Origin of the sequence: Amycolatopsis sp. EV170708-02-1 (genome assembly GCF_022479115.1) — a bacterium.
Lineage (GTDB): Bacteria > Actinomycetota > Actinomycetes > Mycobacteriales > Pseudonocardiaceae > Amycolatopsis.
On the sequence record NZ_CP092497.1, the window covers coordinates 7,640,628 to 8,550,285 of the forward strand.

The following is a 909,658-nucleotide window of genomic DNA, read 5'->3' on the forward strand; positions in this document are numbered from 1 at the left end:
GGTCGTCGTGGTACTGCCAGGCGTTGAACCGGATCTGCCGGATCTCACCGGCGAACACGCTGTTGGCGGCGTCGCCGCGGGACCGGTGGGCCAGTTCGGCCACCCGGTCCGTCACCTGCCGGACGAAGCTCGACTTGCCGGAACCCCAGGGCCCCAGCAGTGCGACGCACAGGGGCGGGCTGGTCTCGCGGTCGGCGATGACCGCGGCGAGGGTGCGCACGTCGTCGTGGAAGCCGATCAGGTCGACCGGGCTTTCGACGTCGGGCGTGATCCGCGGCCGCGCCCTGCCCGGTTTGGGCTCGACGAAACCGGTGCCGTCGATCTGGTTGCCGAAGCGGTCCCACACCCGGATCGTGCGGTCGTCCCCGACCGTGACGATCTTCTCGTTGCCCGCGGTGCAGGCGATCGCCCAGACGTTCCCTTGATGTCCCTCGAGGAGCGTGTACTCCCGCGGATCGTCGATCTCACGGACGCGGACCTCGCCGTCGGAACCACCCGAGAGCACCAGTTTGCCGTCCGCGCCGAAGGCCAGCGCCCGCACCACCCCGGCGTGCGCGGGGAAGACGAGGGCGGGTTCGCCGTTGCGTCCCCACAACCGGACCGTCTCGCCGTCGGCGGACAGCACCCGCTCGCCGTCGGGCGAGATCGCGATCACGTGGATCGCGCTCACCCCACCGAACCGGTAGTGGGAAACGACTTCCCTGTTCCACACCCGCACGCCGCCGGCGTCGTCCCCGGCGACGACGAACCCGCCGTCCGGGGTCATCGCGACCGATTCGACCTCCGTGCCGCCGGTGCGCAGACCGCGCACCGTCCCGCCGTCCAGCCGCCGAACCTCGATGGCGCTCCCCGCGCCCGACACGACGACATCCTTCGCCACCGCGACCGCCACGGCCCGCTTCGTGGTCTGGACCTCCGGGGGATGCGCCTCGGCGCCGGTGATGCGCCAGCGCCGCACCGTCGCCCCATCGCAACCGACCACGTACTGACCCGAGATACCCACCGCCAGCACCGGCCGTTCATGGCCGCTCAGCGTGAATCGCTGCTTCCCCGTCTCCAGGTCCCAGACGCGGACCGTCCGGTCCGCACCCCGGTGACCAGCAGGTTCCCCTTCACCGCGACCGCGAGGATCGGTTCTTCGTGTCCGGTGAAACGTGCCGTCGTCATAACGGCACAGTCTTCCGGTCGCGTCAAGATCATGGTTAACGACAGACGACTATCGGCGGGTACCCCGGGCCCCGCGAAGGGTTCAGTGTCGAAACCGCTCCGAAATTCCAGCACGCCTTAACGCGAGGAGTTCAACGTGCTTCGACGTACCTTCGCCGCGGTGCTCACCGGCGCCGCGCTCTCCGTCTCGGTGCTCTCGGCACCCTCCGCCGGCGCCGCCGAGATCATGGCGACCACCCTGACCTACGACGACAGCCAGGCCGCGGAGTTCAAGGACGCGGTGGCCGCCGGCGTCAACGTCTGGAACACCAACGTCACCAACGTCCGCATCGTGAAGGCGACGCCGGGCCAGCGGGTCAACATCCGGGTCATCGCCGACAACGGCTGGCCGCGCGCCACGCTCGGGCCGGTCCGTCCCGGCGGCACGGTCACCGTGTGGATGGGCAGGCAGGCCGTCCAGCAGGGCTATCACACGCCCCGGATCGCTTCCCACGAACTCGGGCACAGCCTCGGCCTGCCCGACGTGAAGCCCGGCCCGTGCTCGTCGCTGATGTCCGGCTCGACCGGCGGGGTCAGCTGCACCAACGTGAACCCCAACGCCCAGGAAAAGGCCAGGGTCCAGCAGCTCTACGCCGGCACCGCCGTGCAGAGCGCCGACGCGGGCAAGGTCCTCGCGGAAATCGGCTGATCCCCGCGCCAGGGGGTGCCCGCCCGGCACCCCCTGGCCCGGTCCCCCTACGCGTTCGCCGTGATCGCCGCCGCCGGGCACAACTGCACGGCGTCGCCGATCTCGGCCGGTTCCGGATCCAGCAACCGGACCCGGCCGTCCTCCTCGTCCTGTTCGAACACCTCGGGCGCGGTCAGTACGCACATTCCGGCGCCCACACAGCGTTCCCGGTCCACTTCGAGCCTCATCGCGATCAGCCCCAGGCCACCGGGAGCGCGTACACCCCGTAGATGTCGGAGTCCGTCCGCATCGGGATGTCGTCGGCCGGAACGGCCAGGCGCAGCTTCGGGAACCTGGCGAGCAGCCCGGTGAAGGCGACCTTCATCTGCACGCGCGCGAGCTGCTGGCCGAGACACTGGTGCACGCCGTGCCCGAAGGAGCCGTGCCCGGCGGTGTTCCGGCGGACGTCGAGCCGGTCCGGCTCCGGGAACTTCAGCGGATCACGGTTGGCGGCCTGGGCCGACAGCGCGACCGCTTCCCCGGCCTTGACGAGCTGCCCGCCGATCTCGACGTCTTCCAGCGCAGTGCGCGCACCGGTGTGCGTGATGGTCAGATAGCGCAACAGCTCCTCGATCGCGCCTTCGATGAGTTCCGGATCCTCGCGCACGGCCGCGAGCTGGTCCGGGTTCTGCAACAGGGCGAAAGTACCCAGCGCGAGCATGTTGGCCGTGGTGTCCAGCCCCGCGCCCAGCAGGAGGAACGCGATGCTGGTCAGTTCCTCGTCGGTGAGTTCGGTGGTCGTCAGTTCGCCGAGGATGTCGTCGGTCGGCTCGGCCCGTTTCGCCAGGATCAGTTTGTAGAGGTACTCCCCCAGCGTGTTGATGGCGGCTCCCTGCTCCTCCGCCGAGGCGTCCGGCCGGTTCAGCGGCATGACGTTGCGGCGGAAGAACTCGTGATCTTCGTAGGGGACGCCGAGCAGCTCGCAGATCATCAGCGCCGGAATGGGCTGCGCGAAGGCCGTCACCAGATCGGCCGTCGTCCCCTGCCGTTCCATCGCGTCGAGGTGCTCGGTGGTCACCTGCTCGACCCGCTCGGAGAGCAGCCGCATCCGGCGGACGGTGAACTTGCCGGTGAGCAGCTTGCGGTAACGGCCGTGCTCGGGGTCGTCCATCTTGATGAACATGCCCGGTGCCGCGGGCGGCATCTCCATCATCGCGGCCGCGCCCGGCAGCGGTGAGTGCATCAGCTCCTGCCGGGCGCTGAATCGCGGATCCGCGAGCACGGCCCGGACGATCGCGTGCCCCGTCGCGAGCCAGCCTTCATGCCCATTGGGAAATGTCAGGCGGACGAGCGGATGCTCGTCGCGCAGCGTGCCGAGCTCGGCGGGCGGGTCGAACGGGCACCCCTTCGGCCGGTCGAGGGGCAGCTCCGTGAGATGTGGGACCGAGGTGGTCATTTCTGTTCCTCCCAGTTTTCAGCGATACCCGAAGGCTACGTTGCATTTACATTTCCCTCAAAGCTAAGGACTGGCCTTTCAGTCGTTCTTGCTGGTAGATTTCCGGAAATCGTTGCAACGATCTTGCCGGTGAATGCAACGACTTGTTGCAATGATCTGCGCGTGAACGCACAGGAGGTGCCCATGCCGGGCGGCAGGCTGACCCACGAGGACCGTCGGCTGATCGCGACCTGGCTCAAGGACGGCCTCGGTTACGCCGAGATCGCGCGGCGGCTCGGGCGGCCGACGTCGACGATCAGCCGCGAGGTGGCGCGCAACAGCGGCCAGTCCGGCTACCGCGCCGAAGAAGCCAACCGCGTGACCGGAGAACGCGCCCGACGCCGCAAACACCGGCCGCGCGCCGTCCCCGTCGTCGAAAACGGCTACGGCCGCGACCCCGAAGCCGTACGCGCCTTCGAAACCGAGTTCGCCGAAATGATCGTCGCGACCGGTCTGCCCCGGATGACGGCCCGGCTGCTCGCTTGTTTGTCGGTCAGCGACGACGGGGTGCTCAGCGCCGCCGACCTCGCCCAGCGGCTCCAGGTCAGCCCCGCCTCGATCTCGAACGCCGTCGCCTACCTGGAAGCACAGGCGATGCTCAGGCGGGAACGGGACGGGCGGCGGGAGCGCTACGTCATCGACGAGGAGATGCCGCAACGGGTATGGGCCGAAAGCGTGCGGTCGAACCAGGAATGGGTCCGGATCTCGCGCCGTGGCGCCGAAGTCCTCGGCACCTCGACACCCGCGGGTGCCCGCATGGACGACCTCTCGAGGTTTCACGCGCGTATCAACGAGATCATGCTCGACGACCGGGTCGCGGTGTTCGCCGGCGACGCCTTGACCGCCCTCACCGCGCTCCTGCATTCCGGGCGCGCGCTGTCCGTTCCGGCTCTCGCGGCCGCGCTGGAATGGCCCGCCGACCGGGTCGCGACCGCTTTACGGGTGGCGGAGGAGCATCCGCATATCGCGGGGCCGGTGCGGGTGGTTTGTTGCGCTGGGGAGTATCGGGCGGTTCCTTTGGTGGAACGGCTTACGGCTGGGCAGTTGGCGGCTTTGGGGTCTTGAGCTGGGTCGGATGGTCGCGGCCTGTCGCCGTTTTCCGGCAACGGTGCTCAGAACGGTGGCGGTTCGTCGGCGAGCGCGGTCCTCTGGCGGGGCACGTGAAGTGGCGGAGGTGAGCTGTCGCAGCTCTGCCCGGTCGGGGTGGTGATGGTGAGGGTGCCGTCGGTGGCGAGACGGTAGGTCCAGCCGGGTTCGTCTTTGAGGCGGTGGTCTCGACGGCAGAGGTCGACGAGTTCGTCGGCGTTGGTGTGTCCGCCGTGTTGCCAGGGCACCGAATGATCGATATCGCAGGCTTGCGCGGGACGGTGGCAGCCGGGTCTTCGGCATTCGCGGTCCCGGACGCGGACGAACTCGTCCACTCCGGCGGTGGGCCGGTATCGATCCCGCCCGAGGTCGAGGACCTGGCCGGAGAGCGAGTCGGTGATGATGCGGCGCAGCACGGTGTTCGGACCGGAGGCGATGTGCCGGGCCAGCGCCGCCGGAATGGTGCCGTGTCCGGCCAGTTCGGCGGGGTCGTCGTTGAGACCCAGGTACGTGAACAGATCCATGTACAGGAACACTTCGGTGCGTTCACCGGTGCCGCCTTGGCCCCGAGCAGGAGGTCGAGCGCGACGTCGGCGCGCAGCTGCTCCAGCGTGCGGGTCTCCTCGCCGGTCTTGAGCGCCCGTGCTTCCCGGTCGATGCGCCGGTACGCGGCGGTGACTTTCTCGACCGGCCCGTCTTCGACCTCGATCGACGCCACTCCCGGTTCGCCTTGCCGCAGGGTCAAGCGACGGCCTTCGCGATGCTGTTCCGCCCGCGCTTCGGCGCCCTCGCGGTCGACGGTGGTCGCCGCTTTCCGGATCTGATCAGGGTTCTTGCCCGCTAGCCGCTCCTCCAAGAGCGCATCGACGGTACGAGCGTCCTCGTCCGACAGCCACGCGGTGGCCGCGGCGACCTTCATCGCGCCGAAACCGCTCACTTCTCCTTGGTCCATCAGGGACAGGGTGCGGGGCAGGCGGGTGGTCAACGCGTCGGCCGCGGCGACCATCGCACCGGCATGATTGTCCACAAGGGACAGAGCGATGGCGACTTCCTGCGTGACGCTCCGCGCCCCGTCGCGATGCCGGTTCAGCTGCGCCAGCGCCCGGAAGCGGACCGCTTCCAGCCGCGCGATCCCCGCCGTCGCAGCTTGCGCGACAGCGACGGAATCCTTGTCGTCCAACGAAGATACCGAAGCGTTCACCACTTCCAGCATCTCGGGATCGGTGAGTGTTTCCAGTAGCGCCACAGGCGCGGAATGTGTGTCCACCCCACGACCATACGACCGGCCACCGACAGTTTCGGGCCTCACGGCCGGGGGAGGAGTTGCCGATTTTCGGCAATGGTGAATCGTCAATGAGAGGGCAGCATCGTCGACTTCCGGCGACGAGGACTGCGTGCCGCAGTGTGGTGTGGCGTCGCCGAATTCCGGCAACAAAGCCAGGCCACCGACCAAACCTCGTCACCCAAACAGCCACCAGGCCCCGCCGAAAGGCTTTCCCGGCAGACGAACCCGCCCACCGGGAAAGCCCTACATCACGTCCCGCACGACCATCCGTTCCGAAGCCCGCTCGATAGCGGCCTCCACCGCACCCACCCGGTCCGCCAGCAAGCCCACGGCGCCGACAGCTCGGCTCATCGGGTCCTCATCGTCGCCGCCCAGTGCTTGCGCCCGCAGGTACGCCGCCTTCACGTCCGCCCACCGTTGCGCCTCCGAGGCGCTCAGCCGTCCGCGTAGTTCGGCCAGTTTGAGCAGGTTGGCTTCGGCGCCTGAGGTCAGGGTCTGCGCTTCGCCGGCGTAGTGGTCGTCGATCAGCGCTTCCAGCTCGGCGTCGTTCATCGCGGGTACGATCCGGCCGGCGAGCTTGTTCATGTTGCGGTACGAGCCTTGCAGCTGGAACGGCGGCTCGACCCGGGAAGCGTCCGCCTGCGCCGCGGAAGCGATGTACGCCTGGTTGTTCGTCAGGACGATCCGCTGCACCTTGATCAGTTTCCGCAGCACGGCGAGGATCTGCTCCAGTTCGGTCGCCGAGTACGCGTGTTTCAGCTGATCCGCCCGCGCCGAACCGTCGCCGCGGGCCAGCCGCACCAGAACGTCCACATCGGACCGTTCCCGGGAAACCAGCGGAGCGAGCACGGTGTTGGCGGTGAGCGAGTTTTCGATGTAGCTCAGCGCGAACAGCTCTTCCTTGCCCGACAGCACATCGCCGAGGTTCCACACATCCGCGCGGTTGGCGAGCATGTCCGGGATCCGGAACCGCTTGCCCTGCTCGGTGTACGGGTTTCCGGCCATGCAGACGGCGAACCGCTTGCCCCGCAGGTCATACGTCCGCGTCCGGCCTTCCCACACGCCTTCCATCCGCCGCTGCGCGTCGCACAGCGAGATGAACTTCTGCAGCAATTCCGGTGAGGTGTGCTGGATGTCGTCCAGGTACAACAGCACGTTGTTGCCCTGCTCCAGCGCGAACGAGATCTTCTCGACCTCTTGCCGCGCCGTCGCGTTGGGCGCGTCCGCCGGATCAACCGACGTGACCTCGTGCCCGAGCGCCGGCCCGTTCACCTTCACGAACACCAGCCCGAGACGGCTCGCGACGTACTCCATGAGCGTCGTCTTGCCGTAGCCGGGCGGCGAGATGAGCAGCAGCAGCCCGGATTGGTCGGTGCGCCGCGCGTCGCCCGTCGCGCCGAGCTGTTTCGCGAGGTTGTCGCCGATCAGCGGCAGATAGACCTCGTCGAGCAGCCTGTTGCGCACGAAGGCGCTCATCACCTTCGGCTTGTACTCGGCCAGCCGCAGCCGGTCCCGTTCGGCCGCCACCAGGTCGTTGCGCAACCGTTGGTACGCCCGGAAACCGGGGACGCGGTCGCGCCGGAACCGCCCTGTTCTGGCGATCGTCTCGTCGAGCCGCAGGGTCAGCGACCGGTTGACGATCCGAGGATGCGAGCCGAGCAGACCGTCCACAGTGGCCGAAAGCTCCGCCGAGGAGTCGTATCGGGGCAGGTCGGCCAGTTCGATCGCGACGGCCTCCGCCAGCTCGTCGTCCGGCAGCCCAGCGGAGTCCACAAAGGACCGAAGCCAGGCTTCCGCGAGCTGGTGACGATCCGCGAGGTCTTCGAGCGCGCGCAGATCATCGGCGAAGCTCCGGCGGTCCAGCCGGAACTTGTCGAGCAGCGACCGCGCGCCACCGCTGGTGACGAACCCAGGCGACGCGTCGGCCAGCTCCTCGAACAGATACTTGCCGGCGAGTTCGAGATCCAGCGTCAGCCCGGACGACGTCGCGAAGGCGGCCATCGCCTCGGTGAGTTCCCGCGCCAGCGCGTCGATCGCCGTCGTGTGCCCGAACGCCTCCCGCACCCGCGCGAGCGACGTGGCACGCGTGGTCCAGGCGGACTTCGCCGTTTCTTCGGCACCGAATGCCCAGAACAGCTGGGCGGCAGCCCTAGAGGAGGGCGGATACCGCAGCAGCCCGGCGGCGGAACGCAAGCGCAGCAACGCCGACAGGATCGCGGCGGCGTCGTGGTCGTGCACGCCGCGCGCGTAGCCCTCGTCGTAACGCTCCCCCGCGACGCGACGGACGACCTCGAGCAGCTCGCCGTCCGGCAGATCCGGCTGTTCGGCCAGGATCGACGTCGCCAGATACTCGGCGCGGTAGACCTCGGCCGACTCCGAGACCAGTAGCTGGTCCCAATACGGCCGCGTCTCCTCGAACGCGGGATCCCGCACCGGCGAGCGATAGTCGGTGCCGGTGATGGCGAACTTCATCCCGCCTTCGTGCGGCACCAGCGTGAGGTCGATGTCCTGCGTGTTGACCGCGAAGGTGTTGCGGCCCAGGCGGATCGTCTCGCCGCCCTCGCCGTAGAGGTCCAGTCTGTCGCGCAGGGCGCGCCCGGCTTCCTGGCGCGCGGCCTTGACCCTGCCTTCCAGTTCTTCGGCGCGCACCTGGTCGCCGAGTTCGCGCAGTTCCGCGACGACGCTGCGCAGCTTCGCGACCATCGGGTCGGAGGCGAAGTAGGTGTTGATCTCGTCGACCGAGCCGAGCGTGCCGACCCGCCTGGTCACGCTCGTGAGGATCCGCTCGGCCGAATCGACCAGCCGATCCGCGCGCCGCGCCCGTTCGTCGAGCAGCGCCTGCTTGCGCGAGGAGAACGCTTCGTAGACATCGGTGCGCTTCTCGCCGAGCGACGCCAGGAAGTCGTCGAACTCCCCGAACCGCGATTCGAGGTTTTCCAGCTGCAGCAGCAATCTGCCGAGCTGTTCGTCGCAGCGGTCCGGCGTGTCCGCGACCGCGAGCCCGCCGGTGATCGCCTGCGCGAGCAGCGCGAACTCGGCGGCGAACTCGGCCCGGCCCTCGGTCTCCAGCAGCTCCTTGCGCCGGGCTTCGAGGGTGGCCCGAGCCCGGTTGACCGCGCCGATGACCTCGCCGACACGTTCGAGGATCTTCGTCCGCACCACGGCGTCCGCGATCTCCAGCCCGCCGACGACGTCGGTGAGGACTTCGAGCCCGCCGGACTGCTCGTCCAGCTGTTCGGCGACCGGGACCGCTTCCGCGACGGTGGAGATCGTGCCCGCGGCTTCGATGAGGCCGTCGACCTCGGCGTGATAGCTCGTGAACGCGTCTTCGCCCTGCAGGAACCGGACGGCGCGCTGCGCGGCCTCGCCGAATTCCGTGTCGAGATCGGCGATCAGCTGGTCGACCCGGCCGGTGTCGACATACCGCAGCTCCCGCACGGTGACGAGATGTCCGCGTGCGCGGTGCATATCGGCGAGCCGGCGCACCCACGCGTCGGCCGCGTTCAGCGCCTCGCCACGCACCCTGCGCACGAGCGACGCGGTCTCGGCGGCCGCCTCTTCGACGGCTTCGGCCGCCTGCGCGGTGAGCGACGTGACCGTCTCGAATTCGTCGAGCACCTGCTCCGCGGTCACCCGGACGTCCGACAGCGGCGACCGAAGATCGCCGAGTTCCGCCTCGCCGAGCCAGTGGTAGTGGTCGAACACCCGCGCGCACGCGGCGATCAGGGCCTCGAACACCGCCGCCGACGGCGCCATCTCCTCGACCATCCGGCCGATCGAGAGGCAGTCGGAGATCCCGCGGACCAGATCGGCGTTGCCGACCCGCTCCAGTGGACCCGTCCCGGCCGGCTGCGACGCGGCGTACGTATCCGATTGGAACGGCGTCCGCCACACCTGCATCGGGTGCACGCGGCTCGGCTCGTCGGACAACGCGCGGAACAGCACCATCGTGCCGTCGTCGAACAGCGAGTACCCGTGGCACGGGATCGGGTTCGAGACCTCTTTGCGGATCACGTTGTACGGCAGGAGCAGCGAGCGTCCGTCGGCCCGCGCGTGGAAGACGTAGAGCACGTCCTCCCCGTTGGGCGAGCGGATCACGCGCTCGAATTCGAGACCGTCCACAGTGGTGTCGAACGTCTTGCTGACACCCGTGTCGAGGTAGTAGCCGCCGGGGAAGATGATCCCGTGGTCTTCGGGCAGCCGCTGGCACGCCTGCCCGATCCCGTCGAGGCGCACCACGTTCCGGGTGCGGGTGTTGAACACGAGGTACCGGTACTCGGTCTCCTTGTACGGCAGGATCCGCAGCAGGATCAGCGGGCCGATCCTGGCATAGGAGACCTCGGCGTCGGCGAGGCTCTGCAAGGGCTCGTCGACCGGTTCGGCGTAGACGCCTTCCCCGGTCTCGGTGTTGTTCTCGACCTTGATCGTCAGGTTGCCCCCGACGGTCTCGACGAACACCTCGTCCTCGATCGAGATATGCGGATGCCGCCCGAGTACGTGCTGCTCGCGGCCGGTCTCGATCCACTCGAAGTCGTGCGACGGCGGGAAGACGTGGTCGCGTTCGCCCCGGCTGTCCACATAGGACACCTTGCCGTCGGCGGCGATACCCCAGCGCAGCACGCGGATGTCCTCGGTCCGCGGGCCGATCTGGAACACCGCGAGCAGTTTGCCCTCGACCCGCCGCAGCTGCAGCAGCTTCGCCTGCCGGTAGTACCGGTACAGCTCGGCGAAATCGCGGACGAACTGCTCGTCTCGCAGCAGCTCCGGCAGCTCCTCCGCGGGAACGTCGTCGAACCGGAAGGCTTCTTCGTCATGGCTGAAGCCGTGCAGGGAGAAGACGTCGTCGACCGTCGTCTCCGGCTTGAGGCCGATGAAGACGTTGTAGCCGAACAACATCCGCCCGCCGACGGACACGACGTCCCGCGGCACGCAGTTGTTCGCGGTGCGGATCCGCTCCGTGCCGATCAGCGCGAGCTGCGCGCTGCCGAAGACCCCCAGCCGCGCGGTGTTGAGCTCGTCCGCGCGTTTCGCCAGTTCGGCGGCCTGCGCGGCGAGCCGGGCGCGGAGCACCTCGTAGGTGCCCGCGTCCAGCTGCTCCGTTCCCGCCGCCGGTTCCGTCGTCGTCACTGCTTCGCGGGGGCGAGGGCGGCGACGGACTTGTCAGCGAGGCCGAGCCGCTGCGCCATGGCCAGCAGCTCCTGCACCTTGCCGCTGTCCGGGCCGCCCGCCTGCAGCTGCTTGGCCAGGAAGGCCGACAGCGTCAGGTTCTTCACGTCCTCCGTGCTCACGGAACCGACCAGTTTCGTCAGGTCGTCGGTGAAACTGCCCGAACCGTCGAGCCACGACTTCCCGAGGGTCTGGACGACGTCCGAGTGCTCGACGAAGCCGTCCACGCTCTTGCCGAGGCCGATCGAGCCGATGACCTTCTCGAAGAACATCGTCTCGCCGCCGACGATGTCGATGTCGGCCTTCTCCAGCCCGATGCCCAGCACCGTGGCCTGCGCCTCGGCGACCTCGCGCTGCACGTTGAGCGCGGCGAGCCGGATCTCCTTCTCGGCCTCCAGGCGCAGGCGGTACTCCTCGTGCTGGCGGCTGGCGCTGTCGAGCGCGGCCATCGCGGCGGCCTTCTCGGTGAGACCTTCGGCCTCGCCCTTGAGCTTGTCGCGCATCGCGTCGGCGAGGACGATCGCCTTCTCGCGTTCGACGATGGCCTCGGCGCGGCCGACCTTCTCCAGCGCGTCGGCGTCGCGTTCCTTGACCTGCGCCGCGGCCAGCCCGGCGGCGGCCTCCTCGGCCTGGATACCTTCGGCCAGGCGGATCTTCGCCCTGGTCTCCAGCTCGGCGGCCTGCTGACGCGCCTCGGCCAGCGTCAGCTCCTCGCGGGCCTTGTGCTTGGCGGCCGCCTCGGCGGCTTCCGCGGCCTTGATGTCCTTGACGAGGTTCTCCTGCGCCTCGCCCTCGGCCCGGATGATGGTGGCCTCGCGCTGGCGCTGCGCCTCTTCGACGACGCGGAGCTTCTTGATGTTCTCTTCCTGCTCCGCCACGGTCTTCTCGACCGCGATCCGCTCGCGGATGACCTCGGCGATCGACCGCTTCTCGGTCTCGACCTCCTTGTCCTTGGCGATGCGGGACAGCTCGGTCTCGCGTTCGCGGCCGATGACCTCGAGCAGCCGGTCCTTCTCGATGCGCTCGGTCTCGATGGCGATCACGCGTTCGCGGTTCTTGCCCGCGACCTCGATCTCACGCTGCTGGTTCTGGTGCTGGATGCCCAGCTGCTCGTCCGTGCGCAGTCCGGCGGCCTGCGACTTGAGCCGCTCCTCCGCCTGCACCTTGGCGATCTCGGCCTCTTCGCGCGCCCGCATGGTCTCGACCTCGCGGCGCTGCTTGATCTCGGCGTCGGCCTGCCGCCGCTCCAGTTCGAGGATCGCCTCCTTGGCGTCCACGTTCTGGCGGGTGATCTCTTTTTCCTCACTGCGGCGGAACTCGTTGGTGCGCACGTGCTCGATCGCGGTCAGCTCGGTGATCTTGCGGATACCCTGCGCGTCGAGGATGTTCGCGGAGTCGAGCTGCGCCATCGGCGTCTGCTCGAGGTAGTCGATGGCCGCGTCCTCCAGGCTGTACCCGTTGAGGTCGGTGCCGATGACGCGGATGATCTGATCGCGGAATTCGTGGCGTTTGGTGTAGAGATCCACGAAGTCCAGCTGCTTGCCGACGGTTTTCAACGCCTCGGAGAACTTGGCGTTGAACAGCTCCTGCAGGGTCGCCTCGTCGCTGGCGCGTTCGGTGCCGATGGCCTGCGCGACCTTGATCACGTCCTCGACGGTCTTGTTGACCCGCACGAAGAACGAGATCCGGATGTCGGCGCGGATGTTGTCCCGGCAGATCAGGCCCTCGCGGCCGGTCCGGGTGATCTCCATGGCCTTGACCGAGGTGTCCATGATCTCGGCCTTGTGCAGCACGGGCAGGACGATCGCGCCGGTGAACGTCACGTCGACGCGGCGGACCTTCGAGATGATCAGTGCCTTACCCTGCGGCACCTTCTTGAACAACCTGGTGATCGTGAAGAGCAAGACCAGGAGGATGACAACTATCACGGCGATCAGAACGCCGGCCCCCACGCTGATGGCACCCATAGTGTTCCTTTTCTGCTTCAGATGTCCAAAGACTCGACCCAGAAGAACTCGCGTTCGGAGTCGTAGTCATAGAGAACTACGCGGCTGCCCGCCGTCAGGTTGCCTTGACCCGCCTGCCGAACGTCCACAATGGCCGTCGACCCGTCGGCGGCGGCGACTTCGGCCTGTCCGAAGTCGTGCGTGACCGACGAGGTGCGGATGACCGCTGCCCTTCCGACGAAATCCTTCCGGCTCGGTTCCCTCGCGGGACCGAACACCCGGCGTAGTGGCACCACGATCACCCTCGTCCCGAGTGTGCCGAGGACGAGCGCGACGGCGAGCACGCCGACCCCGAACCCGATCCTCGATGGTGTCGAAAGCTCAAGGTCATCGAGTAGAACCGTCCCTGCCAGGCTGGCGAACCAGGTGAATGCGATCAGCAAAGAGAGCGAAATGGACAGTGGGACGCCGCCGAACCCCGCGAGGAGCCCGTCGCCGCCGTCGAAGTCGTCGACCTCGACGGCACCGAGCAATGCCAGCAGCCAGTAGCCGATCACCACGATCAGCAGGAAGCTGAAGAGCACGGCCGGAAACCCCAGAGCCGCGGTGACGAACCCGCCCATCGCCGTCGTTCCCTCCCCATTACCCCGGGTCAGGACTATAACCAGCGCGTGAGGGCCGGCGGGCCGTTTTCGGCTACGACTGGGTCACGGTGTGCGGAAGCGTGCGGGGTCACCCGCCGCATTCACCCCTCTGAATGCGGCGTGGCCGGGACCCGAAGGCGGAACTCGCGTGATCGAAGGCGTAACTCGGTATGCGGCCTCCGATCACGCGAGTTACGGCTCCGATCACGCGAGTTACGCCTCCAAGCACGCGAGTTCGCCCGAACCGCCCGCCGATTCGTCCTCTGGGCGCGAGGCGGAGACGGAACAGAGGCGGCCGGGTGCGGAGCGTTACGCCGACCGGCCGCCCGGAAGCCATCCGGTTGGCCCTGTCGCGCCCTCGGAGCGAGCCCTACTCTCCAGTATTGAGAGTGACACAGGACACACCACGGTCTTGGGAGGCTCCATGGGGTGGCACGTTCGCGAAACGATCGACGAGGATCGGCGCGAACGGCGGATCCGCCATGTCACCCGATGTCTGAGCTGCACGCTCACCTGCGTCCATTGTGGACTTCCCGCGAGATTCTCCGTGCCCGCCGGGCATCCCGGCCTCGGCGTCGTCGAACACCTCCCCGGCGTGACCTCTCCCGGTCTCCCCGATCTCGCGCTGCTGCACCGATTCTGCCGCGACAATCTCGCCGCGGAGCCGGGGATCGCGCTCAGGCGCGCCTATCTCGGCCTGGCGACCGAACTCTTCGAAACGGGACGGCGGATCCGCCGCCACCGCAGGCTCGGCGTGCATCCGCCACGGCCGGGACATCTCGAGGCCTACCGAAAACGGTGGCGAGTGGCCAAAATGCGGTACGCCTGCAAGGCGTGCCGGTACTACACCGGCTCTCACTGAGCCGATTCTCCCCGGAGGACTCGTGCTCGTTCGTCTCATCCTCGGTCTGCTCATCACCGTCGCCGGCCTCGCCTTCGCCGCCCGCCGCGCCGCCTGGCTCTACAGACTGATCCGCTCCGGCCAGCCGGACGAGAAACGCTCCGACGTCATGGCCGTCCGCGCGAAAACGCATCTGGCCGAGGTCTTCGGGCAGCGCAAACTGCTCAAATGGTCCGTCCCCGGGCTCGCGCATCTGTTCACGTTCTGGGGTTTCGTGATCCTCGGCTCGGTCTACGTCGAGGCGTACGGCGCCCTCTTCGACCACGACTTCCACATCCCGCTCATCGGGCACTGGGCGGTACTGGGGTTCCTGCAGGACTTCATCGCGGTCGCGGTGCTCGTCTCGCTCGCGGTCTTCGCGGTCATCCGGATCCGCCAGGCACCCGAACGGAAAGAGCGCGCGTCGCGGTTCTTCGGGTCGCACACCGGCGGCGCCTGGCTGATCCTTTTCATGATCTTCAACGTGATCTGGACGATGTTCCTCTTCCGCGGCGCGTCGGCGGCGGTCGGCGTCTTCCCGTACGAGTCGGGCGCGTGGGTGTCCCTCGGCGTGGGCGAACTCCTGGAGCCGCTGGGCGCGTCAGTCACCGAGCCGCTGGAGACCGTCGGGCTGCTGCTGCACATCGGCGTGATGCTGGCGTTCCTGTCGATCGTGCTCTACTCCAAGCACCTGCACATCTTCCTGGCGCCGGTCAACGTCACCGCGAAACGGCTCCCGGACGCGCTCGGCCCGCTGCTGCCGATGGAATCCGGCGGCAAGCCGATCGACTTCGAGGATCCGGGCGAGGACGACACGTTCGGCCGCGGCAAGATCGAGGACTTCACGTGGAAGGGCATGCTCGACTTCGCCACCTGCACCGAATGCGGGCGCTGCCAGTCGCAGTGCCCGGCGTGGAACACCGGGAAACCGTTGTCCCCCAAGCTGTTGATCATGGATCTGCGCGACCATCTCTTCGAGAAGGCGCCGTACATCCTGGACGGCAAGGAGGCGCCCGAAGAGCGTCCGCTCGTCGGCACCAAGGAGGACTTCGGCGTCATCGACCCGGACGTCCTCTGGTCTTGCACCACCTGCGGCGCGTGCGTCGAACAGTGCCCGGTCGACATCGAGCACGTGGACCACGTCGTGGACATGCGCCGCTACCAGGTGATGATCGAGTCGGCGTTCCCGAGCGAGCTCGGGGTGCTGTTCAAGAACCTCGAAACCAAGGGGAATCCTTGGGGCCAGAACAACTCCGACCGCCTCGCCTGGACGAAGGACCTCGGCTTCGAGGTGCCGGTCTTCGACGGTGAACTCGCCGACGACGTCGAGTACGTCTACTGGGTCGGGTGCGCGGGCGCGTTCGACGACAACGCCCGCAAGACCGTCCGCGCCACGGCGGAGCTCCTGCATCTCGCCGGCGTGAAGTACACGATCCTCGGCACCGACGAGTCGTGCACCGGCGACCCGGCGCGCCGCTCCGGCAACGAGTTCCTCTTCCAGATGCTCGCGCAGCAGACCGTCGAGACGCTGAACGCGGTGTTCGAGGGCCGTGAACCGGGGACGCGCAAGATCGTCACCACCTGCCCGCACTGCCTGAACACCCTCGGCCGCGAGTACCCGCAACTGGACGGGAACTACGAGGTCCTGCACCACACGCAACTGCTGAACCGGCTCGTCCGCGCGGGCAAGCTGACGCCGGTCAAACCGGTCGACGCCGGCCCGGTGACCTACCACGACCCGTGTTACCTCGGCCGCCACAACAAGGTCTACGAGCCGCCGCGCGAACTCGTCGGCGCGACCGGCGCGACGCTCAGCGAGATGCCGCGGCACGCGGACCGTTCACTGTGCTGCGGCGCCGGCGGAGCGCGGATGTGGATGGAGGAGCAGATCGGCAAGCGCATCAACCTCGAACGCGTCGACGAAGCGCTCGGCACGGACGCCGAAACCATCGTCACCGGCTGCCCGTTCTGCCGCGTGATGCTGAACGACGGTCTCGTTCAGCGGCAGAGCGAACAGCGTGGCGAGAACGTCACCGTGCGCGACGTCTCCCAGCTCCTGCTGGAAACAGTGAAGGAGCGCGACCGGACCGCGACGGAGATTTAAGGCACACGAGAGTTGGAAGTTCGGCACACCGAACTCTAGACTCAGGGGATGGCGAATCTGCGCAAGACCGTGTGTGCGCTGGCGGCGTCCGCACTCGTCCTTTCCGCGTGCGGCGGGCCCGCCGGCGGCACGGACGACAAGCGGCCCGTGGTCCTGACGACGTTCACGGTCCTGGCGGACATCGCCTCGAACGTCGCGGGCGACAAGCTGAAGGTCGAGTCGATCACCAAGCCCGGCGCGGAGATCCACGGCTACGAGCCCACGCCGGACGACATCAAGAAGGCCGCGAAGGCGGACTTGATCCTCGACAACGGGCTGAACCTGGAGGCGTGGTTCGCCCGGTTCGTCAAGGAAAGCGACGCGCCGCACAAGGTGGTCAGCGAAGGCGTCCAGCCCATCGCCATCGGTGAAGACGCCTATCAGGGCAAGCCGAACCCGCACGCGTGGATGTCCCCGAAGAATGTGGGGATCTACGTGGACAACATGGTGAAGGCGTTCAGCGAGCTCTCCTCCGGCGACGCCGCCGTGTTCAAGGCCAACGGCGACGCGTACAAGGCGAAGCTGCAGCAGGTGCAGGACGAGATGACGAACGCGCTGAGCACCCTGCCGAAGAACGAGCGTGCCTTGGTCACCTGCGAAGGCGCCTTCTCCTACCTCGCGCGCGACACCGGCCTCACCGAGCGGTACATCTGGGCGGTCAACGCCGAACAGCAGGCGACCCCGCAGCAGATCACCCGCGCCATCGGATTCGTCAAGGAGAACAAGGTCCCCGCGGTGTTCTGCGAGTCGACCGTCTCCGACGCCCCGATGCAGCAGGTCGTCTCGGCGACCGGGGCCGCGTTCGGCGGCGTGCTCTTCGTCGATTCCCTGTCCGGGCCCGAAGGTCCGGTGCCGACGTACCTCGACCTCATCCGCCACGACTCGAAGACGATCGTCGCCGCGCTCACCGGGGCGAAGCCGTGACGGCGGCGATCCGCGTCGAAGGCGTCACCGTCCACTACGGCGACGTCCTCGCGCTCGACGGTGTCGACGTCACGCTCGCGCACGGTCACGTCTGTGGACTGGTCGGGATGAACGGCTCCGGCAAGTCGACGCTGTTCAAGACGATCATGGGCATGGTCCGGCCGGACACCGGCACGGTGTCGATCGACGGCGGCTCCCCCGCCCGCGCCCGCAAGACCGGCGTGATCGGTTATGTGCCGCAGAGCGAGGACGTCGACTGGTCGTTCCCGCTGTCCGTGCGGGACGTCGTGATGACCGGCCGCTACGGGCGGCTCGGCTTCACCCGCCGCCCGCGCCGCGCCGACCACGAAGCCGTCGACCACGCGCTGGAGCGGGTCGAGCTGACCGAACTCGCCGGACGGCAGATCGGCCAGCTGTCCGGCGGGCAGCGCAAACGCGCGTTCGTCGCGCGCGGGATCGCCCAGGGCGCCCGTGTGCTGCTGCTGGACGAGCCGTTCGCCGGAGTGGACAAGCGCTCCGAGGCCACGATCACCCGGCTGCTCAAGGAACTCGCGGCCGACGGCGCCGCGGTGCTGATCTCCACACACGACCTGCACGCGCTGCCCGGCCTGGCCGACGAGGCGATCCTGCTGATGCGCAAGGTGCTCGCGCACGGCTCCCCCGGCGAGGTGCTCCGGCCCGAGAATCTCGCGCTGGCCTTCGGACTCGACGTCCTGCAACGGGAAGAAGAACCCGCGTGAGCCTCTACGACCTGTTCCTGGAACCGCTGAGCTACGACTTCATGGTGCGGGCGCTGGCGTCCACGGTCGTCGCTTCCGCGGTCTGCGCGGTGCTCTCCTGCTGGCTGGTGCTGATCGGCTGGTCGCTGATGGGCGACGCGGTCTCGCACGCCGTGCTGCCCGGTGTCGTGCTCGCGTACGTCCTCGGCGCGCCCTTCGCGCTGGGCGCCGTGGTCTTCGGCTTCCTCGCCGTGGCGCTGATCGGCGTCGTCCGGGACACCAGCCGGGTCAAGGAGGACGCCGCGATCGGCATCGTGTTCACCACGTTGTTCGCGCTCGGGCTGGTGCTGATCTCGGTGACACCGAGCCAGACCGACCTGAACCACATCATCTTCGGCAACCTCCTCGGCGTCGACACCTCGGATCTGATCCAGATCGGCGTCCTCGGCGCGATCACGCTCACCGTGCTGGTGCTCAAACGCCGCGATTTCACCTTGTACGCCTTCGATCCCACGCACGCGCACGCGATCGGGCTCAACCCGCGGGTGCTCGGCGCCGCGCTGCTCGGCCTGCTCGCGCTGACCGCGGTGGTGGCGCTGCAGGTGGTCGGCGTGATCCTGGTGGTGGCGATGCTGATCATCCCCGGCGCGACGGCGTACCTGCTGACCGACCGGTTCGGCCGCATGCTGGTGATCGCGCCGTCGTTCTCGGTGCTCGCGGCGGTGGCCGGGCTGTACCTGAGCTACCACCTCGACACCGCGTCCGGCGGGATGATCGTGCTGGTGCAGGGCGCCGGGTTCACCCTGGTGTACCTGTTCGGGCCGCGCCACGGGATCGTCGGGAAGCGCCTGGCCAAGCGGCGGCGAGAGCTCGCGAGGGGCTGAAGGACGCTTTCCCCGCATGCGATGCGACGAAAGCGTCCTTCACCGCGTGAGACGCGGTGAAAGCGTCCTTCAGCTCCCGTAACCGGACAATCACCCCGCGCTCTGTGTCTCTCGTGACATGGGTCTGAGCCGCACCTTAGGTTAGGCTCCCCTCATGTCTACGGAAGACGCGCTGCTCACCGGCCATGACCTGGTGCTCGCGCACCAAGAGCGGGCCGTGGTGGACGGGGTGTCCCTGTCCTTGCGCGCCGGAACGGTGACCGCGCTGGTCGGGCCGAACGGTTCCGGCAAGTCGACGCTCCTGCGTTCGCTGGCGCGGCTCCACAAGCCCCGGGAGGGCGGCGTCCGGCTCGGTGAACGCCCCGTCTGGGGCGGCAACGCGTTGTCCGGCAAGGAATTCGCCCGCCAGGTCACGCTGCTGACCCAGCACCGGCCCACACCGAGCGGGGTCTCCGTGCGCGACGTCGTCTCCTACGGCCGGTATCCGTACCGCTCCGGCTGGCGCGGGGTCGACATCGACGGCGCCGCCGCGATCCGCCGCGCGATGGAGCTCACCGGCGTGACGGCGATGGCCGAACGCGGTGTCGACGAGCTCTCCGGCGGCGAGCTCCAGCGTGTCTGGCTCGCTTCGTGTCTCGCGCAGCAGACCTCGGTGCTGCTGCTCGACGAGCCCACCAACCATCTCGACCTGCGCTACCAGGTCGAGATCCTCGACGTCGTCCGCGATCTGGCCAACGAAGGCGTCGCGGTCGGCGTGGTGCTGCACGACCTCGACCACGCGGCGATCATCGCCGACGAGGTCGTGCTGCTGAGCGAGGGAACCATCGTGGCCACGGGTGACATCGGGCAGGTGCTCACCTCCGAACACCTTTCCCAGGCCTACGGCGTCACCGTCCACGTCGCGAACGACCCGGTGACGGGCGCGATCCACTGCAGGCCACTCGGGCGTCATTCGCCCAGGCCCGCCTGAGAAATCCAGGAAGAACCATGCGTTTGCTGACCCCTGCCGCCCTCGTCGCGGCGACGGCCCTGCTGTTGTCCGCCTGCGGTACCACGGAGAACACCGCGGCCGCGCCGAGCGAATCCGCCGCCGCGAGCGGGCCGGTCACGGTGACCGACGCGCGCGGCAAGGCCGTCACCCTCAAAGCCCCGGCGAAGCGTGTCGTCGCGCTGGAGTGGGGCGAGGCCGAGATGGTCGCTTCGCTCGGCGTCATGCCGGTCGGCGCCGCGGACGTCGCGGGCTACAACGTCTGGGACAAGGCGGCCCCGCTGACCGCCGAGGTCAAGGACGTCGGCAAGCGCAACGAGCCCAGCGTCGACGCGATCGTCGGGCTGAACCCCGACGTCGTCATCATCGCCGACGAGCGCGACTCGACCCTGGTCCCGCAGATCGAGAAGTACGTGCCGGTCGTGGTGACCAAGTCCAGCGACGCGAGCCGGAACTTCGACCGCCTGCGCGAAGACTTCAAGCTGGTCGCCAAAACCGTCGGCAAGGAGTCCGAAGCGGACAAGGTACTGTCCGAAATGGACGCCAAACTCGCCGAGGGCAAGAAGGCCGTCGAGGCCAAGGGCGCCGCGGGCACCCCGTTCCTGATGGCCGACGGCTACCTCGAAGGCAGCACCGTCAGTATCCGGCCGTTCGGCAAGGGTTCGCTGGTCTCCGACACCGCCGAGGCCGTCGGCCTGAAGAACGCCTGGACCGGCAAGGTCGACCCGCAGTGGGGTCTCGGCCAGACCGACGTCGAGGGCCTGACCGCGATCACCGACCCGAAGACCGTGCTGTTCTACAGCGCGTCCGAGGAGGACGTCTTCACCACCGGGCTCGCGCAGAACGCCGTCTACCAGCGGCTGCCGTTCGTGGTGTCGAAGAAGATCCACAAGCTCGACGCGGGCACGTGGACCTTCGGCGGACCGAAGTCGATCATCATGACCGCCGACCAGATCGTGAAGGCCGTCACCGCCTGATGACGACGAAGGTCCGAGGTACTTCTCCCCGCCGAGGACTCGTCGAAACGGTCCGGTCGCCGCAGACGATCCGCACCGCGGTGGTGTCGGCGGGACTGGTGGTGCTCATCGCCGTCCTCGCCGGCATCCACCTGACGCAGGGCACTTCGACGTCCGGCCCGCTGGACGTGGTGAAGGCGCTCTTCGGCCAGGGCGACGCGCAAACCCTCGCGGTGCTGGAGGGTGCGCGCGTCCCCCGGCTGCTCGCCGCGTTGCTGCTCGGGGTCGCGCTCGGCGTCGCGGGCGCGGGAATGCAGTCCGTGGCACGGAATCCGCTCGCCTCACCCGACACCCTCGCGGTCAACGCGGGCGCGCATTTCGCCGTGGTCGCCATCTCCGCGTTCGGTCTCTCGCTCCCGCTCGTGCCGGTGGGCGGGGCGGCGTTCGCGGGCGGGCTCGCCGCGGCCGTCGTCGTGCTCGGTCTCGCGGGCGGAGGCGCCGCGAGCCCGCGGCTGGTGCTCGTCGGCTCGGCGATGCTGCTGGCGCTGCAGTCGGTGACCGTCCTGCTGTTGCTCCTTTTCGAGGAGGAGACGTCCGGGCTGTTCGCCTGGGGCAGCGGTTCGCTGACGGTGGCCGACCTGCGCGCGACCGGCCAGATGACGCCGATCGTGGTGCTCGCCGTGGTGGCGCTCATCGCGATGGGCGGCAAACTCGACATCCTCGCCCTCGGCGACGACAACGCGACCGTGCTCGGCCTGCGCGTCCGCCGGACACGGGTCACCGCGATCGTGCTGACCGTCGCGCTGACCGCGGCGGCGGTGACCGTCGCCGGACCGGTCGGGTTCGTCGGGCTGAGCGCCCCGGTGATCACACGCCTGCTGCTGCCGATCGCCAAACATCGCGCCCTGCTGCCGGTTTCCGGGCTGATCGGTGTCGTCACGGTACTCGGCGCCGACGTCGTCCTGCGGGCGATCATGGGTTCGGCCGACGCCGTGCGGGTGCCGACCGGTGTGGTGACCACGATCGTCGGCGCCGTCGTGATGGTGTGGCTGGCACGGCGCGGCAGGGGAAGCGGCTCGCGTCGTCCCGCTCCCGCCGGGCGGGTCGGGGTCGCCGGATCGACCCGGCGGCTCGTGGTCATTTCCGTCGTACTGGTGGCGCTGCTCGCCGTCGTCCCGGTGGTGGGCCTGATGCTGGGCGACCGCATGGTGCTGCTCGGCGACCTCGCGAACTGGGTCACCGGCGATACCGGGACCGCGCTCACCTTCGTGCTGGACCAACGGCTTCCGCGGGTGCTGGCCGCAGTGCTCGCCGGTGCCGCGCTGGCCGTGTCCGGCTGCGGGATCCAGTCGGTCAGCCGCAACCCGCTCGCCGAACCCGGGCTGCTCGGCATCACCGCGGGCGCCGGGCTCGGCGCGATCACGCTGATCACCATCGTCCCCGCGGTCGGCGCCTGGTCGATCGCCGGTGCCGCCGGTGCCGGTGCGACCGTGGTGTTCCTGCTGGTCTACGGGCTGGCGTGGCGGTCGGGGCTGGATTCGGACCGGCTGGTGATCATCGGTATCGCGGTCTGGTCGGCCGGGATGGCGCTGATCACGCTGCTGATCGTGGTCTCCGACCCGTGGAACTCGGCCAAGGCGCTGACCTGGCTTTCCGGGTCGACCTACGGCCGCACGCTGGAACAGGTCGTGCCGGTGGCGCTCGCGCTCCTCGCGCTGACGCCGTTGCTGTGGTTCAAACACCGCGAACTCGACCTGCACGCCCTCGACGAGGACACCCCGCGCGTGCTCGGGATGCGCATCGAACGGTCGCGGCTGGTGGTGCTGGCGGCATCCGGGATCCTGGCGGCCACCGCGGTGTCCGCCATCGGCGTGGTCGTCTTCGTCGGTCTGGTCGCTCCGCATCTGGCTCGTTCGCTGGTCGGTGGACGGCACGGCCGGGTCGTCCCGGTGGCCGCGGCGCTCGGTGCGCTGCTGGTGAGCGTCGCGGACACCCTGGGGCGGACGGTCATCGCGCCCGCCCAGATCCCGGCGGGTCTGGTCATCGCGATGGTCGGGACGCCGTACTTCGTGCTGGTGCTCTGGAAGACCCGGCCGTAGCGAGCCGTCAGGATGCCGGGCCCACCTCCCACTCCGGGTGGCCCGGCATCCGCGGCAGGGTTCCGGAGGCGTACAGCCAGCTCCGCAGGAACGGGCCGAGGTCCTGGCCCGCCACCCTGGACGCGGTCGCGATGAACTGCCCGGTACCGGCGACCTTGTCGTGGTTCTCGGCGACCCAGGCCCGCTCGATCCGCTGGAAGGTCTCGGGGCCCACCTGTTGCCGCAGCGCGTACAGCGTCAGTGCTCCGCCTTGATAGGCCCCGGATGCGAACGGCCGGTTGTCGTCGAACCCGAAACTCGCCGGATCCGGAGCGGCGATCGGACCGTTCTCGGTGAGCCAGGAACGATGGGAGCGATACGAGCTCCGCGCCGAGGCGTCCAGCGCGTTCCCATGATGCGCTTCGCCCCACAGCCATTCGTAGAAGACCGCGTGCCCCTCGCTCAACCACAGATCGCCCCACCGCGCCGGGGACACGGAATTCCCGAACCATTCGTGGGCGAGTTCGTGCGCGATGACGGCGTCCGCGCCGCTCTGGTCGAAGTTCTCGGGCGTGAGCTGATCCGAGTTCAGCCAGGTGAGCCCTTGAGTCTCCGTGGCCCCGCCGGTCGGGGTCGCGTAGGCACCCGCGACCCGGCCCGGGAACGGGCCGAGCCGCTGCCCGAGGAACTCGATGGCCGTCCGATACGTCTCGTCGAGCCGGGGCAGGATCGCCGCGGACTTGTCCGTGGGCAGCGCGTACCGCAGGTCGATTCCGCCCGGCCCCCGCCGATGGGTGACGGTGAGCGGGCCGACGCCGACCTGAAGCAGCTGGGTGGAGATCGGCCGCGGTTCGTCGAAGACGCGGGTGGTGCGGCCGCCGGCCGTGGTGGTGGCGGCCAAGCGTCCATTCGCGACGGACATCGCCGCGCCGGACGTGGTGACCTCGGTGGTGGTGGGCGCCTTCGCCGACGGATGATCGCTCACCGCCAGCACGCGCCGCGCGCCGGTGGGCTGGGTGTGGAGCTGGACGTAGTCACCGGCCCGCCACAGACCGTTGACGAGGTCCTCGGGTTTTTCGGGTGGGTTCGCCAAAAGGTCGGGGCGGTGTTGAACACCGTGACGGCGACGGTGAACCGCGTTCCGTCCCGCACCGGCCGGGCCGGGGTGATGACCAGCTCCCCGTCCGGAGTGGTCCGCCAGGCCGCCGGTTTCCCTTCCACCGCGACGGAACGGACCTGAGGGCCGAGCAGGTCCAGGTCGAAGCGCGACAACGACTGCGTGGCGCGCAGGCTGAGCCGCGACGTCGCCGTGTACGACGAGAGGTCCGGCGCGAAGTCGAAGGACAGCCGCTGCCGCTCGACCCGATAGCCGCCGTTGCCCGCGGTCGGCCAGAACGGATCGCCGATACCCGGCGCCCCTGGGGACGGCGCGGGTGCGGCGACGGCCGGTGGCCCGGCGAGCAGCAGCGTCACCGCGAGGCCGGCGACGGCGTAGGTCCGTGCTTTGTGGTGCATACCGCCAGCCTGGCCCGATCCGCGCCGAAATGGATCAACCGTTCGGCCGATACGGGGTCAACCGCATGGCCCGAGAAGTCCCTCAAGGAGGCCTTCACGGACAGGCGACGATCTCAACTCCTTTCGCGATGAGATGGGATGGCGTGGTTCCGGACTGGCTGGCAGTCCAACCATCTACAAAGGACGCTTCACGACGAGTGAACGCCCGTTCATGTCCCCAAAGAGGATTAGAACGATCATTCCGGGCATCGAGCCGGTATTGGTGTCCCTTGTGGACGCTTCAGGGTCATGATCAGCCCCACGGCTCGCATCACGACACGTTTGCCTCACCGCTCGTGTCCAAGTACATGAAGGGGCCCTTCACCGCATGCGATGCGGTGAAGGGCCCCTTCGCGGCGTCTGATGCAGGGAAAGTCCCCTTCAGCCCACGGAGCTAGAGGGCCTTCTGGAGGTGCGTCGCCAGCAGCTTGGTGAAGCGCGCGGGGTCGGCCAGTTCGCCGCCTTCGGCGAGCAAAGCCATGCCGTACAACAGTTCCGCGGTCTCCGCGAGCCCGTCGTTCTCCCCCTTCGAGGCGAAGGCGTCCCGCAGCCCGGACACCAGCGGGTGCCCCGGGTTCAGCTCCAGGATCCGCTTGATCTGCGGCAGTTCCTGGCCCATCGCGCGGTACATCTTCTCCAGCGTCGGGGTGACGTCGTTCGTGTCGCCGACGATGCAGGCGGGCGACGTCGTCAGCCGCGACGAAAGCCGGACCTCCTTGACCTGCTCCCCGAGCGTCGTCGTCAGCCAGGTCAGCAGCCCGGAGAACTCTTCCTTCTGCTCGTCGGTGGTGTCGGAGTCGAGTTCGACCTCGCCCTTCGCGACCGACTGGAACTGCTTCTCCTCGTAGCCGGCGACGGCGTCGACCCACATCTCGTCGATCGGGTCGGTGAGCACGAGCACCTCGTACCCCTTGGCCTGGAAGGCTTCCAGATGCGGGGAGTTCTCGATGCTCTGCCGCGATTCACCGGTCAGGTAGTAGATGTGCTCCTGGCCGTCCTTCATCCGCTCGATGTACTCACGCAGCGACGTGAGCTTCTCCGGGTCGTTCGTCGAGGCGAATGAGCAGATGTCGAGGATCGCGGTGCGGTTCTCGTGGTCGTCCAGCAGGCCTTCCTTGACGGCGCGGCCGAACTCCTTCCAGAACGTGTCGTACTTGTAGCGGTTCTCGTCGGCCATCAGGGTCTTGACCGTCGACAGCACCTTCTTGACCAGCCGGCGGCGGATCAGCTGGATCTGCCGGTCCTGCTGCAGGATCTCGCGCGAGACGTTGAGCGAGAGGTCCTGCGCGTCGACGACGCCCTTCACGAAGCGCAGGTACTCCGGCATCAGCGCTTCGCAGTCGTCCATGATGAAGACGCGCTTCACGTACAGCTGGACACCGCGTTTGCGCTCCCGCATGAACAGGTCGAGCGGCGCGTGCCCCGGCAGGAACAGCAGCGCCTGGTACTCGAAGGTGCCCTCGGCCTGGAGCCGGATCGTCTCCAGCGGGTCGTTCCAGTCGTGCGCGACGTGCTTGTAGAACTCGTTGTACTCGTCTTCGGTGACGTCGGACGACGGGCGGGCCCACAGCGCCTTCATCGAGTTGACCGTGACGACCTCTTCGCCTTCGGTCATCCGGATGGGCCAGGTGATGAAGTCCGAGTACTTCTTGACGATCTGCTTGATCTTCGTGGCCGAGGTGTAGTCGAAGAGCTGGTCTTCGGCGTCCTCGGGCTTGAGGTGCAGGACGACCGACGTGCCCTGCGGCAGGTCCGGGACCGTCTCGATGGTGTACGTGCCTTCGCCCTCGGACTCCCAGCGGACGCCCTCGTCCGATCCGGCGCGGCGGGTCAGCAGCGTGACCTTGTCGGCCACCATGAAGCTGGCGTAGAAGCCGATGCCGAATTGGCCGATCAGATCCTGCGAAGCCGCGGAATCCTTGGTCTCCTTCAGTTTCTTCAGGAATTCGGCGGTGCCGGATTTCGCGATCGTGCCGATCAGCGCCACGACGTCGTCCCGGCTCATCCCGATTCCGTTGTCCCGCACGGTGAGGGTGCGGTTTTCGGGGTCGGTCGCGATCTCGATGTGGAGATCGTCGGTGTCCGCCTGGAGTTCCTTGTCACGGAAGGCCTCAAGGCGGAGTTTGTCCAGTGCGTCGGAGGCGTTGGACACCAGTTCCCGCAGGAAGGTGTCCTTGTTCGAGTAGATCGAGTGGATCATCAGCTGAAGCAGCTGACGTGCCTCCGACTGGAACTCGAGTGTTTCGGCAGAGGTTGTCACGGGCCGATATTACCCAGCGCGCGACAGGCTCAGGCCAGCCTCCGCCTGGCCACTTCGACCAGCCCGTCCCCGGTGGCCTGTTCGATCGTGGTGACGCAGGCCCGGCCCTCGGTCTCGACCGTGGCGATGACGTTGCCGAAATGCGGACCGGACACCTTGGACCAGGTCAGCGGGTCGGGTGCGACACCGCCCCGGCGCGCCCAGCGGCGCGCGATCGACGCCACCGGGGACGACCAGGTGGCGGCGAAGGCCAGCCGGAGCGAGCGCGGCATGGCGTTGTGGACCGGGGAACAGGTGAGCTGGAAGACGGTCGAGATCACCGGCTCGGGATAGCGCGCCTCGGCGATGTAGGCGTGGTGGACGTCGCCCGAGAGCACCGCGATGGTGGCGGGCGGATCGTCCCGGCGTCCTTCACGCGCGATCATCGCCGCGAGCCGGTCGAACGACGCGCGGAAGGACGCCCAGTGTTCGAGGTCCGCGGCCTGGCGGATCTTCTCCGCGAGCCGTCCGCGCCACCCGGGACGGTCGCAGGCACGCTCGTTCAGCGACTGCAGGTGGGAGACGACCGGAGGCAGCAGCCACGGGAGCGACGAGCCGATCAGCAGGTGGTCACAGGGCGACGCGGCGTTGTTTTCGATCCAGTCGAATTCGTCGTCGTCGACCATGGCCCTGGCGCCTCCCGCCAGGATCCGGCCTGCCCGGCTGTCGATGACCAGCAGCCGCACTCCGCCGAAGTCGCGGCGATAACTCCAACGCGCGCCTTTGGTGCCGTCGCGTTCACTGTCGGCTTCGTCGGCGAACGCGACGAGCGAGCCTGCGTTGTCCTCGCCGGAGACGATGGCCCGCTGGAAGGCCGGGTCCTCGGCGAGTTCGGCCGGGCCGAGGTTCCCGAGATGCTGGTAGACCCAGTACGACATGATCGCCCCGCGCAGCCGCTCCTTCCACCACGGCCGCGCGCGCATCCGCTCTCGCCACGAGTGGGAGGTGTTCCAGTCGTCACGGACGTCGTGGTCGTCGAAGATCATCGACGTCGGCACGGTGGACAGCAGCCACCGGATCGAAGGCTCACCCCAGGCTTCGAGGTAGAGGTGGGTGTACTCCTCGAAATCCTTCACCTCCGTTCCCGGCGGCTCGGAGATGTCGCGGCGCTGTTTCAGCCATTCCTGCGTCTCTTCGGTGGTCTCGTCCGCGTAGACCTGGTCGCCCAGCATCAGCAGCCCCTGCGGCCACTCGGTTTCGTCGCCCGCCGCCATCCGGCGGGCGTAGGCGACCAGGGCGTCCGGGCCGAGGGAGGCGGCGTCGTGCGGTTTGCGGCACGAGCCGAACACGAGCCGGACCCGTGACTCGTTCCCGGGCAGGGTCCGGATCCGGCTCGGCGGGAACCCGGAATCGGCGAGAGGCCACACCTTCTCGCCGTCCACGCGCACTTCGTATTCGACACACGAGCCGGGTTCGAGACCGGTCAGCACGAGCAGGGCGTAGTGGTGGCCCTTGATCTCGAACGTCCTCGCGGTCGTGCCGAGGACTTCGACCTCACTCGCGGCGGTGGTCTCGACCCACACCGTCGCCGACGTCTCGTCGACATGCCGCAGCAGCGGCCCCAGGCGCAGACTCATGCCCGGAACGGTGCCACAGGGAAGCCAAGATCGTGCGCTGAGCGGACCCCCTCAGCCGAGCCGCGAGAAGATCTCGCGGATCTCGGCCAGGGACTTCTCCCGTTCGGCGTCGTCCTCGTACCAGCCTTCGGCGGCCCTGTCCTCGACGATCAGCTCGGGGGTGAACTCCTCACCGAACCGGTAGTCGCCGAGGCAGTAGGTGAAACCCGACTCGCTCAGCGGGTCCAGGCCCTCCCGGTGGCAGTGGTCGAGGAAGCCTTCGGCCTGCGCCCACTTCGTGCCGTCGAACCAGAACACGCCGCCGGCGTAGAGGATCGTCGCCCCTGTCTCCCCATCGACGATGTTCAGGGATTCGTAGTTCTCCGGCCGGTTCCGCACCAGCGCGACGAGATCTTCGGGGACACCGCCGTAGAGCGACTCCTGCACCGCGTAGGTGCCTTCGGCGTACAGGTTCAGCGCCGATTCGTGGTCGAAGGTCAGCAGCAGCGCGTGTCCGCCCGGGGTGAAGTACCAGACGGCCGACTGGCCGCCACCGTCGTTCCAGGCGTAGCGCACCGCGCCGTCGACCGCGATCGGCTCGATCTCGGTGACCGCGTCGATCACCGCGGCACGCCGCCGCACCTCGTCGAGGGATGTCGCACCGAGGGCCGCCCAGATCTCTTCGCTCACCCGCGCAGACTACCGGTGCGCACGTGGCCGATCCGGATCCGCTGCGGGTGGTCGCCGACCGGGACGGACTTCACCTTCGCGCCGGTCGCGAAGTCGATCGCGGTCACCTGGTCCGATCCGCTTTCCGAGATGACGCAGTGCTTTCCGTCGCCGCTCACGGTCGCCCAGTACGGCTTCGCGGCGGTCACGAGCTGCCCTTCCCGCAGGCTCGCGCGGTCCACGATGGTCGCGTAGTCGTCCATCGTCCCGGCGACGCAGAGCTTGTCACCCGCGGGGCTCATCGAAAGCCCGTGGTGGCGCGAGTCGTTGACCCAGGTCGTGCGGTCTTCGCTGGTGTTCGGGTTCTTCGGCAGCGTCTTCGACCGCGTGATCCGGTCGGTGGCGACGTCGTATTCGAGGAGACCGTTGAAGAAGGACACCTGGAAGTACAGCTTCGACTCGTCCGGGGTGAAGGCCACCGGCCGGACGGCGTCGGAGAGGTCCTTGCGCCCGAAAGCGTCCAAGCGCTCACGCATGTCGATCACCTTGACCTGCTGGAAGGTCTTCGCGTCGACCACGGTGAGTTTCCGGTCGCCCTTGGTGAAGTCCTGCCACGGCGCGTCGAGCGCGGTGTTCACTTCGCCGATCGAGCTGTTCCAGAGGTACCGGCCGCCGTCGGTGTAGGTGTTCTCGTGCGGTTTGTCGCCGGTCTTGAACGAGCCGAGCTGCCGTCCGGTCTCGATGTCGAGCACGTGGACGGTGTTCGACGTCGAGGCCGACACCGCGATGCTGCGTCCGTCCGGCGACACCGCCATGTGGTCGGAGCGGAAACCCGACACCGGGAACCGCCAGTTGACGCCGCCGGTGGCGAGGTCGATCGACACGACGTCGGCGAAACTCGGGCGGGACGCGACCACCGCGCGGCCGTCCGGGGTGGTGTAGAGGTCGTCGACGAGCTGGTCGTGTCCCTCGCCGACGCCGTTGCGGATGCCGAGGAAGAACGCGAGCTTGATCGGGTTCAGGTAGATCTCGGTGAGCCGCTCGTCCTTGTCCGGCACCATGTTCACGCGCGCGATCTTGGCGTAGTCGCCGGAGGGCGCGATGACGTCCGCGGTCCCTTCCCAGTTGTTGCCCACGAACAGCACCTGCCGCAGGCCGTCTTGCGCCGCGGCGGCGGGCGCCGAGCCCAGTGCCGCGGCGACGCAGGTCACGAGGACGGTGTTCAGCAGCCGGCGTTTCCGCATCACGCGCACCTTTCGGCGAGGGCCTGTTACCTTTCGGTAGCTCACAGGAAACCAACCGGCCGGACACCCTCGGTAGGGGACGGTCGCCAAGGACCGCCGGTTTCGTTGTGCACCGGGCACAATCCGCGCGGGAAGGCGGTGGCGATGGCGCACCGGTCGCTCCACGACGTGCTGGCCGCGATGGCCGCCGACGCCGACGTCGTCGACGAAGTGGTCCGGGCCGCCCGCACGGAGTCACCGGAGGTGGCGACCCTGCCGGTAAGCGAGAACCGGCGGCACGTCGCGATCGTGCTCGCCGCCGGGCTCGCCTCCTTCGACCGGCCAGGTGGGGCCGGGGAGCAGGACTACGCCGCGGCCGCCGTGCTCGGCGCGGACAGGGCCGCGCAGGGTGTCCCGCTCGCCGCGCTGCTGCGCGGGGTGCAGGCGGGCCGCAGCCGCGCGGTGGAGATCGCCGTCGAACGCGGCAAGGCGGCCGGGGTGTCGGACGACGTCATGCTGGCGGCGCTGGTCGACTTCGACCGGAACACGCGCGCGCTCGAACGGCAGGTCATCGCCGGCTATCACGAGGCCGAACTCGAACTCACCCGGACGGTGCACGACAGCCGCGCCCGGGTGCTGCGGCGGCTGCTGGGCGGCGACACGGCGGCGCCCTCGGCCGAGGAGGTCGCGAACGCCGGGCTGAACCCGGGCGGGCGTTACCACTGCCTGCTTTCCGACGTCGGCGATCCGTACCAGGCGCGCGTCGTCGAGCGGCGGCTCGGCGCGACGGGCGGCGTCTTCGGTCTGGTCGACGGGCGGCTGACCGGGCTGGCGCCCCGGCTTCCCGCCCCGTCGGCGCTCGGGGACGACGTCCTCATGGTGGTCTCCCCCGCCGTCCCGCTCGCGGAGGTCCGCGGGATGCACGCGCTGTGCGTGATGGCGCTGCCGACGGCCGCGCGGTCCCGCGGTCTGCACGCGGTGGCCGATCTGGCCGTCGAGACCGCGCTCGCCGCCCAGCCGGGGCTCGCCGCGCTGCTCGGTGACACCCTGCTGAGCGCGCTGACACCGGGCGACGACTTCCACGAGCAACTCGTCTCGACGGCGCTGGCCTACCTCGATCACGGGCGGCGGCTCGACCAGACGGCCGCGGCGCTGCACGTCCACGCGAACACCGTGCGGTACCGGCTCGCCCGGCTCGGCGAGATCACCGGGGCGTCGCTCGACCCGCCGGAAGACGACGGCGGCACGCATGTGCGGCACACCGTCGGCTGGTGGTGGGCGCTGCGCACCTGGCGATCGGGCTGAACCTCCGGGCCCCGCCGTCCGTGTAACCCGGTGAAGGCTGTCCACCCGGAAGGAACCCGCCTTGTCGGTTTTCACGCGCCCCGCCCTCGTGGGCCTGCCCGGCGACCGGACGGCCGCCCGCGACATCGCGTCCAGCGCGGTGACCACCCTGTCCGCCGTTCTCGTGCTGTTCGCGCTGCTCGCGCCGAACGACCTCGACGCGCTGACCCCCGCGGCGTTCGTGCGCTTGCCGGTGGAGGCGCTGCTCGGAGTGGCGGTGGTGCTCATGCTGCGCGACGGCGCCCGGCGGATCGTCGCGGTGTCGGCCGGCGCGCTCCTCGGGCTGCTGACCGTGTTCAAGGCCATCGACATCGGATTCGGGCTCGCGCTCGACCGGCGGTTCAACCCGGTTTTCGACTGGGGCGTGCTCGGCAACGGCGTCGACCTGCTCGGCACGTCGATCGGCCGGGCGGGCGCGATCGCGTCGTTCGCCGGGCTGACGCTGCTCGCGGTGGTGGTGATCGTGCTGATGGCGCTGGCCGTGCAGCGGTTGAGCCGGGTCGTGGCCGGGCGGCGCACGGCGTCGACCAGGGTGACGGCCGTGCTCAGCGTGGTCTGGATGGTGTGCGCGGTCTCCGGCGCGCAGCTCGCTCCGGGACAGCCCCTCGCTTCGCGCAGCGCGGTGGCCTTCGCCTACGACGACCTCCGCCAGGTTCGGGCCGGTATCCGGGACAGGCAGGCCTTCGCCGAGGAAGTCGCCGTCGACGCCTTCCGTGACACGCCGTCTTCCGGACTGCTGAACGCGTTGCGCGGCAAGGACGTGCTGTTCACCTTCATCGAGAGCTACGGCCGGGTGGCCGTCCAGGACTCGGACATCGCGCCCAAGGTCGACGCGGTCCTCGACGCCGGGACCGCGCGGCTGAAGAACTCCGGATACGGCTCGCGCAGCGCGTTCCTGACGTCGCCGACGACGAGCGCGGGCAGCTGGCTGGCGCATTCCACGTTCCAATCCGGGGTGTGGGTCGACAGCCAGCACCGCTACGACGACTTCGTGAAGACCGACCGATTCACCCTCGGCGGCGCGTTCAAACGCGCGGGCTGGCAGACCGTCGGTGTCGTCCCGGCGCACACCGAGGACTGGCCGGAGGGCAAGGTCTACGGCTACGACCGCTACTACGACTCTCGAAACATCGGGTACCGCGGCCCGCCGTTCTCCTACGCCACGATGCCGGACCAGTTCACGCTTTCGGCTTTCCAGCGCGCCGAACGCGATCGGAACCGCCCGCCGCTCATGGCGGAGATCGACCTCGTCACCAGTCACTGGCCGTGGACACCGCTCCCCCGCACGGTCGACTGGGCCGCCGTCGGCGACGGATCCATCTACAACCCCATGCCCTCGCAAGGGAAAACGCCCGAAGAGGTCTTCACCGACCCCGCCAAGGTGCGCGGCGCGTACGGCGACTCGATCGCGTATTCGCTGAACTCGCTCGTCTCGTACGTGGAGACGTACGGCGACGACGACCTCGTCCTCGTGTTCCTGGGCGACCACCAGCCGAACCCGATCGTCGCCGGCGCGGGCGCGGATCACGACGTCCCGATCACCGTGGTCACGCGGGACAAGGCGGTGCTCGACAAGGTCGCGGCCTGGAACTGGCAGGACGGCCTGAACCCGGACCGGAACGCGCCGGTATGGCGAATGGACACGTTCCGGGACCGGTTCCTGACCGCCTTCGCCCGCTAGCCGGTCGCGTCGCGATATCGATCGGCCAGCTCGCGCAAGTAGTCGACCAATTGCGGGGGTTCGGTCACCCGGAAGGGGAGATTGAGCAGTCCCAAGTGGACGGCCATCGTCTCGATGCTGTCCGCGCCGGTGTGCAGCACGCAGGTGTTCGCGTCGACGGCCTCCACCGTCCCGACGGCGGGGTTGATCCGCGCGGTCACCTCTTCGGCGGACGCGTGCACGGTGACGTCGGCCCGGTATCGCCACGCGGCGGACGACACCCCGCGCCGCACGCGGTCCGTGACGTCTTCGGGCAGCTCGCGCGCGGTGAACCGCGGACCGGTCGGGATCCGCGGGGTCAGCCTGTCGACCCGGAAGGTGCGCCAGTCGCCGCGGTCGAGGTCCCAGGCGACCAGATACCAGCGGCGTCCCCAGTTCACCAGGCGATAAGGCTCCGTCTTGCGGACGGTTTCCGAACCGTCGTGGGCCCGGTAGCCGAAGCGCAGCACCTCGCGATCCCGGCAGCAGGCCGTCAGCACGGTGAGCGTCTCGGCGGCGACGCGCGGGCCGGGCTCGTCCCTCGGCACCGGGATCGTGTACGCCTGCAAGGCGTTCACGCGGCGGCGCAACCGGGATGGCAGCACCTGCTCCAGTTTGGCGAGCGCGCGCAAGGACGTCTCCTCGACGCCCGCGATGGTGCCGCCCGCCGCGGTGCGGAGGCCGATCGCGACCGCGACGGCCTCCTCGTCGTCCAGCAGCAGCGGCGGCAGGTCGGCGCCCGCGCCGAGCCGGTAGCCGCCGACGGAACCGCGGGTCGCGTTCACCGGGTACCCGAGCGCGCGGAGGCGCTCGACGTCGTTGCGGATCGTGCGGGCGCTGACCTCCAGGCGTTCCGCCAGTTCGGTGCCGGTCCAGTCGCGGGGCGTCTGCAGCAGGGAGAGCAGACGGAGCAGTCTTGCCGAGGTTTCCAACATTTCTTTAGGCTGCTCCTCCATTAGGAACGGGATGTTCCTAATGGCACTCTACCTTGGTCTTATGAACGCAAACACCGAGATCAAGCCCTTCCGCGTCGAGGTCCCGCAGGCCGAGCTGGACGACCTCGCCGACCGCCTGGCCCGCGTCCGCTGGGCGAACGAACTTCCCGCCGACCAGGTGACCGACGGGGTGCAGCGCGGACCGGTCACGCCGGGCTGGGAGTACGGCGTGCCGCTGGAGTACGTGCGACGGCTGGTCTCGTACTGGCGCGAGGGCTACGACTGGCGCAAGTGGGAGGCGAAGCTCAACGAGTACCCGCAGTTCACCACGGAGATCGACGGGCAGAACATCCACTTCCTGCACGTTCGCTCGCCTGAGCCGGACGCGAAACCGCTGATCCTCACCCACGGCTGGCCGAACTCGGTCTTCGAATACCTCGACCTGATCGACCAGCTGACCGACCCGGTTGCTCACGGGGGCGAGGCGGCGGACGCGTTCCACGTGGTCATCCCGTCGCTGCCCGGGTTCGGCTTCTCCGGCCCGACGCGGGAGAAGGGCTGGAACCGGTACCGCACGGCCCGGGCTTGGGCCGAGCTGATGCGCCGCCTCGGCTACGAGCGCTACGGCACGCACGGGAACGACGCCGGCTCGTTCGTCGCCCCCGAGGTCGGCCGCGTCGACGCCGACCACGTGCTCGGCGTGCACGTCACGCAGCTGTTCTCGTTCCCCAGCGGCGACCCGGCGGAGTTCGAGGGCATGACCGAGAAGGAACTGGAGTACCTGCAGTTCCTCCAGGCCTTCAACGACGACATGTCCGGCTACGCGAAGCTCCAGGAGAGCGCGCCGCAGAACCTCGCGCACGCGCTGGCCGACTCGCCGACCGGGCAACTGGCGTGGAGCGCCCAGCTGCTGTCGGCGACGAGCGACGACCACGTGCTCACCAACGCCACGCTGTACTGGCTGACCAACACCGCGGCTTCGGCGGCGCGGTTCTACTACGAGGACAAGCACACGGAGCACCCCGCCGAGCCGACGACCGCGCCGACCGGGCTGGCGAGTTTCGCCTACGACTTCCGGCCGCTGCGGCGCTTCGCCGAGCGGGACCACGCGAACATCGTTTCGTGGCAGGAATTCGACCGCGGCAGCCACTGGGCGACGCAGGACGCCCCGGACCTGCTCGTCGGCGACATCCGCACCTTCTTCCGCAAGCTTTCCTGAACGCTGCGGCGGGGTGCTGGGGCGCGTCTCGTGAGTGGCAAGGACGGTTAGAACCGTCCTTGCCACTCACGAGGCCCCAGCGCCGTCCAGCACTGCCATGGCCTCCGCGCCCAGCTCCAGCGTGAAGGCCGGCCGGATCGCCTCGTAGTGTTCCCAGGTCCGCGGCCCGATCAGCGGCAGCACGCGCGGCGACGTCTGGCGCAGCAGCCACGCGAGGGCGACCTGGTTCCCGGTCGCCCCCACCTCCCGCGCCACGGCCTCGACGGCGGCCATCCGCGCCTCACCGTCCGCACCGGCGTAGGTCTGCCAGACGGGATGCGCCAGCCGTCGCGCGGAGTCGTCGTAGATCCCGCGCAGGAGCGACGAGTACGCGGCGAGCGCGATGTCTTCGTTGTCCCGCAAGAAGTCGAGCATGTCCCCGGTGGCCAGCGACGCCGAATCGGCCACCGGCCGCAGGTACGAGTGCTGCACCTGGACGGCCACCGGCGCAGCCCAGCCGTGCCGCTCCGCGAGCGCGCGGATCCGTTCCAGACGCCAGGCGCGGACATTGCTCCAGCCGCTCTGCCGCACCTTCCCCGCGCGGACGATCTCGTCGAGCGCGGCGAGCGTCTCCTCCAGCGGGGTCGCCCGGTCGTCGACGTGGATGTAGTACAGATCGATGTGGTCGGTGCCGAGCCGCCGCAGGCTTTCGTCGACACCGCGCCGGATCACGTCACCGCCCGCGCCCTCGAAATGCCGTCCGATGTAGTCCCAGTCCGCGGTGCCGTCGTCGTGGTACCCCTTGCGCGCGCTGTCGGCGTCGGCGACCGCGGCCGACCCCTTCGTCGCGAGGAAGACCTTGTCCCGCCTGCCTTTCAGCAGTTTCCCGAGCAGTTCCTCGCTCTCCCCGCCCGCCGCGCCGGGCACCCACCACGAGTAGCAGTTCGCGGTGTCGAGGAAGTCGCCGCCGTCGTCGAGGTACGCGTCCAGGATCCGCGCCGAGGTCCGCTCGTCGGTGGCGGTGCCCATCGTCATGCACCCGAGCGAGACCTGGCTGACCTTCCGGCCGGTCCGGCCGAGTTCCACCTTTTCCATGGTCTGGACCTTATGCGTGGATCGGTCCGGTACTACAGTCCGCTCACATGACTGAATCCCAGACCAATCTGGCTTGGGACGTGCTTCTCGACCTCTCCGGGCCGGGCCCCAGGCACGAGCGGCTCGCCAGGGCGCTGCGCACCGTGATCCGCGAAGGCACGCTCGGCTCCGGCGCCGCGCTGCCGCCCAGCCGCACCCTCGCCGCGGATCTGGGTTGCTCCCGCTGGGTGATCACGCAGGCGTACGAGCAACTGATCGCGGAGGGCTACCTCGCCGCGCGCACCGGATCGGGCACCGTCGTGCGCTGGTCGGCGTCGGGCGCCGAACCCGCGAAACCCGCCGCGCGCAAGGTGTCGCCGCCCGAGATCGACCTCGCGCCGGGTCTGCCCGATCTGCGGCACTTCCCTCGGACGCGCTGGGCGGAAGCGCTCCGCGAAGTACTCGTGAACGCGCCCCACGGCGAGTTCGGCTACCCCGTCCCGGGCGGGCATCCGCGTCTCCGCGCCGTGCTCGCCGACCACCTCCGCCGCTGCCGGGGTGCGGTCGTCGACGACGTGCGGATCGCGTCCGGCGTCACCGACGCGTTCGGCCGCCTGTGCCGGGCGATGCTCGCGGCCGGGATCACCCGCGTCGCGGCCGAAGACCCCGGCTGGCACATCCTGCGCCGCGTCGCGACACGCGCCGGACTCGACGTCGTCAGCGTCCCGGTCGACGAAGACGGGCTCCGCGTCGAAGAGATCCCTCCCGGCGTCCGCGCCGTCCTCGTCACCCCGGCGCACCAGTTCCCCACCGGCACCGTCCTCTCCCCCGCCCGCCGCGCCGGTCTGCTGGCCTGGGCACGCGAGGCCGACGGCCTGATCATCGAGGACGATTACGACGCCGAGTTCCGCTACGACCGGCGTCCGGTCGGGACGGTGCAGGGGATGGATCCGGCGAGGGTCGCACTGCTCGGGTCGGTCAGCAAGACGCTCAGTCCCGCGCTCGGCCTCGGCTGGTACGCCGTCCCTCCACAGTGGACAGACAGGGTCGAGTCCTCGCCCACTCCGCCGGCGCTGGACCAGTTGGCGTTCGCGGCCTTCCTCGAACGCGGCTCGTACGACCGGCATCTGCGCGCGGCCCGGCGCCGCTACCGCGCCAGGCGCGACGCCCTGGTCGCCGCGCTCGGCCCGCTGCCCCTGTCCGGCGTCGCCGCCGGTCTGCACCTCGTGCTGGGGCTGCCCGGCGGATCCGCCGCCGCGGTAGTGGAACGGGCGGCGGCCAAGGGACTGCGCGTGGCCGACCTCGACGACTACCGCGTGACACCCGGCGAACCCGGGCTGGTCCTCGGCTACGGCAACCTCGCGGACGGTTCCGTCGGCACCGCCGCCCGCCTGCTGCGGGAGGCCATCGCGCGGTGAGGGCTCACTCGGCCATGCGGTGCAGCAGGAAGATCCCGTTCAGCAGCGGCCGGTCGAGCCGCTGCGCGTCGGTCGCCACGTACTCGTCGAGGATGTCGAGGATGCGGTTGTCGAGTTCGGTGGCCTCTTCCGGCGAGAGGTGCAGCGCGAATCGCTCGACCACCCGCACCGAAGCGGGCCCGGCCTCGCGGAGTTCGTCCTGGAAGGCTTCGATCGGCCCGAACCGGGTGTCTTCGTCCTCGCCGTTCAACGGCCCGTCCAGCCACCAGGTCTTGCCGGAACTGCGATAGGGCTTTTCGAGCGCGCCGCTCGTCCCGGTGCGCACCGGGGCCTGCTCCAGCAGACCGGCCTCGACGAGCTGCCGCACGTGATAGAGCACCGTGCCGGGGTCCTTGCCGAGCCGGTCGGCGAGCTCCTTGTTGGTCAGCTCCCGCTCGCCGCAGAGCCGGAGGACGCGCAGCCGCAAGGGATGTCCGAGCGCCTTGGCCTCACGCGCGGTCGCTTCGCGCCGCCTGTCCGCGACCCTCGCGGCGACCTGATCGTCCATGACCGCAGCGTAGCCGACCGATGGAGAAGAGAGACATCGATGGAGTTTTCTCAATCGATGTGCGATCCTCGATCGGTGACCTCGCTGGGGACCGCCTACCGGCGGCTGTGGAGTTCGTCGGCGCTGTCGAATCTGGCCGACGGGATCGTCAAGGTCGCGCTCGGGCTGGTGGCCGTCCAGTTCACCCGGTCGCCGTCGCTCGTCGCGGGCCTGGCGGCCGTGTCGTCCTTGCCGTGGCTGGTGTTCGCCCTGCACGCCGGGGTGCTCGCCGACCGTGTCGACCGCCGCCGCACGATGCTCGCCGCCAATCTGGTCCGCGCCACCCTCCTCGCCGCGCTCGCGGCGGCGATCGCGCTGGGGCTCGGGTCGATCTGGCTGCTCTACGTCGTCGCGCTGGGGCTCGGCGTCGCCGAAACGGTCCACGACACGGCCGCGCAGGCGATCCTCCCGCAGATCGTCGGCCGCGACCGGCTGACGAGGGCCAACAGCCGTCTCTACGCCGCCGAACTCACCGCCAACGAATTCGCCGGCCCGCCGCTGGGCGGTTTCCTCGTCGCGGCGGGCGCTTCCGTCGCGTTCGTGGCACCTTCGGCGCTCTGGCTCGTCGCGCTCGTCGCGCTCTTCTTCGTCCCCGGTTCGTTCCGCGCCGAGCGGCCGCGGGACACGAGCGTGCGCGAAGATCTGGTCGAAGGCCTGCGTTTCCTTTGGGAGAACCGGCTTCTCCGGATCCTGGCGATCATGGTCGGCGGGTTCAACCTCGCCACGAGCGCCGTGATCACGCTTTTCGTGCTGTACGCGGTGGGCCCGTCGTCGGCGATGGGCCTGTCCGAGCAGGCCTACGGATTCCTGCTCGCCGTCATCGCCCTCGGCAGTCTCGCGGGATCGTTCGCGGCCGAGCGGATCGAACTCGCGCTCGGCCGCTCCCGCGCGTTGGCGCTCAGCCTGCTCACCGGCGCCGCGCTCGCCGGAATCCCCGCGGTGACCGCGAATCCGTACGTGATCGGCGCGGTGTTCTTCCTCGGCGGCGCCGGGGTCGTGGTGTGGAACGTGATCGTCGTTTCGCTGCGGCAGCGGATCATCCCGGACCACCTGCTGGGGCGGGCCACCAGCGGCCACCGGCTCGTCGCATGGGGCACGAAACCGCTGGGCGCCGCGGCGGCCGGGCTGCTCGCGGAGGTCTTCGGGCTGCGGCCGGTGTTCGCGGGCGCGGCGGTGGTGATCCTGGCGCTGGTGCTGCTCACTCCTCGTGAGTGGCAAGAACGGTTCTAACCGTCCTTGCCACTCACGAGGCGGTCAGCCGGGAAGTACCGACCGAACGGCCTCCGGGGTCCGCCCCACCACGGTCGTGCCGTCGTCGGCGGTGATGATCGGCCGCTGGATCAGCTTCGGATGCGTGGCCAGCGCCTCGATCCACCGGTCGCGGTCGGCGGGGGTGCGCCCCCATGTCTTGAGTTCGAGTTCCTTCGCGATCGGCTCGGCGGTGCGGGTGATGTCCCACGGCTCGAGCCCAAGCCGCTTCAGGACGGCCTTCAGTTCCTTCGCCGTCGGCGGCTCTTCGAGGTATTTCCGCACGGTGTACTCGGCCCCCGCCTCGTCCAGCATCGACACCGCGGACCGGCATTTGGCACACGCCGGGTTCACCCAGATCTCCATCCGGGGCCACTCCCTTCGAAAAGTGCTCACTCGATGAGCACTTTGCTTCCGATGATGGTCACAGACTCCTACGACGAAAGGAACCCTGCCATGGACGAGCCCACCGTCAGCGCCGCGTCCCCCGCCGAGTGGCGGGCCTGGCTCGCCGAGCACGCCGCGACCGAGCAGGAGGTCTGGCTCGTCATCCGGCACAAGGACAGCGGCGTCCCCAGCGTCCGGATCGAAGAGGCGATGGAGCAGGCCCTGTGCTTCGGCTGGATCGATGGGCTGCACCGGAAGAACGACGCCACCAGTTCGCGGTTGCGGTTCACCCCGCGCAACCCCCGGAGCACGTGGAGCCGGGTCAACCGCGAGCGGGCCGCCCGCCTCGTCGCCGAAGGACAGATGACCGGACGCGGTCAGGCGATGATCGACCTTGCCAAGGAAAAGGGCCGCTGGCAGGTCGTGCCGGACGGCGACGGCGTCCCGGAAGACCTGCGTGCCCGGCTCGACGCCGACGAGGCCGCCCGCACCCATTTCGAGAAGTTCCCGCCGTCGTCGAAGCGGCTGATCCTGGAATGGATCCTGACGGCGAAGAAGCCGGAAACCCGGGAACGGCGGATCGCCAGGACCGTCGAGCTCGCGGCCGTGAACGTCCGCGCGAATCACCCGGTCCGGTGACTCAGTTCGGTTCACACCGGGCCACGAGGAGCGCGATGTCGTCCTGCGCCGGCGTGTTGCCGACGAGCGCGGCCATCACCCGCGCGCACACCGCTCCCGGCTGGCCCGCGAAGACCACGTCGGCGAGCCGCTGCAGGCCGACGTCGATCAGCTGATCCCGGCGCTCGACGAGACCGTCGGTGTAGAAGGCGAGCACGGCGCCGGGCGGCAACTCGACGGTGGTTCTTCGGCGCCCCGGCCCGGTGACCCCGATGGGCGGATCGACCGGCGCGTCGACGAACACCGACGGGCCGCCGGGCGGCGCGAGCACCGGCGGCAGATGCCCGGCCAGCGAGATCGCCATGCTGTCGCGCGAAGCCGTCACCAGCCCGTACACGACGGTCGCCAGCGAACCCGGCTCGAAATGCTGCACCTTCCGGTCCAGTTTGGACAGTACTTCCGCCGGGTCGTCCGATTCGAGCGCGTAGGCGCGAAGCGCGCTGCGCAGTCGCCCCATGATCACGGCGGCGTTGAGGCCGTGGCCGGCGACGTCTCCCATCACGATGCCGAGCCGGTCGCCCGGCAGCGAGAACAGGTCGTACCAGTCGCCGCCGACCCCGGGTTCGGTACCCGGGACGTACCGCGCGGAGAACTGGATTCCCGGCACGGCGGGCAACCGCGCGGGCACCAGGCTCCGTTGCAGCGCGGCCGCCGCCGCGCGATCGGTCGACGAGAGTTCGATCTGCACCGCCAGCGCTATGCGCGCGGCGACGAGCCGCAGCAACTCGATGTCGGTCTCGGAGAACTCCCTCGGCGTCAGCGACCCGACGTGCAGGACGCCGATCAGTTCGTCACCCGCGAGCATCGGCACACCGAGCAGCGTGCGCAGCCCCCGTTCCCACAGGAGCGCGTTCACCACCGTGGTCTCGTCGACGTGGTCGATGATCACCGGACGGCGCTGCGCGGCCACCCGGCCCGCGAAGCCGGCGCCGACGGGCACCCGGACGTCCTGGTAGACCTCTTCCTCGATCCCGGAAGCGGCGATCGCCTGCAGGTGCTGCGCCGACGGGTCGTACCGCAGCACCGTGGCGGTGTCGACGCCGAGAACCTCGCGCACACGCGCCAGGATCGTCGTCATCACCTTGTCCTGGCCGAGGTGACCCAGCGCCGTGTCTGTGATGGCTTCGAGCACCTGGAGCCGCTCGTCGGCTGTCGGGGTCTCGGGCATTCGCAGAGCCTAGCCAGTCCGGCCGGCGGTCACCGCCCAGCCCGCCGCGAGTCCGTCGAGGTCGTCCGCCAGTACGGCACTCGGCGGAATGGCGTCCCGCGGCACGCGGCAGGCGAGCGCCGTACCGAGCCCGGCCATCCGGATGACAGTGTCGATCAGCGCCTCCGGCTCCTCCGGCCAGTCGAACCCGGGCTGGGCGATCAGCAGGCTCACGCAGCCGTGCATCGCCGACCAGAGACCCATCGCGAGGACCTCCGGTTCGCCGCGCAGGATCCCGGCCCGCACGCAGGCGGCGGTCGCGTCGGCGAGATACCGGAAACAGGCGACCGCGCCGGGCGACGAACCGCCGGAGGGACGCATCAGCAGTACCCGGTATTGCACCGGATGGTCGAGGGCGAACCGGGCGTACACCCGCGCGCAGCGGCTGAGGGCGCGCATCGGATCGGCGACCTCGACGGCGTGCTCGCGCATCCGGCGCGCGAGTTCGTCCCACACCCGCAGGCATACCGCCTCCAGCAAGGCGTCCCGGCTGGGGAAGTGCGCATAGACCGACGGCGTGGAGACACCGGTGCGCCGCGCGACGGCCCGCAGCGTCAGCGCCTCGTCGCTTCCCGCCTCGCCGAGCAGGGCGTCGGCGGCCGACAAGATCTCGCCGCGCAGCTTGTCCCCTTCGCCCGGCCGCGCCTTCGTCCGCTTCGCGCCCATGCCGTGATGCTGCCAGCATTGACTTGACACCGTCAACTTGACGGTGTCAGCTTGAGGCATGGCGCATTTCCGGACCGCGACCGCCCTCCGCCGCCGAGGCGGCGACCCGGTCTTCGACACCGAACTCGATCCACAGTGGACGATCGGGACGAAGCTACACGGCGGCTATCTCCTCGCCGTGCTCGCCAAAGCGGCCGCCGAGGTCTCCTCGCATCCGCATCTGACCGCGATCAGCGGCTCGTTCTCGGTGGCCCCCGAGCCCGGCCCCGCCGTCGTGGAGGTCGAGGTGCTGCGCGAGGGCCGCGGCCTCACCCAGCTGCGCGCCCGGCTGAGCCAGCAGGGCGCGCCCTGCACCGAAGCGCTGATCACCCAAGGCGTCCTGACCGAGGGCGACGCGTGGTGGTCCGGAGTGGATCCGGTGGAGATCCCGCCGGAGCAGGACTGCCTGCCCGTGCCCGCCGACGGCGGTGGCGGATTCCGCATCGGACTGATGGACGTCGTCGAGCAGCGGCTCGACCCGGCCGCGGCGGGTTTCGCGGTGGGACAGCCGTCCCGGAAGGGCGTGATCTCGTCCTGGCTGCGGCTCGCCGACGGCAGTGACTGGGACCCGGTGAGCCTGCTCGTCGCGCTCGACCCGGTACCGCCGATCTCCTACGACCTCGGCATCGCGGGCTGGGCGCCGACCGTCCAGTTCACCGCGTACCTGCGCGGGCTCCCGGCGCCGGGTCCGGTGCGGGTGCGGATGCGCGCGGGCGAGCTCGGCGGCGACCGGATGGACGAGGTCGCGGAGCTTTGGGACGAAAAGAACCGGTTGATCGGGCAAGCGACCCAGATCGCCGCCGTCCGGCTCCCCTGAACCACCCGAAAGCGGGTTCATGACGCGGCGCCGGGAGCTAAGATCCGGCTTCGACGTCATTGTTCTGGGGGCAGGACCATGGAAGTGGAACCACGTCGCGCGGGCGAGAACGACTCCGATCCCGGCGGAGCCGAGATCACCCGGCTGTGCCGGACCTTGGTGCCGTTGGCCGCCGCCGGCAAGTACGCCGAGGCCGCGTCGACCTATCGCTGGGTGACCAGGGCCTCGTCCGGCGATCCGCTCCGGTACGGCGATCACGCGTTGCGGCTGGAATTCTGCGCCCTCACCGGCAACGAGCACACCGGTCTCGATCTTCTGTCGCTTTTGGACGGTGTCGGCGACCATTCGGACGCCGTCGGCAGGCTCGAGTTCTTCGCCTCGGCGGCGCTGCTCACCCGCCGGTTGACGGAAACCGGATACGGCGACATCCCGTTCGTCCTCAACGGCCCGTACGACGGCGTTCCCCTGAGCAGGCTGCACGAGCGGATGCGGGCGGCGGCGTTCGTCGAAGCCGAGGAACTCGACGGACGCGAGCACACCGGCTACTTCACCGGCTACGCCGAACGGAAGATGGCCGCGAAACCGGTCGCGGAATTCGTCCCGCTCCTGCCGTCGGCGCTCCCCCGGGTCCCGATCCTGCCGCCGCCGGGACTGTCCGCCGAGGAGCTCGTCATCCGGGCGGAGATCCACAATCACCGGTGCGAACCGGAGGAGGCGCGAGCCTGTCTCGACGCGATCGAAAGCGTCCCGGACGAAATCGGGCCGCGGCTGAGCGAATTGCGCGCGATCTTCTTCCAGGGCGAGGACACCGAGGAGCGGCTGCGCCACGCGGCCGCCGGATTCCGGCGCCAGGGCGACGAAATCCGCTTTCTGCTCAACCAGTGCTGGCTCGGCCTGTGGCTCGTCTTCGACGATCAGGCCGAGACCGGGGTCGCGCTGACGACGGTGGCCGCGGCCCGCTTGCGCGCCGGGACGGACGAACGCGCCGCCTGCTGGGGCGAATACTGGCTGGCGCACGTGCTTTCCGGGCAGGGCCGCACTTCCGAGGCGTACGAGGCCTTGCGACGGGGCGCCGAGCGGGCTCGCGCGGCGGGGGATCCTTTGCTCCACGGGACTCTGCTGTGTCTCGAAGCGTCGTTGCGGAACGGCGACGGAGAGGATCCCGCGACCACACTGGAGCTCGCGCGGGCGGCGACGGACGCCTTCATCGTCGGCAACGTCGGCGAAAAGGCGGTCGAGGCCGTCGAACAGGTCCGGATCGCTTACGAACGAACGGGATCGCTCGACGAACTGGACGTCTTCGTGGAACACCTGCTGGCGACGCTGCCCGTCGGCGGTCCGGAACGGTTGCGCGGACATCTCCGCCACCTCCGGGCGCTGTCGCTGATCGGCACCGGCAGGTTCGCCGAAGCCGTCGACGACGCCTACGCGTCTCTCGGTGTCTCCGCGTCGAAAGGCAAGGACACCGCGGAACATTGGTACGTCCTCGTCACCGCGCTGCACGGCGCCGGCCGCTACGACGAAGTGCTCGACGTCGCACCCCGCGCCATCTCCCTGCTCGCCGCTTCACCGGACTGGGGCCACCGCTGCCGGTGGATGTACGCCGACAGCTACCGCGCGCTCGGCGAATCTTCGCGCGCCTTCAACGAATACGCCGTCCTCGCCGAAATCCTCCAGGATTCGGGCGACACCGGGCACTCCTACATCTCGGTGAGCATGGCCGCCGCCGAACAGCTCGATCTGCTCGGCTACGGCGCGAACGCCGCCGACTTCTACGCGCGGGCCGCCGACGCGGCCTCGGCGATCGGCGGCGGGTACGTGGCCGCCACTTGCCGTAACGCCGCGACACTTTCCCGGCTGCGGTCCGGCGACCTCGACGCGGCACTGAGCGCGCTCGACGCCGCGGAAACCGCTGTGCACGCCGTGGAAACCGAAACCGCGCCCGCCAGGGAACATCTCATCGCGCAGCTCGACCACGTCGCCGCCCACGTGCTCAGCGCCGCCGGCCGCGTCCGCGAGGCCGCCCGCCGCGCGCTCAGCGCCGCCGAAACATTCCACCGGATAGGCGAAGCCGAGTCCGCCCGTGACGTCGACCTGTTGCTCGAACAGATACTCCTGGGTGAACAGACGTGACGTGTGTCCTGTTCTGTCAGTGACATGCCCACCTTCCGGTGCTTATGATTCCTGGCGGTCTAGACCTCTTGACGCATCCGGATGCCTCATCCCTGCGAGGTAAAGGCGGTTCGGCATGACCGGAAGAATCTTCAGACTCGTGGCCGGCGCGGTGCTGGCGCTCGGCGTCCTGTCCCTGCCCGCTCCCGTGGCGGCCGCGGCCGAAGCCTCGGTGGTCTGCGACGGTGACGGCGTCAGCGGAAAACGCGTTCAAGCGCTTTATGTCCGCGGGAACACGCAAGCGGACCGGTACGGGCAATTCGTCGGCCAGTTCCAGACCTTCGCGAGCCAGATCGACGACCTCTTCGTCGAAGCCGCGGTCCGGCTCGGCGGCGGTGTCCGGCACGTCAGGTACGTGCACGACGCGAGCTGCCGGGCGGCGGTCGCGAACGTCGTCATCGCCCAGTCCGCGATGGCCAACGTGGACACGATCACCAACGCCATCAAGGCACAGGGCCACAATCGCGCCGACCGCAAGTACATCGTCTGGTACGACGCGGGCGGCTGCGGGCTCGCGTTCGGCAACGGCGGCAACGACAGCCCCGGCGCGAGCAACCCGTACAACGGCGGCCCGCACTACGCCACGGTCGGCACGGGATGCTGGAGCTGGCAGGCCACCGGGCACGAACTGCTGCACAATCTCGGCGCCGTCCAGGGCAGCGCGCCGAACGCGACACCGTACGGCCATTGCTGGGACGACGAAGACATCATGTGCTACGACGATGGCGGTCTCCCGCCGGGCGGCCTGAAGAAGGTGTGCCCCGGCGCGCCGGAGAACCAGATCGACTGCCTCGGCGACGACTACTTCCACACCAATCCCGCGCCCGGGAGCTATCTCGCCACCCACTGGAACGTCGCGAACAGCGAGTACCTGATCCGGAGCGGCACCCCGTATCCCGCCGGGCGGATCACCGGCGTGACCGGGAAATGCGTCGACGTGGACCACTCGCAGATCACGAACGGCACGGCGGTGCGGCTGTGGAACTGCAACGGCACCCCCGCGCAGACGTGGGCCGTGCAGAACGGGACGCTGCGCGCGCTCGGGAAATGCCTGGACGTCGCCAACAGCGGCACGGCCGACGGGACGCGGGTGCAGCTGTGGGACTGCAACGCGACCGGCGCGCAGACCTGGCGGCGGCAGGGCACGACACTGGTCAACCCGCAGTCCGGCAAATGCCTCGACGTCGAGGCAGGCGCCACCGGCGAGGGCACCCGGCTGGTGATCCGGACCTGCGACGGGGCGGCCGGCCAGTCCTGGCAGATCCCCGCTTGAGCCGCGTTTAGTCCTCTGAACGCGGTTCGCGATGCCGGCGGGCGTGTCGCGAAAGCCACTTTCGGGACGTCAGACGTCTCGAAAGTGGCTTTCGCGACATGGGCCGGGCTCCCCGCCGTCGTCTTGCCAGCACCGCTCACCAGGAGAAAGATCCCCGGCATGTCCGGAGGAGCCAGCGGTACCCGAAGCCTGCCCATCGGCTCGATCGCGCTGTGGATCGTGCGCGTCGCGCTCGCCGCCGAGTTCCTCTACAGCGGCTACCTGCTGTTCTCGGGTGGCCACACCGAACAGGTCTTCGCCGAGATCGGGCTCGGGCAGTGGCTCCGGTACGTCACCGGCGTCCTCGAGGTCGCCGGCGCGATCGGCCTGCTGATCCCCCGCTTCGGCGGGCCGTCGGCGCTGCTGCTGGCGGGCGTCATGGTGGGCGCGAGCGTCACGGAGCTGTTCATCCTCGCGGACGGCGGCCCGGTCCTCCCGCTGATCCTGCTGATCGTCTGCGCGACGCTGGCCTGGTTCCTCCAGGATCAGACGCGCGCGCTGCTCGGGATCAAAGCTCCCAGAGACGACGAGGACGACCGCTAGGCGAACGCGCGCCACCCTTACACCGAACGGCGCAAACCTCGCCCGCCGAATGCACCGTTCATCGGGACGGACAAAGAAAAACCGCATGTCAGCCTGCCTCGCGAGGCCTTGACGAGCACGCCGAAATTCGATCATCAGCGTGATCGATCGCTCACTCAAGGTGAAAGATTGCGGCTCGTTTACAACGAACCGGCCACCCGCTTGACAGTCGGAGTGGTACGTACCACTCTGCCCACATTGGTCTACACCATTTTGTGGGAGCTCGGCATGGTGGCCGGGCATCGAAAGGACGGCACGAGTGAAGCGCTGGCTCAAGATGGCTGCGGGCGCCGCCGCCATCACCCTCGCGACGGCGGGCTGCGCCGGTTCCGGCAGTGGCGACAGCACGAATTCGAGCGCTGCGGCCTCGAACGGCTCGCTCACGGTCTGGCTCATGACGGGCACCGCCCCGGAAGCACTGACGAACTCGCTCCACAAGGAATTCGAAGACGCGCACCCCGGCGTCAAGGTCAAGTACGAGATCCAGCAGTGGAACGGCATCCAGCAGAAGCTGACCACCGCGCTGGCCAGTGACAACCCGCCGGACGTGATCGAGCTGGGCAACACCCAGACCCCCGCGTTCGCGAACCAGGGCGTGCTCGCCGACCTCACCTCCAGCGTGAACGACTTCAACGGCGCGCAGTGGCTGCAGGGCCTCAAGGCTTCGGGCGAGTTCGACGGCAAGACCTACGGCGTCCCGTTCTACGCGGCCAACCGTGAGGTCATCTACCGCAAGGACATGTTCGAGCAGGCGGGCATCACCGCGACGCCGAAGACGCGCGCGGAGTGGCTCGACGCGATCACCAAGCTCAAGGCCAAGTTCGGCAGCGACCCCGAGTTCCAGGCCCTCTACCACCCCGGCCAGAACTGGTACGAGCTGCTGTCCTACATCTGGGACGAGGGCGGCGACATCGCGCAGGCCAACGGGAAGTCCTTCAAGTCGACCCTGGACTCCCCGCAGGCCAAGGCCGGGCTCGACTTCTACAAGCAGCTCACCGAGGCTTCGGGCACCAAGGCCCCGAAGGACGCCGACGAGGCCACCCCGCAGCAGGCCGGTATCTACGGCGCGGGCAAGGTCGCGATGATGATCGGTGTCCCGGGCGAGGTGGACACCGCGGCGAAGACCGACCCGAAGATCAAGGAGAAGTCGGGCGCCTTCCCGATCCCCGGCAAGACCGCCGACAAGTCGGCCCCGGTCTTCCTGGGCGGCTCGAACCTGGTCATCCCGGCCAACAGCAAGAACGCGGCCGCGGCCAAGGACTACGTCAAGCTGTTCTCCACCCCGAAGTACCAGACCGAGCTGGCCAAGGCCGGTTACGTCCCCGGTACCTCGACCGACGTGTCCGCGCTCGACGCGAACCCGCTCACCAAGGTCATGGCCGAGGCTTCCAAGAACGGCCGTGCCGTGCCGACCAGCCCCAAGTGGGGTGACGTCGAGTCCGGTCAGAACCCGATCAAGGACATGCTGACCGCCTACCTGACCGGAACGAAGACGCTCGACCAGGCGACCGCCGACGCCAACGCAGCGCTCGACAAGCTCATCGGCGGATGACCACGACGAAAGATGTGACGATGCCGGCGGGGGCCACCCCGCCGGCATCGCCGCGCAGCAAACCGCCGAAATCCAACCGGCGCCTCCGCCTCGGCGAGCGGACCGCGCCGTACCTGCTGATCCTTCCCGCGCTGGTCGCGATCCTGGTCCTGCTGGGCTGGCCGACGCTGCAGCTGATCGGGATCAGTCTCCGCAAACTCGACCTCCGTGAGCTGGTCTCCGGGGAGATGGTCTGGGTAGGACTCGAGAACTTCTCCGAGATCCTGTCCGACTCGGAATTCTGGGAGATCACCGTCCGCACGCTGGTGTTCACCGCGTCGGTCGTGCTCCTCACCCTGCTGCTCGCGCTGCTCATGGCGGTGCTGATGCGGCATCTCAACCCGGTGGTCCGGGTGATCGTGCAGGTCGCGCTGATCCTCGCGTGGGCGACGCCGGTGGTCGCGACGACCACGGTGTTCCAGTGGATCTTCGACCAGCAGTACGGCATCTTGAACAAGACGCTCGCGAAACTCGGTTTCGAGAGTTTCATCGGGCATTCGTGGTTCTCCACCGGCCCGAGCACGCTGACGGTCATCGGGATCCTGGTCGTCTGGCAGGCGGTGCCGTTCGTGGCGTTCACGCTCTACGCCGGGCTTCTCGGTGTCCCGAAGGAGCAATACGAGGCCGCGGGCATCGACGGCGCGAACGCCTGGCAGGCGTTCTGGGCGGTCAGCTGGCCGGCGATCCGGCCGATCCTGACCATGGTCACGTTCCTGTCGGTGCTGTGGGACTTCAAGCTGTTCGCCCAGGTGTGGGCGATCCGTCAAGGCGGACCGGACGGCGCCAGCACGACGCTGCCGGTCTACATGTACCTCAAGGGCCTCGCGGGCAACCACTTCGGCCTGGCGGCCACCGCCGCCCTGCTGATGATGCTCGTGCTGATCCTGCTCACCGCCCGGTACGTCCATCTGCTGGTGCGCACGAAGGAGGCCGACCTGTCATGAGGAAGTCCCTGTCCCAGCGGATCGGCCTCGGCACGCTCGGCGTGGTGGTGGCGCTGCTGTTCGTCTTCCCGACGTACTGGATGTTCACCTCTTCGCTGAAGACACCGGGCCAGGTCCTGTCCCCGGACTACGACCTCGTCCCGCTGTCGGTGACGTTCGAAAACTTCGTCTCGGCGCTGACGAAACCCGGCTTCACCACGTACCTCGCCAACAGCCTGATCGTCACGCTCGGCGCGGTGCTGTGCTCGCTCGTCGCGGGTGTGCTGGCCGCGGTTCCCTTGTCCCGCATGCGTTTCCGCGGGCGCAAGGGGTTCCTGCTGCTGGTGCTCGTCGCCCAGCTGGCGCCGTTCGAAGCGCTGCTGATCCCGATGTACCTGCTGATGCGCGACGCCGGGCTGCTCAACCAGCTGCCTTCGCTGCTGCTGGTGTACTTCGCGGCGACGCTGCCCTTCACGTGCTGGATGCTTTACGGCTTCGTCAACGGCATCCCGTACGACCTCGAAGAGGCCGCGATGATCGACGGCTGCAGCCGGGCGGGCGCCTTCCGCCGGGTGACGCTGCCGCTGCTCGCGCCCGGGCTGGTGACCACCTCGGTGTTCAGCTTCATCACCGCGTGGAACGAGTTCCTGTTCGCGTTCGTGTTCATGCGCGACCAGAACAAGCAGACGCTGCCGGTGTGGCTGTCGTCGTTCCGGACGGCGTTCTCCGTGGACTGGGGCGGCATCATGGCGGCGTCGGTCATCTACGCCGTGCCCGCGCTGGTGTTCTTCATCATCGTCCAGCGCAAGCTCGTGTCCAACCTGACCGCAGGCGCAGTGAAGGGATAATCGTTGTCTTCACCGGAAAAGCTCGCCGCATCCGTGCTCGTATCGGGCTTCGACGGCACCACCGCGCCGGAGTGGCTGCGCCGCAAGGTGGCGGACGGTCTCGGCGGCGCGATCCTGTTCGGCCGCAACGTGGTCGACGACGAGCAGGTGGCCGCGCTGAGCGCGCAGCTACGGGCGGAACGGCCCGACGTGCTCGTCGGCATCGACGAGGAGGGCGGTGACGTCACCCGGCTCGACGTCGCCACCGGCTCGTTCGTGCCGGGGCCGCTCGCACTCGGCGCCGCGGACGACGTCGAGCTGACGGCCTCGGTCGCGGCGGCGCTCGGCGAACGGCTGGCCGCGTGCGGGGTGACGATCAACTTCGCCCCGTGCGCGGATCTCACGCTGGCGGCCGAGGATCCCTCGATCGGGGTCCGGGCGTTCGGTTCGGATCCGGAAAAGGCGTCGCCGCATGTCGCGGCGTACATCACCGGCCTGCAGAAGTACGGCGTGGCCGCGTCCGCCAAGCATTTCCCCGGGCACGGGGCGGCGACCGACGATTCGCACCACGCGCTGCCGGTGCTGCCCAGGACCGAGGCGGAATTGCGCGAGCTCGAACTCGTGCCGTTCAAGGCGGCCATCGCGGCCGGGGTGCGCGCGGTGATGACCGGGCACCTCGTCGTCCCCGCGTGGGGTGAGCTGCCCGCGACGCTGAACCCGAAGGCGCTCACCGACGTCCTGCGCGGCGAGCTCGGCTTCACCGGCGCGGTCGTCACCGACGCGCTGGACATGGGCGCCGTCGCCGGAGAGCTCGGCAAGACCGAGGGCGTCGGACGGGCGTCGGTGCGGGCGCTGATCGCCGGCGCCGACGCGCTGTGCCTCGGCGGAGTGTCGTTCGAAGAGGACGAGCTGAACCGGATCGCGGCGGTCATCGCGGCCGCGGTCGAATCCGGTGAGCTGCCGCTGGAACGGCTGGCAGAGGCGTCGGAACGGGTCGCCGCGCTCGGCACTCCCCCGGTTTCGACGCCGATCTCCCGGGTGGATCACCGGCTCGGCCTGGAGGCGGCACGCAAGGCGTTGCGGATCCAGGGTTCGCCGAAGCTGGACGGCCCGCCGCTGGTGATCGACATCGAGACCGAGCCGATCATCGCGGCCGGACCGATGCCGTGGGGGCTCGGCTCGCATCTGACCGAGCTCGTGCCCGGCACCCGGGCGCTCAAGGTCGGCGCGGACGAGATCGCGACCGCGATCGAGGCCGTCCACGGTGCCCGTGACCTCGTGGTGGTGACGCGCGAGGCACACCGGCACCCGGAGGTCCGCGAGTTCCTCAGCTGGCTGCGAGAGTCCTCTGTGGACTACATCCGGGTCGAAACCGGTGTTCCCGGCCCGGAGACCGACGGGCCGCGGATCGACACGTTCAGCGGGTCCTACGTCAGCCTCCGCGCCGCCGCGGAGTACCTGGCCTGACCCCTTTCGCGTTTCGTCCTCTGAATGCGGTACTTGCGTATGCATGGACCGCGTTCAGAGGACGAATCGCGTTATTCGGTTGCGGCGCCGGAGCGGGGGTGCTGTAGTCGGGAAGATCGGTTCCCGGCCTAGGAGATGATCGTCTTGCGAGTGACCACGTCCTTCCCTCAGGTACTTTCCGCCTACCTCAAGGACGAGACCACTCGTGAAAACCCTCAATCTGGGGATTCTGGCGCATGTTGACGCCGGGAAGACGAGCCTGACCGAGCGTCTGTTGCACACCGCCGGGATCATCGGCGAACTGGGCAGCGTCGACGACGGCAGCACGCAGACCGACACCCTGGCGCTCGAACGCGCCCGCGGCATCACCATCAAGGCGGCCGTGGTGTCGTTCGCCCTCGGCGACGTCACCGTCAACCTGATCGACACCCCCGGCCACCCCGACTTCATCGCCGAGGTCGAACGCGCGCTCGGCGTGCTCGACGGCGCCGTCCTGGTGCTGTCCGCAGTCGAAGGCGTCCAAGCCCAGACCCGGGTCCTGATGCGGACCTTGCGGCGGCTGGGCGTCCCGGTGCTGCTGTTCGTGAACAAACTGGACCGCCGAGGCGCCGACCCGGAGCGCGTTTTCCGGGAGATCGCCGAGAAACTCACGCCGACGGCCGTCACGATGGACCCCGATCGGGTGATCGATCTGCTGGCGACACTCGACGAGGACTTCCTGACCGAGTACCTCACCGCCCCGGACACGTTCACGCCGTCACGGCTCCGCGCCGAACTCTCCGCGAAAGTCGCCGAAGGTCGCGCTCATCCGGTCTATTTCGGATCCGCGATCACCGGCGCCGGGATCGACGCGCTCCGCGACGGCATCGAGAACCTGTTGCCCGCCAAGGAAGCCGACGTCCACGCGCCGCTGTCCGGCACGGTGTTCAAGGTCGAGCGCGCGCCGGGCGGCGAGAAGATCGCCTACGTGCGGCTGTTCACCGGCAGCGTCGCCGTGCGCGACAAGGTCCCGCTCGGCGACGGCGAAGGCAAGGTCACCGCGATCAGCGTTTTCGACCACGGCTCGGCCGTGCCGTCGGGATCGGCCGAGGCCGGGCGGATCGCGAAACTTTCGGGGCTCGACGTCCGGATCGGGGACGTGCTCGGGGCCCGGACGCGAGCGCGGGAGGCCCTGTTCTCGCCGCCGACGCTGGAAACCGTCGTCTCGCCGGTGCGCCCCACCGATCGCGGTGCGCTGCACCAGGCGCTCACCCGGTTGACCGAACAGGATCCGCTGATCGGCCTGCGGCACGACGAGGTCCGCCAGGAGACTTCCGTTTCGCTGTACGGAGAAGTGCAGAAGGAGGTCGTACAGGCGACGCTCGCGGACGAATACGGCATCGACGTCACCTTCAGCGAGACGACCACGATCTGCGTCGAGCGCGTCTCCGGCACCGGGTCGGCCGTCGAGCTCATCGGCACGGCGTCGAATCCCTTTCTGGCCACGGTCGGGCTACGTGTCGAGCCCGGAAGCGGGATCTCGTTCCGCTTGGAGGTCGAACTCGGCTCGATGCCGTATTCCTTCGTCAAAGCCGTGGAGGACACGGTGAAGGAGACGCTGCGCGAAGGCATCCACGGCTGGGAGGTGGGCGACTGCGCGGTGACGATGACGCATTCCGGCTACTACGCCAGGCAAAGCCACGCCCACGGCACGTTCGACAAAAGCATGTCCAGCACCGCGGGCGATTTCCGTGATCTGACGCCGTTGGTACTGATGGCGGCGCTGCGCGAGGCCGGGACGACCGTCCACGAACCGCTGCACCGGTTCACCCTCCAAACCCCGGCCGACACGCTCGGCGCGGTGACCGCGCTGCTGGCGCGGGCTCGCGCCGTCCCGCGGACGACCATCACGAAGGGCGGCACGGCCGAACTCGAAGGCGAGATCCCGGCGGCGGAAACCCATACGGTGCACCAGCTCCTGCCCTCGGCGACTCGAGGGGAAGGCGCGATGGAGACGGCGTTCCACGGCTACCGGCCCGTCCGGGGAGCGGCGCCGTCGCGAGCGAGGACCGATCACAACCCGTTGGAACGCAAGGAATATCTGTTACGCGTGCTGCGGCGCGTCTGAAGAACGGAGAACGTCATGGTTTCACGGCTCGGGGTCAGGATCCCGCGCGAGCTGCCCGCCGCCCGCCTGACCGGCCTCGCCCGGCGCGCGGAACAGGAGGGCCTGGACGAGGTCTGGATCGTCGAGGACTGCTTCTACGCGGGCGGGATCGCGACGGCGTCGGCGGTGCTGGCGGCGACCGAGAAGATCACCCTCGGCATCGGCATCATGCCCGCCGTGGCGAGGAACCCGGCCATCGCCGCGATGGAGATCGCGGCGCTGGCGGAGCTGTACCCCGGACGGCTGATCGCCGGATTCGGGCACGGGGTGCCGAGCTGGATGCGGCAGATCGACGCGTGGCCGAAGTCGGCGCTCGCCGCGTTCGAAGAGACGCTGACGGTCATCCGCCGTCTCCTGGCGGGTGAACGCGTTTCGTTCGAGGGCAAGCACGTGCGGCTCGACGAGGTCGAGCTGGAGTTCCCGCCCGCGCTGCCGCCGAAGCTCGTCGCCGGTGTCCGCGGCCCGAAATCGCTCGCGGCGGCGGGCCGGGTCGCCGACGGGACGCTCCTGGCCGAACCGGCGACCCCGGAGTACGTCCGCGCGACACGGGACCTCATCGGCGTCGAAGACCATTCGATCGCCACCTACAACTGGCTGGCCCTCGACGCCGATCCCGAGCGGGCCCGCGAGCGCGCCCGGTCCGACGTCGCGTCCGCGATCGGGCCGAACTCCGGTCCGGCGCTGGAGCCGCTGGACTTCGGCGCGGAACTGCTGGCCGAGGTCGAGGCCGCGACCGACCGCGAAGACCTGGCCCGGCGGTTGCGGCCCGAGTGGATCGACAGGCTGAGCGTCAGCGGCCCGCTCGACCGGTGCGTCGAGCAGATCCGCGCCCTGTACGCGGCCGGGACCGAGTCGGTCATCCTGCTCCCCCTGCTCGGCGAGCCGGAGGAGGAGTCCTTCGCCGCGGCGGGCCGGATCGCCGCGGCCCTGCGCGGCTGACCCTCCTCCGCATTTCGTCCTCTGAATGCGGTCAAGGGGCGGCGGCGCCTGGGGCGAAGGGGACTTTCCGCACATCTGATGCGGCGAAAGTCCCCTTCACAACACCCAAGCGACCGTGGGCCTCGTCGTGAAGGCCGCCTTTGGGACGTTAGATGTCTCAAGGGTGGCCTTCAGGACATCGCTGGTCCCTGCCCCAAGCACCGCATTTAGAGGACTGAACGCGGTCCTTGCACACGCAACGACCGCGTTTAGTCCTCTGAATGCGGCGGGGTGTCGAGCGCCCTGATCACGGCGACCATGTCCTCCTCGCCGAGACCGAGCCGCGCGGTCTCGGCGTAGAGGGCGCGGGACGCCGAGATCAGCGGCAGCTCCAGGCCCGCCTCCCCGGCCGCCGCCGCGATCAGCTCGACATTGGCCAGCACGTTCGCGATCGAGGCCTGCGGCGCGAAATCCTCTTCGACCAGCTTGGGCGCCTTGACCCGCAGGATCGGGCTGGCGAGCTGTCCGGCGCCGAGGACGTCGGCGAGCAGGCCGAGATCCAGCCCGTGCGCCCGGGCGAAGTGCACCGTCTCGGCAAGGGAAGTCACGACCGCGGTCAGGTGCACGTTGACCGCCAGCTTCATCAGGAGCCCGTTCGGGACCGGCCCGCAGTACACCGTTTCCCGGCACATCGGCCCGAACAGCTCCCGGACCTCCTCGACCACGCCGGGGTCGCCCGCGAGCATCGCGACCAGCTCCCCCGCCTCCGCCGGGACGCGCGAACCCGAAACCGGGGCCTCCACGTACTTCGCCCCGGCCGCGAGGAGTTCTGCCTCGAGTTCGCGGGAATGGCCCGGCGCGGTCGTTCCCATGTGGACGATCGTGCGGCCCGCCACCCGGGCGGCGAATTCGGGCCCGCCGCGGCCGAGCACGGCGTCGACCGCGGCCGCGTCCTTGAGCATCAGGATCACGACATCGCACCGCGCGAAAAAGTCGGCGACATCGGTCACCCGGTCGCCCTTGCCCGGAGTGCGGTTCCACCGGAGCACCGGGATCCCGGCCCGCACCAGGTTCCGTGCCATCGGCTCGCCCATGCTGCCCAGCCCGGCGAAACCGACTCGTTCGAGGTCCATGGGCTTCACTCTGCGGCACCGGCGGGCGGCGCCGGGCCCGGTGCGACGATTGCGGCGGAAATCGCGAGGAATGCCCCGCCATCCGAGGAGTGATCACCATGGCCTGGCCGGAGAAGGACACCCGTCGAGTCTCGCTGCGCAACGGCCAGTCGTTCCTCTGGCACCTCGACGCCGACTGGGAACGGACGACGCGCGCGATCCGCGTCAAGGAAGACGGCACCGACGGGCAGATCCTCGTCCTCGACCCGTACCACCACGCCTTCCTGCCGACACAGACGCAGGTCCGCCGCGCCATCCACGACGCCTTCCGCGCCGGCTGGCGGCCGGACACGCGACTCCCGCCGCTCGAGATGGTCTTCGACGGCGAACGCTTCGTTCCCGGGGCACGATCGTGAAGGACCGGACGTTCCGCATCGTGACCGGCGAACCGCCAGTCGGCGGCGTGTCGCGAAAGCCACTTTCGGGACATCACACGTCGCGAAAGTGGCTTTCGCGACACACCACCTTTGCCGCACCCCTCAATAACCCGAAACGCCACTCCCGATCGCGCGGACTGAGCCCACGAGCCGATCAGAACGGGTGCTCCATCCACACGTTCGCCTCCACGTACACCCCGCAGTCCCGCTCGACGTTCGCGTGCACCGGCGCGATCCCGCCGGGGATCACGTTGTCGCCGTCGACGAGGTCGACGCCGCTCCATTCCTTCCAGTCCGCGATCGAGCCCGAAATGGTCACCGCGAACGGGCACACCTTGATCATCCGCGCGCCGAGCCGTTCGTGGGTGCGCAGCCAGCGGTCGGCGAGCAGCCCGTCCTCGCGCCGCCGGACGGCGTAGTCCTCCATGAGGACGCCGGGTTCGTCCTCCTTGCCGATCGGGCGCACGGAGACGATCAGCCGCTTCAGCCCCGTCTCGGCGGCGCGCGCCTTCAGCGCCTTGAGCATCGGCGTGGACAGGCCGGTTCCGCGCATTCGCGGCGCCACGACGACTTCGAGGGCGCAGAGGGTGTCGGGCGCGCGGCCGTCCATGAGGTCTTGCGCGGCCCACTGGATCGCCTCGTCCCACCCGTGCGACGGCAGCTCGTGGCGGTCTTCGGCCGGATAGGTCAGCGGGACCGACAGGGCCCGCGCGATCGGCGCGCCGTCGTCGTCCAGCGCGATCAGGAAATACCGCGACCAGTGCCGCAGGAACCGGTCCGGGGTGATCATCTTGCCGCTGGCCCCGGCGTAGATGAATTCACCGCCGACGTCACCGAGATTCAGCGCGGCATCGAGGAGATCGGGGCGGGACGCAAGATCGACGATTCGCATGCCGCCCAGTCAATCGAGGCGGCGGTCTCCCCGATAGCTGCTTCCGGGCGATGATCACGCGGGCTGCCGAGGCGCGGCCTGCAACCGGGAAAGGACATCGGTGAGCCTGCCCGCGGCGACGTCCCATTCCTCCAGGACGCTGCTCCGCGCGAGCGCCGACGTCCGCAGGGAATGGCGGAGTTCGGCGTCGAGCGACCAGCGCAGCAACGCCGCCGCGAGCGCCGAAGGGTTGTTCGGCGGCACCAGCATGCCGGGGACTCCGCCACCGGGAGCGGTGCCGAGCGCGTCGTGCGCGCCGGCGGTTTCGGTGGCCACCACGGGGATCCCGCGCGCCAGCGCCTCGGCGACGACCAGTCCGGAGGTGCCGCCGCGGGCGGGCAGGACGAGCAGATCCGCGCCGTCGTAGACCAGGTCGAGGTCTTCCGGCGGCTGGATGAGGCTGATCCGGGAGCCGAGCCCGAGCCGCTCGACCGTCCAGCGCAGTTCGTCGACGTACGCGGGATCGTGGTGTGTCGCACCGGCGAACACGCATTTGAACGCCAGCTCGTCGACCAGGGAGAGCGCCCGGATCAGCACGTCCTGGCCGTGGCGCGCGGTCATCGGCGCCAGACACAGCAGCCGCGAGACGCCGTCGGCCCCGGCGGCGAGCGGCGCCGCGTCCGTACCGGGTGTCGCGACGTAGACGCGGGTCGGGTCGAGATCGTGCCGGTCGATCAGCTGCCGCGCGAGCCACGGCCCGGTGGCGACGATCATCCCGGTCAGCCGCAGGGTCTCCCGTTCGCAGGCGTCGAGTTCGGCGGCCTGCGCCGGATCGAGCGCGGGATCGTCGGCGAGCGGCCGGTGGACCAGGACCGCCAGCCGGAGCCGCCGCGCGTGCGGGACGACGATCTCCGGGACCCCGCAGGCGACCGTGCCGTCGATCAGGACGACGGTGTCGTCGGGCAACGCGGCGAGCGAACGGGCGAGTCTCGACCGCGACAGCGGCCCCGGCATCGGCCATTCCCCGGCGATCGGCAGTTCCAGCAAGGGCAGACCGGTGGCCGGGAGGTTCTGGCACATCCGGCGGTCGTATTCACCGCTGACGTCCTCGGTTTCGCCCGGCAGGACGAAGACGACCGGTTCGGTCACGCGGACATTCGAGGTGAACACGGTTACCTCCAGATGCGGGCGCCTTATCAGGAGACACGGATGCGGCGCCCGTCCGGTTCATTTCCCGGGCGACAAAGTTCAGTCCGCCACCCGCGCGACCGCCGCGACGAGCTCGTCACGCAGTCCGGCCCCGACCGCGATGGTGGCCGCCGAACGCACCGTGTGGTCGCCGCCGTCGGTGTCGACCACCACTCCCCCGGCCTCGCGCACCAGCAGGACACCCGCCATCGTGTCCCACGGTTTGTTGGCGAGGATGACGCTCGCGTCGAGTTTGCCGTCCGCGACCCACGCCAGGTCGATCGCCGCGGAGCCGAGGAAGCGGACCCGCTGCACACGGCCGCCGAGTTCGGCCAGCAACGCCATCCGGACGCGGTTCTTGACCTCCGCGCCCTCGCCGACCGCGAAGTCGCCGATACTCACGATCGCGTCGGACAGCTCCGTCGCTTTCGATGCCGCGAGACGCTCTTCGCCCGCGTACGCGCCCTGACCCTCCACAGCGGTGTAGGTGACGTCGAGGAACGGCAGGGAGATCGCCGCGACCGTGCTCTTCAGACCGTCGACGAGCCCGAGCGAAACACCGCACAGCGGAATCCCACGCGCGAAGTTCGCCGTGCCGTCGACGGGGTCGAGCGCCCACCACAGGTTCTCGTTCCCCTCGTGCCCGCGCTCCTCGCCGAGGATGCCGATCTCCGGCGTCTCGCGCGCCAGGAACTCGCGGACGGCGTCCTCGACGGCGAGGTCGACGTCGGTCACCATATCGCGATCACCTTTGGCGGCAACGGAAAACGACGTCATCGAGCGGATGATCCCGGTGGCCTTGGCGACGGCCTCGCGGGCCACGGACAACAATGCGGCGTGGTCGGTCATATGGGTACCGTAGCCCGGGTGAACCTGTTCCCGACGGCCACGACGGCCGACGAAAGCGCCCGCGGCGCCGAGGTCGCGGTGCTGCCCGTCGGCAGTTTCGAACAGCACGGCGCGCATCTCCCGCTCGCCACCGACGCGGTGATCGCGACGACGATCGCCGACGCCCTCGCCGCGGCGTATCCGGTGCTGCGGCTCCCGCCGATCACGATCGGCTGTTCCCACGAGCACGCGGATTGGGCGGGCACGGTCAGCATCTCCGCCGCGACGCTGTACGCCGTGGTGAACGACGTCGCCGCCTCGCTGCGCCGGTCCGGTGTCCCGAAACTGGTGCTGGTGAACGCGCACGGCGGCAACTACGTCCTGGCCAACGTGGTCCAGGAGTCGACGTCGCCGATGGCGCTCTTCCCCGGCGTCGAAGGCTGGCAGGCGGCGCACGACGCGGCCGGGCTGGAGACGTCGCTGGACAGCGACATGCACGCCGGCGAGCTGGAGACCTCCCTCTTGCTGCACGCGCATCCTTCGCTGGTCCGGCCCGGTTTCACCGAGGCGGACCACCTCGCCGACGACAGGCGGCATCTGCTGACGGTGGGCCTGCGCCCGTATTCGGAATCCGGTGTGGTCGGGCGGCCTTCGCTGGCGACGGCGGAGAAGGGACGGCTGGTGCTGGAGTCACTGGTGGAGAGCTTCGGGGACACCCTGGCCGCGCTGGGCTGAAGGGGACTTTCCCCGCATGCCATGCGACGAAAGCGCCCTTCACCGCGTGAGACGCGGGGAAAGTCCCCTTCAGCTCCCCGCCGCGCCCACCGACTCGATCGCGTCCAGATGCGGCAGGAAGTGGTGCATCCGCTCCTGTTTGGTCCGCAGGTACCGCAGGTTCTCGTCGTTCGGCGTGACCAGCAGCGGCACCCGCTCGCTGATCCGCACCCCGTGCCGTTCCAGCTGGTCGACCTTCGCCGGGTTGTTGGACAGCAGCCGCACCGACCGCACGCCGAGATCGTTCAGGATCTCCGCCGCGGCGCGGTAGTCGCGGGCGTCCACCGGCAGCCCGAGCGCGATGTTCGCCTCGACGGTGTCGAGCCCTTCGTCCTGCAGCCGCATCGCTTTCAGCTTCGCGAGCAGGCCGATTCCGCGCCCTTCGTGCCCCTGGGCGTAGACGAGGACTCCGGCGCCCTCGTCGACGATCGCCCGCAGCGCGGCGGCCAGCTGGTCGCCGCACTCGCAGTGCATCGAGCTGAACACGTCGCCGGTGAGACATTCCGAATGGACCCGCGCCAGCGTGCCGGAGGTCGCGACGTCGCCGTGCACCAGCGCCATCTGTTCGGTGCCGTCGGCGTCCAGGTACCCATACGCGCGGAAAACGCCGTACCGGGTGGGCAGTCTGGTCTCCACGACCCTCTCGACGGTCATCGGGCTTCTCCTGTCTGTTCGGTGACTCTGGACAGAACGCGCGAGCAGGATGCCCGCGCCGGGAAGGCTGGAGACGAGCGCGAGCACGCCGTAGACGACGGCCACGGTGACCCCCTGCGCCGAACCGAGGCCCGCGGCGCCGAAGAGGAGCGCGCAGACGCCTTCGCGCGGGCCCCATCCGCCGATGTTCAGCGGCAGCCCCATCGCGAGTAGGGCGAGGATCATCAGCGGCAGCAGCTCGCCGACCGGCGCGGTGACTCCCGCCGCGCGCGCGGCGACGACGAACAGGGCGAGATGCCCGGCCAGGGTGGCGACCGAAAGCAGGCCGACCCCGGGCCAGGTCTCCTTGGTCAGCAGCCCGAGCCGGACGTCGGCGAGGGATACGGCGAACCCGCGGCGCCATTTCGATCCACTGTGGATCCACCGTTTCCCGGCCGTCATCCCGGTGACGACGGCCGCGAACGCGAGTACGACCACGGCGATCCCGGCGGCCGTCACCACGCGATCGATCGGCGGCGGCACCACGGAAGGCACGGTGAGCACGACGACGACCGAAGCGCCGATCACCACGATCTGCCCGGCCGTGCGCTCCAGCACCACCGCGCGGACGCCGCGCGGGACGTCACCGGCTTCGCGCCCGTGCTGCACGGCGCGGTTGACGTCGCCCAGGACGCCCGCAGGCAGGACACCGTTGAGGAACAACGCGCGGTAGTACTCGCCGACGGCGCTCGGCAGCGACAACCGAAGGCTGAGCCGCCGCGCGACCAGACGCCAGCGCCAGGCGCTGAAAACCGTGGTGGCGAAACCGATCCCGAGCGCGGCGGCGATCCCGCCCGCGTCGACCTCGCGCACTCCGTCGAGGAACGCGCCGGTGCCCAGCTGCCAGACGAGCGCGCCGAGGATGGCGAGCGCGCCGAGGGTCCGAAGCCAGGGCCAGAGCCGTTTCACGCGGGCACCACCAGGAGATCTTCGTGCTGGATCACCGCGTTCAGCTCGCCGGCCGCGCACTGCGCGAGCCGCCACCGCAGATAGGCGTCCCCGTCCGCCGCGAGTTCCGGCCGCTGTTCGCAGGCGGCGCCGACCCAGCCGGTGAGCCATTCCGCGGTCAGCGCGACCTGATCCGCCCCGAGCCGCCACGGGCTCGGCGCGCGCCGCACGGTGGCGCCGAGGCGTTCGAAGACCCCGAAGGCGACGTCCACCGCGTCCGGTCCGAGCAGCCACCGGCCGTCGGTCACCCGGCGCTGGTGCGCGTTGAAGGCGTCGGAGATCTCGATGTCGAACTTGTCCTTGGGCGAAAGCACCACCCGGCCCGAAACGCTGAGAGTGAACAGGACCGCGCAGCGCGCCTCGGCGCACGCCTCCGCCAGCCGGGACATCTCCTCGGCGGTGAGCAGGTCGAGCAGCGCCGACGCCGCCACGAGCGAAGTCCCGGCGAGGTCCTCCGCGCGTAATTCGGTGATGTCACGCTGCTCGGTGACGACGGTGACCTCGCTTCCGTCCAAAGCGTGATCCGGGCGGCTGGTGCGCGCCAGGGCGTGGGTGAGCAGGTCCGGGTCGCGGTCGTGCAGGATCCAGTGCTGGCGTCCGGGCAGCCGCCTGGCCAGCCAGCGGCCGAGCGAACCGGTGCCGCAGCCGAGATCCCGGACGACTATCTCCTCCCGTCCGCGCAGGAACGCACGCACCGGCTCGATCAGCTCGGTCGCGCGAGCGGCGGCGTCGGCGTCTTCACGCAGCTGAAGCCAGCTGGGGGCGTACTTGGTCATGCCGCCGTCCGTTCACTCAGCAGTACCGCGGCGACACCGCGGGCCGTCTCGTCCCAGCCGGTCAGTGTCTCTCGGCGAAGGCGCGCTGAGGCGCGAAGGCGATCACGCAGGTCAGGTTCGGTCAGCCAGCGGCGGAGGGCCGCGGCCAGCGCGTTGACGTCCTCACCGGGGACGAGCATCCCGGGCACACTGCCGTCGGGCGCCAGGCCGAGCGTGTCCGGCAGGGCGTCGACGGCGGTCGTGAGCACGGGGATGCCGTGTGCGAGCGCCTCGGTGACGACCATGCCGTAGGTCTCCGCGCGCGAAGGCAGCACGAGAAGGTCTGCCGCCGCGTACGTAGCTTCGAGCGCTTCGCCGGACCGGGGCCGGCCAGGCTGAACCGGTCGCCGAGGGTGTGTCGCCGCAGGCGTTCGACGTAGCGGGTCTCGCGGCGTATGGCGCCAACGCACTCACAGGTCCACGGAAGGTCCTTCAGCGACTTCAACGCGTCCGCGAGCAGGCCCTGTCCCTTGCGCGGCGTCACGTTGGCGACGCAGACCAGCTGCGTCCCGCCCAGGCTCCCGGAAGCGACTTCGGCCTTGTCGACCCCGGGCGGCACCACGTGCACGCGGTGTGGCGCGAGGTCGTGGTGCTCGATGAGCCGTCGCGCCGCCCAGTCGCTGGTCGCGACCACGGCGTCGACCGCGCCGAGCGTCTCCCGCTCCAGCCGGTCCAGTTCGGCGGCCAGCGAGGGCGAAAGCCCGGTTTCGTCGGCCAGCGGCAGATGCACCAGCACCGCGACCGACAGCCTCCGCGCGGCGGGCGCGATCACCTCGGGCACCCCGCAGGCGACCAGCCCGTCGAGCAGGACCGCCGCGCCGTCGGGCAGCTCGGCCAGCTTGCGTGCCAGCACCTTGCGCGCTTCGGTGTCGGGCCGCGGCCAGTTCCCGCGCACGGGGATCTCGTGGACCTCCACCGACTCGCCCGCGAGGCCGTCGCACAAGCGCCGGTCGTAGACGTTGCCGCCGCTGGGCGCGCTCACGTCGTCGATGTCGTTCGGCAGGACGACGTGAAGGCGGCTCACAGCGCACGCTCGTAACTCGCCCAGGCGACGTGGGATTCGTGCAGCGAGACGGTGAGCCCTTCGAGGCCGCGCGCGCCCTCACCGAGCGCTCCCGAGTGGACGCGGTCGGCGAGCCGGTCCGCGACGACCTTCGCGAGGAACTCGGTCGAGGTGTTGACCCCGGCGAACTCGGGCACGTCGTCGAGGTTGCGGTAGTTCAGGTCGGCGAGCACCGCTTTGAGCTCTTCGGTCGCCTTGCCGATGTCGACGACGATGTTGTCGGCGTCCAGTTCGGACCGGCGGAACGTCGCGTCCACCAGGAAGGTCGCGCCATGCAGCCGCTGTGCGGGGCCGAAGACCTCGCCGCGGAAGCTGTGGGCCACCATGACGTGGTCGCGGACGGTGATACTGAACAACGGACCTCCCGGATCGAGCCCTAACGCGGTTCCTCCATCTGATAGGTCACACGGAGGCAGAGCGTTCCTGGTTCATTCGCGGCCAGACGCGGCAGGACGTCCGGTAGTTCACGGAACTGACATTCCCCGCTGACCAGCACTTCGAACCCCGGATCGGCGAGGAGACGCAAAGCGAGCGCCAAGCGGTCGGCGTAGGACCGGTTCAGCCGGCGGGACGGCGAGACCATGCCGACCTGGCTGCTGCGGATCGCCAGCCGTCGCGAGTGGAAGTTCTCGCCGAGCGGAACGCCGACCCTCCGGTCGCCGTACCAGCTCAGCTCGATGACCTCGCCTTCCGGCGCGAGCAGCTCCAGCGACCGGGCGAGCCCCGCTTCGCTCGCGCTGGCGTGCACGACGAGGTCGCAGTCGCCCAGCGCATCCTCCGGTGTCGAGAAGTCGACACCGAGCGCTTCGGCGATCTTCGCGCGCTCCGGGTCGACGTCGATCAGCTGCACCCTGGCACCCGGGAAGCCGGCCAGCAGTTTCGCGACGCTGCTTCCGACCATCCCGGCGCCGACCACGGCGATCCGGTCGCCGAGTTTCGGCGACGCGTCCCAGACGGCGTTGACCGCGGTCTCGATCGTCCCCGCGAGGATCGCGCGCTCCGGCGGGACCTCGCTCGGTACCGGCGTGACGGCGGACGCCGGGACGACATAGCGCGTCTGATGTGGATAGAGGCAGAAGACGACCTGCCCGGCGAGGTCCGCCGGACCGCGTTCGACCACGCCGACATTGAGGTACCCGTACTTCACGGGACCGGGGAAGTCGCCTTCCTGGAACGGCGCGCGCATGGCCGCACGTTGACTCGACGGGACCTCGCCGCGGAAGACGAGCGTCTCGGTGCCGCGGCTCACGCCCGTGTACAGGGTGCGGACCAGCACTTCGTCGTCGCCGACCGGAGGGAGCGTGACCGGCCTGAGCTCACCGTCGCCGGAACCACTGAACCAGAAGGCGCGTTCCATCGTGTCCTCTCATGTCGGACCCTGGAAGCGGGGTCACCGCCACCATAACGAGGAGGCCTCGTGATCAACCCCGGAGTTTTCCTGGGGGTCCTCGTCCAGCTGGCGCTGCTGGGGACGCTGGACGCCGTCACCGGACTGGGCCCGCTGGGCTGGCTCGCCGGAGCGGCCTACGGCCTCGCCGTGGGCGGATTCCTGACCTACGGGCTGAACCGGAGCACCGCGCGCTCCCTCGGCCCCGCCGACGCCGTGACGCTCGCCCGCTCCGGGCTGGTCGGCTGCGTGACCGCGCTCGTCGTCGACACGGCGGGCCGGGAGATCGTCGCGATGGTCGTCCTCGCGTCGGTCGCGCTCGTCCTGGACGCCGTCGACGGCCAGGTCGCCCGCCGCACCGGGACGGCGTCGCCGCTCGGCGCGCGGTTCGACATGGAGGTCGACGCGTATCTGATCCTGATCCTGAGTGTGGTCGTCGCGCAGTCGCTGGGCCCGTGGGTGCTCACGATCGGCGCGATGCGCTACGTCTTCGTCGCCGCGAGCAGGCTCTGGCCGTGGCTGAACACGCCGCTTCCGCCGAGCCTGGCGCGCAAGACGGTCGCGGCGATCCAGGGGATCGTGCTGGTCGTGGTGGCCTCGACGGTCTTGCCGCTCTGGGCCGGGTTCGTGCTCACGCTGGGCGCGCTGGCGCTGCTGACCTGGTCGTTCGGGCGCGACACGTGGTGGCTGCTGGAGCAGCACGCCTTCACCGCCGCTCCCGCCTGATCACGCGTACTGCGCTTCGCCGTTCCCGATCGACCAGTCGACCGGATTGTTCTCGGTGATCGTGACGAGCACGTTCCGCGGCTCGGTGCCCGCGTACTCCTCGGCGAGCTCCGCGATCCGCCGGTACAGGGCCTTCTTCTGCTCGTCGGTACGCCCCTGCCGCATGGTGATCGCGACGTACACGACCCCTTCGTCGCGGTGGATCCCCAGGTAGTCGTCGTATTTCAGGGTGCTCCGGCCGTTGAGGACCTGGAAGCGGTCGTCGGCCGGGATGCCGAGCGTCTCGACCATCGCGTCGTGGACGGCGTTGCCGAGGGCTTCGAGCTTGTCGGTTCCGATGGCGTCGATACGGACGAAGGGCATGTCAGGTCTCCTTGGTGGCGAGCAGGCCGAGAGCGCCGTCGACGGCTTTCGCGAACACGTCCGGCGAGTCCGCGGCGCGAGCGAGGATGTAGCCGCCCTGCAACACCGCGACCAGCGCGGTCGCCGTGGCGAGCGGGTCGAGCGACTGGTCGAATTCGCCGGCCGCGCGACCCTCGTCGAGCAGCTCGGCGAGACGGCCGGTGAGCCAGCCGAAGAATTCCTCGACCGGCTTTCGCAGCTCCGCGTCGGCCATCACGTCGGGATCCTGGGCGAGCCTGCCGACCGGGCACCCCTTGAGCACGGCGCGTTCGCGGCGCAGGTAGACCGTGACGCGCTCGACGACCGAGCCGGGACCGGAGAACTCGGCCTCCGCCCTGGCGCGCAGATCGTCGGCGCTGCGGGCGATCGCGGCGAGCGCGAGTTCGGACTTGCCCTGGAAGTGGTGGTACATGCTGCCCTGCCCGGCGCCGGAGCGCTCCTGGATCGCCTTCGGGCTGGTGCCGACGTAACCGCGCTCCCACAGGAGCTCGCGGGTGCTCTCGATGAGCCTTTCCCTCTTGTCCACGTCCCGACCGTACATACTAGTAGGTACAGTGACAACCCAGCGGACCGGGGAGCAAGGGACCTTTGCTACCACTTTCGCGCTCCCCCGCAGGTCAGCGCCCACATTTCCGCACTTGGCCGACTAACCGCGCCCCATGATCGGCCGTCGGTCCGTGAGGGACTCCTTCCCTACCCTCAAAGTAGGGAAGGAGTCCCTCACGGACCGCCAGATCGCCACACGCGCCCCAGTGACCTCACGCGTCACAGCCAGCGCGAGTGAAGGCCCCTTCACGCCTGCCCAAGTACGTGAAGCCCCAAAGCCTCACTCAAGAACGCGAGTCCTGCCCGAACCGCGCCCACTCCCGGTCCCAAGCCGCCCACCGCGCCCGGTTCAGCAGGTGCCGGGCGAGCAGATACCCCGCCGCCAGCAGCGTCACCGCGCTCAGCCACACGCCGACGCCGACACCGATCCCTGCACTGGCCGCGTCCAGCGGCGTCACCGGCGGCTCGACGACGGCACCGGACTCGTCGAGCCACACGGTCACCGCGTCCCCCGCCGAAGCGCCGAGGTCCGAAGCGACAGCCGCCTCCTGAAACCGACCGTCCGGCAACGCCCACCGCGCGGCCACCGAAGCCGTCTCCAGGGAAGGCGTCCCATCCACGCCGATACGAGCCGGCGGAGCGTCTTCGAGCAGGAACGCGGTCGTCGAGTGACGCGAAGCCGCCTCAAGTGCCGAGCGCTCCATCATGGACGCGTAGGTCTCCGAGCCTGCCGCCGCGGCCAGCGGCACACCGAGCAGCGCGATCAGGACACCCAGGACGAGGATCGCCGCCTCGACCCGGTCCGAGCCGCGAGCGAGCGGATTCCGGCCGAGGCGCCACAAGTACACAAGCGACACGACGGACCTCCTTCACCGCTAAGCGTGCGCCGGGAAGAGCCGTCGCGACAGGAGGCTTTGGTCCCGCATCCAGGACCACGTGCGCGGCGGGCATCCGGTTCACCGCACAACGTGTTCGTACGCGGACTTGAGGTCTTCGACCCGGCCCGGCGGAGCCACCAGCGGCCCCTTCGCCCAATCGCAGCCGAGTTCGTGCAGCACTTCCAGCTGCCGCGCGGTCTCGACCCCTTCCGCGACGACCATCAGGTCGACGGCGTGCGCCATCGCCATGATCCCGGCGACGATCGGTTCGGCGTCGCTCGATCGCCCGAGATCGGCCACGAACGACCGGTCGATCTCGATCACGCTCAAGTCGAGCCTGCACAGCTGCGCGAGCGAGGAGTACCCGGCGCCGAACCGTTCCGCGGTCACGCGCACCCCGGTCTTCCGCAGCGCGTCGACGGCGTCGGCCGCGTCCTTCAGCGCCGTCTCGTCGACGTCGAGGCTCAGATCCTGCGGCAGGAGGCCCGCGCCCTCCAACGTTGTCTGAACCACTTGCAGCAACGTGGGATCGCCCAGTTGGCGGACCGAAAGGCTCACATTCACATTACAGTGCACACCATGATCGGCACGCCATCGAGAGATCTCGCAGGCGGCCTTGGCGAGCACCTCCGCCCCGATGACCGTCAAAAGATCGCCGTCGTCGGCGAGTTCGGCCAATTCCGCCGGATCGATCGGCCCGCGGACGGGATGGTCCCAACAGGACTTCGCCTTCACCGCGACCATGTCACCGGTCCGCAAATCGACGACGGGCTGATAAACGGTCTCCACCAGCCCTTGCGCGACGGCGTTCCGCAGATCCTGTTCGAGCGCGAAACGGTCCCGCACTCGTTTCCGCATGATCGGCGCATAGAACGCATAACGGCCGGGGCCGAACGTTTTCGCCTGATACATCGCCAAATCGGCGTCTTCCAGCAATTCGTCGGCGGTGCGCGTATCGCCCGGTTCGGCGATCACTATTCCAATGCTCGTATTGATATGCAGTTCTCGGCCGTGCACGGTGAGCGATTCGGCGAGCCGCCGCTGGAGATGGTCGGCCAGCGCCCGCACCTCGGCGGCTTCGGTATAACCGGTGGTGATGACCAGGAACTCGTCCCCGCCGAGCCGTCCGACCAGGTCCGAAGGCCCGGCGGCGGCCCGCAGCCGATCGCCGATGATGCGCAGCACCTGGTCGCCGACGGTATGGCCGAGCGAATCGTTGATGATCTTGAACTTGTCGAGGTCGATGAACATCACGGTCGTCGTCCGCGCCGGATCGGCGATCGTCCGGCGCAGGTGGTTCAGCGCGAGCGTGCGGTTCGCGAGCCTGGTCAGCGGGTCGTGCGTGGCCTCGTAGGCCAGCCGCTCGCTGATCGCCCGCCGTTCGGTGATGTCGGCGAAGGACGTCAGCACCGAGGGCACGCTCTGGCCGGGCGCCATCAGCGGACCGGAGGTCAGCGAAAGCCACCGGTGCGCGCCGTCGCGCCGCCGCACCTGCACCACCCGCCCGGTCTCGACCTTCCCGGACCGCCGCACCCGCGCGGACGGCAGATCGTCGACCGGCACCGGAGCGCCGTGCTCGTCGTGCAGCCGCAGTGTCCGGCTCTCCAGGCCGACCAGGGATCCCGGCGGCACCCCGGCGATCCGGTGCGCCGCGGAGTTCGCCAGCTCGATCCGTCCGCCGGGGCCCACCAGCAGCACTCCTTCGTCGAGCGTCTCGACGACGGTGGCGAATTCGGCCTCCGCCCGGCGCTGCGCGGTCTCGTCGGCGCACAGCAGCACGTAACCGTCGAACATCTCGGCCGCGGAGACCCGCACCGCCAGCGCCGTGCCGTCGGCGCTGTAATGCGTCGCCTGCACGACACCGCCGGCGGCGACGACCTGCCGCGGGCTCATCGGCGCGCCGACGACCTCGGCCACCGGGACCCCGATGACCTGGTCGAGGTCGTGCCCGTAGACGGCCTCGGCCGCCGGGTTCCAGCTCGTCACCAGCCCGTCGGGCGAGGTCGCGATGATCGCGTCGCTCGCGTGGCCGACCAGCGCCGCCTGGAACCGCAGGCCGGCCTCGGCCGCCTTCTGCGTGGTCAGGTCGCGCATGATCACCTGGTACGCGGGTTTGCCCTCCCAGGTGGTGAGCACGGCCTGGGATTCGACGGCGACCCTGCGGCCCTGGAGGGTCCGCAGGGTCATCTCGGTCGGTTCGCTGAACGAGCCGGGCGAGGCCAGCGAGCCGATCCGCGCCAGCAGCGCGTCCTGCGAGCCCTCGTCGACCAGATCCGTGATGTGCATCCCGATGATCTCGGTCGACACCTTCGCCCCGACGAACCGCATGGTGGCCGAGTTCACGAACACGACTTTGCCCCGCTGATGGACACAGATCCCGTAAGGGCTCGCCTCCACCATCGTGAGATATTGCGTTCCCAATGTGCCGCTGTCGGAATTTTGCTCCAAAAGGCGGTACCCCTGGCCGAGAAAGGCGAGCGCGGGTTCGCCGCGCCGATCCCTCTCGGTGGACAACTCGGTCAGCAGACGGACGAGCGACGCGTGCCGGTCGGTTTTTCCCACCGTGCGGGTCGCGGTGCCGTTCGCTGGCGAGGAATCCTGATCCGAGGGCCGGTGGGTGTCGGGAGTCCCACCGTCGAGATCGTCAGGATCCATCTGATCCAAACCCCCTACTCGACTGATGTAGCTTCCGATTAGATCACTAAATCGACGTAGCCGTCCTCCCCGGACAGCTGATCGGTGCGGCTATTCCACCCCAGCGTTGACTGAATGTAGTTGAAGGGAAACACGTGCGGAGCAAAACAGACATCTGCGGCATCGGCGCCGTAACCGCCTACGGCTGGGGGCGCGAAGCATTGTGGGAGGGCCTGGCGAGCGGCGTCCCCTGCGCCCAGTTCACCGATGGCTTCGGGGAGACCCCGGATCTGCCCGGCTGGGTCGCGCATGTCCCCGAGGGCGGCAAGGCGAGGGACGGCAGCCTGCACGCCCGCGCCCTGCTGGCCGCGGCCAGGGAGGCGATCGAGGACGCCGGCTCGCGAGGCTGGACACCGGGACGCCGGGTCGGGGTCATCTCCGGCGGGGTCCGCGAGGATCTGCGCACCTGGGACCGGCTCACCGAACTCGGCGAACAGCTCATGTACCGGCGCGAGTTCATCGGCATGATGCCCTCGACCCCGATCGCCACGCTGATGTCGGAGTTCGGCTTCCACGGCCCCTCGATGGCCACGTCCGCCATGTGCGCGACCGGCAGCGCCGCCGTGCTCACCGCGAAGATGTGGCTGGACGCGGACATGGCCGACGACGTCGTCGTGGTCACCACCGATCTGTCCGCGACCAGGCCGATGGTGCGCAACTTCGTGCACTGCGGGGTGGCGATCACCGACGTGCCCCCGCTCGAAGCCTGCCGTCCTTTCCAAGAGGGCACAAAGGGTTTCACCTTCTCCGAGGCCGCGGTCGCGGTGGTGCTGACCCAGCGGAAGACCGACTCGTACGCGACGCTGCGAGGCGGCGCGATGACCCATGAAGCGCACAACGCGATGGCGCTCGACCCCGATTCGACGAACGCGATCGAGGCGGTGACCAGCGCGTTGGACAACGCGTCCGCCGCACCGTCGGACGTCCACTACCTGAACGCGCACGGCACGGGCACGAAACTCTGCCACCGCACGGAATCCCAGATCCTCGAAGCGGTCTTCCCGCGCGAGACCGAGATCTACTCGATCAAACCGCTGACCGGGCACAGCCAGTCGGGCAGCGCGCTGACCGAGATCGCGGCGATCTGCCTCGCGGCCGAGCGGGATCTGGTGCCGGCGCCGAAACCGGTGGCGGACGGGCATCCGCAGCTGATGGACGGACCCTCCCGGCCGGAAGGCGGGCTCACCGTCAAGACGTCGATCGGGATGGGCGGTTACGTCGCGGCTGTCGTACTGGAAACCGTCTAGCGACCATTTCGATAACACACGGTCCCACCGTCGTCACGAACTGTCATTATCTAGCGACAAGCACTGCGCACGGAGGCGACCATGAGCCCGCGAACGGCATCCGACAACCTCGTCCACAACTACCTGTTCTTGCGGCGCGCCATAGGTTTCCTCGGGATCGGGCTGCCCTTCGTGCTGGTCTTCGGGAAGATGGTCGTCGACGGCGGTGGCCTGCTCAATTCGATCAGCGGCTACTACTACTCGGGAATGCGTGACGTCTGGGTCGGCGTCATGTGCGCCATCGGCGTCTTCCTGTTGTCCTATCGGGGTTACGGCCGGGTCGACGACATCGCCGGGAACATCGCGGCGGTGGCCGCCGTCGGGGTGGCGCTCTTCCCCACGACACCGGCGAACGGCGACCGCACGGACGAGATCGTCGGCCTGCTGCACCTCGGTTTCGCCGCGGTCTTCTTCCTCACCTTGGCGTTCTTCTGCATCGTGCTGTTCACCAAGTCGGACAAGGAGATCCCCGGCGCCCGCAAACCCGAACGGAACCGGCTGTACGTCGCGTCGGGTGTGATCATGCTGGTGTGCCTGGCGCTGATCGTGCTGTGCGGGCTGGTGTTCGACGACCTGACGAAGGACCTCTACCCGGCGCTGTGGCTGGAGTCGGTGGCGATCCTGGCGTTCGGTGTCGCGTGGCTCACCAAGGGCGGGACGCTCCTTCCGGACAAGACCGCGCTGCCGGGGACGCGGGTGACGGCCTGACCTGTGCCGATCAAGGTAAAGGAACCTTTGTCCTCGGCCGGGTCGTTGAGGCCTTATGACCGATCGCATCGCACTCCGGCTCGGCCGTCGCGACCTGCTGGTGGTGGCGGGGATTCCCGGGGCGGGCAAGACCACCCTCCTGTCCCGGGCGGCGACCGGCGCGCTACCGGTGCTCGATTCCGACCAGGTCCGCGCGCGGCTGCGCGAACGGCTGCCGCCCGCGCTGCCGTACCGGATCTACCGGCCGCTGGTCCACCTGTGGCATCGCGCGCGGGTCGTCCGCTCCGCGCTGGCGGACGGCGGCCCGCTCGTCGTGCACGAACCGTCGACCAGGGCCACCACCCGCGGTCTGCTGGCCCTGCTCGGCCTGCTGAGCCGCCGCCCGGTGCGGTTGCTGTGGCTCGACGTGGCGCCGGAGGACGCCCGCGCGGGCCAAGTCGCGCGCGGGCGGGTCATCCGGCGGCACTCGTTCGCCCGCCATGTCAAAAGGGCCGAGAAGGTCCGCCGCGCCCTGCGCGAAGGCTGGGTCCCGGCGGGCTGGCACAGCGCGCGGATGGTGACCCGCGAGGTCACCGGGGCGCTGCGCTTCGTCACCGAGGAGGAGCCGGGAAGACACCGCTCAGGCGACGTCCGGCTCCTCCGCGTCGAGCGGCCCGCGGCACACACGGTCCGCGCGGGCTAGCGGTTCCGGCTCGGGTTCATCGGCGGGCGCGGGACGGTTCGGGTGCGGGTTCAACGGCGTCCAGCGAATACGTACCGGCATCGTCGTTCGTCCTTTCCCTCTTCACCGGAATACGGACGCGACGAGCGTCCGGTTCAGATGCCGACGTAGTTTTCGGCGAAGAAGTCTTGATGCGCGCGGGAAACCCGCAGGCTCTCCAGCCGTGCGTCCCGCAGCGCCCGCTGGAAGACGGCCTCGTCGCCGTATCCGGCGGGGCCGTGCAGGAGATTGATCATCCAGAGCGAGAACTCCTGCGCACGCCAGATCCGCGGCAGGCAGTCGGCGGAGTAGCGATCGAGCGCCGTCGTATCGCTCTCGGTGTGGGCTTTGATCAACGCGTGCGCGAGGATCTCGGCCTCCATCAGCGCGAGATTCGCGCCCTTCGCGGCGGCGGGGCTGATGAGGCTCGCCGCGTCGCCCGCGAGGAACAGGTTGCCCCGCTGGATCGTGTCCATCACGCGCGAGGCCATGTCCACGATCCGGCGCTCGATGATGGCGCCGCGTTTGAGCTCGCCATAGCGGTCCGAGCGCATCCGCACGTGCAGCTCGTCCCAGATCCGGTCGTCTCCCCAGTCCTCCGGATCCTCGCCGCGCGGGACTTCGAGGTAATAGCGCGTCACCGTCGGCGTCCTCGCCATATGCCCGGCGAAGCCCCGTTCGTGGATCGCGTAGCCGATCGCGGACATGCTCGGCGGCGCCTCGGCGAGGATCGCGAGCCACGAGATGTCGTGGTCCCGGCGGAAGACGCGCGCGGGGACGGATCTCAGCGATACCCCGCGCCTGCCGTCGCAGCCGGCGATGTACTTGGCACGCAACAGAAGATCATCGGCGATGACCGTCGCGTCCATCCCCGACACCGACGACACCTCGGTGCCGAACCTGATCTCGCCGCCGCGGGCGAGGAATTCCGCGATCAGGTCGGTGACCAGGAACTGTTGCGGGTAAACGGTGTGCACCTCGCCGTTCCCGAGTTCGCTGTACTTGAGCTCGAATTCGGCTTGATCATTGCGAAAGGCGCAAGTGTCGTGCCTCGCGCCCTTCTCGATCAGCCCGGCGGCGAGCCCGTTCTCGGTGAGCACACGGACACTGTTCGCGGCGAGAAAACCCGCCCGCGCCCGGTTTTCGACATGCGCACGGCTTTGCCGTTCGAGGATCAGGCAGTCGATTCCGGCGGCCCGCAACAGGTTCCCCAGCACGAGCCCGGCCGGACCGGCCCCCACGATCAGCACGTCGGCATCGATCTTTCCCACGAAAGCCCCCAGTACCTTCGCCCGCCCCCAGGCGGTCCAAGGTACACAAAAAGCCGTGACGCCGTGGGTGTTCAGTCCTTCTTGTCGCGGGCCCTCGCCCGGCGCTTCCCTTCGTGCATCGCCACGACCCGCGCGATCGGGATCGTGTGGCCCTGTTCGACGAGGTCGGCGGGCAGCGTCTGCGGCTGGGGCATCGACTCGGCCCACGGATCCTTGCCGCCCAGGAGGCCGGGCGCCGTGTGCACGGTGAAATCGGCGGGAACCACGTTTTCGAGCTCGTCCCAGGACACCGGGAACGACACCGTCAGCCCCGGCCGCAGCCGTGGGCTGTACGCCGCCGCGACCGTGTTCCCGCCCGCCCGCGTCGGATCGAGGTACACCTTGCCCTCGCGGTCTTCCACGATGTACGCGGTCGTCGCGATCGACGGATCGAGCCGCTCGGCGCGGGCGGCGAGCGCGCGGGTCGCGGCCGCGACGTCTTCGAAGCCTTGCCCGGGTACCAGCGGGACGAAGATGTGCACTCCCTTGGAACCGCTGGTCTTCACGGTTCCGACGAGACCGGACTCGGCCAGCGCCTGGCGCACCAGCACCGCGGCCTTCACGACATGTGCGAAATCGTCGCCGGCGGGCGGATCCAGATCCAGCACGAGATGGGTCGGCCCCGCGTCGGCGTCCGCGGTCATCAGCGTCGGGTGGTATTCGACGGCGCGCTGGTTCGCGAACCACAGCAGCGTGCGGCGGTCGTCGCAGAGCGCGTACGACACTTGCCGCTTCGACGTCTCCGCCCATATCCCGTACCGCTTCACCCAGTCGGGCGTGTACTTGGGCAGGTTCTTCTGCATGAACGGGTCCTGGCCGCGCAGGATGCGGATCACCGAAAGCGGCCTGTTCGCCAGCGCCGGGACGAGGCGGTCCGCGACGGCGTCCAGATAATCCACGAGGTCGCGTTTCGTCGCGCCCTCGAACAAGGGCTGGTCGAGATTGGTCAGCTTGACGCCGTCCCGTTCGCACATGGGACGAGCCTGACACAAAAGCCTCGTGAGTGGTAATGACGGTTAGAACCGTCATTACCACTCACGAGCCCCACTCCTAGCTGATGTTGGCGTCGATGCAGGCGTAGAACGCGTTCGCCGTGTCGTACACGTTCCAGCGGGCGAGGATCTTGTGCCGTCCGCTCTGCTGCAGGTTCACGCTGTGGGTGACCGTGGCGCCCGGCTGCGCGCCGCCGTCGTTGAAGCTGGCGACCTTGGCACCGTCGACGAAGTACTCCCAAGTGCTGGTGCGGTGGCGAGCCGTCAGCGTCCACCGGAACGTGGTGGTACGGCCGAGGGAATGCACCTTCCAGCCCTTGCTGTCGTCGTTGAGGTCCGCGAAACGGCCGACGCCGCCGTTGCAGCTCATGAGACCCTTGGGGCCCTCGACACTTTGCGGCTCCCATTTGATGGAGCCACAGGAAACGGTGTTCTGTGCGCATTGCGCCTGCCTGCTCGCAGGCGAGGAAACGTAGCCGTGCGCGCTGGCGGTGCCCGCCGGGATCGCGACCAGGGCCGCCGGCACCATCGCCGCACCGGCCGCCAGGGTCAGAAGCCGTCGTTTGAAGCTCATGCCTTCCCCTTTCCCATCTCTACACCCACCGCGGACTCGAGATTGCTGGGTCACAGCGAGCGAAATACCAATGAAGGTCGGGACACATCCGCCGAAGCGCCGAGCAGGCGAATGTGGTCTAGACCATAATTGGTTCAGACGACTCGGTCAAGAGTAACCAACCGGGCACTTGGAGTCGTGAAGATCGAACAGGGGTTGTCAAGCCGGACGATCAGCCCGCACCCAAACAGACGAACGGTCGCCGGAACGGATCAACGGCGATGGTGTCCGCCAAGGCGGTGGCCGGTCCGGCCCCTCCCGCGAGACCGCGGTGGTAATCGTCCATCGCGGCCGCCGCGGCCTCGTCACCGACTCGGCTCAACGGCGCGATCACCGTCCGCGAACCGCTCGCGAGCAACGCGCTGGCGAAACCGAGGACCTCGTCGCCGGGCCGGATCCGGTTCAGCGCCAGTTCGCACGCCGCGAAGACGACCTGCGACGGCGGCTGCGCCAGCCCGGCCATCTCGTGGGCGAAGAGCGCGCCGTCGGCCAATTCCAGCCGGGAGAACAAGGCGTTCTCGGGCTCGTGCGCGCCGTGCGCGGCGATATGCGCGAGCTTCGCCCCGTCCAGCGCGCGCAGAACGGAGGACACGGTCGCGTCGGCACCGGCCAGCGTCCGCGCGGTCCGGTAATGCATCGCGAGCTTGTCCAGCTCACCTCGCGTCCCGACGAGGCCGGGGCCGCGGACGAGAACGACCTTCCGCGCGCGTGACACGGCCGACCGCGCCGCCCCCAGCCATGCCGTCGCCGACGGGGCGACGACGATCGGCCGCGACCGCAGGGCGGGCAGCACTCCCCACGGGACGGCGAACAACGGGCCGGTCGGCACGACGATCAGGCCGCGCTCCCCGAGCAGTGCTTCGAGCGGCCGGATCAGCTGGGTGTCCAGCCGTTCGGCCTGTTTCCGCGCCGAACCGAGCACCGACTGGACCAGGGGCGCCGGCAGCCGATCCGGTGCGAGGGCGTCGAGATCGATGTTCAGCATCCGCGCGGACTCCGCCGCCCGCTCGGCCGAACCGAGCCGCACCAGCTCGCACCGCCCGTCGACGACGACCATCGCCACCAGGTCGTCCCCCGACGACGCGAAACTCACCAGCGCGCGCTCGCCCAGCTCCTCCGCGACCTCCGCGAGCCGCGCGACCGGCCGGGGCCTGCCCCAGCGACCCGTGTGCCAGCCGAGCCGATGCGCCTCACGCAACCGCTCGGCGTGCTTCGTCCGCAAGGCCGCCGTCGGATGCCCCTCGTGCTGCGCCTGGTGGATCGCCTGATCGAGCCCCCGGACCTCGCCGACCCGCTCGGCGAGGTCCGGATCGGACGCGACAACTGGTTCGTACCGGTAACTTTGCGCCCGGGTCCGCTCCGTCCAGCCGAACAGCCGGGCCGCGTCGGCGCGTTCCAGCACGATCTTGACGGCCAGATCCGCCAGCTCCCGGCCGTGCAGCGCCGTACCGGACACCAGCTCGATGCCGCCCATCCGGTCGCGGACGCGGTCGAGTTCGGTGAGCCCGGCCCGGATCTCCGCCAGCGCCTTGGTCTTGTCCCCCTCGGCCACCGCGAGTTCCGCGCGGCAAAGCCTGCGCAGCATCCGGTAATCGACGGAAGTCAACCGCCCCGGCTGCGGAATCCGCGCGAGCAGCTCGGCGGCGCGTTTACGCTTTCCCTTTCGCAGCTCGACCCGGACGGCCAGCATCCGCGCCAGCGCGGCCTGGTCGGCGAGCCTCGGCATCGGCATCCCGTTCGCCGCACGCAGCGCGCGCGACGTCAGGGTGGGCGGGATTTCGTTGGTGCGCAAGGCTTCCTGCACGTCGGCGCGGAGGCCGACGATGGTCGCGTTGGCGACGCAGGTCTGGCAGCCCCAGCGGAGCGTGCGGCGCCGGGCCGAAGCGGCGTAGGTCCGCGCGAGTTCCAGATCATCGGTCATCAGCGCCGCGGACGCGCGGAACAACTCCACCCCGCCCAGGTCCCTGGTGATACTCCGCTGTTCCAGCATCACCGGCAGGATCTCGTCGAGATGAGCTCCCGCCTCTTCGGCGAGGCCGGCGGTCAACAGCGCTTCGGCCCGCTCCCACCTCAGCAGCGGCGGGATGTCCAGATCGAGCGAGCGATAGATCCGCTCGCTCTCCTCGTAGAGCCGCAGCGCGGCGGGCACGTTCCCGACGCGGAGTTCGAGCGTGCCCAGTGGGCGGCGGACGTCCGCGGCCTGTGCCCGCAGGCCGTTTCGTTCCGCGAGTTCCACGGCGCTGACGAGGTCTCGCCTCGCCCGCCGTACGTCGCCGAGCCTGGTGTACGCGAGCCCTCGGGTGGTCAGCGTGCCCAAATAAGGGTCGAGCGACGTCGAGGGATCCTTCTCCATGCCGAGCGCGGCCTCTTTGTGCTCCAGGGACGAGTCGAAATACGCCGTGCTTTCCTCGTTCCGGCCCACCGCCATGAGCAGGAGTCCGTAATTGTGGTCGAGCTGCCCGCGTAATTCCGCGTAGAGACGGGGGTCGTCCACCGCTTTCAGCAACAGTCGCACGTCGTCCAGACCGGCGAGACCGGATGCGACGCCACCGCTGGTCTCCGACCCTACGGTCGCGATACTGGAAGCCAGCCGGATCCGGGCGGCGAGCCAGTCGTGCCTCATCTGTTCGGCGACCGGATGGATGGAATCGAGCAACGCCATGCCCCGGCGAAGCAGAAGGATTCCTTCGCGTTGACGGGCCGAACACGCGGCATCGATACCGGCGCGCTGGAGTTCGCGCGCCTTGCGAATGACCTCGATTTGATCGAGCAGTGTTACCGCCACTGATCTATGACAGCACACTCCGTAGCCGAGAGTCGCCCGCCACCGGTTCAAAACCGGGTGACGGGCGCACATCTTCAGCCAGGAGCATTGCTCAAGGAGTCGGCGGCGGCGTCTGAGCGCATCCGCCCGGGCAATCGCGGACCCGTTCGTTCTGGTGCTCACAATCGGGGCCGTGCTGGTGTTCTCCCTGGTCGGGCTTGGGCTGAGCCGGGTCGACCGGCTCCTCCTCGCCGATGGGGTCCTTGACATCCGTAGGCGTCGACATTTGACGATCTCCTCCCCTGATGATCTTTTTTGTCTTACCAGGCAGCCCCATTACGGCGGCCCCCCTCTGTTCGCAGGCCCTCTTCCTGCGAACGGGGCAATAGTGCCACAACGGAGCAATGATCGGGAGCTTTTACCTACACTGAGTCATCGGCGGCACCCATAAGAGGGACTCCTGGTTAGCGAGCCTCACGATCTCGGCCCAATGGGCTCCGCGGCGCCCACGAAGCGACCCGGGAAAGATCATTTCACTGCGCCATCCGGCCTAAGATCCAAAACTTCTTGCGACACAAGGGTTTCCGGCCCGGAAAGCGGGGAACTCACCGCCTGTCGGGGGATGACCGGCGAATATCCGGAGGAGATAACGATGCCAACGTGGTTGGTCATCATCATCGTCATCGCCGCGATCCTGGTGGCGGGAGCGGCCGTTTGGTTCGTCATCGAAGGACGGCGCAGGCGGCGATTGCGGGAGACGTTCGGACCCGAATACGACCGGGCCGTCAAGGAACACGAAAGCCCGCGGGAAGCCGAACGTGAGCTTTCGTCGCGAGTGAAACGGCATTCGGATCTCGACATCCGGCCGTTGCCGGCGACCACAAAGGACCGGTACGCGCAGGAATGGGCGCTGATCCAGGAACAGTTCGTCGACCGGCCGTCCGGCGCCGTCGTCGAGGCGGACCGGGTGCTGGTCTCACTGATGGCCGAGCGCGGCTACCCGACCGAGGGGTACGACCAGCAGCTCGCGGATCTGTCCGTCCGGCACGCGAACGCGTTGCGGCATTACCGCGCCGGACATGACACCTTGGTGCGTCACCAGGAATCCGAAATGTCCACAGAGGACATGCGAGAAGCGATGAAGCACTACCGCGAAGTGTTCGAAGATCTGTTGACCGACGCCGGCGAAGGAGCGGAGAGCCATGGAAAGCAGGCCACTGGAGACCGAGGGAACGGAACGGCTCGACGAGGATCGGACCACTGACGCCTTGGGTACCGAGGACCTGGTGGCCACCGATTCCCAGCACGCCGGCGAAGACGACGCGCAGACGTTGTTCGAGAACGTCGACGTCGAGCGGTTCCGCGAGAGCTGGCAAGGCATCCAGACGGCCTTTGTGGACGATCCGCGGCGAGCGGTCAAGGAGGCCGACGAACTCGTCGCGATGGTGATCCAGAACCTGGCCACGACCTTCGCGGACCACAAGAAGGAACTGGAATCCGCGTGGAGCCAGGGCGAACCGGCGACCGAAGACCTCCGGATCGCGCTTCGCCGCTACCGGTCGTTCTTCAACCAACTGCTGAGCGCCTGACCAAAAGCCTCGTGAGTGGCGAGGACGGTTAGAACCGTCCTCGCCACTCACGAGGCTTTCAGGCACCGGTGGTCGAGCCGGGCCGCACGATCATCAGCACCGTCACCACGGCCCACAGCAGATTGAACATCCCGGTGTACATCGCCACCCGGCCCGCCGTGACCGGCGCCGACGGCGGCTCCGCGTCCAGCGCGGCGAGGATCGCGTTCTGCCCGGGCAGCACCAGCAACGCCAGCACACCGGCGGCGGCCGCGGTGAGCACGATCGACACGATCACCCACGCGTCGCCGAAGACCCGCATGCTGCCCGCCGTCGCCAGCCCGAAGAACGGCACCGCGATACCGAAGATCGCGTAGACACGGCAGATCCGGTTGAGCGCGCGCAGGACGGACAACCCGGAACCCGGTTCGGCGAAGGCCTTTCGCGCCGCCGCGGGGAACATGCTCGCCGCGACGGTGACCGGGCCGACCGCGATGACGGCGGCGAGCACGTGGAGGATCAAGAGGATTTTCGACACGCCGCCGAGCCTATGATCGTCACCTCGGTGTCCGGTACCGGTGTTTTCGACAGATGTCGCAGGATTCCGGCCATCCGGCTACGTCCGGCGACGTACGCGGAGTGCCGCCCGTGAACGGATGTGGCGAAGGCCTCCCCCGCGACACCATTCGTCACCATGAACCTTCCCGTGGACACAGACGAACTCACGAAACGGTACGGCGAGCAACTCGCCGTCGACCGGATGAAACTGACCGTGCTGCCCGGCGAGATCTACGGTTTCCTCGGCCCGAACGGCGCGGGCAAGACGACGACGTTGCGAATGCTGCTGGGCCTCGTCCGGCCGACTTCCGGCAGCGTCCGGCTGTTCGGCAGGCCGCCCGGCGACCGCGGTGACCTCGATGGGGTCGGCGCCCTGATCGAATCGCCGGGGTTCTACCCGTACCTGTCCGGTGCGGACAACCTCAAGGTGCTGGCCCGCTACAGCGGAACGGATCCGCTCCGCGTCGGCGAGGTGCTCGCGATGGTCGACCTCGCCGATCGCGGCAAGGACCGGTACTCCACCTACTCCCTCGGCATGAAGCAGCGGCTCGGTGTCGCGGCGGCATTGCTGAAGGACCCGCGGCTGCTGATCCTCGACGAGCCCACCAACGGGCTCGACCCGGCAGGCATGGCCGACATGCGGGTGCTGATCCGGCGGCTCGGCGCGGAGGGCTGCACCGTGCTGCTGTCGAGCCATCTGCTCGGCGAGGTCCAGCAGGTCTGCGACCGCGTCGGCGTCGTCTCACGCGGGCGGCTGGTCGCGGAGAACACGGTGGCCGAACTCCGCGGCGGCACGGTGCTGCACATCGAGTCCGACGAGATCGTGCGCACCGCCGGCCTGGTGCGGCGCTGGATCGGCGCGGAGAACGTGCGCGAGAGCGGGACCGGTCTCGATCTGACCGTCGACCCGGAACGCGCGGCGTGGCTGAACCGCGAACTCGTCACGGAAGGGATCGCGGTGCGTGAACTGCACGTCCGCGAACGGGATCTGGAACAGGTCTTCTTCGAGCTCACCGGAGAGGTGGCAGGTCATGTGGGGTAGCTGCACCGCCGAGCTGGCGAAACTCGTCCGGCGTCCGGCGAACTGGTTCATGCTGGGGATCGCCGTCGCGCTCGGCCTGACCTTCACCTATCTGCTGCCGCTCGCGGGCGCGGCGGGCTCGTCGAGCGGAGCTCCCGGTACGGATCGCGGACTGGCCTCGACCCTGCCGTCCAACCTGGTCGGCAACGCGATCGGCGGGCTGCCGGTGTTCCTCGGGGCCATCCTGCTCGTGCTCGGGGTACTGGCCGTCGGCACCGAATACGGCTGGAGCACGTGGAAGACCGTGCTGACGCAAGGACCTTCACGGCTGACCGTCTACAGTGGAAAGTTGTTCGCGCTGGCCGTCGCGTCGCTGACCGTCGTGCTGACGAGTTTCGCGACCGGCGCGATCACGAGCGCGCTCATCGCCTCTTCGGAAGGCGAGCCGATGAACTGGCCGTCGTTCGGCTCACTGCTGACCGGGGTCGGCGCGGGCTGGCTGATCGCGATGACGTGGGCGGCACTCGGCGCGGCGCTCGCCATCGCGATGCGCGGGGTGGCGCTGCCGATCGGGCTCGGCCTGGTGTGGCTGCTGGTGGTGCAGAACCTGCTGTTCGGGGTCGCGGCCCCGCTGGTGGACTGGGTCGGCACGCTCCAGCTGGCGCTGCCGGGAGCCAACGCCGGTTCATTGGCGGCGTCGCTCGGCGCTTCGGGCGCGACGCCGGGTGTCGGGGAACTCGTGAGTGCCTCGCAGGCGACGCTGGTGGTGGCGGGCTACCTGGTGGTCTTCGCCGGTCTCGGCGGCTGGCTGCTGCGGCGCCGGGATGTCCTCTGAAAGTCCGTGAGGGCCTCCTTCCCTACCCTGAAGGTAGTGAAGGAGGCCCTCACGGACGGCTAGGCGAGGGCGTCCAGGTCAGCCAGCACGTCCGCGGGCAGTTCGAGGTCCGCGGCGGCGACGTTCTCACGCAGGTGCGCCGGCGAGGACGTGCCCGGGATCAGCAGGATGTTCGGCGACCGCTGGAGCAGCCACGCGAGCGCGACCTGCATCGGCGTCGCGCCGACCCGACGGGCGCAGTCGTCGAGCACGCCGGATTGCAGCGGCGTGAACCCGCCGAGCGGGAAGTACGGCACGAACGGGATGTTGATGGCCGCGAGGGCGTCGAGGAGCCCGTCGTTGGCGCGGTTCGCGACGTTGTACTCGTTCTGCACGCAGACGACCGGCGCGATGGCGCGCGCTTCCTTGACCTGCTCCGCCGACACGTGGCTCAGGCCGAGGTGCCGGATCAGGCCCTGCTGCTGAAGCTCGGCGAGCACCTCGAACGGCTCCGTGATCGAGACCGGGATCGGGAAGACGCCGTGCTCCCCCGCGAGCCGCAGGTTGACCACGTCGAGGACGTCGAGGCCGAGGTTGCGCAGGTTGTCGTGGACCGCGGAGGTCAGCTCCTCCTTCGAGAGCGCCGACGGCCAGCCCTTGTCCGCGGACCGCTTCGCGCCGACCTTCGTGACGATGTGCAGCTCGTCCGGGTACGGATGCAGGGCCTCGCGGATCAGCTCGTTGGTCGTGTGCGGGCCGTAGAAGTCGCTCGTGTCGATGTGGGTGACGCCGAGCTCGACCGCCTCGCGGAGGACGGCGATCGCGGCGTCGCGGTCGCCCGGCGGCCCCCAGATGCCGGGGCCGGACAGCCGCATGGCGCCGTAGCCCATCCGGCTCACGGTGAGGTCGCCGAGGGAGAGGGTGCCGCCTGGGCTCATGGTCGCTCCTTGTGCAAGTGGGTTCCGCTCACCTTATGCAGGGTCGGCCGCCCCGGCGCGTGCGGGAAGGGAGCAAGGGACCTTTGCTACCACTCGGGGCGCTGACCTGCACGAACAGCCAGGCCGACCAGCTGGTTCGCCAGCCCTTCGGTCAGCCCGTCGACGAACATCGCGGGGCCGGAGGGCGCCCCGCGTTCGGCCAGGACCGTCGCCACGGCCTCGCCTGGATTCGCGTACGGCCACAGCCCCGCGACGAGGATGAAGACGGCCTTCGCGAAGTACACGGCCGCTTCGGCGTCCAGCGGGACCTGGGTCCGGACGACCTCGGCGAGCCGTTCGGTCCGTTCGCCGGCCCGCGTCTTGAACGTCCGGGCGGTCTCCACGGAGATGTTGCGTTCCAGTACCGCGGCCATCGTGCTGATCAGCTCGCACAGCAGGCGCTGCCGCGAGAGCGACGTCGCGATGACGGTCGCGACTCGCTCGTAGCCGGGGCCGTCGAGGGCGCTCAGCTCGCCTTCGAGTTCGTCGAGCCACGAGACCCAGACCGAGTCCAGGACCTCCAGGAAGATCGCCTCCCGGCTGTCGAAATACCGCAGCACGTTCGACTTCGCCAGGCCCACCCGATCGCTCAGTTCACGCAGGCTGATCCGGGAGACGGGCCGCTCGGCCAGGAGTTCGCGCGCCACGCCGAGGATCGCCGCGCGCCGGGCCTCGACCTGTTCCGGCCGCCGTGCGCGCTGGAAGTCGAGGACCACGCGGCGCACGGTACCAGACCACCCGGCTGTTATTCGGCCTTCGCGGCCCTCCGCGCCTGAACCCGTTTGTAGCTCCAGATCAGCAACGCGAACAGGATGAGGCCGGAAAGGATCAGGCTCGACCCGGTGCTCCAGCCGCCGAGCGGCAGGCCGGGCACGACTCCCCACACGACCCCCGCGGCCAGCAACCCGAGCCCCGCCAGCACCGAACCCGCGATCCGCAACGGAGACGAAACGCTGTCCTCGGCCGCCTTCATCGCCCTGTCGCGGATCGGATCGACGTACTTCTCCACGGCGGGGAACTCCGAGGCCAGCACGAGCAGGCCCGCGAGCACCAGCAGCAACCCGGGCCCCGGCAGCACGAGCAGCGCGATACCGACCGCCAGCAGGATGATGCCCGCGATCAGGATCAGGGCCTGTTTCACGGGTTTTCCGATGCCCACCGTCGTCTCCTCGCCGTCGCCGCTTTCCGTCGATTGTGCCGGGCGAGACGGAAAAGCGCTGGTCCTGGCATGGTCTGTTTCGGACGAGACCGTTCGTCGGGGTGATGAACAGTCCAGCCCAAGGAGGATTTGATGCGCTACATGTTGCTGATCTGCGGGACACCGTTCCCCGGTGCGGACGACTGCGAAGACCCGCTGGACGAGCGGACACAGGAATGGGTCGACGAGATGACCGCTCGCGGAGTGCGGTTGTCCGGCAGCAGGCTCCGGTCGGCGGCCACCGCGACCACCGTGCGCCACCGCGACGGCGAACTGCTCGTCTCGGACGGGCCGTTCGCGGAGACGAAGGAACAGATCCTCGGCTACGACCTGATCGAGTGCGCCGATCTCGACGAGGCGATCGAGGTCGTGTCGAAGCATCCGGTCGCGAAGTTCGCGACCATCGAGATCCGACCGATCTGGCCGACCCCCTGAACGCGCCTCGTGAGTGGCGAGGACGGTTCTAACCATCCTCGCCACTCACGAGATCACCCACCGGCCAGCAGCTGCTCGAACGGCACGAACCCGCTCTCCGGAGCCGCCTCGGCACCCTCCGCCGACAGCCGGGATGCGAGCTCTCGCCCGGCCCGCGACGCCCGCTTGTCGAGATCACCCGGAGACGCCCAGTCCGACGAAGCCGCGTACACCGCCGTCGAGACAGGCTCGGCGCGAAGGTAGGCGAAGAGCGGACGCAGCGCGAAGTCGAGCACCAGCGAATGCCGTTCGGTCCCGCCGGTGGCGCCGATCAGCACCGGCTTCCCGTCGAGCGCCTTCTGGTCCAGCACGTCGAAGAACGACTTGAACAGTCCGCTGTACGACGCGGTGAACACCGGCGTCACGGCGATCAGGCCGTCCGCGGCGGTCACCGTGTCGATGGCCGCGCGCAGGGCCGGGGACGGAAACCCGGTCAGCATGTTCTTCGTGACATCGACGGCCAGATCGCGGAGTTCGATCACCTCGATCTTCACGTCCGGCAGCGCGACGGAAACCGCCGCGGCCAGTTTGTCGGCGAGCAGCCGCGTCGAGGACGGCCGGCTCAGCCCCGCGGTCACCACTGCGATCGTCGTCATGCCAAGACCTCCAACCGAGAAGCGTGAGTGGGCGCCTCGGGCACATGCGCCGGGCGAAGCGAGTCGAGTTCCTTGCGCAGCACCGGGATCACGTGCTCGCCCAGCAGGTCGAGCTGTTCCAGCACGGTCTTCAGCGGCAGTCCGGCGTGGTCCATCAGGAACAGCTGGCGCTGGTAGTCGCCGAAGTGCTCACGGAAGGTCAGCGTCTTGTCGATCACCTCTTGCGGGCTGCCGACGGTCAGCGGCGTCTGCTCGGTGAACTCCTCCAGCGACGGCCCGTGCCCGTACACCGGCGCGTTGTCGAAGTACGGCCGGAACTCCCGCACCGCGTCCTGCGACTTGGGCCGCAGGAACACCTGACCGCCCAGTCCGACGATGGCCTGGTCCGCCTTGCCGTGCCCGTAGTGCTCGTACCGCTCGCGATACAGGTTGATCAGCGCCTGGAAATGCTCCTTCGGCCAGAAGATGTGGTTCGCGAAGAACCCGTCGCCGTAGTAGGCGGCCTGTTCCGCGATCTCCGGGCTGCGGATCGAACCGTGCCACACGAACGGCGGGACACCGTCGAGCGGCCGCGGCGTCGAGGTGAACTCCTGCAGCGGCGTCCGGAACTTGCCGGACCAGCTGACCACGTCCTCGCGCCACAACCGGTGCAGCAGGTGGTAGTTCTCGATGGCCAGCGGAATGCCCTGGCGGATGTCCTGCCCGAACCACGGGTACACCGGACCGGTGTTGCCGCGCCCCATCATCAGGTCGACGCGGCCGTCGGCGAGATGCTGCAGCATCGCGAAGTCCTCGGCGATCTTCACCGGGTCGTTCGTGGTGATCAGCGTGGTCGAGGTGGAAAGAATGATCTTCGACGTCTGCGCGGCGACGTAGCCGAGCATCGTCGTCGGCGAAGACGGCACGAAGGGCGGGTTGTGGTGCTCGCCGGTCGCGAAGACGTCGAGGCCGACTTCTTCGGCCTTGAGCGCGATGCGCACCATCGCCTTGATCCGCTCGTACTCGCTGGGCGCCTCCCCGGTGGTCGGGTCGGTCGTCACATCGCCCACCGTGAAGATTCCGAACTGCATGACCTGCTCCCTGGGCCGGGGTTACGTTGCTTGAGCGTTCAACCTCACGCGCGCAAGAAGTATTCCAGACCATCGGCGCGAGCTGAAAGGGTGACTTGATCGGCCCCGGAAGTGACCGCACCCACACTCGAATCCATGTGGCTCACCTCCCTGCTTGTGACAACGTTGACATTCACCCTCACGCCGGCCACCACCACTCCCGAACCCGCTGTCGCGGCGACGATCTGCGCCAAATACTGCGACAGCCGCGACCCCGCACTGGCCGTCGGAGAAAGAAGACCCGGCACCGCGTCCGTCTGGGGCCGCGCCATCACGCTGCATCTCAGCGACGGCGACAACATGGGCTGGGGCAGCATCGGCAACGGCGACCCCGGCGACGAGGTCTGGCTCGACCGCTCCTTCGACGGCGGCCGCACGTGGGCGGGCGACAGCCGGATCGGCGACACGAAGATCCCGTCCGGTCACCGCGGCTGGCGCACGCTGATGTTCAACGTCGACGACCCCGCCACCCACCGTTTCGGCGCCCTGCGCGCCTGCGGAAAGGCGGGCAACCGGCCGGAAATCGCCTGTACGCCGTGGTTCCGCACCACGGTCGCCGCCAACTCCCGCGCCGAGGCCGCGGCCACCGCGCTGATGCAGTTCTACGACAACGGCACCGGACTCTGGCAGACCACGGGCTGGTGGAACTCCGCGAACGCGCTGACCGCGATCCTCGACTACAGCACGCGAACCGGTTCGCAGAACTACCGCTACGCCATCGGCAACACCTTCGACCGCAACCGCGGGAACAACTTCACCAACGAATACATCGACGACACCGGCTGGTGGGCGCTCGCCTGGATCCGCGCCTACGACTTGACCAAGGACCGCCGCTACCTCGACACCGCCGTCATCGCGGCGGACTACATGTACTCCTACCGCGACGGGACCTGCGGCGGCGGGCTCTGGTGGTCGACGGCGAAGACGTACAAGAACGCCGTCACCAACGAGCTGTACGTCAAGGTGGCCGCGTCACTGCACAACCGCCTTCCCGGCGACACACGCCAGCTCGCGCGGGCACGCGAGGTCTGGGACTGGTTCCGCGCGAGCGGCATGATCAACGGCAGCGCCCTGGTCAACGACGGCCTGAACGCCTCCTGCGCCAACAACGGCCAGCCCGTCTGGAGTTACAACCAGGGAATCGTCCTCGGCGCACTGGTCGAACTGCATCGCGCGACCGGTGACGCCGCCCTGCTCACCACGGCCAGGCGGCTCGCGGACGCCTCCACCACGACGTCGCTCCTGCACTCGAACGGGATCCTGCGCGACCCCTGCGAGTCCGGCGACTGCGGCGCCGACGGACCGTCGTTCAAGGGCGCGTACGCGAGAGGTCTCGGCGAGCTGGACCGGGCGCTGGCGGGCAGGCCGTACCGCGCTTACCTGACGCGCCAAGCGAACTCGACGATCGCGGCCAACCGCACGTCGCTCGACCAGCACGGCCTGCGCTGGGCGGGGTCGGTCGACAAGATCGACGCCGCCCGTCAGCACAGCGCGCTGGAGGTCCTCACGGCAGCCCTCTGATCCGCCTGTCGGCGAACCCGCGACCGCGATCGACGTCGGCAGGGCGGGTTCGCGTTCGGTCGATTCCGAGATCCATCTTCAGCTCCGCCAACCGGCCCCGTCCACCGGATCCGGGACGTGCAGCCAGGCGCGGACCTCGGTCTCCTTCTCGTGCACGAGCACCTGCCGGTAGCTCATCGTGTCGAGACCGGGGCCGCCCTGGTCCTGGACGTCCTCGTGGAACCGGTCCGACACGAGCACCACCACGGGCGACTCGTCCGGCGCTTCGGCGAGCGCGTCCCGCAGCACCCGCGAGTCCAGCAGCCGGGCGAGCAGCACCTTCGGCCGCCCCGTCACGCCGTACTCGTCGAGCGCGATCTCGCCGGCGTGGATCGCCACGCGCACCCGGATCCGCAGGCCGGTCTCGGTGACGACGTTGTACCTGGCCAGTTCCGCGGTCAGCCGGGAGAGCAGCGGGTACACCAGGCGGAACTTCGGGAAATGCGGCGGGACCACGACGATCATGCCGTCGCCGGTGTCCCGCTTCAGGCAGGCGTCCCAGGCGATCCCGCTGGTCTCGAAGGCTTCGGCGAGCAGGCCGAAGAGCATCCGCCGGACCTGCACGAAGATCTCGCTGCTGCGTCCGACCTGGCCGAAACCGGCGATGTCGATCGAGAACAGCCCGCAGTGCATGCCGGACTCGACCCACGCCACCGGCGGCGGATAGAGGATCTTCTTCCGCAACAGCGCGAGGTGGACACAGGACACGGTGATCAACAGGATCGTGCCGAAGAACCACGAGAGGGCCAAGCCCGTCCCGACCGAACCGTCCGTTTCCTCGAGGGAGAGCAGGTAGAGCAGCCCATAGGAGACCGCACCGTAGAGGAAGACGTACAGCACCACGAACGTGCGGCGCAGCCGGATCGCCGCGTGCACGAACGGTAGCGGCGCGAGCAGTCCGAGCGACCCGACGACCACCACGAAATACCAGAGACTCACGACGCGCCGCGCGGTCGAGACACGTGTGGGACCGGTTCCGACGGCCACCTTGTTCCCCCCGTCACCCTGTGACACCGGAAACGATAACGCCTCATCCGAGCACTGAGGAAGCCGCTTTCCCCAGCCGTGACCCGGCCATCGGGACGGCGTGATGCGCCACACCGGGGGCTCGGGAGGCCGAAGCTGTCGTAGGGGGCGGATATCCTCCAGTACGGTGTCGCGTTGAACACCACCTCCACGAGCTAGTTCGCGAGCCACGACTCCAGGAGAAGTACCCAGTGACTGCTGAGACCCTGTACGGGGCCGACGACCTGACGCATCTCGAGGGTCTGGAAGCGGTCCGCAAGCGCCCCGGTATGTACATCGGCTCCACCGACAGCCGCGGTATCAACCACCTGTTCTCCGAGGTCGTGGACAACTCGACCGACGAGGGTGTGGCGGGTCACGCCACGAAGATCGTGGTCACCCTGCACGCCGACGGCAGCGTCCAGGTCGACGACGACGGCCGCGGCATCCCCACCGGTACGCACGCCAAATCCGGTTTGTCCGGTGTCGAGCTCGTGCTGACCAGGCTGCACGCGGGCGGCAAGTTCGGCGGCTCGGGCTACAAGACCTCCGGTGGCCTGCACGGTGTGGGCGCCTCGGCGGTGAACGCGCTGTCGCACCGCTTCGACGTCACGGTGAAGCAGAGCGGCAAGGTCCACCAGATGTCGTTCGCGCACGGCGTCCCCGGCGTGTTCGACGGGCCCGGCCCGAAGGCCAAGTTCACCCGCAAGTCCGGGCTGAACATCACCGGCAAGATGAAGCGCGGCGAGCGCTCCGGCACGTCGATCCGGTACTGGTACGACGCGCGCTACTTCGAAAGCGGCGCCGCGCTCGACGTCGAAGGTGTCCGCGCGAAGATGCGCAACACCGCGTTCCTGGTCCCCGGCGTCACGTACGTCCTGCGCACCGCGGTCGACGACTCGATCAGCGAAGAGACCTTCCACTTCCCCAACGGCCTCGCCGACATGGTCGACTTCCTCGCCCCGGACAGCGAAAAACCCGTCTGCGGCACGCTGATCATCAACGGCGAGGGCACGTACAAGGAGAACGCGGCCGACGCCAGCGGTGTCATGCAGTCCAATGTGGTGCGTCACGCGGAGGTCGAGGTCGCGCTGCGCTGGGGCACCGGCTACGAGCGCACGGTGGAGTGCTTCACCAACACCATCCGCAACGTGCACGGCGGCACGCATCGCCGCGGTTTCGACCGCGCGGTGCTGAAAGCCTTGCAGGACGCCATTTCCAAGACCCGTGGGCTGCTCAAGCCCAAGGAGGACATGCCGACCGTCGAGGACGTGCTCGAAGGGATGACGGCGGTCGTCCACGTCCGGCTGCCGGAGCCCCAGTTCACCTCGCAGACCAAGGACGAGCTGTCCACCGCGGGCATCACCCGCGTCATCCAGGGCGTCGTGGACAAGCACATCCGCGCCTGGACCGAAGAGCGCAAGACCAAGTCCGAGGCGAAGATCGTGCTGCAGAAGGTGGTCGACGCGGCACGCGTCCGGCTCACCCAGAAGCAGCAGAAGGACGCGGCCCGGCGCAAGACCGCGCTCGAAGGCGCGGCCATGCCGCCGAAGCTGGTCGATTGCCGCACCACCGGCGTCTCCCGCAGCGAGCTGTTCCTCGTCGAGGGTGACAGCGCGCTCGGTTCGGCGCGGATGGCGCGCGTCTCGGAGTACCAGGCGCTGCTTCCCTTGCGCGGCAAGATCCTCAACGTCCAGAAGGCGTCGCTCGGCGACACCTTGAAGAACGCCGAGATCGCCTCCATCGTGCAGGTGCTCGGCGCGGGCAGCGGGCGCACGTTCGACCTGTCGACCATGCGCTACGGCCGGGTGATCCTGATGGCCGACGCGGATGTCGACGGTTCGCATATCCGCACGCTGCTGATCACCCTGTTCGCCAAGTACATGCGGCCGGTCATCGAGGACGGCAGGCTCTACGCCGCGATGCCGCCGCTGCACAAACTGGTCACCAAGGGCCGCAACCCGGAGTCCCACTTCACCTTCACCCAGAAGGAGATGGAGACCAAGTTCGCGGAGCTGGAGCGGGCGGGCAAGCAGATCGTCACCCCGGTTCAGCGGTTCAAGGGTCTCGGCGAGATGGACGCCGAGGAACTCTGGGACACCACGATGAACCCGGCCACCCGCGCGGTCCGCCGGATCACCATCGACGACGCCGAAGCCGCGGAGAACGCGCTCGAACTGTTGATGGGCGAGAAGGTCGAACCGCGCCGCAACTGGCTGGTCGCCTCCTCCGACCGGGTCGACCGCGAAGCCATCGACGCCTGATTTCGTTGCTATTCAAGGAGCTTTGAGCAATGGCACGCCGCAAGGGCACCACCACCAAGGTCGACCCGTCAGCGTTCGACCGCCCCGGCGCGAACGTCTTCGACAACTCGCTGAAGACGGAGATCGAGGATTCGTACCTGGAGTACGCGTACTCGGTCATCCACTCGCGGGCGCTCCCGGACGCGCGGGACGGGCTGAAGCCGGTGCACCGCCGGATCATGTACTCGATGAACGAGAACGGTTACCGGCCGACACACGCGTACGTGAAGTCGGCCCGCGTGATCGGCGACGTGATGGGCCGGTACCACCCGCACGGCGACACCGCGATCTACGACGCCATGGTCCGGCTCGCACAGGACTTCTCGCTCAACGTGCCGCTGGTCGACGGGCACGGCAACTTCGGCTCCCCCGACGACGGCCCCGCCGCCTCGCGGTACACCGAGGCGCGGCTCTCCCCGGAAGCGATGCTGCTGGTCGGTGAGCTCGGCGAGGACACCGTCGACTTCCGGCCGAACTACGACGGTTCGCTCGAAGAGCCGTCCGTGCTGCCCGCGGCCTTCCCGAACCTGCTGGTCAACGGCACCTCCGGGATCGCGGTCGGGATGGCGACCAACATGATCCCGCACAACCTGTCCGAGATCATCGGCGCGGCGCGGTGGCTGATCAACCACCCGAACGCCACCCTCGACAAGCTGATGGAGTACGTCCCGGGCCCCGACCTGCCGACCGGTGGTTCGCTGCTGGGGCTGGACGAGGTCCGCCGCGCGTACGAGACCGGCCGCGGTGTGGTGCGGATGCGCGCCAGCGCCGAGACCGGTCCGCTGGAGGGCAGCCGCGGCCGTCAGGCCATCACCATCACCGAGCTGCCGTACGGCGTCGGCCCGGAGAAGGTGATCGAGAAGATCACCGACGAGGTCAACAAGTCCAAGCGGCTCACCGGCATCGCCGACGTCAAGGACCTCACCGACCGCGAGAACGGCACGCGGCTGGTCATCGAATGCAAGGTCGGCGTGAACCCGCAGGCGCTGCTGGCGGATCTGTACCGGCTCACGCCGCTGGAGCAGTCGTTCGGCATCAACAACCTGGTGCTCGTGGACGGGCAGCCGCAGACGCTGGGGCTCAAGGCGCTGCTGGAGGTCTTCCTCAGCCACCGCTACGAGGTCGTCACCCGCCGCACGCGCTACCGGCGCCGCAAACGCGAAGAGCGTCTGCACCTGGTCGACGGTCTGCTGATCGCCCTGCTCAACATCGACAAGGTGATCAAGGTGATCCGCGAGAGCGACAACGCCGCGGCCGCGAAGGACGGCCTGATGAAGCGGTTCAAGCTCTCGGAGATCCAGGCGACCTACATCCTGGACACGCCGCTGCGTCGGCTCACGAAGTACGACCGCATCGAACTCGAAGCCGAGCAGGACAAGCTGCGCGAGGAGATCGCCGAGCTGTCGAAGATCCTCGACGACGAGTCGGTGCTGAAGAAGGTCGTCTCGGCCGAGCTGGCCAAGGTCGCCAAGGACCACCCGACCGAGCGGCGCACCGCGCTGATCGACGGTGACCTCAAGGAGGTCCTCGCCGCGTCGAAGCCGTCGGGTCCGCTGGAGGTCGCCGACGATCCGTGCCAGGTGATCCTGTCGGCCACCGGCCTGGTCGCGCGGACGGCGGCGGAATCGGAGGAGGCGTCGGAGGTGCGGCGCCGCAACGGCCGTGTCAAACACGACTCGGTGGCCGCGGTGGTCCATTCGACCGCGCGCGGTCAGGTGCTGCTGGTGACCAACCGCGGCCGCGCGTTCAAGACCGACGTGCTGCCGCTGCCGGTGCTGCCCGAGCAGGCCGGCACGGTGTCGCTGCGCGGCGGGATGGCCGCGAAGGAACTGGTGCCGCTGGAGAAGGGCGAGCGCGTCATCGGCCTGGCCCCGCTCGGCGAACAGGCCGCCGGCTCGCCTGGTCTCGCGCTCGGCACGAAACACGGCGTGGTGAAGGTGTGCGCGCCGGAGTGGCCGGTCCGCTCCGACGAGTTCGACGTGATCAGCCTGAAGGACGGCGATGAGGTCGTCGGCGCCACCTGGCTCACCGACGGCAACGAGACTCTGGCGTTCCTGTCGTCCGAAGCGTCACTGCTGCGCTACGCCGCTTCGCTGGTGCGGCCGCAAGGACTCAAGGGCGGCGGCATGGCCGGGATCGTCGTGCGCGGCGACGCGGAAGTGGTCTTCTTCGGCGCGATCCGCACCGACGACGCCGAACACGGCGAGCCGATGGTCGTCACCGCGACCGGCGCGAGCGTGAAGGTGACCCCGTTCAGCGAGTACCCGGCCAAGGGCCGCGCGACCGGTGGCGTCCGGGCGCAGCGATTCCTCAAGGGCGAAACGAGGCTGATCGTCGGCTGGATCGGCCCGCGCCCGGCCGGTGCCGCCCGCAACGGCGACCCGGTGGAGCTCCCCGAAGTCGACATCCGCCGCGACGGCTCCGGCCACGCCCACCCCGGCCCGGAGGTCGTCGGTCACCTGATCGAACGGGACTAACCCCCGCACACGCGTACCCGAAGCCGTAACTCGCGTGCTTGAGCACGAAACTCGCGTGCTTCGGGCCGTAACTCACCTGCGGCCAACCCCGCCGCGAGTTACGGCCCCAAGCACGCGTGTTACGCCTTCCAGCACGCGAGTTCCGCCCCCGAGCACGCGAGTTACGCCCTCCGTCACTCGTGATCGCCCTCCGATCACGCGTGTCGTCCGTTCGATCACGCGTGTCGTCCATCTGGTCACGTGTGCCGTCCGGCGATCGGCCACCCCACGCGTGGTAGCAAAGGTCCCTTGCTCCCCCGGCCACCGCGTTCAGAGGACTAATCGCGAGGGCCCAGGAGACCCTTCGCGATGTGCGTCACCTGGATCTCGTTGCTTCCCGCGTAGATCATCAGCGACTTCGCGTCCCGCGCCAGCTGCTCCACCCGGTACTCCGCCATGTACCCGTTCCCGCCGAACAGCTGCACGGCCTCCATCGCGACCTCGGTGGCCGCCTCCGACGAGTACAGCTTCATCGCCGAAGCCTCGGCCAATGTCGGCATCTTGCCCGCGCGCAGGGTCTCGATCAGCTGGAAGACCATGTTCCGCACGTTGATCCGCGCGATCTCCATCTTCGCCAGCTTGAGCTGGATCAGCTGGAACCGCCCGATCTCCTGGCCCCACAGCTTCCGGTTCTTCGCGTAGTCCACGCAAAGCCGATGACACTCGTTGATGATCCCGAGCGCCAGCGCCGCGACGCCGATCCGCTCGACGGCGAACCCGGACTTCACCTCGGCCTTGCTGTCACCGTCGCGGCCGGTCTCGGATTCGCCGAGCAGCCTGTCCCGCCCGAGCCGGACGTCGCTGAAGAACAGCTCGCCGGTCGGCGACGACATCATGCCCATCTTCTTGAACGGCTTGCCCTGCGTGAGCCCGGGCATGCCCTTGTCCAGCACGAACGTCAGCACCTTGCGGTCCCGCACTTCCGAGCCGTCGTCGAGCTTCGCGTACACGATGATCGTGTCGGCATAAGGCCCGTTGGTGATGAACGTCTTCTGTCCATTGAGGACGTACTCGTCACCCTCGCGCCGCACCGACGTCTTCATCCCGCCGAAAGCGTCCGAGCCGGAATCGGGTTCGGTGATCGCCCACGCCCCGACCTTCTCGAACGTCGCCAGCCCTGGCAGCCAACGCTCCTTCTGCGCTTGCGTGCCCTTGGTCAGGATCGTCTGCGCGGTCAGCCCGATACTCACGCCGAGCGACGCGACGATGCCGAGGCTGACCCCGGCCAGTTCGCTCACCGCGATGAGCGCCATCGCCTCCTGCCCGCCGAACGCCAAGCCACCGCCACCGGACCCGCGCTCGCCGGACAGCAGTTTCGACACCGATTCCCGCGCGAGCGCGTCGATGCCGAAGGACGCGAACATCTTCCGGATGATGTCGTACGGCGGCAGCGTCCCGCTTTCCAGCGCGTCGAGATGCGGCCGGATCTCCTTGTCGATGAAGTCCCGGATCGCGTCCCTGATCAGCAGTTCGGTCTCGGACCACTCGATCACGGGAGCCTCGCGGCGATGTCGTCGATCTCCCAGGCGGCCTCGGTTTCGATCACCTTGACGTCGTGCCAGCCCGCGAGTTCGGAGATCGCGCCGCCCTGCACCGCGAACACCTTGCCGGTGAGCGGGCATTTCTCGGTCGCGAGGTAGGCGACCAGCGGCGAGATGTTCGCCGGGGAGAACGCGTCGAACTCCCCTTCTTCGACCTCCTGCGCGAAGATCGCGCCCATGCCCGGCGTCGCCAGGGTGAGCCGCGTGCGCGCGATCGGCGCGATCGCGTTGACCCGCACGCCGTAGCGCTCCAGTTCCTCGGCAGCGACCAGTGTCAGCGCGGCGATGCCGGCTTTCGCCGCGCCGTAGTTCGCCTGTCCCGCGTTCGGCAACGTGGTCCCGGACGCCGAGGCGGTGTTGATCACCGAACCCGCCACCGGCTCCCCGGCCTTGCTCGCGCTCTTCCAGTACGCGGCCGCGTGCCGCAGCACCGCCGCGTGCCCCTTCAGATGCACTGCGATCACGGAATCCCATTGGGACTCTTCCAGTCCCGCGATGAACGCGTCGCGCAGAATGCCCGCGTTGTTCACGACGACGTCGAGCCTGCCGAATTCACCCACCGCCTGCGCGATCAGGTCCTCCGCGCCCGCCCAGTCGGCGACATTGGCCGTGTTCGCCACGGCCTTCCCGCCCGCCGCGCGGATCTCGTCGACGACCTCCTGCGCGGGCCCGGCGTCGCTGCCGCTGCCGTCGTTCGACCCGCCGAGGTCGTTGACCACGACGCTCGCGCCCTCCCGCGCGAACAGCAGCGCGTGCTCGCGGCCGATCCCGCGTCCGGCCCCGGTGATGACGGCGACCCGCCCGTCGAGTGCTCCCATGGCTTTGCTCCTACTCCGCGAATTCCGCGAGACCGTCTTTGATCACGACGGTTTCGCCGACGGTGGTTTCGAACGCGTAGCTCCCGGCACCCGCGCTCCAGATGGACGTCGTCAGGTCCTGGCCGGGCAGCACTGGTTTGGCGAACCGGACGGCGAACCGTTTCAGTCTGTCCACATCGGACCCGGCGACCTCGGTCAGCAGCGCCCACGAGGTGAACGCCATGGTGCACAGGCCATGCGCGATAATCCCCGGCAGTCCCGATTCCTTCGCGACCTCTTCGTCGAGATGGATCGGCATGGGGTCGCCGGCGGCGGGCGCGTACCGATACGTCTGGTCGTCGTCGACGTGCTGGTTCACCTTCGCCACCGGCGCCCGCGAACGGAGGTCTTCGTCGAACTTGTGCTCCGGCCCGAGTTCGCCGCGTGTCTCCCCGGTGTCGAACCCGCGCACGAACAGCGTCACGTACTGCTCGTTGACCAGATCGCCGTCGTCGGTCCGGCATTCGAGGTGGATGGTGCCGCGGGTGCCGTTCGGCAAGCCCTCGTAGCCGGTCATCCGCGCTCGTGACACGAGCTTGTCGCCGGGACGGATCGGCCGGTGGAACCGGAATTCCTGCTCCCCGTGCACGATCCGGCCGAACAAGCCGACCGGGACGACCTCGAGCGCGGGTTCCATCAGCGACTCGAACACCGGCACGATCGCGAACACGGGGCTCGCGACGTCACCGGCGAGATGCGCCGGGATCGGGTCGTTGGTGGCCTTCGCGTACTCGATCAGCCGCTCGCGCGTGACCTCGAACCGCGACTCGCCGGTCCACTTGCCGAGCCCGCCGGGGTCGAATCGCTCGGTCACGAGACCAGCGCCTTGAAGTTCTCGAGGGAGGCGTCGAGGTTCTTCTTGCCGTCCTTCTCGACGGCCTTGCCGAGCGCACCGACGATCATCTGGCCGGCGAACTCCGCGTCGATGCTGGCGAGCGAACCGTCTCCGGACGCCTCCACGGACAACTCGAACTTGACCTTCACCCCGGCCATCCCGGTGCCGGAGATCGCCAGCTTCGACGGCGCCTCGAACTCGTCGACGGTCCAGGTGATCGTGTTCGGCATCCCGAGCATCGTGACGACCTCCGAAGCCTGTGCGCCTTTGGAGAATTCGGCCGGGACGTCGCCCTTCCACTTGGTGTGGATTGTCAGCCACTTCTCGAAGTTGTTGGGGTTGGAGAACTCCGCCCACACCTTGTCGGGGGCCGCGGGGAGTTCGACGGAGGCACTGATCTTGCCCATGGTTCTTCCTTTCGGGATCAGCGCTCGGCGCGCTGGTAGGCGGTGACGACGGCGGCGCCGCCGAGTCCGATGTTGTGCTGCAGCGCGGCCTGGAGGCCGTCGACCTGGCGTTTGTCCGCGGTCCCGCGCAGTTGCCAGGTGAGTTCGGCGCATTGCGCGAGGCCGGTGGCGCCGAGCGGGTGTCCCTTGGAGATCAGCCCGCCGGACGGGTTGACGACCCACTTCCCGCCGTAGGTGGTGTCACCGGAGTCGACGAGCTTCCCGGCCTCCCCTTCGGCGCAGAGCCCGAGCGCTTCGTAGAGCAGGAGTTCGTTGGCGGAGAAGCAATCGTGCAGCTCGATGACCTGGAAGTCCTCCGCACCGAGCCCGGCCTGGTCGTACACCTGGCGCGCGGCCTGGACGTTCATGTCGTAGCCGATGATGTTCTTCGCGGTGCCGTCGAAGGTGCTGGCGAAGTCGGTGGTCATCGCCTGCCCGACGATCTCCACGGCCTGCCCGGCCAGCCCATGCGAGTCCACAAAGGACTCACTGGCGAGGATCGCCGCGCCGGAACCGTCCGAGGTCGGCGAGCACTGGAGCTTCGTGAGCGGGTCGTAGATCATCCGCGAGTCCAGGATGTCCTGCAGTGAATAGCTTTCCTGGAACTGCGCGTACGGATTGTTCACCGAATGCCGGTGGTTCTTCTCGCCGATCTTGGCGAAGTGCTCGGCGGTGGTGCCGTAGGTCTTCATGTGTTCGCGGCCCGCCGCGCCGAACATCCACGGCGCGGGCGGGAAGAGCACCTCGGAGATCTCCGCGAGCGCCTGGATGTGCCTGCCCATCGGCTGCTCGCGGTCGTCGTAGGTCGAGCCGAGCGATCCGGGCTGCATCTTCTCGAAGCCGAGCGCGAGCGCGCAGTCCGCGCGGCCGCCCCGGATCGCCTCCGCGGCCAGGTACAGCGCGGTCGACCCGGTCGAGCAGTTGTTGTTGACGTTGACGACCGGGATCCCGGTCATGCCGAGTTCGTAGACCGCGCGCTGCCCCGAGGTCGACTCGCCGTAGACGTAGCCGACGTAGGCCTGCCGCACCTCGTCGAAGGAGATCCCGGCGTCTTCGAGCGCCTTGGTCCCGGATTCCTTCGCCATCTGCGGGTAGTCCCAGCCCTCGCGGCGTCCGGGTTTCTCGAACTTCGTCATGCCCACGCCGACGACGTACACCTTGTTGGCCACCACGACGCTCCTTGTCGTTGCTGTTGGAACTGAAGATACAGACAGGTCTGTATTTATCAACCCTTACATACAGGTCTGAACGGATGTTACTTACGGCACGGTGCGTGTCAGGTGACGCAGACGGGAGGGCCGCACCCCCGTTAAACAGGGAGAACACGACTCACAGGGGGTAACGATGAAACGGACGAGCATGGTCCTGGCGGCCACCGTCGCCGCCGGGCTGCTGTCGACGGGCACCGCCTCGGCAGCCGGTTGGACGATGAGCTACCTACGGCCGCCGGGCGGCGACGCCATCCGGGTGGTGGCCACCGACGGGGCCGGAAGCTACGCGGGGCACTCCGACCGGGGGCTGCTCACCTGGTCGGGCTGGATGGTGCGGAACCACGGCTTCCCGGCGGGCCACGACACGGTCGAAGCCGTGGACGAGAACACCTCGAAGGCGATTCTCACGAACGGGTACGCGATCTCGACGAGGACCAAAAGCTCGTTCGTCTTCCAGAACGGCGGATTCCAGCTGCTGGAGAAGGTCCCGGGGTACGCCCAGACGGTCGTCACGGGGATGAACAACCGCGGCGACATCGTCGGCCACGTGTTCAACGATCCGCGCTATGGCTCGTGGGCGGCGTTCTGGCCGGCCGGCGACCGCGCGCACCCGGTGTTGCTGGACACCCCGCCGTTGCTCAGCCCGGTGGACATCGACCACGACGGCACGATCCTGATGCAGGAGCAGGGCGGCGGTGCCTGGCTCTGGAAGGACGGCACGACACGGCAACTCGTCCCTCCCGAGGGCGTCCGCGAAGCACGCGCCATCGCGATCCGGGACGGCAAGGTGCTGGCGGACACCCAAGGCGGCCAACGGCTTTGGACGGCCTACGACACTTCCATCCCGGTGCCGGAATCCATGACGGTGACCGCGCTCAACGGGTCAGGACTCCTCACGGGCTGCCTGCGGACCATGGGTACCGCCACGATTCCCGCGGCGTGGTCGCCGGGAGGTCCGGTGGAGACGCTTCCCGCGCCGTCCAGCGGTTGCGGCGCGATCGTGAGCGACAACGGGGAAATCATGGGGACCCTGCAGGACGACGACTACTTCGACAAGCTCGTGGTGTGGCGCCGTGGCTAAAGTCGGGGCATGGATCCCGAAGAGCTTCGGCAGCGGTTCTCTCTGCTGACCACCGCACATCTGACCGACGGTTGTGTGCGCGCCGGCGTTCAGGTCCGGTGCGCGCCCACCGGCACGCACTCGGTCGTGCCCGGCGGCCGCGTGGCCGGGCGGGTCACCCCCGCCCGGCACGTCGGCAGTGTCGACGTCTTCCTGGAGGCGTACGAAATCGCGAACCCCGGCGACGTCCTCGTCGTCGACAACGGCGGCAGGCTCGACGAGAGCTGCGTCGGGGACCTCGCGGTCCTCGAAGCGCAGGCGGCCGGGCTGAGCGGCGTGGTCATCTGGGGGCTGCATCGCGACACCGCCGACATCAGGAAGATCGGGCTGCCGGTGTTCAGCCTCGGCTCGATCCCGACCGGCCCGCTCTCGGTCTCCGCCCGCCCGGACGGCGCGCTCGAATCGGCCGTCGTCGGCGAGTGGACGGTGACCCGGGAGGACCTCGTGTTCGGTGACGACGACGGCGTCCTGTTCGTCCCGGCCGGCCGGGCGGACGAGGTCCTGGACCGCGCCGAAGGCATCCGCGACACCGAGCGACGGCAAGCCGACCGGATCCGCGCCGGAGAGTCCCTTCGCGAGCAAGTGCGCTTCGCCGACTTCCTCGCGGAGCGGGCGAAGTCGCCTTCGCTGACGTTTCGGCAGCACCTGCGGGCGGTCGGGGGCGCCATCGAGGAGTAGCAAGGGACCTTTGCTACCACCGGAGGGCCTGACCAGGGAAAACAGGCCTCGGTCAGGCCTCCGGGACCCCCGGCTACGAGGTCTTCGAGCCGCCGAGCCACAGCAGACCGTCGATGACGAAGCGGTTCTGCACCTCACTGGCGAAGGTCGACGAAAGCGGCTGGTTCGTCTCGTAGTTCATCTTGTTGTGGCCGAAGTTGGCGTAGAGCATCTTGTACTTGGCGTTGGTCCAGAGGATCGGGTAGTACCCGCTGTACCAGGACTGGTTCGGGTCGGTCCCGAGTGGGAAGCTCACCGGGTCCACCGACGCGAGGATCCGGATGTCCGGGTTCTTGCGCAGGTCGCTGTTCCAGGCGTACCACTCGCTCACCGACGAGGTGAACGTCGCGGGCAGCCGCGTGGTCGAGGGATGCGGCCGGTTCTCCACCTTCAGCGTCGCCGTCGTCGGGCCCCAGGTGTTGGACTTGAACGCACCCGTGCCGAGGAACCTGTTGTGGTACCAGTCCCAACTGGACGGATTGGTATTGAAGGCGGCCACGTGGAAGCCGAAGAACGCGCCGCCGGCGTTCATGTAGCGCTCGAAGCCCGAACGCTGTGCCGAGGTCTGCGGCAGGTCGTCCAGGAACAGCACGACCTGGTACTGCGAGGGCTGCAGCGAGGTCAGCCGGTTCCAGTCGTTGGTAGCGGTGTAGCCGAAGTTGTTCTGTGAAGCGGTTTTCGGGAACCACTGGTTGGCTTCCTTGACGAAGCTGATGTGCGCCGGGTCGTAGGTGCCGTTGTAGAACGCGAGCACCTTGAACGCGGGCGCCGCCTGTGCCGTCACCGGCGCCAACGCCAGTGCGAGACACGAAACGAACAGCAGAGCGAGCCGGACCGCGAATTTCCTCATACCTCACCACCCATGCCGAGAGTGCGTAAGTTCATAGCTTGAATTAACACATGACGCAGCATCGGTGGTCTAGACCTGCGAGAAATCCGGTTCCCGGTGACCGGAATCGGCCCGGATCGATAACCTGGAGATTATGGAACTGCGGGATATCGAGATCTTCCTGGCGCTGGCCGACGAACTGCATTTCGGCCGCACCGCGGACCGCCTGCACGTCTCGCAGGCGAGGGTGAGCCAGACGATCAAGCAGGTGGAGCGCCGGATCGGCGTCCCACTGTTCGCCCGCACCAGCCGCCGGGTCCGGCTCACGCCGATCGGCGAGCGGCTGCGGGACGACCTCGGCCCCGCCTACCGCGCGCTGCACGAAGGCATCGACCGCGCGATCGCGGCCGGCCGCGGGATCGGCGGCGTGCTGCGGCTGGGCTTCGAAGCGCCCGGCGTCGCCGACCTGACCGAAGACCTGCTGGACCGTTTCCGGCAGCGCTACCCGGACACCGAACTGCTCATCCGCGAGGCCGAATTCGCCGACCCGTTCGCGATGCTGCGATCGGGTGAGATCGACGTCCTGGTGACGCTCCTTCCGGCCGACGAACCCGATCTCACGACCGGACCGGTCGTGTACACCGAACCGATGGTGCTCGCGGTGTCGTCGAAACACCCTTTCGCGCGAAGGAAGTCAGTCACCCTCGACGACCTCGCCCGCGACACCGTCCTTCGCGCGGCGCATCCGCCGGAGCCGTACTGGATCGAAGAACCGCGGCAGTGGCTGACGCCGGCCGGGCATCCCGTGAGCCGGGGCACCCCTTTCGCGACCTTTCAGGAGCTGCTCGCCGCGATCGCCACCGGCGCCGGCATCTGCCCGCTCGCCGCGCACGCGCGGGAGTACTTCAGCCACCCGCGAATCCGCTTCGTGCCCTTCGCCGGCTCACCCGACGTCGAGTGGGGCCTCGTCTGGCCGCACTCCGCCGAGACAGCCCGCGTACAGGCCTTCGCCGCCGTCGCCTCCGCTTCGCGCCCCTGACCTGCGGAAAGAGAGCAAGGGACCTTTGCTACCACGTCCCCGGCGAACAGGGGCGTAGTGGTGCTGACTGACTGTGTGGATTTTGGTGCGTTGGATGACCAGAAATCCACACGGTCACCACGGCGCGGAGAGCAAGGGACCTTTGCTACCACCCGGCGCCCGAACCGACCCCGAACAGCATGAAGGCCCCTTCCCTCGACTGAGCCGAGGGAAGGGGGCCTTCACGGGAAAACTAGCTGACGACCTTCTGCACCCAGTCCTGCTCCAGCTTCACGACCTGCCCGTTCGAGGTGACGGTCGGCGTGCCGAAACCGGGGCCGTTGCCGAAGTCCTGCTGCAGCGACGGGTCCGTCGAGATCTTCTTGTACGCGTCCTGGATCTCCTGCTCGTACGCGCCGCTGTTGACCTTGAGCGCGAAGGCCGGGTCGGTGATGCCGACGTCCTGGCCGAGCTTGATCAGCTGCGCCTTGTCGAACCCGCGCCCGCCTTCCTCCGGCTGGTCCTTGAACAGCGCGTCGTGGAAGGCGAGGAACTTGCCCGCGTCGGCCGCGGCGAGGGAGGCGTTCGCGGAGTCCAGCGAGTAGCCCGGCGGGTCGGAGCGCTGGTTGAGCATCGGCAGCATGTGGTACCGGACCTGCAGGGTCCCGTTGTTCACCTGCTCCTCGATCTGGCCCTTGAACGACTCTTCGAACTGCTTGCAGACCGGGCAGAGGAAGTCGGCGTAGATGTCGATGGTCTTCTTCGCCTCGGGCTTGCCGACGACCACGGCGGCCCCTTCGCGCTTCTCGACGACACCGGGCGCCGAAGCGGTCTGCTGCGCCCCGATCACCTTGCCCTCGGTGCTGTCCTTGCTGGACGTCGTCCAGACGACACCACCGATCACCAGCGCGGCGAGGACGACCACCGCGACGGTGATCGCGACGACCTTCTTCTTGTCGCCGCCGGCGACGCCCCTGGCCTGTGCCACCGAACGCGCCGCCGTCTGCTGCTGCTTGCGTTTCCGAGCGTTGCGCTCAGCTCCACCCACGATTATTCGTTCCCTTCAGCGATACCCACATAGTCGTCGTCGGCGGGGGCCCCGGAGTTCCCGAGCCAGCCGTCCACCGACAGCCAGGTCCGCGGCCGCACGATCAGCCACACACCCAAGAGCGCGAATCCGAGATCCCTGGCGATCTCCTGCGGATACTGCGTCTGATCCGCGGCGATCTGACCGCCACCGCCGAAGCAGCCGCAGTCGATGCTCAGCCCGCGCGCCCAGGATTGGGCGATGGCGGCGATGAGCACCGCGAGCAGCAGCACCGACAGCACCGACACCCACCGGGTGACGAACCCGGCGAGCAGGAACAGGCCGAGCGCCAGTTCGACGAGCGGCATCCCGATCGCGACCGGGCGGACGAGCCCGTCCGGCAGGACATCGAAGGCCTGGACCGCGATGTAGGTCTGCCCCGGATCGCTGATCTTCAGCGCTCCGGAAATCAACCAGACGGCGGCCAGTCCGAGCCGGGCGAGTGTGCCCACGGCGTCGAGTACGACTTGGGGCGGTCTACGCACGGGCCTAGGCTAACCGCCGACCCTGAGAACAACGTGAGGCGGCGGACGGAGGCACCCGATGAGGGGACGCGCCCTGCTGGTGGCCTGCTTGATGCTGGTCACAGCGGCGGCCTGCGGCGAAGACGCCGGTCCGTCGGATTCCGTCGTCGCGCGCGCCGTCGCGTCCAACAAGCTCACCATCGGCATCCGCTTCGACCAGCCGGGACTTTCCCGGAGGACGATGGACGGCCGGTACGTCGGCTTCGACGTCGACGTGGCGAAGTACGTCGCGAGCGAACTGGGGGTCGACGAGGATCACATCACCTGGCACGACAGCAGGCCGTCGTCCCGCGAGACGGACATCACCTCGGGCATCACGGATCTGATGGTGGCGACCTACTCCATCACCGAAAAGCGCAAACAGGTCGTCGGCTTCGCCGGGCCGTACTTCGACACCGGCCAGGATCTCCTCGTCCGGCTCCGGTCGACCGACATCACCGGTCCCGAGAACCTCAACGGCCGCAAGCTGTGCGCCGTGGGCGGCACCACCTCCGCCGAGCAGGTGCGCGACAAGTTCGCCCAGGCCGTGCAGCTCGTCGAGTACCCGCGCTATCAGGACTGCGTCACCGCCCTGCTCGCCGGGCAGGTGGACGCGGTGACCACCGACGACGTCATCCTCGCCGGATACGTGGCGCAGAACCCGGAGCTGCTGAGGGTCGTCGGCAAACCGTTCTCGAAGGAGAAGTACGGCATCGGCCTGCGCAAGGAAGACACCGAGGGCCGGGCGGCGGTGGCCAAGGCGATCCAGAAGATGATCTCGTCCGGGGAGTGGCTCGAATCGCTGAACCGCAACATCGGCCCGTCCGGCTACCGGATCCCGCCTCCTCCTCAGGTCACCGAGAAGTGACCCTTCCCGATCTGCCGGTTCGCGCCGTCCTGCCCGAACTCGAAGCCGCGCTGGACGCCCATGGCACCGCGGTCCTCGTCGCGCCCCCGGGAACCGGCAAGACCACCCTGGTGCCGCTCGCGCTGGACAACGGCGAAGGCCGGGTGATCGTCGCCGAACCGAGGCGGCTCGCCGCCCGGGCCGCGGCGGCGAGGATGGCCTCCCTGCTCGGCGAACGGGTCGGCGAGACGGTCGGCTATTCGGTCCGCGGAGATCGGAAGGTGTCCTCTTCGACGCGGATCGAAGTGGTCACGTCGGGTTTGCTGGTCCGGCGGGTGCAGGCCGATCCCGAACTCGCCGGGGTGTCGACCGTCCTGCTCGACGAATGCCACGAACGCCATCTCGACGCGGATCTCTTGCTCGCGCTCCTGCTGGACGTACGCGGCGGCCTGCGGGAAGACCTGCGCCTGCTCGCGACGTCCGCCACGGTGGCTTCCGGACGGCTGGCGGCCCTGCTCGGCGACGCGCCGGTGATCACCGCGCACGCGAGGACCTATCCGGTCGACGTCTCGTACTCCCCGCCCGCGCGCGGCGAACGGACAGAGGCGACCGTCGCCAGGGTGATCCGCAAAGCACTGTCCGAAGGGGACGGTGATGTGCTCGCCTTCCTGCCCGGCGCCGGTGAGATCGCCAGGGTGAGCGGGCTTCTCAACGGCCTCGACGCCGACGTGCTGCCCTTGCACGGACGGCTTTCGGCGGCGAGCCAGGACGACGCGCTGCGCCCGCGCGACCGTCGCAGGGTGGTGCTCTCGACCTCGGTGGCCGAGTCGAGCCTGACCGTGCCGGGCGTGCGCGCGGTGGTGGACTGCGGGCTTTCGCGTGTTCCCCGCGTCGATCACCGGCGCGGCCTCCCCGGGCTGGCGACAGTCCGCGTTTCGGCCGCGGTCGCCGAACAGCGCGCCGGCCGCGCCGGACGTGAGGCGCCGGGGCGCGCGTACCGGTGCTGGGCCGCGCACGAGCAGGGGTCGCTGCCCGCCTATCCCGAACCCGAGATCCGGACGGCGGAACTGGCGCGGTTCGCCCTCGAACTCGCCTGCTGGTCCACTCCGGACGGTTCCGGCCTCGCCTGGTGGGACCCGCCCGGCGAAGGCGCGCTGGCCGCCGGACGCGCGTTGCTGACCACACTCGGAGCGACCGATGAGGACGGCACGGTCACCGAACGCGGGCGGAAGATGGCCACGCTGGGTCTGCATCCGCGGCTGGCGAGGGCGTTGCTGGACGGCGCGGCGCGGACCAACGCGCGTTCGGCCGCCGAAGTCGTCGCGCTGCTGGACAGCGGCGGCACGCTGACCGACCTCGAAGCCGAGCTGCGCCGAGTACGCGGTGACGAGCGCTGGAAGCGCGACGTTCGGCGGCTTTCCCAGCTCGTGCCTGACGGCGGCAACGCGTCCGATCCTGCGTTGGTGGTGGCACTCGCGCATCCCGAGCGGCTCGCGCGGCGGCGTGCCACGGGGACGCCGGTGTATCTGATGGCCGGCGGCACGGCGGCCGAACTCCCGCGAGGCAGCGGGCTGGCCGACGTCGAATGGCTGGCCGTGGCCGAAGCCACCCGCGATCCCGGCCGCGCACAGGGCATCATCCGGCTGGCGGCGCCCGCCGACGAGGAACTCGCCGTGCGCGCGGCCCCGAATCTGATGTCCTCAGTGGACGAAGTGCATTGGTCTTCGGGCGACGTCGTCGCGCGATCGGTGCGGCGGCTCGGGGCGATCGTGCTTTCGGAGAAGCCGTTGCGTTCGCCCGCGCCGGACGCGATCCGCGCCGCGCTGCTGGACGGTTTGCGCTCCGAAGGGCTCAGCCTGCTGCGCTGGCCGGAGGAGGGAAAGCGACTGCGCGAACGACTGTCCTTCCTGCACCGGGTGCTGGGCCCACCTTGGCCCGCGGTCTCCGACCCGGAACTCCTGTCCACTTTGGACAGCTGGCTCGATCTCGGCTCGGCACGCCGCCGATCGGATCTGGCATCGCTGGACGCAGGCGCCGCGCTGCGCGGATTGCTGCCCTGGCCCGAAGCGTCCCGTTTGGACGAGCTGGCGCCGGATCGGCTGGAGGTGCCGTCGGGCTCCCGGATCCGGGTCGACTATTCGGGCGAACAGCCGGTGCTGGCCGTGAAACTGCAGGAGACCTTCGGCTGGCTCGCGACGCCGGAGCTGGCGGGCATCCCCGTGGTGCTGCACCTGCTCTCCCCCGCCGGACGGCCCGCCGCCGTCACCGCCGACCTGGAATCGTTCTGGCGCAACGGTTACGCCGCCGTACGCGCCGACCTTCGCGGACGCTACCCGAAACACCCGTGGCCGGAGGACCCACTGACCGCCGCGCCCACCCGGCGCACTTCACGGCGCGCGTCCTCGTGAGTGGCAAGGACGGTTAGAACCGTCCTTGCCACTCACGAGGTCAGTCCATCAGCTGATGCTGGGGCCGGGTCGGCAGCTGTGCCGCCAGTTCCTCGTCGTCCTCGCGCTCGTTCAGCCCCAGCTGCACGGCGCTGCGGATCTGCTCGCGGTTCTCCCGCACCACATGCGCGAAGAATTCGTCGATCCGCGGATCGGTCAGCACTTCGAGGATCACGCGCATCGCGGTGTCGATCACCGAACGCACCACTTCGTCGTGGAACGGCAGCTTCGAAAGCCGTCCGGCCTGCGGATCGTTCTTGAGTTTCTCGGCGATGATCCCCCGCAGCAGCGTCTGGTTCTCGCCGAGTGAGCGCGCGAGGTTCTGCGGATAGTTCCCGGTTTCCAGCACCTTCACGACCTCGTCGAGCACCGCGATCGTGATCGGCTTCTTGATCGCGAGCACGATCGGCCGCGAAAGGCGTTCGACCAGCCGCTGAGTGAACCGCTCCCCGAACGCGCGGTCCGCCGTACGCGCAAGCCGGACCAGGACCACGATGATCCGCAACAGCCGGAAGCCGCGCAGTGCCGGATGCGCGATGGGGATCATGCCGAGGATTTCGTACCAGTTGCGCAACGGGAATCGCTTCTCCCAGCCGTTGCGCCGCCACCGCCAGAGGAATTCCAGCGCGAAGATCCCGCACACCGTCGTGTCGATGACGAAGACGCGGTGCGCCGTCTCCTCCGAATGCGGGAAGAACGTCACGTAGGCGAGCAGCCCGACGGAGAACACGGCGAGGACGAGCATCACCAGGTCGAGCGGATTCACGCGCCGTTGTTCGCGGGTGGTCATGGCGCCGATTGTGCCTTTCCGCGGCGACTCGTGCCGAGCGGCACCTGCCGAAAGTAAGGGGTGGCCGATGACTTCGGGGCAATGTCCGCGGGTGTCCCCGCATCGGAGGATTCAGGGACACGAAGGAGGACGCGGATGATCACGCTTCGAGGACTCACGAAGCGCTATGGCGAGAAGACGGTGGTCGACGGGCTGACCTTCGCCGTCGAGCCGGGCAAGGTGACCGGCTTCCTCGGTCCCAACGGCGCGGGCAAGTCGACGACCATGCGGATGACGCTCGGCCTCGACGCGCCGAGCACCGGCGAGGTCCGCATCGACGGCAAGCGGTACGAGGACCTGCGATTCCCGCTGCGCGAAGTCGGCGCGCTGCTGGAAGCCAAAGCGCTGCATCCCGGGCGGAGCGCGGGCAAGCACCTGCTGGCGATGGCGCGCAGCAACGGGATCCCGGCGAGCCGGGTGGACGAGGTGCTCGCGACGGTGGGCCTCACCGACGTCGCGGGCAAACGCGCCGGGACGTTCTCCCTCGGCATGGGGCAGCGGCTCGGCATCGCCGGCGCCCTGCTGGGCGACCCGGGGGTGCTGATGTTCGACGAGCCGGTGAACGGCCTCGACCCCGACGGCGTCCGCTGGGTGCGGCACCTGATGCGTTCGCTCGCGGAGGAGGGCCGCACGGTGTTCGTGTCCAGCCACCTGATGAGCGAGATGCAGCTGACCGCGGACCGGCTGGTCGTCATCGGCAAGGGAAAGCTCCTCGCCGACGCGCCGGTCGACGAGTTCATCGCGGGCAACTCGCGGACGTCGGTCGTGGTGCGGGTGCCCGCTCCCGCCGATCTGAGTGTCCTCGACCAGCGCCTTCGCGCACTCGGCGCGGCCACGGAAACCGATCAGGGCGAACTGCTCGTGCACGACCTGCCCATTCATCTCGTCGGCGACGCGGTGCACGAACTGGGAATTCGCGTGCACGGGCTGACCGAGCGGACCGCCTCGCTCGAACAGGCGTACATGGAACTGACCGCGTCGTCGGTCGAATACGGAACGGGAGTCGCGGCATGAAGTCACTCATGGTCCTGGTGGCGGTGATCGCCGGCCTGCTGGGGGTGCCGGCGGCCGCGTCGGCGGCACCGGCACCGGCACCGGCGCTGTCGCTGCCCGCGCCGGAGGGCCCGTTCCCGATCGGGCTGCGCACGCTGCATCTCACCGATCAGCGGAGAGCCGATCCTTGGGTGCCCGAAAAGCGCCGCGAGCTGATGGTCAACGTCTGGTACCCGGCCGTGCCGATCGGGCGCGCGCCGCGGTACATGACCGAGGCCGAGTCGGCGGCCGCGGTCGCCGGGCGGAAGCTCGACCTGCCGCCGGACGCCCTGAGCAAGGTGCGGGTCCACTCGCGGGAGAACGCGCCTTCCCTGCCGGGGCGGCGTCCGCTGGTGGTGCTTTCGCCGGGCGCGGGCAACAACCGCGTCACGCTGACCTCGGTGGCCGAACACCTTGCCGCACAAGGCTTCGTGGTCGCCGGAGTGGACCACGCCTACGAAGCCTGGGCGACGGAGTTCCCCGACGGGCTGCGCCAGTGTGTCGCTTGTGGACTTCCTGGCGAGCCGTGGCCCGCCGCGATCGCGAACCGCGCCGTGGACACGACTTTCGTCGTCGACATGCTGCTGAAGGACCGGCGCTGGTCGATCGACGCGACGAAGATCGGGATGGCCGGGCACTCCGCCGGAGGTTCGGCGACCGCCGCCGCGATGGTCGCCGACCGGCGGATCAAGGCGGGCGTGAACGTCGACGGGCCGTTCTTCGGCAGCGTCTCGCTCGACCGGCCGTTCCTGCTGCTGACCAGCCCGACCGGCGAGAAGTACTACCGGACCTCCTGGGACGAGACCTGGCCGCGGCTCACCGGACCGAAAAAGCAGGACCTGGTCGAGAACAGCGGCCATTCGTCGGTGACCGACGCGGCGATCCTGATCGACCAGCTGGGGCTGCGGCCGCAGCTCCCGCCGGCCGAGGTCGAGAACCAGTACGGGTCGATCGACTCGCGGAAGGCGCTGAAGTTCTTCCGGGACGAGCTGACCGGTTTCTTCAAGCAGTGGAGCACGCGATGAACACGATCTCTTCGGAATGGACCAAGTTCTGGTCGGTCCGGTCGACCTGGTGGTGCCTGATCGGCGGCGTCTTCCTGATGCTCACCTACTCGGCGGCTCTCGGTTTCGCGCTGCAGGACGGCAGCGAGCGCCCGATGGCGCCGCACTCCGTGGTGACCGGGGCGGCGTTCTATCTCACGCAGTTCGCCGTGGTCGCGCTGGCGACACTGTTCATCACGAGCGAATACGCCAGCGGCAGCATCCGCTCGACCCTGCAGTGGGTCCCGGTGCGGAACCGGGGCCTCGCGGCGAAGTCGGCCGTCCTGCTGCCGGTGCTGTTCGGCTACGGCGTGCTGAACACGCTCGCCGGTGTGGCGGTCTCGGCGCCGCTGATCCCCGCGCCCGGCTCCTCGGTGGGCGAGGTCCTCGCGACCGCGGCGGGGATGGGCGGCTACTTCGCGCTGCTGGGCCTGCTCTGCCTCGGGCTGGGGACGGCGCTGCGCTCGACGGCGGGGACGATCGTGACGGTGTTCGTGTTGCTGGTGATGATCCCGATGTTCGCCGGTTCACTCGGCTGGGAAGACCTCGTGAACTACTTCCCCGGCTTCGCGGGCGTCAACGCGATGGTCGCTCCTGGGCAGCCGAACCCGATCTTCGGCGGCGTCGCGCCCTACGCGCCTTGGGTCGGCGTCGCGCTCTGCGCGGCTTGGGCGGCGGCTGGGCTGGCCACCGGTTCCACGGTTCTGCGGCGGCGGGACGCCTGACGGGGAGCAAGGGACCTTTTCTACCACCCGGGCGCCCGCGCATGTCGCGAAAGCCACTTTCAGGACATCTGATGTCCCGAAAGTGGCTTTCGCGACATCTTCCGTTCCAGACCGACGAGCCGATGTCTCAAGGTCGCCGCAGCCCTCCCGGCCAAGTGGTAGCAAAGGTCCCTTGCTCTCTTTCCGCAGGTGACCGTGTGGTTTTCGGGTCACCCAACGCACCAAGATCCACACGGTCACCACGCGGGGTAGGGGGTGTGTGGATATAGGGACACTCAACGTCCCTATATCCACACACCCCCGGCAGCGGAACGTGGCAGCAAAGGTCCCTTGCTACCCCGCCACCCCGAGCCCCGCCAACACCTCCCGCGCCCCCCGCGTCAGCTCCTCCAGCCCAGGCGGCCGCAGCGAACCGGTCCCGGCGAGCGCGTCGAAGACCGTCCCCTCCAGCCACGCGACGAGCACCCGCGCGTGCCGCTCCGGCTCCGCCGAGCCGCACGCCGTGAGCACCTCCGCGCACCGCCGCCGGATCACCAGCCCGCCCCGGTCGTAGGCCTCCCGCAGCTCCGGCCGCCGCGTCGCCTCCAGCGCGAACTCGTACCGCGCGAGCATCCGCGTCCGCCCGTTCGTGATCGCCGCGTGAGCAAACCCCGCGACGTACTCGGCCAGCCGCCCTGGCGGCGGGTCGAGGGTGACGTCGTCGAGCTCGACCATCCGCGAGATCGCCAGTTCCAGCAGCGCCGCCCGCGTCCGCGCGTAATACGAGGTCGAACCCGCTGGCAGCCCGGCGAACCGGTCGACCGCGCGATGCGTCAGCCCCCGCATCCCTTCGGCCGCGATCACCTCGATGGCCGCGTCCCCGATCGTCGCCTTTCGCACTCTACAAGTGTAGTAGTACTCTACAGATGTAGAGGAGGTCGACATGCGCGAAGCGATCGTGATCGGCGGGGGAATCGGCGGACTGAGCGCCGCCATCGGGCTGCACGGCATCGGCTGGGAGGTCACCGTCCTCGAACAGGCGCCGGAGCTCACCGCCGTCGGCGCGGGCATCTCCCTGTGGCCGAACGCCCTGCGCTCACTCGAGGCGCTGGGCGTCCACCCCGAAACCCTCAGGGAGCAATCCTCCGGCGGTCTCCACGACCGCCACGGCCGCCGCATCACCCGATGGGATGCCGAGGCGTTCCGCCGTCATCACGGCCGCCCGCTCGCCGCCATCCACCGCGCGGATCTCATCGGCGCGCTCCGCGACGCTCTTCCCGAGGGTTGCGTCCGCACCGGCGTCGAGGTCACCTGCCTCGAAGACCTCGACGCCGACGTCATCGTCGCCGCGGACGGAATCCACAGCATGGCCCGCAAGCAGCTGTGGCCGCGACACCCCGAACCGGTCTACAGCGGCAGCACGGCCTTCCGCGCGGTGACTACCCTCCCGCACCCGACGGAGCTCAGCACCAGCTGGGACGACGGCGCCGAGATCGGCGTCATCCCGTTGCACGACGACAGCGTCTACTGGTGGGCGAGCTACGTCGCCGAAGCGGGCATCCGTCACGAAGACCCGAAGTCGTATCTGCGAGACCGTTTCGGCGGCTGGCACGACCCCATTCCCGAACTCATCGAAGCGACCGCGCCCGAGACCCTGCTCCACCACGATCTCCACCTGCTCGGCACGCCTCTGCCCTCATACGTGAAGGGCCGCGTCGCGCTGCTCGGCGACGCGGCCCACGCGATGCCGCCGTTCCTCGGCCAGGGCGGCTGCCAAGCGATCGAAGACGCGGTCGTCCTCGCCGCCGCGCTCAGCACCATCGAAGACGTCGACGCGGCACTGAAGAGTTACGACGAGCAGCGCCGTTCGCGCAGCCAGGGCGTCGTGAAAGCCTCGGTCCAGGCGGGAAAAGCCGGGCCGCAGCTGCGCAATCCGCTCGCCGTGGCCATGCGCAACGGCGTGTTCCGGCTGCTCCCCGGCGCGCTCACCGCCCGCATCGGCGCCGGCGTCAGCGGCTGGACTCCTCCCGTCCCCCGCCGACCAGCCCCGCCTCGTACGCGGTGATCGCGGCCTGCACCCGGTTCCGCGCGCCGAGCCGGTTGAGGATGGTGCTCACGTAGGCCTTCACCGTGCCCTCGACGACGAACAGTTTCGCGGCGATGTCCGCATTGGACAGTCCGGAACCCAGCAGTGCCAGCACTTCCTGCTCACGCGGGGTCAGTTTCCCGATCAGCGCCTTCGCCTCTTCGGCGCGGGACACCTGGTTTCCGGAGAAGCGGGCGATGACCCGCTGCGCGACCTTCGGCGAAAGGAAAGCCGCCCCGCCCGCGACCGCGTGGATGCCGCCGAGCAGTTCGCGGGGATCGCCGGATTTCAGCAGGAAACCGCTCGCGCCCAGGCCGAGCGCGCGTTCGATGTAGGCGTCCTCGCCGAACGTCGTCAGCATGATCACGCCGACGTCGGGCAGCAGCCGCCGGATCTCCTCGGCCGCCTTGAGCCCGTCCATGACCGGCATCCGGATGTCGAGGAGCACGACGTCCGGCCTGGTCGCGCGGGTCTGCTCGACGGCGGCGCGCCCGTCCTCGGCCTCCGCGACCACCTCGATCCCGGCGTCCGCGGCCAGGATCGCCGACACGCCGGCGCGGATCATCGCCTCGTCATCGGCCAGCACCACCCGGATCATCCGGGTCCCCCCTTTGCTCGTCTTCACTGATCACGTCCTTCGCCACGAGTCTCCCCTCGGCGAAGCACAGCCTGTAGGCCTCGTAGTTCAAGTTGAACACGCTGCGCTCGGTGCCGTAGTACTCGCAGGTCGCCCCCGCGGGCACCGGCGGCTCCACCGCACGCGGCCGGGCGACCCGCTGAGCGCCGGGCAGGAGCGAAGCGATCTCCGCGCGGGTCTGGCCGACCTGGATGCGGTCGTAGTCCCCACCGGGGAGTTCGGAGCCGTACCACTTGACGAGGAACACGGCCCCGCTGATCCCGACCACCACGCCGAACAGCCCGATCGGCACGACGATCGCCTGGATCAGGCTGCGCCGGACGTCCCGGCGGGCCCGTTCCAGTTCCCTGGCCGACGTCGACTGCCCGACTTCGGCGTCCATCGCCGCCTGGCTCTCGGGCGATTCCTCCGACGGCGCCGCGTCGTGCGGCAAGGCCGCGCTGACCTCGAAACCGCCGTCACGGGGGCCCGCCCGCAGAGTCCCGCCGACCAGCCGGACCCGTTCGCGCAGGCCGATCAGCCCGCGTTTGCCCGACGTCCTGCCCGGGAGCGGCCCCGCGGGCGGCGCGGCGTTGGTGACCACGACGTCCGTCCGCCCTTCGGACCGCACGACCCGGACCGTGACCGCGGCACCCGGCGCGTGTTTCACCACGTTCGTGACCGATTCCTGGACCACGCGGTACGCGGCGCGGTCGACCATCGGCGGTTCACCGTCGACCGGTTCGTCCACAGAGGACTCGATCAGCACGCCCGAAGCCCTGGTCCGGTCGAGCAGTTCGTCGATGCTCTCGTGCACCGGCTCGGTCGGCGCGTCGTCCTCGCGCAGGACGCCGATGATCTCGCGCAGCCGTTCGGTCGCCGTCGCGGCGCTCTGCCGCAGCTCGCCCGCGGCCTGCCGCTGCGGTTCGTCGAGTCCGCCGGCGACCTCCAGCGCCGCGGCGCGCACCGCGATCAGGCTCAGCTCGTGGCCCAGCGAATCGTGCATGTCGCTGGCGATCCGGGTGCGCTCGCGCAGCCGCGCGCGGTCGGCGACGAGCCGCTGACGGCTCTCCATCTCCTCGGCGCGCCGCCAGCCGTCGCGCGCCATGTCCTCGCGCTGCCGGACGTACCTGCCCAGCAGCCAGGGCGTCACCCCAGCGAAGACGAGGACGCCGAGCAACGCACCCCAGGACGCGAAGCCGTCCTTGCTCCACAGCAGCGCGACGGGGACCGCCAGCACCGAAACGACGGCGAAAAGGCGCAGCATCGGTTTCGCGACCGGCTGCCGGTAGCCGGCGAGGTAGCCCACCGCGACGAGGACGAAGCCCTCCCAAATCGGCACCCGGCCGCCGAAGCTGCCCATCACGACGAACGCGGCGACCATCGCGATGGCGAGCGAGACCAGCGGATACCGGCGCGACACCGCGATCGCGGCCGTGGTCGTGGTGAGCCCGAAGAGCAGTTCCCAGTGCCTCGTGCTGGATCCGGCGTCGATGACCACCCAGCCGCAGAGCCCGAGCCACAGCGCGACGTCCATCCACAGCCGCCGCCCGCGCCGCACGGGCTCCTCTCCGTCCATCACAGACCTGGACGCTACAAGCCGTGACGAGCGGTCCGCCATGGACGAAAGTAAAGGTCCCCTGCTTCCCCGGCGCGATGAGGCATGATGATCGACCATGGCCGAGCGCACACTCACCGGTCAGCTAGGCGGTCCTGTCCCGGCAGGCATCGAAGCGCTGGCCGACCACGAGAAACAGGACCTTTCCAACGCGCTTCGCGACGCGCGCCACCGCCAGGCCAAGGCGCTGGCCGAAGCGGGCGAAGAGGGCCTGAAGTACGTGCCCGCGCTGCTGCGCGGCGCCGTTCGCAAGGTGGTGGGCCTGTGACCACCGAGAACTTCGCGGCGCAGGCGGAGATCCTCAAACTCGCCCGCGTCCTCGGCACCACCCCGGAGCGGCTCTCGTACCTGGAGAGCGTGGACGCGGCCGAGCTCCAGGCGTTCCGCGAGCAGGTCACGGACACCCTGTTCGACGCCAACCTCGCCGCCCTGGAGCGGATGGCGATGGCGAGCAAGCTCGTCCCGAGCCCGATCCTCGCGAAGATCGCCGAGAAGGTCTTCGGCCCGCTCTTGTGCGCGCGGATCGCCGGGCTGGTGGACGTCTCCCGGGGCGTCGACGTCGCGAAGCGGCTGAAGCCGCCGTTCCTGGCCGACGTCGCGGCCGAACTGGACCCGCGCCGGGCGAGCGCGATCATCGCGCGGATCCCGCTCGAAACCGTCGTCGAGGTGGCGCGCGAGCTGGTGCGCCGAGAGGACTGGATCACCGTCGGCCGGTTCGTCGGTCACCTGCCCGATCCGACGGTGCGCCGGGCGCTGGCCGTCATCGGCGACGAGGCTCTGATCCGGATCGCGTTCGTCCTCGACGACAAGAGCCGGATCGATCACGTCCTCGGGCTGCTCTCCGAGACCCGGTTCCGCGGCCTCCTGGGGGTCGCGGCGGCCGACGAGGAGCTGTGGGCGCCGGTGCTCGATCTGCTCACCCACCTGAGCGAGAAACGGGTCGAGCAGTGGTCTCATCTGCTCGGCGAACTCCCACCCGCCCTGCGGATCCGGGTCGAAGACACCCTCCGCTAGCGCACCTGTCAGTACGCTCCACGCCGGGGTGATGCGACGTGAACAACGTTTCGGTGATCTCCGCGGTGGTCTCGGTGACCGGCGCGGTGCTGACGGCGGTGCTCGGCGGGGTGTTCGAGGCACGCAGGCGGCGGACCGACCGCGAGCAGCTCCGCCGGGACCTGGTCAGCCGGTACCGGGATCCGCTGCTGCAGTCGGCGGCGTCGCTGGCCGCGCGGCTGCGGAACGCGATTCGCCTGCTGTCCGGCGAAGAGGTCCATCAGGCGGCGCCGGGTACCGAGCGGCAAGACGAATACAACCGCTACGACAGCCTTTACCGGCTTTCCGCCTACCTCGGCTGGGTACAGATCCTCCAGCAGGAGGCCCACTTCCTGGACATGGGCAGCCGCGGCCGGAACCGGCGGCTGATGCGCCGTCTCGGCGAAGTCAAAGGGGCGCTGTCCGGGCACGACGAGCCGAGTGACGCCCGCGTGTTCCTGCTCCTCGGCGGCGAACAACAGGCCATCGGCGAATTGATGATCGATCCGGACAGCCCGGATCGTCCCCGGTGCCTCGGCTATGTCCAGTTCCGGCGCAAATACCGGGACGACGCCGAATTCGCCGAATGGTTCGCCCCGTTGCTCGAAGAGACCGCCAAGATCCTGAAGTCACCCGAGGAAGGCGCCGCGCGGCTCACCACCGTCTACAACGCCCTGATCGATCTGATCACCTACCTCGATCCCAAGAAGGTCTGGATCCTCGGGCCGAACCGCAAGTTCGAACACGCGCTCACAACCGGTTCCCCCGGCGCCACACCGACGAAGTGAGCGGCACCCCCGGCCGATACGCGAGGTGCGTCGTCGAAGGCGCTTCCAGCACGTGAAGATCGGCGCGTGCCCCCGGCCGCACGAAGCCCACGTCGTCACGCCGCAGAGCGCGCGCACCACCCGCCGTCGCCGCCCACACCGCCTCGTCGATCGTCATCCGCATCTGCAGCACCGCGGTCGTCACGCAGAACGCCATCGACGTCGTGTACGAGCTGCCCGGGTTCGCGTTGCTGGCCAGCGCGACGGTCGCCCCCGCGTCGAGAAGCCGCCGCGCCGGCGCCAACGGCTGCCGTGTCGACAGATCGCACGCCGGAAGTAGGGTCGCGACAGTGTCCGAAGCGGCGAGAGCCTCGACATCCGCATCGCTCAGGTACGTGCAGTGGTCGACGCTCGCCGCCCCCAGCTCGACGGCGAGCCGCACGCCCGGCCCCTCCCCAGTTGATTCCCGTGCACCCGCAGCCCGAGCCCGCGCTCCCGCGCCGCCTTCAGCACCCGCCCGGACTGCGCCTCGTCGAACGCGCCGGTCTCGCAGAACACGTCGGCCCACCGCACGAGCGGCGCCACGGCGTCGAGCATGTCGCCGCACACAAGGTCCACATAGGACTCCGCGTCCGCGCCCGGCGGCACCAGATGCGCGCCGAGGAACGTGACCTCGTCGGCCACCTCGGCGGCGATTCGCGCCGAACGTGCCTCGTCTTCGACGTTGAGCCCGTACCCGGTCTTCGTCTCCAGGCAGGTCGTGCCCTGCCTCGCCGCTTCGTCGACGTGACGCCGCAGGTTCGCCGCCAGCTGCTCGTCGGAAGCCGACCGAGTCGCGTCGACGGTGACTGCGATCCCTCCGGCGCTGTACGCCTTCCCGGCCATCCGCGCCTCGAACTCGGCGGTCCGGTCCCCGGCGAACACGAGGTGCGTGTGGCTGTCCACCCAGCCGGGCAGCACCGCACGCCCCTCGACGTCGACCCGCTCGTCCGCGTCGGGCGCGTCCGCGGCTGCGCCGACCCAGGCGATCGTCTCGCCATCGACGACGACGGCCGCGTCGCGGAGCTTGCCCAGTTCGGCGTCGTTCGTGGTGAGCTCGCCGATTCCCGTGATCAGGACTGCCACAATGCCTCGATCTCCTTGGCCAGGACCGTTTCCGGCCGGTCGATCAGCTGATGCACGCCGTCGCGGACGATCTCACGCCCGGCGACGACGACGTCCCGGACGTCCGCACCGGACGCGGCGAAGACCACCCCGGACGGTTCGATCCCCGCGGTCCGCACCGAACCGAGGCCGACCGTGACCAGGTCCGCGCCCGCGCCCGGGGCCAGCCGTCCAACCTCGTCCCAGCCGACCGCGCCGTGATCCGTCGCCGCGGCGAGGAGTTCCTCCGCGGTGAACCTGCCGCGCTTCTCACTGGCGAGCCGCTCGTTCAGTTCCAGCGCCCTGGTCTCCTCGAACGCGTCGACGACCGCGTTGCTGTCGCTGCCGAGCGACAGCCGCACCCCCTCGTCCAGCAGCGTCCGCGCGGGGCCGATGCCGTCGCCGAGATCGCGTTCGGTCGTCGGGCAGAAGCAGGCGCGGCTCCGCGCCGCACCCAGCCGCTGAATGTCCTCTGCGGTCAGATGCGTCGCATGCACCGCGGTGAGCCGTTCGCCGAGCACGCCGTGGTCGTGGAGCAACCCCGTCGGGGTCCGGCCATAAGCCGCCAGGCATTGCTCGTTCTCGGCCCGTTGCTCCGAAAGGTGGATGTGCAGCGGCCCGGACCCACCGGCCACTTCGGACAGTTGGTCTTCGGGAACTGCGCGCACCGAATGGATCGCCCCGCCCACCCGGAACGTCTCGTCCTCTCGCAATTCGCCGACTCGTCGCGCCCACTTCGTGGCCGACCCATCGGAGAACCGCCGCTGTACCTCGTCAGGCTCCACCCCGATCCCGCCCGCGAGATAGCACGTGTCGAGCAAGGTCAGCCGGATCCCGGCGTCCCTGGCCGCTTGCCGCAGCGCCTCGCCCATCGCGTTCGGCTCGGCGTAAGGCTTTCCGCCCGGGGCGTGGTGCAGGTAGTGGAACTCGCCGACACTCGTGTACCCGGCCAGCACCATCTCGGCGTAGACCCCGCGTGCCAGGCGGTAGTACGAATCCGGATCGAGCCGTGACGCGAGCGAGTACATCCGCTCGCGCCACGTCCAGAAGGTCCCGCGATCGTGGTGCGTCCGGCCGCGCAGCGCACGATGGAACGCGTGCGAGTGCCCGTTCGCGAAGCCCGGCAAGGTCAGTCCACTCAGGACAGTTCCTTCGCGAGGCGCGTTCGCCGTCACGGAAGCGATCTCGCCGCCGTCGACCTCGATCCGGACGGCATCGGCGATCCCGTCCGGCAGCCAGGCACGTTCACACCAATATGTCGTCATGTCGACAGTTTCTCCAGGACGTCCGCGAGCGCGCGCGCACCGTGGTCGACGTCCTCCGCTTCGGAGAACTCCTCCGGGGAATGACTGATCCCGGTGGGATTGCGCACGTAGAGCATGCCGGACGGGACGAACCCGGCGAGGATCGCCGCGTCGTGCCCGGCGCCGGTCGGCAGTTCCGGCGGCCCGCCCAGCCAGGTGCCCAGGTCGCGGCGCAGCGCGTCGTCGAAGACCACGTCGTCGGAGTACGACTCCCTGGTGACCTCGACGCGGCACCCTTCCTGTCCGGCCGCCTCTTCGGCCAGTTTCGCGATCTCCGCGACCAGTTCGGGCGTGTCCGTACCCGGCACCCGAGCGTCCAGCCAAAGGTCCACAGTGGACGCGATGACGTTCGTCCCGCCCGGTGTCGGCACGAGCCTGCCGACAGTGGCCCTCGCGTCGCTGGTCGCCTTCGCCAGTTTCCGCACGGCGAGAACGGTCTCCGCCGCCGGGATCATCGGGTCACGACGATCTCCGATCAGCGTCGCACCCGCGTGATTTCCCTGGCCCTGGAAGGAGAAACGCCACCGGCCGTGCGCGATCACCGTATTGCCGACGGCGACCGGCGAGCCGAGGTCGATCAGCCCGCGCCCCTGCTCGACGTGCAGCTCCAGGAACCGCCCGATCAGCCCCAGCCGCTCGGAATCGCGGCCGACCTGATCGGGATCGAGGCCGGATTTCGCCGCCGCTTCGGCGAACGTGACGCCGTCCGGGTCACGCAGGCCGCGTGCCTTGTCCGCGTCGATGGTCCCGGTCAGCAGCCGCGAGCCGAGGCACGGTACGCCGAACCGGCCGCCTTCCTCTTCCGCGAAGACCACGACGGCGAACGGCTTGGCCGGACGGAATCCCTTGGCCTGCAAGATCTCCACCGCGTCGAGCGCGCTGGCGACCCCCAGCGGGCCGTCGAACGCGCCACCGCCGGGCACCGAGTCGAGGTGGCTCCCGGTGACGACCGCGTCCGGGCCGGGTGTACCCCACCAGGCCCAGATGTTGCCGTTGCGGTCGGTCTCGACGCCCAGTCCCAGCCGTCCGGCGCGCTCGACGAACCACGCGCGGAGTTCGGTTTCGGCCGCGTCGAAGGCGTGGCGGGAGTAGCCGCCGCGCTTCGGGTCACGGCCGACGTCCGAGATCTCCGCCAGCAGCGAGGACGCGGTCACTCGGCGTCCCGCATCGGCACGCGCACGCCGCGCTCGTCGGCGACTTCGGCGGCGCGGTCGTAGCCCGCGTCGACATGCCGGATGACACCCATGCCCGGGTCGTTGGTGAGCACACGCTCGAGTTTCTGCGCCGCCAGCAGGGTTCCGTCGGCCACGCTGACCTGGCCCGCGTGGATGGAGCGGCCCATGCCGACGCCGCCGCCGTGGTGGATCGACACCCAGCTGGCGCCCGACGAGGTGTTGACCAGCGCGTTCAGCAGCGGCCAGTCGGCGATCGCGTCGGAGCCGTCGGCCATGCCCTCGGTCTCGCGGTACGGCGAGGCGACGCTGCCCGAGTCGAGGTGGTCGCGGCCGATGACGACCGGCGCCTTCAGCTCACCGCTGGCGACCATCTCGTTGAACCGCAGGCCCGCGAGATGACGCTCGCCGTAGCCGAGCCAGCAGATCCGCGAAGGAAGCCCCTGGAAGGCGACGCGTTCCCCGGCGAGCCGGATCCAGCGCGCGAGGGATTCGTTCTCCGGGAACAGTTCCAGCATCGCGCGGTCGGTCGCCGCGATGTCCTCGGGGTCGCCGGACAGCGCCGCCCAGCGGAACGGGCCGTTGCCCTCGCAGAACAGCGGGCGGATGTAGGCGGGCACGAATCCCGGGAAGTCGAACGCGCGCTCGCAGCCGCCGAGTTTCGCCTCGCCGCGCAGGGAGTTGCCGTAGTCGAAGACCTCGGCGCCCTTGTCGAGGAAGCCGAGCATCGCCTCGACGTGCTCCGCCATCGACTCGCGGGCGCGTTCGGTGAACTCGTCGGGCTTCTTGTCCGCGTAGTCCTGCCACTCGTCGACGCCGATTCCCTTGGGCAGGTAGGAAAGCGGGTCGTGCGCGGAGGTCTGGTCGGTGACGATGTCGACCTCGACACCGCGGCGCAGCAGTTCGGGCAGCACCTCGGCGGCGTTGCCGACCACCCCGACGGACAGCGCGCGCTTCTCCTTCTTCGCGGCCTCCACCCGGCGGATCGCGTCGTCGAGGTCGTCGGCGACCTCGTCGAGGTAGCGCGTCTCGACGCGGCGGTGGGCGCGCTGCGGGTCGCATTCGATGACGAGCGCGACACCGTCGTTCATCGTGACCGCGAGCGGCTGCGCGCCGCCCATGCCGCCGAGGCCGGCGGTGACGGTGAGCGTGCCCTTGAGGCTGCCGCCGAACCGCTTCTTCGCGACGGCGGCGAAGGTCTCGTACGTGCCCTGCAGGATCCCCTGCGTGCCGATGTAGATCCAGGACCCTGCGGTCATCTGGCCGTACATGGTCAGGCCCTGCGCCTCCAGGCGGCGGAATTCGGGCCACGTCGCCCAGTCGCCGACGAGGTTGGAGTTCGCGATGAGCACACGCGGCGCCCATTCGTGCGTGCGGAACACGCCGACCGGCTTGCCGGACTGGACGAGCAGCGTCTCGTCGGCGTCCAATGTGGTCAGTTCGCGGGTGATCGCGTCGAAGCTGGCCCAGTTGCGGGCGGCCTTGCCGGTTCCGCCGTAGACGACCAGGTCTTCGGGGCGCTCGGCGACCTCGGGGTCGAGGTTGTTGTGGAACATCCGCAGCGCGGCTTCGGTCTGCCAGTTCTTCGCGGTGAGCGTGGTGCCTCGGGCGGCACGGACCGTGCGGGTCATGGGCTCAGACCTCCAGTTGGGCCGCGGCGAGGACGGCACCCGACGCGACGAGTTCTTCGGCGGCGGCGATCTCCGGCGCCAGATGACGGTCGGGGCCGGGGCCCTCGACCTTGGTGCGGACGAGATCCCGGACCCGGCCGGTGACCGGCGACGGGACCAGGGGCGCGCGCATGTCGAGGGCACGCGCGGCGGTGAGCAGTTCGATGGCGAGGACGGTGTTGAGGCCCTCGACGGCCTTGCGCAGCTTGCGCGCTGCGGACCAGCCCATGGAGACGTGGTCCTCCTGCATGGCGCTGCTCGGGATCGAGTCGACCGACGCCGGCACCGCGAGGCGCTTGAGCTCGCTGACCACGGCCGCCTGCGTGTACTGGGCGATCATGTGGCCGGAATCGACGCCGGGGTCGAAAGCGAGGAACGGCGGGAGGCCGTGCGAACGAGCCTTGTCGAGCATGCGGTCCGTGCGGCGCTCGGCGATGCTCGCGACGTCGGCGAGCGGGATGGCGAGGAAGTCGAGCACGTACGCGACCGGGGCACCGTGGAAGTTGCCGTTGGACTCGACGCGGCCGTCGGACAACACGACCGGGTTGTCGACCGCGGACTGGAGCTCACGCCCGGCGACGAGTTCGGCGTGCGTGAGGCTGTCCCGGGCGCCGCCGTGCACCTGGGGCGCGCAGCGGAGGGAGTACGCGTCCTGGACGCGGTTGCAGTCGGGGCCGCGGTGGCTCTCGACGATCTTCGAGTCCTGGAGCGCCGTCCACATGCGGAGCGCACTCGTCGCTTGCCCGGGGTGCGGACGCAGCGCCTGAAGATCGGCGGCGAAGGCGCGATCGGTGCCGAGGAGCGCTTCGACGCTCATCGCCGCGGTGATGTCGGCGGTGTCGAGCAGCTTGCGCAGGTCGGCGGCGGCCAGCAGGAGCATGCCGAGCATGCCGTCGGTCCCGTTCGTGAGGGCGAGGCCCTCCTTCTCCGCGAGAACGACCGGCTCGATCCCCGCGTGCTTCAGCGCTACGCCCGCCTGGACGACTTCGCCGTTGTACTCGACTTCGCCCTCTCCCATCAGCGCGAGCGCGACAGCGGCGAGGGGCGCGAGGTCACCGGAGCAGCCGAGGGAGCCGTACTCGTGGACGAGCGGCGTGATCCCGGCGTTGAGCAGGGCCGCAAGCGCTTGCGCGGTCTGCGGCCGGATGCCGGTGTACCCGCTGGCGAGGGTGCGGAGGCGCAGCAGCATCAGCGCGCGGACGACCTCGGTCTCCACGACCGGGCCCGCGCCGGCCGCGTGCGACCGGATGAGCGACCGCTGGAGCGCGGTGCGGCTTTCGAGCGGGATATGCCTGGTGGCGAGCGCCCCGAAGCCCGTCGAAACGCCGTACGTCGGCGTCTCGGCGTGCGCGAGGTCGTCGATGTGCTGACGCGTCGCGGCGAGGTTCTTCTCGGCCGCTTCGCTGACCGCGACGGGCGAGTGGTCACGGGCGACCGCGACGACCTGTTCGGGCCGAAGCGGTTCGGACCCCAGAAGTACGGTTTCCGGCATAGCCCCATTGGACAACGCCATGCCCGCTGGTGGGCGGCGCCAACCGGTGGTTGTGTCTGGTATCCAAGACATGCCCGGGTGGGAGCAAGGGACCTTTGCTACCACGTGGGGTGTGTGGATATAGGGACGTTGAGTGTCCCTATATCCACACACCCCTTACCCCGCGTAGCGACCGTGTGGATTTTGGTGCGTTGAGTGACCCGAAATCCACACAGTCACCGCTCCCACCTGCGAAAAGAGAGCAAGGGACCTTTGCTACCACTCTCTTGATGTCGAGAGAAGTGGTAGCAAAGGTCCCTTGCTCCCCCGCCGAGCCAAACAGGAGACCGCACATGGGCGAGAGCAGCGAAGTCCCGGCTCTGCGACGCGGCCTCGGCATCCTCCGCGCCCTCGCCGCGAGGCCCGGCCCGGTGTCCGCGGCCGCGATCGCGCGCGAACTCGGCCTCCCGCGTTCGACGACGTATCACCTGCTCGCCGAGCTGGAGGCCGCCGGTTTCGTGACACACCTACCGGCCGAGCGCCGCTACGGCCTCGGCATCGCCGCGTTCGAGCTCGGCTCGGCCTACCTGCGGCACGACCCGCTGGAACGCCTCGCGCTCCCGCTGCTGCGCAAACTCGCCGACCGCGTCGGCCACACCGCGCATCTGGGCGTACTGCACGGCAACGAGTCGCTCTACCTGGTCAAAGAGCGCCCCACGCGCCCGGAGACCCTGGTGACCGAGGTCGGCGTCCGGCTACCGGGCCAGCTCACGGCATCGGGCAGGGCGATCCTGCGGCATCTGCCCTCGCCACACGTGCGCGCGCTCTTCCCGGCTGCCTCGGCGTTCGTCCTGCGCACCGGTCGCGGCCCGCGCACCCTCGCCGAACTCCGCCGCACGCTGAACGCGGAGGGCAGGCTCGGCTGGGCGGTCGAAGACGGTCACGTCACCGAAGGATTCGCCTCGGTGGCCTGCCCGGTCTTCGACCACGGCGGCCGTCCGATGGCCGCGATCAGCGTGACTCTCCGCCACCTCTGCCCGGGGCGGAAGGGTGCGAGGAAACGTGGCCCGATCTCGCCGAGGAGGTCCGTCTGACCGCGGCCGAATTGACCACCCGGATCGGGGGTCAGGTGCGCTGAGCGTGCTTCTTCTGGACTCCCTCGAGTCCGAGCATGGCCAGTAGTTCCGCACAGTCGAGGGCGTCCGAAGCGTGCCCGGCGACGGTTCGTGCTGCTCTGCCGTTCTGCAGGGTGAGGCGGACTTCTTCCTCCGCTCGCACACCGGCCATCCGGCTCTGGTCTTCAGCGGGGTCGGGACGACTGGAATGCCTGGCCCAGGTCATCTGCCACCTTCTTCCGGCCCTCCGGCGACACGGGGTCGTTTCGAAAGAGGGCCATGGTCGGACACACAGCATGACACTTCACCGGAACAAGATCGCCATTGCGGGTGAATCGAGATGAAATCGACCCTGCCGCAGCTACTCTCCGTGCTTCAGAAATCCTTCCAAAAGCTCGTTGAACGCCGCCCCGGTATCCGGCACCAAATGCCCCATCCCCCGCACGATTTCGCGGCGCGCACCGGTCCCGTCCGCGATCGCGTCGGCGATGATCTCGTACTCCGGCCGATGACCGCCGGTGACGACGAGCATCGGGAAGCCCGCTCCGGCCAGCGCGTCGAGCGGTAGGTCCGCGTCACCCGGCGGCCGCATCCCGACGAGCGCGCGAGCCCCGCGCCGCAGCGTCTCCGGCACCGGATCCGGGATGGGCAGCGGCACACCCGCGAGCGGGAAGAACACCTTGAACACCTCGCGAGGATCTTCGAGCGGCCCGTCGAGGAATCGCCGCAGCTCGGCGTCCCACGCGTCGACGACCTCGTCGCCGCGGACGATCCCGGCCGCGGGCGGTTCGACCACGGTGAGCGTCCGGACCATCTCCGGCCGCCGCACGGCGGCCAGCATCGCGACGATCGCACCGTAGGACAGCCCGACCAGATGCGCGGGCTCGTCGAGCAGCTGCTCCGCGATCAATCCGGCGTCGGCCTCGAAATCCTGCACGCCGTCCGGCGACTTCCCGTGCCCGGGACGATCCGGCGCGAGCAACGTCCACCGCTCGGTCAACGGGCGCTGGGCCCGCCACGCCTCGCGGCCGCCGAGCAGCACGCCGTGCACGAGAACGACCCGCGGTCCGGAACCCCACTGATGCACATGAAGGCGCATGGCTTCGAGGCTACGAGATTCTCACGAATCGTGCCTGCCCGATCGGGCGCAAACCCGCAAAGGCTCACACAGCAAGGATCGCGCGCATCACTTCGCCCGGTCGTTCGATCAGGGGGATGTGCCACCCACCTGATCGATCGTCCATCTTGACTCGAATCAGTGCGGGAAATGCCCTATTCCACTCTGCTATCGACTCTTCGACTCGAACCAGCGGATCTTCCTCCGGGTTGTTGGAGTGGATGTAGGTCATCCGGTCCACAACTCCAACAAGCTCCAGTGGACGCAGAGCGGGAAACGAGTCTATGAAGTTCGCCTGGGTTGCCAAAGCCGGAATTCCCGCCCATGCAGAACGGCGTCGACCTTCTTCGATGAGACTCTTATCAGCATCAGGTTCAGCGACGACACCGAGGTCGTTGAAGCGGCTCAGAAATGCCCAAATCGCCCCCGATATCGGCCCACCTCGATACCAGGAGGCGAACCAAAAAAGAACGGGCGACCTTTTGATGTTGCGAACATTACCTGGTGCAGTATCGAGAATCAGGGAGACTTTTCCAAAGCGCATACCTGATTGCTCGTATCGTTTAAGGAACTCCCTGGCACACATTCCCCCCAGGGACGCACCGTACAGCCGGATTCTTTCAGGCTTGAGTTTTTCCAGTTCGACCATAATCTGCGCATAGAAGTCATCCATGTCCAATCCGCGATCCGCGTATTGGGCCACCAGCATCGTGGTATCCAGACCAAGGTGGCGAGAAAACGCCGCAGAAAGAACATCGCCCGGCATAATGTAGCCCGGGAACACCACAAGCGCTTGCCTTGCAGGCCGCACAGCAGCTTGCGTAGTGCTTATTTTCTGCTTATTTCCCACATCCACCAGCGTACCAGCCAGTGAATCCAAGCCACTGACCATCAGTAAGCACACTAAGACTACGGCAATCACCTTGACGACGCGCCTGATCACCCGCCCGATAGAGCGCCATGCCCTTACTCTCAACGGAGCCTCGGACACAGTTCATCCCTGACATCCTGCGCATCCCTTAGTTTCCACAGCCCAACAATCCATGAGGCCGCTGCGACGGCAAAAGACAAAGAGTAGAGCGACAAGACCACAATACGCCAGCCATTGCCACCGTGCGGCCACCACCTGACGACATCATACGCCGTATAACCAACGACCAGGAAGCCGACTCCGGCGTAGCAAAATACCGTCGCCGCCTTATGCGCCCAGTGCGACTTCATGATATCCATCACTTGATCGCCGGCTTCGGATCCGATTCTCCGTCGTACCGCCCCCGACGAGGAAGTCGAGCTCTTCGAAAGAGCCTGTCTTCCAGGATAAGAACAGAGAGACCATGATTCATAGCATTTAGCGTAATCAGGGAATGAAATACCACGATGACCCATAGTGGCGCTGGTAACAGGACGACCACAGGCCACGGAATCGAATCCGACCCATACTTCTCAGCCAGCGATATCGCTCCGACAACATAGGCCGCGGCAATACCCATCATCGCCATGGAAACATTAAATATAGCGGATGCGTCCGCCTTTTCACTCTGATAGAGAGCATTCAGGGCACCCGGCGCGTCGTCGCTATCTTTGTTCTCCAAAGCCAGCGAATAAGACTGTCGCGGACTTCGCGTAGCGGCATAAGTAACGAGCATCGCCCCAATTCCAGCAGCGGCCCACCACGCAGCGGAACGTCTTGCGAATCCACCTCGAAACAAGGTTGGTCCGTCCATGCCATTCCCCTCCGTCGCAGTCGACAAGCCCATTTCCAATGCGCACTCACTGGTCGCGACAAGAACCTCGACTGTTACACGACACAGCCGCCGGAATTTTGATCACTCAAGGGCTCTCGACATGGCCATCGTTTCACGAGCTACCTCCGCGATCACGAAGAAAGTCCAGGCTCGATGCTGCGGGAACGATCCTGGCCTATTGGCCTTGCTAAGCCCTACAGCAGCGACCTATGCCAAAGACGCCTCCCTGATGCCCTCGGCGAGCGCACCGACGAGGACCGGCCCACGCGTGAGGCGAAGGTCGCTGCCCAACCGGCCCAGCACGTCGTCGTCGCCGACGATGCCGAGCAGTACCGCGACACCGTCGGAATCCAACAGTTCCGGCATGTGTGATCCCAGCAGCCAGGCCCCGCGAGCGCAGGGTCGAAGCCGTGCCGTTCGAGCACCTCGAGTTCCTTGTCGTAGAGCCGATCCCAATAGGGTCCCGATGAGTACCAGCCGATCATCGTCCCGGGGTCGATGGCGTCGTGCGTGGTCGTGGCGCGCCGATCCCACCAGGTCAAGAGCTTGAGCAGAGCCAACGCCGGTACTGCGGGAACCTTGATGACGAGCCCGCCGGGCAGGATCACCGACTGGTCCGGTCGTCATCCTCGATACCGCCGTAAGCAGCACGTCGACCTCGATGCCCTCCACGAGAAACGAGTACGCGCTCCGGCCATGTCTTTCCAGCCGGCTCACGAATTCTTCGAAATCGTCCGGCCGCCGACCAACCCGATCGACAATCGTGCGCGCGGTCGCCCCGACCACGAGGTACTCGACTCCCACGGCACTGGCGACGGCATCGACCCGGGTCAGCACTCTCGCGGCGAGCCGGAGATCAGGTTCGGTCGATGCGCTTAAGTCGATCATCGTCGCTCCGGATCCGGTCGCCGTGCTCACGCTGGCGCGGATCGCCCGAGGCCAGCAGGTCAGCGTAGATCAGCGGCGAAGGCACGATCCACGACTCCGGTCCGGGCGCCTGCCAGAACCGGTTCCGGATGTGCACGTTGCCGCCGTTTTCCGCTCGTGCCAACCGATACCGGCCGATCAGCCGCACCGGCAGCCCGGTGGCATAGAGGGTGAGCGAGGCCGGCCGGAGATGCGGATCGATGAGGCTTGCGCCCGCTTCCCCGCCCACCTGGACCCCCGAGGAAAGCAGGTCGGTCTCCGCGTCACGCCACCACGAAAGATCGGCCGCCGCGAACTCGCCGAGAGCCAACGAGGTGTCGAGGGTGATCGAGTAGGCCTCCGACCACCGGTCGAGCAACTCGGCTCCGCGGGCCAGCCGTCGCTCGCTCCCTCGGTCGTACAGATAGCCGGCACGGGTGAGCTCGTCGATGACCGTCTTGACCGTCCCGAGCGACACACCGCTCATCTCGGCCAGCCGACGGTACGGGAAGGCGGCCGCCTCCGGCCAGCTGAGCAGGACGAACAGGACCTGGAGGCCTGCGCGGCCGAAAGCTCCCGCACCTCGCGACGAGGCTCGGCCAGCCGGAACGGTGGGCTTGCGACGGCCGCGGACGTCGATCAAGACGTCGTCCCACGCGAGGTGGACGTTGCCCGCGGCGTCCACGTAGTCGATGCCCCGGGCGCGGAGCCGCTCGGCGACCGGTTCGCTGAGGTACGTGGTGAACAGCAGCGATGGAGGGGACGGCGGGAAATGGATCGCCGTGGCCAGTTCCGCGGTGATCCGCCGCCTGACCTCGACACCGTATGTCCGGGCGGCGCCGGATCGCGTTGTGAGCTTCACCAGTGCGTCGGCGAGCACTTCGACACGGAGGCCCAGCTCCTGGAGCCGGGAGCGCGCCTCGGCCGACCACTCCGCGTTCAGCGAGCCATCATGTTCATTCAAATTGAACATACGCATATTCTGAACACGCCCAGGGCTTCGGCGCAACCCGCACCGCCGCCGGAAACGACGAATGGCGAGCGCTCGTCATGAGCACTCGCCATTCGGGCGGTGGAGGTGCCGGGAATTGAACCCGGGTCCTCTGGCGCATCATCAGGGCTTCTCCGTGCGCAGTCCGCTATGTCTCTACTTGGCCCCTTCAGTCACGCGAACAAGCTGAAGTGACGAGCCCAGCCACTGTTTGTTTCCCAATCACACCCCGTAGCCGAGTGTGACGGTAAGCCTCCTAGCTGATGCCGGTGACCGGGTCGGAGGCGACCCCGGACCGACAGAGTTGCTCTACTGCTTAGGCAGCAAGAGCGAACTCGCGCTGGCTCTTAGGCTCGGCGCTTATTGGTTTGCGATGACGCTTACGGTGGTCTCTCGCCTGCACCGGCACGCTTCTCCTGATTCAACGACCAAAGTCGAAACCGTTCACCCCCTTGGTGGGACACAACCTGTACATCATAACGCGGTCGGCAACCGGGTTAATCCCGCAGGTGGGGCTAGCCCTACCTGGGAGATGCCCGCGAGCACCATGTCAGCGGACGCCCCCGGACGCGATGCTTGACTCCTCGAACAGGAGAGGAGCACGACCATGAGTTCGCTGGCGGCCGAGCGGGAGCTGAGCAGGTCCGATCCGTCGTTCGGCGGCTCGCTCGTCTACCTGCTGATGAACCTGCCGATGGGTGTCCTGGCGTTCGCGCTTCTGGTGTCCTTCATCTCGGCGGGCATGGGCACGGCGGTCGTCTGGATCGGGTTGCCGCTCCTCGCGCTGGTGATCCTGACGGTCCGCGGCGCGGCCCGGATGGAACGCGCCAGGGTGTACGCGCTGCTCGATCGCTACATCGACCTGCCGTATCTCCCGCTTCCCGTCGCCGGCCAGTCCGTGCGCTGGAAGGCGCGCCTGAAGGACGGCTCGACCTGGCGCGACCTCGGCTACTTCTTCCTGCTCTTCCCGCTCGGGATCATCGAGTTCGTCCTGGTCACGGCCTTCTGGTCGACCAGCCTCGGTCTCGCGGGCCTGCCGATCTACTACCGCTTCCTGCCCGGCGGCGAGTACCGCTTCCCGACCTGGGAGCACGCGTGGTTCACCGTCGATTCGACGGTCTCGGCGCTGCCTTGGGCGGCGCTCGGGGTGCTCTGCATCGCTCTCTCGGTAGCGTTGACGAAGGCGCTGGCCGGGATGCATGCCCGGCTGGCGGCGGCGTTGCTCGGGCCGACTCACGCCCAGCGCCGCCGTCTGGAAAATTCTTGGGGCGAGGTTCACGGATGACGATCGACCAGCAGGTACAGCAGGTGGGGATCCCGCGGCCTCGGCCGATGCGGTCGATCGCCTACATGTTCGTCAGCTTCTTCTTCCGGCTGCTCCAGTTCATCCTCATCGTCGTCGGGCTGGCGGTCGGCATCGCGACCGCGGTGGTGTGGATCGGCTTCCCGATCCTGATGGCCACGACCAGCTTCATCCGCTGGTCCGCCGACCGGGAGCGGGGCTGGGCGCGGACGATGCTCGAAACCCCGCTGGAGCCGGTCGAGCGCCTTCCCCTCGAAGGGCTTTCGCTGGTCAAGCGCTGGCTGACCCGCCTGACCGACGCGACGACGTGGCGTGACCTCGCCTACCTGATGGCAGCGTTCCCGCTGGCCTGCCTGGAGCTGCCGATCGCGATCGCGTCGGTCGTGTTGCTGCCGATGGCGATCTGGGTGACCCCGTGGGTCGGGTGGCTGCACGGCAACCTGGCGTACTCGCTGCTCGGCCCGAACCGCGCCGCGAAGCTGGAGCAGAAGGCCGAGCGCCTGCAGGCGTCGCGGGCTCGCGGTGTCGACGCCGCCGAGGCCGAACGCCGCCGCATCGAGCGCGACCTGCACGACGGCGCCCAGCAGCGGCTGGTCGCCGTCGCGATGAGCCTCGGCCGCGCGAAGTCGAAGTTCGACCAGGATCCGAACGCCGTGCGCGAACTGATCGACGAAGCACACCTCGACGCCAAGCTCGCGGTGTCGGAGCTGCGCGATCTCGCCCGCGGGATCTATCCGGCCGTGCTCGGCGACCGCGGTCTCGACGCGGCCTTGTCCGCGCAGGCCGCGAAATCGCCGATCCACGTCGACGTCGAGGTGGACGTCGAGCCGCGGCCGCCCGCCGCGGTCGAGACGACGGCGTACTTCATCGTCGGCGAGACGCTGACGAACATCGCGAAGCACTCGGGCGCGACCGAAGCGGGCGTGAAGGTGTGGCGCACCGAGTCGATGGTCATCGTCGAGATCACCGACAACGGGCACGGTGGCGCCGAAGTCCGGCCAGGTGGCGGCCTCGCCGGGCTCGCCGACCGCGCGGCCACGATCGACGGCGTGATCACCGTCGTCAGCCCGCCCGGCGGCCCGACGGTGATTCGCGCGGACCTGCCGTGCCAATGGTGACCCGCTCGTGAGTGAATAGGCTCTGCCATTCACTCACGACGCTGGGGGCAGCATGCGGGTTGTCATCGCCGAAGACGCGGTTCTGTTGCGCGCGGGGGTGATCCGACTGCTCGCCGACGAGAACATCGAGACGGTCGCCGCCGTGGACAACGGCGACGACCTGCTGGGCGCGGTCAAGGAGCACCGGCCGGACCTCGCGATCGTCGACGTGCGCATGCCGCCCACCTTCACCGACGAGGGCCTGCGCGCGGCGCTGGGCGCCCGTGAGGCCGTCCCGGGCCTCCCGGTTCTCGTGCTTTCCCAGTACGTCGAAGAGAGCTACGCCGTCGAGCTGCTGTCCGGCGGCGCGGGCGGAGTCGGTTACCTGCTCAAGGAACGCGTCGCCGACGTCGGGGATTTCCTCGACGCGGTCAAGCGGGTCGCCGGCGGCGGCACGGCCATCGATCCGGACGTCATCGCACAGCTGATGGCCCGCGGCCGCAAGAACCCGCTCGACGCGCTCACCGCCCGCGAGTCCGAGGTGCTGGGCCTGATGGCGCAGGGCCTGTCGAACACCGCGATCGCGAACTCGCTCGTCGTCTCGCACGGCGCGGTCGAGAAGCACATCGGCAACATCTTCGCGAAGCTCGGCCTCGAAGCCAGTTCGGTGGAACACCGCCGGGTCCGCGCGGTCCTCACTTACTTAGGACGCTGAAGTAGCTCTTGGTGGCGAAGCCGTCACTCACCTAACATGGGCAGACTGTTGGTGGGGAACGAGCCGAGCCGAGGAGGACCCATGACCGACCGGACCTCCCGCAGCGTCCGCTTCTTCGGCGGGCCCCTCGACGGCCGCGTCCAGGACCTCGGTGACACGGAGCCGATCGTCGGCACCGTCCTCAAACACGTCCATCTGCACGACGGCCCCAAGATCGAAACCCGGTACGAGCTCGGCCGCGCCGAGGACGACCGCTGGGAATTCCGGCTGTGCCCCGCCCCGCTCCCGGAACCCGAGACCGACGGCGTGGGGTAGGGAAAACTCCACCTTCGGAGGGCGAAAACAGGAAGATCGATACGGCGGCCCGCACCGCTGTTTTCGCGGCCCCGAAGCACCAGGCTCTTTTCCATGCACACAAGCGGGAAACAGGGCCGGGACAGGTTCCTGGACATCGTCCGAGCGGTCGCGATCCTCGCGGTCGTCGTCCAGCACTGGGGAATGCCGGTGCTCTCGTACGCCGACGGCCATCTCTCGACCGGGAACGCCCTCGCGACGCCCGGCTGGTGGGTCATCACCTGGCTCAGCCAGGTCATGCCTCTCGTCTTCTTCGCGGGCGGCGCGGCGAACCTGATTTCGCTGAGCCGCGCGGAAAGCTCACGTTCCTGGCTCGCGGCCCGCCTCAAGCGGCTGATGATCCCGGTGCTGCCGCTGGTGGCCGTGTGGCTGTTCGTCCCGGACATCCTGCGCGGGATGGGCATTCCGGAGCAGCCGCTGCAGGTCGGTGGCGCGATCGCCGCCCAGTTGCTGTGGTTCCTGGCCGTGTACGTGCTCACCGTGCTGCTCACCCCGATGCTGGCCGCGGCACACCGCCGCTGGGGCCTGAAGGTCCCGCTCGTGATGCTCGCCGCCGCCGTGCTCGTCGACGTCGCCCGCTTCAACGACCTCGGCCTGATCGGTTTCGCGAACGCCGTCTTCGTCTGGATGGCCGTGCACCAGCTCGGTTTCCACTACGCACAAGGACGTCTCGGTTCGCTGAGCCGCAACGCCGCGCTGGGCATGGCGGGCGCCGGTTTCGGCATCACCGCGCTGATGGTCGCCTTCGGCCCGTACCCGGCCAGCATGATCGGCATGCCGGGCGCCCCGGTGTCGAACATGAGCCCGCCGACCGTGCTGCTGGCCTTCCTCGCGATCGGCCAGATCGGCCTCCTGCTGGCCTTCAAACCGCAACTGAACGCCTTGGCCACACGCCCGAGCTTCGACGCCGCCCTGAAGTGGATCGGCCCGCGGTTCATGAGCGTCTACCTGTGGCACATGCCGGCGCTGATCGTCGTCTCCGGTGTCGCCGTCTACGGCCTCGGTTACGAAACCCCCGAGCCGGGTTCCGTGCTGTGGCTGACGATGCTCCCCGCGTGGCTCGGCGCCTGCGGGCTCGTGCTCCTCGGTCTGCTGCGGATGTTCGCCCGCTTCGAAGCGCAGGGTTCCGGCCCCGCGTCGACCGCCCACACGCCTCAGCTCGTGGTGGCCGGGCTGGCGATCGCGGGCGGCTTGCTCGGCCTCGCCGCGCATGGTTTCGCCCCGCTGAGCGACGGTCTCGCGCAGGGCCCGGCGCCGTGGGTGGCACTGGCGACGGGCGGTTTCCTGCTGGCGGGCAAGCAGATCCAGGTCTCGGAGCTGGGGACGCGGCTGCTCGGCCGCGCCGTCTCGGTCACCGAGGTGGCACAGCTCAAACGCTGAGCAGTTTCGCGGGGGTGTCGTGCAGCACCGCCCGCAGGAACGGCTCACCCAGGCGATCGTCGGCTGCCCAGCCGGCGATCGCCTGCAGCTGTGTGGCGTACGAGTACGGGATGTTGGGGAAGTCGGTGCCGAGCACGACGCGGTCGGGGAACTCGGCGAGCAGGTCCTGCCAGTCCGGCGGGAGCGGGTTGCCGTGCGAGGTGAACTCCACCCCGACCATCGTGGTGTCGAGGTACACGCGCGGATACTTCCCGGCCAGCTCGAAGGCGAAGTCGATCTCCGGCATCCCGGCGTGCGCGAGCACCAGCGTCAGACGCGGATGGCGCACCAGGATCTCTTCGAACAGCCGTAGCCCGGTGTAGGCACCCTTCAACGGTCCGTGTCCACAGTGGACGACCACCGGGACACCCGCGTCCGCCAGCGCACCCCAGACGCCGTCGAGCAGCTCGTCACGCGGGTCGTAGGCGCCGACCTGGACGTGCGCCTTGAAACAGCGGGCGCCCGCACGCAGCGCACCGTCCACAACGGACAGCGCGCCGGGCTCCGGGTAGAAGGTGCCGGTCGGCACCGCCTCCGGGACACGCTCCGCGAACTCCAGCGCCCACGAGGTCAGCCATTCGGCCATGCCCGGCTTGTGCGGATAGACCAGCGGCGCGAACCTGCGCACGCCGAGCGAGCGCAGGGTTTCGACGCGCTCTTCTTCCGGCGTGCGGTAATGCACCGGCCAGGCCATGCCGTAGTGCTCCTCGGCCTGGTCGAAATAGGCCCACACCTTGTCCATGACCCGCTTCGGCAGGAAGTGCAGGTGAAGGTCCACGAGCCCGTCGATGCCGAGCGCCGAGATCCAGCCGGGGATGTCGGCGTCCGAAGCCGGTCCGTGGATCAATCGTTGTACCGGCCCTTGAGCGCCCGGCCCATGGCCCGGCTGATGGTGCGCTGCGCGTCCCGCTTGGCGATGTCCTGCCGCTTGTCGTAGGACTTCTTGCCCTTCGCCAGCGCGATCTCGACCTTGACCTTGCCGTCCTTGAAGTACATCGACAGCGGGACCAGCGAAAGACCGCTCTCCTTGGTCTTGCCGATGAGCTTCTCGATCTCCTGGCGGTGCAGCAGCAGCTTCCGGGTGCGCCGCGGCGTGTGGTTCGTCCAGGTGCCCTGCACGTACTCCGGGATGTGCACGTTGCGGAGCCAGACCTCGCCGTCGTCCACCGTGGCGAACGCGTCGGCCAGCGATGCCCGTCCTTCACGCAGGCTCTTCACCTCGGTACCGACGAGCACCAGACCGGCTTCGTAGGTATCGAGGATGGAGTAATCGTGGCGAGCCTTGCGGTTCGACACGATCACCTTTTGTCCACGTTCCTTGGGCATGACGCGACTCTACGTGAGTTTCCGTGTTCGGGCAGGTGGTTATCGGGGCGGCTAGTGGCGCACGTACAGACGCAGCGTCACGTAGCCGGTGATCGCCGAAATGACGATCGAAACGGCGAGCAGGATCGGCGCCACCGGGAACAGCAATTCGAGCATGCCGACCGCGGGGAACACGTCACCCGTGAGCACCAAGTCGAGCAACAACACCTTGGTGAGGATGAGGAAGACGATCCCGATGATCGCACCGACCAGGCCGGCGACCACCGCCTCCAGGAGGAACGGCAGCTGCGTGTACCACCGCGTCGCGCCGACCAGCCGCATGATGCCGACCTCGGTGCGCCGGGTGAACGCCGACACCTGGATCGTGTTGGCGATCAGCAGCAGCGCGGCGATGGCCATGATCAGCGCGGCCCCGAAGGCCAGGTTCCGCACACCGTTGAGCGCGTTGAACACGCGGTCCAGCGCCTTCTGCTGGTCGTCGACCTTGGAGACGCCGGGCTTGCCGGTGTACTCCTGGATGATCGCCTGGCTGCGCTCGGGGTTCTTCAGCTTGACGTGCAGCGACGCGGGCAGCGCCTCCGGCCCGGTCAGCGCGAGCAGCTCCGGCTGGCTCTCGAACATCTTCTTGAACCGCTCGTAGGACTGCTCACGGTTCTCGAAGACGACCGACTCGACACCCTCGTTGCCCTGCAGCTGCTGGCGCAGCGTCTGGCAGGCGGACTGCGAGCAGTTCGGGTCACCCGCGCTGATGTCGTTGACCAGATAGACCGAAACCTCGACGTCGGCGAGGAAGTTGGCCTTCATCTTGTCGATCGTGCCGACGGCCAGCAGGCCGAAGCCGAGCATGGCGAGGGAGACCGCGGTGGTGAGGATCATCGCGATGGTCATCGTGACGTTCCGGCGCAAGCCGGTGACTACCTCGCTGAAGACGAAACTGGCGCGCATCGGGGTTGATGTCCCTTGGAAGTCGTGGGTTACGGAGGAGGGCGGGGCCGGTCAGCGGCCGATGCCGTAGACGCCTCGGGCGTCGTCACGGATGACCTTGCCGAGCTGGAGCTCGACGACCCTTCGCCGCATCGAGTCCACGATCGAATGGTCGTGGGTGGCCATCAGCACCGTCGTGCCGGTGCGGTTGATCCGCTCCAGCAGCAACATGATGTCCTGGCTGGTGTCGGGGTCCAGGTTCCCGGTCGGCTCGTCGGCGAGCAGCACGAGCGGGCGGTTCACGAACGCGCGGGCGATGGCGACGCGCTGCTGCTCACCACCGGAGAGTTCGTTGGGGAGACGGTCGGCCTTGCCGTCGAGGCCCACGAGTTCGAGCACCTCGGGCACGACCTTGCGGATCGTGGGGCGCGGCTTGCCGATGACTTCGAGCGCGAAGGCGACGTTCTCGGCGACGGTCTTGTTCGACAGCAGACGGAAGTCCTGGAACACGCAGCCGATGGTCTGCCGCAGCCGCGGCACCCGGCGACGGGCGAGCTTGGCGACGTCGAAGTTGGAGACCATGACGCGACCCTTGCTCGGCACCTCTTCGCGCAGCAGGAGACGCAGGAAGGTCGACTTCCCGGATCCCGAGGGACCGATCAGGAAGACGAACTCGCCTTTGTCGATCTCGACCGACACCCGCTCAAGCGCGGGACGGGTCGAGGTCTTGTAGACCTTGGAAACCTCTTCGAGCCGGATCACGGTTCGGCATACTACCCATGCCCGTCGTTAAGCCCGGGTAGCCCGGTACCGGCGGCCAAGCGAGCAAGGGACCTTTGCTGTCACTCTCTTTCGGAAAGTGGTAGCAAAGGTCCCTTGCTCTCTCACGCAGGGTTGTTACGCGGCTCCGGACTGCTTGCGCCAGCGGATGCCGGCCTCCAGGAAGCCGTCGATCTCACCGTCGAGCACGGACGACGGGTTGCCGACCTCGAACTCGGTCCGCAGGTCCTTGACCATCTGGTACGGGTGCAGCACGTAGGAGCGCATCTGGTTGCCCCAGCTGGAGCCGCCGTCCTTGAGCGCGTCCATCTCGGCGCGCTCCTCCTCCTTCTTCCGCTGCAGCAGCCGCGCCTGGAGGACCTTCATCGCGGCCGCCTTGTTCTGCAGCTGCGACTTCTCGTTCTGGCACGACACGACCACGCCGGTCGGGATATGCGTGATCCGCACCGCCGAGTCCGTCGTGTTCACGCTCTGCCCACCGGGCCCGGACGAGCGGTACACGTCGACGCGGATGTCCTTCTCGGGGATGTCGACGTGGTCGACCTCCTCGACCTCGGGCATCACCTCGACGTGCGCGAAGGAGGTCTGGCGACGGCTCTGGTTGTCGAACGGCGAGATGCGCACCAGCCGGTGCGTGCCCTGCTCGACCGAGAGCGTGCCGTAGACGTACGGGGCGCTCACCTTGAAGGTGGCGGACTTGATGCCCGCTTCTTCGGCGTAGGAGATGTCGTAGACGTCCGTCGGGTAGTTGTGGCGCTCCGCCCACCGCAGGTACATCCGGAGCAGCATCTCGGCCCAGTCGGCGGCGTCCACGCCGCCCGCTTCGGACCGGATGGTGACCACGGCGTTCCGCGGGTCGTATTCACCCGACAGCAGGGTGCGGACCTCGAGCCCGTCGATGTCCTTGGTGAGCGCCGTGAGCTCGGACTCGGACTCGGCCACGCTGGCGGAGTCGCCCTCGGCCTCGGCCAGTTCATAGAGGACGCCCAGGTCGTCGAGCCGCTGCCGCAGCTCGGAAATGCGTCGCAGCTCACTCTGCCGGTGGGACAACTGGCTGGTGACCTTCTGCGCCGCTTCGGGGTCGTCCCAGAGGTTCGGGCTGGATGCCTGTTCCTCCAGCTCGGCCACCTGGGCACGCAGCGCATCCAGGTCCATCACCGACTCGATCTGCGTCAGCTTGCCGGCCAGGTCCTTCAGTGCCGCATCGAACTCATCACTCACGTCGGCCAAGGTTACGGCAAAACCCACGACCGGTTGCGGGGAACCGGTCGTGGGCACCTGTCCGGGTCAGGACTGAGGGATGGAATCCAGCAGTTTCAGTGCGGCTTTGGCCTGCGCCTGAGCGAACTCGGCGACCGCCTTGGCGTACGGGCCGTCGGCGGCCTTGGTGGCGGCCTTGGCCTCGTCGAGCTGCTGCGTGTAGCTCGCGCGGGCCGATTCGAGCAGGGTCGAGCGCTGCTTCACCGTCAACGAACCGGCGTGCACGAGACGGAGGATCAGCGGGCTGCGGAGGTGGTCAGGACCGGCTTCGGAGGACAGCCACGTCTTGAACGCCTTCTTGCCCGCCGCGGTGATGAGGTACTGCTGGCTCGACCGCGGCCCCTGCTTGCCGAGGCGGACGAGGCCCTCCTTCGACAAGGCGGGGAGCTCCCGGTACACCTGGCTGCGAGTCACGCTGAAGAAGGCGCCGAAACGCTCACCCGCCCCCGCGACCAGTTGTCCGCCCGTGGCGGGACCGTCGTGGAGAAGACCGAGCAGTGCGGCGGCTGTTGCATTCAATTCGGACACGTCCTCTACGGTCCCACTTTTCGGAACCTGTGTCCACTGTGGTCAACACATCTGTCCATTGTGGCTAGTGATATGCGCTCATTCGGCCCAACGCACTACGCCTGTCCACAATGGACCGAGCACGCTACGCAACCGGCCTTCGCCACGGACAGCGGTACGCGTCCCCCGCCCCGACCAACAACAGGGAGTGATCGCCCCGGAGGGCGCACGGGCCACGAAACCGGAAAACGAAGAAGCGCGGATCTGCGATTTCCGCAGATCCGCGCTTCGTTTTCACAGTAGCGGGGACAGGATTTGAACCTGCGACCTCTGGGTTATGAGCCCAGCGAGCTACCGAGCTGCTCCACCCCGCGTCGTTGTGTTAATAGATTACACGGGGCCCAGACCGGGTTTCACGGGGGTGCCCTTAACTTCACAAAGGGCCTTTGACCTGCCTTTATGGCGCGACTTTGTCATCCAGCCAAGCGAAGACGCCGTTGAGCACCATGGTCAGCCCGTCGCCGAACCTGCCTTCGACGTCCTCGTCGAAGACCCACGGCGAGGGCGTCGCGTCGTAACGCGGATCCCGTTCGCCCGGAACCGGATAAACGGCCTGCTCTTCGATGGTGAAACCGATGACGAAGCTGTAGACGGTGAACAACGCCCGTCCGGCCAGGTGCGGTTCGAGCCCCGCGTCGACCCTGGCCTGCAGCGGATTGTCACCGAGCAGGCTGTCGTCGGTCAGGAAAGTCCCCGCGAAGACCTTCGCCCCGTCACGGTAAGCGAGCATCATCCGGCGCAAACTCCGCGCCGCCACCTCGAAGGACTCCCGTTCCCCCATACCTTCCGGCACCCGGCCCGGCATCGCGTCCGCGTACATCCGCGTCGCCATCTCGTCGAGCAGCTCCTGCTTGTTCTTCACATGCCAGTACAGCGCGGGCGCCTTGACGTCGAGTTCCTGGGCGATCAGGCGGAGCGTCAGCCCGTTGAGCCCGACGTCGTTGAGCAGCCGAAGCCCGGCGCGGACGATGTCCTGCCTGGTCAGACCCACTTTCATCCCTCTTTCCCGCAGAAGCGCCTTGACAATTTAACAATGTTAAGGGCACTCTGGGCGGCGGTCAATTTAACGTTGTTAAGGAGTGGTATGAACAACCTGGGGACGGATGTGGTCGTGGCGGGCGCGGGGCCGACGGGGCTGATGCTGGCCCACGAACTCGCGCTCGCCGGTGTCGATGTCGTGGTCCTGGAACGGCTTCACGAGCGCACAGGGCTGTCGAAGGCGCTGAACCTGCAGCCACGCACGGCGGAAGTCCTGGAGCTGCGCGGACTTCTGGGCGGAACCGCGGAACGTTCGTTCGCGACGGTGCGCGACGGACACTTCGCGATGATCCCGGTCAGCTACGACGGCTGGGACACTCGTTTCCCTTTCCAGCTGGGGATTCCGCAGGCACAGGTGGAGGAGTACCTGGAAGAACGGCTTGCCACACAGGGAACAAAGGTCATCCGGGGCGCCGAAGTAATCGATTTCGTACAGGACAAGGACTCCGTCTCTGTCCGGTACCGAACAGATGTTGGCGAGAACCGGCTGCGCGCGAAGTTCCTCGTCGGCTGCGACGGCTCTCGAAGTGTTGTTCGCAAAGGACTCGGCGTGGACTTTCCCGGAGTGGACGGTGAGGGTTTCGGCATGGTCGCGGACGTCCTGTTCGACAAAATCCCTGACGGCGCGCAAAAACAGTGGCGAACGATGCGGAACACCGGTGAGCCGGCCGGTGCGACCACGTTCAAGGGTTTGATTCCGTTGGGAGAACCGGGCCTCTACCGCTTCGTTTACGGCGACAGGGCCTCGCGGCCTGCGGACCTCCGGGCCGCCGTCTCCCACGACGAAGTCCGGCGGGCACTGCTGGACTCGTACGGCGCGACGGCGACGGAAATCCGGTGGGCGTCACAGTTCTCCGATGCGGCGCGGCAGGCGGAGCGCTATCGCGCCGGGCGGGTGCTGCTGGCGGGCGATGCCGCGCACATCCATTTCCCGGCAGGCGGCCAGGGGCTGAACCTGGGCGTGCAGGACGCGATGAATCTGGGCTGGAAGCTCGCCGCGACAGTGCGCGGCTGGGCGGGTGACGACCTGCTCGACACCTACGAGGCCGAGCGGCACCCCGTCGGCGCTCAAGTGCTGCACAACGTCGCCGCTCAGCTGGGGCTGACCCCGCGGTCCCACCAGTCTCGCGCGCTTCGCGCCGTTTTCGCCGATCTGGCCGAGCTGCCCGAGGTGAACAAGCACCTATAGGGCATGGTCTCCGGGCTCGGGATCCGCTACCCGACCTACGGGACTTCGCATCCCGCGCTCGGCTCGCGGCTGACCGACGAGGACGTCGCGACCGAAGACGGCCCGCTGCGCCCCAGCACGCTCTTCCGCGACGGGGGCTTCGTGCTCCTGACGACCACTCCGGCCCACGTCGAGGCCGCCCGGGCCCACGCCCGCTCGCCACGCCTGACCACCCAGCTGGTCACGTCCCTGCCGTGGCCCGCCACCGAAGCCGTCCTGTACCGGCCCGACGGCTATGCCTGCTGGACCGCCCCCACGTGGTAGCAAAGGTCCCCCGCTCCCCCGGCACCCAGGGCACCTAAGCGACCGACTCACCTCGGGGGTCCAGGGGGCGGAGCCCCTCCTGGCGGGGGTCCGGGGTTTGACCCCCGGAACAAATGCGAAGGAGGCCCGTGTCTGCGCTTTCCGCAGACACGGGCCTCCAACCTCTGTAGCGGGGACAGGATTTGAACCTGCGACCTCTGGGTTATGAGCCCAGCGAGCTACCGAGCTGCTCCACCCCGCGTCGTGACACCTACCTTACGCCTGCGTTTCGAGCAGGCGCAAAGCAGGTGCCCTTTAGGTAAGCGACGTCACCCTCCAGGCTGGCCGGAGGCCGGCGGCGCACCGGACGCCGGCGGGTTCGCTGGTGGGTTGGCCGGCGGGTTGGCCTTCGCCGCCTCGTAGGCCTTCGAAGCGGCTTCGAGGCGGCCAGGGCGGCACCCTGGTCGGCGTAGTTGCCGGACTGCTGGGCGGCGCGGAACTTGACCCAGGCGTCGTGCATGTCGCCTGCGGCCTTGTCGAGCGCCGGGTTACCGCTGGCAGGCGGCTGCGGCGTCGTGGTGCCCGGGGCGGCGGGGTCGTCCCCGGCGTGCCGCCGGTCTGCGGCGGGGTGACCCCGGAACCCGTGCCGGGTCCGAAGACCTGATCCAGGGCCTCGTTGAGCGTCGGCGCGAAACCGATCTTGGTGCCGTAAGAGACCAGGACCCGGGCCAGCTGCGGATAGCTCAGCTGGTTCCGCTGCCGGATGTAGACCGGTTCCACGTAGAGGAAGCCGTTGGCGACCGGCAGGGTGATCAGGTTTCCGTACGTGACCGTGACGTTCGGGTTGTTGAACAGGGTCCGGTCCTGCGCGACCCGTGGGTCACTTTGGAATCTGTTCTGGACCTGGACGGGACCGTCCACCTGGGTGGAGCCGCTGGCGCCTGTCGGCAGTCTCAGGACACGCATCTTCCCGTAGTCCTCGGGATCCGAGGACACCGACATCCAGGCCGCCAGGTATTGCCGTTGGAGACCGGTCAGTGAACTGGTGAGCTGGAACCGCGACTTGGTGTCTCCCGGCGCGGTGGCCAGGACGTAGTAGCCGGGCTGGTTCGCGACACCGGAGGCGGACGCGTTCACGCCGCCTTCCTGCGTCGGGTCCTGCGGAACGCTCCAGAAGGCCTGCTGCGCGTAGAACTCCGCCGGGTTGTTCACGTGGTACTTCGACAGGAGTTCCCGCTGCACCTTGAAGAGATCTTCGGGGTAGCGGAAGTGCGACCGCAGGTCCGGCGAGATCTCACTGCTCGGCTTGACCAGTCCCGGGAAGACGTTCTTCCAGGCATTGAGCACCGGCTCGTTGTCCTCGACCCCGTACAGGGTCACGGTGCCGTCGAACGCGTCGACGGTGGCCTTGACCGAGTTGCGGATGTAGTTGAGCGAGGAGTTCGCCTGGCGGGTGGTGCCGCTGAGCGAGTCGTTGGTCGCCTGGCCGAGCTGGGTCTGCTGGGCGTACGGGAAGTTGTTCATCGTGGTGTAGCCGTCGACGATCCAGATGATCTTGCCGTTGACGACCGCCGGATACGGGTCACCGTCGAGGGTCAGCCACGGGGCGACCTTGGCGACGCGATCCCGCGGTTCGCGGTTGAACATGATCTTGGATCCGTCGCCGATGGCGTCGGAGAAGAGGATGTTCCGCTCGCCGTACTCGGCGGCGAAGACGAGCCGGTTGAACCAGTTGTCGATCGGCACGCCGCCGGAGCCCTTGTAGATGTAGCCGCGGTCGACGGCGGTGTCGTACTCGCCGGGCGCCTGCCCGGCCTTGCCGCCGACGATCGCGTACGCGGCGTCGGTCGCCAGCTCGCCGTAGTAGATGCGGGGTTCGTCCACCTTGATACCCGGCTTGCTCGGGTCGGTCGAGCCGGCGCCGGCCGGGTTCTGGGTGTCGCTGGTGGTGGCGATCGGGTAACCGCCGTCGGAGTTGGCGTCCTTCAGAGCACGGTCGATCGTGTTGGCCGGAGCGGCGACGAAGCCGTTTCCGTGCGTGTACACGAGGTGCTTGTTGATCCAGTTCGTCTGGTTGCCGGTGAGACCTTCGGTCTTGATCTCCTTGGCCGCGACGATGTAGTCCTGCGTGACCCCGTTCAGGGTGTAGCGGTCGATGTCCAGCTTCGACGGGAAGCCGTAGAAGTTCTCACGGCCGACGCGCTGGGTGAAGGTGTCGCTGAGGATGTTCGGGTCGAGGAGCCGGATGTTCGGGACCGTCCCCTTGTCCGCCTTGATCTCCGCGGAGGTCGCCTCGGACTTCCCGGTGTAGTCCTTGTACTCGACGTTGGTCAGGCCGAACGCCTGACGGGTCGCGTCCATGTTGCGCTGGATGGACGCGGATTCCTTCTCGTTCGCGTTGGGACGCACCGAGAACTGGTCGAGCACGGCGGGCCACGCGACGCCGACGAGCACGTTCGACAGGATCAGCAGCACCAGCGCGATCGCGGGCAGCTGCAGGTTGCGCAGGAACGCGCCGGCGAAGAACGCGACGGCACAGATCACCGAGATGCACAGAAGGATCAGCTTCGCGGGCAGGACCGCGTTCAGGTCGGTGTAGGTCGCACCGATGAAGAGCGGCGCCCCCTGTCGGAGAGCAGCAGGTTGTAGCGATCGAAGAAGTACTCGACCGCCTTCAGCAGCACGAAGATGCCGATGGTGATGGCGAGCTGGGCACGGGTCGGGCCGGCGAGCTGGCCGCCCTTACCCGCGAGCCGGATGCCGCCGAAGATGTAGTGCGCGATCAGCGCGCCGAAGAACGCGATGACGACGGAGATGAACAGCCAGCCCAGGAGCCAGTTGTAGAACGGCAGGTCGAAGGCGTAGAAGCCGACGTCGTTGCCGAACTCGGGATCGGTCTGCCCGAATCGCGTGCCGTTCAGGAACAGCTGCACGACCTGCCAGTCGCTCTGCGCGGACGCGCCGGCGATGAGCCCGGTGAGCACCGGGATGCCGATGCCGAAAAGGCGGATCCGGCCGACGATCGCCGACCGATAGCGCGCGAGCGGATCGTCGTTGCCGGAGATCGGCACGAAGACGGGCCTCGACCGGTACGCGATCATCAAACTGATCGCGAGCGATCCACCCACCAGGAGCCCGACGGCGAAGAACAAGACGACACGGGTGATCAACACCGTGCTGAAGACCGTCCGGGCGCCGACCTCGCCGAACCACAACCAGTCGACATAGGTGTCCAGCAGTCTCGCGCCCAGCAGCAGGGCCAGGATGACTACGGCGGCGATGATGAGCAGGATCCGGCTGCGCCGGGACAGCTTCGGCAGGCTCACGGGGGGCCGAGTGGCCACTGCACACGCTCCTGGTTTGGTGAACTTTTCGCAGGGGCGCGCGTACCGCGTGCGGCCCCTGATGCTCTAACTCTACGGATGCCGTCGGAAGTTCCCGGAACCCGCCCAAACCGGACTCGGGACGCCGCTCTCCCGGCCGCCTGGAACGATGTGCCAATGGCACCGAGTGAGCAGCAGGGCGTGGCCGGCCTGGCCCGCGAAGTCGAGGAGTTCGTCGCCTCCGGAGGATGGGACCAGCCGCCGCAGCTGTTCGCGCTGGTCCCGACCGCAGCGCTGCTGGACGAGCAGCCCGAACTGGCCGGACAGCTCGATCCGTCGGCCCCGCTGACGCCGGTCGCGCAGGAGTCGCTGCCGGAGGGTGACCTGGGAGAAGCGCTGGCGCAGATCGCCTGGCCCGATCTGGTCCTGGGCTGCGCGCTCGCGCAGGAGATCATCGTGCTGCCGCCGGACGCCGAAGCCGAGCTTCCCGTCGTGCCCGAGACCGATGCCGAACGCCTGCGCCAAGCGGCGGCCGACCACCCGCGCCGGACCGAAGCCCGGCTCGTCGCGGCCGTCCTGCGGGATGGCGCCGGAGCATGCGTCATGCGGCTTCGCGGCGCCGGGAAGGCTGAAGAACCCGGCGACGTCCCTGTCGACGAGATCATCGAGAACCCGGAGCTGGCCCCCAACCTGCTGGAAGCCCTGAAGGCGACCCTGCTCCCCTGACCAGCGAAAAGAGAGCAAGGGACCTTTGCTACTACCCGGCCCAAGACGCACCGCCGGGCGATAGCAAAGGTCCCTTGCTCTCGTCAGTCAGATCCGCGGGGTGGTAGCAAAGGTCCCTTGCTCCCCCGGCGGTCAGCAGGAGGCGGTGGGCCGTCCCGCCTTGAGGTTCTCGAGCTGCGCGATCGCCTCGTCCAGCGTGGAAACCTTGATCAGGTTCAGGCCTTCGGGCGCGGCGGTCTTCGCCTCGGCGCAGTTGTGCGCGGGCACCAGGAAGTCGGTGGCGCCTGCCTCGCGGGCGCCGACCACCTTGAACGAGATGCCGCCGATCGCTCCGACGACGCCCTTCTCCGAGATCTCGCCCGTTCCGGCGATGTGCCTGCCACCGGCGAGGTCGCCGGGCTCCATCTTGTCGACGATCGCGAGCGCGAACATCAGTCCCGCCGACGGACCGCCGACGTCCTGCAGCGAGATCTTCACGTCGAAGGGAACGTCGGCGCGGTCCACCGCGGTCAGGCCCATGAAGCCTTCCGGCCCGTCGGGCCGCTGCGCGAGCGTGAGCGGCACGGTGCGTTCGGCCTGCCCGTCGGACTTGAAGGTGATCTGGACGGTCTGCCCGGGCTTCGTCCCGTTCAGGGCGGCCCGCACGTCGGTCGCTTCCTTGACCGTCGACCCGTTGACCACCAGAAGCCGGTCCCCCGGGGCGAGCACCTTGTCCGCGGGGCTGCCGGAGACGATCGTTTTCGCGAGCACCTTCACCGGGAACTTGCGGCGCAGCGCGGCGACCTGAGCTGCGGTCTGCGAGTCCTGCAGCTGCTGGATGTTCTCCTGGCGGACCTGCTCGTTGGTCTCACCCGGCTTGAAATACTCCTCGCGCGGCGCCAGGGCGTACCGGCCGCTCGCCCAGAGTCCGAGCGCGTTGAACAGTGTGATGCCGCCATCGCGCAGGGAGACCGTCGTCATCCGCAGCTCGCCGGAGGTCTGGAAGATCTCGTGCCCGTTGACCTGGATCACGGACTGCCCGGCGGCGTCCTTGCCGAGGGTGTCGTAGGTCGGGCCGGGGCTGATCGCCACATACGGCACCGGGATGAAGAACCCGACCAGGGCGAAGACGACGAACAACCCGCCGCTGACCAGCAGCGTCCAGCCGCGCCGGGTCAGCCGCCGTTCGGAGCGGTCCTGGTCACCCGCCGAACCCGAACGGCTCCGCGCTCCTGTGGTCTCCTCCGAGGGCTCTGTCACGCGTGACAGCGTACGGTGACTGTGTTCGCTTCTCGGTGAAGGCCACGCTCATCACTCCACTTGACGAGCTGTGAATCCCGGGACCCGCGTACGGTGGTGCCATGAGCAAACCCCCGTTCGGCTTCGGACCGCCCGATCCCGACAAACGAGGCGAGAACGAGCCGTCGGACTCCGGCGGCCAGCCCTCCGGCGCCGAGGCCTTCAATCAGCTCGGTCAGATGCTCAGCCAGCTGGGCCAGATGCTCAGCCAGGCCGGCAGCTCGACCGGGCCGGTCAACTACGACCTGGCGAAACAGATCGCGTTGCAGAATCTCAGCGGCAGCGAGAGCGGAGACGTCAAGCTCGGCTTTTCGTCATCCAGCGGCGGCGACTCGAGCACGGCCGTCCGTGACGCCGCCCACCTGGCCGAGCTGTGGCTCGACGCCGCGACGATCCTGCCCGCCGGAGCCACCTCGACCGTCGCATGGTCCGCGCGCACCTGGGTCGAGAAGACCCTGCCGACCTGGCAGCGCCTCTGCGACCCCGTCGCCCAGCAGGTTTCGGGCGCGTGGGTCCAGGCCCTGCCCGAGGAGGCCAAGCAGGCCGCCGGTCCACTGCTCTCGATGATGGGGCAGATGGGCGGGATGGCCTTCGGCTCCCAGCTCGGCAACGCCTTGGCTCAGTTGGCTTCCGAAGTGCTCACCTCCACCGAGGTCGGCCTTCCGCTGGGCCCCGCGGCCACCTCCGCGCTGCTGCCGGCGAACATCGAGAAGTTCACCGAGGGCCTGGAGCTGCCGACCAGCGAGGTGCTGGTCTTCATCGCCGCACGAGAGGCCGCCCACCAGCGGCTGTTCGCCCACGTGCCTTGGCTGCGGCAGCGACTGCTGGCCACGGTCGAGGAGTTCGCGAACGGCATCTCCGTCGACACTTCGGCGCTGGAACAGCTCGCGGGCCGGATCGACCCGTCGAACCCGGCCAGCATCGAAGAGGCCATGTCCTCCGGCCTGCTCGAACCGCAGACCTCGCCCGAGCAGAAGGCGGCGCTGAACCGTCTGGAGACCCTGCTCGCGCTGGTCGAAGGCTGGGTCGACGTCGTGGTCGCCGAGGCCATCGGCGACCGGCTTCCGGGCGCGGACGCGCTCCGGGAGACGCTGCGCCGCCGCCGGGCCACCGGTGGCCCGGCCGAGCAGACCTTCGCCACCCTGGTCGGGCTTGAGCTCCGGCCGAGGCGGATGCGGGCGGCCTCCTCGTTGTGGAAGCTCGTCGGCGACCAGCACGGCATCGAGAAGCGGGACGGCCTCTGGTCCCACCCCGACCTGATGCCGACCGCCGAGGACCTCGACGAACCGCTCGACTTCTCCGAGCGCCTCGGCGATGGCGAGTCGACGCTCGAAGGCATCGACCCGATCGCCGAGATCGAACGCACCGAGCGCGAGAAGAACAAGCCCAAGGGCGACGAAGACGAGAGCTGAGGCACGTCAGTCCTCCGCCGCGATGCCCCAACCGGCGGCGGAGGACAAACCCTCCAGGTAGCCGATGGCGCGCTCGGTCTTGGGATAACGGCGAACGAGCTCCCAGAACGCCGCGTTGTGCCCTGGTTCCTTCAAATGCGCGAGTTCGTGCACGAGGACGTAGTCCAGCACCCATCCCGGCACCCGGCGCAGACGATCACTGACCCTGATCGTCGCGTCGACCGGCGTGCAGGACGCCCACCTCGTCCTCATCGGCGGTACCCAGCGAACGCTCGCGGGTATCGCCTTTCCGTCCAGATACTTCGCCGAGAGCACGGCGCAGCGCGCCAGCAGCGCCTCGTCGGAGGCCTTCGGCGGCGCGGCCTGCCGCGGGCCCTTGCGCAGCAGCTTGCGCTGCATCTCGGCAACCCAGTGCTTCTCCTCGGCCCGGGTCATCCGGGCAGGGATCAGCACGACGAGGGTGTCCTCGTCCCAGTACGCGGTGACGGTCCGGTGACGGCGTTGGCTACGCCGTACCTCGACCTTGTGTTCGGGAGTGTCCGACGGATTCGTCGTGTCCCGACCCCTCAATGAGGGCGTCCGTGCTTCGACCACTCGACCACGGTAAGGCCAGTCACCGACAACTCCGAGCGCCGAAAGGTCACAGCCTCCAGTTGTCCACAACGCGGCCAACCTGTGGATAACTCGCGTTCTTTCGGCCGATGGGGCGGTGGATGAGTGCGATCCTGCGATCATGAACCTGCGCGAACCGGATCTGCGATCGATCATCCTGCCCGCCTTCCCGGCCCTGCTTCCCGGCCTGGCCGTGCTGGAACGGGGAAACGGTGAGATCCAGATCGGCCTCGATCCCGCCCACGCCGTGGTCGTCACCGGAGTCGCCACCGAGGTGGCCACGGCACTCCGCGAACTGGACGGAAACCGGGCCGCGGACGACATCGTGCTCGCGCAGAGCGAACACGACGAACAGCTGCGGGACCTGATGACGGACCTGACGGCCAGAGGGCTCGTGACCGACGCGGGGCAATCCGACGGGCATCCGAGACCGAGAGCGGAAACAGGGCTCTGGTCGCTTCGCGCCCGCCACCATCAGGCCGCCATGACGGCGCGCCGCAAGCGCACCGCGGTGGCGATCCACGGCGACGGCAGGCTGGCCGCGGCCATCGCCGTCCTGCTCGCCAAAGGCGGCGTCGGTCATATCGACGTCCGGGCATCGGGCCTGGTCGGCGAAGGCGACCTGGGCTCGGGCTACACCGAAGCCGAAATCGGCATGCCACGCCGCGACGCGCTGGCCCAGGTGGTGCGCCGCGCCGCGGCGGACATCGCGACCACCAGGCTCTACTCGGACCGGCGCCCGGAACTCGTCCTGCTCACCGACGCCGTCGTACCGGCTCCCGAAGTGGTCGAGGAGCTCGTCCGTGACGGCGTCAACCACCTGCCGGTACGCGTCCGGGACGGGGTCGGCATCGTCGGGCCGCTGGTGGTGCCCGGCCGGAGCAGTTGCCTGCGCTGCGCCGACCTGCACCGGGCAGGCCGGGACGACTCCTGGCCGAGGGTGGCGAGCCAGCTCGCGGGACACGTGCAACAGCCGGACCTCGGCGCCGTCCAGGCGTGCGCCGCATTGGCCACCGCACAGGCGCTCCGGCTTCTCTCCCCAGGCGACCAGGCTCCGCCCGCCTGGAACGCAACGCTGGAGATCGACTTCTTCGACGGCACGATCCGGCACCGCGACTGGCCGCCGCACACCGGATGCGGATGCGGCGCCCGGTGATACGGCGAGCGACGTAGCCCACACACACTCCCTCAACAGGCTGCGCGGGCGGAGTGAATCAAGGCAGAATCGCGAAGGTGACCGACTCCCGCAACGCCGAGGACCGTGACGCCGCCATCCCCCGCAACGGGGCCGCGCGAACGGCGAAGCTGGCCAGCATCCCCCTCGGCATAGCGGGACGGGCGGTCGGCGGCTGGGGCAGGCGGCTGACCGGGCAAAGCGCCGAAGAGGTCAACGCGACACTGTCCGCGAAGGCGGCGGAGCAGCTTTTCGAGGTCCTCGGCACGCTCAAGGGCGGCGCCATGAAGTTCGGCCAGGCGCTGAGCGTCTTCGAGGCCGCGGTGCCGGACGAGATGGCGAAGCCCTATCGCGAGGCCCTGACGAAGCTTCAGGCGGCCGCGCCACCCATGCCCACCCGGCAGACCCATCGGGTCCTCGCCGAGCAGCTGGGGCGCACCTGGCAGCAGCGGTTCGCGGCCTTCGACGACGAGCCCGCCGCGTCCGCGAGCATCGGCCAGGTCCACCGCGCGACCTGGCACGACGGGCGCGAGGTCGCCGTCAAGGTCCAATACCCCGGAGCCGACGACGCCTTGCGGAGCGACCTCCGGCAGCTCCAGCGTTTCAGCAGGTTGTTCCAGGCTTTCGTGCCGGGAACCGAGGTGAAGCCGCTCCTGGCGGAACTCGCCGAGCGGATGAACGAAGAGCTCGATTACCAGGCAGAAGCCCAGAACCAGCGTGATTTCGTGAAGGCGTTCGAAGGCGTCCCCGGGTTCCTGATCCCCCGCGTGGTCGCCAGCGCGCCGAAGGTCGTCGTCACGGAGTGGGCCACCGGCACCCCGCTCTCGAAGATCATCGCCGGCGGTGACAAGGAGACACGGGACCGCGCCGGCCGTCTGCTCACCGAGTTCCATTACTCGTCGCCGGAACGCGCCCGGCTCCTGCATTCGGATCCGCATCCCGGCAACTTCATGCTGACCGCCGACGGCAGGCTGTGCGTCATCGACTTCGGCGGGGTGTCCCGGCTGCCCGAGGGGATCCCGCAGCACCTCGGTGAAATGACCAGGCTGGCGCTCGACGGCGAGTCCGCGAAGCTCATGCGGCTGCTTCGTGAGTCCGGTTTCATCCGGGCCGACGCGGATCTGCGGGCCGACGACGTACTCGCGTACCTGGCACCGTTCACCGAGCCGCTGGCGGGCGACACGTTCCATTTCACCCGCCGCTGGATGCAACGACAGGCGGGCCGGGTCGGCGATACCCGCGGCCGGGACTTCCGGATCGGCCGTTCCCTCAACCTGCCGCCCGAGTACCTCATGATCCACCGGGTGACCGCCGGATCCACCGGCATCCTCTGCCAGCTGGACGCGGAGATCCCCGCCCGCGCGATCGTCGAACGGTGGCAGCCGGGCTTCGCGGCCTGAGAAGTTATCCACAGGGAACGGTGCGACTGAGCCAAAAACGGGGTCGAGCGGGCAAGTTGTCCACATGTTCGCGGAAGCGGTTCCACCCGGTCGGCCCAGCGGTCATCCTCGATTCATGACCACTACACGAAGCGCCCGACTCATGGCGCTCAGTAACACCAGCGAATCCGGGATCATCACCAGCCGCGAGCTGCGGAAGGCGGGCGTCACCGCGCGCTACGCCGCGAAGCTCTGTGGTCCGGGCGGTCCCTGGCGAAGGCTGATGCCGGGCGTGATCCTGTTGCGCGACACCGCGCCCACCCGGCTTCAGCTGTTGCAGGCCGCTGTCGCACGGTTCGGGCCGGACGTGGTGGTGACGGGTGCCGACGCGCTACGCGCCCGAGGCGTCGACTGTTCGGTGACGCGGGAGGTCCATCTCCTCGTCCCCGATTACCGGCGCGTTCCGGCGGAGCCCGGCATGCTGCCGCGAAGAACCACACGGATGCCGCCGCCGACCGTGATCGACGGTGTTCCGTTCGCCCCACCGGCCAGGGCCGCGCTCGATCTGGCCCGGCTGGAGCTCGACCCTTCGCGAATAGACGCGCTGATCGCGCTACCGCTGTATTGGGGTCTGTGCACACTCGAGGAGCTGAGCGTGGAGCTCGATTCCGGCAACCGCCGGGGCTCAGCAGCGGTCCGAGCGGCCTTGCGGCGCGTCGATCCCGAGGAGACATACGCGCATGGGCTGGCGAAGAAGGTCCTCGATGGCTGTCCGCTGCCCTCACCGTCGTGGAACACGACGCTCTGTGACCGACGAGGGCGGCCCATCGGCACCGCCGATGCCTGGTGGGACGACATCGGCATGGCATGGCAGTTCCGTGCCCCGAAGCAGGGCGCCGCGAATTTCCATCCGCTGGCGTTGACCGCGACCGGGACCGTGCTGGTGCGCTGCACCATCGACCAGATGCGGAAGGTTCCGATGGAAGTCGCTGCAGAGCTGGTCAGGGCGTTCGCCGAAGCGGCGCGGACACCGCGGCCGAAGGTCCGCACGATCGGGCGGATCGATGCCGCCTGAGCGGTTCACCAGTACTCGTCCGGCAGCTTTCCCTCGATGTCGCGGGTATGGCGCCGAGCGCAGGCGGGGCACATCCAGCGCACGACGTTCTTCTCACGGGTGGAAACCCAGGCGAGCGTCTGCGCCGGCTCCTCGTCGACGCCACGGATCCGGCCGCACAGCGAGCAACCGACCGGGTCGGTCATGGCCGGCGTCCGCAATGAATCGTCTTCGCTCCTTGCAGGAACAGGTCCTGGCGCGCGCCGAGGAAAGCAGGGTTCGCCGGATCCACCAGCGCGGCCACAGTCTCGTGGTCCTCATCGGTGAGGCGGTCGCCTGCCACTTCGTTCAACCAGGTCACCCGCTCGACGATGAACTCCTGCAGCAGTTCGGGCCCGGGCGCCGGATGGTGGATGAGCACGCCGAAGGAATCGACGTCGGCGAGGCCGGCTCGCCGCAACGCGATATTCCAGCCGTAGGGCATGGAAACGGAGCCGGGGATTCCTGCCCGCATCTCGGCGAACCACTCGCCGCGCGCGGCGAGCAGCCTCGCCTCGAGCCCGGGCCTGCCGATGCCGAGATCCCAAGGAAGACAGGTGAAGTCCAGACCGCCCTCGGAGATGGCGACCAGCCCTCCGGGGCGGGCGAACCGGGCGAGAGTGTCGATGGCCGCCTGCTGATCAGGCAGGTGATGAACCACGCGGGAAGCCCAGACCAGATCGGCGGGCGGAAGCTTGGCGGCCAACCCGTCATCGGCCACGTCCGCGTGGATCGTCTCGACGGTGGCCCTGTCATCCGCGGCCGCCCGGACGACGCGGTGCGCCTCGGCAAGCAGCTGCTCCGTCGCGTCGACCAGCACGACCTTGGCTCCGGCGGAAGCGAGCTCCTCGGCGAAGAGCACGCTCATCCCACCGGCGCCGCAGCCGACGTCGAGGATGGTCGGGCCATCCGGCATACCCTTCAGCAGCCGTCGAGCCGCCTCGCGCATCGGCTCGGCGTCGAGTGCCTCAGCCATGCGAAGCGACCGAAGCCGATCAGCCCAGTCGATGTCGTCGTGCGTGTGTACGGCCATTCCCCCAGTGAACACCAAGCCGAGCCGCGCCACGCCCCAAAAGGGAGCGGGGGACCTTTGCTACCACCATGCGGTAGCAAAGGTCCCCCGCTCCCCCGAGTGGTCAAGCCTGATGGCGCTCGGCTCGCCGGGCCGCCCAGCGGGCGACCTTGGTCCACCTGCGTGCGGCGCGTGGGCCGCTTCGAGCCCGCTGCGCGCGGACTCCCTCCTCGAGGTCTCGTATTCGGGCCCTGGACAGTTCTTCATAAAGCAACATTTCGCTGGTCTCCTCGACCTTGATCTCGTTCAATTCGGTCGGCGCGTGAGTTCCCGTCAGCGCCTCGTAATCCCTGGTGGTGATGAGTTCGACGGTCATGCCGCTGCGCTCCGCTCGACCTTGCGCGCAACGGGGCGAGCCTCGGCGGCGGGCTCGACGACCGGGTTCTTCCGGGGACGGCCACGGGGCCGCTTCCGCGCGACGACAACGCCACGCTCGAAGATTTCGCCACCCCAGACACCCCACGGCTCACGCCGCGAAAGGGCGCCCGCGAGGCAAGCGGAACGGACCGGGCAGTCCGCGCAGAAGGCCTTCGCCCGCTCGAGCTCTGCCGGCGACTCGGCGAACCAGAGGTCCGCGTCGCCCGAACGGCAGGGAAGCATCGACTCAGGCGAGTCGATGGCGTCGAGCAGGTCGACGACTCCGGCGTCGGCGAAAGGCAGAGCCTCCCCCGGCGCGAAAGCTATGGCCGATGACATAAGTGCACTCCTCTGTCCCGTAACGGATTTCGTACTCACGGTGGAACTGGACAACGCTGAACCCCAATTAGGTTGTGCAGCCAACTTGTTTGTGCAGCAAAAACACGAAGGCCGCGGATCCGGTAACCCGGTTCCGCGGCCTTCGTGAGCCTCTGGTCCTGACTAGGTCAGGAACTTCGCTCCCGTATGGACAACGGAACACGGAACTGCTTGATGACCGGCAGATCGACGCCACCGTTCTCGTACGCTCCACCGAAGGCGGCAGCGTGCGAGAAGGTTTCGTCAGCGGCGATCCGGCCAAGGTCGAAACGCTGGGTGCCGCGGGCGGCGAGGATGCTCACGGGCACAAAGGTGCCCTGGCGCTGAGCCTGCGGGACTTCCGCGACGCAGGACAGACGGGTGCCAGGGTTCGTGAGCATCATGTTGATCGTCATTTCACCGGCACCACCTTTCTCTGTCGCGCGCGAGCCGCCCTGCGGTCTACGCTGTGTTGTAGATGTTCTTCCCCAGTCCGGGCTCTTCCCGCCCGGTACCTGCAGGTTATTGCCCCCGGCCGCACCGGGGCAACTTATTTTCCAGAAAATCCGTCGAAGTTGCGAAGATCGGCTCTGAGCAGCGGGTTCGCCGCGTGGATCATGCCTGGAACGCGGTCAAGACTCCACCGAGGCTCGAACGACGTCGAGAACCTCCGCTCCGAAGCGTTCGAGCTTCGTCGCGCCGATCCCGGAGATGGCGCACAACGCCGTGTCGTCGGTCGGCCGCTGCTCGGCGATGGCGACCAGCGTCGCGTCCGTGAAAACGACGAACGCCGGCACCTTGAGCTCGCGCGAGCGTTCCCCACGCCAGGACTTCAGCTTCTCGAGCAGCTGCTCATCCACGTTGGACGGGCAACGGGAGCAGCGGCCCAGCTTGATGTCGAGCGTCTCCGGCAACGGCCCGCCGCACACCCGGCACCGGGCCTTGTTGCCGGACTGCTTCGGCTGCTGAGAGCGGGCGACCCTCGCCGCAGGATGGTCTTCGGGGATGAGGCCGTAGAGGAAGCGGCTGCGGCGTCGATTGCGACGGTTTCCCGACGTCCTGGCCAAGGCCCACGAGAGCGAGAGGTGCTCTCGCGCCCGAGTGACGCCGACGTAGAAGAGACGGCGCTCTTCTTCGATGGCCGCGTCATCGCCGTCGGCATGGAGGATCGGCATGGTCCCCTCGGCGAGCCCCACGAGGAACACAGCGTCCCATTCGAGCCCCTTCGCCGCGTGAAGCGAGGCCAGGGTGATGCCCTCCACCGTCGGCGGGTGCTGCGCAGTCGCCCGCTGCTCGAGCTCCGCAACGAAACGCGGCAGATCCGCGTCGTCGACGGTGGAAGCCAGCTCCTCCGCCAACTCGACGATCGAGAGAAGCGCATCCCAACGCTCTTTCGCCGCGCCGCCGGCGGGCGGCTGGTCTGTGAGCCCTACCTTCGCGAGTACGGAGCGGACCCTGGTCACCAGCTCGCCGGTGTCTGCGTCGGTCGACGCCATCCGCAACGCGGACATGGCCTGCCGGACCTCCGCCCTGGCGAAGAACCGCTCACCGCCGCGGACCAGGTACGGGATGCCCAACTCGGCCAGAGCCTGCTCGTACGCCTCCGACTGGGCGTTGACGCGGTAGAGCACCGCGATCTCGCTGGCCGCCACTCCACCGTCGAGCAGGTCGCGGATCCTGCGGGCGACGGCCGCGGCCTCGGCGGTCTCGTCGTCGTATTCGGCGAACCGCGGGCTCGGCCCGGAAGGACGTTGGCCGATCAGTTTCAACCTCGAGCCCGCAGGACGGCCGCGCGCGGCGCCGATCACTTGGTTGGCGAGGGCCACGACCTCTGGAGTCGACCGGTAGTCCCGCTCGAGCCTCACGACCGTCGCCTCGGGAAACCTCCGTGTGAACTCCAGCAGCGGCCGGGGAGAAGCACCACCGAACGAATAGATGGTCTGGTTGGCGTCGCCGACGACGGTCAGGTCGTCGCGTCCGCCGAGCCAGGCGTCGAGCAACCGCTGCTGCAGCGGGGTGACGTCCTGATACTCGTCGACGACGAAGCAGCGGTAGCGCTCGCGGAACTCCTGGGCCACCACCGTGTGCTCTTCGAGGACCGCCGTGGTGTGCAGGAGCAGGTCGTCGAAGTCGAGCACCTGCGCGGCGTTCTTGACCTTCTCGTAGTTGCGGTAGACCTCCGCGACCTGCGACGCGGGAGCCGGTGTGTCCCGCTGCATACGCGCGGCGACCGCCGGATAGTCGTCCGGTGACACCAAAGAGGCCTTGCTCCACTCGATCTCGCTGGCGAGGTCGCGCAAGAGCTCCGTCTCGGTGCCGAGGCCGGCCTTGTTGGCGGCTTGGCTGATGTAGCGGAACTTGTTTTCGAGGAGCTCCCACGGCCGGTCCCCGACCACCTGTGGCCAGAAGTAGCGAAGCTGGCGGCGGGCGGCGGCGTGGAAGGTGAGCGCCTGGGCGGCGTCGACACCCAGCCCCCGGAGACGCGTGCGCATCTCCCCCGCGGCGCGAGTCGTGAAAGTGACCGCGAGAACCTGACCAGCGGCGACGTGCCCGGAACGGACCAGGTGGGCGATGCGGTGGGTGATCGTCCGCGTCTTGCCGGTCCCCGCGCCCGCGAGGACGCAGACCGGCCCCCTCGGCGCACAGGCGGCGGCGCGCTGCTCGGGATCGAGCCCATCGAGCAGGCCTGGACGACTCTTCGGGGACGATGCGCTAACCACGCCCCGATCCTCGCAGAGGGCCCGACGGGATCGGCGCAGGGCACGCGGCCGTATCCTGGTCACATGGCGGGAAAGCAGGACAAGGAAGCAGCGAAGCTGGCCAAGAAGGAGAAGCGCGCCGCGAGCAAGGCTCGCCGCGGGCAGATCTTCGAGGCCTTCAAGATGCAGCGCAAGGAAGACAAGGCGCTCATCCCGTGGATGGTCGGATCGCTCCTGGTCATCACCGGTGTCGTGTTCGGCATCGGGTTCATCTTCGACGTCCACTGGGTCGTGCTGCCGCTGGGCATTCTGCTCGGCGCGCTCGCCGCTGTGATCATCTTCGGCAGGCGGGTACAGAAGACCGTGTACTCGAAGGCCGACGGGCAGCCTGGCGCCGCGGCCTGGGCACTCGAGAACATGCGAGGCCGCTGGAAGGTGACGCCGACCGTGGCGGCCACGACCCAGCTCGACGCCGTGCACCGGGTGCTCGGCGGCCCGGGTGTCGTGCTCGTCGCCGAAGGGGCGCCGCACCGCGTGAAGTCCCTGCTCGCGCAGGAGAAGAAGCGTGTGTCCCGCTTGATCGGTGAAACTCCGATCTACAACGTCATCATCGGAAACGAAGAGCAGCAGGTGCCGCTGAAGAAGCTTCAGGGCTACCTGATGAAGCTTCCCCGCAACCTCAAGCCTGCCCAGGTCGACGCGCTGGAAGCGAAGCTGGCCGCCCTCGGCAGCCGCGGTGCCGCCATGCCCAAGGGGCCGATGCCCGCCGGCGCGAAGATGCGCAACGTCCAGCGCACCATCCGCCGACGCTGACCAAACGAGAATCAGGGGTCCTTTGCTACCGCTAGGTGGTAGCAAAGGACCCTTAATTCATCTTCGGGCGAAAAACTGTCGGTGGGTGGTCGCATGATCACTGTGTGGACAGAACTTCGAGCGCCAGGCAGAAGGTGCTGGCAGCGATGTTCCCGGACGGCGTGGCCGCCCGGGCGAAACTTGTCGCCCTGGGGTACTCACACTCCTCGATCTCTCGGTATTGCCGAGAAGGCGGGCCGTGGAGACGTCCTATACCCGGCGTGATCCTCCTGACCAACACCACACCGACCAAGCGTCAGCTCTTGAAGGTCGCACTGACTCACGCGGGCCCCGAGGCGATGCTCACCGGCGTACAGGCCGCCAGGTTGTACGGAGTGCGAAGACTCCCGCCGGAAAGACGCGCGCACACCTTGATTCCCCACCGGAGCAAAGTGGCCACCTGGGGATTCGCCGTCGTAGAACGAACGATCCATCTACCGGAACCAGTGGAAATCGACGGGCTACCCGTCGCACCACTCGCCCGGGCCCTGATCGACGCGGCGCGACGTATGGACGAACTCAAGTCGGTGCGGGCGATGATCCACGACGCGGTCCATCGCGGGCTTTGCACGCCGGAGGAACTTCGAGTCGAGCTTGCCCAGGCCAGCACGATCGGCTCGGCACTCCCTCGAATCGTCGTCAACGCCCTCCAAGACGGGGTCGACTCCGCCGTCGAGCAGTGGCTGGAGTCCGTACTCGAGCGCAGCGGCTTGCCCAGGCCCACGCGGAGGGTAGAGCTGCGGACTTCGGATGGAGCGGTGGTCGGCGTCGCCGACGCCTGGTGGTCGCAGGTCGGCGTCGCATTGCAGGTCCGCTACGACCAGGTCGCTCTCGAACCGGACAGGTCGCCCAAGGTGACGGCGCTGGTCGCACCAGGCCTCATCGTCGTCCAGGTAGGCCCGGCACAGCTGCGTGACGAACCACTGGTGGTGATCCAGGATCTGCGAGCGGCGCACCGCCGCGCTCGGCAACGCCCGCCTCCGGACATCGGGAGCGTTCCTGCAACACCGGCTGCCTGACCACGCCCGGTCCGGCAGCGACATCTCCGGCGAGAGCAAAGGTCCCTTGCTCCCCACCAAGGTCATCGCATGCGGATCACGACGGTCCCGGTCAGCCGGTCGAGCCAGCTTCGGCCATCGATGTTGCGGATCGCGGCCGGAATGATCACGAAGGTCAGCGCCGTCCGCACGACCGCACGCCACACCCCGACCATTTGCGCGCCGTCAAGCCTGGCGACGCGGATTCCGACCACTGCCATACCGGGTGTGAAGCCGAAGAAGGCGGCGGGAATGACCGTGATCGCCGCCCAGACGCCGACCGACCAGAGGTTGAAGGTCTGCATGACAGCCGGGTCCTGAAGGCTGGGTGTCACGAAGAGGGTCGTGACCAGCGAGGCGAGAACCAAATCGATGATCAGCCCGAGGAGGCGCGCGCCGCCGCCCGCTACCGAGCCGACACCCGATTGGGGCAAGCCGAGTCGCTCGCCACGCCACCGCTGCGTACCCTCGCCACCGGCAGTCGTCTCGTCACCGGCTCCGGGCAGCCATTCTCCGGTCCATCTCGCCACCCATCCAGGGTATGCCGGTGGCGCGGGCCACATTCGCCCTGGTCGACTACCCGATATCGCCGCCCCGTTAACACCGGCGAAACATACGGGTGACGGTCGGGCAACACCGCGCTCTTAGCGTGAGCCGAAGAGAGTACTGCCGCCGGCAACGAACGAGAAGGAGTCACCGAGGGTGCCCACTACTCCAGACGACATTCAGCGCCTTATCGCCGACGAGAACGTAGAGGTCGTCGACGTCAGGTTCTGCGACCTGCCCGGCGTTATGCAGCACTTCACCGTTCCGGCGAAGGCGTTCAACGAAGAAGCCTACGAAGAAGGCCTGGCCTTCGACGGCTCCTCGGTGCGTGGTTTCCAGTCGATCCACGAATCCGACATGCTGCTCCTCCCGGACCCCGAAACTGCGCGTATCGACCCGTTCCGCAAGGCGAAGACGCTCTCGCTGAACTTCTTCGTGCACGACCCGTTCACCCGTGAGGCGTACAGCCGCGACCCGCGCAACATCGCGCGTAAGGCTGAGCAGTACATCTCCGAGTACGGCGTCGCCGACAACGTGTTCTTCGGCCCGGAGGCCGAGTTCTACATCTTCGACTCGATCCGGTTCGACTCGGCCGAGCACGCCTCGTTCCACGAGATCGACTCCGTCGAGGGTTGGTGGAACACCGGTGCCGACGTGCCCGGCGGCAACCAGGGTTACAAGACGAAATTCAAGGGCGGCTACTTCCCGGTCCCGCCGGTCGACCACTTCGCCGACCTGCGCGACGAGATCGTCCGCAACCTGCAGGGCTCCGGCTTTGAGATCGAGCGCGCGCACCACGAGGTGGGCACCGCCGGCCAGACCGAGATCAACTACAAGTTCAACACGCTGCTGCACGCTGCGGATGACCTGCAGCTGTTCAAGTACATCGTGAAGAACACCGTGTTCGCCGCCGGCAAGACCGCGACCTTCATGCCGAAGCCGCTCGCCGGCGACAACGGCTCGGGCATGCACTGCCACCAGTCGCTGTGGAAGGACGGCACGCCGCTGTTCCACGACGAGTCGGGATACGCGGGTCTGTCCGACACCGCCCGCCACTACATCGGCGGCCTGCTCAAGCACGCGCCGAGCCTGCTGGCCTTCACCAACCCGACCGTCAACTCGTACCACCGGCTCGTGCCGGGCTTCGAGGCCCCGGTCAGCCTGGTGTACTCGCAGCGGAACCGGTCGGCTTGTGTCCGTATCCCGATCACGGGCAACAACCCGAAGGCCAAGCGCGCCGAGTTCCGGTGCCCGGACTCGTCCGGTAACCCGTACCTCGCGTTCTCGGCGATGATGATGGCCGGTCTCGACGGCATCAAGAACAAGATCGAGCCGCCGGAGCCCATCGACAAGGACCTCTACGAGCTTCCGCCCGAGGAGGCCCAGAACGTCAAGCTCGTTCCTGGCGACCTCGGCGCGGTCCTCGACACGCTGGAAGCGGACCACGACTACCTGCTCGAGGGTGGCGTGTTCACTCCCGACGTGATCGACACGTGGATCTCCTACAAGCGTGAGAACGAGATCGACCCGCTGCGGCTGCGCCCGCACCCGTACGAGTTCTCGCTGTACTACGACGTGTGATCGTGCGGTAAGCAACACCAAGAGCACGCCGGTGGTGAGGTGCGGAAGCGCCCTCACCACCGGCGTTTCTTATTGGGTCGTTCGAGGTACGGGCTACTCCGAAGTGGAAAGAACCTTCAGATCGACGCCTGCTCGCTCGATGCGGCCACGCGGGTCGTCCACCAGTTTTCGGCGCTCGAGATCCATCAGCCCCAGCGTGCACGTGATCTCCGCGGAGAGCGTGCCGTCGACCTTGTAGATGTTCGAGTCCATGTGGAAGGTCTTGCCGGTGCCGAACTTGGCGTCGCAGGTCACGTCGACGACATCGCCTGCACGAAGCTCGCGCCGGAACACGATATGGGACTCGAGCAGCACGAACGCAAGGTTCGCGTCGCGCATGCCGGAGTTGAGGCCGCCGGCGAGCTCCATCAGCTCAAGTCTGGAGACCTCGCCGTATGAGTGGTAGACGGCGTGGTTGAGATGGCCAAGGGTGTCCAGCTCGTAATGACGCACCTTGATCCGGGTGCGAAATGGCTCGCGCACAGTCACCGGTCCACTGTAAGCGCCACTCACCCTCCGCGACGCCGAGTGTGAGCAAGGGACCTTTGCTACCACGTCTGCTGTTCCAGGCGGGCGGCAGCAAAGGTCCCTTGCTCACTTACCGCAGGTCAGAGCGGTCAGCCCTGGTAAAAGAGGGTCTCCACAACCGCGTGAGCACGTCTCGTCGTCCGCCGGTAGGCGTCGAGGAACTCGCCTGGGTCGTCATCGGCGGAGTATCCGAGTACTCGCGCGACCGCGGCCAGATCTCGACCAGAGCTGGGGATCTCGTCGACGGCCTTACCTCGGACCAGCATTCCGGCATTGCGAACGCGCGTCGCCAGCAGCCAGGCCTCGGTCAGGGATTCGATCTCTGCGGGCTCGGCCAGCCCCGCCTCTGCCGCGGCTTTCAACGCGTCGATCGTCGAGGTGGTCCGAAGCCCCTCGACTTCATGTCCGTGGCGCAGCTGCATGAGCTGCACAGTCCATTCCACATCGGCGAGCCCTCCACGACCGAGTTTCGTGTGCCGTGTCGGGTCGGCGCCCTTGGGCATCCGCTCCGTCTCCACGCGGGCCTTGATCCGCCTGATCTCCCGCACCCGAACCGCGTCGAGACCGGCTTGCGGGTATCGAATGGGGTCGATCATCTCGATGAACCGAGCGCCAAGGTCCTCATCGCCGGCGATGAACCGGGCCCGGAGCAGCGCTTGCGATTCCCAGACCTCCGCCCAACGACCGTAGTAGCTGCGGTAGGACTCGAGGGTTCGCACCAACGGGCCGCTCCGCCCCTCCGGGCGGAGATCGGCGTCGACGACCAGCGCAGGGTCTGGGCTGGGGGCCCCGAGGATCTTGCGCACCGTCTCGGCGACCGAGGAAGCGAACTTCGCGGCCTCGGAGTCCGACACACCTTCTGCTGGCTCGCACACGAAAAGGACGTCCGCGTCGGATCCGTAGCCGAGTTCGGCCCCGCCCAGGCGTCCCATTCCGATGACAGCGATCTTCGCGGGAGTCTCGCCGAGCTCAGCCTGACGCTGGCGGAACGCGGCGGCCAAGGCACCCTGGAGCACGGCGACCCACACACTCGACAACGCCGCGCAGATAGCTGGAACGTCCAGCAACCCCAGCAGATCCGCCGACGCGATCCGCAGCATCTCGTGACGGCGGAGTGATCTCGCGGCCGCGACCGCGGCGTTCAGACCCGGCTGCCTCCGCACTGCGGCTCGCAGCGAGGTGGCCACCTCCGCCGGAGTGCGACCGGCCAGTCGCGCCGGATCACCGAGCAGCTGCAGGACTTCGGGCGCTCTCGCCAGCAGGTCGGGCACCAGTCGCGAGGTGCCCAGCAGAAATGCGAGCCGCTCGACGACCGCGCCCTCGTCCCGAAGCACCCTGAGGTACCAAGGCGTTTCCTCAAGCGCTTCGGAGACCTTCCGATAAGACAGCAGCCCGCGGTCAGGGTCCGGCGTGTCGGCGAGAAGGTCCAGCAAGACCGGTAGCAGAGCCTGCTGGATGGCCGCCCGACGCGACATTCCCGCGGTCAAAGCCTTGATGTGCTGCAAAGCACCGTCCGGAGCGGCATAGCCGAGCGCGGCGAGACGACTCTCTGCCTGTTTCGTGGTCAGCCGGAGCGCTTCGGTCGGCACGTTCGCGACAGACTGCAGCAGAGGCCGGTAGAAGAGCTTTTCGTGAAGCCGTCGGATGCTTTGCAGGTGGCGGCGGAACTCCGCCAGCAAGACGTCCCCTTCACTTTTGCCCCGAGCCGGCCGCACCCCGCTCGCTCTCGCGATCGTTCGCAGCTCGCTGACGTCCGAGGCAGCGGGAAACAGATGTGTACGCCGGAGCCTGCGAAGTTGAAGCCGGTGCTCGATGGTCCGGAGAAATTCGTATGACGATGCGAGTTCCGCGGCGTCTTTCCGGCCGACGTAGCCGCCGTCACCCAGGGCGGCGAGTGCGTCCATCGTGGAGGGAGAACGCAGCTCCGTGTCGATCCGGCCGTGGACCAATTGCAGCAACTGCACCGCGAACTCGACATCGCGGAGGCCTCCGCGCCCCAGCTTCAGCTCCCGTTCGGCGTGCGCGGAAGGCACATGACCTTCGACGCGGCGCCGCATCTTCTGGACCTCGGGAACGAAATTCTCCCGATCGGCCGCTGCCCACACCTTCGGTGCGACCATCTCCGCGTACTGACGCCCGAGCTCGGCGTCGCCTGCCACCGGCCGTGCTTTGAGCAAGGCCTGGAACTCCCAGGTCTTGGCCCACTTTTGGTAGTAGGCGGCATGCCCATCGAGGGTCCGGACCAGGGCACCCGCCTTCCCCTCCGGACGCAACGCCGCATCGACTTCGAAACAGGCCTTGCCGACAACACGCATCATCGTGCTGGCCAGCCGCGTGGAGATGGACAGATCTCCGTCGCCGACGAAGATGACGTCCACGTCGCTCACATAGTTCAGCTCTCGACCACCGCATTTGCCCATCGCGATCACGGCCAGCCGGCCTTCGACACCGGCACCCACCTCAGCCTCCGCGACCAGCAGCCCCACTGTCAGTGCGGCCTCGGCCAGCGTGGTGAGCTGGGCTCCGATCTCGGCATAGGGGGGCTGGCGAAGGCCAGGTTCGACAAGATGCCCGAGGTCAGCCGCGGCGATGCCGAGGAGCAGCTCGCGGTAGCCGACGCGAAGAGCCTGCTCAGACTCAAGCCCAGTGAGCACTTCTCCTTCCGGCCGCAAGTGGTCGAGGAGACTGCCCACGTATTGATCCGGCGCGGTGCTCTTCTGTCCTTCGAGGGTCTTCCAGCAGCCGGTGTTCGAGGCCAAGAAGTCCGCGAGCGCGCTCGAGGTGCCCAAGACACCGAGCATCCGGCCGCGGAAGGTGCGATTGGTACGGAGCGCCTGGTCGAGTCCGATCCAGGCTGCCGGATCGGCTTCCCTGATCCGGTCCAGGCCGCTCAAGGCGAGATCAGGATCCGCCGCCCGGGAAAGTGCGGACAACACGTCGGCGGCGGAGGCGTCCGGGCCGGATTCGGTCCACCAACCGGCAGCACGCAGCTGCCCGTCGGCACGGGGATCGGTGAAGCCGTATCTCGCCACGGAAGCGGTCGGCCTGGCGCGCTCAACCATCGGCTTCCACCGTAGTCGTCCTCCCGCCCGTGGCCAGGTGGACGCGCAAGGGAGCAAGGGACCTTTGCTACCACCTCGGCTCGGGCGGTAGCAAAGGTCCCTTGCTCCCGCTAGGCGGCGATCCTGCCGACTTCCTGTTCTGGAACGGGCGGGGCGGGGCTGGTGAAGCTGCCGGCGTTGACGGGGCTCCGTCGGGACAGGAGGTAGATCCCGATGCCGATCGCGAGGCCCGCGACGCCAACAGCGATCGTCCCCACTGTGCCGGTCGAGGTCACGAGACCGGCACCGGCACCGACGATGGCGGCTGCCGGAAGTGTGAACAGCCAGGCGATCACCATGCGGCCGGCCGTACGCCAGCGAACCGGTGACTCATTCCTGCCCACGCCGGAGCCGACGATGCCTCCGGAACAGACATGGGTCGTCGAAAGCGGGAAGCCGAAGTTCGTCGAGGCGAGGATGACGGCCGCCGAACTGGTCTGCGCGGCGAAGCCCTGTGGGCCATCGATATCGGTCAGGCCTTTACCCAGCGTGTAGGTGATCCGCCAGCCACCCAGGTACGTCCCGAGTGCCAGCGCCAGCGCCGCGCTGACGATCACCCAGAGCGGCGGCCCGGCCCCGGCAGGGAGGGCTCCAGCGGTGATCATCGTCAGTGTGATGACGCCCATGGTCTTCTGCGCGTCGTTCGTGCCATGGGCGAGCGAGACCAGCGAAGCCGAGATGATCTGGCCGACTCTGAAGCCCGCGGTGCGACCGCGGCGGACGAAGATGCGGTAGACGAAGTACGTCACGGCCATCGCGACGAGACCGGCCAAGACCGGCGACAGCGCCGCGGGAACCAGCACCTTCTCGACGATCTTTCCGAAATGGACGGAGTCCGTCCCGGCAGACACCCAGGTGGCACCGATCAGCCCTCCGAACAGCGCATGAGACGAGCTGGACGGCAGGCCGATGAACCAGGTGATCAGGTTCCACACGATCGCCCCGACCAAGCCCCCGAAGACGATCGCCGGTCCGATCTTGGTGTCGTCGACCAGTCCATTCGAGATGGTCTTGGCCACCTCGACCGACAGGAACGCTCCGACGAGGTTCAGGACCGCGGAGATCGTCACGGCGACCTTGGGACGCAACGCCCCCGTGGCGATCGACGTCGCCATCGAGTTGGCCGTGTCATGGAACCCGTTTGTGAAATCGAAAATTAGGGCCGTGACGACGACAAGCACGACCAACAGTGAGGGCTCCACCCCGACCTCCGAACCCTTCGAAACTCCCCTCGCAAGGTACCTGACGCAAAGACCCGAGTGTTAACAACCCATACGGATTTGAGACATAAGTCGTTAAGCCATCGGCAATGTACGTTGACGGTCCGCAGCCGGGGCGAGGTCACCGGACACCAGTCGGACGAAGCGATGGGCGAACGGACGCCAGGTTTCGGTGATATCGGCATGCACCTTGGCGAGGTTTTCCGGGGTAAGTACGTCCGGCCGGGTGAGTTCCGCCATTTCCGGCGCCTGCCGAGCCCAATCGAGGACCACATCCGGCGTCGTCTCGATATGGAACTGGACACCGTAGGCACAACGGTCGAATCGGAAGGCCTGGTAGGCATACCGCGGGGAGGAGGCGAGAAGCTCCGCGCCTGCTGGCAGCCGGGTGATCGCGTCGTTGTGGAACTGCAGGACGTCCTGCATGAGCGGCAGGTCCGCGAACAGCGGATCGGTCCACGCAGCGTCCTTCTTGGACACAAGCCCCGGGCCGACCTCGGGCCCTTGATCGCCGGTGCTGACGCTTCCGCCCAGCGCCACCGCCAGCAGCTGACTGCCGAGACAGATCGCAAGGGTCGGGATCCGCGCGCCTACGGCCTTCGACAGAAGCTTCCGCACGTCCGCGAGCCACGGATGAGCCTCGTCGTCGTTGGCGCCCATCCCGCCGCCAAGGCATACGACGCCGGCGTATCCGCCTAGATCGGCGGGGAGATCCTGTTCGGGCAGCAACCGGATGTCGAGCTCGGCGCCTGCCTCGGTGAGCCAGTCGCCGAGAGGGCCGATCGGGTCTGATTCATCTGGCTGGATGACGAGCAACTTGGGAGCGGTCACGTCCCCAGCCTACGACCGCACCGAGAGCAAGGGACCTTTGCTACCGCCCCCGTGGTAGCAAAGGTCCCTTGCTCCTCAAGCGTCAGCAGGCACAGCGCGGGGTGGATGCGGAAGTGCGCGCGGGCACCAGCGCGTCTCGCTCAACGGGATAGCCGGCCGCTTGCCAGGCCGCGATGCCACCGGACAAGCGTTTGACCTTGAAGCCGAGCTCCGCGAGTTTCAAAGCGCCCTTGGTCGCGGCGTTGCAGTGGATGCTCTCGCAGTAGCAGATGTAAACGAGTTCACGGTCCAGCCCACTGACCGACTCTGCTGTCAGCTCCCGGTAGGGGAGATTGATCGCGCCGGGGATGCGGGCGGAGGCGAAGGCCTCGGGAGCTCTGGTCTCGACGACCACGTACCCCTGCTGGAAGTCAGCGGCGAGATCTCGGACCAGGTCGTCCGGGTCGACCTCGAGGGCGAGTTCGGCACGCAGGTGCGCGGCCGCGGTCGCGCTGTCCAGAGCCGGGAAAGTCAGTACGCGGGGTTCGGTCGTCATGACTCAATCCTCGTGGCCAGTGATCATCCGCAACATCGGAGAATCCAGGTCTTGGCGCCGGCTAGCCTGGAGATTCCTGGCGGGCATGACGATCGACCTGGAGTTCTGTGAACCTCGATGATCTTGACTGGCAGCTACTCGAGCTGCTCCAGTCCGACGGCCGGTTGACCTACTCGGAGCTCGGCCGGCGGGTGTCGCTGTCCGCGCCCGCGGTAACCGAGCGGGTTCGCCGGCTCGAGGAGAAAGGGATCATCACCGGGTACTCGGCAAGTGTCGATCTGACGAAGCTCGGGCTTCCGATAGAAGCGATTGTCCGGGCGAAGGTGCGCAGCCTGGACACGACGCGCTTCCGCGAAACCATCCTCGCGCTCCCCCAGGTGCTCGACGCTGACCACGTCACGGGCGACGAGTGCTGGTTGGTGCGAGTTGCCTGCCGGAACACTGCGGAACTGGAGGAACTCGTAGAGCGGATGCAGCGCTACGGCGAGACGACCACTTCGCTGGTCTTCTCGTCACCTGTCCGCCGGCGCTCGATCGGCCGAGAAAGCTGCTGAACGACCCCGCGGGGAGCAAGGGACCTTTGCTACCACTCGACGAAGGACGGGTATGAAAAAAGGTCTGGGACCTGGGAGAACTCTCGGTTCTCGACCAGGTCCCAGACCTTCTTTTCAATGTTAGTCCGGCGGTGTCCTACTCTCCCACAACCCTTCGGTTGCAGTACCATCGGCGCTGTCAGGCTTAGCTTCCGGGTTCGGAATGGGACCGGGCGTTTCCCTGACGCTATAACCACCGAAACACTATGAAACAACACTCCCACCGATCTTGCTGGTGGTTGTGTGGTGTTTCAGAGCTGTAGAGTGGATGCGTAACATCTTTGTGGGCAAGTCCTCGGCCTATTAGTACCAGTCAACTCGACAACACATTACTGTGCTTCCATTTCTGGCCTATCAACCCAATGGTCTGTTGGGGGCCTTAACCCACATGGGGTGGGATACCTCATCTTGGAACAGGCTTCCCGCTTAGATGCCTTCAGCGGTTATCCCTTCCGAACGTGGCCAACCAGCCATGCCACTGGCGTGACAACTGGCATACCAGAGGTTCGTCCGTCCCGGTCCTCTCGTACTAGGGACAGCCTTCCTCAAGTATCCTACGCGCGCGGCGGATAGGGACCGAACTGTCTCACGACGTTCTAAACCCAGCTCGCGTGCCGCTTTAATGGGCGAACAGCCCAACCCTTGGGACCTACTCCGGCCCCAGGATGCGACGAGCCGACATCGAGGTGCCAAACCATGCCGTCGATATGGACTCTTGGGCAAGATCAGCCTGTTATCCCCGGGGTACCTTTTATCCGTTGAGCGACACCCCTTCCACCAGGTGGTGCCGGATCACTAGTCCCGACTTTCGTCCCTGCTCGACATGTCTGTCTCACAGTCAAGCTCCCTTGTGCACTTGCACTCAACACCTGATTGCCAACCAGGCTGAGGGAACCTTTGGGCGCCTCCGTTACTCTTTAGGAGGCAACCGCCCCAGTTAAACTACCCATCAGGCACTGTCCCTGAACCAGATCATGGTCCGAGGTTCAGATTCCCAATCCGACCAGAGTGGTATTTCAACAACGACTCCACCAACACTAGCGTGCCAGCTTCACAGTCTCCCACCTATCCTACACAAGCCGAACCGAAAACCAATACCAAACTATAGTAAAGGTCCCGGGGTCTTTCCGTCCTGCCGCGCGTAACGAGCATCTTTACTCGTAGTGCAATTTCGCCGGGCCTGTGGTTGAGACAGCCGGAAAGTCGTTACGCCATTCGTGCAGGTCGGAACTTACCCGACAAGGAATTTCGCTACCTTAGGATGGTTATAGTTACCACCGCCGTTTACTGGCGCTTAAATTCTCAGCTTCACCCCGAAGGGTTAACCGGTCCTCTTAACGTTCCAGCACCGGGCAGGCGTCAGTCCATATACATCGTCTTGCGACTTCGCATGGACCTGTGTTTTTAGTAAACAGTCGCTTTCCGCTGGTCTCTGCGGCCACCCACCCCTAGTCCGCAAGGGACTTCAGAGTGTTTGGCCCCCCTTCTCCCGAAGTTACGGGGGCATTTTGCCGAGTTCCTTAACCACAGTTCACCCGATCGCCTTAGTATTCTCTACCTGACCACCTGTGTTGGTTTGGGGTACGGGCCGTGCACGCACTCGCTAGAGGCTTTTCTCGGCAGCATAGGATCACTCTACTTCACCTCAATCGGCTACGCATCACGTCTCAACCTATATGAATGGCGGATTTGCCTACCATTCGGTCTACACGCTTACACCAGTACTACCACTCACTGGCGGAGCTACCTTCCTGCGTCACCCCATCACTCGACTACTACGGAATCAGATCCCACGCTCCACACAGAAACCTCCATCCGAAGACTTCGGTAACTGGCTTTGGGTGGTTAGTATCAACCGCCTCATCCTGGGCGCACGTGCTCGGGTACGGGAATATCAACCCGTTATCCATCGACTACGCCTGTCGGCCTCGCCTTAGGTCCCGACTTACCCTGGGCGGATTAGCCTGGCCCAGGAACCCTTGGTCATCCGGCGGCAGAGTTTCTCACTCTGCATTCGCTACTCATGCCTGCATTCTCACTCCCACACCCTCCACGACTGGCTTCCGCCGCCGCTTCCCTGGATGCAGGACGCTCCCCTACCCATCAACACGACTAGACGTCCCCTCAAGGAGAACGCCGATCTATATGTGTCAATGACACAGCTTCGGCGGTGTGCTTAAGCCCCGCTACATTGTCGGCGCAGGACCACTTGACCAGTGAGCTATTACGCACTCTTTCAAGGGTGGCTGCTTCTAAGCCAACCTCCTGGTTGTCTGGGCAATCCCACATCCTTTCCCACTGAGCACACACTTAGGGGCCTTAGCTGGTGTTCTGGGCTGTTTCCCTCTCGACGACGAAGCTTATCCCCCGCCGTCTCACTGCCACACTCTCACACCACGGTATTCGGAGTTTGGTTGATTTCGGTAACCCGGTAAGGCCCCTAGACCATCCAGTAGCTCTACCCCCGTGGAGAAACATGTGACGCTGCACCTAAATGCATTTCGGGGAGAACCAGCTATCACGGAGTTTGATTGGCCTTTCACCCCTACCCACAGCTCATCCCCTCAGTTTTCAACCTAAGTGGGTTCGGCCCTCCACGTCGTCTTACCGACGCTTCAGCCTGGCCATGGGTAGATCACTCCGCTTCGGGTCTAGACCACGCGACTCAATCGCCCTATTCAGACTCGCTTTCGCTACGGCTACCCCACACGGGTTAACCTCGCCACGCAGCACTAACTCGCAGGCTCATTCTTCAAAAGGCACGCCATCACCTCAACATCACAAGGATGTGCTCGGGCTCTGACGGCTTGTAGGCACACGGTTTCAGGTACTCTTTCACTCCCCTCCCGGGGTACTTTTCATCTTTCCCTCACGGTACTAGTCCGCTATCGGTCTTCAGGAAGTATTTAGGCTTACCGGGTGGTCCCGGCAGATTCACAGCAAATTCCACGAGCTCGCTGCTACTCGGGAACACCACCAAGGTCTCAGAAACTGGTTTTCGCGTACGGGACTCTCACCCACTCCGGTCGCCCATCCCAAGGCGTTCCACTAACCAGCACATCAACCCGAAGAAATGTCAGTCTCTTCAAGGCGGGTCCCACAACACCACACACACAACGCCTGACAGCTTGACATGTGCATGGTTTAGCCTCTTCCGCTTTCGCTCGCCACTACTCACGGAATCACGGTTGTTTTCTCTTCCTACGGGTACTGAGATGTTTCACTTCCCCGCGTTCCCTCCACACACCCTATATATTCAGATGCGGGTAACACCACATAACTGGTGCTGGGTTTCCCCATTCGGAAATCCTCGGATCACAGCTCGGTTGACAGCTCCCCGAGGCATATCGCAGCCTCCCACGTCCTTCATCGGCTCCTGAAGCCAAGACATCCACCATGTGCCCTTAACAACTTGACCACAAAGATGCTCGCATCCACTCTACAGTTCTCAAACACCACACCAGAAACAAACAACCTGGAGCTCGTGTAAGCCCCTTGGCGTGTTGCCTCAGGACCCAACAGCATGCCAGCGAACAATCCCTCCGACTTCCCAGGAGCACCCGTTCCACGCTTCCCGAAGGAAGCAGTACTAGAGCGTCCCGGCAAAAACCGGCGACACCATAACCAGTAGTTCCACAATTCCTTGAGCAAGCCCGGCAACACCACATTCGGATGTTGAGCCGTGCCCACTCCACCAACCGTTGGTCCGGGTATCCCGGCGGGGTGGATGTGTTGCTCCTTAGAAAGGAGGTGATCCAGCCGCACCTTCCGGTACGGCTACCTTGTTACGACTTCGTCCCAATCGCCAGTCCCACCTTCGACCACTCCCCCCCTTACGGGTTGGGCCATGGGCTTCGGGTGTTACCGACTTTCATGACGTGACGGGCGGTGTGTACAAGGCCCGGGAACGTATTCACCGCAGCGTTGCTGATCTGCGATTACTAGCGACTCCGACTTCACGCAGTCGAGTTGCAGACTGCGATCCGAACTGAGACCGGCTTTAAGGGATTCGCTCCACCTCGCGGTATCGCAGCCCTCTGTACCAGCCATTGTAGCATGTGTGAAGCCCTGGACATAAGGGGCATGATGACTTGACGTCATCCCCACCTTCCTCCGAGTTGACCCCGGCAGTCTCCCACGAGTCCCCGCCATAACGCGCTGGCAACGTAGGATAAGGGTTGCGCTCGTTGCGGGACTTAACCCAACATCTCACGACACGAGCTGACGACAGCCATGCACCACCTGTACACCAACCACAAGGGAAGCCCTATCTCTAGGGATGTCTGGCGCATGTCAAGCCCAGGTAAGGTTCTTCGCGTTGCATCGAATTAATCCACATGCTCCGCCGCTTGTGCGGGCCCCCGTCAATTCCTTTGAGTTTTAGCCTTGCGGCCGTACTCCCCAGGCGGGGCGCTTAATGCGTTAGCTACGGCACGGACAACGTGGATGTCGCCCACACCTAGCGCCCAACGTTTACAGCGTGGACTACCAGGGTATCTAATCCTGTTCGCTCCCCACGCTTTCGCTCCTCAGCGTCAGTATCGGCCCAGAGACCCGCCTTCGCCACCGGTGTTCCTCCTGATATCTGCGCATTTCACCGCTACACCAGGAATTCCAGTCTCCCCTACCGAACTCAAGTCTGCCCGTATCGCCCGCACGCTCCACGTTAAGCGTGGAGTTTTCACGAACGACGCGACAAACCGCCTACGAGCTCTTTACGCCCAATAATTCCGGACAACGCTCGCACCCTACGTATTACCGCGGCTGCTGGCACGTAGTTAGCCGGTGCTTCTTATCCAGGTACCGTCACTTGCGCTTCGTCCCTGGCGAAAGAGGTTTACAACCCGAAGGCCGTCATCCCTCACGCGGCGTCGCTGCATCAGGCTTGCGCCCATTGTGCAATATTCCCCACTGCTGCCTCCCGTAGGAGTCTGGGCCGTGTCTCAGTCCCAGTGTGGCCGGTCACCCTCTCAGGCCGGCTACCCGTCGTCGCCTTGGTAGGCCATTACCCCACCAACAAGCTGATAGGCCGCGGGCTCATCCCGTACCGCCGGAGCTTTCCACTTCCACGGATGCCCGCAGAAGTCATATCCGGTATTAGACCCAGTTTCCCAGGCTTATCCCAAAGTACAGGGCAGATTGCCCACGTGTTACTCACCCGTTCGCCACTAATCCACCCCGAAAGGCTTCATCGTTCGACTTGCATGTGTTAAGCACGCCGCCAGCGTTCGTCCTGAGCCAGGATCAAACTCTCCAACAATGTCAAATTTGATCGAGGCAAAATACTTGCTCTCAAAGGAACCTCAAACGAGGTTCAAATACATAAGCTCTACTGGCTTAGTTCACTAGCACACTGTTGAGTTCTCAAGCAACACGCTTTGTTTCAAAGCGATATTCACAAGCTTTTTGGTCGAGCATGCCGAATCCTACGTTGTTAGTCGTAGGGGGTCGGCGGCCGCTCGTGGGCCGACGCTGAACGTTACCTGGTCCGGTTCGCGGTGTCAACCCGCTCGGCCCTGGCGCCTGGCCTCGGGGCTTTCGGCCCCGGTGGCCCGGTGTTCCTGGCGACGAAGAGAAGATTACATGCCCCGGAACCCCCCCGAAAACAGGGGGGTCACTTAACGACATCGCCGCAGGTCAGCCGGTACAAACCCCCGTCATCCGACGGTCTTCAGGTAGCGAGGCGGTTCGCGGGCGGGGACGACGCGTTCGAAGTCGGCCGCGTAGGCCAGCACTCGGGCGTCCGTCCACTGCCCCGCCATGAACGAAACCCCGACCGGGAGCTCGCCGACGAAACCGGCGGGCACGGTCACCGCGGGATAGCCCGAGACCGCGGCCGGCGTCGACGACGGGATCACGTCGTTGTCACCGGTCTTGCAGTCGGTCTTCCAGGCGGGCGGGTTCGTCGGCGCGGCGATGGCGTCGAGGCGGTGCTTCGCGAGGGTCTCGTCGATCGAGCGTTTCGCCAGGTCGGTGAGTTCGCGGCGGTTGGCCTGGTAGGTGGGGTCGGACGGGCTGGGCGCGACGAGCGCCTGTTCGAAGAGTTCCTGTCCGGCGAAACAGGTCTGCTCCAGCGGGTCGGACCGGTTGTAGGCGATCAACGCGGCAAGGTCGCGCGGGCCTTCGGGGCGCGTGGCGAGGTAGCGATCGATGTCGCGGTGGAACTCGGTGAGCAGGGCAGGGAACTCCAGCTCGCCGAGCCTCGCCTGGTACGGCGGAGTCACCTCGACGACCTCGGCTCCTGCCTTGACCAGCGAGTTCTTGGTCTTCGTCAGCACGGCGTCGACGTCCGGGCCGAGGACCGGCAGGCGCCAGAGCCCGATCCGGGCACCCTTCAGAACGCCGGGCCGGAGGTGCGCGGCGTAGTCGGTCGGCTGATTCGGCGGGTACGTGCCGGTGGCGGGGTCGCTCGGATCCCGGCCTTGGAGCGCCGACAGGGTCAGCGCGACGTCGACGACGTGCCTGGCCATCGGGCCGGCGGTGTCCTGTTCGGCCGAGATCGGCACCACGCCGGTGCGGCTGACCAGGCCGAGGCTCGGTTTGTGACCCACCGTCGCGGTCATCCCCGCCGGGCAGACGATCGAGCCGTCGGTCTCACTGCCGATCGCCACCTGGGCGAGTGACGCGGCGACCCCCGCGGCGGATCCGGCGGACGACCCGCACGGGTTGCGATCGAGCACGTACGGGTTGTTCGTCTGCCCACCGACACCGGACCACCCGGAAGTGGGTTTGGCGGCGCGGAAGTTCGCCCATTCGGACAGGTTCGCCTTGCCGAGGACGACCGCGCCCGCGTCGCGCAGGCGGCGGATCAGAGTCGCGTCCTTGGCGGGCTTGCTACGCAGTGCGCGCGACCCCGCCGTCGTCTGCTGGGAGCGGGTGTCGACGTTGTCCTTCACCAGGATCGGGATGCCGTCCAGCGGTCCGCGCGTCTTGCCGGCACGGCGCCGGACGTCGCTCTCCGCGGCTTGCGCGAGCGCGGCCGGGTTGACCGCGATGACCGCGTTCACCTTCCGGTCGACCTTGTGGATGCGGTCGAGATAAGCCGAGGTCAGGCCGACCGCGGTCAGCCGTCCGGAGGACATCCGGGCCTGGAGCGCGGGGATGTCGGCGGCGTCGAGATCGAGTGGCTTTCCCGCGGCGGAGGCCGCTGGTGCGGCACTCGCCGCGATGGTCGCGGCGACCAGCGCCGTCAGAACTCCGAACACCGGCCGCCGCACCATCAGGTCTCCTTCGTCTAGAGAACCGGAAGCAGGGTCCGCAGCTCGTACGGGGTCACCGCGCTGCGGTAGTTATCCCATTCAACACGTTTGTTGCGAAGGAAGAAGTCGTAAACGTGCTCTCCGAGCGCTTCAGGCAGAAGTTCCGATTTTTCCATCTCCGCCAGCGCCTCCCCGAGGTTCTGCGGGAGCTGGGCGTACCCGGCCGCGCGGCGCTCGGCGTCCGAGAGCTGCCAGATGTTGTCCTCGGCGGGGGCGGGAGCTCGTAGCCCTTCTCGATGCCCTTGAGCCCGGCGGCCAGGATGACCGAGTACGCCAGATAGGGGTTGCACGCGGAGTCGAGCGTGCGGATCTCCACACGGCGTGACGACGCCTTGCCCGGCGAGTACATCGGCACCCGGACCAAGGCGGAGCGGTTGGCGCGACCCCACGAAACGGTCGTCGGGGCCTCGCTGCCACTGATCAGCCGCTTGTAGGAGTTCACCCACTGGTTGGTGACGGCCGAGATCTCCTTCGCGTGGTGCAGCAGGCCGGCCACGAAGGCCTTGCCCGTCGCGGACAACTCGTACGGGTCTTCCGCGTCGTAGAAGGCGTTGCGATCGCCCTCGAACAGGCTCACGTGGGTGTGCATGCCGGAACCCGGCTGATCGGTGAACGGTTTCGGCATGAAGGTCGCGCGGACGCCCTGGGTGAGCGCGACCTCCTTGACCACGTAACGGAAGGTCATCACGTTGTCGGCCATGGTCAGCGCGTCGGCGTACCGGAGATCGATCTCCTGCTGACCGGGCGCGCCCTCGTGGTGGCTGAACTCGACCGAGATCCCCATCGCCTCGAGCGTCTCGATGGCGTGGCGGCGGAAGTGCGTCGCGGTCGCGTGGCTGGCCTGGTCGAAGTAGCCACCGTTGTCCGCGGGCTCGGGCTCACTGCCGTCGTCCGGCAGGTTGGAGAGCAGGAAGAACTCGATTTCGGGGTGGACGTAGCAGGTGAAACCCGCTTCGCCCGCCTTCGAGAGCTGCCTGCGCAGGACGTGCCGGGGGTCCGCCCAGGACGGGGAACCGTCCGGCATCGCGATGTCGCAGAACATGCGCGCCGAGTACGGGCCGCCGTCCGGGGTCTCCCAGGGGAGGACCTGGAACGTGGCCGGGTCGGGCTTCGCGACCATGTCCGACTCGTAGACGCGCGCGAATCCTTCGATGGCCGATCCGTCGAAGCCGATCCCCTCGCTGAAGGCGCCCTCGAGCTCGGCGGGCGCCACCGCGACGGACTTGAGAAACCCCAGCACATCCGTGAACCAGAGCCTGACGAAACGGATGTCGCGCTCTTCCAAGGTACGGAGCACGAACTCCTGCTGGCGATCCATGGCCGCACCCTAACGAGAACGTGTTAACGACATGTTTCGCGACGCGCCGATCGACCGGAAGTGGTGGATCACCCCACGAGGACCGGTTCGGGTTTGGCCGCCTTGGTGATCGACAGCGAAGCGACCGAAGCGAGCACGGCGAGGCTCGCGGCGATGTACCAAGCGAGCGCGTAACTGCCCGCCGCGTCGCGGATCGCGCCCGCGCCGAAGGCCGCGAGACCGGCTCCGAGCTGGTGGCTGGCGAAGACCCAGCCGAAGACGATCGGCCCGGCGGCGCCGTATTGCCGGACACAGAGCGCGACCGTAGGCGGGACCGTCGCCACCCAATCGAGGCCGTAGAAGACGATGAACGCCCACATGCTCGGTTCCACCGTTCCGCTCAACAGTTGCGGGAGCAGAGCGAGCGAAACGCCACGAAGGGCGTAGTAGACGCCGAGCAGGATTCGCGGATCGACGCGGTCGGTGAGCCAGCCCGAGGCGATCGTGCCGGCGACGTCGAAGATTCCGACGAGGGCGAGCAGGCCGGCGGCGGTCGTCTGTGGCATGCCGTGGTCGTGCGCCGCGGGCACGAAGTGAGTGCTGACCAGGCCGTTCGTCGTGGCGCCGCAGATCGCGAAGCCGACCGCAAGCAGCCAGAACGTCCTCGTGCGTGCTGCCGAACCGAGGACCGACAGCGCGCGGCGGGCGGAACCACCCGTGCGGGCGACGGGAGCGACTTCGGCCGGCTCCGCGCCGTACGCGGTCGTTCCGACGTCGGACGGGTGATCGCGGACCACCAGGAGAACGACGGGGACGACGGCCAGCGCGGCGATGGCGATGACGAGCGACGCCGTCCGCCAGCCCTCGTCGACGGCGAGGTTCGCCACGATCGGCAGGAAGATCAGCTGGCCGGTGGCGCCCGCCGCGGTGAGGACGCCGGTGACGACGCCGCGGCTGCGGACGAACCAGCGGGCGGCGACCGTGGCGGCGAAACTCATCGCCATCGAGCCGGTGCCGACGCCGACCAGCACGCCCCAGCAGAGGATGAGCTGCCAGCTCGCGTTCATGAAGACCGTGCCGCCCGCGCCGATCGCGACGACGAACAACGCGGTCGAGGCGACGCGTCGCATGCCGAAGCGCTCCATGAGCGCTGCCGCGAAGGGCGAGAAGAGTCCGTAGAGGACGAGGTTCACGGAGACGGCCGACGCGATCGTCGCGCGCGACCAGCCGAACTCGTTGTGAAGCGGGTCGATGAGGACGCCGGGGGCCGCGCGGAAGCCGGCGGCGGCGAGCAGGGCGATGAACGCGGCGGCGGCGACGAACCACGCGCGGTGGAGACGGGTCTCGGTTTGCACGGATACAGCGTCGTGGGCGGCGGCGCCAGGCGAAAGCGGCCGGAAGGACACTGTGCGCAAGATTCGGGCCATGGCCATAGGCTCTGACCATGCGCTGCCGTCACCTCGTGCCGGCGCTGCTGCTCACGCTCGGGCTCATCGGCGGCTGCGCGGGGTCTTCCCCGCTGCCGCCTGCCCAGGACTACGTGAGCGCGGCGGCCGACTCCCTCGTCTCGTTGCGCAGCGTGCGGTTCACGCTCGGGGTGAACGGTGTCGTCACCGGGTTGCCGGTGCGCGGGCTCGACGGCGAAGTCAGCCTCGACGGTGGCGCGGTCGGTAAGGCCGACCTGCAGGACGACGCCGGACGGAGGAAGGTCGAGTACCGGCTGTCGGGCTCGGAGGTCACGCTCAGTGGGCCTGCTGGGGAGCAGGTGCTGCCGGCTTCGGCGCCGTACACGCCCGAAGCGATGCTCGGGCCCGACGGTGGGCTTCGGCGGCTGCTGACCGGGGCGACCGATTTGCGGGGCGAGCGGTGGGAGCGGGTGCAGGACACCGAGTCGTTCCGGATCGCCGCGAAGGTGCCGGCCGCGGTGATCGGCGGGATCGTGCCGGAGATCAAGTCGGACGTGTTCGTGAAGCTGTGGATTTCGCGGGACGAGCCGCGGCGGCTGGTGCGGGTGTGGCTGCAGGTGCCGCCGACGAGGCCGGAGGAGTTCGCGGTGATGCTGGAGCTGGCGTTGACCAGGCATAACGCGGTGGTCGTCGGGGCCGGGCGGTAGCAAAGGTCCCCCGCTCCCTTTTGGACGGGAAAATGCCTGGTCAGCGGGCTGGTGGTAGCAAAGGTCCCTTGCTCCCCCGCTAGGTGCAGCGGGTGTCGGGGGCGGGCAGTTCGCCATCGATCAGGTAGGCGAGGCCTGCGCTGTCGACGCACTCGTTGCCGTCGAGGAAGACGGTGTGCTGCGCGCCCTCGAACGTGAGCAAAGCTCCCTTGAGATCCCGCGCCAGGTTCACGCCGGACGCGTACGGGGTCGCCGGGTCGTCGGTGGTCGAGATGATCAACGGCTGCGGCAGGCCGTCGACGTCCGGCTTGTGGACCTCCGACGTGGCGGGCACCGGCCACACCGAGCAGATGTCCAGCTCGCTCATGTCCGGGGTGCCGCCGGTCAGGAACGGCGCGCCCTGGAGCATCCGCCGGTGAGCGTCGTCGATGACACCCCTGTCGGCGATCCGCGTGCTGTCGACGCACCGGACGGCGAAGTACACGTCGAGGATGCCGGTATACCGGCCGTCCGACTCGCGGCCGTAGTAGTTGTCGGCGAGCGCGACCAGGGTCTTGCCGCTCCCCCGCTTGAGCTCGGCGAACCCGTCGTTGAGGAATTTCCACGCGTCCTGTGAGTACAGCGCGGCGCTGGTCCCGGTGATGGCGTCCTCGAACGAGAGCCGGCGGTTCCCTGCGGGCACCGGGGCGGTGATCAGCGGCTGGACCAGGTCCTGGAACGCCTTCGTCACCGCGCGCGCGTCCCGTCCGAGCGCGCAGTCCGCGCGCGCCGCGCACCACTTGCCGAATTTGGCGAACGTGTTCTGGAAGCCCGCCATCTGCGTGACCAGCGATTCGGCGGTGTCGAGTTCGGGGTCGACCGCGCCGTCGAGAAGCAGCGCCCGCACCTTGTCCGGGTAGGCCTCGGCATAGGCGGTCCCGATCTGCGTCCCGTACGAAAAGCCCAGGTAGGTGAGCTTCTCGTCGCCGAGGGCTGAGCGCAAGACGTCGAGATCGCGGACGACGTCCCTGGTCCCGATGTTGGCGAGCAGCTCTGTGCCGTGCTTCGTGCGCTCGGCGCACTTCGCGGCGTACGCCTTGGCGTCGGCGAGCTGCTTCGCGATCCCGGCGGGCGTCGAGTCGCTTTCCGAATCTTCCGCGCGGTCGGCGTCGCGTTCGGCATCGGTGAGGCAGACGAGCTTCGGCTCGCTGGTCCCGACCCCACGCGGATCGAATCCGACGATGTCGAAGCGCTCGGCCAGCGCCGCCGCGGGCCGGGACTTCGCGATCCGCGCGGCGGCCGAGACACCCGAGCCACCGGGGCCACCCGGGTTGAGCACGAGGGAGCCGATCCGCCTGCCGGTGTTCTTCGCCTTGTGCCGGAGGACGCCGATCGAGATCGTCTCGCCGTCCGGCTTCAGGTAATCGAGCGGCACGGTGAGCTTCGCGCACTCGAACGCCTTGTCCTTGAAGGACGGGCACGCGTCCCACGCCAGCTTCTGCTCAGTGAACTTCTCGAGCGCCTTCGGGTCCGGGGTAGGTGATGCCGTGGTGGTCGGCGACGCCAGCGGCGCGGGCTGTGGCTGCTGCGTCGTGCAGGAGGCGACCAGCACGGCGACAACGAGCACGGCCGGGACACGGCAAAGCCTCATCTCGCGATCTTCGCAGCGTCCCGGCCGCTCGTGGCCCTTCGCGCCGAACTCGTTACTTGGCGGCGCAGCGCGTCCCCTCGTCCGGCAGGGCGCCGTTCACCAGGTAGTCGATGCCGATCTGGTCGACGCACGACACGCCCTGGAGGAAGACCGTGTGCTGGTTGCCCTCGAACGTGAGCAAAGCTCCCTTGATCGCTTTCGCGAGGTTGACGCCCGCCTGATACGGGGTCGCCGGGTCGTTCGTCGTCGAAATGACCAGCGTCTTCGGCAGGCCCTCGACGTTCGGCAGGTGCGGTTCCGAGGTGTTCGGCACCGGCCAGAACGCGCAGGAATCGCGCGCGGCTCCGTCCGGCTTGCCGTCGTCGAGGAACGGCGCCGCCTGCGCGTACCGCTTCTGCGCGTCGAGGATCTTCGCCGGATCGGTGACCCGAGGATCGTCGACGCAGCGGATCGCGACGAAGGCGTCCTGCGTCGTCCCGTAGCGGCCGTCGGCGCCGCGCTCGTTGTAGAGGTCGGCCAGTTTTTCCAGGCCGTCGCCGCGCTGGCGTTTCAGGTCGTTGAGCGCGGTGTTCAGCGGTTCCCAGAGATCTTCCTGGTAGAGGGCCTGTATCACGCCGGTCGTCGCGTCCTCGTACGACAATTTCCGGCCGTCGCCGACCGGCACCGGGAAGTCGATCAGGGGCCGCACCAGATCTTGGAACGCCTTCGTCACTCCGGCGGCGTCTCGCCCCAGGGCGCAATCCTCGCGCGCGGCGCACCAGTTCGAGAACTCGCCGAACGCCTTACCGAAGCCCTGCCCCTGCGCGACCAGCGACTCCACCGCGTCCTGCTCCGGGTCGACGGCCCCGTCGAGCACCAGCGCGCGGACGTTCGTCGGGAAGGCCTCGGCGTAGGCGGACCCGATCCGCGTCCCGTAGGAGTAGCCGAGGTAGTTCAGCTTCGGCTCGCCGAGGACCGAACGCAGGATGTCCATGTCCTTGACGACGTCACGCGTGCCCAGGTTCGCGAGCATCGCGGCGCCGTGTTCGGTCCGCTCGGCACATTTCGCCGCGAAGTCCCGGGACTCGGCCTCCTGCTTTTTCACTCCCTCGGGTGAGCCGTCGGTCTCGCCGTCGTCCGCGCGGTCCGCGTCGCGTTCGGCATCGGTCAGGCAACGGACCTGCGGCTGGCTCGCGCCGATGCCGCGCGGGTCGAAACCGACCATGTCGAAGCGTTTGCCCAGCTCGTTCGTCGCCGTCCGGGAGGCGAGACCGGCCGCGGCCTGCATCCCGGAGGCGCCGGGCCCGCCGGGGTTGACCACGAGCGCCCCAATCCTTTCGTCGGTATCCAGCGCCTTCCGGCGCAGCAGGCCGAGCGTGATCGAGTCGCCTTCGGGCTTCGCGTAGTCGAGCGGGACGGTGAGCCGGGCGCACTGTGCGTCCTTCACTCGAAACGCCGCTTTCGCGTCATCGGATGTCGCGTAGGGTGCACAGTCGGCCCAGGTCAGGCTCTGTCCGTAGAACTTCTCGAGTCCGGCGGGCACCGGTCCGGTCGGAGCGTGCGACTCGGTGGCCGGAGGCGGCGGCTGGGTTCTACCCTCTCCCGACGAGCACGCGGCGACGGTGACGGCGAGCAGGCCGGACAGCGTGATCGCGGCGAATCGACGGGCACGGGACCTGGCGCTGACATGAGTGGACACGGTTGGATCGTGCCATCGGCCGTGGAACTCGGCCGCACCACCACTGCGTTGGGCATACGGGTGCGGACGGCAGAAGAACAGACGGGAGCACAGGGGTGGCAGCACTGATCAGCCGGGTGAGCAAGAAGCTGCGCCGGATCATCCAGCGGCCGGGCAGCGTCGAGCTGACCCGCTACGAAGCGCTGCTGCCGGCCATCGAGAAGCTCGAGCCCGAGTTGGAGAAGCTCTCCGACGAGGAGCTGACAGAGCGGGCCGGCAAGCTTCGGGACGCCGCTTCCTTCGGCAACGACCAGCTGATCGAGGTCTGCGCGCTCGGTCGCGAGGCCGCGCGGCGGGCCCTCGGCGAGCGCGCCTTCGATGTCCAGCTGCTGGGCACGATGGGCCTGCTCAGCGGGCATATCGTGCAGATGGAGACCGGTGAGGGCAAGACGCTGGCGGGTGCGCTGGCCGGCGCCGGGTACGCCCTGCGCGGGAAGCACGTCCACGTCGTCACGGTGAACGACTACCTCGCCCGTCGTGACGCGGAGTGGATGGGCCCGATCTACGACCTGCTCGGCGTCTCCGTCGGCTGGGTCGAGCCCGCGCACTCCCGCGACGAGCGCCGCGAGGCGTACGCGAAGGAGGTCACGTACGGCGCCGTCAGCGAAATCGGCTTCGACGTGCTCCGCGACCGCCTGGTGACCCGCGAAGGGGACCTCGTCCAGCGCGAGCCCGAGGTGGCGATCGTCGACGAGGCGGACTCCGTGCTGGTCGACGAGGCCCGCGTACCGCTGGTGATGGCCGGATCGATCGACCACACCGACGCCGACGAAGAGGTCGCGAACATCGTCCGGCGGCTGCGGCTCGGGCTGCACTACGAGACCGACGCCGACGGCCGCAACGCCTGGCTCACCAAGGCCGGCGCTTCGGTGGTCGAGAAGGCCCTCGGCGACGACATCAACCTCTACGACGAGACGGGCTCGGACAGGCTGCCCGCGGTGAACGTGGCGCTGCACGCGCACGCGCTGCTCACCCGCGACGTCGACTACCTCGTGCGCGACGGCAAGGTGCAGCTGATCAACGCCGCGCGCGGCCGCGTCGCCGAGCTTCAGCGCTGGCCGGACGGCCTCCAAGCCGCGGTCGAAGCGAAGGAGCAGGTCAAGGCGACCGACCGGGGCGAGATCCTCGACTCGATCACCGTGCAGGCGCTGCTCGCGCGCTACCCCGAGGTCGCGGGCATGACCGGTACCGCGGTCGCGGTCGCCGAGCAGCTGCGCGAGTTCTACAAGCTCGAGGTCGCGGTCATCCCGCCGAACACGCCGAACATCCGTGAAGACCAGGAGGACCGGATCTTCGGATCGCCGTCGCAGAAGCTGCGCGCGATCGAGGAGGAGATCCGGCGGGTGCACGAGACCGGGCGGCCGATCCTCGTCGGCACCCAGGACGTCGCCGAGTCCGAAGAGCTGGCCGAGAAGCTGGCGAAGGTCGACCTCGAATGCGTCGTGCTCAACGCGCGCAACGACGCCGAGGAAGCCGCGATCATCGCCGACGCCGGCAAGAAGGGCGCGGTCACCGTCTCGACCCAGATGGCGGGCCGAGGCACCGACATCAGGCTGGGCGGCAAGGACGGCGACGGCCGCGACGAGGTCGTCGAGCTGGGCGGCCTGCACGTGATCGGCACCGCCCGGTACCCGTCGAGCAGGCTGGACGGCCAGCTGCGCGGCCGGTCCGGGCGGCAGGGGGACCCGGGCAGCGCGGTGTTCTTCGCCAGCCTGAACGACGAACTCGTGCTGTCGAACGCGCCGGACATCCCCGAGGGCATCAGCTCGGACGTGGGCAGCGGCGAGATCGTCGACCCGGCGGCGCTGCGGCAGATCAACCACGCGCAGCGTGTCGCCGAAGGTGTCGACCTGGAGATCCACCGGAACACCTGGCGCTACACGCGGCTGATCGAGCGGCAGCGCGGCGAGCTGCTCGAACACCGGGACAAGGTGCTGCGGACCGCGCACGCGGCGGAGGTGCTGGAGAAGGCGCATCCGGAGAAGTTCAAGGAGCTTTCGGAGGCTGTCGACGACGAGGCCCGGGTCGAACAGCTGAGCCGTGAGGTGCTGCTGTTCCACATCGACCAGCTGTGGTCGGACCACCTGGCGTTCCTGACCGACGTGCGGGAGAGCATCCACCTGCGGGCGCTGGCGCGGGAGACGCCGATCGACGAGTTCCACCGCGCGGCGATCCCCGAGTTCCACAAGATCATCCCGGAGGCGGCCGAGCGGGCGGCGAAGACGCTCGAGGAGGCCGAGATCACCGAGAACGGGATCGACCTCGGTGACGCGGGTGTGCGGCGGGCGAACACGACGTGGACGTACCTGGTGCACGACAACCCGTTCGACTCCGACTTCGAGCAGACCATCAAAAAGGTGCGGAGCATGATCAAGCGCAAGTAGCGCGCGGGGAGCGGGGGACCTTTGCTACCACTCTCTTTCGGAGAGCGATAGCAAAGGTCCCCCGCTCTCTTTTCGCGGCGGCCGGACCCGGGTGGGCGATTCGGCACATCCGGTCGTCCCCGCGGACGCCGGTGGGTGAGAATGTCGGCATGCCGCAACTGCGCATCGCACTGGCCCAGGTCAACACCACCGTCGGGGATCTCGAAGGCAACGCCGAGCTCACCGTCGAGTGGACTCGCAAGGCCGCCGAAGCAGGCGCCCACATCGTCGTCTTCCCGGAGATGTCCCTCACCGGTTACCCCGTCGAGGACCTCTCCCTCCGCCCGACCTTCGCCTCCGCCTCGAAGCAGATGGTCGAAGCGCTCGCCCGGCGGCTCGACGAAGCCGGCTGTGGCGAGGTGCTCACCTACATCGGGTACCTCGACCTGGACGAGACCGGCCCGCGCGACGCGGCGGCCGCGCTGTACCGCGGTGAAGTGGTCGCCCGCCAGTTCAAGCACCACCTGCCCAACTACGGCGTCTTCGACGAGCACCGCTGGTTCAAGCCGGGCCACGACCTCGAAGTCGTCCGTTTCCACGGCGTCGACGTCGGCATGGTGATCTGCGAGGACGTCTGGCAGGACGGCGGCCCGATCTCCGCGCTGGGCAAGGCCGGGGTGGACCTCGTGGTCGCGCCCAACGCTTCGCCCTACGAGCGCGCGAAGGACGACATCCGCCTGCCGCTGATCGCCCGCCGCGCGGCCGAGGCCGGGGCGCCGCTGGTGTACACGAACCAGATCGGCGGTCAGGACGACCTCGTCTTCGACGGCGACTCGATCGTGGTCGGCGCGGACGGCCGGTTGCTGGCGCGCGCGCCGCAGTTCGTCGAGCACCTGCTCGTCGTCGACACGGACCTCGTGGCCGGCGGGCACACCGCCGAAGGCGAGTTCGAAGGGCTGCGGGTCAAGCGCCGTGTACTCAGCGAGGAGCCGGTCCCGGCGTACACCCCGCGCACCGAGTCCGCGATCAGCGAGCCGTTGTCGGACGAAGCCGAGGTGTGGCACGCGCTCGTCGTCGGCCTGCGCGACTACGTGCACAAGAACGGCTTCTCGTCGGTGACGTTCGGGTTCTCGGGCGGCATCGACTCGGCGGTCGTGGCGGCGCTGGCCGCCGACGCGCTGGGCGGCGACAACGTCTACGGCGTTTCGATGCCTTCGGAGTACTCCTCGGAGCACTCGAAGGGCGACGCCGAAGACCTCGCCCGCCGGATCGGCGCGCACTATCGCGTCGAACCGATCGCGGACATGGTCAAGGTCTACGTCGAGCAGCTTCAGCTGACCGGGCTCGCCGAGGAGAACATCCAGGCTCGTGTCCGCGGCATGCTGCTGATGGCGCTGTCCAACCAGGAAGGTCACCTGGTGCTCGCCACCGGCAACAAGACCGAACTCGCCGTCGGGTATTCGACGATCTACGGCGACGCCGTCGGGGCCTTCGCGCCGATCAAGGACCTGTTCAAGACCCACGTCTGGCATCTGGCCAAGTGGCGCAACGCCGAAGCCGAGAAGAACGGCGAAACCCCGCCGATCCCGGAGAACTCGATCACCAAGCCGCCGTCGGCGGAGTTGCGGCCGGGTCAGCTGGACAGCGACTCGCTGCCCGACTACCTGATGCTCGACGACATCCTCGACGACTACATCGAGGGCGACCGCGGCTACGTCGACCTGGTCGACGCGGGCTTCGAGCCGGAAACCATCGACCGTGTGGTGCGGATGGTCGACAAGGCCGAGTACAAGCGCCGCCAGTATCCGCCGGGCACCAAGATCACGTTCAAGGCGTTCGGGCGGGACCGGCGGCTGCCGATGACCAACGGCTGGCGGGAGGGCACCGTCGTCGCCCGCTCAGCTCAGCGCGACCTGCTTCCCGGCTGAGTTCGTCAGCACGGCCACCAGGCCCGGTTTCGCGTCGCGCCGGACGAGCATGTCCATCCCGAGCGCACGGACCGCGGCTTCGACCGCGGCCGGCTCGGGGTGGACACCGGTGACCATGAGCAGCGGGATCGACGGAAGCCCCCGTGTCGTCGGATGCGGGGTGCTCCCCCAGTCGATGAGGAACGGCGCGAGCCCGTCGAGGCCGCCCGCGGCGGTGAGGCGCCAGGTCAGCAGTTCGCCGTCGTCGGTGGTCCGTGACATCTCGGACGCCTCGCCCGGGTCGTAACCACGTTCACGTGCTTCGGCGATCGCTTCGTCGATGCCGTCCACGCGGGCGGCCCAGGTGATCAGGGCGGGAGCGGTCAGCTCGTCGACACCGAACGGACGCGGCCCGATGTGCTCGGGCTGATCCGGGTCGGGGCCGACCACCTCCAGGTAGGCACCGGCGCCCAGATCGGCCAGGTAGTTGGCCGTACCGAAACCGACATGCCTTCCGCCGCGTACCGGTGTGACACCGGTCAGCTCGGCGACGCGCGCGACGGCCTCTTCGAGGTCCGGCCCGGCGTAGACGAGGTGATCAAGCACGAGGTCGCTCATGTCCATACTCCTACCGCAGTGACGGCTCCGGCGGCACCGCGGCCCGGCGACGAATCCGAAACTGTCGGACCGCTCTCGTACCCTGGGTACATGACGGCACCGGGCTATTCCGTGTTCGGCACCGCGATCGGCGACTGCGGCATCGCGTGGAGCGAACGCGGGGTCGTCGCGGTCCAGCTCCCCGAGGGCAGTGAAGAGAAGACGAGGGCGCGACTGACCGCGCGCCTTCCCCAAGCGACCGAATCCACCCCGCCGGAGGAGATCCAGCGCGCGATCGACGGGATCGTCTCGTTGATGGACGGCAAGCGCACGGACCTCACCGGCGTCGAGCTCGACTACGAAGGAGTACCGGACTTCCACCACCGCGTATACGAATTCATCCGCACGATCCCCGCGGGCAAGACGCTGACCTACGGCGACATCGCGAACATCCTTGGCATGCCCGGCGGCGCACAGGCCGTGGGGCAGGCGATGGGCCGGAATCCGATCCCGATCATCGTGCCGTGCCATCGAGTCCTCGCCGCGGGCGGCAAGGACGGCGGCTTCTCCGCGCGCGGAGGGGTCGCCACCAAGCGCCGGATGCTGGTCATCGAAGGCGCTTTGGCGGACGAACCGACCTTGTTCTAGTCACTGCGGGGTTCTAGTCGCTCTGACCCGGCGACCAGGGCTTGAGCCATGGCGTCTCCGGCCAGCCTTCCGCGGCAGCCATCAACGGGATCGCCGTCGCGCCGTCGATGTGCTCGCGGATGATGTCGGCGTGCCCGGCGTGCCGCGCGGTCTCCTCGATGAGGTGGAGAAGCACCCAACGGACCGACCACGCGTCGACGTCCTTCGGGTACCAGGGCACGCCTTTCGGCACCGGGACCGGCTGGCCGAGGTCGGCGATGCCCGCGATGACGTCCGAGGTGCGCCGGGCGACCTCGTCGTAACGCGCGAAGACGTCGTCGAGCGTCTCGCCGTCAGCCATCACGTAGCCGGCTTCGTACTCCTTCATCGCTTCGTCCATCGGCTTCGAGGGCTTCTGGAGAAGGATGTCGATCCAGCCATCTTCCGTGAGCGCGGTGTGTTTGATCAGGCCGCCGACGCTCAGGGAGCTTCTGGTCGGGACGGCTCTGGCCTGTTCTTCGGTGAGGCCGTGCGCGGCGATGCGCAGGACCTGGCGCTGCTGCTCGAGGTAGGCGAGGAGTCCTTCGCGCTCGTCGGCGACCGGGGGAACGTTTCCAGCCATGGTGGCTCCTTCCATCGGGAAGGGGATCATGGCATCCGGCACCGGCTTCCTGGGGCGATTCGGCCCGGAAGGGAGCAAGGGACCTTTGCTACCACCTACCCCTGCGGGCGCACGAACGGGAACAGCACCGTCTGCCGGATCGACGCCCCGGTCAGCATCATCAGCAGCCGGTCGACGCCGATGCCGAGCCCGCCGGTCGGCGGCATGCCGTGTTCGAGCGCGAGCAGGAAGTCCTCGTCCAGCTCCATCGCCTCGACGTCCCCGCTCGCCGCGCGCAGCGACTGGGCCTCCAGCCGCCGCCGCTGTTCGAGCGGGTCGGTCAGCTCCGTGTAGGCCGTGCCGACCTCGGAACCGAACGCGATCAGATCCCAGCGCTCCGCCAGCCGAGGGTCGACGCGATGTTGCCGGGTCAGCGGCGAGACGTCGGTCGGGTAGTCGGTGTAGAAGGTCGGCAGCACGGTCGCGCCTTCGACCAGGTGCTCGTGCGCCTTCAGCACGAGATCGCCGTGCCCGGCCTCCTCGTTCACCGGCACCCCGGCCGCCCGGCACAGCCGCTGGAGTTCGGCGACGGAGGTGCTCGCGTCGATCTTCTCCCCAAGCGCCGCCGAGACGGCTTCGTGGACCGGGATCACCGGCCAGTCACCGGAGATGTCGTACTCGACGACCTTCCCGTCCGGCCCCGGACGGCGAACCACCTGCGCGCCGTACGCGGCCTCCGCGGCGCACTGCACCAATTCGCGCGTCAAGGTCCGCATGGTGTTGTAGTCGGCATACGCCTGGTACGCCTCCAGCATGGTGAATTCGGGATTGTGCGTCGCGTCGACGCCTTCGTTGCGGAAGTTCCGGTTCAGCTCGAAAACGCGCTCGACTCCCGCCACACAAAGCCGCTTCAGGTAGAGCTCGGGCGCGATCCGCAGATACATCCGCATGTCGTAGGCGTTGATGTGCGTGATGAATGGCCGCGCGTTGGCGCCGCCGTGCACAGTCTGCAGCATCGGCGTCTCGACCTCGAGGTAGTCGCCCTGGTGCAGCCGCTCCCGCACCGCGCGCACGACGGTCGAGCGCATCCGCAGCATCGCCGTCGAATCCGGGTTCACCGCGAGGTCCAGGTACCGCTGCCGCACCCGCGTCTCCGGATCCGTGAGGCCCTTTCGCTTGTCCGGCAACGGATGCAGGCTCTTCGCCGTCACAGTCCATTCGTCGACGAGCACGGAAAGCTCACCTCGCCGCGACGTCACGACCTGCCCGCTCACGCCGACGTGGTCACCGAGGTCGATGCCGCGGCGCCAGCCGCCGAGGTCGAGCACGGAGGCGTCGAGCATCAGCTGGATCTCGCCGCTGAAATCCTTGACGCGCGCGAAACAGAGCCCGCCGAGGTTGCGCATCGCGAGCACCCGGCCCGCGACCCGGACCCGATGATCGGTGTGGGTGTCCGGGCCCAGGTCGCCGAACTTCGAGACGACGTCGCCGAGCAGATCTTCCCGGGCGAAGCCGACCGGATAAGGGTCGATCCCGGCTTCCCGCAACCGATCCAGCTTCGCCATCCGTACCCGGACCTGGTCGGGGCGCCGTACCTGCTTCGGCGCGGGCGTGGCCGCGTTCGCTTCGATGCGGTGGACCTCGGCGACGAACTCGTCGGTGACCGTCTCCAGTTTCAGCGCCCGGCCCGACCGTCCTGTCGGGACGAATCCTTCGAGCGCGCCGGCGACGATGCCGACCCGTGGCAGCCGCCGAGCCGAGGAATAGCACAGGAAACGGGGTTCCCAGTCGGGCCCGTACTTGGCGTTGGACCGGTAGAGCGATTCGAGCTGGAAGAACCGCGACGCCATGCTGAGCACGCCGCGCCAGGCGCGCAGCACCGGGCCCGCGCCGATCCGCTCCCCCTCGGAGAAGACCGCGCGGAACATCGCGAAGTTCAGCGAGATCCGTTGTGCGCCAAGGTGTGAACTCGCAGCCACGACCTCGGCGACCATGTACTCGTTGAGCCCGTTCTCGGCGTCGCGGTCGCGCCGCATCAGGTCGAGCGACAGGCCACGACGCCCCCACGGCACGAACGACAGCATGCCGCGCAGCTCGCCCTTGGCGTCGTACGCCTCCACCATGACGCTGCGGCCGTCGCTCGGGTCCCCGAGCCTGCCGAGCGCCATCGAGAACCCGCGCTCGGTCTCCGCGCCGCGCCATTGCTGTGCGTGCAGCAACAGCCTGGCCATCTCTTCGGCCGGGATTTCGCTGTGCCGACGGACTTTCGTGGTGTATCCGGCCCGTTCGATCCGTTTGACCGCTTGCCGGACCGAGCGGCGTTCCGGCCCGGCGAGGCTGAAGTCGCGGACGTCGAGGACGGCTTCGTCACCGATTTCCAGCGCACGCAGACCCGCGTCGGCGTAGACCTTCGCGCCGCGTTCGCTCGCGCCGAGCACGCCGGGCGTCCAGCCGTAGGTGCGTGCCTCGTTCAGCCAGGCGCGGACCGCGTCGGGCCAGGCGTCGGGATCGCCGATGGGATCCGCGCTCGCGACGCTGGTGCCCGCGAGCACGCGGTAGGCCACGGCGGCGCGGCCGTTCGGCGAGAAGGCGACGCTCTTCTCGCGCCTGGTGGCGAAATAGCCGAGAGAGTCGTCTTCGCCGTGTTCGGCAAGAAGGCGGCGTACGCGCAGTTCTTCCTCGTCTGTCCTCAAGCGACGGCTGCGCACGCCGCGGAAGAGCGTGTACAACGCCGCAGTCGCGACGGCCGTCGCGCTGAGGTCGAGCACTAGGTCGAGCCAGGCGGGTCCTTCGCCGATACCGACCCGGCGCAGCTGGATGTTCTCCCCGGTCGTGTGGTTGACGACCCAGGCGAACCGCGCCCAGGTGTCGGCAAGACGGCCGGGGAAGGCTTCGCTCAAGCCCCAGCCGACCAGAATGACCGCGGCGAGACCGCCGAACAGCACCGTGAAGCCATCACGCCAGGCGCCGGGCGCGAGCCGGGCGGGGAACGCGGGACGCAGGATCCAGAGGAACGCGATCATCCCGATCGAGATCAGGTCGGCGATGGCCAGCACCCACACCTGGTGCGGAATGTGCCGGACCTGCCACGGACCCAGTTTCAGCAGTTCGGGTGACCACAGCAGGGCGGCCTGGAAGGCCAGTGTCACCGCCAGGCCGCCGACCTGGAACAGCAGAAGCGTGTAGAGGGCCGCGCGTTTGCGGCGGCGGAGCGCGGCGCCGAGAACGACGAGCAGCAGGACGATCACGAGGCTCGCGTTCGTCGGGATGCTCAAGGCCGAGAAGGCGATGTCACCCGTCCTGAGCACCGGCCCCTTCACGCCGCCGGCGAGCAGGAGGATCACCGAGAACACGGCCGCGAGCTGCACGAGGGTGGCGACGATTCCGCCCGCCCTCGCCTTCCACGGCGCGACTCGGCTCACTGGGTTTGCCATTCTGGTCCTTCGCGGTGCACACAGGAGATCGACAGCTGTACTTACTTGACGTCACACAACCCTGTGTGGTTGTCAACGATCATCATCCTCTGGTCTGAATTTCCTCATCCGCGGGCGTGACGCCGCGGTGTGAAGCTGGTCGCAGGGTCTTGGGAGCGGTATCCGGGCATGTCACGCTTTGTCCTGTTCAGCTCCACGACCCGGGGACCTCTTCGAGGCCTCGAGGGAAGGACGGTCGACAAGGATGTCTGCCACCGAAAAGGATTCCGGCGAGCTCACCGCTCCGTACGGGACCGGCGCGGCGCCCCAGGCCACATCTGGGAAGAAGGTCCGCGTACATCACCTTCGCGACATGAAAGAGCGCGGCGAAGCCTGGCCGATGCTCACCGCCTACGACATGTACACGGCCGCGTTGTTCGACGAAGTAGGCATTCCCGTGCTGCTCGTCGGGGATTCCGCGGCGAACAACGTCTTCGGCTACGACACTTCACTTCCGGTGACCGTGGACGAGCTGCTTCCGTTGGTCCGCGCGGTCACCCGATCGGTGAAGCGGGCGCTGGTCGTGGCCGATCTGCCGTTCGGTTCGTATCAGCTTTCGCCGCAGCAGGCGCTGGAGACCTCGGTGCGGTTCATGAAGGAAGGCCGCGCGCACGCGGTGAAACTCGAAGGCGGACGGAAATTCGCTCCGCACGTCGAGGCGCTGACGTCGGCCGGTGTCCCCGTGATGGGACATATCGGATTCACGCCGCAGAGTGAACACAATCTGGGCGGCTACCGCGTCCAGGGGCGCGGCGAAGCGGCCGAAGCGCTGCTCGCCGACGCGCTCGCCCTGGAGGAGGCCGGCGCCTTCGCGGTCGTCATGGAGATGGTGCCCGCCGAAGCGGCGAAGCGGATCACGCACGAACTGAAGATCCCGACCGTCGGCATCGGCGCCGGGCCGGACTGCGACGCGCAGGTGCTCGTCTGGCAGGACATGGCCGGGCTTCGGCGCGGCAGGACCCCTCGCTTCGTGAAGAAGTACGCCGACCTCGCGGGCGTGCTGGCCGGGGCCGCGACCGCGTTCGCGGAGGACGTCCGGCGAGGCGAATTCCCGGCTCCGGAGCACTCCTTCCACGACTGACACACCCCTGACCTGCTAAAAGAGAGCAAGGGACCTTTGCTACCACTCCCGCCGAGGAGCCTGGTAGCAAAGGTCCCTTGCTCCCTCGCGCTGTGGCGACCGTGTGGGTTTCGAGTCAACCAACGCACCGAAATCCACACGGTCGGCACGCGGGTCAACGCCTCTCTTCCCCTCCCGCCGCCTGTGGTAGCAAAGGTCCCTTGCTCTCCTTTCAGGCGGTCCTTGCGGGGCGACCCTCCTTTAGTTGTTCACGTATATGAACTTCAATCATGTCCTTGACTCTCATTCGTAAAGAGGCTTAACGTCTAGCCCGTCGCCGCCACGACCAGTTTCGATCCCTCGACGAGGAGGACCACGGATGCGTGTTCGTGAGCGGGTTCTGGCCGTTGCGGCCGGTGCGGCCCTGCTGTCGACGCTGGCGGCGTACCCGGCGCAGGCCGCGACTGTCCGCGTAGGGACTTCGGAGCAGCTCACGGCGGCGCTCGCTTCGGTCACGCCGGGCACCGTCATCGAACTCGCGGCCGACACGACTTTCACGGGCAACTTCAAGGCGGCGAAGAGCGGTACGTCCAGCGGCCGCATCACGCTGAAGGGGCCGCGAAGCGCGGTCATCAAAGCCTCGGCCGGGCGCACGCTCGAACTGACCGGCAGCTACTGGAACCTGACCGGCTTCACCCTCACCGGTGGCCAGAAGGGCCTGATGGCGACCGGCGTCAAGAACACCGTCGTCGACGGCATCAAGGTCGCCGGTGTCGGCCACGAAGGCATCCATTTCCAGTACACGAGCACCGACAACGTCGTGAAGAACTCCGAGGTGACCGACACAGGCCGCGAGTACGCGGGCTACGGCGAAGGCATCTACTTCGGGTCCGCGAAGGGCAACTGGCCCGGCGGCACCCCTGACCGCAGCGACCGCAACAAGGCGCTGAACAACAAGATCGGCCCGAACGTGCGAGCCGAGTCGATCGACATCAAGGAAGGCACCACCGGCGGCGAACTGCGCGGCAACGTCTTCGACGGGACCGGGCAGAGCGGCGAGCACTTCGCCGACAGCTGGGTGGACATGAAGGGCAACAACTACGTGGTCGCGGACAACCGGGGCAGCAAGGTCTTCGTGCACGACGCGACCTACGGCGGCTTCGAGGTCCATGTCCAGCTCGACGGCTGGGGCCGCGGCAACACCTTCTCCGGCAACACCGCGGACGTGCAGTCCAGCTACGCGTACGGCTTCTATCTCGTGAAGGCCGCGACGGGCAACAAGGTCTGCGCAAGTAACAAGGTGACCGGTGCCGGGAAGGGATTCGCGAACGTGGCCGCCGCGGCGGGCTGCTGACGCGACCGAAGACCGGGGGCCCGCTCAGCCCGGCGGCGGGGGCGGGCCCCCACCCTTCGGACACTCGCCGATTCGGGCAGAGTGTTCTTATGGATGACCTGTACCCGCCGATCCACGTGCGCGCCGAGGGCATGCTCGACGTCGGCGACGGGCACCGGATCTACTGCCAGGAAGCCGGGAACCCGGACGGCAAACCCGTGGTCGTGCTGCACGGAGGCCCTGGTAGCGGCATCTCCTCCATGGCCCGGCGGCACTTCGACCCCGAGGCCTACCGGATCATCCTGTTCGACCAGCGGGGCGCCGGCCGCAGCACACCGCATATCGGCACGCCGGACGTCGACCTGTCGGCCAACACCCTCTGGCACCTCGTCGCGGACATGGAAAAGCTGCGCGAACGGCTGAATCTCGACCAGTGGCAACTCTTCGGCGGCTCGTGGGGCGCGACCCTCGCCCTGGCCTACGCCGAAACCCACCCGAGCCGCGTCAGCGAGATCATCCTGCGCGGCGTCTTCACCGTCCGGCGCGGCGAACTCGACTGGATCTACAACGGCGGCGCCGCGAACCTCTTCCCCCGAGAGTGGGAAGACTTCCTCGCGCCGATACCGGAAGACCGCCGCGACGACCCGCTGTCGGCCTACCGTGAGCTCGTCTATCACCCCGATCGAGCGATCCGGGAACGTGCGGCCATCGCCTGGAGCACATGGGAAGGCGCGATCGTCTGCCTGCGCCCGGACCCGGCCTTCCACAACCAGTACGCGTCACCGGATTTCGCGGTCACCTTCGCACGGCTGGCGCTGCACTACTTTTGCCATGGAGCGTGGCTTGAGGAAGGGCAGTTGATCCGGGAAGCCGGGAAGCTGTCGGGGATTCCCGGTGTGATCGTGCAGGGGCGGTACGACGCGGTGTGCCCGCCGACGACGGCCTACGAGCTGCACCGAGCTTGGCCGGACTCGAAGCTGGAACTCGTCGAAGCGGCCGGACACGCGGTGACGGATCCGGGGATGCTGGCGGCGCTGCGGGAGGCTACGGATTCTTTCCGCATGTCTTAAGACGGCTCCTTTTCACCTCACGCCATCGCGGCGCAATGCAGCGAGCGCCAAGGCAGAGCGACACGCGCCGAGCCGCAATCGACCGGCCGAAGACATACGACCAGCAGGAACAGCCGTCAGCTTTGACCAGACCTGAGGCAGCCGGCCACTTCGACCGGTCGACCACTGAACTTGACTCGATTGATGACACCGCGGAAGCCAGTCTAATTCAGCACTTCATCAAGTTCAGAGCAATCTAGATCATTTGCACCAGCTACACGCGCGGGATCATGAGTACGTTCCGATGAGTTGCACCAGAAAGCCACTCTGCTGATTCATGAAACTCAATCAGCTGACGAAACCTGCGACGGATACCCGGATCGGCGACTCCAAGCACTTCGCTGAAGCTGTTCAGCGCCACGACACCGGCGTGCACCAAAATCAGCAGAATATTGCCGCTGTTATCTTTCGGGATAACAAGCAGGTCCGATACCGCTTGCACCACCCCGGCCCCTATATCCTCACCAGGAAAACGCAGCAGAGCCGCATGCGCCGATTGATAGGCGCCATAGTCTCCCTTGGCCTTCAGGGAAGGAACAATCGCCGCAACACCAGCTGATCCCTCATCGCCGGTAACCGAATCGGCCAGCTCGACGTACCGATTCCAACGGCACTCGGCCTCACTCTGGAAGGTAACCCCGTCATCGTCTTGAACGAGGTCACCACACTCTATAATCTCAAATTTCCAGTCCGGCGACATCTGGCCATGACCCCCTCAAGGACGAAGACTCCACCACTTCGCCACAAACGCTCCGCAAACACTATCCGGGCAATCATCTCGGTAGGATGCAAGGATGAACCAGAACTTTGCCGTAATCTTACATGGCCTGATGGACGCCCGTGAAATGTCGCCCCGAGCCATGAGCCGAGCATCAGCTCGTGCCGAATCGACCATTCTACAGCTGCTAAGTGGACACATTTCACCGTCAACTGAAATATTGAGAGACATCGCTCCAGTATTGCAAATTCCCGAAGCAGATTTGCTCATAATTGCAGGCCTCACGGCAAGGAGGCCAGCAAGTCACGCCAAGCCCTATAGAAATTCAGCTCAAATCGGAGAGCTGGTTTCGATCGCAAGCTCGCTTGCAGATGAACAAGTCCGACGACTTCTTGACTTCGCCCGAAACCTGGAAGCGGAGGCCTGAAGTAAGTGACTCGCACGTCCATTAATGTTCATAGCGCCTCGCGTGACAGCATTCGTTCGATAAGTCAAATACCCGTACCCGGACACCTCCCGACGTACATCGGAGTATTCACGCCACTCGGGCCGCCAGTTGTGCGTAAGCACCCTTTAGTCTCCCTGCGGAACCCTTCATCACGCTGAGCCAACCGAAACCATCGAGATCGAGATGGGTCAGCGGCGAGCCAAACGAAGTCGAAGCCGGAGCTGGTGCAGGCACCTAAGCACGCAGTGACAGGGCCCGGCGTGCTGCCGGTGCTTCGGACCGCGACCGGCTCCCTCCCATGGCCCTGACGTTGGCATGCGAATGGCCGATGACAAGCCGGGTTCAGACCAATAGCGTTCCCCTTGATCATCGTCCTTGGGGGGATCCGGGTGTCTTGATCGTCGCGTAGCACAACGTCGTGGCCGCGACGTACCTTCGCTTCGGCCTGCGCGCGATCTGACGCCGACGGGAGCCCTCTTCGTCCGAAGAAGGCAGGTCCTATGCGTAATCGAAGATCCATCGCCGCCGCGGCGGCCGTCTTGACCGCTCTCGGCGTCACGGTCGTCATGGCGCCGGTCGCCTCAGCGGCACCAGCATTACCGGACGGGTTCGTGGTGATCGACCTGCCGTCCGGGCAGCAACCGGGTGACCTCAACGACGCGGCCTACCTCCCCGACGGCAGCGTAGTGACCACTGGCAAGAGCGGCTCCGTACGTTGGACATCAGCTGGCGGGCAGTCGAACGAAGTCGCTTCGATTCCCGTCTACACCGGGGGTTCACTCGGACTGACGAGCATCGCGGTAGCCCCGGACTACGCCACGAGCCGGACGCTCTACACCGCACGAGCAGTGACCATCGGCACCGGTGACCGCGTACTTCGTGTCAGTAAATGGCACGCACAAGGGACCGATTCACCCACCGCACTCATCGACGAGTCTGTGGTCCTCGAGTTCCCAGCGAACTCCGACAACAGGGGAATCCAAGACCTCGCGGTGGACCCGACGGGCAAGGCCATCTGGATCGCGGTCGGCGACAACGCCACCGACGACACCGTCGACACGTTCGCTTTGCGTGCGCTGGATCCGAATCAGCCGACCGGGAAGATCCTGCGCGTGGACCCGAGTGGATTCGGCGTCGCGGACAATCCCTTCTACGACCCCACGGAGCGCGCCTCCTGGCGAAGCCGAAATTACCTCAGCGGCCTGCGGGATCCCCGGGTCGCGCTCGACCCGCGTGGCGGTGTGCTGGTCACGGACACCGGCCGGACCGCGCCTCACGAGGTGAACATCGCGTTCCCCGGGCAGAGCGCGAAATGGCCCTGCTGGGAAGGGAACTCCAGAACACTTGGCTATCAGGACCTTCCCGAGTGCGCCCGCGTGACGAACACCGCGCCGACGTTCGAGATCGGGCCGAGCGCCGGCGGCACGGTCAGTGGCGCCATTCGCTACAGCGGGGAGTCGTACCCTGAGGCGTACCGCGAAAGCCACTTCGTGGCCGACAAAGGCGCGGGAACCCTGTCGACACTCAGGTTCAACAGTTCGGCGCAGACCGTGAACCCGCCCGCCGTCTTCGCCTCCGCGCTCGGGAGTCCCGTCTCGATCACGACGGCTCCCAACGGGGACATCGTGGTGGCCGACGCGGGAAGCTCGGCACTGCGGCGGCTGAGTTACCGTCCAGGCAACAAGGCCCCGGTGGCGGATTTCACCGCCACTATCGATCCCGCCACGCGCACGGTTTCGTTCGACGCGAGTCTCTCCACGGATCCGGACTTCGACCATCTCACCTATCAGTGGGACTTCGGTGACGGCGGAACCGGCGAAGGGCGCACCGCGCAGCACGTCTACGACTCCGAGGAGGTGAAGACCGCCACCCTGAGAGTGAAGGACATTCACGGCGTCGTGGCCACTTCGACCCAGACGATCACCCCTGGTATGGCCGGTCCGACGGTCACTCTGCTCCCGCCGATCCAGGGCACGGTGTACTCGTCGAGGGACACGGTCACGATCTCAGCGGAATCGGACGACCCCATCGACGGTCCGATCACCGTCAGTTGGAAGGCGGAGCAACGACGTTGCCCCGCGGACAGCAGTTGCACCATCACTTTGGTCCGTACCGGCACCGGATCGCCGTTCAAGGTCGACTTCCCGGAGGAGACCGACAGCAGCCTCGTGCTCACCGGGACCGTGACGAACGGCCGAAACGTCGTGGCCAAGGCAAGCTATGTGGCCCAGCCGCGCCTCGCCCGGCTCACGGTCGTCGGCTCACATCCGGCACAGCTCACCGTCGAACCGGGCCGCAGCGCCAACCGCATGGTGACGGCCGGCTCCCCGCTGCGGATTTCGGCACCCCACACCGCACTCGACGGGGCGGGATTCCGTCGGTGGGCGGACAGCTTCAGCACCAATACCCATAGAGAGATCCGGATGCCCGCCGGGGACCTCACCCTCCGCGCGGACTACCTGTCTCCCATCGAAAAGCGCTATTCGGAGGAATCCGCCCTGCGCACGACGCTGGGCGCCCCCGTAGGACACGAGGTCATCGAGAGTCCCGGACGCTGGCAGGCCTACGCCAACGGTCGGGTCTACTGGACCTGGCAAACCGGGGCGAAAGCCGTCTACGGCCGGATCCACGACAAGTACATCGCCTTGGGCGCGCATGTCTTTCTCGGCGCTCCGAGCGTGGACGAGTTCCCGGGCAAAGCAGGGAACGGACGCTTCAGCCACTTCACAGGCGGGCCGACGACCGGTGAGGGGACGATCTACTGGACACCCGATTCCGGCGCGGCCGTGATCTACGGCCCGGTCCGCGACAAGTGGATCGAGACCGGATCGGAAGCCGGCATTCTCGGCCACCCGACCACCGACCAGGCGACGACCCCGGACGGTGTCGGCCGCTACAGCCACTTCGTCAATTCGTCGATCTACTGGACGGCGGAGACCGGGGCGCACTTCGTGATGGGCGCGATCCGGGAGAAGTGGAAGGCCCTCGGATGGGAAAGGTACTTCGGCTACCCGACCACCGACGAGACCGGAACCCCGGACGGTGTGGGCAGGTACAACCACTTCAGCCAGGTCGGGTCGATCTATTGGACGCCGTCCACAGGCGCTTATGAGGTCCATGGCTGGATCCGTGAACGCTGGGCAGCCGTCGGCTGGGAAAACGGGCTCGGCTACCCGACCACCGACGAGACCTGGACGCCGAACGGCACTGGTAAGTACAACCACTTCCGCAAGGGGAACGAGGAACACTCGATCTACTGGCGATTCGGCACCAACAGCGCATTCGACGTCCGAGGCGCGATTCGCAACCGCTGGCGGCAGCTTGGCTGGGAGACCTCGTATCTCGGTTTCCCGACCAGTGGTGAGTATGACATTCCCGGTGGCAAGCGCAGTGACTTCCAGAACGGCTACATCGTCTTCACGGCCGCGACCGGCGCGGTGCTGGACCGTCGTTACTGAGTGAGAACGCCGGTGCGGCCCCGCGAGGAGTCGCACCGGCGTTGCCCTACAGCCGTCCGCCCGACGTCGTGTCGCCGGAAAGGCGTTGCGCCAGATAGACCGGCACCGTCGAGGCCAGGATCAGCACCGCGGCCACGACGTTGACGATCGGGGCCTGGTTCGGCCGGAACAGGTTGTTCAGGATCCAGATCGGCAGGGTCTCCAGGCCGGTCCCGAGGGTGAACGTCGTGACGATGATTTCGTCGAACGACAGCGCGAAGGCGAGCAGGCCGCCGGCCAGCAGGGCCGAACGCAGCATCGGGAAGGTCACCAGCCGGAACGTCGTGAGCCCGTCGGCGCCGAGGTCCATCGACGCCTCTTCGAGGTTGCCGCCCATGCGCCGCAGGCGGGCGACGACGTTGTTGAACACCACCACGATGCAGAACGTCGCGTGCGCGACGATCGCGGTGAACAGGCCGAGATCGATGCCGAGGATCGTGCGGAAGGCGTTGTTCAGCGCGATACCGGTGACGATACCGGGCAGCGCGATCGGCAGGATGATCAGCAGCGACACCTGGTTGCGGCCGAAGAAACGGTACTTCTGGAGTGCGAACGCCGCCATCGTGCCGAGCACCAAGGCGATCGCGGTGGCCGCGAGTCCTGCTTGGACACTCGTCCACAGCGCGTTCAACGCGCCTTCGTTCTCCGCGGCCCGGCCCCACCATTCGAGGGTGAAGCTCGACGGCGGCCAGCCGAAGGTGGTGTCCGCGTTGAAGGAATTGAGCAGGACCACCAGCAGCGGGAAGTAGATGACGCCGAGGCCGAGCACGAGCGCCGCGAGCAAAAGGTATTTGGTCGTCCGGGAAAGCCGCATCGCGCGCTCCTACAGGTTGTCCAGCGCGCCCGTGCGGCGCACGGCGGCGAGGTAGGCGAGCATGATCACCACGGGCACGGTCGCGACGGTCGCCGCGAACGGGAGGTTGTTGGCCGCGCCGATGTTGTCGTAGACGACGTTGCCGAGCATCTGCGACGTGCCGCCGACGATCTTCACCGCGATGTAGTCGCCCAGCGACAACGAGAACGTGAAGATCGAGCCGGCGACGACGGCCGGGAAGGTCACCGGCAGCACCACCGAGCGGAACGTCCGGAACGGCCGGGCGCCGAGGTCGCCCGAGGCGTCCACCAGGGAGTTCGGCAACCGTTCCAGGCCCGCGTAGATCGGCAGGATCATGTACGGCAGCCACAGGTACGACAACGTGATCACGGTCGCGAGCACGCCGTAGCCGGGAGTATCCAGGCCGAACGGGTTCAGCAGCCAGTGCAGGACTCCGTTGCCGGACAACATGGTCCGCCACGCGTAGGCCTTCACCAGGTAGCTCGCCCACAGCGGCGTCATGACGGCGATGACCAGGAGGCGCCGCGCCCTCGGTGAGGCGAATTTGGCCATGTAGAACGCCATCGGGAAGGCGATGATCGCGGTGACCACCGTGACCAGCGCGGCGATCCCGACCGTCCGGAAGGTGATCGTGCGGTACACCGCATCGCTGAAGAGGGTGACGAAGTTATTCAGCGACCACTCGGTCACGACCTGGCCGGTGAAGACGTCGGTGCTCCAGAACGCGGTCACGAACAGCGCGGCCAGCGCGCCGAGGTAGGCGAGGCCGAGCCACAGCATCGGTGCGGAGAGCAGGAGTCCCAGTCGCAGCCTGGGTTTGCGGTACAGGAAGGCGGAGGTTTTCCGCCTCGGCGAATCGAGGGTGGTCGTCATCGTCTCCACCAGGTGAGGGATGGGACCGGGAGCGGCCGGAGTGGGGGCCCACCGGCCGCTCCCGGAGTCGGGAGGTCAGCCCTTGATCTCGGTCCAGGCGCGGGTCCACTCGCCGTAGTCCTTGCACTTGACGTCGGTGCGGCCGTCGAGACACTGCGCGATCGGCGTCGTCCAGTACTGGATCTTCGAGGCGTACGCGGCGTCACCGGCGTGGAAGGTCTCGCAGTGCGCCTTGTTCTTGGTTTCGGCGCACGCCTTGGGGTTCGAGGGCGATTCACCGAAGTACTCGGCCACCTGCGCGTTGGCCTTCGGGCTGACGATGTGGTTCAGCCACTTGTAGGAGCACGTCTTGTGCGGGGACTTCGCGCCCACCATCCAGGTGTCCGACCAGCCGGTCGCGCCTTCGGACGGCAGCACGGATTCGACCGGCGCGCCCTCGCTCTTGGTCAGGTTCACCGTCACCTGCCATGCGGTGCCGACGACGGCGTCGCCGCTCTTGAGCGCCTGGCTCTCCTTCAGGTAGTCCGACCAGTACTCCGCCACCATCGGCCGCTGCTGCTTGAGCAGATCGACCGCGGCCTGGAACTGCTTGTCGTCCAAGGCGTACGGGTTCTTGATGCCGAGTTCGGGTTTGTGCGTCTGCAGGTACAGCGCGGCGTCGGCGATGTAGATCGGCGAGTCGTAGGCGGTGATCTTGCCCTTGTACGGGCTGTTCGCGTCGAACATGACCGACCACGACGTCGGCGCCGGGTTCACCTTGTCGGTGCGCCAGGTGAGGAGGTTCGCGCCCCAGCCGTGCGGCACGCCGTAAGAGACGTTGTTGACGCTGTTCCACGGGCGGTTCTTGAGGAAGTCGAAGACGTCGGCGTAGTTCGGGACGAGCGCCGTGTTCACCGGTTCGACGTCGCCGGACGCGATGAGCCGCAGCGATGCGTCACCGGAGGCGGAGATGACGTCGTACTGTCCGGTCTTCATCAGGCTCACGGCCTCGTCGGAGGTGCCGAACGCCTTGACGTTGACCTTGCAGCCGGTCTCCTTCTCGAACCCGGTGACCCAGTCGACGGCCGGGTCGTTGGAGCCGTTCTCCGCATAACCGGGCCAGGCCAGCACGTTGACCTGGCCTTCCGGCTGGCCGAGCTGCGCGAGAGCGTCGAGCTTCGGCGGGGTGAAGCCCTGTCCGCCGGGCGCGGCGGCCGTCGAACTGGATCCGGACGTTCCGCAGGCGGCCACGAGCAGGCCGGCGCCGAGCAGGCCGGCGAGCGCGAGTTTCCTGTTCTTCATTGAACAACCTTTCGGTACAGGGGGAGAACTAACCGGCTTCGGGGACGCGGAAGCTGTGTTCGTGCCGCCAGCTCAGGCGGACACGGCCGCCTTCGAAGTCCGCGGGTTCGGCGGTGTTCTGCCGGACCACGGAGAGCTGGCCACCGGCGTCGAGGGTGACCTCGTAGCGCACGGTCGCGCCGGCGTAGACGGTTTCGGTGACGGTGCCGGTGGCGCTGGTCTCGCCGACCTCGGCGGATTTCGAGAGATCGGCGTCGATGCGGATCTTCTCGGGGCGGATGCTGAACACGCCGGGTTTGCCGATGATGTTCTCGGCGCCGCCGCCGCTGAGCAGGTTCGAGGTGCCGACGAAGCCGGCGACGAACGCCGACGCCGGCCGCTCGTAGACCTCGACGGGTGAGCCGACCTGTTCGATGCGGCCGGCGTTGAACACCGCGATGCGGTCGCTCATCGTCAACGCCTCGTCCTGGTCGTGGGTGACGAAGATGAAGGTGATGCCGACCTCGCGCTGGATCTGCTTCAGCTCGCTCTGCATGGTGTGGCGCAGTTTCAGGTCGAGCGCGCCGAGCGGTTCGTCGAGCAGGAGCACCTTGGGCCGGTTGACCAGTGCCCTGGCGAGGGCGACCCGCTGCCGCTGGCCGCCGGAGAGCTGGTCGGGTTTGCGCTCGCCGAACTCGCCGAGCCGGACGGTGTCGAGGGCTTCCTTCGCGCGTTGACGGCGCTCCGCGCGAGGGACGCGTTTCACCCGGAGGCCGTACTCGACGTTCTGCTGCACGGTCATGTGCGGGAAGAGCGCGTAGTCCTGGAAGACGGTGTTGACGTCGCGGTCGAAGGGGGCGAGGCGGCTGACGTCGCGGCCGTGCAGTTCGATCGTGCCCGCCGTCGGGAGTTCGAAGCCGGCGATCATGCGGAGCACGGTCGTCTTGCCGGAGCCGGACGGGCCGAGCATCGAGAAGAACTCGCCGGGCGGAATGTCGAGGTCGACGCCGTCGACCGCGTGCACCTGGCCGAACTCCTTGCGCAGCCCGCGCAGCCGGATGGCCGGAATCCCGCCTCCACCTGCGGAAGTGGTAGCAAAGGTCCCTTGCTCCCCCGCGGCGGCGGTGGGTGCTTGATGAGGCATGGCGTGCCTTTCGGTGGTCGTCACAGCGCGCTCATCACGTGCTTGACGCGGGTGTAGTCCTCGAGGCCGTACAGCGAGAGGTCCTTGCCGTAGCCGGACTTCTTGAAGCCGCCGTGCGGCATCTCGGCGACCAGCGGGATATGCGTGTTGATCCACACGCAGCCGAAGTCGAGCTTCCCCGCCAGCCGCATCGCCCGCTGGTGGTCCGTGGTCCACACCGACGACGCGAGCGCGTACTCGACGCCGTTGGCCGCGGCGAGCGCTTCGGCTTCGGTCTCGAAGCGCTGCACGGTGATGACCGGGCCGAAGACCTCCGTCTGGCTGATCTCGTCGTCTTGCCGGACGCCGGAGATCACCGTCGGTTCGTAGAAGTAGCCCTCGTCCCCCTGCCGCTTACCTCCACAGTGGACTGTCGCGTGCGCGGGCAGGCGGTCGACGAAACCGGCGACCCGGTCGAGCTGGGCGGCGTTGTTGAGGGGGCCGTAGGTGACCGACGTGTCGTCGGGCTTGCCGGTGATGGTCGCCCGCGCCTGCCGGGTGAGAGCGGCGACGAAGGTGTCGTGGACCTCGTCGGCGACCAGGACCCGCGTCGCCGCCGTACAGTCCTGGCCCGCGTTGAAGTACCCGGCGGCCGCGATACCTTCAGCGGCCGCTTCGATGTCCGTGTCGGCGAAGACGAGTACGGGCGCTTTACCGCCGAGCTCCAGGTGTACGCGCTTCACGTCCTTCGCGGCCGAAGCGGCGACTTCGATCCCGGCCCGCACGGAGCCGGTGATGGACACCATCGCCGGGATCTCGTGCTCGACGAGCGCCCGCCCGGTGTCGCGGTCGCCGCAGATCACGTTGAGCACGCCGGGTGGCAGGAATCCGGCGCAGATCTCGGCGAGGAGCAGGGTGGACGCGGGCGTCGTGTCGGCCGGTTTGAGCACCACGGTATTCCCCGCGGCGAGCGCGGGCGCGATCTTCCAGACCGCCATGAGGAGCGGATAGTTCCACGGCGTAACCTGCGCGCACACGCCGATCGGTTCTCGGCGGACGAAAGAGGTATGTCCTTCCATGTACTCGCCCGCCGACCGTCCTTCGAGGACACGCGCGGCCCCCGCGAAGAACCGCAACTGGTCGACGATCATCGGCAGTTCTTCGGCCGCGGTGAGCGCGACCGGCTTGCCGGTGTTCGCCGATTCGGCGAGCACGAGTTCGTCCGCGCGCGCTTCGACGGCGTCCGCGATCTTGAGCAGCGCGAGCTGGCGCTGCGCGGGCGTGGTCTCGCGCCAGGTTTCGAAGGCGGCGGCAGCGACCTTGAGCGCGCGATCGACGTCTTCGGGGCCGGCGACGGCGGCGGTGCGATACGGGCGGCCGGTGACGGGATCGACGATGTCGGCGACCTTGCCCGACGCGGATCCGGTGTACTCACCGCCGATGAAGTGCTTCAACTGCTGCACGAGACCTCCAGGGGCCTGGTGGCGTGAGGTGGTAGCAAAGGTCCCTTGCTCCCTTGTGGGGCGGCGAGGTCGCTAAAACATATAAGTCCAGATGTTAAATGACAAGACGATGGGGCAAGATTGCTTCCATCGGGTAGCGGTACGGGTGAAGGGCCACCATGCGTAAGGGGATGTCGCACAGCGCGCGGTCAGCGATGTTCGCTCCGCTCGACCAGATCGGCCGGGCGGAAGCGGTCACGTCGCGGCTGGTCGACGCCATCACGCTCGGACTGCTGGCCGATTCGGAACAGCTGCCGAGCGAAGCCGAGCTGGCCGCCCAGTTCGGCGTCTCCACCGTGACGGTCCGCGAAGCGCTCGTGGCCTTGCGACAGCAGGGCCTTGTCGAGACGCGACGCGGCCGAGGCGGCGGAAGCTTCGTGAAGACGCCTGCCAACCCTTCGGCCGCTTCGTGGCGAGAGCGCCTTCGCACGGTCTCGCTGTCCGAGCTCCGCGACGTCGGCGATCACTACCTCGCCATCGCGGGCGCCGCGGCCAAACTCGCCGCCGAGCGGAGTTCACCCGAGGACATCGAGCGGCTCGAACTGGCGACCGAGGACATCCGCACCGCCACCGGCGCGGAAGCGTCGCGCGCCGAACGCCAGTTCCATCTCGAAGTCGCCGCGGCCGCTCAATCGCCGCGGCTGACCAGAGAAGAAGTGCAGCTGCAGAGCGAACGCGGGGGATTGCTGTGGCTGCCGCTCGAGCCACACGGCACCCGCGAGAACGCCTACGCCGAACACCGCGCGATCGCCGCCGCCATCGCGCAGGGAGACGGCGAGCTGGCCAGAAAGCTCACCGAGGAGCACATCCTCGAAGCGATAGACCGGCTGGCGGACGTGCATTTAGACCTTCTGGCCCCTTAAGCTGCGACATCCGCGCATCCGAGGTGAGCATCGTGAACGACACACCGTCCGCCGGTTCCGAGGTCGTCGAACAGGTATCCACCCTGGTCGAGGACGTCTTCGGCCGGCTGAAGCCGCTGCTGGCCGGCGCCGAGGGGCTCCTGGCCGCCTCCACCGATGCCACCGCCGACGACCTGCCCCGCCTCCGGCCGCAGGTCTTCGAGGTCCTCGGCGGCCTGGTCGTCGGCGCCGGGTTCATCAGCGCGCCGAACGCGCTGGCCGATCAGGAATTCGGCTTCGAATGGTGGACCGAGACCGGGGACGCCGAGCCGGTGCAGCTGGTCATCAGCCTCGATCCGGACAGCGAGAACTTCCTGGACTACACCCGGCAATCGTGGTTCACCGTCCCGCGTGACACGGGCCGCCGCCATATCAACGGCCCGTACGTCGACTACCTCTGCACCGACGAATACACGCTGACCTTCACCGTGCCCGTCCAGCGCGAAGGCGCTTTCGCGGGAGTCGTCGGCGCGGACATCTACGTGCGCGAGGTCGAGCGCCTGCTGGCACCGAAACTGCGCGCCCTCGGCGGCCGCGCGGCGCTGGTCAACGCCCAGGGCCGGGTGATCGTGTCGAACAACGCACGGCAGGCGACGGGCTCGCTCGTCCGCGAGGTCGACGTCCCGGCGTGGTGGTCCGCCGGTGCGGAGCCGGTCACGACGGAGGCCGGCACTCAGTTGCGGCGCTGCGGGGACTCGCCGATCGCGTTGGTCAGGTCCGAGCGCTGAAGGACGCCATACCCGCGTCAGATGCGGGGAAAGCGCCCTTCACCGCGTCGTACGCGGGGAAAGCGTCCTTCAGCCCCCGCTGACCTGCAGCGCCAGCCAGAATTCGGCGCGCACGCCAGGGGAATCGAGATCACGGCCGGTCAGTTCGGCGACCTTGCGCATGCGGTTGCGCAGGGTGTGGCGGTGGACGCCGAGCCGCGCGGACGCCAGATCCCAATGACCGTGATGTTCGAGCCAGCAGGTCAGCGAGGCGACCAGTTCACCTCTGCCGGTTTCGTCGTGGTGCCGCAATGGTGCCAGCAGATTGTCCGCGAACGCTTGCGCCGCTTGGGAATCGACCATTTCCAGGAAGCCGCGCCCGGCGTGTTCGGCGAACCGGACCAATGGGGAACGCTCGGCCTTCGCCGCTTCCGCCGCCTGCCGCGCCTGCCGCAGCCCCACCGGGAAGTCGACAGTGGACACTGGTTCGGACAGCCCGGCGTGCAAGCCGCCGATCCGGGACGCGTGGCGGGCGACCGTCTCCACATCGCCGAAAGCGAGCACGAACGCCCCGGACTCGCCGAAGAACGCCTTCTCCCCCGGCACTTCGGCGTCGAGCGCGTCGGCGAGCGACCGGCGCGCGCTCGCCGGACCGGCGACGGCCAGCACGGACCACGGCGCCTCCGGGACACCGCCCCAGAGCGACTTCATCGTCCGCGTGGCGAGCTCGGCGTGACCGGCGGCGAGCAGGTCGCACAGCCCCGACCTCAGCCGCCGCAGGGCGCCGCTGTGTTCACGGTTCTGTTCCAGGGCAAGGGAAAGCAAGGACACCGCGGTATTGACGATATGCTGCCCTGCCGCGTCGAGCGGCTCACGCGTGCCGACGGCGAGCACACCCCGGGCACGCGTGTCGAGCGTCTGCAGGACGACCTCGTACTCCCCCGCCACCGTCACCAGCGTGCCCGCGCGCAGCCGCGCGAAATCGTCCCGGAGCTCGTCGGCGAAGGGTCTCGCCGAGGGCGAAGCCTCAGCGACCGCACCGGACGAGTCGAGCAGAAGCACCCAGCCGTCGACCAGCTTCGCCAGTTTCCGCACCACCCCACCGGGGCCACCTTTGCCGACCGCGGTCCTGGTCAGCTCCTGCTGCCCCTTGCCGGTGCGTACGAGCGAGGCGTACTCGTCGGCCGCGACCGCACGGGAGACCGCGCGGGTGATCGCGATGAACGGCGTCTTCCTCGGCACTTCCAGCACCGGGAGGCCGACCTCTTCGGCGGTGTCCACAAGCGACTGAGGAATGCTCTCGTGGCTGAGGCCGACTCCGAAACCGAGCCCCGCCACGCCCGCGTCGACCAGCCGCCGGATGTACCCGGGTGACGTGGTCTCATCGAGCGCGAGGCCGGTGGTCAGCAGCAGTTCGCCCCCTTCGAGGAAGGCCTGCGGATCGGTCAGTTCGGTGGGATGGACCCAGCCGATCGCGCGGTCGAGCGCCGCCTCGGCCGCGCGCACCCGCAGGCCGAGCGGGTGTTCCGCCGCGAGGGCGGCCAGCGTCAGTGCCATGTTGTCCAACTCTACGCCTCGATATCGACAAGATGTCGAGCTGACGCCGCCCGGTGCGGCTCCCATCCTGGAGGGCGACCACCGTCCCTCGCGTCCGCAGGAGTCTGGCCGTGACCGCCACCACCGAAACGCAGCGCAGGCTGCGCACCGAGATCCCCGGCCCCGCCTCGCGCGCCCTGCAGCAACGGCGCGCGGCCGTCGTCGCCGCCGGCGTGAGCTCGGTGCTGCCCGTCTACGTCACCTCGGCCGAAGGCGGCCTGCTCACCGACGCCGACGGCAACGTCCTGATCGACTTCGGCTCCGGCATCGCGGTGACCAACGTCGGCCATACCGCCCCCGCGGTGGTGGAGCGGGTCCGCGAGCAGGCCGGCCGGTTCACGCACACGTGTTTCATGGTCACGCCGTACGAGGGCTACGTCGAGGTGTGCGAAGCACTCGACAAGCTGACGCCGGGCACGCACGAGAAGCGTTCGGTGCTGTTCAACTCCGGCGCCGAAGCCGTCGAGAACGCGGTGAAGATCGCCCGCGCCGCGACCGGACGCCAGGCCGTCGTCGTGTTCGACCACGCCTACCACGGCCGCACCAACCTGACGATGGCGCTGACCGCGAAATCCATCCCCTACAAGCACGGTTTCGGCCCGTTCGCGCCCGAGGTCTACCGGGTGCCGGGGTCGTACCCGTACCGCGACGGCCTGTCCGGCCCCGAAGCCGCCCGGATCGCCATCGACCGGATCGAGAAGCAGATCGGCGGCGACCAGGTCGCGGCCGTCGTCCTGGAGCCGGTGCAGGGTGAAGGCGGCTTCATCGAGCCCGCCCCCGGTTTCCTGTCCGCGCTTTCGAAGTGGTGCACCGAGAACGGCGTCGTCTTCGTCGCCGACGAGGTGCAGACCGGTTTCTGCCGCACCGGGGAGTGGTTCGCGTCCACGCACGAAGACGTCGTGCCCGATCTGATCGCCACCGCGAAGGGCATCGCGGGCGGGCTGCCGCTCGCCGCCGTCACCGGCCGCGCGGAGCTGCTCGACGCCGTCCCGCCGGGCGGTCTCGGCGGCACCTACGGCGGTAACCCGATCGCGTGCGCCGCGGCGCTCGGCTCGATCGAGATCATGCGTCAGGAGAACCTCGCGGCGTCGGCGAAGCGCATCGAAAACACGGTCCTGCCGCGGCTGCGCGCACTGGCCGAGGAGACCGGCGTGATCGGTGACGTCCGCGGCCGCGGCGCGATGCTGGCCGCCGAATTCGTGAAGCCGGGCACCACCGAACCCGACGCCGACCTGACCAAGCGGGTCGCGCAGGCCTGCCACCAGGCGGGCGTCGTCGTCCTCACCTGCGGCACCTACGGCAACGTCGTCCGTCTGCTGCCGCCGCTGTCCCTGTCCGCCGAACTGCTCGAAGAGGGCCTGTCGGTCCTGGAGCACGCTGTCCGCACGGAGGCTTCCAAGTGACCACATTCCCTTACTGGGTGGCCGGAAAGCCGGTCACCAGCGACGAGACCGTCGTCGTCCGCCACTCCTTCGACGGAAGCGAGGCCGGCTCGCACCACGTTCCGTCCACTTCGGACATCGAAGCCGCGGTCCAAGCCGCGCACGACGTCCAGGACGAATTCGCGACGCTGCCCGCACACGTCCGGGCGGGCGCGTTGGACCACGTGTCCCGAGTTTTGGGTGAGCGGTCCGAAGAGCTGGCGCAGCTGATCACCGCGGAGTCCGGCAAGCCGCTGAAGTGGGCGCGCGGCGAGGTCGGGCGCGCGGCGTCGACGTTCCGCTGGGCCGCCGAGGAGGCCCGCCGGTTCTCCGGTGACCTGCAGCGCCTCGACACCGACCCGGGCGGCACCGGACGGCTCGCGCTCGTGCGCCGTGTGCCGAAGGGCCCCGTGCTCGGCATCACGCCGTTCAACTTCCCGCTGAACCTGGTGGCGCACAAGGTCGCGCCGGCGATCGCGGTCGGCGCGCCGATCGTGCTCAAGCCCGCGCCCGCGACACCGCTGACCGCGCTGCTGCTCGGCGAAATCCTCGCCGAGACCCAGCTTCCCGCCGGCAGCTGGTCGATCCTCCCGGTGAGCAACGAGGAGTCGGCGAAGCTGGTGGCCGACCCGCGGCTGCCGGTCGTGTCGTTCACCGGCTCCGTGCCGGTGGGCTGGGGAATCCGGGACAGCGTGCCGCGCAAGCATGTCGCGCTGGAACTCGGCGGCAACGCGGCGGTGCTCGTCTGTCCTGATTGGACGGATCTGGACTTCGCGGCGCAGCGGATCGCGACGTTCGCGATGTACCAGGCCGGGCAGTCGTGCATCTCGGTGCAGCGGGTGTACGCGCACGCCGACGTCTACGACGAGCTTCAGGCGAAGGTGCTGGAGCAGGTGCGCGCGCTCGGGACCGGCAACCCGCGCACGGACGGCGTGGACGTCGGGCCGCTGATCAACACCGACGCCGCTTCCCGGGTGGAATCGTGGATCACGGCGGCGGTCGACGCCGGCGGCGAACTGCTGACCGGCGGAAAGCGTGACGGCGCCACCGTCGAGCCGACCGTGCTCGCGAACGTGCCGGAGGACGCGTCGGTGATGGCCGACGAGGTCTTCGGGCCGGTGGTGTCGATCACCCGGGTGGACTCGGTGGAAGACGGCGTGCGCCGGATCAACGACTCGCGCTTCGGCCTGCAGGCGGGCGTGTTCACGCGCGACCTGCCGACGGCGTTCGACGTGTCCGCGAAGCTTCGTGTCGGCGGGGTGCTCGTCGGCGACGTGCCGAGCTTCCGGGCCGACCAGATGCCCTACGGCGGCGTGAAGGACTCCGGCGTCGGCCGCGAAGGCCCGGCTTCGGCGATGGCCGACTTCACCGAAGAGCGCGTCACCGTCCTGACCGGCCTGACCCTCTGACCAGCCCGCGTTTAGTCCTCTGGATGCGCTGGTTCGCGACGCGAACTACCGCATTCAGAGGACTAAACGCGTGAGGTGGGCGTGCGCTTCGACGAGCGAAGGGCCGTACCAGGTCAGATAGCGCCCGGAGACCAGGACGTGCTTCGCGCCGGGGAACGCTTCGGGGCCGTCATCCGCTGTGAACTCGTACGGCTCGTCGGGCAACACGAGCAGGTTCGCGTCTCCGGCGGCGAAGCGCGCTTGGAGCTCGTCGAGCTTCGGGCGCGGGTAACGCTCTTCGTCGTCCGCGTAGACGTTGCCGATCCCGACGCGATGCAGGACGTCGCCGCCGAAGGTGTCCCGGCCGAGCACGATCCACGGCTTCCGCCAGACCGGCACGACCGCGCGGAAGCGCTCCGGCAGCGTCTCCCGCCAGATCTCCTCCGCCTCGACCAGCCACTCCGGCTCGGCGAGATCGTAGGCCTGCGTCAGGATCCGCCGGATCGAGGCGAGCGCGCTGGGCACGGTCGCCGACGCCTCCATCACCCAGACCGGGATCCCGTTGGCGCGTAAGCGTTCCACGTCCTCCGGCCGGTTCTCCTCGGAGTTGGCCAGCACCAGGTCCGGTTCGAGTTCGAGCACCTTGTCCACGTTCGGGTACTTCGAGCCGCCCACCCTCGGGACGTCCAGCTCCACCGGATGGGTGCAGTAGTCCGTGGCGCCCGCGAGCCGTCCCGGCGCGCTCACCTCGACGGCCTCGGTCAGCGACGGCACGAGCGACACCACCCGCGACGCCGGTTCGCGCAGCGGGACCACTTCGCCGAGGTCGTCGATCATGCCCGCTCGAACGACAGTTTCCGCTTGTCGACGTCCACCGCGGTGAGCCGGACGCGGATCCGCTCGCCTTCCGGCGGCTTCTCGCCCGCGCATTTGCCCATCACCGGCGGATTCTCGATCAGGATCTCCGATTTGGCGTCGTCGGCCCGCAGCACGATCGCGTCGAACTCCTCGCCGATGTGCTCGGCCATGACCCAGGCCTCGACCTGGTCGATGCAGGCGCGTTCGACCTTCGCGGCCAGCGTGTCGGACGCGGTCATCTGCTCCGGCACCTCCGCGAGCGCCGCGCGGACCCACTCGGGCACTTCGCGGCCCGCGCTCACGGCGAGACAGATCTCGGTGGCGAACCGGTCGACCAGCCGCCGGATCGGCGCGGTGACGTGGGCATACGCGCCGCCGATCCCGGCGTGCGTGGTCAACGCGGGCAGTTCGCCGTCGAACGCGGTGTACCCGGCGCCGCGCAAGAGCCTGGTGGTGTCGGCGAAAAGCGCCATGGACGCGGGCTGGCCGGGGTCGAGCGCGGCCAGGAACTCCGACACGCTCTTGCCCTCGGGCCAGTCGATGTTCAGCGCCTGCGCGGACCGGCGCAGCCATTCGACCGCTTCGGCGTCGGGCTGGGGCAGCGTGCGCAGAACCCCGATCCCCGCACCGATCATGATCTTGGCCGCGGCCATGCCGGTGAGCAGCGAGATCTCGGCGTTCCAGGCGTCGACGTCGTTGCGCGGCCGCTGGATCAGCGCCCAGCCGCCGTCGGGGTCGCCGCTGATCTCCTGCTCTGGCAGCTGCAGTTCGACCGCGCCGCGCCGGATCGCGAGTTCGCGGCGTAGACGGCCCAGCTCCGGCAGCGCGGCGACCGAGGGATGCGGATCGCCCGCGTCGATCGAGGCCTGGACGGTCTCGTAGTCGAACTGTTCGGTGGACCGGACCAGTGCCCGGCGGACCTTGGTCGCCGTCGGCTCGCCGTTCGCGTCGACGTCGATGGTCCACAGCACGGCGGGCCGGGTCTCCCCCGGCAGCAGACTCGCCGCGCCCTCGGACAGCACCGGCGGGTGCAGCGGGACGTTCCCGTCGGGCAGGTAGAGCGTCTGCCCGCGGCGGCGTGCCTCCTTGTCGAGCGCGCCACCCGGCGGGATGAACGCGGCCAGATCGGCGATCGCGTAGTGGACCCGGAAGCCGCCGCCGTCGACGCGTTCGATCAGCACCGCCTGGTCGAGGTCCTTGGCGCCGGGCGGATCGATGGTGACGAAGGGCAGACCGGTGGCGTCCTCGCGTTCCCCTGCCGACTCGAGCGGGTCGACGACCGCCGCCTCCGCCTCGGCGAGCACGTCGGGCCCGAACGACTCCGGCAGCGCGAACTCGGCGCGCAGGTGACCGAAGTCCCCTCCGGCCGCGTGTGTCCTGATCACGAGTGGAGGCACCACCCAACCCTATCCCGATCCGGCGCCGTTGATCGCCCGTTCGGGTGCGGGCCGGTCGGGTGTACGTTACGGATCGAAATGAAAACCGATACCCTTTTCAAAACGACAGGAAGGGCCGTGGCGTGAAGATCGCGTTCGTCGGGAAGGGCGGCAGCGGCAAGACCACGCTGGCGTCGCTGTTCACCGCGTACCTGGCAGGCGACGGGAAACCGGTGCTGGCGATCGACGCGGACATCAACCAGCATCTCGCCGTCGCGCTCGGCGCGAGCGAGGAAGAGGCCATCGCGTGGCCGACGCTGGGCGACAACATGGGCCTGATCAAGGAGTACCTGCGCGGCGACAACCCGCGGATCGCCGACGCGGCCTCGATGATCAAGACGACGCCGCCGGGGCGCGGGTCACGGCTGGTCCGGCCGTTCGAGGACAACCCGATCTTCGAGGCGTGCTTCCGCGAGTTCGGCGGCGTCCGGCTCGGCGTCACCGGGCAGTTCGACGAGGACGACCTCGGCGTCGCGTGCTACCACTCGAAGGTCGGCGCGGCGGAACTGCTGCTGAACCACATGATCGACGACGCGGGTGAATACGTGGTCATGGACATGACCGCGGGCGCCGACGCGTTCGCGTCCGGCCTGTTCACGCGGTTCGACGTGACGTTCCTGGTGTGCGAGCCGACGGTGCGCAGCGTCGGCGTGTACCGGCAGTACGCCGACTACGCGCGGGACTTCGGGGTGCGGCTGGTCGTCGTGGGCAACAAGGTGACCGAGGACGAGGACATCGAGTTCCTGCGCGAAGAGGTCGGCGACGCCCTGCTGGGCTGGATGGAGAACTCGCGGCACGTCCGCGCCGCCGAACGCGGCCGCGCGCGCCCGATCGGCGAACTCGAGGCGCACAACCTCGCGACGCTGGGCTCGATGCTCGCGACCGTCGACGGCGAGCGACGCGACTGGGCGCGTTACCAGCGGCAGGGCGTCGAGTTCCACCTTCGCAACGCGCGGGCTTGGGGCAGCGGGCGGGCAGGCGAGGACCTCACCGCGCAGGTGGACCCGGAGTTCGTGCTGGGGCCGGCGCTGGCTGGACAGGACGCCTGATCTCCTCGTGAGTGGTGAGGACGGTTCTAACCGTCCTCACCACTCACGAGACGCGCCCCACCACGCCGCCGCCGGCGGGTCAGTCGCCGTTCCACTTGGCGTCTTCGGCGTCGGCCTGCCTCGTGCGTTCCTTGGCGATTTCCAGGGCGCGCCTGGCCGTCGCCTCGTCCGGGTACGGGCCGAGGAGATCGATGCTCCGGCCTCGTTCCAGATGCTCGACCTGGTTCGTCTTGGTGTTGAAGTACCAGCCCTGATCCGGGTTCGGGTCGCTCGACATACGTCAAGCCTGACATCACCGGGACGTCCTGTCATCACTTGCGATAGCGGTAGGGGATCTCCGTGGGATCACCGGTCGGGCCGAACTCGCCGCCCTCTGGCTGGTCCACCTTCGAGCTTTCGGGCACGTTCTCGGCGAGCTCGTCGAACCAGCCCCGGTGCATCGGAACACCACGCGGCGGGGTCGCCGGTTCCGGCGCGACGGGGACCCCCTGCGGAGGCGACACCGGCTGCGGCACGGGCGGCATCGCGGCCGACGGCGGAGCCGTGACAGGCGGCTCCGGCTCGGCCTGGCTCGCCGCGGCGGGCTGCACCTCTGGAGTGGCCGGAGGGGCGCTGACCGGCGGCGGCTGCATCCGGGAGGGCTGGGGCAGCGGAGGCGGTGCCTGGGACAGCGGCGGCTGGGCCGCAGGCGCCTGGGGCGCCTGTTGAGAAGCAGGCGTAGGAGTCAGAGGCGCGGCAGCCTGCGGGGCAGGCGCCTGAGGCCCAGGAGTCTGAGAAGCGGGCGCCTGAGGTGCGGGCGCCTGCGGAGCCCCGTGATTGCCCGGCAACGGCGGAGCGGGCGGCCCGGAAGGCGGCGTGACCGTCCGCCACACCGGCGCGGGTCCGATGTTCATCGGCGCCGGAGCACGCGGCGGCTGCCCGGTCGCGGGCGGCGCGGCCTGCGAAGGCGGGGGAGGCGCCTGACGCTGCGAAGGCTTCGGGATCGGGTCCAGGCATGAGACGAGCACGGTGGTGTTCGCCGGGTCCTCGACCTTCCGCCCGCTTCGCTCGCGGTAGATCATCTCGCCTTCGGTGTCCATCTCGACCAGGTAGCCGGCCTCGGCCAGCTGCTCTTCGTCGAGATCGACGAGTTTTTCGTAGCGCGACGGGACGACCCGGTAGATCGGCCAGGCGAGCCGGCCGTTCTCCTGGTGGAACTGGGCCAGCAGGGCGGCCATCTGCTGCTGCCAGGGCAGCGACATCCCCTCGGCCAGCGAACGCGGCAGCACGACGTAGCCCGGGTCGACGCCCGGCCAGCCCTGGTTCAGCTGGTCGGCCAGCGGCGTGCTCGACGCCGGCCGCGCCGCCTGCCGTGCGGGCTGGGCGGTGCCGAAGAGATCGCGGGGATCGACCTCCGGGCCGCCTCCCGCCGCGGGCTTGCCTCGCCTTCCGAATTTCCGTGCCACGTTCTTCATCCTCTGCCAGTGTGCGGCCGCTCGCCGGTGGACAGGCCGCCACTTCGGGTGAATCCGATGGTCCCGCGATCGCGATACCACGCTTTCACCATGCTAAACGCCAGGACGGACCGCCTGCGCCACCACTTCGGCCTCGTCGAAGGAGAAGTCGCGGATGTGCACCGGCACCCCGGTCTGCTGCGCTTCGACGATCTTGCCGTCACCCAGGTACATCATCACGTGGTGGATGGTCGCCGGATTCGACGGCACGGTGGCGAGGAACAGCAGGTCACCCGGCTGCGCCTGCCGGACCGGCAGCATCGCGCCCGCCTTGTACTGGTCGCGGGAGACCCGCGGCAGGATGATCCCGGCCGACTCGTAGGCCCGCAGCATCAGCCCGGAACAGTCGTAGCTGTTCGGTCCGGTCGCGCCCCAGATGTACGGCTTGCCCTGCTCGGCGAGGGCGAACTTGATGGCCTGCGCGGCCGCCTGGCTCGGCGGCACGACACTGCCGACGCTCGTACCGCAGCCGACGACGTCGACGATCTGGCCCTCGTTCTGCACGAGGAGCGCCGCCATCGGCTCCCAGTTGTGGTACCGGTCGGGGAAGCCGGACCGCTCGACGCGCTGGGCGGCGTCGCCGGGCCGCATGTTCTCCCAGTCCGGCACCGCGAGCAGCACGTCGAAGAACTTGTTGACCTGGTACGGCGGGTCGGTGACCTGCGCGACGGTGCCCCAGCCCATCGACGGGCGCATCTGGAAGATGCCGAGCGAGTCGCGGTCGCCGTAGGTCAGGTTCCGCAGTTTGGACTCGGTCATCCCGGCCTGGATCGCCACCTGCCACGCGCGCGGGGACAGCGTGCGCTGCTTGCCGATCGAGATGATCAGCGCGACGATCCCCTTCTGTTCCTCGTCCAGCTTGTTGATGTCCGAAGAACCGCGATCGGTCTGCCCCGGCAGGGTCGGCCCGATCGACGCGTCGCAGGAGGTCTTGACGACCCCGCCCGACTGCGCCTCCACATGATCGGTCACCACCTTGGTGACCGTGCTCGTGGTGACCACCGCGGCGAAGACCGCGGCGATCAGCACGCCGACGATGATCCCGATCTTCATCGGGTCAGCCCGCTTGCGTGTACTTGGTGACCCGCCATCCCGGGTTCGTCTTGACGACGGTGACCCGGACCTTGGGCCCGTCCGTCGGGACGTCGACCTCCATCGACCCGGCCAGCGAGGACGCGACCTGCGGTTCCCCGGTCACCCTGGTCGCGGTGATGTTCGCCGGATCCACCGACGTCATTTCCCCGGCCAGGTACTCCTCGGTGGTGTACGGCTTCAAGCCGTTCAGCCACTGCTCGGTCGTCGTGCCGTCGGGATGATTCGCCCATGCCGTCACCCACTCCTTGGCGACCCGGACCCCGTCCTGGTCGGGTGGCGCGGAAGACGGCGGCGGCTGGGTGGTGAGCCTCGGTGGCAAGGTCGACGTCACGGTCACCGGCGCCGCGACGCCGGTTCGCGAGGTGGACGTCGCCGAGGCACCCGGGCCGTTGGCCGTCTGTCCCGGTTTTCCGATGGCCTTGGGCAGCAGGATGCCCAAGGCGGTGAGCACGACCGCGAGGATCACCAGCGTGCCGACGAGGTGGCGGGGCGAGCGAAGCGGCCAGCCCCACAGTCTGCGGTAGACCGCGGTACGCCCGCGGTTGGTCCGGATCGGCATGGGTCACCGGCCCACTGCGTGGTCTGTGTCCCGGACTTCCTCACGGACCTCCAGCCCGCGCGACGGCCGGTACAGCACGAAGACCGGCTTGCCCGCGACGACTTCGGGGTCGACCCGGCGCGGGCGCGGGGTCGACGGCCCCGCCTGCGCCGGCACGGCACCCGAATAGTCCGGCGTGGTGTAACCGCCCCCCGCGGAGTTCATCCGCGACGGCACCACGACGGGCTCCGGTTCGTCGCTCCAACGGCGGTCGGCGACCGGCGAGGTGTCGACCCGGCGGCTCGGGACCTGGATCGGGCTCCGCCCGCCCGAGGTGAACATCGAGTCGCCGGGGTTGCCCGCGGACGGGTTGTACTGGCCGAACACGGGAACACCTCCACCGCCACCGGCGGGCAGCGCGGGCAGCCCGCCACCACCGCCGACGGCGCCCGGCCACGGCGCTCCCGACCACGCCGCCGCGGGGCGGATGGCGCCGGAGCTGTTGTCGAGCCGCTGCGAGCTGGCGAAGATCGTCGCCTCGGGCCGGAACCGCCCGCCGCCGACCGTCGCGCCCACGGGACCGCGAAGGTCCCCGTCGACGACGTCGTCGGTGTCGCGGACGTTCTGCCAGAAGGCGTCCTGCGGGGTCTGTTCGTTGTTCTTCTTGCGGAAGCGGGAGAAAAGCCCGCCGCGCGGCGAGGGCATCGCGCCGCCGACCATGCCGACGGACATCTCGACCATCTGCCACAACCGGCGTACGGGACGGCCGACCATGAACAGAAGCACGGTGATGATCGCGGCCAGCACCATCTTCGTCAGCAGGGACAACGAGTTCCCGGCGGTGAAGATCGCTTCCAGGAGCAGCGTGTGCACGCCTGCCAGCACCGAGAGCACCATCAGGTTGAAGGCGACCGCGCCGACCACCTTGAGGATGCGCTGCATGATCTGCGGCTGCAGCAGCGCGATCAGGCCGATCAGCGGGGCCGTCAGGACGAAGATCCTGATCAGCACCTGCGCGAGCAGCACCGTCGCCTTGGCCAGCAGCTGGAACAGCGAATAGAAGATCCCCTGGCCCAGTGAGAGGAACCCGGCGCCGACGCGGCTGCCGTCCTCACCGGTGAAATACCCGGTCGCGGGGCCGAGTTTGGTGGAGATGTCCTTGAACGCCGCCTTCTTGGAGTCCACCAACGCGGCATCGGCGTCCCCGCCCTGCTGGATCTGAATCCTGGTGAAGGCCCGCGCGTCAAGGAGGGCGGGACCGTACTGGATCGCCTGCGGTGCGTCCGGGCTGCCGAACTCCCCGCGAAGCCAGTTGTCGTAGACGACCCGGCAATGCAGTTCGGTCGGGACCCGGTCCCACGGCTGGCGCGCCGCGACGGCCTCCGGAGTCGCCTGGCACGGCTGCGCGGCGGGTGGCAGTGGCTCGGATGACGGTGGGGTCTTGGGCTCGTCGATGAACCCGGCCTGGATGTTGGTCGTGGTCTGCACGATCGCGTTGTCGATCGGATCGAGGAACCGCAGCAGCGCCAACGACGACGCGGCCAGCCAGACCGCGGCCAGCCCGAGCAGCGCCCGTTTGCTGACCGCCGCGAGATCGCCGCGCCAGATGTTGCGGAACAACATGATCGACATGATCAGCGCGGCCAGGCCGAACAACTGCGCGTAGATGTTGTTGTAGACCTTCTCGGCCCCGGCCTTGACGGCGTTGTACAGCGGGCTGAGCAGGCTGCCCTGCATCACCGAATAGTGCAGCGAGTTCGTGGCACCGACGATGTTCTTGCCGATGTTGAACAGCTGGTTGCCCGCCCAGGTGTCGATCGTCGAGTTGGGCGAGGTGATCCCGGCGAGCGGGCCGCAATCGGTTTCGAAGGTGTCCCAGACGTGTCCGGCGTACCCGTAGACGTTGTACGGGCTGCCGCCTTCGCCTCGGGCGATCGTGGGCGGGTCGAGCGCGCCGACCATACCCGCGCCGGGCCGTTCCGGGTTCGGCGCCTCACCACAGGCCGCGGCCGACGCCGCCGGGGCGGTCGCCACGGCCTGCAGGCCCAGGATCAGCACGACGACGAACATCGTCGCCCGGCGGCTCGGTCTGGTCTTGCCGGGCCGCGGCCCCTCTTTCAGACGGCGGCGCAGCGCGTGCCAGCCGGCGGCGAACGCGAGCACGGACGCCAGTGTCAGCACCGTGTTCATGCGGCATCCCTGCCGGTGCCACCCTTGCCGGCGCGCGCGTGCTCGCCTTGACCCCCGTTACCGTTATGTCCATTTTGGACGGCGCCCTGGACTTCGCCGGTCTCCGCGGCGAGCGGATCCGGCGCGCCCAGCATCTGCTCGTCGGTGAGGCCGACTTCGAGTTCGGCCGCGAGCTCGAGGTCCTCTTCGAGTTCGAAGTCGTCCTCGGGCGGTGTCGGAACGTACTGCTTCTCCTCCGGGACCGCGATCTCGTTGCCCGGCTTCGACGGTTTGGCGTCGGCAGAACCCGGCGTGGTGTCCATGACCCGGCGCAGATGGTCCAGGTGCGGGCCGGAGAAGTCGACGCGGATCCGCTCCACCCCGCCGGCGCCGTCACCGAAGATGAACTGCCGCGGCTCGACGTCGCGCTGGATGTCGCGCTGCGAACCGGGACGACGGCCCAGCGCCGCGACGACCTGTTCGTAGCCGACGCCGACCGGGACCTTCAGCAGGCGCAGCGCGTCGGCCTGGGCGTCGTCGTCGTCGAGACGGCCGACGAACACCGAGTCCAGCAGCGCCACGAAACCCTGGATCTTCAGGAAGTCCGCCGGGATCTGCGAGGACAGCAGCACCCGGACGTTCCACTTCCGCGAGTCACGGGCGAAGCGGTTCATCAGCACGCGACCGGTCGGGACCTCGGAGAGGAAGAACGCCTCGTCGATCCAGACGCCCTTGCGCAGTTCCTTCGGCTTCTCGTACACCGACCGCTGCGTCAGCCAGGCGGCGAGGTTCAGCATCTCGACGCCGAGCGATTCCGCGTCCGTCCAGTACTCGCGCGGGACGCCGTCCTTGGGCAGCGTCAGCCCCGCCATGGTCAGCACGGTCATCCGGTCGTCGCGAGTCTCGGAATACGGGTCCGCGTCGGTTTCCGGGATGAGCAGCGCCATCCGCTCGCGCATCTCGTCGAGGAAGTCCGCGACGACGACGGCGTGCTCGTGGTGCTCGCTGGAGTCCCGGCGCAACGCGTCGATGACCTGGCCCGGGTCCGCGTCGAACCGGCCGCCGACCGCGCGGACGGCGCGCAGCAGCACGATCCGGGTCTGCGCCATCCGCGAGACCTCGTATGGCAGGACACCGGTGAGGACGTCGAGCACGAGACGGCGCCGGGTCGCGCCCGCGAGGGCCTTCTCCCGCCGCCACGACCGCTCGGGATCGTCCTCGTCCATGAAATGCTCGATCTGCGGCTCGGCGACCACCCGGTACGGGTTGAGGATGCCGGGCTGGGCGTTGAGCAGGTTGATCGGCCGCGCGTACGGGCGCAGCTCGGGCAGGTCGCACAGCCGCGACAGCGGGCCCGAGGGGTCGAGGATCGTCCAGTGCGCGCCCGCGCGGAGCGTCTTGTAGACGATGCCGCCGCCGAGGAACGACTTGCCGCCACCGAGGCCGGCGACCATCGCCGTCAGGCCGGAACCGTCGCGGATCTCCTGCGCCATCCACGGATCCCACGCCACCGGGCGCCGGGTCGCGGTCACCGTCTCGCCGAGCAGGATGCCGCGGCGGTCGCCCACCTCGGCCGTCGCCGTCGGCACCGCCGAGGACGCCCACACGACCGAGCCGCGGCGCATGTACGCCGCCGAGGCCAGTGGCTCACCGGGGATGAACTCCCTGGCCAGCGCGTACTGGGCCTCGGGATGTTCGACGGCGATCTTCGGCTTGTAGAGGTCGAGAAGCTGCTGGGCCAGCCGCAGCGCGTCGCGCTCCGTCGGCCCGGACACCGCCAGCCGCCACCACGAACGCACACGGGTGGCCAGCGCGGTGAAGCCCGACGTCATCTCGTCGTCGATCTCCAGCACCCGGCCCGCCTGGCGCGCCAGCGACTGCGGCGGCTCCAGTTCGTGCTCGTCGGTGTAGTGCTTGACCTGCGAACGCACCTTGTTCATCTGGCGCTGCAGCTCACCGGCGACCTCTTCGGGGCGCCGGACGTAGATCCGCGCGGACACCTCGACCGCGGCGGGCAGCCGGTCCGCGTGCTGGATCCACGGGTCGTCGACCTCGGGGATCTGCAGGCCGTGCATCTGGCCGACGGTGAGGACCGCGAGATGCCGCGAGACCCCGGCGTTCGACCCGGTGCGGCCGCGGACGGTGACCGTCGGCGCGTACGGCTCGGCGTGGAAATCCGCCGCGTCGGTGAAGCTGGCGAGATCCTCGGGCTCCCAGGCGGCGCCCGGGACCGCGGGCATGTTGCGCGGCGCGGGCAGGCCCAGCGAGCACGAGCGGTGCATCAGCCAGGACATCTCCTCGGCGTGCACCGGACGGCCTTCGAGCCCGGCGGAGCCGATCACCTGGTCGAGGTGTTCGACCTCGGAGTCGAGCGCGGCCAGCTCGGCGTCGACGGCCTCCGGGAAAACCTTGCGCAATACCGGGGCGGCGCTCTCGACCGCGCGGTCGATCATCCGCCTGGTCTGCACCTGGACGCCGAGATAGACCTCTTTTTCGGCCATCGAGCGGCCCATCAGCTGCTGCTGCTCGCCGATGAGGTAGTCGTCGAAGGACAGCGCGCCCTGGACGTCCTGGGGCCGGCCGACGGCGTTGTGCACGTGGGCCTCGGCCCACATGCGGATCGGGTACGGCCGGTTGGTCACGCGCAGGTGCAGCCAGCGGCCCTGGAGCTCCGCGTACTGCCCGGCGATGGCCGCGATCAGGTCGCGGCGCTGCGAGTCCGACCGGAACGACCAGCGCTGCGGCGCGAGCCGGTACCAGGCGTACACCTCATAACCGGTGCGTAACAGGTGCCCGTCGATGCTTCGCGCCGCTATCGACGGGGTATACGAGGGTATGGCCGCCTCGCCGGGCAACCGCCTCCCCTTGCCGGCCTTCTTGGGCTGCGCGGAGCGGACCTGCTGGGGCGGGTTCCAGGCCCCTTGCTGCAGGTCTCGATCACGTTTTCCTCGGCTTCCGCCGCGACCGAACAACGACTACCTCCCGGCCCGAGCCGCGGGGCGGCTCCGACGCGCTCGTGGTGTTCCCTGAGCTCCGGCGCCGCCGCCGTAGCCGTGGTGCTGGTACTGCCGTCTCCTGCGGTGCTTCGGTAGCGGGCGGTTCGCCCGTACCCGGACGCGGGATGCGCTGGCGGCGCCACCCGTGCCCGTGGTCCGTTCTCTTGGTGTGTTGAGCTCTTTCGCCGCCATCGCGGCCACGGCGCCCAGCGGGCGCTCGTGGCTGATCTTGGCCGTGATCAATCTGGTGATCACAATTGTGGCGACGAAGGCCCAGGCGGTCGAGAAGAACCCGAAGCTCCAGCCCGCCCACCGTTCGACGGTGAGCACGAGCAGGAAGACCGGGATACCGACGAGCCACGCGACGTAGCGGGCTCTCCAGGGAAAAGTCGCTTTCGGCGGGCCGAGCCATACGGCATCGACCCGGTAAACCTCGTCATCGGTGCGGATACGCAACGCGAGCCCTCAGCCTGTGAAGAGGCCGGCGATCCACTGGCCCACGTTGACTCCGGCGCCGCTCACCGCGAGGCCGATGATCGCCAGCGCGATCACGACACCGGCGAGTCGGCGCATGACACCCGCGTTGTCCCCTTTGCCACCGCCCAGCCACAACAGGAGGAGCGCGACGGCCAGCAGCACCAGGGGGATGATGTTGTCGATCAGCCAGGTACGGACGTTGCCGGTGCCGAGCTCGCCGGCGGCCAGCGTGTCGAGGGTGGTCAAGGTCATCATCGCATTACTCCCGGTGCGCGGAGAGGGGGTTCGCGCGGTTCTGGCTCGGTGGTGCTTCGAACATCATGGCGTCACGAGGCGTAGTGGTCAAAGCGCGCTCTGTAGATATCGTTTTGTCTACTGATCACAGAGCGAGGCACAGCACCACGACCATCCTCGGTCTCCATCATCGTTGCAAGGGTCGTCAGGATTAACCCCGGCCACCCGTATTTCGCAGTGTGCGAACGGCCTCACTCGCTTGCGAGGCATCTTGCTCACTGTGAGTACGGGTCGGCCGAGGAGAATCCGGCCTCGACCAGTGTGACATGACTCGTTCGGTGGCTTCTCGCGAGTCCGCTGGGTGAGCACGCATTCGACAAAAAACGTGAACGCCGATCAAGCGAAAGTCACGCTTCCGTTACCCAAAGCGAAATCGGGGGCGGCATTTTCACTACATAGCGTGATTATCGGCCCGTCGAGAACACATTCGCGGGAAAAGCGCCCGCTTCGACGGCCTGGCGGCTCAACGGCCCGCACAGCTCGTGAAGCCGCTTGGTCTTCTCCTCGCCGAGATGCTCCCAAGGTCCCGCCGACGCCGCGTTCGTGGCGACTTCGAGCCGCTCGCGAAGATCGTTCCCCGCTTCGGTCAGGCCGCCCTGGTCGTCGAGGATGCCCTGCTCGCGCAGCTTGGCGGCCGCGCCGTCCCACTCCTCGTCGCTCCAGCCGCGGGAGGCCTTGGCCGCTTCGGGCAGGAAACCCTTGCCGGTGGCGGTGTGGGTGACCAGGGCGGCGAGCCCGTCGACACCGTTGGCGACCAGCGCGGCGATGTGGCCGTCTCCGCGGTGCTCGCGCAACAGGGTGATGGCGTGCCAGAGGACGAGGTGCGGCTCGTTCGGCCAGTCGAGGCCGGCGTGCCCGGCGTAGAGGGGGCGGCCATCCACCTGGCACCCGCCGGTCGCCTCGCGGGCGAGTTCGGCCGCCTCGGCGACCTGCTCGGAGCCGAGGGTCTCCTTGCCGAGCAGCCGGGTCAGCGCCGCGTCGACGGCTTCGAACCGGGCGTCGATGATCTTTTCGGGCGTGGCCAGCGTCCACGCGCGCGGGATGTGGCGGGCGACCAGCTCGGGATTGAAGTTGTAGAACGTCGCCGCGACCACGCCGGGACCGACCGCGCCCATCGGCGCCGCGCGGCCCGCGAAGTAGGTCATGCGCCCCGGGCGGAGACCCACGCCGGTGAGCGCGGCTTCCGTCTCGGGGGCGAAGTAGGTAAGGGAATGCAGTACATCGAACGTTCCGCGGAAACGTCCCGTGACCCGACTCGCTTCACCCATGGGGCACCCTACCGGCAGGTAGGTATCGGGCGCAGGTTTCGGCGCCGGATGGAGCAAGGGACCTTTGCTACCACTTCGGGGAGGGTGCGTGGAGATAGGGACGTTGAGTGTCCCTATCTCCACACACCCCCTACCCGCGTGGCGACCGTGTGGATTCTGTTGCGTTGGGTGACCCGAAATCCACACAGTCGCCGAGTAAGGGAGCAAGGGACCTTTGCTACCACCGGGGCCGCTGACCTGCGGAAAGAGAGCAGGGGACCTTTGCTACCACCCGGGCTGAGGTGTGTGGAAATAGAGACGTTGAGTGTCCCTATCTCCACACACCCCCTACCCGCGTGGCGACCGTGTGGATTCTGTTGCGTTGGGTGACCCGAAAACCACACAGTCACGACCCAAGGGGAGCAAGGGACCTTTGCTACCACCCCGGGAGACGACACGGGAACCGAACCAGCTCGGCTACGTCATACTCCTGACGACGGATCACCACTGCGCACGGGAGCGACGATGTCCGCCCAGATGGAACAACTGATCGCCCAATTCGAGAATTTCCAGGCCAAGGTGCGCCAGGCCGAGGCTCGGTTCGCCGAGGTCGGCGACATGCAGGAGCGGATCGCGCAGGTCGAGAACTCCGTGACCTCCCCCTCCGGAGAGGTCACGGTGGTCGCCGGGGCGGGCGGAACCGTCACCGACCTCCGGCTCAGCGCGGGCGCCATGCGCCTCGAAGCGGGTCACCTGTCCTCGATCATCATGAGCACCCTGCGCAAGGCCGTCGCCGGCGCAGCCCAGCAGCAGGCCGGGATCGTGGACGACACGTTCGGTGAGGCGTTCGGCGTCAACACGTCGGAACAGGTGCGCGAAGCACAGGCCGAGGCGTTCGGAACCGTCGAGGAAGAACCCGCGTCTCAGCAGCAGCAACCGCAGCAGCCATCCCGCCCGGCGCGCCGCCCCGCCCCGCGGGACGACGACGACTACTTCGACGACGGCTCCTTCCTGCGCCGCAGCTGACCGAACCGACCGAGGGACTCCCACGATGTCAAAGGGAATCGAGACGAATATCGCGGCGATCGCCGCGTACGCCCAGCAGCTCCCCTATTACGAGCAGGAAGCGGAGAAGTTCGGCGCCAAGATCGACGCCGCCGACGTGACCGACGAGGCGTGGGGCATCGTCGGGATCTGGGCCAAACAGGGCTACACCGATCGCCTCGGCGAACTCCGTTCGCTGATGAACGACATGAAGGACGGCGTGGACGGGTTCATCTCCAAGCTGAACAAGGCCTCCGAGATGTACCGGGGCATCGAGGAAGCCGGAAAGGTCGAGTTCGGCAAGCACGCGGCGACCATCGACGAAACGCTCGGAAAGTAGGGGTCATGACCGAGGAGAAGTCGAGCATCGCCGACGGCCTCAACGTCCAGGCGTACGACGAGAGCATGAGCGCGAATCTCGATCGCGCGATGGGGCACGTGCCGGTGGCCGGCACGATCTACAAGTCGGGCAAGTCGATCGCCTCGCACGCCCAGCAGGCCGCCGAGGCGGACAACCCGGCCGAGCTGGCGTCCGCGGGTGCCGCGCTGGTCGGCGACGGGGCCGCGTTCGTCGGCGCCGCCGCGGCCGACATGGTCACCTTCGCCATGGACCCGATCGGCTGGCTGGTCAGCCACGGGCTGAACATGCTGCTGGAGCTGGTCCAGCCACTGCAGGACGCGTTGCACCAGGTCACCGGCGACGGCCCGGCCATCGGGCACGCGTCGGAGAACTTCGTGACCCTCGCGAACGGCTTCGTCGCCCTCGCCGACGACTTCGAGAAGACCGGCGACGCGGCGCTCGCCGAGTGGGTGGACGACGCCGGCAAGGCGGCGAAGGAAGCGCTGGGCGACTTCTCCGCGGGGATCCGCGGCGTCGGCTCGGCCGCCGGATCGGTGGCCGAAGTGCTGCAGATGTGGTCGATGGTCATGGTGGTCATCGAAGAGCTGATCAAGGGGATCATCACCGAGCTGATCTCCTGGCTGATCACCATCTGGCTGCCCGCGCTGGCGGCTTCGGTGATCAGCTTCGGCAGTTCGGTCGCCGCCGCGATGACCGCGTCCATCGCCAAGGCCGCCAGCGTGCTGCAGAAGGTGACCAAGTATCTCGGCAAGTTCGGCAAGCTGCTCGACACCTTCATCGAGTACCTCGCGAAGTACGCGACCAAGGTCGTGGACATGACGAGGAAGTTCCGGATCGGCACCTACGCCGGTGAGTCGAAGTTCTCGCTGAACGTCCTGGAGAACACCGCCGGGGTCGCGCTCACGCCAAGCAACCGGGTGCTCACCACGATGTTCGGCACCTCGGTCGGCGCGCGTCCGCTGGTCTCCGGCGCGGCCGTCAAGGGCGGCATCGGAGCCGGGAAGGGCGCGTACACCGAGGGCAAGGAAGCCGTGACGCCGGAGGGGGAGAACGAGCCGTGGTTCAACAAGAGCGAGATCGGCGGGGACAAGAGTCCGGAGGAGACGCGGGGGAACCTCGACATCTGAGCGACTCCCGGCAGCGGGCCGCGGACAAGATCTTCGCGCACCAGGAGCGCATGGAGGACAAGGCGGAGAAGGCCCTGGTCCGTCCTGGCTTCCGTGAACGGGTCGAGGAACTGATGGCGAGCCAGTGGCGCGAGCCGGTCCTCGTGCTGCGGCTGGGTGACACCGACCTGGGTTTCGACGTGCCCGGCAGGCGCCTGGACGGCACGGTCAAGGGGAAACGGCTCGTCCGCCGGTTCTTCTGGAACGTCTTCCGCGGTATCGGCGGCGCGTTCGTCTACGTCTTCGCGCTGCTGAACGGGGCGGGCAGCGGCGGCGGCAAGGGCGGTCACCCGTTCCAGCGGGAGATCCGCGTGAAGGGCCCGGCGAACGCGATGGTGCTGGAGCCGGTCGACCGGCTGCGCAAGGCGAGCGGGCCGTGGCTGGTGTGCTCGCCGTCCGCGATCGCGCTGGTCGACACCGGTTCGACCTACCGGGACCTTGCCGACGCACCGCCGCCGGAGATCCTCTGGCAGGCCAGGAAGCCGCAAGCGCCCGCGATCGACTTCCGCAAACGGGTCATCACCTGGCCGGACGGTTCGAGTTTCGCGTTCACCCTGCACGGCCGCACCGAAGAGCGGCATCTGCGGGAGCGTTTCGAGTTCCCGGACACCATCCACTGGACCGGACGGCCTGACGCGTCGAAGTAGCCCGCTCGGTGGTCCAGGGCTGAAGGACGCTTTCCCCGCATGCGATGCGGGGAAAGCGTCCTTCGCCGGTTTTGCCGAGTGACCCATCCGGGCTCCGAGGCAACAGCGACCCGCCGAAGTAGCTCGCTCAGTCTCCCCAATGCGACATTGGGGACCCCCGCAACCAGCGCCCTCAAGAAGTAGTACGGACGAGCCGGCGTGTAAGCCGGATCCTGTCCTCGCCCCGCCTTGCGGCTGGGCGAGTGGCGGCCATCCATCTAGGCCCGCCGTCGCCGGCGGGCTCGAGCGGCCTACCCGCAGGCTCGGGCGGGCAGCCCTCGATCGCCTGCGCAGGAGCCTCGCGGCTCCCTCTTGGCCTTGCTCCGGGTGGGGTTTACCTAGCCGTCCTGGTCACCCAGGACGCTGGTGGTCTCTTACACCACCGTTTCACCCTTACCTCCGCCCGCGAAGCGAGCGAAGGCGGTCTGTTTTCTGTGGCACTGTCCCGCGGGTCGCCCCGGGTTGCCGTTAACAACCACCCTGCCCTGTGGAGTCCGGACTTTCCTCGAACCGGTCTCCCGGCTCGCGGCCGCCCCGCCGACTCGTCCGTTGGCGAATCCTACTGCACGGGTGCGGGCAGGCAGTTCAGGTTGCGCCGCCCGTCGGGTTGGACCACGAACCACACGTGGTCGGTGCCCTGTCCGGTCCATTCGCCGGGCCGCGAGTTGGCGAACTTGTAGAGCGGCCAGCCCGCCAGAGTCACCTGCTTGGCGCCTTCCGGACGTTTGATGGTGTCGACCAACGCGGGATCGATGCCGGTCACCGACGGCGTGCCGGTGGTCGTGACCGGAGTCCACACCGCGGCGCAGTCGCCGAGGCATGCCGAACGGGCCTTGTGCGGGTTGTCGCGTTCGTAGCGGAAGAGCACGGCGCCGGTCTCGTCGAGGACGGCTTGCCCCATCCGGGTCATGTAGACGGCGGTGAGCCGCGTGCCGGGCGGAGCGTCCGCCGGGGCAGTGGCACGCGAAGTGACGGGTTGCGACACCCGCGGGCTGGGGAGCGATTCCGTCACCGGTGCCTGAGCCGTCAGCGAAACGGGGTCAGCCGCCTGCCACCACATCGCGGCGCCCACGACGAGCGCCGCGATGACGGCGAGCATGGTCAATCGCGATCGGCGCATCGGGCGTCTCCGTTTCTCCCGGGTGGCTGACGGGGTTCTGTTCCGCGATCTCGTTGGTCCAGTGGAGGACGGCGGACGGGCTGTCGAGGCCGACGACACCGACGAGCCGTCCCTTGCGGACGAAGCCGGTGACGGGCCGTTCACCACCGACGGGTGAGGCGAGCGCGACGGTGTCGGTGCCGAGCTTCGGGATGCCGCCCGCCTGGATGCGCATGCCGTGCTGTTCGGACCAGAACCGCGGCACCGGCGCGAAGGGCCGCGCGGCCTGCGGGCCGGCGAGGAGGCTCTCCGCGGCCGCCCGGCCCATCTCGACGGCGTTGAGCCAGTGCTCGACCCGCCGCGGCGTCTCGTCGAAACGCAGGTTCGGCCACTGCGCGACGTCCCCGGCCGCGACGATGTTGGCCATCCCGAGCACGTGACAGGTCGGCGAGCAGACGACGCCGTCGTCGAGCGGCAGTTTCGCGCCGCGCAGCCACGAGATCGACGGCACCGTGCCGACGGCCACCACGACGCACGAGACGTCCAGGATCCAGCCGTCGGAGGACCGCAGCCGCAACCCGTTCGGCGTGGTCTGCCAGCTGTCGATGGACGCGCCCAGCGCCAGCCGCACCCCGCGCGAGCGGTGCAGCGCCGAGAGCTTCTGCCCGATGTGCTTGCCGACGACCTCGCCGAGCAGATTCGCCGACCGGCCGATGATGGTGACCTCCCGGCCGATCTCGCGCAGGCTGGCGGCGACCTCGCAGCCGATGAACCCGCTGCCCAGCACCGCGACCGGGCCGTGGTCGGCGGCCAGGTTGTCGCGCAGTTCCGCGGCGTCGGCCAGGGTCCGGACGACGACCACCCGCGGATGTCCGTGCGGCACACCGGAAAGCCTCCGGGGCTCGACGCCGCTGGCGATGACGAGCCCGTCGTAGGGCAGCTCTTCCGCCCCGGGCAGGTGGACGACCTGGCGGCCCGGCTGCAGATGGGTGGCCGGGGTGTTGAAGCGCCATTCGGCGTCGATCTCGTCGGGCCGGGCGAGCATCATCTCGGCCGGGCCGGTGGCACCGGTCAGCAGCTGCTTGGACAACGCCGGCCGGTGATACGGCAGCTCCGGCTCGTTGCCGACGATCACCAGTTCGCCGTCGAACCGCAGTTCCCGCAACCGTTCCGCGCAGCGCAGCCCGGCCAGCCCGCCGCCGACCACGACGATCCGTTCGCTCATCGTCCCGCCCCTGTAACCGGATCGCCCGCATCGGGCAGGCTCTGGCCGCGGCCTGGACGAGCGGCACCTGTTTGGCGCCGGGTTTCCGGAGGTAGCGCAGCTGGCCGTCGCCCTGCAATTGGAAGACCTGCGGCGCTTCGGCCTGGCAGATGGCGTAGCGGTGGCACTTCTTGTCGTCGACGGAGATCCGGACCGGTTCGGCCCGGCCGGTGTCCCCTTCGAGCAGCCCCAGCCGGACCAGCGCCCGCGGCGGGAGCACCCGCAGCACGGTGAGCACGGCCGCGGGGGTGAGCACGGTGATCCCGCCGAGCCAGACCGTCGCGAGATTCCCGTTCGCGGACGCGCCCAGCCAGGAGTGGATCGCCAGCAGGCCGACCGCGAAGTAGCCGGCTTGATGGAACCGCTGCCCGCGGAGATCGGCCGCGCCCCGGCGCACCGCCGCGGTGACCGAGAGGGCGATGAACAGTTCCAGCCCGACGACGCCCGCGGCGTGCCGGGCGAACCCGCCGCCGGCGAACGGGATCAGCAGCGCGAGGACACCGAACGAGTCGTCATCGAGGAAAAGGTAGGACAGGCCGTGGACGACGCCGGTGGCGAGACTGAACACCGCGAGCACGACGTGACCCCCGCGTAACGCGTCGTGACCGGTGACGCGCCTGATCCAGCCGGTGGCGCTCAGCACGCCCCACACCAGCGTCAGGCACATGGTCACGTAGGCGAACCGGCCCGAGAGGGCGGCGATGTCCCGCACCCCGCTGTCGTGCGGCGACGGGGCCGGGATGACCGCCAGCAGCGTGGCGTTCATCCGCGCCTACCCGATGCCCCGAGTACCCGGACGAGACCGAACGTCGCGCCCCCGGCGATCCCCGCCATGAGCACGCCGAGCGCGACGTCGCCGCCGTCGAGTTCGTCACCGCCGCCGGGAGCGACCATCAGCGAGGTGGTCTCGGCGATGCCGGTGCTTTCGAGCAGGGTCATATGCCGCATGACGGTGTCGACGGCGGTTTGGGCGAACGACCGCATCGCGTCGTCTCGGGTGGCGGCCCGGACGTGGGAGGCGAGACCGAAGACGCTCCCGTGCACGGCGCGGGCGCGATTGACGTAGAGACGGTCGAAGTCGGCACCGGCGGCACCGGCGATCTCGTCGCTCCAGGAACGCTGTTCCACGGTGGGCTCGCCGGGGAGTTCGACGCGGACCTTCGACGCGAGCGCGCGGACCTGGGCGTCGAGCCGGTCGTGGTCGTCGGCGAGTTTCCGGCCGACCTCCCGTACCCGCTGCCCGCTCCCGCGCTGTTCGGCCTGACGACTGATCGGCCCTTCCCACAAACTCACTTGGCGCATCCGGACGAGCAGCTCCCGATCATGGGAGTCGATTTCCGCGAAGGCATGGGCGGGCGTTCCCACCCATATCACCAAGCAGGCGATCACCAGTCCGAACAGTCGATAGATCATTTCACCCGTCCCCGTTCTCAAAGTGCCTCACTGGGAGTACGGCGAACCGGAGCGGCCGGTTCGATCTAGCCAGACCAAGCCAGTGTGATGTGCATCACACGACATATTTAGAACCGTTTATCGCTGCCATACGTACCGGACGACTAAATGTAAACGGACCACTACTGCACATGGCCCACGGCGATAGTCTGCGCTACGGTGTACGAACCCGTGAAATCCTCCACCGCCGGGGAGGTGTCGAAATTTATGGAAGCAGTGGGCAGAGGATGCCGGTTCGATGGCGACCATCCGCAGAGCCAGGTTTCCGACGAGCTTGTTTCGGTGCTGTACAAGGATTTCCGGGACACCCTGTTCGGGCAGGTGATGTACCTGACGGGCCATGATCAACAATGGACGGAGGATGTCGTCCAGGAAACACTGATCCGCGCCTGGCAGCATTCGGACACGTTGAACCGCGAGCCGGGAATGTTGCGCGGCTGGCTGCTCACGGTCGCCAAGCGGATCGTGATCGACGGCTGGCGAAACCGGCGCGCCCGCCCGCAGGAGGTCGAGCTGGACAGTTCCGAAAACGCCGAAATAGCGGACCAGACCGAACAGTCACTGTCCGCACTCGTCATTTCCGAAGCGCTGCGTTATCTGGACAGCAAATATCAGGCTGTCATCTACGAGACGTATCTGACCGGGCATACGGTCCGGGAGGCGGCGGTGATATTGGGGATCCCGGAGGGAACGGTCAAATCACGGCTGTACGCGGCTATGAAGACATTGCGACGGTCGTTAGGAGAGCTGGGTTCGCGATGAGGAAGCGAAAGGTGAAACACACCGATGTGGCGGCGTACGTACTCGGTGTGCTGGACCGGGCAGAGGCGCACGCCTTCGAGAAGCATCTGAAGGGCTGCGCGCGGTGCGGACGGCAGGTCGCGGAATTCGCGTCGGTGGAGGACGCGCTGGCGAGGGCCGATCTGCGCTACCTGTCCCCCGTCGCCACGCGATGTCGTGGCCGGCTGTCGCTGATCACGGCCAACCTCGTCGTGGTCTTCCTGGCGTGTGTCGTCGCGGCCCTGATGTCGTCGCAACGTTCGTCCCGGCGGATCTCGTCGGATGCGGACATCTCGGCTCCTGCTCCCCTCGACGACCAGCGATCACTCCCGTTACCGCTTACGTTCGAGTAGTCTGCCGCAAGCCGACACGAAGGTCTCTACGGTGCATACCGAAGTAAATCCCGAGAGTCCCTTCGGCGGGCCTTCGGTACCGAAGCGTCGCGCCGCCGGGTTACTGGGCCGAGACAGCGAACTCGACACGATCACCGGCCTGTTCCGCGCCGCCCTGCACGGCCGCGCCGTCAGCGCGGTGGTGGTCGGCGAGTTCGGCATGGGCAAATCGGCGGTGCTCACCGCGGCGGGCGAGCTCGCCGGAGCGACCGGGTTCACCGTCGCGATCGCCACCGCGTCCCGGCTGGAAACGCATCTGAGCGGCGGTGTCGGCCGTCAGCTGATCGAGGGGCTGACCCACGCGGCCGCCGACCCCGGATCGCCGCGGCCGCGCACCCCGCACGCGGCCGAGATCCTGCCGGACCACCGTCCCCGGACCGAACAGGAACAGACGGAGGCGCTCGACGCTTTCTGTCACGCGGTCCGCCAAGCCGCCGAACAGGGGCCGGTCTTCCTCGGCATCGACAACATCCATCTCGCCGACCCGTGGTCCATGCGCTGTCTCGCCTACATCCGGCATCGGGTCGAGCAGTTGCCGGTGGTGGTCGTGCTGACGTCGCTGATCGGGCATCTGCAGACCGGCGAGGTCGCCCTGCTGGAGATGTCCGGCTGCACCCCGGCGACGATCCGGCTGCGCGGGCTCGGCACGCGGCACGTCGCCGAGTTCCTCCGCATCTCCCCCGGACGGTTCGCCGAAGAATGCCGCGAGGTCACCGGCGGCAACCCGTTCCTGCTCGGCGCGCTGCGCCGCCGCCTGGTCCCGGGGATGGATCCGGACACCGCGGGGTCGGCGATGATCGGCGAGGTGCTGCGGGTCCGCATGCACGAGTACACCGCCGCGCCGAAGATGCTCGAAGCGGTCGCGATCCTCGGCGAGGACGCGAGTTTCGACCTGCTGGCACAGCTCGCCGGGGTCGACGAGGGCACCGCGATGGAGGCCATCGACACGATGGTGCGCGTGCACCTGCTGTCCAACAGCCACCGGCCGTCGCTGACGTACCGGTTCGTCCGCAACTCGGTGCTCGCCGACATGCCGCTCACCACCAGAGCGGTCACCCAGTCGCGGGCGGCTCGGCTCCTGCACGACGCGGGTGCGGCGCCGGAGCGGGTCGGCGTTCATCTCCTGGAGGCGACCGCGATCAGGATTCCGTGGGCGGTCGACGTCCTGCGGCTGGCCGCGCGGCATTCGGTGGTCGAGGGCGACCCGGAGCTGTCCGTCCAGTTCCTTTCGCGCGCGCTCGAAGAACGGCTCAGCGAACGCAAGCGGATGGCGATCCTGCTCCAGCTCGCGCACGCGGAATTCCACTGCGACCCGGATTCGGCGCCGGCCAGGGTGCGCGAGGCCGTCGACCACATCGACGACCGGGAAACCGCGGCCTTCGTCGCGACGGCCATGATCCTTTCGCTGTGCTGCGGCCCGGACGCGCGGCTGGCGATCAACTCCGCCGGCCAGTTCGCCGCACGGCTCGACGCGGGCGGGCCCGACGCCGTCTGGCCGCTGCTGTGCATGACCTATCTCGCCGAGGCGGGCAGCAGACTCGGGCCACCGCCGGACTTCCGCGACTTCGAACGGCAATGGGCGCCGCTGAACGATCCTGCCGCGCAGCAGAGCCGATCGGGTCTGCTCGCGCTCGACACGGTGCGCGGCGGGACGTCTTCGGCGAACGCCGTCCGCCATTTCGGGGAGGCGTTGTCCGGCGAGCAACCCGAACTGTTCGAGCAGCCGTACTTCTTCACGCTCGCGACGGCCGCGCTCGCCGACGAACCCGCGCTCACGGACAAGCTCTGCCAAGTGCTCGACACCAAACGCCTGCCGTGGGACTTCCACGTGCCGAAAGGCGCGCTGGCCACCCTCGCCCGCGGGATCGCCCTGCAGGCCGGCGGAGACCTGGTGCGCGCGAGTGTCCACTTCGAATCGCTGGTGCGGCAATTCGACGAACGCGGCGTCACGAGCCGTTGCCCGATAGCGGTGCTGTGCGCGGCGAGACTTGTCGAAGTCTCGGTCGACCTCGGCCGCCACGACGTCGCGAAGGCTCTGCTGGAGCGCATCGATTTCGGTGCCACACAAGCACTTTTCACGCACAACTATCTGCTCTACGCCCGCGGCAGGCTTCGTGCGGCCACCGGCGAACCGGAACTCGGGTACGAAGACCTGCGCGGCTGCGGCCGCCGTCTCGAACACCACGGCATGCGCTTCCCCGGCTTCGCCCCTTGGCGGGCGCACGCCGCCCGCACCGCGCTGGCGCTCGGCCGCACCGACGCGGCGGCCAGGCTCGCCGAGGAGGACCTGGAGGCGGCGGAACGCTGGGGAGCGCCGAGGATCCTCGGCGGCGCGCTGACCACGGCCGGCCTCGTCCGCGAAGACGACGAGGGCGAACGCCTGCTCGCCAAGGCCGTCGACGTCCTTGGCGGGTCGACCGCGAAACTCGCGCTGGCCGAAGCGCTGACCGAGCTCGGCGTGCTGCAGGCCCGGCACGGGCAAGCCGAGAAGGCGGTCGGAACGCTGCGAACGGCCGTGCAGTCGAGCAAGCACTGCGGGGCGCGGCCGCTGGAGAGGCGGGCCGCGGAGGCGCTGCGAGACGCGCGGACGAGTCTCACGACGGCGAAGGACAACGAACACGGCCTCACCAAACAGGAATACCGCGTCGCGCTGATGGCGTCGCAGGGTCTCACCAACCGGGAGATCGCCGAAGCACTGCACCTGACCCGCCGCACCGTCGAACTGCATTTGTCCGGGGCCTACCGCAAACTCGGCATCACCGGGCGCACCGAATTGAGTTCCGCGCTCGGACGGTCTCAGCGCGTGGACGCCGATTGACGGTTTCCGGGAGTGGCGGGTTCACTCCGCGGCATGCCGGGAATCGCATCCGAACCACTCAAATTCGCCTATTGGGTCCCCAATGTGAGCGGCGGCCTGGTCACCAGTGACATCGAGCAGCGCACCGACTGGGGATACGAGTACAACCGGGATCTCGCCGTCCTCGCGGAGAACAGCGGGTTCGAATACGCGCTGAGCCAGGTCCGCTACACGGCCAGCTACGGTGCCGCCTACCAGCACGAATCGACCGGATTCAGCCTCGCGCTGCTGCTCGCGACGCAGCGGCTGAAGGTGATCGCGGCCGTCCACCCCGGACTGTGGCATCCCGGGGTGCTCGCGAAGTTCATCGCGAGCGCGGACGTGATCTCCGGCGGGCGCGCGGCGGTCAACGTGGTCAGCGGCTGGTTCAAGGACGAATTCACCGGCCTCGGTGAACCATGGCTGGAACACGACGAACGGTATCGTCGTTCGGAAGAATTCATTCGCGTGCTGAAGGAACTCTGGACGAACGACCACGCCGAATTCACCGGTGATTTCTATCGGATCCACGATTTCGACATCGAACCCAAACCGGTCGGGCGGCCGCATCCGGAGATCTTCCAGGGCGGCAACTCCACCGCCGCGAGGAAGCTCGCGGGCCGGGTCTCCGACTGGTACTTCAGCAACGGCAAGGACTTCGACGGGTTCAGCGAGCAGGTCGAGGATGTCCGCGGCTACGCGGCCGCGAACGACCACACCGTCCGATTCGGGCTCAACGGTTTCGTGATCGCACGGGAGACCGAGAGCGAGGCGAAGGCCGTGCTGCGCGAGATCGTCGAGAAGGCGGACACCGAGGCCGTCGAGGGCTTCCGGAGCGCCGTCAAGCAGGCGGGAAGCTCCACATCGGACAAGAAGGGGATGTGGGCCGACTCGGAGTTCCAGGATCTGGTGCAGTACAACGACGGCTTTCGCACCGGGCTCATCGGCACGCCGGAGCAGATCGCCGACCGCGCCATCGAGTACAAGAAGCGCGGCGCGAACCTGCTGCTGCTCGGTTTCCTGCACTACCTGGAAGACGTCGAGTACTTCGGGAAGCACGTGCTGCCCGTCATCCGGGAGAAGGAGGCGGCGCTGCTACGAGCCTCGTGAGTGGCAAGGACGGTTAGAACCGTCCTTGCCACTCACGAGGCCTACTGAGGCAGGTAGACGGTCTGGCCCGGGTGCATGGTCGGGCCGCAGTCCTTGAGCGGACCGCCGAAGCGCGCCTTCTCGACGTCCGGCATGGTCTTCGCGGCGTAGTCCCGGACGGCCTTCAGCTTCTCCGGGCTGGAGACGGCGTCCTTGCGCACGAAGTCCCCGTTGCGTGGCCCGCTGCCCGGGTACACGAAGATCGGCTCGTAGTCGCGGTCGATCCGCGGGTCGACGGTGATGCCGTTGCCCGCGGCCCACGGGCCCCACGAGTGGATGAAGGTCGGCTTGACCTTCTCGAACACGTAGTCGCGCAGCCCCGGCAGGTCGCCCTTCTTGAGGAAGTCCGCGACGTCCGCCTCGACCAGCCCGGCCATGTCGACCAGGTGCAGGCGGCTGGTCATCGACGAGCCGCCGAGGTCCGGCAGCAGCAGCGACGCCTGCTGGAGGCCGAGGATGTCGGCCATGGTGTTGAAGCCGCGGCCGAAGCGGTCGGCGATGAGGCAGGCGGGCACCGTCGGGACCTCTTGGAACTTCTTCGACGCCGACGCGAACCCCATCCCGGACGGGATCGCGGCCGCGACCAGCACGAGCACCACGACGGTCCGCAGCACCGCACGGGAACGGCGCATCAGTTCGCCGGCGGCCAGCGTTCCCGCCAGCACCGAGAGGATCCAGATCGGGGTCGCGAAGCGGTGCTGGCCCATCCAGTCCGGGACCATCACGCCGTAGGCGACGATGCCCAGCGCCAGCGGCACCAGCAGCGCGATCAGCGCGCGCCGCCATTCCGCCCGGACCAGCGCGTACCCGATGGTCAGCGCCAGCAGGATCGTCCCGGCGACACCGGCGTAGCCGACCAGCTCGAAGGGCTGCTTCAGCGCCGAGAGACCGGGCAGGCCCTGTCCCTTCGCGATGGACGGGTTCGCCAGCAGCCTGCCGAACTCCGCGATCCGCCAGGCGAGATACGCCCCGAACGGGATCGCGAACGCGACCATGGACACCACGACGAGTTTGACGCTCTGCCCCAGCAGCGGCTTCCGCAGCTGGAACAGGACGACGAGCGGGTACGCGCCGCCGTAGATCAGGCCTTCGGGGCGGGTCAGCGCGGCGAACGCGACCAGGATCCCGGACCAGACGGCGACCTTCGCGGTGAGCACGGTGTCCTTGCGGACCGCCACGAACAGCAGCACGGCCAGCCACGCGACGGCCATCCCGAACAGCGAGTTCTCCAGACCGGAGATCGTCCAGATGACGAACGACGGGATCGCGGCCAGCGTCAGCCCGACGACCAGCGTCGCCAGCCAGGCGAAGCGCGCGAAGATCTGCCTCGCCGCGATGTGGCAGGCGGCCAGCGTCCCGGCGGTGAACAGGAGGCCCAGCAGCTTGGGGAACAGCACGTAGTCGGGAAGGCCGAACAGCATGCCGCTGTCGAAGATGCCGACGAGCTTGCCGAGCGCCAGCACCACCAGCCACGTCGAGTTCGACCAGCCCTCGACCGACGGCTGGCCCGGCTGCAGCACCGGGCCGATCCCGTCGGCGAAGCTGCGCGCGTAGGAGAAGGTGATGGCCGCGTCGTCGACGATCCAATGGCCATAGAGGGTGGCGTGCCAGGCCAGCGCCGCCACCCCGGCGAGCACCGCCAGGTACGGCGCGACACGGGCGGCCAGGCCACGACGGGCCGGCGTCTCCGCCGGGTCGGGCACGTCTTGTTCGGAAGCTTCGCTGAGTGCGCTCGCCGTCATGTCCCCGTCTTTGCCTTTTCGCTCACGTGCCGTCGCCGAAACTGTAGCCAATACCCCATCGGCCGCCTGCGACACGTCATATCCAGGCGTGATCCGCGCCACATCTCCCTGACCAGGAGGGCGTCGCTCGAGCTGAGGCCGGTTGGTCGAGTGCCTGGCGGGTGCCGCGGCCCGGCTACGAAGCTCCGAAAGCGCGCTTCAAGAGACATTGATCAGGAGAGATGCGAGATGTCGTTCACCAACCGGACCGAGGCGTTGCCGTCCGGGTAGAACTCGACGATCGACAGCGAGGCCAGATCCAGATGCAGGCGGAACAGCAGTGACGGCCCGGCGTCCAGGCCCATCCGCAGCAGCGCCTTGATCGGCGTGACATGGCTGACCAGCACCAGCGTCCGGCCGCCGTACTTCGCGATCAGCTCGTCGCGGGCCTTGCGGACCCGCCGGTGGACGCCGTCGAAGCTCTCCCCGCCCGGCGCCGCGATCGAGGTGTCGGAAAGCCAGCTGGTCTGGAATTCGGGGTCGCGGTCCATGGCCTCTTTGAAGGTGAGGCCCTCCCAGTCGCCGAAATCGGTCTCGATCAGCCCGGGATGGGTCTCGACCCGGCCGCCGAGCGCGTCCGCGATCGCCTGCGCGGTCTGCTGGGTGCGGATCAGCGGCGAGGCGATGATCGGCGCCACCTCGCCGTCGACGACCAGGCCCTCCATCGCGCCGAGGCGTTTCGCGGCGGCGGCCGCCTGCTGCTTGCCGTGCTCGGTGAGGGGCACGTCGCCGCGGCCGGAATACCGCTTCTCGACCGACATCGCCGTCTGGCCGTGCCGCACGAGGAGCAGTTTGGTCGGTGTCCCGGTCGCGCCGGTCCAGCCGACGGGGCTGACCCTGTCCTGCTTCACGGTCTTCTTCGGCGCTTCCGCCTGCTTCCCGGCGTCCATCGCCTCGTTCGCGAGCCCGTCGGCGTGGGAGTTCTCCGCGCGCGGGATCCACTCGTAGCGCACGCGCGAGAACCGCGCCGCCAGCTCCTTGGCCTCGGCGTTCAGCGGCTGCATCGACGGGTGCTTGACCTTCCAGCGCCCGGACATCTGCTCCACCACGAGCTTCGAGTCCATCCGGACGTCCACTGTGGACGCTCCGAGCTCGGCGGCCGCGGCGAGCCCGGCGATCAGGCCGCCGTATTCGGCGACGTTGTTGGTCGCGATGCCGACGTAGGCCTTGCGCTCGGCGAGCACCTCACCGGTGGCCGCGTCCTTGACGACCGCGCCGTATCCGGCGGGCCCCGGGTTGCCCCGCGAACCGCCGTCGGCCTCGACGAGCACGTGGTCGGTCACAGGCCGGACTCCAGCGTGCGCACCAGGATGGCGCCGCAGTTCTCGCACTGGATGACGTTGTCCTCCGGGGCCGCCTTGATCTCGGCGATCTCGCGGCGGTCGATGTCCAGCTGGCAGGCGCCGCAGCGGCGGGCCCGCAGCAACGCCGCGCCGATGCCCTTGTGGGCCCGGACCCGCTCGTAGAGCTTCAGCAGGTCTTCCGGGAAACGCGGCAGGAGCTTGGCGCGGTCTTCGTCACGGCGTGCCTTCGTGGTGTCGAGATCGGTGAAGTGCTCGTCGCGGCGGCCGATGGCTTCGGCGACCTCGGCCTCGGCCTTCGCGACCTCGGCGCTGGTGCGCTGGGCGTCGAGTTCGAGCGCCTCGCGGCGTTCCATCAGTTCGAGCAGGTCGTCCTCCAGCGCGGACTGACGCCGGCTGAGGCTGTTCAGCTCGTGCTCGATGTCGGTCATCTGCTTCGCCGCGACGGAACCCGATTCGAGGAGCTTGCGGTCGCGGTCTCCGCGAGCGCGCACCGACTCGATCTCCTTCTCCTGGCGGGCGATCTCGCGGTCGAGGTCGGACGCCGCCGTCTGGACCGAGACCAGCGCGTCACGTCGTTCGCGCACCGTCTTCTCGCCCGCGTCGATCTCGGCGATCTCCGGCAGGGTTCGGCGACGGTGGGCGGTACGCGAGAGTTCCGCGTCCACCTTCGCGAGTTCGAGCAGCTGGCGCTGGACGGCGGGGTCGGCCTTCACGGTGCTCCTTGGAGTTCTTAGTGCTCGGTTCGGGTGGCCCGTAGCGTCCACGGGTCGGTGCACCTCGTGGAGACGTGAACGTCGACGTTACCCGCAAACGCGGCACGGACGACGCCCGAGGCTTGCTCGCACCACGGCCACTCGCTCGCCCAGTGCGTGACGCCGACCAGGGCGGGGACTTGGGCGATGTCGGCGAGGTGCTCGCCGGCGGGATGATGCCGGAGATCGGCGGTGACGTACGCGTCGACCCCGGCGGCTGTGGCCCGCTTGAGATAGCTGTCGCCGGAGCCGCCGGAGACGGCGACGCGGCGGATCGGGCGGGCCGGATCGCCCGCGCCGTAGACGCCGGGTTCCGTACGGGGCAGGGCGTTCGCGACGCGTTCGACGAAGGCGGAGAACGGTTCGGGCGCGGGCAGTTCGCCGATGCGGCCGATGCCGGTGACGCCGTCTTCGCGGGGTCGAGCGGGCCGAGAACGGTCAGGCCGATGGCGTCGGCGAGCGCGTCGGAGACACCGGGCGAGGCGGAATCGGCGTTGGTGTGCGCGCAGTAGAGGGCGACGCCGGCGCGGATCAGGCGGTGCACGAGGCGCCCCTTCGTGCTGTCCGCCGGCACGCCGTGGACGCCGCGCAGCAGCAGCGGATGGTGCGCGACGATCAGCTGGGCGCCCCCGGCGATCGCCTCGTCGACGGTCTCGTCGACCGGGTCGACGCAGAACAGGACCTTGTCCACGTGCTCGGCCGGGTCGCCGCAGACGAGTCCGACGGCGTCCCACGATTCGGCGAGCTCGGGCGGATACGCCTGCTCCAGGGCGGCGATGACTTCGGCTAGCGCGGGCACCCGGGGATTTTCGCATGTAGCGTTTCCGGGCATGCGACTTCGGGTGCTCTGTGCCGCTTCGCTCCTTCTCCTGGTGTTACCCGCGCCGGCTTCGGCGTCTCCGGGGCTCTGGGAACTGACCGATCTGGCCGCTCAGCGCGTGCAGATCGCCGACAAGGTCGCGGCCGCGAAGTTCGGCACGCCGTCGCCGATCGACGATCCGGTGCGCGAACAGCAGATCCTCGATTCGGTGGCCGCGAAGGCGCCCGGCCTCGGTCTCGACCCGTCCGCTGTGGTGCGGTTCTTCCGCGACCAGATCGAGGCGAACAAGGTCGTGCAGCGCGGGCTGTACGCGCGGTGGACCGAGCACCCGGGCACGCGGCCGCCCGAACGACCCGATCTGGGGACCGAGGTGCGGCCGGTGATCGACCGGCTCAACACGGGTCTGCTCACCGAACTCGCGGAGACACGGGACGCGCGGGCACGGCGGTCGTGCGATGCGCGGCTCGCGGTCACGGTGCGGCTGGTCGACGCGCGGCGCGGGCTGGACCGGTTGCACTCGGGGGCGCTTTCGGAGGCTGTCGGGTCGGCCTGTTCCCGCTCCTGACCTGCGGAAAGGGAGCAGGGGACCTTTGCTACCACGGGCGCTCGGGGGGTGTGTGGAAATAGGGACGTTGAGTGTCCCTATTTCCACACACCCCCTACCGCGAGTAAGTGACTGTGTGGATTTCGGCGCGTTGGGTGACCTGAAGTCCATCCAGTGCCCGCGGCGGGAGAGCGAGGGACCTTTGCTACCACTTGGGCCGCGGCCTGTGTCGCGAAAGCCACTTTCAGGACATCTGACGTCCCGAAAGTGGCTTTCGCGACATCTCGGCCTAACCTTCCCCGAGCCGCCGACCTGCAAAAAGAGAGCAAGGGACCTTTGCTACCACCCCGGCTCAGTCCAGAGCCTTCGCGTCCTTGCTGATCGCCCACCGGCCGGCCGCGCGCATCACGCGCCCCGTCCACAGCACCGCGCGATAGGCCTTCGTCGCCTGATCGGGGACGTCGGGCCGCACGACCTCGTACGGCGCGACGGACGCGCTCGACCGAAGGTGCAACGGCATCCTGGTCATCGCCTCTTTCGGCGATCTCGCCTGGACGAAGTGATGCTCCGACAGGATCCGCCCGACCTCGTAGGGGTGCGGAAGCTTGACGGTGATGCGGTACCAGCGGAGCCCGGTTGCCGGCGACTCGACGCTGGGTGTTGGTGCGCTCATACGCGACCTTCCTGCGTGTTTCTCTCCAGGAGGTCTACTCCCGCTTCGTCCCGGCTTTCCAGCTTCGCGCGCCCGGTAGCCGTTCGGAGCCGGTGAGCGGTCGATCTCAGGCGGCCTTCACACTGATCAGGTGCTGCACATCGTCTTCGTCTGTTCCGGCAACATCTGCCGCTCCCCCATGGCCGAGCTCGTCTTCCGCGCGAAGGCCGAGGAGGCGGGTCTCGATCATCTCGTGCAGGTGTCCAGCGCGGGCACCGGCGGCTGGCACGTGGGCGAGGCCGCGGACAAGCGGGCCCGCGCGAAGCTGGCCGAACACGGTTACCCGACCGGCCACGTCGCGGCCGAGGTCGATCGCGGACATCTGGCCGCCGATCTGCTGCTCGCGGCGGACGAGGGGCACCTGTCGTTTCTCCGGCGCAAGGTGGCGGATCCGGCGAAGGTCCGCTTGCTGCGCGAATTCGATCCGGCCGCGCCCGAGGGCGCCGAGGTCCCGGACCCGTACTACGGCGAGGACGACGGTTTCGAGGACGTCCTCGGCATGATCGAGCGGGCCGTTCCGGGCCTGCTCGACTGGGTGCGCGCACACGCCTGAGGCCGACCGCTTACCGTGGTGGGGTGCGGTTGAAGTTCCTGCTGAAGCCCGGGTGGCTGGCGTTGACGTTGGTGGTGTTCACCTTCGCCGTCACTTGCTTCACCCTGCTGGCGCCGTGGCAGTTCTCCCGCAACACCGAACGCGAGCACCAGAACGCGGCGCTGCGGGAGTCGTTCTCCGGGCAGCCGCGCTCGCTGGAGGAGCTGCTCCCCAACGGAGCCGTGCCTGATCAGCGCACCGAATGGCACCTGGTCGCGATGAAGGGCACGTACCTGCCCGAGGGTGAGGTCGTGGCCCGGCTGCGCTCCGTACAGGGCGAAGCGGCCTACGAGGTCCTCACGCCGTTCCGGACCGTCGAGGGCACGGTCGTGCTGGTGGACCGCGGGTACGTCCGGCTCGACGACAAATCGCGCGCGCTCCCCTTCGCCCCGCCTCCCGCCGGAACGGTCGACATCGTCACGCGCGCCCGCCACGACGAGAAAGACGGGAAGAACCGCGACGCCTTCGCCGACGAGTCGACCGGCGGGAAACTGCAGAGCTACGTCGTCGATTCCCAGGTCGTCGCGCGGGCCGCGAAGCTGGACATCCGTCCGGGTTACTTCCAGCTCGATGTGAACCAGCCCGGCGTGTTGGGCGCGCTGCCGCTGCCGCAGACCGACGCCGGACCGTTCTTCTCCTACGCCCTGCAGTGGATCGCGTTCGGCGCGATGGCGCTGATGGGGTGGCTGTACTTCACCGTCCGCGAGCTGAAGCCGGGCGGCGCGCTGGCCACGGAACGGCCGCAGCGGCGCAAGAGCGTCGCGCAGATGCTGGCCGAGGACGAACACTCCGAAGTGGCCACCTGATCTGACCCGAAAATGGACCTTTCGCAGGTCCATTCGGCATGATGCCCTTCGACCATGCTGATTCACCCGTGGGACGCCGCCCACGACGACGCCGAATGGCGGGCCTGGCTCTCGACGCACGACTTCGGCCAGCTGATCGCCGGCGGCGTGGGCCGTGACCTGCCGATCGTCAACCCGGTGCACTTCGTCTACGACGGCGACCGGACGCTTCTGCTGCACCTCGCGCGCCCCAACCCCGTCTGGCCGCTGCTGGAGGAGCACCCGCGCGCGCTGCTCGCGGTGATCGACGAGCACACCTACATCCGCTCCGACTGGAACACCCCGGCCGACCCGCCGCACGGCGTGCCCACGTCGTACTACTCGTCCGTCCAACTCGAATGCGACGTCCGGCTGATCGACGACGCCGCGGAGAAGGCCGCGCTCCTGGACCGGCAGCTCGCGCATTTCGAGCCCGGTTCGGGCAGGTCGGGGGTGAGCGCGACCGAGGCGCCGGACAAGCGGCTGCTCCCCGGCATCCGCGGGGTCGAACTGACCGTGACCGGGGTGCGGGCGAAGTTCAAGTTCGGCGGGAACAAGCAGCCGGGCGACCGGTCGCGGATCGCCGCGGAGCTCGCGCGGCGTGACGGGCCGATGGACGCACGGGCGCGGGCCCGGCTGGCGCAGCGGGAGCGGTAGCAAAGGTCCCTTGCTCTCCCGCCGTGGGCACTGTGTGGATTTCGGGTCACCCAACGCACCAAAATCCACACAGTCACCACGCGCAGTAGGGGGTGTGTGGATATAGGGACACTCAACGTCCCTATATCCACACACCCCCGCCCCAAGTGGTAGCAAAGGTCCCTTGCTCCCCCAGAGCCGGGAAACCGCAGGTCAGCGCCGTCGCCGCAGCCCGACGAGAGCCGCCAGCACCACCGAGCTGATCGCGCCCAGCCACCCGACCACCCGCGAGAGCTCCACGGCCCGCGTCACGTGCCCGGCGTCCGGGTTGCGGCCGATGCCGAGCACCGGCAGTTCCTCGACCCCGTGCGGATACACCGTCCGCCCGCCGACGCGGATCTCCAGCGCACCGGCGAAAGCGGCCTCGACGCGGCCGGCGTTCGGGCTCGGATGCGCGGCGGTGTCCCGCCGCCACGCCCGCCACGCGCCGCCCGCCGAGCCGCCGACGACCGGGGCCGCGAGCACGGTCAGCCCGGCCGCGACCCGGGTGGGCACCAGGTGGACGATTTCATCCAGCCGGGCGACGAGCCACCGGTACCGCTCGGGGCGGCCGCGGCCGATGCCGCGCAGCAGGCTGATCGCGCGCGAGCCGAGCAGCCCGGGTACACCGGCCAGCGCCCCCCACACCAGCGGCGCGATGACGACGTCCGCGGTGTTCTCGGCGAGGGTTTCCACCGAAGCGCGCGAGAGGCCGATGACGCCGAGGTCGTCGGCGACCCGGGGGTCCAGCGTGGACAGTGTGCCGCGCGCGGTCTCGAGTTCGCCCTCTTCCAGGTCCCTGGCCAGCGAGGTGCCGTGCGCGGCCAGGCCGGCGGCGCCGAGGACGGCCCAGGTGGTCACCGCGGTCGTGGCCGCCTGCACGACGGGGCTGCGCCGTCCCGCCCGCTCGGCGAGCACCCCCGCCAGCACGGCGGAGCCCGCGAGGCCGCCGGTCCACAGGACACCGGCCACCGGATGTTTCGACCGGACCTTCGCGTCCACCGCCGAAGCCGCCCTGGCGAACGCCGTCACCGGACGCCGCGACCGAGGGTCCCCGATCGCCCCGTCCGCGGCCACCCCCAACACCAAGCCGATCGCGCGCGCCGCGCTCACCGTCGCCCCCTGCATGCAGTATCCCTCGAAGACCTGCAGAGATTACTCGAAGATCATCCGTCCAGAAGGACGGCCATCTCGTCACGCGCCTGGATGACGATGTCCCGCATCGCGCGTTCGGCCCGGTCAGGGTCACCGGCGTCGACGGCCGCCGCGACCTCGACGTGCAGGGCGACGGCCTCGGGCTGCGGCTCCTCCGGCATCAGCCCGTGCCCGGTGCGCCCGGCGAGCACCTCGGCGACGACCGCCGAAAGCTGCGCGAACATCGGATTCCGCGACGAGGACAGCAGCAGGTCGTGGAAGGCGACGTCGTGCCCGAGGAAGGTGGTGAGGTCCCGCCGGTGCGCCGTCTCCTCCAGCCGCTTCGCCAGGGCCCGGAGGCGACCACCCTCTTCCGGCGTCGCCCGCAGCGCGGCGTACCGGGCGGCGCACGGTTCCACGCCGGAACGCAGTTCGGTCAGGGTGCGCAGCGCGGTCTTCCGCTCGGAGCCGTCGAGCTGCCAGCGGAGCAGTCTCGGGTCGTAGTGGTTCCACTCTCTCGGCTCGCGGACGATCACCCCGACCCGGCGTTTGCTGCTGGTCAGGCACATCGTTTCGAGGACTCGCACCACCTCGCGCGCCACCGTGCGGGACGCGCCGAACCGCTCTTGGAGCTCCTCCGAGCGCAGCACGGAGCCCGGCGGGAGCTCCCCGTTCGCGATCGCGGAGCCGAGCGCGTCGAGCACTTCGGCATGCCTGTCGTTGCCCACCAGGCGACTCTAACGTTCTGACTCGATTAAGTAGTACTTGATGTTGCTTAAGTAGTACTTTTGAGCTGTACTCGTCCCGGCTACAACGACGTGGGAGGTACGGATGACCGTCATCGTGGTGATGGGCGTTTCCGGCTCGGGCAAGACGACCGTGGGAACGGCACTCGCCGAACGCCTCGGCATCGACTACGCCGAAGCGGACACGTTCCATCCGAAGGCGAACATCGACAAGATGAGCTCCGGCCACCCGCTGAACGACGAAGACCGGCAACCCTGGCTCGAAGCCATCGCCACCTGGATCTCCGACCATCAGTGCTCCGGCGGCGTCGTGACGTCTTCCGCGCTCAAGTATCGCTACCGCGACATCCTGCGTGGCGGCGGGAAAGTCTGGTTCCTGCACCTCCACGGCGACCGCGACCTGCTCGCCGATCGGATGAAGACCCGCTCCGGCCACTTCATGCCGGTGTCCCTTTTGGACTCCCAGCTCGCCGACCTCGAGCCGCTGCGGCCGGACGAGCACGGCCTCGTCGCCGACATCGCGAAGAAGCCGGAAGAGATCGTCGAAACCGCCCTTTCCGTTTTCAAGGACCGCTGATGACCACCACCCTCGCCGCCGCCTGGACCGGACACGACACCCGCCTCATCGGCGCGACGGTGCTCGCCATCGCCGTGATCGTCGTCCTGATCACCAAGGCGAAGCAGCATCCGTTCCTGGCCCTCATCCTCGGCTCCGGCGTGCTCGGGCTCGTCGGCGGCATGCCCGTGGACAAGCTGATCAAGAGCTTCAGTTCCGGCGTCGGCTCCACCGTCGCCTCGGTCGGCGTGCTGATCGCGCTCGGCGCGATGCTCGGCAAGCTGCTCGCCGACTCCGGCGGCGCGGACCAGATCGTCGACACCATCCTGCGCCGCGCGGGCGACCGCGCCCTGCCGTGGGCGATGGCGCTGGTCGCCGCGCTGATCGGGCTGCCGATGTTCTTCGAAATCGGCCTGGTCATGCTGATCCCGGTGATCCTGCTGGTCGCCAAGCGCACCGGGAAACCGTTGCTGATGCTGGGAATCCCCGCGCTCGCCGGGCTTTCGGCGCTGCACGGCCTCGTCCCGCCGCATCCCGGCCCGCTCGCCGCCGCCGGCGCGCTGAACGCGAACGTCGGCCTCACCCTGGCCTTCGGCCTGCTCGTCGCGATCCCGACGGTGATCATCGCCGGACCGCTGTTCGGCAGGCTGGCCGCGAAGATGGTCCCGGACGCCGTCGCGCCGGAGCGGCTCATCCCGGAATCGTCCTCTTCGGACGGACGGCGGCCGGGCTTCCTCGCGACCCTGTCGACGGTGTTGCTCCCGGTCGTGCTGATGATGGGCAAGGCGCTCGCGGACATCCTGCTGACCAAGGAGAACCACCTCCGCCGCGTACTCGACTTCATCGGCGACCCGCTGGTCGCGCTCCTCGCCGCGGTGCTGCTCGGCATGCTCACCCTGGGCAGGTCCGCGGGTTTCACGCGGGACAAGCTGTCGTCCACGGTGGCCGATTCGCTGCCGCCGATCGCCGGCATCCTGCTCATCGTCGGCGCGGGCGGCGGGTTCAAGCAGACCCTCGTCGACGCCGGGGTCGGCAACGTCATCACCAGCCTGGCCACCGGCGCGAACCTGTCGCCGCTGCTGCTCGGCTGGCTGGTCGCGGTCGCGATCCGGCTCGCCACCGGCTCCGCGACGGTCGCCACCGTGTCCGCCGCGGGCATCGTGGCCCCGCTCGCGGCGACCATGGACCCGTCGCACAGCGCGCTGCTGGTGCTGGCGATCGGCGCCGGCTCGCTGTTCTTCTCCCACGTCAACGACGCCGGGTTCTGGCTGGTCAAGGAGTACTTCGGGCTTTCGGTCGGGCAGACCTTGAAGAGCTGGTCGATCATGGAGACGGTGATCTCGGTGGTCGCGATCGCGCTGATCCTGCCGCTGGGTGCCTTGTTGTAGCTCCGGCTTGACACGTGACCTTTTGGTCACCTATTCTTCTGACGTGCCCGACGACGACCTGGTATTCAAGGCCCTGGCGGATCCGACCCGCCGGTTCCTGCTCGACCAGCTGTTCGCGCGTGACGGCCGCACGCTGACGGAGCTCGAATCCGAAGTGGACATGAGCCGGTTCGGCGTGATGAAGCATTTGAAACTGCTCGAAGAAGCCGGACTTGTCGTCACGCGCAAGGAGGGCCGGGAGAAGAAGCATTTCCTCAACCCGGTACCGATCCGGCAGATCCACGACAGGTGGATCGACAAGTTCACCGAGCGCAACGTGACCGCGTTGCTCGACCTCAAAGCCGAACTCGAAAACGAGGAGCCCTCATGACCGACACCCAGGTCTACCGCGTCTACATCAAGGCCACCCCGGAGAAGATCTGGGACGCGATCACGAAGCCCGAATGGTCGCGGAAGTACGGCTACACCGGCCTGGTCGACTTCGACCTGCGGCCGGGCGGCAAGCACGCCACCCACCCGACACCCGAGTACGTCGAAGCGGGCTTCACCAACGACTTGGTCGACGGCGAGGTCCTGGAGGTGGATCCGCCACGCAAGCTGGTCATCACCTGGAAACTGCGGATGGACCCGGCCTTCGACAAGGAGCCGTACACCAAGCTCACCTACGAGATCGAAGAGACGAAGACCGCGGGCACCCGGCTGACCGTCACCCACGACGTCACCGACGCGCCGACGACGGCCGCCCTGGTCAACGGCTCGCAGGAGGACGTCAACGCCGGGCCGGGCGAGAACGCCGGTGGCGGCTGGGCGTGGATCCTGTCGGACCTCAAGACGCTGCTGGAGACGGACGAGCCGCTCGTCCCCGCCGCTTCCTGAGCCGATGGTCCGTGAAGGCCTCCTTGCGGGACTCTGGGTCCCTCAAGGAGGCCTTCACGGACATTCAGACCCGTTTGGTCGTGGCCTTGAGAGAGGCCTTCGCGGCCGCGGAAGCGCCGATGGTGTCCAGCGCGAACAGCGCCGCACCGACCACGGGCGCCACGTCGACCACCTGGACCGAAGCCTGCGGCGCCACCTTCAGGCACCGCCGTTCGATCTCCGCGATCACCTGCGCGCCGACCCCGGTCAGCACTCCCCCGCCGAGGATGACTTCGGGCGCCTCCTCGGTGAGTTCGAGCCGCCGCAGGATGACCGAGACCAGCAGGGCGACCTCTTCGACGAACCGGTCGACCACGTCCTGCGCCACCTCGTCGCCGTCCGCCGCGACGGCGAACAGCAGCGGGCACAGGCCATGGATCGAATCGGAGTGCAGATCCTGGAAGTGCAGGCGCTGCACCACGTCCAGCACCGAGGACGCCTTGAAGTGCGCGGTGACCGCGGCCTGCAGAGCCGTGCCCGGACCGCGGCCGTCCTCGGCGCGGACGGCCCACCACAGTGCCTCTTCGCCGAGCCGGTAGCCGCCGCCCCAGTCGCCGGAGATCTTGCCCAGCGCGGGAAACCGGTGTTCACGGCCGTCGGCGCTGACGCCGGCGCCGTTGATCCCGGCGCCGCACACCACCGCGACGCCCGTCCCGTCGGAGCTGCCCGCACGCAGCAGCGCGAGCGTGTCGTTGCCGACGATCAGCGTGTCGCTCCAGCCGCGTGCCGCCAGCGCGGCGTGCAGGATCGCTTCCTCCCGCGGGAAATCCAGCCCCGCGAGATAAGCCGACGTATGTGTCGCGAAAGGACGTCCGTCGGGAAGCCCTGCCCCGCGAAGGGCTTCCAGCACCAGCTTTTCCAACGCTTGGACGCTGCCGTCGACCCCGATGTTCTGCGGGGACGCGCCGGGTCCCCGCGACTGCCCGAGCACCCGCCCGTCCCGCGAGACGATCAGGACGTCGGTCTTGCTGTTGCCGCCGTCGATCGCGACGACGACGTCCTGTGAGCCGGCCGTCATGCCCCCGCCCACGGCAGGAACTCACGGTTGATCTTCACCAGCGAGTCGGCGAGCTGATCGGCCTTGGTGTACTGCCCGATCAGCGGATGCGCGAGCAGCGCGTCGGCCACCCGGTCCCGGCCGCCCTTGATCGCCGCCTCCAGCGCGAGATGCTCGTAGGCGGTCACCCCGGCGATGAGCCCGGCGAACCGCTGCTCCACCGGTGGCTGCGGGATCGGACGCGGCCCCTGACCGTCCACAAGGGACGGCACCTCGATGACGGCGTCGTCCGGCAGGAAGTCGAAAGTGCCTTCGTTGCGGACGTTGACGACGTGCTCTTCGGCGGGCCCGCCCGAGGTGAGCGCGTGCACGAGCTGCACCGCGGCCTCGGAATAGTAGGCGCCGCCCCGCTTTTCCAGCTGCTCCGGTTTGGTCACCACCTCCGGGTCGAGGTAGACCTTCAGCAGTTCCTCCTCCACGTCGCTCACGACGTCCGCGCGGGGCCGCTCGGTGCGTTGCTTCGCGACCTGCTCGTCGTGCCCGTAGTAGTACTTCAGGTAGTACGACGGCACGACGTTCATCCGCCGCATCCATTCGACCGGCGCGGTGACGTGCTCGCCGAGGAATTCCGCGTGCTCCGCCAGGAGTTCCGGCAACCGATCCTCGCCGTTGACGAGCACTTTCCGTTCCCAGCTCAGGTGGTTCAGTCCGGTGTGGACGAGTTTGACGTCGTCGATCCCGGCGCCGAGCAGATGCGCGAATGTGCGCTGGAGGTGGATCGCGACGTTGCAGAGGCCGACGGCGCGGTGGCCCTCGTTCAGCAGCGCACGCGTGACGATGCCGACGGGGTTGGTGAAGTTGACGATCCACGTGTCGTCCCCGGCGATCTTGCGGACCCGGTCGGCGATGTCGAGCACCACCGGCACGGTGCGCAGCGCCTTCGCGAGGCCGCCCGCGCCCGTGGTCTCCTGGCCGACACAACCGCAGGCGTGCGGGAACGTCTCGTCCCCCCGGCGCGCGCGCTGCCCGCCGACCCGCAGCTGGATCAGCACCGCCGACGCGCCGTCGACGCCCTCTTCGAGGCTCGACGTGGTGCGGACCCGCGCCGGATGCCCGGCGTGGCTCAGCAAGCGGTTGCTGAAGTCCCCGACCGCCTCCACCCGGTACGCGTCCGGATCGATCAGCACGATCTCGTCGACGTCCAAAGTGGACCGCCGCCCGGCGATCCCGTCGATCAGCTCGGGAGTGTAAGTGGACCCACCACCGACGACTGCCAGTTTCATCCCTTGACCCCTGTGAATGTGATGCCCTTGACGAAGGACTTCTGCGCGAACACGAACAGCACGATCACCGGCAGCATGATCAGCGCGGTGGCCGCCATGGTGAGATTCCATTCCACGTGGTGCATACCGCGGAACGACGCGATCGCCAGCGAAAGCGGCCAGTTGTCGCGGGTCTCACCGGTGTAGAGCAGCGGACCGAAATAGTCGTTCCAGGTGAACAGGAAGCAGAACATCGCGGTGGCCGCGATCCCCGGCTTCGCCATCGGGATCAGCACCTTGACCATCGCCTGGAACTCGTTGCAGCCGTCGATCTTCGCGGCTTCGAGGTAGTCCTTCGGAATGGTGAGGAAGAACTGCCGCAGCAGGAAGATCGAGAACGCGTCGAAGAAGAAGTACGGCACGATCAGCGGAACCAGGGTCCCGGTGAACCCGAGCCGCACCCACAGGTCGTACAACGGCACGACGGTGACCTGCGGGGGCAGCATCATCGCGGCCATGGTGAGCATGAAGAACAAGTTCTGCCCGCGGAACTTCAGCTTCGAAAGCGCGTACGCCGCCGGGATCGCCGAGACGAGCGCCCCGACGGTGGCCAGCGTCGAATAGAGGATGCTGTTGCCGAAATACTGCAACAGCGGCGCCTTTTCGAACACCTCGATGAAGTTCTCGAAGTGCCATTCCTTCGGCCAGAAGTTCGACGAGAGCGCCTGATCGCTGGACATCACCGCGGTGAGGAACACGAACAGGATGGGCAGCATGAAGATCACGCCCATCGCGATGCCCACGCTGTGCGTTGCGATCCAGTACAGCTTCTTGTCCCATTGGCGCCGCACCCGCACCTTCGGCGGTTCGGACGCCGGGGCGGTGTGCCTGGGCTCGGCCAAGGTGGTCATCCGCCCTCCTCCTGATGCTGGGTCTTGCGCAGCTGCCGAACCAGAATCCAGGTGAACCCGGCCGAGACGATGAACAGCAGCACCGCCATCGCCGCCGCGTAACCCATGTTGAAGTACCGGAAACCCTGGACGTACAGCCAAACCGGATAGGTCAGCGTCGAATTCTGTGGTGCGCCGATGAATCTCGTGTTGCCCGCGACGTCCGCCGCGCCCGCGGCCGCCGATCCCGCGACGATCGCCTGCGTGAAGAACTGCAACGCGAAGATCATCGAGTTCACGATGCCGAACAGCAGCACCGGCGAGATCGACGGGAGCGTGACGTGCCAGAACCGGCGGACCGGGCCCGCGCCGTCGAGCTCGGCGGCCTCGTACTGTTCCTGCGGCACGTCGAGCAGCGCCGCCAGGATGATGATCATCAGCTCGCCCGAACCCCACATCACCAGCAGGGTCAGCGCGGGCTTCGACATCGCCGGATCGTTGAACCACAGACCGCCGTCGATGCCGACCATCCGCAGGAACGCGTTGACCGGGCCGTATTCCGGGTTGAACAGGAACACGAACGCCAGGGTCGCCGCGGCGGGCGGGGCCAGCGAGGGCAGGTAGCAGAGCGTCCGCACCAGGCCGACGCCCGACTTCAGCCGTGAGATGATCGACGCCACCCGAGCGAGAACACGACGCGGCAGAACGTCAGCACGATCACCAGCCACAACGTGTTGTACGCGGCGGTGCCGACCAGCTGTTCGCTGGTGAACATGCGGATGTAGTTGTCGAAGCCGATGAACTCGGGCGCGTTGATCAGGTCGTAGCGCGTGAACGAGTAGTACACCGTGGCGATCAGCGGGTACCCGAAGAAGATCAGGAAACCGAGCGTCGCCGGGGCGATGAAGTAGAAGACGGTGCGACGGCGGCGCGCTGCGTTCCCCTTCCGCGTCCGAGTGGACGCGGAAGGGGACGCGACCGCCCTGGAATCCAGGGTCGAAGTCATGCGATCAGCCGCCGGCGCGTTTCTGGGCCAGCTCGTCGTTGATCTGAGCGTCGACCTGCTTGAGCCCCGCGATCATGTCGGGGACGTTGCCCGCCTGCCACTTCTCCGCGAAGTCGTTGACGGCCTTCAGGTGCGCGTCACCGATCGGGGTCGACGGGTTCGGCATCAGCTTCCCGCCGTTGTACAGGTCGAGGAAGGTCTTGAACTCCGGTGTGACCTCGAGCTTCGGGTCGGTCAGCGCGGCCTTGGTGCTCGGCACGTTCTTCAGGCCGTTCGACAGCTCGACCAGCGTCGAGGTGTCGAGGGTGACCTGCTTGATCAGCTCCCAAGCCGCGCCGGGGTTCTTGGCGCCCTTGGGGATCGCGATGATCGTGCCCGTGGTGAACGCGCCGCCGTAGCGGTCCGGCTTGCTGTCCAGCACCGGCGGGGCCGCGGTGCCGAACTTGAGCTCCGGCGCCTGGTCCTTGATGAACGCGGTGCGGTACTCGCCGTCGATCATCATCGCGAGCTTGCCGCGCTGGAAACCGTGGTCCGCCGAGTACTCCTCGCCGAGACCGGCCTTGAACTGCTCGACCTTGGCATGGCCGCCGTAGAAGTCCACGAGCTGCTTCTGGAAGTCGAACATCGCCTTCCACTCGGGGCTGTCGGCGAGGTGCGACTGGCCGTCGGCGCCGAGATAGGTGGCGCCGAAGTTCGGGGCCCAGTACTGCGCCATGTTGGCGTAGAACGGCATCGACGGCAGGAAACCGGCGACCTTGATGGAGCCGTCCGCGTTGAATTCGGTCAGCTTCTTGGTGGCCTCGAACAGTTCCGAGGTGGTCTTCGGCGGCGACGTGATGCCCTTCGCCGCGAACATGTCCTTGTTGTAGTAGAAGCCGTAGACGTCGGCGAGCAGCGGCATGGCACAGCGTTTGCCCTGGTATTCGGTGTAGCTGCGGACGGCGTCCGGGATCTGGTTCAGGTCGATCTTGTCGCGGTCGATGTAGGGCTTGAGGTCCTGGAAGCTGCCCGTCGAGCACCACGCGCCGAGGTTGTCGGTGAAGAACGAGATCGCCACGTCCGGCGGGTTGCCACCGCGGATGGATTGGGTGATCTTGTCGTCGTCCTGCTGGCCTTCGTGCTTGATCTCGATGTTCGGGAACTTCGCCTTGAGCTTGTTGAGCCCGGCGGTGACCACGTTGTACTCACGGTCGGTGAACTTGCTGTAGACGGTCAGCGTGAGCTTCGCGTCCGCGGCGGGGGCGGCCGCCGCGTCGCCCGCCCCACCGTTCGGGCCGCTTGCGGCACCCGAACAGGCGGACACCAACGCGGCGACGGTGACCGCGCCGAGCACTATCGAGCCGCGCCAACGGCGGCCGCTTCTCCGAACCTGGGTCGTGGAACTCATGACCCTCCTCCTAGTTGGTTGGGGCGGGAGACGGTGGTTCTGTTCGTGATTCCGGGACAGCCACGATCGGGTTCGGCTCTCCCGCCCCGGACCGTCTCGGCCCGAGGAGCGAAGGGGTGTTGACGCCGAAGACGTCCCTGCGGACGGTGGCGAGCGCCGATTGGAGCGCGCCCGCGCGGACCGCGTTGCCCTGCACCGAAGCGACCCCGACGGGGGTGCGGGGCAGGACCAGTTCGTGCAGCCTTTTCGCGACCAGCGCGGCGAATTCGTCGCCACCGGCCCGGCTGGTGTCACCGGAAAGAAGCACGAGTTCGGGGTCGACGACCGCGATCAGGCTGGCCGCTCCGCCCGCGACACGGCGGGCGAGGTCGTCGAGATACGCTTCGTTCCCGCTTTCGCGGGCCTTGGCGACCGCGTCCGCGCCGGTCCCGGCCTCGATGCCGTGCGCGGCGGCCAGTTCGACGACCGCAGGCGACGCGACGAGGTCGCCGAAACGATCTCCCCCGCGCGTCGTTTCCTTCCGCGTGGCAACGGAAACCGGATCGGGAACACGCATCCAGTCGATCTCGCCGCCACCGCCGGTCGCGCCGCGCAACAGCCTGCGGCCGACGACCACCGCGCCGCCGACGCCGTCGCTGAGCCAGATCATCACGAAGTCGTCGAGCCCGACGGCCTGGCCGACCGTCATCTCCACGATCGCGACGAGGTTGACGTCGTTCTCGATGGTGACCTCGACGCCGAGCTCCACGCTGAGCCTGCGCGGCACGTCGAAACCGAGCCAGCCGGGGATGTGCGGCGCCGAGGAGAGGAGACCGGTGCGGGGGTCGAACGCGCCCTGCGCACCGATGACGACGTGACGGAGATCGGTGGCGGCGAGCCCGGCGCTGTTCGCGACGTGGGTGAGCGCCGCGCCGAACGTGCCGACGACGTCCGCGCCCTCGTGGACCGGCAGCGGGACCTGGTACTCGGCGAGCACCGCGCCCGTGACGTCGGAAACGACGAAATCGGCTACTTGCGGGGTCAGATCCACGGCCGCGACGTAGGCGACACCGCCGTTGACCTGCCAGAGCTGCGCCCTCGGCCCGCGCCCGCCGCCGCGCACGCCCGCCTTGGTGACGATGTCGTCCTGTTCGAGGCGGGTGAGCAGCTGCGCCGTCGCGGGCTTCGACAGGCCGATCGCGACCTCGAGCTCGGAGCGCGTCAGCGGGCCGTCCCTGAGGAGGACCTCGATGGCCGCGCGATCGTTGATCTCGCGCAGCATTCGCGGACTGCCGGCTCGCACTGGGGCTCACTCCCGACTTCGTTAGGAAACTTTACAGACGGTTTCCGGGGACTGTAGTGAGCCGAGCCACAGTCGTCAACGGGGCCGGGAAACGGGGAGGTAACGCTTGACGTGTTCCGCACAGTGGGTATGCACACCGGCGCGGAGGGTGGCCACAGCGTGACCCGATGGACGACGCGCGTGATCCGACGGACGTCACGTGTGATCCGACGGACGACACGCGTGACTGGCGGGACGGCTCGAACGTCAACCGCGTGTCGTCCGCCCAAGCACGCGTGTCGTCCGCCTAATCACACGTGCCGTCCGTCCAAGCACGCGAAACCGCCATCGGAGTTCTTGACTGGTCATTCTTGAATGACTATTCTCAAACTCATGGCCCGACCACGGCAGTTCGACGAGACGACAGCGATCGAGGCCGCGGCGGCGGTCTTCCGGCAGCGGGGGTACAACGCGACCTCGATCGATCACCTCGTCGAGGCGACGGGTGTCCACCGGGGAAGCCTGTACGGCGCCTTCGGCAGCAAGCACGGCTTGTTCGCCCGGGTGCTGGACCACGTCGCCGACGACCGGGACGACGCCGGGCGGCTCGACATCCTGCTGATCGCCCTGCTCGAACTCGCGCCCGAGGACGAGCGGGTGCGCGCCCGGGCCCGGGCCGTCATGCAGGACCTCGGGACCACCCCGGACCAGCTGGGACGCCGGTTGCTGGCCCGCGCCGGATTGCCGGACATCGACAACGGAGGAACGACATGAGCAACAACCGCGTCACCATCACCGGAGACCGCCTGGTGGTCGAACCGGTGGGGATCGACAAGGTCTGGTCCTTCACCCGGCGGCTCGAAATCCCGCTCGCCCACGTACGCGGCGCGACGCACGATCCGGGAATGCGCGACGAGCCGAAGGGGTGGCGCGGGCCGGGTCTGCGGATCCCCGGGAAACTCAGCGGCACCTTTCACGCCGACGGCGACCGGCAGTTCTGGAACGTCTCCGGGTTCGACCGCACGGTCGTCATCACCCTCGACGAGGCCGAGGACTTCAACCGGCTCGTGCTCACGGTCGACGATCCCGCCGCGACCGTCACCGCCGTCAACAACGCGATCGGCTGACGACCCGCTCGAACGGCCCTTCGGCGACGCGATGGTGGATCAGAAGTTGGGCTGCACGTACAGGTCGTACACCCAAGGGAGCGTGGGCGAGGGACGGCCACCCGTCCGATGATCTTGAAACCGGACGGCAGAAGATTGGCGGCCACTGGGCTCACCGCGTGATCGAACGCCGAACTCGCGTGATCAAAGGCGTAACTCGCGTGCTTGGAGACGGAACTCGCGTGCCTGGAAGGCGAACACCGAGATCGCCCTTCAAGCACGCGAGTTACGCCGCCGCTGCCCCGCCGAGGGCTAGACGCCGGCCCAGGCCGCCAGCATCACGCGCGCGATCGACGAGTTCCCCGGCAGCACCAGCTGCCGCGTCCCGCCGGCGATCGGGGTCGGCACGGCGCCCGCGTTCCGCAGCTGACTGTTCGCGAAGGCGGCCCGCACCTCCTCGCGCGAAACCCAGTACGCCTCTTCGATCTCGCCTTCCGCGGGCACCAGCGGAGCGGAGATGTCGGCCCGCGCGGTGAAGCCGAGCATGATCGACCGCGGGAACGGCCACGGCTGACTGCCGAGATAACGCACGTCGCGCACCTCGACACCGACCTCTTCGCGGATCTCGCGCTCGACACAGCCTTCGAGCGACTCCCCCGCCTCGACGAAACCGGCGAGGATCGAGTACCGGTCCGGCGGCCAGATCGGTTGCCGGGCCAGCAGGACGTGCTCGCCGTTGACGCCGGCGTCGTCGTGCACGAGGCAGATCACGGCCGGGTCGGTGCGCGGGTACTCCTCCCGGCCGCAGCCGGTGCACTTGCTCGCCCAGCCCAGCTGGATCAGTTCGGTCGGGCTGCCGCAGCGCGTGCAGAACTTCGCCTGCCGCCGCCAGGCCTGCAGCGCCTGCGCGGTGGTGAACAGCCCGGCCGACGTGTCGTCGAGCAGGTCGCCGTAGCCGCGCAGGTCGACCCAGATCTCGCCTTCGTGGCGGGCGACCTGTTCGATGACGCCCCAGCTGCCCGCCATTTCGACGGTCTCGGTCTCGCCTGCGGGGCGGCCGGGCAGCGACCAGTAGTCGGTGCCCTGCCACTCCCCCAGGAAGACCGCCTCGACTGGCGGCTCGGTGCCGAAATCCTGCGACTTGCGGGTCGCGAGCGTGCCGGAACCCTCCACCACCGGGGTGCGCGCTTGCTCGTCGAGCAGCACGACGCGCGCGTTCGGCCAGCGCTCGGCCAACCTGTCCGGGTTGGTACGCAAGGATTCCTGACGGTCCGCGGTGGAGCGCGAAAGCGTCGGGAGCGCCCCCAACCCGAACGGTGTCTCCATCAGGAGGGCTCCCCGACGGTCACGTCGCCCAGCGCCGTCAGCTTCGGCGCGAGGACATCGGCGTCGCCGACGACGACCCCGGTGAACCGCTTGGGCGCGAAGAACTCCAGCGCCGCGTTCGCCACGTCTTCGGCGGTGACCGCGGCGAGACGCTCCGGATGCCCGGCCAGCCATTCGACGCCCAGCCCCGTCGCGGCGAGCGCGGACAGCTGCGCGGCCAGGCCGCCTTGCGACGACGCAGCCGTGACCAGCGAACCGATCGCGTACTGGCGCACCGACTCGACCTCTTCGGTGGTCGGCGGCACGAGACCGAGCCTGGCCAGCTCGTACCGCGTCTCCATCAGCGCGGCGGCGGTCGCGTCGGTCGCGGTGTCCGCGTCGACGTTCACCACGGCGGTCTGGTCGGTGAACTCGAATCCGGAGTGCGCGCTGTAGGTGTAACCCTTGTCCTCACGGATGTTCTCGACCAGCCGCGACGAGAAGTACCCGCCGTAGACCAGGTTCGCCAGCTGCAGCGCCGGGTACCGCGGGTCCGTGCGCGACACGGTCTGCGCGGACAGCCGGATCTGCGACTGCACGGCACCGGCCCGCGGCACCAGCAGGACGTTGCCGCCGGCGAGCTCGGGCAGCGCGGGCAGGCGGACGGCGGAGCGGTCCGAAGCCCAGCCGCCGAACGCCTTCTCCAGGTCGCCGATGACGGTCTCGGGGTCGATGTCGCCGACGATCACCAGCACGGATCCCCGCGGCAGCACCGAAGCCCGGTGCAGCGCGCGGACCTGGTCCGGCGTCACGACGGCCACGTCTTCGGCCTGCGGAACCTCGCGCACCGCGGGGTGGTCGCCGTAGCGGTGCTTCTGCAGCGCCTCACGGGCGATCGTCCTCGGCTGCGTGCGGGACACGGCGATCCGCTCGATGAGCCGCTCGCGTTCCCGCTCGACCTCGGCGTCCGCGTACGACGCGCCGGTGAGCGCGTCGGCGAGGACGTCGAGCATCGTCGGCAGGCCGTCGGCCAGCGAGGTGCCGGTGATGACCAGGCGCTCCGGGTCGACGCCGGACGCGAGGTCACCGCCGATCAGGGCCAGATCCGCGTCGATCTCGATGCGGTCGCGGCGGGCGGTGCCGGTCAGCAGGGTCTCGGCCAGCACTTCGGCGGTGGCCGGGTGCAGCTTGTCCTCACCGGAGAACGGGATCCAGACGCGCAGCTCGACCAGCGGCACGGTGGCCTTGCGGACGGCGAGCACGCGCAGCCCATTGCTCAGCGTGGTGTCCACATGGGACAGATCCGCGGCGGCGCGCTGCGTCCCCAGCGACGGGACCGGACGCGGCCCGGCGGCCGTGCGGCCGATCTCCTCGGCGGTGCGGTGCGGTGCGCTCACTGCTCGGAACCTTCCTGATCGGAATCAGCACTACCCGGGCGGATGACGAGGACGGCGCGCGAATCCGGCCGCAGCGCCTTCGCCGCCGCCGAAACGGCTTCCGCGGTGACCGCCGACATCTTCTCGGCGAGCCGGTACACCAGCGACGCGTCGCCGTAGAGCAGCTCGAACGAGCCGAGGGCCAGCGTGCGGGACACCAGCTTGTCGTGCTCGGAGTGCAGGCTCGCGGCCCAGCGCGCGGTGACCTTCTTCAGTTCCTGGTCCTCCGGCGGCGTGGCCGCCAGCTTCTCCAGCTCCTCGTCCAGCGCGGCGAGGACCTGGTCGGTGCTCACCTCGTGCGGGTGGATCGCGGTGATGGTGAACGTGTCCGGGTCACGCGCCTCGAACGGGCCGAACAGCCCGGCGCCCGCGCCGATGTCGACGACCAGCGGCTCGCGGTGCACCAGCCGCTGCTGCAGCCGGGAGCCGTCGCCGTCGGTCAGCACACCGGCGAGTACGAGGTTCGCCAGGTAGCCGTCGAGGTCGTTGATCGGGTCCGGCATGCGGTAGCCGACGCCGACCGCGGGCAGCGGGGCGTGCGGGTCGACATGCTCGCCGCGCAGTTCGCCGTCGGGGCGGGCTCGGCGAACGACGGGCGCTGCGGCGCGGGCCGGTGCGGCACGTCGCCGAAGTGCTTCTCGATCAGCTCGCGGGCCTCCTCGACGGTGAAGTCACCGGCGACGGTCAGCACCGCGTTCGCGGGCGAGTAGTAGGTGTCGAAGAAGGCCGCGCAGTCGTCCAAGGTGGCCTGTTCGAGATCCTCGAAACCGCCGTAACCGTTGTGCGCGTTGGGGAAGGTGGAGTACAGCACCGGCGGGAGCAGGATCCACGGGAACCCGCCGTACGGCCGGTTCAGCACGTTGAGGCGGATCTCCTCCTTGACCACGTCGATCTGGTTGGCCAGGTTCTCCTGCGTCAGCTTCGGCGCCCGCATCCTGTCCGCTTCGAGGAACAGGGCACGCTCGAGAGCCGCGGCGGGGAGGACCTCGAAGTAGTCCGTGTAGTCCGGATGGGTGGAGCCGTTGAAGCTGCCACCACTCGACTGGACGTACCGGAAATGCGCGAGCTTCTCCAGGCTCTCGCTCCCCTGGAACATCAAATGCTCGAAGAGGTGCGCGAAACCGGTGCGCCCTTCGGGCTCGGAACGGAAGCCCACGTCGTAGTGGACGCTGACACCCACCACCGGAGCGGTCGCGTCGGGCGCGAGCACCACGCGCAGACCGTTGTCGAGGGTGAATCGGACAAGCTCGGGATCGGCCATGCGCACCACCCTACGGGCTACTCAGGCCTCCAGGCGACGGCCCTGGCGGGTCGCGGCGAAGGTTCCCACGAGCGCGGCGGTGAAGTCGCTCACCCGCGCGATCGGGACTTCGCCGTCCTCTTCCTTGCCGTACCAGTAGATCTTGGGCGGCCCCTTCAACTCGGCGAATCCGGCGACCCACCGTTCTTGTTCGCCGAGAGCGAGCGCGTACGGCAGCGCCCGGGAAAGGAGCACCTCGCGTTCGAGCTTCGGGACGGCCGTCGCCTTGGTCGCCAGCAGCGCGTCGCGGACGCCGAGCAGCCGCCGGTGCAGCGCGACGCCGGCGCCCGTGCGCACCGGCAGCCACCGGGCGGCGACGGCGAGTACCGCGCCCGCGGCGATGACGATCAGCCCGAGCTGGGCGTAGCCGACGGTCAGGGCCAGCAGGACGGTGAGGAACAGGCCGTAGAGGCAGATCCGCAGGCCGGCACGGGTCAGCCTGCCCGGCAGCCGCGAGTACCAGCGGCGCTCGACGACGCTGTCGTCCAGCGCGTCCCGCACCGAGTCGACGCCGATCCGCGCCGCCTGGATCTCCGACAGGAGCACCGACTCGCTTTCGCCGGGCAGGAGGAGGTCGAACACGGCGCGTTCGTAAGCGGTCAGCTGTTCGTCCGTCGGATTGCGGCGGACGAGCCGCCAGGTGGTCAGCTCGCCGGGCTCCTCGCTCACCCAGAGGTAGTTCCGGACGGCGAGGTCGACGACCGTCGCGGCCAGGTCGACGGCGTCGGCGCGGCCCGAGAGGACGGTCCCGACCTGTCCGGGAAGCACACCGTCGGGTGACGAGAACGCTTTCCCGGTGAGCAGCCGGACCGGAAGCGCCTCGCCAGGGTGCCTGTCCCGCCTTCGCAGCAGGGCCAGCCCGACGGCCGCCGCGACCAGCGCGAGAGCGAAGCCGCCCCACGCCCAGCCGACCGGGGCGGTGAGCACGAACGCCCCCGCGAAGGTCTTCGACGGCTCCAGGCGCGCGTTCGCCGGGACGGTGCCGCCGGGCAGTTCGACCGAGATCTCCATGCGCTGCCCCGGCGCGAGGTTCTGCTGGCTGAACCGGGTCAGCCCGGAATGCGCGATCTGGGCGGTCGCGCAGTGCGCGCGCGAACCCTCGGGCCCGGCGTAACAGGTGACCGCGTTCGGGATGGCCGGTGCGGCGAAGCTCGCGCGCACGAGTTCGAGCCGGGCATCCCAGCCGCCCGCGAGCTGCCAGCTCACCCGCGTCAGGCCGTCGGCCTCGGCGACCGCACCGTCCACTGTGTACCGGACGATCGACGTGCCGCCCTTGAGCTTGACGGTGAGCTCTTCGCCGGTCAGTTCGGCGTTGCCCGCCCCCTCGATGACGACGTCGCGGATGCCGATGATCCGGTCGCGGTCGCGTGGGGCGGCCGTGCGGAGCGGGATCCGGCGGGTCATCGTCGCCTCGCTCGGCACGGACACCGCCTCGACGACCGTGAGCGCGCCGTCGCGTTCCACCTTGAGCGAGATCTCCGCGCTGTTCGGCAATGCGGGCAGCTGCGGTTCGCTCTGCGCTCCCGCCGGTGCCGCGCCCAGCACCAGCAGGAGAAGCACCGGCAACAGCACGCGTTTAGTCCTCTGAATGCGGTACTTGCGTGTGCAACTACCGCATTCAGAGGACGAATCGCGAGTGTTCACGTCAGGCGGGGACCGGTTCCGGGCGGAGTGAGCGCAGATGCCCGGATTCGGCGAGCAGACCGTCCAAAGCGGACAGGAACGACGGCAGATGCGCGGCGAACCGGCGCAGATCCCGGTCGCCCTCGAGCCCGCCGAACCAGTACAGCCCGGCCGAACCGTCCGCCGACGGGTCGAGCCCTTCGAACGTCCTGAGCCAGTGCTCGGTGTCGCCGAGCACGATGGCGTACGGCAGCGACCGGGAGAACACCATTTCGCGGTCCCCCGCCGGGATATCGGCGACCTTGACGGTGTGCAGGTATTCGAGCAGCCCGCGGACCTGGCCGACCAGGCGCCTGCCGCGCGAAGTCCTCGGCGGCACCCACGAGGCGCCCAGCAGTGTCGCGATCCCGGCGAGCGCGACCGCGACGCCGAGCAGCGCATGGCCTGCCGTGAAGGTCAGGGCGACCGTCGCCACGAGTCCGAGCGCGATCAGGCCGACACCCGCCCACGTCAGCTTGTTCTTGCCCTTGTCCGGGCGCCGCGAGAACCAGCCCTTGCGCACGACGTCGGCGTACATCGCCTCGCCCGCGACACGGAGATCGACGGTGCCGCGGCCGCGGAGTTCCGACAGCAGCACGGAATCAGTGCCCTCGGGAAGGAGCGCGGTGTAGATCTCGCGCTCGAAGGCCGCGAGGTGCTGGTCCGGCGCGTTGCGGCGCGCGATCTGCCAGTCGACCGTTCCGGCGCCGCGGACTTCGGCGATCCACAGGTAGTTGCGGACCGCGAGGTCGACCACCGTTCCGCTGACGTCCACGACGTCGACCGTCTCGTCGACGACCGTCCCGACCTGTCCGGGCAGGACACCGTCGGGCGAGGCGAAGGAGACCCTGTCGCCTTCCCGCATGAGGACTTCGACCGGGCCGGCGCCCGCGGTGAGCGCGCCCCGGTCTCGGCGGCGCAGCAGCCAGACGGCGAGCGCGCCGAGCACGAGGAACAGGGCCAGCGCCCCGAATCCGAGGCCGGCGAGGGTGGTGAGGGCGAAGGCGCCGCCGACCGAGGCGATCTGCTCGAACCGCGCGTTCGCGGGCACCGTGCCCGCCGGGAGCTGGACGGCGAGGTCGACCCGTTCGCCCGCCGCGAGTTTGTCCTGCTCGATGCGGACGACGCCGCTGTGATCGGTCTCCGCGAGCGAACACTGCCGGTCCGAACCGAGCGGCCCGGCGAAACAGTCCACTGTGGGCATTTCGCGCGTCGGCGCGCTGAACGAAGCGGACACCCGGGACAGCTCGCCGTCCCAGCCGCTCGCGATCTGCCAGCGCACCTGCTGCGCGCCGTTGACGTCCGCGACCGCACCGTCCACTTTGTACTTGAGGGTGGCCGTGCCGCCGTCGAAGGTGGCGACCAGCTGTTCGCCGTTCGGCTCCGCCTTGCCCGCGCCCTCGACCGAAACGTCACGGATCCCGTAGACACGGTCCTGCTCTTCACCCGCGGGAACCTTGAAGGGGATCCGGCGCACCAGGTGCTGTCCACCCGGGACGGTCACCTGCTCGGTGATCGACACCGAACCGTCGCGTTCCACCTTCACCGCGACGTTCGCGGACGCTCCGCTCGGCGGCTGGAGCAACCCGAGCTGACCGCGCGCGCCGAGCGGCGGCGGCTTCGGCAGCTGTGGCGCGTTGCTCAGCGAAGGGCCCGCTCCGGGCGCCTCCGGAACGTTCGTATCCGACGGCGGGACCATCAAGGCCGAGCTCGCCGCGACGGCCACGACCGCCGTCCCCCATTTCGTCAACACAGCCACACACTCTAGGGCAGCCGATCTATGCTGACCGCCGAAACGCCGAATCCGCCACCTGGGCGAACGGCGTTGCCGAACCGCATGGGGGATCCACTCGATGAACCAGCAGCCGCCCGGCCCGCCTGATCCGCGGCGCCGGCCGACTCCGCCACCGCCGCGGCAGCCACCCCGGCCACCGCAGGGCGGCCGGCCGCTCCCGCCACAGGGCGGGCGTCCGCTCCCGCCTCCGGGAGCGCGTCCGCTTCCGCCGCGCGGGGGGCCGCCGATGCCGCCGCCGAACCGGCCGGGTCCCGTCCCGCCCGGTCGTCCGCCGATTTCCCGGCCGACGCCGGTTCCGCCGCCGTTCCGGCCGGGGCCGCCGAGCGGTGGCATGCCGCTGCCCCCGCCGGGCGCGGCGCCGCTGCCCCCGCCTCAGGTCGGCGCGCCGGTCCCGTTCCGGCCCGGTGCCGTCGGCCCACCGCAGCTTCCGTACGGCCCGCGTTTCGCGCAGCCCGCTTTCGCGCCCTACGGGGGATATCAGGCCAAGAAGTCGAACGGCGGGGTGATCGCGGCGGTCGCGATCGTCGCCGTGATGGCGGTCATGGGCGGGCTGCTCATGGTGATCACCATCGCGAACGGCAAGTCGAAACACGTCGCGGACGTCGGCTACTCCAGCTATTCGGAAACGTCCTCTTCGGACTACACGACGACAAGCGACACAGCGTCGTCGACGACGACGGCCACCAGTTCGCGTGATTCGACCGGCACGCGCGAGACGTCGGCCGGCTCGACCCGGGCGACATCCGCCAGCCGTGCCCCGTCCGGCCCGCAACCGCATCACAAGCTGGCGGACAACCCGCTGTGGCTCGATTCCCAGGTCGGCCTGCCGAACCAGCCGTGCAACCTCTCGCGCTGGGCGAACAACCCGGACGCGGCGGCGGCCTTCTTCGAAAGCGCGCGGCCGTGCCTGGACAGCGTTTGGCAGCAGGTCATGAACTACACGAAGCTGCCGTTCCGGGTCCCGACCGTGAAGTACCCGTCCGGCAAGAACTGGTCGAGCCCGTGCGGTGACGCCAGCGGCGGCTCGGTGGCGGCGTTCTACTGCTCGCAGAACGAGACGCTGTACATGCCGTACGAAGGCCTTCAGGTGCCTCAGTACGGCAATAGGCCCGGGGTCTACCTGGCGGTCTTCGCCCACGAGTACGCGCATCACATCCAGGCGCTTTCGGGGATCTCCGAGGCCTATTGGGACGCGAGGTACGAAGCGGGCACCGACTCGGCGGCGGGCCTGGAGATGTCGCGGCGCAACGAGCTTTCGGCGCAGTGTCTGTCCGGGACGTTCCTGGGTTCGACGGTGGGGCGCGGCGGCTCGGTCGATCAGGCGATGTACCGCGACGCCTGGCAGACGCAGGACCGCGGCGACCACAACGGCGGCCCGCGCGACCACGGCTCCGACGCGCACTCGTCCTCGTGGTGGCAGCACGGCGCGCAGAAGAACCGGATGTTCCAGTGCAACACGTGGGCGGCGAAGTCGGCCGACGTTTCCTGACCGCGCGTGAAGGGGTCAGCCTGGCGGGGCGAAGGGGTTCTCCGGGGCCGGTTCCGAGGGCGGCTGTGGTGAGGCGACCGGCGCGGGGGCGGCCGGTTGCGGATAGGACTGCGGATAGGACTGCATGACCGGCGTCCCGTACTGGACCGCGGGCTGCAGTTTCGCCTGATCCCGCCGCCGCCGCTCGGCCAGCACCGCCGACAGGTACGCCCAGGACGGCACTCCTGGCGGCACCGGCGTCCCGATCGCCGCCGCGACCTGCTGTGCGAGCCCGTACCCGAGCGCTTCCGCCGCTTCGGGCCGAAGCTCGCTCGTGCGGCCCAGGTACTGGCGGACGGCCAGCGCGAGATCGTTCGGCAGCCGGGTCAGGTCCAGCTGCGAAGCCCAGTACGCCAGCTGCGGCGGCATCCCGACATACGGCGTCCGCGCCGCGGGCATGCGTTCTCGGATCACCAGCGTGCCTGCCAGGTAGTCGCCGACGCGGCGGCCGTTGGGCGACAGCAGCGACGTGACCACCGCCACGACGCCGAGCATGCCCAGCCCCCAGAAGTCGATGAAGAATCCGGCGAGCCCGCGGACCAGTGCGTGCCGGAATCGGACCGGGCCGCCGTCGGTGCGGACCACCCGCAGGCCGAGCGCCATCTTCCCGAGCGTGCGGCCGCGGCTCAGTGTCTCGAAGATCACCGGGTAGCCGACCATGATCAGCACGACGGTCACCAGGAACAGGGTCAGCGCCAGCGCCTCGTCGCCGAACACGGCGACCTGGCTCAAGACCAGCATCGCGATGAACAGGACGATCAGCTGGAGGGCGACGTCGACCATCATGGCGAGCCCGCGGCTGGCCAGTTTCGCCGCGCGCACGTCCAGGACGACGGCCTCGCCGGTGACGAGTTCGGACTCTTGTTCCACCTGGCAAGCGTAGTGACGAATAGGCTGGGCGACCAAGGACGATCGCCGGGAGGGCTCCGAGTTGGACGTGGACGTGTTCGTCGCCGCGCACCAGGCCGAATGGAACCGGCTGCGTGACCTCGTCGGCCGCGCCGGGAAACTCAGCGGCCCGGACGCCGACGAGCTGGTGACGTTGTACCAGCGCGTCGCGACGCATCTTTCGATCATCCGCTCCGTCGCGCCCGACCCGGTGCTCGTCGCGCAGCTGTCCGGTCTGGTCGCGAAGGCGCGCTCGGCCGTCACCGGTTCGCACAGCCCCGCCTGGCGCGAGGTCGGCCTCTTCTTCACCCACCGGTTCCCGGCGGCGCTGTACCTGAGCCGTCGCTGGTGGCTGGCGTCGGCGGCGGCGTCGATCGCGGTGATGGCGATCGCGGCGGTGTGGATCGCCGGAGACCCGCAAGTGCTCGCGTCGCTGGCCTCGCCCGAGGAGTTCAAGGAGCTGACCGCGCCGGGCGGGAAATACGAGACGTACTACTCGTCCGACCCCGCGGGTTCCTTCGCCGCGCGCGTCTGGACCAACAACGCGTGGGTGGCCGCGACCTGCCTGTTCCTCGGCGTGGTGCTGGGCGTCCCGGTGATCTACGCGCTCTGGGCGAACTCCCTGAACCTCGCGATCGGCGCGGCGCTGATGTCGTCGGCCGGGCGGCTCGACGTGTTCTTCGGCCTGATCCTGCCCCACGGCCTGCTGGAGCTGACCGCGGTGTTCGTCGCGGCCGGGACCGGGCTGAAGCTCGGCTGGACGGTCATCGACCCGGGACGCCGTTCCCGGACGGCGGCGCTCGGCGAACAAGGGCGCTCGGTCGTGGTGATGGCGCTCGGGCTGACCGTCGTCCTGCTGATCTCGGGCGTGATCGAGGGTTTCGTGACCCCGTCGGGCCTGCCGACCTGGGCGAGGATAGGAATCGGAGTAGTCGCCGAGGTCGCGTTCTTACTCTACGTGTTCGTCGTCGGGCGTCGCGCCGCGAAAGCGGGCGAAGTGGGTGATGTCGACTGGCGATACGCTGGAGATTCTCGACCGGAAGCGGGCTGAGCTGGTTAGCTCCTTTCATGGGGAGAAAACGGTTACGCGTCTTCGCGATCGTCGTCTTGTCCGTGCTCGCCTCGACGCTCCTCGTCGGCGCGTCCCAGGCCCGGACCGTGTCCGCACCGTCGGGCAAGCAGAACTGGGTGGTGAGCGTCGGCGGATTCCGGACCGACGCCGACCGCAACTACGTCCGCCTCGGCTATCTCGTGTTCAACCCGGCCGACAACACCGTCGCGCACAACTTCTGGACCTGGAGCCAGGCGGGCTTCCCCGCGCCGGTCGACAGCGGCGACGTCTACTACTGCGGAGACTGGGCGCCGGGTACCAATCCCCGCAACAACTGCCCGATCAAGACCGCGCCCGGCTTCACCGGCGCTCCGAACGGCCACTTCACCGGCACCTACGCCGAGAATTCCGGGCAGGTGGCGATCAACTGGACCAGCAGCACCGTCGACGGCACCACCACCGCCGTGAACCTCACGGAGACGTGGGCCGTCTCGGAAACGAGGCCCGGTCTCGGGCGCCTTCAGCTGGTGAGCGACAACTACTCGATCACCAGCGGCATCGCCTACGGCAGCAACGCCTCCCTCGCGCAGACCAGCAAGGCCCCGATGAGCTCGGTCCGCGCGACCCAGCGGTCGTACCTGCTCGAAGGGCAGGGCGTGAATCGCCGCGCGATCACGAACTGGACCCGGGGCAGCAGCGGCGCCTTGGGCGTCGGCCCAGGGTGGAACAACTGCGATGACGGCTCCTGTCTCGGATTCGTGCAGTACGACTCCGGATGCGCCCCGACCTCCTGCTGCCCGCCCGGTGAGGGCTACGAGGCCTGCGCGAAGAAGATCATCGACACCGGCGACCGGCGGTTCTACTACCTGAGCGACGCTTTCGGCGGACGGCGCAACAGCTACGAGTTCTGGTGCGAATGCCTGTCCTACAACGGTTGCTACCTCGGCAACAGTCACGTCCGCCCGCTGCTGCAGGTGATCGACGACGCGGGCGCGTTCCAAGGCTGGGTCGGCGCCGAGGTCAGCCCGGACCGGACCGGTACACGGGAGCCTTCGGGCGAGTACTACTCGAGTTTCGCGCTGGTGGCGTAGTTCCGCGTGGGCCGGGTTGGTCGTGAGTGTTGTGGGTCGTCAGAGCCAAGGGTGTTTTTGAGTACCTACGCGGAGCGCGGCTGCGGCTGATCCGACCTGCGTCAGTGGGCTCTAGCGGAGTGGCGTGGGCTGAAGGCTCCCTTCACCGAGTCTGTTGCGACGAAAGGAGCCTTCGCCCCCCGGCCGGCCACGGGGAGCGGCGGTTCGGTCAGCAGGTGCAGCTGCCCTCGAAGGTGATGCTGTTCCCGTCCTCCAGGCTCGCGCTGCCGGTGAACCGGATCTCGAACTCGCCCGGTTCGGTCAGGACGATCTTCGGGCTCGTCGCCGAACCGTCGGCGCCGGTCTTGGCCGTCGCCGTCTCGGCGCCGCCTTCGAAGACCAGCACGTTCTTCGGCCGTGCCGCGCGGACGAAGAAGTTCACCGGCACGTCCGCGGCGGGCTGGCCGTTCTCCCCGATCACGCGTACCACGAGCGGCTGACCGGGCGTCTTCGTGGACAGCCGCTGCCCGTTCCCCGACAGGATCGCGAGCGTCCGCACCCCGGCCGCCCAGGTGTTGGCCAGTCCCGGCAGGGAACAGACCTCCTGGTACAGCCGCGATCCGACGGCCGGCGCCTCCGCGGTCAGGCACCGCGCGGTCGCCACGTTCGCCAACAGCACCAGCCCGGGCAGCCCGGCGTTGCGGCGCCACTGCTGGTGGCGGTCCTTGCCGTCGCACGCCACGAGTTTGACACCGACCCCGTCGACGGGGCTGATCGCCGCCAGGCACTGTCCACTCGCGACATGCTTGTAGGACAGCGCCGCCTTGTCGTACACCCATTGCGCGTTGGCGTCCTTCGCGTCGGCGAGGGCGAGCTTGCCGTCGGCCGCGGCCAGGGAGACCGTCCCGCCCCCGTCGGCGAGGTAGACGGGTGTCCCGGCGGGCTGCGCGGAAGCGGGTGACACGAGCAGCACCGCCGGAAGCACCGCGAAGAACAGCACGAGCTTGCGCAAACCTGGCCCCAATCGTGTCGGTCCGGATCTCCTCCGAGCTAACCGCCCGCGCCCCCGGCCGCCAACCGGCACCACTCCATCGGGTTCAGCCAGGCCGCGACCTACCCCCGGCCGGCACCAGGCCGACGCGATCAAAGCCGTCCGGCCGCCTTCAGCGCGAGATACCGGTCCGCCAGCCGCGGCGGCAGATCCTCGGGCACCGCGTCGACGACCTCGACCCCGTGCCGCGCCAGCCGCGCGGTGACCTGGCGCCGTTCGGCCAGCACCCGCTCGGCCGCCGCCGCGTCGTAGACGGCTTCCGCGTCGCCGCGGCCCGCGGCCATCTCGGCGACCCGGGGGTCGGCCACCGAAGCGATCATCAGCTGGTGCCGCGAGGTCAGCTTCGACAGCACCGGGAACAGGCCTTCTTCCAGCGGTGCCGCGTCCAGCCCGGTCAGCAGGACGACCAGCGCGCGCCGCCGGGTCCGCCGCAGCACCTCCGCGACCATTCCCCGCGCGTCGGTCTCGACCAGCGACGGTTCGAGCGGCGCCATCGCGTTCACCAAGGCGGGCAACAGATCCGTCGAGCCCTGGACCGCCGCGTGGACCTGCCGGTCATAGGCGAGCAGGTCGACGCGGTCGCCCGCCCGCGCGGCGAGCACGGCCAGCAGCAGTGCCGCGTCCATCGCCGCGTCGAGCCGCGGCGCGTCCCCGACGCGGCCCGCCGAAACGCGGCCGGTGTCGAGCACCAGCACCACGTGCCGGTCGCGTTCGGGACGCCAGGTCCGCACCATGACGTCGGACGCGCGCGCCGAAGCCCGCCAGTCGATCGACCGGACGTCGTCGCCGATCACGTACTCGCGCAGCGAGTCGAATTCCGTGCCCTGGCCCCGGATCAGCACCGCGTTGCGGCCGTCGAGCTGCTGCAGCCGCGCCAGCCGCGACGGCAGATGCTTGCGGCTGTGGAACGGCGGCAGCACCCGCACGGTCCACGGCACGTCGTGCGAACCCTGCCGGGCGGCCAGCCCCAGCGGTCCGGTCGACCGGACGGTGACCCGCACCGCCGTCCGGTCGCCGCGACGGGTCGGCAGGAGCCTCGTGGTCACGGCACGGCGTTCACCCGCGGGCAACGTCAGCCGGTGCCGGTCGTCCGCGCCGGCGCTGGGCGGCCAAGCGTCGCGAAGCCACGCGCGCACCGGGCGGCCGCCGGGATTGGCCACGGTCAGCGTGACCTCGCACTCCTCCCCCAGCCGCACGGACGTCGCGCCCGCCCGCGCGAACTGGAGCCGTCGCACACTCCCGGCCAGCAGGAGATCCAGCACCACCAGCACGAGCAGCACCGCCGCGGCCAGCCCGATCCCGGCCCACGAGGGCAGCAGGAAACCGACCACCGGCGCAGCGAGGAGCGCCAGCAGCCCGAGCCGCCCGGTGACGGCCATCAGCGCGGAACGGGCACGGACGCGAGGACGCGGTCCAGCACGCCGTCGGCGGTCGCGCCTTCGAGTTCGGCCTCGGGCCGCAGGTCGAGGCGGTGCCGCAAAGACGGCCGCGCCAAGGCTTTGACGTCGTCCGGGGTGGCATAGTCCCGGCCCGCGAGCCATGCCCACGCCCGGGTCGCCGCGAGCAGCGCCGTCGCGCCACGCGGGGAGACACCGAGCCGCACGGACGGCATCGACCGGGTCGCCCGGCAGACGTCGACGATGTAGGCGAGCACCTCGGGCCGCACGGTGACCCCGGCGACGGCGCGCCGCGCGGCGTCGAGCTGGGCGGCCCCGGCGACCGGCGTGACCCCGGCCGCGCCGAGGTCACGCGGGTCGAAACCCTGCGCGTGCCGGGAAAGGATGCCGAACTCGTCCTCGCGGGACGGCATCGGCATGGTCAGCTTCAGCAGGAAGCGGTCCAGCTGGGCTTCGGGCAGTGGGTACGTGCCTTCGTACTCGACCGGGTTCTGCGTCGCGATGACGATGAACGGGTCGGGCAGCGGCCGCGTCTTGCCGTCACTGGAGACCTGACGCTCTTCCATCGCCTCCAGCAGCGAAGACTGCGTTTTCGGCGGCGTGCGGTTGATCTCGTCGGCCAGCAACAGGTTCGTGAACACCGGGCCCTCGCGGAAGGAGAACTCGCCGCTGTGCGCGTCGTAGACGATCGAACCGGTGATGTCGCCCGGCATGAGGTCCGGGGTGAACTGCACCCGGGTCGTCTCCAGGTCCAACGCGGCCGCCAACGCCCGCACCAGCAGCGTCTTCGCCACCCCGGGAACGCCTTCGAGCAGCACGTGTCCCCGGCACAGCAACGCGATGATGAGCCCGGTGACGGCCGCGTCGTTGCCGACTACCGCCTTCCCGACCTCGGCGCGCAGGGCGATCAGCGCCGCCCGGGCTTCGGCCGCACCGTCCAAATCGGACTGCTCGCTACTCAAGACCGCTCCACCTCTCGTTCCACGACATCGAGCCCGTCCGCGAGCCGCACCAGCGCGGCGTCATCCGCGGGCGGGTCCCCGTACAACAGCGCGCCGACTTCGGCGGGCGCCCGGCCGGTCCGCGCGGCGACAGACTCCACCAATGCGGCCGGTTCGGCGTCGCGGGTGAGCCCCAGCAACGGCCGGAGCCGCGCGCGGGCCGCCTCACGCAAGGTCTCCCCGGCGTGCGCGGCGGCCTTCGCCTTGCGATACAACCGAGCCCGTCCCTCGGTGGCCTCGGCCGCGCGGACCACGACCGGGATCGGCTCGGTCACCACCGGGCCCAATCGCCGCGAACGCCACAGCGCCAGCAGTACCACCGCGACCCCGGCCTGCAACGCCGCGTACGACCAGCCCGCCGGGATCAGTTCGGACAGCGGCTTCTTCTCGGTCTCCAGCGACGGGTCGGCGGGTGTCGGCAGGTACCAGACCAGCCGCTCGTGCTTCCCGAGCATCCGCATCGCCAGCGCCGCGTTGCCCTCGTCGGCCAGCCAGTCGTTGGCCAGCGGCGTGGGGGTACCGAGGACGGTCACCGTCCCTTGTGGACTCGGGACTTCGAGATACGAGCCGCCGTAGCATTCCTGCGCCCTCGGCTGCGTGGCCGAGTACTTCAGGCCGCCCATCGTCGCACTCCCCGCCGCGACGGGATCCGCGGCCTCGCACTCGGGCGCGCGAGGCTCGGTCTCGGCCTGGCCGCTCACCCGCACCCCGGGAAGGACTTCCTCGACCGTGCCGGCACTCGGCTGCACCAGCACGATGTGCTCGGCGCTCTGCCGGATCTCCGTGAAGGCGCTCTTGGGCACGTACTCGGGTTTGGTGATCAAGACCGTCGCGCCCCTCGCGACACCCTTGGCTTCGGCGGCGGTGCGCACGACCGGGATCTTGACGCCTTCCCGTTCCAGCAAGGTCGCCAGCGCGCGGCCGCCCCGGGGCTCGTAGGAACCCGGTTCGAGCTCGCCGGTGGTCCGCTCGCCCTGGAAGAGCACGAGCAGCGTGCCGGTCAGCACGATCAGGAGGACGACCGCGAGCGGAAGCCGCACCCCGCGCCAGATCCGGCGGGCGTCGGGCGAAACCGAGGTCATCCGGCCGCCAAGGCGACGGGCCTGGCACGACGGCAGCGTTCATCCAAATCGGACAGTGAGCGATAGCCGTCCGCCGTGGCGGGGAGACCGCCGTAGTGGACGTCGTCGAACAACCGGGCGCCGGCGCGCAGCGGCACGGCGACGTCGGGCAGCAGCCGCCCGGCTTCGATGGCGGCCTCGTCGGCGGTCCGCCCGGACTTCTCGTCGAGCAGCGCCCGCTCCTCCAAGGACCGCACCACGGCACGGAACCGCTCACGGACGGCGTCGTCGAAGTCACCCCGCGCCGCGGCTTCCTCGGCCGCCTGGCGATGTTCGCCGGAGGCCTTGCGCTGCCCGGCGAACACGGCTCGACCGCTCTTCGCCGCCGTCGCCAAAGGCCCGGACTTCAGCCGGATCACCACGACCAGCACGATCAGCACGACGATCAGCAGCACCACGGCGAAGATCCCCCGGGTACGACGCCGTTGACCGTTTCGAGGAAGCGCAGCAGTTTCTCGACCACCCACTCGAAGGCCTCGGACAGCCAGCTCGGTCTCGCGGCCTGGTAGGCCTGCCCCGAGAGCTCCTCGGCGGCGCGCAGCCGGGCGGTGTCCCGATCGATGTCGACCGGGACCTCGGTGAGGAAGCGCGTCACCATGCCTGCGGCGGGGGCGGCGTCTGGATCCCGGCCGCGCGGGCCAGCTCGATGTCCATCCCCTCGCGGCGCATCCGCTGGTCGATGTAGAGGATCACGGTGACCAGCGCGCTGAACGGGCCGACGATCGTCTGCGCGATCACCGTGCCCACCGACTGCAGGATCAGGTCGCCGGTCGACGGGACGTAGATCTGGTTCAGATCACCGAAAATGGACAGGAAGGCGCTGAAGCTGAACGGGATCGTGATGATCGACGCCAGGAACGACGAGATCACGTACGCCAGCAGCAGGATCCCGAAGACCCGCCAGAACATGCCCGAGACCAGCTTCACCGAGCGGCGGAACGCCTCGAACACGGTGCCGCGTTCGAGGATGAACGCCGGGCTGGCCAGCGCCCAGAACGTGTAGGGGATGATCGCGGGCAGCAGGCAGAAGACCGCCCCGACCAGGATCGCCAGCGTGTAGAGCACGGTCAGCCCGAGCAGCGGCAGCAGCCGGGGCGCCGCCTCCTTCGCGGCCTCTTTGAACGTGACCGGTTTGCCGAGGACGGCCTTGCCCATCAGGACGGTCAGGAATCCGGTCAGGACGGTCGTCCCGAGCAGGGTGGCGACGAGGGTGATGAACGACGTCGCCAGCGTCCCGCCGAGGATGCCGAGCATCTGGTTCATCAGTTCCTGATCGGTGGCCGCCGGGCCGAGATCGCGGATCTGCTCCAGGTCGGCGGTGGTGTCGACCAGCAGCAGCCCGACCAGGTTGATGGCCGCGGTGAGCACGGCGGTGACCGCGGCCGCGCCGAAGACCATCCGCCAGTACTTGCGCATGGCCGTGACCGCGCCGTCGAGGATGTCGGTCAGGTTCAGCGGGCGCAGCGGGATGACGCCGGGCCTGCCGAGGCCGACCTTCCAGTTCGGGTACTGCTGCTGCGGCGGGGGCTGGTACGACGGCAGCGGAGGCGGCGGCGTCGCCCCGGAGGGTGACTGCCACTGCTGCTCCGGCGCCGGCGACGGCGGCACTTCGCCCCGCGGCGGCGTCGGTGTGTCCGCCTGCGACTGTGCCGGTTCCCCCGCCTGCGGCTTCGGCGTCTCGGTGCCTTCCGGCCCGGACGGTCCGCCGGTCTCCGTCATGCGACAGCCCCTTACCCGTTCACGTTGCTTACGAACACTCTTCCAGAGGGTCCGACACCCAGCCAGAGCTGGGGGGACGACACTGATGGGTGACCGCTCGCCTCACGCTCGATACCCTCTGCAGCCGAGCTGTGGGTAGGGACGCCGTTAGCTCGTTATGCTGAACATCGGACCGGGTGCCCCCGGTTCGCCCCTAGAACCACCGGGACCGACTTGATGACGCAACCGCCCCACGGCCAGTGGCCGCCACGCGGCGCCGTCCAGCCACCGCCGGTGCACGGCCAGCCTCCCGCGCAGTGGCACGGCGCGCCGCACCACTTCCCGCCTCCGCCGCCACGCCGGTCCGTGGGCGCGATCATCGGTATCTGCCTCGGCGCGGTCGCCGTCCTGGTCCTCGGCCTGGTCGCGATCGTTTCACTCAATCGTGACGACTCCGATCACGTAGCGAACGCGGGCTACAGCACCCTCCCGAACACGCCTTCGCAGGCGGGACTGCCGCCGAGCGGCTCTTCGTCGCCCTCTTCGTCGACGAACCCGTTCCCGTCGTCACCGACCAAGGCGCCGTCCTCGTCGAGCGGGCCGCAGAAGATCCTCAAGCTCGGTGACCACCCGATCCTCCAGGACCCGAACGCCGGCCTGCGGAACCGGGTCTGCACGCTGCCGCAATGGCAGAGCAGCCAGCAGGCCGCCGAGGCGTTCTTCACCGCGGCGGGCAAATGCCTCGACAACGCTTGGGGCCCGTTCCTCGACGCCTACGACCTGCCGTTCACCCCGCCCGCCCTGCACTTCCCGACCGGGGCCAGCTTCGAAACCGAATGCGGCACCATCCAGGTGGGCATCGCGACGGCGGCGTACTACTGCGAGAACAACCTCTACGTGCCGTTCCGCGGTCTGCAGACCGACCAGTACGGCAACAACCCCGGCGTCTACCTGGCCCTTTTCGCGCACGAGTACGGACACCACGTGCAGGAGGTCGCGGGGCTGATGGACGCGGCCTGGCAGAAGATCTACGACGCGGGACAGAACAGCCCGGCCGGGCTGGAGATGTCGCGGCGCAAGGAACTGCAGGCGCAGTGCTTCTCCGGGATGTTCCTCGGCGCGCACGTGGACCAGGGCGGCACGGTCAGCCGGGACATGTACAACAAGGCCTGGAACGACCAGGAGACCCGCGGCGACAACACCTCGCGCAGCCAGGACCACGGGACGAACGCGCACTACGCGTCGTGGTGGCGGGCGGGTGCGAGCAACAACCGGATCGCCGACTGCAACACCTTCTCGGCTCCTTCGAGCGCCGTTTCCTGACTCTTCGCATGTGAAGGCCCCCTTCCCCTCGGCTGAGCCACGGGGAAGGGGGCCTTCACACGTTTCGGGTGGCGGGTCGCCGCTCGCCGACGGATGCGGTGCCGTCGGCGATTCCGGCTTGCCCTCGATGCGGCTGGTCGTCGGCCTCGTGAGTGGCAAGGACGGTTCTAACCGTCTTTGCCACTCACGAGGGGACCCGTACGTCCCGCGTGACCGGTCCGCTCACGACAGGGTGTGTGGGAATAGAGACGTTGAACGTCCCGATTTCCACACACCCGTGGTAATGCCGGCCACGTCGAGTAGCCAACCGTCAAGAGGGATCAGGCGGTCACCGGCACACGCGGCCCGCGCAACACCAAAAAGACGTACATCCCGCCCGCGAAGCAGCTGAACACCAGCAGCGCCAGCCCGAGCGGCCGCCGCGCGTCGCTCGCTCCGGCCGTCGCGTCGGCCGCGTGCACCGCGATGGCGTCCCCCGAAGCCCCGTCCGGGACGACGACCTCGAGGCGCTCGCCCTTGCCGTGTCCGCAGCCGTTGAGCGAGCCCTCCGTCGGCTTGCCGCCGAATTCGAACTTGACCGTCTCGGTGGCCCGCCGCCCGTACAAGGCGCGGGCCGGACGACCTCGGCCTGCACGGTCGTCCCCTTGGTCTCGTTCGAGATGGCGAACAGCCCTGGCCCGGCGAACCACGCCAGGAAGATCACCAGCAGGCCGACCCCGGCCGCCACGGCCAGGGAGTTCCACCCCGGGGTGAGCCCTCTGGCGGGGTCCGATCGCTTGCGCACGAACGCCATGCTCCCAGAACCTCGCGGCAAAGCACAGGAGCCCGGCGAGGTGGTAGCAAAGGTCCCCCGCTACCGCTCGATGGTCTCCGCGGAGGTCACCTTCCGGATGTACAGCAGCTTGTCCCCCGGCTCGATCGCGTCCGCCTGCGGGGCGTCCACCCGGTACAGCACGCCGTCGCGGACGACGCCCAGCACGATATCCGGCAGATGCCGCGGCGACCCGCCCTCTTCGGACGGTTCCACCGGGCGTTCGGCGATCGCGAGACCGGACTCGGGGTGAGCAGGTCCTCGACCATGTCGACCACCAGCGGCGTCGACGTCGCCATCCCGAGCAGGCGCCCGGCGGTCTCGCTCGACACCACGACCTGGTTCGCGCCCGACTGTTTGAGCAGGTGGACGTTCTCCGCCTCCCGCACCGACGCCACGATATGCGACTTCGGCGCCAGCTCACGGGCGGTCAGGGTGACCAGCACGGCGGTGTCGTCCCGGTTCGGGGCGACGACGACGGCGCGCGCCCGCTGGACTCCGGCGACGCGCAGCACGTCGGCGCGGGTGGCCGAACCGTGCACGGTCACCAGGCCGAGTGACGTGGCCGCTTCGAGGGCCTGCTGGTCGGTGTCGACGACGACGATGTGGTCGGGTTCGACGTTCTCGTCCCCGAGCAGCGCGTTGACCGCCGACCGGCCCTTCGTGCCGAATCCGACGACGACCGTGTGGTCACGCACCTTCGTCCTCCACTTTTGGATCTTGAATGCCTGGCGGGAGCGCTCGGTGAGCACTTCGAGTGTGGTACCGACCAGGACGATGAGGAAGAGCACCCGCAGCGGGGTGATCACCAGGACGTTCACCAGCCGCGCGGACGGCGTCGCGGGCGCGATGTCACCGTAACCCGTGGTCGACAGCGACACCGTCGCGTAATAGAGGCTGTCGAGGAAGGTGAGCCCGTCGCCGTTGGCGTCGCGGTAGCCGTCCCGGTCGAGGTAGACGATCAGCACGGTCGCGAGCAGGGCGAGCACCGCGCCGATGATCCGTTTGAGGATCGACCGCAGCGGGCTGACGGTCAGTTCCGGCATCCGGATCACACCGACGAGCTCGTGGTCCGGGCGGTCGCTCAGCCTGACCGGGAAACGCTTGAGAACCCTCATGCACAGGCTCCGGCCTGGTCCGCGTCACTCACGGTCGGGAGGATAGCCGAAGATCCTTCCGTTCAGCTCGGTATGCGAAGCTCAGGGCATGTCTCCGGATCCCGAACCGTCCCAGCGGCCCGCCTACTTGCTCGCCGGCCTGCTCGGTGCGGCCGGTGTCCTGCACTTCGTCCAGCCGAAACCCTTCGACGCCATCATCCCGAAGCAGCTTCCCGGTTCCCCTCGGGCCTGGACCTACGGCTCCGGGGTGGCCGAGCTGGGTGTCGCCGCCGCGGTCGCGAATCCGAAGACCCGGCGGCTCGGCGGGCTCGCGGCCGCGCTGCTGTTCGTCGCGGTGCTGCCGGGGAACGTGAAGATGGCCGTCGACGCCGACCGCCGGAAGGCCCCGAAGCACTGGCGAGCGGCTTTCTGGGCCCGCGTCCCGCTGCAGATCCCGCTGGTGACCTGGGCCCTGAAGGTCCGCGACCGGGCCTAGTCCCCCCTCGCGTTTCGTCCTCTGGATGCGGTAGTTGCACGCGCAAGGACCGCATTCAGAGGACGAAACGCTAGATCGTCGGGACGCTCCTCAGCAGCTGTCGCAGTCCTTCGGCGTCCAGCAGATCCGCCGGGCGGACGGTCTTGTCGTGTTTCACGTAGTGGAACGCCGCCCGCACCTTTTCCACGGGGATGTTCTTCAAGGCCGCCCACGCCAGCCGGTACGCCGCCAGCTGCACGGCCAGCGACTCGAGCCGGTCGGCCTCCGGGACGGCGCCGGTCTTCCAGTCGACGACGGTCCAGCCGCCGTCCGCGTCGGCGAACACGGCGTCCATGCGCCCGCGCACCGTCACGCCCACGACGTCCGCCGAGAACGGCACCTCGACCGCGTGCGGCACCCGGTGTGCCCACTCGCTCTTCTCGAACGCGGTCTGCAACGCCTCCAGCTCGGTATCGGGCGCCTCGTCGACGTCCGCCGCCCCCGGCAGGTCGTGGATCTCCAGCAGCTGCTCGCCGCCGAACCGCTGCTCCAGCCAGCCGTGGAACGCCGTCCCCCGGCGCGCGTAGGTGTTGGGGCGCACGGGAAGCGGCCGCCGCAGCCGTTTGGCCAGCGCGGCGGGATCGGCCGACAGCTCGACGAGCTGGCTCACCGAGAGATGTGGCGGCAGGACCACCTGCTGCACTCGGTCCCGCGCCCGCGCCCGTTCCTCCAGCAGCACCTTGGTATCGGAGATCCAGCCGTCCGGATCGTCCTCTTCCTCCTGCTCGGCGTGTTCGGCCTCCTCCATCGCCCCGAGCACCAGGTCGACACCGTTCGTGACGCCCTCGCGCCGCGGCCACAGCGGGTCGACCGGCCACCGCGACCGGCGGGAGTCGGCGACGAGCGGGTTCTCGCCGTCGGTTTCCGGCTCGTCGGCCCAGTGCTCGATCCGGCCGACCGAGTTCCCCCGCATCACCTCGCCGATCTCCAGCAAGAACTCCGACGGTCCCTTCGGCCGCGCGCTGCTCTCGTTCCACCAATGGCCGGAGATCAGCATGGTGTGCTCGGAGCGAGTCAGTGCGACATAGCAAAGCCGCCGCTCCTCGTCCGCTTCACGCGCGACGAAGCCTTCTTCGTGCAGTTCCAGCGCTTCCTGGACTTCCTTGCGGTCCGCGCCTTCGGGGATCCGCAGCTCCGGCAGGTCCTCCGAGTCCCCGCGCAGCGCGGCGGGCAGCGAAGTCGACGTCCGCAGCCACGACGACGAGCGCCGCCGCCCGGGGAAGACCTCCTTGACCAGATGCGGAATCGCGACGATGCGCCATTCCAGCCCCTTGGCCGAATGCACGGTCAGCACCTGGACCCGATCCGGGACCACCTCCACCTCGCCGGGGGTAAGCCCGTCTTCCGCGTGCGCGGCCGTGTTCAGATAGTCCACAAAGGACAAAAGGGTGGCCGTCGGCGACGTTTCGGCGAAATCCGTGACGACGTCGGCGAAAGCGTCCAGATGCGCGCGTCCGGCAGGCCCTGGGCGGGCCAGCGACTCGACGTCGAGCAGCATGGTGCGCTCCACGTCGGCGACCAGCTCGGGCAGCGACTGGTCCAGCCGTCGCCGCAAGGCCGAAAGCTCGGCGCCGATCTTCCGGATCCGCCGGTAGCCCTCGGGTGAATACCGTTCCGGTGTGCCGGGATCGTCGATGGCGTCGGCGAGCCCGGCCTGCTCGACCCGCTCGGTCACCAGCACCGGTTCGTCCACATCGGACTTCCCCGACGGCGGCACCGGCGACGAAAGTTCGCCTGCCCGGCGCCACAACGCCGCGAGGTCGGCCGCCGCGATCCGCCAGCGCGCCCCGGTCAGCAAGCGGGCGGCCGCGCTGCCCGCGAGCGGGTCGGCGAGCACCCGCAACGTGCTCACCAGATCCGCGACCTCGGGCTCGTCGAGAAGGCCGCCGAGACCGACCACCTCCACCGGAAGCCCGCGCGCCCGCAGCTCCGCCGCGATCGGGGCCATGTCGGCACGACGGCGCACCAGCACCGCCGCGGTCGGCGGTTTTCCGGTCTCCTCCACGGTTTCGAACCAGCGTTTCGCCAGCGCGTCGGCCACCCACTCGCGTTCGGCGCGGATGTCCGGCAGGAGCGCGGCGGCGATGTCGGCGGCCCCCGCGCCTTCCAGCGCACGCAGCCGCGCGACCCCGAGTCCGCGTTCCCGCAACGGTTCCGAGATCGCGTTCGCGAGTTCGAGCACCTCGGGCGGATTGCGGAAGCTGGTCAGCAGCCCGAAATCCAGCGCCGGGACGAGCCGTTCGCCGTTGTCACGCGGGAAGTCCGTGGTGAACCGGGGCAGGTTCGCCGCGCTCGCGCCGCGCCAGCCGTAGATGGCCTGCGCCGGGTCGCCCACCGCCGTCACCGGCATCGGCGGATGTTCGACACCGCCGAACAGCGACCGCAGCAGGATCCGCTGGGCGTGGCCGGTGTCCTGGTATTCGTCGAGCAGGACGGCGCCGTAGCGCTCGCGTTCCCCCGCGACCACCGCCGGATAGCTGCTGGCGAGCTGCGCGGCGAGCGACATCTGGTCGGCGAAGTCGAGCGCGCCTTCCGCTCGTTTCCGCGTGTGATACGCCTCGACCAGTGGCAGGAGAGCGAGCCGGAACCGTTGCGCCGTCATGACTTCGGCCAGTTTCTGCGGCAACGACGCGCGCTGACCCTTCGCCCGCGGCGCGTTCTCGATGACCTCGCACAGCCAGGACGTGTACTGGGCCAGCCGTTCGGTCTCGACCAGATGCTCGCCGAGCTCCCCGGCCAGCGCGAGCAACTGCGCCGTCACCGTGGAGGGCACCCGATCGGTGTCGAGGTCGCTGTCCCAAGTGGACACGACGCGATGCGAAAACTGCCAGGAGGACGTCTCCGAAAGCAGCCGGACGCCGGGCTGGACGGGAAGCCGCAGGCCGTGTTCGGACAGCAGCCGCCCGGCATAGGCGTGATAGGTGAGCACCGTCGGCTCGCCCGCGGTCACGGTGGTGCGCAGGTCGCCGGTCGGGTCGATCTTGTCGAGCAGCCCCGATCCCACCAGCCGTCGCAGCCGGGTGCGGACGCGTTCGCCGAGCTGGCGGGCGGCCTTGCGGGTGAAGGTCAGGCCGAGGACGCGTTCCGGCGGGACGACACTGTTGGCCACCAGCCAGACGACCCGCGCGGCCATCGTCTCGGTCTTGCCCGCGCCCGCACCCGCGACGACCAGCGACGGCTCGATCGGCGCGGCGATCACCTCGGCCTGCTCGTCGGTGGGGCTGTGCAGGCCGAGCGCGCGGGCGATCTCGCCCGGCTCGACCTGTCGGCGCTGGAGTTCGGAGATCAAGGGCCGGTCACCTGCCTGCCCTCGGGGCGCAGCGGACAGCAACCCCTCGCCGGGCAACGATCACAGTCCGGGTTCTCGGTGACGCCGTACTCCGGGCCCGCGGCGGATCCGGCCGCCGAGCGCACCAGTTCGAGCCATTGCTTGCCGCCGTCCTCGTCCAGCGGCGCCTGCTCGCGCTGGGTGGATCCGGTCTTGTTGTTGGACTTCGCGACGTAGACCAGCCGCGCGCCACCGGGTTTCGAGCCGCCCTCGACCGCGCCGAGCAGCACGGCGAGCTGATACGCGGCCAGCTGCGGATGCTGTTCGGCGTCGGCGGCGGAGATCGGGACCTTGCCGGTCTTGATGTCGATGACGACCGGACGGCCGTCCTTGTCCATCTCCACGCGGTCGACGCGGCCGCGCAGGAGCACGCGGACGTCGTCATCGCCGACCGGCAGCTCGACCTCGATGTCCTGCTCGACGCCGGCTTCGATCAGCTCCTTGCGGCTGGATTCCAGCCAGGTGATGAAATTCCGCAGCATCTGCTCGACCCGCGACCGCTCGCGGCGCGAGAACCACGGTGCCCCGGCGTCGACCCGCACCCAAGCTTCGTCGAGGGCGGCGCGGATCTGCTCGTCGCTGCTTCCACCCGCGACCGCCTGCGCGAGGCCGTGCACCAGTGTCCCGGTGACCGCCGCGAGCTGTGCCGGATCGCTGCCGCCGTGGCGTTCGATCAGCCACCGCAGCGGGCATTTGACCAGAACCTCCACAGTGGACGGTGAGATCCGGATGAGATCGCCCGGCCCGTGCACGGGTTCGCCGGTGGAGGGTTCCAGCAGGCCGTACCAGGTGCCCGGATGCGCGCCCGGCACCCCGGCGGCGGCCAGTTTCGCGAGCTGACGCGCCGCCCGCCGCCGCCTTTCCGGGTCGCTCGACTCGTCGCAGACGACTTCACGGAGTTCGCCGACGAGTTCGGCGAGTACCAGCGAGCGTCCCGCCGGTTTCATCCGCGAGTCCAGGCCGCCGTCGTCGGCGCCGTTCTCCTCCAGATCGTCGATGAACCGTGAGGGCTGCTCGTCCTCCCCCGCGACCGCGCTGACCAGCAACGTCTTCCGCGCCCGGCTTGCGGCGAGGTAGAACAGCCGCCGCTCTTCGGCGAGGATCGGCGCGGTGGCGGACACCTTTTCGTCGTCGACCCCGGACATGAGGTCGACCAGCCGCTCGACGCCGAGCACGGACCCGCGCAAGCGCAGATCCGGCCAGCTGCCCTCCTGGACGCCGGCGATCGAGACGACCGTCCACTCTCGACCGGCGGACGCGTGCGCGGTGAGCAGCGATACACCTTCGCTCTTCATGGCCGCGGGAGCCAGCGAGTCACCCGCGATGTTCTGCGAGGACAGGTAATCCGCGAACGAGGCAACACTCGCCTTCGGCAATCTGTCGACATAGCGACCGGCCGCGTCGAAGAGCGCGACGATCGCGTCCAGATCTCGATCCGCTTGAGAGCCCAGCGATCCGCCACGATCGACCAAGCGCAGCAGACGCTGCTCCAGACCGCTGGCCTGCCACAGATCCCACAGCACCTGTTCGACGCCGTCACCGCGGACCACGGCCTGATGCGCCGCGTGCAGCAGGCCGCCGATCCGGCGCATGGGGAGCGACTCGGCCTCGGCGAGGCCGGTGAGGACATCGTTGGTACGTAAGGCTTCCACCAGCAGTTCGTCGCTGGAGCGTTGTCCGCCGCCCGCGAGCTCCAGCCTGCGCAAACCGCGACGCAGCCGCCGCAGCGCGAGCGGATCCGCGCCGCCCAGCGGCGAGGACAGCAGCATCTCGGCGAGGTCGACGTCGAGCAGCTCCGGGTCCGCGGCGAGCCGCAGCATCGCCAGCAGAGGACGAACCGCGGGCTGCTTCGCGAGCGGCAGTTCCTCGGTGGCCGAACCGATCGGCACCCCCGCCGCCCGCAAAGCACGTTGCAGGACAAGGAAAGTACGAGCGGGCGACCGGACGAGCACCGCCATCTCCGACCACGGCACACCGTCGACGAGATGCGCGCGGCGGAGCTGATCGGCGATCCAGCTCGCCTCGGCGGCCGGGGTCGGCATCAGCCGGACTCGGACGACACCGCCCTCCGCGTCCGGCGCGTCGACGAGTTTGCGCTGCGGCGACGCGCCGGGGAGCACGGAACCGAGTTTCGTGACGGCCGCGCGGATCACCGGGGCGTGCCGATGAGCCGTGGTCAGCAAAACCGTGCGCTCGCCGTCCTCGTCCGCGTCGGCGAACAGGCGGGGGTCCGCGCCACGGAAGGAGAACACGGACTGATCGGGGTCGCCCGCGACGACGAACTCGTCGGCGGCGTGCCCGATGAGGCGGACGAGCTGGGTCTGCAGCGGGTCGAGATGCTGCGCGTCGTCGACGAACAGGTGCCGGACGCGACGCTGCTCGCGTTCGCGCAGCTCGGGATCGTCCTCCAGCGCGAGCAGGGCGGAGGTGACGAGCTCCGCCGCGTCCAGCGCGGGCGCGCTCGCCACGCCGAGCGCGTTGCCGCCCGCGCCCTGCAGCAGCGTGACCTCTTCGTACTGGCTCCAGAAGCGCCCGGCCGCGATCCACTCCTCGCGGCCGCGCCGCCTGCCGAGTTCGACCAGATCCTCCGGGCCGAGCCCGCGTTCGGCGGCGCGGAGCAGGAGATCTCGCAGTTCCTCGGCGAAACCGGGCACGTTCAGCGCGGGGCGCAGCTGTTCCGGCCAGTCGAGCGCGCCCTCCTCGATGTCACCGGCGAGCAGGTCACGGACGACGACGTCTTGCTCGGCCCCGGCCAGCAGGCGAGGTGGCGGGAGGTCGTCGGCCTGCGCCTCCATGCGCAACAGCGCGTACGCGTACGAATGCACCGTGCGCACGAGCGGCTCGCGGATCGTGCGCGGCAGCGGGTCTTCCTCCGGATCGGTGGTGAGCCGGTGGGTGATGTCGGCACGCAGGACCTCGGCCGCTTTACGGGAAGTGGTCAGGATGAGCACACTCTCCGGGTTCGCGCCCTCCGCGATGCGCCGCGACGCCGCCGACGCCAGCAAGGCCGTCTTACCCGTGCCGGGGCCGCCGAGGACCCTGCGGAACCCATCCGGGGCGGCCAGCAGGCGGCGGGCGCCGGAATCCCACTGGAAGGACGGCGTGCCGGTGACCGGCGTGCGGACCAGCCGCGCGTCGGTTCCTGCCGCTGTTCGCCGCCCGTTCACGCCCACGATGGAACCACGCCCCGCCGACACAACCTCGCAGCGGCACGGCAAAGTGGTCCCATGGATGACGAACTGCACGAGCGGGTGCGCGAGGTCATCGCGAGCGTGCCCGCCGGCTCGGTCGCGACTTATGGGGATATAGCGTCGGTTTCGGGCGCGCCGTCGCCGCGGCTGGTCGGCCGGATCCTCGGCGAGGACGGCCACGATCTGCCTTGGCACCGCATTCTGCGGGCCGACGGGACGCCTGCTCCGCATCTGGTCGACGAGCAGCTGCAACGGCTGCGCGCGGAAGGTGTCATGGCCGACGGCCAGCGCGTCGACCTGCGAAAATACCGGTGGCAACGTGATCCCGACGACGACGCTGGTCCCGGCGCTCTCTTTTAGGTTAGCCTCGCCTAATGAGTTACATCGAGGCGAAGGTGACTGGTGTCCGGCGGCTCACCCCGCATATGAGCCGGGTGACCTTCTCGGGGGCGTCGCTGGTGGACCACGCGCCCGACCAGTACCTGAAGGTGTTCTTCCCGCAGCCCGGCCAGGCGGAACCCGTGCTGCCCGCGCCGCTGGCCGGCGACGAAGTGCTGTCCTGGTACCGGACCTACCTCGCGATGCCCGACGACGTCCGCCCGGCGATGCGCACGTACACCGTGCGCGCGCTGCGTCCGTCGGTGCAGGAGGTCGACATCGACTTCGTGCTGCACGGCGACGAAGGCCCCGCCTCCGCGTGGGCTTCGCGCGCTTCGGAGGGCGACAGGGTCGCGTTCCTGGGGCCGCACGGGCTCTACGACGTGCCCCCGGAGACGAACTGGCAGCTGCTGGTCGGAGACGAGACCGCGATCCCCGCGATCGGCGCGATCGTCGAAGCGCTGCCCGCCGGGACGCGAGCGCTGGTCTACATCGAGATCAGTGATCGCGAAGACCGGCAGGTCTTCGACACCCAGGGGACCGTGGAGTTGCACTGGGTGGTCCGGGGCTCCGGCGCCGTCGGCGAAGCCGTACTGGAGGCCGTGCGGAAGGCGGAGCTGCCGGGCGGGACGGCCTACGCGTGGATCTCCGGCGAGGCGAACATGGTGAAGCTGGTGCGGCGGCACCTCGTACGGGAGCGCGGGATCGACAAGCGGGCGATCTGCTTCACGGGGTACTGGCGGCAGGGGGTCAGCGAAGAGGCCGCTGGGCGCGAGGCGATGCGGCAGGCGGAGGCCGGCGAAGCTCCCTCCGAGGAGGACTGAGGGCTTCTCCCGGTTCAGTGCGCCCAATGTGGCATTGGGGTCGTTGAGCGTCCCCAATGCCACATTGGGCGCACTCTCGCCCTGCGGCTTACCCGCGGCATGTCCTGAAGGCCACCTTTGGGACGTTGGACGTCCTGAAGGCCCCCTTTGAGACATCGGCACCCGCACCATCAAGGCGCTGACCTGCAGAAAGAGAGCAAGGGACCTTTGCTACCACTTACGTAGCCATGCTAACCAAACGAGAGCAAAGGTCCCCTGCTCCCCACACGCCGCCGGGAGTCCGTGAGGGCCTCCTTCACTACCTTGAGAGTAGGGAAGGAGGCCCTCACGGACTCTGCCTCCCTCAAGGCGCACCCCAGCCCACCCTCAGTGCGGCACCCAAAGCGTCACCCGCGTCCCCCGCCCCGGATGCGAATCGATCGTCCCCCGCCCGCCGACCTCCGCCAGCCGCGCCATGATCGACTGGCTGATCCCGAAGCCCGGCGGCCGGTCCAGCATGCTGAAGCCGGTCCCCTGATCCCGCGCGATGACCGCGACGCCGCCTTCGCACTCCTCGACGCGAAGCACGACCTGTTTCGTCCCGGCGTGCTTTACGGTGTTTCGGAGCGCTTCGCGGACGGCGTCTCGGATGGCGGTCCGGCGCGCGTGCGAGAGGCGGTAGTCCTCTTCGGTCTCGGCGGCGACGAGCTGGGTGCGGAGGCCGTCGCGCGCCATTTCGGTGGCGACCTCGGCGAGGTCCGCCGCGAGGCCCCGGGCCGAAGGCGCGTCTGGGCCGGTCAGTTCGCGGCGCAGTTCGGCGGCCTGCGCCCGCGCCGTCGCGCGCATCTCCGCGAGCCGTTCCGCGGCGGCGGAATCGTCGTCCGGCGCTTCGAGCCCCATCGCTTCCAACGTCTGCAGCACGGAATCGTGCATCACCCGCTGGGTCCGCAGGCGTTCGGCGCGCTGCCCCCGGCGCATCCCGATGCCCAGCGCGAACCGGGTCCCGACACCGAGCAGGATCAGGATCCCGGCCGTGGTCACCATCGCCACGACGAGCGCGACCATGCACCCCACCGACCGGCTCATCGCGAGCGGATGGTCGAGCGGGAGCCCGCCCGCCCAGGTCAGGAAGGCCCGGAACGGCACGGCCGCGATCACCAGCAGGCAAGCGGCGGGCAGCCCGAACGACAGTGTCCACAACGCCACCGTCCCGACCATCCACGTCCACGCGACATCGACGGCGAACGGCTGGATCTCGGTGGGCGCCGCGACGGCCACGATCGTCGTGAGCACCACACCCACGGCGAGATCCGCGTACATCAGCCGTCCGGACGTCTTCGCCCGGATCCCGCGGCCGCGCACCACCCACCACACCGCGAAGACGTTGAGCAGCGTCCCGAGGATCGCCGTGCTCAGCACCGGCACGATCCCCGCCGACCCGTTCGCGACCAGGAAACCGATGTACACCTTCGGAAACGCGGCCACGCGGTAGAAGATCGGGCCGAGCGCGGAGTAGCGGATCGCGCGCATCAGCAGCGTGTCCGCGGAGTCCTCGCGATAACGCCAGTCCGGCACCGAATCCGGGTCGGGTGCTTCGTCGGCCGGGCTCGCGCTCAGTACCGAAGAGCCCTTCCGCAACATCGCGCGCACGAACGTGACCGATTGAGACTCGGACATCCGCCGCCCTCCCCGCGTCCGATGTGTCGAGCCTGGCAAAGCGGACTTCCCGCGTCAAGACGGCCGAATGCGCAGTTCCGCGACGAGAAGTTTGACCAACGCGCCGAGTCGCTGACGTTCCGGTTGCACGGTCGGCACCCCGGCGGCTTCCAGCGGCGCCGCGGTCACCGGTCCGACGCACGCGCACAGCACCGGACCTCGCAGCGCGGCAAGGAGTTCCTCGCGGCGCGGGCCCGCCAGCGTCAGCAGGTTCGCCGCCGCCGGAGCGGAGGTGAAGGCCAAAGCGTGCACGCGTCCGGCGATCACGCTTTCGACGAGTTCGTGCACAGGGGCGACGTCCGCGGGCGAAAGCCAGCGATACGGCTGCGCCTGGACGACATCCGCGCCCGCGTCCCGCAGCGACGCGGTGAGTTCGGGCAACAAGGTGCCGTGCAGCTGGACGGCGACCCGTTCGCCGCGAACCCCGGCGTCGCGCAATCCTTCGAACAGTTCGGCGTTGCTCTCCTCGGGCGCGGAGAACTCCTCCCGGAGGCCGAAACCACGCACCGCGCCCACCGCCTTCGGCCCGCGCGCGAAGATCCGTGACGCCGCCAGCCGTTCCAGCAACGGCTCGCGCAATCCCCAGCCTTCGGCCGCCGAAAGCCAGCCACGGAATCCGGCGCCGGTGGTGACGGCGGTGAACCCGACCGGCCCGGCGAGTACAGCGTCCGTCGCCGCGCGCAGTTCGGTGTCGTCGGGCAGCGGGACGATCCGGATGGTGGGCGCGTGCAGCACCGTCGCGCCCTGCCGGGTCAGCGCGCCGATGAAGTCGTCGGCCCGCCGCTCCGCGGTGATCCCGATCGTGATGCCGTCCAGGTCAGCCATAAACCGCGCCCATCTTCCCGATCTCCTCCGCCAGCCGCTCGCGCAGCTCCGGCGGTTCGAGTACTTCGAGGTTCCCGCCGAACCTCAGTAGCTCGCCGACGGCCGATTCTCCCGGTTCCACGGGGAGTTCCATCGTCAGCCAGCCGTTTTCGTCCGGCTCCGCGGCTGTTTCCCGCAACGCCCGGGCTCCGACGGCCCCGAGGTAGAACGGCAGCAGTATGCGGGCGAACTCGTTCAGCCGCACCACCGCCGTCCGTGAGTACATCCGCTTTTCGAACTGCTCGGACCATTCCTGCCAGTAGCGCGCGAGGTCGAAGTCCGACGGCCGCTCGAAGGTCTCGCCGAGATCTTCCAGCTCTTCGATACGGGAGATCCGGTATGTCCGGTCAGTCCCGTCGCATCGCGCCGCGAGATACCAGTTGCCCGCCTTGAGGATCAGGCCCAGCGGGTCGAGGACCCGGTCGACCTTCCGCTGCCCCCAGCGTTCGTACCGGACCTTGACGCGCCGCCCGTGCCAGACCGCGTCGGCCAGTTCGGACAGCCGCGGCAGGCTTTCGATCCCGCGATGCCAGCCCGGGACGTCCAGGTGGAACCGTTCGGAGATCTTGCCCGCCCCGGCACGCAGCTCCGACGGCATGGCCGCGTGCAGTTTGAGCTGCGCGGCGGCGAGGACCGCGCCGAGCCCGAGTTCGGTGGCCGCGCCGGGCAGGCCGGCCAGCGAAAGCGATTGCGCCTCCTCCTCGGTCAGCCCGGTCAGCCGCGTGCGATAGCCGTCGACCAGCTGATATCCGCCCGTGCGCCCGCGATCGGCGTACACCGGCACGCCGGCCGCGGACAGCGCCTCGACGTCGCGGTACACCGTCCGGACCGACACCTCCAGCTCGGCCGCCAGCTCCTCGGCCGTCATCCGGCCGCGGTTCTGCAGCAGGAGGAGGACCGACAGGAGCCTGCTCGCGCGCATGAAGCCAGTATCCCCTAAAACCTGACACATCCTGACAGGTATGGCTGACAGGGTGAACCCATGAACACGTTCGCCATGAAGAACTGGGAAGAATCCGTCGTCAGCGGCGCGGAAGGCGCGCCGCGAGTCGCCTACGCGCACGCCACGCTCACCTACAGCGGGCTGATCGAAGGCGAGTCGGTCCTCGACTACCTGCTGTACTACGCGGGTGAGGGCTACGACGGCGGCGGCACGACCTCTCCCGGCCTCGAACGGATCGAAGGCAGCGTGGACGGCCGTAAGGGAAGCTTCGTGATCAAGCACGACACCGGGTTCGACACGCAGGGGATCACGTCGGCGTTCACGGTGGTCGAAGGCTCCGGAACGGGTGAACTCGCCGGGATCACCGGCAGCGGCACCACTACCGGCACCCTCGGCGAGCCGACGATGTCGTACACGCTGGACTACTCGCTCTAAGGAGGACAAGTGCTCGAGGTCGATCGCAAGCAGGTGCTGGCGTACCGGATCGCCGCTCACGGGCTGCACCGTGAGGAGACGGATCCGGCCGCGGCGGCCGTGTTCGACCTCGGGCTGCAGGATTCCGTCCGGGACACCGCCCTGCTGGGCCTCGCCGCCCGGATCGACGGCGACATCACCCCCGGTGTCTGGGACGACGAACGTTTCGTGCTCGCGTGGACGCATCGCGGCGCGCCGCATTTCCACCGCCGCGCGGAGCTGGACGCGATCCGGGCCGCTCTCGTGCCACTCGACGAGAAGGACGCGATGGCCAGGATCCTGTGGCAGCGCAAGCAGGTCGACGACGCGGGCATGTCCGCGACGGACGCGCTGTTCACCGCGGCGAAGGCGATCCGCGAGGTCGTCACCGGTACGCAGACCAAGGGCACGGTGAGCGGCGCGGTCACGAAACGGATCCCCGGCGGCTTGTCGTACGCCTGCCGCGGCTGCGGTGTCGTGCACATCTACGAGCAGCTGATGCGGGTCGCGTCGATCCACGCCGGGGTCCGGCTGGAGGCGGGCGCGACACCGGCGACGCTGGCACCACTGGAAAAGCGGGGCAGGCTCAAGACGTCGCCGGACGCGAAGGCGGCCACCCGCGTGGTCGAGGGATACCTGCGGATCAACGGTCCCGCCGCTCCCGGTGACGCCGCCGCCTACGTCGGGACGACCCGCACCGGGGTCGACGCGATGTGGCCGGACGGACTGGCCGAGGTCCGCGTCGACGGCAAGAAGGCCTTCCTGCCGCAAGACCGGGTGGCGCTGCTGGAGAATCCGCCGGAGCCGGACGTGGTGCGCCTGCTGCCGCCGCTCGACCCGTTCGTCCAGGCACGCGACCGCGCCGTGCTGGTGCCGGAAAAGGCCCGGCAGAAGGAGGTCTGGAAGATCCTCGGCAGTCCCGGCGCGCTGCTGGCCGACGGCGAGATCGCCGGTGTGTGGCGGGCCAAGGCGAGCGGGAAGAAGCGGCTCGACTTCACCGTCACCGCGTTCGACACCCTCCGCCCGGCCGTCCGGAAGGCGGCCGAGGAGGAGGCGGCCCGCGTCGCCGGCGCCCGGGAATTCCCCGACCACCGCGTCACCTGGTCCTGAGGGCGGTCCGATCGGCCCCATTCCGGGTGCCCAAGAGGTAGGCCATCGCGCAACCGCTTGCCGCTGGGGATCACGGCGGCGACCGTCGGGGACATGAGCACACAGACGGAACCCCGGACGATCGCGAGCGGCTGGGCGGCCACCGGCGACCTGCCCTGGGCGCGCCAATGGGACGGCATGAACGAAGGCCCGGTCCTGCTGCGGGACGGACGCGTCCTCGCGGCGGGCGGTGGCAACAACCGCGGCGCGGTGACGTACGCCGACGCCGCGCTCTACGACCCGGCCAGTGGCCAATGGACAGTCACCGGATCGCTCGCGACCAGCAGGCGCCTGCATTCGCTGACCGTCCTGCCGGACGGCAAGGTGCTGGCGGCGGGCGGTTTCCACGGCCATCCGTCGACCTCGCCCAACATCCTCGCCTCCGCGGAGGTCTTCGACCCGGCGACCGGGGCCTGGAGTCCGACCGGCTCGATGCGCACCCCTCGCTGCAACCATCACGCGATCGCGCTGGCGGACGGCCGGGTGCTCGTGATGGGCGGCGGGAGCGAACTGCCGTCGCTCGATTCCCTCGTGATCGCCGCGGCGGAGATCTACGACCCGGCGACGGGGACCTGGACCGAAACCGCGCCGATGATCCACGCCAGGGCGGCGTTCCCCGCGGTACTGCTGCCGGACGGCAAGGTGCTCGTCGCGGCGGGCCTCGTCGAAACCGGCGGCGACCTCGTCGGCCTGAGCTTCTGCGAGCTCTACGACCCGGTCACCGGCACGTGGAGCCCCACCACGCCGATCGGCACCCCGGTCCCGCTCGAACCGGGACGGCCCCGGGTCGGCGCGCAGATGGTCGCGCTCGCCGACGGGACCGTGCTGCTCACCGGCGGCCACACCGGTGGCCCGCAGAACTGGAACTACGCGCCGTTCAGCCTCGGCGAATCCGAACGCTACGACCCGGCCACCGGCAAATTGACCGACACGGCGGCGATGCAGATCCCGCGCGACGAATTCCGGTTGGTGCGCTTGGACTCCGGCAAGGTACTGGCCATCGGCGGCCTCGAATACGGCGGATACGACGCCGGCTACCAGAACTCCGAGATCTTCGACCCCGCGACCGGGCGATGGGGGCCGCTGCTCGGGCTCACCATCGGCAGGGCGAAATTCGGCGCGGTCAAACTCGCCGACGGCCGCGTCCTCATCGCGGGCGGCGCCGCCGTGCTGGCCAACGCCGGCCCGGACGGCAACCACGTCCTCATCACCAAAACCGACCTCTTCACCCCGTGACCCACCCCCCGCATTTCGTCCTCTGAATGCGGTAGTTGCACGCGCAAGGACCGCATTCAGAGGACGAAACGCGGGCGTCAGGGGTCGACGGCCAGGCGGTAGCCGCGTTTCACCACCGTCTGGACCAGTTTCGGCGTACCCAAGGAATTCCGCAGGCGGCCGATGGCGGTTTCGACGGCGTGTTCCTCGCCGCCGTCGGGCAACGCCGAGACCAGCTCACGCCGGGAGAACACCCGCCCCGGCGATTCCGCCAGCGCCCGCAGTACGGCCATCGGCGCGGGCGCGATGTCGCACCACTGCCCGTCGACCAGCGCTGCCTGACCGCGTAGTTCGATACTCCGCCCGCCGGCGGTCAGCCTCGGCGAACGGGATTCGAGCGCGTCGGACACCGTCCGCGCCAGCGCCCCGATCCGCGACCGCGCGGGCTGCACCGTCGGGATGCCCAGCGCGGCCAGCGGCGCCGCGGTGATCGGCCCGACGCAGGCCGCCACGACCCGTTTCTCCAGTGCCCGAACGACTCCCGGCAGCCGCCCGGTCCGCTTCGCCACCGCCAGCATGGACGCGGCCGCGGGCGCGCTGGTGAACGGCAGCGCGTCCACCGAACCGTCGACGACGCCGTCCAGCAGCCGGTCCAGCGGTCCCGGATCGGCAGGCCCGACCCACCGGTACACCGGCACCTCGATCACTTCGGCACCCGCGGAGCGCAGACTGTCCACAAAGTACGGAAGCGGCTCGCCGTGCAGCTGCACCGCGATCCGCTGACCGTCCACACCGGAATCGAGCAGATGTCTCAGCACCTCGGCGTTGCTCTCCGAGGCGGGCGAGTAGTCCTCCGAGAGCCCGGCTGCGCGGATCGCGCCCTTGGCCTTCGGACCGCGCGCGAGCAGCGCCGACTTCCCCAGCCTGCCCAGCAGCTCCTCCCCCAGCCCCCAGCCTTCGGCCGCCTCGACCCAGCCGCGGAAGCCGATCCCGGTCGTCGCGACGACGACGTCGACCCGGTCTTCCAGCAGGCGCATGGTGGCCGACCGCAGCTCCGTGTCGTCGGCGAGCGGCACGATCCGGATCGCCGGGCCGTAGCGCACGGTCGCGCCCTTGCGCACGAACAGCGCGCCGAGCTCGTCAGCCCGCCGCGCCGCCGTGATCCCGATGACGAATCCCGCCAGGGGAAGGACTTCTGTCACGGCGAGAATTCCACCTCCACCACACCCCCGGTCACCCGGACCCGATACGCCGCGACCGACACACCTTCGGCGTCGAGGCATTCACCGGTCCGCAGATCGAAGCGTTCCTTGTACACCGGCGAAGCCACCACCGGGACGCCGCCCGCGTCGCCCACGATGCCTCGCGAAAGCACCGCCGCACCACTGATCGGGTCCACATTGGACAACGCGTGCCACCGGTCGCCGGGGAGCCGGAAGATCGCCACCTGCGTCCCGCCTTCGAGCAGGGCCGCGACACCGGACCATTCGGGGACGGCGCCCGCCGCGCAGACGGCGGTCCAGGTGCGCTCGATCGACGTCGTCACTGTTTCACCTCCGGGATGCCCAGCAGCACGGGCACTTTCTGGTCGCGTTCGGTGCGGAACGAGATCGTCGGATCCGGTGTGCCCGGCGCGTTGACGAACGAGCTGAACTTCGCCAGCTTCTCCGGATCCTCCAGCACGCCGCGCCATTCGTCGGCGTAGTCGCCGACGTGTTTGGCCATCGCCGCGTCGAGATCCTCGCAGATGCCGAGCTTGTCGTCGACGATCACCGCGCGCAGGTGGTCGAGACCGCCTTCCATCTCCTCGACCCACGGCGCGGTGCGCTGCAGGCGGTCGGCCGTGCGGACGTAGAACATCAGGAACCGGTCGATCGTCCGGATCAGCGTCTCGGTGTCCACTTCGGACACCAGCAGATCCGCGTGCCGCGGGGTCGCGCCGCCGTTCCCGCCGACGTAGAGGTTCCAGCCCTTGTCGGTGGCGATGACACCGAAGTCCTTGCTCCGCGCCTCCGCGCATTCCCGCGCACAACCCGAAACGGCCGACTTCAGCTTGTGCGGCGAACGCAGGCCGCGGTAACGCAGCTCCAGCTCGATCGCGAGCCCGACACTGTCCTGCACGCCGTAGCGGCACCACGTCGAACCCACGCAGGATTTGACCGTGCGCAACGACTTCCCGTACGCGTGCCCCGACTCGAACCCGGCGTCGACGAGCCGCCGCCAGATCAGCGGAAGCTGGTCGACGGTGGCGCCGAACAGGTCGATCCGCTGGCCACCGGTGATCTTGGTGTACAGCCCGAAATCCATCGCCACCTGCGCGATCACCATGAGCTTCTCCGGCGTGACCTCGCCGCCGGGGATCCGCGGCACCACCGAATAGGTGCCGTTGCGCTGGAGGTTCGCCAGGAACTTGTCGTTGGTGTCCTGCAGGGTCGCCTGCTCGCCGGCGAGGATATGCCCGTTGCCCAGCGTGGCCAGGATGGACGCGATCGCCGGTTTGCAGATCGCGCAGCCGGTTCCGGTGCCGTAGCGGTCGATCATCTCGCTGAACGTGGTGATCCGCGTGGCCTGGAGGATCTGGAACAGCTCCGCCCGCGACTGGGTGAAGTGCTCGCACAACGCCTTCGACTGCTCGACACCGCACGCCGTCAGCAGCTTGCCCAGCAGCGGGACACACGATCCGCAGGCCGTGCCCGCCCGGGTGCAGCCCTTGATCTTGGCGACCGAATCGCAGCCCTCTTCGGTGATCGCGTGCGTGATCGCGCCCTTGGAAACCGCGTTGCAGGAACAGATCTGCGCGGCGTCCGGCAGCGCGTCGACCCCGACCGCCGCCCCGCCACCGGCCGGGGCGAGGATCGCGCCCGGTTCGGCGGGCAACGGCCTGCCGACCATCGCGCGCAGGGTGTTGAACTCGCTCGCGTCGCCGACCAGCACCCCGCCGAGCAGCGTCTTCGAGTCGTCTGAGACGACCAGCTTCTTGTACGTCCCGGCGACGGCGTCGTTGAACGCGACCTCCAGCGCGCCCTCGGTCGCCGCGTGCGCGTCGCCGAAGCTGGCGACGTCGACGCCCATGAGCTTGAGTTTCGTCGACATGTCCGGCTCGGGGAACGTGCCCTCGCCGCCGGTCAGCCGCGCCGCGACGATCTCGGCCATCGCGTACCCGGGCGCCACGATGCCGTACACCTTGCCGTCCACGGCCGCGCACTCACCGATCGCGTACACGGCGGGGTCGGCCGTCCGGCAGGTGTCGTCGACCAGGATCCCGCCCCGCGCACCGACTTCCAGCCCGGACGAGCGGGCAAGATCGTCACGCGGCCGGATACCGGCGGAGAACACGACCAGGTCGACGTCGAGCTCGGTGCCGTTGCCGAGCTTCGCGATGTAGCGTTCGCCGTCCGGCTCGATGGCGTCGGTCGACGTTCCCGTGTGGACGGTCACGTCGAGGTCGGTGATCAGCCGCCGGAGCAGGCCGCCGCCGCCCTCGTCGACCTGCAGTGGCATCAGGCGCGGCGCCATCTCGACCACGTGCGGCGAAAGCCCCATGTCCCGCAACGCCTTCGCCGCTTCCAGCCCCAGGAGCCCGCCACCGATGACGACCGCCGAACGCCGTCCGCGCCCGGGCCGCTGAGCGGCCTCCCGGATGGCGTCGAGGTCTTCGATCGTCCGGTAGACGAAGCAGCCGGGGAGGTCATGACCCGGCACCGGCGGGACGAACGGCCGCGAACCGGTCGCGAGGACGAGCGTGTCGTACGGCTGCTCGTGCCCCGCTTCGGTGACGACGATCTTGCGCTCGCGATCCACCGAAGCGACCGTGTCGCCGAGCCGAAGCTCGACCAGCGGATCGCCCGCGTAGTCCGCGCCTTCCAGAGCGAGGGAAGCCGGATCCCAGGTGTCCACATAGGACGTCAGAGCGACCCGGTCGTACGCGGGACGCGCCTCCTCGGCGAGCACCACGACCTGCCACTGGCCGGTCTTGTCCTCCGCGCGCACGGCCTCCACGAGCCGGTGCGCGACCATGCCATGTCCGACGACGACGAGTTTCCGCATCAGACCTCCGCTCCGGCGAGCGCCAGACCTCGGGTGCTCGCCACCTCCGACTGCTGTTTGCGCAGGTACACCGCCCACGTGACGGCGAAGCACAGCCCGTAGAAGACGAGGAAGGCGATGAACGCCGGCACCCCACTCTTGGTGTCCGCGAACGATTGGCGGAAGGCCAGGTTGATGAACAACCCGCCGAGCGCGCCGATCGCTCCGGCCAGCCCGATCAGAGCCCCGGAGAGCTTGCGGGCCTTGAGCATCTCCAGCGTCTCGTCGGCGCCCTCGCTGATCGCGACCTTCGCCTTGGCCCGGAAGATCGCCGGGATCATCTTGTACGTCGAGCCGTTGCCGATCCCGGTGAGCACGAACAGCACGATGAACGCGATGGTGAACAGCGCCAGCGAGTTCGACGTCGACGCGAGGATCAGCACCACGGTCGCCGCGGCCATGCCGACGAACGTCACGAAGGTGATCTTGCCGCCGCCGATCCGGTCGGCCAGCCAGCCGCCGGTCGGCCGCGAGAACGAGCCGAGCAGCGGGCCGAGGAAGGTCACCGCGGCCGCCTGCAGCGGGGTCCGGCCGAACTGGTTCTGCAGCACGAGGCCGAAAGCGAAGCTGTACCCGATGAACGAACCGAACGTGCCGACGTACAGGAACGACATCACCCAGGTGTGCGGATCCCTGACGACCTCGCGCATCGCCTTGGTGTCGTTCTTCATCGAAGCGAGGTTGTCCATGTAGAAGTACGCGCAGACCGCCGCGACCACGATCAGCGGGATGTAGATCGCGAGCACCACCCGCGGCGCGGTGGCGCCGACGGTCCCGATGACCAGCAGGCCGATCAGCTGGATCGCCGCCACACCGAGGTTCCCGCCGCCCGCGTTGAGCCCGAGCGCCCAGCCCTTGTGCTTCTCGGGGTAGAACGCGTTGATGTTGGTCATCGACGACGCGAAGTTCCCGCCGCCGACCCCGCCGAGCGCGGCGATCAGCAGGAACGTGCCGAGCGAAGTGCCCGGCTGCATGGCGATCGCCGCCAGGATCGTGGGCGCCAGCAACAGCAGCGCGCTGACGATCGTCCAGTTCCGGCCGCCGAACCGCGCCACCGCGAAGGTGTAGAGCGGCCGCATCAGCGCACCGATCAGCGTCGGCGTCGAGACCAGCAGGAACTTGTCGGCGGCGGAGAAACCGTACTGCGGGCCCATGAACAGGACCATGACCGACCACAGTGTCCAGACGGAGAAGCCGATGTGCTCGGCCAGGATGGAGAACCAGAGGTTCCGCCGGGCGACCTTCTTCCCGGTCTCCTCCCAGAACTGCTCGTTCTCCGGATCCCAGTGCTCGATCCAGCGCTTTCCACGAGCGTGCATGAGGTCCTCCTTGGTGGATGCGTTCGGGTTCACTGGGCGGCCAGCCATTTCGCGACCCCGCCGACGGCGTCCTTGCAGCCGCCGCAGCCGGTCGTCGCGCGGGTCGCCCCGGCGAGGGCGGGGACGTCGGTGGCGCCGCCGCGCCACGCTTCGACGAGCCGTCCCTTGGTCACCGCGTTGCAGCGGCAGATGACCGCCGACGCGGGCAGATCGGCCGGGCTCGCCGCCGATGGCGCCCCGGGCGGCAGGGATCGTCCTAAAAGGACAGCCAGCCGGTCTTCGGGTACCGGCGTACCCCGGTCGTAGAGCTGCGTGATCGTCGCGGCCGCGTCGGGCAGGCCGAGCAGGATCGCGCCGGCCACGCGGTTCTCGCGGATGACGAGCTTGCCGTAGCGGCAGCCCGCCGGGTCGCTGAAGGTGAGCACTTCGGCGGTCGGGTCGTCCGCGCCGGTCATCGTCTCGCCGAGCGCGGTGAGGTCGATGCCGCGCGCCTTGAGCCGGGTCACCGCCTGGGTGCCGCGGTAGCGCGAGGCGGATTTCGCGCCGGTGACCAGATCCGCGACGACGGCGGCCTGTTCCCACGCGGGCTGCACGAGACCGCCGAACGCGCCCGGATGCTTCGCGCAGTCGCCGATCGCGTGGATCCGGCCGTCGCTGGTGCGTAGCAGATCGTCGACGACGATGCCGCCTTCGACGGTCAGCCCGGCGTCCACGGCCAGTTTCGTCTCCGGCCGGACGCCGGTGGAGACGACGATGAGATCGGCGGGCACATGCGTGCCGTCGTCGAGTTTGAGCCCGTCGCCGCTGACGTAACGCGCGGCCCCGACACCGAGCCGGAAGGCGACGCCGAGTTCTTCGAGTTTCCTGGTCAGCACTCGCGCCGATTCCGCGTCCAGCTGACGTTCCATGATGTGCGGCATCGGGTGCACGACGGTGACGAGGTTCCCGCGTCCGGCGAGGCCTCGCGCGGCCTCCAGGCCGAGCAACCCGCCGCCGAGGACGGCCACCGGCGCGCCCAGTTTGGCGGCGTCGAGAATGCGCGCGCAGTCGTCGAGGGTGCGGAACGCGACGACGTCCGGGCCGGGTTCGAGCCCTTCGACCGGCGGCATCCACGGGTTGGCGCCGGTGGCGAGCACGAGCGCGTCGTAGTCCACAGTGGACCCGTCGTCGAGGTGGATCCGCCGCGCGTCCCGGTCGATCGACGTCGCGGAGACACCCCGGCGCAGATCCGCCCGGGTACGGGACGGCCATTCGTCGTCGTGCAGCCGGACGGCCTCGGGCCGCATGGTGCCGGCGACCACCGACGAGAGCAGCACCCGGTTGTAGGCCGTGTGCTCCTCCGCGCCGACGACCGTGAGCCGCACCCGCTCGCCTTCGGGATCGCGGCGCTGGATCTCGTCCGCGAGCCGCGCGCCCGCCATCCCGTATCCGGCGATGACCACCGACCGGGGGCTCACGCGGCGGCCTCGGCCGGGGCGAGCGCGACCGCGCACACCTTGAACTCGGGCATCCGGCTCGTCGGGTCGAGCGCCGGGTTGGTCAGCAGGTTCGCCCGGCCCTCGCCGGGGAAGTGGAACGGCAGGAACACCAGGTCGGGGCGCAGCGACGCCACGCAGCGGACACGGGCGACGGTCTCCCCGCGGCGGGAACGCACGACGGCGAGGTCGCCCTCGGCCAGTCCCGCGCGAGCAGCGGTGTCGGGATGAACTTCCACGAAGGCCTCCGCCACGACGTCGTTGAGTTCCTTGACCAGCCGGGTCTGCGCCCCGGACTGGTAGTGCTGCAGGACCCGGCCGGTGGTGGCCTGCAAGGGGAATTCGGCGTCGGGCACCTCGGCGGGGCCGACGTGGTCCACCGGCACGAACCGCGCGCGGCCGTCCGGGTGGGCGAAGCGGTCGAGGAACATCCGCGGCGTGCCGGGATGCGATTCCGCCGGGACCGGCCAGTAGAGGGCCTCGCCGTCGCGGAGCCGGTCGTAGGTGATGCCCGAGTAGTCGGCGACGCCGCCCTTGGACGCCTGGCGGAGCTCGGTGAAGACGGTCTCGGCGTCCGTCGGGAACCTGCCGTCGGGCTGGCCGAACCGGCGGGCGAGCTCGGAAAGCACGTAGAGATCGGTCTTCGCGCCGGACGGCGGATCGATCGCCTTGCGCCGCAGGAGGATCCGACCTTCGAGGTTGGTCATCGTGCCGTCCTCCTCGGCCCACTGGGTGACCGGCAGGACGACGTCGGCCATCGCCGCCGTCTCCGAGAGGACGAGGTCCGAGACCACCAGGAAGTCCAAAGAGGACACCTTGTCCTGGATGTTCCCGGCGCCGGGCGCGGAAACGACGAGGTTGCTGCCGAACACCATGAGCGCGCTCGGCCCGTCTTCGGTGCCGAGCGCCTCCAGCAGCTCGACGGCCGAACGGCCCGGCCCCGGCAGGGATTCCGGCGCCACACCCCAGACCCCGGCGACGTACTCGCGGGCCGCGGGGTCGTCGATCTTGCGGTAGCCGGGCAGCTGGTCGGCCTTCTGCCCGTGCTCGCGACCGCCTTGGCCGTTGCCCTGCCCGGTCAGGCAGCCGAAGCCCGATCCCTTGCGTCCGGGCAGGCCGAGGGCGAGCGAGAGATTGATCCAGGCGTTGACCATCGCGGTGCCGTTGGCGTGCTGTTCGGTGCCTCGCGCGGTGAGGACGTAGGCGTTGCGGGCCGCGGCGAGCTTGGCGGCGACGCGGCGCTGGTCCGCGGCCGAGACGCCGGTGATCTGCTCGACGCGCTCCGGCCACCAGGCCGCGACCGACCGCCACAGCTCCTCGAAACCGTTCGTGCGCGTGTCCACATAGGACTGGTCGAGCAGGCCGTCGGCGACGACGGCGTGCAGGATGCCTTGCGCGAGCGCGAGGTCGGTGCCCGGCGCGGGTTGCAGATGCAGTCCGGCCAGTTCGGCGGTCGGCGTCCGGCGCGGGTCGACGACGATGAGGTCCGCGCCCCGCAGGTGCTGGGTGAACGGCGGCATCGTCTCGGCCGGGTTCGCGCCGATCAGCAGGACCGCGTCGGCGTCGGCGAGATCCGTGACCGGGAACGGCATGCCGCGGTCGGCGCCGAACGCCTTGATCCCGGCGGCGGCCGCCGACGACATGCAGAACCGGCCGTTGTAGTCGATCTGCGAGGTGCCCAGCGCGATCCGCGCGAATTTCCCCAGCAGATACGCCTTCTCGTTGGTCAGCCCACCGCCGCCGAAGACGGCGACCGCGTCGGCGCCCTTGGCCGCGCGGATCTCGGTGAGCCGCCTGGCGACGAGGTCGAGCGCCTGCGGCCAGCTCGCGGGCCGGAGTTCGCCGTCGACCCTGATCAGCGGTGTCGTCAGGCGGGACGGCGAGGTGAGCAGCTCCCCCGACGTCCAGCCCTTCTGGCAGAGGCCGCCGGCGTTGACCGGGAAGTCGCGCGGGGCGACCCGGGCGCCGTCGAGGCTCATCCCGCACTGCAGGGCGCAGTACGGGCAGTGCGTGTCCACCGCGGTCACGGTGGGGGCGGCGAGCGGCACGGGCACCTCCTCCAGGCGTCGATAGCGCTTGAAGGTAGGTAGGTCGTGTTACCTGAAAACTCCTGAATGTTTCAGGCGTTTGACATTGCCCGCCGACGATGGACGTCACACCGTGAGGTCGGCGAGGCGGCCCGGGACGTCGCGAAAGCCACTTTCGGGACGTCAGATGTCCCGAAAGTGGCTTTCGCGACACCTTTTAGACGCGGCGCGGGCCCAAGGGGCCGAAGGGACCCTTCACCGCGTGAGCATGAATTGCGGGGAAAGGCCCCTTCAGCAGCTATACACTCGATGTATAGATCGTGTGTATAGTCGCCCGCATGTCCATCGGGAACACGCTGCTCGGCCTGCTCGAAGCCGGCCCGAAGCACGGTTACGACCTCAAACAGCTCTACGACAAGCAGTTCCGCCAAGACCGCCCACTGCACTACGGGCAGGTCTACTCGACGCTGAACCGGCTCCTGAAGAACGGCCTCGTCGAGGAGAACGGCGTCGAAGCGGGCGGCGGTCCGGACCGGAAGCGGTACGCGATCACCGACGCCGGCGTCACCAACGTCGAAGAATGGCTGAAAAGCCCGGAAAGCCCCTCGGTCTACCTGCAGAACACGCTCTACACCAAGGTCGTGCTCGCGCTCCTGTCCGGCCGCGGCGCCCAGGATCTGCTCGACGCGCAGCGGAGCTCCCACCTGCGCGCCATGCGCGAGCTCACCGCCCGCAAAACCGACGGCGACCTCGCCGACCAGCTGATCTGCGACCACGCGCTGTTCCACCTGGAAGCGGATCTGCGGTGGCTGGAGCTCACCGCGGCCCGCCTCGACGACCTCGCGCGCCAGCTGGCGCGCTGATCTGGGGACCACACAGTGGAAACACCGTTGTTACACGGGCTCGGCCTGCACAAGGCCTTCGGCCCGAATCGGGCGCTGGCCGGGGCCGGGCTGACGCTCGAACCCGGCGAGATCGTCGCGGTCATGGGGCCGTCCGGGTCCGGGAAGTCGACCCTGCTGCACTGCCTGTCCGGGATCGTCCGGCCCGACGAGGGGCAGGTCCTCTTCCGCGGGCGTGACCTCGCGAGCATGTCCGACGCCGAACGCAGTGCCCTGCGGCGCACCGAATTCGGTTTCGTCTTCCAGTTCGGGCAGCTCGTGCCGGAGCTGACCTGCCTGGAGAACGTCGCGCTGCCGCTGCGGCTGAGCGGGATGAGGCTCCGCCCCGCCGAGCGGATCGCGCGCGGCTGGCTCGACCGGCTGGCGGTCGGCGACACCGACGACAGCACCCCCGGCCAGGTTTCGGGCGGGCAGAGCCAGCGGGTCGCGATGGCCAGGGCGCTGGTCACCGAACCGTCGGTGATCTTCGCCGACGAACCGACCGGCGCGCTGGACACGCTCAGCGGAGAACTGGTCATGCGCCTGCTGTCCGAGGCGGCGAAACAGACCGACGCCGCCGTGGTCCTGGTCACCCACGAACCGCGGGTGGCCGCTTACTCCGATCGGGAGGTCATCGTGCGCGACGGCCGGACACGGGAACCGGTGGTGACCCGATGACCGGACGCGAAGACCTGATGCTCGGGTTCCGGCTGGCCGTCGGGGGCGGCCGGGGCTCGATCGTCAGGCTCGTCCTGAGCACCGCCGGGATCGGCCTGGCGGTGGCGATCCTGCTGATCGGTGCCTCCGCGGGCACCATCAAGGAGAACCGGGACCAGCGGACGTTCGCCGCTTCCGTGCGGGGCGAACCGATCCCGGGTGTCGCGCCACTGGACTACAGGGCGACGACGACCGATTTCCGCGGTCACGCGATCTCGCTCGTCCATCTGCGGGCCACGGGGCCGAATTCCCCGATCCCGCCGGGCGTGGACCGGCTGCCCGCACCGGGCGAGGTCTTCCTTTCGCCGAAACTGGACGAACTCGTCGCTTCCGACACCAGCGGCCTGCTGCGGCCTCGTCTGCCCGGCAAGCCGGTCGGACTCATCGCCGCGGAGACCACGCTCAACCCCGGCGACCTGATCGCCTACGTCGGCACGGACGCGCTGCGGGACGGACACGCGATCTACGGCTTCGGCGCCGAACCCGGGTACCACGACATGATCGAGAACGGGATCCTGATCCTCCTGCTGCTCGGTCTCTTCGTCCTGCTCACGCCGGTGTTCATCTTCGTCGGGACGGTCTCGCGGCTCGGCGGTGCCGCCCGGGACCGGCGGCTCGCCGCGTTGCGACTGGCGGGTTCGTCCCTCGCGCAGCTGCGCCGGATCACCGCCGCGGAATCCCTCGTGGGCGCGCTGGCCGGGCTCGTCGCGGGGACCGCGTTGTTCCTGCTCTTCCGCGGCGCGGTGGCGGACTTCCAGGTGTTCCGGTTCGGGGTGTACCCGAAGGATCTGACGCCGTCGTGGCCGTTGGTGGTGCTGATCGTGCTCGCGGTCCCGGCCCTGACCGTGGCGACGGCTTGGGCGTCCCAGCGGCATACGGTCGTCGAGCCGCTCGGAGTCGTCCGTGAGACCGCGCCGCCGAAGCGCCGGTTGTGGTGGCGGCTGCTGCCGGTCGTCGTCGGGATCCTCTTGATCGCCCCGGATCTCGGCGTCGCGAGCGAACTCGGCCGCTGGGCGCTGATCGGCGGCGCGGTGTTGCTGATGCTCGGGATTCCCGCGCTGCTGCCGTGGCTGCTGGAACGCGTCGTCTCCCGGGTCAAGGGCGGGCCGCCGTCGTTCCAGCTCGCGATCCGCCGTTTGCAGAGCGACAGCGGGACCCCGTCACGGGTGGTCGCGGGCCTCTGCGTGGTGCTCGCCGGGGCGATCGCGCTGCAGAGCCTCCTGGCGGGACAGGCCGTGATGGAGGCCGGTCGCCAGGACGAGACGGCGGGCCGGATCACCGTGTACGCGGACGGTGCCGCGGCCGATCGGGCGATCGCCGCGGTCCGCGCGGTCCCCGGCGCGGCCGACTTCCAGGCCATACGCTCGATGTTCGTCGACTCGATTCGCGGGGACGGCACGCTCGTCCAGTTCGCCGTCGCCGACTGCGCCACGATCGAGGCGGCCACCACCGCGACCGGTTGCCGCGACGGCGACGTGTTCGCCACCCCGTCCTTCGTCCATAAAGGACAGTCGATGAAGATCACCGACGACGGCAAACGAGAGCAGCCATGGACCGTTCCCGCCGAGCCGCGACCGCTCGAAGCGAAACCATCGGGAATGGCCGAGCTACTGGGACCGCACGTGCTCGCGACGCCCGCCGCGATGACGGGTGTCGACCTGGCCGCCGCGTCGGTCACGGTGAGCCTGCGCGGGACGACCGGGAATCCGGATTTCACCGAACTGGTGCGGAACTCGGTGGCGCCGTACAGCGGACAGGTCACCGTGGCGGCCTTCAACGGGGAGCGGGCCTCCACCGAGGCCCGGATGTTCGGCGACGCGCGGGACATCCTGCTCGGCGGTGCGCTGTGCGTTCTGCTGCTGGCCGCGGTGAGCCTGCTGGTGCTCGCCCAGGAACAGGTCCGTGAACGGCGGCGGGCGCTCGGCGCACTGTCCGCCACCGGCGTCCCGGTGCGCGTGATCGTCCGGTCCCTGCTGTGGCAGAACGGGATTCCGCTGCTGCTGGGCATCGTGATCGCGACAGGGACCGGGATCGCCGTCGCCGCGCTGGGCAAGCGGCTGTTCCGGGACGGGCTGTATGTCGACTGGTCCGCGGTCGCGCTGCTCGCCGCGGCGGCCGTCGTGATGGTGCTGCTGGTGACGGCGTCGACGGTGCCGTCCGTTCGCTCGGCGGCGAAGACGGAGAACCTGCGCACCGAGTGACCTACAGCACGGCGCTCACGTCCCGGGCGGCGGCACGGAGTCCGTCGTGCGCCGCCCGGGTCGACCGCGGGTCGAGGGCGTTGGCGGCAAGGCGGAAGAGCACGGCGCGCAGGAGAAGCTGAGGCCATTCGGGCAGATGCGCCCAGCGTTCGAGAAGATCGATGGTGGCGCCGCCCCAGGCCAGCGCGTCGACCGCGACGATCGCGGCGCCCCATTCACCGGGCCGGTAGTACGGCACGAAATCGACGATGCCGGGGGCCGCGTCGCCGTCGAACAGCACGCCGGCGAGAAGCTCCCCGTGGACGACCTGGTCCGGCAGTTTGACCGGTCTTCGGGATCCCGCCAGCACCTCGAACCAGCGGCCGCCCTTGTTCTCGTCGAGGGACATGTCCGCCTCGCCCCAGGCGAGTTTGTCCGCCAGCGCCTCGATATCGGTGCGCCGTCCCAGGAAATCCGGCCGGGGCAGGCCCGCCGTCGCGCGATGCAGTTTGACCGCCGCGTGCACGACCTCGTCGTAGCGATGCTCGGCCGTGCCGGACACGAACCGGTTCGCCGACCAGCCGCCGACCACCCAACGACCGTCACTGGACCGGACGGGCTTCGCGACCCGCAGCCCCGGCTCGTCGACGGCTTCCAGCGCCCTGGCCGTCCACAGGGTCCGCGACTTGTCCACGACCGGCTTGAGCACGAGATCGTTGTAACGCCAGGAATCGGTGCCGGGCATCGGTTCCGCGTCACCGGTACGTCCGCCGAACGCCGAACAGACGTGTTCCGGAGGGCTCTCAAGGGTGGCACGCACGGCTCGGCACGTTACCCCGTCTTCCGCGCCACGAACGAGAAGACGCGCTGGTCTTGAGTAGCGATACTCAAGACACGATCGCTTCTGACCTGCCATTCTTCGACCGTGATCCCCCGAACGGCGCAGCGCCGCCTCACCGACGGGCAACTCACCGCCCTCGCACTCGGTTCACTGTGGCTGCTCGGAACACTGGGCGCGGTCACCGTGGGCCTGTTGCTCCCGCTCGCCGCGTTCCTGCACGTCCCCTGGATCGCGTTGCCGGTTCCGCTCGTGTCGATCGGGGTGGTCTACCTCGTCGGTTTCGCGGCGCCAGAGGCCTTTCCGGCCGTCGCGAAGCCTTGGCCCCGGCTGGCGTGGGCTTTCGTGACCGGGATTTCCGGTGTCTTCGGTGCGATCTTCGTGCTGGAGGTGGCGGAGGCGTTCGATCCCTGGTTCGCGGTGCCGTTCCTCGGGGTGCCGGTGCTGCTCGTCGCGGGCCTGTTCGCGCGGGGACTCGGCGTCCGGGCAGGGGCGGGGTTCCTTCTGGTCGCGCTGGTCGCGGGCGGGATCACCGTCCCCGCGTCGCTGCCTCCGGACACCCCGCGCGGCGCCTCGCCGCGACCGGCGTCCCGCACGAACGCACCCTCGCCGCGGACCTCGGCGCGCATCGGCTCCCGACCAAGACGACCGAAGACTCCGGTTCGCTGATCGTCGAGTACGCGCCTCAACTGTGGATCTCGCCCGTCTGGACCTTCGCGACCGACGTCGTCGAGAGCTGCGAGACAGCGGTGAAGACCGCTTGGCGCCTCGAAAACGCGACGTGCACCCAGGTCGGTGAAGGCGAGTTCGTGCGGCGCGACGCCGAGCGGATCGAGTTCGTCCAGCGACGCGGCGCGCTGTCGGTACACGTCGCGGGCAACCACAACTGGAAACCCGAGGAGCTACGGGAACTGGCGGGGAAGACCCATCCGCTGACCGACGCCGAGATCATCGCCGCCGTGCCGAAGTCGCGCGGCGGGAACCGGACCGATGTCCTGGCGGGGTTCACGGCCTTCGTGCGGGCGATCTTCGTGGGCCGGTCGCTCGGCTACTGACGCCCGAGGAGCAAGGGACCTTTGCTACCAACCCGCTGCCTAGGTACATGAAGGCCCCCTTCACTACCTTCAGGGTAGGCAAGGAGGCCTTCACGGCATTGCCCGAAGTGCCCATCCACAAGGGGCCAAGACCAAAGCGAGCAAGGGACCTTTGCTACCACGGGCACGGCGAGCAGGAGGTGTGTGGAAATAGGGACATCCAGTGTCCCCATTTCCACACACCCCGCACTCCGCGTGACGACACCTACCGACCGTGTGGATCTTGGTGCGTCAGATGACCCGAAACCCACACAGTCACCGCGCCGACCTGCAAAAAGAGAGCAAGGGACCTTTGCTACCACTCGCGCGTGAAGGCCCCCTCCCCTCGACTGAGCCGAGAGAAGGAGGCCTTCACGCGCAAAACCTCAGTAGGTCGGCAGGCTCTGGTCGATCTGCCGCGCCCAGGCCAGCACGCCGCCACCGAGGTGGGTCGCGTCCTTGAACCCGGCCTTGTGCAACGCCGCGAGCGCCTCCGCCGAACGCGCGCCCGACTTGCAGTGCAGCACGATCGGCTTGTCCTGCGGCAGTTCCGAAAGCGCCTCGCCCGAGAGGATCTTGTCCTTCGGGATGAGCGTCGCGCCCTTGATGTTCACGATCTCGTACTCGTGCGGCTCGCGGACGTCGATGAGGGCGAAGTTGTCGCCGTTGTCGAACTTGGCCTTGAGCTCCGCCGGAGTGATCGTGCTTCCCGAAGCGGCCGAAGCGGCTTCGTCGGACACGACACCACAGAACGCTTCGTAGTCGATGAGTTCGGTGATCTTCGGGGTCTCCGGATCCTTGCGGATCTTGACCTCGCGGTACTTCATCTCCAGCGCGTCGTAGCTGACGAGCCTGCCCAGCAGCGGCTCACCGATACCGGTGATCAGCTTGATCGCCTCGTTGACCATGATCGAGCCGATCGACGCGCACAGCACGCCCAGCACGCCGCCCTCGGCGCACGACGGGACCATGCCGGGCGGCGGCGGCTCGGGGTAGAGGTCGCGGTAGTTGAGGCCCTTGCCGTTCGGCGCGTCCTCCCAGAACACGCTCGCCTGGCCCTCGAACCGGTAGATCGAGCCCCACACGTAGGGCTTTCCGGTGAGCACGGCGGCGTCGTTCACCAGGTACCGCGTCGCGAAGTTGTCGGTGCCGTCGAGGATCAGGTCGTACTGCTCGAACAGTTCGAGCGCGTTCGACGATTCGAGCCGGTCGGTGTGCAGGTGCACCTTCACGAACGGATTGATCTCGGCGATCGTCTCCTGCGCCGACGCGGCCTTGAGCTTGCCGATGTCGGACTGTCCGTGGATGACCTGGCGGTGCAGATTCGATTCGTCGACCTCGTCGAAGTCGACGATGCCGAGCGTGCCGACCCCGGCCGCGGCCAGGTACAGCAGCGCGGGGCTGCCGAGGCCACCGGCACCGATGACCAGCACCTTGGCGTTCTTCAGCCGCTTCTGCCCGGTCACCCCGACGTCCGGGATGATCAGGTGACGGCTGTACCGGGCCACCTCTTCCTTGGTGAGCTCGGCGGCCGGCTCTACGAGCGGCGGCAGCGTGCCTGACATCGGGTCCTCCATCTCGCGTGGATCGCGGGTCGCATCCCAGTATCTACAACACGGACAGGCGGAAACGACTTCCCCTGTTTCATATCCTGGGATGTTCCAGCAGGTGAGACGGCTTGGACTAAGGTGCCTGATTCGGCCAGGAGCCCGGCTTGCAGACCTTGCCGTCCGCGGGCACCTTGCCGCGGTCACCGCCGGGGAGATTGTTCAGCTGCGCCACGAAGTCGTTGGAGACGCCGAACGTCTGCTGCATCATCACCGGCGCGATCCCGCCGTTCTCCTTGCAGCCCTGGTGCTTTCCGCCCAGGGCATGCCCGACCTCGTGATTGATGGCGTACTGGCGATACCCGGTCATGTCGCTCTCGAAGGCCATCGCCCCCCGCACCCAGCGGGCGAGGTTGATCACCACGCGCTTGTCGAAGCTCGCGCGGTAGCACGAGGTCTCGTAGGTGATCTGGAACATGCAGACGTCCGCGCGATGCGTCGTGTTCGGTGTGGTGAGACTCACCCGGAAGCTGGGGTTCGGGAAACTCGCGTCGACGCGCTGAAGCGCCTTCTTGCCGTCCCACGTCCAGCTCTTGGGATTGGACAGGGTGGCCTCCACCATCGTGGCGAAGCTGTCGTCACCGCCGTAGCTGGCCTGGTCGATGCCGTCCTCGACCTCGACGGTGTACGTGTACAGCTGCCCCGTCCCGACCTTCTCGCCCTTGCCCGGCACCACGTGATAGGTGCCCTTGCCGGACTCGGTGAAGGGGCCGCCCTTGGGCAGGTCGGCGGTCGGGATCTTGAGGTCGATCGGTTTGGCCGGGTTCTCGGGGAGGACTTCGCCCCCGCCGTCGACGCCCGCGCCCGGCTCGCCGCCGTTGCCCGCGGAACCGTCGGCGGAAGTGAGGCCGGGCCCGTCGGTGGCGATCGGCTCGGCCGGGCCGGTTGCGGTGTTGAACACGACCAGCGCGGTGATCACCACGAGGATCGGCAGCGCGTACACGCGCCAGCCATAGGTCTTGGCGAACTGGCCGATACCGCCCTTGCGTTTGGCAGCCTTGGCCTTGACCTTGCCTGCCTCGTGCGGCTTCCAGGACGCGCTGAGCGGCTGGGCGCTCGTCCGGCGGCCGCCGGGACGGTAACGGTCCTCGTCGAGCCGCTGCGACGGCGGCGGCGTCGGCCGGTACTGGCCCGTGCGCGGCACGTCCGAAGACCGGGGCTGGGCACGCGGCGGACGGCGGGCGGATGCGGAGTACTGAGACCGCCGACCTTCGCCCTGCGCGCCTTGCTTTACCCGATCCACGCGCACCAGGGTGCCATAACCGAACTGTGATGTTGTGAGCGACCGGCGCTTCGCACGGCGTGTCCTACCCACCCGAATGGGCTACCAGGTGTCCGATTCGACCGATTCCCACATCCCCAAAACGGCCTTCGCTACGACATTCGGGCGTTCCATCTGCGCCACGTGGCCGGTTCGGGGCAGAACGAGCAACCGCGCGTGCGGAAGTAGCCGAGCGGTGCGCTCGGCGCGCCGGACGGAGATCACCCGGTCGTGCTGCCCCCACACGACGAGCGTCGGCGCGTCGACGGTCGGCGCGACCGCCCACAGCGACGCGGGACCGCGCGCGGACCACGTCCGGAAGATGCCGAACGTGCTGCGAGCCAGCGCGGGGGCGGCCCAGGCGAACCCGGCGCGGGCGCTGTGCTCCTCTTCGAGCTCGTCCAGCCTGCTCTCGGCGAAGCGGCCTGGGTCGGCGAAGCACAGCTTGATGACCTGCATGGCGCGTTCACGCGGGCCGAGCGCGGCGAGCCGACGGCGCACACTCGGGCCGATCAGCGGCAGGTAGGCGAACGCCATCCTCGGATCGGACAGCCGTTTCATGCTGGGCCGGAGATCCGGCATCGCGGGCGAGATCAGCGTCAGCGTCTTCACCAGTTCCGGACGGCGGGCCGCGACGAGCAGCGCGACGGCACCGCCCATCGAGTTGCCGAACAGGTGCACCGGCCCCGCGTCGAGGCTCTCGATGTGGCTCGCCACGACCTGGGCGTGCGAGTCGAGACTGAAGTCGAAGCCGTCCGGCGGCTCCGAATAGCCGAAACCCGGCAAATCGACCGACGTACCTCCGGCCTGGGGCGCCAAGAGGGCGGCGAGGTCGGTCCAGTTCGTGGACGAACCGCCGAGACCGTGGACGTAGACGGCCGTCTCGGGGCCGCCCGGTGTCCGGCGGATGTGCAATTTCACCCCGCCGACACCTATTGTTTCCCCGGGCCAAGGGGGCGGCGCCGGGTCCAGCGACGGCAATGACCTGCGCGACAGCGGCACATGGGTCAGCGGCGGGCGGCCCCCGGCGGCACGGGAAACTGAAGAAGACACAGCACCAAGGATGCCCGACCCTTGGCGGTCCGGCTGTACCGGCGAGTAATCTCGAGCTCACTTCACGCGGCGGTGACCCCGCCCCGCGGAGCCCGCGGCTACTGGAGGAACGATGACAGAAATGGCGCGACTGCAGGCCCGAGGTGTCCGCCTGCCCCGAACGGAACGCCGCGCCCAGCTGCTGGCCGCCGCGCAGCGGGTGTTCGCCGCGAACGGATACCACGCCGCCGCGATGGACGAGATCGCCGAAGAGGCCGGAGTCAGCAAGCCGGTCCTCTATCAGCACTTCCCCGGCAAGCTCGACCTCTACATCGCGCTGCTGGAGAGCCACGTCGACGAACTGGTGCGGCGGGTCAAGGACGCCCTCGACTCCACGTCGGACAACAAGCAGCGCGTGCCGGCGACCGTCGGCGCGTTCTTCGACTTCGTCAACAACGACGCCGGCGCGTTCCGCATGGTCTTCGAGTCGGACCTGCGCGGCGAGCCCGCCGTCCAAGAGGCGGTGGACCGGGCGACGTCGGCCAGCGTCGACGCGATCACCGAGACCATCACCGCCGACGCCGGCCTCGACGAGGACAAGGCCCGGCTGCTCGCCGTCGGCCTCGTGGGCCTCTCGCAGGTCAGCGCGCGGTTCTGGCTGGCGCACCACAAGTCGATGAGCCGTGAAGAGGCCGTCGCGCTCACCGCCAACCTCGCCTGGCGAGGCATCGGCGGTGGTTTCCCGCTCCAGCACTGACCCGCGTTTCGTCCTCTGAATGCGGTAGTTGCACGCGCAAGGACCGCATTCAGAGGACGAACCGCGTCAAGGCAAGAGCTTCTTGATCCGGTCGGCGGCGGCCTGAGCGTCGGCGACGACCTTCGCGGTGTCGATACCGACGACACGGCCTTCGCGCTTGAGGGCGCGGCCGTCGACGAACACCCACGAGACGTTCGCGGGCTGGGTGTTGAAGACCAGCTGATTCACCCAGTCCACCTTCGGCGCGAAGTTGACCGACTGGGCGTCGACCAGCTGGAGATCCGCCCGCTTACCCGGCGTCAGCGACCCGATCTCCTTGTCCATCCCGAGCGCCTCCGCGCCACCGAGGGTCGCCATGCGCAGGACGTCCGCCGTGGTCGGGTAGACCGCCGGATCGGTCGTGGTCGCCCGCTGGAGACCGACGGCCGCGCGCATCACGTTGAACATGTCGCTCGTGTCGTTGGTGCCGCCGTCGAGACCGAGCCCGACCTTCATGTTCCGCTTCTTCATCTCCGGCAGCCGGATGACGCCCGACGCGAGCCGCATGTTCGACAGCGGGTTGTGCGCCACGCTGACTCCGGCGGCCGCGAGCTCGTCGAGGTCGGCGTCGGTGGTCTGGATGACGTGGTTCGCCACCAGCCCGGGGTGCAACGCGTTCGCGCGCCGGAGCGCGTCCATCTGCCCCGCGGTCAGATCGGCCTTCGATTCGAGCAGGTGCACGTTCAGCGAGACGCCGAGTTCGCGCGCGAGCTTCTCCGAGGCCTCGACGCTCGGGAAGTTCCCCGTGGACGGATGAGTGCCGATCTGCAGGTGTGCCAACGGGTTCGGATCGATGACCTCGCGCTTCACGCGGCGGATCTCGTTCTGCAGCGCGGGATCGGTGGTGCCGTTGTAGGAGTAGAGGAACCTCAGCTTCGACTCGCCGAGCGCGCGGAGACCGCCCTTGGCGAAGTCGGTGTTGAACGCGTGCGACCAGTCGGTGACCGTGGTGATACCGGTCGAGACGACGTCGGCCGCGGCGAGTTTCGTACCCGCGTACGCGTCCGCGTCGGTCACCGGGGCGCGGTACAGCGGGATGACGCATTTGCCGAGCCAGCCGATGAGTTCCTTGTCGGCCGCGCAACCGCGGATGAGCGACTGCCACAGGTGGTTGTGCAGGTCCACGAAGCCCGGCAGCACGATCTTGCCTCGGCCGTCGACGACTTTCGCGGTGCCCGCGTCGAGGTCCTTGCCGACCTGCTTGATCTTGGTGCCTTCGAGCACGACGTCGGCGTCGGCGAGGGCGCCGAGCGGTCCTTCGCCGAGGCTGGGATCCATCGTGAGCACCATCGACGCGTCACGGATGACGACCCGGCCGGCACCGGTGAATTCCGCGTCGCTCCCGGCTTCGGTGGTCTCGCCACCCAGGTTCGTGAGCAGGGCCGCGCCGAGGACCACGGCGATGGTGAGGCTGAAAACGGACAGGATCGATCTGTTTCGTTTCATCGTTCAACTCCCCAGTCGAGAAGATCACGTTAGCTCACCTGACGCGGACGCCCCGCAGAATTACCGCGACGGGATGCTCCAGCTGTCCGAGGTCTTCGCGCGGGTCCTCCGCGTAGACGACGGCGTCCGCGGGCGCGCCCGGAACCAGCCCGGGCAGCCCCAGGTATTCGCGCGCGGCCCACGAGCCCGCGGCGAGTGCGTCGTGCGGCCGCAACCCGGCTTCCGCGAGGGCGCGGATTTCGTCGCCTACCCGGCCATGCGGCCGGGAATCCGTACCGGCGAGGATCTTCACCCCGGCTTCCGCCGCCGCCACGACCAGCGCCGGATGCGCCTCCGCTCCGCCGTCGAACCAACGTTTCTGGGGGCTGTCCTCACGGTTCCGCCCCCGCCCCAGCGCCGCCTGGAACACCGAAAGCGTCGGGGTCAGCGCGGTGCCGCGAGCCGCCATGTCCGGCAGGTGGCCGGGATCGAGCCACATCCCGTGCTCGACGGAATCGACTCCCGCGGCCACCGCCGCTTCTCCGCCGGCGGCGTGCTGCGAGTGCACCGCGAGCCGCCCGCCCACCGCGTGTACCGCCTCGGCGATCGCGGCCATGACGTCGAGCGGTACGGCGTCGTCCCCGACCCGCCAGTCGGCGATGATCTTGGCCCAACCGGTGCGTTTCGCTTGCGCCGCGGCCAATCCGGGCAGCTCCGCGTGGGTGGCGCGGCGGCCCCAGCCGTCGAAGAACTGGCCGTGCTGGGCGATCCACGGCCCGGCGTGCACCGCGCGGGGCAGGCCGGGTTCGGCGCCGAACCACTCGGGCGGCTCACCGGGCAGCCCCGGCGAGCGGATCATCGTGACCCCGGCGTCGACGTGGCGGTGCAGATCGGCGCGCAGGATCTCTTCGTCCATCGGGTCGCCGGGCTCCTCGGCCCCGGGGTGGGTGTGGGCGTCGACGAGGCCCGGCAAGAGCCAGCCTTCGGCGACCAGGTCCGCCCCTGGGACCGGATCGGTGGTCCAGCGGTCGCCGTCGGCGTAGAGATCGACGTACTCGCCGTCGGGAAGCGCACGCCCCCGGATCCTGATGATCACAATGCCCCCTCGCTCACGTTGTCGAGCAATCCAGCGGCAGCGCGGTGAGCCGGGTTTCGGCTATGAATCGAGCGACCGCGTTGCCGATCCGCGAGGAGTCACCATGCCCCATATCGCGCTCGACGAGAACCTTCCCGGCATCACCGGCTTGTTCGCCTATCGGCCGGAGACGGCGGCGCCGCTCGGGCAACTCGCCGAGGTCCTGCTTCGCGGCCCGAACAGCCTCAGCGTGGGAGAACGCGAACTGATCGGCGCGGTCGTCTCACGCGGCAACGACTGCACGTTCTGCTCACGCAGCCATGCCGCCGTCGCCGCCGAAGCGCTCGAAGGAGGCATGCCGGTCGTGGAGGCGGCTTGGAAGGACGTCGACGGCGCGCCTGTGCCGGCGAAGGTGCGGGCGCTCCTGCACGTCGCGCTCGCCGTTCGCGAAAGCGGGAAGTCGGTGGGCGACGAGCTGATCGAGACCGCCCGCGCGGAGGGCGCGACGGACGTGGAAATCCACGACACGGTCCTGATCGCGGCCGCGTTCTGCATGTTCAACCGCTACGTCGACGGGCTGGCCACGCTCGCCGTCGACGACCAGGACGCCTACCGGGAAGCCGGCGTGCGGCTCCTGGAGCACGGCTACACGAACCTCTGACGGGAGCAAGGGACCTTTGCTACCACTTGTCTCAATGTCGAGAGAAGCGGTAGCAAAGGTCCCTTGCTCCCCTTTTCAGACCCTCGCGGCGCGGCGGACGAGTGCCGCGATGCGGTCCGAAACCTCCTGAGCCCGTTCCTGCGGAAGCATGTGCCCCGCCCCGGGTAGCGCACGAATTCGGCTTCCGGCAGTTCGTCGGCGATGACCTTGGCGTGCGGCGGCGGACAGAGCCGGTCCCGCTCCCCCGCCAGCACGATCACCGGTTTGCCCTGAAGCGCGGCCAGCGTGACCCGGCAGTCGTGCCGCGAAATCGCGTCCTGGAATCCCGCGACGCTCGCCGGATGCGCGCACAGCAGCTGTTCGGCGACCGAGTCCACATCGGCCCGCTGAGGCCGCCGACCGAAGACGAGCAGCCGCGCACCGGGCCGCACCACCGACAGCGGCAGCGGCAAGGCGTCCCGGCGGTTCTTCGCGAGCAGCTTCGCGAGCCTCCGTTCGAACCTCGCCGCGCCGCTGCCCGCGATCCCCGGCAGGCCGAGGGTGATCCGGTCCATCTCACCGGACGACGTGGCGACGAACGCGACCCCTGCGACGCGCCGGGCCACGAGATCGGGATGCCTGCGGGACAATTCCATGATCGTCATGCCGCCCATGGAGTGCCCGGCGAGCACGATCGGCCCGTTCGGGACACGATCCTGGATCAGCTCGGCGAGGTCGTCGGCGAGGGTCGCGATCGTGGCCGTCCCCGGTTTCGCCGGCGCGGAACCGCCGTGGCCGCGCAGGTCGTAGCGCAGGGTCCGGACGGAGTCGCCGAGCCGCGACACCACGCCGTCCCAGGTCCGGTGGTCCTGTGTCCAGCCGTGCACGAGCACCAGCGTGAGCTCGGAGTCGGCTGGCCCGCCCGGCTCGACGTGCAGGGCGGTGCCGTCACCGGTCACGAACCGATGCCGCCGCGACGGGTCCCACGAGACGGCGTCGCGCTGCTTGACGCTCCTCATCGCTTCCCCGGCAGCAGGAAGGACTTGCGCCAGAAGTACATGCCCGGCTTGCCGACCAGCCCGGATTCCTGCAGGAACGGCATGATCTTCTCGCCCGCCCACTGGATGCTTTCGCGCCAGTGAGGGTTGTTCAGCGCGGCCTCGACGCCGTCGCGCGGACGGATGCCGACGGCCTTGTAGACGTTCGGGTTGATGAAGGCCCGGGTCACGAAATACGAAATGAGCGCGATGATGAACTGCTGGTAGAGGATTTCCTTCTTCGACAGTTTCGCCATCCCGCGAGTCACCTCTTCGCGGGCGAAGGTGACGTGCCGGGCTTCTTCGAGCACGTGGATCCGGTTGACCATGCGCACCAGCGGCTGGATGTCCGGGTCGTTCATCTGCTCGCGCTGAAGACGGTCGAGGACCTCTTCGGCGACGAGGATCGCGCCGTAGCGCGCGGGACCGTAGCTGATGGTCGGCATCAGCTTCGCCAGCCGCCGCAACCACGGCACCGGCCCGTAGGACGGGCAGCCGATCCGCGAAGCCATCCGCGCGAACATCGTCGAATGACGGCATTCGTCCGCGATCTCGGTTAACGCGTACTGGGCGTGCGAACTGGTCGGGTCCTCTTCGTAGACCTCCTTGAGCAGCATCTGCATCAGGAGGATCTCGAACCACAGCCCCGTCGTGGCGACGCTCGCGACCTCGTGCTTGCCGAGTTCGATGCGCTGCTCTTCGGACAGCGAGTCCCACAACTTCGTGCCGTAGAGCGAAGAACGGTGTGCCGGGATGAAGCGCTTCCCGTCGACGAGCGGGGCGGTCCAGTCGATGTCGACGTCGGGATCGTAGAACTTGTTCGCGGAGGACTTGAGCAGCCGCTCGGCCGTCTTCTCCCGGTCTGTTTCCTTCAGCGCCCGCGTCATTGCCGACACACCCCTATCTGTAACTCGTGGTAACAGTTACCTCCGGTAGCATGACTGGGGTGATCGAACGTGTCAAGCGTTACCGCGACTCTCCAAGTGGCCGTGACTTCGGTCCATCGCACCTGCACGAACCAGCCCCTCAACGACCCCTTCGAGCGCCGCGCGGATATCCGGGCCGACCCGCTGCCAGCCGAACAAGCGGGCGACGCTGCTCATCAGCTCGTCGTCCGAGATGGAATGCACCTCATCGACCAGTCGAGAGACAGCGAGCCGGAGCTCCTCACGCGGCAGATGCTTGACATCTCGCTGAGTCACCGGATCAGCTCCTGGGACCCGAACAGTGTTCATTTCCTTCGAACGCGCACGCAGAAAGCCCAGTCCATCCATCTCGAACCCGTCCCGGACGACCTCGTCTACCGCAAGCCTGAAGGCCTCCTTGATCCTTGGACCCGATCGCTGGCCACCCCACGCTTCCCGAATGGTCCGAAGCACCCGGTCCTGATGCACCGGTCCTTCCGCCTGGACAACCGCCCTGATCAGGTCACGTAGGCGCCCGCGCGCTTCGGGCTGGTGCAGCTGCCAAGGCGAAGTCACCGCACCCAGCTCAACGGCGCGATATGGCACGACCCAGGCCGGCCGGGCATCGAAGTCGACTTCCTCATGCTCGACCTCGGGGACGGCAGGCAAAGCCGCCACCACCGCATCGCCGGACTCTTCGCCGGCGAGAGCCGCCTCAATCGCCCGCCGCAGTCGAGCCTCCTGCCCTTGGCGATCCCGATACCAGGCGGTTCCCCAAATCCGATGGATCCGCCATCCGAGCCCTTCGAGCACGGACTGCCGCAACCGGTCCCGGTCGCGAGTGACCTTGGCCGAGTGATACATGGCCCCGTCACATTCCACACCCAGAACATAAGTACCGTCGGATTCGCCACCGCGGACACCCAGATCGATTCGATAGCCGGCGACACCGACCTGAGGAACCACGTCATATCCCCAGCTTCTGATGGACCTGAGCACTTCTTCCTCAAAGGGGCTCTCGGCATCTCCTCCAGAGTCATCGAGCTCCAACGCCAGCGCGGGCACACCACGTAGCGCGAAGTCGAGATAGCCGCGCAAATGTCGCACACCGTCCGCCGACGAATTGCCGACGAACTGACCAGGCGTAACCGAGCTGATGATTTCTACCCGTCGCTGCGCTCTCGTGATGGCGACGTTCAGCCTCCGCCAGCCATCTTTTTTATTCAGCGGCCCCATATTGAGCGTGAACTTCCCATGCTCGTCCGGACCGTACCCGATGCTGAAGATGATGATGTCCCGCTCATCACCTTGGACGTTTTCCAGACTCTTGACGAAGAACCCGTGGAGTCGATCGTCACCTGGCAGCTGAGCAAGTTCCGGGAATCGCTCCGCTTGCGCCTCCAGTTCGCGCTCGATCGCATCCTGCTGCGCGCCGGAGAAAGTGACCACACCGAGAGTTCGTCCGGGGTGATGACGACGATGATAAAGAACACGTTCTATGACCTTCTGCGCCTCCACAGGGTTGTCCCGCGCACCACCCCGCCGATAGACGCCGTCCACCTTGAACAGTTCTACGCCGACATCCGGGGCCTTCTCCGTTGCACCGGGGAAGGTCAGCAGCTTTCCATCGTAGAACCGATAATTCGAGTAGGTGATCAATGATTCATGCTGACTACGATAGTGCCAGCTCAACGGAAGCGACTTGAGCGCACCGGCGGCCTTGCAGAGATCGAGTAGCGACTCGAACTCGTCGACCTGATCCTCGTCATAGGTGTCGTCTTCGACCATATCTGCGGTAGCGAAGAAGTTCGATGGCGGCAACTGCTTCTGATCACCGGCCACCACCAGTTGCCGACCCCGGTACACACAGTTGATCGCATCCGCCGGCCTCACCTGAGACGCCTCATCGAAGATCACGGCGTCGAACCGCAGCGCGGCTGGGAGGTACTGGGAAACCGCCAACGGGCTCATCATGAAGCACGGCTTCAGCAGCTGTGCCACGTTTCCAGCTTTGCCAAGCAGGTCCCGGATCGGCATATGCCGCCGCTGCTTCTGCGCCTCACGCTGCAGGATCGCGGCGGCCCCGAGATTCGAATTCGGCCTGCGCCCGGAACAGGAATTGATAACCGCAGCGGACGCGTTTGCGATCTGCGCCCGGTCGAGCTCCCCGAACTCCGCGACAAGAGCGTCTCGATCAGCTGCTCGCAGCGCACCCAACCGAACCGCATCCGTCTTCAGTACATCATCGGCCCACGATTCCGACAGCGCTCGCTCAACGATGGATCTGACTTGCCCCGCCTCCACCTGCCGCTCGACACAAAAGGAAACGACCGCCCCCAGCCCAGCTTCTGACAATTTTTCCCTGGCAGTCGCGTAGGCCGCCCATTCGTCGATATCACCGACCGAATCCGCCAACTCGACCAAGAAGTGTCGGACGTACTCGAAGTCATCGTCGTTCAAAGATTCCGTAGCGACGCCTGCCTGGCGTCCGGTGAATCCTCCCGCGATCCTGGCGGCACATTTGGTCCACGCCTCCTGCCGCACACGGATGTCGGCCGACGTGAACGAGGTTCCGAGAACGGCTTCCGCAAGAGCAAGGCGCACCGAGCCACCCAGGTGTGCTCGAACTCTCTCCGCCCAGGCAAGCTCTTCGTTCATCGACTCCCAGTTCGTATCGACACCTCGAAAACCGGTTCCCAACAGCTGTCGATCTTCCTCGAGCCGAGCCTCGATCCGTTCTCGTAACGAGCGGACCTTGACGACCTGCCGTAACGCCCTGACCGCGAAAGGCACCGAAACCGGACGCCCGGCGGCGCCACCTACCCGGTCGACGACCTCGGTCACGATGTCGAGCAGATCAGCGACCTGCTCCACCCACTCGAGCAACCTATCGATCGAGGTTCTCCGCAGCTGTTTGGTCTTGGGCCCGGCTATTACTCTCGCATCGTCCAGCCATGCCCTTGCCGCTTCTTCCAACCGCCGGGCGACGACGGAGAGCTGGGGATCGGGAGCACCTTCTCTGGCCAGCTGACGAACAATCCGCTGCTCACCGATCTTCTCCCCAGCGAGGACGACTGCCTGCCTTGCGACTTCGATCGCGTTGGCGATTCGCGTGAAGTCCGCGTCCACACGCTGGTAGTAGTGACCGCCAAGTGTGTTGGCATGTCTGGCTTCCGCGGTCGAGAGACGTTGCTCGGCCTCTTTCCAACTCACCGCGTCGGCAAGCCGGGACCTGACCTCCTCATCGACCCTGCCGAGCACCGTGCACTCCGCCAACAGCCGCTTGTCCTCGCGATACGCTCGCCGCAGCTTGCCCAGCCCTTTGTGCACTTTGGCGAACCGCGCGTTCAGACCCGCCAGATCCAGCGCAAGGGCTTCATCACGGAAGACATCGCGCAGCTCGTCCCTGCGCCGATGGAACTCACGGTGCAACTCGCCTAGCGTGTCGGCCGCCTGAGTCAGCGCGGCCTGCGCAGCCGGGTTGAGCCAGTCAGCCTCCGGACGGTTCGGCGAATCCGCTAGGGACCCGAGGGCTGCGAGCTCGACCGCACGATCGAGCGACAAACCTTCCTTCGGTAGTCCCAATATCTCTGCCACGTTCCGAGCGTCCGTCCCAAGGGAACCGAGGTCCCCCGAACTGGCACGGAGGAACCGCGCGGCCCCTCGGAGCTGATCGACATCTGCCTGCTCCGCCACGTTCCAGCGCGGTTCTCGCTCACTCAACGCGGTGAGTGCGCCCTCGAGCTCAGCGGAGTGATCCGGGTCGAGCCCGTCCGCCCCTGGACCGACCAGTGCGGTCAGGGTGGCCCTTGCATCCGCGTGTTCGGCGGTCAGCTTCGCCAGCTCATCCATCCGAGCCTTGACCGGCTTGAGATCGCGCCTGCTCAGCCAATCGGCCGGAATAGCGGGACGATCGTCTAGCAGGGTCATGAGCCCGAGCATGCGCTGCCCGTCGCGAGGGCCGGCCGTCCAACCGAGGCCGAGATCCTCGTCGACCGCGCCGACCAAGCCCTCGAGAGCGTCCAATGACTGCCGCGCGTCATCGAGCATGCGGACGACTTCGCTGCGCCGAGACGCGGACATGGTCGTGTCGGCCAAGTCCCGCCAAAGGAAGTCATCACCTCGAACCACCGGCCCCCAGGAACGGCCGAGAGCCGCGGCGGTCTCGACAAGGCGGGTGAACTCAGACGGTGAGAGCGACGCTCCGAAGCCGACGGGGACGGGCGCCTGAGGCAACGAGGACAAACGTGCGATCGCGCCGAGTACCTGGTGCAGTGAGCGGCCAAGGGGTTTCCGGACCTCATTCATCGCCTGGGCGTACGAGGCCAGTTCCCCACGTCGCCGTTGCAGGTCCGCACGATCGGTAGCCGAGAACGACCCACTGGCGGTCGGCCGGAAAGCCAGCGCTCGCCCGAGTTCCGCCGCCACCGCTTTGCGGTTCGCGTCATGACTGTGCAGCTTCAGTGCGAAATCAGCGAGATTCGCTTTCCTCAGCCGGTCGTATACCACGTCCAGCGCCGCGGCTTTCTCGCTGACGAAAAGCACTGTTCTCCCCGAATGGAGCAGCTCTGCGATGATGTTGGTGATCGTCTGACTCTTCCCACTGCCTGGCGGGCCGTCCATGACGAAACTGTGGCCGTCGCGAGCCGCGATCACGCAGCGACGCTGACTCGCATCCGCGTTCATCACACTGACGAGTGTTTCCGGCTCGACGTACTGTTCCAGCTGTTCCTCGGGAATAGAGGGAAAATCGAAATCCCCCGCGCTCGGTGCATCCGGCCCCAAAGCGAGGACCTGAACCATCGGGTTCTCCACCAGCAGGTCCTCGTTCACCTGGAGGTCGCGATACATCGCCTCCTTATGGAAGGTGAAGGTCGTCAGTACCGCACGCTCAGCCACCGACCAGCCGTGACGTTTCCGGACTAGTCGCTCGACACTACGCATGATCCCGGCGATTCCGACCTCCTCGAACTCCTCCACGGTAGGGAGCGAGATCCCGAAGTCGGCTTGGAGTTTGACCGCGAGCGCGGGATTGAGCACCGGATCGTCATCAGTACGACGTAGCCTGAAGGGTTCTCGGAGATTTTCCCGGGATATCGTGACGGGGAGCAGGATGAGCGGACTGACCGCGACGGCGTCATCGTCATCGGACTCGGTCCAGCTCAGCATTCCCAGGCCGAGGTGCAGCACCCACAAGCCTTTGTCGTCGGACTCCTGCTTCGCCTTGCGCTCGAGCAGCTGCAATGCGCGAAGGATCTGCGCCCGCTGTTTACCGGCGATCACCAACTCACCCGGCTTCGGCCGGGGCATCTCCTCTTCCTCGGCGGGCAAGCAGAAACTCCAGTGCCCGGAGCTGCCACGGTTGAGCCTCTCCAACAGTGCTTCAGGTCCGGGGGTAACCACTTCGAGGGAGGCTGTTTTTGTATGTTTGAAGTACAGGAGCCGGTTCGTGCGCGACATGTTGATGAGTTCATCGCGCTGCTTTTCCAACCAGGCGCGCACCCGCTTGTCCATATTCCCCCTCCGGTCCCGTTGTGCCATAGTCGCCCTGACTGGATCATCAGACAACATCTGGAGACGACCTATCCCACGTCGGCACTAATGCCGGAAGCGTTAACCGGGGTCATCAAAACGTTGCCACAACCTGTTACTGCCAGTAACAGTTACTTCTGGTAGCATCGATCTGTGATCGAACGTGTCAAGCGCAACAGCAAGCAGTCGAGCAAGCACCCCACGGCGGGTGAGGCCGACACGGGCGACGCCCGTCGTGACCGCTGGCGCAAGCACCGGATCGCCCGCCGCGCGGAGTTCGTCGAGGCCGCCCTGCGCGCGCTCGACACCCACGGGCCGGATCTCGGCATGGAAGACGTCGCCGCCGAAGCGGGCGTCACGAAGCCAGTGCTGTACAGGCACTTCGACGACAAGGCGGATCTGTACGTCGCGCTCGGGCAGCGCGGTACGGAGATCCTCTTCCAGCGGCTGATCCCGGCCATCAACTCCGAGCTGGCCCCGGTCCCCCGGATCCGGATGGCGCTCGACTCCTTCTTCAGCGTCATCGAGGAGCACCCCAACCTGTACCGCTTGCTCGCGCGCGGCGGCCTGCAGGAGAAGGTGGTCGTCAAATCCGACGTCGTCGCCGAGGACAAGGAACTGATCGCCACCGCGCTGACCGCGCTGCTCGGCGACTACATGCGGATGTTCAACATGGACTCCGGCGCCGCCGAACCGTGGGCGCACGGCATCGTCGGCATGGTGCAGAGCACCGGTGAATGGTGGCTGGACCGGCGTTCGATGGGCCGCGACAGTGTCGTCGAGTACCTGACGCAGATCATCTGGGCCGCGATCGACGGCCTCTCCCGGCAGCAGGGCATCGTCATCGACCCGAACCTGCCGCTCGAAGAGAACAAGGTCGTCCAAATGCGGAAGGAATCGGAGGCACAGTGAGCGAGCACGACGAAGACGGTTACGCCGGCGAAGCGGTCCTCGTGATCGACGGGACCGAGATCGCGACCACGGTCGACCTGCGGGGCTACTTCCAGCCCATCGACGGGTACTACCGCTGGTACGGCCGCGTCGCCGCCAACGAGCAGGTGTCCGCGGCCGCGGGCGGCAAGAAGACCGCCGTCGAGATCCGCGCGGGCGAGTACAGCGCGAAGGGCGAACTCTCCGACCCGGACCCGTGGGACCGCTACCGCATCATGGGCACCAGCACGCCGCCCTTCCACGTGCCGACCAGCCTCGAAGAGCTGAACGAACTCAACGCCTGACCCCAAGCGGCTGAAGGGCGCTTTCCCCGCATCTCATGCGGGGAAAGCGCCCTTCAGCGCGTAAGACGAGGGGAAAGTCCCCTTCAGCCCCGCCGCTGAGCGGGCACCCGGGCACCGGGCACCAGGTACTTCGGCCAGCTCGACAGCTTGTTCATCGCCCATTCCAGCGGCCCGCGCCCGATGAACTTCCGCCACAGCACCGCGGCGGTCAGCGCCACCACCGAGAACTCGACGAAGTGCAGCACGCTGAAGATCGAATCGCCGTCGCTTTCGTCCCACAGCAGCGCGATCGCCACGAAATGCAGCACGTACGCGCTCAGCACCCGCCCGCCCAGATCCGAAAGCGGGCGCAGCGCGCGCTCGAACTTCGGCATCAGCAGCTGGCAGCCACCGATCACCGCCGCCGCGATCCCGATCGAGATCAGCAGGTCGAACGGCGTGTACGAGGTACCCGTCGGCAGCAGTTCCCAGGCCCAGCTGGTGGTCGGCGGGGTGCCGTGGATCCAGGTCTGGTGCAGCCGCAGGAATTCCGGCGGCGTCATGCCCATCTGCGCCGCGGCCGGCTCCAGCGAGCGGTAGATCGCCTGCATGCCACCGAGCGGTCCGGTCGCGAGCCACGACACGAAGTACCCGCCCACGGCGAGGGCCGAACCGCCGAAGAACAGCCGGCGGCACACGCTGCGCGAAGTCAGGTCCATCCGCCCGATCGCCATCCCGGCGAACACGTACGCCATCAGCGTCAACGCGGGGAACGTGCCGGTCAGGACGAGAACGGTCGCGGCCTTCAGCAGCCCGGTCGAGGTGACGTCGTCCGCGGTCAGGTCCGGCGCGAAGAAGAGCAGGTCACGGGGAAGCAGCTGCGCCCTGATCAGATGTGAGAGCAGCGGGCCCGCCACGGCGACGACGACCGCCGCGATCGCGAGCGCCTTCGCGCCCGCTCGCAGCCACGGGATCGCGAAGAGGAAACAAGCCCCGTAATAGGCCAGGATCACCATGTAGCCGGTCTCGAGGCTGGTCAGCCACAGTCCCAGCGCCACCAGAAGCGGGGCACGGGTCGCCAGTTTGAGCGCGACACGGGTCCGGTCGCGGCCCTCTTTGGGGCGGCGTCCGCCGGACATCAGCGCGATCGAGACCCCGGCCAGCACCGCGAACAACGCCGCGGAGTGGCCTTCGAACGGTTTGAACAGCACCCCGACGCCGCCTTTGGCCGGATCGGGGCCGACATGCACCGCGTACATGCCGAGAACGGCCAGGCCGCGGGCGACGTCGATACCGGTCAGCCGCCCAGCGACCCGTTTGCCTTGTTCGGGAACAGTGCGCACGCCGCCGAGCAGCGCGCGGTCCATCACAGTGACGCCGTCCACCTCATTTCTCGGCTAGCCCCCTGCCGTCCCCGCCTTAGCGTGACGATCAAATCTGAGAGCTGGCTGAGACGCGGCGGTGACGCCACTGTGACATCCGACTACAACCCGATCGGGTTAGTCACCAACGGCGAAGCCGACCTTGCGAACATCCGACGGCGCGATCTCGACGTAGGCGATCCGGTCGGTGGGCACGATGTACTTACGGCCCTTTTCGTCGTCGAGGCGGAAGATCCCGTCGCCGGCCCTCAAGGCGTTCGCGACCAGTTCCTCGACCTCGTCGGGCGACTGGCTGCTGGACACCACGAGCTCCCGCGGCGTGTCCTTGATGCCGATCTTGACCTCCACGTGGGACCTCCGCTTGAAAGTTCGAAATTACTGGTGCGCCAAGGCTAGCCGAAGTGACCTCAGCCCAGCCCCAGCACCTGCATGCGCTTGGTGTGCCCCTGCTGCAACCGGCGGAACAGCGCGGCGATTCCCGAAAGGTCGCCCGAACCCTCGACGATCAGCTCGGCAAGCCCGTCCCGCTCGGCGACGACGTACTGGGCCTGCGTCAACGCCTCGCCCAGCAGGCGGCGGCCCCACAGCGCGAGCTTGTCGCGCGCCTTCGGGTCGGCCTCGATACCGGCCGCGACTTCGCGTTCGGCGAACGCCGAATGCCCCGTGTCGGCGAGCACGGTGAGCACCAGATCCTTGGTCTCGGGGTCGAGCCAGCTGGCCATCTCGCGGTAGAGGTCCGCGGCGAGCCCGTCGCCGACGTAGGCCTTCACGAGGGACTCGAGCCAGGAGCGCGGCGCCGTGGAGGCGTGCCAAGCGTCGATGTGCCCGACGAAGGGCCGCATCGCGTCCTCGATCGCGACGCCGTGCGCCCCGAGGTGCTTGGTGAGCAGGTCGTAGTGCCCGATCTCGGCGGCCGCCATCGACGCCAGCGCGGCCCGGCCGGACAGCGTCGGCGCGGTGCGCGCGTCCTCGGCCATGCGATCGAATGCGGACAATTCCCCATAGGCGAGTACGCCGAGCAAATCGACTACGCCTTCACTGATCTGCTTTGCCTCGGTCACGGCGGAAAGGGTATCGCCGAACACACCCGCACGGACCGGAAGAGACCGATCCCACCTTCGTCGGCGCGGCGGGGGCTATCGAAAAACCGCAGATCAGGTAGACTGGCCGCCGGATACGACGGATCTTCCGTCCCGGATCGGGACGCCGCTGCGGCTGAAGGACAGCCGGTGTGGCCCCGGTCAGCGCAAGAATGATGTGCGTGCACGCCATCCTGCGGCATTCCCACGAAGGGCCGCTCCAGCGCCAGTAGCGCGGAGCCCGAGCGAAATTTCGTGGTCGAGTGTCGATCGGTGACCAGGGCAGTGCGCGCTGGTCACGAGAGAGGCGAGCACCCTGACCACGAACGAAATCACAACCGAAGAGAACACCACCACCGGCGTCCCGGAGGCCGTCGCGCTGGAGCACAGCGAGACAGGCCCGGCCGCGCTGGACACCTCACACCCGCTGCAGGCGGGCGCACCGGTGGAACCCGAATCCCCCACCTTCGCCTCCTTCGGCGTCAAGCCGGAGATCGTGAAGGCCCTCGGCGAGGCCGGGATCGAGCGCACCTTCGCCATCCAGGCGCTGACGCTGCCGCTGGCCATGGCCGGCGACGACCTGATCGGCCAGGCCCGCACCGGTATGGGCAAGACGCTGGGCTTCGGCGTCCCGCTGCTGCACCGCGTCGAGGTCCCCGGCGACGGCACCCCGCAGGTGCTGGTCGTCGTCCCGACCCGTGAGCTGTGCATCCAGGTCGCGAACGACCTCAAGGGCGCGGGCAAGCACCTCGGCATCCGCACGCTGGCCATCTACGGCGGCCGCCCGTACGAGCCGCAGATCGAGGCGCTCCGCAAGGGCGTCGACGTCGTCATCGGCACGCCCGGCCGCCTGCTGGACCTGGCCGAGCAGCAGCACCTGGTGCTCGGCAAGATCCGCGGCCTGGTGCTGGACGAGGCCGACGAAATGCTCGACCTGGGCTTCCTGCCCGACATCGAGCGCATCCTGCGGATGGTCCCGGACGCGCGCCAGACGATGCTGTTCTCGGCGACCATGCCGGGGCCGATCATCACGCTGGCCCGCACGTTCCTGAACCAGCCGACGCACATCCGCGCCGAGGAGAACGACGCCGGCGCCATCCACGAGCGCACCACCCAGTTCGTCTACCGGGCGCACTCGATGGACAAGCCCGAACTGATCGCCCGCGCGCTGCAGGCCGAGGGCCGTGGCCTGACGATGATCTTCACCCGCACCAAGCGCACCGCGCAGAAGGTCGCCGACGATCTGGTCGAGCGCGGCTTCGCGGCCGCCGCCGTGCACGGTGACCTGGGCCAGGGCGCCCGTGAGCAGGCGCTGCGCGCGTTCCGCTCCGGCAAGGTCGACGTGCTGGTCGCCACCGATGTCGCCGCCCGCGGTATCGACATCGACGACGTCACGCACGTGATCAACTACCAGACGCCGGAGGACGAGAAGACCTACGTCCACCGCATCGGCCGCACCGGCCGCGCAGGGCGCACCGGCGTCGCGATCACCCTCGTCGACTGGGACGAGGAGCCGCGCTGGAAGCTGATCTCCGACACCCTGGGCCTCGACAAGCCCGAGCCGGTCGAGACGTACTCGTCGTCGAAGCACCTGTTCAGCGACCTCGGCATCCCCGAGGGCACCACCGGGCGCCTGCCGCTGTCGAAGCGGACCCGCGCCGGTCTTTCGGCCGAGGTCGAAGAGGACCTTGGCGGCAAGCGCCGTGGCCGTGGCCAGGGCCCGAAGGAAGAAGAAGCCCCCCGTAAGCGCAACCGCGCGCCGCGCAAGCGGACCCGCGGCGGGGCGAACGCGGCCGCCAAGATCGAGGCCGCCGACGCCGCGGCGAGCGCTTCCGCGGACAGCGCCGAAAGCCAGAGCGAGGCCGCGTCGGAGGGCCGCACGCGGACCCGTCGCCGCAGCCGTGGTGCCGCGAAGCCGAGCCCCGAGGTCAGCGGCCCGGCGGTCGAGAAGGAGGCGGGCGACAGCGCCGAGCGTCCGGCTCGCCGACGCCGCCGTCGCCGTCCGTCGGCGACTTCTGATACACCTGCGTCGGCAGACTGAGCTTTCAGACCGCGGACGTGGGGAGCTAGGGGCACGTGAGCGAACGCTGGGACGCCGCGCCGGACAACGAACCGGCGCGGCCCGTGCCCGCCGATCCCGAGCAGCCCGAAACGGCTGAAAACACGATCGGCACGGAAGACGTGCTGGACGCCGACCCCGCTCAGCCGGTGGCCACCGAGCCGCCGCTGGGCGGGAAACGCGCCAGGCCCTCGCCCTGGAACCGCAAACGGGATCGCGTGATCGCCGCGGCGATCGTGGTGGTCGTCGCGGTCACCGGTGTGATCATCGGCGTGAACAGCGACAACGCGGCGACGGTCGCGCAGGTCGCCACCACCCTGCCGCCCGGGCTCCCGCCGGCGCCGGCGCAGGTCCCCGGCTCGTTGAGCGAGCTGTGGCAGGCGCCGAGCTCGTCGACCCCCGTCCCGATCGGCGAGGCCAACAGCGTCGTCACCGCCGACAAGGGCGAAGTACTCGGCCGGGATCCGTACACCGGCGAAGTCCGCTGGCGCTACTCGCGCGATCTCGAACTGTGCACCGTCGCGCTCGCCGGGATCAAGGTGGACGCGGTGTACCGCAAGGACACCGGCTGCAGCGAGGTCACCCAGCTCGACGCGGGCACCGGGCGCCGCACCGCGCAACGCAACGGCGACGCCGAACTCGGGACGAGGCTGGTCGTCGACGGATCGCACGTCACCACGACCGGCAAGAAACTGCTGAACACCTGGCGCGACGACCTGGTCAAGAGCATGGAATACGGCCAGGTCCCCGCCATCGTGAACCCGAACAAGCAGCCGAGGACGGGCTGCACCTACGGCACGGTGGCCGCCGCGGCGGGCAAGATCGGCGTGATCGAGCGTTGCCCCGGCGACCCGGCCGACCGCTTCACCGTCTACCGCGCGACCAACGACGAGGCCGACGACCCGAAGGTCGACTACAGCACCGTGCTCGCCGGCAAGAACGCGAAGGTCGTCGCGATGTCCGGCGATCTCGCGCTGATCGTGCTGCCCGAACAGAAACTGCTGGTCATCTACGGCGGCGACGGCCTGCAGAAATCGGCGTACCCGCTCGACCTGCCCGAAGCGGAGATCACGCAGGATCCGGTGGGCGGTGTCATGACGACCTCGTGGACCGCGCAGGGCGTCTACTGGTTCACCGGCTCGAAGACCATGGCGTTCTCTCGGGACGACCTCACCCCGCGCTGGACGCTGAACAACTCGACCGGCCCGGGCGTGACCTTCGGGGAACAGCTGGTCGTGCCCATCCAGGGCGGGCTGGCCGTGCTCGACGAGACGACCGGCGCCACCATCCGCACCGTCGGCGTCGACAGGCGCGGCTACGCCGGGCCGGTGCAGCTCTCGTCGGTCGGGCCGGTGCTGCTGGAACAACGCGGCGCCACCCTGGTCGCCCTCAAGTGACCGGCGCGCGGTAGCAAAGGTCCCTTGCTACCGGCTCGCCGTCATCGCGTCGTCGAAGTCCTGCTGGTCCGCAGCCTGCTGACTTCCTTCCAGCACCACTTGCCGCCTTCGTTGGCGAGCGTGCCGGTGGCGGTGCCCGGTCGGCCGGCGATGCTCAGCGTGACGGCCACCGTGTACTTGGTTTCGGAGACCTTCGTGACCGCGCCGAGCGAGGCGTCCGACGCTTCGCTGACTCGCTCGATGACCTGGTCGATGTCCTTTTCCGCGGTGCCGCACTTGAGCGCCGTCAGCGCGCTCTGATCGTGGGCGTTGATGCCGTCGATGATCGCCTGCGCGGTCCCCTCGGGGCCGGACGCCTTTTCGGTGGCCTTGTCGTCGCCGAGGAAGAACCCGGGAGCGACGAACCCGGTGATACCCAACGTGACCACCACGACGGCCGCGGCGGCGATGCCCACGATCAGGCCGGTCTTGGTGTTCTTCGGAGGCGCGGGCGGCCCGCCGAAGCCCTGTCCGTACTGCTGCTGGCCGTAGCCGGGGTATTGCTGCTGCGGGTACGCGCCGCTCTGGTCGTAACCGCCCTGCTGGTATTGCGGCTGGCCCGGGTACTGCTGTTGCCCTGGGTACGGCTGGCCCGGCTGCTGTCCCGGGTACTGCTGCCCGCCTTGGCCGTGGTCGGGCTGTCCTGGCTGGGGTGGGTAGGTCATTTCAACGGTGCCCTTCGTCCTCGCTGCGGGGCAGCGTGTTCATCTACGACCTGCCCAGTGAGCCACAGTTTCGCAGGGGTGGAAGGGGTTTTCGCCCAAACTGGCACTTTCCTGCCGTGTTCAGCTCCACCAGAACAGGCTCAGCGCGGCCGTCACGCTCACCACGACACCGAGACCCGCGAAGCCCGCGACGCGGCCATTACGCGTGTCAGCGACCCGTTGTGCCAGCAAGGCGGCGACCGCCGCGACTGGATGACCGATCAGCATCAGCGCCCCTGGCCCTGGCGCACCGGTGAGCAGGCAGATCCCGGCGATCGCGAGGACGCACACCGCGAGCACGACCATCCCGGCGGCGAGCGATCCGGTCAGCCCTCGCCAGAACCGGCCGCTTCCGGGCGTCTCGGGCTCGTTCGCGGGCGGCGGGATGGTCGCGAGCTCTTCGGTGTCCGGTGACGACACGTCCTCGCCTGTCCAATCGTCGTGTCTCGGGAATCTAGGGCGCCAGCAGCTCCCACGGCTGAGCCGCGGGCCCGGCCTCCTGGCCCGCCGCGCAGCTGGGCCGGAAGTCGCACCATGAGCAGCGGCGGCCCGGGCGCGCCGGGAACAGGACGTCCTCGTCGCCGCCGGCGTCCAGGGTATCCGTTGCCAGCCGCAGATCTCCGGCGGTCTCGTCGGCGCGTTGGAGATGCCGTTCGAGGCTCTGCTCGGTGTGCTCGGCGGCCGCGACGGTCCCGGTGGGGACGTGGTGCAGCTCGACCTGGTAGCACGGCGTCCGCAGTGTCCTGGCGGCCGCGACCGCGTACAGCGCCAAGGCCTGCGACGAGCGCGCCTCGTACTCGTCCGGTTCACGGCGGCCGGTCTTGTAGTCGATGATCACCAATTCCCGGCCGCGCTGGTCGATCCGGTCGGCGCGGCCCTCGATGATGAGGCTGGGCCCGCTGCCCGGCTCGAGCGTGACCGGCGCCGAAACCCAGCGCTCCAGCCCGACCGGATCGACGGTGACGTCGTTGTGCTCGACGTACTCCGCGACCCAGCCCTTGGCCCTGGCGCGGTACCGGGCGGCCTGGTCGGCGTCTTCGAACCCGGCGTCCTTCCAGTGTTCGGCGACGAGCGCCATCGCCCGCTGTGGCACGCGTTTGACCACCGGGAGGTCGAACAACGCCCGCAAAGCGTTGTGCACCACCGCACCCAGCGTGCTGTGCGCCCACGCGCCGGTGCGTGCCGGGGACGGACGGTCCAGATACGACATGCGGTAGCGGCGCGGGCAATCTTCGAACGTCGCGAGGCGCGCGGGCGAGACCTTCGTCAGCTTGCGCGGCGCTTCGACGCCGAAGTCGAAACCAATCTGCTCCATCGGATCACCCCGCCCGCAACGCTACGCACCCCCACCGACACTTTTCGAGGGGATCCCCGCCGAAGGGAGCAAGGGACCTTTGCTACCACCTCGGGCCTCAGGCGAGCGTGGCGGTCCGTGAAGGTCGCCTTGAGGGACCCAGAGTCCGTGAGGGCCTCCTTCCCTACCCTCAAGGTAGTGAAGGAGGCCCTCACGGCACGCCTGCGAAGCCAGAAGACAGCAAGGGACCTTTGCTACCACCTGGCTCCACAAACCGAGGCCATGGGCTGAAAGGGCCCATCACCGCATCCGACGCGGCGAAGGGAGCTTTCGCCGCATGACATGCGGGGAAAGTCCCCTTCAGCCCACCGCAGCCCGGTCACGTGCCCGAGATGAAGCCCTTCACCGAGTTCGCCACCAGCTCGACCGCGATCGCGGCCAGCAGCAGACCGGCGATCTTCGCCAGCAGGGTGATCCCGCTTTCCTTGATCAGCCGGATGACCACACCCGAGTACCGCATGCACAGGTACAGCACGAAGTGCACCGTCACGATCGAAAGCGCGAGAGCCACGTACGCGCCGACGTGCCCATCGGCCTGCCGCACGAAGACGATGGTCGCGGCGATCGCGCCCGGGCCGGCGAGCAGCGGCGTCCCGAGCGGCACGAGGGCGACGTTGACGTCGTCACCGGCCGCCTCGGCCTCGCCGCCGGTCTTGCCGGTCAGCAGCTGCAGCGCGATGAGCAGCAGCAACAGCCCGCCCGCGCCCTGCAACGCCGGGATCCCGATGCCGAGGTACGACAGGATCGCCTGTCCCGCGACGGCGAACAGCGAGATCACCAGCAGGGACACCAGCACCGCCTGCCGCGCGGCCTTGGCGCGGAACGCCACCGACTTGCGGCCGGTCAGGCTCAGGAACACCGGCACCGTGCCGGGCGGGTCCATGATGACGATCAGCGTGATCGTCGCGCTCATGAACAGGCGCGCGTCGAAGAAGTCCGTGATCGTCACCGGGTCACGACCTGATAGCCGGTGGAACGCGCGACGAGTTCTTCGAGCGCGAGCGGATCGGTGGTCTCGTCGCCGAGGTCGATGGTCTTGTTCGTGCCGTGGTAGTCGCTCGACCCGGTGCGCACCAGCCCCAGCTCCCCCGCCAGGCCGTGCAGCCGGACGCGGGTCTCCTCGTCGTGGTTCGGGTGGTCGACCTCGACACCGGTGAGCCCGTGCTCGGCCAGTCCGGCGAGCACGTCCACGGTGATGGTCGCCCCGCGTGTGTAAGCGAAGGGATGCGCGATGACGGTGACCCCGCCCGCCGCCGCGATCATGTCGATCGCGTCCTCCACGAGCGTGTCCTGCCGCGCCACGAAGTAGCCGCTGCCGTTGCCGAGATAGCTCGCGAACGCCTCGTTCACCGACGAGACGACACCGGCACGCACCAAAGCCTGCGCGAGATGCGGCCGTCCGGCGGAACCGTCCTCGGGCAGCAGCGACATGACCTCGTCGGGATCCACGGGGAGACCGTCGGCGGCCATCCGCTCGGCCATCACCCGCAGCCGCCAGCGCCGCTCCGACCGCAGCCGGGTCTGCTCGGCGACGACCGCCGCCGACTCCGGGTCGAAGAGGTACGCGAGCAGGTGGACGCTGATGTGCCGCCCGGTCACCGGGTCGACGGAGATCGTGGACAGCTCGGCGCCGGGCACCAGGGTGAGCCCGGCCGGAAGTGCCTCGGCGGCCGGGGCCCAGCCGGCCGTGGTGTCGTGATCGGTGATCGCGACGACGTCGAGGCCCGCCTTCGCGGCGGCGGCGACCAGCCCGGCAGGGCTGTCGGTGCCGTCGGAGGCGGTGGAGTGGGCGTGCAGGTCGATGCGCATCGCCGCTCAGTATCGACGATGCTCCAGGTCACAGCGACCCCGGGACCTGCGCTAACCGACCTTCTTCTTGCCGCGGGCCGCACGCTGCGCCTTGATCATCGAAAAGCGCTCGGCCTGCTTCTGTTTGTCGCCGAAGACGAGCTCGGAAATCGTGTCGTAGAACTCTTCCGGCTTCGGCAGGTAGTCGATGCGGTTCAGCGCCTGGATCTGACCGGCGGACTCGACCACCATCGTCCCGTACCCCATCATCCGGCCCCACGCCGAACGTTCGTAGGTGAGGTCGGTGACCTTGGTGATCGGCATCATCAGCACCTTGGTGGTGTAGACGCCGGTCGTCATCACGAAGCGTTTGTCCGTGACGACCAATCGCTCGACCCACCACTCCATCACCACGTACGCGAAGCGCAGGATGACGAGCAACGCGGCATACCAGAGAATGTTCTGGATGACCCACGCGGCGGGCGGCAGCAGGTAGGACACGAGGACGCAGATGGCCAGCAAGGCCACCGCCTCGAAGGTGTCCCACAGGAGCACCGCCCAGTGACGGCGGATCCTGATGACCCGCCGCTCGGTGTCGAGGAGATACTCGTCTGGATCGCGTGGGGCGAACATACCGATAGAGTATCCGCTCCCCCGCTAGCTGAAGACGTTGCTGACGAAGGTGATCACCGATTCGGCCGAGTCACGCAGGAAGCCGATGATGTTTCCCACGAGGCCCGCGGCCTGACCTGGCTGCGCGATCACGAAGAACAGCACCAACGCGATTCCTGCGAAAGTGAGGAGCTTTTTCGCGTTCACAGCGATCAATCCTGTCTCTTACGGTGACTGACTGCGGATACTGACCATTCATTTTGTACCGCACCTTCCACCGGCGCGGGAGAGAAGTCCCGCGCTTGGGTCAGCCGGCAAGGGGAAGTGTACCGCACGGCTACTCTCCGTGTACAGGACAGCCATTGTCAGGAAGCCCGCGTCTACCATTCGGGAATGAACACCGTTTCGGACAGCACCGTCCGCTGTGTCGGCGGCATCGTCCACGACGAGCTCGGCCGGATTCTGCTGATCCGGCGCGCGAATGAACCCGGACGTGGACTGTGGTCGGTCCCCGGCGGGCGCGTCGAACCAGGCGAAACGGACGAAGCGGCCGTCATTCGCGAGATGTGCGAAGAGACCGGGCTGGACGTGATACCGGGCACACATGTCGGCAGCGTCCGCCGCGGCTCGTACGACATCCACGACTACGCCTGCAGAGTCACCGGCGGCACTCTCCGTGCCGGGGACGACGCCGACGACGCCCGGTGGATCGACGCCGAAACCTTGATCGAACTCGACAAAGGCGGCCGCTTGGCCGAACTCCTGTTCGTCACTCTCCGCGACTGGGGAGTGCTGCCGACCGGGTAGCCCGCCCGCTCGCGAAAGACACGGGGATAAAGCCGCGCGAGAGGTGAAAATTATCCTCGCCGATGCTTTCCCGTCATCTCCGAAGAGCGGAAACGCTAAACCGGCAGCCAGGTCATCCGCTGTCCGTGCGGAGCCGTTCTGGCCAGCGCCCGCACGTCCGGGACGCCGGAATCCCAGCGGACGAGCCCGAGCACGGCCTGGTCCACCGGTTCGGCCAGGTCGGTCCTGCCGGGCGCCAGCGGCTCCAGCGCGGCGGCGTAGAACTCCTCGCTGACCCACCACAGCGGCCGGTCCGCGGCGAGCTTGCGGAGCGCCTCGAGGAAGTCGGCCCGCCGCTCCCCCAGGTACGCCAGCACGTGGCTGGTCAGCACCACGAGCGGGACGTCGGCGGGCAGCGTGGCGGCCGCCGAGGCGAGATCGTCGACGGCGTCGCCGGCGATCAGCTCCGGCCGCTGCTTGCCCTGTGCCGCCGCGGCCGTGCGCAGGAGCCGGATCCGGTCCGGCTGGTCGGCCCAGACGCAGGCTTCGAGCCAGGCCAGTTCGTCTTCGTCGGCCAGGTCCACCGGGGCGCGGTCGAGGCCGGCGCGGGCGGTGATCGTCAGCTTCTTCGGCACCTTCGGCGTGACGGCGCCGGGCGCGAGGTCCAGGGCGCAGTGCAGGCCGACCGCGGTCTTCGCGGGCCCGGCGGTGAGCTGCTCGCCGCCGTCGCACTGGTAGCGGTAGGCGTACTTGTCCAGGCCGAGGAGCAGCCCCGCGCTGCAGCCGACTTCGAGCAACGCGATCTTGCCGCCGGCCTCCTTCGCCGCTGTCGTCATCGCCGGGTAGAGCAGCGCGGCACGGCGGACCTCGTTGGTCTGTGTGTACCGCGAGGAGATGATCGCGCGCGCCTTGTCCGCCCGTTCCAGCAGGAACGAGCGGAACAAGGGCCACGTCTCCGAGTCCACGCCGTCGAAACCGCCGACGGAGGGGTAGTACCGCGAGAGCGGGTGGATGGGATCGGCCTGGATGAGGCGGTGCGCGGTCGCCAGGAGCAGCGTTCCGCGTGCTTCACCGCCGCGGGCGCCGGTCAGCAGCCCGGCGACGTCGTCGTCCTCGGCCGCCTTCGCCGCCAGGTGCTCGTACAGCGGCGAAACGCCCGCCGCCTCGACCGTCGCGAACTTCCGCAGGCGGCTTTTGATCTCATCCAGCCCGATGGGCATCGACGCGCTCCCTCAATCCGTTCGTGACACCCGTCATTCGTGCGGCACGGGACGGCCGGGCTGTTCACCGCCCCTGGTGTCACCGTAAGACCGCTTCGGCACCATGACCTTGCGACGGAACACACAGACGATCGTGCCGTCCTGCTTGTAGCCACGGGTCTCGACGTAGACGACGCCCCGGTCGTCCTTCGACTTCGACGGCGTCTTGTCCAGCACCTCGGTCTCGCCGTAGATGGTGTCACCGTGGAAGGTCGGCTTCACGTGTTTCAGCGATTCGACCTCGAGGTTGGCGATCGCCTTGCCGGACACGTCCGGCACCGACATCCCCAGCAGCAGCGAGTAGATGTAGTTGCCGACCACGACGTTCTTGCCGAAGTCGGTGGTCTCCTCGGCGTAGTGCGCGTCGAGGTGCAGCGGATGGTGGTTCATGGTGATGAGGCAGAACAGGTGGTCGTCGTACTCGGTGACCGTTTTGCCCGGCCAGTGCTTGTAGACCGCACCGACCTCGAACTCTTCGTAATAGCGACCGAACTGCACCCATTCCTCCTGCACGAGTAACGCGGCGTGAGCCTGGAACGACAGGCCTTCGTGTTGAGGAGTACCCTCGACCATTGGTGTCAGGTCGTCAACGCGACCCGCACCACTGCGTAACCGTCCGCCGAGCCGAAGGAGGTGAGGAACCCGATGTCCAGTGGCGATAGTCCGCTTCCTAGTAGTCGCAGCGTTTCCGCCTTCACATCTCGCCGGATCCCCACCTGGCAGGGCTGACGAAACCGGGAACGCTGGCCTAGCCGAGCGGCCCCCCGACCGCTTGGCCCGTCGTCTTCGCGCACCAACGCACGACGTCTGCCCAGGAGATCCCATGCCTGCCATTCCCTCGCTCGGCGGCCTTCGCGGCCGGAGCAACGGCCGCGCCAAGAGCGTCCCCGAACGCCCGCTGCCCGTCCCCCTTTCGGCGTACGTCGTCGATTGCGCGGTGTACGTGGACGGAAAGCGCCTGCCCGGCCGCTGGACGCACGCCGAGGCCATCAAAGAGGTGCGCAAACGGCACGCCGGGTTCGTCTGGATCGGCCTGCACGAGCCCGACGCGGTCCAGATCCAGGGCATCGCGGACACCTTCGGCCTGCACGAGCTGGCCGTCGAAGACGCGCTCGAAGCACACCAGCGGCCCAAGCTGGAGCGCTACGACGACACGCTGTTCATGGTGCTGAAGACCGTCCGGTACGTCGAGCACGAGTCGCCCGCGACGGCGAACGAGATCGTCGAGACCGGCGAGCTGATGGCCTTCCTCGGCCGCGACTTCGTGATCACCGTGCGGCACGGGAACCACTCGGGGCTCGCCAGGCTGCGCCGCGAGCTCGACCAGGATCCGGAGCGGCTCGACCTCGGGCCGTCCGCGGTGCTGCACGCGATCGCGGACCACGTCGTCGACCACTACCTCGACGTCACCACCGCGATCGAGTCGGACATCGACGAGATGGAGACGCACGTCTTCGCGCCGCGCTCCAAGGTGAGCGCCGAGCAGATCTACTTCATGAAGCGCGAGGTGCTGGAACTGCGCCGCGCGGTCATGCCGCTCGGCACCCCGCTGCAGCGGCTCGCCGAGGGCTACACGCGGCTGATCCCGGACGAGGTCCGTTCCTACTTCCGCGACGTCTCCGACCACTTGACGACCGTTTCGGAGCGCGTCTCGAACTTCGACGAGCTGCTGACCACCTTGGTCGACGCCACACTGGCGAAGATCACGCTCCAGCAGAACACCGACATGCGCAAGATCACCGCGTGGGCGGCGATCATCGCGGTCCCGACGGCGCTCGCCGGCATCTACGGGATGAACTTCGACTACATGCCGGAGCTGCATTGGCGGTTCGGCTACCCCGTGGCGATGACGGTCATCTTCGGCGTCTGCATCCTGCTCTACCGAATATTCAGGAAGAACCGCTGGCTCTGACCTCTTCCCGCTTTCGGTAGTACCTGGAGTTCCCCATGCCAAGGATCCTGACCAACCTCAAGTTCTGGGCGCTGGCCTTCTGCCTCGTCTGGCTGGGCATCGTGATCGCGATCATCGCCAAGGACCCCGCCTTCGCGCACGGCACCAAGTAACGCCTCCGGGCTTACCCTGGAGCGCATGAAAGCGCTGGTGGTCGCGGACGAGGTCGAAGAGCGGCTGTGGACGTCCGCCGTCCGCAACCACCCGGCCGACCTCGTGATCGGCGCAGGCGACCTGCCGTACGACTATCTCGAGTTCCTGGCGAGCGCGCTCGACGTGCCGTGCGTGTTCGTGCCCGGCAACCACGACCCCGACCTGTCCGGCTACACGCGCTACGGCGGACTGTCCATGAAGGACGGTTTCCCCACGGCGTGGCCGGGGCCGGCGGGCGGGGTTAACGCGGACGTCCGGATCGTCGACGTCGGCGGGCTCCGGTTCGCCGGGCTCGGCGGCTCGGTCCGCTACAACGACGGCCCCAACCAGTGGACGCAACGCCAGCAGGCGCGGCGTGCCCGGAGGCTGGTGCGCCGGGCCCGGTTCCGTCGCTGGCGGGACGGGCGGGACGTCGATGTCCTGCTCACGCACGCGCCGCCGCGGCACTGCGGCGACCGCGAGGATCCGCCGCACCGCGGGTTCGACTGTCTGCATCGCACGATCGAGTCGCTGCGGCCGAAGTGGTTGCTGCACGGGCATATCCACCCGCACGGTGAACCCGTGCCGGACCGGGTGGTCGGCGGGACCACGGTACGCAACGTGGTCGGGCACCGGATCATGGAGTTCGTATGAAGGACACCGGATTTCCCCGTGCGGACGCGGAACACGACTTCCTCCGCGCGCGACGACGCCAGGTGTTGTCACGGCTGGCGAACTGGCTGCGCCGCGAGCCGGACGACGTGAACATCATGCTGCCGTTCCACGAGGTGGTCGACGCGCTCGGCTATCTCGGCGAGCGGAAGATCGGGGCACGGGTGATCCGGCTCGACTCGATCGTCGGCAGCGTCGACCGCGGCCGCGACTTCGACCGTCGCTTCCGCCCGACGTCCGGGCGGGTGCGCGAACGCTGGGAACGGCTGGCGCTCGCCACCCGGCGCGGCGAAGCGATCCCGCCGATCGAGGTGTACCGCGTCGGCGAACTGCATTTCATCATCGACGGGCACCATCGCGTCTCCGTGGCGCACGCGATGCGACTGTCCACAATAGAGGCGATGGTCACCGAGGTGCGGACCAAACTGGACCCGAGCGGGATCCGGTACCGCGGCGACCTGATCGTCAAGGACTACCGGCGGCTGTTCCTGGAACGCGTCCCGCTTTCGGGGCACGCGCGGGCTTCGGTGGTGTTCACCGATCCGTGGGACTACGCGCGGCTCGGCGAGCACGTGGAGGCCTGGGGTTTCCGGCTCATGCAGGACGAAGGGACGTACTCGGACCGAGCGACGCTCGCGCAGCGATGGTTCGACGAGGAGTTCGTGCCGGTGGTGGCGATGCTGCGGCAGGCCGACCTGATCGGCGCGCGGACCGACGCCGAGGCGTATCTGTGGGTGGCTTGCGAACGGTACCGGCTGATCCGGACGCACCGATGGGACGACGAGGTCTTCGAAGCGGTGCGGTCGCAGTCGCGGCCCACCTAGGTACAGGAAGGCCCCCTTCCTGTACCTAGACGCAAGGAAGGGGGCCTTCATGTACTTGGCTACATGTGCACGGCGACCGGTGCGGCATCCGAAGAAGCGCCTTCGGGAGCCTTCGCCGGAGCACCGGACCGCAGAAGCAGCCCGCAGATCACCGCACCGATGACGAAGATCCACCCGCCCCACACGAAAGCGGTCGTGTAACTGTGGACGGCGGCTTCGGCCGCGAGTTGCGCCGAAGGCACCTTCCCGGCCGTGAACGACGTCGCCGCGTTACCGGCAAGCGTGCTCAGCAGCGCGGTCCCGATCGAACCGCCGACCTGCTGCGCGGTGTTGACCGCGGCCGACGCGACACCCGCGTCGTGCGTGTCGACGCCGAAGGTCGCGACGCTCATCGCGGGCGCCATGGCGAGGCCGATGCCGACGCCCATGACCATCAGCGGGAACAGCACCCCACCCGCGTAGGTACTGGTGGTGTCGATGGCCGAGAGCCAGAACAGCCCCGCACCCGCGATCAGCATTCCCAGTGACACCAACGGTTTCGCACCGAACTTGGGCAGCAGCACGGCCGTGGCCGAGGTCGCGCTGGCCATCAGGGTGGCCACCATCGGCAGGAACGCGACACCGCTCTGCACGGGCGTGAACTGGAGATTCAGCTGGATGTAGAAGGTGAGGAACAGGAAAATCGAGAACATCCCGATCGCGAGCAGGAACATCGCGAGGTAGGAGCCGCCCCGGTCGCGGTCGAGCAGCACCCGCAGCGGCAGCAGCGGATGCGAGACCCGCTGCTGGATCACCACGAACGCGGCGAGGAGCACCACACCGACGGTGAGGAAACCCCACACCGAGATCGAGGACCATGAGTCACGCTCGGCGTTCGCGAAGCCGTAGACGAGCGCGAAGAGACCGGCCGACGCGGTGATCGTGCCCGGGATGTCGAGCTTCGGGCGCGGGCCGTCGGTCTCGGAGTTCTTCAGCAGCACGGCCGAACCGGCGAACGCGATCACCGCGAAGATGATGTTGACGTACATCGACCAGCGCCAGTCGAGGTACTCGGTCAGCACGCCTCCAAGCAGCAGGCCGATCGCCGCGCCGCCACCACCGATGGCGCCGAACACGCCGAACGCCTTGCCGCGTTCCTTCGGGTCGGTGAAGGTCGTGGTCAGCAGCGAGAGGGCCGCCGGGGCGAGAAGCGCGCCGAAGACACCCTGCGCGGCGCGGGCGACGAGCAGCATTTCGATGCTGGTGGCGGCGCCACCGATCGCGGACACGATGGCGAAGCCGGCCAGCCCCACGAGGAACGCGCGTTTGCGGCCGAAGAGGTCCGCGAGCCGCCCGCCCAGCAGGAGCAGGCTGCCGAACGCGAGCGCGTACGCGGTGACGACCCATTGGCGGGCGTCGTTCGAGAACTGAAGGTCCTGCTGCGCCGACGGGAGCGCGATGTTCACGACGGTGGCGTCGAGCACCACCATCAGCTGGGCGAGCCCGATCATCACCAGGATCAGCCATCTCCTGGCGTGGTGCGGGTTGGTGTGCTGCGCGGCCGCGTCCCCCGGCGGCGTGACGACAGCGGTGGATGAGTCAGACATACGGGCGGTTTCCTCACCGATAGTGACGAAGAAGCTATGTGGAGTAGGTATCTCCCCTTTCCGCGCCCAAGGTACACAAGAAGTGGAGAAGTGTCCTCTACTTCGTTTGTTAAGCTGGACGAATGGCTCGGGACCTCGCTCCCGCCGCACCGGCGCGGCCGCTGCGGCGCGACGCTGAACTCAATCGGCAACGCATCATCGCGGCGGCACGCGATGTCTTCGGCGAGCGCGGGCTCGAAGCGACGCTCGACGACGTCGCGCATCACGCCGGCGTCGGCGTCGGCACCGTCTACCGCCGCTTTCCCAGCAAGGAACACCTGGTCGAGGCGATGTTCGTCGACCAGTTCGAGACGATCCGCGAGTTCGCCGAAGAAGCGCTTCGCGCCGAAGACCCGTGGGAAGGCTTCGCGGACTTCACCTGGCGCGCGGCCGAACTGCACGCCGGTGACCGCGGGTTACGGGAAGTCATGCTGTCGAACGTCTTCGGCCAGGAGCGCGTCGCCGAGGCGAAATCGCGCATGGTGCCGTTGATCACACAGCTCGTCGAACGCGCTCAGGCGGCGGGCGTCCTGCGCGCGGATATCGTGCCCACGGACATGCCGCTGCTGCACCAGATGATCGGCTCCGTCATCGAGTTCACGCACGGTATCCAGCCGGACCTGTGGCGCCGGTGCCTCGCGATGCTGCTGGACGGCCTGCGCGCCGAACCCGGCCGCGCCACCCCGCTGCCGCATCCGCCGCTGGACTTCGAGGCACTGGAAGAAGTCATGTGCTCCTTCCGGCTGCCCAAGCTGCGCTGCTGACCCCGCGTTTCGTCCTCTGAATGGCGGCGCTTCGCGTGCTCGGAGCCGCAACACGCGTGCTTACGGCCGTAACTCGCGTGCTTGAGGACGTAACTCACGTGTCCAGACGGACGCCACGCGCCGAACCCGGCGTCACGCGAGTTACGCCTCCAAGCACGCGAGTTACGTCCCTGAGCACGTGAGTTACGCCTTCGGGTACGCGCCCTGGAGCGGGGCCCATGCGTTTAGTCCTCTGGATGCGGTCCTTGCGCGTGCAACTACCGCATTCAGAGGACGAAATGCGTCAGGGGAGCTTCGGGAACACGGCGGCGGCGACCTCGCGGGCCGCCGCGCAGGTGGCATCCTCCGCCGCCCCGTCGACACCGACGACGGAAAGCGCCGCCTGCTCGACCCGGTCCGGGGTGCCCGGGATCGGCCGGTGCGTGGTCACCTGGCAGAACGCGCCGGAAGTGGCGACCTCGACCTGCCGCCCGCCCAGCGCCTCCGTCGCGCCCGGCGTGGTGTCCGCGCCGACGGACAGCGAGAAGCTGACCTTGCCGCGGATGCAGTTGTGCCCGGACAGCGCCGGGGCCGGTTTGGTCTCCGCTCCGGCGGCGGCGTCGAGTTCGTGCTGGTCGAGCAGCGCGCACGGGGCGACGCGGCCCCACGAGCGCTGGTCCAGGTTCAGCCGCCCGACCTTGCGCGCGGCGATCACCCCGGCCGCGCTGCCCACGGTCGCGTCGGCGGTCCGGCAGCGGTCGGCCTGGTCGGCCGGGGCCTTGTCGTCGGAGGTGACTGTGATGGACAGCCGGATCCCGTCGGCGAAGGTCAGCAGCCGCGTGCAGGCGGTGTCCTCGTTGAACGTCGACTGCTGGACGCTGATGCCTTCCGGCAGCGGCCCGGCGTATTCGTACGGCTGATTGTTCGGATCCTGCCCGGAAGTGATCGGGCCGGTGGTCACGGTGTAGCGATTGGCGCCTTCGACGAATTCAAGGCGGCAGAACTCGAATGAGGTCAGCGGCGGTTTGACCGCGTTTCCGCCGCCGATCACTTTCCGCTGGTCGACGAGGCTGCAGTAATCGAGCGACGAGTATTCGCCGAGCGCCTCGGAAGCGGTCAAGGCCTCGTCGCCCGCCGTGGTCGGCGGAGGCGTCGCCGCCGGTTCCGGCGTGGCACAGGCCGCGGCGAGGAACAGGCCGCAGAGTACTGCGCTCAGTCTCTTCGGGGGCACCGGAGCAGTATCGTCAAAAGATCCGGAAACACCACCCCCTACGGGCGAACAACACAGGGCTCGCCACGTTTTCCCAGGTGGGTGCTTTACCTCGATTTCACGCCCTTAGGGGTGCGTTTCGTTCCGCGGTGGGATGCGGCCGGGCCGCCGCGCGACGAAAATGGGTTTCACACACAGTGATGACAGAGAGGGAAGACCCGTGACGAACCCCGTAGCCGCCCGCCTGACCCGCCCGCGCCAGGGCCGCATGATCGGCGGCGTCTGCGCCGGTCTCGCCAAACGCTTCGGCACCACGCCGGGCAAGGTCCGCCTGCTCGCCGTGCTGTCCTGCCTGCTGCCCGGCCCGCAGTTCATCGTCTATCTCGTGCTGTGGCTCGCCCTGCCCGAGAGCGAGTACTGATCAGGCGTTGGGATCGAAGGGGATGCCCGCCGGTTTGGCCTTCCCCAGGTTGTATTCGAACGAGCCGTCCTTGATCGCCAGGCTCGCGCTGCCGAAGTCGGCGCGGACGAGCGTGTCGCGGATACCGGGCGGGAATCCGTCCCAGCTGACGAGATCCGGGTACTGCCAGGCGTTGTAGTGGTTCTCCGGCGGCTCGGTCGCGCTCGCGATGCGGAAGCAGTGGGTGCTCGCGCCGTCCTTGTGATAGACGATCTTCGGATGGGTCCCCTCCCAGGAGACCTTCGAGCGGTCGTAAGTCGAGTAGTTGCCGTGCGCCGACGTCGAGACGTACCGGGCTTGGCCCTCGTTGACCCAGACGACGACGTGTTCGATGTCGTGCCGGTGCCCGCAGCAGTCGATACCCGGGACGGCTTGGTCCTTCTCGAAGTACAGGTCGTAGAGGTGGGCGCACCAGCCGTTGTTGCACTTCGACCGCGCGTAGGAGTTGGTGTTGTCGAGGTCCGACCGGTCGCGGCATTGACCGTTGAGGGCTCCGGAGTTCTTGAGCCCGGTGGCCACCGCGCCGGTGGGCGAGATCGCGGGGGTCGGGTAGCAGCCGTCGGTGTCGTAGTCGAAGGCGGGCTGCCAGGTGCGGTCGGCCTCGGTCGCGTTCGAGGGCAACGCTTGCGGGGGTTCGGCCCAGGCGACGGCCGGGGCGAGCGTGGTGAGGAGGACCGCTCCGACGAGGCCCTGCAGGAGACGGCGGGTCAGCTTCTTCGGCAAGGCAGTCGCCCTTCTCTCGGTACCGGCAGGATTCCCGATCACCTCAGGTGACGTAAACCGCCGAAGGTGGGGAAGCGCGTGAAGGCCCCTTCCTTCGGCTGAGCCGAGGGAAGGGGGCCTTCACGTCGATGCCTAGTCGGTGTAGGTCAGGTTCTTGCCGCTGGCCCCGTCGAACAACTTGATCTTGTCCGCGTCGAACCACAGCTCGACGTTCTGGTTCTCCGCCGCGGAAGAGGCCGCCGAGAGGCGGGCCACGATCTGCGACTCGGAGCCGGGGACGTCCGAGGAACCGCTGTCGGCGGCGAGATCCGCGAGGTCGGACGACGACGCGGCCTCACCTTCGACCGAGAAGTGCGCGAACTTCTCCGAACCCATCGACTCGAGGACGTCGACGTGGGCGGTGAACGTCGCACCCTGGCGGGCGGCGGCGTCCACCAGCGCGGCGTCCTCGAAATGCTCCGGCCGGATACCGACGATGACCTCGCGAGGCGCGTCGGCGGCTTCGACCAGCTGCCGCACCCGGTCGGTGAGCGGGATGTCGCCCAGCGCGCTGCGGGCCGTCCCGTTCTCCAGCGTGGCAGGCACGAAGTTCATCGACGGGCTGCCGATGAATCCGGCCACGAACAGGTTCGCCGGGTTGTCGTAGAGGAACTGCGGCGACCCGATCTGCTGCACGTAGCCTGCCCGGAGCACGACGACCCGGTCGCCGAGGGTCATCGCCTCGGTCTGGTCGTGCGTGACGTAGAGCGTCGTCGTGCCCAGCTGTTTCTGGATCTTCGACACCGAGGTCCGCATCTGGCCGCGGAGCTTGGCGTCCAAGTTGGACAGTGGCTCGTCCATCAGGAACGCCTTGGGGTTGCGGACGATCGCGCGCCCCATCGCGACGCGCTGCCGCTGACCACCGGAGAGGTTCGCCGGCTTGCGGTCGAGATGCCCGGTCAGATCGAGGATCTGCGCCGCCTCCTCGACCTTGGCCCGCACCGTCCGGTCGTCGACCTTGGCCAGCCGCAACGGGAACGCCATGTTCTCCCGCACGCTCATATGCGGGTACAGCGCGTACGACTGGAACACCATCGCGATGTCCCGGTCCTTCGGCGCCTTCTCGTTGACGCGCTGTCCGTCGATGCGCAGCTCGCCGGAGGAGATGTCCTCCAGGCCCGCGACCATGTTCAGGGTCGTGGACTTCCCGCAGCCGGACGGGCCGACCAGGATGATGAACTCACCGTCGGCGATCGTGATGTCCACTTCGGACACCGCGAGGGCGCCGTCGGGGTACTTCTTGGACACTTTTTCGAGAACGATTTCAGCCATGGGTCAGCCCTTCACCGCACCGGACGTCAGCCCCGCCACGATGCGACGCTGGAAGAACAACACGAACAGGATGATCGGGACGGTGATCACCACGGCGGCCGCGGAGATCGTCCCGGTCGGGTCTTCGAACTGCGAGGACCCGGTGAAGAACGACAACGCCGCCGGGACCGTGCGCGAGGCCTCCGTGGAGGTCAGCGAGATCGCGAACAGGAAGTCGTTCCAGCAGAAGATGAACACCAGGATCGCGGTGGTGAACACCCCCGGCGCCGCCAGGGGCGCGATCACCTTCCGGAACGCCTGCGCCGGTGTCGCGCCGTCCATCTTCGCCGCCTTTTCCAGCTCCCACGGGATTTCCCGGAAGAACGCGGACAGCGTGTAGATCGACAGCGGCAGCGCGAACGTGATGTAGGGCAGGATCAGCCCCGGCCAGGTGTCGAACAACCCCAGCTCACGTTCGATGTTGAACAGCGGCGTCACCAGCGAGACCTGCGGGAACATCGCGATCAGCAGCGACATCCCGACCAGCACCTGCTTGCCGGGGAAGTCCAGCCGCGCGATCGCGTACGCCGCCATAGTGCCGAGGACGACCGCGATCACCGTCGCGATGATCGCGATCCCGATCGAGTTCACCAGCGCCCTGATGAACTCCGTGGTCTCGAAGATGTCCGCGTAGTTCTGCCACGTCCACTCCGACGGGATGAAGTTCCCGTCGTCCAAGGTCTCCTTGGTCTTGAACGACAGCGAGACCACCCAGAGCACCGGGAACAGCGCGAACACCAGGACCAGGATGTCGACGAGGCCCCATTTGAGTTTGCGGCCGGGCGTGACCGCTCCACCGATGGCCATCAGCGCTTACCCCCATTGTCACTGCCGGGTGCGGCCGTGCCGAACACCTTGATGAAGATGAACGCGATGATCGCCACCGTGATGAAGATCAGCACCGCCATCGTCGACCCGATCCCGAGGTTCAACCCCTTGACCAGGTTGTTGTAGGTCTGCATCGACACCGACGACGTGTCCTGCGCGCCGTTGGTGAGCACGAAGATGTTGTCGAAGATGCGGAACGCGTCCAATGTGCGGAACAGCAGCGCCACCAGGATCGCCGGCTTCATCACCGGCAGCATCACCTTCGTGAACCGCTGCCACGCCGTCGCACCGTCCATCGACGCCGCCTTCAGCAGGTCGTCCGGCACCAGGGCCAGCCCCGCCATCAGCAGCAGCGCCATGAACGGCGTCGTCTTCCACACCTCGGCCAGCACGATGATCGCCAGCGAAGGCCAGTATTCGGTCAGCGGCGCGCTGTCCGGGAAGAACAGGTTGGCCAGGTAACCCGTGTCCGGCGTCCAGGCGTAGTACCAGGAGAACGCGGCGACCACGGTCACGATGCCGTACGGGATCAGGGCGACCGTCCGCACGAGGCCCCGGCCGACCAGCGTCCGGTGCATGATCAGCGCCAGGCCCATGCCGAGGACGAACTCGATCACCACCGAAACGATGGTCAGCCCCATCGTCGTCCCGAACGCCGTCCACCAGTAGCCGTTGGACAGCACCGCGATGTAGTTGTCGAGGCCGACGAACTCCTGCTGCGCCGGGAACCTGAGGTCGTAGCGCTGCAGGGAGAGCCAGATCGAGTAGATGATCGGATACCCGGTGACCGCGATCATCACGATCGCCGCCGGGGCGCACAGCCACAGCCCGAGCCTGCGCTCGGCCTTCTTTCCTTCACTGAGAACGGGTTTCGCCTTCTTGCCCGGTTTGCTCGCGGCCGCCGGACCGGCGGTCTCCTGCACGGTCACGGGATCACCCCCTTCGACTGGAGCGCGTCGGCGAGCTGTTCCTTCAGCTTCTCCGCCGTTTTCTGCGGATCGATTTCGGAAGGCGGGGAAAGCACCTTCGACAACACCGTCGAAGCGTTCTGGTACGCCGGGGTCAGCGGGCGGACCGCCGCGTCCTTGAGCGCGTCCAGGATCGTCTCCCGCATCGGGTACTTCGTTTCCATGCTCGGGTTGTCGTCGCTCTGCGGCGCCGTCGCGTCGAGCGGCAGCGTGTCCGTGTAGAGCGATTCGATCGTCGGCGGGACGCCGTCCTTGAGCGCGGAGAACTTCTGGTTCTTCGCGCTGCGCAGGCACAGCGCGACCTCGGTGGCCTCGGCCTTGTGCTTCGAGGTCGAGCTGACCGCCAGGTTGTAGCCACCGATCGTGGTCTTGGCGGGCTTACCCGCTTCGAACTGCGGATAGGTGGTCCACTTGAAATGCTTCAGTTCGTCCTTCTTCTCCTTGGCGTAGGAGGCGTAGACGAACGGCCAGTTCAACTCGAAGGCGGCGTTGCCGCGCTGGAAGGACTGACGGACCTCGTCCTCCTTCGAGTTGGTCAGCGACGGGTCGGTGATCCCGGCCGTGGTGACCTTCTTGAGCATCTCCAGCGCCTTGACCGCGCCCGCGTCCATCACGACCGATTTACCGTCGTCGGAAAGGATCTTGCCGCCCGCGGACTCGACGAGCGTGTTGTAGATGACGACGAGGCCTTCGTACTGCGCGCCGGTGAACACGACGTTCGCCGGTTTGCCCTGCGCCTTGAGCGCCTGCGCCTGCTGGATCATCTCGTCCCAGGTCTTCGGCGGCGCCGGGGTCAGCCTGTCGTCGTACCAGAGCAACTGGACGTTGGTGTTCTTGGTCGCCGCGTAGAGTTTTCCGTTCCACGTGGCGGTTTCGAGCGGTCCTGGCAGGACACCTTCGGTCGCCTCTGCCTTGGCCTCGCCCGTCCATTCGTCGATCCAGCCCGCCTCGGCGAACTCCGAGACCCACGTGACGTCCAGCCCCAGTACGTCGAGCGAATCGTCCCCGGCGGCCAGGCGGCGCACCATCTGTTCCCGCTGGCCGTCGGCCGGTCGCGGGAGCTTGTTGTAGACGACCTCGTACCGCCCGCCCGAGGCCTTGGTGCAATCGTCCACAACGGACTGGAAATTGTCTTCGGGCGCGTAGTAGACGTTGATCTTCAGCCCGGCATCCGAACCGCAGCCCGCCAGCAGGCCGACCGTCAGCGCTGTCGCGCCGAGTAGCGAGCCGGTGCGGCCTGGTGAGCGGCCCCTCCGGCTCGCGCTCATCCTCTTCCCCATGAGGCCTCCTCACCCGCGCACGCCTGGGGAACGGCGGCACTAGGACGCGTTGAAGAAGCCCGCGCGCCAGCACCCCGACGTGCTAGTGCTCGGGCGGACACGCTGGAGTACATGACCGCCCGACTGGTGTTGTGCAACCTATTCCGGGCGATCACCGCCCGCAAGCAGTATCGGTAACGATTCAGCGGACTGCACGACGAACAGGTGAACGAGTACCGCCGAATGTCAGTGGCCCGCCCCGGGTCAGCCGGTCGGGCGGCCGCCCAACGCCAGCTGGGCGAGCAGCTCACGGCCCTGTTCGGCCGAACGCGGCTGGCACAACACGTCGTAGCGGCCGGCGACCAATTGGCTCGCGGAGGAGAAGTCACGGCGGGACATGCTGTAGCTGATCGCCGCGAAGACCGTCCACGCCAGGATGCCGAGCACGAGCCCGCCGATCATGGGCTGCCAGGCGAAACCCTGGTTGTTGAACATACCCAGCAGCAGCCCGATGATCAGGCCGAACCACGCGCCGGACACCGCGCCGGTGCCCAGCACCCGGCCCCAGCTCAGCCTGCCGACGACGCGCTCGACGAGCATCAGGTCGACACCGACGATGGTCACGTCGGAGACCCCGAACTCCTTCTCCGCCAGGAAGCCGACGGCTTGCTGGGCTTCGCCGTACGTCGCGTAGGAACCGATCGGCCAGCCGGTAGGCGGGGTCGGCAGCCTGGGCAGCCCGCCCGCGGCCCGGCCGCTTCCGCCAAAGGGAGCACTCACGTAATCACCTCTCGCCCGTCCTGCTCCATCTTCTCAAGGACGGGCGAAAGGCGCGAATGTGAGCTGAAGGACGCCTTCACCGCATAGTTCCAGGCTGGGCGCGCAGCGTCTCCGTTGAGGGTGGCGGCGGGGCATGGATGGAGCGGCGAAGGACGCTTTCACCGCATGAGACGCGGTGAAAGCGTCCTTCAGCTCCTTCAGGAGCGGGACTTGTATTCGCGGAGCAGGCCGCGGCTGATGATGGTCTTCTGGATCTCGCTGGTGCCTTCGCCGATGAGCAGGAACGGCGCCTCGCGCATGAGGCGCTCGATCTCGTACTCCTTGGAGTAGCCGTAGCCGCCGTGGATGCGGAACGAGTCCTGGGTGACCTCGGCGCAGTACTCGCTCGCGATCAGCTTCGCCATGCCGGCCTCGACGTCGTTGCGGGCGCCGGAGTCCTTGAGGCGGGCGGCGTTGACCATCATCAGGTGCGCGGCCTCGACCTTGGTGGCCATCTCGGCGAGCTTGAACGCGATCGCCTGGTGCTCGGCGATGGCCTTGCCGAAGGTCTTGCGCTGCTGGGCGTACTCCACCGCGAGCTCGAACGCGCGGATCGCGATGCCGCAGGCGCGGGCGGCGACGTTGACGCGGCCGACCTCGACACCGTCCATCATGTACGCGAAGCCCTTGCCGGGCGCTTCGCCGAGGACCTTGTCGGCGCCGATCTTGTAGCCGTCGAACACCGCTTCGGTGGTGTCGACGCCCTTGTAGCCCATCTTGTCAATCTTGCCGGGGATGGTGAGGCCGGGCGCAACCTCGCCGAAGCCCTCGGGCTTCTCGACCAGGAACGTGGTGAGGTTCTGGTGGGCCTTCTCCGCGCCTTCGTCGGTCTTGACGAGCAGCGCGATCAGGTTGGAGCTGCCGCCGTTGGTCAGCCACATCTTCGAACCGTCGATGACGTAACCGTCGTCGGTCTTGCGGGCGCGGGTCTTGATCGCGGCGACGTCGGAGCCGAGATCCGGTTCGGACATCGAGAACGAGCCGCGGACCTCGCCGGTCGCCATGCGCGGCAGGAAGTGCTGCTTCTGCTCCGGCGTCCCGTGCTGCTTGATCATGTGCGCCACGATGAAGTGCGTGTTGATGACACCGGAGACGCTCATCCAGCCGCGTGCGATCTCCTCGACCACGAGCGCGTAGGTCAGCAGCGATTCGCCGAGGCCGCCGTACTCCTCCGGGATGGTGAGCCCGAACAGGCCCATCTCCTTCATCCCCTCGACGATGTCGGCGGGATAGGTGTCGGAGTGCTCCAGCTCCTGCGCGCGCGGGATGACCTCCTTGTCCACGAACTGGCGGACCGTGGCCAGGATTTCGGACTGCACGTCGGTCAAACCGGCGGTCTGGGCGAGGCGAGCCATCGCTGCTCCTAAATTCGCGCGCACCGGGCTCCCGGCGCTGGGTTACCGGTGAGTATGCCGCCTGAGGTGGGACCTCGCTATGAGCGCAGTCACGCGTACGCCATCCGTGACCGTGGCACTACAGTGACAAGCCGATCACAGTCCGAGGGGGACGAAACATGGCTCAGCAGCCCTTTGGTGGATTCCCGCCGCAACAGCAGTACGCCTTTCCGAACCAGGCCCCGGCGCGAAGCAAGGATTCCGGTCTCGCCACGGCCGCCCTGATCTTTTCACTCTTCGGGCTGATCGGGCTGGTGTCCGTGATCCCCGGGATCGTCCTGGGCCACGTCGCCTTCGCGAAGGCGCGGCGCGGCGAAGTGGGCGGCAAGGGTATGGCGCTCGCCGCGTTCGTCGTCGGCTATCTGATGATCGTCCTATACGCCATCGCGATTCCGGTCCTGCTCAACGTCGCCGCGAAACACGGCGCTTTCCGGTAGCGATACGGTCCTCGTCGACGAGGGGACCCCGCATGACGAATCCGCACGACCCGTACGGGCAGCAGCCGTCCGGGCAGTTCGAGCAGCCCTACGGACTCCAGCCGTATCAACCGCCGCCGCAGCAGTACTACGTCCAGCAGACCTATGTGCGGCCACCGGATCAGGGCATGGCGGTGGCGTCACTGGTGTGCTCGCTGATCGGGCTGGTCATGTGCTTCCCGGCGATCCTGGGGATCATCTTCGGGCACATCGCGCTCTCGAAGGCCAAACGCGGTGAAGCCGGCGGCCAGGGCATGGCGCAGGCGGGCATGATCATCGGATACGTCGTCACCGCGCTGTGGCTGATCCCGGTCATCCTGTGGTTCGTTTTCGTGGTGCTCGCGATCGGTGCCGCGGGCGTCTCGTGACCCGTTCGGACGATACGGTGGTGTCCCGCACGAACCAGGGGGCCACCGGATGAGCAGTTCCGACTCGCAGGACACACCGTCGACGTCGTCCTACACCGACTCGAACACCTTCTCGGACCCGACTTCGGCGTCCGAGACCGTGTCGAGCCCGCAGCCCTTTCAGCCGCCGGAGCCCTTCACCCCGCCGCCGCCGTTCGTGCCGCCCGCTCCGTTCGAGGCGCCTTCGGCCTCCGCGCCCGACCCGGAACCGGTTCCCGAGCCGACCCCTGTCCCGGTCGAGACGTATGGGCAGGCCATCGATCCGCTGACCGCCGAGCCGGTTCCGCCGCCCTACGCGACTCCGGAAATTTCGGCTCCTCTTCCGGTGTACACGCCGGTACCGCTCCCGGCCGCGTACCCGGCGCCGCAGCCGTATAACCCGTACGCGATGGCGGCACCGCCGCGATCGCAGGACAACGGGATGGCGATCGCCGGGCTGGTGTGCTCGCTCGTCGGGATCTGCTCGTGCGTGACCGTGATCGTCGGGCTGATCCTCGGGCATATCGGGCTGGCGAAGGCGAACCGCGGCGAGGCGGGCGGACGCGGCATCGCGCTCGCGGCGGTGATCATCGCGTACGTCGTCATCGCGCTGTACGTCGGATTCTTCGGGACTTTGATCATTCTCGGGGTGAACGGCGAGCTCGACTAGCGCTCACGAGACTTGACCCACGTCGCCCGGTTCCCTCGGCGCCGGCGCCACTTGACCGTTGGCCGCCGCGTCCTCCGCGGGTGCCTCCTTCTTCGGCGTGTTCGCGTCGAGGAAGCGCAACAGCTCCACCGGGAACGGCAGGACCAGTGTCGAGTTCTTCTCCGCCGAGACCTGCACGACCGTCTCCAGCAGCCGCAACTGCAGCGCCGCCGGGGTGTCGGCCATCGTCGCGGCGGCCTGTGAGAGCTTGTGCGACGCCTGGAGTTCGCCGTCGGCCGAGATGACCCGCGCCCGCCGTTCGCGTTCGGCTTCGGCCTGGCGCGACATCGAGCGCTTCATCGACTCCGGCAGTGCGACGTCCTTGATCTCGACCCGGTCGATGTGGATGCCCCAGTCCAGCGCCGGGCTGTCGATCATCAGCTCCAGGCCCTCGTTCAGCCGTTCACGGTTGGACAGCAGGTCGTCCAGGTCGCTCTTGCCGATGATGGATCGCAGCGAGGTCTGCGCGACCTGGCCGACGGCCGAGCGGTAATCCTGGACGTTGACCGCGGCCAGTACCGGGTCGATCACCTTGAAGTACACGACCGCGTCCACCCGGACGGTGACGTTGTCGCGGGTGATGCCGTCCTGTGCGGGGATCGGCATCGTGACGATCTGCATGTTGACCTTCTGCAGTCTGTCCGCGATCGGCACCAGCAGCGCGAGCCCCGGCTCCCGGATGGCCGGGCGCACCCGCCCGAACCGGAACACGAGGCCGCGTTCGTACTGTTTCACCACGCGAAGGCTGGCCGCGAGCCAAGCTCCGCCCGCGACGGCGACCGCACTGAGAATCTCCACCACCATGGCTGCTCCCGGGGTTGTTCTCGCTGTTCACGGTACGCCCGGCGAGTCACGGGGGAAACACGGTGGACAAGCCTGCCAAGGTGGGTTCGTGACCGGTTTCAAGATCCCGCCCAAGTTCCTCGACCGCGCCGCCGAACTCGGCCCCGGAGCCGCCGAGTGGCTCGATTCCCTCCCGTTCCTCGCCGAGAAGTACACCGCCAAGTGGCAGCTCGAATACGACGGCGAGGCCATGCACGGTTTCGTCGGTGTCGCGCAGCCCGTGCGCCGCGCGGACGGCTCCCCCGCGATCCTCAAGCTCGGCTGGCCGCACGAGGAGTCGGACGACGAACCGCTCGCACTGTCCACTTGGGCCGGTCGCGGCGCGGTCCTGATGTACGACAACGTGCCGGAGGACGGCGTGCTGCTCCTTGAGCGGCTCGACGCCACCCGGTCGCTGGAAACCGAGCCGATCCAGGAGGCCGTCGAGACCGTCGGCGCGCTGGCGCGGCGGCTGGCCGTTCCCGCTCCCGAGGCGCTGCGGCGATCTCTTCGGGAAGAGGCCGCAGAGCTGGTCACCGAACTCCCGGAGACCTGGAGCGAACTGGGCGAACCGTTCGGCCGCGAGTACATCGACGCGGCGGTGGAGATCTGCGTGAACCTCGGCCCGGAAGCCGGTGAGCTGATGGTGAACGAGGATCTGCATTTCGAGAACGTCCTCGCCGGGGCACGCGACCCGTGGCTGGTGATCGACCCGAAGCCGCTTTCGGGTGATCTGGAGTTCGGCGCGATCTCGATCCTCTGGAACCGGGCGAATGAGTCCACAATGGACGAAAAGATCAAGTGGTTCACCGCGGCCGCCGGGATGGACGCCGAACGCACGCGGGCTTGGACGCTCGTGCGCGCGGTGCAGAACTGGACCTGGCTGTACGAAGACCTCGCCGAGGGCGCCTCGCCCGAGACCATCGCCGAAGACCCGGCCTACGCCGCCGTCCCCGAAATCGCCGCGTGGGCATTGCGGTGATCACACGAATCGTCGCGGGCCCCAGGAGCGGATAACCTTCGGGCATGGCAGCCGTGAACAGGGTATTCGCAGCTCAGCTGGCCGGTTTGCCGGTTTTCGGCCCCGATGGCGAATCGATCGGCAAGGTGCGGGACCTGGTGGCGGGCCTGCGCCTGGACCAGCAGCCGCCGCGGATCCTGGGCATCGTGGTGGAGCTGACGACGAGGCGCCGCGTGTTCGTGCCGATGTTGCGGGTGACCTCGATCGAGCCCAGCGCGATCACGCTCGCCACCGGATCGGTGAACATGCGGCGCTTCCATCAGCGGCCCAACGAGGTGCTGGTGGTCGGGCAGCTCTTCGACGCGCACGCCTCGCTGGCGGGCTCGGACACCAGGATCACCGTCGTCGACGCCGCGATGGAACCGACGCGGACCCGGGACTGGGTGCTCGCGAAACTCGCGATCCGCGAACGGTCGAGCAGGCTCGGCCTCGGCAGACGGCGTTCGGCGATGCAGGTGCTGCCGTGGTCGGAGGTGTCCGGGCTCGGGCTCACCGACCTCACCGGCCAGCCCCAGGGCGCGGCGCAGCTGCTGATGCTGTTCGACACCATGCGCCCGGCCGACGTCGCCGCCACGGTCCGCGACCTGCCGCTCAAACGACGGCACGAGGTCGCCGACGCGATGGACGACGAGCACCTCGCCGACGTCATCGAGGAACTCCCCGAGGACGACCAGAAGGAACTGCTGTCCTACCTCGCCGAGGAGCGGGCCGCCGACATCCTCGAAGCGATGGACCCCGACGACGCCGCCGACCTGCTGGCCGAACTGGCGCCCGCCGAACAGAACCGGTTCCTGGAACTGATGGAACCCGAGGAGTCGGCGCCGGTGAAGCGGCTGCTGGAGTACTCCTCCGACACCGCGGGCGGTCTGATGACGCCCGAGCCGGTGGTCCTGACGCCGGACGCCACGGTCGCCGAGGCACTCGCGCACATCCGCAACGCCGACCTTCCGGTGGCGCTGGCGAGCATGGTGTTCGTCTGCCGGCCGCCGACGGAGACGCCGACCGGGCGCTTCGTCGGCGTCGTCCACTTCCAGCGGCTGCTGCGCGAACCACCGGCGGAGATGGTGGCGAGCGCCGTCGACTCCCAGCTGCCCGCGCTGAAGCCGAACGCCACCTTGTCCGAGGTCACGCGCTACTTCGCCGCCTACAACCTCACCTGCGGGCCGGTGGTGGACGCCGAAGACCACCTGCTCGGGGCGGTCACCGTCGACGACGTGCTCGACCACCTGCTCCCGGAGGACTGGCGCGAGACCGGGCTGCACGACATCACCGGCGAGATCACCGAGGAGGCCGAACGTGCCTGAACTGACGTCCGGGCGGCGGCTGGACCAGCCCCGCGGCCAGAGCCGGTTCAGGCTGAACATCGACCCCGACTCGTTCGGCCGGTTCACCGAACGGATCGCGCGGTTCCTCGGCACCGGCAAGTACCTGTTCTGGCAGACGCTGATCGTCATCGTCTGGATCGTGCTGAACCTGGTCGCGGTCTCGCTGCGGTGGGACCCGTACCCGTTCATCCTGCTGAACCTGGCGTTCTCGACGCAGGCCGCGTACGCCGCGCCGCTGATCCTGCTGGCGCAGAACCGGCAGGACGACCGCGACCGCGTCTCGCTGGAGGAGGACCGGAACCGCGCCGCGCAGACCAAGGCCGACACCGAGTACCTCGCGCGGGAGCTCGCGTCGCTGCGGATCGCGCTCGGCGAGGTCGCCACCCGGGACTTCCTGCGGGGCGAGCTCGACCGGCTCCGTGAGGATCTTGACGCCAGGCCGCGCAAGGCCAAACCCGACCGCACGCCTACCGGTACGTAACATGGACGTGTGACCAGTACGCAGCAACTCCCCAGCGTCGACGATGTCCGCACCGCGCTGAAGGCCGTGTACGACCCGGAGATCAAGAAACCGATCACCGAACTCGGCATGGTCAAGGACGTGGAGGTCGGCTCGGACGGTGTGGTCACCGTCGGGATCTACCTGACGGTCGCCGGCTGCCCGCTGAAGGCGACGCTGACCAACGACACCACCGAAGCCGTCAAGAAGCTCCCCGGCGTCAACGACGTCCGGGTCGAGCTCGACGTGATGAGCGACGAGCAACGCACGGAGCTGCGAAAATCCCTGCGCGGCGACGCCACGGAACCGGTGATCCCGTTCGCGCAGCCGGGCTCGCTGACGCGCGTCTACTGCGTCGCGTCCGGCAAAGGCGGCGTCGGCAAGTCGTCGGTGACGGTGAACCTCGCGGCCGCGATGGCCGAACGCGGGCTTTCCGTCGGCGTGGTGGACGCGGACATCTACGGGCACTCGGTGCCGCGGATGCTCGGCACGCGGGAGAAGCCGACCAAGGTCGACACGATGATCATGCCGCCGCAGGCGCACGGGGTGAAGGTCATCTCGATCGGCATGTTCACGCCGGGCAATACCCCCGTGGTGTGGCGCGGGCCGATGCTGCACCGCGCGCTGCAGCAGTTCCTCGCCGACGTGTTCTGGGGCGACCTCGACATCCTGCTGCTGGACCTGCCGCCGGGCACCGGCGACATCGCGATCTCGGTGGCGCAGCTCATCCCGAACGCGGAGATCCTGGTCGTCACCACCCCGCAGCAGGCGGCCGCCGAGGTGGCCGAGCGCGCGGGCGCGATCGCGCTGCAGACGCGGCAGCGGGTGGCCGGGGTCATCGAGAACATGTCGTGGCTGGAGACGCCCGACGGCCAGAAGATGGAGATCTTCGGCTCCGGCGGCGGGCAGTCGGTCGCCGACTCGCTGTCCAAGTCGGTCGGCTCGACGGTGCCGCTGCTCGGGCAGGTCCCGATGGACCCGCGCGTGGTCTCCAACGGCGACTCGGGCACGCCGATCGTGCTGGCCGAGCCGGACGCGCCGGCGTCGCTCGTGCTCAAGGAGGCGGCGAAGAAGCTGACCGTCCGGGCGCGAGGGCTGGCCGGGATGATGCTGAACGTCACTCCCGCGGGCCGCTGAGCATCTTTACCGCCTCGTGAGTGGTAAGGACGGTTAGAACCGTCCTTACCACTCACGAGGCTTGAGCTGGGTCAGGTGGCGTCCGGGTCGACCGGAGGCCGCTCCCCCGGCTTCAGCGGCTCCGGCTGCGAAGCCGGCGCCGGGTAGCCGTTGGGCTTCGAAGCCCCATTCGCACCGTTGGACCCATTGGTCCCGTTGACGTTGTTGAGCCCCAGCGGATCCGTGTCACCGTCGAACAGGTGCTGGGTGACGACCCGTTTCGGGTCGAAGTTCCGCAGGCCCCGCAGATCCTCCAGCGGCTTGCGCAGCTGATCGAACTCCGGGCCCATCTCCTCGCGCAGCTGCGTCTTGGCCCCGGTCGCGAAGTCGCGGACCTTGCGGACGCTCTTCGCCACCCAGGACGCCGCTTCGGGCAGCCGCTCCGGACCGAGGATGAAAAGACCCGCGACGACGATGATGAGGATTTCTCCCCAGCCGACACTCTCGAACACCCGTGTGAACCTCCGCCTCGGCGTCTTCCCCGTTCAGGGTACCCGTCCGAACTCGCTAGTCCGAGGCCAGTTTCACGTCCACGACAAGTGAAGACCCATCCCGGACAAGGCGGACAGGAACCACTTCGCCGACTTCGCGGGCGCGGACGGCGACGAGCAGCTCCGCCGAGTCGCGCACGAGCCGTCCGCCGACTTCCGTGATGACGTCGCCTTCTTTGATCCCCGCCGAGGCCGCGGGGCCGCCGGGGGCGACGTTGCGGACCTGTGCGCCCATGGTGCTGGAGCCCGCGACGGTCGACGAAGCGTTGATGCCGATGTCGGGGTGGACGACCTTGCCGTCCTTGATCAGTGTTTTCGCGATCTTCACCGCGTAGTCGCTGGGGATGGCGAACCCGATGCCGATGCTGCCGCCTTCGGCGCTCGACGAGCGGATCGCGGAGTTGATCCCGACCAGGGCGCCGGTCGCGTCGACGAGCGCGCCGCCCGAGTTGCCGTGGTTGATCGCGGCGTCGGTCTGGATGGCTTCGTAGATCACCGGCGCGCTGCCGCCGTCGCCGCCCGCGGTGACCGGGCGGTTGAGTGCGCTCACGATGCCGGCGGTGACCGAGTTCTGCAGCGCCAGCGGCGAACCGACGGCGATCACCGAGTCGCCGACGGCCAGCTCGGACGACTTCCCGACCTGCAGCGCGGTGAGATTCTTGACGTCGACCTTGACCACGGCGAGGTCGGTTTTGGCGTCGGCGCCGACGATCTTCGCCTCGACGCGTTTGCCGTCGAAGAACACGGCGGTGACCTTGGTGGCCGAATCGGCGGTCGCGGCCGAGATCACGTGCTCGTTGGTGAGCACGTAGCCCTGGTTGTCGATGACGACACCGGAGCCCTGCTGGCCCGCGTCGGCACCGGGTTTGAACACCTCGAGGGAGACGACGGCGGGCGCCACCCGGTGGGCGATGTCCGCGATCGAGCCCGCCGGACGCTCCTTGGCGGCGTCGGCCTCGGAGATGCTGGCCTGACCGGTCAGTTCGGTGCCGGTGTCGGCGAACCACCAGCCGATCAGCCCGCCGACCGCGCCGATGGCCAGCGCGACGGCGGCGAGCATCGCCAGCGCCTTCGTCTGCACACGCCGCCCGAAGAGGACCTCCGGAAGGCTCAACAGCGCACCTTGCGGGCGCTTCGCGTCCTTCTCTTCGTCCGGCTCCTGCTGCACGGCGGGCCCGGCGAGCACCGCGCCGGAACCAGGGTCACGCCACGGGTCCGACGTCGTGGTCCAGAGCGGACCCTCCGCGCCGTTCGCGGACGGCCCGGAGCCGTTGGTCCCGTGCGGCCGCTCCAGCACGACACCTTCGGCGCCCGGCGGGCGGCGGAAGGCTTCGGCGAGCGATTCGGGCGTCGGCGGTGCCAGATTCAGGCCCGGCGCGGACTGCCCGTTCGAGCCGGGCTGGTACAGCTTGTCGAAGGCGCCGTCGACGCCGTGCGGCCTCCCGAACGTGGCCGCCTGCGCCGGATCGACGGCGGGCCGGGCCAGCGGGCGCGGCGCCAGCCGATCCCCCGCCGGGTTACCAGGCTGCTGCGGATTCGCGTTCGGCTGCTCGGTCATCATTCCCCGGGGCTGAGATCAGGTTGGCCGGACGCGAGAGTACGCCAAGCCTCACCCTGGATTCTGCCGTGACCACGGTGAAGTGCGCGTTGATTCCCCGAACCCGGCAAGAAATGTGACACTTGAGGCAACCATGTCTCACCTGTGGCAGTCTAACGGCCATGTCGGAGAACTGGCCTCGGCCACAACCTCAGCAGCACTGGCCGCAGCAGCAGGGCTGGCCCCAGCAGCCGCCCAAGAAGAAGCGCTTCTCCACCAAGACCCAGATCATCCTGCTCGTGGCCTCGCTCGTCGTGGCCATCGGCGGGTTCGGCGTGATCGTCACGCTGAACAACATCTCGGGGCCGGAGAAGCAGGCCAAAACGCTCACCGAGGGCGATTGCGTGGTGCTGACCGGATCCGGCAAGGAGGCCGACGCCGTCAAGACGGCGTGCGATTCGCCGCAAGCGCCGTACGCGGTGAGCCTCACCGGCGTCGACAAGGGCGAGTGGGACTGCAAGGACGGTTTCTACAAGTACGCCGTCCCGAGACCGCTGCGCGGCAACGGCGTCGCCCTGTGCTTGGCGATCAACGCCCAGGTCGGGCTGTGTTTCGACGACATCCGGACGAAGACACCGCCTCCGCTGAAGGACTGCGGCTCAGCACGGCTGAGGATCAGCGAGGTCTTTCCTCAGATGAGCGTGGTGAACAGTCCGTGCGCCGAGGGCACGGCGGAAGTCGTCTCCTACGCGAGCTACGGGACTTCGAACTTCAAGAGCGCGACGATCTGCTTCGTCACGCCCTGACGAAGCGGCTCAGCGGGCGGGCACCGGCATGGGCACGCTGGACGTGCTCGGGCTCGGCGTGGTGCTGCGCGGCGGTTCCGGCTGGGTGCCGCCGCCCAGCTGCGCGGGCAGCAGACCGGCGTTGACGCCCTGAGGCGGGGTGAAGCCGGTGGCCGGCTGGTCTTCGGTGCCGTCACCCGAGGTCGCGACCAGGGCCAGGGCGCTCAGCACCAGACCCGAAACGACGACTCCGGCGCCTTGCGCGTACTTCCGCCGGGCGAGACCGAACCGCCCGCCGCCGAGGACGTTCGGCGACTGGCCCAGCGGCGCCGATGATCCCAACGGCGCTGTGCCTCCCAAAACCCCTGTACCGCCCAGGACTCCGGTGTCGCGAAGGCCGGCGACCCGGTCGGGCCGCTGGATGGCCACGAGCTGGCCGTCGGCGGTCATCGCCAGGTTGTCCGGCGTGCCGGGAAGTTCGGTGTTCTGCGGGATGGAGCACAGGCTGGCCAGGAAACCCGCCGACATCGACGGGGCTCCAGCCTGCTTCACGGCCGCGACGGCCTGGCGCTGGGCGGTCACTTCGGCGGCGCAGGACTGGCAACGGGCGATATGCGCCGAAGCCCTGTCCTGGGCGCCGAGGGACAGCTCGCCGTCCACGAAGGCGACGATGGCGTCCGGAAGCAGATGCGACTCGGGGAGTCCCCAACCTCGCGGTGCGGTCATACCCCCACCTTCGCAGACTCCTGCGCCGCGGCGCGACGACGCTCCAAAGAAGCGCGGAGCGCCTGGCGGCCGCGGTGGATCCGGCTGCGCACGGTGCCGAGCTTGACACCGAGGGTGGCGCCGATCTCCTCGTACGAGAGACCTTCGACGTCGCACAGCACGACCGCGGCACGGAACTCGGGCGGCAACTCGTCGAGCGCGGCCTGCAGGTCCGGGTCGAGATGCGTGTCCGAGTAGACCTGCTCGGGGCTCGGGTCGTCACCGACGATGCGGTCGGTGTCCTCGGGGAGGCCTTCCATCCGCACGCGCGAACGGCGGCGGGCCATGTCGAGGAAGAGGTTCGTGGTGATGCGGTGCAGCCAGCCTTCGAACGTGCCGGGCTTGTAGGACGCGAGCGAGCGGAAGACCCGGATGAAGGTCTCCTGCGTCAGGTCCTCGGCGTCGTGGGCGTTACCGGTCAGGCGGTATGCCAGCCGGTACACGCGGTCGGCGTGCTCACGCACGACCTCGTCCCACGAGGGCGGCGTCCATGCGGCCTCGTCCACCGTCACCGGCGTGACCTGATCCGCGTGCTGGTCCTGCATCGTTTCCTGCATCGGGGAAGTAGGCACCTCCATCAGCGTCTTCTCCCAACTACTCCACCCAACGCGGGCGATGAGCACGGTGTTCCCGTTGTCGAGGACCAGTCTGTCCGGCCTGCTTATGTTTCTAGTGAGACTGGACTGAGAGGAGGCTGAGAAGTCGTTACCAGGAGTCTTCTGCTCTTTTGGCGATAGGCAGCGCTAACCTCCGCGTGTGAATTCCGGGACGCATGCGGGCTCGCCTGCCGAGGCCGCCGACGCCGATCTCGTCGACGGCTACGTCCCCGACGACGAGGTACTGGCCGCCGCGCGGGCGCGGTCGGCCGATCTGGGGTGCGGTCCGCTGAGCGCGGGCGCGGGTGCGACTCTCCGATTTCTGGCCACGACGCTGCGGGCGAGGGCCGTCGTCGAGGTCGGGACCGGGGCCGGGGTGAGCGGGTTGTGCCTGCTCGGCGGCATGGTCGACGACGGGATCCTCACGTCGATCGACATCGAGCCGGAGTACCACCGGGCGGCCCGGGCGGCGTTCCGCGAGGCCGGCTACCCGCCGGGACGGACCCGGCTGATCATGGGGCGCGCGCTCGACGTCCTCCCCCGGCTCACCCCCGGCGGCTACGACCTGGTGTTCGTCGATTCGGCGCCGGTCGAGTACCCGAGTTGCTACGAGAAGGCGGTCGCGCTGCTGCGGCCCGGCGGGATACTGGCCTTCCACAACGTCTCGGGCACCAGGGTGACCGATCCCTCACGGCGCGATCCGGACACGCTCGCGCTCCGGGAGGTCGCGCGGGCCTTCCGTGAGGACGAGCGGCTGGTCCCGGCGCTGTTGCCGGTGGGCGGCGGGCTGCTGGTCGCCGCGATCGCGTAGCAAGGGACCTTTGCTACCACTCGCTACCGCCGGGGGCTGAAGGACGCTTTCACCGCATCGGACGCGGCGAAGGGCGCTTTCACCACGTGTGACGCGGGGAAAGTCCCCTTCAGCACCGCGACCGCGGCGAGGGCCAGCCAGGCGGCGGTGAGCACGATCAGCCAGGTCCAGCCCGCGTGCCCGTACACGGTCGCGCCGACGGCGCCGCCGACGCTGCTGCCGAGGTAATACGAAAGCGTGTACAGCCCGCCGACCTGGCCGCGGGCGTTCTCAGGCGCCTCCGCCGCGGCCCAGCCGTTGGCGACGGCGTGCGCGGCGAAGAACGCGCCGGTCAGCACCACGAATCCGGCGACGACCATGGGCAGCGAGTCGGACAGGGTCAACGCGGCGCCCGCGATCGTGAGCAGCAGGGCACCGGCGAGCGCGCGGCGACGCCCGAACCGGCCGACGAGCCTGCCCGCCGTCGCCGACGAGACCGAGCCGATCGCGTACGCGAGGAAGACGAGCGAAGCGATCGCGGGCGAGAGGTTCAGCGGCTCGCCGGTCAAGCGGAACCCGGCGGCGTTGTACAGCGCGACGAACGAGCCCATCGCCAGCAGCGCGACCGCGTACTGGACCAGCAGGACCGGCTTCCGAACGGCCGCGCCGAGCCCGGCGAGCACCGCCGCGGCCTGCTCGCGAAACCGCTCTGACCTGCGCCGATCCGGGAAAGTGGTAGCAAAGGTCCCTTGCTCCCCCGGCGGGAGGGCCAGCACCGTGACCACCGTGCAGACCAGCCCGACCCCCGCGACCACGAGCAGCGCGCCCTGATAGCCGAACGGTCCGGCGGTGAACCCGGCCGCGAGCCGCCCGACCATGCCGCCGACGGTGTTCCCGGCGATCATCGCGCCCACCGCCGCCGCCAGCCCGGCCTTGCCGAGCCGCTCCGCGAGGTAGGCCGCGGCCACACCGGGGAACCCCGCGATGGCGACTCCTTGCAGCGCCCGCAGCACGAGCAGCGCCGGATAGCTGGGCGCCAGCGGCAGCAGAAAACCGAACACGACCGACGCGACCACCGAAGCGATGATCACCGGACGCCGTCCCACGACTTCCGAAAGCGCCGCGATCGGCAACACGGCGATCGCGAGCGCGCCGGTCGCGACGCTCACCGCGAGCGAAGCGCCACCGGGATCGAGGTGGTACTGCTCGGCCAGTTGCGGCAGCACCGGCTGCGGCGCGTAGAGCAGCGCGAACGAGGAGATCCCGGCCGCGGCGACGGCGATCGTCACGCGGCGGGTGGTTCCGGGGGCAGGCACGTCCTCGAAGCTAAGCCTGGCTAAACGATACGTCTAATACGCTCATCTGCCACAATCGATACTGTGCTGAATGAAAGGATGACCGCCCAGCTAGCCCCCCAGCTCGCTCTGCTCACCGCACTGCGCCGCACGACGAACGTCACACGCGCGGCGGAATTGCTCGGCGTCCCGCAGCCCACGGTAAGCCGCCGGATCGCGGCGCTCGGCGAGGCCCTCGGCGCACCGCTGACGGTCCCCGACGGCCGCGGCATCCGGCTCACCCGGGCCGCCGAACTGCTCGCCGACGCCGCGGAGCGCGCGCTCGCCGCCGTCGACGCCGGGGTCCGCCAAGCCCGCGAGGAGGTCGACCCCGAATCCGGGCACATCGTCCTCGGTTTCCTGCACCTGCTCGGCCGGTCGCTGGTCCCCACGTTGCTCCGCGGCTATCGAGCGGACCACCCGGGCGTCCGGTTCACGCTGGTCCAGGGCTCACGTCAGGACATGGTCGACAGGCTGACCAGTGGCGAGCTCGACCTCGCGCTGCTCGCGCCCGCCCCTGTCGACGATCCGCTGCTCGACACCGCCGTGCTGTCCGAACAGGAGATCTTCCTCTCCGTGCCGACGTCGCACCGTCTCGCCGACCGGCCCAGCGCCGCCATCGAGGACCTCAAGGACGAGGAATTCGTGCTCCTCGAAACCGGGTACGGCCTCCGCACCATCACCGACGAACTGTGCGCCGCGGCCGGCTTCGAGCCGAAGATCGCCTTCGAAGGGCAGGAGTCCGACACCGTCCGAGGACTCGTCGCGGCCGGGCTCGGTGTCGCGCTGCTCCCCCGTTTCGAACCGGGCAGCCCGGCGGGTGTCGCCGAAGTCCCGCTGGTGCCGCCGGTCGGGCGGACCATCGGGCTGGCTTGGCGCAAGGACGTCGTCCTGCCGCCCGCCGTACTGCGGTTCCGGGAGCGGGTCCGCGCGCAACCCTGGTGACGATCGTCAGGGTCGATCCCTGCCGTTCGTCCACCACGCGCGGGCGCCGTTTTCGCTAACTTCGGGTGAATGTACGACGACATCGTGGAGTTGGCGGGCGAGAGCCCGAGCTGGCTCCAGGCGGCCGGAATCCTGTTCACCGAAGCAGGACTGCTCGCCTTCGCGGCGCTCTTCGCCTGGATGTTGTGGCGGGCGCGCACTTCACCCGCCCGGATCGCCGTGGCGCTGCTGCCGCCCGCCGCGACCGCCATCGCGTACCTGATCAGCGAAGGTCTGAAGAGCGTGATCCAGGAGGACCGGCCGTGCCGGAACCTCGTCACCCTCGTCGACTGCCCGCCGATCGGCGACTGGTCCTTCCCGAGCAACCACTCCACGATCGCGGGGGCGGCCGCCGTCGGGCTGGCACTCGCCTGGCGGCGACTCGCGCCGTGGGTGCTCCCGGGTGCGGTGCTGATGGGCTTCTCGCGGGTCTTCGTCGGCGCGCACTATCCGCACGACGTGCTCGCCGGACTCGTCCTCGGCGCCGTGACGGCGTGGCTCGTCTTCCGGTACCTGACCGGCCCCGCGACCGGGATCGCGCGGCGGCTCACCGCCCACGCCGGGGACGCGCCGACCCAGCCCATGCCCAAGGTCGACCTGCGGGGTGGTAGCAAAGGTCCCTTGCTCCCACCCCGCAGGTAAACCGCAGGTCAGGAGTAGGAGGCGGCCAGTTCGACCAGCGTCCGCGCCGCGAAACCGGTGGCCCCGGGGACGACGTCGGCGTAGGTCTTGTCGGCCCGCGCGGGGCCGGCGATGTCGAGATGCGCCCACGGCACGTCCCCGACGAACTCCCGCAGGAACAGCGCCGCCACGATGCCGCCGGGGCCGCCCGGCGCCTGCCGGACGTCGCCGAGCGAGCCCTGCACGGTCTCGGCGAGGTCCTCCAGCAGCGGCATCCGCCACCACGCCTCGCCGACCCGCTCGCCCGCCTTCGTGACCCGTTCCGCGAGCGCGTCGTCGGTGGCGAAGACGCCGCCGATGCGGACACCGAGCGAGACCTTCATGGCGCCGGTCAGGGTCGCCGCGTCGATCACCGCGTCCGGCTTGTGCTTCTTGATCCCGTAGACGAGCGCGTCGGCCAGGACCATGCGGCCCTCGGCGTCGGTGTTGCCCACCTCGGTGGTCTTGCCGCCGTAGTGCCGGACGATGTCGCCGGGCCGGTACGACGAACCGGACACGTGGTTCTCGGCGGCGGGTACGAGCGCGGTCACCTTGACCGGCAGGCGCAGCGCGGCGATCGCGCGGACCGCGGCGATGATCGCCGCGCCGCCCGCCATGTCGGTGCGCATGAGGTGCATGCCGTCGGCCGGTTTGATCGAAAGACCGCCGGTGTCGAAGGTGATGCCCTTGCCGACCAGCAGCAGATGCGTCTTCGCCCCGCGCGGCCGGTACTCCAGCTCGATCAGCCGCGGCGGCGCGGCCGAACCGCCACCGACGGCGAGGACACCGCCGAAGCCCTGATCGGCCAGCCATTTCTCGTCCCGCGCCGTCACGGTCAGGTTCGGGATGCCGCCGGCGACACGAGCGGCCGTTTCGGCGAGCCACGCGGGGGTCTTGACGTTCGACGGCGTGTTCGCCAGGTCGCGCGCGAACGCGGCGGCCGCGGCGAGTTCGCGGACACGCTCCAAATCGACTTCGTGGCGTGTGATCAAGCGCACGGTCCGCAGGCTCGGCTTCGGCTCTTCGGCCGTCACCGTGAACCGGTAGCCGCCGAGCAGCAGCCCGAACGCGAGCTCCTCGACGTGCTCGGCGCCCGCGTCCTCGGGCAGCTCGACGGCGAAGGCGCGGAACGCCTTCTGGCCCGCCTTGACGTCTTCCTCCAGCGCCGAGGAGACGGCGCGGACCAGCGCGGCACCGGCCTTGCGGTACTGCTTCGGCTCGCCGTCGCCGACACCCGCCAGCCAGCGGACGGCGCCCGTCGGCACGGTCTGCACGTCACCGGCCTTGCCGGTGGGCCGCACGCCGCCGATCTCCGCGAGTCCGGCGTCACCGTCCTCTTCGGACGGCGCCGCGATCAGCGTGGCCAGCGGCGTACCGCGCCTTAGGTCGTCCGAGACCTCGAGTTCGAGCAGCTTCCCCGGAACGGGGGGTAGCGGGTTACGCACAGTGAGCGACCTCCGGGCGCAGATGAACCGCGACCCCGGCCTCCGAGGGGAGACCGGGGTGCGGGTGGTTGAACGTTGGTGCGGTCCGGCTCAGCCGGTGACCTCCTGCAAGGCCGCGCCGAGATCCTTCGCTTCTTCCGCGGAGAGTTCGACGACGAGACGCCCACCACCTTCGAGTGGTACGCGCATCACGAGGCCCCGCCCCTCCTTAGTCACTTCGAGGGGACCATCTCCGGTCCGGGGCTTCATGGCCGCCATAGCGTGCTCCCTCCGTCTCAACCGGCGCGCCCGGGTCGCGCTCGTCAAAGCCAGCCGGGTCTACTGTCCATTGTCCCTCATCAGCGGCCGAGCGCGAACGCGGACCGATCTTTTGCCGCCGTATCGGTGCTGGTATGCGGCTCGCGAGGCTGAAAGACTTCGTCTCAGACCGCAGTTTCGCCGACTAGGAGATCCCGTGACCACATCCGACGTTCTGCTGACCGCCGACGCCGACGGCGTGCGCACCTTCACGCTGAACCGGCCGCAGGCGTACAACTCGCTGACCGTCGAACTCAAGGAACTGCTGCTGGCGGGCCTGACCGAGGCCGCGGCCGACGACAGTGTCCGCGCGGTCGTGCTGACCGGTTCGGGCAAGGCGTTCTGCGCCGGGCAGGACCTGAAGGAGCACGTCGGGCTGCTGCAGGCGGGTGACCCCGCGCCGCTACACACGGTCAAGGAGCACTACAACCCGATCGTCAAGACGATCGTCGGGATGCCGAAGCCGGTCATCGCGGCGGTGAACGGCCCGGCGGCCGGCGCGGGCGCGGCCTTCGCGTACGCGAGCGACCTCCGGATCGCGGCGACGTCGGCGAACTTCCTGATGGCGTTCGCGAACGTCGGCCTCGGCCCGGACTCGGGCGCGTCGTGGACGTTGCAGCGGCTGATCGGCCTCGGCCGCGCGGCCGAGCTGATGCTGATGGCGCGCACGGTCGACTCCGCCGAGGCGCTGACGCTCGGCCTGGTCGGCGAGGTCGTCCCGGACGAGGAACTGGCCGCCCGCGCGCAGAAGGTCGCCGCGAAGCTCGCGGCCGGGCCGACGGTCGCGTACGCGAAGATCAAGAACGTCCTGTCCGTCGCCGCCGAGTCGTCCCTCGAAGAGGCGCTCGACGCCGAGGACGCGGCGCAGACCGCGCTGGGCGCGACGGCCGACCACACCGAGGCCGTCGAGGCGTTCGTGGGCAAGCGGAAGCCGAACTTCCAGGGCAAGTAGCGCCTTGGGCCTCGTGAGTGCCAAGGACGGTTCTAACCGTCCTCGCCACTCACGAGGCCGGGACCGGTACCGGACCGCGACGGCTAGCGTCCGCGCGTGATCCCGCCCCACCTCCGGACAGCAGCCGCCGAGCACGACCTCGGCGACTGCCTCCGCCGCTATCGCCGCCGTCCGGGCATCGTCGGGACCTTCTTCGCCTTCGCGCCGCTAGCGGGAGCGCTGGCGCTCGGCATCCGCGAAGGTGACCTGACCGGAGCACTCGCCCTCACCCTGTTCGTGTGGCCGCCGCTCTTCCTCTGGTGGTGCGTGTCGACAAGGCGACGACTCGAAGGCGGCCTCTACGTCTTCGAACGTGGTTTCGCCGACGTCCACGGGCGAAAGGTCCTGTGCGCGATCACCTGGCCCGAAGTCCGCTCGGTCAGGTACGAGACCCGCTCCCTCTGGGCGGGCCTGATCCCCGTCGCGCGCACCGCGCGGTGCGTGATCGAACTGCGCGACGGCGACAGGATCGAGCTCGACGGCAGCTACCGCGCGCTGCACAGACTGGCCGAAGACCTCCGCTCCTAAGCGGCCCGGAAGCAGTCCTTCACGTGGTCGTCGACCATCCCGGTCGCCTGCATCAGCGCGTAACAGGTCGTCGGCCCGAGGAACACGAAGCCGCGCTTCTTGAGTTCCTTCGCCATCGCCTTCGACTCGTCCGTGATCGCCGGGACGTCTGTCATCCGCCGCGGCCGGGTGTGCGAAGACGGCGCGAACGACCACAGCAGGTCGTCAAGCGAACCGTCCAGCCGCTCGATCGCCCGCGCGTTGTTGATCGCCGCCAGGATCTTCGCCCGGTTCCGCACGATCGACGCGTCCTGCATCAGCCGCTCGACGTCGTCTTCGGTGAAGGCCGCGACCTTCTTCGGCTTGAACCCCTTGAACGCCTTCCGGAACGACTCCCGTTTCCGCAGGATCGTGATCCACGAAAGCCCGGACTGGAACGACTCCAGGCACAGGCGCTCGTACAGCTCTTCGTCGCCGTGGAGCGGGACGCCCCACTCGGTGTCGTGGTACTCGGCGTAGTCCGGGGCCGAGTTGCCCCACGAACACCGCTTGATCCCGTCCGCGCCCAGCAGACCCGCCTCAGCCAACCCGGTACCCCTCCGCGTACTTCACGAATCTCTGCAGGCACAACCGCAGTCCCAGTTCGAAGCCCGGTTTCGCGACCGGCCAGCCGAGCCGTCCGACGACGCCGAACGGCGGCCGCAGATGCTCCGCCCAGACGAACGTCGAGGCGTGCGGCCCCTTCTCGATCACCTGGAAGACCCCGGTGCCCTGCACGATCTTGCCGAGATGCCGCACGACGCAGCGCAGCGGCGGCTCCCAGCCGGTGATCTCCATGGTGTCGGTGAAGCCGATCCCGGCGACACCGGTGAACGCCGACAGCTTCGAACCCACGCTGCGCCCGTTGCCCTCGACGACCTTGACCTCGGTGCCGAGCATCCATTCGCCCTGGCGTTCCCAGTCGGTCAGGGCGAGCCAAGCCGTCCCGGCCGGTACCGCGACGTCGACGGAGACGACGACATCGGTCACCTGGCGCCCTCGCGCTCGGCCTCCAGTTCGGCCACCTTGGCCCGCAGGTCCTCGATCTCGACGCCGAGCCGCCGCATCACCCAGTCCACTTCGGACATCTTGTAGCCGCGCAGCACCATCTGGAAGCGGACGGCGTGGACGTCCTCGGCGGTGATGTCCTCGGCGGGCAGCCTGGTCGGCGAGCCGCCGGGAGACAGCGGGGCCAGCTCCTCGCCCCTGCCGAACACCACGGCGGCCAGCAGAAACACCACGGCGGCCACCAGCAGCATGACTACGAGATAGATCAGGGCGGTCGTCACGCCACGATCGTGGCACACGAACGCCACGATCGTCGCGCCAGCAACGCGAGTCGCACGCTGAGCACCACCCAGAGCACCATGAGGATCCCGCACGGCACCGACAGGAACAGCCTCGACGCGTCGATGAACCCGGTGGCGATCACCAGCAGCGCCACCGAAAGCAGGTTCAGCCCGACGGCCTCGCCGATCAGCACGCCGGCCGTCCTGACCAGCCGGGTGCCGTCCATCCGCCGGGAAAGCCAGCGCATGGAGACCAGCGCGAGCACGCCCAGCATCGGCACGATGAACACCGAGCCGTGGGTGAACTGGGCGACGTACTTGTACCAACCCGGCGTCGGCGTCGTGAGCTGCGACCAGTCGCCGAAGGTCCATTTGCGGGCGAACTCCCAGGCGAGCTGCATCATCGGCACGCCGAGGATCAGTTTCCACAGCGTGCGGGTGCCGCTGTGCATCCCCAGCTCGGCCTGGTAGTCCCGCGCGATCAGATGCACCGGCCCGAAATCGTCGACGGCGCGGCGTTGCGCCTCGTGCTCGCTCCAGCCGCCGTCGCGATACGCGTCCGCGGCGTCGTTGAGCCCGTCCCGCGCTTCACGCAGCAGATCCCGCTTCGCCGACGCCGGGCCGTCCAGCCGGGCACGCAGCTCCCCGAGGTACGCCTCGATCACCGCCATGCTGTGGCTCTCCGGCTCCGCGCGGCGACCGCGAGCCGCATGCTGAACAGGATCCAGGTTCCCGACATGACCGCGCACGGCACGCTGACGAGCATGCGGGCAGGCTCCAGCAGTCCGGTCGCGCCGCCGTAGGTCGCGATCGCGAGCAGGTTCAAACCCACCGCCCCGGCCAGCGACCACGAGACCGTGCGGGCGACGGGCGGGCCGCCCGTGCGCCGCGAGAGCAACCGTGCCGCGAGCAATCCGGCGACCGCGACGGCCGGGGACAACGCCGCGAGCGTGTCGGCCGTGCCGATAGCGCGGTGGTACCAGGACGGCGCGGTGCCGAGCTCCGACCAATCGGCGAAGCCCCGCGCGAGATCCCAGCCGAGGATCAGCAGCGGGACACCGGCGATCAGCTCCCACAGCACACGGATGTCGCGCCGGAGCCCCAGTTCCGCTTGGTACTCACGTGCGATCAGGTCCACCGGGCCGAAGTCGGCGACGGCACGGCGCTCGGCCTCCGCCTCGTCCGCACCACCCTCGCGATACGCCTCGGCCGCGTCGGTCAGCCCGTCTCTGGCTTCGGTGAGCAGATCGGTCTTCGCCGACGACGGCCCGCGCAACCGGGCGTCCAGGTCGCCGATGTAGGCCTCGATCGCGTTCATGCGGCGAGCGCGGGCCGGGGCCGGAAAGCCGGTTGGAGCAGCCAGAAACTGAACGCGACCCAGCCGAGCGCCACCACGTTGCACACCACGCTCACGTTCATCCTGGACGGATCGAGGACCGCGGTGCTCACCGTGAGCAGCAGCAGCGCCAGCAGGTTCGTGCCCGCCGCCGCGCCCACCGTCCACCGCGTCACCTTGCCAAGGCTCACGCTGTCGAGCCTGCGTCCCAGCCTGCGCGCGCCGAAGAGCGAGACCGCTCCGATCACGGCCGGAACGAGGACCAGGACGCCGAACAGCTCGATGACGGCCACGTACCACTCCGGGTTCGCCTTCCCCGAGCGGCTCCAGTCGCCGTAGGTCCAGATCCGCGCCAGCTCCCAGGTCACCTGGATCAGCGGCACGCCGACGATGACCTTCCACAGCGTGCCGATGTCGCCGCGCAACGCCAGCTCGGCCTGATACTCGCGGGCGATCACCGAGGCCGGGCCGAAGTCGGCGACGGCACGGCGCTCGGCCTCCGCCTCGTCGGCACCGCCCTCGCGATACGCCTCGGCCGCGTCGGTCAGCCCGTCCCTCGCCTCGGTGAGCAGATCGGTCTTCGCCGACGACGGCCCGCGCAACCGGGCGTCCAGATCGCCGATATAGGCGTCGATCGTGCTCATGCCGTGCTCCCCCCGAGGACACCACCGATCACGGTGGTGAACTCCTGCCACTCCGCTCGTTCCGCCGCCAAGGCCTTCTGCCCGGAGCGGGTGAGCTTGTACGTACGACGTTTACGGCCGGACACGACGTCCCACTCGCTGGCGAGGAATCCGGCGCGCTCCAACCGGCGAAGCGCCGGATAGACGGTGCCCGTCGGCAGGTCGAGCGCACCGTCGCTGCGGAGCTGGAGCGCCTCGATGATGGCGTACCCGTGCAGCTTCCGGCCGTCGAGGACGGCGAGGAGCAGCGCGTCGAGGTGCCCGCGCAGACTGTCGGCCTTCATAGATAGACAGTCTACACATCGCCGCATACCAGGGTAGCCGGGACTTTCCCGGACCGGCCTCAGGGAATGTCCCCGAGATCACCCCGATTTCATAGATTTAGTGGCTACATGTAGCCAGCCTACGTATACAGTGCCTCGACATGGACGCACTCCCGATCGCGAGACTCCAGTTCGCGACGACGACCTCGTTCCACTTCCTGTTCGTGCTGCTCACACTGGGGCTCGTGACACTCGTCGCGGTGATGCAGACACGCTCCGCGTTCGGCGGCAAGCCGGAGCTCACGCGGATGACTCGCTTCTGGGGCAAGCTTTACGTCATCAATTACGCGCTGGGAATCGTCACCGGAATCGTGATGGAATTCCAGTTCGGACTCACCTGGACCGGCCTGTCCGCGGTCGCGGGCGACGTCTTCGGCGCGCCGCTGGCCATCGAGACGCTGGTGGCGTTCTTCGCCGAATCGACCTTCCTGGGGCTGTGGATCTTCGGCTGGGGGCGGCTGAACAAATGGGTCCACCTGACGCTGATCTGGCTGGTCACGCTGACCGCGTACGCCTCGGCGCTGTTCATCATGGTGGCCAACTCGTTCCTGCAGAACCCGGTCGGCACCCACGCCGAGAACGGCGTGCTGAAGCTCGACGACTTCGGCGCCCTGTTCACCAACCCGGCGCTCACGATGTCCCTGCCGCACGTGCTGAGCGCGGCGCTGATGACCGGCGGCTTCTTCGTGGTCGGCGTCAGCGCGTACCACTTCATCAAGCGCACCAAGGAGATCGAGTTCTTCCGGCGCTCGATGCGGATCGGTGTGCTCGCCTCGCTGGCAGGCAGCACACTGGTGATCGGCTTCGGGTTCGGCCAGTTCGGTCCGCTGGGCGAATACCACGGCGACAAGCTCAGCTCACCGGATCCGCTGGTCGGCGCCTCGCTGGGCTTCATGATCCAGATCGGGTTCATCGCCTTCCTCGCCTCGATCCTCGGCACCTTGCTGCTCTTCCGGAACTGGATCACCAAGGTGCGGCCGCTGCTGTACGTGATGGTGCTGGCCATCCCGCTGCCGTTCGTCGCGGCGATCCTCGGCTGGCTGGTGCGGGAGATCGGCCGTCAGCCGTGGCTGATCCGCGGGCAGCTGACCACCGCCGACGCCGTCGCGGCGATCCCGGCGGGGCAGATCCTGTTCTCCTTCATCGCTTTCACGCTGTTGTTCCTGGTGCTCGCGATCGCCGACTGGGTGCTGATGTCGCGGGTCGCCAAACGCGGCCCGGACGCCGTCGAAGAGACGGCCGCACCCCGTACCGAACTTCCCGTCCTGAGCGGAGTCTGACCGATGGTGATCCTCTGGTGGTGTGTGCTCGGTTTCCTGACGGCCGGCTATTTCGCGCTGGCGGGCTACGACTACGGCGTCGGGATGCTGCTCGGCAGGCTCAGCCGTGACGAGGCCGGGCGAAGGCGCGTGCTCGGTGCTTTCGGCCCGTTCTTCCTGGCCAACGAGGTGTGGCTGGTGGCCGCGGTCGGCGTCCTGTTCGGCGCTTTCCCGCATCTGGAAGGGAAAGTGTTCTCCGGGGCGTACCTTCCGGTCGTCACCCTGCTGCTCGGGCTCGTCACGTTCACCGCGGCGGTGCAGTTGCGCAGCAGGCGGCCGGACGCGGGCCGCGGTGCCTGGACGCTGGCGATCACCGTCGGCGCCTGGGTGACGGCGGTGTCCTGGGGCGTGTTCCTCGGCAATCTCGTGCTCGGGCTCCCGCTCGACGCGGCCGGGAAACCGGCCGGCGGCGTCCTCGCGGTGTTCAGCCCGTACGCGCTGCTCTGGGGTGCCGGGTTCGTCGCGCTGTTCGCCTTGCAGGGAGCGGCTTTCCTGGCCGTCCGGGCGCCGGCGGAGTTCACCGCCCGCGCGAACCGGATCGCCAAGGCGCTGCTCGCGCCGTCGCTCGCGTTCCTGGTCGTGGCGGTCGTCTGGGGCGCCGTCGAGACCACCGCGTCGTGGTCGGTGCTGCCCGCGATCGTGCTGGCGTTCGGCGCGCTGGGCGTCGCGGCCGCGGCCCTGCGCGCGGGGCGGCACAAGGCGGCGCTGGTCGCCACGATGACGCTGTCCGCGTCGCCGGTGCTGGCGGTCGGAACCCTGCGCCTGCCGGACGCGCTGGTGTCCTCTGTGGACGGAGGCTTCTCGCTGAGCCTTGCGGAAGCGGCCACCAGCACCGAGATGCTCGGCCTGCTCACCATCGTCCTGCCGCCCGCGCTGGTGGCGATCGCCGCCGTGCAGTGGGTGACCTGGCGCAGGCACGGCACCCGCGTCGACCAGCGTTCGCTGCTGCACTTCTAGGAGCCCGAGATGCCTCCCCTTCCCGGACTGCGCCGCCATTTCGGCGTACTGGCCGTCCTCGGCACGCTGACCGCCGCGGCGATCCTCGTCCAGGCCGACGGCCTCGCGACGCTGCTCACCGGCGGCGGTGTGACCTGGACGCTCGTGGCCGCCATCGCGGTGCGGGCGTTGCTCGCGGGCGTCCAGGGTTCCGTCGGCGGACGGTTCGCGGCGACGGTCAAATCCGGTCTGCGCAAACGGCTTCTCGGCGCGGAGGCGGAGAATCCCGGCGCGGTCGCCACCCTGGTGACCAAGGGCATCGACGCGAGCGACGCCTACCTGACCGGCTACCTGCCGACGGTGGTGCTCTCGGCGATCATCCCGGTCGCGGTGCTCGTCCGGCTGTTCGCCGCGGATCTGTCGTCGGCGCTGATCATCCTCGCGACGCTGCCGCTGATCCCGGTGTTCGCGATCCTGGTCGGGCAGCACACGAAGGCGAAGACCGCCAAGCAGTGGTCGCTGCTTTCCAAGCTGGGCGGGCATTTCCTCGACGTCGTGCGCGGACTCGGCACGCTCAAGGTGTTCGGCCGCGCGGAGGCGCAGGCGAAGACCGTGCGGGCGATGGCGGACGCGCACACCGACGCGACCATGCGCACACTGCGGGTCGCGTTCCTGTCCGCGCTGGTGCTGGAACTGGTGGCGACGCTCTCGGTGGCGCTCGTGGCGGTGCCGATCGGCTTCCGGCTGCTGGAAGGCGGCATGGTCGTGCACACCGCGGTGCTCGTGCTGCTGCTCGCCCCCGAGGCGTACCTGCCGTTGCGGGCGGCGGGAGCGAAGTTCCACGCCAGCGCGGAAGGCCTCGCCACGCTGCGGGAGGCGCTGGCCGTCCGCACGGAGGACGTCGCCGGGGGTTCGCGGATGGCCCGCCGCGGTGCGCCCCGGATCGTGCTGGACAAGGTGAGCGTCGCGTACGGCGACGAGACCGTGTTGTCCGAAGTGGACATGACGATCGAGGCGGGTGAGCACGTCGCGCTGGTGGGGCCCAGCGGTTCCGGGAAGAGCACGCTGCTGGCGGTCCTGCTGGGTTTCGTCACGCCGACGTCCGGCCGGGTCCTCGTCGACGGCGTCGACCTGCGCGACCTGGATCCGGCCGCGTGGCGGGCCGGGACGGCGTGGGTGCCGCAGCGGCCGACGCTGTTCACCGGGACCGTCGAGGAGAACATCGCCATGGGCCAGGTGCCGGACGTCCAGGCCGCGGCACGCGCGGCGGCGTTCGACGAGGTCGTGCGCGGACTACCCGACGGCTACCGCACCCGGATCGGCGAACTGGGCGCGCCCCTTTCGGCCGGTCAGCGGCAACGGCTCGGCCTCGCCAGGGCGCTGGCCCGTACCGAGGCGGGCCTGGCACTGCTCGACGAGCCGACCGCCAGGCTCGACGCGGGAACCGAAGCCGCCGTGCTCGGCGCGACCCGTGAACTGCTCACCGGCCGGACCGCGGTGCTGGTCGCCCACCGGCCCGCGATGGCCGCGCTGGCCACCCGCGTCCTCGAAGTCCACGATGGCGTCGTACTGGCAGTAGGCGGAGCTGAAGATGCACCTCGGGCGGTGACCGAACGCGTGAACCCGCCACGGCCGAAGGCCCCGCTATCGCGGTGGCAGGACGCCACCTCCGCATCGGCGAGGTGAATGACCGACCAGCGTCCTGCCGACGTCGATCGCGGACGCGGGTTCACCGACGAACACTGAGAGAACGGGAACTGGTGTGAACGTCTGGGGAGTGTCCACAAAGGACGTCGTACGGCTGGTCCGTGCCGGGCTGATCGCGGCCGGGGCCGAGCTGGCGGGGCTGGCGCTGATGGCCACCGCCGCGTGGCTGCTGCTGAAGGCGGCCGAGCAGCCGCCGCTGGCGTCGCTCACCGTGGCGATCGTCGCCGTGCGCACGCTGGCGTTGCTGCGCGGCGGGCTGCGGTACGCGGAACGGCTCGCCGGGCACGAGGTCGTCCTGCGTTATCTCGGCGCCTTGCGGACCCGCGTGTACACGTCGCTGCTGCCGCACCGGGTCTCGCGGCATTCGGGCGGCGATCTCGTCACCCGCCTGGTGTCCGATGTGGACGCGGTGCAGGACGCGATCCTGCGCTGCCTGCTGCCCGCCGGTGTCGCCGCGTTCGTCGGCGCGGTGTCGACGACGGTCGCGCTGATCGTCAGCCCGGCCGCCGGGCTCGTGCTGGCGCTCGGGCTCGCCGTCGCCGGGATCGGCTTGCCGTGGCTGTGCGTGCGGATCACCCGGGCGGCGGCGGAAGCGAGCGCTCCGGCCCGCGCCGACCTCGCCGAACGGTCGGTCGAGCTGATCACCGGGCGACGCGAGCTGATCGCCTACGGCGTCCACGAGTCCACTGTGGACGCCGCGCACACCGCCGTCGACACGCTCGCGTCCCGGGACCGGGCGACGGCGAACCGGACGAGCCTGCTGACCGCGGCCGGGATCCTCGTCCAGCTGCTGACCTGCGTCGCGATCGCGCTGACCGCCGGGGTTTCACCGCCGCTGACCGCGGCACTGGCGCTGGCCGCACTGGCCGTGTTCGAGCTGGTCCTCCCGCTGACCGCGGCCGCCCAGCGCTGGGTCGAGGTCCGCGCGTCGGCCGAGCGGGTGCGCGCGCTGCTGACCGAACCGCCGCCCGCGCGCGGGACCGCGGTGCCCGAACCGGGACATCTGCGGCTCGAAGGCGTCGGCGTCCACTTCACGGGAAGGGCCGCGGCACTGGACGACGTCGACCTCGACCTGCCGCCGGGCAAACGCGTCGGGATCGTGGGGCCGAGCGGGGCCGGGAAGACGACGTTGCTGAACGTCCTGCTGGGTGCCGTGGCGCCGACGTCCGGGCGGGCGCTGCTGAACGGGAAGCCGCTGGAGACCTACGATCCGACGCTGCTGCCCTCGGTGATTTCGGGCGCGCTCGCGGACGCGCACGTCTTCCACACGACGGTCCGGGAGAACCTGCTGCTCGCGAAACCCGGCGCGTCCGACGCCGAACTGCTCGACGCGTGCGCCACGGCCGGTTTCGATCTGCCGCTGGATCGCGAAGTCGGCTCCGACGGCGACACGCTGTCCGGCGGGCAACGCCAGCGGCTCATCCTGGCGAGAGCAGTGCTCTCGGCACCGCCGATCCTCGTACTGGACGAGCCCGTCGAGGGGCTGGATCCGGCGCACGGCGACGCCGTCCTGGCCGATGTGCTCGCCGCCGCGCGCGGCACCGTCGTCCTGGTGACGCATCGCGAGTCGCAGGTCGCCGGGTTCGACGAGGTGCTACGCCTCTAGACCGCGCACTTCCCGCATCGGCGGCCGGTCGCTCACCGACACCTCGGCGACCTCCGGCAGCCATTCGTCACCCACCTGCGCGAACTGGGTGAGCTGGGCCGGGTCGTCGGACTTGACGCCGCAGCGCGCGAGCGCCGTCCCGAGGATCTGGCGCGCCATCACGCCCAGCTGAAGCAGCGAGCGGTTGCGATGCTTGCGTACGCCGAGGTTGACCTGAGCGAGCCCTTCGAGGCCGTAGCGCGCTTCGGCGTCGAGGATGAGCCCGATCTCGACGCCGTACCCGGCCGCGAAGGGCACCGACTCGAGGAACTCGCGCGTCGCGGCGTACTCGCCACCAAGGGGCTGAATGAGCCCCGAGAGTGACGGGCGCAGCGCCGAGAGGACCGGCCGCGCCAGCAGCTCGGTTACCCGGCCGCCGCCGCTGCTCTCCAGCCGCAGGGGCCGCCGGTAGAAGCCCTTGACCAGGTGGACGCCGTCCTCGCAGAGCAGGGGCCCGAGCAGGGTCGGCACGAACGCCGGATCCGGGTCGACGAGGTCGGAGTCGAGGAACACGACGACGTCACCGGTCGTCGCGGCCAGCGACCGCCACAGCACCTCGCCCTTGCCGGGCACCGGCGGCAGCCCGGGGAGCACGTCCTCGCGGTGCACCACCCGCGCGCCGGCGCGGGCGGCGAGCTCGGCGGTGGCGTCGGTGGACCCCGAGTCCATCACGACCAGCTCGTCGACGACCGTGCCCAGCAACGGCCGGACCGTCCCGACGACCTGGGCGACGGTGTCCTCTTCGTCGAGTGCCGGTAGCACGACCGAAACCGTGCGGTCACCCTTCGCAGCGACGATGTCTTCGACCGTCCAGCCGGGGTTCTGCCACGTACGCCGCTCGAACCAACTCATGAGTAGTGATCGTGCCATGCTGGAGTCCGACACCCTGTCGATGGAGGAACCTTGCTACCGCTACTCGTCCGATTCGTGCTCGGACCGCTGGTCAGAGCGCTGTACCGCCCCGAGATCCGCGGCGTGGAGAACATCCCCGCCACCGGTGCGGTGCTGCTGGCACCCAACCACCGGGCGGCGCTGGACACCGGCGTGATCACTTTCACGGCGATGCGGCAGGTCAAGTTCCTCGGCAAGGCGGAGTACTTCACCGGCCGCGGGCTCAAGGGCAAAATGATGGCCGGTTTCCTGGGCGGCCTCGGCTACGTCCCGGTCGAACGCGGCAACGCGCAGGCCGGTCTCGCCGCGCTGGAAGCGGCGCGGAAGGTGCTCGACGCCGGCGGCGCCTTCGCGATCTATCCGGAAGGCACCCGCTCGCTGGACGGGCGGCTGCACCGCGGGCACACCGGTGTCGCGGCGCTCGCGCTGGCGACCGGCGCGAAGGTGGTGCCCGTCGCGCTGACCGGGACCGAAGGCCTGCAGCCCGCCGGGAAACGGATCCCGCGGCGGGCGAAGATCACCGTCACCTACGGCGAGCCGTTGGACTTCTCGCGGTACGAAGGGCAGGACTCGTCGCCCGCGATCCGGCGCTCGGTGACCGACGAGATCATGTACGCGATCCTGGAGCTTTCGGGGCAGGAGTACGTCGACTCGTACCACAAACGGCCTGATCAGAGCGCTGCCTGACGATTTTGCCCGGGGTGGGGTGGCAGCAAAGGTCCCTTGCTCCCCTTCCGCAGGTCGGCGCGGCGACCGTGTGGATTTCGGGTCATCTGACGCACCAAAATCCACACAGTCGGTAGGCGCCGCTACGCGGAGTGGGGGGTGTGTGGATATAGGGACACTCAACGTCCCCATATCCACACACCCCCCGGTGGTAGCAAAGGTCCCTTGCTCCCCCACTGCCCGCGGTCCGGTCCGTGAAGGCCTCCTTACCTACCCTCAAGGTAGTGAAGGAGGCCCTCACGGACTCTGGGTCCCTCAAGGGGCCCTTCACGGACCACCGCAGCGCCAGCCGGCAGACCCAGCGGGCACTCACGACCAACGCAACCGAAAGCCCTACTTAGCCCACTTAGGCCGAGGCGGCGGCACGTAGTCCGCGAAGCCGTCCAGAAGCACCGAAGCGTCCGAGTCGATCGAAAGCATGTCCCGGTACCCCGCCGACAAGAAGCCCTCCGACACCATGTGATCGGCGAACTTCAGCAGCGGCGCGTAGTACCCGCCGACGTCGACCAGCCCGATCGGCTTCTCGTGCAGCCCGAGCGGGCACTCACGACCAACGCAACCGAAAGCCCTACTTAGCCCACTTAGGCCGAGGCGGCGGCACGTAGTCCGCGAAGCCGTCCAGAAGCACCGAAGCGTCCGAGTCGATCGAAAGCATGTCCCGGTACCCCGCCGACAAGAAGCCCTCCGACACCATGTGATCGGCGAACTTCAGCAGCGGCGCGTAGTACCCGCCGACGTCGACCAGCCCGATCGGCTTCTCGTGCAGCCCGAGCTGGGCCCACGTCCAGACCTCGAACAGTTCCTCCAGCGTCCCCGCGCCGCCGGGCAGCGCGAGGAAGCCGTCGGACAGCGCCGCCATCTTCGCCTTCCGCTGGTGCATGTCGGCGACGACGTGCAGTTCGGTCAGGCCGGCGTGCGCGATCTCAACGGAGCCCAGCGCCTCGGGGATCACGCCGATCACCTCGCCGCCCGCGGCCAGCGCCGCGTCCGCGACGACGCCCATGGTCCCGACCGACGCCCCGCCGTAGACCAGCCCGATCCCCCGCGAGGCCAGCAGCGTGCCCAGGGCACGAGCCTCCTCGGCGTATCGCGGGTCGAAGCCCATCGACGAACCGCAGAACACGCAGATCCGGCGCGGCGCTGCCATCAGTGGGTGTCCTCCCATGCCTGGTACGACTCCTGGACGACACGCACGGCGTCGTCGATGTCGTCGGTGACGTGCAGCAGGTCGAGGTCCTTCTCGCCGATCTTGCCCTCGGCGAGCAGCGTCTTGGCGATCCAGTCGTACAGGCCGCCCCAGTAGTCGCTGCCGAACAGCACGACCGGGAACTTCGTGACCTTCTTCGTCTGCACCAGGGTGAGCGCCTCGAACAGCTCGTCGAGCGTGCCGAAGCCGCCGGGCAGGCAGATGAACGCCTGCGAGTACTTGATGAACATGGTCTTGCGGGCGAAGAAGTACCGGAAGTTGACGCCGAGGTCGACCCACGGGTTCAGCCCCTGCTCGAACGGCAGCTCGATGCCGAGGCCGACCGAGAACCCGCCCGCCTCGTTGGCGCCGCGGTTCACCGCTTCCATCGCGCCGGGGCCGCCGCCGGTCATCACCGCGAAGCCCGCGTTCGCGAGCGCGCCGCCGATCTTGCGCCCGAGTTCGTACTCCGGGTGGTCCCGCTTGGTCCGCGCCGAACCGAACACCGTCACCGCGCGCGGCACCTCGGCCAGCGCGCCGAAGCCCTCGACGAACTCCGCCTGGATCCGCAGCACGCGCCACGGGTCGGTGTGCACCCAGTCGCTCGGACCCCGCGAGTCCAGCAGGCGCTGGTCGGTGGTGCTGCCCTGGTCGCGGCGATCCCGCCGCAGCACGACCGGGCCCTTGTGGCGCTCGATCGGACGTTCCGGGTACTGGCCGTCGGGGAACTCGCTTGTCTCACTCACCCCGCCAAGACTACGACGTCGTCACCGTCCGGAGCGGCGGCATCGCCGCGAACAGGAGTTGTCGGGTACGCGAACGCGGGGCCCGCCGGGAAGCGGGCCCCGCGAACACGGGTCAGGAACGTCCGGTCAGCGCGAACGCGAGCATGGCCGTCGAGGTGAAGTCGATGGCGGGCTCGTTGCTCGGCCAGGACGCCAGGTCGTCGGCGTAGCGGGACTCGGGGGTGTCGAAGGCTTCGAAGGGCTTCTTGCACTCCTTCGACCCGGGCGGGAGCTCCATGTGCTCGAAGTTCTCCGCTCCGTTGGGCCCGTTCACGACGGCGCCGTAGAGCAGTTTCTCCTCTCCGGCGAGGTTCGCCGCCTGGTGGTGCGGACACCGCGGGTACGTGGTGCCGACCCCGACGACCAGCGAGATGCCCCAGGCGTTCGCGCCGAGGGTGAAGTTCCGCTGCTGCGCACCGAACGCCGCGTACCGACGGTCACCGGTCAGGTCCGCGTACAGCCGCTCGGTCGCGGCGAATCCGAAGCTCTTGCTTGCCGCGTCGAATTCCTTCACCGAGACGGCGGTCCGGAAAGGACTCTGAGCCGCGCTCGCGACACCTTCGTCGAGCTGACGCCGCAGATCGCCGATCAGCTCCTTCGGGCCCAGCGCCGCGCCCGGGACACCGTGCCGCAGGAGCTTCGCCAGTTCGGCGTGCGCCAGCGCGCTGGTGTCGTACAGGTTGAGCGTGCTCTTCTCTTCGACGTCGATGTAGGCCTTCGCCCAGTGGGCCGCCTGCCGCGTCCACTCGGCCGACCGCGGGTCTCGCAGGGCCTTGGCGGCCAGTGCGAGCTGCGTCGCGCCGAGCTCCATGTCGTCCCGCCACGACGATTCCGGGTAGTACGCGTGCGGGAAGGCGGTGACCAGTTCACCGACGTTCTCGGTCTTGGCCTGCGCGAAAACCGAGGCGGCCTCGGCGAAGTACTTCCTTGCCAGCGAAGGGTTCCGCTTCGCCTCGACCTGCGCGCCGAGCGCGAACGCGGCGGCCACGCGGCCGGCGAGGTTCGGGCTGAGCGCGGAACCGCCGGGGTTCGCCGGGAAGACCGGCCGGTGCTTCACGAAGTACATGGGGTCGCCGGGTTTCACGTCGAGCGGGTCGTCGTCGTGCGGGTTCCGCCAGACGTCGTGGTCGCCGAGGAAGCCGAACTTGTCGCTGCCCGTGCCGATACCGACCTGGGCGTAGAGCGTCTTGCCGTTCTGGTCCCACATCTTGTCGAGCCAGTCGAGGCCGAGCTTGACCTCCTTGGCCAGCGCCGGGTCGTAGCCCTCGCGGAGCACATAACCCATCTCCGCCAGCGAGTACGCCGTGTTCGACGTGAACTTGACGAAGTCGCCCGCGTCGACCCAGCCGCCCTCGACGTCGATCGGCCCGCCCGCCGGCTTCAGCGGTTCGGTGATCTCGTCGCCGAATTCGCCGCCGAACGCGGGCCATTCGTAGATCGTGGCCTGCTTGTCCGCCAAATGCGAGGGCTTGCGGTCGAGACGGCCGGGGATGATGTCGTCGCCGTCGCGCTGCGCCTGGAAGAACTCGTTGGTGGCGCGGACGAGCGGGGTGAAGAGCCGGTGCTTGGTGTCCACCCGGAACGTCGGCGACGTCGCCTTGGTCTCGCCGGTGACCTCGATCCGGTACTTGCCCGGCAGCCAGACCTTCGACAGGTCCAGCTGGTACACCGCCGGGTACTTCGCGTTCCACGCGCCGAGCGACGGCCCGGTCCGTCCACGATGGACGGTCCGGCCGCGTTCGTCGATCACCGAGAACGAACCCGGCGCGCTGGAGAGGAGATAGGCGTGCTTGGTCTCGGTGATGCCGTAGCCGACCTGGTCGACCCGGACCTCACCTTGTACCGCCGCCGCGGCCGAAACCGCCGGAACCGTCAAACCCCCGAGGACCAGTGCCGACACCGCGGCCACCGCCCGGGACCAGGAACTCACCATCATCGGCGCCCCGCTCGTGAATTAGTTAAGAAAGTTTCCTTTTTATGGCGCAAGACGCTAGCGCCCGGAACGCCACCAGTCAATATGTCCGTTTCGGTCGAAAGTCACCGGGTCCAGGCGTTGTCGGCGGGTATCCGCCGGGAAATCGTCTACCGTGGTCGGGGTGCCGTCCAAGCCGAACGGGGCAGAACCACTCGGCGCGCGGATCCGGCGGTTGCGCCGGGCACGCGGGCTGACCCAGCGCGAGCTGGCCGAACCCCGCTACGACCGCGGCTTCCTCGCCAAGGTCGAGTCGGGCGGCCGACTGCCCTCGGACGACGTGCTCTCGCACCTCGCGCGACGGCTCGGCCTCACTCCGGACGAACTCCGCTTCGACCGGCCGCCGGGCGCGGCCGAAGAACTCACCGACGCGCTCGAAACCGCGTACCGCGAGTTGCAGAAGGGCGGCCTCGAAGCCGCCGAGCACGAATTCGCCCGGGTGGAGCGGCGCGCGGCCGAGTACCGGCTGCCGGACGTCCAATGCCACGCACGCTTCTATCTCGGCGAAGTCCAGTGGCAGCGCTACGACATCCCGTTGGCGGACAAGGGTTTCGCGCACGCCATGGAGCTCGTCGACGCCGCTTCGCCCCGGTTGCGCGCGATGATCGTCAACCGGCTGGCCGCCTGCCGCGCGCTGTCGGGCGATCTGGGCGCGTCGGTCGCGCTCGTCGAAACGGCGCTCGCCGAGCTTCGCGCCACCGGCACGGACGATCCGGATGCCGAACTGGCGCTGCTGACCGCGTTGATCCACCCCCTCATCGAAATGGGCGCGCTGCGCCGGGCGCGACGGGCCGCCGAAGAAGGCCGCCGCGTCCTTCCTTCCGCGCACCGCAAGGACATCTCCGCGCGGTACCACCGGCAGGCGGCGCAACTGTGGCAGGAGATCGGCCTGGCCGACCGCGCGGAGAAGGACCTTTCGCGGGCACTGAGGCTCTTTACGTCGATCGGCTACGACCGTGACGCCGCCCGGAGCCGCTGGGCCCGCGGCTTCCTGTGGCGACGGCTGGGGAAACTCGAGGAGGCGCACGCCGAGTTACGGCTCGCCCGCGATCTTCTCGCGAAGGCGGGCTCACAGGAGGGCGTACTCGGCGCGACCATCGAGCTCGCCGACGTCCGCCGCCGCCAAGGGGAGCTCGACGAGGCGGCCGAACTCGCCGAGGGGATCCGGCCGCTTCTGGATCGATCCCCCGATATCGAGGCGAGGGCGGAGGTTCTCCGCTTACTGGGACTCATCGCCCGCGCGCGCGGCGACCTGACCGAGGCGACCGCGCTACTCGAAGAAGCCGCCACGGCACAGGAAAAGGCCGAACTACGCGGCGCACTCGTCGCTACCGCACTGCATTTGGGCGACACACTGCGCGCCCGCGGATTAATCGAAAAAGCGGCGGAGGCCTATCGGCGCGGTGTGCGCGCGGCCGCAATGTCCGATTCCGGGCCGGCGGACTGAAAACCATACGAAAGTCGCCATATATCGCATATGGCGGGAAAAACTCTTACTACACAGGGATTTCAATCCCTGCATGTGGATCTTCACCCGGCCCGCTAGGCCATCCGGCCCATTGACGGCCTTGTGAGCGGCTCCTTTACTCGGACGTGTCCATCGGGATAACTCCAGTTATCCGAATGGGCACGCTCCCCGTCCCCCGCCGTGCACCCGCCCCGGTCGAATTCCCCGCCGCGCCACTGGCCGTACGGGTACACGGTCCTGCCCATGGAAGGTTCACATGACCGTTCAGCGAGGGCTCAGAACAGGGTTGGCGGCCGTCGCCGGCCTTGCCCTGAGCATGACGTTCCCGGTGACCCCGGCGAACGCGACCACCGCCACCATCCAGCCCGCGACCCCCGACGCCGTGGCCGCGAGCGCGGCCGACCGGGCCGCCGCGGCCGGGGTGGACCACTTGCGGAGGGGGGCCGACGAGGACTTCCGCCGCGTCGGGCTGACCCAGGGTGGCGGAGGACTCTTCTACGCCGCTTACGAACGAACCTACCGTGGCCTGCCGGTCGTCGGCGGGGACGCGGTGGTGGTCGCCGACGGCGCCGGGCGCGTCCGCGGCACCAGCGCCGCGGAGACCGCGTCGATCTCGGTCGGGACGAAGGCCAAGATCTCCGCGGCGAAGGCGACCGAGGTCGCGCGCAGCCAACTGTCCAAAGTAGACAGTGTTGTCGCGCCGAAGCTCGTCGTGCTGGCGGGGAACTCCCCCAAGCTCGCCTACGAGGTCGTCGTCGCGGGCACCAAGGCGACGACGCCGAGCAACCTGCACGTGTTCGTGGACGGCGTCACCGGCGCGGTGCTCGAAACCCGTGACGACGTCAAGATGTCCAACTTCCCCGCCGCCGCACCGAAGGCGGCGTCGAACGACGTCAGCACGCTGGGCGCCGGGAACAGCTACTACGTCGGCAACGTCACCATCGACACGACGAACTCCGGCGGCACGTACACGATGCGCGACCCGCAGCGCACCAACATCAGCTGTGCCCGCCAGAACGGCTCGCCCTACAGCGGACCGGACGACAACTGGGGCAACGGTTCCGGCACCGATCTGGAAACCGCCTGCGTCGACGCGCTCTTCGGCGTGCAGACCGAGTGGAAGATGCTGGGCGAATGGCTCGGCCGCAACGGCATCAACGGCAACGGCGGCGGCTTCCCCGCCTACGTCGGGCTCAACCAGGCCAACGCCTACTGGAACGGCTCCTCGACCACTTACGGCCGCTCGCAGGACAGCCAGCGCCAGGCCACCCCGATGGACGTCGTCGCGCACGAGTACGGCCACGCCATCTTCCAGACCACGCCGGGCGGCGCGGGCAGCGGCAACGAGAACGGCGGGCTCAACGAGTCCACCGGTGACATCTTCGGTGCCGTCACCGAGCACTACGCCAACAACGCCAAGGACACCCCGGACTACGACGTCGGCGAGGGCGTGAACCTGGTCGGCCGCGGCCCGATCCGCTACATGAACCAGCCGAGCCGGATCTCCGGCAACCCCGACTGCTACTCGTCGTCCATCCCGAACACCGAGGTGCACGCCGCCGCGGGCCCGCAGAACCACTGGTTCTACCTGCTGGCCGAGGGCACCGCGCCGGTCGGCAAGCCGGCCAGCCCGACCTGCAACAACACCTCGATCACCGGGATCGGCATCCAGAAGGCCGCGAAGATCTTCTACAACGGCCTGCTGAAGAAGACCTCCAGCTGGAACCACCGCGCGGCCCGCAAGGCCACCCTGGAAGCGGCGCTCGCGCTGTACCCGGGCTCCTGCACCGAGTTCAACACCACCAAGGCGGCGTGGAACGCCATCAGCGTGCCCGCGGCGACCGGTGAACCGACCTCGTGCACCCCGCAGGGCAACGACTTCTCGGTCGGCGTCGACCCGGCGGCCGGCACGGTCAAGCCGGGCGAGTCGGCCACCGTCACGGTGAACACCGCGACCACCAACGGTACGGCGCAGACGGTTTCGCTGACCGCGAGCGGCCTTCCCACCGGGGCGACCGCGACGTTCAACCCGGCCTCGGTGCAGTCGGGCGCCTCCTCGACGCTCACCATCGCGACGTCGGCGAGCACCCCTGACGGCACCAGCACCATCACGGTGACCGGCACGGCGGCCAGCGGCACGCACACCGCGCAGTACAAGCTGACCGTCGGCACCGGCGGTGACGTGCGGACGTACAGCAACGACACCGACTACGCGCTGAACGACTACGGCACGGTGAACAGCCCGATCACCTCCACCGCCACCGGTAACGCGGTGTCCCCGGTGAAGGTGACGGTCACCGGTACGCACACCTGCTCCGAGGACCTCCGCATCAGCCTGAAGGCCCCCGACGGCAGCACGTACTCGGTCAAGCCCACCGGCTCCCTGCCCTGCACCGACCTGGGCACGCGGAACTACTCGGTGAACGTGACCAACGAAGTCGCGGCGGGCACCTGGACCCTCGTGGTCTACGACGCCTACTCGCAGGACACCGGCACGCTCGACAGCTGGTCCATCACGGTCTAGCGCCTCCCGCGCGTGAAGGACTCCTTCCCTCGGCTCGGCCGGGGGAAGGAGTCCTTCACACACTCCTCTCGAAAGGAACCCGGCATGAAGTGGGGAAAGCGAATAGGAGCGGCCGTCGTCGGCATGGCCGCCGTACTGGGGGTCGTCACCGCGCCCGCGCAGGCGACCACCACCGCCGCACCGGACATCTCGCTCGCCAACGTCAAGGCGCACCTGAGCGCGCTGCAGACGATCGCCAACCAGAACGGCGGCAACCGCGCCTCCGGCCGGCCGGGCTACCCGGCGTCGGTGTCCTATGTGGCACAGAAACTGCGCGACGCGGGCTACAACGTCACGCTGCAGACCTGCACGAGCTGCGCGGGATCGAACCAGAACGTCATCGCCGAATGGCCGCAGGGTGACGCGAGCCAGGTCATCATGCTCGGCGCGCACCTCGACAGCGTCAGCGCCGGCCCCGGCATCAACGACAACGGCTCGGGTTCGGCCTCGATCCTCGAAGTCGCGCTGACGCTGGCCCGCGAGAACCCGGCGATGGCCAAACGCGTCCGCTTCGGCTGGTGGGCCGACGAGGAGTCCGGCCTGCGCGGTTCCAGGTTCTACGTCAACAGCCTGCCGCAGACCGAGCGCACGAAGATCAAGACATACCTGAACTTCGACATGATCGGCTCCGACAACTGGGGCTACTTCGTCTACGACGACGTCGCTTCGGTCAAGGCGGTGTTCGACGAGTACTTCCGGACGATCGGCATCCAGACCGAGGGCGACACCGAAGGCGACGGCCGTTCGGACCACGCGTCGTTCAAGAGCGCGGGCATCCCGGTCGGTGGCCTCGCGACCGGCGCCGGCTACACGAAGAGTGCCGCACAGCAACAGAAATGGGGCGGCACCGCCGGGCGGCCGTTCGACAGCTGCTACCACCGCGCGTGCGACACGCTGTCGAACATCCCGGACACCCCGCTGGAGAAGAACAGCGACGCGATCGCGTACGCGCTGTGGAAGCTCGCCGTCGGAACGTCGACCGGACCGGACTTCTCGCTCGGGCTCTCGCCGTCGTCCGGCACCGTCCAAGCGGGACAGTCGACGACCGTCACCGTCAACACCGCGACGACTTCCGGTGCGGCACAAGCGGTCTCGCTGAGCGCCAGCGGCCTTCCCGCCGGGGCGACCGCGACGTTCAACCCCGCTTCGGTGCAGTCCGGCGGCTCCTCGACGCTCACCATCGCGACGTCGGCGAGCACTCCCAACGGCACCAGCACGATCACCGTGACCGGCGACGGGACCTCGGTGGACCGCACGGCGCAGTACACGCTCACCGTCGGCGACGTCAGCGTGCGCACGTTCACCAACGGCACCGACTTCGCGCTGAACGACTACGCGACGGTCAACAGCCCGATCACGTCCAGCGCGACGGGTGCGGCGACGTCGCCGGTGAAGGTGTCGATCACCGGGACGCACACCTGCTCCGAGGACCTCCGCATCAGCCTGAAGGCCCCGACGGCAGCACATACTCGGTCAAGCCCACCGGCTCCCTGCCGTGCACCGATCTCGGCACAAGGACCTACTCGGTCCCGGTGACCAACGAAGCCGCTTCCGGCACTTGGACGCTCGTGCTCTACGACGCCTACGCGCAGGACACCGGCACGCTCGACAGCTGGACCATCACCGTCTGACCATCCGAATGGCGAAGGCCATCTCACGAGGACACCCGGCCTCGTGGGATGGCCTTCGTGCGTGACGGGGATTTTCGGACAACTCTTCGATATCTGGTCTAGACCACCCGATCGTCGGTAGCGCCACTCATGCGCGGCGACCTATGTTGAGCCGAACGGCCGCTTCCTGTTCGTTCAAACCGCTTTCGAGATGGGAGCTGGGTATGTTCGGTCGCGTCTCACGGCTGCTCGCAATCACCGGCGCGGCGGTACTCGCCGTCACCACACTCGTCGCCTTGGGCTCGGCGCACGCGTCCCCCGACGCCGAGGTCTGCGCGGTCAAATCGAAGCCCGCGGGCAAAGTCCTGCAGGGCTATTGGGAGAACTGGGACGGCGCGTCGAACGGCGTCCATCCGCCGATGGGCTGGATCCCGATCACCGACGCCCGGATCAAGGCCAATGGGTACAACGTGATCAACGCGGCCTTTCCGGTCATCCTGTCCGACGGAACGGCCAAATGGGAGGACGGGATGGACGCGACTGTGAAGGTCGCGACCCCGTCCGAAATGTGCGCCGCGAAGGACGCGGGCGCGACGATCCTGATGTCCATCGGCGGCGCCACCGCGGGAATCGATCTGAATTCGGCCACCGTGGCGGACAAATTCGTCGCCACCATCGTGCCGATCCTGAAGAAGTACAACTTCGACGGGATCGACATCGACATCGAGACCGGCCTCACCGGCAGCGGGAACATCAGCACGCTTTCCGCGTCGCAGAAGAACCTCATCCGCATCATCGACGGCGTCCTCGCCGCGATGCCGTCGAACTTCGGGCTCACCATGGCGCCGGAGACCGCGTACGTCACCGGCGGCAGCGTCGTCTACGGCTCGATCTGGGGCGCGTATCTGCCGATCATCAAGAAGTACGCGGACAACGGACGGCTGTGGTGGCTGAACATGCAGTACTACAACGGAAGCATGTACGGCTGCTCCGGTGATTCGTACCAGGCCGGGACGGTTCAGGGCTTCGTCGCGCAGACCAACTGCCTCGACAAGGGCCTGGTGATCCAGGGCCAGACGATCCGCGTCCCCTACGACAAGCAGGCCCCCGGCCTGCCGGCGCAGGCGGGCGCGGGCGGCGGCTACATGTCGCCGAGCCTGGTTTCCCAGGCCTACCGCAGCATCCCGTCGCTCAAGGGCCTGATGACCTGGTCGATCAACTGGGACGGTTCGCGGAACTGGACCTTCGGCCAGAACGTGAAATCCCTGCAGGGCCGCTGATCCCCCGTGTCGTCCGTCTGATCACGCGAGTTACGCCCCCAAGCACGCGAGTTCGCCGTCCAATCACGCGAGTTACGAGTTCGGTCACGCGGGCTCGCCGTGCGGAACCGGCGAACTCGCGTGATCAGGGGCGGAACTCGCGTGCTTGAGGGCGTAACTCACGAGTCGCCGCGCGGGATCGGGTCGTCGTACTCCCCCGAAGGCCCGGAGTACTGCTTCCCGTCGGGATAAGGCCACGGGTTCGGGGTGCAGCCGTGCAGGCCCAGCGTCTGCTGCTGCATCACCGGCGCGAGGGCGCCCGGCACCGGGCATCGCTCGTGCCCGCGGCCGAGCCGGTGCCCGACCTCGTGGGTGACCATGTACTGCCGATAGACCGCCAGCGGCGCGCCATAGCCGGGGACGCCGTGCGCCCAGCGGGCGACGTTGAGCACGACGCTGTTCCCGTTGCGGCACGAGGTGTAGCCGTCGGGTCTGCCGCACAGGACGTCGCGCGTCTTCGGCGTCGCCAGATAGATCGTGAAATCGACGGGACCGTCCGGCCCGGCCCGCTGCAGGCGCCATCGCCCGCCACCGGTCCAGCCTCGCGGGTCGGCCAACGTGGACTCGACCGCCTTGACGAAACCGTCCGAGCTCACGCCCACGATGTCGGCTTCGACGGCGAGGCGATACCGCAGCAGTCTCCCGGCGGACCCGGCGACTTGACCCTCGCCGGTCGGGAACACCCACTGGCCGGATCCCGCCTCCGGGAAGGTGATCTCGGCGGACGGTGGCGCCAGCACGGGCTTCGGCGTCGAGGGGACGGTGACCGGCACCGGCGTCACCGGTGCCGTACTCGGAGGGGCGACCGAATGATCTTCGCAACCGGCCAGCGCCAAGGCGCAGACGACGAGGGCCAGTGCCCGGCGCACGGTCATCGGTCCTCCCGGAGGTCATCGGTCACATCCGGGGGTACGAGCAGGGGCCGGGAGAAGTTGTGGGATCGCGCGCGCAACCTTTCGGCGCGCTCGCCCGTATCGTTCTCGGTCATGGGCGACGAGGTCGGCGAACGGCTGCGGCGGCTGCGCGCCGAACGCGGCCTCACCCAGCGCGAACTCGCCGAACCGCACTACACCGCCGCTTATGTCTCTTCCGTCGAGACAGGCGCGCGGACGCCGTCGGGTGACGCGCTGCGCCACTTCGCCACCCGGCTCGGGGTCGACACCGGTGAACTGCTGGGCGTGACCTCGCCGCGCGACGATGTCCGGCTCGACCTGGACATCGCGGCGGCCGCGGTGGATTTCCTGGCGGGGAACGGTTCGGCGCCGAAGATGCGGCGGCTGGCGCGGCGGGCCGAGAAGATCGGCCGCGACCGCCAGGCCGGGCTCGCCTGGCTGTGGCTCGCACGATTCGCGCGGGGCGACAGCCTGGCGCGGCTGGTGGCCGCCGCCGAAACCGCGCTCGCCGCCGACATCCCGTCGTACCGGGGGCTGGCCGCCGCGCTGCGGGCGAACGTCCTGGTCGGCCGAGGCGAGCCGCACCACGCGATGCACCTGCTCCGGACGGCGCTCGACGCGAGCCTCGACCGTCATCCGCATCCGGTGCTCCTGCTGACCCTGCACGCGTACCTCGCCGACGGGCAGCTTCGCCTCGGCGATACCGCCCTGGCCGCGTATCACGCGAGAGAGGCACTGCGGCTGGCTCGCGGCGATGAGGAGATCCTGGCCGAGCTCGCCGAGAACCAGCGGCGGCTGGCCGAGGCGTATCTCGGTGAGGGACGGGTCGCCGACGCCGTCGCCGCCGTATCGTCGCTGCACGACCTGCTCCACGAACGCGCCCTGCGGCCGGTGCTGGCCCGATGCCTGTTCGCGCGAGCGCTGGTCCGGCGTGCCGACGACCTCGAAGGCGCTCTCGCGGACCTTCGCGCGTCACGTGCGGCCGCTCCCGATCACGCCGTCACGCTGGAACTCGCCGACGTCTGCCGGGAATTCGGTCGTCTCGACGACGCCGCCGGTCTACTCTCCGAAGCGGCTGAAGCCATCCCTGCGGACTCGCCGCTCTCCGCGTCCCTCGTGTTCCAGCAGGGGTCGCTGGCGCTGGCTCGCGGAGACCTTGAAGCAGCCGAAGCAGGCTTCGCGCACGCCATCGACGTAGCGGCCCTCCGCGACGCTCGCGGCGTCTTGGCCGCTTCGATCGACAAGGCGGGAGAGCTGCTTCGCGATCAGAGGCGTTATGAAGAGGCCGCGGACGTACTGCGGCGTGGACTGCTCCTTCTCGGAGCCGAGGAGGACGTTTCTCAGTGACCGACGTGGACTTGGAAGACATCAGCGCTCGTTTGGCCGACCGCTTCGGCGCCGAGGCCGAAGGGTGGCTCGCCGGCGTTCCCGCCCTCGCCCGGAGCCTGGCCTCCCGATGGGACTTCGAACTCGGCGAGCTGTTCGACAGCGGAGCCTCGTCCGTCGTCCTGCGCTGCCGGTGGTCCGACGGGACACCGGCGGTGCTCAAGCTCAGCCCGGACGGGCCGCTGCTGACCAAACAGCTCGAAATGCTGCGGGTGTTCGCGCCTTCGGGCCGGGTGCCCGCCGTCCTCGCCGCCGACGCGGACGCCGGCGCGATGGTGCTGGAAGAGATCCAGCCGGGCACCGAAGCCGAGAACCTGCCGCCGTCGACCCTGCCGGGACGCTGGGGAGAGCTGCTCTCCGCCCTGCACGCGGTCGCCCCGCCCGAAGGCTGGCCGTGGAGCCTGCGCGGGCGGTTCGAGGAGTCCTTCGACCGGATCGGCCGCCGCATCACCGAACCGGCCATCGCGGCCCGGATCGGTCCGGACACCTGGCGACGGGCGATCGAGCGCTGCGAGAGGTTGCTGGACACGCAGGACGACGTCGTGCTGCTCCACGGCGATCTGCATCTCGGCAACGTCCTGGACGGCGGCTCGCGCGGCCTGATCGCGATCGACCCGAAGGCATGCGTGGGCGATCCGTGCTTCGACGCCGTGGATTACGTGGTGTGCGGCGCCGGGCAGGAAGGAGTCGAGGCGCGGTGCCAGGTGGTGGCGGCCGCGTGCGGACTCGACGGCGACCGGCTGTACGCCTGGAGCCGCGTGATCGCCCCCATGTTCGCCATCTCGCATCTCGCCTACGGCGGCCCGGAGAAGGCGCTCGACGAGTTTCTCGCCCTGGCTAGCTGAGGAACTCGCGCAGCACCGAAGCGACCTGCCGGATCTCGCCCGCCCGCACGTTCTCCTGGCGGGTGTGCGCCAGCGTCGGGTCGCCGGGCCCGAAGTTCACCGCAGGGATCCCAAGGGCCGCGAAGCGCGCGACGTCGGTCCAGCCCAGCTTCGCGACCGCCTTGCCGCCGGCCGCGGCGACCAGCTCGGCCGCCGCGGGAGCGCTCAGCCCCGGCAACGCTCCTGGCGACAAGTCGACAACCTTCACGTCGTAGCCCTCGAAGAGCTCGCGAAGGTGCGCCTCGGCTTCTTCCGGAGAGCGGTCGGGCGCGAAGCGGTGGTTGATCGTGAGCACGGCCTCGTCCGGCACGACGTTGCCCGCGACACCGCCGCCGATCTTCGTGGCCTGGAGCCCTTCGCGGTAGGTCAGGCCGTCGATGTCGACCACGCGCGGCGTGTACCCGGCCAGCCTGCTCAGCGGTTCGGCGAGACCGTGGATCGCGTTGACGCCCATCCAGCCGCGCGCGGTGTGCGCACGGACGCCCTCGACGCGGATCTCGATCCGCATCGTGCCCTGGCAGCCGCCCTCGATCCCGCCGTTCGACGGCTCACCGAGGATCGCGAGGTCGGCCTGCAGCCACTCGGGCAGCTCACGCTCGATGCGGCCTAGGCCGTTCTTCGTCGCTTCGATCTCTTCGCAGTCGTAGAACACGAAGGTGACGTCGTGCTTCGGCTCCCGGAGGGCGGCGGCGAGGTGCAGGAAGACGGCGTCGCCGCTCTTCATGTCGACGGTGCCCAGTCCGTGCAGGATCTCGTCGTCACCGGTCCCCTCGCGGCGCACGGGCATGTTCTCGTTGACCGGAACGGTGTCGAGATGCCCGGCCAGCAGCACCCGCGACGGGCGGCCGAGGTTCGTGCGGGCGAGGACCGCGTCACCGTTGCGGATCACTTCGAGATGCGGTGCCTGCTCCTGGAGCGCGGCCTGCACGGTGTCCGCGATGACCTTCTCCTCTTCGGAGACGCTGAAGATGTCCACCAGCGCGGCGGTGAGGTCGACGGGATCGGCGTGCAGATCGAGCGAAGGCATGCCCGAACCGTACCGCCGGGGGCACGGGGCTACCGTGAAGGCGTGCGCACCAAAGCGATCCTGCTCGCCCTTCTCCTGGTACTCAGCGGCTGTGGATCGAACGAGGTCCCCGTCACGGTGAAACCCACCCGCGGCGAGGGGCCGGACGTGCTGCCGATCAAGCTCAAGGCGCTGAGCACCGACCAGTGTTATCTGGCGCCGGGGACCGAATCGCCCAAGGGCTGCCAGAAGTACGTGACCGAGCTCTTCAGCGCCGCGGGCACCATCCGCAAGCGCCGCCCGGACCTGTCGTCGCACGCCGACGCGCTGGAGCGCCCGATCGCCGCCTTCCGCACCGCGAACTGCCAGGACCAGGCGGCTCCCGGCGGCCCGTGCGGCCAGGCGCTCGGCGACATGGCGACGGCGCTGACCAGTGTGAAGAGCCTCGTCGGCGGCTAAGGAGGGTCACTGGGTTACCGTTCAGGACGTGAGCGAGCAGACCCCTGACCCCGAAACGACCGGCGCCACCGGCGTCGGACTGGCCACCGTCACGACCGACGGCACGGTGCTGGACACCTGGTTCCCGCTGCCCAAGCTGATCGACGGCGCCGACGACAAGGCCGGCACGGTGCGGCTGACCGCCGAGGAGGCCTCCGAGGCCCTCGGTGAGGCCGCCGCCGCCCAGCTCGGCCCGGACACCGACCGCGGTGTCGAGGTCGTCGCGGTCCGCACGACCATCGCCCGGCTCGCCGACGCCCCCGGTGACACGCACGACGTCTACCTGCGCCTCCACCTGCTGTCGCACCGCCTGGTCCGGCCGCACGGCGCGAGCCTCGACGGCATCTTCGGGCTGCTGGCGAACGTCGTGTGGACCAACCACGGGCCGTGCCCCGTCGAGGGCTTCGAGGCGACCCGGCTGCGGCTGCGGGCGCGCGGCAACGTCACCGTCTACGGCGTGGACAAGTTCCCGCGGATGGTGGACTACGTCGTGCCGACCGGCGTCCGCATCGCCGACGCCGACCGCGCCCGCCTCGGCGCGCACCTGGCCAACGGCACCACCGTCATGCACGAAGGCTTCGTCAACTTCAACGCCGGCACGCTCGGCGCCTCGATGGTCGAAGGCCGGATCTCGGCGGGCGTCGTGGTCGGCGACGGCTCCGACGTCGGCGGTGGCGCGTCGATCATGGGCACGCTGTCCGGCGGCGGCAAGGAGACCATCTCGATCGGCGAGCGCTGCCTGATCGGCGCGAACGGCGGCGTCGGCATCTCGCTCGGCGACGACTCGGTCGTCGAGGCCGGCCTGTACGTCACGGCCGGCACGAAGGTGACCTTCGAGGGCAAGGTCGTGAAGGCGCTGGAGCTGTCCGGCATTTCGGGCGCGGTCTTCCGACGCAACTCCGGGACCGGCGCCGTCGAGGTCGTCGCGCGCACCGGCGTCGGCATCGAGCTGAACGCGGCCCTGCACGCCAACTGACCTGCGAAAAGAGAGCAAGGGACCTTTGCTACCGCGGGGCGTGACCAGCGGGTGTGTGGAAATAGAGACGTTGAGCGTCCCTATTTCCGCACACCCTTCACCCCGCGTAGCGACGCTGACCGACCGTGTGGATTTTGGTGCGTTGGATGACCCGAAAGCCGCACAGTCGCCGTCGGCGGCCGCTTCGCGCGGGAGCAAGGGACCTTTGCTACCACCTGGGTAGCCCGGGATGTCGCGAAAGCCACTTTCGCGACGTCTGATGTCCCGCAAGTGGCTTTCACGACATCCTCGGCCGGTCGCCCGAAGCCCTCAGCGACAGCAAGGGACCTTTGCTACCACTCTCCCCCGGAGGGCGGTAGCAAAGGTCCCTTGCTTCTCTCACGGCGTGGACCACCTTGCCGGTTCACCTAGAATTCATCTTGTGACAGCCGAGACCCTGCCGCGCAAGAACGTCCCTTCGACCACTCCTGCCGCGCTCGGGCTCGGCGACCGTCCCGCCAAAGCGGGGCCGGGCGATCCGGCGGCCACCCATGTCCGGGTCAAACTCGACGTCGAGATCCGCGCCCTCCTCGCACACGAACCCGGCACCAAATCCGGCGCCGACCCCGAAGACCTCCACCAGATGCGGGTCGCGCTGCGCCGCATGCGGAGCGTCCTCAAGCTCTCGGGCCGCCTTGTCGGCCCGGACGCCGAGCCGGTGCGCGCCGAACTCGGCTGGCTCGGCCAGTCTCTCGGCGACGTCCGCGATTACGACGTCCTGATCGGGCATCTCCGCGAGGTCGTCGCCGAATTCGAGGTGCGCGACCAGCCTGCCGCGCGCCGTCTGGTCTCGAAGTTCGTCACCGAACGCGGTGTCGCGAAGCGGCGGCTCACCCGAGCGCTCGCCAGCCCCCGGTACGCCTCGATGCTGCAGGACATCGGCCGCCTCGCCCGCCAACCGGCCGCCGAAGAGGTCTCCACCGAAAGTCCCCAGACCTCGGCCGATCTCGTCGCCGGTCTCGCGAAGCCCCACCGAAAGCTCTCGAAGGCCGTGAAGGCGCTTCCCGCCGATCCCCCGGACGACGACCTTCACGCGCTTCGCATCTACGGCAAGAAGCTCCGCTACGCCGCCGAGATGGCCAAGCCCGCGGCGAAGAAGAAGCAGGCCGAACGGATCCAGCGGCTGATCAAGGCCACGAAGAACTTCCAGACCGTCCTCGGGGATCACCAGGACGCCTGCGTCGCCGCTGACCGGATGCGCGGTGTGGCCGCCTCCGTCGACTCCGAGGCCGCTTTCATCGCGGGCCGGATCGCGGAGAAGGAGCTGCTGCGCCGTGCCGAGGTCCGCGCCGTGTGGCGCGATGTCTGGGCGGAGGTCGACGCGGCCGCTCAGGCGGTGAGCCCGCGGATATAGCCGTCCGGACGGATGGACACCTGCCGCCCGTTCCCGGCTTCGTACGCGGCGAAAGCATGGCCGCCGACATCCTCGAAGTCCACATCGGACAGTGCGCTCCCCGCGGGCAGGATCCGCCGCGCGCCTTCGGGCGCCAGACCGTCGCCGAACACCAGCAGCGTCGCCTGAGGGCCGCGCAGCAGCTCGAACAGCCGGACGGATTTGCCGTTCGCGTCCTTCAGCGGCGCGTCCGGGGCGCGGTCGCCGGGCCGGATCCGGCCGGTCGCCGCGGGCGCGAGCGGGCCGCCGCGGTAGCCGATGTCGAGCTGACGCGTGTTCTCGCCGCGCTCGTGCGCGTCTTCCGCGCCTTCCTTGTACTTCTCGAGGATCTCAGTGCTGATCTTCAGCACCCGCGCGGCGACCCCGCGACGCTCGGGCTCGTAGCTGTCGAGCAGCTCCGCTGAACCGTCCGCCAGTTTCCAGCCCAGGTTGTACGCGTCCTGGACGCCGGTGTTGAGCCCCTGCCCACCGGTCGGCGGGTGGACGTGCGCCGCGTCGCCGGCGAGGAACACCCGACCGTCACGGAACCGCTCGGCGAGCCGGATGTTGGGCCGCCACACCGTCGACCAGGCGAGATCGTGCAGCCGGACCCCTCCGCCCGACAGCTCGTCGAGCCGCGACTGCAACGTGCCGAGCGACGCCTCGACCTCCTCTTCGCCCAGTGACGCGCCGAACTGGAAGTGCGGCACTCCCGGCAGCGGAGTGAGCACGATCCCCGACATCGGATCCTCGGGCTTCGCGAACCAGTGCCCGTACGCGCGATCGAGCCCCTCGGCCTGGACGTCCCCCAGCAGCATGCGGACCGACTCGTCGGTGGTGCCCTCGAACGCGATCCCGAGCGCCTTGCGCACGAAGCTCTTCCCGCCGTCCGCGCCGACGAGGTAGCCGACCCGGACGCGCTCGCCCGGCAGCTCGGCGGTCACCCCGTCGACGTCCTGCTCGAAACCGAGCAGCGGGGTGCCGAGCTCGACCTGGACGCCGAACTCCGCGAGCCGCTCACGAAGGATCCCCTCCGTCCGCGACTGGCCGAGGAAGTGGCCGTTCGGATACGGCACGTCCGGGGTCGGCTCGGCGAGCTCGGCCATCATCCGCTCGCCCACGACCTCGCCGCCCAGATGGATCTTCATCGCCACGGGCGGCTGCCCGGCGGCCAGCACCGCGTCCAGTACGCCGAGGTCCTCGAAGACCTCCAGCGTGCGCGGCTGCAGGCCGTCGCCGCGCGAGCCCTCGAAGAACGTCTCGGCCTTCTCCACGATCCGCACGCCGACGCCGCGGCGCGCGAGGTCGATGGCCAGCGTGAGCCCGGTCGGCCCGGCTCCCGCGATCAGCACCTCGGTCATCTCTCCTCCAGTGAATTCCGATTCAGTGAATCTTGATTCAGTGTGACCGTTGCTAGCCTTCCGTGTCAAGGAGGTGGAGATGAGCCGCAAGGAGAAGGCGGCGGAGACCGAGGCCGCGCTCAAAGAGGCGGCGAAGCGCGTTTTCGCGGCGAAGGGGTACCTGAACACCAAGATCACCGACATCACGGCGGAGGCCGGGCGCGCGGCGGGTTCGTTCTACAACCACTTCGCGAGCAAGGAAGAACTGCTCGAAGCGCTTCTCGAAGATCTCGCGGCGGCGAGCGACGTCGACGCGGCCTCGCCGGAGCACATCCCCGACTTCACCGACCCGCAGGCCGTGCGCTGGCACGTCTGCGCGTACTGGGATTTCCACCGCGACAACGCCGCGACGATGCTCGCGCTACGCCAAGCCGCGATGGTCAGCGACGAGTTCGCCCGCACCTATGCGCGCTTCGGCGCCGCCCAGGCGGCAGATCTCCTGGACCACCTCGGGTACATCACCGCGGCGGGTATGGAACTCCCGGCGTCCGAGCGGGTCACGCTCGCGATGATGGCCGAACTGGTCAACGGTTTCGCGCATACGTGGCTGCTCGACCCGTCGGCGATCTCCGAAGAAGAAGCCGTCGAGGCGCTGACGCGATTCGTCTACCGGGGTTTCACCGGTCGCGACGTTCGCTGAATCAGGAAGCCAGCCGCTCCACGGCCGCGTCGATCCGCTCGTCCGTCGCCGTCAAGGCGATCCGGACGTGCTGCCCGCCGGTCGGCCCGTAGAACGTGCCCGGCGCGGCGAGGATGCCGCGTCCGGCGAGCCAGTCGACCGTGTCGAGCGCTGATTCGCCGCGCGTGGACCAGAGATACAGCCCCGCCTCGGAATGCGAGATCTCGAAACCGCTGTCCAGCAACGCCTTCCGCAGCACCAGCCGGCGGCGCGCGTAGCGTTCCCGTTGCACGGCAAGCGCTTCGTCGTCCTTCAGCGCGGCGACCATGGCCTCCTGCACCGGCCGCGGCACGATCAGCCCGGAGTGCTTGCGGATCTCCAGCAGGCCGGTGACGAGCTTCGGGTCGCCGGTGACGAATCCGGCGCGGTAGCTGGCCAGGTTCGCGGACTTCGACAGCGAGTGGACGGCGAGCAGGCCGTCGAGGGAGCCGCCGTGCACGGACGGGTGCAGGATCGACACGGGCTCGCTTTCCCAGCCCAGCGCCAGATAACACTCGTCGGAGACCACGACGACATCGCGTTCACGCGCCCATTCGACGACCTTGCGCAGGTGGTCGACACCGAGCACCCGCCCGGTCGGATTGGACGGCGAGTTGATCCACACCATCGACGGGCGCTGCGGACCGACCGCGAAGGTGCTGTCCGCGCGCAGCAGGGAGGCACCCGCGAGCAGCACGCCGACCTCGTAAGTCGGGTACGCCACCTCAGGGATGACGATGAGATCGCCGGGGCCGAACCCCAGCTGCCGCGGCAGCGAAGCGACCAGTTCCTTCGAACCGATCGTCGGCAGCACGGCGGCCTCGGGAACCCCCTCGATACCGTGCCGCCGCGAAAGCGCGTCGATCGCGGCGGCCCGGAGCTCGGGAATCCCGTGCGTGGTCGGGTACCCCGGGATCTCCGAGACGGACGCGAGCGCCGCGCGGATGCTCTCGGGGACCGGGTCCACTGGCGTGCCGATCGACAGGTCGACGATGCCGCCGGGATGCGCCTGGGCCTTCGCCTTGGCTTCGGCGAGGGAGTCCCAGGGGAAATCGGGAAGAGCGACCCGGCTCATTCGCCCTGCGGGGGAAGAGCCTTGATGAAGGCGGGGTCGTGGCTGGTCTTGCCGACCTTGGAGGCGCCACCGGGCGAGCCGAGCTCGTCGAAGAAGTCGACGTTGGCCTTGGTGTAGTCGTTCCACTCGTCGGGGACGTCGTCCTCGTAGTAGATCGCCTCGACGGGGCAGACCGGCTCGCAGGCACCGCAGTCGACGCATTCGTCCGGGTGGATGTACAGCATGCGGTCACCCTCGTAGATGCAATCCACGGGGCACTCGTCGATACACGCCTTGTCGAGCACGTCGACGCAGGGCTCGGCGATCACGTAGGTCACTGCGCACTCCTGCTTTATCTCTGCTTCACCAGTCTGCAACGGACATTACGCGCCCACGGGCGCGACCGGCCCGCTTAGGCCACCCTTATCCGTACTCCGGGTATGGGCTTTCAGCGGTCCTTCCGGCGCGGCGGCGGAGTGGCCCTGCTGTCCCCAGTGATGACGAACTGCGGCGGGGCGGGCTTCGCCGCCGCTGGGTCCTTCTCGCCCTTCTCGACGGCCTTTTCCGCGCCCAACGCCCGGTTGAAGCCGTCAGAGATCTCGCGGACCAGGTCTTCGTTGTGCCTGTCGTCCTTGCGCGCGATGCTCATCGGGGTCCCTCCACTGCCTTCCTTGGCACAATCTAACCGTGAACAGTGCGGAAATGCTCGAGCTCACCTGTAGCCAGGCTTGGACTCCCCTGCTGGAGAGCCGGATCGGCGACTGGAGGCTCCGCTGGGCGGACGGGTTCACCGCCCGGGCCAACAGTGCCCTGGCGATCGGTGACCCGGGAAAACCGCTGCCAGACGCCCTGCGGGCGGTCTGTGACTTCGCCCACGATCATGCCATCCCACCCGTCGTTCAGGTGATCCAGAACACGTCCATCGAAGACGAACTCGCCGCCTCCGGCTGGGTCCACTATGTGGAACACCGGCCCGCGCACGAGGTTCGCCTGCTCACCGGGCCGCTCTCGCGCGGGACCTCGGCGGGAGCGGTGATTCTCGACGAGCCGACGTCCGGATGGTGGGAGATGGCCGCGGACAGCGTGGACCCGCCGGAGGCGCCACGGCATGTCCTCGGCACCGGCAAGGTCGGCTTCGGGGTCGTGGAGCTGGAGGGTGTCACGGCAGGCGCGGTGCGCGGAGCGGTCGTCGGCAACTGGCTGCACATCGCCCGTTTGGAGGTACGGCCGGAGTTCCGGCGCCGCGGGCTGGCCCGAGGGCTGATGAACGCCGTGGGCGCCTGGGGCGCCGGTCAGGGCGCGACAGGGATGCTCCTCCAGGTCGCGATGGGGAACTCCGGCGCGCTGAAGCTGTACGAGAGCCTGGGCTGTACGGAGCACCACAGGTACCGCTACTGGGCCCCGGGACCCGGCGCGTGCGAGGATCGCCCGTCGTGAAGGTCGTCATTTTGGTCGGCGGAGTGGGCGGAGCCCGCTTCCTGCTGGGGGTCAAGCAAGCACTGGGTCTGCCCGCGACCGGTTCCGCCCCGGAATCGCCGCACGAGGTGACCGCGCTGGTGAATACCGGGGACGACGTGTGGATGCACGGTCTGCGTATCTGCCCGGACCTGGACACCTGCATGTACACCCTCGGCGGGGGGATCGACACCGAGCGCGGCTGGGGCCACGCCGGCGAGACCTGGACGGTCAAGGAGGAGCTCGCCGCCTATGGAGCCGAGCCGACCTGGTTCGGCTTGGGCGACAAGGACATCGCGACGCATCTGATCCGTTCGCGGATGCTGCGCGCGGGCTATCCGCTGTCCCAGGTCACCGAGGCGCTGTGCGATCGCTGGCAGCCGGGCGTGCGCCTGCTGCCGATGTCGGACGACCGCGTCGAAACGCATGTCGTGATCGACGATCCGGAGGATCCGGACCAGCGCAAGGCGATCCACTTCCAGGAGTGGTGGGTGCGCTACCGCTCCGAGCCGAAGGCGCATTCGATCATCGCCGTCGGCGCCGACGAGGCGAAGCCGGCGCCGGGTGTGCTCGACGCCATCGCGGCCGCCGACATCGTGCTGTTCGCGCCGTCGAATCCGGTGGTCTCGGTGGGCACGACGCTCGGCGTCCCGGGCATCCGCGACGCGCTGCGGAAGACGCGCGCCAAGGTCGTCGGGGTCTCGCCGATCATCGGCGGGAAGGCGTTGCGCGGGATGGCCGACGCGTGCCTGAGCGCGATCGGCGTGGAGACCTCCGCCGAGGCCGTGGGGCGGCATTACGGTTCCCGCAAGGAATCCACCGACGGCGTGCTCGACGGCTGGCTGGTCGCCGAGGGCGAAACCGTCGACGTGCCGGGTGTCGCGGTCCGCGACGTGCCCCTGCTGATGTCCGATGTGGACGCGACCGCGGCGATGGTGCGCGCGGCCTTCGATCTGGCGGGAGTTTCTGGTGCCTGACCACGCTTCGGCGAAGATCGAGATCCTGCCGGTCGAGGGCCTGCCGGAGTTCCGGCCCGGCGACGATCTGACCGGCGCGATCGTCGAGGCGGCCCCGTGGCTGCGCTCGGGTGACGTCCTGGTCGTGACGAGCAAGATCGTCTCCAAGACCGAGGGCATGCTCATCCGCGTCCCGGCCGATCCGGAGGAGCGTGACGCAGCCCGGCGCAAGCTCGTCGAGGAGGAGTCCGTCCGCGTGATCGCGCGGATCAACCGGACGGTGATCACCGAGAACAAGCTCGGCATCGTGCAGGCGGCGTCCGGGGTGGACGCGTCGAACGTGGCCTCCGGTGAGGTCGCGCTGCTGCCGTCGGATCCGGACGCTTCCGCGCTCGCGCTGCGGAACGGGCTGCGCGAACGGCTTGGCGTCGAGGTCGCCGTCGTCGTCACCGACACGATGGGCCGCGCGTGGCGGGTCGGGCAGACCGATGCCGCGATCGGCGCCTCCGGCCTGCGGGTGCTGCACTCGTACGCGGGCGAGGTCGACAGCCAGGGCAACGAACTCGCGGTCACCGAAGTGGCGATCGCCGACGAGCTCGCCGCGGCGGCGGATCTGGTGAAGGGCAAGCTCGGCGGGACACCGGTCGCCGTCGTACGCGGCCTTCAGCTGACCGACGACGGTTCGACCGCCCGCAAGCTGCTGCGGCCGGTCGAGGAGGACCTGTTCCGCCTCGGTACCAACGAATCCATCGCGCAGGGCCGCCGGGAAGCCGTGCTCGCGCGGCGGTCGATCCGGTCGTTCACCGGCGAACCGGTCGATCCCGAGGTGCTGCGCCGCGCGGTCGGGACGGCGCTGACGGCGCCCGCACCGCATCACACGAAGCCGGTCCGATTCGTGTGGCTGCGCGAGGAAGGCTTGCGCCGCAAGCTTCTCGACGCGATGAAGGCGTCGTGGCAGGCCGATCTCGAAGGCGACGGCTTCACCGCCGAGCAGGTCGCGAAACGGCTCAGCCGCGGCGACATCCTGTACAACGCTCCCGAGGTCGTGGTGCCGTTCCTCGTCGCCGAGGGCGCGCACACCTACCGCGACGACCGCCGGAACGCCTGTGAGCACACGATGTTCACCGTCGCCGGCGGAGCGGCCGTGCAAGGCCTGCTGGTCGCGCTCGCCGCCGAAGACCTCGGCTCGTGCTGGATCGGGTCGACGATCTTCGCGTCCGCCATCGTGCGCGACGTCCTCGGCCTTGACGAGCGCTGGGAACCGCTCGGCGCGGTCGCGATCGGACATCCCGCCGCGCTCCCGCCCGCGCGCGGCCCCGTCGAACCCGGTGAAGGACTTCTCGAACTGTGACCCTGCACGACGACGTTGTGTCCACATTGTCCGGTTGGCGACCGGCGGACGCGGCCCAGGAATCCTTGCGCCAGGCCTATCTCGGCTTCCTCGCCGCACGGGACGACGTCTGCCGCCGCGAATGCGCGGCCGGGCACATCACCGCGTCGGCCGTCCTTCTCGACGCCGACGCGGAGAACGTGCTCCTCACCCTGCATCCGCGGGTCGGGCGCTGGTTGCAGCTCGGCGGGCATTGCGAACCCGGCGACGCGACGCTCGCGGACGCCGCTCTTCGTGAGGCACGCGAAGAATCCGGCATCGACGACCTCGTGATCGACCCGGCTCCGGTGCATCTCGACGTTCACCCGATCACGTGCTCGCTCGGTGTGCCGACCCGGCATTTCGACGTGCGGTTCGTGGTGCGCGCACCTCACGGGGCGCAACCGGTCCAAAGCGACGAATCGGACGATCTTCGGTGGTGGCCGGTGGATTCCCTCCCGAAAGGTTCGGAAGATCTCGCCGAACTGATGGAAGCAGCCGTGCCCGCGGCGTCCGGCCGTTAGGGTGTCGGCTGACGTTCTTAAGGGGGAATGATGCTGACGACGCTGACGCCATACCTGGACCGGGTCCGGGTCCACAGCAGCGGTGACGGTGACGGCTTCGGCTGGTTTCTGCTGATCTTGGCGATCATCGTCATCATCATCGTGATCGTGGTGATCATCGTGAAGGTCAATCAGGCGAAGAAGCCGCCGATGACCTTCCCGCAGAACCCGAACTTCGGTGGCGGCGGCCCCGCGCCGGGCTTCCCGCCGCCTCCCCCGCCCGCCGGCGGCCCCGCCCCGCAGGGCAACTGGCAGCAGCCTGGATTCCCGCCGCCTCCTCAGCCCGGCTTCGGCCAGGCTCCCGGATTCCCGCCGCCCCCGGCTCCGGCCCCGGCGGGTTTCGCGCCGCCGCCCGGCGCTCCGGCGCCCAGCCCCTTCGGCGCGCCCGGCATGCCTCAGCCCGGTTTCCCGCCGCCCCCTCAGCAGGCCGGGCCGCCGATGGACGCCAACGCGGACCGCACGCAGGTGGTCTCGCCGCAGCAGCAGGCGGCCGCCGACCGCACGCAGGTGGTCTCCCCCGCGAACGCCGACCGCACGCAGGTCGTTTCGCCCGCGAGTGCGGACCGGACCCAGGTCGTCTCGCCGGCGGGCGGCGACGCCACCCAGGTCGTCCCCGACAGCGACCGGACACAGGTGGTCCCGCCCCGCCAGTAGCCCTTGCCTTTGTATCAGCGATTGTGCCATCATGGCGATACGATCACTGATACAAAGGGGGAGTGGCGTGATGGTGGTGGAACTCAGTGAATCCCAGCGGCTTCAGTTGGCCAGGATGAAGCTGCGGAGCCGGATCAAAACTCAGACCGTCATCGTGGCCGTCGTGTTGTTCGCGGCGACCTGGGGCACCTGGTTCCTGCTGAGTCAGGAGTTCTTCGTCCGGACTTCGGACGGCATGCCGGGGCTTTACTCACGCCGGAAAGCCGACTGGCCGACGATCTCCGCATCGGTGGGCTTGATCGCCCTTCTGGTGAGCTTCGTCGCGCTGGCAGGGCTCGTCTCCTGGACCTTCCTGCGAGTGCGCAAGGCGGAACGGCGGCTGGCACGGTCGCTGCCGCGCCGGATCGCGCACGGAAAGAAGCTGGGCGTCCCTGACGTGGCAGGCCTCGGGTCGTTCGGGCTGTGGCTGCTCAGCACGATCGGCGGGATCGCCATCGGGCTGGGCATCGGCCTGTCCGCCGACGCGGCCGCGACCCGGCTGATCGGCTTCACCTACGCGGCGGGCGTCGTCGTGCTCGGCGGGCTGTCGCTCGTCCTCGTCCGGCAGGTGATCGAGCAGCCCGCCCTGGCCGACGACGAACGTTCCCTGCGCACGGACGACGCTCTTCGCCGGAAGGACGCGCAGCTGGCCCTGGTGCCTGCCGGAATCTACCTCGGGCTCCCCATGACCTCTGCGGTTCCGGAGTTCGCCGGAGGGCTGTGGTGGTTTCTCGTGGGATACGCCGCGATCATCCTCATCGGCGTACTGGCGGCGCGGATCCGCAGGTCGGCGCGGCGCCCGCCGAGCACGGTGCTCTAATCAAGCCCGCCGACAAGAGACCTGGAGCACGAAGTGATCGTCAGCGTCGACACGAACTCACCCGTCCCACCGTACGAACAGGTACGGGCCGCCTTCGCCGCGCAGATCACGGACCGGACACTTCCCGTCGGAACGAAACTCCCGACGGTCCGCAAACTGGCCGAGGATCTGGGCATCGCCCCCAACACCGTCGCCAAGGCGTACCGCGAGCTGGAAGAGGCCGGCCTGATAGAAACCCGCGGCCGGGCGGGCACCTTCGTCGGGGACTCGGGCGACCAGAACCGGAAACTGGCGCAGAACGCGGCCGCCGAGTACGCGGCGATCACCCGCAAGCTGGGGTTGAGCCAGGGTGAGGCGAGCGCCATCGTGAACGCCGCGTTGGCCGCGAATGTCACCGCCTACCGCACGCGGCTGCAGGAACGCCCCGCGCACTGAGCCCGGCCCGATAGCCGCCGCGCCGGTGCCCGCACCGCGGGTTACTCTCTCGGCATGGTCTTCCTCTTGGTGCTGGTGGTCGGCGTCCTGATCCTGGCCGGGGTCGGCGTCGGGATCTACTTCCTGGTGAAGTCGAACAGCAAACCGCAGCCGCCCGCTCTTCCGTACCACCAGTACCCGCAGCAGCAGCCGCAGTACCCGAGCCAGCAGCAGCCCTACCCGCCGCAGGGCTGGGGCAACTGAGTCACATCGCGCGATAGTCGCGGAGTTCGATCTTCGGCCCGAACCTCGGCCGCCGGAATCCCGCCGTCGACAGGTAGCGCACCGCGCGCTGCCGCTGCGGCGAATACGGCGCCAGCACTTCGGACATCCCGACGTCGTCGAGTTTCGTGCCGACGAGCGCGTGCCCGACCATCGACGGGATGTTGTAGTCGCCGAAGCTCACCGCGTCCGGGTCTCCCCAGGCCCGCTGCGCGATCTCCGCCGCGGTCCACACGCCGATACCGGGCACCTTCCGCAGCCAAGCCCGCCCTTCGACACCTTTCAGTTCGACGGCCTTCTCCAGCCGAGGCGCGACGCGGGCCGCCGCGATCAGCGTCGTCCGCCGTTTCAGGTCCACCCCGGCGCGATGCCATTTCCAGTCCACAATGGAGCGGATGGCGACGGGCGTCGGCGGCACGCGCAGCCGGGACGGTCCCGGCCCTGGCGCCGGTTCGCCGAACCAGCGGCACAATTCACCCCACGACCGCAGCGCCTCCGCACTGGTCACCTTCTGTTCCAGCACGGCGAGCACCAGCGCGTCCCACACCCGGCCGGTCGAGCCGAGGCGCAGTCCCGGGTTCCGGCGCCGGGCCGAGGCGACGACGTCGTGGTGCGCGACGAATCCGGAGTCGTCGTCGTGTGCGCCGAGCATCGCCGGGACACCTTCGAGCAGCCTGTCCGCGCCGGGGCCCCAGGCCTCCGCCTCGATCTCACCGTCCGCGCGCCGCAGGAGCGCGAGCGTGCCCGCACCGTCCGCGGTGTTCGCGGCCAGCCAGGTGACCCCGCCCTCGGAGCGGACCACGTTGGGCGAACGCGACCCACGGCTCAGCGGGCCCAGAACGGTGTCCAGGTCCAGCTCGAAGGCAGGACGGAATCGCACACACGGAAACTACCCGGCACTCGGCTAGGGTGAGCGGGCCACCCGAAACCGTAAGCCTATGGAGGACACCGACGATGACCGAGCGACCGGCGAAGGCCTCGATCGTCAGCGGGTACTTCAACCCGCTCCACCAGGGCCACCTCGACCTGTTCGAAGCCGCTCAGGCCCGGTCCGGCTACCTGATCGTCATCGTCAACAACGATCACCAGCAGGTCCTCAAGAAGGGCAGGGTGATCCAGGTCGAGGACGTCCGGGCCCGGATCGTCCGCGCGCTGCGCATCGTCGACGACGTGTACATCGCCGTCGAGCAGGGGCCGGGCATCAACGAGTCGTTCGACCTGATCCGCGCGGCGTACCCGGACACGGAGCTCGAGTTCTGCAACGGCGGGGATCGGCGCAACGTCGACGAGCTCCCGGCCGACGAGGTCGAGGCAGGGGCCCGTAACGACATCTCGATGATCTACGGCATCGGCGGGACGGACAAGGCCGACTCCAGTACCCGGATCCTGTCGGACATGGAAGCCTGACACCGACATTTGTCGGAAGACGTTTGCGGGTCTGCTGACGGCAGCCGCTCCTAGGGCCTACCCTAGACAACACACAGTCGGCCCTGAACCCAGAGGGCCCCAGGTCAGTCGGGAGGCCTAGGGGAATGGACCCCCGTGCTCGGGCGGACGCCTTGCTCGCACGCGCAAGCGCGCGTGGAGCCTTCGTCGTGACACCGGACAACGCGACGTCTCCGATGGACTCCGCGAACACTCAGCAGATCCCCCGGTCGGTGGTCGCCGAGATCGACCGTTCGTCGGACCCGGACACGACCACTCAGCTACCGGCTTCGCTGATCGCGGAGAACGATCACCCGCTCGCGGGACCCGAACCGACGACCCGGCTGGACCTGCCGGCGGTGCGGGGCGAAGGCTCGACCCAGCCGCAGCCGTACCCGCGGCGTCCCGGCGCCCCTCAGCAGACCAGACCGCTGCCGCAGGCGACGACCCCGCTCACCCGGCGGCCGCCCGCCGCGCCGGTGCAGAGCCCGCTGATCGAACAGCCGGAGCCGGAGACCGTCGAGAACGAGGTCGGCGGCTTGGTGCCGACGGTGAAGCAGAACCCTTCAGGGCGTTCGAACCTCTCGCGCCGTCTGGATGGCATCTAGCCCCTTCACGCGCGCTATGAACGGTCCGTTCCTTGCAAATTTTGCAAGTAGCGGACCGTTCATAGCATCCGGATCACCCGATCGATTTCCTTGATCGCCGCTCCCCCGCCGTACGTGGCGTTGGACAGCATCGCGACGTCCAGCCCGTCGGCCGGATAGTGCCGCATGAGCGAGCAGACGCCGACGTTCCCGCCGTCCTTGTAGTAGTGCCGCACCGAACCGTCCGGCGCCAGTACGAACTCGAGACCGAAGCCGTAACGAACACCGCTGCTGTGGAGCACCTGCGGCGTGAGGAACTCCTTCGTGCGCTCAGGGCTCAGGAGCCGTTCTTCGCGGATCGCCCGCAGAAGCCGCACGAGGTCGCCGACGGTGCAGTACGCCCCTCCGTCGGGTGAACCGATCGGCGGATAGCTGAAGATGTTCTGCTTCCAGCCGGTGATCCGCTCGCCGTCGAGGATCGGGTCCCAGCCCTCGGCGACCCTCGGCTGCGGGTCACGCCGGTCGAAGAAGCCCGAATCGGTCATCCCCGCGCGGTCGAGCACGGCCTCCCGGACGTGGTCGCGATACGGCCTTCCGGTGATCTCCTCGATCACCAGCCCCGCGAGGACATACCCCGAATTGCAGTACCGGCAGCCCTCACCCGGCGCGAAATTCGGTGCCCGGTAAGCGAAATTGGGCAGATGGTCACGTGTCTCGACAACCGAGTACACCGGCTTGTCGACCCACAGCGCCTCGTAACTCTCGCCCGCCTCCTCGTCGGCGTCGTCGGCGATCCCGGACGTGTGCGTGAGCAGGTGCCGCGTCGTCGCCCCGGCCGCGATCATCGTGCCGTCGAGGTCGATGATCTCGCCGATCGGGCGGTCGAGGTCCAATCGGCCCTCGTCGGCCAGCCCCAGTGCGGCGATCGCGGTGACGACCTTGGTGATCGACGCGGTGTCGTACCGGACGTCCGGCGCGTTCGGCACCGACCAGCGGCGGCTGGCCAGGCCGTAGCCGCGTTCGAACAGCGTCTCGTCACCCCGCCGGATCAGCACGACCCCGGAGAAGCGGTCCTCCCCGGCGCGTTCCGTCAGCCAGGTGTCCAGTGCGGCGAAGTCCATGCACCGACGGTAACGACGACGAGGAGCCCGGTCGCGTGAATTCCGGTGGCCGGAACGGCTACTTCCGGCGCGTTTCGAGCTTGAGGCGCAGCGCGAGACCGGCCTTCACCGCGAGCATGACCGGCTTCCACAGGAGACCGCGGTGACGGTCCGCGAGGTAGCGGTACGCGCTGTCGTGGTGCGCGCGGAGCATCTTCGCCGACGCCTGCGAAGTCGAGTGCCCGCCGATGTGCATGACACTGGACGAAGGCGCGTACACGTTCAGCCAGCCGGCGCGAGCCAGCCGGTCGCCGAGGTCGACATCCTCGAAGTACATGAAGTAGCGCGTGTCGAACCCGTCGACCGAGTCGAAGGCCTCGCGACGGAACAGCTGACAGGACCCGGAAAGCCAGCCCGCCGTGCGCTCGACCGGCGTGCCGGTCTCCTGCCGGTACTGCCGCGTCCACGGATTGCCCGGCCAGATCTTGCCGAACGCCGCGTGCCCGATCCCGCGGCCGAACGACGGCAGCAGCCGGGCCGACGGGTACACCGTGCCGTCGAGATCGTGGATGAGCGGCCCGAAGGCACCACCGCGTGGCCAGCGCTCGGCCACCTTGAGCAACGCGTCGAGCGAACCGGGCTCCCATTCGAGGTCCGGGTTCACCACGACGACCCAGCCGTAGCTGTCGTCGAGTTCCGCGACACCCCGGTTGGCGGCGGTGCCGTAACCGACGTTCTCGCCGATGCTGAGCAGCTTGACGTTGTCCCGGCGGGCGGCCTTCTCTGGCGCGCCGTCCGTGGAGGCGTTGTCGGCGACGACGACCTGGACGTCCCGGTCCGTCGCCTTCTCAAGGGTGTCGAGGAACTTCTCGAGGGTGTCGCCGGGGAAGTACGTCACGGTCACGACGGCGATCCCGTCGCCGTAGCTGGGGTGCTCAGTCACGCGGCCATTGTCCACCCGTCACCGAACGCGCTCGGCGCCCCACCCACCTCGTGAGTGTTGAGGACGGTTAGAACCGTCCTCAACACTCACGAGGTGGGTCAGCTCGCCCGCCGCTGCGCATGCCGGTACCAAGCCTTCGCGTAAGCCTCACGGTGCCGCTCCGCGGTCGTCGCCCACGAGAACTCCTTCGCCCGCCGAAGCGCCGCTTCGGCCAGCTCAGCCCGGCGAGCCGGGGCGTCGAGCAGCTCCGAGATGGCCGCGGCGACGTCACCGGCGCCGACACCGCAGTAGGCGACCGCGTCCCCGCCGACCTCCGGCAGCGAAAGCCGTCGCGTCGTGAGCACGCTCGCGCCGCACGCCATCGCCTCCAGCACCGGCAGCCCGAATCCCTCGCCGAGGCTCGGATAAGCGACCAGTTCGGAGCCGCCGAGGAAACCGGCGAGCGTGTCGAACGGCAGGTATCCGGCCCGGATCACCCGCAGCCGGTGCGGAACGGCGTCCAGCGCGCGCTCGACCTGCGAATCCCAGCCCGGCTGCCCGGCCAGCACTAGGGCAGGCGGGTTCGGCCTGCCGATCACGGCGTGCGCGAAGCCGCGGATCAGCGCGGGCACGTTCTTGCGCGGTTCCAGCGCGCCGAGGAACGCCACGTACGGCGTCTTACCGAGCCCGACGGCCTTGCGCGCGGCCTCGATCTCGGCGGGTGAGGGCGGATGGAACCGATCCGGTTCGACGCCGTGGTGGATGATCTCCAGCTCAGCCGTGCGCACCTGGCCGACGCGTTCCAGCTCGGCCGCCGTCGCGATGCTCGGTACGACGCACAGCGTCGCGCGGCGAAGCGCCGTCGCGGTCCAGGCGCGGAAGAAGCGCGCCTTCACCGAAGAGTGCAAAACCGCGTCGGTGAAGAAGGTCGCGTCGTGCAGCGTCACCACCGAAGCGGCCGGGCTGGCCAGCGGCATCGTGTAGTGCGGCGAGTGGACGACGTCGGCGGCGAGCCGCCGGACCAGCCGGGGCAGGGTCGCCTGCTCCCAGGTCAGCCTGGCCGTCCTGGTCGATGTCGACGGTGAGGTGGGCACGATCCGCGCGCCGGGCGCGAGCCGGTCGTACAGCACCGCGTCCCGCGGCTGGCAGACGACGGTGATCCGCGCGCCGTCCTCGTCCAGCGCCGCGACCAGCGAATCCACGTAACGTCCGACGCCACCCCGGTCCGCGGGAACGGCGGTCGCGTCGATCAGCACGCGAGGGTCATCGGTCACCCTAGGAGGGTACGGCGGCGCCCTGGGTCCGCGGTGGGGAACCGAGAAACTAATCGCGCAGGTGGAGGCCCCAAACGGCGGAAGCGGCCCGTTGCCACGTGAACTCACTCGAACGGCTGAGACCACTGTCACGCAACGCCGCCGCACGCTCCGGGTGGTCGAGGACGTCCCGAAGGGCATCCGCAAGCGCTTGCGCATCCCCGACAGGGACGGTGACGCCCGCTCCCCCGGCCACCTCGACCAGTGCAGGAGCGTCCGAATGCACCACCGGCACCCCGGCCGCCATCGCCTCGACCAGCGGGAGCCCGAACCCCTCCGCGCGGCTCGGCATCGCCAGCACCGACGCGCCCCGCAAAGTGAACGCCAGCTCTGCGTCGCTCACCTTCCCCAGCACCCGGACGTCGGCGCCGTGCTCGCGCGCCAGCGCCGTCGGGTCGATGCCGCCCCAGCCCGGCTGACCGGCCAGCACCAGCGGCACCCCGATCCGGCCGGCGGCGTCGATCAGCACGTCGATGCCCTTGCGCGGCTCGATCGTTCCGATCGCGAGCACGTACCGCTCCGGCAGCGCGACCTCGGCGAATCCGGCGGGCGGCCGCACCCCGTGCGGGATCACGCGCACCGGCACCGAAACCGGCACCAGCCCGGCGAGCTCGTCCGCGATCGCTCGCGTGGGCACGGTCAGCGCGGTCGCCCGCGACGCGGCCCGCGCGATCATCGCCTTGTGCCACGTGACACCGCGCGGGGTCAGCGTCTCGGGATGCGTCCACGGCACGGTGTCGTGCACCGCGACCGACAGCGTCCGCCCCTTCGGCACCCGGGCGGGCGCGAGCGGTGTCGGCGCGTGGACCGCGTCGCCGCCCGGCCACCACGGCAGGCCCAGCTGCCACGCGGCGATCAGCCCCCGGGGCGGGATCGGCAGCACGCGCGGCCCCGCGACCCCTTCGACGACCGCGGCCTCGATGTCGGCGTGCCGCGCGACCACGCTCGACACCGTCCAGCCCGGCGGCGCCGTCCCGGCGAGGGCGCGCAGCAGCTCGCCGGTGTAGCGGCCGGTCCCGCCGGGGACCGGCGCCAGCAGCTGCTCGGCGAGCACGACCAGTTCGGGCATGGTCTCTATTCTCTCCACCATGACCAGCACCACCGTCGTCGTGGTCACCTGGCGCGGCGCCGCGCACATCACCGCCTGCCTCGACGCCCTCGCCGCGCAGTCCCGTGCGCATCGGACCCTGGTCGTCGACAACGCCTCCGACGACGGAACGGCCGCCCTGCTCGCCGCCCATCCGTCGAAGCCCGAAGTACTCCGGCTGCGGCGCAACACCGGCTACGCGGGCGCCATGGCCGCCGCACTGGACAAAGTGGACACTCCGCTGATGGCCTGGCTGAACGACGACGCCGCTCCGACGCCGGAGTGGCTCGCGACCTGCGAAGACACGCTCGCGAAGGCGCCGCTCGCCGCCGCCGTGAGCGCCCGGCTGACGCTCGCCGACGGGACCGTCCAGTCCACCGGCGTCCGCCTGACGGCCGACGGCCACGGCGCCGACCTGCCGGAACCCGCCGGAGAGATCTTCGGCTTCTGCGGGGGCGCGGCCGTGCTCGACGTCGAGGCGCTCCGTTCCGTCGGCGGCGTCCCGGCCTCCTATTTCTGCTACTACGAGGACACCGACACCGCGTGGCGGCTGCGGCTGGCGGGCTGGGACGTCGTCAGCGCCGAAGCCGACGTCACCCATCAGCATGGCGCCAGCACCCGGCCGGGTTCGGTCCGGTTCCACCTGTGGAATGAACGCAACCGCCTCCTCACCCTCCTGCGGTGCGCACCGCGCGCGGTGGCGATCCGTCAGCTGGTGAAGTTCGCGGTCCTGACCGCGGTACTGCCGCTCCGGGGGAAACCGGCGGCGCCGAACTTCCGTCCGATGCTCCGGTGCCGCGTCCTGGGCGCCGTCGCCGCCCGCCTGCCGCGCACGCTGGTCGAGCGGCGGGCCGTCGGGCGACGGGCGACACTGGGCCGAGGCGCGGTCTGGGACGCATGGGCCGGGCTTTAAGCTTGGTCCAATCGAGTGCAGGGAGTACGGCTTTGGCGCAGGGGGAAACGCAACCGGTCGTCTCGGTGATCGTCGTGAACTACCGGGGGGCCGCCGACACCGTCACCTGCCTGCGCGCACTCGCTGAACACGATTACCCGAACCTCGAGGTCATCTGCGTCGACAACGCCTCCGGTGGCACCGACGTGGCCGAGATCAAGGCAGCCGCGCCGGGCGTCAAGCTCGTAGAGTCCCCGGTGAACTCCGGCTTCGCGGGTGGCTGCAACCTCGGCGCGAAGCACGCCACCGGCACCGTCCTCGCCTTCCTCAACAACGACGCCCGCCCGGCTCCCGGCTGGGTCGGCGCGGCCGTCGCCGAGCTGCGCGCGCAGCCGGCCGTCGCCGCGGTGGCCAGCAAGGTCCTCGACTGGGACGGCACCGGCACCGACTTCGTCGACGCGGGCCTCACCTGGTTCGGCATGGGCTACAAACGCCACGCCGGCCGCCCGCTGGACGACGTCCCCGCCGCCGACCACGAGATCGCCAAGGACGTCCTGTTCGCGACGGGTTCGGCGATGTTCGTCCGCGCCGGGGTGTTCGCCGAGCTCGGCGGGTTCGACGAGCGGTTCTTCATGTTCTACGAGGACGTCGACCTCGGCTGGCGGCTGAACCTGCGCGGCTGGCGAGTGCGCTACGTGCCGGAGTCGCTGACCTATCACAAGCACCACGCCACGATGTCCACAGTGGACGCTCCGGACTCCGGGCGTGAGACGTTCTTGCTCGAACGCAACGCCTTGGCCGCGCTGTACAAGAACCTTTCCGACGAAACTCTCTCGCGTGCGCTGCCCGCCGCGCTGGCGCTGGCCGTCCGCCGGGCGACGGCGCGAGGCGACCTCGACGCCACCCGGTTCGATCTCGCCCAGGGCGCCGGCCCCGCCGAAACCGGGCCGGTCGAGGTGCCGAGGACGACCTTGGCCGGCGTGCTGGCGATCGACCAGTTCGTCGAACTGCTGCCGTCGCTCGCCGAGTCGCGCGCCGCCGAGCAGGCCGCCCGCGTCCGCACCGACGCCGATCTGCTTCCCTTGCTGCGCAAGGCCTTGGAGCCCGCGTATCCGCTGCCGCGCTATCTCGCCGCGCACGATGTCCTGGTCGAGACGTTCGGCATCGACGCGCTCTTCGGGCAGCGCCGCAAGGTACTGGTGATCACCGGCGACGCGATCACCGAGCGGATGGCGGGCCCGGCGATCCGCGCCTGGAACATGGCCGCGACCCTGGCCACCGAGCACGACGTCCACCTGGTGACGATCAACCCCCTCGCCGACCCGCCGCCCGCGGCGTTCCGGGTCAGCGCGGCCACCCGGCGCGATCTGGAGACACCGATCGCCTGGGCCGACATCATCATCCTGCAGGGTCACGTGCTGGAGCTCGCGCCCTCGCTCAAGAAGCAGTACGCGCACAAGATCGTGGTCGCGGACCTGTACGACCCGATGCACCTGGAGCTGCTCGAACAGGGCAAGGGCGTGCCCGACGACAAACGGGCACTGGACCTCATCGGGGTCACCAAGGTCCTCGACGCGCAGCTGGAGCGCGGAGACTTCTTCCTGTGCGCTTCGGAGCGTCAGCGCCACTTCTGGCTGGGCCACCTCGCCGCGATGGGCAGGCTCTCGCCGCGCCTGTACGACGCCGACCCGACCACCCAGTCGCTGCTGTCGATCGTCCCGTTCGGCCTGTCCCCGCAGGCACCCGTGCGCACCGGCCCCGGCCTCCGGTCCACTTTGGACGGCATCGGCGAGACCGATCACGTCGTGCTGTGGGCGGGCGGGGTCTACAGCTGGTTCGACCCGCTGACCCTGGTCCGGGCGATCGAACGGCTGCGGCAGCGCCGCGGCGACGTCCGGCTGGTGTTCCTCGGGATGAAGCATCCCAACCCCGAGGTCACCGAGATGGACATCGGCGCGCGCACGATGCTCCTCTCGGACACGCTCGGGCTCACCGGCAAACACGTGTTCTTCAACCAGCAGTGGGTGCCGTACGAAGAGCGCCAGAACTGGCTGCTCGACGCGAACTGCGGTGTCACCACGCATTACGAACACGTCGAGACGACGTTCGCGTTCCGCACGCGGGTGCTGGACTACCTGTGGGCCGGGCTGCCGATCGTCACCACCGACGGCGACTCGTTCGCCGACCTGGTCCGTGAGGAACGGCTCGGCGTCGTCGTCCCCGCCGAAGACGTGGACGCGCTGGCCGACGCGCTGGAAAAAGCGTTGTACGACGAGGAGTTCGCCGCGGGCTGCGTCGAGCGGATGGCCGCCGTCGCCCAGCGCTACGCCTGGCCTGAAGCGCTGAAGCCGCTGGTGGAGTTCTGCCGGAACCCGCGACCCGCCGCCGACCGGCTGCCCGGCTCGGAAGACCTCGTGGTCACCGCGCCGGTGCGGGGCAAGGAAATGCTGCGCCGCGACGTCGACCTGATCCGCGAGTATCTCGCCGACGGCGGGCCGAAGGAGCTCGCGCGGCGCGTCGGCGGCCGCGTGGTCAAGGTCGCCAAGCAGAGGCTCGGCCGTGGCTGACCGCCCCTTGCGCGTCCTGCTCGACGGGACCCCGCTTCTCGGTGCCAGGACGGGTATCGGCCGGTACACCGTCGCCCTGTCCGAAGAGCTCGCCTCGATGTCCGAAGTGGACACTCGCGCGGTCGCGTTCACGTTGCGCGGCTGGCGGCGCCTGCGGCACGTGCTCCCGCACGGCGTCCGGGCCCGCGGCATGCCCGTGGCGGCGCGGCTGCTGCGGAAGGCGTGGCTGCGTTCGCAGCTGCCGCCGGTGGAACTGTTCGCCGGGCCGACGGACGTCGTGCACGGCACCAACTTCGTGCTGCCCGGCCGGTTCCGCGCGGCGGGCGTGGTGACCATCCACGATCTGGCCTTTTTGGACGCTCCCGAGGAGCTCGCGCCGAGCGATCACGAACTGCCGCGGCTGGTCCGGCGCGGGGCCCGGCTCGCCGACGCGATCTGCACGCCCACCAACGCCGTCGCCGATCAGGTCGCCGAACGGCTCGACGTGGACCGCGGCAAGATCATCGTCACCCCGCTCGGCGTGAACCCGGCGTGGTTCACCGCGCGTCCGCCGGATCCGGAACGCCGCAAGGAACTCGGCCTCCCGGACAGGTACCTGCTCTTCGCGGGCGCCCCCGGGCCGCGGAAGGGACTGCACTGGCTCCAGCAGGCCCACGAGGCCGCGCCGGATCTGCCGGATCTGGTGTTCGTCGGCCCCGGTTCGTTCTCGGTGGGCTCGCGTTCGCGGCACGTCGGCTACCTGTCGGACGTGAACCTCCGGCGTGTCGTCGCCGGGGCCAGCGCGCTGGTGCTGCCGTCGCGCGACGAGGGCTTCGGTCTCCCGGTGCTGGAAGCGCTGGCATCGGACGTTCCCGTGGTGTGCACGGACATCCCGGCGCTGCGCGAGGTCGCGGGGAACTGCGCGAGCCTGGTCCCCTACGAGGACGTCGACGGGCTCGTGGAGGCGCTGCGGATCGCCGTCAGCGACCCGCACGCCGTCGCCACCTCGGCCGCGCGCCGCGCCCACGTCGCGAACTTCACCTGGCGCGCGTGCGCCGAACTCACCGTCGCCGCGTACCGCCAGGCGAGCACTAAGCACTGATCTCCCGCGTTTCGTCCTCTGAATGCTGTAGTTGCACACGCAAGGACCGCATTCAGAGGACGAAACGCGGGCGGGTCAGGAAGCGAAGTAGGCCTTCAGCGCGTCGGACCAGTCTCGAAGCGGTGTGAGACCCGCCTCGCGCCAGGAAGCGTTCGACAGCACCCCGTACGCCGGACGCGCCGCCGGGCGGGGGAATTCCGCCGTCGTACATGGCTTCACCCGAGCCGGATCCGCGCCGAGTTCGGTGAAGATCGCCTTCGCGAACCCGCACCACGTCGTCGACCCGCCACCGGTGCAATGCAGCACCCGCTGCGAAGGCCCATCACCCGCGGCGACCCGGCCTGCCAGCTCCAGCAGCCCGGCGGCGAGGTCGCGCGACCAGGTCGGCGAACCGGTCTGGTCGTCCACTACGGACAGTTCCTCGCGTTCCTTTTCCAGGCGCGCCATGGTCTTCACGAAGTTCGACCCGGTCTTGCCGTACACCCAGGAGGTCCGCACGATCCAGGACCGGGCTCCGGAGCCGAGCAGCGCGTCCTCGCCGGCCGCCTTCGTCCGGCCGTAGGCGTTGAGCGGGCCCAGCAGGTCGCCGGGCTCGTACGGCGAAGTCGCGTCACCGGCGAACACGTAGTCCGTGGACACGTGGATGAGCGGCACCCCGCGCGACGAGCAAGCCGCGGCCAGCACCCGGGGACCGTCCGCGTTCACCGCGAACGCCCGCTCCTCATCGGTTTCCGCCGCGTCCACCGCGGTGTAGGCCGCCGCGTTGATCACCACGGGCGACGTCCCCGCAGCCCGTGCCCGGTCCGCCAGCTCGGTGACGGCGGCGACGACCTGGCCGGTGTCGCGCACGTTCAGCTCCGACGAAGACGGTGCCGCGGCATCCGGGGCCAGCGCCGCGAGATCCCGCCCCAGCTGACCGGATCCGCCCGGTACGAGAATGCTCAGCACCTGTTCACGCCCCCGCACGGTTCTTCAGCGGCTCCCACCACGATCGGTTTCCGCTGTACCAGGCGACCGTGTCGGCCAGACCGTCCTCAAAGGACTGACGCGGGGCGTAGCCGAGCTCCGTGGAGATCTTGGTGATGTCGACCGAGTACCGGCGGTCGTGCCCCTTGCGGTCCTCGACCGGCTCGACGCTCTCCCAGTCCGCCCCGAGGGCAGTCAGCAGCCGCTCGGTCAGCTCGCGGTTGGTCAATTCCGTGCCGCCGCCGATGTTGTAGACCTCGCCCGGCCTGCCGCCGTCGGCGACGAGCTGGATGCCGCGGCAGTGATCGTCCACGTGCAGCCAGTCACGCACGTTGAGCCCGTCGCCGTAGAGCGGGACCTTCTTGCCGTCGAGCAGATTGGTCACGAAGAGCGGGATGACCTTCTCCGGGAATTGGTACGGACCGTAGTTGTTCGAGCACCTCGTGACACAGACGGGCAGCCCGTGCGTGCGGAAGAACGAACGGGCCAACAGATCCGAGGACGCCTTCGACGCCGAGTACGGCGAATTCGGCTCCAGAGCGTGGTCTTCGGCCCAGGAACCCTCGTCGATCGAGCCGTAGACCTCGTCCGTGGACACGTGGACGAACTTCCCGACCTCGGCCTCGAGCGCGGCCTGCAACAGGGTCTGCGTACCGAGCACGTTGGTCAGCACGAAGTCGGCGGCGCCGGCGATCGAACGGTCCACATGGGACTCGGCGGCGAAGTGCACGACCAGGTCGACGCCCCGCATGAGCTCGCTGACCAGGGCGGCGTCACAGATGTCGCCCTTTTCGAACCGGTACCGCGGATTCTTGCGCACCGGCTCCAGGTTCGCCTCGTTGCCCGCGTAGGTCAGCTTGTCGAGCACGATCAGCTCGGCGTCGGCCAAGCTCGGGTACGCGCCCGTCAGCACCTGCCGGACGTAATGCGAACCGATGAATCCGGCACCACCGGTGACCAGCACTCGCATCCCGCGATCCTCCCTCTACGACTTCACCGACCGGCCGAGTGTGTCACGACCGGGGCAACCTTTCACCAGCCTACGGACGTCTAACACGAGGATCAGTAGAGTTACCGGGGTGGCACGCGTGTGCCCTGGGGAGATTCGTGGAGGACCGCACGTGACCGAGTGGCCCGGGCCACCCATTCCGGCGCGCCGTGGCGGCGGCGTCGTGGTGTTCGCCCGCCGCGGTGTGAAGGTCGTGTTCAGCCTGGTCTCGATCACGATCCTGGCGCTGACCTGGTGGGGCTGGCAGTTCATCGGTGACCCGTCGCAGGGCTTCGCGACCACGAACATCTTCGAGGACAACGGCCACCCGCCGGCGAAACCGCTGGACGGCGCGATCGACATCCTGCTCGTCGGCCAGGACAGCCGCACCGACGCGCAGGGCAACCCGCTGCCGCGCGAGGTCCTCGACATGCTGCACGCCGGCGTTTCGGACGGCGAGCGCCAGACCGACACGATGATCCTGGTGCACATCCCCCAGAACGGTAAGAAGGCGGTCGCGATCTCCTTCCCCCGTGACTCGTGGGTCGAGATCACCGGCGGTTTCGGCAAGCACAAGCTCAACAGCGCGTACGTGTACGCCTACAACGACACTTCGAAGACGCTGCAGCAGCAGGGCAACTCCGACCTCAAGGACGTCGACGCCAAGGCCAAGGACGCCGGCCGCAAGAACCTGATCGCGACGCTGGAGAAGTTCATCGGCAAGCCGAAGATGATCGACCGGTACGCCGAGGTGAACCTGTCGAGCTTCTACGAGATCACCAAGGCGATCGGCGGCGTCGAGGTCTGCCTCAACAACGCGGTGAAGGAGAAGAAGTCCGGCGTGGACCTGCCCGCGGGCAAGTCCACCGTCGAGGGCGTGCAGGCGCTCGCGTTCGTCCGTCAGCGCTACGACCTGCAGAACGGCGACCTCGACCGGATCGCGCGGCAGCAGGCCTTCCTGTCGGGGCTGGCGAACAAGGTGCTCTCCTCCGACGTCCTGATGAACCCGGCGAAGATCTCCGACCTGATCGACGCGGTGAAGAAGTCGGTCGTCCTGTCGGCGGGCTGGGATCTGCCCGAGTTCGCCGCCCAGATGCGCGGGCTGACCAGCGGAAACGTCGAGTTCCACACCATTCCGACCCAAGGCGACGCGACCATCGGCGGCGCCGCCGTGCTCCGGGTAGACCCGGCGCAGGTGCAGGCCGAGGTCACCCGTCTGACCGCCGACGGTGAGAAGCCACCGGCCGAGACTCCGGCCACCTTGCCGGGCGCCGAGGCGGTGACCGTCGAACTCTTCGACGGATCCGGCTCGCCCACGGTGGCCACCGAGACCCGGAACCTGTTGCAGGGCAAGGGTTTCAAACTCGCGGCGGACACCAAGCTCAGCACCCGTAACTCGACGGTCGTCCGGTACGCGCCGGGCGACGACGACGCGCTGGCCCTGATCAAGCAGGTCTTCGGCACCGCGGTGCAGGCCGAGGCGGATCGTGACGTCGCCCCCGGCAAGGTGCGGGTGCTGCTCGGCAAGGACTTCAAGGGCGCGACCGCGACCACGGCGCCGTCGAAGACTTCGACACCCTCGAAGCCCGCTCAGCCGCCCTCCAGCGCTCCGGCGGCGCCCAGCACGACGCCGATCGTCGCGGGCAATGTGCCCTGCGTCAATTAATCCCGGGTACTCAGCGTGGCCGACCTCACGGTGGCCTAGCCTTCTCCTACGATCGGACAACGGCAGCGCCAGGGGAGGTGATCAGGGATGAGCGACGAGGACAAGGGCGTCAACGAACGTTCTGAGCAGTTGGACGACGAGGAGCCGAAGTCCGAAGAGGACACCAAATCGGACACCGAGAGTGACGAAAAGCCCCGGTTCGTTCCGACGCCGTACCCGCGGAATCGGCCGCTCCCCCAGCCGTCGGCCCCCGCTGAAGACGAAGCTGTCTCGGGCACGCTCGCCGTTCCCGAGCGCCCGCTGCGCCGTGCCGGCCGGATCACCCGCCGGATCGCGGTCGGCCTCGTGTCGCTGCTCGCCCTCGGCACGACGGGCTACGCGTACGTCACCAAGGACCAGCTGCAGAACAACGTCCCCACGACGAACGCCCTGAGCAAACCCGACGACCCCGCCGCCCCGCCCGCCGACGACGGCGCGAACGACATCCTCCTGGTCGGCAGCGACGCGCGCACCGACGCGCAGGGCAATCCGCTGCCGCTGCGGGTGCTCAAGGAACTGCGCACCGAAGAGAAGCCGGGCGTCAACACCGACACCATCATCATCCTGCGGATCCCGAAGAACGGCGGGAAACCGTCCGGTGTCTCGATCCCGCGTGACACCTGGACCGAGATCCCCGGCCGCGGCCCGAACAAGATCAATTCGGCTTACGGCGTCGCGAAGACCAACTACGCGAACGCGCATCGCGGCGAATCCGACCAGGCGAAACTCGAACGCGATTCCGATCAGGAAGGCCGCAAGGCACTGGTCCAGACCGTTCAGGACCTGACGAAGATCCGCATCGACCACTACGCCGAGGTCAACCTGCTCGGGTTCTATCTGCTGACCGAGGCGCTGGGCGGCGTCAGGGTCTGCCTGAACCACTCGACCGAGGACAAGGACTCCGGCGCGAACTTCCGGCGCGGCGAACAGACCGTGTCGGGCGGCGAGGCGCTTTCGTTCGTGCGGCAGCGCAAGAACCTGCCGCGCGGCGACCTCGACCGCATCGTGCGGCAGCAGACGTTCCTGTCGTCGGCGCTGAACCAGGTGCTCTCGGCGGGGACGCTGACCAGCCCGTCGACGATGGCGGGCCTGATGGACGTCGTGCGCCGGTCGATCGTCCTCGACGAGGGACTGGACCTGCTGGAGTTCGCGCAGCAGGCGAAGGGGATCGCGTCCGGCGACCTGATGTTCACGACCATCCCGGTGGTGAACATCAACGGCCGCAGCGCCGATGGCCAGAGCATCGTCGAGATCGACCCCGCCGCCGTGCGGTCGTTCGTCTCCGGTCTGGTGGGCCGGGGCGGTGGCGGCGGGGCGGCCGGGGCTGCTCCGCTGCTCGCCGCGTCGAGCGTTCCCTGCGTGAACTAGCGTTGGGGGCGTGAGCCTCACCGAACTGCTGCTGCGGCCCGTACTCGGGTCGCCCGCGAAACCGCTGATCACGCACTACGACGACAAGCAGGGCAGCCGGGTCGAACTGTCCGTGGCGACCACGGTGAACTGGGCAGCCAAAACGGCGAACTGGCTGGTCGACGAGTTCGACGTCGAACCGGGCGACGAGGTCGCCGTGGTGCTGCCGTCGCATTGGCAGACCGCCGGTGTGCTGCTGGGCGCGTGGTGGTGCGGCGCCAGGGTGGTGACGGAGACCGCGGGCGCCCGGGTGGCGTTCGTCGCCCCGGGCGGCGCCTCCGACGCCGCCGCGACGGCCGTCGTCTCGCTGCACCCCATGGGTCTCGGGCTGCCCGCCGGCTCCGTACCCGACGGGGCGATGGACTACCTGACCGAAGCCCGCCTTTCGGGTGACCAGTTCAGCCCGCTGTTCCCCATTCCCGGTGACACTCCGGCGCTGGGTTCGTCCACTGTGGAGGAAATACTCGCCGAGGCGCGCTCTCGCGCTTCCGATCTCGGGCTTTCCGCCGACGACCGGATTCTGTCCACTGTGGAATGGGATGGCGCGGAGGGGATCCTCTCGGGATTCCTGACGCCGTTGGCGGCGGGCGCGCATCTGGTCCAGGTCACCGACGCGGATCCGGCCAAACTCGCTTCCCGGCGCGAAGCGGAGCGGACTACCGCGGATCTCCCCTCCTGAAGCGCGATGAGCGGGGCTTCCATCTGCCGATGAAAGCCCCGCTCATCGCAGTGGATCAGGCGTCCTGGAGCTGCTTCGCCTCACGCTTGCGTCCGAAGAGCGCGTGGTCGAGCGACAGTTTGCCGGGGTTGAAACCGAGCGCGAGCCCGGCGACCGCCAGGACCAGGACGAGTTCGTAACCGCCCTGGCCGGTGAGGCCGTTGTCGAGGTGCACCGAGAGCAGAGCGCCGACGGAGACCACGACGAAGCCGAGGCCGACCAGCGGCGTCAGGAAACCGACGATGAACAAGATGGCTCCCACGATCTCCACCGCGATCGCGAAGATCGCCGCGAGCGTCGGGAGCGGGATTCCGGTCTGCTCGAAGAACTTCGCGGTGCCGTCGATCCCGTTTTCCCACTTCTGCAGGCCGTGTGCGAGGAAGACCACACCGACACCGATCCGGCCCAGCATGAGGGCGACATCCTTGAAACGAGCGAACATCGGGTATCAGCTTTCTGGTCGGTGAATATTCAACTTACCCGGATCACGGTAGGGCACCGGGCGCCTCCGACGGCACCTCCGGAGCGTGATCGACAGGTACCCGACAGGAACCGCACACGGTCGGCGGCATGTCTTCAAAGGAATCCCCCGTACGGCAGAATCCCCTCCGTGGCGGACGAACGGCTGATCGGTCTCTGGTCGGACGAGATCGTGTATCCGGGCAGCGTCGAGTCCGTCGACCTGGCGTTCCGCGGTGACGGTTCCGGATGGCTCCAGTGGTCGAGCTGGAGCACCGAATTCGCGGTGTCCCGCTTCACCTGGGCGACTCCGGGCGAACTGGTCTTGAGGTTCTATTGCAACCTCGGGGGTACGTGGTCGATCGAAGACGGTGTCACCCGTCACGAAGTCGAGTCCGAGGAAAAGGAAGAGTCCGTCGTCCGGCTCGGCTACGAAATCGCGCCCGGCGAGGACCCGTTCGGCAATCCGGTGACCCTGCTCTCCCTCGACCGCCCGTTGGACGAGCACCTCGCGGGATCGCGGTTCGCCTGGGTCGAGAATCCGGCGTCGCTCAACGACCCGTCCGCCGATGCTCCGCGGCCAGACCCGTCCAGCCGCCGCTGACGGCCAGCACCTCGAGCACCCGCTCGGCCTGCTCGGCGAACCCGGCCAGATCGGCGTGCAGCAACGCTATCCGCTCGGCGTCGAGCGGGACCTCGTCGTCGGCCCACAGCTCGATGACCGTGCTGACGGTCCACACGAGGAACTGGATGATCCGGATGAACTCCTCGGACGGCTCGTCGACGGCGGCGCGGTATCCCGTCTCGATCTCATCGCAGGCCGCGACCAGCTCCCGCAGCGGCTTGACGACGTCGGCCGCCGTCCCGTCCCACGCGGCCGACGGCCACGTGCGATCCCCGAGTTCGAGCCACAACCGCCAGCCGGCGATCAGCTCGGCCTCGTCGTGCGGTGTCCACGACACCGGAGCGAACCAGAACATCCTTCGAGAGTGACACCGGCGGTCCATGATCGCCGTACTTCCGTGAAGCATCTCACCGAGGGTTAAACCGATCGCCTGCGCATACGGACGCCTCTAACCTCACACCGTGCCCGACACGAACCAGCCCTGGTCGGGCGACGACGAGAAGTTCAACCGCGCGTGCCACGCGCGGTGGCGCGAACGATTCAACCGCCTCGGCGACCGACAGGGTGAGCAATGCGGCGGATGCGTCTTTTGGGTCGCCCTGCACGGCCGGCTCGGCGACGACTACGGCGCCTGCACCAATGCGCGTTCGTTCTTCGACGGAATGGTCCGCTTCGAACACGACGGCTGTACAGCTTTCACGGAACGCGGCGACGGATCATTCGGCTGACGCGCCCCTGGGTACATGAAGGCCCCCTTCCTTGCGTCTAGCGCAGTGAAGGGGGCCTTCATGTACTTACGGCGGAAATCAGCCCTTGAGCAGGGCGCGGGCCATGACCATGCGCTGGATCTGGTTGGTGCCTTCGTAGATCTGCGTGATCTCTCGGCCGGTTTCGGCCGCGCTGGCGATCTTGCCTGAAAATGGCCTCTGAGCTGCTTAAACGTCTCTCGACAGTTCTCGGCGGATCTTGGCCTTACCCGACGTCAGACGGCCTGTAGACGGCCTGGCGAACCCTGCCCACACCTCCCCCTTCATCCCGATACGAAGCCAGCACGCGGCCGGTGGCATCGGGTCAAGGCACGCTTTCCAGCCTTGACGCGGTGTTACCGGCCGTTGTCACGATCAGGCGTCGGGATGGAGGGGATCGACGACTGGGCGTAACAGGTGGCGATACACGGACGACCGGTATGTCACGACGCTCGTTGAGGAGGGCCGACGTTGGCTATGGGGACATGCGCGCTGCCGCTGGGTGGCGCTGCGCAAGGTGACCCGCTGGCGGCCGCGTCGCCCGGCCGGTGGGCGGAGCGGAGCGGCAGCCCGCCGTGTCGGGTACCGGCGCGGCCGCCCAGGCGAGGGACTACCTACGCGCCCGGCGCGCCGCCCAGCGGCGGCGCGCCCTTGATCCCATAGAGCCAAGTTCGGCAGCGCCCTGATGCCATCTGCCTGACCAAACCTTCAGCTGTTGCTCACCTGTGTAACGTGACATTTCGACTTCAGAGCTCGGGAGGGGCAAGCATGGAGGCTAAGCTGACACCAGGCAGGCATTGGCTCCTGGATTGGGTCGATGAATTCGATGTTACAGCTAGCGAACAAATTTACGACAGAATTCGGTTTGCCACGCCGATGGAACGACTTTACGAGCTTTGCGAGAGTCAGCCTAAAACGCTCCCTTCGGTTAGAATTCCGCATCGCGCGCATACGATTGCGACCGGATATGGCTTTGAAATCGGAGGCCGATCCGCGTGCATACACCCCAATTGCCGTCGGGTGTTAATCAACGATAATCTAACTCGATTGCTACAGTTCTTCGATCACGTGGTCATGGAAGGACCTTCGCCTCTAACTTACAGTGACGAAATAGCTGGAATTTCAAGCGATGCCGACTTTGAATACTTTTCTCAAACGCTTGCGCATGATGTCGAAATCCTGCTTGAAATGCGAGTCAATGGCCTAGCCGACTACACATACTTTCTAAATCGTCCGAACATGTACTGCCGTCATCATATGATGATACATGCGGACCAGCTCGGCATTGGCCGAATCGCCGATCCCGACGTTGCAAACCGGACAATTGATCGAATTCTAACCGAAGGCGTAATTAGAGTAAACAAGCTCGAAGACGAGCGCTGGTCAACCTCTGTTCGGCATCCACTTCTTAAGGGACTCCCAGTCAGCGCCACATGGCAACGCAAGGAGAAACCCACGAAGCGTGAGGTTGTTGAAGAAGTGGTCGCAGGCAAAATAGCAGTTATGGTGTCAGATGTTGGCGCCGCCAAAGCGCTTCAAATTCCGCTGGCAGCCACGGCGCAAACAGGATTCTTTGATGGCTACTTTGGTGAAACCTCGGCGCCAACCGTGGATGATGTGGCCTACCATATTTCCATCCCAATCCTCAAAGATATCGGAATAACCGACCTTCTCCAGTTAAAGCGCGAGCTTCCGGAGGAGTTTTCTTCTTTTCGAAATAGCCTGGCCGGAGCGATACGGGAGGCAATAGAGAGAACCGGATCGAAGGCACCCGCAGAAATAGCAACTCAAGTTGAGAAAAACTATTTATCTCCAGCTTTCAGCGACCTCCTTAAGAGTTCCAAGTCTAGCGCGAGGTCGCTGTATCGAAAGATTGGAACAGGGCTTACCTTGGGTGTCACATCCGCAGCATTTGGAGCACTTTTCTCGATGCCACTCGTGGTCGCTGCAGGCGTTGCAGCCGCAGCTACACCCCTTCCGCAGTTATACAAGTTCTTCGATGAGAAACGTGATTTCGAAATGTCAGATATGTACTTCCTTTGGAGGGCTGCTACACGACCAACTGGGACGCACTAACACGCGATACGAGAGATCGGGATGCTCGTTCCATCCGAGCATTTACTGCCTCAAAACGCCTCGCCACAGGCCTTTGCCCACGCATACAGGCAGTTTATGGCTTTGAGCTGGGCACGCGTAGAGACAATGTTGTTCGCCACCCGGACACTGTTAGCCTGGAGGTATGCGTGGTGCGGGTGATCAGCTCAGCATCGGGGAGCGTATTGCCTTCTACCGGCGGCGGCGTGGTCTCTCGCAGGCGGTTCTTGCGGACCTGGTGGGCCGCACTGAGGACTGGCTGAGCAAGATCGAGCGCGGTGAACGCGAGATCCGGCGCCTGGACGTGCTGGCCGACGTCGCGCGGGGCCTGCGGGTGACGCTGGGAGACCTCCTCGGCGAGCCCGTGCTGATGGAGGATGAGGACAAGAACGACGACGTCCCGGCCATCCGCGACGCACTCATGGCCCCTCGGCGCCTGTCCCGCACCCTATTCTCCTCGGCCATGTCGCCGGAGTACATCGACCCCGCTCCCGTGGCTCAGCTGGTGGAAGGTGCCTGGTCCAGCTATCAGAAGGGCGACCTCGGCCGCGTCGTCGCCGCGCTGCCGGGCCTGATCAAGACCAGTCAGGGCATGGAGTACGCCTCGGCCGATGACGCGGCCTACCGGCGGGCCTGTGCAGCGGTGTCTGCCCGCGTTCACCACCTGGCCGCGACGACGCTGAGCAAGATCGGTGAAGCCGACCTCGCGTGGATCGCGGCAGAGCGCGCCATGCAGGCGGCCGACGAGGCGGATGACCCGCTGGTCCTGGCCTCGGCTGCCCGTTCCGGCACTCATGCGCTCCTGGCGGTCGGCCGGTTCGATGACGCGCTTGAGCTGGGTGACGTGGCCGCGAAGTGGCTCGTTCCGAGGATGCGCGATGGTGATCCGGCCGCGCTGAGTCTCTACGGGATGCTCTACCTGCGGACGGCCGTCGCCGCTGCTCGGCAACAGGACCGGTCGACGGCCAACGAGCTGCTGTCTCACGCGGGACGGGCGGCTGATCAGCTCGGCGTGGACGCCAACCACTGGCAGACCGGGTTCGGCCCGGCCAACGTCGAGCTTCACCGGCTGTCGGCTGCCCTGGATCTGGGCGACATTTCGCAGGTGATCGAGTCGGCCCCGAGGATCACCGTCGACCATCTGCCTGTAGAGCGGCAGGTCACGCACCTGATCGACTTCGCGCGGGCGTTGAGCCTGGTCGCGAAGGACGACGAGGCGTTGTCGGCGTTGCTGACGGCGGAGCAGAAGGCTCCGGGGATCGTCCGGCACAGTACGGCGGTGCGGGAGGTCGTGCGGTCGATGTATCGCCGTGCTCCGGCGACGGCTGGTAAGAAGTCCTCGCCGTTGTTGGCGTTGGCTGAGCGCTGCGGCGCAGTGAGGTAGGTCGGGTGGCGTCGCGTGTTCTGGGCCTGGTGGGCTCGGGTGCTGGTGGAGTTGAAGACCTTCTTCCGCGCGTGATCCGGCCTCTCCAAGAGGACGGCTGGACGGTCGCGGTGACCTTGACCCCGACGGCGGGCCGCTGGCTGGACGAGAACGGCGGCCGCGCCGAGATCGAGGAGGCCACCGGATTCCCGGTCCGGGTCGAACCCCGCTCGCCGGCCGAAAGCAGCCCGCATCCGGCCCCGGACTGCTACCTGGTCGCGCCCGCCTCGGCGAACATGGTCGCCAAGCTCGCGATGGGCATCGCCGACAATCAAGCCCTGACGCAGGTCAACGAGGCCATCGGGACGCTCAACCTGCCGGTCGTCGTCTTCCCGCGCGTGAACGCCGCGCACGCTCGTCACCCGTCCTGGGAAACCCACATCGACGCGTTGCGGCGTGCTGGCGTGCGTCTTGTGTACGGGGACGACGTGTGGCCACTGCATGAACCGCGGAGCGCCCCGGGCCGTGAGCTGCCCTGGTCAGCGGTGCTTTCCGCGGTGAACGCGGCCGTTCCTCTCCCCCGCTAGTCCCTACCCGGACAGTTTGTCCGGGGTGAGGCTCCTCACTGGGTGTCTCCTGTGTCCAGCGCGCCCGACCGGGCTCGCCGAGACCGAGACATCGGGAGAGCACACATGGGCATTCACGTGGTGATTCAGCCCCTCGTCGGCTACGGCGCGGCGGTGGTTTCACCCTCTCCTGGCGTTCGTCAGCTCGTCGCCGGAAGCGAAGAGACCTCCTTCATCGTCCAGGTGCCCGCCCGTATCGGCGGCCTGATGGACACCGCACGGTTCGCGCAGAGTCTCGCGGCCGCTGCCAGCGAGTTCAGCGAGTGGTGCGAAACCCAGCACCGCACGCGCTCGCATTCCTCCTCCTTCCATGACCAATGGTCCGACGCTGCCGACGACGCCGTCACGCGCAAGAACGACTGATCACACGCATCTAGGAGCAACAAAATGGCTATTTACAAGGGTTTCCGATTCCCCATCGATTTCGACGAGGCGTTCGGGCAGGGCTTGGTCATGGTCGGCGAGGTGTCGCCGGACAACGAGTACCAATCGCGTGAGGACCGGGCAGCGGGTCGTCCGGCTCGCCAGCGGGTCGACGAGGTGACGGGCAAGCGTCAGTGGAAGGTCACGGTGACCGACCCGGACGAGGTCAAGGCGAAGCGCGCGTCGTTTGAGATCACGTTGCTGGCGGATGTGCAGCCGGTGCCGACGACGTCGGAGGTGCTGCCGGGTATGCGGCCGATCGAGCTGGAGGGCCTGACGGCTGAGCCGAAGGTGACTGGCCAGGGCGAGTTCAAGTACCAGTCCTACATGTTCCGCGCGACCGGCTTCAAGGCTGCGGTGTCGGGTGGGGCGTCGAAGTCGTCGCGGACCTCGGGCGCTGCCGAGTCAACGCCCAAGGCTGCGTGATGCCGGGCGGGGTGCCGGGGAGCCACCGTGTGGTCGTGGTTCCTCCGCACCTGGTCCAGGCGTGGGAGATGGCCTACCGCAACTACAGCGCGCTGACGGCCAGGACGGCATCCGGCGCTGATGCGTTGGCGGCGCATGACCTGGCTGTCGCTTCGGTGGCGGTGGCGGCGTCCTGGCGGGACCTGGCCGCTCATGGCCATTTGCCGTGGTGGGTTCTCGCGGCCGTGACGGCTGCGGCTGAGGGATTCGAGGAGAACGCGCGGTCGTGGGAGATGCGCGCGTACGGCGAGGAAGGGCAGGTCCGTGGCGTTCAACGCGATGTGGAAGCCGGGGCCGCAAGCGGTCGCGGGAATGCAGGGCAATGGTTCGGCGAACCCGGCACTGGTGATCTACCTGGATCCAGACAGCCTGGCGATCCTGCCGCCGTCCGACCCAGCCGTGTGGCCGGAGTTCATCCGGCTCCTTCGCCAAATCCGCGACAGCGCGGACGAACTGGCCGTGTTCCTCGACAAACACAAGGCGGTGCGCGATGACGACACCAGGCCGGAATGAGCCACAGACACTGGCAGACGCGCACATGGTCGCCTCGGCTCATCGTCCGAAGCCGGGGTCGAATCTGACGACCTGGCTGAAATTCCATCAGGCCAACGCGCGCATGTACCGGGCTGTGTCCGATGTGGATCGCGCGCACCACCACGAACTCCGTTACTGGGTGGGCTATGAGGAGCGCAAGGCGGAGGAGGTGGCCGCGAAGATCCAAGAGGGGAAGTCGCAAGCCAGCTGAAAACTGAATGACAGAGCGAAAAACGCACGTGGGGACGTGCGGCGTACAAACACATCCTCAAACGCTTTTCTTGTCCTGTAAGGCGCAGAAGCGGAATCCGGCTACCAACCTTGCCGCTCCTGCGCTGTCCACAACCTCTGGAAGTGAACAATGACAACGCTAAACGATGGCAACAAGCGACCGCTAGACGGGGTCACCCGAACGCGCTGCACAGTCTGTAAGCGGTTCGCCAAGCTGCTCCCCGGCGAGACGGAATGTGCTCCCTGCCAGGGCATGCTGCCGCTGGATCTGACCGGCGGTGGTCGCCGATGAATGGGATCGGTTTACTTCTCGTCGGCGGCGGAGTGCTCGGTGCAGTGGTGTGGCTGCTGCACAAGATCGGCCGCGCGCTCGCCACGATCTTGGAAGTCCTGGCGGCGGCCGCACTGGTGTTCATCGCTCTCTGGTGGCTGCTGAAATCGTTGCTATGGCTGGGAAAGCAAGTCATCACGCGCTGGCGGACCAGCCTCACCGTCGTGGGGATCATGGCGTGGTGGCAGTGTCTCGGGTGGCTGTCGCTGACGGTCGTGACGGGCTCAGTCGTCGTCGTGCTGGTGTCGTGGCGGCTGATCGACGTTGTGTCCTATGACCAGCACTGCGGCCGGTTCCTGCGCTCGTGGTGGATGCGCTGGGTGGTCTACGCGCGCAAGCTCCCGGCCTGGCTGCACGCCTGCGGGCTGAGCATCCGGGACGAGACGCTGCCGGTGGAAGTGACGGTGAACCTGGTCGGCCGTCGACGTTTGCTCTCCCGCAAGGCCGCCTCGGCGTCTCGGGCTGTGCAGGTGCCGAAGGTGCTCAAGGTCCGGTCGGGGCCGTCGTGGGATGAGGTGCGGGTGCAGCTCGTTCCGGGGCAGAAGCCCGAGGACTTCGACGAGGCCGCACGGGCGCTGGCGGTGGCGCGCAAGGTCAAGCGGTGCCAGGTGCGGGAGCTGGAGCCCAACGTGGTCTCCATCGACTTCCAGCGCCGGGACTTGCTCAAATCCGCGGTGACCTCCCTGCCGGTTCCCGACCTGGTCTCGCCCGATGAGCTCGGCGTGGATCTGCGGCATGTGTGGTCCGGGACCACGGAGTACGGCTCGGACTGGCGGATTCCGCTGGTCGGCTCGGGCGCGCACTGCCTGACCGCTGGCGCGACCGGCTCGGGCAAGAACTCGGTGATGTGGTGCCCGCTGGTGTCGGCCGCACCCGCGATCCGGTCTGGTGTGGTCCGGGTGTCCGGGATCGATCCGAAGGGGATGGAACTCGCCTACGGGCGCGGGATCTTCGCCCGGTACGCGGTGACCGGCAAGCAGTCGCTCGAACTCCTCGACGGCCTGCTTGAGGAGATGGAAGCCCGCAAGCACAAGTTCGCCGGACGCGTGCGCATGATCCCGATCAGCGTCGAGCATCCGCTAGAGGTTCTGGAGTTCGACGAGATCGGCGCGCTGACCAAGTACACCGACCGCAAAACCCGTGACGCGATCGTCGAGAAGGTCGCGCTTCTCACGACGCAGGGGCGGGCCTTGGGCATCACGGTGCGCGGCTACGTCCAGGAACCCACGAAAGACACCGTCCCGGTTCGAGAGCTGTTCCCGCGCCGCGTCTGCCTGCGGGTGACCTCCAAGACCCACGTCGGGATGGTCCTCGGCGACGGCGCATACGAACGAGGCGCGTGGGCGAACCGCATCGGTGATTCCGAAGCCGGGGTCGGCTACGTCTGGGGCGAAGGCGTCCGTGAGCCCCTGCGCGTCCGGGCCGGATGGGTCACCGACGAGGAGATCAAGGCCCTGGAGTCCTACGTGACCAACTGTGGCGCTCACGTAGTTGGACTCTCCGAAGGGAGGGAGGCATGAACCGGCTGATGGTCTTCCTCGACGCGATCCGCGATCACCTCGACTCGTTCGCGCTCCCTCCGGCCGCGTCCGTGCGAGTTGGGGTCGGGCCTGATCCGATCACGGTGCAACTCGACTCCGACCGGCTTGAGGACGTTGCCCGTGGCCTGCTCACCTGGGCTGCCTCGCTCGACGACGTGACGGCCTCGCTGTGGCGTCCTGCGGGCGGCGGCTCGGTGCACCTGGAACTCAGCGGCCGGACTCCCTGTGGCATCCCCGTGGTCGTCTACGGCGGCGTCTGGTTCGACGAAGCGACCTTCCCGGACCTTCCGACGGGGATGCGGCAGGACATGCCGGTGTTCGTCCTGCGGCAGTGGAACAGCCCTGGGGAGGTGGCGGCCTGATGAGCGCCCAGGAATCCGCGGTGACCATGCCGGCCAAAAGCCGGGCCGTCCGGATGCGAGAGCCGCTGGCGTCGGACGTGGTGAAAGCGACAGCGGAGAAGCACGGCGTCTGTGTCCGGCCGTTCACGATGGAGGTCGGGGACACCGACACCGGGGAACTCCGGTACGTCCCCGTTCCCTGCGGCTCGACGGTCGAATCGGTGTGCTTGCCGTGTGCTCGCAAGGCGAAGGCGCTGCGACAGGTTCAGTGCCGCGAAGGCTGGCACATCGACACCGAACCGGACTTCACCCCGGAGCCACCCTCCGAGACCCAAACAGAGCTGCTGGCGTTCCGGGCTGACCTCGTCGCCGCTTACCGGCAACAGACCGACCAGGCAGAGGCCGACGAACTACGAGAGGAGATCCAGGGAGTCGACGACGAACTTCGGCAACTCGGGATGCGCGGCCGTCTCCCCTCCATCGACCTGCCCACCAAGAAGGCGGTGAAGCGCTCGACCAAGCGGCGGCAGGACGCGCCGAACCTCCCTCGTCGCAAGGTCGCCAAGACCACCGTGGGCCGCGAGTACGCGGGACGGTTCCGGCCGTCGATGTTCGTCACGCTCGCCTGCGACACCTACGGCCCAGTCCGCTCCGACGGTTCCCCGGTCGATCCGTCGACCTATGACTACCGGCGTGCAGCTCGGGACGCGGTCCACTTCTCGGCGCTGGTGGACAGGTGGTGGCAGAACCTCCGGCGGGTCGTGGGCTGGGACGCGCAGTACTTCGCCACCGTCGAACCCCAACGACGCGCGGCCCCGCACCTGCACGCGGCGATCCGGGGATCGGTCCCGCACGACGTCATCCGGCAAGTCACCGAAGCTACCTATCACCAGGTCTGGTGGCCTGCACACGACGAAGTGGTCTACGTCGACCGGATGCCGCTCTGGGACGGCGACCGCCGAGTGTTCGTCGACCCGGACACCCGCGAACCGCTGACCGACTGGGACGACGCGATAGAGGCCGTGGAAGACCCGGCGCACATGGTCACCTTCGGCCGTCAGGTCCACTCGAAGGGCATCCTCGGCGGCTCCGAAGAAGCCGGACGGCATATCGGCTACCTGACCAAGTACCTCACCAAATCGACTGGTGAGGTCGTCGAAGCCGACACCGCGAGGCAGAGGGATCACCACGACCGGTTGCACGCGGAGCTGTCGGTGACTCCGTGCTCGCCTCGCTGCGCGGTGTGGCTGCTCTACGGCATCAACCCCAAGGGCGGCAACAGAAAGACGACTCCGGGGCACTGCAAAGGAAGGGCTCATCGGCGGACCACACTCGGCCTGTCGGGGCGGCGGGTGCTGGTCTCGCGCAAGTGGTCGGGGAAGACGCTCGTCGACCACAAGGCCGACCGGAAAGCCTTCGTCCTGGAGGCGCTGGCGGCGGTCGGGATCGAGAAACCAGCACCGGACCCGGCGCGGCTGGTCTGGCGCAAGGTCGATTCCGGCGACCCATCCGTGCCACCACGGGACCACCTGGTCATGCACGCCATCTCCGAACGCATCACCTGGAAAGCCGAGTACGACAAAGCACTACTAGCCGCGCAGAGTCCACCGGATCTTTCGGCAACTCCGCTAGCGGCCTGAGGAGGCGAGATGGACAACGTAAGCAGTGTTGACCGGCTTTGGTCGGTAGAGGACGTCTCGGCCTACCTCGGCGTGCCGGTCAAGACGCTCTACCAGTGGAAGTGGCTCGGCGAAGGTCCGCCGGTCCGCAAGATCGGCCGTCACCTCCGGTACGACCCGGCCAAGGTCCGCGCTTGGAGCACAGACGAGGCGGCGGCCTGATGGGACACATTCAAGATCGCTGGTACCGCCCCGCCCGTGACAAGGAGACCGGAAAGGTCATCCTCAACGGGCGGGGCAAGCCCGTGCTCGAAAAGACCGAGCTATACGGCATCGGCATGCGGTACAAGGTCCGCTACCTCGACCCCGACAACGAGGAACGCTCGAAAGCCTTTCCTGACAAGCAAAAGAAGCGCGCTGAAAACTTCCTGATCGGCGTGGAGGCCGACAAGCGCGAAGACAAGTACATCGATCCGCGGGCGTCGTCGAAGATCTTCCGCAAGCAGGGCGAGAACTGGCTCAAGGCCACCTCACCCGATCCGGCCACGCGTGAGATTCTGCGTAGCCGACTGGAAAGTCAGATCTATCCCACCTTCGGACACTTGAAGTTCGGCCAGATCAAGCCGTCCACCATTCGTGACTGGGTGGGCGATATGGACGAACGGGGGCTGTCCTCGAACTACCAGGTAGTCCTGTTCACCATCGTGGCTGGAGTGCTGGACTCAGCGGTCGACGACAGGTTGATTCGAGAGAACCCCTGTCATGCCAAGACGGTTCGACGGCCGGTCGGTGAAAGCCCGCAGGTCGTCGTGTGGCCGGAGGAACGAGTGCACAAGGTGCGGAAAGGGCTCGCCGAGCGGTTCCGAATCGCTGTCCCGCTGGGCTCTGGGCTGGGCCTGCGGCAAGGGGAAATCCTCGGGTACTCCCCGGACGACATCGACCGGGACGCGATGACCGTCCACGTTCAGCGGCAGATCAAGACCGTCAAGGGCGTGATGATGTTCGCCCCGCCGAAGGGTGGCAAGACGCGAACTGTGCCGCTCTCCCCCGCCATGCTCGCCGAGATCGACGACCATCAGGACCGGTTCCCGTCCGTCGCGGTCACGCTGCCCTGGCGGAAGCCGGACGGCGAACCCGTGACAGTCCGGCTCCTGATGACGGGAGAAGACGGGCGGCTCTACACCGGAGACCTGTTCACCAAGGTCGTGTGGCAGGGCGCGTTCAGGGCAGCTGAGATCGACTACCGTGGCCGGGCGGACGGCATGCACGCGCTGCGGCACTTCTTCGCCTCGACGCTGCTGTCCCGCGCCGTGTCGATCAAGGAACTCGCCGAGTACCTCGGCCACTCCGATGCCGGGTTCACCCTGCGGACGTACACGCACCTCGTCCCGTCGAGCCACGAGCGGGCTCGGCAGGCGATCGACGCGGTGTTCGGGCGGCCTGGCTCCCATGACGGCCTGGAGGCGGCCTGATCATGAGCAGCCAGCGCCGCCCGAACTACCGGACCAAGATCAAATCAGCCCTTGAGCAGGGCGCGCGCCATGACCATGCGCTGGATCTGGTTGGTGCCTTCGTAGATCTGGGTGATCTTCGCGTCGCGCATCATGCGCTCCACCGGGAAGTCGCGCGTGTAGCCCGCGCCGCCGAAGAGCTGCACCGCGTCCGTGGTCACCTGCATCGCGATGTCCGACGCGTACGCCTTCGCGGCCGCGGCCATGTAGCCGCCGCGCTTGTCGCCACGCTCGGTCGCCGCGGCGGAGGCGTAGACGAGGTTCCGGGCGGCCTCGATCTTGATGCCCATGTCGGCCAGCATGAACTGGACGCCCTGGAACTCCGAGATCGACTTGCCGAACTGCTTGCGCTCCTTGACGTAGGCGATGGAGGCGTCGAGCGCGCCCTGCGCGATGCCCAGCGCCTGCGCGCCGATGGTCGGGCGGGTGTGGTCGAGGGTGCGCAGCGCGGTCTTCAGGCCGGTGCCGGGCTCGCCGATGATGCGGTCGGCCGGGATGGTGGCGTTCTCGAAGTGGATCTCGCGGGTCGGCGAGCCCTTGATGCCGAGCTTCCGCTCCTTCGAGCCGACGGTGAAGCCGGGGTCGTCCTTGTGCACGACGAACGCGGAGATGCCGTTGGCCTTCTTCTCGGCCTCGGGGTCGGTCACCGCCATCACGGTGTACCAGGACGATTCACCCGCGTTGGTGATCCAGCACTTGGTGCCGTTGAGCACCCAGTGGTCGCCGTCGAGCTTCGCGCGGGTGCGCATCGAGGCGGTGTCCGAGCCGGCTTCGCGCTCCGAAAGCGCGTAGGACGCCGAGGCCTCACCGGAGGCGATCGAAGGCAGCACGAGCTTCTTGAGGTCTTCCGACGCCGAAAGGATGATCGGCACCGTGCCCAGCTTGTTGACCGCCGGGATGAGCGACGCCGACGCGTCGACACGCGCGACCTCTTCGATGACGATGCAGGCGGCGATGGCGTCCGCGCCCTGGCCGTCGTAGGCCTCGTCGATGTGCACGGCGTTGAAACCCGACTTGACCAGCGCGTTGTACGCCTCGATCGGGTAGCGCTCGTTCTCGTCGACCTCGGCCGCGTACGGCTCGATCTCCTTCTCCGCGAGGGCACGCACCGCGGCCCGCAGCTCCTCGTGCTCTTCGGCAAGCTGGTACAGACCCGGGCCGTCAGACACCTTCGTCACCTCTTCTAACCGCGTTTGGGAGTTTGACCGATGTTAGCGCTCGTTCACATGGTGCGACATCGCGAGCGCTTGTGTCTTTGACCGCAAAGTCCGTACGTTCGAGTGATGGAGCTCACCCCGTTCCCCCGGTCGCTCGATTATCCCGAGGTCCCGGTCGGCTCGGTGCTCGCCGGCGCCGCTGCTCGCTGGGGCTCCCGCACGGCCTTCGCCCACGGAGACCAGAGCCTCACCTTCGCCGAGACATACAGCGCGGCCTGCCGGTTCGCCAACGCCCTGCGCGCCGAGGGCATCGGGCGCGGCGACGTCGTCGCGCTCCACCTGCCGAACTGCCTGGCGTACCCGGTCGCGTACTACGGAACGCTGCTCGCCGGGGCGACCTTCAGCCCCGCGAACCCCCTTCTCCCACCCGAGGACCTCGCCGCCCAGCTGGCCGACGCCGGGGCGGTCGCCGCCGTCACCGTCGGCCCGGTCGCGCGCGTGCTCGCTTCGGTGCGTGATCGGACGTCGGTCCGGCTGACCATCGTCGTTCACCCGCCGGAGTCACCTGGGCAGGGCGAGGTCGAGTTCACCGTGTTCCACTCCGGTCACTCCGACGAGCGGCCGGACGTCGAGATCGACATCTACCGCGATCTCGCCCATCTGGCGTACACCGGCGGCACCACCGGACGCTCGAAAGGCGTCCGCCTGCCGCATCGGAACGTCGTGGTCAACAGTCTGCAAAGCTCCTGCTGGCGGCTGGGCGCGGTCCCCGCCGTGGACAGCTCGGGCGAAGTGATCGTCGAGCAACTCGGCGGCCCGGACGAGTGGCCGTCGCGGATCGGCACCGGGATCGCCCTCAATCTGACGCCGTGGTTCCACGCCATGGGCACCATCGCCGCGCTCAACGTCCCGCTGCTCGACGGCGGCACCATCGTCCTGCACGACCGTTTCGACCCGGCCGCGTACGTGGCCGACGCCGAACTGCTGCGGGTCACCACGATCGGCGGCGCGCCCGCGCTGTTCGCCGCGTTGCTCGCCTGCCCCGAGTTTCACACAGCCGACCTGTCTTCGGTACTGACCATCGGCTCCGGCGCGGCGCCGATGAACCACGAGATGATCCGCGCCCTGCAGAAACGCTTCCCCGGCGTGCTCGTCATCGAAGGCTACGGCCTCACCGAGGTCACCATGGGAGCCGTCATCGCGCCGGCCTACCGCTCCGCCGTCCGGAAGGTGGGCTCGGTCGGCCTTCCGCTTCCCGACACCGAGATCAAGATCGTCCCGGCGGAAGGCGGCGAAGATCCTTTGCCCGCGGGGGAAAGCGGCGAGGTCTGCTTGCGCGGCCCGCAGGTGATGATCGGCTATCGCGACCGCCCGGAGGAGACCGCGGCCGCGCTCGTCGACGGCTGGCTGCACACCGGCGACATCGGCATCCTCGACGAGGACGGCTATCTGTCCATTGTGGATCGCAAGAAGGACATGCTGCTGTACAAGGGATACAACGTCTTCCCGCGCGAACTCGAAGAGCTGCTGATCACCTTGCCCGGCGTCGCGGCGGCGGCCGTCGTCGGCAAACCGGACACCGAGGTCGGCGAACTGCCGGTCGCGTTCGTGGTGCGCAGCAACGAGAACGTCACCGCCGAACAACTACTGGAAGCCGTCGGCGCCCGCGTCCTGCCGTACAAACGGCTGCGGGCGATCCACTTCGTCGACCAGATCCCGGTCTCGGCGGCCGGGAAGGTGCTCAAACGGGAGCTGCGGAAGCAACTCGCCGACTGAACGCCCCGCGTTTCGTCCTCTGGATGCGGTGGTTCGATGGCGAACTACCGCATTCAGAGGACGAAATGCAGATTCAGCCTTCGACGTGTTTCCGCAGCGCGGCGTCCTTGTCGAGCACCAACTGCTCGAGATCCGCCTGGAATCGCGCCATTTTCGCCTGAAGCTCCTCATCGGACGCGGCGAGGATGCGCACCGCGAGCAGCCCCGCGTTGCGCGCCCCGCCGACGGAGACCGTCGCGACCGGGACACCGGCGGGCATCTGCACGATCGAGAGCAGGGAGTCCATGCCGTCGAGGTACTTCAGCGGCACCGGTACGCCGATCACCGGCAGCACGGTCGCCGACGCGACCATGCCCGGCAGGTGCGCGGCACCGCCGGCGCCCGCGATGATCACGCGCACACCGCGCGAAGCGGCCGAAGTCGCGTAGTCGAGCATCCGCTGCGGAGTGCGGTGCGCCGAGTAGACGCCGACTTCGTATTCGATGCCGAACTCGGCCAGCGCCTGCCCGGCCGCTTCCATCGTCGGCCAGTCCGAATCGCTGCCCATGATCAGGCCAACCTGCGGCGCCATTTTCCTACTCCTAGTGGATCTCGTAGCCGTCGAGCCAGACGGCGTGGGAAAGCCAGTGCGCGGCGAGCAGCGCGCGGTCGCGCAGCTCCTCCATGCGTTCGCCGACGAGGTTGACGTGGCCGAGCTTGCGGCCGGGACGTTCTCCCTTGCCGTACAAGTGGACGCGGATGTCCGGGTACCGCGCGAACAGGTGGTGCAGCCGCTCGTCCGGGCCCATCTCCGGCGCCTCGGGTGCGCCGAGGACGTTCGCCATCACGCAGGCGGGGCGATCAGGTCGGTCACCCCGAGCGGGTAGTCGAGCACGGCCCGAAGATGCTGCTCGAACTGCGAGGTCTTCGAACCGTCCTGGGTCCAGTGGCCCGAGTTGTGCGGGCGCATGGCGAGTTCGTTGACCAGCAGGCCTTCGTCGGTCTCGAACAGCTCGACGGCGAGCAGGCCGGTCACGTTCAGCGTCGCGGCGATCCGCAGCGCCAGGTCCTGCGCCTCCTGCGTGCGCTCGAGGCTCAGCCCCGGCGCCGGGGCGAGCACCTCGGTGTTGATCCCGCCGGACTGCACGGTCTCCACCACCGGCCACGCCGCGCCCTGACCGAACGGGGACCGGGCCACGAGCGCGGACAGTTCGCGCCGCATGACGACCTTTTCCTCGACCAGCAAGGGGGTTCCGGCGTCGAGCAGTTCGGGGACGGTCTCGCGGGCGTGCTGCGCGGTGTCGAGCATCCAGACGCCGCGGCCGTCGTAGCCGCCCTGCGCCGCCTTGAGCACCACCGGCCACGAGTGCTTGTCGCCGAAGGCGATCACATCGTCCACAGAGGACACTTCGGCGAAGGCGGGGCCCGGGATCTCGAGCCCGGCCATCATCTCGCGCATGACGAGCTTGTTCTGCGCCATCGACAACGCGGCCGGATCGGGCCGGATGGTGACGCCTTCCATCGCGAGCGTCAGCAGGTGCTCGCCGGGAACGTGTTCGTGGTCGAACGTCAGCACGTCGACCCCGGCCGCGAACGAGCGCAGCGCTTCGAGGTCGGTGTGGTGCCCGTGCACGACCTCGCCCGCGACGAGGCCGGCGGATTCGTTCTCCCCGGCGGCCAGCACGCGCAGGGACTGGCCGAGGGAGATCGCCGCCTGGTGGGTCATCCTGGCCAGCTGTCCGCCGCCCACCATGCCCACGATCGGAAGACCGGTTCGTTTGTCCATAACAGCGAGCAGATTACTTGGCCGCCACCGCCGCGACCTGGGCGGACCCGCGTCGCAGCTCCCGTACGGCCAGGCCTGTGATGGCGGTCGCAGCGGCGAGCACGTAGACGTTGCCGACCAGCGACCAGCCCAGCCCCCAGCCGAACTCGGTGTCCCCGCCGTTGGGCACGAACATGATCACGCCGCTCGCGAACAGCACCGCGATCCCCGCGGCCGGAACCCACGATCGGCGGAGGACGAGCAGGACGAGCAGCGGCACCGTCCACACCCAGTGGTGTGACCACGACACCGGCGAGAGCAGCAGCCCGTAGAAGGCGGTCACCAGCAGCGCGCCGACCGGGTCGCCGCGGCGATGCAGGCGAACGACCAGCCAGACGGCGGGGACGGCCACCACGGCGGCGATCGCGATGGCCACCGCCAGTGACCACGACGCGAGTTCCGAAGCGCGGTTCACCAGGCCGTTGAGCGACTGGTTGAAGATCCAGTGCACGGAGCCCACCCGGCTCGGGTCGGTCGCCGATTCGGTCCAGAACCGGACGGCGTCGCCGGGGATCACCGCGAACATCACGGCTTCGAGCGCGACGAACGTGCCGAGCGCCCGCAGCGCGTCCTTCCAGCGGCCGGTGAACAGCAGATGCGGAACGAAGATCAGCGGCGTCAGCTTGATCGCGGCCGAGATCCCGATCAGCACCCCGGCCCAGCGCGAACCGCGCGCCGAAAGCACCAGGACGTCGAGGACGATCAGAGCCATCAGGATGAGGTTGATCTGGCCGAGGAAGATCGTCTTCCAGACCGGCTCCAGCGCCAGCGCGCCCGCAGTGGCCAGCGGCAGCACCCACCATCGGGTGATCGGGGCACCGCAGGCGCGGGCGACCACGGAGATCACGACGCTGAGGCAGACCAGCGAGAGAGCGCCGACGACGCCCCAGGTCAGCCCGGCGGGAACGATCGCGAGCGGCAGGAACAGCGGCGCCGCGGCCGGGGTGTAGGTGAACGGCAGCAGCACCCACGGCGGCAGGGTCGTCAGCGCCTCACGGGTGTAGAGCGGTTCGCCCTTCAGCAGCGTGAGAGCGCCGGCCCGGTAGACGGCGCTGTCCGCGCCGAGGTGCCATTCGCCGAGCCACGCGACGACACCCAGCGCGAGCATCGCCAGCGCGAGCACACCCGCCAGCGTGATCCCGACGAGCCGGGCGTCAGCCGCCGGACGTGACTTCAGCATGCTTTTCGGTGTCCCCCGAGCCCTGCTTCCGGCGCAGGTACCACCAGCGTCCGGCCAGCGCGAGCGCCAGCACCAGCGGCATGAAGATGTACGCGCTGCCGAGGATGTTCTGCCACACCTTCCAGTGCAGCTCGACGTTGCGGCCGTTCGGCAGGATCAGCAGCACACAGCTGATGAAGACGAAGAACACCGCGAAGGTACCGAGCCAGCGTTTCCACGCGGTGGCGGGCGTGGTCTTCGGCAGGCGCGAGACCAGCAGGACGACCAGCGGCGCCACCCAAACCCAGTGGTGGGTCCAGGAGATCGGCGAGATCAGCAGGATCCAGAACGCCGTCACCAGCATCGCCGCGAGCGCCTGGCCCTTGCGGTGGAAGCGCAGCACCAGCCAGATCGCCGGGATCGCGAGCAGCGCGCCGATCCCCATCGCCGCCTTCGACGCCCAAGGCGCGAGCTCGGTGAAGCGGTTCATGAGCGCGTTCAGCGACTGGTTGCCCGCCCAGTGCACCGGGCCGATCCGGCCGGTGTCGGGCAGCGTGTAGGTCCAGTACCGGGCCGCGTCGTGCGGGATGATCAGGAACATCAGGCCCTGCATCACGACGAACGTGACGAGCCCGCGCACGGCGTCCATCCGGCGGCCGGTGATGAACAGATGCCCCAGGAACACGATGGGGGTGAGCTTGACCGCGGCCGCGACACCGACGAGCACGCCGCCCCAGCGGCTGCCCCTGGCCCCGATGACCAGGATGTCGAGCATCACCAGCGCCATCAGGATGATGTTGATCTGGCCGAGGAAGATCGTGCGCCACACCGGCTCGAGGCCGAGGAAGACCAGGAAGAACGCGATAGTCGACCGGGCGGGCGAGGCCCACCAGCGGGGGCCGTCGGTCGAGGGCTTCGGCAGCGCACCGATGGCGATCCGGACGCACAGTGCCAGCGCGAGCAGCGAGACCGCGGTCAGGAGCCCCCAGGCGACCTGCGTCGGGACGATCGCGAGCGGGATGAACAGCAGCGCGGCGGTCGGCGGGTAGGTGAACGGCAACAGCGCCCACCACGGCTCCACCGGAAGGGTGTTCGCGTCGTACAGCGGGTCGCCGTTCAGCAGTGTCTCGGCACCGGCGCGGTACACCGCGCTGTCCACGCCCAGCACCCATTCGTGCTGCCATCCCCAGATGCCGAAACCGATCGCGACCAGCGGGATCACCGACAGGATCAGGATCGACCTCGGCCGGACGGACAAGCGGGCGAGCGACCTCCGCAGCGAGAGACGATGCTGCGGTCGGCTCGCCGAAACGTCGCCGTTGGCGTCGGCGGGAACAGTCCGGGTCACGCAAACAGGAAATCATGAACCGGGTCGTCGCTGGTCGACAGGGTCGGCCGTGACCTGGAGAACCTCTTACGCTAACCCAGCGTCAGGAGCGCGCGAGGCTGCCGAGCAGATCGCACGCCAGGTCGTAGGTCGCCGGGAGCCGGACCGCCGAAATCTGCGGACGGCCGGTGTCACGCAACTGCGCGTCCACCGAAAGCCGCTCGTTGAGCGCCCTTCGCAGCGCGACGCCGGACGAGGCGAGCCTCACGTCCTTCGGCACGAGGGCGCCCGCGACGGACGGCCCGATCGAGGCGACGCTCTCCCCGCCGTCGAACACCTGCTTCAACGCGTCCGCGACCAGGATCATCCCGGTCAGCCGGGGCCAGCCCGCGACCGAGCTGAAGTCCATCGACACCACGAGCAGCGTGTGCGCCTCCGCGACCGGCCGCTCGTCACGGCGGGCCTGGCGGTACAGCTCACTCAACCGGGTTCTCAGATACGCCGCGGTGGGCAGGCCGGTGAGCGGTTCGGTGACCTCGGTGTTCACCAGCTGGTCGGTCGCGACGTCCGCCCAGGCCAGCGCCGTCACCCGCAGGAGCCGGGACGGCGTGGAGTCGACATCCGGAGCGAGGAAGCCGTCGACCGCGTCCGGGTCGGCGAGCACGGCGTGCAACGCCGCGAGGTCCGCGAGCGTCTCGGCCAGTCCCGCGCCCGCGGCGGCCCGTGCCCGGCCCAGCCCCGCGAGGGCGGTCTCAGCCATTTCCGCGGGAGCGACCCGGCCGTTCTTGATCACCGCCGCGCAGACGGCGTCGACCTCGGGCAGGCCCCAGTCGCTGGGGAAACGCCAGCCCGCGGCCAGGCTGGCCGTCCGCCAGCGGGCCCGCAGTGTGCGGAGCGTGCGATCTCGTTCGAACCGGTTCCAGGCGGCTTGCCCGTCGGATCCCCCGGACGGCGCACCGGTGGCCGGTACGTCCACTGCCCACCGCCCCTTTCCGTTCCGATCTTTTCGATCTTGCGATCGCTTCACGGTGGGGACGCCCGTCCACGCCGCGCGTGACGGCGTTTTTCAAGGATCTTTCCGAACTCTTCGGTAACCCGTCCTGGGTGATGGCGTTGCGCCCTCCGGGTCATCGAAGGGACCGCGAGGTGACGTGCGTCGCCCGGTCCGTCACACTGAGCGTGTTCGGGCGTTAGGAAGAGTAGACCCGCCTAACCCGCAGATGAAGGAGCCCCGTGTCCACCGTTCCCGCCGATCTCTCCGGTAAGAGTGACGCCGAGCTGATCGCCGAGGTGCGTGACGGGAAGATCGCGTCTTACGGAACCCTTTACGAGCGCCACGCCGGCGCGGCGCACAATCTCGCCCGCCAGCTCGCCCGCTCGAGTTCCGAAGCCGACGACCTCGTTTCGGAAGCCTTCGCGAAGGTTCTGGACACGCTGCGCGGCGGCAAAGGCCCCGACGCCGCGTTCCGCGCTTACCTGCTGACCGCGCTCCGGCACACCGCCTACGACAAGACGCGCAAGGACAAGCGCGTCGACCTGAACGAGGACATGTCCGACGTCGGCGGTGCCGTCGGCGAAGCGCTGACCGTCCCCTTCTCCGACACCGCCGTCGCCGGGCTCGAGCGCACGCTCGCCGCGAAGGCGTTCGCCCGGCTGCCCGAGCGGTGGCAGGCGGTGCTGTGGCACACCGAGATCGAAGGGCAGACGCCCGCCGAGGTCGCGCCGCTGCTGGGGCTGACCGCGAACGGTGTCTCCGCGCTCGCCTACCGGGCCCGTGAAGGCCTGCGGCAGGCCTATCTGCAGGTCCACCTGGCCGAGAACTCCGCCGAACGCTGCCGCGCGAGCGCGGACAAGCTCGGCGCGTGGACCCGCGACGGGTTGTCCAAACGCGAACGCGCCCAGGTGGAGAACCACCTGGACGAATGCGAGAAATGCCGCGCGCTGGCCGCGGAACTGGCCGACGTCAACACCGGTCTGCGCGGGATCATCGCGCCGATCGTGCTCGGTGGCGCGGCTCTCGGGTACCTGGCGACGACCGGGGCAGGCAAGGCGGGCGCGGTCACCGCGGCCGCGACGGCCGCCGCCGCGGGCTCGACTTCGGGCGGCGCCGCCGGTGCCGCCGCGGCCGGACCGCGCCAATTCGCGGGTGTGGCCGGATCGAGCGCGGCCATCGTCGCCGCCGTCGCGGTGGCGCTCGCCGCCGGTGGCGGCACCCAGGAGATCCCGGCCGCCGCGGCCGTCCCTCCGCCCGCCGTCGCCCCCGCTCCCCCGCCGGCCGCCCCGCCCGCGGCACCGCCGCCCGCCGCCCCGCCGGCGCAGCAGCCCGTGCCGCCCGCTCAGCAGGTGCCACCGCCGGCCCAGGTTCCGGCCCCGGCACCCGCCCCGGTTCCCACGCCCGCCGAGCCGCCCGCGCCTGCGCCGGTGATCCCGGCGCCTCCGGTGATGACGGCGTCGACCCCGCCCGGCGGTGTCCAGCTCAGGCCCGGCGAGCCGGCCGACCTGCCGATCACCGTGCGCAACGACGGCGGTTCGAAGTCCGAGCCCGTGGCGGTCTCGCTGAATCTGCCCAAGGGCGTGCGGGCCATCAACGCCGCCGGCGGCGGTGGCGCGATGGGCGCCAACGGCTTCCGTCAGCAGGCACCCGGTCCGATCACGGTGAACTGCCCCGGCGGCACCGGCACGGTGACCTGCCGGACCGGTACCGGGCTCGAACCGGGACAGTCCGCGGTGCTGAAGTTCCGGCTGCGCGCCGACGGGACGGCCGAGGACGGCAGCGTGGTCACCGGTTCGGTGACGGCGGGTGCGCAGATCAAGGTGTCGATCGAGGTGAAGGTCAAGGTGCCGTCGCCGCAGGACGCCCTCACCCTGCGCGCTGAAAGCGTCTGGCCGTCCTCGTTCCCCTGGTTCCGCAATCCGTGGATGACCATCCAGGTGACGAACACCGGCGAGTCGACGAAGCCGGTGACGATCACACTCGACCACCGCGTGCTCAACTCGTCGAGCTTCTCCGGCGTCCGATGCACTCCGACGGGCGAAGGTTCGTCGTGCACTTCGCGTGGTTCGCTGACCCCGGGGCGTGAGGCGCGCGTATATGTCCAGCTGAAAGGGCGCCCGGCGGCCAACATACCGGTGACGGTGAACGCCACCCTCGGCGCTGCCAAGGCGAAACCGGTCGCGGTCTACTTCGGCTGCTGGCACCACCACTGTGACGACAACGCGCTGCTTCCGTCAACGACGGTGCCTTCGCTGCCTTCGGTCACTTCGAAGCCTTCGGATCCTCCGGACACGACGAAGCCTGGGCGCCCTGGGTGGCCTGTTCCGCCGAAGAAGCCTTCGCCGTCCGCGACGTCGTCCGAGCCTGCGCAGCAAGAGCCCGCCCAGCCGGAGACGACCACGAGCGCGCCGCCGCGGCCCGGCAAGTCCAAGCCGTCCACCCAGCCCAACGGAGTGGTCGACCGCATTTTCCAGTAGCGTCGCCCGCATGCTCGGGAAGCATCGCGAACTGTTGCGGTTCGTTCTGGTCGGGGGCGCGAGTTTCGTCATCACGATGACGATCACCTACGGGCTGAAGTTCACCGTGCTGACCGACAAACCGGTGACCGCGCTGATCATCGGCGTCCTGGTGGCGACCGTCTTCTCGTACGTCGCGAACCGCGAATGGTCCTTTCGCTCCCGCGGCGGCCGTGAGCGCGCGCACGAAGCGGCACTGTTCTTCCTGCTCAGCGCGATCGCGCTCGGCCTCAACGCGCTTCCGCAGCTGGTTTCGCGGTACGTGTTCGAGCTGGAGCAGCCGCATGTCTCGCTGCTGACCCAGGAGGTCGCCGACTTCGTCAGCGGCGTGCTCGTCGGGACCCTGCTCGGCACGGCGTTCCGGTGGTGGTCGTTCAAGAAGTGGGTCTTCCCCGAGGTCGGCGCGCGGCCGCGGGTGCTGCGAGGTGGCGGGCAGGAGATTTCCGACATTCCCGACGAACCGGCCGCCTGACGTCGCGTGGTAGCAAAGGTCCCCTGCTCTCTTTTCGCAGGTCAGCGGGCCGAGTGGCAGCAAAGGTCCCTTGCTCCCCCTGCGCGGCCGGCACAAAGACGGCAGGGCGAGCCGAGCCAGGCCCGAAACGCTCGTCACCGAAACACCCAAAGCGTCATATATCGCGCTGTCCATCCCCTGCCAGCCCGCTCGACGGGCGACGCGAATTAGACTGATCCGGTGACCGTGGTCGAATCCGTCCTCTCCAGGACGCCCGAGCCGCTCCGATCCGTGCTGATCAAGCACCGTGAGCTGTTGAAGTTCGCGATCGTGGGCGGCACGACGTTCCTGGTTGACAACGGCGTCTGGTACCTGCTGAAACTCAGCGTGCTGGAGTCGAAGCCGACCACGGCGAAGGCCATCGCGATCATCGTCGCGACGATCGTGTCCTACATCCTCAACCGCGAATGGTCCTTCCGCACCCGCGGCGGCCGCGAGCGGCATCACGAGGCGGCGCTCTTCTTCGTGATCAGCGGCATCGCCGTGGTGGTCAACCTGATCCCGCTCTACACGTCGCGCTACATCTTCGATCTCGAAGTGCCGCACGTGACGCGGTTCGTCCAGGAGTTCGCGGACTTCACGAGCGGGTCGATCATCGGCATGCTGCTGGCGATGTTCTTCCGCTTCTGGGGGTTCAAGAAGTGGGTCTTCCCGGATGAGCTGGGCAAACGCCGCCGGGACAGCGACGAGCCGGACGACGACGTCGTTCCCCTCCACTGAATAACTTGTCAAAAGACATGTGATTGTCTAGGGTCATCCATGTCAACGTTCCTTCACTGATGACGCCGGCCGGGTTCGCACGGTCGAGCGGGACGAATTCGAGGTGATCGCCAAGCGCGAAGAGGACCGCATCCGGTTCGGATGACGGTTGAGCCTTTTCCCGTCTTGGCGGGGATCCGGGGCACTGCTCCGCGTCCCTCGCGTTCCCTCGTTTCTTCCAGTGAACGGATCTCTTTCTTGAGCACCATTCTCGGCGCGCCTCCGCGCGCCCGAAACATCCTTGCCCTCGTCGGGCTCTTCGCCGCCGTGTTCCTGGCGATGCTCGACGCCCAGGTCGTCGCGACCGCCCTGCCCCGCATGGTCGGCGAGCTCGGCGGCGCCGCGTCGTTCGCCTGGGTCACCACGGCCTATCTGCTGGCGGGCAGCGTCAGCGCGCCCGTCTACGGGAAGCTCGGCGATCTCTTCGGCCGCAAGCGCGTCGTCCTCGTCGCGATCGCGCTGTTCGTCCTCGGCTCGCTCGCCTGCACCCTCGCGCCGACGATGCCGCTGCTGATCGCCGCCCGCGTCCTGCAGGGCATCGGCTCCGGCGGCTTGTTCGTCGCGGTCGCCGCGATCATCGGCGAACTGTTCCCCGGCCGCGAAGGCGCTCGCTACTTCGCCTGGTTCTCGATCTGCTTCGCCGGGTCCTCGCTGGCGGGCCCTGTCGTCGGCGGTGTCCTGACCGACCTGGCGGGCTGGCGGTCGATCTTCGGTCTCAACGTGCCGATCGGCCTGGCCGCGTTCGGCGTCGTCGCCCGGTTCCTGCGGCTCGAACGCCGCCGGACGACCGCACCGTTCGACTTCGCGGGCATCGTCGTCCTGTCCGGCGCGATCGTCGGCCTGACCTTGGCGACTCCCCTGTCGGCCTCGATCGGCGCGGTGCTGCTCGTCGCCTTCCTGTTCATCGAGCGCCGCGCGGCCGAACCGGTCGTCCCGCTCCGGCTGTTCCGCTCCAGGATGTTCGGCCTGAGCGTGCTGGCCGGCGCCGCGGCCGGGTTCGTCTTCCTCGGTTCGGTCAACTACCTGGCGCTCTTCCTGCAGACCGCGGGTGGCGCCGGGCCTTCCGAAGCCGGGCTCCTGCTGCTGCCCATGACGCTCGCGGTCGCCGCGTCGTCGATGGTCGCGGGCCGGGTCATCGCCAAGACCGGCGCCTACCGCTGGGCGCCGATCCTCAGCATGACCCTCGGCCTCGCCGCCGCGCTCGCGCTGTCCACGATGGATGAAACGACGCCGTTGCCGCTCGTCGTCGCCTATCTCGTCGCCTTCGGCGCGGCCGCCGGGCTCACCATGCAGGTGCTGTCCATGGCGGCGCAGCAGAACGTCGCCAGGACCGATCTCGGCGCCGTTTCGGCGACCGTCGGCTTCCTTCGCTCCCTCGGCACCACTGCCGGGCTGACCGTTTTCGGCGCGGTGTTCACGAACGCCTTCACCGACGACAGTCCCGCCGGCTACGCGTCCGCGCTCGACGGCGTGTTCCGGGTGATGGTCCCGGCACTGGTCGTCGGCCTCGTCGCTTCCCTCTTCCTGCCGCGCGTTTCCCTGCGGCGCGACCACTAAGGAGTCTTCCGATGATCCTCGTTCTCGGTTCCACCGGCAAAATCGGCCGCGAACTCGTTCCCGCTCTGCTGGACAAGGGCGTGCACGTCCGTGCCCTGACGCGCGATCCGTCCCGTGCCCGGATCGACCCTCGTGCCGAGGTCGCCGCCGGTGATCTCGACACCTTCGATCCCGCGCTGCTCGACGGCGTCGAGCGGGTGTTCGTCCTGACCTCCGGCCACGGGTCCGACCCGCTCGCCCAGGAACAAGCGGTACTCAAGGCCGCCGCCGGCGTCTCGCACATCGTCAAGCTCTCCACCACCGGAGTCCACTTCGGACAGACAGACCCGATCTCCCTCGTGCACGCCGAGGCCGAGCGGGCCGTGCGCGAAGCCGGGCCGGACTGGACGATCCTGCGCCCCGGCACGTTCATGGACAACCGGTTCGCCTGGCTGCACGCCGTTCGCGGCGATGGCGTCATCCGCGTCCCCGAAGGCGATCCGGCGTCGGCGCTGGTGCACGTCCGCGACATCGCCGAAGTCGCCGCGACCGTGCTGACCGGTGACGGGCACGCGGGCAAGACCTATCCGATCACCGGCGGCGAAGCGCTCACGACGCGGCGGCAGGTCGAGATCCTCGGCGACGCTCTCGGGCGACGATTGACCTACGTCGAAGAGCCCGAAGCCGCTTCGCGCGCCCGGATGCTCGGGTACGGGTGGCCCGCTTCGGCGGTCGACGGGATCTTCGAGCTCAAACGGCAGTCCGCCGGGAAGGAGGAGATCGTGTTCGACACCGTTCGCGAGCTCCTCGGCCGGTCGCCGCTGACATTCGCGGACTGGGCTCGCGAGCACGCCGAAACCTTCGCCTGACCTGCGAAAAGGGAGCAAGGGACCTTTGCTACCACCCGACGATTGAGGCGCTGTCCGTGAAGGCCTCCTTGAGGGACCCAGAGTCCCTCAAGGAGGCCTTCACGGACTTGCAACCCCAGCGTGGGCCGAAAGGGTTAATGGGTTGGGCGAGCCTCCGCCATACGCGATACTCATCAGGCGTTTAATTCTCGCCGGTCCGCTGTCCGGACCTCGCGTTGTCCGTGACCGGCCCTCTCGCTAACGTGCCGCGTCGGGGAGACAGGGGGAACCGTATGAACGAACGTCTTCGCGTGCTCGTGGTCGACGACCATCCACTGTTCCGGTTCGGGGTGTGCACACTGCTCGCCAACGAACCGCTGATCGACGTCGTCGGCGAGGCCGCGAGCGGCGCGCACGCGATCAGCGCGGCGAGCGCGCTCTCGCCCGACGTCGTGGTCATGGACCTGCATTTGCCCGATATCAGCGGTGCCGAAGCGACCCGGCACATCGTCGCCGAACGGCCCGGCGTCGGCGTGCTCATGCTGACGATGGCCGACGAAAGCGAATCCGTTTTCTCCGCGATGCGGGCCGGAGCCCGCGGATATCTGCTGAAAGACGCGGAGCCCGACGAAATCATCCGCGCCGTGCACGCCGTCGCGAGGCGCGAAGCGATCTTCGGACCCGACATCGCGACGCGGGTCCTCGGTTTCTTCAACCACACTCAGCCGGCCACGGACACGGTTTTCCCGGAACTCACCGTCCGCGAACGAGAGGTCCTCTCGCTCATCGCGGGCGGGCACAGCAACACGGTCATCGCCAGCACTCTGTGCCTCAGCCCGAAGACCGTGCGGAACCATATTTCGAACGTCTTCAGCAAGCTTCACGTCGCGGACCGCGCCGAAGCGATCGTCCGCGCCCGAGAGGCGGGGCTGGGTCGCTGAAAAAGCGACCCCGATAAGGGCGGCTTTTCGGGCAATTCCGGGACCGGAGTCCCATGCGCTCGGGACACCTCACCCGGCAGGGTGAGTAGCGCGAGGGGTGGGGCCCTCGCACCGTTCGAGGGGAATGGGAATCACATGTTCGAACCGAACCGGACACCGGTGGTCGTCCGCGCGACCGATCCGATCCTGCACAACGGCGTCTGCATGACGCTCCGCTCCCGTGACGACGTCTGGCTGGTGGACGGGGAGACCGCCGACCCGACCATGGTGGCCCTCCTGGTCACCGATCGCCTCGACGAGGCGATGACGCAACTGCTGTCCGCACTGCACCACCAGGGCTTCACCCGCATCGTGCTCATCGCGGGTGAAGTCGACGACAACGAGATCCTCAGCGCCATCGAACACGGCGTCTGCGCGGTCGCCCGCCGCTCCGAGGCGGGCGCCGACGTCCTGGTCCGGCTGATCAAGGCGGCCGCCGCCGGGGAAGGCGCGCTCCCGCCCGACCTGCTCGGCAGGCTGCTGCACCGGGTCTCGCGGCTGCAGCGTCAGGTGCTGCAGCCACGCGGCCTGCACCTCGGTGGCATGAGCAACCGGGAGACCGAGGTGCTCAAGCTGGTCGCGTCGGGGTTCTCGACGCAGGAGATCGCCGACCAGCTCTGCTACTCGCAGCGCACGGTGAAGAGCATCCTGCACGACGTGACCAACCGGTTCCAGCTCCGGAACCGCTCGCACGCGGTGGCTTACGCGCTGCGTGAGGGATTGATCTGATCCCGTGATCAGCCAGGTCGACGAGGCCCTGTGCCGGCTCATCGCACCCCATCTGCCGGAGGGGACGGTGGTCCGGCTCGATCCGCCGAAACCCACCTGGCAGACCGAGACACGGGTGTCGAGCGTCGATCTGTTCCTCTTCGCCCTGCACGGCGCCGGCCCGGGAACCGGCGCCGTGCGGGCGAGGCGGTGCGAACTGTCCTATTTGGTCACCGCGCGGGCGGACAAGGTCCGCGACGAACACACACTGCTCGACCGGTCGCTGCGGGTCCTGATCGGGACGGAGTTCCTCGTGGTCGACGAGCAGCCGTTGCCGATCACCCTGGAGGAGACCGATCCGACCGGGCTGTGGGTCAGCCTCGGCCTGCCCGCCCGCGCGGCGTTCGTCGTCACCGTCACGGCGGAGTACCGAGACTGAGCACCGAGGCCCGCCGCAGGACCACCCCGCCGATGGACGCCAGCTCCCCGTCGAAGAGTTCGCTCCACTCGGCGGCGCTCCCGGGCGGGCCGCAGTCACCCGCCCGCCTCGCCCACTCCGCGCGGACTTCGAGGCGGTAGCCGAGGATGCCGGTCAGGGTCAGCCCGTTCCGGCTGGCGCCGACCCCGCACATGCCCTGGTAGAGCCTGCCGTCCGGCGGCCGGAATTCGGCGCTCCGCTGGACGAACCGATGGCCCGCCGCTCCGGTGACGGTCGCGACCGGGGTGTCGATCCCGCTGACGAACAGGCCTTTGGAGAGCAGGTCGAGGGCTTCGGCCTCCATCCGCTCCACCACACCGGGAGGACGGCGGCACGCGTACAGCGCGCCGTCGAAGGACAGCCGCACGGTGACCGCCACCTTGCCGATCTCCAGGGTCGCCGCGGCCACCGGACTCACCGGTGGGCGGTACCGGAACGCCGTCGCATGCACCCCCCGACGGTAAGTCGCCGCGCGGCCACGGCATTGCCCGATCGGGACGTCCTTGGGGCGTTTCTTAACGAGGGACCCGCTCGGCGGGCCACCGTACTTCGGCCACGTCCCCCGGCCGAGGCACCTTCAGGAAGAGACTGAACACCGCCGGTTGCTTGCTCGACAGCTCCAGCCTCCCGCCGTCGGCCTCGATGAGCGCACGGGCGAGCGCGAGACCGACACCGGTCGACCCGCCGCCGGAGAATCCGCGTTCGAAGATGTGCGGCGCCAGCTCTTCGGGCACTCCGGACCCGGTGTCGGCGACCTCGACGACGACAGTGCCCTCCGCGTCGCCGCGCCGGGCGGCGAGCGTGACCGTTCCCGCGCCGTGGCGCAGCGCGTTGTCGAGCAGGACACCGACGACCTCGCGCAACCGGCCGGGCGTCGCCCTCGCCCTCAGCCCGTCGGTGACGCGGATGCGCAGATGCCTGCCCTCGGCACGGAGCAGCTGCCGCCATTCTTCGGAAACCTCGGGGAGCACCTCCGCCAGATTCACCGGTTCCGCGCCGACCTCACGCGCCGCCCGCGCGGCGGCCAGCAGTTCGTCGAGCGCTTCGGCGAGCCGGTCCGCCTGTTCCTGCGCGGCCTTCGCCTCGTCGACGACGTCCTGATCGGAGTGGACGGTCAGCGGTTCGAGCCGCAGCTGCAACGCGGTCAACCGGCTCCGCAGCTGATGCGAGACGTCGCCGACGAGCTGGCGTTCCCGCTGGACGAGCTGCGCGAGCGCCGAACCGGACGCGTCGAGCGCTTCGGCGACCATGTCGAGCTCGCCGACGCCGTAGCGCTTCGGATCCGGCCGGAAATCACCGCCGCCGAGTCTGACCGCGCGATCCGCGACGTGTCTCAACGGTTTCGCGAGCCTTCGCGCGGTCACCGTCGCGACCACCGTGCCGGTGCCCACCGACAGCACGACCAGCAGCACCACCAGCAGCGTCACCTGGGTCTGGCGAGTGCGCATCGGCCCGGCGGGCACGGACAGCTCGACCTCGCCGTGCAACGCGATCGGCGCTCGCTCGGACACCACGTCCGAACCGGGGTCGGAGCCGTAGCGTTTCTCGATCTGCCCCTGCGCGCGGACGGTCAGCAGCCCGCCCTGCGGCACGGCGACCCGGACCAGGTCGAGGTTGATCGGCTGGCCGACGGCGATCTCGTTGTCCAGCGTCGCCGCTATCCCGCGGGCCGAGGAAGCGAGGTTCTCGCGGTTGAGGTTCTCGACCAGCTGCCACGCGGTGATCCCCAGCGGGATGCCCAGCACCGCGGCGGTGACCGCGACGGCGAGCAGGATCGCCAGGAGGATGCGGCGGCGCATGCTATTCCGCGTTGAAGCGGAAGCCGACGCCGCGGACGGTGGCTATCCGCCGTTCGCCGTCGCCGTTCCCGCCGGGTTTGCCCGCGCGCCCGGCCGCTTCGTCGGCCGCGATGGCGAGCTTCCGCCGGAGCCACGACATGTGCATGTCGAGTGTCTTCGAGGTCTTCGATTCGAGGTCGTTCCACACCTCGGCGAGGATCTCGTCGCGGCTGACCACCTGGCCGGCACGGCTCATCAGCACCCGGAGCAGCTCGAACTCCTTGTTCGCCAGCTGCACCTCGTGCAGGTCGACGGTGACCATCCGGGCACCGAGGTCCATCCGCACTCCCCCGGCTTCGAGCACGTCGGGCGCCCGGCGGCGGAGCAGCGCCCGGATGCGGGCCAGCAGTTCGGCCAGCCGGAACGGCTTGGCGACGTAGTCGTCGGCGCCGGCGTCGAGCCCGACCACGAAGTCGACCTCGTCCGTGCGCGCGGTGAGCATCAGCACGGGCACCTCGGTACCGCTGGCGCGCAGGCGGCGGCACACTTCGAGGCCGTCCATCCCCGGCAGGCCGAGATCGAGGACCAGCAGATCCACGCGGTCGCTCTCGGTCGCGTCGAGGGCGGCAGGCCCGTCGCCGACGACCCGCACCTCGTACCCCTCCCGCTGGAGTGCGCGGGAAAGCGGATCGGCGATGGCCGGGTCGTCCTCGGCGAGTAGCACCATGCTCACCTGGTCAACTCTACGACTGCCGGGCGTGAAACCATCGTGACCGTGCCCGGCTACGAGAATGATCTTGAACTCGCCACTCGGCTGGCCGACGCCGCCGACGCCATCACGACCGCCCGGTTCCGCGCGCTCGACCTGGCCGTGGAACGCAAACCCGACCGGACGCCGGTCACCGACGCGGACACCGCCGTCGAGGACGCCATCCGCGCGATCCTCGCGACGGACCGGCCGGACGACACGGTGCTCGGCGAGGAACGCGGCGGCACCGCCGCGACCGGGCGCGCCTGGGTGCTCGACCCGATCGACGGGACGAAGAACTTCCTGCGCGGCGTCCCGGTGTGGGCGACGCTGATCGCGCTGGTCGAAGACGGCGAGCCCGTGGTCGGCATGATCAGCGCGCCGCTGCTCGGCCGCCGCTGGTGGGCCGCCGCCGGGGACGGCGCCTGGATGAGCGACTCCGCCGGGGAACGCCGCATCTCGGTGTCGAAGGTCGCGTCGCTCGAAGACGCGTATCTGTCCACAACGGACCTGAACTCGTGGGTGGAGTACCACTCACGCGAGAAGTACCTCGACCTCGTGAACGCGTGCTGGGAAAGCCGGGCTTTCGGCGATTTCTGGCACCACTGCCTGGTCGCCGAGGGCGCGCTCGACGTCACCGCGGAATGCATCGTGAACCCGTGGGACGTCGCCGCGGCCCAGGTGCTGATCACCGAAGCCGGTGGCCGCTTCAGCGACCTGAGCGGCGAAGCGCGCTACGACAACGGCTCGGCGCTTTCGACGAACGGGCTGCTCCACGACGAGGTCTTGGCGATCCTGAAGCGCTGAACGCGCGCGGGTGGCATGTCGCGAAAGCCACTTTCGGGACATCAGACATCGCGAAAGTGGCTTTCGCGACATCCCTGACCAAGGCGGGTCACTGCGCGCCGGGCAGCAGCCCCACCGCGCCGCGCGCGACCTGCGACCAGGCGAGACGTCCGAAAAGGTAGTGGCAGGCGACCTGCTCGCTGGTGAACCGCGCCCAGTCGTATCGGTTGCCCTGCTCCCGCCAGAAGACCTCCCAGGCGGGCTCGGCGCCCTCTTCTTCCGCGCGCATGAGGCACCAGGCGTTGTCCACCTCCGCGCCGACCGAGACCACTTCGGGCGGCACGCCCAGCGCGGCCAGCCACCGCAGGATCGTCCCCGTGTTCACCGAACCTCCCCCGTGACGTCCGCCAGGAAGCCCAGCGTGACAAGTTCATCGGCGCCCAGCACCGTGCGGAAGCGCACCCCGCCGCCCGGCTGGCCGAACCACCCGGCGCTCACCGAGCGCCAGACCGGCAGCGGCCGGACGACGCGGTAACGCCGGTAGGCGCCGGCCTGGTCCGGCGGTAGCGAGCGCATCGGGAACAAGGTCGCGTCCTCGGCGAAGATCCGGCCGTGCTGATCCCCGAAGCGGTCGAGATGAGTGCCGGCCTCGAGCATCGACGGCGTCGCCGGATCGCTTTCGGCAGGCCACAGATAGCCCTTCCCGGTCACGAAGCGCTCTTTCCAGTCCTCTTCGGACATTTCGCCCCACGGATGGTGTCCCCTGGTCAATTCCGGCGGCGGAACCGCGGCCGGAGTCGTCGGCGAACGCCGGAAACCGCTGCTGACATGGGACAACGCGTCGAGGTCGTCGAGCACGTCCGCCTCGGGGTGGTCCTGCGGTCCGGAACCGCCGCCGGGCAGCGGCAGCTGACGCGCGGGTTTGCCCATCGCGACCGGGAGATGCCCGATGGGGAACATGTGCACGAGGAACAGCGCGATCACGCTTTCCCGCTCCGTCCGCAACGCCCCCATCGGCGGCGGGGCGGCGGGCTTCGGCGGGAAGGGCACCCGCAGGGGCGCCACCGCGGGCGGCCACGGCGAAGGCGCGTACGGAGCGCGCGCCCCGTGCGGTGGTGTCGGGGCGTCGTACTCGACGGGCAGCCGGATCGGGCCCGTTCCGGCCTCGCTCGGATCGGTCACCGCACCTCCCCAAGGAATCGGTTCCCACCGGCGAACCGGGGGAGGCAGCGGACAGGACGCGCTACGACCTTAGCGCCGGACGGCGTTCTCGTCGGCGGATACCCGAAAGCGCGGCGAACCTCATCCCGCGAGCGCGTTGACCACCCGGGACGGACTCGGCCTGCCCAGCTTCCCGGCCATCCACTTGCTCGTCGCCACCAGCGCGTCGAGATCGACACCGGTTTCGACGCCGAGACCGTCGAGCATCCACACGAGATCCTCGGTCGCGAGGTTCCCGGTGGCCGATTCGGCGTACGGGCAGCCGCCGAGGCCACCGGCCGAAGAGTCCACAGTGGACACGCCGCAGCGGAGGGCCGCCAACGTGTTCGCGAGCGCCTGGCCGTAGGTGTCGTGGAAATGGACGGCCAGTGCCTCGACGCCGGAGAACTCCCCGATCAGCGTCTCGACCTGCCCCGCGGTGGCGACGCCGATCGTGTCGCCGAGCGAGAGCTGCGAGCATCCGAGGTCCAGGAGCCGCTTACCTACTCCGGCGACCTGCGCGGCCGGGACGGCGCCCTCCCACGGGTCGCCGAAGCACATCGACACGTATCCGCGGACGTCGAGCCCTTCGGCGCGTGCCCGGGTGACGACCGGCTCGAACATCGCGAACTGGTCGTCGACCGTCGAGTTGAGGTTCTTCTTGGCGAAGGTCTCGGTGGCGCTGGCGAAGATCGCGATATGCGAAACCCCGGCCTCCAGCGCCCTGTCCAGCCCGCGCTCGTTCGGCACGAGCACCGGGTACCGGACGCCCTCGCGCTGGTCGAGGCCGGCGAGGAGCTGCTCGGCGTCGGCCAGCTGCGGCACCCATTTCGGGCTCACGAAGCTGGTCGCCTCGAGCGTGGTCAGCCCGGAATCGGCGAGCCTGTCCAGGAATTCGAGTTTGACCTCGACCGGGACGATCGACTTCTCGTTCTGGAGACCGTCACGCGGGCCGACCTCCCAGATCGTCACCCGCTCCGGCAGGGAGTAGACGGACGGGACCTGCTCCGGCAGCCCCAGCTCTCGCGTGCCCATCAGCGCCGCCGGTTTCCGCGCGGCGGGTGCCCCTGCGGCGGCAGTGGCTCGGTCTGCTGCGGTCCCGGCGCGAAGTCGTCGTACGGGTTGTCGTTGACTTCGCGGTAGATGACCGTGTGCACGCGCTCGACCTTGGGGATGTCGTCGAACTTCAGCGGTTCGTCCGACGCGGACTCGATCACCAGCGTGCCGCAGCCGAACACGCGGTCCAGCAGCCCGTGCTCGAACTGGACGCTGTTGATCCGCGACAGCGGGATGTCGATGCCGGTCCGCTTCAGCACACCCTCGCGGGCGATCAACCGGTCCGTGGTGACGATGAAATGCGTCGTGCGCCACCGGACGAACGGCGCCAGGAACAGCCACACGACGAGACCGATCCCGACCGCGGCGATCGCGATCTCGGAGATCAGGTCCCACGGGGCCGTCGCGTCCTTCGCGACGACGGCCAGCCAAATCCCCGCGCCGAGCGTGACGATCAGCGCGAGGAACGGGAAGATCAGCATCTTGAAATGCGGGTGACTGTGCACCACGACGTGCTCGTTCTCGCTGAGCAAATCGTCCGGATAGGCCACGACGGACGCTCCCAAAGTGTGTTCGGCGCTGGTGAGCTCACCGTACCGGCGAACGGTCCCGGCGGAAGAGGAGACGCCGGAAATCGAGACGCACGGATCAGGCCTTGGCGGGCCGTACGTGGACGACGTCTCCGGCGAACACCGTGTACCGCTCACCACCGGGAACGTCGACCTGGAGCTGGCCGGCGGGATCGATGTCGGCGGCGCGGCCGGTGAGCGACGAGCCGTCGGGCAGCTGGACCTCGACGTCCTGGCCCAGCGTGGCGCAGAACCGCCGGTAGTCCCCCAGCAGACCGGCCTCGGCCAGTGACCCGCCCGCGAGCCGCCAGCGGCGTTCGAGCTCGTCGAACGCGGTGAGCAGCCGGACGCCGATCTCGGCGCGATCGGTCTCCGTCGCGCCCTGCTCGGCCAGCGAGGTGGCGGGCAGGCCCCCGGGCCCGGCCGGGACGCTCTCACCGAGCGGCCGCACGTTCAGGCCGATGCCGAGGATCACGGTGGTCTCGTCACCGGCGACGGCCTCCGCCAGGATGCCCGCGCATTTGGCGCGGTCCGGACCGGCGAGGACGTCGTTCGGCCACTTGAGGACGGCGTCGACGCCCAGCCCCTCGGCGATCTCCCGGACCGCGAGGCCCGCGACCACGGAAAGTGAACCCAAATTGGCGAACGGGACGCCTCCGGGGCGCAGCAGCACACTGACGTAGAGGCCCGATCCCTTCGGCGAAGACCAGTGCCGGGCGCGGCGGCCGACCCCGGCCGTCTGCTCTTCGGCGATCAGCACCGTGCGGTCTTCAGCCCCCTTCGCGGCGGCTTCCCGCAGGTCGGCGTTGGTGGACCCGGTGCTCGCCACGACCTGGATCGCGGCGTACCGGCCGGACAGCGCGGCACTCAGACGCCCGGCGTCGAGCGCTCCCGTCTCACTCATTCGTCCAGAATATGAGAGTCCCCCTAACGTGCAAGGCGTTCGCTCGTTACGCAGAGGTGGTCTCCAATAATCTGGACGGCGTGACCGAGCCCGAGCCCGCGCCGAGCGCGTCCGAAACCAGCCGCAAGAAGTCGTGGGCGCACGGCGTGGCGATGCGCGGCCTGGTCGCCCTCCCGCTGGTCGCCGGGCTCGCGACGGCCGGCTGGCTGCTCGCGGGCGGGAACGATCCCGCCCCGGCGGACGGACGTCAGCCCGTACCCCTTCCCGCCGCGAAACAGGACCCGGCCACCGTCGGCGGCGGCGCGGGTCCGTCGGTCCTCGAAGTCAGCGCGCCGGTCAAGGCGCAGGAGACGCCGAAGGGCGCCCGGCCGCTCGAAGAGTGGGCCAACAAGCTGGCCGGGCCGCTCGACATCCCGGCGAAGTCGCTCATGGGCTACGCGAACGGCGAACTGGCGCTGCGCGGCGAGCAGCCGAACTGTCACCTGTCCTGGGTCACCCTGGCCGGGATCGGCGCGGCCAGCTCGAACCACGGACGCGGCGGTGAGAACCCCTCGGCCTGTCGGCGCAGCAGTGGAAGAAGCACGGCGCGTCGATCCCCGGCATCGCGAAACCCGCGCTCACCGATCCCGACTCGGCCTCGGTCGCCGCCGGCCGCGCCCTGTGCGCTTCCGGAGCCGACCTCGGCGGCGGCAACGGCTGGTGGAAGGCCATCGCCGGGTACCAGGGCGGCAAGGGCAACGAGGCCGAGCTGTTCCGCCAGCGTGTCCTGGGCAACGCGCAGCTGTACGCGACCCTGTCCCTCGACCCGGCGCGCTCCGCCAGCCCCGCCGTGAAGGCGACCCGCTTCGCCCTCGGTCAGCTGGGCCTCCCGTACGTGTGGGGCGGCAACGGCCCCGAAGCGGGCGCGGCGGGCTTCGACTGCTCCGGGCTGACCAAGAAGTCCTACGACGAAGCCGGTGTCGCGCTCCCGCGGACCGCCGACAGCCAGTTCCGCGCGCTGCCGCAGGTGTCCGGCGAGCCGAAGCTCGGCGACCTCGTGTTCTACGGGAACCCGTCGACGCGGATCCACCACGTGGGGCTGTACCTCGGGAACGGGCTGATGATCAACGCGCCCACCGAGGGCCAGGCGATCCAGATCCACACGTATCACTCGAAGGGTGACGATTACACGGGTGCCGGGCGGCCCGCGGCCTGAACCGGCCAACCACCGGCGGCCCCGGCCGCCGATGCCTACCGTGTGCTCATGCGTGAGATCGAGTTCCGCAGGTCCTCCACGGAACCGAGGCGACCGGACGAGCGGGAAACGTGGCTTCGAGTCCTGATCGACGGCGTTCCTTTTCTCGACCTGGTGCGCGAGACCGAACTTCCCGGCGCACTCGCGGAACAGAAGGAGCGCGGCGCGGAATTCCCGGACGAACCCGAGGACTCGCTCGCCGGGGATTACGCGAATTCGACGCGCCTTTCCGCCGGGCATCTGCTCGGCGAAGCACCGGATCGCGTTCCGCACGGCGCGGAAGACGACGAGTACCTGTTGCTGGGGTGCTCGTGCGGTATCGAGGATTGCTGGGCGCTGGTGGCGAAGATCGCGGCCGACGAAGACACGGTTACGTGGTCGGGTCTCCGTAACACGTACCGGGACTGGAACTACGACACGCTCGGTGCTCTGACGTTTTCGCGACGGCAGTACGAGGGGTCGCTTCACGCCGTTTTCGGCGCTTGAGTCACGTTCGGCGGAAGCCCACTCACGGCGTGATCCAGACCGTCACCCGGGTAGGCCGATGGCGCCCCGATCCCGGCGACGACTGACGCACGACTCGCCCTTCCGAGCGCCCTGTCAACGGCGTCGTCGCGCCTGACTCGTACAGCACGATCTCGGCTTCCCCAGCGAGCGCGAGAGCCTGGGCGACCGAAAGTCCCACGAACTCCGGGATCGGCCACGGCATGTCGTAGTCCAGGTTCCGTGACACGCCACTCATGAACACCTCCAGCTATCGGGGCCAACGCATCCGATGAACGGCGGGCATCGGCATGTCCCGCGAGAACGGCCAGTCGATTCCCGGCTCCACTCCGGCCAGCAGCCGGGACACGAAGGTTCCGTGGCTGCCCACCAGCACGACGCCGCCGGCGTACTGCTCCGCGAGCCGATCGGCCGCGGCCATCGCCCGTGCGGTCAGCCGCCGCAGGCTCTCGCCGCCCGGACGCGCGAAATCCGGATCGGCCCAGCTTCGCTCGTAGTGGACGGCGAAGTCCGGTGTCGGCTCCAGGCCCGAGTCCCACTCTCGCAGCTCCCAGCGCGTCGTGACTTCGAGGCCCGCCGCCCTGGCCGCGGGCGCGACCGTCGCGACGGCTCGCCGGTACGGGCTCGACACGACCGCCGTCGGGTTCATCGCGGCGAGTTCGCGCGCGAGCAGTTCCGCGGCCGCCACGCCCGCCGCGGTCAGCGGCCGGTCCGGGTCGTCGGGCTTCCCCGGCGACGGCGGAACGGACTCGGCGTGCCGGACGAGGACGATCTCGCAGCTCACGAATGAGCGCCCAGCCACTCGAGAGCAGCCTCTCCATGGCGGAGAACCGAGACGTGCCCGTCTTCGGGAAACACGCGCGACTCGGCCGTGGCGCACTGCCGGGCCAGCCACTCGCCGTGCGCGAGCGGCACGATCCGGTCCTCGCCACCGTGCAGGAGCAGGGCCGGGACCCGGAGGTCGGACGGCTGGAAACCCCACGGCGCCACGTACGCGAGATCGTCGTCGATCAGCGCGCCGGGCCCGCCCTCGACCGCGGGACCGACGACGTCGAGCACCCACTTCCAGTCACCCGACAAGGCCGCGTGGTCCGCCGGGGTGAACATCTCCGCGTCGTATTCGGCCGTCGCCTCGTACCTCTCCTTTTCCTCCCGCCCCGCCACGGCGGCGGCCAGGGATCCGGCTCCCGCCGCGCCCATCCCCGCGAACCAGTCCAGCCCGGCGGCGTCGTACGGGGCCAGGCTCGCCACGCAGACCATCGCCGACACCCGCTCCGGCAGCAGAGCCGCGCAGGCGAACGCGTGCGGCCCGCCACCGGAATGCCCGAAGACCGAGAACCGCTCGATTCCCAGTGCGTCGGCGATCTTCTCGACGTCCGACGCCGCCGACGCGACGTTCCGTCCTGGCCGCGGCGTCGAACCGCCGTAACCGGGCCGGTCGTAGGAGACCCACCTCAGTCCGAGGCGCTCGGCGGCCGGGAACAGCGGCACGGGCGGGGCGCCGATGTTCGGGGTCCCGTGGTGCCAGAAGACCACCGGACCGGCGCCGCCCGTGTCGTACGTGTGCAGTGTGGCCCCGTCCCCCAGGTCCACGTCCGACTCGTTCACCATGGGGCCGAGGGTAGGGCACCCTGGAGCCATGTCCCGCTATCACGAGATCAAGCACCGGGTGGCCACGACGTTCCAGCGCCACGTCGGTAACCCGATCCTCGTCCGGCTGCCGAGCCAGCCGATCCTGGAGACCACCGGCCGCAAGTCCGGGGTGGCCCGGCGGACACCGATCGGGGGCCGCCGGGTGGGCCGCGAGTTCTGGATCGTCTCGGAGTTCGGCGAGAAGTCGCAGTACGTCCGCAACATCCAGGCCGATCCGCGGGTCCGGGTCCGGCTCAAGGGCCGATGGCACACCGGCACGGCGCATCTGCTCCCCGGCGACGACCCCCGCGCGCGGCTCAAGGCCCTGCCCCGGCTCAACAGCGCCGCCGTGCGCGCGATCGGCACGAACCTCCTCACCATCCGGGTCGATCTCGACGAGTGAACGTTTGCCTTGACGCCAAGGGCAAGGTTTACGCTCGGCACCATGCGGATCGGCGAACTCGCCGCGCGTACCGGAACCACCACCCGCGCGCTGCGTTTCTATGAGTCACAAGGGCTTCTCGACGCACGGCGCGCGTCGAACGGGTACCGGGAGTACGACGAGGACGACTTCCGTCTGGTGAACGAGATCCTGACCCTGCAAGCGGTCGGGCTCAGTCTCGAAGACACCAGGCCGTTCGTCGAGTGCCTGCGCGCCGGGCACGAGACCGGCGACTCGTGCGCCGATTCGATCGAGGTCTACCAACGCAAACTCGCCGAGGTGGACGCCTGTCTGGCCAGGCTCAACGACGTGCGGGACAGCCTGCTGACCAAACTCGCCGGCGCGCTGAAAACGCCGCCGGGACCGTGCGTCGTCGTGCCGCGAACCGAGGAGGCCTGAGTGTCCCTTTCCGTCGTCACCGACGAAACCTTCCAAGAACTCGTCCTGGACCAGGACAAGCCCGTCCTGGTGGATTTCTGGGCGCAATGGTGCCCGCCCTGCCACATGATCGCGCCGGTGCTCGAGCAGATCGCCGTCGAACGCGCCGAGTCGCTGCTCATCCGCAAGCTCAACTCCGACGAAAACCCGCTCACGGCCAGGAACTATCAGGTCATGTCCCTGCCGACGCTGATCCTCTTCCGCGACGGAAGTCCCGTGTGGACGACCGTCGGCGCCCGGCCGAAGGCGAAGCTGCTGGCCGACCTGGACGCCGTTCTGCAGCCGTCCCTCTCGTGAGTGGCAAGGACGGTTCTAACCGTCCTTGCCACTCACGAGCCACATCGTGAACCGCGGGGTAATTGTGTTGCGCGGGGTGTCGCGAGTTCGCATCCTTCTCCCATGACTTCGACCCTCGCCTTCCTGCCGCCGTCCACCGTCGTCCGACGGGTGCGGGTGCAGCAGCAGGCCGGGTCCGGGTGGAGGCCGACACCAGTCCGGCCGTGAGCGCCGCGTTCGTCGCGGGCCTGCTCGCCGGGTATGGCATCGCCATCCCGGTGGGCGCGGTCGCGACCTATCTGGTGGTGCTGACGGCCAGGGCGGGGCTCAAGATCGGCGCGTACGCCGCGCTCGGGGTCGCCACGGCCGACGGCCTTTACGCGCTGGTGGCGGTCCTCGGCGGCGGGACGCTGATCCCGCTCATCGAACCGATCGCCGTGCCGCTGCGCTGGATTTCGGTGGTGGTGCTGCTCGGGCTGGCCGTCCACATCGGATTCACCGGGGTCCGGAACTTCCGCGCCTCCGCGAAGGCCGAGGTGACCGAACCGGTCGCGATCGGGCCGGTGAAGGCCTACGTGAGCCTCCTTGGGATCACCCTGCTGAACCCGACGACGGTGGTCTACTTCGCGGCGCTCGTGCTCGGCAGCGAGGACATGGCCGCAGCGAGCGGAGCGGAACACGTGGTGTTCGTGCTCGCGGCGTTCGCGGCTTCGGCCAGCTGGCAGTTGTTCCTCGCGGGCGGGGGCGCCGTCCTCGGCAAGGCGCTGACCGGACGCCGTGGACGGCTGGCGACCGCGCTGGCGTCGAGCGCGCTCATCACCGTGCTCGGCATTCGCCTTGTTTTGTGACGAATCGAGGGCCGTACTTGTCCGCATCGGTTGCGAGGCTGTGCCCATGACCGAAACCCAGCAGCGCCCAGCATCCCTCCACTCCTACCTCGCCTACCGCGATGCCCCGAAGGCCCTTCGCTGGCTTGAACGCGCCTTTGGCTTCGAGACCGTCACGGAATTCGCCGACGACAAGGGATTGATCCTGCATTCGGAACTGCGGCTCGGCGAAGTCCGGATCATCGTGTTCAGCGCGGAAGAGGACTACGACCGCCCGGTCCGCAAGGGGGAAACCGTCGGCCACGGCCTCTACGTCAGCCTTCCGACGCAAGAGGCCGTGGACGCCGTCTTCGCTTCCGCCATCGAAGCCGGCGCGACACAGGTCTGGAAGCCGGAGGACACCGAATGGGGCAATTACCGCTGTCGCGTCGACGATCTCGAAGGCTACGAATGGACTTTCGGCACGTACGTCCCCGGCGAGCCGCAGGGCTAGAGCAACCGCGCGAACCATTCGCGGGTGCGCCGAAGCAGATCCAGCTGGTGTTCCCGTCCGGCGATCCTGTGGCCTTCGCCGGGATAGACGACGAACTCGTGCTCGACGCCGAAGTGGCGTAGCGCGCGATGGAAGAATTCCGCCTGGGACAACGGGACGTTCGTGTCGTCCGCACCGTGCACGATCAGCACGGGGGTCTCGATCTCCGACGCGAAGGAGATCGGGCCGAGCTGATCGTGCCGGTGCGGGCCGGTCCCTTCCCAGCCGGTACTTCCACCGAGCGCCGCTTCGAACGGGCCGAATTCGCCGGTCGCGGCGAGCATCCCCCAGTCGCAGATCCCGGCCCCCATCAACGCCGCTTTGAACCGCCTGGTCCGGCCGACGGCCCAGGCGGCGACGAATCCGCCGTGGCTCCAGCCCGCGATACCGAGCCGCTCCGGGTCGGCGACCCCTTCGGCGACGAGGAGGTCGATCCCGGCTTCGAGATCGCTCCATTCCTCAAGCCCGACCCGTCCCCCGACGGCGGCGGCGAATTCGTGTCCATGTCCTTGTCCCCCACGGGCATTCGGCAGGAAGACCGCGTGCCCCGCCGGCGCGAGCCATTGCGCGGAAGGAAACCAGCCGAGCCGGAAGCCGTCGGCGTACCGATCGTACGGTCCGCCGTGCGGCAAGACGATCAGCGAGAACGGGCCGTCGTCCCGGGTCTTTCCCGGCGGGAGAACGAGCAGCCCGTCCAGAGTCAGCCCATCGGAAGCCTTGTAGGACAAACGTTCCTGTGCGCCCCAGGTGACTCCGGCGAACTCCGGCGCCGTATCGCTCACCTGCGTCGAGGGCTCGCCGATCGGTCCACAGTGGACATCCTTCGGCCGGTGAGCGGTGCTGAGCACGACGGCCACGAGCTCGCCGCTCGAAACGACGGCGTCCGCTTGCCCGCGCCAAAACGCCACTTCGCCCGCGCCGAGCCGATGGAGGGCCGTGTCGAGCCCGTCGGCGACGAGCACCAGCGGAGCGCCGGAATCGACCTGCGCGAGCCTGATCGGGCAGGCCGATTCCGGGGTCAGGGTCCGATGCTCCGCCGTTTCCACGGGGACGTCGAAGACCGCCCAGCCACCGATCATCTCCGGTGTCGCGCGATAGGCGACGTGCCAGCCGTCGCCGTCGCTCCACCAGACGGGGTTCGTGGCCTCGACCGCGGTCCTCCCGAGGTCGCGCCGCTCGCCGGTTTCCAGGTCCAGCGTGGAAAGCCGGGGTTCGAGCCCGCCGGGATCGAGTTCCGGGGTCGGCCAGGTCACCACCGCGAGCGCCCCGTCGTCCTGGCGGCGGGCGACGTCGACCACGTGGTCTTCGAGCAACGTCGTGATCTCACCGGTCCGCGGATCGAAACTCCGCAGCCGCGCCGGGCGGAGACTCTCGCTCCAGACCCAGATTTCCGGGGCAGGCGTTTCGTCCTCGGCGACGAACACGAACCGGTCCCGCATCGGAAGGAACGCGGTGATCTCGCTCCGCCAGGTGAACAGCGGCCCGTCCACCGTGTGGATCAGGCCGTCCCGGAGGAAATAGAGGGAGTTCGACGACCATCTGGGCATGGAGCCCTCGGCCAGCCTCCGGGGTTTCTCGCGGCCGTCGACGGACGCGAACCAGATTTCGGGGACACCCTTCGCGATGGTGTCGACCTGGTAGGCGATCCACCGTCCGTCGGCGGAGAGCGCGGGGTTCGACGGGACACGGCTGTCGACGATCAGCTCAGCGGTCAGCATGTGTTCATACTGCCGACAAAGCCTTCCCCAGTGCGTCGAGCCAGCTTCCGGTGCCCTGCTCGCGCCAGGCCGGTTCTTCGTGTCCGTCGAGGAAGGTGCCCTGCTCGATCAGCGTCAGCCTGGTTCCCTCGGCTTCGGCTTCGAGCAGCACCGTCGTGAGCGACACGGTCGCGAGGACGTCGTCGGTGGACAGGGTCGTGGCGTAGACGATCCGCTCGTCGTCGACGATGTCCTCGTAGCGCGAGTCGGCGATCAGCTTCCGGCCGTCACCGTTCGGACCCGTGGTGACCTCGCGGCCGCCGACGCGGAAGTCCAGGGAATGCTCACCGCCCGGCACGGTGAACCAGCCGGCTTTCGCGGCGGGATCGGCCCAGGCGGCGAAAACGCGTTCCGGCGGCACGGGGTAGACGCGCTCGAGGGTGAACGTGGCGTGTTTGACGGTCATGACCTGTTCCCTTCGTCGGAGTCCAGAAAGCCACCAAGGCGATCGAGCCGGTGTTCCCAGCCGGTGCGCTGCCCGCCGAGCCAGTCCTCGGCCATCCGCAGACCGTCCGGTTCGAGATGACAGGTGCGGACACGCCCCGCCTTCTCCGACCGGACGAGCCCGCTCGCCTCCAGCACCTGGAGGTGCTGCATCACGGCGGGCAGCGACATCGACAGCGGCTGCGCGAGCTCCCCCACCGAGGCGGGCCCCCGGGTGAGGCGCTCGATCATTTCGCGGCGCGTCCCGTCGGAAAGCGCCTTGAACACCTGGTCCATCCGTTGGTTAGGCACATGCTTAACCATGCACCCACTCCGAGCAATAGTCAAGTAAGTACTTAACTTTCCGCGGTCATGCCTTCGACGAGCAACCACTGCGACGCGAGATACGAGGTGAGCACGAAGGTTTCGAGGTTGGCCCGCGTCCGCTCACTGGTGACGAAGTTCCGGCGGATCAGGATCGCCAGATCCGACGCGGAGAACAGCAGCGCGCCGGCGGCGATCCAGGTCCGGCGGTCACCCGACGGGATCACCATCCCGCCCGAGACCTTGGCCTTCGGCGCCAGCACCGGGTCCGCCGCGAGGGTCGACGTCGTGCTCAGCAGGCCGCCGTAGACCGAGAGCACCGAAGAAACCGGAGACGGCTTCGGCAACGCCATCGCGACGGCGGCCGCGGCCCACGCCGCCAGCCGGGGTGGCGCGGTCGTCGCGCGCGGACGAGCTCCCCGGCGCCACAGCAGCGCGGAGTACAGCACCTGCATCACGCCGAACGAGGTCGCCCCCTTGATCAGCTCGCCGTCTTCGTCGGATCGGCCCATGAAATGATCGCCAGCCCCGGCCGCGATCAACGCGGCGACGAGCAGCCCCTTCTCCCCGGGCGCGAGCCCTCGCGCACGCGCGACCCGGGCGGCGAGCACCGGCACCGCCGCGGGTTTGGCCGCCAGCTGCAGCTTCCGATTGCCCGTCCTGGCGGAGTACACCGTGCCGATCGCGGCGGCGCCGAACAACACCCGTTCGGCGAACTTGAGAGCCTTCACCAACCACCTCCGGAACTTATTTCTGGGTAAGTTACCAGGAGGTCAGTCGAATTCAGACGGCTTCGCGGAAGGTGTTCCGGTACGCGCTCGGCGAGACCCCCAGCGCCGCCTGCAGATGCTGGCGCAGCGACGCGGCGGTCCCGAAACCCGCCTCGGCGGCGACCTTGTCCACCGGAAGGTCAGTCTCTTCGAGCAGCTGACGAGCCCTTTCGACCCGCTGCTGGGTCAGCCACTGCAACGCCGAGATCCCGACCTCGTCGCGGAACCGCCGCGTGAACGTCCTCGTGCTCATCGCCTCTTTCGCCGCCAGCTCGCGCAGGGTCAGCGGCCGGTCGAGGTTCTCCAGCGCCCAGGCCCGCGCCGCGGCCGTGGAGGAAGACTGCGGCTCCGGCACCGGCCGCCGGATGAACTGCGCCTGCCCGCCCTCGCGATGCGGCGAGACGACCGTTCCGCGCGCGACCTCGTTCGCGACCGCGGCACCGTGATCGCAGCGGATCATGTGCAGGCAGAGGTCGATCCCGGACGCGACGCCCGCGGCGGTCAGCACGTTCCCGTCGTCGGTGTAGAGCACGTTCGGGTCGAGGGCGACCTTCGGGAACTTCGCCTGGAAGTCCAGCGCCGAACGCCAGTGTGTGGTCGCCTTCCGGCCGTCGAGCAGGCCGGCCGCGGCGAGCACGAAGGCACCCGTGCAGATCGACGCGATCCTGGCGTCCGGGCGGATCAGCTCCAGCGCCCGCGCGAGCGGCTCCGTGAGGTCGTGCCCCGAAGGTTCGTATTCGGTGGACGACGCCGGGATGACGACGGTGTCGGCCTCGGCCAGCACTTCCGGCCCGCGCGCGACCGAAATGGTGACGTCGGCGTCGGTCCGGATCTGGCCGGGTTCCGGCGTGCAGGTGACGACTTCGTAGAGCGGCTCGCCCTCGGCCGACTTGGCCGTGCCGAACAGACGGGTGACGATGCCCAGCTCCATCACCAGCATGCCGTGCCGGACCAGCACGGCGACCCGATGGCGGCCGGGATGCGCGAAGAAGCCCATGGCTCGATTCTTGCACATGTTGTCCATCGGGCCACTCGTCTCGGCGGCCGGACCGCGCGACGGTGGAACCATGAACGTGCTGTGGATCTTCGCCCATCCGGAACCCCGTTCCCTCAGCGGCTCACTGCGCGACGAGGGGTTGCGCACCCTCCGCGCGCAGGGCGCCGACGTCCGGGAATCCGATCTGTACGCGATGAAATGGAAGCCCGTCGTCGACGCCGACGACTTCGGCCGGGCCGCTTCCACCGAGCGGCTCATCGTCGGCTCGACGTCGAAGGACGCGTTCCGGACCGGCGAGCTCGGCGAGGACATCCGCGCCGAGCACGAAAAGCTCGCCTGGGCGGACACCGTGATCATCCAGTTCCCGTTGTGGTGGGCCGGACCGCCCTCGATCCTCAAGGGCTGGTTCGATCGCGTCTTCGTCAAGGGTTTCGCCTACGGCGTCCGGCGCCCCGACGGGCGGACGGCTCGCTACGGCGAAGGAGCACTGGCCGGGAAACGCGCCATGGTCGTGCTGACCGCGGGCGCGCCGGGGGCCACCATCGGACCGCGTGGCGTGAACGGCGAGATCGGCGACCTGCTGTTCCCGCTGCAGCACGGAACGCTGTGGTACGCGGGTATGTCCGTGCTGCCCCCGTTGACGATCTGCGGCGCCGACCGCGTTTCGCCCGAGCAGTACGAAGCCGCCGCGAAGTCGTTGCGCGAACGGCTGCGGACACTGTCCACACAGGACCCGATCCCGTTCCGTCACCAGAACGGCGGCGACTACGACGACGATCTGGTCCTGCGCGAAGACCTGCTGCCGGGGCGGAGCGGGATCGGCGTCCACCTCGACATTTGACCGAGTATCACGACGCGGTTATATTTCCCTCAAGGCACATTAGGAGGTGACCGTGAACGCTCGCGCCCGGTTGGAAACCGTCGGAGAACGTCCGGCGCTGCGGATCGAACGCCGTCTCGCGCATCGGCCGGAACGCGTCTGGCGGGCGATCACCGAACCGTCGGAGCTCGCGAACTGGTTCCCCGCCGCGGTCACCGTCGACCTGCGGCCGGGCGGAGTCATCGAGTTCACCTTCGAAGGCGAAGAGACGCCGACAGCGGGCGAAGTCCTCGAAGCCGATGAACCCCGCGTCTTCGCGTTCAGCTGGAACGACGACGTGCTGCGCTGGGAGATCGTCCCCGACGGCGAGGGCAGCCGTCTGCTGTTCACGCATACCTTCGGCCGGGGTGAACCGGCCATCGCGCGGATCGCCGCCGGTCGCACGGCCGCCGGCTGGGACAGCTGCCTCGTCGCGCTCGTCGCGTCGCTCGACGGCGAGGAGCACGAACCGCCGCGGGACTGGGTCGGCCCGATCGAGGCCTACACCGAGGAATTCGGGCTCGCCGAGGGTGAGGTACTGGAAACCGGCGACGGCAAGGTGATCCGCTTCCGCCGCGATCTGATCTGGAAACCGCTCGACGAGGTCTGGGCACTTCTCACCCCCGAAACGGTCACGGGAACGGTCATCCGCGAAGAACCGCCGCGGCTGCTGGAGATCGGCCTGCCGCGAGGCGGCGTCGTCCGCTGGGAGTTCAGCCACTCCGAACTCGACGGCACCATGGTCGAGCTGACCCAGACCGTCCCCGCCGGACAGGACGACGTCGTGCCCGAAGCGCTGCGAAGCTGGCGAGAGAAGCTGAAGGAGTTCTTCGCGGCGGCTCACCGGAGCTGATCTCCACCCTGGGGATGACCTCCACCGGACGGACGCGGAAGCGTCGTCCGTCCGGATAAGTTCGCCGTATGAAACAGCCGTCGGCGCTCTCCCAGCGGGTGGCGTACACGATCGACGCGCTCCTCGCGCTGGTGCTCGTCGTGGCCGTCGGCGGGAACCTCGCCGCGCGGACCTGGACGTTCCTCGTCGCCATCCCGATGTGGCTCGCCTGGGCGACGGTCGCCGCCAGCGGGGTCGCAATCGCGCTGCGGCGTCACCGCCCCTTGGTCGCCTACGGCCTCGGCCTCGGCAGCCTGGTCCCGGCGCTGCTCGCCGGCAACGGGCTGGGCCCGGCCGCGCTGCTGGCCACCGCGTGCGCCCTGTACACCGTGGCGCTGGAACACCCGCGCGCCCGCTCGCTGATCGCGATGGGCCTCGGCCTGGTCGTCGTCATGATCTTCGAACTGCTGCGGCTCGGGCCGAACACGATCGCCTCGACGGCCTTCGCGGGCGGCGGGGTCGCGGGCTCGTGGGCGCTGGGCTGGATGACGCGGCAACGACGCGCGAACCTGGCCCAGCTCGCCGAAACCCAGGCCGATCAGGCGGTTTCCGACGAGCGGCTGCGCATCGCGCGCGAGATGCACGACGTCGTCGCGCACAGCATGAGCCTGATCGCGGTCAAGGCGGCCGTCGGCAACCATGTCGCGGCGGAACAGCCCGAAGAAGCACGCGAAGCGTTGCGGGTCATCGAACTCACCAGCCGCGAGACCCTCGTCGAACTCCGGCGGATGCTCGGCGTCCTCCGTTCCGGTGACGGGACGCCCGAGGCCGCGCTCGGGCCCGCGCCGAAACTCGCCGACCTGCGGGCCCTCGCCGAACGCGCCGGACAGGCCGGGGTGCGGGTCGAGCTGACCGGCGAGGCCGTGGACGACCTGCCCGAAGGCGTCGCGCTCTCGGTCTACCGCATCACCCAGGAGGCGGTGACCAACGTCGTGAAGCACGCGGGACCGTCCGCGTGCCGGGTCACGATCACCGAAGGCCCCGGAGAGGTCAGCGTCGAAATCGTCGACGACGGGCGCGGCGAAGGCTCGCCGCCCGCGGTGGGCGGGCACGGTTTGATCGGCATGCGCGAACGCGTCGCCGTCTACGGTGGTGACTTCGAGGCGGGCCCGCTGCCCGCCGGGGGATTCCGGGTGTTCGCGCGGCTTCCGTACGCCGCCAAGGAAGTGGGGACACGATGATCCGCGTACTGATCGCCGACGACCAGGCGTTGCTGCGCGGCAGCTTCCGCGTGCTCGTCGACAGCGCGCCGGACCTCGAAGTCGTCGGGGAGGCGAGCGACGGCGCGGAAGCCGCGGAACTCGCCGAGAAGGAGCGCCCCGACGTCGTGCTGATGGACGTCCGCATGCCGGAGCTGGACGGGATCGAAGCCACCCGGCGGATCTGCGCGTCGCCCGCCACCGAAGGCGTCCACGTGCTGATGCTGACGACCTTCGACCTCGACGCCTACGTCTATTCGGCCCTGCGCGCGGGCGCGAGCGGGTTCCTGCTGAAGGACACCCCGCCCGCCGAGCTGCTGACCGCCATCCGCGTCGTCGCGGCGGGCGAAGGACTTCTCGCCCCTTCGATCACGCGAAGGCTCATCGCGGAATTCGCCCGGCTGCCCGAACCCGGGCAGCGCGTCGCGGCCTCGCTGGACAACATCACCACGCGCGAACGCGAGGTGCTGAGCCTGATCGCGCGCGGCCTGTCGAACGACGAGATCGCCGGAACCCTGCACCTCGGGCTGGCGACGGTGAAGACGCATATCGGCCACCTCCTGCACAAACTCGCGGCGCGGGACCGGGCGCAGCTGGTGATCGCGGCGTACGAATCCGGGCTGGTGCGCGCCTCCGTCCAGTGACGTCCACCCGCTCACGTGTGTCGTCCGTCCAGTCACGCGTGTCGTCCGTCGGATCACATGTGCCGTCCAGTCACGCGACACCCCACACCGGCCCTGCCCCCAAGAGGACGGGTCCGCCGGACGACGTTGCCTACGCCACACGCGAAGTGACCGTCGAGTAGCTAGGCTGCGGTTTCATGAGCAGTGCGACGGAGCCGCTCGGGACGCCGCCCGAGGACGAACCGGACATCCACACGACGGCCGGCAAGCTGGCCGACCTGTACCGCCGGTATGACGAGGCGGTGCACGCGGGTTCCGCGAGGGCGGTGGAGAAACAGCACGCCAAGGGCAAGAAGACCGCTCGCGAGCGCATCGACCTGCTGCTGGACGAGGGCTCCTTCGTCGAGCTCGACGAGCTGGCGAAGCACCGCTCGGTCAACTTCGGCCAGGAGAAGAACCGGCCTTACGGCGACGGCGTAGTCACCGGCTACGGCACCGTCGACGGCCGTCCGGTGTGCGTGTTCAGCCAGGACGTCACGGTCTTCGGCGGTTCACTCGGTGAGGTGTACGGCGAGAAGATCGTCAAGGTGATGGACCTGGCGATCAAGACCGGCCGCCCGATCATCGGCATCAACGAGGGCGGCGGCGCGCGCATCCAGGAAGGCGTCGTCTCGCTCGGGCTGTACGGCGAGATCTTCAACCGCAACGTCAAGGCGTCCGGCGTCATCCCGCAGATCTCGCTGATCATGGGCGCCAACGCGGGCGGGCACGTCTACTCCCCCGCGCTGACCGACTTCGTGGTGATGGTCGACAAGACCTCGCATATGTTCATCACCGGCCCCGACGTCGTGAAGACCGTGACCGGCGAAGAGGTCTCCTTCGAGGAGCTCGGCGGCGGGCGCACGCACAACACCCGTTCGGGTGTCGCGCACTACCTCGGTTCCGACGACGAGGACGCCATCGCCTACGTGAAGGAACTGCTCGCGTTCCTCCCGGCGAACAACCTGTCCGAGGCGCCGCTGTTCGAGACCGACTCGGCGCCGGGAGGGTTCTTCGACGACGTCACCGACACCGACCGCGAACTCGACACGCTGATCCCGGACTCGCCGAACCAGCCGTACGACATGCACGAGGTCATCACCCGCGTCGTCGACGACGGTGACTTCCTCGAGGTGCACGAGCTGTTCGCGCCCAACATCCTGGTCGGTTTCGGCCGGGTGGACGGGCGCAGCGTCGGCATCGTGGCGAACCAGCCCACCCAGTTCGCCGGCTGCCTCGACATCGACGCCTCCGAGAAGGCCGCGCGGTTCGTGCGCACCTGCGACGCGTTCAACATCCCGGTGCTGACCTTCGTCGACGTCCCCGGCTTCCTTCCCGGCACCGACCAGGAATGGAACGGCATCATCCGGCGCGGCGCGAAGCTGATCTACGCCTACGCCGAAGCGACCGTCCCGCTCGTCACCGTCATCACCCGCAAGGCGTATGGCGGCGCGTACGACGTCATGGGGTCGAAGCACCTCGGCGCGGACATCAACCTCGCCTGGCCGACGGCGCAGGTCGCGGTCATGGGCGCGCAGGGCGCGGCGAACATCGTGCACCGCAAGACGCTCGCCGCGGCCGCCGCCGACGGCAAGGACGTCGACGCGCTGCGGGCCGAGCTGATCCAGGAGTACGAGGACACCCTCCTGAACCCGTACGCGGCGGCCGAGCGCGGCTACGTCGACTCGGTGATCGTGCCCGCGCACACCCGCGGCCACGTCGCGAAGGCGCTCTCGCTGCTCCAGGGCAAGCGAGAGTCGCTGCCGCCCAAGAAGCACGGGAACATCCCGCTGTGACCGCGCCCGAAACCCCGCTGCTGCGCGTCGTCCGGGGCAACCCGGACGACGCCGAGCTCGCCGCGCTGACCGCCGTCGTCGCGGCGGCGGCCGGTGCGCGGGCGCCGGAACCGGCGCCGAAACGGGATTCGTGGTGGGCGGACAAGGCTTCGCTCGTGCGGGCCCCGCTCGCTCCCGGAGAGGGTGCCTGGCGGGCGTCGGCGCTTCCTCGCTGAGGCGGGCCCGGCGGGCTATCGTGACAGTCCTGCCGACCGCGATCGCCTCAGAAAGCCGTGCGTGACGAACCAGGACCACCTCTCCACCGAGTTGCGCCGTCTGCGCAAAGCCGCCGGGCTGTCCGGTACCGAAGCGGCGAGGCTGACCGGCCTCAGTCAGTCGAAGGTGTCGCGCGTCGAGACCGGCGCCTTCATGCCGACCGAGGACCAGGTCGTCGCGCTGTGCCGCGTCTATCGCGCCCCCGCGAAGGTCCGGCGGGAGCTGGTCGCGATCACCCGGGACCTTCGTGAGGAGGCGTCGTCCGCCCGCGTCGTCTTTCAGCGCGGTGCCTGGCGGATGCAGCAGCGCATCGGCAAGATCGAGACGGCGTCCGCCCGCATCCGGGGGTTCCAGCCGACCATCGTGTTCGGCCTGCTCCAGACCCGCGACTACACCACCGCGCTGTTCGGCGACGCGCTGCCGGAGGACGAACGCGACCAGACGGTCGAGGCCCGGATGGAGCGCCAGCGGATCCTCGACTCGAATCGCGAGTTCCATTTCGTGCTCACCGAAGGCGCCCTGCGCTGGAACATGGGCGGCGCGGCGACCATGCTGGCCCAGCTCGGCCACCTCGTCGAGGTCTCCCGCCGCGATCGGGTGCGGCTGGGCGTGATCCCGTGGACCACCCCGGTCGCGGTCCCCGTCCTCCACGGTTTCGACATCTACGACTCGCGCGCCGTACTCCTCGGGACGCAGACGGCCACCGCCCTCGTCACGGACGAACGCGAAGTCGCCGACTACGAAAAGAACTTCGCCGAGGTCGAGCGCTACGCCACCTACGGCGACATCGCCTGCGGGCATCTGATGCGGATCGCCGCCGACTACCGACAGCTCGCGGCCGGATCATTTCGGTGACCTAAGACCCTTTGCCTTATGCACTCCGAGAGTGCATCGTGTGTAAAGCAGCTGTCGGTGAAGGTCCCTTTCCGTGCGCCGAACGCGATCATCGGAGCCGCTCACCGACCGATCGGCACAGATCACCCGATCTCGCCAACCTTGCTGCCGCGCAACCCGTCTACTTGCCGAAACAGTCACTGGGGAAAGGCACTCCTATGACCACCTGGCACGAGAACATGACCGGCTGGCACAAGTCGACCTACACGCACTGGGAAGAGAACGCCTGCGTCGAGGTCGGCACCGCGCCCGGCCTCGTGGGCATCCGGGACACCAAGCAGTGGGCGCTGCCGGACGAGACCCGCCCGATCCTGGTACTCCCGGCCGAGTCCTTCGCCGCGCTCCTCGAACACCTCGGACGATGAACGACGTCGCCCAGCCGTACATGGTCCACGATCCGCGGGAGATGGCGGGCCAGCTGATCAACGGCAACTGGATCGTCGCGCGGTGGGAGCACCTCGGCGAGGACGAGGACCTCGACCACTGGACCGCCGTCCTGCGGGAGCACTGCGAAGAACTCGACGTCGATCCGTATGTCATCAATATCCCGAGGAAGAGCCTGACCATCGTCTTCAACGGCGCGCTCCCCGCGCCGACGTTCGAGCAGCTGGAGAACTCGATCGCGGCCATCGAGTACCACCGCTTCCTCGAACGCGAGATCGGGCCGAGACCGCTCGACTAGCGGCCGGCCGAAGCAAGCGAAGCCCCCTCTTGAAGATTCAGCCACGCCTGGCATATATTCCACGAGGAATAATCAGCCGGGAATCTTCCGAGGGGGACATCTATGGCCGCGAAGCTCACCCCGCTCGCCATGGCGGTGCTGGAACTCCTGCACGAGCGGCCCATGCATCCGTACGAAATGGCGCAGCTGATGCGCGAGCGGTTCGTCAACACGCGCGTGAAGGTGAAGGCGGGCTCGCTCTACCACACGGTGGATCGCCTGGTGCAGAACGGTTTCGTCGAGATCGTCGAGACACAACGGGACGGGAAGCGCCCCGAACGCACCGTGTACGCGATGACGGACACCGGCCGCGACGAGTTCGTCGACCGGGCGCAGGACATGCTGGCCAACCCCGCCGAGGAGTACCCCGAGTACCTCAGCGCGCTCGCCGTCATCGACGAGCTCGGCCCGGAAATGTCGCTCACCCAGCTCAAGCACCGTGTGCTGCGGCTGCAGGCCGCCATCGCCTCCGACCAGGTCGTCCTGGAGAACCTGGTCAACGAGCACAAGCTCCCGGAGATCTACTGGCTCGACTGGTCCTACGCCACCGCGCGGCGGGCCTTCGAGCTCGAGTGGACCCAGAAACTCGTCGCGGACTTGGAATCCGGCCGCATCCGGTTCCAGGGCCACTGCGCGCCACAGCTGAACCTGGTCACCGAGGACGACAGCGATGAACGCAAGACAAGCTAACCCCTGGGCCGCGCTTTCCGCGCTGTGCCTGGGTTTCTTCATGATCCTGCTGGACACCACGATCGTTTCGACCGCGATCCCCGCGATGCTGCGCGAGCTCGGCGCCGGGCTGAACGCGATCGTCTGGGTGATCAGCGTCTACCTGCTCACCTACGCGGTGCCGATGCTGTTCGCCAGCCGTCTCGGCGATCGCTTCGGCCCGAAACGCGTCTACCTGGCCGGGCTCGTGGTGTTCACCCTGGCCTCGCTGTGGTGCGGCCTGTCCGGTTCGGTCGAAACGCTGATCGCGGCTCGCGCGGTGCAAGGCCTCGGCGCCGCTTTGATGACGCCGCAGACCCTGGCGTTCATCAGCCATCTGTTCCCGCCGTCGAAACGCGGCCCCGCGATGGGGCTCTGGAGCGGTGTCGCCGGGATCGCGGCCATCGTCGGGCCGGTGCTCGGCGGCGTGCTCGTCGACCACCTCGGCTGGGAATGGATCTTCTTCGTCAACCTGCCGGTCGGCGTGGTCGCGATCGCGCTGGCGCTGCTCAAGGTGCCGGACTGGCAGCCGAAGCACTCGCATTCCTTCGACGTCCCGGGGATCCTGCTCTCCGGCGCGGGCCTGTTCTGCGTCGTCTACGGCGTCCAAAATGGACAGCACTACGACTGGGGCCGCGTGTTCGGGCCGATCACCGTGTTCGAGATCATCGGCGCCGGTATCGCGCTGCTGGTCGCTTTCGTGGTGTGGCAACGGTTCAACCGTGAGGAACCGCTGCTGCCGCTGGGCGTCTTCGCGAACCGCAACTTCTCGGCCGGGGCGCTGACCGCGGTCACCGTCGGCTTCGCGATGACCGGCATGTTCCTGCCGCTGGTGATCTACATCCAGGCCGTGCTGGGCGAGTCGCCGACGATGTCCGGCCTGCTGTTCGCGCCGATGTCGTTGCTGGGCGGCCTGATCGGCCCGTTCGTCGGCCGCGCTTCGGACAAGGTCGACGGGAAGATCCTGCTGATCATCGGGCTGACCGCGCTGGGCGCGGGACTGGCGCTGGCGGCGCTGACCGCACGGGCGGGCGCGAACGCCTGGGCGCTCACCCCGGCGCTGCTGGTGGCGGGTTTCGGGATCGGGTTCATCTTCGCGCCGATGGGCAATCTGGCGATGAGTTCCGTCGAACCGCGGCTCGTCGGCACCGCGTCGGGCATCTTCAACACCGCCCGGCAGGTCGGCGGCGTGCTCGGCAGCGCGGCCGTCGGTGTGCTGCTGCAGGCACGGATCAGCGCTTCGATCGCCGACGAGGCCGCGTCGGCCGCGAGCGCACTCCCGGAGCAGTACCGGGCGCCGTTCGCGGAAGGCGTCGCGAAGGCCGCGGAATCGACCGGGGAGTTCGGTTCTTCCGGGACGGCCGCGTTCCCCGGCCTGCCGTCCGGTGTCGCCGAGCAGGCTCAGCGGCTCGCGCTCGAATCCGTCCACAATGGACTCACCGACGCGGCACGGGTGACGCTGCTGCTCCCGGCCGCGGTGCTCGTGCTGGGCGTGCTCGCCGCGCTCACCATGCGGAACACGCGGAACGCGCGGAGCCGGGCGCACCCACCAGTGCCCGAACCCGCCGCCAACGCCGCCTGACCTCACGTCTCGTGAGTGGCAAGGACGGTTCTAACCGTCCTTGCCACTCACGAGGTCCTACCGGCGGTACCGCAGGCCGTAGCCGTACGGGTACAGCGCCTTCTTGCCGTCACCGACGTTCACCGGTTCCTGCGCCGCGCTGACAGGCCAGCTGAACGTCAGCTTCCCGGTCGGGTTGTAGTCGCCGTAAAGGACATCGGCGACACCGGCGCCTTCGCTGCCCGGAAGCCAGGCCGCGAGGAGCCCGTCGAACTGCGGCAGCTGCGCGGCGATGTCGAGCGGGCGGCCGGACACGGTCACCACGACGACCGGGACGCCGGAGGCCTTCAGTTTGGCGATCGTGGCGAGGTCTTCCGCGTCGAGTCCGAAGCCGTTCGGCCGGTCTCCCTGTCCTTCGGCATACGGCGTTTCGCCCACCACTGCGACGGCGACCTGGTAGCTGCCGTCGATTCCGTTACCCGCACGGTCATAGGTCACCGTGGTTCCCTTCCCCGCCCCCGACTTGATGCCGTCGAGGATGGTCGTGCCCGGGATCACCGGGCCGCTCTGTCCCTGCCAGGTGAGAGTCCAGCCGCCCGCCTGGTTGCCGATGTCGTTCGCGTTCTTGCCCGCGACGAAGATCTTGTTGTTCTTCTTCGCCAGCGGAAGCACACCGTCGTTCTTCAGCAGCACCTGGGATTCGCGGACGGCCTGCCGGGCCAGTTCGCGATGTTCCTTGCCGCCGAACGTCTTCTGGAGCGAACGGTCGGTGTACGGACGCTCGAACAAGCCGAGCTCGAACTTCTCCGCCAGGATGCGGCGGTTCGCGTCGTCGATCCGGTCGCGCGAGACACGCCCCGCCTCGACTTCGGCCTTGAGGTACGCGATGAACTGCGGCGCGTCCCACGGGACCATGAACATGTCGATGCCCGCGTTGACCGAGAGCCGCACTTCTTCGGGAGTGAAGCCCTCCTTGCCGTCGATCTGGTTGATCGCGTTGTAATCCGAGATCACCAGCCCCCGGAACCGCAGTTCCTTCTTGAGAACGTCGGTGATCAGGTACTTCTGGGCGTGCATGCGCACTCCCTGGAAGCTGGAGAACGAGATCATCACCGAGCCGACGCCGCGGTCGATCGCCTCGCGGAACGGCGGCAGATGGATCTGGCGCAGTTCGCGTTCGCTGATCTCGGTATCGCCCTGGTCGACACCGTTCGTCGTGCCACCGTCGCCGACGTAGTGTTTCGCCGTCGCGAGCACGGATCCCGGTTTCTCGCCTAGCCTGCGCCCCTGAAGCCCGGTGATGGCCGACGCGTTCGAGATGGCGTCACGCGGGGATTCGCCGAAGGATTCGTAGGTCCGCCCCCAACGGTCGTCACGGGCGACGCACAGACACGGCGAAAAGTCCCACTGCGGACCGGTTCCGGCGACTTCCAGCGCCGTCGCCCGGCCGATCTTTTCGACCAGGCGCGGGTTGTTCGCGGCGCCGAGGCCGATGTTGTGCGGGAAGATCGTGGCGCCGTAGACGTTGTTGTGGCCGTGCACGGCGTCGACGCCGTAGATCGTGGGAATGCCGAGCGGCGTCGAGACCGCCGCCTTCTGATACGAGTCGACCATGTCGGCCCACCCGTTCGGCGTGTTGCTGGCCGGCACCGAACCGCCGCCGGAGAGCAGGGACCCCAGTTTGAGCGCGGCGGCCTGGTCTGGCGTGACCGCGCCGCGTTCGGCCTGCGTCATCTGGCCGATCTTGTCGTCGAGACTCATCCGCTTGAGCAGGTCGTTCACCCGCGCGGACGTCGACGCGTGCGGGTTCTTGTAAAGCGGTCCCGGGGCGGCGGACGCCGCCGGGGCGAGGGCCGAACCGGCCAGGAGCAGTCCTGCGAGCACTGTGGTTTGCGTCGTGCGAAGAGATCTTCTGACGCGGAGGCGGGGCGGCATTGGTTCCTCCGTAGCTCGAACAATCCATATGTTGCGCGCCACAACAAACTAACTCCACGGTCGGGTGTTCCAGGTCACAATCGGGCAACGACGAGCCGTCGAGTACCTTCCTCACGTGCGTTTCGTTCTCGCGTCCCAGTCCCCCGCCCGCCTCGGTGTCCTGCGTTCCGCCGGCTTCGATCCGAGCGTCGTCGTGTCCGGCGTCGACGAGGACGCGGTGGCCGCGTCCCTGACCGACCCGGCCCCGAAGAGCTGGTCCGCGCGCTCGCCGCGACGAAGGCCGAAGCGGTTTTCGAGACCCTCGGCGGCCACACCGACATGGTCATCGTGGGCTGCGATTCGATGCTGTCGATCAACGGCGAAATGGTCGGGAAGCCGATCACACCGGAAGCCGCGCGCGAGCGCTGGGCGTCGATGGCGGGCAAAACCGGTGAACTCCTGACCGGCCACGCGATCATCCGCGTCGAGAACGGCGAGAAGACGAAGGAAGCGTCCGGAACCGAAGGCACCACTGTTCGCTTCGGCACACCGTCGCAAGAAGAGATCGAGGCGTACATCGCCTCCGGAGAGCCGCTTCAGGTGGCCGGCGGCTTCACCCTCGACGGGCTCGGCGGCTGGTTCATCGAGGGAATCGACGGTGACTTCTCGAGCGTCATCGGCATCAGCCTGCCGCTGACCCGGCGTTTGCTGACGGAGGTCGGGGTGAGCGTCATCGATCTGTGGACCCGTCCCGCATCCTGAGACGACTCCCACACGATCGGGTGATCCGGAAGAGTCCTGCCTCGCCGAACGTTCTTCACGTTCGGGTAATCAGGAAACTTTCACGCACCGGAGTCGCCCCGTGTCTTTCATTCGGACCTATACAAGGCCAAGGGTCTTCGCGGCGGCGGTCCTCGGCTCGCTCGTCGTGGGCGCCCTGCTCGGCGTCCTCGCCAGGACGACCGAGGCGAGCTGGCTGACCGACCTGCTCGACCAGATCGGCACGATCTTCACGACGCTGCTGCAGATCGCGGTGATCCCGCTGGTCTTCACGGCGATCGTGGTCGGCATCAACAGCCTGCGCAACCTCGGCGGCGGCAAGAAGGCCGCGCGGCTGGGCGGCAAGACCGTCCTGTGGTTCGCGATCACCTCGTTCATCGCGTCGCTGATCGGCATCGCCGTCGCGAAGCTGTTCAACCCGGGCAGCGGCGGTCTCGGCGAAGGTGTCGCCGCGACCGCGAAGAACGCGGACAAGGCCACCAAGAGCGTCGACAACTGGGGCTCCTGGAGCGCCTTCGTCGAAGGCTTCCTGCCGAAGAACTTCTTCGCCGCCTTCACCGAAGGCTCGACGCTTCAGGTGCTGTTCCTCGCCGTGCTGATCGGCGCGGCGGCCTACAGCCTCGGCGACAAGGCCAAGCCGTTCGTCGACTTCACCACCAGCGTCTTCGAGATCATCCAGCGCTACCTCGGCTGGATCGTCCGGCTCGCCCCCATCGGCATCATCGGCCTGATCGGCGCCGCGGTCGCGAACTACGGTGACGCCCTGTTCCGGCCGCTGTTCACCACCACTCTCGCGGTGTACGTCGGCTGCCTCGTCGTGCTGCTGGTGGTCTACCCGATCCTGCTGCAGTTCGTGGCGAAGGTCAGCCCGCTGAAGTTCTTCTCGAAGGCGGGCACGGCGATCCAGTTCGCGTTCGCTTCGCAGTCTTCGGCCGCGACACTGCCCCTCACCCGGCAGTCCGCCGTGAACCTGGGCGTCCAGCCCGCGTACGCCGCCTTCGCGACTCCGCTGGGCAGCGCCACGAAGATGGACGGCTGCGCCGCGGTGTTCCCCGCGATCGGCGCCATCTTCATCGCGAACCTGTCCGGGGTCTCGCTGAACATCTGGCAGTACGTCGGGATCGTCGTGGTCGCCGTCCTCGGCGCGCTGGCCACCGCGGGCACCACCGGCTGGCTGACCGCACTGACCCTGACCACCGCGTTCATCGGGCTCGACGCGCAGCAGGTGGCGCTCGGGATCGCGCTGATCTACTCGGTGAACCCGATCATGGACATGATGCGGACCGCGACCAACGTCGCGGGCCAGATCGTCGTGCCGGTGGTCGTCGCCCGCGGCGAAGGCCTTCTGGACGACGAAGTGCTCAACTCGCCGACGGACCCTTCGCCGACCGAGAGCGGCACCGCCTCCGCGAAGGAGCCTGCCACGGCTGGGGCGTGAGGTCCTTTGACGGTCCGTGAAGGCCTCCTTGAGGGACCAGAAGTCCGTGAGGGCCCCTTGCCTACCTTGAGGGTAGGGAAGGAGGCCCTCACGGACATCGCCTCTCGCACATCCCAGCCCAGGTGGTAGCAAAGGTCCCTTGCTCTCCGCACTGTGGCGACTGTGTGGATTTCGGGGCATCCAGCGCACCAAAATCCACACAGTCCGTATGCGTCAGTACAGGTGTGGCGAAATAGAGACACTCAACGTCCCTATTTCCACACACCCCAGCCCGAGTGGTAGCAAAGGTCCCTTGCTCCCCCTCAGGGGCAGGCCCGCAGATCCGCCTTCGTCAGCCGCACCTCCGGCCACCCCCGCAGCTCCGAAGGCGCGGTGTACCGGCGCGTGCAGCCCACCGAGCCGCGGGCGACGTCGTAGACCTCCGCGAGCACCGGCGCCGCCTGGCACCGGGCCGACCCGGACTGCGCGCCGGGGCACTCGTGCCGCACGACGATGACGTCCGCGACCCCGTCGGCGGTCACGTCGCCCAGTGCGACCGTCCCGGCGTCGGAGAAATACGGCTTCCCGGTGTCCCGCCAGATCCCGCCGCGCGCGACGAACAGTTCGCCCGCCGTGCCGCCGCCCGTCTCGCCGCGCACCAGGCACACCGGCGTCGCGCCGTCGACACAACGCAGAGAATCGCCCTTCAGGGTGACCCCCATGTCGTTGATCATCAGCGGGTACGCGGTGTCCGCCCCGATCCGGACCACCCCCTGCTTCCCCGCGCCGTCGGCCAGGAGCACCACGGGCAGCCCGCCGACGGTCATCGCGCCGATCTCCCGGCAGGCCGAGTCGCCACAGTTGACACCGGGCGCGCTCGGGGCGCCGTCGGACACCGGAGGCACGCCGGGGTCGCCGGCGGGCGTCGGCGAGGCCGGGCGGAGCAGGATCACGGCCACGATCACGCCCGCCGTCACCACCACCGCCAGCAGCGCGGTGAACAGCACGGATCTCGGCGCCCGCGCTTCCTGTGTCCGCATATCCGAGAGCGTAAGTGATCTAGCGCAGAGTGCACGTCTATGTTGTTCCTGTGACGAACCCCGGACTGCCCAGCGCCCTGTTCCTTCCGACGGCGAAGAAGCCGAAGGACTACACGAGCGCGGAGATCGAACTCCGCGCGACCAAGGACGGCCGGATGGCGTTGATCGCCTTCAGCTCCGTGCAGCGCCTGGTCGAGTGCTGCGGGCCGCACCAGCCGTGGGCACTGGTGAAATCCGAGCACCTCGGCCGGGTCCACCAGGCCCAGCCGTACGACCTCATCGTGCTCGATTCCGATCTTCCGGAAGAACTGCGGCACCGCGAAGCCCTGGTGTAGGGCCTGTTAGAAGAACTACGCCACCGCGAGTCCTTGCTATAAACAGTGTCACCGGGTGGCCTTGCTCTCACTAATCAGAGCGGGAACTTCCGTAAACTGCTGCGGAGCCGCATCGGGGCGGCCCGACGTGCGAACGCAGGAGGTACGGCGTGACCGAGCAGGCCGGCACAGGTGGTCCGGTGACCAAGATCCTGATCGCGAACCGCGGTGAAATCGCGGTCCGGGTGATCAGGGCGGCGAAGGACGCCGGGCTGACCAGCGTCGCCGTCTACGCCGATCCTGACCGCGACGCACCCCACGTGCGCCTCGCGGACGAGGCCTTCGCGCTCGGCGGCACCACCGCGGCCGAGAGCTACCTCGTCTTCGACAAGCTGCTCGACGCCGCCAAGCGGTCGGGCGCGGATTCGGTCCACCCCGGCTACGGGTTCCTCTCCGAGAACGCCGACTTCGCCCAGGCGGTCATCGACGCCGGGCTGACCTGGATCGGGCCGAGCCCGCAGGCCATCCGCGACCTCGGGGACAAGGTCACCGCGCGCCATATCGCGCTGCGTGCCGGCGCCCCGCTCGTGCCCGGCACGAAGGACCCCGTCGCGAACGCAGACGAAATCATCGCCTTCGCCGACGAGCACGGCCTGCCCGTCGCGATCAAGGCGGCGTTCGGCGGTGGCGGCCGCGGTCTGAAGGTCGCCCGCACCCGCGAAGAGATCCCGGAGCTCTTCGAATCGGCGACGCGTGAAGCGATCTCCGCCTTCGGCCGCGGCGAATGCTTCGTCGAGCGCTACCTGGACAAGCCGCGCCACGTCGAGGCCCAGGTCCTCGCCGACCAGCACGGCAACGCCATCGTCGTCGGCACCCGCGACTGCTCGCTGCAGCGCCGCCACCAGAAGCTGGTCGAAGAGGCGCCCGCGCCGTTCCTGACCGACGAGCAGCGCAAGCGCATCCACGAATCCGCGAAGGCGATCTGCAAGGAAGCCGGCTACTACGGCGCCGGGACGGTCGAGTACCTCGTCGCCGTCGACGGCACGATCTCGTTCCTCGAGGTCAACACGCGCCTGCAGGTCGAGCACCCGGTGTCCGAGGAGACCACGGGCCTCGACCTCGTGCGTGAGATGTTCCGCATCGCGCGCGGAGAGAAGCTGCGCATCACCGAGGACCCGGAGCCGCGCGGCCACTCGATCGAGTTCCGGATCAACGGCGAGGACGCCGGCCGCGGCTTCCTGCCCGCTCCCGGCACCGTGACGAAGTTCGTCGCGCCGAACGGCCCCGGTGTCCGCGTCGACTCGGGCGTCGAGTCCGGCAGTGTCATCGGCGGCCAGTTCGACTCGATGCTCGCGAAGCTGATCGTCACCGGCTCGGACCGGCAGAACGCGCTCGAGCGCAGCCGCCGCGCGCTGGCCGAGATGGTCGCCGACGGGATGGCGACGGTGCTGCCGTTCCACCGCGTGATCGTGGACGACCCGGCCTTCATCGGCGACGAGAACGGTTTCAGCGTCCACACCCGCTGGATCGAGACCGAGTTCGAGAACACCATCGAGCCGTTCGTGGCGCCGGAAACCGTCGAGGCCGAGGAAGAGCAGCCTCGGCAGAACGTGGTCGTCGAGGTCGGCGGCCGACGGCTCGAAGTGTCGCTCCCCGGCGGTTTCTCGCTCGACGCCGGTGGCGGCGGGACGGCCGTGAAGGCCAAGCCGCGCAAGCGGGCGGGCGGTACCAAGGCCGCGGTGAGCGGCGACGCGGTCACCGCGCCGATGCAGGGCACCATCGTCAAGGTCGCCGTCGAAGAGGGCCAGCGCGTCGAAGCGGGCGAGCTGGTCGTCGTGCTCGAAGCGATGAAGATGGAGAACCCGGTCACCGCGCACAAAGCGGGCACCGTGACCGGCCTTTCGGTCGAGGTCGGCGCCGCGGTGACGCAGGGAACGCAGCTGTTCGAGCTCAAAGACTGACGAATGTCGTGGTTGACGGGGCCTCGCCCGGCCTATTCTCGAAAGGGTGAGCGAGGTTCCGTCTCCGCGGCTGCGGATCAGTGATCAGGATCGCGAGTCCGCGCTGACCGCGCTCGGCGAGCATATGACCGTGGGCAGGATCGACATCGACGAGTTCGGTGAGCGGTCCGCCCGGATCACCGCCGCCAAAACCCGCGGCGAGCTGGCCGAAATCTTCCTCGACCTGCCCGAGCCGCACCCGCGCTACGACGCGCCCAAGGTAGCCGTGGAGAAACCGGTGTCGCCGTGGGCGGGCATCTCCCCGACGCAACGCGTCATGGGCGCGCTCCTGCCGATCCTCTTCATCGCCACCATCGCGCTGATCATCACCACCGGCATCACCTGGTGGTTCATCCTCGTCCCGATCGGGATCAGCGCCGTCGGCGAGGGCATCTGGGGCAAGGGCTGGGAGAACTCCCACAAGAAGCTCGGGAAGCAGCGTCGACGGGAACTCGACGGCTGATCCGCCCGTAGACTCGGGACGTGAGTGCCGAGAGACCGGACATGCGGCTGAGCGACGCCGAACGCCAAGACGCGCTCGAAGCGCTGGAAGAGCATGTCCGCACCGGCAGACTCGACCTCGACGAGTTCGGTTCGCGGTCGGCGAAGGTCAGCGCCGCGAGGATGGCGAGCGAACTCGAACCGCTGTTCACGGATCTGCCCTCGCCCCGGCCCAGCGCGCTGCTCCCCCTGCCGCCGATGCCCGGCGTCGCGCAGGCGTCCGCGAAGAACGAGGTCCAGCCGTCGAAATGGCTGACGGCCAGTGCCGTGCCGATCGCGGCCGCGGTCGCGATCGTGCTGTTCTTCTTCACCCGTGGGACGTTCCTGGTCTTCCTGCTGCCGCTGGCGGTCGCGCTGATCATGAGCCGCCGCCGCTGAAGGCCCGGTTACCCTCGAAGGGTGGAACCGGTGGAGATCAACGCGGGCGAGTACTACCTGCGGCAGCTGCGGGCGGACAAGGCCCTCGACGACCGTCCGGCGCTGGTCGCGGCGTTCGCGGACCCGACGCACCGCAAGTACGTGCTGAACTACCGATTGCGGGACCTCGACGAGGCGACCGAGTACGTCGCGCTGCGCGCCGCCCAGTGGGCCGGTGACGAGCGCTGTTCCTGGGCGGTGGCCGAGCCGACGACCGGGGATCTGCTGGGCGAGGTCGGCCTGCGGGATCTCGACCTCGACTCCGGGTACGCGGAGGCGTCGGTCTGGGTGCGCGCGGCGTCGCGGGGCAAGGGGGTCGCGAGCACCGCGCTCAACGCGGCCCTGCGCTTCGGTTTCGGCGGGCTCGGCCTGCGCGAGGTCAGCTACCGCTATGAGGAGACGAACGAGGTATCGGCCTCGGTCGCCCGCAAATGCGGGTTCACCCTGGTCGGGCCCGAACTGGAGCCGGCCCCGACCGGGGAACGCCTCATCCGCTGGCGCCGCACCGCCTGACCTGCGTTTAGCGGGCTAAACGCGATCTGCGGCGTCAGAAGGGGTAGGTGGGCGGCGGGTTCCGGACGGTCACCCAGCGGGTCTCGGTGAACGCCTCGATGTTCGCCGCCGCGCCGCCGAAGCGGCTTCCCGTACCCGAAGCGGCGACGCCACCGAAGGGGCTGTTCGCCTCATCGCTGACGGTCTGATCGTTGATGTGCACGATCCCGGTCGGGACCCGATCGGCCAGCTCCAGTCCTTTGAGGACATCGCGCGTGACGATCCCCAGCGAAAGCCCGTACTCGCTCGCCGTCGCGAGGCGGATGGCCTCCTCCGCGTCGGAGAACCGCACGACCGGCGCGACCGGGCCGAAGATCTCCTGCGCGACGGCGGGCGCCGTCGGCGGCACGTCCGCGAGCACCGTCGCGGAGTAGAACAGCCGGTCGTACTCGGCGCCCGCGGCGACCCGCGCCCCCGCCGAGACGCTGGCGGTGACCAGGTCGTGGATCTTGTCCCGTTGCCCGGCGTCGATGATCGGCCCGAGCGCGACCTCGTCCCGCGCCGGATCCCCGACCCGCAACGCCGAAGCCTTCGCCGCCAGCCGCTCGACGAAGTCGTCGTAGAGCCGCTCGTGCACGAGATGCCGCCCGGTGGTCATGCAGATCTGGCCCTGGTGGAAGAACGAGCCGAACGCGGCGACCCCGGCGGCTTCGTCGACGTCCGCGTCGTCGAGCACGATGAGCGCGGAGTTCCCGCCCAGCTCCAGATGTGCCCGCTTCAGGTGCTTCCCGGCGAGTTCGCCGACCTTGCGCCCGGCGCCGGTCGACCCGGTGAACGAGATGACCCGGACCGCCGGATGCGTCACCAGCGTCTCGCCGACGTCGGCGCCGCCCGGCAGCATCTGCAGCACGCCCGGCGGCAGCCCCGCTTCCTCGAAGATCCGCGCGAGGACGACGCCACCGGTGACGGCCGTGCGCGGATCCGGCTTCAGGATGACCGCGTTCCCCAGCGCGAGCGCCGGGGCGACCGACCGGATGCCGAGGATGATCGGCATGTTGAACGGCGAGATCACCGCGACCACACCGGCCGGGACACGGCGCGCCATCGAAAGGCGCGGTTCCTCGCTCGGCAGGAGTTCGCCGTACGGGCGGCCGGGCAGCGCCGCCGCTTCGTAGCATTCCTGCTCCGCGACGTGCAGCGAAAAGCCCGCGACCCCCGGCACGGCGCCGACCTCACGGATGTTCCACCAGCGGATCTCGTCGGCGTACTCCGACCACAGCGTGGCCGCCTTGCGCAGGATCGCGGCCCGTCGGACGTGCGGTGTCGCCGCCCAAGCCCGCTGCGCCTCGGCCGCCGTTTCCGCCGCCTTCGCGGCGTCTTCGGCCGAGGCGATCCCGATGCTTCCCAGCACCTCTCCGGTCGCGGGCTCCGTGACCTTCCGGGTGCCGCCCGTGCCGGGCACCCAGGCACCGCCGGCGAAGATCCGGTCCGTCCACGTCGACGAGTCGAGAAACACCACAAGGCCGCCTTCCGTATCGGGAAGGCCGACGCTATGCCAGATTCACCGGATCAGGCAACGATCTCTGCGCGCTCGGCACACCACGCGGCCGGAACGGTCAACTCACCGGTTCGATGATCCCCGAGCGTGCTTCCGGCGCGGCGGAGCGCAACGCGTCGGCGGCCTCGTCGCTCGGCTGCGACTGGGACTCCCGTTCCGCGTCGACCCGTGCCTTGTACACCTCGACTTCGCGCTTCTCCTCGTCCTTCGACCAGCCGAGCACCTCGCCCACCAGCGTGGCGACCTGCGCGGCGCAGTCGACGCCGCGGTGCGCGTATTCGATCGAGATCCGCGTCCGGCGCGCGAGCACGTCTTCCAGGTGAAGCGCGCCCTCGTGGCTGGCCGCGTAGACGACCTCGACACCGAGGTAGTCCGGAGCGTGCTCCAGCGGCTTCAGCAGTTCCGGCCTTCCTTCGCCGAGCGCGAGGACCTCGTGCACCATCGAGCCGTACCGGTCGAGCAGGTGACGCACGCGGTACGGGTGCAGCCCGTGCTCGCTGGCCAGATGGTCGGCCTGGTTCACCAGCGCGTGGTAGCCGTCGGCGCCGAGCAGCGGCACCTTGTCCGTGATGGACGACTGGGGCCTGCCCGGAAGGTCCACGGCCGCGGCGTCGACGGCGTCGGCCGCCATCACCCGGTACGTCGTGTACTTGCCGCCCGCGATCGCGACCAGCCCCGGCGCGACCCGCGCGACCGCGTGCTCACGCGAAAGCTTCGACGTCTCTTCGCTTTCCCCGGCGAGCAAAGGCCGGAGCCCGGCGTAGACGCCTTCGATGTCGTCGTGCGTGAGCGGTGTCGCGAGCACGGTGTTGACGTGTTCGAGGAGGTAGTCGATGTCGTGCTTGGTCGCGGCGGGATGCGCGAGGTCGAGGTTCCAGTCGGTGTCGGTGGTCCCGACGATCCAGTGGTTGCGCCACGGGATGACGAACAGCACGGACTTCTCGGTGCGCAGGATCATGCCCGATTCCGAGACGATCCGGTCGCGCGGGACGACGATGTGCACGCCCTTGCTCGCCCGCACGCGGAACCGGCCGCGGCCGCCGGAAAGGCGCTGCAGTTCGTCGGTCCACACGCCGGTGCAGTTGACCACCGCGGAGGCGTGGATCTCGGTCTCGCGGCCGTCCTCGACGTCGCGCACACGGACCCCGGAAATACGGTCGGCCTCGCGGAGGAAGCCGACCACCTGGGTGGAGGTGCGCACGACGGCGCCGTAGTGGGCGGCGGTGCGCGCGACGGTCATCGTGTGCCGCGCGTCGTCGGATTGCGCGTCGTAGTAACGGATCCCGCCGATCAACGCGGACCGCTTCAGCGCCGGGACCATCCGCAGCGCGCCCGCGGCTCAGGTGTTTCTGGCCGGGGACCGACCGCGCGCCGCCCATCGTGTCGTACATCAGCAGGCCGGCCGCGGTGTACGGACGCTCCCAGATGCGGTGGGTCAGCGGGTACAGGAAGCTGACCGGCTTCACCAGATGCGGGGCGATCGTCGTCAGCATCAGCTCGCGTTCCCGCAGGGCTTCCCGCACCAGACCGAATTCCAGCTGTTCGAGGTAGCGCAGCCCGCCGTGGAAGAGCTTGCTGGACCGGCTCGACGTGCCCGAGGCGAGGTCGCGCGCTTCGACGAGGGCGACCCGCAGGCCGCGTGTCGCGGCGTCGAGCGCCGTGCCCGCCCCGACCACTCCGCCGCCGATGACGACGAGGTCGAATTTGTCCTCACCCAGCCGCTGCCAAGACTCTTCCCGCTTGAGCGGTCCCAGCCTGGCGGGGCTGTTTTCGGCTTCGCGCTGAGAGCTTGCCACGTGACATTCCTCCTTGTGCCGCTGTGGCTCCAGCATCGCACGATCGGCCGCGACCGGTCCGTTATGCGGGTGACACGTGTGGCGTAACCCTCGTCGATCTTGGAAGGATTGGTTCCCGCGACGCCTGGAAGGAACAAATACGCGACGGTAACGTGCCACGGACGTGGGTCGGCAAGGGCGCCGTAGCACACCGTGTTCGACCCTGCGCGGAATGTCCAAAGTGGAGGTCAAGCGGTGAGTGCAGGAGCCATATTCGTCTGGGAGCTGCTGGGAACGGCGGTCCTGATCCTGTTGGGTAACGGCGTGGTCGCCAACCACGTGTTGCGGAAGAACAACGGCCACAACGGTGGCGTCGTGATGATCACCTTCGGGTGGGCGTTCGCGGTCTTCGCCGGTGCGAGCATCGCCGCGCCGAGCGGCGCGCATCTGAACCCCGCGGTGACGCTGGGCCTCGCCATCGCGGACAAGACCAAGTGGGCGGATGTCCCGATCTACTTCGCCGGGCAGATGGTCGGCGCGATCCTCGGCGCCGTGCTCTGCTGGGCCGCCTACAAGCTGCAGTTCGACGACCACCCGCAACGCGACGAGACGCTCGGCATCTTCTCGACCGCGCCGCAGATCCCGAACAAGGCGTGGAACCTCGTCACCGAGATCATCGGCACCTTCGTGCTGGTCGCGTGGATCCTGCTCAGCCCGGTGTACGCCACGGCCGAGGGCGGCACGCCGAACTTCGGCAACTCCGCGCTCGGCTACGCGGGTGTGGCGTTCGTCGTGCTGGTCATCGGCCAGTCCCTCGGTGGCCCGACCGGTTACGCCATCAACCCGGCCCGGGACCTCGGCCCCCGCATCGCGTACGCGTTCCTGCTGCCCATCAAGAACAAGGCCAACCCGAACTGGGGTTACTCCTGGGTCCCGGTCGCCGGCCCGCTGGTCGGCGGTGCCCTCGCCGCCCTGCTCTTCCTCGCCGTCCACAACCTCACCTGAGACTGGAGTTCTAGATGACTTCATACGTAGCCGCGATCGACCAGGGCACCACGTCGACCCGCTGCATGATCTTCGACCACTCCGGCCGGGTGGTCGCCGTCGACCAGCGGGAACACGAGCAGATCTTCCCGAAGGCGGGCTGGGTCGAGCACAACGCCGAAGAGATCTGGGAGAACACGCGAGCCGTCGCCGCGGGCGCGCTGGCCAAGGGCGACCTGGTCGCGAGCGACATCGTCGCGGTCGGCATCACCAACCAGCGCGAGACCACGCTGGTCTGGGACCGCACCACCGGCAAGCCGGTGTACAACGCGATCGTGTGGCAGGACACCCGCACCGACAAGATCGTCAGCGACCTCGGGGCGCTCGGCGGCGGGCAGGAGCGCTACCGCGCGAAGGTGGGCCTGCCGCTGGCGACCTACTTCTCCGGCCCGAAGATCAAGTGGATCCTCGACAACGTTGACGGCGCCCGCGCGAAGGCCGAAGCCGGGGACCTGATCTTCGGCAACATGGACACCTGGGTGCTGTGGAACATGACCGGCGGGGTCGACGGCGGCGTGCACGTCACCGATCCGACCAACGCGTCGCGGACCATGCTGATGGACCTCGACACGCTGACCTGGGACGCCGAGATCGCCGGGGAGATGACGATCCCGCTGTCGATGCTCCCGGAGATCCGGTCGTCGTCGGAGACCTACGGCAAGGTCCGGGAGAAGGGCGCGCTGGCGGGTGTCCCGATCTCGGGCATCCTGGGCGACCAGCAGGCGGCGACCTTCGGGCAGGCGTGCCTCTCGCCGGGTGAAGCGAAGAACACCTACGGCACCGGCAACTTCATGCTGCTCAACACCGGCACCGAGAAGGTCATGTCGGACAACGGGCTGCTCACCACGGTCTGCTACAAGATCGGCTCGAACGACACGGTGTACGCGCTCGAAGGCTCGATCGCGGTCACCGGTTCGCTCGTGCAGTGGCTGCGGGACAACCTCGGCCTGATCAGCTCCGCGGCCGAGGTCGAGCAGCACGCCCGGACCGTCGAGGACAACGGTGGCGCGTACTTCGTGCCGGCGTTCTCGGGCCTCTTCGCACCGTACTGGCGCTCCGACGCCCGTGGCGCGATCGTCGGCCTCACGCGGTTCGTCAACAAGGGCCACATCTCGCGGGCGGTCCTGGAGGCGACGGCGTTCCAGTCGCGCGAGGTGATCGACGCGATGAACGCCGACTCCGGTGTCCCGCTGAAGTCGCTGAAGGTCGACGGCGGCATGGTCGTCAACGAGCTGCTCATGCAGTTCCAGGCCGACATCCTCGGTGTGCCGGTGATCCGGCCGGTGGTCAACGAGACCACCGCGCTCGGCGCGGCCTACGCGGCCGGGCTCGCGGTGGGCTTCTGGAAGAGCGAGGACGACATCCGCAACAACTGGGCGCAGGACAAGCAGTGGGACCCGTCGATGGACGAGGCCCGCCGCGAGTCGGAGTACCGGAACTGGAAGAAGGCGGTCACGAAGACCTTCGACTGGGTCGACGAAGACTGACCTCCCGTCGGTCCGTGAAGGCCTCCTTGAGAGTCCATCCCTCAAGGAGGCCTTCACGGACTTGGCGCATTCAGAGGACTAAACGCCGCCACCGGTTTGCGGGGCACCGGAAGGCTTGACCTTCACCTGTGGCGTCTTGCCGGGCGTGCCGCACGGCTTCGTCAACGCGGCCGGGGCGACCCGTGCCGAACTCGACGACGGCGCGCTACTGGACGGCGGTTCGCTGCTCGAAGGCGGCTGACTGCTGGACGGGGGTTTGCTGCTCGAAGGCGGCTTGGTGGGCGTGTTCGTCGGCGGCGGGCAGACGATCTCGAACTCGACGGTCGCCGTCCCGCTGGCGGCGGGCAGGTTCGGCCCGCCGTCGCACCGGAAACTCGCCTTGAACTTGCCGGTCCTCCCCACGGCCTTCCCCTGCCCGTTGTATGTCGCGCCGGACTGGGCCGAGAGCGTGACCGGACCGGTCAGTCCCGGCGACGTCACGGGGGTGCGCGTGCCATGGCAACTGGCGGTGAAGTCCAGCGCCTGCCCCGGAGCGACCTTCGCCGGGCTGACCGACAGTTTCGGCGGCGGCGCGGTGGCCGACGCCTGCGGAGCGAGGAGCATTCCCGCCGTCATCGCGAGCAGACCGGCGCCCGCGAGGATTCCCTTCATTCCCATGATCTTTTCTCCCTCGATGCGAGCCCTCGCACTGAGAACACCATCGGGAAAGGGAATCGGTTGCCTTCGGCGACGAACACCGTGCGCCTGCCACTTGCGAATCCGAGCGTCTCCCCGGATGTCAGCGAGCCGTGCCCCCGCCACCGGTCTGCGGCGCCCCCACCGGAATCTTCGAAACCTGCCGGCCCGAAGCCGGTTTCCCCGGCGAAGAAGGCTTCGGCAGCACAGTCGGCTTCGGCGCCGGCGGCTTACTCGACGAGGTCGGCGTCTTGCCCGGCACGACCTGGAGGTTCGCCGTGATCGTCGTGGTCTTGCAGATCGCCGTGATCGTGTAGAAGGCGGGCCGAGCCGCGGCGTCGATATGCGCGACGGCCCCCTGGATCACCGGAACCTCGTTGGTCACGGTGAATTCGCCGATCCGGTCGAGCACCTTCGACTTCACCTCACCCAGTTCGCCGACCGGGCATCCGACCGAGACCAGGATCTCCTCCCCCGCCTCCGACTGCCGGGGCGAGAGCCCGAGGAACGGATACGGATCCGCCTTCGGGCTCGTGGGCGGGGCGTCCTGCGCGTACGCGACGGCCGGGGCGACCAGTGCGACCCCGCACGCCAGCACCAAGGCGGGCCTGATCATGGAACTCACCTCGCGATCAACCGGGCGAAAACGATGATGTTGTCGAGATAGTTGCGCGACGCCTTGTCGAAGACCCCGCCGCAGGTGATGAGCCTCAGTTCCGGTTCGGCGGTGTCGCCGTAGACGGCGTCGGTGGGGAACTTGTCCTTCGCCACCCGCTCGACCTTGGTGACCGCGAACTCGGCCGTCGTGCCGTCCTTGCGGGCGACCGAGACCTTGTCCCCGGGCGCCAGTTCCTTCAGCCGGAAGAAGATGCCCTTCTGCTTGTTCCCGTCCACGTGCCCGAGGATCACCGACGGCCCGACCTCCCCCGGGGTCGGACCGTTCACGTACCAGCCCGCCTGCAACGGCTGCGTCACCGGCGGTACCTCGATGGTGTTGTCCGCGTTGAGCCCGAGCGGGATGAGGCTGGATTTCGCCTCGATCTTCGGCACGTCGATCGACACCGGATCGGCTTTCGGCATCCCGCCGACGGGTTCGGCCTCCGGCTCGTCGCTCGGCGCGACCGGCACCTCTGTCCGCTCCGCGCTCGCCGGAGGCGCGGCCTGGCCGGTCTCCCCCGGACCGGAAAGGACGATCGCCAGCGTCGCCAGCACGGCCAGCAGGACGGCCGCGAGCACCAGCGGCACCTGTCTCGCTTTCATGTCCACCTCCCGAGGCGCGCCGAGCCGGCCCCGGCCCCCAGACCGGGACCGGCTCGTCGTTCACCCCCACGCCTGGCAAACGCCGCACGCGGCCGGTCGGTTGCCCTCCCCGGTCACGAAATGATCGCGATCACCGCGAGAGGAAGAAAATCAGGACGCCAGGCTGCCGTCACCGGCGCGAGCGCCACCGGAAGGCACCGCGCTCACCTGTCGAGGCGGAACGGAAAACGTTGCCGTATAAGACTTTCCGTTGCAGTTGACGGTCAGCGGGTAGCTGCCGGGCGCCGTGCCCGCCTTGAGTTCGACGTCGGCGCTGACATTCGCCGGCACCCCGATGAGCGGGCCGTAGTCGTACTTCCCGACGGTCAGCACCGGCGAAGAGAACGTCGTCGACGTCGGCGCCTTCATGCCGTCTCCGCCGGGGCATCGCGCCAGCGCCACGTTGACGTCGCCGTGCACGTACTTGTTGACGAGCCCGAGTTCGTAGGCCGTGTCGTCGTTGAGCTGCACGGTGACCCCGGGATCCGGCTGGGGCTGCTGCGCGAAACCGGTCGCCGTCCCCGCCAGCACCGCCGCACCGATCGCCACCACTCCGGCGAACACCCTGCGAATCACGAAAAACCCCTAGCTGTCAACGAAACACCGACACGCGCTAGACGCGGGCACCCCCGCGAAGGTTGCTCGGCCGACGAAGATCAGTCCAAGTCGTCGTGCCGCATCAGCTGGCGGCCCGCCTCGGTGATCGACCCCGACAGCGACGGGTACACCGAAAATGTCAGTGCCAGGTGTTCCACTGTGAGCTGGTTCTGGACGGCGAGCGCGATGGGAAGGATGAGTTCGCTCGCCGTCGGCGCCACGACCACCCCACCGACGACCACACCGGTGGCGGGGCGGCAGAACAGCTTCACGAAACCGCGTCGCAGGCCTTCCATCTTCGCGCGGGCGTTCGTCGCGAGCGGGAGCATGATGGTGCGGGCGGGCACCTCACCCGAGTCGATCGCCTGCTGGCTGATGCCGACGGTGGCGATCTCGGGGTGGGTGAACACGTTGGCGGCGACGGTCTTGAGCTTGATCGGCGCGACACCCTCGCCGAGCGCGTGCCACATCGCGATGCGGCCCTGCATGCTGGCCACGGAAGCGAGCATGAGCACCCCGGTGCAGTCGCCGGCGGCGTAGATGCCGGGCGCGCTGGTGCGGGAAACGCGGTCGACGCCGATGAAGCCGCCGGGGCCGGGCTCGATGCCGACCTTCTCCAGGCCGATGTCGGTGGTGTTGGGCACCGAACCGACGGTCATCAGCGCGTGGCTGGCTTCGATCACGCGGCCGTCGGAGAGGTGGATCTCGACGCCCTTCTCGGTGCGCTCGACCTTGTCGGCGCGGGCCTGCTTGACGACCGTGGTGCCGCGCTGGGAGAAGACCTCTTCGAGCACGGCGGCGGCGTCGGCGTCCTCGTGCGGGAGCACGCGGTCGCGGCTGGACACGACGGTGACCTTGACGCCCATCTCGGTGTAGGCCGAGGCGAACTCGGCACCGGTGACACCCGAACCGATGACGGCCAGGTGCTCGGGCAGTTCGCGCAGGTCGTAGAGCTGACGCCAGTCGAGGATGCGTTCGCCGTCCGGCACGGCGCCGGGCAGCACCCGCGGCGTGGCGCCGGTCGAGATGAGGACGACGTCGGCGTCGAGCACCTCGGTCGAGCCGTCGGGGGCGGTGACGGCGACCTTGTGCGTGGCGAGCCCGGCCTCTTCGTCGTCGAAGCGGGCCTGGCCGATGACGACACGGACGCCCTCGCGCTGGACGCGGGCGCGGATGTCGGCGGACTGCGCGAGCGCGAGCCCCTTCACGCGACCGTGGACGGTCGGCAAGTCGACGCTGGTGTCGGCCATGTCGGTGTTGATGCCGAGCTCGCGGAGGTCGTGCATGTTCGCGAGCGCGCCGGAAGAGGCGATGAACGTCTTCGACGGGACGCAGTCGTAGAGCACGCACGCGCCGCCGAGGCCGTCCCGTTCGACGATGGTGACGTCGGCTCCGTGCTGGGCCGCGACCAGTGCCGCTTCGTAACCGGCGGGGCCTCCGCCCATGATCACGATCTTGGTCACTGGTCTCCTCCTCGCAGCGGTGTCTGTGACTGCGTTTACCGTACGCGGGCGACCGTTGGGCGGATTGAGTGGCCGGACACGGCATGTGCGTCCAGCCGGGTGACCGGTAGGTCGCTAGGCTGTGGCCGTGCCGTTGTATGCCGCGTATGGATCCAATATGGAGCCCGCCCAGATGCTGGAGCGCGCTCCGCACTCGCCCATGGCCGGCACCGGCTGGCTGGAGGGCTGGAGGCTGACCTTCGGCGGCGAGGACCTCGGCTGGGAAGGCGCGCTGGCGACCATCGTCGAAGACCCGGGCTCCCGGGTCTTCGTGGTGTTGTACGACGTCACCTCCCTGGACGAGCCCAATCTCGACCGCTGGGAAGGCGGCGAGCTGGGCATCCACTCCAAGATCCGGCTCCGCGTGCAGACCATGGACGGCTCCGTGCTGGCGTGGCTGTACGTCCTGGACGCCTACGAGGGCGGCCTCCCGTCCGCGCGCTACCTCGGCGTGCTGGCCGACGCGGCCGAGGCCGCCGGCGCCCCCGCGGACTACGTCGACGCGCTCCGCACCCGCCCCTGCCAGGGCATCTCCGGCTGATCAGGCGTGTCGTCCGTCCAATCACGCGTGTCGTCCGCCTGATCACACGTGTCGCCCGTCCGATCACGCGACCGCGCGCCTTTCGAACGCCCTGGTCAGCTCGGACAGAACACGACGGGGATCACGCAAGTCCTCCGCCGACGCCCGGATCGTGATCCACCCCCGCCCAGCCATCCGTGCGTCCCGCTCTGAGTCGTAGTCGCGACGCTCCTCGTGGGAAGCGAAGCCGTCGTACTCCAGAGCGACTCGCCGGGTAGGCCACGCCATGTCGAGGACATACAGCGGCCGCCCCTCGATCGTGGTGATCTCGTACTGCGTCTCCGGTATCGGGAACCCCGCCTCGACGACGATCAACCGAAGGATGCTCTCCGGCGGGGAATCCACCTTGCCGGTCGCCAGGTCGAGCAACATGACCGCCCTGTGGATACCTCGTCGGTCGCGTCGGTCCACGATCCTGTCCCGGACGTTCGCACGCAAAGTGCGGACATGGTCCGGCAGGAGCCCGTGCATCGCCTCGTCCAGTGCGGCGAACGCGGTTCGCTTGTCCCCCTCGCAGAGGAAATCGGCCAGCGCCAGATCCAAGGAGAACATGGCGAGCCCGTCGAGTTCGACGACATCCGAGGGCCGGAAGTCGGCCTGATGGACGATCAACCCTGGCTTCGACTTGATCCGCCGCGAGTGGGGCACCGTCAAGTGAATGCTCGTGTCGTCCACAGCCGAAATCCCATGTAGGGCAAGGGCTGTGGCTCCCGACAGCGCCGCAGGCTGCCCCACTACGAGCAAGGCCGCCTGGGCCCGAGTCGCCAGTTTGAGCGAATCCGCAGCATGGACGACTACGCCCCGCCACGGCTGGACGAGGACGCCTGTGGCCAATCCCTCAAGGACCAGCCGACGCCCCAGAACCTTGTCGGCCTCACTACGCGAGACCGCTCCATGCCGTCCTCCCCAATCGATCATGCCCTCGAGGATCGTCGGGTTTCGCGGCCTCGGAAAGGCCGCTCATCCACATCTGTGGATAACTCCACAGCCTGTGGATAACCTGTGCACAGGTGTTCGACACCAGCTGTGGCGAACACCCGTGCGCAGGTGGACGGCACGCGTGATCAGATGGACGACACGCGTGTGTGGGAGGACGTCAGGCCAGGGTGGCCAGGGCGGTGTGGACCAGGGTGCGGACCCCGCACAGGAGCGAACGCTCGTCGAGGGTGAAGGTCGGGCGGTGGATGTCGGCCATCGGGCCTTCACCGGACCAAACGCCGAGGCGCGCGAAGGCGCCCTGGACGTGCTCCAGGTACCACCCGAAGTCCTCGCCGCCGGACGACTGCTCGGTCCCGGCCACGGCGGTCTCGCCCAGTGCGGCCTCGACGCCGGCCCGCATCAGCGCGTGCGACTCCGGATCGGAGACGACCGGCGGCACACCACGGCGGTAGTCGAGGGAGAACCCGACCCCGGTCGGCGCGAGCAGCGACTCCACCGAAGCCGCGACGAGCGGCTCCAGCATCGTCCAGACCTCGTGGTCCGCGGTCCGCAGCGTGCCGCGGAGCACCCCGTCCTGCGGGACGGCGTTGGCGGCCTGCCCCGCGTGCACCGCGCCCCAGACCAGCACGGTCCCGGATCGCGGGTCGACGCGGCGCGAAAGGACCGCGGGCAGCGACGTGATCACGGTGCCGAGCGCGTGCACCAGGTCCGCGGTCAGATGCGGCCGCGAGGTGTGCCCGCCCGGCGAGGTGAGCCGCAGCTCGATGAGGTCGGCGGCGGAGGTCAGCGCGCCGACGCGCAGCCCGACCTTGCCGACCTCGAGCCGCGGGTCGCAGTGCAGCCCGTAGATCCGCTCGACGCCTTCCATCGCGCCGGCGGCGATCATGTCCAGCGCGCCGCCGGGCATGACCTCCTCGGCGGGCTGGAAGATCAGCCGTACGCGGCCCGGCAGCTCCGGCGCGCCCGCCAGCGCCCGGGCGGCGCCCAGGAGGATCGCGGTGTGCGCGTCGTGCCCGCACATATGCGCGGCGCCCTCGGTCTTGGAGGCGTACGGGAGCCCGGTGGCCTCGGTCAGCGGCAGGGCGTCCATGTCGGCGCGCAGCGCGACGCAGCGGTCGCCGCTGCCGATGTCGCAGACCACGCCGGTGCCCGAGGGGAGCACCCATGGCTTGAGCCCCACCGAGCGGAGCAGGGACATGACCATTTCGGTCGTGGCGAACTCGTGGCGGGAGAGCTCCGGGTGCGCGTGGATGCGACGGCGCCACGCGACGACGTCGGTGGCGTTCGCGCGGAGCCAGTCGTCGAGCCAGAAGGGGCCGCGCCCGGCACCCAGATCATGCACAGGTGCCATGCTGACGCCGGCCTCGGAGATCAGCGCGGTGGGCGCCTCTATCGGGGCAACGACGCGACCCTCGGGGTCGCCTGGAATGTCCGGACGTGAATCGAGCACCGTCACGCCGCACCTCCTCCCGCAACACAGTCACCTTCGTCTACCACCGTACGAGTGGTCGCTGAAGGCACGCTGGGTGCCGTTCGATCTGTGATACGCATTTGCGATAGATCGTGCACCATGCAGATGACAAGCCGCTCGTCGAGTGATCGAGCCCGAGACGGCCGGTAGTGGATCTGCGATGAACGGCTGCGAGAGTTCGGCCCGGGCTAAGCGGAGAGTCCTTCTACTTACGGGTAGCGGTTCAGGACTTCTTCTTCTTGGACCGGGAGCGGCGCCCGAGGATCACCAAGCCGAGCAGGATCGCCGCGGCGATACCCGCGATGACCTTCTTCTTGGTCTCCTGGCTGTTGGCCTTGTCGGTCTCGGCGGGGTCGAGCACCGGCCCCGGAGGCGCCTGCTCGAGCACTTCGTGCACCGCCCCTGCCTGCATGATCACCGGCGCGGGCGCCTGGATCTCAACGGCCTGCGCGACGGGCGCGCAGACGACCAGCCCGGCGGCGACCAGCCCGGCCAGCTGCCCGAGACGAGACCTTTTCGGCATGACTCCCTTTCGTCGGCGTAGCGCGGATCCGATTCTGCACTCTGCCGGGTTCCCGCGTCAGCCGCCACGCGGAGGACCGGAGAACGCCTCCAGAATCCGTTGCGCGGCCAGCGTCGGGGTCAGCTCACCGTCCCGGACCGCCCGTTCGACGTCCGGAACGACCGCTCGCACGTCCGGATGCGCGGCGAGCCGTCCGAGCAGCTGTTCGCGGACCATCGCCCAGGTCCACTCCACCTGCTGCCGCCGTCGCCGCCCGTCCAGTTCACCCGAAGCGGTCAGGACGTCACGGTGACGGCCGATTTCGGCCCAGACCTCGTCGAGCCCGACGTCGGTGAGCGCGCTGCAGGTCAGCACCGGGGGCGTCCACTCGGCGTCCCGGCCGTAGATCATCCGCAACGCGCCGGCCAGTTCGCGGGCCGCACGTTTCGCGTCGCGTTCGTGGTCGCCGTCGGCCTTGTTGACCGCGATGACGTCCGCGAGTTCGAGGACACCCTTCTTGATCCCCTGCAGCTGGTCCCCGGTGCGGGCCAGGGTCAGGAACAGGAAGCAGTCGACCATGTTCGCGACGGTCACCTCGGACTGCCCGACGCCGACGGTCTCGACCAGCACGATGTCGTACCCGGCCGCTTCCATCAGCACGATCGTCTCGCGGGTCGCCCGCGCGACGCCGCCGAGCGTGCCCGAAGTCGGCGAAGGGCGGATGAACGCCTTCGGGTCGACAGCGAGCCGCGCCATCCGGGTCTTGTCGCCCAGGATCGAGCCGCCGGTCCGCGTCGACGACGGGTCGACGGCCAGCACGGCGACCTTGTGCCCGGCCTCGGTCAGATCCGTGCCGAGCTGGTCGATGAAGGTCGATTTGCCGACACCGGGAACGCCGGTGATGCCGACGCGCCGCGCGCCGCCCGCGTGCGGGAGCAGCTCGACCAGGAGCTCCTGTGCCTGTGCCCGGTGGTCGTCCCGGTTCGACTCGACGAGCGTGATCGCCCGCGACAGCAGGCCGCGGTCACCCGCGAGGACGCCCTTGGCCAGCGCCCCGACGTCGATCTTGCGCGGCAAGGTTCAGGACTCCTGGGCGGTCAGCTGTCCGATGAGGTCGATCGCGGCCTCGGCGATCACCGTGCCCGGCCCGAAGATCGCCGCCGCGCCCGCCGCGCGCAGCTCCTCGTAGTCCTGCGGCGGGATGACGCCGCCGACCACGACGATGATGTCCTCGCGGCCCTGCTCGGCGAGTTCGGCGCGCAGCGCGGGGACGAGGGAAAGGTGCCCGGCGGCCAGCGACGAAACGCCGATCACGTGCACGTCCGCCTCGATCGCCTGCCGCGCGACCTCGCCGGGGGTGGAGAACAGCGGGCCGACGTCGACGTCGAAACCGATGTCGGCGAAGCCGGTCGCGATCACCTTCTGGCCGCGGTCGTGGCCGTCCTGGCCCATCTTCGCGACCAGGATCCGGGGACGGCGGCCTTCCTCCTCGGCGAACTTCTCGACCAGGTCGCGCGCCTGCTCGACGTTCTCGGTCTTGCCGACCTCCTCGCGGTACACACCGGAGATCGTACGAATCTGGCCGGAGTGGCGCCCCCAGATCTTCTCCAGCGAGTCGGAGATCTCGCCGACCGTGGCCTTCGCCCTCGCGGCGTCGATGGCCAGCGCGAGCAGGTTCCCGTCGGATTCGGCGCCCGCCGTGAGCCGCCGCAGCGCGTCCTGCGTGGCGTCCTCGTCGCGTTCTTCGCGCAGCCGCCGCAGCTTCTCCAGCTGCTGCGCGCGCACGCCCGCGTTGTCGACCTTGAGCACGTCGATCTGCTCGTCGTCGGTCACCTGGTACTTGTTGACGCCGATCACCGGCTGGCGGCCGGAGTCGATCCGCGCCTGGGTCCGCGCCGCGGCCTCTTCGATGCGCAGCTTGGGGATGCCGGCGTCGATCGCCTTGGCCATCCCGCCCGCCTGCTCGACCTCGGTGATGTGCCCCCACGCCTTGCGCGCGAGGTCGTAAGTCAGCTTCTCGACGAACGCGCTGCCGCCCCACGGGTCGATGACGCGGGTGGTGCCCGATTCCTGCTGCAGCAGCAGCTGCGTGTTCCGCGCGATGCGGGCGGAGAAGTCGGTCGGCAGCGCGAGCGCCTCATCGAGGGCGTTGGTGTGCAACGACTGCGTGTGCCCCTGGGTCGCCGCCATCGCCTCGACGCAGGTGCGGACGACGTTGTTGTAGACGTCCTGCGCGGTCAGCGACCAGCCCGACGTCTGCGAATGCGTCCGCAGGCTCAAAGACTTGGAACTCTTGGGTTCGAAGCCCTTCACCAGCTTCGCCCACAGCAGGCGCGCCGCGCGGAGTTTCGCGACCTCCATGAAGAAGTTCATCCCGATCGCCCAGAAGAAGGACAGGCGCGGCGCGAACTTGTCGACGTCCAGCCCGGCCTCGACCCCGGCCCGGATGTACTCGACTCCGTCCGCGAGCGTGTACGCCAGCTCCAGGTCGGCGGTCGCCCCGGCCTCCTGCATGTGGTAGCCGGAGATGGAGATCGAGTTGTACTTCGGCATGTTCCGCGAGGTGAACGAGAAAATGTCCGAGATGACCCGCATCGACGGCTGCGGCGGGTAGATGTAGGTGTTGCGGACCATGAACTCCTTGAGGATGTCGTTCTGGATGGTCCCGGCCAGTTTGTCCGGCGTGACCCCCTGTTCCTCGGCCGCGACGACGTACAGCGCGAGCACCGGCAGGACGGCGCCGTTCATGGTCATCGAAACGCTCATCTTGTCGAGCGGGATGCCGTCGAAGAGCTGGCGCATGTCGTAGATCGAGTCGATCGCGACACCCGCCATGCCGACGTCACCGGCGACACGCGGGTGGTCGGAGTCGTAGCCGCGGTGTGTCGCGAGGTCGAAGGCGACCGAGAGGCCCTTCTGCCCGGCGGCGAGGTTGCGGCGGTAGAAGGCGTTCGATTCCTCGGCGGTGGAGAAGCCCGCGTACTGGCGGATGGTCCACGGCTGGTTGACGTACATCGTCGGGTACGGGCCGCGCAGATACGGCGCAACACCGGGATATGTGCCGAGGAAGTCCACTCCGGACAGATCGTCGGCGGTGTACACCGGCTTGACGCCGATGCCCTCCGGCGTCTCCCACGCGAGCGCGTCGGGGCCCTTGCCGGTGGCGGCCTGCAGTGCCTCGGTCCACTGAGGACGGTCAGCCGGTTCGGGAGAACCGAGGTCGATTCCGGCGAAGTTCGGGATGGTCATCACTGCACTCCGAGCTCGTTCAACGTGCCGGTCAGGATTTCCAGGGCGTCGCAGCCCGTGAAGAGGTAGCCCGTGACGTCCGGGTGGTCGCCGGGTTTCCCGGCGAGCAGCACCGACGTGGCGCCCGCTTCCTTCAACGCCTTCGCGACGCTGTCGGCTTCTTCGGCGTAGGAGGTGTTGCTGCCGCAGAGGCAGGCGATCTTCGTTCCGCTGGCCCGGAATTCCGCGATGACGTCCTCAGGCGCGCCGGGGTTCACGGCCTCGATCCCGCCGGCTTGGAACAGGTTCGCCGCGAAACTCGCCCGCGCGGTGTGCGCCGCGACCGGGCCGAGCGTGGCGAGGAAGACGCGAGGACGGCTGGGATGCGCGTCCGCCCGGTCTCGCAGCGCTTCGAAGGCCTCGGCGTACCGGTGGCGCGGCAGGCCGCCGCCCGGCAGGTCGTCGAGCGGGTCGCGGACGACCGCTTTCTCCGTCAGATTGGGGAATTCGCTGACGCCGGTGATCGGGTCGCGACGGGTCCCGATCCGCTTCGACCGCTTCTCCCAGGTCTCGGCGAGCCGTGCGGCGAGCGCGCCGGAAGCCAGTTCCGCCTCGATCCCGCCCGCCGCCTCGATGGCGGTGAACTCGCGCCACGCGGCCTTGGCCAGGTCTTCGGTGAGGTTCTCGACGTACCAGGAGCCGCCCGCCGGGTCGATGACACCGGCCAGTTTGGACTCTTCCAGCAGGACGGCGTGCGTGTTGCGCGCGATCCGCGCGGAGAACGCGTCCGGCTGGCCGATCGCGGCGTCGAACGGGAGCACGGTGATCGCGTCCGCACCGCCGACCCCGGCGCCGAAACAGGCGAGCGTGGTCCGCAGCATGTTCACCCACGGATCGCGCTGGGTCAGCATCGCGGGTGAGGTGACCGCGTGCTGCCGCATTCCCGCGCCCTTCCCGCCCGAAACCTCGGTGACGCGGGCCCACAGCCGCCGCGCGGCGCGGAATTTGGCGATCGTGAGGAACTGGTCCGCCGTGGCGGCGAGCCGGAATTCGAGCTGACCGGCGGCGGTGTCGACGTCGAGCCCCGCTTCGGTGAGCGCCCGCAGGTAAGCGACGCCCGCGGCGATGACCGCGCCGAGCTCCTGCGCGTCCGAGCCGCCCGCCTCGTGGAACGGGAGGCCGTCGGCGACGATCGTCCGCACCTTCGGGTGACTGGTGGCGACGCGCGCGGCCAGTGCCGCGGCGGGGGCGAGCGGATGCGCCGCACCGGTGCGCGCGGTCAAGCCGATCGGGTCGGCGCCGAGGGTCGCGGTGACCGCGCTCGCCGGGATCTCGCGTTCGGCGAAGAGCGTGAACAACTCGTTCGCGGCGGCTTCATACTCTTCGCCCGCGTCGAGCGTGACGGGGGCGAGGTCGACGTAGACCTCGTTCAGCGCGTCGCCCAGATCGGCCACGGGAACGCCGGTCGCGCCGGCGCGCAGCCAGATCGAGCTGACACCGCCTTCGAGGTCGGCGAGGATCGCGGCGTTCGTGGCCTTGGCGTCGCGGCGCGCGTACCGGGCACGGATGTCCCAGCCGGTCGTCACCGCGCCCTCGGGCCGGGCGCTTCGCACGAACGGCGGAAGTCCGGGGAAACCTGTCCCCTCGACCGTGTCTTCGGCGGTGTAGAGCGGCTGGATCTCCAGGCCGTCATACGTCCGCGTGACCAGCTTGCTTTCGGGCAGGCCGTCGAAGGACTCGTCGATGGCGCCGCTCTTGCGCAGCACGCCGGCGACCAGCTCCCGCCACTGTTCCCGGCTCGCTTCCGGGAACTCCGCCGCGAGCTTCAACTCCTCGGGCGCGTCGGGCTCGCCTGGGGTCGGCACTGACTCCGTCTCGGCCACTTCCGTCATAGCCATCGATGCTAACGGCCGACAAGTGGCGCCACCTGTGACGCTAGTCGCGCCTAGGGGGTGAATAGGGGCCGCGCCGGGGGGTGGAGCGCTGTTCGTGATCGGCGGTTTCGCGTGCCTGGCCGGACGGCACGCGTGATCAGATGGACGGCACGCGTGACGGGATGGACGACACGATCGCGGCCGGGCTTCCGCCCGAGTCGTCCGCCTGATCACGCGTGGCGTCCAGTCAGTCACGTGTGCCGTCCCTCGAGTCACGCGAAACCACCGGCACCAGCCACTCACGAGAGTGCTCCGCGCCGGTGACGCCGGGCGGCCCGTTCACTCCGACAGGGCACGGCGCATGGGTCCGCCACACGGGCATACGACACAATTGGGCGGTGCCGTCCGACACCACCGAGCCCAGCGAGAGTCCCGGCGACGAGAAGCGTGTAGTCGCCGGGCGATATCGGTTGCGCTCGGTCATCGGATCAGGGTCGATGGGCACGGTCTGGTCGGCCTACGACGAGTTCCTGCACCGTCCCGTCGCGGTCAAAGAGGTCCGCCTCCCGCCCGGCGTCCCGGCGTCGCAGGCCGACGAACTGCGCGAACGGACCCTGCGCGAGGCCCGCGCGATCGCCGTTTTGAGCCACCCGAACGTGATCATCCTGCACGACGTCGCACGCGAGAACGACGAACCGTTCGTGGTGATGGAGCTGCTGCCGTCGCGCAGCCTCGCGCATATCCTGCGCGACCACGGGCCGCTGACGGTCGAGCAGGCCGCGGCGGTCGGCATCGCGGTGGCGTCGGCGCTCGAAGCCGCGCACGCCGCCGGGATCACCCACCGTGACGTCAAACCGGGGAACGTCCTCGTCGCGGGCGACGGCCGGATCAAGCTCACGGACTTCGGCATCGCGCGCAACGTCTCCGAAGCCACCATGACCCGCACCGGGATGATGCTGGGCTCTCCCGCCTACATCGCGCCCGAAGTCGCTTCCGGCGGCGCCGTCGTCCCCGCCGCCGATCTGTGGGGTCTCGGCGCGACACTGTTCGCCGCCATCGAGGGCTCGCCGCCGTACGACGCCGACGGCGACCCGCTCGAAACGGTCGGCAAGGTCGTCAACGGGAAGGTGCCGAAGCCCGGCCCCGGTCCGCTGGCCGACGTGATCGGCGCGCTCATGAAGAAGGAGCCGTCGAAGCGGATCACCCTGCGCGAGGTGCGGCGCCGCCTGTACCCGTTGCAGGCCAAGACGCTCATCGACCTCTTCCCGGCCGAGCTGTTCCACACGCCGGACGGCAAGAAGACCACCGCGCATCTGGACGCCACCGACACCCAGGTGATCAAGCCGGTCGCGCCGGAAAAGCCGGGCGAGGGCACGAGTTCCGCACTCGCCGCCGACCCCGGTCCGCTGCCGTTCCTGAACCAGCCCGCGCCGGCGCCGCCCGTCGAGCTCGCGCCGATGCCGACCGTCACGCCACCGCCGCCTCGCCGTCCCGGCCGGTCGACGGCGGCCACGGTGGTGCTCGCGCTCGCGTCGGTCGTCCTCTTCCTGCTGGCCGCGGGCGGCGGGTTCGTGCTGGCCAGGGCCGTCGGCGGACAGGATCTGCGGCCACCGGAGAAGGTGCAGCAAGGCGACACGATCGTCACCCAGCCGCCGCCGAAACTGATCACGCAGCAGGGTGACGCCAGCACGGTGAACGGCCTCAAGGGCGGCCGGTTCAGCCTCGGCGTCCCGGAGGGCTGGCAGAAGTTCGTCGCCCCGCACGTCACCAGGGGTGTGCCGAGCACGGTGGTCCAGTACGTCTCACCCGACGGCCGCCAGGCGATCCGGGTCGAGCGGCTGACCGGTTTCCTGGCCGACAGCCCGCCGTCCGCCTACTTCGGCTGGCTGAAGAGCCAGCATCCGGAGATCGCCCCGATCGGGGCGCCCACCACCGTGCCCGGGCGGGGCGAAGACAGCCAGCGGTACACCTACCGATCGACGGAGCGCGCCTCCGGCAACCGGGATGCGGTGAACGAGAGCATCACGCGGACGACGTACATGGACCTCTTCGGCGGCGGCGCGGATCTGTGGATCCTGTCCGTGACCTCGACCATCGAGCAGGAGAACTCGGCGAAGACCGGGATCTTCGAGCCGGTCGCGCTTTCGTTCATCGTCGACGGCTAGCCGGAGGCCCGCCGGGCGAAGTACGCCTTCGAGGCACGCTGCTGCGCCAGCCTCCGCAACACCGAGAGCAGCCTGTCGCCCAGAACCGTCTCCACGACGGCGATCTCGATCATCTGCTCCAGCGACTCGATCCCGGCGATCCCTTGGAGATCCAGGTCGGCGGTCCGGTCGGCGATCTCGGCGTAGGCGTCGAGCTTCTCGAGATACCAGCCGTGCCCGACCTCGCGGATCGTGCACAGGACGCCGACCAGTGCCTGGATGACCAGGTCGTCTTCGTCCTTGCAGGGCCAGCCGCGGCGGTCGGCGAGGTCACGGACCGTGGCCAGCGCCCATTCGCGGGCTTCGTCGTCGACGACCCGCTTCGAGGTCGTGATGCCCTGCTGGGCGATACCGAGGACGTGGTGGGGGCTGGCCTCCCCGGCGTCGACCGCGGCGAGCACCTCGCCGACCGTCGCGAGCGAAAGGCCGCCGACGTCCATCAGTGCCCTGATCAGCTTGATCCGCTGCACGTGCCCGTCGCCGTACTTCGCCTGGTTGGGGCTGGTGCGCTCGCCCGGCGGGAGCAGTCCTTCCCGCAGGTAGTACTTGATCGTGGCGACCGGGATCCCGGTTTTCTCGCTCAGTTCGGCCATCCGCACGCGTGCGCTCTCCGATCTCGGGGACGGTTCCAGGGTCATCCCTGAAGACTTCTCAGGATGGATAGTTTAGCTTCCCATAACGGAGAGCTTGACTATCCATTCTGGGAGGGACCATGACCATCTTGACCGATCTCCGGGAGAGAACCCGCACCTGGCACCGGGGTTCGTACCGCCTCGCCCAGGCCTTCGCCGTGATCACGGTGCTGTGCGTCCTGGCGATGCTGATCGACCAGCGGACACTGAACGGCGCGCCGCTCTGGGCGAAACCGTTCAAATTCGCCGTCTCCGCCGTGCTGTACTTCTTCACCTGGAGCTGGCTCGTCTCGCTGCTGCCCAAGTTCCGGCGGACCGCGGGCTGGCTGGCGAACGTACTCGTCGTGATCTTCGCGGCCGAGTACGCGCTCGTGATCTTCCAGGCCGCCCGCGTCCGCGCGAGCCACTTCAACAACGCGACGCCGCTCGACAACACGATCTTCCAGGTCATGGGCGGGATGATCGCCGTGCTCTGGGTGGTCAACCTCGTGCTGACGATCGCGGTGATGTTCACCCGGCTCCCCGACCGCGCGACGGCGTGGGCGGCCAGGATCGGCGCGATCCTCGGCATGATCGGGATCTCGCTGGCGACGCTGATGAGCAGCCCCACCCCGGATCAGCAGGTCCTGCTCGACGCGACCGGCCAGTCCGCGATGATCGGCGCGCATACCGTCGGCCTCCCCGACGGCGGCCCCGGCCTGCCGATCCTCGGCTGGAGCACGGTCGGCGGCGACCTGCGGATCCCGCATTTCCTCGGCCTGCACGGGCTCCAGGCGCTCCCGCTGCTCGCGCTCGCCCTCGGCGTCCTGGCCGCGCGCTATCCGCGGCTTCGCGACGACGTCCTCCGGCTGCGGCTCGTGGTGATCGCCGGCGTCGGCTACGCGGGCCTGCTCGCGTTGCTCACCTGGCAGGCGCTGCGCGGCCAGTCGATCGTCGCCCCCGACAGCCAGACCCTCACCGCCTTCGCCCTCCTGATCGCGGGCGTCGCCTTTAGCGGGCTAATCGCGATCGGGCGCCCGGTGAAGGACAGGGAGCCGGAGGTCTCGCTGCGATGAGCGTCGAAACCCTGTTCACCTGGACCTTCCCGCTGGCGACGCCGTTCTGGCTGCTGATGATCTTCCTGCCGGGCTGGTCGTGGACCCGCCGGATCATGTCCTCGCCCTGGACGCCGCTGCTGCCGCTGATCCCGTACTTCGTGCTCGCCATCGCGCATTTCGGCGAGCTCTGGACGGCGGTCAGCAGGCCGGACCTCGGCGTGCTCGGCGCGTTCACCGGCACGCCGTACGGGGCGGCCACGATCTGGGCGCATCTGATCGCCTTCGACCTGTTCATCGCGCGCTGGATGTACCTCGAATCCCGCGAGCACCGGATCCACCCGCTGGTGACCGGCCCGATCCTGGCGCTCACGATCTTCCTGTCCCCGTTCGGGCTGGTGGCGTTCCTGCTCGTGCGAACCGTCCGGATACGCTCGTCGCATGAGTGAGAACGAGGTCGCGGCGGCCGCCGCCATCGCCGAACGCACCGGCGTCGAGAAGCACGACATCGCCGTCGTGCTCGGTTCGGGCTGGCGCCCGGCGGCGGACGTCATCGGGGAGCCCGAGGCGGAGATCCCGCTGGGCGAACTGCCCGGATTCGCCGCGCCGGGCGCGGTCGGGCACGGGGGAACCGTCCGGTCGGTCCGCGTCGGCGAGAAGCGCGCGCTGATCCTGCTGGGCCGCACGCATTTCTACGAGGGCAAGGGCATCGACCCGGTGGTGCACAACGTGCGCACCGCGGCGGCGGCGGGCGCCGGGACGGTGCTGCTGACCAACGCCGCGGGCGGCCTGCGCGAGGGCTTCCGCGTCGGGCAGCCGGTGCTGATCTCCGACCACCTGAACCTCACGGCGCGCTCGCCGATCGTCGGCGCGAACTTCGTCGACCTGACGGATCTCTACTCGAAGCGGCTGCGCGACATCGCGCGCGAAATCGACCCTTCGCTGGAGGAGGGCGTCTACGCGGGGCTCACCGGGCCGCATTTCGAGACGCCCGCGGAGATCCGCATGCTGCGGACGCTCGGCGCCGACCTCGTCGGCATGTCGACGGTGCTGGAGGCCATCGCCGCCCGCGCCGCCGGGGTCGAGGTGTTCGGGCTTTCGCTGGTGACCAACCTGGCGGCCGGGATGACCGGGGAGCCGCTGAACCACGAAGAGGTCCTGGAGGCGGGCCGTCAGTCCGCCACCCGCATGGGCACCCTGCTCAAGGAACTCGTCTCCCGCGCCTGACGCTTTGCACATGAAGGCCCCCTTCCCTCGGCTGAGCCGAGAGAAGGGGGCTTCACGCGCTTCTCAGCCGGCGAATTCGGGAAGCCGCTGAGCGACCTCCGCGGGCGACGGCATCGCGGCGACCTCCTCGGCGAGCCGGCGCGCGGCCCCGTGGACGGTCTCGTCGGCGAGCAGCTTTCGGGCCTGCTCGAAAATGACGTCCTCGACGGCTTCGGCACCGATCAGCTGCACACCGGCTCCGGCCGCGACGACGGCCTCGGCGTTCGTGAACTGATCCGCCCCCTGCGGCAGCACCAGCTGCGGCAGCCCGGCGCCGAAGGCACCCAGCGTCGTCCCGCTGCCGCCGTGGTGGACCACGAGGTCGACGTGCGGCAGGAGCTCGACCTGCGGCACCCACATCTCGACGCGGACGTTGCCCGGCACCTCGCCCAGCCCCGCCGCATCCACCGACGGACCCGCCGCGACGATGACGTCCGCGTCGAGCCGCGACAAACCACGGATGGCCCGTTTCAGCACGCCTTCGTCACCGAACGCGGTCCCGAGCGTGAGATAGACGAGCGGACGGCTCTTGTCCCGGCCTGCCACGCCCGCCGGGAGGTCTCCCGGTTCGGCCCAGCCGACCGGGCGCAGCGGGATCCGGTTCGCTCCGGCCAGGAATTCCGGCGATTGCACCGATTCCGGGCAGATGTCGACGACAGGGTCGCCGAAGGACCGCGAATCCAAATCCGGCAAACCGACCTCCGCGGTGTATTCCGCGAGGCGGCCGTAGATGACATCCATGACGTCACCCGGCGAAAACCGGCCGAAACCGTGCCCGATCGCGGGAATCCCGGCGAGATGGGCGGCGATGGCGCCACCTGCGTTGCCGCTTTCGTAGACGACGAGATCCGGCCGGTGCCGCTCCAGCACCGGTGTGAGATCGGCGACGAACCGGCGGGGCAACACATTTCCGAACACTTCGCCGATGATCGGATTGAACGATTCGGGTGGGGCATCGGAGGCGTTGGGTTTGGGAGCGTCGGGCCCGGCGATCGACTCGAACGCCTCCCGCATCCCGAATCCGGCGCTTTCCACTGCCAGACCGGCCTTTTCGACCACCGTCAGCATGTCGTCGCCGGTGGCGAACACGACCTCGTGCCCGGCGTCGCGGGCGGCGACGGCGAGCGGTAGTAGGGGATAGAGATGACCATGACTCACCAGAGAAGTGAAGATCAATCGCACCCTCTCCAACGTACCCGTAGGCTGACTCGGTGACGACTTCCTTGACCTCGGATCTCCGGGATCGGGCGTTCCGCTGGATCGCCGACGACCCGGACGACGATTCCCGCGTCGAGCTGCAGAACATCCTCGCCCGCGCGATGGGCGGCGAAGCCGGTGCGGCGGACGAACTCGCGGACCGGATGGCCGGGCCGCTCGAATTCGGCACCGCCGGGCTGCGCGGCCCGGTGCGCGCGGGCCCCAATGGGATGAACGTCGCGGTCGTCACCCGGACGACGGCGGGCGTCGCGGCCTGGCTGACCGCACAAGGACATTCGGGTGGCGTCGTGGTGGTCGGCCGCGACGCGCGGCACGGTTCGGAGGCCTTCGCCAAGGCCGCCGCCGAGGTGCTGACAGCCGCCGGGTTCGCGGTGAAGACGCTGCCCGGCCCGCTGCCGACGCCGGTGCTCGCGTTCGCCGTGCTGGAACTCGGCGCGGTGGCGGGCATCCAGATCACCGCGTCGCACAATCCCCCGGCCGACAACGGGTACAAGCTTTACGACGCGACGGGCGGCCAGATCGTCCCGCCTTCGGACGGCCAGATCGAACGGGCCATCGAAGCCGCTCCCCCGGCGATCAGCGTGCCGCGCGAGCCCGGTGCCGAAGTGCTGGGCGACGAACTCCGGGACGCGTACCTCGCCAAGGTTGCGCTACTGCCGCGCGGCCCGGAACGCGGGGTCAAGGTCGCCGCCACCGCGCTGCACGGCGTTGGTGCGGAAACCCTGCGCGCGGCGTTCGAGCGCGCCGGGTTCACCGACCTCCATCTGGTGGCCGAGCAGGCGGCGCCGGATCCGGACTTTCCGACGGTTTCCTTCCCGAACCCGGAGGAACCGGGCGCGACGGATCTCTTGCTGGCACTGGCGTCCGAGGTCGGCGCCGACCTGGCGATCGCGCTCGACCCGGACGCCGATCGCTGCGCGCTGGGCGTGCGCGAGCGGGACGGTTCGTGGCGGATGCTGCGCGGCGACGAAACGGGCATCCTGCTCGGCTGGCATGTTCTGTCCACAGTGGACTCGACCGATCCGCTGGTCGCGACGACCATCGTGTCGTCGTCGATGCTCGGCGAAGTCGCGAAGGAATTCGGGGCGCGCTACGCGGAGACCTTGACCGGGTTCAAGTGGCTGGTCCGCGCCGGCGAAGGGCTCGTGTTCGCTTACGAAGAGGCGCTCGGCCTGTGCGTGAACCCCGGTTTCGTCCGCGACAAGGACGGCATCTCCGCCGCCGTGCTCGCCGCCGGCTTGGCCGCTTCCCTGCGCGCGGCGGGCCGCGGGCCGCTGGACGTCCTCGACGAGCTGGCCGTGAAGCACGGGGTGCACGTGACGGATCAGGTCTCGCTGCGGGTCACCGATCTGTCGGTGCGGGAGCGCCTGATGGCGGGCCTGCGCGCCGCTCCCCCGGCGTCGCTGGGCGGCACCGCCGTCACGATGGAGGACCTCCTGCCCGACGCCGATGTCCTCCGACTGACCGGCGAGGGGCTGCGTGTCGTCATCAGGCCGTCCGGGACCGAGCCGAAACTGAAGGCATACCTGCAGATCAAGGAGCCGGTCACCGACGATCTCGCCGAGGCGCGCGCCGCCGCGGACGCGCGGCTGGCCGCGCTCCGGACCGACATCGAGTCCCGGCTGGTGTGACGTGCCGAAGCTGCTGATCGTCCACCACACGCCGTCGCCCTCGACGCAGGCGATGTTCGAAGCCGTGCTCTCCGGCGCGAATCATCCGGACATCGAGGGCGTCGACGTCGTGCGCCGGGCGGCGCTGGGCGCGACCGTGCCCGACGTCCTGGACGCCGACGGCTACCTGCTCGGCACCCCGGCGAATCTCGGCTACATGTCCGGCGCCTTGAAGCACTTCTTCGACACCGTCTATTACCCGTGCCTGGATTCCACGCGGGGACGGCCGTTCGGGTTCTTCGTGCACGGCAACAACGACACGTCCGGCACCGTGCGCGGGATCGAGGCCATCACGACCGGCCTCGGCTGGGAAAGCGCGGCCTCGCCGGTGCTCGTCACCGGCGAACCGGGCAAAGCGGATCTCGAGGCCTGTTTCGAATTGGGCGGCACTCTGGCCGCCACGCTCATGCCCTGACCGCCCTCGCGTTTCGTCCTCTGAACGCGGTGGTCCACATCACGAACCACCGCGTTCAGAGGACGAAACGCCTGGAGAAAAGTAAGGGGCCTGTCACCGGAAGCCCTGGGGGTCGACCTCCGGCAACAGGCCTAGGCCAAGGGTTCGCCGTGATGGCGATCAACCTTGGCTGCCTCAGCGTACTACATCCGGCACGATCTTGTGCACCCACCGGAAAAAACGGCTCTCACTCCGGCGTCCGTGCACCCCCAGGGCACGGATTCCGGAGTAAGAGACCGGACACGGCACGAAACCGCTTGACAACTGTAAACCACTGCATACATGCGCTGTCAACAGCTGCGGACAGGCTGTATCGCGTTACACTCCAACTACGGAACGGGACTACGGAACGGTTGGGGGTCATGTCGCCGTATCAGACCTTCGCCCAGAAACTGACCGCGCTGATCGATTCGGTGCGCGCGGACGAAGGCGCCCCGCACAGCTATCGCGAGCTCTCCGCGGCGATCGACCGCGCCGGCGGGCCCACCATGTCGCCCGCGTATCTCCAGCAGCTCGCCACGGGCAAACGGGTCAATCCGAAGATCCACTACGTCGAAGCGCTGGCGAAACTGTTCGGGGTGCCGATCACCTATTTCTTCGACGAGCAGGAGCCCCAGCCGGTCGGAGAGGCCACACTCATGGCCATGCGCGCGCAGGAGCTTTCCCCGCAGGGCCGTCGTCAGGTGATGGACCTGCTGGAACTCGTCGAACGCTACGAACGGGCCGAGCGCGAGCAGCCGGAAGAGAACCGATGAAGGAACGGGAGCTCCGTAAACGCTGCCGCAAGATGCTGAACAAGCTCGACATCGAGCCGCCGCTCGACGTCGGCGTGCTCTGCGAGCGGCTCGGCGAACAGCGCGGCAGGCCGATCCGCCTGATGCCGTACCCGCTGGAGGTCCCCGGCCCGTTCGGCTGCTGGATCGCCACCGGTTCGGCGGATTACATCTTCTTCCAGCAGGAGACCACGAAGTCCCATCAGGACCACATCATCCTGCACGAACTCGGGCATATGCTCGCCGATCACCATCCCGGCGGCGACGCCGAACCCGCCGACTTCCTGCGCGGCCCCGCCACCGGGCTCGACGGCGACGCGGTACACCGCGCTTTACGCCGCACCTCCTACGATGAGGCGCACGAATGGGAAGCCGAGACCGTGGCGACCATCATCCTCGAATGGGCGTCGGTCTTGAACTACACGATTCCCCGTCGCGCCGACGACGATGACGTCCGCCGCGTCCAAGGCGCGCTGGGCGACCATCAAGGGTGGCTGTGACCGCACTGTTCTCCCCCATCAACGTCGTGGCGATGGTGTTGTTCGCGACCGCTCTCGCCTGGCGGATCTACCAGACGTACCGCGCGCCCCGCCTGCTGCCGAACTGGGCGATCACGATCACCATCGTCTGCGTCGCCGGCTCCTTCCTCGCCCAGCAGAAGGTCATCGTCGGCTGGCTCGACGGCCTGACCGGCAAGGGCACCGGCCGTCTGGTCAACAACGTCATGCTCGCCATCGGCGTCTGCGCGCTGTTGATCGTGTTCCTCGGCTCCGCGCTGGGCCCGCGCAGGCCGGGGCGGGTCCTCTTCGAGCTGATCCCGTTGTCCGGCGCGATCACGCTGATGCTGGTCGCCATGGCCGTCACGCCGCCGGAGGTGCGGGGGCTGGCGCTGAGCCCGAAGCTCGTGCACGTGCCCGGGGTGGCGCTGTTCTACCTCGGCGCGGGGATCTACCTGATCTACGGCCTCGCCGCCTGCGCCTGGTGGATCTTCCGGTACATCCGCACCGCGGACCGCCATCTGAAGATCGGGCTGAAACTCAGCGCCGCCGGGCTGATCTGCCTGTCCGTGGGCAGCGTCTTCCGCGCGCTCTACATCGTGATCGCGTGGGCGTTCGGGCCGTCGATCCCGCTCCTGCTCACCGTCGCCGTCCCGTTGGTACTCCTCGGGATCGTGCTCTTCCTCGCCGGGATCACCTATCCCGGCGCCCGCGCCCGGTTCGCCGCGCTGCGACGCCGCCGCCAGCACCGGCGGCACCACGAAGAGCTCACCCCGCTGTGGACCGCGCTGGCCGGGATCTACCCGAACATCGTGCTCCGGACCACGCCGCAGGGGACGTGGGAGCGGTGGCGCCCGCGCACGGTCCACCGCCGGTACTACCGCCGGGTGATCGAGATCCGGGACGGGCTCGTACAGCTGAGCCCGTATCTGGAAACCGATCTGACCGCACTCGCCGCGGACGATCCGCAGGCGGCCGCGGAGGCGCTGAAGACGGCGATCGCCCGGCAGAGCGCGGGCGAGGAGACCGACGGACGCGCGAAGCTCGTGCTCCCCGGCGGCGCCTCCGACATCGAATCCGACGTGCGGCCGTTGCTCGCGCTCTCCGCCGCCGTCTCCAGGAGCGACGCATGACGACACAGCTTTTGCTGACCGCGAGCCGGATCCTGCCGCGTCCGAGCACCCCGGTCGAAGACGGTGCCGTACTCGTCGAAGGCGGCCGGATCCTCGCGGCGGGCCCGCGCGCCGAGGTCGTGGCACAGGCGTCGCCGGACGCCGGAAAACTCGACTTCCCCGGCGCGACCCTGTTGCCCGGCCTGTTCAACGCCCATGTGCACCTGGCGTTCGACGCCACCCGCGAGATGCTGCCGAACTTCCTGGCGAGCGACGACGACGCCTTGCGCGCGGGCGCCAAGGACCGCCTGGGGCAACTGCTGCGCAGCGGGGTCACGACGGTGCGGGATCTCGGCGATCGTGGCGCTCTGGGCGCGCGGGTCAGGTCGGAACTCGAAGGCGCCGCCGCGCCGCGCCTGCTGACCGCGGGATCGCCCCTGACCGTCCTCAAAGGACACTGCCATTTCTTCGGCGGCGAGGTCGACGGCGACGACGCGATCCGGGCCCTGATCGACGCCAACGCGGCGGCGGGCGCGGACGTGATCAAGGTGATGGCCAGCGGCGGCCAGATCACCGAGGGCGGCGCGGACATGTGGGAGTCCCAGTTCGACGTCCGGGCGCTGCGCCTGATCGTCGAACACGCGGGGCGCCACGGGCTCCCGGTCGCGGCGCACGCCCACGGCGCCGACGCGATCGAGGCGTCGGTCGAGGCGGGCGTGGCCACGATCGAGCACTGCACCTGGCTGACCGGGCCCCAGCGGCAGGATCGGCGCGAGGGCGTCGCCAAGCGGATGGCCGCCGAGGGCATCGCGGCGTGTTCGACGAGCAGCCGCAACTGGCGGATGCTTGCCGAACGCATGGGCGAGGAGCTCGCGAAGACCGTCTACGGCAGGCTGTCCTGGCTGGAGGAGCTGGGTGTCCCGCTCCTGGCGGGCACGGACGCCGGATTGCCCGGCTCGGTCTTCGACGACCCGGTCGGCGCCCTCGAACTCTACGAATGGCTCGGTTTCGGCAGGCGCCGGATCCTCGAGATCGCGACCGAGGACTCCGCCGCCGGGCTCGGCCTCGGCGACGTCACCGGACGGCTCGCCCCCGGGCTGAGCGCCGACGTCCTGGCGGTCGACGGCGACCCGCTCGCCGATCTTTCCGCCCTCCGGAACCTTCGTCTGGTGCTCTCGCGCGGGCTTGTCGTGAGTGGCGTTTCGGGTTAGAGCCGAGGGTGTCGCGAGTTCCGTGCAGCGTCGCCGGAAGGCAGGGCGTCAAGTTTGGTGACACTGTTTTAAAACAGTGTTATGGTTGCCTCATGGAAGGACCGATCAAACTCTTCACCGTCATCGCCCTCGTCTCGCTGCCGACGGTGATGTACGGCGGCTACGCACTGATGGGCGTCCTGCGCGACAAGAAACTGACCGAGCACCAGCGCGGGATGTTCCGCGCCGGCCACGCGCACGCCGGCGTTCTGCTGGTCCTCGCACTGGTCGCGCTGCAGATCCTCGGGCAGACCGGGCTCCCGGACACCGCTCGGTGGATCGTGTGCTTCCTGCTGCTGTTCGGCGTGCTGGCCCAGTCCGGCGGCTTCTTCCTGCACCTCGCACCGGGCAAGGGCAAGCTCGGCGGGCGGGTCACCGGCACCGGGGCGGTCCTGCTCGGGCGGCGATCCTGACCACCGCGTACGGCGTGGCCTTCCCCTGACAAAACCGCTGGCAACGGCTCGTTAAGCTTGTTGACGTGCCTGAATACCTGCCGACAGCCCCCGCCAAGGGGACCCGCGACTTCCTGCCCGCCGAGATGTCCGTCCGGACGCAGGTGTTCGGCCATCTCTACGACGTGCTCGAACTGCGGGGTTTCCTCCGCTACGACGGGCCGATCCTCGAACCCGCGGAGATCTACGAGCGGAAGTCCGGGCAGGAGATCGCCGACCAGCAGCTGTACACGCTGACCACCAAGGGCGGCGAGCGGCTGGCGCTGCGCCCGGAGATGACGCCGTCGGTCGCCAGGATGATCGCGGGCAACGCCAAGGCGCTGCAGTTCCCGGTGCGCTGGTACAGCCACCCGAACTGCCACCGCTACGAGCGGCCGCAGCGTGGCCGGGTCCGCGAGCACTGGCAGATCAACGCGGACATCTTCGGTTCGGACAGCGCGAACTGCGAGATCGAGATCTTCGAGCTGATCCACGACATGATGAGCGCGCTCGGGGCGACCCCGGACATGTTCCAGGTACGGGCCAACGACCGGAACCTGCTCTCGTCGGCGCTCACCGACATCGTCGGCGTGACCGCGGAGCAGTTGCCGCAGGTGTTCACCCTGGTGGACCGCTGGGAGAAGGCGGACCGCACGAAGCTGAGCGACACCGCGACCGAGATCGGCCTGACCGACAAGCAGTTCGAGAAGCTGACCGAGATCCTGTCCTCGGGCGCGGCTCTGCTCGACGAGCTGCCCGAGCAGGTCAAGGAGAACTCGAACCTGGTCAAGGTACTGAACAGCGGCGCCGCGGGCCTGATCACGTTCGATCCGATGATCGTGCGCGGGCTCGCGTACTACACGTCGACCGTGTTCGAGGTCTTCGACACCTCTCCGGAGAACCGTCGTGCCCTCTTCGGCGGCGGCCGGTACAGCGACCTGGCGTCGTTGTTCACGTCGCAGCAGATCCCCGGGATCGGTTTCGGCATGGGCGACGTCACGCTGATCGACTTCCTCGACACGCACGGCCTCACCCCGAAGCCGCGCAGCGAGGTCGACGTCGTGGTGATCCCGGTGACCGAAGAGCTCACCGACGCCTCGCGTGAGGTCGCCGGACGGCTCCGGAAGGCCGGGTTGCGCACATCCACGCCTGTCGAGCTCCGCAAGCTGGGCAAGGAGCTCACCCGGGCCGACAAGGCCGGGGCGCGCGCCGTGGTGATCGTGGGCCAGGAGGACTGGGACGCCGGGAACGTGACAGTGCGCGGTCTCGCGACCCGCGAACAGCGGACCGTTGCCCTCGACGGTGTGGTCGAGGCGGTCAACTCCTCGCTCTGACAACGAAAAAAGCCGGCACCCTTTCCGAGGGCGCCGGCTTTTTTCATGTTCAGCGGGACAGCAGGCGCATGGCCGCTTCGGGGTAGCGCTCCCCCGCGACCGCGTCGGCGGGGACCGCCTCCTCGATCGCGGCGACGTCCTCGGCGGTCAGCTTCAGTCCGACGGACGCGACGTTCTCTTCGAGGTACTTGCGGCGCTTCGTGCCAGGGATCGGCACCACGTCGTCGCCCTGGGCCTGCACCCAGGCGAGCGCCAGCTGACCGGCGGTGACGCCCTTCCGCTCGGCCAGCGCGCGCAGCGCCTCGACGATCGCCAGGTTCCGCTCCAGGTTGCCTTCGGCGAACCGCGGCTGGGTCGTCTGACGGAAGTCACCGTCCGCGAAGTCCTCTTTGGACTTGAAGCGGCCGGTGAGGAAACCGCGGCCCAGCGGGGAATACGGCACCAGCCCGATGCCGAGCTCCCGGCAGACCGGGACGACCTCGTTCTCGATGTCGCGCGACCACAGCGACCACTCGGTCTGCACGGCCGTCACCGGATGCACGGCGTGCGCCCGGCGGATCGTCTCCGGACCGGCCTCGGACAGCCCGATATGCCGGATCTTCCCCTGCTCGACCAGCGAGGACAGCGCACCCGCGGTCTCCTCGATCGGCACCTCCGGGTCGACGCGGTGCTGGTAGTAGAGGTCGATGTGGTCGACGTCCAGCCTGCGCAGCGACGCCTCGACCTGTTGCCGCACATAGAATTCGTCGCCCCGGATACCACGTTTCGAGGGGTCCGCCTCGTCTCGCACGATGCCGAATTTGGTCGCCAGCACGACCTGGTCGCGCTTGCCGGCCAGCGCCCGCCCGACCAGCTCCTCGTTGCGGCCGAAGCCGTACATGTCGGCCGTGTCGATCAGGGTCACGCCCAGTTCGATCGCGCGGTGGATCGTCGCGATCGATTCGGTGTCGTCACCTTGGCCGTAGAACTCGCTCATGCCCATGCAGCCGAGCCCTTGCGCGCCGACTTCCAGCGTGCCGAGCCTGCGTGTGGGCAGGGTGGAACCCGTCATGATTTCGTCTCGCAATTCTCTCGGGTTACTTGCCGGCCGCGCGGGCGAGACGCTCCGGGTAACGCTCACCGGCGATCGCTTCGAGGGGCGCGGCCTTTTCGATGGCTTCGATGTCCACTTCGGACAGTTCCAGCTCCGCGGCGGCGGTGTTCTCTTCGAGGTACTTGCGGCGCTTCGTGCCCGGGATCGGCACGACGTCGTCGCCCTTCGCCTGCACCCAGGCCAGCGCGAGCTGCCCCGCTGTGACGCCCTTCTGCGCGGCCAGCTCGCGCAGCGCCTCGACGATGGCCATGTTGCGCTCGAAGTTGCCCTCGGCGAACCGGGGCAGGCCGCGGCGCAGGTCGTCCGCCGGAAGGTCCTTCACCGACGTCACACTGCCGGTGAGGAAACCGCGGCCGAGCGGCGAGAACGGCACGATGCCGACGCCGAGCTCGCGGGCGGTCGAGAGGATCTCGCCCTCGATGCCGCGCGTCCACAGCGACCACTCGCTCTGCAGCGCGGTCACGGGGTGCACGGCGTGCGCGCGACGGATGGTCTCGGCACTGGCTTCGGAGATCCCGGCGAAACGGATCTTGCCTTCCTGGACCAGCTCCGCGAGCGCTCCCCAGGTCTCCTCGACGGGAGTGTTCGGGTCGACGCGGTGCTGGTAGTAGAGGTCGATGTGGTCGACGTTCAGGCGGCGAAGGGACTCTTCGCAGCTCTGCTTGACGTACGCCGCGTCGCCGCGAGCGGACATCCCGCCGTCCTCGTCCCAGACGATGCCGAACTTGGTGGCCAGCACGACCTGGTCCCGTTTGCCCGCGATCGCGCGGCCGACCAGCTCCTCGTTCGCTCCCGCGCCGTAGACGTTCGCGGTGTCGAGCATGGTCACGCCCAGTTCGAGGGCGCGGTGGACGGTGGCGATCGATTCCGTGTCGTCGTCGCGGACACCGTAGGCCTGGCTCATCCCCATGCAGCCGAGTCCCTGCGCCCCGACTTCCAGACCGCCGAGCCTCCTGGTGCTGATCACGCTGAAATTCCCTCCACGGTGGCTCCGGTGCCGAGCACCTTGCGCTCCACCTGGTCGTAGTGGTCGATCTTGTAGTCGAGGATGTCGAGGCAGGTCTGCAGCTCGGCGATCCGATCGGCGACCGATTTACGCTGGTCGACGAGGATCGCCTTGCGCCGCCCCGCGCTCGACGCCCCGTGGTGGCGCAGGGAGGCGTACTCCCGCATCCGCTTGATGGGCATGCCGGTCAGGCGCAGCTTCGTCAGGAACCCCAGCCAGCCGAGATCGTCGTCGGTGTAAGCGCGCCGACCCGCGGCGTCCCGCGCCGGGGGCTCGACGAGTTTGATGCGCTCGTAGTACCGGAGAGTGTCGATGGACAGTCCGCTACGTCGCGCGGCTTCCGCTATCGAGTAGCTCATGTGAACGACAGTACGACCTGGAGTGCGCTCCAGGTCAACTCCGAATCCGAGCGATTGATAACAGCGTTGCGTTACTCTGGGATCATGCCCCGTCCCAGGACGCACGACGAGAACCTCCGGCTGAAACTGCTGGACCGCGCCGGTGAGCTCATCTCGGCCGACGGCCCGAAGGCACTCAGTCTCCGCAAACTGGCCGCCGACGTCGGTACGTCCACCACCGCGGTCTATTCGCTCTTCGGCGGGAAAACGGATCTCGTCAGCGCCCTCTTCGCCGAGGGCTTCCGCCGCTTCGGCCGCCGGATGTCGGGGGTCACGCTGAGCGGCGACCCGGTCGAGGACCTGGTGCGGCTGGGCGTCGCGTACCGGGAAAGCGCGCTGGCCGACCCGCACCTCTACGCGATCATGTTCACGAAGTCGGTGCCGGGTTTCGAGCCGGCGGACGAAACGGCGGGCCAGGCGCGCGCCACGATGGCGCCGCTCGAGGAGACGATCCGCAAGGCCGTCGCCGACGGCGCCTTCCTCGACGTGCCGCCCGAGGTCATCGCCGTGAGCTGCTGGGGCATCGTGCACGGCCTCGTGTCGCTGGAGCTGAACGGGAACCTGCCCGACGACTTCACCGTGAGCGCGGCTTACGAGGCCGCGCTGCGGGCGAACGCCTCGGGCTGGCTGCGCCGCGTTTAGCCCGCTAAACGCAGGTCGCGCGCGGGACCGGTCCGTGAAGGCCTCCTTGAGGGACTCTGGGTCTCTCAAGGAGGCCTTCACGGACTCCGCCGCCCTTGGCGAGGCCGGATCGCGTTTAGCCCGCTAAAGGCGATCCGCCTGCGGCGCCGTTCCCAGCCCACTCGCGTGAAGGCCCCCTTCCCTCGCCTCAGCCGAGGGAAGGCCCCCTCACGTGCACTCCACCCCAGAAGGATCGCGTTTAGCGGGCTAAACGCGATCAGTAGAGCGGCAGCGTGCCCTGGTGCAGGATCGCCCCCGCCGCGTCCAGGACGGTGATCCCCACCTTCGCGTTCTCGTAGTCCCGGCTGACCCCGTCGGGCATCCACGCCGCGAAGGTCCCGGCCCCGACCACCGCGTCGACGGTCTTCCCTGTCCCGAAGTCGAGCTTCACCGCGGCCGCGGCGGCCGGCACGACCCCGAGGTAGGCATTCTGCGGCTTCTCGCTCTTCCTGCCGACCGTTTCGGTCCGCAACGTGTACACGGGCCCCGCGGGCTTCGGCTGGTCGTACATGATCCGGTAGTACGCGGTCTTCCCGTCCCCGTACCCGAGCCCTCCTTGGCACAGGGTGACCAAACCCCCCAACCGGGCGACGACGACCCCGACGTCCTCGCCTTCGAGGAACGCGCCGACCTCGTAGGCGTCCCTGTCTGCCAGCGTCTCGGACGCCGACTCCACGCAGACGTTGAAGAACTCACCCGCCGGCGTGGCCCGGTCGGGCACCGGGAACACCGGTTTGTCGAGCTGCGTCACGGCCGGCTCCGGCGCGGGGCGAAGAGGGAACGGCGCGTGGTATCCGATCGGGCGGGATTGCTCCCCTGGCGTCGGCCCGACGGCGTAGGTGGTCCGAGCAGGCTTCATCGGCGCGAGGTGCACGAACAGGTTCCCCGGCCGGAAGACCGGGATGTCCCTCGTGGACAACGACGCGTCGTTCTGGCCCGTCATCTCCACTTTCGGCCATTCGGGATCGGCGATACCCGCGACCGTCCCGGCCGGGGTCATCAGCAGGGCCGCGGTCCGGGTGCCCGGCAGGTAGGGCGGAGCGGCGGCCGGATCGGACACAGTCGTCGTCATCAGCGTGGTCTCGCAGAAGAACGGCTTGTCCCGTGCCACCACCGCGACGACGGTGACCGACGGCGAAACGACGGTGAATCGCGGAGCCCATTCGTTCCGGCCGGGGAAACCCGCCTTCGACTTGACGGCGGCCCAGCACCGGTCCATCGCCGTCACCGCTTTCGGCCAGTCGAGGGAGAAGTCAGGGTTCGCGACGACGGGGCCCTGCCCGTCCGGCTCCCGGACGACCACGGTCGCGACCAGCGCTCCCGCCAGGACCAGGACGACGGCGGCCGCCGCGGCGACGATCGGCCATCGCCGCCGCGCGGGTTTTCCCATTCCCTCCCGCAGGGACATCCGCAGGTTGTCCAGCACTTCCGGAGGAAGCTCACGCCTGCCGGGCAGGCCGAGGTCGTCGGTCATTTCTCCTCCAGGGCGGCCCGCAGCTGCGCGCGGGCCCGCGAGATGTGGGCGCGAACGGTCACCTCCGCGACGCCGAGCAGTTCGGCGGCGTCGGTCTGGGAGAGATCGCCGAGCAGGCAGAGTTCGACGGCTTGACGTTGCGACTTCGGCAGCTTCGCGACCAAGGCGAGCACTTGCCGGAGACGGTCTTCGCCGTCGAGCTGGTCGACGACGGTGTCGGCGTGGTCGGACACCGACCGCGGTTCCGGTAGCCGCCGGACGAGCCGCAGCCGCCGTCCGGCACCGCGGTGTTCGCTGCGCGCGAGGTTGCCCACGACGGTGTACAGCCAGGGCAGCGCGCTGTCGCGGACGAGCATGATGTCCGCCCTGCGCCGCCAGGCGGTGAGAAAGGTCGCCGACGTCACGTCTTCGGCCGACGCCCAGGACCCGGTCAGCCGGTAGGCGTGGTTCCACACCGACTGGACATGTCGTTCGAACAGCTCGGTGAAGGCCCCGTGATCACCGCCCGCGGCCGTCCGCCACAGCTCCGTGTCGCTCCTGTCGGAAGGAGGTTCGCGTGAGTCCACCGGCACCCCCACCGTTCCGGTCACTGTTCTGGTCACATCTGTCAGTGACCGGCAACGGCGGAGTTGTTGCGAATCGCGTTTAGCCCGCTAAACGCGATTCGGGGTCAGACGGCCCCGTACTGCCGGTCCCCCGCGTCCCCGAGACCCGGCACGATGAAACCGGAATCGTTCAGCCGCTCGTCGATGCTCGCGGTCACCACCCGCAGCGGCAGCCCGGTCTTCTTCAGATGCTCGATGCCCTCGGGCGCCGCCAGCGCGCAGATCGCCGTGACGTCGGTGGCGCCCCGGTCGGTGAGCAGCCGGATCGTGTACTCCATCGACCCACCGGTCGCCAGCATCGGATCGAGCACCATCACCGGCCGGTCGGCGAGCGATTCGGGCAGCGATTCGAGGTACGGCGTCGGTTTGAGGGTCTCCTCGTCGCGGGCGAGGCCGACGAAACCCATCTGGGCGTCCGGGATCAGCTTGTGCGCCTGGTCCGCCATCCCGAGCCCGGCCCGCAGCACCGGCACGAGCAGCGGCGGGCTCGCCAGCGCGTAGCCGTCGGTGCGCGCCACCGGCGTATGGATCCGCTCGATCCGCACCGGTATGTCGCGCGTGGCTTCGTAGACCAGCATGACGGTCAGTTCGTGCAGTGCGGCGCGGAAGGCGGCGCTGTCGGTGCGCGCGTCGCGCATGGTGGAAAGCCTGGCCTTGGCCAGCGGGTGATCAACGACGTGCACATCCATGCCGGTCAATTTAGCCCGTCACGCCTGCCGCGCGAACCAGCCGACCCAGCGGCGCTGCCAGGGTGTCTCCACCGAACGCTTGTCGTGGTTGGCCCGCGCCCACGCCACCGCCTCGTCGGCGCTCAGCCCGGAAAGGGTGGCGAGGCAGGACAGCACGGTGCCGGTCCGCCCGACTCCGCCGTAGCAGGCGACCTCGACGCCCTCACCCGCCGCCGCCCGGGCGTGCAGGTCGACGATCCGGCGCCGCGCGTCCGCCCAGTCCGTCGGGAGCAGGAAGTCGGGCCAGCGGATCCAAGCCCGCTCCCAGTCCATTTTGTGATCGTGCTTCCGGCGCAGCTTCGCACCGCCCAGATACAGTCCGAAATCCGGCGAAGGCCCCTCTGGCCAGGAGCGACCCAGGCCCCGTCCGCGCACCTTTACCCCGTCCGGCAACTCGACGGCGCCGGGTAGTGAATTCCCCATCACGGGAGGATGCCACTGTCGACCATAAGATGGACGCTTGCCCCTCTCCTCGGCGCTAGGCTCCTCCAGGTGAGTGAAGAGCCGGCCCTGCCGGGCCCCGAACAGATGCGCATCTCCGACGCCGATCGCGAGCAGGTCGCGCAGGTGCTGCACGCGGCGATGTCCGAAGGGCGCATCACCATCAACGAGCTGGAAGAGCGGCTCACCGTCGTCTACGCGGCCAAGACCGTCGGGGACCTCAAACCGGTCACCGCGGACCTGCCGCAGCATTCGCGGTCGGCGATCGAGCCGGCGACGTCGCGCGCGCTGGGCCTGCCCGACGACCGCATCGGCGGGCATCCGGGCTCCGGCGCCTCGATCGCCGTGATGTCCGGCGCGTCGCGCAAGGGCAGCTGGGTCGTCCCGCCGCAGCACAACAGTTTCGCGTTCTGGGGCGGCGCCGAACTCGATCTGCGGCACGCGCGGTTCGCCGAGAAGCATTCGACGATCACCGCGGTCGCGATCATGGGCGGGATCGACATCATCGTGCCCGACGACATCAACGTGGACGTCACCGGAATCGGCTTCATGGGGGCCTTCGAGCTGGAGGACCGCGCCGGGACGCCCCCGGCGCCCCCGACGGCGCCCACCGTGAAGATCACCGGCCTGGCATTCTGGGGTGGGGTCGTCGTGAAGCGGAAACCACGCAAGAAGGACGTGCCTGGAATCGAAGGCTGACACATCTGCTGGGGGGATTTTCCGATGCGCCGAAGTTTCGTCGCGATCGTTTGTGCCGCAATGCTTTCCGTTACCGCGCTGCCGGCGGTGGCCGCCGAGAAGACCGATCCGCGCCAGGCCGCGATGGACGCGGCGGTCGCCGCGGGCATTCCCGGCATGGTCGCCGTCTCCGACGAGTTCCGCGGCGTCAGCGGTGTCGCGGACATCGAGCGGCCCGGCAAGCCCGACGCGTCGGGCCGCTGGAGGATCGCCAGCGTGTCCAAGGTGTTCGTCGCGACGCTGGTCCTTCAGCTCGTGGCCGAAAAACGCGTCGGGCTGGACGAGCCCGTCCAGCGTTATCTGCCCGGATTGCTGCCGTATCCGGAGCCGATCACCGTCCGCCAGCTGCTGCAGCACACCAGCGGCCTCCCGCGTGATCTGCTCCCCGAGGACACGTGGTCGTCGCCCGCGGAGGTCGACACCGAACGCTTCGAGCATTTCGACAGCGACGACATGATCCGCCTGAGCGTCACGAAGCAGCCGCTGCAGTTCAAGCCGGGGACGGGCTGGGCGTACTCGAACACCGGCTACAACGTCCTGGGCTTGCTGGTCGAGAAGATCACCCGGAAGCCGCTGGAACGCGTGCTCGCCGAGCGGATCACTGGCCCGCTGCACCTGCGCGACACCTCGCTCCCCCGCGACTTCCCGTTCCTGATCCGCCCGGCCGCCCGCGGCTACGAGCAGCTGTACGACGCGCCGCGCGGCCTCACCGACCTCACCACCTACAACTACACGCGCTATTTCGGCGCGGGCGGCATGGTGTCGTCGGGCAAGGACCTCAACCGCTTCTTCGAGGCGCTGCTCGGCGGTCGCCTGCTGCCCGCGGACCTGCTGAAGCAGATGAAGACGACGGTCCCGATGGGCGGCGGCTCGGAGTACGGGCTCGGCCTGATGAAGCTGAACCTCAAGACCGCCGGCGCCTGCGCGGAGGAGCACGTCGTCTGGGGTCACGGCGGTGACCTGCCGGGGTTCGCCACCCTCAGCTTCCATGACGACTCCGGCAAGGACATCTCCACGCTGGCCACCGTCGACCTCACCGCGTCGCCGGACGCCGAGCTCAAGCGCCAGCTGCCCATGGTCAGCGAGTTCTGCACCCCGGTCGTGCCCTCGACCAGGGCGGTCGCCCAGGCCCCGGTGCCCAGCCTGTAGGCCGCTTACACTCACCCGTATGACAGCTACGACCAGCTCGTCAGCGGCGACGGCAACCCCGTCACCGCTGGCGGACGCGACTCGCGACGAGGCGAGCCTGCGCCGGTTCCTGCACGGGCTGCCTGGTGTCGACCAGGTCGGCGTCGAGCAGCGGGCGGCGGGACTCGGCACGCGCAGTATCAAGAAGGCCGCCAAGCTCTGGGCGATCGACACCGCCATTTCGATGGTCGACCTGACGACCCTCGAAGGCGCCGACACCCAGGGCAAGGTCCGCGCGCTCGCGGCCAAGGCCAAGCGGCCGGATCCGGAACGCCCGGACACCCCGCAGGTCGCGGCCGTCTGCGTGTACCCGGACATGGTCGAAACGGCTGTCGAGGCCCTTCGCGGCACCGGGATCCACGTCGCGAGTGTGGCCACCGGCTTCCCCGCCGGCCGCACGAGCCGCGAGATCAAGCTGGCCGACACCAAGATCGCCGTGGACGCTGGCGCCGCCGAGATCGACATGGTGATCGATCGCGGCGCGTTCCTGGAAGGCCGTTACCTGGAGGTCTTCGAGGAGATCCAGGCCATCAAGGCCGCCTGTGGCAGCGCTCACCTCAAGGTCATCCTCGAAACCGGTGAGCTCGCCACCTACGACAACGTCCGCCGCGCGTCCTGGCTCGCGCTGCTGGCGGGCGGCGACTTCATCAAGACCTCCACCGGCAAGGTCTCGCCCGCCGCGACGCTGCCGGTCACCCACGTGATGCTGCAGGCCGTCCGCGACTGGTTCGCCCAGACCGGGGAATTGCGCGGCGTCAAACCGGCCGGTGGCATCCGGACGACCAAGGACGCGATCAAGTACCTGGTCGCGGTGCACGAGGTCGCCGGCGAGCAGTGGCTGAACCCGGATCTCTTCCGGTTCGGGGCGTCCAGCCTGCTCAACGACCTCCTGCTGCAGCGCCGCACCCAGGCCGACGGCCACTACAGCGGTCCCGACTACGTGACGGTGGACTGATCCATGGGCATCTTCGAGTACGCGCCCGCGCCCGAATCGCGCGACCTCGCGAACCTCAAACCGCATTACCGGCCGTTCGTGAACGGCGAATTCGTCGACGGCTCGGGTGAGCCGCTCAAGACGATCAACCCGGCCACCGAAGAGGTGCTCGCCGAGGTCGGCACCGCCTCGGTGTCCGATGTGGACACAGCGGTGAAGGCCGCGCGCAAGGCGTACAACAATGTCTGGTCCAAGATGCCGGGCAGCGAACGCGCCAAGTACCTGTTCCGCATCGCGCGCCTGATCCAGGAACGGTCGCGGGAACTGGCCGTGCTGGAAAGCCTCGACAACGGCAAGCCGATCAAGGAATCGCGCGATTCCGACGTGCCGACGGCCGCCGCGCATTTCTTCTACCACGCCGGTTGGGCCGACAAGCTCGATTACGCGGGCTACGGCCCGAATCCGAAGCCGCTCGGCGTCGCGGGCCAGGTCATCCCGTGGAACTTCCCGCTGCTGATGCTGGCGTGGAAGATCGCGCCCGCGCTGGCCACCGGCAACACCGTGGTGCTCAAGCCCGCGGAGACCACCCCGCTGACCGCGCTCGTGTTCGCGGAGATCTGCCAGCAGGCCGAACTCCCGCCCGGCGTCGTGAACATCCTGCCCGGCGCCGGGGACATCGGCGCCGCGCTGGTGGGCCACGGCGACGTGAACAAGGTCGCCTTCACCGGGTCGACCGAGGTCGGCAAGGCCATCCAGCGCCAGATCGCCGGCACGTCGAAGAAGCTGACGCTGGAGCTCGGCGGCAAGGCGGCGAATGTCGTCTTCGACGACGCTCCGCTGGACCAGGCCGTCGAGGGGATCGTCAACGGGATCTTCTTCAACCAGGGCCACGTGTGCTGCGCGGGGTCGCGGCTGCTGGTGCAGGAGTCCATCGCCGAGGAGCTGCTCGAAAAGCTGCGCTACCGCGTCTCGACGCTGCGGCTGGGCGACCCGCTCGACAAGAACACCGACGTCGGCGCGATCAACTCCGCCGAGCAGCTCGCGAAGATCAAGGGTCTCGTGGAGTCCGGCGACGCCGAGGGCGCGCAGCGCTGGACCAGCCCGTGCCCGGTGCCGGAACGTGGTTTCTTCTTCGCTCCCACGGTGTTCTCCGACGTTCAGCAGTCGATGCGCATCGCCCGCGAGGAGATCTTCGGGCCGGTGCTTTCGGTGCTGACCTTCCGCACGCCGGACGAGGCCGTCACCAAGGCGAACAACACGCCGTACGGACTGTCGGCCGGAATCTGGACCGAGAAGGGCTCGCGCATCCTCTGGATGGCGAACCAGCTCCGGGCCGGCGTCGTCTGGGCCAACACGTTCAACCGCTTCGATCCCGCCGCGCCGTTCGGCGGCTACCAGGAGTCGGGTTTCGGCCGCGAAGGCGGACGCACCGGACTGGAGGCCTACCTCGATGTCTGACCGTATTTCGGTGGCGAAGACCTACAAGCTCTACATCGGCGGCAAGTTCCCGCGTTCGGAGTCGGGCCGGGTGTATCCGGTCACCGACACCAAGGGCAAGTTCCTGGCGAACGCCTCGCACGCGTCGCGCAAGGACGTCCGTGACGCGGTTTCCGCCGCCCGCAAGGCTTTCGGCGGCTGGTCGGCGGCGACCGCATACAACCGCGGCCAGGTGCTGTACCGGGTGGCGGAGATGCTGGAAGGCCGCCGCGAACAGTTCGTCGCGGAGGTTTCGGCGTCCGAAGGCGTCGCGGCGAAGAAGGCTCAGTCCCTTGTGGACGCTTCGATCGACCGTTGGGTCTGGTACGCGGGCTGGACGGACAAGATCGCGACCGTGCTCGGCGCCGCCAACCCGGTCGCGGGCCCGTACTTCTCCTTCACCGTGCCGGAGCCGACCGGTGTCGTGGGTGTGCTCGCACCGCAGCAGTCTTCGCTGCTGGGCCTGGTGAGCGTGCTGGCCCCGGTGCTGGCGACCGGTTCGACCGCGGTGGTCGTCTCCAGCGCGGACCGGCCGCTGCCCGCGATCACGCTTTCGGAGGTCCTGGCGACGTCCGACCTGCCCGGCGGCGTCGCGAACATCCTGACCGGCCGCGCGTCGGAGCTGGGTCCGTGGCTCGCCTCGCACGGCGACGTCAACGCCCTCGACCCGACGGGCGCGGAGCCCTCCGCGCGGGCGGATCTGGCGCGTGAGGCCGCGGGCACCGTGAAGCGGGTCCTGACCGTCCCGGACGCCGAGCCGGACTGGACCGCCGACGCCGATATCGCGCGGTTGCGGCGGTACCTGGAGGCGAAGACGGTCTGGCACCCGCTGGGTGTCTAAGCCGCCCCGGTTTTCGCAGTTGGACACCTGACCGCGCCCGGCCCGAGGGGCTGAAGGGGACTTTCCCCGCGTCTCACGCAGCGAAGGGAGCTTTCCCCGCGTGACATGCGGGGAAAGTCCCCTTCAGCCGCGCTCGAACCTCAGGGGTCGAGATCGGCCCCGGTCAGCGCCCGGCCCGGCAGCGGCTCGTGCGAGCCCATGGCCCGCAAGCCGTCGATCATGATCCCGATGCAGCGCCTCGTCGCCATCCGCGCGACCTCCTCGCCCTTGCCGGGCATCTGCCGCAGCAGTGTCGCGAACAGGATCGCGACGTCACCGGTGGCGACGTCCGTCCGGAGCCTGCCCTCCGCCTGCGCGCCCTGGACGAAAGAGTCCATCACCAGCAGCAACTCGTCACGCAGGGCCTTGATCGCGGGATCACTCTTCAGGATCGCCAGCGCCCGCGGCGACACCATCGCGAGCTGAATGCTCAGCTGCAGTTCCATCGACTGGTGCAGGAGCCGGATCAGGGCGTCCCAGTCCGAGGACTCCTGGTCCTTCGCGGCCTTCGCGTCCCTGAGAACCCGGTCGAAATTGTCGACGGCGACCGCCCGGATCAACGCGTCCCGATCCGGGAAGCGACGGTAAAGGGTGCCGACTCCGACGCCCGCCGAGCGCGCGATCTCCTCCATCGGGACCTCGGCGCCCTGGGCGGCGAAGATGACTCTCGCGGCGGCCAGGATCTGATCCCGGTTCCGGCGCGCGTCGGCGCGCAAGCGGGTCTCGGGGTCGGCTGTCATGGTCCTCGCCTCTCGAAGGTCCTTCAGGGCCGTGATTCTCGCACGTAAGGGCGTGCCCTTCACGCCTCCCGGGAAACCACCCCTTCGCGAGTGGACGACCTGCCTCCACTTGAGTACCTTGGGTTCATAAGCGGAATGAAACCATCCGTATATGTTTTGGGGCCCCCTGTCCGATTCCGCCCGAACCCACCCGACATCTGGGGAAGGACAACCCGATGACTGACGTCGAGGAAACCACCGCGACCTTGCCGCTGGCCCGGAAATGCCCGTTTTCACCACCGCCCGAATACGAGCGGCTTCGCGAGGAAAGTCCGATTTCCCGGGTCAGCCTTCCTTCCGGCCAAACGGCTTGGGCGCTCACCCGGCTCGAAGACATCCGCGAAATGCTGAGCAGCCCGCATTTCAGCTCCGACCGGCAGAGTCCGTCGTTCCCGCTGATGGTCGCGCGGCAGATCCGCCGCGAGGACAAGCCGTTCCGCCCGTCCCTCATCGCGATGGACCCGCCGGAACACAGCCGGGCCAGGCGTGACGTCGTCGGGGAATTCACCGTCAAACGCATGAAGGCGCTTCAGCCGCGTATTCAGCAGATCGTCGACGAGCATATCGACGCCCTGCTCGCGGGCCCCAAACCGGCCGATCTCGTCCAGGCGCTTTCCCTGCCGGTTCCGTCCTTGGTGATCTGCGAACTGCTCGGCGTCCCCTATTCGGACCACGAGTTCTTCCAGTCCTGCAGTTCCAGGATGCTCAGCCGCGAGGTCACCGCCGAAGAGCGGATGACCGCGTTCGAGTCGCTCGAGAACTATCTCGACGAACTCGTCACCAAGAAGGAGGCGAACGCCACCGAGGACGATCTCCTCGGCCGTCAGATCCTGAAGCAGCGGGAAACGGGCGAGGCCGACCACGGCGAACTCGTCGGGCTGGCGTTCCTGCTGCTCATCGCCGGGCACGAGACGACGGCGAACATGATCTCGCTCGGCACGGCGACCCTGCTGGAGAACCCCGATCAGCTGGCGAAGATCAAGGCGGATCCGGGCAAGACCCTCGCCGCGATCGAGGAACTGCTGCGCGTCTTCACGATCGCGGAGACGGCGACCTCACGCTTCGCCACGGCGGACGTCGAGATCGGCGGCACGCTCATCCGCGCGGGTGAAGGCGTCGTCGGCCTGAGCAACGCGGGCAACCACGATCCGGCAGGTTTCGAGAACCCGGACACCTTCGACATCGAACGCGGCGCCCGGCATCACGTCGCCTTCGGATTCGGTGTGCACCAATGCCTCGGCCAGAACTTGGCGAGGTTGGAACTCCAGATCGTGTTCGATACGTTGTTCCGGCGAGTGCCGGGCATCCGGATCGCCGTTCCGGTCGACGAACTGCCGTTCAAGCACGATTCGACGATCTACGGCCTCCACGCCCTCCCGGTCACCTGGTAGGAGGAGCCATGAAGATCATCGCGGACACCGGGAAATGTGTGGGCGCGGGCCAGTGCGTGCTCACCGATCCCGACCTGTTCGACCAGAGCGAGGACGACGGGACGGTCCTTCTGCTGAACGCCGAGCCCGAAGGCGAAGAGGCGGAGGAGAACGCGCGCACCGCCGTGCACATTTGTCCGGGGCAGGCGCTGTCGCTCGCGTAGGGAGTGGGGCTCGTGAGTGGTGAGGACGGTTAGAACCGTCCTTACCACTCACGAGGCTCTACTTGACCGCGCCCATCGACAGGCCCCGCACCAGGTGGTTCTGCGCGATCCAGCCGACGATCATCACCGGCAGCGACGCGAGCAGCGCGGCCGCGGAAAGCTGCGCCCAGTACAAGCCCTCGCTGGTGATGAACCCGACCAGGAACACCGGCACCGTCCCGGCCCGCGCGGCGGTGAGGTTGACCGAATAGAAGAACTCGGTCCACGAGAAGATCACGCAGATCAGCGCGGTCGCGGCCACCCCTGGCGCGACCACCGGCATGATGATCTTCCGGAGCAGGATCGGCAGCGTCGCCCCGTCGATCCGGCCCGCCTCGATCATCTCGTGCGGCACCTCCAGGAAGAACGACCGCATCATCCAGATCGCCAGCGGCAGGTTCATCGAGGTGTACAGGATGATCAGCGCCCACACGTTGTCCAGCAGCTGGGTGTTCTGCGAGATCACGTAGAGCGGGATGATCGCCGCCACGATCGGCAGCATTTTCGTCGACAGGAAGAAGCCGAGCGCGTTGCTCGTCCCCTTCACCGGCGCCAGCGAGAGCGCGTACGCCGCCGGGATTCCCAGCAGCAGCACGAAAAGCGTCGAAACCACGGTCACGAACGCCGAATTCGACAGGTACGGCAGGAATCCGCGTTCGAGTACGCCCGCGAACTGGTCGAGCGTCGGGGTGAAGACCAGCCGGGGCGGATCAGTGTAGGCGTCGGCCTCCTGTTTGAAGGCCGTGAGGATCATCCACAGCAGCGGGAACACGAACAGGATGGCGAGCACCCAGGTCGCGACCGTCAGCGCGCCGGGGCCGAAACGGCTTTTCATTTCGCGCCTCCCTGTACCGAGAACGTGCGGAACATCAGCCGCAGCGCGAAGGTCGCGACGATCATCGTCAGGATCACGACGATCACGCCCATCGCGGACGACTGCCCGATGTCGAAACCTTGGAACGCCCGCTGGTAGATGTAGAACGGCAGGTTCGTGCTGGCCGTCCCCGGGCCGCCTTGGGTCATCAGGAAGATCGCGTCGAAGCTGTTCACGATGTAGATCGCGCCCAGCAGCGTCGCCAGCTGCAGGAACCGGCTCAGATGCGGCAGCGTGATCGCGGTGAACGTCCGCCAGCGGCCGGCGCCGTCGACCGACGCGGCCTCCAGCACGTCCTTCGGCTGGCTCTGCAGCCCGGCCAGGATCAGCAGCATCATGAACGGCGTCCACTGCCAGACGACCTGCGCCATCACGGCGGCCAGCGGGAACTCCGAAAGCCAGTCGACGTCGGTGCCGAACACGAAGTGCAGCAATCCGTACGTCGGGTCGAACATCGTCGTCTTCCACAGCAGCGCGCCCGCCGCGGGCAGGATGAGGAACGGCGTGATCAGCAGGGTCCGGACCACACCGCGCCCGAGGAACTTACGGTCCAGCAGGATCGCGAGCCCCAGGCCGAGCAGCAGCGAGAAGAACACGCAGACGACCGTGAGCACGACGGTGTTCAGCAGCGCGCCGAGGAACGTCGAGTCGGCGAAGACGTCTATGTAGTTCTGCAGCCCGACGAAATGCCGCGAGCCCGGCCGCACCAGGTTCCACGACTGGAACGAGTAGAACACCGTCAGCACGAAGGGCAACTGCGTCACGGCGACGACGAACAACAGCGCGGGCAGCAGCGGCAGCCGTCGTTTGAACGGTGTGTCGGTGCCGCGCTTCGGAGCCGCCTTCTTCGCATGGGCCGGCTCCGGACGGGCAGGAGCGGAGATCGTGGCCATCACTGCACCTCCTGATACGACTTGCCGACGGTCTGCGCGTACTCCTGCGACTGCTTGAGCGCTTCGTCCACGGTGATCTGGCCCGCGATCGCCGCCGAAAGCTGCTGGCTCACCCGCGTGCCGAGATCCTGGAACTCGGGGATGCCGACGAACTGGATCCCGGGATAGGGCACCGGATTCGCCATCGTCTTCCGCTGGTCGGCGTCCGCGATGCCGTCCAGCGTCGGCTGCGCGTAGGCCTTCGCGGCCTCGCGGTACTGCGGGATGTCGTAGGTCGACTTCCGCACGCCCGGCGGGACCCGGTTCCAGTCGCCGAATTCCTTGGCGACCCGCTGCACGTACGCCTTGTCGGTCATCCAGGACATGAACTTGAAGGCGATGTCCTTGTGCTTCGCGACCTTCGGGATCGCCAGCGCCCACGTGTAGAGCCAGCCGCTCGCCTGCGTCTTCTCCACCGGAGCCGGGGCGTAGCCGGACTTCCCGACGACCTTGCTGGCCGACGGATCCTCGTTCGTACCCGCCATGACCGTCGCGTCGTACCACATCGCGGCCTGGCCCTGGGTGTACCGCGTGCCGCATTCGGAGAAGCCCGCGCTCGACGCGCCGACCTCGCCGTGGTTCCGCACGAGGTTCACGTAGAACTCGGCGGCGGCCTTGAACTCGGGGCTGGTCAGCTTCGCGTTCCAGTCCTTGTCGAACCACTGCGCGCCGAAGGTGTTGGCGACCGTGGTGAACGGCGCGAGGCTCTCGCCCCAGCCGGGCTTGCCGCGCAGGCAGATCCCGGCGATGCCCTTGGCCTTGTCGTCGAGTTTCGCGGCGTACTCGGCGATCTGCGTCCAGGTCGGCTTGGCGGGCATGGTGATCCCGGCCTGCTCGAACAGATCCTTCCGATAGGCCAGGAACGACGACTCGCCGTAGAACGGCACCGCGTACAGGGATCCGTTGTGCGACAAGGATTCCTTGATACTCGGGATGAAGTCGTCCGCGTCGTAGCCGGGATTCGCCGCGATATGCGGGTCGAGGTTTTCCAGCCAGCCGTTCGCGGCCCATTGCGGCGCCTCGTAGTTGCTGATCATGACGACGTCGAATTCGCCGCCTTCGGTGGCCGTCGACGCGGTGATCTTCGCGCGCGCCTGGTTTTCGGGCAGCGACACGAATTTGAGGCTGACGCCGGGGTTCGCCTTCTCGAACTCACCGGAAAGCTCGATGGCGTCCTTCATCTGCGGGTTCGCGACGATCGCGACGACGAGCGTCCGGTCACCGGTCCCGAGCGCGCCCGCACCGGCACATCCGGTGAGGGTCAGCAAGAGGACCGAGAGCAGAGCGGCTGCTTTACGCACCTTCGCCTCCCGGTATGACCTGCACCTTCAGGCCGGCGCCGCTGCGCATGAGGGCGAGAGCGTCGGGGTACTGCTCCAGCGGGAGGGTGTCGGTGAGCAGCGCGGCGGTGTCGACGGCGCCGTCGGCGACCAGGTCGAGCGCGGCACCGAAGCTGTTCATGACGGCCATCGAGCCGACGACGGTGATCTCGTCGTTGTAGATCCGGAACGGCGAAAGCGCGACGCGCGCTTCGGCGGGCGCGACGCCGAAGACCAGCAGGCGGCCTCCGCGCTGAAGCGAGTCGAAAGCGGCTTCGATGGCGGGCGCGGCGCCGGTGCAGTCCGCGGCGGCGTCGAACTTCTCGTCGTCGAGGTCCTTCACGTCACCCGCGACCGCGGCCGCGCCGAGGTCCATCGCCCGGCCGAGCCGTGAGGTGTTGCGGTCGACCACCGTGACATGGGCGCCCGCGCGCTGCAGCAACTGCTGCATGATCAGCCCCATCGTGCCCGCGCCGACGACGAGGAACCGCTCCCCCGCCTCGACGCCGATCCGGCGCACGCCGTGGACCGCGCAGGAGACCGGCTCGACGAGGGCACCCTGTTCCCAGGTCATCGTGTCCGGCATGCGGTAGCAGTTCGCGGAGGGAACGGCGACGTACTCGGCGAAGGCGCCGTCGACGGTGTCGCCGGTCGCGTTCCAGTTCTCGCAGAGGTTGCCGCGGCCGGACCGGCAAGGCTTGCAGTAGCCGCAGAACAGCGACGGGTCGACGGCCACCCGGTCGCCGATCTTCCAGCCACCCGGCACGTCCGCGCCGAGTTCGACGATCTCGCCGGCGAATTCGTGGCCGGGGACGATCGGATAGGGCGTCGGCGGGAAGTGCCCGTCGGCGATGTGGAGGTCGGTGCCGCAGATCCCGCAGGCACCCACCTTGACGACGACCTGGCGATCCCCCGGTTTCGGATCGGGTACCTCGCCGACCCTGATCTCCCCGGGCTTGTCCACGATCGCGGCACGCATGCCAGCTCCTCTTCTCTCCGCTCAAATGAGCGGGCTGGGCTTATGCTTCGGACTGCATGTGCAGGCATGGTGAACTTTTCCCTGGAGTTACGTCAACCTTTCGGGCAGATTTCGCGGTATAGTGCTCATATGAGCGGGAAGAAACAGGGTCCCGGCCTGGTGGAGTCGCTACGCCTGGCCGCGGTGGCCCGGCGCTTCTACGAACAGGGCGCCTCGAAACTCGAGATCGCCGAGGAGTTCGGGATCAGCCGGTTCAAGGTCGCGCGCATGCTGGACACGGCCAGGGAAAGCGGCATCGTGCGGGTCGAGTTCCGGCTGCCGGCCCCGGTCGATCTCGCACTGTCCGAGGAGATCCGCTCCGCGTACCGGCTCGACCGGGTCCTCGTGCTCGAACGAGCGCCGGAACCGGAATCCCGCGAAGTCGCCCGGCGCAAGATCGGCACCCTCGCCGCCCGCCTCCTGGCCGAAATCGTCACTCCCGGCGATGTTCTCGGCCTCTCGTGGGCACGTTCGGTGAACGCGATGACCGACGCGATCGAGTCGCTGCCGAACTGCCCGATCGTGCAACTGTGCGGCGTGCAGGCGGGTATGGACATGCGCGACCGGTCGGTGGAGACGGTCAGCCGGGTGGCCTCCGTCTCGGGTGGAGCGTCGTACCCGATCTTCGGCCCGCTCGTCCTCCCCGACCGCCGCACCACCGAGACGCTGCGCCGGCAGCCGGGTATCGCGGAGACCTTCGGGCAGTTCAAGAACCTGACGAAGGCGGTCGTCAGCATCGGCGCGTGGAAGCCCGAGGAGTCGACGGTGTACGACGCGCTCGACGAGGCCGAGCGGAGCGCGATCGCGAAACGCGGCGCCAAGGCCGAGGTTTCGGCGCGCCTGTTCGACGCCGACGGGAACCCGATGTCCACCGGGCTGGCCCACCACGTCCTGGCCATCAGCGCCGAAGAACTCCTGGCGGTCCCCGAGGTGATCGCGCTGGGCTACACGGAACCGAAGGCCGAAGCGATCGACGCCGTCCTGCGCTCCGGAATGGTCTCGACGCTGATCACCGACGCCGCCGCGGCCGTCCCGCTGCTCAAACTGGCCGAGGCCCGCCCGCCCTCCTGACCGCGTGTCGTCCGCCCAATCACGCGAGTTACGCCTCTAATCACGCGAGTTACGTCTCCAATCACGCGAGATCGCGTAAACGGGACGCCTCGTCCTGCGCCGCCATCACCTCGTCGCCATGCCTGAACGCCCATTCCCCGAACGCTTCGATGGGCGCCAGCAGTGTGGCCCCGAGATCCGTCAGCGAGTACTCGACCTTCGCCGTGCGCCCGCAGTCCCGCCGGTGGACGAGACCGTTGAACTCCAGCCGCCGGACCGTCTCCGTGAGCACCTTCGTGCTGATCCCGCCCAGCCGTCGCCGCAGTTCGGCCGGGCGCAGCGGTCCTTCGCGCAGGGCCCACAGCACGACCGGGTTCCACGTGTTCGCCATCAGGTCGAAGGCCAGCCGGGCACGGCAATCGGCGAGGAAGACGTCGTTCATCGGACCTCCGGTAACCATTCGGTACCCGCGCGGCTTTCTACGGTCGGTGCTGTCACTCGATCTTAGGGAGCAGCACATGCGTATCGGTATTTTCGGCGCCGGCGGGATGGCGGAGGCGCTCGGCGGCCGGTGGGCCGGGGCCGGGCACGAGGTGATGGTCGCCGCCCGCGACCGGGCCAAGGCCGCCACGATCTCGCCGCGAGTGGGGACCTGGGCGGAGACCGCCCGCGCCAGTGACGTGATCCTGCTCGCCGTTCCCGCCGCGTCCGTACTGGAAGTCCTCGCCGCGGCAGGGGATCTCACCGGGAAGGTCTTGATCGACTGCACCAACGCGGTCGGGCCCGGCGCCGTGCTCACGGTGCCCGATCAGGCCGCCCGGATCGCCGCCGCCGCGCCCGGCGCGCACGTGGTCAAGGCGTTCAATCTGTGCCACGTGGACGTCTGGCGGATGACCCCGCCGGTGTTCGGCGGCCGTCCGCTCGCGGTGCCGATCTGCGGCGACAAGGTCGGCGAAGTGAGCGAACTGGTCCGTGACCTCGGGTGCGCACCGCTGGTCGCGGGCGGGCTCGACCGGGCGGGGCTCATGGAGGCGACCATGGCGTTCATGGTCGGGCTGTGGTTCGACGGCCACGACGCCCAGGCCTGCTTCCCGCCCCTTCCGGTGTGATTTCAGGGTTGTCCCCGATGCGCCGGGCCGGTTGCCCACGCGACCGTGTCCGGTATGGGGACGAAGGCCTGGCGACAGCTGACCGTGTGGCTGCACGTCGTCACTTCGGTCGGCTGGATGGGACAGGCCCTGGCGCTATTCACCCTCCTGGTGATCGGCCGCACGAGCGAGGACGGCGGGATCCGCGTCGCCGCGACGTCGATGGCGCACGAAATCGACACGTTCCTGCTGGCGCCGCTCGCCAACGCGTCGGCCTTCACCGGCTTCATGCTCGCCGCGGGGACGGCGTGGGGATTCGCCCGGCACTGGTGGGTGCTGGCGAAGTTCGCGATCACGCTCGTCCAGCTCTACGCCGGGATCTTCCTGCTGTCGGGCGCCTTACGGGATTCCGTCGGCAGTGACCCGCCGCCGGTGGCACTGACCGCCGGGACGGCGCTGATGGCGAGCGCTTTGGCGTTCCAGGCCTGGCTTTCGGTGGCGAAACCGTGGGGCAAGGTCCGCTCGGGCGTGAAGCTGCCGACCGCGCCGACGTGGGTGTTCGCCGCCGCGGTCCTCGCGCCGCTCACCGACATCACGGTGGGCCTGCTCCTGGGCTATCCGCTGCCCGCACTGTCCCTGATCGTGCTGATCGTCCAGCTGGTGCGGCGCCGCTTGACGCTCGTGAGTGGCAAGGACGGTTAGAACCGTCCTTGCCACTCACGAGGCGTCAGAGCCGGTCCACCGCCGTGATCCGGATGACCGCCGAACCCGCCTCGTCCGAAGCCGCCAGGTCGACCTCCGCGCTAATGCCCCAGTCGTGATCACCCGCCGGATCGTCGAAGATCTGCCGAACCCGCCAGATCTCCTTCTCCTGCTCGATGATCAGCAGCTTCGGCCCGCGCGCGTCCGGCCCGATGCCGAGCGTTTCGTGCTCGTCGTAGTAGTCCTCGATGGCGTCTTCCCACGCGTCCGCGTCCCAGCCCGACGCCGCGTCCAGCTCGCCGAGCGTGTCGTAGGCACGCCGCGAAGCCAGCTCGACCCGGCGGAACAGCTCGTTCCGCACGAGCACCCGGAACGCCCGCTCGTTGCGCGTGACGGCGGGCGGCTCGGACGGCGGCCGCGTCGAAACCGGGCCTTCCTCTTCGGGATGCCGCAAGGCTTCCCATTCGTCGAGGAGGCTGGAGTCGACCTGGCGCACGAGCTCGCCGAGCCATTCGATGAGGTCCTGCAAGCCCTCGTTCTTGGCCTCGTCGGGCACCGTGTGCCGCAGCGAGTCGTAGGTGTCGGTGAGGTACCGCAGCACCAGCCCTTCCGAGCGGGCGAGCTGGTAGAAACCGATGTACTCCACGAAGTTCATCGCGCGCTCGTACATGTCGCGCACGACGGACTTCGGCTTGAGCTCGTAGTCCTCGACCCACGGATGCCCTTGCCGGTAGCGGGAATACGCCGCCTCCAGCAGTTCCTCCAGCGGCTTCGGGTACGTGACGTTCTCGAGCAGCTCCATCCGCTCGTCGTACTCGATGCCCTCGGCCTTCATCGCCTGCACGGCCTCGCCGCGCGCCTTGAACTGCTGCTGCGACAGCACCGGACGCGGGTTGTCCACAGTGGATTCCATAATGGACACGACGTCGAGCGGATACGACGGCGACTCGACGTCGAGGAGTTCGATCGCCGCCAGCGCGAACGGCGAGAGCGGCTGGTTCAGCGCGAAATCGAACTGCAGGTCCACGGTCAGCCGGACGATGCGGCCCTGCTCGTCGGGTTCGTCGAGCCGTTCCACCACACCGGCCGCGAGCAGCGCGCGATAGATCGCGATCGCGCGCAGGATCAGTTTCCGCTGAGCGGGACGGTCGGAATGGTTGTCCTCCAGCAGATGCCGCATCGAGTCGAACGCGTTGCCCGGCCGGGAGATCACGTTCAGCAGCATCGAGTGGCTGACGTGGAAGCTCGACGTCAGCGGCTCCGGCTCGGCCGCGATCAGCCGGTCGAAGGTGCTCTCCGTCCAGTTGACGAACCCTTCGGGCGCCTTCTTGCGGACGATCTTCTTTTTCTTCTTGGGATCGTCGCCCGCCTTCTCCAGCGCCTTGGCGTTTTCGACGACGTGGTCCGGCGCCTGCACGACGACGTAGCCGTCGGTGTCGTACCCGGCGCGGCCCGCGCGGCCGGCGATCTGGTGGAACTCGCGCGCCTTGAGATGCCGTTGCCGCACACCGTCGTACTTCGTCAACGCTGAAAAGACCACGGTGCGGATCGGTACGTTGATGCCGACGCCGAGCGTGTCGGTCCCGCAGATCACCTTCAGCAGCCCGGCTTGCGCGAGCTGCTCGACGAGGCGCCGGTACTTCGGCAACATGCCGGCGTGGTGCACGCCGATACCGTGCCGGACCAGCCTCGACAGCGTCTTCCCGAACCCGGCCGAGAAGCGGAAGTCGCCGAGCATCTCGGCGATGGCCTCCTTCTCCGCCTTCGAAGTGACGTTGATGCTCATCAGCGTCTGCGCGCGCTCGATCGCCGCGGCCTGCGAGAAGTGCACGACGTAGACCGGCGACTGCCCGCCGTTGAGCAGCTCGGACATCGTCTCGTGCAACGGCGTCAGCGCGTAGCGGAAGGTGAGCGGCACCGGCCGCTCCGCCGAGGTGACCACCGCCGTCGGGCGGCCGGTCCGGCGGGTGAGGTCCTTCTCGAAGAACGAGACGTCGCCCAGCGTGGCCGACATCAGCACGAACTGTGCCTTCGGCAGTTCCAGCAGCGGCACCTGCCAGGCCCAGCCGCGATCCGGCTCCGAATAGAAGTGGAACTCGTCCGCGACGACCTGGCCGACCGGCGCGTCGGCACCGAAGCGCAACGCCATGTTCGCCAGGATTTCCGCCGTGCAGCAGATGATCGGCGCGTCGGCGTTGACCGCCGAGTCGCCGGTCATCATGCCGACGTTCTCGGCGCCGAAGATCTCGATGAGCTGGAAGAACTTCTCCGAGACGAGCGCCTTGATGGGTGCCGTGTAGAAGCTGCGGCGGCCGTGGGCGAGCGCGGTGAAGTGCGCCCCGACGGCGACCAGGCTCTTACCCGAGCCCGTCGGGGTCGACAGGATCAGGTTCGCGCCGGAGACCACTTCGATGATGGCCTCTTCCTGCGCGGGGTACAGCTCCAACCCGCGCTCGGCCGTCCAGGTGGAGAAGGCTTCGAACAGCGAGTCGGGGTCGGGATCCGCAGGCAGGAGGTCTGTAAGTGTCATCAGAGGACCTATCGTGCCATCCGTTGGTCGCTTCTTGCCCAGGGGTGATCGCGCCCATCGGCGGAAACCCGTAGGCTTCGCGGTACCGCGCACCTTCCGGCACCATCGACCGGCCGCGCGCACACAGGCGGTAATCCGAGAGGGCTAAAGGAATGGCACAGGACATCATCCCGATCGAACTCGGCCTGCCACAGGGTGACGTCGTCACCCTCTGGGCGCCGCGCTGGCGGGAAGACGGCGAGGAATGGGAAGCCTTCCTCGGCGACGAGGAGGACCTGTACGCCTTCCCGGACGCCGCGCATCTCGCCGCCTTCGTGCGGACCTCCGAGCAGCACGACCTGCTCGACCACCCCGCGTGGGAGGTCGTCCCGGCGCTGAACGTGCCCGAGCTCATCCCGGACGACGACCACACCTACGACCTGGTGGGCGTCCCCGAGCTGGTCGCCGAGAAGCCGGACCAGTGGACGCTCGGCGAGCTGGCCGAGATCATCGGCATCGTGCGTTCGCTCGCGGACGTGTGCGAGCTGGACGAGGTCCACGAAGTCCTCGACGCGCACGAGAGCTTCTCACTGCTGGACCAGGGCACGCTGCCCTTCTCCGGCCGCGACGGCGAGCGTCTCTGGGCGGACCTGTCGCAGGCGGTCTCCGAGAAGTGGGACACCGTCCTCGACGCGATCGACGGCCTGGTGACCGTCCCCGACGTCGACGAGAAGGTGCTGGAGCAGACGGCGGAGGAGCTCGCGACCTTCCTCGCGGAGTCCGCCGAGGCCGAAGCCGCCGCCGTCGACGCGGACCTGGTGGACGACGCGGACGAGGACGACGACGAAGACGACGAGCCCGTCGGCTTCTGGGGCGAGGTCGGCATCGACCCGATCAAGATCATCACCTCCGGCGCCGAGTACTACACGCTGCGCTGCTACCTCGACGACAAGCCGATCTTCCTCGGCAGCGAGGGCGAGATCGACGTCTTCACCTCCGAGAAGGCCCTCATCCGCGCGATCGCGGACGGCAAGGAGCTGGCGGGCAACGACCTCGCCGAAGTGTCCACTTGGGACGAAGTGACCACGAAGGCCACCGCGGGCGAGCTCGAGATCGAGGTCGACACCGAGAACACCTACGTGCTGAACGGGATCGCCGACGACATCGCCGAAGGCCCGGAGTCGATCGACCCGACCCAGCTGGAGCTGGCCGTCGAGCTGATCACCGACGCCGCGGAATGGGCCGAGGACGACAGCGTCGAAACCGCGCTCGCCGCCAACGAAAGCCTCGGCTGGCTGGTGTCGTTCGTGCTGCGGCCGGACCCCTCGCGGCTCGAGCCGAGCGCTCCGTTCGACGCCGAGCAGTCCGAGTGGCGCAAGCTCGTCGAGACCTTCGAGAACCGGCTCACGGTCCTCTGATCCACCCCGTGAAAGGGCCCCTCAGGTTCGTCCTGAGGGGCTCTTTTCGTGCCGGACGGGCACGACTGCCACGGCGAGCATCGGGAAGACCGCGGCCACGCAGAACGCCAGCGCGTACCGCGAATCACCGATCACAAGGCCCAGCATCGGCGGCGTCAGCGCGGCGGCGATGTTCTGGCCGGTGTTCTGCGTGCCCATCGCCCGCCCGGCCCACGCGAGCCCGGCCATCTCCGCCGACGCGGTGAACCCCAGCCCGTTGTCGGACACGGTGATCACCGCGGCCAGGACGAGCGCCAGCAGCACCAGCCACGGCCACGTCGCGTCCCCGAGCGCGACCAGCAGCATCACCGCGGCACTCGCGATCGCCAGCTGGCGCATCGGCCGCAACCTGCTGCCGACGCGGTCTGACCAGTAGCCCGACACCAGCCTGCCCAGCGCGCCGAGGATCTGCACGGCACCGACGAACCAGCCCGCGGACGCCGCCGTCCAGTCGTGCATGGTCACCAGGTACACGGGGGTGAACGCGGAGACCGTGAACTGCGGGACGACGAGCAGCGCGCTCGCGCCGTGTACCCGCCACAGCGCCGGCCTCCGGTACGGCGACGGTGGCTTCTCCCCCGTTGTCCCGGATTCCGGACGCGGCGGGTCGATCAGGAGCCAGGCGACCAGGAGCGCGACGCCGATCGCGGTCAGCGCGGGCAGCAGGAGCGAGACCTGGAAACCCCAGCGGTCCGCGAGCGGCGGGAGCCCGAAGGCGGCGACGCCCACCCCGAGCGGCTGGGCCATCTGGCGGATGCCCATCGCGAAGCCGCGTTCGGCCGGGCCGAACCAGCCCAGGACGGCCCGGCCGCTCGCGGCGTTCACTGACGCGGTGCTCGCGCCGGCGAGCAAGAACACCCCAAAGAGGATCCCGAGCGAGTGGTCACCGGCGGCCGCGTACACGAGGAGTAACCCCGAGACGCCGAGCCCGATGGCCATTACCAAACGCTCTCCGTAACGGTCGGCGGCCGCACCCCACAGGATCAAGGTGAACAACAGGCCAAGGCTCGGCGCCGCGACCACGGTGCCCGCTTCGGCGAGCGTGAGCCCCTCCGCACGCTGCATCGACGGCACCAGGAACGGGAGCCCGTAGAGGAACGAGCAGCTCGCGGTCTGCGCGGCGAGACCGAGCGCGAGGATGAGCCAGCGCCGTTTGCCGCCGATCCCCACGTCCACGACCTGCGTCATCCTCGCCACCGTTTCACTATTTGGGAAAGTCCTCCTACATAGTGAACAATAGTTGGCTATGCTAACGAACGCAAGGACGCGTACCCGGGCTTGATGACCGTGTTGATGATGTCGAGCCGCTGGTCGAAATCGAGGAAGGCGGATTTCATCGCATTGATCGTGAACCACTCGAGATCGGCCAACCCGAAGCCGAACGCCTCGCTCAGGGCCGCGAATTCGCTGGTCATCGAGCAGCCGCTCATCAGCCGGTTGTCGGTGTTGACGGTGACCCGGAACCGCAGCCTGGCGAGCAGGCCGATGGGATGCTCGCCGATCGAGCGCGCCGCTCCCGTCTGGACATTGGACGTGGGACAGATCTCGAGCGGGATCCGCCGGTCGCGGACGTAGGCGGCCAACCGTCCCAAATGGACCGTGCCGTCGCTGTCGGTCTTGATGTCGTCGACGATGCGCACGCCGTGGCCCAGCCGCTCCGCGCCGCAATGCTGAATCGCCTCCCAAATGGACGCGAGCCCGAACGCCTCCCCGGCATGAATGGTGAAATGCGCATTATTCGTCCGCAGAAACTCGAATGCGTCGAGATTTCTGGTAGGCGGGAATCCGTCTTCCGGCCCGGCGATGTCGAACCCGACCACGCCGGCGTCGCGGTAGCGCACGGCGAGACCGGCGATCTCCAGCGCCCTGGCGTGCTGGCGCATCGCGCAGAGCAACGTCCCGACGCGGATCCGGCCGCCGCCGTCCGCCACTCTCCGTTCACCTTCGGCGAATCCGGCCTGAATCGCCTCGACCACCGCATCGAGTGACAGTCCGCGTTCGACGAAGAGTTCGGGGGCATAACGCACCTCGGCGTAGACGACGCCGTCGGCCGCGAGGTCTTCCACCGCCTCGGCGGCCACCCTGACCAGCGCTTCCTCGGTCTGCATGACACCGCAGGTATGCGCGAACGTCTCAAGGTACGAGACGAGGGAGCCGGAATCGGCGGCGTCGCGGAACCATCGGCCGAGTTCGACAGGATCGGTGGCCGGCAAGGCCTCGTAGCCGGTCTGTTCGGCGAGTTCGGCGACGGTGGCGGGGCGCAATCCGCCGTCCAGGTGGTCGTGGAGGAGAACCTTGGGAGCGCGGGCCAGTACCGCCTCCGGGACGCGTGGTCTGCTGCTTTCAGAGGACATACGTAACGGTAACCAGCCTGTCATTCCCCTACATGGCTGTAAGTCTCATGCTTGACTTAACCCTCGGCTTTGTGGATCACCGGCTGAATCGGCCATCAGGGCAGAGCTCGGCATTGTCCGATACCCGGGGGCCATACGCAGAGCAATTTCGCAATGGATAAGCTTCACGTCACGTCCCTCCCATTTCCCCGCCCACGAAGGACACCGCAGTGACCACTGACAACCACATTGCAGCCCCGTCCTTCGACCGGATGCGCAACATGCTGGTGCGCGCGGCCGAAGTGCGTGAGAGCGAACAGCAGCAGATCTTCGACGCGCTCGACGACATCTACGCACGTCTGGCCCCGGTCGACTCGCTCGGCGCGGTGCGCAAGCGGCTCTCCGAGATGCCCGACCGCACCGAGACCAGCGTGCTCGCCGAGCGGCTCGACGAGACCATGTCGCGGCTCGAAGCGCAGGACACCGCGATCGCCGCGCTGACCCGCGCCGTCGAAAGCATCGTCGACAAGCTGGCCAAGCCGTTCGCTCAGCTCGACGGCCGCCTCGACGGCATGGCCGCGCGTCTGGAAGGCGTCGGGGGCCGGATGGACGGGCTCGAGGACAAGCTCCAGAACATCCACCGCCGTCTCGACGAGCTCGGCGCGCACCTCGACAAGCAGGACGTGAAGACCGACGCGCTGCCGCAGTCGGTGATCGGCCCGGTGCGCGAGCGCGTCGAGCAGGCCGAGTCCACCCTGCGGGACCGCGTCGACACCGTCGACCGCGAGCTGCGCACCCGCGTCGAGAACCTCGACAAGGCCACCAAGGAAAGCCTCACCGCGAACACCGAGGCGCTGAAGACCGCACTGACCGAGACCGGCGAGATGGTCGACGCCTCGGAGCGCCTCGACGGCCTCGGCGACCGCCTTGAGAAGGTCACCTCGCGGCTCGACGACCTGGCCGAGCGGCTCGACAAGGTCGAGGACGGCTTCACCGGGCGCCTCGGCGACCTCGACGGCTCGATCCGCTCCGGCCTGTCGAAGGTCGAGAGCACGCTGCAGAAGCAGCCGGACACCGACTCGGTCGACTCGCTGGTGCGCAAGAGCAACGACGAATCCGTGCGCCGCATCGGCGGCCAGCTGGACGAGGCCATGGCGACCTTCGCGGAGCTGATGCTCGGCGGCGGACCGGCCGTGCAGCAGATCTCCCCGCCGCCGCCCGCCCCGCGTCAGCCGCGCCGCAGCTCGCGCAACGGCCGGGCGCCCAAGGCGGCCGACGCCAAGGCGAAGGCCGACGGCGGCGACGAGACCACGGACTGACGCTTTCTCCCGCGTTTCGTCCTCTGATCGCTGAAGTGCGTACTGCGAACTACCGCAACTAGAGGACGAAACGCGGCAACGCTCTCCTAGCACGTGAAGGCCCCCTTCCCTCGGCTTCGCCTGGGACGGGGCCTTCACGCTTCTCGGGCCTGGCTCCCCGCGCCGACCTGCGTTTAGCGGGCTAAACGCGATCCGGCCACGCCCACGCCGCCGACCTGCGTTTAGCCCCCTAATCGCGATCCGGCCACCCCCACGCCGGCGACCTGCGTTTAGCGGGCTAATCGCGATCCGGTCGGCCAGCACCGGTGTCCCCGATGCGGCATTGGAGACACCTGCTCCTGGCACGCCTCCCTCGTGCCTCGCGTTTAGTCCTCTGGATGCGGTAGTTGTACGCGCAAGTACCGGGCACCTCCCGGACGTCCTGAAGGCCACCTTTGAGACGTTCGACGTCTCAAAGGTGGCCTTCAGGACACGGGGATCGCGAGCAGATCGCGTTTAGCCCGCTAAACGCAGGTCAGGGCCGCACGGTCTCCAGGACGAGCGGAGCGGAGGCCGGAGCCTCCGAGGAGACGGCGTAGGCGTCTTCGAGCGCAGCGAGAGCCGAAGGAACAGCGTCCGGCGTATCGGTGTGCAGCTCCAGCAGCGGCTGCCCGGCCGAAACCTTGTCGCCCGGCTTCGCCAGGCACAGCACACCGGCCGCGGCCTGCACCGGATCCTCCTTGCGCGCCCGCCCGGCCCCGAGCCGCCAAGCGGCGACCCCGACCGAGTAAGCGTCCAGAGACGACAAGACGCCGTCCGAAGGCGCCGGAACCACGTGCACATGCTTAGGCCGCGGCAAAGCGGCCTCCGGATCCCCGCCCTGCGCGGCGATCATCCGGCACCACGTCTCGTAAGCCCGGCCGGAAGCCAGCACCTCGGCCGGGTCCACATCGGACAATCCGGCCAGCGACAGCATCTCCCGCGCCAAAGCCACCGTCAGCTCGACGACGTCGGCCGGGCCACCGCCGCGCAGCACCTCGACCGACTCCGCGACCTCGATCGCGTTCCCGACGGCGTTCCCGAGCGGCACGTTCATGTCCGTGATCAGCGCCGTCGTCGCGACGCCGTGCGCGGTCCCGATCTCCACCAGCGTCCGCGCGAGTTCACGGGCCTGCGGCAGCGTCTTCATGAACGCGCCCGAACCTGTCTTCACGTCGAGAACCAGCCCGGCCGACCCCTCGGCGATCTTCTTGCTCATGATCGAGCTCGCGATCAGCGGGATCGACTCCACCGTCGAAGTCACGTCCCGCAGCGCGTACAGCTTCTTGTCCGCCGGAGCCAGCCCTTCAGTGGCCGCGCAGACCACCGCGCCGACCTCTTCGAGCTGCCGGACGATCTCCGATGTCGACAAAGCGGCACGCCAGCCCGGAATCGACTCCAGTTTGTCCAGCGTCCCGCCGGTGTGCCCGAGCCCGCGCCCGGACAGCTGCGGCACCGCCGCGCCGCAGGCCGCGACGAGCGGCGCCAGCGGGAGCGTGATCTTGTCGCCGACCCCGCCGGTCGAATGCTTGTCGATCGTCGGACGGCTGACCTTCAGATCGAGCCGCTCCCCCGACGAGATCATCGCGCCGGTCCAGCGCGCGATCTCGCCGGAGTCCATGCCCCGCAGGAAGATGGCCATCGCGAGCGCGGCCATCTGTTCCTCGGCGATGTCGCCGCGCGTGTACGCGTCGATGGTCCAGTCGATCTGCTCGTCGGTGAGCCGTCCACCGTCCCGCTTCGCGCGGATGACGTCGACGGCGGCGAACGCGCTCACGGCAGATCGTCCGGGCCGAAGGCGTCCGGCAGCACGGCCGACATCGGCAGGATGCCGCTCGGGGTGTCCACCAGGCAGTCGGAACCGCCGTGCTCGAACAGGATCTGACGGCAGCGCCCGCACGGCATCAGCAGAGCGCCTTCACCGCTGCGGCACGCGACGGCGACGAGCTTGCCGCCGCCGGTCAGCCGCAGCTGCCCCGCCATCGTGCATTCCGCGCACATTCCCAAGCCGTACGAAGCGTTCTCGACGTTGCAGCCGACGACGATCCGGCCGTCGTCCACCACAGCGGCGACACCGACGTGCAAGCCCGAGTACGGCGCGTACGCCGACTTCGCCGCCTCGACGGCTTGAGCCCGCAAGGCTTCCCAGTCGTACTCAGCCATGTCAGTCCTCACCTCGCCGATAGGTGGCGCCGATCGCCTTGGGCGGCCGCAGCCGCTGTGAGGCCACCGCCAGCACGATCAGCGTCACGAAATGCGCGGTGTACGGGATGAGGTCGCTGGGCAGGTCGTCGTTGGTCCAGTAGATCGCGTACAGCGCGGCGGCGCCGACGACACCGAGCGCGGAGGCGATCCACTGACGGCGGAACAGCTGCACCGCCACGATCACGGCCAGCAGGATCACCGCGCCGTACAGCAGCGCGAGCACCGCGGTGCCGCCACCGGCGAGCTGGAGACCGTCCGCGTACCCGAACAGCGCCGCGCCGCCGAGCAGGCCGCCCGGCCGCCAGTTGCCGAAGATCATCGCCGCGAGGCCGATGTACCCGCGGTTGTTGGTCTGGTTCTCCAGGTAGTCCGCACCGCCGGCGAGCAGCACGAGCGACGCGCCACCCATTCCGGCGAGCCCGCCGGAGATGATCATGGCGACGTACTTGTGCAGGTAGACCTTCACACCGAGGGACTCGGCCGCGACCGGGTTCTCACCGCAGGACCGCAGCCGCAGGCCGAACCGCGTGCGCCACAGCACGAAATAGCTGATCGGCACCAGCGCGATCGCGATCATCGTCAGCGGCGCGACCTCGGTGATCAGGCCGTTCAGGATGCCTGCCAGATCCGAGATGAAGACGCGCTGCATCTTTTCCAGATCCGACAACCAGTCCGAGAGGAAGGTCGCCGAATAGGTGTCGAACTTCGGCACCGGCGGCGACTGGCGCGGGTTCCCCGAAAGCGGGGTGAACACCAGGTTCGCCAGGTACTTCGCGACACCGAGGCCGAGCAGGTTGATCGCCACACCGGAGACGATGTGGTTGACGTTGAAGGTCACCGTCGCGACGGCGTGCAGCAGCCCGCCGAGCGCGCCGAACACGACCGCCGCGATCAGCCCGGCCCAGACACCGCCGTGGTACGCACCCCACGCGGCGCCCCAGGTGCCGAGGATCATCATGCCTTCGAGGCCGATGTTGATCACGCCCGCGCGTTCGGCCCAGAGCCCGCCGAGCGCGCACAGCAGGATCGGCAGGGCCAGCCGCAGCGCGGTGTGCGCGGTGTTGGTCGAGGTCAGCGTGTTGACGCCGGTGGCGTACGACGCGATCGCGAGCACACCGACCGCCAGCAGGCCCCAGATGGCGCCTTTGAGCCAGCCCGGGATGCGCCGCTTCGGCGGCTTCACCGGCATGGTGGTGCCGCCGGTGTTGGGCGAAAGAACGTCCGCGGTGGTCACACCGCACCTCCCTCGGACACGCTGGAACCCTTGCGGCCGTTGCCCGCCAGCGCGCGACCCACGCGGCGTTGCTCGGCGGCCAGGTCGGCGCGGCGCACGATCTCGTACGCGATGACGACCGACAGCACGATCACGCCCTGCATGATCGTGGCGATCTCTTTGGACACGTTGATCTGTTCCAGCGAAACGGCGGACCGGTCGAGGAACGCCCAAAGCAGGGCGCCCAGCGCGATCCCGGCCGGGTGGTTACGCCCGAGCAGGGCGACCGCGATACCGGTGAAGCCGTACATCTGGGTCGAGGTGATGCCGTAGCTGAAGTCGCGGCCGAGCAGTTCCGGCATCGCGACCAGGCCGGCGACACCACCGGAAAGCAGCATCGCGATCAACGTCATCTTCTTGGCGTTGACACCACCCGCCGCGGCGGCCGTCGTCGATTCACCGGAGGCCTTGAGCTCGAAGCCGAACCGGGTCCGGTTGAGCATGAACCAGTAGGCCCCGCCGATCAGCGCCGCGATGACCACGAAGCCGAACAGCTCGCCGGAGCCGATCGGGATACCGGGGATCCGGCCGGTTTCGGCGATCTCGCGGGTGGCGATGTTGTTGCCGGTCTGCACGCCGAACTGGTCCGCGTTGACCAGGAACGCCACAATGCCGCCGACGATCGCGTTCAGCATGATCGTCGAGATGACCTCGGAAACGCCGCGGGTCACCTTCAGCACGGCGGGGATGGCCGCGTAGAGCATGCCGCTGGCCACCGCGACGATCAGGATCGCGATCACGTGGATCACCGGCGGCAGCTGCAGCGCCCCGCCGATGATGGCGGTGACGATGGCGGCGAACCGGTACTGGCCCTCGACACCGATGTTGAAGAGGTTCATCTGGAAGCCGATGGCCACCGCGAGCCCGGACAGGTAGTAGACCGTCGCGAGGTTCACCGTGTCGACGGCCGTCGAGCCCTTGAAGAGCTGGCCGATCATCGTGCCGTAGGCCTGGAGCGGATCCGCGCCCGAGATGATCAGCGCGATGGCCGTCAGGATGACCGCGAAAACGATCGCGAGCAGAGGCGGCAGCAGCCTCGTACGCCAGGAACTCACGCTGCACCTTCTTCGTCTTCGGAAGCACCCGTCATCGCGGAGCCCAGTTCCTGCGGGGTCACGGTGGCGGGGTCGGCCTCGCCGACCAGCCGTCCGCGCAGCATGACCTGGATGGTGTCGGAAAGCCCGATCAGCTCGTCGAGGTCGGCCGAAATCAGCAGGACGGCCAGTCCCGCGGCACGCGCCTGGCGGATCTGTTCCCAGATCAGCGCCTGCGCGCCGACGTCGACACCGCGCGTCGGATGCGACGCGATCAGCAGCACCGGCTCGCCGGAAAGCTCGCGCCCGACGATCAGCTTCTGCTGGTTGCCACCCGAAAGCGCGGCGGCCGGGACGTCGATCCCCGGTGTGCGGACGTCGTACTCCTCGACGATGCGGCGGGTGTCCTCCCGCGCGCCGTCGATGTCGAGCAACTGTCCTTTCGCGACCGGCTTGCGGGTCTGGTAGCCGAGGATCCGGTTGACCCACAACGGTTGCGTGAGCAGGAGGCTGTGCCGCGTGCGGTCTTCGGCGATGTAGCCGATCCCGGCCTCGCGGCGGGCGAGCGTCCCCAGTTTGTGCAGTTCGACGACCTTGCCGTCGACCTCGGTCAGTTCGATCCGGCCGCCGCCCTTGCGCATGCCCATGATCGTCTCGACGAGTTCGGTCTGGCCGTTGCCCTCGACGCCGGCGATCCCGAGCACCTCACCCGCGTGCACGGTGAAGGAGATGTGGTCGAGCACGTTCCGCTCGGAACCCTCGACGCTCAGGCACACGTCGTCCAGGCGGAGGACGTCCCGATCGGTGACGGTCGACTCGCGGGTCTCCGGGCTGGGCAGCTCCGTGCCGACCATCATCTCGGCCAGCTGACGTGAGGTGATCGTCTTCGGATCCGCCGTGCCGACGGTGGTGCCGCGGCGGATCACGGTGACCGTGTCGGCGATCGCGCGCACCTCGTCGAGCTTGTGCGAGATGAAGATGAAGGTGAAGCCGTCCTTCTGCATGGCGCGGACGGTCTCGAACAGCGCGTCGACCTCCTGTGGCACGAGCACCGCGGTGGGCTCGTCGAGGATGATGATCCGCGCGCCGCGGTAGAGCACCTTGACGATCTCCACGCGCTGGCGGTCGGCGACGCCGAGCTCTTCCAGCAGCGCGTCCGGGCGGGCGCGCAGGCCGACGCGTTCGGCGAGTTCCGCCAGCTTCGCCCTCGCCGCGCGGCCGATGCCGTGCAGGTTCTCCGCGCCGAGGAAGACGTTCTCCCCGACGGTCAGGTTGTCGGCCAGCATGAAGTGCTGGTGGACCATCCCGATCCCGGTCTTGATGGCGTCCTGCGGGTTGCGCAGTTTCACCGGTTCGCCGTTGATCGCGATGTCGCCCTCGTCCGGCTGTTGCATGCCGTAGAGGATCTTCATCAGGGTCGATTTGCCCGCGCCGTTCTCGCCGCAGACGGCGTGCACCTCGCCCTTGGTGACGGTGAGGTTGACGTCGGAGTTGGCCACGACACCGGGGAATCGCTTCGTGATCCCGGTCAGCTGCACGGCCGGTTCACCCCGGTCGGGGGCGTCGGTGACCTCGGCCTGGGGAGCGCTCATGAAAAAGCCATCCAGTTCTGGGTAAACAGGTTGGGGCTCGGAAGGGGTTACCCTCCCGAGCCCCGTACCTGGTGAAGCTTACTTCTGCGGCTTGTCGGAAACGGTGATCGCCCCGGAGACGATCTGCGCCTTGTAGCCGTCGAGGACGTCCTTGATGTCGTCGACCTTGCCACCGGAGGTGGCGTAGCCGATGCCGTCGACCTTGAGGTCGAACCGCTTCGGCAGGGTCGTCAGGTCGCCCTTCGCCAGCGCGCGCAGGTAGTCGAACACCGCCACGTCGACGCGCTTGAGCATCGAGGTGATGATGACGTCCTTCGACGCCTCGACCGTCTTCTGGTTGTACTGGTCGGAGTCGACACCGATGGCCATGGCGTTGTTCGACTTCGCGGCCTCGAAGACGCCCTTACCGGAGGCGCCGGCGGCGTGGTAGATCACGTCCGCGCCCTTGGCGATCTGCGCGGCGGCCTTCACGTTGCCCTTCGCCGGGTCCTGGAACCCGGAGAAGTCACCGGCCGGGGTGAGGTACTCGTCCTCGATCTTGGCCTTGCTCGAAGCGGCCTTCACGCCCTGAAGGAAGCCGGCCTCGAACTTCTGGATCAGCGGCGTGTTCACGCCACCGACGAAGCCGACGTGGCACTTCTTGGACTTGTAGGCGGCGGCGACACCGGCCAGGAACGAGCCCTGCTCCTCGGCGAACACCAGCGGGGTGACGTTCGGCGCCTTGACGGAGTCGTCGTCGACGATCGCGAACTGGGTGTTCGGGTACTTCGGCGCGATGGCGCCGACGGCCTTGGCGTAGGCGAAGCCGACCGCGATGACCGGGCTGAAGCCCTGCGAAGCGAGCTGGTCGAGACGCTGCGACTTCGCGGCCTCGTCCTCGGTCGCGGCGGCGGTGCTCTCGGTCACCGAGGTGACGCCGAGCTCGGCCTTCGCCTTGTCGGTACCGGCGGCGGCGGAGTCGTTGAACGACGCGTCGCCGCGGCCGCCGACGTCGAAGGCCAGCGCGACCTTGAGCTTGCTGCCGTCGACCTTCTCACCGGCCTGGCTGGAGCTGGTCGAGGCGGCCGCCGCGGCGGGCGGCTTCGGCGCCGTCACGCAGCTGGCGGACTGGTCCCCGGAGCTCGCGTTGTTGTTGTTCCCCCCACCCGAATCCTTCGCGCACCCGGCCAGTACCAGTGCACCGGCCATGGCGGCGGCGGCCAGCGCGGTTCCACGCATGCGACGCAACGTGTGTCTCCCTCCCCGCTGATCCAGCGGATGGTCCGAAGAAAGCGACCCGGCGACGCTGCCGGGTTCGACCGAGAGACGGTACCTAACGGCCGCTTTGCTGCCATAGGAAAGGCACGCTACGTAACACAAACGTTTACTCATGAGTCGTAAGCGCGACGAACGGAGTACGCACGGTGATCGGAATGGAGTAATCGCAGGCAGCGCGCGGCCCCCGGGCCGCGTGACGCGCCGAAGATCGTCACACACCGTTCAGACGCTCCGGCGGGCCGCTCGCGCGTCCACAGTGGACGAACCGGTGAGTTACCGGCCCTCGTCACTCGATCGTGCGAGGGTCCCGATGTCTGGTCCATCACACAGAGGAACCCGGAGGTGAGCCCACCGTGAGGTGCGGGTCTAGCATCCTTTTCATCCACGCTCGATGACCATGATCTCGGCACCGTCGCCGGAGCCGTCCCAGGTGGACGTCCCGGCGGCAGGCGCGGAAACCAGCGGTCAGCGGGCCCAAGCCATGACGTTGGAGGCCGTTCACCGATGTCCACCACGGCTAGCACCGCCACCGAGGCGGCCGCGAGCGATCGGGCGGGTGCCTCACGCCGGCAAGGGACGTTCTACCGGGGAGACCCCGGTATGTGGTCCTGGGTGCTGCACCGCATCACCGGCGTGCTGACATTCTTCTTCCTCTTCGTGCACGTGCTCGACACCGCGCTCGTGCGCGTGTCGCCCGACACGTACAACGAGGTCATCGAGACCTACAAGACCCCGCTGGTCAACCTCCTCGAGGTCGGCCTCGTCGGCGCGGTGCTGTTCCACGCGCTCAACGGCATCCGGGTCATGCTGGTCGACTTCTGGGAGAAGGGACCGAAGTTCCAGAAGCCGATGCTCTGGACCATCCTGGCCATCTGGGTCGTGGTGATGATTCCCGGTGCCTTCTTCATGATGAAGCGCACCGTCGAAGTTATGTTCGGGGGGCACTGACCATGGCATCCGAAGTTCTCGCACTCGACAAGCCGCGCTCGCCGAAGCGCCCCGCTGCCCGCCGCAGCAACTTCGAGCTCTACAGCTGGCTGTTCATGCGCATCTCGGGCCTCGCCCTGATCGTGCTGGTGCTCGGCCACCTGTTCATCATGAACATCCTCGACGGCGGCGTGCACCGCATCAACTGGGGCTTCGTCGCCGGCCGCTGGGCCTCGCCGTTCTGGCAGTTCTGGGACCTGTCGATGCTGTGGCTCGCCGAGATCCACGGCGGCAACGGGCTGCGCACGATCATCGACGACTACGCCCGCAAGGACAGCACCCGGTTCTGGCTGAAGATCGTGCTCTACGTCTCGATGGTGCTGATCCTCGCCGTCGGCACGATGGTGATCTTCACCTTCGATCCCGGTATCTCGGCCAACTGACGCCCCACCACACGTTCAAAGCGGAGTCCTCATGCAGTTCCACAAGTACGACGTGGTGATCGTCGGCGCCGGTGGCGCCGGCATGCGCGCGGCCATCGAATCCGGCCAGCGTGCCCGCACCGCGGTCCTCACCAAGCTCTACCCGACGCGTTCGCACACCGGCGCCGCCCAGGGCGGCATGTGCGCCGCGCTGGCGAACGTCGAAGAGGACAACTGGGAGTGGCACACCTTCGACACGATCAAGGGCGGCGACTACCTGGTCGACCAGGACGCCGCCGAGATCATGGCGAAGGAAGCCATCGACGCGGTCCTCGACCTCGAAAAGATGGGCCTGCCGTTCAACCGGACGCCCGAAGGCAAGATCGACCAGCGCCGCTTCGGCGGGCACACCCGTGACCACGGCAAGGCCGCGGTGCGCCGCGCCTGCTACGCCGCGGACCGCACGGGGCACATGATCCTGCAGACGCTGTATCAAAACTGCGTCAAGCACGGCACCGAGTTCTTCAACGAGTTCTACGTGCTCGACCTGGTGCTGACCCCGGACGAGAACGGCAACCCGGCCGCTTCCGGCGTCGTCGCCTACGAGCTGGCGACCGGCGAGCTGCACGTCTTCCAGGCGAAGTCGATCGTGTTCGCCACCGGCGGCGCGGGCAAGATCTTCAAGACGACGTCGAACGCGCACACCCTCACCGGTGACGGCCTCGGCATCATCTTCCGCAAGGGCCTGCCGCTGGAGGACATGGAGTTCTTCCAGTTCCACCCGACAGGTCTGGCCGGGCTCGGCATCCTCATCTCCGAGGCCGTGCGCGGCGAGGGCGGCATCCTCCGCAACGCCGACGGCGAGCGGTTCATGGAGCGCTACGCCCCCACCATCAAGGACCTCGCGCCGCGTGACATCGTCGCCCGGTCGATGGTGCAGGAAGTGCTGCAGGGCCGCGGTTGCGGGCCGAACAAGGACTACGTCGTCCTCGACGTCACGCACATCCCGGAAGAGACGCTGAACGCGAAACTCCCGGACATCATGGAGTTCTCGCGGACGTACCTGGGCGTCGACCCGGTCACCGAGCCGGTGCCCGTGTTCCCGACCTGCCACTACGTGATGGGCGGAATCCCGACCAACATCCACGGCGAGGCGTTGCGGGACAACGAGAACGTCATCCCCGGCCTGTACGCCGCGGGCGAGGTCGCGTGCGTGTCCGTGCACGGCTCGAACCGGCTCGGCACCAACTCGCTGCTCGACATCAACGTGTTCGGCCGTCGCGCCGGCATCGCGGCCGCCGAGTACGCGCTGGCGCACGAGCACATCGAGCTGCCGGAGAACCCGACCAAGGTCGTCGAGGACCAGCTCGCGCTGCTTCTTTCGGAGCACGGTGACGAGCGCGTCGCCGACATCCGCACCGAGCTGCAGAAGACGATGGACTCGCACGCTTCGGTGTACCGCACGGAGGACACGCTCAAGCAGGCGCTGACCGACGTGCAGGCGCTGAAGGAGCGGTACAGCCGGATCACCGTGTCGGACAAGGGGAAGCGGTACAACACCGACGTCCTCGAAGCCGTCGAGCTGGGCTTCCTGCTCGAACTCGCCGAGGTCCTGGTCGTCGGCGCCCTGGCGCGCAAGGAATCCCGCGGCGGCCACGCGCGCGAGGACTACCCGAACCGCGACGACACGAACTTCATGCGGCACACCATGGCCTACAAGGAGGGCGAAGGGCTCACCGCCGACGTCCGCCTGGACTACAAGCCGGTGACCTTCACCCGCTACGAACCGATGGAGCGGAAGTACTGATGACCACGGCAACCCCCGAGAAGTCGGAGGCCGTGTCCTCCGACCACACGCCGATCACCGTCACGCTGAAGATCCTCCGGTTCAACCCCGAGATCGACAACGAGCCGCACTGGGAGTCCTACGACGTCCCGGCGCAGCGCACCGACCGGCTGCTGAACCTGCTCTTCTACGTGAAGGACTACATCGACGGGACGTTCTCGTTCCGTCGCTCGTGCGCGCACGGCGTCTGCGGTTCCGACGCGATGCAGATCAACGGCATCAACCGGCTGGCGTGCAAGGTCCTGATGAAGGACCTGCTGTCGCAGGACGGCAAGAAGACGACGATCACCATCGCGCCGATCAAGGGCCTGACGACGCTCAAGGACCTTTACGTCGACATGGACCCGTTCTTCGAGGCGTACAAGGCCGTGAAGCCGTACCTGATCGCCTACGGGAACGAGCCCACGCGCGAGCGGATCCAGTCGCAGGCCGACCGCGACCGGTTCGACGACACGACCAAGTGCATCCTGTGCGCCTGCTGCACGTCCTCGTGCCCGGTGTACTGGAACGACGGCTCGTACTTCGGCCCGGCCGCGATCGTCAACGCGCACCGGTTCATCTTCGACTCGCGTGACGAAGGCGCCGAAGAGCGTCTCGACATCCTGAACGACTCCGAGGGTGTCTGGCGGTGCCGGACGACGTTCAACTGCACCGACGCGTGCCCGCGCGGTATCCAGGTGACGAAGGCTATTCAGGAAGTGAAGCGCGCCCTGCTCTTCAAGCGCGTCTGACGCTTCTGGTCCAAGTACATGAAGGCCCCCTTCCTTGCGCTAGACGCAAGGAAGGGGCCTTCATGTACTTGCGGCCGAGTTATCCACAAGCATCCGGTTATCCACAGGTGGCGGGAATGGCGCTGGTGGAGCAGTAGCCACCGCGCTCATGCTGGCTGCATGACCAAGAGGGGGAGATGGGCTCAGCACCCTGAACTGCTGTCTGAACGAAGCCGCAATGGCGTCGTCCGGGCCTCCGATCTGGAAAGTCTGGAAATGAGCAGCAGAACGATCTATACCCGCTGCTTACCCGGCGGGCCTTGGCGGCGGCTGCTTCCGGGCATAGTCCTGCTGCACAACAACGAACCGACATCCGAACAGCTCGTGACCGCAGGCCTCCTGCACGGGGGCGAGGACGCGGTTCTCACCGGCACGGAAGCCTGTCTCCGGCACGGCCTTCGGCAGGCGGCGATGCCGCCGGATACAGGACTGCACCTGCTGATTCCGCACGACCGGAAGATCCGCAGCACCGGCTTCGTGACAATGGAGCGGACGATCCGATTGCCGGCGCCGGTCACCCGGAACGGAGTTCCCCTGGCTCCGCTGATCCGGGCCGCGACGGATACAGTGCGCCGGCTCGGGAACGCCGAGCAGGTGGAGGCGATCCTGATCGAAGCGGTCCAGAAAGGCGGGTGCCACCCGAAAGCGCTGCTCCGCGAGCTCGATCACGGCTCGCTACGAGGAACTGCGGTGCCGAGACGGTTGCTGACAGGTTGGGTGGACCTCCGTTCCATGGCGGAGTCACGGGCCAAAGCGCTGGCACAGCGCCTACCTGTTCCCCCGAGCCATTGGAACACGGCAATCCACGACCGTGAGGGCCGCTATATCGGGCGTCCGGACGCGATGTGGCAGGACGTGGGCCTCGTTTGGGAAATCGATTCGTTCGAGTTTCACTTCCGCAAAGCGGACTACGCGCGAACCGTCGACCGCAACACCCGGTACGCGGCGGCGGGCCTCGTCGTCGTGCAAACCCTGCCTTCCCGGCTGCGAGACGATCCCGACGGCGTCCTCTCCGATCTCAGTGCCGCTCATCGTGTCGCCTCAGCCAGGCCCCGGCCCGATTTCCACCTCTCGCCAGCCGCCTGAAGTACATGAAGGCCCCCTTCCTGTACCTAGGCGCAAGGAAGGGGGCCTTCATGTACTTGGACCTACGACCAGCGAGCTACTCCAGCACCCGGGCCAGAGCGGCAGAGTCGGCGGTACCGGGCAGCTGGTCGAAAGTCTCCGGATCGATGCGCTCGACAGCGCCGGTGCTCACGTCCCGCAGCATGTTGTACAGCCCGGCCATCACCGCGCGCGTGAAGTGTTCCCGGTGCTGCTGCCCGAGCGTCTGCGTCTGCCCGCGCACCTCGAACAGCACCGTCCCCGTCCCGTTCAAGGCGAACGAACACCGTGCCTGCCCCGGCAGATCCCGGTCCGGCGCGTGCGGATACCGCGCCCCGACGAACCCACGCGACGTCATCCCGTTGAACGCGCTGATCGCCAGCTGCCGCGATTCGTCCTTTGTGTACACGTCGCGGTACTTCGCGTACTTCTGACCGGGCTCGAAGAACTTGTCCGGCAGCGGCGGATAGTCGATGCCGACGTCGAGGAGCCGGTTGCTGCCTTCCTGGCGGACGCACGCGCCTTGGTGGTGCAGATCGACGTAGACGTCAGGCACCTTCCCGCGCCGAGCGGTCAGCTCCACGTACACCGAACGCAGCGCCCGCGCCTCGGGCGTGATGAACCAGCCCGGCTGATCCGGCGCACCCGGGACGTCCTCCGCGCGCGGGACGTAGTTCAGGTCAGGGTTGAAGTCGCGGTTGACATCGAATCCCGGCCGCTTCCGGTAGTCGTCGCCCTGGAGGACGTCACTGAGGTAGTTCCAAGTAGGCGGCCGGTCCTTCAGCTGGGGGAACTTCCGTTGCACCTCGGCCCACGACAGGTCGTTGCCGCGCCGGTCGAGTTCGGCGCCGTCCGGATTCAGTTTCGGCACCGCGACGAAGGTGATCGTCTTCCGCAGCCGCTCGGCGTCCCGCGACTCCGAAGTCCCGAGGTAGTCCAGGATCCGGAGCAGGGCGTCGGTGCCGGTCTTCTCGTTCCCGTGGATCTCGCTGGAGACCACGAAGACCTTCGGGCCGGTCCCGACGGTCGCCTGATGGATCACCCGGCCGCGGTTGGACCGTCCGACCTCCTTGACCGCCACTCGCCCCTTGCTCGCGCGCTCGAGCCTGCCGAGTTCCCGCACCATCTCGCGATAGTCGGTGAACTCGTCGATGGGCAGCTCCCGCGGTTCCTCGCTGCAGGGTGCCACCGAAGGAGCCGCCGCCGCGGGCGTGCCGACAAGCGGGAGCATCGCCAGCCCCACCACCACGGGAACCAACCGGCCGAACACCGACATCGTGAACTCCCCACTGTCGAAGGTGCTCATAACGTAGCGAGAAGGGCACCGGTCGCGAATCCGTCGAAAGGTGCTTCGCCGCCAAGAAGACCGTTGGAAACGGTGTGTGACTGGGATAGCCTGGAGAGTCACCAAGCCGGGTGACCGAGGGGCGGCGAGGCGATGGGTGCTGGTTCGGAGCTGCGCAAGATTCTGTCCCAACGACTGCTGCCCTTGATCGCGGAGATCGAAGAACTGGTCTATCGCTACGGGTATATCCGCGTTTTCGGCAGCGCGGTGGCCATGTTGGGAACGGCGGGGCTACTCGGACAAGTGCTCGGCATCGCCTGGCTGCGGACAACGTTCGCGACAGCGGCGGCCTTCCTGTTCGTCATCGCCGCGTTGGTCTCGTTCGCCGGAGGCCAGAAACAGCGGACCAAACTGACCAACGCGGAGAACATCCTGCACGGTTACGCGGACGCCATGCACACGGAATCACCGATCGTCGTCAAGGAGTGGCGACAGGACGTGATCATCGAAGACAACGGGGACGCATACTGCCGGCGCACGTTGATCCTCGACGCCGCGGCCAATGGAAAGCCCCGGTATGTCTCGATCAATCTGGTGTATTACGGAGCCGGCCCGCTCACCGACAGGGCCAGGCGCAGGGTCGTCTGCAAAGCGTTTCACGCGGGAGCCGAAAACTCGGCGGAACGTACGCGCGCCAACGCGACGTCGACCTGGAAGACCGCCCGGAACGGGAAGCCTCGCCTGGATGTCTATGTCCACCTCGGAACTTTTGTCCAGGACGGCGATCTGGTCACCGTCGAGTGGGTCTGGCCGAAATACTCCGCCGACCTCATGAGCGGTGCGGCACCGGAGGCCTTCGACGTGGTCTTCGACAAGGAAGTCAGCAGCTTCACTCATCGAGTCGTGTTCCGGAACATCCGGAATCCGTCACTTTTCACCGTGCGAAACCAAGGCGCACGGAATTTCAAGAAAGAGACTCAGGGCCGGGACGTGATCGTGGAGTTTTCCGCGACCCACCCGGAGATGAATCAACAGATGGGCTTCATCGCGGACTACACCCGCAACGGATGAGCAGAGGCCGGGAAGCATCAGCTTCCCGGCCTCTGCCGAAGACCTCGGGTGGTCAGTTACCGCCCGTTTCGGAACCGCCGCTCATTGTGAATTCCATTCGAGTGTATTCATCTGGGGCGCCCACGATACACCTGAACTCTTGAGCGGCGCTTCTCGTGGTCCATCACTTCTGTGTGAAATTACTTCACCGCGTCCAGGGCGTTGACGCGGCCGTGACCGTAGTACGAGTTGTCCTTCGCCGGGCCTTCGCAGACCGGCGCCGCGGTCCCGCAGGGAACCGCGTCCGCCTGGTGCTCCAGCAGCCACCTCAGCGCCGCGGGCGGAGCGTGGCGGTAGCGGGACGCCAGCAGTGCGGCGACACCGGCGGCGTGCGGAGACGCCATCGAGGTGCCGCACTTGGCACCGTAGCCGCCGTTGAAGATCGTCGACAGCGGGCAACCGACGCCCTGGCCGACGGGCGGCAGCTGGGCGCGGTCGCCGCCGGGGGCGGTGACCGAAACGTCGTCACCGTAGTTGCTGTACGACGACTTCGTGCCCGCGTAGCCGATGGCCGAGACGTTGACGACGCCGTCGATCGCCTTGGGCAGGATGCCGCAGCTCTCGTCGACCGGGTGCGGGCGGTTCGGGTCGGTGGTCTGCTCGTCCGGGTCGAAACCGCTGTTGCCGGCGGCGGCGACGTTCAGCACGCCACGGCCGGTCGAGTAGGTCACCGCGCGGCGGACGGCCTCGTACGCGGCCGCGTCGCCCGGCTCCTTCGAGCAGTAGAACATGCCCGGGTCGATGTAGTAGCTGTTGTTCGTGACCGGGAAGCGGTGCTTCGCCGCCCACATGAACCCGCACACCGCGGCCTCGGGGAGGATCAGGCCGTCGTCGTTCACGACCTTCACCGACGCCAGCTTGACGCCGGGCGCGACACCCGTGAAGCCGCGCGCCGCGTCCTTGCCCGCGATCGTGCCGGCGACGTGCGTGCCGTGGTCGGAGTTCGTGGGCGCCCAGGCGGCGGGGGTGGTGTCGGGCGCGCCGCTGTTGCAGCCGGCGGACACCGACGGGTCGAGGGCCGCCTTCAGCGCCGGGTGGGTGGGCTCGATGCCCGAGTCCAGCACGCCGACGGTCACCGAGCGGCTGCCACCGGAGATCTTGTTCGCCTCGGGAGCCTGGATCGCCCGCATGTCCCACTGCTGGGCCGACAGGTCCTCTTCGACCGCGACGCTGGTGGTCTCTTCGTTCTCCTTGGTGTCGACCACGGCGGAGCGGGTCGAGCGGGTGGTCGACACCGGCGGGAACGCGACGTCACGACCGCCCGAGTAGGCGCGGAAGACACCGATCTTCGCCTGGAAGTCGGCGTTGCGCGAGGTCGCCACCGCGACCCCGATCTCCGGGTAGTACGCGACCTTCTCGCCGCACTTCGCGCGCAGCTCGCTGTCGACCTTGCGTTCCGGGGTACGCGGGTTGTAGAGCACCACGTAGTTGAACGGCGCGCTCGCGGTGTCGCACTGCGGCGCGGGCGCCGCGCTCGCCGACGGGGCCGCGAACACGCTTCCCGCCGCCGCCGCGACGAGCGCGGGGACGAGCAGGCGTCTGATCCGGGACATTCCACCTCCATGATTCGGTGGAGTGAACGTAAGCGAGCCGGAGCCTGCCCAACACCGTCAAAAGGACGACAAAACCCGATCAGGCGTCAGCCTTTTCCTCGTCCCGTGACTTGGCGCCACGAAGCGTGCGCAGACCGATGACGCCGATGATGGTGCCGAGCACGAACGAGACCACCGTCAGCACCGCGTGCACGATGAAGTAGGCGGTGGGCGAGCCGTCCGCGGCCCAGGCGCGGTCACTGTCCCAGAGATTCTTGGCGAACGTGATCCAGATGATCCACGACCACACGCCGAAACCCAGCAGGAACATCGAAGTACCTCGCGAAATGCGCATGCCCCTGAGTATGCAGCGGGCCCGGCGACGCTACATTGCTCGGGTGCACAGCGCTATCTCCCGGTCGCTCCTGGTCCTCGTTTCCGGTGTGCTCGCCCTCGCGGTGACGCCGGTGGCCACAGCCGCCCCGAAGCCACCAGCCCAGGCGCAGCCGTGCGCGAACAAGGTGACGCCTCCCCCGCCCATCGACACCTCCGAGAAGCCTCGCCCCGGTGAGGCCGCGCCGGCGCCGTTGCCGGTCCCGCCGGTTCCGGTGGGCGGCGACCGGATGGCCGAATGCGGGCTCGTGCTCCCGAAGCGCGCGCTGAACCCGCCCGAGGGGAGCACCGCCGCGGCCTGGGTGCTGCAGGACCTCGACAACGGCGACATCATCGCGGCGAAGGACCCGCACGCCCGGCAGCGGCCGGCGTCGCTGATCAAGGTCCTGCTCGGGCTGGTCGTGGTCACCGAACTCCCGCCGAACAAGGTCGTCGTGCCGACCAAGGAGGACGCCGAGCAGGAGTGCACCTGCATGGGCATCGCCGCGGGCGGTCAGTACACAGTGGACCAGCTGCTGCACGGCCTGCTGATGCATTCGGGCAACGACGCGGCGCACGCGCTCTCCACCGTGCTCGGCGGGGTGGACGGGACGCTGGCGAAGATGAACGCGCTGGCCACGCGCATCGGCGCCACGGACACCCGGGCCGCGACCCCGTCCGGGCTCGACGGCCCCGGTATGTCGACCTCGGCCTACGACATGAGCCTGATCTTCCACTACGCGATGAAGAAGCCCGAATTCGCCAAGGTGGTCAAGACCAAGAGCTTCGAAATCCCGCCCACCGCGGGGAAACCGGTCATCACGATCTACAACGACAACAAACTCCTCGGCAGCTACCCCGGGTTCACCGGCGGGAAGACCGGTTTCACCGACGACGCGCGCCACACCTACGCGGGCAGCGCGCTCCAGAACGGTCACCGGGTCGGCGTCGTGATGCTTCGCGCCGAGCAGCGCCCGACGCGGGTCGTCGAGCAGGCGGCGAAGCTCCTCGACTACGGCATCGCGCTGCGCGAGGCCAAGGCCGAATCGGTGGGACGCATCGAATACCGGTCGCCGGAAACCGTGAACGCGGACCCGGCCAACGCCGCGCCGAACGCCGACGGAGCCTCGAACAGCGGCGCCGCCGCCGCGGCCGAAGACCCGTTCGGCGTGACGGGCTGGATCATCACGTTGGTGGTCTTCCTGATCATCGTGGCGTCGTTCGTCATCGGCCACCAGCGCAAGAAGGCCATGGCCGGCGAATAACGTCAGGATTTGCGGCGGCCGAACCAGCCCAGCAGCGCGCCGGTCGCGAAAGCCCCGCCGACGGCGCCGAGGCCCGGTCCCTGCTGAACGGTCACCCTCGGGTGGATCAGCACCGGGGCAGGCGGCTCGACGACCGTCTGCTGGTTCTCCTTCGCCGTCGCCGTCCAGGCGGTGACGAACAGCAAGAAGCGCGAAACGAGGTTCGCGAACACGAGCAGACCGATCACCGGGCCGAACAATGTGAACGCCGGTGATTTCGTGACGCTGCCGAGGTAAAGGGTCGCGGCCTGCTGGAGCACGATGAACCCGACCGCGGCGAAGATCGCGCCCTTGACCGCGCTGCGCAGCGCGACATGTTCTCGGGGCAGCCTCGCGATGACCCACAGGAACACCAGGGTGTTCGCGAGCAGGCCGAGCAGGATCGTCGCGACCTTCAACAGGAACACGGCCCAGCCCTGGTTCTCGAGGCCGACCAGTTCGAGCAGGAACCGCCCGACACCGCTGCCCGCCGCGGTGAGACCGAACGAGACCACCAGCGCGAGACCGAGCCCGACAAGCGACAGCAGGTCCTTGATGGTGGTCGAAACCAGCGGAAGCTTCTGCTTTTCCTGCCCCCACTGGGCGGTCAGCGCGTCACGCAGGTTCGACATCCAGCCGACGCCCGAATACAGGGCGAGCAGCAGACCGAACACCCCGATCCCGCCGCCGGACTTCAGCGCCGCACCGATGATCTCGCCGACGAGACCCCGAAGCCCATCCGGTACGGACTTCGTGATGCCGTCGACGAGTTGGTTCGTCACCGAGGTGTCGCCCCTGAGCACGATCCCGATGATCGCGAAGGCGACCATCAAGATCGGGATCACCGAAAGCACGCTGAAGTAGGTGATGGCCGCGGCGTAGTGGTTGCCGTAGCGCTCAGTGAAGGCGTCGTTCGCCCGGATGAGGTGATCGAGCCAGCCGTACTTCCGCCTCAGACGCGGTAACAGCTTGTCCTCTTCCGGCTTCGCGCCGTCATCTTTCGCCACCTTGAAACGCTAACCACGCGGCCGCGACCGCGCAGCGCGAATCAACCTGCCGGGGGAAGGAACCCGATGTTCTCGTAGACGTTCCGCAAGGTCACCGAAGCGACCTCCCTGGCCCGTTCCGCGCCGAGCGCCAGTGCCTTGTCGAGTTCGGCGACGTCGTCCAGGTAGGAGCGGACGCGCTCCTGCACCGGCGTGACCCACTCGACGAAGGCCTCCCCGACGCCCTTCTTCAGGTCGCCGTAGCCCTTTCCCTCGTAGGAGTTCTCGAGTTCGGAGACCGGCTGGTCGGTCAGGGCGGACAGGATCGTCAGCAGGTTCGAGACGCCCGGCTTGTTCTCGGCGTCGAAGACGATCTCGCGGCCGGTGTCGGTGACCGCCGAGCGCACCTTCTTCGCCGACTTCTTCGGGTCTTCGAGCAGCTCGATGAGGCCGTTGCCGGTCGACGAGGACTTGCTCATCTTCGCGGTCGGGTCCTGCAGGTCGTAGATCTTCGCCGTGTCCTTGACGATATGCGGCTCCGGCACGGTGAACGTCTTGCCGTAGCGGTTGTTGAACCGCTGCGCGAGGTTGCGCGTCAGCTCCAGGTGCTGCCGCTGGTCCTCGCCGACGGGGACCTCGTTCGCCTGGTACAGCAGGATGTCCGCGGCCTGCAGGACCGGGTACGTGAACAGGCCGACACTGGCGCGATCCGTGCCCTGCTTCGCGGCCTTGTCCTTGAACTGCGTCATCCGGCCCGCTTCGCCGAACCCGGTCTGGCATTCCAGCACCCAGCCCAGCTGGGCGTGCTCGGGCACGTGGCTCTGGACGAACAGCGCGCTGCGGGCCGGGTCGACGCCGAGCGCGAGCAACTGCGCGGCCGAGCGGCGCGTGCGATCGCGCAGCACCTTCGGGTCCTGCTCGACGGTGATCGCGTGCAGGTCGACGACCATGTAGAAGGTGTCGTGGGTGTCCTGCAGCCGCACCCATTGCCGCAGCGCACCCAGGTAGTTGCCCAGGTGGAACGAGTCGGCGGTCGGCTGGATCCCGGAGAGCACGCGCGGGCGCTTCTGTTCGTCGGACACGTCCGGATTCTGTCAGGCCACGCCGCGGCGGGTCATCCGAGGTCGGCCCGGCCGAACGGGCTAAACGGTTAAACGCCACATACTTCCGACGGTTCTGGCCACGGTGCCCGATTCCTAGCGTTCATGGCACCGGATCTTCCGGCCACACCGAAGGAGAACCCAGATGAAGGCACGATCCCTGCTGATGGGCTTGGCCATGGCGGCTGCGGCCGTCTTCTCGCTCTCCGGCGTCGCGGCGGCCGCCGAGCCCACCGGAGGCGTCCAGCCGAACATCGTCGGCGGCGGCAACGCGACCCAGGTCTACTCGTTCATGGTGTCCCAGCAGTCGAGCTCCGGTGGCCACCAGTGTGGTGGCTCACTGATCAGCTCGACCTGGGTGGTCACCGCGGCGCACTGTGGCACGCCGTACCAGGTGCGCGTCGGCACCACGAACCGCACCAGCGGCGGTACCGTCGCCCGCGTGGCCCAGCGCATCGCCCACCCGACCGCCGACCTGGCGCTGCTGCGTCTCTCGACGGCGGTGTCGCAGGCGCCGGTCACGATCGCCGACACGTCCGGGGCCGTTGGCACCGCGACGCGGATCATCGGCTGGGGCCAGACCTGCCCCGTCCGCGGTGGTTGTGGCGCCCCGATCAACCTCCAGGAGCTGAACACCTCGATCGTCGCCGACACCCGGTGCAGCGGCATCAGGGCCGCCAGCGAGATCTGCACCAACAACCCCAACGGCAACTCGGGTGCCTGCTACGGCGACTCGGGCGGCCCGCAGGTCAAGCAGGTCAGCGGTGTCTGGCAGCTGGTCGGCGCCACCAGCCGCGCCGGGAACAACAGCAGCACCTGCGCGACCGGGCCGTCGATCTACGTGGACGTCCCCTACTTCCGCAGCTGGATCCGCACCAACTCCGGCGTCTGATCCGGCCCCGCGTCGCCCCACCGTCCCCGGGGGCGACGCGGGCCAAGCCGGTTCAGCAAGGAACCGTGCGGTAGTTCGAAGAGCCGCTCCAGCAGCGCGACCGCCTTCAGGGAGTCGCACCGCTCGGGCGGCTTCTTCCTGTCCGCCAGTAGCTCAAGGTCGCGACACTGATCCGGACGCCCTGCTGGGCGAGCCGGTGCCGGATCCGGTCGAGGCCGAGGCCGCTTTCCGTGATCGCCCGGTCCAGGGCGCGGGGGAAGGGGTCACCGGGCCGGCTGCGACGCCGCGTCACCGTCATGGACCCGAGCGTGGCGATCAGCGCGCGGCTAAACAATCCGGGCCGGACTAGGTGTACCTACCCAAGAAATCCACCGACCTGCGTTTAGCGGGCTAAACGCGATGCGCCGGGCCCAGGGCACCGACCTGCGTTTAGCCCCCTAATCGCGATCCCGGGCGCGCGTCGCCTTTCGCGGGCTAAACGCGATCTGAACCGGGGAAGCGCAGGTCAGGGCCGCTGCTGAGGGGTGAGGGCGTCGTCCGCGAGCACGGCCTCGGCCATCGCGGCGACGTGCGGGGCGGCGGGCTGCGCCGGGGCGGCCGGAGCGGGGGCGACGGCGGCCGCGCGGGCCTTCCGGCGCTGACGGAACACACCGAAGGCCATGCCGACGATGCCGAGCGCGACGGCGATCAGGCCGACCGGGCCCAGCAGGCCGAACGCCATCTCCGAACGTGACGCCGACTCCGCGGCCGACGCCGGCACGGCGCCGGCGACGAGCAGCGCGACCGGGATCGCGATGACCGCCGCGGCCCGGGCCGCGGGCACCGACGATCGCATCAGGAGATGAACTGGGTTCCGCACCGGAGTGCCTCCCGTGACGTGACTTTGCCGAACCGGAACGCTAACCCGAACGAGTGAGCATTTCCAGGTTGCTGGTCAAAAAACTACCGAGCGTGTCAAGACCTGTGGGTTCTGATCAACTCGGGGCCCGAGACTAGCCCCTCACAGGGGGATGTTTCGAGCACCCCTCGCCTCAGAGTTGTCGTGCGGGGGATCGTTTCTGACAAAACCGGACAGCCGTTAGGCCATTCGGTTGTGACACGCGGCCGAACAGGCACGATCCGGCTTTCCCCGGTTGGTTTCTTGTGCGCAATGGTCTATACCTGTTGGCCATACCCCTTAAAAGGTATAGACCAATATCTCCCCTGCATGGTCCCCTCGTACGAAGGAGCCACCGATGTCTCTTCGACGTATTCTCGCGGCGATCGCCGCCACCTTCGCCGCCACGACGGTCGCCGTGGTCGTCCCGACGCAGTCCGCCTCCGCCGCGGACTGCGTGGCGCCGTGGAACGCGAGTTCGGTCTACTGGGGCGGCAACACCGCCTCCTACAACGGGCACAACTGGTCCGCGAAGTGGTGGACGCAGAACGAAGCCCCCGGTACGGCACAGGTCTGGGCCGATCAGGGCGCCTGCGGCGGCGGGACGACCAACCCGCCGAACCCGTCCGGCTTCGTGGTCAGCGAGGCGCAGTTCAACCAGATGTTCCCGAGCCGGAACCCGTTCTACACCTACAACGGCCTGGTCACCGCCCTCAGCGCGTACCCGGCCTTCGCGGGCACGGGCAGCGACACCGTGAAGAAGCAGGAAGCGGCGGCCTTCCTGGCGAACGTCAGCCACGAGACCGGCGGCCTGGTCCACATCGTCGAGCAGAACGAGGCGAACTACCCGCACTACTGCGACACGAGCCAGTCCTACGGCTGCCCCGCCGGCAACGCCGCGTACTACGGCCGCGGCCCGATCCAGCTCAGCTGGAACTTCAACTACAAGGCCGCCGGCGACGCGCTGGGCCTGCCGCTGCTGACCAACCCGTGGCTGGTGCAGAACGACGCGGCGGTCGCCTGGAAGACCGGCATCTGGTACTGGATGACCCAGAACGGTCCCGGCACGATGACCCCGCACAACGCGATGGTCAACAGCCGCGGCTTCGGCGAGACGATCCGCAGCATCAACGGGAGCATCGAGTGCAACGGCGGCAACCCCGCCCAGGTGCAGAGCCGCGTGAACAAGTACCAGCAGTTCACGGGCATCCTTGGCGTCGCCCCCGGCGGCAACCTGTACTGCTGATCCACCCAGGGAACTGAGGGGGCCCTTCGCCGCATGTGACGCGGTGAAGGGCCCCTTCAGTTTTCGTCGAGGGACGCCAGCAGCCGCCGCAGCGAAGCGTCGAGGACGCCGAGGTCCTCGCCCAGCGGCGAGAGCAGCTTCGCGACGTTCGCCGTGTGCTCGGTCATCGCGGCGTCGACGACCTCGAATCCGCGGTCGGTCAGCGTGACGCGGAAGCTGCGCCGGTCTTCGGGATCGAGCGCCCGCTCGACCAGCCCTGCCGACTCGAGTCGGTCGATCCGGCTGGTCATCCCGGCCCTGGACATCATCAGGGTCGCGGACAGTTCGGACGGGATCAGCGTGTACGGCCTCCCTGACCGCCTGAGCGCCGCGAGCACGTCGAACTCCCCTTGCTTCAAGCCGTGTTTCGCGAAGACGGCCTCGACCATCGGCGTGGTCAGCATCGTCACGCGGCCGAGGCGTCCGGCGACCCCGATCGCGGTCAGGTCCAGTTCCGGCCGCTCGCGGTGCCAGGCGTCGACGACGGCGTCGATCGCGTCCGCGCTTCGTTGTTCACTCACGAACGCAGTCTATTCGACAGGAGATAGTTTGACAGCGAACTATCAGCGATGGAACTATCGTGGTCATGACACAGCGCACCGAAACCCGTGAACCCGTCCTCGTCCGTGCCGCCGAAGCCGAGACCGTCGGCGCGGCCCCCACGCTCGTCACACTGCTCGCCGACGTCTCGACCACAGGCGGAGTCATGAGCAGCGCGAGAACACAGCTGGGCGTCGGCGCCGATGGCGCGGCGCCGCACTATCACACCGGCTCGTCCGAGATGTTCTTCATGCTCGGTGGAAAGCTGGAAGTCCTTGTGGGGGAAGAGATCGTGACCGTTTCCGAAGGGGACATGCTCGTCGTGCCGCCGCTGACCACGCACGCGTTCCGGGCGGCCGTGGACTCGCCGGCGGACGTCCTGATCGTGTTCGTCCCCGGCGTGGAACGATTCGGCTACTTCCGCCTACTGGAGAAGGTCGGGCACGGTGCGGCGACCGTCCAGGATCTCTTGGAAAGTCAGGAAAAATTCGACAACCACTTCGTCGAAAGTCCAGTGTGGACGGAGAGCGCGAAGTCCCGTCAGTAACCGCGCGGCGGGTAGCCCGGCGGCGGATATCCCTGGGGCGGGTACTGCTGCGGCGGATACGGCTGCCCGCCGTACTGTGGCTGCGGGTATTGCGGCTGCGGGTATTGCGGCTGCGGGTATTGCGGCGGATAGCCGGGGTGCTGTGGCGGATACGGCTGCTGCGGGTATTGGGGTTGCGGCGGGTACGGGGGCTGCGGCGGTGGCGCGGCGGACTGCCCGCCGCCGAGGTGGAACGGCAGGAGCGACACCAGTTGCGCGAGCCTGCCGAGCGTGGAGAGCACCTCGTCCGGCTTGGTCCGGCCGAAGGTCGGATTCTCGACGTAGACCAGCTCCGCGCCCACCAGCGACCACGTGTGCAGCTTCGACGACCGCATCGTGGCGGCGACCTGCGGCGTCAGCACACCGACCGCGACGTTCGGGTCCGTGTCGATCAGCTTGTACCAGCGGTTGAACTTCCGGTCCGCCGTGGCGGGCTCCGGGTACTGATCGACATCCCAGGCGGACTCGATACTCGACACGATCTGGAAGTTCGGCATCGGCGCGGGCAGGGTGACGACCCAGACCGTGTCGATCGAGATCGTGTCGAGCTCGTTGACCTTCTTGTTGGTCCACCGCGTGTGCACGCTCGTGACCGTCGGGCGGCGGTGGTAGTCGAAGACACTGAAACGAAGCCCGTTGTACACGCCGCTCAGCGCGCCGAACGCCATCCGCTTGTCGCCGCGCTGGTTGAACGGCAGGACCGTCCAGCGCTCCAGCAGGTTCGGCGCGTCCGGGCTGAACTCCCACCCGTACTGGCCGGACATCGCGTAGCGCTCGGCGTTCGTCGCCTCGATACGCCTGGCTTCGTTCGTCTCCATCGCACCCCCGGATCTCGTGCGCGCAGATTATCCGGAGTACGTCGCCGTCACCGGCGCGTGGTCGGACCAGCGCTGGTCGTAGGTCTCGGCGCGCTCGACCACGACGGAGGTGCACCGCTCGGCCAAGCCGGGGGTGGCGATCTGGCAGTCGATACGCCAGCCTGCGTCGTTGTCGAAAGCCTTCCCGCGGTACGACCACCACGTGTACGGGCCGGGGCCTTCCGGATCGAGCTTGCGCTGCACGTCGACGTAGCCGGCCTCGCTGAACACGCGGCCGAGCCACTCCCGCTCTTCCGGCAGGAAGCCCGAGCTCTTCTGGTTCCCCCGCCAGTTCTTCAGGTCGATCCTGTCGTAGGCGATGTTCCAGTCGCCCACAACGACGACTTCACGGCCACCGGCCTCGGCCTTGGCGCGCAGGTCGACGAGATAAGGCAGGAACGCCGCCATGAAGCGCTCCTTCTCGTCCTGGCGCGGTGTCCCGACGTCGCCGCTGGGCAGGTACAGGCTCGCGACCACGACGTTCGGCAGGTGGATCTCGGCGTAGCGGCCGCTGTCCTCGAATTCGGGCTCGCCGAAACCGATGCGGACCTCCTCCGGCTCCGCCCGGCTGAAGAGCATGACGCCGTTGCGCCCCTTCTGCACCGACGGCGCGTGCACCACGTGCCAGCCTTCGGGCGCGGCGGCACCGGCTGGGAGCTCCTTGAGCTCTGCCCGCACCTCCTGGCAGGCGACGACGTCCGCCTTCGTCGAGCCCAGCCACTCGACGAAGCCTTTTTTCGCGGCGGCACGAAGGCCGTTGACATTCACAGTGGAGACGGTCAGCACCCTTCGCACGCTACCCGGAGGGTCCGACAGAAACGGCACTGGGAGACTGCGCGCATGAGCGAGCTGACCGTGCTGGGCAGCTGCGGCGCCTGGCCGGAACCCGGCCGGGCCTGCGCCGGCTTCCTCCTGGTTCACGAGGGTTTCAAGGTGGTGCTCGACCTCGGCTACGGCGCCGCGTCACGGCTGTTCGAGCACTGCCCGGAAGGCCGGGTCGACGCGGTGGTGGTGACGCACGAGCATCCCGACCATTGCGCCGATGTGAGCGCGCTCGGCCGGGCCCGCGCCTACGGGCTGCCGGACGAGCCGCGGATCCCGCTGCACTGCACGCCGGGCACGGTGCGACGGCTCGAAGCGATGGAACCGCGCCCGCATCCGACGACGATCTTCGACGTGTGCGAACTCGGCCCGCCGCGCGAGGTCGGGCCGTTCCGGATGACCACGTTCCTGCTGCCGCACCACGTGCCGAACCACGGGATCCGGCTGGCCGCGCCCGGGCTGACCGTCGCCTACACCGGCGACAGCGGGCCCAGCCCGCTGCTCGCGGAGCTGGCGCGCGACGCCGACCTGCTCATCGCCGACGCCACGCTCCAGGGGCCGTCCCCCGACGAGACGCCACGCCTGGTGTCGACGGCGGGCGAGGCCGGGTACTGGGCCGAGCGCGGAGGCGCCCGGCGGCTGCTGCTCACCCACTTCTGGCCCGGCTCCGACCGCGAGATCTCGGTGGCCGAAGCAAAGCGGGAGTTCAGCGGCGAGGTGCTGGCGGCCGCGGAAGGCACCCACCTGCGTTTAGCGGGCTAAACGCGATCCCGCAGGTCAACGCCCACTTGCGTTTCGCGGGCTAAACGCGAAACCGCAGGTCACGGGCCACATTTCGCGCCTTCGACCGGGGGCGCGAACTCGGCCGAAACCCATTTGCCCTCGGCGATCTTGCGGAAGCCGTTCTCGACCACCGGCTGCGCGTCGATCTTCGCGTCCTTGACGTACTTGCCGACGATCTTCTGCCCACCGGGGGCGTCGCGCGCGTTGAGCACGTCCGCCGTCACCACGACCTGGCAACCGGTCGGGCTCGACGCGCTCGACTCCCTGTCCTGCCCCGAGATGGCGACGACGACGATCAGCGCCAGTCCACCGCCGATGAACAAGACCGGTTTCGAGATGGCCATGATGGTCACTCCTCGAACAAGGGAATCGTTTTCTGTCCGGTCCAGAGTGGCAGAAGCCGGGGCGGTCGCCCAGATCCCGGATTGCCTACCACCCGGAGGCGCCAATCCCGCTACCCACCGTCACAGCGCAAAAGGCCCCCTTCCGCGAGGGAAGGGGGCCTTCAGGCGCTTACGCGGCTCAGCCCTGGGCGATCTTCTTGGCCAGGTTGGCGTCCAGCGTCGCGAGGAACTCCTCGGTGGTCTGGAACGCCTGGTCCTTGCTGATCAGCAGCGCGAGGTCCTTGGTCATCTTGCCGCTCTCGACGGTCTCGATGACGACCTGCTCCAGCTTGTTCGCGAAGCCGATCAGCTCCGGGTTCGAGTCCAGCTTGCCGCGGTGCTCGAGGCCACGGGTCCACGCGAAGATGGACGCGATCGGGTTGGTCGAGGTCGGCTTGCCCTGCTGGTGCTGGCGGTAGTGCCGGGTCACCGTGCCGTGCGCGGCCTCGGCCTCGACGGTCTTGCCGTCCGGGGTGCGCAGCACCGAGGTCATCAGGCCCAGCGAGCCGAAGCCCTGCGCGACCGTGTCGGACTGCACGTCACCGTCGTAGTTCTTGCAGGCCCAGACGTACCCGCCCTCCCACTTCATCGCCGCGGCGACCATGTCGTCGATCAGGCGGTGCTCGTAGGTGATGCCCTTGGCGTCGAAGTCGGCCTTGAACTCGGCCTGGTAGATCTCCTCGAACACGTCCTTGAACATGCCGTCGTAGGCCTTCAGGATGGTGTTCTTGGTCGACATGTAGACCGGGTACTCGCGGTCGAGGCCGTACTGCAGCGAGGCACGCGCGAAGTCCTCGATGGACTTGCGGAAGTTGAACATGCCCATGGCGACGCCGCCGCCCTCGGGGTACTGCGCGACCTGGAACTCCATCGGCTCGGAACCGTCGGCCGGGGTGTAGGTCATGGTCAGCGTGCCCGGGCCGGGGACCTTGAAGTTGGTCGCCTTGTACTGGTCACCGTGCGCGTGACGGCCGATGATGATCGGCTTGGTCCAGCCCGGTACCAGGCGCGGGATGTTCTGGATGACGATCGGCTCGCGGAAGATCACGCCGCCGAGGATGTTGCGGATCGTCCCGTTGGGCGACAGCCACATCTTCTTCAGGCCGAACTCTTCGACGCGCGCCTCGTCCGGGGTGATCGTGGCGCACTTGACGCCGACGCCGTGCTTCTTGATCGCGTTGGCGGAGTCGACGGTGATCTGGTCGTCGGTGCGGTCCCGCTCCTCGATGCCCAGGTCGTAGTACTCCAGGTTCACGTCCAGGTACGGGTGGATCAGCCTGTCCTTGATGAACTGCCAAATGATGCGGGTCATCTCATCACCGTCGAGCTCGACGACGGTGCCCTGGACCTTGATCTTGGCCATGAGCAGCGGTGCTCCTTCCGCGGATCTTCGCGTTCTTCTTCAGTCTCTCCGGTAGCGGTACAAGCGTACTGCTTAACGGTCCTGGATGGTTCCAGTAGTGGTCGGTATCAAGTCTCCACGAGGCGGATGTGTCCGACGTCACCCGCCTCGCACGACGGCCATCCGGCCGTCACGGGAACGGCGGCGACCGCGTCATCATCGAACCGAACCCGACAATCGGCACGTCGGCCACCGGAAAGGCGGGACCTCATGACCACCGACCCCTACGCCGTGCCACCGCACGGGCGGCCGGCGACACCGGAGCCTTACCTCCAGCCTAGGCAAAGCAGCCGGGCGGTGCCCCGGGTGATCAGCGGACTCGGCGGTGTCCTGCTCACGCCGGTCGCGTTGAGCGTGACGGTCTACGGCGGCTCGCGGCTGCAGCGGGGCTTCTCGCAGTCCCTGAGCGTCACCGAAGACCCGCTCGGCCTGATCCTGCTGGTCGTCGGCGGCCTGCTCCTGCTCGGCGTCGCGTTCCTCGGGGCGCTGTCCGGGCTCGGGCCGGTGGTGGGCGGACTGCTGTGGGGTGTGCTGCCGGGCCTCGCGTTCCTCCTGAGTCCCCGCGACGTCATGAGTTTCATCTACGACATCGGGGGCAGCGGGCTCGGCGTCGGCCTGGTGACCTGGCTGGTGATGGGTGCGCTGGTCGGGAGCGGTTTCCTGTTGATCGGGGCGGGTCTGGTCGGCACCCTCTCGCGGCGTCGCTCAAATCGCGTTTAGCGGGCTAAACGCGATCCGCGGAGATCGAAGTGAACCGAAGGGGGCCGAGGGCCGTAGTCCGGTTAAGGGAGGTGACCCGCCCATGTCATCGCACCGGTACGTCGCGGAGTACGACGACGAGGACTACCAGGAGTACGGCGAGTACGAGCAACCCGAAAACCCGCGAGACCCCCGGAGGCCGTACGAGGACGTCGAGTCGTACGAACCGTACGAGCCTTTCGACGACGACCTGGGCGCCGAAGACCCGCGCGCCGGCCGAGGCGTACGTCGCGTCCTCAGCGGCGCGGGCGGCCTGATCCTGACGCCGGTCGCCCTCGGTCTGCTGGCTTGGGGCGGGCTGCGGCAGCAGATGCTCGTCCAGGCGACGCTCAGCACCCAGCGTGACGTCTTCAGCATCGGCCTGCTCGTGGGCGGCGGGATCCTCCTGCTGGCCGTCGGGCTGCTCGGCGCGCTGTCGGCGACCGGCCCGATCCTCGGCGGTCTCGTCTGGGGCGTCGCACCCGGCGTGGCCACCATCGCCGTCCCGGAGTGGGGCTTCCGGCTGGTGAAACTGCTGCCGCAGAACGATGTCACCTACGGCGTCACGAGCTGGCTGTTCATCGGCGGACTGCTCGCGACCGGGTTCCTCCTGATCGGCGCGGGCCTCGCGTCGAGACTCGCCCGGAGGCGCCGCTGAGCAGGCTGGGACCATCGGCGCATGGGTCTGTTCACCGTTCCCGAAGCCCGCGCCGAGCTCGCCCGGCTACGCCCGGTGCTCGATGAGCTCGTCCGTCTCCGCGCCGACGCGGCCGAGCTCGCCGCTTCCCTGCGCCCTGGCGGCCGCGAGACCTCGCTCGGCGGAATGCCGGAGTGGAAGGCCGCGCAGGCCCGGTTGGACGATCTGATGACCACCGTCCAGCGGACGGGCGCGGAGCTGAAGGGGTTCGCCCCGCTCCTGGTCGACTTCCCCGCCGAGCTCGACGGCGTCGACGTCCTGCTGTGCTGGCTCGAAGGCGACCAGGAGCTGAGCTGGTATCACCGCGTCGATCTCGGTTTCGCCGGGCGCCGCCGTCTTCCGGATACGGTCGCGGTCGTGAGCGAGGAAATCGCGGCCGGCCTGTTCGACGGCATCGCCGCGCACTACGACGAAGACACCTTCCATGGCCTCGTGGCCGACGCGCTCGTCGACGGTCTCGGCCGCACGGCACCCGAACGTGTTCTCGACGTCGCGACCGGCACCGGGGCGGCCGCGTTCGCCGCGCTGCGGCTGGAGCCGGGCGAGGTGCTCGCGATCGACATCTCGCCGGGCATGATCGCCCAGGCCGAGGCGAAGGCGGCGACCCACGATCCCGGCAAGCGCATCACCTGGCAGGTCGCCTCCGCGGTCCCGTCTCCGGTGGAGGACGAGGGCGCGGACGCCGTGCTGTGCGCGTCTTCGCTGCATTTCCTCGGCGCGGCCGCCCTGCGCGACTGGCTGCGTGCGCTGCGCCCCGGCGGGCGGGTCGGTTTCAGCCTGCCGCTGGCCTCGGCGTTCCGGCCGTCGGAGGCGTTCGCCGCGATCGTCCCCGCCGACCTGAAGCTGCCGGAAACCGAGGACGACGCGGCGGAACTGGCCGCCGAGGCCGGCTTCACCGAGGTGACCGTGAAACGCCTCGACGTCGAGAGCGGGGATCGGGTCCGGTCGGTGTTCGTGGTGCACGCGACCAGGCCCTGAGCCCTACAGCGGGGCGAAGAACGGCACGCATTTCGGCGCGGGCGCGTTCTCCGGGTCGAGCGCCTTGAGGATCAGAGCGGTCACGTTCGGGTCGATCGCCTGGCTCAGATGCCCGGAGACGTCGGAGCCACACTTGTCCTGCAGCACGATGTCGGTCGCGCCCGGCTCGTCCAGCACCCCGCTGATGTACGGCGTGACCACGAGGTCGTACCGGCTGACGATGCTCGTGTACGTCGGCCCGGGCACCGTCACGCCTCCGCGCGCGAGGTCGTCGAGGAAGTCCGACGGCGCCAGGTATTCGCGGCACGCCCCGCAGACGCCGTCGGCGAGCAGATCGATGCCGGGCAGGGAGAGCACGGCCTTGGCCAGGCCGGAAAAGCCGTTGAGCGACGTGCCCTTGAAGTTCGAGCCGAAGCCGACGAAATGCTTCACCTTCTCCGCGCCTCCCTCGTATTTGAGGTAGTACGCGGGCATCGTCGTTCCCTCGGAATGCCCGACGATGTCGACCTTGTCCGCGCCGGTGCTCGTCCGCACCCGGTCGACGAACGCGCCGAGTTCGACGGCGCTCTTCCGCATGGAGGCGAGCCCGCCGAACAACTGTCCGCCCAGGACGGTGGCGCCATAGGTCAGCGAATAGACGCAGTACCCGGCGTCCTTGAGCTTCGGCGCGTGATGGAACCAGTTGGTCGTCGCGTTGCCGCCGAGGCCGTGCACCAGCACGACCGGTTCGGGATGGCTCTCGCTCGGCTTGCACGACCAGTCGTTCCAACCGCTCGACGGCGCCGCGTTCGCCACCGCCGGGACGGCGATCGTGAACGTCAAGGCGGCGACAAGCGTGGTGAGGATCCGAGCCCGCATCCCTGCCTCCGGTTACTCGTCAGTATGGATGCGAGTCATCATGCGTCACAAACCGACGGCCGGATCCAGGAGAACGACCAGACTTCCCTGCGGCTTCTTGTGACGGATCACAAGGGCAGCAGCACTCGCCTTTCGATCGGGCTGGACATGACGATCGACGTCGTCGTGGCGCCGAGCGCGGACAAGTCCTCCAGCAGTTCTTCCAGGTGACCGGTGTCGCGCACGGCGATCTTGAGGATCCAGCAGTCCTCGCCCACCACATGGTGCAGTTCGAGGATTTCGGGGCGGTCCATGATCTTCCGGGTGCGCGGATGCCGGACGGTGAACCCGCTGTGCGGTGCCATCCGCACGAACGCCCGCAGCCCGAGGCCGACCCCGGACGGCGAAACGAGCGCGGCGTAGCCGGTGATCGTGCCGTCGGCTTCGAGGCGTTTGACGCGTTCACCGACGGCGGCGGGGCTCAGGGAGACACGTCGCCCGAGTTCGCTCAGGGTGATGCGGCCTTCCTCCTGGAGGAGTTCGAGGAGTCGCCGGTCGATCACGTCCAGCGAGCTTTCAGTCGAACCTCGATTTGACCGAGATTCTTTCAGCGATTCCGCCGTTTCACCCATGTTCTCCCCTTCAAACACCTGGATCGCCACCGTAACACTGGTGGACATGAAGAAAGTGCTCGTTCTCGGCGGGAGCCGGTACTTCGGCCGCGGTGTGGTCGAGCGGCTGCGCGATGCCGGGATGGACGTCACCGTCCTCAACCGCGGCTCCACCCCCGCGCCGTCCGGTGTCGCCCACCTGATCGCGGACCGCGACGACGAAGCCGGGCTCAAGGCCGCGCTGGACTCCCGTTCCTTCGACGTCGTGCTCGACCAGGTCTGCTACACACCGGTCCAGGCTGAAATCGCGCGCCGCGTCCTGCGCGCCGACCGGTACGTGATGACGTCCACGATCGAGGTCTACGACCAGGTGCGGACGGAGACGCCGATGACCGAATCGCTGGTCTCCCCGGCGACCGCCAAGCTTCCCGAGGACGACTACGGGGAAGGCAAGCGACAGGCCGAAGCGGTCTTCGCTGCGGGAGACACGCCCTTCGCTTCGGTACGCGTCGCGCATGTCCTCGGCGGCGAAGACTTCACCGGGCGGCTGCGGCATTACGTCGAACGGCTGGACGCCGGCGACGCCGTGGACATCCACGCGGATCCGCGACCCTCGACGTTCATCCACGCGCGTGAGATCGCGGACTTCCTGACCTGGGCCACGCTCGCGGACTTCACCGGTCCGGTCAACGCAGGTTCGCACGGCGAGCTTTCGGCATTCGACCTCGCCGCCGCCATCACCGCCGAGCCCCGATTCCGGGTCGTCGAGCGGGACGCCTCGCCGTTCTCTTTCGATCGCTACGCCGTCTTGGACACCTCTCGCGCGACCGGCCTCGGCTTCTCCTTCTCCACCACCGCCGACTGGCTCGGCGAAGCCGTCGAAGAACTCAGAAAGGCTTGACCCACATGCGTTACCGCACCATCGGAGACGTCGAAGTGAGCGCGATCGGCCTGGGCGCGATGCCGCTGTCGATCGAGGGCCGTCCGGATCGGGATCGCGCGATCGCCACGATCCACGCCGCGCTCGACGCCGGGGTCACGCTGATCGACACGGCCGACTCCTATCACTGGCACGCGGACGAGATCGGCCACAACGAAGAGCTGATCGCCGCCGCGCTGGCCGTCCACAGTGGATCGGACGCGGTGCTCGTCGCGACCAAGGGCGGCCGTGGCCGTCCCGGTGACGGCTCGTGGACCGTCACCGGGACTCCCGCGCACCTTCGCAACGCCTGCGAGGGGTCGCTCAAGCGGCTCGGCGTCGACGCGATCGGGCTCTACCAGCTGCACAAGCCCGACGAGAACGTGCCGTGGGCGGAGTCCGTCGGCGCGATCAAGGAGCTGGCCGACGAAGGCAAGATCCGGCTCGCCGGGATCTCCAACGTGTCGCGGGCACAGATCCTCGAAGCACGGGAGATCCTCGGCGAGACACTGGTTTCGGTGCAGAACGAGCACGCGCCCGCGCAGCTGGCGCACGAACCGGAGCTGGCCCTGTGCACCGAACTCGGGCTCGCGTATCTGCCGTGGGGCCCGCTCCGCGGGATCGGCGCGGAATTCCGTGTCGTGGCGGAGGAGCGCGGCGTCAGTCCGCAGCAGGTGTGCCTGGCCTGGCTGCTCGCGAAATCGCCGTCGATGATCGCGATCCCCGGCTCGACGAGGCCCGCCACGATCCGCGATTCGGCGGCCGCGGCCGATCTCGTGCTCACCGCCGCCGACCTGGCCCGCCTGCCGTGATCAGGCGCTGGCGACCAACGTCACGCCGAGCGCGATCATCGTCGCGGCGACCAGGCCGTCCAGCACCCGCCACGACGACGGTTTGCGGAAGAACCCGCTGAGCAGCCGTGCGCCGAAACCGAGCGCGAGGAACCAGAGCACGCTGGCCGACACGGCCCCCACACCGAACGCCCAGCGGTCGCTGCCGTGCCCGGCCGCGACCGCGCCGAGCAGAAGCAGGGTGTCGAGGTAGACGTGCGGGTTCAGCCAGGTGATCGCCAGCGTGGTCAGCACGATGCGGCGCAGCGATCCGCCGGTTTCCGGACCGCCGGTCTCCAGCGCGGCAGGCTTGAACGCGCGACGGGCCGCGAGAGCGCCGTAGCAAAGCAGGAAGGCACCGCCGATCAAAGCGACGACGGTCAGCGCTTCGGGTGACGTCCCCACCAGCGCGCCGACCCCGCCGACGCCGAGGCTGACCAGGATGGCGTCCGAGAAGATGCAGATCAGCACCACCACGAGGACCGCCTCGCGACGGATGCCCTGGCGCAGCACGAACGCGTTCTGCGCGCCGATCGCGACGATGAGGGCCATGGTGGCGCCGAATCCGGCGGCCGCGCTGAACAGAACGTCTCCCATACGGACCAGGCTAGGAAGCCGATCGTCAACAGTACAGCTAAAGATTCTTACGTAAGATTAGCGTTCGTGATGACAGATCTGCCGCTCGACCTGGTCCGCACGCTGCTGGTGGTCGCCGACGAAGGCACGTTCGACGCGGCGGCGTCGGCGCTGCACGTGACGCCGTCGGCGATCAGCCAGCGCGTCAAGGCGCTCGAACAGCGCACCGGCCTCGTCCTGCTGATCCGCACGAAACCGGTGCGCCTGACCGAATCCGGGCAGGCGGTGGTGCGGTTCGGCCGTCAGCTGGCCCTGCTGGAGGCCGACACCCGGGCCGAACTCGGCCTGACCGCAGGCGACGAACCGGTCCGGCTGCCGATCGCGGTCAACGCGGATTCGCTGGCGACCTGGTTCCTGCCCGCGCTCACGCGGGTGCCGCCCGAGCAGAAGATCTGCTTCGAGCTGCATCGCGAGGATCAGGACCACACCACGACCCTGCTGCGGGAAGGCCTGGTGATGGCCGCCGTGACGTCGTCACCCGATCCGGTCGCGGGGTGCTCGGTGCACCGGCTCGGGCACATGCGGTACCTGGCCGTCGTGAGCCCGGCGCTCGGCACGGACCTCGACCTCGCCGAAGCACCCGTCGTCGTCTTCGACCGCCGTGACGACCTTCAAGACCGCTTCGCTCGCGAGCGCGGCACGACCGCGAGCCCGCTGCGGCACTACGTCCCGTCGTCCGAAGGGTTCTTCGACGCCGTCGCGGCCGGGATGGGGTGGGGCATGGTGCCGCTCGCGCAGATCGGCGACCGGCTGCGCGACGGCACCTTCCTCTGCCTCGACCCGGATCACCCGATCGACGTACCGCTGTTCTGGCAGCAGTGGAAACTCGACTCCCCCGCGCTGGCGGCGGTGTCGGAGGCCGTCACAACGGCCGCCGCGGACCTGCTAGGCGCTGTCCTGTGAGGCTGTTCGATGGGCTTCGTGATCCAGGTGGTTCCTGGCGGTGCGGGCGGATCGGCCTCGTACCGGGTCGTACTCGGCCGCATCCGCCCGTGCCACCAGGGACCACCTGGGCGCGAAGACCGCGAACAGACTCACAGGACAGCGCCTAGGACCCACACGGATGAGGACGCGCGGACCGGCCCGGTCGTGAGATCCTGGGCGCATGACGCGCGCATTGCACCTGGTCGGAGACGAGGAAGCGGACCGGCTGCTCACCGAAGACCCGTTCGCGCTGCTCGTCGGGATGCTCCTCGACCAGCAGTTCCCGATGGAACACGCGTTCCGCGGCCCGCAGAAGATCGCGGACCGGATGGACGGTTTCGACATCAAGAAGATCCACGCGATGGACACCGAGACCTTCGTCGAACTGTGCGTGGTCCCGCCCGCGATCCACCGCTACGGCGGCTCGATGGCCCGCCGGGTGAAGGATCTCGCCCAGCATGTCGTCGAGGTCTACGACGGCGACGCGGCCGGCATCTGGACCGCCGGACGGCCCAAGCCGGACGGTCCCGAAGTCCTCAAACGGCTCAAGGCGCTGCCCGGCTACGGCGACCAGAAGGCCGCGATCTTCCTCGCGTTGCTCGGCAAGCAGCTCGGCGTGCAGCCCAAGGGCTGGCGTGCCGCCGCGGGCGCGTACGGCGACCGTGGTTCACGGCGTTCGATCGCCGACGTCGTCGACGCGAAGACCCTCGGCGAGGTGCGCGCGTTCAAGAAGGCGGCGAAGGCGGCAGCCAAGGCTCCGGCGAAGTAGCTACACCGCTGCGCGGCAGACCAGGCTTTTTCCTTGTGGATCACTGACTCCCATCCGGTGTATGCGCGCTGAGGCTGTTGTCACAGCCCTCGACCCGCAGGTCGGCACGGTAGCCACGTGGCTGCTCGCGGACGCAGGGAGCTCCGGCGGGCGGAGCGTCTCGGTAAAAGTTCACCCACTGGCCGGAGTTGTTGTAGTACGAACTGACATTGTCGTTGACCACGATTCCGTCGCTGAACGCATCTCCGGCGTAATTCAGGCTGCCCAAGCTGTACGCCTTGAAGCCGCCGGTGAAGTAGTAGCCCTCCCACACGCAGACCGAGCCGTCGGGACACGCCTCGAAAGGAGTCTCAGCGGCCGCCGCGGACGATTCCTGCGGCTTCTCAGGTGCCGGTGACGTCATGCCTGGAGATGTCGGCTGGGTTCCAAGAGAAGTGTCCCCGGCAGGCGGAGCCGCCGAGGGCGGCGGGGCTGTCGAGGTCGGCGGAGCTGTCGGGTTGGCACCCGACGCGCTGCAGCCGCGGACGACTCCGGCAGCGACAAGGGCGGTGATCAGCGCCGCGATCGCCCCGATCCACTTGTGCCCCAGCTCGAACCAGCCCGTCCGTCCCGATGGCTTTCCCGGCTCGGTCATGTGACTTCCCCCTCCTCAAATGTCGCCGGTCCCACCGTCGGTGAAGGTGGATATCGATGAACCGTCGCACTCGGCCGTTGTCCGAATAGACGTCGACATTTGCTGTCATGAAAGTACGACGATCAACGCCGGTGCGTATCCGTGTGAACACGCACGCCGTCTCCGTGCGAGCACGGAGGCGGTCCCGTCCTCGCATCCGGAGGGCCGCACTATCCGTGCCAGCACGGTTCACGATCGAACCAAGATGAGGAATCGTGGTCTCTGGTGCGCGGTACACGCAACCCGGTCCGGCAGGCCGGGCAAGCATTGTGGAGAGCACGAAAAGTCGGGGGAGGGACCTTGGGTCGCACAGCGGCGGTGCTGGTCGCCACAGCTACCGTTCTTCTCGTAACGGGGGTCGTCGCGTCGGTCGACTGGTCGACGGCGGCGATCCATGATCCGGCGCGTGCGCTCACGTTGGGACCACTCGAAGCGTTCGTCGCCGACCGCAGCGGCCTTCTCCCTGCCTTCGACAGGATCGAGCTGATCACATTCCTGGTCGCGGGCGTGGCGAGTGTCGTGTCCGGTGCCGTTGTCTGGCGATTTCGACCCGACGCCCTCACCGGCCGGCTCATCGTGCTCGCCGGACTGCTCTGGCTCGCGTCCGGGATCCGCCGCTCGAGTGATCCTCAGTTGTTCACCGCGGGAGTGGTTCTCACCCATACGGCGTTGCCATTGGCGATACAGGTCGCGCTCGGCTATCCGACAGGACGCCTTCGCCGTCGATGGGAAAAATGGTATATCGCCGGATGTTGGCTTGTCGCCACCTTCGGTATCGCCTCCGAGTGGCTGTTCTTCGATCCGCTGTCGACCAGCGCCGTCCATCCGTCCACCTCACACAATCTCCTGCTGATACGGCACATTCCCGCGCTCGCCGTATCCATACAGCTGACTGTCGGAATAGTGACTTCGGCGATGGCGGTGGCTCTCATCTGGGTCTTGGTGTCCCGCTGGCGCTCGGGAACACAGCCGTACCGGGCGGAATTCGCCCCTGTCGCCATCGGCGCGCTGTTCGCGTTCGTCGTCTTCGCCGCGGGTCTGCTCATGGCCACGCACATCCACCTCCCTGGGCCACAGAACAGTTGGATGCTGAGCCTGCGGAATCCGACGATGGCGCTGCTCCCGGTCGTGGTGGCTTTCGTCGTAAGTCGTTATCACTTCGCGCGGGCCGCGATCAGATCCGCGATGATCGAGATCGGCGCCGCTCCGATTTCCGATGGGTTCGTCGACGCCCTCCGCCGCGCCTTGCGTGATCCCAGCCTGGTGCTGTGGACGTACTCGGAGAAGACCGATTGTTACCTCGACGACGATGGAGTCCCGAAACGGCTGTCGCACGTACCGCCTTCCAGAGGTGTGACGACCCTGGAGAGCAACGGCGTTCCCGTCGGCGCGGTGGTCTACGACGAGTCTTTGTCGGCTCACCCCGAGTTACTCGCCGCGGTGCACAGCGCCGCCACCCTGGCACTCGAGCATGAGCGTCTGCGCAACGAGCTCCAGGCGCGGCTGATCGAGGTCAAGCGTTCCAGGGAACGGATCGTCACCGCAGGCGACATCCAACGACGACGACTCGAGCGAGACCTGCACGACGGCGCCCAGCAACATCTCATCACCGCGAGAATTCACCTGAGCCGCGCGAAACAGGCGTCCGACAACCCACACGTGCGCGAGCTCGTCGAGCATGGTGCGGCCGAGCTGCGTACCGCGCTGACCGAGTTGCGCAATCTGGCCAGGGGCGTGTACCCGGCGGCCCTTACCGACGGTGGCCTGCCGGCCGCACTGACCTCGCTCGCCGAGCGAACCCCGCTTCCCGTCGAGATCGACGACGCCACTGGGACACGGCCTCCTGCCCGGATCGAACTGGCCGCGTACTTCATCGCCGCCGAAGCCGTGACCAACGCCTGTAAGCACGCTGAAGCCAGTCACGTGGAGATCCGACTGCGGCATGACGACGCGGCCCTTCGGCTGGACGTGCGCGACGACGGGCGCGGCGGCGCCGCGCTGACCACAGGCGGCGGGCTGAGCGGGCTATCGGACCGGGCGATCGCACTCGGCGGGACCCTCACCGTGGACAGCCCGATCGGCGGCGGCACCACGCTTACGGCCGTGCTGCCACTTGCCGACGGCGACCATCGTTTCCTCGAACCCCGACACGATCGGCCCAACGACCGCTAATGGTCTGGATCGTTGATTCGCGGCTGATGTTCGTGCACGGTCGAGAGTGCCCTCGGACAGGGACACTAGGCCCCGGTTGCCTTCAGGTACGTCAGGACCGCCAGCACCCGTCGATGATCATCGGGCTCGGGCCGCAGACCGAGCTTGTCGAAGATCGCCGAGATATGCGTCTCGACGGTCCGCCTGCCGAGGCCGAGCTGGGCCCCGATCGCCTGGTTGGATTTACCTTCTGCCATCAGGGCGAGCACTCCACGCTCGCGGTCGGTGAGCTCGTCCAACGGCCGCCGGCCACGGTGCGGCCTTTCGATCAGCCGGGTTACCAGGCTCGGGTCTATGGCGGTACCGCCTGCCGCGACCGTGTGCACAGCCGCGATGAACTCGTCGATGTCGGAGACCCGATCCTTGAGCAGATAACCGACTCCGGCCGCTCCGCCGGTCAAGAGTTTCATCGCGGCGTCAGTCTCGACATACTGCGACAACAGAAGCACCGCGGTCCCTGGATGGTTCGCCCGGATGGTGACGGCGGCCTCGATTCCCTCCACCTCATGCGACGGGGGCATCCGGATGTCGACCACCGCGAGGTCAGGCCGATGATGTTCCACGACACGCAACAGTGCGGCCGCGTCGCCAACCTCTCCGACGACCTGGACACCCTGGTCCCGCAACACACGGACGATTCCCTCACGAATCAAAACGGAATCCTCGGCCAACACGACACGCAGCATCGTCAAGCTTCCCCACTCGCTTCGGTGTCTCGGCTTACACCGGATCCCAGGACGTCACCAGCCAACGAACGCATCCTTCAAGGCCGCGCGACACCATGGTAGTGAGAGGCAGAGCCCTTCGGCCGTATTGATCGGGGATGTCTCCCACCCCGGCAGGGCGGCGACCGGGATCTGGGTCGCCGGGCACCGCGAGGCTCTCGCCCGAGTACGCGCGTTCAAGAAGGCGGCAGCCAAGGCTCCGGCGAAGTAGCTACTTCTTTCCGGCTCCCGGCCACGGTCCCGGCGTCTCGGCGGGCAGTTCGGCCTGCTCGACCTCGGTGCGGAACAGCCGGAAGCCGCGTGCCTGGTAGTTCTTGAGCGCGGCCGGGCCATCGGTGGTGCAGGTGTGGACCGTGACGCGGCGCGTCGGCGTTTTGCCCGGCCAGCGCTCCGCGAGCGCCCACGCCTCCCGCAGCGCGACGGTGAGCAGATGCCCTCCGAGCCCCTTGCCGACGAAGGACGACATCAGGCCGAAGTACGCGAGTTCCACTTCGCCCTCGACAGTGCCGTCGAGCTCGAAGTAGCCGCACGGCGTCCCCTGCGCGTACGCCACCCAGGTCTCGACGCCCGGCCTGTCCAGCCACTCGATCCACTGGTCCCACGACCAGCCGAGCCGGTCGATCCAGAACCAGTCGCCGCCGACGGCGGTGTAGAGGTAGCGGTTCAGCTCCGGGCTGACCAGCTCGGCACGGGTGACCGTCACCGGGACGGCAGGCGGCTTCGCCGCGCTCGAATCGTCCGGCGAGGTCTGTTCGAGGTGCCAGGTCGTGATCTCCATGCGGCGATCATTTCAGCCAGACCCGCAGCGGCCCCAGAGCCGTGTAACCGTTCCGGAGGGCCGCGTCGAGATCTTCGCCGCGTTCGTAGCCCGTGATCGGCAAACCGGGGAAGCTCGCCGCGACGGCCGAGGTCGCGCCGCGCCAGGCCGCGTCCAGGTCGCCTTGAGTGTCCAAATTGGACAGTCCGGCGAAGCCACCGTCGCGATTGGCCGTCACCTCGGCGACCCCGTTCGACCACACGGCGACGGACGGATCGTCGAACCGGTCGCCGACTCTGACCCAGCCCGGTTCGAGCGGCACGTCCGCCACCCGCGCTATCCACGTGGCCTCGAAGAGCACCTCGAAACCTTCGCGCGCGAGATCGAGGCAGCCGAAGCTGTCCTTCACCGCGCAGCCCGGCGAGGTGTCGATCCCGTCCAGTAGCTCCGCCGCCGTCGCGTCCAGGGCCAGGGTCACCGCGTCGGGGTACAGCGGCGGCGTCCGGATCGGCGACTTCCAGACGCGGGCGGTGAAGGTGCCCGTCCGGCACACCACGTCGCACCAGCGGGCGTTGACGCGCGCGGCGTCGGCTACACCCGGGCGAACCACAGCACGTCCGGTTCCCCTTGCGGCACCGGGATCTTCAGCTCCCGCACCTCACCGAACCGGGCCCGCAACCGCTTCGCGAAGGACGGCACCGACTCGGCGCTCCACACCGCGAGCACGCCGCCCGGCCGCAACCGCGTGGTGAGCAGGTCGAGCCCGTCTTCGGAATACAGCTTCGCGTTGCCGTCGGTGACCGTCCACTCAGGACCGTTGTCGATGTCGAGGCACAGCGCGTCGAACCGCTCTTCCGTCCGGCGCAACCACTTCACCAGGTCGGCCTCGACCACGGTGACCCGTTCGTCGGACAGGGCGTCGTCGTGGACGTCCTTGAGCGGGCCCTCGCGATTCCAGCCGATCACGGCGGGCTCACGCTCGACGACCACGATCTCGCCGACGCCAGGGTGGTCCAGCGCGGCGCGCAGCGAATAGCCGACGCCGAGGCCGCCGATCAGCATCCGCGCCTTGCCCGGCACCAGATCGGCCGCCACCGAGACGAGCAACCGTTCGGATTCACCGTTACGGGTGTCCATCAGGAAGACGCCGTTGGCGATGACCTCGAAATCGTTGCCCGCCCGGCGGAGCACCAATTCGCCGCTCTTCCCGGCCACCTTGTCGAGTACGTCGGTCATCCGGGCAGCCTATCGGCGACGGTCACAGCAAGCCCGCCAATTTGTACAACACCAGGCTGCCCGCGACGGCGACGTTGAGGCTCGCGCCGGTGCCCACCATCGGGATTTCGACGACGGTGTCGAGAAGGTCGAGCGCGTCCGACGGAATCCCCTGCTGTTCATGGCCGAGCACGGCGATCGTCCGGCCGCGCGCGGGCGGGAGATCGGCGAGGCGCACGGATTCGTCGGCGAGTTCGACGCCGACGATCGCCGTGCCCGCCGCCTTCTCCCGCATCAGCCAGCCGGGTGGATCGTGCACCCAGTGCACACAAGCCGGACGCCGCAACGTGTTCCCGCGGCGCAGCGCCTCCGGCACCCAGGGAAACCTCGGCACGGCAAGGCAAGCGCCCACGGCGTCGCAGGTCCGCAGCAGGGTGCCGAGATTCGCGCCGTGCAGCGGCCACAGCGGTGCCGCGACGAGATGACCCCAGCAGGAATGGGATTTCCTTCTTCTGGCCGCACGCAGCTCCGCGGGCGTGCGGACCCGGATCGACGGGCTCACCGGAGGTGAGGCGTCGCGCCTCCAAGGATTTCGAGGATCATGCCGACACTGTAGCGGGATCACTCCGACGCTCCTAACCTTGAAACGTCGGAGGTGATTCTCATGCAGGCGACCGTCGGAGACGAAATCCACGTGCACGGACGCACGGTGGGCTCGGCCGAACAGCGCGGCGAGATCCTCGAGGTACGCGGCGAACACGGTGCTCCGCCGTATCTCGTCCGGTTCGCGGACGGACACGAAGGGCTGGTCTTCCCCGGCCCCGACTGCGAAGTCCAGACGCGCGCCGAGTAGCCGTCACTCGGCCATGGCGGGCTGCTTCACGCGGCTCCGCCAGCCCGCCACGACCACGACCGCACCGAGCGCGGTCAGCACCGCCGCGATCTCGGGCAGCAGGAGCGGCCCGCCGCCGCTGAGCACCGCTCCCCCGACCAGGCCGGAGAGGCCGACGCCGAGGTAGATCGCGGACGCGTTGAGCGAGAGGACGAGCCCGGCGTTCTGCTTGGACAGCTCGATCAGCCGGTGCTGGATCGGCGGGTTCACCGACCAGGTGGCCAGGCCCCAGAGGAAGAGGACGACGGCCGCGCCCGCGACGGTGGTCGCCACCAGCGGCAGCATCGCGAGCACCACGGTGATCCCGCCGAACACGATCAGCAGCGGCCCCCTGGCGCCCCAGCGGTCGGTCACGCGGCCGCCGAGGATGTTGCCGAGCGCGCCGCCCGCGCCGTAGACGAACAGCAGCAGGCTGACCGTCGTGCCGTGGATACCCGCGGTGGCCGACAGGACCGGCGAGATGAACGTGTAGACGGAGAACGCGGCGAGGCAGCCGAGCACGGTCGCGCCGAGCATGGCGAGTACACGCGGGTCCTTGGCGACGGTGAACCGCTCGGCCAGCCGGACCGGTGGCGGCGCCGGGACGGCGGGCAAGACCAGCCGGACGGCGAAGGCGCCGATAAGCGAGAAGGCCGCGACGAGCGCGAAGACGGCCTGGTAGCCGACGCTCTGTGAAAGGACACTGCCGAGCGGGACTCCCAAGATCGTCGCGACGGTGAGCCCGCCGAAGACGAGCGCGACCGCGCGGCCCCGGCGTTCCGGCGAGGTGAGTTCGGCGGCGACGGCGCTCGCGGCCGGTGTGAAGACCGCCGCGCCGATCGCGGTGACGACCCGCGCGAGGAGCAGGGTCACGTAGCCGGGCGCGAGGGCGGCGAGGGCGTTGCCGACAGCGGTGACGACGAGCGCGGCGACCAGGAGTGTCCGGCGTTCCCAGCGGCCCGTGACCGCGGCGAACAGTGGCGAGCCGACCGCGTACGCGATGGCGAAGGCGGTGACCAGCTGAGCGGCGGCCGTCTCGGAGACCGCGAGTTCGCCGGTCAGCGCCGGCAGCAGCCCGGCGACGACGTAGCCGCTGGTGCCGACCGCGAAGGTGCCGAGCGCCAGCACCGCGGTCCTGGGTGGTGCGAAATTCATGACTCCCCAGCTCCAGACCCCACAGATCGCGTTTAGCCCGCGAAACGCAGGTCGGCGCCGGATCGCGGTTAGCCCGCGAAAGGCGATCTGAGGGGTCATTGTTCGATGGTTGTCGTAGTTCGATGGTGACCGTACTACGAACTCGCGGGAAGTTCGAGGGGCGTCGTACTATGGACGGATGGCCGCGACGCAGCAGTACGTCTATCCCGATCAGGACGAGATCCAGATCGAGGCCGTCCTCGCCGCGCTCGCGGACCCGGTCAGGCTCGACATGGTCCGCCAGCTGGCAGAGCCGGGCACCGAGATCTCGTGCAGCGGTTTCGACGTCGCCGTGACCAAGTCCACACTCACCCATCACCTGCGCACGCTGCGCGAAGCGGGCATCATCATGGGCCGCCAGCAGGGCACCGCCCGCTACAACTCCTTGCGCCGCAACGATCTCGACGAGCTCTTCCCCGGCCTGCTCCAGGGCGTGCTCGCCGCCCGCCGCTGAGGGTGGTCAGCCTCACCCGAAACCGGGATGACAAACGGCCCCTCGATCCGTTGAACTGGACGCAGGACAGCTCGTCGACGCTGGGGCCGAACGCGCTGTCTTCTTTTGTGCCCGAGACCTAAATCGATTCAGCTCCCCATCCGCGACGCTGGGCGAGTAATCGTTTACTCACGTACGACCCTCGAAGGGAGAGCCGTGCCCGTCGCGCTGCTCGCGCTCGCCATCGGTGCCTTCGGCATCGGGACCACCGAATTCGTCATGATGGGCGTGCTGCCCGAAGCCGCCGCCGACTTCGGCGTGTCGATCCCGTCCGCCGGTTACCTCATCTCCGGCTACGCCCTGGGCGTCGTGGTCGGCGCCCCGCTGCTCACCGCCGCCGCCGTCCGGCTGCCACGCAAGACGATGCTGCTGGCGATGATGGGGCTGTTCACGCTCGGCAACACCCTCTTCGCGCTCTCGCCGAACCAGGAGTTCGGTGTCGCCTTCCGCTTCCTCGCCGGCCTGCCGCACGGCGCGTTCTTCGGCGCCGGCGCGGTCGTCGCGTCCAGCCTGGCCAAGCCGGGTGAGCGCGCGAAGGCCGTCTCGATGATGTTCATGGGCCTGACCCTGGCCAACGTCGTCGGCGTGCCGCTGGGAACGCTGCTCGGCCAGAAGGTCGGCTGGCGCGCGACCTTCGGCGTCGTCGCCGTGATCGGCCTGCTCGCCATGGCCGCGATCGCGAAACTGGTCCCCCACCAGGGCAAGCCGGTCGAGCCGTCGCTGCGCGGCGAACTCGGCGCCTTCCGCCGTCCGCAGGTGTGGCTCGCGCTCGCGATCGTCACGTTCGGCCTCGGCGGCGTGTTCGCCTGCCTGTCCTACATCGCGCCGATGCTGACCGACGTCACCGGCTACTCGCCGTCGAACGTCACCCTGCTGCTCTCGCTCGCCGGGGTCGGCATGACGATCGGCAACATCCTCGGCGGCAGGCTCGCCGACAAGGCGCTGATGCCGAGCCTCTACGTGTCGCTGATCGGCCTCGCCTCGGTGCTGGCGATCTTCACCTTCACCGCGAACGGCAAGGTCGGCGCGGCGGTGACGATCTTCTTCGTCGGCCTCGCCGGGTTCATGATCGGCCCGATGATGCAGGCCAGGATCATGGAGAAGGCGGGCGGGACGCCGTCGCTGGTCTCCGCGGCCGTGCAGTCGGCGTTCAACATCGCGAACTCGATCGGCGCCTACCTGGGCGGCCTGGTGATCGCGGGCGGCTTCGGCCTGGTCGCGCCGAACTGGGTCGGTGCGTCGCTGGCCGTCCTGGGGCTCTCGCTGGCCGTGGTGTCCGGCGGTATGGATCGCCGCGAAGCACGCCTGGCGCCCGCGATGGCCTCTTAGGACAGGGGCCCGCCGGTGATCGTGAACGCGATGAACAGGATCAGCACCGACAGCGCGCCGTAGGTCAGGACGTCGACCGGTTTGCCCCGGATCGCCAGCAACCCGGCCTTCGCTTCGGGCAGCGCCGCCCGGAGCAGGCCGGCGAGCAGCAACGCGCCGCCGATCAGCGCGGCACCCTGCCGCCAGTGGTACTGGCCGATCCGCAGGGCGGCGACGGCCACCACCAGCATCACCAGCAGAAACGGCAGGTGATGGAGCAGTGCCCCACGGTCACGCCGCTGTCCGGCCACCGCCATCAGTCCTCGTCCTTCGGGGTCTCGCCGGCAAATCGGTTCACGCCGTCAGTATCCCGGGTGAGTGATCGGGCAGCAGGTCAGGGCGTCTTCCGGGCTGTCAATAGCGGCAAAACCCACATGCAGGGTGCACAGGAGCGCGGATACGGTCAAAATGTGACCGTGGCACAACCGACGACTCAGTTGAACGCGACCGAGCAGGACACCCTGGTCAAACAGATCGGCCTCGCCCTGCTGCGGGCCGCTCCGCGTGATTGGCGGAAGGTGACCGCCGAGTACCGAGCCGTCGGCAGGTACCACGAGATGACCGGCGAGATCATCACCGAGGACGGCACCTCGCACGAATGGGTCGCGACGCACGACATCGCGACGCTGTTCGGCAGGCTCCGTGCCGGGATGTATCGCGACGGCCGCGGCACCTGGTTCAACGCCCGTTACCAGCTCGACCACCCGTCCAGCTACAACCTCGAGTACAACCGCGACGAGCCGCAGTGGCGCCTCGCGCCGCCTCCGCAGGCGCTGTCCGACGAGCTGCGCATGTTCCCCCGCTCCGAGGAGAACGTGCCCGAATGGCTGATCCGGCGCATGTCCGGCCTCGGCCCCGAGCAGCCCGGACCGCATTTCCGCATCGCCCGCATCTTCGACACCATCGGCCCGGCCGGGCGTCCGGTGATCAACCGGCCCGACCTGGAGATCGAGGAGCAGGACAGGCTGCTCGACTACCTCGACCACGCGCCGCTGGTGGTCACCGAACGCGGCTACGACATCGACAGGCTCGCCCAGACGCCCGAGGCCACCGTCCCGGTCGCCTTCCACAGCGACGGGCAGTGGATCTGGCCCGCGGCCGTGAACTTCTACCTGCGCGAGTACGGCGTCTCGCCGGAGCTCGACCTGATCGACCACGTCCGGCAGAACGACTTCACGCTGCCCGAGGTCGACGGCCCGACGCTGCAGGCCGCGGCGGGGTACCTCACCCGGGGGAATCAGCCGCCGCAGCAGCGCCCCGGCGGTCCGGGTGCACCCAACGGCGTTCCGCAGGGCCCGCCTCCGCAGGGCCCGCCGCAGAACGGACCGGCGCCGTCGCAGCAGGCAGGCCCCGGGCAGCCCGGTCCCGGTGGTCCGGGGCCGAACCAGCCCGCCGCCCAGCCGCCCGTCCCGCCGCCGCACCAGCAGCAGGGCCCGGATCCGGCCGCGGTGGCCGCCGCGGCCGCGGCACCGGTCGCCGCGGCGGCGGCCGTCCCCGCCGCCGAATCCACCGTCCCGGATCAGGCCGAGCAGGCCCAGCGGTACGAGGACGACTACGACACCCAGGACTACCAGGCGCAGGACTTCCACGAGGCCGCCGCCGAGCAGCAGTACGAAGAGGGCTACGAAGACCCGTACGCGTCCGAACAGGACACCTACGCGGACGAGGCCCGTCAGGACACCGAGCCCGAGCCGGAACCGCAGATCGCCGACCCGGAGGCGACGACGTACGCCCGGGCTCCGCAGCAGCCTCCTCACCAGGAGGAGCAGGACGCGTACGCCCGGCAGGAAGAAGAGCAGCCGTACGCGCCTCCGGAGGAGGAGACGACCACCGGCTACACGCCGGTCGAGCAGGCCGACGCCGGTCCTGAGCTGCCTCTCCTGACGCACGACGCGGAGCCGAACGTCGCTCCGCCGCCGTCGGACTCCGAGGTCACGCAGGTCGACGCCCCACCGCAGGAGCGGGGGACCTTTGCTACCACCCCCGTGCCACACCCGGAGCCGGAGCGGGAGCCGCGGCGCGAGGAAGCGCCGCAGCGCCGCGCCGAGCACCCCGTGCCGGTGCTGAACGAGCTGCAGGCGAGGTTCGACGACCTCGACGTGCCCGAAGACGTCTACCGCATCGGCGCCCCCACCGAGCACGGCTGGAGCGTCGAACAGGTCGACGGTGGCGGCTGGCGGGTCGGCTGGTACGACGGGAAGCTGACCAACCCGGCGGTGTTCGGCGACGCCGAGGACGCGGCCGCGTTCATGCTCGGCAAGGTCCTGCTGAACCCGAACGGCGCTCCGCCTCCCGAGGAGCCGCCCGCCGCCGAAGAGCAGCCTGCCGAGGAGCCGGCTCCGGCGCCGCCCGTGCTGGCGACGCTGTCCCCGGAGGTCGCGACCGGTTCGCATCCGGTGCCGCCCCGGGAGGCGATCCCGGCACAGGAACAGACCGCGTTCACGACGGCCGAGGAGCTGCTCGGGGACGATTTGGACGACGAGCCCGCCCCCGCTCCGGTCCCGCCCGCGCCCCCGTCGCGGCCGAACCCGGTGCTGGCGAGCCCGCCGCCCGCGCCGCCGCGGCGTGAGCCGCCGGTGACGCCGCCTCCGCCGCCGCCGATGCGGCGCGAGGAACCGGCCCGCCCGCCGGTCGCGGCGAACGCCGGTGCTCCCGACGCCAAGCAGAACTGGCCGATCTCGCCGCTCAACGGCGAGCCGCCGCTGACGCTGTTCCGCGGCAAGGAGCTGCGTGAGCTGCCCGCCGGCAGCGAACTGGACCGCTTCGGCGGCCCGAACGGCAACCTGACCTACGCGGCCGGGACACCGTTCGAGGAGCGCTCGCTCGTGCCGGAGTGGGTGAACCGGCCATACCACGTGTACCGCGTGCAGCGCCCGCTCGAAGCCCTCGCCGGTGTCGCGATCCCGTGGTTCAACCAGCCGGGTGGCGGGTCGGCGTACCTGCTGCCCGCGTCCATCGAGGAGTTGCTCGCCGAGGGCGACCTCATCGAACTGGACCCGGGCGAACCGCCGATCGACTAGGTCCCTCGAACGCCATGAACGGGCCGTTCCTTGCGAACGGCCCGTTCATCGCGTCCGGGGTCAGTGGATGACGAGGCCGTGCGCGGCGGCGTAGGCGATCGCGGTCTCGGTGTCCACGTGGACACCGGAGAGGTCGGCCTGCACGAGGCCGTTGGCGTCGAGCCGCGCGCCGCGCAGATCCGCGCCCCCGAGTTTCGCGCCCGCCAGCCGCGCGCCGGTGAGATCCGCACCGCGCAGGTCGGCGCCGGTCAGGTCCGCTTCCAGCAGGTTCGCCTCGCGCAGCCGCACGCCACCCAGGTCCACTTTGGACAGACGGGCCTTGCTGAGCGAGACCAGCGAGAGATCGCAATCGGTGAAGGCGATCTTCTGGAACCGGCAGTCCACAAAGGACGATCCGAGCATCGAGCAGGAGCTCCATCGCGTGCTCGCCAGCACGCTGCGGTCGAAGGTGCACGAGCGGAACGCCGACGCCTCGTGGCGCGAGCTCTCGAAGTCCGTCTTGGTGAAGTCGCACTGGTCGAAGGTGCAGCCTTGAGTGCGCAGCCCGCGCAGGTCGGCTTCGGTGAAATCACAGCCGACGAAACTGCGTTTTTCCCACCATTGCCCGGAAAGTACGGCTTCTCGGTAGTCCTCGGCAGTCTCGATCACCCGTCCAGGATCGCATACCCGCTCACGTCCAGGTGATCCCGCCGAACAAGTCCCGCAGCCTCGCCGCCCGGCGCTCGGACGACGCGGCGACCCAGCCGATCCGCCCGAGCAGATGGGCGCGGAAGTCCGGATGACCGGCCCGGTTCTGCTCCTCCGGGCCGGTGCGGGCGCAGTTGTGCAGCAGCGCGCGCAGGGCGTCGTAGTCGGCACGCGTCGCGGCGGGCGCGCTGTTGACCACCAGGCCCGCGACGCGCTGCCGCTGGTGCGCGCCGGCGATCGACGTCTTGTCGTCCCGCAGCCGGAAACCCTCGCCGGTCACGATCCGCCGGACCCCGGGCAGCAACCGGTGCAGCGGCAGGGAATCCCCGGAGAACGCCAGATCGTCGGCGTACCGCGTGTACGTCGCGCCCAGTGCGCGCGCGAGCCCGTCGAGCCGCCGGTCCAGATGGTGCGTGACCGCGTTCGCGACCGACGGCGAGGACGGCGCGCCCTGCGGCAGATGCGTGGCCGCCAGGTTGTTCAGCAGTCGCACGCGCGCCGCATCCCTCCGCCCCGCGGGCACGGTGGAGAGGACGTCCGGTGGAACGGCCGTGGTGAGCACGCCCGCCAGCGCTTCCGCCACCGGGGACGGATAGCCGGCGAGTGCGAGCAGAGCCGAGATCCGGCGTGCGGAAACCGCGGGGAAGAACCCTTCGAGGTCCATCCTGACCACGGTCTCCCGGCCCGCGTGCGGCGCGGCACACGACATCGGCGAACGTCCGCGCCGGAAGCCGTGCGCGGCCTCGTGCACCGGCAGCGCGTCGACGACGTGCCGCACGATCCGGCGCTGCAGTTCGGCGAGCCGCGGTTTCGGCCGCTCGATGAGCCGCACGCCGCCCGAAGCGGTCGGGATCCAGCGGTAGGTGTAATGCCGGACCGGCTCGGCCGCACGCCTGTTCCAGCCCTTCGCGTCGGCGAACCACGAGAGTTCGCCGGGGGTCAGGTCGAGCGCGGCGGCGCACTCGTCGAACGTCGCCCAGCGGGCCACCTGGAATCGCCAGACCGGCGGCAGGGGTTCGAGGAGCGACGCGGAGGTGACTCTTTCTCCTGTCATCCGCGCGGACTCGCACGCGAAGCATGCCGCGCTCGCGCGGGGCGCCTTGTCTCGCTGACTTCGTACTCCCCGGGGTTGCCCCGGAGTGGGTGGCGATCCACCGGCTCACCTCCGCGTCGCTATCGCCACCCTACCGACTTCAGCGGCTGGGGATGATCTCCGTGCCGGAGACGTAGCGCATGGCCTCGACGAACTTCGGGTCGTTCATCCGGCGCTCCATCTCCGAATGATCGAGGTCGGCCAGCCGGGTCTGGATCCACCACAGGTTGCCGAACGGGTCGCGGACCCGGCCGACGCGGTCGCCGAAGAAGAGTTCGGTCTGCCTCGTCACCTCTTCGGCGCCGGCCTCGATCGCCCGGCGCTGCGTCTCCACGCTGTCCTCGACGTAGAGCCGCAGATACGCCGGGGTGTCGACCCAGTCGTCACGCGAGTCGAACAGCATGACGACCGAGTCGCCGATCCGGACCTCCGCGTGCCCGATCTTCCCGCCCTCGACGTACACCGGCTCGCCGATCGGCTCGGCGTCGAAAACCCGCTTGAGGAAGTCGATCACGCTCGCGGTGTCGCGCGAGATGATCCACGGGGTGACCGAGTGGTAGCCGTCGGGAATCGGGTTGGTCATCGGAGTTCTCCTCAGTCGTCGTATGCGATGAGAAGAACGCTAGAGCCCGTATAGGACAGATCGTGACCTAATGCGATTTCAGCAGGAAAGGCGGCTTCGACTCCTGCCACTCCGGCATGTCCAGCGAGTTGAGCACCTCGACGATCCGCTTCTCCTCGTACCGGAAATGCGTCTCCATGATCGCGGTGAGCCCGTCCAGTTCCCGTTGGACGTCGAGGATCTCGTCCTGACTCGACCCGGGGCCGACCCCGGCGACCAGCTCTTCGAGCCGTTCGATGATCCCGGTCATGACCTCGTGGTCGTGCGCGAGCTCTTCGAGCGATGGCCGCAGTTCGGGGAATTTGTCCGCCAGCACAAGGAAAGCGCCGCCGTCCTCACCGGTGTGATGCCTGGTCAGCGCGGAGCAGAAGGTGAGGCAATGTGCCCGGAGATCGCGCAGCCGCTCGGCACGCCCCTCCGCGACCGACCCGAGGTCGTCGTGCAGCAAGGCCAGCTCTTTACGCAACCAGTTGTGAACCTGAACGAGTTGATTTCCGAACGCCGTCAACCGGCCGTTCGTCCGAGAAGGGGTTTCCATGATTTCCCATGGTCCGGCGCCTCCATGCCCGCGACGGTCTCTTTGCCGGGTGCACTGCGACGCTGGCGAAACTTCAGCACAGCCTCCGGGTGATCGTCAAGAGGGTTCAGTGGAAGTCGCGGGACTTGGCGGTGATCCGCAACGGCAGATGCCGGATCTGTTCGGCGAGGACGTTCACCACGTCACCGGTGCGCTCGACCACGCCTCGGACCAGCAGCGCGGGGCTGCCGCGGGCGACCCGGTGATAGCGCTGCCACACGCCCATCGTGCAGATGACGTTGATCATCCCCGTCTCGTCTTCGAGGTTCACGAAGGTGACACCGCCCGCGGTCGCCGGCCGCTGGCGATGGGTCACGGCGCCCCCGGTCAGCACCTCGGTGCCGTGCGGGATCTCGCGCAGGCCCGCCGCGGTGACGACGCCGAGTTCGTCGAGGTGCTCCCGGACGAACTGGGTCGGGAAGCTGTCCGGTGAGACCCCGGTGGCCCAGACGTCCGCGGCCGCGATGTCGATCTCGTCCATTCCCGGCAACATCGGCGCCTTGGCCCCGGTGATGAGCCCCGGCAGTTTCTCCGGGCTTTCGTCGGCGACCGCGCCCGCCGCCCAGAGCGCGCTTCGCCTGCTCTCGCCGAAACAACCGAACGCCCCGGCCGCGGCCAGCGCCTCGACCTGCGGTTTGGTCAGCCGCACCCGCCGGGCGACCTCCGCCAGATCCGCGAACGGGCCGTCGCGTTCCCGCTCCTCGACGATCTTCCGTGCCAGGTTCTCGCCGATCATCCGCACGGTGGCCAGTCCGCCCCGCACGGCGAGCAGTTCTCCCCCGTCCGGCAAGGGTTCCAGCGTCGCGTGCGGAAGGCTCGCGTTGATGTCCGGGCCCAGCACGCGCACTCCGTGCCGCCGCGCGTCGGCGACCAGCGACTGCGGCGAGTAGAACCCCATCGGTTGCGCGCGCAGCAAACCCGCCAGGAACGCGTCCGGGTGGTAGTACTTGAAGTACGAGCTCGCGAACACCAGCAGGGCGAAACTCAGCGCATGACTCTCCGGGAAGCCGAAATTCGCGAAGGCCTTGAGCTTGCCGAAGATCTTCTCCGCCAGCTCCTCCTCGACGTCGTTCTTCGCGGCGCCTTCGAGGAAACGCCGTTTGAGCCTTTCCATCTTGTGTTCGGAGCGTTTGGCGCCCATGGCGTGCCGCAGCTGATCCGCCTCCGCCGGGGTGAAGTCGGCGATATCCAGGGCGATCTGCATCATCTGTTCCTGGAACAACGGGACACCGAGCGTCTTCCCCAGCGCGTTGGCCAGTTTCGGATGGTCGAAATCCCATTTCTCCTGGCCGTTCTTGCGCCGGATGTAGGGATGCACCGAACCACCCTGGATCGGGCCGGGCCGGATGAGCGCCACCTCGACCGCCAGATCGTAGAACGTCTTGGGGTGCAAGCGAGGCAGCGTGGCCAGCTGCGCGCGGCTCTCCACTTGGAAGACACCGATCGCGTCGGCGCGGCAGAGCATTTCGTAGATGTTCTGATCCTTGAGATCCAATTCGGAGATGTCGACCTCTTCCCCTTTGTGGTCACGAACCAGATCGATCATATAGTGCAGGGCCGACAACATTCCGAGCCCGAGCAGGTCGAATTTGACCAGTCCGGCGGCGGCGCAGTCGTCCTTCTCCCACTGCACGACACTGCGATTCTCCATCCGGGCCCATTCGATCGGGACCACCTCGCTCACCGGCTGTTCGCAGATCACCATGCCGCCGGAATGGATGCCCAGATGCCGAGGGAAGTCTTCGAGCGCGCAAGCCAGCTCCACGACCTCCTCCGGGATGTCGTGATCGTGATCCTTCTCCGTGGCCCGCAACGCGCCCCAACGGTCGATCTGCTTGCTCCACGCGTCCTGCTGGCCGGGTGTGTACCCCAGCGCGCGTGCCGCGTCCCGGACCGCGGACCGCGCCCGGTAGGTGATCACGTTCGCCACCTGCGCGGTGTTCAGCCGCCCGTATTTCCGGTAGACGTACTGGATCGCCTCCTCGCGGCGATCGGATTCGATGTCGAGGTCGATGTCCGGGTAACCGTCGCGTTCCGGGGCGAGGAACCGTTCGAAGAGCAGGCCGTAGCGCACGGCGTCGACCTTGGTGATGCCGAGCGCGTAACAGACCGCCGAGTTCGCGGCCGACCCCCGGCCTTGGCAGAGGATGTCGTTGTCCCGGCAGAACTTCACGATGTCCCAGACGATCAGGAAGTAGCCGGGGAAGCCCAGTTCTTCGATGATCTCCAGTTCGTGCTCGATCAGCTTCCGGGCTTTTTCGCGGTATTCGGCGTCTTTGTTCTTCTCGTGTTCCTTCGCACCCTCGTAAGTGAGCTCCCGGAGGTAGGAAGCCTCGGTGTGGCCCTCCGGCACAGCGAACGGCGGCAGCTTCGGCTCGATGTGGTGGAGTTCGAACGCGCACTCCCGCCCGAGCAGCGCCGCCCGCTGCACGGCGCCCGGATACCGCGCGAAGATCTCGGCCATCTCCTCCCCCGACCGCAGGAACGCCGTCCCCGCGGCGGGCAGCCAGCCCTCCATGTCCTCCAGGCCCCGCCGGGCGCGGATGGCGCTGAGCGCGTCGGCGAGCGGGGCCCGCTCCGGCCGGGCGTAGTGCGCGGCCGTGGTCGCCACCGTCGGCAACCCGAACTCGTCGGCCATCTCGCTCAGCAGGTCGTTGTGCGTGCTGTCCAAGGGAAGGCTGTGATCGATGAGTTCGACGTAGACGTTTTCCCTGCCGAAGCAGTCGATGAGTTCCTTCAGCCGCACGACGGCCGCCGCGGGGCCTTCGGTGACGAGCGCCTTGCGCACCGCGCCCTTGCGGCAGCCGGTGAGCACGACACACTTCCCGCGCACCTCTTCGGCGACCGCGCGCAGGTCGTAGACCGGCCGGCCCTTCTCCGCCCTTTCCTTCGGGGACAACGACCGCCTGTCGAAGCCGTGCAGCTGTCCGGCGGTGATCGCCCGGTTCAGGCTCAAATAGCCGTCCTTCTGTTTGGCCAGCAAGAGCAGGTGCTCACCCTCGGGATCGGTGAACCCGTTCTGCGGGCCGGACAGGCCGAAACTGAGCTCCGTGCCGAAGACGGTGTGCACGCCCAGCTCCCTCGCCGCCTCGGCGAAACGCACCACGCCGTACATGCCGTCGTGATCGGTGAGCGCGATCGCGTCCAGGCCCAGCCGCGCGGCTTCCTCCACCAGTTCCTCGGGATGGCTCGCCCCGTCGAGGAAGCTGAAGTTCGAATGACAGTGCAGTTCGGCGTACGGCACCCGGCACGCGGTGGCGCCGTCGTCGTCGCCGATCAGCCCGGTCAGGTCCGCGGGCCGCTGGTATCCCTGCCGCTTGGCACTCCACGCGGGGCTGTCACCGCCGTCGCCGGGCGGCACCTCGCCCGCGAGCTCGCGGGCGAGGTCCTTCCACGGCCGCGGAGGATTGTTCCAGCCCATCGGTCACCGGTTCTCGGTCGAGCTTCTCGGCGCGGGGACGAACACTTCCGCGCGCGGGACGCACGCCGCCCAAGCCGTGTCCAACTCGGCGCGTTGGACCGGGATGGCCGGCTCCTCCAGCCATCGCCGCACCAGCCGCGTGTACTCCTCGTCCATGTTCAGTCGTACTTCCCTTCCAGTGTCCACATCGGATTCTTGTGGTGCTCGAAGCGGAGCAGCACCGCTTCCTCGGCGTCCTGCCCGTCGGCCAGCAGCACCTGCAACCGCATCCGGGTCGCCGACCGGGCGTGCCCCGCCCCGGCACGGACACCGACGAACCACGGCCCCGCCCAAGCGAGGACCTCGCGAGGCTCACCTCCCTCGAAGCTCACGAGGTACGGCGCGGCGGTGACCCGGCGCCGTGCGGTGATCTCCACGACGCGCCCGTTCTCGTCCAGCACCTGGGCGGGCACCGGCCGGGCGAACACCGTCGCCGGGGAGGGCGACGGGAGCCTCCCGGCCCAGTTCGCGTCCGCCTGCGCCGTTTTCTCCCGCCTGTCGCCCCACGGCACCAGCCGGGCGCGCTCGGCGGGGCCGTGCCCACCGTCGAGCATCGCGGTGAAGACGCTCTCCGGCCCGAGCAGCCCCTGCACCCGCACCAGGGCGCGGCCCGCCCGCTCACCGGACAGGTCTTCGTCCTCGGTGGACGGCCGCAGCACGCCCGTCGCGCCCGCCTGCCACAACCCGAGCTGCAGCGACCGGCCTTCGACCGTCTCCTCCGGCTCCAGCCGCAGCCGGACGACCCCGGAATGGGGGCGGTCCTTGGCTTTCAGCCAGCCTTCGAACTGCCAGCGCACCCTGTCCGCGACGCCGAGCGGGGTCAGCGGCTCGGCACAACGCCACACCCGGCCGAGTTGTTCGCCGGTCTCGGTGGTGGCGTAGATGCCGAGCCGGGTGCAGGCCAGCCCGTACGCGGCGAGCCCGGCATGGAAGCGCTCGCCGAGGCCTTTCGCCACGAACGCGGCGGCGTCGACCCGGTCGATCGGCGGGTCGAACGCCTTCGCGAGCGAGAGCTCCGGCGGCGGACGGCGGCGCGACGGCGGCCGTTCGGACCGCCCTCGTGCCAGCCGATGCGCGAGCACGCCCTCCATGCCGAAGCGCGCGGAGACATCGCTTTCGCCGAGCGCCGCGAAGGCCCCCAGCGTGTGCAGACCGAGCTGCTTGAGCAAGGTGACCAGCTCGGCGCGGCCCGCTTCGGGCTGGTCGAGTTCGCGGATGGGCAGCGGGGCAAGGAATTCCGCCGTCCCACCCGGTTCGACCAGCGTCGACCGGCGGGCGGCGAGCGTCGCGGCGAACAGGCCGTCGGCCACGCCGACCTGGCTCTCCACTCCCGCCGCCACCGACACCTCGTCCACCAGTCTTTCGAGGAGGCCGTGCTCGCCGCCGAAGTAGCCGGCCGCGCCGTCGACCGGGACGGCGACGATCCCCGGGCGCACCACCTCGACACCGACGGCCAGCTCTTCCACCGCCCGTGCGACGGATTCGAAGAGCCGGGCGTCGCGACCTTCGTCCTCGCCGAAGACCGCCAGCTCCGGGCAACAGGACTGGGCCTCGCGCCGCCGCATCCCACGGCGGACGCCGTAGCCCCTGGCCACCGCGGTGCAGGCGACTACCCGGTTCGCCGAGAAGACCGCGGCCGGACGGCCGACGGGTTCGCCCGCGACGGCCGCGGCGGCGACCGCGGGCCAGTCCGGGCACCACAGCACCAGCATGCGGACCGGCGGGTTCATGCCGTCCCCCACTTGGTCGTGGGGAACTCGGCCCGCTCGACCTCGCCCTGGCCGGGAAAGCGCAGCAGGGCCGACATCGGCCGGGCCGCCGCACCCCGGCCGCCCGCCAGTACCTCCACCTTACGAGCGCGCAGATAGCCCGCGCCACCGCCGGTGAAACCCGTCCAGCGCGAACGGCGGCAGCTCAGCTCGACCTCCGCACCGGGCCAGGAACCCAGCGAAAGCAGCACCGACCCACGATGGCGCGCGCGGGCGGACAGCCTCCTCGCCACCTCGGGCCGGGCGAGCCCCGGACCGACGACCACGAGATCGAAACCGTCGAGCAAGGCCGCGGTCACCGCCGGGAACTCGGCACCGGGGCGGGGGACCAGCGCCAGCCTGCCCACCTCGACCCCGAGCTCCGCGGCGGCGACCACCCCGAGCGCGGGCAGGCCGACCGCGACCGCCCACGCACCGCCGGCGGTCGCGGCGGCCAGCAGAGTGAGCATCAGTGACGTGGACCCCAGCACCGAAACGGTGCTCCCGCGCCGGAGCCCCGCGGCGGGCAGCAGACCGGACAACGCCGGGGACACCGGGAGCACCCTTCCCGTCGTCCTCGCGTGTTCGGCCGCGGAAGCCACGCCACTGGCCGTGCTCACTCCCGGCAAGGCCGCCAGCCTCGCCAACGGCAAGGCCCGTGCCTCGACCACCTCCGCTGTCACCGGACCTCGCCTCCCCACGACACCTAGACCGTCCTTTGTGGACGGCACCGGCGTGCCACGGGGAAGGCGGCACTTCGAACGCTTGTTCGATACCTCCAGTAGACCGGGTGGCGCAGCGGTTGTCAAGCGAGCCGGAACGATCACCGGACCTGTCACGTCCGAGACCGGGGGTCTTCCCGTCAGGAAAGGAAACCGCAGTGGACGACGCTTGGCCCGAGACGGTGAACGGCTGGGAACTCGCCAGGGAGGGCCATATCGAGAACTACCGCAAACGCCTGGCCAACCGGGTCACGGTCACCGCGATCTGGGAGAACGGGACCGGGCGGGGCCAGGTGGACGCCCGCACCGAGCCGCTGGGCGGCGGCCGGACCCTGACCAGCAGCCGCAAGGACTTCCGGGACAAGGACGCGTTCTGGACCGCCGCGACGTGCGTACTGGAGATGGCCGCGAACCTGCCGTCGCTGGACTGGCACACGAGCCCGGCGCCCACGGCGCTGGCCGGGACCGTGGCGGGCATGGTCGAGGCGGAGCCCGGCACCAGCGGCTACCCGGAGGCCGAACTGACGTTCACGTTGACCGACGGGCAGACCGTGACGCTGTGCATGACCGACGAACAGGCCTTCGACCTGAGCAACAGCATCTACCGGCTCGATCACCACGTCTGGTCCGAAGAACGCGAAGACGAGGAAGAAGAAGACGAGGGCGACGACTACGACGATGTCGATTCCGTCGACGAAGAAGAGACCCCGGACGTCAGCGAGGTCCAGTCCGGCCCGGACACCGGGCACGACCTGGTCACGGTGCTGGAGGAAAGGTTCGGAGTCACCGAGGACAACCTGCTGGCGCACGTCGACTGGTCCGCGCTCATCGTGGTGGGTGAACCCGCGGTGAGCTCCCTCGTCGACCGGGGTGACGAGCTGACCGCCGCGGTCGCTCCACGGTGGTATCCGGTCGTGGCGGACCGGCCCGGCGAGCGCTGGGTCGTCCTGAAGCGCACCGGCCTGCGCTACCACGGGGAATGAAGCCTCGTGAGTGGCGAGGACGGTTAGAACCGTCCCCGCCACTCACGAGACCCGGCCAACCTCAGACCGCGCGGGGAAGCGGCTCCGGGTGATACCGCCGGAAGGCGGACGCGGCGGTGCCCTGCTCACCGTGCAGCCAGTCGTAGAGGAAGCGGAACTCCGGGCCGAACCGGTTCGCCTCGGCGTTCAGGCGTTCCGGTGACGTCGATGGCCAGCGTCCGGTTTCGACGCGGTCCCGCAGCACACGCAACGCCGTCAGTTCTTCCGCGGCGGTGTGCTGGCAGTGCCCGCCCCGGTTCACGAACAGTTGCCGGATCCGGCCGGGATCGACGCGGTCGCCGTAGGTCCGCTCGTGTTCGGGGGCGACACCGTCGCCGATCGGGTGCAGCGTGACGACGGGCTGACGACCACGTCCCGTCGGCGTCCCGGCACGGGCGAGCCAGCGGGCGGCGGCCTTGTCGGCCTGGACCCGGGGCGCTCCGGCGAGCGCGGCCAAGTCGGCGTCGAGGCTCAGGCCCGCGTCACGGTAGGCCTGGTGCACGAGGCCGCGTTCACTGGACCGGGCGAGCAGGCCGCGGTAGTCCACCCCGGTGTTCCCGGTCGGATTCCCGCCGGCCTGCGCCTCCAGATCGGCCCGGTGCGCACCCCAGGCCAGCTGGTCGTAGACCGCCTGGACGAACTCCGTCTGCTGCCGGACCTGCGCCGCCACGTCGGTGGAACGGGGACGATGCGCCGTCGACCAGCCGGGGACGTCGGCGAACGCGTTGGCGAGAGCGAGCCGCGCCCGTCCTTCGGGTGATTCCAGCGCCTTCGCGAGCACCTGACGGGCTTTCGCGAGATTCGCCCCAGGGTCGGCGATGCGGACGATCTCCAGTTCGGGCGCCAGCAGCGTCCGGACCGTGAACCCCAGATCGAGCGTCTGGCCGAACAACGCGGAACCGCCCGCGACGGGACCGCACATCGCCAGCGCGCCGTCGATCCGATGCGGGAGCCGCTCGGACAGCAGGACCGCGTTGAGCCCGCCGCCGGAAGCTCCCCAGGTGAGCACCTGGTCCGGACGGCCGACCGTGCGGTCGAACCAGGACAGCAGTGCCGTCTGATCGTGGACGGCTTCGCGGGCCGAGAAGCCGTTCGGCTTGCTGTAGAGCGACGCGGCCAACGCGTACCCCTCGCCGAGGAGAACGGGTTTCGCCTCCGCCCGGTTGGCGAGTTCGATCTCCTCGGGAACGTAGCCCGGCGGATAGATCCCGTGGTTGTACAGCAACAACTTGCCGTTCCAGTTCGACGGCACCTCGACCCGGTACCGGGCACCCTCGATCACTCCGGTGTGCACACGGACGTCGTCCGTGCCGATGGCGGGCGCACCGGTGACGATCAGCGCGGCGGCCAGGATTCCTGTCAATGTCATGGCGGAAATGCTGACAGCGCGCGACGTCGCGGGAATCCGTCGAGACGCGGCTTCTCGCCTACGCTTCCGGGCGTACGAGCTCTTCCGCCAGCTCGACGACGATGCCCGCCGGGCCGCGGACGTAACAGAGCCGGTAACTGTCCTCGTACCGCACCAGCTCGCCGACGAGCGTGGCCCCGTGCGGCCGTAACCGCTCGAGGGTGGCTTCGATGTCCTCGACCGAGAACACGAAATGGCTGATACCGGGCGTGTTCATCGGCGCGCGCGGATCGCCTTCCGGCCCCTCCGGAGTGTGGTACTTGATCAGCTCCACTCCTCCGTGACCGTCCGGCGGCCGCAGCACCGCGATATCCGTCCGCACCCCGTTCAACCCGGTGATGCGATCGACCGTGTCTCCTTGGAGCGACGCCTCGCCTTCCAATTCGAGACCCAGCGCGACGAAGAAGGCCTTGGCCGCCTCGAGATCGTGGACGACGGCGCCGATGTGTTCCAGCTTCATGATCGCTCCCTTCAGGCGCTCTGCCGGGCGATGAGCTCTTCGACGGCGGTGGGCAGCGTTTCCTCGAAGTCGATGAGCTTGACCCAGGTCGGGGTCATGACGATGCGGACCATGCTCTTGTAGAGCGCTTTCACGTTCTCCTCCCACTCGGCCCGCTGCTCCGGCGTCATCTCGTAGGTGCCGCTCCACTGCATGTACTCGTCGGGGATGCCGTCGACGTGGTCCAGCTCGACGGTGCCGCGGAGAAGCAGGATCTTCGGCGGATGCGATTCGGTGTCGATCGTCAGCGCGACCGCCGGGTTGCGGCGCAGCGACGCCAGCTTCGGGGCGTTCGTCGAGGTGCACATGACGATCTCCGTGCCGTTCCAGTGGATGCCGATCGGGATCGCCCGCGGCGTGCCGTCGACCGCGGTGTAGGCCAGCCGGGCCAGGTCACGGGCCAGGAGCTCCTGGCTGAGCGGGCGGTTCAGGATCTCGTCGATCGTGTTCTGCTGCATGTCCCTCTCCTCGGGTCGCCGTCTTCGCGGACACCCCAGGGACGCCGCTGCTCGCCGCACTTCGACATCCCGAAATGTGACCTGCATCACTTCGCCTTTAGCGGGCTAAACGCGATCCGGTTGTCGAAAACGCGCCTGGCCAGGCGTCGCTCTCATGAGACACAAGAGAGAGGACGCTCATGGCAAAGGAATCCGAGGTCCGCTTCGAGGGCTTCCTGCCCACCACACCCGCCGACACCTGGGCCGCGATCACCACCGCCAGCGGCGGCTGGCTCTGGCCGATCCAGTACGAACCCCGCGACGGCGGCGCCGAGTCCGGCCTCACCCCCAACGGCGGCATGGTGACCGTCTGGAAGCCGTCGCGGCGCTTCGTCACGTACGCGGAAGACGAGACCGGCTGGTTCAACACGCTCGAATACGTCCTCGAACCGAAGGACGGGGGCACGTACCTGCGTTACGAGCACACCACCGTCCTCGACGACTGGGACGTCGAATACGACGCGTGCGAGCAGCACACGGCGTTCTACTGCCACTCGCTGGGCGAATACCTGACGCATTTCAACCGACGTCAGGCGAAGTACTTCAAGGCCGATGCGCCCGAAGCGTCGAAGGCCCCGGAGGCGTTCGAGACCGTGAGGGCGGCTCTAGGCGCGAAGGCCGTGGGCGACCGTGTGTACCTCGAAGTCGCCGGCGTCGAGGGCGTCGTCGACTACCTGACGCCGGCCTTCATCGGTGTCCGGACCGAAGACGCGCTGTACCGCTTCTACGGCCGGAACGTCTGGGGCTGGCCGGTGGGCATCGGGCACCACCTGTTCGCCGAAGACGCCGACGCGGACGAAGCCGAGAAGGCGTGGACAGCCTGGCTCAACGGCTTGTACGCCTAGCGGGGCAGGTTCTTCACGAGCTCGGCGCCCACGGATTTCGCCACTTCAGCGGACTCCGCGGGCGGGATCGGCGAGTTCGTGAAGAACCCTTTGTCCCAGCCCTTGTAGGTGACGAGGACGACGTACACGCCCTGGATGACCCGCAGCTCGGCGCCGCTGAAAGCGCTGTCGGTGCCGAGGGAGACGAGGACCGCCTTCTCGCCGATGCCCTGCACCTGCTGCTGGCGCTCGGACGGCGCGGCCGACCCGGTGGACGACTCGGCCGCACGCTTCTCGGCGTCCGGGCCCTCGTGGCGATACACCATGACCTGGAGGGCGCGGTCGTGGACGTTGTCGCTCTCCGGCGGCAGCCAGGAACAGCCCTGCTGCTTGGTGACGATGTCGCCCGCTTTGATCTCGTTGTCGCGGACACCCTGGAAGCTGGTGGTGAACGTCTTGTTCAGCAGCTCCGGGGAGACGGCGCACTCGGCGGGCGGCTGCTGCGAGACCGGCGCCTTGCCGACCGAGGAGTAGTACTCCGACCCGAAGATCGCGCCGGGGATGCCCAGGCCGAGAAGGACCACGACGCCCACGATCAGGCCGACGATCAGCCCGGTCTTTTTCTTCTTGGGCGGCTGCCCGTAGCCGGGAGGGCCGTAGCCGGGCGGCGGACCGTATCCGGGACCGGCGGGCGGGCCGTAACCCGGCTGCTGCCCGTAGCCTCCCTGCCCGGGTGGCGGACCGTAACCCGACCCCTGGCCGTACCCCTGCGGCGGCTGGTGCACCGATCCTCCCCTGGCGATTCGTACGTCCGCGTCGCGTTTAGCCCGCTAAAGGCGACACGCGCCCGGACCTGCGTTTCGCGGGCTAAACGCGATCCGGGGCCAGCATGGCACGAACCCCCGCGGCCGGGCACCGGGAGCACCCGCGGGCACCCCCGGATCGCGATTAGGGGGCTAAACGCAGGTCCGCGCGCGGATCGCGTTTAGCCCGCTAAACGCAGGTCGGGTCAGTGGGCGAAGTGGCGCGTACCGGTCAGGTACAGGGTGACCCCGGCGGCCTCGGCGGCAGCGATGACCTCGGCGTCGCGGATCGAGCCGCCCGGCTGGACGACGGCGCGGACGCCGGCCTCCAGCAGGACCTCGAGCCCGTCCGGGAACGGGAAGAAGGCGTCCGAAGCGGCGACGGAACCCTTCGCCCGGTCGCCCGCCCGCGAAACCGCGAGCCGCGAGGAGTCGACCCGGTTGACCTGGCCCATGCCGACGCCGACGGTCGCGCCGTCGTTCGCCAGCAGGATCGCGTTCGACTTCACCGCGCGCAGCGAACGCCACGCGAACTCGAGGTCGGCCAGCGTCCGCTCGTCGGCGGGCGCGCCGGTGGCCAGCGTCCAGTTCGCCGGGTCGTCGCCCTCGGCGGCGATCGTGTCGACGGTCTGCACCAGCATGCCGCCCGAGATCGGCCGAAACTCGATCGGATCCGGCGACGTGATCGCGGGCAGCTTCAGCAGTCGCACGTTCTTCTTGCGCTGCAGGATCTCGAGCGCCTCGGCGTCGAAGTCCGGCGCCAGCACGACCTCGGTGAACACCTCGGAGATCTGCTCGGCGGCCTCGCGGCTCACCGGCCGGTTGGTCGCGATCACCCCGCCGTAGGCCGAGACCGGGTCGCACGCGTGCGCCTTCCGGTGCGCCTCGGCGATGTCCTCGCCGACCGCGATCCCGCACGGGTTGGCGTGCTTGATGATCGCGACGGCTGGGGCCTCGAAGTCGTACGCGGCACGGCGCGCGGCGTCGGTGTCGACGTAGTTGTTGTACGACATGGCCTTGCCGTGCAGCTGTTCCGCGTGCGCGAGGCCGGGCCGCCAGTGCTTGTACAGCGCGGCCTTCTGGTGCGGGTTCTCGCCGTAGCGCAGCACGTCGCCGCGCTCCCACGAAGCACCGGTGAAGTCCGGGAAACCGGAGTCGTCCGCGGGCGCGTAGACGTTGGCGAACCAGGCGGCGACGGCGGTGTCGTACGCCGCCGTGTGCGCGTAGGCCTGCGCGGCGAGCCGCTTGCGGTCGGCCAGCTCGAAACCGCCTGCCGCGACGCGCTCCAGCACCCACTCGTAGCGGGACGGGTCGACCACGACGGCGACACTGTTGTGGTTCTTCGCCGCGGCACGCACCATCGCCGGGCCGCCGATGTCGATGTTCTCGACACAGTCTTCCGGGCTCGCACCCGAGGCGACGGTCTGCGTGAACGGGTACAGGTTGACCACGAGCAGGTCGAACGGCGCGATGTCGAGCTGCTTGAGCTGCTCGACGTGCTCCGGGCGGTCACGGTCGGCGAGCAGGCCGGCGTGCACGCGCGGGTGCAGCGTCTTGACCCGGCCGTCGAGCGACTCGGGGAACCCGGTGACCTCTTCGACCGGCGTCACCGGCACCCCGGCGTTCGCGATGACCTTCGCCGTGCCGCCGGTCGACACGATCTCGACACCCGCCGCGTGCAGCCCGGTGGCGAGTTCGAGCAGGCCGGCCTTGTCCGAGACGCCGATCAGCGCGCGCCGGACGGGACGCTGTCCCTGTGCGGTACTCACGAAAACCTCACCTTTCGTCCCTCGACCGAGCACCCGCTCCGGCCGAGTTTCTCGATCGTTTCCACCAGGAGCCTGCGTTCCACGGCCTTGATCCGCTCGTGCAGGACGTTTTCGTCGTCGTCGGGCTCCACGATCACCGGCTCCTGCGCGATGATCGGCCCGGTGTCGACCCCGGCGTCGACGAAATGGACCGTCGACCCGGTGACCTTGACGGCCATCGCCAGCGCGTCGGCCACGGCGTGCGCGCCGGGGAACGACGGCAGCAACGCCGGATGGGTGTTGATCACGCGGCCGGGGAACCGCGCGAGGAATTCGGCGCCGAGGATCTTCATGAACCCGGCGGAGACGACCAGGTCCGGCTGGTAGGCGGCGACGGCTTCGGTGATCGCCTTGTCCCACGCCGCGCGGTCCGGGTGATCGGCCATCCGCACGGTGAACGACGGCACTCCGGCGCGTTCGGCCCGGGTCAGCGCCTCGACCCCGGTGCGGTCCGCGCCGACGGCGACCACCTTCGCCGGGAAGTTCGGCTTTTCGACGGCGTCGAGCACGGCTTGCAGCAGCGTGCCGGAACCGGACGCGAGGACGACGAGCTTCACCGGAGTGGGCAGGTCCAACCGACTAGCCAGAACGGGCTCCTTGCCACGGCGGTACGCACTCGGGCGTACGGCGCTTCACCTGGTCGCGACAACCCTAACGGTCGTCGTCGGGGGCGCTTTCGTCGCCGGACCCGTCGGTGGACTCGGTCACAGCGTCATCGGCGTCATCGGCGACATCGTCCTGCTCGGGCTCGGCTTCGGGCTCCGGTTCCGCCGGGACCTCGTCGGCGTCCTCGCCCAGCTCTCGGGCGAGTTCCGCTTCGGCCTCTTCGTCTTCGAGCGCTTCTGCCTCGGGTTCCTCGACCGGTTCGACTTCTTCTTCGACTTCAGCGATGTCTTCGACCTCGGGTTCACCCGGCGGTTCGGGGGCCTCGTGCGGTCCGGCGAAGAACGCGACGAACCCGCCGGGCACGACGATCCAGCAGAAGGCGATCACGGACGCGACCCCGACCGGCACGCTGACCGGGTCGAACGGCCCGTCGCCGAGCCTGCCGCCGGAGACGGTCCCGAGGACGACGCACCCGAACGCGACCAGCGCGCCCGCGACGGCGATCGCCCGCATGCGCAGCATCGGATCCTCGTCGATCGCGCGGATCCGCCAGCCGACCAGCGCACCGACCAGCGCGGGCAGGAGCAGCAACGCCGGCCACCAGACAGCGTGATGCGACGGGATCCCCGCCAGCACCGGCACTCCGGGCAGCTTCCCTTCCTGGTAGCCGAACATCCCGACGGTCAGCGAGCCGACCGAGAAACCGGGCCCGGTGGTGAACGACAGCGCGGCGACGACCGCGTTCGGCAGGTAGGCCACGGAGAGCACGAACAGGCCGAAGCTCGCGCCGAAGCCCGGCTCGAACAGGCTGTCCACAGTGGACCAGGAGAGCGCGGTGGCCGCGGTGAACACCACGGCGCCGCAGGCGATGAACGCGGCGAGGCCGAGCGCGCCCGCCCGCAGGCCGTGGACGGCCACCGGGTCGAACCGGTCCCGCACCACGGCCGGGAGCCCGCAGACCTTGGCGAGTCCCGCGATGGCGGCGAGACCGGCGAGAAGGCCCGGCACGCAGAAAGCGGTCAGCGGATTCACTTCGATCGGCGACCCACCGGCCAGCAGGGCGATCAGCACACCGAACAGCGCGTGCGCCCCGGCGATCACCGTCACCACCGGGACCGCGTCCGCCGGGGTCCGGCCGCCGACGCGGCGGGTGGCGCGCGCGGCCGCCCTCGCCACGAGCCAGCCGACGGCGAGCGTCGGCAGCAGCGGCAGCACGCCGAGCGGATGACCGCCGAGTTCGAGTTCCACCTGCCACGAGGCGAGCCAGCCGGGGCCGGCGGCGAGCAGGGAGCCGGTGGCGGAGAACCGGGACCGGTCGGCGGCGAACGAGACCACCGCGAGCACGAACGCGACGGCGGAATAGGAGAACAGCAGGGGCGCGCAGGCGGCGGCGAGCAACACACGAACCCGCTTCGCCCTGGAGACCTCCAGCTCGGGGACGAGGTCGCTCACCGGCTCTTCGCCCGGCGGGCGTTCGTCGCGGGTGAGCAGCTTCATGAACCGCACCATGACATCCGGACTGGGCCGTCCGGGTGAGGCACGCCGCCGCCGGCCGGGGCACGTGGCCCAACCCACCCGGTCGGGTACCCCGGAAAAGAAAAACACCCGCTGTGACACGGAGAGTCACAGCGGGTGTTTTCGCGTTCGGAAGGTCAGCTCTGCTGGCCGAAACCACCGGGCGGCGTGCCCGGGTTCTGGCCCGACTCCGACGACGAGGACGGCGGCTGCTGGAAGAACTGGCCCTGCTGCGGCGCGTACGTCGTGGCCTGCTGGCCCGGCGGCTGCGTCACCGGCGGCTGGAACCCGCCCGGCTGCGAGAACGGACCGGACTGCTCACCCGGCTGCTGCCCCTGCTGGCCCGCGGCGGGGAACGGCTGGACCTGCGTGGCGGCCGGACCCTGCTGCCCCTGCTGGCCGAACGGACCCTGCGGGCCCTGCTGCGGGAACTGCTGGCTGTACGGGGCCTGCGGCGCCTGCTGCTGCGGCTTCGCGGCGGGCAGCTTGATGACGTCGTGCTCGAACAGCAGCGCGGCGACCGCGACCAGCATCTGCAGGATGCCGAGGATCAGCACCACGGTGAGGATGCCCGGGACCGAGACGTCCTCACGGCCGCTTCCGTAGCCGATGACCAGGTCCAGTGCCCCGAAGGCGCCGATGACGCTGAACAGCGCGGCGAACGGCAGCGTCTTCGGGCCGCGCGGCAGCGCGTGCAAGGCCGCGAGCAGACCGCTGACCAGGAGGAAGACCGAGACCTGCCCGGCGGCGTCGGCCTCGTCGGAGAAGCCGATGAAGAACTGCACCAGCCCGAGGACGGTGACGGCGAGCGCGAGCAGCAACGCCAGGTTCAGCGGGGCGGCCGGTGACGGCGCCTGCTGCTGAGGAAAGGCCCCGAGGCGGGGTTGGGGTGTTGCTGGCCGCCACCCTGCTGGGGGTAGCCGGGCCCACCGCTGGGATAGGACATCCGAATGCTCTCCTGTCGTTCGACCGGCACCCCGGGGCGCGCGGGACTCCCGGGACAAACGAGGCGGCTGTGATGCTCGAACGCTAGCGCACACGCGGACACCCCACGCCTCGGGCTCTGAGACGTCTGTACACCCGATGAGGTTCCCGGCGGAACCCCTTCCCGACCGCCGGATCGCGTTTAGCCCGCTAAACGCGATCCGGGGCGCAAAGGGGCGGGCCGGGCACCAGAGTGGTGCCCGGCCCGCCGGGGAAAGCTCAGTCTCCGGAGATCAGAGGCTGTTGTACAGCTCGCGCGCCAGGACGGCGGTCTCGCTCGGGTCTTCCCGACCTTGACGCCGGCGGCCTCGAGGGCCTCCTTCTTCGCGGCGGCCGTGCCGGAGGAGCCGGAGACGATGGCGCCGGCGTGGCCCATGGTCTTGCCCTCGGGCGCGGTGAAGCCCGCGACGTAGCCGACGACCGGCTTCGTCACGTTGTCCTTGATGTAGGCCGCGGCCCGCTCTTCGGCGTCGCCGCCGATCTCGCCGATCATCACGATGACCTTGGTCTCGGGGTCGGCCTCGAACGCCTCGAGGGCGTCGATGTGCGTCGTGCCGATGACCGGGTCGCCGCCGATGCCTACACCGGTCGAGAAACCGATGTCACGCAGCTCGTACATCATCTGGTAGGTCAGCGTGCCCGACTTCGACACGAGACCGATCGGGCCCGCGCCGGTGATGTCGGCCGGGATGATGCCGGCGTTCGACTTGCCGGGGCTGATCACGCCGGGGCAGTTCGGCCCGATGATGCGGGTCTTGTTGCCGGTCGCGACCGCGTGCGCCCAGAAGTAGGCCGAGTCGTGCACCGGGATGCCCTCGGTGATCACCACGGCGAGCGGGATCTCGGCGTCGATCGCCTCGATGACCGCGTCCTTGGCGAACTTCGGCGGCACGAAGATGACCGAAACGTCGGCGCCGGTCTCCTTGATGGCCTCCTCGACCGTGCCGAACACGGTGAGGTCCTTGCCCTCGATGGAGACGGTCTGACCGGCCTTGCGGGCGTTGACGCCACCCACGATGTTCGTGCCGGACTTCAGCATCTTGGTCGCGTGCTTCATGCCCTCGGAGCCGGTGAGCCCCTGGACGATGACCTTGCTGTTCTCGTTGATGAAGATCGACATCTCACGCACCTGCCGCGGCGAGCTCGGCGGCCTTGTCGGCCGCGTTGTCCATTGTGTCCACCACGGTGACCAGCGGGTGGTTCGCGTCGGCCAGGATCTGACGTCCCTCGACGACGTTGTTGCCGTCCAGCCGCACGACGAGCGGCTTGGTGGCCTCGTCGCCCAGGATCTTCAGCGCCTCGACGATGCCGTTCGCGACCGCGTCGCAAGCGGTGATGCCGCCGAAGACGTTGACGAAGACGCTCTTCACGTCGGTGTCGTTGAGGATGACGTCCAGACCGGCCGCCATGACCTCGGCCGAAGCGCCGCCGCCGATGTCGAGGAAGTTGGCGGGCTTGACGCCGCCGTGCTTCTCGCCCGCGTAGGCCACGACGTCCAGCGTGGACATCACGAGGCCCGCGCCGTTGCCGATGATGCCGACCTCGCCGTCGAGCTTGACGTAGTTGAGGTCCTTGGCCTTGGCCTTCGCCTCGAGCGGGTTCTCCGCGTCCTTGTCGACCAGGGCCTCGTGGCCCGGCTGACGGAACGAGGCGTTCTCGTCGAGGGTGACCTTGCCGTCGAGGGCGATGATCTTGTCCTGCGGGTCGCGGACCAGCGGGTTGACCTCGACCAGGGTCGCGTCCTCGGAGACGAAGGTCTCCCAGAGCTTCACGACGACGTCGGCGGCCTCGTCGACGACCTTCTCCGGGAACTTGCCCGCGGTCAGGATCTCGACGGCCTTCGCCTTGTCGACACCGGCGATCGCGTCGACCGGGATCTTCGCGAGCGCTTCGGGACGCTCGACGGCCAGCTGCTCGATCTCCACGCCACCTTCGGCCGAAGCCATCGCGAGGAAGGTGCGGTTCGCACGGTCCAGCAGGAAGGAGAAGTAGTACTCCTCGGCGATGTCCGAGGCTTCGGCCACCAGCACGCGACGCGTGATGTGGCCCTTGATGTCGAGACCGAGGATCGCCTCGGCCTTCTCGGCGGCCTCATCCGGCGTCTGGGCCAGCTTGACGCCGCCGGCCTTGCCGCGGCCGCCGGTCTTGACCTGCGCCTTGATGACGACCTGGTTGCCGATCTTCTCGGCGGTGGCCTTGGCTTCTTCGGGGGTGTTTGCCACGGCACCCGGCAGAACCGGTACTCCGTGGGCGGCGAAGAGATCCCTCGCCTGGTATTCGTAGAGGTCCACTACTCCAGTCTCCTGACGACACGCCACTGTGGTGGTCCGTTGCCGGACCGCGCTGTCGGACCAGTCGAGGTTAGCGACCTGCGCAGAAGCAGGGGACTCCGCACCTGGTGAAGTCGGTCACCGTACGCGGTCAGACGGTGTTTCCACGGTGTGAGACCGCACACCGGAGACCCAGTTCGCCGCGTCTTCCTGGCTTTCGAAGGCGTTGTCGAACCCGCTCGGGCCGTTACCGACCGCGAAGAGGAGAACGCCGGGGAGCGTTTCGGCGAGCCCTTCCGGTTCGCTCGCGCCACGCAGGACACCGAGGATGTCCGGATCCTCCTGTTCGACCGTCCTGACGAGTTGTTCGACGGTGTCGAGACGGCCGGCGTAGACGACCTCGACGCCGTCGTCGCGCAGCAACCTGCCGAGCGCGACCGCCGAACCTTCCTCGACACCGAACTCGGCCAGCACGACACGAAGGAGATGCCGTGTCATCCGGCCCGCCGTGAACCCGCGACGGCCATCCCGGCCGCGACGAGGGTGACGACGGCTCCGCCCAAGGCGAGCCAGAACCCGGCCCCGGCCGACGAGCCGTCGTACTCCGAGCCGACGAGCGGCAGTTCCGCCGCGCGCAGGCCGAGCACCAGCGCCGCCCCGGCCAAGGCGGACGCCGCGGCGACCGGCCGTGAGCGCGGGACGAGCGCGTACAGGCCGAGGACGACCGCCAGCGCGCCGAGCAGCCCCCACGACGCGGAGCCGAAGTTCGACCACAGACCCGGAGCGGTGTAGCCGGGCGCACCGAACACCGGCGTGCCGAACGCGGCGATCGCCAGCACCGCCGCCGCGACAACCGGGGTGAGCAAGGTCCCGCTCACGCGCGTTTCGTCCGTTTCTTCATCGGAGTCGTCGCGTTCCACGACACCGGTGATCACCGCGGCGAGCGCGGCCAGGGCCGCCAGCACGAGCGCGATGAACGTCCAGGTGACACCGGAGCCCGCCGAGTAGCCGGCCTTGTCCGGCAACGGCACCGGGAGGTCGACACCGAACAGTGCCGGGTCCACCGCCTTGTCCTCGGTCACGGACAGGGCCGCGCTCAGCACCGCCGCGCCCGCGAGGACGACGCCCGCCCACGCGGCCGCGACGACTCCCCTGGCGAACGCCGAGAGCCGCGGCACGAAAACGAACAGCGCGGGCACGGCGAGCACGACGGCGGCACCGAGCAGCAACCAGCGCGCCGGTGTCTCGGGAACCGGCGTCGGACCGTTGGCCTTCAGCACCGGGGCCAGCGCGCCCGCGGCCGCGGCACCGGCGGCCAGCAGCGCCAGGCCTCCGGTGGCCAGCCGCCACCAGAACAGCCCGGGCAGCCTGGCTTCGCCCGCCAGGTCACCGGTGACGGCATCGTCCGCTTCCGCGACGTCGAACCGGGTGAAGGCCAGTCCGGCCAGCGCCAGACCGGCGATGGTCACCACCACCGAACCCGGCGCGACCGAAAGCCGGTCCACGACCAGACCCGCGACCATCGGCGGGACACCGACCGTGAGCGCCGCCAGCCCCGCACCCGCGAATCCGCCCTTGCCGACCCCGGCCGATGGCGAGCTCACGGCGACGAGCACCGTCAGCGGAAGCAAAGCCGCGAGCAACAGGTAGCCGGCCATCGCGACCGTCGGGCCTTCGAAGGCGTTCTTGGCCAGGAGGTACGCGTTGCCCGAACCGAACGGCGCGAGCAGCAGACCCGCCCCGCCCGCCACACCGAGCACGGGCCCCAGCAGCCGCCAGCGGCGCCGCCCGTCGAGCTCACCCGCCAGTTCCGCCTCGTCACGGGCGGTCCCGGCGGCGAAGGCCCCGGCCGCGAGGGTGAGCAGGTGCCCGGCCACCAGCGGCCACAGCCCCGGCCCGGCCGGCGGCGACGCGAGCAGCCTGTCGGCGAGGAACAGCTCCGGACGCGCGGCCAGGGAACCGTCCGCGAGCAGCTGCAGATCCAGCAGCAGCCGTCCGGGTGCGAGCGCGGTGAGCCCGAGCACCAGGCCCGCCGTGAGCCCCGGACGTCCGGCGACCAGTGCGTAGAGCACGGCCGCCGCGGGCGCCAAGGCCAGCACGACCAGCAAGGGAGCGGCGGTGAACCCGGGCGAGCCACCTTGGACGACGGGCATCAGCGCGCCGGCGGCCAGCGCGACCGAACCAGCCGTCACCAGCCCCGCCGACAGCAGGAGCGCTCGCGGGCGGGCGCCCGGTTCGCTCCGGAGAAGTTCGGCGGACGCGGTCCCGGGGTCGGCTTGCCCGGTGGATTCGCCACCAGGGTGCCGTGAGCGCGAAGTCATCGACGGCGACGCTAGCAAGCCGGGTCCGACCGGGCCCGCCAGCAGGGCGACTCGGTCTTCACGGACGCGGTCTTAACGGACGCGCGGCGGCCTCGGCGCCTGCGAGCGCAGCCGACGACGCTCCAGGACTCGACCAGCGTGAACCCGCCTGGCCGAAGGCGGCCTATCGCCGTGACCGGCGACACCAGACGAGACCCAGCCCGGGTAAGGACCCTTCAACACCGCCGGGCAACAGGTTATTTCCCTCGTTTGCCCCCTTCCCGGCCCTTCGGTACCCCCGAACGGCCGCTCGAACCTGTAACGCAAGTCACACGGTTGTGAGTAAACCTGGCTTAACTTTGGGTAATCCTTACTGGACAACGGCCAGATCTCCGTCGCCCGATCGGCCGAGAGCGCCGTCAGATCTTGCTGACCTGGGTGCCGCTTCGTTACTGTCCCGGGGTCCCCATTACAGTCAGATCACGAATGAGAGCACCGAACGAACCACCCCCGAGGTCGTTCACCGGGTTCCCCCGCCCGGGCTCTTGATCCGACTCCCCGAACACGGAAGGCCCCGTCTTGGCTTCACACCGCTCCCCCGGCGGCCAAGCTCCTTCCCCGGCGCTCGAGAACGCACTCGATGGTGCGGTCGTTCGCGTCCGGGGCTCGCACCGCCTGTCGCCCCCGTCTTCGGCCCTTCGTGGCCGTGTCGTGGTCGCAGCCGTCGCTGCCGGCGCCTTCGCGGCCGCCGCTGCCGGGCAGACCCTGAAGTCCGTTTCGGAATCCTCCGACGCCGCCGTCACCCCGCTGGCCAGCACCCAGGACGCGAGCGCCTCGTTCGCCCTCGGTGGCGGAGCCGGTGGTGGCGCACCCGAACTGCTGCCGACGAGCCAGTCGACGAACGCCTCCGCCGAGGCCCAGAAGCTCTCGGACAACAACAGCATCACCCAGGCCCGTGTGAAGCGTGAGGCCGAAGCGGCCCGCAAGGCCGAAGAAGAGGCCAAGCGGCCCAAGACCTGCATGCCGACCAAGGGCACCTTCACCTCGGGCTTCGGCGCCCGGTGGGGCACGAGCCACCTCGGCATCGACCTCGCGGCCCCGATCGGCACGCCGATCGTCGCGGCCTCCGACGGCACGGTCATCGAAGCCGGCCCGGCCAGCGGTTTCGGCCTCTGGGTCAAGGTCCAGCTCGCCGACGGCACCGTCCACGTCTACGGCCACATGAACTCGTTCTCCGTCCGCGAAGGCCAGAAGGTCAAGTGCGGCGAGGAGATCGCCGAGGTCGGCAACCGCGGCCAGAGCACCGGCCCGCACCTGCACTTCGAGGTGTGGCAGAACGGCACGAAGAAGATCGACCCGCGCCCGTGGCTCGCCGCCCGTGGCGTGAGCGTCGGCTGATCGAGCCCCGCTCTTCCCCGTATCACCACTCATCACCACACCGGTGATCCCGTCTGTGACGAGGGCGCGCCGGGCAATGACGCTCAGGCGCGCCTTCTGGACCTCCGCTTCCCCCTTCGAGGGCATCACGAAGCGTCGTAGATCCGCTGGCGCGGAGCCCGTGTGGTCTTCCGGGCCCTCAAAGCGCTCAGGCGACGCCGTCCGGCAGCTTCCGGACGAAGTACCCCACGGCGACCTGCCAGACCGTGCAGAGACCGGCCGGGCGCCGTTCGATCGGCCGCCATCCGGCGAAAAGTCTTCGAGAGGGATTCCGGTACCCGGCTGATCGCGGCCCGAACAGCCATCGCCGCGCGTGCCCGCATACGACACACCGTCCGGCCCCGTCCGGTTCGTGCGTCCGCAGTAACGCGCGCCAGGCCGCGACCAGCCTGAGCACTTCCGGCGGCTCCGGACCCCGATCCGGACCCGCCCCTTTTTCAACACCCCGCAGGTACTCGAGTACCCCACTCGAGAGAACCCCAAACAAGACCCCGTCCACACCGTGTGCCCCCTCCCTCTGATCGGGGCACACCGGCTCGTCCAGCTTACCCCAGCGCATCGAACTCGTGTTCGATGGCACAGGTATACGGGAAGGGTCCGACAGTTTTCGGACGCGAGGAAGAAACCGCAGGCCGGGGCTAGAGTTTGACCATCGGGACGCTGCCGATCAGCATCAGCCGGACCTTGCCGGCGGCACCGAAATCGATCGTCGCCGTGGCACGCGGGCCCGCGCCGTCGCAGGCGACGACCGTGCCGAGCCCGTACTTGTCGTGGCTGACCCTGTCGCCGACGTCGAGCTTGAGCGCGACGGTGTCCTTCCAGCCCTTGCCGAACGGACTCGTGCTCGCCGCCCTCGACGACGAGCCGCCGCCACCGCCCCGGCTGCCCCAGGTCGTCGCGGCCCGCGGCGATCCGCCCGACGAACCGAAGCCACCGGAAGAGGGGGAAGGCGCGAGCCTGCGCCAATCCACCAGGTCGGCGGGAAGCTCGTCGAGGAACCGCGAAGCCGGGTTCATCTGCGGCTGGCCCCAGGCCGAGCGCACCATCGAACGGGAGACGTACAGCCTCTTCCTCGCCCGCGTGATCGCGACGTAGGCGAGACGTCGCTCTTCGGCCAGCTCCGTGGGGTCACCGAGCGCACGCATATGCGGGAAGATCCCGTCTTCCCAGCCCGTTCCGAAGACGACCGGGTACTCCAGGCCCTTCGCGGTGTGCACGGTCATCAACGTGACCACGCCCGCGTCGTGCCCTTCGCCGTCATCGCCGCCGTCGGGCGACGGGACCGAATCCGCGTCGGCCACCAGGGAGACCCGCTCCAGGAACGCGGGCAGCGAGCCCGGCTCCGGCACACCCGGCTCGGCCTCCGGCAGTTCGCCCTCCGGACCGGCGACCTCGGCGGTGAATTCGGTGAACTCCCGCGCGACGGTGACGAGTTCCGTCAGGTTCTCCACCCGCGACGCGTCCTGCGGGTCGTCGGACTCCTCGAGTTCCGTCCGATAACCGGTGCGCTCCAGGACCGCTTCGAGGATGTCGGCGACTTCCGCGCCGCTCTCGACGACCTCGCCGAGCTCGTCCATCAGCTCGACGAAACCGGTGATCGCCTTGGCGGAGCGCGGGTTCAGCAACGGCACCTCGCCGTTGACCGCGCCGCGCAACGCCTGCGCGAACGAGATGCGCTCGCGCTCGGCGTACGTCGCGATGACGGCTTCGGCACGGTCTCCGATGCCGCGTTTGGGGACGTTGAGGATGCGGCGCAGGCTGACCGTGTCCTCCGGGTTCGCCAGCACCCTCAGGTACGCGAGCATGTCGCGGACCTCGCGCCGCTCGTAGAACCGCACCCCGCCGACGACCTTGTACGGCAGGCCGAGGCGGATGAAGATCTCTTCGAAGACACGGGACTGGTTGTTGGTGCGGTAGAAGACGGCGACGTCGGAGTAGTCCGCTTCGCCCTTGTCCGCCAGCGCGTCGATCTCGCCCGCGACGAACGCCGCTTCGTCGTGCTCGTTGTCCGCGACGTAGCCGACGATCTTCTCGCCGTCCCCCGAATCGGTCCACAGCCGCTTCGCGCGCCTGTTCGGGTTTCGCGCGATGACCGCGTTCGCCGCGTTCAGGATCGTCTGGGTGGAGCGGTAGTTCTGTTCCAGCAGCACGGTCCGCGCGTTCGGGAAGTCGCGTTCGAATTCCTCGATGTTGCGGATCGTCGCGCCGCGGAAGGCGTAGATCGACTGGTCCGCGTCACCCACGACGCACAGCTCGGCCGGCTCGATCCCGGCCTCGTTCGCCTCGGTGCCGACCAGTTCGCGGACCAGCGTGTACTGCGCGTGGTTCGTGTCCTGGTACTCGTCGACCAGCACGTGCCGGAAGCGCCGCCGGTAGTACTCCGCGACGTCCGGATACGTCTGCAGGAGTTCGACCGTCCGCATGATGAGGTCGTCGAAGTCGAACGCGTTGGCCTGGTTCAACCGCCGCTGGTACTCGACGTACACCTCGGCGACGCGGCGTTCGAGGTCGTTGCCCGCGTCGGCGACCGCCGTCTCCGGATCGATCAATTCGTTCTTGAGGTTCGAGATGTGCACGGCCAGCGTGCGCGCCGCGTACTTCTTCGGGTCGATGTCGAGATCACGGGCGACGAGGGTGATGAGCCGCTTCGTGTCGTCCGAGTCGTAGATCGAGAAACTCGACGACATCTCCAGCGTTTTGGCCTCACGGCGCAGGATCCGCACGCACATGGAGTGGAACGTCGACACCCACATGGCGTTCGCGCGGCGGCCGACGAGGTCGCTCACCCGCTCCCGCATCTCCGCGGCCGCCTTGTTGGTGAACGTGATCGCCATGATCTGGCCGGGGTGCACGTCCCGTTCGGCCAGCAGGTACGCGATCCGGCGGGTCAGCACCCGGGTCTTGCCCGAACCCGCGCCCGCGACGACCAGCAGCGGCGAGCCCGCGTGGGTCACGGCCTCGCGCTGCGCCGGGTTCAGGTCGTCGAGCAGGTCCGAGTGCCGGGGCTTGGCCGGACCGTCCGCTGGGAGATCGAAGAGGGTGTTCATCGCCGGTCCACGCTACAGCGCCGGGCGTAGCCGGTGTTGCCGCCTGCCGTCCGACGCGCGGGCGGTGTTCGCGGCAGAGGATCGGATGCCATGGACACCAACGGAATTCCCTCCAGGCTCAGGGCCGCCGACGCCGACCGGGAGCGGGTCGCCACCCGCATCCAGGCCGCCGGCGGTGAAGGCCGTCTCACTCTCGAAGAGGTGGAAGACCGGCTGAGCGCCGTGTATTCCGCCAAGTACACGGACGACCTCGCCGCGCTCACCTCGGATCTGCCGAAACCCGCCCCGAAGCGGCGTCCGGTCGTCTTCGGCCATCCGGCGGTGCGGATCCACCTCGCGGTCGCCGTCGTGCTTTCGGTGCTGCTGATCGCCCGCTGGGCGAGCTCCGGGGTGCCGTTCTTCTGGCCGGCGATGCCGATGTTCTGGCTGGCCATGAGCGTCCTCGTGCACGCCCGCGTCCGCGGAGCGCGGCGCCGCTTCAAGCCGGAGGACGGCGTCGCTGTGGCATAATGACCGGCATGCGGCACCACGCGACGCGATTTTTTTACGGGACCCGGACTCCGGCTCCCGTGATCGCATAGTGCCGAAATGCCATCACCGAAGCCCCGGAGTCCACGGACCCCGGGGCTTTACGCTGTTCCGGGGGCCAGCATGGGAATCCGGACCGAAGAAAGGTCCCGATGAACACCACACAGAAGCCGGACGCCGAAGAACCCACCGCCACGGCCGAAGAGATCGGTGAGCTCCGCAAGGAGATCGACTTCCTCGACGGCGAGATCCTGCGGCTGGTCAAACGCCGCGTCGAAGTCTCCAAGACGATCGGTGCGGCCAGGATGGCCGCGGGCGGCACCAGGATCGTCTACAACCGCGAGATGGACGTGCTCGCGCGCTACCGCGAACTCGGCCCGGAGGGGCGGCAGCTGGCGATGGCCCTGCTCAACCTGGGGCGCGGCAGGCTGGGGCGGTAAGCGGTAGCAAAGGTCCCCTGCTCCCGCGGCGGACCCGGATCGCAGTAGCAAAGGTCCCTTGCTCCCCCACGCCGCCTCCGGATCGCGTTTAGCCCGCTAAACGCGATCCGGCCACGTCACGATCCAGCGGCGTGAGGCGGAACTCAGGGTGTTCCCCGAGCCACGACGGCTCGGGACCAGGCAAACTGGACACATGATTAACCTCATCGCCGTGATCATCGCGATCGCCGGTGTCCTGGCGGCATTGGGCCATGTCGGTTACCTCGCCATGCTGAACAGCGCGGCGGGTAAGCGCGCGGGCGGCACTCCCGTCGCCCAGTACGTCAAGACGCGCTGGCCGATCGCGGCCGGTACCACCGCGGCCTCGCTTTTCGCCTGGCTGCTCACGAGTGGGGGAACGACGCTCGACGTCATCGCGATTCTGCTTGCAGCGGGTAGCGGAATCACCGCCACGAAAGCCCTGCAATCGACCCAGCAGAAGTACCGCAGCGGCAACTGAGCGACGCCACCAGCGCCGATAGCACAGCGTTACGTCACCGGGGCCCGTTCGGCCGCACCCGACCGAGTGAAACATCTGCAACTTGCAGAGTGGGTGAAGACTTGCGGGTGTCGAACTTTTAGTGTGGACCTCGTGAGGACCCTTGCGTCTGGGTCGGGCGATGCCCGCATGGCGCGCGGGGGCGACGGCCCCGCGCGCCCCCAGTCGTATGCGCGTGCATTTGCTCACGAGAGTGCCCGGGAGTCTGCAAGCGAGGGATCCCGTGAAACCGCTGCTCCGTTCGGCTTAACCGGTGTCACATCGCCGTCAGGGCAGGCCCGTCAGGGGGTCGCTCGGACATGAACGGCTGGGCGGAACACCAGGGACGCAACGGCACCACACAGACAGGTCGTCACCGGGCGGGCGGCGCCGAGAGCTGGACACCGCCGGTGCCGCCGAGGCGGCAACGCCCGACCGGGCACGGGCATCACGCGCACCGCGAGTTCGCCCCGCCCTCCACCGGTTCCCTTCCTTTGCCGCCACCGCGGAACAGGAGGGCGCCGAGCCCCGGCTACGCCCCATCGAGCGGCCACCTGCCGCTCCCCCAGCCCGCTCGCGAGATACCCGTAGAGCACCCAGCACGCCCTGCCCGCGTCGAGGTCTCGTTGACCGAACCCGCCTTGTCCCCCGTCGAGGAGCGGCGCGCCAAGGCCGTCCAGCGCACGAAGGTGACGCTGACCGCCCCTTCCCCCCGCCGCCCCGAGCCCGCGGAGATCGACGACAGCGACGTCCGTGTCTACGTCGCCCCGCCCGTCGACGGCCTGAGCACCTTCGACCTCGGCTCGGTGCCCGCCTCGGTGACCCCGCCCAAGACCTGGCGCAAGGCCGCCTGGTTCGCGGCGGCGGCGTCCGCGCTGGTCGTGGTCGGCCTGCTCTTCGCCGGTTCGTTCCTGGTCGGCAAGCCGCTCCCGGAGCAGCAGAGCCAAGGCGGCTGGCCCGGATACCGCGGCGGAAGCCCGCTGACCCAGGACGGTCTCGCCGGCCATCCGGCCACCCCGCCGCAGGGCGGTGCGGCGGGCAACCCGTCCGAATCCGAGACCGATTCCTCCACCAGGGACGACCGCAGTTCCAGCAATTCCGGCACCTCGTCGGACAGTGACAGCACCGGGACCGGCTCGTCGCAGCCCGACTCGGGCGGCCCGGTCACGTCCGGCCCCGCGCCGTCGTCGAGCCACCGGCCGCAGAAGCCGCCGGTCGTGCCCGCCGACCGCACCACGACGACCTCCCCCTGGTACGCGCAGCAGCCGGACGCGCAGGCGATGGGCGACAACACCGAGATCTTCCTCAACTCCGTCACCACCGACCCCCAAGAGGCGTCCTCGGTGACCTCCGGCAGCCTGGGTGAACAAGGTGCTCAGGGCCTTCGTGAGCGCTACGCCGACGTCGCCTACTTCGAGGTGAAGAAGGTCAGCATCGACCAGCGCCGGGGCGTCACGGTCAACACCGTCGAAGTCACCCACAAAGACGGCACGAAGACCATGGAGCAGCGCACGTTCACCTTCGGTGACGACGAGAAGATCATCGACGACGGCATGTAGGGCACCACGCACGTGCAAGTGTCCAGTTCCTCTGCACGTGCGGTGCGTTGAGCGGTCATCCCTGGTCCGGGTGGGTGACCTAAGCTGCCGTTCGTCGTATCGCGACGGCATTCCGGCGATAGAGCCTGGCCGTGCACCGTCCGCACAGGGTTACCTGACGACTGCAGGGTCCGCACCGTTCAGAAGACGGCCGCGCGGACCAAAGGCATCGGCCGAACGGCCCAGTGCCTGCCCCGGACCAGAGCGAGGAATTTCGTGCTTGATCGACAGCGCATACGGCGTGAGGACGCCGTACGTGTCGAGGACGTCATCCCGGAAGAGATCCTGAACGACACCCGCGTCGACCGCGAGTATCTCGAGCAGGTCTTCCGCGAGCCGCAGAAGTTCGTACCCGCGCGCACCCGTGAAGAGCCCGCGCCGCGGCCCGAGCCGGAGGAAGACGAGCCGGAAAGCCGCACCGCCCGGCGGGCCAAACTGGCCGGGCTGGTCGCCGCCGGACTGCTGGTCGCGGGCGCCGTCGTCACCGCGGGCGTGCTCGCGGGCACCGAGCGGGAGGGCACGGTGCCGGGCGCCGCCGCACCCGAGACGATGAGCGGAGCCGCCGCGCTCGGCGGGCTCGCCGTCCCGGACTCCACCGAGCCGCAGCGGAAGCAGGAGACGCCGACGACGTCGGACACCAGCACGAAGGCCCAGCCTTCTTCGGGCACCGGTTCGGGCTCGCTCCCCCGGCAGAGTTCCTCGTCCGGCGGCACCGCTTCGCAGCCGGTCTCCAAACCGGCCGCGGTCAGCACGGTCGAGGACAAGATCGACGCGGTCCGGAAGTTCTACCAGACCGTCGACGCCGATCCCGGCGGCGCGATGTCGCTGATCACGCCGGTGCTGGCCGAATCCGAAGCGGGCAGGCTGATCGAGGCCTGGAGCGCGATGGACGCCATCCAGATCCAGGACATCCGCGAACAGGCCGACGGCACCATCCTCGCCGTGGTGACCATGCGCAACCCGGAGGGCGGCCTGCTCCGGGTCACCCAGGTACTGGAATTCGCCGACGAGACGACCGGCCTGATCACCGACGCGCGGCTGCTGTCCGCGCAGCACATGTGACGGACACCCCGCGTGTAACAGCCCTCCACCCAGGGCGATCAGAGTGTGCCGCGTGTGTGTGCGCAGAGTGAGCGCCTAGCCTTGTCACGAGTCGGTCTCGGAAAAGCCGGCACACAGACCACTACATGTGCATACGCTCCAACGCTGTGGCGTGCTGAAGGCCGCACCGCGTGCGCGGACGACTCCGCGACGTGAAGACGGAGCCCAAAGGGAGGTCGCGTGAGCGACGAGGGTCGCCTGGTCGCCGGTCGATATCGCATCGCCGGGCGGATCGGCACGGGCGCGATGGGGGCCGTGTGGCAAGCGCACGACGAGGTACTCGGCCGCACGGTGGCGATCAAGCAATTGCTGCTGCAACCAGGTCTTGAGGCTCACGACGCCGAAGACGCCCGCCAGCGCACGATGCGCGAAGGACGGATCGCCGCGAGACTGCACCACCCGAACGCCATCTCGGTGTTCGACGTCGTCACCGACGACAACGGCCAGCCGTGCCTGATCATGGAGTACCTGAACTCCACGAGCCTCGCCCAGGTGCTGCAGGAGGAGCGGACGCTGCCGCCGACGGAGGTCGCGCGGATCGGCGCGCAGGTCGCGGCGGCGCTGACCGAGGCGCACGCGGTCGGCATCGTGCACCGCGACATCAAGCCCGGCAACATCCTGCTGGCGCCCAACGGCACCGTGAAGATCACCGACTTCGGCATCTCGCGGGCCAAGGACGACGTCACGGTCACGAAAACCGGGATGATCGCCGGAACCCCCGCCTATCTGGCGCCCGAGGTGGCCATCGGCGGCGACCCCGGCCCGGAGTCGGACGTCTTCTCGCTCGGCTCGACGCTCTACGCCGCTTGCGAAGGCCAGCCGCCGTTCGGCCTCAGCGAGAACACGCTGAGCCTCCTGCACGCGGTCGCGGCCGGGCAGATCATCCCGCCGCGCCAGTCCGGCCCGCTCGCCAGCGTGCTGGCCGTGCTGCTGCACCCGGAGGTGCGGCACCGGCCCACCGCCGAAGAGTGCGAAGAGCTTCTCGCCGCCGTCGCGCGGGGTGAAACGCCGCTGGGCGGCCCCGCCGACGACACCGTGCTCGCCGCGCCCATCGCGGGTGCGCTCGTCGGCGGCGGCGTGACCCAGGCGCTCGACAGCGAGGCCGCCGGGCACTCGGGTTCGCTCCTCGACGATCAGGCCGCGGCCGGTTCGTACTACGACGACGAGGACGACTACCACCAGCCGCCCGCGTCGGGATACCCGGAAGACGACTACGACGGGTACGACAACTACGACGAGACGGCGTTGCTGGCCGAACGCGGCCACCCCGGCGGCGGCCCCGCGCCGACGCGCGCCGTCCCGATCCCCGCGGGCGACTACGACGACGATCCCTACGACGACGACTACGACGACCCGCCCCGCCGCCGCCCACCCGCGCGCAGACCAGCCCGGTGGACGAGGACGACGAGAAGCCGGGCGCGTGGAAGAAGCCCGCGATCATCGGCGGGGTCGTGGTCGTGGCGCTGGCCGCGCTGGGCTTCTGGCTGCTGACCCCGAACAACCCGGAGACGCCCGCGCAGGTGGGGAACTCGTCTCCGAAGCCGACTCCTTCGGCGACGTCTTCGGCTCCGGAGACGACGGAAACGCCGACGGAGACGCAGTCGGCCGAGCCGCCCAAGGAGACGACTTCGTCGAAGAAGACGTCGACCAAGGCGAGCCAGACGGATGAGCCGGATCGGCCGACCAGCTCGAAGCAGACACCGACCAAAACGACGCCGACGAAGACAACGACCCCGACCACACCGACGACTCCGACCAACACGGAGACACCGACATCGACCCCGGCTGGCACATGATCCGAGGCTGCAATTGAGTTCTGAAGGTTCCATCGTCGGTGGCCGATACCGCCTGGACCAGCCCATCGGGCGGGGCCGGGCGGGCATCGTGTGGCTGGCGTTCGACACCCGTCTGCTGCGCACGGTCGCGATGAAGCGCATGTATCTGCCCGTCGGCCTGCCGCCGGACCGGGCGGAGCAGGCGAAGGCCGTCGTCGTCCAAGAGGGCAAGGACGCGGCCAAGTTCGAGCACGCCACCGCCATCAAGGTGTACGACGTGCTGCCCGACGGGCCGGACGTGTGGCTGGTGATGGAGTACATCCCGTCCCGCGGGATGGCGACCTTCCTCGCCGAGCACGGCAGGCTGACCGCGGAACAGGCCGCCGGGCTGGGCATCGTGCTCGGCCGCGCGCTGGCCGCGATGCACGAGGCCGGGGTGGTGCACCGGACGGTCGAGCCGGGCACGGTCCTGCTGGCCGACGACGGCGGCGTGAAGCTCACCGACATCGGCATCACCGGTGGCGGCGCGAGCCCCGCGTACCGGGCGCCCGAGGTGGCGCGCGGTGAACCGGCGACTTCGGCGTCCGACGTGTTCTCGCTGGGCGCGACGCTGTACACGGCCGTCGAGGGGGTGCCGCCGTTCGGTGAGGACGGCGAGTCCTCGGAACGGCCGCCGCAGACCGCCGGGCCGCTGGCCGGCGCGCTGCGCAAGATGCTGCGGGCGGAGCCGGACGCGCGGCCGACGATGGCCGACACGGTGCGCTCCCTGAACGCGATCACCGAGGGGCGGCAGACGGCGTTCATCCCGCCGACCGCCCCCGCGATGCCGACGGTCCCGGCCTCGATGCCGATCCCGACGCAGCAGCCGATGCAGCAGCCGGTTCCGCAGTTCCCCCAGCACCAGCCGCAGCAGTATCAGCCGCCGCAGCCGCAGTACGCGCCGCCGACGCAGCAGTACGCTCCCGCCGCGCCGGCGGCCGCGAAATCGCCGGACACCCGGAAGTGGCTGATCACGGCGGGCGCCGTGATCGCCGCGATCCTCATCGGTGTGCTGTTCGCCGAGCTGTTCCTGATCTAGAGCCGCTCGAGGACCAGCGTCGCCAGTTCGACGGGGCGGCTGAGGTACGGGCTGTGGCTCGCCCGCCAGGTCACCGTCGTCTCGCAGCGGTCAGCGAAGTGGGCGACCATTTCCGGGACGAGCGCCCGGTCTTCGGTGCAGGTGATGTACGTGGTCGGGGTGTCCTTCCACGCCGCCCCTTCCGGCGACTCGTCGAAGATCGTGACGGGCTCGGGACGCAGCAGGGCCATGGCGCGCTCGGCGACGGCGTCCGTGCAGTCGGCGTACATGGCCTCGCGGACGGCGGCGAGGTCGAGATGGGTCCAGCCTTCGTCGTCGAAGATCAAGGGCAGCTGCTGGGGTTCGCGGCCGGTTTCCTCTCTGGTCCGCTCGATCCAGTACTGCGCGGTTTCACCCGGCTCGCTGACGATCGCGGCCAGGTAGATCAGGTGCGCCGCGCCCTGGAGGCCGCTGGCGGTCAGGCCGCCGAAGGAGTGCCCGAGCACGACCGGTGGCTCGGCCGCCTTGTCGACGATTTCCTGGACGGTCCGGGTGGTTTCGGCGATCGGGCGCGCGCCGAGGTCGGGGACGGTGACTTCGACGCCTTCCCGGCGCAGGCGTCCGACGACGTCGTCGAAATGGGCGGGCTGGTGCCAAGAGCCGTGCAGGACGATCAGGGGACGCACGGAAGTCCTTTCGCCGGCGGGAATGTGGCTTCCCTGCCAGGTTGTCGACCGCCGGCGCGGCTGATCAAGCTCAGCCGGTTTTCGTGCCCACTCGGCCAGTCCCGCTTACCTGTCCGGCCCCTTCGCGGATCGCGCCGAGGAACCGGCGCACCGCGGGGTGTTCCCTGGCGTGCGCGGCGACGGCGGCGTGGATGGACCGCACCGGATCCGGGCGGCGGACCTTGCGGATGGCGACGCCGGGATGCGGCGCGCCGAGGCCGAGTTCCGGGATCAGCGCGACACCGAGCCCGGCGGCCACGAACCCTTGTGCCGTCTGGTAATCCTCGGATTCGACGACATGGTTCGGGGCGAATCCGGCCGCGCCGCAGGCGTCGAGCAGGATGTCGCGGCAGGCGCCCGGAAGGCCGTCGACGCCGACCCACGGATCTTCCGCGAGCTCGCCGAGATCGAGCACGCGTTTGCGGGCGAGCCGGTGGTTCTTCGGCAGGATCGCGCGGTACGGGTCGTCGAGGAGGTGGATGTACTCGACGCCTTTGATCCGGGGAGTGCTGCTGGGGAGCACGATCATCGCGACGTCGGCCTTGCCCGACTCGATCTCGGGCAACGAATCGTCGGGCTCGACCAGTTTCAGGTCGAGGCGGACGCCAGGGAAGTCGCGGCGCAGCGCGGCGACGGCCAAAGGCACCAGCGAGGCGCCGGCCGTGGCGAAATAGCGGATCGCGAGCCTGCCCGTGCGGCCTTCCTTGAGTTCGGTGAGCGCGGCTTCGGCCTTGGCGAGCTGTGTGCTCAGCGTTTCCGCGTGTTCGGACAGCAGCGAACCGGCGGGCGTCGGGCGCACGCCGCGGCCGACGCGTTCGAGCAGTTCGACGCCGGCTTCCCTTTCCAGGGTGGACAATTGCTGGCTGATCGCGGAAGGTGTGTAGCCGAGATTCCGGGCGGCGGCGGTGATCGAACCACTGCTGATCACGGCTCGGAGGACCTGCATGCGGCGGACGTCCAGCATGCCCCGATCGTACAGTTCTTCTTAAGGCTCCCTGCAGTTATTTTCGCTTGTCCTTATGCGTCGGCCCCGCGAAGCTGGGCCAGGCACTTAAGGAGGACTGGGGTGGGCGAGACGAAGACCCTGCTGCGGATCGGCGCGCTGGCGCTCATGTGGGGATCGAGTTTCTTCTGGATCAAACTGGGGCTCGGCGCGTTCACGCCGGTGCAGCTGGTGCTGGCGCGGGTGGCGCTCGGCGCGGCGGTGCTGATCGGGCTCTGCTATCTCGGCCGGGACAGGCTGCCGTCGGGACGGCGGATCTGGGGACACCTGGCCGTCGCGGCGTTCTTCCACAACGCGTTGCCGTTCCTGCTGTTCGCGTGGGGTGAGCTGACCGTCGATTCGGGGATCACCGGCGTGCTGAACTCGACGACGCCGCTGTGGGTGCTGCTGGCCGCTCCGATGATGGGCGCGCGGACGAAGATGACCGCGGTGCGGGTCACCGGGCTCGTCGTCGGGCTCGCGGGAATCCTCCTGATCTTCGCGCCCTGGGAGGCCTCCGGCCTGCTGAGCTGGGGCGCGCTGGCGTGCCTCGCGGCGGCGGCGAGCTACGGTTTCGCGTTCGTCTACGAGGGCAAGTACCTCACCGGCACCGGCGACTCGCCGATGTCGCTGGCCGGCGGGCAGATGCTGCTGGCGACCGGGTTCCTGGTGCTCGCGATGCCGATGGGCGGTTTCGAACCGGTGCACCTGAGCGCCGGCGCGGTCATCGCGGTGGTGATCCTCGGGATCGGGTCGACCGGGATCGCGTTCGCGCTGAACTACCAGCTCCTCGCGAGCGAGGGTGCCGTGGCGGCGTCGATCGTCGGCTACCTGCTGCCGGTGGTCTCGGTGCTGCTCGGCGCGGTGTTCCTGGGCGAGCCGCTGAACCTGCGGGTGATCGCCGGGATGGTCGTCGTGCTGGGCGGGGTCGCGCTGACCCGGCTCCGCCCGAGGGAGCAAGGGACCTTTGCTACCACTCCGCAGGTCGAGCGCCCTTTGGCCGCCGCCGATAAGGTCGCGCCATGACGGACACGACGACGCTGTGGCGTCCCACCGGCCCCGTCGAGCTCGACCTCGTCCGCGAGTCGGGCTGGCGCGAGTGGCCGCCGAGACTGCCGGAGCAGCCGATCTTCTACCCCGTGCTGAACGAGGACTACGCGATCAAGATCGCCCGTGACTGGAACGTGCGCCACAGCGGCGCGGGCTTCGTGACGCGGTTCGAGGTCGAGACCGCGTTCGTCGAGCGGTACCCCGTCCAGCAGGCGGGCGGGAAGACGATCCTGGAGCTCTGGGTCCCGGCCGAGGACCTCGCCGAGTTCAACACGCACATCGTGGGGAAGATCGAGGTCACCCACGAATTCCGCTGACCTGCGTTTCGCGGGCTAATCGCGATGCGGTGGGGCCTGGGGGCTCGCCGGATCGCGTTTAGCCCGCTAAACGCAGGTCAGGGCGTCAGGGTGCCAGGGCCGCGAGGGTGAGCATGGCGGCGAGAACGATCTCGACCCAGAAGTAGAGCCAGCTCGGATAGAACCGCTCGGGTCGTTCCGCGAACCGCGCGACCAGCCGCCCGAAGGCCATCCCGCCGAGCGCGACGGCCACCGCGATCGCGACGCCCCGCTGTATCCCGCCGACGTCGAAAGCCGCGAACCCGAGCAGCGCCGCGACAGCCACCCCGAAGCCGCCGTAGACGGCCCGCACCTCGGTCCGCGCCGTCGCCGACTCCAGCGAGATGCCGAACGGCCGGATCAGCCGCTTCGGCGCGGCGAGCCCGAGCAGCCCCATGCCCAGGAAGAACACGGCCACCAGGCCGAGGAGAACAGGCGCCACCTAGACGAGACGCCGGTCGGAAGCCCAGCGGGAAAGCTCGTACCGGTTCGAAAGCTGTGTCTTCCGCAGAACGCTCGACACATGGGTCTCGACGGTCTTCACCGAGATGAACAGCTCCGACGCGATCTCCTTGTACGCGTACCCGCGCGCGAGCAGCCGCAGCACGTCACGCTCGCGCGGGGTGAGCAGGTCGAGATCCGGGTCGCTGATCGGCGCGGAACCCGGCCGGTCGGCGAAGGCGTCGAGCACGAACCCGGCCAGCCGCGGTGAGAACACCGCGTCCCCGTCCGAGACCCGCACGACCGCGCGCACGAGCTCTTTCGACGAGATCGTCTTCGTGACATACCCCCGCGCCCCCGCGCGGATCACGGCGATCACGTCCTCCGCGGCGTCGGAGACCGACAGCGCGAGGAACACGACGTCCGGCAGTTCCGGCCGGACCCGGCGCAGCACCTCGGCGCCACCGCCGTCCGGCATGTGCACGTCGAGCAGCACAACCTGCGGTTTGGTCCGGGCGATACCCGCGACCGCCTCGGCCACCGAGCCCGCCTCACCGACCACGCGGACGTCGTCGGTGATCGAGTCCAGTTCGGTGCGCACGCCCGCGCGGAAGAGCGCGTGGTCGTCGACGAGGAAGACCTTGACCGGCTCCCGCGTCTGCTGGTTCTCCGTCACGATGCTCCCTCGCTCGCCCTGTCCCGTGAGCATAGCGACCTCACGCCGCGCCCTTCCCCGCCTTGACCGGCATCTCCAGCTGAACCTCGGTTCCTTCACCCGGTGCGGTACGCAGTTTCAGCTTCCCGCCGTGCCGCTCCATCCGCCCCCGGATGGAATCGGCGAGCCCGTGCCGATCGCTCGGCACGACGTCGGGGTCGAACCCCTTGCCCCGGTCGCGCACGAAAACCGTCACCGCGGTCGGCTCGACTTCGGCGTACACGCTGACCTCGTCGACACCTGCGTGCTTGGCTGCGTTGACGATCGCTTCGCGCGCCGCCTGGACCAACGCGGTCAGCGGCTCGTTCAGCGTCGCCTCCCCCACGACGACCTGCTGCACCGAGATCGCGAACGCGTCCTCGACCTCGCCGCACGCGGCCGCGAGCACCTCGGACAGCTGACCGCCGACGGCCTCTTCCTCGGTCTTCTTGCTCTTGCCGTACCCCGACGGCCCGTACAGCCAGCCACGCAGCTCACGTTCCTGGCCGCGCGCGAGCCTGGCGACCTCGCGCGGCGATTCGGCCTGCTTCTGGATCAACGCGAGGGTCTGGAGGACCGAGTCGTGCAGATGCGCGGCGATCTCGGCGCGTTCGTCGGTGCGGATGCGGGCGGTGCGCTCGTCGGACAGGTCGCGGACCAGGCGCAGCCAGAACGGGACGGTCAGCACGGCGACGCCGAACAGCGTCGCGATCACGGCGACCAGCGCGAACTTGACCTGGTCGATGCTGCCGCTCTCCAGGACGACGACGCCGATGCCGGTCATCACCAGCGCGACCCCGGCGACCACGCGGATCGCGGCCGACCAGCCCCCGCCGCCGAGGAATGCCGTGGCCACCCCGCCCTTGGCACTGATGCGCCAACGCCGCCGCTGCGACTCGTCGGCCTCGCGCCAGACGACGGCCGCACCGATCATCGCCAGCGCCAGCGGGATCGCGACCCAGCCGCTGATCAGGCCGGTCAGCGTGCCGCTGGCGACGGCGAGGCCGACACCCAGCGCCATGAGCCCGAAGGCCTGCTGCTTCTCCTTCGGCGCGGATTTCTCCGGCTCGACCTCGCCGGATTGCTGCTGGACGAACACCCAGAGCAGGCCGTACGCGAGCAGACCCGCGCCGTTCAGGGCGGCCAGCAACGCGAACGCGGTCCGGACCCAGAGCACCTTGACGCCGAGGTGGTCGGCGAGGCCGCCGGCGACACCCGCGATGGCACGGCCGGAACGGCGGCGATACATCTTGGGCGGCTCGAACGGTGCCGGGGACAGGCTGCCGGGAACGGGCACCGGAGGGCGCTCGATGATCGTCGGCTTCACCTGCTCGGCGAGGTCGTTGGGGGCGGATTCCTGCACGTTCTCCATGGTCACATGGAGTGGAGTACTGATCCATCGGGGAAACCCCTGACTCTTCCCGCTGGGGGAAACCTCAGGGGAGTTCCCGGATGTGGTGAGGGCCCGCCGGGGCGCATTCTTTGTGGCATGAGTGGGAGTGAGACACACGTTCCGAAGCGCGGCCCCGCGGCCGGCTTCGAGGAGACCGTCAAGGATTTCTGGCGGAGCAGGCCGGTCCGCCCGGTGGCGGGCCGCAAATTCGCCGGTGTCGCCGCGGGCATCGGCTACCGGTACGGCATCGACCCGACCGTGGTCCGTGTCGCGCTGGTCGCCGCGACGGTGTTCGGCGGGTTCGGCGTCTTCGTCTATCTGCTGGGCTGGCTGTTCCTGCCGCAGGAGGGCGACCCCGTTTCCGCGTTCGAGGGCCTGATCGGCCGGGGGCGCGCGTCGAGTTCGCCCGCGTTCGCGGTGATGCTGCTGATCCTGCTGTTCCCCGGTCTCACCTGGACCTTGAGCGGCGGCTGGATGACCGACGGCACCGGGCTGATCGGTTTCGCGCTGATGGCCGTCGCGCTGTACCTGCTGCACCGCAACCGCGGTCAGTTCAACCGGCCGTCGATGCCCACCCCGGCTCAGCCCGCCGCCGCGTTCTCGATGGCGTCGGCCGCTTCCACCTCGACGACGACCGAGGGCGGCTGGGACCCGCTCGCGGCCGACCCGTCCGCTTGGGATCTGCCGAACGCTTCGCCGTCCGGCGGGCTGCCGCCGCAGACTCCTCCGCCACCTCCTGCGCCGCCTGCGCCCCGCGGTCGTAAGTCGAAGATCGGTGTCGCGACCTTCGGGATCGCCGTACTGGTCGCCGGGGTCGGCACCGTCCTGGGGCTGGACGGCGAGGCGTGGTTCACCCCGCAACACGTCGTCGGACTCACCTTGGGGGTGATCGGCATCGGCCTGGTGGCCGGTTCGTTCGTGCGGGGCGGTCGCGGGCTGATCGGGCTCGCGGTGCCGCTGGCGATCGTCGGGATGGCGCTGACCACGGTGCCGTTCGAGAACTTCTCCGTGAAGGGTGGCGTCGGCGATCTGAAGGCGACGCCCGTCCAGGTGTCCGAGGTGCTGCCGGAGTACCACCGTTCGGCGGGGGACATCGATATCGACCTGACCAAGTTGCCGGCGGGCGCTTCGGTGTCCACGAAGGTCACCAACGGCGCGGGCAGCTCGACCGTGCTCGTCCCGGCCGGAGCCGAAGTGAAGGTCTCCTGCGAGACGGGTGCGGGCGACATCGACTGCCTCGGCCAGTCCCGCTCGGGGGTCGGCGAGGAGGTCGTCGACTTCACGTCGCCGGGCACCAACGGACAGAAGATCACCGTGAAGGTCGAGAACGGTGTCGGGAACGTGGAGGTGCGTCGTGGCTGAGTACGACTACGACAACGCGCAGACCCAGTCGGCTCAGCCCGCGAAGCGCGGGGTGGACGCCATCACCCTGTTCGTCGGGATCGCGACGCTGCTGGTGTCGGCTTACGTCCTGTCGGACGGCTCCTCGTGGCTCCCGCAGTTCGACTTCCGGTGGGTCATGGCGGGCGGGGCGATCTTCGTCGGTGTCCTGCTGCTCGCCGCTTCGCTGCGCAAGAGCCGCCGCTAGCGGCGCCGCTGACGCTCCACCCCACTCCGAAGGCCCCGGCCCCTCGCCGGGGCCTTCGCCTTGCTCCGCCCCCGGTGCCGACCTGCGTTTAGCCCCCTAATCGCGATCCGGGGCCGCCGAGGTGCCCGCGCCCGCCGACCTGCGTTTAGCGGGCTAAACGCGATCCGGGCGGCAGCGGGTGCCTGCGGCCCCAGAACGCAGTTAGCGGGCTAAACGCGATCCGGTCGCCTGGGTGCCCCCAGGGCCGGCAGATCGCGATTAGCCCGCTAAACGCAGGTCGGGACGGGAGCGGTCACTCCCACTCGATGGTGCCCGGCGGCTTGGACGTGACGTCCAGGACCACCCGGTTCACCTCGGCGACCTCGTTCGTGATGCGGGTCGAGATCCGCTCCAGCACCTCGTACGGCAGACGCGTCCAGTCCGCGGTCATCGCGTCCTCGGACGACACCGGACGCAGCACGATCGGGTGCCCGTAGGTCCGCCCGTCGCCCTGGACGCCGACGCTGCGGACGTCGGCCAGCAGCACCACCGGGCACTGCCAGATCTCGCCGTCCAGCCCGGCCGCGGTGAGCTCCTCCCGCGCGATGGCGTCCGCCGCGCGCAACGTTTCGAGCCGCTCGGCGTCGACTGCGCCGATGATCCGGATGCCGAGCCCCGGCCCCGGGAACGGCTGCCGCTGCACGATGGTCTCCGGCAGCCCGAGCTCCAGCCCGACGCGCCGCACCTCGTCCTTGAACAGCAGGCGCAGCGGCTCGACGAGCTCGAACTGCAGATCGTCGGGCAACCCGCCGACGTTGTGGTGGCTCTTGATGTTCGCCGCGCCCTCGCCGCCGCCGGACTCGACGACGTCCGGGTACAGCGTGCCCTGGACCAGGAACTTGTAGTCGCCCTCGGCCTTGAGGTCGCGCTCGGCCTGTTCGAACACGCGGATGAACTCGCGGCCGATGATCTTGCGCTTCTCTTCGGGGTCGGTGACCCCGGCCAGCGCGTCGAGGAACCGGTCGCGCGCGTCGACGGTCACCAGGTTGACCCCGGTGGCGGCGACGAAGTCGCGTTCGACCTGGGTGCGCTCGCCCGAGCGCAGCAGGCCGTGGTCGACGAACACGCAGGTCAGCCGGTCGCCGATGGCCCGCTGGACCAGCGCGGCGGCCACGGCGGAGTCGACACCGCCGGAGAGCCCGCAGATCGCCCGGCCGTCGCCGACCTGCTCGGCGATGCGCTTGACCTGGTCGTCGACGATGGACGACGTCGTCCACTGCGGCTTGATGCCCGCGATGTCGTGCAGGAAGCGGCGGAGCACCTCCTGGCCGTGCGGCGAGTGGTGCACCTCGGGGTGGTACTGGACGCCGGCGAAGCGGCGCTCGACGTCTTCGAATCCGGCGACGGCGGCGCCGTCACTCGAAGCGGTCACGGTGGCGCCCTCGGGGCCTTGGTGACGCTGTCGTTGTGGCTCATCCAGGCGGGCTGGCTGCTCGGGAGGCCGGCGTGCAGGACGCCGCCTTCACCGGCGACGCGGACCTCGGTGCGGCCGAACTCGCGGATCCCGGTCGGCTCGACGGTGCCGCCGAGGGCCTGCGCGAGCACCTGGTGGCCGTAGCAGATCCCGAGGATCGGCACGCCCGCGTCGACCAGCCCGGGGGCGAGGGCCGGCGCGTTCTCCGCGTACACGCTGGAAGGGCCACCGGAAAGGATGATCGCGGCGGGGTTCTTGGCGAGGATGTCCTCGGCGGTGGCGGTGTGCGGCACGACCTCGGAGTAGACCTGCGCCTCACGCACCCGGCGCGCGATCAGTTGCGCGTACTGCGCCCCGAAGTCCACGACGAGTACCGGACCGGTGGGACTGGGCACCTGAAACCTCCAGATCAGAGCAGTACGCTTCCCCACCATCGTCCCAGGTGGGCCCGGTCACCCCGCCGCCAACCCCCTCGCGATTCAGGACAGCGGATGACCGCGAGGCGGCCTACCGTCGGCGGACATGGGCATCGACTGGAGCAAGGAACTCTCCGAGCAGCTCGACTGGCACTGGACGAACCACCTGCGCCCTCGGCTGGAGACCCTCACCGACGACGAATACTTCTGGGAACCCGTCGAGGATTGCTGGACGGTACGGCCGGGCGAGAACGGCGAGGTCACGATCGACTGGGCGTATCCGGAGCCGTCCCCGCCGCCGGTGACGACGATCGCCTGGCGCCTCGCGCACATCATCGTCGGCGTCTTCGGGATGCGGACCGCGTCGCATTTCGGCGGCCCGCCCGCCGACTACCTGACATTCCCCTACGCGGCCTCCGCCAAAGAAGCGCTGAAGCAGCTCGACGACGCCTACGCGGGCTGGCGTGACGGCGTCCGCGCCCTCACCGCCGCAGATCTCGAACGCCCCTGCGGCGAGGCCGAGGGCCCGTACGCGGAGTACCCCTTCGCGGCCCTCGTCCTGCATATCAACCGGGAGGCCATCCACCACGGCGCTGAGATCCTCCTGCTGCGCGACCTCCACCGATCGCGTTTAGCGGGCTAAACGCGACGCGCCCATACTGAGGCCAGCCGAGGAAAGGATCCGTCTTGCGAGCGACTCTCATCTACGGCGCCGGTGACGTACGCGTCGAGACCGTCCCGGACCCGAAGCTGAGCGAGCCGACCGACGCCCTTCTCCGCGTCGTCCGCTCCTGCATCTGCGGCAGCGACCTCTGGCCGTACGGCAGCATGCCCGCACGCGACCGCGGCGTCCGGATCGGCCACGAGTTCCTCGGCGTCATCGAGGCCGTCGGCTCCGACGTCACCACGCTCAAGACGGGAGACCTCGTCGTCGCCCCCTTCGTGTACTCCGACAACACCTGCCAGTTCTGCCGCGAAGGCCTCCACACCTCCTGCCTTCACGGCGGCAACTGGGGCGCGAAGGGCGTCGACGCCGGCCAGGGCGAGGCCGTCCGCGTCCCCCAGGCCGACGGCACGCTCGTAAAGGTGCCGCACACCGAGGACGACGCCCTGCTCGCCTCGTATCTCACGCTCTCCGACGTGTTCTCGACCGGCCACCACGCCGCGGTCAAGGCAGGCGTCAACGAGCGCACCACCGTCACCGTCGTCGGCGACGGCGCCGTCGGTCTCTCCGCGGTTCTCGCGGCGAAGCGCCTCGGAGCCGAGCGCGTCATCCTGATGGGACGGCACCGCACCCGCACGGACCTCGGCCGCGAGTTCGGCGCGACCGACATCGTCGCCGAGCGCGGCGATGAAGGCATCGAGAAGGTGCGAGAGCTGACAAACGGCGAAGGCACGCACACGGTCCTCGAATGCGTCGGCACGAAGCCCGCCTTCGAGATGGGCATCGGCGCGGTCCGTCCTGGCGGCACGGTCAGCCGTGTCGGCGTGCCGCAGTACGCCGAAGGCCCGATCGGCCCGTCGCTCTTTCGTCGCAACATCACCGTCACCGGCGGAGTGGCTCCTGCCCGCCACTACATCCCCGAACTGCTCGAAGACGTGGTCGAGGGCAAGTACCAGCCGGGCAAGGTCTTCGACCGGACCATCGGGCTCGAAGAGGTTCCCGACGGCTACCGCGCGATGGCGGACCGCGAAGCGCTCAAGGTGCTCGTCGAACCCTGACTGGAATACCTTGTCACCCATGGACATGATCACCCCGGAGCCGCGCCCCGCCTGGATCGCCGGACGCCCCGAGCAGGGCACTTCGACGCTCACCGTGCACCACCCTTTCGACGGAAGCGAAGTGGCCACCGTCGCGATACCCGGCCCTGATCAGGTCGAGCGGGCGGTGAGCGCGGCGGTGAGCGTCGCGAAGGAGTTCCGGCGTTCCTCGGCGCACAGCCGCGCCGCGGCGCTCGACCACGTTTCGCGGGTCATCGCCGGCCGGGCCGAGGAGATCGCCGAGGTCATCACCGCCGAGAACGGCAAGCCGCTCAAGTGGGCCGAAGCCGAGGTGCGGCGCGCGGTGTCGGTGTTCCGGATCGCCGCCGAGGAGGCCCGCCGGTTCAGCGGTGATCTGCAGCGGCTGGACACCGACCCGGCGGGCGAAGGCAGGCTGGCGCTCACCCGCCGCATCCCGCGCGGCCCGGTGCTGGGGATCGCGCCGTTCAACTTCCCGCTGAACCTGGTGGCGCACAAGGTCGCGCCGTCGCTCGCGGTCGGCGCGCCGATCATCGTGAAGCCCGCGCCGCGGACACCGCTGGCCGCGCTGATCCTCGGCGAGATCCTGGCCGAGACCGATCTGCCGGAGGGCGCGTTCTCGGTGCTGCCGCTCGGTAATGAGGAGACGTCGGCGCTGGTCGCGGATCCCCGGCTGCCGGTCGTGTCGTTCACCGGTTCGGGCCCGGTCGGCTGGTCGATCGCGGATGCCGCGCCGCGCAAGCATGTCGTGCTCGAACTCGGGGGCAACGCGGCCGCCGTCGTGCTCCGTGACTGGCCGGACCCCGAGGGAGCGGCGGAGCGGATCGCGACCTTCGGCAACTACCAGGCCGGGCAGTCCTGTATCGCCGTGCAACGCGTGATCGTCGAACGCGAGGTCGCCGAGGAATTCGTGCCCGCCTTGGTGGAAGCCGTGAAGGCCCAGCGGACCGGCGACCCGTACGACAAGAACACCGATGTGGGCCCGGTCGTCGACGAGGCCGCCGCGGAGCGGATCGTGGCCTGGATCGACGAAGCCGTCGCCGCGGGCGCGAAGATCCTCACCGGCGGCAAGCGTGACGGCGCCACGGTGGAGCCGACCGTGCTCACCGACGTCCCACCGTCCACAAAGGCCTGGGCCGAGGAGATCTTCGGCCCGGTGCTCGCGGTGTCCATTGTGGATGGTGTCGACGAGGCCTTCGCGTCGGTCAACGAATCCGCCTACGGCTTGCAGGCCGGAGTGTTCACCCGCGACGTCCATCTCGCCTTCTACGCGTCGACGGAGCTGGAGGTCGGCGGCGTGATCATCGGCGATGTCCCGTCCTACCGCGCGGACCAGATGCCGTACGGCGGCGTCAAGGGATCGGGCGTCGGCCGGGAAGGCGTGCTCGCCGCGATGCACGACCTCACCGAGGAACGGGTCACCGTCTTCACCGGCATCGATCTCTAATCCGGAGTGACGGCCTGCGCGAACCCGAAGACCTTGTCCGGGTCGTAGGTTTTGGCCACCTGCTTGAGGCGGGTGGCATTGCCGCCGTAGTACGCCGTCATCCAGTCGGGCAGGGCGGGGTCGATGTAGTTGACGTAGCCCCCGCCCAGCCCGAGACCCGTCACCACTTCCGCGACGGAATCCGTTGCCACGGAAAGGTTACGCGTATCGGCCTGACTGTAGATCTGCACGCTGCCGATCGCCTTCCGGTGCCAGAACGCGGTGGCGTCCGGCGCGACGTCGGCGACGGCGCCGCCGAGACCGTCGACCAGGAGATCCATCCCGCGCCTGCCCTTGAGCACGGACGTCAGCTTCGCGGGGTCCGCCGGTTCTTCGAGTATTCGTGACGAGGCCACAAAGGACTGTCGGCTTTCGCTGCCGGAGAAGTACTTCATCGCACCGAGGTAGTCGAGCTGCTTGACGGAACGCGTCGCACCGGGGAATCCGTCCAGCAACTTGCCCAAGGAAGCGGAATCGCCGACGTAGCAACCGGAGATGCGCGCGCCGACCGGCGATCCACCGGACAGCACGACATTCGCCCACAACTCGGGCGGAGCTTCGGGAAGCCATCGCTGCCACTCGGCGAGCACGTCGTCCGCGCTGCCCACCGGAAAGCGCAGCGAGAACACCGAAACGGCCGAAGGCGCCGGATCGGTGCGAAAGGTGAACGAGGTGACGACACCGAAGTTGCCGCCTCCCCCACCGCGCAACGCCCAGAACAGCTCGGGCTCGGACTCCGCCGACGCCGTCCGCAGCTTCCCGTCCGCCGTCACGACTCGCGCGGACACCAGGTGATCACAGGTGAGGCCGTATTTTCGGGCGAGGACACCGATTCCACCGCCGAGGGTCAGCCCGGCGATCCCGACACTGGGACAGGAACCAGCGGGCAGGCAACGACCTGCCGCGCCGAGCGTCGCGTAGACGTTCTTCAATTTCGCACCCGCGCCGATCACGACCTGTTCACCTTGGACGTCCACTGAGGACATTCCGCCGAGGTCAATCATCAAGCCGCCATCGGGAACCGAGTAGCCGGCGTAGCTGTGCCCACCACTGCGCGCGGCGATGGGAACTCGTCTCGCGGCAGCGGAAACGGCAGCCTGCACGTCTTCGGGCTTGGCGCATTTCGCGATCGCGGCGGGCTTGAGCCCGTCGAAGGCCGGGTTGAACACGCGTTTGGCGCTGTCGTAGCCGGAATCCCCCGGCAAGAGCAGGGAAACCTTGTTCCGCAACGCCGCCCAGTCCGGCGGCCCGGACGGCGGCGTGACGCCGGTGCTCGGCGGCAACGAAGTTCCCGGCGCGGAGCTGGGCGCCTGGGCCGGAGGCGCGGCGGAACACGCCGTCGCGGCCACCCCGGCCGCCGTCGCACCGGCGAGTTTGAGGAAGTTCCTTCGCCCCAGCTTCATGTCCGTTAGACGCCCGTGGGGCGGGCAGGTTGCGACGCTACGCCCGAAGGTGTGCGCTCACCGGCACGACCAGCGGGGTACCGGACACCGGATCCTCCATGACCTTCGCCGACAGGCCGAAGATCTCGTCGAGGAGCGGCTCGGTGAGGACCTCCGCGGGCGGGCCCTGCGCGACGATCCGGCCGTCGCGCATCGCCACCAGCTTGTCCGCGTACCTGGCGGCGAGGTTCAGGTCGTGCAGCACCATCACCACGGTGGTCCCGCGATCCTTGTGCAGCCGGTAGACCAGGTCCAGGACGTCGATCTGGTGCGCGAGGTCGAGGTAGGTGATCGGCTCGTCCAGCAGGAGCAGCCCGGTCTCCTGGGCCAGCGTCATCGAGATCCACGCCCGCTGACGCTGCCCGCCGGAAAGCTGGTCGACGACCCGGCCCGCGAACTCGTCCATCCCGGTCAGCCGCAGCGCCCGTTCGATCGCCTCGTCATCGGAGGAGGACCACTGCCGGTACCAGCTCTGGTGCGGATGCCGCCCGCGCCGGACCAGATCGGAGACGGTCAGCCCTTCGGGGGCGGACGGCGTCTGCGGCAACAGGCCGATGATCTTGGCGACCTCGCGGGTCGGCAGCTTGTCGATCCGCTCGCCGTCCAGCAGTACCGCGCCCTCGCGTGGCTTGAGCAACCGCGCCAGCGCCCGCAGCAGGGTGGATTTGCCACAGCCGTTGGGGCCGATGATCGCGGTGACGGTCCCGTCGAGGACGTCGAGGTCGAGCCCGGTCACGACGGGCTTTTCGCCGTAACCGAGTTCCAGTTCCCGGGCACGCAGTCTGGCATTCACGCGCGCTCCTCCTTACGGCTGCGGACGAACAGGAAGATCAGGTACGGCGCGCCGAGGATCGCCGTCAGCACGCCGACCGGGAGCCCGGACAGGACCGGGGTCACCCGCACCACGAAGTCCGCGCCGACGGTCAGCAGCGCGCCGAGGAGCATCGATCCGAACAGCGGCGGCTGCGCCGAGCGGACCAGCCTCAAGGCGATCTGCGGGGTGGCCAGCGCGACGAAGGTGATCGGGCCCGCGGCCGCGGTGGCGACGGCGGCCAAGGCCGCTCCGAGCAGCAGCAAGGTCGCCCGGGCGGCGTCGACCCGGATACCGAGGCCGCGCGCGGTGTCGTCGCCGAACTGCAGCCCGCCGATGGTGTGCCCGGCGATCAGTGTGACCGGGGCGAGCACGGCCAGTGCGAGCAGGACCGGGGCGACCGATTCCCAGCCGACGTCGGCGAGGCTGCCCACGATCCACGTCGTCGCGCGCGCGGCGTTGTCGACGTCTCCGATGGTCAGCATCCAGTACACGAGGTTGTAGCCGACGGCCGAAAGCGCGATACCGATCAGCACGAGCCGGTAGCCGTCGATCCCGCGCCGCCAGGAAAGCGCGTACAGCAGGATTCCCGCGATCACCCCGCCCGCCAGCCCGGCGAGCGGGACGCCCAGCGTGCTCGCCAGGCCGCTGACCTGGCCGCCGGTGCCGCCGGCGACGATCACGCCGACCGCGCCGACGCCCGCGCCCCAGGTGATCCCGAGGATGTCCGGGCTGGCCAGCGGGTTCCGGGCGATGGTCTGGAACAGCGCGCCCGAAAGACCGAGTGCGGCGCCGACGCCGATCGCGGTCAGCGTGCGCGGCATCCGCAGGTCGAAGATGATCCCGCGTTCCCGCGCGGTGCCGCCGCCGAACAGTGTCTTCAGGACGTCGCCGAGGCCGATGTGGGAGGTGCCGATGCCGATGTTCAGCGCCGCGACCAGCACCAGCGCGACCGCCGCGAGGATCGCGACGGCGAGCGTCCTCGGCCGGACCGTCCAGGCAGCCGGGCCGAACGAGATCACCTTGGGAGCCGTCATATCCGTGCCAGGCCCTTCTTGCGGACGAGGTGGACGAACACCGGCACGCCGAGCACCGCCAGCATGATGCCGACCTCCAGGCTGTCCGAGGCGACGACGCGGCCGAGGAGGTCCGCGGCGAGCAGCAGGATCGCGCCGAGCACGGCCGAGAACGGCACCAGCCAGCGGTAGTCGGGTCCGCTGATCGCCCGCGCGAAATGCGGGACGAGCAGGCCGAGGAACGCGATCGGCCCGCAGGCGGCGACGGCGGCTCCGGTCAGCAGCGTGATCGCCGCGACCCCGAGCAACCGCGTCCGGCCGACCCGCCGTCCGAGCGCGACGGCCACGTCCTCACCGAGCGCGAGCGTGTTCATCCCCGGGGTGTTGATCACCGCGAGGAGCAGGCCGGCCGCCACGAAGGGGGCGATCTGGCCGATCATCGCGGGGTCGCGGCCCGCGATCGAACCCACATGCCAGAAGCGATAGGTCTCCATCCCGCGGTCGTCGCCGAGCACGATCGCGGAGATGATGCCGTTGAGCAGGGCGCTCACCGCGGCTCCGGCCAGCGCCAGCGTCACCGGGGTGGCGCCGCGGCCGCCGACGGCGCCGAGCAGGAACACCACGGCGCTCGCGACGAGGGCACCCGCGAAGCCGAACCAGATGAACGCGTAGAGGTCGTCGATGCCCAGCACGACGACGGCGAGCACCACCGCGAACGCCGCGCCCTGGGTGACGCCGAGCAGACCGGGGTCCGCGAGCGGGTTCCGGGTGTGGCCCTGCATGAGCGCCCCGGCCGCGCCGAGCGCGAGTCCCGCCAGGACACCGAGCAGCGTGCGCGGCACCCGCAACGAACGGACGATCAGGTGATCCGGCACACCCGTGGGATGGAAGATCGCGTCCCAGACGACACCCAAAGGAATCGAACGCGCACCGAGGGCGACACTCGCGACGCAGATCACAGCCAGAAGGGTGACGAGCAGAGCTCCCGCTGTCGCCTTTCCAACACGAACTTCCACTGTGGACATCCGCCATCCTATGCTCCGGTTAGGAAAGCCTAACCGCAGAGAAAGAGTGACCCATGACCCCACCCCGGCGCGCAATCGTCGCCTTCGTCGTGACAGCCTGCCTGGCACTCTCCGCATGCGGTGGCGGAGCACAGGAATCCGCCTCCACCGGCACCGCCCAAAGTGGATTCCCGCGCACCGTCGAGCACGTGATGGGCTCGACCACGATCGACAAGCAGCCCGCCACCGTCGCGGCGCTCGACTCCAGCTACGTCGACGCGGCGCTCGCGCTCGAGGCGAAGGTCGTGGCGTACACCAAATATCGCAACTACGACAAGCTGCCGGACTACCTGGGCGACGACCGCAAGTACGCGGAGGGCGCCAAGGAGATCGGCGCGCTCGAAAGCCCGGACATCGAGAAGCTGTACGACATCAAGCCGGATCTGATCGTTTCGGCGAAGGTGCGCCACGAGAAGTTCTACGCGGAGTTCAGCAAGGTCGCACCCACGGTGTTCAGCCAGACCACCGGCGCCACCTGGAAGGACAACATCCGCATGCTCGGCAAGGCGCTGGGCAAGGAAGCCTTGGCGGAGCAGAAGATCAAGGCCTACGAGGAGCGCGCCCGCAAGGTCGGCGAGGCGATCAAGGCCAAACTCGGCAAGCCCGCGACCGTCTCCGTGGTCCGCTTCATCGAAGGAGAACCCACGGTGCGGCTCTACAGCAGCGCGTCGTTCCCCGGCACCGTGATGGCCGACGCCGGGCTCCAGCGCCCCGCCGGCCAGCCGGACAACAAGGCGAAGATCTCCAACGACCTGAGCCAGGAAGAGATCGGGAAGCTCGACGCCGAGGCGATCTTCGTCGCCAGCTACACCGATGAGACCAAGCAGGCCGAGAACCCGAAGACGAAGTTCGAAACGAACCCGCTTTGGGGAACCCTCAAGGGCAAGAAGATCGACGTCAACGACACCACCTGGTTCACCTCGGTGAGCCTGCAGGGCGCGAACGCCATGCTCGACGACCTCGCGAAGCAGTTCGGCGTGGACTCGTTCCGCGCTTAGTCCTTTGTGGACCGCGCCGTCACAGCCACCGCGGCAGTGGTGGCGCGGTACCGTCCAAAGTGGATCCATCGCTGCGGCCGGTGATCCACGCCAGGACGTCGCCCGGGGAGCCGGTCAGCGTGACCGGCTCTCCGGTGCCCATCCGCCATTCGTGCCGGGCCCCGTCGGAGCCGACGGCGATCAGCAGGACGGAGGGCAGCTCGCCGCCGTACATGCCGATGGCGTTGCCGACGACGATCTCGAACTCGTCGCCGAGCAAGTCGGCGACGCGGGCCCAGTCGTAGCCGAGATCGAGATCCGCCAAGTGGATGGCGGTTTCGGAGAGCCTGAGCCACAGCACGAACTCCGCCGGGATCTCCCGCCCCTGCCGGGCACGCACCCGGGCCTGCCATGCCTCGTCCGGCAGATCCGACGCGACCTCGACGAACCGTGCCGCGGCGGCGACGACGTCTTCGGCGATCTCCTCGGCGGACCGGTACGCGCCCTTCTCGATGTCGTCGTCCCTGGCCGCCTCACCGGCGTACATCGGCGTCTCGACACCCGATTTCGCCCAGGTGAGCAGGTTGACCAGGCCGTCGGCGTTGCGCGCGAGATGGGACAGCAGATGCGCCCGCGTCCAGCCGGGCAATCCGCTGGGGGCGCGCACGGCCTCCTCGTCGAGCCCGCGCGCCAGCCGCGCCCATTCCTCGTGCAGGGCGCGGACGCGGTTCAGCAGGACGTGTGCGCGTTCGGAGGCTGTCACGTCCTCGAATTTACCCGTCAGGCGAAGCCTGTCCGTTGAGGGCGGCGGCGGGGCGGGGTCCGGGCTAGCGCCGAAGCGCCGCCGGCGCGTCGGCCGGAACCGCGGGATTCTTCGGCGCGATCGGTTCGAGCCGCGCGTACGGCGAGTCCTGCGCCGGCCTGCTGTCCTGCTCGCCCTTGTTCGGCCAGAACGAGAAGGCCCGCTCAGCCTGTGCGGTGATGGTCAGCGAGGGGTTCACCCCGAGGTTGGCCGTGATCGCCGAACCATCCACAATGGACAGACCTGGGTAGTTGAAGACCCGGTGGTACGGGTCGATCACACCGTTGTCGGCGGCCGTGCCGATCGGAGCGCCGCCGATGAAGTGCGCCGTGAGCGGGATGTCGAAGATCTCGCCCCAGGTGCCGCCCGCCATCCCGCCGATACGCTCGGCGGTGCGGAGGTTGGCCTCGTGCCCGGCGGGGATGAAGCTGGGGTTCGGCTCGCCGTGGCCCTGTTTGGACGTGTACTTGCGGCGGCCGAAGAGCCCGCGCTTGGTGTACGTGGTGATCGAGTTGTCGAGGCTCTGCATCACCAGCAGGATCACCGTGCGCTCGCTCCAGCGGTAGCCGTTGAGCAGCTTCACGGTCTGGACCGGGTGCTTGACCATGAAGTTCACGGCCTGGCGCCAGCGCGGGACCGCCGAGTCGCCTTCGGTGGCGATGGTCTGGAGCAGACTCATCGCGTTGCTGCCCTTGCCGTAGCGGACGGGCTCGATATGCGTGTTGTCGTCGGGGTGGATCGACGACGTGATCGCGACGCCGCGGCTGAAGTTCCGCTCCTCGTCGACCGAGGTGCGGGCGGCGCCGATGATGGCCTCGGAGTTGGTACGGGTCAGCTCGCCGAGACGCGGCGAGAGCTTCGGCAGCTTGGCGGTGTCGCGCATGCTGTGGAGCAGGTTCTGCGTGCCCCACGTGCCGGCGGCGAGCACCACCTGCGCGGCGGTGAGCTTGTGCCGGAACTTGCGCGAGGTGGTCCCGGTCTTCCTGATGCTCACCTCGTACCCACCTGCGTTTAGCGGGCTAATCGCGCTCACGGTGGTGAGGGGGATGACCTTCGCGCCGTCCTTCTCCGCGAGGTAGAGGTAGTTCTTGACCAGCGTGTTCTTGGCGCCGACGCGGCAGCCGGTCATACAGGCACCGCATTCGGTGCAGCCGGTGCGCGCCGGACCCGCGCCGCCGAAGTACGGGTCCTCGGCGCGCTCCCCCGGCTTGCCGAAGTACACGCCGACGGGCGTCGGGTGGTACGACTCCGGTACGCCCATGTCCGCGGCGACGCCCTTCATGACGACGTCGGACGGCGTGACGCTGGGGTTGGTGACCACGCCCAGCATCCGGCTGGCCTGGTCGTAATGCGGGCCGAGCTCGGCCTCCCAGTCGGTGATGTGGGACCACTGCGGGTCCACGTAGAACGGCTTCAGCGGGCGGTACAGCGTGTTCGCGTAGACCAGCGAGCCGCCGCCGACACCCGCGCCGGCGAGCACCATGACGTCCTTGAGCATGTGGATGCGCTGGATGCCGTAGCAGCCGACCTGCGGCGCCCAGACGTAGCGGCGAAGGTCCCAGGACGTCTTCGCGAACTCGTCGTCGGCGAAGCGGCGCCCCGCCTCGATGACGGCGACGCGGTAGCCCTTCTCGGTCAGGCGGAGGGCGGCGACACTGCCGCCGAACCCGGAGCCGACGACGATCACGTCGTAGTCGAAGTCGTCTTCAGTGGTGGTGTTACTCGCAGTCACACCCTCGACTGTAACCCCGGCCACCCCTTCTGACCAGAGGTAAGTTACTCGCCGGTTACCTTCCACTCGGATGGTGCATGCTCGGACTCGTGATCGACGATTTCGCGAAGGAATACCTGCACAGTGACCTGCGAGAGATCCGTGAAGCGATGCTCCGGAAGCTCGACGGGCTTTCCGAGTACGACGTCCGGCGTCCGCTGACCTCGACGGGGACCAACCTTCTCGGCCTGGTCAAGCACCTGGCGGCATGGGAGGCCCGCTACTTCGGCGAGGTCTTCGATCGGCCGTTTCCCGGTGTCGTCCCCGAGCGCGGGACCGACTTGTGGGCGACCGAGGCGGAAAGCCGCGAGGAGATCATCAGCTACTACCGGCGCGTCTGGGAGCACTCCGACGCGACCATCGCCGCACTTGCTCTCGACTCGCCCGGACGCGTGCCGTGGTGGCCGAGGCCCGACGTGATGCTGTTCAACATCCTGGTCCACATGCTCACCGAAACCAGCCGGCACGCCGGGCACGCCGACATCCTGCGAGAGCACCTGGACGGCTCGGTCGACCTTGCCCCCGCCAAGGACCCCGCCTTCTGGGAATCCCGCCGCGCCGAAATCGACCGCGCCGCCAAGGCGGCCTCAGAGCGCCTTTAGCAGGCTAAACGCGAAACTGATGGGGCACGTGAGGCCGATGGGGCACGTGAGCACAAACCGGCCCGGATCGCGTTTAGCGGGCTAAACGCGATCCGGGCCGGGAAGCGAGCGTCAGCGGCGAACGGTCAGGCCGACCCGCTGGAACTCCTTCAGGTCCGAGTAGCCCGTCTTCGCCATCGCGCGGCGAAGCGCGCCGAAGAGGTTCACGACACCCTCGGCGTCCGAGGACGGCCCGAACAGCAGCGTCTTCAGGTCGACGGCGTAGTCCGGCCCCAGCGCCACGCGCGAACGCGGCAGCGACGGGTGCGCGGCCGCCGACGTCCAGTACAGCCCCTGCCCCGGCGCCTCGGAGGCGGCGGCCAGCGGCGCGCCCAGCATGACCGCGTCGGCACCGCAGGCGATGGCCTTCGCGATGTCGCCGGACGTGCTCATCCCGCCGTCGGCGAGCACGTGGACGTACCGGCCGCCGGTCTCGTCGAGGTAGTCACGCCGCGCGGCCGCGGCGTCGACGATCGCGGTCGCCATCGGCGTCCCGATCCCGAGCACGCTGTCGGTGCTCGTCACACCGCGGCTGGCCCCGTGCCCGACGATCACGCCGGCGGCGCCGGTGCGCATCAGGTGCATCGCCGTGCGGTAGTCGCTGACGCCGCCCGCGATCACCGGGACGTCGAGCCTGCCGATGAAGTCCTTCAGGTCCAGCGGCTCGGCGTCGCGCTGGACGTGCTCGGCCGAGATGATCGTGCCCTGCACGACGAGGATCTCGACGCCGGCCGCGAGCAGATCCGGCGTGAGCTCGGCGGCGTGCTGCGGGCTGACCCGCGCGGCCACGGTGACCCCGGACTCGCGGACGGTCTTGATCGCCTCGGTCAGCAGGTCCAGCCGGATCGGGGCGGAGTGCAGCTCCTGCAGCTCACGCACGATCGCGGTCGGGTCTTCGGTGTCCTCGGCCGCCCGGACGAGGCGGAAGATCGCGTCCTCGACGTTCGGGTGCCGCGCCCACAGCCCTTCGGCGTTGAGGACGCCCAGCCCGCCGAGCTCGCCGACGGCCACCGCGGTTCCCGGCGACACGATCGCGTCGGTGGGGTGGGTGACCAGCGGCAGCTCGAACCGGTACGCGTCGATCTGCCAGGCGGTGGACACGACCGAAGACGACCGGGTGCGCCGCGACGGCACGATCTCCACGTCATCGAGGTCATACGCCCGCCGCGCGGTGCGGCCCATGCCGATCTCGACCAGATCCCGCACGTCAAGTCCCTTCTCACCGACGACCGTTACACCCCATTGTCGCTAGGCCGCGTGGGTGACCTGCGCACGGGGCACCCGAACCGGGCCGGAAGTCACACCAGCCCCATCAGCCACACCCGTTTCGCGTTTAGCCCGCTAAAGGCGCTCCGGTCAGAAGGAGACCTTCTCCACGGAGTCGGTCCGGAGGACGGATTCCTGCGAGAAGGCCTTCTTGTAGTCGGTCCGGATCTCCTCGATCTCGCGGTTCGCGTCGCGATCGCTGAACGGGTAAACGACGACGATCACCTTCGACTTCTCCCGCGAGATCACCCCGTCCGAACCGCGCCACTGGCCGCGCCCGGTCAGCTCGGTGAACCCGTCCGGGAACCTCGGCGTGACGGCCTTGTCGGTGAACGCGGTGAACTCGGCATCGGTCAGCTCCCCGCCGCCCGGCTTCGTCGTCCCGAAGTACAGCTCGGTGCGCTTCCACAGCTCACCCGGCGACGCCTGGAGAGCGGCGGCCTCGGGTGCGGAAGGCGCGGCGGAAGCGGTGGGGACGGCGGAAGCCGCCACCCCGCCGCCGAGCCCGAGGGCGGCGGCGGCGAAGACGGCGAGCGCGGTCCGGCGCGACGTGAAAGACATCGGGTTCCTCCCAGGAGACTTGATCAGCGGGCCAAGTCTCCCGGGAACGGAACCGGGTGGGTAAGTGTCCTAAGGGGCGGACTAACGGGTGGTGTAGTTCGGTGCCTCGACGGTCATCGTGATGTCGTGCGGGTGGCTCTCCTTGAGCCCGGCCGCGGTGATCCGTACCAGCTGCGCCTCCTGCAGCTCGGGGATCGTCGACGCGCCCGCGTAACCCATCCCCGACCGCAGCCCGCCCACCAGCTGGTGGACGACGTTCGCGAGCGGCCCGCGGAACGGGATCCGCCCCTCGATGCCCTCGGGGACCAGCTTGTCCTCGCTCAGCACGTCGTCCTGGGCGTAACGGTCCTTCGAGTAGGACTTCGCCTGGCCGCGCGACTGCATGGCGCCCAGCGAGCCCATCCCGCGGTAGGTCTTGAACTGCTTGCCGTTGACCAGGATCAGGTCGCCGGGCGATTCGGCGGTGCCCGCGAGCAGGCTGCCCAGCATCACGGTGGACGCGCCGGACGCGATCGCCTTCGCGATGTCACCCGAATACTGGATGCCGCCGTCGCCGATCACCGGGATCCCCGCCGGGCGCGCCGCCTGGTCGGCCTCGTAGATCGCCGAGATCTGCGGCACGCCGACTCCGGCGACGATGCGGGTGGTGCAGATGGAACCGGGGCCGACACCGACCTTGATCCCGTCCGCGCCCGCGTCCACCAGCGCCTGCGCGCCGGCCCGGGTCGCGACGTTGCCGCCGACGATGTCGACGGTGTCGCCCAGTTCCTTCTTCAGCAGCGCGACGGTCTCGACGACGGCGCGGGAATGCCCGTGCGCGGTGTCGACCATCAGCACGTCCACGCCGGCGTCGGCCAGCGCCATCGCGCGCTTGTGCCCGTCCGGGCCGACGCCGACGGCGGCACCGACGATCAGACGGCCGTTGGTGTCCTTGGAGGCGTTGGGGTACTGCTCGGTCTTGACGAAGTCCTTGACCGTGATCAGCCCGCGCAGCTTGCCGGCGCCGTCGACGATCGGCAGCTTCTCGATCTTGTGGCGGCGCAGCAGCCCGAGCGCGGCCTCCGCGGTGACGCCGACCTGCGCGGCGACCAGCGGCGGCTTCGTCATCACCTCGTGCACCGGGCGGGTGTGGTCGACCTCGAACCGCATGTCGCGGTTGGTGATGATGCCCACCAGCGTCCCGGCGGCGTCCGTGACGGGCACGCCGGAGATCCGGAACCGCGCGCACAGGGCGTCGACCTCGGCGAGGGTGTCCTCGGGCGAGCACGTGACCGGGTCGGTCACCATGCCCGCTTCGGAGCGCTTCACGACCTCGACGGCGGCGGCCTGGTCGTCGATCGGGAGGTTGCGCTGGAGCACGCCCATCCCGCCCTGACGCGCCATCGCGATGGCCATCCGGCCCTCGGTGACCGTGTCCATGGCGGCGGAGACCAGCGGGATGTTCAGGGTGACGTTGCGCGAGAGCCGGGTGCGGGTGCTGACCGCACTGGGCACCACGTCGGACTCGGCCGGCAGCAGCAGCACGTCGTCGAAGGTCAGCCCGAGCATGGCGAACTTGCTCGGGACGGGGGCGGTGACGCTGTCGCTGGTCATAGCAGGCGAAGGGCCTTCCTAGCGGTGATGGAAAGAAGCCGCCGTGGCTGGTGGCATCGTGGCGGGGGCCTGCCCCTCATGATATCCGGGCCGGGCGGCCGCCCGGCCCGGGTGGGCGCCCGGTAGCGTGCAGGCGTGCCGCAAGATGCGTTGCCCCCAGACCCGTTCGCGGATGACCCGGACGACCCGGCCCGCGCGTTCATCGACGACGCCGACCGGCTCGACGAGCCGATCAGCGACGAAGAGCGCACCGAGCTGCTGGCCGACCTCTCCGATCTCGCCGTCTACCAGGCGCTTCTCGAGCCGCGTGGAGTACGCGGGATCGTGGTCGACTGCGGTGAATGCGACGAACCCCACTATCACGACTGGCATCTGCTGCGCGCCAGTCTCGAGCAGCTGCTCGCCGACGGTCGCATGCGGCCGCACGAGCCCGCGTTCGACCCGAACCCCGGTGACTACGTGAGCTGGGACTACTGCCGCGGCTTCGCGGACGGTGTCACGGCCAACGAAAGCGCCTACTGATCGCGTTTAGCCCGCTAAACGCGATTTGAGCCAGACAGCGAAAGGGCCTGGTGAGAGTGATCTCACCAGGCCCTTTCGGCGTTCCGGGGTGTTACGGCGTCTCGACCGCGCCCGCGGGAGCCTGCGCTCCGGCACCCGGCGACGGCTCGTTCCGCGAGCCGCCCGGGTCGTTGCCCGAGGCAGGCGGCGTGGTCGACGTCGTGGGCGGCGGGGGCTCGCTGGTCGTGGTCGGCGGAGTCGGCGAGGGAGTCGTGGTGCCCGGCAGAGTCGTGCCGGGGTTGCCGCCTCCCGGCAGCGATGTCGGCGGAGCCGTCGGCTGCGGAGTGGGCTGCGGGGTGGTCGCGACCGGAGTCTGCGACGGCGACTGCTGATCCGGGGGCAGCGGCTGCTGACCGGGATTCTGCAGCTGAGCGCTCAACTGGCGGTGCTGTTCGAGCAGCTGATCGCGATTTTCCTCGTCGGTCACCTGGCTCAGCGCGGCCTGAGCCTCGTCGAGCGCCTTGCGGGCGTCGTCGAGGCGCCCACCGGCGAGCGCGAGGTTGGCCTTCTCGAGATCGAGTTTGGCCGCGGCGGCGGCCTCGACCGATCGGGCGTGGTCGGCGTAAAGCACCTTGGTCAGGCCCCAGAGAGTGTCACCAGGCTGCGCGTCCTTCGCGGCGAGACCGGTACCGGCGAAGGCGATGGCCAGGACGGCCGCGGCGGCGGCCACCGGGACCAGCAGCCGGCGTCTTCCCCCGTGTTTGCGGGCGAGCGCGGCGGTCTTCACGGTGACGACGGCGGTGTCGACGTCGACGAGTTCCGCGAGCGGCTCGCTGTCGATGTCACGACGCCAGGCCAGCAGCAGGGCGTTGAGCTCTTGATCCCCGAGGTCGTCGGCCATCTTCGGATCCGAGCCACCGAGGGCGTCGAGCAGCGCGTCGTCGGCCTGGACGGCCGACAGATCCGCGGCGAACTCGGCTTCCGAGGGCGTCAGCCCTCTTTCGAAAGCCGTCAGTTCACGATCGGTCCCAGGGGAGAACCGACGGTCGCGATCGGTCACTCAGATCACCTCCTCAGCGGCCAGAACCTTACGTAGGCGCGCGAGGGCGCGATGCTGGGCCACCCGGACGGCGCCGGGGGTGGACCCCACGGCCTCCGCCGTCTCTTCGGCGGACAATCCCACGACAACCCGCAGGACCACGATCTCACGCTGTTTGTCGGGGAGGACGCGCAGCAGCTGCGACATGCGCTCGTTCAGCTCGCCTTGGAGAGCACGCTGCTCGGGACCGACGCCGCCCTCGACCTCGTCGGGGACTTCGGCGACCGGTTCGGCGCGGTTGCGGGCCGCGGCGCGATGCGCGTCGGCCACCTTGTGCTGGGCGATCCCGTAGACGAAGGCCAGGAACGGGCGGCCCTGATCACGGTACGAAGGCAATGCCGTGAGCACCGCGAGACACACCTCCTGAGCAACGTCGTCTGCGGAAGCGAACGAACGCTCCTGCCTGCCAACCCGAGCGCGGCAGTACCGCACTACCAAAGGACGGATGGCCGCCAGCAACCGCTCGACCGCTTGAGGATCACCCTCAACAGCAGCGGCGACCGGCTCATCCAGTCCGTCCCCCACATTGGCCATCGCAGACAACAGTCCCAGTGTTACGTATAGGCGTGCAAAGAGTCCGGCGTGTGACTTCGGAGACCACTACCGGTGACAGCTACCGTACCGCCCGGGTCCGTCACCTTCACTGACGGCCGTCATCGGCGCGCCGCCTCTCCGGCGAGCGCGCTGAACCCGGGTCTTCCTGGTTCCCTTCGCTCGTAGTCGAACTTTCAACGAGCCGGAACACAGTGGGGTACGACGGTCCGCCCAGAGGCGGACTCGCTCGGGCAAGAGTGCCTGAGCGTCGAACATAAATGCGCGAAGCGTGACAGGGAACACAGGTACGGGCCAGGGGTACTCCCCCGGCCCGTTCGTCACCCGTTGTGCAATCTGACCGATGAAATCAGGAAAGCGTTGTCAGGAAACAAGTCCACGGCGGAATCCGTGGGCGACCGCCTGTGCGCGGTCCCGAACGCCGAGCTTGCGGAACAAGCGGCGCGCGTGGGTCTTCACGGTGTCTTCGGACAGGTACAGCTCGCGGCCGATCTGTCCGTTGCTCTTGCCCTGGCTCATCCCGCGAAGCACCTGGAGCTCGCGCTCGGTGAGCTGGACACCGGGGTCGGACGGCTGGCGCGGCGCCGGCACCGAGGTGCTGGCGAGCGTGTGCGCCAGTGCGGCGACCAGCTCGGGACGCGAGGCGTCCCAGCGCAGGTAGCCGCGCGCGCCGCCGGCGATCGCGGCGGCGATGCTGCCCGCGTCGTCCGGGGCGCCGAACACGATCACGTTCGCTTGGGGGTTCGCAGAGACGAGCCGCCGGGTGGCTTCGACGCCAGTCGGGACAGCGCGCTGGGTTCCGACCAGCACGACGTCGACCGGCTGACGGGAGTACCGGGCCAGCAGCTCGTCACCGTGCGCTACGCAGTCGATGCGACTGACCCCTGGGACCGCGGACATCACTCGAGTGAGCCCTTCGCGGACACTGCGTCGGTCGTCGCAGATCAAGACCGTCGTCACGGGGTTTCCTTCCTGCAGCCGGGTGACATTCCACTTCCCCTATCGGACGCTTTAGCCCGAACCTTGACACGATCCGGTGGCTTTTTTTGAAAGTTCTTAGCCCGGTTGCCGGAATGGGCCCTCCAACAGGCTAGACGCCCTCAGAGGGGGACCCACGGAGATTCCCGTGCGAGCCACCTCCCGCAAGGATCCGCATGCCGTAACACTGCGTGCAACAGTTCGGCACTTCTGAATCGATACTCATCGGCGTGTCCTGCCCCGAAGTCCGCCTCGAGCAGGTATGCCACCCACAGAAGTGAATTGAATTCGTATTTCTCGGCGGTTTCGCGCGCGCTCTCTACCAGCGCTTTCGCCCGGTCCCGCTCAGCGGGACCGGCATTCGCGATCGTCACGGCGAGTACAAGCCGTGATTTGACGACATGCCGGCAAGCGCCTCTGGTGCGCGCGGTTTCCAACGCCATTTCCGCGGGCGCGACGGCCGCCTCGGAAATGTTACCCGCCAGTTCGATTTCCGCGCCCACCCAACCGGCCCTGGTCCGGGTCCGCCAGTTGCCGGAGTGCACGCTCGCACGGGCGAGCAACCGCCGGGCGGCGGTCAGCCTGCCGCGCCCGAGATTGTCCGCCGCGAGCCCCAGGAGGGCGTCCGCCCGCGCGCCCTCGGCGTCCAGACCGTCGGGGTCGGGCTCGCCCAGCGGCTCCGAGATCACCGACGAGAGCGCCTCACCGTCGAGGACGAGCGCCGCCGCGTGCCCACCCAGCTGCCGCCGATGCGACGCCAGCGTGCTCGCGGCCAGCGACGCGAACACCGGGCCACCGTTCACGCGCAACCCGTTCAGCAGCGTGGCCGCAGCCGCGTACCGGCCGCGGGCGCCGAGCCCGATCGCGGCCAGCAACCGCCCGCGCGGCGACGCGGGCACCGCGAACGGGTTCGGCGGCGGCAAGCCGTCGCCGAACGCGGCGGACCGCAAGGACAATTCCATGCGTCCTTTCTATCGCCTCGCACCGACAAGAACGTGCTCGATCCGGTCGGCGGCGGTCGTCAGTTCGCCGAGCAGTTCGATCTTGTCCGGGAGGGTGGCGGGATCCCAGCCGGGACCGCACGCGAACAGCCTGCTGCGCTGACGGCCGCGGGACACCCTGGCGAACAGGCGCGGGTCCGCGGTCGCGCGCCGCCCCGACCACAGGACGACCGCCGCCGGGACGCTGCGCCGGACGGTCACCGCGAGCACCTCGGCCGGCAGGGACGCCCCGAACAGCTGGGCGCCGATCCGGCGTCCCGCCAGCGCCGCGGCGAGCGCGTACATCGGCAGGTTGTCGCGCTCGTCCGGGACGCAGGTCAGCAGGACAGGGCGTTGGTTACGCGGCTCGCGGAGCACCGGCGTCGCGCGGACGAGGGCGGCGTACACGCATTCGGCGAGCAGGTACTCGACCTCCGCACCGGCGCTCACGCCGCGCCAGCGCGCGCCGAGCGCGGTCAGGACCGGGGACACGACACCGGTCCAGGCCGGCAGGACGCCGAGTTCGCGGATCGTGTCGGCGAGCATGCGCTGGACCGCGCCGAAATCCATCGCCAGCGCGGCCGTGCTCAACCGCCTGGCGAGGCGGGACGGGACGTCGTGATCCTCGGCGGCCGGCGCGGCGGCCTGCTCCGCCACTTGGACGACGGCGGATTCCGGAGGCTCCGTCGCCGTCCTGGGCATCTGCTCGAGCGCGTACTTCGCGGCTTCGGCCGTCGAGGCGCCGCGAAGGAGCGCGCGCTGCATCAGTTCGAGACGGCCGATGTCGGAGCTTCCGTAGCGACGGTGACGGCCGTTGGTGTGGCGGCTCGGCCCTACGCCGTATCTGCGGTCCCAGGTGCGCAGGGTGGACGGTGCGACCCCGAGCCGGCGAGCGACGGAGGCCACCGGCAGGGTGGGTTCTTCACTGCTGGTCCGAGATCCCACTCGACCCAATATCCAGGCAGGCCGGGACAGGGGCAACCGGAGCGGAAAGTAGGGCTCACACATCCGGGGGATGCCTAACGGCTGAATCGTCTTGAATCTCTTGAACAAGTATTGGCGCGCTTCTAACGTTACCGCCGTTGCACCGAATGGAGTATCCGCAGCGCAGCAGAGCAGGTAAACGCTTCGACCGGATGACGGAGGCGGTCAGGATGGCGGACACACGCAGGCTCCCGGGGCCCAACGCGGATGTATGGGACTGGCAGCTCGAAGGGTCGTGCCGAGGCATGGACAGCGCGTCCTTCTTTCACCCTGACGGCGAGCGCGGGCCGGCCAGAGCCCGTCGCGAGGCGCGGGCCAAAGCCGTGTGCCTGGCCTGCCCGGTACTGGCGATGTGCCGGAACCACGCACTCGCCGTGCACGAGCCGTACGGGATCTGGGGCGGGCTGTCGGAATCGGAACGCGAGCACATCATCAAGGCTGACAAACGCCAATTGAGCATGTCGAACGGCTGATCCGGCCGAGTCGGCAACGCGGAAGGGCGGCATCCGGGTGGGGTGCCGCCCTTCCGCGTCCCCGGGCACCGGATCGCGTTTAGCCCGCGAAACGCAGGTCAGCGGGCCCAGGCGCCCGGATCGCGATTAGCCCGCGAAACGCAGGTGGGCGAGGGTGGCCGGTCAGATCGCGATTAGCCCGCGAAAGTCGCTCTGCCTGCGGTCCCGTGGCCGGATCGCGTTTAGCGGGCTAAACGCGATCCGGGCGTGGGAGGGGCAGGACAGCAAAACGGGGCGGCACTCCGACTGGAGTACCGCCCCGCTTCAGGGGTGGAACTAGTGCGCGTGGCCGTGACCGGCCGCGGCGGGCTCCTCCTCGACCGGCTTCTCGACGACGGAGCTCTCCGTCGTGAGCACGAGCCGGGCGATGGAAGCGGCGTTCGCCACCGCGGACCGGGTCACCTTGACCGGGTCGACGATGCCGGCGGCCAGCAGGTCGGTGAGCTCACCGGTGGCGGCGTTGAAGCCGTGCCCCCAGTTCTGCTCCTGGACCTTGTTCACGATGACCGCACCCTCGTGGCCCGCGTTGGTCGCGATCCAGAACAGCGGGGCGGACAGCGCGTCGCGAACGATGCGCACACCGGTCGCTTCGTCGCCTTCGAGGCCGAGGGAGCCGTCGAGCTCCTTGACCGCGTGCACGAGCGCCGAGCCACCGCCGGGCAGGATGCCCTCTTCGACGGCCGCCTTGGTCGAAGCCACGGCGTCCTCGATGCGGTGCTTGCGCTCGTTCAGCTCGGTCTCGGTGGCCGCGCCGACCTTGATCACCGCGACACCGCCGCCGAGCTTCGCCAGCCGCTCCTGCAGCTTTTCGCGGTCCCAGTCGGAGTCGGTGTTCTCGATCTCCTTGCGGATCTGCGCGACGCGGCCCGCGATGTCGTCCTTGGTGCCGGCACCGTCGACGAGCGTGGTGTCGTCTTTGGTGACGACGATCCGGCGGGCGTTGCCCAGCTGGGCCAGCGTGGTCTCGGACAGCTTGTGCCCGATCTCGGCCGAGATGACCTCGCCGCCGGTGACGACCGCGAGGTCGTCCAGGAACGCCTTGCGGCGGTCACCGAAGAACGGCGCCTTGACCGCGACGGCGGTGATCGTCTTGCGCAGCGAGTTCACCACGAGGGTGGACAGCGCTTCGCCGTCGACGTCCTCGGCGATGATCAGCAGCGGCTTCTTGGCCTCGACGACCTTCTCCAGCACCGGGAGCAGGTCGGCCAGCGCCGAGATCTTCTCGCGGACGAGCAGGATGTAGGCGTCCTCGAGGATCGCCTTCTGCTCCTCCGGGTTGGTCGCGAAGTGCGCCGACAGGAAACCCTTGTCGAACTGGACACCCTCGGTGATCACGAGCTCGGTCGCCAGCGTGGACGACTCCTCGATCGTGATGACACCGTCTTCGCCGACCCGCTCGACGGCCTCGCCGAGCAGGGCGCCGATGGCCGCGTCACGCGAGGTGACGGTGCCGACCTGGGCGATGTTGTCGCGGCCCTTGACCGGGGTCGCCTTCTCCTTCAGCACCGCGATGACCTTCTCCGCGGCGGCCTCGATGCCACGGCCGACGGCGGTCGGGTTGGCACCGGCGGCGACGTTGCGCAGGCCGACCTTCACCAGCGACTGCGCGAGCACGGTCGCGGTCGTGGTGCCGTCACCGGCGACGTCGTTGGTCTTGGTGGCGACGCTCTTGGCGAGCTGGGCGCCGAGGTTCTCGAACGGGTCGTCGAGCTCGATCTCGCGAGCGACGGTGACGCCGTCGAGGGTGATGGTCGGGCCACCGAACTTCTTGTCGAGCACGACGTGGCGACCGCGCGGGCCGAGGGTGACCTTGACCGCGTCGGCGAGCTTGTTCACCCCGCGCTCGAGCGCGCGACGAGCGTCCTCGTCGAAACTGATCTGCTTGGGCATGGCCTGTTCCGCTTACCTTCCAGTTCTAAAGCTCGGAAAACACGAACGCCCCGTTCCCCGGCAATGCGGGGCCCGGGGCGTCATGCGCTGAGAGCGGACGTCAGTTGATGACGGCCAGCACGTCGCGAGCGGAAAGGATCAAGTAGTCCTCACCGTTGTACTTCACTTCGGTGCCGCCGTACTTGGAGTAGATGACGACGTCGCCGACGGAAACGTCGAGCGGGACGCGGTTGCCCTTGTCGTCGATGCGGCCCGGGCCCACGGCCAGAACCTTGCCCTCCTGGGGCTTCTCCTTGGCGGTGTCGGGGATGACGAGGCCGGAAGCGGTCGTCTCCTCGGCCTCACTCGTCTGGACAACGATCTTGTCCTCGAGCGGCTTGATGTTCACGCTCACCGGGTTGACCTCCACGGTCGTCGAAAGCGTTGGCAGGATTAGTTACGGCTCCTACCACCCCCGCCGTCGCGGGTGCCGGGGCGTGTTCGGGCCGTGCAATTAGCACTCTAGCCATGTGAGTGCCAGCTTCGCAAGGAGGGTCCGCTCACCTCGTCCCCGAGCGCTTGACCGGCCGTTTTCGCGTCCCGGCGGGCAAGGGGGTGCCGCGCCCCGAGCGTCGGCTGCACGCGCACGCCGTCGACCGGGACGACGACCTGAAGATCGGAGTCAAGTCCACGCCGATCCTGTTCGGCCGCCAAGACCGGCCTGTCGAGTTCCACGTCGCCGTCATGGCCGCAGGCGTGCTTGTTCCGTCCACCAGAGCAGGCCTCACCGCGCGCCGGGAGCGTCCGGGCGAACAAGCACGTCGGCCTGGTGGCGGAGCGCGTTTAGCCCGCTAAACGCAGGTCGGCGAGGTCGGTCACCAGGGCATCGGGGTCGAGGGCGGCGAGGGCCCTGCGCTTCGCGGGCGTCTTCGCGAGGGCGATCGAAGCGACACCGGCGGCGCGAGCGGCCAGGACGTCCGCGGCCGAGTCACCGACCATGACGCACTGCCCCGGCGACGTGCCGAGCGCCTTCACCGCGGCGTCGAGGAGCGCCGGCTGTGGTTTCAGGCGCGCCGGGTCGCTCGTCGTCCGCGCGCTGATCCCGCGAACGAACTCGGCCAGGTCGTGCAGGCCCAGGAAGGACCGGATCGCGTCGACGGAGTTGTTGCTGACGATCGTCACCGTGAACCCCTGCGCACGCCAGTCACGGAGCACGTCCGCCACACCGGGCGACGGCGAGATCTGCGCGACGGCCTCCCCTTCGAAGCGGCTGAGCTGCCGCTCGACGACGCGCGCGGCGTTCGGACCGCACGAGGCCGCGTACCGGAGCACGTCGAACGGATCGGCCGTGGAGATCAACTCGGGCTCGACGAGGCGTTTCAGCCTGTCGGCCACCTCGCTCGCCGGAAGCCTGGCGAACACGTCGCACACCGGCCCGTCGAAGTCGAGGAAGACATGGTCCTTCTCCTGCAGAAGCTCCTTCACCCCACCCATGCCCCCCACCTTGCCACCGACCTGCGTTTAGCCCCCTAATCGCGATCTGGAGGGACCTTACGGACGAAGCCGGTTTCTGGTTAGGTTCCGACCATTGGGGTCGGTCCTGTTCGAGCAGACCTAGTCATCTGGGGGTATACGCCCATGCCGCGTCCCTTCCGTCCCGTTACCCGGCGCCGATCCAAACGGACCGCCGGGCTCGCGATCCTCAGCCTCGCCGCCGGCCTCCTCGCCGCGGTCCCCGCCGAAGCCACCCCCGCGGACCAGCAGCGTCAGCGGGACTTCGCGGCCGCCGCGCAAGAATTCGGCGTCCCCGAGAACGTCCTCCTCGGCGTCTCCTTCCTGGAGTCACGCTGGGATTTCAACGCCGGCACCCCGAGCACGTCCGCCGGCTACGGCCCGATGCACCTGACCGACCTGCGCGAAGCGGGCACGGGCACGCATCACGACGAAGGCGAGGAGGACCCGCGCGGCGACGACGCCCGCCCGGCGAAACTCCCGGTGACGCCGGCGCCGAAGCCTCCCCCGCCCGGCCTCCAGACCATCGACGAGGCTGCCTCGCTGATCGGCCAGGACGTCGCGACACTGCGCACGAACACCACCCAGAACATCCGCGGCGGCGCCGCCCTGCTGGCGAAGTACCAGCGCGAAACCGGCGATTGGAGGGCCGCGGTCGCGCGCTACAGCGGCGCGAAGGACGCCGAGGGAGCGCAGTCCTTCGCCGACGAAGTCTTCGACACCATCTCGAAGGGCGTCAGCCGCAGGACCGACGATGGTCAGAACGTCACCCTCGCCGCGTCGCCGGTGAGCCCGGCGCGCACCCAGGCGGAAGCCCCGAGGACCGAGTGCCCGAAGAAGGTCTCGTGCCTTTCGGTGCCGGCGCCGTACCAGGAGCTGCCGAACAACGACTACGGCAACCACGACAAGGCGGACCGGCCGAAGAGCCAAAAGGTCGAATACATCATCATCCACGACACCGAGGGCTACTGGGACACGGCGATGGACCTTGTCACCGACCCGACGTACGTGAGCTGGCACTACACGATCCGCTCCTCGGACGGTCAGATCGCGCAGCACGTGCCGACGAAGGACGTCGCCTGGCACGCGGGCAACTGGTACGTCAACGCGAAGTCCGTCGGCATCGAGCACGAGGGCTTCGCCGCGAAGGGCACTTGGTACACGGAGGCGATGTACCGCACCTCCGCGAAGCTCGTCGCCTACCTCGCGCGGAAGTACGACATCCCGCTCGACCGCGCACACATCCTCGGCCACGACAACGTCCCCGGCACGATCCCCTCGACCATCCGGGGCATGCACTGGGATCCGGGCCCGTACTGGGACTGGGCGCACTACTTCGAGTTGATGGGCGCGCCGCTGTCCGGCTTCGGCCGTCCCGGCTCGCCACTGGTGACCATCACCCCGGACTTCGCCACGAACCAGCCCGCATTCACCGGTTGCGAAACCGCCGGAAAGCCTTGCCCGGCAAGGGGTTCCGGTTCGGTCGTGCTGCGCAGCGAGCCGAGCGACACCGCGCCGCTGCTCAAGGACATCGGCCTGCGCCCGGACGGTTCGGCGAGCACGATGGCCGTTTCCGACATCGGCAGCCGCGCGGAGACCGGCCAGCGTTACGTGGTCGCCGAGCGGCGTGACGGCTGGACGGCGATCTGGTACCTCGGCCAGAAGGGCTGGTTCCGCGACCAGCGCACGACGAGCCCCGCGTTCGGTCTGGTGGTCACGCCGAAGCCCGGCCTGGCGACCGTGCCGGTGTTCGGCCGCGCGTATCCCGAAGCCGAGGCCTATCCGGCGAACGTGCCGGTGCAGCAGGTGATCCCGCTGCCGTACACGTTCTCGGCCGGGCAGCGGTACTCGGTCGGCAACGTCCTCGGTTCCGAGTACTACTCGGCGACGACGTTCGACCCGGCGAACCACGTGGTCGTCAAGGGCAAGACGAAGTACGTGCAGATCCAGTTCGGACACCGCGTCGCCTTCGTGAAGGCGGACGACGTCCGGATCCTGCCCGCGCTCTGAAGCCGTCCCCGGGGTCAGGAGTCCAGTGCGACCTTGACCCCGGGGGCGTGCTCGGTGTTCCGCCGCGTCTTCGACCAGCCGTTGCGGCCGCGCACCAGCCGGAACAGCGCCCGCCACGACGTGATGTAGAACGTGTAGATGTACAGCGCGTAGGCGAAACCCATCCCGAGTCCACGTAGGACATTGCGGCTCTTCAGGCATTTGTACTGGTAGATCGGGCCCCACACGATGAACGGCAGCAGCCCGAAAGAGCCGTAGATCGCGAACAGGATCCACGCGCCGTCGTCGGCGAACCAGGTCCACACCTGCGCCGGATCGCCCGCGGTGCTGAAGAGCAGCAGGATGAACGGGATCGGGTACAGCAGCGAGCCGAGCAGCTGCATCCACGGCTGCGCGAGGTAGTACATCATCTCGGCCGCGCCCAGCGTGCTCACATGCGGCGAATCCCAGATCCGCCGGAGATACCGCGAACACTGCATCGTGCCCTGGCCCCAGCGCGTGCGCTGCACCAGGAACCGCCGCAGGCTGTACAGCCCTTCCTGCTTCACATGGGAATCCGGGGTGTAGCCGGTCCGCCAGCCCGCGGTCAGCAGGTGCACGCCGAGTTCGAAGTCCTCCAGCAGCGAACCCCGCCACGGCTGTTCGTCCGGCCCGGCGATGGAGTCCAATGCGGACAGTCGCGTGAACTGACCGTTGCCGCCCATGGAGATCGTGCCGGTGAAGCCGCGCGAGGTCTGGATGGCCGCGATGGCCGTACGGAACTCGAGATCCTGCATCTGGGCCAGCTTCAACCCGAAGGCACGGGAGAACCAGTTCTTCCCCGGCGGACGGGTGCCGGCGTTGCCCATCCAGACGTCGAGTTGCACGGCGCCGATCGTCTCGTCGCCGAAGAGATGGTCCGCGGCGCACACCTCGAGGCAGTTCTCCGCCGGCCGTCCGTCCGCGTCGACGACCACGACGACCACGTCGTCACGGCTCGCGTCCGGGCCCATCCAGTCGTTGAGCGCCTGATAGGCGGCGTTGAGCGCGTCGCCCTTGCCCGTCCTCGCTTCCGGACGGCGCCGGGGAACCAGGTGCAGATACGGGTCGTAACCGCCGTTGCGCCGCCAGATCGACTTGACCACGCGCGCCGTGCGGTCCTCGGAATCGTCGTCGACGACCCAGACGTGCGCGTGCCGGAACGTCGAACGCAGGTACCGCACGGTTTCCCGGATGACGGTCTGTTCGTCCCGGCACGGCACGAAGAAGTGCCAGGTGAAGTCGCCCGCGTCGCCTACGGGCGCGGGTTTGCGCCGCAGGTACGGCACGACGATCACGACCACGTACACGATGAACGCCACGCTCATGGTGAGCGCGAAGGCCTGCGTGATCGCCAGAAGGATCTTGATCGAGCCGCCGCCCATCAGGCGGCCACGCGTTCGGCGCGGGGCTTGCGGGTGCTCAGCCAGACGAACAGCACGAGGGCGATCGCGCCGCCGAGGACGCTGACCATCGAACCGAGCAGGGTGTGACCCCAGTAATAGCCTTCGTCGATACCCATCACGTTCACGAGACCGACGATGGCCAAAACCCTCATCTGATTGACAAGAATGACGACGATCGCGGAAATGAGTAACGAAGTGAAGAGCCGCTTCGCATTTCCCGGACGGAAATACAACATGACGGCGGTCACCAGCAGCAGTGGCAGCAACATGAATGCCGACGAGCATTCCGGGGTCATTCTTAACCCGAGTGGAGTATCGCCCGACAACCCAAAGTAGACAGTCTCGCGTTCACCGGCGACGAAGACACCCGATGTGGTGATGACCCTCAGTATCAGGCCGGAGAGCTGGACTTCGAAAACCCGGTACAGGCGTTCGGCCAGCACCAGGCCGACCGCGACGGCGAGCACCGCCAGCACCGCCATACGCAGCGGAAACCGGCTGGAACTCGGCAAGGGAGCGCTCGCAACGGCCACGGTGACCCTCTCAGGAAAGACGCAGCAGACGACGGGGATCCGGCGCAGCGGACAGGAACTCGCCGACGAGAGTAAGTCAGCGGGAACCGGCCCTTTCGACCGGGGTTCGCATTTCCAACGTGATCATGGGCCCTTTCGGCACGATCGTGGAAAAACTGACTAGGCCGAAAGAGTGAACCCTTCGTCGACCTGCGGAAAATGTTCGCAAGACCACCTGATCCGGTGATCCTCGCAGTTTTCTGTTCAATTTAAGAAACACTCGGCGATAGACGATCCGCGAGCCGAGTCAGGCCAGCTGAGGATTCGTCCGCAACGGTTGTGCCCTCGTGCCGACCGCAGATGAGAGAAACCCCCACGAATCAATTCGGAGGACCAGTTGAAGAACACGCACCTCTTGCGACGAGGCGGAGTACTCGCCGCTGTGGTGGCGAGCGTGGCTCTCGCCGGTGCGGTGCCCGCCTCGGCGGCCCCCGGCGACGGCTCCGCGTATGGCGTCAAGGTCGATGTGAAGCTCCTCGGCCTCGACGCGGTGAAGGCCGGGCCGCTCGCCGAGGCGAAGACCTCCGGGCCGACCGCCAACAGCCTCGCGAAGGTCAACCTCACCGGTGTGCTGACCGCGGGCGCGATCAACACCGAAGCCAAGCGCGACGACAACTCCGGTGCCGTGACCGCCAAGGCCAGCACCGCCGATGTCGGCTTGCCGCTGCTGAAGAACGCCCTCGGCGACGTCGGCGTCAAGGTCGTCGAAGCCACCTGCACCGCGACCCAGAAGGGTGTGCAGGGCGCGACGAACCTGGTCGGCGCGAACCTGGGCAGCGCGGGCGCGGTCGACGCGACGCCGGCCCCGAACACGCAGATCAAGGTCGGCCTCGGCACGGTCAACGTCGCGACGATCATCCTGAACGAGCAGATCAAGAACCCGGACGGCAGCCTCACGGTCAACGCCATCCACGTGAAGCTGCTCGGTGACGCCCTCACCCCGCTCGGCTCGGGCGACGTGATCGTCTCGTCGGCGACCTGCGGTCCGGCCGGTCTGCCCGTGCCGCTCGCTTCGGGCGCGGGGCTGTGGATCGGTCTCGGCCTGCTCGGTGCCGTCGCCATCCCGGTCGGCATCCGCGTGGTCCGCAACCGGCGTCCGGCGACCACCGCCTGACCTGGGTGAAGTGAGGTCGAAATGTACAAGTTGCCTGGCGCCGGAGTCGGCGTCGCCGGTGGCGGGGTGGGTGCCCTCGCCGCCACCGGGGCCGATGTCGGCTGGTGGCTGGCCGTCGGCGTGATCCTGCTGGTTCTCGGAACCATCGCGGTCATCGCGGGCTACCGCCGCACGAAACGGCTCGGCGAGATGGGGAGCTGACCCTCCCCCGGACGGAACGGCCGCCGGCGTGGGCCCCTCGCGCGCCGGCGGCCACCACCCGCGTTTTGCGGGACACTCGAAACGTGGATGAGGAGTGCGAACGCGTGGATGTGATGTTGCTGGCCGGGACGCGGCCGGAGGCGGTCAAGCTCGCGCCGCTGGCGCTGGCACTGGCGGAACACCCGCACCTGCGGCCCTTCGTCGTCCACAGTGGACAACATCAGGGCATGGTCGAGCAGGCGCTGATCCCGTTCGGCCTGCCGGTCGACGCCTGGCTCGACATTCCGCCGAGGACCACCGGTACCCAGGCGGAACTGGTCTCCGGCCTGCTTCCCGCGCTCGACGAGGTGCTGCGCCGGGTCGCCCCGGCCGCGATCGTCGTCCAGGGTGACACGACGACGGCACTCGCGGGCGCGCTCGCCGCGTTCTGGCAGGGCGTCCCGGTCGTGCATCTGGAAGCGGGACTGCGCACACACGACCTCGCCGCACCGTTCCCCGAAGAGGGCACGCGGCAGATGATCTCGCGTATCGCCGCCCTGCATCTCGCGCCGACGACGGGCGCCGCGGCCGCGCTGCGCACGGAAGGTGTTCCGCGCCAACGGATCGCCGTCACCGGCAACACCGTCGTCGACGCCGTGATCGCGATCGCCGAGCGCGATCTCCCCGCACGGGACACCGCGCTCGCCTTGCTGGAGATGGAAATCGCCGAGGCGGGTGAGCGGCTCGTCCTCGTGACGTCGCACCGTCGCGAGTCCTGGGGCGAACCGTTGGGCCGCACACTCGCGGCCATCGAGCTGATCGTCGCGGAACACAGCGACGTCCAGGTGCTGTTCCCGGTGCATCCCAATCCGGCCGTGCGGGACCAGGTGACGACCGCGCTCGGCGGGACGCCGCGGGTGACGATCACCGAGCCGCTCGAATATCCCGATCTCGTACGCGCGCTGCGGCTCGCCGAGCTCGTCCTGACCGATTCCGGTGGCATCCAAGAGGAAGCGCCGACCTTCGGCACCCCCGTCCTGGTGCTTCGCGACGTCACCGAACGACGTGAAGCCGTCGAAGCCGGCTGCGCCTGGCTGGTCGGGACGGACACCGGCCTCATCGCCGACACCGCGGCGAAGATCCTGCGTGGCGACCTTCACCCGACGCACGCCGGAAACCCTTACGGAGACGGCAATGCCGCCGCCTTGTCGGTGGCGGCGCTGGAGGAGCTGCTCAACCTCGCACCGGCGCCGCGCACCGCCGCCGAATCCCGCTAGATCGAGACGATCTGCACCGGCAGGGCCGGATTGGCGGAGAAGTCGAGCGAGGCCCGTGGGCGTCCGGCGGCGACCACGTGCGCGCCGAGCGCGGCGATCATCGCGCCGTTGTCCGTGCACAGCCGCGGCCGCGGGACCCGCAGGGTGATCCCGGCCTCGGCGCAACGCTCGGCGGCGAGTTCGGACAGTCGCGAATTCGCCGCCACGCCACCGGAGATCACCAGCGTGTCCACGCCGTGTTCCTTGGCCGCGCGGATCGCCTTCATGGTGAGGACGTCGGCGACGGCCTCCTGGAACGACGCGGCGACGTCGTCGACGGGGATGTCCTCGCCGCGGCGCTCCGCGGCTTCGACCCAGCGCGCGACCGCGGTTTTCAAACCGGAGAAGGAGAAATCGAACTTGGCGTCACGCGGTCCGGTCATCCCCCTGGGGAACGCGATGGCGGCACCGTCACCGTTCTTGGCGGCCTTGTCGATGGGCGGGCCGCCGGGATACGGCAGCCCGAGGACGCGGGCGACCTTGTCGTAGGCCTCGCCCGCGGCGTCGTCCACAGTGGACCCAAGCTCGGTGATCTCGGACGCGATGTCGTCCACCAGCAGCAATTGCGTATGCCCGCCCGAGACGAGCAGGGCGAGGCAGCGCTCGGGCAACGGGCCGTGCTGGAGCGTGTCGACGGCGATGTGCCCGGCCAGGTGGTTGACCCCGTAGAGCGGGATGTCGAGCGCGGCGGCGTACGCCTTGGCGGCAGCGACGCCGACGAGCAGCGCGCCGGCGAGACCGGGTCCGGCCGTGACCGCGATGGCGTCCACATCGGACAGTTTCAGGCCTGCCTTGTCGAAGGCGCGTTCGACCGTCGGGACCATCGCCTCCAGGTGCGCGCGGCTGGCGACCTCGGGCACGACGCCGCCGAAGCGAGCGTGCTGATCGACACTGGAGGCGACCTCGTCGGCGAGGAGCTCGACCGTGTTGTCGTCGTGCAGGCGGACGAGGCCGACGCCGGTCTCGTCGCACGAACTCTCGATGCCCATGATGATGCGCGGCATTAGCCCGCCACCTCGTCTCGGACCTGGGTCCGCGGGCGGACCATCGTGTAGGCGTCGGCGCCGGAAGGCTGGTAGTAGCGCTTCCGGAGGCCGACACGTTCGAAACCGTGCCGCTCGTAGAGCGTGATCGCCGCGTCGTTGTCGGTGCGGACTTCGAGGAAGACCGGTGCGGCGAGCTCGTCCGCGCGGTCGAGGAGCGCCTTGAGGAGGACGGTGCCGATGCCCTTGCGCTGGTGGCCGGGATCGACGCCGATCGTGTGGATGCTCGCCTCGTAGTCGCCGCGGCGGCCGACGACGGCGAGCCCGGCGTAACCGATCACCTCGTCGCTTTCCTCCGGACGGGCGACGAGATAGTGGCCGCCCGCGTCGAGTTCCGCGTGGAAGGCGTAGGCGGTCCACGGCGAATCGCCGGGGAAGAGGATCTTCTCTATCTCGACACAGCGGGGATGTCCTTGCGGCGTAAGGGTTCCAGCCTCACGGCGTGGTCACCTTCTTGCGCGCGGCCGGCTCGACGGCGTCGGGGCGGCGGAGGTAGAGGGGGGTGAGCGGGGCGGGCTCGCTGTTGAAGTCCTTGTGGGCGGCCTTGACCAGCCCGATGGGTGACGGGAAGCGCGGCTCGATCGGCTGGACGCCGAGGGCGTCCGCGTAGAGGAGGGCGCCGTCGCCCGCCGCGACCTTGAGAGTGGTCTGGAGGTCCGCGGGCCGCTCGACGTGGGGGCCGTCGGTGCGGGAGCCGTCGGCGGCGTACGCGGCCCAGTAGACCTCGCGGCGCCTCGCGTCGGTGAGGACGAGGAAGGGCGCTTCGCCGGGGGCGACGTCGGCGGCGATGGCGTCGAGACTGCAGACCGGGTAGGCGGGGATGCCGAGGGCGTGGGCGAGCGACGCGGCGGTGGCCATGCCGGCGCGAAGGCCGGTGAAGGGGCCGGGGCCGACGCCGCAGACGATGGCGTCGAGGTCGCGAAGCGTGACGCCCGCGGCCTTGACGGCTTCGAGGGCGTGCGGCGTGATCAGCTCGCCGTGGGCGCGCGGGTCGACCGTGACGCGGTCGCCGCGCGACTCCAGGACGTCGCCGTCCAGGGCGACGAGGCCCGCGGTGACCGCCGGGGTCGAGGTGTCGATGGCCAGTACCAGCACGGTTACCCAGCCTACGACCAGCGCCCCGGAGCGCGTTTAGCGGGCTAAACGCGATCAGGTGACGCGGCCGCTCCTACCGGGCCAGATCGCGTTTAGCCCGCTAAACGCGATCCGGTGGGCCTCCACCTTCCGGACCCACAGATCGCGATTAGGGGGCTAAACGCAGGTCGGCGGGGGTGTGTGAAGCAGGTCGCAGGGCGCGGGCGGGCGGCGACGGTACGGTTCGGAAGCGGGGTTCCTTGGCTCCAAGTGCCCCGGCAGGCGGAGTCGAGCAGGAGGTCACACGTGCCCGATCGGTTGTTCCCCACGCTGGCGAGCGGCTCCGACAAGGAGGCGCTCCGCTTCGGCGACACCTCCCTCACCTACGTCGACGTCGCGGCCATCGCCGGCACACTCGCCCGCGACCTGCCGGGCGGCCGCGTCGCCGTCTGGGCGACGCCCTCGGCGCACACCAGCGTCGCCGTGATCGCCGCCCTGCTCGCGGGCGTCCCCGCCATCCCGCTCAACCCGAAGATCGGCGAGCGCGAGCTCGCGCACATCCTCACCGACAGCGAACCCGTCCTCGTCCTCGCCGAACCGGGCGCCGACCTGCCCGCCGATCTCGACGGCGTGCCGCGGCGCGACATCTTTCTCGAAGGCGCACCGGTTGATCTCCCCGCGGAACCGGACGCCGAGGCCCCGGCGCTGATCGTCTACACCTCCGGCACCACCGGCCCGCCCAAGGGCGTCGTCCTCCCCCGGCGCGCGATCGCCACCACTCTCGACGCGCTCGAGGACGCATGGGAGTGGACCGCCGACGACGTCCTGGTCCACGGTCTCCCGCTGTTCCACGTGCACGGCCTGATCCTCGGCATTCTCGGGCCGCTCCGGCGCGGCGGCTCGGTGCGGCATCTCGGTCGCTTCTCCACCGAAGGCGTCACACGCGAACTCGCCACCGGCGCGACGATGATGTTCGGCGTCCCGACGATGTATCACCGCATCGCGAGCGAAGTCGGCGAAGATCCGTCGCTCGCCGAAGCGCTCAGCAACGCCCGGCTGCTCGTCTCCGGATCGGCCGCGCTGCCCGTGCACGACCACCAGCGCATCACCGCGGCGACCGGCAGGCGCGTGATCGAGCGCTACGGGATGACCGAGACCCTCATGAACACCAGCATCCGCGCCGACGGCGAGCACGTTCCCGGCACAGTCGGTGTCCCGCTGCGCGGCGTCGATCTGCGCCTCGTCGACGAATCGGGCGCGCCTGTCGAGGAGGTCGAGACCGTCGGCGAGATCCAGGTCCGCGGCCCGAACCTGTTCACCGAGTACCTCAACCGCCCGAAGCCACCGAAGCCGCCTTCGACGACGGCTGGTTCCGGACCGGCGACATGGCGACCCGCGACGCGGCCGGGTACGTGAAGATCGTCGGCCGGAAGGCGACGGATCTGATCAAGAGCGGCGGCTACAAGATCGGCGCCGGCGAGATCGAGAACGCGCTCATGGAGCATCCCGGCGTCGCGGAGGTCGCGGTGACCGGCGAGCCCGACGACGACCTCGGCGAGCGCATCGTGGCCTGGGTGGTGCCCGACGGGGAACGCCCGGCGGAGTCGGAGCTCGCCGACCACGTCTCCCGCCTGTTGTCGCCGCACAAACGGCCTCGCGTCGTCCGCTATCTGGAAGCGTTGCCGCGCAACGACATGGGCAAGGTCATGAAGCGGGCGCTCTGATGAGCAGGCCCTCGGCGCGGTCTGTCATCAAGGAGATCGCGACCGGTTTCGAAGAGCTGGACGTCCCGCGTTCCGAGGAGCCGGACGACGGGCCGATCGGCTGGCCGGGCTATCGCTCGGCACGCGAGGCCGCCGAGGAACGGACCGGCGAGAGCGAGTCCGTGCTCTGTGGGACCGCCAGGATCGGTGAGGTCGAGGCGATGGTGATCGCTTTCGAGTTCGCCTTCCTGGGCGGTTCGATCGGTCAGCGGACCGGTGATCGCGTCGAGGCGGCGTTCGCGCGGGCCGTCGAGTCCCGGATGCCGGTGGTTTCGCTGATCGCGACCGGCGGCAGCCGCATGCAGCACGGGATGCGGGCGCTTTCGCAGTTGCAGCGCATCGCGCGGGCAGCGGCCGGGGCCCGGTCGGTGCCGCAGATCTCGGTGCTGCGGGATCCGACCACGGGTGGTGGCTGGGCGACGCTCGGTGCAAGCGCCGACGTAATCCTCGCGCTGCCCGGAGCGCAGGTCGGCTTCGCCGGTTCTCGCGTGCGGCCCGCTGGCGCGTCCGCGGAGGCGTACACGGCCGAGGCGAAACTGGCGTGGGGCCAGGTCGATCAGATCGTGACGCCTGCCGAGCTCCCTTCGACGCTGGAACGGTGGCTGCGCCTACTGGCTTCGTCGACGACGGAAGCCGCCGAACCCCCGGAGCGCTCGGGTCCACAGACCTGCCCGACAGCGGATGGGATGCGGTCCAGGCTGCGCGCTCTGCTGAGCGACCGAGGGCTGCGGAATACCTCGACTCGTATTTCGACTGGCGTGAGGAGCTCTCAGGCGACAGGTGCGGCGGAGTCGACTCAGGTGTCTTGTGCGGCTTCGGCTGGCGAGGCGGCCGAGCGATCGCGTACGCGGCGCAGTGCGGAACGCCGACGCTGCCCGCGGGGTTTCGCACTGCGGCTCGTCTGGTGCGGCTCGCGTCGAGGCTCGGGGTCCCGGTGCTCACCCTCGTCGACACTCCCGGAGCGTCAAACGACGAGGCGGCCGAGCGGACCGGTGCGGGCGCGGCCATCGCGGAGTTGTTCGAGGCGGTCGCGAGCGCGGCCGTGCCGATCACGACGCTGGTGATCGGGGAGGGCGGTTCCGGGGGCGCGCTCGCGTTCGCGGCGCCAGGGTCGACCTGGGTGACGCCCAACGCGTACTTCTCGGTGACGTCGCCGGAAGCGGCCGCGGCGATCCTCAAGCTGCCCGCGGACGAGGTCCCCGCTCTCGCGGATCGGCTGCGGCTACGCCCCCAAGACCTGGTCGACCTGGGGATCGCGCGCTCCGTCGTGAAGCCCGCGGATCGCGTTTAGCCCGCGAAACGCAGGTCGCACCGCACAATCGCGATTAGGGGGCTAAACGCACGTCGGGCGGCCAGATCGCGATTAGCCCGCTAAACGCAGGTCGGGCGTGCGGGCCGCCCAAGTGCCGTGCGGCTCCAGGGTGACCTCGCGGACATCGTCTTCGCGGCGCTCCAGGCGGACGACGAGGTAGTCGTCCGACAGGCGCTCGGCGGCTCCCTCGCCCCATTCGACGACCAGCGCCGATCGCTCCAGTTCGGTGTCGAGGTCCAGGTCGTCCAGCTGCGAGAGATCCCCGCCGAGCCGGTACGCGTCGACGTGCACCAGCGCGACCCCCGCCGCGCCCGCCGGATGCACCCGGGCCAGCACGAACGTCGGCGAGCTGACCCGCCCGCCGACGCCGAGACCGTCCGCGATCCCGCGGGTCAGTGTCGTCTTGCCCGCCCCGAGCGGCCCGGAGAGCAGCACCAGATCGCCCGCGCGCAGCGAACGTCCCAGCTCGCGCCCGAAATCCATCGTCGATTCGGGGGTCGGGAAAGCGAAATTCATCAGCGTTGCCACCACCAGGTCCGCCGTTCGGAAGTCTCACCATCGGTGCCCGTGCACCGTTGCACCAGGTCGATCAGGTGGCTGTTCACCAGTTCGGGTTGTTCCAGCTGCACCATGTGTCCCGCGCCGCGCACGCGCACCAGCTCCGCGTCGGGCAGCTCCGCCGCGATCCGCTCGGCGTGCGCGATCGGCGTGAACCGGTCGGAATCCCCGCCGACGACCAGCACGTGCGCGTGCTTCAACCCGGCGAGCGCGGCGTACCGGTTGTGGCTGCCGAGCGTGTCGACGAAGTTCACGAGCCCACGTACCGGCGTCACTTCGAGCATTTCCAGCATGAAGTCGACGAGCCGCGGCGACACGTCCCGGCTGCCGAAAGCCAGCCTGCGCACGGCTTGCCGGGTCAGCTGCCCGCCCGCCGCCCGCACGAATTCGACGAGCCCCGGCTGCCAACCGGCCAGTCCGCCGACGCCGCGCGTGAGCGGGTTGTACTTCGAGAGCAGTGATCTCGGTAGCCCCGAGCGCCGACCTCGCCTGCCGCGGTCGCGATGAACGCGACGCCGCAAACACGGTCGTCGAACAGTTCGGGATGCTCCGCGGCGAGCTCCATGATCACCATGCCGCCCATCGAGTGCCCCATGAGCACGATGGGCCCCTCCGGCACCACCGAACGCAGGACCATGTCGAGGTCGCGCGCCAGCTGCTCGATGGTGCTGGTCTCGGCGGTCGCGGCGCCGGATTGCCCGTGCCCGCGATGGTCGTAGTAGACCTGACGCACCCGCGGCAGCTTCAGCGAAGCGAGGTCTCGCCGCTGAAAGTGCCAGCAGCGCTTCGACAACGCGAAACCGTGCACACCGACGACGGTCAGCTCCGGTTCTCCCCCATCGGCCGGATCGATCTCCTCGACCGCGAGCGGCGTACCGTCCTCCGCCGCCACTGTCGACGTCCGATCCGGTGCGAGGTCCCCCAACGGCTCGTCCACGAACGGATCCTCACTCTGCCGCCGCTGCTGTGCGGCGACGGCGATCGCGGCGGCGGTGCCGGTGGCCACCGCCCCGACCCCGCCGACGATGGCCAGCAGTCTTCGTGAAGGTGTCACGAGCCTGCCTCCAGATACGTTCGGCGGATTCGCGGCCGGTACATCGAAGTCACGATCTCGTAGTCGATCGTCCCCAGCTTGTCGGCCCATTCCCGGGCTGTCGGCTCGCCGGACGCGCCTCGGCCGAAGAGGATCACTTCGCTGCCGACGGCCGGTTCTTCGTCGCCGCAGTCGACGATCAGCTGGTCCATACAGACCCGGCCGACGACCGGCCGCCGCTTCCCGGCGAGCCAGACGTCCATGCGGCCGGACAGCGACCGCGGCACGCCGTCGGCGTATCCGACCGGGACCAGGGCGAGCGTGGTGTCGCGCTCGGCCGTCCAGCTGTGGCCGTACGAGACCGATTCGCCGGATGGGATCCGCTTCGTGAGCACGACCGACGATTTGAAGGTCATCGCCGGGCACAGATCGTCGTCGGTGGGCACTGGGTTCAGCCCGTAGATCGCGATCCCGGGGCGCACGAGGTCGAAATGCAGGTCGGGCCTGGTCAGCACGGCGGCGGAGTTCGCGATATGCCGCATCGGGTTCAGGCCGGCGGCGCGGGCGATGTCGTAGGCCTCGTCGAACCGCTTCGCCTGCGCGTCGATGGAGGGATGGCCGGGCTCGTCGGCGCACGCGAGGTGCGACCAGATCGCGACGACCTCGATGAGCGGCTTCGCGGCCGCCGCGGCCTTGACCAGGGCCGGCCATTCCGCAGGTGGGCAGCCGTTTCGGGACAGCCCGGTGTCGATCTTGAGGTGAACCCTGCAGATCGCGTTTAGCCCGCTAAAGTCGCGTGCCCGCCGCGCGCCGTCGGCCACACGGGCCAGCTCGTCCAGGGAGCTCACGGCGACGTCGATGTCTTCGGCGACAGCGGGCGCGAAGTCGGCTTCGGGGGTGTCGAGCCAGCTGAAGAGCCGGGCGCCGATCCCGGCCCGGCGCAGCGCGAGCGCTTCGCCGAGGGAACAGGTGCCCAGCCAGGTGGCCCCGCCCTCGACGGCGGCCCGGGCGACCTCGAGGGCTCCGTGCCCGTAGCCGTCGGCCTTGACCACGGCCATCGTCTGGGCCGAGGGGGCGCGGGAAGCGAGCAGGGCGACGTTGTGCCGGATGGCGGACAGGTCGATGACGACCTCGGCACGTGGGAAACTGGCGGTCATAACGACCACCAGTTTCCCACGAACCGGCTCAGGACAGGCGCGCCCCGTCGGTGGCGGAGAACACGTGCAGCTCGTCGGGACGGATCCGCAGGTGCAGGGTGTCGCCCATGGTCGGCGGTGTGCGCGGGTCCACCCGGGTGACGACGTTCGACTTCGAGCCCTCGGCGTCGGTCTCGGCGAGCTTGCCGTAGACGTACGCGTCCGAGCCGAGTTCCTCGACGAGGTCCACCTTGATCGGCAGGGTGCCGTCTTCGCTGGTCGTCACCTCGAGCGACTCGGGACGGAAGCCGAGGGTGACCGTGTCGCCATCGGCCTTGGCGAGGATCTCGCGAGTCAGCGGCACCCGGGCGCCGCCCAGCTCAGCACCGTCTTCGGTGAGCTTCGCGGTGACGAGGTTCATCGCGGGCGAGCCGATGAAACCGGCGACGAAAGCGTTTGCGGGCTTGTCGTACAGGGCGCGCGGGGTGTCGCACTGCTGCAGGAGACCGTCCGAGAGAACGGCGACCCGGTCGCCCATCGTCATGGCCTCGACCTGGTCGTGCGTGACGTACACGGTGGTGACGCCGAGGCGGCGCTGCAGCGCGGCGATCTGCGTACGGGTGGAGACACGCAGCTTCGCGTCGAGGTTCGACAGCGGCTCGTCCATGAGGAAGACCTGCGGCTCGCGCACGATGGCGCGGCCCATGGCGACGCGCTGGCGCTGACCACCGGAGAGCGCCTTCGGCTTGCGGTCGAGGTACTGCTCGATGTCGAGCAGCTTGGCCGCGTCGAGCACCTTCTGCTTGATCTCCGAAGCCGGGCGGCCCGCGATCTTCAGCGCGAAGCCCATGTTCTGGCCCACGGTCATATGCGGGTACAGCGCGTAGTTCTGGAACACCATCGCGATGTCGCGGGCGCGGGGCGGCAGCTGCGTGACGTCGCGGTCGCCGATCCAGACGGCGCCTTCGTCGATGTCTTCGAGCCCGGCGAGCATCCGCAGGCTGGTGGACTTGCCACAGCCGGACGGCCCGACCAGCACGAGGAACTCGCCATCGGCGATCTCGAGGTCGAGTGCGTCCACGGCGGGCCGCTCGGAGCCCGCGTAGCGCCGGGTCGCCTTGTCGTAGGTGATCGTGGCCATCGGTTCAGTCCTCTTTCGGTTTCGCGGAAATGCCGTGCCCGAGTTCGCGGGCTTCGAGATGCCGTTGCCGGATCCGGCGCCCTTCGGCGCTGTCCGCTTCGGTCGGTTCGAGTGGGGTGTAGCCGTGCTGTTCCTGCCAGCGGGGAGGTTCCGTGCTGGAAGCGAGGGCCCAGGCCGCCTGCCGCGCGGCGCCGACCGCGACGTACTCGGCGACCTCGGGGACGACGACGGGCACGCCGAACACGATCGGCGCGACCGCGCGGACAGCGGCCGACTGCGCGCCACCACCGATCAGGAGGACGCGGCGGACTTCGAGCCCCTGCTCACGCAGGGCGTCGAGACCGGCGGCGAGGCCGCACAGCATGCCTTCGACGGCGGCGCGGGCAAGGTTTTCGGGCGTCATGTTCGCGCGGGTGAGGCCGAAGAGCGTGCCCCTAGCGTCCGGGAGGTTCGGCGTCCGTTCGCCGTCGAGATACGGCAGGAAGGTGAGGCCGCCGGAACCGCGTGTGGCGGCGAGCGCCAGCTTGTCGAACTCAGCGAGTTCGACGCCGAGCATCGCGGACGTGGCCGTCAGCACGCGGGCCGCGTTCAGGGTGCAGGCCAGTGGGAGGAAACGGCCGGTGGCGTCGGCGAATCCCGCGACGATTCCGGAGGGGTCGGCACTCGCGGTCTCGGAGACGCCGAAGACGGTGCCGCTGGTGCCGAGCGAGACCACGACGTCGCCAGGGGCGAGTTCGAGACCGAGGGCGGCGGCCATGTTGTCGCCGGTCCCGGCCGAGACCAGGATCCCGTCCGGCGTGCGGCCCGCGGCTTCGGCGGGGCCGATGACCTTGGGCAGCTCAGGAGTGCGGCCGCCGAAGGCGTGCGCGAGGAGGTCTTGGCGGTATTCGCCGGTGGCGGGCGAGAAGTACCCGGTACCGGAAGCGTCGCCGCGGTCGGTGACCGGCTCAGCGCCGTCGCCCAGCAACCGCCAGGTCAGCCAGTCGTGCGGGAGCAGGACGCGGGCGACGCGATCGGCCAGTTCGGGTTCGTTCTCCGCCATCCAGCGCAGCTTCGTGACGGTGAAGCTGGCGACCGGAAGGGAGCCGACGGATTTCGCCCAGTTTTCGGCGCCGAGTTCGGCGCCAAGGTCTTCGGCCGCCTTCGCGGAGCGGGTGTCGTTCCACAGCAAGGCGGGCCGGACGACCTCACCGTCCTCGTCGAGGGCGACCATGCCGTGCTGCTGACCACCGATCCCGATGGCGCCGACGCCGTCGAGCAGGCCGTCTGTCGCCTCGCGGAACGCGTCCCACCACGCGGCGGGAGCGACCTCGGTGCCGTCAGGATGCGAAGCGCGGCCGGTGCGGACGATCTCGCCGGTGTTCGCGTCGCAGACGACGATCTTCGTCGACTGGGTCGACGAGTCGATTCCGGCGACCAGGTCAGAACTCATATTCCGGCCCCTCCGGTGCGCACTCGACCTGCTCGATCGCGGTCCCTGCGGTCAGCGCGGCCTCGATCTCCTCGGTCGGTGTCTCTTCGTCGGTGATCAGGAGGTCGTAGTCGCCGATGTCGCCGTACGCGTAGGTGGCGGTGCGGCCGAACTTGGAGTTGTCGACGACCAGGACGTTGCGATCGGCGGTGCGGAGCGCGGCCTTCTTGAGCTCGGCGTAGTCCTGGACCGGGTGGAACAGGCGGCCGACCGCGACCGCGGCGACCGAGACGAACGCGATGTCGGCGTGCGTGCGGTCGAGGAACGCGACGACGTCCGGGCCGGCGCACGAGTCGAACTCGTGGTGGTAGCGCCCGCCCGCCAGGACGACCTCGACGCTCTTGGCGAGCCCGAGGATGCGGGCGGCTTCGAGCGAGTTGGTGATGACGGTGAGGTCGTCGACCTGGCCGAGGCGGCGGACGAGCGGGAAGAGCGTCGTCGAGTCGTCGACGAAGACGGTCTGGCCGGAGTGGACGTGCGCCGCGGCGGCCTCGCCGAGCGCGTCCTTGGTGGCCTGGTTGAAGGTGTCGCGGAAGCGGGCGGCCGACTCCATGGTCGTCGCGGGATAGGCCTCGACCTTGCCGCGGAGTTTGCGGAGGAGACGGCGGTCGGCGAGATCGTCGAGGTCGCGGTGCATCGTCATCAGGCTGACGCCGAAGCGGGTGGTGAGGTCGTCGATGCGGACCTCGCCGGTGGCGATGACGTGGTCGAGGATCTCCTGGCGTCGCTGCTCGACTGCGGCGTCCGAGGGCCTGGTCTTAGACATGGGCGACACCGTTCACGACCCGGACCATCGCGGTCTCGGCGGGGTGGGTGTCGGCGCTCACACCTGCTTCTTACCAGATGATTCGCCCGGAGTTAACACGTAACTCGATAACTCCCGCATTTTTTCCCACTCCCGCCGCCTGCCCCGCCGACCTGCGTTTAGCCCCCTAACTGCGCTCTGATGGCACCCGCCTGCAGAACGTGGGCATCTGAGGGCACCCGCCCGCAGAGCGCGGTTAGGGGGCTAAACGCAGGTCGGCGCCCTGGTCAGGAGGTCAGGGAGCGGACGGACCGGAGGGCATCGGGGATCGCGCCGAGGATGCCGGAGGCCGAGGTGGGGGCGCCGTCGGCGGCGAGCGAGCCGGCGAGCGAGTGGACGTGCGCGGCCGCCCCGGCCGCCAGCCACGGATCGAGCCCGGACGCGAGCAACGCGCCGACCAGACCGGACAGCACGTCCCCCGAACCCGCCGTCGCGAGCCACGACCCCCGCGGCGTGTTCACCAGCGCGCGCCCGTCCGGCGCCGCGACCACCGTGCAGTGCCCCTTCAGGAGCACGACGGCGTCGTACTTCCGCGCGGCCGACCGCGCCGCCGCGACCCGGTCCGCCCCCGGCGGCGCCCCCATCAGCCGCTCGAACTCCCCCGCGTGCGGAGTCAGCACGAGCGGCGTCTCCGGGTCACGCGCGTCGAGCACGTCGGGCGACCGCGCGATGATCGTCGTCGCGTCGGCGTCCGCGCACACCGGCACGCCGCGGCCGAGCACGAACCGCAGCACGTCCCGCCCTTCGTGCCCAGTGCCGATCCCCGGCCCGACGACCCACGCCTGCACCCGGCCCGCGTCGGTCACCGAACCCGTCGCGATGATCTCGGGCCACTGCCCGCGAACCACGTCCGCCGCATGACCGGCGTAGCGCACCAGCCCGGACGTCGCCCGCACCGCCGCGCCGGCCGCGAGCACGGCCGCCCCCGGATACGTCGCCGACCCGGCGGCGACCCCGACCACGCCCTGGCTGTACTTGTCGTCGTCCGGACCGGGCACCGGCCAAGCGGCGGCGACGTCCGCCGTATCGAGTCGTTGCAGATCGGGCTCGGTGAGCCGCAGTCCGATGTCCACCAGGGACACCTCGCCGCAGGACGCGGGCGCGAGGGCGTGCACCGGCTTGAGCGCGCCGAAGGTGACCGTCCGGTCGGCCACGACCGCCGGACCGTCGACGGCACCGGTGTCCGGATCCACCCCGCTCGGCAGATCGACGGCCAGCACCGGCGAGCTCACGTGCTCCAGCAGCGCGGCCGCGTCCGGCCGCAGAGGCCCACGCGCCGAGATTCCGACGATTCCGTCGACGACGAGGTCGGCCCGCTTGATCCACTGTGGACCGTCCTCAAGGGACACGACCTTGCCACCAGATCGCTTCAGCGCGGCCAAACCCGGGCCGTGCGCGCGTTCGGGTTTCAGCAGGATCGCCGAGACGGCCACATTGCGGCGACGCAGGAACGCGCCGGCCCACAAGGCGTCACCGCCGTTGTTCCCCGACCCGACGAGCAGCGTCACCCGCCGCCCGGACACCGAACCCGTGTGCTCGGCCAGCATTTGGGCCGCGTGCACGGCGAGCCCGAAAGCCGCGCGCCGCATGAGTTCGCCGTCGGGAGTGACGGCGAGCAACCGGTCCTCCGCCGCGCGAATCCGTTCCGTGGTCCAGATTCCCTGCACGACGCCTCCGGTCTCTATTCGACGGTGACCGACTTCGCCAGGTTACGCGGCTTGTCGACGTCGTACCCGCGCGTGCGGGCGATCTCGGCGGCCAGCACCTGCAGCGGAACCGTGGAGACCAGCGGCTGCAGCAGGGTCGGGACGGCCGGGATCTCGATCAGCTCGTCGGCGAAGGGGCGGACGGTCTCGTCGCCCTCCTCCGCGATCACGATCGTGCGGGCACCGCGCGCCTGGATCTCGCTGATGTTCGACACCAGCTTCGAGTGCAGCACCGCGCGCCCCTTGGGCGACGGCATCACCACCACGACGGGCAGGCCTTCTTCGATCAGGGCGATCGGGCCGTGCTTGAGCTCGCCGGCGGCGAAGCCCTCGGCGTGCATGTACGCCAGTTCCTTGAGCTTCAGCGCGCCTTCGAGGGCGACCGGGAAACCGACGTGACGGCCGAGGAACAGCACGGCCTTCGAGTCGGCGATCCGGCGGCCGAGGTCGCGGACCTGGTCCACAGTGGACAGGACCTTCTGCACCGCGGCGGGCATGGCCTCGAGTTCGGCGAACTCGCGGGCCACCTCGTCCGGGTACTTGGTGCCGCGGGCCTGCGCGAGCGCCAGGCCGACCAGGTAGTTGGCCGCGATCTGCGCGAGGAACGCCTTGGTCGAGGCGACCCCGATCTCCGGACCGGCGTGCGTGTAGAGGACGGCGTCGGACTCACGCGGGATCTGCGCGCCGTTGGTGTTGCAGACGGCCAGCACGCGGGCCTTCTGCTCACGTGCGTGACGGACGGCTTCGAGCGTGTCCGCGGTCTCGCCCGACTGGGAGACGGCGACGACCAGCGTCGCGCGGTCCAGCACCGGGTCGCGGTAGCGGAACTCGCTGGCCAGCTCGACCTCGACCGGGAGGCGGCACCAGTGCTCGATCGCGTACTTGGCGACGAGGCCCGAGTGGTACGCGGAACCACAGGCGACGACGAAGACCTTGTCGACGTCGCGCAGGTCCTGGTCGGAGATGCGTTGCTCGTCGAGGATGATCCGGCCGCCGTCGAAGTGGCCGCGCAGCGTGTTCGCCAGCGCCTCCGGCTGCTCCTCGATCTCCTTGAGCATGAAGTACTCGTGGCCGCCCTTTTCCGCGGCCGAGAGGTCCCAGTCGACGGTGAACGGCTTGGCCTGGGCGGCGTCGCCGTGGAAGTCGGTGACCTCGTAGCCGTCGCGGGTGATCACGACGAGCTGGTCCTGGCCGAGCTCGACCGCCTCGCGCGTGTGCTCGATGAACGCGGCGACGTCGGAAGCGACGAAGTGCTCACCCTCGCCGACGCCGACGACCAGCGGCGACGAACGGCGGGCGGCGACGACGGTGTCCGGCTGGTCGGCGATGGTCACGACCAGCGTGAACGCGCCCTCGAGACGGCGGCAGACCGCGGCGACGCTGGCCGCGAAGTCGCCCTTCGTGTCGCCCTCGGTGTACGCGCGGGCGATCAGGTGCGCGGCGGTCTCGGAGTCGGTGTCGCTCGCCATCTCGACGCCTTCGGCCTCGAGCTCGGCGCGCAGGGCGGCGAAGTTCTCGATGATGCCGTTGTGCACGACGGCGACGCGCTGGGAGGCGTCGCGGTGCGGGTGCGAGTTGCGGTCGACCGGGGCGCCGTGGGTGGCCCAGCGGGTGTGGCCCATCCCGGCGGTGCCGGTGAAGGCGTCCCTGCCGACGGTGTCGAGCTGGGTCTCCAGGTTGGCCAGGCGGCCCGCTTTACGCTCGACGTTCAGCGCGCCGGCGCCGTCGAGGACCGCGACGCCTGCCGAGTCATAGCCGCGGTACTCCATCCTGCGCAGGCCGCCGATGACGACGTCCAGGGCGGGGCGGTGTCCGACGTATCCCACGATTCCACACACGGCCACCAGCCTAACGACGGGAATCCGGCCTTCTCGCCCGGGCGCCCGCACCTGCGTTTAGCGGGCTAAACGCGACGCGTGGGGCGGCGCGCGGGCCGGACGGGGGTGCGGGCAGTAAGGTCACGAACATGGCCAGCAAGCCCAAGCAGCTGCTCGCGGAGCTGTCCCACCCAGGTCCGCACGACGTTCTGCGCGGCAACCTCGCCCTGGTCGGACTGCCCGGTGTCGTGTTCACGCCCCGATCCGGGCTCGGACTGCCCGCGATCGCCTTCGGGCACGGCTGGCTGCAGCCGACCGGGAGCTACCGGCACCTGCTCCGGCACCTCGCGAGCTGGGGCATCGTCGCGGCGGCTCCGGCCACCCAGCGCGGGCCGCTGCCTTCGCACCGGCTGCTGGCCGGCGACCTGCTCACCACGCTCGAGCTGATCACGACGGTCCGCCTCGGACCGGACGGCATCAGCGTCGACCCGGCGAAGCTCGGCCTGGCCGGGCATTCGACCGGCGGCGGTTCGGCGGTGCTGGCCGCCGCGCAGGCGGCCGAGAACGACGAGCGGCCCGAGATCCGCGCCGTCGCGACCATCACCCCCGCTCAGACGTTGCCGCCGGCGACGGTGTCGGCCCGGTCGGTGACCGTGCCCGGACTGCATCTCGCGGCGAGCGAAGACCTGGTCGCGCCGCCGGTCGGCCATGCCGAGGCCATCGCGGACGCGTGGGGCGGGCCGGTGCAGCTGCGGAAGCTCGGGAAGTCGTCGCATCTCGGCGTCACCGAAGGCAGGCACTGGAGCCAGCTGCTGCTGCACGGGAAGCCGCACCGCGGGACCCAGCAGCTGGCGCGGGCGCTGTTCACCGCGTTCTTCCTCACGCACCTGACGGGGACGACGAAGTACCAGCCGCTGCTGGACGCCGACGTCAAACGCGCCCCCATCGAGCTCCAAGACGGCGTCCCGGAGCGCGTTTAGCCCGCTAAACGCGCTCCGGTGCCGGGGCGGTCAGTCGACCATCCACGAGTTGTTCGAGAAGTCGTCGTCGTCGAAGCCCTTGTCGTCACGGGCATGACGACCACGACGACGCGCGGGTGTGCCAGGAGCCTCAGGCGCCGCCGCAGCCGGAGCGGGCGTCGGCGCCGCGGGCGGGACGTCCACCGTCGACGGCATCCCGGGCACCCCGGGGGCGACCGGCAGAGGCGGCGGAGGCGGTGCCGGCCGAGACGCGTCAGGACGCGCACCGAACTCGGCGAACCTGGCGTCCGGCTTGTCGTCGTCCTCGATGTCGAAGCCGATCGTGTGGCTGCGGTCGGCGGTCGTCTTGCCGGTCAGCCAGCCGCCCGCCTCCTTGCTCCGCTTCCCCAGCTCCTGCATGTGAGCGGCGTACTTGTCGTGGATGGCGGCGTCCTTCTGCATGGTCTCCACCGCCTGGGCCTTGGCGTCGGCGAGATGCCGCTCCCGCAGCCCGCGCTGCTCCAACTGCTCCGTGATGGCGGCGTCCTGCCTGGACATGGCGGCCGCCAGCCGGTCAACAGCGCTCATCGGTCCTCCCTCGTTCCCCGGTCAGGCGATCATCGTTCGTAACTGATCGAACGGTCGCCACCCTCGTCGTCGAGCGATCCGCTGATCCGGCCGCCCGCACCACTGGTCTCGAAAATGCCACCCTCGACGCGGTACTGGCTCGACCCGCGCTGCGTGTCACCCCCGCCACCACCGGCCGCGCCGCCCATGGCGCCCATGCCACCCATCATGCCGCCCATTCCGGCGGGCGAGCTTCCGGCACCGGCACCAGCGCCGGCGGGCGCCGGGTCCATCCCGCCGGGGGCCATTCCGAGGCCGCCTTCGACCCCGGCCGGCTGCGCGCCGCCCCCGGACTGCATGCCCGCTTCCAGCGAACCGGCCTCGTTCAGCGAACCCGCGGAACCACCCTCGATGGGGCTCCCGAGGGCGCCTTCGAAGCTGCCTCCGCCTCCGCCGCCACTGGCGGCCGGCACGGTGCCATCGCCACCGGCACCGCCACCGGAAGCACCACCGGCGGCTTCGGCGCCCGCAGCCACTCCAGCGGTCCCTTCGGCACCGACACCGACCTCGACGCCGCCCGGGGCACTGAAGCCACTGCCGCCGCCTCCACCGGGCGCCATCCCGCCCTCGGCCGGGGCGGGCATCGTGCGAATGTCATCGGTCTTGCCGGGCTGCGGGTTGCCGGGATTCCGGTCGTCGAGACCGTTCTTGAGGTCGTCGCCGGGCTTGAGCTCCTTCTTCTCACCCTTTTCGTCGAGGGTGTAGGTGGTCGGCTCGCCCTTGCCGTCGTCGACGGTCACCACGGTCGGGCCGTTCGGACCGTCCGGCTGCTCGGCGGTGATCTTGAGGTTGCCGTCCTGGATGTGGATCTTGCCGTCCGGGCCGGGCCGGTAGACGCCGTCGGGGCCGGGCTCGCCTTCCTTGACCGTGCCCTTCGGCCCGAACTCGCCGTCCTTGCCGTCCTTGCCCTCTTCGCCGGGCTTGCCGTCCTCGCCCTTCGGGTCGTCGAAGTCGAGCTTGTAGTCCTTCTCGTTGCCCTTGCCGTCGTCGACCTTGATGTCCATTTTGCCGTCTTTATCCGGCTCGGTCATCTCGATCTTGTTGTCGCCCTTTTGGACGGTCATGGTGTCCTGACCGTCCATGCCGTCCTTGATCGCCTCACCCGTCGCGGGGTCGATCGGGTACGGCTTGCCGGTCTCGGGGTCGATCTCCAGCGGCTTTCCGGTGACCGGGTTCGTGCCCTCGGCGGGCTTCTCCTCCGGCTTCGGCGTCTCGGGGACCTCCGCGGCCGGCGGCGTGCTGGCACCGCCACCACTTCCGCTGCCACCGCCGCTCCCGCTGCCACTCCCGCCGCCGGTGCCTCCACCGGTGCCCCACCGGTGTCACCGCCGCCACCCTTGTCCTTGCCGTCGTCGGGGGGCGTCGTCTTCTCGGACCCGGGCGCGGGGAACGGGTTCGTGTAGTCCTCCATGAACCGCGAAAGCTCGTGGTACTGCGTGTTGATCGTCTCGGTCGCGTTCTTGCAGAGCTTCTTGAAGTTCTCGTACCGCTCACCGAACTCGGTGGCGAAAGAGCCTTCAGCCACTGCTTCGCGGCCCCGATCGCGTAGTCCTTGTTCTCGTCGTTCAGCTTGCAGTCGTCGTCGCGCAGCCGTTCGGCGAGGTTGTTGCCCGGACACGCGGAGTCCAGCCAGACCGCGACGTCCATGAGCTTCTCTTTGGAGTCGACCTTGCCGTTCGCGATTTCGACGACCTGCTTCGCCGTGTACAGCGGCGCCGTGGCGACTTTGTCGACACGCAGCTTCAGCGTTTCGTCGACCTTCAGCTTGAGCGCGCTGTAGATCTTGTCGATGGTCGAAGGCACCAGCTTGATGGCGCCTTCCATCTGCGCGATGAGTTCCTTCGCGTCGGGCTGGATCCGCTGCTCGTACTTGACCTTCGCGGCCGTCGCGCCCTCGCCCTTCCAATCGTGGAAGAGCGTGGTCAACGCCGAGGTCGCGTCCCGCTGGGTCTGTTCGACGATCTTCTTGGCGTCGGCGAGGTCTTCGACCTCGTCGAACATCTTCTGGAAATTGATCTCGCGGTTCTCGTGGAACCGGTCCCAGATGTCGGTCTTGTAGCTGATTTCGCCCGACTTCTCCGGCATCTTGTTCCAGACCTGCTCGGCCCAGTCGGAGAAGAAGTCCAGCGCCGGCTTTCCGAGGTCGAGCACCTGGTCGGATTTGGTGGTGGCGCCCCCGGCGGCGGGCCGGGACATGGCGTCGAGGTCCTTGTCGGCCTGCTTCGTTTCGGCCGCCTGCTTCTTGTCCCCGGCCGCGTTCGAGTCACGTTCGGCGACGGCCTTCTTGTAGGCCTCTTCCCGGTTGCCGAACGGCAACAGCAAGGCGTCTTTGGTGCCCTGCGTGACGTACGGGTCGTTCAGGATTTCCCTGATCTGTGCGGGCGTCGGTTCACTCATTACTGGGCTCCCGCCTTGTTGGCAGCCGCGGCGTTCGCCTGGTCGGATGAGGTGTAGCGGGTCGACGCGGTGCTGACCCCGCCGGCGAGCTGGGTGAGCTGGCCCGCGTAACCCTTCATCGCGTCGGAAATGGCGAGAATCCCGGTGGCGTAGCCCTTTTGGTAGTCCTTGTGGACCCGGCCGAAGTTCTCGGGCCCGACCTGGGTCGGCCCCACCTTGCCCGCCTCGGACGTCGTTTTCTCAGCCGCGCGCTCCAACGACGTCGACGCCGTGAGCATCGCCTCTGAATCGGCTTTGTAGCCCCCGTCCGGCATGACCGGTGCCCCCTTCGTCCCGCTGTATCCGCCTCGTTGTCCTACCTACGACGCACGCCGACGGCATCAGGTGCCGTCGCATATGCACACAGAATGTACCCACCGGTCATCGAGACCGCAGGAACATTCACACCTTTGCTAACTCAAACGATTTCGTCGCAAGAAGCCTGGTAGACCGCGTTTTCGCGGTTTCGCGCCCGCCTCGACCGCCTCGGCGAGCACGGTCGCCGCGCCCCGGATGTCGACCAGGCGATCCAGCTCGTCGAGATCGATGTCGATACCGAACTCCACCTCGACCGTCGCCAGGAGCCGGACGCGGCGCCGGGAGTCGACACCCATCTCGGCGAAGGGCGTGTTCTCGTCGATGGTCTCCGGATCGACGTCGAAGGTCTCGCAGACGAGGGCCTTGATCTCGTCGACGTACTCGCTCCCGTCAGCTGCCATGGGTGGATTCTGTCCCATCCGCCGTCCAGTACCGCGTTCTGGCCGCGGAACGCGCGACCTTGCCGCTGGAGGTCCGCGGCAGACCGCCCGGTTTCACCAGTAGGAAGGCGCGAAGCCGCACGTCGTGCCGCTCCGCGACGGCTCGGGTGGCGGCCCGCGCGACCTCGGGCTCGTCGAAATCGGAGGCCTTCCTGGCGCGCTCGGCGACCACGACGACACCCTCGCCTTCGTCTCCGTCGACCGAGAACGCGGCGACCCGTTCGGGCCCGAGCAGGGGATGTGCGGCGGCGACCGTCTCCTCGATGTCGTGGGGGCTGTGGTTACGACCGTCGATGATGATCAGGTCCTTGATGCGGCCGGTCACCGACAGCCTGCCGTCGCGGATCGTGCCCAGGTCGCCGGTGCGGAGCCAGCCGCCCTCGCCGTCGAGTTCGGCGTCGAACACCTCGGCGGTCAAGTCCGGACGCCGCCAATACCCGGCCGCCACGTTGGGCCCCTTGACCCAGATCTCGCCCACTTCGCCTTTAGCGGGCAAAACGCGATCCGGCGTGGGGACGACGCGGACCCGCTGCCCCCTCGGCCAGCCGATCTCGACGACTTCCCGGCCGTCCACTTCGGTCACCACCGGGCCGTCGGAGTCGCCGCTGGCGACGTAGACCGTCGCCTCGGCCAGACCGTAGGACGGCCGGAACGCGCCACGCGGGAAGCCGTGGGGTTCGTAAGCGGCGAGGAACTCCCGGACGGTCGCCGCCCGGACCGGTTCACTGCCGCTGAGCGCGATCGACACCGTCGAGAGGTCGTACTCGGCGCGCTTCGACTCGGGTACGGCCTCGGTCACCAGGTCGTACGCGAAGTTCGGGGCAGCCGTGAGCGTGTTCGGATAGGACGACATCAGCAACAGCCAGCGCTCCGGCCGCCGGATGAACTCCAGCGGCGCGATGAACACCGTCCGGCCGCCCGAGTGCATGGTCCCCGCGAGCAGTTGCGCCAGCCCCATGTCGTGGAAGAACGGGATCCAGCCGACGCAGGTGGTGCGCTCGTCGACGTCGTAGGCCTCGCAGATCTGCCAGCAGGCGGCCGACAGCGCCCGATGCGTGATGATCACACCGGCGGGTGATCGCGTCGTGCCCGAGGTGTACTGCAGGTAGGCGGGGTCTTCGGGGGAAACCGGCGATGGCGGCGACTGGTCCGCCGGATCCGGCGGCAGCGTGTCGACGGCGATGATCTCGCGAGGCGCCGGAACAGGCTCGGTCCCGGCGAACTCCGTCAGCCGCCCGACCAGGGCTTCCGATGTGAGCCAGATGTCGGCGTCGCAGTCGTTGAGGACCCCGACCAGCCGTTCGCGGTGCGCGCGGACGTCCGGAGCGGACAGCGGCACCGCGACGGCCCCGGCGTACAGCGCGCCGAAGAACGCGACGACGTAAGAGAGGTCCTGCCGCGCCGTGATCGCGACGCGGTCTCCCGGCTGGATCACCTCACGCAGCTTCGCCGCGACAGCCCGGACGTGCACGAGCAGCTCCGCCCAGGTCAGCGTGTCCTCGACGGGTTCGTGCCGGTTCGAGCAATCGAGGTGCGTGTACGCCGGGCGTTCGACCTCGGCGCGCTCCAGCAGCCGCCGCACGAGCGGGGTCCGCAGGACTTCTTCGGGCACTTCTGGGAGCACTGGCACATCCTCCGGCCGCGGCATGGGCATCATACGAATGTGGACGATTTCTTCGTGCTGGACGATCCGGCGGATCGCGTCAAGGCCCTGCGCGACCGCGAACTCAGCTCGAACCCGGGCGGCGCCGCGGCCGAGACCCCGAACCTCCTGCTGATGGACGGCGCGGACCACCGGCGGCTGCGCGCGGTCGTCAAGGAGGTCATCGCCCTGGTGGAGCCGCTTCCGGACGCCGTGCTCGCCGACCTCCGGATCGCGTTTAGCCCGCTAAAGTCGCTCCGGCGGTTCGATCTGGTGGCCGACTTCGCCAGGCCCGCGGCGGCCAGGGTGACGGAGGCGGTGCTCGGCACGGTCGAGCCACTCGGCGAGAAGCTGCTGACGAACCTTTCCGAGACCGCCGCGAACCTCGACGTCTGGTCGGGCGGGCCCGCCGGAGCCGACACCGCCGCGCTCAGGGTCGCGATGTTCTTCCTCAAGGCGACGGCCGTCGAAGGCGGCGGGCTGGCACTGCTCCGCGAAGCACACGAAGCGGGCCGGATCACCGAGGACGAGCTGATGATCACGCCGGTGATGCTCGCCCACGCGGCGTACGAGAACTCCATGAACTTCCTCGCCCTCGCCGGCCTCGAACTCCTACGCCGCCCCGACGTTCTCGACGACGTACGCGGCCTGATCCACGAAATCGCCCCGACCCGTTTCGCCGCCCGCCGCGTGATCGCGCCGTTCTCCTTGGCGGGCAAGGACTTCACGACCGGCGACAAACTGGCCATCCCGCTCGGCCCCGACGCCGAGCTCGCCTTCGGCCTCGGCCGGCACACCTGCCCCGGCTCGCGGGTCGCGGTCGCCGAGGGCGAAGTCGCGCTTCGCGCCCTCGCCGAGATCCTGACTCCCGGCCATGTCGCCGAAGACGTGCGGTACAAGACGCACGCCGTCTTCCACGGCGTCGAGCGGGCCATCGTCGCGCTGCGAACCTGACCGCTCAGGTCGCCAGCCAGTCGGTGTTGGCGAAATCGTCGTCGTCGCCCCGCGCGGCCGCCGCCCGCCGGTGCCGCCCTGCCGGACGCTCCTCCGGAGCGGGCGCCGGAGGCGGCGGGGGTGTCGGCGCAGGAACAGACGGAGCGGGCGGGCGGTACGCGATCGGCGGCTCCTCCGCCGTCCGATACCCGGCCCGGCGCTCGTTCTCGGCCTCGTCCTCTTCGAACCCGAAGTCGCCGTCGTCCTCGACCTTCTCGCTCAGCGTCGACTCGGTCTCCCAGCCGCCGGCGGCCTCCGCGCGCCGCTTCTGCTCGCTTCGCGCCGTCAAGGCCGCGGCCGTCTCCTGCTTGAGCTGGTCGCCCGCGGTCCGGGTCTCCTCGATCGCCTTGGCCGCGCGGTTGTCGACCAGGTACATCCGGTCACCGTTCTCGCGCTCCAGCCCGGCCAGCTTGTGCCGGAGTGTGGCGAGATCCTCCTCAGGATTCACTGACCCCTCCCTAGCGGAAGCCGATGACGCCGTCGTCGTCGAGCGAGCCGCTGATCCGGCTGCCCGTCGTCGTCGCGGTGTCGAAGAGGCCGCCGTCGACCCGGTATCCGCTGGACGTGCGCTGCTGGTCTTCACCGGACCCTTGCCCGCCTCCGGCCGCACCGCCGCCCATCATGCCCATGCCACCCATCATCCCCGCACTGGCCGCGGCCGGATCCTGGGCGCCCCCTCCCGGCGCGGAGCCGAGCCCGGACGACGTCGTGGTCGAGGCTCCGCCGCCGCCGGTTCCGGCCGGATCCGACGCCTCGCCGAGACCGTTGTCCCCACCGGCGAACGGATCGCTCAGCGACTGTGCCGTCGTCGCTTCCGGATCACTTTCCGCCACCACCGGTTCGGCCTGAGCGGGCGCGGAAGCGGGCGCTCCACCACCTGTCCCGCCGGACGTGGTGTCGCGCGGAGGAATCCCCTGCTCGGCCTGCTGACGCGCCGCCTCTTCGACAGGCTGCGCCGCGGCGTGCCGTCCGGCCGCCTGCGGTGTGGCGTCCGGGCTCGCGTGACGGCCGCCTGCGGATTCGTCCTCACCCAAGGTGTACTTCGACGGCTGCCCCGAACCGTCGTCGACGGTCACCAGCGTCGGCCCGTCGGGACCGTTCGGCCGTTCGGCGGTGATCTTGAGGCCGCCGTCCTCGATGTGGATCTTGCCGTCGGGGCCCGGAGTCGCCGGTGGACGCGAGGACGGCTGCTGGTCCGGTCGATAGCCGCCCGCCTGCTCCGGCGTGGCCTTGCCGTCGCCGAAGTCGAGGTCGTAGTCCTTGGCCTGCCCCGTGCCGTCCTGGACGGAGATGCCCATCTTCCCGTCGGCATCGGGTTCGGCCATGGAGATCTTGCGATCGCCCTGCTCGACCGTCACCGGCTCTGGGCGCACGGTGTCCTTGATCGCCTCACCAGTGCGGGGGTCGATCGGATACGGCTCGCCGGTGGCCGGGTCGACGTCGAGCGGCTTGTCCGTGACCGGGTTCTTCTCCTGGCTCGGAACTTCGGGCTTTTCCGGCTCCGGGAGCACGGTGTTGCTCGGCGTCATGCGCCCAGCGCCGCCACCACCGGCCGACGGGCCGCCGCCACCACCGCTCGCGGGCGGGCCGCCACCGCCCTTCTCGACGGGCGGCTTTTCGACCGGCTTCTCGCCGCCCGTTTCCGGGGTCTTGCCCAGATCCGCGAACGGATTCTCGACCACCTGGCCGAGCGAGTCGAAGTACGCCTTCCACGCGCCGTTGATCGCGTCGCGAGTGTTCTTGCACACCAGCTGGAAGTTCTCGATGTGCTTGCCGAACCAGCCGAGGAAGACGTTCTTCAGCCAGGCCACCGCCTGAGGTTTGAGGACCTCGTCGATGGTGCTCTGGTCGATGTCGCCGGCGTCGTCGTTGAACGCGTCCTTGGCTTCGATGCTCAGGAACTTGATGCAGTGGATGATGTCGTTCTGGCTGCACGAGCCGTCGGCGATGCGGATGATGCGCTCGATGTCCTGCGCCGTCGCACCGTCGATGTTGTCGGTGAACCACTTCTGCAGCCACTCGACCTTCTCGCGGCAGAACTTGCCCACCGAGGCGTTGGTCCGCAGAAGCCCGTCGCCCGCGGCCTTGAACGCCTCGGCGACCAGGCCGGTCTTGTCCGAATAGGCCTTCTGATAGGCACGCGCCTGCTCGGCCGCGGCGCCTTCCCAGGTGCCGAGCGAGTTCCCCAGCTTCCCGGAGACGTCCTGCGCGGACCCGGTGACGGCCGTGCCGACCGCGGTGAGCTCCTCCGCGCTCGTCTTGAAGAGGTTGAACGGGATGTTGTCCTGTTCGTGGTACAGCCGCTGAAGCTCGGCGAGGGAGATCGCCGCTCCGCCACCCGCCAATCCCAGCGCGCGGACGTAGAGCGGGTGGAAGATCTCGTAGACCTTGAACCCCGACAGGCCGGGGACCATGATGTCGTTCGAATTCGCGCAGCCCGGATCGGTTTCGGTGGCGCGCCCGGCGATCTCCTGGGTCTTCGCCGCGTCCTTGTTGAGCGCGTCGCGATCACCCTGCCGCCCAGCGGCCTGGTTCGCGTCGTACTTCTCGTGCGCGGTCTTGTAAGCCTTCTGGACGTCTTCGAGGTAGGCGTCGTTGGAGCCGATGTCGCTTTCGGTGATCCAGTCACCGTTCATCGACTTGATGTAGTCCCGGAAGCCGTTCCGTTCGGCTTCGCTGGCGAACCCGCAGCTTTCCGGCGTCTCGTCCTCGATGTAGTCGATGTAGTTGAGGGCGAGCTCGCGTTTGGTGTCGCGATCGATGTTCGGGTCGTTGAGGATCTTCTCGACTTCGGCCCGGCTGGGAATGTCGTGTCCGGTGTCGCCACCGACGTCCGCGAGAGGCATCAGTGCTTCCTCATCTCGGCGGCGTTGGAGTCCTCATTGGACTGGTACAGGTCCTTGGACGCCGCGAGCTTGCGGCCGAACTCGTCCGAAGCCGCGAGATAGCTGCGCGCGCATTTCGCCAGGCGCTGGATGCTCGCGGAGTACCCGCTGAAGTTGTCCCCGTGCGCCGGGCCGAAACTCCCGGCGTTCAGGTTGATCTGCTCGACCGCCCCGATCGGCCCTTCGCAAGCCTGCTTGGGCACGTCCTGCAGGACCTTTGCCGCCTCGTTCAGCTGCGCTGGATCGACCTTGTGCCCTTTACCGGCCACCGTCACCCTCCCCTAGGTATCCGCATACGGAATGTACCGGGCCGGTAACCGCAGCGCAGCGACTTGGGGAGATCGTGAGAGGGGTTACGAGGCGGAGGAGACGACTCCCGCGAGCCTGTCCGCGGCCGCTTGTGCGGTGTCGTGCGCGGGGGCCTCGACCATGACGCGGACCAGCTGCTCGGTGCCCGAGGGGCGCAGCAGGACACGGCCTTCTTCGCCGAGCTCGGCTTCGACGGCGCCGACGGCGTCACGGACCGCGGCCGAGACGGCGACCGCCGCCTTGTCCGCCACCGGGACGTTCACCAGCACCTGCGGCAGGCGGTTCATGACGGCGGCGAGGTCGGCGAGCGACTTGCCGGTGGACGCCATGCGGCTCATCACGCGCAGCGCGGTGAGGAGGCCGTCGCCGGTGGTCGCGTAGGCGGGAAGGACGACGTGACCCGACTGCTCGCCGCCGAGCGCGAACCCGCTCGCGCGGAGCTCTTCGAGGACGTAGCGGTCGCCGACGGCGGTGGTGACGAGGTCGATGCCGTGCGCGCGCATCGCCAGGTGCAGGCCGAGGTTGCTCATCACGGTCGCGACCAGGGTGTTCTTGGTCAGCTCACCGGTCTCGGCGAGGGCGAGGGCGAGGACGGCCATGATCTGGTCGCCGTCGACGAGTTCACCCGCGGCGTCGACCGCGACACAGCGGTCGGCGTCACCGTCGTGCGCGATCCCGAGGTCGGCGCCGTGCTCGACGACGGCCGCGCGCAACGCGTCCGGGTGATTCGACCCACAGTGTTCGTTGATGTTCACGCCGTCCGGGTCGGCGTGGATCGCGATGACCTCGGCGCCGGCCTTGCGGTAGACCTCGGGGGCGGCGAAGGAGGACGCGCCGTTGGCGCAGTCGACGACGACGCGCAGGCCTTCGAGCGGGTGCGGGGTGGCCGACAGCAGGTGCTGGACGTAGCGGTCACCCGCGTCGGGGACGTCCTTCACCCGGCCGACGCCGATCCCGGTCGGGCGGGTGACGGGGGTGGCGAGACCGGCTTCGATCTCGTCTTCGATCCCGTCGGGGAGTTTGTGACCGCCCGCCGCGAAGAGCTTGATGCCGTTGTCGGGCATGGGGTTGTGGGAGGCGGAGATCATCACGCCGAGATCCGCTTCGAGCGCGCCGACCAGGTACGCGACGGCGGGCGTCGGGAGGACGCCGAGGCGGAGCACGTCGGCGCCGGCGGAGGTGAGGCCCGCCACGACGGCGGCCTCGAGCATCTCGCCGCTGGCGCGCGGGTCACGGCCGACGATCGCGACCGGGCGGTGCGAGCGGTCGTGGGCGGCGAGGACGCGGGCGGCGCTGGCGGCGAGCGAGAGCGCCAGCTCCGGGGTCAGCTCCTCGTTGGCGAGGCCACGTACGCCGTCGGTACCGAATAGACGAGCCATCTGTCGACCTCCTTGAAAAACCACCACGACAACCTAGCCAGTGCCCCTGCCTCCCCTCCCGCACCCCCGTTCGCCTTTAGCGGGCTAAACGCGACGCGCGCGACTTTAGCGGGCTAAACGCGACACGCGTGGGGCACGTGTGGCGGGTGTGACAGGTGGGACTGGGGGCGAAGCGGGGCCCGAAGGACCCCGGAAACACGGAAGCGCCCATCCGAGAGACGGATGGGCGCTTCCGCGGGTTGCGCCAGAGGCGCGATCAGCGCTTGCTGTACTGCGGAGCCTTACGGGCCTTCTTGAGGCCGTACTTCTTCCGCTCCGTGGCGCGGGCGTCACGGGTCAGGAAGCCGGCCTTCTTCAGGGCCGGGCGGTCGTCGGCGTCGACCTCGACGAGCGCACGGGCGATCGCGAGACGGAGCGCGCCGGCCTGGCCCGAGATCCCGCCACCGTGCAGGTTGGCGAAGATGTCGAACGAGTCGGGCTTGTCGACCGTCACCAGCGGCTCACGGATGAGCTGCTGGTGCACCTTGTTCGGGAAGTACTCTTCGAGCGTGCGGCCGTTGAGCTTGAACTCACCGGTACCGGGAACGACGCGGACCCGGACGACGGCTTCCTTGCGGCGGCCGACGGTCTGGGCGTTGCCACCGGCGGCGCGCGAAGGACGCGGGGTGGCGGGGGTTTCACTGGTCGCGACGGCGTCACCGACCGCGGGGGTCTCGACAGCCTCGACGGCCTCGGTCTCGGTGCTGGTCACAGACTGTTCCTCACTCACTTCGCGACCTGCGCGATCTTGGAGATCTCGCGCGCCTGCGGCTGCTGCGCGGCGTGCGGGTGCTCGGCGCCGGCGTAGACCTTGAGCTTCTTCGCCTGGGCGCGGCCGAGCTTGTTCTTCGGGAGCATGCCCTTGACGACCTTCTCGAGCAGGTGCTCGGGCTTGGTGTCGAGCAGCTCGCCGAAGGAGCGCTTACGCAGACCACCGGGGTAACCGCTGTGCCGGTACGCGAACTTCTGCTCGCGCTTGTTACCGGTGAGCGCGACCTTCTCGGCGTTGACGATGATGACGAAGTCACCGGTGTCCACGTGCGGGGCGTAGGTCGGCTTGTGCTTGCCGCGCAGCAGCGTGGCGACCTCGGTCGCGAGCCGGCCGAGCACGACATCCTCGGCGTCGATCACGTGCCAGGCACGAGTGACGTCGCCGGGCTTGGGGCTGTACGTGGGCAAGGGTCTACCTCGTCGTCAACATTGCGTGTGGGTTCTGTGCGGGCCTAGCGCTTACGCGCCGCAGCGCACAACGACATATGAAGATACCCCCACGCCCGACCCTACTGCGAAGCGGGGGTCGGTCCGGGGTCCCATACTAGGACCGGCGCCCGGCGGGCGCCCCGCAACTGTACCTCGCCGGTGTGGCGGAACCGCCCACGGCATCATCCTTCGCGGGAGAGGATGAGACGATCCGGACGCGCACCGCGCGCGGGGACTCGATCAGGGGAACGGCGATGAACAAACGTCCAACGACCATCTTGTGCGTGCTGAGCGCCGTGCTGGCGCTGACCACCGCCTGCGGCCAGGGGCGCGCGGGCACGGCCGTGCCGAAGGGCGACGACGCGGCGACCTACGTCGGCACGAAGTTCGAAACGGCGATGAACAAGCTGCAGGACACCATCGGCGACCAGCGCGACGTCACCAGCGAGTCGGGCGCCTACTTCCGCTTCGACGAGAAGTACATCCGCAGCACGATCTCCTCGGCCCGCACCGGTTCACCGGAAGGCCGGGTCAGCCGTCAGCGCTCGCAGAAGAACCCGGACGACAGCATCGACTGGTACACCCCGGGTGACGGGACCGTCGAGTACGTGTACCTCGGCCCCGTCTACAAGAGTCTCGCCCCGACCCCGTGGGTTTCGATGCCGAAGTCCGAAGCCGGGCTGACCATCCCGTGCGCGTGGGTCGGCATCATCACCGCCTGCAAGATGGCGGATGCGATCGCCGTGTCCTACAACGCGGACAAGAAGATCGTGAAGAGCGCCAAAAGTCTTCCGGAGAACCGGATCGAGCTGACCGCCGACATCCCGTTCGGGAAGTTCATGGAGCGGCGGGTGGAGATCCTGCCGACGTCGATCAGCAGCGCGGTCACGGCCGAGATGAAGAAGGCCCCGGTGCGGACCACCGTCTCCCTCAACCCGGACGGGACGCTGAGCCAGATCGTGATGGAGGCCAAGATCGAGGGCGGCGGGCACAAGATCGAGCTGCGCTACGACTTCCGCTTCACCGGCAAGGCGAGCGCGCAGGACCTGCCGAAGCTGCCGGACGCCTCGCAGATCACCGTGCTGCCGGACAAGGCGGCCAAGGACGACTTCAACCGCCGCTTCAACGAGCTGAAGGGTGTCTGAGGCATGACCGAACAGCAGCCACAGCAACCACAACAGCCGCAGCAGTGGTGGCAGCCACCGGCGAATCCCGGGAACCAGCAGCAAGGCTGGCAGCAGGAGAGCCAAGCCACCGGGCCGCATGCCGGCCAGTGGCAGCAGAACGACGCGGGCGCGAACACCGGCTCCTACACCGGGCAATGGCAGCAGCAGCCCGGCGTCACCGGTTCTTTTTCCGGTCCCTGGCAGCAAAGCGGCCCTCCGGCGCCGGGCACGGGATGGCAGCAACCGCAGCAGCAGCCCCTGCCACAGCAGCAGGATTGGCAGGCGCAGCAACAAAGTCCGGCCACTCCCCCGCCGGTGCAGTACGGCGGAGGGTTCCAGCCCGCCCAGCAGGCACCGTCGTCTCAGTACGGCGGGCTCGGTGCCTTCGGGGCGGAGCCCGCGAAGAAGTCCAAGGGCTCCAAGAAGACCTTGATGATCGGCGGGATCGCGGCGGCCGTCGTGGTCGCGGGCGGCGTCGGGGCCTGGCTGCTCGGCGCGTTCGCCGGTGACACCCTCGATCAGAAGTCGGTCCAGGACGGTGTCGTCCGCGTGCTCAACGAGCACTACGGGGAACCGGACGTGAAGAACGTGAGCTGTCCTTCCGGCCAGCCGGTGGAGAACGGCACCACGTTCGACTGCTCGATCGACCTTTCGGGACAGCAGAAGAAAGTCACCGTCCGGGTGCTGAACACCACCCCGGAATTCGAGGTCGGCGCGCCACACTGACCAGGCACGGACACGGAAGAGCCGCGACGGTGAGCGTCGCGGCTTTTCCTTTGACACAAACGAAACGGCGGGCTCGGCATCCGAAGATGCCTGCCCGCCGTTGCTCGTTCGGAGCCGGAAGACTCAGAACAGGCCGGTGACGCCCTGTTCCGTGGCCTGGTAGCCGTCGGCCAGCTGCGGCAGCACGCCGGCGACCTGCGCGAGCAGCTGCTTGAGCTCCTCGAACTTGTTGTCCCACTCCTGCTGAGCGGCCATGTACGCGACCTTCGCGTCACCGTCCCAGGTGTTGACCAGCGGGGACAGGTCGCTCTTCAGCTGCCCGAAGAGGGACTCCAGCTCGCCACCGGTGCTCTTGCAGTCGTCGGCCGCCGCGTGGATCGTGGCGTAATCGACCTTCATCTCGCCCATAAGTTCCTCCAGTAATCAGAAAAAGTCTTGGTTTTGGTGCGGTGTAGCCGAATCAGCCGAGGACGCCGAAGCCCTGGTTGACCGACTTGATGAGCTCCTGCTGCTGCTGCTCGGTCGCGTTGTACTTCGAACCGGCCTGCTCGAGCAGGTCACCGATGTTCTGGAGGGCCTGGTTGAGCCCACGGCCCGCCGAGTCGAAGCGCGTCATCACGTTGTTGAACGCGAGCGCCGCGTCGCCGGTCCAGCCCGCGCGGGTGGCCTCGATGTTGTCGCGAAGCTTGCTCAGGTTCTGGTCCATCGAAACGCGGACCTCGGTCACGCGCTTCTCGGCCTCGGTGAACTGCTCAACTGTCCCGGTAAATCCGCCAGCCATGGGAGCTACCCCCTTCGTTCGTGGTTTATCCGTACTTGGTGAAGTTCGTTTGGTACGGACCTACGACGGAGACACTGCCACGTCTGGTTCCCTCTTGTCGCTCGTTGGTTTCAAGTAGTTGCTTGCGTTAACGCTCCCGGCGGGAACCGAACGCGAGAACCCGGGCAGCGCGCTGCGAATCGCGCCAGGAAAAGGGCTTTCACCACGCGATTTAGCAAACGCACAGGGGTCGGTCAATCGCCTCGGCTCATGATTCGCGACTGCGAAAAGTCCTCGTCGTCGTCACCCACACGTGGCCGTCTGGACACGGGTTCCGGCCGAAGGGGAACCAAATCCGCCGCCGAGGGCAACGCGGGAACCGGAAGACCGGTGCTCGCGCGGAACCGTTTCGCGGCGTTCCGGACGACGGCGGGAGTCGGCGCGGTCTCGCCGCCCGCGAGCCGTCCCTTGCCGAATTGCTTCGCCAGTTCGGCGTTCTCGCCCCGGCGGCGTTCATAGCGCGCCTTGGCCGTACGGGCGACCTGCCGGGCGTAGGTGACCGCGTCGCGTCCTGTGCGCGCGAAGTGCTCGGCGGCGGTCTCGGGTTCGGGTGGCATGAGGCCTCCCCCTTCAGTTGACGACCACCATCGTTTTGACGACCTGCTCGCAGGCCGCGCTCACCCGCTGTTCGTGCGGTGAGCCGGTGCCGTACTGGCAACCGATGTGGACGCGGATCTTTCCCTGGGCGACGACGTACCAGTCGACGCGGGCACTCGGTTTGGTCTCGCGGTAGTAGATGACGGACTTGCCGGCGTACTGCGCGGCGCCGTTGAAGCCGCTGTACTTGTCCGGTTCCAGCCGGGCCAGGCCGCCGAGTTCGTCGACGAGCTTCTGTCTGTCGGCCGTCGCGTCGTAGTCCATCACGTTCTCCTGGGCGACCACGAGGTCGTCGCCGGTGAGGGAGTCGCTCGGATGGATCACCACCTGACGCTTGGCGACGCGGTCGTCGGTCTGCGTCCAGTCCAGCGGCGCGATGAAGCGGTAGTCGTACTGGGCGAGCGTCCGGCCTTCCGGCTCGGCCTCCCCGCTGGTGACCGCGAAGAGGATGCCACCGGCGATCGCCGCCACGGCCACCACGGCCGCGGCGATGATCCAGGGCGTCTTCTTGCTCTTCCCGCCGCGCTCGGCGGGTTTGGTCTCACGGGCGGGCTCACCCGGCCGCCACGGCGGCGGGTGCGCGACCCCCTGCTGGCCCATCGGCGGCGACGGCGGCCCCTGCGGCCGCGTCGCGTTTAGCGGGCTAAACGCGCTCTGCGGCGGCGGGCCGGGAGGAAACGGGGGACGCGGGGCATCGGGACGCCGGTCGGCGGGGGCGGGCGCGGGGGCACCGCCGACCCGGGAGACCGCGGAGCCCGCCAGGGAACCCGTCCGGTCCGGGTCGATCAGCACGGCACGCAGGGCGCCGCGGGCGACCACGGTCTCCGGCTGGTCCAGCGTGGTGGGGACGACCCCGGTCCGCTCGTGCACCAGCCGGGACACCATCGGGATCCGGCTCGACCCGCCCACGAGGAAGATCGCCGTCAGCTGCTTCGGCCGCAGCCCGGAATCGCCGATCGCGGCCACGGTCAGCTCGACCGCGCGCCCGAGCGGGCCCGCGATCAGCCGCTCGAGATCCTCCCGGGTCACATGCGCGTCGGCGAACGGCGGCGGCATCGGGACGTCGGTGTACGCGTGCCGCGACAGCGTCTCCTTCGCGCCGCGCACGTCCTGCCGCAGCACGCGGCGACGTCGCCTGTCCGTGAGCTCACGGCCCTCGACGAGCTTCCGCCATTCCGGCGGATCGGCGGCCGACACCAGCGAACCCACGTGCTCCAGGAGCGCCTGATCGACGTCCGCTCCCCCGAAGCTCGGATCCCCCCGGGTGGCCAGCACCTGGAACCCGGCGCGTTTAGCGGGCGAACTGCGATCCGCCGGGCTGCCGGGCATGCGCTGCACCACGGAGACGTCGACGGTGCCCCCGCCGAGGTCGAGGACCGCCAGCGCGTCGCCGGGGCGGCCGCTGAACTCGACGGTGCGTTCGGAGTTGAGATCGGCCGGGGCGAACGTCGCCGCGTGGTACACCGCCGCGGCGACCGGCTCCGGCACCAGCGCGACCTGACGCGCGAGCCCGCTCGCCGCCTGCCGGAGCAGCCGGGTGCGGGTCGCGCCCCAATCCGCGGGATGGGTCAGGACGAGCAGCTCGACCTCGGCGTCACCGGCGAGCCGTCGCGCCTCGGTCACCGCGCGTTTCAGCACGGCGTGGACGACGTCGGTCACGCGCAGGACGTTGTCGCCCAGCAGCAGGTCGCCTTCGTCGATCCGGCGCTTCGGGTTCGGCTCGTAGCGCGACGGATCGACCGCCGCCTGCCGTTCCGCCTCCTGGCCGACGAACAGCGTCCCGTCCGGCGCGGCGTAGACCGCCGACGACATCAAGGGCTGCCCGTCCACCACGACGACCTGCGGCTCGCGGCCGTTGATCGAAGCGACTACGCAGGTGCTCGATGTCCCGAAGTCCACCGCAACCCGCACTGTCACAAGCCACTCCCGCAGATCGTCGTCGTCACCCCGAGCCCGGCCGGTACCTCACCTGGTTCCGCGGGAGGTCAGTCCGGCTGGATCCACGAGACCTGCATGAGCTGCTTGCCGTGCTTCCGGGTCACGAGGTTTCCTCGACCCGGCGGCATCTGGCTCGGCTTCACGTTGGCGACGAGGTTGCCCTCGTCCCGCGAGCCGTTCATGACCATACCGGGCGCCGCGATCTCCCTGAGCTTGCCGAGGATCGGGTCGAACATCGCCCGGCTCGCGCCACCACTGCGGCGGACGACGACGATGTGCAGACCGACGTCCTTCGCCTGCGCGAGGAACTCGGCGAGCGGCTTCAGCGGGTTGCTCGTCTGCGTGGCGACCAGGTCGTAGTCGTCGACGATGATGAACAGCTCCGGACCGGTCCACCAGGACCGGGTCTTCAGCTGCTCCTGCGTCACGTCCGGACCGGGGAGCCGCCGGGTCATCGACCCGTGGACGTCCTTGACCATGCTGTCGAGCTGCGCGGCGGACACCGCGTAGCCGAGCAGCTGGTCTCCGCCGACGAAGCCGAGCATCGTGCGGCGGTAGTCGACGAGGATGATGACCGCTTCCTGCGTCGTGTACCGCTCGGTGATACCCCGGGTGATCTGGCGCAGCAGGTTCGTCTTGCCCGACTCGCCGTCCGCGAACGCGTAGAAGTGCGAATCGGCCGCGAAGTCGAGGTAGATCGGCTGGAGGTCTTCCTCGTTGACACCGATCGGCACCAGCTTCGTGTTGCGCTTGGAGTCGATGGCCAGGACCTCGTCGTAGGTGACCATCTCCGGCAGCAGGCGGACCTGCGGCGCCGGGCGGCCCTTCCACGCGGCCTTGATCTTCGCCACCGCGTCGGCGACACCGGCGGCGACGTCGTCCGGGTTGCTCGATCCGTCGATCCGCGGCAGACCGGTCAGCAGGTGCAGCTTGTCCCTGGTGAGACCGCGGCCGGGGCGGCCGGCCGGGACGTTCACCGCGACCCGGCGGTCGATGTCCGACTCGCTCGGGTCACCGAGGCGGAGCTCGAACCGGGTACCGATCATGTCCTTGATCGCCGGGCGGATGTCCGCCCACCGGTTCGCGGCGATGATGACGTGCACACCGTAGGAAAGACCCTGGGTGGCGAGCTTGGTGATCGAGGTCTCCAGCTCGTCGAAGTCGTCCCGCAGGGCCTTCCAGTTGTCGACGATCAGGAAGGCGTCGCCGAAGGCGTCTTCCTCGGGCTTGATCTCGCCCCGCCGCTTGCGGTTGCGGAACTCGTTCATCGAGTCGATGCCCATGGCACCGAACCGGCCTTCCCGCTCGGTGAGCAGGGTGGTCAGTTCGGCGACGATCCGGCGGGCCTTGTCCGGCTCGCGCCGGGCGACGGCGACCCCACCGACGTGCGGCAGGCCCTGGAGACCGGCCAACGTACCGCCACCGAGGTCGAGCGCGTAGAACTGCGCTTCCTCGGGGGTGTGGGTCAGCGCCATCGACATGATCAGCGTCCGGAGCATGGTCGACTTGCCCGACTGCGGGCCGCCGACGATCACACCGTGCCCGGCGCCACCGGAGAAGTCGGCCCACAACAGGTCACGACGCTGCTCGTACGGGCGGTCGACGATGCCCATCGGCACCTGCAGCCGTCCGTTGCCGAAGAACCCGACCGGGGAAAGACCGCGGTCATCGGTGGGGTTCAGGTTCGGCAGCAGGGTGTCGAGCGAGTTCGGCTCCTTGAGCGGCGGAAGCCACACCTCGTGCGCGGGCGGGCCCTGGCCGATCAGCCGGGACACGATCACGTCGAGCTCACTGGGCTCGACGGCCTCTTCCGACTTCGCCTCCTCGACGGGCGCGGCCTCGATCTGCTGCGGCTCCGGTTCCTTCGGCAGTTCGACGAAGTCCGGGACGAACAGCTGCGGGCGCTTGTCGGCGCGGACCACGGTCGCGACCGGACCGGCCGCCTTGATGCCCGCGGGCCGGTACGGGCCCGAGACGTAGGAGGCCTTGAAGCGGACCAGCGTCGACGTGTCGTACTTGAGGTAACCGCCACCCGGCACGGACGGCAGCTCGAACGCGTCGGGCACGCCGATCGCGGCACGGGATTCCGCGGCGGAGAACGTCTTCAGACCGATGCGGTAGGAAAGGTGCGAGTCGAGACCGCGCAGCTTTCCCTCTTCCAGGCGCTGCGACGCGAGGAGCATGTGCATCTGCAGTGACCGGCCCAGACGGCCGATGGCGACGAACAGGTCGATGAAGTCCGGCTTCGCGGCCAGCAGCTCGGAGAACTCGTCACAGACGATGAAGAGCGCGGGCAGCGGGTCGAGGTCGGCGCCGTTCTCGCGGGCCTTCTCGTACTCCCAGACGTTCTTGAAGTTACCGCCGTTCTTCAGCGCCTCCTGGCGCCTGTTCATCTCGCCGGCGAGCGCGTCCTTCATGCGGTCGACCAGCGTGACCTCGTCCGCGAGGTTGGTGATGACCGCGGAGACGTGCGGCGCGGAGTCCAGACCGAGGAACGTCGCACCACCCTTGAAGTCGACGAGGACGAAGTTCAGCGTGCTCGACGAATGCGTGGCGAGCATGCCCAGCACCAGCGTGCGGAGGAACTCCGACTTACCGGAACCGGTCGCCCCGATGCACAGGCCGTGCGGGCCCATGCCCTCCATCGCGGCTTCCTTGATGTCCAGCTCGACCGGCTGGCCGTACTCGCCGACGCCGAACGGGACGCGGTAGCGGTCTCGCACCGGGCGCGGCCGCCAGGCCTGCTGGACGTCGAAGGTCATCGGGTCGCCGGGGATGCCCAGCAGTTCGAGCAGACCGGGGTTGGACAGCAGCGGCTCTTCCTCGGCGGCGTCCTGCGCGGCGGTGCCGACGCGGTACGGGGCGAGGAGGCGGGCCAGCGCTTCGGCCTCGACCACGCTGAGCGTGTCCGGACGGCCGAACCACTCGACGCCGCCGGCGCTGCGCGCGCCGAGCCGGTCCTCCTCGACGACCAGCCGCAGACCACGACGGGCCGCGAGGTTGCCGATGGAGTCGGAAAGGTCGATCAGGGTGACGCCGACCAGACCCTCTTCGAGGATGATCTGCTCTTCGCGGGTGACCTCGGCGTCGTCGACGATGATGACGACGTGCGGCTGGTCCGGTGCCGGTGTCGCGTTGCGGGAGAACCGCTGGCGGTCACGGAGTTCCTCGTCGAGCCACTGCTCGATCTGCGCGAGCGAGCCCGCCATCATCCGCAGCTGGCCGATACCGTCGGCGAGCGCCGGGTGCTGGGCGTGCGGCAGCCACTTCGCCCACTCCCACTCCTCCTTGGCGCGGCCGGCCGTGGCGACCGCGATGAGGACGTCGTCGGGGCTGTGGAAGGTGACCAGCTGGGCCAGCATCGCCCGGGTGAGGCCGCGGGTGAGGCCGCGGTCGCCCTGCATGCTGACCGCGGCGAACCCGCGGAGGGTGATCTGGGTCGGGAGGTCCGGGACGATCGAGTGCGCGCGGACGAACCGGCGCAGCGCGAGCGTGGCGATCGGCTCCAGTTCGTCGACCGGGCCGGTCTGCGGCGGCACGAGCCGCGTCGCGAGACGGTGCGAGCTGCGGCCGACACGGAGGTGGAGGAAGTCCTGGTCGTTCTGGCGGCGTTCCCACATGCGGCGGCTCGCGGCCAGCGACCACAGGGTCTGCGGGTCGGGGTGGACCCATTCGAGAGCGGCGCGCTGGTCGACCATGGCCTCGCGGGCCCTGTCACGCATCTGGCCGAGGTAGCGCAGGTAGTCCTTGCGGTCCTCGTCCATCTCGGCCTTTTTGGCGCCGCCGCCCTTGCCCGCGCCGCCGGCCATCATGCCGACGGTGCTGAGCACCATCATGCCGCCCATCATCATCATCATGGGATTGCGTCCACCCGTGGTGAACATGAAGACCATCATCCCGATCGAGGCGACGATCATCACCGCGGGAAGCAGCTTCATGACGATGTTGCCCGGGATGGTGCGGGGCACCTCAGGCGGCGGTTCGAGATGCACCTCGCCGCCCGGCGGCCGCGGCGCCGCCAGGCGCGGTGACTTCTTGAACTGCAGCGTGCTCATCGAAGGACCCCTCTTCAAACTCGACGATGGCGGCCACCGTTGGTGCGCGTACGGGTGCGCGAGACAACCTATCGAACGTGGCCGGTGAAATCCGGACAACGCCGAGAACGGCCCCGACCGGGACCATACGCATGTCGGGAGTGTAGGGCTCCGGCCGCGCCGACGTGCGTTTAGCGGCCTAACTGCGATCCGGCCGCCCCGACGCCCGACGTGCGTTTAGCCCCCTAATCGCGATCCGGCGGTCTGGGGGCACCCAGGTGCCCGGGGCTCGGGCGCGTCACGTTTAGCCCGCTAAAGTCGACGCGCCGGCAGCCGGTGAGCGGGGCTCGGAGGTCGCCTCTCCTACTTTTGCCGGTCTTTTTCCGACAGTCGATGATGTGGGCACCCGGGTTCGGTATAGGTTCCCCCGGGAGCAGACTCTCAGGGCAGGGGGAAGGCAGTGGCAACGGGCACGACGGTATTCAGCAGGGTGACGGTGGTCGCGCCACGCACCCGGATCGACGTGGCTTTGCCGGCTGACGTCGCGGTGGCGGACCTGCTGCCCATGCTGTTGGAGATGGCGAAGGAGGCGACGCCGGACGGCGGCGCCCGCCACGGCGGCTGGGCACTGGCGAAGCTGGGCGACGCGCCACTCGACCCGAGCCGGACCCTCGCGTCCCTCGGTGTCGTCGACGGCGAGCTGCTTCAGCTGCGCAAGCGCAACGAGAACCCGCCGCCCCCGCTGTACGACGACGTCGTCGACGCGATCGCCGAGTCTTCCCCGGACAGCTTCCGGCCGTGGACCAAGGAGACGGCGCGCCGCTTCGGGCACATCGCGGGCGGCTTGGCGCTGTTCTTCGCGGCCCTCGCGCTCTTCACCAGTGGCTCTTTCTACGGCGGCAACGCACTCGCCGCCGCGATCGCCGGCGGTGTCGGCGCCATCGCGTGTGTCGCGATCGGCGCGACCCTGGCCAAGGCCTACAAGGCCGAGGCGACCGGTGTGCTGATCGCCGCGGCGGGCGGTCTGCCGCTGGCGTTCGTCAGCGGGTTCTACATCGTGCCGGGGCTGTCCCTGTGGGCGAACCTGCTGCTCGCGAGCGCTCTCGTGATCATCGTGGCGGCGGTCTGCATCCTGGTCATCGGGCACGGGATCACCACCTTCATCGCGGCCGCGACGACGGCCACGATCTCGGCGCTGACGTTCCTGGCCGCGACGCTCATCGACACCCCGATCGCCGGTGTCGCCGCCGGCGCCACCGCGTTCTCGCTGGCCTGCATCTCGATCCTGCCCCGCGCGACGATCAAGCTCGCGGCCCTCCCGACGCCGCACGTTCCCGGCAGCGCCGAAGAGCTCAAGGAAGACTCGGGCTTCCCGGACTACCGCGCCATCGAACGCCGCACCGCGGTCGCCCACGAGTACATGACCGGTCTGCTGACCGGTTGCGGCGCGGCCACGGCGCTGTTCGCGATCATCGCCTCGACGTCGCCGACGATCTTCGGCCCGATCCTCGGCGTGATCGCCACGCTGGTCCTGCTCCTCAGGGCGCGGGCGTACGCGAACGGCGCGCAGGCCATCGCCCTGCTGACCACCGGCATGGTGTCCGGCGCGGGCATCCTGCTCGGCTGGATGTGGTCGGCGAGCCCGCTGAACCGCGTTCTGTTCGTGTTCGGCGCGCTGCTGCTGATCGGCGCCGGCGCGCTCGTGGTCGGCGTGATCTTCCCGAACCAGCGCTTCTCGCCGCCGCTGCGGCGGACCGTGGAGATCTTCGAGGCCGTCTTCATCGCGACGGTGCTGCCGCTCGCTCTCGGCGTCATGGATCTCTACACGACGCTGCGCCACCTCAACTTCAAGTGACGACCCGATCGGATGATGCTCTGATGGCCGTAGCGCGGAAGTCCAGGGGGACGCGCGTCCGCCACCTCGGCCTCGCCGGACGTACCGGAACGGTGCTGCTGGCGGCCGGTATCGGTGTTCTCTCGCCGGCGTCGGTGGCGCTTCCCGCGTGGGCGCAGCAAAGCAGCGTCGCGCCGGACGCCGGCGGCTACTACGCGACCCCGCCGCCGGTGGACAAGTCCAAGAAGCCGACCGACGAAGGCAAGCCGGACAAGACCTACGAGAAGAAGACCGAGTGCGTCCAGCGCAGCAAGCTCGGCGGCGACCAGGTCGACATCAAGAACCGGCCATGGGGTCAGCAGTATCTGCAGATCGAACGGGTGCATCAGCTGATGCGCGGCGCCACCGGTTCTGTCGGCGCGAACGTCAAGGTCGCGGTGATCGACACCGGCGTCTACCCGCACCCATACTTCAAGAATCCCGTCGAGGCGGGTGGTGACTACGTCGCGACTCCCGGCGGCGGCAAGGGGCCCGGGCTCGAAGACTGCGACGGCCACGGCACCGAAGTGGCGGGAATCATCGCCGCGAACCCGCCCGACGCGAGCGTCGGATTCCGAGGGGTCGCGCCGGACGCCACGATCATGTCGATCCGTCAGTCCAGCCAGAACTACGAGGAAGCGGAGAAGAAGCCTGAGCCGCCGCCTTCGCCGCCGTCTTCCAACTCGGCTCCGCCTCCTTCGTCGAACAATCCTGGTTCTCAGCTGCCGCCGTCCTCCGGGAACGGCACTGGCGGCGGCGCGGCGGACGGAACGGCGCCGGGGCAGGACAAGGGCGGACGGCAGCAGGAACAGGGCAAGACCGCGGGCACGCTGAAGACGCTCGCGCAGGCCGTGGTCCGGGCCGTCGACAAGGGCGCCAACGTGATCAACATGTCGGTCGACAACTGCCGCCCGGCCACCGGAAGCATCACCGAGGGCGAGCAGCAGCTTCAGGCGGCGGTGAACTACGCCGTCGATCACGACGTGGTCGTCGTCGCGGCGGCGGGCAACGTCGGCGACAAATGCCCGCAGAACGATCAGCCGGACCCCAAGTCCCCCAAGATGATCGTCACGCCGCCGTGGTTCGCCGACGATGTCCTTTCGGTCGCGGCGATCGACGACACCGGCGGCGTGGCGGAGTTCAGCGTCCACGGTCCGTGGGTGAGTGTCGCCGCCCGGGGACCAAGATCATTTCGCTGGACCCGGCCGAGGGATCCAGCAGCCTGGCCAACCTGACCATCGAGGGCAACGGGCAGCCCGGCGAAATCCAGGGGACGAGCTTCGCCGCCCCGTATGTCGCCGGTGTGGCCGCTCTGGTGCGCGCGAAGTTCCCGGGACTGAAGGCTCGTGACGTGATGACCCGGATCAAGGAGACGGCACAGCACCCCGCGGCGCCGGGCGGACGGGACAACTTCGTCGGTTTCGGCGTCATCGACCCGATCGCGGCGCTGACGGCGATCGTGCCGTCGGAGGCGGACAAGGCCAAGCCGGTCCAACTGCCCGCGAACCTGCCGCCCGCGAACGACCGTGACCCCGCCCCCATGATCGTCGCGCTCGCCGGAACCGGCGGGGGCCTGGTGGCGCTGCTCGTCACGCTGTTCGTGGTGCACTCGGTCCGCCGCAACCGGCCGACCGCCTCACCAGGCCGCAAAACCCCGTAGCACTTGCGTTTAGCGGGCTAAACGCGATCCGGGCTCGCCTCAGAGCCGCCCAGATCGCGTTTAGCCCGCTAAAGTCGCTCGGCCCCCTGGGGCTCTACTTGGCTGGCTTGGGCTTCGGAGCGGGCTTCGGCGGGGTCTCGTCCTCGCCGATCACGGGCGGGACGACCTGGCCGGGCTCACCGACCACATCGGACGGCTTCGAGGCGGGCCGCGTCTTGGACTGGTGAGCCGTCTGGCCACCACCGCCCATACCGCCCATCCCCATCATGGGCGCCATCCCCATCGGCATCATCGCCGAGCCGGCCCCGGCGACACCCGATCCATGAGCCGGAGCGGCCTGGACGGGCGCGACCTCCGGGATCAGCGCCTGCCCTTGCTCGATCAGCGGTTCCTGCGATCCGGTCTGCCTGCCTTCGGCCGCGGACGGCGACGTCGATTGGTCGTCGGACGCGGCATCGGAATCGGCCTCGGCGGTGGCCTTCTCCTGGACCGGTGCACCCGGCGCCTCGGAATCGTCGTGAAGCTTGAATTCGTCCTGCGGGTACCGGTGAGTGATCTCGATACTCCGCGAGCCGGCGTCAGGATCGTCGACGCCGTCACAGAACCGCGCGAAGCCCTCGAGGACGTTGCGAGCGGCTTCGAAGAGCGCCTTCGCCGACTCCTGCGCCTCCTCCAGCTGGGTTCGCGCCCGCCGGACACCGCCGACCGGCAGCATCGCGGTCTCGGAGGTCAGTTCCGCCGTGTCGACGAGAACCTCGACGAGGTCGGTCAGGATGCGACGGATCGACAGCACCAGTTCGTCGAGCGAACTCGCCAGCGTCGTGAGGGCGTCTTCGACGTCAGAGCCCGCGGCGTGGATGTCCACGATGTACGCGACGAACGCGTCGGCGTCCTTGCCGGACCACCCCGCGTCGAGGCGCCCGAGGTCCTCGGACAGCTCCTTCGAAACGTTGCCCGCGGTCTTCGCCGCTTTCCGGAGGAGATCCGCCTCGTTCTTCAAGTCCTCCCAGCGCCCCACCAACGGGGTCAGGTAGGTCTCGACCGGATCGATCAGCCCCAGATGGCCGGACAGCTCCGAGACGAAGGCGAGATGCGGTGCCGCGGCCTCGACCAGCTCCTCTCCGCCCGAGCCCGTCGCGTTTAGCGGGCTAAACGCGCTCGGGGGCGGCTCCGGTGCGGCCGGGCGGGCGGCCGCCATCGGGTGCGGGATGGAATCCGTCGGGTTCTCCGATTCGGCGATCATGCGGTTCAGAGCTCCACGGCGCGCTTGATCATCTGCGCTGCCTCGTCGTCGTGCCCGGCATGCCGCGCGGTCACGGTGTGCAGGGCCTCGGACGCCGACCTCAGCGCGGCCGCGCCCTCCACGAGCTGACGCTGGATGGCCTCGGCCGCACGCCGATAAGACGCACCGAGGCCCAATTCCTCCCCCAGCGTGCCGTGGGACTCGACGGTGACGCCCTCACCGGTCACCTCCGCGGCCGCCAGGTCGAGCTCTCCGGCGGCCGCGTCCACCCGCTTCGCATAGTCACCGACGACGCTGCCGTCGATCTTCAGGCCGGCCACTGCACCCTCCACTCACCCGATACCGCTCGGGCGTTGAGACGCTCGCGCCGTCCGGTGGGTTCCCGTGATCAGTTACCCGCCGGAGCCTGCTGCGACTGCGTGGCGACCGAACCGGCCCTGTCGTCGATCGGCACCGTGTCGAAGGTCCGGAGCACGTCCTGCGTGTTCAGCGAAGCACCGGTGGGCAGGATCCTGACGATGGCCTCGGGCGCCGGAACGCGCTTGTTCAGCCCGATCGAATCCGCCGTCACGGCGTCGGGGACGCCGTAACGGATCCCGCGATCGGAGATCAGCTGGATCGGCCCCTTGTCGAAGGTCTCCTTGCCGGTCGCCGACTGGACGACGGCCGCGAAACCGGGCTCCATGTAGAAGCTGTTGATCGGCGCGCCGACCGGACCGGGGGTACCGATCTTGACGCCGGGCGCGGATCCGTCGGCGTTCCTGCCCTTCGGCAGCTTGTCGTCGACGAACACCGCCGTGTGCCCGTCCCGGCCGGCGCCCTCGCCCGTGATGGACCAGCTCAAGCAGGAGACCCGGGAACCCTGGGTCGCGTTGAGCACCGTCGGCACGGTCTGCGGGTAGGCGTCGAGCTCGACGACCTGGGAGACACGCGTGAGGTTGCGGATCTTGCCCAGCGGCACGGACATGACCGAAGTGCTGCCGTCGTTCTTCCCGGTCTGCACGATGTCGGCGACCGCGGGGGAAATGGCCTGGATTCCTTCCTTCGTGATGAGGTAGAAGTCCTTCCGCCCTTCGGCCTGCTCCGTCGAGAAGACGTCGCCGACCTTCATGCCCTCGATCTCGTAGTTGGGGCTCTCGCCCTTGCCCGGGACCTCCGGGAGCTTCAGCTCCGGCACCTCGGGGATCGCGTCCAGCAGGCCCTGGGAGATACCGCGCGGCTGATCGGACAGCTTCAGCGCGGAACGGACGGCGCTCGCGTCGGGCTTGATCTCGGCCTTGACGGCGTTCGCGTTCCGGGCGTTGGGATCCGGCGTCTGCCGGTAGATCAGGTACTCGCGGCCGTTGGCGCCCTTGGCCAGCAACGCCTCGTTCTGGCCGAGTTCACGGTTGCCGAGCTGCTTCACGCCCGCGTAGACGGTCGTCTCCGTCTTCGAGAGATCCGGCTGGGGCACCGTCGGGTCGTACATGACCTCGTCGCAGACGCCCCAATCCGGGGAGACGCGCTGGGTGTCCGTCGGCATCAGCTGCGGGCCGTTCGGAATGCCCATGAGCTGGCCGCGGGGAATGTTCTTCAGCTGTTCATCCGAAACGACTGTGGGGTTCTTCACTTCGGAGGCCTGCGCGGGCCCGGAAGGCTTGCTCCCCGCCTGCTGCGCCCCTTGTTTCGACTGCGCGATGATCAGCAGCCGCGCGGAGGCGAGGTTGAAGGTCGGGATCAGTTTCTTCGGGTTCCCGGCGACGACGTACACCGTTCCGGACTGTTCGCCGATGACGATGTTGCCCGCGTCCGGCACGGAGGGCTTCGGGCTCAGCAGGCCCCAGATGACGAAGACCAGGACGCCCAGCGCGGCCAGCACGACACCCACGATGGTGGCCCGCGTGTGTGTGCGCATCGGGTCGTGGAGCATGACGGCGTCGCGACGGACCAGCGCGGATTGCATCCGTCGCAGAACGAACTGATAAGCCTGAACTTGAGACTTAGTAGTCGGTGTTGATGGCATTCTCGACCTACAGTCCTCCCCGTCGCGGTACGGTTCCGCAGGATAGCCGTACGGGGACCGTCTGGTGTGGGGTTTCTACCAACTCCAGCTAGTGTCAAGTTCCTCGGGACCGGCTTTCCGGGTACGCAGCAAGCACGAGGGGAAGAGAAAGCGCGGATGTCCGTCACCACTCCTCCACGTCCGCCCGGCCCTCCGGGGTCTCAACCTCCTGGTCGTCCGCCGGGGCCGCCGCCAAGGCCCGGCAGACCGGGTGGTCCGGGCGGCCCGGCCGGAGGCCCGGGAGGTCCCGGTGTTCCTCGCGGTCCCGGGGGCCCAGGCGGCCCTGGAGGTCCTGGCGGACCGCAGGGTCCTGGCGGCCCCGGTGGCCCGGGAGGCCCCAAGGGACCCGGTGGCCCCGGCGGACCTGGTGGTCCGGGGGGTCCCGGTGGGCCAGGCGGCCCGGGCGGTCCTCCGTCCGGCGGCCCCGGCCCGCAGTCCGGTCCCCCGCCCGCTCCGGCGGCACGGATCGCCGCTCCCGCGCGGCGCCGGACCGGTGGGATCAACCTCGGCCCGCTCCCCGTGGCGAACCTGGTCGTGCTCGAACTCGGGCTCGCCATCGGCCTCGTCCTGCTCGCGATCGACATGAAGCTGAAGTACGTCGCGATCGGCGTGCTCGGATTCGCGATCATCATCGCGTTCCTGCGCTGGGGTGGCCGCTGGTTCACCCAATGGGCTGGACTCACGATGCGGTACATGTTCCGTTCACACGATCGTGTGGCGAATCCGCTTCCGCCGAGCAGCATCGAGTCGCTCGCCGCCGAAGAGGACGCCGTCACCGGCCCGGACGACGCCCGCGTGAACCTGCTTCGCCTCGCCGTTCCCGATCTCGTCGTCGCGCACGGCGTTGATCACGAACGCCAGCAGGTCGGCATCGCATGGAACGACGGGACGTGGACCGCCGTCCTGCTCGTCGAGCCCGCGCCCGCGCTGATCACCCAGGCAGGTGGAGCGCCGAGCCTGCCGCTGTCCGCGCTCGCGCCGTGCCTCGAAGACCGCGGTGTGGTCCTCGACTCGATCCAGATGATCTGGCACTGCTACCCGGGCAGCGCCGCGCTTCCGTCGGACTCGCCCGCCCTCAGCTCCTACATGGAGGTGCTCGGCCCGCTTCCCGCGGCCGCGCGGCGTACGACTTGGGTCGCCATCCGGCTCGATCCGCGCCGGTGCCCGGCCGCCATCCGCGAACGTGGCGGCGGTGTCGTCGGTGCGCATCGCGCGCTGATCGGCGCGCTTTCGCGGGTGCGCAACGCCCTGGAGTCGCAGGGCGTGCCGACCCGCCCGCTCGACCCGGACGAGCTGCTGCGGTCCAGCATTTCGGCCGCGGAACTGACCGCGGTCGCCGGTTCGCAGGGGAAGGTCGGCCTGCAGGAACGCTGGACCGGCGTCACCGCGGCCGGCATCGGGCACGCGAGCTACGCGATCACCAGCTGGCCGAAGGGCAAGATCAGCGGCAGCCTGAACGCGTTGACCAGCGTCCGCGCGCTGTCGGCGACGGTCGCGATGTCGATCTCGCCGTCCGCGGACGAGGGCAAGATCGGCCTGCGCGGAATCGTTCGCCTGAGCGCGCGTAACCCGCGTGAACTGGACGCGGCCGACCAGCGGCTGCAGGGCGTCTCGGACCGGCTGGGTGTGACGCTGACGCCGCTGCGCGGCCTGCAGATCTCCGGGTTCTCCGCGACTTTGCCGATCGGAGGCACGGCATGAGCACCCGTATGCGTGACGCAGGCCAGAGCGCCGGTGTCGCCCCGGAATTCACCGTCGATCCGGCGATGCTCGACGCGATCAGTCCGTCGGGTGACCGCGGCGGGATCGTCCTCGGCTCCGGACTCAAGGGTGAGCCGCTGACGATCTCCGCGCTGCGCTCGGCACCGACCCGGATCGTGCTGGTCGGTGGGCTGTACCTGGCTCGCCAGGTGGCGCTGCGGGCGATGGCGGTCGGGGCGTGGGTCGTCGTGGCGACCGGACGTCCGGCCGCGTGGCAGGTGCTCCCCCAGGCCGCGGGGAACCAGCCCAACGGCAGGCCTTCGCCGCTGGTACAGATCCGGCGGCTGTCACCGGTGGACCTCCCGCGGCCGTCCGAGGACGCGCCGCTGCTGGTGGTGACCGACGGCGGCCCGACACCGCAGGACCTGTTCCCGCCGCGGTCGCCGTGGCAGACGACGGTCTACGTGCTGCCGTACCTGCACCCGCAGGCCGGGGCGACCGCGAACGCGGCCGACCTGGTTCTGATGCAGCGGCTCCCGCCGGGCCAGGCCGAACTGGCCGCCCGCATCTGGCGGCTCCCGCCCCAGATGATGAAGCAGCTCACGACGTTGAAGGACGACCAGGTCGTCGCCCTAGGCCGCAACCTGTGGCGTCCTCTGCGCCTGGTCACCACAGCGAAAGAGCAGCAGATCCTGGGCCCAGTCCGCCGAGGCGACTAACCCCGGCCCGCGTCGACTTTAGCGGGCTAATCGCGCTCCCCGGGGCACTGTCCACAACGGACAGTGCCCCCTTTCGCGTCCGGCCGCGTCGCGTTTAGCCCCCTAAACGCGATCCGCGCGGTGAGGTTTGTCAGTCAAGGGGCAATCGCGCTGCCTGTGGATAAGCCGGGTGTTGTGGATAACCCGCCCTGAAATGGCAGTGATTGCCTCGGGCTGTCGGTCTTGTCGGTCACCGTGTCGATATGACCAAACCCTTCGATTCATCCCATCTCCCCGACGTCTTCCGCGGGTCGGAAGCGCGCAAGGCCGGTCTCATCACGGCCAGCCAGCTGCGCGGGTCGAGCGTCCGGCGGCTGTTTCAGGACGTCTACACACGTGCCGGCGTCGAGGTCACACATGAGCTGCGATGCCGAGGCGCCGCACTGCTGGCACCTCCGGAAGCAGTCTTGACCGGGCGTTCGGCGGCGACCGTTCACGGTGTCGAGCTGGCCAAACCCAACGACCCCGTCGAGATGATCGTCCCGGAGAAGAATCGCTTCGGCCCGGTCGTCGGTATCAAGGTTCGGCGGACAGAGGTCAAACCCGAAGAATCGAGACCCTGGAATGGAATTCGCATCGCACGGAAACGTCGAATAGCGTTGGATCTCCTGCTTCGGCTTTCTCCGCGCAAATCCAGCTGGACGCGACGGCTCCGTATCGGCGTCCCGGATCTGGACCAGTTCATGAGGGCCAACAACCTGACCGATCTGCACCTCAATGGCGAGTTCTACGGTCGCCGCAATAGAGGGATCCGCTTGGCCAGGCATGCTTTACGCCTGTCCGACCCTCGTGCGGAGTCACATCCGGAATCGGAACTTCGCATCGTGCTGGCGGCCGGCGGCATCACGGCGACGCCTCAGGTCGAGGTCAAATCGCGAACCGGCCGTTTCCTCGCTCGTCTTGACCTCGCCGACGAGAAGTTCCGGGTCGCCATCGAGTACGACGGCCGATGGCACAACACACCGAAGGAACAAGCCTATGACCGGAAGCGCCGAAGACGCGTGGAGGCCGAGGGATGGCGATTCGTCGTCGTCACCGCCGAAGACCTGGCGAACGACCTCAGAGACGTCGTCGAGGCCGTCTGGCGGGCCCGCCGCGGCGCGTTTAGCCCGCTAAAGGCGCCGCGTCCGGATCAGGAGGGGGTGCGCATGGCGCGCGTTTGATCAGCACGCGCGGCGAGTTCGGCATCTGGCGGGTAGTCGACGGCCATCAACGTGAGGCCGTGCGCGGGAGCGACGGCGCTGTCGCGCGTCCGGCTCTCCAAAACGTCACCCGGCCAGCCCAGCGGACGTCGGCCGTCACCGACCAAGAGCAGTGCCCCCACCAGACTGCGCACCATCGAGTGGCAGAACGCGTCGGCGGAGACCTCGGCCTCGACCGCGTGCGGCCCGGTCCGCCGCCACTCAAGCCGCTGCAGCTCGCGAATGGTCGTCCCGCCTTCACGCTGTTTGCAGAAGGCCGCGAAGTCCTGGAGTCCCAAGAGAGACGCCGAAGCCTCGTTCATCGCGTCAACCGACAGAGGACGGCCCCAGGCCAGAGTGTCGTGACGGCGCAATGGATCCACGCCCCACGGCGCGTCCGAAACACGGTAAAGGTAGTGACGCCGCACGGCCGAGAACCGCGCGTCGAACCCAGGGGCCGCCACCCGGGCATCCAGCACCCGCACGTCACCCGGCAGATACCGATTCCAGCGGTGCCGCATCCGCCCCAGGTCAGGGATACCCCGCTCGTCCAGTTCCAGGCGGCCGGATCGCGTTTTGCCCGCTAAAGGCGACACGTCGACGTGGACCACCTGGCCGGCCGCGTGCACACCGGCATCGGTGCGGCCTGCGACGACGACGGACTTCGGGACCGAAGCCCCCGGAGGCTGCTTCGCGAGCGCCTCTTCGAGGACTCCCTGCACCGTGCGCCGTCCAGGCTGCCGCGCCCAGCCGGAGAAATCGGTGCCGTCGTAGGAGACGTCCAGACGCAGACGAACGAGCCCGCCCTCCGCAGTGGGAGTGGCGGGCTCGTCCGGGGTGTTCGGTGCCGTCAGGACGTCAGTCCTTCTTGCTGTCCGCGTCCGCGGCGGGGGCCTCAGCGGCCTCGTCGGCGGCGGGAGCCTCGGTGGCCTCCGGAGCCTCGGTGGCGGCCGTGTCGGCAGCCTCAGTGGCCTCGGTGGTCTCCTCGGCGGCCGGGGCGGCAGCCTTCGGCTCGTCCTTGGCGAACTTCGTCTTGCGCGCGGCCTCGGCCTCGGCGGTGACGGTCTTCTCGGCCACCAGCTCGATGACGGCCATGGGGGCATTGTCGCCCTTGCGCGCCATCGTCTTGGTGATCCGGGTGTAACCACCCGGACGCTCCGCGAAGAACGGACCGATCTCGGCGATCAGCTTGTGCACGACATCCTTGTCGCGCACGATGCGCTGGATCTGACGACGGTTGTGCAGGTCGCCCCGCTTCGCCTTCGTGATCAGCTTCTCGGCCAGCGGGCGCACCCGCCGGGCCTTCGCCTCGGTCGTCGTGATCTTGCCGTGCTCGAACAGCTGGGTGGCCAGGTTGGCCAGGATCAGCCGTTCGTGCGCGGGCGACCCGCCGAGACGGGGTCCCTTTGTGGGGGTGGGCATCGGTTCTCCTCGTTCAGCTCACAGCTGGAGGCCGGCGCTCCCCCACCCGACCGGTGAGGGAGCCGTAGCTGGCCTTACAGCTGCTCCGTCTCTGCGTAGTCCTGGCCATCGTCGTGGCCGTTGTCCGAAATTCCGTCCGTGATGCTGTCGACGCCCTCGGACCAGCCTTCACCGTCGTAGCTGGCCGCGGCCGCGGTCGGGTCGAACCCGGGCGGGCTGTCTTTCAGCGCGAGGCCGAGACCGACGAGCTTGAGCTTGACCTCGTCGATCGACTTCGCACCGAAGTTGCGGATGTCCAGCAGGTCGGCCTCGCTGCGCGAGACCAGTTCGCCGACGGTGTGGATGCCCTCGCGCTTGAGGCAGTTGTACGACCGGACGGTGAGGTCCAGGTCCTCGATCGGCATCGCGTAGGCGGCGATGGTGTCCGCCTCCTGCGGCGACGGGCCGATCTCGATGCCTTCGGCGTCGACGTTCAGCTCGCGCGCGAGACCGAACAGCTCCACCAGCGTCTTACCGGCCGACGCGACAGCGTCCCGCGGCGTGATCGACGGCTTCGTCTCCACGTCCAGGATCAGCTTGTCGAAGTCGGTGCGCTGCTCGACACGGGTCGCCTCGACCTTGTAGGTCACCTTCAGCACCGGGGAGTAGATGGAGTCGACCGGGATCCGGCCGATCTCCGCGCCCGCCTGCTTGTTCTGCAGGGCCGGAACGTAACCGCGGCCGCGCTCGACGACGAGCTCGATCTCGAGCTTGCCCTTGCCGTTCAGCGACGCGATGTGCAGATCCGGGTTGTGCACGGTGACACCGGCCGGGGGCACGATGTCGGCGGCGGTGACCTCACCGGGGCCCTGCTTGCGCAGGTACATGGTGACCGGCTCGTCCTCTTCCGAGGAGACCACGAGCTCCTTGAGGTTCAGGATGATGTCGGTGACGTCTTCCTTCACCCCGGGAACGGTGGTGAACTCGTGCAGCACGCCGTCGATGCGGATGCTCGTCACGGCCGCGCCCGGAATGGACGACAGCAGCGTGCGCCGCAGCGAGTTGCCGAGCGTGTAGCCGAAGCCGGGCTCCAGCGGTTCGATGGTGAACCGGGAGCGGGTCTCGTTGACCGTCTCTTCGCCGAGAGCCGGTCGCTGGGAAATCAGCATCTTTCCTAATTCCTTTCCAAACGGCGCCCGCCATATGACACCGAAAGGGATGGCGAAGCGGCGGCGCACTCCGGGCGCCGCCGCCCGTGCCCACATCGGGCCGGGGAAACCCCGGCCCGATGGTGGATCACTTCGAGTAGAGCTCGACGATCAGCTGTTCCTGGACCGGAACATCGATCTGAGCGCGCTCCGGGAGCTGGTGGACCAGCACACGGAGGTTGGACGGAACGACCTGGAGCCACGCGGGAACGGGACGCTCGCCGAACGACTCCTTGGCCGCGACGAAGGGCAGCATCGCGAACGACTTCGGCCGCACGTCGATGATGTCCCACTTCGTGACCTGGTAGGACGGGACGTTGACCTTGACGCCGTTGACCAGGAAGTGGCCGTGGCTCACCAGCTGACGCGCCTGACGGCGGGTGCGGGCGATGCCGGCGCGGTAGATCACGTTGTCCAGACGGGACTCGAGGATCTGCAGCAGGTTCTCACCGGTCTTACCCGGACGCCGGACGGCTTCCTTGTAGTACCGGACGAACTGACGCTCGAGAACGCCGTAGGTGTAGCGAGCCTTCTGCTTCTCCTGCGACTGCAGGAGGTACTCGGACTCCTTGATGCGCCCGCGGCCGTGCTGGCCCGGCGGGTAGGGGCGACGCTCGAAAGCCTGGTCGCCGCCGATGAGGTCAACCTTGAGGCGACGCGAAATACGCGTCGCGGGGCCGGTGTAACGAGCCATTTCTTCTTACTCCTCCCCGTTCCTCAGACCCGGCGCCGCTTGGGCGGGCGGCAGCCGTTGTGAGGCTGCGGGGTCACGTCCTGGATGGTGCCGACCTCGAGGCCGGCCGCCTGCAGCGAGCGGATCGCCGTCTCGCGACCCGAACCCGGGCCCTTCACGAAGACGTCGACCTTCTTCATGCCGTGCTCGGCGGCCTTGCGGGCGGCGTTCTCGGCGGCCATCTGCGCGGCGAACGGGGTGGACTTACGCGAGCCCTTGAAGCCCACGTGACCACTCGACGCCCACGCGATCACGGCACCGGTCGGGTCCGTGATCGAGACGATGGTGTTGTTGAAGGTGCTCTTGATGTGCGCGTGACCGTGCGCGACATTCTTCTTTTCCTTACGGCGGACCTTCTTGGCCCCCGCCGCAGTACGAGACTTCGGTGGCATGTTCTGAGGGTTCTCCTGTTAGCGCGCGTTCTCTTGGTGAGCGGCGACCGCTTCGGCCTGTCCGCGCCGGATGATCGAACCGGCGTCGGTGTACAGGTTGCGGAGCGCCATCGGGCGGGCGTAAAGCGCCTTGGGCGAGACACAAGCCGAGCCGCGGCGGTGGACGCCGCCCATACGCACGACCTTCTTGCCCTGGACGCTCACTTCTTGCCAGCCTTCTTCTTGCCGGCGACCGTCTTCTTCGGACCCTTACGGGTGCGGGCGTTCGTCTTGGTGCGCTGACCACGGACGGGAAGTCCGCGACGCCAGCGAAGGCCCTCGTAGCACCCGATCTCGATCTTCCGACGGATGTCGGCGTTCACCTCACGGCGAAGGTCACCCTCGACCTTGAAGTTCTCCTCGATATAGACCCGCAGCTTGGCGAGGTCGTCATCGCTCAGATCCTTGACGCGAGTGTCCGCGTTGAGCTCGGCAGCCGCGATGAGCTGCTTCGAGCGGGTACGGCCGATGCCGTAGATGTAGGTCAGCGCGATCTCCAACCGCTTTTCGCGGGGGAGGTCTACGCCAGCGAGTCGTGCCATTGGCGTTGATGCTCCTTCATAGAATTCATCTCCAGGTCTGCTCCCCGTCCGGTCCCGGGACCGACTCGCCTGTCGTGCCCTCGGCTTGCGCTTCGGGTGTCCCGGCCCCGGCCTGAAGTCCGGGGGTGAACCGGGCCGTTCGCACGGCCCGGCAGGTGCGGGGAGATTGTGTAGCCGTCAATCCACTCTGTACGAGTGCGAGTGATCAGCCCTGCCGCTGCTTGTGCCGCAGGTTCTCGCAGATCACCATGATCCGGCCGTGACGGCGGATCACCTTGCACTTGTCGCAGATCTTCTTGACGCTCGGCTGAACCTTCACGTCTCCTGCTCTCCTGCTTGTGCTAACTCGTCGTGATCACTTGTAGCGGTAGACGATGCGACCACGAGACAAGTCGTAGGGCGAGAGCTCCACGACAACCCTGTCCTCGGGCAGGATGCGGATGTAGTGCTGCCGCATCTTGCCGCTGATGTGTGCAAGGACCTTGTGGCCGTTCTCCAACTCGACGCGGAACATCGCGTTGGGGAGCGGCTCGACTACGCGGCCTTCGACCTCGATGGCCCCGTCTTTCTTGCCCATGTCCTCCGCATTTCCTGTCGCTACGCTGTGTTATCAGTCAGAGCTTGAGTGCTTGGCTGGGTGGTGCATCGGCACACTCCTACCCGGGTCCAATGTCCGTTCGCGAGAATTCACGAGCGCGCAGGATCCGGGCGCGATGAGTACACCGACTTGACAGTGTACGCAACCCGTGTCGTGAGCCCCAAACGGGGGGTGACTGTGTTAGGTGACCCCTGAGCCCGCCGGATGCGACCTCTCCATCGTACGCCTGCGCCGACCTGCGTTTAGCGGGCTAATCGCGCTCCGACGGTGCCGGGACCTGGCGCGCTCAGCGGCCGAGGTGTACCCGATGGGGGCAACGGGCGGGGCGTCTCAGCGGCGGGCCCGGACGCTGCGCCGACCAGCGATCCCACCTGCGTTTAGCGGGCTAATCGCGTTCCCGAGGCGGACTTGCGTTTCGCGGGCTAATCGCGCTCTGGGGAGCCAGATCGCCTTTAGCGGGCTAAACGCGATCCGGGGGCCCACCTGCGTTTCGCGGGCTAAACGCGCTCTACAGGGCGAAGGGGCAGGTCAGGCGTCTTCGGGGGCGGTCAGCACCCAAGGGCCGTCATCGGTGATGGCGACCGTGTGCTCCCAGTGCGAGGCCCGCGAGCCGTCCGCGGTCACGACGGTCCACCCGTCCTCGAGCTCGACGGTCTCCCCGCCGCCACCGGTCAGCATGGGCTCGATCGCGAGCGCCATCCCGGTCTTGAGCCGCGGCCCCTTGCCCGGTTTGCCCAGGTTCGGCAGGAACGGGTCCATATGCATCTGGCGCCCGATCCCGTGACCGCCGTACTCGACGATCATCCCGTACTCGATGCCGTCTTCCCGGCCGGCCTTCTCGGCGGCGGTCTGCACCGCGTGCGAGATATCCGTGAGCCTGCCACCGGACGACACCGCGGCGATCCCCGCCCACATCGCCGCCTCCGTGGCAGCCGAGAGCGCGAGATCCGCCTTCGACACCTCACCGATCGCGAGGGTGACCGCGGAGTCGCCGTGCCAGCCGTCGAGGATGGCGCCACAATCCACGGAGATGATGTCGCCGTCGTTCAGGACCTGCGTCTTCGACGGGATGCCGTGGACGATCTGCTCGTTCACCGAAGCGCAGATCGACGCCGGGAAGCCGTGGTAGCCCTTGAACGAGGGCACCGCGCCGGCGTCGCGGATCGTCTGCTCGGCGAGCTCGTCGAGATCGGCCGTGGTCACCCCCGGCTTGGCGATCTCGCGCACCGCGGTGAGGGTGCGCCAGACGACCAATCCGGCGGCCCGCATCGCCTGGAGCTCGCCAGGGGTCTTGATTTCGATCATGCGCCCACGACGAAGCCGTTGCAGTACACGCAGTCCTCCGAGATTCACGTGCGGTCGCGCAGCGCTTCCAGCACGCGGGCGGAGATCTCGTCGACCGAGCCGACGCCGTCGACCGTGACCAGGATGTCCGCGTAGTACTCGAGCAGCGGAGCCGTCTCGGACACGTAGATCTGCTGGCGACGCCGGATGACCTCTTCGGTGTCGTCCGAGCGGCCGCGGGACAGCAGCCGCTCGACGACGACGTCTTCCGAAACCTGGAGCTGGATGACCGCGTTGAGCTTGGTGTCGACCTCGCCGAGGATCTCGCCGAGGACGTCGGCCTGCTTCGTGTTCCGGGGGAACCCGTCGAGCAGGAAACCGACCTTGGCGTCGGGTTCGGCGAGGCGCTCACGCACCATCTCGTTCGTGACCGAGTCGGGCACGAGTTCGCCGGAGTCCAGGTAGCGCTTGGCTTCCTGGCCCAGCGGCGTCTGCTCGCCCACGTGGGCGCGGAACAGGTCGCCGGTCGAGATGTGCGGGATCCGGAGCTTCTCCGACAGTGCTACCGCCTGAGTACCTTTGCCCGCGCCAGGAGGGCCAACGAGAACCAGGCGCGTCACTTCAAGAACCCTTCGTAGTTACGTTGCATCAGCTGGCTTTCGATCTGCTTCACGGTGTCGAGACCGACACCGACCATGATCAGCACAGCCGTGCCACCGAACGGGAAGTTCTGGTTGTTCCCGCTGCCGGTGACGGACAGGAAGAAGTTCGGAAGGATCGCGATGATGCCCAGGTACAGCGAGCCCGGCAAGGTGATCCGGCCGAGGACGTAGCTGAGGTACTCCGCGGTGGGGCGACCCGGTCGGATACCCGGGATGAAGCCACCGAACTTCTTCATTTCTTCCGCACGCTCGTCCACGTTGAACGTGATCGTGATGTAGAAGTACGTGAAGAAGATGATCAACGCGAAGTACAGCAGGACGTGCGCCCAGCTGGACTGGTTGACGATGTAGTTCTGGATGAAGACCTGCCAGCCCGCGTTGCTGTTGGCGTCGCCGACGAGGCGGCTGATCAGGTCCGGCAGGTAGAGCAGCGATGAGGCGAAGATGACCGGGATGACACCGGCCTGGTTCACCTTGATCGGCAGGTACGTCGAGGTCCCGCCGTACATGCGGCGGCCGATCATGCGCTTGGCGTACTGCACCGGGATCCGGCGCTGGCCCTGCTCGACGAAGATGACGCTGGCGATGATCACCAGGCCGAACACGCAGATCAGAGCGAAGACGACGCCACCCGCGCTGCTGAGGATGTTGCCACCCTCGATCGGGATCCGGGCCGCGATGTTCAGGAAGATGAGGACGGACATGCCGTTGCCGACGCCGCGCTCGGTGATCAGCTCACCCAGCCACATCATGACGGCGGTACCGGCGGTCATCGTGATGACGATGATGGCCAGCGTGTAGACGCTGTTGTCCGGGATGATCGCGGTGTCGCACTGCGGGAAGAGCTGCTTGCGGTCGGCGAGTGCCACCACACCGGTCGCCTGCAGGACCGCGAGGGCGATCGTCAGGTACCGGGTGTACTGGGTCAGCTTGCCCTGGCCGGCCTGGCCTTCCTTCTTCAGTTCCTCGAATCGCGGGATGACCACGGTGAGGAGCTGGACGATGATGCTCGCCGTGATGTACGGCATGATGCCGGTCGAGAACAGCGACAGCTGCAGCAGTGCACCGCCACTGAACAGGTTCAGCAGCTGATAGACGCCCTCCTGCGACCCGGTCTCCGTACATTGCTGCACGGCGGAATACGAGATGCCCGGGGCCGGAATGGTGGCACCGATTCGGTAGACCGCGACGATGGCTAGCGTGAACAGGATCTTCTTACGTAGATCCGGCGTCGCTAGAGCCGAGCGGAAGGCGCTGAGCACGCGGGGAACCTCCTCGGCGTCGTCGGCTGTCTTACCGACGATCGGCTTGGCCGGCCTGGGGCCGGCGGGAACACACAGCTTTCTGGCACAAGCCAGGAACGCTTCGGGGCACACTCGTCCCGAAGCGTGCCGCCGACTCTAACAGCTTCACAGGGCGTGTCCGCAGTGCGTGTGGGTTTTCCGGACGAAGGTTGGTCCGCGGGGTTGATCGACTTGTGCTTCTCGCTCCGGAACCTTGACAGATCGCCTTACCTGTCCCAGCTTTCCGGGCCCTGCCGGATCGCGTTCAGCCCGCTAAACGCACTGTGATCAGGAGCTCGAAGTGGCCAAGGCGCCGGCCATGCCGAGGAGCACCACACCGGTGCCGCGGTCCACGTTGCGAGTCGCCCGGCGGGACAGCCGGAGCGTCTTCACGAGCGCGCCCGCGCCGATGTAGGTCGCACCCGCGACGAACTCGGCTAGCAGGTAGACGGCGCCGAGGATCGCGATCTGGGCGGAAAAGGAGCCGTGAGCTGCGTCGATGAACTGAGGCACGAACGCGGTGAAGATGAGGATCGCCTTCGGATTCGTGATCGCGACGACGAATTCCTTCCTCGCGATCCGTAGCGCCGGCACGGATTCGGCGACCGGCGGCGACTGGACCAGCGTGGTGCGCCCGGCGCGGAACGTCGACCACAGCAGACGTCCACCGAGCCAGAGCAGGTAGGCGACACCCGCCCACTTGATCACCGTGAGTGCAAGCTCGGATGCCGCGAGGAGCTGTCCGAGACCTGCCGCGACAGCCGCGATGAGCACCGTGAATGCAGCCAATCGGCCTAACAGCCCCGCTAGCCCCTTCCAGGCCCCTTGCGTCATTCCGTGGTGCAGGCCGAGCAGATTGTTCGCCCCTGGCGTAAACGCCACGAGCACCGCCGCTCCGAAAAAGACCGCCACCCAAGTCATCGGCCACCTCCTACCCCACCGTATCGGCGACCGCGAGCGCGTTTAGCGGGCTAATCGCGCTCCTTCGCACCGGGATCCGGCGGCGGCGCGAAGGCTGAATAGTCCGGGGGCTCCGGCGGGAGCACGGTGATGGAGATGCCGTCCTTCGGTGTGGGCATTTCCGCGAGGGCCGAGTCTCCGCTCACTGGGACAGCGTCGTCCTGGACGCGGTGGCTCATGACCGCCGCACCCACCGCGGCGACGACCGCAGCGAGCAGTGCCCACATCCCCGCTTCGAGTGTCAGGACCACCTTGACGTCATCTCCCAGCTGACGCCCGGCGCTCAGCGTGGCGATGGTGCTGACGACACCGGTTAGGAACACCGCCGCGATGGTGGTGAGCCACCTGTCCATCGCGCCCGGGCGTCCGGCGGCTCGCGCGCTGACGATCGCTGCGGCCAGCAAGAGAGCCGCGGCGACCAGGAGCGGGATACCGAGCGGAGACGACGAAGTGGTGAAAGCAGGTTCGTTGGTCTGTAACGCCGTCGTGTCCCACGCGCTTTGCACGAACACCATCAGGAGCTGTTCGCTGGTGTCGAAGGCGAACCGATGCTCGGTCTTGAAGAGCGGGAAGAAGCAGCCTACGAGGGCCAGGACTAGAGCCAGCGATGCCAATCCCGCGGCGACCAGTCTGCGGGGCTCGAGCCGGCCAGGCCGCGCCGGCTCGCCTACGGGATCCATGGGGCCGGAAACCGATACGACCATCGGCGGAGCGTCCGGCTGCTGCTGAACGGGCTGCGGATCCTGCCCTGGAGGTATGGCCACCTCACGATCCTTCCAGCTCGGACACCCCTCCGCCACGCCCGCGACCGCTGCGGCCGACTTGCGTTTAGCCCCCTAATCGCGATCCGGGCGGCGGGCATCTGGGCGACCGTCAGAGCGCGTTTAGCCCGCGAAACGCAGGTCGGTGCCGGGGCGGCGGCCCACGACCCAGATCGCGATTAGGGGGCTAAACGCAGGTCGGCGGGAGGGGCGGGCGAAACGGGCCAGATCGCGTTTAGCCCGCGAAACGCAGGTCGGAGGCGCCGGAGGGAGCGCAAGCGAAAGGCCCGCCTGGCGGAGCCTGGCGGGCCTTTCGGTGAAGCGAGCGAAGAAAGCTCAGAGCGTGGTGGCGGAGCCACCGGCAGCGGAGAGCTTCTCCTTGGCGGAGCCGGAGAAAGCGTCGGCGGTGACGTCCAGCTTGACGCCGTTCACGTCGCCGTTGCCGAGCACCTTCACGAGCTTGCCCTTGCGGACGAGACCGTTCGCGACGAGCTCCTCGGCGCCGACCTTGCCACCCTCCGGGAAGACGCGGGCGATGTCGCCCACGTTCACCGGCTGGTACTCGGTACGGAACCGGTTCTTGAAGCCGCGAAGCTTCGGGAGCCGCATGTGGATGGGCATCTGCCCACCCTCGAAACCGGCGGGCACGTTCTTCCGGGCCTTGGTGCCCTTGGTACCGCGACCGGCGGTCTTGCCCTTCGAGCCCTCACCACGGCCGACGCGGATCTTGTCGCGCTTCGCGCCCGGAGCCGGACGAAGGTGGTGGATCTTGATGGCAGTCATGCCTTGACCTCCTCGACCTCCACCAGGTGGCGGACGGTGTGGATAAGGCCGCGCACCTCGGGAGTGTCATCACGCACGACGCTCTGGCGGATCTTGCGCAGCCCGAGGGTGCGCAGCGACTCGCGGTGAGCGTGCTTCGTGCCGATCTTGCTCTTGACCTGGGTCACCTTGAGCTGAGTCATGTCAGACCCCCTGACCCGCGCGCTGACGCAGCATGCGAGCCGGAGCGACGTCCTCGAGCGGGAGACCGCGGCGGGCCGCGACCTCTTCGGGACGCTGCAGGCCCTTCAGGGCCGCCACGGTCGCGTGCACGATGTTGATCGCGTTGTCGGAGCCGAGCGACTTCGACAGCACGTCGTGGACACCCGCGCACTCCAGCACCGCGCGCACCGGGCCACCGGCGATGACACCGGTACCGGCCGAGGCCGGACGGAGCAGCACGACACCGGCGGCTTCCTCACCCTGGATGGGGTGGGGGATGGTGCCGGCGACGCGGGGAACGCGGAAGAAGTTCTTCTTCGCTTCCTCGACGCCCTTGGCGATGGCCGCGGGAACTTCCTTGGCCTTGCCGTAGCCGACGCCGACCTGACCGTCGCCGTCACCGACGACCACCAGGGCGGTGAAGCTGAAGCGACGACCACCCTTGACGACCTTGGCGACGCGGTTGATCGTCACGACCTTCTCGAGGTGCGGGGTCTTTTCCTGGCCGGCCCCGCCACGGCCGCTGTCGCGCCGGTCCCGGCGGTCGCGACGGTCATTGCGGTCGTTGCCGCCCTGCCCGCCGGGTCCACCCTGGCCGCCGCCGAATTGCCGTGTACGTCCCGGCATCAGGCTTTCCTTCCATTCACGAGCATCTGCTGCATCAGAACTCCAACCCCGCCTCACGCGCGGCGTCGGCGAGCGCCGCGATGCGGCCGTGGTAGGCGTTGCCACCACGGTCGAACACCACGGTCGAGACACCGGCGTTCTTGGCGCGGGCGGCGACGAGTTCCCCGACCTTGGCGGCCTTGGCCTTCTTGTCGCCTTCCAGCGCGCGGACGTCCGCCTCGAGGGTGGACGCCGACGCCAGGGTCTTGCCGGCGAGGTCGTCGATCAGCTGCACGGCGATGTGCCGCGACGAACGCTTGACGACCAGGCGCGGACGCTGGTCCGTGCCGTTGATCTTCTTGCGAAGGCGGAAGTGCCGACGGGCCTTCGCGACGCGGCGGCGGGTCGAGATGTCCTTGCCGACCGGCTTGCGCTTCGTAGTCGTGTCGCTCATGATCACTTACCCGTCTTTCCGACCTTGCGGCGGATCTTCTCACCCTCGTAGCGCAGGCCCTTGCCCTTGTACGGGTCCGGGCGGCGCAGCTTGCGGATGACCGCGGCGATCTGGCCGACCTTCTGCTTGTCGATGCCCGAGACCGAGAACCGGGTGGGGGTCTCGACCTTGAAGGTGATGCCTTCCGGCGCCTCGATCTTCACCGGGTGGCTGTAGCCGAGGGCGAACTCGAGGTCCGAGCCCTTGGCCTGCACGCGGTAACCGACACCGTGGATCTCGAGCTTCTTCTCGTAGCCCTCGGTCACACCGACGACGAGGTTGTTGACCAGCGTCCGGGTGAGACCGTGCAGGGCACGGCTGGTGCGCTCCTCGTCGGGCCGCTTGACCTCGAGCGTGCCGTTTTCGGCCTGCTCGACGGTGATGGGCTCGGCGATGGTGTGCTCGAGGGTGCCCTTGGGCCCCTCGACCTTGATCTGCTGACCGTCGATGGTCACCTTGACCCCGGAGGGGACGGCGACCGGCAGCTTTCCAATGCGTGACATGTCTGTGCCCCCTTCCTTACCAGACGTAGGCGAGGACTTCGCCGCCCACGCTGTTTCGCTTGGCCTGACGGTCGGTCTGGAGGCCGGACGACGTCGAGATGATCGCGACGCCGAGGCCACCGAGAACCGACGGCAGTTCGGTCGATTTTGCGTAGACCCGCAGACCGGGCTTGGACACGCGGCGAAGGCCGGCGATGCTGCGCTCACGGTTGGGGCCGTACTTCAGCTCCACGACGAGGTTCTTGTGCTTCTCGCCCGGCTCGTCGCGGTAGCCCGAGATGTAACCCTCGCGCTTGAGGATCTCGGCGATGTTCGCCTTGATCTTCGAGTGGGGAAGCACGACCTCGTCGTGGTACGCCGAGTTCGCGTTACGCAGACGGGTCAAGAAGTCTGCGATGGGGTCGGTCATCGTCATGGTGACCTGTCAACCTTTCTCGCCCTGGTTCCCTGCACTCACTGCAGGGCCTGTGGCGAAGTGGGAGTTAAAAAAGACTCTTACCAGCTGGACTTGCGGACGCCGGGCAGCTCGCCCGCGTGTGCCATCTCGCGAAGGCAGATCCGGCAGAGCCCGAACTTGCGGAACACCGAGTGCGGGCGACCGCACCGCTGGCAGCGCGTGTAACCGCGAACCTTGAACTTCGGCGTCTTCGCGGCCTTGTGGACCAGTGCTTTCTTGGCCATCGACTCAGTTCTCCTTGAACGGGAAGCCGAGCTTGCGAAGCAGCGCGCGGCCCTCGTCGTCGGTGTTGGCGGTGGTGACGACAGTGACGTCCATACCGCGCGGGCGGTCGATGGCGTCCGGGTCGATCTCGTGGAACATGGACTGCTCGTTGAGACCGAACGTGTAGTTGCCGTTGCCGTCGAACTGCTTCGGCGAAAGCCCGCGGAAGTCACGGATACGCGGCAGCGCGATGGTCAGCAGCCGGTCGAGGAACTCCCACATGCGGTCGTTGCGCAGCGTGACGCGCGCACCGATCGGCTGGCCCTCACGCAGCTTGAACTGCGCGATGGACTTGCGAGCCTTGCGAACCTCGGGCTTCTGCCCGGTGATCGCGGCCAGGTCGCGGATGGCGCCTTCGATCAGCTTGCTGTCACGGGCGGCGTCTCCGACACCCATGTTCACGACGACCTTGACGACGCCCGGGATCTGGTGGACGTTCTCGAAGGAGAACTCCTCCTGGAGCTGTCCCTTGATCTCCTCGCGGTACCGCACCTTGAGGCGCGGGGCGATCTTCTCTGCGGTGGTCATGATCAGATGTCCTTACCGTTCCGGCGCGAGACCCGGACCTTCTTGCCGTCCTCGCCGATGCGGTAGCCCACCCGGGTCGGCTTGCCGTCGGAGTCGACGACCATCACGTTCGAGACGTGGATGGGCGCCTCCTGCGTGACGATGCCGCCGGACTGCGCGCCGCGCTGGGTCTGGGAGATCCGCGTGTGCTTCTTGATCCGGTTGACGCCCTCGACCAGCACGCGCTCGCGCTCGGGGTAGGCCTGGATGACCTTGCCCTTGGCACCCTTGTCCTTGCCGGCGATGACGACGACCGTGTCGCCCTTCTTCACCTTCATGCTCTACAACACCTCCGGCGCGAGCGAAATGATCTTCATGAACTTTCGGTCGCGCAGCTCGCGGCCGACCGGCCCGAAGATGCGGGTGCCGCGGGGCTCATTGTCGTTCTTGATGAGCACAGCAGCGTTCTCGTCGAAGCGGATGTAAGAACCGTCCGGACGACGGCGCTCCTTGCGCGTGCGAACGATGACGGCCTTGACGACGTCACCCTTCTTCACGCCGGCGGCCGGCATGGCGTCCTTCACGGTGGCGACGATGATGTCGCCGATGCCCGCGTAGCGCCGCCCGAGCCACCGAGAACGCGGATGCAAAGGATCTCCTTCGCGCCCGTGTTGTCGGCAACCCGAAGCCGCGACTCCTGCTGGATCACGTCTACTCCTGTATGTCGCGCTGGTTCTCGCGTTCTGCCGCGAGCCTTGCGGAACTAAGGGACTCAGAGAGCCCTACTTACTTGGCCTTCTCCACGATCTGCACCAGACGCCAGCGCTTGGTCGCCGACAGCGGGCGGGTCTCCATCAGGGTGACCCGGTCGCCGACGCCCGCCTCGTTGTTCTCGTCGTGCACCTTGACCTTGCTGGTGCTGCGGAGAACCTTGGCGTAACGACGGTGCTTCTTGCGGTCTTCGAGCTCGACCACGATCGTCTTGTTCATCTTGTCCGAGACGACGTAACCCTCACGGACCTTGCGGTCGTTGCGGGGGCCGCCTCAGCGTTGGGCTGCTCGCTCATGCGGCACCTTCACTCTCGGCGTCAGGGGAAACGGACAGGCCGAGTTCACGCTCGCGCATGACCGTGTAGATCCGCGCGATGTCCGTGCGGACGGTGCGCAGACGGCGGTTGTTGTCGAGCTGTCCGGTCGCCATCTGGAAGCGGAGGTTGAAGAGCTCCTCCTTGTATTCCTTCAGACGCAGAACGAGCTCTTCCGCGGTGAGCTCACGCAGCTCCGATGCCTGGGCGGCACCTGCCTTCGCCATCAGAACTCACCACCTTCACGGGTCACGATGCGGCACTTCATGGGCAGCTTGTGGATCGCGCGACGGAGCGCCTCACGGGCGGTCTCCTCGTTCGGGAACGAGATCTCGAACATCACGCGGCCCGGCTTCACGTTGGCGATCCACCACTCGGGCGAACCCTTACCGGAACCCATGCGGGTTTCCGCCGGCTTCTTGGTCAGCGGGCGGTCCGGGTAGATGGTCGTCCACACCTTGCCGCCACGCTTGATGTGACGCGTCATGGCGATACGAGCGGACTCGATCTGCCGGTTGGTCACGTAGCTGTGCTCAAGCGCCTGGATGCCGTACTCGCCGAAGTTCACCTTCGTACCGCCCTTGGCGGCACCGTGGCGCTTCGGGGAGTGCTGCTTCCGGTGCTTGACCCTGCGCGGGATGAGCACGTGTCAGCCCTCCGTCTTTTCTGCAGTCTCAGCAGCCGGGGCCTCGGTGGCGGTGCCACCCTTGGGGGCGTCGTCGCTCTTCGCGGCGGCGGCCGCCCGGCCGGCTTCGGTCGAGGTCGGCGTCGTGCCCGACGAGCCGGAACGGCGCGGTCGGGACGGGCGGTCACCACGGTCACGGCGCGGGGCGCGCTCGGCGGCCGCGGCGGCGTCACGCGCCTCCTTGGCCTTGAGGCCACCCACGAGCTCGCCCTTGTAGATCCACACCTTCACGCCGATGCGACCGAACGTCGTCTTGGCCTCGAAGAAGCCGTAGTCGATGTCGGCGCGCAGCGTGTGCAGCGGGACGCGGCCATCGCGGTAGTGCTCGGAGCGGGACATCTCGGCACCGCCGAGACGACCGCCGCACTGCACGCGGATGCCCTTGACCTGCGGCGAACGCATGGAGGTCTGGATCGCCTTGCGCATCGCGCGGCGGAACGCCACACGGTTGCTCAGCTGCTCCGCGACACCCTGGGCGACGAGCTGGGCGTCGGCCTCGGGGTTCTTGACCTCGAGGATGTTCAGCTGGACCTGCTTGGCGGTCAGCTTCTCCAGCGCGCCGCGGATGCGGTCGGCCTCCGCGCCGCGACGGCCGATGACGATGCCCGGCCGGGCGGTGTGGATGTCGACGCGGACCCGGTCACGGGTGCGCTCGATCTCGACCTTGGAGATCCCGGCGCGCTCCATGCCCGTGGACAGCAGCTTCCGGATCTTGACGTCCTCGGCCACGTACTCCGCGTACTGCTTGTCGGCGTACCAACGCGACTTCCAGTCCGTGGTGATACCCAGGCGGAAGCCGTGCGGGTTGATCTTCTGGCCCACTACCGGCCACCTGCCTTCTTCTTGCCCTGTGCCTTCTTGGCCTCGGCCTTGGGACGCGACTCCACCTCGACGGTGATGTGGCTGGTCCGCTTGCGGATCCGGTACGCGCGGCCCTGGGCCCGCGGACGGATGCGCTTGAGGGTCGGGCCCTCGTCGGCGTAGGCGTTCTTGACCCAGAGGGTGTCCGGGTCGAGATCGAGGTTGTTCTCGGCGTTGGCCACGGCGCTGGCGAGCACCTTCGCGACCGGCTCGCTTGCCGCCTGCGGGGCGAACTGGAGCACGGCCAAGGCGTCGGCGGCGCTACGTCCCTTGATCAGCTCGATCACCCGGCGCACCTTGGTAGGCGAGTCCCGGACGAAGCGAGCCCGCGCGTAAGCCGTCGGCAAAGCCTCGGCCACGTCGTTCTGGGCGTTCATCGCTAGATTCCTTGTTCTCTCGTGCCCGCTCAGCGGCGGCGCGACTTGCGGTCGTCCTTGATGTGGCCCTTGAAGGTCCGAGTCGGCGCGAATTCGCCCAACTTGTGACCCACCATCGCCTCGGTGACGAACACCGGGACGTGCTTGCGGCCGTCGTGCACCGCGATCGTGTGACCCAGGAAATCCGGGATGATCGTGGAGCGACGCGACCACGTCTTGATCACGGTCTTCTTGCCCGACTCGTTGAGAGCGTCCACCTTCTTGAGCAGGTGGTCGTCCACGAAGGGGCCCTTTTTGAGGCTACGTGGCATGTTCTTCTACCTCCCTGCTCAGCGCTTCTTGCCGGTACGCCGGCGGCGGACGATCATGGCGTCGGAAGCCTTGCGGCGGCGGGTGCGGCCTTCGGGCTTACCGTTCGGGTTCACCGGGTGGCGACCACCGGAGGTCTTACCCTCACCACCACCGTGCGGGTGGTCGACCGGGTTCATGACGACACCACGGACGGTGGGACGCTTGCCGCGCCAGCGGTTACGGCCCGCCTTGCCCCAGTTGATGTTCGAGTGCTCGGAGTTGCCGACCTCGCCGATGGTGGCGCGGTTGCGCACGTCGACGTTGCGGATCTCGCCCGACGGGAGACGAAGCTGGGCGTACGGCCCGTCCTTCGCCACCAGCTGCACCTTGGCACCGGCGGACCGCGCCATCTTCGCGCCGCCACCGGGGCGGAGCTCGATCGCGTGGATCACGGTGCCGACCGGGATGTTGCGCAGCGGCAGGTTGTTACCCGGCTTGATGTCGGCACGGGGGCCGTTCTCGACCGTGTCACCCTGCTTGAGCTTCTCCGGGGCGATGATGTAGCGCTTCTCGCCGTCGGCGTAGTGCAGGAGCGCGATACGAGCGGACCGGTTGGGGTCGTACTCGATGTGCGCGACCTTGGCGGGAACGCCGTCCTTGTCGTTCCGGCGGAAGTCGATCAGCCGGTACGCGCGCTTGTGGCCACCGCCCTTGTGCCGGGTGGTGATCTTGCCGCTGGAGTTACGGCCGCCGGACTTGCTCAGCGGACGCAGCAGCGACTTCTCCGGGGTGGACCGAGTGATCTCGGCGAAGTCGGAGACGCTGGAACCGCGACGACCCGGGGTCGTCGGCTTGTACTTGCGGATGCCCATGTGTCAGCTCAGTCCTTTACGCGGTGGGTCCGCCGAAGATCTCGATCGGCTTGCTCTCAGCCGAAAGAGTCACGATGGCGCGCTTGGTGTCCTTGCGCTTGCCGAAGCCGGCGCGAGTCCGCTTACGCTTGCCCTGGCGGTTGGCCGTGTTGACGCTGACCACCTTGACGCCGAACACCTTCTCGACCGCGATCTTGATCTGGGTCTTGTTGGCGTCCGGGCGGACGATGAACGTGTACTTGTGGTCCTCGAGCAGCCCGTAGGACTTCTCGGAGATCACCGGCGCGAGCAAGATGTCGCGGGGATCGGGGATGGCGATCGCACTCACTGCTCGTCACTCCCTTCAACCTCGCTCGACCGAGCCGAAGCCTTCGCGCCCTTGCCCCGGACGGGGCCGGCGACGAACACGTCGTAAGCGGCCTTGGTGAACACCACGTCGTCGTTGACCAACACGTCGTAGGTGTTGAGCTGGTCGGGCGTGATGATGTGGACCTCGGCCAGGTTGCGCACGGAGTTCCAGCTCAGCTCGTCGTCGCGGTGCAGCACCACGAGAACGCGCTTGGCCTGGGTCACCGCGGCGATGGCGGCCTTGGCGGACTTGGTGGACGGCTTCTCGCCGGTCACCAGTTCGGTGATGACGTGCAGCTGTCCGGCACGGGCCCGGTCGGAGAGGGCGCCACGCAGGGCGGCGGCCTTCATCTTCTTCGGGGTCCGCTGGGTGTAGTCGCGCGGCGTGGGGCCGTGGACGACACCACCGCCGACGAACTGCGGCGCACGGGTCGAACCCTGGCGGGCGCGGCCGGTGCCCTTCTGGCGGTACGGCTTCTTGCCACCACCGCGGACTTCACCGCGGGTCTTGGTGTCATGCGTGCCCTGGCGAGCGGCGGCCAGCTGGGCCACCACGACCTGGTGCATGAGGGGCACGTTGGCCTGCACGTCGAAGATCTCCGAGGGGAGCTCGACCGTGCCGTCGGCTTTACCGGCCGGGGTCTTCAGCTCGACGCTGGTCATGTTCAGTTACCACCCTTCGCGGCGCTGCGAACGAACAGCAGGCCGCCCTTGGGACCGGGCACGGCGCCCTTGATCAGCAGCAGGCCGTCCTCGGCACGCACCGCGTGCACGGTCAGGTTCTGCGTGGTGACCCGGTCGTTGCCCATCCGGCCCGCCATGCGCAGGCCCTTGAAGACGCGGCCCGGGGTGGCGCAGCCACCGATCGAGCCGGGCTTGCGGTGCACGGCCTGGGCACCGTGGCTCGCGCCCTGGCCCTTGAAGCCGTGACGCTTCATGACACCGGCGTAGCCCTTGCCCTTGCTGGTACCGGTCACGTCGACCTCGATACCGGCCTCGAACACCTCGGCGGTGATCTCCTGGCCGACCTCGTAGGTCTCGGCGTCGGTGGTACGCAGCTCCGCAAGGTAACGACGCGGGGTCACGCTCGCCTTGTCGAAGTGGCCGGTGCGCGGCTTGTTCACGCGACGCGGGTCGACCGCGCCGAAAGCCAGCTGCACGGCCTTGTAGCCGTCGTTCTCCTGGGTCCGAACCTGGGTGACCACGTTCGGCCCGGCCTGCACGACGGTCACCGGGACGACCCGGTTGTTCTCGTCGAAGACCTGGGTCATGCCGAGCTTGGTGCCCAGGATGCCCTTCACTTGCCTGTCAGACATGAGTCTCTTACTCTCCGCCGCTCGCCAGCCGCTGCTACTGGATGTTGACGTCGACGCTCGCCGGCAGGTCGATGCGCATGAGCGCGTCGACCGTCTTCGGCGTCGGGTCGAGGATGTCGATCAGACGCTTGTGCGTGCGCATCTCGAAGTGCTCGCGCGAGTCCTTGTACTTGTGCGGCGAGCGGATGACGCAGTAAACGTTCTTCTCGGTGGGCAGCGGCACCGGCCCGACAACACGGGCGCCGGTACGCGTGACCGTCTCGACGATCTTGCGTGCCGAGGTGTCGATCGCCTCGTGGTCGTAGGCCTTGAGCCGGATGCGGATCTTCTGTCCCGCCATGGTGGCTGCTCGTTCCTTGTCGTCTCGTGCCGCTTTTGTCTTTTCAAACCTCAGCCTGGCTGAGGTTTTCCCAGTTCAACGGCCCTGTCCCCGGTCCACGCGGTCGGGCGTGTCGTGCCCGACGCACAGACGGATCCCGCGGGATCTTCGTCTTGCCTGGTCTTCCTCAACGTGAGGAGGCATCGAGCCGGCGGAAAAGCTTGGATCGCCGTCTCAAACGCCCTTGCCCGCTAGCCTCACCCGAAGGAAGTGCTCCGCGGACCGTGGCCGCTCATACCAGGGCGGCCGGAACCTGTCTTCCGAAGGAAGTACGAGTTCGGCCGCCCCAGGACGAGCAACCTGAATAGTGTCGCACACGTGATTTGACGCCCCTAACCCGGGGGTGTATTACCCCCGGGCGGGGCGTCTAAATCACTTGATGATCTTGGTGACCTGGCCGGCGCCGACGGTCCGACCACCCTCGCGGATGGCGAAACGCAGACCCTCGTCCATGGCGACCGGCTGGATCAGCACGACGCTGATGTCCGTGTTGTCGCCCGGCATGACCATCTCGACACCCTCCTTGAGGGTGACGACGCCGGTCACGTCCGTGGTACGGAAGTAGAACTGCGGGCGGTAGTTGTTGAAGAACGGGGTGTGACGGCCACCCTCGTCCTTCGACAGGATGTAGACCGAGCCCTCGAACTCCGTGTGCGGGGTGGTGGTGCCCGGCTTCACGACGACCTGGCCGCGCTCGACGTCCTCGCGCTTGATACCGCGCACCAGCAGACCGACGTTGTCGCCCGCCTCGCCGGTGTCCAGCAGCTTGCGGAACATCTCGACACCGGTGACGGTGGTCTTGGTCGACTTCTCCTTGATGCCGACGATCTCGACCTCTTCGTTCACGTTGACGCGGCCGCGCTCGATGCGACCGGTCACGACCGTGCCACGGCCGGTGATGGTGAAGACGTCCTCGATCGGCATGAGGAACGGCTTGTCGAGCTCGCGGACCGGGTCCGGCACGTTCTCGTCGACGGCTTCCATCAGCTCGAGAACGCTCTCGCCCCACTTGGCGTCGCCCTCGAGGGCCTTCAGGCCGGAGACCTTGATGACCGGAGCGTCGTCACCCGGGAAGTCCTGGGAGGACAGCAGCTCGCGGACCTCGAGCTCGACGAGCTCCAGGATCTCCTCGTCGTCGACCATGTCGGCCTTGTTCAGCGCGACCACGATGTAGGGCACGCCGACCTGCTTCGCGAGCAGCACGTGCTCACGGGTCTGCGGCATCGGGCCGTCGGTCGCCGCGACCACGAGGATCGCGCCGTCCATCTGCGCCGCACCGGTGATCATGTTCTTGATGTAGTCCGCGTGACCGGGGGCGTCCACGTGAGCGTAGTGACGCTTCTCGGTCTGGTACTCGACGTGCGAGATGTTGATCGTGATACCGCGCTGCTTCTCTTCCGGCGCGTTGTCGATCTGGTCGAACGCCGAAGCGGTGTTCAGCTCGGGGTACTTGTCGTGCAGAACCTTGGTGATCGCCGCGGTCAGAGTGGTCTTACCGTGGTCGACGTGACCGATGGTCCCGATGTTGACGTGCGGCTTGGTCCGCTCGAATTTCGCCTTCGCCACTGGAATGTCCTCCTGGACTGTTTTGCTTACTCACCGGCCAACGTGGCTGTCGGACGGGGATTCGTTTCTTGACGGATGCTGCGGACGTTCAGGAGTGTTCCTTATGCCCGCGAGCGGACGGGAACTACTCCCCCGTCGCCTTCGCGATGATTTCCTTCGCGACGTTCGCGGGAACCTCGGCGTAGGAGTCGAACACCATGGAGTAGTTGGCACGTCCCTGCGTACGCGAACGCAGGTCGCCGACGTAACCGAACATCTCCGACAGCGGGACCAGTGCCTTGACGACACGGGTACCGGCGCGCTCCTCCATGGCCTGGATCTGGCCACGGCGGGAGTTGAGGTCGCCGATCACATCGCCCATGTAGTCCTCGGGCGTGGTGACCTCGACGGCCATCAGCGGCTCGAGGATGACCGGACCGGCCTTCTTCGCGGCTTCCTTCATCGCCATGGAGCCGGCGATCTTGAAGGCCATTTCCGAAGAGTCGACCTCGTGGTACGCGCCGTCCAACAAGGTGAACTTCAACCCGACGAGCGGGTAGCCGGCCAGCACGCCGTACTGCATGGCGTCCTGCGCGCCCGCGTCGACCGACGGGATGTACTCCCGCGGCACGCGGCCACCGGTGACCTTGTTGTCGAACTCGTAGAGGGCACCGTCGGTGGACTCGAGCGGCTCGAGCTTGACGATGACCTTCGCGAACTGACCGGAACCACCGGTCTGCTTCTTGTGCACGTAGTCGAGCTTCTCGACCGTCTTGCGCACCGTCTCGCGGTAGGCGACCTGCGGCTTACCGATGTTCGCCTCGACCTTGTAGTCGGACTTCATGCGGTTGACCAGCACCTCGAGGTGCAGCTCGCCCATACCGGCGATGATCGTCTGGCCGGTGTCCTCGTCCAGGTTGACCTGGAACGTCGGGTCCTCTTCGGCCAGCTTCTGGATCGCCAGGGACAGCTTCTCCTGGTCGGCCTTGGTCTTCGGCTCGATCGCGACGCGGATGACCGGCGCCGGGAACGTCATCGACTCGAGGACGACCGGGTTCTGCGGGTCGGCGAGGGTGTCACCGGTGGTGGTGTCCTTCAGGCCGATGACCGCGTAGATGTGGCCGGCCTGGGCCTCGTCGACCGGGTTCTCCTTGTTGGAGTGCATCTGGAAGAGCTTCCCGATGCGCTCCTTGCGCTCCTTGGTGGCGTTGATCAGCTGCGCGCCGGAAGCGACCTTGCCCGAGTACACCCGGATGTAGGTCAGCTTGCCGAAGAACGGGTGCGCGGCGATCTTGAACGCCAGAGCGGAGAACGGCTCCTCGGTCGACGGCTTCCGGGTGACCGGGGTCTCGCCGTCGGGCAGCGTGCCCTCGACGGCCGGGACGTCCAGCGGCGACGGAAGGTAGTCGATGACCGCGTCGAGCATGGGCTGGACGCCCTTGTTCTTGAACGCGGAACCGGTGAGCACCGGGTACGCCTCGCGGGCGACGGTGAGCTTCCGGATACCGGCCTTGATCTCGGCCTCGGTCAGCTCCTCGCCCTCGAGGAACTTCTCCATCAGCGCGTCGTCGGTCTCCGCGACGCTCTCGACGAGCTTCTCGCGGTACTCGGCGGCCTTGTCGGCCAGCTCCGCGGGGATGTCCTCGACCGAGTAGTCCTCGCCCTTCTGGACCTCGCCGCGCCAGGTCAGCGCCTTCATGCGGACCAGGTCGATGACGCCTTCGAACTCGTTCTCGGCGCCGATCGGCAGCTGGATGACCAGCGGGCGGGCGCCGAGGCGCTCCTCGATGGTGCGGACGGTGAAGTAGAAGTCCGCGCCGAGCTTGTCCATCTTGTTGACGAAGCAGATACGAGGAACCTCGTACTTGTCCGCCTGACGCCAGACCTGCTCGGACTGCGGCTCGACACCTTCCTTGCCGTCGAAGACGGCGACGGCACCGTCGAGCACCCGCAGCGAACGCTCCACCTCGACGGTGAAGTCGACGTGACCCGGGGTGTCGATGATGTTGATCTGGTGGTCGGCCCAGAAGGTGGTGGTGGCAGCCGAGGTGATGGTGATACCCCGCTTCTGCTCCTCCTCCATCCAGTCCATCGTCGCGGCACCGTCGTGCACCTCGCCGATCTTGTAGTTGATCCCGGTGTAGAACAGGATCCGCTCGGTGGTGGTGGTCTTACCGGCGTCGATGTGGGCCATGATGCCGATGTTGCGGACCTGGTTCAGGTCGGTCAGCACTTCACGTGCCACGAGAGTGTTCCCCTGTCTCAAAATTGGGGCCCGGCAAGGCTTTGATCGGCAGCCGGGCGGATATCACCAGCGGTAGTGCGCGAAGGCCTTGTTGGACTCGGCCATCTTGTGCGTGTCCTCACGCCGCTTCACGCTGGCGCCGAGGCCGTTGCTCGCGTCGAGGAGCTCGTTCTGCAGACGCTCGATCATGGTCTTCTCGCGACGAGCCTGCGAGAAGGAGACCAGCCAACGGAGCGCGAGGGTCGTCGAGCGGCCCGGCTTGACCTCGATCGGCACCTGGTAGGTGGCACCACCGACGCGGCGGCTCTTCACCTCGATGGTGGGCTTCACGTTGTCGAGGGCGCGCTTCAGCGTGACGACCGGGTCGGTGCCGGTCTTCTCGCGAGCGCCTTCGAGGGCGCCGTAGACGATGCGCTCGGCCAGGGACCGCTTGCCGTCCTTCAGCACCTTGTTCACCAGCTGGGTGACCAGCGGGGATGCGTAGACGGGGTCAGAGATCAGCGGCCGCTTCGGGGCCGGACCCTTGCGGGGCATTAGCTCTTCTCCTTCTTCGCGCCGTACCGGCTGCGCGCCTGCTTACGGTTCTTGACACCCTGGGTGTCGAGCGAACCGCGGATGATCTTGTAGCGGACACCCGGCAGGTCCTTCACACGACCACCGCGCACGAGCACCATCGAGTGCTCCTGCAGGTTGTGGCCTTCACCGGGAATGTAGGCGGTGACCTCGATGCCGCTGGTCAGCTTCACACGAGCGACCTTGCGAAGCGCCGAGTTCGGCTTCTTGGGGTTGTGGTGTACACGCGAGTGCACACGCCACGCCGCTGCGGGCTCCCCTTGAGGGCCGCGGTCTTCTGCTTGGCAGCCTTGTCCTGGCGGCCCTTACGGACCAGCTGCTGGATCGTGGGCAATGGACCAGCTTTCTGTTCGCGATCTTGCTACTACGTGTTGTCTCCGGCCCCCGCGGTCGGGCGTGTCGGCCCGCGTCACGGTCTTGCGACCGGTAACTTCCCGTAGGGATTTTCCGTCGGATCCCGCGTGGGCGAAGCCTTCGGACCGGATGCCTGAGCACCCCGTCCGTGCCGCACGGCACACGGGACGGCCCGACGCCTGCCGGGCACGGTCTCCAAAGATACCCGGCCACTTCCGGACCGGCCAAATCGGGGGGTCGATAACTATATCGTGCCGGGCGGCACGCCGCGGCCACCCTGATGGAACGGCGTTTCGGCCGCTTTCATTCCTCTTCGGGCTTGGCGTGATCGGCCCGGCCCGGGTGCGGGTCCCGGGAAAGATCGATCAACGGATGCACGGGAGCCCCCTCCGGCGCCGCGTGACTCCCCCGCCTGGGTTCCTCGGTGCTTTCCTGCTGCTCGGCGTCCACGACGCCTCCCCTCGTTCGTACTGATACCGCCCTGCTCGGCGGTCCACGCTACCTATTCCCCTATCGGGTGAGCCGGATGGATCCGATAACCACCCCGTCGCGTCGAACCGGTGAATGAGTCACGATGAGACTGGTCACAGCGTCGGCCCGGCCGTCGCACCGCACTATGGGGAGGCTCCATGTCCGCCGAGTTCGAGCAGCTGGTCGCGCAGTTCGACAAGTTCCAGTCCCAGCTCCAGAACGTCGACGATCGGCTGGCGAATATCGGCGGTATGCAGGACGAGCTCAGCCGGATCGAGGCGACGGCGTCCTCTTCGGACCGTTCGGTGACCGTGACCGCCGGGCCCGGCGGCGCGATCATGGACGTCAAATTCACCGAAGACGCCCTTCGCCAGCGTCCGGACGCCCTTTCGGCGGCGCTGATGTCGACCATCCAGCAGGCCGTGGCCGAATCGGCCCGTAAGCAGGCCACCATCGTCGAAGGACATATGGGCGACGACCTCAACCTGGTGGACCAGGTGCTGGAGACCCAGGCCGAGCTGTTCGGCACCTCCGTCGAGGAGATGCGGGCGCGGATGGAGGAGGAGTCGCCTGCGCAGCCGGCGGCCGAGCAGCAGGCCGACGACTACTCCGAGCGTTCCGTCCTCAAGTCCGCGGACGAGCCGCAGCGGCCCCAGCCTCCGCTGCCCCCGGCGTCGGGCGGCTCCGACGGCGACCGCTTCCTGAAGAACCTCTTCGACGACGACCACTGACCCACGCCCGGATCGCGTTTAGCGGGCTAAACGCGATCCGGCGGTATCCGGAACCGCGAGCGGCGCCCCGGGGTCCAAGGCGCCGATCACGACGAGCCGCATCGGAAGGTGCGCGAAGGGAGGGACCGCCGATGGCCGGAGGGCATGAGGTGGTGATCAGCGCTCTGCGCACCTACTCGGGCAAGCTCGGGCAGGACGTCCAGATCCCGAACGAGGTCGGGCGGCTGGTGCAGCAGTCCGACGTCGGCGACGAATCCTGGGGAGTCGTCGGCCTGTTCGTGAAGAACGAGTACACGTCGATGCTCACCGATCTGCAGGATCTGCTGATCGAGATGTCCGCGGGGCTGACCGCGGCTTCGGAGAAGCTCGGCAACGCCGCCACCGCCTACGAGCGGAACGAAGACGACAACGTCAAGGCGCTCAACGAAATCCTCAAGCTGCTGGAGCAGCCGGCGCAATCGAGGACACCGAAGATGGGGCCGGCCAAGTAGCGAGGGGGACTGATCGTGGCCGATCAGAAGATCACCGGCGAACACACCAAGATCCAGATCAACGACTACAACCCGGACACCATCCGCACGGACAAGATGCTGACCTCGCTGCCCGGTCCGATCGGCAGTGGCTTCAGCACCTTCGACACCGTCAAGAAGGCGACCGCGGACGGGTTCCAGGCGAGCGACATCGGGACCATCGCGGCCAGCGGCGCCGGCTTCGTCAGCTCGTGCATGGGCGTGGCGGATATCGCCAGCGACCCGATCGGCTGGCTGGTCGGCCAGGGCCTCAGCTTCCTGATGAACGTGTGCCAGCCGATCCAGGACGCCATCCACATGGTGAGCGGCGACGGTCCGGCGTTGTCGAACGCGGCGGGCAACTTCAACAACATCGGTGTCTACCTGCAGAACTACAGCAAGAAGTTCGGTGAAGACGCGGAGACGTCGCTGTCCCAGTGGACCGGTGACGCGGCGAACGCGGCGGGCGAGAAGCTGGCGAAGTTCGCGCAGGGCATCGACGGGATCGCCGCGCAGGCGGGCGACATCGCCCAGCTGCTGCAGATCTCCAGCATGGTCATGACGGTGATCGAGGAGTTCATCAAGGCGATCCTCACCGAGTTCATCACCTGGCTGATCATGATCTGGATCCCGGCGCTGGCCGCGGCCGTCCCGACCTGCGGCGGTTCGACGGCGACGGCGGGCGGGCTGACGGCCACCCGCGCGGTCTCCACGACGTCGAAGGTGCAGAAGTTCCTGAACAAGCTCCGCCAGCTGCTCGACAAGATCAAGCAGTTCCTGGGCAAGCTCAAGGAGTTCTTCGGCAAGTGGAAGGGCAACTACAAGGAGCTGATGGCCCACAACAAGTCCACCGCGCAGCTGGCGGCGGGTCCGGGCGCGTCCGCGTGGGGCAAGTTCGCCTCGAAGGACGGCGCGATGGGCGGCAGGCTCGCGGACGGCTTCGGCGAGCGGATGACGTCGGCCACGAAGAAGGCCGCGCTGAACACCGTCGGGCTCGGCAAGGCCACGAATCCGGACGGCAGCTGGAAGACGCCTGAGACGGGCCGCGAGAAGGGCGAGGTCGCGGCGGGTGTCGCCGGGAAGGCGGGCACGTACACGTCGGGCGGGATCAAGGCGGGCCAGTACGGTTCCGTGGGTGACGACGAACAGACGCCCGAGGAAGCCTCCGACAACCTGGACTTCTGAGCCGTGACCGCGTGGATCATCGCCATCGTCGCGGTGGCGTTGCCGATCGTGCTGGCCGTCTGGTGGATCCTCGCCGGGGCGGCGAAGAAACGCGGGCTGGCCACGTTGGCGCGGGAACGGGGCTGGGACTTCTACAGCGGTGCCCGGCTCGGTGCCCCCGGCGGGCGGCACGAGCAGCCGGCGACGGGCCGCGCGCCCGCCCCGCTGCGGCGGGCCGGCGAGTCGATCGACCAGGCGGTGGTGGGCACGCACCGGGGGAAGGCCTTCGGCGTCTACCGGTATCACCAGCCGGGCGCCGGGTTCCGTCAGGACGGCACCCGCGAGTCCGGTTCGCTGCGGACGGTCGTGCACGTCGAGGTCGGCGCGGCCATGCCGGATTGCACGCTCTCGATCAGCGGGTCCGAAGTGGACTGCTCCAATCCCGCGTTCGTCCCGCGCCCCGAGGTCCGGGACTGGCTGACGGCGAACGCGGGCCGGTGCCGCGAGTTCCACACGTCCGGGCGGACGGTGGCGGTGGTGCCGAAGGTCCTGCCGAGCGGGAAGCAGCTCCTGCGCACCTTGGACTACCTGGCCGACGTCGCCGACCGGGCCCCGCTCACCGCCACCCCGCCGGATCGCGTTTAGCCCGCTAAACGCAGGTCAGGCGTCCCGCCGCCCGGATCGCGTTTCGCGGGCTAAACGCGATCCGGGACTTCCAGGGACTTCGCGAAGTAGTGGTGGGCGAAGGGTTCGTCGTTGAAGGGCTCGACCTCGTCGTAGCCGAGGCGCGCGTACAGGGCCCTGGCCTCGACCAGGTCGCGCCGGGTGTCGAGGCGGATCAACGAGGCGCCGAGGCCGCGGGCGACGTCTTCGGCGGCGGCCACGAGCAGGGCGGCACCGCCGTTGCCGCGTTCGGACTTCCGCAGGAAGACGCGGGTGAGCTCGGTGATGTCCGGCGAGGCGACCCGCAGCCCGGCGCACCCGGCGAGCACCCCGTCGCGCCGCGCGAGGAGGAAGGCGCCGGTCGGCGGGGCCAGATCACGGCTGTGGTGCTCCAGGAGCAAGCCGTCGAGCTCCTCTTCGGTGACCTGGCGCTCGTAGAAGCGGGACGCGATTTCGTCGAGGTACTCGCGCAGCAGCAGGGCGGCGTCCGGGTGATCGACGGGGGTGACTTCGAAGCTCCAGGTCATGGCTACATTCTGCCGACCTTGGCCACCGGTTTTCCCTGCCCCGCCGGATCGCGTTTAGCCCGCTAAACGCAGGTCAGGAGGGGGCAAGGCGGCCGGCGCAGGTCGCGACCTCGCCGGGGGCGGACTTCTCCGAGGTGACGACGGCGCCGCCCACGGCCACCCGGCATTCGACGGCGCCCTCGCCCTGCCCCATGAGCTGGACGGTCGGCGGGGTGCCGGTGTTCTTCCACGTGAGCTCCTTGCGCCACGGCAGCGTCACCTGCAGCTCCTGATGCACGAGCCCCAGGCCGTTGGAGTCGTAGACCACGGTCGCGGTCCCCGTCCCGGCGAGCTCGTACGCGATCCGCCAGTCGTTCGACGCCGGCCGCGCCTGGCTGAGCGTCCGCGTGATCGTGCGGTCCGGTCCGCGTGACGGCGCGGCCTCGGTCGGTTCGCCGACCACGGCCACGGTCTCGGCCCGCGGTTCCTCACCGCCGTTGAGCAGCACCACACAGGTCGCGAGGGCGGCCACCACGATCCCCGCGATGGCGATGCGCCCGATCAGTTGTCTGTCTGCCATCGGTCCTCCTCACCGTAGGCGGCGGCGCGGCCCGTGAGCCGCGCCGCCACGAAGTCAGGACGGCAGCAGCCGGCCGGGGACGCCGTTGAGCGACTGGATCAGGCCCAGCACCGGGACGCCGAGCGGCGCGAACGTCCAGATGTTGTTGAGGTCGCTCGTGTCGGGTTCGTCGACGACCACGACATCGTTCGGCGCGGCGAGCGCCGGGGCGGCCGAGCCGAGCACGACGAGGCCGGCGAGCGCGGCGCCGGTGACCGCGCGGACGAAGCTCTTCTTCATGGGATTCTCCTTTACTGGTAACGGTTTTACGAAATGGGCGTGATGATCCCGTAGATCGGGGCGAGGAGGTCGGTGGGCACGGGGGCGGTCGGTCCGAGCAGGCCGCCGAGGTCGAGGCCGGGGATCAGCCAGACCGCGGGGCCGCCGCCATCGGCGGGCAGACCCGGCAGCGGGTCGGCCGAGGCGACCCCTCCGGCGAGTCCGGACAGCGCGCCCGCGACAGCGAGCGGAAGCAGCACACGGGCCGCGATTCGCTTCATTTCTTCTCCCATTCTTTCGTTGAAATCACCGCAGTACCGAGCTGATCGGCACGATCGTGCCGTCGGGGATCCATTGCCCCGCGTAGTTCCGGTCGGCGATCATCCCGACGGCGTGCGGTTCGCCCGGGTACATCGGCATGGCGTTGACCTGTGCCGCCGCGAAGATCTGGACGTCGCCGTTGATCGACCTCCACTGATCGCCCAGCCAGCTCCGGAACCCGCCGAGCGTGGGGCTTTCGCCACCGAAGGCATTGCCCGCGGCGACGGCGAAGCTGACGGCGACCTGCTCGCGCGGGTCGAACCTCAGTGGCACCGAGGAGCTCGCGACGGAGTTCACGATCGGCCCGTTCAGCAGCCAAGGCGCCAGGTACAGGCCGTACTGGTGGGTCGGCTTGAGCCGCTGGGACTCGGCCGCGCGGGTCATCGCCGTGTAGCCGCCCGCCCAGCCGGACACGACGAGCAGCGCGGTATTCGGCCCAGCCTCGGCCTGCACCGGCAGACCGGATCGCGCGGCGGTGTCGCGGACCAGCTTCGCGGCGGCCGCACTACGCGGGGAGGTGTCTTCGACGAGGGTGAGCGCGGAAGGCTTGCGCCCGGCGAGGAATTCGACGAGTTTGACGAGAGAACCACTGTCCTCGCCGGAAAGCGCGTCCGCGGGGCAGGAAGTGAGGGCTTCGCGACGGTCGGCGATCAAGCCGCCCAGGGCGGCCGAAGCGCATTCGGGCGCGTCCGCGTCCTCGATGGCGAGGCCCGGCTCCTCCCCCGCGTCGACCTCGATCTTCGTCTGCTCCCCACCACGGCTGATGATCAGGTCGCTGCGGCCTTTCGGCAGGTCGACCTCGGCCCAGGTGCCCTCGGCGCCGGGCCGCACGATGGCCTTGCCGACCAGGCCGCCTTCGATTCCAGCGGACAGGTCTTCTCCCGCGCTCGCGGGGAAATGGACGAGGTTCTTGCCGGGCCGCTGCGGGCTCACCAGCACGGGGAACCGCTGCTCGCCGAGGGCGGCATCGGCGAGCAGCGCGACACCGGGGATCGGAAGTTTGGGCGGCTCGGGAATGGCCGCGAGTGCGCTCCAGGCGACGAAACCGGCGGCCACGGCGGCGGCGCCGAACCGATAAGCACGCGTGGATTCCTTGTCCAGGTGGAAGAAACCGGCGATGACGGTGGCGACGATCGGCAGAAGCGCGATCACCAGCAACGTGAGACCGAAGAGCGTGCCGTAGATCCGGCGGTCGAAACCCAGCCCGGAGGAGAACAGCTGGACCGCGCCCGCGACGACGAGAAGTCCGCCCAGTGTCAGGGAAAGCGGGCCGAGCCGGAAGTTCGTCTGCCGCCATTTCTCCGCAGGAACCCAGATGGAGAGGACGGTGACACCGAACCACAAAGCGGCGGCCGCGACATAGACGGTGTCGATGGCGAATTCGACGCCTGTCCGCCCGAGCGAGGTTTCGAGCACCACCAACGCGGCGAGCGCGAGGGAGGCCCAGCGGCCTGCCGACGGCCACCGGATCAGGACGGGAATCGCCAGTGCCAGCACGAGATGCACGATCAGCGCGATGACATTGACGTCGGTCGCGAAGGCGGAAACCGCGGCGAGCACGGCGGAAACCCCACCGAGTGCGGCGATGGTGAACCGGAGGCGGCTGGGCAGCTCACCCACCAACGGACGCAGAATCCCGGTGCCCGCGAGGAAAGCGGTCGCCAGCAGAAGCCCGAGCCGGAGCAGGACGAGGGCGAGGTCGACGCCGGCCGAACCCGAGCTCGCCGGTATGACGTGGTGATCCATGGGGACCTTCTCCGAGCAGATCGGCGGAGCCGTGGGTGGCGGAGTGTGCCCGCCACCCACGACCTTCCGCGCCGAACAGGGTTACTTGAGATCCGCGTCCGCCACGACGAACAGTTCGGAGTGCGGCTTGGCGTTGCCGAACGACCCGTGCGGCCAGGTCTTCCGGTTGAAGTTGATCCCGACCTGCCCGGTGAACTCGTCCCGGAAGTTCTGGTCGACCGCGACCTTCCCGTCCTCGCCGAGGTTCAGCAGGTTGACCTTGTGGTCACCGTCCAAACCGGACCGCGCGACGAAGTAGTTCGACACCGCGAGGTGCCGCGGCTTGTCGGTTTCGTGGTAGTACCCGTCGTCACCGAGCACGAAGTTGTCGTACGCGCCCCAGTGCGGGCCGCCACCGGGCGTGCCCGGGTTGATCGGCGCCGCGCCGACGACGGTCGGCAGGTCGCCGCCACCGCCCTGCTGGGACTTCTCCTTCGTATCGATCCGGCCCTTGATGTTCTCGACCTTGTCGCCGGCGGCGACCAGCTTCTGGATGTCGAGGACGTACACGCCGCCGGTGGTGCCGGGGTCGTCCGGGCCGAGCGCACCCTTGGAGCGGCCGGTGATCGCGCGATAGAGGTATTTGTCGTCGGGGCTGGTCTGGATCCAGCCACCGTTCGACCCGCCACCGTTGGAGTCGTTGTTCGGATGGATCGCCTTGTTCGCCGCGCCGTCGTCGAACACCTGGATCCAGTGCGGCTCCTTCGCGGTGATGTCCGGCGTGTAGAACACCGCACCGCCCTGCATGGTCTGCGCGAACGCACCCTTGTGCCCCGGCAGGTTGGTCACCGTGGTCTCCATGACCGCGCGGCTTTCCGCGTGCAGCGGGTCCGCGGGATCGGCCCTCGGGCCGTCCGGCAGGTACGAGACCGCCTTGAGCTTCGGCTTGTTGCGGTCGGAGATGTCCCAGGTGCGGACGGTCGGGCGTCGCAGGTACGGCGACGGCTGCTTCACTGGGTCGAGGATGATGTTCCGCGGCTCGGCGTAGTCACTGGTGACCAGGGTGTTGAGGTCCTCGCGTGCCTGGATGCCGTGCGGGTTGGCGCAGGTGGGCTTGTCCAGCTGCGGGAGGTTGTCGCACAGCTTCTTGTTGTCGCCCTGCGGTGTGGCGGCCGGTGACTCGGAGAGCACCTGCGCGTTCTGGTCGAAGCGGACGACCTCACCGGGGCTGCCGGCGAAACCGTTGCCCACCACGGTGGAACCGTTGGCGTAGGTGTGCGGGCCGGGCACGACCGGGCCGCCCATGTACGTGCCGTACGCCGTGCCGTCCTTGAGCACCCAGTACGCGTCCGGCACGGAACCGCCGAGGGTCTGGGTCGGGAGGCTGACGCCCTTGAGCTTCAGCTGCGGCAACGCGGAGACGTCGAAGGCGTACGTCGCGGCGGCGAACAGCGCGCCCGCGTAGATCGTGTCGCCCTTGTGCCACACGTACTGCATGTGGTGCGGCTCGTTCTCGACGAGCGGGCCGACGGTGGCGGTGTTGACGACCTTGCCGTAGGTCGGCGAACCCTGCGTCGCGTCGATCACGGCGAGGAAGTCCGGACCGGGCAACGCGTTCTTGATCTTGTTCAGGCCGCCGCCGAGCGAACCCGGCAGATTCTTGACGTCCTTGACCAGGGTGTCGGCGATGTTCTCGTCACCGGCCCAGACCAGCAGCCACTTCTTGCGCTTGCCGTCCGCGCTCCGGGACGCCGCGACGTCCTTGGCCACCAGATGGTTCTGGACCCAGTACTCCTTGCCGTCGGCCGCCTTCTTCGCGTCCTTGACGACCTGGACATCGGCGTACGCACTCGTCGACGAGCCGGTATAGGTCACCGTTCCCGCGGCGAGGGCGGCCGCCAAGGCGCCTATCACCACTTTTCGCCACTTGGGCGAGTTGGATAGCATTCTTTCTCCCTGTTTTCGCTACCGAAGCGCCAGACAATCGGCACACCTCTCCCCTATTTCGCGCAGGCTTCACCGCACGGATCGAAGGGGAAAGCAATCAACCGCCGGTTCGCCGAGGGAACCGTTGCGGCACAGCGGAAAACGTCAGCGCACAAGGAACGGACGCATCCGTTCGGATACGCGAATCCGCCTGCGTCGCGACAAACCCGGAATAGGTCAGGAATCCATACACAGCGCGCTTGCTTGCTGCCGCAAGTCAACGTGCCGGCGCCACACCAAGGCGACTGGGGATTGCATGGGCGAAATACTCGTGTGAACCCGCCGGAGTGTCAATCTCGTGATCAAAGAATGGGACATGCCACGGCAGGGTGAATTTCCCACGATGCGGATGGGCCATTGGACCGAATGGGTGGCGGTTTTCCGAGCAGTGGGAATTAGACCACTTGGCGGCGCTACCGCAGGTCACAACGGACCAGTAACCCGCCAGCGACCCTCGCGGCAGCGTTATGAGTTCGTTACTCAATCCCGGGAACTCCGGTGCCGCGATGCCTTCGGACACGAAGTCGCCATGGGAGCTTTCGCGCCGCGCCGACCTGCGCTTCCCCGCCCCGGATCGCGTTTAGGGGGCGAAACGCAGGTCGGCGCCGGATCGCGATTAGGGGGCTAAACGCAGGTCGGAGGCGGGGCCGCAGAGGGCCTGGTGCTTGAAGGTCGCCAGGGCGTCGTCGATGAGGTGCGTGGTCCCTTCGGCATCCGGCTTGCGCCATCGCACGACGTTCATCGCCGCGGAGAACTGCCGCCCGCCGTCGGCACTGGACCACGCCATCGTCATCGCTCCCCAGACCGTGCCGTCGTGCCCCCAGAAGACGCCGTGCCCCGGGATCTCGGTGCTGTACAGGCCGAGCCCGTAGTCGATCAGCCGCCCGTCCTGCGCGATGACCGGGACCAGCCGCTGCATCTCCGCCAGCGACGACGGGCTGACGATCTCCCCGCTCAGCAGTTTGCCGTAGAAGCGGTTGAGATCCTCGACGGTCGAGACCAGCCCGGCCCCGGCCATCACCCAGGACATGTCGTAGACGCTGTAGTCGCGCGGCGGATCGATCGCGCCGAACAGCGCCTCGTACATCCGCGAGTGCGGCTCCTCGATCCGCGGACCGGCGGGAAAGCCGGTGTTCGCGAGACCCGCCGGTTCGATGATGGCGCGCGAGATGTGCTCCTCCATCGGGACGCCGGTCAAGTGCTCCAGCAGTTCGCCCAGGAGCAGGTAGTTCGTGTTGGAGTAGACCCCGGGGGTGCTGCCCGGCTCGCCGGTGGCGGGCGCGCCGACACCGATCGCGATCAGCTCGGCCGGGCGGAACTCCTGAAAGCGGTTGTCGTCGAGGCTTTCGGGGGCGAGCTTCTGGAGCGAAGGGAACGCGTAGGGCAGGTATTCGGCGAGGCCACTCGTGTGGTTGAGCAGCATGCGGATCGTGATCGCCCGGCCCCGTTCACCGGGGACCAGCCGCGGCAGGAAGTCGCCGATCGGCGCGTCGAGGCCGAGCCGCCCCGCCTCGACCTGACGCAGAACCGCGGCCGAGACGAAGGTCTTGGTGACACTGCCGACGCGCTGCCGCATCCCGGCCTCGACGGGGCGACCGGTTTCGAGGTCGGCGACTCCCGCGGCGCCGCGCCAGCTCCGCGCACCCGCCCGCACCTCGGCGAACACCCCGGGTACGCCCGCCCGATGGACATCGTCCAAAGCGGACCGCAGGTTCTTGGTGGCCGAGTTCTCTTCTGTCACAAGGGATTCCATATCGGCCATCCTTTCGACCGGCAGTCCCGGGATCGCCCGCCATCCGTCGCGCATCCAGGCGGATACCGCACCGATCGTCGGCGGCCGGATCGCGATTAGGGGGCTAAACGCAGGTCGGGCCGGGCAAAAGAGAAGCCCCCGGTCTGGGATGGACCGGGGGCTTTCTCGGGGTGGGTTTTACTCGGCGGGCCGGCGACGGCGGCGGGCGCCGAAGACCAGAACCGCTCCGAGCCCCAGCGCGGAGAGCGCGAGCGCGCCGAGCCAGATGACGTCGGCACCGGTGCTGGCCAGCCCTGTGCCACCTTGGCCGCCGCCGTTGCCCTGGCCGGCGGGCGCGGTCGTCGGCGCCGGGGTTTCGGCTTTGCCGCAGTCCGCGGGTTGTGTGGGGACGGTGGGCGCGGCCGCCTCGCCAGGCTCCGCCTCCACCCGCAACTGCCACGGTTTGTCCTCCGGCCCGACGACATGGATCGGCCTCGGGTTCTCGTACTGGATCCGCCATCCCCGCGGCGTCAGGAGGTACAGCTTGTACTCGGGCCCCGGCACCACCTTGCGGAACTCGAAGCGGCCTTCGGCGTCGGTCGTCCGCTCACCGATGACAGGGCACTTCCCGTCGGAGACGAGCACGACCTTGACCCCGCTCACGCCCTTCGGATCACCCTGACCGGCGAGGTGAACCACGTCGCCGACGACGGTGGCCAAGGCCCCGGGCACGGCCGCCTGGTCGCCGGCTTGCGCGTGGCCGTCGTTATCGACGTCGCGGTAACCGAAGTCGCAGCTCACCGTGACCAGGCCGCGGTTGAGAGTGGCGTCCGGCACCTTCTCGGACACGTCGATCGTGCGAGTCTCCCCGGGGGCGATCGTCACCCCGTTTCCGAGGTATCCGAGGTCGCCCCAACCCGCGCCGCCCTTCAACGCGTAGTCGGCTCCGAACCGGTCACAGCCGGAGACGATGCCCGTCAGCGGGATCGAACCGGAGTTGGTCAGGGTCACGGTGACATGCGCGAGATCGCCGGGCTTGTAGCTGTCCTGGGTGAACGCCATCGACGCTTTCAACGCACCGTTCAGCGGCGGCGCTCCGCGGATGAGCAGGTCCTTCGAGTCCGGCCCGATCCGCACGATCTCGAACGGGAAGTGCCAGCCCTTGAGTTCTTCGCCACCGAGGTGGTACTTGGCGGCAGGGACATCACCGAAGTCGATCTTCCCGGCCGCGTCACTTGTGGCCTCGTACTTGGCGGAGCCGTTGAAGTACCTGAGGGTCAGGGTGATTCCGGACAGCTGCTCGCCGTCGTCGGCTCGACCGTTGCCGTTCTTGTCGCCGAACACGGTGCCTGCCGCGTTCCCGGAGACCTTGACGATGCCGACGGACTCCTGGAATTCCCCGCCCCCTCCCCCGCTGCCGTCTTGCACGTAGCCGCGGACGACCGCCTTGGGCGAGGTGAGATCTTGGATCTGCCCAGCGACCTTGACCTCGTAGGTCTCTCCTGGCTGGAGCGTCTTACCGGACCTGATGCGTTCCAGCTCTCCCCACCCGGGATCGACCGGGACCGACAGGTCGGTCGGATCGCTGATGAACTGGAAGACCTTGAGATTCATCGCGGGAGCGGTGCCCGTGTTCTTGAGCTTGAAGGTGAACGTGACGTTCTCGTCGGTCCGGAATTCGCTCTTGTCGAAGACGACTGACGACACGAGCTGTGGCCGCTCGGCCTGCTGCTTCGGCGCCGCCGGGGGCGCGCTTTCCGCAACCGACGAACCAGGCGGCGCGCTGGAACTCGCCGGTGCTTCGGATGTCGACGGCGCACTCGACGCCGGTGACGACGGTGCCGGATCCGCTCCGGCGGGCGCGGCGAAGACGCCGGTCAAAGCCGCCGCGACAGCGAAGGTCGCGAGATAGACAGCCCCAGTACGTGAGCCGGATCTACCACTTGGCGATTTGTTCACGCAGAGTCACCCCTGATTACCAGATGGAAATGCGCATAGCCCCCGAATCGCGTAGAACCGGATCACCCTAGCCGGATTCGTCAGGAGCCAGTACCCATTTCGGGTGACTCGGAAAACGGGAAGGGCCCCCGCCGGATCGGCGAGGGCCCTTCTCGTGGATTTCGCTTCGGTCAGCGGAAGTCGCGGCCGAAGTCGTAGTCGTCCAGCGGCACCGCGGCGCCCGGCGTGGAGCCGAACACGTCCGGGGTGTAGTAGCCGTCGTCGTAGGACGGGATCGCGTAAGCGGCGACCCGCGCCTCCTCGGTCGGCTGCACCTGGATGTTGCGGTACTTGTTGATCCCGGTACCGGCCGGGATCAGCTTACCGATAATCACGTTCTCCTTGAGGCCCACGAGCTTGTCCGAGCGGCCGTTGATGGCCGCGTCGGTCAGGACCCGCGTGGTCTCCTGGAACGAGGCCGCCGACAGCCACGAGTCCGTGGTCAGCGAGGCCTTCGTGATCCCCATCAGCACCGGGCGACCCGAGGCCGGCTCGCCGCCTTCGGCGACCGACGCGCGGTTCTTCGCCTCGAACTTGGTCCGCTCGGGCAGCTCGCCCGGCAGGAAGTCCGTGGCACCGGAGTCGATGATCGTCACGCGGCGCAGCATCTGCCGCACGATGACCTCGATGTGCTTGTCGTGGATCGACACACCCTGCGCCCGATACACCTTCTGGACCTCGTCCACCAGGTGCATCTGCGCCTCGCGCGGCCCCATGACCCGCAGGACCTCGTGCGGGTCCGGCGTGCCTTCGAGCAGCTGCTGGCCGACCGCGACACGGTCACCGTCGCCCAGCGGGCCGTTCGGGGTGTTCGCGAGCCGCTGACGCTTGGACAGCTTGTCGAAGACGATCTCTTCGCTGCCGTCGTCCGGGATCAGCGTGATCTTCCAGAACCGCTCGCTCTCCTCGATGCGCACGCGGCCATCGACGTCGGCGATCGGCGCCTTGCCCTTCGGGACCCGGGCCTCGAACAGCTCCTGGACACGGGGCAGACCGGTCGTGATGTCGTCACCGGCGACACCACCCTGGTGGAACGTACGCATCGTCAGCTGCGTACCCGGCTCACCGATCGACTGGGCCGCGACGATACCCACGGCCTCGCCGACGTCGACGAGCTGACCGGTCGCCATGGACCGGCCGTAGCAGGTGGCGCAGATACCGACGGCCGACTCGCAGGTCAGCACCGAACGCACCTTGACCTTGGAGATCCCGCTCGAGATGAGCTTGTCGATCGCCGGGTCACCGATGTCGTCACCGGCGTTGAGCACGACGTTGCCCTTGGCGTCGACCGCGTCGGTCGCCAGGTTCCGCGCGTACACGCTGGTCTCGACGTGCTGGTCGCGCAGGACCTTGCCGTCGCCGATGTCCTCGCCGATCGGCATGTTGATACCGCGGGTGGTGCCACAGTCGATCTCGCGGACGATGACGTCCTGCGACACGTCCACCAGACGACGGGTCAGGTAACCCGAGTCGGCGGTACGGAGCGCCGTGTCCGCCAGACCCTTACGGGCACCGTGCGTCGCGATGAAGTACTCCGCCACCGACAGGCCTTCACGGAAGTTGGCCTTGATCGGACGCGGGATGTACTCACCCTTCGGGTTCGACACCAGACCACGCATACCGGCCAGCGACCGGACCTGCGTCATGTTGCCCGCCGCGCCCGACTTCACGATCATCGCGATCGGGTTGTCGTCCGGCAGCGCCGTCTCCATGATCTTGTGGACCTCTTCGGTGGCCTGCGTCCACACCTTGACGAGCTCGTTGTTGCGCTCGGCGTGCGACAGCTGACCACGCTGGTACCGCTTCTCGACCTGGTCGGCCTTGCCTTCGTACTCGTCCAGAATGGCCTTCTTGCCTGCCGGGACGAGCACGTCGGAGATCGCGACCGTGACACCCGAACGGGTCGCCCAGTAGAAACCGGCGTCCTTCAGGCGGTCCAGGGTCTGCGCGACCTGGGTCATCGAGTAGCGCTCGGCGAGGTCGTTCACGATCGCGGCCTGACGCTTCTTCGGCATCGGCTCGTTGATGAACGGGTAGTCCGCCGGCAGCAGCTCGTTGAACAGCACGCGGCCCAGGGTGGTCTCGGCCAGCCACGCCTTGCCCGGCTCCCAGCCGTTCTCCGCGAGCCTCGCCTCGTCGGCCTTGGCGGGCTGACGGTCGGTGACGCGGATCTTGATCGGGGCGTGCAGGCTCAGCGCCTTGCGGTCGTACGCCATGATCGCCTCGGCGGGCGACGAGTACGCGTTGCCCGCGCCGTCGGCGTTCTCGTTCAACCGGGTCAGGTGGAACAGACCGGTCACCATGTCCAGACGCGGCATGGCGAGCGGACGACCCGACGCCGGCGAAAGGATGTTGTTCGCCGACAGCATCAGGATGCGGGCCTCGGCCTGCGCCTCCGCGGACAGCGGGAGGTGCACGGCCATCTGGTCACCGTCGAAGTCCGCGTTGAACGCTTCACAGACCAGCGGGTGCAGCTGGATGGCCTTGCCTTCGACCAGCTGCGGCTCGAAAGCCTGGATACCGAGGCGGTGCAGGGTCGGCGCACGGTTCAGCATCACCGGGTGGCCGGTGATGACCTCTTCGAGCACGTCCCACACCTGCGGACGCGACCGCTCCACCATCCGCTTGGCGGACTTGATGTTCTGCGCGTGGTTCAGGTCGACCAGCCGCTTCATGACGAACGGCTTGAACAGCTCGAGCGCCATGTCCTTCGGCAGACCGCACTGGTGCAGCTTCAGCTGCGGACCGACGATGATGACCGAACGGCCCGAGTAGTCGACACGCTTGCCGAGCAGGTTCTGACGGAACCGGCCCTGCTTGCCCTTGAGCAGGTCGGACAGCGACTTCAGCGGGCGGTTACCGGGACCGGTCACCGGGCGGCCGCGGCGGCCGTTGTCGAACAGCGCGTCGACGGCCTCCTGTAGCATCCGCTTCTCGTTGTTCACGATGATCTCGGGCGCGCCGAGGTCGATCAGCCGCTTCAACCGGTTGTTCCGGTTGATGACCCGGCGGTAGAGGTCGTTCAGGTCGGAGGTGGCGAAGCGGCCACCGTCGAGCTGGACCATCGGGCGCAGGTCCGGCGGGATCACCGGGACGGCGTCGAGCACCATGCCGCGCGGGTCGTTGCCGGTGGCCTGGAAGGCCGCGACGACCTTGAGCCGCTTCAGCGCGCGGAGCTTCTTCTGCCCCTTGCCGTTGCGGATGGTGTCGCGCAGGCTCTCGGCCTCCGCGGCGACGTCGAACTCGGTGGCCAGCTTCTGGATGGCCTCCGCGCCCATGCCGCCGGTGAAGTACTCGCCGTAGCGGTCGACGAGCTCGCGGTAGAGCAGCTCGTCGGCGATCAGCTGACGGGTGTCGAGCTTGGTGAAGGTCGTCCAGACCTCCTCGAGACGGTCCAGCTCGCGACCGGCGCGGTCACGCAGCTGACGCATCTCGCGCTCGCCGCCTTCCTTGACCTTGCGGCGGACGTCGGACTTGGCGCCCTCCGCCTCCAGCTCGGCCAGGTCGGCTTCCAGCTTCTGCGCCCGTGCCTCGATGTCCGCGTCGCGCTTGGTCTCGAGGTTCTTGCGCTCGACGCCGATCTCGTTCTCGAGGGTCGGCAGGTCGTTGTGCCGCAGCTCGGTGTTCACACCGGTGATCACGTAGGCCGCGAAGTAGATGATCTTCTCGAGGTCCTTCGGCGCCAGGTCGAGCAGGTAGCCCAGGCGGGAGGGAACACCCTTGAAGTACCAGATGTGGGTGACGGGAGCGGCCAGCTCGATGTGGCCCATCCGCTCACGGCGCACCTTGGCGCGGGTGACCTCGACGCCACAGCGCTCGCAGATGATGCCCTTGAAGCGGACCCGCTTGTACTTACCGCAGTAGCACTCCCAGTCCCGGGTCGGGCCGAAGATCTTCTCGCAGAAGAGGCCGTCCTTCTCGGGCTTGAGCGTCCGGTAGTTGATGGTCTCCGGCTTCTTCACCTCGCCGAAGGACCACTGACGAATGTCGTCGGCGGTGGCGAGGCCGATGCGGAGCTCATCGAAGAAGTTGACGTCCAGCACGTCTTTACATCCCCTTGGGGTTGATGCGACTAGAGGAGTTGGCGAGCGGAGGCGGGAGCCCACGGGAGGCAGGCTCCCGCCTCATCGCGGGTCAGTGCACGACGTCGTCCACCGAGGGCGACTCGTTGCGGGACAGGTTGATGCCGAGGTTGGCCGCGGCACGCTCGAGGTCCTCGTCGTCGGAGTCGCGCATCTCGATCGCGGCGCCGTCGCTGGACAGCACCTCGACGTTGAGGCAGAGCGACTGGAGCTCCTTCAGGAGCACCTTGAACGACTCGGGGATACCCGGCTCGGGGATGTTCTCCCCCTTGACGATGGCCTCGTACACCTTGACGCGGCCGACCACGTCGTCCGACTTGATCGTCAGGAGCTCCTGCAGGGTGTATGCGGCGCCGTACGCCTGCATCGCCCAGCACTCCATCTCGCCGAACCGCTGGCCACCGAACTGCGCCTTACCACCCAGCGGCTGCTGCGTGATCATCGAGTACGGACCGGTGGACCGGGCGTGGATCTTGTCGTCGACCAGGTGGTGCAGCTTCAGGATGTACATGTAGCCGACGGAGACCGGGTACGGGTACGGCTCGCCGGAGCGGCCGTCCAGCAGCGTGGCCTTGCCGTTCTGCTTGACCATGCGCTCGCCGTCGCGGTTCGGCTTGGTCGCGCCGAGCAGCCCGGTGAGCTCCTCTTCCTTCGCACCGTCGAACACCGGGGTCGCGGTGTTCGTGCCGGGGTCGACGTCGTAGAGCTCCTCGTTGAGGTTCTTCGCCCAGTCGGGCTGCCCTTCGATCTTCCACCCCTGCGACGCCAGCCAGCCCAGGTGAAGCTCCAGGACCTGGCCGATGTTCATACGACGCGGGACACCGTGGGTGTTCAGGATGATGTCGACGGGCGTGCCGTCCTCCATGAACGGCATGTCCTCGGCGGGGAGGATCTTGCCGATGACACCCTTGTTCCCGTGGCGGCCGGCGAGCTTGTCGCCCGGCTGGATCTTCCGCTTCTGGGCCACGTAGACGCGGACCAGTTCGTTGACGCCCGGGGGCAGCTCGTCGTCGTCCTCGCGCGAGAACACGCGGATGCCGATGACCTTGCCGGTCTCGCCGTGCGGCACCTTCAGCGAGGTGTCGCGGACCTCGCGGGCCTTCTCGCCGAAGATCGCGCGGAGCAGGCGCTCCTCCGGGGTCAGCTCGGTCTCGCCCTTGGGCGTGACCTTGCCGACCAGGATGTCGCCGTCGCGGACCTCGGCACCGATGCGGATGATGCCGCGCTCGTCGAGGTCGGCGAGGACCTCCTCGGAGACGTTCGGGATGTCCCGGGTGATCTCCTCGGCGCCCAGCTTGGTGTCGCGGGCGTCGATCTCGTGCTCCTCGATGTGGATCGACGTGAGCACGTCGTCCTGCACCAGGCGCTCGGAGAGGATGATCGCGTCCTCGTAGTTGTGGCCCTCCCACGGCATGACCGCGACGAGCAGGTTCTTGCCGAGCGCCATCTCACCGTTCTCGGTGGACGGGCCGTCGGCGATGACCTGACCCTGCTCGACCCGGTCGCCCTCGTTGACGATCGGGCGGTGGTTGAAGCAGGTGCCGTGGTTCGAGCGACGGAACTTGTACAGTCCGTAGCTCTTCCGCGTGCCGTCGTCGTGCATGATCGTGATCAGGTCGGCGGAGAGCTCCTCGACCACACCGGCCTGCTCGGCGACGAGCACGTCACCGGCGTCCACCGCGGCACGCAGCTCCACGCCGGTGCCGACCAGCGGGGCCGAGTTGCGCAGCAGCGGAACGGCCTGACGCTGCATGTTCGCGCCCATGAGCGCGCGGTTCGCGTCGTCGTGCTCGAGGAACGGGATCATCGCCGTCGCGACCGAGACCATCTGCCGCGGCGAGACGTCCATGTAGTCCACGTCCAGCGGGTCGATCAGCTCGACCTCGCCGCCCTTCTTACGGACCAGGACGCGATCTTCGACGAAGGTGCCGTCGTCCGAGATCGGCGCGTTCGCCTGCGCCTTCACGTAGCGGTCTTCCTCGTCCGCGGTGAGGTAGTCGACCTGGTCGGTGACGCGGCCCTCGACGACCTTGCGGTACGGGGTCTCGATGAAACCGAACGGGTTGACCCGCGCGTACGAGCAGAGCGAACCGATCAGGCCGATGTTCGGGCCTTCCGGCGTCTCGATCGGGCACATGCGGCCGTAGTGCGACGGGTGGACGTCACGGACCTCCATGCCGGCGCGCTCACGCGACAGACCACCCGGGCCGAGGGCGGACAGACGACGCTTGTGCGTCAGCCCCGACAGCGGGTTGTTCTGGTCCATGAACTGCGACAGCTGCGAAGTACCGAAGAACTCCTTGATCGCCGCCACGACGGGACGGATGTTGATCAGGGTCTGCGGCGTGATCGCCTCGACGTCCTGGGTGGTCATCCGCTCGCGGACGACGCGCTCCATCCGGGACAGACCCACGCGGATCTGGTTCTGGATGAGCTCGCCGACGGTGCGGAGACGACGGTTGCCGAAGTGGTCGATGTCGTCGGTCTCGACCGGGATGACCTGGTCGCCGACGGTCGCCTTGTCCTCGCCCGCGTGCAGGCGGACCAGGTACTCGATCGTCGAGACGATGTCCTCTTCGGTCAGCGTCCCGGTGTCGTACGGCGTGGTCAGGCCGAGCTTCTTGTTCAGCTTGTACCGGCCGACCTTGGCCAGGTCGTAGCGCTTCGGCTTGAAGAACAGGTTCTCCAGCAGCGTCTGCGCGCTCTCCTTGGTGGGCGGTTCGCCCGGGCGCAGCTTGCGGTAGATGTCGAGCAGCGCCTCGTCGGTGCCGGCGGTGTGGTCCTTCTCGAGGGTGGCGAGCAGCGTCTCGGAGAAGGAGAAACGCTCGCGGATCGCCTCGGTGGTCCAGCCGAGCGCCTTCAGCAGCACGGTGACCGGCTGGCGGCGCTTGCGGTCGATGCGGACGCCGACGGTGTCGCGCTTGTCGACGTCGAACTCGAGCCAGGCACCCCGGCTCGGGATGACGCGGACGTTGAAGACGTCCTTGTCGGTGGTCTTGTCGACGCTGGTGTCGAAGTACACACCCGGCGAACGGACCAGCTGGGACACGACGACACGCTCGGTGCCGTTGATGACGAAGGTGCCCTTGTCGGTCATCACCGGGAAGTCGCCCATGAAGACCGTCTGGCTCTTGATCTCGCCGGTGTTGTTGTTCACGAACTCGGCGGTCACGAACAGCGGGGCCGCGTACGTCATGTCCTTGTCCTTGCACTCCTCGACGGAGGCCTTGACCTCGTCGAAGCGCGGGTCGGAGAAGGACAGCGACATGGATCCGGAGAAGTCTTCGATCGGCGAGATCTCGTTGAGGACCTCTTCCAGGCCGCCGACCGGGTTTTCTTCACCTTCTTCGACGCGGCGTTCGAACCACGCCTCGTCGCCGGTGAACCATTCAAAGGACCTGATCTGCACGTCGAGCAGGTTCGGGGTGCTGAGCGGCTCGCGAATCTTTGCGAAGGAGACCCGCTTGGGGGCTCCCGGGATTCCCGTGGACTCCGAGCGAGATACAGCCGAGGTGGTCGCAGCAGTGGCCTGGTTCGCGGGAGAGACTGCCAAGATGCGTCCTTCCGGGGACAATGAGCGGTGAGCAGCCGCATCAGCAACAGCTGATGCGGTCTGTCAAGGGTGCCGTGTGCCCACTATCCTAACTACCGGCTCCGGGCAGCCTGAAAGAGGGCAGCGCAAAGAAGCAGTCTAGCCCGAACGTCGCGGTCTGTCCAGGGGGCGCTCCCGATGGGGCCCAGCCTGCATCGCAACGTCTTCAGGTATGCCTCTCCTCGGCCTCCCCGGCCCGTCCCTCCCGCAAGGGCACCGCCGGTTCTCACCGTTGCCAGTAAGCGTGACCCCACAGGGGCTCTGAGTCAAGATGCCGCGCGGTGGTCCCGCCGGTTGGCGCAGCGTCGAAGAAGCTCCGCGCCGGGCGCCTCACAGGACGATCATCCTGGTTACCGCCCGGTACCCGCAGGTGACGGCGTTGGGGCGCCGACCTGCGTTTAGCGGGCTAAACGCGATCCGGCCGGCGGGGTTGCCGGGCGGGTCACCGGGTCGGGCCAGGGGGCCGGCGAGGCGCTCCGGGCGAACTTGTCCGGTGTGACCGTTGTGGCCGGTGGGCCTTCTGGTGCGGCGCACAGGCAGGGCGACGCACTTGCGTTTAGCGGGCTAAACGCGATCCGGCCGTCGCTGCCAGACTGGGCGGCGTGAACGAAACGTGGGAGCAGGACGCCAGTGCCGAGATGCCCCCGGTCTTCTTGAGGCCGGAAGCCGAGCTGCGGCTGGCCGCGGAGCGGAGCCCCCTCCTCCGCGAGGTCCGCGGCTACGTCGCCGGGTCGGGCGACAGCGACCCGCTGATCCCGCGGTGGGCGGAGGTGTCCGGGCTGGTCCGCGTCGTCGACGGCAAGCACGTGCCCGTCGAGGAGAACGCGACGCTCGTCGACGACCCTCTCCGGCTCTGGCAGCGGCTGTACTCGACGATCGGCGAGGCCGAGCCTCTGCCACTCGGACTGGTCGCGTCGATCTCACTCACGCTCTACCGGTCAGGTCCGGTCGCTGTGCCGGTTGAGCTCCTTTTCGAGGCCGTCGAACTCGGGCAGGCACCGGACGAGTCGATGCGGTACGCGACAAGCGTCGCGCTGGACCTGTTGGAACGGCTCGGCGCGCTCGAGAAGGGCACCGCGGACCCGGCCGGGCTCGCGCTGATCGCCGATATCGCCGGGAAACCCGATCCCTCCCCGTTCCTCCTCAGCCTCACCCCGATCGCCGTCTGGGCGATCAACAGGGAGCTCCGAGAGGCCGGAATGGACGCACCGGTCATCGGCGAAGCCGCGGGCGAGAGTCTCGGCGAGCTGAGCCCCCGGCTCGTCCACTCCGCACCGGAGATCATCGACGCGGAGCTGAAGGCCTGGGTCCGGCACCGATCACCCTCAGACGCGGCAGCGGAGGCGAGCGAGTTCCTTCGCACGGCGCGGCTTCCCGAAGAACGACTGTTCGCCTTGATCGCGCTCGGGGAGACCGGCGAGATCGGCCTCGAGACCGCCGTGGGCGTCCGAGCCGAAGGCGGTCTGGTCGGCGCGGCCGCCGCGATGTGGCTGGCCGAACGTGGAGCGGTCGACCGGGAAACGGTCACCCGCGACGAGGTCGTCGTCGGGATGGCCGACCATTACGCGGCGATGCACGCGCTCGGCGCGTTCGTCCATCAGCTCGCCGACATGGACGACCGCTTCGACATCGTGGAGCTGTTGACGTCCTCCGGCCACCCGGACCGGCTCGAACTCCTCAACGTCGTCGGCGCGGACCACCCGGACCCGAAGATGGCCAAGAAGGCGCGGACGGCGAGTTTCAAGCTCCGGTCGAGCGGCGGCGGGCGACCCCCTGGTCAGCGCGCCGACGCGTGACGATTAGCCCGCTAAACGCAGGTCAGCGGGGCGGGAGCCGGAAAGCCGTGAAGGCCTCCTTGAGGGATTCTGGGTCCCTCAAGGAGGCCTTCACGGAACGGGACGCGCGCCGCGTCGTCGGATCGCGTTTAGCGGGCTAAACGCGATCCGGCCGGGCCGGGGTCACTTCGAGGGGGCTGGGGAGGCCGGGGGTGAAGCGGGGGCCGAGGAAGCGGCCGGGTTCGGCGGAGCGGCGTAGGTGTTCATCGCCGTGATCTTCCACTTGTCGCCCTGCAGCTCCGCGTTCAAGTGCAGCTGCGCGCTCCCGGCGGTGGTCTTGTTCGTGTCGGCCCGCGTCGAGCTCTGGTCGACGAACACCATCACGTCGGCCCGGTCGCCTTCCAGCCGGATGACGGCGCTGCGGGTGACCTTGCAGGTCACGACCATCTTCTGCTGCGGGGCCAGCCGTTTGACCTCGCCCATGAGCAGGTTGTACTTCGCCCGCACGTCGTCGTTGACCAGCAGATCGGCCGCCGCGGACTCGGTCTTCGCGATGTTGTTGTAGTCGTAGGAGAACAGCGCCTCGGTCGCCTTCGCGACCTGGTCCTTGACCTGCGCGGTCTTCGCGACGTCCAGCAGCGCCGTGTTGTTCGTCGAGCTGGACACCTCGTCGGCCTGGATCTTGAAGAGCACCGCGGTCGCGGCCAGCAGCAATCCCACGACGACCAGCGCGCCCGCCAGGATCAGCTGCTTCGAGCCCGGCTTCTTCTCGGTCTCCGAAGAGTCCGAAGACTCCTCAGTCTCATCGGAGTCGACCTCGGCTTCGGCCTCTTCGAGGTCGTCCGGCTTCTCCTCGGCGACCGCGCGGGCCTTCGCGCGCGGGGTCGGCTTCGCGACGACCTCTTCTTCGGGAGCTTCGGGGCTTCAGGCTCTTCAGAAGTCTCGACAGCGTCTTCCTCAGCGACCTCGACAGGCTCGGCAGGCGCAGGAACCGGAGCCGGCCGCGGCGACGGACGGCGGACCGGCGCCGGCTTCGCCACCGGCGTCTCGTCGACCTCGACCTCCGAGGTGGGCGCCTCGGGAGAAGAAGCGGGAGCGGGAGACGCACCGGGCCGTCGCAGACCGGCCACCCGGGGGCGGCGCACCGGCGGAGTGCTGCGAGGGGGCTGGCGACGGGAGGGGGCACTACGTGGCTCCGTTCTAGGTGACGCTCTTACTGACCGGCCGCGACGAGGGGCACGTTGTCGATCCCGGACAGCTTCCACTCATCGCCGACCCGGGTCATCGAGACCTCCAGGCGCAACGCCTTCGAGCTCGCCTTGTCGCCCTGGGTGACCTGCGTGGAGATGGCGGCGAGGAAGCTCGCCTTGCCCTCGTGGTCGTCGAGTTCCTCGACCGCGATGTCCTGGATGGTGGTCACGACCTTGGTCTTCGCGTCGCCGAGCGCCTTGCGGTAGGTCGGCTCCAGCTGGGCCAGCTGCTGGCTCATCTTCTCGTCGGAGACGGCCTTCTGCTTGCTGAAGAACTCGTCGAGCTTCTCGAAGTCGACCTCGGTGTACGCCTTGATCGCGGTGCCGCCCGCCTTGACCACGTCGTCCCGCGAGCGCGCCAGGTCGGCGTTGTCGTCCGACGCGGCCACGGCCCACATGACACCGAAGATCGCCGCGGCGAGGAAGGCGGCCAGCGCGAACGCCGCCGCCCCCAGGACCAGGGTCCGCGATCGAGAAGAACTCATGACACTCCAGGGTAGGGATACGGTCTCGGGCTCAGCCGGGCAGGCCCAGCAGCGTGCCGAGGGTGGGCAGGCTGACCCCGGGGCTCTGCAGGACGCTCGGCATGCCCTGTGCCGCGCGCAGGCTGGCCAGCTCCTCGGCCGAGCGGCCGGCGTTCGCCGCGACGTCGCCTTCCGACGGGATCTGCGGGACCCCGTTGTACGGCGCGTTCTGCGAACCGCGCACGTTGATCGGGCTGCCCTTCGGCTCGGCGCAGTACGCGTTGTCCTTGGGCGGACGCGGCGTCGTGTCGGTGCCTTCGCGGTACTTGTCGAGGCCGAGGTAGCCCTTGGTGCACGACGGCGGGTTGAACAGGTTGAGCGCGAGGCCGAGGTGCGCGGTGCCGTCGTTGGCGACGGTGTTGGCACCCGCAGCCAGCATCGGGTACGTCACCAGGCCCTGTTCGAGCCCGTCGAGCCGGGTCACCAGCAGATTCGACGTCGTGAGCAGGTTCGCCGTCAGCGCGCCCAGCCCCGGTCCGGATTCGGCGAGCACCTCGCTGATCTGGGTCGCCACCTGCGGGGTGATCCCGATCAGCTTCCGGATGTCGGCGTCGGAGTTCTTCAGCGTGCCCGAGAGCTTGTTGAGGTCCGCGCTGAACGACTTCATGGAGCTCGACATGTCGTTCTGGGTTTCGAGGACCTGCCCGCCCTTTTCCAGCAGCTGGATCGTCTGCGGCAGGTACTCCTGCGCGGTCGTGGTGAAGCTCCGCGCGGTGTCGAGTAGCCGCTGCAGGTCCGGGCCGGTGCCGTTGAAGGCGTTGTACGACTCGTCGACGACCTTGCGCAGCGAGTCGGTCGGCACCGAGGCCGCGAGGCTGTCGAGGTCGCCGATGAGCTGCTCGGTCGGCACCGGCGTCTTGACCTTGTCGGCTGGAATGACCGAACCAGCGTTCAGGAACGGTCCCTTGTCGCTCTTGGGCTTCAGGTCGACGAACTGTTCGCCGACCGCCGACCGGTTCGCGACGACGGCGTCGAGATCGGCGGGCACCTGCGGGGCGTCCGGCGAGATGTTGAGGTCGGCTTCCAGCCCGGTCTTGGTCAGGCGCAGCTCACCGACCCGCCCGATGTTGAAGCCGCGGTACGTGACCTCGGCGTTCTGGAAGATGCCGCCCGACTGCTTGAGCTGCAGTTTCACCGTGTAGCCCTCGTCGCCGAAGACCTGGCCGAGCCCGGCGAACCGGATCAGCGCGTACACGATGGCGACCACGGAGATGATCGCGAACGCGACCAGCTGGATCTTCGTCCTACGGACCAGCATCAGCCGGCACCTCCCGACAGCACACCGAAGATACCGGCGGGTCCGGTCTGTTGCGGCTGCCCGCCACCCTGCGGCGCGCTCGCCTGGCCCGCCTGAGTGCCGCCCACGCTGTCCGGGATCGGCAGCGGCGGGTTCTCGCCCGGCCCCTCGGTGCCCCCGGTCAGCCCCGGCACCGGGACGACGTCCTTGAGCGGGTTCTCGCGGCTGCGGCCGAGGTTCTTGAGGATCTCGTTCAGGTTCAGGTCGATCTTCGCGAACAGGTTGAAGTAGTCGCCCTTGACGCCGTCGTAGGCGGCGTCGCTGAACGGGAAGGTCAACAGGATCTCCAGCGCTTTCGGCAGATCCGAGCCCGCTTCGCCGAGCTTCTGCAGCGTCGGCTGCAGTGCCTTGAGGTCGGCGACGAGGTCTTCCTTGCTCTTGTTCACCGTGTCGACGGCGACACCGGAAAGGTGGTTGAGCGCGTTCAGCATCGTCACCAGCTGGCCGCGCTGCTGCTCCAGCACGCCGAGGCCGGGGCCGAGGTTGTCGACCGCGCCGACCAGCTTGTCCTTCTGGCCGTTCAGCGTGAGCGAGAGCCGGTTCAGCCCGTCGAGCGCCCGCGTGATGTTCGCGGACTGCTTGTCGAGGTTCGTGACGAGCTCGTTGGTGTTGTTCAGCAGCGCCTTGAGCTCCGGCGAGCGGCCGGTGGTGGCGTTGTTGAGTTCCTTGGTGATGGTGTTGAGCTGTTCCACCCCACCACCGTTGAGCAGCAGCGAAAGCGCGCCGAGCAGCTCCTCGACCTCGACGCTGCGGTTCGTGCGGGCCAGCGGGATCACCGCGTTGTCGGCGAGCTTTCCCTGCCCGTCGGGGGCGCGGCCAGCTCGACGTACTTCTCGCCGAGGAGGCTCGACTGCTTGACGTTGGCGAGCGCGTTCGCCGGCAGCTTCACGTCGCCGTTGACCCGGAGGGTGACTTCGGCGTTCCAGCCGTCCGGGGTCAGGCCGATCGCTTCGACCCGGCCGATGGCGACCTCGTTGACCTTCACCCCGGCCTGCGGGGTCAGGTCGAGGACGTCGCGGAACTGCACCTTGACGGTGTACGGGTGGTCGCCGAGTTCGGCGCCGCCGGGCAGCGGGACGTCGTAGATCCCGCTGAACCCGCAGCCGCTCAACGTCAGCGCCGCGACGGTCCCGGAGGCGAGGAGAGCGATCTTCTTCATCATTTCGCCGCCGTTCCGTAGAGCTGACCGGCGATCGGCAGCGGCAGCGGCGGCAACTGGCCCGCCTGCGACGACTGGATCACCTGCGCGATGGACGGCAACGGCACCAGCCCGTCGACCAGTCCGGCGACCCCCTTGCACGCGTCGCCCAGCGCGTCGAGCGCCTCCGGGGTCTGCTTGAGCAGGTTGCACACCATCACCAGCGGCGGCTGCGTGAGCTCGTTGAGGTTGGCCCGCGCGTCGAGCGTGCCCGACGAGGCGTTGTAGGTGTTGACCAGGTTCCCGAGGCCGACCGGGGCGACGTCGAGGATCTCGGCGAGCGCGCCGCGCTGGTCGACGAGCACCTTGGTCACGCTGGCCAGCTTGTCCACATTGGACTTGAGCCGGTCGCGGTTCTTCTCGATGAACGCCTGCACCGCGGTGAGCGTGTCCGACAGCTGCTTCACCGTGGCCGAGAGGTTCTCCCGCTCCCCCGCGAGGAATCCGCTGACGTCGGCGAGCTGCCGCTCGAAGTCGCGGACCTGCTTGTCGCTGTTCACCAGCGTCTGTGAGAAGGAGCCGAGGTTCTCGACGGTCTTGAACAGGTCGTCCTTGTTGCCCGACAACGTGCCCGCCGCCTGGCCGAGCTTCGTGATCGTGTCGTGCAGCGCCTGCCCGTTGCCGTCGAAGTTCTTCGCGGCGGTGTCGAGCAGGTTCGACAGCGAACCGTTCTTGTTGGCGCCGTTGGGCCCGAGCGACTTGCTGACCCGGGACAGGCTGGCGGCGAGCTCGTCGACCTCCAGCGGCACCTCGGTGCGGTCGAGGCCGATGACGGCGCCGTCGGCGATCCGCGGGCCGCCCTTGTAGGCCGGGGCGAGCTGCACGTAGCGGTCGCTGACCAGCGACGGCGACACGATGATCGCCTTCGCGTCCGCGGGCACCGCCACCGAACGGTCGTATTCGAGTTCGACGCGGACCTGGTTGCCCATCGGCTGGATCTTGGTGATCGTGCCCATGTCCACGCCGAGCATGCGGACACTGTTGCCCTCGTAGAGGCCGACCGTGCCGGCGAAATACGCGGTCACGTGGTTGCGGCCCGCGTCCTTGAGGGTCCACCACAGCGCGCCGGCGACGACCAGCGCGAGCACGATCGCGATGGTGAAACCGCGTGCGAGGCCTGCTCCGAGACGGGTACTCATTTGTCGTAGCACCCCTTCTCGTTGATCGGGCCGAACGACGGCAGGACCAGCCCGCAGATGTAGTTGTCGAACCAGCGGCCGTTGCCGATCGTGTTCGTGAACACCCGGATGAACGGCGCGAACCGCGCGATGCCCTGGCCGAGGGCGTCCTGGTTGCGCTGCAGCATCGAGGTCAGCTGGTCGAGCTGGGCGAGCACCGGGTCAAGCTGCGCGTCGTTGTCGTCGACCAGGCCCTTGAGCTGGGTGGCGAGGTTGCGCGAGCCGTCCAGCAGCGCGGAGATCGCTTCCTTGCGCTTGGCCACCTCGCCGAGCAGCTTGTTGCCGTCGGCCAGGAGCTTCTGGAACTCGGCGTCACGGTCGACGAGCGTCTGCGAGACCTGCCGAGTGTTCGAGAGCAGGCTCGACAGCTGCGAGTCACGTTTGGCGATGGTGTCCGAGAGGCGGGAAAGGCCGGTCAGCGCGCCCTTCACGTCGGCCGGGGTGTCGGCGAAGGTCTCCGTGATGACGTCGAAGCTCTTCGCCAGCTGCGTCGTGTCGATGTCGTCGACGGTCTGCGAAAGGCCGCGGAAGGCGTCGAGCACGTCGAACGGCGACGCCGTCCGCTCACGCGGGATGGTCGAGCTCGGGTCGAGCGTGCGCTGCCCCTGCGGGTCGAGCGCCAGGTACTTCTGGCCGAGGACGGTCTTGATCTTGATCGCCGCGCTGGTCTTGTCGCCGAGCCAGGCGTCCTTGACCTTGAACGAGATCCGGACCTTGTCGCCGTCGAGCTTGATCTCCGAGACCTTGCCGACCTTCACGCCGGCGACCCGGACGTCGTTGTCCTCCTGCAGGCCCGAAGCCTCGCTGAAGTCCGCGCTGTAGGTGGTCCCGCCGCCGATCACGGGCAGGTCGTCGGAGTTGAGCGCGGCGATGAAACCGAGCAGCAGCACCGAGATACCGACCAGCGCGATCGGGATCGGATTGCGTTTCTGGAACGACTTCATGCCGTGCACCTCGCCCGGTTCACCGGCAGCAGCGGCAGGTTGATCGGCTCGTTGATCAGCGGAGGCAGGGCGACGGCTCCCGTCATCTCACAGGCGAAGAAGTTGAACCAGGAGCCATAGTCGGCGGTGCGGGTCAGCGCCGTCACCTTCTGCGGCAGGAACTGGATGAAATGCTCGACGATCGGCTGGCTGTCGTTGAGGTTCTTCGACAGCGTGCCGAGCGCGGCGATGTCCTGTTTGAGCGGCTCACGGGCCTCGCCGAGGAGACCGGAGGTCGTCTTGGCGAGGGTGCCGAGCGAGTCGATGGCGTCGCCGATCGGCTCGCGGTCCGCGGCCAGCCCGGAGACCAGCTGCTGCAGCTTGACGATCAGGTCGTTCAGCTGCGGCGTGTGCGCGTTGACCGTGTCGAGCACCGAGTTCAGGTTGTCGATGACCTCGCCGATCACCTTGTCCTTGTCGGAGATCGTGGTGGCCAGCGACGCGGTGTGCTTCAACAGGCTTTCGACCGTGCCGCCCTCGCCCTGCAGGACCTGGATGACCTCGTAGGACAGCTTGTTGATGTCGTCCGGGTTGAGCGCGGTGAACAGCGGCTTGAACCCGTTGAACAACTGGGTCAGGTCGAGCGCGGGCGTGGTCCGCTCCAGCGGGATGTTCCCGCCGGGCTCCAGCGTCTTGCCGGAGGTGTCGGTGCCCTGCCCGAGCGAGAGGTAACGCTGGCCGACCAGGTTCCGGAACTTGATCTGCGCGGTCACCCCGGCGGGCAGCTTGCGGCCGGAGTCCACCTCGAACTCGATCTCGGCCTGGCGCCGGTCGACGATGCGGACCTCCTTGACCTGCCCGACCCGGACGCCGGCGATGCGGACGTCGTCGTTGGGCAGCACGAGGGTCGCGTCACTGAACCGCGCCTTGTAGGCGTTGGTGCTGGTGGTGTTCACGTTGGCGATGCTGATCCCGAGGATGGTCGTGAACAGCACGGTGACCACGATGAAGGCGCCGAGTTTGATCAGCGGAGCGAGCAATCCCCTCATTTGACGTGCACCTCCGCCCCTCGGTAAAGCGGGCCGACGAGCAGCGAGCCCCAGCCGGGCACGTCCGAGGCGGTCATGCCGACCTGCGGGGCGACCAGCTGCGCGAGGAAGTCCGATTCGGACGCGCTGTAGGACGGGCTACCGCCGGGCGCTCCCCCGCCGTTGTAGCCGCCGTAGTTCGCGAAGCCGTTCGACGGCGAAAGACCGTCGTTCGCCGAGCGTGCCGGCGGTTTGACCGTGCTGCCGTCCTTGATCGGGCCGTCCGGCGGGTACTGGGGGAACGGGTCCGGGAACTGCTTCAGGTCGTAGCAGCGCGGACCGCGTTTGTCCTCGAACCGCGGCTCGTCCTTGCCCGGCAGGTACGGCCCTCGGTTGACGGTGACCTCGATGGTCGCGTGCAGACCGGGCCGGTCGGTGCCCTTGCCGAGGGCCTTGTCGATCTTCGGCAGGTTGTCCGCCATCTGCCCGATCACGCACGGATACTCCGGCGCGTACTTCGCGAGCAGCTCCGCCGTCGGGCGGGCCGTGTCGGCGAGGCGGATCAGGTTGTCGGCGTTGTTCTGCAGGAACGTCTGCAGGTCCACCGAAGCCTGGGTGACGCTGCCGTAGAGGTTCGCCAGGTTCATCTTCTGGTCCACCACGGTGCGGGTGGTGGTGCTCAGGTTGTCCAAGGTCTGCACCAGGTCCGGGGCCACGGCGTTGAGGTTGTCCGAGAACTTCGCGAGCTCTTTGAGGTTCTGCTGGAGCTTCGGCTCGTGCGGGTTCAGTTCCCCGACGTAGCTGCCGAGCTGCGCGAGGGTCTGGCCGAGCTGGTCACCGCGGCCGTTGAGCGCGGTGGAGATCGCCGAAAGCGTGCTCGACAGCTTCTGCGGCTGGACGGCCTGCAGGACCGGCATCAGATGGGCGAAGGCCTGCTCCAGCTCGACCGCGCCGGACGTGCGGTCCTGGGTGATCACGTCCCCTTCCGCGATCGTCTTCTCCGAAGGCGCGTCCGGGATCTCGAGGGAAACGAACCGCTCACCGAACAACGTCTTCGGCAGGAATCGCGCCGAAACGTTCTGGGGGATCAGTTTCGCCGACTCCGGATTCAGCGCGAGCGTGAGTTCGGCGCCGTCCGGGGTCGCGTTGATCTCCTTGACCGAGCCCACGATGAGCCCGCGGACCTTCACGTCGGACTGCTTCAGCAACTGGTTCCCGATGTTGCCCGACTGCAGTTTCACGCTGACGACGGGGGTGAACGCCCGTTGGTACAGCGCGATGCTCAGCGCCACCCCGCCGATGAGCACGGCGACCAGAAGCAGGCCCAGCAGCCTGCGCCGGATTGTCGCGATCATCCTGCGATCCTCACCGTGACGTCGGTTCCCCAGATCGCGAAACCGATGAAGAAGTTCATGATGGACACCGTGACGATGCTCAGCCGGACCGCTTTACCGACGGCCACGCCGACACCGGCGGGGCCACCGGAGGCCCGGTAACCGAAATAGCAATGGGACAGGATGATCAAGACGCTGAACAACAGCACCTTGATGAACGAATACAACACATCCTGTGGTGGTAGGAACAGGTCGAAATAATGGTCGTAGGTACCCGCTGACTGGTTGTAGATGTAGATAACGACCAACCGGGACGCGAGATACGAACTCAGCAGGCCGATGACGTACAGCGGGATGACCGCGACGAAACCGGCGATGATCCGCGTGGTCACCAGGTACGGCAGGCTCGGCACGCCCATGACCTCGAGCGCGTCGATCTCCTCCGAGATCCGCATCGCGCCGAGCTGGGCGGTGAACCCGGCGCCGACGGTCGCCGAAAGCGCGAGCCCGGCGACCAGCGGGGCGATCTCGCGGGTGTTGAAGAACGCGGTCAGGAAGCCGGTGAAGGCAGAGGTGCCGATCGAGTTCAGCGCCGAGTAGCCCTGGAGACCGACAAGGACACCGGTGAACAGCGTCAGGCCGACCATCACGCCGACCGTGCCGCCGATGACCGCGAGCGAGCCGGAGCCGAAGCTCACTTCGGCCAGCAGTCGCAGAACTTCTTTCATGTAGCGGCGAAGCGTCCTCGGCGTCCACAGCAACGCGCGGCCGTAGAACGACATCTGGTCGCCGAGGTTGTCCAGAGTCTGCAATGGACGGTTGGCAACCCCCTTGGCGCGTGTAAGGAAGGTCATGCGTCAGTCCAGCTTTCCGGGCACGATCTGCAGGTAGATCAGCGTGATCACGAAGTTCACCACGAACAGCATGAGGAACGTGATGACGACCGACTGGTTCACCGCGTCGCCGACGCCCTTCGGGCCGCCGGACGGGTTCAGTCCCCGGTACGAGGCGACGACCGCGGCGATGAAGCCGAAGATCAGCGCCTTCAGCTCGCCGACCCAGAGGTCCGGCAGCTGGGCCAGCGCGGAGAAGCTCGCCAGGTACGCGCCCGGCGTCCCGCCCTGGAGGACGACGTTGAAGAAGTAACCGCCGAGCACGCCGATGACGCTGACCATGCCGTTCAGCAGGAGCGCCACCAGCATCATCGCGAGCACGCGCGGCACGATCAGCCGCTGCACCGCGGAGACGCCGAGCACCTCCATGGCGTCGATCTCTTCCCGGATGGTCCGCGCGCCGATGTCCGCGCAGACCGCGCTACCGCCGGCGCCCGCGACCAGCAGCGCCGTGACCAGCGGGCTGGCCTGCTGCACGGTGGCGAGCACCGACCCGGCGCCCGTGTAGGACTGGGCGCCGAGCTGGCGGGCGAGCGATCCGAACTGCAGCGAGATGACTGCGCCGAACGGGATCGCGACGAGCGCCGTCGGCAGGATCGTGACGCTCGCGATGAACCAGGCCTGCTGGATGAACTCCCGCAGCTGGAACGGGCGCTGGAAAATGCCACGAACGATGTCGAGGCCGAGAGCGAACAGGTTCCCGGTCTCGCGCACCATGCCGATCCCGGGAATCTTCGCCGATGAAGCGGAAGAGCTCACGCGCCACCTGACCCCGGATCTTGTGGCCGCAGGCGGTGGTTGCCCGCTCTCCCGGGGTGCGGGATGTGGGCGACCTGGTCGTCGGGCAGCTGGCCCTGGTGGTGGTTCGGGATGGAGCTCTCGGCGGGCGCCGACCGGTGGCCGGCGGCCGCGAGGCGCTGCGGGCGGACGCCGTAGCGCTGCTGTTCCTCCGGGGAGAGCGACTCGATGATGCTCTGCTGCGCCTCCGGCGGGAGACCGTGCAGGATCTGCATGACGCGGTCCTTGCGGCGGACAGCGCCCATCCGGGTCGGCACGCCGGGCGTCGGCTGCATCTGCGGCGGCACCCCGCTGACGTCCTCGACACCGCCCGCGTGGTGGCCGGCCTCGAACATCGCGCGCTCCGCGGCGAGCTGGGCCGAGTCCTTCTCCTCGCTCATCCCGATGGGGCCGTCCATCTTGCCGTTGAGGAACTGTTTGACGACCGGCTCCTCGCTGGTCAGCAGCACCTCGCGCGGGCCGAACATGACCAGTTCCTTGCGGAAGAGCATGCCCAGGTTGTCCGGGACGGTGCGGGCGAGGTTGATGTTGTGCGTGACGATCAGGAACGTCGCGTCGATCTGCGCGTTGACGTCCAGGAAGAGCTGGGAGATGTAGGTGGTGCGGACCGGGTCGAGACCGGAGTCCGGCTCGTCGACCAGGATGATCTGCGGGTCAAGCACCAGCGCGCGGGCGAGACCGGCGCGTTTGCGCATACCGCCGGAGATCTCGCCGGGCAGCTTCTTGTCGGCGCCGTTGAGACCGGTCATCTCGAGCTTCTCGAGCACGATCCGGCGGACCTCGGTCTCCGACTTCTTCGTGTGCTCCCGCAGGGGGAAGGCCACGTTGTCGTAGAGGTTCATCGAGCCGAACAGCGCGCCGTCCTGGAAAAGGACGCCGAAGAGCTTGCGCACCTCGTAGAGCTGGTGTTCGGAGCACGTCACGATGTCGACGCCGTTGATCATGCAGCGGCCCTTGTCGGGCTTGAGCAGACCGATCATCGACTTCAAGAAGACGGACTTACCGGTTCCGGACGGTCCGAGCATCGCCGAGACCTCGCCCGGAGGCAGGGTCAGCGTGACGTCCCGCCAGATGGCCTGCTTACCGAAGGACTTGGAAAGACCTTCGATGACCACCTCGGCACCCATCGCACCTCCAGGAGCTGTTCCGCGTCGTCGCGCACTGCCTTCCCGTGCCACTGGCCCGAGAGGACGCATGCGTTCGCGCAGCGATACCCGCGTCAACCAGGTGCAACGAGCTGAGTGCGAACAGGTTACTCACCAGTTTTCTTTTCTGGCCAGACCCGCGGGTAACTTTTCGCGCAGCCCGCCGCCTGCCCGTGCACCGCTTGCAGCACCGTAGTGCACGTCACTCCCGCGCGCAGATCCACGACCTGCCCCTGCCCAGGCCGGATCGCGATTAGGGGGCTAAACGCAGGTCAGGGCCCCCGCCGCCCTCCGCCCGCACAGATCGCCTTTCGCGGGCTAAACGCGATCCGGCGCCCTGATGCTTAGCGTGGCTACGCGTCGCGATCAGGGGCTAAACGCAGGTCGGGGCGTCGACAGCAAAGGGGCGGGCATCCGTGTGGATGCCCGCCCCTTCGACGGTGCTGCGGTAGGCGCTGACGCGCCCGAGATCACTTGATGGCGATCTTGGCGCCCGCGGCCTCGAGCTTCTCCTTGGCGGCCTCGGCGGCCTCCTTGTCGACCTTCTCCAGGAGGGCCTTGGGAGCGGCCTCGACCAGCTCCTTGGCCTCCTTCAGGCCCAGACCGGAGACGACCTCACGGACGACCTTGATGACCTGGATCTTCTTGTCACCGGCGGACTCGAGGACGACGTCGAACTCGTCCTGCTCCTCGGCGGCCGCGGCGGGGGCGGCACCCGGGGCGGCGGCGACGACGGCAGCCGGGGCGGCCGCGGTCACGTCGAAGGTGGTCTCGAATTCCTTCACGAACTCGGACAGCTCAAGAAGGGTGAGCTCCTTGAAGGCGTCGATCAGCTCGGCGGTGCTCAGCTTCGCCATGGTGGCTTTCCTCTCTGAAACGAACTAAAAGTTCGGGGGTGGGGGTGTTCAGCTCTCGGCGGGTGCTTCGGCTGCTTCGGTACCGGCGTTGCGCTGCTTCTCCTCCAGCGCGGCAGCCAGGCGGGCGACCTGGGACGCCGGCGCCTGGAACAGCGCGGCGGCCTGGGACAGCTTCGCCTTGAACGCGCCCGCCGCCTTGGCGAGCAGGACCTCACGGCTGTCGAGATCGGCGATCTGGTTGATCTCGTCCACGGACAGCGTCTTGCCGTCCATGTAGCCGCCCTTGATCACAAGCGCGTTGTTGTCCTTCGCGAAGTCGCGAAGCGCCTTCGCGGCGTCAACAGCTTCACCTTCGACGAAGGCGATCGCGGTCGGGCCGACGAACAGGTCCTCGAGACCCTCGATTCCGGCGTCCGTGGCGGCACGCTGGACAAGGGTGTTCTTCGCGACCCGGTACTTGGCATTGGTGCCGAGAGCGCGGCGCAGCTGGGACAGCTGGGACACGGAGAGGCCGGTGTACTGGGTAACGACTGTGGCCGAGCTGGTGCGGAAGCGCTCCGCGATCTCGGCGACGGCCGCCTCCTTGTCGGGCTTCGCCATGGTCGCCTCCTCTCTTGGCTAGTGGTCCACTGGCCTTGAGAGCCCTGAAACGACGAAACGCCCCAGCGCAGACAGGCGCGGGGCGTCAGGGCACACGACGGAGTGCGTCGCGAGCGAGCCTCGTTCCTCCTGCGCGGGTCGCCCGCCCTAGCGGGGCCTTCGTTCTCCAGGTCAGATGACCGGGAGAAGACCAGCGGTCTTCGGTAGAACCTTGACAAGAATACGCGAGCCTCTCCGGCCCTTCGCACGGGCCCCCCAGATCGCGTTTAGCGGGCTAAACGCGACCGGCGGAGTGCGCCGACGGCCTCGCGAGGCATCATGGTGACGTGGCGGAGCAGCGTGATGACGGAAAGCCGGGCAGCGAGCCCGGCACGGACATCGAGCCCAAGGCGGGGGGTCAGCCCGCGCCCCGGCTGGATGAGGAGCAACTGCGCCAGTTCCAGCAGTTTCAGCAGTTCCAGGACTATCTGAAGTTCACCGAGGCACAGCAGCAGGGCCTCGTGCCGTCACAGCCCACGCAGCCCGTGACCCAGCACTACGGAGGACAGCCTCCGGCGCCTCCGGGACCGCCGCCCGGGCAACTCGTGCCGGCTCCCCGGCCGCGCATGCCGCGCTGGCTGCGGCGTCTGGGCGGGAAACTCCTCGCCTGGATCATCGTGATCTTGCTGATCTGCATCGGCGCGACCATCGCCTACCGGCAGATCTTCCCCAGCGACGCCGGGGAGGACACGGCGACGTTCGTGCAGGGTGGCGGCGGCAAGCACCACACCAACCGAGTGCTCGCAAGTAGCCCGTGGGAGGCCGTGCGGGCCATCTACGACACGATCGGCAAGCCGTACCCACGGGACGTCCGGATCGAAACGGTATGCCTTGCGATGACCGAACAAGCGCAGGCCCAGTTCGCCCGCGACCTCGGCTATCCGGACTGCGCGACCGCCGTCCCGGCGCTGAACGCCAAGGTCACCGACATCACTCCGTACATCTACGCGGTGCGCCCGATGTCGAGCGTGGTCCCGCGGCAGAACCTGACCATCCACTCGTGCTGGTACACCATCCGCGGTGGCCCCATGCTGGGCAGCTTCACCCTGCAGGAAGTCGAGATGGGCCAGTGGCTGATCACCGGACACGCGAACTCTCCCGACCCCTGCCCCGCGCCGCCCGCCGGCAACTGACCTGCGCGTCTTCACCCTCGGATCGCGTTTAGGGGGCTAAACGCAGGTCGGCCGCCGGATCGCGTTTAGCCTGCGAAAGGCGACCCGGCCCGCCGGGATCGCGATTAGCCCGCGAAACGCAGGTGCGAGCGCCAGGTCGCGTTTAGCCCGCGAAACGCAGGTCGCGTCAGAGGTCGTGCGACGTCAGGAAGCCGGTCAGCGCGGAGCCGAAGGCGGGGTGCATGACGGCGGCCATGTGATCGCCGGGCACGCGGACGAGGCGGGCGCCGGCGATGGCGGCGGCCAGGCGTTCGGGCTCCGCGGCCAGCGGGTCGGTGTCCCCGGCGAGGATCAGGGTCGGCACGGCGATCGCCGTCAGGTCCAGTTTCGGATTCGCCGTCCCGCGCGCGACGGCCGCCAGCGCGATCCGGTCCGCCCGCAACGCGTCGGCCAGCGCCCGGAAAGGCGCCGAAGACGGCGGAAGCGTCGAAGGGTCCGAAGCGAGCAGCGCCTCGCTGATCGCCTCAGGCGTGACGACGCGGGTGTCGACGCCGCCGAAGTCGACGATCCCCGAACCGACCCCGCCGATCGCGAGACACCGGATCCGCGGGTCGGCGGCCACCGCGCCGAGCGCGATCATCGCGCCCATCGAGTAGCCGACCATCGACACCTCGTCGAGGTCCAGCGCGTCGAGCAGCGCCGACACGTCGCGCACCATCGCGTCATCGCCGTAGCTCGCCTCGTCGTGCGGTTTCGCCGACCGACCGTGGCCGCGCGCGTCCAGGCTGATCACGGTCAGCCCCGCGTCCTGGAGGGTGTCGACGACGCCGGGAGCGATCCAGTTGGCGTTCGTGTCCGCGGCGAAGCCGTGCTGCAGCAGTACCGGGCGCCCACGGCCTTCCCAAACGGTGTAACTCAGCTGAAGCCCGTCGAACGACGCGAAGGTAGGCATGCTCTCCAGCAAACACGAAAAGGGGCGGCCCCGCCGTAGCGGGACCGCCCCCTTCTCAGTGATGTCTAACTCAGACTCACGCGTCCTCGGAGAGGAGGTTGCGGGTGCGGGCCGGGTCGACCGGGACACCCGGGCCCATCGTCGTGGAGATCGTGACCTTCTTCAGGTAGCGACCCTTCGCCGACGACGGCTTGGCGCGCAGGATCTCGTCCAGCGCGGCCGCGTAGTTCTCCACCAGCTTCTCGGTGTCGAACGAGGCCTTGCCGATGACGAAGTGCAGGTTGGCCTGCTTGTCCACGCGGAAGTTGATCTTACCGCCCTTGATGTCCGAGACGGCCTTCGCGACCGCGGGGGTCACGGTGCCGGTCTTCGGGTTCGGCATCAGGCCACGCGGGCCGAGGATGCGGGCGATACGGCCGACCTTCGCCATCTGGTCCGGCGTCGCGATCGCGGCGTCGAACTCGAGCCAGCCACCCTGGATGCGCTCGATCAGTTCGTCGGTGCCGACCACGTCCGCGCCGGCGGCCTCGGCCTCGGCGGCCTTGTCACCAACGGCGAAAACAATGACGCGGGCGGTCTTACCGGTGCCGTGCGGCAGGTTCACGGTGCCGCGGACCATCTGGTCGGCCTTCCGAGGGTCGACACCGAGGCGCATGGCGACCTCGACGGTGGCGTCCATCTTCTTGGAAGAGGTCTCCTTGGCCAGCTTCGCGGCCTCGAGCGGGGCGTAGAGCCGCTCGCGGTCCACCAGCTCAAGAGCCTGACGGTAGGCCTTGCTGTGCTTGGGCATTGCTTCTGTCCTTAACTCTTCAACGGATCAGTGTGGTGTTGGAGCCAGCACTGGCTCTCCCACGGTGGTGCTGGGTGGAACTCAGTCGACGACCGTGATGCCCATCGAGCGGGCGGTGCCGGCGATGATCTTCGCGGCCTGGTCGATGTCGTGCGCGTTCAGGTCGGATTCCTTGGTCTTCGCGATGTCGCGGACCTGGTCCCAGGTGACCTTGGCGACCTTGGTCTTGTGCGGCTCGCCGGAGCCCTTCTCCACGCCCGCGGCCTTCAGCAGCAGCTTCGCGGCCGGCGGCGTCTTGAGCTTGAAGTCGAACGTGCGGTCTTCGTACACGGAGATCTCGACCGGGACGACGTCCCCGCGCTGCGACTCGGTCGCGGCGTTGTAGGCCTTGCAGAACTCCATGATGTTGACGCCGTGCTGACCCAGCGCGGGGCCGACCGGCGGCGCGGGGTTGGCCGCACCCGCCTTGATCTGCAGCTTGATGATCGCCGCAAGCTTCTTCTTCTTGGGTGGCATTTCGTTTGTTCCTTCTTACTGACTTGAGTCCCCCGCACACCTGCCAGTACGCGGGGACTGCCGGCCGTCTGGCGGCCGTCAGATCTTGGAGACCTGGTTGAACGACAGCTCGACCGGGGTCTCCCGGCCGAAGATCGACACCAGGACCTTCAGCTTCTGTCCGTCCACGTTGACCTCGGAGATCGTCGCGGGCAGCGTCGCGAACGGGCCGTCCATGACGGTGACCGACTCGCCGACCTCGAAGTCCACCTCGACCGCGGGGGCACCCAGCTGCGACTCGGCGGAAGCGGCCTCGCCCTTGCCGGGCTTGGCGGGGGCGGCCGTCTCGACCTTGGGCGCGAGGAACTTGAGCACCTCGTCCACGGTCAGCGGCGACGGACGCGACGTGGCGCCGACGAACCCGGTGACACCCGGCGTGTTGCGCACCGCGCTCCACGAGGCGTCGTTCAGGTCCATGCGGACCAGGATGTAGCCGGGCAGCACCTTGCGCTGCACCTGCTTGCGCTGGCCGTTCTTGATCTCGGTGACCTCTTCGGTCGGGACCTCGATCTGGAAGATGTAGTCCTCGACGTCCAGCGTCTGGGTCCGGGTCTCGAGGTTGGTCTTCACCTTGTTCTCGTAGCCCGCGTACGAGTGCACGACGTACCACTCACCGGGAGCGGCGTTGAGTTCCGCGCGCAGCTTGGCGACCGGGTCGACGTCCTCGTCGGCCTCGGGCTCGGCGGCGGTGTCGTCGGTCTCGACGGACGCCTCGTCGGCCTCCGCGACATCTCCGGCTTCGTCGACCTCGTCGCCTGCGGCGGGCACCTCGACGGAGTCCAGGTGCTCGGACTGCTCGTCGCCGAGTGCCGCGTGCACCTGCTCGTCGGAAAGCTCGGTCAGCTCATGACCGGCTGCTGTGCCGTTCTCGGAGGTCACGTTCCGTCCTCTCAGTTGATCGGTTGCCGTGGCGCAGGCCACCGTGCGGTGCCCTCAGGCACCGCGAACGGCTGCCTCAGCTGCCGAAGACGGCACCGACGACCTCTTTGAAGGCCAGGTCGAGGCCGCTCACCAGCGCCACCATGAACACCACGAAGACCAGCACCACCGCGGTGTAGGTGACCATCTGCTTGCGGTTCGGCCAGATGACCTTGCGCAGCTCGGCCCAGACCTCACGGATGAAGCGCATGAGCCGGGCGAAGATCGACGCCTGCTTCGGCTTGCGGTCGCGCTTCGGGGTCGCCGTGCCTTTGGCGTCCTTGGACTTCTCGGTCTTGTCCCCGGCCTTCGCCTTGCCGGCGGGGCGGGTCTTGTCGTCCGACTTGGCGTCGGCCTTACCGGACGGGCGCGCGGACGCACGGCGCTCACGCCGGGCAGCGGCGGTCACCGGGCGGGACTGCTCGTCGGGCTTCTGCCCGGCGCCGTCCTGCGCCTTCTCACCGCTGGCGTCGCTGTCGCTCACGACCACTCCTCCGCCTTCACCAGTTCGCTTACGCAGGGGTGACAGGACTTGAACCTGCAACCTGCGGTTTTGGAGACCGCTGCTCTGCCAATTGAGCTACACCCCTTTGGAACCCCGATGCTCTGGAGCTCCCGAGGACGCATTCCATCGTCCCCACCGCCGTGGCGGGGATGACCGTAGTGCGTTCCGAGACCAGAAGTCTACGGCAACCCCGAACAGCTTCGCAACCGCGCCCCTCAAAGCGGCGCGGAGCAGCCTTCCGCGGGGAAACTCCCCCACGGCCGACCCCATGATCGTGCCACGATGTCGCCATGAGCGCTCCCGCACCCTCGTCTTCCCCCGCCGCCCGCGTTTCGGCCCGGATCGGCGGCATCACGCCGTCGGCCACGCTGGCCGTCGACGCGAAGGCCCGGGAGCTCAAGGCGCAGGGTCGTCCGGTGATCGGGTTCGGCGCGGGGCAGCCGGACTTCCCCACCCCGGCCAACGTGCTCGAAGCCGCCGAAGCGGCGGTCCGGGACAAGGCCAATCACGGCTACACCGCCGCGGGCGGGCTGCCGGAGCTGCGCGAGGCGATCGCGGCGAAGACCCTCCGCGATTCTGGGTTCGAGGTCGACCCCGGCCGCGTCCTGGTGACCAACGGCGGCAAGCAGGCGGTCTACTCGGCGTTCGCGACGCTGCTCGACCCCGGCGACGAGGTGCTGCTGCCCGCGCCGTACTGGACGACGTACCCGGAGTCGATCGCCCTCGCCGGCGGTGTCCCGGTGCAGGTCACGGCGGACGAGACGACGGGCTACCTGGTCACCGTCGAGCAGCTCGAAGCCGCCAGGACGCCGCGCACGAAGGTGCTTCTGTTCGTGTCGCCGTCGAACCCGACCGGCGCGGTGTACCCGCGCGAGCAGGTCGAGGCGATCGGTCGCTGGGCGCACGAAAACGGCCTCTGGGTGATCACCGACGAGATCTACGAGCACCTGGTCTACGACGGTGCCGAAGCGCCCTCGATGCCCGTCCTGGTCCCGGAACTCGCCGACCGGACGATCGTCCTCAACGGCGTCGCGAAGACGTACTCGATGACCGGCTGGCGGGTGGGCTGGCTGCTCGGCCCGCAGGACGTGGTCAAGGCGGCGACGGCGTACCAGTCCCACTTGTGCGGCAACGTTTCCAACGTCGCGCAGCGCGCCGCGCTGGCGGCGGTGAGCGGTCCGCTCGACGCCGTTTTCGCCATGCGTGAGGCGTTCGACGCCCGGCGGAAGAAGGCACTTTCCCTGCTTTCCGGGATCCCGGGAGTCGAAACTCCGGTGCCACTCGGCGCTTTTTACCTCTATCCGTCGGTGAAGGCCTTGCTGGGCAAGGAGATCCGTGGCGAGCGTCCGGCCGACACGGTGGCGCTGGCGGATCTGATCCTGCGCGAGGCCGAGGTCGCCGTGGTGCCCGGCGAGGCGTTCGGGACGCCGGGATACTTCCGGATTTCCTATGCGCTGGACGAAAACGATCTCGCCGAAGGGATCACCCGGATGGGCCGTCTGCTCGCGGAAGCACGGTGACCGCGGTGCGCTTGGGAATCGCGCTTCCGCAATACGGTCCCCTCGCGTCGATGGACGCCGTGACCGGTTTCGCCGCGGCCGCCGAGGAGCTCGGGTACGAGTCCTTGTGGGTCGGGGACCGGGTGCTGGCGCCGGTCTCGCCGTCGGATTTCTACCCCGGCGGCACACCGGAACGGCCGTATCCGCCCGAATTCGTCACCTTCGCCGATCCGCTGATCCTGCTGACGGTGGCCGCGAGCGTCACGAACAAGGTCCGGCTGGGCACGAGCACGCTCACCGGAACGGTGTATCCGGCCGTCGTGCTCGCCCGGATGCTCACTTCACTGGATCAGGTGAGTGGTGGCCGTCTGGACGTCGGGCTCGGCATCGGCTGGCTTCGCGACGAGTACACGGCGACAGGCACGCCCTGGAAGGGGCGCGGCGGACAGCTGGAGGAGCTTCTCGACGTCCTTGGGAAGTTCTGGACCGGCGACCTGCTCGAGCACGAAGGCGACCGCTGGCGGATCCCGGCGGCGAAGGTGGGGCTCCGACCGGTGCAGCGCCCGCATCCGCCAGTGCTGCTCGGCGGGCTGTCGCCGGTCGCGCTGGATCGTGTCGGCCGCCGCGCGGACGGCTGGCTTCCGGCGGGTCTTCCCGCGCCGTATCTGGCGAAGCTCTGGCAAACCGTGGAGGCCGCGGCCGAGAAGGCGGGCCGCGACCCCGGCGCGCTGCGGCGGGTGCTGCGGATCAATCCGAAGCCGGGGACGGACCTCAAGGACGTCGCGGCGCAGCTGGAGGCGGCCGCCGAAACCGGGATCGCCGAAGCCTTCGTCGACCCGCACTATCTCGCGCGGGACGTCACGCACGCGCTCGACCTCGCCGCGGAACTGCGCGACCTCGTTCCGAAGACCTGAAGGCCCTCCCCGTTCACCGGGAAGGGCCTTCAGTGAGGGTCAGGATTCGCCGTCGGCGAGCTGGACGAGCGCGTGGGCCTTCGCGGCGTACTTCCAGTTGCCGAGGTCCCGGATGGTCTTGATCTTGAGTTCGGCGAGGAGTTCGTCGTGCTTCTTGGTCAGACCTTCGAGAGCGGACGGCGGGGCGTCCAGCAGCTCGCTGATGCCCTTGTCCTCCCACGCCTTGTCCACCAGCTTGTTCAAGTTCAGGCTCACGGTTTTCGCCTTTCCTCGGGGCAGGTACGCGCACCACCCTGAACGTGATCCACGTCTCAGGCAACCGGAGATCACCCGTTCACGCTCAGTTCACCGACGGTCGGCCCGATGACAAAGGTGACCCAGGTCGCGTACAACGAACGGGTGACGCAGCGAAGAACGGGCGGCGGCTGCCTCTTCCTGGTGATCGTGCTGTCCGTCCTGGGGATCGCTTATCACCTTTGGGAGCGTGGAACGGCGGTGACACCGGCGGGGGTCACCACTTCGGACGGTGCGGGCCGGTACGTGGCCCTGGGCGATTCCTACACGGCCTCGCCGGGCACCGGGCGGCCGGTGGGCGCGCCGGCGGGCTGCGACCGCTCGGACAACAACTACCCGAGCCTGCTCGCCGCGAAGCTGCGTCCGGCCGAGTTCGTCGACGTCAGCTGCGGCGGCGCCACGACCGAGCACCTCACCGGCGAGCAGAAGACGCGGGACGGCACGAACGCCCCGCAGCTCGACGCCGTCGATGGCGACACGACGCTGGTGACCGTCGGGATCGGTGGGAACGACGTGGGCTTCGCCGGCTTCGCGAGCCAGTGCGCGACGCAGATACAGACCGCTTCGCCCTGCAAGACCCAGCTGACCGCGGGCGGGCGCGACCAGCTCGCCGAGCGGATCACCGCCGCGGCGGACCGGCTCGGCGGAATCCTGGACCAGATCCGCGCGAAGGCCCCTTCGGCGCGCATCGTGGTCGTGGGATACCCGACGGTGCTTCCGGACGACGACGCCGGTTGCTGGCCCGTCCTGCCGGTCGGAGCGGGGGACGTGGCCTACTTCCGCGACTCGCTGAAACGCCTCAACACGGCCTTGCAGGACACGGCGAAGGCGCACGAAGCGGGCTTCGCCGACATGTCGACCGCGAGCAAAGGGCGGGACATGTGCAGTGCCGCGAACCGGCGATGGGTCGAGGGCCCCACGCCCTTGGTGCCCGCGGCGCCCCTGCACCCGAACGCCCGAGGCGGGCAGGGAATGGCGGAGGTCCTGGAGAAGCTGCTCAAGCTCGCGTAGAGCAAGGGACCTTTGCTACCACTTACTTAGGCAGGCTAAGCGAGCGATAGCAAAGGTCCCTTGCTCCCCCGTGAGGTCAGGTGCGGACGACCGCCTGCGCCTTGCCCAGGACGGCCTTGCCCTCGAACTTGGCGGTGATGTCGACGCGGGCGGTGCCGTCGTCGTTGACCACGGCGACCTTCCCGGTGAACTCGATCGTCGCCGCGCCCTCGTTCGGCACGACCACGGGGCGCGTGAAGCGCGCGAAGTAGTCGACGAGGCGGCCGGGGTCGCCGAGCCAGTCGGTGACGAGCCGCGCCCCGAGCGCCATGGTCAGCATCCCGTGCGCGATGACGTCGGGAAGGCCGACCTCCTTGGCGAAGGCCTCGTTCCAGTGGATGGGGTTGAAGTCCAGCGACGCGCCGGCGTAGCGCACCAGCTGGTCGCGGGTGACATCGATGGTCAGCGGCGTCAGTTCTTCCCCGACGGTGAACGTGCTCACGCGTCCTCCCCTCGGACCACGAGCTGGGCGTTCGTGGTGGCGATCAGGCCGCCGTCGGCGCCGGCGATCTCGGCGCGCAGGTTGATGAAGTCGTTCCCGGCGCGGGCCATGATGTTGTCGATATGCGTGGTGAGCGACAGCACGTCGCCCGCGTGCACCGGCCGCGTGTAGGTGAACCGCTGGTCGCCGTGGACCATCCGCGAATAGTCGAGGCCCAGCTCGGGGTCCGAGACGATCGCGTTGATCGAGGCGAGGTTGATGATCGTCAGGAACGTCGGCGGCGCGATGACGTCGGGATAGCCGGCCGCCTTCGCCGCTTCGGTGTCGCGGTAGAGCGGGTTCGTGTCGCCGAGCGCGTCGGCGAACTCCCGGATCTTCTCGCGACTCACTTCATAGGTACTGGTCGGCGGGTACACCCGCCCGGTGAACGACTGGTCCAAGGCCACCCGAGCAGGCTACCGAACCCGGAAAATACCGAAGCCGCCCTGGTGACCAGGACGGCTTCGGTAAGACAGGTAGAACCGCTAGACGCTCAGCGGGTCTCTTTGTGAGTCCGGTGCGTACCGCAGTTCGGGCAGAACTTCTTCATCTCCAGGCGATCCGGGTTGTTGCGCCGGTTCTTCTTGGTGATGTAGTTGCGGTGCTTGCACTCCTCACACGCGAGCGTGATCTTCGGTCGCACGTCAGTGGCAGCCACAGCATTTCCTTCTCTACTAGGCCTGGGACACCCAGGGTTACCGCGTAGCGGTGGCCGGACTTGAACCGGCGACACAGCGATTATGAGCCGCTTGCTCTGCCAACTGAGCTACACCGCCCTTACATGAACCAGGCCGCGACACGCTTGCGTGACGCGGCTGAGGTCGCGAGCCCCTTTACGGAATCGAACCGTAGACCTTTTCCTTACCATGGAAACGCTCTGCCGACTGAGCTAAAGGGGCCTTGCCTCTCGCGAGGACTTGGAAAGATTAGCAAGTCCTCGCCGGCGCCTGAAACAGGGGGTACGTTACCGCAAAACCTCAGGTCAGCAGGGTCAGGACGGTCTCGGAGTGTCGTCCGGGCGAACGCGCCGTGCGGGCCTGCAGCCACGCCTCCAGGCGGTCCTCCGGCAGCGGCCGCGAGATGAGGTAGCCCTGAGCCACGTCACATCCCATCGCCTCGAGCTGATCCCGCGCGACGTCCTCCTCGACCCCTCCGCCACGACCGTGAGGCCGAGCGAGTGACCCAGCTCGACGATGGAGCGCACGACGGCGAGGTCGCCGAGGTCGGTGCCCATGCCGAGGACGAAGCTCTTGTCGATCTTGACCTGGTCGACCGGGAGCTGCCGCAGGTACGCCAGCGACGAGTAGCCGGTGCCGAAGTCGTCGACGGCGAGCACGATGCCCAGCGAGTGCAGCTCCCGCAGGATCGGCAGCGCCTTCTGCGGGTCGGACATCACACCGGACTCGGTCAGCTCGAAGGTGAGCAGCTCGGGCGGGATGCCGAAGCGGTCGAGCTCGCGCGCGACCTTCGTCGGGAAGTCCTCGTCGGCCAGGTTCCGCACCGACAGGTTCACCGCGGCGGAGATGCGCAGGCCCTCGTCGAGCCACTTGCGCACGCGCTTCAACGACTCTTCGAGCACGAACGACGTCAGGACGCCGATGAGGCCGGCGGCTTCGATCGCCGGGACGAACTCGTCCGGGCCGAGCCTGCCGAACTCCGGGTGCACCCAGCGCACCAGCGCCTCGACACCCTGGATCTGCCGGTTCGGCAAGGTGATCTTCGGCTGGTAGTGGACGCTCAGCTGGCCTTCTTCCAGCGACTGCCGGAACTGCGTGACCATCTGGAACCGGCGCATGAAGATCTGGCCCATGCTGGCCATGTAGCCGCGGACCTCTTCGCCGCCCTTGGTCGCGCGGACGGCGACGTCGGCGCGCTGCAGCAGCCCGTCGACGTCGACCTGGTCGTCGTCTTCCGCCGACGAGGTGGCGTAGCCGATCATCGCGTTGGCTTCGACGGAGAGCCGGTCCACCGGGTACGGGGCGACGAGTTCCGCGCGGAGCAGTTCCGCGGCGGCCTGGGCGCGTTCCGGGGCGCAGCCGACGAGAAGCGCCGCGAAGGAAGCGCCTTCGAGCCTGGCGAGCGGGACGTCGGGGCCGAGCGCGTCACGGATCCGGCGGCCCGCGGCGATGACCATCCGGTCCGCCCAGACGTAGCCGAGGGCGTCGCTGACGGTGGAGAAGACGTCCAGATCGACCCGGAGCACGACCGCGTCGACCTGTTCCCGCAACGGTTCCTTGGCGACCTGGCGGAAGCCCGGCCGGTTGAGCAGACCGGTCAGCGGGTCGTGGTACGCGTCGTGACGCAGGGTCGCGAGCAGGCGCCGGTTGTCCAGCGACGTCGCGAGGTGGCTGGCCATCGTGCCGAGCAGCTGGACGTCGTACTTGCCGAACCCGCGCCAGCGGCTCAGCCTGTCGTGCGCTTCGACGACGCCGAGGAGCTGGTTCGCGCTGCGCAACGGGACGACCAGCGCCTCCTGCGCGCCGCGGTCGAGCAACGCGGAGCGGACGTCGGGATTGGCTTCGGTGATCCGGAAGTGGCGGACGTGCGCGCCGGGCAGGCGCAGCAGCGGGTCGTCGGCGGCCGGGTCGACCGGCGGCAGTTCGTCGCCCGCGACGACCATCCGCATGGTGTCCTTCGGCTCCAGTCGAAGTCTCAGGACGACGCGGCCGGCGGCGAGCTGGTCCTTGATGCGTTCGGCGATGGTCGCCCACTCGCGGACGTCCACGCCGCCGACGAGTTCGTCCGCGCGCCCGGCGGGCCTTGCGGCGGCCTGCTGACCGGAGCGCGCGACCATCAGGCTGACGTCGGACAACGCTTCCATGTCGCGTTGCTCGCGCAGCAGATCCGAGTACGCCCAGTACAGCGCGGTGAGCCCGAGGAAGACGGCCAGCACGAGCGGCCAGGCCTTCGGCGTCCCGGAAATGACCAAATATCCGGAAAGACCGACCGAGGCGTTGACGAAACCGACGACGAGGATGCGGCCGGTCAGCCGGATCGCGGTGCTGACCCGCATGCGGCGGCGCAGCACGCGGACGGCGGCGAGCGCGAGCAGCGTGCTGACCAGCGGCGCGGTCAAAGTCCCCGCCAGCGCGGCGATCCAGGTCATGTCGTGGGCGCCGGAGGCCTGTTTCACCAGTCCTGCCACGGCGAACGCGCCGGTGATCTCCAGCAGGAACGCGCCGGCGTTGTAGAGGACGCGGCCCGCGACCTTGCGGGCCAGCAGCGTTCCGATCCCCGCCGCGAGATGCGCGGCGAGCACGACTTCGAAAGGAGCGACGAAGAATCCGATGACCAGCGGAATCTCGGTGAACGAGATCGTCCACGAGATGCCGCTGCGGACGTCGACGTTGATGCCGAGCTGTTCGGCGAGCAGGAACGCGAGGGCGAGGATCGGCCCGATCCACAGCAGATCGTCCGAGGCCTCGAAGTCCAGCCAAAGGCTGACCGCGGCCGCGGCGGCGATGCCCATGGTGAGTACCGCGAAGGTGTAAACGCGGAACCGTCGCTCGTCGGTACGAGCCTCCGTAACGGCGCCTCCCTTGCCCGCTGTCGCCTGTGCGGCGCTCCCGGGCCTGCCGTTCGTGTCCGGCATCCGACCTTCCTTCCCGGCTGCCCAACCGGTCTTGTCCTACCGCGACCTCGGGGACGAGGGCAATACAGTACCCCGGAGGGCGTACCCAAGTCCCATTCGAGACAGTATGAGATCACCCCAGGGTTAACAATGGGCGCGTCGCGCTGACCTGCGTGGACCAAGGGGTGAAATGGGAGCGTTATTCGCGTTCCTTCCGACTACCGGAAGTCACCTGGCGCCACGCTCCGGCCAATCTCGTGAAGTTCCCGGCGGACCGGTGAGTAGGGGCTTGAATAGCCCTATGAATAGCCACGCCATCGCCGCCGGGCATGCCGAGCGGCTCGCCACCGTGGACGCCCTGCTCCCCGAAATGCCTGCACTGGAGCCTGCCGAGGGCTCCGTGTCACTCTCCGCGACAGCGGGCGACTCGGCCGCCGCCGGATTGTCGGTACGGACCGAAGCGGGCCCCGATTCTGTTGACTCTCCGTGGCGGGCCCTCGTCGAGCATCGCCTCGAAGCCCGCCTCACCGGCCCCAGCCCGGAAGCGGCCCTCGACGCATTACTCACCCGATGGGATGAACATCTGAAGACCGTGGCCCCACCTGGGGATGTCGAGACGGCGGCGACCGTGGTGCGGCCCAGCCGGGACTCCCCCGGCTCGGCCGAATTACTGCGTCGCGGCTTCGCGCCGGTGCTGGTGATCGCGGTCCGCCCGGCCGACCGGCTCGCCGTGACCGGACCGCCCGCCACTCCCGGCGTGCACATCCGGCCCGCCGAAGTGGATGATCTCGAAACCGCCGTCGGACTGGAACTGGAATTGCAGCGTTATGACGCGCAGTTCGGTTCTGTCACTTTGCGCGAGGGCGCGGAGGAAACGATCACGGCGGACCTGTCGAAAGAGCTGGGCCGGGAAAATCCGACGTTGTGGATCGCCGAGCTGTACGGCCGTCCGCTGGGCATGGTGCGGGTGCAGTTCCCCGGCGACACGGCGTGGATCCGCGGCCGGGTCGCGGCCGAGAAGGTCGGCTACCTGTCGTCGCTGGCGGTGGCGGAACAGGCTCGTTCGAGCGGGGTGGGGACCGCGCTCGCCGCGCACGCGCACCAGGTCTTCGACGAATGCGGCACCGACGCCGTGCTGCTGCACCACGCGCTGGCCAATCCGCGCTCGACACCGTTCTGGTACGCGCAGGGCTACCGGCCGCTCTGGACGTACTGGCGGCGGCGACCGGCCGTCCCGTGATCCGGATAGGCTCGTTTCGTGACGAGGGACGATGACGCGGCCCCGGTGGCGCCGACCGGGGTCGACACCGAGAAGCCGTCCGCGGCGAGGATCTACGACTGGTTCCTCGGCGGGACACACAACTGGGCGGTCGATCGAGAGTTCGCCCGGGCACTGGAAAAGCAGTGGCGCTGGGTCAAACCGGGCGCGCGGCACAACCGCGAGTTCATGAACCGCGTCGTGCGCGCGGCGCTGGACGCCGGCATCCGGCAGTTCATCGATCTGGGCTCCGGTGTCCCGACAGCCGGGAACGTGCACGAGATCGTGCAAGAGGAACTGGAGCCCGGCGATACGGCGAAGGTCGTGTACGTCGACTACGAGCCGGTGGCGGTGGCGCACGCGGAGCTGATCCTCGAACGCCACGAGGCGACCGACTGGGCGGGGATCGTCCAGGCGGACATGCGGCGACCGAAGGACGTCCTGCGGCATCCGGAGACGCTGCGGCTGATCGATTTCGACCAGCCGGTGTGCCTGATGATGATGGCCGTCCTGCATTTCGCCGGGCCGCACGACGATCCGCCCGCACTGGTCGCGACGTACCGGAACGCGCTCGCGCCGGGCAGCTGGCTGGGGCTGTCGCATATGAGCTTCGGCGGCCAGACCGGCAAGGACGCCGACGGGCTGCACTGGATGGTCGAGCAGTACCGGAAGACGAGCAATCCGGTGTGGATGCGGGACCGCGAAGAGATCGAGCCGCTCTTCGGTGACTGGCCGCTGCTGGAGCCCGGCGTCGTCCACCTTCCGGACTGGCGGCCCGTGCGGGAGCTGCGGCGGGACGAAGAAGGCGCCCGGCCGTTCGCCTGGTGCGGCGTCTCGGTCCACCCCTGACCTCCGACCTCTCGCCGGTGCGCGTCGCGTTTAGCGGGCTAAAGGCGACGCGCACCGCGCAGAGGTCGGATGAGTAGGTGATCGCTGACGGCGAACGCGCGGAGGAAACAAACGGGTCGATCGGAGAGTTGAGCTAGACAGACTCAACTAACCGAGGAGTGCACAGATGACCGACAACCGCCTCCTGCCCGTCCTCCCGCTCGATGACGACGTCGTGCTGCCGGGCATGATCGTCCCGCTCGACCTCGCCGACACGGAGACGCGCGCCGCGGTGGAGTCCGCCCAGGCCAACACGCCTGCCCAGGCTTCCTTCCCGGGGATCCGGTCCAGCGCCGCCACCAAGGCCGAGGTGCTGATCGTCCCCCGCGTCCACGGCGAGTACGCCGAGCTCGGCACCATCGCGACCGTCGAGCGCATCGGGCGGGTGCCCGGCGGCAAGACCGCGGTGCTGTTGCGCGGCACCCGCCGCGCCGTCGTCGGCCGCATCGCCGACGGCCCCGGCGCCGCCCGCTGGGTCCACGCCGAGGTCGCGACCGAGACCACCGACGACAACTCCGCGAAGCTCGCGTCCGAGTACAAGAGCGTCGTCCTCGCGATCCTCCAGCAGCGTGGCGGCTGGCAGATGATCGACGCGGTCCAGGAGGTCAAGGACCCGTCCGCGCTCGCCGACCTCGCGGGCAACTCGTCGTACCTGAACACCGAGCAGAAGCTCGAACTGCTCACCGCGCTCGACGTTTCGGCACGGCTCGAAAAGGCCCTCGAATGGAGCCGCGAGCAGCTGGCCGAACTCGAGGTCACCGACACCATCCGCAAGGACGTCCAGGAGGGCATGGAGAAGCAGCAGAAGGAGTTCCTGCTGCGCCGCCAGCTCGAAGCGATCCGCAAGGAGCTGGGCGAACTCGACGGCACGGCCAACGACGACGACTACCGCGCCCGCGTCGAGGCCGCCGAGCTGCCGGACGCGGTCAAGAAGGCCGCACTGTCCGAAGTGGACAAACTGGAGCGCACCTCCGACCAGTCCCCCGAGGGCGGCTGGATCCGCACGTGGCTGGACACGGTCCTCGAACTGCCGTGGAACGAGCGCACCACCGACGTCCACGACATCGCCGCCGCGCGCGACATCCTCGACGCCGACCACGCCGGTCTCGACGACGTGAAGGAACGCATCATCGAGTACCTGGCCGTGCGCAAACGTCGCGCGGAGTCGGGCCTCGGCCCCGTCGGCGGGCGCCGTTCGGGCGCGGTGCTGGCGCTCGCCGGCCCTCCCGGGGTCGGCAAGACGTCGCTCGGCGAGTCCGTGGCGAAGGCGATGGGCCGCAAGTTCGTCCGCGTCGCGCTCGGTGGCATCCGCGACGAGGCGGAGATCCGCGGTCACCGCCGCACCTACGTCGGCGCGCTGCCCGGCCGGATCGTCCGCGCCATCAAGGAAGCGGGCTCGATGAATCCGGTCGTGCTGCTCGACGAGATCGACAAGGTCGGCGCCGACTACCGCGGCGACCCGACGGCCGCACTGCTGGAGGTGCTGGACCCGGAGCAGAACCACACCTTCCGCGACCACTACCTCGAGGTCGAGCTCGACCTGTCCGACGTCGTGTTCCTCGCGACGGCGAACGCGCTCGAAACCATCCCCGGCCCGCTGCTGGACCGGATGGAGCTGGTCACCCTCGACGGCTACACCGAGCACGAGAAGGTCACCATCGCCCGCGACCACCTGCTCCCCCGCGAGCTGGAGCGCGCCGGTCTCGGCAAGGACGACGTCACGCTGACCGACGGCGCGTTCAGCCGCATCGCCGCCGAGTACACGCGGGAAGCCGGGGTGCGCAACGCGAACCGGACCATCGCGAAGGTTCTGCGGAAGGTGGCGACCAAGGTCGCGCTGGACGAGGTCGCGCTGCCGCTGACGATCGACGCCGACGGGCTGGAGACCTACCTCGGCCGCCCACGGCACCTGCCGGAGTCCTCGCTGCCCGCGTCGACCCAGCGCACGTCGACCCCGGGCGTGGCCACCGGGCTGGCGGTGACCGGTGCCGGCGGTGACGTCCTCTACATCGAGGCGTCGCTGGCGGATCCGGAGTCCGGCTCCACCGGGCTGTCGCTGACCGGTCAGCTGGGTGACGTGATGAAGGAGTCGGTGCAGATCGCGTTGTCGTACCTGCGTTCGCGCGGCGCGGAGCTGGAACTCCCGGTCGGCGATCTGAAGGACCGCGGCATCCACGTGCACGTCCCGGCGGGCGCGGTGCCCAAGGACGGGCCGAGCGCCGGTATCACGATGACGACCGCCCTCGCGTCCTTGCTTTCGGGTCGGGTCGTGAAGTCGGACGTCGCGATGACCGGTGAGGTGTCGCTGACCGGGCGCGTGCTGCCGATCGGCGGGGTCAAGCAGAAGCTGCTGGCCGCGCACCGGGCCGGGATGAAGACGGTGATCATCCCGCAGCGCAACGAGCCCGATCTGGACGACGTCCCGGCCGAAGTGCTGGCACAGCTGGACGTCCACGCCGTGGCGAACGTCCGCGACGTGCTGGACATCGCGCTGGCCCCGGCGACGGCTCCGGTCGCCCAAGCGGCGTAACGGCGCGAGGCCGAAGCCCCGGATCTCTTCGCGGGATCCGGGGCTTTCGGCTTCCGAGATCCGGACGAACCCGGACATTGACTCGCCTTAAACTCCCTATCACGTTTTGATAACGTACATTGCGTGCCACCCAGCCGGGGTGCGTGATCCTTGAGAGGGCAAGGTCATGAGTCAAGGAATTCTTTCCCCGTTGCGGCCGAGGCGCAGGTGCGTTTCGGCCGGTCAGATCGTCTGTCTGAGCATTCTCACCGGATTCACCGCGGCGCTGACCTTCGCCGGCACCAGCTCCACGATCGCCGCCGGGATCGCCATCGCCCTGTTCGGCGCCGTTCTCCGCCAACCCGCGCCCGCCAAGGCACTCCGATGAACACGGAAGCGGAGTTCATGGCGCGGCTGCGCGAACTCCGTGACCGAAGCGGCCTCAGCATCCGCGCGCTGGCTGCCGCGACCGGCTGGTCCCGCAGCACCTTGGCCGACCTGCTGGCCCGGAACAGCTTGCCCAGCAACGAAAACCAGATGCGAGTCCTGTTACGCGCCCTGCTCCGGACGGTCCCCGACGAGCTCGGGGTCGACGAGTATCTCGCCGACTGGCGTCACCTGATCGGACGTCGCCACCACCGCAATGGCGGATGCGCGCCGCTCGACCGGATACTCGTCGCGCTGGAAATCGCCGCACAGCGCGGCGGCGCCGAAGCGCCGGGCCTTCGCAAAGCGAAAGAAATCGTTCAGCACGAAGGTTCCCTACGAAAGTTCCCTCCTCGCGGTGAATACGCCGCGAATTCACCTGGATGTCCCGTTCCGCCCGTACTCTCCGACCCGCTCCATCCCGCACCACCACATCAGCGGATGTCTCGGAGGCACGAGTGAAGCGACGGAATTTCCTGCGCGCGGCCGTGGTCGGCGCCAGCGTCACGGCGTTCGGAAACAGGCTCTCGGGAGCGGCTCTCGCCGCGCCCGCCCAGAACGGACCCAGCCCGTACGGCGCCCTCCAGGCGGCCGACGCGAACGGGATCCAGCTGCCGGCGGGATTCACCAGCCGCGTCATCGCGAGGTCCGGCCAGCAGGTCGCGAACACCGGGTACACCTGGCACAGCGCCCCGGACGGCGGCGCGGTGTTCGCCGACGGCAGCGGCTGGATCTACGTGTCGAACTCGGAGATCACCCCCGGCGGCGGCGCGAGCGCGGTCAAATTCGACGCGAGCGGGAACATCACCGGCGCCCACCGCATCCTGGCGAACACGCGCCAGAACTGCGCGGGCGGCAAGACTCCTTGGAACACCTGGCTTTCCTGTGAAGAGACCGATCTCGGTTTCGTCTACGAATGCCAGCCGAACGGCCCGGCCACGGCCGCCGTCCAGCGGCCCGCGATGGGGAAGTTCAAGCACGAGGCCGCGGCGGCCGACCCGGTACGCAAGGTCGTCTACCTGACCGAAGACACCTCGGACGGCTGCTTCTACCGCTTCGTCCCGACGACCTGGGGCAACCTCTCCGCCGGGACGTTGCAGGTGCTCAAGGCGGGCACGGCGACCTCGGGCAGCTTCACCTGGGCGAACGTTCCCGACCCCGACGGCTCCCCCACCGCCACCCGCAACCAGGTGTCCGGCGCGAAGCGGTTCAACGGTGGCGAAGGACTGCACTACGCCAACGACACCGCATGGTTCACCACCAAGGGCGACAACCGCGTCTGGCAGCTCAACCTGACGAACAGTACCTACGAGCTGGCCTACGACGACTCGCTGGTCAGCCCCGGCTCGGCCCCGCTGACCGGCGTCGACAACGTCACCGGGACCTCGTCGGGCGACCTGTACGTCGCCGAAGACGGCGGCAACATGGAGATCTGCATCATCACGCCGAACGACATCGTGGCCCCCTTCCTGCGGATCAACGGCCAGAGCTCGTCGGAGATCTGCGGCCCCGCCTTCACCCCGGCGGGCAACCGGCTGTACTTCTCTTCCCAGCGTGGCACCTCCGGTTCGTCCTCGGGCGGGATCACCTACGAGGTGACCGGCCCCTTCCGCTCCTGAGCTCCTGCTGGTGAACCCACGTCCGCTATCGCGGTGGCAGGGCGCCCTGCCACCGCGATAGCGAGGCCTTCGACCAGGGCACATCTCAGCTCCCCCAACAGGCTCTAAGACCGGCGTGCGGGGCGCCCGACCCAGGCGCCCCGCACGGCTCAGGCGTCGATACGGGACTTCTCACGGAGACGGCTCACCACGAAGAGGGTCAGGGCGACAGCGACGGCGGCGATCACGAAGTACTGGAAGAACCCGGCGTATTCCTCGACCAGATGCCAGCTCTCCCCGAGGCCATAGCCCGCCAGGACGAACACCGTGTTCCAGATCAGGCTGCCCAGCGTGGTCAGGGCCAGGAAGCGCCAGAACGGCATGCGCTCGATTCCGGCTGGCAGGGAGATGAGACTGCGGAAGATCGGCACCATCCTGCCGAAGAACACCGCCTTGGTGCCGTGCTTCTGGAACCAGGCTTCGGTCTTGTCGAAGTCGGACGCCTTGACCAGCGGGATCTTCGCCATCCAGCGGCGTGTGCGGTCGCGGCCCAGCAACAGGCCGAGGTAGTACACGATGATCGCGCCCGCCACCGAGCCGAACGTCGTCCACACCAGCGCTTCCATCAGCGTGAACGTGCCCTGACTGGCGGAGAACCCGGCGAGCGGGAGGACCAGTTCGCTGGGGATCGGCGGGAAGAGGTTGTCCAGGCCGACGATGATCGCGGCGCCCGGACCACCCAGCGCGTCCATCAGTGACACCGCCCAGCCGGCGAGTCCTCCCATCGGTTCACTGGCGGTTTGGGCGAGAAGGAGGTTCATGGCGGCCTTTCGTGGTCGTCTGCGGATGTCAACGAACGTACGAATCGCCCGGGTTCCGCACACTGGGGTGAAGCGGCACAAATCACTGCGGTAAACCGCAGTACCGATCTTCGGCTACCCCGCTAACCTGGCGTTATGCCCGTTCCGGCAGCGATGCGCCGCTATCTGCGCAAAGCACTCCGCGCCACACTCGGTCTGGCGATCGGCGCCATGACCGCTGTCGCGGAGTTCTTCTACGTGCTCTTCGGCGGAATCGCGCTCGCGGTCCCCGCGCTGCGGCAGCCCGTCTTCGCCGGTGCGCGCGCACTGTCCGAAGTGGAACGGCGACGACTGGAGAAGTACTTCGGCGAAGAGAACGCCACGAACTACACCGATCGCCGCGCGATGGCCTATCTCGTCCCGCGGTGCGTCATCGGCCTGCTCTGTGCCGCGATTTTCGTCCTGATCCTGCTGGGCGCCGCTTCCGGCCTGATCATCGCCGCTCAGCTTGTCGAGGGTCAGTCGCCCGGAGGAGGAGCACCGGCAGACTGGTACGACCCGCTCACCACCGTCCTCTTCGGCGGGTTACTCGTATTCCTTTCCGTGCAAGGGCTCATCGGAGCCGCGACGCTGGACGCCAGGCTGGCGAAGCGCTTTTTCGGTCCCAGCAAAAGCGAAAAGTTGCGCCGGCGGCTCTCCGAACTCACGACCAGCCGGGCCGAAGTGGTCGAGGCGGTCAACGGTGAGCGCCGCCGGATCGAACGTGACCTGCACGACGGCGTCCAGCAGCGGCTCGTCGCGCTGGGGATGCTGCTCGGCCGGGCGCGTCGCGCGAGCGACCCGGAGCACGCGGCGGATCTGCTCCGGCAAGCACACGAGGAATCACAGCGCGCCCTGGTGGACCTGCGAGAGGTCTCGTGGCGGGTGTATCCGATCGCGCTGGACGCGGACGGGCTGCATCCCGCGTTGGAGGCGCTCGCGGAACGCTCGGGTATCCCGGTCCACCTGCGGGTCGACCTGCCGGAACGGCCACCGCCGTCGATCGAGACCGTCATCTACTTCGTCGCTTCCGAGGCGGTCACCAATACGATCAAGCACGCCGCGGCGACGCGGATCGACATCGAGGTGGAGCGGGACGGGGACAAGGTGCGGGTGCGGATCACCGATGACGGAACGGGCGGGGCGCGCGAGTCGGGCGGCGGGCTTTCCGGCCTCGCGATGCGCGTCGCGGCGGCCGACGGAAAGTTCACTGTGGACAGTCCACTGGGCGGTCCGACAGTGGTGACCGCGGTGCTGCCATGCGGGTGATCCTCGCGGAGGACTCGACCCTTCTGCGCGAGGGGCTGGTCCGGCTGCTGGTCGAAGAAGGACACGAGGTCGTGGCGTCGGTCGGCGACGGCGAAGCGCTCCTCTCGACGACGGCCGCACACAGGCCGGACGTGATCGTCACGGACGTCCGTATGCCGCCGACCCACACCGACGAGGGCCTCCGCGCGGCGCTCGAGATCCGGAAACGCTGGCCGGAGATCGGGGTGCTGGTGCTCTCGCAGTACGTCGAGAAGCGCTACGCCGCGGACCTGATCACCGGCGACGGCGAACGCGTCGGTTATCTCCTGAAGGACAGGGTCGCCCAAGTGGGCGAATTCCTGGACGCGCTCGACCGGATCGCCGCGGGTGGTGCGGCGTTCGATCCGGAGGTCGTCCGGCGGTTGCTCGCCCGGACCACGCATACCGATCCGCTCGCGAAACTGACCGTCCGCGAACGTGAAGTACTGGAGAAAATGGCGCAGGGCCACACGAACCCCGGGATCGCCGAGTCGTTGTTCATCTCGCTGAGCGCTGTCGAGAAGCACGTGAACGCCATTTTCGACAAGCTCGGGCTGGCCAGCACCGCCGGCTACAGCCGTCGAGTCCTGGCCATCCTTCGCTATCTCGGGTCCTGACCCCCGAGTTGACAGGCAAGCGACGGCTTGCCTATAACTGGGTCGTGGACGGCGACCTGTTCAAGGCGATCGGCGACGCGACGCGACGCACCATCCTGGACGAGCTGACCGAAAAGGACGGTCAGACCCTGTTCGAGATCTGCGGCAGGCTGACCATGAAACATGGCTTGACCTCGTCGCGGCAGGCCATTTCGCAGCATCTCGCGATGCTCGAACAAGCGGGCCTGGTGCGTACTCGGCGACAGGGCCGCTACAAGTTCCACCACATCGACACGAGCCCATTGCGGTCGATCGTCGAGCGGTGGCCCATCGACCGAGAGGAACCGAACCCGTGATCCGGATCAACATCACCAGCGTCTTCGTCGACGACCAGGCCAAGGCCCTCGACTTCTACACCGAAAAACTGGGGTTCATCAAGAAACACGACGTGCCCACCGGAGACGCCCGCTGGCTCACCGTGGTCTCCCCGGCGAATCCCGACGGCGTCGAACTGCTGCTGGAACCGGACGGACACCCCGCGGCGAAGCCGTTCAAGAAGGCACTCGCCGGCGACGGCATCCCGTTCACGCAGTTCGCCGTGGACGACGTGTACGCCGAGGTCGAGCGACTCAAGGGGCTCGGCGTCGAGTTCACCCAGGACCCCGTCGACATGGGGCCCGTGGTCACCGCCGTCTTCGACGACACCTGCGGCAACCTGATCCAGCTCGCCACGATGAAGTAGACCCGGCGAAACAGGGCGGGGCCTGGTCCACCGTGGACCAGGCCCCGCCCGAAGATTTACTGCTGCACCCACTCCACGAGTTCCACGGGCACACCGTTCGGGTCGGTGACCATGAAGAGACGCTCTCCCCAAGGCTCTTCCCGCAGCGGCAGCGTGATCTCGACACCTTCGTCGCGAAGGCGCTTCTCCTCGGCCTCGAGGTTCTCGACCGTGAAGGCCACGATCACGCCGGACGCGCGCCGCTGCCGCAGGTTCTCCGGCAAGACCTCGATACCCGCCTGAAGCAGGACGATGGTCACCTTCGCGGTTTCGTGCCCGAGGGAGACGAAACCCTCCGCGGCCATCTGCTCGGTGAAGCCGAAGTGCTCGGTGAAGAAGCGACTGGACGCGGCGACGTCGTCGACGGTCAACGAGACGGTGGAGGCAAGGACGTTCATGGGCTATCCCCTTCGGTCGGCGATGAGTTTTCGGACGAGCTGAGCGGTCAGTACGACCGGCGGCGCGGCACGCCGGTCGAGCGGCGCACCGGCATCGAGCGGCCGGGGAACGGCTGCTGATGACGGCGGTCGTTCCGGCGGACCTGGGCGCGATTGGTGCCTTCGTTGCCTTGGGGGATTCGAGCGGTCAAGGAGCCTCGTCTCTCGCGATCGGTAGTACGGACGTAAGTTTACATCCGACCTACTGGAAGTCAAGGATATTTTTACGACGGTGGTAAACTTCGCTCATGACCAGCGCGGATGTGGGCCTTCGGGAGCTCAAGAAGCAGGAGACGCGGCAGCTGATCTCCGACCAGGCGACGCTTCTCTTCATCGAGAAGGGCTTCGAGGAGACGACGATCGCCGAGATCGCGGCCGCGGCGAGAGTCGCGAAGAAGACCGTCACCAACTACTTCGCGCGCAAAGAGGATCTGGCGCTCGACCAGCACGAGGAGTTCACGAACGGGCTGGCGAACGCCGTCCGCGACCGGAAGCCGGGTGAGTCGGCGCTGGCCGCGCTACGGCGTACCTTCCTGAACGCGGTGGCGGAGCACTCCCCCGTGATCGGCTTCACCGGGCCGGTCTTCGCGAAGATGGTGCTGGAAAGCCCGACACTGACCGCACGACTGCGTGAACTGCACGAACTGCGCGAAGCAGCACTCGCCGAACTGCTCGCGGCCGAGACCGGGGCCGACGCGGACGACGTCACCCCGGTCATGGCGGCCGCCGAACTCAACGCGATCGACCGCGTCCTCTTTCGCGAGGTCCTCCGACGTTCCCACGCCGGTGAGAGCAACGACGAGATCGCCGAAGCGCTGACAAAGGCGACCAAGCGGGCTTTCGAGCTGCTGGAGCCCGCCTTCGGCGGCTACGCGATCCGCGAATAGCCCTGGGTTTTGTCGGGGGTAACCGCTAGGTTTCGCTCCATGTCTGAGGGGACCTTGCTCGACGTCGTCTACTGCGAAGGCTGGGACCCGGCCGCCCGCGCACTGATCGGAAGGTTCTCCCCCGGTATCGCGCGGGAACGCGATGCTGCCGGAGAGCAGTACGCCGTCGCGCTGGTGCGTCCCGACACGGAAGAGCCGCTGGTGTTGCTCGAAATCGCGTGGAAGCACCACTTCGCCCGCTCCGCGCACTTCGACGAGCGGAGCAGGCGCCGCGGTTTGTTCGAGTTTCGCGTGCTCGAAGACGGTGCGCTGTTCCTCGTGAAGGTCGAGCAGTGGACCTACCATTTCGACGACCAGGAGGAGTTCGACGAGCAGAACGCCTGCCGGGTCGAGCTGTCCTTCGGCCCCGACGGTGACGGCTGGGTGAACAAGGCTCCTCGCGGCTACGGCGGCGGTTCCAGCAGCGGCCGCGTGCGAAAGCCGTTGTCCGAGCTGAGGATGCCGAAGCCCGCCTTCGGCGACTGGGAGCCCTTCACGAATCTCAAGCAGCTGACCCTCCGGACGCCGGACACCCCGGTCACCGATCCACTGCTTCCGGTCGAAGAACGTCCTTGGCGGCCCTCCGTTCCCTTGCGCCCCTTCGGAATCGACGAGATGTTCACGGCGGGAACACGCTTTTCCCTGAGCGGTGGCCATGGCGTCGCCGAGATCGAGCTTCGGGACGCCGGGAAACTCCGCATGCCCAGCGGCAGGCTCGTCGCGGCGGACCCGGCCTTCCTGGATTCGGACGCCGCGCACTTCACGGTCACCGTGCCTCCCGGCGAGTACCGGGTAGCGGTCTCGGTGATCCGGTTCGTCGACGAACCGGATCACGAACGGGTCGTGGCGGCCAAACTCGTCGTCGCCGACATCCCCGTCGCCACCTGGGAAGCGGCGCTCTGGCCCGGGCAGAACGCGCTTTTCCTCGGTGACGGGGAGTTCTACGGCTACGGCGTGGACAGCGGCACAGGCTGTTTCACCGACGCCGACGCCCTCCCCGAGGAGATGGACGACGAACTCCTGGAGAAGTTCGAGGAGGTGGACCCGCATATCGACGTCACCCCGGACGGAGCCGACGGCAACATCATCGCGTTCACCACCGGCTGGGGAGACGGCAGCTATCCGACCTGGATCGGCCGGGCGGCCGACGGCACGCCGGTCTGTTTCGCCACCGACATGCTGATCCTGAACCGTGCCCGGATTCTCACAGCCTGAGCGGGGATCATGACGGCATGACCTTCACCGCAGAAGAGATCGCGTACCTGCGCTCGCAACCGTTGGCCCGCTTCGCGACCCTGTCGGAAGACGGTGAACAGCCCGACGTCGTCCCGCTGGCGTTCGAGTTCGACGGAACGCATTTCTGGGTGGGCGGCGCGGGCGCGTCGGTCCTCGCGACCCGGAAGTTCCGCAATATCCGAGCGGGGCAACGCAAAGTCGCCTTGCTCGTGGACGACCTCGTCTCACTCGACCCGTTCATCGCCCGCGGTGTCCGGATCTACGGCGAAGCCGCCGACCCGATCGAACGGATGGGAATCGTCGGCCCGGGCATCTATTCGCGCGTGACGCCGAAGGTGTCGTGGAGCTGGAACATGGCGGGCGAACCCGTGGGCGAGGCGTGGTATCCGTCGAGGCGCGCTGTTCACGGCGACACGTAGAACTCGCGGAGGACGACGGATCCGTGGGCGGGCTGCCCGCTCGCCGGTCCATTCTTGTCGGTGGCCGGCGGTACTGTCGGATCCATGCGGGAGCTGATCGTCACCGAGAACTGCACGATCGACGGCGTGATCGAACTGGCGGGCGACTGGTTCAGCCCGGGCGACACCGATCCGGATGTGGACCAGTCGGACGTCCTGGCCACGCTCCGGGAACAACGTGAGAACGCCGACGCGTTCCTGCTCGGGCGCGTCACCTTCGAAGACATGCGCGGGTACTGGCCGCACCAAACCGAAGACACGACAGGTATTTCCGCTTACCTCAACTCAGTGAACAAGTACGTGGTCTCGAGCACGCTCACGGAGCCGGAGTGGGAGAACACCACGGTGCTCTCCGGTGAGCTGCGCTCGGAGATCGAGAATCTGAAGGCCGCCGAGGGCAAGGACATCGTGACCACCGGCAGCATCTCGCTGGTGCGATCGCTCATCGCCGAGGGTCTCGTCGACGAGTACCGGTTGTTCGTCTATCCCGTCGTGGTCGGTGAGGGGCGTCGGCTGTTCGAGGGCGCCACCGGTGTTCCGAAGCTTCGCCTGGTGGAGGAGAAGGCGTTCGCATCGGGAATCGTTCTGCTGCGCTACCGCGCGGCGCCGAACTGACGCTTCACCGGGTCGTGCGGCGGGAATTCCCTGCTCACCCGCCGCTCGGTAGGGTTCGTGCTCCGGTTCGGCGACGGGAGAACGACGGAGGTGGCGCGCATGGTCGACGCGTCGAAGTTCACGGCCGAGGTGTTCCGTCGCGCGTCGGAACGGCCCGAGGTCCAGCCGAGGCTGGCTCGGGCGGCGACCTGCGTCCGGGAAGGCAAGTTCACTTGGGAGGAGGTCGCCACCGGGAATTGCGAGCACCCGCTCGCGCAGGCGCTGTTCGCGCCCAGGGCCCAGGAGAAGCTGTGGCCCCTGCTGGCCGAGGTCGCCGCGGAGCTCGAGTCGGACCCTCCGCCGGCCGAACCCCGGCGCGCGCGACGAGCACCGACGACGGACGACGACTTCAGCGAGTACACCTACCTCGAAGACCTGGCCGAACCGGATACGCGTCCCGCGTGGCCGCAACGGCGGGGTCGCGGCCGGTGAGCGCCCGCCGGCGGAAAACGGGATGAGGAGCGCACGGCCTCGCGCGTAGCGTCGGCGACCGTGATCAGTGAGACGGAGACAGGAGACGACGCTTCGGACGGCTGGTTCCCCGAGAGCGTGGCCGCGGACTACGACGAGCCGGGCGGAGCGAACGCGCCCGAAGTGGTGACGCCCGCGGTGGACGTCCTCGAAGACCTGGCCGACGGTCCGGTGCTCGAGTTCGCCGTCGGGACCGGGCGGATCGCGATCCCGCTGGCCGCTCGCGGCGTGCCGGTGAGCGGCATCGAACTGAGCCGGGCGATGGCCACGCGGATCGCGGGCAAACCGGGCGGTGAAGCGGTCGGCGTCACGATCGGAGACATGACGGAAACGCGGGTGGACGGCGAGTTTTCGTTGGTCTATCTGGTGTTCAACACGATCGGCAACGTGACCACCCAGGACGGGCAGGTCGACGTCTTCCGCAACGCGGCGGCGCATTTGCGCCCCGGTGGGCTGTTCCTCGTCGAGGTGGGCCTGCCGGATCTGCGCCGCCTGCCGCCCGGACAGGACATCGTCCCGTTCGCGATGGGGCCCAGCTACGTCGGATTCGACCAGTACAACGTGGTCACGCAGGAGTTCACGTCGAACCACGTCACCGTGACATCGGATGGTCAGGGGCGGTTCCGCCGCATCCCCTTCCGGTATGTCTGGCCTGCCGAACTGGACCTCATGGCGCGTATCGCCGGCATGCGCCTGAAGTACCGCTGGGCCGACTGGGACCGCTCGGAGTTCACCGCCGGGAGCACGAAGCACGTGTCGGTCTGGGAGCGCGGTTCGTGACGATGACGGCCGCGCTGACGACGAGCGGAGGCAGTGCCCACAGCGCCGTCGTGAGGTAGCCGTCCCGGGCGGGGAGCAACGCGCCCTCCGGGGTGACGGCGGCGAGCAGGAGACCGGCGAGAGCACTGCCCGCGGCCATCCCGATGCTGCGGGCGATCTGGTTGATCGAGAGCACGCTGGCCGTTTCCCCTTGTGGCACACCGGCCAGAACGAGCTTGGGCATCACCGCGAAGACCCCTCCGACGGCGAAACCGAGCAGGGCGATCGCGACGAGGACGAGAAGGAACGACCGGTTGCCGACGGCGAACAGCAGTGCGCTCACCACGGCGATCACGACCGAGAACGCGTACGTCCATCGTTCGGTGAGGCGCGCGACGAGCCGCGGAATCACTTTTCCCGCAACGAATCCGAGGAGAGAGAAGGGGATCAGCGCCGCACCCGCGGCGACGCCGGGAAGCGCGAAGCCGTAGTGGGCGCCGGCGGGAGTCTGCACGTAACGGGTGAACAAGCTGAACAGCAAGTACAAACCCGCGCCGGCGACGAGAATCGCCAGGTTCGCGCGAAGAATGGCACTTCGGCCGAGCAACCGGAGATTCACCAGCGGCGCCGTCGTACGCAGTTCGATGAACGCCCACCCGACCAGGACCGCGACGGAGCCGGTGAGAACTCCGACGCCCAGCCACGCGGTCGTCCATATCGAGGGCTCGGCGATGACCAGGAGGACACCGAGCGTGCCGAGAGCGAGAAGCAGCGTGCCGGGAACGTCGATCCGAGGAAGCTCGCCGGGCGCTTCGGCCGGCAGGAAACGCCAGGCGACGACCAGCGCGACAGCGGACAGGAGGAAGCCGAATCCGTACGCGACCCGCAGTCCCGCGAGCTGGTCGAGAAGGCTGACCACCGGATAGCCGACGCCGATGCCGACCGTCGACGCGACCGAAAGGGCGGCGATCGTCGATGTCGCGCGCTCGGGCGGCAGATGTGCGCGGGCGACGCTCATCAACAGCGCCCCGGCCGCGACCCCGAGCCCTTGCAGGCCGCGTCCGATCAACAGCGCCGCGTACGGAAGCGGGAGCACCGTCAGCAACCCACCCGCCATGACCAGGGCCAGGGTGATCAGGATCGTGGCGCGGCGGTACGGGCCGCTGCCGAGCCTGCCCAGCACCGGGCCCGCAATCGCGCCGCTGAACAGCGTCACCGTCAAGGTCCACTGCGCGGCGTCCAGCGAGACGTGCATACCCGTGGCGACCGGGGTGATCAGGGGCGCCCCGACGCTGCCGATCACCGCGCCCGCCAACGCCGTGCACACCAGCGCGGGGCTCAGCCGCTCGTCGTGCCGAACAGGGACACTCATCGGTTCGTCTCGGTGGTGATGTGCGTGAACAGCCCAGGCCGGATCCGGGTACGGACCCCCTCGGCCCACGCGGCGTCGACCTGCTCCACGTCCATCGCGGCGCCCGTGTTCAGCAACATCCCGAAGGCGAGGAAGGTCTTCACGGTCACCGGGTCGAGCCCGGTGCCGTCCTCGGCCGTGCCCCACATCCGCGCGAAACAGGACCGCACCGCGTCCCGCACCTCCGGGTCGCCACACGCGGCGAAGCCCTGAAGCTGCAACAACAACCCGGTCCGGTCGGCCAGCAGGTCGAAGTACTGCGCACCCATCGCCGAGAGCGCGTCCAGGCCGGTCTTCCCGTCGCCCGCGTCCCGCATCGCGGCACTGAGCCGCTCGAACGCGGCCTCGACCAGCTCCAGGAACAGGGCCTTCTTCGTCCCGAACATCCGGAAGACGTACGCCTGCGTGATCCCCGCCGTCTTCGCGATCGCCTCCGTCGACGCCCCGTGCAGCCCATGTTCCGCGAACTCCTTCGCGGCGATGGCGAGCACCTGGGCACGTCGTTCGGGTCCGCTCATTCGTCCGGCCATACCCTCAAAGTTACTGGTTACTAACCACTAACCAAAGGTGTCGCGCGCAACAAACAAAGCGGCCCCGTGACTGGGTCACGGGGCCGCTTTGGTGTGGCGAGTGAGGGATTCGAACCCCCGAAGGCAGTGCCGTCTGATTTACAGAGAGATCCCCTCATTGCCTCTGAGCTGCGCTTTCGTCGATTCGAAGTGCAACTTTGACGCACATTTGGCACAGACACGGGCGTCGAGGTTCTACCCCGACCTACGTCCAGCCGCCTCACACGGTTACATCTTGAACACCGACGTAACAAGGTGTGATGTTGGCCCGACATCGTGCTTACGATGCCGACACTGAGGAGAGGGCACCTTGGGCTCAGTAGAAGCGGTAGCAGCCGCGAGCGGCGGAGAGTGGGAGTTCTACAGAGACGAGCGCGGCATACCCGTAGTCAAGCTAGAGATCCACAACGGCGGCGACACCCCTCACGAGCGAGCCATGGTGCTTGCCGAGGTCGGCGATCTCCTGCGCGCCGCCGTACGCGGCGACCTGAAGCCTTACCTTGATATTGCTCACATCGTGAGGAACCCATTGATCTACGAGCTTCGCTGGAAGCTTGGCGACGAGTACACGCCGACGAAGCTGTGGCGACTGTACTTTGGCTGGCACAGCAACCGCGGGCCGCTCCGCATCGCACTCAAGTTCGGCTCGAAACCGCACGGGGAAGTCGGGCTGATCGTACAAAACGGCCACATCGATGAGGCCAGCGCACGCTACAAGCTATGGCTCAAGCGACCCCAACCAGGTAGTATAACCTAGAGTTGATAAGGAGGGTGGCACATGCGCGACGACATCGATGATCTGTTAGGCATTGATCTTTCAGACCCCGTACAACGGCTGGCTACCGACCTGGTGGAGTCCGATCGCCAACTCCTGCGTCGACTTGTCGCGCTGCGCAACGAGAAGAAGCTCACGCAGAAGGACATAGCCAACACCATGGGCGTGACACAACCAGCCGTAGCAGCGCTTGAACGGGCTGACGCCGACCCGAAGCTATCCACCATTCGCCGGTACGCACTGGCGATCGGAGCCCTGATCCGCCACTCCGTCACCGATGTTTCATCCCACTCACCTGGCTTGACTGTTAGTCCTTCGCTTCCCGCCACCGGAACAAGCGACCGCAAGACAAGCCTGAAGACCAACGTCCGATCTCGGTTTGTGCAGGTCAGCCGGTGAACATCGTCGTTCAACTCGCCGATTACGCACAAGGTCAGCCCGGACAGAAGGTCAATGCTCTTGGCATGGGGTGGACAAGAACGGGCACCCCCCTGGGGATCCACTCGTTAATCCTGCTCATTGAGGCAGACGAAAACGAAAGGGGAATGACAGTTCCCCTATACATTCGCCTAGTGGATGAGTCTGGAACTTCAGTTACCGACCAAAGCGGGACGAAACTTGACGTTGAAGCCGAATTTCATATCGGCGAGTCCGCAGATGAAGGCGAAATACTAGGAGTGGTACCTGTAGTGCTTAGCCTTGCCGCTGGTCTACCACTCGAACCCGGCTTCTACAAATGGGAAGTAACATCGCCTAGCTTCCCGGATGAGAAGTGGACCCGCGCATTCAAAGTCGTTTCGAATCCCGAAGAGGCAGCGCCTTCCTCTACGTTCAGCGCCACACTAAAGGTCAAGGGCGACTGAGCCGCTGTCTATTACTCCGGCGCGTACACCTACCGAGTAGCCGCATTAGACGGAACCCGACCGGCAAGGAATGCCTTCACCTGGTCCGCTGCAACTGCGTAGCACAGCGCATTGGTCCCTGGAACCGTTCGAGCGCTGTGCGGGCTGATGATGGCGCCAGTGCATGACCACAGGGGGTGATCCTCCGGGAGCGGCTCCGGCTCCGTGACATCGAGGGCCGCCCGCAGTCGCCCTGCTTGCAGCTCCGCCACGAGAGCATCGGTATCGACGATTTTGCCGCGCCCAGCGTTGACCAGGAGCGCACCGTCGTCCATGGCCGCAAGAAAGCTCTTGTCGACCAGGTTGAGCGTGGCTTCATTGAGCGGCGCGGTGATCACAACGACCTGGTGCCCGCCGATGAGTGCCGGCAGTTCCGCAGCCCCATGGATTCCATCACGTGCCGTGCTGGCAACCAGCGTCGAGCTCGCACCGAAGGCATCCAGGAGCCGCGCAGTCGCCATGCCGATACTGCCTGCGCCGACGATCAGAACTCGCTTGCCTCGAAGCGTGTCGGCATCGAATCGCCGGTGCGCCCATGTGTACTCGTCCTGGTAGCGGACAAGAGCGGGCCACTGACGAAGTTGAGCCAGCACCGCCGACAGGATCCACTCGGAGACTGGCCCTGCATGTGCCCCACGCGCACCTGCCAGCACTACACCGTCCGGCACCTCATTGACCCACTCGTCGGTCCCGGCCGCCGTGATCTGAACCATCCTCAAGTGCGGCATCTGCGCCATCAGGGCCATGGGACGGTTCGTGCCCCGGTACGGCGGAACGAAGACATTCGCCCTCCTCTGCACCTCGTCTAGCTGCTTGGTGGTCGGGTCATACCCCACCACCTCGACGCCATCAATCTGACCGAACAGCTCGTGAGCTACAAGGTCATCCGTTTCGGTGCTAACCAGGATCGTGGTCTTGTCTGCCATCACTTGGGCGCATCCTCGTTCAGAATCGTGGAAACTAAGTCGCGGGCCTGATCTTGCAACGGCCTGCTAGAAGCCGAGTTATCGATCACCACGTGAGGCACTGGCGGCCGCAGTTCCAGGTCAATACCTGCCACGTAGGTGTCCCAATTCGCCAGTTTCGCGGCGTCTCGCGCCGCACCACGATGCCTGACATAGGTGTGCATTGTGCTGGCATCGCAGTAGACCCAGACAAAGCTAGGAACCGCTCCCAAATCCTTGCATGTCGCCTGAATCCGACTCACCCACGCGGGATCTGAGAACTCGCGGATGAATGGGGCAGTGACGATAACGCTGTTTCCACACTGAACGTTCTCCGTCATAGTGGCAATGAGCGCTTCATACTCGCGGGGGCGAATCTTGTCGACGTAAACGTCCGACTCACGATCATTCGGCGAAAGGCCCTGCATCTCTAGAGCGACTTCGACGACAGAACGAGTCGTCGTGTCCTTGTCGAGCATTGCCCAGCCCGTCTCCCGCGCGAGCACGCGGCCAAGCTCCGTCTTGCCACTTCCGGCGAAACCCCCCACAAACACAACCTGAGTCGCCGACGCCTTGGGACGCGCAGCCTCCGTGACATGTGGCGCATGCACGACGCGACCAGCCCGTGGCTTACTCACGACCAGCCCCTCTCGGATCAGCACATCCATGGCTTCAGTGATTGTGAACGGGCTGACCTGCCACTCTTCGGCCAGTTCCCTTGTCGACGGCAGCGACTGACCATCCCGCAGTCGCCCCGCCTCAATGTCGTTCCTGATGTGGCGCGCAACCTGCTGATGCAGGGACTCGGACCGTTGAGCCTTCGGGCGTGGCCGGGACATTTGGGGCTCCCAACTAAGCGGAGCAACCAGTCAGATGACTGGCTGACAGGTCAGACCATACCAGATGACTGGAACAGTTTTCCCAGGTAAGCCGCCTAGTCGTTACTCCATTCGAGTCAACCAGTTGACTGGTTTACAAATCAGTTGTTAGGTTTCGTGGTGTTCGAGTTCACACACCACGAAGGAGACCCGATGAGGTCGGCACACATCTCCCGCCGTCAGGCCGAAGCATCGTTTGACGGCCTGGAGTACGACGTTTCCGCTGTTCAGGCCTCTGCGCCGAGGGCGTGGGACTTCCAGGACTACACCGATGAGGAGCGCGAAGTTGACGCGCTGATTGCGTCGGTTGACGCGGAACTGGCGGCGGCGACGGTTGCGGCGGACGTCCGAGTGACGCACTCGTTCACCGACGTTCGCCGGGCAACCCGGTCCGAGCGTCGCAGTGGCCGCACCGTGCTGCGTGCGCTGCCGTTGCTGCTGGACGCCGCCGAGGCCACGCCGTCTGAGGGCGAGGCCGCGTGATGGCCGCTCGCCTGCTGATCAGCCCCGACGCGGCGGCCCACTCCGCCAAGAACGCGCCGACCGCGCCGGGTGTCCCCAACCAGCCAGCAAGTGACTCGAAGGGAAATCCGATGGTAGAGGAGCAGTTCGCCGTCTACCTCCGGCAGACGCGTGAACGCGCTGTGCGGCAGATGCAGGCCGCGCAGGACGTCATGGGTGAGTGGCTGGACCTGGTCCGCCAGTGCACCGAAACCCGGCTCGACAGCTTCGAAGCCGAGGACGTCACCGCCGATCCCGCCTACCGCGAGGCCCTGCGGCTCTACGCCCGCGTGGCCGCTTCGGTCGGCTGGTTCGCCCACCGCGCCCCCGCGATTGAAGCGGGTGAGGGCGAATGAGCCGCCAGTACCCGTGGACGCTGCGGGAGGTTCCGTGGTCGGACTTGCAGGAGTTCACTCGCGGCACGTGTGACGGTCTGCCGCTGCTGTCCTGGGGTATCGCCCCGACGGACAAGCTCGCGACCCGGCGCCAGTTGCGGGCGATGGGGTTGCGTCCGGGCGGCCAGGACCCGGTGGCCGTTCTGTACTTCCGGTGCGCCCGTGCCGGGAAGAAGGTCCACGCCGACCTGTTCCTGATCGACGGAGCGAAGCCCGTCCGGCCGATGACCCCGGCCCGTCAGGCCGCGCTGGACAAGGCGATGGCCGCGCGCCGCACCTGCCGCCAGTGCGGGGAGACCGGGTGGGCCGAGCTGCCCAAGGCCGACCGCACGTGTGAGGCGTGCCGGTACCGGGCCGGGCTCGAACCCGATTCCTACCTCCACGACTACGTGGCCGGAACCCCGGTCCTCGCCCCCCACGAGCTCGCCGAGGCTCACCGCGGCTTCTCCCCCGCCGAGCTCGCGCCGGTGATCCCGATCCGTTCCGCACGGCCCGGCCGTGCCGAGTTCCCGAAGGTGGTGGCCTGAATGACCACGCAAACCCTCATGATCCTGGGCGGCCTGGCGCTGGTGGGTGTGTTCAGCGTGTGGCGTGCCGGACGGAAGTCCGCCACCAAGGCACAGAAGGGCGTGCGGGAGGTGACCCGCATGACCGGCAACACGATCCGGCTCATCCTGGCCACCGCCGTCATCGCGTTCGTGCAGTGGCTGGTGGTCGTGAAGATCGGCAACACCACCGCCACCTGGATCGCGCTCATCGTCCCGGCCCTGTTCGCCGCCGCCACGATCGTGCGGCTCATGGCCATCACCGAGGTCGTCACCACCACGCGGGGAGGTCGTCACTGATGGCACGCAAGAAGACCGAGGGCGAACAGATCGGCGACCGCGTGGTCCACACGCTCCTCTCCGGCATGCGCCCCAAAGACCGTCAGGCCGTCCTGGGCGAGCTGACGACCGAGGAGCGGCAGGAAGTCCTGGAGTCCGAGTTGGACGGCCGCATCGCGCAGTGGGACCAGACGCACGAGACGAAGTGGGGGGAGAGCTGATGACCACCACCACCGCCATCGCCACCGCGCAGGACGCGCGGCACCAGCCGCTCACCGAGGCGGACAAGCTCCGGCAGGATGCCGAGTCGGCCGCGCAGGTTCGCCGTCTGGCCAACCACCCCGACGTCATCGCGCTGCGGGTGGAGAAGGTGCGCACTCAGATTGACGTGCTGTTGTGGGTCGGGATCTTCCTGGGTCTCGCGTTCACGATGGTCAACGTCCAGGCTTTCGCCGCCTCCGGGTCGGCCCCGTGGTCGCTGGGCTGGCTGTCCGCGTGGCTGCTGGACCCGATGGTGTCGCTCGTGCTGGTGGCCGTGCTGCGGGCGGAGCAGATCACCGCCCGCTACCAGGTCCAGACCGGGAAGTGGGCGCACCGGACGAAGTGGTTCGCGTTCCTGGCCACCTACGTGATGAACACCTGGAAGTCCTGGGTTCACCTCGACGTGGCAGGGGTCGCGCTGCACTCCGTCCCGCCGGTGCTGGTGTTCCTCGCCGCCGAAACCGCCCCCGTCCTGCGGGACAAGCTCACTGAAGCCGTCATGAAGGCCGCTGGACACGCCTTCACCGGCGAGGCGAATACGGAGGAGACCGCCCCGGCCGCCGAGGCCACCCCCGCCGACACCCCGGACGCCGAGGAGCCGGTGCCCACGCCGGCACTCTCCCCCGCCACGGCTCCGCGACGCACCACCCGCAAGGCCAAGGCTCCCGCCAAGCAGAGCCGGAAGCTGCGCGGCGACTACCTCGCCGAGGCACGCGCCGCCTGGGCGCCCGGCATCGAGATCACCCCCGCATGGGTCCGCGAGGTCTGCCCCGAGGTCTCGCGCGGTACCTCGAAGAACGTCGCCGACGACCTGATCGCCGAAACCCGCACCGCGCCCACCGTCCTGCCGGTGAGCGTCGCGAACACCACCCCGACGGACACGGAGGAGGCCGCCTGATGTCCACCACCGCCGACCACACCCCCGCATCCGAGCCCGAGAGGGACGCCATGGTGAACACGCCCAACCCGACACCCGACACCGCCTCTGACGAACGGCCGGACGGCCGTGTCGTGAACGGCAACGTGGTGGAGTTCAAGCCGGGCACCGCCCGCACCGCCGAGGAGATCCCGACACCCCGCGACACCACCGCCGTGGTCCCCTCGAACGTCCTCGACGCAGAGATCGTGGACGAGTCCGAGCCCGCCGCGAAGGTGGACCCGCCGGAGGTCAAAAAGTCCTGGTGGGAGACCGTGTCCGACGCCAAGGCCCGGCCGCTCGTCGCGTCCTGGCTGCTCTCGGCCGAGGAGTTCAAATCCCGCGCGAAGTTCCTCGTGCAGCTCGCCGGGCACCAGACCGCGTTCCACGCGCTGCGGGTGCCCGTGTACGTCCCGAGCGCGCTGCTGAAGGCTCCGGGCGCGTTGTGCCGGGGCGCCGTTCGTGTACACCGCTGGGTGTTCGACGCGGAGTCGAAGCCGGTGCGCATGGACGCCCGTGACCGGGCCGACGTGAACGAGTACATGAGGCTGCGCGAGGCACGGAACGAGACCGTTCGCCGCCGGTCTGCGCCCGTGATGGTCGGTGTCCTGACCCTCATCGCCATCGTCTATCTCGCGATCACCTACGTCACCCCGTTCTGGAACTGGACCATCCTCATCACCGCCATGACGTTGGTGGGCTGGTTCGGGGCACCGAAGGACAAGCCCGTCGCCGGGCGCGCCGTCGACTCCGCGAAGGCGCCGAAGCTCACGTCGGCGATGATCGAAGACGCGCTAGGCGCGCTGGGTATCGCGGGGATCAACCAGGCCATCGCGAAGGGCCGGGGCATCGGGTTCCCGTCGCCGATCGTGCGCGACGGCCCCGGCTGGCGCGCGGATATCGACCTGCCGCCGGGCGTCACGGCCGGGGATGTCATCGACCGCCGCGAACGGCTCTCCTCCGGGCTGCGCCGTCAGCTTGGGTGTGTCTGGCCCGAGGGTGACCCGACCATCCACGAAGGCCGTCTGATCATCTGGGTCGGGGACAAGGACATGTCCACCACCAAGCAGGCCCCGTGGCCGCTCGCCAAGGCCGGGGCGACGGTGGACCTGTTCAAGCCTCAGCCGTTCGGCACGGACCAGCGCGGCCGGTGGGTGCCCATCACGATGATGTTCGCCTCCGGCGCCATCGGCGCCATCCCCCGCATGGGCAAAACCGTTTCCCTGCGCGAAATCCTGCTCATCGCCGCACTCGACCCGCGCTCGGTGCTCTACGCCTACGACCTCAAGGGCACCGGCGACCTGTCCGCGTTGTCGCAGGTCTGCCACGGCTACGGAGTCGGCGACGACCCCGAAGACATCGAGCGCATGGTTGTGGAGATGCGGGAACTCCGCGAAGAACTCCGCCGCCGCGCCAAGGTGATCCGGAACCTGCCCGAGAACGTGTGCCCGGACAACAAGGTCACCCCGGCTCTGGCGTCCCGCAAGGACCTGGGATTGGCGCCCATCATCATCGGCGTGGACGAGTGCCAGGTGTGGTTCGAGCACCCCGAGCACGGCGACGAACTCCGGGAGATCTGCACTGACCTGGTGAAACGTGGTCCCGCACTGGGTATCGGGCTGTTCCTCGCCACCCAGCGGCCGGACGCGAAGGCCATCCCGACCGACATTTCGGCGAACCTGTCCATCCGGTACTGCCTGAAAGTCATGGGACAGACCGAAAACGACATGGTCCTCGGCACCAGTCAGTACAAGAACGGCATTCGCGCGACCACGTTTGCCTGGTCTGACAAGGGAATCGGCTACCTGCGCGGTGAGGGCAGCGACGCGCAGATCACCCGGTCCGTGTACCAAGACGGGCCGACCGCCAAGCGCATCGCCGCCGGTGCCCGCAAACAGCGCGAAGCCCTGGGCAACATCACCGGCTACGCCGCCGGGGAAGAGGTCGACCTGGACACCGCGCGTCTGGACACGCTCGCCGACGTCCTCGGCGTGTTCGAAAAGGGCGAGGAGAAGCTCTGGTCGGACGTGATCGTGTCCCGGCTCGCCGAACTCCGGCCCTCGACCTACGGCAAGTGGAACCCCGCCGCGCTCGCCACCGCGCTCAAGCCGGACGGGGTGAAGCCCGGACAGGTGTGGGCCACCGACCCCGAAACCGGCAAGGGCAGCAACCGCAACGGCTACACCCGCGACGCCCTCACCAAGGCCAAGAGTAACCGAGCGTGACAGAAATCTAGGGCTAGGGGCGCGCCGCGTCCTAGACCGGAGCGCCCCTAGACCTAGACCCCCACTCTAGAACACCGCGACTTTCTGACCAGGACTCTAGGGACCTAGACCACCCCCGCGCGGACCTGCGGAAACCCGCGAAAACCCCGGCTAGCCGCCATCGCCACCGGCTCTAGCCCTGGTCGAGCACTGCCCAAAACAGGCACACACAGTCACCGACGTAAGGACTCCGTTTTGACCACGCACACCACCGGCCGCGCCTTCGCCGCCGCCGTCCCGCTCGCCCTCGCCGCGCTGTTCGTCACCGGCTGCGAGGTCCCGGCCGCCACCGGAACCCCCAGCGGCACCGACTCCACCACCGCCACTCGGCAACTCTCCAAGCTCGCCGTGAAGCCCGCCGACACCGGCGCCCACTACAACCGCGACGACTGGCCCCACTGGGACTCCGTCGGCAAGGGCTGCAACCGCCGCGAAGACACCCTCAAGACCCAAGGGCGCAACGTCACCACCGGCAAGGGCTGCAAGGTCCTCAGTGGAGAGTGGACCAGCCGCTACGACGGCGTGAAGGTCACCGACCCCGAAACCGTCGACATCGACCACATGGTGCCGCTCGCCGAGGCCGCCCGCTCGCACACCCGCGACTGGACCGAGGCACAGCGGACCCGCTACGCCAACGACCCGGCCGTCCTGGTCGCCGTAACCGCGAAGTCCAACCGCGCCAAGGGCGACCAGGACCCTGCGAAGTGGCTTCCCGCCAAAGACAAGTGCGGCTATGTCGCGCACTGGGTGCAGGTGAAGACCGCCTACCGCATGAGCGTCGACAAGGCCGAGCACGACGCCATCGCCGCCATCCTCAAGCGCTGCTGACCAACCCCTGACCTAACCGCCCTGACTGTCCACTGTGGAAGGTACTTCGATGGACACGGCACACCCGCTCACCGATCCCGAACGCCAGTTCCTCGGCTGTCTCATGTGGCTGTCCGCCGACCAAGCCCGGCGCCTGCTCACCGGAATGCGCGCCGACGACCTGGCCGACCCCATGGCAGCGTTCGTGCTTCAACTGGCCATCGAACTCATCGCCGACGACCACCCACCGGCACCGGTCGCCCTGTTCGTCCACGCCGTCCGCACCGGACGCGCCACCGGCGAACACCGACAGCACCGGCTCGGCGGGTGGCTACGCGAGACCTACAGCGACGTCACACCCGCCCTCGCCGGATGGCTCAAAACCGTGGTCCTCGAGAACGCCTGGCGACGCGCTCTCACCACCCACGCACAGCGCCTCATCCAAGCCGCGGAATCGAGCCCCGCCGAGATCGTGCGGGACCTCGCAGATGACACCGCCGCCGAGGAGCTGTGGACCCGCTACCGGGATGCCCTCGGCAGGAATGCCGGCATTCCCAGTCTCGACGCCCACCGAGGAAAGGCCGCCTGATGACCGTGCCCGCGCTGCGGGTGGTGTCGCCTCCCCGTGAGCCGACCGCCACGTCCGCCGATGGCGCCGAAGTCCTGGACCAGATCGGAGAGTTCGTGTCCCGCTTCAACGTCTTCCCCTCGCCACACTGCGCGCCGATGCTCGCGCTCTGGTACGCCCACACCCACGCCGCCGAGCACTTCTACATCACCCCGCGACTGATCCTGTCGTCTGCCGAGCCCGGTAGCGGGAAGACCCGCGTTCTGGAGGTCGCGCAGTACCTCGTGGCCTCGCCAGAGATGACGTTGTCTGCCTCCCCGGCCGCGCTGTTCCGACTCGTATCCGCCGCGCCGATCACGATCCTGTTCGATGAGGTGGACGCCATCTTCAACCCGAAGAACACCGGCAACACCGAGGACCTGCGCGCACTGCTCAACGCCGGATACAAGCGGTCGGCCACGATCCCGCGCTGTGTCGGCGACGCCAAGGCCATGGCCGTGCAGCGGTTCAAGGTCTACGCCCCCGCCGCTTTGGCAGGAATCGCCGGGCACATGCCGGACACCATCACCACCCGCGCCATCACTGTCCACATGCGCCGCCGCGCACCGGGCGAAACTGTCGAGCCCTTCAAGACCCGCCGTGTCGAGACCGAGGCCGAACCACTGCGGGACCGGCTCGCCGACTGGGTCCACAGCGTCGCCGCACAGGTCGGCGAGGCCGAACCCGAGATGCCCGAAGGTGTCACCGACCGCTCCGCCGAGATCTGGGAACCCCTGCTGGCCCTCGCCGACGCCGCCGGAGGCGAATGGCCGGAGAAAGCCCGCGAAGCCTGCAAGCACTTCGTCACCGCCAACAACCACCGCGCGGGCAGCGTCGGAACCCGCTTGCTCGCCGACCTGCGGACCGTCTTCACCGCGCACCAGGCCGAACGCCTGCCCACCACGACCATCCTCGAAGCCCTCCACGCCATGGAAGAGGCTCCGTGGGCCGACTACTACGGCAAGCCGTTCGACGCCCGCCACCTGTCCAAGGAACTCGGCCGGTACGGGGTGGAAGTCCACGCGTTCAAGCACAACGGCACCACCGCCAAGGGCTACCGCACCACCGGCGAGACCGGCCTCGCCGACGCCTGGACCCGCTACCTCCCGCCACCCGAAACCGGGGATTCCCGGTAACTGCGGTAACCCCGGTAACCGTGCAGGTCAGACGGTTACCGAGCCGAAATCGCTGCGGTAACTGCGGTAACCGGGTTACCGAGGTTACCGAGCCGAAAATCCCTCGGTAACCGTCTGACCAGCGAAGTTACCGAGGTTACCGAAGTTACCGACAACACCCGCTCAAGCCGCCAAGGAGACCGCCATGCACGTCGCGCACGCCACCAGCACGCACCGCCGCGCGAGGAGAAGCCGCCACCATGGCCACCACGAACTGGCTCACAGTCGCCGAATTCTGCGCCGAAATGAAGATCTCACGCCGGACATTCCAGCAATGGCGCGCCACCGGGCGCGGACCTAGCTGTCTGAAACTGCCGAACGGTGATCTCCGTATCCGCCGTTCCGAGTACGAACGCTTTCTGGACATGTGCGAGGAGGCTGCTGCCTGATGGCGACCACACATGACGTCCGAATCTGGACGCTCTACAAGTACGAGGGCAAGCGGAAGACGACGTACCGAGCCCGCTGGGTAGTTGCCGGTGAAAAGTTCGGCGAGAGCTTCGACACGCTCGCTCTCGCCGACAGTTTCCGATCCAAACTCCTCACTGCCGCCCGTGAGGGAGAGGCGTTCGACACTGAGAGCGGGCTGCCGGTCTCGATGCTTCGCGCGACCGAGGTCAAGTCTTGGTTTGTGTTCGCTTGTGAGTACGCGGACATGAAGTGGCCGGAGTCGTCACCCAAGTACCGCGCGTCTCTCGCAGAGTCCTTGATGACCATCACGGTTCCCATGCTCAAAGGGAAACCGCCGTGCGACCCCAAGAACCTGCGAAAGGCCCTCAAGACAGCCTTCAACCTGAACACACGGAACGCGCCCCAAACCGACGAAGTCCGACAGGCTCTCTCATTCGCCGCGAAGTCGAGCCGCAACGTCGGCGAGCTAGCGAACGCGGACACGCTGCGCGCTGTTCTACGCGCCTTGGATCTCAAGCTGGACGGAAAGAAGGCAGCGACCAACACCGTGCGACTTCGCCGCGTCGCCCTCGGAAACGCCATCGAGTACGCAATGTCGCCCGAACAGAAGCTTCTGACGGCGAATCCGGTTGAGGACGTGAAGATGAAGAAGCGAAAGTTCGTCGTCCACGAGGTCGACCCGAAGTCCGTCGTAAACCCGATTCAGGGGCGAATGCTGCTCGAAGCAGTCGGCACGATCGGCAAGCAGGGTCCGCCCCTGGTCGCGTTCTACGGGCTGATGTACTACGCCGCTCTCCGTCCGGAGGAGGTAGCGAACCTGAACAAGACTGATCTGTCGCTGCCCAAGGAAGGATGGGGAGATCTTCTCCTTAGGAGGGCGCGCCCGGAGATCGGGCAGGAATGGACCGACTCCGGCGAGGCATCCGAAGAGGGGCCGCTCAAGCACCGGGCCGAAGAGGAGGAGCGGACGGTGCCGTGCCCGCCTCAACTCACCGCGCTACTCCACGAGCACCTACGCCGGTTCGGAACCGCGCCGGACGGCAGGCTGTTCCGAGGAGCCCGCGACGGCGGCCGGGTCGGTAGCTCGGTCTACGGCCGGGTGTGGGCGACGGCACGTGAACGAGTCTTCACCGCCGAGGTGGCCGCTGGGCCGCTCGGAAAACGTCCCTATGACCTCCGCCACGCTGCGGTGTCCACGTGGCTCAACGGCGGCGTGGAGCCCACCCGGGTGGCCAAGTGGGCCGGACACAGTCTCTCCGTGCTGCTAAGGGTCTACGCCAAGTGTCTCGACGGCGGTGAGCAGGCCGCCCGAGACCGCGTGACCAGGGCTCTGGGTGGCGAGTAGGCCCGGGCAAACTTTGGCGCGTATTTGGCGCGGCCACCCGCTAGCAGCCGCGCCGAGCTGCACACAACTGCACATAACAAGATCGGCCCCCTGTCCTGGTTTCCCAGGTCAGGGGGCCGATCTTGCTGGTGTGGCGAGTGAGGGATTCGAACCCCCGAAGGCAGTGCCGTCTGATTTACAGTCAGATCCCTTTGGCCGCTCGGGCAACTCGCCGTGGCCGGGTGTCCCCGGCCGAGACGAAAGAATACCCAATGCCGTGGCGGGCCGGTCAACCGGGTTCCGCAGGGCTAGGGTGGAAGCTCCTGACAAGCGAGTACGAGGTGTGAGAACACGTGGCGGATCCCTCTTTCGACGTGGTGAGCAAGGTCGATCGCCAGGAGGTGGACAACGCCCTGAACCAGGCCAGCAAGGAACTCGGTACGCGGTTCGACTTCCGGGGTACCGGGACCAAGATCGACTGGTCCGGTGAAGAGGCGATCGCGATCGAGTCCGAGACCGAGGAGCGGGCGCTGGCGGCGGTCGAGGTGTTCAAGGAGAAGCTGATCAAACGCGGCATCTCCCTGAAGGCCTTCGAGGCGGGCGAGCCGGCGTTGTCCGGCAAGATCTACAAGATCGGCGGCAAGATCCTGCAGGGGATCGCGTCGGACAAGGCGAAGCAGATAGCCAAGTTCATCCGTGACGAAGGCCCCAAGGGCGTCCAGGCGCAGATCCAGGGCGACCAGCTTCGGGTGTCCGGCAAGAAGAAGGACCAGCTGCAGGACGTGATCGCCTTGCTGAAGGGCAAGGACTTCGAGATCGCGCTGCAGTTCACGAACTACCGCTGAGCACGGCGACGGCGAGGCCACCTTCCGCGGAAGGTGGCCTTCGTCATGTCTACGACGCGGTGACCGTCCAGGTCCCGTCGCCTTCCACCGACACGAAGGCCGGACCGGACACGGGCACGCTGCCCTTGTAGTCGCCGAGCTGGTTCACGGGGAGCTCCGAGTAGTCGCCACTGTGCACCCACACCGCGGTGCGGCCGCTGTTCTTGGTGGTGATGGCGACCGATGAGACGCCATCGGGCGCGGCGAAGACCGCTTCGCTCTTGCCGGACAGGGCCTTGCCCGGCGTGAGGACGGGCAAACCGCTTTCGTCGGTGATGGTCAGCGTCCAGGCGGCGTTGGCCTTGACGGTGAACGTCTTCGCCTGACGGCCGGGCATGTCGTTGATCCACTGCGTGCCCTTGTATGGGCCGACGTCGTTGACGATCAGCTCGTTCTCGGTGTTGACCGCGACGTGCCCGGAACACTTCGGACAGTCGAAGGTCACGAAGCCGATGCGCGACGGCCAGGCCATGGGGACCGACGCGTTCCCCTTCCCCGAGTGCTTCTCCTCCGGCTGCGGACCGGGCTTCGGGGTGGTGGTCGGCGTGGGAATCGTCGTCGGCGAGCGCAACCCGTCCGGGGCGGCCGCCCGCGGGACGACGCGACCGAGAGCCGGCGGCGAGCAGGCCATCAGGCCTGCGGTCAGCAGCACGGCACTCGCGGCCGCGCACAAGCGCCTGATCACGTGTTTCCCCCTAGTCGAACCCGTCATCCGATCTTCGTCGGTCGATAGCCCAGCGTTACCGGATCACTCGGCCGAGCGATTCAGGCCACTCGGACGTGGGTTTCCGTCGCAACGCCTCCTCGGGAGTCCGAAAGGGACAAAAGCCCGTGTTGTAATCCGGCGATCGCGTTCGAGGAAGGTCACGATGAAACGCCGTTTCAGCTCCGCACTCGCCTTCGCGCTGTCACTCACGGTGATCGCGTCCCTGTTCACGTCCGCGCAGGCCGCGGAGCGCCAACAGCTCGTGCCCGGCTACGGCTCGTACCCGCGGCTCATCCGCCTGGAGCATTCCTCGATCGGCCGCGGCCGCATCCTCGCGTCGCTGACCAGCGAAGACGCGAGCGGCAAGTTCACCCCGATCATGGAGAGCACCGACGAGGGCCAGACCTTCCACAAGATCGGCGAGGTCCGCGACCGCGACGGTCGCCGCGGCATGTGCTGCGGAACGCTGTACGAACTGCCGCAGCGGGTCGGCAGGCTTCGCGCGGGCACCCTGCTGTGGGCCGCGAGCTACCGGCAGGATGCCGGTCCGCAGCGGCGGATCGGCATCAGGATCTGGTACAGCCGCGACGCCGGCCGCTCGTGGGCCTTCCTGTCCGAGGCCGCCCGCTCGCACAACCACGACGGCATCTGGGAGCCGGAGTTCGTCGTCGACGCGGGCGGCACGCTCTGGCTGCACTACGCCGACGAGACCGAGGCTCCCCAGTTCGCGCAGGTGATGAACCGGGTCGCCTCCACCGACGGGGTGAACTGGGGCACCAAGCAGCGCACGATGGCAATCCCACCGCATCGGGTGCGGCCCGGGATGCCGATCATCCGCCGCCTCCCCGACGGCCGGTACTACCTGGCCTACGAGATCTGCAACTACCGCGACCGCTACTGCGACCCGTACTTCAAGATCTCCTCCGACGGCGCCAACTGGGGTGATCCCCTCGACCCCGGCACCCGCGTCACCACCGCCAGCGGCAACTACTTCCAGCACGCGCAGACGATCACGCTGTTCCCCGGCGGCCCGAACGGCGTGCGGCTGGTGATGGTCGGGCAGATCTACACGAACGCCGCCGGGGTCCCGCAGCCCAAGAACGGCCAGGTCCTGCTGGCCAACGACAACTTCGGCGCCGGGCATTGGTACGAACTGCCCGCGCCGGTGCACATCGTCGGGATCCACAACAACTTCTGCCCCAACTACAGCTCGACGCTGCTGCCGGTCGACGGCGGCAAGAACGTGTTGCAGATCTCCACCGAGTACAACCTCGGCTGCAAGGCGTACTTCGCGAAGGGCCCGGCGTTCTGAGCCACCCGGTAGTGTGAGATCCCGAGCGATCGGCTACGAAGCGGGGGCATCGCATGAAGGGCATCGTGCTGGCGGGGGGCAGTGGGACGCGTCTGCATCCCATCACCCAGGCGATATCGAAACAGCTGCTACCGGTCTACGACAAACCGATGATCTACTACCCGATCTCGGTGCTGATGTTCGCCGGGATCCGCGAGATCCTGATCATCTCGACCCCCGTCGACCTGCCGCATTTCCGGCGGCTGCTCGGTGACGGCAGCCAGTTCGGGCTCAGCTTCAGCTACGCCGAGCAGGCCGCCCCGAACGGGCTGGCCGAGGCGTTCGTCATCGGCGCGGACTTCGTCGGCGACGACGACGTCGCGCTCGTGCTCGGCGACAACATCTTCTACGGCCAGGGATTCTCCAGCAGGCTGCAGGCCGCGGCCACCGCGCTCGACGGCTGCGTGCTGTTCGGCTACCCGGTGAAGGATCCGCAGCGGTACGGCGTCGGCGAGATCGACGCCGACGGCAAGCTCCTCTCCATCGAGGAGAAACCCGAGAAGCCGAAGTCGAACAAGGCCATCACCGGCCTGTACTTCTACGACAACCAGGTCGTCGAGATCGCCCGTGACCTCAAGCCCTCCCCGCGCGGCGAGCTGGAGATCACGGACGTCAACCTCACCTACCTGCGGCAGGACCGCGCGACGCTGATCGACCTCGGCCGCGGGTTCGCCTGGCTCGACACCGGAACGCACGACTCGCTGCTGGAGGCGGGCCAGTTCGTGCAGGTCCTCGAGCACCGGACGGGTGTCCGGATCGCCTGTCTCGAAGAAGTCGCGCTGCGTATGGGCTTCATCGACGCGGAGCAGTGCTTCGCGCTCGGGGCGAAGCTGGCGAAGTCCGGCTACGGCGAATATCTGATGAACGTCGCGCGCACCCAGGGTGCTACCGGCTGAACAGGTGTTCCCGCAGGGTGTCGCCGGTGTAGTCGCTCCGGAAGACACCACGTTCCTGTAGCTGTGGGATGACGTCGTCGACGAACGCGTCCAGCCCGCCCGGGGTCAGATGCGGCACCAGCACGAAGCCGTCGGCGGCGTCGCCCTGGACGTATTCGTCGATCGATTCCGCGACCTGCCGGGCGGTGCCGACGAACTGCTGGCGCGCGGTCACCTCGATGACCAGTTCGCGGATCGAGAGCTTCTTCTCCTCCGCGATCGCCCGCCATTTCGCGGCCACGGCCAGCGGATCCTTCTCGTGCCGGACGCGGCCCCAGGTCAGTGGTTCGGCGTCGGGATCCGGGTCGATCTCGGGGAGCGGGCCGTCGGCGTCGTAGGCGGAGAGGTCGCGGCTCCAGACCTGTTCGAGGAACTGGATCGCGGTCGCCGGACGGACCTGTTGATAGCGGATCTCGCGGGCCTGCTCGTGCGCGTCCTCCTCGGTGTCGCCGAGGACGAAGGTCGCGGCGGGCATGATCAGCAGCTCTCCGGGCTCGCGGCCGTACGCGGGCAGCCGTCGCTTGACGTCGGCGAAGAACTCCTTGCCGCTCTCCAGCGAACCGTGGCGGCTGAAGATGACGTCGGCGGTCTTGGCGGCGAACTCCCTGCCCTCGTCGGAATCCCCGGCCTGGATGACGATCGGCTGCCCCTGCGGGGTCCTCGGGACGGTGAACGCGCCGTGGATGTCGAACTGCGGTCCACTGTGGACAAATCGGCCGATGCCGCGGGCGAAGACGCCGTTCTCCTTGTCCCCCACGAGCGCGTCGGGCGCCCAGCTGTCCCAGAGTTCACGCACGGTGGCGAGGAATTCCTCGGCGCGGCGATAGCGGTCCTCGCGTTTCAGGAAGCCGCCGCGGCGGAAGTTCTGGCCCGTCCACGCGTCCGGTGACGTGACGACGTTCCACGCGGCGCGGCCACCGGAGAGGTGGTCGATGCTCGCGACCTGCCGCGCGACCTCGTACGGCTCGTTGAAGGTGGACGACAGCGTGCCCGCGAGGCCGAGGCGGGTGGTGACCGCCGACAGCGCGGCCAGCACGGTGGTGGTGTTCGGCCGCCCGACGACGTCGGAGTCGAGGATCTTGCCCGCGTGTTCGCGCAGGCGCAGGCCTTCGGCGAGGAACAGGAAGTCGAACTTGCCCCGCTCGGCCGTGCGCGCGAGATGCTCGAAGGACGAAAAGTCGATTTGGCTACCCGAACGCGGGTCGCTCCACACGGTCGTGTTGTTGACGCCGGGGAAATGGGCGGCGAGTTTGACCTGTTTGGGCATCTGTCACGCCTCCGCGTACTGGTTGGCGGCGACCCCGAGACCGAGATGGTCGCGCAGGGTGGCGCCGGTGTAGGCCTGCCGGAACGCGCCCGCGGCCTGGAGCGCGGGCACGGTCTCGGCGGTGAAGAGCGCCAGGTCGTCGGGCAGGACCGCGGGCCTGAGGTGGAAGCCGTCGAGGCCGTTGGATGCCGCGAGGCGGGGCAGCTCGGTGGCGAGGCCGGCGGGAGTTCCGGTGAAACTCGGGCCCGGCGGGAAGGGCGCGTAAGCCTCCAGCGCCCGGCGACGCTCGATGGCGGCCTGCTCGGTCTCGGCGAGCACGATCGACAGGCCGGCGAGGAGTTTCGCGTCCGGGAAGCGCTCGCGGGCGCCGCGGATCTCGTCGGCCAGGACGACGTCGGCGCCGTGCGCGTACGGCGAGTCGCCGTACACCGCGACGACGGGGTGGCCTTGCGGCGGACGCGGCGTGATCGAAGGTCCCTTGATGCTGAAAAAGCGACCTTCGAAGTCGACGTAGTGCAGCTTCTCGCGATCGATGAAGCGGCCGGTCGGCTCGTCGCGGATGATCGCGCCGTCCTCCCAGCTGTCCCAGAGGCGGGCGATGACGTCGACGACCTCGGCGTTCTCCGCTTCGGCGTCCACCTCGGACGGCAGGGTGCGCCTGCCGAAGTGCGCGACCTCGGCTTCGGTGCGCGAAGGCACCGCGAGGACACCTGCGCGGCCGCGGCTCGCGAAGTCGAGCGACGCGACGGCCGTCGAGATGTGGAACGGCTCGGTGTGGGTGGTGGTGACCGTGGGGATGAGGCCGATTCCGCTGGTCACGGGGGCTATGGCGGCGAAGGTCAGCAACGCGTCGAGGCGCCCTCGGACGACCTCCTCGCCTCCGGGCTGGAGCGCGAGGGTGTCGTCGAGGGTGACGAAGTCGAGCGAAGCCGCTTCGGCGAGCTTCGCGTGGGCGAGGTAGTGGGCGGCGGTGAACAACGCGGACGGGCGGACGTCGGAGACCCGCCAGGCGGCCGGATGCTGCCCGGCCCCGTCGAGCGCGACCCCGAGGTGCAACTGCTGTGCGGAACCCATGCCCGGGGAACTCGCGCCCTCGTCCCCCGATTCCCGCTCTCACGAGGTGAGATCCCCGGGCCGACCTGCGTTTAGCGGGCTAATCGCGATCTGGAGGCGGACCTGCGTTTCGCGGGCTAAACGCGATCTGGCGGCAGAGCGCAGTTAGCGGGCTAAACGCGATCCGGCTGGTCAGTAGGGGCGGCGGGCCATGTCTTCCAGGCGCCGGATGCGTTCGGCCATGGGCGGGTGGGTCGAGAAGAGCTTCGAGAGGCCTTCGCCGGGGCGGAACGGGTTCGCGATCATGAGGTGCGACTGCGAGACCAGCTTCGGCTCCGGCACGAGCGGCGCCGCGCGCGTCCCCCTGTCGAGCTTCCGCAGGGCGGACGCCAGGCCGAGCGGGTCGCCGGTGAGTTCCGCGCCCGACGCGTCGGCTTGGAACTCCCGCGAGCGGCTCACCCCGAGCTTCACCACGGCGGCCGCGATCGGCCCGATCAGCACCAGGAGCAGCCCGACCAGCGGACTGTCGCCGTCCTCGCGGTTGTTGCCGCCGAAAACGCTGGTGAACATCGCGATGTTGGCGATCACGCTGATCACGCTCGCCAGCGCGCCCGCGACGCACGAGATCAGGATGTCGCGGTTGTAGACGTGGGACAGCTCGTGCCCGAGCACCGCCCGCAGTTCGCGCTCGTCGAGCAGATCGAGGATGCCGGTGGTGCAGCACACCGCCGCGTGCCGGGGGCTGCGGCCGGTGGCGAAGGCGTTCGGGGCCACGGTGGGGCTGACATAGAGCCGCGGCATCGGTTGCCGCGCCGTGGTCGCCAGCTCCCGCACGATCCGGTACATCGCCGGCTGCTCGGCCTCGGAGACCGGCCGCGCGCGCATGGCCCGCAGCGCCAGCTTGTCGGAGTTGAAGTAGGCGTACGCGTTGACGCCGAGCGCCACCACCAGGCCGATGACCAGCGCGCCCCGCCCGAAGAAGCCGCTGATCCCGACGATGAGCGCGGACAGCAGGCCGAGCAGGACGACGGTCTTCAGCCCGTTCTGGTGCTTGTGCACGGCGTCCTGCTCCTTCCTTCTCAGGGGTGGGGGTTACTCATCGGAAACAACGCGATCGGGGGACGCGAAGTTCCTTCGCGTGCTCGGATCGCGGGTTATCGTCGAAGCTCGGAACGATCATCGGGAGGCGCCTGTGCGAGGACCCGAGCTGAGCCGCCGAGCCCTGCTCACGCTGGCCGCGGCCGGTGCCTCCGCGGTGGCGTTCCCGCCGGCGGCCAGAGCCGAGAAAGTGCTCCTCGTCGAGGTCGGGGGCGCCCCGGAGGCGGTCGCGGTGAATTCCGTCACCGGCTTCGCCTACCTGTCGGACCCGTCCACCGGCACGATCGTCGTCCTCGACTCGCGGTCCGGCACGGTCGGTGACGTGATCCCGGTCGGCGGCGAGCCCGCCGGGCTGGCCGTGGACACGGTGACCAACCGGGTCTTCGTGGCGAACCCGCCCGCCGGGACCGTCCTCGTCCTGGACGGGCGGACCAACGACGTCGTCAGCGTGGTGCCCGCCGGCCCCGGCGCGTCCGGTGTCGACGTCGACGAGCACGCGAACCGCATCTACGCGGTCAGTGACCTCACCGGGACGCTCGCCGTCATCGACGGCGTGGGCTGCCGCCTGCTGGACCTGGTCCCGGGACCGACCCGGGGGTTGTCGTCGACGGCGGTCGACAGCGGACGCAAGCTCGCGTACTGCACCAGCACGGCCACCGACTCGCTGGAGATCTTCGACATCGGCGCGGGCCGGTTCGCCGGTGGGATCCCGGTCGGCAAGTCGCCGACCGGCGTCGCCGTGCACAGCGCGTCCGGCACGGTGTTCGTCGCGAATTCGGCCATCCACCATCTGTCCATCGTGGACACGGGCACGCGCAAGGAGAAGGCGACCGTGCTGCTGCGCTCGGAGTCTTCGGCGCTCGCGGTCCATGAAGGATCGAACACCGTCTACGCCAACGGCGGACCCAACGGCATCGCCAGGATCGACGGCAGGACGAGCCTGCTCACCGGCGACCTCTCACTCGGCGTGAACCCCGGCGCGGTCGCGATCGACCAGCGCACCAGGACGGTGTACGTGACGGATCCCTTACGCGGCAGGGTTTCTCTGATCAGGGACTTCTGACGCCGAAACGGGCATGATGGCGGGGTGAGCGAGTACGCATTGCGCGGCGGGCTGCAACCCGATGTTTCGGCGGTCACCGCCGTACTGACCCATCACGGCGTCGAAGGGCCGGACGGGCAGGCGCCCGGCGAGGCGCTGGTCTTCGCCGTGTCCGGCGGGATCGGGGCCGGCTACATCCTGTGGGACTTCGCGCACGAGACGATGTCGACGATCGTGTTCGGCTTCCGCGCGCGGTGGCAGTATCCGCAGGAATGGCTCAAGTCCACAGTGGACCGACTGGGGCTCGCCGTCGACATCCACACCACCGGTGGCAAACGCGCCGCCGCGAAACGCCTCTCCGCGAATCTCGAAGCGGGACGGCCGTCGATCGTCCTCCCCGACCGCGAGTCACTCGGCTACTGGCGGCTGCCACCGGAGCTGTCCGGCGGTGGCGGCCACTTCGTCGTCGCGTACGGCGAGGAAGACGGCCGGGTGCTGGTCGACGACCGGAACCTCGCCCGCTCACGGTCGACCGGAAGACGTTCGACGCCGCGCGTGGCCGCGTCGGCTCGTACAAGAACCTGCTCGCCACGATCGAGCCCGGCGACGTCCCCGACTGGCGGGCGGCCGTACGCGACGGGCTGACGGACTGCGCGCGGAATCTCTCGGCGCCGTCGAAATCGTTCTCGCTGCCAGCCTGGGGCGCTGGGCGAAGGCGATGACCGACGAACGTGACCCCAAGGGCTGGCCGCGCGCGTTCGGGGAGCGGCGCGGGCTCGTCGGAGCGCTGTTCACCGTGTGGGAGAACGTCACCCCGGCCGGGATGGAGGGCGGGCATCTGCGCGGACTGTTCGCCGACGCGCTCACCGAGGCCGCCGTCCTGCTCGAACTCCCGGCGCTGGCCGAACAGGCGTCGACCTGGCGCGGGATCGCCGAGCGCTGGGCGGAGCTGGCCGAGGCGGCCGTCCCGGTGTCGATCGCCGAATTCGCCTGGATGCGCGGACTGGTCAGCGCGGTTTCGGCGGGGGTCCGCGAAGGCGACGCGGGACAAGACGCCGCTGCGGCCGCCGGTGACGAGATGTGGAAACTGCGCGAGCACTACAACGACGAAACGCCGTTCACCGACGCCGAAGCACGTGACCTTTTCCGCACGATGGGCACCATGATCCGCGACATCCACAGCGCCGAGACGGCCGCGATCCGCGAGCTCTCCGAAGCCCTGATGGAGTGAACCGGGCCGGTGTCCGTTGCGCCGCGCGGCCGGAACACCACGCGATCATTCAAGATCCACTTCGTGCACGCACATCCGCTGGGGACGACCAGTGCGCGTCCCGCTCCCGAGATCCACCTCCACCGCCATCGCCTGCGTGTCGCCGACCTCGACCATCTCGGATACGTCGGGAATGTGCGGTTGCTCGACTATTTCCAGGAAGCCCAGGTCGCGATGCTCGATCCGCGGCGCGAACACCTTTTCCAGGCCAAGGGACCGGCGTATCTCATCGCGAAGCACAACGTCAGCTACCTGCGCAGGCTGACCTTCCGTGACAACCCGGTCGAGGTGGAGACCGTGGTCGGCCGGATCGGGACCTGCGACGTCGTGGTGAACAGCAGGCTGCGCGACGAACGGGCCGTCTACGCGCGCTGCCGCACCATCTGGATCGCGTGCGTCCTGCCCGAAGGCAGCACGCGAAGACTCGGCGACGAGGAACGCGAGCGGTTGACGCGGTTCAGCGGGGCGATCGACGAGAGCTCCTGAATCAGTTTTTAACCGTTTATGCTCCATTTCCCCCATCGCCGGGGAACGGCTGGGCCGTTCAGCGGCTGATCATCGCACTTTTCGGCCGGTACCTTCGAAAGACCTCTCCCCTGCAGAGCTCTCCGGAGGTATTTCATGCCACGGTCGAAGTCTGTCCGCTTTCTCGCGCCCTTGGTCGGCGCGATGCTACTGACGAGCGGGGTGGCCGTCGCCGCCCCGGCCGCCGAAGATCCCCAGTTCATCCGCCTGGCCAGCAGGACCTTCGATCCGCTCAGCCAGCGGACGGCCGCGAGCCAGGACTGGAAGGGCGCCTACCTGCTCCAGGTCCGGAGCGCGCTGACCGACGAACAGCGCGGGCGATTGCGTTCACTCGGCGTGCGGATCGGGACCTACATTCCCGATTTCGCCTACGTGGTCCGGCTGAAGCCGGAAAACCGCGAATCGGTCGCGAAATTGAATTTCGTCCGGTGGCTCGGCGAATACCGGGCGGACGACAAGGTGGAGATCTCACTGGCCGCGACGGGCGGTTACCTCGTGACGCTGGTCGAATCGGACGCGCGGGACCAGCGCGCGGTGGCCGAGCGGATCCTGCGCCTCGGCGGCGGCATCGAGGCGATCTCGCAGAGCGGGCAGCACATCGTGGCGAAGCTCGGCCCCGGCCAGGCCGCCACCGTGGCGCAGGGGGCCGAGGTGCTCGCGGTCGGCGCGATCACCGCGCCCGAGACCGACATGGCCAACGCCAGGGAGAGCAGCGGCGCGAACTACGTCGAAAGTGTCGGCGGCTATCGCGGCCAGGGCGTGCGCGGCGAGGTGATGGACGGTGGACTGCGCGTCACGCACCAGGAGTTCAAGGCGCGGCCGACGGTGATGCACGGGTCGAACTCCACCAGCACCAGCCACGGGACGTCCACGTACGGCCAGATCTTCGCGTCGGGTGTGAGCGCTGCACGGCGGGGGCTGCTGCCCGAGGCTCAGGGGATCTTCGCCACCTACAACAAGCCGGACCGCTACGCCCACACCAAGGAGCTGGTCGACCCGGCGGGCAGGTACCGCGCGGTGTTCCAGAGCAACAGCTGGGGCGGCGGGCTGACCACGGCCTACAACTCGGTCTCCGCCGAGCTCGACAAGATCGTCTTCGACCACGACCTGCTGATCTGCCAGTCGCAGAGCAACGCGGGCACCCAGCAGTCGCGGCCGCAGGCCTGGTCGAAGAACGTGCTCTCGGTCGGCGGGCAGTACCACTACGACACGCTGGGCCGCACCGACGACAAGTGGAACGGCGGCGCCAGCATCGGCCCGGCCGCCGACGGGCGGATCAAACCGGAACTGTCGAACTACTACGACCGGATCGACACCACGTCGTCCGGCAGTGACACCTCGTACACGGCGTCGTTCGGCGGCACGAGCGGCGCGACCCCGATCACCTGCGGAAACGCCGGGCTGCTGTTCCAGATGTGGGCCGACGGCGTGTTCGACGGCGGCCCCGGAAAGGGCCGCGACGTCTTCACGAGCCGCCCGCACGCCTCGACCGCGAAGGCGCTGCTGATCAACGGTGCCGACCAGTTCGCGTTCAGCGGCACCTCGCACGACATGACCCGGACGCATCAGGGCTGGGGCACCGCGAACGTGCGGTACCTGCACGAACAGGCCAAGGCGAACGGCTGGAAACTGCCGGTGCTGGTGAACGAGACCGATCTGCTGGGCACCGGGCAGTCGAAGAAGTACACGGTCGCGGTGAACGGGACCAAACAGTTCAAGGCCACGCTGGCCTACACCGACCCGGCGGGCTCGCCGAGCGCGACGGTCGCCAGGGTCAACGACCTGACCCTGAAGGTCACCGCGCCGAACGGGACCGTCTACTACGGCAACAACGGGCTGAAGGCGGGCAACTTCTCGACCGCGGGCGGGTCGCCGAACACCGTCGACACGGTGGAGAACGTCATCCTCGAGAGGCCGGCCGCCGGTACTTGGACGGTGGAGGTCGTGGCGACGCAGGTGAACGCCGACGGTCACCCGGAGACGTCGGCGACCGATGCGGACTACGCGCTGGTGGTCTCCTGACGGCTTGACGGCCGGATCGCGTTTAGCCCGCTAAACGCGATCCGGGCGCGGCGGCTCGGCGACCAGGTGTCGCGAAAGCCACTTTCGGGACATCAGACGTCGCGAAAGTGGCTTTCGCGACGTCTGCGGGGGCCTGGCGGGTCGCGTTTAGTCGGCTAAACGCGATCCGGGCGGGGGCCTGGCGGGTCGCGTTTAGCGGGCGGAACGCGATCGGCCGGGAGTTGCCCGCGTCCGGATGGCGGAGACGCCTGCGCCGATGGCCGAGACGCCAGGTTTCGGTTGTGAGACGGAAGCGTGAGACCCCTGGAAGGCATGTAACGAGGCGACCCGAGGTGCCGACGTCTGGGATACGTGACGCGAGCCAAGGAGCCTCTCGATGACCACCTGCCGACTCTGCGGCTCGGCCCATCTCGCCAGTGTCGTCGACCTCGGGGCGACGCCGCCGTGCGAACGTTTCCTGACCGCGGAACAGCTCGCGGAGCCGGAGCCGACGTACCCCCTCCACCTGCGGGTCTGCACCGAATGCTGGCTGGCCCAGATCCCTCCGCTGATCACCCCGGAAGAGACTTTCACCGAATACGCGTATTTCTCGTCGTATTCCGCCTCCTGGGTCGAACACGCCAAGACGTTCGTCGACGGCGCCGTCGAGCGGCTGGGGCTCGACGAGTCCTCGTTCGTCGTCGAGGTCGCCAGCAACGACGGCTATCTCCTCAAACACGTTGTGGCACAGCAGATCCGTTGTCTCGGCGTGGAACCTTCGGTGAACGTGGGCCAAGCCGCGCGTGACGCCGGGGTGCCGACGAAGACCGCCTTCCTCGGCCCCGAAACCGGACGCGACGTCCGCGAGGAGCACGGCCCCGCCGACCTCGTCGTGGCGAACAACGTCTACGCGCACATTCCGGACATCATCGGGTTCACGCACGGGCTCCGCGCCCTGGTCGCCGATGACGGCTGGGTCAGCATCGAGGTCCAGCACCTGCTGACGCTGATCCAGGAGAACCAGTACGACACGATCTATCACGAGCACTTCCAGTACTACACGGTGGAATCCGCGCGCCGGGCGCTCGCGCAGGGCGGATTGTCCGTTGTGGACGTCGAGCTCCTGCCCACGCACGGCGGTTCGATCCGGTTGTGGGCGCGCCCGGACGCCGTCGCCGGTGAGCCGAGCGAGCGGATGACGCGGGTCCTCGACGCCGAAAAGGCGGCCGGGCTGCACGAAATGTCCGGCTACACCGAATTCTCCGAGCGGGTCACCAAGGTCCGGCTCGAGCTGAACAAGTTCCTCACCGACGCCGCGCTCGAAGGCAAGACCGTCGTCGGTTACGGCGCCCCGGGCAAGGGCAACACGCTGCTGAACCACTGCGGCATCCGCCCGGACGTCTTGCGGTACACCGTCGACCGCAACCCGTACAAGCACGGCCGGTTCACCCCCGGCACCCGGATCCCGATCCTGCCGCCGGAGCGCATCGAAGCGGACCGGCCCGACTACGTGCTCGTCCTTCCGTGGAATCTCCGGAAGGAACTGACCGCCCAATTGTCCTTTGTGGACGAATGGGGCGGGAAGCTGGTCTTCCCCATCCCGCACCTGGAAATCGTCGAGGTGAAGTCGTGAAGGTAGTCCTCTTCTGCGGCGGCTACGGCATGCGGATGCGCAACGGTGACGCGTCCGACGTGCCGAAGCCGATGGCCATGGTCGGCCCCAGACCCCTGATCTGGCACGTGATGCGGTACTACGCGCATTTCGGGCACACCGAGTTCATCCTCTGTCTCGGCTACGGCGCGCACCACATCAAGGAGTTCTTCCTCAACTACCAGGAGACCACCTCCAACGATTTCGTCCTGCGCCGCGGCAAGGCCGAGCTGCTGTCGACCGACATCGCGGACTGGTCGATCACCTTCGTGCAGACCGGGCTCGAATCGGCCATCGGCGAGCGGCTGCGCCGGGTGCGCCCGTATCTCGAGGGCGACGAGATGTTCCTCGCCAACTACGCCGACGTCCTCACCGACGCGCCCTTGCCGGACATGATCGAGCGGTTCACCGAATCCGACGCCGGCGCGTCGATGATGGTCGTGCCGCCGCAGTCGTCGTTCCACTGCGTCGAGATGGGCGAGGACGGCCGCATCGGCGCGCTGACCCCGGTCAGCGAGATGCCGCTGTGGGAGAACGGCGGATACTTCGTGCTGCGCCAGGAGATCTTCGACCACATCCCGAGGGCGGCGACCTGGTGGCCGACGGCTGCGGCGAGCTCGCCAAGCGCGGCAAGCTGCTCGCGTACCCGTACCGCGGGTTCTGGAAGCCGACCGACACCGTCAAGGAACGCGTCCAGCTGGACGACGCGTACGCGCACGGAGACCGTCCGTGGGCCCGCTGGGAACGCGAAGCGGCGAGCTCGGCGTGATCGAGCTCGGCACCGGCGGCGTCCAGCGGATCGTCGCGCTCGGCGCGCACTGTGACGACATCGCCATCGGCGCGGGCGGCACCCTGCTGACGATCTGCGCCGCCAACCCGGGTGTCCGGGTGGACGCGCTCGTGCTTTCCGGCGGCGGCACCGAGCGGGAGACCGAGGAACGCGCCGCGCTCGCGGCCTTCTGCCCCGGCGCCGACGTCGAGGTCACCGTGCTCAAACTGCCCGACGGCCGGTTCCCCGCGCATTGGGAAGAGGCCAAGAACGGGCTGGAGGAGCTGCGCCGCCGCACCGACCCGGACCTCGTGCTCTCCCCGCGCACGGCCGACGCGCACCAGGACCACCGCGGCCTGGCGAAGCTGGTGCCGACCGTGTTCCGCACCCATCTCCAGCTGGAGTACGAGATCGCGAAATGGGACGGCGACCTCGGCAAACCCACCGCGTACGTGCCGCTTTCGCCCGAGCGCGCCGAGGAGAAGGTCCGCCTGCTGCAGGAGCATTACGCCTCTCAGCGGCACCGGCCTTGGTACGACCGGGAAGCCTTCCTCGGCCTCGCCCGCATTCGCGGTATCGAATGCGGGCAGCGCTATGCCGAGGCCTTCGACCTCAAGAAACTGACGCTCGACCTCACTCCGAAAGGCTGAAAGCCATGCGTGTGCTGCTGACCGGGCACAAGGGTTACCTGGGCACGGTGATGGCCCCGGTGCTGGCCGCCGAAGGCCACGAGGTGATCGGCCTCGACTCCGGTCTCTACGACACCTGCGTGCTCGGCCCGAAGCCCGAAGACCCCGAGGGTTTCGAGGTCGACCTCCGTGACGTCACGGCCGAGCACGTGGCCGGCGTGGACGCGGTGATCCATCTCGGGGCGCTGTCCAACGACCCGCTCGGTTCGCTGGCGCCGGAGCTGACCTACGACATCAACCACCACGCTTCGGTCAAGCTCGCGAAGCTGGCGAAGGACGCCGGGGTCAAGCGGTACCTCTACGCCTCCACGTGCTCGGTGTACGGCGCTTCGGGCGGCGACGGCCTGGTCGACGAGGACGCGCCGCTGCGCCCGGTGACGCCGTACGCCGAGTCGAAGGTGCGGGTGGAGGACGACGTCCAGGAGCTCGCCGACGCCGACTTCAGCCCGGTGTACATGCGGAACGCGACCGCGTTCGGGTTCTCGCCCCGGCTGCGCGGCGACATCGTGCTCAACAACCTGACCGCGCACGCGCACCTCTCCGGCGAGGTGCTGGTGCTCTCCGACGGCACGCCGTGGCGGCCGCTGGTGCACGCCAAGGACATCGCGCGGGCCTTCGCCGCGGCGCTGGTGGCACCGAAGGAAGCCGTGCACGGCAAGGCGTTCAACATCGGCACCGAACGCAACAACGTGACCGTCGCCGAGATCGCCGAAGAGGTCGTCGAGGCCGTCCCCGGCTCGACGCTGCGGATCACCGGCGAGGCGGGCGCGGACCCGCGTTCGTACCGGGTCGACTTCTCCCGGTTCCGCGCGGCGATCCCCGGCTTCGACTGCGACTGGTCGGTCAAGGACGGCGCGCTCGAACTGATCGAGGCCTACAAGACGCACGGCCTCACCGAACACGGCTTCCAGCGCCTGTTCACGCGGCTCGCGCGGCTGCAGGACCGGACCGCGGCCGGCGAACTCGACGACACCCTCCGGCGTCGCTGATGTCGAACAGGGATCTGGACACGGGCGCCGACCTGCGAAAGCTGGTCGAGCGCCTGTATCCGCTGTGCCGCAGCATCACCGGCGACGGCGTCCGCCGCACGCTGGAGATCGTCGGCGAGCACGTCCCGCTGGAGATCCACGAGGTCCCCACCGGCACCCGGGTACTGGACTGGACGGTGCCGCAGGAATGGAACATCCGCGACGCGTACATCAAGGACGCCACCGGCCGCCGCGTGGTCGACTTCCAGGAGTCGAACCTGCATGTCGTCGGCTACAGCGTCCCGGTGTCGCGGAAGATGCCGCTCAGCGAGCTGCGCGAGCACCTGCACACCCTGCCCGATCAGCCGTCCTGGGTGCCGTACCGGACCAGCTACTACTCGCCGACCTGGGGTTTCTGCCTGGCGCAGGAAACACTCGACGCGATGCCGGACGGCGAGTACGAAGTGCACATCGACTCCACGCTCGCCGACGGGAGCCTCACCTACGCCGAGCACGTCGTGCCGGGCGAGGTCACCGACGAGGTGATCATCTCCTGCCACACCTGCCATCCGTCGCTGGCGAACGACAACGTCGCCGGGATCGCGATCGCCGCCGCCTTCGCACAGACACTGGAGAAGCCGCACTACACGTACCGGTTCCTCTTCATGCCGGGCACGATCGGCGCCATCACCTGGCTCGCGCGCAACAACGACCGCGTCGGCCGGATCAAGGCCGGGCTCGTGCTGGCGTGCGCGGGCGACCCGGGATCGTTGACCTACAAGCGAAGCCGCCGGGGCGACGCCGAAATCGACCGCGTGCTCGCGTACGTCCTGGCCGACCGCGCGCACAAGATCGTGGACTTCTCGCCGTACGGCTACGACGAGCGCCAGTTCTGCTCGCCCGGCTTCAACCTCGGCGTCGGCTCGCTGACGAGGACGCCGTACGCGGGCTATCCCGAGTACCACACTTCGGCCGACAACCTCGATTTCGTGTCCACGGAGGCCATGGAGGAAACCCTTCAGACCTTGAAGGACACCTTCGCCGTCCTCGACCGCAACCGCAGCTACGTCAACCTCAGCCCCTACGGCGAGCCGCAGCTCGGCAAGCGCGGGCTGTACGACTCGCTCGGCGGCCGAAGCGACGCCAAACAAGCCCAGATGGCCATGCTCTGGGTGCTCAACCTCTCGGACGGCGAGCACAGCCTGCTCGACGTCGCCGAGCGGTCCGGGCTGCCGTTCGATTCCGTCGTCGCCGCCGCTCGGGCGCTGCACGACGCCGGATTGCTCAAGGACTGAAGATGCGATCACTTCTGCGTTCCCAAGCCGTCCGGGCCATGGCCGGGCGGCTCAGCTGGGGCCTCGGCGACCAGGCCGTTTCCAGTATCACCAACTTCGTGGTCGGGCTGTTCGTGGCGCGTTCGCTCGGCACGTTCGCCTTCGGCATGTTCAGCCTCGCCTGGGTCAGCTACGGCGTGGTGCTCAACCTTTCGCGCGGGCTGACGACGGATCCGCTGATGGTGCGGTTCTCCGGGGTGCCCACCGAGACCTGGCGGACGGCGACCGCCAAGGCGACCGGGACGGCGCTCTCCGCGGGTGTCGCCGCCGGTGCCGTCAGTGTGGGCGCGGGTCTCGTGGTGGGTGGCCCCATCGGCGGCGCGTTCGTCGCGCTCGGCGTGGTCATCCCGACGCTGCTGCTGCAGGACGCGTGGCGGTTCACCTTCTTCGCCGCGGGGCACGGGAAGAAGGCGTTCGTCAACGACGTCGTCTGGGGCATCGCGCTGATCCCGGCGCTCTTCATCGCGCACCAGTGGTTCGACACGGTCGTCGCGTTCATCCTGGCGTGGGGCCTGTCCGGGGCGGTCGCCGCCGGATACGGCTGCCTGCAGGCGGGGGTCCGGCCGGATCCTCGCGGCACGCTCGACTGGCTCAAGCACCACCGCGACCTCGGCACCCGCTACCTGATCGAAAACGTCAGCAACAGCGGCTCGACGCAGCTGCGGATGTACGGGCTCGGCGCGATCGCCGGGCTCGCGAGCGTCGGCGCGGTCCGCGGCGCCGAGCTGCTCCTCGGACCGTTCTTCGCTCTTCTGATGGGACTTTCCCTGGTCACGGTGGCGGAAGGCGCGCGGGTGCTCCAACGGGCCCCGCATCGCCTCCGCCATTTCTGCGCCGTGCTCGGCGCGGGCCAGGCGGCCGCGGCCCTGCTCTGGGGTCTCGCCTTGCTTCTGGTACCCCACGACGCCGGCCGGTTCGTCCTCGGCGACGTGTGGGATCCCGCCTCCGAACTGATCCTCCCGGTGACCATCGGTATCGCCGCGGCGGGATTCAACACGGGGGCGGCCGCCGGATTGCGTGCGCTCGGCGCTGCGAAAAGGAGCCTTCGCGCCCAGCTGATCAACTCGGCCGGCTACGTCGGTTTCGGGCTCATAGGCGCCTTCTTGGCCGGGGCGTCCGGATCCGCTTGGGGGGTCGCGTTGGCGATCACCAGCGGGTCGGCGGTGTGGTGGCTTCAGCTCCATGCCGCTCTCAAAGCGCATCTGACTTCGGAGAAGGAAGAAATGAGGACGTCATGAGCACCGCTCCTCGGCTGAGCATCGGGCTCCCGGTCTACAACGGCGAGGACTACCTCGCCGAATCGCTGGACGCACTCCTCGGCCAAAGCTACGAGAACTTCGAGCTGATCATCTCGGACAACGCGTCCTTGGACCGCACCGAAGAGATCAGCCGCGAGTACGCGAAGCAGGATTCGCGCGTCCGCTATGTCCGCCAGCCGGTGAACATCGGCTGCGCGCCCAACCACAACTACTGTGTCGACGTCGCCCGCGGCGAACTGTTCAAATGGGCGTCCGACGACGACCTTTACGCGCGTGACCTGCTGGAACGCTGTATCGAGGCACTCGACGAGCATCCCGAGTTCGTCCTCTCGCATTCGTGGACGGCGATGATCGACGAGAAGGCCGTCGTCACGCAGGCACTGGAGTACCCGCTCAACACGGTCTCGCCGCACGCCGCGGAACGCTTCCGCAGCACGCTGTTCGCCCCCGGCGGGGACGACGACGGCGCGGTCGTCCGCACCGAGGTGCTGCGCCGCGTCGCGCCGCTGGACAGCTACCACCACGCGGACCGCACGATCATCTCGGAACTGGCCCTGCACGGCCCGTTCCACCAGGTGCCCGACTGGCTGTACTTCCGGCGCGACCACCCCGGCCGCTCCGAACACGAGCACCCGACCGTGCGCAGGCGGGCCGCCAACCTCGACCCGAAACGGGCCGACAAGCTGCGCCACCCGATGGTCCGGCTGCTCGGCGAATACGTACTCGGCTACGTCAAGGCGATCCGCAACGCGCCGATCTCCGGCGCGGAGAAGCGCGAATGCTTCCGCTACCTGCGGCAATGGATGCTGAACCGGGCGGGGAACCCGGCCATGGGACGGATGCCCGTCCAGGCCGAGGCCGAAGTGGGCCCCCGTGAAGTGTCCGTGGCCTCGGTCGTCGCCGGCCAGGAGGGACGAGTCCCTTGACCTCGCCCGTGAGAATCGGGCTGTTCGGGCTCCTCGGATCAGGGAACCTCGGCAACGACGGGTCCTTCGAGGCGGTTCTCGGGTATTTGCGCGCGGAGCATCCGGGCGCCGCGCTCAGCGTGATGTGCGGCGGCCCGGAAGTCGTCGCGTCGCGCCACGGACTCGAAACGACCGCGTTGAACTGGTACGAGGGCGAGTACCGAACGGCATCGGGACCGCTGTCCATCGCCATGAAGGGCTTCGGGAAACTCGTCGACATCTTCCGCACGGCCGCGTGGGTGCGGCGCCAAGACGTGGTGATCGTGCCGGGAATGGGTGTCCTCGAATCCACTCTTCCCTTGCGTCCCTGGGGTTTCCCGTACGCGCTACTGCTGCTTTCGGTATCCGGCCGTCTGGTTGGCACCAAGGTGGCGCTGGTGAGCGTCGGCGCCAGCGTGAGCACGCACCGGGTCACCCGGTCCGTGATCGGGTGGGCCGCGCGGCTCGCGGCGTTCCGGTCCTACCGGGACGAGCCGTCACGTGAAGCGATGCGCACAATGGGCGTCGACGTCACGAACGACCGCGTGTACCCCGATCTCGCCTTCGCCCTCCGCGCGCCTTCGGAACCGGTGCTGCCCCGGTCCGTCGGGGTCGGGGTGATGGCGTACCACGGCGGGAACGACGACCGGCACCGAGCCGCCGAGATCTACGAGTCCTATGTGGACAAGATGACCCGGTTCGTGGCTCGTCTGGTCGCCGACGGCCGCCCGGTGCGGCTGTTCATCGGCGACCGGGCGGACGCGCAGGTCGTCGACGAGATCATGCGGGAACTGGAATCCCCGCTGATCGCCGCCGCCGACACGGCCACTTTGGACGAGGTGATGCGGGCGATGTCGGCGGTCGAGACCGTCGTCGCCACCCGGTACCACAACGTCCTGTGCGCGCTGAAGCTGGCGAAACCGACGTTGTCCATCGGGTACGCCGGCAAGAACGAAGTGCTCATGACCACGCTGGGACTCGGCGAGTTCTGCCAGTCCGCCAAGGAGATCGACTTCGACGCGCTGGTGCGCCAGTTCGCCGAACTCGAGTCCAGGGCGGGTGAGCTGACCGAGATCGTCGCGAAACGAGGCGCGGAGCAGACGCGGTTGCTGGACGAACAGTTCGCCGCGCTGTCCGCCGCCTTCCTGCCGATGGGAGTCCGATGAAGGTGATCCCGGTGCCCGCCATCGCGGGCGCGTACCTGTTCGAGCCGACCCCGCACGCCGACGAACGCGGCTTCTTCAGCCGCACCTTCGACGCCGACGTCGTCCGGTCGGCCGGGATCGACCCGAACGGGTTCCTCCAGGACAGTGTTTCCCGCTCCCGCAAGGGAGTGCTGCGCGGGATGCACCTTCGTTCGGGGCTCGGCGAGGCGAAGCTGGTCCGGTGCTCGTGGGGCGCCGTCTTCGACGTCGTCGTCGACCTGAGGCCGGATTCGCCGACGTACCTCGCCAAGGAGACGTTCGAACTGTCCGGGGAGACGCAGGTTTCGCTGTACATCCCGGCCGGGTGCGCGCACGGGTTCCAGGCGCTCACCGAGTACGCCGACGTCTCCTACCGGATCGACCGCGCGCACGACCCGGCGGAGGACGTCGCGATCGCCTACGACGACCCGGAACTGGCGATCCTGTGGCCACTTCCGGTGGCGCTCATGTCGGAGCGGGATCGATCCGCGCTCCCGCTTTCCGCCGTACTACAGAACACGAGGTGAGAGCATGACCCGTCAGCTTCCCAAGTCCATGCGGGCCAACGAGCGCCTCCACGCCATGATCCCCGGCGGGGCGCACACCTACGCCAAGGGCGACGACCAGTATCCGGAGAATCTGGCACCGGTCATCTCGCACGGGCTCGGCGCGCACGTCTGGGACGTCGACGGGAACGAATACATCGAGTACGGCTCGGGGCTGCGCGCGGTCAGCCTCGGGCACGTGCACCCGAGGGTGACCGAAGCCGCCCACCGCGAGATCGACCGGGGCGCCAACTTCGCCCGTCCGTCCATTGTGGAGGAACGGGCGGCGACGAAGTTCCTCGAAACCGTGCCGACCGCCGAGATGGTCAAGTTCGCCAAGAACGGCTCGGACGCCACCACGGCCGCGGTCAAACTCGCCAGGGCGGCCACCGGCAGGCCGCTGGTGGCGATCTGCCGCGACCACGCGTTCTTCTCCATCGACGACTGGTTCATCGGCACCACCGCGATGTCTTCGGGCATCCCGGACGCGATCACGGATCTCACCGTGTCGTTCCCGTACGGCGACCTCCCGGCGGTGGAGCGGCTGCTGCGGGACAACGCTGGCCGGATCGCCTGCCTGATCCTGGAGGCGTCGACCCAGCTCGAACCGCCCGCCGGCTACCTCGTCGGCCTGCGGGAACTCGCCGACCGGTACGGCTGTGTGCTGATCTTCGACGAGATGATCACCGGTTTCCGCTGGTCGGAGGCGGGCGCGCAGGGGCTCTACGGGGTCACGCCGGATCTCTCGACGTTCGGCAAGGCGCTCGGCAACGGGTTCGCCGTCTCGGCGCTGGCGGGCAAACGGGAACTGATGGAACTCGGCGGGCTGCGCACCGGCGAGGACCGCGTCTTCCTGCTGTCCACCACGCACGGCGCCGAGACGCATTCGCTGGCCGCCGCGATCGCGGTCATGGAGACCTACACCGAAGAAGGCATCGCCGCGCGGCTGCACGCGCTCGGCGACCGGCTCGCCGCCGGGGTCCGCGAAGTCGCGGCCTCGGCCGGGGTCGGGGAACACGTCGTCGTGCGCGGCCGGGCGAGCAACCTCGTCTTCGCCACGCTCGACGCCGGCAAGAAACCGTCGCAGGACTACCGGACGTTGTTCCTGCGGCAACTGGTCACGGGCGGGGTCCTCGGGCCGTCGTTCGTGGTCAGCAGCGCGTTGTCCGAAGAAGACATCGACCGGACGGTCGAAGTGGTCTCGCAGGCCTGCCTCGTGTACCGCAAAGCGCTCGACGCGGATGATCCGGCGCCGTGGCTGGGTGGCCGTCCGGTGAAGCCGGTATTTCGGAGAAGGGTATGAGCCCAGGGATCGTATATCGCTCGACCGGCACGCGCGTGTTCTGCGCCGCGTTGTCCGTATTACTGCTCCAGGTCGCCGTTGAGAACACAGCGGTGGCGTCCGAAGAGCCGGCTCGAGGGGTGTGCGGCACGACCGTCGGCGTCCCTTCCGCCCCGGAAGGCGCCCAGGTCGTCGATCCAGGCACCGATCTGACCGACAGGACCCGGTTCAGCCCGCCGGGGACCACGTTCTGGCTGTCACCGGGCGAGCACACGCTGAGTTCCGACCAGTTCGGCCAGGTGATGCCGAAGGACGGCAACGTCTACCTCGGCGCGCCCGGCGCCGTGCTCAACGGACGCGGGATCAACCGCGCGGCCTTCACCACGCCGGCCAAGGACGTGGTGATCCGCGGGCTGACCATCCGCGGTTTCGTCGCCGAACGCGACCAGGGCGTGGTCAACCACGATTCGGGCGAACGCTGGACCATCGAAGGCAACGTCATCGAGGACAACGACGGCGCCGCGATGATGACCGGCTCCGGCCAGCGGGTGATCGGGAACTGCCTGCGGAACAACGGGCAGTACGGCATCAACGCCTATCGCTTCGGCGGCGGGCTGACCGGCCTGGTGATCGAGGGCAACGAGATCACCGGGAACAACACCGGCGACTGGGAGACGAAGGTCCCGGGCTGCGGTTGCAGCGGCGGGGCGAAGTTCTGGGCCGTGAACGGCGCCGACGTCACCGGGAACTGGGTCCACCACAACCACGGTGTCGGGCTCTGGGCCGACACGAACAACAACGACTTCCTCATCCAGGACAACCTGATCGAGGACAACGCGTCCGAGGGCCTGTTCTACGAGATCTCCTACAACCTGGAGCTGATCGGGAACACCTTCAACCGGAACGCGCTGGTGCAGGGCCGGAAACGGGCCGCCAAGGGCGACAACTTCCCGGTCGCGGCGGTGTACCTCAGCGAATCGGGCGGCGAGCCGAGGCTGCCCGCCCGGACCAGCCGGATCGACATCCGGGGCAACATGTTCTCCGACAACTGGTCGGGGATCACGTTGTGGGAGAACGCCGACCGGTTCTGCAACAGCCCGGCCAACACCTCCACGCTCTCCTGTACGGCGCTGGTCTCCCCGACTTCCGCCTGCTCCGATCCGGGTATCGCGACCGAGCCGCTGTACGGCGACTGCCGGTGGAAGACACAGCGCGTTTCGGTGCACGAGAACACCTTCGAATTCGACTCGGCGATGGAAGGCTGTCTCGGCCTGTGCGGGCGGATGGCGGTGCTCTCGAACTACGGGACCTTCCCGGCCTGGTCGCCGTACCGAGGCTCCGTGATCTCGGAGGCGATCACCTTCCGGCAGGAGAACCGGTGGTACGACAACCAGTACTACGGGCCGTGGACGTTCGTCGCCCACGACACCTCACGGCGGCTGACCGCGGCGCAATGGCAGGCGGCGCCCTATCTGCAGGACACCTGCAGCGGCTTCGGAGAGACGGTGACCTGCTGAAGGTTCACCTGTAAGTGTCCATCTGGGACGGTCCATACTGGCTTACCGTTTTCAGTATGCCGACGTTCCTCGTAATGGTGCTGCTGCTCGTGACAGGAGTCGTCCCGGCCTCGGCGGCTCCTGTCGCGGCCTGCGCTGCGGGACCGGTGAGCCCGGGGAAACCGGACGGCGCCGTGGTCGTCTCCCCGGGAACGGACCTTTCCGCGAAGACCCGCGAACTCCCCGCCGGCACGACGTTCTGGCTGACCGACGGCAAGCACACGCTGGGCCCGGACGAGTTCGGGCAGATCATCCCCAAGGACGGCAACGCCTACCTCGGCGCCCCCGGTGCCGTACTGGACGGTGGCGGCGTCAACCGCTACGCGTTCACCCAGCAGGCGCGCGACGTCGTCATCCGCGGCCTCACGATCCGCGGTTTCGCGGCGCCGCGCGATCAAGGCGTGGTCAATCACGACTCGGGGGAACACTGGACCATCGAAGGCAACACGATCGAGGACAACCGCGGCGCCGCGATGATGGCGGGACCGCGTCAGGAGATCCTCCGGAACTGCCTGCGGAACAACGGTCAGTACGGCATCAACGCGTACCGGGCGGGCGACGGGATCACCGGGCTGCTCGTCGAGGGCAACGAGATCACCGGCAACAACACCGACGACTGGGAAACGAAGGAACCCGGCTGCGGCTGCAGCGGCGGCGCGAAATTCTGGGCGGTGAACGGCGCCGACATCCGCGGCAACTGGGTGCATCACAACCACGGCGCCGGACTGTGGGCGGACACGAACAACAACGACTTCCTCATCGAGGACAACCTGATCGAGGACAACGCGGCGGAGGCGTTGTTCTACGAGATCTCCTACAACGTCGTGGTCCGCGGGAACACCTTCCGACGGAACACCCTCGTGCAGGGCCGGGCCTTCGCTGACCGCGGGGACGATTTCCCGGTCGGGACGGTGTACATCTCGGAATCCGGCGGCGAGCCGAGGGTGCCGGCCCGGACTTCGCTGGTGGAGATCACCGACAACGTCTTCGAGGACAACTGGTCCGGGATCACCCTGTGGGAGAACGCGGACCGCTTCTGCAACAGCCCGGCGAACACGTCGTCCGGCTCTTGCACGCTCCTCGTCCCTTCGGTCTCTTCGTGTTCGGCGCCCGGGATCGCGTCGCGTCCGCTTTACGACGACTGCCGGTGGAAGACGCAGCGGGTTTCGATCCACGGCAACCAGTTCTCCCACGGGTCTTCCTGCTCGGGATACTGCGGGCGGATGGCGCTTTTGGCGAACTTCGGGACTTATCCGGAGTGGTCGCCTTATCGGGGGTCTTCCGTTTCGGACGCTGTCACTTTCCGGCAGGAGAACCGGTGGTACGACAACGCTTATTCGGGTGAGTGGCGGTTCGTCGTTCATGACACTTCGCGGACTGTGGGGGTTTCGGGGTGGCAGGGGGCTCCTTACTTGCAGGATGCTTGTAGTTCTTTTGGGGATGGCGGGTGTTGAGCGGCCCGCCTGGCGCGAGCGTGGAGGATTTGGGACGTTCAACGTCCTAAATCCTCCACGCTCGCAAAGAAATTTTCGTGACCGGACCATTCACGCACCCTGAAGAGCAAAACTGTCGGTGGTCGGCCGCATGGTGATCGGGTGCTACGAGGAACCTGGTCGACCGACCCCATGCTCACCCAAGGCCCGATGGTGGTCCGCTCGGCCGCGCTCGAGGCCGCCGGCGTGCCGGGCCGGACCATTTCACGCCGATGTGCTTCCGGCGGCCCTTGGCAACGCCTGCTGCCGCGAATCGTTCTGCTTCACAACGGAAACCCCACGGACGAGCAGCGACTCCAGGCGTCGCTGCTCCATGGCCGCGAAGGCGCGGTCCTGACCGGTCTCTGGGCGCTCCGCCGTCATGGCTTGGAGAGGCCTCCGCCGCCACAGGACGTACATATCCTGGTGCCCGCCGCTCGCAGGATCGCCACGACGGGGTTCGTGCACGTCGAACGGACCCGGCACCTGCCGCGCCCCCACCTCCGCGGCGACCTCCCCGTCGCCCCCGTCCCCCGAGCAGTCATCGACGCCGCCCGAAAACTCACCGCCGAAGACGAGATCCAGGCGATGATGGCCGAGTCCGTCCAACGCCGCTTCTGCACCACCGAAATGCTCACCCACGAACTGGACCAAGCAGGTCGAACCGGAACCGCACTACCGAGAAGGGCCCTGACCCCGCTCCTCGGCGGAGCGAGATCCGTCGCCGAAGCCGACGCTTGGCGGCTCTGGCGAAGATCCGGCCTCCCGCCGGGCCGCTGGAACGTCCCGATCTTCGACGCGAACGACAACTACATCGCCACCCCGGACTTCTGGTGCGACGAGTGCGCCTTCGCTTGGGAGATCGATTCCTGCCGTCACCACGCCGGCCTCGACGGTCATCGCGCCACCGTCGCACGCAATGCGCGTTATGTCGCCGCGGGGATCGTCGTGCTCCAGACGTTGCCGTCTCGCCTGCGTACGGAGCCGGCGCAGGTCGAGCGTGAGCTGAAGGCCGCGTTCCGGACGGCGCGGGCCCGGCCGCGGCCGGATGTCAGGCGGGCCGCGTGAGCCGGTCCACCGCCCACCCCACCACCGGAACCACCGCGACAGCGACCCCGAACCCTCCGAAGGTGTCCGTCGGATAGTGCGCCCCCAGCGCCACCTCAGCCCAACCCATCGCGAGCCCCGCGAACGCGACCAGCCCCACCAGCACCAGAGCCCCACCGACGGGTCCGAGCCCCCGCACGTCGATCACCAGCAACCCCACGACGGCCGCGACGGTCACCGCGAAGGCCGTGTGCCCACTCGGATACGAAAGGAACTCACCATGGATCAGCCTGCCGACCAGGGGTTTCAGTCCGGTGGTCAGCGCCACCGTCACGCCGCTCGCCGCCACCGTGAGGATCGCGATCCGCGGCCGCCGGTGCCGCAGGCACAGCCAGCCGAACAGGGCGATCACCACGACCGCGCCCACCGGTTCGCCCGCGAAGTCGATGGCGGTCGCCAGGTACCAGAGCGGGCCTTCGACGCGGTCGACGACGGGGAGCACGAGGGCGTCCAGTCCGGCGGTGTGCGAGCTACCGGCGTAGCGCACGCCGAGCACGAGGGCGACGACGAAGCCGAAGGTGCCCAGGGTCCAGAGCGGGATTCGCGCCCGCGGCGGGATCGCGGGCGGTCCGGTGATCACGCGTCGATCGCGGCCTGGTAGCCGCCGATGAGCCGTTCGAGGCCGACCTTCGGCGTGAACTCCTGCTCGTACACCAGCCTGGCCGCCCAGCCCATCTCCTGGTTCCGTTCGGCGTCGCCGACGATCTCCCGCAAGCGAGCAGCGAGGGACTCGGCGTCGCCGGGGTCGTGCAGCAGGCCGGTGACGCCGTCCTCGACGAGCTCGCGGAAGGCGCCGTGGGCGGCGGCGACGGTGGGGACGCCGGCGGCCATCGCCTCGACGACGACCAGCCCGAACGCCTCCAGCCATTCGGACGGGGCGATGACGGCGTTCGAGCGGACGATCAGGTCTTGACACTCCACTTTGGACTGAAGGCCGACGTAGCGGACGTCGTCCCGGCCGTGGGCCCAGCGCGCGACCCCGTCCTGCATCGGGCCGGTGCCGGCGATCACCAGCGGCGGCAGCGGACCGCCCGCCGCGACGAGCAGGTCCCAGGCCTTCATCAGCAGGCCGATGCCCTTTTCCTCGGTGATCCGGCCGAGGAACAGCAGGTGCTCCCCCGCGCCCTTGCGCGTCTTGCCCGGGTCGGTGACGTAGTTGTACTTCACCGCGAGCCGGTCGGCGGGCATCCCGGCGGCGATCAGGATCTCGCGTTGCGCCCGCGAGATGCAGAAGAACTTCGACACCCCGGACCACCAGCGCTTGCGGTTCAGCACCATGCTCGCCGCCATCGGCACGGTGGCGAGCCCCGAACCGCGGTAGCACCCGTGCCGCACCGCCGGGATCGGTTTGCGCCCCACACAGTCGGTGCAGATGTAGCCCTCGCGATAGAGCGTGCCGGGCGGGCAGATCAGGGTGTAGTTGTGCACGGTCGCGACCGTCGGCACCCCGGCGTCCGCGCACGCGGCCAGGACGGACGGCGAAAGCAGCGGGAACGTGTTGTGGATGTGGACGACGTCCGGCCGGTCGTCGGCGAGGCGCCGGGCCAGTTCCGCGCGCACCGCCCGGTTCCAGGGCACCTGCAGCGGGACGACGGCCTTGCGTGGCAACGACATTTCCGCGATGTCGTCGCTGCGCCGCTCGAACAGGTCCACCTCGTGCCCGGCCTCGGCGAGCAGCGCGGTCTCCTGGTCGACGACGTTGTTCTCGCCGCTCGGCTGCTCGGATCGGTACCGGTTGTGGATCACGAGGACCTTCACGCGGGCTCCTTGATCTCTGTGGTGAACCCGCCACCGCGATCGACGTCGGCAGGGCGCCGCCTGGACGACCGCCTCACGGTGGCGAGCGAGGCGCCCTGCCACCGCGATAGCGGGGCCTTCGGCCGGGGCGGGTTCACGCGTGTGGTCACTCTTCGCCGTCCATCTTCAGCTCCGCCGACCATCCTTGACGAATTCGGGTTGCTCGGCGGGCGCACGTACCAGCAGCGACGCGGCCAGCGCCAGGTGCAGCAGGTACGGCGACGCGTCGCCGAGGCCCGCCTCGGTGTAGGAGGCGGAAAGACAGTAGGTGATCAGGAAGATCGCGCAGGCCCTGGCCGGCGACGGCGGGCGCAGCACCGCGACCACGATCAGCACGAGCAGGAACGCGGCCACGATCGCGATCCCGACATAGCCCTGCTCGTGGTAGACGGCGAGCCAGCTGCTGTCGATCGGGAGCCCGTCGTAGGACTTGTCCGTCAGTCCGACGCCGAACAGGTACTCGAGCGTCGTCCGCGGCGCGTCGAGCAGCGCGTCCCACACCTTCGCGCGGCCGGTGAGGCTGGAGAAGTTCTCCTCGGACTGGCCCCGCAGGAACCAGGTCTGCAGCAGCCCGCTCAGCGCCACCGCGCAGAACACCCCGACCAGGACCAGCCCGGTGAACACCTTGCGCGCGCGGGCACTGGACATCCACTGCGACATCAGCGCCACCACGGTCCCGGCCACCAGGCCGAGCATCGCGGTGCGGGTGTGGGTCAGCAGCAGGATCGCGAACGACGGCACGATGACCACCAGCGCGTTCCGCCGCTCCAGTTTCCCGCCGAGCCACAGCAGCACCGTGAGGCCGATGACGATGGCCGCGTACTGGCCGACCTGCGGCGGCGTCAGCGGCCACAGCGTGCCGGTGAGCCGTCCGCCGTATTCGAACGGCAGCGCGTTGCCCGGGCCCAGCGCGAGCCCGATCACCACCGTCACCAGCACCACGCCGTAGGCCCGGATATGGGTGCGGACGAGGTCGAGGCCGCCGTTCCACCAGCGGGTCAGCAACCACAGCGTGCTGATGAACAGCGCGAACCGGAAGCAGCGGAACAGCGCGCCGAAGCCGCCTTCCAGGTTCAGGCTCGCGACCACGCTCAGCACCAGCAGCACCGTGAGCAGGAAGAGATAGGCGCTCGGCCTGATCTTCAGCCTGGCGTTCAGCGCGAGCGCGATCACGAACGCGGCGCCCAGCGCGCCCATCGTGATCAGCTGGCTGACCGACCTCGGCAGCGGGATGACCGTCTTCGCCCCTGTCGAGCCCAGCGTGTTGATGATCAGCAACGTCCAGGCGATGGAGACCGCCTTGGGGGTGCTGCGGATCGCCGCCGGACGGACCGCGGATTCGAGCATGTCAGCCACCTCCCGCACGGGTCAGTTTGCTGCCCTGGTCCTGTTTGTAGGGCGCGCCCTGCCATTCGCCGAAGCCCAGCACTCGGCTCGGCTCGAAGGCGACGAAGTTCCACGGCCCGGAGTAGACGTTGTCGTAGAGCCGGTTGCCCTGGTGGAACGTGATCGCCTGCTGGACGACCTCGCCCTTGTACGGCGACCACTCCGGGTACGTGCCGAAGTTCGCGAGCATCGCCATGCGCGCGCAGCTCTCCTCGCAGCCGGCGACGGCCGGGTCGAGCACGAACCGGTTGTGGTGGATCTCGACGCGCTGGGTCTTCCACCGGCAGTCGGCGTTCAGGCCACCCGCCGCGATCGCCGGCTGCGCGCATTTCGCCTGCTCCGGAACCAGCCGCGTGCAGGAGCCGGACGACGTGTTGGCCGGGCTGTTGCAGAAGCGGTCGGAGTTCTCCCACAGGGTGACGCCGTTCCAGTTGTTCTCGAACGTGTTCCCGGAGATCTCCAGTTTGTCCGTCCGCGCCTTCACCCTCGGCTCGCCGCCGGATTCGGACACGTAGATCGACGCCACCGGGAAGCTGTCGCCGCGGTCGATGTAGCGCTTGCCGTCCACCCAGTTGTTGCGGCGGATGGTGTTCCCGGCGATGACGGCGTTGTAGCTGGTCTCGTACATCAGCGCCGAGCCGTCGTTGTTCTCGATGACGTTCGCCTCGATGCGGAAGTCGTTGTTGTTCGTGTCGGCCCACAAGCCGACGCCGCGGTTGTCGTGCACCCAGTTGCCGGTGACGTCGGCGCCGTCGACCGACCAGAACTTGATCCCGCCGGAGCAGCCGCAGCCGTCGATCTTGGCTTCCCAGTCCCCGGTGTTGTTGCCGGAGATCTCGTTGCCCTCGACGACGAGGCCGGTGATCTTGTTGTTCTGGGCGTAGGCGTTCATCCCGTACTGCCCGTTGCGCCGCAGGCAGTTCCCTCGCACCTGCTGCCGCGCGCCCGCCATCAGCGCCGCGCCGTCGTTGTCCTGGACGGTGCTGTGCTCGATGACCCAGCCGTCGGCCGAATCGTGGTTGACCACGCCTTCGTCGTGCGGCGCGGCGAAACCCTGGACGGTCAGGTTACGGATCTTGACGTCGGCGGCGTCGCCGGAGAAGGCGTACTGGTTGATCTTGCGGCCGTCGAGGACCGCCTTCGGACCGCCGATGTAGACGTTGCCCGGCTTCGGGTTGACCTGGTCGTAGCGGTCGTCGCCGAGTCTGTGCGTACCCGGTGCCAGCCAGAACGTGGTCTCGGCCGGGTTCGAGCGGGTCTTCGTGGCGAGGTCGCCCGGCACCGCGGGATCGATCTTCACCGCACCCGGCGGCGCTTCGGCCGGGCCCTCCGGCAGCTTGTCGCACACCTGCGCGACGGAGCCGGACGGCGCCTTGGCCGGATCCGGTCCCGGTTCCTCGGCCGGGGTGGTGCAGGCGGTGAGCGTCAACGAGCCGAGCAGCACCAGAAGCGCTGCCCGGCGGAGGCGGTGCGGTCGTGCGATCACAATGGTGGATCCTCGTTACCTGATTCGAAGGTGAGCACGCTGGTGAACGCGGCTCCGGTTCCGCTGCCGAGCAGGGTCCACGCGGGCTCGCGGCGGCCGAACCCGGCCGAGTACCAGCCCATCGGAGGCGAGGTTTCGCCGCGATGCGCCGACCAGGTGAGCTCCGGTGGGAGCTCGAACGAAGCCGTCCTGTCCTGGCCGTCGACCGTCCACGACAGGACGGCCTTGCTCCCGGTCAAGGCGACTTCGACAGCCGGTCCGAGATGGAACGCGAGACGGCAGTGCTGTGCCTCGCCGCCGCGGACCTCGTCGAGAATCCTGAGCTCGGTGCCATCGAGCTCCACCGAACGCTGGTGCACGGACGGCGCGTAGCCGTCGTGTTCCGCGCTCCAGCGCGACGGCGTTCCCGCCGCGATCACGGTGGTGACCGCGTGTTTCGTCCACAGGAACGGCCCGCCGGAGACGGACTGGTCGGTGCGGGAGAGTTCGAGCGTGTTGTGCCCGGCCGTGGACCGGAAGTACGACCGCCATTCCGGTTCGCCGTGGTAGCAGTAGGTCCCCGGGTCGGCGAGGATGTCGACGCCGTCGTGCCGGACCTCCACCGAGAGCGCGTCCGCGTGCGCGTGGGCGGCGATCGACAGGAAGCCGTGCGGGCCGCCGTCGCACCGGCACCAGATCCCGCCGTCGCGCAGGATGGTCATCCCGGCGTCGGCGAAGTCGTCCCGCCGCCGCACCGGACGCCGCGCGTCGACCTGGATGTCCTTGGCCAGCGCGGAGAAGAGCTGGGTGCGGACGTCCCCGTCCGGCGTCTCCGGCCACCAGTCCAACCGTCCGAAAAGGACTGCCCCGGTGCCGATCAGCGAAGCCCAGCGGCTGGTCTCGTCACCGTCGACGATCAGCCCGAAGCCGTCGTCGGCGTCACCCTGCCGCGGCGGCCGCAGCCGATTGTCCACAATGGACGCGAGCGCGTCGGTCATCCGGAGCAGCACGAGCCAGGTCGACTCGGGCGCCGCGACACCGGCGGCCTTCGCTTCCAGCGCCCCGGCGAGGCCCAGTTCCAGGACGAGGCCGTGGTACTCGGTGGCGAGCTCCCGGTTGAGGCCGGAGTCGAAGGTGTTGTGCCGCAACATCTTGTCCAGCGACGCGAGCGCCGAATCCCGCCACCGGCCGGACTCGGGGAACCAGGCGAACGCGCAGGCCGCGGCGAGCTGCCCCGCGTCCTCGGCGATCACGTGGTTGTTCGCCGAGGAACCCCGGCTCGGGAACGCCGCCAGCCAGCGCTGGTGGTGCCAGATCTGGTTGAGCGCCACGGGGTTGTCCTCGAACAGCGCCGGTGCCTGCGCCCATCCGCCGAGCAGGCGCCGGACCCACACCCACGACAGCAGCCGGATACCGAGTTCGATCCCGCTGACCCAGTGCACCCCGCGCATCGGCGGGTTGGCCGCCCACCACGAGTTCAGGTGCACGGCCACGCGTTCGGCGTACCGGTCCTCGCCGGTCAGGGCATACGCGGCGGCCAGCACGGTGAGATGCTGGTGCCGCGACGGCTCCCAGATCTGCTTGATGTCGCCGACGGTCTCCTCGCTCCGGTACGGGATGTCGAAGGAGTACACATCGGACGGTGCGCGGCGCCCGGTCTTCGGGTCGTACGACCAGTCCGGATCGGCGAGGTCGTCCCGCTCGACGCCGAAGTACTCGGCGCGCCCGTCCATCAGCCGGTCGGCGGTGACGAGCAGATCCTTGACCGCCTCGCCCGAGACACCGGCGAGGACGTCCTCACCGGGCACCGTCGCGAACCCGCGGTCCGGCAGCCAAGCCGCCTTCTCCCCCGCGACCCCGCGCCACTGGCGTTTGCGCACGACGTCGGTGACCCGGCCCGCGATCTCGGCGGGCCCCATCCTCGACAGTCTTCGCAGGTACCAGGACGGATCCATCAGCCGAGACCTTCCTTGGCGTTGATCCGCACCACGGAACCGGTTTCGAGACTGCGGCCGACCGCGAGCGTGGCCAGCGTCGTCGAAACGAGCGACTCGACAGACACCGGCATCGACACGCCGGTCGTCAGCGCGTTGACGAACGCTTCGAGCTCGGCGGCCTGCCCCTTGTCCCGGCCCTTGGGGATGCGGGAGCTCGCCCATTTCTTGCGGCCGAACACCGACGCGCGCGCGAAGTCGTCGAACTTCAGCACCTTGCCGTCGGCGGTGACGTCGATCGTCTCCTTGGGGAACGCCGGCGAACCGCTGGTGGTGTACGCGATCGACGCCGTCGAGCCGTCCGGGTAGCGCAGCAGGATCTGCAGGTCCTGGTGGCCGGGGGTCGCGGTGGCGTAGACGGAGACCGGGTCGGAGCCGAGCAGCCAGCTGACCGTGTCGATGAAGTGGCCGCCCTCGCCCGCGAACCGCGAACCCTCGCTGTCGGCCTGGTTGTACCAGCTGTTCGCGTCGAGTTGGCCGGCGTTGACCAGGTACCGCACGGAGGCCGGGCCGATCCGCGGTCCGAAGTGGAGCATCGACTCGTTCAGCAGCGGGGCGAACCGGCGGTTGAACCCGACCTGGAGCCGGTCGTTGCCGGATTCCTCGATCGCGCCGAGCACGATCTCCAGTTCCTTCTCCGACAGCGCGAGCGGCTTCTCCACGAAGACGGCCTTGCCCGCGAGCAGCGCGCGCCTGGTCAGCTCGGCGTGCGAGCTGTGCCTGGTCACGATGAACACGGCGTCGACGGAGGAGTCTTCGAGCATCGTGTCGAGGTCGGTGGTGGCGCGGGCGAAGCCGAACTTGCGTTTGGCGTTCGCGCCCGAGAGCGCGGAGGTGGTGACGACCTCGGTGAGATCGACGCCCTCCATCTCGGCGAGATGCGGCAGGAGCATCGAAGACGCGTAGTTGCCCGCGCCGACGAACGCGACCCGCAAGCCGCCGCCCTTGGGCACCGCCCGCACCGACGCGGTCTTCGGCAGGGTGACCGCGGAGACCTGTTCGGTGGCCGCGACGGCGCGCTTCTCGTACTCGAACAGCACCGCGACGGCCTTGAGCTCGCCCTCGTTGAGCTTCCGGTACGTCTCCACGGCGTCGGAGAAGGCCGAGACGTGCGAGATCAGCGGCTCGACGTCGAGACGGCCGCTGCCCATCAGGTCGACGACGCATTCGAGGTTGCGGCGCTCGGTCCAGCGGACCTGGCCGATCGGGTAGTCGCGGCCTTCGAGTTCGTACTCCGGGTCATAACGGCCGGGGCCGTACGAGCGGGAGAACCGGACGTCGAGTTCCTTTTCGTAGTAGGCGTTCCACGGCAGGTTCAGCGAGCACTTGCCGATGTCGATCACGCGGCCGCGGTCTCGGGCGAGCTTCGCGGCGAGCTCCACCGGCTCGTTCGTGCTGCCGCCCGCGGCGAGGTACACCTGGTCGACGCCGTGCCCGGAGCTGATCTCCGCGACCGCGGTGTCGACGACGCCGGACGCCGGGTCACCGCATTTCAGGGCACCGAGCTGTTCGGCGAGCGCGCAGCGGGCCGGGTCCGGGTCGACGCCGACCACGCGGACCCCGGAGGCGACCAGCAGCTGCACGACCAGCTGGCCGATCAGGCCGAGCCCGATGACCAGCGCGATGTCGCCGATCTGCGGTTCGCCCTGGCGGACCCCCTGCATCGCGATCGAACCGACCGTGCCGAACGCGGCGTGCCGCGGGTCGACGCCGTCCGGCACCTTGGTGTAGAGGTTCTTGGGCACCCAGTTCAGTTCCGCGTGCAGCGCGTGCTCGTTCCCCGCGCACGCCACGTAGTCCCCGACGGCGACGTCGTCGATGCCCGCGCCGACCTCCTCGACCACGCCGCACAGCGAGTACCCCAGCGGCGTGTACGAGTCGAGTTTGTTCATCGCCTTGCGGTAGGTGGCGCCCAGCCCGTTCGTGGCGACGCTCTGCATCACCTTCGCGACCTGATCCGGCCGGGCCTTCGCCTTGCCCACCAGCGAAAGGCTCGCCTCGGACACCTTCATCATCTCGGTGCCGGTGGAGATCAGCGAATAGGCGGTGCGGACCAGCACACCCCCCGGTTTGCACGCGGGTACTTCGACGTCGAGGAGCGCCAGCTCCCCGCTCTTGTAGTTCTGCACTACCTGCTTCACGTCGCTCCTCAGCGATCAGGGGGTCCGGGCCGAAACGGCGCCGCGGTACCAGTACTCGAGGGTCAAGATGTGCCAGAGATGCTTGGACCGGTCCTGCTGCCCGGACGCGTCTTCGTCGACGAGCCTCTGCAGGGCCTCACGACGGAGGAACCCGGCCTTCACCAATTCACCTTCGTTCGTCACCTCGCGCACCAGAGGCGCGAGGTCGCGGCTCATCCAAGCCCGCAGCGGCGCGCTGAACAGCCCCTTCGGCCGATGCACGATCTCGGCGGGGAGGATGGACAGCGCCGCTTCCTTGAGCGCCATCTTCCCTTGGCGCTTCACGATCTTCTTGTCGCCGGGGATCCGGAACGCGGCCTTCACGACCTCGATGTCGACGAACGGCGTCCGCACCTCGGTGGAGGCGGCCATACTGGACCGGTCGGTGTAGGCGAGGTTGAGCCCGGGCAGGAAGAGCCGGGAATCGGCGAGGCACATGCGGTTCACGAAATCCGACAACGCGTTGTCGTGATAGGTGTCCGCGTGCTCGGTGATCACGTCGTCGACGGCGCCCGCGAGGTCCGGGTTCAGCAGCCCGGCGAGTTCGGCCTGGTCGTACATCGTGTAGCTGCGCCGGAACGCGGTCTCCTCGGGCAGTTCCGCGAACGAGAGGAACCGCTTGGCGAACCGGACCGACCGGAAGCCGCGTTTCGAGGTCGCCACCGGCAGTCTGTCCACAAGGGACTCGACGGGTCGCCGCACGAGCCCGGGAACCCGCTGGTACCGCACGGCGATCTTGTTCGCGAGGTGCTTGCGGTATCCGGCGAACAGCTCGTCGGCGCCCATCCCCGAGAGCATCACCTTGACCCCGGCCTCCCGGGCGGCGGTGCAGATCAGGTAGCTGTTGATCGCCGCCGGATCGCCGATCGGCTCGTCGAGGTGATACGTCATCCGCGGCAGCAGGTCGAGCACCTGCGGCGCGATCTCGATCTCGTGCAGGTCGACGCCGAACTTCGCGGCGACCTTCTTCGCGTACATCAGGTCGTCCGGCATCGCCTCGAATTTCGCGTCCTCGGCCCGGAAACCGATGGTGTACGCGGAGATCCCCGGCCGCTCGCGCGCGGCGAGCGCGGTCAGGTAGCTGGAGTCGAGCCCGCCGGAAAGGAACGTCGCGACTGGCACGTCGGCGATCAGGTGCTTGCGCGTGGAGTCCTCGATGACGGCGTTGAGGTCGAACTCGCCTTCATAGGCCGCGCCCTCTTCGGCGACCTGACGCAGCGACCAGAAGGTGCCACGCTCGACGTCGCCGTTCGGCCGGAACCGCGCCCAGCTGCCCGGCGGCAGCTTCTCGGCCTCGCGGAACGCGCATCGGCCGTCCGGGACCCAGTAGTAGAGCAGGGAAGCGACCAGCGCGGTGTCGTCGACGGTCAGCGAACCGCCCAGCTCGGCGGCCAGCGCCTTCAGCTCCGACGCGAACGCGACGCCCTTGCCGCGGCGCACCAGGAACAGCGGTTTGATGCCCAGCTGGTCACGGACCAGCACCAGCTCGCCGGAACGCTCGTCGAAGACGCCGAACGCGAACATGCCGCGCAGCCGGTGCAGGCCATCGGTGCCCCACTTCCGCCAGGCTTCCAGCAAGACCTCGGTGTCGGACGTGCCACGGAAGCGCACGCCGGCGGCTTCGAGTTCCTTCCGCAGCTCCGGCGCGTTGTACAGCTCGCCGTTGTAGGTCAGCGCGAGCCCGTCCTTGACCATCGGCTGCGCGCCGGTCTCGGTCAGGTCGACGATCGACAGGCGCCGGTGTCCTAAGTGGACTTCCCCGTGGTCGTACCTGCCGGAACCGTCCGGGCCCCGGTGCGCGAGTGTCTTGGTGAGCCGATCGGTGAGCGGTCCCCCGTCCGGCCAGAAGTAGGCCCCTGCGATGCCGCACATCTACTTTCGCTCCCTAAAGCGCTTCGGCGTTATCCGGTGACACAGGCTTGAATCGTTTGGTCGGCTGATCGCTGTTGTCGTCGGCGCGTTTGTACGGGGTCGGATGCCGTCGCCCGTTCTTCTTCTCCCGGGGGAACATCTCGACCGGCTTCACCGGCGGGGCCGGGCGCTCCGGCACGGCACCGGCGCGGCCGCGCAACGCGGTGTGCAGGCCGTCCCACAGCGTCCCGTCGGTGTGGTCGCGCGGATCCGGGTCCACCACGACGACGCCGATGATCGGGATCCGCCGGTCCGCCAGCTGACGGGCGACGGTGTGCAGCCATTCGGTGTTGGCGTGCCCGGCGCGCACGACGAGGATCGTCTCCGTGCCGAGGAATTCGAGGTCGGTCCACGCCGTTCCGGGCTCGATCGAGCCGACGCCGATGCGCCGTTCCCTCGCGGCCATCGGGGCGTCCCCGCGGTCCAGCACCTGGACGGGGCCGTCGCCCGCCAGCTCGCGGAGGTTCGCCTTCGGCAGGTCGTCGACGAGCGAGACCGGCCCCTTCTCGGCCAGCTCGCGCGCCATGTCGACGGCGAGCGCGGCGGTGACCTGGCGGGCACCGAGGTCGAGCATCGACACCGAGCCGCCCTCTTGCCGGGCCGCGCGGACGAGGGTCGCCGCGACCCGCTGCCGCCGGGTCACCGCCCGGGACCGCCGCAGGAAACGCGGCGGCTTGGGCAGCTGCGCGATCACCGAGGCGCCGAGGTGCCGCGAGATCTCGCGGCGCAGGACCGGCCGGTCCTTCACCACGCTCGTGACGGCCGCGAGCCCCAGCCCGGCGAGCAACCCCAGCGCGAAGCCGATCCCGGCGTCGGTGGCGAGGGTCTTGAGCAGCGAATGCGGCAGGATCCGCGGCGCGTCCACGATCTGCGTCCCGGCGGCGACCTTCGGCGTGCCGATGCCCGCCTCCTGCGCGCGGCCGTCGTAGTCGGAGATCTTGGACGTCAGCTCCGCGCGGCGCGAGTACAGCCGCTCCAGCTGCGCGGGGTTGGCGTTGCGGCCTTTGGCCTCTTCGGTGACGATCGACGCTTCGATCGGGGTGAGCTCGTTCTGGGCCTGGTTGCGCTGGTCGAGCAGGGCCTTCTGCTGCGCCGCCGCGGCCGCCTGGTTGCGGCCGATGTACTCGGTGATGAAGGCGTCCGAGATCGCCTGCGCGCGGGCCAGCGCCTCGTCCTTGGTCTTGCCCTTGACCGTCAGCTGGAGCACGTTGTTCGTCAGGCCGAGCCCCTCGTACTCCTTGAGGAACTCCTCCGGCGGCTGCGTGCTGTTCAGTTTCTTGAGCGCCTCGCCCGCGGTCTTCGTCGTCTGGAGCACGGCGACGTCGGTCCGCATCAGCGTCCCGCTGTCGGTCGGCGAGTCGTCGGGGTGGATCACGAGGATCTGCGCGACCGCGGTGGGCGGCGACGGCAGGAGCATCGCGACCAGCCCGCCGGCGATCAGCCCCAGCAGGGCGGTGGCCACCCACAGCCGTCGTCGTCTCCGTACCGAGACGACCAGCCGCTGCAGGTCGATGAGCGGCTCGGATTTCGCTTTTTCGGCGCTGGTCACGCGGTACCTGCCAGTGCTTCGTGGTCGGACGGGGTGGACGTGCCGGGCCGGGTGCGGGTCGGCCGGACCGGCCGGATCAGCACGGTGCCCACCATGGCGAGACCGGCGTCGGCGACGGCTTCGGCGATCCCGACCAGCTCCCACGCGGACCGGGAACCGAGGCTCGTCACGACGAGGACCCCGTCCGCGTCGGTGTCCGCGACGACGGGCCGCGCCGGGGACACCGTCACGACGGTGAACCACCGCCCGGCGAGCGCGGCGAGCCGTTCGGCCGCGGCCTGCCCGGCGCGATCGCCGTCGGCGGCGACCACGAGCAGCCGCCGGTGCGGCAGCCGGGAGACCAGGCGCCGGTACAGGACGTCGGAGTCGATCTCGTCGGCGAAGACGTCGACCCGCGGGACGTTCCACGGCCTGTCGTCGCGGAGGAGCTTCGCCCGCAAGGTGGTCGCGGCGGGCGGCCGCTCCACGGCGTCGAAGGTGGCCAGCACCGGGCCGCCGATCGCCGCGGCGATCTCCTCCTCGTCCCGCAGCCGCCGGTCGGTGCGGGCGGTGAAGAGGTGACCGAACAGGCCGATGAGGAAGAACAGCGCCGCACCGCCGAGGGCGAGCTGCGGAAGCGTGGGCGCCGCCGCCGAGGACGGCAGCTCGGCCGAGCCGAGGACGACCATGTTGCCGAGGCCGCTGGCGGTGTCGGCCGCGTTCAAACTCGACATCGCCGACTCGATCGACGAACGCAGGCCCTGCAGTTCGGTGCGGAGCTGGACGCTCTCGACGGTCGTCTTGCCGTCGTTGACCTTCGCGGAGAGTTCGCTGATGCGCTGGTTCGTCTGCTGGACCTGCTGGCGCAGCGTCTCGCGGCGTTCCTGCGCCAGCTGGACCGCCGCGTCGCCGGAACCGGCGATGATCTGCGTCGAGTACTTCACGAACTCGCTCGCGAGCTGATCGGCCATCCGCTGCGTCTGTTCGGCGGTGTCACCGGTGGCCTCGATGGTGATGACATTGCCCTGTGCGACCGACGTGGCCACCTTCTCCCGCAGCTCGGCGCCGGTCATCCCGTCGCCCAGCCCGGCGGCGGCCCGGTCGAGCACGACCGAACTGGTCGCCACCTCGGCCTGGGTGAGCAGCTCGTCCGCCTCGCGCGGGCCCTGCAGCAGCACGCTGGACGTCGTGATGTAGCCGGGCGAAAGGATCACCGAAGATCCCGCGCCGACCAGGGCGCCGAGGACGGCGAGGGCCACCAAGGTCCGCCATCGCCCGCGCAAGACCTGTCCGAGCATGGACAGGCGCACCGTGTCGTCAGTCAAAGCCGGGGTCTCCCATCGGTGCGTGCGGGTGCAGCATCAATCCCGTCGGAGCGACCGCGATGTTGGTTACAGGATTGCCCGAGTCTTGTTCAAAACGCGATCGGGAAGCCGATCACCGGACCGCGGCCGCATAGGCCGCGAGCAGGGCTTTCTGCGAGTTCTCCCACGAGAGCGGGCCGGCCACGCGCGCCCGTCCCAGCTCACCCATCTCGGCCCGCTGTTCCGGCGAGTCGAGCAGATGCGCGATCAGCTTCGCGAACTCCGGCTCGTCGTTCGCCGGCGCGTACAGCGCGGCCTCGCCCGCCGAAACGCGGGCCTCCCGCAGTTCGAAGGAGACGATCGGACGGCTCATCGCCATGTACTCCATGATCTTGTTCATGGTCGACACGTCGTTGAGCGGGTTCAGCGGATCCGGCGAAAGGCAGACGTCGGCCGAGGACAGGTAGCGCAGCAGGTCCTCGTCGGAGATCCGGCCGGTGAACTCGACCTGGTCGCCGAGCTTCAGCTCCTTGGACAACGCCACCATGGCGTCGAAGGCGTCACCGGAACCGATGAACACGGCGTGCCAGTCGGTGCGGCCCACCTCGTCACGCAGCGAAGCGAGCGCGCGCAACGCGTAGTCGACGCCGTCCTGCGGGCCCATCACACCGAGGTACGCGAGCAGATGCGGCTTGCCCTTCTTCAGTTCGGGCTCGGGCGGCACGCTGTGGAACCGCTCGACCACGGGCGCGCTGCGCACGACGAAGACGTCGTCCGGCGATTTGCCACCGCGTTTCACGGCGACGTCCTTGTAGCTCTCGTTGGTCGCGATGACGACGTCGACCGTCTTGTACGTGCGGCGCTCCAGCGCGCAGACCGCGCGGTACAGGAAGTCCTCCCCGCGGTCGAAGCGCGAGAGGTACAGCTCGGGGCAGAGGTCGTGCTGGTCGAAGATGAACTTCGCGCCCTGGCGTTTGAGGTACAACGCGACCAGGAACAGCAGATCCGGCGGGTTGCAGGCGTGCACCACGTCGACCCGGCCGACCTTGCGCGCGAGCCGGAGCGTGTGCCACAGCGCGGAGCCGTACTCCTGGACGTACCCGGCCGGGCCACCGGTGGCGGCCTTCAGCGGGTACCGCAGGATGTGGACGCCGTCGATGGTGACCTCGGCTTCGGTGTCCCGTTTCGTCCCTTGTGGACAGATGACGTGGACTTCCCAGCCGGCGCCCGTGAGGGTCTGGCACTCCTGCCAGACACGGCGATCGAAGGGGACGGAAAGGTTCTCGACGAGGATGAGAGCTTTACCAGGCAAGACCGACATATCCCTCTTCAGCCCGGCGCTCGGCGGCGTCGGGTACGCGGACGAGATCGATGATGGTGTGGCCGCCACCGGCCGGGAGCGCCGCGAGGACCTCCGGGTCGGCACAGCCGATGAGGCAGACGTCGGCGTGGTCGACGACCTCGCCGATGGAGCCGGCCAGCAGCTGGCCGAGATGCGGCAGCCTGCCCTCGATGTACTCGCGGTTCGCGCCCATCAGCCGCGAAAGGCTGACGTTGGCGTCGTAGATGCGGAGGTCGTAACCCTTGCCGAGCAGCCGCTCCGCGAGCTCGACGAGCGGGCTCTCGCGGAGGTCGTCGGTGCCGGGCTTGAACGAAAGGCCGAACAGGCCGATCTTGCGTTTCCCGGTGCGCGCGACGAGGTCGAAGGCGCGCTGGAGGTGTTCGTCGTTGGAGGGCAGCACGTGCGAGAGGATCGGGACGGCGACGTCCGCGCGGTGCGCGGCGTAGACCAGGCCGCGCAGATCCTTGGGGAGGCACGAGCCGCCGAAGGCGAACCCGGGGCGGAGGTAGGCGGGGCTGATGTTGAGCTTGCGGTCGGCGAGGAAGACGTCGATCACCTGGTGCGAGTCGAGCCCCAGCGCGCGGCAGATGGCGCCGAGCTCGTTCGCGAAGCCGATCTTGAGCCCGTGGAAGGAGTTGTCGGCGTACTTCGTCATCTCGGCGACCGGGATCGCGACGCGGAAGACCTCGCCGGGAAGCCCTTCGTACAGCGCCGCGACGACGTCGCCGCTGGCCGGGTCGAGCTCGCCGATGACGGTCTTGGGCGGGTCGAAGAAGTCCTTGACACTGCTTCCCTCGCGCAGGAACTCGGGGTTCACCGCGACCCCGAAATCCACGCCGGCGGTGCGGCCGGACGACTTCTCGAGGATGGGGACGAGCAGATCCAGGCAGGTGCCGGGGAGCATGGTGCTGCGGAAGACGACGGTGTGCCGTTCGGTCTTGTCTCGGAGCGCTTCGCCGATCTCCTCGGCGACGCGCTCCAGGAACGCCGTCGACAGGCTGCCGTTCGGCGCGGACGGGGTACCGACACAGATCAGGGAGACTTCGCTGTCCGCGATCGCCTGTCTTACGTCGGTGGTCGCTCTCAGCTTGCCTTCGGCGACCACTTCCGCGGTCAGTTCGCCGATCCGCTCCTCGACCACCGGCGCCTTGCCGCTGGAGACGAGTTCGATCTTCACCGGGTTCACGTCGACCCCGACGACCTCGTGCCCGCGTCCGGCCAGGCACGCCGCCGACACGCAACCGACGTAACCGAGCCCGAAGACACTGATCTTCATGACGAATTCCTCCAGCCGCATTCCGCTGCCCGTTGGTCGGCGGTGGGACCGGGTTCGTTACCGGTGTCCGTCGTTCGCCTGCTTTTGGCGGAATGCCTGTGCGGCAAGGGAATTACTCATCGTTCGAGGAGTGCGAAACGCTACAGGGAGCGCGTAAGAATTTCGTCTCGATCTCCCGTACACGCCAGAGGCGCCTTCTCGGTTGCCTTCCGGTGACGCCGGAATGTTCCGTACTGGTCAATCGGGCGAAGCGACTCTTAGGTTTACGTCGTCAACGACGAGCACCTGGGGGACAACCGATGCGAAGAACCCTGCCCGGAAAGCGGCTGCGCACCATCGGCGTACTGACGTCGGCCTTCACCCTCGCCGGAGCGATCACCGCGATACCCGCGTACGCCGATCCCGGCCCGAACCTCAAGATCACGGCGGCCGTGGCGGACGGGCGCTGGCTGCGGGACGACACCATTCCGATCGATCTGACGATCACCAACATCGGCGACGCCACGGCGACCGAGGTCATGGCCGAGGGAAGCACCTACTCCGGTCCGTATTACGGCTTCGACCTGGACACCTGGGGAGAGCTGAGCAGCAACGGGCCGGGCGCCTCCTTCCAGCCGGGCGAAAGCCGGTCCTATCGCGTGACCGGCCGGATCTGGGGCGCGGAAGCGGGCAATCCCGTGGTGAGACTCGAGGTGAGGGCCCCGGTCGACACCGACCGCACGGACAACACCTTCGATGTCACGGTGAACGTGATCCCACCGGAGACCACCGAACGGGTCGCAGGCCAGGCTTACGGAGACAAGAACCGCGACGGCGTCTTCTCCCCGGGAGAGGAACTGGCGGGGATCAAGGCCCTGGTGGGTGGCCCTGGAATGCCGAACGAACTGTCGGTGCTCACGGACGCCGCGGGCCGGTTCTCCTTCGACGCCGTCCCGGTCGGCGCCACCCGGATCTTGTACTTCCGCGACGTCCCCGACGGCTGGCTGCTGCCGGAAAGCACCATGATGCGCCTGGACGGCAGCGGCAAGTACCAAGATCTGAGCCTCCGCGGCCAGCAGCCGCTCAGCCAGGCACTTCAAGCGACGATCGCGCTCGACAAAACGAGCTATGCGCCCGGCGAGACGGCCAAGGCGACGGTCACGCTCACGAACAGTGGCGCGCACCCGCTCTCCGGCCTCTTCGTGACCTGCAGCGACGACGGCACCGGAACGGCACTGAAGATCCCGCAGGAACAGTGGGGCGCGTTCGGCTCCCCGCAGGCGGGCGCACTGGCCCCGGGGCAGCGACTGGTGCTCCCCCTGACCGCCCCGGTGCCCGAGAAGGCCCTCTACTACGGCGGCACGTCCCTCTACTGCTTCTTCGACGGCAAGACCTACCTATCCGGTCCGCAGGTGTCCGTCACGGCCAAGGTGCCCGGCAAGCGCGCCGATGCCCGCGGACTGGCCTGGGTCGACAAGAACAACAACTACCGGCCGGACGACGGTGAAGGTCTCGCCAACCTGACCGCCACTTTGTCCACAAAGGACAACAAGCTGGTTTCGCTCGCCAGGACCGACGCCACGGGTCACGTGACCTTCCCCGGCGTCGCCGTCGGCGAATACGTCTTCCGCGTGACGGGTCCATGGAAGGCGGTCCACAGCTCGACCATCCAGCACGTCGCGCCGCCGTACGGCGGGGACTGGTGGGTGCAGATGGAGCCGCGCTGAGTCTCGTGAGTGGTAAGGACGGTTCTAACCGTCCTTACCACTCACGAGGTTTTCGTCAGCCCTGAACGAACTTCGCCGCCAGGCCCTCTCCCACGGAAGTCGCCTTCCCGTGGTTCTCGATGGGCGAGACCTTCGAGTTCTTGAAGCAGATGTACGTGACGCCCGAGTCGACGCCGCCGTTCTTCGGGTCCGGGTTGATGCCCAGCGCCTTCGCGGTCGCGTAGGACGCCTCGCCGATGATGTCCTTCGGTCCGGTGTCGCCGATGACGGTGTACAGCACCTTGTTGTTGTAGATCACCGCGCACGAGCCGGCGCCCTTGAGGCCGGCCTTCTCGAAGTTCCACGTGCTGCTGATGCTCGGCACGACGATGTAGGGCGTCTCGTCGGCGACCAATGCCTTGCCGTCCGAGCGCGGGTACGCGGTGCCGTCCTGGAACCACGGGTCGGTGTTCTTGTTGCACCGCGCGGTCGGCTGCCCGTCGCAGTCGACGTCCATGTCGGCCTTCCAGAACACGGCGCTTCCCGCGTCGCAGACCGCGATGGTCCGGCCGGTCTCCTCGTCGGTCTTGTACTTGCCGTTCGAGACCTGTTTGCAGCTGGTGGTCTTCGCGAGCAGCTGCTGCGCGGTCGGGCCCGCCTGTACCGAAGCCGCGGCGGTCGCCGCAGGGGCCAGTCCGGCGGCCACCACCATCGCCGAGAACAGGAGCAGTTTCCGCATACCGAGCACCCCTTAGTTAATAAAGCTTCTTTATCGAGGGTGCTCAGAATGCCTTCGCCGCGGTTTCAGCTCAAGGGTTATTTTCCCACCACACAAAGAAAACCGGTCAAAAGCGGGCAAGCCTGGCGACCCGCGCCATCACCCGTCCCGCTCGACGGTACAGGCCCTCCCGCTCACCGAGCACGCCGTCGAGCCACTCCTGGTCGACATCGTGCCGGACCTCGATGCGCGGCCGCAGCCAGCCGTCACGCGACGCCGCGCCACCTTCGGTCGTGTAGACCCTGGTCGCCCCGGAACGCCGGAGCCTGCTGAGCACCCGCCGGTCGTAGGCGCCGAACGGCGGCGCGTACGCGCGCACGGGCTTCCCGCTCAACTCCGCGAGCAGCTTCGGCGCGATTTCGAGTTCGCGCCGGGCGTGCCTGCCGTCGAGCCGCCGCCAGTCGCGGTGCTCCCAGCCGTGCGAACCGATCGACATCCCCGCCTCGACCAGCTCGCGAAGGCCGTCCGCATCAAGGAAACCCCGCTGCCCGATCCGGCCCGCGAGCGGGAAGAACTCGGCCGTGAGATCGCGCTCCACCAGTCTGGGGAGCGCGATCTCGACGTCCGAGACGTTGCCGTCGTCGAAGGTGAGCCCGACGTCCTCGCGTCCGGCCACCGAGTCGAGCACCCGCTCGAACTGCTCGACGGTCACCCATGTTTCGTTTTCGCCTGGATCCAGCGCGCGCACGGGTTTGCCCACGCCGCCAATCGCCAGGATCACCATCCGCGCCTCATTCGGGACCGACTCTGTTTCCCGATTAATCGCATTGGCGAATGGAGTAGTTACATGATCCCGCAAGGTGTCCACTAATGGATTACTTGCGGATCTCCAGGGTGCAGCACTTCGGGCCGCCGCCCGCCTTCCGCAGCTCGGAGATGTCCAGGAAGACGACCTCGTAGCCGCGTTCGGTCAGCCGCGCCGCCAATCCGGTCGCCTCGACCGGCAGGACGACGTTGCGGCCGTCGGACACCCCGTTCAGGCCGAAGCACTCCGCGTCGGCCCGGTCCGCGATTACCGCGTCGGGGAACATCCGCTCCAGCACCTTCCGCGACCCGGCCGAGAAGGCCTCCGGGTAGTAGGCGATCTGGGCGGACGTGGTGTCGGTCGCCTCGGCGAGCACGAACAGCGCGGTGTCGAGGTGGTAGTAGCTCGGGTCGATCAGCCGCAGCGAGACGACCGGGACACCGAGGACCTCCTGCGCTTCGGCGTGCGCGGCCGGGTCGGTGCGGAAGCCGGTGCCGGCGAGCAGGACCTTGCCGGTCCAGGCGAAGTCGCCTTCGGCCTCGTTGATCTTCTCGGGCATGGTGATGTCGCGGTGGCCGTGCTCGACGAACCAGCGGCGGAAGTGCTCGGCCTCGGCGGTGCGCTGCGGGGCGCGGAACCGCGAGCCGAGCACCCGGCCGTCGACGACGGTGCCGGAGTTCGCGGCGAACACCATGTCGGGCAGGCCGGGCTGGGCGTCGATCTCCTCGACGGTGTGGCCGAGGCGTCGGTAGGTGTCGCGGAGTTCGGTCCATTGCGCCATCGCGGTGTCGACGCTGACCGGGACCGACGGGTCCATCCACGGGTTGATGACGTAGTCCACCGCGAAGTACCGCGGCGGGCACATGAGGTAGCGGCGCGTCGTGGGTACACGGGGCTGCTGCTCCAGTTCCGGCATACCCGAAGGGTAAGGGTTACCTAATTCCGCAATCAATCGCTGTTCGCTGCGCATATACCTGCTAAACATTGCGTGTGAACACCATCGACCAGCGAATCGTTTCATGCCTGATGGCCAACGCGAGATCCAGCTACGCCGACATCGGCAAAGTCGTCGGCCTGTCCGCGCCCGCGGTGAAACGCCGGGTCGACCGGCTGCTGGAGACCGGGGTGCTGCGCGGGTTCACCGCGGTCGTCGACCCCGAGGCGCTGGGCTGGGGCACCGAGGCGTTCGTCGAGATGACCTGCAACGGCAACATCACCCCGGCCCGGATCCGCGCCCGGCTGGAACCGTTGCCCGAGGTCGTCGCGGCCTACACGGTGTCCGGCGCGGCCGACGCGATCGTCCATCTGCGCGCTTCGGACATCCATCACCTGGAGACCGCGCTGGAACGGCTGCGCGGGCTGGAGATCGTCGACCGCACGGTGTCCACCGTCGTCCTGTCCAGGCTTCTCGAGCGCCCGCCGACGCCCGAAGCGTGACACCCTCGACCGCGTGACCGATCAGATCCACTCCAGCCATGACGGCGGCGTCGCCGTGCTCACCATCGACGCGCCCGCGACCCGCAACGCACTGACCCTCGACCTGTCCGCGCAGCTGGCCGAGGCCGTCTCGCGCGCCGAAGCCGACGAGAGCGTCCACGCCTTGGTCGTCACGGGCGCGCCACCGGCGTTCTGCGCGGGCGCCGACCTGGACACGCTCGCCCGCGCCAACGAGGACGGGCTCCGCGCGATCTATGACGGTTTTCTCTCGGTGGCGCGGTGTTCCCTGCCGACGATCGCCGCAGTCGGCGGGGCCGCCGTGGGCGCCGGACTGAACCTCGCGCTCGCCGCGGACGTCCGCATCGTGGGACCGAAGGCGAAGTTCGTGGCCAGATTTCTCGATCTCGGCATCCATCCCGGCGGCGGGATGACGTGGATGATCCAGCGGCTCGTCGGACCACAGAAGGCCGCGGCGATGACACTCTTCGGCGAGATCGTCGGCGCCGAAGCCGCTGTCGAATGCGGGCTCGCGCTCCGGCTCGTCGAGGGCGATCTGGTCGAGGCCGCCCGTGAACTGGCGAAACCCGCCGTCGACGCTCCGCGAGACGTCCTTCTGGCGACGAAGCGCACGCTCCGGCACACCGCGGCACTGACCGACCATTCGGCCGCCGTGGACGCCGAGATCGAGCCTCAGGTGGCGTCACTCACCGCACCCGCCTTCGCCGAGCGGTTGGCCAGGTTGCGGGCTTCACTGTCCAACTGCTGATCGGTCCTCGACCGGACTTGACTACGCTGTAAGGAGATACGGCTCACAATCGAGCCGCATCGCTGACCGTTACCATCGGTAACAGATAAACCGGATAATCCCCGCTCAGCGACGAGCTCAGGACACTCGAGAAGTAGGTCAGGCCCGTTTTTACGGCAACCTGGGAAGTGTGCCGAGGACTAACCTCGGGACATGGCACCTGTGACCTGGCCGACATCGCCGGGCGAGGCACGCCGATCTCCGGCACGGCCGGGGACGACGCACGTCGGGAGAGAGGGAATCCCTGACCTATGAGCACGAGTGCGAACGGCAACGGCTCCTTGTCGGCCGTCAGGCCCACCGAGGTCGCCAAGCTGGACCGGGTGGTCATCCGGTTCGCCGGTGACTCCGGTGACGGCATGCAGCTGACGGGTGACAGGTTCACCTCGGAAGCGGCGGCCTTCGGCAACGACCTGTCGACCATGCCGAACTTCCCCGCGGAGATCCGCGCGCCACAGGGCACCATCCCGGGCGTCTCGAGCTTCCAGGTGCACTTCGCCGACTACGACATCCTGACCCCGGGCGACCGGCCGGACGTCCTGGTCGCGATGAACCCCGCCGCCCTGAAGGCGAACCTCGCCGATGTCCCGTCCGGCGGGACGATCATCCTCAATACGGACGAGTTCTCGAAGCGGAACCTGGTCAAGGTCGGCTTCGAGAACGATCCTCTCGACGACGACACCCTTTCGGCCTATCAAGTCCACCGGGTCGCCATGTCGACGTTGACCAGAGGCGCGCTCGAAGAAACCGGGCTGTCCAAAAAGGACGCCGAACGCGCCAAGAACATGTTCGCGCTCGGCCTGCTCTCCTGGATGTACCACCGGCCGACCGAAGGCACGGAACGCTTCCTGCGCGAGAAGTTCGCGAAGAAGGCCGACATCGCCGAGGCCAACATCCTGGCCTTCCGCGCCGGCTGGAACTACGGCGAGACGACGGAGTCGTTCGCGACGACGTACGAGGTCGCGCCCGCGAAGCTGAACCAGGGCACGTACCGCCAGATCACCGGGAACACCGCGCTCGCGTACGGGCTGGTCGCCGCCGGGCAGCAGTCCGGCCTGCAGATCCTGCTGGGCACGTACCCGATCACCCCGGCTTCGGACATCCTCCACGAGCTGTCCAAGCACAAGAACTACGGCATCCTCACCTTCCAGGCCGAGGACGAGATCGCCGGCATCGGCGCGGCGCTCGGCGCCTCCTACGGCGGTGCGCTGGGCGTCACCTCGACGTCCGGGCCCGGTGTCGCGCTGAAATCCGAGGCCATCGGCCTCGCGGTGATGACCGAACTGCCGCTGGTCGTCGTCGACGTCCAGCGCGGCGGCCCGTCGACCGGCCTGCCGACCAAGACCGAGCAGGCCGACCTGCTGCAGGCGATGTTCGGCCGCAACGGCGAATCCCCGGTGCCGATCGTCGCGCCGCTGTCCCCTGCGGACTGCTTCGACGCGGCGCTGGAGGCCACCCGGATCGCGCTGAAGTACCGCACGCCGGTGTTCCTGCTCTCGGACGGCGCGATCGCGAACGGCTCCGAGCCGTGGCTGATCCCGGACGTCGAGGATCTGCCGGATCTGCGCGTGGAATTCGCCACCGAGCCGAATGCCGAGGACGGTTCCGGGGAATTCTGGCCGTATGTACGCGACCCCGAGACCCTCGCCCGCCAGTGGGCGCTGCCGGGCGCCGCCGGTCTGCAGCACCGCATCGGCGGGCTGGAGAAGGCCGACAAGACCGGCCACATCTCCTACGACCCGGACAACCACGACAAGATGGTCCGGCTGCGCCAGGCCAAGATCGACGGCGTCGACGTCCCGGACCTCGTCGTCGACGATCCGAGCGGCGGCAAGGCACGGGTGCTGGCGCTCGGCTGGGGCTCGTCCTACGGGCCGATCGGCGCCGCGTGCCGCCGCGTCCGCAAGGACGGCATGCCGATCGCGCAGGCGCATCTGCGCCATCTCAACCCGTTCCCCGGCAACCTCGGCGACGTACTCCGTTCGTACGACACCGTCGTCGTCCCGGAAATGAACCTCGGCCAGCTTTCGATGCTGTTGAGGGCCAAGTACCTCGTCGACGTGAAGTCGTACACGAAGGTCGCCGGGCTGCCCTTCAAGGCCGAAGAGCTGCAAGGCGTCTTCACGGAGATCATCACCAGTACGGAGGGGGCGAAGTGACCGCGATCGACCTGGGGATCCCCACCCTCGGCGGCTTGGACCTTGTGCCGACCGAGACCGAACCGCAGAAGGCGAAGGACTACAAGTCGGACCAGGAGGTCCGCTGGTGTCCCGGCTGCGGTGACTACGTCGTGCTCAACGCCGTGCAGTCGTTCCTGCCGACGCTCGGCCTCAAGCGCGAGAACATCGTGTTCATCTCGGGGATCGGGTGCTCGTCCCGGTTCCCGTACTACCTGAACACCTACGGCATGCACTCGATCCACGGCCGGGCGCCGTCGATCGCGACCGGGCTCGCGACCGCGCGCCCCGATCTGTCGGTGTGGGTCGTCACCGGTGACGGCGACGCGCTGTCCATCGGCGGCAACCACCTGATCCACGCGTTGCGGCGCAACGTGAACATCAAGATCCTGCTGTTCAACAACCGGATCTACGGCCTCACCAAGGGCCAGTACTCGCCGACGTCCGGGCCGGGCATGGTCACCAAGTCCACCCCGATGGGCTCGGTCGACACCCCGTTCAACCCGCTTTCGCTGGCGATCGGCGCCGAAGCGTCGTTCGTGGGCCGCGCGCTCGACTCGGACCGCAAGGGCCTGACCGAGGTGCTGGAAGCCGCCGCGAAGCACCGCGGGTCGGCGCTGGTGGAGATCTACCAGAACTGCCCGATCTTCAACGACGGCGCCTTCGACGTCCTCAAGGACAAGGACGAGGCCGCGACCCGGCTCATCCCGCTGAAGGCGGGCGAGCCGATCAAGTTCGGGCCGCAGGGCGAATACGGGGTCACGCGGAGCGGCTGGGCCGGCCTGGAGGTCGGGAAGGTCGCGAACATCGGCGAGGAGAACCTCGTCGTGCACGATCCGGCGCTCGAGGACACGTCGTACGCGTTCGCGCTTTCGCGGATCGGCGACCAGAACCTGAACCACGTGCCGACCGGCATCCTGCGGCAGGTCGAGCGGCCCACCTACGACGACCAGGCGCGTGCCCAGGTCGCGGAGGCGCAGGCGGCCCGCAAGCCGGATCTGCAGGGCCTCCTACGAGGCAAAGACACCTGGACCGTCGTGTAGCTGGTCACCAGTACATGAAGGCCCCCTTCCTTGCGCCTGGCGCAAGGAAGGGGGCCTTCATGTACTTCAGGTGAGGGGACGGAAGCCAACCCGCTCCGCGTCGGCGGCGGTGCGGAACCAGACCTCCGCGACCATCTTCGGGAACTGCTGCGAATCCTCCGTGCAGTACCGCAGAGCGGTCACGCTGGCCTTGACCGCGAAGTCGTCGGCCGGACGGCCACCACCCGGCCGCGGCATCGCCGAACCGGGACCGAACGGGCCGGGAGGGACGGATTCGGCCACCGGAGCGGACACCTGCCGCGCGGGCGGCGGCTCCGGCGCCGGCATCGCGTCGCCCGGCTGGACGGCGGGCTCGAACAGTGAACCGCTCTGCCCACCGGACAGCTCCGGCTCACGACGTTCGATCGCCCGCATCGACGGCTGGATCGGCTGCGGCGGCTCGAAACCACCGCGGACCGCGCCCCGCGGCGTGCGCTTGGGCAGCACCTGAGTGGCTTCGGCGGGCGTCTCGGGCTCCGAGTCGGGGAGACCGGCCTTCGCTTCTTCGTCCGACCCGAAGGCGTACGCGGGCGGATCGTGGAGCTCCTCTTCCCGCTCGAACCAGTTGGTCTCGACGGGCGCCTGTTCCGTCTCCACGCGCGACGCGGGGCTGAACAGCGACACCGGCTCCGGCTGCGTCTCGGCGCCTTCGGGGTCCAGCTGCATCTCCAGGCGGGACCGATACGGCCCTTCGCCCGGCAACGACGGCTGGGGCTCGGGTTCCGGATCCGGCTCGACGTCCAGCGTCGACGCGGGCTGGAGGTACTCGGTCGCCGCGGCGGCGTACGGGTTCTCCGGCTCGGGCTGGGGCTCGGGTTCCGGCTCCGGCAAGGCCGCCGGGATGTACTGCGTCCGCTCGGCCGCGGGCTCCGGGTCGGGCTCCGGCTCCAGAACCGTGTCGGCCGCGGTGCGGTACTCGGCCTCGTACTCTTCTTCGGGTTCGAAGGTCTGCGTCGGGGCCGGGGGCTCCGGCTCCGCGACGACGTCCTCGACGGGCGCCGGCTCCTCGGCGGGTTCCGTCCACTGCTGGGCGGGCTCCTGCTCGGTGAGCGTCTCGGGATACGCGGGCTTCGGCTCCTCGGCCGCCGCGAACTCCTCGTCCAGATCGTCGTGCGACGGCTTCGTGAGGTACGCGGTCCCGCCGGCGACGGCCGCGGCACCCGCGCCGAGGCTCACCCCGGCGGGCAGCCGGGACGTCTCGGCGTGCGCGGTGGCCAGCGAACTTTCCAGCTCACGGATGCGCTTGCGCGCCGGGACCACCAGCACCAGCCAGGTGAGCAGCGCGCCGACGACGAACGCCAGCAGACTCCACAGCCAAACCTGTCCGAAAATGGACATCTAACCTGCCCTTTGTCAATGCGTTAATGCGTTCGCGCGACCAGGTAGTCGGCGACCGATTCGCAGGCGTCCCGGGCAGGCGACGCGGGCAGCGCCGCGAGCTCGGCACGCGCCCGACGAGCGTAGTCGGAAAGAGTTTCGCGTGCTCGTTCGAGTCCGGACGAGGCCCGCAGCAGGCCAAGGGCCTCGGCGACGAGCTTGTCGTCGGAGATCGGGCCGGACAGCAGCTCGACCAGGCGCGGGTCGGTGGCCGGGTCGGCCAGCGCGTACAGCATCGGAAGCGTGCGGACGCCTTCGCGCAGGTCTGTGCCCTGCGCCTTGCCGAGCTCGTCGGAAGCGGACGCGATGTCGATGACGTCGTCGGAGATCTGGAACGCCGTCCCGATGATGTCGCCGAAGCGGCGGAGCGCGTCGATGTAGTCGTCGGGCGCGCCGGACATCATCCCGCCGAACCGGCCGGAGGTGGCGATCAGCGAGCCGGTCTTCTGCGCGATGACCGTGAGGTAGTGCTCGACCGCGTCGTCGCCGTCGGCCGGGCCGACCGTCTCGCGCATCTGACCGGTGACCAGCTCGCCGAAGGTCTCGGCGATGATGCGGGCCGCGTCGGTGCCGAGGTCGGCGACCAGCCGCGAGGCGTGCGCGAACAGGAAGTCGCCGGTCAGGATGGCGATGGTGTTGTCCCAGCGGGCGTTGACGCTCTCCGCGCCGCGGCGCATCGTCGCCTCGTCCATCACGTCGTCGTGGTACAGCGTCGCGAGGTGCACCAGCTCGACGGCCGCGGCGGCGGTGACCACCTGGTCGCCCTGCTTCGGCCCGAACTGCGAGGCCAGCAGCGTGAACAGCGGACGGAAACGTTTGCCCCCCGCCTCGACCAGGTGCGAAGCGGCGTCCTCGACGGCCTTGACGTCACTGCGGACGACCTCGCGGAGCAGGGTCTCGACGTCGGCGAGACCGGTCGCGAGGGTGCGCAGGAGCTGCTCGTCGGCGATCTGGAGCCCCACGGACGCGCGCAGGTCCTCGATGGCACCACCTGGGGCAGGTGAAGACACAGACACGTCGGCTCCGCTCTCTTTGACACCGTTCGGGGTTGCTCCCAGCGTAGTGGCTACCGGCTGAGGCCTGTTGACGTGCTGTCCTGCGGAAACGGTGACGAAGATGACAGTGCTGGTCCAAACGAGCCAGCAAGGCGCTCTGAGCATCGTCGTCCATGCGACGGACGCTCCCTCGCTGTGGTCCGGGAGGTAAGGCAGCAGGGCCCTGCCACTCAACAGACAGCCAAGCAGAGGGGATCGGCTCAGCGGAACCTGTACGGCTCGTCCGCACCGTGGCGGCGATCGCGAAGGCTCCCGAACCACCCCTCGGCGGTTGATGGATAAGACCACGGCGAGTTAGGTCTACTTCCTCCCAGGACCATCCCGATCCGCCTCATGACGAAGGTCTGACCTCCGACTTCGGCGGCCTTGCCAAGGGCTGGTCGCACGAAACACAGATGCGACGACGTCTCCGTCTGCGACTATCTCACTGATGTCTGCTCCCACGGAGCGTCGCTCGAGGCGGCACGAGAAAGAGCGCCATCTCGGTGCATCAATCGGACTGGGTGGGATCAAACTCCAGCAAGGAAGCCTGCCGTTCTACGTGAACGGTCCCGAGACACCCCTCGCGCCGAAGCTCCACCCCTCGGAGCGATCGGTCGGGCGGGAACTTCGACACGCTGTTCGGCGGCCTACTCCGGCGTATCTTGATGTCGTCCACAACGGCAAAAGATCGACTACCCTGGGTCCCAATTCGAAGTCGAGACGGTGGGCATGGACCTGGTGCTGAGCAAACCAGAACATCAAGGGGCCTTCGGCCAGTCGTTCGTTCATGTCCTCGCGTCGGCGGCCGGGCTGACCGTCGCGAGAGAAGACATCGACAGCCGAGGTTTCGATCTGACGATCGGCCACAAGGGCAAACTCGGCCGACTCCGTCACCCGAACATCGAGGTGCAGGTCAAAAGTTGGTCGAAACGCATCGCTGTCGAGCAACAGGGTTACTGGAAGTACGACCTTCGAGCCCGCCACTACAACGAACTCGCTGGCACCGACTTCATGGTCCCCCGATTCCTGATACTGGTGATAGTCCCTGATGACTGGCACGACTATGTGGATCACGCTCCCTCCGCCACCGAACTCAGGCATGCCGCTTACTGGATGTCGCTGCGCGACCACCCAAGATCGAATCTCAAACCGGACAGCAAGGTTCGCGTGGACGTCCCGGTTCGGAATCTCCTCACGGTCGACTCCCTGCACGCGGTGATGAAGTCAGCCGCGACGCTGCCGGTGGGGGCCTGATGTCCTACGAGACCTCCAACGTTGAACGTCGTACTGTTGACCTCACCGCCATCGTCACTTACCTGCGCTCGACAGGCTGGCGTGAATCAGGCACTTACAGTCGCGCGATCGTTTGGACGACCATCGTCGATGAATCCGAAGTCGAACTCCTTGTTCCCGCCACCTCGGAGTTACGGGACTACGCCGAGCGCGTCGCCGACATCGTCAGGACGCTGTCTTTTGTCGAAGGGCGACCGGAACCTGAAGTTATTCGAGATCTCCACTCAACTCAGATTGACGTCTACCAGATCAGGACTGTCCCTGATGGAGTTAGCGGTACGATTCCGCTGAGTGAAGGCATGCGTGCGGTCAGAGGGGTGCACGATATCCTCTTGGCCGCCGCGACGGCCGCCGCGTCTCCAGACCGTCCCAGTGTTCTGCCCAGTCAGAAGCCGCTGGCGGCGAAGGCAGTCATCGATCAGCTCCGCCTAGGACAAACCAGTGTCGGCAGCTATGTGCTGCGAGTGGAAAGTCCGCTTGCCGACGCGAACCTAAAACCTGCCGTGTCCGCGCGTGACGTGCTCCTTTTACTCCACCAAGCGGCTTCCGCGGCTCATGACGCGGCAGCAGAAACGCACGGGGAGAACTTCATCGAGTTCGAAGAACGGATCGGAGACGGGGTCTCGGCCAATCTCTGTGAAGCACTGGTGGACATCGGTGGACAGCGGCAGAGCATGTTCGAGCTTTCCTTTTCCTGGGCCCCAGCCTCGCCAGCTGGAGCGGATACCCCACTCGTCCGCTTCAACTCTCGCACAATCTCGACCCTTAAACGCGCGGCGAAGCACCTGCGGAGGCTGCCGGTCGCCGAGGCAGTCGTGGTAATCGGACGTGTCACTCATCTGGAACGCCCTCGTCCAACAGACAAGCTCGGCAAGGTTCAATTAACCGGCACAATCCAGGCCAAAGACCAGCGCCGGGAAGAAGACCGGATCGTCATGCGACTGAATCCACAACAATACTCCTTGGCTGTGGCTACCCATGGCGACGGACGCAGCGTCCGGGTCACCGGTGCGCTCCGACACACCGGACGCCAGTACGAAATCAGTCGAATCGACCAGTTCGAGGTCCTTGCCGACTAATCGGAGAAGAATCCACATCCTGTGGTGCCAAGGGTATCGACCAGCAACGCTCGGTCCAGGTACTGGTTGCCTCGTTCACATGACGTTTCCGCAGCGAACAAACACGCATGGCAAGCGGCGCCATAGAGCCTCCCGTGCACCCGCGGGTCATGCTCCGAACAGAGCGGATCGGAACTGCAGAGTTCCGCCGCCTCGATCGCCTGATCGACAAGCTGTCCAAGCCTTTCGGTCTTACCCAAAGACACGAGCCCACCGAGCGTTCCTTCGCTGTCCGGCGCCGCCGTGTACAACAAGATCCCAGCCATAGGCGTCTGCCCATCCTCCGCGGCCGAGCGCGCGTAGATCCGCTCGCCGATTCCTGCCGCGCTGTACCCCGAGTCCAGGGCGAGCTCCCGGATGAGCGTGTGCGCGAACGTGTGCAGGAGGACATACCGCATCCCTGGCCAGCCCGCGGCGTCGACGTCTCGCTGACGACACCATGACCGATGTGCGGGCAGCAGCACGTTCCGCTCACGCTGACGCACCTCTGGCCGGGCTTCCCAGCGGGCGACACGCTCCTCATCGAACCGCAGAAAGAACCCCTCACCCCTGGTTTCCGCACAGGGAACCCAGGTTGGCTCTGACAGCGACAGTGGCGCTCGTCGCTGGTCCGGAGTGTCTTGCACCTCCCATTCCGGCGCGTCGATCCGGGTGAATCCGTAGAGCGCGGCCACCTCCCGCAATCGCGGTACCAAGACCAACCTGTTCAACCACGAGTCGGTGTTCTCTGGGACCGGCTCTCGCACTGTGGTGAAGTCGGGCTGATTCGCCGCCCGGTCGCTGGTGAGAGCATCCCACTCCGGCTGGTAGAGGTCGACGTTGTCTCCACGTCGCTCATCGCGCGGTTTGTGCCGGGCACGCTCGACGACCGCGCGCCATACCTTGTCAATGCCGTAGCGTTCGAGGTCAGGCCAGCAGTTCTGATTCGGAATGATCTGCTTGGCCACCTCCTCAGGCAATTTGGCGAGAATCTCCAGTTCCTTCCAGAACTCCGCGACCACGTGCCTGAGCGGGTCACGATCCCTGGGTACGGTGAAGGCTCTCAGCTGAGTCGGGAACCAGCTGTTGGTAGCACCGAGGACGAGAGTGCGAACTGGCTGCCCGCACTCGTCGAACTTGCCTGGAAGATGCGGGTGACGGCCTCGACAGCCCGGCAGACTGAATTCAGCCGCCTCACCGAAAGCCTCGGACATCGACCTGCGAGCGTTGCACTCGCAGGTGACGAACACGTTGGCGGCCTCGCCGGTACTACCGGATTCAGTCATCCTCAAGGAGTGCCCGGACTCGGGCTGGACACCCCGATGTGAATAGAAGTGCCAAGGGAAGTCGTCGAGGTGACCGTTCTCGCACGCCAGTACGAAGCGAGCCGGCAGAGCGGCAGGGCGTTTCTTCCCAGTGCCCCAGCACTTATGCGCATATCGAACGTGATCGGGCCGCACCGGGTCCGGTTCCAAATCGAACAGGCCACTGGTGGCTTCACCCAGCCGATTGCAGCGGGAGCATCGAAGCCAGCCAGGGAACAGGCCCACTGGCACTCCGACCTTGGTCCACTGCCCGAACGGGTCAGACGTCTCCGGCAAATACGGCGGCAACCGCAAGGCGGTGACCTGCCGGCCCAGCTTCGCCCGTACCGCGGTCAGCAAGCGCTCTTCTTGCACAACGTGAGATCGCTCGAGGTTCCAGAAATCGAGACCCAGCATCACCACGGACAGATTGGGCAGGTCCGCCATCGCGCCGGCGCCGTAGGTGTGCAGCAGCTGATTCGGCCGCATCGCCCCGACTCGGTGCGCCTGGGGTTCCGCGGTGGTCACGAATCGCTGCCTTCCGGTTCGGTTTCCGCCGCGGGTACCCGTGCGGCGAACGGTGGTGGAGTGTCCGCGCCCGCACCGCCAGGAGGTTGTAATAACAGTTGAACACCTGGCTCGACATCGCGCAGTGACCTGGGGCAGGTGGCGAGCCTCCAGCTCCCACCTGTCGGGGGTTGCAAGAGACCGACGATGTCGTCGGACCGGCCGGGCTGTTCATACGCCAATCGGCGCCCGGGGGTAAGACGCTCCCGGTTCCAGTAGGCCAGTCTTTCGTCCAACGCCTTTTCCACCCGGCGCTCGGCATCGTCATCGGTCGTGCTCCGAGATCGCTGACGGAGATATCGGGCGACGTACGCGGCGAGTTTGGACGTGCTGTCGAAGTCTTCCGCACGCCGGTTGCCGTTGTACGCGAGTTCGGACTCCCTGATCAGCGAAACCAGCACACCGGTCAAGCCGCGGTCCACCGCACGATCCGCGAACGGCGTCACCGATAGTGCTTCGACATGACGATAGACCGTCGCATGGAAGTGCTCGAAGCTCTCGTAGTGTGAAAGATCGCGGGGCCGGGCCCAGTTGTAGACGGTGAAGATGAGCCCAGGTGAACTGCGGCCGACCCGGCTGGTGGCCTGGATGTATTCGGCCGCCGATTTCGGTTGTCCGCAGACCACCATCATGCCGAGCCTGGAGACGTCGACACCCACCGCGATCATGTTCGTGGCCAGCAGGACGTCGATCGGGGTGGGGGAACCCTTGTCCTTGCTTCGAGGGAACTCGACCTCCAGCCGGTCGAGCAGTGGGCGGATTTCATCCGAGGACAGCCGGGAGGTGAGCTCCCGGATCCCGTCGTCGGATACGTATCTGGTGGCCAATCCACGCTCAGCCGCACGCTTCAGCCTGCTGCGCACGTCATCTTCGGCGATCCGCCGCATGCCACCGAGGTCACGAAGGCTGTTGAAGTAGCCGACCAAGGTCATGTACGGGTCGGTGATCTCGTTGCGACCGTATCGCTCATGCAGCTTCTGCGCCGCTCCGAGCACCGAGACATATACCCGGATCAAAGTCGACTTGATCCGGGTTCCTTGAGCGCAAATGCCGATGTAGCGACGGCCCGGTTGGCCGGACACAGCACGCTGCCTGGCGAAGAAGTTGTCATCAACAGTGAGACCCGGTGGCGGGAAGATCTCCGTTTTGCGATCGAACAGCGAACCTATTTGCCGGTCGGCACGTCGCACAGTCGCGGTCGAGGCGATCACCTTCGGCCTGACCTTGCGTCGAGTGTCCGGATTTTCCCAAGTCGCGAGCTCGTCGACGGCACATTCGTAGAGTCCGACCAGTGAGCCGAGTGGCCCGGAGATCAGGTGCAGCTCGTCCTGGATGATCAGGTCAGGTGGGCGCAACGCCGCAATACCCACGATCTGCGAAGCCGGCGCCTCCGGCAGCGGCCCGTGCCGATCCTTTTCCTCCCAGCCGTCATTGTGCCGAAGGTCCTCGGTCACGAGGCCATGTCGTTCACACCTTTGGCTGACCCTCCCGAACAGGGTCGTCGTCTCGCCCCGCCACGGCAGCTGGGCGAACTTGTCCACTGTTCCGATCAGCAACGCCGGCGGGTGCCGATAGATCTCCTCGTCCACCACCAGAACCGGCAGCCCCCTGCGTTCCTCTCGGCCAGGTCCGTCATCAGCAGCAGCGAGTGTGCCGAAAGGACAGCTGAGACCAGGGCAGGTTACGAGGGTGCGTCGATAAACGTTGTTGACCTCGATGTCGCGGCCAGGCTCAATCCGGCTGCCACACCAAGGGCAGCTGGACAGCTGATGTGGAGAGCCTTGTGCCCTGGTCACCGAACCGCGGATGTTCCGACGTTGCTTCAGCCAGTCCTCGGCCTTTTTCGTGCTGTTCGGCGTGACTCTCGCGCCGACCCACATGCCGATCCGGAACGGAGTATGGCCCCACGTTTGTTCGTCTTCCCGACGGAGGATTTCGGCCGCGCAGATCAGCGTCGTCGCGCGCTCGAACTGCTGAATGGTGAGCAGCCGAAGCGTGTATCTCATCAGCACGGCGACTCCGGCCATCGCGTTGAGCGTGCCGTACTGCGGCTGTAGCCGACGAACGGCAATGGTGAACGCGGTCAGCCCCAGGTAGGCTTCGGTCTTGCCACCACCTGTCGGGAACCACAGCAGATCCGCCACCGCGGTGTCCTCGGTCGACCGCTCCGGATGCGCAGGATCTGCCAGCGACGCCAGATTGAGCAGAATGAAGGCCAACTGGAACGGCCGCCATTCCTGCGTCGTATTTTGGTCCACGAGGGACACCGTCCGGTCGAAATCAGCGGCTTGGTCCTTGCGTCGCCTTGCAGCGACCTGGGTGTGCAACCGCTGGAGGTACATCGCACGGTTCGCGAAGCCGAACGCGCGGCGTGCGCGATCATCGGAGGCGAGGACGTCGATGCCGGCTTCGATGCGATCGGCCGCACGGCCAGCCGCGACCAAGCTTTCGCGAGCCTCTTCGAGGTAATCGCCCAAGTACTGGTCCGAGTCTCCGATCGCCGTCGCTTTGCGGTCAATCCAGGCGCGATAGCCAACGACCAACGGACGCAAGACGGCACCCAGTGATTCGGCTGACTGGCCGGCGAGCTCACTCAGTCGTTTCATCCCAAGTTCGACATCTCCGAGCTCAGGGAGATCGGGATCGGCTTCAACGGTCGGCACACCTGTGTGCGGAACCTCGTACTCGGGCGCAGTGCTGGTGCTGATCTTTGTCGCACGCATGGGGTCGCCGGGGGCGACGACGGCATGGACCGCTGTTCCGCTACCAAAGGCGAACTCGGGTGGAAGCGGTATGCCATGGCCAGGCGCCGACGCTCGGCCTGGTCCGCGGAGTCGATGTTTCTCGGCCGTTCATGCCGCGGCAGGAACACCGGTCGCGCATCCTCGCCGACAGCAGACAACTCAACCTGGAACAACCACGAAGGAACATGTCGCCGCCGCTCAGGCTGGCTCTGTTCATTTTCCAGGAACAGCGAAACCAGCCAATTTCCATCTTGCTTCCGAACTCGGCCGCGAACGACGACATCCGGTTGATCCGAACTCGGCGACATGCGGGGCAGCAGGCCCGGGGTCAGCGGTACGACGACCGAACCCCCCATTTGCTCTCGCCGCCAGACCTGCTTGCCCGCTGTCTCCTCGTGCTCGGACTTGCCACGCTCATACCGCCCCCATTTCGCGGTGACCAGCAGCTTCGTCGCCTTCCCATCGACATGGGCGGTGAAGCCCAGCGCGGATGGTGTGAGGCTGATGACGTTCGGCGCCGTCGGCTGAGGGTCCGGCTCCGCGGCGTCACCGGCGTCGACACGGGAAAAGTCGTCCTGTTGTTCGGGCTCGATCGCCACATCCTTCGGCGCCAGCCTGCCGAGGAGGTACCGGTCGATCGGGCTCTCGCCGCTGCCCAACTCTTCCTCCGGCCCGTCCAGCGGGCCTAACAGGTCATTCAGCACCAGCTGTTGCAGCTCGTCACGGATCACCCTCGCCGAAGGGACACCGAGTACCGGCTGTTCAGTCATACGACCTACCGTAGCGACGATCAGTGACATTCCAAGGGATGACTCCCGTAATACACTGTGTGAACGAGCCAGATACGCAGTGCATCGACTACGATGAACGTAGGCTTTAACCCTACGGAGGTCGTACTGATGGCTAGGACTCGGGTCAGCCTTCCGTCTGAGCTGGCGCAGCGGTCCCAGCGGGTCTTCCGGCCACGTGACCTCTCCGATCTCTACGCACACCCACGCGCCGAGATCGCGCGCTTGACCCGCTCCGGAGTCCTACATCGCGTCGCCGCCGGCTACTACGCGCTACCGCCATTGAATCGGCTTGGCGATTCCCGCTGGGTCCCTGATCTCAACGCAGTGGCGTTGGGCGTCGGACAGGCCGACTACGGGGTCTCGTCGGCCGCCCTGATGGGGACCAGCGCCGCCTACATCCACGGCGCTGTCTCGCGACGACTCGCGGTCGCAGTTCTCGCCATCCCCAAGCAACGTCCGCCAATGCCGACAGCGGACGCACGAATAGTCTTCGTGAAACGCGACGTAACCAAGCTCGACGTCGAGCGAACAGAGACCGAACTTGGCACCGGCTGGGCGACCACCATCGAGCAGACAGCCCTTGACCTGGCCACGCGCCCCACACTCGGCGGCATCGACGAGCCGAACGCATATGAAGCAATCCGCGCCTTGATGCTGCGTGCCGACTGGCCGCTTCTCGAGGACCTGGCCACGACGCAGCACCGCCCAAGAGCACTCGCCACGATCGTCGCGTTGACAGGGAGAAAGTCAGATGCTTGACCCTGCTGAACTCATCGCTACAGCGGGCGCTTTCGGCGTCGCCGAGAGCCAAGTCAAGAGAGATCACCTGATCAGTCACGCGCTGGTGGCCCTGACCCAGCTCGATCAGCCGATCGTGTTCTTCGGTGGAACCGCACTTGCCCGCACCTGGTTCCCCAACCCGTCGACCGGTGGTCGATTGTCCGAAGACATCGACCTGTATACCGCCGAGCGCAAGAAAGTGGCCGACGCTCTACAAGAGCTCCCACGGCTGCTGCGCCGGGAGTTCCCAGGCGCACGCTGGGACCCATCACCCGCCGACGTACGGGCGATCGATCCTGCTCGTTTGGTCACCCGTGACGGCCTCCAGGTGCGGATCCAGCTGCTGAACACCGCCGAACATCGAGAACTCGCGCAATGGCCGGTAGAAGTCAAGGCGCTTCAGATGCGCTACACCGACATTGCCCCAGTGTCACTACCCGTACCGACGCTGACATCGTTCGCCGCGATGAAGACCGTCGCCTGGCTTGATCGCGCGGCCGCACGGGACCTCTACGACCTCGCGGCATTGGCCCGTATCGGAGCCCTCACCTCAGCGGCGGCGGACCTTGTTCACCAGGTGACCGGCTGGAGAGTCGCACGCCACGGGTTCACTCGCCTTCCCGCGTTCGACTGGGCAGTCCAGCTTGGCCACCAGACTGGAACGCTGCCACCGGCCCAGAGCTGCCTCGACCTGGTGCGAACCAGCTACGGGGCCGCTCTGGGCTGGGCTGAAGCGAACCGGAATGAGATCGGTCAGTCGGTCCAGCGAGACCGTTGGTAATTCACCAGGTCATCTCCGAAGAGCTCCTGCGTCGAGTTGTTGATCCGGACGAGGAAGACGGGCTTCTTGTCCCCTTTCGCCTGTGTGGCGAACTGCGGCTTGGCGCCTGGAGGAACATCGATCCGCGCGACGGTACGGCCATCGAGCTTGCCCATCCGGAGATCAAGGCCGGCGGCCGCCACCTTGCCCATCCGTGCACCGATAAGTTCGGTGAGCCAGAGCTCCCACCCGTCGGGGTTCTTCTTTCCAAGCACGGTGAAGTCCTCTTCGATACCAACGATCGAACCATCGTCGGCCACTCCGATGAGCAGAGTTCCGCCATAGGCGTTCATGAAGCCGGCGATCGACTTGACAACGCCCCACTCCATGGCGTCGTCCTTTGCGCCGGTCCGCATGTTCTTCCGCCCGGTGGACTTGAACTCGACGACCTTACTCTCGCCGGCGGCGATCACCGTCCGAATGTCCTCACGAATCCGCTCCGGGTCAGTGCGCGCGTCCACAAACGGACTTTCCGAACGGTCCGCCGATCGGTTCACCGGCTTGCCCATCGCTTCCTCGATCTGCTTGAGCAGGCGCTCGAATCGAGCGTTGAAGAACGCCGGAAAGTCGTCACCACGCAACGCAACGGTGTCGATGTCGTGCGAACGGATGATCGCGTCGAGATCCGTGGCGCTGACCTTGTCGCCGCTCTGGATCCGGGCCAGATACTTGCTGGGTGCGTTGCTTCCGATCCGGTGGTTGGTCCGGGCATCGATCGCGGTCTTGTTCACGATGCTGTTCGCGATGGCGTCCGCGATGCCGTTCGCCGAGCACCAGCGCTGGGGGAAGATGTGGTGCACATCGATCGCATCATCAAGGTAGGCCTGGACGTCGATGGTCTCCCCTGTGCGGAAGTCCCGGCCACCTCGTTTCATCAGCATCGCATAGATGCCCTTGTAAGCAGCGCTGTTGCGAGTGCGCAAGGTCAGGAGCCGTTCGGCTTGAAACTGCGCCTCACGAACAGTCCTCGGCTCAGGCCCATCGTTGACTACCCAGCTGACGACATCAGGTAGGTCGTTGGCGAACCTGGTCTCGGTCGACCCGCCATACATCTCCCCGAATACACCGCACCAGTACCACTGTTGCAGTTTCTGCCGGTCACCATGCCCTTCGGCAGCGTCGCCGAGCACAACCAGAATCGCCGTCAGCGGCACGAGCTGGGTCGCATAGGGCAGATCATTCGCCCGGTAGACGTGCTCGCCATGGAGAAACCGGACAACGCGTTGAAGCGCCTTTGTGGCGTCGTCGGCCCACTTCCGGTAGTCGGCCAGTTCAAGGCGGAGCATGTCCCGGCGCTTGCACGACACCGCGGGTGCCTTGTCATCCCCGAGGCCGTCGGCGAGATGCGTCTTCCGCCGATCGAACGTCGCGAGCAGTGTCAGGATCTGCAAGAAGTCAGTCGCCTCGAAGCCACTGAGCAACCGATGAGCGGACAGCTCCTTCTTGCGCGCATCCCAATCAGCACGCACGTTGAAGTCGTCTGCCGCGTAAGTCGCGGTCAGCAGCTCGAACACGGTCAGCGACACACCACCGGTGTTGACCTTCTCAAAGACCTGACAGACCGCTTCCTTCGGCGTGGAACGGATCAACGCGATGGTCGGCACCTGGTAGTGCACGAACGCATTGATCACGGCCCCGTTGAAAGCGGTCCAAATCTTCAGGCGCTCTTCAGGCAGGCCAGGGCCATTGCCGAGGTAGGCGAGCTGCCACTCCATGGTCGCGGCGTAATCCATGATGCTGCCGAGCGGGAACATCTCGGCAGCGATTTGCGCCTCTGGCGTCGACACATCCAAGATCGTCTCGCCTCGGAAAGTTCGGATCACACCGTCTTCGGGCACGCTGACGATGGCCTCGTCCCGATCCTTCGCCGGGTCGATACAGGCCTTGATATCCGCGAAGTAACTGCGTGACACGTTGTTACGCGCGTCCTTGGTCTGCACAGGAGCGCCTGAGCGGAGCGCGAGGTACAACGACGTCATACGCTGCTGGCCGTCCAGCAACAAGAACTCAGGCTCGACCGGCGAGGCCAGCTCGACACCCTCGAGTGGCCGCGGCCGGAACCGGACGTCAGGATTGCCGGTCTGCAAGGTCATGACGGCGCCGATCGGATAGGACAGCGACACCGACGCCAGCAAGCTGGAGATGTGGTTGTCGTCCCACACCCAACCTCGCTGGAAGTCAGGGAGCTGGAGAACTCCCGCCTTGGCCTGGTCGAGCAGTTGCGCCAGCGGAACCTCGTCGCTGGTGAACTTCTTTTCCACGGAGTTCCTCCTGCTACTCAGAAGAGCGTGCCGTCGGGCTGGAACAGACCATCCAGCGACGGCTGTTGCTCGACGGCTTTCTTGGTGCGCTTCGGTTTGGCCTTCTTCTTGTCGTGCAAGCCCTGACGCACTTCTTCGGCGTAGCGCTCATGGTTGAGTTCGAGGAGCCGATCGAGGACTTCGACCTGGACGTCCGGCGCGATCGTGAACCGCTTCCCTTGCCGGGTCTGGTGGTAACCGTGTCCGAGGTCGAGGTCGTCCCAGCCGTAGGCCTCGGCAGTGGCCAGGTCGATCTCGGTGTGGATGTCTCGCAGGCGTTGGATGTCCTCGTCTGCGACAGACTCGTTGTGCACCAGGTTGTACAGCTTGGTCAGCCCGAGCTGACGGCCCAGCATGACCGACCGCCGGAACTCGTCCAGCTCCTTGCCGACCCGATCCATCCGCTCCGTCAACTCCGGCTGCGGAAACGTCTCGAAGCAATCAGACGGAGTGTACTGCAGATCCTTCTTCAACGTCGCCGAATACTTCCACGCCCAGGAAACATGCACATGCGAATTAACCAGAGAAAGAAGAGCCAGGTCATCCGATACGAGTACTACCACTTTTTCACTAAAAACTTGACCCGTCGACACAGATACGAATACACCAGTACTGCTGACACGCGCAATAGCCAAGACATGGTTGAGCCCCGCGATTGACTCGTATAGCGAAGGCGCTCGTTCAGCAAACTGCCACCAGCGCTCTCGTCGAGCCTTTCGGTTGTTGCGGTCACGACCAGGCTTGACCTTCTCTTTGACGATAGAGAAACAATCCTTATACTGACTCGCCGTCTCCATATTCCAGTCGCGAAAGTTGATCACCCATCGCGGAGCAGAACCATCGAAAGCTGAGTTGAGATCCTCGCCACCAACGTACGGAAACAGGACATCCTTATTACGAGAGTCCTTTTCGATGAGGGCGCTGGCTGCGTCCGGGGACATGGTGAAACCCCTGCCAAGTATGTTCGACCCTTGAAACGACTGCCCAGCGTTGCCGGCCAGCCGGAAAGGCTTGCCCGAAATTCTCGATTGCGGATCCAACGATGGGGTGATGGCATGTACCTGACGGCCGTCGAGCTCGATAGCCTCACCGAGTACCGTATCCCCTAACCAGATCAGGGAAACCTCGAGCGAGGCAGTGCCTGGCCACCGCTGCGACTTGATCGCGCGGTACAGGTTCCGGCCGCGAGCTACGAGCTGGTCGAGCCCAACCTCGCGTGTGGGGCCTTGAGCGATGGTGTTCGTCGCGATGATGCCGACCCGGCCACTGGATGCAATATCAACATTGCGCAGCAGGAAGTACGAGCAAAGATCAGCGCTTCCTCGCTTCCCTTGCCCGATGTGATCGACAAGGTACTCACGCACATCCCGACCGATCGCATTGGTCAACCACTGTCCACCAATGAAGGGTGGGTTGCCGACGACGGCGTCGAAGCCGCCTCGGCTCATCACCTCGGGGAATTCCAGCGGCCAATGAAGCGGCCTGATCGGCGTCGACCTCTCCCCTTGCAACCAAGAATCGACTTGTTCCCGCAGCTCCTCTTCGACTGAAGAATGCGAGACCTCTTCACTCAGTAGAAGGTCGACATCGGTCGCGACCATGTCCAACCGGCCGGCGTACAGGACCGTCTGCCCGGCAGTGGACAGAGCGGCTCCAACCACCGCATCAGCGGCGATTCGGAGCTTGCGGGTCATCCACTCCGCGTTGGCCAGCTGCTCCGCCTTCTCCGCGGCATCCCGGGCATCCTGGACAACACTCGACTCAATCTGTCTCCGCAAATCAGCCGCGTCACTGAGCACGAGATCGAGGTGCTCGTTGAGATAACGGAACAGGTTAGTGCTGTGCTCAGTTCCAGCCGAAGCATCCAGATGGAACGCGGCCACCTGACGATCCGACACAAGACCGACCAGCGAGTCCCCACACCGCAGGGAGTGGTTGAGGAAGCCGAACGGCTTGTCCTTGGCAAGAGTCACCAGCCACAAGGACAGTTTCGCCAGCTCGACGGCCATATCATCGCGATCGACGCCGTACAAGCAACGAGAAGCCACCACTCGTCGCGCGGCCAGCAGCAGCCCATCACGCTCGTCACCGGAACCGAGCAGCGAGGAGATCTCGGCGGGTACGCCGTCCCGCTCCCATGCCCGGACCACGCGTTCGGCCAGGTAGCGACAGGCCGAGACAAGGAACGCACCAGAGCCCATCGCCGGGTCGACGACGTTCAGCCGGAGTAACTCTTCGGCAGGTTTGACCCGCCAGTCAGCCGGGGCAGCACCCTGCGCTGGTCCGGGGTCGTGGCATAGCGGCGCCAGGGTGTGTTCGACGACTTCTTCCGCCAGCTTGCGCGGTGTGTAGTGCGTACCCGTCGAACGCCGGTCGCCGACCTGCGTGAACAGCACCGAGCCAGCGGGAAAGACCGTTGGCTTGCCGCGCAGGTCCGGGCGTAGCAGTCCCCAGAACGGCCGCGCCCGTTCGGCGAGCTCGTCGTTGTTGTCGAACGCGGCTCGCAAGTCGGCGAGCTGTTCGAGCGTCGGCTCCGCAGCCTGCCACTTACCGAACTGGTTCGGCGTCGCATCGCACAACGCACGGAGCGCCTCGTCATCCATACCTTCGACTTCACGCAAGGGCAGCTCGGGCTCCGCCTTACCGCGCAAGCCGACGTAAGGTTCCGTCACCTTCAAACAGGAGAACTCCAGGAGACCTTCGTAGACGTGCCCGATCTGCTCGACACCCAGCCGCGCGTAGCTGAGCGGCTCAGGAGCCTTGCCCTTGTGCTTCAACACCAGCAAGGCGTCCAGGATCTCGTGGATCACCTGATCACTGACCTCGGCCTCGGACAGCCACGGATACGTGCGCGGATTGAACAGAGATCCGCCGTATGCCGGGATTCGAAGATCCGGATGCTCACAACCGTCGTGGATCGCAGAGAACAACGCCAGCAGTCTCGGCCAAGCCGCTCGTCGGCGATCCGCGACTTCATCGCCGTACATACTGCGTTCGATCGTCAACTGCTCATGCAACGTCGAGACGGCGTAGCCCTGTGCGTAGATCGGATCGGTCACGGGAAGCAGCCGCTGTTCCTCTGCCGAAAGCACGAACACTAGCCTCATCAGCACGGTCAGCGCGCCGCGGTAGATATCCCGCTCAGGCACATCGGCGAGGACGGCGCCGCCGCTTTCCCGGTCCCGTAACGCCAGCTCAGCGACGAACAGTTCGACGGCCTGCCGAACCTGGAGCCCCAACGTCGTGGTGACATGCGTGTGCTCGTCCGCGCTGCGCGCGAAGATCCCGGCCAAACCGGCGGAAGGCGTCCCGTCCGCCAGAATCGGCGCCGGGAGCACACGGGTAGCCGCGCAAAGAGACGCGAACGCCCGCAGCAGCGCGGGTTCTTCCGACCACAGGTCGGCGTCGAACACCGCGGTGCTGGTGGTCTCACCCGGGAGTGCATGCACCAGCACCCAGAGCTGCCCGTTCGTCAGGAGCGCCAAAGGAATCCGCGTATCGCGGCAGACCTGCGCGGCGCGTTCGGACAACGCGGGCAAGCCGCGAACCGACGTGATGAGCGGCTCGCCGAAGGGCCTCCGGTAGAGGTGCATTCGGGTCGCTCCACCGACACCGAGAGCGGCGTCCGGGCGCGTCGCCCCGAACTCCGCCGCTCCGACACCGTCACTGAGCATCGCAGCCGGAAAGCCGAGCACCTCGGTCAAGACCAGGTCCTGCCATGCCGGTCCACGCAGATCAGGCAGCTCGGATACTTCGGTCCACGCCTGGCGGACACGGCGCAGAGTCTCTTTGGGAATGACGTCGAGGCCCTGTGGGAACACCGTAGTGAGCACTGGCAATGCCAGGAACGGCCCTTCGGGACGGACCAGCGAAAGCCACTCCGAATGCTGTTCGGCGATGGTGGGCGGGCGGGGCATCTTGGGCTTGGCCGTCATCACATGCCTCCCTTGATGAGCGACGCCGGCACAAGGAACTCGACGGCAGCCGGGAACCAACGGGCGACCGGATCCGCGTAGCGGCGGCGTAATGCGGTGCTCTCGTCCTCACGCTGGTCCGGGATCATCTCCAACCTGGTGATCAACGAATCATGATCGGTATGCAACTGATCGCGTTCGTCCTGGTCGAGGAGGCTGAACAGGCTGCCCTGCTGCCATTGGTCGGTCGCGTCCAGGGCCTGCCGGATCGACTGCGCCAGCTCATCGAGCACAGCGCCGATCCCGGCGACCTCTTCGTCACAACGCTTACGCAGCAACGCTTCCATACTCCGTGTCCGGTCCGCGGCCCGGCGGGAAAGTAGTTTGGCGAGCGGATCGGACAACCCCGGCCACAGCTCGGCCAACCTGCACCGGAATTCCTCGGGGACCGGCGTGCTCGACGCGGCCGCGAGCCATGACGTTATGTCCTCGGCGTTGGCCCGTCGGAGTTTGCCCTCCTCGATCAGTCCACCAGCGGCCATGACCTCTTCGTGCAGCCGAGTCCCCTCCGCACCGGTCACGACCACCCGACCATGCGCGACCACGGCAGGCATGAGCAACACGTCGCCTGGCACCACCCTGGCGGTGACCCTGCTGAGTTTGCTCGCGCCGCTCCCCCTCGCCTGTGCCCACAGTTCCGCACGGAGAAGCCGCAGACACATCTGTACCAATTGATGCCCTAGATGGAGCAGCACAACGTCGTCGTGTCCGGTGACGGCGTCCTGATCGAAGGTCACCGGCCTCTCCTTGCCGGTAAGCGGGTGGTACAGCCCGGTGTTGCGCGCGGCCGCCCACGCGCCGGGCAACTCCGGCAGCCGGAACACCGGTGCCGCGAACCCCTTTGGAGCCGTGGCCGGCTGTAAGTCACGCCGGTGTGCCAACCGGAGACCGGTCCGGACAACCTGCTCGACAGTGTCCGGTGTGAGGTCCAACTCGGTGCGGCTGCCGGCAAGTGTCTCGGTCAGTCGCTGGAGGTCACGGGCCAGGTCGCGTTCCACCTTCAAGCGCGCACGGGAGGCGCGTTTCGCGATCTCGTCGTCGACCGCCACCCATGCCGGCTCTCCCCCGAGCATCTTGCGCTCTACCTGCGCGGAGATCACGTCTCCCGCACTGCCCAAGTCCTCCCGGATGCGATCGACCTTTTCCACCGCAATTCGCAAGAAGTCCAGCTCATCTTCGAGTGATCCCTCGCTGAACGTGGTGTCCTGCCAGCCCGCGGGCACGAAATGCCGGATCTCCACCTCCGCCGCCCGCTGGCCGTGCCGATCAACCCGGCCGTTTCGCTGCTCGAGGCGATTCGGGTTCCATGGGATCTCCCAGTGCAAGACACGATGGCAATGTCGCTGGAGGTTGATACCTTCGCTCGCCGCGTCCGTCGCGATCAAGACTCGGACCGGATCCAATTCCGGCTCAGCGGTGAACCGGTTCTTGATCTCTTCACGCTTCTGCTCGTCCTGTCCGCCGTAAAGGAGCTCCAGCCGTTCGGCCGGATAGCCGGCCGAGATCAGCCTGTCCTCCAGCCAACGCTGGGTATCGCGGTATTCGGTGAACACGATGACCCGCTCTTCAGACCATTCACCGTCAGGTCGCACGATCGGGTCCAGCCAACCGAGCAATTCCCGGAATTTGGCGTCGGGCCGGTCTTGCGCGCCAAGTGCCCAGCTCTTGAGCTCGACCAGCATGGCATGCTCCTCCGACGTCAGCGGAGGAGCACAGTTCCGCGCCGCGGTGAGCGCCGCGGTCTCGGCCTCGGTGTATGCCGCGTCGTCCTCGGCGGTCTCGTCGAGTCGTTCGATCGTGGTCTGGAGGATCTGCTGACCACCGGCCTTCTGCTGGTCTCGCTCCCGGCCGTCCATGGTTTCCAAATGCGTCTCGACCGTCTCCGCCAGAGCCTTGGGCGACGAAAACATACGCCGCTTCAAGAGCGTGGTCACGAAGTCAGCAGCCGACTTGGAGGCCTTGTGGCCCAACACTGTGTCACGACGGCTCGCCGAGTAACGCCTGAGCAAGGCATGTGCGTCGCGTTCGTCCGCCGAGTAGTCGAGCTCGAGGTAGTGGATCTTCCGGCCACTGAACCGGTCGCTGCCATCCCACTTCTTCGGCAAAGACCGCTTGAGCCGACGGACCATGATCTTCGCCAGCTGCTCGTCGGTCGGCTTGACACCTCTGGCGAACCGCTGATCATCAAGCATCTCCAGCAAAGCGGTGAAAGACTCAAGGTATCCGTTGTGCGGAGTGGCCGACAGGAAGAGCCGATGCTCGCAATGCGGTGCGAGCGCGCGAATAGCCTTGGTCCGCAGGGAGTCGACGGCGTACTTGCCCCTCCCTGATGGCGCGCAGCTGTGCACCTCGTCGACCACGAGCAGGTCGAATGCCCGCGGATAGCGCGGCGACACGGGCAGCACCTCGCGCAGCAAGCGCATAGGACGGTCCCGCTTCAGCCAATCTACGCTGACGATCAGTCGCGGATAGTGCGTCCACGGGTTCACGTAGAGTCCCCGCTGCCGCCGGAGCTTCTTCAGCAGGTCCGCGTCGACGATCCGGAAGTCGAGGCCGAACTTCTCCCGCATCTCGTCACGCCACTGGAAAGTCAGCCCAGCCGGACAGACGATCATCATGGTGCGAGCCCGATGCCTTAGGAACAGTTCCTGCATGACCAGCCCGGCTTCGATCGTCTTTCCCAAGCCGACATCGTCGGCGATCAGCAGATTGGTTCTCGGCATGGAAAGCGCTCGGACAACCGGGTCGAGCTGGTAGTCCTCGATCTGGATCCCGGACCGGAAGGGCGCCTGCAACGCGGTCGTGTCGGCCGAAGCGATCGCTCCCCAGCGCACGGCGTGCAAAAAGGCCGCCAGCTCGACTGGCTCGTCGAAGCCTTGTTCAGGGCTTGGCAGCACCGCTGAGTCGTGCACCGCGGCGCCGGGTTCCAGCTCCCAGACGACTCGCAGCTCTTCGTCCCGCGTGTCGTCCTCGATGCTGGCCAGCGTGACCAGGTGCGTCGAGTGGTCGGCGAACACGTGCGGATCGCCGCTGGTGACCTCGCTACGGACGATCTCCGCCGCGATCCACTGGCGGTTTCTCACCGTGACCAGCTGCCCCGGCGCTGGAACACCGATGGTGGCTTCCCCACCCTGCGCCGCTTGAGCAGCCGACCCCACGTTGCCTCCCCTGAATCCACGACTAGGTCTCACACTTGGATACCATGCGTGACCGAACAGTCGTAGCCTGCACTGGGAGCGTTACCGAGCCGAGGGGGCAAGGTGCCAAGTCTGTCGATCGCCGCGGACTTTCTGAAGAACTACGCCAAGTTGGAGAGATCCGTCCAAACCGGTGTGCGAAACGCCCTGTCGACCTTCAATGAGCACACTCACGCCGGAATCCATCTCGAAAAGCTCCAAGGTGCGCGGGATCCGCGGATCCGCACGATCAGGATCAACGATTTCTGGCGCGGCGTGGTCCTCGCGCCCGACTCTGGCGACACCTACGTCCTCCTCGCCGTGTTGCGACACGACGAGGCGATTCGCTACGCGGTCGGCAAAGTGTTCACGGTGAACGAGGCGTTCGGCGTACTCGAAACCAGAGATCAGACCGCGCTCGAGCATTTCGAGCCAGTTCTCCGGGCTGACGCCTCCACAGCCCCCGAGCGCTTGTTCGGACACGTCAAAGACAAAGAGCTGATCAAGCTCGGTATCGATGCCCAGATCCTTCCGCTGGTCCGGGTGATGGTGTCGGACGCACACCTCGCCCCGCTGGCCAACCTGTTGCCCGAGGCGCAGTACGAAGCACTTGAAACCTTGGCAATGGGGTACACCGCGGACGAAACCTGGCAATTGCTGTGCGACCGTCGATTCAACGACAAGCCTGCCGCCGAGATCGACACAACGGATCTCGCCGCGGCTATCGAACGAATGCCGGACAAGTTCACGACCGTCTCCGGGCCGGAAGAACTCGCGGACATGCTGGCCAATCCCTTCGCGCTGTGGCGCACCTACCTGCATTTTCGCCAGGAGAACGTGGCCTACCGCTCGATGTTCTCTGGTCCGGCCTTGGTAACCGGTGGCGCCGGTACCGGCAAGACCGTGGCCCTCGTGCACCGGGCCGCGTTCCTGGCCCGGAGGTTGCACGCCGGCAACTCGACCGACATCTTGGTCACCACCTACACGAACAACCTCGCGGACGCGCTGCGGGAGCAGCTCGGACTTCTGGTCGAGGACCAGAAACTCCTGTCTCGGATTCGCGTGTCGACCGTCAACAGCGAGGCGTATCAGATCGTCCGTCGTCACGAACGCGCACACCCCAAGATCATCGACGGCTGGGAGAAGAATCGGCTCTGGCAAGCCGCGTCCCGGCACGTAGAAGACGCGGTGTCGGCGAAGTTCCTCGAGAGCGAGTGGGAACAGGTTGTCGTCGCTCAGGACCTGCCCGATCGCGGGTCGTACCTCGCCTGTGAGCGTCGCGGACGTGGCAGGCTACGTGTTCCACGCGAGACGGTATGGGCGGGCATCTCCTACTTCTTGGATCGACTGAAGGAGAAAGGTCAGCGGACACATACCCAGATCGTCGCCGACGCGACTCGAATCCTGACGACCGAGCGGCGCACTCACTACCGGCATGTCCTAGTAGACGAGGGGCAGGATCTCCACCCGAGCCAGTGGCGACTACTGCGCCAACTGGTCCCCAGCCAGCCCGACGACCTGTTCATCGTCAGTGATCCCAACCAGCGGATCTACGACAACCGCGTCTCACTGAACAGCCTCGGCATCAAGGTCCGTGGACGCAGCAAACGTCTCGTCGTCAGCTACCGGACAACTCAGGAAATCCTGGACTGGGCACGGCGAGTGCTCGACAAGACCCCGGCCACCGGCCTTGACGACGAGCCTGACGGCCTGACCGGATACCGCTCACAGCTGCATGGCCGCCGACCAAACCCACGCCGATTCCCTGACCGGAGGTCGGAGCTCACCGGGCTGACGGAACAAGTCCGGCAATGGCTGCAAGATGGCATCGAGCCGAATTCCATCGGAGTGGCCACCAGGACCCAAGCCGCAGCACAAGAGGTGCGTGAGGCCCTCAAGGACGCTGGAATCGACGAAGTACGCGTCGAAACCATGCACGGGATGAAGGGGCTCGAGTTCAGGTGCGGTGCCGTGGTCGGTGTCGATCACGACACGGTGCCGCTACCAGCAGCCGTTACGTCGGCGGACGACGATCCGGCGGCGCATGAACAGGACACCCAGAGGGAGCGCTGTCTGCTGTTCGTAGCGACGACCAGGCAGCGGGACATGCTCTATGTCTCCTACGTCGGCGAGCCGAGCCCCTTCATTCCGGATACTTGGTCTAGCGGCGGCGGATCTTGATGTCGTCCATGCAGGTCGCCTTGCCCGCGACGTCACGGTACGGATAGCCCTTGGCGTCCAGCAGTTCCATGACCTTCAGCTCGGCTTCGTCGAGCACGTCGCGCTCTTCCTCGCCCCTCAGCGTGATGCGGAACGTGAACGCGCCGAGGTGCGCGCTGTAGGTGAGCAGGCCGTCCTCGGTGAACCCGATCGCCTTATGGTCGTTCAACTCCGCGAGGAGCCGGGCGCGGGTGTCGGCGTCGGGACGGTCGAACTTGCCGTTGACGAGGACGCGATAGGTCGGCATACGTCCGAATATACAGACCTGTATCTGGATACGAATCCGAATATCCAACGGGTGCCCATGATCCACGGTCGAGTGAAACGACCGTCACGCGCGCAACGGGCGAATCCGACACGCAGATAGTGATGACAAAGGAAGAACGGCCAACCGGCTCGCTCTCCGTCACGTGAGGAGGACGTGGAATGCGCATCACCATCGCAAGCCGGGCAGGCCTTGTCGGCGCCCTGCTGCTGGCAGGTCTCAGCGCCGGGGTGACCCCGGCGGCCGCGTCGAACCCCGCGGGCGTGGCCTCACTGGGCTCCGCCGCCTTCACCAAGGGAACCTCGGCGCCGATCTCGATCGCCTCGCTCGCCGACTGCGCGGTCGAGGGACCGACGAGCAACTCTTCCGGGGTCGTGACCAGGACCGGGATCACGTTCGGTGGCGGCACCACGACGTGCACGACCACGGTCGTCGACCCCGAGAACGACGTGACCACGACGAAGTCGGAGGCCAAGGGGCAGAACTTCGAGCTGTCGGCGCTGGTCTCGTCGAGCGGGCCGCGGATCAAGATCAGGTCCTACTCGGTCAGCTGCACGGCGACCCAGACCAGCACGAACGCGAGCTGGACCTACGGCGGCGCGACCGGGCTCGGCACCTTGCCGTCGCCGGTGCCGGTCGGCTACGTCAAGCCGATCACCAAGTCCAACGGCACGCTGCTCGCCGAGGCGATCTTCAACGAACAGACCTTGCCGGGCGACGGCAGCATCGGGCTGACCATGCTGCGGATCAAGTTCGCCCCCGGCTCGAACATCACCGGGGAAGTAGTCGTCGGGCGCACGGCCTGCTCCCCCACCCCGTAAACCATCCCGCCGGGAAAGGGGCGTCCGGAACCTGCCGGGCGCCCCTTTTCCATTCTGGCTTATATAAGCTTCTGCTGATATCTTGGCGGCAGCCGAGCAGAGGAGGGCACCGATGGTCGACGTGACCAGCCAGATCGACTCCGTCCAGCGCAAACTGGGCAAGCGCGTGATCGAAGCGGGCGAGGCGGTGACGGCGACGGTCAGCCAGGTCTACGACACCGGCCTCGACGACCTCTGGGACGCCTGCACCAATCCCGACCGGATCCCGCGCTGGTTCCTGCCGGTCAGCGGCGATCTGCGCGTCGGCGGCAAGTACCAGCTCGAAGGCAACGCCGGTGGGACGATCGAGCGTTGCGACCCTCCGAAGAGCTTCGCGGCGACCTGGGAGTACGGCGGCGACGTCAGCTGGATCGAGCTCCGGCTGAGCCCCGAAGCCGACGGGCGCACCCGGTTCGAGCTCGACCACACCGCCGTGCCGAACGAGCACTGGAACCAGTTCGGGCCGGGTGCGGTGGGCATCGGCTGGGACATGATGCTGAACGGGCTCGCGCTCCACCTCGAGTCCGGCGAAGCCGCCGATCCCGAGGCGGCCATGGCCTGGATGACCAGCGAAGAAGGCGTGCGGTTCATGACGTTGAGCAACGAGGCCTGGTACCAGGCCGACGTCGCCAACGGCACGGACGCCGCCACCGCCCGCACGCGCGCCGACGCGACCTTGGCCGCCTACACCACGCCGCCGGAGAGCTGAAGGTCTTCGGCGAGTTCCGGGGCGCGAAGCAGGCCGATGAGCTCGTCGTCCGCCCGGAACACGGCGCGGGCTCCCGGCATCCCCGCCTGGCGGAGCATCGCGTGGAGGACGTCGGCGTGCGGCTGGTCGAGCAGGGTCCAGACCATCGCGCGCCGCTTCACCTCGTCCCCCAGTTCGCGCGCGGCCCACCAGCCCACGACGAGCGCGCTCACCTGGTTGACCGCGGTTTCCCGTCCCCGCGCCAATTGCGCGCGATTCAGCCCGCACACCTTGATGGTCTGCTCGCCCTTCACGGTCAGCGCGCGATAGGTCCCGATCGACAGCACCAGGAACAGGTGCTCCAGCGGATCTTCGGCGGTCGGGTCGACGAGCAGGCTGTTGCCGTCGTCATCCACCGGGAACAGGTCGCGTTTGTGGTGGCTGTTGCAGTATTCGCAAGCGAGCACGTGATTGAGCCAGTCGAAGGCGCGGCCCGGGTTCCTCGCGATCGGCTCGAAGTGGTCCACAGTGGACCCGAGGCCGTCGCCGCAGTACATGCAGTAGCCGCGGCCGGCGGCCATGACGTCCAGTCCGGCCCGCAAAGAACGCCGTACGGCACGGGAAACGCGCCAGAGTCGCCGGGCTTCTTTCGTGTCACCGGGAGGGATCCGCGCGGTCAGCTCTTCGAGATCGGCCACCACCTGCCCCGGCAGCGCGATCCGGCGGATCCCGATCACCGATCGTCGGCCTCGAACCGCCTGGCCACCTCGTCGACCCGGCTCGGCGGTGAACTGCTCAGCATGCCGCGCAGGCGTTCCCATTCCCGGACACCGTTCGCGTCCGCCCGGCCGGAAGCCACCTGGAATTCGAGCTCGGCGAGATGCTCCCGCAGTTCGACCGCCTGCGGCGAATACGGCGTGTCCAAGCCGAAAAGGTCGGACAGCACTGCGTCGTCGCCGGAGCCGAAGACGACTCGCTCGTACAGCTCCTCGGAAACCACGCGCGGCGGGACGTCCTCGTCGGGCCCCGAAAGCCGGATGAGGCCGCCCGGGTCGGCGGCCTGGCAGACGTAGGGGCTGTGCGTGGTGACGATGAACTGGATCCGCGGGAAATGCGCCTTGAACCACGACCCCATGCGTTTCTGCCACGACACGTGGAGATGCGCGTCCACCTCGTCGATGATCACGACGCCGGGGCTCTCGTGGTCGAGGCCCGCTCCGTCGAGTTGCTTGAGCAGGTCGACCACGAGCGCGGTCACCGTGCGGTAGCCGTCGCTCATCTCGCGCAGCGGGAACCGGTCGCCCCGGTATTCGACCCAGAGCCCGTCCGAATCGACGTCCCGGATCCGGTAGCCGCCGGGCAGGAGACCGTCGCCGAGGATCTCCAGCGCCTTGTCCTTCAGCTCACGTGCGCCCGCTTTTCCTTCCAGGGCACGGAGATGCTGATTGATCAGCCAGGTGACCCCCTCGGCGAGCGAGGCGTCTTCATGGAACAGGCTGGCCATCCGCGCCAGCGAGCCCGCACCGCGCATCCACGACTCGGCCTCGCCGCTGCCGCCCGCGAGCCGCCGGAACGGCCCGTACGCCGCGCAGAACGGCTGGCCAGGGGGAAGTCCGGAGATCGGGAGCAGACCGGAGTCGAGCCAGCGGACCTCGACCGGCGCCGGACCCTCCTCGCGCATCACCGAAAGCTCGATCGACCCGGACGTCTGGTCCGTCGAGATCCAGCTGCCGGCGTCCGACAACAGGCCCCACGCGACGTCCGGCGCCGCCGCGACCGCGATGGCGCGCAGGAGCGAGGTCTTGCCGGAGCCGTTGCGCCCCGCGAGGACCACCCAGCCGGGGCCGGGCAGCCGCAGGTCGACGGCGCGGGCGCCGCTGAAGCCGCGGATGTTCTCCAGCCGGACCCGCTCGATGTACATGGGGAGAGCTTACGACGGCGTGGGGGTCACCTGGGCCCCCGAAAGTGGGTCGCCATCACGAAATCCATCACAGCGAGCGCCTTGCCGACGTCCAGGTCCGAAACGACCTTCGAGCGGTCCCAGTCTTCGATCCCTCTCTCTTGTTCGGGCGTAATCCGCAGCCGGACATGCCCGCGGACGTCGAGGTTCCCGAGCGGTGAGGCGTAAAGGGCGAATTCGCGGTCGTCCTGCGTACGGAACGTGACCCCAGGGCTCTCGCCGAACGTGATCAGCTGGTGGTCTTTGTAGGTCTTGTTCGGATCAGCGTGCCACTCCCCCGGCGCGCCGCCGTTCGCGGTGGCTCCGGCCTCGATCTGCAGCCGGTGTTTCGGCTCGACGAAGTAGCACGATCCCGGCGTGGCGATCGGCGCGAAATCCGGGCCGAACGCCATCTTGATCGCGTCACGGAACACCGCGCATTCGACGTTCGGGTCGGCGGCGCCGGCAGCGATGATGTTCTCGGCGCCGGTCGGCACTTCGACCTCGACCGCCGGGTCGCAGGTCTCGCCCTTGTTGGTGGCGACCCAGTCCGCGCAGGTCCCGACCCGGGCACTGTCCTGACCGTCCGGTGGATAGACGAGGTCGCGGGGCAGTTTCGCGGCGCCCGCGGTGGCGAAGTCGCGGAGGAGTTCGCAGTCCTTGCTGCGGGTCATCCCGAGTTCGAACCTGACAGCGCGCTCGAAGCTCAAGGGCACTGTGATCGCGCAGCCGTCCAGCCTTCCCTCGCGCCGGGTCTCGACCTGGTAGCCCTTCACTCCGCCGAGATCGATCACGGCTCCATTGACCCGGGTGAGAACCAGGTGACCCGGGTCCACGTCCTCGGCGTAGATGAGGGGCTCGTAACCATCGCGGACGAGGGTGCACATCTTCCTGCCGTACTTCACCTTGGGCTCGCGCGTGACAGGACGGGGGTCGCCGCCCTTCCGGCGGTCGTAGGCGGCCTGGTCGATCAGGGCGCAGAAGTCAAGCGCCGCGATCGCCGCACCGACGGCCTCTTCGTCACGATCCGCAGGACGCGGTTGCTTCGGCTGCCATTTCGGAAACTGCGGTGGCGAAGGGGGCATACCCACGGATTCCGTACAAGACGTCAACAGGCCGAGGAGTACTGCGCCGAGAATCACTCTTCGAAACTTCATTACGCAGAGTATGCAAATTTGTCGCCTCGCCTACCAGGTGGAACGCCGTTTCCCGAGGCGCATTCACACGATCGGTTTTCACGGATAGTCACCGAGTTCATCTCGGCTATTCAGCAGGGAACGCGGCTTTATGCAGCCGGGTTCACCGGCCGGGGAACCCTGGTAATCTTCCCGGCGTCGGATTACGCAGGGTGCATCGGGGAGACGCGCCTTGTAGCCACGGGAGGGGCACATGACGACGGTGACTTCGGGGCGGCTTCGGCCATTCAGCGGGGAACGGTTCGGCGCTATGGGGGTGCATGGCCGTGCCTGAGGGGTCTCCGGTCTACCAACCCGGCTTCGACCCGGGCTCGGTCTGCAAGGCCCCGCCTACCGGCGGCTCCTATGGGACGCCTGTCGCGGAAGGCGCGGGGTTCAAGTACGACGAGGCAACCCTGCATGAGCTGGTGGCGGAGTGGCGCAACCTGGCAGTGGAGTACAAGAACGACCTGATCGACGCGAACAGGATCGCCTTTGCTCAGCCTCCAGGGCTCGAGTATGCGAGCGGCGACAACGCGTTGATAACCCGGCACTCCGGAGACGCGCTCGTCGCAGCCCTCAACCAGCGCATCGCCTACTGCGAGAACATGGCGAACAAGTACGTGACCGCGCTCGGCAGGTACGCCACCGCGGAAGAACACGCCACCACAGTCGTCAACCAACAGCCGAAAGGCATCGCCTGATGCGTCGAACAGTTCTCATAGTCGGCGCGGTCGCGCTTACGGTCTGCGCTTGCTCTCCCCCTGCTACCGATGGCACAGCTGCACCCACCAGCGGCGGAGTAAGTCCTAGCCCGTCAGCCCCGGCCACTGCGCCTCCTGAGATACCCAAGGTCGAAAGTCCCATCGACCTGGCAAGGTTCAAGCAAGCACCTTGCAGCGCCCTCACCAAACCGCAGGTCGGGGACCTCCTGGGCGCAACGCCGGATGGCCAAGCACGGGATGGCGCGGCAGGGCCTGCATGCACGTGGGTCATCCCCTCGACGACCCGGCCGTTGATCAGTGTGGTCTTCACCAATACGCAGGACAGCGGCACTGCAAAGATTTACGCGGCCAAGGGTAAATCTTATCGGCTCGTGGAGCCGCTCAAGCCCGTTGACGGCTACCCGCTGACCGCATACGGCATCACGGACGAGCGGTCCATGGGCCGATGCTCGGCGGCGTTGGGGACCAGTGACACAGAGACCATCGGCATTGCCGCGGAGCAGTCCGAGGCCAACGTCGGAAAGAAAGACCCGTGCGACGTCGCACGGGAAGCCGCGATCCGGGTGCTGGCCACCATCCGAGGGGGCAACTGATGTCGGCAGGACCGCTCACCGCCACCCAGATCTACGAACAGATCACGGGTGGCGAAGGCCCCGGATCGCTATCCGAAGCTCAGCAAAGTGCCTACAACCTGGCTTCCAGACACTCAGAGCGCTTGCAGCGGATCACGGCTCTCAGCCAGAAGACCGCCAGTGGCTGGCAGGGTGGCGCGAGCGATGCGGCTGTCGCCGCGACACGGCCACTCGTCGATGCCGCCGCGGACGACGCGATGCATGTGTCGATCGCGCAGAACTCGATCATGAGCCAGATGGGCGCGTTCGGCACGGCAAAGAACTCTGTCAAACCGGTGCCGCCCGAGCAGCCCGCACCGACTGCCGAGGACGTCAAGGCCCTGATGGGGGCGGCGGCACCTTCGGCTACTGGGACCGGGTCAAGGGGTATCAGGCCGACAGCCAGCACAACATCGACACCTTCGCGTCCTACCACTCCGCCAGCACCGCCAACGGTGATCAGCTGCCCGCCCAGTACGCGCAGCTCACCGACCCCGGCGGCAGCGTCACCCTGGACGAGGGCGGCGCAGGGAAGCCCGCGGCAAAGGGATTCGGCGACGGCTCCGACGGACGCGAGCACGGCACCGGCGAGCCCTACCGAGGACCGAGCGGACCCAGTGGACCGAGCGGACCCAGCACGCCGAGTTGGCCCAGCGGGCCAGCGCCGGACAGCGGCCCTCAGCCCGGACAAGGCCCCCAGCCTGGCCAGTACCCGGGCACGCACCATCCTGGCCATCAGCTGCCGGACGACGGGACCCGCGCGAATTCGTACACGCCGCCCCAGACGACGCCGGTCGTACCGCCGGCGGCGAACCTCGACTTCGGGCCCACCGGCAAGCCGAACCCCACCTACAACACGCCTGGCGCCTTCCCACCCGGGTACGGACCCGGGACGAGCGGGCCCGGCGTCTACGGCCCCGGAGGCAGGCCGCCAGGCGGCCCCGGCACCGCAGGCGGCCCCGGCACAACGGGCGGCCCCGGCGCGACAGGCAGGCCCGGCGGGACAGGGCAGCAGCCTGGCCTGGGTGGCCGAAGCGGTGCCGGGATGC

At 68.5% G+C, this 909,658-nt stretch carries 841 protein-coding genes, 6 tRNA genes, 3 rRNA genes, 2 other RNA genes and 38 pseudogenes (2 of these 890 only partly in view); 386 read left to right on the forward strand and 504 right to left on the reverse strand.

What is annotated here, in order from left to right; translation table 11 throughout:
- Nucleotides 1-1,003, reverse strand: the start of a protein-coding gene (locus MJQ72_RS34525; protein WP_240595269.1) for a P-loop NTPase fold protein. 1,115 nt of this gene lie to the left of the window's left edge; 1,003 of the gene's 2,118 nt are visible here — the first part of the coding sequence; the start codon lies at nt 1,001-1,003; the stop codon falls past the left edge of the window.
- A 300-nt stretch (nt 1,004-1,303) separates the two neighbouring features.
- On the opposite strand from MJQ72_RS34525, the gene MJQ72_RS34530 reads away from it, so the two are divergent.
- Nucleotides 1,304-1,855, forward strand: a complete 552-nt coding sequence (locus MJQ72_RS34530; protein ID WP_240595270.1) for a snapalysin family zinc-dependent metalloprotease — start codon at nt 1,304-1,306, stop codon at nt 1,853-1,855.
- Nucleotides 1,856-1,902: 47 nt separating this feature from the next.
- Here the strand turns inward: MJQ72_RS34530 and MJQ72_RS34535 are convergent, their stop codons facing one another.
- Together MJQ72_RS34535 and MJQ72_RS34540 are read right to left on the reverse strand one after the other, a co-directional pair.
- Nucleotides 1,903-2,082 (reverse strand): ferredoxin, encoded by a 180-nt coding sequence (locus MJQ72_RS34535; RefSeq protein WP_240595271.1) that lies wholly within the window; start codon nt 2,080-2,082, stop codon nt 1,903-1,905.
- Between the two features lie 5 nt (nt 2,083-2,087).
- The gene (locus tag MJQ72_RS34540) at nt 2,088-3,290 is read right to left on the reverse strand and encodes a cytochrome P450 (RefSeq protein WP_240595272.1); all 1,203 of its coding nucleotides are present in this window, start codon (nt 3,288-3,290) and stop codon (nt 2,088-2,090) included.
- A gap of 162 nt (nt 3,291-3,452) precedes the next feature.
- Here MJQ72_RS34540 and MJQ72_RS34545 point away from each other — a divergent pair, with 162 nt between their 5' ends.
- Nucleotides 3,453-4,394 (forward strand): helix-turn-helix domain-containing protein, encoded by a 942-nt coding sequence (locus MJQ72_RS34545; RefSeq protein ID WP_240595273.1) that lies wholly within the window; start codon nt 3,453-3,455, stop codon nt 4,392-4,394.
- Between the two features lie 47 nt (nt 4,395-4,441).
- Here the strand turns inward: MJQ72_RS34545 and MJQ72_RS34550 are convergent.
- The 4 genes and pseudogenes from MJQ72_RS34550 to MJQ72_RS34565 all read right to left on the reverse strand — a co-directional run bounded on the left by MJQ72_RS34550 (nt 4,442) and on the right by MJQ72_RS34565 (nt 13,435).
- A pseudogene (locus tag MJQ72_RS34550) lies at nt 4,442-5,628 on the reverse strand (DUF222 domain-containing protein).
- A gap of 315 nt (nt 5,629-5,943) precedes the next feature.
- Nucleotides 5,944-10,827 carry a DNA repair ATPase gene (locus MJQ72_RS34555; RefSeq protein ID WP_240595274.1) on the reverse strand — a complete coding sequence of 1,628 codons (4,884 nt, stop codon included), beginning with the start codon at nt 10,825-10,827 and terminating at the stop codon, nt 5,944-5,946.
- Entirely contained in the window at nt 10,824-12,770 is a 1,947-nt protein-coding gene (locus MJQ72_RS34560) for a flotillin family protein (protein ID WP_240595275.1), read from the reverse strand. Before MJQ72_RS34560 ends, MJQ72_RS34555 begins: the two co-directional genes overlap by 4 nt.
- Before the next feature lie 80 nt (nt 12,771-12,850).
- Nucleotides 12,851-13,435 carry a hypothetical protein gene (locus MJQ72_RS34565; RefSeq protein WP_240595276.1) on the reverse strand — a complete coding sequence of 195 codons (585 nt, stop codon included), beginning with the start codon at nt 13,433-13,435 and terminating at the stop codon, nt 12,851-12,853.
- 445 nt (nt 13,436-13,880) lie between these two features.
- Between MJQ72_RS34565 and MJQ72_RS34570 the strand changes: the two genes are divergently transcribed.
- The 8 genes from MJQ72_RS34570 to MJQ72_RS34605 all read left to right on the forward strand — a co-directional run bounded on the left by MJQ72_RS34570 (nt 13,881) and on the right by MJQ72_RS34605 (nt 23,049).
- Nucleotides 13,881-14,318, forward strand: coding sequence for a hypothetical protein (locus MJQ72_RS34570; RefSeq protein WP_240595277.1), 438 nt, complete (start codon nt 13,881-13,883; stop codon nt 14,316-14,318).
- 22 nt (nt 14,319-14,340) lie between these two features.
- Nucleotides 14,341-16,440 (forward strand): (Fe-S)-binding protein, encoded by a 2,100-nt coding sequence (locus tag MJQ72_RS34575; RefSeq protein ID WP_240595278.1) that lies wholly within the window; start codon nt 14,341-14,343, stop codon nt 16,438-16,440.
- Between the two features lie 48 nt (nt 16,441-16,488).
- Nucleotides 16,489-17,403 carry a metal ABC transporter substrate-binding protein gene (locus tag MJQ72_RS34580; protein ID WP_063271529.1) on the forward strand — a complete coding sequence of 305 codons (915 nt, stop codon included), beginning with the start codon at nt 16,489-16,491 and terminating at the stop codon, nt 17,401-17,403.
- Nucleotides 17,400-18,143: a metal ABC transporter ATP-binding protein gene (locus MJQ72_RS34585; RefSeq protein WP_240595279.1), complete on the forward strand. Its 744-nt coding sequence runs from the start codon at nt 17,400-17,402 to the stop codon at nt 18,141-18,143. Before MJQ72_RS34580 ends, MJQ72_RS34585 begins: the two co-directional genes overlap by 4 nt.
- Complete coding sequence (locus tag MJQ72_RS34590; protein WP_240595280.1) at nt 18,140-19,006, forward strand: metal ABC transporter permease; 867 nt, start codon at nt 18,140-18,142, stop codon at nt 19,004-19,006. The genes MJQ72_RS34585 and MJQ72_RS34590 overlap by 4 nt, the downstream gene beginning before the upstream one ends.
- Before the next feature lie 154 nt (nt 19,007-19,160).
- Nucleotides 19,161-19,976 (forward strand): ABC transporter ATP-binding protein, encoded by an 816-nt coding sequence (locus MJQ72_RS34595; RefSeq protein ID WP_125690353.1) that lies wholly within the window; start codon nt 19,161-19,163, stop codon nt 19,974-19,976.
- Nucleotides 19,977-19,993: 17 nt separating this feature from the next.
- Nucleotides 19,994-20,971: an iron-siderophore ABC transporter substrate-binding protein gene (locus MJQ72_RS34600; protein WP_240595281.1), complete on the forward strand. Its 978-nt coding sequence runs from the start codon at nt 19,994-19,996 to the stop codon at nt 20,969-20,971.
- Complete coding sequence (locus MJQ72_RS34605; protein ID WP_240595282.1) at nt 20,971-23,049, forward strand: iron ABC transporter permease; 2,079 nt, start codon at nt 20,971-20,973, stop codon at nt 23,047-23,049. Before MJQ72_RS34600 ends, MJQ72_RS34605 begins: the two co-directional genes overlap by 1 nt.
- Nucleotides 23,050-23,056: 7 nt before the next feature.
- Here the strand turns inward: MJQ72_RS34605 and MJQ72_RS34610 are convergent, their stop codons facing one another.
- From MJQ72_RS34610 to MJQ72_RS34635, 6 genes are all read right to left on the reverse strand, one after another.
- Complete coding sequence (locus tag MJQ72_RS34610) at nt 23,057-24,013, reverse strand: M1 family aminopeptidase (RefSeq protein ID WP_240595283.1); 957 nt, start codon at nt 24,011-24,013, stop codon at nt 23,057-23,059.
- The gene (locus MJQ72_RS34615; protein ID WP_240595284.1) at nt 24,010-24,543 is read right to left on the reverse strand and encodes a hypothetical protein; all 534 of its coding nucleotides are present in this window, start codon (nt 24,541-24,543) and stop codon (nt 24,010-24,012) included. Before MJQ72_RS34615 ends, MJQ72_RS34610 begins: the two co-directional genes overlap by 4 nt.
- A 433-nt stretch (nt 24,544-24,976) precedes the next feature.
- A complete protein-coding gene (gene htpG / locus MJQ72_RS34620) occupies nt 24,977-26,842 on the reverse strand; it encodes a molecular chaperone HtpG (RefSeq protein ID WP_240595285.1) in 1,866 nt (621 codons plus the stop codon).
- Between the two features lie 29 nt (nt 26,843-26,871).
- Nucleotides 26,872-28,458: an alkaline phosphatase D family protein gene (locus tag MJQ72_RS34625; RefSeq protein WP_240595286.1), complete on the reverse strand. Its 1,587-nt coding sequence runs from the start codon at nt 28,456-28,458 to the stop codon at nt 26,872-26,874.
- Between the two features lie 51 nt (nt 28,459-28,509).
- Nucleotides 28,510-29,127, reverse strand: a complete 618-nt coding sequence (locus MJQ72_RS34630; protein ID WP_240595287.1) for a hypothetical protein — start codon at nt 29,125-29,127, stop codon at nt 28,510-28,512.
- Nucleotides 29,124-30,350, reverse strand: a complete 1,227-nt coding sequence (locus MJQ72_RS34635; protein ID WP_240595288.1) for a YncE family protein — start codon at nt 30,348-30,350, stop codon at nt 29,124-29,126. Before MJQ72_RS34635 ends, MJQ72_RS34630 begins: the two co-directional genes overlap by 4 nt.
- A gap of 144 nt (nt 30,351-30,494) precedes the next feature.
- Between MJQ72_RS34635 and MJQ72_RS34640 the strand changes: the two genes are divergently transcribed.
- Nucleotides 30,495-31,634 carry a CdaR family transcriptional regulator gene (locus MJQ72_RS34640; RefSeq protein ID WP_240595289.1) on the forward strand — a complete coding sequence of 380 codons (1,140 nt, stop codon included), beginning with the start codon at nt 30,495-30,497 and terminating at the stop codon, nt 31,632-31,634.
- A gap of 61 nt (nt 31,635-31,695) precedes the next feature.
- The gene (locus MJQ72_RS34645) at nt 31,696-33,354 is read left to right on the forward strand and encodes a sulfatase-like hydrolase/transferase (protein WP_240595290.1); all 1,659 of its coding nucleotides are present in this window, start codon (nt 31,696-31,698) and stop codon (nt 33,352-33,354) included.
- On the opposite strand, the gene MJQ72_RS34650 is transcribed toward MJQ72_RS34645, so the two are convergent.
- A complete protein-coding gene (locus MJQ72_RS34650; protein ID WP_240595291.1) occupies nt 33,351-34,307 on the reverse strand; it encodes a YafY family protein in 957 nt (318 codons plus the stop codon). The two genes, MJQ72_RS34645 and MJQ72_RS34650, sit on opposite strands and share 4 nt — an antisense overlap.
- 61 nt (nt 34,308-34,368) lie before the next feature.
- Between MJQ72_RS34650 and MJQ72_RS34655 the strand changes: the two genes are divergently transcribed.
- The gene (locus tag MJQ72_RS34655; RefSeq protein ID WP_240595292.1) at nt 34,369-35,526 is read left to right on the forward strand and encodes an epoxide hydrolase family protein; all 1,158 of its coding nucleotides are present in this window, start codon (nt 34,369-34,371) and stop codon (nt 35,524-35,526) included.
- A gap of 66 nt (nt 35,527-35,592) precedes the next feature.
- On the opposite strand, the gene MJQ72_RS34660 is transcribed toward MJQ72_RS34655, so the two are convergent.
- A complete protein-coding gene (locus MJQ72_RS34660; protein ID WP_240595293.1) occupies nt 35,593-36,600 on the reverse strand; it encodes an aldo/keto reductase in 1,008 nt (335 codons plus the stop codon).
- Nucleotides 36,601-36,647: 47 nt separating this feature from the next.
- Between MJQ72_RS34660 and MJQ72_RS34665 the strand changes: the two genes are divergently transcribed.
- On the forward strand, nt 36,648-37,997 hold the full coding sequence (locus tag MJQ72_RS34665; protein WP_240595294.1) for a PLP-dependent aminotransferase family protein: 1,350 nt from the start codon (nt 36,648-36,650) through the stop codon (nt 37,995-37,997).
- Nucleotides 37,998-38,001: 4 nt separating this feature from the next.
- Here the strand turns inward: MJQ72_RS34665 and MJQ72_RS34670 are convergent, their stop codons facing one another.
- Nucleotides 38,002-38,544 carry a transcriptional regulator gene (locus MJQ72_RS34670; protein WP_240595295.1) on the reverse strand — a complete coding sequence of 181 codons (543 nt, stop codon included), beginning with the start codon at nt 38,542-38,544 and terminating at the stop codon, nt 38,002-38,004.
- A gap of 75 nt (nt 38,545-38,619) precedes the next feature.
- Here MJQ72_RS34670 and MJQ72_RS34675 point away from each other — a divergent pair, with 75 nt between their 5' ends.
- Nucleotides 38,620-39,813, forward strand: a complete 1,194-nt coding sequence (locus tag MJQ72_RS34675; RefSeq protein ID WP_315860779.1) for an MFS transporter — start codon at nt 38,620-38,622, stop codon at nt 39,811-39,813.
- A 24-nt stretch (nt 39,814-39,837) separates the two neighbouring features.
- Here MJQ72_RS34675 and MJQ72_RS34680 read toward each other — a convergent pair whose 3' ends face one another.
- Nucleotides 39,838-40,197, reverse strand: a complete 360-nt coding sequence (locus tag MJQ72_RS34680; protein ID WP_240595297.1) for an arsenate reductase family protein — start codon at nt 40,195-40,197, stop codon at nt 39,838-39,840.
- A 90-nt stretch (nt 40,198-40,287) separates the two neighbouring features.
- Between MJQ72_RS34680 and MJQ72_RS34685 the strand changes: the two genes are divergently transcribed.
- On the forward strand, nt 40,288-40,857 hold the full coding sequence (locus tag MJQ72_RS34685) for a YdeI family protein (RefSeq protein ID WP_240595298.1): 570 nt from the start codon (nt 40,288-40,290) through the stop codon (nt 40,855-40,857).
- 1 nt (nt 40,858) lies between these two features.
- Here MJQ72_RS34685 and MJQ72_RS34690 read toward each other — a convergent pair whose 3' ends face one another.
- Both MJQ72_RS34690 and MJQ72_RS34695 read right to left on the reverse strand, forming a co-directional pair.
- Nucleotides 40,859-42,064 (reverse strand): PP2C family protein-serine/threonine phosphatase, encoded by a 1,206-nt coding sequence (locus MJQ72_RS34690; protein WP_240595299.1) that lies wholly within the window; start codon nt 42,062-42,064, stop codon nt 40,859-40,861.
- 9 nt (nt 42,065-42,073) lie between these two features.
- Nucleotides 42,074-42,769 (reverse strand): TetR/AcrR family transcriptional regulator, encoded by a 696-nt coding sequence (locus MJQ72_RS34695; RefSeq protein ID WP_240595300.1) that lies wholly within the window; start codon nt 42,767-42,769, stop codon nt 42,074-42,076.
- 58 nt (nt 42,770-42,827) lie between these two features.
- Between MJQ72_RS34695 and MJQ72_RS34700 the strand changes: the two genes are divergently transcribed.
- The 10 genes from MJQ72_RS34700 to MJQ72_RS34745 all read left to right on the forward strand — a co-directional run bounded on the left by MJQ72_RS34700 (nt 42,828) and on the right by MJQ72_RS34745 (nt 55,584).
- Nucleotides 42,828-43,625, forward strand: a complete 798-nt coding sequence (locus tag MJQ72_RS34700; RefSeq protein WP_240595301.1) for a thioesterase family protein — start codon at nt 42,828-42,830, stop codon at nt 43,623-43,625.
- Between the two features lie 78 nt (nt 43,626-43,703).
- The gene (locus MJQ72_RS34705) at nt 43,704-45,758 is read left to right on the forward strand and encodes a hypothetical protein (RefSeq protein WP_240595302.1); all 2,055 of its coding nucleotides are present in this window, start codon (nt 43,704-43,706) and stop codon (nt 45,756-45,758) included.
- Between the two features lie 115 nt (nt 45,759-45,873).
- Nucleotides 45,874-47,070 carry an RICIN domain-containing protein gene (locus MJQ72_RS34710; protein WP_240595303.1) on the forward strand — a complete coding sequence of 399 codons (1,197 nt, stop codon included), beginning with the start codon at nt 45,874-45,876 and terminating at the stop codon, nt 47,068-47,070.
- A gap of 159 nt (nt 47,071-47,229) precedes the next feature.
- Nucleotides 47,230-47,652, forward strand: a complete 423-nt coding sequence (locus MJQ72_RS34715; protein ID WP_240595304.1) for a DoxX family protein — start codon at nt 47,230-47,232, stop codon at nt 47,650-47,652.
- A gap of 298 nt (nt 47,653-47,950) precedes the next feature.
- Nucleotides 47,951-49,243, forward strand: coding sequence for an extracellular solute-binding protein (locus tag MJQ72_RS34720; protein ID WP_240595305.1), 1,293 nt, complete (start codon nt 47,951-47,953; stop codon nt 49,241-49,243).
- Nucleotides 49,240-50,226 (forward strand): carbohydrate ABC transporter permease, encoded by a 987-nt coding sequence (locus MJQ72_RS34725; protein ID WP_240595306.1) that lies wholly within the window; start codon nt 49,240-49,242, stop codon nt 50,224-50,226. Before MJQ72_RS34720 ends, MJQ72_RS34725 begins: the two co-directional genes overlap by 4 nt.
- Nucleotides 50,223-51,053 (forward strand): carbohydrate ABC transporter permease, encoded by an 831-nt coding sequence (locus MJQ72_RS34730; protein ID WP_240595307.1) that lies wholly within the window; start codon nt 50,223-50,225, stop codon nt 51,051-51,053. Before MJQ72_RS34725 ends, MJQ72_RS34730 begins: the two co-directional genes overlap by 4 nt.
- 3 nt (nt 51,054-51,056) lie before the next feature.
- The gene (locus MJQ72_RS34735; protein ID WP_240595308.1) at nt 51,057-52,499 is read left to right on the forward strand and encodes a glycoside hydrolase family 3 protein; all 1,443 of its coding nucleotides are present in this window, start codon (nt 51,057-51,059) and stop codon (nt 52,497-52,499) included.
- Nucleotides 52,500-52,704: 205 nt separating this feature from the next.
- On the forward strand, nt 52,705-54,606 hold the full coding sequence (locus MJQ72_RS34740; protein ID WP_240595309.1) for a translation factor GTPase family protein: 1,902 nt from the start codon (nt 52,705-52,707) through the stop codon (nt 54,604-54,606).
- Between the two features lie 15 nt (nt 54,607-54,621).
- Nucleotides 54,622-55,584: an LLM class flavin-dependent oxidoreductase gene (locus tag MJQ72_RS34745; RefSeq protein ID WP_240595310.1), complete on the forward strand. Its 963-nt coding sequence runs from the start codon at nt 54,622-54,624 to the stop codon at nt 55,582-55,584.
- Between the two features lie 248 nt (nt 55,585-55,832).
- Here MJQ72_RS34745 and MJQ72_RS34750 read toward each other — a convergent pair whose 3' ends face one another.
- Nucleotides 55,833-56,696, reverse strand: a complete 864-nt coding sequence (locus MJQ72_RS34750; protein WP_240595311.1) for an NAD(P)-dependent oxidoreductase — start codon at nt 56,694-56,696, stop codon at nt 55,833-55,835.
- Between the two features lie 98 nt (nt 56,697-56,794).
- Here MJQ72_RS34750 and MJQ72_RS34755 point away from each other — a divergent pair, with 98 nt between their 5' ends.
- The gene (locus MJQ72_RS34755; protein ID WP_240595312.1) at nt 56,795-57,091 is read left to right on the forward strand and encodes a hypothetical protein; all 297 of its coding nucleotides are present in this window, start codon (nt 56,795-56,797) and stop codon (nt 57,089-57,091) included.
- Nucleotides 57,092-57,266: 175 nt separating this feature from the next.
- On the opposite strand, the gene MJQ72_RS34760 is transcribed toward MJQ72_RS34755, so the two are convergent.
- The 3 genes from MJQ72_RS34760 to MJQ72_RS34770 all read right to left on the reverse strand — a co-directional run bounded on the left by MJQ72_RS34760 (nt 57,267) and on the right by MJQ72_RS34770 (nt 60,020).
- Nucleotides 57,267-58,004, reverse strand: coding sequence for a Long-chain-fatty-acid--CoA ligase (locus MJQ72_RS34760; protein ID WP_240595313.1), 738 nt, complete (start codon nt 58,002-58,004; stop codon nt 57,267-57,269).
- Between the two features lie 54 nt (nt 58,005-58,058).
- Nucleotides 58,059-59,153: a glycosyltransferase family 4 protein gene (locus MJQ72_RS34765; RefSeq protein ID WP_240595314.1), complete on the reverse strand. Its 1,095-nt coding sequence runs from the start codon at nt 59,151-59,153 to the stop codon at nt 58,059-58,061.
- 78 nt (nt 59,154-59,231) lie between these two features.
- Nucleotides 59,232-60,020 carry an inositol monophosphatase family protein gene (locus MJQ72_RS34770; RefSeq protein ID WP_240595315.1) on the reverse strand — a complete coding sequence of 263 codons (789 nt, stop codon included), beginning with the start codon at nt 60,018-60,020 and terminating at the stop codon, nt 59,232-59,234.
- Between the two features lie 18 nt (nt 60,021-60,038).
- Between MJQ72_RS34770 and MJQ72_RS34775 the strand changes: the two genes are divergently transcribed.
- Entirely contained in the window at nt 60,039-60,734 is a 696-nt protein-coding gene (locus MJQ72_RS34775) for a creatininase family protein (protein ID WP_396426897.1), read from the forward strand.
- Between the two features lie 69 nt (nt 60,735-60,803).
- Here MJQ72_RS34775 and ribA read toward each other — a convergent pair whose 3' ends face one another.
- The 5 genes and pseudogenes from ribA to MJQ72_RS34800 form a co-directional block, all read right to left on the reverse strand.
- Nucleotides 60,804-62,375 (reverse strand): GTP cyclohydrolase II, encoded by a 1,572-nt coding sequence (ribA, locus tag MJQ72_RS34780; RefSeq protein WP_240595317.1) that lies wholly within the window; start codon nt 62,373-62,375, stop codon nt 60,804-60,806.
- A complete protein-coding gene (locus tag MJQ72_RS34785; protein WP_240595318.1) occupies nt 62,372-63,190 on the reverse strand; it encodes a methyltransferase domain-containing protein in 819 nt (272 codons plus the stop codon). The genes ribA and MJQ72_RS34785 overlap by 4 nt, the downstream gene beginning before the upstream one ends.
- Nucleotides 63,187-64,253: pseudogene (locus MJQ72_RS34790) on the reverse strand (glycosyltransferase family 4 protein). The gene MJQ72_RS34785 and the pseudogene MJQ72_RS34790 overlap by 4 nt, the downstream one beginning before the upstream one ends.
- Nucleotides 64,250-64,648 carry a 6-carboxytetrahydropterin synthase gene (locus tag MJQ72_RS34795; protein ID WP_240595319.1) on the reverse strand — a complete coding sequence of 133 codons (399 nt, stop codon included), beginning with the start codon at nt 64,646-64,648 and terminating at the stop codon, nt 64,250-64,252. Before MJQ72_RS34795 ends, MJQ72_RS34790 begins: the two are co-directional and overlap by 4 nt.
- A gap of 20 nt (nt 64,649-64,668) precedes the next feature.
- Complete coding sequence (locus MJQ72_RS34800) at nt 64,669-65,649, reverse strand: zinc-binding alcohol dehydrogenase (RefSeq protein WP_240595320.1); 981 nt, start codon at nt 65,647-65,649, stop codon at nt 64,669-64,671.
- Between the two features lie 60 nt (nt 65,650-65,709).
- On the opposite strand from MJQ72_RS34800, the gene MJQ72_RS34805 reads away from it, so the two are divergent.
- Nucleotides 65,710-66,405 (forward strand): CDP-alcohol phosphatidyltransferase family protein, encoded by a 696-nt coding sequence (locus MJQ72_RS34805; RefSeq protein ID WP_240595321.1) that lies wholly within the window; start codon nt 65,710-65,712, stop codon nt 66,403-66,405.
- Here MJQ72_RS34805 and MJQ72_RS34810 read toward each other — a convergent pair whose 3' ends face one another.
- The 4 genes from MJQ72_RS34810 to MJQ72_RS34825 form a co-directional block, all read right to left on the reverse strand.
- Nucleotides 66,406-66,768, reverse strand: coding sequence for a tautomerase family protein (locus MJQ72_RS34810; protein WP_240595322.1), 363 nt, complete (start codon nt 66,766-66,768; stop codon nt 66,406-66,408).
- 1 nt (nt 66,769) lies between these two features.
- Nucleotides 66,770-67,333 carry a TetR/AcrR family transcriptional regulator gene (locus MJQ72_RS34815; protein ID WP_240595323.1) on the reverse strand — a complete coding sequence of 188 codons (564 nt, stop codon included), beginning with the start codon at nt 67,331-67,333 and terminating at the stop codon, nt 66,770-66,772.
- Between the two features lie 304 nt (nt 67,334-67,637).
- A complete protein-coding gene (locus tag MJQ72_RS34820) occupies nt 67,638-68,210 on the reverse strand; it encodes a hypothetical protein (protein ID WP_240595324.1) in 573 nt (190 codons plus the stop codon).
- Between the two features lie 99 nt (nt 68,211-68,309).
- Complete coding sequence (locus MJQ72_RS34825; RefSeq protein WP_240595325.1) at nt 68,310-70,886, reverse strand: EAL domain-containing protein; 2,577 nt, start codon at nt 70,884-70,886, stop codon at nt 68,310-68,312.
- Nucleotides 70,887-71,020: 134 nt separating this feature from the next.
- On the opposite strand from MJQ72_RS34825, the gene MJQ72_RS34830 reads away from it, so the two are divergent.
- The 3 genes from MJQ72_RS34830 to MJQ72_RS34840 all read left to right on the forward strand — a co-directional run bounded on the left by MJQ72_RS34830 (nt 71,021) and on the right by MJQ72_RS34840 (nt 73,601).
- The gene (locus MJQ72_RS34830; protein WP_240595326.1) at nt 71,021-72,172 is read left to right on the forward strand and encodes a beta-ketoacyl synthase N-terminal-like domain-containing protein; all 1,152 of its coding nucleotides are present in this window, start codon (nt 71,021-71,023) and stop codon (nt 72,170-72,172) included.
- 81 nt (nt 72,173-72,253) lie between these two features.
- Complete coding sequence (locus MJQ72_RS34835; protein ID WP_240595327.1) at nt 72,254-72,919, forward strand: DUF998 domain-containing protein; 666 nt, start codon at nt 72,254-72,256, stop codon at nt 72,917-72,919.
- A gap of 55 nt (nt 72,920-72,974) precedes the next feature.
- Entirely contained in the window at nt 72,975-73,601 is a 627-nt protein-coding gene (locus tag MJQ72_RS34840) for an AAA family ATPase (RefSeq protein ID WP_240595328.1), read from the forward strand.
- Nucleotides 73,602-73,735: 134 nt separating this feature from the next.
- Here the strand turns inward: MJQ72_RS34840 and MJQ72_RS34845 are convergent, their stop codons facing one another.
- The 4 genes from MJQ72_RS34845 to MJQ72_RS34860 all read right to left on the reverse strand — a co-directional run bounded on the left by MJQ72_RS34845 (nt 73,736) and on the right by MJQ72_RS34860 (nt 79,319).
- Nucleotides 73,736-74,890 (reverse strand): 4-hydroxybenzoate 3-monooxygenase, encoded by a 1,155-nt coding sequence (locus MJQ72_RS34845; RefSeq protein ID WP_240595329.1) that lies wholly within the window; start codon nt 74,888-74,890, stop codon nt 73,736-73,738.
- A 71-nt stretch (nt 74,891-74,961) separates the two neighbouring features.
- On the reverse strand, nt 74,962-75,903 hold the full coding sequence (locus tag MJQ72_RS34850) for a DNA polymerase domain-containing protein (protein WP_240595330.1): 942 nt from the start codon (nt 75,901-75,903) through the stop codon (nt 74,962-74,964).
- Between the two features lie 76 nt (nt 75,904-75,979).
- Nucleotides 75,980-76,495, reverse strand: a complete 516-nt coding sequence (locus MJQ72_RS34855; protein ID WP_016331699.1) for a lytic polysaccharide monooxygenase auxiliary activity family 9 protein — start codon at nt 76,493-76,495, stop codon at nt 75,980-75,982.
- A 211-nt stretch (nt 76,496-76,706) separates the two neighbouring features.
- Complete coding sequence (locus MJQ72_RS34860) at nt 76,707-79,319, reverse strand: CHAT domain-containing protein (RefSeq protein WP_396426898.1); 2,613 nt, start codon at nt 79,317-79,319, stop codon at nt 76,707-76,709.
- A 601-nt stretch (nt 79,320-79,920) separates the two neighbouring features.
- Between MJQ72_RS34860 and MJQ72_RS34865 the strand changes: the two genes are divergently transcribed.
- On the forward strand, nt 79,921-80,562 hold the full coding sequence (locus tag MJQ72_RS34865) for a hypothetical protein (RefSeq protein WP_396426899.1): 642 nt from the start codon (nt 79,921-79,923) through the stop codon (nt 80,560-80,562).
- Nucleotides 80,501-80,887: a hypothetical protein gene (locus MJQ72_RS34870; RefSeq protein ID WP_240595332.1), complete on the forward strand. Its 387-nt coding sequence runs from the start codon at nt 80,501-80,503 to the stop codon at nt 80,885-80,887. Before MJQ72_RS34865 ends, MJQ72_RS34870 begins: the two co-directional genes overlap by 62 nt.
- Before the next feature lie 58 nt (nt 80,888-80,945).
- Here MJQ72_RS34870 and MJQ72_RS34875 read toward each other — a convergent pair whose 3' ends face one another.
- A complete protein-coding gene (locus MJQ72_RS34875) occupies nt 80,946-81,404 on the reverse strand; it encodes a membrane protein (RefSeq protein WP_037346056.1) in 459 nt (152 codons plus the stop codon).
- Between the two features lie 156 nt (nt 81,405-81,560).
- Between MJQ72_RS34875 and MJQ72_RS34880 the strand changes: the two genes are divergently transcribed.
- A complete protein-coding gene (locus MJQ72_RS34880) occupies nt 81,561-82,466 on the forward strand; it encodes an ABC transporter ATP-binding protein (protein WP_240595333.1) in 906 nt (301 codons plus the stop codon).
- Nucleotides 82,456-83,280 (forward strand): ABC transporter permease, encoded by an 825-nt coding sequence (locus MJQ72_RS34885; protein ID WP_240595334.1) that lies wholly within the window; start codon nt 82,456-82,458, stop codon nt 83,278-83,280. The genes MJQ72_RS34880 and MJQ72_RS34885 overlap by 11 nt, the downstream gene beginning before the upstream one ends.
- 59 nt (nt 83,281-83,339) lie before the next feature.
- Here the strand turns inward: MJQ72_RS34885 and MJQ72_RS34890 are convergent, their stop codons facing one another.
- The 3 genes from MJQ72_RS34890 to MJQ72_RS34900 form a co-directional block, all read right to left on the reverse strand.
- Nucleotides 83,340-84,197 carry an aldo/keto reductase family oxidoreductase gene (locus tag MJQ72_RS34890; RefSeq protein WP_240595335.1) on the reverse strand — a complete coding sequence of 286 codons (858 nt, stop codon included), beginning with the start codon at nt 84,195-84,197 and terminating at the stop codon, nt 83,340-83,342.
- 86 nt (nt 84,198-84,283) lie between these two features.
- On the reverse strand, nt 84,284-84,961 hold the full coding sequence (locus MJQ72_RS34895; RefSeq protein WP_240595336.1) for a TetR/AcrR family transcriptional regulator: 678 nt from the start codon (nt 84,959-84,961) through the stop codon (nt 84,284-84,286).
- Between the two features lie 20 nt (nt 84,962-84,981).
- Nucleotides 84,982-85,395 carry a PGPGW domain-containing protein gene (locus MJQ72_RS34900; RefSeq protein WP_240595337.1) on the reverse strand — a complete coding sequence of 138 codons (414 nt, stop codon included), beginning with the start codon at nt 85,393-85,395 and terminating at the stop codon, nt 84,982-84,984.
- Nucleotides 85,396-85,527: 132 nt separating this feature from the next.
- On the opposite strand from MJQ72_RS34900, the gene MJQ72_RS34905 reads away from it, so the two are divergent.
- Nucleotides 85,528-85,869 carry a YciI family protein gene (locus MJQ72_RS34905; protein ID WP_240595338.1) on the forward strand — a complete coding sequence of 114 codons (342 nt, stop codon included), beginning with the start codon at nt 85,528-85,530 and terminating at the stop codon, nt 85,867-85,869.
- Between the two features lie 53 nt (nt 85,870-85,922).
- Here the strand turns inward: MJQ72_RS34905 and MJQ72_RS34910 are convergent, their stop codons facing one another.
- A complete protein-coding gene (locus tag MJQ72_RS34910; protein ID WP_240595339.1) occupies nt 85,923-86,504 on the reverse strand; it encodes an FMN reductase in 582 nt (193 codons plus the stop codon).
- A complete protein-coding gene (locus tag MJQ72_RS34915; RefSeq protein ID WP_240595340.1) occupies nt 86,501-87,574 on the reverse strand; it encodes an LLM class flavin-dependent oxidoreductase in 1,074 nt (357 codons plus the stop codon). Before MJQ72_RS34915 ends, MJQ72_RS34910 begins: the two co-directional genes overlap by 4 nt.
- A 135-nt stretch (nt 87,575-87,709) precedes the next feature.
- Here MJQ72_RS34915 and MJQ72_RS34920 point away from each other — a divergent pair, with 135 nt between their 5' ends.
- A complete protein-coding gene (locus MJQ72_RS34920) occupies nt 87,710-89,134 on the forward strand; it encodes a glycoside hydrolase family 76 protein (RefSeq protein ID WP_240595341.1) in 1,425 nt (474 codons plus the stop codon).
- Nucleotides 89,135-89,212: 78 nt separating this feature from the next.
- On the opposite strand, the gene MJQ72_RS34925 is transcribed toward MJQ72_RS34920, so the two are convergent.
- Complete coding sequence (locus tag MJQ72_RS34925) at nt 89,213-90,160, reverse strand: hypothetical protein (RefSeq protein WP_240595342.1); 948 nt, start codon at nt 90,158-90,160, stop codon at nt 89,213-89,215.
- Nucleotides 90,161-90,390: 230 nt separating this feature from the next.
- On the opposite strand from MJQ72_RS34925, the gene MJQ72_RS34930 reads away from it, so the two are divergent.
- Nucleotides 90,391-92,442 (forward strand): type IIA DNA topoisomerase subunit B, encoded by a 2,052-nt coding sequence (locus MJQ72_RS34930; RefSeq protein ID WP_240595343.1) that lies wholly within the window; start codon nt 90,391-90,393, stop codon nt 92,440-92,442.
- A gap of 29 nt (nt 92,443-92,471) precedes the next feature.
- Nucleotides 92,472-94,958 carry a DNA topoisomerase (ATP-hydrolyzing) subunit A gene (locus MJQ72_RS34935; protein WP_240595344.1) on the forward strand — a complete coding sequence of 829 codons (2,487 nt, stop codon included), beginning with the start codon at nt 92,472-92,474 and terminating at the stop codon, nt 94,956-94,958.
- Nucleotides 94,959-95,275: 317 nt separating this feature from the next.
- Here MJQ72_RS34935 and MJQ72_RS34940 read toward each other — a convergent pair whose 3' ends face one another.
- The 5 genes from MJQ72_RS34940 to MJQ72_RS34960 are packed head-to-tail and all read right to left on the reverse strand — an operon-like array spanning nt 95,276 to nt 99,848.
- Entirely contained in the window at nt 95,276-96,490 is a 1,215-nt protein-coding gene (locus MJQ72_RS34940) for an acyl-CoA dehydrogenase family protein (protein WP_240595345.1), read from the reverse strand.
- Entirely contained in the window at nt 96,487-97,356 is an 870-nt protein-coding gene (locus MJQ72_RS34945; RefSeq protein WP_240595346.1) for an SDR family oxidoreductase, read from the reverse strand. The genes MJQ72_RS34940 and MJQ72_RS34945 overlap by 4 nt, the downstream gene beginning before the upstream one ends.
- Before the next feature lie 10 nt (nt 97,357-97,366).
- Complete coding sequence (locus tag MJQ72_RS34950; protein WP_240595347.1) at nt 97,367-98,209, reverse strand: MaoC/PaaZ C-terminal domain-containing protein; 843 nt, start codon at nt 98,207-98,209, stop codon at nt 97,367-97,369.
- Nucleotides 98,206-98,637, reverse strand: a complete 432-nt coding sequence (locus MJQ72_RS34955) for an SRPBCC family protein (RefSeq protein WP_240595348.1) — start codon at nt 98,635-98,637, stop codon at nt 98,206-98,208. The genes MJQ72_RS34950 and MJQ72_RS34955 overlap by 4 nt, the downstream gene beginning before the upstream one ends.
- A gap of 17 nt (nt 98,638-98,654) precedes the next feature.
- Nucleotides 98,655-99,848, reverse strand: a complete 1,194-nt coding sequence (locus MJQ72_RS34960) for a lipid-transfer protein (RefSeq protein ID WP_315860780.1) — start codon at nt 99,846-99,848, stop codon at nt 98,655-98,657.
- Between the two features lie 172 nt (nt 99,849-100,020).
- Here MJQ72_RS34960 and MJQ72_RS34965 point away from each other — a divergent pair, with 172 nt between their 5' ends.
- Nucleotides 100,021-100,968, forward strand: coding sequence for a hypothetical protein (locus MJQ72_RS34965; RefSeq protein WP_240595350.1), 948 nt, complete (start codon nt 100,021-100,023; stop codon nt 100,966-100,968).
- A 9-nt stretch (nt 100,969-100,977) separates the two neighbouring features.
- A complete protein-coding gene (locus MJQ72_RS34970; RefSeq protein WP_240595351.1) occupies nt 100,978-101,685 on the forward strand; it encodes an RraA family protein in 708 nt (235 codons plus the stop codon).
- Nucleotides 101,686-101,758: 73 nt separating this feature from the next.
- On the opposite strand, the gene MJQ72_RS34975 is transcribed toward MJQ72_RS34970, so the two are convergent.
- Nucleotides 101,759-102,574, reverse strand: coding sequence for a ThuA domain-containing protein (locus MJQ72_RS34975; protein ID WP_240595352.1), 816 nt, complete (start codon nt 102,572-102,574; stop codon nt 101,759-101,761).
- Nucleotides 102,575-102,707: 133 nt separating this feature from the next.
- On the opposite strand from MJQ72_RS34975, the gene MJQ72_RS34980 reads away from it, so the two are divergent.
- A complete protein-coding gene (locus MJQ72_RS34980; RefSeq protein ID WP_240595353.1) occupies nt 102,708-103,592 on the forward strand; it encodes a LysR family transcriptional regulator in 885 nt (294 codons plus the stop codon).
- Between the two features lie 232 nt (nt 103,593-103,824).
- Here MJQ72_RS34980 and MJQ72_RS34985 read toward each other — a convergent pair whose 3' ends face one another.
- Together MJQ72_RS34985 and MJQ72_RS34990 are read right to left on the reverse strand one after the other, a co-directional pair.
- Complete coding sequence (locus MJQ72_RS34985) at nt 103,825-104,619, reverse strand: thioredoxin domain-containing protein (protein WP_240595354.1); 795 nt, start codon at nt 104,617-104,619, stop codon at nt 103,825-103,827.
- A 2-nt stretch (nt 104,620-104,621) separates the two neighbouring features.
- Nucleotides 104,622-105,110, reverse strand: coding sequence for a MauE/DoxX family redox-associated membrane protein (locus MJQ72_RS34990; protein ID WP_016331672.1), 489 nt, complete (start codon nt 105,108-105,110; stop codon nt 104,622-104,624).
- Nucleotides 105,111-105,201: 91 nt separating this feature from the next.
- Between MJQ72_RS34990 and MJQ72_RS34995 the strand changes: the two genes are divergently transcribed.
- Together MJQ72_RS34995 and hrpB are read left to right on the forward strand one after the other, a co-directional pair.
- On the forward strand, nt 105,202-106,029 hold the full coding sequence (locus MJQ72_RS34995) for a glutamate ABC transporter substrate-binding protein (RefSeq protein WP_240595355.1): 828 nt from the start codon (nt 105,202-105,204) through the stop codon (nt 106,027-106,029).
- Nucleotides 106,026-108,416 (forward strand): ATP-dependent helicase HrpB, encoded by a 2,391-nt coding sequence (hrpB, locus tag MJQ72_RS35000; protein WP_240595356.1) that lies wholly within the window; start codon nt 106,026-106,028, stop codon nt 108,414-108,416. Before MJQ72_RS34995 ends, hrpB begins: the two co-directional genes overlap by 4 nt.
- Before the next feature lie 40 nt (nt 108,417-108,456).
- On the opposite strand, the gene MJQ72_RS35005 is transcribed toward hrpB, so the two are convergent.
- Nucleotides 108,457-109,245: an ion transporter gene (locus MJQ72_RS35005; RefSeq protein ID WP_016331669.1), complete on the reverse strand. Its 789-nt coding sequence runs from the start codon at nt 109,243-109,245 to the stop codon at nt 108,457-108,459.
- Nucleotides 109,246-109,380: 135 nt separating this feature from the next.
- Between MJQ72_RS35005 and MJQ72_RS35010 the strand changes: the two genes are divergently transcribed.
- From MJQ72_RS35010 to MJQ72_RS35020, 3 genes are read left to right on the forward strand one after another with little or no spacing between them, the layout of a single operon-like run.
- Nucleotides 109,381-110,298, forward strand: a complete 918-nt coding sequence (locus MJQ72_RS35010; RefSeq protein ID WP_240595357.1) for an ABC transporter ATP-binding protein — start codon at nt 109,381-109,383, stop codon at nt 110,296-110,298.
- On the forward strand, nt 110,295-111,341 hold the full coding sequence (locus tag MJQ72_RS35015) for an acetylhydrolase (RefSeq protein WP_240595358.1): 1,047 nt from the start codon (nt 110,295-110,297) through the stop codon (nt 111,339-111,341). Before MJQ72_RS35010 ends, MJQ72_RS35015 begins: the two co-directional genes overlap by 4 nt.
- Entirely contained in the window at nt 111,338-112,084 is a 747-nt protein-coding gene (locus MJQ72_RS35020) for an ABC transporter permease (protein WP_240595359.1), read from the forward strand. Before MJQ72_RS35015 ends, MJQ72_RS35020 begins: the two co-directional genes overlap by 4 nt.
- A gap of 333 nt (nt 112,085-112,417) precedes the next feature.
- Here the strand turns inward: MJQ72_RS35020 and MJQ72_RS35025 are convergent, their stop codons facing one another.
- Nucleotides 112,418-112,963 (reverse strand): TetR/AcrR family transcriptional regulator, encoded by a 546-nt coding sequence (locus tag MJQ72_RS35025; RefSeq protein WP_240595360.1) that lies wholly within the window; start codon nt 112,961-112,963, stop codon nt 112,418-112,420.
- A 43-nt stretch (nt 112,964-113,006) separates the two neighbouring features.
- On the opposite strand from MJQ72_RS35025, the gene MJQ72_RS35030 reads away from it, so the two are divergent.
- A complete protein-coding gene (locus MJQ72_RS35030; protein ID WP_240595361.1) occupies nt 113,007-114,128 on the forward strand; it encodes an FAD-dependent monooxygenase in 1,122 nt (373 codons plus the stop codon).
- Here MJQ72_RS35030 and MJQ72_RS35035 read toward each other — a convergent pair.
- Both MJQ72_RS35035 and MJQ72_RS35040 read right to left on the reverse strand, forming a co-directional pair.
- Complete coding sequence (locus tag MJQ72_RS35035; RefSeq protein WP_016331664.1) at nt 114,073-114,747, reverse strand: response regulator transcription factor; 675 nt, start codon at nt 114,745-114,747, stop codon at nt 114,073-114,075. The genes MJQ72_RS35030 and MJQ72_RS35035 overlap by 56 nt on opposite strands.
- Entirely contained in the window at nt 114,722-116,344 is a 1,623-nt protein-coding gene (locus MJQ72_RS35040) for a histidine kinase (protein ID WP_240601492.1), read from the reverse strand. The genes MJQ72_RS35035 and MJQ72_RS35040 overlap by 26 nt, the downstream gene beginning before the upstream one ends.
- 97 nt (nt 116,345-116,441) lie before the next feature.
- On the opposite strand from MJQ72_RS35040, the gene MJQ72_RS35045 reads away from it, so the two are divergent.
- From MJQ72_RS35045 to MJQ72_RS35055, 3 genes are read left to right on the forward strand one after another with little or no spacing between them, the layout of a single operon-like run.
- A complete protein-coding gene (locus MJQ72_RS35045; protein ID WP_240595362.1) occupies nt 116,442-116,651 on the forward strand; it encodes a hypothetical protein in 210 nt (69 codons plus the stop codon).
- The gene (locus MJQ72_RS35050) at nt 116,648-117,397 is read left to right on the forward strand and encodes a hypothetical protein (protein WP_240595363.1); all 750 of its coding nucleotides are present in this window, start codon (nt 116,648-116,650) and stop codon (nt 117,395-117,397) included. The genes MJQ72_RS35045 and MJQ72_RS35050 overlap by 4 nt, the downstream gene beginning before the upstream one ends.
- A 38-nt stretch (nt 117,398-117,435) precedes the next feature.
- Nucleotides 117,436-118,203 carry a hypothetical protein gene (locus tag MJQ72_RS35055; protein WP_240595364.1) on the forward strand — a complete coding sequence of 256 codons (768 nt, stop codon included), beginning with the start codon at nt 117,436-117,438 and terminating at the stop codon, nt 118,201-118,203.
- On the opposite strand, the pseudogene hutI reads toward MJQ72_RS35055, so the two are convergent.
- The 5 genes and pseudogenes from hutI to hutH all read right to left on the reverse strand — a co-directional run bounded on the left by hutI (nt 118,166) and on the right by hutH (nt 124,963).
- Nucleotides 118,166-119,307 (reverse strand): annotated as a pseudogene (hutI, locus tag MJQ72_RS35060) (imidazolonepropionase). The gene MJQ72_RS35055 and the pseudogene hutI overlap by 38 nt on opposite strands.
- The gene (locus MJQ72_RS35065) at nt 119,295-120,590 is read right to left on the reverse strand and encodes a formimidoylglutamate deiminase (protein WP_240595365.1); all 1,296 of its coding nucleotides are present in this window, start codon (nt 120,588-120,590) and stop codon (nt 119,295-119,297) included. Before MJQ72_RS35065 ends, hutI begins: the two are co-directional and overlap by 13 nt.
- Nucleotides 120,587-121,783, reverse strand: coding sequence for an allantoate amidohydrolase (locus MJQ72_RS35070; protein WP_240595366.1), 1,197 nt, complete (start codon nt 121,781-121,783; stop codon nt 120,587-120,589). The genes MJQ72_RS35065 and MJQ72_RS35070 overlap by 4 nt, the downstream gene beginning before the upstream one ends.
- Nucleotides 121,780-123,432: a urocanate hydratase gene (gene hutU, locus MJQ72_RS35075; RefSeq protein ID WP_240595367.1), complete on the reverse strand. Its 1,653-nt coding sequence runs from the start codon at nt 123,430-123,432 to the stop codon at nt 121,780-121,782. The genes MJQ72_RS35070 and hutU overlap by 4 nt, the downstream gene beginning before the upstream one ends.
- Nucleotides 123,433-123,436: 4 nt before the next feature.
- Nucleotides 123,437-124,963 (reverse strand): histidine ammonia-lyase, encoded by a 1,527-nt coding sequence (hutH, locus tag MJQ72_RS35080; protein ID WP_240595368.1) that lies wholly within the window; start codon nt 124,961-124,963, stop codon nt 123,437-123,439.
- A gap of 332 nt (nt 124,964-125,295) precedes the next feature.
- Between hutH and MJQ72_RS35085 the strand changes: the two are divergent.
- Nucleotides 125,296-126,080, forward strand: a pseudogene (locus tag MJQ72_RS35085) (IclR family transcriptional regulator).
- On the opposite strand, the gene MJQ72_RS35090 reads toward MJQ72_RS35085, so the two are convergent.
- The 7 genes from MJQ72_RS35090 to ssrA all read right to left on the reverse strand — a co-directional run bounded on the left by MJQ72_RS35090 (nt 126,068) and on the right by ssrA (nt 131,268).
- Nucleotides 126,068-126,283, reverse strand: a complete 216-nt coding sequence (locus MJQ72_RS35090) for a hypothetical protein (RefSeq protein WP_143253029.1) — start codon at nt 126,281-126,283, stop codon at nt 126,068-126,070. The pseudogene MJQ72_RS35085 and the gene MJQ72_RS35090 sit on opposite strands and share 13 nt — an antisense overlap.
- 135 nt (nt 126,284-126,418) lie before the next feature.
- Complete coding sequence (locus tag MJQ72_RS35095) at nt 126,419-127,156, reverse strand: alpha/beta fold hydrolase (protein ID WP_240595369.1); 738 nt, start codon at nt 127,154-127,156, stop codon at nt 126,419-126,421.
- Between the two features lie 64 nt (nt 127,157-127,220).
- Nucleotides 127,221-128,066 carry an alpha/beta fold hydrolase gene (locus MJQ72_RS35100; protein ID WP_240595370.1) on the reverse strand — a complete coding sequence of 282 codons (846 nt, stop codon included), beginning with the start codon at nt 128,064-128,066 and terminating at the stop codon, nt 127,221-127,223.
- Between the two features lie 337 nt (nt 128,067-128,403).
- Entirely contained in the window at nt 128,404-128,898 is a 495-nt protein-coding gene (locus MJQ72_RS35105) for a hypothetical protein (RefSeq protein ID WP_240595371.1), read from the reverse strand.
- Between the two features lie 228 nt (nt 128,899-129,126).
- Nucleotides 129,127-129,285: a hypothetical protein gene (locus tag MJQ72_RS35110; RefSeq protein WP_240595372.1), complete on the reverse strand. Its 159-nt coding sequence runs from the start codon at nt 129,283-129,285 to the stop codon at nt 129,127-129,129.
- A gap of 490 nt (nt 129,286-129,775) precedes the next feature.
- On the reverse strand, nt 129,776-130,798 hold the full coding sequence (locus MJQ72_RS35115; protein WP_240595373.1) for a type IV toxin-antitoxin system AbiEi family antitoxin: 1,023 nt from the start codon (nt 130,796-130,798) through the stop codon (nt 129,776-129,778).
- Between the two features lie 97 nt (nt 130,799-130,895).
- Nucleotides 130,896-131,268: a transfer-messenger RNA gene (gene ssrA / locus MJQ72_RS35120) on the reverse strand.
- A gap of 155 nt (nt 131,269-131,423) precedes the next feature.
- Here ssrA and MJQ72_RS35125 point away from each other — a divergent pair.
- The 5 genes from MJQ72_RS35125 (at nt 131,424) to MJQ72_RS35145 (ending at nt 135,665) form a co-directional block, all read left to right on the forward strand.
- Nucleotides 131,424-132,101: a sensor domain-containing protein gene (locus MJQ72_RS35125; RefSeq protein WP_240595374.1), complete on the forward strand. Its 678-nt coding sequence runs from the start codon at nt 131,424-131,426 to the stop codon at nt 132,099-132,101.
- Nucleotides 132,098-133,237: a sensor histidine kinase gene (locus MJQ72_RS35130; protein ID WP_240595375.1), complete on the forward strand. Its 1,140-nt coding sequence runs from the start codon at nt 132,098-132,100 to the stop codon at nt 133,235-133,237. The genes MJQ72_RS35125 and MJQ72_RS35130 overlap by 4 nt, the downstream gene beginning before the upstream one ends.
- 52 nt (nt 133,238-133,289) lie before the next feature.
- Nucleotides 133,290-133,931: a response regulator transcription factor gene (locus tag MJQ72_RS35135; protein ID WP_240595376.1), complete on the forward strand. Its 642-nt coding sequence runs from the start codon at nt 133,290-133,292 to the stop codon at nt 133,929-133,931.
- Nucleotides 133,932-134,012: 81 nt separating this feature from the next.
- The gene (locus MJQ72_RS35140) at nt 134,013-134,246 is read left to right on the forward strand and encodes a hypothetical protein (RefSeq protein ID WP_240595377.1); all 234 of its coding nucleotides are present in this window, start codon (nt 134,013-134,015) and stop codon (nt 134,244-134,246) included.
- Between the two features lie 93 nt (nt 134,247-134,339).
- The gene (locus MJQ72_RS35145; protein WP_240595378.1) at nt 134,340-135,665 is read left to right on the forward strand and encodes an acyltransferase; all 1,326 of its coding nucleotides are present in this window, start codon (nt 134,340-134,342) and stop codon (nt 135,663-135,665) included.
- Here MJQ72_RS35145 and MJQ72_RS35150 read toward each other — a convergent pair.
- From MJQ72_RS35150 to MJQ72_RS35185, 8 genes are all read right to left on the reverse strand, one after another.
- Nucleotides 135,655-136,551: an amidohydrolase family protein gene (locus MJQ72_RS35150; RefSeq protein ID WP_240595379.1), complete on the reverse strand. Its 897-nt coding sequence runs from the start codon at nt 136,549-136,551 to the stop codon at nt 135,655-135,657. The two genes, MJQ72_RS35145 and MJQ72_RS35150, sit on opposite strands and share 11 nt — an antisense overlap.
- Entirely contained in the window at nt 136,548-137,030 is a 483-nt protein-coding gene (gene smpB, locus MJQ72_RS35155) for an SsrA-binding protein SmpB (protein ID WP_043847924.1), read from the reverse strand. The genes MJQ72_RS35150 and smpB overlap by 4 nt, the downstream gene beginning before the upstream one ends.
- Nucleotides 137,031-137,081: 51 nt before the next feature.
- Nucleotides 137,082-137,975: a permease-like cell division protein FtsX gene (gene ftsX, locus MJQ72_RS35160; RefSeq protein ID WP_240595380.1), complete on the reverse strand. Its 894-nt coding sequence runs from the start codon at nt 137,973-137,975 to the stop codon at nt 137,082-137,084.
- Nucleotides 137,976-138,026: 51 nt separating this feature from the next.
- Nucleotides 138,027-138,716: a cell division ATP-binding protein FtsE gene (gene ftsE / locus MJQ72_RS35165; RefSeq protein ID WP_005168409.1), complete on the reverse strand. Its 690-nt coding sequence runs from the start codon at nt 138,714-138,716 to the stop codon at nt 138,027-138,029.
- Between the two features lie 135 nt (nt 138,717-138,851).
- A complete protein-coding gene (gene prfB, locus MJQ72_RS35170; RefSeq protein WP_037345950.1) occupies nt 138,852-139,955 on the reverse strand; it encodes a peptide chain release factor 2 in 1,104 nt (367 codons plus the stop codon).
- A gap of 66 nt (nt 139,956-140,021) precedes the next feature.
- Complete coding sequence (locus tag MJQ72_RS35175) at nt 140,022-140,522, reverse strand: PadR family transcriptional regulator (protein ID WP_039920095.1); 501 nt, start codon at nt 140,520-140,522, stop codon at nt 140,022-140,024.
- A gap of 279 nt (nt 140,523-140,801) precedes the next feature.
- A tRNA-Met gene (locus tag MJQ72_RS35180) sits at nt 140,802-140,875 on the reverse strand.
- A gap of 83 nt (nt 140,876-140,958) precedes the next feature.
- A complete protein-coding gene (locus tag MJQ72_RS35185) occupies nt 140,959-141,552 on the reverse strand; it encodes a TetR/AcrR family transcriptional regulator C-terminal domain-containing protein (RefSeq protein WP_240601494.1) in 594 nt (197 codons plus the stop codon).
- A 42-nt stretch (nt 141,553-141,594) separates the two neighbouring features.
- Here MJQ72_RS35185 and MJQ72_RS35190 point away from each other — a divergent pair, with 42 nt between their 5' ends.
- Together MJQ72_RS35190 and MJQ72_RS35195 are read left to right on the forward strand one after the other, a co-directional pair.
- Nucleotides 141,595-142,788, forward strand: a complete 1,194-nt coding sequence (locus MJQ72_RS35190; RefSeq protein WP_240595381.1) for an FAD-dependent monooxygenase — start codon at nt 141,595-141,597, stop codon at nt 142,786-142,788.
- A gap of 3 nt (nt 142,789-142,791) precedes the next feature.
- Complete coding sequence (locus tag MJQ72_RS35195; RefSeq protein ID WP_240595382.1) at nt 142,792-143,091, forward strand: hypothetical protein; 300 nt, start codon at nt 142,792-142,794, stop codon at nt 143,089-143,091.
- Between the two features lie 167 nt (nt 143,092-143,258).
- Here the strand turns inward: MJQ72_RS35195 and MJQ72_RS35200 are convergent.
- Together MJQ72_RS35200 and MJQ72_RS35205 are read right to left on the reverse strand one after the other, a co-directional pair.
- Nucleotides 143,259-143,332, reverse strand: a tRNA-Met gene (locus tag MJQ72_RS35200).
- A 67-nt stretch (nt 143,333-143,399) separates the two neighbouring features.
- Nucleotides 143,400-146,396 (reverse strand): annotated as a pseudogene (locus MJQ72_RS35205) (UPF0182 family protein).
- 174 nt (nt 146,397-146,570) lie between these two features.
- Between MJQ72_RS35205 and MJQ72_RS35210 the strand changes: the two are divergent.
- Complete coding sequence (locus MJQ72_RS35210; protein ID WP_240595383.1) at nt 146,571-147,119, forward strand: PPA1309 family protein; 549 nt, start codon at nt 146,571-146,573, stop codon at nt 147,117-147,119.
- 132 nt (nt 147,120-147,251) lie between these two features.
- On the opposite strand, the gene MJQ72_RS35215 is transcribed toward MJQ72_RS35210, so the two are convergent.
- Complete coding sequence (locus MJQ72_RS35215; RefSeq protein WP_396427021.1) at nt 147,252-148,256, reverse strand: PDZ domain-containing protein; 1,005 nt, start codon at nt 148,254-148,256, stop codon at nt 147,252-147,254.
- A gap of 203 nt (nt 148,257-148,459) precedes the next feature.
- On the opposite strand from MJQ72_RS35215, the gene MJQ72_RS35220 reads away from it, so the two are divergent.
- The gene (locus MJQ72_RS35220; RefSeq protein WP_240595385.1) at nt 148,460-149,809 is read left to right on the forward strand and encodes a zinc-dependent metalloprotease; all 1,350 of its coding nucleotides are present in this window, start codon (nt 148,460-148,462) and stop codon (nt 149,807-149,809) included.
- Between the two features lie 6 nt (nt 149,810-149,815).
- Here the strand turns inward: MJQ72_RS35220 and MJQ72_RS35225 are convergent, their stop codons facing one another.
- On the reverse strand, nt 149,816-150,379 hold the full coding sequence (locus MJQ72_RS35225; protein ID WP_016331633.1) for a M48 family metallopeptidase: 564 nt from the start codon (nt 150,377-150,379) through the stop codon (nt 149,816-149,818).
- Between the two features lie 163 nt (nt 150,380-150,542).
- On the opposite strand from MJQ72_RS35225, the gene MJQ72_RS35230 reads away from it, so the two are divergent.
- The 3 genes from MJQ72_RS35230 (at nt 150,543) to MJQ72_RS35240 (ending at nt 154,049) form a co-directional block, all read left to right on the forward strand.
- The gene (locus tag MJQ72_RS35230; protein ID WP_240595386.1) at nt 150,543-151,577 is read left to right on the forward strand and encodes a hypothetical protein; all 1,035 of its coding nucleotides are present in this window, start codon (nt 150,543-150,545) and stop codon (nt 151,575-151,577) included.
- 77 nt (nt 151,578-151,654) lie between these two features.
- Nucleotides 151,655-152,995 (forward strand): AarF/ABC1/UbiB kinase family protein, encoded by a 1,341-nt coding sequence (locus MJQ72_RS35235; protein WP_240595387.1) that lies wholly within the window; start codon nt 151,655-151,657, stop codon nt 152,993-152,995.
- A gap of 142 nt (nt 152,996-153,137) precedes the next feature.
- Complete coding sequence (locus tag MJQ72_RS35240) at nt 153,138-154,049, forward strand: hypothetical protein (RefSeq protein ID WP_240601496.1); 912 nt, start codon at nt 153,138-153,140, stop codon at nt 154,047-154,049.
- Nucleotides 154,050-154,054: 5 nt separating this feature from the next.
- On the opposite strand, the gene MJQ72_RS35245 is transcribed toward MJQ72_RS35240, so the two are convergent.
- From MJQ72_RS35245 to MJQ72_RS35270, 6 genes are all read right to left on the reverse strand, one after another.
- Nucleotides 154,055-154,234, reverse strand: a complete 180-nt coding sequence (locus MJQ72_RS35245) for a hypothetical protein (RefSeq protein ID WP_240595388.1) — start codon at nt 154,232-154,234, stop codon at nt 154,055-154,057.
- Nucleotides 154,231-155,100 carry a class I SAM-dependent methyltransferase gene (locus MJQ72_RS35250; RefSeq protein WP_240595389.1) on the reverse strand — a complete coding sequence of 290 codons (870 nt, stop codon included), beginning with the start codon at nt 155,098-155,100 and terminating at the stop codon, nt 154,231-154,233. The genes MJQ72_RS35245 and MJQ72_RS35250 overlap by 4 nt, the downstream gene beginning before the upstream one ends.
- Nucleotides 155,101-155,203: 103 nt before the next feature.
- On the reverse strand, nt 155,204-155,455 hold the full coding sequence (locus tag MJQ72_RS35255) for a hypothetical protein (protein WP_240595390.1): 252 nt from the start codon (nt 155,453-155,455) through the stop codon (nt 155,204-155,206).
- Entirely contained in the window at nt 155,452-155,835 is a 384-nt protein-coding gene (locus MJQ72_RS35260) for a WhiB family transcriptional regulator (RefSeq protein ID WP_007033873.1), read from the reverse strand. Before MJQ72_RS35260 ends, MJQ72_RS35255 begins: the two co-directional genes overlap by 4 nt.
- Nucleotides 155,836-156,002: 167 nt before the next feature.
- Complete coding sequence (locus MJQ72_RS35265) at nt 156,003-156,269, reverse strand: hypothetical protein (protein WP_240595391.1); 267 nt, start codon at nt 156,267-156,269, stop codon at nt 156,003-156,005.
- A 216-nt stretch (nt 156,270-156,485) separates the two neighbouring features.
- Nucleotides 156,486-158,573 carry an ATP-dependent DNA helicase UvrD2 gene (locus tag MJQ72_RS35270; protein ID WP_240595392.1) on the reverse strand — a complete coding sequence of 696 codons (2,088 nt, stop codon included), beginning with the start codon at nt 158,571-158,573 and terminating at the stop codon, nt 156,486-156,488.
- 63 nt (nt 158,574-158,636) lie between these two features.
- On the opposite strand from MJQ72_RS35270, the gene MJQ72_RS35275 reads away from it, so the two are divergent.
- Nucleotides 158,637-159,365 (forward strand): DUF4191 domain-containing protein, encoded by a 729-nt coding sequence (locus tag MJQ72_RS35275; RefSeq protein WP_016331624.1) that lies wholly within the window; start codon nt 158,637-158,639, stop codon nt 159,363-159,365.
- Nucleotides 159,366-159,913: 548 nt separating this feature from the next.
- Complete coding sequence (locus tag MJQ72_RS35280; RefSeq protein WP_240595393.1) at nt 159,914-160,423, forward strand: hypothetical protein; 510 nt, start codon at nt 159,914-159,916, stop codon at nt 160,421-160,423.
- Nucleotides 160,424-160,485: 62 nt separating this feature from the next.
- Here MJQ72_RS35280 and MJQ72_RS35285 read toward each other — a convergent pair whose 3' ends face one another.
- Nucleotides 160,486-160,971, reverse strand: a complete 486-nt coding sequence (locus MJQ72_RS35285; protein ID WP_240595394.1) for an RDD family protein — start codon at nt 160,969-160,971, stop codon at nt 160,486-160,488.
- Nucleotides 160,972-161,143: 172 nt separating this feature from the next.
- Here MJQ72_RS35285 and glnA (MJQ72_RS35290) point away from each other — a divergent pair, with 172 nt between their 5' ends.
- Entirely contained in the window at nt 161,144-162,568 is a 1,425-nt protein-coding gene (gene glnA, locus MJQ72_RS35290; protein ID WP_005167524.1) for a type I glutamate--ammonia ligase, read from the forward strand.
- A gap of 93 nt (nt 162,569-162,661) precedes the next feature.
- Here glnA (MJQ72_RS35290) and MJQ72_RS35295 read toward each other — a convergent pair whose 3' ends face one another.
- The 5 genes from MJQ72_RS35295 to MJQ72_RS35315 form a co-directional block, all read right to left on the reverse strand.
- Nucleotides 162,662-163,096, reverse strand: coding sequence for a thioesterase family protein (locus MJQ72_RS35295; RefSeq protein WP_020633826.1), 435 nt, complete (start codon nt 163,094-163,096; stop codon nt 162,662-162,664).
- Nucleotides 163,097-163,224: 128 nt separating this feature from the next.
- A complete protein-coding gene (locus MJQ72_RS35300; protein WP_240595395.1) occupies nt 163,225-166,197 on the reverse strand; it encodes a bifunctional [glutamine synthetase] adenylyltransferase/[glutamine synthetase]-adenylyl-L-tyrosine phosphorylase in 2,973 nt (990 codons plus the stop codon).
- 110 nt (nt 166,198-166,307) lie between these two features.
- Entirely contained in the window at nt 166,308-167,438 is a 1,131-nt protein-coding gene (locus tag MJQ72_RS35305; protein WP_240595396.1) for an inorganic phosphate transporter, read from the reverse strand.
- 93 nt (nt 167,439-167,531) lie between these two features.
- Nucleotides 167,532-168,287, reverse strand: coding sequence for a type 1 glutamine amidotransferase (locus tag MJQ72_RS35310; protein ID WP_240595397.1), 756 nt, complete (start codon nt 168,285-168,287; stop codon nt 167,532-167,534).
- Nucleotides 168,288-168,369: 82 nt separating this feature from the next.
- Entirely contained in the window at nt 168,370-168,822 is a 453-nt protein-coding gene (locus MJQ72_RS35315) for a rhodanese-like domain-containing protein (protein ID WP_240595398.1), read from the reverse strand.
- Between the two features lie 107 nt (nt 168,823-168,929).
- Here MJQ72_RS35315 and MJQ72_RS35320 point away from each other — a divergent pair, with 107 nt between their 5' ends.
- Nucleotides 168,930-169,376: an Lrp/AsnC family transcriptional regulator gene (locus tag MJQ72_RS35320; protein WP_240595399.1), complete on the forward strand. Its 447-nt coding sequence runs from the start codon at nt 168,930-168,932 to the stop codon at nt 169,374-169,376.
- Nucleotides 169,377-169,499: 123 nt separating this feature from the next.
- On the opposite strand, the gene rrf is transcribed toward MJQ72_RS35320, so the two are convergent.
- The 6 genes and pseudogenes from rrf to MJQ72_RS35350 form a co-directional block, all read right to left on the reverse strand.
- Nucleotides 169,500-169,616 (reverse strand): 5S ribosomal RNA (gene rrf / locus MJQ72_RS35325).
- Between the two features lie 82 nt (nt 169,617-169,698).
- Nucleotides 169,699-172,833 (reverse strand): 23S ribosomal RNA (locus MJQ72_RS35330).
- A gap of 325 nt (nt 172,834-173,158) precedes the next feature.
- Nucleotides 173,159-174,675 (reverse strand): 16S ribosomal RNA (locus MJQ72_RS35335).
- Together the 16S, 23S and 5S rRNA genes form the textbook arrangement of a ribosomal RNA operon.
- Before the next feature lie 397 nt (nt 174,676-175,072).
- The gene (locus MJQ72_RS35340) at nt 175,073-176,635 is read right to left on the reverse strand and encodes an amidase (RefSeq protein WP_240595400.1); all 1,563 of its coding nucleotides are present in this window, start codon (nt 176,633-176,635) and stop codon (nt 175,073-175,075) included.
- A gap of 14 nt (nt 176,636-176,649) precedes the next feature.
- Nucleotides 176,650-177,992 (reverse strand): annotated as a pseudogene (glnA, locus tag MJQ72_RS35345) (type I glutamate--ammonia ligase).
- Nucleotides 177,993-178,060: 68 nt separating this feature from the next.
- Entirely contained in the window at nt 178,061-179,326 is a 1,266-nt protein-coding gene (locus tag MJQ72_RS35350) for an MFS transporter (protein WP_240595401.1), read from the reverse strand.
- An 89-nt stretch (nt 179,327-179,415) separates the two neighbouring features.
- On the opposite strand from MJQ72_RS35350, the gene MJQ72_RS35355 reads away from it, so the two are divergent.
- Nucleotides 179,416-180,084: an LppX_LprAFG lipoprotein gene (locus MJQ72_RS35355; protein WP_240595402.1), complete on the forward strand. Its 669-nt coding sequence runs from the start codon at nt 179,416-179,418 to the stop codon at nt 180,082-180,084.
- A gap of 79 nt (nt 180,085-180,163) precedes the next feature.
- Here the strand turns inward: MJQ72_RS35355 and MJQ72_RS35360 are convergent, their stop codons facing one another.
- Together MJQ72_RS35360 and MJQ72_RS35365 are read right to left on the reverse strand one after the other, a co-directional pair.
- On the reverse strand, nt 180,164-181,714 hold the full coding sequence (locus tag MJQ72_RS35360; protein ID WP_240595403.1) for an alpha/beta hydrolase: 1,551 nt from the start codon (nt 181,712-181,714) through the stop codon (nt 180,164-180,166).
- Nucleotides 181,715-181,766: 52 nt separating this feature from the next.
- Entirely contained in the window at nt 181,767-183,338 is a 1,572-nt protein-coding gene (locus MJQ72_RS35365; protein ID WP_396427022.1) for an alpha/beta hydrolase, read from the reverse strand.
- A gap of 149 nt (nt 183,339-183,487) precedes the next feature.
- Here MJQ72_RS35365 and secA2 point away from each other — a divergent pair, with 149 nt between their 5' ends.
- Together secA2 and MJQ72_RS35375 are read left to right on the forward strand one after the other, a co-directional pair.
- A complete protein-coding gene (gene secA2 / locus MJQ72_RS35370) occupies nt 183,488-185,815 on the forward strand; it encodes an accessory Sec system translocase SecA2 (RefSeq protein ID WP_240595405.1) in 2,328 nt (775 codons plus the stop codon).
- 149 nt (nt 185,816-185,964) lie between these two features.
- Nucleotides 185,965-187,722, forward strand: coding sequence for an NAD+ synthase (locus tag MJQ72_RS35375; protein WP_240595406.1), 1,758 nt, complete (start codon nt 185,965-185,967; stop codon nt 187,720-187,722).
- Here MJQ72_RS35375 and MJQ72_RS35380 read toward each other — a convergent pair.
- Nucleotides 187,693-188,319, reverse strand: a complete 627-nt coding sequence (locus MJQ72_RS35380; RefSeq protein ID WP_240595407.1) for a VOC family protein — start codon at nt 188,317-188,319, stop codon at nt 187,693-187,695. The genes MJQ72_RS35375 and MJQ72_RS35380 overlap by 30 nt on opposite strands.
- Before the next feature lie 90 nt (nt 188,320-188,409).
- Between MJQ72_RS35380 and MJQ72_RS35385 the strand changes: the two genes are divergently transcribed.
- Nucleotides 188,410-188,946, forward strand: coding sequence for a methylated-DNA--[protein]-cysteine S-methyltransferase (locus tag MJQ72_RS35385; protein WP_240595408.1), 537 nt, complete (start codon nt 188,410-188,412; stop codon nt 188,944-188,946).
- Between the two features lie 13 nt (nt 188,947-188,959).
- On the opposite strand, the gene MJQ72_RS35390 is transcribed toward MJQ72_RS35385, so the two are convergent.
- Nucleotides 188,960-189,547, reverse strand: a complete 588-nt coding sequence (locus MJQ72_RS35390) for a DinB family protein (RefSeq protein WP_240595409.1) — start codon at nt 189,545-189,547, stop codon at nt 188,960-188,962.
- A gap of 95 nt (nt 189,548-189,642) precedes the next feature.
- Entirely contained in the window at nt 189,643-192,960 is a 3,318-nt protein-coding gene (gene lysX, locus MJQ72_RS35395; RefSeq protein ID WP_240595410.1) for a bifunctional lysylphosphatidylglycerol synthetase/lysine--tRNA ligase LysX, read from the reverse strand.
- Between the two features lie 244 nt (nt 192,961-193,204).
- On the opposite strand from lysX, the gene panB reads away from it, so the two are divergent.
- The 3 genes from panB to pip all read left to right on the forward strand — a co-directional run bounded on the left by panB (nt 193,205) and on the right by pip (nt 196,462).
- Nucleotides 193,205-194,080, forward strand: a complete 876-nt coding sequence (gene panB / locus MJQ72_RS35400; protein WP_240595411.1) for a 3-methyl-2-oxobutanoate hydroxymethyltransferase — start codon at nt 193,205-193,207, stop codon at nt 194,078-194,080.
- A 358-nt stretch (nt 194,081-194,438) separates the two neighbouring features.
- Nucleotides 194,439-195,413 carry a right-handed parallel beta-helix repeat-containing protein gene (locus MJQ72_RS35405; protein WP_240595412.1) on the forward strand — a complete coding sequence of 325 codons (975 nt, stop codon included), beginning with the start codon at nt 194,439-194,441 and terminating at the stop codon, nt 195,411-195,413.
- An 89-nt stretch (nt 195,414-195,502) separates the two neighbouring features.
- Complete coding sequence (gene pip, locus MJQ72_RS35410; protein WP_240595413.1) at nt 195,503-196,462, forward strand: prolyl aminopeptidase; 960 nt, start codon at nt 195,503-195,505, stop codon at nt 196,460-196,462.
- A 253-nt stretch (nt 196,463-196,715) separates the two neighbouring features.
- On the opposite strand, the gene MJQ72_RS35415 is transcribed toward pip, so the two are convergent.
- Nucleotides 196,716-197,201 (reverse strand): hypothetical protein, encoded by a 486-nt coding sequence (locus tag MJQ72_RS35415; RefSeq protein ID WP_240595414.1) that lies wholly within the window; start codon nt 197,199-197,201, stop codon nt 196,716-196,718.
- 94 nt (nt 197,202-197,295) lie between these two features.
- On the opposite strand from MJQ72_RS35415, the gene MJQ72_RS35420 reads away from it, so the two are divergent.
- Together MJQ72_RS35420 and MJQ72_RS35425 are read left to right on the forward strand one after the other, a co-directional pair.
- Entirely contained in the window at nt 197,296-197,646 is a 351-nt protein-coding gene (locus MJQ72_RS35420) for a helix-turn-helix domain-containing protein (protein ID WP_240595415.1), read from the forward strand.
- A 521-nt stretch (nt 197,647-198,167) separates the two neighbouring features.
- Nucleotides 198,168-201,125, forward strand: a complete 2,958-nt coding sequence (locus tag MJQ72_RS35425) for a PQQ-dependent sugar dehydrogenase (protein ID WP_240595416.1) — start codon at nt 198,168-198,170, stop codon at nt 201,123-201,125.
- A gap of 46 nt (nt 201,126-201,171) precedes the next feature.
- Here MJQ72_RS35425 and MJQ72_RS35430 read toward each other — a convergent pair whose 3' ends face one another.
- The 5 genes from MJQ72_RS35430 to MJQ72_RS35450 form a co-directional block, all read right to left on the reverse strand.
- Nucleotides 201,172-201,978: an ABC transporter permease gene (locus tag MJQ72_RS35430; RefSeq protein WP_016331598.1), complete on the reverse strand. Its 807-nt coding sequence runs from the start codon at nt 201,976-201,978 to the stop codon at nt 201,172-201,174.
- A 9-nt stretch (nt 201,979-201,987) separates the two neighbouring features.
- Nucleotides 201,988-202,872 (reverse strand): ABC transporter permease, encoded by an 885-nt coding sequence (locus MJQ72_RS35435; RefSeq protein ID WP_240595417.1) that lies wholly within the window; start codon nt 202,870-202,872, stop codon nt 201,988-201,990.
- A 75-nt stretch (nt 202,873-202,947) separates the two neighbouring features.
- Nucleotides 202,948-204,153 carry an ABC transporter substrate-binding protein gene (locus tag MJQ72_RS35440; protein WP_240595418.1) on the reverse strand — a complete coding sequence of 402 codons (1,206 nt, stop codon included), beginning with the start codon at nt 204,151-204,153 and terminating at the stop codon, nt 202,948-202,950.
- 28 nt (nt 204,154-204,181) lie between these two features.
- Complete coding sequence (locus MJQ72_RS35445) at nt 204,182-205,276, reverse strand: ABC transporter ATP-binding protein (RefSeq protein ID WP_378372496.1); 1,095 nt, start codon at nt 205,274-205,276, stop codon at nt 204,182-204,184.
- A gap of 20 nt (nt 205,277-205,296) precedes the next feature.
- Complete coding sequence (locus MJQ72_RS35450; RefSeq protein ID WP_240595420.1) at nt 205,297-206,718, reverse strand: gamma-aminobutyraldehyde dehydrogenase; 1,422 nt, start codon at nt 206,716-206,718, stop codon at nt 205,297-205,299.
- Nucleotides 206,719-206,876: 158 nt separating this feature from the next.
- Between MJQ72_RS35450 and MJQ72_RS35455 the strand changes: the two genes are divergently transcribed.
- Both MJQ72_RS35455 and MJQ72_RS35460 read left to right on the forward strand, forming a co-directional pair.
- Nucleotides 206,877-207,620 carry a FadR/GntR family transcriptional regulator gene (locus MJQ72_RS35455; RefSeq protein WP_038518834.1) on the forward strand — a complete coding sequence of 248 codons (744 nt, stop codon included), beginning with the start codon at nt 206,877-206,879 and terminating at the stop codon, nt 207,618-207,620.
- Nucleotides 207,621-207,652: 32 nt separating this feature from the next.
- Entirely contained in the window at nt 207,653-208,387 is a 735-nt protein-coding gene (locus MJQ72_RS35460) for a cache domain-containing protein (RefSeq protein WP_240595421.1), read from the forward strand.
- Nucleotides 208,388-208,456: 69 nt separating this feature from the next.
- Here the strand turns inward: MJQ72_RS35460 and MJQ72_RS35465 are convergent, their stop codons facing one another.
- Nucleotides 208,457-209,923, reverse strand: coding sequence for a PucR family transcriptional regulator (locus tag MJQ72_RS35465; RefSeq protein ID WP_240595422.1), 1,467 nt, complete (start codon nt 209,921-209,923; stop codon nt 208,457-208,459).
- Nucleotides 209,924-210,033: 110 nt separating this feature from the next.
- On the opposite strand from MJQ72_RS35465, the gene gabT reads away from it, so the two are divergent.
- Both gabT and MJQ72_RS35475 read left to right on the forward strand, forming a co-directional pair.
- Complete coding sequence (gabT, locus tag MJQ72_RS35470) at nt 210,034-211,365, forward strand: 4-aminobutyrate--2-oxoglutarate transaminase (protein ID WP_240595423.1); 1,332 nt, start codon at nt 210,034-210,036, stop codon at nt 211,363-211,365.
- Nucleotides 211,362-212,792 carry an aldehyde dehydrogenase family protein gene (locus MJQ72_RS35475; protein ID WP_240595424.1) on the forward strand — a complete coding sequence of 477 codons (1,431 nt, stop codon included), beginning with the start codon at nt 211,362-211,364 and terminating at the stop codon, nt 212,790-212,792. Before gabT ends, MJQ72_RS35475 begins: the two co-directional genes overlap by 4 nt.
- A gap of 54 nt (nt 212,793-212,846) precedes the next feature.
- Here MJQ72_RS35475 and MJQ72_RS35480 read toward each other — a convergent pair whose 3' ends face one another.
- Together MJQ72_RS35480 and MJQ72_RS35485 are read right to left on the reverse strand one after the other, a co-directional pair.
- Entirely contained in the window at nt 212,847-213,608 is a 762-nt protein-coding gene (locus tag MJQ72_RS35480) for a helical backbone metal receptor (protein WP_240595425.1), read from the reverse strand.
- Nucleotides 213,605-215,014: a ribonuclease R family protein gene (locus tag MJQ72_RS35485; RefSeq protein ID WP_240601497.1), complete on the reverse strand. Its 1,410-nt coding sequence runs from the start codon at nt 215,012-215,014 to the stop codon at nt 213,605-213,607. Before MJQ72_RS35485 ends, MJQ72_RS35480 begins: the two co-directional genes overlap by 4 nt.
- A gap of 134 nt (nt 215,015-215,148) precedes the next feature.
- On the opposite strand from MJQ72_RS35485, the gene MJQ72_RS35490 reads away from it, so the two are divergent.
- Entirely contained in the window at nt 215,149-216,114 is a 966-nt protein-coding gene (locus tag MJQ72_RS35490) for an AAA family ATPase (RefSeq protein ID WP_240595426.1), read from the forward strand.
- Nucleotides 216,115-216,193: 79 nt separating this feature from the next.
- Here MJQ72_RS35490 and MJQ72_RS35495 read toward each other — a convergent pair whose 3' ends face one another.
- From MJQ72_RS35495 to MJQ72_RS35535, 9 genes are all read right to left on the reverse strand, one after another.
- Nucleotides 216,194-216,391, reverse strand: a complete 198-nt coding sequence (locus MJQ72_RS35495) for a hypothetical protein (protein ID WP_016331585.1) — start codon at nt 216,389-216,391, stop codon at nt 216,194-216,196.
- A 34-nt stretch (nt 216,392-216,425) separates the two neighbouring features.
- Nucleotides 216,426-217,559, reverse strand: a complete 1,134-nt coding sequence (locus MJQ72_RS35500) for a hypothetical protein (protein WP_240595427.1) — start codon at nt 217,557-217,559, stop codon at nt 216,426-216,428.
- A 102-nt stretch (nt 217,560-217,661) separates the two neighbouring features.
- Nucleotides 217,662-218,660, reverse strand: coding sequence for a C40 family peptidase (locus MJQ72_RS35505; RefSeq protein ID WP_240595428.1), 999 nt, complete (start codon nt 218,658-218,660; stop codon nt 217,662-217,664).
- Between the two features lie 4 nt (nt 218,661-218,664).
- Nucleotides 218,665-219,261 carry a hypothetical protein gene (locus MJQ72_RS35510; RefSeq protein WP_240595429.1) on the reverse strand — a complete coding sequence of 199 codons (597 nt, stop codon included), beginning with the start codon at nt 219,259-219,261 and terminating at the stop codon, nt 218,665-218,667.
- A 3-nt stretch (nt 219,262-219,264) separates the two neighbouring features.
- Entirely contained in the window at nt 219,265-221,430 is a 2,166-nt protein-coding gene (locus tag MJQ72_RS35515; protein ID WP_240595430.1) for a magnesium transporter, read from the reverse strand.
- Nucleotides 221,427-224,381 carry an ATP-binding protein gene (locus MJQ72_RS35520; protein WP_240595431.1) on the reverse strand — a complete coding sequence of 985 codons (2,955 nt, stop codon included), beginning with the start codon at nt 224,379-224,381 and terminating at the stop codon, nt 221,427-221,429. The genes MJQ72_RS35515 and MJQ72_RS35520 overlap by 4 nt, the downstream gene beginning before the upstream one ends.
- Nucleotides 224,382-224,384: 3 nt before the next feature.
- Entirely contained in the window at nt 224,385-224,861 is a 477-nt protein-coding gene (locus MJQ72_RS35525) for a hypothetical protein (protein ID WP_076153445.1), read from the reverse strand.
- Between the two features lie 9 nt (nt 224,862-224,870).
- Nucleotides 224,871-225,137, reverse strand: a complete 267-nt coding sequence (locus MJQ72_RS35530; protein ID WP_005166545.1) for a hypothetical protein — start codon at nt 225,135-225,137, stop codon at nt 224,871-224,873.
- Between the two features lie 443 nt (nt 225,138-225,580).
- Nucleotides 225,581-226,444 carry an SCO6745 family protein gene (locus tag MJQ72_RS35535; protein WP_240595432.1) on the reverse strand — a complete coding sequence of 288 codons (864 nt, stop codon included), beginning with the start codon at nt 226,442-226,444 and terminating at the stop codon, nt 225,581-225,583.
- A gap of 504 nt (nt 226,445-226,948) precedes the next feature.
- Between MJQ72_RS35535 and MJQ72_RS35540 the strand changes: the two genes are divergently transcribed.
- Genes MJQ72_RS35540 through MJQ72_RS35555 form a run of 4 tightly spaced genes read left to right on the forward strand, consistent with a single transcriptional unit; the run spans nt 226,949 to nt 229,641 of the window.
- The gene (locus tag MJQ72_RS35540; protein ID WP_240595433.1) at nt 226,949-227,449 is read left to right on the forward strand and encodes a YbaB/EbfC family nucleoid-associated protein; all 501 of its coding nucleotides are present in this window, start codon (nt 226,949-226,951) and stop codon (nt 227,447-227,449) included.
- Nucleotides 227,450-227,474: 25 nt separating this feature from the next.
- Nucleotides 227,475-227,807 (forward strand): hypothetical protein, encoded by a 333-nt coding sequence (locus MJQ72_RS35545; RefSeq protein ID WP_240595434.1) that lies wholly within the window; start codon nt 227,475-227,477, stop codon nt 227,805-227,807.
- 5 nt (nt 227,808-227,812) lie between these two features.
- Nucleotides 227,813-228,955, forward strand: a complete 1,143-nt coding sequence (locus MJQ72_RS35550; protein ID WP_240595435.1) for a hypothetical protein — start codon at nt 227,813-227,815, stop codon at nt 228,953-228,955.
- Between the two features lie 50 nt (nt 228,956-229,005).
- Nucleotides 229,006-229,641, forward strand: a complete 636-nt coding sequence (locus MJQ72_RS35555) for a hypothetical protein (RefSeq protein ID WP_240595436.1) — start codon at nt 229,006-229,008, stop codon at nt 229,639-229,641.
- 185 nt (nt 229,642-229,826) lie between these two features.
- On the opposite strand, the gene rnpB is transcribed toward MJQ72_RS35555, so the two are convergent.
- The 5 genes and pseudogenes from rnpB to MJQ72_RS35590 all read right to left on the reverse strand — a co-directional run bounded on the left by rnpB (nt 229,827) and on the right by MJQ72_RS35590 (nt 233,456).
- Nucleotides 229,827-230,225: RNase P RNA component class A (gene rnpB / locus MJQ72_RS35560), an RNA gene on the reverse strand.
- A 14-nt stretch (nt 230,226-230,239) separates the two neighbouring features.
- Entirely contained in the window at nt 230,240-230,800 is a 561-nt protein-coding gene (locus MJQ72_RS35565) for a hypothetical protein (RefSeq protein WP_240595437.1), read from the reverse strand.
- Complete coding sequence (locus MJQ72_RS35570) at nt 230,721-232,004, reverse strand: NAD(P)/FAD-dependent oxidoreductase (RefSeq protein ID WP_240595438.1); 1,284 nt, start codon at nt 232,002-232,004, stop codon at nt 230,721-230,723. Before MJQ72_RS35570 ends, MJQ72_RS35565 begins: the two co-directional genes overlap by 80 nt.
- 7 nt (nt 232,005-232,011) lie before the next feature.
- A pseudogene (locus MJQ72_RS44950) lies at nt 232,012-232,809 on the reverse strand (ferredoxin); the annotation flags it as partial.
- The gene (locus MJQ72_RS35590; protein ID WP_240595441.1) at nt 232,806-233,456 is read right to left on the reverse strand and encodes a DUF4142 domain-containing protein; all 651 of its coding nucleotides are present in this window, start codon (nt 233,454-233,456) and stop codon (nt 232,806-232,808) included. The gene MJQ72_RS35590 and the pseudogene MJQ72_RS44950, both read right to left, overlap by 4 nt.
- Before the next feature lie 246 nt (nt 233,457-233,702).
- Between MJQ72_RS35590 and MJQ72_RS35595 the strand changes: the two genes are divergently transcribed.
- Genes MJQ72_RS35595 through sfnG form a run of 4 tightly spaced genes read left to right on the forward strand, consistent with a single transcriptional unit; the run spans nt 233,703 to nt 238,613 of the window.
- Entirely contained in the window at nt 233,703-234,257 is a 555-nt protein-coding gene (locus MJQ72_RS35595) for a sigma-70 family RNA polymerase sigma factor (protein ID WP_240601499.1), read from the forward strand.
- A gap of 11 nt (nt 234,258-234,268) precedes the next feature.
- Nucleotides 234,269-234,628, forward strand: coding sequence for a zf-HC2 domain-containing protein (locus MJQ72_RS35600; protein WP_240595442.1), 360 nt, complete (start codon nt 234,269-234,271; stop codon nt 234,626-234,628).
- 31 nt (nt 234,629-234,659) lie between these two features.
- Nucleotides 234,660-237,485: an AAA family ATPase gene (locus MJQ72_RS35605; protein ID WP_240595443.1), complete on the forward strand. Its 2,826-nt coding sequence runs from the start codon at nt 234,660-234,662 to the stop codon at nt 237,483-237,485.
- A 33-nt stretch (nt 237,486-237,518) separates the two neighbouring features.
- On the forward strand, nt 237,519-238,613 hold the full coding sequence (gene sfnG / locus MJQ72_RS35610) for a dimethylsulfone monooxygenase SfnG (protein WP_240595444.1): 1,095 nt from the start codon (nt 237,519-237,521) through the stop codon (nt 238,611-238,613).
- A gap of 41 nt (nt 238,614-238,654) precedes the next feature.
- Here the strand turns inward: sfnG and MJQ72_RS35615 are convergent, their stop codons facing one another.
- The 4 genes and pseudogenes from MJQ72_RS35615 to MJQ72_RS35630 all read right to left on the reverse strand — a co-directional run bounded on the left by MJQ72_RS35615 (nt 238,655) and on the right by MJQ72_RS35630 (nt 243,288).
- Nucleotides 238,655-240,394, reverse strand: a complete 1,740-nt coding sequence (locus MJQ72_RS35615; RefSeq protein WP_240595445.1) for a hypothetical protein — start codon at nt 240,392-240,394, stop codon at nt 238,655-238,657.
- Nucleotides 240,395-240,606: 212 nt separating this feature from the next.
- Nucleotides 240,607-241,716, reverse strand: coding sequence for a bifunctional RNase H/acid phosphatase (locus MJQ72_RS35620; protein ID WP_016331564.1), 1,110 nt, complete (start codon nt 241,714-241,716; stop codon nt 240,607-240,609).
- Nucleotides 241,713-242,450, reverse strand: coding sequence for a zinc ribbon domain-containing protein (locus tag MJQ72_RS35625; protein WP_240595446.1), 738 nt, complete (start codon nt 242,448-242,450; stop codon nt 241,713-241,715). The genes MJQ72_RS35620 and MJQ72_RS35625 overlap by 4 nt, the downstream gene beginning before the upstream one ends.
- Before the next feature lie 17 nt (nt 242,451-242,467).
- Nucleotides 242,468-243,288, reverse strand: a pseudogene (locus MJQ72_RS35630) (Nif3-like dinuclear metal center hexameric protein).
- A gap of 31 nt (nt 243,289-243,319) precedes the next feature.
- Between MJQ72_RS35630 and MJQ72_RS35635 the strand changes: the two are divergent.
- Nucleotides 243,320-243,874 (forward strand): chorismate mutase, encoded by a 555-nt coding sequence (locus MJQ72_RS35635; RefSeq protein ID WP_240595447.1) that lies wholly within the window; start codon nt 243,320-243,322, stop codon nt 243,872-243,874.
- 331 nt (nt 243,875-244,205) lie between these two features.
- Here MJQ72_RS35635 and MJQ72_RS35640 read toward each other — a convergent pair whose 3' ends face one another.
- On the reverse strand, nt 244,206-244,526 hold the full coding sequence (locus MJQ72_RS35640) for a hypothetical protein (RefSeq protein ID WP_240595448.1): 321 nt from the start codon (nt 244,524-244,526) through the stop codon (nt 244,206-244,208).
- A gap of 130 nt (nt 244,527-244,656) precedes the next feature.
- Here MJQ72_RS35640 and MJQ72_RS35645 point away from each other — a divergent pair, with 130 nt between their 5' ends.
- Genes MJQ72_RS35645 through MJQ72_RS35655 form a run of 3 tightly spaced genes read left to right on the forward strand, consistent with a single transcriptional unit; the run spans nt 244,657 to nt 246,638 of the window.
- On the forward strand, nt 244,657-245,118 hold the full coding sequence (locus tag MJQ72_RS35645) for a low molecular weight protein-tyrosine-phosphatase (RefSeq protein WP_240595449.1): 462 nt from the start codon (nt 244,657-244,659) through the stop codon (nt 245,116-245,118).
- Between the two features lie 23 nt (nt 245,119-245,141).
- Entirely contained in the window at nt 245,142-245,963 is an 822-nt protein-coding gene (locus tag MJQ72_RS35650) for an SURF1 family protein (protein WP_240595450.1), read from the forward strand.
- Between the two features lie 54 nt (nt 245,964-246,017).
- Complete coding sequence (locus MJQ72_RS35655) at nt 246,018-246,638, forward strand: FMN-binding negative transcriptional regulator (protein WP_240595451.1); 621 nt, start codon at nt 246,018-246,020, stop codon at nt 246,636-246,638.
- Nucleotides 246,639-246,830: 192 nt separating this feature from the next.
- Here the strand turns inward: MJQ72_RS35655 and MJQ72_RS35660 are convergent, their stop codons facing one another.
- Both MJQ72_RS35660 and MJQ72_RS35665 read right to left on the reverse strand, forming a co-directional pair.
- Nucleotides 246,831-247,784, reverse strand: a complete 954-nt coding sequence (locus MJQ72_RS35660; RefSeq protein ID WP_240595452.1) for a CobD/CbiB family cobalamin biosynthesis protein — start codon at nt 247,782-247,784, stop codon at nt 246,831-246,833.
- Nucleotides 247,785-247,822: 38 nt separating this feature from the next.
- Nucleotides 247,823-248,518, reverse strand: coding sequence for a FadR/GntR family transcriptional regulator (locus MJQ72_RS35665; protein WP_240595453.1), 696 nt, complete (start codon nt 248,516-248,518; stop codon nt 247,823-247,825).
- Between the two features lie 103 nt (nt 248,519-248,621).
- Between MJQ72_RS35665 and MJQ72_RS35670 the strand changes: the two genes are divergently transcribed.
- The 4 genes from MJQ72_RS35670 to MJQ72_RS35685 are packed head-to-tail and all read left to right on the forward strand — an operon-like array spanning nt 248,622 to nt 251,356.
- Entirely contained in the window at nt 248,622-249,113 is a 492-nt protein-coding gene (locus MJQ72_RS35670) for a gluconokinase (RefSeq protein ID WP_240595454.1), read from the forward strand.
- Entirely contained in the window at nt 249,113-250,480 is a 1,368-nt protein-coding gene (locus MJQ72_RS35675; RefSeq protein ID WP_240595455.1) for a gluconate:H+ symporter, read from the forward strand. The genes MJQ72_RS35670 and MJQ72_RS35675 overlap by 1 nt, the downstream gene beginning before the upstream one ends.
- Nucleotides 250,481-250,523: 43 nt before the next feature.
- Nucleotides 250,524-250,850 (forward strand): helix-turn-helix transcriptional regulator, encoded by a 327-nt coding sequence (locus tag MJQ72_RS35680; protein WP_037316906.1) that lies wholly within the window; start codon nt 250,524-250,526, stop codon nt 250,848-250,850.
- Nucleotides 250,847-251,356, forward strand: a complete 510-nt coding sequence (locus MJQ72_RS35685) for an SRPBCC family protein (RefSeq protein WP_240595456.1) — start codon at nt 250,847-250,849, stop codon at nt 251,354-251,356. The genes MJQ72_RS35680 and MJQ72_RS35685 overlap by 4 nt, the downstream gene beginning before the upstream one ends.
- 64 nt (nt 251,357-251,420) lie before the next feature.
- Here the strand turns inward: MJQ72_RS35685 and MJQ72_RS35690 are convergent, their stop codons facing one another.
- The 6 genes and pseudogenes from MJQ72_RS35690 to MJQ72_RS35715 all read right to left on the reverse strand — a co-directional run bounded on the left by MJQ72_RS35690 (nt 251,421) and on the right by MJQ72_RS35715 (nt 258,198).
- A complete protein-coding gene (locus MJQ72_RS35690) occupies nt 251,421-252,425 on the reverse strand; it encodes an N-acetylglucosamine kinase (protein ID WP_240595457.1) in 1,005 nt (334 codons plus the stop codon).
- The gene (locus MJQ72_RS35695; protein WP_240595458.1) at nt 252,410-253,675 is read right to left on the reverse strand and encodes a 6-phospho-beta-glucosidase; all 1,266 of its coding nucleotides are present in this window, start codon (nt 253,673-253,675) and stop codon (nt 252,410-252,412) included. Before MJQ72_RS35695 ends, MJQ72_RS35690 begins: the two co-directional genes overlap by 16 nt.
- A complete protein-coding gene (locus MJQ72_RS35700) occupies nt 253,672-254,565 on the reverse strand; it encodes a carbohydrate ABC transporter permease (RefSeq protein ID WP_016331548.1) in 894 nt (297 codons plus the stop codon). Before MJQ72_RS35700 ends, MJQ72_RS35695 begins: the two co-directional genes overlap by 4 nt.
- Nucleotides 254,562-255,550, reverse strand: a pseudogene (locus tag MJQ72_RS35705) (carbohydrate ABC transporter permease). The gene MJQ72_RS35700 and the pseudogene MJQ72_RS35705 overlap by 4 nt, the downstream one beginning before the upstream one ends.
- Nucleotides 255,551-255,554: 4 nt before the next feature.
- The gene (locus MJQ72_RS35710; RefSeq protein WP_240595459.1) at nt 255,555-256,937 is read right to left on the reverse strand and encodes an extracellular solute-binding protein; all 1,383 of its coding nucleotides are present in this window, start codon (nt 256,935-256,937) and stop codon (nt 255,555-255,557) included.
- Nucleotides 256,938-256,947: 10 nt separating this feature from the next.
- On the reverse strand, nt 256,948-258,198 hold the full coding sequence (locus tag MJQ72_RS35715; protein WP_240595460.1) for an ROK family transcriptional regulator: 1,251 nt from the start codon (nt 258,196-258,198) through the stop codon (nt 256,948-256,950).
- A 393-nt stretch (nt 258,199-258,591) separates the two neighbouring features.
- Between MJQ72_RS35715 and MJQ72_RS35720 the strand changes: the two genes are divergently transcribed.
- Together MJQ72_RS35720 and MJQ72_RS35725 are read left to right on the forward strand one after the other, a co-directional pair.
- Nucleotides 258,592-258,972 carry a TetR/AcrR family transcriptional regulator gene (locus MJQ72_RS35720; protein WP_240595461.1) on the forward strand — a complete coding sequence of 127 codons (381 nt, stop codon included), beginning with the start codon at nt 258,592-258,594 and terminating at the stop codon, nt 258,970-258,972.
- Nucleotides 258,969-259,325 (forward strand): hypothetical protein, encoded by a 357-nt coding sequence (locus tag MJQ72_RS35725; protein ID WP_240595462.1) that lies wholly within the window; start codon nt 258,969-258,971, stop codon nt 259,323-259,325. The genes MJQ72_RS35720 and MJQ72_RS35725 overlap by 4 nt, the downstream gene beginning before the upstream one ends.
- 291 nt (nt 259,326-259,616) lie before the next feature.
- Here the strand turns inward: MJQ72_RS35725 and nudC are convergent, their stop codons facing one another.
- The 5 genes and pseudogenes from nudC to MJQ72_RS35750 form a co-directional block, all read right to left on the reverse strand.
- Entirely contained in the window at nt 259,617-260,630 is a 1,014-nt protein-coding gene (nudC, locus tag MJQ72_RS35730; protein ID WP_240595463.1) for an NAD(+) diphosphatase, read from the reverse strand.
- Entirely contained in the window at nt 260,630-262,006 is a 1,377-nt protein-coding gene (locus MJQ72_RS35735) for a pitrilysin family protein (protein WP_240595464.1), read from the reverse strand. The genes nudC and MJQ72_RS35735 overlap by 1 nt, the downstream gene beginning before the upstream one ends.
- Nucleotides 262,003-263,306 (reverse strand): annotated as a pseudogene (locus MJQ72_RS35740) (M16 family metallopeptidase). The gene MJQ72_RS35735 and the pseudogene MJQ72_RS35740 overlap by 4 nt, the downstream one beginning before the upstream one ends.
- 21 nt (nt 263,307-263,327) lie before the next feature.
- Nucleotides 263,328-264,917: a DUF2207 family protein gene (locus MJQ72_RS35745; protein ID WP_240595465.1), complete on the reverse strand. Its 1,590-nt coding sequence runs from the start codon at nt 264,915-264,917 to the stop codon at nt 263,328-263,330.
- 73 nt (nt 264,918-264,990) lie between these two features.
- On the reverse strand, nt 264,991-266,760 hold the full coding sequence (locus MJQ72_RS35750; RefSeq protein WP_315860921.1) for a DUF2207 domain-containing protein: 1,770 nt from the start codon (nt 266,758-266,760) through the stop codon (nt 264,991-264,993).
- Nucleotides 266,761-267,028: 268 nt separating this feature from the next.
- Between MJQ72_RS35750 and MJQ72_RS35760 the strand changes: the two genes are divergently transcribed.
- Complete coding sequence (locus MJQ72_RS35760; protein WP_261367992.1) at nt 267,029-268,291, forward strand: neutral zinc metallopeptidase; 1,263 nt, start codon at nt 267,029-267,031, stop codon at nt 268,289-268,291.
- 15 nt (nt 268,292-268,306) lie between these two features.
- On the opposite strand, the gene MJQ72_RS35765 is transcribed toward MJQ72_RS35760, so the two are convergent.
- The gene (locus MJQ72_RS35765; RefSeq protein WP_240595467.1) at nt 268,307-269,200 is read right to left on the reverse strand and encodes an RDD family protein; all 894 of its coding nucleotides are present in this window, start codon (nt 269,198-269,200) and stop codon (nt 268,307-268,309) included.
- Nucleotides 269,201-269,261: 61 nt separating this feature from the next.
- On the opposite strand from MJQ72_RS35765, the gene MJQ72_RS35770 reads away from it, so the two are divergent.
- Both MJQ72_RS35770 and MJQ72_RS35775 read left to right on the forward strand, forming a co-directional pair.
- Nucleotides 269,262-270,269, forward strand: coding sequence for a stage II sporulation protein M (locus MJQ72_RS35770; RefSeq protein WP_240595468.1), 1,008 nt, complete (start codon nt 269,262-269,264; stop codon nt 270,267-270,269).
- Between the two features lie 17 nt (nt 270,270-270,286).
- Nucleotides 270,287-271,360: a hypothetical protein gene (locus MJQ72_RS35775; RefSeq protein ID WP_240595469.1), complete on the forward strand. Its 1,074-nt coding sequence runs from the start codon at nt 270,287-270,289 to the stop codon at nt 271,358-271,360.
- 208 nt (nt 271,361-271,568) lie between these two features.
- Here MJQ72_RS35775 and MJQ72_RS35780 read toward each other — a convergent pair whose 3' ends face one another.
- From MJQ72_RS35780 to MJQ72_RS35805, 6 genes and pseudogenes are all read right to left on the reverse strand, one after another.
- Nucleotides 271,569-272,351: a hypothetical protein gene (locus MJQ72_RS35780; protein WP_240595470.1), complete on the reverse strand. Its 783-nt coding sequence runs from the start codon at nt 272,349-272,351 to the stop codon at nt 271,569-271,571.
- Nucleotides 272,352-272,482: 131 nt separating this feature from the next.
- The gene (locus tag MJQ72_RS35785; protein ID WP_240595471.1) at nt 272,483-273,769 is read right to left on the reverse strand and encodes a DUF58 domain-containing protein; all 1,287 of its coding nucleotides are present in this window, start codon (nt 273,767-273,769) and stop codon (nt 272,483-272,485) included.
- Nucleotides 273,769-274,749 (reverse strand): MoxR family ATPase, encoded by a 981-nt coding sequence (locus MJQ72_RS35790; RefSeq protein WP_396426900.1) that lies wholly within the window; start codon nt 274,747-274,749, stop codon nt 273,769-273,771. The genes MJQ72_RS35785 and MJQ72_RS35790 overlap by 1 nt, the downstream gene beginning before the upstream one ends.
- The gene (locus tag MJQ72_RS35795; protein WP_240595472.1) at nt 274,746-275,870 is read right to left on the reverse strand and encodes a DUF4350 domain-containing protein; all 1,125 of its coding nucleotides are present in this window, start codon (nt 275,868-275,870) and stop codon (nt 274,746-274,748) included. The genes MJQ72_RS35790 and MJQ72_RS35795 overlap by 4 nt, the downstream gene beginning before the upstream one ends.
- Nucleotides 275,867-276,507 (reverse strand): annotated as a pseudogene (locus MJQ72_RS35800) (DUF4129 domain-containing protein). The gene MJQ72_RS35795 and the pseudogene MJQ72_RS35800 overlap by 4 nt, the downstream one beginning before the upstream one ends.
- Nucleotides 276,501-277,628: a hypothetical protein gene (locus MJQ72_RS35805; protein ID WP_240595473.1), complete on the reverse strand. Its 1,128-nt coding sequence runs from the start codon at nt 277,626-277,628 to the stop codon at nt 276,501-276,503. The pseudogene MJQ72_RS35800 and the gene MJQ72_RS35805 overlap by 7 nt, the downstream one beginning before the upstream one ends.
- Nucleotides 277,629-277,844: 216 nt before the next feature.
- Here MJQ72_RS35805 and MJQ72_RS35810 point away from each other — a divergent pair, with 216 nt between their 5' ends.
- Nucleotides 277,845-278,930, forward strand: coding sequence for a neutral zinc metallopeptidase (locus MJQ72_RS35810; RefSeq protein ID WP_396426901.1), 1,086 nt, complete (start codon nt 277,845-277,847; stop codon nt 278,928-278,930).
- Between the two features lie 320 nt (nt 278,931-279,250).
- On the opposite strand, the pseudogene MJQ72_RS35815 reads toward MJQ72_RS35810, so the two are convergent.
- Both MJQ72_RS35815 and MJQ72_RS35820 read right to left on the reverse strand, forming a co-directional pair.
- Nucleotides 279,251-279,657 (reverse strand): annotated as a pseudogene (locus MJQ72_RS35815) (hypothetical protein).
- Nucleotides 279,658-279,783: 126 nt separating this feature from the next.
- Nucleotides 279,784-280,859 (reverse strand): annotated as a pseudogene (locus tag MJQ72_RS35820) (potassium channel family protein).
- Between the two features lie 88 nt (nt 280,860-280,947).
- On the opposite strand from MJQ72_RS35820, the gene MJQ72_RS35825 reads away from it, so the two are divergent.
- Nucleotides 280,948-281,334 carry a hypothetical protein gene (locus MJQ72_RS35825; protein ID WP_240595474.1) on the forward strand — a complete coding sequence of 129 codons (387 nt, stop codon included), beginning with the start codon at nt 280,948-280,950 and terminating at the stop codon, nt 281,332-281,334.
- A 70-nt stretch (nt 281,335-281,404) separates the two neighbouring features.
- Here MJQ72_RS35825 and MJQ72_RS35830 read toward each other — a convergent pair whose 3' ends face one another.
- Together MJQ72_RS35830 and MJQ72_RS35835 are read right to left on the reverse strand one after the other, a co-directional pair.
- Complete coding sequence (locus tag MJQ72_RS35830; protein ID WP_240595475.1) at nt 281,405-284,662, reverse strand: ATP-dependent helicase; 3,258 nt, start codon at nt 284,660-284,662, stop codon at nt 281,405-281,407.
- Nucleotides 284,659-287,874 (reverse strand): ATP-dependent DNA helicase, encoded by a 3,216-nt coding sequence (locus tag MJQ72_RS35835; protein ID WP_240595476.1) that lies wholly within the window; start codon nt 287,872-287,874, stop codon nt 284,659-284,661. Before MJQ72_RS35835 ends, MJQ72_RS35830 begins: the two co-directional genes overlap by 4 nt.
- Before the next feature lie 54 nt (nt 287,875-287,928).
- On the opposite strand from MJQ72_RS35835, the gene MJQ72_RS35840 reads away from it, so the two are divergent.
- Entirely contained in the window at nt 287,929-288,252 is a 324-nt protein-coding gene (locus MJQ72_RS35840; RefSeq protein WP_240595477.1) for an MGMT family protein, read from the forward strand.
- A 14-nt stretch (nt 288,253-288,266) separates the two neighbouring features.
- Nucleotides 288,267-289,094: a siderophore-interacting protein gene (locus tag MJQ72_RS35845; protein WP_240595478.1), complete on the forward strand. Its 828-nt coding sequence runs from the start codon at nt 288,267-288,269 to the stop codon at nt 289,092-289,094.
- A 366-nt stretch (nt 289,095-289,460) separates the two neighbouring features.
- Here the strand turns inward: MJQ72_RS35845 and MJQ72_RS35850 are convergent, their stop codons facing one another.
- From MJQ72_RS35850 to MJQ72_RS35860, 3 genes are read right to left on the reverse strand one after another with little or no spacing between them, the layout of a single operon-like run.
- Nucleotides 289,461-290,750, reverse strand: coding sequence for a sensor histidine kinase (locus tag MJQ72_RS35850; RefSeq protein WP_240595479.1), 1,290 nt, complete (start codon nt 290,748-290,750; stop codon nt 289,461-289,463).
- Between the two features lie 54 nt (nt 290,751-290,804).
- Complete coding sequence (locus tag MJQ72_RS35855; protein WP_240595480.1) at nt 290,805-291,614, reverse strand: uroporphyrinogen-III synthase; 810 nt, start codon at nt 291,612-291,614, stop codon at nt 290,805-290,807.
- Complete coding sequence (locus MJQ72_RS35860) at nt 291,607-292,575, reverse strand: YafY family protein (protein ID WP_240595481.1); 969 nt, start codon at nt 292,573-292,575, stop codon at nt 291,607-291,609. The genes MJQ72_RS35855 and MJQ72_RS35860 overlap by 8 nt, the downstream gene beginning before the upstream one ends.
- Before the next feature lie 60 nt (nt 292,576-292,635).
- Between MJQ72_RS35860 and MJQ72_RS35865 the strand changes: the two genes are divergently transcribed.
- From MJQ72_RS35865 to MJQ72_RS35875, 3 genes are all read left to right on the forward strand, one after another.
- On the forward strand, nt 292,636-293,031 hold the full coding sequence (locus MJQ72_RS35865; protein ID WP_240595482.1) for a DUF3224 domain-containing protein: 396 nt from the start codon (nt 292,636-292,638) through the stop codon (nt 293,029-293,031).
- Between the two features lie 9 nt (nt 293,032-293,040).
- The gene (locus MJQ72_RS35870; RefSeq protein ID WP_240595483.1) at nt 293,041-294,159 is read left to right on the forward strand and encodes a DNA glycosylase AlkZ-like family protein; all 1,119 of its coding nucleotides are present in this window, start codon (nt 293,041-293,043) and stop codon (nt 294,157-294,159) included.
- Between the two features lie 93 nt (nt 294,160-294,252).
- Nucleotides 294,253-295,434 (forward strand): kelch repeat-containing protein, encoded by a 1,182-nt coding sequence (locus MJQ72_RS35875; protein ID WP_240595484.1) that lies wholly within the window; start codon nt 294,253-294,255, stop codon nt 295,432-295,434.
- 77 nt (nt 295,435-295,511) lie between these two features.
- On the opposite strand, the gene MJQ72_RS35880 is transcribed toward MJQ72_RS35875, so the two are convergent.
- Genes MJQ72_RS35880 through MJQ72_RS35905 form a run of 6 tightly spaced genes read right to left on the reverse strand, consistent with a single transcriptional unit; the run spans nt 295,512 to nt 304,341 of the window.
- Nucleotides 295,512-296,615, reverse strand: coding sequence for a uroporphyrinogen-III synthase (locus MJQ72_RS35880; protein ID WP_240595485.1), 1,104 nt, complete (start codon nt 296,613-296,615; stop codon nt 295,512-295,514).
- A complete protein-coding gene (gene nirD / locus MJQ72_RS35885; RefSeq protein WP_240595486.1) occupies nt 296,612-296,959 on the reverse strand; it encodes a nitrite reductase small subunit NirD in 348 nt (115 codons plus the stop codon). The genes MJQ72_RS35880 and nirD overlap by 4 nt, the downstream gene beginning before the upstream one ends.
- Entirely contained in the window at nt 296,956-299,460 is a 2,505-nt protein-coding gene (nirB, locus tag MJQ72_RS35890) for a nitrite reductase large subunit NirB (protein WP_240595487.1), read from the reverse strand. Before nirB ends, nirD begins: the two co-directional genes overlap by 4 nt.
- A complete protein-coding gene (locus tag MJQ72_RS35895) occupies nt 299,460-300,818 on the reverse strand; it encodes a NarK/NasA family nitrate transporter (RefSeq protein ID WP_240595488.1) in 1,359 nt (452 codons plus the stop codon). Before MJQ72_RS35895 ends, nirB begins: the two co-directional genes overlap by 1 nt.
- Nucleotides 300,819-300,847: 29 nt before the next feature.
- Complete coding sequence (locus MJQ72_RS35900) at nt 300,848-302,275, reverse strand: FAD-dependent oxidoreductase (RefSeq protein ID WP_240595489.1); 1,428 nt, start codon at nt 302,273-302,275, stop codon at nt 300,848-300,850.
- A complete protein-coding gene (locus MJQ72_RS35905; protein ID WP_240595490.1) occupies nt 302,272-304,341 on the reverse strand; it encodes a molybdopterin oxidoreductase family protein in 2,070 nt (689 codons plus the stop codon). Before MJQ72_RS35905 ends, MJQ72_RS35900 begins: the two co-directional genes overlap by 4 nt.
- 317 nt (nt 304,342-304,658) lie before the next feature.
- On the opposite strand from MJQ72_RS35905, the gene MJQ72_RS35910 reads away from it, so the two are divergent.
- The 3 genes from MJQ72_RS35910 to MJQ72_RS35920 are packed head-to-tail and all read left to right on the forward strand — an operon-like array spanning nt 304,659 to nt 308,119.
- The gene (locus MJQ72_RS35910) at nt 304,659-305,183 is read left to right on the forward strand and encodes a PadR family transcriptional regulator (protein ID WP_240595491.1); all 525 of its coding nucleotides are present in this window, start codon (nt 304,659-304,661) and stop codon (nt 305,181-305,183) included.
- 15 nt (nt 305,184-305,198) lie between these two features.
- Nucleotides 305,199-305,879 (forward strand): ABC transporter ATP-binding protein, encoded by a 681-nt coding sequence (locus MJQ72_RS35915; RefSeq protein ID WP_240595492.1) that lies wholly within the window; start codon nt 305,199-305,201, stop codon nt 305,877-305,879.
- On the forward strand, nt 305,876-308,119 hold the full coding sequence (locus MJQ72_RS35920) for an FtsX-like permease family protein (RefSeq protein WP_240595493.1): 2,244 nt from the start codon (nt 305,876-305,878) through the stop codon (nt 308,117-308,119). Before MJQ72_RS35915 ends, MJQ72_RS35920 begins: the two co-directional genes overlap by 4 nt.
- A gap of 1 nt (nt 308,120) precedes the next feature.
- Here MJQ72_RS35920 and MJQ72_RS35925 read toward each other — a convergent pair whose 3' ends face one another.
- A complete protein-coding gene (locus tag MJQ72_RS35925) occupies nt 308,121-308,918 on the reverse strand; it encodes a TIGR02569 family protein (RefSeq protein ID WP_240595494.1) in 798 nt (265 codons plus the stop codon).
- Nucleotides 308,919-309,023: 105 nt separating this feature from the next.
- Between MJQ72_RS35925 and MJQ72_RS35930 the strand changes: the two genes are divergently transcribed.
- The gene (locus tag MJQ72_RS35930; RefSeq protein WP_240595495.1) at nt 309,024-309,605 is read left to right on the forward strand and encodes a hypothetical protein; all 582 of its coding nucleotides are present in this window, start codon (nt 309,024-309,026) and stop codon (nt 309,603-309,605) included.
- An 80-nt stretch (nt 309,606-309,685) separates the two neighbouring features.
- Complete coding sequence (locus tag MJQ72_RS35935) at nt 309,686-309,991, forward strand: hypothetical protein (RefSeq protein WP_240595496.1); 306 nt, start codon at nt 309,686-309,688, stop codon at nt 309,989-309,991.
- A gap of 404 nt (nt 309,992-310,395) precedes the next feature.
- Here the strand turns inward: MJQ72_RS35935 and moeZ are convergent, their stop codons facing one another.
- From moeZ to MJQ72_RS35950, 3 genes are all read right to left on the reverse strand, one after another.
- Nucleotides 310,396-311,574: an adenylyltransferase/sulfurtransferase MoeZ gene (gene moeZ / locus MJQ72_RS35940; protein ID WP_016331501.1), complete on the reverse strand. Its 1,179-nt coding sequence runs from the start codon at nt 311,572-311,574 to the stop codon at nt 310,396-310,398.
- A 118-nt stretch (nt 311,575-311,692) separates the two neighbouring features.
- Nucleotides 311,693-312,859, reverse strand: coding sequence for a DUF3152 domain-containing protein (locus MJQ72_RS35945; protein ID WP_240595497.1), 1,167 nt, complete (start codon nt 312,857-312,859; stop codon nt 311,693-311,695).
- 81 nt (nt 312,860-312,940) lie between these two features.
- Nucleotides 312,941-313,798: an alpha/beta fold hydrolase gene (locus MJQ72_RS35950; protein WP_240595498.1), complete on the reverse strand. Its 858-nt coding sequence runs from the start codon at nt 313,796-313,798 to the stop codon at nt 312,941-312,943.
- Between the two features lie 244 nt (nt 313,799-314,042).
- Between MJQ72_RS35950 and MJQ72_RS35955 the strand changes: the two genes are divergently transcribed.
- Nucleotides 314,043-314,666 carry a TetR/AcrR family transcriptional regulator gene (locus MJQ72_RS35955; RefSeq protein ID WP_037332079.1) on the forward strand — a complete coding sequence of 208 codons (624 nt, stop codon included), beginning with the start codon at nt 314,043-314,045 and terminating at the stop codon, nt 314,664-314,666.
- A 66-nt stretch (nt 314,667-314,732) separates the two neighbouring features.
- Here MJQ72_RS35955 and MJQ72_RS35960 read toward each other — a convergent pair whose 3' ends face one another.
- The gene (locus MJQ72_RS35960; RefSeq protein ID WP_240595499.1) at nt 314,733-316,151 is read right to left on the reverse strand and encodes an amidohydrolase family protein; all 1,419 of its coding nucleotides are present in this window, start codon (nt 316,149-316,151) and stop codon (nt 314,733-314,735) included.
- A gap of 34 nt (nt 316,152-316,185) precedes the next feature.
- A complete protein-coding gene (locus MJQ72_RS35965) occupies nt 316,186-317,226 on the reverse strand; it encodes an amidohydrolase family protein (protein ID WP_240595500.1) in 1,041 nt (346 codons plus the stop codon).
- A 103-nt stretch (nt 317,227-317,329) separates the two neighbouring features.
- On the opposite strand from MJQ72_RS35965, the gene MJQ72_RS35970 reads away from it, so the two are divergent.
- Nucleotides 317,330-317,866, forward strand: coding sequence for a carboxymuconolactone decarboxylase family protein (locus MJQ72_RS35970; RefSeq protein ID WP_240595501.1), 537 nt, complete (start codon nt 317,330-317,332; stop codon nt 317,864-317,866).
- 75 nt (nt 317,867-317,941) lie between these two features.
- Here MJQ72_RS35970 and MJQ72_RS35975 read toward each other — a convergent pair.
- The 3 genes and pseudogenes from MJQ72_RS35975 to MJQ72_RS35985 all read right to left on the reverse strand — a co-directional run bounded on the left by MJQ72_RS35975 (nt 317,942) and on the right by MJQ72_RS35985 (nt 325,301).
- Nucleotides 317,942-318,864 (reverse strand): annotated as a pseudogene (locus tag MJQ72_RS35975) (alpha/beta fold hydrolase).
- Complete coding sequence (locus MJQ72_RS35980; RefSeq protein WP_240595502.1) at nt 318,861-319,769, reverse strand: diiron oxygenase; 909 nt, start codon at nt 319,767-319,769, stop codon at nt 318,861-318,863. The pseudogene MJQ72_RS35975 and the gene MJQ72_RS35980 overlap by 4 nt, the downstream one beginning before the upstream one ends.
- Before the next feature lie 72 nt (nt 319,770-319,841).
- On the reverse strand, nt 319,842-325,301 hold the full coding sequence (locus tag MJQ72_RS35985; RefSeq protein ID WP_240595503.1) for a DUF3320 domain-containing protein: 5,460 nt from the start codon (nt 325,299-325,301) through the stop codon (nt 319,842-319,844).
- 171 nt (nt 325,302-325,472) lie between these two features.
- On the opposite strand from MJQ72_RS35985, the gene MJQ72_RS35990 reads away from it, so the two are divergent.
- Nucleotides 325,473-326,231 (forward strand): TetR/AcrR family transcriptional regulator, encoded by a 759-nt coding sequence (locus MJQ72_RS35990; RefSeq protein ID WP_016331492.1) that lies wholly within the window; start codon nt 325,473-325,475, stop codon nt 326,229-326,231.
- Nucleotides 326,228-326,554 carry a DUF4873 domain-containing protein gene (locus MJQ72_RS35995; RefSeq protein ID WP_240595504.1) on the forward strand — a complete coding sequence of 109 codons (327 nt, stop codon included), beginning with the start codon at nt 326,228-326,230 and terminating at the stop codon, nt 326,552-326,554. Before MJQ72_RS35990 ends, MJQ72_RS35995 begins: the two co-directional genes overlap by 4 nt.
- Before the next feature lie 83 nt (nt 326,555-326,637).
- On the opposite strand, the gene MJQ72_RS36000 is transcribed toward MJQ72_RS35995, so the two are convergent.
- The 3 genes from MJQ72_RS36000 to MJQ72_RS36010 form a co-directional block, all read right to left on the reverse strand.
- A complete protein-coding gene (locus MJQ72_RS36000) occupies nt 326,638-327,918 on the reverse strand; it encodes a heparan-alpha-glucosaminide N-acetyltransferase domain-containing protein (RefSeq protein ID WP_240595505.1) in 1,281 nt (426 codons plus the stop codon).
- 114 nt (nt 327,919-328,032) lie between these two features.
- On the reverse strand, nt 328,033-328,263 hold the full coding sequence (locus MJQ72_RS36005; protein WP_016331489.1) for a DUF3107 domain-containing protein: 231 nt from the start codon (nt 328,261-328,263) through the stop codon (nt 328,033-328,035).
- A gap of 59 nt (nt 328,264-328,322) precedes the next feature.
- Nucleotides 328,323-328,976: a ferritin-like fold-containing protein gene (locus MJQ72_RS36010; protein WP_240595506.1), complete on the reverse strand. Its 654-nt coding sequence runs from the start codon at nt 328,974-328,976 to the stop codon at nt 328,323-328,325.
- Nucleotides 328,977-329,439: 463 nt separating this feature from the next.
- Between MJQ72_RS36010 and MJQ72_RS36015 the strand changes: the two genes are divergently transcribed.
- Together MJQ72_RS36015 and MJQ72_RS36020 are read left to right on the forward strand one after the other, a co-directional pair.
- Nucleotides 329,440-331,035, forward strand: a complete 1,596-nt coding sequence (locus MJQ72_RS36015; protein WP_240595507.1) for a DEAD/DEAH box helicase — start codon at nt 329,440-329,442, stop codon at nt 331,033-331,035.
- 35 nt (nt 331,036-331,070) lie between these two features.
- Nucleotides 331,071-332,450, forward strand: a complete 1,380-nt coding sequence (locus tag MJQ72_RS36020) for a hypothetical protein (RefSeq protein ID WP_240595508.1) — start codon at nt 331,071-331,073, stop codon at nt 332,448-332,450.
- Nucleotides 332,451-332,491: 41 nt separating this feature from the next.
- Here the strand turns inward: MJQ72_RS36020 and MJQ72_RS36025 are convergent, their stop codons facing one another.
- The 7 genes from MJQ72_RS36025 to MJQ72_RS36055 all read right to left on the reverse strand — a co-directional run bounded on the left by MJQ72_RS36025 (nt 332,492) and on the right by MJQ72_RS36055 (nt 337,154).
- Nucleotides 332,492-333,154: a hypothetical protein gene (locus tag MJQ72_RS36025; protein WP_240595509.1), complete on the reverse strand. Its 663-nt coding sequence runs from the start codon at nt 333,152-333,154 to the stop codon at nt 332,492-332,494.
- A 120-nt stretch (nt 333,155-333,274) separates the two neighbouring features.
- The gene (locus MJQ72_RS36030; RefSeq protein ID WP_240595510.1) at nt 333,275-333,613 is read right to left on the reverse strand and encodes a hypothetical protein; all 339 of its coding nucleotides are present in this window, start codon (nt 333,611-333,613) and stop codon (nt 333,275-333,277) included.
- 34 nt (nt 333,614-333,647) lie between these two features.
- Nucleotides 333,648-334,508, reverse strand: a complete 861-nt coding sequence (locus MJQ72_RS36035) for a PD-(D/E)XK nuclease family protein (protein ID WP_240595511.1) — start codon at nt 334,506-334,508, stop codon at nt 333,648-333,650.
- A gap of 358 nt (nt 334,509-334,866) precedes the next feature.
- Nucleotides 334,867-335,496 (reverse strand): MarC family protein, encoded by a 630-nt coding sequence (locus tag MJQ72_RS36040; protein WP_016331481.1) that lies wholly within the window; start codon nt 335,494-335,496, stop codon nt 334,867-334,869.
- Entirely contained in the window at nt 335,493-336,356 is an 864-nt protein-coding gene (locus MJQ72_RS36045) for a PHP domain-containing protein (protein ID WP_240595512.1), read from the reverse strand. Before MJQ72_RS36045 ends, MJQ72_RS36040 begins: the two co-directional genes overlap by 4 nt.
- A gap of 51 nt (nt 336,357-336,407) precedes the next feature.
- Nucleotides 336,408-336,968, reverse strand: coding sequence for a PH domain-containing protein (locus tag MJQ72_RS36050; protein WP_016331479.1), 561 nt, complete (start codon nt 336,966-336,968; stop codon nt 336,408-336,410).
- A 24-nt stretch (nt 336,969-336,992) separates the two neighbouring features.
- Nucleotides 336,993-337,154 carry a hypothetical protein gene (locus tag MJQ72_RS36055; protein WP_005167589.1) on the reverse strand — a complete coding sequence of 54 codons (162 nt, stop codon included), beginning with the start codon at nt 337,152-337,154 and terminating at the stop codon, nt 336,993-336,995.
- A gap of 186 nt (nt 337,155-337,340) precedes the next feature.
- Between MJQ72_RS36055 and MJQ72_RS36060 the strand changes: the two genes are divergently transcribed.
- Complete coding sequence (locus tag MJQ72_RS36060; RefSeq protein ID WP_240595513.1) at nt 337,341-337,754, forward strand: NUDIX hydrolase; 414 nt, start codon at nt 337,341-337,343, stop codon at nt 337,752-337,754.
- Nucleotides 337,755-337,849: 95 nt separating this feature from the next.
- Here the strand turns inward: MJQ72_RS36060 and MJQ72_RS36065 are convergent, their stop codons facing one another.
- Together MJQ72_RS36065 and MJQ72_RS36070 are read right to left on the reverse strand one after the other, a co-directional pair.
- Nucleotides 337,850-338,953: a DUF2332 domain-containing protein gene (locus MJQ72_RS36065; protein ID WP_240595514.1), complete on the reverse strand. Its 1,104-nt coding sequence runs from the start codon at nt 338,951-338,953 to the stop codon at nt 337,850-337,852.
- 33 nt (nt 338,954-338,986) lie between these two features.
- The gene (locus tag MJQ72_RS36070; RefSeq protein WP_016331476.1) at nt 338,987-339,565 is read right to left on the reverse strand and encodes a MaoC family dehydratase; all 579 of its coding nucleotides are present in this window, start codon (nt 339,563-339,565) and stop codon (nt 338,987-338,989) included.
- A gap of 250 nt (nt 339,566-339,815) precedes the next feature.
- Here MJQ72_RS36070 and corA point away from each other — a divergent pair, with 250 nt between their 5' ends.
- The 3 genes from corA (at nt 339,816) to MJQ72_RS36085 (ending at nt 342,571) form a co-directional block, all read left to right on the forward strand.
- Complete coding sequence (gene corA, locus MJQ72_RS36075) at nt 339,816-340,904, forward strand: magnesium/cobalt transporter CorA (protein ID WP_240595515.1); 1,089 nt, start codon at nt 339,816-339,818, stop codon at nt 340,902-340,904.
- 177 nt (nt 340,905-341,081) lie between these two features.
- Nucleotides 341,082-341,729 (forward strand): metallophosphoesterase, encoded by a 648-nt coding sequence (locus MJQ72_RS36080; protein WP_240595516.1) that lies wholly within the window; start codon nt 341,082-341,084, stop codon nt 341,727-341,729.
- Entirely contained in the window at nt 341,726-342,571 is an 846-nt protein-coding gene (locus MJQ72_RS36085; protein WP_240595517.1) for a chromosome partitioning protein ParB, read from the forward strand. Before MJQ72_RS36080 ends, MJQ72_RS36085 begins: the two co-directional genes overlap by 4 nt.
- Before the next feature lie 59 nt (nt 342,572-342,630).
- Here the strand turns inward: MJQ72_RS36085 and MJQ72_RS36090 are convergent, their stop codons facing one another.
- Entirely contained in the window at nt 342,631-344,157 is a 1,527-nt protein-coding gene (locus tag MJQ72_RS36090; RefSeq protein WP_240595518.1) for an MFS transporter, read from the reverse strand.
- 122 nt (nt 344,158-344,279) lie between these two features.
- Here MJQ72_RS36090 and MJQ72_RS36095 point away from each other — a divergent pair, with 122 nt between their 5' ends.
- Complete coding sequence (locus tag MJQ72_RS36095; RefSeq protein WP_240595519.1) at nt 344,280-344,960, forward strand: TetR/AcrR family transcriptional regulator; 681 nt, start codon at nt 344,280-344,282, stop codon at nt 344,958-344,960.
- A 283-nt stretch (nt 344,961-345,243) separates the two neighbouring features.
- Here the strand turns inward: MJQ72_RS36095 and MJQ72_RS36100 are convergent, their stop codons facing one another.
- Nucleotides 345,244-346,170, reverse strand: coding sequence for a hypothetical protein (locus MJQ72_RS36100; protein ID WP_240595520.1), 927 nt, complete (start codon nt 346,168-346,170; stop codon nt 345,244-345,246).
- Nucleotides 346,171-346,330: 160 nt separating this feature from the next.
- On the opposite strand from MJQ72_RS36100, the gene MJQ72_RS36105 reads away from it, so the two are divergent.
- The gene (locus MJQ72_RS36105) at nt 346,331-346,570 is read left to right on the forward strand and encodes a PspC domain-containing protein (protein WP_396426902.1); all 240 of its coding nucleotides are present in this window, start codon (nt 346,331-346,333) and stop codon (nt 346,568-346,570) included.
- On the opposite strand, the gene MJQ72_RS36110 is transcribed toward MJQ72_RS36105, so the two are convergent.
- The 7 genes from MJQ72_RS36110 to MJQ72_RS36140 all read right to left on the reverse strand — a co-directional run bounded on the left by MJQ72_RS36110 (nt 346,571) and on the right by MJQ72_RS36140 (nt 353,911).
- Entirely contained in the window at nt 346,571-347,332 is a 762-nt protein-coding gene (locus tag MJQ72_RS36110; RefSeq protein WP_240595521.1) for an NPP1 family protein, read from the reverse strand.
- 132 nt (nt 347,333-347,464) lie between these two features.
- Complete coding sequence (locus tag MJQ72_RS36115; protein WP_240595522.1) at nt 347,465-348,643, reverse strand: ABC transporter ATP-binding protein; 1,179 nt, start codon at nt 348,641-348,643, stop codon at nt 347,465-347,467.
- A 3-nt stretch (nt 348,644-348,646) separates the two neighbouring features.
- The gene (locus tag MJQ72_RS36120; RefSeq protein WP_126736347.1) at nt 348,647-349,489 is read right to left on the reverse strand and encodes a carbohydrate ABC transporter permease; all 843 of its coding nucleotides are present in this window, start codon (nt 349,487-349,489) and stop codon (nt 348,647-348,649) included.
- The gene (locus MJQ72_RS36125) at nt 349,489-350,439 is read right to left on the reverse strand and encodes a carbohydrate ABC transporter permease (RefSeq protein ID WP_240595523.1); all 951 of its coding nucleotides are present in this window, start codon (nt 350,437-350,439) and stop codon (nt 349,489-349,491) included. The genes MJQ72_RS36120 and MJQ72_RS36125 overlap by 1 nt, the downstream gene beginning before the upstream one ends.
- Nucleotides 350,436-351,758: an ABC transporter substrate-binding protein gene (locus MJQ72_RS36130; protein ID WP_240595524.1), complete on the reverse strand. Its 1,323-nt coding sequence runs from the start codon at nt 351,756-351,758 to the stop codon at nt 350,436-350,438. Before MJQ72_RS36130 ends, MJQ72_RS36125 begins: the two co-directional genes overlap by 4 nt.
- Nucleotides 351,759-352,001: 243 nt before the next feature.
- A complete protein-coding gene (locus MJQ72_RS36135) occupies nt 352,002-352,517 on the reverse strand; it encodes a general stress protein (RefSeq protein WP_016331463.1) in 516 nt (171 codons plus the stop codon).
- Between the two features lie 197 nt (nt 352,518-352,714).
- Entirely contained in the window at nt 352,715-353,911 is a 1,197-nt protein-coding gene (locus MJQ72_RS36140) for an acyl-CoA dehydrogenase family protein (RefSeq protein ID WP_240595525.1), read from the reverse strand.
- Nucleotides 353,912-354,069: 158 nt separating this feature from the next.
- Between MJQ72_RS36140 and MJQ72_RS36145 the strand changes: the two genes are divergently transcribed.
- The 3 genes from MJQ72_RS36145 to MJQ72_RS36155 are packed head-to-tail and all read left to right on the forward strand — an operon-like array spanning nt 354,070 to nt 355,482.
- Complete coding sequence (locus MJQ72_RS36145; RefSeq protein ID WP_240595526.1) at nt 354,070-354,387, forward strand: DUF4190 domain-containing protein; 318 nt, start codon at nt 354,070-354,072, stop codon at nt 354,385-354,387.
- Nucleotides 354,388-354,419: 32 nt separating this feature from the next.
- The gene (locus MJQ72_RS36150; RefSeq protein WP_240595527.1) at nt 354,420-354,794 is read left to right on the forward strand and encodes a DUF4190 domain-containing protein; all 375 of its coding nucleotides are present in this window, start codon (nt 354,420-354,422) and stop codon (nt 354,792-354,794) included.
- 49 nt (nt 354,795-354,843) lie between these two features.
- Complete coding sequence (locus tag MJQ72_RS36155) at nt 354,844-355,482, forward strand: DUF4190 domain-containing protein (RefSeq protein WP_240595528.1); 639 nt, start codon at nt 354,844-354,846, stop codon at nt 355,480-355,482.
- A 3-nt stretch (nt 355,483-355,485) separates the two neighbouring features.
- Here MJQ72_RS36155 and MJQ72_RS36160 read toward each other — a convergent pair whose 3' ends face one another.
- Nucleotides 355,486-356,325: a slipin family protein gene (locus tag MJQ72_RS36160; RefSeq protein ID WP_240595529.1), complete on the reverse strand. Its 840-nt coding sequence runs from the start codon at nt 356,323-356,325 to the stop codon at nt 355,486-355,488.
- 88 nt (nt 356,326-356,413) lie between these two features.
- Here MJQ72_RS36160 and MJQ72_RS36165 point away from each other — a divergent pair, with 88 nt between their 5' ends.
- From MJQ72_RS36165 to MJQ72_RS36180, 4 genes are read left to right on the forward strand one after another with little or no spacing between them, the layout of a single operon-like run.
- Nucleotides 356,414-357,325 (forward strand): aminoglycoside phosphotransferase family protein, encoded by a 912-nt coding sequence (locus MJQ72_RS36165; protein ID WP_240595530.1) that lies wholly within the window; start codon nt 356,414-356,416, stop codon nt 357,323-357,325.
- A gap of 44 nt (nt 357,326-357,369) precedes the next feature.
- Nucleotides 357,370-358,668: a magnesium transporter MgtE N-terminal domain-containing protein gene (locus MJQ72_RS36170; protein ID WP_240595531.1), complete on the forward strand. Its 1,299-nt coding sequence runs from the start codon at nt 357,370-357,372 to the stop codon at nt 358,666-358,668.
- Complete coding sequence (locus tag MJQ72_RS36175) at nt 358,661-359,170, forward strand: DUF1003 domain-containing protein (protein WP_240595532.1); 510 nt, start codon at nt 358,661-358,663, stop codon at nt 359,168-359,170. Before MJQ72_RS36170 ends, MJQ72_RS36175 begins: the two co-directional genes overlap by 8 nt.
- 9 nt (nt 359,171-359,179) lie before the next feature.
- Nucleotides 359,180-360,325, forward strand: a complete 1,146-nt coding sequence (locus tag MJQ72_RS36180; protein ID WP_240595533.1) for an Mrp/NBP35 family ATP-binding protein — start codon at nt 359,180-359,182, stop codon at nt 360,323-360,325.
- Nucleotides 360,326-360,396: 71 nt separating this feature from the next.
- Here the strand turns inward: MJQ72_RS36180 and tatB are convergent, their stop codons facing one another.
- Nucleotides 360,397-360,816, reverse strand: coding sequence for a Sec-independent protein translocase protein TatB (tatB, locus tag MJQ72_RS36185; protein WP_240595534.1), 420 nt, complete (start codon nt 360,814-360,816; stop codon nt 360,397-360,399).
- A gap of 55 nt (nt 360,817-360,871) precedes the next feature.
- Complete coding sequence (locus MJQ72_RS36190; RefSeq protein ID WP_240595535.1) at nt 360,872-362,413, reverse strand: trypsin-like peptidase domain-containing protein; 1,542 nt, start codon at nt 362,411-362,413, stop codon at nt 360,872-360,874.
- A gap of 161 nt (nt 362,414-362,574) precedes the next feature.
- Here MJQ72_RS36190 and MJQ72_RS36195 point away from each other — a divergent pair, with 161 nt between their 5' ends.
- Nucleotides 362,575-363,198, forward strand: coding sequence for a hypothetical protein (locus tag MJQ72_RS36195; RefSeq protein WP_240595536.1), 624 nt, complete (start codon nt 362,575-362,577; stop codon nt 363,196-363,198).
- Nucleotides 363,199-363,207: 9 nt separating this feature from the next.
- Here the strand turns inward: MJQ72_RS36195 and MJQ72_RS36200 are convergent, their stop codons facing one another.
- Together MJQ72_RS36200 and sigE are read right to left on the reverse strand one after the other, a co-directional pair.
- Nucleotides 363,208-363,903, reverse strand: coding sequence for an anti-sigma factor (locus tag MJQ72_RS36200; RefSeq protein ID WP_240595537.1), 696 nt, complete (start codon nt 363,901-363,903; stop codon nt 363,208-363,210).
- Nucleotides 363,900-364,499: an RNA polymerase sigma factor SigE gene (sigE, locus tag MJQ72_RS36205; protein WP_016331450.1), complete on the reverse strand. Its 600-nt coding sequence runs from the start codon at nt 364,497-364,499 to the stop codon at nt 363,900-363,902. Before sigE ends, MJQ72_RS36200 begins: the two co-directional genes overlap by 4 nt.
- Before the next feature lie 199 nt (nt 364,500-364,698).
- Here sigE and MJQ72_RS36210 point away from each other — a divergent pair, with 199 nt between their 5' ends.
- Complete coding sequence (locus tag MJQ72_RS36210; RefSeq protein ID WP_240595538.1) at nt 364,699-365,349, forward strand: O-methyltransferase; 651 nt, start codon at nt 364,699-364,701, stop codon at nt 365,347-365,349.
- 23 nt (nt 365,350-365,372) lie between these two features.
- Here the strand turns inward: MJQ72_RS36210 and MJQ72_RS36215 are convergent, their stop codons facing one another.
- Complete coding sequence (locus MJQ72_RS36215; RefSeq protein ID WP_240601505.1) at nt 365,373-366,617, reverse strand: MFS transporter; 1,245 nt, start codon at nt 366,615-366,617, stop codon at nt 365,373-365,375.
- Between the two features lie 105 nt (nt 366,618-366,722).
- Here MJQ72_RS36215 and MJQ72_RS36220 point away from each other — a divergent pair, with 105 nt between their 5' ends.
- Both MJQ72_RS36220 and MJQ72_RS36225 read left to right on the forward strand, forming a co-directional pair.
- Nucleotides 366,723-367,607 (forward strand): LysR family transcriptional regulator, encoded by an 885-nt coding sequence (locus MJQ72_RS36220; RefSeq protein WP_240595539.1) that lies wholly within the window; start codon nt 366,723-366,725, stop codon nt 367,605-367,607.
- A 69-nt stretch (nt 367,608-367,676) separates the two neighbouring features.
- Nucleotides 367,677-368,288, forward strand: coding sequence for a phosphatase PAP2 family protein (locus MJQ72_RS36225; protein ID WP_240595540.1), 612 nt, complete (start codon nt 367,677-367,679; stop codon nt 368,286-368,288).
- An 8-nt stretch (nt 368,289-368,296) separates the two neighbouring features.
- Here MJQ72_RS36225 and MJQ72_RS36230 read toward each other — a convergent pair whose 3' ends face one another.
- Nucleotides 368,297-369,751 (reverse strand): M17 family metallopeptidase, encoded by a 1,455-nt coding sequence (locus tag MJQ72_RS36230; RefSeq protein WP_240595541.1) that lies wholly within the window; start codon nt 369,749-369,751, stop codon nt 368,297-368,299.
- 90 nt (nt 369,752-369,841) lie between these two features.
- A complete protein-coding gene (locus tag MJQ72_RS36235) occupies nt 369,842-370,009 on the reverse strand; it encodes a DUF3117 domain-containing protein (protein ID WP_005155393.1) in 168 nt (55 codons plus the stop codon).
- 196 nt (nt 370,010-370,205) lie between these two features.
- On the opposite strand from MJQ72_RS36235, the gene MJQ72_RS36240 reads away from it, so the two are divergent.
- On the forward strand, nt 370,206-371,000 hold the full coding sequence (locus tag MJQ72_RS36240; protein ID WP_240595542.1) for an enoyl-CoA hydratase/isomerase family protein: 795 nt from the start codon (nt 370,206-370,208) through the stop codon (nt 370,998-371,000).
- Nucleotides 371,001-371,096: 96 nt separating this feature from the next.
- Nucleotides 371,097-371,567 carry a hypothetical protein gene (locus MJQ72_RS36245; RefSeq protein ID WP_240595543.1) on the forward strand — a complete coding sequence of 157 codons (471 nt, stop codon included), beginning with the start codon at nt 371,097-371,099 and terminating at the stop codon, nt 371,565-371,567.
- Here the strand turns inward: MJQ72_RS36245 and MJQ72_RS36250 are convergent.
- Genes MJQ72_RS36250 through MJQ72_RS36280 form a run of 7 tightly spaced genes read right to left on the reverse strand, consistent with a single transcriptional unit; the run spans nt 371,564 to nt 375,177 of the window.
- Complete coding sequence (locus tag MJQ72_RS36250) at nt 371,564-372,133, reverse strand: DNA-3-methyladenine glycosylase I (protein ID WP_315860787.1); 570 nt, start codon at nt 372,131-372,133, stop codon at nt 371,564-371,566. The genes MJQ72_RS36245 and MJQ72_RS36250 overlap by 4 nt on opposite strands.
- Nucleotides 372,126-372,575, reverse strand: coding sequence for an SRPBCC family protein (locus MJQ72_RS36255; protein WP_240595544.1), 450 nt, complete (start codon nt 372,573-372,575; stop codon nt 372,126-372,128). Before MJQ72_RS36255 ends, MJQ72_RS36250 begins: the two co-directional genes overlap by 8 nt.
- A complete protein-coding gene (locus MJQ72_RS36260) occupies nt 372,572-372,874 on the reverse strand; it encodes a DivIVA domain-containing protein (protein WP_240595545.1) in 303 nt (100 codons plus the stop codon). The genes MJQ72_RS36255 and MJQ72_RS36260 overlap by 4 nt, the downstream gene beginning before the upstream one ends.
- Nucleotides 372,871-373,545 carry a permease prefix domain 1-containing protein gene (locus tag MJQ72_RS36265; RefSeq protein ID WP_240595546.1) on the reverse strand — a complete coding sequence of 225 codons (675 nt, stop codon included), beginning with the start codon at nt 373,543-373,545 and terminating at the stop codon, nt 372,871-372,873. The genes MJQ72_RS36260 and MJQ72_RS36265 overlap by 4 nt, the downstream gene beginning before the upstream one ends.
- The gene (locus MJQ72_RS36270; protein WP_240595547.1) at nt 373,536-374,192 is read right to left on the reverse strand and encodes a permease prefix domain 1-containing protein; all 657 of its coding nucleotides are present in this window, start codon (nt 374,190-374,192) and stop codon (nt 373,536-373,538) included. The genes MJQ72_RS36265 and MJQ72_RS36270 overlap by 10 nt, the downstream gene beginning before the upstream one ends.
- Nucleotides 374,189-374,854 (reverse strand): permease prefix domain 1-containing protein, encoded by a 666-nt coding sequence (locus MJQ72_RS36275; RefSeq protein WP_240595548.1) that lies wholly within the window; start codon nt 374,852-374,854, stop codon nt 374,189-374,191. Before MJQ72_RS36275 ends, MJQ72_RS36270 begins: the two co-directional genes overlap by 4 nt.
- The gene (locus tag MJQ72_RS36280) at nt 374,851-375,177 is read right to left on the reverse strand and encodes a helix-turn-helix transcriptional regulator (RefSeq protein ID WP_005155407.1); all 327 of its coding nucleotides are present in this window, start codon (nt 375,175-375,177) and stop codon (nt 374,851-374,853) included. The genes MJQ72_RS36275 and MJQ72_RS36280 overlap by 4 nt, the downstream gene beginning before the upstream one ends.
- 140 nt (nt 375,178-375,317) lie before the next feature.
- Here MJQ72_RS36280 and MJQ72_RS36285 point away from each other — a divergent pair, with 140 nt between their 5' ends.
- The 4 genes from MJQ72_RS36285 (at nt 375,318) to cydC (ending at nt 380,784) form a co-directional block, all read left to right on the forward strand.
- Nucleotides 375,318-376,496: a cytochrome ubiquinol oxidase subunit I gene (locus tag MJQ72_RS36285; protein ID WP_240595549.1), complete on the forward strand. Its 1,179-nt coding sequence runs from the start codon at nt 375,318-375,320 to the stop codon at nt 376,494-376,496.
- Nucleotides 376,497-376,499: 3 nt separating this feature from the next.
- On the forward strand, nt 376,500-377,492 hold the full coding sequence (locus MJQ72_RS36290; protein ID WP_240595550.1) for a cytochrome d ubiquinol oxidase subunit II: 993 nt from the start codon (nt 376,500-376,502) through the stop codon (nt 377,490-377,492).
- Between the two features lie 9 nt (nt 377,493-377,501).
- On the forward strand, nt 377,502-379,157 hold the full coding sequence (gene cydD / locus MJQ72_RS36295; protein ID WP_240595551.1) for a thiol reductant ABC exporter subunit CydD: 1,656 nt from the start codon (nt 377,502-377,504) through the stop codon (nt 379,155-379,157).
- A 76-nt stretch (nt 379,158-379,233) separates the two neighbouring features.
- Entirely contained in the window at nt 379,234-380,784 is a 1,551-nt protein-coding gene (gene cydC / locus MJQ72_RS36300) for a thiol reductant ABC exporter subunit CydC (protein WP_240595552.1), read from the forward strand.
- On the opposite strand, the gene MJQ72_RS36305 is transcribed toward cydC, so the two are convergent.
- Nucleotides 380,773-381,675 carry a glucosyl-3-phosphoglycerate synthase gene (locus MJQ72_RS36305; protein ID WP_240595553.1) on the reverse strand — a complete coding sequence of 301 codons (903 nt, stop codon included), beginning with the start codon at nt 381,673-381,675 and terminating at the stop codon, nt 380,773-380,775. The genes cydC and MJQ72_RS36305 overlap by 12 nt on opposite strands.
- A gap of 51 nt (nt 381,676-381,726) precedes the next feature.
- Between MJQ72_RS36305 and MJQ72_RS36310 the strand changes: the two genes are divergently transcribed.
- Entirely contained in the window at nt 381,727-382,401 is a 675-nt protein-coding gene (locus MJQ72_RS36310; protein ID WP_240595554.1) for a 1-acyl-sn-glycerol-3-phosphate acyltransferase, read from the forward strand.
- A 372-nt stretch (nt 382,402-382,773) separates the two neighbouring features.
- Here the strand turns inward: MJQ72_RS36310 and MJQ72_RS36315 are convergent.
- From MJQ72_RS36315 to MJQ72_RS36330, 4 genes and pseudogenes are all read right to left on the reverse strand, one after another.
- Nucleotides 382,774-382,977 (reverse strand): annotated as a pseudogene (locus MJQ72_RS36315) (LOG family protein); the annotation flags it as partial.
- A 31-nt stretch (nt 382,978-383,008) separates the two neighbouring features.
- On the reverse strand, nt 383,009-383,587 hold the full coding sequence (locus MJQ72_RS36320; RefSeq protein WP_192746931.1) for a TIGR00730 family Rossman fold protein: 579 nt from the start codon (nt 383,585-383,587) through the stop codon (nt 383,009-383,011).
- Complete coding sequence (locus MJQ72_RS36325; RefSeq protein ID WP_126736377.1) at nt 383,587-384,372, reverse strand: TIGR00730 family Rossman fold protein; 786 nt, start codon at nt 384,370-384,372, stop codon at nt 383,587-383,589. The genes MJQ72_RS36320 and MJQ72_RS36325 overlap by 1 nt, the downstream gene beginning before the upstream one ends.
- Nucleotides 384,373-384,484: 112 nt before the next feature.
- On the reverse strand, nt 384,485-386,347 hold the full coding sequence (locus MJQ72_RS36330; RefSeq protein ID WP_240595555.1) for a glycoside hydrolase family 9 protein: 1,863 nt from the start codon (nt 386,345-386,347) through the stop codon (nt 384,485-384,487).
- Between the two features lie 160 nt (nt 386,348-386,507).
- On the opposite strand from MJQ72_RS36330, the gene MJQ72_RS36335 reads away from it, so the two are divergent.
- From MJQ72_RS36335 to MJQ72_RS36350, 4 genes and pseudogenes are all read left to right on the forward strand, one after another.
- A complete protein-coding gene (locus tag MJQ72_RS36335; RefSeq protein WP_396426903.1) occupies nt 386,508-387,830 on the forward strand; it encodes a tetratricopeptide repeat protein in 1,323 nt (440 codons plus the stop codon).
- Nucleotides 387,831-388,107: 277 nt separating this feature from the next.
- Nucleotides 388,108-390,375, forward strand: a complete 2,268-nt coding sequence (locus MJQ72_RS36340) for a M4 family metallopeptidase (RefSeq protein WP_240595557.1) — start codon at nt 388,108-388,110, stop codon at nt 390,373-390,375.
- A gap of 84 nt (nt 390,376-390,459) precedes the next feature.
- Nucleotides 390,460-392,045 (forward strand): annotated as a pseudogene (locus MJQ72_RS36345) (M28 family peptidase).
- Nucleotides 392,046-392,248: 203 nt separating this feature from the next.
- On the forward strand, nt 392,249-393,304 hold the full coding sequence (locus MJQ72_RS36350) for a chitinase (RefSeq protein ID WP_240595558.1): 1,056 nt from the start codon (nt 392,249-392,251) through the stop codon (nt 393,302-393,304).
- A 158-nt stretch (nt 393,305-393,462) separates the two neighbouring features.
- Here the strand turns inward: MJQ72_RS36350 and MJQ72_RS36355 are convergent, their stop codons facing one another.
- On the reverse strand, nt 393,463-394,218 hold the full coding sequence (locus MJQ72_RS36355) for a DUF3152 domain-containing protein (protein ID WP_240595559.1): 756 nt from the start codon (nt 394,216-394,218) through the stop codon (nt 393,463-393,465).
- 111 nt (nt 394,219-394,329) lie between these two features.
- On the opposite strand from MJQ72_RS36355, the gene MJQ72_RS36360 reads away from it, so the two are divergent.
- Together MJQ72_RS36360 and MJQ72_RS36365 are read left to right on the forward strand one after the other, a co-directional pair.
- Nucleotides 394,330-395,583, forward strand: coding sequence for a helix-turn-helix transcriptional regulator (locus tag MJQ72_RS36360; protein WP_240595560.1), 1,254 nt, complete (start codon nt 394,330-394,332; stop codon nt 395,581-395,583).
- Nucleotides 395,580-396,467, forward strand: coding sequence for an aminoglycoside phosphotransferase family protein (locus tag MJQ72_RS36365; RefSeq protein WP_240595561.1), 888 nt, complete (start codon nt 395,580-395,582; stop codon nt 396,465-396,467). The genes MJQ72_RS36360 and MJQ72_RS36365 overlap by 4 nt, the downstream gene beginning before the upstream one ends.
- On the opposite strand, the gene dapE is transcribed toward MJQ72_RS36365, so the two are convergent.
- On the reverse strand, nt 396,460-397,533 hold the full coding sequence (gene dapE, locus MJQ72_RS36370; RefSeq protein WP_240595562.1) for a succinyl-diaminopimelate desuccinylase: 1,074 nt from the start codon (nt 397,531-397,533) through the stop codon (nt 396,460-396,462). The two genes, MJQ72_RS36365 and dapE, sit on opposite strands and share 8 nt — an antisense overlap.
- Nucleotides 397,534-397,575: 42 nt before the next feature.
- Here dapE and MJQ72_RS36375 point away from each other — a divergent pair, with 42 nt between their 5' ends.
- From MJQ72_RS36375 to MJQ72_RS36385, 3 genes are all read left to right on the forward strand, one after another.
- Nucleotides 397,576-397,971, forward strand: a complete 396-nt coding sequence (locus tag MJQ72_RS36375; protein WP_240595563.1) for a hypothetical protein — start codon at nt 397,576-397,578, stop codon at nt 397,969-397,971.
- 28 nt (nt 397,972-397,999) lie between these two features.
- Nucleotides 398,000-398,986 (forward strand): 2,3,4,5-tetrahydropyridine-2,6-dicarboxylate N-succinyltransferase, encoded by a 987-nt coding sequence (dapD, locus tag MJQ72_RS36380; protein ID WP_240595564.1) that lies wholly within the window; start codon nt 398,000-398,002, stop codon nt 398,984-398,986.
- A 421-nt stretch (nt 398,987-399,407) separates the two neighbouring features.
- Entirely contained in the window at nt 399,408-400,379 is a 972-nt protein-coding gene (locus MJQ72_RS36385) for a CHAD domain-containing protein (RefSeq protein ID WP_240595565.1), read from the forward strand.
- On the opposite strand, the gene MJQ72_RS36390 is transcribed toward MJQ72_RS36385, so the two are convergent.
- Complete coding sequence (locus tag MJQ72_RS36390; protein WP_240595566.1) at nt 400,355-401,758, reverse strand: FAD-dependent monooxygenase; 1,404 nt, start codon at nt 401,756-401,758, stop codon at nt 400,355-400,357. The genes MJQ72_RS36385 and MJQ72_RS36390 overlap by 25 nt on opposite strands.
- A 79-nt stretch (nt 401,759-401,837) precedes the next feature.
- Between MJQ72_RS36390 and MJQ72_RS36395 the strand changes: the two genes are divergently transcribed.
- Nucleotides 401,838-402,437, forward strand: a complete 600-nt coding sequence (locus tag MJQ72_RS36395; RefSeq protein WP_240595567.1) for a TetR/AcrR family transcriptional regulator — start codon at nt 401,838-401,840, stop codon at nt 402,435-402,437.
- 1 nt (nt 402,438) lies between these two features.
- Here the strand turns inward: MJQ72_RS36395 and dapC are convergent, their stop codons facing one another.
- The 3 genes from dapC to MJQ72_RS36410 form a co-directional block, all read right to left on the reverse strand.
- Nucleotides 402,439-403,530, reverse strand: a complete 1,092-nt coding sequence (dapC, locus tag MJQ72_RS36400; RefSeq protein WP_240595568.1) for a succinyldiaminopimelate transaminase — start codon at nt 403,528-403,530, stop codon at nt 402,439-402,441.
- On the reverse strand, nt 403,527-403,847 hold the full coding sequence (gene fdxA, locus MJQ72_RS36405) for a ferredoxin (protein WP_016331413.1): 321 nt from the start codon (nt 403,845-403,847) through the stop codon (nt 403,527-403,529). The genes dapC and fdxA overlap by 4 nt, the downstream gene beginning before the upstream one ends.
- A gap of 110 nt (nt 403,848-403,957) precedes the next feature.
- Nucleotides 403,958-404,158 carry a hypothetical protein gene (locus tag MJQ72_RS36410; RefSeq protein WP_240595569.1) on the reverse strand — a complete coding sequence of 67 codons (201 nt, stop codon included), beginning with the start codon at nt 404,156-404,158 and terminating at the stop codon, nt 403,958-403,960.
- A gap of 53 nt (nt 404,159-404,211) precedes the next feature.
- Here MJQ72_RS36410 and MJQ72_RS36415 point away from each other — a divergent pair, with 53 nt between their 5' ends.
- The 8 genes from MJQ72_RS36415 to MJQ72_RS36450 all read left to right on the forward strand — a co-directional run bounded on the left by MJQ72_RS36415 (nt 404,212) and on the right by MJQ72_RS36450 (nt 410,043).
- Nucleotides 404,212-404,946, forward strand: a complete 735-nt coding sequence (locus tag MJQ72_RS36415; RefSeq protein ID WP_240601509.1) for an N-acetyltransferase — start codon at nt 404,212-404,214, stop codon at nt 404,944-404,946.
- Nucleotides 404,943-405,941: a 2-phospho-L-lactate transferase gene (cofD, locus tag MJQ72_RS36420; RefSeq protein WP_240595570.1), complete on the forward strand. Its 999-nt coding sequence runs from the start codon at nt 404,943-404,945 to the stop codon at nt 405,939-405,941. The genes MJQ72_RS36415 and cofD overlap by 4 nt, the downstream gene beginning before the upstream one ends.
- Nucleotides 405,934-407,271, forward strand: coding sequence for a coenzyme F420-0:L-glutamate ligase (locus MJQ72_RS36425; RefSeq protein ID WP_240595571.1), 1,338 nt, complete (start codon nt 405,934-405,936; stop codon nt 407,269-407,271). Before cofD ends, MJQ72_RS36425 begins: the two co-directional genes overlap by 8 nt.
- Entirely contained in the window at nt 407,268-407,813 is a 546-nt protein-coding gene (locus MJQ72_RS36430; RefSeq protein WP_240595572.1) for an NUDIX hydrolase, read from the forward strand. Before MJQ72_RS36425 ends, MJQ72_RS36430 begins: the two co-directional genes overlap by 4 nt.
- Before the next feature lie 30 nt (nt 407,814-407,843).
- A complete protein-coding gene (locus MJQ72_RS36435) occupies nt 407,844-408,506 on the forward strand; it encodes a hypothetical protein (protein ID WP_240595573.1) in 663 nt (220 codons plus the stop codon).
- A gap of 70 nt (nt 408,507-408,576) precedes the next feature.
- Entirely contained in the window at nt 408,577-409,365 is a 789-nt protein-coding gene (locus MJQ72_RS36440; protein WP_240595574.1) for a hypothetical protein, read from the forward strand.
- A gap of 33 nt (nt 409,366-409,398) precedes the next feature.
- Complete coding sequence (locus tag MJQ72_RS36445) at nt 409,399-409,800, forward strand: GntR family transcriptional regulator (protein WP_240595575.1); 402 nt, start codon at nt 409,399-409,401, stop codon at nt 409,798-409,800.
- Between the two features lie 54 nt (nt 409,801-409,854).
- Nucleotides 409,855-410,043: a hypothetical protein gene (locus MJQ72_RS36450; RefSeq protein WP_240595576.1), complete on the forward strand. Its 189-nt coding sequence runs from the start codon at nt 409,855-409,857 to the stop codon at nt 410,041-410,043.
- 1 nt (nt 410,044) lies between these two features.
- Here MJQ72_RS36450 and MJQ72_RS36455 read toward each other — a convergent pair whose 3' ends face one another.
- Nucleotides 410,045-410,941 carry a DNA-3-methyladenine glycosylase gene (locus tag MJQ72_RS36455; protein ID WP_240595577.1) on the reverse strand — a complete coding sequence of 299 codons (897 nt, stop codon included), beginning with the start codon at nt 410,939-410,941 and terminating at the stop codon, nt 410,045-410,047.
- A 74-nt stretch (nt 410,942-411,015) separates the two neighbouring features.
- Between MJQ72_RS36455 and MJQ72_RS36460 the strand changes: the two genes are divergently transcribed.
- Together MJQ72_RS36460 and MJQ72_RS36465 are read left to right on the forward strand one after the other, a co-directional pair.
- Nucleotides 411,016-411,468: an adenylyltransferase/cytidyltransferase family protein gene (locus MJQ72_RS36460; protein ID WP_038519182.1), complete on the forward strand. Its 453-nt coding sequence runs from the start codon at nt 411,016-411,018 to the stop codon at nt 411,466-411,468.
- Nucleotides 411,469-411,593: 125 nt separating this feature from the next.
- Nucleotides 411,594-412,094 (forward strand): hypothetical protein, encoded by a 501-nt coding sequence (locus tag MJQ72_RS36465; protein ID WP_395878011.1) that lies wholly within the window; start codon nt 411,594-411,596, stop codon nt 412,092-412,094.
- 59 nt (nt 412,095-412,153) lie between these two features.
- Here MJQ72_RS36465 and MJQ72_RS36470 read toward each other — a convergent pair whose 3' ends face one another.
- The 4 genes from MJQ72_RS36470 to MJQ72_RS36485 form a co-directional block, all read right to left on the reverse strand.
- Complete coding sequence (locus MJQ72_RS36470; RefSeq protein WP_240595579.1) at nt 412,154-413,194, reverse strand: serine hydrolase; 1,041 nt, start codon at nt 413,192-413,194, stop codon at nt 412,154-412,156.
- Between the two features lie 58 nt (nt 413,195-413,252).
- Nucleotides 413,253-414,116 (reverse strand): glycosyltransferase family 2 protein, encoded by an 864-nt coding sequence (locus MJQ72_RS36475; RefSeq protein WP_240595580.1) that lies wholly within the window; start codon nt 414,114-414,116, stop codon nt 413,253-413,255.
- Nucleotides 414,117-414,214: 98 nt separating this feature from the next.
- Entirely contained in the window at nt 414,215-415,351 is a 1,137-nt protein-coding gene (locus MJQ72_RS36480) for a glycosyltransferase family 1 protein (protein ID WP_240601511.1), read from the reverse strand.
- Nucleotides 415,352-415,418: 67 nt separating this feature from the next.
- Nucleotides 415,419-416,477 carry a glycosyltransferase family 1 protein gene (locus MJQ72_RS36485; protein WP_240601512.1) on the reverse strand — a complete coding sequence of 353 codons (1,059 nt, stop codon included), beginning with the start codon at nt 416,475-416,477 and terminating at the stop codon, nt 415,419-415,421.
- Between the two features lie 19 nt (nt 416,478-416,496).
- On the opposite strand from MJQ72_RS36485, the gene MJQ72_RS36490 reads away from it, so the two are divergent.
- From MJQ72_RS36490 to MJQ72_RS36500, 3 genes are read left to right on the forward strand one after another with little or no spacing between them, the layout of a single operon-like run.
- On the forward strand, nt 416,497-417,408 hold the full coding sequence (locus tag MJQ72_RS36490; protein WP_240595581.1) for a glycosyltransferase family 2 protein: 912 nt from the start codon (nt 416,497-416,499) through the stop codon (nt 417,406-417,408).
- Nucleotides 417,409-417,440: 32 nt separating this feature from the next.
- Nucleotides 417,441-419,954 carry a glycosyltransferase gene (locus MJQ72_RS36495; RefSeq protein WP_240595582.1) on the forward strand — a complete coding sequence of 838 codons (2,514 nt, stop codon included), beginning with the start codon at nt 417,441-417,443 and terminating at the stop codon, nt 419,952-419,954.
- Nucleotides 419,947-421,035 carry a glycosyltransferase family 1 protein gene (locus tag MJQ72_RS36500; protein WP_240595583.1) on the forward strand — a complete coding sequence of 363 codons (1,089 nt, stop codon included), beginning with the start codon at nt 419,947-419,949 and terminating at the stop codon, nt 421,033-421,035. The genes MJQ72_RS36495 and MJQ72_RS36500 overlap by 8 nt, the downstream gene beginning before the upstream one ends.
- A 75-nt stretch (nt 421,036-421,110) precedes the next feature.
- On the opposite strand, the gene rfbD is transcribed toward MJQ72_RS36500, so the two are convergent.
- Entirely contained in the window at nt 421,111-421,983 is an 873-nt protein-coding gene (gene rfbD / locus MJQ72_RS36505; RefSeq protein WP_240595584.1) for a dTDP-4-dehydrorhamnose reductase, read from the reverse strand.
- 4 nt (nt 421,984-421,987) lie between these two features.
- Nucleotides 421,988-422,971 carry a dTDP-glucose 4,6-dehydratase gene (rfbB, locus tag MJQ72_RS36510; RefSeq protein WP_240595585.1) on the reverse strand — a complete coding sequence of 328 codons (984 nt, stop codon included), beginning with the start codon at nt 422,969-422,971 and terminating at the stop codon, nt 421,988-421,990.
- Nucleotides 422,972-423,122: 151 nt separating this feature from the next.
- Here rfbB and MJQ72_RS36515 point away from each other — a divergent pair, with 151 nt between their 5' ends.
- From MJQ72_RS36515 to MJQ72_RS36525, 3 genes are all read left to right on the forward strand, one after another.
- Complete coding sequence (locus MJQ72_RS36515) at nt 423,123-424,655, forward strand: LCP family protein (RefSeq protein ID WP_240595586.1); 1,533 nt, start codon at nt 423,123-423,125, stop codon at nt 424,653-424,655.
- Nucleotides 424,656-424,742: 87 nt separating this feature from the next.
- Nucleotides 424,743-426,062, forward strand: a complete 1,320-nt coding sequence (locus MJQ72_RS36520; protein ID WP_240595587.1) for an LCP family protein — start codon at nt 424,743-424,745, stop codon at nt 426,060-426,062.
- A 10-nt stretch (nt 426,063-426,072) separates the two neighbouring features.
- Nucleotides 426,073-426,780, forward strand: a complete 708-nt coding sequence (locus tag MJQ72_RS36525) for a TIGR03089 family protein (RefSeq protein WP_240595588.1) — start codon at nt 426,073-426,075, stop codon at nt 426,778-426,780.
- Nucleotides 426,781-426,835: 55 nt separating this feature from the next.
- Here the strand turns inward: MJQ72_RS36525 and MJQ72_RS36530 are convergent, their stop codons facing one another.
- Nucleotides 426,836-427,261, reverse strand: a complete 426-nt coding sequence (locus tag MJQ72_RS36530; RefSeq protein ID WP_240595589.1) for a DoxX family protein — start codon at nt 427,259-427,261, stop codon at nt 426,836-426,838.
- A 168-nt stretch (nt 427,262-427,429) separates the two neighbouring features.
- On the opposite strand from MJQ72_RS36530, the gene MJQ72_RS36535 reads away from it, so the two are divergent.
- Nucleotides 427,430-427,882, forward strand: a complete 453-nt coding sequence (locus tag MJQ72_RS36535) for a hypothetical protein (protein ID WP_240595590.1) — start codon at nt 427,430-427,432, stop codon at nt 427,880-427,882.
- On the opposite strand, the gene MJQ72_RS36540 is transcribed toward MJQ72_RS36535, so the two are convergent.
- Nucleotides 427,830-428,258, reverse strand: coding sequence for a hypothetical protein (locus MJQ72_RS36540; RefSeq protein ID WP_240595591.1), 429 nt, complete (start codon nt 428,256-428,258; stop codon nt 427,830-427,832). The genes MJQ72_RS36535 and MJQ72_RS36540 overlap by 53 nt on opposite strands.
- 106 nt (nt 428,259-428,364) lie before the next feature.
- Between MJQ72_RS36540 and MJQ72_RS36545 the strand changes: the two genes are divergently transcribed.
- From MJQ72_RS36545 to MJQ72_RS36605, 13 genes are all read left to right on the forward strand, one after another.
- Complete coding sequence (locus tag MJQ72_RS36545; protein WP_240595592.1) at nt 428,365-428,631, forward strand: DUF3027 domain-containing protein; 267 nt, start codon at nt 428,365-428,367, stop codon at nt 428,629-428,631.
- Nucleotides 428,632-429,417: 786 nt separating this feature from the next.
- Nucleotides 429,418-430,725, forward strand: a complete 1,308-nt coding sequence (locus MJQ72_RS36550) for a hypothetical protein (RefSeq protein ID WP_240595593.1) — start codon at nt 429,418-429,420, stop codon at nt 430,723-430,725.
- 163 nt (nt 430,726-430,888) lie between these two features.
- On the forward strand, nt 430,889-432,127 hold the full coding sequence (locus tag MJQ72_RS36555; RefSeq protein WP_240595594.1) for a helix-turn-helix domain-containing protein: 1,239 nt from the start codon (nt 430,889-430,891) through the stop codon (nt 432,125-432,127).
- A 5-nt stretch (nt 432,128-432,132) separates the two neighbouring features.
- Nucleotides 432,133-432,693, forward strand: coding sequence for a flavoprotein (locus MJQ72_RS36560; RefSeq protein ID WP_396426904.1), 561 nt, complete (start codon nt 432,133-432,135; stop codon nt 432,691-432,693).
- 105 nt (nt 432,694-432,798) lie between these two features.
- Nucleotides 432,799-433,095: a hypothetical protein gene (locus MJQ72_RS36565; RefSeq protein WP_016331156.1), complete on the forward strand. Its 297-nt coding sequence runs from the start codon at nt 432,799-432,801 to the stop codon at nt 433,093-433,095.
- Nucleotides 433,096-433,119: 24 nt separating this feature from the next.
- The gene (locus tag MJQ72_RS36570; RefSeq protein WP_240595596.1) at nt 433,120-433,581 is read left to right on the forward strand and encodes a hypothetical protein; all 462 of its coding nucleotides are present in this window, start codon (nt 433,120-433,122) and stop codon (nt 433,579-433,581) included.
- A 303-nt stretch (nt 433,582-433,884) separates the two neighbouring features.
- Nucleotides 433,885-434,133, forward strand: a complete 249-nt coding sequence (locus MJQ72_RS36575) for a hypothetical protein (RefSeq protein ID WP_240595597.1) — start codon at nt 433,885-433,887, stop codon at nt 434,131-434,133.
- The gene (locus MJQ72_RS36580; protein WP_240595598.1) at nt 434,111-434,365 is read left to right on the forward strand and encodes an AMED_5909 family protein; all 255 of its coding nucleotides are present in this window, start codon (nt 434,111-434,113) and stop codon (nt 434,363-434,365) included. Before MJQ72_RS36575 ends, MJQ72_RS36580 begins: the two co-directional genes overlap by 23 nt.
- Nucleotides 434,366-434,673: 308 nt before the next feature.
- Nucleotides 434,674-436,236 carry an FtsK/SpoIIIE domain-containing protein gene (locus MJQ72_RS36585; protein WP_240595599.1) on the forward strand — a complete coding sequence of 521 codons (1,563 nt, stop codon included), beginning with the start codon at nt 434,674-434,676 and terminating at the stop codon, nt 436,234-436,236.
- On the forward strand, nt 436,233-436,619 hold the full coding sequence (locus MJQ72_RS36590) for a hypothetical protein (protein ID WP_240595600.1): 387 nt from the start codon (nt 436,233-436,235) through the stop codon (nt 436,617-436,619). Before MJQ72_RS36585 ends, MJQ72_RS36590 begins: the two co-directional genes overlap by 4 nt.
- Nucleotides 436,619-438,238: a replication initiator gene (locus MJQ72_RS36595; protein WP_240595601.1), complete on the forward strand. Its 1,620-nt coding sequence runs from the start codon at nt 436,619-436,621 to the stop codon at nt 438,236-438,238. The genes MJQ72_RS36590 and MJQ72_RS36595 overlap by 1 nt, the downstream gene beginning before the upstream one ends.
- Before the next feature lie 9 nt (nt 438,239-438,247).
- Nucleotides 438,248-438,439 carry an AlpA family transcriptional regulator gene (locus tag MJQ72_RS36600; RefSeq protein WP_020633601.1) on the forward strand — a complete coding sequence of 64 codons (192 nt, stop codon included), beginning with the start codon at nt 438,248-438,250 and terminating at the stop codon, nt 438,437-438,439.
- The gene (locus tag MJQ72_RS36605) at nt 438,439-439,689 is read left to right on the forward strand and encodes a site-specific integrase (protein WP_240595602.1); all 1,251 of its coding nucleotides are present in this window, start codon (nt 438,439-438,441) and stop codon (nt 439,687-439,689) included. The genes MJQ72_RS36600 and MJQ72_RS36605 overlap by 1 nt, the downstream gene beginning before the upstream one ends.
- 44 nt (nt 439,690-439,733) lie before the next feature.
- On the opposite strand, the gene MJQ72_RS36610 is transcribed toward MJQ72_RS36605, so the two are convergent.
- Nucleotides 439,734-440,906 carry an acyl-CoA dehydrogenase family protein gene (locus MJQ72_RS36610; protein WP_174492065.1) on the reverse strand — a complete coding sequence of 391 codons (1,173 nt, stop codon included), beginning with the start codon at nt 440,904-440,906 and terminating at the stop codon, nt 439,734-439,736.
- A gap of 105 nt (nt 440,907-441,011) precedes the next feature.
- Between MJQ72_RS36610 and MJQ72_RS36615 the strand changes: the two genes are divergently transcribed.
- Nucleotides 441,012-442,661: a class I adenylate-forming enzyme family protein gene (locus tag MJQ72_RS36615; RefSeq protein ID WP_240595603.1), complete on the forward strand. Its 1,650-nt coding sequence runs from the start codon at nt 441,012-441,014 to the stop codon at nt 442,659-442,661.
- Between the two features lie 73 nt (nt 442,662-442,734).
- Here the strand turns inward: MJQ72_RS36615 and purE are convergent, their stop codons facing one another.
- The 5 genes and pseudogenes from purE to MJQ72_RS36640 all read right to left on the reverse strand — a co-directional run bounded on the left by purE (nt 442,735) and on the right by MJQ72_RS36640 (nt 447,927).
- The gene (gene purE, locus MJQ72_RS36620; protein WP_240595604.1) at nt 442,735-443,232 is read right to left on the reverse strand and encodes a 5-(carboxyamino)imidazole ribonucleotide mutase; all 498 of its coding nucleotides are present in this window, start codon (nt 443,230-443,232) and stop codon (nt 442,735-442,737) included.
- 10 nt (nt 443,233-443,242) lie between these two features.
- A pseudogene (locus tag MJQ72_RS36625) lies at nt 443,243-444,426 on the reverse strand (5-(carboxyamino)imidazole ribonucleotide synthase).
- A 13-nt stretch (nt 444,427-444,439) separates the two neighbouring features.
- Nucleotides 444,440-445,645, reverse strand: a complete 1,206-nt coding sequence (locus MJQ72_RS36630) for a glycosyltransferase 87 family protein (RefSeq protein WP_240595605.1) — start codon at nt 445,643-445,645, stop codon at nt 444,440-444,442.
- Nucleotides 445,620-446,972, reverse strand: coding sequence for a glycosyltransferase 87 family protein (locus MJQ72_RS36635; RefSeq protein WP_240595606.1), 1,353 nt, complete (start codon nt 446,970-446,972; stop codon nt 445,620-445,622). Before MJQ72_RS36635 ends, MJQ72_RS36630 begins: the two co-directional genes overlap by 26 nt.
- Before the next feature lie 82 nt (nt 446,973-447,054).
- On the reverse strand, nt 447,055-447,927 hold the full coding sequence (locus MJQ72_RS36640; protein ID WP_240595607.1) for a GGDEF domain-containing protein: 873 nt from the start codon (nt 447,925-447,927) through the stop codon (nt 447,055-447,057).
- A 257-nt stretch (nt 447,928-448,184) separates the two neighbouring features.
- Between MJQ72_RS36640 and MJQ72_RS36645 the strand changes: the two genes are divergently transcribed.
- From MJQ72_RS36645 to MJQ72_RS36680, 8 genes are all read left to right on the forward strand, one after another.
- Nucleotides 448,185-450,422 (forward strand): sigma-70 family RNA polymerase sigma factor, encoded by a 2,238-nt coding sequence (locus MJQ72_RS36645; protein ID WP_240595608.1) that lies wholly within the window; start codon nt 448,185-448,187, stop codon nt 450,420-450,422.
- Between the two features lie 10 nt (nt 450,423-450,432).
- Nucleotides 450,433-450,933, forward strand: a complete 501-nt coding sequence (locus MJQ72_RS36650; protein WP_240595609.1) for a GtrA family protein — start codon at nt 450,433-450,435, stop codon at nt 450,931-450,933.
- Between the two features lie 219 nt (nt 450,934-451,152).
- Nucleotides 451,153-451,692 (forward strand): GtrA family protein, encoded by a 540-nt coding sequence (locus tag MJQ72_RS36655; RefSeq protein WP_016331373.1) that lies wholly within the window; start codon nt 451,153-451,155, stop codon nt 451,690-451,692.
- A 237-nt stretch (nt 451,693-451,929) separates the two neighbouring features.
- A complete protein-coding gene (locus MJQ72_RS36660; protein WP_240595610.1) occupies nt 451,930-453,288 on the forward strand; it encodes an MDR family MFS transporter in 1,359 nt (452 codons plus the stop codon).
- Between the two features lie 11 nt (nt 453,289-453,299).
- Complete coding sequence (locus MJQ72_RS36665; RefSeq protein ID WP_240595611.1) at nt 453,300-454,136, forward strand: SDR family oxidoreductase; 837 nt, start codon at nt 453,300-453,302, stop codon at nt 454,134-454,136.
- Between the two features lie 272 nt (nt 454,137-454,408).
- On the forward strand, nt 454,409-455,056 hold the full coding sequence (locus MJQ72_RS36670; protein ID WP_240595612.1) for a response regulator transcription factor: 648 nt from the start codon (nt 454,409-454,411) through the stop codon (nt 455,054-455,056).
- Between the two features lie 135 nt (nt 455,057-455,191).
- Complete coding sequence (locus tag MJQ72_RS36675; protein WP_016331368.1) at nt 455,192-455,824, forward strand: response regulator transcription factor; 633 nt, start codon at nt 455,192-455,194, stop codon at nt 455,822-455,824.
- Between the two features lie 4 nt (nt 455,825-455,828).
- Entirely contained in the window at nt 455,829-456,242 is a 414-nt protein-coding gene (locus MJQ72_RS36680; RefSeq protein ID WP_240595613.1) for a DUF4255 domain-containing protein, read from the forward strand.
- Here MJQ72_RS36680 and MJQ72_RS36685 read toward each other — a convergent pair.
- The 3 genes from MJQ72_RS36685 to MJQ72_RS36695 all read right to left on the reverse strand — a co-directional run bounded on the left by MJQ72_RS36685 (nt 456,220) and on the right by MJQ72_RS36695 (nt 458,786).
- Nucleotides 456,220-456,732 (reverse strand): hypothetical protein, encoded by a 513-nt coding sequence (locus tag MJQ72_RS36685; protein ID WP_240595614.1) that lies wholly within the window; start codon nt 456,730-456,732, stop codon nt 456,220-456,222. The two genes, MJQ72_RS36680 and MJQ72_RS36685, sit on opposite strands and share 23 nt — an antisense overlap.
- Before the next feature lie 64 nt (nt 456,733-456,796).
- Nucleotides 456,797-458,080 (reverse strand): ATP-binding protein, encoded by a 1,284-nt coding sequence (locus tag MJQ72_RS36690; protein ID WP_240595615.1) that lies wholly within the window; start codon nt 458,078-458,080, stop codon nt 456,797-456,799.
- Between the two features lies 1 nt (nt 458,081).
- On the reverse strand, nt 458,082-458,786 hold the full coding sequence (locus MJQ72_RS36695; protein ID WP_038519243.1) for a response regulator transcription factor: 705 nt from the start codon (nt 458,784-458,786) through the stop codon (nt 458,082-458,084).
- Between the two features lie 42 nt (nt 458,787-458,828).
- On the opposite strand from MJQ72_RS36695, the gene hisN reads away from it, so the two are divergent.
- On the forward strand, nt 458,829-459,614 hold the full coding sequence (gene hisN / locus MJQ72_RS36700) for a histidinol-phosphatase (RefSeq protein WP_240595616.1): 786 nt from the start codon (nt 458,829-458,831) through the stop codon (nt 459,612-459,614).
- An 88-nt stretch (nt 459,615-459,702) separates the two neighbouring features.
- On the opposite strand, the gene MJQ72_RS36705 is transcribed toward hisN, so the two are convergent.
- From MJQ72_RS36705 to MJQ72_RS36725, 5 genes are all read right to left on the reverse strand, one after another.
- A complete protein-coding gene (locus MJQ72_RS36705; protein ID WP_240595617.1) occupies nt 459,703-459,978 on the reverse strand; it encodes a hypothetical protein in 276 nt (91 codons plus the stop codon).
- Nucleotides 459,975-460,775, reverse strand: coding sequence for a TNT domain-containing protein (locus tag MJQ72_RS36710; RefSeq protein ID WP_240595618.1), 801 nt, complete (start codon nt 460,773-460,775; stop codon nt 459,975-459,977). The genes MJQ72_RS36705 and MJQ72_RS36710 overlap by 4 nt, the downstream gene beginning before the upstream one ends.
- 120 nt (nt 460,776-460,895) lie before the next feature.
- On the reverse strand, nt 460,896-461,828 hold the full coding sequence (locus MJQ72_RS36715) for a hydroxymethylglutaryl-CoA lyase (protein ID WP_240595619.1): 933 nt from the start codon (nt 461,826-461,828) through the stop codon (nt 460,896-460,898).
- Entirely contained in the window at nt 461,828-462,400 is a 573-nt protein-coding gene (locus MJQ72_RS36720) for a PH domain-containing protein (RefSeq protein WP_240595620.1), read from the reverse strand. The genes MJQ72_RS36715 and MJQ72_RS36720 overlap by 1 nt, the downstream gene beginning before the upstream one ends.
- A 97-nt stretch (nt 462,401-462,497) precedes the next feature.
- Nucleotides 462,498-463,322 carry a biotin--[acetyl-CoA-carboxylase] ligase gene (locus tag MJQ72_RS36725; RefSeq protein WP_240595621.1) on the reverse strand — a complete coding sequence of 275 codons (825 nt, stop codon included), beginning with the start codon at nt 463,320-463,322 and terminating at the stop codon, nt 462,498-462,500.
- 80 nt (nt 463,323-463,402) lie between these two features.
- On the opposite strand from MJQ72_RS36725, the pseudogene MJQ72_RS36730 reads away from it, so the two are divergent.
- Both MJQ72_RS36730 and MJQ72_RS36735 read left to right on the forward strand, forming a co-directional pair.
- A pseudogene (locus MJQ72_RS36730) lies at nt 463,403-464,517 on the forward strand (C40 family peptidase).
- 48 nt (nt 464,518-464,565) lie between these two features.
- A complete protein-coding gene (locus tag MJQ72_RS36735; RefSeq protein ID WP_240595622.1) occupies nt 464,566-465,042 on the forward strand; it encodes a hypothetical protein in 477 nt (158 codons plus the stop codon).
- A gap of 22 nt (nt 465,043-465,064) precedes the next feature.
- Here MJQ72_RS36735 and MJQ72_RS36740 read toward each other — a convergent pair whose 3' ends face one another.
- Genes MJQ72_RS36740 through MJQ72_RS36750 form a run of 3 tightly spaced genes read right to left on the reverse strand, consistent with a single transcriptional unit; the run spans nt 465,065 to nt 466,671 of the window.
- Entirely contained in the window at nt 465,065-465,298 is a 234-nt protein-coding gene (locus MJQ72_RS36740; RefSeq protein ID WP_240595623.1) for a hypothetical protein, read from the reverse strand.
- A 12-nt stretch (nt 465,299-465,310) separates the two neighbouring features.
- A complete protein-coding gene (locus MJQ72_RS36745) occupies nt 465,311-465,844 on the reverse strand; it encodes a histidine phosphatase family protein (RefSeq protein WP_240595624.1) in 534 nt (177 codons plus the stop codon).
- Nucleotides 465,841-466,671 carry an alpha/beta fold hydrolase gene (locus MJQ72_RS36750; protein WP_240595625.1) on the reverse strand — a complete coding sequence of 277 codons (831 nt, stop codon included), beginning with the start codon at nt 466,669-466,671 and terminating at the stop codon, nt 465,841-465,843. The genes MJQ72_RS36745 and MJQ72_RS36750 overlap by 4 nt, the downstream gene beginning before the upstream one ends.
- Before the next feature lie 28 nt (nt 466,672-466,699).
- Between MJQ72_RS36750 and MJQ72_RS36755 the strand changes: the two genes are divergently transcribed.
- The 5 genes from MJQ72_RS36755 to MJQ72_RS36775 all read left to right on the forward strand — a co-directional run bounded on the left by MJQ72_RS36755 (nt 466,700) and on the right by MJQ72_RS36775 (nt 469,168).
- Entirely contained in the window at nt 466,700-467,095 is a 396-nt protein-coding gene (locus MJQ72_RS36755; RefSeq protein WP_240595626.1) for a nitroreductase/quinone reductase family protein, read from the forward strand.
- Between the two features lie 42 nt (nt 467,096-467,137).
- The gene (locus MJQ72_RS36760) at nt 467,138-467,533 is read left to right on the forward strand and encodes a MerR family transcriptional regulator (RefSeq protein ID WP_016331353.1); all 396 of its coding nucleotides are present in this window, start codon (nt 467,138-467,140) and stop codon (nt 467,531-467,533) included.
- Nucleotides 467,534-467,869 (forward strand): thioredoxin, encoded by a 336-nt coding sequence (gene trxA / locus MJQ72_RS36765; RefSeq protein ID WP_240595627.1) that lies wholly within the window; start codon nt 467,534-467,536, stop codon nt 467,867-467,869.
- A gap of 203 nt (nt 467,870-468,072) precedes the next feature.
- Nucleotides 468,073-468,696 carry a LysE/ArgO family amino acid transporter gene (locus MJQ72_RS36770; protein ID WP_240595628.1) on the forward strand — a complete coding sequence of 208 codons (624 nt, stop codon included), beginning with the start codon at nt 468,073-468,075 and terminating at the stop codon, nt 468,694-468,696.
- 46 nt (nt 468,697-468,742) lie between these two features.
- A complete protein-coding gene (locus tag MJQ72_RS36775) occupies nt 468,743-469,168 on the forward strand; it encodes a VOC family protein (protein ID WP_240595629.1) in 426 nt (141 codons plus the stop codon).
- Here the strand turns inward: MJQ72_RS36775 and MJQ72_RS36780 are convergent.
- Genes MJQ72_RS36780 through MJQ72_RS36800 form a run of 5 tightly spaced genes read right to left on the reverse strand, consistent with a single transcriptional unit; the run spans nt 469,165 to nt 473,505 of the window.
- Nucleotides 469,165-470,925 (reverse strand): prolyl oligopeptidase family serine peptidase, encoded by a 1,761-nt coding sequence (locus MJQ72_RS36780; protein ID WP_240595630.1) that lies wholly within the window; start codon nt 470,923-470,925, stop codon nt 469,165-469,167. The genes MJQ72_RS36775 and MJQ72_RS36780 overlap by 4 nt on opposite strands.
- Nucleotides 470,926-470,929: 4 nt before the next feature.
- Nucleotides 470,930-471,370: an SRPBCC domain-containing protein gene (locus tag MJQ72_RS36785; protein ID WP_240595631.1), complete on the reverse strand. Its 441-nt coding sequence runs from the start codon at nt 471,368-471,370 to the stop codon at nt 470,930-470,932.
- Nucleotides 471,367-471,684: a helix-turn-helix transcriptional regulator gene (locus MJQ72_RS36790; protein WP_240601514.1), complete on the reverse strand. Its 318-nt coding sequence runs from the start codon at nt 471,682-471,684 to the stop codon at nt 471,367-471,369. Before MJQ72_RS36790 ends, MJQ72_RS36785 begins: the two co-directional genes overlap by 4 nt.
- A 59-nt stretch (nt 471,685-471,743) precedes the next feature.
- Entirely contained in the window at nt 471,744-472,442 is a 699-nt protein-coding gene (locus MJQ72_RS36795; protein WP_240595632.1) for a lysoplasmalogenase family protein, read from the reverse strand.
- Nucleotides 472,443-472,494: 52 nt separating this feature from the next.
- Nucleotides 472,495-473,505, reverse strand: coding sequence for a GlxA family transcriptional regulator (locus tag MJQ72_RS36800; RefSeq protein WP_240595633.1), 1,011 nt, complete (start codon nt 473,503-473,505; stop codon nt 472,495-472,497).
- Nucleotides 473,506-473,548: 43 nt separating this feature from the next.
- Between MJQ72_RS36800 and MJQ72_RS36805 the strand changes: the two genes are divergently transcribed.
- The 11 genes from MJQ72_RS36805 (at nt 473,549) to MJQ72_RS36855 (ending at nt 483,046) form a co-directional block, all read left to right on the forward strand.
- Nucleotides 473,549-474,319 carry an NAD(P)H-dependent oxidoreductase gene (locus MJQ72_RS36805; RefSeq protein WP_240595634.1) on the forward strand — a complete coding sequence of 257 codons (771 nt, stop codon included), beginning with the start codon at nt 473,549-473,551 and terminating at the stop codon, nt 474,317-474,319.
- Between the two features lie 52 nt (nt 474,320-474,371).
- Entirely contained in the window at nt 474,372-475,190 is an 819-nt protein-coding gene (locus MJQ72_RS36810) for an SRPBCC family protein (RefSeq protein WP_240595635.1), read from the forward strand.
- A gap of 68 nt (nt 475,191-475,258) precedes the next feature.
- Complete coding sequence (locus MJQ72_RS36815) at nt 475,259-476,410, forward strand: sensor histidine kinase (RefSeq protein WP_240595636.1); 1,152 nt, start codon at nt 475,259-475,261, stop codon at nt 476,408-476,410.
- Nucleotides 476,407-477,072 carry a response regulator transcription factor gene (locus MJQ72_RS36820; RefSeq protein WP_240595637.1) on the forward strand — a complete coding sequence of 222 codons (666 nt, stop codon included), beginning with the start codon at nt 476,407-476,409 and terminating at the stop codon, nt 477,070-477,072. Before MJQ72_RS36815 ends, MJQ72_RS36820 begins: the two co-directional genes overlap by 4 nt.
- A gap of 176 nt (nt 477,073-477,248) precedes the next feature.
- A complete protein-coding gene (locus MJQ72_RS36825) occupies nt 477,249-478,886 on the forward strand; it encodes an acyl-CoA carboxylase subunit beta (RefSeq protein WP_240595638.1) in 1,638 nt (545 codons plus the stop codon).
- The gene (locus tag MJQ72_RS36830; RefSeq protein ID WP_016331339.1) at nt 478,883-479,101 is read left to right on the forward strand and encodes an acyl-CoA carboxylase subunit epsilon; all 219 of its coding nucleotides are present in this window, start codon (nt 478,883-478,885) and stop codon (nt 479,099-479,101) included. Before MJQ72_RS36825 ends, MJQ72_RS36830 begins: the two co-directional genes overlap by 4 nt.
- Nucleotides 479,102-479,162: 61 nt before the next feature.
- Nucleotides 479,163-479,996: a helix-turn-helix transcriptional regulator gene (locus tag MJQ72_RS36835; RefSeq protein ID WP_240595639.1), complete on the forward strand. Its 834-nt coding sequence runs from the start codon at nt 479,163-479,165 to the stop codon at nt 479,994-479,996.
- Between the two features lie 197 nt (nt 479,997-480,193).
- Entirely contained in the window at nt 480,194-480,400 is a 207-nt protein-coding gene (locus tag MJQ72_RS36840; protein WP_016331337.1) for a DUF397 domain-containing protein, read from the forward strand.
- Nucleotides 480,397-480,717 carry a hypothetical protein gene (locus tag MJQ72_RS36845; protein WP_240595640.1) on the forward strand — a complete coding sequence of 107 codons (321 nt, stop codon included), beginning with the start codon at nt 480,397-480,399 and terminating at the stop codon, nt 480,715-480,717. The genes MJQ72_RS36840 and MJQ72_RS36845 overlap by 4 nt, the downstream gene beginning before the upstream one ends.
- Nucleotides 480,718-480,819: 102 nt before the next feature.
- Nucleotides 480,820-481,446 carry a PadR family transcriptional regulator gene (locus tag MJQ72_RS36850; protein ID WP_240595641.1) on the forward strand — a complete coding sequence of 209 codons (627 nt, stop codon included), beginning with the start codon at nt 480,820-480,822 and terminating at the stop codon, nt 481,444-481,446.
- On the forward strand, nt 481,427-483,046 hold the full coding sequence (locus tag MJQ72_RS36855) for a DHA2 family efflux MFS transporter permease subunit (RefSeq protein WP_240595642.1): 1,620 nt from the start codon (nt 481,427-481,429) through the stop codon (nt 483,044-483,046). Before MJQ72_RS36850 ends, MJQ72_RS36855 begins: the two co-directional genes overlap by 20 nt.
- A gap of 57 nt (nt 483,047-483,103) precedes the next feature.
- Here the strand turns inward: MJQ72_RS36855 and MJQ72_RS36860 are convergent, their stop codons facing one another.
- Complete coding sequence (locus MJQ72_RS36860) at nt 483,104-484,909, reverse strand: glycoside hydrolase family 3 protein (protein WP_240595643.1); 1,806 nt, start codon at nt 484,907-484,909, stop codon at nt 483,104-483,106.
- A 166-nt stretch (nt 484,910-485,075) separates the two neighbouring features.
- On the opposite strand from MJQ72_RS36860, the pseudogene MJQ72_RS36865 reads away from it, so the two are divergent.
- Together MJQ72_RS36865 and MJQ72_RS36870 are read left to right on the forward strand one after the other, a co-directional pair.
- Nucleotides 485,076-485,701, forward strand: a pseudogene (locus tag MJQ72_RS36865) (Maf family protein).
- A gap of 100 nt (nt 485,702-485,801) precedes the next feature.
- On the forward strand, nt 485,802-487,157 hold the full coding sequence (locus MJQ72_RS36870; protein WP_240595644.1) for a dicarboxylate/amino acid:cation symporter: 1,356 nt from the start codon (nt 485,802-485,804) through the stop codon (nt 487,155-487,157).
- Between the two features lie 302 nt (nt 487,158-487,459).
- Here MJQ72_RS36870 and MJQ72_RS36875 read toward each other — a convergent pair whose 3' ends face one another.
- Nucleotides 487,460-488,143, reverse strand: coding sequence for a hypothetical protein (locus MJQ72_RS36875; RefSeq protein WP_240601515.1), 684 nt, complete (start codon nt 488,141-488,143; stop codon nt 487,460-487,462).
- Nucleotides 488,144-488,226: 83 nt separating this feature from the next.
- Between MJQ72_RS36875 and MJQ72_RS36880 the strand changes: the two genes are divergently transcribed.
- The 5 genes from MJQ72_RS36880 (at nt 488,227) to MJQ72_RS36900 (ending at nt 491,921) form a co-directional block, all read left to right on the forward strand.
- Nucleotides 488,227-488,511 (forward strand): SAV_915 family protein, encoded by a 285-nt coding sequence (locus MJQ72_RS36880; protein WP_063272338.1) that lies wholly within the window; start codon nt 488,227-488,229, stop codon nt 488,509-488,511.
- Between the two features lie 149 nt (nt 488,512-488,660).
- Nucleotides 488,661-490,451 carry an acetyl/propionyl/methylcrotonyl-CoA carboxylase subunit alpha gene (locus MJQ72_RS36885; RefSeq protein ID WP_240595645.1) on the forward strand — a complete coding sequence of 597 codons (1,791 nt, stop codon included), beginning with the start codon at nt 488,661-488,663 and terminating at the stop codon, nt 490,449-490,451.
- Between the two features lie 46 nt (nt 490,452-490,497).
- Nucleotides 490,498-490,953, forward strand: coding sequence for a DUF1707 domain-containing protein (locus tag MJQ72_RS36890; RefSeq protein ID WP_240595646.1), 456 nt, complete (start codon nt 490,498-490,500; stop codon nt 490,951-490,953).
- Between the two features lie 41 nt (nt 490,954-490,994).
- Nucleotides 490,995-491,369 (forward strand): DUF1707 domain-containing protein, encoded by a 375-nt coding sequence (locus MJQ72_RS36895; RefSeq protein ID WP_240601516.1) that lies wholly within the window; start codon nt 490,995-490,997, stop codon nt 491,367-491,369.
- Between the two features lie 21 nt (nt 491,370-491,390).
- Nucleotides 491,391-491,921, forward strand: a complete 531-nt coding sequence (locus MJQ72_RS36900; protein WP_240595647.1) for a GNAT family N-acetyltransferase — start codon at nt 491,391-491,393, stop codon at nt 491,919-491,921.
- A gap of 34 nt (nt 491,922-491,955) precedes the next feature.
- Here MJQ72_RS36900 and MJQ72_RS36905 read toward each other — a convergent pair whose 3' ends face one another.
- Entirely contained in the window at nt 491,956-493,419 is a 1,464-nt protein-coding gene (locus MJQ72_RS36905) for a benzaldehyde dehydrogenase (RefSeq protein ID WP_240595648.1), read from the reverse strand.
- A gap of 97 nt (nt 493,420-493,516) precedes the next feature.
- Nucleotides 493,517-495,254, reverse strand: a pseudogene (locus MJQ72_RS36910) (glycerol-3-phosphate dehydrogenase/oxidase).
- Nucleotides 495,255-495,488: 234 nt separating this feature from the next.
- Here MJQ72_RS36910 and MJQ72_RS36915 point away from each other — a divergent pair.
- Together MJQ72_RS36915 and glpK are read left to right on the forward strand one after the other, a co-directional pair.
- Nucleotides 495,489-496,238 (forward strand): MIP/aquaporin family protein, encoded by a 750-nt coding sequence (locus MJQ72_RS36915; RefSeq protein WP_240595649.1) that lies wholly within the window; start codon nt 495,489-495,491, stop codon nt 496,236-496,238.
- A gap of 14 nt (nt 496,239-496,252) precedes the next feature.
- Nucleotides 496,253-497,764 (forward strand): glycerol kinase GlpK, encoded by a 1,512-nt coding sequence (glpK, locus tag MJQ72_RS36920; RefSeq protein ID WP_240595650.1) that lies wholly within the window; start codon nt 496,253-496,255, stop codon nt 497,762-497,764.
- 78 nt (nt 497,765-497,842) lie between these two features.
- Here glpK and MJQ72_RS36925 read toward each other — a convergent pair whose 3' ends face one another.
- From MJQ72_RS36925 to MJQ72_RS36945, 5 genes are all read right to left on the reverse strand, one after another.
- Nucleotides 497,843-498,421: a hypothetical protein gene (locus MJQ72_RS36925; RefSeq protein ID WP_240595651.1), complete on the reverse strand. Its 579-nt coding sequence runs from the start codon at nt 498,419-498,421 to the stop codon at nt 497,843-497,845.
- Between the two features lie 121 nt (nt 498,422-498,542).
- Nucleotides 498,543-499,055 (reverse strand): hypothetical protein, encoded by a 513-nt coding sequence (locus MJQ72_RS36930; RefSeq protein ID WP_240595652.1) that lies wholly within the window; start codon nt 499,053-499,055, stop codon nt 498,543-498,545.
- A gap of 5 nt (nt 499,056-499,060) precedes the next feature.
- Nucleotides 499,061-499,699, reverse strand: a complete 639-nt coding sequence (locus tag MJQ72_RS36935) for a class F sortase (protein WP_240595653.1) — start codon at nt 499,697-499,699, stop codon at nt 499,061-499,063.
- Between the two features lie 150 nt (nt 499,700-499,849).
- Nucleotides 499,850-500,314 carry a hypothetical protein gene (locus MJQ72_RS36940; protein WP_396426905.1) on the reverse strand — a complete coding sequence of 155 codons (465 nt, stop codon included), beginning with the start codon at nt 500,312-500,314 and terminating at the stop codon, nt 499,850-499,852.
- Nucleotides 500,315-500,394: 80 nt separating this feature from the next.
- On the reverse strand, nt 500,395-501,798 hold the full coding sequence (locus tag MJQ72_RS36945; RefSeq protein WP_016331316.1) for an NAD(P)H-quinone dehydrogenase: 1,404 nt from the start codon (nt 501,796-501,798) through the stop codon (nt 500,395-500,397).
- A gap of 127 nt (nt 501,799-501,925) precedes the next feature.
- On the opposite strand from MJQ72_RS36945, the gene MJQ72_RS36950 reads away from it, so the two are divergent.
- Nucleotides 501,926-502,378 (forward strand): gamma-glutamylcyclotransferase, encoded by a 453-nt coding sequence (locus MJQ72_RS36950; protein ID WP_179948472.1) that lies wholly within the window; start codon nt 501,926-501,928, stop codon nt 502,376-502,378.
- Nucleotides 502,379-502,441: 63 nt separating this feature from the next.
- Here the strand turns inward: MJQ72_RS36950 and MJQ72_RS36955 are convergent, their stop codons facing one another.
- From MJQ72_RS36955 to MJQ72_RS36980, 6 genes are all read right to left on the reverse strand, one after another.
- Nucleotides 502,442-503,335 (reverse strand): endonuclease domain-containing protein, encoded by an 894-nt coding sequence (locus tag MJQ72_RS36955; RefSeq protein ID WP_240595654.1) that lies wholly within the window; start codon nt 503,333-503,335, stop codon nt 502,442-502,444.
- Between the two features lie 178 nt (nt 503,336-503,513).
- A complete protein-coding gene (locus MJQ72_RS36960) occupies nt 503,514-504,812 on the reverse strand; it encodes an amidohydrolase (protein ID WP_240595655.1) in 1,299 nt (432 codons plus the stop codon).
- 238 nt (nt 504,813-505,050) lie between these two features.
- Entirely contained in the window at nt 505,051-505,350 is a 300-nt protein-coding gene (locus MJQ72_RS36965; RefSeq protein ID WP_240595656.1) for a hypothetical protein, read from the reverse strand.
- Between the two features lie 57 nt (nt 505,351-505,407).
- A complete protein-coding gene (gene meaB, locus MJQ72_RS36970; protein WP_240595657.1) occupies nt 505,408-506,406 on the reverse strand; it encodes a methylmalonyl Co-A mutase-associated GTPase MeaB in 999 nt (332 codons plus the stop codon).
- Between the two features lie 3 nt (nt 506,407-506,409).
- Nucleotides 506,410-508,578, reverse strand: a complete 2,169-nt coding sequence (gene scpA / locus MJQ72_RS36975; protein WP_240595658.1) for a methylmalonyl-CoA mutase — start codon at nt 508,576-508,578, stop codon at nt 506,410-506,412.
- On the reverse strand, nt 508,578-510,449 hold the full coding sequence (locus MJQ72_RS36980; protein WP_240595659.1) for a methylmalonyl-CoA mutase family protein: 1,872 nt from the start codon (nt 510,447-510,449) through the stop codon (nt 508,578-508,580). Before MJQ72_RS36980 ends, scpA begins: the two co-directional genes overlap by 1 nt.
- A gap of 380 nt (nt 510,450-510,829) precedes the next feature.
- Between MJQ72_RS36980 and MJQ72_RS36985 the strand changes: the two genes are divergently transcribed.
- The gene (locus tag MJQ72_RS36985) at nt 510,830-512,596 is read left to right on the forward strand and encodes a serine/threonine-protein kinase (protein WP_240595660.1); all 1,767 of its coding nucleotides are present in this window, start codon (nt 510,830-510,832) and stop codon (nt 512,594-512,596) included.
- Here the strand turns inward: MJQ72_RS36985 and MJQ72_RS36990 are convergent.
- Nucleotides 512,593-513,273, reverse strand: a complete 681-nt coding sequence (locus MJQ72_RS36990; RefSeq protein ID WP_240595661.1) for a MerR family transcriptional regulator — start codon at nt 513,271-513,273, stop codon at nt 512,593-512,595. The genes MJQ72_RS36985 and MJQ72_RS36990 overlap by 4 nt on opposite strands.
- 74 nt (nt 513,274-513,347) lie before the next feature.
- Here MJQ72_RS36990 and MJQ72_RS36995 point away from each other — a divergent pair, with 74 nt between their 5' ends.
- Genes MJQ72_RS36995 through MJQ72_RS37005 form a run of 3 tightly spaced genes read left to right on the forward strand, consistent with a single transcriptional unit; the run spans nt 513,348 to nt 515,528 of the window.
- A complete protein-coding gene (locus MJQ72_RS36995; RefSeq protein WP_240595662.1) occupies nt 513,348-514,322 on the forward strand; it encodes a hypothetical protein in 975 nt (324 codons plus the stop codon).
- Nucleotides 514,319-514,750, forward strand: coding sequence for an ABA4-like family protein (locus MJQ72_RS37000; RefSeq protein WP_240595663.1), 432 nt, complete (start codon nt 514,319-514,321; stop codon nt 514,748-514,750). Before MJQ72_RS36995 ends, MJQ72_RS37000 begins: the two co-directional genes overlap by 4 nt.
- Complete coding sequence (locus MJQ72_RS37005) at nt 514,743-515,528, forward strand: purine-nucleoside phosphorylase (protein ID WP_016331305.1); 786 nt, start codon at nt 514,743-514,745, stop codon at nt 515,526-515,528. The genes MJQ72_RS37000 and MJQ72_RS37005 overlap by 8 nt, the downstream gene beginning before the upstream one ends.
- Nucleotides 515,529-515,591: 63 nt before the next feature.
- Here the strand turns inward: MJQ72_RS37005 and MJQ72_RS37010 are convergent, their stop codons facing one another.
- A complete protein-coding gene (locus tag MJQ72_RS37010; protein WP_240595664.1) occupies nt 515,592-516,749 on the reverse strand; it encodes a glycosyltransferase in 1,158 nt (385 codons plus the stop codon).
- Between the two features lie 29 nt (nt 516,750-516,778).
- Between MJQ72_RS37010 and MJQ72_RS37015 the strand changes: the two genes are divergently transcribed.
- From MJQ72_RS37015 to hisS, 8 genes and pseudogenes are all read left to right on the forward strand, one after another.
- Nucleotides 516,779-518,416 (forward strand): phospho-sugar mutase, encoded by a 1,638-nt coding sequence (locus MJQ72_RS37015; RefSeq protein ID WP_240595665.1) that lies wholly within the window; start codon nt 516,779-516,781, stop codon nt 518,414-518,416.
- A gap of 1 nt (nt 518,417) precedes the next feature.
- On the forward strand, nt 518,418-518,870 hold the full coding sequence (locus MJQ72_RS37020; protein WP_125732377.1) for a flavodoxin family protein: 453 nt from the start codon (nt 518,418-518,420) through the stop codon (nt 518,868-518,870).
- Nucleotides 518,871-519,271: 401 nt separating this feature from the next.
- Entirely contained in the window at nt 519,272-519,664 is a 393-nt protein-coding gene (locus MJQ72_RS37025; RefSeq protein ID WP_038519350.1) for a helix-turn-helix domain-containing protein, read from the forward strand.
- A complete protein-coding gene (locus MJQ72_RS37030) occupies nt 519,661-520,182 on the forward strand; it encodes a hypothetical protein (RefSeq protein WP_126735233.1) in 522 nt (173 codons plus the stop codon). Before MJQ72_RS37025 ends, MJQ72_RS37030 begins: the two co-directional genes overlap by 4 nt.
- On the forward strand, nt 520,179-521,312 hold the full coding sequence (locus MJQ72_RS37035; RefSeq protein WP_240595666.1) for an MAB_1171c family putative transporter: 1,134 nt from the start codon (nt 520,179-520,181) through the stop codon (nt 521,310-521,312). The genes MJQ72_RS37030 and MJQ72_RS37035 overlap by 4 nt, the downstream gene beginning before the upstream one ends.
- Nucleotides 521,309-522,502, forward strand: a complete 1,194-nt coding sequence (locus MJQ72_RS37040; protein WP_240595667.1) for an amidohydrolase family protein — start codon at nt 521,309-521,311, stop codon at nt 522,500-522,502. The genes MJQ72_RS37035 and MJQ72_RS37040 overlap by 4 nt, the downstream gene beginning before the upstream one ends.
- A 92-nt stretch (nt 522,503-522,594) precedes the next feature.
- Nucleotides 522,595-522,983: pseudogene (locus MJQ72_RS37045) on the forward strand (hypothetical protein).
- A gap of 36 nt (nt 522,984-523,019) precedes the next feature.
- Nucleotides 523,020-524,306, forward strand: coding sequence for a histidine--tRNA ligase (gene hisS / locus MJQ72_RS37050; RefSeq protein ID WP_240595668.1), 1,287 nt, complete (start codon nt 523,020-523,022; stop codon nt 524,304-524,306).
- 49 nt (nt 524,307-524,355) lie between these two features.
- Here hisS and MJQ72_RS37055 read toward each other — a convergent pair whose 3' ends face one another.
- The 3 genes from MJQ72_RS37055 to MJQ72_RS37065 are packed head-to-tail and all read right to left on the reverse strand — an operon-like array spanning nt 524,356 to nt 526,764.
- Entirely contained in the window at nt 524,356-525,357 is a 1,002-nt protein-coding gene (locus MJQ72_RS37055) for an aldo/keto reductase (RefSeq protein ID WP_240595669.1), read from the reverse strand.
- 25 nt (nt 525,358-525,382) lie between these two features.
- The gene (locus MJQ72_RS37060) at nt 525,383-526,366 is read right to left on the reverse strand and encodes an aldo/keto reductase (RefSeq protein WP_240595670.1); all 984 of its coding nucleotides are present in this window, start codon (nt 526,364-526,366) and stop codon (nt 525,383-525,385) included.
- On the reverse strand, nt 526,363-526,764 hold the full coding sequence (locus MJQ72_RS37065; RefSeq protein WP_016331293.1) for a MerR family transcriptional regulator: 402 nt from the start codon (nt 526,762-526,764) through the stop codon (nt 526,363-526,365). The genes MJQ72_RS37060 and MJQ72_RS37065 overlap by 4 nt, the downstream gene beginning before the upstream one ends.
- A gap of 84 nt (nt 526,765-526,848) precedes the next feature.
- Here MJQ72_RS37065 and MJQ72_RS37070 point away from each other — a divergent pair, with 84 nt between their 5' ends.
- On the forward strand, nt 526,849-527,445 hold the full coding sequence (locus MJQ72_RS37070; RefSeq protein WP_240595671.1) for a TetR/AcrR family transcriptional regulator: 597 nt from the start codon (nt 526,849-526,851) through the stop codon (nt 527,443-527,445).
- Between the two features lie 256 nt (nt 527,446-527,701).
- On the opposite strand, the gene MJQ72_RS37075 is transcribed toward MJQ72_RS37070, so the two are convergent.
- The 4 genes from MJQ72_RS37075 to MJQ72_RS37090 form a co-directional block, all read right to left on the reverse strand.
- Entirely contained in the window at nt 527,702-528,958 is a 1,257-nt protein-coding gene (locus MJQ72_RS37075; RefSeq protein WP_240595672.1) for a hypothetical protein, read from the reverse strand.
- Complete coding sequence (locus tag MJQ72_RS37080; RefSeq protein ID WP_240601519.1) at nt 528,955-529,548, reverse strand: RNA polymerase sigma factor; 594 nt, start codon at nt 529,546-529,548, stop codon at nt 528,955-528,957. Before MJQ72_RS37080 ends, MJQ72_RS37075 begins: the two co-directional genes overlap by 4 nt.
- A gap of 80 nt (nt 529,549-529,628) precedes the next feature.
- The gene (upp, locus tag MJQ72_RS37085; RefSeq protein WP_240595673.1) at nt 529,629-530,252 is read right to left on the reverse strand and encodes a uracil phosphoribosyltransferase; all 624 of its coding nucleotides are present in this window, start codon (nt 530,250-530,252) and stop codon (nt 529,629-529,631) included.
- Nucleotides 530,253-530,270: 18 nt separating this feature from the next.
- Nucleotides 530,271-530,714: a protein-tyrosine phosphatase family protein gene (locus tag MJQ72_RS37090; protein WP_240595674.1), complete on the reverse strand. Its 444-nt coding sequence runs from the start codon at nt 530,712-530,714 to the stop codon at nt 530,271-530,273.
- Between the two features lie 105 nt (nt 530,715-530,819).
- Here MJQ72_RS37090 and MJQ72_RS37095 point away from each other — a divergent pair, with 105 nt between their 5' ends.
- From MJQ72_RS37095 to MJQ72_RS37115, 5 genes are read left to right on the forward strand one after another with little or no spacing between them, the layout of a single operon-like run.
- Entirely contained in the window at nt 530,820-531,431 is a 612-nt protein-coding gene (locus tag MJQ72_RS37095) for a DUF1707 domain-containing protein (RefSeq protein ID WP_240601520.1), read from the forward strand.
- 24 nt (nt 531,432-531,455) lie between these two features.
- Nucleotides 531,456-532,619 (forward strand): serine hydrolase domain-containing protein, encoded by a 1,164-nt coding sequence (locus MJQ72_RS37100; protein ID WP_315860791.1) that lies wholly within the window; start codon nt 531,456-531,458, stop codon nt 532,617-532,619.
- A 19-nt stretch (nt 532,620-532,638) separates the two neighbouring features.
- Nucleotides 532,639-533,613: a deoxyribose-phosphate aldolase gene (gene deoC, locus MJQ72_RS37105; protein ID WP_240595676.1), complete on the forward strand. Its 975-nt coding sequence runs from the start codon at nt 532,639-532,641 to the stop codon at nt 533,611-533,613.
- Nucleotides 533,614-533,616: 3 nt separating this feature from the next.
- Nucleotides 533,617-535,050, forward strand: a complete 1,434-nt coding sequence (locus tag MJQ72_RS37110) for an aldehyde dehydrogenase family protein (protein WP_240595677.1) — start codon at nt 533,617-533,619, stop codon at nt 535,048-535,050.
- Nucleotides 535,043-535,909, forward strand: coding sequence for an aldehyde dehydrogenase family protein (locus MJQ72_RS37115; RefSeq protein WP_240595678.1), 867 nt, complete (start codon nt 535,043-535,045; stop codon nt 535,907-535,909). The genes MJQ72_RS37110 and MJQ72_RS37115 overlap by 8 nt, the downstream gene beginning before the upstream one ends.
- A gap of 140 nt (nt 535,910-536,049) precedes the next feature.
- Here MJQ72_RS37115 and MJQ72_RS37120 read toward each other — a convergent pair whose 3' ends face one another.
- Complete coding sequence (locus MJQ72_RS37120; protein ID WP_240595679.1) at nt 536,050-536,688, reverse strand: TetR/AcrR family transcriptional regulator; 639 nt, start codon at nt 536,686-536,688, stop codon at nt 536,050-536,052.
- A 215-nt stretch (nt 536,689-536,903) separates the two neighbouring features.
- On the opposite strand from MJQ72_RS37120, the gene MJQ72_RS37125 reads away from it, so the two are divergent.
- A complete protein-coding gene (locus MJQ72_RS37125) occupies nt 536,904-538,118 on the forward strand; it encodes a cytochrome P450 (protein WP_240595680.1) in 1,215 nt (404 codons plus the stop codon).
- A gap of 8 nt (nt 538,119-538,126) precedes the next feature.
- Nucleotides 538,127-538,321: a ferredoxin gene (locus MJQ72_RS37130; RefSeq protein WP_063271889.1), complete on the forward strand. Its 195-nt coding sequence runs from the start codon at nt 538,127-538,129 to the stop codon at nt 538,319-538,321.
- Nucleotides 538,322-538,379: 58 nt separating this feature from the next.
- On the opposite strand, the gene MJQ72_RS37135 is transcribed toward MJQ72_RS37130, so the two are convergent.
- The 4 genes from MJQ72_RS37135 to MJQ72_RS37150 are packed head-to-tail and all read right to left on the reverse strand — an operon-like array spanning nt 538,380 to nt 542,464.
- Nucleotides 538,380-539,195, reverse strand: a complete 816-nt coding sequence (locus MJQ72_RS37135) for a carbohydrate ABC transporter permease (protein WP_240595681.1) — start codon at nt 539,193-539,195, stop codon at nt 538,380-538,382.
- Nucleotides 539,192-540,127, reverse strand: coding sequence for a carbohydrate ABC transporter permease (locus MJQ72_RS37140; RefSeq protein ID WP_038519394.1), 936 nt, complete (start codon nt 540,125-540,127; stop codon nt 539,192-539,194). The genes MJQ72_RS37135 and MJQ72_RS37140 overlap by 4 nt, the downstream gene beginning before the upstream one ends.
- Nucleotides 540,127-541,467 (reverse strand): sugar ABC transporter substrate-binding protein, encoded by a 1,341-nt coding sequence (locus MJQ72_RS37145; protein WP_240595682.1) that lies wholly within the window; start codon nt 541,465-541,467, stop codon nt 540,127-540,129. Before MJQ72_RS37145 ends, MJQ72_RS37140 begins: the two co-directional genes overlap by 1 nt.
- Nucleotides 541,460-542,464: a zinc-dependent alcohol dehydrogenase family protein gene (locus tag MJQ72_RS37150; RefSeq protein WP_240595683.1), complete on the reverse strand. Its 1,005-nt coding sequence runs from the start codon at nt 542,462-542,464 to the stop codon at nt 541,460-541,462. The genes MJQ72_RS37145 and MJQ72_RS37150 overlap by 8 nt, the downstream gene beginning before the upstream one ends.
- Nucleotides 542,465-542,593: 129 nt before the next feature.
- Between MJQ72_RS37150 and MJQ72_RS37155 the strand changes: the two genes are divergently transcribed.
- The gene (locus tag MJQ72_RS37155) at nt 542,594-543,574 is read left to right on the forward strand and encodes a sugar-binding transcriptional regulator (protein ID WP_240595684.1); all 981 of its coding nucleotides are present in this window, start codon (nt 542,594-542,596) and stop codon (nt 543,572-543,574) included.
- A gap of 61 nt (nt 543,575-543,635) precedes the next feature.
- Here MJQ72_RS37155 and MJQ72_RS37160 read toward each other — a convergent pair whose 3' ends face one another.
- Entirely contained in the window at nt 543,636-543,995 is a 360-nt protein-coding gene (locus MJQ72_RS37160; protein WP_240595685.1) for a helix-turn-helix domain-containing protein, read from the reverse strand.
- 76 nt (nt 543,996-544,071) lie between these two features.
- Here MJQ72_RS37160 and MJQ72_RS37165 point away from each other — a divergent pair, with 76 nt between their 5' ends.
- On the forward strand, nt 544,072-544,662 hold the full coding sequence (locus MJQ72_RS37165; protein ID WP_240595686.1) for an NADPH-dependent F420 reductase: 591 nt from the start codon (nt 544,072-544,074) through the stop codon (nt 544,660-544,662).
- A 54-nt stretch (nt 544,663-544,716) separates the two neighbouring features.
- Nucleotides 544,717-545,343, forward strand: coding sequence for a hypothetical protein (locus MJQ72_RS37170; protein WP_240595687.1), 627 nt, complete (start codon nt 544,717-544,719; stop codon nt 545,341-545,343).
- Nucleotides 545,344-545,368: 25 nt separating this feature from the next.
- Here the strand turns inward: MJQ72_RS37170 and MJQ72_RS37175 are convergent, their stop codons facing one another.
- A complete protein-coding gene (locus MJQ72_RS37175; RefSeq protein WP_240595688.1) occupies nt 545,369-547,873 on the reverse strand; it encodes an RNA helicase in 2,505 nt (834 codons plus the stop codon).
- 152 nt (nt 547,874-548,025) lie between these two features.
- On the opposite strand from MJQ72_RS37175, the gene MJQ72_RS37180 reads away from it, so the two are divergent.
- A complete protein-coding gene (locus MJQ72_RS37180) occupies nt 548,026-549,270 on the forward strand; it encodes a primosomal protein (protein ID WP_240595689.1) in 1,245 nt (414 codons plus the stop codon).
- 21 nt (nt 549,271-549,291) lie between these two features.
- Here the strand turns inward: MJQ72_RS37180 and MJQ72_RS37185 are convergent, their stop codons facing one another.
- Nucleotides 549,292-550,497: an MFS transporter gene (locus MJQ72_RS37185; protein WP_240595690.1), complete on the reverse strand. Its 1,206-nt coding sequence runs from the start codon at nt 550,495-550,497 to the stop codon at nt 549,292-549,294.
- Between the two features lie 56 nt (nt 550,498-550,553).
- The gene (locus tag MJQ72_RS37190; protein ID WP_240595691.1) at nt 550,554-551,663 is read right to left on the reverse strand and encodes an adenosine deaminase; all 1,110 of its coding nucleotides are present in this window, start codon (nt 551,661-551,663) and stop codon (nt 550,554-550,556) included.
- A gap of 209 nt (nt 551,664-551,872) precedes the next feature.
- On the opposite strand from MJQ72_RS37190, the gene MJQ72_RS37195 reads away from it, so the two are divergent.
- Nucleotides 551,873-552,961: a PA containing protein gene (locus MJQ72_RS37195; RefSeq protein WP_240595692.1), complete on the forward strand. Its 1,089-nt coding sequence runs from the start codon at nt 551,873-551,875 to the stop codon at nt 552,959-552,961.
- A gap of 514 nt (nt 552,962-553,475) precedes the next feature.
- Here the strand turns inward: MJQ72_RS37195 and MJQ72_RS37200 are convergent.
- The 6 genes from MJQ72_RS37200 to MJQ72_RS37225 form a co-directional block, all read right to left on the reverse strand.
- The gene (locus MJQ72_RS37200) at nt 553,476-554,756 is read right to left on the reverse strand and encodes a thymidine phosphorylase (protein ID WP_240595693.1); all 1,281 of its coding nucleotides are present in this window, start codon (nt 554,754-554,756) and stop codon (nt 553,476-553,478) included.
- Nucleotides 554,753-555,142 (reverse strand): cytidine deaminase, encoded by a 390-nt coding sequence (locus MJQ72_RS37205; RefSeq protein WP_063271904.1) that lies wholly within the window; start codon nt 555,140-555,142, stop codon nt 554,753-554,755. The genes MJQ72_RS37200 and MJQ72_RS37205 overlap by 4 nt, the downstream gene beginning before the upstream one ends.
- A gap of 1 nt (nt 555,143) precedes the next feature.
- Nucleotides 555,144-556,418: an ABC transporter permease gene (locus MJQ72_RS37210; RefSeq protein ID WP_016331263.1), complete on the reverse strand. Its 1,275-nt coding sequence runs from the start codon at nt 556,416-556,418 to the stop codon at nt 555,144-555,146.
- Nucleotides 556,415-557,512 (reverse strand): ABC transporter permease, encoded by a 1,098-nt coding sequence (locus tag MJQ72_RS37215; RefSeq protein ID WP_125691325.1) that lies wholly within the window; start codon nt 557,510-557,512, stop codon nt 556,415-556,417. The genes MJQ72_RS37210 and MJQ72_RS37215 overlap by 4 nt, the downstream gene beginning before the upstream one ends.
- A complete protein-coding gene (locus MJQ72_RS37220) occupies nt 557,509-559,083 on the reverse strand; it encodes an ABC transporter ATP-binding protein (RefSeq protein WP_240595694.1) in 1,575 nt (524 codons plus the stop codon). The genes MJQ72_RS37215 and MJQ72_RS37220 overlap by 4 nt, the downstream gene beginning before the upstream one ends.
- Nucleotides 559,084-559,161: 78 nt before the next feature.
- Complete coding sequence (locus tag MJQ72_RS37225) at nt 559,162-560,301, reverse strand: BMP family protein (protein WP_240595695.1); 1,140 nt, start codon at nt 560,299-560,301, stop codon at nt 559,162-559,164.
- Nucleotides 560,302-560,844: 543 nt separating this feature from the next.
- Here MJQ72_RS37225 and sdhC point away from each other — a divergent pair.
- The 5 genes from sdhC (at nt 560,845) to MJQ72_RS37250 (ending at nt 565,391) form a co-directional block, all read left to right on the forward strand.
- Complete coding sequence (gene sdhC, locus MJQ72_RS37230; protein WP_081809635.1) at nt 560,845-561,288, forward strand: succinate dehydrogenase, cytochrome b556 subunit; 444 nt, start codon at nt 560,845-560,847, stop codon at nt 561,286-561,288.
- A gap of 2 nt (nt 561,289-561,290) precedes the next feature.
- A complete protein-coding gene (locus tag MJQ72_RS37235; RefSeq protein ID WP_037315751.1) occupies nt 561,291-561,710 on the forward strand; it encodes a succinate dehydrogenase hydrophobic membrane anchor subunit in 420 nt (139 codons plus the stop codon).
- A 31-nt stretch (nt 561,711-561,741) separates the two neighbouring features.
- Nucleotides 561,742-563,496: a succinate dehydrogenase flavoprotein subunit gene (gene sdhA, locus MJQ72_RS37240; protein ID WP_240595696.1), complete on the forward strand. Its 1,755-nt coding sequence runs from the start codon at nt 561,742-561,744 to the stop codon at nt 563,494-563,496.
- Complete coding sequence (locus MJQ72_RS37245) at nt 563,496-564,266, forward strand: succinate dehydrogenase iron-sulfur subunit (RefSeq protein WP_038519442.1); 771 nt, start codon at nt 563,496-563,498, stop codon at nt 564,264-564,266. The genes sdhA and MJQ72_RS37245 overlap by 1 nt, the downstream gene beginning before the upstream one ends.
- Before the next feature lie 159 nt (nt 564,267-564,425).
- Entirely contained in the window at nt 564,426-565,391 is a 966-nt protein-coding gene (locus MJQ72_RS37250) for a hypothetical protein (RefSeq protein WP_240595697.1), read from the forward strand.
- 76 nt (nt 565,392-565,467) lie between these two features.
- On the opposite strand, the gene MJQ72_RS37255 is transcribed toward MJQ72_RS37250, so the two are convergent.
- Complete coding sequence (locus MJQ72_RS37255) at nt 565,468-566,715, reverse strand: M14 family zinc carboxypeptidase (RefSeq protein WP_240595698.1); 1,248 nt, start codon at nt 566,713-566,715, stop codon at nt 565,468-565,470.
- 132 nt (nt 566,716-566,847) lie between these two features.
- Between MJQ72_RS37255 and MJQ72_RS37260 the strand changes: the two genes are divergently transcribed.
- Nucleotides 566,848-567,765, forward strand: a complete 918-nt coding sequence (locus tag MJQ72_RS37260; protein WP_240595699.1) for a hypothetical protein — start codon at nt 566,848-566,850, stop codon at nt 567,763-567,765.
- Nucleotides 567,766-567,944: 179 nt separating this feature from the next.
- Here MJQ72_RS37260 and MJQ72_RS37265 read toward each other — a convergent pair whose 3' ends face one another.
- Both MJQ72_RS37265 and MJQ72_RS37270 read right to left on the reverse strand, forming a co-directional pair.
- A complete protein-coding gene (locus MJQ72_RS37265) occupies nt 567,945-569,357 on the reverse strand; it encodes a S8 family serine peptidase (protein ID WP_240595700.1) in 1,413 nt (470 codons plus the stop codon).
- A 79-nt stretch (nt 569,358-569,436) separates the two neighbouring features.
- Nucleotides 569,437-569,691, reverse strand: coding sequence for an SCO4848 family membrane protein (locus tag MJQ72_RS37270; protein ID WP_240595701.1), 255 nt, complete (start codon nt 569,689-569,691; stop codon nt 569,437-569,439).
- Between the two features lie 43 nt (nt 569,692-569,734).
- On the opposite strand from MJQ72_RS37270, the gene MJQ72_RS37275 reads away from it, so the two are divergent.
- Nucleotides 569,735-570,973 (forward strand): D-alanyl-D-alanine carboxypeptidase family protein, encoded by a 1,239-nt coding sequence (locus MJQ72_RS37275; protein ID WP_240595702.1) that lies wholly within the window; start codon nt 569,735-569,737, stop codon nt 570,971-570,973.
- Nucleotides 570,974-570,975: 2 nt separating this feature from the next.
- On the opposite strand, the gene MJQ72_RS37280 is transcribed toward MJQ72_RS37275, so the two are convergent.
- Together MJQ72_RS37280 and trpS are read right to left on the reverse strand one after the other, a co-directional pair.
- Nucleotides 570,976-571,998 carry a YhjD/YihY/BrkB family envelope integrity protein gene (locus MJQ72_RS37280; RefSeq protein WP_240595703.1) on the reverse strand — a complete coding sequence of 341 codons (1,023 nt, stop codon included), beginning with the start codon at nt 571,996-571,998 and terminating at the stop codon, nt 570,976-570,978.
- A 41-nt stretch (nt 571,999-572,039) separates the two neighbouring features.
- A complete protein-coding gene (trpS, locus tag MJQ72_RS37285; protein ID WP_240595704.1) occupies nt 572,040-573,059 on the reverse strand; it encodes a tryptophan--tRNA ligase in 1,020 nt (339 codons plus the stop codon).
- Nucleotides 573,060-573,222: 163 nt separating this feature from the next.
- Between trpS and MJQ72_RS37290 the strand changes: the two genes are divergently transcribed.
- On the forward strand, nt 573,223-573,969 hold the full coding sequence (locus tag MJQ72_RS37290) for a trypsin-like serine protease (RefSeq protein ID WP_240595705.1): 747 nt from the start codon (nt 573,223-573,225) through the stop codon (nt 573,967-573,969).
- A 106-nt stretch (nt 573,970-574,075) separates the two neighbouring features.
- Here the strand turns inward: MJQ72_RS37290 and MJQ72_RS37295 are convergent, their stop codons facing one another.
- Nucleotides 574,076-574,267, reverse strand: coding sequence for a hypothetical protein (locus MJQ72_RS37295; RefSeq protein WP_240595706.1), 192 nt, complete (start codon nt 574,265-574,267; stop codon nt 574,076-574,078).
- Between the two features lie 207 nt (nt 574,268-574,474).
- Nucleotides 574,475-574,804: a hypothetical protein gene (locus MJQ72_RS37300; protein WP_240601521.1), complete on the reverse strand. Its 330-nt coding sequence runs from the start codon at nt 574,802-574,804 to the stop codon at nt 574,475-574,477.
- Between the two features lie 400 nt (nt 574,805-575,204).
- Between MJQ72_RS37300 and MJQ72_RS37305 the strand changes: the two genes are divergently transcribed.
- Nucleotides 575,205-576,092 (forward strand): glycoside hydrolase family 19 protein, encoded by an 888-nt coding sequence (locus tag MJQ72_RS37305; RefSeq protein ID WP_240595707.1) that lies wholly within the window; start codon nt 575,205-575,207, stop codon nt 576,090-576,092.
- 56 nt (nt 576,093-576,148) lie between these two features.
- On the opposite strand, the gene MJQ72_RS37310 is transcribed toward MJQ72_RS37305, so the two are convergent.
- Nucleotides 576,149-576,652: a MarR family winged helix-turn-helix transcriptional regulator gene (locus MJQ72_RS37310; protein ID WP_240595708.1), complete on the reverse strand. Its 504-nt coding sequence runs from the start codon at nt 576,650-576,652 to the stop codon at nt 576,149-576,151.
- A 65-nt stretch (nt 576,653-576,717) separates the two neighbouring features.
- Between MJQ72_RS37310 and MJQ72_RS37315 the strand changes: the two genes are divergently transcribed.
- Nucleotides 576,718-577,218 carry a cupin domain-containing protein gene (locus tag MJQ72_RS37315; protein ID WP_240595709.1) on the forward strand — a complete coding sequence of 167 codons (501 nt, stop codon included), beginning with the start codon at nt 576,718-576,720 and terminating at the stop codon, nt 577,216-577,218.
- Here MJQ72_RS37315 and MJQ72_RS37320 read toward each other — a convergent pair.
- Complete coding sequence (locus tag MJQ72_RS37320; RefSeq protein WP_240595710.1) at nt 577,212-578,075, reverse strand: hypothetical protein; 864 nt, start codon at nt 578,073-578,075, stop codon at nt 577,212-577,214. The two genes, MJQ72_RS37315 and MJQ72_RS37320, sit on opposite strands and share 7 nt — an antisense overlap.
- A 27-nt stretch (nt 578,076-578,102) precedes the next feature.
- Nucleotides 578,103-578,909: an exodeoxyribonuclease III gene (locus MJQ72_RS37325; protein ID WP_240595711.1), complete on the reverse strand. Its 807-nt coding sequence runs from the start codon at nt 578,907-578,909 to the stop codon at nt 578,103-578,105.
- Between the two features lie 45 nt (nt 578,910-578,954).
- Here MJQ72_RS37325 and MJQ72_RS37330 point away from each other — a divergent pair, with 45 nt between their 5' ends.
- Nucleotides 578,955-579,698, forward strand: coding sequence for an MBL fold metallo-hydrolase (locus MJQ72_RS37330; RefSeq protein ID WP_240595712.1), 744 nt, complete (start codon nt 578,955-578,957; stop codon nt 579,696-579,698).
- 59 nt (nt 579,699-579,757) lie between these two features.
- On the opposite strand, the gene MJQ72_RS37335 is transcribed toward MJQ72_RS37330, so the two are convergent.
- Both MJQ72_RS37335 and MJQ72_RS37340 read right to left on the reverse strand, forming a co-directional pair.
- On the reverse strand, nt 579,758-580,063 hold the full coding sequence (locus MJQ72_RS37335) for a hypothetical protein (protein ID WP_081809767.1): 306 nt from the start codon (nt 580,061-580,063) through the stop codon (nt 579,758-579,760).
- A 178-nt stretch (nt 580,064-580,241) separates the two neighbouring features.
- Nucleotides 580,242-581,465, reverse strand: coding sequence for an NADP-dependent isocitrate dehydrogenase (locus MJQ72_RS37340; RefSeq protein WP_016331238.1), 1,224 nt, complete (start codon nt 581,463-581,465; stop codon nt 580,242-580,244).
- 249 nt (nt 581,466-581,714) lie between these two features.
- On the opposite strand from MJQ72_RS37340, the gene MJQ72_RS37345 reads away from it, so the two are divergent.
- From MJQ72_RS37345 to MJQ72_RS37355, 3 genes are all read left to right on the forward strand, one after another.
- Nucleotides 581,715-582,224: a hypothetical protein gene (locus tag MJQ72_RS37345; protein WP_240595713.1), complete on the forward strand. Its 510-nt coding sequence runs from the start codon at nt 581,715-581,717 to the stop codon at nt 582,222-582,224.
- An 82-nt stretch (nt 582,225-582,306) separates the two neighbouring features.
- The gene (locus tag MJQ72_RS37350; protein WP_073847406.1) at nt 582,307-582,900 is read left to right on the forward strand and encodes a hypothetical protein; all 594 of its coding nucleotides are present in this window, start codon (nt 582,307-582,309) and stop codon (nt 582,898-582,900) included.
- Between the two features lie 21 nt (nt 582,901-582,921).
- Nucleotides 582,922-583,917 carry a DUF2203 family protein gene (locus tag MJQ72_RS37355; protein WP_240595714.1) on the forward strand — a complete coding sequence of 332 codons (996 nt, stop codon included), beginning with the start codon at nt 582,922-582,924 and terminating at the stop codon, nt 583,915-583,917.
- A 3-nt stretch (nt 583,918-583,920) separates the two neighbouring features.
- Here MJQ72_RS37355 and MJQ72_RS37360 read toward each other — a convergent pair whose 3' ends face one another.
- On the reverse strand, nt 583,921-584,775 hold the full coding sequence (locus tag MJQ72_RS37360; RefSeq protein ID WP_240595715.1) for an alpha/beta fold hydrolase: 855 nt from the start codon (nt 584,773-584,775) through the stop codon (nt 583,921-583,923).
- A gap of 107 nt (nt 584,776-584,882) precedes the next feature.
- Nucleotides 584,883-585,317, reverse strand: a complete 435-nt coding sequence (locus MJQ72_RS37365) for an Lrp/AsnC family transcriptional regulator (protein ID WP_240595716.1) — start codon at nt 585,315-585,317, stop codon at nt 584,883-584,885.
- A 115-nt stretch (nt 585,318-585,432) separates the two neighbouring features.
- Here MJQ72_RS37365 and MJQ72_RS37370 point away from each other — a divergent pair, with 115 nt between their 5' ends.
- Nucleotides 585,433-586,266: an NAD-dependent epimerase/dehydratase family protein gene (locus tag MJQ72_RS37370; RefSeq protein WP_240595717.1), complete on the forward strand. Its 834-nt coding sequence runs from the start codon at nt 585,433-585,435 to the stop codon at nt 586,264-586,266.
- 5 nt (nt 586,267-586,271) lie between these two features.
- The gene (locus MJQ72_RS37375; RefSeq protein ID WP_240595718.1) at nt 586,272-587,096 is read left to right on the forward strand and encodes an aldo/keto reductase; all 825 of its coding nucleotides are present in this window, start codon (nt 586,272-586,274) and stop codon (nt 587,094-587,096) included.
- Here the strand turns inward: MJQ72_RS37375 and MJQ72_RS37380 are convergent, their stop codons facing one another.
- On the reverse strand, nt 587,097-587,711 hold the full coding sequence (locus MJQ72_RS37380; protein ID WP_240595719.1) for a LysE/ArgO family amino acid transporter: 615 nt from the start codon (nt 587,709-587,711) through the stop codon (nt 587,097-587,099).
- Nucleotides 587,712-587,777: 66 nt separating this feature from the next.
- Between MJQ72_RS37380 and MJQ72_RS37385 the strand changes: the two genes are divergently transcribed.
- A complete protein-coding gene (locus tag MJQ72_RS37385; protein WP_240595720.1) occupies nt 587,778-588,653 on the forward strand; it encodes a LysR family transcriptional regulator ArgP in 876 nt (291 codons plus the stop codon).
- A gap of 202 nt (nt 588,654-588,855) precedes the next feature.
- Nucleotides 588,856-589,443, forward strand: coding sequence for an HhH-GPD-type base excision DNA repair protein (locus MJQ72_RS37390; RefSeq protein ID WP_016331228.1), 588 nt, complete (start codon nt 588,856-588,858; stop codon nt 589,441-589,443).
- Nucleotides 589,444-589,483: 40 nt separating this feature from the next.
- Here the strand turns inward: MJQ72_RS37390 and MJQ72_RS37395 are convergent, their stop codons facing one another.
- On the reverse strand, nt 589,484-590,077 hold the full coding sequence (locus MJQ72_RS37395; protein ID WP_240595721.1) for a peptidase inhibitor family I36 protein: 594 nt from the start codon (nt 590,075-590,077) through the stop codon (nt 589,484-589,486).
- Between the two features lie 339 nt (nt 590,078-590,416).
- Here MJQ72_RS37395 and MJQ72_RS37400 point away from each other — a divergent pair, with 339 nt between their 5' ends.
- Nucleotides 590,417-592,288, forward strand: a complete 1,872-nt coding sequence (locus tag MJQ72_RS37400; protein ID WP_240595722.1) for a sensor histidine kinase — start codon at nt 590,417-590,419, stop codon at nt 592,286-592,288.
- A 65-nt stretch (nt 592,289-592,353) separates the two neighbouring features.
- Here MJQ72_RS37400 and MJQ72_RS37405 read toward each other — a convergent pair whose 3' ends face one another.
- The 5 genes from MJQ72_RS37405 to MJQ72_RS37425 all read right to left on the reverse strand — a co-directional run bounded on the left by MJQ72_RS37405 (nt 592,354) and on the right by MJQ72_RS37425 (nt 595,586).
- On the reverse strand, nt 592,354-593,010 hold the full coding sequence (locus MJQ72_RS37405; RefSeq protein WP_240601523.1) for a response regulator transcription factor: 657 nt from the start codon (nt 593,008-593,010) through the stop codon (nt 592,354-592,356).
- 253 nt (nt 593,011-593,263) lie between these two features.
- Nucleotides 593,264-593,830: a GNAT family N-acetyltransferase gene (locus MJQ72_RS37410; protein ID WP_240595723.1), complete on the reverse strand. Its 567-nt coding sequence runs from the start codon at nt 593,828-593,830 to the stop codon at nt 593,264-593,266.
- 7 nt (nt 593,831-593,837) lie between these two features.
- Nucleotides 593,838-594,419, reverse strand: coding sequence for a hypothetical protein (locus MJQ72_RS37415; RefSeq protein ID WP_240595724.1), 582 nt, complete (start codon nt 594,417-594,419; stop codon nt 593,838-593,840).
- On the reverse strand, nt 594,401-595,045 hold the full coding sequence (locus MJQ72_RS37420) for a spermidine synthase (RefSeq protein WP_240595725.1): 645 nt from the start codon (nt 595,043-595,045) through the stop codon (nt 594,401-594,403). Before MJQ72_RS37420 ends, MJQ72_RS37415 begins: the two co-directional genes overlap by 19 nt.
- A gap of 22 nt (nt 595,046-595,067) precedes the next feature.
- Complete coding sequence (locus tag MJQ72_RS37425) at nt 595,068-595,586, reverse strand: TrmH family RNA methyltransferase (protein ID WP_240595726.1); 519 nt, start codon at nt 595,584-595,586, stop codon at nt 595,068-595,070.
- 102 nt (nt 595,587-595,688) lie between these two features.
- Between MJQ72_RS37425 and MJQ72_RS37430 the strand changes: the two genes are divergently transcribed.
- Nucleotides 595,689-595,877: a DUF1918 domain-containing protein gene (locus MJQ72_RS37430; protein WP_037332488.1), complete on the forward strand. Its 189-nt coding sequence runs from the start codon at nt 595,689-595,691 to the stop codon at nt 595,875-595,877.
- Nucleotides 595,878-595,880: 3 nt separating this feature from the next.
- Here the strand turns inward: MJQ72_RS37430 and MJQ72_RS37435 are convergent, their stop codons facing one another.
- A complete protein-coding gene (locus MJQ72_RS37435; RefSeq protein WP_240595727.1) occupies nt 595,881-597,050 on the reverse strand; it encodes an MFS transporter in 1,170 nt (389 codons plus the stop codon).
- Nucleotides 597,051-597,228: 178 nt separating this feature from the next.
- On the opposite strand from MJQ72_RS37435, the gene MJQ72_RS37440 reads away from it, so the two are divergent.
- On the forward strand, nt 597,229-597,543 hold the full coding sequence (locus MJQ72_RS37440) for a helix-turn-helix transcriptional regulator (protein WP_240595728.1): 315 nt from the start codon (nt 597,229-597,231) through the stop codon (nt 597,541-597,543).
- A gap of 195 nt (nt 597,544-597,738) precedes the next feature.
- Nucleotides 597,739-598,911 carry an MFS transporter gene (locus MJQ72_RS37445; RefSeq protein WP_240595729.1) on the forward strand — a complete coding sequence of 391 codons (1,173 nt, stop codon included), beginning with the start codon at nt 597,739-597,741 and terminating at the stop codon, nt 598,909-598,911.
- On the opposite strand, the gene MJQ72_RS37450 is transcribed toward MJQ72_RS37445, so the two are convergent.
- The gene (locus MJQ72_RS37450; protein WP_007032100.1) at nt 598,908-599,207 is read right to left on the reverse strand and encodes a DUF3017 domain-containing protein; all 300 of its coding nucleotides are present in this window, start codon (nt 599,205-599,207) and stop codon (nt 598,908-598,910) included. The genes MJQ72_RS37445 and MJQ72_RS37450 overlap by 4 nt on opposite strands.
- Before the next feature lie 180 nt (nt 599,208-599,387).
- Here MJQ72_RS37450 and MJQ72_RS37455 point away from each other — a divergent pair, with 180 nt between their 5' ends.
- Complete coding sequence (locus MJQ72_RS37455; protein ID WP_396427023.1) at nt 599,388-601,970, forward strand: glycohydrolase toxin TNT-related protein; 2,583 nt, start codon at nt 599,388-599,390, stop codon at nt 601,968-601,970.
- A gap of 60 nt (nt 601,971-602,030) precedes the next feature.
- On the opposite strand, the gene MJQ72_RS37460 is transcribed toward MJQ72_RS37455, so the two are convergent.
- From MJQ72_RS37460 to MJQ72_RS37495, 8 genes are all read right to left on the reverse strand, one after another.
- Complete coding sequence (locus MJQ72_RS37460) at nt 602,031-602,618, reverse strand: pentapeptide repeat-containing protein (protein WP_240595731.1); 588 nt, start codon at nt 602,616-602,618, stop codon at nt 602,031-602,033.
- Between the two features lie 22 nt (nt 602,619-602,640).
- Entirely contained in the window at nt 602,641-603,711 is a 1,071-nt protein-coding gene (locus MJQ72_RS37465) for a reverse transcriptase family protein (protein WP_240595732.1), read from the reverse strand.
- 139 nt (nt 603,712-603,850) lie between these two features.
- Nucleotides 603,851-604,333: a VOC family protein gene (locus tag MJQ72_RS37470; protein ID WP_240595733.1), complete on the reverse strand. Its 483-nt coding sequence runs from the start codon at nt 604,331-604,333 to the stop codon at nt 603,851-603,853.
- A gap of 67 nt (nt 604,334-604,400) precedes the next feature.
- A complete protein-coding gene (locus tag MJQ72_RS37475) occupies nt 604,401-604,910 on the reverse strand; it encodes a hemerythrin domain-containing protein (RefSeq protein WP_396426906.1) in 510 nt (169 codons plus the stop codon).
- 106 nt (nt 604,911-605,016) lie between these two features.
- The gene (locus tag MJQ72_RS37480) at nt 605,017-608,370 is read right to left on the reverse strand and encodes an error-prone DNA polymerase (protein ID WP_240595735.1); all 3,354 of its coding nucleotides are present in this window, start codon (nt 608,368-608,370) and stop codon (nt 605,017-605,019) included.
- Nucleotides 608,371-608,373: 3 nt separating this feature from the next.
- A complete protein-coding gene (locus MJQ72_RS37485) occupies nt 608,374-608,526 on the reverse strand; it encodes a hypothetical protein (RefSeq protein WP_167373507.1) in 153 nt (50 codons plus the stop codon).
- A 2-nt stretch (nt 608,527-608,528) separates the two neighbouring features.
- Complete coding sequence (locus MJQ72_RS37490) at nt 608,529-610,139, reverse strand: DNA polymerase Y family protein (protein ID WP_240595736.1); 1,611 nt, start codon at nt 610,137-610,139, stop codon at nt 608,529-608,531.
- Complete coding sequence (locus MJQ72_RS37495) at nt 610,136-610,810, reverse strand: hypothetical protein (RefSeq protein ID WP_396427024.1); 675 nt, start codon at nt 610,808-610,810, stop codon at nt 610,136-610,138. Before MJQ72_RS37495 ends, MJQ72_RS37490 begins: the two co-directional genes overlap by 4 nt.
- A 227-nt stretch (nt 610,811-611,037) precedes the next feature.
- Between MJQ72_RS37495 and MJQ72_RS37500 the strand changes: the two genes are divergently transcribed.
- Nucleotides 611,038-611,862, forward strand: a complete 825-nt coding sequence (locus MJQ72_RS37500) for a hypothetical protein (RefSeq protein ID WP_240595738.1) — start codon at nt 611,038-611,040, stop codon at nt 611,860-611,862.
- Nucleotides 611,863-611,923: 61 nt separating this feature from the next.
- Here the strand turns inward: MJQ72_RS37500 and MJQ72_RS37505 are convergent, their stop codons facing one another.
- The 3 genes from MJQ72_RS37505 to MJQ72_RS37515 are packed head-to-tail and all read right to left on the reverse strand — an operon-like array spanning nt 611,924 to nt 614,266.
- Nucleotides 611,924-613,270 (reverse strand): tannase/feruloyl esterase family alpha/beta hydrolase, encoded by a 1,347-nt coding sequence (locus MJQ72_RS37505; protein WP_240595739.1) that lies wholly within the window; start codon nt 613,268-613,270, stop codon nt 611,924-611,926.
- Nucleotides 613,271-613,328: 58 nt separating this feature from the next.
- Complete coding sequence (locus MJQ72_RS37510) at nt 613,329-613,769, reverse strand: VOC family protein (protein WP_240595740.1); 441 nt, start codon at nt 613,767-613,769, stop codon at nt 613,329-613,331.
- A gap of 11 nt (nt 613,770-613,780) precedes the next feature.
- A complete protein-coding gene (locus MJQ72_RS37515; protein WP_240595741.1) occupies nt 613,781-614,266 on the reverse strand; it encodes a pyridoxamine 5'-phosphate oxidase family protein in 486 nt (161 codons plus the stop codon).
- 179 nt (nt 614,267-614,445) lie between these two features.
- Here MJQ72_RS37515 and MJQ72_RS37520 point away from each other — a divergent pair, with 179 nt between their 5' ends.
- Nucleotides 614,446-615,150: an SRPBCC domain-containing protein gene (locus MJQ72_RS37520; protein WP_240595742.1), complete on the forward strand. Its 705-nt coding sequence runs from the start codon at nt 614,446-614,448 to the stop codon at nt 615,148-615,150.
- Here MJQ72_RS37520 and MJQ72_RS37525 read toward each other — a convergent pair.
- The 9 genes and pseudogenes from MJQ72_RS37525 to MJQ72_RS37565 form a co-directional block, all read right to left on the reverse strand.
- Nucleotides 615,147-615,914 (reverse strand): hypothetical protein, encoded by a 768-nt coding sequence (locus MJQ72_RS37525; protein ID WP_240595743.1) that lies wholly within the window; start codon nt 615,912-615,914, stop codon nt 615,147-615,149. The two genes, MJQ72_RS37520 and MJQ72_RS37525, sit on opposite strands and share 4 nt — an antisense overlap.
- 224 nt (nt 615,915-616,138) lie before the next feature.
- Nucleotides 616,139-617,701: a bifunctional phosphoribosylaminoimidazolecarboxamide formyltransferase/IMP cyclohydrolase gene (gene purH / locus MJQ72_RS37530; protein WP_044855652.1), complete on the reverse strand. Its 1,563-nt coding sequence runs from the start codon at nt 617,699-617,701 to the stop codon at nt 616,139-616,141.
- Entirely contained in the window at nt 617,698-618,315 is a 618-nt protein-coding gene (purN, locus tag MJQ72_RS37535; RefSeq protein WP_016331201.1) for a phosphoribosylglycinamide formyltransferase, read from the reverse strand. The genes purH and purN overlap by 4 nt, the downstream gene beginning before the upstream one ends.
- Nucleotides 618,316-618,391: 76 nt before the next feature.
- Nucleotides 618,392-619,855: a DUF6350 family protein gene (locus MJQ72_RS37540; protein ID WP_240595744.1), complete on the reverse strand. Its 1,464-nt coding sequence runs from the start codon at nt 619,853-619,855 to the stop codon at nt 618,392-618,394.
- A 143-nt stretch (nt 619,856-619,998) separates the two neighbouring features.
- Nucleotides 619,999-620,807 (reverse strand): annotated as a pseudogene (locus MJQ72_RS37545) (DUF5336 domain-containing protein).
- A gap of 271 nt (nt 620,808-621,078) precedes the next feature.
- Nucleotides 621,079-621,965: pseudogene (gene sucD / locus MJQ72_RS37550) on the reverse strand (succinate--CoA ligase subunit alpha).
- A gap of 1 nt (nt 621,966) precedes the next feature.
- Nucleotides 621,967-623,136, reverse strand: coding sequence for an ADP-forming succinate--CoA ligase subunit beta (gene sucC / locus MJQ72_RS37555; RefSeq protein ID WP_016331197.1), 1,170 nt, complete (start codon nt 623,134-623,136; stop codon nt 621,967-621,969).
- A 117-nt stretch (nt 623,137-623,253) separates the two neighbouring features.
- Complete coding sequence (locus tag MJQ72_RS37560) at nt 623,254-623,613, reverse strand: hypothetical protein (RefSeq protein ID WP_240595745.1); 360 nt, start codon at nt 623,611-623,613, stop codon at nt 623,254-623,256.
- Nucleotides 623,610-625,436, reverse strand: a complete 1,827-nt coding sequence (locus MJQ72_RS37565; protein ID WP_240595746.1) for a hypothetical protein — start codon at nt 625,434-625,436, stop codon at nt 623,610-623,612. The genes MJQ72_RS37560 and MJQ72_RS37565 overlap by 4 nt, the downstream gene beginning before the upstream one ends.
- A 690-nt stretch (nt 625,437-626,126) precedes the next feature.
- Between MJQ72_RS37565 and MJQ72_RS37570 the strand changes: the two genes are divergently transcribed.
- A complete protein-coding gene (locus tag MJQ72_RS37570) occupies nt 626,127-626,813 on the forward strand; it encodes a M23 family metallopeptidase (protein WP_038519612.1) in 687 nt (228 codons plus the stop codon).
- A gap of 187 nt (nt 626,814-627,000) precedes the next feature.
- Here MJQ72_RS37570 and MJQ72_RS37575 read toward each other — a convergent pair whose 3' ends face one another.
- Complete coding sequence (locus MJQ72_RS37575) at nt 627,001-627,249, reverse strand: hypothetical protein (protein ID WP_240595747.1); 249 nt, start codon at nt 627,247-627,249, stop codon at nt 627,001-627,003.
- A gap of 241 nt (nt 627,250-627,490) precedes the next feature.
- On the reverse strand, nt 627,491-629,899 hold the full coding sequence (pcrA, locus tag MJQ72_RS37580) for a DNA helicase PcrA (protein WP_240595748.1): 2,409 nt from the start codon (nt 629,897-629,899) through the stop codon (nt 627,491-627,493).
- Between the two features lie 90 nt (nt 629,900-629,989).
- On the opposite strand from pcrA, the gene MJQ72_RS37585 reads away from it, so the two are divergent.
- The 7 genes and pseudogenes from MJQ72_RS37585 to MJQ72_RS37615 all read left to right on the forward strand — a co-directional run bounded on the left by MJQ72_RS37585 (nt 629,990) and on the right by MJQ72_RS37615 (nt 636,936).
- On the forward strand, nt 629,990-630,409 hold the full coding sequence (locus MJQ72_RS37585) for a DUF1707 domain-containing protein (protein ID WP_240595749.1): 420 nt from the start codon (nt 629,990-629,992) through the stop codon (nt 630,407-630,409).
- A 170-nt stretch (nt 630,410-630,579) separates the two neighbouring features.
- On the forward strand, nt 630,580-630,867 hold the full coding sequence (locus MJQ72_RS37590; RefSeq protein ID WP_016331191.1) for a chorismate mutase: 288 nt from the start codon (nt 630,580-630,582) through the stop codon (nt 630,865-630,867).
- Between the two features lie 193 nt (nt 630,868-631,060).
- A complete protein-coding gene (locus MJQ72_RS37595; protein ID WP_016331190.1) occupies nt 631,061-631,366 on the forward strand; it encodes a hypothetical protein in 306 nt (101 codons plus the stop codon).
- 644 nt (nt 631,367-632,010) lie between these two features.
- Nucleotides 632,011-632,943 carry a hypothetical protein gene (locus tag MJQ72_RS37600; RefSeq protein ID WP_240595750.1) on the forward strand — a complete coding sequence of 311 codons (933 nt, stop codon included), beginning with the start codon at nt 632,011-632,013 and terminating at the stop codon, nt 632,941-632,943.
- Between the two features lie 255 nt (nt 632,944-633,198).
- Nucleotides 633,199-634,044: a hypothetical protein gene (locus MJQ72_RS37605; protein WP_240595751.1), complete on the forward strand. Its 846-nt coding sequence runs from the start codon at nt 633,199-633,201 to the stop codon at nt 634,042-634,044.
- 219 nt (nt 634,045-634,263) lie between these two features.
- Nucleotides 634,264-635,879 (forward strand): annotated as a pseudogene (locus tag MJQ72_RS37610) (serine/threonine-protein kinase).
- A gap of 13 nt (nt 635,880-635,892) precedes the next feature.
- A complete protein-coding gene (locus tag MJQ72_RS37615; RefSeq protein WP_240595752.1) occupies nt 635,893-636,936 on the forward strand; it encodes a serine/threonine-protein kinase in 1,044 nt (347 codons plus the stop codon).
- Here MJQ72_RS37615 and MJQ72_RS37620 read toward each other — a convergent pair.
- Nucleotides 636,933-637,601, reverse strand: a complete 669-nt coding sequence (locus tag MJQ72_RS37620) for an alpha/beta hydrolase (RefSeq protein ID WP_240595753.1) — start codon at nt 637,599-637,601, stop codon at nt 636,933-636,935. The two genes, MJQ72_RS37615 and MJQ72_RS37620, sit on opposite strands and share 4 nt — an antisense overlap.
- A gap of 70 nt (nt 637,602-637,671) precedes the next feature.
- The gene (locus MJQ72_RS37625) at nt 637,672-638,604 is read right to left on the reverse strand and encodes a LysR family transcriptional regulator (protein WP_240595754.1); all 933 of its coding nucleotides are present in this window, start codon (nt 638,602-638,604) and stop codon (nt 637,672-637,674) included.
- 102 nt (nt 638,605-638,706) lie between these two features.
- Here MJQ72_RS37625 and MJQ72_RS37630 point away from each other — a divergent pair, with 102 nt between their 5' ends.
- Together MJQ72_RS37630 and MJQ72_RS37635 are read left to right on the forward strand one after the other, a co-directional pair.
- On the forward strand, nt 638,707-639,648 hold the full coding sequence (locus tag MJQ72_RS37630; RefSeq protein WP_240595755.1) for a DMT family transporter: 942 nt from the start codon (nt 638,707-638,709) through the stop codon (nt 639,646-639,648).
- Nucleotides 639,645-639,989 carry a hypothetical protein gene (locus MJQ72_RS37635; protein ID WP_240595756.1) on the forward strand — a complete coding sequence of 115 codons (345 nt, stop codon included), beginning with the start codon at nt 639,645-639,647 and terminating at the stop codon, nt 639,987-639,989. Before MJQ72_RS37630 ends, MJQ72_RS37635 begins: the two co-directional genes overlap by 4 nt.
- Nucleotides 639,990-640,074: 85 nt before the next feature.
- On the opposite strand, the gene MJQ72_RS37640 is transcribed toward MJQ72_RS37635, so the two are convergent.
- Genes MJQ72_RS37640 through MJQ72_RS37650 form a run of 3 tightly spaced genes read right to left on the reverse strand, consistent with a single transcriptional unit; the run spans nt 640,075 to nt 642,520 of the window.
- Nucleotides 640,075-640,449, reverse strand: coding sequence for a DUF4345 domain-containing protein (locus MJQ72_RS37640; RefSeq protein WP_240595757.1), 375 nt, complete (start codon nt 640,447-640,449; stop codon nt 640,075-640,077).
- Nucleotides 640,450-641,157: a response regulator transcription factor gene (locus tag MJQ72_RS37645; protein ID WP_085939730.1), complete on the reverse strand. Its 708-nt coding sequence runs from the start codon at nt 641,155-641,157 to the stop codon at nt 640,450-640,452.
- Between the two features lie 7 nt (nt 641,158-641,164).
- A complete protein-coding gene (locus MJQ72_RS37650; protein WP_240595758.1) occupies nt 641,165-642,520 on the reverse strand; it encodes an ATP-binding protein in 1,356 nt (451 codons plus the stop codon).
- Between the two features lie 111 nt (nt 642,521-642,631).
- On the opposite strand from MJQ72_RS37650, the gene MJQ72_RS37655 reads away from it, so the two are divergent.
- Nucleotides 642,632-643,897 carry a PspC domain-containing protein gene (locus MJQ72_RS37655; protein WP_240595759.1) on the forward strand — a complete coding sequence of 422 codons (1,266 nt, stop codon included), beginning with the start codon at nt 642,632-642,634 and terminating at the stop codon, nt 643,895-643,897.
- Complete coding sequence (locus MJQ72_RS37660; RefSeq protein ID WP_240595760.1) at nt 643,890-644,123, forward strand: hypothetical protein; 234 nt, start codon at nt 643,890-643,892, stop codon at nt 644,121-644,123. The genes MJQ72_RS37655 and MJQ72_RS37660 overlap by 8 nt, the downstream gene beginning before the upstream one ends.
- 292 nt (nt 644,124-644,415) lie before the next feature.
- On the opposite strand, the pseudogene guaA reads toward MJQ72_RS37660, so the two are convergent.
- Nucleotides 644,416-645,971: pseudogene (gene guaA / locus MJQ72_RS37665) on the reverse strand (glutamine-hydrolyzing GMP synthase).
- A 127-nt stretch (nt 645,972-646,098) separates the two neighbouring features.
- Here guaA and MJQ72_RS37670 point away from each other — a divergent pair.
- From MJQ72_RS37670 to MJQ72_RS37680, 3 genes are read left to right on the forward strand one after another with little or no spacing between them, the layout of a single operon-like run.
- Nucleotides 646,099-646,635 carry a DinB family protein gene (locus tag MJQ72_RS37670; RefSeq protein WP_240595761.1) on the forward strand — a complete coding sequence of 179 codons (537 nt, stop codon included), beginning with the start codon at nt 646,099-646,101 and terminating at the stop codon, nt 646,633-646,635.
- A gap of 44 nt (nt 646,636-646,679) precedes the next feature.
- Nucleotides 646,680-647,714, forward strand: a complete 1,035-nt coding sequence (locus MJQ72_RS37675) for a zinc-dependent alcohol dehydrogenase family protein (RefSeq protein ID WP_240595762.1) — start codon at nt 646,680-646,682, stop codon at nt 647,712-647,714.
- Between the two features lie 19 nt (nt 647,715-647,733).
- Entirely contained in the window at nt 647,734-649,179 is a 1,446-nt protein-coding gene (locus tag MJQ72_RS37680; RefSeq protein WP_240595763.1) for an aldehyde dehydrogenase family protein, read from the forward strand.
- On the opposite strand, the gene MJQ72_RS37685 is transcribed toward MJQ72_RS37680, so the two are convergent.
- Genes MJQ72_RS37685 through MJQ72_RS37700 form a run of 4 tightly spaced genes read right to left on the reverse strand, consistent with a single transcriptional unit; the run spans nt 649,176 to nt 653,512 of the window.
- Nucleotides 649,176-650,621 carry an FAD-binding oxidoreductase gene (locus MJQ72_RS37685; protein ID WP_240595764.1) on the reverse strand — a complete coding sequence of 482 codons (1,446 nt, stop codon included), beginning with the start codon at nt 650,619-650,621 and terminating at the stop codon, nt 649,176-649,178. The two genes, MJQ72_RS37680 and MJQ72_RS37685, sit on opposite strands and share 4 nt — an antisense overlap.
- 37 nt (nt 650,622-650,658) lie before the next feature.
- Nucleotides 650,659-651,453, reverse strand: coding sequence for an ABC transporter ATP-binding protein (locus tag MJQ72_RS37690; RefSeq protein ID WP_240595765.1), 795 nt, complete (start codon nt 651,451-651,453; stop codon nt 650,659-650,661).
- Nucleotides 651,450-652,508, reverse strand: coding sequence for an iron chelate uptake ABC transporter family permease subunit (locus MJQ72_RS37695; RefSeq protein ID WP_240595766.1), 1,059 nt, complete (start codon nt 652,506-652,508; stop codon nt 651,450-651,452). Before MJQ72_RS37695 ends, MJQ72_RS37690 begins: the two co-directional genes overlap by 4 nt.
- Nucleotides 652,505-653,512: an iron ABC transporter permease gene (locus MJQ72_RS37700; protein WP_240595767.1), complete on the reverse strand. Its 1,008-nt coding sequence runs from the start codon at nt 653,510-653,512 to the stop codon at nt 652,505-652,507. The genes MJQ72_RS37695 and MJQ72_RS37700 overlap by 4 nt, the downstream gene beginning before the upstream one ends.
- A gap of 53 nt (nt 653,513-653,565) precedes the next feature.
- Between MJQ72_RS37700 and MJQ72_RS37705 the strand changes: the two genes are divergently transcribed.
- The gene (locus MJQ72_RS37705; protein WP_240595768.1) at nt 653,566-654,549 is read left to right on the forward strand and encodes an ABC transporter substrate-binding protein; all 984 of its coding nucleotides are present in this window, start codon (nt 653,566-653,568) and stop codon (nt 654,547-654,549) included.
- Between the two features lie 19 nt (nt 654,550-654,568).
- Here the strand turns inward: MJQ72_RS37705 and MJQ72_RS37710 are convergent, their stop codons facing one another.
- The gene (locus tag MJQ72_RS37710) at nt 654,569-655,291 is read right to left on the reverse strand and encodes a maleylpyruvate isomerase N-terminal domain-containing protein (RefSeq protein ID WP_240595769.1); all 723 of its coding nucleotides are present in this window, start codon (nt 655,289-655,291) and stop codon (nt 654,569-654,571) included.
- A 64-nt stretch (nt 655,292-655,355) separates the two neighbouring features.
- Nucleotides 655,356-657,062 (reverse strand): GMC oxidoreductase, encoded by a 1,707-nt coding sequence (locus tag MJQ72_RS37715; protein ID WP_240595770.1) that lies wholly within the window; start codon nt 657,060-657,062, stop codon nt 655,356-655,358.
- Between the two features lie 77 nt (nt 657,063-657,139).
- Between MJQ72_RS37715 and MJQ72_RS37720 the strand changes: the two genes are divergently transcribed.
- Nucleotides 657,140-657,703: a DinB family protein gene (locus MJQ72_RS37720; protein WP_240595771.1), complete on the forward strand. Its 564-nt coding sequence runs from the start codon at nt 657,140-657,142 to the stop codon at nt 657,701-657,703.
- A gap of 111 nt (nt 657,704-657,814) precedes the next feature.
- Here MJQ72_RS37720 and MJQ72_RS37725 read toward each other — a convergent pair whose 3' ends face one another.
- From MJQ72_RS37725 to guaB, 3 genes are all read right to left on the reverse strand, one after another.
- Nucleotides 657,815-658,948 (reverse strand): GuaB3 family IMP dehydrogenase-related protein, encoded by a 1,134-nt coding sequence (locus MJQ72_RS37725; protein ID WP_034304399.1) that lies wholly within the window; start codon nt 658,946-658,948, stop codon nt 657,815-657,817.
- A 150-nt stretch (nt 658,949-659,098) separates the two neighbouring features.
- Nucleotides 659,099-659,569 (reverse strand): DUF3574 domain-containing protein, encoded by a 471-nt coding sequence (locus MJQ72_RS37730; protein WP_240595772.1) that lies wholly within the window; start codon nt 659,567-659,569, stop codon nt 659,099-659,101.
- Between the two features lie 81 nt (nt 659,570-659,650).
- Entirely contained in the window at nt 659,651-661,162 is a 1,512-nt protein-coding gene (guaB, locus tag MJQ72_RS37735) for an IMP dehydrogenase (protein WP_240595773.1), read from the reverse strand.
- Between the two features lie 135 nt (nt 661,163-661,297).
- Here guaB and MJQ72_RS37740 point away from each other — a divergent pair, with 135 nt between their 5' ends.
- Entirely contained in the window at nt 661,298-661,684 is a 387-nt protein-coding gene (locus tag MJQ72_RS37740) for a DUF5319 domain-containing protein (protein ID WP_005166667.1), read from the forward strand.
- Between the two features lie 91 nt (nt 661,685-661,775).
- On the opposite strand, the gene MJQ72_RS37745 is transcribed toward MJQ72_RS37740, so the two are convergent.
- From MJQ72_RS37745 to MJQ72_RS37765, 5 genes are all read right to left on the reverse strand, one after another.
- The gene (locus MJQ72_RS37745) at nt 661,776-662,723 is read right to left on the reverse strand and encodes an anti-sigma-D factor RsdA (protein ID WP_240595774.1); all 948 of its coding nucleotides are present in this window, start codon (nt 662,721-662,723) and stop codon (nt 661,776-661,778) included.
- Nucleotides 662,724-663,296, reverse strand: a complete 573-nt coding sequence (locus tag MJQ72_RS37750; protein ID WP_026467317.1) for a sigma-70 family RNA polymerase sigma factor — start codon at nt 663,294-663,296, stop codon at nt 662,724-662,726.
- Between the two features lie 381 nt (nt 663,297-663,677).
- The gene (locus MJQ72_RS37755; RefSeq protein WP_003073605.1) at nt 663,678-664,274 is read right to left on the reverse strand and encodes a response regulator transcription factor; all 597 of its coding nucleotides are present in this window, start codon (nt 664,272-664,274) and stop codon (nt 663,678-663,680) included.
- Nucleotides 664,275-664,414: 140 nt separating this feature from the next.
- Nucleotides 664,415-665,254, reverse strand: a complete 840-nt coding sequence (locus MJQ72_RS37760) for a hypothetical protein (RefSeq protein WP_240595775.1) — start codon at nt 665,252-665,254, stop codon at nt 664,415-664,417.
- A gap of 9 nt (nt 665,255-665,263) precedes the next feature.
- A complete protein-coding gene (locus tag MJQ72_RS37765; protein ID WP_396427025.1) occupies nt 665,264-666,178 on the reverse strand; it encodes a MerR family transcriptional regulator in 915 nt (304 codons plus the stop codon).
- 248 nt (nt 666,179-666,426) lie between these two features.
- On the opposite strand from MJQ72_RS37765, the gene MJQ72_RS37770 reads away from it, so the two are divergent.
- Nucleotides 666,427-666,729, forward strand: coding sequence for a WhiB family transcriptional regulator (locus MJQ72_RS37770; RefSeq protein ID WP_034305019.1), 303 nt, complete (start codon nt 666,427-666,429; stop codon nt 666,727-666,729).
- A 315-nt stretch (nt 666,730-667,044) separates the two neighbouring features.
- Here the strand turns inward: MJQ72_RS37770 and groL are convergent, their stop codons facing one another.
- From groL to MJQ72_RS37785, 3 genes are all read right to left on the reverse strand, one after another.
- Nucleotides 667,045-668,658, reverse strand: a complete 1,614-nt coding sequence (gene groL, locus MJQ72_RS37775; protein WP_240595777.1) for a chaperonin GroEL — start codon at nt 668,656-668,658, stop codon at nt 667,045-667,047.
- Between the two features lie 100 nt (nt 668,659-668,758).
- Complete coding sequence (gene groES, locus MJQ72_RS37780) at nt 668,759-669,052, reverse strand: co-chaperone GroES (RefSeq protein ID WP_007031106.1); 294 nt, start codon at nt 669,050-669,052, stop codon at nt 668,759-668,761.
- A 428-nt stretch (nt 669,053-669,480) separates the two neighbouring features.
- On the reverse strand, nt 669,481-670,131 hold the full coding sequence (locus MJQ72_RS37785) for an HAD family hydrolase (protein WP_240595778.1): 651 nt from the start codon (nt 670,129-670,131) through the stop codon (nt 669,481-669,483).
- Nucleotides 670,132-670,275: 144 nt separating this feature from the next.
- On the opposite strand from MJQ72_RS37785, the gene MJQ72_RS37790 reads away from it, so the two are divergent.
- Nucleotides 670,276-672,159, forward strand: coding sequence for an N-acetylmuramoyl-L-alanine amidase (locus MJQ72_RS37790; RefSeq protein ID WP_240595779.1), 1,884 nt, complete (start codon nt 670,276-670,278; stop codon nt 672,157-672,159).
- Nucleotides 672,160-672,173: 14 nt separating this feature from the next.
- Here MJQ72_RS37790 and MJQ72_RS37795 read toward each other — a convergent pair whose 3' ends face one another.
- Both MJQ72_RS37795 and xrtP read right to left on the reverse strand, forming a co-directional pair.
- Nucleotides 672,174-673,562, reverse strand: a complete 1,389-nt coding sequence (locus MJQ72_RS37795; protein WP_240595780.1) for a glycosyltransferase — start codon at nt 673,560-673,562, stop codon at nt 672,174-672,176.
- Entirely contained in the window at nt 673,562-674,065 is a 504-nt protein-coding gene (gene xrtP, locus MJQ72_RS37800; protein WP_240595781.1) for an exosortase P, read from the reverse strand. Before xrtP ends, MJQ72_RS37795 begins: the two co-directional genes overlap by 1 nt.
- A 427-nt stretch (nt 674,066-674,492) precedes the next feature.
- Between xrtP and MJQ72_RS37805 the strand changes: the two genes are divergently transcribed.
- From MJQ72_RS37805 to wecB, 3 genes are all read left to right on the forward strand, one after another.
- Nucleotides 674,493-675,269, forward strand: a complete 777-nt coding sequence (locus MJQ72_RS37805) for a choice-of-anchor P family protein (RefSeq protein WP_240595782.1) — start codon at nt 674,493-674,495, stop codon at nt 675,267-675,269.
- Between the two features lie 21 nt (nt 675,270-675,290).
- On the forward strand, nt 675,291-675,470 hold the full coding sequence (locus MJQ72_RS37810; RefSeq protein WP_007031099.1) for an LPXTG cell wall anchor domain-containing protein: 180 nt from the start codon (nt 675,291-675,293) through the stop codon (nt 675,468-675,470).
- A 104-nt stretch (nt 675,471-675,574) separates the two neighbouring features.
- A complete protein-coding gene (gene wecB / locus MJQ72_RS37815) occupies nt 675,575-676,726 on the forward strand; it encodes a non-hydrolyzing UDP-N-acetylglucosamine 2-epimerase (RefSeq protein ID WP_240595783.1) in 1,152 nt (383 codons plus the stop codon).
- On the opposite strand, the gene tsaD is transcribed toward wecB, so the two are convergent.
- The 3 genes and pseudogenes from tsaD to tsaB all read right to left on the reverse strand — a co-directional run bounded on the left by tsaD (nt 676,723) and on the right by tsaB (nt 678,903).
- A complete protein-coding gene (tsaD, locus tag MJQ72_RS37820; protein WP_240595784.1) occupies nt 676,723-677,769 on the reverse strand; it encodes a tRNA (adenosine(37)-N6)-threonylcarbamoyltransferase complex transferase subunit TsaD in 1,047 nt (348 codons plus the stop codon). The two genes, wecB and tsaD, sit on opposite strands and share 4 nt — an antisense overlap.
- Nucleotides 677,769-678,247 (reverse strand): annotated as a pseudogene (gene rimI, locus MJQ72_RS37825) (ribosomal protein S18-alanine N-acetyltransferase). Before rimI ends, tsaD begins: the two are co-directional and overlap by 1 nt.
- The gene (tsaB, locus tag MJQ72_RS37830) at nt 678,244-678,903 is read right to left on the reverse strand and encodes a tRNA (adenosine(37)-N6)-threonylcarbamoyltransferase complex dimerization subunit type 1 TsaB (protein WP_240595785.1); all 660 of its coding nucleotides are present in this window, start codon (nt 678,901-678,903) and stop codon (nt 678,244-678,246) included. The pseudogene rimI and the gene tsaB overlap by 4 nt, the downstream one beginning before the upstream one ends.
- Before the next feature lie 285 nt (nt 678,904-679,188).
- On the opposite strand from tsaB, the pseudogene MJQ72_RS37835 reads away from it, so the two are divergent.
- Both MJQ72_RS37835 and MJQ72_RS37840 read left to right on the forward strand, forming a co-directional pair.
- Nucleotides 679,189-680,606: pseudogene (locus MJQ72_RS37835) on the forward strand (acyl-CoA synthetase).
- A pseudogene (locus MJQ72_RS37840) lies at nt 680,606-681,936 on the forward strand (carboxyl transferase domain-containing protein). The pseudogenes MJQ72_RS37835 and MJQ72_RS37840 overlap by 1 nt, the downstream one beginning before the upstream one ends.
- A gap of 72 nt (nt 681,937-682,008) precedes the next feature.
- On the opposite strand, the gene tsaE reads toward MJQ72_RS37840, so the two are convergent.
- From tsaE to glmS, 8 genes and pseudogenes are all read right to left on the reverse strand, one after another.
- The gene (gene tsaE / locus MJQ72_RS37845; protein ID WP_240595786.1) at nt 682,009-682,473 is read right to left on the reverse strand and encodes a tRNA (adenosine(37)-N6)-threonylcarbamoyltransferase complex ATPase subunit type 1 TsaE; all 465 of its coding nucleotides are present in this window, start codon (nt 682,471-682,473) and stop codon (nt 682,009-682,011) included.
- Nucleotides 682,473-683,569 (reverse strand): annotated as a pseudogene (locus MJQ72_RS37850) (alpha/beta fold hydrolase). The gene tsaE and the pseudogene MJQ72_RS37850 overlap by 1 nt, the downstream one beginning before the upstream one ends.
- On the reverse strand, nt 683,566-684,705 hold the full coding sequence (alr, locus tag MJQ72_RS37855; RefSeq protein ID WP_240595787.1) for an alanine racemase: 1,140 nt from the start codon (nt 684,703-684,705) through the stop codon (nt 683,566-683,568). The pseudogene MJQ72_RS37850 and the gene alr overlap by 4 nt, the downstream one beginning before the upstream one ends.
- Nucleotides 684,706-684,733: 28 nt before the next feature.
- Nucleotides 684,734-685,825, reverse strand: coding sequence for an ABC transporter ATP-binding protein (locus MJQ72_RS37860; protein WP_240595788.1), 1,092 nt, complete (start codon nt 685,823-685,825; stop codon nt 684,734-684,736).
- A gap of 4 nt (nt 685,826-685,829) precedes the next feature.
- Nucleotides 685,830-687,257, reverse strand: a complete 1,428-nt coding sequence (xylB, locus tag MJQ72_RS37865; RefSeq protein ID WP_240595789.1) for a xylulokinase — start codon at nt 687,255-687,257, stop codon at nt 685,830-685,832.
- Nucleotides 687,247-688,062 (reverse strand): DeoR/GlpR family DNA-binding transcription regulator, encoded by an 816-nt coding sequence (locus MJQ72_RS37870; protein ID WP_240595790.1) that lies wholly within the window; start codon nt 688,060-688,062, stop codon nt 687,247-687,249. The genes xylB and MJQ72_RS37870 overlap by 11 nt, the downstream gene beginning before the upstream one ends.
- A gap of 266 nt (nt 688,063-688,328) precedes the next feature.
- Nucleotides 688,329-689,768 carry an NAD(P)H-hydrate dehydratase gene (locus tag MJQ72_RS37875; protein ID WP_240595791.1) on the reverse strand — a complete coding sequence of 480 codons (1,440 nt, stop codon included), beginning with the start codon at nt 689,766-689,768 and terminating at the stop codon, nt 688,329-688,331.
- Between the two features lie 14 nt (nt 689,769-689,782).
- On the reverse strand, nt 689,783-691,645 hold the full coding sequence (gene glmS / locus MJQ72_RS37880; RefSeq protein WP_034305013.1) for a glutamine--fructose-6-phosphate transaminase (isomerizing): 1,863 nt from the start codon (nt 691,643-691,645) through the stop codon (nt 689,783-689,785).
- 128 nt (nt 691,646-691,773) lie between these two features.
- Between glmS and MJQ72_RS37885 the strand changes: the two genes are divergently transcribed.
- Nucleotides 691,774-692,604: a dienelactone hydrolase family protein gene (locus MJQ72_RS37885; protein ID WP_240595792.1), complete on the forward strand. Its 831-nt coding sequence runs from the start codon at nt 691,774-691,776 to the stop codon at nt 692,602-692,604.
- Nucleotides 692,605-692,634: 30 nt separating this feature from the next.
- Here MJQ72_RS37885 and MJQ72_RS37890 read toward each other — a convergent pair whose 3' ends face one another.
- The 6 genes from MJQ72_RS37890 to MJQ72_RS37915 form a co-directional block, all read right to left on the reverse strand.
- A complete protein-coding gene (locus MJQ72_RS37890; protein ID WP_240595793.1) occupies nt 692,635-693,171 on the reverse strand; it encodes a hypothetical protein in 537 nt (178 codons plus the stop codon).
- 29 nt (nt 693,172-693,200) lie between these two features.
- The gene (locus tag MJQ72_RS44955; RefSeq protein WP_315860794.1) at nt 693,201-694,292 is read right to left on the reverse strand and encodes a hypothetical protein; all 1,092 of its coding nucleotides are present in this window, start codon (nt 694,290-694,292) and stop codon (nt 693,201-693,203) included.
- Between the two features lie 16 nt (nt 694,293-694,308).
- On the reverse strand, nt 694,309-695,607 hold the full coding sequence (locus tag MJQ72_RS37900; protein ID WP_240595794.1) for a hypothetical protein: 1,299 nt from the start codon (nt 695,605-695,607) through the stop codon (nt 694,309-694,311).
- Complete coding sequence (locus tag MJQ72_RS37905) at nt 695,607-695,921, reverse strand: hypothetical protein (protein WP_016331125.1); 315 nt, start codon at nt 695,919-695,921, stop codon at nt 695,607-695,609. The genes MJQ72_RS37900 and MJQ72_RS37905 overlap by 1 nt, the downstream gene beginning before the upstream one ends.
- A 138-nt stretch (nt 695,922-696,059) precedes the next feature.
- The gene (locus MJQ72_RS37910) at nt 696,060-696,365 is read right to left on the reverse strand and encodes an acyl carrier protein (RefSeq protein WP_240595795.1); all 306 of its coding nucleotides are present in this window, start codon (nt 696,363-696,365) and stop codon (nt 696,060-696,062) included.
- Nucleotides 696,355-698,052 (reverse strand): fatty acyl-AMP ligase, encoded by a 1,698-nt coding sequence (locus tag MJQ72_RS37915; protein ID WP_240595796.1) that lies wholly within the window; start codon nt 698,050-698,052, stop codon nt 696,355-696,357. Before MJQ72_RS37915 ends, MJQ72_RS37910 begins: the two co-directional genes overlap by 11 nt.
- A 15-nt stretch (nt 698,053-698,067) precedes the next feature.
- Here MJQ72_RS37915 and MJQ72_RS37920 point away from each other — a divergent pair, with 15 nt between their 5' ends.
- Nucleotides 698,068-699,000, forward strand: a complete 933-nt coding sequence (locus MJQ72_RS37920; RefSeq protein ID WP_240595797.1) for a cytochrome P450 — start codon at nt 698,068-698,070, stop codon at nt 698,998-699,000.
- A 4-nt stretch (nt 699,001-699,004) separates the two neighbouring features.
- Here the strand turns inward: MJQ72_RS37920 and MJQ72_RS37925 are convergent, their stop codons facing one another.
- The 6 genes from MJQ72_RS37925 to rplM all read right to left on the reverse strand — a co-directional run bounded on the left by MJQ72_RS37925 (nt 699,005) and on the right by rplM (nt 704,830).
- Complete coding sequence (locus MJQ72_RS37925) at nt 699,005-699,487, reverse strand: hypothetical protein (protein ID WP_240595798.1); 483 nt, start codon at nt 699,485-699,487, stop codon at nt 699,005-699,007.
- A 10-nt stretch (nt 699,488-699,497) separates the two neighbouring features.
- Nucleotides 699,498-701,885: a hypothetical protein gene (locus MJQ72_RS37930; protein WP_240595799.1), complete on the reverse strand. Its 2,388-nt coding sequence runs from the start codon at nt 701,883-701,885 to the stop codon at nt 699,498-699,500.
- Nucleotides 701,885-702,193, reverse strand: coding sequence for a type VII secretion target (locus MJQ72_RS37935; protein ID WP_240595800.1), 309 nt, complete (start codon nt 702,191-702,193; stop codon nt 701,885-701,887). The genes MJQ72_RS37930 and MJQ72_RS37935 overlap by 1 nt, the downstream gene beginning before the upstream one ends.
- An 84-nt stretch (nt 702,194-702,277) precedes the next feature.
- Complete coding sequence (glmM, locus tag MJQ72_RS37940; RefSeq protein ID WP_240595801.1) at nt 702,278-703,612, reverse strand: phosphoglucosamine mutase; 1,335 nt, start codon at nt 703,610-703,612, stop codon at nt 702,278-702,280.
- Nucleotides 703,613-703,868: 256 nt separating this feature from the next.
- Nucleotides 703,869-704,363, reverse strand: a complete 495-nt coding sequence (rpsI, locus tag MJQ72_RS37945; protein WP_240595802.1) for a 30S ribosomal protein S9 — start codon at nt 704,361-704,363, stop codon at nt 703,869-703,871.
- Between the two features lie 14 nt (nt 704,364-704,377).
- A complete protein-coding gene (gene rplM / locus MJQ72_RS37950; RefSeq protein WP_240595803.1) occupies nt 704,378-704,830 on the reverse strand; it encodes a 50S ribosomal protein L13 in 453 nt (150 codons plus the stop codon).
- 275 nt (nt 704,831-705,105) lie between these two features.
- Here rplM and MJQ72_RS37955 point away from each other — a divergent pair, with 275 nt between their 5' ends.
- Both MJQ72_RS37955 and MJQ72_RS37960 read left to right on the forward strand, forming a co-directional pair.
- Nucleotides 705,106-705,996, forward strand: coding sequence for a hypothetical protein (locus tag MJQ72_RS37955; RefSeq protein ID WP_240595804.1), 891 nt, complete (start codon nt 705,106-705,108; stop codon nt 705,994-705,996).
- A gap of 3 nt (nt 705,997-705,999) precedes the next feature.
- Entirely contained in the window at nt 706,000-706,743 is a 744-nt protein-coding gene (locus MJQ72_RS37960; protein WP_240595805.1) for a DUF4333 domain-containing protein, read from the forward strand.
- 123 nt (nt 706,744-706,866) lie between these two features.
- Here MJQ72_RS37960 and MJQ72_RS37965 read toward each other — a convergent pair whose 3' ends face one another.
- The 5 genes from MJQ72_RS37965 to eccCa all read right to left on the reverse strand — a co-directional run bounded on the left by MJQ72_RS37965 (nt 706,867) and on the right by eccCa (nt 714,153).
- Nucleotides 706,867-707,151, reverse strand: coding sequence for a WXG100 family type VII secretion target (locus MJQ72_RS37965; RefSeq protein WP_016331114.1), 285 nt, complete (start codon nt 707,149-707,151; stop codon nt 706,867-706,869).
- Between the two features lie 52 nt (nt 707,152-707,203).
- Entirely contained in the window at nt 707,204-707,524 is a 321-nt protein-coding gene (locus MJQ72_RS37970; RefSeq protein WP_076153463.1) for a WXG100 family type VII secretion target, read from the reverse strand.
- Nucleotides 707,525-707,757: 233 nt separating this feature from the next.
- Nucleotides 707,758-708,120, reverse strand: coding sequence for a hypothetical protein (locus MJQ72_RS37975; RefSeq protein WP_240595806.1), 363 nt, complete (start codon nt 708,118-708,120; stop codon nt 707,758-707,760).
- Nucleotides 708,121-708,133: 13 nt separating this feature from the next.
- Entirely contained in the window at nt 708,134-710,077 is a 1,944-nt protein-coding gene (locus MJQ72_RS37980; RefSeq protein ID WP_240595807.1) for a type VII secretion-associated protein, read from the reverse strand.
- A gap of 68 nt (nt 710,078-710,145) precedes the next feature.
- Nucleotides 710,146-714,153 carry a type VII secretion protein EccCa gene (gene eccCa / locus MJQ72_RS37985; RefSeq protein WP_240595808.1) on the reverse strand — a complete coding sequence of 1,336 codons (4,008 nt, stop codon included), beginning with the start codon at nt 714,151-714,153 and terminating at the stop codon, nt 710,146-710,148.
- Nucleotides 714,154-714,622: 469 nt separating this feature from the next.
- Between eccCa and eccD the strand changes: the two genes are divergently transcribed.
- A complete protein-coding gene (gene eccD, locus MJQ72_RS37990; protein WP_240601525.1) occupies nt 714,623-715,987 on the forward strand; it encodes a type VII secretion integral membrane protein EccD in 1,365 nt (454 codons plus the stop codon).
- A 23-nt stretch (nt 715,988-716,010) separates the two neighbouring features.
- Nucleotides 716,011-717,665 (forward strand): annotated as a pseudogene (gene mycP, locus MJQ72_RS44960) (type VII secretion-associated serine protease mycosin).
- Between the two features lie 94 nt (nt 717,666-717,759).
- On the opposite strand, the gene MJQ72_RS38000 reads toward mycP, so the two are convergent.
- From MJQ72_RS38000 to eccB, 3 genes are all read right to left on the reverse strand, one after another.
- Nucleotides 717,760-718,908, reverse strand: coding sequence for a WXG100 family type VII secretion target (locus MJQ72_RS38000; RefSeq protein ID WP_240595809.1), 1,149 nt, complete (start codon nt 718,906-718,908; stop codon nt 717,760-717,762).
- Between the two features lie 5 nt (nt 718,909-718,913).
- The gene (locus MJQ72_RS38005; protein ID WP_240595810.1) at nt 718,914-719,228 is read right to left on the reverse strand and encodes a hypothetical protein; all 315 of its coding nucleotides are present in this window, start codon (nt 719,226-719,228) and stop codon (nt 718,914-718,916) included.
- A 68-nt stretch (nt 719,229-719,296) separates the two neighbouring features.
- Nucleotides 719,297-720,910: a type VII secretion protein EccB gene (gene eccB / locus MJQ72_RS38010; RefSeq protein ID WP_396426907.1), complete on the reverse strand. Its 1,614-nt coding sequence runs from the start codon at nt 720,908-720,910 to the stop codon at nt 719,297-719,299.
- 558 nt (nt 720,911-721,468) lie between these two features.
- Between eccB and eccE the strand changes: the two genes are divergently transcribed.
- The 3 genes from eccE (at nt 721,469) to MJQ72_RS38025 (ending at nt 724,571) form a co-directional block, all read left to right on the forward strand.
- Nucleotides 721,469-722,650 (forward strand): type VII secretion protein EccE, encoded by a 1,182-nt coding sequence (eccE, locus tag MJQ72_RS38015; protein WP_240595812.1) that lies wholly within the window; start codon nt 721,469-721,471, stop codon nt 722,648-722,650.
- Nucleotides 722,647-723,369: a hypothetical protein gene (locus MJQ72_RS38020; protein ID WP_125788830.1), complete on the forward strand. Its 723-nt coding sequence runs from the start codon at nt 722,647-722,649 to the stop codon at nt 723,367-723,369. The genes eccE and MJQ72_RS38020 overlap by 4 nt, the downstream gene beginning before the upstream one ends.
- A 242-nt stretch (nt 723,370-723,611) precedes the next feature.
- Complete coding sequence (locus MJQ72_RS38025; RefSeq protein ID WP_240595813.1) at nt 723,612-724,571, forward strand: endonuclease domain-containing protein; 960 nt, start codon at nt 723,612-723,614, stop codon at nt 724,569-724,571.
- Here MJQ72_RS38025 and truA read toward each other — a convergent pair.
- The 40 genes and pseudogenes from truA to MJQ72_RS38225 form a co-directional block, all read right to left on the reverse strand.
- On the reverse strand, nt 724,541-725,374 hold the full coding sequence (truA, locus tag MJQ72_RS38030; protein WP_240601526.1) for a tRNA pseudouridine(38-40) synthase TruA: 834 nt from the start codon (nt 725,372-725,374) through the stop codon (nt 724,541-724,543). The two genes, MJQ72_RS38025 and truA, sit on opposite strands and share 31 nt — an antisense overlap.
- Nucleotides 725,375-725,447: 73 nt before the next feature.
- The gene (gene rplQ, locus MJQ72_RS38035; protein WP_038519813.1) at nt 725,448-726,011 is read right to left on the reverse strand and encodes a 50S ribosomal protein L17; all 564 of its coding nucleotides are present in this window, start codon (nt 726,009-726,011) and stop codon (nt 725,448-725,450) included.
- 74 nt (nt 726,012-726,085) lie between these two features.
- Nucleotides 726,086-727,159, reverse strand: coding sequence for a DNA-directed RNA polymerase subunit alpha (locus tag MJQ72_RS38040; protein ID WP_005166811.1), 1,074 nt, complete (start codon nt 727,157-727,159; stop codon nt 726,086-726,088).
- Between the two features lie 127 nt (nt 727,160-727,286).
- Nucleotides 727,287-727,892 (reverse strand): 30S ribosomal protein S4, encoded by a 606-nt coding sequence (gene rpsD, locus MJQ72_RS38045; RefSeq protein ID WP_007031054.1) that lies wholly within the window; start codon nt 727,890-727,892, stop codon nt 727,287-727,289.
- A gap of 23 nt (nt 727,893-727,915) precedes the next feature.
- A complete protein-coding gene (gene rpsK, locus MJQ72_RS38050; protein WP_004558885.1) occupies nt 727,916-728,323 on the reverse strand; it encodes a 30S ribosomal protein S11 in 408 nt (135 codons plus the stop codon).
- An 18-nt stretch (nt 728,324-728,341) separates the two neighbouring features.
- Nucleotides 728,342-728,527, reverse strand: coding sequence for a hypothetical protein (locus MJQ72_RS38055; RefSeq protein ID WP_005166807.1), 186 nt, complete (start codon nt 728,525-728,527; stop codon nt 728,342-728,344).
- A complete protein-coding gene (gene rpsM, locus MJQ72_RS38060; RefSeq protein ID WP_005166805.1) occupies nt 728,524-728,904 on the reverse strand; it encodes a 30S ribosomal protein S13 in 381 nt (126 codons plus the stop codon). The genes MJQ72_RS38055 and rpsM overlap by 4 nt, the downstream gene beginning before the upstream one ends.
- 205 nt (nt 728,905-729,109) lie before the next feature.
- A complete protein-coding gene (gene rpmJ / locus MJQ72_RS38065) occupies nt 729,110-729,223 on the reverse strand; it encodes a 50S ribosomal protein L36 (protein ID WP_004558882.1) in 114 nt (37 codons plus the stop codon).
- A gap of 36 nt (nt 729,224-729,259) precedes the next feature.
- Nucleotides 729,260-729,481, reverse strand: a complete 222-nt coding sequence (infA, locus tag MJQ72_RS38070) for a translation initiation factor IF-1 (RefSeq protein ID WP_005166804.1) — start codon at nt 729,479-729,481, stop codon at nt 729,260-729,262.
- Between the two features lie 549 nt (nt 729,482-730,030).
- The gene (gene map, locus MJQ72_RS38075) at nt 730,031-730,807 is read right to left on the reverse strand and encodes a type I methionyl aminopeptidase (RefSeq protein ID WP_038519818.1); all 777 of its coding nucleotides are present in this window, start codon (nt 730,805-730,807) and stop codon (nt 730,031-730,033) included.
- A gap of 44 nt (nt 730,808-730,851) precedes the next feature.
- Nucleotides 730,852-731,406, reverse strand: coding sequence for an adenylate kinase (locus MJQ72_RS38080; RefSeq protein WP_007031052.1), 555 nt, complete (start codon nt 731,404-731,406; stop codon nt 730,852-730,854).
- Nucleotides 731,403-732,710, reverse strand: a complete 1,308-nt coding sequence (gene secY / locus MJQ72_RS38085) for a preprotein translocase subunit SecY (RefSeq protein ID WP_007031051.1) — start codon at nt 732,708-732,710, stop codon at nt 731,403-731,405. Before secY ends, MJQ72_RS38080 begins: the two co-directional genes overlap by 4 nt.
- Before the next feature lie 309 nt (nt 732,711-733,019).
- The gene (locus MJQ72_RS38090; protein WP_240595814.1) at nt 733,020-733,652 is read right to left on the reverse strand and encodes a LysE family translocator; all 633 of its coding nucleotides are present in this window, start codon (nt 733,650-733,652) and stop codon (nt 733,020-733,022) included.
- A gap of 50 nt (nt 733,653-733,702) precedes the next feature.
- On the reverse strand, nt 733,703-734,455 hold the full coding sequence (locus tag MJQ72_RS38095) for a hypothetical protein (RefSeq protein ID WP_240595815.1): 753 nt from the start codon (nt 734,453-734,455) through the stop codon (nt 733,703-733,705).
- A 333-nt stretch (nt 734,456-734,788) separates the two neighbouring features.
- Nucleotides 734,789-735,235, reverse strand: coding sequence for a 50S ribosomal protein L15 (gene rplO, locus MJQ72_RS38100; protein WP_034304258.1), 447 nt, complete (start codon nt 735,233-735,235; stop codon nt 734,789-734,791).
- On the reverse strand, nt 735,232-735,417 hold the full coding sequence (gene rpmD, locus MJQ72_RS38105; protein WP_007031047.1) for a 50S ribosomal protein L30: 186 nt from the start codon (nt 735,415-735,417) through the stop codon (nt 735,232-735,234). Before rpmD ends, rplO begins: the two co-directional genes overlap by 4 nt.
- A 1-nt stretch (nt 735,418) precedes the next feature.
- Nucleotides 735,419-736,063, reverse strand: a complete 645-nt coding sequence (rpsE, locus tag MJQ72_RS38110) for a 30S ribosomal protein S5 (protein ID WP_007031046.1) — start codon at nt 736,061-736,063, stop codon at nt 735,419-735,421.
- Nucleotides 736,064-736,097: 34 nt separating this feature from the next.
- Nucleotides 736,098-736,496: a 50S ribosomal protein L18 gene (gene rplR / locus MJQ72_RS38115; protein WP_007031045.1), complete on the reverse strand. Its 399-nt coding sequence runs from the start codon at nt 736,494-736,496 to the stop codon at nt 736,098-736,100.
- Between the two features lie 2 nt (nt 736,497-736,498).
- Nucleotides 736,499-737,038: a 50S ribosomal protein L6 gene (gene rplF / locus MJQ72_RS38120; RefSeq protein ID WP_005166793.1), complete on the reverse strand. Its 540-nt coding sequence runs from the start codon at nt 737,036-737,038 to the stop codon at nt 736,499-736,501.
- A gap of 16 nt (nt 737,039-737,054) precedes the next feature.
- On the reverse strand, nt 737,055-737,453 hold the full coding sequence (gene rpsH, locus MJQ72_RS38125) for a 30S ribosomal protein S8 (protein ID WP_007031043.1): 399 nt from the start codon (nt 737,451-737,453) through the stop codon (nt 737,055-737,057).
- 80 nt (nt 737,454-737,533) lie between these two features.
- The gene (locus MJQ72_RS38130; RefSeq protein ID WP_005166789.1) at nt 737,534-737,719 is read right to left on the reverse strand and encodes a type Z 30S ribosomal protein S14; all 186 of its coding nucleotides are present in this window, start codon (nt 737,717-737,719) and stop codon (nt 737,534-737,536) included.
- A gap of 4 nt (nt 737,720-737,723) precedes the next feature.
- Nucleotides 737,724-738,287, reverse strand: a complete 564-nt coding sequence (gene rplE / locus MJQ72_RS38135; protein WP_016331092.1) for a 50S ribosomal protein L5 — start codon at nt 738,285-738,287, stop codon at nt 737,724-737,726.
- 2 nt (nt 738,288-738,289) lie between these two features.
- Complete coding sequence (rplX, locus tag MJQ72_RS38140; RefSeq protein ID WP_005166786.1) at nt 738,290-738,604, reverse strand: 50S ribosomal protein L24; 315 nt, start codon at nt 738,602-738,604, stop codon at nt 738,290-738,292.
- Nucleotides 738,605-738,607: 3 nt separating this feature from the next.
- A pseudogene (gene rplN, locus MJQ72_RS38145) lies at nt 738,608-738,975 on the reverse strand (50S ribosomal protein L14).
- 77 nt (nt 738,976-739,052) lie between these two features.
- Entirely contained in the window at nt 739,053-739,256 is a 204-nt protein-coding gene (gene rpsQ, locus MJQ72_RS38150) for a 30S ribosomal protein S17 (protein ID WP_240595816.1), read from the reverse strand.
- Nucleotides 739,257-739,329: 73 nt separating this feature from the next.
- A complete protein-coding gene (gene rpmC / locus MJQ72_RS38155; RefSeq protein ID WP_007031040.1) occupies nt 739,330-739,578 on the reverse strand; it encodes a 50S ribosomal protein L29 in 249 nt (82 codons plus the stop codon).
- Entirely contained in the window at nt 739,578-739,997 is a 420-nt protein-coding gene (gene rplP, locus MJQ72_RS38160) for a 50S ribosomal protein L16 (RefSeq protein WP_005166782.1), read from the reverse strand. Before rplP ends, rpmC begins: the two co-directional genes overlap by 1 nt.
- Nucleotides 739,998-740,000: 3 nt before the next feature.
- Complete coding sequence (gene rpsC / locus MJQ72_RS38165) at nt 740,001-740,858, reverse strand: 30S ribosomal protein S3 (RefSeq protein WP_016331091.1); 858 nt, start codon at nt 740,856-740,858, stop codon at nt 740,001-740,003.
- On the reverse strand, nt 740,858-741,274 hold the full coding sequence (rplV, locus tag MJQ72_RS38170) for a 50S ribosomal protein L22 (protein WP_005166780.1): 417 nt from the start codon (nt 741,272-741,274) through the stop codon (nt 740,858-740,860). Before rplV ends, rpsC begins: the two co-directional genes overlap by 1 nt.
- 29 nt (nt 741,275-741,303) lie before the next feature.
- Entirely contained in the window at nt 741,304-741,585 is a 282-nt protein-coding gene (gene rpsS / locus MJQ72_RS38175; protein ID WP_003102083.1) for a 30S ribosomal protein S19, read from the reverse strand.
- Nucleotides 741,586-741,603: 18 nt separating this feature from the next.
- Nucleotides 741,604-742,437, reverse strand: a complete 834-nt coding sequence (rplB, locus tag MJQ72_RS38180) for a 50S ribosomal protein L2 (protein ID WP_005166779.1) — start codon at nt 742,435-742,437, stop codon at nt 741,604-741,606.
- Nucleotides 742,438-742,453: 16 nt separating this feature from the next.
- Nucleotides 742,454-742,765, reverse strand: coding sequence for a 50S ribosomal protein L23 (gene rplW / locus MJQ72_RS38185; protein ID WP_005166778.1), 312 nt, complete (start codon nt 742,763-742,765; stop codon nt 742,454-742,456).
- Nucleotides 742,762-743,448: a 50S ribosomal protein L4 gene (rplD, locus tag MJQ72_RS38190; RefSeq protein ID WP_240595817.1), complete on the reverse strand. Its 687-nt coding sequence runs from the start codon at nt 743,446-743,448 to the stop codon at nt 742,762-742,764. The genes rplW and rplD overlap by 4 nt, the downstream gene beginning before the upstream one ends.
- 2 nt (nt 743,449-743,450) lie before the next feature.
- Nucleotides 743,451-744,101 carry a 50S ribosomal protein L3 gene (gene rplC / locus MJQ72_RS38195; RefSeq protein WP_007031036.1) on the reverse strand — a complete coding sequence of 217 codons (651 nt, stop codon included), beginning with the start codon at nt 744,099-744,101 and terminating at the stop codon, nt 743,451-743,453.
- A gap of 34 nt (nt 744,102-744,135) precedes the next feature.
- Nucleotides 744,136-744,441 (reverse strand): 30S ribosomal protein S10, encoded by a 306-nt coding sequence (gene rpsJ / locus MJQ72_RS38200; protein WP_003102098.1) that lies wholly within the window; start codon nt 744,439-744,441, stop codon nt 744,136-744,138.
- 411 nt (nt 744,442-744,852) lie between these two features.
- Nucleotides 744,853-746,046 (reverse strand): elongation factor Tu, encoded by a 1,194-nt coding sequence (gene tuf, locus MJQ72_RS38205; RefSeq protein WP_016331088.1) that lies wholly within the window; start codon nt 746,044-746,046, stop codon nt 744,853-744,855.
- A 124-nt stretch (nt 746,047-746,170) separates the two neighbouring features.
- Complete coding sequence (gene fusA / locus MJQ72_RS38210; protein ID WP_240595818.1) at nt 746,171-748,270, reverse strand: elongation factor G; 2,100 nt, start codon at nt 748,268-748,270, stop codon at nt 746,171-746,173.
- A gap of 63 nt (nt 748,271-748,333) precedes the next feature.
- Nucleotides 748,334-748,804 (reverse strand): 30S ribosomal protein S7, encoded by a 471-nt coding sequence (gene rpsG / locus MJQ72_RS38215; protein WP_007031033.1) that lies wholly within the window; start codon nt 748,802-748,804, stop codon nt 748,334-748,336.
- Nucleotides 748,804-749,177: pseudogene (gene rpsL / locus MJQ72_RS38220) on the reverse strand (30S ribosomal protein S12). Before rpsL ends, rpsG begins: the two are co-directional and overlap by 1 nt.
- Before the next feature lie 323 nt (nt 749,178-749,500).
- Entirely contained in the window at nt 749,501-749,647 is a 147-nt protein-coding gene (locus tag MJQ72_RS38225; protein ID WP_240595819.1) for a hypothetical protein, read from the reverse strand.
- A gap of 179 nt (nt 749,648-749,826) precedes the next feature.
- Between MJQ72_RS38225 and MJQ72_RS38230 the strand changes: the two genes are divergently transcribed.
- The 4 genes from MJQ72_RS38230 to MJQ72_RS38245 all read left to right on the forward strand — a co-directional run bounded on the left by MJQ72_RS38230 (nt 749,827) and on the right by MJQ72_RS38245 (nt 752,717).
- Entirely contained in the window at nt 749,827-750,399 is a 573-nt protein-coding gene (locus MJQ72_RS38230; RefSeq protein WP_240595820.1) for a YbaB/EbfC family nucleoid-associated protein, read from the forward strand.
- Nucleotides 750,400-750,530: 131 nt separating this feature from the next.
- Nucleotides 750,531-750,890: a type VII secretion target gene (locus tag MJQ72_RS38235; RefSeq protein ID WP_240595821.1), complete on the forward strand. Its 360-nt coding sequence runs from the start codon at nt 750,531-750,533 to the stop codon at nt 750,888-750,890.
- A 15-nt stretch (nt 750,891-750,905) separates the two neighbouring features.
- Complete coding sequence (locus MJQ72_RS38240) at nt 750,906-752,093, forward strand: hypothetical protein (protein ID WP_240595822.1); 1,188 nt, start codon at nt 750,906-750,908, stop codon at nt 752,091-752,093.
- 3 nt (nt 752,094-752,096) lie between these two features.
- On the forward strand, nt 752,097-752,717 hold the full coding sequence (locus MJQ72_RS38245; protein ID WP_240595823.1) for a hypothetical protein: 621 nt from the start codon (nt 752,097-752,099) through the stop codon (nt 752,715-752,717).
- A gap of 50 nt (nt 752,718-752,767) precedes the next feature.
- Here the strand turns inward: MJQ72_RS38245 and MJQ72_RS38250 are convergent, their stop codons facing one another.
- The 8 genes from MJQ72_RS38250 to MJQ72_RS38285 all read right to left on the reverse strand — a co-directional run bounded on the left by MJQ72_RS38250 (nt 752,768) and on the right by MJQ72_RS38285 (nt 761,550).
- Nucleotides 752,768-753,262 (reverse strand): GNAT family N-acetyltransferase, encoded by a 495-nt coding sequence (locus MJQ72_RS38250; protein WP_240595824.1) that lies wholly within the window; start codon nt 753,260-753,262, stop codon nt 752,768-752,770.
- A gap of 73 nt (nt 753,263-753,335) precedes the next feature.
- Nucleotides 753,336-753,821 (reverse strand): hypothetical protein, encoded by a 486-nt coding sequence (locus MJQ72_RS38255; RefSeq protein ID WP_240595825.1) that lies wholly within the window; start codon nt 753,819-753,821, stop codon nt 753,336-753,338.
- 54 nt (nt 753,822-753,875) lie between these two features.
- Nucleotides 753,876-754,100 carry a hypothetical protein gene (locus MJQ72_RS38260; protein WP_240595826.1) on the reverse strand — a complete coding sequence of 75 codons (225 nt, stop codon included), beginning with the start codon at nt 754,098-754,100 and terminating at the stop codon, nt 753,876-753,878.
- 26 nt (nt 754,101-754,126) lie between these two features.
- Nucleotides 754,127-754,360: a hypothetical protein gene (locus tag MJQ72_RS38265; protein ID WP_240595827.1), complete on the reverse strand. Its 234-nt coding sequence runs from the start codon at nt 754,358-754,360 to the stop codon at nt 754,127-754,129.
- A 25-nt stretch (nt 754,361-754,385) separates the two neighbouring features.
- Nucleotides 754,386-756,146, reverse strand: coding sequence for a hypothetical protein (locus tag MJQ72_RS38270; RefSeq protein WP_240595828.1), 1,761 nt, complete (start codon nt 756,144-756,146; stop codon nt 754,386-754,388).
- 81 nt (nt 756,147-756,227) lie between these two features.
- Nucleotides 756,228-758,072: a selenium-binding family protein gene (locus tag MJQ72_RS38275; protein WP_240595829.1), complete on the reverse strand. Its 1,845-nt coding sequence runs from the start codon at nt 758,070-758,072 to the stop codon at nt 756,228-756,230.
- A gap of 655 nt (nt 758,073-758,727) precedes the next feature.
- On the reverse strand, nt 758,728-759,852 hold the full coding sequence (locus MJQ72_RS38280; protein ID WP_240595830.1) for a serine hydrolase: 1,125 nt from the start codon (nt 759,850-759,852) through the stop codon (nt 758,728-758,730).
- Nucleotides 759,853-760,041: 189 nt separating this feature from the next.
- Nucleotides 760,042-761,550, reverse strand: coding sequence for a hypothetical protein (locus MJQ72_RS38285; RefSeq protein ID WP_240595831.1), 1,509 nt, complete (start codon nt 761,548-761,550; stop codon nt 760,042-760,044).
- Between MJQ72_RS38285 and MJQ72_RS38290 the strand changes: the two genes are divergently transcribed.
- Complete coding sequence (locus MJQ72_RS38290) at nt 761,528-761,755, forward strand: hypothetical protein (RefSeq protein WP_240595832.1); 228 nt, start codon at nt 761,528-761,530, stop codon at nt 761,753-761,755. The two genes, MJQ72_RS38285 and MJQ72_RS38290, sit on opposite strands and share 23 nt — an antisense overlap.
- A 217-nt stretch (nt 761,756-761,972) precedes the next feature.
- Here MJQ72_RS38290 and MJQ72_RS38295 read toward each other — a convergent pair whose 3' ends face one another.
- Entirely contained in the window at nt 761,973-765,884 is a 3,912-nt protein-coding gene (locus MJQ72_RS38295) for a DNA-directed RNA polymerase subunit beta' (RefSeq protein ID WP_037332715.1), read from the reverse strand.
- A gap of 91 nt (nt 765,885-765,975) precedes the next feature.
- Complete coding sequence (locus MJQ72_RS38300; RefSeq protein WP_240595833.1) at nt 765,976-769,476, reverse strand: DNA-directed RNA polymerase subunit beta; 3,501 nt, start codon at nt 769,474-769,476, stop codon at nt 765,976-765,978.
- A 641-nt stretch (nt 769,477-770,117) separates the two neighbouring features.
- Between MJQ72_RS38300 and MJQ72_RS38305 the strand changes: the two genes are divergently transcribed.
- Entirely contained in the window at nt 770,118-771,311 is a 1,194-nt protein-coding gene (locus MJQ72_RS38305) for a hypothetical protein (RefSeq protein WP_240595834.1), read from the forward strand.
- 162 nt (nt 771,312-771,473) lie between these two features.
- On the opposite strand, the pseudogene MJQ72_RS38310 reads toward MJQ72_RS38305, so the two are convergent.
- From MJQ72_RS38310 to rplJ, 13 genes and pseudogenes are all read right to left on the reverse strand, one after another.
- A pseudogene (locus tag MJQ72_RS38310) lies at nt 771,474-772,420 on the reverse strand (hypothetical protein).
- An 83-nt stretch (nt 772,421-772,503) separates the two neighbouring features.
- A complete protein-coding gene (locus MJQ72_RS38315; RefSeq protein ID WP_240595835.1) occupies nt 772,504-773,025 on the reverse strand; it encodes a hypothetical protein in 522 nt (173 codons plus the stop codon).
- A 31-nt stretch (nt 773,026-773,056) separates the two neighbouring features.
- Nucleotides 773,057-774,322 carry an MCE family protein gene (locus MJQ72_RS38320; protein ID WP_240595836.1) on the reverse strand — a complete coding sequence of 422 codons (1,266 nt, stop codon included), beginning with the start codon at nt 774,320-774,322 and terminating at the stop codon, nt 773,057-773,059.
- A pseudogene (locus MJQ72_RS38325) lies at nt 774,322-775,523 on the reverse strand (MCE family protein). The gene MJQ72_RS38320 and the pseudogene MJQ72_RS38325 overlap by 1 nt, the downstream one beginning before the upstream one ends.
- Nucleotides 775,520-776,698 carry an MCE family protein gene (locus tag MJQ72_RS38330; RefSeq protein ID WP_240595837.1) on the reverse strand — a complete coding sequence of 393 codons (1,179 nt, stop codon included), beginning with the start codon at nt 776,696-776,698 and terminating at the stop codon, nt 775,520-775,522. Before MJQ72_RS38330 ends, MJQ72_RS38325 begins: the two are co-directional and overlap by 4 nt.
- Nucleotides 776,695-777,681, reverse strand: coding sequence for an MCE family protein (locus MJQ72_RS38335; protein ID WP_240595838.1), 987 nt, complete (start codon nt 777,679-777,681; stop codon nt 776,695-776,697). Before MJQ72_RS38335 ends, MJQ72_RS38330 begins: the two co-directional genes overlap by 4 nt.
- On the reverse strand, nt 777,678-778,709 hold the full coding sequence (locus MJQ72_RS38340; protein ID WP_240595839.1) for an MCE family protein: 1,032 nt from the start codon (nt 778,707-778,709) through the stop codon (nt 777,678-777,680). Before MJQ72_RS38340 ends, MJQ72_RS38335 begins: the two co-directional genes overlap by 4 nt.
- On the reverse strand, nt 778,706-780,043 hold the full coding sequence (locus MJQ72_RS38345; protein WP_240595840.1) for an MCE family protein: 1,338 nt from the start codon (nt 780,041-780,043) through the stop codon (nt 778,706-778,708). Before MJQ72_RS38345 ends, MJQ72_RS38340 begins: the two co-directional genes overlap by 4 nt.
- On the reverse strand, nt 780,040-780,876 hold the full coding sequence (locus tag MJQ72_RS38350; RefSeq protein WP_063274319.1) for an ABC transporter permease: 837 nt from the start codon (nt 780,874-780,876) through the stop codon (nt 780,040-780,042). Before MJQ72_RS38350 ends, MJQ72_RS38345 begins: the two co-directional genes overlap by 4 nt.
- Before the next feature lie 3 nt (nt 780,877-780,879).
- Nucleotides 780,880-781,632 carry an ABC transporter permease gene (locus MJQ72_RS38355; RefSeq protein ID WP_125732839.1) on the reverse strand — a complete coding sequence of 251 codons (753 nt, stop codon included), beginning with the start codon at nt 781,630-781,632 and terminating at the stop codon, nt 780,880-780,882.
- 38 nt (nt 781,633-781,670) lie between these two features.
- Nucleotides 781,671-782,840: an ABC transporter ATP-binding protein gene (locus MJQ72_RS38360; protein ID WP_037314101.1), complete on the reverse strand. Its 1,170-nt coding sequence runs from the start codon at nt 782,838-782,840 to the stop codon at nt 781,671-781,673.
- Nucleotides 782,841-783,328: 488 nt separating this feature from the next.
- A complete protein-coding gene (rplL, locus tag MJQ72_RS38365) occupies nt 783,329-783,715 on the reverse strand; it encodes a 50S ribosomal protein L7/L12 (protein ID WP_037332742.1) in 387 nt (128 codons plus the stop codon).
- A gap of 48 nt (nt 783,716-783,763) precedes the next feature.
- Nucleotides 783,764-784,315 (reverse strand): 50S ribosomal protein L10, encoded by a 552-nt coding sequence (gene rplJ, locus MJQ72_RS38370; RefSeq protein ID WP_192747811.1) that lies wholly within the window; start codon nt 784,313-784,315, stop codon nt 783,764-783,766.
- A 326-nt stretch (nt 784,316-784,641) separates the two neighbouring features.
- On the opposite strand from rplJ, the gene MJQ72_RS38375 reads away from it, so the two are divergent.
- Entirely contained in the window at nt 784,642-785,487 is an 846-nt protein-coding gene (locus tag MJQ72_RS38375) for a hypothetical protein (RefSeq protein WP_240595841.1), read from the forward strand.
- Between the two features lie 166 nt (nt 785,488-785,653).
- Here MJQ72_RS38375 and MJQ72_RS38380 read toward each other — a convergent pair whose 3' ends face one another.
- The 6 genes from MJQ72_RS38380 to MJQ72_RS38405 all read right to left on the reverse strand — a co-directional run bounded on the left by MJQ72_RS38380 (nt 785,654) and on the right by MJQ72_RS38405 (nt 789,271).
- Nucleotides 785,654-786,418 (reverse strand): alpha/beta fold hydrolase, encoded by a 765-nt coding sequence (locus MJQ72_RS38380; protein WP_240595842.1) that lies wholly within the window; start codon nt 786,416-786,418, stop codon nt 785,654-785,656.
- Between the two features lie 76 nt (nt 786,419-786,494).
- Complete coding sequence (gene rplA / locus MJQ72_RS38385) at nt 786,495-787,208, reverse strand: 50S ribosomal protein L1 (RefSeq protein WP_240595843.1); 714 nt, start codon at nt 787,206-787,208, stop codon at nt 786,495-786,497.
- A gap of 81 nt (nt 787,209-787,289) precedes the next feature.
- Nucleotides 787,290-787,724, reverse strand: coding sequence for a 50S ribosomal protein L11 (gene rplK / locus MJQ72_RS38390; RefSeq protein WP_005152062.1), 435 nt, complete (start codon nt 787,722-787,724; stop codon nt 787,290-787,292).
- Nucleotides 787,725-787,802: 78 nt separating this feature from the next.
- The gene (nusG, locus tag MJQ72_RS38395) at nt 787,803-788,642 is read right to left on the reverse strand and encodes a transcription termination/antitermination protein NusG (RefSeq protein WP_240595844.1); all 840 of its coding nucleotides are present in this window, start codon (nt 788,640-788,642) and stop codon (nt 787,803-787,805) included.
- A 76-nt stretch (nt 788,643-788,718) separates the two neighbouring features.
- A complete protein-coding gene (secE, locus tag MJQ72_RS38400) occupies nt 788,719-789,171 on the reverse strand; it encodes a preprotein translocase subunit SecE (protein WP_007031001.1) in 453 nt (150 codons plus the stop codon).
- 27 nt (nt 789,172-789,198) lie between these two features.
- Nucleotides 789,199-789,271: transfer RNA gene (locus MJQ72_RS38405), tRNA-Trp, on the reverse strand.
- 205 nt (nt 789,272-789,476) lie between these two features.
- Here MJQ72_RS38405 and MJQ72_RS38410 point away from each other — a divergent pair.
- Together MJQ72_RS38410 and MJQ72_RS38415 are read left to right on the forward strand one after the other, a co-directional pair.
- The gene (locus MJQ72_RS38410) at nt 789,477-790,706 is read left to right on the forward strand and encodes a pyridoxal phosphate-dependent aminotransferase (RefSeq protein ID WP_240595845.1); all 1,230 of its coding nucleotides are present in this window, start codon (nt 789,477-789,479) and stop codon (nt 790,704-790,706) included.
- Entirely contained in the window at nt 790,703-791,599 is an 897-nt protein-coding gene (locus tag MJQ72_RS38415) for a TIGR03619 family F420-dependent LLM class oxidoreductase (RefSeq protein ID WP_240595846.1), read from the forward strand. The genes MJQ72_RS38410 and MJQ72_RS38415 overlap by 4 nt, the downstream gene beginning before the upstream one ends.
- A gap of 39 nt (nt 791,600-791,638) precedes the next feature.
- On the opposite strand, the gene MJQ72_RS38420 is transcribed toward MJQ72_RS38415, so the two are convergent.
- Nucleotides 791,639-791,854 (reverse strand): hypothetical protein, encoded by a 216-nt coding sequence (locus MJQ72_RS38420; protein WP_240595847.1) that lies wholly within the window; start codon nt 791,852-791,854, stop codon nt 791,639-791,641.
- 117 nt (nt 791,855-791,971) lie between these two features.
- On the opposite strand from MJQ72_RS38420, the gene MJQ72_RS38425 reads away from it, so the two are divergent.
- A complete protein-coding gene (locus tag MJQ72_RS38425; RefSeq protein WP_240601527.1) occupies nt 791,972-792,904 on the forward strand; it encodes an SGNH/GDSL hydrolase family protein in 933 nt (310 codons plus the stop codon).
- Nucleotides 792,905-792,980: 76 nt separating this feature from the next.
- On the opposite strand, the gene MJQ72_RS38430 is transcribed toward MJQ72_RS38425, so the two are convergent.
- From MJQ72_RS38430 to MJQ72_RS38455, 6 genes and pseudogenes are all read right to left on the reverse strand, one after another.
- Nucleotides 792,981-793,385: a MaoC family dehydratase gene (locus MJQ72_RS38430; RefSeq protein ID WP_240595848.1), complete on the reverse strand. Its 405-nt coding sequence runs from the start codon at nt 793,383-793,385 to the stop codon at nt 792,981-792,983.
- Complete coding sequence (locus tag MJQ72_RS38435; RefSeq protein WP_240595849.1) at nt 793,382-793,831, reverse strand: MaoC family dehydratase N-terminal domain-containing protein; 450 nt, start codon at nt 793,829-793,831, stop codon at nt 793,382-793,384. Before MJQ72_RS38435 ends, MJQ72_RS38430 begins: the two co-directional genes overlap by 4 nt.
- An 86-nt stretch (nt 793,832-793,917) precedes the next feature.
- Nucleotides 793,918-794,082, reverse strand: a complete 165-nt coding sequence (gene rpmG, locus MJQ72_RS38440; RefSeq protein ID WP_005152047.1) for a 50S ribosomal protein L33 — start codon at nt 794,080-794,082, stop codon at nt 793,918-793,920.
- A 45-nt stretch (nt 794,083-794,127) separates the two neighbouring features.
- Nucleotides 794,128-794,200, reverse strand: a tRNA-Met gene (locus MJQ72_RS38445).
- 50 nt (nt 794,201-794,250) lie between these two features.
- Nucleotides 794,251-794,323 (reverse strand) — tRNA-Thr (locus MJQ72_RS38450).
- A 78-nt stretch (nt 794,324-794,401) separates the two neighbouring features.
- A pseudogene (locus MJQ72_RS38455) lies at nt 794,402-797,016 on the reverse strand (putative bifunctional diguanylate cyclase/phosphodiesterase).
- A gap of 280 nt (nt 797,017-797,296) precedes the next feature.
- Between MJQ72_RS38455 and MJQ72_RS38460 the strand changes: the two are divergent.
- The 5 genes and pseudogenes from MJQ72_RS38460 to MJQ72_RS45245 all read left to right on the forward strand — a co-directional run.
- On the forward strand, nt 797,297-798,235 hold the full coding sequence (locus tag MJQ72_RS38460; protein WP_240595850.1) for a GNAT family N-acetyltransferase: 939 nt from the start codon (nt 797,297-797,299) through the stop codon (nt 798,233-798,235).
- Nucleotides 798,236-798,253: 18 nt separating this feature from the next.
- Complete coding sequence (locus tag MJQ72_RS38465; protein WP_240595851.1) at nt 798,254-799,102, forward strand: SAM-dependent methyltransferase; 849 nt, start codon at nt 798,254-798,256, stop codon at nt 799,100-799,102.
- Nucleotides 799,103-799,268: 166 nt separating this feature from the next.
- Nucleotides 799,269-801,671: an endopeptidase La gene (gene lon / locus MJQ72_RS38470; RefSeq protein ID WP_240595852.1), complete on the forward strand. Its 2,403-nt coding sequence runs from the start codon at nt 799,269-799,271 to the stop codon at nt 801,669-801,671.
- 166 nt (nt 801,672-801,837) lie between these two features.
- The gene (locus MJQ72_RS38475) at nt 801,838-802,038 is read left to right on the forward strand and encodes a hypothetical protein (protein WP_240595853.1); all 201 of its coding nucleotides are present in this window, start codon (nt 801,838-801,840) and stop codon (nt 802,036-802,038) included.
- A 17-nt stretch (nt 802,039-802,055) separates the two neighbouring features.
- Nucleotides 802,056-802,169, forward strand: a pseudogene (locus tag MJQ72_RS45245) (helix-turn-helix domain-containing protein); the annotation flags it as partial.
- Between the two features lie 30 nt (nt 802,170-802,199).
- On the opposite strand, the gene MJQ72_RS38480 reads toward MJQ72_RS45245, so the two are convergent.
- A complete protein-coding gene (locus tag MJQ72_RS38480) occupies nt 802,200-802,403 on the reverse strand; it encodes a hypothetical protein (RefSeq protein WP_240595854.1) in 204 nt (67 codons plus the stop codon).
- A gap of 131 nt (nt 802,404-802,534) precedes the next feature.
- Here MJQ72_RS38480 and MJQ72_RS38485 point away from each other — a divergent pair, with 131 nt between their 5' ends.
- Nucleotides 802,535-803,695 (forward strand): alkaline phosphatase PhoX, encoded by a 1,161-nt coding sequence (locus tag MJQ72_RS38485; RefSeq protein ID WP_240595855.1) that lies wholly within the window; start codon nt 802,535-802,537, stop codon nt 803,693-803,695.
- A gap of 149 nt (nt 803,696-803,844) precedes the next feature.
- Here the strand turns inward: MJQ72_RS38485 and MJQ72_RS38490 are convergent, their stop codons facing one another.
- The gene (locus tag MJQ72_RS38490; protein ID WP_240595856.1) at nt 803,845-804,495 is read right to left on the reverse strand and encodes a DedA family protein; all 651 of its coding nucleotides are present in this window, start codon (nt 804,493-804,495) and stop codon (nt 803,845-803,847) included.
- Between the two features lie 135 nt (nt 804,496-804,630).
- Between MJQ72_RS38490 and MJQ72_RS38495 the strand changes: the two genes are divergently transcribed.
- The 4 genes from MJQ72_RS38495 to MJQ72_RS38510 are packed head-to-tail and all read left to right on the forward strand — an operon-like array spanning nt 804,631 to nt 807,138.
- Nucleotides 804,631-805,782 carry a sensor histidine kinase gene (locus tag MJQ72_RS38495; RefSeq protein ID WP_240595857.1) on the forward strand — a complete coding sequence of 384 codons (1,152 nt, stop codon included), beginning with the start codon at nt 804,631-804,633 and terminating at the stop codon, nt 805,780-805,782.
- Complete coding sequence (locus tag MJQ72_RS38500) at nt 805,773-806,417, forward strand: response regulator transcription factor (RefSeq protein ID WP_240595858.1); 645 nt, start codon at nt 805,773-805,775, stop codon at nt 806,415-806,417. The genes MJQ72_RS38495 and MJQ72_RS38500 overlap by 10 nt, the downstream gene beginning before the upstream one ends.
- A gap of 44 nt (nt 806,418-806,461) precedes the next feature.
- On the forward strand, nt 806,462-806,752 hold the full coding sequence (locus tag MJQ72_RS38505) for a helix-turn-helix transcriptional regulator (RefSeq protein WP_073847289.1): 291 nt from the start codon (nt 806,462-806,464) through the stop codon (nt 806,750-806,752).
- Nucleotides 806,749-807,138: a VOC family protein gene (locus MJQ72_RS38510; protein WP_315860796.1), complete on the forward strand. Its 390-nt coding sequence runs from the start codon at nt 806,749-806,751 to the stop codon at nt 807,136-807,138. The genes MJQ72_RS38505 and MJQ72_RS38510 overlap by 4 nt, the downstream gene beginning before the upstream one ends.
- Nucleotides 807,139-807,194: 56 nt before the next feature.
- Here the strand turns inward: MJQ72_RS38510 and MJQ72_RS38515 are convergent, their stop codons facing one another.
- Both MJQ72_RS38515 and MJQ72_RS38520 read right to left on the reverse strand, forming a co-directional pair.
- Nucleotides 807,195-807,575, reverse strand: coding sequence for a VOC family protein (locus MJQ72_RS38515; RefSeq protein ID WP_240595859.1), 381 nt, complete (start codon nt 807,573-807,575; stop codon nt 807,195-807,197).
- Nucleotides 807,576-807,622: 47 nt separating this feature from the next.
- Nucleotides 807,623-807,766 (reverse strand): hypothetical protein, encoded by a 144-nt coding sequence (locus MJQ72_RS38520; RefSeq protein ID WP_240595860.1) that lies wholly within the window; start codon nt 807,764-807,766, stop codon nt 807,623-807,625.
- 96 nt (nt 807,767-807,862) lie between these two features.
- Here MJQ72_RS38520 and MJQ72_RS38525 point away from each other — a divergent pair, with 96 nt between their 5' ends.
- The 6 genes from MJQ72_RS38525 (at nt 807,863) to MJQ72_RS38550 (ending at nt 812,139) form a co-directional block, all read left to right on the forward strand.
- A complete protein-coding gene (locus tag MJQ72_RS38525) occupies nt 807,863-808,501 on the forward strand; it encodes a TetR/AcrR family transcriptional regulator (RefSeq protein WP_240595861.1) in 639 nt (212 codons plus the stop codon).
- A gap of 39 nt (nt 808,502-808,540) precedes the next feature.
- Nucleotides 808,541-809,755, forward strand: coding sequence for a DUF4241 domain-containing protein (locus MJQ72_RS38530; protein WP_240595862.1), 1,215 nt, complete (start codon nt 808,541-808,543; stop codon nt 809,753-809,755).
- 17 nt (nt 809,756-809,772) lie between these two features.
- Nucleotides 809,773-810,195, forward strand: a complete 423-nt coding sequence (locus MJQ72_RS38535; protein WP_240595863.1) for a PPOX class F420-dependent oxidoreductase — start codon at nt 809,773-809,775, stop codon at nt 810,193-810,195.
- 84 nt (nt 810,196-810,279) lie between these two features.
- Entirely contained in the window at nt 810,280-810,849 is a 570-nt protein-coding gene (locus MJQ72_RS38540; protein ID WP_240595864.1) for a dihydrofolate reductase family protein, read from the forward strand.
- A 99-nt stretch (nt 810,850-810,948) separates the two neighbouring features.
- Nucleotides 810,949-811,320 (forward strand): hypothetical protein, encoded by a 372-nt coding sequence (locus MJQ72_RS38545; protein WP_240595865.1) that lies wholly within the window; start codon nt 810,949-810,951, stop codon nt 811,318-811,320.
- Nucleotides 811,321-811,380: 60 nt separating this feature from the next.
- Nucleotides 811,381-812,139, forward strand: coding sequence for a class I SAM-dependent methyltransferase (locus MJQ72_RS38550; protein WP_240595866.1), 759 nt, complete (start codon nt 811,381-811,383; stop codon nt 812,137-812,139).
- Here MJQ72_RS38550 and MJQ72_RS38555 read toward each other — a convergent pair.
- Together MJQ72_RS38555 and MJQ72_RS38560 are read right to left on the reverse strand one after the other, a co-directional pair.
- Complete coding sequence (locus MJQ72_RS38555; RefSeq protein WP_240595867.1) at nt 812,090-813,490, reverse strand: MFS transporter; 1,401 nt, start codon at nt 813,488-813,490, stop codon at nt 812,090-812,092. The genes MJQ72_RS38550 and MJQ72_RS38555 overlap by 50 nt on opposite strands.
- Nucleotides 813,487-814,059: a TetR/AcrR family transcriptional regulator gene (locus MJQ72_RS38560; protein WP_240595868.1), complete on the reverse strand. Its 573-nt coding sequence runs from the start codon at nt 814,057-814,059 to the stop codon at nt 813,487-813,489. The genes MJQ72_RS38555 and MJQ72_RS38560 overlap by 4 nt, the downstream gene beginning before the upstream one ends.
- Before the next feature lie 349 nt (nt 814,060-814,408).
- On the opposite strand from MJQ72_RS38560, the gene MJQ72_RS38565 reads away from it, so the two are divergent.
- From MJQ72_RS38565 to MJQ72_RS38575, 3 genes are read left to right on the forward strand one after another with little or no spacing between them, the layout of a single operon-like run.
- On the forward strand, nt 814,409-814,855 hold the full coding sequence (locus MJQ72_RS38565) for a hypothetical protein (protein WP_240595869.1): 447 nt from the start codon (nt 814,409-814,411) through the stop codon (nt 814,853-814,855).
- Nucleotides 814,856-814,876: 21 nt separating this feature from the next.
- Nucleotides 814,877-815,272, forward strand: a complete 396-nt coding sequence (locus MJQ72_RS38570; protein ID WP_240595870.1) for a helix-turn-helix transcriptional regulator — start codon at nt 814,877-814,879, stop codon at nt 815,270-815,272.
- Entirely contained in the window at nt 815,269-815,736 is a 468-nt protein-coding gene (locus MJQ72_RS38575) for a hypothetical protein (protein ID WP_240595871.1), read from the forward strand. The genes MJQ72_RS38570 and MJQ72_RS38575 overlap by 4 nt, the downstream gene beginning before the upstream one ends.
- Before the next feature lie 29 nt (nt 815,737-815,765).
- Here the strand turns inward: MJQ72_RS38575 and MJQ72_RS38580 are convergent, their stop codons facing one another.
- Together MJQ72_RS38580 and MJQ72_RS38585 are read right to left on the reverse strand one after the other, a co-directional pair.
- Nucleotides 815,766-816,701: an NAD(P)-dependent oxidoreductase gene (locus MJQ72_RS38580; RefSeq protein WP_240595872.1), complete on the reverse strand. Its 936-nt coding sequence runs from the start codon at nt 816,699-816,701 to the stop codon at nt 815,766-815,768.
- Nucleotides 816,701-817,558 carry a GntR family transcriptional regulator gene (locus tag MJQ72_RS38585; RefSeq protein ID WP_240595873.1) on the reverse strand — a complete coding sequence of 286 codons (858 nt, stop codon included), beginning with the start codon at nt 817,556-817,558 and terminating at the stop codon, nt 816,701-816,703. The genes MJQ72_RS38580 and MJQ72_RS38585 overlap by 1 nt, the downstream gene beginning before the upstream one ends.
- A 192-nt stretch (nt 817,559-817,750) precedes the next feature.
- On the opposite strand from MJQ72_RS38585, the gene MJQ72_RS38590 reads away from it, so the two are divergent.
- The 12 genes from MJQ72_RS38590 to MJQ72_RS38645 all read left to right on the forward strand — a co-directional run bounded on the left by MJQ72_RS38590 (nt 817,751) and on the right by MJQ72_RS38645 (nt 827,103).
- A complete protein-coding gene (locus tag MJQ72_RS38590) occupies nt 817,751-818,080 on the forward strand; it encodes a hypothetical protein (protein WP_240595874.1) in 330 nt (109 codons plus the stop codon).
- Between the two features lie 110 nt (nt 818,081-818,190).
- Complete coding sequence (locus MJQ72_RS38595; protein WP_240595875.1) at nt 818,191-818,454, forward strand: hypothetical protein; 264 nt, start codon at nt 818,191-818,193, stop codon at nt 818,452-818,454.
- Entirely contained in the window at nt 818,451-819,020 is a 570-nt protein-coding gene (locus MJQ72_RS38600) for an RRQRL motif-containing zinc-binding protein (RefSeq protein WP_240595876.1), read from the forward strand. Before MJQ72_RS38595 ends, MJQ72_RS38600 begins: the two co-directional genes overlap by 4 nt.
- Complete coding sequence (locus tag MJQ72_RS38605) at nt 819,021-819,338, forward strand: hypothetical protein (protein WP_240595877.1); 318 nt, start codon at nt 819,021-819,023, stop codon at nt 819,336-819,338.
- On the forward strand, nt 819,338-819,538 hold the full coding sequence (locus MJQ72_RS38610; protein WP_240595878.1) for a hypothetical protein: 201 nt from the start codon (nt 819,338-819,340) through the stop codon (nt 819,536-819,538). Before MJQ72_RS38605 ends, MJQ72_RS38610 begins: the two co-directional genes overlap by 1 nt.
- The gene (locus MJQ72_RS38615; RefSeq protein WP_240595879.1) at nt 819,538-820,476 is read left to right on the forward strand and encodes a hypothetical protein; all 939 of its coding nucleotides are present in this window, start codon (nt 819,538-819,540) and stop codon (nt 820,474-820,476) included. The genes MJQ72_RS38610 and MJQ72_RS38615 overlap by 1 nt, the downstream gene beginning before the upstream one ends.
- Nucleotides 820,476-822,719, forward strand: coding sequence for a cell division protein FtsK (locus MJQ72_RS38620; protein ID WP_240595880.1), 2,244 nt, complete (start codon nt 820,476-820,478; stop codon nt 822,717-822,719). The genes MJQ72_RS38615 and MJQ72_RS38620 overlap by 1 nt, the downstream gene beginning before the upstream one ends.
- Nucleotides 822,720-822,953: 234 nt before the next feature.
- The gene (locus tag MJQ72_RS38625; protein ID WP_240595881.1) at nt 822,954-823,586 is read left to right on the forward strand and encodes an HNH endonuclease family protein; all 633 of its coding nucleotides are present in this window, start codon (nt 822,954-822,956) and stop codon (nt 823,584-823,586) included.
- 49 nt (nt 823,587-823,635) lie between these two features.
- Complete coding sequence (locus tag MJQ72_RS38630) at nt 823,636-824,154, forward strand: hypothetical protein (RefSeq protein WP_240595882.1); 519 nt, start codon at nt 823,636-823,638, stop codon at nt 824,152-824,154.
- Nucleotides 824,154-825,308 (forward strand): DUF3631 domain-containing protein, encoded by a 1,155-nt coding sequence (locus MJQ72_RS38635; RefSeq protein WP_240595883.1) that lies wholly within the window; start codon nt 824,154-824,156, stop codon nt 825,306-825,308. The genes MJQ72_RS38630 and MJQ72_RS38635 overlap by 1 nt, the downstream gene beginning before the upstream one ends.
- A 239-nt stretch (nt 825,309-825,547) precedes the next feature.
- The gene (locus MJQ72_RS38640) at nt 825,548-825,736 is read left to right on the forward strand and encodes an AlpA family transcriptional regulator (RefSeq protein ID WP_240595884.1); all 189 of its coding nucleotides are present in this window, start codon (nt 825,548-825,550) and stop codon (nt 825,734-825,736) included.
- Nucleotides 825,736-827,103 carry an integrase gene (locus MJQ72_RS38645; protein ID WP_240595885.1) on the forward strand — a complete coding sequence of 456 codons (1,368 nt, stop codon included), beginning with the start codon at nt 825,736-825,738 and terminating at the stop codon, nt 827,101-827,103. The genes MJQ72_RS38640 and MJQ72_RS38645 overlap by 1 nt, the downstream gene beginning before the upstream one ends.
- A 131-nt stretch (nt 827,104-827,234) precedes the next feature.
- Here MJQ72_RS38645 and MJQ72_RS38650 read toward each other — a convergent pair.
- Nucleotides 827,235-827,316, reverse strand: a tRNA-Tyr gene (locus MJQ72_RS38650).
- Nucleotides 827,317-827,435: 119 nt separating this feature from the next.
- Between MJQ72_RS38650 and MJQ72_RS38655 the strand changes: the two genes are divergently transcribed.
- Nucleotides 827,436-827,927, forward strand: coding sequence for a YajQ family cyclic di-GMP-binding protein (locus tag MJQ72_RS38655; protein ID WP_016331028.1), 492 nt, complete (start codon nt 827,436-827,438; stop codon nt 827,925-827,927).
- A gap of 49 nt (nt 827,928-827,976) precedes the next feature.
- Here MJQ72_RS38655 and MJQ72_RS38660 read toward each other — a convergent pair whose 3' ends face one another.
- Nucleotides 827,977-828,651: a hypothetical protein gene (locus tag MJQ72_RS38660; RefSeq protein WP_240595886.1), complete on the reverse strand. Its 675-nt coding sequence runs from the start codon at nt 828,649-828,651 to the stop codon at nt 827,977-827,979.
- A 184-nt stretch (nt 828,652-828,835) separates the two neighbouring features.
- Between MJQ72_RS38660 and MJQ72_RS38665 the strand changes: the two genes are divergently transcribed.
- Nucleotides 828,836-829,984: a sialidase family protein gene (locus MJQ72_RS38665; protein WP_240595887.1), complete on the forward strand. Its 1,149-nt coding sequence runs from the start codon at nt 828,836-828,838 to the stop codon at nt 829,982-829,984.
- Between the two features lie 53 nt (nt 829,985-830,037).
- Complete coding sequence (gene rfbA / locus MJQ72_RS38670; protein WP_037332809.1) at nt 830,038-830,919, forward strand: glucose-1-phosphate thymidylyltransferase RfbA; 882 nt, start codon at nt 830,038-830,040, stop codon at nt 830,917-830,919.
- Here the strand turns inward: rfbA and MJQ72_RS38675 are convergent.
- From MJQ72_RS38675 to htpX, 3 genes are all read right to left on the reverse strand, one after another.
- Nucleotides 830,909-832,225: an NtaA/DmoA family FMN-dependent monooxygenase gene (locus MJQ72_RS38675; RefSeq protein WP_240595888.1), complete on the reverse strand. Its 1,317-nt coding sequence runs from the start codon at nt 832,223-832,225 to the stop codon at nt 830,909-830,911. The two genes, rfbA and MJQ72_RS38675, sit on opposite strands and share 11 nt — an antisense overlap.
- A gap of 3 nt (nt 832,226-832,228) precedes the next feature.
- The gene (locus tag MJQ72_RS38680; protein WP_240595889.1) at nt 832,229-833,299 is read right to left on the reverse strand and encodes an LLM class flavin-dependent oxidoreductase; all 1,071 of its coding nucleotides are present in this window, start codon (nt 833,297-833,299) and stop codon (nt 832,229-832,231) included.
- A 171-nt stretch (nt 833,300-833,470) separates the two neighbouring features.
- A complete protein-coding gene (gene htpX, locus MJQ72_RS38685) occupies nt 833,471-834,337 on the reverse strand; it encodes a zinc metalloprotease HtpX (RefSeq protein ID WP_240595890.1) in 867 nt (288 codons plus the stop codon).
- 133 nt (nt 834,338-834,470) lie between these two features.
- Between htpX and MJQ72_RS38690 the strand changes: the two genes are divergently transcribed.
- The 18 genes and pseudogenes from MJQ72_RS38690 (at nt 834,471) to MJQ72_RS38775 (ending at nt 853,935) form a co-directional block, all read left to right on the forward strand.
- Nucleotides 834,471-835,439, forward strand: coding sequence for a YncE family protein (locus MJQ72_RS38690; RefSeq protein ID WP_240595891.1), 969 nt, complete (start codon nt 834,471-834,473; stop codon nt 835,437-835,439).
- A gap of 24 nt (nt 835,440-835,463) precedes the next feature.
- Nucleotides 835,464-836,063, forward strand: a complete 600-nt coding sequence (locus MJQ72_RS38695) for a BtrH N-terminal domain-containing protein (protein ID WP_240595892.1) — start codon at nt 835,464-835,466, stop codon at nt 836,061-836,063.
- Between the two features lie 73 nt (nt 836,064-836,136).
- Nucleotides 836,137-836,649, forward strand: a complete 513-nt coding sequence (locus MJQ72_RS38700; protein WP_240595893.1) for a DUF4872 domain-containing protein — start codon at nt 836,137-836,139, stop codon at nt 836,647-836,649.
- A gap of 63 nt (nt 836,650-836,712) precedes the next feature.
- On the forward strand, nt 836,713-837,174 hold the full coding sequence (locus MJQ72_RS38705; protein ID WP_240595894.1) for a thioesterase family protein: 462 nt from the start codon (nt 836,713-836,715) through the stop codon (nt 837,172-837,174).
- Nucleotides 837,175-837,309: 135 nt separating this feature from the next.
- A complete protein-coding gene (locus tag MJQ72_RS38710) occupies nt 837,310-839,235 on the forward strand; it encodes a S8 family serine peptidase (RefSeq protein ID WP_240595895.1) in 1,926 nt (641 codons plus the stop codon).
- Between the two features lie 376 nt (nt 839,236-839,611).
- Entirely contained in the window at nt 839,612-840,847 is a 1,236-nt protein-coding gene (locus tag MJQ72_RS38715) for a class I SAM-dependent methyltransferase (RefSeq protein ID WP_240595896.1), read from the forward strand.
- A pseudogene (locus tag MJQ72_RS38720) lies at nt 840,844-841,634 on the forward strand (glucose-1-phosphate cytidylyltransferase). Before MJQ72_RS38715 ends, MJQ72_RS38720 begins: the two are co-directional and overlap by 4 nt.
- The gene (locus tag MJQ72_RS38725; RefSeq protein WP_240601530.1) at nt 841,631-842,284 is read left to right on the forward strand and encodes a PIG-L deacetylase family protein; all 654 of its coding nucleotides are present in this window, start codon (nt 841,631-841,633) and stop codon (nt 842,282-842,284) included. The pseudogene MJQ72_RS38720 and the gene MJQ72_RS38725 overlap by 4 nt, the downstream one beginning before the upstream one ends.
- A gap of 5 nt (nt 842,285-842,289) precedes the next feature.
- A complete protein-coding gene (locus MJQ72_RS38730) occupies nt 842,290-843,312 on the forward strand; it encodes an NAD(P)-dependent oxidoreductase (RefSeq protein ID WP_240595897.1) in 1,023 nt (340 codons plus the stop codon).
- On the forward strand, nt 843,312-844,586 hold the full coding sequence (locus MJQ72_RS38735; RefSeq protein ID WP_240595898.1) for a DUF4910 domain-containing protein: 1,275 nt from the start codon (nt 843,312-843,314) through the stop codon (nt 844,584-844,586). Before MJQ72_RS38730 ends, MJQ72_RS38735 begins: the two co-directional genes overlap by 1 nt.
- A 2-nt stretch (nt 844,587-844,588) precedes the next feature.
- Nucleotides 844,589-845,863 carry a hypothetical protein gene (locus MJQ72_RS38740; protein ID WP_240595899.1) on the forward strand — a complete coding sequence of 425 codons (1,275 nt, stop codon included), beginning with the start codon at nt 844,589-844,591 and terminating at the stop codon, nt 845,861-845,863.
- Nucleotides 845,860-846,810, forward strand: a complete 951-nt coding sequence (locus tag MJQ72_RS38745; protein WP_240595900.1) for a glycosyltransferase family 2 protein — start codon at nt 845,860-845,862, stop codon at nt 846,808-846,810. The genes MJQ72_RS38740 and MJQ72_RS38745 overlap by 4 nt, the downstream gene beginning before the upstream one ends.
- Nucleotides 846,807-847,994 carry a polysaccharide pyruvyl transferase family protein gene (locus MJQ72_RS38750; RefSeq protein ID WP_240595901.1) on the forward strand — a complete coding sequence of 396 codons (1,188 nt, stop codon included), beginning with the start codon at nt 846,807-846,809 and terminating at the stop codon, nt 847,992-847,994. The genes MJQ72_RS38745 and MJQ72_RS38750 overlap by 4 nt, the downstream gene beginning before the upstream one ends.
- A complete protein-coding gene (locus MJQ72_RS38755) occupies nt 847,991-848,539 on the forward strand; it encodes a dTDP-4-dehydrorhamnose 3,5-epimerase family protein (protein WP_240595902.1) in 549 nt (182 codons plus the stop codon). Before MJQ72_RS38750 ends, MJQ72_RS38755 begins: the two co-directional genes overlap by 4 nt.
- A gap of 4 nt (nt 848,540-848,543) precedes the next feature.
- Nucleotides 848,544-849,860 carry a glutamate-1-semialdehyde 2,1-aminomutase gene (locus tag MJQ72_RS38760; RefSeq protein WP_240595903.1) on the forward strand — a complete coding sequence of 439 codons (1,317 nt, stop codon included), beginning with the start codon at nt 848,544-848,546 and terminating at the stop codon, nt 849,858-849,860.
- Complete coding sequence (locus MJQ72_RS38765; RefSeq protein WP_240595904.1) at nt 849,857-851,356, forward strand: right-handed parallel beta-helix repeat-containing protein; 1,500 nt, start codon at nt 849,857-849,859, stop codon at nt 851,354-851,356. Before MJQ72_RS38760 ends, MJQ72_RS38765 begins: the two co-directional genes overlap by 4 nt.
- Before the next feature lie 56 nt (nt 851,357-851,412).
- Complete coding sequence (locus tag MJQ72_RS38770; protein ID WP_240595905.1) at nt 851,413-852,849, forward strand: right-handed parallel beta-helix repeat-containing protein; 1,437 nt, start codon at nt 851,413-851,415, stop codon at nt 852,847-852,849.
- A 141-nt stretch (nt 852,850-852,990) separates the two neighbouring features.
- Nucleotides 852,991-853,935, forward strand: a complete 945-nt coding sequence (locus MJQ72_RS38775) for a hypothetical protein (protein ID WP_240595906.1) — start codon at nt 852,991-852,993, stop codon at nt 853,933-853,935.
- Here the strand turns inward: MJQ72_RS38775 and MJQ72_RS38780 are convergent.
- From MJQ72_RS38780 to MJQ72_RS38830, 11 genes are all read right to left on the reverse strand, one after another.
- Nucleotides 853,919-854,554 carry a phosphatase PAP2 family protein gene (locus MJQ72_RS38780; protein WP_240595907.1) on the reverse strand — a complete coding sequence of 212 codons (636 nt, stop codon included), beginning with the start codon at nt 854,552-854,554 and terminating at the stop codon, nt 853,919-853,921. The two genes, MJQ72_RS38775 and MJQ72_RS38780, sit on opposite strands and share 17 nt — an antisense overlap.
- Complete coding sequence (locus MJQ72_RS38785) at nt 854,551-855,732, reverse strand: glycosyltransferase family 4 protein (RefSeq protein ID WP_240595908.1); 1,182 nt, start codon at nt 855,730-855,732, stop codon at nt 854,551-854,553. The genes MJQ72_RS38780 and MJQ72_RS38785 overlap by 4 nt, the downstream gene beginning before the upstream one ends.
- 165 nt (nt 855,733-855,897) lie before the next feature.
- The gene (locus MJQ72_RS38790) at nt 855,898-857,118 is read right to left on the reverse strand and encodes an O-antigen ligase (protein WP_240595909.1); all 1,221 of its coding nucleotides are present in this window, start codon (nt 857,116-857,118) and stop codon (nt 855,898-855,900) included.
- Between the two features lies 1 nt (nt 857,119).
- Entirely contained in the window at nt 857,120-858,643 is a 1,524-nt protein-coding gene (locus MJQ72_RS38795; protein ID WP_240595910.1) for a right-handed parallel beta-helix repeat-containing protein, read from the reverse strand.
- Nucleotides 858,640-860,577 carry an alginate lyase family protein gene (locus MJQ72_RS38800; protein ID WP_240595911.1) on the reverse strand — a complete coding sequence of 646 codons (1,938 nt, stop codon included), beginning with the start codon at nt 860,575-860,577 and terminating at the stop codon, nt 858,640-858,642. Before MJQ72_RS38800 ends, MJQ72_RS38795 begins: the two co-directional genes overlap by 4 nt.
- Nucleotides 860,577-862,757 (reverse strand): bi-domain-containing oxidoreductase, encoded by a 2,181-nt coding sequence (locus MJQ72_RS38805; protein ID WP_240595912.1) that lies wholly within the window; start codon nt 862,755-862,757, stop codon nt 860,577-860,579. Before MJQ72_RS38805 ends, MJQ72_RS38800 begins: the two co-directional genes overlap by 1 nt.
- A gap of 15 nt (nt 862,758-862,772) precedes the next feature.
- Nucleotides 862,773-864,668, reverse strand: coding sequence for an asparagine synthase (glutamine-hydrolyzing) (gene asnB, locus MJQ72_RS38810; RefSeq protein ID WP_240595913.1), 1,896 nt, complete (start codon nt 864,666-864,668; stop codon nt 862,773-862,775).
- A 13-nt stretch (nt 864,669-864,681) separates the two neighbouring features.
- Complete coding sequence (locus MJQ72_RS38815) at nt 864,682-866,256, reverse strand: Wzz/FepE/Etk N-terminal domain-containing protein (RefSeq protein ID WP_240595914.1); 1,575 nt, start codon at nt 866,254-866,256, stop codon at nt 864,682-864,684.
- Nucleotides 866,253-867,533 carry an exopolysaccharide biosynthesis protein gene (locus MJQ72_RS38820; RefSeq protein ID WP_240601531.1) on the reverse strand — a complete coding sequence of 427 codons (1,281 nt, stop codon included), beginning with the start codon at nt 867,531-867,533 and terminating at the stop codon, nt 866,253-866,255. Before MJQ72_RS38820 ends, MJQ72_RS38815 begins: the two co-directional genes overlap by 4 nt.
- A gap of 139 nt (nt 867,534-867,672) precedes the next feature.
- Nucleotides 867,673-868,860 carry a glycosyltransferase family 4 protein gene (locus MJQ72_RS38825; protein ID WP_240595915.1) on the reverse strand — a complete coding sequence of 396 codons (1,188 nt, stop codon included), beginning with the start codon at nt 868,858-868,860 and terminating at the stop codon, nt 867,673-867,675.
- Nucleotides 868,841-870,157 carry a nucleotide sugar dehydrogenase gene (locus tag MJQ72_RS38830; protein WP_240595916.1) on the reverse strand — a complete coding sequence of 439 codons (1,317 nt, stop codon included), beginning with the start codon at nt 870,155-870,157 and terminating at the stop codon, nt 868,841-868,843. Before MJQ72_RS38830 ends, MJQ72_RS38825 begins: the two co-directional genes overlap by 20 nt.
- Before the next feature lie 299 nt (nt 870,158-870,456).
- On the opposite strand from MJQ72_RS38830, the gene MJQ72_RS38835 reads away from it, so the two are divergent.
- Nucleotides 870,457-871,863: a hypothetical protein gene (locus tag MJQ72_RS38835; RefSeq protein ID WP_240595917.1), complete on the forward strand. Its 1,407-nt coding sequence runs from the start codon at nt 870,457-870,459 to the stop codon at nt 871,861-871,863.
- A 55-nt stretch (nt 871,864-871,918) separates the two neighbouring features.
- On the opposite strand, the gene MJQ72_RS38840 is transcribed toward MJQ72_RS38835, so the two are convergent.
- The 3 genes from MJQ72_RS38840 to ddaH all read right to left on the reverse strand — a co-directional run bounded on the left by MJQ72_RS38840 (nt 871,919) and on the right by ddaH (nt 874,281).
- On the reverse strand, nt 871,919-872,581 hold the full coding sequence (locus MJQ72_RS38840; protein ID WP_240595918.1) for a glycoside hydrolase family 75 protein: 663 nt from the start codon (nt 872,579-872,581) through the stop codon (nt 871,919-871,921).
- Between the two features lie 106 nt (nt 872,582-872,687).
- Nucleotides 872,688-873,344: a polysaccharide deacetylase family protein gene (locus MJQ72_RS38845; RefSeq protein WP_240595919.1), complete on the reverse strand. Its 657-nt coding sequence runs from the start codon at nt 873,342-873,344 to the stop codon at nt 872,688-872,690.
- A gap of 91 nt (nt 873,345-873,435) precedes the next feature.
- Nucleotides 873,436-874,281: a dimethylargininase gene (gene ddaH / locus MJQ72_RS38850; RefSeq protein ID WP_240595920.1), complete on the reverse strand. Its 846-nt coding sequence runs from the start codon at nt 874,279-874,281 to the stop codon at nt 873,436-873,438.
- Between the two features lie 74 nt (nt 874,282-874,355).
- On the opposite strand from ddaH, the gene MJQ72_RS38855 reads away from it, so the two are divergent.
- The 4 genes from MJQ72_RS38855 (at nt 874,356) to MJQ72_RS38870 (ending at nt 878,827) form a co-directional block, all read left to right on the forward strand.
- Nucleotides 874,356-874,802 carry an Lrp/AsnC family transcriptional regulator gene (locus tag MJQ72_RS38855; protein ID WP_005151923.1) on the forward strand — a complete coding sequence of 149 codons (447 nt, stop codon included), beginning with the start codon at nt 874,356-874,358 and terminating at the stop codon, nt 874,800-874,802.
- Between the two features lie 13 nt (nt 874,803-874,815).
- Nucleotides 874,816-875,568 (forward strand): enoyl-CoA hydratase, encoded by a 753-nt coding sequence (locus tag MJQ72_RS38860; RefSeq protein ID WP_240595921.1) that lies wholly within the window; start codon nt 874,816-874,818, stop codon nt 875,566-875,568.
- A 290-nt stretch (nt 875,569-875,858) separates the two neighbouring features.
- Nucleotides 875,859-877,766, forward strand: a complete 1,908-nt coding sequence (locus MJQ72_RS38865) for a 2-oxoacid:acceptor oxidoreductase subunit alpha (RefSeq protein ID WP_240595922.1) — start codon at nt 875,859-875,861, stop codon at nt 877,764-877,766.
- A complete protein-coding gene (locus MJQ72_RS38870; RefSeq protein ID WP_240595923.1) occupies nt 877,763-878,827 on the forward strand; it encodes a 2-oxoacid:ferredoxin oxidoreductase subunit beta in 1,065 nt (354 codons plus the stop codon). The genes MJQ72_RS38865 and MJQ72_RS38870 overlap by 4 nt, the downstream gene beginning before the upstream one ends.
- A gap of 66 nt (nt 878,828-878,893) precedes the next feature.
- Here the strand turns inward: MJQ72_RS38870 and MJQ72_RS38875 are convergent, their stop codons facing one another.
- Together MJQ72_RS38875 and MJQ72_RS38880 are read right to left on the reverse strand one after the other, a co-directional pair.
- Nucleotides 878,894-880,204 carry a hypothetical protein gene (locus tag MJQ72_RS38875; RefSeq protein WP_240595924.1) on the reverse strand — a complete coding sequence of 437 codons (1,311 nt, stop codon included), beginning with the start codon at nt 880,202-880,204 and terminating at the stop codon, nt 878,894-878,896.
- A gap of 23 nt (nt 880,205-880,227) precedes the next feature.
- Nucleotides 880,228-881,253 (reverse strand): polyprenyl synthetase family protein, encoded by a 1,026-nt coding sequence (locus MJQ72_RS38880; RefSeq protein WP_038520027.1) that lies wholly within the window; start codon nt 881,251-881,253, stop codon nt 880,228-880,230.
- 756 nt (nt 881,254-882,009) lie between these two features.
- Between MJQ72_RS38880 and MJQ72_RS38885 the strand changes: the two genes are divergently transcribed.
- Complete coding sequence (locus MJQ72_RS38885) at nt 882,010-882,534, forward strand: DUF4365 domain-containing protein (protein WP_240595925.1); 525 nt, start codon at nt 882,010-882,012, stop codon at nt 882,532-882,534.
- Nucleotides 882,534-883,652 carry a hypothetical protein gene (locus tag MJQ72_RS38890; protein WP_240595926.1) on the forward strand — a complete coding sequence of 373 codons (1,119 nt, stop codon included), beginning with the start codon at nt 882,534-882,536 and terminating at the stop codon, nt 883,650-883,652. Before MJQ72_RS38885 ends, MJQ72_RS38890 begins: the two co-directional genes overlap by 1 nt.
- On the opposite strand, the gene drmB is transcribed toward MJQ72_RS38890, so the two are convergent.
- Nucleotides 883,649-885,502 carry a DUF1998 domain-containing protein gene (gene drmB, locus MJQ72_RS38895; protein ID WP_240595927.1) on the reverse strand — a complete coding sequence of 618 codons (1,854 nt, stop codon included), beginning with the start codon at nt 885,500-885,502 and terminating at the stop codon, nt 883,649-883,651. The genes MJQ72_RS38890 and drmB overlap by 4 nt on opposite strands.
- Nucleotides 885,499-888,264 (reverse strand): DISARM system helicase DrmA, encoded by a 2,766-nt coding sequence (drmA, locus tag MJQ72_RS38900; protein WP_240595928.1) that lies wholly within the window; start codon nt 888,262-888,264, stop codon nt 885,499-885,501. The genes drmB and drmA overlap by 4 nt, the downstream gene beginning before the upstream one ends.
- A 920-nt stretch (nt 888,265-889,184) precedes the next feature.
- Between drmA and MJQ72_RS38905 the strand changes: the two are divergent.
- The 3 genes and pseudogenes from MJQ72_RS38905 to MJQ72_RS38915 form a co-directional block, all read left to right on the forward strand.
- Nucleotides 889,185-889,340, forward strand: a pseudogene (locus tag MJQ72_RS38905) (type IV toxin-antitoxin system AbiEi family antitoxin domain-containing protein); the annotation flags it as partial.
- A gap of 60 nt (nt 889,341-889,400) precedes the next feature.
- The gene (locus MJQ72_RS38910) at nt 889,401-889,835 is read left to right on the forward strand and encodes a type IV toxin-antitoxin system AbiEi family antitoxin (RefSeq protein ID WP_240601533.1); all 435 of its coding nucleotides are present in this window, start codon (nt 889,401-889,403) and stop codon (nt 889,833-889,835) included.
- Nucleotides 889,828-890,637: a nucleotidyl transferase AbiEii/AbiGii toxin family protein gene (locus MJQ72_RS38915; RefSeq protein ID WP_240595929.1), complete on the forward strand. Its 810-nt coding sequence runs from the start codon at nt 889,828-889,830 to the stop codon at nt 890,635-890,637. The genes MJQ72_RS38910 and MJQ72_RS38915 overlap by 8 nt, the downstream gene beginning before the upstream one ends.
- Here the strand turns inward: MJQ72_RS38915 and MJQ72_RS38920 are convergent.
- Genes MJQ72_RS38920 through drmD form a run of 3 tightly spaced genes read right to left on the reverse strand, consistent with a single transcriptional unit; the run spans nt 890,610 to nt 900,108 of the window.
- Complete coding sequence (locus MJQ72_RS38920; RefSeq protein ID WP_240595930.1) at nt 890,610-892,937, reverse strand: DUF262 domain-containing protein; 2,328 nt, start codon at nt 892,935-892,937, stop codon at nt 890,610-890,612. The genes MJQ72_RS38915 and MJQ72_RS38920 overlap by 28 nt on opposite strands.
- A gap of 17 nt (nt 892,938-892,954) precedes the next feature.
- A complete protein-coding gene (locus tag MJQ72_RS38925) occupies nt 892,955-896,911 on the reverse strand; it encodes an Eco57I restriction-modification methylase domain-containing protein (RefSeq protein ID WP_240595931.1) in 3,957 nt (1,318 codons plus the stop codon).
- Nucleotides 896,911-900,108 carry a DISARM system SNF2-like helicase DrmD gene (gene drmD, locus MJQ72_RS38930; protein WP_240595932.1) on the reverse strand — a complete coding sequence of 1,066 codons (3,198 nt, stop codon included), beginning with the start codon at nt 900,106-900,108 and terminating at the stop codon, nt 896,911-896,913. Before drmD ends, MJQ72_RS38925 begins: the two co-directional genes overlap by 1 nt.
- A 102-nt stretch (nt 900,109-900,210) precedes the next feature.
- On the opposite strand from drmD, the gene MJQ72_RS38935 reads away from it, so the two are divergent.
- The gene (locus tag MJQ72_RS38935) at nt 900,211-902,307 is read left to right on the forward strand and encodes a DEAD/DEAH box helicase (protein WP_240595933.1); all 2,097 of its coding nucleotides are present in this window, start codon (nt 900,211-900,213) and stop codon (nt 902,305-902,307) included.
- Here the strand turns inward: MJQ72_RS38935 and MJQ72_RS38940 are convergent.
- On the reverse strand, nt 902,288-902,593 hold the full coding sequence (locus MJQ72_RS38940; protein WP_240595934.1) for a DUF6204 family protein: 306 nt from the start codon (nt 902,591-902,593) through the stop codon (nt 902,288-902,290). The genes MJQ72_RS38935 and MJQ72_RS38940 overlap by 20 nt on opposite strands.
- Before the next feature lie 179 nt (nt 902,594-902,772).
- Here MJQ72_RS38940 and MJQ72_RS38945 point away from each other — a divergent pair, with 179 nt between their 5' ends.
- Nucleotides 902,773-903,432, forward strand: coding sequence for a hypothetical protein (locus MJQ72_RS38945; protein WP_240595935.1), 660 nt, complete (start codon nt 902,773-902,775; stop codon nt 903,430-903,432).
- A gap of 112 nt (nt 903,433-903,544) precedes the next feature.
- Nucleotides 903,545-904,180: an SRPBCC family protein gene (locus MJQ72_RS38950; protein ID WP_240595936.1), complete on the forward strand. Its 636-nt coding sequence runs from the start codon at nt 903,545-903,547 to the stop codon at nt 904,178-904,180.
- On the opposite strand, the gene MJQ72_RS38955 is transcribed toward MJQ72_RS38950, so the two are convergent.
- Genes MJQ72_RS38955 through MJQ72_RS38965 form a run of 3 tightly spaced genes read right to left on the reverse strand, consistent with a single transcriptional unit; the run spans nt 904,156 to nt 907,183 of the window.
- Entirely contained in the window at nt 904,156-904,896 is a 741-nt protein-coding gene (locus MJQ72_RS38955; RefSeq protein ID WP_240595937.1) for an HNH endonuclease, read from the reverse strand. The two genes, MJQ72_RS38950 and MJQ72_RS38955, sit on opposite strands and share 25 nt — an antisense overlap.
- Nucleotides 904,893-906,080: an AAA family ATPase gene (locus tag MJQ72_RS38960; RefSeq protein WP_240595938.1), complete on the reverse strand. Its 1,188-nt coding sequence runs from the start codon at nt 906,078-906,080 to the stop codon at nt 904,893-904,895. Before MJQ72_RS38960 ends, MJQ72_RS38955 begins: the two co-directional genes overlap by 4 nt.
- A gap of 26 nt (nt 906,081-906,106) precedes the next feature.
- Nucleotides 906,107-907,183 carry a hypothetical protein gene (locus MJQ72_RS38965; RefSeq protein WP_240595939.1) on the reverse strand — a complete coding sequence of 359 codons (1,077 nt, stop codon included), beginning with the start codon at nt 907,181-907,183 and terminating at the stop codon, nt 906,107-906,109.
- 371 nt (nt 907,184-907,554) lie between these two features.
- On the opposite strand from MJQ72_RS38965, the gene MJQ72_RS38970 reads away from it, so the two are divergent.
- The 3 genes from MJQ72_RS38970 to MJQ72_RS38980 form a co-directional block, all read left to right on the forward strand.
- Nucleotides 907,555-907,977, forward strand: coding sequence for a hypothetical protein (locus MJQ72_RS38970; protein WP_240595940.1), 423 nt, complete (start codon nt 907,555-907,557; stop codon nt 907,975-907,977).
- The gene (locus MJQ72_RS38975; protein ID WP_240595941.1) at nt 907,977-908,591 is read left to right on the forward strand and encodes a DUF3558 domain-containing protein; all 615 of its coding nucleotides are present in this window, start codon (nt 907,977-907,979) and stop codon (nt 908,589-908,591) included. The genes MJQ72_RS38970 and MJQ72_RS38975 overlap by 1 nt, the downstream gene beginning before the upstream one ends.
- 1,063 nt (nt 908,592-909,654) lie before the next feature.
- Nucleotides 909,655-909,658, forward strand: partial view of a hypothetical protein gene (locus MJQ72_RS38980; protein WP_240595942.1) — the 5' end (the start) only. The gene runs 224 nt beyond the window's last position; the window shows 4 of its 228 coding nt (coding positions 1-4); its start codon is at nt 909,655-909,657; its stop codon lies beyond the right edge, outside the window.

Excerpts from the sequence above, each read along its gene's own strand:
- MJQ72_RS36650 (WP_240595609.1), top strand. The coding sequence starts at position 450,433 with ATGCTCGGGAAGCATCGCGAACTGTTGCGGTTCGTTCTGGTCGGGGGC.
- MJQ72_RS35255 (WP_240595390.1), bottom strand. The coding sequence starts at position 155,455 with ATGACCGTCGAACTCATCACCACCAGGGATTACGAGGCGCTGACGGGA.
- MJQ72_RS35390 (WP_240595409.1), bottom strand. The coding sequence starts at position 189,547 with ATGGCTGGAAACGTTCCCCCGGTCGCCGACGAGCGCGAAGGACTCCTC.
- MJQ72_RS37480 (WP_240595735.1), bottom strand. The coding sequence starts at position 608,370 with ATGGGCTGGAACAATCCTCCGCGGCCGTGGAAGGACCTCGCCCGCGAG.
- MJQ72_RS34745 (WP_240595310.1), top strand. The coding sequence starts at position 54,622 with ATGGTTTCACGGCTCGGGGTCAGGATCCCGCGCGAGCTGCCCGCCGCC.
- rplR (WP_007031045.1), bottom strand. The coding sequence starts at position 736,496 with ATGAGCGACACGACTACGAAGCGCAAGCCGGTCGGCAAGGACATCTCG.
- MJQ72_RS38380 (WP_240595842.1), bottom strand. The coding sequence starts at position 786,418 with ATGCCTACCTTCGCGTCGTTCGACGGGCTTCAGCTGAGTTACACCGTT.
- rfbB (WP_240595585.1), bottom strand. The coding sequence starts at position 422,971 with ATGCGAGTGCTGGTCACCGGTGGTGCCGGATTCATCGGTTCGCATTAC.
- MJQ72_RS36790 (WP_240601514.1), bottom strand. The coding sequence starts at position 471,684 with ATGGACCAGGTGTTCAAGGCGCTTTCCGACGGGACGCGCCGCGAAATG.
- rplL (WP_037332742.1), bottom strand. The coding sequence starts at position 783,715 with ATGGCGAAGCTGAGCACCGCCGAGCTGATCGACGCCTTCAAGGAGCTC.
- MJQ72_RS35685 (WP_240595456.1), top strand. The coding sequence starts at position 250,847 with ATGACCGACACCCAGGTCTACCGCGTCTACATCAAGGCCACCCCGGAG.
- MJQ72_RS36600 (WP_020633601.1), top strand. The coding sequence starts at position 438,248 with ATGGACAACGTAAGCAGTGTTGACCGGCTTTGGTCGGTAGAGGACGTC.
- rpsQ (WP_240595816.1), bottom strand. The coding sequence starts at position 739,256 with ATGAACAAGACGATCGTGGTCGAGCTCGAAGACCGCAAGAAGCACCGT.
- MJQ72_RS35425 (WP_240595416.1), top strand. The coding sequence starts at position 198,168 with ATGCGTAATCGAAGATCCATCGCCGCCGCGGCGGCCGTCTTGACCGCT.
- MJQ72_RS36085 (WP_240595517.1), top strand. The coding sequence starts at position 341,726 with ATGAAGGACACCGGATTTCCCCGTGCGGACGCGGAACACGACTTCCTC.
- MJQ72_RS37430 (WP_037332488.1), top strand. The coding sequence starts at position 595,689 with ATGCAGGCGACCGTCGGAGACGAAATCCACGTGCACGGACGCACGGTG.
- MJQ72_RS37300 (WP_240601521.1), bottom strand. The coding sequence starts at position 574,804 with ATGCGATCGTCGGTGCCCGCGGCCCGGGCCGCGGCGGTCATCGCGATC.
- MJQ72_RS37810 (WP_007031099.1), top strand. The coding sequence starts at position 675,291 with ATGTACAAGTTGCCTGGCGCCGGAGTCGGCGTCGCCGGTGGCGGGGTG.
- MJQ72_RS34705 (WP_240595302.1), top strand. The coding sequence starts at position 43,704 with ATGGAAGTGGAACCACGTCGCGCGGGCGAGAACGACTCCGATCCCGGC.
- MJQ72_RS38840 (WP_240595918.1), bottom strand. The coding sequence starts at position 872,581 with ATGCGGAAACTGCTCCTGTTCTCGGCGATGGTGGTGGCCGCCGGACTG.
- MJQ72_RS36850 (WP_240595641.1), top strand. The coding sequence starts at position 480,820 with ATGGCCGCGAAGCTCACCCCGCTCGCCATGGCGGTGCTGGAACTCCTG.
- MJQ72_RS37960 (WP_240595805.1), top strand. The coding sequence starts at position 706,000 with ATGACCGAACAGCAGCCACAGCAACCACAACAGCCGCAGCAGTGGTGG.
- MJQ72_RS34685 (WP_240595298.1), top strand. The coding sequence starts at position 40,288 with ATGGACGAGCCCACCGTCAGCGCCGCGTCCCCCGCCGAGTGGCGGGCC.
- MJQ72_RS37760 (WP_240595775.1), bottom strand. The coding sequence starts at position 665,254 with ATGGAATTGTCCTTGCGGTCCGCCGCGTTCGGCGACGGCTTGCCGCCG.
- MJQ72_RS34785 (WP_240595318.1), bottom strand. The coding sequence starts at position 63,190 with ATGACCAAGTACGCCCCCAGCTGGCTTCAGCTGCGTGAAGACGCCGAC.
- MJQ72_RS37355 (WP_240595714.1), top strand. The coding sequence starts at position 582,922 with ATGGGTCTGTTCACCGTTCCCGAAGCCCGCGCCGAGCTCGCCCGGCTA.
- MJQ72_RS37270 (WP_240595701.1), bottom strand. The coding sequence starts at position 569,691 with ATGCGCATTTCGCGAGGTACTTCGATGTTCCTGCTGGGTTTCGGCGTG.
- MJQ72_RS35260 (WP_007033873.1), bottom strand. The coding sequence starts at position 155,835 with ATGTCATCGGCCATAGCTTTCGCGCCGGGGGAGGCTCTGCCTTTCGCC.
- MJQ72_RS35980 (WP_240595502.1), bottom strand. The coding sequence starts at position 319,769 with ATGACGCGGGCGCTGAAGGAAACAGACCGGGAGAAGACGGCCGAGCGG.
- MJQ72_RS37290 (WP_240595705.1), top strand. The coding sequence starts at position 573,223 with ATGAAGGCACGATCCCTGCTGATGGGCTTGGCCATGGCGGCTGCGGCC.
- MJQ72_RS37470 (WP_240595733.1), bottom strand. The coding sequence starts at position 604,333 with ATGACCAACCCGATTCCCGACGGCTACCACTCGGTCACCCCGTGGATC.
- MJQ72_RS37205 (WP_063271904.1), bottom strand. The coding sequence starts at position 555,142 with ATGGCTGAGTACGACTGGGAAGCCTTGCGGGCTCAAGCCGTCGAGGCG.
- MJQ72_RS35030 (WP_240595361.1), top strand. The coding sequence starts at position 113,007 with ATGCGCGAAGCGATCGTGATCGGCGGGGGAATCGGCGGACTGAGCGCC.
- panB (WP_240595411.1), top strand. The coding sequence starts at position 193,205 with ATGTCTGCCACCGAAAAGGATTCCGGCGAGCTCACCGCTCCGTACGGG.
- MJQ72_RS38040 (WP_005166811.1), bottom strand. The coding sequence starts at position 727,159 with ATGCTGATTTCCCAGCGACCGGCTCTCGGCGAAGAGACGGTCAACGAG.
- MJQ72_RS34565 (WP_240595276.1), bottom strand. The coding sequence starts at position 13,435 with ATGGGCGGGTTCGTCACCGCGGCTCTGGGGTTTCCGGCCGTGCTCTTC.
- MJQ72_RS35510 (WP_240595429.1), bottom strand. The coding sequence starts at position 219,261 with ATGCCGATCCGGACCAACCGCGGGCGTACCGCGGTCTACCGCAGACTG.
- rpsM (WP_005166805.1), bottom strand. The coding sequence starts at position 728,904 with ATGGCACGACTCGCTGGCGTAGACCTCCCCCGCGAAAAGCGGTTGGAG.
- MJQ72_RS36925 (WP_240595651.1), bottom strand. The coding sequence starts at position 498,421 with ATGGGAATGAAGGGAATCCTCGCGGGCGCCGGTCTGCTCGCGATGACG.
- MJQ72_RS37970 (WP_076153463.1), bottom strand. The coding sequence starts at position 707,524 with ATGGCTGGCGGATTTACCGGGACAGTTGAGCAGTTCACCGAGGCCGAG.
- MJQ72_RS37955 (WP_240595804.1), top strand. The coding sequence starts at position 705,106 with ATGAACAAACGTCCAACGACCATCTTGTGCGTGCTGAGCGCCGTGCTG.
- MJQ72_RS35545 (WP_240595434.1), top strand. The coding sequence starts at position 227,475 with ATGTCAAAGGGAATCGAGACGAATATCGCGGCGATCGCCGCGTACGCC.
- MJQ72_RS36570 (WP_240595596.1), top strand. The coding sequence starts at position 433,120 with ATGGCTATTTACAAGGGTTTCCGATTCCCCATCGATTTCGACGAGGCG.
- MJQ72_RS37510 (WP_240595740.1), bottom strand. The coding sequence starts at position 613,769 with ATGAAGCTGGAACACATCGGCGCCGTCGTCCACGATCTCGAGGCGGCC.
- MJQ72_RS36190 (WP_240595535.1), bottom strand. The coding sequence starts at position 362,413 with ATGACCGAGCAGCCGAACGCGAATCCGCAGCAGCCTGGTAACCCGGCG.
- MJQ72_RS37700 (WP_240595767.1), bottom strand. The coding sequence starts at position 653,512 with ATGTCCACAGTGGAAGTTCGTGTTGGAAAGGCGACAGCGGGAGCTCTG.
- tsaD (WP_240595784.1), bottom strand. The coding sequence starts at position 677,769 with ATGCCGCGCATCATCATGGGCATCGAGAGTTCGTGCGACGAGACCGGC.
- MJQ72_RS36140 (WP_240595525.1), bottom strand. The coding sequence starts at position 353,911 with ATGGCTCGCCTCGCCCAGACCGCCGGTTTGACCGACGTGCAGTCCGAA.
- MJQ72_RS36120 (WP_126736347.1), bottom strand. The coding sequence starts at position 349,489 with ATGGCCATCGGTGGAGCGGTCACGCCCGGCCGCAAACTCAAATGGGGC.
- MJQ72_RS37440 (WP_240595728.1), top strand. The coding sequence starts at position 597,229 with ATGGCCGCGACGCAGCAGTACGTCTATCCCGATCAGGACGAGATCCAG.
- MJQ72_RS38770 (WP_240595905.1), top strand. The coding sequence starts at position 851,413 with ATGCCGACGTTCCTCGTAATGGTGCTGCTGCTCGTGACAGGAGTCGTC.
- MJQ72_RS35100 (WP_240595370.1), bottom strand. The coding sequence starts at position 128,066 with ATGGTCAGTGGCTTGGATTCACTGGCTGGTACGCTGGTGGATGTGGGA.
- MJQ72_RS36895 (WP_240601516.1), top strand. The coding sequence starts at position 490,995 with ATGCGGCTGAGCGACGCCGAACGCCAAGACGCGCTCGAAGCGCTGGAA.
- MJQ72_RS34885 (WP_240595334.1), top strand. The coding sequence starts at position 82,456 with ATGTGGGGTAGCTGCACCGCCGAGCTGGCGAAACTCGTCCGGCGTCCG.
- MJQ72_RS36275 (WP_240595548.1), bottom strand. The coding sequence starts at position 374,854 with ATGAGCACGATCGACGCCTATATCGGCGATCTGGACGCCCGGTTGCGC.
- MJQ72_RS36695 (WP_038519243.1), bottom strand. The coding sequence starts at position 458,786 with ATGGTGCTACTCGCCGAGGACGACCCGGCCATCGCCGATCCGCTTTCC.
- MJQ72_RS37885 (WP_240595792.1), top strand. The coding sequence starts at position 691,774 with ATGGCCAGCAAGCCCAAGCAGCTGCTCGCGGAGCTGTCCCACCCAGGT.
- MJQ72_RS35505 (WP_240595428.1), bottom strand. The coding sequence starts at position 218,660 with ATGAAGATCGGGATCATCGTCGGCGTGCTGATCGCCGCGGTCTTCGCC.
- MJQ72_RS36045 (WP_240595512.1), bottom strand. The coding sequence starts at position 336,356 with ATGCGCATCGACCTGCACGCCCACTCCACCGCCTCCGACGGCACCGAC.
- MJQ72_RS36590 (WP_240595600.1), top strand. The coding sequence starts at position 436,233 with ATGAACCGGCTGATGGTCTTCCTCGACGCGATCCGCGATCACCTCGAC.
- drmA (WP_240595928.1), bottom strand. The coding sequence starts at position 888,264 with ATGCGTGCGACAAAGATCAGCACCAGCACTGCGCCCGAGTACGAGGTT.
- MJQ72_RS38250 (WP_240595824.1), bottom strand. The coding sequence starts at position 753,262 with ATGACCTGGAGCTTCGAAGTCACCCCCGTCGATCACCCGGACGCCGCC.
- MJQ72_RS35535 (WP_240595432.1), bottom strand. The coding sequence starts at position 226,444 with ATGGGTGAAGCGAGTCGGGTCACGGGACGTTTCCGCGGAACGTTCGAT.
- MJQ72_RS35040 (WP_240601492.1), bottom strand. The coding sequence starts at position 116,344 with ATGGACGGAGAGGAGCCCGTGCGGCGCGGGCGGCGGCTGTGGATGGAC.
- rplX (WP_005166786.1), bottom strand. The coding sequence starts at position 738,604 with ATGAAGGTGAAGAAGGGCGACACGGTCGTCGTCATCGCCGGCAAGGAC.
- MJQ72_RS36305 (WP_240595553.1), bottom strand. The coding sequence starts at position 381,675 with ATGAGTTGGTTCGAGCGGCGTACGTGGCAGAACCCCGGCTGGACGGTC.
- MJQ72_RS34855 (WP_016331699.1), bottom strand. The coding sequence starts at position 76,495 with ATGAGCTTCAAACGACGGCTTCTGACCCTGGCGGCCGGTGCGGCGATG.
- MJQ72_RS37560 (WP_240595745.1), bottom strand. The coding sequence starts at position 623,613 with ATGACACGGCATCTCCTTCGTGTCGTGCTGGCCGAGTTCGGTGTCGAG.
- MJQ72_RS35725 (WP_240595462.1), top strand. The coding sequence starts at position 258,969 with ATGAGCAACAACCGCGTCACCATCACCGGAGACCGCCTGGTGGTCGAA.
- MJQ72_RS35715 (WP_240595460.1), bottom strand. The coding sequence starts at position 258,198 with ATGCTGCGCGAGATCAACGATCGCGCGGCCATCGAGGTCCTCCTCAGG.
- pcrA (WP_240595748.1), bottom strand. The coding sequence starts at position 629,899 with ATGAACACCCTCTTCGATCTCCCAGCGGACGGTCCGGCCAAGCCCCGG.
- MJQ72_RS36585 (WP_240595599.1), top strand. The coding sequence starts at position 434,674 with ATGAATGGGATCGGTTTACTTCTCGTCGGCGGCGGAGTGCTCGGTGCA.
- MJQ72_RS37160 (WP_240595685.1), bottom strand. The coding sequence starts at position 543,995 with ATGAACGACGTCTTCCTCGCCGATTGCCGTGCCCGGCTGGCCTTCGAC.
- MJQ72_RS36235 (WP_005155393.1), bottom strand. The coding sequence starts at position 370,009 with ATGGCGGCCATGAAGCCCCGGACCGGAGATGGTCCCCTCGAAGTGACT.
- MJQ72_RS37170 (WP_240595687.1), top strand. The coding sequence starts at position 544,717 with ATGGGGACGAAGGCCTGGCGACAGCTGACCGTGTGGCTGCACGTCGTC.
- MJQ72_RS37795 (WP_240595780.1), bottom strand. The coding sequence starts at position 673,562 with ATGGGCGGCGGCTCGATCAAGATCCTTCTGGCGATCACGCAGGCCTTC.
- sigE (WP_016331450.1), bottom strand. The coding sequence starts at position 364,499 with ATGCAGGAAACGATGCAGGACCAGCACGCGGATCAGGTCACGCCGGTG.
- MJQ72_RS37360 (WP_240595715.1), bottom strand. The coding sequence starts at position 584,775 with ATGCGGGCTCGGATCCTCACCACGCTTGTCGCCGCCTTGACGTTCACG.
- MJQ72_RS37900 (WP_240595794.1), bottom strand. The coding sequence starts at position 695,607 with ATGAGTGAACCGACGCCCGCACAGATCAGGGAAATCCTGAACGACCCG.
- MJQ72_RS38915 (WP_240595929.1), top strand. The coding sequence starts at position 889,828 with ATGCTTGACCCTGCTGAACTCATCGCTACAGCGGGCGCTTTCGGCGTC.
- MJQ72_RS37915 (WP_240595796.1), bottom strand. The coding sequence starts at position 698,052 with ATGCCGCGGCCGGAGGATGTGCCAGTGCTCCCAGAAGTGCCCGAAGAA.
- rplB (WP_005166779.1), bottom strand. The coding sequence starts at position 742,437 with ATGGGCATCCGCAAGTACAAGCCGACGACCCCGGGTCGTCGCGGTTCC.
- MJQ72_RS38335 (WP_240595838.1), bottom strand. The coding sequence starts at position 777,681 with ATGAAGTCGTTCCAGAAACGCAATCCGATCCCGATCGCGCTGGTCGGT.
- MJQ72_RS37890 (WP_240595793.1), bottom strand. The coding sequence starts at position 693,171 with ATGAGCGCTGTTGACCGGCTGGCGGCCGCCATGTCCAGGCAGGACGCC.
- MJQ72_RS37625 (WP_240595754.1), bottom strand. The coding sequence starts at position 638,604 with ATGCTGGACGTCCGCCGCATGCAGGTCCTCCGAGCCGTGATCAGCAGT.
- MJQ72_RS38675 (WP_240595888.1), bottom strand. The coding sequence starts at position 832,225 with ATGCCCAAACAGGTCAAACTCGCCGCCCATTTCCCCGGCGTCAACAAC.
- MJQ72_RS36470 (WP_240595579.1), bottom strand. The coding sequence starts at position 413,194 with ATGGACTTCGCCGCACTGGACACCTGGCTGACGGAACGCGCCGGGGAG.
- MJQ72_RS38525 (WP_240595861.1), top strand. The coding sequence starts at position 807,863 with ATGACCAGCGCGGATGTGGGCCTTCGGGAGCTCAAGAAGCAGGAGACG.
- scpA (WP_240595658.1), bottom strand. The coding sequence starts at position 508,578 with ATGACCATCCCGAACTTCGCCGGAATCGACCTCGGTTCTCCCGAACCG.
- tsaE (WP_240595786.1), bottom strand. The coding sequence starts at position 682,473 with ATGAATTTCGCTTTCCCGACCCCCGAATCGACGATGGATTTCGGGCGC.
- MJQ72_RS37770 (WP_034305019.1), top strand. The coding sequence starts at position 666,427 with ATGGCGGACACACGCAGGCTCCCGGGGCCCAACGCGGATGTATGGGAC.
- MJQ72_RS36080 (WP_240595516.1), top strand. The coding sequence starts at position 341,082 with ATGAAAGCGCTGGTGGTCGCGGACGAGGTCGAAGAGCGGCTGTGGACG.
- MJQ72_RS38825 (WP_240595915.1), bottom strand. The coding sequence starts at position 868,860 with ATGTCGGTCTTGCCTGGTAAAGCTCTCATCCTCGTCGAGAACCTTTCC.
- MJQ72_RS34750 (WP_240595311.1), bottom strand. The coding sequence starts at position 56,696 with ATGGACCTCGAACGAGTCGGTTTCGCCGGGCTGGGCAGCATGGGCGAG.
- MJQ72_RS35825 (WP_240595474.1), top strand. The coding sequence starts at position 280,948 with ATGTCTCCGGATCCCGAACCGTCCCAGCGGCCCGCCTACTTGCTCGCC.
- MJQ72_RS35860 (WP_240595481.1), bottom strand. The coding sequence starts at position 292,575 with ATGCGCGCGAGCAGGCTCCTGTCGGTCCTCCTCCTGCTGCAGAACCGC.
- MJQ72_RS38555 (WP_240595867.1), bottom strand. The coding sequence starts at position 813,490 with ATGAGTGTCCCTGTTCGGCACGACGAGCGGCTGAGCCCCGCGCTGGTG.
- MJQ72_RS36540 (WP_240595591.1), bottom strand. The coding sequence starts at position 428,258 with ATGTTCTGGTTCGCTCCGGTGTCGTGGACACCGCACGACGAGGCCGAG.
- MJQ72_RS35910 (WP_240595491.1), top strand. The coding sequence starts at position 304,659 with ATGTCCATCGGGAACACGCTGCTCGGCCTGCTCGAAGCCGGCCCGAAG.
- MJQ72_RS36050 (WP_016331479.1), bottom strand. The coding sequence starts at position 336,968 with ATGTTCGCCCCACGCGATCCAGACGAGTATCTCCTCGACACCGAGCGG.
- MJQ72_RS36735 (WP_240595622.1), top strand. The coding sequence starts at position 464,566 with ATGCGTGAGATCGAGTTCCGCAGGTCCTCCACGGAACCGAGGCGACCG.
- MJQ72_RS37075 (WP_240595672.1), bottom strand. The coding sequence starts at position 528,958 with ATGACCGACGACCTCGGCCTGCCCGGCAGGCGTGAGCTTCCTCCGGAA.
- MJQ72_RS35855 (WP_240595480.1), bottom strand. The coding sequence starts at position 291,614 with ATGGCTGACCTGGACGGCATCACGATCGGGATCACCGCGGAGCGGCGG.
- MJQ72_RS34995 (WP_240595355.1), top strand. The coding sequence starts at position 105,202 with ATGAGGGGACGCGCCCTGCTGGTGGCCTGCTTGATGCTGGTCACAGCG.
- MJQ72_RS34690 (WP_240595299.1), bottom strand. The coding sequence starts at position 42,064 with ATGCCCGAGACCCCGACAGCCGACGAGCGGCTCCAGGTGCTCGAAGCC.
- glpK (WP_240595650.1), top strand. The coding sequence starts at position 496,253 with ATGACTTCATACGTAGCCGCGATCGACCAGGGCACCACGTCGACCCGC.
- MJQ72_RS34760 (WP_240595313.1), bottom strand. The coding sequence starts at position 58,004 with ATGCGAATCGTCGATCTTGCGTCCCGCCCCGATCTCCTCGATGCCGCG.
- MJQ72_RS35710 (WP_240595459.1), bottom strand. The coding sequence starts at position 256,937 with ATGAGTTCCACGACCCAGGTTCGGAGAAGCGGCCGCCGTTGGCGCGGC.
- MJQ72_RS35675 (WP_240595455.1), top strand. The coding sequence starts at position 249,113 with ATGACCACCACCCTCGCCGCCGCCTGGACCGGACACGACACCCGCCTC.
- MJQ72_RS38745 (WP_240595900.1), top strand. The coding sequence starts at position 845,860 with ATGAGCACCGCTCCTCGGCTGAGCATCGGGCTCCCGGTCTACAACGGC.
- MJQ72_RS36440 (WP_240595574.1), top strand. The coding sequence starts at position 408,577 with ATGGTGGTGGAACTCAGTGAATCCCAGCGGCTTCAGTTGGCCAGGATG.
- MJQ72_RS38580 (WP_240595872.1), bottom strand. The coding sequence starts at position 816,701 with ATGGCAGACAAGACCACGATCCTGGTTAGCACCGAAACGGATGACCTT.
- MJQ72_RS37110 (WP_240595677.1), top strand. The coding sequence starts at position 533,617 with ATGGGCATCTTCGAGTACGCGCCCGCGCCCGAATCGCGCGACCTCGCG.
- MJQ72_RS35840 (WP_240595477.1), top strand. The coding sequence starts at position 287,929 with ATGGATGACGAACTGCACGAGCGGGTGCGCGAGGTCATCGCGAGCGTG.
- MJQ72_RS36170 (WP_240595531.1), top strand. The coding sequence starts at position 357,370 with ATGGCAGCCGTGAACAGGGTATTCGCAGCTCAGCTGGCCGGTTTGCCG.
- MJQ72_RS36995 (WP_240595662.1), top strand. The coding sequence starts at position 513,348 with ATGACCATCTTGACCGATCTCCGGGAGAGAACCCGCACCTGGCACCGG.
- MJQ72_RS36290 (WP_240595550.1), top strand. The coding sequence starts at position 376,500 with ATGGTGATCCTCTGGTGGTGTGTGCTCGGTTTCCTGACGGCCGGCTAT.
- rplD (WP_240595817.1), bottom strand. The coding sequence starts at position 743,448 with ATGACCAGCGTCGAGCTGAAGACCCCGGCCGGTAAAGCCGACGGCACG.
- MJQ72_RS37140 (WP_038519394.1), bottom strand. The coding sequence starts at position 540,127 with ATGGCCACGATCTCCGCTCCTGCCCGTCCGGAGCCGGCCCATGCGAAG.
- MJQ72_RS37070 (WP_240595671.1), top strand. The coding sequence starts at position 526,849 with ATGCCCCGTCCCAGGACGCACGACGAGAACCTCCGGCTGAAACTGCTG.
- MJQ72_RS34535 (WP_240595271.1), bottom strand. The coding sequence starts at position 2,082 with ATGAGGCTCGAAGTGGACCGGGAACGCTGTGTGGGCGCCGGAATGTGC.
- MJQ72_RS37475 (WP_396426906.1), bottom strand. The coding sequence starts at position 604,910 with ATGGAAACCCCTTCTCGGACGAACGGCCGGTTGACGGCGTTCGGAAAT.
- guaB (WP_240595773.1), bottom strand. The coding sequence starts at position 661,162 with ATGACCAGCGACAGCGTCACCGCCCCCGTCCCGAGCAAGTTCGCCATG.
- MJQ72_RS35555 (WP_240595436.1), top strand. The coding sequence starts at position 229,006 with ATGGAGGACAAGGCGGAGAAGGCCCTGGTCCGTCCTGGCTTCCGTGAA.
- rpmD (WP_007031047.1), bottom strand. The coding sequence starts at position 735,417 with ATGACTCAGCTCAAGGTGACCCAGGTCAAGAGCAAGATCGGCACGAAG.
- MJQ72_RS35875 (WP_240595484.1), top strand. The coding sequence starts at position 294,253 with ATGAGCACACAGACGGAACCCCGGACGATCGCGAGCGGCTGGGCGGCC.
- MJQ72_RS34870 (WP_240595332.1), top strand. The coding sequence starts at position 80,501 with ATGGAAAGCAGGCCACTGGAGACCGAGGGAACGGAACGGCTCGACGAG.
- MJQ72_RS35655 (WP_240595451.1), top strand. The coding sequence starts at position 246,018 with ATGCTGATTCACCCGTGGGACGCCGCCCACGACGACGCCGAATGGCGG.
- MJQ72_RS34650 (WP_240595291.1), bottom strand. The coding sequence starts at position 34,307 with ATGTTGGAAACCTCGGCAAGACTGCTCCGTCTGCTCTCCCTGCTGCAG.
- MJQ72_RS35190 (WP_240595381.1), top strand. The coding sequence starts at position 141,595 with ATGTTAAGGGCACTCTGGGCGGCGGTCAATTTAACGTTGTTAAGGAGT.
- MJQ72_RS34975 (WP_240595352.1), bottom strand. The coding sequence starts at position 102,574 with ATGAGGAAATTCGCGGTCCGGCTCGCTCTGCTGTTCGTTTCGTGTCTC.
- MJQ72_RS36350 (WP_240595558.1), top strand. The coding sequence starts at position 392,249 with ATGTTCGGTCGCGTCTCACGGCTGCTCGCAATCACCGGCGCGGCGGTA.
- MJQ72_RS36390 (WP_240595566.1), bottom strand. The coding sequence starts at position 401,758 with ATGACCGAGGTGCTGATCGCGGGAGCCGGGCCGACCGGGCTCACGCTG.
- MJQ72_RS37000 (WP_240595663.1), top strand. The coding sequence starts at position 514,319 with ATGAGCGTCGAAACCCTGTTCACCTGGACCTTCCCGCTGGCGACGCCG.
- MJQ72_RS34730 (WP_240595307.1), top strand. The coding sequence starts at position 50,223 with ATGAGGAAGTCCCTGTCCCAGCGGATCGGCCTCGGCACGCTCGGCGTG.
- MJQ72_RS38460 (WP_240595850.1), top strand. The coding sequence starts at position 797,297 with ATGAATAGCCACGCCATCGCCGCCGGGCATGCCGAGCGGCTCGCCACC.
- MJQ72_RS36410 (WP_240595569.1), bottom strand. The coding sequence starts at position 404,158 with ATGAGCATCGCGCGCAAGGACGACAGGCACAACGAAGACCTGGTCCGC.
- rpsE (WP_007031046.1), bottom strand. The coding sequence starts at position 736,063 with ATGCCGGGACGTACACGGCAATTCGGCGGCGGCCAGGGTGGACCCGGC.
- MJQ72_RS38760 (WP_240595903.1), top strand. The coding sequence starts at position 848,544 with ATGACCCGTCAGCTTCCCAAGTCCATGCGGGCCAACGAGCGCCTCCAC.
- MJQ72_RS37695 (WP_240595766.1), bottom strand. The coding sequence starts at position 652,508 with ATGACGGCTCCCAAGGTGATCTCGTTCGGCCCGGCTGCCTGGACGGTC.
- MJQ72_RS38540 (WP_240595864.1), top strand. The coding sequence starts at position 810,280 with ATGCGGGAGCTGATCGTCACCGAGAACTGCACGATCGACGGCGTGATC.
- MJQ72_RS36555 (WP_240595594.1), top strand. The coding sequence starts at position 430,889 with ATGCGTGGTGCGGGTGATCAGCTCAGCATCGGGGAGCGTATTGCCTTC.
- MJQ72_RS35340 (WP_240595400.1), bottom strand. The coding sequence starts at position 176,635 with ATGGTGCGGCGGCCGGTGTTCGGAGTTCTGACGGCGCTGGTCGCCGCG.
- MJQ72_RS38345 (WP_240595840.1), bottom strand. The coding sequence starts at position 780,043 with ATGATCGCGACAATCCGGCGCAGGCTGCTGGGCCTGCTTCTGGTCGCC.
- MJQ72_RS34840 (WP_240595328.1), top strand. The coding sequence starts at position 72,975 with ATGACCGATCGCATCGCACTCCGGCTCGGCCGTCGCGACCTGCTGGTG.
- eccCa (WP_240595808.1), bottom strand. The coding sequence starts at position 714,153 with ATGAGCACGCTGCAGTTCAAGAAGTCACCGCGCCTGGCGGCGCCGCGG.
- MJQ72_RS35220 (WP_240595385.1), top strand. The coding sequence starts at position 148,460 with ATGAGCAAACCCCCGTTCGGCTTCGGACCGCCCGATCCCGACAAACGA.
- MJQ72_RS38890 (WP_240595926.1), top strand. The coding sequence starts at position 882,534 with ATGTCCTACGAGACCTCCAACGTTGAACGTCGTACTGTTGACCTCACC.
- MJQ72_RS38270 (WP_240595828.1), bottom strand. The coding sequence starts at position 756,146 with ATGGATCACCACGTCATACCGGCGAGCTCGGGTTCGGCCGGCGTCGAC.
- MJQ72_RS37595 (WP_016331190.1), top strand. The coding sequence starts at position 631,061 with ATGATTAACCTCATCGCCGTGATCATCGCGATCGCCGGTGTCCTGGCG.
- MJQ72_RS38020 (WP_125788830.1), top strand. The coding sequence starts at position 722,647 with ATGAGCACCCGTATGCGTGACGCAGGCCAGAGCGCCGGTGTCGCCCCG.
- MJQ72_RS36675 (WP_016331368.1), top strand. The coding sequence starts at position 455,192 with ATGTTCGAACCGAACCGGACACCGGTGGTCGTCCGCGCGACCGATCCG.
- moeZ (WP_016331501.1), bottom strand. The coding sequence starts at position 311,574 with ATGTCAGGCACGCTGCCGCCGCTCGTAGAGCCGGCCGCCGAGCTCACC.
- MJQ72_RS37030 (WP_126735233.1), top strand. The coding sequence starts at position 519,661 with ATGAAGGAACGGGAGCTCCGTAAACGCTGCCGCAAGATGCTGAACAAG.
- MJQ72_RS37175 (WP_240595688.1), bottom strand. The coding sequence starts at position 547,873 with ATGACACTTACAGACCTCCTGCCTGCGGATCCCGACCCCGACTCGCTG.
- MJQ72_RS35240 (WP_240601496.1), top strand. The coding sequence starts at position 153,138 with ATGGCGCTCAGTAACACCAGCGAATCCGGGATCATCACCAGCCGCGAG.
- MJQ72_RS34915 (WP_240595340.1), bottom strand. The coding sequence starts at position 87,574 with ATGCAGTTCGGAATCTTCACGGTGGGCGATGTGACGACCGACCCGACC.
- rplQ (WP_038519813.1), bottom strand. The coding sequence starts at position 726,011 with ATGCCCACCCCCACAAAGGGACCCCGTCTCGGCGGGTCGCCCGCGCAC.
- MJQ72_RS34665 (WP_240595294.1), top strand. The coding sequence starts at position 36,648 with ATGACTGAATCCCAGACCAATCTGGCTTGGGACGTGCTTCTCGACCTC.
- MJQ72_RS34680 (WP_240595297.1), bottom strand. The coding sequence starts at position 40,197 with ATGGAGATCTGGGTGAACCCGGCGTGTGCCAAATGCCGGTCCGCGGTG.
- MJQ72_RS38255 (WP_240595825.1), bottom strand. The coding sequence starts at position 753,821 with ATGGCAGACAGACAACTGATCGGGCGCATCGCCATCGCGGGGATCGTG.
- MJQ72_RS37225 (WP_240595695.1), bottom strand. The coding sequence starts at position 560,301 with ATGCGTGGAACCGCGCTGGCCGCCGCCGCCATGGCCGGTGCACTGGTA.
- MJQ72_RS36725 (WP_240595621.1), bottom strand. The coding sequence starts at position 463,322 with ATGAGTGAGACGGGAGCGCTCGACGCCGGGCGTCTGAGTGCCGCGCTG.
- MJQ72_RS37095 (WP_240601520.1), top strand. The coding sequence starts at position 530,820 with ATGCGCATCTCCGACGCCGATCGCGAGCAGGTCGCGCAGGTGCTGCAC.
- MJQ72_RS38350 (WP_063274319.1), bottom strand. The coding sequence starts at position 780,876 with ATGACCTTCCTTACACGCGCCAAGGGGGTTGCCAACCGTCCATTGCAG.
- MJQ72_RS36580 (WP_240595598.1), top strand. The coding sequence starts at position 434,111 with ATGACGACACCAGGCCGGAATGAGCCACAGACACTGGCAGACGCGCAC.
- MJQ72_RS36200 (WP_240595537.1), bottom strand. The coding sequence starts at position 363,903 with ATGACCGCACCGCGAGGTTGGGGACTCCCCGAGTCGCATCTGCTTCCG.
- MJQ72_RS35355 (WP_240595402.1), top strand. The coding sequence starts at position 179,416 with ATGCGCTGCCGTCACCTCGTGCCGGCGCTGCTGCTCACGCTCGGGCTC.
- dapC (WP_240595568.1), bottom strand. The coding sequence starts at position 403,530 with ATGAGCCGGGTCGCTCTTCCCGATTTCCCCTGGGACTCCCTCGCCGAA.
- MJQ72_RS37450 (WP_007032100.1), bottom strand. The coding sequence starts at position 599,207 with ATGGCGGTGGCCGGACAGCGGCGTGACCGTGGGGCACTGCTCCATCAC.
- MJQ72_RS36800 (WP_240595633.1), bottom strand. The coding sequence starts at position 473,505 with ATGGACAACATGTGCAAGAATCGAGCCATGGGCTTCTTCGCGCATCCC.
- MJQ72_RS35960 (WP_240595499.1), bottom strand. The coding sequence starts at position 316,151 with ATGAAACGAAACAGATCGATCCTGTCCGTTTTCAGCCTCACCATCGCC.
- MJQ72_RS36665 (WP_240595611.1), top strand. The coding sequence starts at position 453,300 with ATGATCCTCGTTCTCGGTTCCACCGGCAAAATCGGCCGCGAACTCGTT.
- MJQ72_RS34570 (WP_240595277.1), top strand. The coding sequence starts at position 13,881 with ATGGGGTGGCACGTTCGCGAAACGATCGACGAGGATCGGCGCGAACGG.
- MJQ72_RS37315 (WP_240595709.1), top strand. The coding sequence starts at position 576,718 with ATGACACAGCGCACCGAAACCCGTGAACCCGTCCTCGTCCGTGCCGCC.
- MJQ72_RS44955 (WP_315860794.1), bottom strand. The coding sequence starts at position 694,292 with ATGGACGGTCAGGACACCATGACCGTCCAAAAGGGCGACAACAAGATC.
- MJQ72_RS38645 (WP_240595885.1), top strand. The coding sequence starts at position 825,736 with ATGGCGACCACACATGACGTCCGAATCTGGACGCTCTACAAGTACGAG.
- MJQ72_RS34910 (WP_240595339.1), bottom strand. The coding sequence starts at position 86,504 with ATGACGACGATCGCAGTGGTGACCGCGGGGCTGAGCCGGCCGTCCTCG.
- MJQ72_RS36270 (WP_240595547.1), bottom strand. The coding sequence starts at position 374,192 with ATGAACGCGATCGAGGCCTACATCGGCGACCTGGACGCCCGGTTGCGC.
- MJQ72_RS37515 (WP_240595741.1), bottom strand. The coding sequence starts at position 614,266 with ATGCAGCAGAACACGATCGACGAGATCCTGAACCGCCCGCTCAGCCAG.
- MJQ72_RS38320 (WP_240595836.1), bottom strand. The coding sequence starts at position 774,322 with ATGCTGGTCCGTAGGACGAAGATCCAGCTGGTCGCGTTCGCGATCATC.
- MJQ72_RS34920 (WP_240595341.1), top strand. The coding sequence starts at position 87,710 with ATGTGGCTCACCTCCCTGCTTGTGACAACGTTGACATTCACCCTCACG.
- MJQ72_RS36155 (WP_240595528.1), top strand. The coding sequence starts at position 354,844 with ATGAGCAGTTCCGACTCGCAGGACACACCGTCGACGTCGTCCTACACC.
- rpsK (WP_004558885.1), bottom strand. The coding sequence starts at position 728,323 with ATGCCACCGAAGTCTCGTACTGCGGCGGGGGCCAAGAAGGTCCGCCGT.
- MJQ72_RS35315 (WP_240595398.1), bottom strand. The coding sequence starts at position 168,822 with ATGACGACCGAACCCCGCGTACTGACTTTCCCGGCTCTGGACAGCGCG.
- MJQ72_RS37335 (WP_081809767.1), bottom strand. The coding sequence starts at position 580,063 with ATGGCCATCTCGAAACCGGTCTTGTTCATCGGCGGTGGACTGGCGCTG.
- MJQ72_RS34540 (WP_240595272.1), bottom strand. The coding sequence starts at position 3,290 with ATGACCACCTCGGTCCCACATCTCACGGAGCTGCCCCTCGACCGGCCG.
- MJQ72_RS37220 (WP_240595694.1), bottom strand. The coding sequence starts at position 559,083 with ATGAGCGCTCCCCAGGCCGAGGTCACCGACGCCCCCGACCGGGGTGAA.
- MJQ72_RS37135 (WP_240595681.1), bottom strand. The coding sequence starts at position 539,195 with ATGAAAAGCCGTTTCGGCCCCGGCGCGCTGACGGTCGCGACCTGGGTG.
- MJQ72_RS37685 (WP_240595764.1), bottom strand. The coding sequence starts at position 650,621 with ATGAAGCTGGGGCGAAGGAACTTCCTCAAACTCGCCGGTGCGACGGCG.
- MJQ72_RS35405 (WP_240595412.1), top strand. The coding sequence starts at position 194,439 with ATGCGTGTTCGTGAGCGGGTTCTGGCCGTTGCGGCCGGTGCGGCCCTG.
- MJQ72_RS35695 (WP_240595458.1), bottom strand. The coding sequence starts at position 253,675 with ATGAAACTGGCAGTCGTCGGTGGTGGGTCCACTTACACTCCCGAGCTG.
- MJQ72_RS37750 (WP_026467317.1), bottom strand. The coding sequence starts at position 663,296 with ATGGCCAATGTGGGGGACGGACTGGATGAGCCGGTCGCCGCTGCTGTT.
- MJQ72_RS37370 (WP_240595717.1), top strand. The coding sequence starts at position 585,433 with ATGAAGAAAGTGCTCGTTCTCGGCGGGAGCCGGTACTTCGGCCGCGGT.
- MJQ72_RS35230 (WP_240595386.1), top strand. The coding sequence starts at position 150,543 with ATGAACCTGCGCGAACCGGATCTGCGATCGATCATCCTGCCCGCCTTC.
- MJQ72_RS38535 (WP_240595863.1), top strand. The coding sequence starts at position 809,773 with ATGACCTTCACCGCAGAAGAGATCGCGTACCTGCGCTCGCAACCGTTG.
- MJQ72_RS38940 (WP_240595934.1), bottom strand. The coding sequence starts at position 902,593 with ATGCCGACCTATCGCGTCCTCGTCAACGGCAAGTTCGACCGTCCCGAC.
- MJQ72_RS34605 (WP_240595282.1), top strand. The coding sequence starts at position 20,971 with ATGACGACGAAGGTCCGAGGTACTTCTCCCCGCCGAGGACTCGTCGAA.
- MJQ72_RS38000 (WP_240595809.1), bottom strand. The coding sequence starts at position 718,908 with ATGATCGCCGAATCGGAGAACCCGACGGATTCCATCCCGCACCCGATG.
- MJQ72_RS37250 (WP_240595697.1), top strand. The coding sequence starts at position 564,426 with ATGACCAAGAGGGGGAGATGGGCTCAGCACCCTGAACTGCTGTCTGAA.
- MJQ72_RS34725 (WP_240595306.1), top strand. The coding sequence starts at position 49,240 with ATGACCACGACGAAAGATGTGACGATGCCGGCGGGGGCCACCCCGCCG.
- MJQ72_RS37720 (WP_240595771.1), top strand. The coding sequence starts at position 657,140 with ATGCTCGGACTCGTGATCGACGATTTCGCGAAGGAATACCTGCACAGT.
- MJQ72_RS37295 (WP_240595706.1), bottom strand. The coding sequence starts at position 574,267 with ATGACGGTGACGCGGCGTCGCAGCCGGCCCGGTGACCCCTTCCCCCGC.
- MJQ72_RS36095 (WP_240595519.1), top strand. The coding sequence starts at position 344,280 with ATGGCTCGGGACCTCGCTCCCGCCGCACCGGCGCGGCCGCTGCGGCGC.
- MJQ72_RS36395 (WP_240595567.1), top strand. The coding sequence starts at position 401,838 with ATGAGCCGCAAGGAGAAGGCGGCGGAGACCGAGGCCGCGCTCAAAGAG.
- lon (WP_240595852.1), top strand. The coding sequence starts at position 799,269 with ATGACCGACAACCGCCTCCTGCCCGTCCTCCCGCTCGATGACGACGTC.
- rplO (WP_034304258.1), bottom strand. The coding sequence starts at position 735,235 with ATGACTGCCATCAAGATCCACCACCTTCGTCCGGCTCCGGGCGCGAAG.
- MJQ72_RS35280 (WP_240595393.1), top strand. The coding sequence starts at position 159,914 with ATGGACGAACTCAAGTCGGTGCGGGCGATGATCCACGACGCGGTCCAT.
- sdhC (WP_081809635.1), top strand. The coding sequence starts at position 560,845 with ATGTCCACCACGGCTAGCACCGCCACCGAGGCGGCCGCGAGCGATCGG.
- MJQ72_RS35440 (WP_240595418.1), bottom strand. The coding sequence starts at position 204,153 with ATGAAGAACAGGAAACTCGCGCTCGCCGGCCTGCTCGGCGCCGGCCTG.
- MJQ72_RS37025 (WP_038519350.1), top strand. The coding sequence starts at position 519,272 with ATGTCGCCGTATCAGACCTTCGCCCAGAAACTGACCGCGCTGATCGAT.
- MJQ72_RS35265 (WP_240595391.1), bottom strand. The coding sequence starts at position 156,269 with ATGACGATCAACATGATGCTCACGAACCCTGGCACCCGTCTGTCCTGC.
- MJQ72_RS34625 (WP_240595286.1), bottom strand. The coding sequence starts at position 28,458 with ATGAGTCTGCGCCTGGGGCCGCTGCTGCGGCATGTCGACGAGACGTCG.
- sdhA (WP_240595696.1), top strand. The coding sequence starts at position 561,742 with ATGCAGTTCCACAAGTACGACGTGGTGATCGTCGGCGCCGGTGGCGCC.
- MJQ72_RS37340 (WP_016331238.1), bottom strand. The coding sequence starts at position 581,465 with ATGGCCAAGATCAAGGTCCAGGGCACCGTCGTCGAGCTCGACGGTGAT.
- MJQ72_RS35415 (WP_240595414.1), bottom strand. The coding sequence starts at position 197,201 with ATGTCGCCGGACTGGAAATTTGAGATTATAGAGTGTGGTGACCTCGTT.
- pip (WP_240595413.1), top strand. The coding sequence starts at position 195,503 with ATGGATGACCTGTACCCGCCGATCCACGTGCGCGCCGAGGGCATGCTC.
- MJQ72_RS37410 (WP_240595723.1), bottom strand. The coding sequence starts at position 593,830 with ATGGAGATCACGACCTGGCACCTCGAACAGACCTCGCCGGACGATTCG.
- MJQ72_RS35700 (WP_016331548.1), bottom strand. The coding sequence starts at position 254,565 with ATGACCACCTTGGCCGAGCCCAGGCACACCGCCCCGGCGTCCGAACCG.
- MJQ72_RS35640 (WP_240595448.1), bottom strand. The coding sequence starts at position 244,526 with ATGAGCGCACCAACACCCAGCGTCGAGTCGCCGGCAACCGGGCTCCGC.
- MJQ72_RS36980 (WP_240595659.1), bottom strand. The coding sequence starts at position 510,449 with ATGACGGAAGTGGCCGAGACGGAGTCAGTGCCGACCCCAGGCGAGCCC.
- hutU (WP_240595367.1), bottom strand. The coding sequence starts at position 123,432 with ATGACCCGCACGGTCCGTGCCGCCCGAGGCACCACGCTCACCGCGAAG.
- purE (WP_240595604.1), bottom strand. The coding sequence starts at position 443,232 with ATGGCGCCGCAGGTTGGCCTGATCATGGGCAGCGATTCGGACTGGCCG.
- MJQ72_RS35275 (WP_016331624.1), top strand. The coding sequence starts at position 158,637 with ATGGCGGGAAAGCAGGACAAGGAAGCAGCGAAGCTGGCCAAGAAGGAG.
- MJQ72_RS37655 (WP_240595759.1), top strand. The coding sequence starts at position 642,632 with ATGAGTGGGAGTGAGACACACGTTCCGAAGCGCGGCCCCGCGGCCGGC.
- MJQ72_RS35360 (WP_240595403.1), bottom strand. The coding sequence starts at position 181,714 with ATGAGGCTTTGCCGTGTCCCGGCCGTGCTCGTTGTCGCCGTGCTGGTC.
- MJQ72_RS37420 (WP_240595725.1), bottom strand. The coding sequence starts at position 595,045 with ATGACCGACGTACTCGACAAGGTGGCCGGGAAGAGCGGCGAATTGGTG.
- MJQ72_RS36105 (WP_396426902.1), top strand. The coding sequence starts at position 346,331 with ATGGGTTTCACACACAGTGATGACAGAGAGGGAAGACCCGTGACGAAC.
- MJQ72_RS34800 (WP_240595320.1), bottom strand. The coding sequence starts at position 65,649 with ATGGAACGCGCCTTCTGGTTCAGTGGTTCCGGCGACGGTGAGCTCAGG.
- MJQ72_RS36990 (WP_240595661.1), bottom strand. The coding sequence starts at position 513,273 with ATGACCCTGGAACCGTCCCCGAGATCGGAGAGCGCACGCGTGCGGATG.
- MJQ72_RS35375 (WP_240595406.1), top strand. The coding sequence starts at position 185,965 with ATGCCGCAACTGCGCATCGCACTGGCCCAGGTCAACACCACCGTCGGG.
- map (WP_038519818.1), bottom strand. The coding sequence starts at position 730,807 with ATGATCGAAATCAAGACCCCTGGCGAGCTCCAGGCGATGCGGGCCGCC.
- MJQ72_RS38630 (WP_240595882.1), top strand. The coding sequence starts at position 823,636 with ATGGACACGGCACACCCGCTCACCGATCCCGAACGCCAGTTCCTCGGC.
- MJQ72_RS38830 (WP_240595916.1), bottom strand. The coding sequence starts at position 870,157 with ATGAAGATCAGTGTCTTCGGGCTCGGTTACGTCGGTTGCGTGTCGGCG.
- MJQ72_RS34770 (WP_240595315.1), bottom strand. The coding sequence starts at position 60,020 with ATGACCGACCACGCCGCATTGTTGTCCGTGGCCCGCGAGGCCGTCGCC.
- MJQ72_RS35385 (WP_240595408.1), top strand. The coding sequence starts at position 188,410 with ATGACGGCACCGGGCTATTCCGTGTTCGGCACCGCGATCGGCGACTGC.
- MJQ72_RS37100 (WP_315860791.1), top strand. The coding sequence starts at position 531,456 with ATGCGCCGAAGTTTCGTCGCGATCGTTTGTGCCGCAATGCTTTCCGTT.
- MJQ72_RS34905 (WP_240595338.1), top strand. The coding sequence starts at position 85,528 with ATGCGCTACATGTTGCTGATCTGCGGGACACCGTTCCCCGGTGCGGAC.
- rplJ (WP_192747811.1), bottom strand. The coding sequence starts at position 784,315 with ATGGCGAAGCCCGACAAGGAGGCGGCCGTCGCCGAGATCGCGGAGCGC.
- MJQ72_RS35445 (WP_378372496.1), bottom strand. The coding sequence starts at position 205,276 with ATGCCTCATCAAGCACCCACCGCCGCCGCGGGGGAGCAAGGGACCTTT.
- MJQ72_RS35720 (WP_240595461.1), top strand. The coding sequence starts at position 258,592 with ATGGCCCGACCACGGCAGTTCGACGAGACGACAGCGATCGAGGCCGCG.
- MJQ72_RS36145 (WP_240595526.1), top strand. The coding sequence starts at position 354,070 with ATGGCTCAGCAGCCCTTTGGTGGATTCCCGCCGCAACAGCAGTACGCC.
- MJQ72_RS38820 (WP_240601531.1), bottom strand. The coding sequence starts at position 867,533 with ATGCTCGGACAGGTCTTGCGCGGGCGATGGCGGACCTTGGTGGCCCTC.
- MJQ72_RS34755 (WP_240595312.1), top strand. The coding sequence starts at position 56,795 with ATGGCCTGGCCGGAGAAGGACACCCGTCGAGTCTCGCTGCGCAACGGC.
- MJQ72_RS36150 (WP_240595527.1), top strand. The coding sequence starts at position 354,420 with ATGACGAATCCGCACGACCCGTACGGGCAGCAGCCGTCCGGGCAGTTC.
- MJQ72_RS38570 (WP_240595870.1), top strand. The coding sequence starts at position 814,877 with ATGCGCGACGACATCGATGATCTGTTAGGCATTGATCTTTCAGACCCC.
- MJQ72_RS38590 (WP_240595874.1), top strand. The coding sequence starts at position 817,751 with ATGAGGTCGGCACACATCTCCCGCCGTCAGGCCGAAGCATCGTTTGAC.
- xrtP (WP_240595781.1), bottom strand. The coding sequence starts at position 674,065 with ATGGCGGTGCTGGCGGTGCTCGCCGTCGCGGTCGGCCTGGTGCTGGCC.
- MJQ72_RS38260 (WP_240595826.1), bottom strand. The coding sequence starts at position 754,100 with ATGAAGAAGAGCTTCGTCCGCGCGGTCACCGGCGCCGCGCTCGCCGGC.
- rplC (WP_007031036.1), bottom strand. The coding sequence starts at position 744,101 with ATGTCTGACAGGCAAGTGAAGGGCATCCTGGGCACCAAGCTCGGCATG.
- MJQ72_RS35130 (WP_240595375.1), top strand. The coding sequence starts at position 132,098 with ATGACGATCGACCAGCAGGTACAGCAGGTGGGGATCCCGCGGCCTCGG.
- MJQ72_RS35435 (WP_240595417.1), bottom strand. The coding sequence starts at position 202,872 with ATGACGACCACCCTCGATTCGCCGAGGCGGAAAACCTCCGCCTTCCTG.
- MJQ72_RS35035 (WP_016331664.1), bottom strand. The coding sequence starts at position 114,747 with ATGATCCGGGTGGTGCTGGCCGATGACGAGGCGATGATCCGCGCCGGC.
- MJQ72_RS36805 (WP_240595634.1), top strand. The coding sequence starts at position 473,549 with ATGAACGTGCTGTGGATCTTCGCCCATCCGGAACCCCGTTCCCTCAGC.
- MJQ72_RS37130 (WP_063271889.1), top strand. The coding sequence starts at position 538,127 with ATGAAGATCATCGCGGACACCGGGAAATGTGTGGGCGCGGGCCAGTGC.
- MJQ72_RS38945 (WP_240595935.1), top strand. The coding sequence starts at position 902,773 with ATGCGCATCACCATCGCAAGCCGGGCAGGCCTTGTCGGCGCCCTGCTG.
- MJQ72_RS34835 (WP_240595327.1), top strand. The coding sequence starts at position 72,254 with ATGAGCCCGCGAACGGCATCCGACAACCTCGTCCACAACTACCTGTTC.
- MJQ72_RS37705 (WP_240595768.1), top strand. The coding sequence starts at position 653,566 with ATGACCCCACCCCGGCGCGCAATCGTCGCCTTCGTCGTGACAGCCTGC.
- MJQ72_RS35300 (WP_240595395.1), bottom strand. The coding sequence starts at position 166,197 with ATGGTTGAGCGCGCCAGGCCGACCGCTTCCGTGGCGAGATACGGCTTC.
- MJQ72_RS38615 (WP_240595879.1), top strand. The coding sequence starts at position 819,538 with ATGACCACCACCACCGCCATCGCCACCGCGCAGGACGCGCGGCACCAG.
- cydD (WP_240595551.1), top strand. The coding sequence starts at position 377,502 with ATGCCTCCCCTTCCCGGACTGCGCCGCCATTTCGGCGTACTGGCCGTC.
- MJQ72_RS36320 (WP_192746931.1), bottom strand. The coding sequence starts at position 383,587 with ATGGCAGCGCCGCGCCGGATCTGCGTGTTCTGCGGTTCGTCGATGGGC.
- MJQ72_RS36520 (WP_240595587.1), top strand. The coding sequence starts at position 424,743 with ATGAGCGACGAGGACAAGGGCGTCAACGAACGTTCTGAGCAGTTGGAC.
- MJQ72_RS37565 (WP_240595746.1), bottom strand. The coding sequence starts at position 625,436 with ATGACTTCGCGCTCACGGCACCCTGGTGGCGAATCCACCGGGCAAGCC.
- MJQ72_RS38355 (WP_125732839.1), bottom strand. The coding sequence starts at position 781,632 with ATGGTGCGCGAGACCGGGAACCTGTTCGCTCTCGGCCTCGACATCGTT.
- MJQ72_RS35010 (WP_240595357.1), top strand. The coding sequence starts at position 109,381 with ATGATCACGCTTCGAGGACTCACGAAGCGCTATGGCGAGAAGACGGTG.
- MJQ72_RS35005 (WP_016331669.1), bottom strand. The coding sequence starts at position 109,245 with ATGACCACCCGCGAACAACGGCGCGTGAATCCGCTCGACCTGGTGATG.
- MJQ72_RS37380 (WP_240595719.1), bottom strand. The coding sequence starts at position 587,711 with ATGGGAGACGTTCTGTTCAGCGCGGCCGCCGGATTCGGCGCCACCATG.
- MJQ72_RS35090 (WP_143253029.1), bottom strand. The coding sequence starts at position 126,283 with ATGACCTGGGCCAGGCATTCCAGTCGTCCCGACCCCGCTGAAGACCAG.
- MJQ72_RS38585 (WP_240595873.1), bottom strand. The coding sequence starts at position 817,558 with ATGTCCCGGCCACGCCCGAAGGCTCAACGGTCCGAGTCCCTGCATCAG.
- MJQ72_RS38680 (WP_240595889.1), bottom strand. The coding sequence starts at position 833,299 with ATGGGTTCCGCACAGCAGTTGCACCTCGGGGTCGCGCTCGACGGGGCC.
- MJQ72_RS35540 (WP_240595433.1), top strand. The coding sequence starts at position 226,949 with ATGTCCGCCCAGATGGAACAACTGATCGCCCAATTCGAGAATTTCCAG.
- MJQ72_RS36595 (WP_240595601.1), top strand. The coding sequence starts at position 436,619 with ATGAGCGCCCAGGAATCCGCGGTGACCATGCCGGCCAAAAGCCGGGCC.
- MJQ72_RS37185 (WP_240595690.1), bottom strand. The coding sequence starts at position 550,497 with ATGACGCAGGTCGTGGACGTGGGGATCGGCGGCAAACGGCGCTGGCTC.
- MJQ72_RS37190 (WP_240595691.1), bottom strand. The coding sequence starts at position 551,663 with ATGTCCTCTGAAAGCAGCAGACCACGCGTCCCGGAGGCGGTACTGGCC.
- MJQ72_RS35845 (WP_240595478.1), top strand. The coding sequence starts at position 288,267 with ATGAGTTACATCGAGGCGAAGGTGACTGGTGTCCGGCGGCTCACCCCG.
- MJQ72_RS37390 (WP_016331228.1), top strand. The coding sequence starts at position 588,856 with ATGACGCGCGCATTGCACCTGGTCGGAGACGAGGAAGCGGACCGGCTG.
- MJQ72_RS38640 (WP_240595884.1), top strand. The coding sequence starts at position 825,548 with ATGGCCACCACGAACTGGCTCACAGTCGCCGAATTCTGCGCCGAAATG.
- MJQ72_RS34880 (WP_240595333.1), top strand. The coding sequence starts at position 81,561 with ATGAACCTTCCCGTGGACACAGACGAACTCACGAAACGGTACGGCGAG.
- MJQ72_RS34865 (WP_396426899.1), top strand. The coding sequence starts at position 79,921 with ATGACCGGCGAATATCCGGAGGAGATAACGATGCCAACGTGGTTGGTC.
- MJQ72_RS37785 (WP_240595778.1), bottom strand. The coding sequence starts at position 670,131 with ATGGGTGGGGTGAAGGAGCTTCTGCAGGAGAAGGACCATGTCTTCCTC.
- MJQ72_RS38790 (WP_240595909.1), bottom strand. The coding sequence starts at position 857,118 with ATGCTCGAATCCGCGGTCCGTCCGGCGGCGATCCGCAGCACCCCCAAG.
- MJQ72_RS35110 (WP_240595372.1), bottom strand. The coding sequence starts at position 129,285 with ATGCCGGAACTGTTGGATTCCGACGGTGTCGCGGTACTGCTCGGCATC.
- MJQ72_RS37125 (WP_240595680.1), top strand. The coding sequence starts at position 536,904 with ATGACTGACGTCGAGGAAACCACCGCGACCTTGCCGCTGGCCCGGAAA.
- nirB (WP_240595487.1), bottom strand. The coding sequence starts at position 299,460 with ATGCGGAAACTCGTCGTCGTCGGACATGGCATGGTCGCGCACCGGCTC.
- MJQ72_RS34695 (WP_240595300.1), bottom strand. The coding sequence starts at position 42,769 with ATGGGCGCGAAGCGGACGAAGGCGCGGCCGGGCGAAGGGGACAAGCTG.
- MJQ72_RS38710 (WP_240595895.1), top strand. The coding sequence starts at position 837,310 with ATGCCACGGTCGAAGTCTGTCCGCTTTCTCGCGCCCTTGGTCGGCGCG.
- MJQ72_RS34825 (WP_240595325.1), bottom strand. The coding sequence starts at position 70,886 with ATGGATCCTGACGATCTCGACGGTGGGACTCCCGACACCCACCGGCCC.
- MJQ72_RS38835 (WP_240595917.1), top strand. The coding sequence starts at position 870,457 with ATGCGAAGAACCCTGCCCGGAAAGCGGCTGCGCACCATCGGCGTACTG.
- MJQ72_RS36825 (WP_240595638.1), top strand. The coding sequence starts at position 477,249 with ATGAGCAGTGCGACGGAGCCGCTCGGGACGCCGCCCGAGGACGAACCG.
- MJQ72_RS35480 (WP_240595425.1), bottom strand. The coding sequence starts at position 213,608 with ATGATCGACGACCTCGGCGAAGTGGTCCCGCTGCGCGAACCGGCGTCG.
- hutH (WP_240595368.1), bottom strand. The coding sequence starts at position 124,963 with ATGCCGGAAACCGTACTTCTGGGGTCCGAACCGCTTCGGCCCGAACAG.
- MJQ72_RS37305 (WP_240595707.1), top strand. The coding sequence starts at position 575,205 with ATGTCTCTTCGACGTATTCTCGCGGCGATCGCCGCCACCTTCGCCGCC.
- sfnG (WP_240595444.1), top strand. The coding sequence starts at position 237,519 with ATGCCGGGAATCGCATCCGAACCACTCAAATTCGCCTATTGGGTCCCC.
- MJQ72_RS38530 (WP_240595862.1), top strand. The coding sequence starts at position 808,541 with ATGTCTGAGGGGACCTTGCTCGACGTCGTCTACTGCGAAGGCTGGGAC.
- MJQ72_RS38700 (WP_240595893.1), top strand. The coding sequence starts at position 836,137 with ATGACCGACGAACGTGACCCCAAGGGCTGGCCGCGCGCGTTCGGGGAG.
- MJQ72_RS34810 (WP_240595322.1), bottom strand. The coding sequence starts at position 66,768 with ATGCCCTTCGTCCGTATCGACGCCATCGGAACCGACAAGCTCGAAGCC.
- rpsG (WP_007031033.1), bottom strand. The coding sequence starts at position 748,804 with ATGCCCCGCAAGGGTCCGGCCCCGAAGCGGCCGCTGATCTCTGACCCC.
- MJQ72_RS37265 (WP_240595700.1), bottom strand. The coding sequence starts at position 569,357 with ATGTCCCGGATCAGACGCCTGCTCGTCCCCGCGCTCGTCGCGGCGGCG.
- deoC (WP_240595676.1), top strand. The coding sequence starts at position 532,639 with ATGACAGCTACGACCAGCTCGTCAGCGGCGACGGCAACCCCGTCACCG.
- MJQ72_RS38275 (WP_240595829.1), bottom strand. The coding sequence starts at position 758,072 with ATGCTATCCAACTCGCCCAAGTGGCGAAAAGTGGTGATAGGCGCCTTG.
- MJQ72_RS37090 (WP_240595674.1), bottom strand. The coding sequence starts at position 530,714 with ATGGGGAATTCACTACCCGGCGCCGTCGAGTTGCCGGACGGGGTAAAG.
- MJQ72_RS38265 (WP_240595827.1), bottom strand. The coding sequence starts at position 754,360 with ATGAAGCGAATCGCGGCCCGTGTGCTGCTTCCGCTCGCTGTCGCGGGC.
- MJQ72_RS37395 (WP_240595721.1), bottom strand. The coding sequence starts at position 590,077 with ATGACCGAGCCGGGAAAGCCATCGGGACGGACGGGCTGGTTCGAGCTG.
- MJQ72_RS37670 (WP_240595761.1), top strand. The coding sequence starts at position 646,099 with ATGGGCATCGACTGGAGCAAGGAACTCTCCGAGCAGCTCGACTGGCAC.
- MJQ72_RS35495 (WP_016331585.1), bottom strand. The coding sequence starts at position 216,391 with ATGTCGAGCGACCCGAACCCGGATCAGGGCTGGTACTTCAACACCAAG.
- glmM (WP_240595801.1), bottom strand. The coding sequence starts at position 703,612 with ATGGCTCGTCTATTCGGTACCGACGGCGTACGTGGCCTCGCCAACGAG.
- MJQ72_RS35380 (WP_240595407.1), bottom strand. The coding sequence starts at position 188,319 with ATGAGCGACCTCGTGCTTGATCACCTCGTCTACGCCGGGCCGGACCTC.
- ftsX (WP_240595380.1), bottom strand. The coding sequence starts at position 137,975 with ATGCGCGCCAGTTTCGTCTTCAGCGAGGTAGTCACCGGCTTGCGCCGG.
- MJQ72_RS36195 (WP_240595536.1), top strand. The coding sequence starts at position 362,575 with ATGTCGGAGAACTGGCCTCGGCCACAACCTCAGCAGCACTGGCCGCAG.
- MJQ72_RS38315 (WP_240595835.1), bottom strand. The coding sequence starts at position 773,025 with ATGAGTTCTTCTCGATCGCGGACCCTGGTCCTGGGGGCGGCGGCGTTC.
- MJQ72_RS37965 (WP_016331114.1), bottom strand. The coding sequence starts at position 707,151 with ATGGGCGAGATGAAGGTCGATTACGCCACGATCCACGCGGCGGCCGAC.
- MJQ72_RS36750 (WP_240595625.1), bottom strand. The coding sequence starts at position 466,671 with ATGGTGAACGAGTCGGACGTGGACCTGGGGGACGGGGCCACACTGCAC.
- MJQ72_RS34980 (WP_240595353.1), top strand. The coding sequence starts at position 102,708 with ATGGAACTGCGGGATATCGAGATCTTCCTGGCGCTGGCCGACGAACTG.
- MJQ72_RS35795 (WP_240595472.1), bottom strand. The coding sequence starts at position 275,870 with ATGACCTCGGTTTCGCCCGACGCCCGCCGGATCTGGCGCGGGGTGCGG.
- MJQ72_RS37055 (WP_240595669.1), bottom strand. The coding sequence starts at position 525,357 with ATGACGGGTTCCACCCTGCCCACACGCAGGCTCGGCACGCTGGAAGTC.
- ddaH (WP_240595920.1), bottom strand. The coding sequence starts at position 874,281 with ATGCCGGAACTGGAGCAGCAGCCCCGTGTACCCACGACGCGCCGCTAC.
- MJQ72_RS38230 (WP_240595820.1), top strand. The coding sequence starts at position 749,827 with ATGTCCGCCGAGTTCGAGCAGCTGGTCGCGCAGTTCGACAAGTTCCAG.
- MJQ72_RS35095 (WP_240595369.1), bottom strand. The coding sequence starts at position 127,156 with ATGCGCCTTCATGTGCATCAGTGGGGTTCCGGACCGCGGGTCGTTCTC.
- MJQ72_RS36930 (WP_240595652.1), bottom strand. The coding sequence starts at position 499,055 with ATGATCAGGCCCGCCTTGGTGCTGGCGTGCGGGGTCGCACTGGTCGCC.
- MJQ72_RS38635 (WP_240595883.1), top strand. The coding sequence starts at position 824,154 with ATGACCGTGCCCGCGCTGCGGGTGGTGTCGCCTCCCCGTGAGCCGACC.
- MJQ72_RS36360 (WP_240595560.1), top strand. The coding sequence starts at position 394,330 with ATGGGCGACGAGGTCGGCGAACGGCTGCGGCGGCTGCGCGCCGAACGC.
- MJQ72_RS38605 (WP_240595877.1), top strand. The coding sequence starts at position 819,021 with ATGACCACGCAAACCCTCATGATCCTGGGCGGCCTGGCGCTGGTGGGT.
- MJQ72_RS34945 (WP_240595346.1), bottom strand. The coding sequence starts at position 97,356 with ATGGGAGCACTCGACGGGCGGGTCGCCGTCATCACCGGGGCCGGACGC.
- MJQ72_RS34615 (WP_240595284.1), bottom strand. The coding sequence starts at position 24,543 with ATGCACCACAAAGCACGGACCTACGCCGTCGCCGGCCTCGCGGTGACG.
- MJQ72_RS37150 (WP_240595683.1), bottom strand. The coding sequence starts at position 542,464 with ATGCGTGCCGCGATCGTGGACAAGCCCGGGGAGATCAGGGTCGGCGAG.
- MJQ72_RS36285 (WP_240595549.1), top strand. The coding sequence starts at position 375,318 with ATGGACGCACTCCCGATCGCGAGACTCCAGTTCGCGACGACGACCTCG.
- MJQ72_RS35810 (WP_396426901.1), top strand. The coding sequence starts at position 277,845 with ATGACGCAACCGCCCCACGGCCAGTGGCCGCCACGCGGCGCCGTCCAG.
- MJQ72_RS35785 (WP_240595471.1), bottom strand. The coding sequence starts at position 273,769 with ATGGCCGTCACCGGGCGGCTCGGGCTGCTGGCGCTCCTCGCTGCGCCG.
- MJQ72_RS35250 (WP_240595389.1), bottom strand. The coding sequence starts at position 155,100 with ATGGCCGTACACACGCACGACGACATCGACTGGGCTGATCGGCTTCGG.
- rpsS (WP_003102083.1), bottom strand. The coding sequence starts at position 741,585 with ATGCCACGTAGCCTCAAAAAGGGCCCCTTCGTGGACGACCACCTGCTC.
- MJQ72_RS34580 (WP_063271529.1), top strand. The coding sequence starts at position 16,489 with ATGGCGAATCTGCGCAAGACCGTGTGTGCGCTGGCGGCGTCCGCACTC.
- rpsD (WP_007031054.1), bottom strand. The coding sequence starts at position 727,892 with ATGGCTCGTTACACCGGCCCCGCGACGCGTATTTCGCGTCGCCTCAAG.
- MJQ72_RS36130 (WP_240595524.1), bottom strand. The coding sequence starts at position 351,758 with ATGGGGAAGAGGATGAGCGCGAGCCGGAGGGGCCGCTCACCAGGCCGC.
- MJQ72_RS38925 (WP_240595931.1), bottom strand. The coding sequence starts at position 896,911 with ATGACGGCCAAGCCCAAGATGCCCCGCCCGCCCACCATCGCCGAACAG.
- MJQ72_RS37375 (WP_240595718.1), top strand. The coding sequence starts at position 586,272 with ATGCGTTACCGCACCATCGGAGACGTCGAAGTGAGCGCGATCGGCCTG.
- MJQ72_RS37505 (WP_240595739.1), bottom strand. The coding sequence starts at position 613,270 with ATGACATTGACAGGAATCCTGGCCGCCGCGCTGATCGTCACCGGTGCG.
- MJQ72_RS35045 (WP_240595362.1), top strand. The coding sequence starts at position 116,442 with ATGGCCGAGCGCACACTCACCGGTCAGCTAGGCGGTCCTGTCCCGGCA.
- MJQ72_RS36460 (WP_038519182.1), top strand. The coding sequence starts at position 411,016 with ATGACCGAGCGACCGGCGAAGGCCTCGATCGTCAGCGGGTACTTCAAC.
- MJQ72_RS35850 (WP_240595479.1), bottom strand. The coding sequence starts at position 290,750 with ATGTCCGAGTCTCAATCGGTCACGTTCGTGCGCGCGATGTTGCGGAAG.
- MJQ72_RS35635 (WP_240595447.1), top strand. The coding sequence starts at position 243,320 with ATGCGACTTCGGGTGCTCTGTGCCGCTTCGCTCCTTCTCCTGGTGTTA.
- MJQ72_RS36845 (WP_240595640.1), top strand. The coding sequence starts at position 480,397 with ATGAACGACGTCGCCCAGCCGTACATGGTCCACGATCCGCGGGAGATG.
- MJQ72_RS38490 (WP_240595856.1), bottom strand. The coding sequence starts at position 804,495 with ATGAACCTCCTTCTCGCCCAAACCGCCAGTGAACCGATGGGAGGACTC.
- MJQ72_RS35515 (WP_240595430.1), bottom strand. The coding sequence starts at position 221,430 with ATGAACACGGTGCTGACACTGGCGTCCGTGCTCGCGTTCGCCGCCGGC.
- MJQ72_RS38845 (WP_240595919.1), bottom strand. The coding sequence starts at position 873,344 with ATGGTGATCCTGGCGATTGGCGGCGTGGGCAAACCCGTGCGCGCGCTG.
- MJQ72_RS36265 (WP_240595546.1), bottom strand. The coding sequence starts at position 373,545 with ATGGCGGTGATCGAGGCGTACCTCGGGGAGCTGCGTGCCCGGCTGGAC.
- MJQ72_RS37490 (WP_240595736.1), bottom strand. The coding sequence starts at position 610,139 with ATGAACCCGCCGGTCCGCATGCTGGTGCTGTGGTGCCCGGACTGGCCC.
- MJQ72_RS38665 (WP_240595887.1), top strand. The coding sequence starts at position 828,836 with ATGAAACGCCGTTTCAGCTCCGCACTCGCCTTCGCGCTGTCACTCACG.
- MJQ72_RS36115 (WP_240595522.1), bottom strand. The coding sequence starts at position 348,643 with ATGGCTGAAATCGTTCTCGAAAAAGTGTCCAAGAAGTACCCCGACGGC.
- MJQ72_RS38515 (WP_240595859.1), bottom strand. The coding sequence starts at position 807,575 with ATGAACGTCCTTGCCTCCACCGTCTCGTTGACCGTCGACGACGTCGCC.
- MJQ72_RS38500 (WP_240595858.1), top strand. The coding sequence starts at position 805,773 with ATGCGGGTGATCCTCGCGGAGGACTCGACCCTTCTGCGCGAGGGGCTG.
- MJQ72_RS38090 (WP_240595814.1), bottom strand. The coding sequence starts at position 733,652 with ATGACTTGGGTGGCGGTCTTTTTCGGAGCGGCGGTGCTCGTGGCGTTT.
- MJQ72_RS36630 (WP_240595605.1), bottom strand. The coding sequence starts at position 445,645 with ATGCTGAAGTCACGTCCGGCGGCTGACGCCCGGCTCGTCGGGATCACG.
- MJQ72_RS35420 (WP_240595415.1), top strand. The coding sequence starts at position 197,296 with ATGAACCAGAACTTTGCCGTAATCTTACATGGCCTGATGGACGCCCGT.
- MJQ72_RS37155 (WP_240595684.1), top strand. The coding sequence starts at position 542,594 with ATGAGCGGGAAGAAACAGGGTCCCGGCCTGGTGGAGTCGCTACGCCTG.
- MJQ72_RS38765 (WP_240595904.1), top strand. The coding sequence starts at position 849,857 with ATGAGCCCAGGGATCGTATATCGCTCGACCGGCACGCGCGTGTTCTGC.
- MJQ72_RS37645 (WP_085939730.1), bottom strand. The coding sequence starts at position 641,157 with ATGCTCACGGGACAGGGCGAGCGAGGGAGCATCGTGACGGAGAACCAG.
- MJQ72_RS35660 (WP_240595452.1), bottom strand. The coding sequence starts at position 247,784 with ATGCAGGGGGCGACGGTGAGCGCGGCGCGCGCGATCGGCTTGGTGTTG.
- MJQ72_RS34715 (WP_240595304.1), top strand. The coding sequence starts at position 47,230 with ATGTCCGGAGGAGCCAGCGGTACCCGAAGCCTGCCCATCGGCTCGATC.
- MJQ72_RS37730 (WP_240595772.1), bottom strand. The coding sequence starts at position 659,569 with ATGTCTTTCACGTCGCGCCGGACCGCGCTCGCCGTCTTCGCCGCCGCC.
- MJQ72_RS36740 (WP_240595623.1), bottom strand. The coding sequence starts at position 465,298 with ATGAGTGGCGTGTCACGGAACCTGGACTACGACATGCCGTGGCCGATC.
- MJQ72_RS34600 (WP_240595281.1), top strand. The coding sequence starts at position 19,994 with ATGCGTTTGCTGACCCCTGCCGCCCTCGTCGCGGCGACGGCCCTGCTG.
- MJQ72_RS35895 (WP_240595488.1), bottom strand. The coding sequence starts at position 300,818 with ATGCACGCTCGTGGAAAGCGCTGGATCGAGCACTGGGATCCGGAGAAC.
- MJQ72_RS35670 (WP_240595454.1), top strand. The coding sequence starts at position 248,622 with ATGACCGTCATCGTGGTGATGGGCGTTTCCGGCTCGGGCAAGACGACC.
- MJQ72_RS36450 (WP_240595576.1), top strand. The coding sequence starts at position 409,855 with ATGGTCTTCCTCTTGGTGCTGGTGGTCGGCGTCCTGATCCTGGCCGGG.
- MJQ72_RS37120 (WP_240595679.1), bottom strand. The coding sequence starts at position 536,688 with ATGACAGCCGACCCCGAGACCCGCTTGCGCGCCGACGCGCGCCGGAAC.
- MJQ72_RS38715 (WP_240595896.1), top strand. The coding sequence starts at position 839,612 with ATGACCACCTGCCGACTCTGCGGCTCGGCCCATCTCGCCAGTGTCGTC.
- MJQ72_RS34970 (WP_240595351.1), top strand. The coding sequence starts at position 100,978 with ATGGATCCCGAAGAGCTTCGGCAGCGGTTCTCTCTGCTGACCACCGCA.
- MJQ72_RS36775 (WP_240595629.1), top strand. The coding sequence starts at position 468,743 with ATGACCGAAACCCAGCAGCGCCCAGCATCCCTCCACTCCTACCTCGCC.
- MJQ72_RS36160 (WP_240595529.1), bottom strand. The coding sequence starts at position 356,325 with ATGGTGGTGGAGATTCTCAGTGCGGTCGCCGTCGCGGGCGGAGCTTGG.
- MJQ72_RS38735 (WP_240595898.1), top strand. The coding sequence starts at position 843,312 with ATGTCGAACAGGGATCTGGACACGGGCGCCGACCTGCGAAAGCTGGTC.
- MJQ72_RS36780 (WP_240595630.1), bottom strand. The coding sequence starts at position 470,925 with ATGCTGACCGCTGAGCTGATCGTCGACAGCCGTGTCCCGTCGAACCCC.
- MJQ72_RS38560 (WP_240595868.1), bottom strand. The coding sequence starts at position 814,059 with ATGGCCGGACGAATGAGCGGACCCGAACGACGTGCCCAGGTGCTCGCC.
- MJQ72_RS38025 (WP_240595813.1), top strand. The coding sequence starts at position 723,612 with ATGACCAAACCCTTCGATTCATCCCATCTCCCCGACGTCTTCCGCGGG.
- MJQ72_RS37065 (WP_016331293.1), bottom strand. The coding sequence starts at position 526,764 with ATGAGCTACTCGATAGCGGAAGCCGCGCGACGTAGCGGACTGTCCATC.
- MJQ72_RS35140 (WP_240595377.1), top strand. The coding sequence starts at position 134,013 with ATGACCGACCGGACCTCCCGCAGCGTCCGCTTCTTCGGCGGGCCCCTC.
- MJQ72_RS36355 (WP_240595559.1), bottom strand. The coding sequence starts at position 394,218 with ATGACCGTGCGCCGGGCACTGGCCCTCGTCGTCTGCGCCTTGGCGCTG.
- MJQ72_RS35135 (WP_240595376.1), top strand. The coding sequence starts at position 133,290 with ATGCGGGTTGTCATCGCCGAAGACGCGGTTCTGTTGCGCGCGGGGGTG.
- MJQ72_RS36415 (WP_240601509.1), top strand. The coding sequence starts at position 404,212 with ATGCTCGAGCTCACCTGTAGCCAGGCTTGGACTCCCCTGCTGGAGAGC.
- MJQ72_RS34965 (WP_240595350.1), top strand. The coding sequence starts at position 100,021 with ATGAAACGGACGAGCATGGTCCTGGCGGCCACCGTCGCCGCCGGGCTG.
- MJQ72_RS38755 (WP_240595902.1), top strand. The coding sequence starts at position 847,991 with ATGAAGGTGATCCCGGTGCCCGCCATCGCGGGCGCGTACCTGTTCGAG.
- MJQ72_RS35245 (WP_240595388.1), bottom strand. The coding sequence starts at position 154,234 with ATGACCGACCCGGTCGGTTGCTCGCTGTGCGGCCGGATCCGTGGCGTC.
- MJQ72_RS36090 (WP_240595518.1), bottom strand. The coding sequence starts at position 344,157 with ATGTCTGACTCATCCACCGCTGTCGTCACGCCGCCGGGGGACGCGGCC.
- MJQ72_RS38970 (WP_240595940.1), top strand. The coding sequence starts at position 907,555 with ATGGCCGTGCCTGAGGGGTCTCCGGTCTACCAACCCGGCTTCGACCCG.
- MJQ72_RS35145 (WP_240595378.1), top strand. The coding sequence starts at position 134,340 with ATGCACACAAGCGGGAAACAGGGCCGGGACAGGTTCCTGGACATCGTC.
- MJQ72_RS36955 (WP_240595654.1), bottom strand. The coding sequence starts at position 503,335 with ATGATCGATTGGGGAGGACGGCATGGAGCGGTCTCGCGTAGTGAGGCC.
- MJQ72_RS37005 (WP_016331305.1), top strand. The coding sequence starts at position 514,743 with ATGAGTGAGAACGAGGTCGCGGCGGCCGCCGCCATCGCCGAACGCACC.
- MJQ72_RS37435 (WP_240595727.1), bottom strand. The coding sequence starts at position 597,050 with ATGAATTTCGCACCACCCAGGACCGCGGTGCTGGCGCTCGGCACCTTC.
- MJQ72_RS35595 (WP_240601499.1), top strand. The coding sequence starts at position 233,703 with ATGGAAGCAGTGGGCAGAGGATGCCGGTTCGATGGCGACCATCCGCAG.
- MJQ72_RS35065 (WP_240595365.1), bottom strand. The coding sequence starts at position 120,590 with ATGACGACATATTGGTGTGAACGTGCCTGGCTGCCGGACGGGATCGCC.
- MJQ72_RS38965 (WP_240595939.1), bottom strand. The coding sequence starts at position 907,183 with ATGCCCCCTTCGCCACCGCAGTTTCCGAAATGGCAGCCGAAGCAACCG.
- upp (WP_240595673.1), bottom strand. The coding sequence starts at position 530,252 with ATGGATGTGCACGTCGTTGATCACCCGCTGGCCAAGGCCAGGCTTTCC.
- MJQ72_RS38740 (WP_240595899.1), top strand. The coding sequence starts at position 844,589 with ATGCGATCACTTCTGCGTTCCCAAGCCGTCCGGGCCATGGCCGGGCGG.
- MJQ72_RS36035 (WP_240595511.1), bottom strand. The coding sequence starts at position 334,508 with ATGGAGCAGATTGGTTTCGACTTCGGCGTCGAAGCGCCGCGCAAGCTG.
- MJQ72_RS38600 (WP_240595876.1), top strand. The coding sequence starts at position 818,451 with ATGAGCCGCCAGTACCCGTGGACGCTGCGGGAGGTTCCGTGGTCGGAC.
- MJQ72_RS36465 (WP_395878011.1), top strand. The coding sequence starts at position 411,594 with ATGGACCCCCGTGCTCGGGCGGACGCCTTGCTCGCACGCGCAAGCGCG.
- MJQ72_RS35020 (WP_240595359.1), top strand. The coding sequence starts at position 111,338 with ATGAACACGATCTCTTCGGAATGGACCAAGTTCTGGTCGGTCCGGTCG.
- MJQ72_RS35775 (WP_240595469.1), top strand. The coding sequence starts at position 270,287 with ATGGGGAGAAAACGGTTACGCGTCTTCGCGATCGTCGTCTTGTCCGTG.
- MJQ72_RS37245 (WP_038519442.1), top strand. The coding sequence starts at position 563,496 with ATGACCACGGCAACCCCCGAGAAGTCGGAGGCCGTGTCCTCCGACCAC.
- MJQ72_RS37115 (WP_240595678.1), top strand. The coding sequence starts at position 535,043 with ATGTCTGACCGTATTTCGGTGGCGAAGACCTACAAGCTCTACATCGGC.
- MJQ72_RS35920 (WP_240595493.1), top strand. The coding sequence starts at position 305,876 with ATGACCGGACGCGAAGACCTGATGCTCGGGTTCCGGCTGGCCGTCGGG.
- MJQ72_RS34710 (WP_240595303.1), top strand. The coding sequence starts at position 45,874 with ATGACCGGAAGAATCTTCAGACTCGTGGCCGGCGCGGTGCTGGCGCTC.
- MJQ72_RS38235 (WP_240595821.1), top strand. The coding sequence starts at position 750,531 with ATGGCCGGAGGGCATGAGGTGGTGATCAGCGCTCTGCGCACCTACTCG.
- MJQ72_RS34670 (WP_240595295.1), bottom strand. The coding sequence starts at position 38,544 with ATGGACGATCAGGTCGCCGCGAGGGTCGCGGACAGGCGGCGCGAAGCG.
- MJQ72_RS36065 (WP_240595514.1), bottom strand. The coding sequence starts at position 338,953 with ATGCCCATCGGGCTGGATGAGATCAAAAGCCGCCTGCGGAAGTTCGCG.
- MJQ72_RS34935 (WP_240595344.1), top strand. The coding sequence starts at position 92,472 with ATGGCACGCCGCAAGGGCACCACCACCAAGGTCGACCCGTCAGCGTTC.
- MJQ72_RS37040 (WP_240595667.1), top strand. The coding sequence starts at position 521,309 with ATGACGACACAGCTTTTGCTGACCGCGAGCCGGATCCTGCCGCGTCCG.
- MJQ72_RS36840 (WP_016331337.1), top strand. The coding sequence starts at position 480,194 with ATGACCACCTGGCACGAGAACATGACCGGCTGGCACAAGTCGACCTAC.
- MJQ72_RS37910 (WP_240595795.1), bottom strand. The coding sequence starts at position 696,365 with ATGGCAGCTGACGGGAGCGAGTACGTCGACGAGATCAAGGCCCTCGTC.
- alr (WP_240595787.1), bottom strand. The coding sequence starts at position 684,705 with ATGACCGCCAGTTTCCCACGTGCCGAGGTCGTCATCGACCTGTCCGCC.
- MJQ72_RS38330 (WP_240595837.1), bottom strand. The coding sequence starts at position 776,698 with ATGAGTACCCGTCTCGGAGCAGGCCTCGCACGCGGTTTCACCATCGCG.
- rpmC (WP_007031040.1), bottom strand. The coding sequence starts at position 739,578 with ATGGCGAAGGCAGGTGCCGCCCAGGCATCGGAGCTGCGTGAGCTCACC.
- MJQ72_RS35115 (WP_240595373.1), bottom strand. The coding sequence starts at position 130,798 with ATGTTCAATTTGAATGAACATGATGGCTCGCTGAACGCGGAGTGGTCG.
- rplV (WP_005166780.1), bottom strand. The coding sequence starts at position 741,274 with ATGAACGCCCAGAACGACGTGGCCGAGGCTTTGCCGACGGCTTACGCG.
- MJQ72_RS37260 (WP_240595699.1), top strand. The coding sequence starts at position 566,848 with ATGGGTGCTGGTTCGGAGCTGCGCAAGATTCTGTCCCAACGACTGCTG.
- MJQ72_RS35760 (WP_261367992.1), top strand. The coding sequence starts at position 267,029 with ATGCCGCCGCCGAACCGGCCGGGTCCCGTCCCGCCCGGTCGTCCGCCG.
- MJQ72_RS34955 (WP_240595348.1), bottom strand. The coding sequence starts at position 98,637 with ATGGGCAAGATCAGTGCCTCCGTCGAACTCCCCGCGGCCCCCGACAAG.
- MJQ72_RS36530 (WP_240595589.1), bottom strand. The coding sequence starts at position 427,261 with ATGTTCGCTCGTTTCAAGGATGTCGCCCTCATGCTGGGCCGGATCGGT.
- MJQ72_RS35015 (WP_240595358.1), top strand. The coding sequence starts at position 110,295 with ATGAAGTCACTCATGGTCCTGGTGGCGGTGATCGCCGGCCTGCTGGGG.
- MJQ72_RS36490 (WP_240595581.1), top strand. The coding sequence starts at position 416,497 with ATGACCAGCACCACCGTCGTCGTGGTCACCTGGCGCGGCGCCGCGCAC.
- xylB (WP_240595789.1), bottom strand. The coding sequence starts at position 687,257 with ATGAGTTCTGACCTGGTCGCCGGAATCGACTCGTCGACCCAGTCGACG.
- MJQ72_RS37790 (WP_240595779.1), top strand. The coding sequence starts at position 670,276 with ATGCCGCGTCCCTTCCGTCCCGTTACCCGGCGCCGATCCAAACGGACC.
- MJQ72_RS37930 (WP_240595799.1), bottom strand. The coding sequence starts at position 701,885 with ATGCCTCTCGCGGACGTCGGTGGCGACACCGGACACGACATTCCCAGC.
- MJQ72_RS36935 (WP_240595653.1), bottom strand. The coding sequence starts at position 499,699 with ATGAAAGCGAGACAGGTGCCGCTGGTGCTCGCGGCCGTCCTGCTGGCC.
- MJQ72_RS38360 (WP_037314101.1), bottom strand. The coding sequence starts at position 782,840 with ATGGGTGCCGAGGTGGTCATCGAAGGTCTTTCCAAGTCCTTCGGTAAG.
- MJQ72_RS38130 (WP_005166789.1), bottom strand. The coding sequence starts at position 737,719 with ATGGCCAAGAAAGCACTGGTCCACAAGGCCGCGAAGACGCCGAAGTTC.
- MJQ72_RS38950 (WP_240595936.1), top strand. The coding sequence starts at position 903,545 with ATGGTCGACGTGACCAGCCAGATCGACTCCGTCCAGCGCAAACTGGGC.
- MJQ72_RS38495 (WP_240595857.1), top strand. The coding sequence starts at position 804,631 with ATGCCCGTTCCGGCAGCGATGCGCCGCTATCTGCGCAAAGCACTCCGC.
- MJQ72_RS38475 (WP_240595853.1), top strand. The coding sequence starts at position 801,838 with ATGAGTCAAGGAATTCTTTCCCCGTTGCGGCCGAGGCGCAGGTGCGTT.
- rplK (WP_005152062.1), bottom strand. The coding sequence starts at position 787,724 with ATGCCACCCAAGAAGAAGAAGCTTGCGGCGATCATCAAGCTGCAGATC.
- MJQ72_RS34850 (WP_240595330.1), bottom strand. The coding sequence starts at position 75,903 with ATGTGCGAACGGGACGGCGTCAAGCTGACCAATCTCGACCAGCCCTTG.
- MJQ72_RS35550 (WP_240595435.1), top strand. The coding sequence starts at position 227,813 with ATGACCGAGGAGAAGTCGAGCATCGCCGACGGCCTCAACGTCCAGGCG.
- MJQ72_RS35455 (WP_038518834.1), top strand. The coding sequence starts at position 206,877 with ATGCGTAAGGGGATGTCGCACAGCGCGCGGTCAGCGATGTTCGCTCCG.
- MJQ72_RS36755 (WP_240595626.1), top strand. The coding sequence starts at position 466,700 with ATGTCCCGCTATCACGAGATCAAGCACCGGGTGGCCACGACGTTCCAG.
- MJQ72_RS34660 (WP_240595293.1), bottom strand. The coding sequence starts at position 36,600 with ATGGAAAAGGTGGAACTCGGCCGGACCGGCCGGAAGGTCAGCCAGGTC.
- MJQ72_RS36670 (WP_240595612.1), top strand. The coding sequence starts at position 454,409 with ATGAACGAACGTCTTCGCGTGCTCGTGGTCGACGACCATCCACTGTTC.
- smpB (WP_043847924.1), bottom strand. The coding sequence starts at position 137,030 with ATGCCCAAGGAACGTGGACAAAAGGTGATCGTGTCGAACCGCAAGGCT.
- MJQ72_RS35530 (WP_005166545.1), bottom strand. The coding sequence starts at position 225,137 with ATGATGACCTTGACCACCCTCGACACGCTGGCCGCCGGCGAGCTCGGC.
- MJQ72_RS36025 (WP_240595509.1), bottom strand. The coding sequence starts at position 333,154 with ATGACCTACCCACCCCAGCCAGGACAGCCCGACCACGGCCAAGGCGGG.
- corA (WP_240595515.1), top strand. The coding sequence starts at position 339,816 with ATGCCTGCCATTCCCTCGCTCGGCGGCCTTCGCGGCCGGAGCAACGGC.
- MJQ72_RS36760 (WP_016331353.1), top strand. The coding sequence starts at position 467,138 with ATGCGGATCGGCGAACTCGCCGCGCGTACCGGAACCACCACCCGCGCG.
- MJQ72_RS37860 (WP_240595788.1), bottom strand. The coding sequence starts at position 685,825 with ATGGCCACGATCACCTACGACAAGGCGACCCGGCGCTACGCGGGCTCC.
- rpsJ (WP_003102098.1), bottom strand. The coding sequence starts at position 744,441 with ATGGCGGGACAGAAGATCCGCATCCGGCTCAAGGCCTACGACCACGAG.
- MJQ72_RS37465 (WP_240595732.1), bottom strand. The coding sequence starts at position 603,711 with ATGACAGGAGAAAGAGTCACCTCCGCGTCGCTCCTCGAACCCCTGCCG.
- infA (WP_005166804.1), bottom strand. The coding sequence starts at position 729,481 with ATGGGCAAGAAAGACGGGGCCATCGAGGTCGAAGGCCGCGTAGTCGAG.
- MJQ72_RS37180 (WP_240595689.1), top strand. The coding sequence starts at position 548,026 with ATGGCACAGGACATCATCCCGATCGAACTCGGCCTGCCACAGGGTGAC.
- MJQ72_RS34700 (WP_240595301.1), top strand. The coding sequence starts at position 42,828 with ATGGCGCATTTCCGGACCGCGACCGCCCTCCGCCGCCGAGGCGGCGAC.
- MJQ72_RS35210 (WP_240595383.1), top strand. The coding sequence starts at position 146,571 with ATGGCACCGAGTGAGCAGCAGGGCGTGGCCGGCCTGGCCCGCGAAGTC.
- lysX (WP_240595410.1), bottom strand. The coding sequence starts at position 192,960 with ATGGCAAACCCAGTGAGCCGAGTCGCGCCGTGGAAGGCGAGGGCGGGC.
- MJQ72_RS38610 (WP_240595878.1), top strand. The coding sequence starts at position 819,338 with ATGGCACGCAAGAAGACCGAGGGCGAACAGATCGGCGACCGCGTGGTC.
- MJQ72_RS35565 (WP_240595437.1), bottom strand. The coding sequence starts at position 230,800 with ATGCGCCGATCGCGATTGACCATGCTCGCCGTCATCGCGGCGCTCGTC.
- MJQ72_RS35125 (WP_240595374.1), top strand. The coding sequence starts at position 131,424 with ATGAGTTCGCTGGCGGCCGAGCGGGAGCTGAGCAGGTCCGATCCGTCG.
- MJQ72_RS36815 (WP_240595636.1), top strand. The coding sequence starts at position 475,259 with ATGAAACAGCCGTCGGCGCTCTCCCAGCGGGTGGCGTACACGATCGAC.
- MJQ72_RS37520 (WP_240595742.1), top strand. The coding sequence starts at position 614,446 with ATGGCAAAGGAATCCGAGGTCCGCTTCGAGGGCTTCCTGCCCACCACA.
- MJQ72_RS38800 (WP_240595911.1), bottom strand. The coding sequence starts at position 860,577 with ATGGATCCGTCCTGGTACCTGCGAAGACTGTCGAGGATGGGGCCCGCC.
- MJQ72_RS37165 (WP_240595686.1), top strand. The coding sequence starts at position 544,072 with ATGCGTATCGGTATTTTCGGCGCCGGCGGGATGGCGGAGGCGCTCGGC.
- rplF (WP_005166793.1), bottom strand. The coding sequence starts at position 737,038 with ATGTCACGCATTGGAAAGCTGCCGGTCGCCGTCCCCTCCGGGGTCAAG.
- rplE (WP_016331092.1), bottom strand. The coding sequence starts at position 738,287 with ATGACCACCGCAGAGAAGATCGCCCCGCGCCTCAAGGTGCGGTACCGC.
- rplA (WP_240595843.1), bottom strand. The coding sequence starts at position 787,208 with ATGCCCAAGCACAGCAAGGCCTACCGTCAGGCTCTTGAGCTGGTGGAC.
- MJQ72_RS37320 (WP_240595710.1), bottom strand. The coding sequence starts at position 578,075 with ATGGAGACGAACGAAGCCAGGCGTATCGAGGCGACGAACGCCGAGCGC.
- MJQ72_RS38975 (WP_240595941.1), top strand. The coding sequence starts at position 907,977 with ATGCGTCGAACAGTTCTCATAGTCGGCGCGGTCGCGCTTACGGTCTGC.
- asnB (WP_240595913.1), bottom strand. The coding sequence starts at position 864,668 with ATGTGCGGCATCGCAGGGGCCTACTTCTGGCCGGACGGGGGACCGCTC.
- MJQ72_RS34595 (WP_125690353.1), top strand. The coding sequence starts at position 19,161 with ATGTCTACGGAAGACGCGCTGCTCACCGGCCATGACCTGGTGCTCGCG.
- MJQ72_RS36485 (WP_240601512.1), bottom strand. The coding sequence starts at position 416,477 with ATGCCCGAACTGGTCGTGCTCGCCGAGCAGCTGCTGGCGCCGGTCCCC.
- MJQ72_RS34890 (WP_240595335.1), bottom strand. The coding sequence starts at position 84,197 with ATGAGCCCAGGCGGCACCCTCTCCCTCGGCGACCTCACCGTGAGCCGG.
- MJQ72_RS37590 (WP_016331191.1), top strand. The coding sequence starts at position 630,580 with ATGAACACCACACAGAAGCCGGACGCCGAAGAACCCACCGCCACGGCC.
- MJQ72_RS37635 (WP_240595756.1), top strand. The coding sequence starts at position 639,645 with ATGACGGACACGACGACGCTGTGGCGTCCCACCGGCCCCGTCGAGCTC.
- MJQ72_RS37235 (WP_037315751.1), top strand. The coding sequence starts at position 561,291 with ATGGCATCCGAAGTTCTCGCACTCGACAAGCCGCGCTCGCCGAAGCGC.
- MJQ72_RS36060 (WP_240595513.1), top strand. The coding sequence starts at position 337,341 with ATGAACACCGTTTCGGACAGCACCGTCCGCTGTGTCGGCGGCATCGTC.
- MJQ72_RS36550 (WP_240595593.1), top strand. The coding sequence starts at position 429,418 with ATGGAGGCTAAGCTGACACCAGGCAGGCATTGGCTCCTGGATTGGGTC.
- MJQ72_RS37585 (WP_240595749.1), top strand. The coding sequence starts at position 629,990 with ATGGACACCAACGGAATTCCCTCCAGGCTCAGGGCCGCCGACGCCGAC.
- MJQ72_RS36605 (WP_240595602.1), top strand. The coding sequence starts at position 438,439 with ATGGGACACATTCAAGATCGCTGGTACCGCCCCGCCCGTGACAAGGAG.
- MJQ72_RS38595 (WP_240595875.1), top strand. The coding sequence starts at position 818,191 with ATGGTAGAGGAGCAGTTCGCCGTCTACCTCCGGCAGACGCGTGAACGC.
- MJQ72_RS37345 (WP_240595713.1), top strand. The coding sequence starts at position 581,715 with ATGACCACCGACCCCTACGCCGTGCCACCGCACGGGCGGCCGGCGACA.
- MJQ72_RS36565 (WP_016331156.1), top strand. The coding sequence starts at position 432,799 with ATGGGCATTCACGTGGTGATTCAGCCCCTCGTCGGCTACGGCGCGGCG.
- MJQ72_RS38960 (WP_240595938.1), bottom strand. The coding sequence starts at position 906,080 with ATGTACATCGAGCGGGTCCGGCTGGAGAACATCCGCGGCTTCAGCGGC.
- MJQ72_RS38620 (WP_240595880.1), top strand. The coding sequence starts at position 820,476 with ATGTCCACCACCGCCGACCACACCCCCGCATCCGAGCCCGAGAGGGAC.
- MJQ72_RS37540 (WP_240595744.1), bottom strand. The coding sequence starts at position 619,855 with ATGGTGCGGTTCATGAAGCTGCTCACCCGCGACGAACGCCCGCCGGGC.
- MJQ72_RS38875 (WP_240595924.1), bottom strand. The coding sequence starts at position 880,204 with ATGTCCATTTTCGGACAGGTTTGGCTGTGGAGTCTGCTGGCGTTCGTC.
- MJQ72_RS35985 (WP_240595503.1), bottom strand. The coding sequence starts at position 325,301 with ATGGACAAGCGGGTGCGCGCCTGGTTGGAAAAGCAGCGCGATGAACTC.
- MJQ72_RS36220 (WP_240595539.1), top strand. The coding sequence starts at position 366,723 with ATGACCGCCCAGCTAGCCCCCCAGCTCGCTCTGCTCACCGCACTGCGC.
- groL (WP_240595777.1), bottom strand. The coding sequence starts at position 668,658 with ATGCCCAAGCAGATCAGTTTCGACGAGGACGCTCGTCGCGCGCTCGAG.
- MJQ72_RS36225 (WP_240595540.1), top strand. The coding sequence starts at position 367,677 with ATGTACGACGACATCGTGGAGTTGGCGGGCGAGAGCCCGAGCTGGCTC.
- MJQ72_RS36330 (WP_240595555.1), bottom strand. The coding sequence starts at position 386,347 with ATGATGGTGAGTTCCTGGTCCCGGGCGGTGGCCGCGGTGTCGGCACTG.
- MJQ72_RS37975 (WP_240595806.1), bottom strand. The coding sequence starts at position 708,120 with ATGCCACCCGAACCCGAGACCGCCGCCGAGCACTTCGCGCGCACAGGA.
- MJQ72_RS35430 (WP_016331598.1), bottom strand. The coding sequence starts at position 201,978 with ATGCGGCTTTCCCGGACGACCAAATACCTTTTGCTCGCGGCGCTCGTG.
- nudC (WP_240595463.1), bottom strand. The coding sequence starts at position 260,630 with ATGGAGACACCGTTCGGGTTGGGGGCGCTCCCGACGCTTTCGCGCTCC.
- MJQ72_RS38545 (WP_240595865.1), top strand. The coding sequence starts at position 810,949 with ATGGTCGACGCGTCGAAGTTCACGGCCGAGGTGTTCCGTCGCGCGTCG.
- MJQ72_RS35805 (WP_240595473.1), bottom strand. The coding sequence starts at position 277,628 with ATGACGGAGACCGGCGGACCGTCCGGGCCGGAAGGCACCGAGACGCCG.
- MJQ72_RS38340 (WP_240595839.1), bottom strand. The coding sequence starts at position 778,709 with ATGAGGGGATTGCTCGCTCCGCTGATCAAACTCGGCGCCTTCATCGTG.
- MJQ72_RS36785 (WP_240595631.1), bottom strand. The coding sequence starts at position 471,370 with ATGACCGTCAAACACGCCACGTTCACCCTCGAGCGCGTCTACCCCGTG.
- MJQ72_RS36690 (WP_240595615.1), bottom strand. The coding sequence starts at position 458,080 with ATGCGCCGCCGCATCCTCCTGGCGATCCTGCTCGCCGTCGCGGTCACC.
- MJQ72_RS36280 (WP_005155407.1), bottom strand. The coding sequence starts at position 375,177 with ATGAAGGCCGACAGTCTGCGCGGGCACCTCGACGCGCTGCTCCTCGCC.
- MJQ72_RS35590 (WP_240595441.1), bottom strand. The coding sequence starts at position 233,456 with ATGATCTATCGACTGTTCGGACTGGTGATCGCCTGCTTGGTGATATGG.
- MJQ72_RS37485 (WP_167373507.1), bottom strand. The coding sequence starts at position 608,526 with ATGGACGAGGAGTACACGCGGCTGGTGCGGCGATGGCTGGAGGAGCCG.
- MJQ72_RS38885 (WP_240595925.1), top strand. The coding sequence starts at position 882,010 with ATGGACCTGGTGCTGAGCAAACCAGAACATCAAGGGGCCTTCGGCCAG.
- MJQ72_RS36435 (WP_240595573.1), top strand. The coding sequence starts at position 407,844 with ATGCTGACGACGCTGACGCCATACCTGGACCGGGTCCGGGTCCACAGC.
- MJQ72_RS37350 (WP_073847406.1), top strand. The coding sequence starts at position 582,307 with ATGTCATCGCACCGGTACGTCGCGGAGTACGACGACGAGGACTACCAG.
- MJQ72_RS37680 (WP_240595763.1), top strand. The coding sequence starts at position 647,734 with ATGGACATGATCACCCCGGAGCCGCGCCCCGCCTGGATCGCCGGACGC.
- MJQ72_RS38730 (WP_240595897.1), top strand. The coding sequence starts at position 842,290 with ATGCGTGTGCTGCTGACCGGGCACAAGGGTTACCTGGGCACGGTGATG.
- MJQ72_RS35195 (WP_240595382.1), top strand. The coding sequence starts at position 142,792 with ATGGTCTCCGGGCTCGGGATCCGCTACCCGACCTACGGGACTTCGCAT.
- MJQ72_RS36615 (WP_240595603.1), top strand. The coding sequence starts at position 441,012 with ATGGAGCTCACCCCGTTCCCCCGGTCGCTCGATTATCCCGAGGTCCCG.
- MJQ72_RS35105 (WP_240595371.1), bottom strand. The coding sequence starts at position 128,898 with ATGGACGGACCAACCTTGTTTCGAGGTGGATTCGCAAGACGTTCCGCT.
- MJQ72_RS38865 (WP_240595922.1), top strand. The coding sequence starts at position 875,859 with ATGAGCACGAGTGCGAACGGCAACGGCTCCTTGTCGGCCGTCAGGCCC.
- MJQ72_RS35615 (WP_240595445.1), bottom strand. The coding sequence starts at position 240,394 with ATGACGGCGAGCGCACTCAGCGAAGCTTCCGAACAAGACGTGCCCGAC.
- MJQ72_RS38410 (WP_240595845.1), top strand. The coding sequence starts at position 789,477 with ATGAGCGCTCCCGCACCCTCGTCTTCCCCCGCCGCCCGCGTTTCGGCC.
- MJQ72_RS34655 (WP_240595292.1), top strand. The coding sequence starts at position 34,369 with ATGAACGCAAACACCGAGATCAAGCCCTTCCGCGTCGAGGTCCCGCAG.
- MJQ72_RS37255 (WP_240595698.1), bottom strand. The coding sequence starts at position 566,715 with ATGAGCACCTTCGACAGTGGGGAGTTCACGATGTCGGTGTTCGGCCGG.
- MJQ72_RS36070 (WP_016331476.1), bottom strand. The coding sequence starts at position 339,565 with ATGGTCGAGGGTACTCCTCAACACGAAGGCCTGTCGTTCCAGGCTCAC.
- MJQ72_RS36820 (WP_240595637.1), top strand. The coding sequence starts at position 476,407 with ATGATCCGCGTACTGATCGCCGACGACCAGGCGTTGCTGCGCGGCAGC.
- MJQ72_RS36855 (WP_240595642.1), top strand. The coding sequence starts at position 481,427 with ATGAACGCAAGACAAGCTAACCCCTGGGCCGCGCTTTCCGCGCTGTGC.
- MJQ72_RS37905 (WP_016331125.1), bottom strand. The coding sequence starts at position 695,921 with ATGCCGGACGGGGGCTACAAAGCCGATTCAGAGGCGATGCTCACGGCG.
- rpsH (WP_007031043.1), bottom strand. The coding sequence starts at position 737,453 with ATGACGATGACCGACCCCATCGCAGACTTCTTGACCCGTCTGCGTAAC.
- MJQ72_RS35955 (WP_037332079.1), top strand. The coding sequence starts at position 314,043 with ATGACAGAAATGGCGCGACTGCAGGCCCGAGGTGTCCGCCTGCCCCGA.
- MJQ72_RS34635 (WP_240595288.1), bottom strand. The coding sequence starts at position 30,350 with ATGCGGAAACGCCGGCTGCTGAACACCGTCCTCGTGACCTGCGTCGCC.
- rfbA (WP_037332809.1), top strand. The coding sequence starts at position 830,038 with ATGAAGGGCATCGTGCTGGCGGGGGGCAGTGGGACGCGTCTGCATCCC.
- eccB (WP_396426907.1), bottom strand. The coding sequence starts at position 720,910 with ATGCCATCAACACCGACTACTAAGTCTCAAGTTCAGGCTTATCAGTTC.
- MJQ72_RS34640 (WP_240595289.1), top strand. The coding sequence starts at position 30,495 with ATGGCGCACCGGTCGCTCCACGACGTGCTGGCCGCGATGGCCGCCGAC.
- MJQ72_RS36965 (WP_240595656.1), bottom strand. The coding sequence starts at position 505,350 with ATGCCGAAAAGGTCTCGTCTCGGGCAGCTGGCCGGGCTGGTCGCCGCC.
- MJQ72_RS35865 (WP_240595482.1), top strand. The coding sequence starts at position 292,636 with ATGAACACGTTCGCCATGAAGAACTGGGAAGAATCCGTCGTCAGCGGC.
- MJQ72_RS35570 (WP_240595438.1), bottom strand. The coding sequence starts at position 232,004 with ATGAGCGAACGGATCGTCGTGGTCGGCGGCGGGCTGGCCGGGCTGCGC.
- dapE (WP_240595562.1), bottom strand. The coding sequence starts at position 397,533 with ATGCCTTCGCTCGATCTGCACGCCGATCCCGTCGACCTCACCGCCGCG.
- MJQ72_RS37870 (WP_240595790.1), bottom strand. The coding sequence starts at position 688,062 with ATGTCTAAGACCAGGCCCTCGGACGCCGCAGTCGAGCAGCGACGCCAG.
- MJQ72_RS35465 (WP_240595422.1), bottom strand. The coding sequence starts at position 209,923 with ATGGCACTGACGCTGGCCGCCCTCGCGGCGGAACACCCGCTCGGCCTG.
- MJQ72_RS36715 (WP_240595619.1), bottom strand. The coding sequence starts at position 461,828 with ATGGGCACGCGAGAGCTGGGGCTGCCGGAGCAGGTCCCGTCCGTCTAC.
- MJQ72_RS35970 (WP_240595501.1), top strand. The coding sequence starts at position 317,330 with ATGCCCCATATCGCGCTCGACGAGAACCTTCCCGGCATCACCGGCTTG.
- MJQ72_RS36340 (WP_240595557.1), top strand. The coding sequence starts at position 388,108 with ATGACCGTTCAGCGAGGGCTCAGAACAGGGTTGGCGGCCGTCGCCGGC.
- MJQ72_RS37330 (WP_240595712.1), top strand. The coding sequence starts at position 578,955 with ATGAGCGAGCTGACCGTGCTGGGCAGCTGCGGCGCCTGGCCGGAACCC.